Below are 809,198 nucleotides of genomic sequence, written 5' to 3' on the forward strand. Positions count from 1 at the left end.
GTCAGGGCCCCCACTTCGTGCGGGGGCCCTGACTTATTTATTCCTCTGTAAGTGTTGTTCGCCCACGGGTGGGCGCCTAACGCCAGGTGCCGATGCCCACCACCGGACCAGCTTCCAGCCACGAAGATAGCCCAGCGTAGACGTCAAACTTCATCGCAAGGAGCACATCAGCGCCTTCATAGTTCAGCATGACCACTATTGCTCCGGGTTGAATCTGCGCCTTCTCCGCTTCCGTGGGCTGACGCCAGCCCTTCAGCTCAAGAGAGCTGCGCAGATACCGGTGCCGTGGCCGTGGGCTGAGGGAAACCAGCCGTAACCACTCCAGATGCTTGTCGGTATAGCGACAAACCCCCATCCGCCACCCCTTGGAGGGGAGGCGGATGGAGGCGTCGAACGTTCCCAGCGCTGTCCGCAGCTGATACTGCCGGAGGCAGAAAGCACCGACCATTAGCACCAGCAGGGCAAACAGCACCCCGAGCGTGATGAACGTGATACCGATTCCGTCCATCAAGCCAACTGCTACTTCGCGTCTGCGGTCACTGAACCGCCAATTCTGGCATTGTCGGCAACAATCACAACACGGTTGCTGTCCACGGAGAAGAATCCACCGTCGACACCCACCGAGATACGCTCGCCGGAAACCGGCTGAATAGCGAGTTCACCTTCCGCGAGAATTGCCAGCACCGGCGAGTGTCCGGGAAGGATTCCGATCTCACCGTCGGCGGTGCGGGCTTTGACCATGGTCGCCGCACCGGACCACACGAAGTGGTCCGCCGCGACGATTTCAACCTCAAGCTCGGCCATCGGGGCTTACTTTCCGCTCTGCTCTTGGATCCGCGCCCACTGACGCTCGACGTCGTCGAGGCCACCGATGTTGAAGAATGCCTGCTCAGCGATGTGGTCCAGGTCGCCGTTGCAGATCGCGTTGAAGCCCTCGATGGTGTCCTTGATGCTGACGGTCGAGCCCTCGACACCGGTGAACTGCTTTGCGGTGTAGGTGTTCTGCGACAGGAACTGCTGGATGCGACGTGCTCGCGAGACGACAATCTTGTCTTCTTCGGAGAGCTCGTCAACGCCGAGGATGGCGATGATGTCCTGAAGTTCCTTGTTCTTCTGCAGGATCTGCTTCACGCGGACCGCGGTGTTGTAGTGCTCGTGTCCGATGTACTGCGGATCGAGAATACGCGAAGTCGAGGTCAGCGGGTCGATAGCCGGGTACAGACCACGCGATGCGATCTCACGCGAGAGCTCGGTGGTGGCATCCAGGTGCGCGAAGGTGGTGGCCGGAGCAGGGTCCGTGTAGTCATCCGCCGGCACGTAGATTGCCTGCATCGAGGTAATCGAGTGGCCCTTGGTGGAAGTGATGCGCTCCTGGAGGAGGCCCATCTCATCAGCAAGGTTGGGCTGGTAGCCCACTGCGGAGGGCATACGGCCCAGCAGGGTCGAAACCTCGGAGCCCGCCTGCGTGAAGCGGAAGATGTTGTCGATGAAGAGGAGTACATCCTGCTTCTGCACATCGCGGAAGTACTCCGCCATTGTGAGTGCCGACAGCGCAACACGAAGACGCGTTCCCGGCGGCTCATCCATCTGGCCGAAGACCAGCGCCGTGTCCTTGAGGACGCCTGCCTCTTCCATTTCGACCCAGAGGTCGTTTCCTTCACGGGTACGCTCGCCAACGCCGGCGAAGACCGAGGTACCACCGAAGTTACGTGCGACACGGGTGATCATTTCCTGGATCAGAACCGTCTTGCCGACGCCGGCTCCACCGAAAAGTCCGATCTTTCCACCCTTGATGTAGGGCGTCAGAAGGTCGATGCTCTTGATACCCGTCTCGAGCATCTCAGTTGAGCCCTCGAGGGACGCGAAGGACGGAGCCTTGCGGTGGATCGGCCAGCGCTCGGTGATCTCGAGCTGGGATTCCTCAACGTCAAGGGGCTTGCCCAGAACGTTGAAGATGTGGCCCTTGACGCCGTCACCGACGGGAACCGAAATAGCAGCACCCGTGTCCTGCACGATGGTGCCACGGACGAGGCCGTCAGTTGCCTGCAGGGAGATCGCGCGCACCAGGTTGTCGCCCAGGTGCTGCGAGGTCTCGAAGGTGATGGTGTGTGTCTGGCCGTTGAGGGTCACCTCGGTGGTCAGCGCATTGTAGATGGCGGGAATGGCGTCAGCCGGGAACTCGACGTCGACAACCGGGCCGATGACACGGGCAATGCGGCCGGTCGCGCCGGGGGCAACTGAGTCCGTACTGTTCTCAACAGTCTGGGCAGTCATCTCTCTCACTTCATTCGGTAGATGGCGTGGTGCTAATAATAGTGCGGGTGGGATCCCGTAAGGATCCGCGGAGGCCTGCGGTCAGGACGCGCTCAGTGCGTCCGCACCCGCCACGATCTCCGAAAGCTCCTGCGTAATCTCCGCTTGGCGGGCGGTGTTGCGAAGGCGCGTGTACTTTTTGATCAGTTCGGTTGCGTTGTCGCCCGCAGACTTCATGGCGCGCTGGCGTGCCGCCAACTCACTTGCGGCTGCCTGGAGCAGAGCTGCGAAGATCCGTGACTCGATGTACCGCGGAAGCAGTGCATCGAGGACTCTCTCGGGTTCGGGTTCATACTCGTACAGCGGAAGGAAATCCGACTCGCTCGCGGCTTCCTCTTCCACGACCTCCAGTGGCAGCAGTCGGATGACCGTCGGTTCCTGGGTGACCATCGAACGGAAACGCGTGTAGACAACGTGGATCTCGTCCACGCCACCGTCTTCGAAATCCGTTCCAAACTGCTCCAGGAGCACCCGGCCGACCTCGCGGGCGGTGTCGAACTCCGGCGCATCCGTGCCGCCGGTCCACACCTGCTCGTACGGCCTGCGGCGGAAATCGAAATATGCCTGGGCCTTACGTCCGACCAGATAGGTCTTGACTTCCTTACCCTCCTCGTGCAGCAGCTCGATGAGGGATTCTGCCTGCTTCAGCACGGTGGCAGAGTAGGAGCCTGCCAGGCCTCTATCCGCGGTCATGATAAGCACCGCCGCGCGCCGAATCTGCTCCGGCTCGGTGGTCAGCGGGTGATCAATCTCGGACTGCGACGCCACAGCGGAAACTGCACGTGTAATTGCGTTGGCATAGGGCAGTGACGACGACACGCGAGCGCGTGCCTTGCCAATGCGAGAGGTGGCGATCAGTTCCATCGCCTTGAAGATCTTCCGCATCGACGTCGTCGACACGATCTTCTGGCGGTAGACCCGGATCTGGGCTCCCATACTTGTCCTTTCCTTCGTAGTCCCTTCGAAGGCACTACGGCTCAGGCATCGGGCGTTCGCGCGCTGTGCGCGAACGCCCGCACCGTTAGCGCTTCTGCTTGACGATCTTTTCCTGGTCTACAGCGCTCTCATCGAGCGGGCTGTATTCCTCGTGCCCTGCGACAAGACCGTCATGGCCCTCACCGAAGAAGCCCTGCTTGAAGTCCGTGATCTGAGACTTCAGCTCGTCCACGGTTGAGTCTTCGAGCTGGTTGGTCTGTGCCAGCGTGTTCAGCACGGAGGACTTGTGACGCAGGTGCTCGAGGAACTGGGACTCGAACTTGCGGATGTCCTCGACCGGAACGTCGTCCAGGTACCCGTTGGTGCCGGCCCAGATCGAAACGACCTGCTCCTCCACCGGGAAAGGCGCGTACTGACCCTGCTTCAGCAACTCCATGAGGCGTGCGCCACGGGTCAGCTGCTGACGTGACGCCGCGTCCAGGTCCGAAGCAAACATGGCGAAGGCCTGCATGTCGCGGTACTGGGCGAGATCGAGCTTCAACGTACCCGAAACCTTCTTCATCGCCTTCACCTGTGCAGCACCGCCCACGCGGGACACCGACACACCCACGTCAACAGCGGGTCGCTGGTTCGCGTTGAACAGGTCCGACTGGAGGAAGATCTGTCCGTCGGTGATGGAGATGACGTTGGTCGGGATGTAAGCGGAAACGTCGTTAGCCTTGGTTTCGATCAGCGGGAGGCCGGTCATCGAACCGGCACCCAGCTCATCGGAAAGCTTGGCACAACGTTCCAGCAGACGGGAGTGCAGGTAGAACACGTCGCCGGGGTAGGCCTCGCGTCCCGGCGGGCGGCGCAGCAGCAATGAAACGGCGCGGTAGGCCTCTGCCTGCTTGGAGAGATCATCAAAGATGATCAGGACGTGCTTGCCGCCGTACATCCAGTGCTGGCCGATGGCGGAACCTGCATAGGGCGCGAGGTACTTGAAGCCGGCAGGGTCGGACGCAGGAGAGGCCACGATTGTGGTGTACTCCAGAGCGCCCTTGTCCTCGAGGGTCTGACGAACCGCAGCGATCGTCGACGCCTTCTGCCCGATGGCGACATAGATGCAGCGAACCTGCTTCTGTACGTCACCGGACTCCCAGTTGGCCTTCTGGTTGATGATTGTGTCGACCGCGATGGCGGTCTTGCCGGTCTGGCGGTCACCAATGATGAGCTGGCGCTGGCCGCGACCGATCGGAATCATCGCGTCGATGGCCTTCAGGCCGGTCTGCATCGGCTCGTGAACCGACTTGCGCTGCGTGACGCCCGGTGCCTGGAGCTCAAGCGCGCGACGCGCTTCCGCCTTGATCTCACCGAGGTCATCGATGGGCTGTCCCAGCGGGTCAACCACGCGGCCGAGGAATGCGTCACCGACGGGAACGGAGAGAATCTCTCCGGTCCGGTGCACTTCCTGGCCTTCCTCGATACCGGTGTAGTCACCGAGGACAACGACGCCGATTTCACGGGTGTCGAGGTTCTGGGCGAGACCCAGCGTGCCGTCTTCAAAGCGCAGCAGTTCGTTTGCCATGACGGAGGGAAGTCCCTCTACCCTGGCGATGCCGTCACTTGCGGTTGTTACGCGGCCAACTTCGACCCGCTCCGCGTTTCCGGGTTCGTAGGACGCCGCGAACTCGTTCAACGCATTACGGACGTCGTCGGCGTTGATGGTCAATTCGGCCATCTGCAGTCCCTGCTCTCCTGTGTTGTGATCACCGCGGGGAGCGGCGACCGGTGTTGTATTCGTCTGTGTCGAAGCCCGGGAGCTTCAGCGTTGGCCGGCAGCTAGACAGCCATCTTCCGGCGGAGGTCAGACAGGCGGGTTACCGCCGTGGCATCCACCACTTCGTCCCCCACCTTTACGCGAACGCCGCCCACAAGACGTGGGTCCACGGTCACATTGATCTTGAGATCCCGACCATAGAGGGCGTTCAGCCCAGCCTCAAGACGTGCATATTGAGCATCCGACAGCGGACGGGAAACGCTGACGTGCGCAATCCACCGTTCTTGGCGCACGGCTACAAGCTCAATGAACCGTTCCACCAGTGCGGAAGGCCGGAGCCCGCGTGGCGAGAGAACCGCCTGGCGGATCAGGAGCCGAGCTTCGTCCCCGGCTTCGGGAACGAGCTTCAGCGCAAGGGCCACCTTGGCGGACCCTGCAGCTTGCGGCTCAGACAATGCCCGCTGCAGATCGTGGTTCGATTCAACGACGCGCAGGAAGGAGAAGAGATCATTCTCCAGACCCTCGAGCCCCTGGATCCCCTGTCCCCTGTTCTCCGCCACGGCGATGGCTACGGTCGCAGCAAGTGCTTCCAGTGCATCGCCGAGATCGCGGGGCTTGGCCCAGCGACGGGCAACGAGGTCCCGGACAATTTCCCCGGCTTCCGGTGAGATGCGGCCGGCGAACAGCCGCGTAACAAGAGCAACCTTGTGCTCGCCGTCGCGGTTGGGGTCAGTCAGGGCACGGCGAAGTCCCGCATTCGAATCGAGTGCATCAAGCACGCCGAAAAGTTCCTCCGCCAACGTCAGCGATGCTGAGCTGAGGCGGGGTTCGAGCTCGAGTCGTGCCGCCGTGAGGGACTGGCTTGATACGCCTGCCATTACTTGGCTGCACCTGCGCTCTGGGTAGCGGACTGCGCTTCCAGGTCAGCGAGGAAACGATCGACGACGCGGCCTGAACGTGCGTCATCGGCCAGGGACTCGCCGACGATTCGGCTGGCCAACTCAGTGGCAAGGGTTCCGACCTCAGCGCGCAGCGAGACAGCAGCTGCCTGGCGGTCAGCCTCGATCTGTGTTGCAGCCTGTGCGGAGATGCGGTTGGCCTCGTCAACGGCCTTCGCCTTGAGCTCGGCCAGAATCTGGGCGCCCTCGGCACGTGCTTCCTCGCGAATGCGATTGGCCTCGGTGCGGGCATCCAGGAGTTGCTGCTTGTACTCCTCGCGCGCCGCGTTGGCCTCAGCCTGAGCGGCCTCCGCCTTGGCGATACCGCCCTCAATGGCTTCAGTTCGCTCTGCAAACGTCTTCTCAAACGCCGGCATGACGAACTTGATAACGATGTACATCAGTACAGCGAAGCCTGCGACCGTAACCAGTAATTCCCACAGGTTCGGTGCGAGGGGACTTTCAGCTGCAAGTATGACTGCGCTATCCATGTTTCACCCGTCTTTCTACAACTAATCCGTTGAGATGATCGAAGCGGAACTACGCGCCGATAACGAAGGCGAAGACCAAGCCGAGGATGGCGAGGGCTTCGGTGAGTGCCAGGCCAAGGAAGGCGATTGGCTGCAGCACACGCTGCGCTTCAGGCTGGCGTGCAACACCGTTGATGTACGCGGCGAACACCAGGCCCACACCGATACCACCGCCGATTGCGGAGAGACCGTATCCAATGAGGTTGAGGCTACCCTGTACTTCCATTGTGTTCCTTTCAAGATGCCGCGCTGTGCGGCAGGTTGGTTGGGATCATCCCCAGCGGGGAAGACTTTGTTACTTATTAGTGGGCGTCCGCATGAAGCGCGCCCTCGATGTAGATCGCGGCCAGCAGGGTGAAAACGTAGGCCTGCAGGACCATGATCAGCGCTTCCAGCATGTACATCGCGATAGCGCCACCAAGAACCAGCACGCTAGTTCCCTGCAGAAGAATGTTCCCGGACAGCGCCATGAACTCGATGGCGCTGCCTGCCAGCATCACGATGAGGTGACCGGCCAGCATGGTGGCGAACAGACGGAGGGAGTGCGTTACCGGGCGAACCAGGAAGTTCGAGATGATCTCGATCGGTACGACCAGAGGAAGGATGTACCAGGGCACACCCGAAGGCACCACCGACAGCTTGAAGTAGCGAAGGCCGTGTTTCTTCAGCCCGACCGCGATCCAGAGAATATAGAAGATCGCCGCGATCGCGTAGGCACTGCCCGGGTGCGAGAAACTCGGTATCTGAAGCAGCGGCACGGCACCGAAGATGTTGTTCACCAGGATGAAGAAGAACGCGGTGAAAAGCCACGGTACATACTTCAGGTAATCCCGACCACCGATGATGTCCTTGCCGATGGAGTTGCGCACAAAGCCATAGGCGGCTTCGCCGACAAACTGCAATTTCCCGGGTACCAGCTGCCCTCGGCGCGATGCGACGTAGAAGAAGGCACCAATGAGGACGACTGACAGGATGACGAGCAGCATCTGCTTGCCGAAGCCCGGCGCGAACCATACGCCGTACTCGGTGTTCCACGGCAGGATGTTCGGAGGGTGCGCTTCATCTATCGTGGGAGCGACAAAGCCCTCTTCAGTGGTGGTTTGAGCGGGGAGCGCAAGCGCGATCAACGCGTTTCCTCTCTGCAGTGTCCATCGTTGGGCGTGGTTGAATCGGGCACAGCGTTGCTGCTCCGACGCATGAAGTTATTTGACGTCACTCCGGGGACCTTCCTCCGGACCGTTCTTGCGTTCCGGCGAAGAACCGGAGGCGGAAGGGCTGGAACGAGTGAGGTTGTGCTTGTAGGAAAGGTAGAAACCACCCACGGCACCCAAGAGGCCCCCTGCGAGCACGAGTAAACGCGTTCCCAGGAGATTGTCCAGAGTCAACCCTATCAAACTCCAGACCAGGATCCCGCCAATGATGTAGCTGAAAACGGCCAGCCCAGCGTTATAACCGGCCTCGCCGTATCGCCCGCGGGGATCGGCCTCGGAGCGTTCGTTGCGCGAGTCTTCACCGGCGTCGAACCCACCCTTATGCATGTCCCTCCACCGCCTGCGCGCCGGAGATTCCGCCGCCGTCATAGTCGTTGTACAACTGATGGCGTGCCCGGGCGAAAACGGCTACCTCGACAAGCTGCCACAGGACCACGGCACCCACCGCCGAGCTGAAGAACCACGTGCGGTCGAGCCAGTCCGGAGTGCCAAGGAAGAATAGCGCAACCGCGAACCCGACCACCTTGACGGCGTAGGTCACGATGAAAATTCCCAGCGCCCCGCTTGGATTGGAGCGCCCGACAAAGTGTCCAACAAGCAGGCTGACCGCGAAGAAGAGGGCTACAACAAGATAACCGAAGGCGGCACTGGTTGCTGCACTCTCCCCGTGCACCAGGTATGCCACGACGGCGACGACAAGGAGCGCAGCGCCTGTCACGGTCGCACATCGCACCAGTATGCGCAGCCACAAGGAACCCGTGGGCCCGGATGCGCCGGAGCGCGGGGCACTTGGTGTCTTCATGGGGGTTCCGTTCAAGCTGGAGGAAGGGCGGTGCAGATAGCACCGCCCGCACCTGAAGATTCTACAACACGTAGAACTCTTCTTATCCATGAACCTTTCGGTCACGGAAATAGGGAACCGCTGTAAACGTGGCCAGGAGAAGAACGGCCACGGTGTCGATCACTATCACCAACTGCCAGGGTAGAAACGCGAAGGCTATCCCGCCGAAAGCCAAGACGAAGGTCCATAGATACATCATGGACACCGCGTGCCGGTGTGAGTAGCCGAGGTCGATCAGCTTGTGGTGAAGGTGTCCCCTGTCTGCTGACCACGGAGTACGCTTTGCTGCGGTTCTCCTGATAACTGCCAGACCGAGATCCAGCATGGGCACCATCAGGATCGCAATGGGCAGGATGATCGGCATAACTGTTGGTAGACCGTTGGCACGGTCGTAGAGACCGGAGAATATCTGGCCGGTCGCTGCCATACCTGCGGAAGCCATCAGCAGGCCGATGAGCATAGATCCGGAGTCCCCCATGAAGATCTTCGCCGGATGGAGATTGTGCGGAAGAAACCCGAGACAGGCTCCTACCATGAGAGCCATCAGAAGCGTCGCCAGGTCCGAATAGTCAGGGAGAAGCGCGTTCCGTCGCACCCAGTAGGAACACACAAAGAATGCTATGCCGGCGATGACGGCGACGCCTGCGGCTAAACCGTCAAGTCCGTCGATGAAGTTGATGGCGTTCATGGTGACGACGATCAGGAAGACGGTCAAGAGCACCTGAACCACGCGGGATTCGATGGGGAGTGGACCGGTAATGAAGGGCAGTACCGACATCCGGACGCCCCATGCGGCCACGATCGACGCTCCTACTACTTGGCCCAACAACTTGACCCACCATCGGGCGTCATAGATGTCGTCAATCACGCCGACAACCATGATCACAATGGCACCGGCAAGGATTCCCCACGGCGCGACGGTGTCTTTGAAGATTTCCTTCACGAAGTAGGTCTGCGACGCAACCAACAGGGTCACGGCAAATCCTGCAAAGATTCCCAGACCACCCAACCGGGGCACAAGGTCTGAGTGGATGTCCCTGGAGCGAATTGGAGCGTAAACCTTGAACCTCAGCGCGATCCTACGCGCTCCCCAGGTGCTGAAGTAGGAAATGAGGGCAGCCAAGCCCAGCATGAGCAGATAGATCGTCATCTAGCTGAAAACCACGCTCTCATCACAGGCCATCAGCTGATCGTGCGTCAGTCCAACCGTGGCGCTGGCGCCTCGGCCACTGAACACTCGCATGCGTCCATTGTGCCACTGGGGATGAGTCGTACCCCGCAAGAGGGCATTTCGCCCGGCGATTTGCGGTGTGCAACGTCAGGCCGCAATGTCCTTGTAATAGGGTGGACCTGTCTTATGATCGACCGGATCATGCGCCAGATAGCGAGGATTTTTTGCAGAACAAGGTGGCGGTGGCGGCCGTAACATACAACCGGCCCGAAGAAGTGAAGATTCTGCTCGATTCACTCGCAGTCCAGAGCCACGTTCCTACCTCCGTGGTGCTGGTCGACTCAGGATCGGAGGCTGTCGGAGACATCGCCTCCTCCAGCGCCGCACCCGTCACATATGTGCGATCGGAGGCGAATCTCGGCGGCGCCGGCGGATTTTCGCTAGCTATCCTCACCGCTCTTGCATCTGGGGCCGACTGGGTGTGGATCATGGATGATGACGCCCACCCCGAGGACGCCAATGCTCTCGCCGCTCTCTTGGCCGCTGCCAATGAGCGGGATCTCGACGTGATCAGCCCATTGATCGTGGCCCCGGACGAACCTCAAAAATTGTCCTTCCCCTTAAGGCTGGGGGGACACCTGATTCATGACCGCGCCGAAGTTGAACCCATGTCCTTCATTCCCAACATCGCGTCCTTCTTCAATGGAGCGCTCATACGGTCAGAAGTCTTCTTCAAGATCGGCTTGCCTGACCTCCGCCTGTTCATTCGCGGAGACGAGGTCGATTTCATGCTGCGTCTTCGTGCGGCCAAGGTGCCCTTCGGCACTCTTACAACGGTGGCGGTTACGCATCCGCCAGGCTGGAGCGAGGTGAAGTACATTCTCGGTGACCGGATGCACATCCTGGTACCCGAAACGCCCTTTAAGCAGTTCTACTTCTACCGCAACCGGGGGCAACTAACCCGGAAGTATCGTCGGATCAAGTCTCTCGTCGCCGACCTGACGGGTTACCCCATCTACTTTTGGCGAACACGGGACATGCCGGGACTAGTCAAGTGGGCGAGGACCTATGCAGCCGGCTTCCGCGGCCAGGCGTTTGGTCCCCCCGAGAAGCAGGATCATTGAGCTCGGAGGACCGGAGCATGAGCTTCCAGATCGTCATCACTACCTTCAACCGTGCAGGATATCTCCGCCGGTTACTCTCGTCCATCGCTGAGCTCGATCCGGCTCCGGACAAGGTTATCGTCGTGAACAACGCGAGCACGGACGATACGGCATCGGTCATAGCAGACGCGGCTGCTTCCTTGTCCTTCCCATTGATCGAGGAACACCTCGCCGAGAATCGTGGGGGTGCGGGAGGGTTTTCAGCCGGGGTTCAGCGCGCGCTGGATGAAGGTGCGCAGTGGTTGTGGCTCATGGATGACGACGTGGAAGTATTGCCCGGTGCAATTGGCGCCCTTCTGCCGTGGCTCGACGAATATAGCTGCGTCATCGGGCGACGGTATGACTGCAATGGCCAGCCCTTCTTCTGGCAGCACAGTTTCAAGGAGTTTCTCGGAGTCTTCCTTCCTGTCCCTGGCAACGTCTTCAAAGAAAAGGACACCTTCGCCACCAACGTCGGCGTATTCGAAGGGATGGTCGTCGGTGCCTCTGCTGTTCGGAGCGTCGGCCTTCCCGACCCCCGCTTCTTCATTACCTGGGATGACGCTGTCTACGGCTGGCTCATCTCACTTGAACGCCCGGTGGTTTACGTGAATGAATTTACCCTTCGCAAGATACGTCCCCAGAAGCAGATCGACTTCGGGATCCGCCATCTCAACGACTCGAGCGACTTGAGTCGGTTCTACGTGATGAGGAATCGTGGCTACGTCGCCTGCTACTTGCGCGCACACAACAGGTACAACCCCTTGGGATTTGCGCTGGGAACCGCAATTACAGCTGCGAAGGAAATCGTGCGCCTCGTGGCGGTCGAACGCACATTGAGAGGCTTGGGCGCCCTTTGGAGGGGCTGGAGGGCATCCCGAATCCTGCTGAAGGATAGGGATTGGCAGCCTATGCCGCCTGTGACCGTCTAGCCTCCCTCTGCACCTTCCCCGGTTGCATCGGCGTCATCGTCGCGGGTTCCAAGGACAATCCCGGGTACCACTGCGCGTATTTCCTCGAAGGAGATCACGCCTTCGCGAACCACTATGGGCAGGTCACCCGTGGTGTCCACGATGGTCGATGCGCCGGCGTCGGCCGAACGCGCCCCGTCCTCGAGGTACACCTCGACCGCGTCTCCCAACTGCTCGTACGCTTCCGCCGCAGTAGCGGCAGCAGGCTGTCCGGTGCGGTTGGCTGAGGAGACCGCGAGTGGGCCTGTCAGGATGAGCAAATCCAGGGCAACGCGATCATTCGGCATGCGCAGTGCCACGGTCCCGAAGGTGTCGCCAAGGTCCCAGGTCAGGGAGGGCTGGGCATGGCAGATGAGGGTCAGCCCGCCGGGCCAGAACTCCTCTGCGAGCCGGCGTGCCTCAAGACTGATATCGGTCGCCAGTCCGTCCATAGTTTGCAGGCGCGGGATGAGAACGGGCGGCGGCATGCTGCGTCCTCGACCCTTGGAAGCCAGCAGCGTGGCGACAGCCTGCGGGGCGAAGGCGTCGGCGGCGATCCCGTACACCGTGTCAGTAGGAATCACCACGCACTGCTTTGCGGCAAGCGCACGTTGGGCGCGCGCAATGCCCTCACTGCGCTCGGTCGGATCCGAACAGTCGAACGTGTCACTCACGCGAGCCATCCTTTCATTTACTGCCGTCCCATGGCACATCGGTTCGAACGGCCGACGTCGCGCGGTCCCGCTCGGAGAGGTCCTGGTGCGTACGAACTGTCCCCCACAACGGATCCGTCCCCAGGATGCGTGCCAGGGCTGGGGCCTGCACTTCGGCATGCTCCATCACGAAGAAACCCCCGGTTTTGAGGAGGCGGGCGGCTGCGGCGGCGGCGGCCAGCGGCAGGCGCAGCCCGTCGGCGCTTCCTCCGTAGAGCGCGATCTCGGGATCGTGCTCAGCCACTTCAGTCTCCCTCGGAACAGCGTCGGTGGGAATGTAGGGCGGATTGGAGACGACGACGTCGAAGGTTTCGTTCTGCTCTGCAAGCGCTATTGCGTAGTCGCCCCTGACCAGCGTGACGTTCAGCGGCGCAAGATTGCGTTCAGCCCAGGCAAGAGCGAGATCACTCAATTCCACGGCGAAGACGTCCGCTTCCGGTACTTCCTGCGCAACCGATCCCGCGATGGCGCCGGAACCGGTGCCAAGGTCGGCCACACGGGCGCCGGGAAAGAGCCGGGCGGCATCGATGGCGAGCTGGGCGACGGTCTCCGTCTCGGGCCGGGGAATGAAGACACCTGGTCCCACTGCGAGTTCCAGTCCGCGGAAGTATGCGACGCCGGTGATGTGCTGGAGGGGAACGCGCTGTGACCGCTCCGCGACGAGCTCGCCGTAACGTTCCGGAGCTGCCGCACCGATCAGGGCAAGTGCACGGACCCTTCCCACGCTCTCCCCCAGCAGGTGCGCCGCAAGCAGCTCCGCGTCAGTCCTGGGACTTGGCACGCCTGCCTCTGCCAACGTCGACGCAGCATCGCGCAGGGCATCGGCGAGCGATTCCATGGTGCTGAGCGCTCCCTACGCGTCGTCGCCGATGGCGTCGAGCCTGGTCTGTTCGTCCAGCTCGATGGCTGACTGCACTACCGGTTCGAGTTCACCATTTATGACCGCGTCGAGGTTGTAAGCCTTGTAACCGGTGCGGTGGTCAGCAATGCGGTTCTCCGGGAAGTTGTAAGTGCGAATGCGCTCCGAACGGTCCATGGTCCGAACCTGGGACTTGCGGATGTCGGAGTTCGCGGCGTCGATCTCTTCCTGCTTTGCGGCGAGGATTCGGGAACGCAATACGCGCATGGCCGCCTCACGGTTCTGCAGTTGCGACTTCTCGTTCTGCATTGCGACGACGATGCCCGTGGGAAGGTGGGTGATGCGAACGGCCGAGTCAGTGGTGTTCACCGACTGCCCGCCGGGTCCCGAGGAACGGTAAACGTCGATCTTGAGGTCGTTCTGGCTGATCTCAACTTCCTCGGGCTCATCGACCTCGGGCAGCACCAGTACCCCGGCGGCGGACGTGTGAATACGCCCCTGCGACTCGGTCACCGGAACGCGCTGTACCCGATGGACGCCGCCCTCAAACTTCAGGCGCGCGTAAACGCCTTCAGCCGGATCATTGGACGATCCCTTGATGGCCATCTGCACGTCCTTGTATCCACCAAGATCGGATTCCGTTGCGGAGATGATCTCGGTCTTCCAACCGCGGGTTTCGGCGTACCGCGTGTACATGCGGAGCAGGTCACCGGCGAACAGTGCAGCCTCGTCGCCGCCTTCACCGCCCTTGACCTCGATGATGACGTTCCTGGCGTCGTTGGGATCGCGCGGGATGAGCAGACGGCGCAGGCGTTCCTGTGCAGTCGCGAGCTGCGCCTCGAGCTCGGGAACCTCGGCAGCGAACTCGGGGTCGTCGGCCATCTCACGGGCAGCTTCGAGATCGTCAGCGAGCGCCTGCCAGCGTGTGTGTGCTTCGACGATGCCGCTCAGTTCGGCGTAGCGCCGTCCTAGCTTTCGGGCAAGTGACTGGTCAGCATGTACCGCTGGATCGGACAGCCGAACCTGCAGATCAGCGTGCTCGTCGAGCAGGCCCTGAATGGACTCAAACATGGCAGACACAACCTCTTTCGGCTCTTTCGAGCCAGTCTAGATTAGGACAATTCCATCGACCCGGAGGCGATCGGTGGCTTAACGCGGGAAGCCGCTCGAGACATGCCGGCCAGGGAGAGTGGCATCGGGCCTGTCGGAGCGCGGAGCGCGAGTCCGACAGGACGAGTGCCTCCGCGCGCAGGGGCGGGGCCGGCATGTCTCGAACGGCTACTTAGCTAATCGTTGTCGCTCTTCGCTCCAAGCGTGGTCTTCTGGACCTGCATCAGGAACTCGACGTTCGACTGGGTCTCCCGGATCTTGTTGGTGAGCAGCTCAAGTGCCTGCTGCTGCTCCAAACCGGACAGTACCCGGCGGAGCTTCCACATGATCTTGACCTCGTCCGCGGAGAGGAGGTTCTCTTCGCGGCGGGTGCCAGACGCGTTGACATCGACGGCCGGGAAGATGCGCTTGTCCGCGAGGTTGCGGGACAGGCGCAGCTCCATGTTGCCGGTGCCCTTGAACTCTTCGAAGATCACTTCGTCCATCTTCGAACCGGTCTCGACCAGCGCCGTGGCGAGAATGGTGAGCGAGCCGCCGTTCTCGATGTTGCGGGCTGCTCCGAAGAACCGCTTCGGCGGGTACAGTGCCGCTGAATCGACACCGCCCGAGAGGATACGGCCCGATGCCGGCGCTGCCAGGTTGTAGGCGCGTCCGAGTCGGGTCATCGAGTCGAGAAGTACGACGACGTCCATGCCCATTTCGACGAGGCGCTTGGCGCGTTCAATCGAGAGTTCGGCAACAGTCGTGTGGTCATCAGCCGGGCGGTCGAAGGTGGAGGCAATGACCTCACCCTTGACGGTGCGCTGCATGTCGGTGACTTCCTCGGGACGTTCGTCCACGAGAACCATCATGAGGTGCACTTCCGGGTTGTTCACCGTGATGGCGTTGGCAATAGCCTGCAGAATCAGGGTCTTGCCGGCCTTCGGAGGTGAGACGATGAGTCCGCGCTGGCCCTTGCCGATCGGTGCCACGAGGTCGATGACCCGAGGACCGATCTTCTTGGGCTCGGTCTCCAGGCGCAGGCGCTCGGAGGGGTAGAGCGGAACCAGCTTCGCGAAGTCAACGCGGTCCTTCAGCTCTTCGGGGTTTTTCCCGTTGACAGAGGTCAGACGGACCAGCGCATTGAACTTCTGGCGGGTGCTGGCCTGGGTCTCGCCGTCGCGGGGCGCACGGATGGCACCGACGACTGCATCGCCCTTGCGCAGTCCGTACTTTTTGACCTGTGCCAGCGAAACGTAGACGTCGTTGGCGCCGGGCAGGTAGCCGGAGGTGCGCACGAACGCGTAGTTCTCCAGGACATCCAGGATGCCCGCGACGGGCAGCAGGACGTCGTCATCGGTGACCTCGACGTCGTCGACATCGGGATTCTGGTTACGCCCGCGGCGGCGCTCGTTGCGGTCGCGGAAGCGGGTGTTGCGGTCGTCCTCGCGGTTGTTGCGGTTACGGTTGCGCCGGTTCCGGCCGTTGCCCTCGTCGCGGTCGCCACGGTTGTCCCGGTCGCCACCACGGTTGTCACGGTCGTTGCGGTTATCGCGGTCGTTCCGGTTATCGCGGGTGTCATCGCCGGAGCGGCGCTCATCGTTGGAGCGGCGCTCGTTGCGGTCACGGTTGCGGTCGCGGCGGTCGTTGCGGCGCTCGCCCTGGCCTTCGCCCTGCGAGTCGGCGCTGTCCGTGTTCTCGCTGCCCTGCTGATCGCCCTGCTCGCTTCCCTCAGCGGCAGCGGCTTGTGTACCGGCCTGCGCATCGGAGTCAGCGCGACGGCCGCCGCGACGGCCGTCGCGGCTTCGGCGTCCGCGGTCAGCGGTTTCGGCTTCGGGTGCGGAGGTTTCCTGCGCAGCGCCACCGTCAAATTCAGCGGCGGAGGCCGGAGCTGCGTCGTTCGGTGCATTGTCTGGAGCGGACTGGTCCGTCTTGACGACACCGTCGCTCACTGCACGCCGATTGCGGTTGCGGGTGCGTGTGGGCTTCTCGGCAGGCTCCGATGCCTGCTCCTGCTCGGCAACACCGGAACCGTTCTGTGCGGAAGCGTTGCGCGTTGATTCCTTCGCGGGCGCTGCGTCTTCCTGCGCCGGAGCCGGGGCGGACAATGCCTTGGGGCGGTCCGCTACTGCCGAGCCGCGCTGGTGGTCGGAAATTGCAGCCACAAGGTCGCCCTTGCGCATACGGGAACCCACGGAAATGCCAAGCTGGCCGGCAAGAGCCTGCAGTTGGGCGAGCTTCAGGCCGGCAAGTCCGGAACTTTTGGAAGCTGGTGCGCCGTTCGTTTCGGCGGCTTGGGTATCCACGCCTGTCGGCAGGTCAGTGGTTTGAGTCACGAAGGATTCCTTCCCCCTCGTCGGGCGATCCATCTCTGATGTGGATCGCGGTTTGGTTTGCCCGCCGCCAAGTCGTGAAGAGTTGGAAGCTAAGGTTTTCGGTGCTGACCGGATGCTCTCCGGCATGGCCGAGCGTGCTGAAACCTCAAACCCGGTGCAAAGCAGCGCACGATTTAATGTGCTGCCGCATCAGGTTCTGGGAGGTACACCTGAGATTGAGCCACTGCTGACACACAGGCAGTTTCACGACGGTCACAGAAATGACGGCCAGATCAACAGAAGCACATCTAAATACAGAATTGCCTTCGTGACATCGGTGAGTGATTAAGGTCAACGATTCAAGCTGGCGATTACCGTTGGTGCACCTTCACTTTAGCACCTTCTGTGTCAACGTTCAGCCGAAGAACACGCCAATCAGTGCCCTCTTCCATACCGACGACGATGCGTTCCACCGCGGAGATGACCGCGGCTGCCTGATCCTCCCCGACGGCGAGGGTCATCACGGTGGGACCGGCACCGGAAATCACCGCGGCGAAGCCCTCTGCCCGCAGTGCGCGCATCAGCGTGGCACTGTGCAGCATTGCCTGCGCGCGGTAGTCCTGATGCAGCAGGTCACGGGTCCCGTCGAGAAGGAACTCCGGTGCTGATGTCATGGCATGCACCAGGAGTGCTGCGCGGCCCGCGTTGGAGGATGCGCTGTTGTGCGGCACCGAGGCCGGAAGCAAAGCGCGCGCCGTCTCGGTGGACAACTCACTGGCGGGAATCGCCACAACGGGCACCACATCGGGGTGTACCGGAATGATGGTGCTCTGGTATGCCCGGCCCGTTTCCCAGGACACAGCCAGCGATCCGAGCAGCGCCGGGGCCACATTGTCGGGGTGTCCTTCGAGCGTGGAACACAACTGCAGCACGGCCCGGTCGTCCATTCGCGCGGACTCGGGCAGAAGGGCGTTGGCAGCGAGCACCGAGGAGACAATGGCCGCAGCCGAGGAACCGAGGCCCCGGCCGTGCGGAATGATGTTGCGTGTCTCGATCTCCAGGCCCGGGCTGGAGAAGCCCGCCCGCTCAAGCGTGCCGAGGATGGTGGCGGCGACGAGGTGCGTCTCGTCCTGCGGCAGGGACTCTTCGCCCTCACCGGTTACCGTTACCGTCGTCGTACCGGAGTCGGTGGTGCGCACGAGCACCGAGTCGTAGAGCGTCACTGCCAGGCCGAGGCTGTCAAAGCCCGGGCCAAGGTTGGCGCTTGTCGCCGGAACCTCGACCGACACTTCCTGCCCGGACGCGACCACGGCCGCTGCGGCCACGGCCGGCGCTCCGCTAAGCATCTGCCGGCTGGCCTACGTGGGCGTCGGCAAGTCCGAGGGCGCCTGCAACGCTGACGACGTCGAATTCCACCTTGGTTGGCTCGACATCCGAACCGTCAGCCGCCTTCAGCGCCCACTGCGGATCCTTGAGACCGTGTCCCGTTACGGTGATGACGATGGTCTTGCCCTCGGGAACGTCGCCGGCCGCATGCTTCTTGAGCAGACCCGCCACTCCCGCGGCCGACGCCGGCTCCACGAAGACGCCCTCGCGGGAGGAGAGCCAGCGGTGTGCCTCAAGAATTTCTTCGTCGGTCACTGCCTCGATGAGCCCGCCGGATTCATCCCGCGCAGCGATGGCCTGATCCCAGGACGCAGGATTGCCGATTCGGATGGCGGTGGCGATGGTGTCGGGCTCGGTAACCGGGTAGCCCTTCACGAGCGGCGATGCACCTTCTGCCTGGAAACCCCACATGGTGGGGGTCCTGGTCGAAACCGCCGGCAGCTCACCGGCCGTGAGCGAGGTGTAGGGCTGCGAGTACTCCTTGTAGCCCTTCCAGTAGGCGGTGATGTTGCCTGCATTGCCGACCGGGAGCAGATGGTAGTCCGGGGCGTCTCCCAGGAAGTCGACAACCTCGAAGGCCGCCGTCTTCTGCCCCTCGATACGCGCGGGGTTCACGGAATTGACGAGGAACACGGGGTAGGACTCCGCAAGCTTCCGCGCCACCTCAAGGCAGTTGTCGAAGTTGCCGTGAACCTGGAGCAACTCGGCGCCGTGCGCGATGGCCTGGCTGAGCTTGCCCATCGCGATCTTGCCGTCCGGCACCAGCACCGCGCAGGTCAGCCCCGCCTGCGTCGCGTAGGCCGCTGCGGACGCAGAGGTATTGCCCGTGGAGGCGCAGACCACTGCCTTGGCTCCGGCTTCGACGGCTGCGGTGATGGCCATGGTCATGCCGCGGTCCTTGAAGGAACCGGTGGGATTCATTCCCTCGACCTTCAGGTACACGCTGCAGCCGGTGAGTTCGGAAAGCGCCGGTGCATATACCAGGGGTGTTCCGCCTTCACCGAGCGTGATCACCCGGGTGGATTCGGTAACGGGCAACCGGTCAGCGTATTCGCGGATTACTCCGCGCCATTGGTGAGCCATCAGACTCCCTCTACTCGGAGGACCGATGTCACCGCGTTGATGACGTCCAGATCCTGGATGTGTTTCACAGTTGCCGCCAGCGCCGACTCAGCGGCCCGGTGCGTCACGATGCGCAGTTCCGCACTGGCCTCACCGCCGTCGTCCGCAGAGTGGATGGTTTGGCGCATGGTTTCGATCGAGACGCCGTGCTCGGCGAAAAGGTGCGCAATCTTGGCGAGCACGCCAGGCTGGTCAGCCACGTCCAGCCCGATGTAGTAGCTCGTGTTCACCATGTCGATACTGAGCGCAGGAACGTGGCCCGTGGTGGTTTCGGTTCGGCCGGGCCCACCGAGGACCATACGCCGGGCGGCGCTCACCACATCGCCCAGTACGGCGGAGGCGGTCGGAGTGCCGCCGGCTCCCTGGCCGTAGAACATGAGCTCGCCGGCGTTCTCAGCCTCGATGAAGACGGCGTTGAACGCGCCGCGCACAGCGGCGAGGGGATGCTCCCGCGGCAGGAGGGTGGGGTGCACGCGGACGCTGACGCCGTCGTCGCCCGCCTGGTCCTGCAGTAGCTCCGCGATTGCAAGAAGCTTGATGACGAAGCCTGCGTCCTTGGCCGCAGCAATGTCTTCCGCCGAAACCGAGGTGATGCCCTGGCAGTGCACATTTTCCAGTGCAAAGCGGGTGTGGAAGGACAGGGAAGCGAGGATCGCGGCCTTCGATGCGGCGTCGTATCCCTCGATGTCGGCCGTGGGGTCAGCCTCGGCGTAACCGAGTCGCTGCGCGTCAGCCAGGGCATCGGCGAACTGCGCGCCGGTGGTGTCCATCTGGTCGAGGATGTAGTTGGTGGTGCCGTTCACGATGCCGAGGACGCGCGTGATGCGGTCGCCCGAAAGGCTGTCGCGGATCGGGCGCAGGATGGGGATGGCACCGGCGACGGCGGCTTCATAGGACAGCTGGACGTGGGCGGCATCCGCCCGCTCGTAGAGAGTAGGTCCGTCCTGGGCGAGCAGCGCCTTGTTGCCGCTGACGACAGTTGCCCCGTGGTCGATGGCACGCAGAATCAGGGTGCGGGCCGGCTCAATGCCGCCCATCAGCTCAATGACGATGTCGGCGCCCTCGACCAGGGACTCCGCGTCCGTAGTGAACAGCTCCCGCGGCAGCTCGGCTTCGCGCGGCGCGTCAATCGAACGCACGGCGATACCGGTGAGCTCAAGCCGTGCGCCGATGCGGGCAGCAAGGTTGTCTGCGTCTTCCAAGAGGATCCGCGCAACCTGCGAACCGACGTTTCCGCAGCCCAGCAGGGCAACACGCAGTGTCGCATTGGGAACGGTGGTGTGGGGGGCATTCATCAAATCGATCAGGCTCCTGCTTCCAGAGTTGCTCGTTCGTTTCTCTCCTGCCGCAGCACGTCGCGCGAGAGGAGGTCTTCTTCGGTTTCGCCTCGCACGATCAAACGCGCTTCGCCGTCCTTGACAGCGACGACGGGCGGGCGGGTGAGGTAGTTGTAGTTGCTGGACAGCGACCAGCAGTAGGCACCCGTTCCGGGAACCGCGATGAGGTCTCCGTTCGCGGTGTCCCCGGGAAGGTACACGCTGCGCACCACGATGTCGCCGCTCTCACAGTGCTTGCCGACGACCCGCGACAGCAGCGGCTCCTGGCGGGAAGTGCGCGATGCGACCGCCGCCGAGTAGTCGGCGTCATACAGAACCGGCCGCGCGTTGTCGCTCATGCCGCCGTCAACCGAAACGTAGCGGCGTGGGTGGGAGGCGCCGTCGACATCCACCTGAACCGTCTTGGTGGTGCCGGCGGTGTACAGCGTGAAGGTGCTCGGGCCGACAATCGCGCGGCCGGGCTCGATCGAGATCCGCGGCGCCCGCAGACCGTGCTCGGCACAGGCATCACCGACGACGGCGGCCAGCGCCTGCGCGATTGCCGCGGGCGAGCGCGGGGTGTCGGCTTCGGTGTAGGCGATGCCGTAACCGCCGCCCAGATCAAGTTCCTTCAGTTCGACGCCGTGGTGGTCTCGGATCTCAGCCAGGAATCCGAGGAGTCTGCGGGCCGCCAGCTCGAATCCGGCCGACTCGAAGATCTGCGATCCGATGTGGCTGTGCACGCCCAGCAGGCGGATGGAGGGGTGCCCCAAAGCGGCTGCTACAGCCTGCGCTGCCGGCGACGCCTCCCCCGACGACGACGGCGCCAGCGAGAGCCCGAACTTCTGGTCTTCGTGCGCGGTGGCAATGAATTCGTGGGTGTGGGCGTGGACACCGGGAGTGAGCCGGAGCATCACGTTAGCGGTCGCGCCGCGCGCCTGAGCCAGTGCACCGACACACTGCAGCTCATCGAGGCTGTCGACCACGATGCGGCCGACCTCCAGATCGAGTGCACGGTTCAACTCCGCGTCAGACTTGTTGTTGCCGTGCAGCGCGAGCTGGCGCCCCTGCAGGCCGGCGCGGACCGCGACGGCGAGTTCTCCGCCCGAGGCCGTGTCCAGGCGGAGCCCTTCCTCCGCCACCCAGTGCGCCACCTCGGAGCAGAGGAACGACTTGCCCGCGTAGTAGACGTCCACTCCCCCGCACAGGTCCCGGAAGGCGGCGTTGAACGCGTCCCGGAAACCCCGTGCCCGGGTACGGAAGTCGTTTTCGGACACCACGTAGACGGGTGTTCCAAACTGCTCGACCAGTTCGGTGGCCGATACGCCGTCCACGGACAGCACGCCGTTCCGCGCCCTGCTGACTGTGGAAGCCCACAGGGCAGGATTGAGCGTATTGGCGTCCTCAGGGTAGGACAGCCAGTCGGGAGCAAGAGGTGAGACAGCCACGCTACATCCGTTCCGGCGCTGAAACGCCCAGCAGGTCCAGCCCGTTGGCAAGCACCTGGGTTACGGCGTCGTTCAGCCACAGCCTGGTGCGGTTGGTGTCGGTGACCGGTTCGTCGCCAAGCGGTGTGACGCGGCAGGCGTCGTACCAGCGGTGGTAAGCACCGGCGATGACCTCGAGGTGGCGCGCGACGCGGTGCGGCTCACGGAACTTCGCTGCCTGCGCCACAACGGCGGGATAGGAGCCGAGGTGCGCGAGCAGTTCCTCGTCAGCCGCCTGGTCCAGCGCACCGGCGTCGAAAGCGGACCGGTCAACGTTCGCAGCGACCGCGTTACGTGACACCGCGCAGGTACGGGCATGTGCGTACTGGACGTAGAATACCGGGTTTTCATTGGTGTTCTTCTTCAGCAGCTCCGGGTCCAGGGACATGGCGGAGTCCGCGGGAGAGCGCCCGAGCGAATAGCGCAGCGCGTCGGCTCCCAGCCAGTCCAGCAGATCGCGGAGTTCGATGATATTGCCGGCGCGCTTGGACAGCCGCGCACCGTTGACAGAGACCATCTGGCCGATCAGCACCTCGATGTTGGTGTCCATGTCATCACCGGCGCACGCGGCAATCGCTTTGAGCCGGCCGATGTAGCCATGGTGGTCAGCGCCCAGCAGATAGATCTTCTCGGTAAACCCGCGGTCCTTCTTGGAAAGGTAGTACGCAGCGTCCGAGGCGAAGTAGGTTGGTTCGCCGTTGGCGCGGATCAGGACGCGGTCCTTGTCGTCGCCGAAGTCCGTGGTGCGCAGCCAGACCGCACCGCCGTCGTCGTACACGTGACCCTGCTCGCGCAAACGGTCCACGGCCTGCTCGACCGCACCGGCGTCATGCAGGGCTGCTTCGGAGAAGTAGACGTCGAAATGGACGCCGAACGCGGCCAGGGTCGCCTTGATGTCATCCATCTGAGCGCGGTAGGCGATGTCCCGCACCACCGGCAGGGCGTCCTCGTCCGGCAGCTCCGCCGCGTCGGGGCGCTCAGCCAGCACCGTGCGGCCGAGGTCAGCGATGTACTCACCCGGGTAGCCGCCCTCCGGCGTCGGCCTTCCCTTGACGGAGGCAAGCACGGAGGCGGCGAAGTTGTTCATCTGGGTACCGGCATCGTTGATGTAGTACTCCTTGGTGACCTCCGCACCGCTTGCGGACAGCACGCGTGCAAGGGAGTCACCGAGGGCAGCCCAGCGCGTGTGCGCCAGATGCAGGGGGCCGGTGGGGTTCGCGGACACGAACTCCATATTGATCACGTGGCCGTCGAGCGCAGCATTCTTGCCGTAGGCATGGCCGGCTTCAACGATGCTGCGGGCAAGTTCACCGGCGGCGGCTGCATCGAGCCGGATGTTGAGGAAGCCCGGCCCTGCGATGTCCACGGAGGAAACGCCGTCGATTCCCTCAAGCCGCGATTTCAGGATGCCTGCGAACTGGCGCGGGTTCATGCCCGCCATTTTCGACAGCTGCAGGGCGATGTTTGTGGCCCAGTCCCCGTGGTCGCGGCTCTTGGGCCGCTCGACCCGCACCTCTGAAGGCAGCTCCACGTCGATTTCGCCGGCAGCGACGGCCTCTTTCAGGCATGAGGAGATTGCGGAGGAGAGTTCTTCGGGAGTCACCCATCCAGCATAACGGCGCGGGTCTAATCCCCCTGATTCTGTGACGGACGCCTTATCCGGGCCATTCCGGAACGCTGTCCATCCAGAAGGCCTGCTGAACCGAATCGGGGGTACTAGCGTTGTACGGAGCAGAACCGCCACCAAGCCCGCCAAGGAGATTTCGTGACGAACGCCGTGAACAAGCCCTACCAGCGCTGGACCCTGACGGGGCTCGCGGCAGTATCCCTCCTGGGTTCAGCTGCGTGTGCTACCAGCCCGACGCCGTCGCCCGGGGCCGGTGGTGATGCCGCCAACGCTGCCGAGGAGACCCCGGTCGGCGCTGAGACCGGCGAGTACACGGACGGAACGTACTCGGCCACCGGGTCCTACCAAACGCCCGGCGGTGAGGAGTCGATCGGAGTGACGGTCACGCTTGAGTCGGGCAGCGTCGCCGACGTCCAGACCGAACCGATGCCGAGCAACCCCACCACGGAGCTCTACCAGGGCAAGTTCAGCAGCGGAATCAAGGAGCAGATAGTGGGAACGCCGCTTGGCGAGTTGAACGTCGAGAAGGTGTCCGGGTCGTCCTTGACCAGCGGCGGCTTCAGCGACGCAATCGAGCAGATCAAGAGCGAAGCCGCGCAGTGACCCCAGCGGGCTACGGGCAGCGGTACAGCTTCGACGCGATCGGCACAAAGTGGCAGATCGACATCCCGGGAGAGCTGCCCGCAGCGGCCCGCGCCACCGTGTCCCGCGTGATCGAACAGTACGACGCCGTCTATTCCCGTTTCCGCCCCGACTCGCGGATCATGGCCCTCGCCTCCGGCGGCCGCGTCGACCTGCCGCCTTCGGGCGAAGCGCTGGGCAACCTCTACCGGACGCTTCACCGTCTCACGGACGGTGCCATGTCACCGCTGGTGGGCCGGTCGCTGGAGCAGTTGGGGTACGACGCCGGCTACTCTTTCGTGCCGCACGGCACCCCTGTTCCGGCAACGGCCTGGGACGCAACCTTCCAGTGGCACGGATCTACCGTCCGGTCGGAACAACCGGTCACGCTCGATGTCGGGGCAGCAGGCAAGGGTCAGCTCGTTGACCTGGTGTCCGCAGCACTGCGGGACTGTGGTTTCCCGGAGCACACCGTAGATGCCGGCGGGGACATGCTGCACGTCGGTCCCTCAACCCTTCGGGTTGCGCTGGAACACCCGTATACATCGGATTCGGCCATCGGCGTGGTGACTCTTAAGGACCGGGCGCTGTGCGCGTCGGCCTCCAACAGGCGCCGCTGGGCTGACGGCCTGCACCACGTCGTGGATGCCACAACCGGGCAATGCATCGATACAGTTGTTGCTACCTGGGTACTGGCCGACGAGGCGCTTGTCGCGGATGCGCTGGCCACTGCACTCTTCCTTGTCCCGCCCGAAGTGCTGCTGACCGAGTTCGATTTCGACTATGTCCAGGTTCACTCCGAGGGACGCGCGCAATACTCATCATCCCTGGCAGGAGCGTTGTTCTAGATGGTCGGACGGCAGAACTGGCTCACGAAGGTCGACACATTCCTCGGCCGCGCCACCATGTACAGGCTGGTCCTGATCCTCCTGCTGGTCCTCGCCGCGTACGCGTTTGCCCTGTCCGCCGTCGGGCTTCTCGCGTTTACGCCGGCAGAACTTTCCGCAACGCTTGCCACCGCCGTCGTCGCCTCCTGGGGAGGTACGCGCGTGATGGCGATGATGTTCCGAACCCGCCCGCACTACGAGTCGTCACTCATCACCGGCCTGCTGCTCTTTTTCGTGATGTTTCCCTCCGATGAGCCGGCGGGCGTAGGCGGTATTGCACTGGCCGGCCTCATTGCGGCTGCCTCCAAGTACCTGATCGCCCTCCGCGGGCGCCACATCTTCAATCCCGCAGCGTTCGGCGCCGTCGCCGTGACGCTGCTTGGACTCGGCGCCGCAGCGTGGTGGGCTGCGAACCCCGCCATGTTGCCGCTCGTGTTGTTCAGCACCGCCCTGATCCTCTACCGGACCCGGAAGCTCTCAATGGGAACGGTGTTCCTCGTCGTGGCCGTCGGTATTCTGGTGGTCCGTCTTGCGGCCGGCGGCACAGACCCCGCCACCGCCCTGCAATTGGTCCTCACGTCCTATCCCGTGTTCTTCCTGCTCGGCTTCATGCTCACCGAACCGTTGACCCTTCCGCCCAGGCGCTGGCAGCAGCTCCTGGTAGCCGCCGTCGTTGCAGTGGTGCTGGCCCTGCAGATCAACTTCCCGCCGGTGTTCCTCGGGCCGGAGTACGCGCTGCTGATCGGCAACGCCGTGGCGTTCGCCATGGGCCAGCGGCGCCGCATCCGTCTGCGCTACACCGGGTCCCGGCAGCTGACTCCCACCAGCACCGAGGTCTCCTTCGCTCCCGAGACACCGGTACGTTTCGAGCCCGGCCAGTACATGGAGCTCACGCTGCCCCACGCGAGGGCGGACCGCCGTGGACTCCGGCGCATCTTCAGCATCAGTTCCGCGCCCGACGACGGCACCATCCGCTTCGGCCTGCGCCTGTCGGACCCGCCGAGCTCCTTCAAATCGGCACTGTTGAACCTGCGTCCCGGTGCGGCAGTGGATGCCACGTCAGTGGCCGGCGACTTTGTACTGCCCGCCGATCCCTCAGTGCCGCTGCTGTTGTTCGCCGGTGGAATCGGCGTAACGCCGTTCCTGAGCCAGATCCGGGCGGGGGACGGATCCGGGCAGGGCCGCGACATCGTTCTTGTCTACGTGGTCAGCGGACCCGCGGAGCTCGGTTACGTCGACGAGCTTGCTCCGTACCGAGTGATCCTGTTCTGCCCCGGCGAGCCCGGGCCGCTTCCGGACGGCTGGATTCACTACGGCACGGGTTTTCCCACGGCCGAAGAACTGCATTTCCTCGTACCGGACCTGGACCGGCGGAGTGTCTACCTGTCAGGATCCCCGGCGACCCTCGCGCGGGCAAAGCCAGTGATCCGCGATGCCGGTGGGAAGTCCATCCGGACCGATGCCTTCCTCGGCTACTAGGGCTACCGGGAGCACCGCCTCCAGCGTTTCGTTCAGCCAACTTTTCCCTGCTAAGCTTCATAAGTCCCTTTCGGCCACTGGTTCAGTCCAGTGGGCCGTGCCCTCGTAGCTCAGGGGATAGAGCGTCTGCCTCCGGAGCAGAAGGTCGTAGGTTCGAATCCTATCGAGGGCACTTTTTCTTCCACCTGGACGTCGTTGCGTAGTCCGGATGATCAGGACCTTTCACCGTGAACGTAGCGGTGCGCCCACAAGTCCCGCAGTAGCGCCACCTCGGCCAAATGGTGAATCATTTCCCGATTGATGTGCTGGATCAGCGCAGCCATGGGAGCCTCGGCGAACGGACCCTCCGCCGGGCCAACCGGGCGTTCCAGTTCCTCCTGCGACAGCGCAGTGACAGCACCGGACCAGTGCGCATACATACCGTCCAGCTGTTCAAGGGCGTGCTCTGCGTCCCCGGGATACTCGTAGTTTTCATAGCTGACCGGTGCGCCGTCGAAATGCGAAGCCAGCCGCTCGCCCAACACGCCGACCAGCATGTGGCCGAGCCGCCAGGCGATGGTGGTAACCGGGGCCGGCTCGGGTTCCGGATTGGCGAAGTCGATCGTGTAGTCGCCCCGGCCGACCTGGAGCGGCGCAGTGCCTGTGCCCCGCCGACGTACATTCCAGCTTCCGGGTACCGGTTCCCAGAAGTACTCCTCATCACTAAGCCCATCCAGTCTCGGACGCGCCTGGTTCTCCCAGTGCCATTGAAGCTGATCCGTCAGTTCCTTGCGGATGTCCATGTTCCTTCCCTTCTTACCGGCCCCTCTGCGTGGCGCTGATCACACTGTAGGAGCTATTGCGGACAGGAGCTGTCCGCGTCCATAGGTACCGTAGTGGCATGTTGGAAACCTCTGCGAGGCTGCTGCAACTGCTTTCCCTGCTTCAACTTCGGCGGGAGTGGACCGGATCCGCGCTCGCCGAACGGATGTCCGTGACCGAACGCACCGTCCGCAGGGATATCGGCAAGCTGCGCACCCTCGGTTACCCCATCCACGCCTCCCCCGGCATTGCCGGTGGCTACCAGTTGGGCGCGGGCGCGCAGCTGCCTCCGCTGCTCCTCGATGATGATGAAGCCCTCGCCGTCGCCATCGGGCTCAGCGCCGTCACGGCAAGCCCTGTTTCAGGGCTGGGGGAAGCCTCCGTCCGTGCGCTTACAAAGCTGGAACAGGTCCTTCCGGGCAGGCTGCGGCCGAAGTTCGCCGGGCTGCGCACCGCGGTTACCCGGATGGCTGCGGTCAGCACACCGGTGAACCCCGAAGTGCTCACTGCGCTCTCTTCCGCCATCACTGAGCGCCGGGTCGTGGTGTTCCGGTACGCACGGCAGGACGGCGAATCCTCCCGCCGCGTTGTGGAGCCCGTGCGGCTGGTGGACACCGGGCGGCGGTGGTATCTCGTCGCGTGGGACACCGCCAGGCAGGATTGGCGCACCTTCCGCGTGGACCGGTGCCAGAGCGTCCCGTCCCCGCGGGAAAAGTTCGCCGCACGTCCGCTTCCCGCCAAGGATCTTGCCGCTTACGTCCAGAAATCAATCACCCGCTCGCCGTACAGTTACGACATCGTGGTGCGTATCCACGGCCCCCTCGCAGACGTCGGCCAGATGATCCCGCCCAATATCGCCGAACTGGAGGACGACTCCGGAACCACCCTCATGCGCTTCGGGGCAGATTCCCTCGACTGGCCGCTCATGCACGTGGTGGCGTTGGGTTTCGAGTTCGACATCGTTGCACCCCAGGAACTCCGGGAGCACGCCGTGGCGGCTGCCGAGCGGCTGACCCGGGCAGCAGGCGAAGGATTCAGGAGCGACTGAAAAGCGCGGCCGCGCGGGTGACCCTCGTCAGCCATTCCGTTCCCGCCGTGGCCGTCCCGGTCGACGACCACCAACTCTGCCGCAGGCCAGGCCTTCGCGAGGTCCCAGGCGGTTGACAGCGGTGAGCTGCCATCCAGGCGGCCGGTGATCCAGGCGATTTCAGCGGCCGACGTCGTCGTAACCGCTGCAAGGCTGAGTTCCGAGACCCGATCCGGGCCCACCATGGACGTAGAGCGCGGCCTTTCCGGACGGGTTGCCGGACGCCTCCCAGTAGATTTCGTTTCCGTCCCCGACTGGTAGCATTCCGGAGCCGAGGGGCTCGTCGGAGATGAACATCCGTCAAGCCTACGCACCGGGCCGGCCGCGCCGAGTAAACTTGCAGGTAATCATGTCGCTGACAATCTCTTACCCTGCCCAGCTCCCTGTCTCGGAACGCCGGGCGGACATCATGGCTGCCATCGCAGCGAACCAGGTCACCATCATCGCCGGCGAAACCGGCTCGGGGAAAACTACGCAGATTCCCAAGATGTGCCTGGAGCTGGGGCTTGCCCAATCCGGGATGATCGGCCATACGCAGCCTCGACGCCTCGCAGCGCGCACGGTCGCCGAGCGCATTGCCGAGGAACTGGACGTCAAACTTGGTGAAGAGGTTGGATACCAGGTCCGGTTCACCGGGGAGGTGGGCCGAAGCACCCGCATCAAACTAATGACGGACGGCATCCTGCTCGCCGAAATCCAGCACGACAAGCTGCTCAAGAAGTACAGCACCATCATCATCGACGAGGCCCATGAGCGCAGCCTCAACATTGACTTCATCCTCGGCTACCTCAAGCGCATCCTGCCCAAACGCCCGGACCTGAAGCTGATCATCACCTCCGCCACCATCGATCCGGAGCGCTTCGCCAGCCACTTCGCTGCGGATGAAGCGGCACCCGAGAAGAAGCCTGCGCCCATCATCGAGGTTTCGGGGCGCACCTACCCGGTCGAGATCCGGTACCGTCCGCTGAGCCAGCCAGCCGGCGACACCGAGTCCGATTCAGACGACGAGCTTGAGGAAGACCGCGATCCCCTCGACGCGGTGTGCGACGCGGTTGACGAACTCGCGGGCGAAGCAACCGGAGACATCCTCGTCTTCTTCTCCGGCGAGCGCGAGATCCGTGATGCCGCCGACGCACTCCGCTCGCGCGTGCAGGTGAACCCCCGCCTGCGCGGGACCGAGATCCTGCCTCTCTTTGCCAGGCTGTCGCTGCAGGAACAGCACCGGGTCTTCAATCCGGGTGGGCCGGGCAGGCGCATCATCCTGGCAACGAACGTCGCCGAAACTTCCCTGACCGTCCCGGGAATCAAGTACGTCATTGACACCGGCACCGCCCGAATCTCCCGGTACTCGCACCGCACGAAGGTGCAGCGGCTTCCCATCGAACGCGTGTCGCAGGCCTCGGCGAACCAGCGGTCGGGTCGCTGCGGCCGTGTGTCCGATGGCATCGCCATCCGCCTTTACTCCGAGGAAGACTTCGAGTCCCGACGGCCGTTCACGGATCCGGAGATCCTGCGGACAAACCTTGCGGCCGTGATTCTCCAGATGACGGCAATGGGTGTGACGCGCGGCCCGAAGGATGTCGCCGCCTTCCCCTTCGTCGAGCCTCCCGATTCAAAGGCCATCAACGACGGCGTCACGCTACTCCGTGAACTTGGCGCGGTGACGGCCGACGGCGGTATCTCCCCGGTGGGCCGGCAACTGGCCCAACTGCCGGTGGATCCGCGCCTTGGACGCATGATCGTGGAAGCCGGGCGCCGCGGCTGCGCCAAGGAGGTCATGGTTCTGGCGGCGGCCCTCACCATTCAGGATCCCAGGGAACGTCCACAGCCGGATCAGGCGGCAAAGCTTCAGAGCGCAACGGAGAAGCACCGCAGGTTCGCGGACGAGAATTCGGACTTCACCGGCTACCTGAACCTCTGGCGGTACCTGCAGGACCAGCAGAAGGAACTGTCCTCCACACAGTTCCGCAAGCTGTGCCGCAATGAATTCATCAATTACCTGCGGGTGCGCGAATGGCAGGACCTTTTCGCCCAGCTGCGCCAGCTCGCCAAGCCGCTCGGCATTACCCTGTCTCCGGCCGAGGTGGATCCGGTGGCGCAGCATGATGCCGTCCACATCAGCCTGCTGTCCGGTCTGCTCAGCCACATCGGTCTGTATGACCAGCGGAAGCGCGAGTACGCCGGTGCCCGCGGCACCCGGTTTGCGGTCTTCCCCGGCAGCGCACTGTTCAAGAAGAACCCCGACTGGGTGATGGCAGCGGAACTGGTCGAAACATCCCGGCTGTGGGCTCGGGTAGTCGCCAAATTCGATCCGCTTTGGGCTGAGGAAGTCGCACCGGACCTGGTGAAGCGCAGCTACAGCGAACCGCATTGGTCGCGCAAGATGGGCTCGGTGATGGCCTACGAGAAGGTCACTCTCTACGGCGTGCCGATAGTTCCGCAGCGGCGCATCAACTACGGCCGCATCGACAGGGAACTCGCTCGCGAACTCTTCATCCGGCATGCGCTGGTTGAGGGCGACTGGCGCACCCATCACAAGTTCTTCCACCGCAACAAGGCTCGGATTGCGGAGATCGAAGAGATGGAAAACCGCATGCGCCGCCGCGACCTCATGGTCGATGACGAAACGCTGTTCGAGTTCTACGACGCACGCGTCGGCAAGGATGTGGTGTCCGAGCGCCATTTCGACAAGTGGTGGAAGCAGGCCCGCCAGGACAGCCCTGAGCTGCTGGACTTCAAGCCCGAGGAACTTCTCAGCCGCGACGCAGATCTCGACGAGACCGCCTTCCCGAAGACGTGGGGCCAGCAGGGATTCGAGCTGCCGCTGACCTACGAGTTCTCTCCCAACGTTCCCGGTGCCTCGGACGGCGTCACTGTGCAGGTCCCGATCCTGTTCCTGAACCAGCTGGACCCGGCACCGTTCCACTGGCAGATTCCCGGGCTGCGCGTGGAGCTCGTGACCGCGCTGATCAAGTCCCTGCCCAAGCAGGTCCGCAAGAACTTCATTCCCGCTCCGGACGTCGCCCGGTCCGCCGTCGACGGACTCCATGCTGACTTCGACCCTGCCAGGGACGAGCTTGAGGCGTCGCTGGAACTGACCCTGCGCAGGCTGAAGGGACACGTTATCCCGCCGGGTTCGTGGAACCGGGATACGCTGCCGCCGCACCTGTTGATGACCTTTCAGGTGGTCGATGCGAACGGCCGCATCCTCGATGAGGACAAGGACTTGCCCGCGCTTCAGGACAGGCTCGCCCCGCAGACCAGGCGCGCGATAGCCGAGTCGCTGGGGGCAACGCCGGGGTCCGTGCAGCAAACGCATAAGGCGCCGCGCCGGAAGCAGCAGGTGCCGCCGCCGTCGTCGTCGGACGCCGGCCCCGGCATCAAAGAGATCAGCGGCGCAACAGCGTGGACGTTCGGTGCGGTCCCGCGGGAGGTGTCCCGGATCGTCGGCGGGCACCGGGTAACCGGGTATCCCGCGCTCGTTGATGAGCAGACCGCCGTCGGGCTCAGGGTCTTCCCCAATGCGGCCGAGCAGACAGCGGCGATGCGCACAGGTGTCATCAGGCTCCTCGCGCTGCGCGTCCCGAGTCCCGCCCGGTATGTCCTGGAGCATTTGAGCAACTCCGAGAAACTCACCTTCAGCCAGAATCCGCACGGCAGCGTCAGTGCGCTGATCGAAGACTGCTCGATAGCAGCGATCGACAAGCTCACGCCCGAGGAGCTGCCGTGGGCTGTCGAGGAGTTCGATGCGCTTTACGAGAACGTCCGGGCCGACCTCATCGACACGGTCTTCACCGTGACCGCAACGGTCGAGAAGATCCTCGCCAGCGCCCGCAGAATCGAGAAGCGGCTGAAGGGTTCCACGAGCCTGGCCCTCATCACTGCCCTGAACGATGTGAAGAGCCAGCTCGAGCAGCTCGTTTTTCCGGGTTTTGTAGCCACTACGGGTTATGCCCAGCTGGCCCATCTCCCCCGGTACCTCGCGGGTATCGAGAAGAGGCTGGAGAAACTTGAGACCAATGTTCAGCGCGATGCCTTGAGTACGGCGATTGTGCAGCGCCTCGAAGACGAGTACGACGACGCCGTGGCGGCCGTCGCTCCACACGGACGCCGGGTGCCGCCCTCGCTGGGACGGGTCCGCTGGATGCTTGAGGAACTGCGGATCAGCCTGTTCGCCCAGGAGTTGGGAACCGCCCACTCGGTATCCGAGAAGCGCATTCGCGCCGCCCTCGGGGAAGCTCTCGCCGCCTAGGCAGCAGGAACATTCTCGGCATACCCGGCGTCGCGCAGCGCAGCCCGGAGCCGTTCCGCGTTCTCGTCGAGCTTTGCCGGATCGGGATCGGGGTCAACGTTGTGCACGTCGAAGTCAGCAGCGCTCTGCGTCGGCCAGATGTGGACATGCACGTGGGGGATCTCGTACCCCTCAACGAGCACACCGATGCGTTTGGCGTTGAATTCCGACTCCTGCACCTTGGCGATCTTCTGCGCGACGTCCATGACCTTGCCGAGCAGGTCCGGTTCGAGGTCCACCCAGTGCGCCACCTCACGGCGGGGAACAACCATGAGGTGACCGTCGGTGATGGGCTGGATGGTCAGGAATGCCACAACGTCCTCGTCCTTCCAGACGAAGCGGCCGGGGATTTCACCTTCGATGATCCGGGTGAACAGCGTGCTCATGAGTCCTCCTTCAGGGTGCTGGCGTCAAGAACGAACCGGTACTTCACATCTCCCGCAACCATGCGGTCGTAGGCCGTATTGAGCTGGTCGGCTGTGACAAGCTCAATATCCGACACCACTGAATGCTGCGCGCAGAAGTCGAGCATCTCCTGGGTTTCGGCTATACCGCCGATGAGCGAGCCGGCGTAGGTGCGCCGCTTGCGGATCAGCAGTCCGGGGTCAACGGCCGGCATCGGGTCTGCGGGCAGACCGAGCTGGAACAGGGCTCCGTCGAGCCTGAGTGTGCGGATCAGCTGGTTGAGGTCATGCGGCGCTGCAACCGTATCGATCACCACATCCAGCGTGGTCGCGACGGCCTCCATGGCCTTCGAATCCCTGGAGATGACAACGTGGTCGGCTCCAAGCTCCCGCGCGGCATCCACCTTGCCGGACGAGGTGGTGAATACCGTTACCTCTGCGCCCATGGCCTTGGCAATCTTCACCGCCATGTGGCCCAGTCCGCCCAGTCCGACGACGCCGACAGCGTCCCCTTTCTCGACGCCGAAATGGTTCAGCGGCGAGAAGGTGGTGATGCCGGCACAGAGAAGCGGCGCGGCGGCGGCCGGGTCCATGTTTTCGGGTATCCGGAGAACGTATCCTTCGTTGACCACGATGGAAGTCGAATAGCCGCCCTGCGTGATTTGGCCGTCGTTCCTGCGGTCCGGAGTGCCGTAGGTGCCGGTCATCCCTTTCTCGCAGTATTGCTCCAGGCCGTCCGCGCAGCTCTCGCATTCCCGGCAGGAGTCCACCATGCAGCCGACTCCCACCCGGTCGCCGACGGCGAACGACTCCACGGAAACCCCCACCCGGGTCACCCGGCCGACGATCTCATGGCCGGGCACCAGCGGATAACGGGCAGCGCCCCACTCACTCCGCGTGGCGTGGACATCCGAGTGGCACAGTCCGCAGAATTCGACGGCTATTTCGACGTCGTCGTGGTTCGGTTCCCGGCGCTCAACGGTGGTGCGGCCCAACCCGCTGGACGCCGACGTAGCGGCGTAGGCGTATGCAGTGGTCATACCGGTTACTCTCTCACAACGAAGTTCGGCGGGCCGAGCAGGGCCCGCTGCCCCGTCAGGGACCGGTGGCCACCGGCAGATCAGCGCGCTGGGACCACTGGGACCACGATCCCGGATACAGCGCCGCCGCGAACCCGGCAACCTCGAGGGCGGCGATCTCGTGCGCCGCGGTGATCCCCGATCCGCAGTACACCGCGACGTCGACCGTGTCCGTGATGCCCAGCGCGGCAAACCGTCGGTGCAGCTCCGCTGACGGAAGGAAGGTCTTCTGCGGTGTGAGATTCCCCGACGTGGGAGCACTGCATGCCCCCGGGATATGCCCGGCCTTCGGGTCAACCGGCTCGATCTCGCCACGGAAACGTTCCGGTGCCCGGGCGTCGAGCAGGACACCGTGCTGCGTCAGGGCCGGAACGTCATCGACTTTGAGGACGGGCATGTGGCCGGAGCTCAGGGTGACATCACCGAGGCAGTGCTGCTCCTCCCCTCGCTCGGTCTCAAAACCGGCTGCCTGCCATGCACTCAATCCGCCGTCGAGCAGATAGACACGGGTCAGGCCCGCATCCCGTAGCAACCACCAGAGCCGGGCCGCCGCCAGGTTGCCCGTGTCGTCATACGCAACAATCACATCGCCGTCGTTGATGCCCCATTGACGGGCCGCTTCCTCGAACGCTTCCGGTTCCGGCAACGGGTGGCGTCCTTCCGCCGCGGATGGGCCTGAACACAGTTGCCTTTCAAGGTCGACGTAGACTGCGCCTGGGATATGAGCTGATCGGTACTGCTCGTGGCCGTGGGGATCACCCAACGCCCAGCGAACATCCAGCAGGACGGTCTGCTGACCGGAGGTCATCCGGTTCCGCAGCGCCTGCACGTCCATCAGAGTCTCCATGAAGATCTCCTTATGAAAGTGTGACCGGTGGCACACCGGCCAGGTGTGAGCCCAGTTCACCACAGCTCCGCTCCTCGCTCCAAGCCCGTCGCGTCGGGATGTATTTACTGCTCTGGCCCTCCCACCCGTCAGGGGGTACAAAAGGGTAATGACAGCTACTCTGGTGCTCGGTCCGATGCTCCGGTATGTCGATGAAACTTCGGCCTCGGTTTGGGTGGAGACCAGCGCAGCGTGCACCGTCGTCGTGCGCGCCGACGGCAGTGAATGGTCCGCCCCCACGTTTGCCGTCCATGATCATCACTACGCGCTGGTGGAGGCGTCGGACCTCCCCCCGGGTGCGACCGTGCAGTACACCGTTGAGATCGACGGTGAAAGTGTCTGGCCGGAGCCCGGCTCATCTTTCCCTGCCCCGTCCATCCGCACGCTCCATCCCGACAGACGGCTGCGGCTCGCGTTCGGCTCCTGCCGAACGAGCGTCCCCCACGACCGCATGGGCAACGCTACCCACGGCGTCGATGCGCTGCGTGCCTACGCGCTCGACCTTGCGGACAACCACGACGACGACGCCCGTCCCGACCTTGTCGCCTTCCTCGGCGACCAGGTGTACGCCGACGCAACGAGCAGCGAGATGCAGGACTTCATCAAATCGCGCCGGTCGATCCATGAGCTACCCGGGGAGGAACTGCAGGACTACGAGGAGTACGCCCATCTGTACAGGCTCGCCTGGTCCGACGAGGCGAACCGCTGGCTGCTCTCCACCCTTCCCAGCGCCATGATCTTCGACGATCACGACATCCGGGATGACTGGAACGCATCACTTTCCTGGCGGGAACAGATGCATGCAACCACCTGGTGGCATGACCGAATCGTCGCTGGGCTCTCGTCCTATTGGGTATACCAGCATCTCGGGAACCTCTCTCCGGCGGCCCGCGCAGAGGACATTCTGTGGCGCAGGATAACTTCCCACGCAGGTCCTAAGGAACTGGATCTCACCGCCGAGCTCGACGCATTCGCCGAACGGGCGGATTCTGACCCCCTCAGCTACCGCTGGAGCTACTCTCGGGACATCGGCGATGTACGGATCATCACCGTCGATTCACGTGCCGCGCGGGTCCTTGATCCGGGTCAGCGCTCCATCCTGGACGAGGTTGAACTCAAATGGCTGGATGAGCACTTTCAGGGCGGCATGAGGCATCTGCTGATTGCGACCTCGCTTCCCTTCCTCCTCCCCCGCGGCCTGCACTATATCGAGGCGTGGGACGAGGCTCTAGCGGAGGGCGCCTGGGGAAAACGGGGTTCGAGGATCGGCGAGGGCCTTCGGCAGCTTCTCGACCTTGAGCACTGGAGCGCGTTCCAGCGCAGCTTCCGGTCGGTTGCGCACCTTGCTATTGAGGTGGCCGACGGTAAGCGCGGACCCGCTCCGCAGACCGTGACGTTCCTTTCCGGAGACGTTCACTTCTCATACATTGCTGAGATCGACCGCCCGTCCGGCAGCCGCATTCTTCAGTTCGTCTGTTCACCCATCCGCAATCCGCTCCCGCGCGCCCTGCGGTTTGCCACGGTGGTCATGTCCTACAGCGTCGCCAGCCCGATCGGTTCCCTGGTGGCGCGCTCGGCGAAGGTCCCGAAACCGCCGTTCTCCTGGACGAACATCAAGGGGCCGTGGTTCGACAACAACCTTGCGGTACTCGAAGACAGCGATGACGGGTTGAAACTGCGGTGGGCAACCGGCGTGACCGACGGCGGCCCGGACACCCCCCGGCTGAAGGAAGTGGCGAGCTATACCGTCACCCCCGAAGGACGTCGCGTCAAAGGGTGACGCTCTGGCCGGGGGCCAGGTGCTCGAAGTCCGTTCCATAGTGCTTCCCCAGTCGGGAAACATGGCCCTCGACCATTTTCAGACCGGTCTCGTTCAGCAGCGCGTCATGAATCTGGTGCGCCCGCGGTGCCCGAACCGACGTGACGAAATCGATCACCTCGGCGGTCTTCGACCATGGCGCGTGCACCGGCACGAGCAGGGTATGCACCTGGACCCCATGCGGGACTATGAACGAGTCGCCCGGATGGTAGAGGGCGCCGTCGATCAGGTATCCGATGTTCTTTACGACCGGGATGTGCGGATGAATGAGGGCGTGCTGCCCGCCGAAAGTTCTGACGTCGAACCCTGCGATGGTGTAGTGCCCCTCAGGTTCCAGAGCATGGACGCGGCCGGCGGCGCCGTCGTCGTCGTCGTCTGAAAGTTCCTCCCCCAGCTGGGTGGCGACGCCCTGCGGGGCATAGACCTCCAACCGGGAATCAGCACGGACGGCAGCTGCAATCCTTGTCTTGTCAAAGTGGTCGGCGTGCTCATGGGTGATGAGAATCGCCGCCGCCCCGGAAACGGCCTCTTCGACCTCGGAGAAGTTCCCGGGGTCCAGAACGATTCGGGTCCCGTCCTTCTCAAGGCGGACGCACGCATGGGTGAACTTCGTCAGCAACATTCGCCCAGACTATCCGGCGTTCGACCCCTCTGTCTGCGGGCGCCACCCAACCGGCGCAGTGGGCGCAGCGTGCGCCGGTGCTACCCTTGACGCGGGTCAAATTGAGTACATGGGAGGTGACCAGCCGGGCATGTCATCGGAGGCAGAACAGCCGGTCCGCAAGGGGTCGGAACAGCGGGTGACCAGGCAGCGCCGGGCGGTCAGCGCCACCCTCGATGACCTGGACGACTTCGTGAGCACGCAGGAGCTGTACCGCAAGCTTCACGAACGGGGCGAGTCGGTCTCGCTGGCCACCGCGTATCGAATCCTGCAGTCAATGGCCGACGACGGCCTCGTGGACGTTCTGCGAAACGGCGAGGGCGAAGCTGTCTACCGCCGGTGCGCCGTCGAACACCACCACCACCACCTGCTGTGCCGCAAGTGCGGACGGGCTGTTGAGATTGAGGCGCCTGCGGTCGAGCAGTGGGCTGCACGTATGGCGCAGGAGCACGGATACACCGACGTAGCACATACAGTCGAGATTTACGGCCTGTGCCCGGAGTGCACCTCCGCGAAGAACTAGGCCTGCTGCACCGCGCGGAGCTCGGACGTGATGGCCTTCTTGGAACGGTGCCAACTGATGGCCCTGCACACCAGGTAGATCACGAAGGAAATGGTGGTCACATAGGGGCTGATCGGTATCCGCCCACCCAGCGCCAGCAGGATGCCGCCCACAACCGACGTACAGGCGAACACGACGCTGAGCAGCACCACCAGCCGTGGTGATGAGCTGACCTTCAGCGCCGCCGCCGCGGGTGTGATGAGCAGAGCAAGCACCAGCAGCGCGCCCACCACCTGGATGGACAGCGCCACCGAAACTCCCAGCAGGAACATGAACGTCAGGGACAGCCCGCGCACCGGCACGCCCCGCGCCTCGGCCAGCTCCGGGTCTACGCTGGCAAACGTGAGTGGGCGCCAGATGGCCCCGAGGGCAACCATGACGACGACGGCGCAGCCGGCCAGGAGCGTCAGCTGCACCTGGTCAACGGAGACGATCTGCCCGGTAAGCAGACCGAACTTGTTCGCCGCCCTACCCTCATAGAGCGCCAGAAACAGAATTCCCAGGCCCAGCCCGAACGGCATGATGACGCCGATGATCGAATTGCGGTCCCGGGCGCGGATGCCCATCAGTCCGAGCAGAAGAGCAGCTATCACCGATCCGGTCAGCGAGCCGAACACCACGTTAGCGCCGATCAGCAGGGCAAAGGCGGCACCGGCGAAGGAGAGTTCGGCGATCCCATGAACAGCGAAGGCCAGGTCCCGCATCATCACGAAGGTGCCGATCAGCCCACCCAGTAGACCCAGCACAGCACCGGCCCAGATCGAGTTCTGCACCAGTGGGAGCAGCTCGGCGTAGTTGTCGAACGTGAAAATCGCCCGGAATATCTCTTCAAAGGTCACGGCAGCGCTACCTCTGCATGGTGGTGGTGTGTGGTGGCATCCGGCAGGCCCACCACGGCAATGCGGCCGTTGTTATGCATGACGTCCACTCTGCTGTCGTAAAGATCGGACAGAACTTCACTGGTCATTACATCCTGCGGCCGGCCGACCCGGAACCGTCCGCCCGCGAGGTAAAGGACACGGTCAACGTAATCGATGATGGGATTGATCTCATGCGTCACGAAAACCACTGCGGTGTTGTGGTGGCGACACTGATCGTTGATGAGCTTGCTCACCGCCTGCTGGTGGTGAAGGTCGAGCGAGAGCAGCGGTTCGTCGCAGAGCAGCACCTGCGGATCGGTGGCGAGGGCCTGGGCAGCGCGCAGCCGCTGCTGTTCCCCGCCGGACAACCGTCCGACCGGCGCGTCCGCGTACGACGACGCCCCCACCTTCTCAAGGAGTGCATCCACCGTGCGCCGGTAGCTTCCCCCGCCCCGGCGAAAACCCCAACGGTGTCCGTCGACCCCGAGTCCGACCAGGTCACGTGCGCGCAACGGGGTTTCGGCCGCGAAGGACTTCTGTTGCGGGATGTAACCGAAAGCGCGGCTCCCGCGGTGCAGCGCGTGACCGTTGACCGTAGCTGTACCCGAGTCCAGCTCCTGCAGGCCAAGGAGTACTCTCAGCAGGCTCGTTTTGCCCGAACCGTTGGGGCCGAGAACGGCAAGGAACTCCCCCGGACGGATGTCCAGGTCCAGATCGTGCCAGAGCGTTCGGCGGCCAAACGAAAGGGACGCCGAGCGCAGGCTCGCCACCGGGTCAGTGGCAGCACCGTCGTCGGCCACGCGGCCTCCTAGCTGCAGAGTTGGGAGTGTCTTGGCCAATTCTGTCAGGACTTAAGAGCTTCGGCGACGTTGTCGACGTTGGTGGTCATCCAGGAGATGTAGTCTGCGCCTTCGGGAAGGGTCTCGGTGAAGTTGACCACCGGCACTGAGGCCGATTCGGCGGTGCTGCGGACGGCCTGGGTCTGCGGGCCTTCGGTCTGTTCGTTGTATGCGAGGAAGGCGACGGAGCCGCTCTTCATGAGTCCCTGCATCTCGTTCAATGCGGCAACGGGCACATCCGCGTCCTCTTCGATGGCCTCCATGTAATCAGCGGGGGTGACGTCCTCAAGGCCGACAGCTTCCAGCAGGTAGGCGGGAACAGGCTCGGTGGCCGCAACGGGCTTTCCGTCAGCGTCGGGGGCCAGCGCCTCAGCTCGGTCCTGCAGCCCGGCAATCTGCTCCGCGAAAGAGGCGGCGTTACTCTCGTAGGTATCCGCGTTGTCCGGATCGAGCGCCGACAGCTTTTCTCCTACTGCGCCTGCGAGATCTGCCATGGCGTCCAGATTGTACCAGACGTGCTCATTGAAATCACCGTGAGCGTGCTCGTCCTCGGCGCTGGCCTCCTCTTCTGAGTGGGCCTCCTCTTCTGAGTGGGCCTCCTCTTCTGAGTGGGCCTCCTCTTCTGAGTGCGCCTCTTCCTCGGCGGCTACGCCGGCGATTTCGACGGCGGTGAGGATGTATTCGTGGTTCATCTCCACTGAGTCGGCGAGGGTGTGCAGGAAGGGATCGTAACCGCCGCCGTTCTCCACCAGAAGGTCCGCCTTGGACACAGCGAGCTTGTCCTGCACTGTGGCCTCGTAGGAATGGGGATCCTGGCTCAGGCTATTGACGATTGCCGTCACTTCCACGTGCTCACCGCCCACGGACTCGACGATGTCGCCGTAGACGTTCGTAGAGGTCACGACCTGCAGCGCACCTGATTCTGATGTCTGTCCGGAGCCTTCGGCGTCCTGTCCGCAGCCGGTGAGGGCGAATGGAAGAAGAGCTGAAGCGGTGAGCGCCGCCGTCGTTCGCGCGTAGATGCTGCGCATGATTGTCCTCTACTTTTTCTCAGAGAGTATGGGGCCCTCGACGGGCTCATCCAACTCTAACCTAAACGTGAATCATTCGCATTTCGTTTGGAGTCGGATGAGCCCGGAAATGCGAAGATGAAGCCGTGTCGAATTACACCGCGCGTTGGTGCCCAGGCCCGTGACCGCGATTGCCTTACTCTTTGTGTCGGCGTGTGCAACGTACCTGCTCAACGCCTGTTTCGGTGTGGCGGTGCGGACGGGGCTGGTCGATTCGAGTGGATTCCGCTGGTTTCATCACGGATTTTATGTCGTCACGTTCGGCCTGGCACTGATTGCCGCGAGTTCGCTGTGGTGGAGCCGCAGCCCGGCCGGTTGGTACCTGATTCCCGCACTGGTGGCCCTGGCCGCCCTCCCCTACATCGGGTCAGCACGACGCCATCCCTACCGGCATGCCTGCGCGGCGATGGTTCCGTTGCCGTTCTATATCCTGAGCGTAATGGCGGCACTTGCCCCCTGATCCGCACACCCTAGGACACCAGTGGAATTCCTTGACGTCATCTTCAATCGCAAGACCACCAACGGTCCGTTCCTCCCCGATCCGGTAAGTCAGGACCACCAAAAGCTGCTGATGCAGGTGGCCGGCGCCGCACCCTCCCAGCTGAACAGCCAACCGTGGCGCTTCGTCATCGTCGAGGATCGGGACGCTATTGGGCGGATCGCGGCCATAAGCGGCGAGAGCATGACCCAGGTCATGGCTGAGGGAACGTTCTTTGAGCGCTATAAACGCTATTTTCGCTTCAGCGAGGCCGAAATGGACGAGCGGCGGGACGGCATGCTCTTCGACCAGCTCCCCGCGGTGCTTCGCCTCTTCACCAGGAAGGTCTTCACTCCGTCGGGGCAGACCCTGATGAACAAGCTTCGGGTGCCGCAAACCCTCGGTGAGGAAAACCGGAAACTCGTGGCGGGCTCGCCACTGTTGCTGGGCGTCATGCTGGACAGGAGCGAATACCGCCCCGGCGAACTGTCCGGTTTCTACTCGGTGTTCAGCATGGGTGCCGCGATGGAAAATCTGTGGCTCACCACCGTGGAGCTGGGGATGGGCATCCAGTTTGTCTCCTTCCCCATGGAGGTCCCAGCGAACTGGAGGAGGGTCGAATCGATTCTCGGGATACCGGACGGGTTGGAGCTGATGGCGGTGTACCGGCTGGGCTACCTCCCCGAAAGGCAGCGGCGCCCAGCCATCGACTGGTCAAGCCGGCAGCGGAAGCGCCCTTCCCAATATGTGTTCCGGGACACCTGCGCCACGCCGCAGCAAGGCTGGGACTGACGCTCGGCAGCGACAGCGGGGACCCTGTCATGAGTCAGGATCCCGCTGTCGAACCTTTGGCTAGCGCGCTTCCCTGGTTCCCAGGTGCACGCCCTGCTGGAGAAACTCGCCGGTTCTCCGAAGTCCCTGGTTCTGGGTGGCGTCACGGATCTCCCCGATCAGCTGCTCGATGACGTCCTCCAGGAAAAGCACGCCCCGCGCATGTCCGTCGTGGGTCATCACGCGAGCCAGGTGTGAGCCGGTGCGCTGCATGATCGCCAGCGCGTCCTCGATTTCGTCGTCCACGCTCAGGTTTGCGAGGGCGCGGACCTTGTTCTCCGTGATCGGCCGCGAGTAGGCCGCTTCCGGCATGGACATGACGTCCTTGAGATGCATGTACCCGGTGAGGTTGTTGTGCTGGTCGACCAGCACAAAACGGGAAAAACCGGTGCGTCCGACTGCCTTCTCAAACTCCTCGGGCGTGGAGTCGGTGCTGAGCGTGACGAGTTCATCCAGCGGAACCATCACGGTTCCGGCCGTCTGCCCCGAAAACTCAAGCGCACTGCTGATCAACCCGGCGTCGTCGTCCACCAGCCCATGCCTCGTGGACTCCTGCACGATGGACTGCACCTCCTCCAGCGTGAAGGACGAAGTCACCTCATCCTTGGGCTCGATGCGCATGGCGCGAAGGATGTGGTTGGCCGTCCAGTTCAGGCTTGAGATGACAGGGTGCACTACGCGCGCCACCATCACGAGCGGCGGCGCGAGGAACAGCGCAGCCTTGTCTGCCACCGAGACCGAGATGTTCTTCGGCACCATTTCGCCGAAGGTGACGTGGAGGAAAGTCACCAGCGCCAGTGCGATACCGAAAGCTATACCGTCCGCCAGGGCGCCCGGGAGCCCGATCGCTTCGAGCGGAACCACCATCAGGTGGTGAATAGCGGGCTCAGCCACCTGAAGGATCAGCAGGGAACATACGGTGATACCCAGCTGCGCACAGGCGAGCATGAGGGAGACGTGCTCCATCGCCCAGAGCGTGGTTCGCGCGCGTTTCGAACCTTCTTCGGCAAGTGGCTCAATCTGGCTCCTGCGTGCGCTCATGACTGCGAACTCCGCACCAACGAAGAACGCATTGGCAATCAGGAGAATGACCAGCCACAGTATTCCTGCCCAGTCGCTCATCGTGTACCCCCTACGGCACGCGTGCCTGGATCGGACTGTTCGGCATCTTCGGGCACGATCGGGATGAAGCTGATGCGGTCGATCCGGCGTCCGTCCATGCGTTCCACTTCGAGGATGCCGCCCGTCACCTCCACCCGGTCGCCGATCTCGGCGATCCGGCCGAGGACGGACATCATGAATCCGCCGACCGTCTCATAGCCGGGTTCGTCAGGAACTACCAGGTGCGGGACCTGGTCGCTGACCTCGTCGGGACGCATGATGCCGGGGAAGAACCAGTTACCGGCCGCGCTTTGCAGGACGCCAGCCTTCAGTTTGTCGTGTTCGTCGGCAACCTCGCCGACGATCTCCTCGACCAGATCTTCGAGCGTTACAACACCGGCCGTGCCCCCGTACTCGTCAAGTACCACCGCGAGCTGCAGGTTCGCCTCCCGGAGTTCGCTCAGCAGGGAGTCCAGATGGACGGTCTCGGGAATGCGCAGTACGTCGGTCATGATCGTCCCGGCCGGTAGCTCGGCTCGCTTCGGCCGGGGCACGGCCACGGCTTTCTTGACGTGCACAACGCCCCGGATGTCATCCGGAGACTCTCCGATGAGCGGGAACCTGGAGTATCCGGTGCTTCGTGCCAGATCGACGACGTCGGCCACCGTCTGATCGGACTCGATCGTGGCCATTCGAATTCGCGGCGTCATGACATCAGCAGCGGTGCGCTGCGAAAAACTGAAAGTTCGGGCGAGGAAGTTCGCGGTGCCCTGGTCGAGGGTTCCCAGTTCGGCTGACCGCCGCACCAGTGACGACAGTTCGGAGGGTGTTCGCGCTCCGGAGATTTCTTCCTTCGCTTCCAGGCCGAACAGATGCAGGACACGATTGGAAAAACCGTTCAGGACAACGATCGCGGGCTTGAAGATCGCGGTGAAGATGAGTTGCGGGCGGGCAAGTGCCCGCCCGACCCTGAAGGGCAGGGCTATTGCCATGTTCTTGGGCACCAGCTCACCGATCAGCATCGAGAGCAGGGTCGCCAACACCATGGCGAGGATGAGGGAGATCGAGGCGCGCGCAGTCTCCGGGACGCCGACGGCGCCCAGAGGCGTCTCAAGCAGTCGTCCAACCGACGGTTCCATGACATAACCGGTGAGCAGCGTTGTCAGGGTGATCCCCAGCTGGCAGCTGGAGAGTTGCGTGGAGAGCGACTTGAGGCATCGAAGCACTGGCTCCGCCCGCTTGTCACCTGAGTCCACCGCCCGCTGAACATAGGTTTGATCGAGCGCAACAAGCGCGAACTCAACGGCGACGAAGAAGCCGGTGCCGAGGATCAGCAGCAGGCCCACAACAAGGTATAACCATTCCATTACCGGGTCACCGCCGAGGGCAGCACAGGTGCGCCGGTTCCAACCGGCGCACCGGGTTTCGGAGGTTCCGCCGGTTGGGAGGGCTCGTCCGGTTGGGAAGGCTCCGGAGGCGCCGCATTACCGGAGACAAGGTCTCCGGTATGTCCGGCGTCCGGACACGCAGTGGCGACCGAGGACGGTCCGCCTACTGCTGAACGGACGGAAGCGGATGGGTGATGGGCATGTGAACGGGGATTGCCGGCACTGGATGGCTGCGCTGCACATCGGATCGATGCTGCCTGTCGCTGCGTGCGCGCCATGGGCCGGCCCCTAGAGGAACTGTCCATAAGGTTTCCAGTTTACAGCAACGGCACCGACCCTGCCGCGAAGGCCTCCCCGCCGACGTCGCCCTACCAGCTCTGCTGGAGCGGGCGGCCTTCGTCATAGCCGGCTGCCGACTGCACGCCGACGATCGCCCGATCGCGGAACTCCGCGAGCGACCGCGCTCCTGCATAGGTCATTGAACTGCGCACACCCGCCGTGATCATGTCCAGGAGGTCCTCAACGCCGGGGCGGGCGGGGTCGAGGTACATGGTGGAGGTCGAGATGCCTTCCTCGTACAGTCCCTTGCGGGCCCGGGCGAATACATCGTCCCGCTGTGTCCGGTTCTGGACCGCACGGGCGGAGGCCATGCCGAAGCTCTCCTTGTACTGGCGTCCCTGGCTGTCGGTCTGCAGGTCTCCGGGGCTCTCGTACGTGCCGGCGAACCAGGATCCGATCATCACCTGACTGGCACCGGCCGCCAGTGCGAGTGCCACGTCCCGCGGGTACCGGACACCGCCGTCCGCCCAGACATGGGCGCCGAGTTCCGCAGCGGCCTGCGAGCACTCGTAGACTGCAGAGAACTGCGGCCGGCCTACCGCCGTCATCATCCGGGTGGTGCACATGGCGCCGGGGCCCACGCCGACCTTGATGATCGAGGCTCCCGCCTCCACGAGGTCGCGCACGCCGTCGGCGCTCACTACGTTTCCGGCCACGACGGGAACAGAGGGATCGAGTGACGTGACCGCTTTCAGTGCGTCGAGCATCTTCCGCTGGTGTCCGTGGGCAGTGTCCACTACGAGGACATCAACACCTGCTTCCAGCAGTTCGGCCGCCTTGGCAGCGACGTCGCCATTGATACCGACGGCGGCGGCCACCCGCAGCCGTCCCTGGCGGTCTGTTGCCGGCTGGTAGATGGTGGACCGCAGCGCACCCTTGCGCGTAATGACGCCGGCAAGTTGACCGTTCCGTGAGACGGCTGCGAGAGACGCACCTGCGGCGTCGAGTTCCTCGAAGGCCTCCTGAAGGGCTGCGTCGCGGTCCGCAGAGAACCGCGAAGCCTCAAGGTTCAGGGGTGGCCGCATAACAGCTTCGAGCGACGCGAAGCGGTCCACACCCTCGCAGTCGGCTGCACGGACTACACCGACGCAGCGGTTGTCGTCGTCGACCACCATGACGGCTCCGTGTGCCCGTTTGTTGATCAGGTGCAGCGCGTCGATCACCGTGTTGCCCGGCTGCAGCTTCAAAGGTGTCTCGAAGATCAGGTCACGCTGCTTGACCCACTGTGTGACTTTCCTGATGACGTGCGTGGGCACGTCCTGCGGAAGTACGGCAAGTCCGCCTCGCCGGGCCACGGTTTCCACCATGCGGCGTCCGGTGACGGCCGTCATATTCGCGACAACCAGCGGGATGGTTGTGCCGGTTCCGTCTTCGGTGGCCAGGTCGACGTCGAACCGTGAGATGACTTCCGAGGCCGACGGTACAAGGAAAACGTCCGAATAAGTGAGGTCAGTTGAGGGCGTGTTGATGAAACGCACGGGTGCTCCTGCGGTCGGTTACACAAGCGAGTGTATGCCTAATCTCACGTGGATCCCGACCCGTGTCCCGACATGGCGATACCTGCGTGCAAGGAAGCCGCGAGATTGGCTTGTTGCCCAAAACTGTCATTAGACTGAAGGGCAGGTCAACAGGGTCAGGCGAGCGCCGACGTAAACCTTTTTTGGGCCAAGGGCAACTCATGGAAGAGGGCGTATAACAAGTGCCACAACAACCCAACCACCGTCTACCGGAAGAATTCGGCGGAAACGAATGGCTTGTGGATGAGCTCTATGAGCAATTCCGGCAGGACCGGAGCTCGGTAGACAAAAAGTGGTGGAGCCTTTTCGAATCCTTCGAGGCCGAAGACAGCGGCTCGGACAATGGGCGGCATGCAGCGCAGCGGTCAGCCGGTTCCGATCCCCATCCGCCTACGCGGGAACTGCCCGTCGTCTCGGCAGAGCAGAACGCGCCCAAGGCCTCGGGTGAGTCACCGGCCGCAACCCAGGAGTCCGGCAAGCCTCCGGTCGCCAAGGATCCCGGCAAGGACAAGGGTGCGGAGCAGCCGGCTCCTGAGGCCAAGACTGAAGCAAAGGCAGAGACTAAGCCGGAAGCCAAGCCGGAAAAGGCTCCGATCCCCGCTCAACTCCCCAAATCGGAGCTCAACCCGGAAATGGACGAAGACACCGTCACGGTCCTTCGCGGGCCGGCCAAGGCGATTGCCACCAACATGGACGCCAGCCTCACGGTTCCCACCGCAACCAGCGTGCGCTCCGTGCCGGCAAAGCTGCTCATCGACAACCGGGTGGTCATCAACAACCATCTCGAGCGCGCTCGCGGCGGCAAGGTCTCGTTCACCCACATCATCGGTTACGCGATCATCCGGGCCCTGGCGCAGTTCCCGTCCCAGAATGTCTACTACGACGTCGTCGACGGCAAGCCTGCAGCGGTGCAGCCTGCCCATGTGAACTTCGGTCTGGCGATCGACATGCCGAAGCCGGACGGCACCCGACTGCTGGTTGTGCCCAACATCAAGAAGGCGGAGACGCTCAACTTCTCCGAGTTCTGGCATGCCTACGAAGACCTCGTGAAGCGGACACGGGCAGGCAAACTCGGCGCTGATGATTACGCCGGCACCACTGTCTCCCTCACCAATCCCGGAGGCATCGGTACTGTTCACTCGGTTCCCCGTCTGTCGAAGGGTCAGGCCTGCATCATCGGCGCCGGTGCGCTGGAGTACCCGGCGGCATTCCAGGGTGCCAGCGAGAAGACGCTGGCACAGCACGCGATCAGCAAGACGATCACGCTTACCTCGACCTACGACCACCGCGTCATCCAGGGTGCGGGCAGCGGAGAGTTCCTCCGGATCGTGCACCAGCTCCTGCTCGGTGAGCAGAACTTTTACGACGACATCTTTGAAGCCCTCCGCATCCCGTACGAGCCTGTGCGCTGGAGCGCGGACATCCAGGTTGATCCGATGGACGAGATCAACAAGGTTGCCCGTATTCAGCAGTTGATCCATGCCTACCGTGTGCGCGGCCATCTCATGGCGGACACCAATCCGCTCGAGTACGTGCAGCGTAAGCACGCTGACCTCGATGTCCGCACCCACGGGCTGACGCTGTGGGATCTGGACCGTGAATGGCCCACCGGCGGTTTCGGTGGGAAGCCCGCGCTGAAGTTCCGGACCATCCTCGGCGTACTTCGGGACGCCTACTGCAGGACCACCGGCATCGAGTACATGCATATCCAGGATCCCGAGGAACGCCAGTGGTTCCAGGACGAGCTTGAGCACTCCTATTCGAAGCCGAGCCGTGAGGAACAGTTGCGCATCCTGCACCGGCTGAACGCTGCGGAGGCCTTCGAAACCTTCCTGCAGACCAAGTTTGTCGGTCAGAAGCGGTTCTCGCTGGAAGGCGGGGAATCACTGATTCCGCTCCTGGACGCTATCCTGTCCGACGCCGCAGACGACGGACTGGACGAGGTGGCCATTGGCATGGCTCACCGCGGACGCCTGAACGTCCTCACCAACATCGCCGGAAAGACCTACGCGCAGGTTTTCCGCGAGTTCGAGGGCACCCAGGATCCGCGTTCCGTGCAGGGTTCCGGCGACGTGAAGTATCACCTCGGCACCGAGGGCACCTACACCTCGGACAGCGGCAATGAAACGAAGGTCTACCTCGCGGCGAACCCATCGCACCTGGAGGCCGTCGATTCCGTGCTTGAGGGAATTGTGCGCGCCAAGCAGGACCGATTGGATCAGGGAGACACGTTCCCCGTCCTGCCGATCCTGATCCACGGTGACGCTGCGTTTGCCGGCCAGGGCGTGGTGGCGGAAACGTTGAACCTCTCCCAGCTGCGCGGTTACCGCACCGGTGGAACCATCCACATCATCGTGAATAACCAGGTCGGCTTCACAACTTCGCCCACCGCATCCCGCTCCTCGGTGTACTCAACCGACGTCGCCAAGATGGTGCAGGCCCCGATCTTCCACGTGAACGGTGACGATCCGGAGGCCGTGGTTCGGGTGGCCCAGCTCGCGTACCAGTTCCGCCAGCGGTTCAACAAGGATGTTGTCATCGACATGGTCTGCTACCGCAGGCGCGGCCACAACGAGGGCGACGACCCCTCGATGACACAGCCGATGATGTACAACCTGATCGAGGCAAAGCGTTCGGTGCGCAAGCTGTACACCGAGGCCCTGATCGGTCGCGGCGACATCAGCCAGGAAGAAGCCGAGCAGGCATTGCGCGACTACCAGGAGAGGCTCGAGCGTGTCTTCGCGGAAACGCATGCCGCCCAAACCTCGCCGATTCCAGTGGTCACCAAGGACTCCGCAGCTGTCTCCAACATCGAGCGCCCTATCGCCCAGCGCGATAACGGAGTGGGAGTACCGGCGAGTACTGCAATCACGGCGGAGACGCTGGCGCACATCGGAAAGGCTCATCTGGCCTTCCCCGAGGGCTTCACCGTCCACCCCAAGCTCAAGGCGTTGCTCGAGAAGCGCGAGCAAATGTCACGCGAAGGTGGGATCGACTGGGGCTTCGGTGAAATCGCGGCTTTTGGTTCCCTGCTGATGGAAGGCGTGCCGGTGCGTCTCGCCGGACAGGACTCCCGCCGCGGGACCTTCGTCCAACGGCACGCGGTGTTCCACGACCGCGCCAACGGCAACGAGTGGCTACCGCTCGGGGAGCTCAGCGAAGGACAGGCCAAGTTTTGGATCTACGACTCACTGCTGTCCGAGTACGCAGCCATGGGGTTCGAGTACGGCTACTCGGTGGAGCGGCCCGACGCACTCGTGCTGTGGGAAGCCCAGTTCGGTGACTTCGTCAATGGGGCGCAGACCATCATCGATGAGTTCATCTCTTCGGCCGAGCAGAAGTGGGGCCAGCGTTCCTCGCTTGTACTGATGCTCCCCCACGGCTATGAGGGCCAGGGACCGGACCACTCGTCGGCACGCATCGAGCGATTCCTGCAGATGTGCGCGGAAGACAACATGGTCGTGGCCAACCCCACCACGGCAGCGTCACACTTCCACCTGCTGCGGCGGCAGGCGTACAGCCGCCCCCGGAAGCCGCTCATCATCTTCACGCCGAAGCAGTTGTTGCGCCTGAAGGCAGCGGCAAGCAGCGTGGAAGACTTCACGCAGGGCGGATTCGAGCCGGTCATCGAGGACACCGCCGGGCTCAACCCGTCGGATGTCAAGCGTGTGTTGTTGGTCTCCGGCCGGCTCTACTACGATTTGGCAGCCGCCCGCCAGAAGGCGGATGACATCTCAACCGCAATCCTGCGCGTGGAGCAGTTGGCGCCACTCCCTGTGGACGAAATCAAGACCGCCATCTCCAAATACCCGGACGCGGATGTGGTGTGGGCTCAGGACGAACCGGCGAACCAGGGACCCTGGCCCTTCATCGGCCTGAACCTCCCGCAGCACCTGGACCGTCAGCTTCGGCTGGTATCCCGTCCGGCCTCTGCATCGACGGCAACCGGGTCAGCCAAGCACCACGCGGTGGAACAGGAAATCCTCATCAAGAACGCGTTCGACCACAACTAGTAAGCCTGGGGCCCGAACGTACAATGGGCAGGGTCTGTTGGGACCCTGCCCATTGGCGTTTCCCGCATGGATGGCTATGTAATCGCGCAACCATCCAGAAACAACACGACAAGCAACCAGAGGTGACGAGTGGAACAGCGCAGAATAAGGCTTGCCGCAGTGGGAGACGAACTACTCGCGGGACTGGGTGATCCGCGGGCACTCGGTTGGCTCGGCAGGGTCTTGGCGCGGACCACGCCGGATAACGCAACGCTCGAAGCGTTCAGCCTGGCCGCTCCGGGTGAGGGGACTGAGGCTCTGGCAGCCCGTTGGCTGGAAGAGTCCAGCCGCAGGTTCGCGGACAACACGGAAAACCGCCTGCTCATAGGACTGTCGGACCGCGATCTCGATCTGGAGATTTCCACGGCGCGAAGCCGGCTGAATCTCGCGAACATCCTCGACGGGGCAGCGCAGATGAGCATCAAGGTGCTGGTGGTCGGACCGCCGCCGGGACTGGATGCGGAACGGAACCGCCGACTTGCCGACCTCTCGGCGGCTTTCGCGGACGTGACGACGCGCCGTAAACATGTGTACGTCGACACCTTCACTCCCCTGCATGCCCATGAGCAGTGGCGTTCTGATCTGGCTAAGAATGGCGGCGGACCGGGTCAGGCCGGTTACGGTCTCATAGCGTGGCTCGTCCTCCACCGCGGCTGGTTCCAGTGGCTGGAGATTCCCGCACCCGCCTGACGTGAGGACTGGCCGATGTCCGGGAGGGCGCCGGCATCAGGTCCCGTGGTTGAGAACAACCTTCCCAAAGACGCCGCCGCCAGCCATACGCTCAAATCCTGCGCGTGCGTCCTCCAGCGCATGAACTGAGTCGATGGTCGGGCGAACTCCGGTCACGGCAAGGAACTGGGCCAGACGTTGGAGCTCGTCACGGGTACCCATGGTGGAGCCCAGCACGCGCAACTGCAGAAAGAACACGCGGTTCAGGTCCGCCGACGGAGCCGGGCCGCTCGTGGCGCCGCAGGTAACGACGGCGCCACCCGGCTTCAGAGCTTTCAGTGAGTGCGCCCAGGTTGCTTCTCCGACCGAATCGAACACGACGTCGACGCGCTCCGGAAGCCGGGCACCGGCGTCGAACGCGTCGGCCGCTCCCAGTTTCAGCGCCATTCGCCGCTTCTCTTCGCTGCGGCTGGTGACCCACACCCGGTAACCGGACGCTGCGGCGAGAAGGATGAGCGCGGTGGAGACACCGCCTCCAGCCCCCTGCACCAGGACGGTCGAGCCTGGAGCAGCGGGCGACGTCGTAAACAGCATCCGGTATGCAGTCAGCCAGGAGGTCGGCAGGCACGCTGCCTCCTCAAAGCTCAGGTCCGTGGGCTTCGGTACCAGGTTTCGCTCCGGCACCCACACGTAGTCCGCCATTGTGCCTGGATAGTGCTCGGAGAGCAGGGATCGGCGGGGGTCCAGGGTTTCATCACCCTGCCAGCCCGGCGAGGAAATGACGCTGTGCACAATGACTTCATTGCCGTCGTCGTCCACTCCGGCGCCGTCACAGCCGAGGATCATCGGCAGCTTGTCCTGGCCTAGGCCGACCCCGCGCAATGTCCACAGGTCGTGATGGTTCAGGGTAGAGGCCCGCACCCGAACCCGGCGGAAGCCTGTCGGCACCTCAGGTTCCGGAAGCTCACCCACCCGCAGTCCCTCGAGCGGGGACTGAGCGGACATCGACTCGGCGTACACTGCGCGCATTCGGCGCTCCTTCGCTCGGGTTTGCTGGGGATGCTTCCGTTCCATCCTAGGCACGAGCTATCCGGCAGACGCACCCGAAAGGCAGGCCCGCCCGTTTAGGTTCCCCGCGCTTGCGTGTGGGAGACTGGAGGGCAGTCCGGACCCATGTGGTCGATCGGCAAAGCCAAAACAGGCAAACGTAAGGAGGCAGCCATGAGCAAGCGTGCACGCAAGCGCCGTGATCGCAAGCGCGGCGGCGCTAACCACGGTAAGCGCCCCAACACCTGACATCACGGTCAAAGCAGACAGAAGAACCCCCGTACCTGTACGGGGGTTCTTCTGTCTGTCGGCGGTCCTTCTGAAGGGAGCCTTAGTGGTCCACGGTCTTGATCTGGCTGATGCGATCAAGAATGTTCGCCTTCAGTTTCGCCGGTGCGACCTCAGTGCAGGACCGCTTCACAACCGACCGGATAAGGCACTCCAGGTCGTGTTCCTGGGCGCAATCCGGGCAGTCCTCAAGGTGGTCCTTGATCTCGACCAGATCGGAGTGCGAGAGGGCGCCGTCAAGGTACTCATAGAGTCGTTCGATCCTTGAATCGTCGCAGTCGCCAAGGCTATGGCAGTCGCTCATTTTCCGTTCTCCTGTGTAGTTCCACGATCAGCTGTGGAGGCGCGTACCGCGGCACCCATGCCCCGCTCGTGAGCATACTCGGACAGCAGATCCCGCAGGAGCTTGCGTCCGCGGTGCAGCCGTGACATCACAGTGCCGATCGGTGTGTTCATGATTTCCGAGATTTCCTTGTATGCGAAGCCCTCGACATCCGAGAAGTAGACCGCCAGGCGGAACTCCTCGGGGATGGCCTGCAGAGCCTGCTTCACATCCGAATCGGGAAGGTGGTCGAGTGCTTCCACCTCGGCCGAGCGCAATCCTGACGAGGTGTGCTCGGCCGCCTTGGCCAACTGCCAGTCCTCGATGGTGTCCGAGTGGGACTGCAGGGGCTCGCGCTGCCGTTTGCGGTAGAGATTGATGTATGTGTTGGTAAGGATCCTGTACAGCCACGCCTTGAGATTGGTGCCCGGCTTGTACTGGTGAAATGCGGAGAACGCCTTGGTGTAGGCCTCCTGCACGAGATCCTCGGCATCAGCCGGATTGCGTGCCATTCTCATCGCGGCCGAATACAGCTGATCCACATACTGCATGGCATCCCGCTCGAACCGTGCAGTCCGCTCCGCAACGGACTCGGTTGACAGGTCCAGTTCCTCATCTTCGGCCGGGGTGGGTCCCGCCGCGGCTGTGGTATTCATTGCTGCAAAGTCTACGCGCCCGACGGTTCGCCGGCGCTGCGCCGGACGTGCCGGTGCGTCCACGTGGAGGCGCGGCATCTGGTCCCGTACCGATGTTGCTGTACCCATCTGCTCCTCGTATCCGTCTGTCCGATGTTCAGGCTCCGGTATTCACAACCATCGGACGGATGCGGATATTCCGGCGCGGACGCCGCAGCCGGATCGCCTCGATGCGCCAAAAGTGCAAAACTAGACACATTCCATCCACGGTTGTAACTGACGTTGTTCGCATAAGTAGATCCGGTGCCTCCAGGGGTGCTGGAAGCCAGGAGGCATTGTGACCCTTGTTCGCGTACTCGCCCGCCCATTGCTCGCCAGCAGCTTCGTCCTCACGGGCATTGACCGGCTTCGGCACACCGACGCCACGGCCACAGCTCTACGTCCTACCCTGGACCGCATCACCAAGGCGGTGCCCGCGGCAGCATCGGCCACGGGCAACGAACAGCGCGTCGCGAAGGTCCTCGGCGCGGCGCATCTCGGTGCGGCGGTGCTGCTGGGGATCGGCCGTTTCTCCCGGCTTTCAGCGACGGTGCTGGTCGGTACGTCTGCGCTGAACGCCATAGTCGAGTTCAACAACGCCGACTCATCCACGTCGAAAGCCCGCAAGGACCGGCGTAATCAGCTCATCAAGAACCTCTCCCTGATGGGTGCCGTGCTGCTTGCAGCGGTGGACACCAACGGACGCCCGAGCTGGGCATGGCGTGCAGAACACTTCGCCGAAGATGCGCGCCGAAATGCTCTCGCTCTGAGCCATGACACGCGCAAGAGCGCACGTTCGCTGGCCCGCGACACTGAAAAGCGCCTCAAGATCGCCGAGAAGGCAGTGCGCAAGACGGCGTCGGAAGTCACGGGTAGCTAAGGGGCATGAGCGCGCTGTCCGCTGCACCATCCACGTCGTTCTGGCCTGCACCACACGCACGAGGCCCCGTTGATGCAACGGTCGAGGTCCCGGGGTCGAAGTCGCTGACCAACAGGTACCTCATCCTTGCCGCACTTGCCGACGGTCCGAGCAGGCTGCGCGCTCCGCTCCACTCGAGGGATTCACAGCTGATGGTGGATGCACTGAGATCGCTCGGTGCCCACGTGGAGGAGGTCGAGGGCGACGGCACGTTCGGACCGGACCTGCTCATCACCCCCATCCCGGCGGATGCATCGGGGGAGGCAAGCGTGGACTGCGGGTTGGCCGGTACGGTGATGCGCTTCGTCCCGCCGCTGGCAGCGCTCCGCAACGGACGTACCTCGTTCGACGGTGACCCGCATGCCCGCCGGAGGCCGATGGGTGCGGTGATCAGCGCGCTACGCGGTCTCGGCGTCAACCTCGAGAACGACGACGACGCCCTCCCCTTCACGGTCGCCGGTTCCGGATCCGTGGAGGGAGGCACCCTGGTCATAGACGCCAGCGCCTCCTCTCAGTTCGTGTCGGCGCTGCTCCTCGCTGGCGCGCGTTTCGCCGAAGGCCTCCATCTGCAGCATGTGGGCAAGCCTGTCCCGAGTCTGGACCACATCTCGATGACCGTCCAAGTACTGCGCGAGGTCGGCGTCGTCGTGGACGACTCCGTGCCCAACACGTGGCGTGTGGAGCCTGGGACCATCAACCGGTTTGACGTGCGCATCGAGCCGGATCTTTCCAACGCGGGACCGTTCCTCGCCGCGGCCGTTGCCACGGGCGGAACTGTACGGATCCCTCACTGGCCCGCTAACACCACACAGGTCGGTGAGAAGTGGCGGACCATACTGCCCATGTTTGGCGCCGCCGTCGAACTGACCAGTGATTCCACTCTCGTGGTCCGGGGCTCCGGGATGATCACGGGCGCTGAACTCGCTGATACCAGCGAGCTGGCACCTACTGTGGCTGCGCTGTGCGCGCTTGCACAGTCGCCGTCGGTGCTGACGGGCATCGCCCACCTGCGCGGTCACGAAACGGACCGCCTCGCGGCGCTTGTCGCCGAGATCACGCGTCTCGGCGGCGATGCCGAAGAGACAGCCGACGGACTGATCATTCGACCGGCTCCGCTGCACGGTGGCCCTTTCCACACCTACGATGACCACCGCATGGCCACCGCAGGGGCAATCCTCGGCCTCGCGGTGGAGGGCGTCGAGATCGAAAACATTGCAACAACCGGTAAGACCATGCCCCAATTCCCCGAGCTGTGGGAGGCAGTGGCAGCCACCGCTGATCCGAGCGACTCACTGTGACACCCGCCGGGTCCAGGCGTGGGACCTCCTCCTGGGACGAGTCCGATGTCCGCATCAGGCCGAACAAGAAGGGTTCCCGTCCCCGCACCAAGGACCGCCCGGCTCACGATGACGCGGTGACCGGCCGGATCATCACTGTGGACCGCGGACGGTATACCGCCGTCGTGGATGAAGACACGAACGCGGAACGCATTGTCATTGCCGCCCGTGCCCGGGAGCTGCGCCGCTCCCCCGTCGTTGCCGGCGACCTCGTTGCACTGGTGGGTGATGTGAGCGGCGAGCCGGACACCCTTGCCCGGCTGGTCCGGATCCAGGATCGACACACCCTCCTGCGACGCAGCGCCGATGACACAGATCCCGTGGAGCGGGCGGTGGTCGCCAACGCCGACCAGCTGGTAATCGTCGTGGCTGCCGCCAACCCCGAACCGCGCACCGGATTCATCGACCGCGCGCTGGTCGCCGCGTACGACGCCGGTATCCAGCCGCTGCTGTGCGTCACCAAGGCGGACCTCAAGGATCCGGCGGACCTGCTGGCCAATTACGAACACCTCGACCTGCTCATCATCACGAGCCAGACCGCCTCCACCCCCGACGGCGTCGAAACGACCTCCGCCAGCGGCACTTCCGCGCTGCTGGCCCCGGGTGCCGTAAGCCGGCTGAAGGGTCTCCTGGAGGGGAAGGTGAGCGTGCTCCTAGGCCACTCCGGGGTCGGCAAGTCCACCCTGGTGAATGCGCTCACGGGAGCCAACCGTGCCACCGGCGGCGTCAACGCGGTGACCGGCCGCGGTCGCCATACCTCTTCGTCGGCCTACGCGCTCAAGGCCGCCGACTCCGCGCCCGGCACGTGGATCATCGACACGCCGGGGATTCGTTCCTTCGGCCTCGCCCATGTCGATGCCGACCGCATCCTGGCCGCCTTCCCGGATCTCGCGCCCGGGACCGAGCAGTGCGAACGGGGGTGCAGACACGACGACACCGCAGTCAACTGCGGGTTGGACGGCTGGGTCGATTCCGGGGACGCCGGAGAGTCGGGACCCGTGCGCCTAGCTTCCCTGCGAAGGCTGCTCGGTGCTGGGATCGAGCCCGCCCAAGGCTCGAAAGAGTTAGGGCTCCAATAGCCGGTGCGCGCACAGCGGCTCATTGCCTGCTAGACTGAACGTAGTTGTTGTGTTGCGCATGAATATTTAGCCTTGATTTCTCTACGGAGTTCGAAAGCTTTTTTTGCAGGCGATGGAACACCGCGACGGGAACCCCGAAGTACGGGGGGATCCTACACTCAAGGAATGATTTAAATGGCAACAGGTACAGTCAAGTGGTTTAACGCTGAAAAGGGCTTTGGATTCATCGCTCCTGACGACGGCGGCGCTGACGTCTTCGCTCACTTCTCCGCAATCAACTCCGGCGGCTTCCGCTCGCTCGAGGAGAACCAGAAGGTCAGCTTCGAGACCACCCAGGGACCCAAGGGCCCCCAGGCTGAGAACATCTCCGTTCTCTAACTCTTAGTTTTCAAAGGAAGGGACATCGGCTATCGGCCGATGTCCCTTCCTTGCGTTAAGACCGCAGTCAGCGGGCATCGCCCACGTGCAAGGGCACTCAACGCCCCGGGCATCAGGCCTCCCGCATCTGCGCGTCCCGAGGATATAGGTTGAACAGTATGAACCTCCAGAGCTACAACGATGACCTTCGCCTTGCCCATGTGATGGCCGATTCCGTCGATGACCAGACCATGTCCAGGTTCAAGGCGTTGGATCTGGCGGTTGAGACCAAGCCGGACTACACCCCGGTTACCGATGCAGACAAGTCAGCGGAAGAGGCAATCCGCGGACAACTCTCACGCGCCCGCCCGCGGGATGCCGTGCTCGGCGAGGAATTCGGGAGCAGCGGCGCGGGCTCGCGGCGGTGGATCATCGACCCGATCGACGGCACCAAGAACTTTGTCCGTGGAGTGCCGGTGTGGGCCACACTCATCGCTCTGGTGGATGAGGGCCGCCCTGTCGTCGGCGTCGTCAGCGCTCCCGCCCTCGGGAAACGGTGGTGGGCAGCAACCGGGACGGGAGCTTTCACCGGCAAGTCGCTGGCCGCCGCAACACGCCTCCGGGTCTCAAGCGTGTCTCGTCTGGAAGATGCCTCACTCTCCTACTCGAGCCTGTCGGGATGGAAGGAACGCGGCAACCTCGATGAATTCGTATCTCTCACCGAATCGGTCTGGCGTACACGGGCCTATGGTGACTTCTGGTCATACTGCCTCGTCGCTGAGGGCGCTGTGGACATCGCGTGTGAGCCTGAACTCAACCTGTACGACATGGCCGCCCTGGTACCGATTGTTACGGAAGCCGGTGGCCGGTTCACATCATTGGAAGGCGCGGACGGGCCCTTCGGCGGTAACGCGCTCGCAACCAACAGCACCCTGCATAACGATGTCCTGAAGATGCTCAACCCTTCGCTGGACGATCTGCTCCAGGAGAATACGGGTGCCTGACGTAGCCACGTAACAAAGCGAACGGAGGGTCCGGACTGTCTTATTCTGGACTCATTGGTCACGAGTGCCAGCGATAAACCCCGGTTTGCTGGCCGGCAACCCTCCTTCCGCGGTGGGGTGCCCCGGGTGACGACCAGGCCGTTCCAGAGAAGTGGTTCGGCAAGCGCGGGGCCTCCCTTGGCAGGTCCCTTGAGACCACTATGGGGTTAACTTCCGTGAGCAATGCACTTCTAGAGAGCACCAGCGAACTGTCCGCGGCGCCGCTTGCGTCAGTGTTGGGCGCTGAACTGCAGGCGCCGCTGGTTGACGGCACCGCTGTCCGCTACGTCAATCTGGACTACGCCGCTTCGACGCCGGCACTGCAGCAGGTCAATGACTACCTGCAGAGCGTTCTGCCCTACTACGCCAGCGTTCACCGGGGCGCCGGATACGCATCCCAAATTTCAACGTCGCTGTACGAGAATGCACGGAAGACCGTCCGGACCTTCGTCGGCGGTCGTGAAGACGACGCGGTCATCTTCACCCGAAACACCACGGACTCCCTGAATCTCCTGGCAGGTTGCGTACCTGGAGACGGCGAGGTCCTTTACCTCGACCTGGAACACCATGCCAATCTCCTGCCCTGGCTGGGCCGCCCCCATCGCGGACTCGTCGCCGCCGACACGATAGAGGCGACGTTTACCGCTGTGGAGGAGGTGTTGGCTTCCGGGGGAATCAACCTGCTTGCCGTAACCGGTGCCTCAAACGTGACCGGTGAGGTTCTGCCCATCAACCGGCTCGCCGCCCTCGCCCATGCTCATGGCGCACGCATCGTCGTCGACGCAGCCCAACTGGCCCCGCACCGACGGATGGATATCGGGCATGACGGCATCGATTACGTCGCTTTCTCCGGGCACAAGCTGTATGCACCGTTCGGGTCCGGAGTTTTGGTCGGCAGGCCTGACTGGCTTGACGTCGGAACACCCCACCTTGCCGGCGGCGGCGCCGTGAAGGCGGTGAAGGTCGATTCAGTTTCCTGGACAACCGGCCCTGCACGGCATGAAGGCGGGTCGCCGAACGTCCTGGGCGCAGCAGCGCTTGCCCACGCGACGGAGGTTATTGCAGCCCTGGACGCGGAAGACTGGCTCCGCCATGAATCAGATTTGCGGAACGCCCTGGTGGACGGGCTCTCCGCCCTTACCGGCGTCACCGTACACCGCATCTTCTCCGACAGCACCGACGCAATCGGTGTGGTGAACTTCTCCGTCCACGGTTACGACGCCGGCCTCGTCGCCGCCTACCTTTCCGCGGAGCATGGCGTGGGGTTGCGGGACGGGAAGTTCTGCGCCCACCCGCTGCTGAAGCGCCTGGGCCTGCCATCGGGATCGCTGCGCGCAAGCTTCGGGCTCGGATCGCGGCAGGACGATGTCGACAGGCTGCTCACCGGCCTCGCCTCACTCATCCGGGATGGGCTGGGAACCGACTATGTTGTCGACGCAGGGCGTTGGGTACCGGCTGTCGAGACCCGTTCCTTCCCGGATTGGGCTCCGCACACTCCGGGAACTGCGGGCGCAGCACCCTGCACAGCTGACTGATGGCGCGCTGACACTCCCGTTTCCCGAGCAGTCGAGACCGGGTGATTTAATTGACGGGTTCTGATCAAGTATCGACAGGAGCTATCGTCATGGGCGTTGGGGGTCCGCGCCTCGCTGAGCACCGCCGTCGTGAGTTGGCTCGGGGCTATCTGCAGGACAGTGAGCGCTATGAGCGCGTCCGTCCGGGGTATCCCCCGGAATGTGTGGACTGGCTCGTCCCGCGGGATGCACGGCGCGCTGCCGATATCGGGGCGGGAACAGGAAAGTTCACGAGGGAGCTCATCCACCGTTGCCCTGAGGTGACGGCGATCGATCCGTCGGAGGACATGCTCTCCGTCCTAGGACAGCAGCTCCCGGCGGTGGAGAAAGTTCAGGGCACGGCCGAGGCATCCGGTCTCGGCACTGCGAGCGTTGATGTTGTTTCAATTGCCCAGGCCTGGCACTGGTGCGACGCGGCGTCGGCGAGCGCGGAAGCGGCGCGCATCCTGGTACCGGGAGGAGTCCTCGGCCTTGTCTGGAATCAGCTGGATGTCAGCGTGCCGTGGGTGCACCGGCTCTCCCGCATCATGCATGCCGGAGACGTGTTCCGGCCGAACTACCGTCCCGCGTTGGGACCACTCTTCTCGGAACCGGAATCGATGGTAGTCGCCTGGACCCAGGCCCTCCCGGCTCCGGACATCGTTGAACTCGCCCGGTCCCGCAGCTACTATCAGAACGCTTCGCTGGGCACGCGTGCGAAAGTGGAGGCGAACCTGTCCTGGTACCTCCACGACCACCTCGGGCACAATCCCGAAGCCGTGCTCAACCTGCCGTATCTGACCTACTGCTGGCGGGCCGTCCGCCTCGACAGCACCGGCTCCGCCGGCATGTGATCCCTAGTCCGGGTCCGAGGCCCCGGATGTTTCCGCCGCGGAATCCGCACCCTCCGCAGGATCCTGCGCATGCGTCCCTGTGTCGGCCGGATCCTGCGACCGGTCCCCTTCCGCGGGCTGTTCGCTGTGCTCTCGCGGTTCTTCCTCGTACATTGACTCTTCGCTCATCCTGCCGGCCTCCTGGGTCGCGTTGGTGTCTGCACCCACTCTGCACTGCCGGGCGTGTCCTGTCGAGGGAACCTCCGCCCGGTCCCGCCCTGAGGCTAGCCATCCAGGGATGAGGCGAGTTAGATTTAGGTATGCCGAAATTTATATTTCCGGTATGCCTCATCTGGTTGCTCGTGCTGTCGGGATGCGGCAACCCGCGCACGGACCGTACAGCGGCCGATGCTGATCCGCGCCCCGTGGTGTTGACCACATTCTCCGTCCTTGCGGATCTCACCCGTACAGTGGCCGGTGACCATATCCGGGTCGAATCCATCACCAAGGTCGGTACCGAGATCCACGGATATGAGCCAACGCCCTCCGACCTCATCAATGCGCAGGATGCCGACCTGATCCTCGATAACGGTCTGGGACTGGAGCGCTGGTTCGAGCGTTTCGTACTGTCTGTCGATGCGCCGCACGTGGTGCTGTCAGAGGGTGTGGTCCCCGTTGACATCAGGTCCGGAGACTATGAGGGGCTTCCCAATCCGCACGCGTGGATGTCGCCGAAGGCCGCACAAATCTATGTCGACAACATCGTTACCGCACTGTCGGACCTCGACCCGGCCAACTCCGAAGACTACGCGACCAATGGCACCGCACTGAAGAAGGAGCTTCAGATACTGCTGACCGATCTCGAGAGCGCCTTCGAAACGGACACGGCAACGCCGGCACTGGTCACCTGCGAAGGAGCTTTCTCCTACCTCGCCCGTGACGCCGGTCTGAAAGAAGCCTTCATCTGGCCGGTCAATGCCGATAGCGAAGGCACACCACGGCAAATCAAGGACGTCATCTCGTTCGTCGAGGAGCACAACGTGCCAACGGTCTTCTGCGAGTCCACAGTGAACCCGTCGGCGCAGCAACAGGTCGCCAACAGCACCGGTGCCACGCTTGCCGGCCCACTGTACGTGGACTCCCTGTCGGAGGCCGACGGACCGGTTCCCACCTTCCTTGACCTGTTGCGGCACGACATCAACCTCATCGTCGAAGGATTAGGCTCATGACCCTGACATCCACCGGACAAACCGCACAGCCGGCAATCGCCGTCGAACGCTTGAGCGTGCACTACGGCGATGTCACCGCGCTCGACGACGTGAGCTTCACCCTCCACCGCGCCCAGGTGTGCGGGCTGATCGGAGTGAACGGCTCCGGAAAGTCCACCCTCTTCAAGTGCCTGATGGGGCTGGTAACCGCCCAGCGAGGGTCCCTCTCACTCTTCGGCCGGACCTCCACAGCAGCCCGGAAAGGCAAGCTGGTGGCCTACGTGCCGCAGTCCGAAGACGTCGACTGGAACTTCCCCGTGTCAGTCGGCGACGTAGTCATGATGGGCCGCTACGCGCACATGGGGCCGCTGCGGCATCCGTCGCGGGCCGATCGCAACACCGTAACTGAAGCACTCGAGCGGGTGGGTCTGGCGGAACTGCGCAACCGGCAGATCGGAGAGCTTTCCGGCGGTCAAAAGAAGCGGGCCTTCGTTGCACGGGGAATCGCGCAGGACGCCCAGCTCCTCCTCCTCGATGAACCCTTCGCAGGCGTGGACAAGGGCAGCGAGGGCACCATCGTTGAGCTACTTCACCAACTGAAGGATGAGGGAAGAACCGTGTTGATGTCCACGCACGACCTCGAGGGCCTCCCCCAACTGTGCGACCGCGCGATCCTGCTGCACCAACGCATCCTTGCCGAGGGAACGCCCGCCAGGGTGCTCACCCACGCGAACCTGGCGCGGGCGTTCAGCGCCACGGGCCCACGTGCCGCCGCTACCGCCTCACCGGGAGCATAAATGGACCCCGTCACATTCATCCTCGAACCGCTGCAGTACGGTTTCCTGACCCGTGCGCTCCTGGTCACCCTCGCGGCCGCCGTCGTTGCTTCAGTTCTGTCCTGCTGGCTCATCCTGATGGGCTGGTCGCTGATGGGCGATGCAGTGTCCCACGCCGTGCTGCCCGGGGTCGCGCTTGCGTATATTGTCGGTATTCCGTTTTCAATCGGTGCGTTCATCTTCGGGGCGGGGGCAGTTGCGTTGATCGGTGCCGTGAAATCGACCACGAAACTGAAGTCAGACACAGTGATCGGTGTGGTGTTCACCGCACTCTTCGCCGTGGGTCTGGCGATTATCTCGCGGACACCGTCCCAGGTGGACCTCATGCACATCCTCTTCGGAAACGTTCTCGGCGTCACGGACGGCGAACTCTGGCAGGTGCTGATCCTCGGAGCGCTGACGCTCGGAATTGTGCTGTTCAAGCGGCGTGATCTCACCCTGCTCGCTTTTGACCGCACACATGCGCATGTAATCGGATTGAACACGAAGGCACTGGGCGCACTTCTGCTGGGGCTTCTCGCCCTCAGCGTCGTGGTCGGACTGCAGGCGGTCGGGATCATCCTCGTCGTGGCGATGCTGATCACGCCGGGCGCTACGGCGTTCCTGCTGACACGCAGCTTCGACCACATGCTGATTCTCGCTGTCCTGATCACCACAACAGCTGCCGTCTCCGGGGTCTATGCAAGTTACTACCTCGATATCTCCACAGGAGCATCCGTGGTGCTTGCGCAAGCGCTGGCGTTTGCCGTGGCCTACTTCGCGGCGCCTCGCACCGGACTCATCCGACAACTGAGGCAACGGCAACTGAGGCAACGGCAGCGGCGAGGCCGTTCCGACGTTACGCAGGCGGCCTGACATGGCCGCGAAAACAAACGCTCCCGGCGTCGACTCCTCGAGCGTCCAAGACTATGTGAAGACCATTTACGCGCTGTCGGAATGGCACGATGAGCCAGTAACGGCGTCACGGCTCGCAACCCGGCTATCCGTGGCTAACTCGTCGGTGTCCGAGATGATCCGGAAGCTGGCCGAGCTGGGTCTTGTTGACCACAAACCGTACCGACCCGTTGAACTCACCGTTGACGGCAGGCGTCTGGCTCTGGCCATGGTGAGACGCCACCGGCTGCTCGAGACTTTCCTGGTGCAGGACCTCGGCTACCGGTGGGACGAAGTGCATGATGAGGCCGAGCTGCTCGAGCACACCGTCTCTGATACCTTCATCGATCGGCTGGACGCCCGGCTCTCTTTCCCCGCAGTCGATCCGCACGGTGACCCAATCCCGACGGCGGCAGGTTCGATTTCCCTTCCGGATGCGCTCCCCCTGGACAGCTTCGACGACGGGCACTCAGGACGGGTGACCAGGATCAGCGATGAGAACCCTCAGCTGCTGCGATTCCTGGCCGCCGAAGAGGTGGGCATCGGTTCTCCCGTCACAGTGCTGCGGCGGACGCCTTTCGGCGGCCCCCTGCAGGCCCGCGTCGGCACAGGCAGCGGCGCCCGCGATCTCAGCTTCGGTGATGAGCTCACCCGGTCCATCTGGGTGGAATCGGTGGGAGATCACGCCGGCTGTAGTTTGGTCCAATGACCGCACAGCCGCACGATCTTCCCGCACGCATTGGCTGGAAGATATGGACCGCCGTTGCGATCGGCGGGTTCATTGGAACGGAAGCGCGCTACCTGCTCGGTCTGCTGGTTCCGGAGACGCCCGCAGTCTTTCCCTGGACCACGCTTGGACTCAACGTTGCGGGCAGTTTTGTGCTTGGTTGGCTGACAGCCCTGTGGGCAGGTGGCACGCGGGAACCCCGGTGGCTGCAGGCCGGGCTCGGGCCGGGGATCCTCGGCTCCTTCACCACGTTCTCGGCAGTCACGCTGACGATGGTCACGGAACCCGTCCTCCTGGTGCCATATCTGGCGGTGTCACTCGCGGTGGGCCTTGCTGCCGCAGCAGCCGGGATCGCGGCCGGACAGAGGACAGCGGCGTGATCCTTGCGGCCATGGTCGGCATCAGCGGCATGGTCGGAGCGCTGGTTCGCTTCAGCATCGACAGGGGGTTTGAAACGCTCCGTGCACGACGGCGGCACCCCATACCGCCGAAACCTCCCTTCCCCGGCGGCACACTGGTGGTCAATACCCTGGGGTCCGGCGGCATCGGCGTTCTCTGGGGCATGCTGCTGAACTCCGCCATCGATGCCCATTGGTACTCTGTGTTGGCCGCCGGGCTGGCGGGTGGCCTCACCACGTTCAGCACCTTCACGGTCGCCGCCGTCTCGCTGTGGCAGGGCAGGAGGCAGGCTGCCGCCGTCGTTCATGTGATTTCCAACCTGGGATGCGGGCTCGCGGCAGCGTGGCTGGGCCTGCTGGCGACAGCTGCGGTGTGACACGGGCGCCCATGGACACCGGTCTGTCTGCCTACACTGGGGGAAGCTGCTCGCTCCACCGGAAGGCCCTCCATGACCACGCTGGGAATTGAAGAAGAGTACCTCCTGCTCGATCCGGCAACAGGATTGCCCGTCTTCAATGCGTCCGAGGTCCAGGCGCTGCTGGAAACCGGCGGCACGGTCAAGGGTGAAGATATCCAGCGGGAGTTGCTCAGTTGCCAGATTGAGACGGCGACGCCGGTGTGCCAGACGCTCACCGAGGCGGAGGAATCGCTCCTGAACTTCCGGCGCCAGCTTTCGGCCGCGGCGCGGAAGTCAGGCGTCCGGGCGTCGGGCTCGGCAACCGCGCCGCGCATCGAGGAGGGTTATCCCAAGCTCACGGACAAGCAGCGCTACTACGAGTTGAAGTCGAGCGCCCGGGGAATCGTGGCGGACCAGTTCGTCAACGGACTGCACGTGCATGTGGGGATTCCGGACAAGGAGACCGGTGTGCAGGCCCTCAACCGGACCCGTCCGTGGCTTCCGATCATTACCGCGCTCAGCACCAATTCGCCGTTCTGGCTGGACCGGGACAGCGGATTTGCGAGCTGGCGGACGGTGCACTACCGCCGCTGGCCTGTGCAGGGTTGTGCGCCTATTTTTGCGGATGCAGCGGATTATGAACGGCGCATCCAGCGCCTGCTCGACACCGGAGTGATTATTGACCGCGGCGTCCTCACCTGGGTGGCGCGGCTTTCAGACCATTACCCCACCCTGGAGGTGCGCACGGCTGATTCCCAGCTGGAAGCGCAGGACTCCGTGCTGATTGCCGGTCTGGTACGCGGCCTGGTCACCACGGCAGTCAATGAAGCGCTCGCCGGCGCACCGTTCCCTGATCCGGACCCCGAGCTGCTGGATGCAGCCCAGTGGCAGGCGGCGCGGGAGGGGCTGGGGGGCGTCGTCGTCAATCCCCTGACCGGAGAGCTGACGCCCGCCCGGGAACAGATGGACCGGCTGCTGGAGCACATCGGCACGGCGCTGGACGACGCCGGTGATTCACACTGGATCCAGACCTGCCTGAAGACGGTCTGGGAGCGGGGCACCGGCGCGGTCCGTCAGCGCCGTGCGATGGAGCAGAGCGGCATGACCGGGCTGATTGACCTCTACACCGCGACGCTCACCGCCGAGCGGTAAATGCGAAGCCGGCAGGACACACCCTAATGCCGCGCATGAGGGGTGTGTCCTGACAACTCAGGGCAGGTTTCACAGCTGGAGGATGCGCACTTCCCAGGGCCGGAACTCGGGGGTCAGCTCTCCGTCGTAATTCCCAAGGATCAGCATTCCACCTTGTGCGGAGTTTGTGAGCGATGGCTCGTCCGGCAGAGCCATCGTGGCGCCGGAGACATTCCCGAGGACCAGGAGAGTGGTGCCCTGGTGTGAACGGGTGAACGCGTACAGGGTGGGATGATCCTCGGCAAGCATCGCGAACCGGCCCAGACGGACCGTCTCGTTCTTGTGCCGGAGTTCGATGAGCTGCTGGTAGAACCGAAACACCGAGTTCTCCGCAGCACGGTCGGTCTCGGCATTGACCAAAGTGTGATTCGGGTTGACCCCGATCCACGGTGTACCACTCGTGAACCCGGCGTGCTCCGCCGCCGTCCACTGCACGGGCGTACGCGCGTTGTCCCGGCTCATGATGCGCAGGTTCCGCAGCACCTCCTCGGGCTCGTGGCCCAATGGCCCTGTTGCCTCGTAGAAGTGATTGATGGACTCGACGTCGCGGAAGTCGTCGACGGTCTCGAAGGGTGCGTTGGTCATGCCGATTTCTTCGCCCTGATAAACGTACGGCGTACCCCGGTGCAGGTGGAGCAAAGCGGCCCAGAGGGTGGCGGACTCGTACCGGTAGGCGCCGTCGTTGCCGAACCGGGAAACCACTCGCGGCTGGTCGTGGTTGTTCAGGTACAGGCTGTTCCAGCCCGTTTCGGCCAGACCCTTCTGCCACCTGTTCCACGAGGTCTTCAGGTCACGGAGGTCCAGTCCCTTATAGTCCCACTTGCCGCCCTCCCCGTGGTCGAGACCGACGTGCTCGAACTGGAACACCATGTCCACTTCTCGCCGGGAGGGATCCGTGAAGAGTTTCGCCTCGTCGATGGTGACGCCGGGCATCTCACCAACTGTGATCAGACCTGACTCGCGACCATCGAAAACCTCGCGGTGCATCTCCTGGAGGTACTCATGAATCCGCGGACCCGAAACGAAATACCGTGAGCCGTCGCCCCATAACCTTCCGGTCGGTACCGGCCCGTCGGGCAGGGCGGGGTCTTTGGAGATGAAATTGATGACGTCCATGCGGAAACCGTCGACGCCGCGGTCCAGCCACCAATTCATCATCGCGTAAACCGCCCGGCGCACCTCGGGGTTCTCCCAGTTCAGGTCCGGCTGCTCCGGTGCGAACAGGTGCAGGTAGTACTGGTTCGTGGTGGGGTCCAGCGTCCAGCTCGGACCGCTGAACGCTGAGCCCCAGTTGGTGGGTTCGGCGCCCTTCTCGCCGACCTCGAAGCCCTCACGGGCATCCCGCCACCAGTACCAGTCCCGTTTGGGGTTATCGGTCGACGAAGAGGATTCAACGAACCAGGGATGCTGGCTGGACGTGTGGTTGACCACGAGGTCCATGACGAGTTTCATCCCCCGGCCGTGCACGCCCTGCAGGAGTTCGTCGAACTGCTCAAGCGTGCCGAAGGTCGGATCGATCTGCTGGTAATCGCTGATGTCGTAGCCGTTGTCGTGTTGCGGCGAGGAGTAGATCGGGGACAGCCACACCACGTCCACGCCGAGTTCCTCAAGGTGGTCCAGCTTGCTGACGATCCCGCCGAGGTCACCGACTCCGTCGCCGTCGGAGTCAGCAAAGCTGCGGGGGTAGACCTGGTAGACAACGGCGCTTGTCCACCAGGCGGGTTCGGCTGCCGGGTTCTCTGTACTTGGGCTCATGTGGTTGGTCCTCTCGACACGCCCGAGACTACCCATCGCCGGGCGAAAAGGTACACCGGGCGCAGTTTCCCTAAACCGAGTGCGCCCGGACTTCGATCAGAACGGACTGTTCCGGGAAGATCACCGGCGCGTGCACGCCGAGTGCGCCCAGAAGCCGGCCGCTCATGGCAAGGGGTGTGCCGGAACGCGCTGCTTCGGCCCAGGCGAGGCCGGATTGGCCCTGGTCTGCGTAGTCGAAGGATGCCGGTGCGATGGTGTAGGTCACCGAGGGGTCCAGCCCGGGGAAAGTGATCCTCCCGGGAGGGTAGGACGCACTGGAACCGGTGAGTGAATAGCCGTACAAAGCGCTCTGCCGGTCGCGGGCAACGACGCCGCGCAGGTCCATTGAGGGGTCCGGAAGGTCCGCGTGCACGGTGGTGCCGCTATGAAGCACGTCCCGCCACTGTTTGTGCAGCTCAACCCAGGAAGCGAGCTGGTCCAGCTCATCGTCGTTGAGCCCGGAGATATCCCATTCGACACCGAAGTGCCCGAAAATGGCGGTAGCGACACGGAATGAGAGCGTGTGGGTACGGCCGGTGGAGTGTGAACGGGGACCGCCCACGTGCATGCCCATCAGCTCCGGCGGGACGAGCAGCCCTGTGTGCTTCTGGTTCACGAGCCGCTCGATGGGGTCAATGCAGTCACTCGTCCAGATACGGTCAGTGTGACGCAGGATCCCCATGTCCACCCGCGCGCCGCCCGAGGCACAGGATTCGATTTCCAGCCCCGGGTGGCGCCCCTTCAGCTCGGCCATGAGCCGGTAGACCGCCTCGACATTGGAATGCACGACGGCGGCACCGCTGGTTGCGTCGCTGGCCTCCAGCAGGTCGCGGTTGTGGTCCCACTTGATGTAGGCGATGTTGTTTGCGTTGAGGACGTCGTCGATGCACGTCAGGATGTGGTTGTACGCGTCGGGATTGGCAAGGTTGAGCACCTGCTGCTGCCGGGCTGCGACGGGAAGCCTGCCCGGGGACTGCACGATCCACTCGGGATGGTTGCGGGCGAGCTTCGAGTCCGGGTTCACCATTTCAGGTTCGAACCAGAGACCGAACTCCATCCCCAGGGCGTTCACATGCTCAATGAGCGGCGTGAGTCCCTCCGGCCATACTGTCTCGTCAACGAACCAGTCCCCCAGTCCGGCGGTGTCATTCCGGCGACCAGCGAACCAGCCGTCGTCGAGTACGTACCGTTCTATCCCCGCCTGGGCTGCCCTGTCCGCGAGGGCTTTCAGGGTGGACAGGTTGTGGTCGAAATAGACGGCTTCCCATGTGTTGAGAGTGACCGGTCGCGGCCGTACCGGATGTTCCGGCCGGTTTCGAAACTCGGAGTGGAAGCGGGACGCGAGTTCGTTCAGCCCGTTGCCCCAGGAACCAAAGGCGTCCGGCGCAATGTAGGTCGCTCCGGGAGCAAGGGTCATCTCCTGAGGCAGCAGCAGCTCACCGCATGCCAGAAACTTCTCCCCGGAGGGAGTCTGCTCGGCAATGTACTGGTGATTTCCACTCCAGGCCGCATGGACGGCGTGAACCAGACCCTGCTCGAAGCCGAACGCTCTCTCTCCCGCAGCCACGAGCACGGTCGCGTCAGCACCGGGACGGCCCCGCCTGCTCTCGCGGTGATAGGAGCCGGTGGTGAGGTTATGGCGCTGGGGTGAACGCTCCCGCAGGTGGCGGCCAGTGTGATCAAGAATCTCCTGCGCACTCGCGGGGAGCGGGAAGACCGCAAGGAGGGAACGCACTTCGTAATCTTCGGCGCCGGTATTCGTAACGGCCAACCGTTGGTGGAGGAGACCAGCCGCAGTCAGGGTGAGCCGAACCGTCAGGGTGAGGCCGGCGTCGTCGTCGTGGGCTGTCACTCTCAGCTGGTGGTCATCTGCATCGAGCTCCGCGACCCGGAAGGCAGGCGTGAGGAAACCTCCGCGGCGGTGGCCTGTGAACGCCGGGGTGCCCTGCCATCCGTGCGCTTCCAGCGGAACCAGGGAGAGACGGGCGGGTTCATCAATGCTGCCGGATACGCGCTGTGGGACGGATGCGGCTGCCAGAGACTCGAGCTCGGAGGCCGGGATCTCGCCATAGGCCGGTCCCCAGTAGAGGATGGTGGGGAATCCAGCGGTGGTGGTATCGAGAAGCACGCTCGTGTTGGCGCGGGAAAGGTGGACGGTGCCTGGCTGCTGCATTCAATAGTTTTTACCGTAGAACGAATGGAGCGTCAATTGGTGCGGTCGGGCTGGTAATCCGCAGGACGGAGCGCCATCTCTGGGCATAGTATGTTTCAGGACGAAATCATTTCCGCGACGGAAGGAACACCGTGAACGTAGTCGCGTCCCTCCCTCGCGATAGCCCTTCCCGCCTGCTCGCGAGGGAGGTCCTGATCGGCGGTCCCCTGTCCCGGGGAGAACTGTCCCGGCGTCTCGGACTCTCGGTCGCAAGCCTCACCCGTCTGAGTAAGCCGTTGATCGAGGCCGGAATCCTGCAGGAGGGCCGCGAGATTCTTGAAGGCGGCGTCGGCCGGCCAACCAGGCCCCTCGAAGTGCCGGGTGGAACCCACAGGTTCATCGGAATCAAGCTGACCGGCGATGCCGCCTGCGGGGTAGCGACGGACCTGAAATGCCAACCCGTCGCTACAGCACAGGAGCTACTCGGCAGCGCAGCTGTAGATGAGGTCGTGGACGCAGTTGCCGCCGTCGTCGACGGGTTGTCCGACGGTAATGACGGTAATGCGGTAGACGGAATCGGCATCAGTCTCGGCGGCAAGGTATGCGACGACGGCACGGTGGTGCGCGCGCCGTTCCTGCGCTGGCGGAATGTGCCGCTGGGTCATCTCGTCCGGGAACGCACCGGTGTGCCGGTCACTGTGGAGAACGACGTCGTTGCCCTCACCGTGGGAGAGCAGTGGTTCGGAGCGGGCAGGGGGATCAGCAGTTTTGCGGTGCTCACCATCGGCGCCGGCGTGGGCTACGGCCTCGTGATCAATGATCGCGTCGTCGCTCCGGTGGACGCGGGGCTCGGGCTGGTGGGGCACTATCCGGTAGCTTCATCAGGACCGCTGTGCCGGGAGGGGCACCGGGGATGCGCAGATGCCGTCCTCACTTGGGGAGGCATTTGCGGCCAGTTCAGAATAGCCACTGACGAGGACTGCAGCTATGAAGAAATCCTTGACTTGGCGAAAAACGGCGACAGGGTGGCTTCCCTGGTGGTGAAGAGCGCAGGTACCGCCCTCGGCGTACTCGTTGCCGCCGTCGCCAACCTCACTATGGTGAACCTTGTGGTCCTCTCCGGCGAAGGTGTTGCCCTGGCGGATGTTGCATCGGAGGAGATCACAGCGTCGATTCTTGAGCACCGGGATGCCGAAGCCGCACCGGTGAGGCTGGTGCGTGAGCCGACCGACTTCGGCCAATGGGCAAGGGGAGCTGCGGCCGTGGCTATCCAGAGCTCGATACTGGGGCGAAACCGCTGAGCTATCGACCTTCGTTTCGCCTCGTCAGTCCCACGATCAGGCAGAGCAGCCCGGTGGCGAGCGGAAGCAACGTGTACAGGGTGTGCGTGCCACCCAGGTAACTCATCACGAAAAAGTAGACGAACGTGCCGACCACGAGCACAAGACCGACCGTGATCAATGCCCGGCCACGGTGTGGAGGCGGCAACGGAGGCAACCACGACGGGCGATCATTCATCCAGCTCACACGGACAGTCTACGGTTGCTGGTTCCCCGGTAAGCGGGCCAGGCCTCGATCAGCGGAAGAGGTTGTAGCTGCTCCATCCGGACCCGATGACGGATCTGCTGCCCCAGCGGCCGCCGGCGAACGGATAGTAGGCGAGTCGGCCGTCGGTGAGCCTGGTCATCAAACCCTGCTGACCGATCCCCCCGAAGCCCGGCAGATTCGCCACCGAGTCGATGCTCTGCCATCCGCTTCCGACCGTCCTGCGTGGCTCCGGGACGAAGCGACCGCTTCCGTCCGACCGGTACTGAACAAGCTTCCCGTCGGATTTCTTCGCGAGGATGTCCATGCGGGAGTCCCCGTCGAAGTCCGTCATCGTCAGGTACAGGCCCTGCCAGCCTGTGCCGATACCGGTCCTGGGGCTCAGCCCTCCCCCCGCAGCGTTTCCGTAGAACCACAGCGCGCCGGTGGGATCCGTAGCGACAATCCCTGGGTACCGGTCTCCCGAACGCCACTTTCCAACAGTCACGAAGTAGCCACCCCAGCCATGTCCAATGGATTGAGCCGGCGCGAACCCTCCCTCGTACTTTCCTGCGTAGTGGCTTAGACGTCCGTCCTTCCACTGGGCGATGATGTCCAGTACGCCGTCCTGGTTCCAGTCGGTGACGAACCCGGTTTTCAGGGATCCCCATCCGCTGCCGATGCTCGCCCGCCTCAGGAGGCCGCCGGTGCCGTTTGACGGGTACGTCCACAGGGTGCCGGCGGAATCGGCGGCGACCACATCGGCGGGGCTGTGGAGGGATGGCGAGTAGGTAACGCCTGCCGCCTGCCTGAGCGCAGCACCGGCGTCCACGATGCCGGTGCCACAGCCCGCGGTGCACTTCCCGGCCAGTGGCCGGGCCGATCCCCGCAGGATCTGCTCGACGTGTGCCGGTTTCAGAGCCGGATTGACCGCCAATATCAAAGCCGCAACTCCGGCGACGTGGGGTGCGGCCATGGATGTACCCTGCATGTACCGGTACGTCTCGCTGGACGGATCGATTAGTCCGAGATTTGACGTGGACAGAATGTTCTGTGATCCGGTGCTGCCGTCTCCACCCGGTGCCATGACGTCTACTTCGGGTCCGTAATTGCTGTAGCTGGCGATGTTTCCCAGTCGGCTGCTCGCTCCGACCGTCACTACGTTGGCGCAGTTTGCAGGCGCAACCTTCGCTGCGGGTTGTGCCTCATTGCCGGCAGCCGCGATGACGACGGACCCTCGCTGCACAGCAGAATCGATGGCCGATTGCAATGTAGGACCGCACGCTTCCTCGGATCCCAGGCTCATGTTGATGATCCGCGCCGGAGTGGTGTTCGCCGGAACACCCTTCACGGTTCCACCAGCTGCCCAGGTGAGCGCGTCCACGGTGTCGCTCAGGAACCCTCCGCAGGCTCCCATCACGCGAAGCGGCAGAAGCTTTGCCCCATAGGCCACCCCCGCCATTCCCCTGCTGTTGTTCGCCTCGGCTGCCACTATTCCCGCCACGTGAGTGCCGTGCCAGGAAGAGTTCGTCGGTTCCTCCCCGGGTTTCGGAATGAGGCAGGCGTCGCCCGGGTCACTGGGATCGGGGTCGCGTCCGTCGCCGTCAAGCGCAATGACCGGATCGGCAACGAAGTCATAACCGGCAAGGCTGTTGCGCGCCAGGTCGCTGTGCGGCGTGTGGCCGGTATCAAGGATCGCTATGGTCTGGCCGGTACCGATGGAACGCGTCCACGCTTCCGGGACCCGAAGCCCCCCGGCCTCCTCATACAGGTTCCACTGGTACTGGTAGAGCTGGTCATTAACCGTGGCGAGGGGACGCATGAGCACGTCCTCTTCGGCGTACTCCACGTCAGGATGCGCGTCGAGGACCGCGACGACGTTACCCGCACCCTCCGCCGAAACCTCACCCGCAGCTTGAACCACCACCGCTCCGTCCACCGTTTCGCGCAGCTCCCTGACCGAGATACCAAGCTCTTTAGCCAGCCGGCCGTACGCATGTCCCCTGCTGCCCGACTCGGCTCCCTCCTCGAACTTGACGATGAAGCGCTCCGTGGACTGAGATGCGTCCGAGTCCGCCGTGAAGGGCCCCGTCACCACATAGTCGGAAACGATCTGGGTCGGCGCAGGGGTAGCGTGGGCAGGAGGCGCCGCCAGCAGGGTGCCGCACACCGCCGTCGTAATGGCGGCTGGAAGCAGAGTACGGAAGCCTGGACGCAGAAAGGGCATGCTGAAAGTCCTGAAGGTTGTGGAAGGGAGCGCAATGATGTCTACGGTACAGAAATCGACTCACCGCGGGGGTAGTCCTGTGCATAACTTGCCGGTCTTCACAGCACAAAACTGAGGCGGACACAGAAAAAGCCCCGGCGAACCGGGGCTTAGTCAGTGGAGATGGCGGGAATTGAACCCGCGTCCGATGCAGTTTAGTCAGGGCTTCTCCGGGCGCAGTTTGCGTCGGGTTTTCTCAGCTCCAGCCATCTTGCAAACAAGTGGCTGCCGAGCTCAGTTGCATAAGAGTCCCCTTGGTTCCTGCAACGAAAACCAAGAGCAGTGGCCCTCTAAATGACGCCAGTATCCGGGTCGAGAGCATACCCGGGCTGACGGACTAGCTCCGCTGCTTAGGCAGCGAGAGCGAAGTCAGTGCGCTTCTGTTCGGCACTTATTGTTTTACAGAGAGCGTTTACGAGATAACTCTGTATCCTCGGCCCGCTTCCCCTGTCGCGACTAACATCGTCGAAACCTGTCATCCCCATATGCAGTTATCAACCAGCGTGATCAATCAACCGTGCCAATCAATTTTGCTGTCCCGGATTCCTCCGGGTTGTCTATTCTAACGCACCCGGGCCGGGAATGATTCCCTACGGGACCCGATCCCGATGCCTGCTCCTAGAACTCGATCCCAAGGATCACTATCTGGGCCTGCCACAGCATCAGCACAACGAACGACACCGCGACGAAAGCCAATCCCAAGGCTGCCAGCGCCGTGGTCGCGGCCTGCTTGCGCCGGAAACTCCACCAGAACACGGCAATGTTGAGCAGGACCAGGATCGGCGAGATCCAGACGAGGATCTGCGCGAAAAAGACGTAAATCAGGAAGAAGAAGGGGATCAACGCCAGAAACCCAGCCGGAACCACGGCAAACAACAGCAGCAGGTTGACGATGGCACCGATGGTCACCCACCAGGGGCGCTTGTACCTGAGTTCGGATTCTTCCTCTACGTCATCAGGTTCCTGCGCATCCCAGAAAACGTCGCTCATGCGCCGAGGTTCCGCTCTCGCATGGCGCGTTGCGCCTCACGGTTGTCCTGTTGCTCGCGCAGGGTCTGGCGCTTGTCATACTCCCGCTTACCGCGGGCGATGGCGATCTCCACTTTCGCGCGCCCATTAAGGAAGTACAGCTGCAACGGAACGATGGTGAAGCCGCTTTCCCGGATCTTGTGGGAGATCTTGGTGAGCTCCTCCCGATGCAGAAGCAGCTTACGACGGCGGCGTGCGGCATGGTTTGTCCAGCTGCCCTGCGAATACTCGGGAATGTGGATTCCCTCGAGCCAGAGCTCACCGTTATAGAAGATCGCGAACCCGTCCACCAGGGACGCCCGGCCTGCCCGAAGTGACTTCACCTCGGTGCCCTGCAGGACGATTCCAGCCTCATAGGTATCCAGCACCTGATAGTCATGCCGGGCCTTCCGATTGGTGGCCACTACCTGACGGCCACTTTCCTTGGGCACGGTTCAACTCCTTCAATAGTGCGGTGCGCTTCAGAACTGAAGCAAACAACGCGTCCCAGTCTACGGCGTCGGGCTGTCTGCGGCTGCTCACGGAGAGTGAGCTTCAGCGCCAGCGCTAGAGGAGGCCCATCGGATCGACCAGGCTTCCGTTGAGAACTGTCTCGAAGTGCAGGTGGCAGCCGGATGAGTTGCCGGTAGTGCCGGTGTACCCGATCAATTGGCCCGCGCTAACGCGCTGTCCCGGTCCCACGAGATAGCTCGAGAGGTGATAAAAGTTGGTAGCCAACGCATTGCCACCGACGACGCCGTGATTCAGTACGATTCGGTTGCCCGCCCCGGGGAGAGCGTTGGCGTCTGCATACCAGACTTCGCCTGCCGCGGGAGCGTACAGCGGCGTTCCGCAGGCTACTCCGTAGTCGATTCCGGTGTGGGTGTAACCGCCCGAGCCGTTGAAGTCGATGGTTCCCAGCGGGGTGGGACGCCAGCCGTAGCCGGAGGTGATCGGGCCGCTTACCGGGGCGCGCAGCGCGAACGCTGACGGGCTCGACGCCGGCGGAGGCACAATCACCGGCGCTACCGGTCGGGGGACGACCGGGGGCGGCACCACCACGGGCGCGGGCTTCGGCCGGTTGGCCGCGGCCGCTGCTTCTGCGGCACGCCGGTTGGCTTCGGCCGCCTCCGCTGCCGCGCGGCGGTTCGCCTCGGCCGCTGCAGCCGCACGACGCTCGTTCTCGATCCGCGCCCGCTCCTCGGCTTCTGCCTTCAGCCGTGCTTCTTCCCGCTTGCGTGCCTCTTCGATCAGCTTGCGCTGGCGTTCGGCAATGTCGACAACAACCTGTTGGTGCGCGTTCTCGACCTTGGCGAGCTTGGCCTCGATGACCGGCTTCTGTTTCTGCAACTTGTCGGAGAGAGTCGATGTGTCAGAGATGAGCTTGTCCACCTTGGCCTTTTCGGCCGCAGCTTCATCGCGGGCAACTTGCTCAGCGGCGAGCGCGGCATCCGCCTTGGCTTTCAGGTCAACGATTTCCTCTTCAACCGCAACGAGGCGCGCCTGCGAGTTCACGTTCGTTGCGTTCTGCTCGGCCAGTCGTTCCAAGGCCGAATTCTGGTTACGGAGCGCCTGCTCCACCAGTTCCATGGAAGCGAAGCCGTCGGAACCGTTGCTGCCGAGCATCAGCGAGAGACCGGTGGGCACGCCCCCGCTCTTGTAAGCCTGCGTTGCAATCTGACCGATCACCTTGCGGGTCTCAGCCATCTCGGCTTCGTCCTGCTTCAGCTGCTCGGTGATCTTGTTCTTGGTTTCCTGCGCCAACTGCACGCGTTGGGCCAGTGCGTTAACTTCGCCGGTCGCTGCTTCGACCCGGCCCTGTGCGTCTGCGAGCGACTGCTGCGCGCCCGGTAGCTGGCCCTGGTAGACCTTCAGCTGCGCGATGGTCTCTGCGATGTCCGAGTCGAGGTACTCAATCGACTGCTGAACTTCCTCAATCTGCTGCTCAAGGGCGGACTTGCGATCTTTGAGCTCATCCGCGTGGACAGGTCCGCTCAGCGTCAAGGTGAGCGCTGCCACGGTGGCCAGCGACAGGGCAGTAAGCGTTCTTACGCCTGCGGCACGGCGAATCTGTCGAAGCTCGCAAGGGGTTACGCTGCGCATACGGTCTCAGTTCTCACAAGTACCTACCCTAAACCTTCAAGTAACGTCTGAGGGTCAGGAGGGACGAAGCACCCGCAAGGAATGCACCCAGAAGGAACAGCGCGGGAACCACCAGCAAGAGTTCCTGTGTGGAGATGAAGCCCATTTGCGGGTATTCGCGTGCAAGCCACTCCCCGCCGTAACGGAGCACAGCCCACAGCGTCCCGGAAGCGATGGCTGCACCCAGGATTGCGGCGATGACGCCCTCGAGAACAAAGGGAAGCTGGATGATCGCCTTGCTCGCTCCTACCAGACGCATGATGCCTGTCTCCCGTCTCCGGCTGAAGGCAGAGAGACGGATTGTGGTTGCAACCAGCAGGACCGCGCCCACGCTCATGACGACGGCAATCCCCAGCGCAACGAGCGATGCGATATTGATGTAGCCGAAGATCTCTTCGAGGTACTCGCGTTGATCGCTGACAATATCAACGCCGGGCTCCGAGGAGAAAGCCTCGCTGATGACTTCGTACTTTTCGGGATCCACCAGCCCCACGCGGAATGATTCGGGAAGCTGATCGGCTGTGATCGCTTCCACGATGGGCGAGTTCGCGAGCTGCTCACGGAAATGGACCAGAGCCTGGTCCTGCGATTCATACTCCACAGTGTCAACGTAGGCACTGAGCTCCGGGGATTTCAGCTTGGCCTCGACAGCCGCCCGCTGCTCATCTGTGACCGGTCCCGATGCGCAGCTTTCGGAGGTGGAGTTTTCCACGCACAGGAACACGGCAACCTGCACGCGGTCATACCAGTACCCCTTCATCTGGTCTATCTGAAGCTGCAGGAGACCGGCCGCGCCGACGAACGTGAGCGAGATGAAGGTGACGAGCACAACCGACACCACCATCACGAGGTTCCGCCGCATGCCTGAGGCGATCTCGCCGAGAACGAATGCAAACCTCATCCGGCGGCCGCAGCCGTCGTAGTCGTTGATCCGATGTAGATGCCCTGCGCATCATCGCGGACCACGGAACCGTCCCGAAGCTCTACTACCCGCTTGCGCATGGTGTTCACGATGTCGTCGTCGTGGGTTGCCATCACCACGGTGGTGCCGTTCTGGTTGATTTTGTCGAGCACTTTCATGATTCCCATGGAGGTGGTGGGGTCCAGGTTTCCCGTTGGCTCGTCAGCGAGCAGGATGCCCGGCTTGTTCACGATCGCGCGCGCAATCGCCACGCGCTGCTGCTCGCCGCCGGAGAGTTCATGGGGCATGCGGTTGTTCTTGCCCTCCAGACCGACAGTCTTCAGTACCTCCGGAACCGTCTCGCGGATAACCGCCCGGCTCCTTCCGATGACCTGCATCGCGAAGGCGACATTTGCGAAAACCGATTTATTCGGCAGCAGTCGGAAGTCCTGAAAGACGACGCCGATGCCGCGCCTCAGCTTCGGAACACGCCAGCTGGGGATGTTGGCAACGTTCTGTCCTGCTACGTATACCGCGCCGCGGCTGGGCCGATCCTCCTTGAGCACCAACCGGATGAACGTCGACTTGCCGGAACCGGACGCGCCGACCAGAAAGACAAACTCGCCCCGGTCAATATCCAGGGTGACACCGTCAAGGGCCGGCTTCGACTTCTGGTCGTAGACCTTGGTGACTTGCTCGAATCTGATCATGATTTTTCTGCGCCCACATCCTTCTGCCTGTGCTCGGGCATGGGTGGAGGAAGCAAGCACCCAGCTCTTTTGACTATAGGCAGCCCGCCGGCGCAACGGCGCGGCATGGGGGCGGTGTGTCGCGATCTATCACCGACGCCCGGAAGCCGTGATCAGTCGTCGCTGTTTCGGTTGTTGGCGCGCCAGCGAATGCCAGCGTCGATGAAGTCATCGATCTCACCGTCGAACACTGCGGAGGTGTTGCCCACCTCGTGCTCGGTGCGCAAGTCCTTCACCATCTGGTACGGGTTCAGCACGTAGGATCGCATCTGGTCTCCCCAGGATGCCTTGACGTCACCCGCGTGTGCCTTTTTCTCGGCGTCTTCCTGCTCCTTCTTGAGCAGCAGGAGCCGCGACTGAAGGACCCGAAGCGCGGCGGCCCGGTTCTGGATCTGAGACTTCTCATTCTGCATGGAGACGACAATGCCCGTGGGGATGTGCGTCAGCCGCACGGCCGAGTCCGTGGTGTTGACCGACTGGCCACCCGGGCCGGAGGAGCGGAAAACATCGACGCGGATCTCGTTGTCGGGGATCTCGATGGAGTCTGTCTGCTCGATGAGCGGTATGACCTCGACCGCCGCGAAGGACGTCTGGCGCCTGCCCTGGTTGTCGAAGGGGCTGATTCTTACCAGTCGGTGGGTGCCCGCTTCGACTGACAGAGTTCCGAAGGCGTAGGGAGATTTGACCTCGAACGTTGCTGACTTCAAGCCGGCTTCTTCCGCATACGAGGTGTCGAGCACCTGCGTGGGATAGCCGCGACGTTCAGCCCAGCGCAGATACATGCGCAGCAGCATCTCGGCGAAGTCAGCGGCGTCCACTCCCCCGGCACCGGAACGTATGGTGACGACTGCTTCGCGCTCGTCCCACTCACCGGCGAGCAGCGTCACGACTTCGAGTTCATCGAGGGCCTTGCTTAGGGAGGTGAGTTCCTTAACGGACTCAACGCGGGAATCTTCGTCGTCCTCATCCGCAGCGAGTTCGACTAGGACTTCCAGATCATCGATGCGGGCCGCCAGCTTTTGGATCCGCGCGATTTCGGTCTGCTTATGGGAAAGACGCGACGTAATCTGCTGACCAGCGGAGGGGTCATCCCACAGGTTCGGCTCCCCTGCCTGCTCACTGAGTTCAGCAATTTCTGCTCGGATCGCTTCGACGTCGGTAACAGCCACAATGGAGTCGTATTTTGCTCGGAGGGCGCGGATCTCCGCGGAAAAATCAATATCTGCCATGGTGTTTCAAGACTACGTCATGGTCCTGCCGGCGCAGTTACCGCGTCAGGTCAGCCCGTGCGTCGGACGTCGCGGCAATCGGGATGCCGGCGGGAACCAGGAAATTCACGATCGGGGGATGAACAACCGCGGTGAGAACCACTCGAGCGGTTCGGGAATCCGGGGCCCCTGTTGCGGAATCCAGGGCAAGCCCGTTGAAGCGCGAAGGGGCTCCGGAGCGCTCAAGGTAAGCGGTAGCCGCCCGTGAGACGGATTCGGAATCGAGTGCGGGGGCCGGTTCGCCTCCGTTCGCGTCGATGGAGGCTACCGAGAACGTGTCCGCTGCACTCAGCGCCGCTCCGTCCGCTACCGAAAGCAGCTTCTTGTGCTCGATGTAGACGGCGGAGACAGCGGTGACCACCGCAACAACCAGCAGCGAGAGCAGGATGTAGCCGATGATCAGTACCGTGATCTGGCCGTCTTCATCCGTGGAGTGTTCGTAGTTGCGTGCGCGGGCTGCCATCATCCGAATCGCTCCACGAGTTGGGTGGCGCTCGAGTCGACTGTGGCTGCCGACGTATTCAGGCCCGGCATGGTGGGAATTAGTGGAAGCGGAACCAACAAGTCAACGGCGACGGTAACACTCGAGCCGGGTTCGAGACAGGTGCCGCCGCAGGTGATCGTGATCCCTGCATTGTCGGACGGGAAGCCGAAATCGGTCACCGTAAGGCTGACTGCCTGCTGCGCGCGGGCGTAGGCCTCTTCGGTTGTCTCCGAGTCCACAAAGACCTTCGCCGCCTGATCAGCCGCACCGACCACGGCGAACGATGCCCCCTGCACTGCGCCCACCGTCAGGACCAGGTAAACGACCGGCACTAGGAGGAGCAGCCCAAGGAAGGTGAACTCGAGAACCGCGCTGCCGCCGTCGTCGTCGGAATGCGCGGCAGCGCGGACATGCTCAGGAAGGGAGCGCAGAATGACCCGTCACCTCCATGGTTCCGCTCGGACCGATGAGTCCGATCACTGGGATAGGAGCCCGGACGGTTACCTGCAGTACGACGGCTCCTCCGCGGTTGACCTGGCTCACCGATACGTCCTGCGCATACGTGCTGTTGATCGCACCTGCGATCAGGGAACTTGTACGGGCAGCAGCGTCGGCGGGCGAACGGTCGGCAAGGGTTCCATAACGGGCGCCGGAGGAGGCGGCGTCGATCAGGGTGTTTCGCACATGAAGGACCAGCGTGAGCTGCACGACAGCGATGAAGAGTACCGTCACCAATCCGCCGATAAGCGCGAAGTCGACGCTCGCAGCGCCGCGTTCATTCGCGAGCCCATGGCGAGGCGTTGTGTGTTGGGGCCGGTGAATCACCGCCTTATCGACTGACGCGACTGATCGCCTCGTTGAACAGTCCTTCCAGGGCTGGGGAGGCAATCGCCAGGAGTCCTGCCACAAGGACAGCGGACATCAGCGTGATCATCACCCAACCAGGGACATCTCCGCGCTCGGGATGGTCCTCTGAGGAAGGGACAGTCAGATTGGTCCGTAGAACGGCGGTGGTGAACAGGAAGCTTGCGATGAGGCGGTTACGCATGCTGGGTTCCTCTCTTTCGTGTGGTGTTCAGTAGGGAGTCGAAGGTACGTCTGCCTGGTCAGAGTCCGAGGTTGATCAGGGCGATGCCGGGGTAAACGGCAAAAAGAACTGTCAGCGGCAGAACGCCGAAGACCAGCGGGACCATCATGGCGATTTCCTTGCGTCCAGCGGACTCCATGAGTTCCCGTTTGGACATGTCTCGAACGTCCTGGGCTTGCGCGCGGAGGACCTCTGCGAGCGGCGTTCCACGCTCTACCGCGACGCTGATTCCGTCGACGAACCGCACGAGCGGCGCCAACTGAGTACGGTTGGAAAAGTGCTGGAGGGATTGCAACAAAGGCGTTCCGGCTCGCGTCTCAGCGAGGACCTGGGCGAATTCCTTCGTGAGTTCGCCGTGCCCTGTCCTACAGATGCGCTCCAATGCACCCGTAGCGCTCTCACCCGCGCTGACGGCAAGGGCCATCAGCTCGGCAAGGCTTGGGAATTCCGCCAGGATCCGGCTTTCCCGTTTCCTTATCTCGGCGCCCAACATGTAGTCACGGAGCAAATAACCGCCGGCAGCACTGCCGAACACAATGAGAACAGCCAGCATTGGGCTGAAGCTTCCGGAAGCTGCCAGGCTCAGGATGATGGTTGTCGATGCAGCGAGCCCGACGCTTCCCCAGATGACCTGCTCAGCACGGAAGTCGAGGACGGTCTGGGTTCTTCCCGCCTGCTCCAACCTTCGCGCGAGAGCCGATGAGGCAGGGCTGAACTTATTGAGCCAGGTAACGGCGTCGCGGGTAACCGGACGGATGATGCGCTCGAGTGGACCGAAGGGCGTCACTGCCTGCGCATTGAGGAGCCTGGAGCTGACGTCGACGGACTTGAGCTGCGGAGCGATGCGCTCAGCGAATCTGGGCTGGCGCATGATCGGCAGCCGAACGAAGATGAGCCATAGTCCCGAGCCCAGACACGCACCGACCAGGGCCGCCAGGGAGGAGGCGGCCATCAGCGAAGCACCCGCTCATCGTTGGGAAGGGCACCAATGCGCAGCATCACCCAGTAGCAGAACGCCGAGACCAGCAATCCGCCGACAAGCACGATTGCGCCGCCCGCGGTGTTGTAGGCAGCGACGGCCTCCTGGCGCGTTGAAAGAAGTGCGAGCACAATCCACGGCGCCGCCACGGCGAGACGGGCAGCATTGACGGTCCAGGACTGACGGGCTTCCAGTTCGCTCCGGGTGCGTGCGCTGTCCCGTAGGAATTCCGCCAGTGTGCCGAGCAGCCTGCCCAGGTCGGTGCCACCGACTTCGCGAGTAAGGCGCAGGGCTTCCACGATCCTGTCCGCCACCGGGTCAGCCAGGCGGTCCTTCAGCCTGTCGAGGGAATGATCGAACTGTCCGCCCGACCGATAGTCAGCCGAGAACTCGCGGAAAGCCGGCCGCAATTCCTCGGGCCCCTTCACGCCAAGCTGCATCAGCGCTTCCGGGAGAGACAGACCGGCCCTGATCGCGGATCGCAGGTGGTCGACGACATCAGGCCACAGTTCCCGCAGTGATGCTGTGCGTTTGCGTGCGCGCCACCGCACCAGCATGAGAGGTGACAATCCACCGAAGAGGGCGAAACAGGCCGCAATAGCCGGTGTTCCGGTGAAGACAAACACGACAAGAAATACGAACATCCCGGCGACGCCACTGGCGGCGAACAGACCGCCCGCTGACACCCGCTCCACTCCAGCCCGCAGGAGGAGTTCCTCCACCTTTGCCGCGCGCCGCTTACTCATCCGCGGACGCGGGGGAACCTCCCACGTAGACCACCAGACCAGAAACAGACCCGCTCCAAGTGCTACACCGACTGCAACTGTCATGACGGCATGAGGAGGGAAGCGACGGTATATCCGGCGGACGCGAATTTCTCCTCCGCCGGCATGGTTGACGCAGTGACATGCAGTTCACCATCGACCCGTTTGAACACGGTCGACGTCTCGATCACGCCGTTCTCGACTCTGCGGCCCAGTGCAACGATTTCCGTCACGCGTCGTTGACCGGAACGCTCGCGGACACAGTGCACCACCAGGTCAATGCAGGAGGCGACAGTAGGCACCACAAAAGCGCTCGAGATGTTTTGGCCCGCCAGCAGAGGAAGCGTGCAGATCTTCGTTATGGCATCGTGCGCGCTATTGGCGTGGACGCTGCACATGCCGGGAAGGCCCGAATTCAGGGCGATCAGCATGTCGAGGCTCTCAGCTTCGCGGACCTCGCCGACGATCAGGCGGTCCGGTCTCATGCGAAGTGCTTCCTTCACGAGTCGGCGCAGAGGAATCTCACCATGACCCTCAAGATTGGGCTGTCTGCACTGCAGGCCGACCACATCGCGCAGGGGAAACTGAAGCTCGAAGATTTCCTCGACCGTCACAACTCGTTCGCGCGGCCCGATGCTGGCGCCAAGGCAATTGAGCATCGTCGTCTTGCCAGCCTGAGTTGCACCGGAAACGAGGATGTTCAGACCGCTCGCCACGGCAGCACTTAGAAATGTGGCGGCCTGCGGCGTCAGGGATCCCAACTCAACGAGATGCTCCAGCCTCGTCGCACGAGAGATGAACTTCCGTATGTTCACTGCCCAGTGGCGACGGGTGACATCGGGTATCACCACGTGCAGCCGGGAGCCGTCCGGCAGCGATGCATCGACGAACGGGGATGATAGATCCAGCCGTCGGCCGGACGCTTTGAGCATCTTCTCCACCAGATCGCGAACCTGCTGCTCGGAGAGAGTCAGTGAGGTCAGCTCGGACTCCCCCGCTCGCGCTACGTAGATTTCCGAGGGCGAGTTGATCCAGATTTCTTCGATGGCGGGGTCATCCAACAGCGGCTGCAGGGCACCGTAGCCGGCAACCGCGTCGAAAACATAGCGATTGGCCTGTTCGAGGTGCCCGAGGGGAGGCAGGGATCCGACGAGCGACCGCTCGTCATAGTCATTTACGGCAGCTTCAACAAGACGCCGCACCTCCGCGCTTTGAAGCGTCGGGTCTAGGCCACGGCGGCGGATGAGTTCTCTTACTTCATCCTCAACAATGCGCACTGCATCCATAGTTTTCCCCAAGGATTCGGCATGCAGACGGGAGAGGCACGCCGGAGACTGTCAGACTGATAATGCACGTTCAAGCTCGTTTCCCTGCCTCAAAGCGTAGGGCACACCAAATCAACTTACCTAGCCGGATGAAGGGCCTGTGGAGAACTTTGCCACGGCTCGTCACTCCCGACCCTCTAGCCGCATACGTAACACGCAGGTTCCTCTCCACCGGGAAGATACCCGGTCCATTCGGGGGCCTGCACCTATCTGGAGACCTCACCGTGATAGCTTCCCGCGCATCCAAGACCTTCGCGCTCTCTTCCCTCGTTACCCTGAGCCTCCTCACGGGTATGACACCGGCAGTCGGCATTGAACCGGGAGCTACAGCATCTCCGAGTCCCGCCGACGCGACGGCCACGACCGAGTCGGCGGTTCCAATCGAGGAGCCGTCGCCTTCCCCGTCGGCGACGCTTTCGCCGTCGGTGACAGCGACGCCGTCGTCGGAAGGGGAGCTCACTGCAGCTGACTACAAAAACAACGCAGCCTTGCTCGCGGAGCTTATCGGGAAACACGGTGCCAGCATGGGCCAGGGACTCGACCGTCTGGAAGAGACGGGGAACGCGCAGGAGCCGTCGCCGGCTGAAGCTTCTTCTCTCCCGAAGAGCTTCGACAGCACCTCTGAAACGGACTCAGGCGCTGCGATGGCTCCCACCGCTACCAACTACTGGCAACCGTCGTCGGGAGTTCTGGGCGTCGATGTAAGCAGCCACCAGGGCGAGGTCAACTGGAGCGGCGCCTGGAATTACGGCTCCCGCTGGGCGTACGTCAAGGCCACGGAAGCGCTGGTCTATAAAAACCCCTACTTCGGCAGCCAATACAACGGCGCCGGCAACCGCGGCATGCTCCGCGGCGCATACCACTTCGCCATCCCCAACGTCTCCAGCGGCGCTGCACAAGCAAACTATTTCGTCGCCAACGGTGGTGGGTGGAGCGCAGATGGGAAGACTCTTCCCCCGCTCCTGGACGTGGAATACAACCCGTACCCCGAGTTGGGCAATACCTGCTACGACATGAGCGCTTCGCAGATGGTCAACTGGATTCGCGATTTCTCCAACCGGATGGTCACGCTCACGGGACGCAAGCCGATGATCTACACCACCACGGACTGGTGGTACCGGTGCACGGGAAACAGTGCTGCGTTTTCGGACCATGCTCTGCACATAGCCTCATACAACAACTACGGTGCCGGCACTCTGCCCGCGAGCTGGAGCTTCTACAGCGTCTGGCAGTACACGGACAAGGGTCCGGTCGTCGGCGACTGGAACCAGTGGAACGGTTCCATGACCAGCCTCCAGTCGTTCGCGGGGGGCGGGAGCGCTCCCACGGCTGTCTCAAGTAAGCCGTCGGTGGGGGCGCTTGCGGATATGGTGGCGATCGATTCATCCGGCAGGCTGTGGAACTACCCAGCCAACGGGAAGGGCGGCTTCGGCACACGATTCCAGATCGGTTCAGGATGGACGGGTATTAAATCGATCAACCCTGTCGACTGGAACGCCGACGGCACCATCGACCTCCTCACCCAGCGGGACAACGGAACCCTGAGCTACTACCCAGGCAAGCCCACCGGCGGATTCAACCCGCCCGTTCAGATCGGCTCCTCCGGCTGGCAGAACTTCAGCCTCGCAGTAGGACCATGGGTCAAAGGCCAAGGCATCACAATAGTCGGCGCACGCTCCGACGGAGCCCTCTACTACTGGCCCCACACCTCAACCCACCAACTCGGCAGCGCAGTCAAAATCGGTTCCGGCTTCACCGACATGCCCATCGTCATGGCCGACCAAAACCTCGACGGACGCATGGACCTACTCTCCCGCGACGCCAACAACAACCTCCTGCGCTACACCGGAAGCGGAACCGGAACCATCCTCTCCGGCTCACGCACCACCATCGGTAAGGGCTGGGGCTCCGTCAACACCGTCAACGCCGTCGACGGATTCAACGGCACCACCAGCCGCGGCATCATCGGACGCAACACCACCGGAACCCTCACCTACTACCCCTTCACCACCAACGGTTTCGGAACCGCCACCACCGTCGGCACCGGCTGGACCACCTACACCCTCGCCGGAACAGACTTCGCGAAAAGCGCACCGCTGTCCGAGTCGACCTCGGCTCCGGCCCCTGAACCGGCCCCTGCACCTGCACCTGCACCTGCACCTGAGTCACCGTCGGTGGGGGCGCTTGCGGATATGGTGGCGATCGATTCATCCGGCAGGCTGTGGAACTACCCAGCCAACGGGAAGGGCGGCTTCGGCACACGATTCCAGATCGGTTCAGGATGGACGGGTATTAAATCGATCAACCCTGTCGACTGGAACGCCGACGGCACCATCGACCTCCTCACCCAGCGGGACAACGGAACCCTGAGCTACTACCCAGGCAAGCCCACCGGCGGATTCAACCCGCCCGTTCAGATCGGCTCCTCCGGCTGGCAGAACTTCAGCCTCGCAGTAGGACCATGGGTCAAAGGCCAAGGCATCACAATAGTCGGCGCACGCTCCGACGGAGCCCTCTACTACTGGCCCCACACCTCAACCCACCAACTCGGCAGCGCAGTCAAAATCGGTTCCGGCTTCACCGACATGCCCATCGTCATGGCCGACCAAAACCTCGACGGACGCATGGACCTACTCTCCCGCGACGCCAACAACAACCTCCTGCGCTACACCGGAAGCGGAACCGGAACCATCCTCTCCGGCTCACGCACCACCATCGGTAAGGGCTGGGGCTCCGTCAACACCGTCAACGCCGTCGACGGATTCAACGGCACCACCAGCCGCGGCATCATCGGACGCAACACCACCGGAACCCTCACCTACTACCCCTTCACCACCAACGGTTTCGGAACCGCCACCACCGTCGGCACCGGCTGGACCACCTACACCCTCGCCGGAACAGACTTTTCGCACTAAACCTGACGCGATCGTATAGTCGGCTACTAGCTCAATCTCGCTGAAATGCTGTAGTGTCAGCGGCCGCCAGAATCAGAGGAAACTTCCCAGGGCTTTTCGGCTTCATCTATGGCGATGCGCCGCGCCAGCCGGGTGAGGCTCATTTCGGTATGCCTGAAACGTTGGTATGTCGTAGCCATGAAAACAAGGAAGGACACCACGAGGCCGTAGAGCACCAGGTCGGTCCCGCGCCCGATCCCGAACCATGACGCGACGGTAGTCATCGTCGAAGGGAAGAAGATCGAGAAAGCTGCAGCGAATCCGAAGGCGATGAGGAGCATCCGTCGGATCGCGAGGTGCCGGGCGTTACTACCACCGCGCATCAGGACAAGTGCGGACGCTACGACAGCAAGAACAAGCGCAAGCTGAACGAAAATAACCATTGTTACCTCATGAATAGTTCGGCGAGGATATTCACTGAGTTGAGCAGCGACTGACCCTTCGATTTTGAATAGTCCGTGTAAACGATCTCAACCGGGTGTTCCGCCCAACGCGGTTGCAATTCAGCAATTCGGTGCACGATCTCGGATGCGTGAGCCATTCGATTCTGTGTGAGGTGGACGTTGTGAACGAAATCTCGTCCCAGGACTCTCAGCCCATTGTGGGCATCCGTCAGTTCAAGTCCTGTAGCTATCCGAGATTGAATGGCTGCCGTCTTGAGGACGAGACGCTTCAGAGGGGTCAGCTGCGTGCGGTCGTCCAAGAAGCGCGAGCCCAAGACAATGTCGGCTTCGCCATTGCGCAGACGGGCGAGCATCTCAAGGGCGTCGCTCTTGCGATGCTGACCGTCGGCATCGAAGGTTACAACCGCATCCATCTCCGGGTCCTGTAGCGCATACTCAAAGCCAGTTTGCAGCGCAGCGCCTTGACCAAGATTGATCGGATGCTGGACGACGACGGCGCCCGCCGCGTGGGCGATCTCTTGAGATCCGTCGGTGCTACCGTCGTCAACGCACACAACTCGCTGAAAATCACTCCGAAGGTCGGTTACGACGTCGCCCACAACTGTGGCTTCGTTGTACATGGGGATGACGAACCAAGCATGACTCACGTGCTTCAGTATCCCATAGTACGTCTCGTCTGCCGCAGCCCCACCTTGCCGCCTCATAATCGTTCGCCCCACGACGGCGCCCTATGCATCAGTGGACGGACCGGGGCGAGATAAGGTGTTCGGATGCGGCCCGAACTTCTCTATCTCGTTTCTCCTGCAGGCAATCCCAACTTCGGTGACGAATTCATCGCTGCTTCCTGGTTGAGGTACTTGGCCCTGACTCGCCCGGAAGCGGACGTCTGGTTGGATAGCCCGCAGCCTGGTCTCGCACAGATACTGTTCGACGGCATTCACCCCCGGCTTCGAGTAACAAATACGATGTGGCGCTTGACACATGAGAACGCCGACCTCTCGGTCGATCGATCACGCGAGACCGTACACGCGCGTGTAAGCGGACTGGGCTCGCCGGCATACGATCTTGGTCTTCTTAAGCTCCGGGAGGCGGAGTCTATCCATCTCCTCGGGGGTGGCTACATAAACGCCAGTTGGGAACATCACACCGCTCTTGTTCATTCGATGCGTGCGGTGCGAAAGCTAACGGGTACCGCACTGTTCGCAACAGGCCAAGGGCTCATGCCCTCCATAGCGTCCGAGAACGGAGGACGGACGCTCTTCGAAGGCTTCACTCACGTTTCTGCCCGTGATGATGCGAGTGCGCGCACCTACCGAGTAGAGCCCGGCCTCGATGATGCGTTCCTCGGAGCAGCCGCCGAACTTCAAGGAAGTACCGCGCCGCCCGGACTCTACATTTGCATTCAGAGCGATACGGTCGACGCTTCGGCTTTCGACCAGGCGGTGCACCTTGCAAGAAGGCACGCCCTCGCGGCCCAACGGAAAGGCTCTGCGGTCTTCTACGTAGAGGCCATTCCCGGTGCAGATCGGGTCGCGTTCGAGAAAATGTCGGACATCATTCCCGAGGACCACTTCATACCTTTCTCTCAAATCTGGTCAGAGGGCCTACCCATTTCCGGTGCGCAGACTTGGTTGACGAGCCGATTCCATTTCCATTTGCTGGCCGCTGCCGCAGGAGCCAGGGGCGTCGCTGTGGTGATGAAGGAGGGCTACTACAGCGTTAAGCACGAATCGTTGGTTTCCCTCGGCAGTGGATGGACGGTGGCCATGCCCAGTGAGGAGCCACCGCTTCCCGCTCGGCCCGGGACCCTCACCAACATGCTCCCCACATTGGTGGAAAGGAAGAGGGCAGAGGCCGCCAAATTGTATGGACGAGACGCAGATAAACTTTTAAGGACCAGCACGCTCCGAAGCGTTACGTCATTGGGAACCTCCCTCGCGATCAATCTTCGAACCCGGCTCAGTCGCTAAGTAGAGCGAACCCCCGTGACCGAATTATTGTCTTTCGCTCCATCCGTCGCTTTTCTTATCATCGCCCTCTTTCTTCCCGGAACAGTGCTGCTTCTGCTGGCGCGAGTCGACGCGTTCGCAGCGGTAGTTGTGGGACCTGCAGTTTCCGTGGCCCTTCTGGCCGTGGGCTCGCTCCTTGCTGACGCTCTGCAGCTCCCCTGGAATGCCGTTTCTGCCGGCCTCAATGTCCTTCTATTCTGGGCTGCTGTCCTGGTAGTACGACGCGCATGGACCATTCCCCATCAGATCGGGTTGACGAGCAAGAGCATGACCATCAGCCTCGCAGTCGGCAGCGGAACCTTGGCGGCGGCCGCGTTGTCTTCGCTAGCGCTTGCGCGAGGTGTCGGAGCGGCTGACAGAGCCTCGCAAGGTTGGGACCCGATCTTCCACGCCAATGTACTTCAGTGGATACGGGACTCCGGAAGTGCGACGCCGTGGAGCATCGCCCCTGTCTATGCGAGCGAAAAAACGTCGTATTACCCCGCTGGCTGGCACAGCTTCGTGAGTTTGTACCCGGGAAGTTTAGTGGAGGCCGCGAACAGTTCCGCGATAGTGGTTGGCGCTCTTGTATGGCCGCTTGGCCTCGTTCTACTCGCATTCGTCGCGGTACCGAGACTTCCTGCTGTTTGGGCAGTAGCGCCAGTAATTGGAGCCTCTTTCGTCAGTTACCCTTTCGCTCAGATGTTGCGCAGCGGCCAGTGGCCCAACGGGCTCGCCACCGCTATGGTTCCGGCTGTGCTGGCAATCTGCATCCAACTGCTTCAGCGGATCTGCTCCCCGGATCGCGACACCAGATGGTCTCGCCAAACCACTCGGTTGGCGGCTGTCGTCTGCCTAGGAGTTGGAGGCGTAGTCGCCGCACACCCAAGTGGCGTTTTCGCTCTTTTCGTAGCTTTGCTCCCCTTCGCCATGGCCGCCGTTCTACCCGTCCTAAATAGGAGCATCCAGACTCGACGTACGATCACGTTAGTTCTGATCACCGGGGTTATGGTTGCAGGTGGGCTTGTCGCGGCAGCTTTAGCGACATCTCGACTATTGAGGGGCGTTATGTCCTACGAAAGAGCCGTACGAGCAGAATTTCCCGACTCGATATTGCTCGCGTTGTTCGATCTCCCACGCTTTCCTGCGTTGAGCCCCCCAACGTTTGAGGACTTCAACCTAATCGTCGGCTTTTTGGTTTTGTGTGGGGTACTCATAACGATAGTCAGAAGAGGATACTGGCCAATCGCGCTTTCGTGGGCATCCTTCGTGGTGCTCCATATTCTGGCTGCAGGACCGGAGAACCAATTCCGCTGGCTTACGGGAGTTTGGTACAAGGACACGCAGAGAATTGCTCCGTTCATAGCAATGTTCGGAAGCATCTGCGCAGCACTTGCACTCGTGGTGACAGCGTCTGTTCTTATACAAGGAACGCGTTGGCTTGCAAACGTGACATCACAACAGCCTCGTCGTGGCAGTTTTAGAAGTGTACGCGTGGTGTTTCTGGTGGCCGCCCTAATCGTCACATATTCGGCTTCTTCAAACTTTCGGTCCGCCGATCGGATAGCCGTTTCCGCCCACAACTATGTGACCGCTCCACAGCTCAGCCTCGGCGTGCTATCGCCTGGAGAACAGGAATTCATCGAGAAAGCTGGAGCCAGGCTTCCGGTGGGAGCCACCGTAATCGGTGACCCATTCAACGGCGCAACAATGTTCTATTCCCTTGCCCAACGCGACACCGTCTACACTCAACTCGGATCAGCGTCCGGCGCCAACGAGGCGAAGAAGCTGCTGCGAACTAGCTTCAGAACAATCCATACGGACGCGGCGGTGTGCGAGGCCCTAAAGGAAGTCGGCGCGACGCACTTCTACGAGGACGTACCGGGTATATCCCACGGAAGTGCCAGTTTGGATGCTTGGCCGGGATTCTACGATGTTCCGACCCACTCTGGTTTCGAGTCCGTGATCGCTGAAGGACCGTGGACGCTGTACGAAATCACTGCTTGCAACTAAGTCGATTGGACGTGCACGAGTCGTGATAGCGTCGGCAGGTTGACCGAATTAGAGTGCAAAACTACCGGGTTGAGCGCCACTCGCCCGCAATAGCTGATGGCAGGAGTATCGATGTCTTGGTGGGACGCCCTACCATCCATGTTGGTTGCCGCCGCGGTGGTTATTCTCCCGGGGATGGCGCTTGCCGCCTGTCTCGGATTTAGACTTGGCGTAGCGATCGGTCTAGCCCCGGCTTTCTCCGTGGGCATGTCGGGTGTGGCAGCTGTTCTGCTTTCGATGATGGGAATCGACTGGTCTCCGGCCACCTTTTCGCTGTCTGCTGTAGTGATGTGTGTTTTGGCGCTACTCCTCCGGCTCCTTCTGCGACAACCGATCGAATTACGCCGGCTGATCGGGGTCGGGCGCAGGAGCTTGTTTGGAGCTGCGCTCGGTCTGAGCTTGGGCTCCTTCGCTTCGGCGTACAACCTCCTTCGAATTTTCGACAATCCGGACAATATTGCCCAACGCTACGACAACGTTTTCCATCTGAACGCTGTGCGATGGGTCTTGGACCAGGGTGACGCTTCGACCCTCACACTTGGACGTATGCTTGAGGCTGCCGAAGCCGTTGCGATCTATCCGGCGGCTTGGCATGGCTTCGCGGCGTTGATTGTGGAGGTCACCGGGCAGAGCATTCCAGTAGCGGTCAACTCGCTGAACATCATCCTTGCATCTCTCGTCTGGCCCTTGAGCCTTCTCCTGCTCGCTCGTGTGATCTTTGGCCCACGATGTCTTCCGCTGGTCTTCACTGGCCTGTTCTCCGCTGCGCTGCCGTCGTTCCCGATGGGGTTGATCGACTTCGGCCCCCTGTATCCGAACATTGTTTCCTATGCCATCCTGCCGGCCGGGTTAGCACTCGTACTCAGCGCAGTGAGGGCCGGAAGGATGCCGCGTTTTGACCCCATAAGCTTGATCGTCTCGCTGTTAGTCGTGGTTGCCGCCTTGCTGTTGGCCCAACCAAATGGTTTCGTTGCCCTCATGGCGCTTTCGCTGCCAGTGGTGACATGGCGTTGGTGGCGCTGGATCAATCGAAACTATAAGGAACGCGGGCTAAGCGGGGTTTTGGGGCCCATCCTGACCGGTGTCGCGTTTGCAACTGGATTCGGCTTGGTATGGCAGTCTGTTTTGACGAGGTATGACACATGGTTGCCTTTTACTAGGTACGCGAGCGCTATCGGACAAGCGCTAATGAGTGCTCCGCACGAGCGCGGAATTCCCGAAGTTGTCGCCATATGCACCCTTCTAGGGCTCGCAGTGATATTCAAACGGGGGCTTTGGCCTTGGCTTCTTGGAGTCTATGGCGTTACGGTGCTGCTTTATGCCGTGTCCGCGGCGCAGCCGCGGGGCCCCGTGCGAATCCTTCTCACCGGCGCTTGGTACCAGGATCCTCAACGTCTCGCTGCTCTACTGCCTCTGCCCACTGTCATCATCGCCGCCTATGGTGCTACATTCATAACCTTGGCGATCGCAGACCGGACAGCGTCGGTCGGCCACCTTCGGCATCTGACCCCGAAGTGGCGCGCTGCACTTGCATGGGGACTAGCATGCGCGGTCGCCGCTGTCGGTGCGGCTCTGAGTCAGCGCGGCCCGGTCGACCAGATGGTGTTGGAAAGCCGTTTCAATCACACCTATGAAGGCAATCCAACCATTCTGTCGCCCGACGAACTGCGACTCCTAGAACGTCTAGACCAGAACGTCCCAGAGCAGGCGGAGATAGCTGTTAATCCGTGGAATGGTGGATCTTTGGCTTATGCTTTCAGCGGACGCGACGTCACCCAGTATCACATGTCCTCCGATGAACTCGAGCCGGAGTTGCAGGTACTGGCGAAGAACCTCAGCACCGCTAGCGAGGATTCAGAAGCATGCGGGATCGCCCGGGACGAGAATGTCCAGTATGTGTTGGATTTCGGTGTCCGTTACTTGCTCGATCGTGAGGCGGCCTACGAGTATCCAGCGTTTGACGGATTGGACCCGGAGAACGCGTCCAACTACGAGCTTATTGATCAAGAAGGTGACGCTAAACTTTACCGCATTACCAATTGCTTCTAGCACCGTTCAATGGGCTGAGCCATCCGGCTCAGGGTAAAAGCCCGTCAACGTCCCCTTATGTGAGCGATGGCTTCCGCAACCGGCGCGTCGTGGACGATGCGTCCCTTTTCCAGCACGACTCCGCGGTGACAGATTTGTCCGATCAAGTCCAGGTCATGACTAACCACGATCAGCGTTTTTCCTGCATCGGCCAACTCTTTGATTTTGGTGATGCACTTTCGCTGGAACGGTTCGTCGCCTACCGCAAGGATCTCGTCGATGAGGAAGACATTGGGATCGGTGTGGACGGCTACCGAAAACGCTAATCGCAGGTACATGCCCGACGAGTAAAATCGGACTTCCGTATCGATAAACTCGCCGATTTCCGCAAAGTCGACTATCGAATCGAATTGCTTGTGGATGTCCTTTTCAGACATCCCGAGAATGGCACCGTTGAGGAATACATTATCCCTGCCGCTGAGGTCAGGGTGAAACCCGGCTCCGACCTCGATGAGGCCCGCAACGCGGCCTCGAGTCCTTACCGTTCCTGAGTCCGGCAACATGACCCCGGAAATATGCTTGAGGAGCGTGGACTTTCCGGATCCGTTGAACCCGAGCAACGCGACAGTTTCTCCCTCTTCCACAAGGAGGGACACATCGTCCAACGCCGGAAATGTGCGGGAAAGATCTCCTTTTCTGCCTTTCAGCAGCCACACGACAGTTTCCTTCAGGGACCGCGTGTGTCGGAGTGCGAAGCGCTTTCGGATTCCGCTGATCTCGATTGCCAGTGCCATCTCTATAACTCCTGTGCGAAGCGGCCCTCAAGGCGGCGGAAAAGGTACTGGCCGAAAACAACTGTCACCGAAGCAATGACCAGGGCGACGGGAAACCACACCGTAAAGAACCCAGGAGGGAGGTCAAACTCTTGATCTGAAGTCGGCATCCAAAATGCATAGTGGAAAGTTTCTACGCTGACGGTCAAAGGGTTCAACATATAAATCGACAGAGCAGTGTCACCCAATTGCCGACGAACCATTTCCCATGAGTAGAGCACGGGCGACGCCCAGGTGGCGACCATCAGCAACATGTCCACGAGGTTCTCAGCGTCACGATAGTAGACGTTGATCGCGCCGAAAATCAGGCCGAGCCCCGTCGCAAGCAAAGCCGCGATGAGGAAGCCCATCACTGCCGCGCCGAGCTGCAAGAGCGATGGAGACCATCCAGTGAGGAGACATGCCGCAGTCAGGATGACAATCTGCGGCAGGAAATGAACGGCTGATACCCATATCGCGGAAACCGGGAAAAGCTCACGAGGCAGATATATCTTCTTGATCAATCCGCTATTTCCCACGATGGAACGGGAAGCGTTCCCGAGCGCTTCCGAGAAGAAGTTGATCAGGACTATTCCGGCAAAAAGGTATATAGCGTAGTTCGGCAGTCCATCCGGGTTTCTGTCGCTCTGCTCCAAGCCTAGGAAGACACCGAGCGCTATATAGAACACGATGAATTGCACACCGGGCTTCACATAGGACCAGATCAGGCCGAGTATCGATCCCCGGTACCGGACTTTGATCTCTTTGTCGACCAGGAGCTTGAGCAGGAAACGATGCCGCGCGACGTCCCGCAAACCGGCGCCGCGACCGGGTATCTTTAGTTCCGCGTGCGCGGGCTGCCCGGACTCCCCTGAAACTGCTGTCATTCCGCCTTGTTCCCAGTTGCACCTGCGGCGTAGAACGTCTCTGCCCACGCCGTAGGCGACGTGAATTGTGGCATCGCCGCCCTGTAACGCTCGGCAAGCTCGTCCCATTGCGCGTATAGACGACGGTGGAGTGTCGCGCTGCGCAACGCGAGCTCGCGGGCCTTGTCGACGTCACGCTTATGCCAGGAAACGCCGGCGCCGTCTGAGGACGTTACAAGGGCAGAGTCCAGCTGCGAGAGCCTCCACCAACGAGCGTCCATTGCAGCGATGTGCGCTTCGGGGTGCTGCTTAGCTTCGGATGGTACCGGCCTGACCTGATGCAGGACGCCGGTCGCGACCTTGATGAGAGCACCAGGCACGCTACGGGCCGGGGTTGGTCCTTTGCCCTTCCGGGGCGGTTTGCTCGACTTCACAGCTGGGAAGGAGGCTGGATCAGCTGAGATGCGTGCGTCGTCGTACTGTGCCCTGATGGCCCTGACCTCCCCCAGTTTCGACCCTAGGGACTCATGCAAATGATCGGGTCCCGTCAATAGATCTTCGAGCGCCCGGAGCCGCAACTCGACTGAGGAATACTGCATCGAGAGAAGATGACGGACATCCACAGCGAAACTTTCCCGTGGCATCCGGCCTCCCCTCTTGTAAGGCGAGTAGAGCAGGGTAGCGAGCCATCGATTGCGCTGGTGGTAGTAAGCCTGCCAGTCGATCGTGTCGTCTTTCTCGGTCCAGGGCATGTGCCAGACCGCCGCCCCCGGCAACGTTACTGTCCTATACCCCTTGGACTGCGCCCGAATCCCATACTCAACGTCATCCCATTTGATGAAGACGGGAAGGGCCAGTCCGATGTCGTTGATGATCTCGGTGGGAATGAGGCACATCCACCAGCCGTTGTAATCCACATCGATGCGGCGATGCATCCAGGGAGCATCGCGTAGATTGCTTGCGGCGAAGTCGTGAGCCTCCTCCGTGTTTGGGGAGGACCCGTATCGGAAGCGGTATCGATCGACCGACTCTCCGAAGTGGTGCATCACGGAGCGCTCAAACAGGTTGAACATGTGCCCGCCAACGATGGTTGGTTCCCTCGTGAAGTCAGCGAACTGCGCTGCCCTCAAGATTCCCTCTGTTTCCATCTCGACGTCATCATCAAGCAGCATCACATAGCTGCTTTCCGAGTCGTTTACAGTCTCCAACATGCCCCGGGCGAAGCCGCCTGAACCACCCAGGTTCGGTTGGTTCACGACGGCGAGGCGTCCTTCTAACCTTGCTTCGGCGTCCGAGAAACCTTCCTCTGCGGCTACCTTCTGGGTTCCCTGATCCGTCACGATGACACGACGAAGAATCTGCACCAGTTCATCCGACGATGCGATCGTGGCGAGATTTCGTACGCAATAGTCCGGCCGATTGAATGTGGTGATCGCGATCGTGAGCTTTCCGGCGGCAAATTGGTCCGGTTCCGGGACGCTCCAGTGAGCATCCTGCAGGGTGACCCGCTCACCGTGCGAAGATAAGTCGAACCAGTACCAGCCGCCGTCACCGAAGTTGGTAAGTGGAAGCTCGACGGTCAAGGAGTGGCCCTCCGCCGCGCTCACCCTATGGCTGCTGACCCTGTTGACGATCCCGCGAGCGGTAGAGCGGTATACAACGATAGTGGCTTCACCATCGAGCAGGACGCTCAGCCGTACCGTCCGTATTTCGGTATGGGCGCGCCAGTAGCTGGCGGGGAAAGCGTTGAAGTAAGTGCCCAGGGACACGCGTTCGTGGGGCGGCAGCGCTAGCTGCCGACGATCCAGGACATAGTTAGGTTGTATATCGGCCGCGGGCAACGACACCGGTGCGGATTGACTCTCATCACGCCGCACGCGCTTGGCGCCGTTGAAGTCGACGTAGAGAGGCATGGTATCGATGTCTCCGCCTTCAGGAAACACCACCCTGTGCACGGTCCGCCAAACAGGATCCTGGCCGGATCGGCTCATCTGGTCATTCACGACGACAGAGGTACTCATGCGTCGATCCCTCCACTCTCGAGCTTTACGCCATCATTGAAATGAGGCCTAATTTTGTTGTCGAACATCGACAGCGCTGATCCGATGGCCATGTGCATGTCGAGGTACTTATAGGTTCCCAGCCGGCCGCCGAACAGGACCATCTGTTCCCCCCGGGCAAGATCACGATATGCAAGCAGCTTGGCACGGTCGGCCTCCGTATTCACCGGGTAGTAGGGCTCATCGCCCTTCTCCGCGAACCGGGAGAACTCCCGCATGATGACCGTTGCATCCTTGGTGTATTCCCTCTCCGGGTGGAAGTGACGGAACTCGTGGATGCGGGTGTATGGGGCATCTTCATCGGGATAATTCATCACCGGACAGCCCTGAAAGTCTTCGATCGGCAATACCTCTTCTTCGAGGTCGATCGTCCGCCACGACAAGTCACCCTCGACGTAGTCGAAGTACCGGTCGACTGCGCCCGTGTAAACCACCGGAACCTGGCCCAGAGTCGCGTTGCGCGAGTAGGGATGTCCGTCGTCGAAAAAGTCAGTGTTCAGCTCCACAGTAATGTTCGGGTGCGCCGCCATGCGTTCGATCCACGCGGTGTATCCGTCAACCGGCAAACCCTCGTACTTGTCATTGAAGTACCGGTTGTCGTAGGTATAACGGACCGGCAGCCGGGAAATGATCTCCGCCGGCAGATCCTTCGGATCCGTCTGCCACTGCTTGCCGGTGTAGTACTTGATGAAGGCCTCGTAAAGCGGACGGCCGATCAGCTGGATGCCCTTGTCATTGAGGTTCTGGGGGTCCGTTCCAGCGAGTTCTCCCGCCTGCTCCTGAATCAGGGCGCGCGCCTCGCTTGGGCCCATGGAAGCGCGAAAGAACTGGTTTATTGTTCCCAGGTTGATGGGCATCGGGTACACCTCGCCTTTATGGCTCGTGTACACCTTGTGCTGGTAGCTCGTGAAAGCAGTGAAACGATTGACGTACTCCCACACCTTTTCGTTCGACGTGTGGAAAAGGTGGGCGCCATAACGGTGGACTTCAATGCCGGTTTGCTGCTCGTTCTCGCTGTAGGCATTGCCACCAATGTGGTGACGGCGATCCAGCACCGCGACCTTGAGTCCAAGCTCTTCTGCAGCCCGTTCAGCGATGGTCAGGCCAAAAAAACCTGACCCAACTACGACGAGATCAACACTCACAAATTATCCCTCCACTGGTGGCCGTTCGGATTCACTGGAATCAGCAAGAATGGGCACAACACTATGGGCGCCCGAAAACGTTCCTTGGCAAGGTTACCGGACTTGGTAACCGCTGAAGGGAACGTGCGTGCCCCTCACCGGTCCGCCGCCTGACGACAAGCATGAATGAGAGCGGCGGGGCCGTACACGAGTTGAGCCTGCGTACGTCCCCGCAACTGCCACACGGCCCTGATAGCTATCTCATCACCTGCTACGATCACATCCGAATCTCGGATCCATGATTCAACTTCGCCGCACCTGCGCACCGCCCTGGCGAAACGACGCGCGAGAAGACCGCGCTCTATCAGCCGCCCAACAATGCCTAATGGACCGGGCGCAGTAGTAGCCAGCCTGAGTACCGTTCGCACATACGGTTCCAGCGAAAGGGGCGGCAAAGCTACCGACGAATCGACCGCTGCTTGCGGGTAGGCTGACCAGACGGAGGGTGGCGAATCCGTAACGCCGCCAAGGCGCTGATTCAAGTGTTCAAGAAATCCAGGAGCCGTTTCAGGATTCGCCGCTATTACGCCGACCCTCAAGTGCGGCTTGGAATCGGCAACTACTGGCACTTCTTTCTCACATTGCAGCTTTTCATCCGGCACGTGAGCTACATCCGGTTCAGGCCGGATCTGCGCCTTCGAACTTGAAGGACCCTCAACGACCTCTGCAAGGTCTGCAATTACGGGCTTAAGCATGCGCGAACGCAGGAATCCCTGTCCGTACTCCCAAGCAGCATCGGCCCGTTCTTGATCCGGACTTCGCAGGTATTCGAGGGCAGATTGGAACGCCTGGCTGATCCCGTCTTCAGTTAAGGTCTCAGCTGGAAACCATAATGGGTAATCTCGTAAAAGGTCCGTCGTCGCATTGGAGAGATCATGTACAGATACGATCGGTAACCCAGATGCGACATACTCCGCTGTTTTCCCGCCAGTCACGTACCTGCCTCCAGGCAGGAGGAGGATTAGCGCGTTGAGGCTTTGATAAAAAGCGGCGACATCCCGCTTTGAGATAGGTCCATGGTATTCAAGACCATACTTTTTCATGCTGTCGAATAAGTCGAGTACATCTGAACTCACGCGACCGGACGAACTCAACTTACCTCGGATAATGGCCCGTGCGCTCGGCTGGTGATCGTCTGGCTGATCACCAAAAGTCTTCTTCCAACCATCGAAGAAAGGTCTTAGCGGCGTGTTGACATGGGGAATTGTCCCGAGATAACCAAAGGTCGGTCGTTCGACCACCTTGGTTGGCGGTTTCTGATGTCCCGGCTGAGGATCGAATCCGTTGGGGACTTCTCGCATCCGGGTACTAGCGAACGGATATCGACGCGCGTACTCTTCCAAAATCTGCCTATTGACAAACCATATCTGTGTTGCTCCTTGGAGAAGAGACGACTCCAAGCGTCCGGCGCGCGAACCGGCAGAGAAGTTTTCCTTTCCGTTGAAAGTATGGAAAGCCCATGCGTCTCTGTAGTCCAGAACATAAGGTACACCGGGAACGGAACGAGCAACCTCGAATGATACATAGGGGCTAGCGGACGCCATCGCCAGATCGACGGGGTGGTCGGCGTGGATAGATCGGGCCGCTCTTCTTGCCTCCCGAAGCCAGAGCCCGTGAAACCGCTCGGGAAAGTGTCGCCGGCTACGAAATTCGAGCGTTCTGTTCCACAGAAACGGAGCGTCGACGCGTAACTTCGAAAAACTCCTCAAATCTCCTCGTCCGGGCAATTCTGATCCACCATCACCAATTCGGACCACGCGTATCCGTTCGTGAACGGAACGCAATAACTCATCATCCCGTCCCGATACCTCCGACCAGATATCGCCGTGAATGGTGAGGATTGTGACATCCCAACCGGCAGCTGCGAATTCATTTGGAACCGCGACGCATCGATATACCGATGACGCTGTGCTCGGAGGAAAGGCGAAAGCAATGTACAGCAGGTGGGGACGACGGGCGGTCACTTGTCTCATCACTTCACTTTTGATTCTGTTGCACCGAGAACCTGACGATAGACCTCGGCTAGGCGAGGAATCATGTCCGCAGGATCATGGTGCCGTCTCACATAATCCTTACCTCTAAGGCGACTAGACGCTGCTGCGGGATCCTGTAATAGCTCGGCAACCGCCCCTGCGATATCGGTTCCCTCCACAGTCAGCGCGCCCATGTCGCCCGCAGAAGGATAACCTTCGACAGGGTCGGGGAAGATCAGCGGGATTCCGATGGCCATCGCCTGCAGTTCACTCACCGCTAATATGCCAGCACTTTGCCCAACGGCAACATGAGCAAGTGAGAGCTCTGCCAAATAACCCGCAACGTCCATTTTCGGAAGAAGATGCACCCCTACGTCCGACGCTTCAGCTGCCCTGTCACCCCAATCGAGTCCGAAGACCTCAGCGTAACGACCAACTTTCGCTACCACCTCTGCCGCGGCCCTGATCTGAGCGTCGCCTCCTTTGCGAGTGTCCCATCGCGATGTGAAGAAAACGCGTGGCTTGGGTGCCGGCTTCCATTCCGGCAAGATATCGAAGTTCAACGGTGGTGGCATGTACTCGGCACCGGATCTCGCACGCTCAGCTTTCTCACGAAGGTCGGGCGTTGTGTAGAAAACGTGCTGAGCGCGATCAATGTCACGCTTGATCGCCTCATGGTGTTCGTCCTGCCAGTAACTTTCTCGAATGTCTGTCCCGTGCAGCGTCAAGACGTAGGGACGCTCAACACGTCCACGAGCCCATTTGGCACGTCCGCCCATATGAACGTGCCAAAGCTTGGTGCGCGGATATGTAACTGCTAGTTCCGCCAAGAATTGGTACCTCGCGATCGGGGTATTACCCCGCATCCACGGCCCTTGCACTTGGCCCCATGGAAGACGCCGTCGCCTCGCTTCCCGCACGAGTGCAGAACCGACATCTGCGCAGTCGAAAAGGTGGGTGATGCGACTCCTTGCGAACATGTCGGCCATCATCTCACGAGACACGATGGCCAGAGAGCGCAGGAGCCCAAGTAGAATAGGCTGCGACCGAGAACTGGCACAGCCCGTTTCCCTTCCCTCCCGGAGTATCGTCGTGAAGCAACTTTTTCAAACCCTGCGCGACCTGCTGCCGCTCCTACCGAATAAAGCCCGCCGGTTCATCATCGTCTTCGGTGTTCTATTGTCGGCGTTATCGCTACTCGACGCGGTCGCGCTCGGTATATTCGCTCTCGTAATGACCGAGATCCTTGCCGGTGGCGATCTGCAACTTCCGGTGATTGGAACGGTGTCGCAATCTGCAAGTTTGTGGGTTCTCGTCGCATCGGCTTCACTGATGATCATCAAATCTGTTCTCAGCATCGGTCTTCAATGGGTCTCCACTCGGAAGTTCGCCGAATTCGAACTCGAGATCGGTTCTCACCTGTTCGATAGCTACATTCGTTCACCCTGGACTGAGCGTATGAAGCGGTCTACTGCAGAACTTGTGCGTCTTATCGACGTGGGAATTGCTAACACAATTTCAGGTATTCTTATCCCAGCAGTGACCATTCCGTCACATATTCTCACGTTTGCCTCGGTGCTGGTAATCCTCGTCGTGGCTCAGCCTTTTACAGCCGCCATCACCCTCGTTTATCTCGGCTTGATAGCGTCCGTTATGTATTTGTTCTTGTCCAAGAAGGCGTTGCAAGCTGGGCGGGTAAATCGCGACGCAGCAATGCGCATGTCAAGCCTCGTATCTGAGATGATCTCGGCGTTGAAGGAAATCACACTGCGTGACAAAGCTCGGCAGGTAGGCGATGTGGTACTCGCGAGTCGCTCCCGCGCCGCGCATGCAAGATCGAACATACGATTCTTAGCTGCAGTCCCGCGGTTCGTCGTCGACATGGCACTCATCGGCGGGTTCCTTCTTGTTGGAGGAATCTCGTTCATGATAGGGGGACTCGAGAGCGCTTTGGCTTCGGTCGCGGTGTTCGGCTTAGCAGGCTTCAAGCTGGTGCCTTCCCTAACCTCTGTACAGTCCCTTCTGACGCAGACCCAGTCCACTCTCCCGTATACCAGTGTGGTAATGAATGATATTCGACAAGCGCAAAACTACCGTGACTCTCACGAAAGTATCGGTCTCAAAGAGATCGAGGGCGATCCACAAACTCTGAGCCTGAATAACGTTAAGTTCACCTACCCGGGCTCATCCGAACCTGCTCTATATGATATTGATTTAGATGTGCCGCTCGGATCCTCATTGGGGATCGTTGGGCAGTCGGGGGCTGGAAAATCGACGCTCATAGATATTCTTTTGGGCTTGCTCACACCCTCCGATGGCACGATGAAACTCGACGAGACCGACCTGCGTGATGTTCTTGCTGATTGGCGTACGCGAGTCGGCTACGTGCCGCAAGATGTTGCCATCTTCGACGGTTCAATCGCGCAGAATGTAGCCCTCACATGGTCATCGGACTTCGACGAGAATCGCGTACGTGACGCTTTACGCCGGGCGCAACTCCTGGAGACGGTAGAAGCACGAGCAGGCGGCATCCATGGTCGTGTTGGTGAACGCGGGCTCGCACTATCTGGCGGCCAGCGGCAGCGCCTTGGAATCGCCCGAGCCCTCTATGTGGACCCACTTGTCCTGGTTCTTGATGAGGCGACAAGTGCGCTTGATACCGCTACAGAAGCAGCGGTAGCCGCCGCAATCCGAGAACTGCACGGCGAGATCACCGTTATTTCGGTCGCGCATAGACTCTCCACCGTGCGTCACAGCGATCAGATTTGCTTTATGAAAGCAGGCTCAATCATCACTAGAGGCACCTTCGAAGAAGTTGTGCAGGAGAACGAGGATTTTGCGCAGCAAGCAGCACTAGCCGGTCTTCACAAAGCGGTTTCCAGCACCGAAGCCTAAGACGCCGCCACTGCGGTGTATACGGAAGCAAGCCTCTCAACGTAAGCTGCTGCGTCGTACCGCGGCCTTGCCCAGGCGGCCCCGCCAAGTTCAACACCTGCTCTCACGGGGTCAGAGATCGCCGCGACAACCTGCTCTACAACCTCCGACACGCTCCCCTCCATGACCGGAGGAACAGTACCGTCGTCAGGTCGCGGTAGGCGAGATCCGACTGCGGCCATCGGCAGCCCAATGCACAGGGCCTCGAACTCGCTGGTAGCGAAATTGTTGGTTGCTTGCCCGATCGCGACGTGTGCCTGGGCAATGATCCGATGAAATTCTTGCTGAGGCATGCGTTCCAAAAGTTCCACTCCCGCGCTCTGAGCGGCCGCCGCCCCCGGGCCCCAGTTGAGACCCCTTACGCGGATGTGCGGGCCAAGGGCGCCAATCAAAGTTCTTGCCAGCTCCAGTTGTCTCTCGACCCCCTTGTCATCGTCCCAGCGAGATACGAACAGGATATTCGGACGCGACAACTCTGGTTCCCATGTGGGAAGGCTCTCCGCATCAACCAGTGCCGGCAGAAATTCGGCATCAGCCCGTGCCGCTCGAGCGTTGCCCTCAGTATCGATGTTCGCGTAGAAGACATGCGCGGCCTCATCGATCGCCCTCTGAATCTCCGCATGGTAGTCCAGCTGTTGCCATTGCCTACGTATGTCAGTTCCATGCAAGGTGAGCACGTATGGCCTTGGCGGCACAAAGGAATCTCTGAGGAGGCGGGCGGAAGTTCCATAGTGGACGTGCACTACGTCGGCGGCTCTCACCGCTGCAATGCGGCGAAGCCAGTAGGGCAGGTACGTCGCTTTAGCTCTTAAACCTGTTCCCGCTACTGCCTTCGGCCGCACCCGCTCGGGAGGCATATACCGCCAATGCAAGCCATCACGTGCAGCCGCACTGACTATGCTCCGACCGACATGAGCGCAGTCATTGAAGTGGAGGACGCGAGGCGGCTGCTTCATGTTGCACTACGAGCTGTCTGTATCTCTTCAATTGCGGATGCCCATCCTCTAAGCTGTTCCTCCGCCGCGAGGGGGACAGCCGCCCGATGCGCTGAAGCTTTGAACGCGGCCACTGAATCAGGCGTCAAAGAATCAATCGCCTGGGCGAGTGCGGATGACGAGAAGTCATTCGTGACAATACCCAGATTCGCTTCTTTGAGAACTGAAACCATCTCTGGAGAAGGGCCTACTATTATGCCGAGTCGAGCCTGAACAAAGTCGAAGAACTTATTTGGAAGGGTCCACTCATAATTAAAGTTAACCGGCGGGAGAAGGAATATCCCCACGTCGTACTCGCTCAGGGTGGAGTTCAACTCCTCGTAGGAAACGGGCTCGTGCAGTCTGACATTACTCATCCCATGAACGCGTGCCCGCAATGACTCGAAATACTCCCCATGGTTCTGCGTTAGGAAAAGATCTAGTGTCGCATCGCTCTTTGTAGCATCCATCGCATCGAGTGTGACTTCGAGAAAACGTCCTCTCCTCGCCGCTCCGGAATGCACCAACCGAATCGGAGAGTGCACTGCTCCAGGTACGCGGTCGACGTAAGGAGCTGCATTGGTCACCACCCGGGTGTTTAGCCCAAACTCGCGCCGATATTCATCAGCTATGTGAGCCGCAACAGTACTGACCGAACTCACTTTCGTGGCGAACTCTCGAACCATCCATGACATAAACGGTCCCATGAACAATTTCCACCGGAACAACTCCTCCTTCATGCGAGGACAGTACTCATGAAGGTCGAGATGGACACCGTGCGTGGGATCAAGTGACAATGCCAAGCCAGCCGTGTCGATGTCATTAGCTAGAACGATGTCGTAATATCCGCTAGATAGTAGCGGCCGAAGATGAGAAACCACCGGGTTACGCCAGTAAGCAAGCGAGTAGGCGTGGGCGATTACAGCTGCTCTCGGATACTTCCATGCGACCAGCTCATCCGGAATTTGGATGTGGTCCTCAGCTCCAGGTGGTTTGGGTCCATAACCGCATGTCGTCACCCGGTATTGGTCCTTGAAGAGTTTCACCTGCTTGAGCACTCTGGCGTCTGCACTGATACGTGAAAAAGAAAGAACCAAAAGGCGCGGAGAACTCATGTTTCCATTATGGCAGCAGCGGGAGGCTCCCTCATGTCCAACCTACTGCGTGCTACGCCCTGGCTATCGCCGCAGTATATACAGATGTGAACAGTTCAGAGACTGCCCCTACACTGTAATGCTCACGTATAGGCGCCGCAATGTGTTCGGCTTCTACGCCGGCGAAGCGCGCTACTGCCTCCAGCACGGCTTGCCCGAGTGCTGTTGGACTAGCCCCATCCACCAAGATGCTGTTGTCAGGAGTAAGAAAGTCCCCCAGTCCTGGAAGATCACTGATCACAACTGCTCGTCCTGCGCCGATGGCTTCAGCAGCGGACGCAAAGAAGGTCTCGTGGGCTGAGGGCAAGAGAAACAAGTCGGCGCCCGCGAGGAAAGTACCAACTTCGCGGGGCTCAACAGCCCCTGGAAAATGAATGTGCCCCTCCAACTCCGTCCCAGAAATCTGCGTTTGGCATTTACTTCGCAGCGGGCCATCGCCAACCCAAGTAAGCTCCGCGGCGTGCCCCTGCGAACGTAACCACTTCACAGTTGCTATGGCGGCATCCGGACGTTTACGAGCAGCAACAGCGCCAACTGAAACCAGCTTCAGAGGCGTCCCAAAAGAGGCTTCAGGTGGATTATCGACGCATCTGACTACGCAAGGCACAACAGAGACTGCGTTGGATCGTGCGAAGGGCCTGATGGCTTGCACAAGCGCGGCGCCCACGCCTGTCACTCGGTGTGGCAGACGATACACCATCCTCAGGCGAGCCAGTCGTTCCCAGAGTGGAGAAACACTCGCCGGGTCCAGAGCACCCGTCCAGTGTTCTGTGTGGACCCACACTGGTTCGCTAGCTATTGCCCGACGCGACAGCCAAGGAAACATAACGGCGAGAATGGAGGAGAAGGCCATCGTGTGGAGCACGTCCGCCCAGCGCAATTCACGAAACAACGTCGACTGTGTAAGCGCCGATCGGAGTGGCCTTGTTGGGGTCAGCGGAATCCTAAGCACTGGTATGCCTTCCCAGCTGCCGCTAGCCGAGTCGACGGGTACTAGTCCTAATTTCGAGGTGCCAAGTCTAATGTGTATCACCCGGACGGTATGGCCAGCATGTTGCAGCGCTCGCACGTGATCCAAATTGAAGGGCGCCTCTGCGGGATTATGCTGTCCAGGAAACCAAGTGGTTACAACAAGTACTTTCATCTCGTCACGCTTTGACTAGTAGGGACGCGCTCATGAACCGAAACGGGGCCTCACGATGAAATGCATAGCGCAGATCCCGGGGTATCCAGGTTCGTGGGTGCCCGAACCGGCGACGAGCAGAACAGAGTTCAGCCATGGACGACGTCGACTCGGCCAGAGGGTCGGCAATTGCATCTACAAGTTTCCTGTCCGCGATCGAAAGAGGACGCAAAGCACGCGGAGCGGCTGCCAATAGCTCACCAAGCACCGCAACTGCCCGGTCCGCCTGTCGTTGATCCCACCCTCCTGACGTCGCTCTTAAGCCGACGTGTGAGAACAGGTGTACCCGGATCAACTTAGTCACGATCGCATGTCTGCTGCGTTCTGGCAGATCCTTGAACCAGGAATCCCGAACCAACTCGGTAGCGAACAGGAGATCCTCGTCCAAGTCCTTCAGGGTGAAAGTGACGCGTTCTTTCGCATCTGCATGAACGAGGTAGCGAGGGAGACCTCGCCCGTACACAATCGACAGTCCTGAGAACCACAGCTTGGCCGATACCAGTTGATCTGAACCGTTAGACAGCCGGTCAGGGAAGTTTAATGATAGTTCGTCAACCAAGGAACGTCTTATGAGACCTAGCGGAGCAGTGCGATAGCTGAGTCGATCTAATACTGGGTCAAGTTGCGTGCGACGAAAAGGTCGCATGACAGGTGTACGAATGGTTGACCCCTCGAAGTGAGCCTCGGGGGCAACAAGAACATCAGCATTGGTGCGCTCCGCTTCTTTCAGCCAGCTACCAAGAGCCCCCGGCTCGAGAGTGTCGTCACTTCCCATGATCATGAACCAGGTGGCGTTTGATTCAGCTATGCCACGATTGAACGGGCCGGCAGGACTCCTGTGGGAGTCAAGGTGATGAATGTAACGTACCTCTGCCTGCGAAACACTCCGCACCTTTTCTTGGATCGGCGCAACGTCGGTGTTATGGCAAACCACCGTTATGCGGCATTCGCCGCCGATACCAGTGCTGAGTCCGGCCATCTCTACAGATCGCACCGCCCTATCTATCTGCCTATTTGGCGTGTGCACGGGAATGATGACATCCACGAAAATTGCGGATGGAAGTTCGGGGATCACCGGATAAGGCTACCGTACAGATGTCCTAGGCAGGTTGCATCGAGCGCCATGCTCCCACGGGCTGTCGTTTTACTTCAGAGGGAAGTTTCGGTCTGCGGACTAGGAGTGGTTCCCTTCCATCTACGCGATACCAAATAGCGTGCGGGCTGAACCGTCGAACGCAGCGGCTAGGGCCAATCAACCCTAGCGGCGCAGTTATCGAGGTTCGAAGTCCCTCTCTACAGCGTGGCTCACGCGCCCGGCGACCGCTTGCAGCGAGTAACGCTGCTTCACCCACCGCGACAGTCGCGCGCGGTCACTCTCGCTCACCTCTGCCCGTAGTGCAGTTCTCATCACATCGGCAACAGCCTCTGAACTCCAAGGAACCACGTATCCAAGCGACTCTTCTTTGACGAGTTCCCCCATTGGGCCCACACCTGCGTAGATAACGGGCGAACCGCAGCTGAGGCTGGCAAATGCCTTCGTAGCGTAGGCGAAGTCATACCCTCTTGACGGCCGTACTGAAGCAAGCCCTGCCGTCGCCCCTCGCAGGACGGCGGAGAGCACACGGGAGTCCACAGTCCCTGGAAATTGAACCTGCTCCCCAAGCGGTTCGGCGCGCGACTTGAGTTCCTCGCGCTCGACCCCCTGCCCATACATGAGGAGTTGGACATCAGGAAAGTCCCCAGCAATCCGGGCGAAGGCGTCAACGAACACTCCCGCGCCCTGTATCTCGGACATCGTTCCCGCATAGACAAAGTAGCGACCGCCTCGTGAAGGCGGCCCGTCTGCGGAAAATTGCTTAGTGTCAATACCGGTCCCGACGCACACGGTCTTCTCTGGGTCTGCGCCTAGCTGGGCTACGGCGTTCGACACGCCTTCCGAGACCGTGAAGATGATATTGGCGCCGGAGAGAACCCATCCTTCGATTTTCCGCAGCACCCAAACGATCGGGGGGGAAACGCCTATGCCCTCTGCCGCTACTGAGCTGACGTCCGCAGCGAAGTACGCATAGTTCGACCGCTTCAGACTGGCGGCAAGTCGCACTACGGCACCTGTGGTTGGCGGCGGTTCCGCGATGATCAGGTCATAACGCTTATCGAACAGAAGGCGAAAGAACAATGGCACGTCGAAGCTGGCATACTGCACATACCCCCGTACCGCACCGCCTTTGTCGCGCAGGACAGGCCACCGCCGTACAGCTTCGGTTGACCTGGCTGCCCCAGGCGCCCGGGAAGTTATCACGCGCACATGGTGCCCACGAGTCTGCAATTCCCTCACCATCGCGCCCAGGCGATAGACGGCCGCTCCAGATTCCGGCTCGAAGATACGAGTTGCTACAGCAATTCGTAGCCGCTTCACGCGGTGACGTCCACCATCTGCCCGACCCGGGCAGACTCGATCATTGCTTCAGCAACCCGCAGCGTGTTCAGGCCTTCGCGCATGGTCACGACGTCGTTGCCCTCGCCGCGTACAGCATCACGGAACGCTTCGTGCTCGGCCTTCAACGGCTCGCGCTTGGTGAGCGCCAATCGCGTGATATTGCCTTCACTGACGCCACGGAAATTCGATACAGCTTCCCATTCAGTGTTGACAGTGCCGTTCTCGTAGAACGTCAGATCAGCCGTCAGTGTGTCGGCCACGAAAGCACCCTTCTCCCCCGTCACTACTGTCAACCGCTCCTTCATGGGTGAAAGCCAGTTGACGAGGTGGGAAGTGATGACGCCGTTCGCCAACTGGCAGGACGCAGTCACCATATCCTCATGGGGACGCCCCGACCGGGTGCTGGTTCGTGCCGAGACAGACTGGTAGGGCGACTGCGCGAGCCAGGCTGTGAGGTCGATATCGTGGGTACCGAGATCCTTCACCACGCCCACATCGGCGATGCGCGAAGGGAAAGGTCCCTGACGACGCGTTGCCAGCTGGTATACATCGCCCAGGTCGCCGTTCTCGATACGGGCGCGCAGCGATTGCAGCGCGGGGTTGAAGCGTTCGATATGCCCCACGGCACCGACGAGGCCTGCACCCTCGAACGCTTCCGCGAGTTTGACTCCGCCCTCGATCGTCGATGCAATCGGCTTCTCCACCATCGTGTGAACACCGGCAGCGGCGAGGGCGAGACCAACTTCCTCGTGAAGACCGGTGGGCACAGCGCACACGGCCATGTCGATCCCCTGCGAGATCAACTCGTCCACGGATCCGCACAACGGCAAGTCCCCGGCGACACCGTGCGGGTCACCGTAAGCATCGGCCACCGCGACCAGCTGAACACCATCCAGTTCACGCACAACGCGAGCGTGATGGCGCCCCATCATTCCGAGACCAATCAGCCCTACCCGAAGGTCCCCCATTATGCGCCCGCTCCTGCAAGCTTGTTCACAGCTGTCACGATTCTGTCCAGATCCTCGTCATCAAGGGACGGGTGCACAGGAAGGGAAAGTACTTCACGCGCCGCGATCTCAGTGTTGGGCAGATCCTCGGTACGGTTGAAGGACGGTAGCCGGTGATTCGGGATCGGATAGTAAACCCCGCTGCCGATGTTGTATTCATCCTTCAGGGCCGCCGCGAAACCATCCCGGTCTCCCGAGATGCGGATGGTGTACTGGTGGTACACATGTTCGGCCCCCTCCGCTACCACCGGAGTCCCCACGCCTTCAAGGTTCTCGTTCAGAAACTGCGCATTCGACTGGCGCTGGGCCGTCCAACCAAGCACCTTCGTCAACTGCACGCGTCCGATCGCCGCATGAAGGTTCGTCATTCGCGCGTTGAACCCCACCAGTTCGTTCTCGTACTGGCGCTCCATGCCCTGGTTCCGCAGGAGGCGCAGATTCCGCTCAACCGTTGCGTCTCCGGTCGACACCATGCCGCCCTCACCCGAGGTCATGTTCTTCGTCGGGTACAGCGAAAACATCGCGAAGTCGCCAAACGTGCCGACCTTCTGCCCATTCAACCCCGCACCGTGCGCCTGGGCGGCGTCTTCGAACAATTTGATGCCGCGGGTGTCCGCCAACTCACGGAACGCAGCCATATTGGCCGGATGACCGTACAGGTGAACCGGCATAATCGCCTTGGTCCTGTCAGAGATCAGCGACTCGACATGGCTGACGTCCAGGCAGTAGTGATCAAGCTCAATGTCGGCGAAGACCGGCGTCGCACCGGCCAGTGCCACAGAATTCGCTGTCGCAGCGAACGTAAACGACGGAACGATCACTTCATCACCGGGCTTGACCCCGGCAGCCAACAGGCCCAGATGCAACCCAGACGTACCCGAGTTCACGGCCACTGAGGCCCGCCCGTCAAGAAGGACGTCCGAGAACTCCTTCTCGAACTCGGCGACCTCCGCGCCCTGGGCGAGCATGCCCGAGACGAGAACCGCGTCGACGGCTGCACGCTCCTCATCGCCTACGATGGGCTTCGCTGCCGGAATGAATCCTGTGCTCATTTCTGTTCCTCTATTGGTGCCAATATTCCGTCTGCTTCGCTATATTTCTCACCGGTCTCAGGACAGACCCACAGCCCGTTTTGCTCCTTGAGCGGATGCCCGGATTTCCCAACCCACCCAAGACGGCGAGCAGGCACTCCAGCCACAAGCCCATAAGCGGGAACGTCCTTGGTCACTACGGCGCCAGCGGCGACCGTAGCCCACGCGCCAATAGTGACCGGGGCAACGCAAACCGCCCTTGCGCCGATGGACGCTCCATCCTCGATGGTGACGCCCACGGGAGTCCAGTCATGCGCGCTTTTCAGTGTGCCGTCCGGTGATACGGACCGAGGGTAGGTGTCGTTTGTCAGCACGACAGCAGGGCCAATGAAGACGCCCTTTCCGAGCGATGCCGGTTCGTACACCAGGGCATAGTTCTGAACCTTGGTGTTCTCTCCCATCGAGACACCTGTTCCGATATATGCTCCGCGCCCGACGATGCAGTTGGCTCCCAGTTTGGCGTTCTCACGCACCTGCGCGAGATGCCACACTTTGGTACCCTCGCCCAGTTCCGCCTGGTCCGAAACGTCAGCGCTATCCGCGATGTAGGTCATTCGACTACCTTCCGTTGAATCAGGCCTTGCCGATGACCCGGTAGGTGACTCCGGCCCACTTGTCCGGCGTGCTCACCCGGCGGCCGTCGATGAATGTCTTCACACCGGGGAGGTCCGAGGGCGTCAGATCTGCATACTTCGCGTGATTCGCCTGCACCACCGCAGCATCCACCGGATCGCCGAGACTATAGGCATCAAAGCCCAGAGACGCGAGTTCTTCATCGGTATACAGAGGGTCATGCACCAGTACCTTCGCGCCGCGCTGCTTCAGCGCGTCAACGGTGGCAAAGACGCCGGAGAATGCTGTTTCCTTGACCTCTCCTCGGTAGGCAGCGCCAAGTACGACGACGGTGGCACCGTCGAGATCCCCATGAGCGCCTTCCAGCAGCCCGACTGTGTACTCGGGCATCCCGGCGTTGGCCTCGCGGGCTGCCCGAACGACCGTCGCAGACGGATCATTCCAGAGGTAGAGGCGGGGGTAAACGGGGATGCAGTGACCGCCGACGGCGATGCCCGGCTGGTGAATGTGGCTGTACGGCTGCGAGTTGGACGCCTCGATGACCTGGTAGATGTCGATTCCGGCAGTCGCAGCAAAGCGTGCGAACTGGTTGGCCAGGCCGATGTTGACATCGCGGTAGGTCGTCTCGGCAAGCTTGGCCAGTTCGGATGCTTCTGCTGATCCGAGGTCCCACACCCCGTTGCCGCGGACCAGGTCGGAGCGGTCATCAAAATCGAGAACGGCCTCGTAGAACTCGACCGCGAGCTTTGCGCCTTCGTCGGAGAGGCCGCCAACGAGCTTTGGGTACTTGCGGAGATCTTCGAAAACCCGCCCGGTCAGCACGCGCTCCGGCGAGAAGACCAAATGGAAGTCCTTGCCCTCCTCCAGCCCTGAGCCTTCCTCCAGCATCGGCTTCCACCGGTTACGGGTGGTGCCAACCGGGAGCGTGGTCTCGTACGAGACCAGTGTCCCCGCTGTGAGGTGCTTGGCAAGCTCCGCCGTCGCTCCGTCCATCCATCCGAAGTCAGGTTTGGCGTCAGCGTCCACGAACAGTGGCACCACCAGCACCACGGCATCTGCGTTGGGCACAGCCTGCGCGTAGTCGGTTGTGGCCCGAAGTTTGCCCGAAGGGACCAGTTCGGACAGCTTCTCCTGCAGGTGCGCTTCGCCGGGGAACGGCTCCACCGCATTGTTAATGGACTCGACAACCTGTGCGTTGACGTCGACTCCCACCACTTCATGACCCTTCGAAGCGAACTGGACAGCGAGGGGCAGGCCGATCTTTCCAAGGGCAATAACAGCAATTCTCACGACGAAGTAGACCTTTTCTGTATGGCTTGTGTTCAACCCAGCGATTCAGTGACCAAGACTATCGGATCACTCGCGGATATCCGCCCATCCGGTCTCCTCCCGGAACATGTTCCGGAACATGTCGTACATCGATTCGACGTAGGTCTCGGTGAGGTGGTTGTCATCAATGTAGACATGCATATTTCCCACGACCGGGTCGCAGGAATGCTCGGAGCAAATCAGGTCTGTGCCGTCGAGGAGGACAGTCTCAGGAGCGACCTCACGGATCTCCGGGAAAGGCGGATCATCAACCAGCGTCGTACTTCGGTCCCGCCCACAACCTTCGATGTCGCCGCCTGACTCCTCCAGACACGCCATCATGTTGTTGGAGTACCGCGGATTGTCGCGGATGCCGATCACCTCAATTCCCAGATCTTGTAGTTGAAGGGAAGCTTGGGGGAAACCCGGAACCACTGTGTCGCGCGCCGAGTCAGCATGTGCATTGGTCGCAACGGTGAAGATCGCTTCCGGTCCAAGGTCCTTTAGATAGGACAGAGCTGCCTCATTGAACGCACGGCAACCGCCGTCCTGACCCTCGTAAGGTAGGCCGAAGTCGCAGCCGCCATACAGGAGCGCAACCAACGTCCAATTGTTCTCTGCCGCCAAAGGTCGCATAACTCCCAGCCACTGCTCAGCGTGCGAGTCACCCACAACAACGACCGTCCGATCGCTTGCAGAAGGATCAATGCCGTTGTCGCTGCAATGCCCGTCGAGCACGTCTTGCGTCGGAGCAAGTACCGGGTTGCCGCAACGTGCCGTAAGAGAGGCCCATTCACCGTTGATATCGGCGGCCGAGGGCACGATGGGCGCGTCATAGCGGGAACTCGGGTCGACAGTCCCTGCGAGGACTCTGGCACCTGGATTGTCGGCTACTGTTTGGGCGCTCAGCCGCTCCTGTTCAACTTTCAGCGCAATCTGCCACCCCGAGAGCGGCAACGCAACGGTGATACATGAGATGGCTACTGCGCTGGCCGCGAATCTACGAGTCGCGTGCGCGGTACGCCGTATCGGGTGCTCAATGAAGCGGGTAGTCAGGTATGCGAGTACGAGTGACAGGAAGATAATCGCCACTCCGGACAGGGGGCCGGCTTCCGAACGATCCCTGAAAATGAGATAGATGACCAGTATCGGCCAGTGCCACAGATAGAGAGCGTAGGAGAAGTCTCCCATTCGCACGAGCGGCTTCCAACTCAGAAAGGTGTCCACCCCGAACCGGCTGCCCGTGTTGCCGGCGACCATTATGGTGCCGGCTGCGAGTAGTGGCCAGAGAGCGATATACCCGGGGAATTCCCTCTCCACGTCGAGCAGGAAACCGCCGCTTATCATCGCCACCAGGGCAACCCAGCCAGCGATGACGCGCACCACCCTCGGAAGTGATACGTAGGGCAGTGCCGCCGCAAGAAGCGTGCCCAGGGCGAATTCCCAGAGCCTGGTCCGGGTATCGAAGTAGGCGTAGGACTGATTGCTATAGGTCTGGGCTACTGAGTAGGCAAGTGAGGCGCAAAGCACGGACCCGAACATGACAACCACCACGAACCGAAACCGCAGCTGCGCCACCTTTGCGAGTACCGCACACAAGGAGAAAAGCAATGGCCAGAGAATGAATACCTGCCCCTGCACCGAGAGGGACCAGAAATGCTGAAGAGGACTTGCCAGACTGTCATCCCCTGCGTAGTAATCCACTGATCTTTCGGCCAGCAGCCAGTTCTGCACGTAGAACAAGGACGCCCACGTTTGGTCGAACACCTCAGACCATCGGGACTGCGGGACGAACAGGAAGGTGGCAGCAAGTGTGGCCAGTAGTACTACGACGACGGCGGGTAGAAGTCTTTTGAATAGGTGCAGCCAATAGCGGCCGAGACTGAAATCCCTGCGTTCCTCGGCTTTGCGAATAAAAGTGAGGGTTAGCAGAAACGACGAGATAAGCAGAAAAACGTCGACGCCGCCGGACACACGATCGAACCAAATATGATAAACCACGACCATCAGGACGGCGAGCGCGCGAAGCCCCTGAATCTCCGGTCTGTACGACACGGTCCTCGACCTGCGGGACGACGCTAGATCCGGGCCGGTTATTGCAAGGACAGCCACGCAGCGTCTCCAAAAGTTTTATTCGGTCGAAAGGGACTCTCTCCCGAGACCCGACGACTTACACTACCGTCCGTAAGGCCGTGCCTTCGCGCACGACACTTGAATGCCACGGTGTTATCCACAGGAAAACGACGACACCATCGCCGCTGGTCTCGGTGCCCATAGGCTCGAACCATGGATCTGCACGTCACGCTCGCCGCAGGTCCCGGAGTGCGGCTGCGCGGCGGTGAAACTACCGAGGAAATAGTCATCGTGAGGGCGCACCTGGCTACCGGCGAACAGCTCCAGGACCAACTGGAAAAGCGAACGGGCGCACAGCACCACTTCGTCAAGGGGAAACCGCTTCGAGAGCTCGAACCGGGGGTGCCACCCCTGACCTCCGGTGCCGTGATAATCGCGGCGGCGAGTGCACGCATGGCCCCGAGCCCGTCCCGCCCGGGTAGCCTGTTTTTTCTCGTACGGTCCGGGCCCGACGCAGGCAAAGCGATTCCGCTGACCCGCGGAACCTACACGATCGGCCGAAGCGCCGCAGACATCACCATTCATGACCCCGAGCTCTCCCGGGTGCACGCCGTTCTCACGGTGACCGATGACTCCCTGACCCTTCGCGATCGGAACTCAGCAAATGGCGTCTGGGTGAACGGGCACCGGGTTGAGCTGACCCGGGTGACCACGGCCTCCGACATCCGCATCGGGACCAGTCAATGCGCGCTCGTCCTTCCCGATACACCAGCCCAGCCGCCCCTTGCCGCCGACCTCAGCGAACCATGCGACATCAATGCTCCTCCACCGCAGGAAGCAAATCGTCTGATCTTCCTGACTGCATTCCTGCCGCTTGTGCTCGGGGTCGTGTTGGCCGTAACCACCGGAATGTGGTTCTTCCTCGCTTTCAGCGCCCTCTCCGCCGTGACAGGGTTGGTTCCACTCATCACCGGACGAAGAAAACGTCGCGCATTCTCCGCAGCCGTCACGGATGCAGTGAACGTGGACAGCAAACGACGACGGCGCGCAGCATCAGAGCCGGGCAGGTTTACCCTGACCACGCTCCGGCCATCATTGACCGCAGCCGGTAAGGCCAGCCCGCTGCTCACCGGTGGGCGATACCTGCGGCTCGGCGCTGCCGACCAACCCGCTAACGTCCGGCCCAAACCCGCACCGCCAGAGTGGCAGGTACCGGTCATTGCGGAGGCGCCAGTGCTCGTCCCGTTGGTTGAGCCGGGAAGCGAAAAGCCTGTCAGCCTGCACATCCGTGGCCCGGAGGAAGTTCTCATGCGCGTCGCTCACCTCCTGCTCCTTCAACTCTCCGCCCTTCTCGAATCCGGCGAGATCCTCTGTTATGGTCACTCGTCGGGCCTGCCGGCGGCAGCACGGTTCCTGCCACGGGTATCCCTCGTCGCTCACCGGGCGCGCCTTGTCGAACTTCTCGCGAGCGGTCGGTACACCTCGCTCGTGTTATTCGGCGCCGACCACGTTCCCGAGACTCCCCGTCTGCGTATCTACCGCTTCTCCTCGTCCGCGGGACTTGAGGATGAAAGTTGGACGGCCGATTACTTTCCGTCGGATCCGGTCCTGCGAACTCCTAACGGCGTCATTTCCTTCCGCCCTGATTACGTGCGTGCTGAGACGTTCGATGTGTTGGCCCGGTCAATCGGAGCCCAAGCAGATCCCGACGCGGACGACGGGCCAGATACATCGGTACCGGAGGCTATTGCATTGCCGGACCTCTTACCCTGTGACGCCGCAACCATTGGAGAGAGGTGGCGTGAGTCCTCGAACGGAGCGCGTCTGAGGACTGTCGTGGGTTCATCTGCTGCAGGGCCCCTCATCCTTGACCTGGTCGCGGACGGTCCGCACATGCTCATCGCCGGGACAACCGGGTCCGGCAAATCAGAGTTCCTGCGGACGCTGGTCCTGGGCCTCGGCTTGAACTGCTCCCCCGCTGACCTCAATTTCCTCTTCATCGATTTCAAGGGCGGCTCCGGACTCGGCGCGCTGGCAGGTCTTCCCCATGCCGCCGGCATGCTCACCGACCTGTCTGCTGCCGCGGTCTCACGAGCCCTGATCTCCCTGAGAGCCGAGGTCAAACGGCGGGAAGCGATGTTTGCGGACAGTGGAGCTTCCGACTACCTCGAATACCGTCAACGCACCTCGATTCAGCTGCCCCGGCTCGTAACCGTCATTGACGAGTTCCGGATGCTGAGCGAAGAGATCCCCGGTTCCGTACACGAGCTGATGCGGATCGCGACCCTGGGCCGCTCGCTCGGCATGCATATTGTCCTCGCAACCCAACGCCCGCAAGGCGCCATCACGTCCGAAATCCGCGCGAACATCACCACAAGCGTCGCCCTGAGAATGCAGTCCGCAATGGAATCCCAGGACGTCCTCGAATCAGCTGCCGCCTCCTCAATTCCAGTTGGCCTCCCCGGTCGTGGATACCTGCGCGTCGGATCCGGCCGAGCCATCGAATTCCAGACGGCTACGACTTCGGGACACGGCAAGGGAACACTATCGGCTACCATTACGTCCTTCACTTCCCTGCTGACTCGGAAGGCCCGCTCGAACTCTCCCACGCGATCAGCAGAAGAAGTTCCCTCCGACGCCAAGACCAGCATTCAGGCGATGGTCGATTCTGCCGACCGCGCCGCACGGGCACTTCAGCTCCCCGTGCTCCAGGCACCGGTCTGTCCGCCCCTGCCCTCCACACTGGCTCGCGCAGCGGAGGCGCCGGCCGACACCCCACAGCTCGGCTTACTCGACATGCCGGATAAACAGCTCCAACGCCCGCTGATGTGGGAACCCGCGCGTCACTCTCATCTCGCACTTGTGGGGCAACCCGGAAGCGGGCTGAAATACGCCCTCACACACATGGCAACAGAGCATCTGCGCGCAGCTCCCGACCGACACCTCTACCTTCTTGACGGAGACTCAAGCCTGCGTGCAGTGATGGACACCCCTCAGGTCGGCGCCTATGTGACCGCTTCCGAGGTCAAGCGGGCCGCCCGTGTCCTCCAGCGCATCAGTGAACTCGTGGCTGACCGCCTCAACGATGCTGCTGAACGTCGGGGAGGAGTTCAGCCCCTCACCGTTTTCGTCTCCGGGTGGGGCAGGTGGGCGACGGCCTTCAGGAGCGGCCGCTTCGCCTCGGCGGAAGAAGCTCTGCAGGACATCGTGCGTGACGGAGAAGCGGCCGGGATCGCGCTTGTCATCGCCGGCGACCGGGAGCTCATCGCCAGCAGGTTCTTTTCCATGCTGCCTAACCGGCTCTACCTGCCACTGGATGCCAGCCCGGAGACGCTCCTCAGCTGGCCGAAGCTACCTGCAATGGACGCCGTACCCGGCCGAGCCTTCGTCCAGGGCCGCATCAGCCCGGACACAGAAGCTGTTGCGCAACTCGTCACGGAAGGTAGCCCGATACCGTACGTGCAACCCGCACAGAATCCTTTTCCTGTGGCCGGGCTCCCTCGCGTCGTCAGCGGCACCGAGCTGAAACCAGCCAGGTCAGGGTCGCGGACGCTTTGCGTTCCTGTCGGATTGGGCGGAGACGATCTTGCCACCGCGTACCTCCCCCTGCCGCAACACACCCCGGCACTGATCGTGGGCGCCCCAGGAACGGGTAAGTCAGAAACGCTCGATCTGATCGCGCAAATGGCCCCGCCCTCACTCAGATGCCGGAGACCTCCCAGGAACGAGGACGCGGAGGCCTTCTGGAGACTGGAGGCTGCCGCGGGAGCCGGCTCAGGTGACCTGCTATTGGTCGATGATGCCGATCTGCTTCCGCGCGATACACACCAGCGACTCGCTGCGATGCTTGCGGCCGGCGCTCGGGCAGTCTTCGCATCCTCACCGTCCCCTTCCGCTGCGACCAGTCCGGCTCTGACCACCCTCCGGATCAACCCGCTGGGAATCGTCCTCGGCCCCCGGTCGCCGACTGACGGCGATGTATTCGGCTTGCGCCTCGACGTGGACGGCACCCCGCCGCCGGGACGCGGCATCCTGGTCGAGACACGCCGCACCGTCGAAATCCAGATTGCGACAGGCGGAGACATCGAGCCGGGTGGCGATCTTTGCAATCAGATCGCATAGCTACCGGTTCAGAGCATCGGGGTACCGTCGCCAACCCTACTCGTGTACGCCACAACGGGGCGCGTGAATAGTTGGTGGACCACAACCACGGCAGGAACCAACATCAGCAGTCCCACCCAAATGACTCCACCGGTCAGTGTGGGGACGGCAATAACAATCAGGAACAGCTGGAAAACGAGGGCAGCCGAACGAGTCCACCGGTAGCCGCGGAAAAAGAAATGAGCCACGACCAGAAGCCATCCTGAGAAGAGCAGCAGAAGGACCAGCATGAAGACCGCACCACCCAAAGAGGCAGGAGTACTTGTCATCAGCCCGAAAGCGAACCAGCCGGCGACCGCAAGGAGGACTGCGGCCTCACATAATAGGATCACCGCGATCACCGTGACGCCTCCCGGCCGCGTTGTTCCGTTGGGCTGGGGCAGCGGCGAGGGTCTTGACACAGTGGCACCCTACCGGACATAGTCGTTCACATCCACGACCGTTCTGGTGATGTCAACTGTGTGACGCATCCCTCACGTTCTGAGGCAATTACCTATGCGTTACCTCTTGTTTGCGTGTGCGTAACGTGACAGCCTTAATGAAGGAAAATGCGGGGGCCGTTGTGGCCCCCTTTACTATGAGACCCCTCGTGAATGTTTTCACAAAGCTTTCACGAGTCGTAAGGAGAATGTGATCAGCATGGACTGGCGTAGCCGCGCTGCCTGCCTAGACAAGGACCCGGAATTGTTCTTCCCGGTCGGCAACACAGGGCCTGCCCTGCTGCAGATTGAAGAAGCAAAGAGCGTTTGCCGTCGCTGCCAGGTCATGGACACCTGCCTCCAGTGGGCCATCGAGTCCGGACAGGACGCCGGAGTCTGGGGCGGCCTGAGCGAAGACGAGCGTCGTGCACTCAAGCGTCGGGCAGCCCGCGCGAGGCGAGCATCCTGACGTAAACACGTACATACTGCAGGGAGGGCATCTTTGATGCCCTCCCTGCAGCATGTACGGACCCCCTTGCGCGGGTCAACTCCCCTGTGAAGAAGGCCGGGCCGCACCTGTCTTGCGGCGAGCCCCGGGAATACCCATTTCGATGGTCACCACCGTGCCGCCCCCCTCGCGCGCGGTCCATTCAATTGTTCCGCCGAGCTCGCTCATGACGAGCGTCCTTACGATCTGTAGACCGAGTCCTTCGGTGTAGCCCTCGGCGGGCAGGCCGGCGCCGTCGTCCATGATGGACACGGTGAGCAGTTCGCCCTCATCGTCCACACTGCGGTCGGCCCTCAACCACACAGTGCCGGGCTGGTCCGCAAGTCCGTGTTCGACGGCGTTGGTCACCAGCTCGTTGATCACCAGGGCGAGTGGAGTGGCGAAGTCGCTTGGCAGTTCGCCAAACTCGCCGGCCCGTTCAGTCCGGACAGCCTGATTCGGCGACGCGACCTCCGCCGACAGACGGAACTGGCGTGCAATCAGTTCGTCGAAGTCGACGCTCTGCGACAGACCCTGGGAAAGAGTCTCATGAACCAGGGCGATCGTCGCTACACGTCGCATTGCCTGCTCGAGGCCCTGTTTCGCTTCATCGCTCACCATGCGCCGTGACTGCATTCTCAACAGTGCAGCGACGGTCTGCAGATTATTCTTCACCCGGTGGTGGATCTCGCGGATAGTGGCGTCCTTGGAAACCAACTCCATCTCCCTGCGCCTGAGTTCAGACACATCCCGGCAGAGCACCAGCGCACCGAAACGCTGCTTCTCGTCGCGCAGGGGAATGGCGCGCAACGACAGGCTCACGTTCCGGGACTCGATCTCAGTCCGCCAGGGCATCTTCCCAGTCAGCACCAGAGGAAGGGTCTCGTCGACCATCCTGCGGTCTTTGAGCAGCGAGGTCACGATTTCGGCAAGCGGGCGACCCTCGAGGGTTTCGACATCACCCAGCCTTCGGAACGCCGAGACGCCGTTAGGGCTGGCGTACTGCACGACGCCGTCAACATCGAGCCTGATCAGGCCGTCCCCCACACGCGGAGCGCCACGTCTGGAACCGGTGGGAGTAGCAAAATCCGGCCACAGCCCCAGGGTGCCCATCCGCAGCAGATCATACGCGCACTGGCGGTAGGTGAGCTCCAGCCGCGAAGGCATGCGTGAGCTGGAGAGGTCCATGTGTGAAGTGACGACGGCGAGCGTCCGGCCGTTCCGCACCATGGGAACCGCTTCAACCCGCATGGCCATCTCTGTGGTCCAGTTCGTTTCACCTGAACGCTCGATCTGTTGGCTGTCCCAGGCCTTGTCAACAAGCGGCTGAAGGTCGGCTCGAATCCGCTCCCCCACGAAGTCGCTGTGGAAGACGGTATGGGAGGTCGACGGGCGCACGTGCGCCAAGGCGACGTATCCGCCGTCGTGCAGTGGGAACCACAGTGCCAGATCAGCGAAAGCCAGATCCGCGACCATCTGCCAGTCCCCCACCAGCAGATGCAGCCACTCAGCGTCTCCGGGGGCAAACCCTGTATGTTCCCGGATCGGATCCGTGAAGATTGCCACCAATGTCTCCCTTACTGCCGCACGATGGAACGCAGTAAGCGTAGTGCAACCGACAGCGATGCCATATCGTCGCGTTCCAACTGGTTAACCTCGGCGAACATTTTCCTTGCCCGATCCAGATATTCAGCGTTGAGCTTCTCCCACTCCTGAAGCCTGCTCGACGCGTCGGACGATTCCAGATGTGACGAGCTGTTCATGACTGACACAGTCATTTCCGACACCGTTGTGTAGAGGTCATCACGCAGGGCTGCGCGTGCCAATGCCTGCCAGCGGTCTTCTCTGGGCAGCGAGGTAATGCGCTCGAGCAGGTTATCCACGTTGAAGCGGTCGTAGATGGCGAAATAGACCTCGGCGATGCGCTCCACCGGTTCAGCCACACGTCGCGAAATCAGTGCAACGTCGAGCAACCCGAAGGATTCGAACTGCTCCGCCCAGTTTTGCGCAAGTGAATCGGGCAGCCCCCACTCCTCGGCCCGCTTGAACCCGGCCTTCACCCGTTCGAGGTCGCCGCCCCGCACGTAATCAATGAGCCTTGTGCGCAGCGGATCGATGAGCGGCTTGAAAGCCGCAATGTCTTCCTGCACGGTCGAGCCGCGTCCAACGTGATTGACGAACCAGCGCACTGCACGGTCCAGCAGCCGTCGAACGTCGAGATGGACGGTTGTCCAGTTCTCGGTCGGGAAGCTGGGTGGGAGTGCGGCGAGTGCTTCGACGGTCCGCTCGAGTTCGTAGATCTCCCGCAGGGCAATGAATGCACGCGCCACGACCGGCTCACTGACCGACGTTTCCTCCATGACCCGGAAGACGAACGTGATACCGCCCAGGTTGATCATGTCGTTCGCGATCACCGTGGAAATGATCTCGCGGCGGAGCGGATGAGTGTCGAGTTCCTGATCGAACCGTTCGACGACCTGACGGGGGAAGTAACTCCTCAGCGTGTCCTTGAACCACGGGTCATCGGCGAGATCGCTCTTGGTGAGCGCTTTTGTCAGCTCGATCTTGGCGTAGGCGGCAATGACGGACAGCTCCGGCGACGTCAGGCCTTGACCACGCTCCGCCCGTGCACGTAGCTCCTTCGTGGATGGAAGAGCTTCAAGTTCCCGATTGAGGTCCGCGTGCGACTCGAGCCAGTCCATCAGCCTTTCGAAGCTCGGGCTCCACTCCAGGACGCGCTGCCGGTCATTGAGGAGCAGCATGTTCTGGTCGATGTTGTCCTGGAGGACGAGGTCAGCTACCTCGTCCGTCATCGAGTGCAGGAACTCAGTACGATCTTCCGCGCGGAGTCGGCCGATACGCACCATCCGGTCAACGAAGATCTTGATATTGACCTCGTGGTCGGAACAATCGACGCCTGCTGAGTTGTCGATTGCATCCGTGTTGAGGAGCACTCCGTTCAGCGCAGCCTCGATCCGGCCACGCTGGGTCATCCCCAGATTGCCGCCCTCGCCGATGACCCGCGCACGCAGCTGGTTCCCGTTGACCCGGATAGCGTCGTTTGCCTTGTCGCCAACATCGCTGTGGGTTTCGGTCGAAGCCTTCACATAGGTACCGATACCGCCGTTGTAGAGGAGGTCAACCGGTGCAGTGAGGATGGCGCGCAGAAGCTCCGGAGGACTCATGCTGGTGATGGACTCATGGAGGCCGAGCGCCAACCGTACCTGCTCACTGAGGGGAATGGACTTCACATGGCGGGCGTACACGCCGCCCCCCTCGCTGATCAGCTCCGGGTTGTAATCGGCCCAGCTGGAGCGCGGAAGCTCGAAGAGCCGCTTGCGCTCAGCAAACGACGTCGCAGCGTCGGGATTGGGGTCAAGGAATATGTGGCGATGGTCGAAAGCCGCAACGAGGCGGATGTGTGTGGAGAGCAGCATGCCGTTGCCGAACACATCTCCGCTCATGTCACCGACGCCCGCGACCGTAAACTCCTCGTTCTGGGTATCAACGCCGAACTCGCTGAAGTGGCTCTTTACTGATTCCCAGGCGCCGCGCGCCGTGATACCCATCGCCTTGTGGTCGTACCCAACCGAGCCGCCCGAGGCGAAGGCATCGCCCAGCCAGAAGCCGTATTCAGCCGACAGCTCGTTGGCGATATCCGAGAAGGAAGCCGTTCCCTTGTCCGCTGCCACAACGAGGTAACTGTCGTCACCGTCGTGCCGGACCACCCTTTGCGGGGGGACGACCTGCTCGCCGTCCTCTGTGGTCACGAGGTTATCCGTGATGTCCAGAAGCGCCCGGATGAACGTACGGTAACTCGCCTGGCCCTCCGCCATCCACGCGGCACGGTCCTGGACGGGGTCGGGCAGCTGCTTCGCGTAGAAACCACCCTTCGCGCCCGTGGGAACGATCACGGCATTCTTGACCGTCTGGGCTTTCACAAGTCCGAGGATCTCCGTGCGGAAGTCCTCCCGCCGGTCAGACCACCGTAGCCCGCCGCGAGCGATGTCACCGAAGCGCAGATGGACGCCCTCGATCTGCGGCGAATATACCCAGATCTCGAACTTGGGACGGGGATGCGGTGCACCCTCGATCGCCGCCGTATTCAGCTTGTAACTGATGTGGTGCTTGTCCTGGAAGTAGTTGGTGCGCAGGGTGGCTTCAATCACATTGGTGAACGTGCGCAGCACCCTGTCCGCGTCAAGCGTGGGAACCTGCTCCAGATCGCTGTCCAACTTTCGGCGGACCTGGGCAGTCGTCTCTTTCCGCTGGGTGTCGCTGAGGTCCGGGTCGAAGCGGGCCTCGAAGAGCGCGATGAGCCCGCGCGTCACTGCAGGATTGCCCAGCAGGGTGCCGCTGATGAATCCGTACGAATTCATGTTGCCCATCTGCCGCATGTATTTCGCATAGCTGCGAAGAACCGCGACCTGCCGCCAGCGGAGGTTCATCCTCAGAACGAGTCGATCGAAGGAATCCGATTCACTGGCGTTGGCCATGGCAGCAGCGAACGCCTCCTCCAGCAGTTCACCTGTACCTTCCGGATCGATTCCGGGTGGATACCGCAGGCCGAGGTCGTAGAGGAAGAAGTCCCTGCCGTCGGAGCGCTCAATCTCAAAGGGCCGCTCGTCGAGCACCTCCAGACCGAGATTGTGCAGGAACGGCAATATCTGGCTGAGACTCTTCGGTTCAGTCAGATACAGCTTGAGACGCGCATTCTCCTCCAGATGTTCGCCGGCTCCGTTAGGCACGTACACGTGCATGATGGGACCGGGAGTATCAGTGCGGTCATAAACCGAGAATTGTTCGATGTCTTCGAGAGCATCCTCAACTTCATAGTCCACCCGGTATGCCGCGGGGAAAGCCTCGGCCCACAGGCGTGAGAATTCTTCAGCATCCTGGCGGCTGAACCTGGTACGGGCTACTTCATCGATGCCCTCGGACCAGGACCGGGCTGCCATGACGAGCCGCTGTTCGAGCTCGGAAACCTCCACCTTCGCCACTTCCGCCCCTTTGGGGAGCCGGATCCGGAAGAAAAGGCGGGCAAGCGCGGATTCGCTCATGCGCGCCTCATAGTCAATCGACTCGGCATTGAAGGTGCGCCGCAGCTCGTCCTCAATGCGCAAACGCACGCTGGTCGTATAACGGTCCCGCGGAAGGTAGACCAGCGCGGACATGAAACGTCCGTAGGTGTCGGGACGGAGGAACAACCGGGTACGGCGCCTCTCCTGCAGCTTCAGGATCCCCATCGCCGTGTTGACCAGATCGTTGACATCTATCTGGAACAGCTCGTCCCGGGGGTACGTCTCGAGGATGGAGAGCAGGTCCTTGCCCGAGTGCGAATCGGATGGGAATCCGCATCGGCGCAGGACCTCATTGACCTTCTCCCGCACGATCGGAACATTGCGTACCGATTCGGTGTAGGCGCTGGTGGCGAACAATCCAATGAATCGTTGCTCGCCGCAGACATCACCCTGCTGATCGAACTGCTTGATGCCGATGTAATCGAGGTAGGCGGCACGGTGAACTGTTGACCGGGAGTTTGCCTTGGTGATCACCAGCGGCTGCTTCTCCCGTGCTTTCGCGCGTCCTGCCTGGGTCAGATGCTGAACCGGCCGGCCCTCGAGCGGGTGGCGAAGCAGGCCCAGCCCGCTATCGTCGCGGACGCTGAGCACGTCCTCGCCGTCTACCGTCTCAAGGTCGTATTCCTTGTACCCGAGAAAGGTGAAATTGCCCTGGTCCAGCCAGGCAAGCAGGTCCCTGGCCTGTTCCAACCCAACGACACCGGCGCTTTCCGGCACTGCCTGCAGGGTGTTCGCCACTTCACGCAGCTTGCCGCGCATGGCAGCCCAGTCCTCTACTGCGGCACGGACATCGGAGAGAACACGCTGAAGACCGGCGATGATTTCCGACCGCCGCGCCTCATCACCGATCCGGCCGACTTCGACCGCTATCCAGGACTCAATGTGCGCGCTGACATCCCCCTCAGCCACCAAATCAGCCAGGTTAGGGAGTGCAGCGGTGTCCCCGCTTGATGATCCAGCGGAGGAAGGAACCCGCTGGAGCCTCCTCAGGTCAGCAGACGAACGATCCCGCACGGCAACGAACGTGGGGTGCACAACCAACCGGATGGCCGCCTGTTGCCGCACGAGTTCCGCGGTAACGGAATCCACGAGAAAAGGCATGTCGTCCGTGACGACCAGGACGATGCTCGCATCATCCTGATCGAAAACTCCAACAAGTGCCTCGCCGTTGGGCCGCGCCGCGGCTAGAGCGCGGTGCTCAAGCGCCCGTTCGGTCAGCGCGTCCGGCGAATAGGCGCCGGCGTCGTCGTCCGAGAGGTGCTGGTAATAGTGCTGGATGAACTCGGTGAATGAAGTGTCAGAGCTGGACTGTTCCGTGGTGCTGGATCCAGACGACATGAACCGCCTCCGTAACGAAATGAAAGGCCGCCCCTTTGCGACCCCCTTACTGTGAGAGCCTAACGCCGTTGGTCGAAAACTTCATTTCATTGTGTCTTAGCCCAGAAGCGCCTCGTCTTGCTTGTTCATCCGGCACATCGACGAGGGCGGCAATTGCGTGGCGAAGCGGCGAGGTCATCGCGACCTCGCGTAGTGCCGAGCCTTTGAGCAAGGCATTATCGGCGGCGTCGAAATCGGCGGGCAGGAATGCCGAAATGGGCATCGACGGACCGAACCTTTCCCATGCCTCGCGAAGCTGACGCTCCGGTGAGCGACCGACTGCAGCCGCCCTCACTTTGTTGAAGATGACGCGCGGCATTGCGGTCGGTACCGCTTCATCAAGTTCTGCCAGCGATCGAACCAGTCGTGGAACCCCCACGGAGTCCGCTGACCCGATGGCGTACACCTCATCCGCCAGCTCAAGGCACCGCAGCGTCGCACCGTTACGCCGCGGTGCCAGAGTGTCGAAGCTCAATTCCTCGTCCGCTTCCAGACCAAAAGCGCAGTCGATGACGACGGTGTCGAACATCGAGCGAGCTAGCGAAAGGACGCGGGTGAGCGCGGAAGGTCGCACTTCCGCCCACCGGTCAGCCCGGGTGACACCGGTAAGCACATGCAGCGGATGCCCATCGATGGTTACCTCTGTGCAAATGCGCTGCAGTGAGATACTGTCCAAAATCCCCTGGTCAGCCAGGCGGCAGGCTTGCGCGATTCCCGCTGATTCATCCAGAAGGCCCAGAAAGGCGGCAATACTGGCGCCGTAGGTGTCGGCGTCCAATAACAGGACCCGAGTTTTCATCGCAGCTAATTCGGCCGCAACGTTGACAGCCACCGTGGTGCGGCCGGTTGCACCGGTGGGACCCCACGCAACCACCACGGTTCCAGCGCCCGGTGGCTCAGCTTCTTCAGCCGGGGACGGCGCTTCAGGTTTCAGGGCGCGGGAAGTATCAGCAAATGCAGAGCTGGTCGTGCCCGTTCGACGCAGGTCCAGGTCCGCCACGGCAGCGGCAACTTCGTCCGCGAGCGCTCCGGCCTCCACGGTGGTGGCTGCATGCCGTATTTCCAGCGCGCGCAGGCGCTCCCGTGCATCGTCGTCGTCCGTCAACGCGACTATGGCGACATCTGAAGCGCGCAGGCGCTCGACGAGAGACGAGGTGAGTTCACCGGCGTCAAAGGCAACAATGGCAGCGCGGGCTATTCCTGTTTGGCATGCCACGATCATTTCCGCGAATTCATCGCAGCGTCGAACCACGGTAACGGGTCCGCGCAACTGTTCCAGGCCAGTGACACATTCGCTGGCGGCACGCCCGACGGTGACTACGGGAATACTCACCGCGCACCCGCGTTGACGACGACAGCGATCCTCGCCTCGTTCGACAGTGCGTCCAGGAGTGCAGGTAGGGTTTCATCACCGACCAGCACGAAGACCCTAGCGGACTGGGTGGCGCCGAGCGCAGAATCTTCCGTCGTGTAGTCATAGATCTCCGCGCCTTCAAGGAGCAACTCCGGTGCACCGAACTCATTGCCCTCCGCCCGCGGAGAGACCCACACGTCTACCCGACCTCCTGTGGCAGTACCAGCCGGCAAGGGGTCCTCTATTGTGAGGCCTACCGGTTTACGGTCGAGGGCATCGGCTGTTCCCATGCCGGAAACGGGAAGTAACTCTCCGGCGGATATCAGCCTTTGCGCAACTGCGTTGTCCGGAAGCCCCTCGCTGACCATTCGGTACGAACCTTCAACCTCACCGAGCCTCACCGGAACGATGTGGAAATCATCTTCGGTGAGCTCAGCGCCAACCGGCAGGTCCTCGCGCGCGGCATAGACGCCGATCGTTTTGTCCGCACTTTCGACCAGGGCGATCACGCCAACAATAGACACGCACACCAACAGGATGCCCACAAGCAGGCGCGGGTCCTTCCACGACGGTTTGCGCAACCGAATTGGCGCATCCGCGCGCACCGGACTATCGATCTTGAGACTCACGTGCGTTCCCCTGTTCCCCGCTGCTTTGCCATCTTCTGCGTCGCGCAGTGGAGAACTGCGCGCCAGAAGCAATTCTCTGCCAGCGTTTCGACAATTGGAAACCACTTGCACGAATAAGCAACAAACTGTGGATATCGAAGCCGAACACCGCCTCGGGGTGGCAAGATGAATGAAAAAGTTTCTTGCATAGAACGAAGGGAAAGGCGGCTTTCGTGGCACAGAAACGGTTCATGACGCTTGCCGATGTGGGAGAGGTGCTCAATATTTCCTCATCGCAAACTTACGCGCTGGTACGCTCGGGTGAGCTGCCGGCGATTCAGGTAGGCGGCCGCGGACAGTGGCGGGTGGAGACTCAGGTCCTTGAGGACTACATTGCCCGCGCCTACCAAAAGACGGCCGCAAGCGTGAAGGAAGGTTTACACGCTGAGCAGGATGTCTAGCATCCAGCTTCAACGGTGACTGAGGGCGGCGCCTGCATAGGCGCCGCCCTCAGCAATTTTCTGTGCCGCAACCGTTCAGGTAACACCGCCGTTCTAGCGGGAGGAAACCGCAGCGATTCCCGAAAAGGGAACGGCGTAAACGGCAGACACCCTCGCCGAGCGTCGCGACTCTCCGGGCAACACTGCCGCGATTTCAAGAAAGTCCTTCCCGACGCGGTCAATAATTCCCTCAATGCGAGCCCCGCCTTCCACCCTGTGCACGCTAACGGATGCGCGGTCCCTGGCCAGCGTTCGCATGGCGGATCCCAGCCCGAGCGCCCCATGGACGTGGGATTTTTCCCCGGTCACGCCGCGACCCAAGCCCTCAACAAGTCGAATGGCGATCAGCGGGACCACTACTTCCGTTGGCGCTTTGCTCAGTACCAGCCACTCAGACCCAACGTGGGTTAACTCTCCATCGAAAAGTTCGCCGCCGGACGTCCCCACCCGCAGGAGGAGTCCAAGTTGCCCCCGAAGACGGTCAGCGAGGGTGACGGTTCCCTGCTCTCGACGAACCCGGTCGGCTATCTCGGCATCTCCTGCCACTTGCTCAGCAGCGTCGAATTGGGCCTCGAGGTCCTCGAAAAGAGCTGTCCAGCGCATCGGATCAGCCTACGATTCGGCGAATCCCACGGTCAACTAGTAGACATCTAGACTCATTCAAGATAGACAAGTGCTAGTCAAACGCATCAAAACACGTCAAACTGCATCAAACAGGAGAAACGATGGATTCACGGACAAGCGGAGCATGGTGGGCCTTTGCCGTTTTCCTGCTGGGAGGCATGCTCACATTGGGGGGCAGGACTCTCGTAAGCGGCACTGAACTTTCAGCCGCCGATACTGGGCTGACCGCGATGGTGGGAGTGGGAGTTACCCTGCTGGGCGCGCTCGTCCTGGCTTGGTGGGGCCTCAGCTTCTGTTCTGCCATTGCCGCCGAGCTACTAGCTCGACGTGGTCGCCTGAAAGCCGCACGACGCATTGGTGCCATTGCTCCCGTGTTCATGCGACGAGCAGCCTGCCTGGCCTTAGGCGTGAATCTCATCGCGGTGCCGTCCGCCTACGCCGGAACAGGTGTAGTCCCCACTACCTCTCAGGCCGCGGGGGTGCACACCGCCGAGGAACCGGTGAGCCTCAGCCCGCAGTGGGTGCCGGTTGAAGAGCGGCAGGTACTCGAGCCGACCTGGCGACCAACACCGTTGCCTACCCGCGGAAGTCTGATGGTGAAGGAAAGCCGTGAAAGCCGGGTCGCCGCTGACACTGCACAGGACGAGGTCATCGTGCAGCCCGGCGATTCTCTCTGGACCATCACCGCGCGGCATCTCAGCCCGGACGCGTCGGACGCAGAGGTGGCCGAAACCTGGCCTCGATGGTACGACGCAAACAGGGACGTGATCGGCGAGAACCCCGAACTGCTCCAGCCTGGACAAATACTCCATCCGCCAACCGGAACACCGACGGAATCACATTGAAGCGAGGAAATCCCGTGAGCACTATCTCCCACCTGCCTGCCGCTGCCGATGCCGCTCCCCTGGCTGACGTCAGCGGTGATCCAAGGCCCGTCCTGCACGGCTCCGCGGGTAGCGTTCCCATCCCAAGGCACGAGTACGCTACGGTACTTCCGCTCACCCGCCGGCCGGTCCCAGTGCCGACACCGGAACCTGTGATTCCGGAAGAACTGGAAGCGATAGCGCGGAAGGTAGCGCGGGGAGCGCTCGAAGTTCTTGGCGGAACAAGGCCCCTCCAGCAAATGGCGAGACTCCTCGACACGCGGAGCTACGAGCGCCTGCAGTTGCGCTCCAACCTGGTTCGCAGCATCCAGCAGACCCCTGGGTCCGCTTCCGGCGGAAGCGCCCCAGTCAATACCCGTCTCCACCGCAACGTTCTCATTCGGACGGTACGCATCTGCCCCATCACCCCGAGCATCTTCGAAGCTTCGGTGGTCGCGGCAGAACAAAAGCGCGCCAGGGCAATAGCGCTCAGGATTGAACGCTGGCGTGGTCAGTGGCGCGTCACCGAACTCCAGATCGGGTGACGCGCTCCTCCCGGTTGAGCCCTATGACTACTTGCGACGCCGCTTGGCCGCCGCCCGCTGCTCGGCCCGGGTGCCGTTCCCCGCGCTACTGTCCGACTCGCTGCGACGGCGTTCAACCCGGGTCTCCACCCCGCCCTGTGCATTGGGTGCTGTGAATGCCAAGCTGGCTGGCCGCTCGGGCGCTTCCAGTCCCGCGGCCTTGATAGTTGGGGTATCCACCAGTCCCCGACCGTCAGCCACACCTGGAAGCCCAGTCCGCTGTGCGGGCGCGACCTCAACCTCCAGGTTGAAGATGTATCCGATACTTTCCTCGCGGATAGCTTCCATCATTGCCTGGAAGAGCACAAAACCTTCGCGCTGGTACTCCACAAGCGGGTCACGCTGGGCCATTGCGCGCAGGCCGATACCTTCCTTGAGGTAATCCATCTCGTAGAGATGCTCCTGCCACTTCCGGCCGATCACCGACAGCACCACGCGACGCTCGAGTTCCCGCATGGATTTTTCGCCAAGCGCCTCCTCGCGCTGCTTGTAGGCGACCTTCGCATCCGAGAGGATTTCCGCGTGGAGGAAGTCACGGGTGACTTTCGACTTTCCGCCGGCTTCCTCGATTACCTCGTCGATCGTCAGGCTGATTGGGTAAAGGGTTTTCAGATTGGTCCACAGCAGCTCATAGTCCCAGTCATCTCCGTGTCCCTGGGCAGTCGCTTCGTCCACCATGGCTGTAACCACGTCTTCGAGGAAGTGCTCGACCTTCTCGTGCAGGTCATCACCTTCGAGGATGCGCCGCCGATCGCTGTAGATCGCCTCGCGCTGCCTGTTGAGGACGTCGTCATACTTCAGGACGTTCTTGCGCTGCTCCGCATTGCGGCTCTCCACCTGCCCCTGCGCGTTCTCAATCGCCTTGGATACCATCTTGGATTCCAGCGCCACGTCATCAGGCATGGACGAGCTGTTCATGATCCGTTCCGCCGCACCGGAGTTGAACAGTCGCATGAGGTCATCGGTGAGAGACAGGTAGAAGCGGGATGCGCCGGGATCGCCCTGACGGCCGGAGCGGCCCCTCAACTGGTTATCGATACGCCGGGACTCGTGCCTTTCGGTACCCAGCACGTAGAGCCCGCCGAGCTGCCGGACTTCCTCCTGCTCGGTTTCGACCCCTTCCTTCGCCGCCGCAAGGGCGTGCGGCCACTCGGCTTCGTATTCCTCGGCATTCTCGGCCGGGTGAAGGCCCTTGTTCTCCATAGCGGCTACGGCATTGAACTCGGCATTTCCACCGAGCATGATGTCCGTACCGCGACCGGCCATGTTGGTTGCCACAGTGACCGCGCCCCTGCGCCCTGCCTGCGCGACAATCGCAGCCTCACGTGCATGGTTCTTGGCGTTCAGCACTTCGTGACGGACGCCTGCCTTTGCGAGCTGCTTGGACAGGTATTCGCTTTTCTCGACCGAAGTTGTGCCCACCAGAACGGGCTGACCCTTTTCGTGCCGTTCCACGATGTCATTGACGACTGCTTCGAACTTGGCAACCTCATTCTTGTAGATGAGGTCGGAGCGGTCCTCGCGAACCATTGGCCGGTTGGTTGGGATGGGAACGACGCCGAGCTTGTAGGTTCCCATGAACTCAGCCGCTTCCGTCTCAGCGGTACCGGTCATTCCGGACAGTTTCTCGTAAAGGCGGAAGTAGTTCTGCAGCGTGACGGTGGCGAGGGTCTGGTTCTCGGCCTTGATCTCGACGCCTTCCTTGGCCTCGATTGCCTGATGCATTCCCTCGTTGTAGCGCCGACCGGCGAGGATGCGGCCCGTGTGCTCGTCGACAATCATCACCTCACCGTTGAGGACGACGTAGTCCTTGTCCCGCTTGAAGAGTTCCTTCGCCTTGATCGCGTTGTTGAGGAACCCGATAAGGGGCGTGTTCGCAGACTCGTAGAGGTTCTGAATGCCGAGGTAGTCCTCAACCTTCTCGATGCCGCTCTCCAAAACGCCAACGGTGCGCTTCTTCTCGTCGACTTCGTAGTCTGTATCCCTCGTGAGGCGGGTGACAACCTTGGAGAACTCGGTGTACCAGCGGTTAACGTCACCGGATGCCTGACCGGAAATGATGAGCGGCGTGCGAGCCTCATCGATAAGGATGGAGTCAACTTCATCGACGATGGCGAAGTTGTGTCCGCGCTGCACCAGCTCGGCGGCGCTCCAGGCCATATTGTCGCGGAGGTAGTCGAAGCCGAACTCGTTGTTTGTACCGTAGGTAATATCCGCAGCGTACTGCGTACGGCGTGTGGCGGGGTCCTGCTTCGACAGAATGCAACCGCAGCTCAGGCCGAGGAAGCGGAACACACGACCCATCAGGTCCGACTGGTATTCGGCCAGGTAGTCGTTCGTCGTGACAACGTGAACGCCCTTGCCCGTAAGCGCATTCAGGTAAGCCGGCGCAGTTGCGACAAGGGTCTTGCCTTCGCCGGTTTTCATCTCGGCGATGTTTCCCAGGTGCAGGGCGGCGCCACCCATCAGCTGCACGTCAAAGTGGCGAAGGCCCAGGGTGCGGCTGGCGGCTTCCCTCACCGCGGCGAACGCCTCGGGCAGCAGCGCCTCGAGGGTTTCACCGTCCTGATAACGCTTCTTCAGCTTGTCGGTCTCTCCACGAAGTTCCTCGTCACTGAGGCCGCGGAACTCGTCCTCGAGCACGTTTATCGCGTCAGCGTAGTTGCGGAGTTGCTTCAGTGTCTTCTTATCGCCGGTACGAAGGACTCGTTCAAGAAGTGATGGCACTGGTTTTTGCTCCCAATCTAGGTACGCCGTTTCCTGGCGAATTCAGTCTACGTGAGAGACGTACTGTCCCCCGATTTAGTTCCCATCCGTACTCCTGCGCCAAATGTGAAGCCAATTGCGCGGACAGGTTGCCGCGTGGCTCGACGATCACATGGTCGAGCCCAAGCCAACCGGCCATGAGGACAAGCTCCGCCGCAAGTTCGACGGCGGTGTCCGCCGGCATCGAAGGCTCGCCGTGCGCGGCTCTTACTACAAGACGCCCCTCCAATCGGTCCGCCTTGAGATCCACCCTTGCCGCCATGCAGTCGCCCAGAAGGAAAGGCAGTACGTAGTAGCCATAAGTGCGCTTTTGCGCCGGTGTGTAAATTTCGATGCGGTAATGAAAGCCGAACAGGGATTCCAGTCGGCGGCGTTCGAAGACAAGGGAGTCGAAAGGACTCAGCAAAGCGCGGCCTTGGGCTGCCCGAGGGAGAACTGAACCGGCATAGCGGTACACGGGCTGGCGCCATGATTCGATCGACACGGGAATTAGTGTTCCCCGCTGCACCAGGACGTGAATCGCAGCGGCGGCTGCCTTCACGGGAATACGGAAATAGTCGGCGATACAGCGGGTGGAACCCACCCCCAGCGCTTTGGCTGCCCGTTCCGTCAGGTGTAGATAAGCGTCGGCAGCGGGAACTTGCAGGCGTGCGAGCGCGGGATCAGGAAGGACTTTTTCGGTAAGGGCGTACCTCCGCTCAAATTGGGCGGTCCTGCCCGCGGACGAGATCAGGCCATGCTGGAAAAGATCCTCCAGGACTCTCTTCGCCGAGCTCCAGTTCCACCCCCACTGATCTGTTTTCTTCTGTTCTGTGTGCCCGATACGATCCTGCACCTGAGCCGCGGTCAGTGGCCGGCTTGCGGCCAGCAGGTCGAGTATGCGGCTGCTGAGGGCGTGCCGTACCTCGTCAGGTAACGATGATGCGCTCGCCCACTTCCGGCTTTGAGTGGTGACGAGGTAGGGAAACAGCTCTGGCAGGACCAGGCTTGCCTCGTGCGCCCAATACTCCACCAGGCGCCGCGGCGCCCGCGATGAAAAGTTGTCAAGCAGCGTGCGGTCGTACGAGCCCAACCGGGCGAACAGGGGGAGATAGTGGCTGCGGGAGAGAACGTTCACCGAGTCAATCTGCAGGAGCTGCAGTTGCGCGAGGGCACGGCCCACCTCCCGGGTTCCCGGGGTCCTGGTGGGCCGCTCCCTTGCCAGTCCCTGCGCCTCCAACGCGATTCGACGTGCCTGGAGGGTAGTCAGGGAAGAGGTCATTGCTCGATCATAGGCTCCCGTTCAAACGCTAGGCGGTCGCTGTTTCCCGGGCACGGTATGCGATCAGTTCTTCGTGTGGGTCTTCAAGACCTTCCGCACACTTCGCGTCAAGAGTGATGACTCCGTAGGTCCAGCCCTGGCGACGGTAAACGACGGACGGCGCACCGGTCTGTGAATCCACGAAGAGGTAGAAATCGTGTCCGACGAGTTCCATATTGTCGACGGCGTCATCAAGGCTCATCGGGATCCCCGAGAAGACCTTCCGGCGAATCAACACCGGCGAATCCCCCGCCGGGATCTCGCTGTCGAGTTCATAGTCGTTTTGATCGGCCGTGTCAGCACCGGCATTGCCTGTGTGGTTTGCGGAAGCTGCGTAGATCGGCTGTTCTGTGCTCGCGGGTTCCAAAGTGGCAGTCGCTTCCCGGACTGCTACGGGTGTGTGCCTGCCATGGTGAACCTTACGACGGTCCCGGGCCCTGCGGAGCCGCTCCAACAGCTTGCTGTAGGCCAGGTCGAAGGCCGCGAACTTGTCCGCAGCTGATGCTTCGGCCCGGATGATCGGACCCTTCTGCAATACCGTGAGCTCGACGGTGAGTGCGCTATCTGCCTGACGTGCGTTGGGCTCCTTCGTTACTTTCGCGTCAAGCCTCTGGACCTTGTCCCCCAGTTGTTCGATTTTGTCGATCTTCTCTTCCGCGTACTCCCGGAAGCGGTCAGAAACTGCGAGGTTCCGTCCGTTGATCATGAATTCCATAGTGCCCTCCAAAATCGCTCAGGTGACACAACAGCGGCCGAGGATCTGCTCCTTCCAGCCGCTGTCGATGGGTAACTGTCTTCGTTGTGATACCCATACTTCACCGTAGTTCACGCGCTGTTTGAATTCACCCCTACCCGTCGGTTTTTTTCCGTGGGTTCCCTGGGAGCCGCCTTATTACGTCTGGGAGCACCGCCGTCGTCGTCCTGTCCTTCCCGCGGGGAGCGGGCGTGGCAGCAAGGACGACGGCGCCGGCCACCACCGCACCTGCCTCGCGGAGTACACGCGCGGTTTCGGCGATTGTTGCTCCTGTAGTGAGGACGTCGTCAACGATGAGGCACGGCCGACTCCGGTCCATAGTGCGCATTGCCGGCGCCGCCTCCATGCTGCCGTGCAGGTTTCGACGCCTGCCCTGCCTTCCGAGGGCCTTCTGTGACAGTCCGTCCGAGAAAAGGTTCAAGAGCACAAGAGGCTGGCGGCGGAGCCGGACAACTCCGGCAATAGTCGTCCCAGCCGGCAACTCACAGCGTCGGGCCAGTCCCACAAGCAGCAACGCTAGAGGATCATAACCACGGCGCCGGACAGATGCTCCGCGGGCAGGGACCGGGACCAGCAGGATCTCCGCAGTATCCCCGCAGAGCGTCCATCTGGCTTCATGCAACGCTCCGCAAAGGGCGGCCTGCAGCCAGCGCGTGATGTCCGTATGACCGTGATTCTTGAACGCCAGGAGAACAGCCGACACTGCTTTGGAATACTGGCCTGCCGCGATAACGGGAAGCGGTGACAGCACCTCGTCACCTGTCGACTCCTGCTCCGGCGGTGACCACTCCTTCCCGGGCAGCCCCTCCGCGCCGTGCTCGGCCCGGAAGGGGCGCACGGTCGCGCGTCTGAATGCTGCTGCACACCCCGAGCAAAGGGAACTGTCCGCAAGTTCGCACACCACGCATTCGGTCGGGAAGATCAATGACCAGAATTCGCCCGATGCTTCAGCTGCCCTCCTCCAGAACGGATGGAGGCGAACCCGATCCAAACCCCGCTCCGCAACTTCCCGCCACATGGCTAAACGGTGTCACGATCGGGTGAGTCGGATCAGCAGGGGACGCGAAATGTGGATAAGTTGCGTACGCGAGCAGTTATCCGGCGAATGACGGGTCACGGGCAACTACGCCCTGGTCCGTCCAGGTGTTACCGACAACGCCGTAGATACTGTCTCCGCTCTGGGCGAAGACATTTGAGGCGCCTGTGCCGGCGCTGAGGTGCTGCAGGCCTTCGAGGGGCACGAATTCGTCGGGGTCCGATGCGAAAGGGATCAGCGTGGCCACGACCTCGGCGTCCCTCGAGGTATCTGCCACGACAACGGAGGTTTCCGAAACCCACTTCGCGGTATCGATTGCACCCGCGGGATTGAGTGATATCGGCTCGCTCAATGTCTGTGGCACCCCGTCCTCGCTGCGGCTGACCCCGGACAACAGCAGCTGACTCTGTCCTGACTGCTGGGCGACGATGAGGGCCCTGGCTCCGTCGCGGGAAATCCGGATCTCGCTGATCGTGCGGTTCCCCAACCACGGCGCAAGAACCTCGATTGCGTTGCTCGTACTTCCACCGGGCGGGATGGCTCGGACGTAGGAACGGCCGTCAGAAGTGCCCGCCGTCCAGATCCAGTTCGCGGGGTCATAACTGGGAGCGGTCAGATTCGACCCGGCGGTGACGGTCCTGACGGTCTGCCCCTCACCCGTCGCCATGAGCTCGGTTCGTTCGTCGTTCAGGAAGGCATAATTCCTTCCGTCGTAGGACATAGCCGGGTCGACCGGGTCGAAACCCGCAATGGAGGGCACGTCACCGACAGGAGTCAGTTGACCGCCTTCAAAGAAGGCCAGCTCATTTTCGCTGATGACGATCTGCCTGCTCGGAACGGCAGGATCCTGCTCCGGGAGCACGAGATCGGGGTCGATCTCGAAGGGGATTGGCTGACCCGCCCGCAGTTCTACTGAATTCACGGTGTTGAGTCCCGTCATGGTCACCCTGAGCTGCTGTTCCATCTGTTGACGGCGCAGGTTGTCGGTGCCGGTGAGAATGTCCTGTGTGAAGTCGATGGTCGCTGTCCCGGATTCAATGGGCACCGATTCAACTGCGAGGGCCGCGTTCTCGGGGAAGGCGCTCGTGACCGCACCCTGCAGGTACGGTGCCGGACCCTCAATGAGTGCTTTGACGATGTTCGTGGCGATTCCCTGGCGGGTGACGAACCAGCGAACATCGGGAACCCAGTACCGGTAACTGCTGCTGTAGAAGTAGAGCTCGTGCGGTTGCAGGAGGTTCTCGGCGTCGGTCGTGGAGATCATGATCCCGCTCGGTATTTCGGCGACGCGCCACTCCCCCTGCACCTGTTCCATTTTGACCGTCATGGACTCTGTGGTGCCGGGCCCGACGTTACGCCGAATACCTGCGGCGTCAATATATCCGGCCACCTCAAGCTGGAACTGTAATTCGCCCTCTGTGGGCGTGGAACTGATCTTGAAATCAGACCGGTAGATGGTGATCTCTTCCTCAGGTTCCCAGTCTTCCGCCAGCGCTGGAGTGAGATAGGACCGGGCCACACGGTAGTCTTCCGCAACGCCGATGCCGGCGACGATAAACCCGCTGAGGATTTCCCCTGCGCTGGCTCCCTCGCTAGGAGGCGGTGGGTTGTTGACGAATCGCGCACCTGTTTCGGCCTCGGCGGTCGCTTCGATCGTGCTCACCGGACCGGCCGTGGGAATGGACGAGCATGCGCTCAGCAGCGTGAGTAGAAGGATCAGGGCAATGACTGCAAGTGAACGTGCACGCGCCATCAGTCCTCGCTCCCTGGCGCGCCGTGCATGGTGGGCACGGCGTCCGGCGTCGTGGTTGTCCCTGCCGGTGCGGGCGGAAGTGTCGCCTGCCGCGGCGGAAGCGGAAGCGGGGATACCTTCAACACTGAGTCGCGGCGTTTGGGCAAGGTAAGGCGGAAGCAGGAGCCTTCGCCGGGTGACCCCCAGGCCTGAAGCCATGCGCCATGGAGTCGCGCATCCTCAGTGGCGATCGACAGCCCGAGACCGCTGCCGCCGGTAGTGCGCGCACGGGCAGGATCGGCACGCCAGAACCGGTCGAATACCCGGGCAGCCTCGAGCGGCATCATCCCGATGCCGTGGTCCCGCACGGCTACGGCAACGGCATCCGGGTTGGACGCAATGTAGATATTGATCGGTTTTCCTTCGCCGTGTTCCAGGGCGTTGACAACAAGGTTGCGGAGGATGCGGTCGATTCGCCGGGGGTCAACATCAACCACACACTTGGACTCGTTCGAGATCACCGTGATCTCGGATTTGTGGCTCTCTGCGAGCGGACGCGTTCCATCGATAACGTGGTGGACAATCTGGAAGATGTCGGTCGGCTCCGCGTCCAGGACCGCCGCGCCGGCATCGAAGCGTGAGATTTCCAGGAGGTCCGCGAGCAGCGCCTGAAAGCGCTCCACCTGGTTGTACAGGATTTCCGCGGAGCGCCGGTTCACCGGGTCGAATTCCTGGCGTGCTTCGTGCAGGACCTCTGCGGCCATCCGGACAGTTGTCAGCGGCGTTCTCAGTTCGTGTGAGACGTCGGAGACAAAACGCTGCTGCATCTGCGACAGCTGGGCCAGCTGGGTGATCTGATCCTGGAGACTGGCAGCCATGTGATTGAAGGATGCGCCCAGACGTGCGACCTCGTCTTCGCCCTGGGTCTCCATGCGCTCCTGAAGTTGCCCAGCCGCCAGTTTCTCCGACACCAGTGCGGCGTGGCTGACCGGCCCCACCACGCTCCTCGTGACCAGCCACACGATAGCGCCGATGGTCACCAGGAGAAGTGTGCCGCCGATCAAGGTTACCCCGTGGATGTAATCCAGGGTCGCCTGCATCGATGAGAGGTCATAGATGAGGTAAAGCGAATACTCCGTCTGCTCCGGAGGGAGGGTCACCTTCGTGCCGAACGCGATGCCCGGCACGTCGAACTCGTCGCCTGACGCTGACGTGGCAAGTGCGATCGGTGACCAGTACTGATCATCACCGTTCCGGACTGCTTCCGCCAGCGCTTCCGGGATAGCAGAAGACTCAGTCAATCCCGGACTTGCGAACGGCGACACGAAGATGCTCTCCTGACCCGGAACGCCCTTCAGCATGAACTGCCGCGGGGCGTCGGCTCCTCCGCCCTCCAGACTGGGCAGGGTGTCACGTACAAGCTGCGCGGTTGACTCACGATCTGTCACCGATGTCTGGGCGAAAATCTGCTTGACCTCGCTCAGACCGGCGCTCGCCTCAGCCTGGAACTGCTCGAGCCTCTCCTGGTAAAGCCCGTTTGCTATCTGGCTGGAGAGAAAAGCGCCGACTGCCAACAGCGCGACGGCGGTCAGCACCAGTGTGGAGGTGACAGTCCGGAACAGCAGCGATCGGCGCCAATGGCGCCCAGTCTGCACCATGGTGGACTGGACCCACTGCCACCCCCGCGCGACGCCCGTGGACGCCGAGCTCAGGGACCGGCCTGCCCGCCTTTCCAAATTACGCTTGTCCTGCCTTATATCCGACGCCGCGAACGGTCAGTACGATTTCGGGGGCTTCAGGATCCCGTTCGATCTTGGATCGCAGCCGCTGTACGTGAACGTTAACGAGCCGGGTGTCGGCTGCGTGCCGGTATCCCCAGACCTGTTCCAGCAGTAGCTCACGCGTGAATACCTGCCACGGCTTCCGTGCCAGGGCAACGAGCAGATCGAACTCGAGCGGCGTCAGGGAAATATGTTCGCCGGCGCGTGTGACCGAGTGACCCGCAACGTCGATACTGACCTCGCCGATGCGCAGGGTTTCAGGTGCCTTCTGATCACCGGGGCGCAGGCGTGCCCGAACCCTGGCCACCAGTTCTGCGGGCTTGAACGGTTTCGGCACATAGTCATCTGCGCCGGACTCCAGCCCACGGACGACGTCGGACGTGTCCGACTTGGCCGTGAGCATGACAATGGGCAGATCGGACTCGTTGCGGATCTGCCGGCAGACCTCGATGCCGTCGATGCCCGGGAGCATGAGGTCCAAAAGGACGAGGTCCGGCTTGGTGCTCCTGAAGACATCCACCGCCTGCGCTCCATCGGCGCAGAACACAGGGTCGAAGCCATCGTTGCGCAGAACGATACCGATCATCTCAGCCAGTGCTTCGTCGTCGTCTATGACCAGAATGCGTGCCTTCATATCCTCATAATCTCCCATTGCCCCATCAATGTCGCATCGGCGCGCGACCGGCGTCCGCGGCCAGCATGCACTTGTCATCCTAGAGGACGATTTGCCGGCAACTTCGCACGGATCGCCCGCCGCAGGACGCGGGATGGAGAACAATGGGAGCATGGCCTTCTCCTGGGCATCGGACGCGGGCCGAAACGTCAGGGCCGGTAACTATAGTTCTAGGTGTAGAAGCCGGAAGAGTCGCGTGTAGAGCGTGTGCAGAGTTGTTCACAGCGCAACCCAACTATTCGTGCATAGCGGGGAGCACATCAGGCGTAAGGGGATAAGCATGAGCGGGAACTTCCCGGGAGGGAATCCGGAGGACCGGCCATGGCAGCCTCCTTCCGGGACGCAGCAGTGGGGCCAGAACCAGCCTTGGCCTTCTGATCAGCCACCCGGTCACGCCAACCCGGGATGGCCCGTCCCGCCCCCCGGCCAGTTCCATGGTTACCAGGCGCCGCCCAAGCCCGGCATCATTCCCCTGCGCCCGCTCGGTCTGGGTGAAATCCTTGATGGAGCTTTCCAGGCCTGCCGCCGCAATCCGCTCGCGACATTCGGAACGGCCATCCTCTTTCAGGTGACTGTGGCAGTCCTGACAGTTCTCCTGACGATCGGCCTGACGGGCTCGCTTGCCACCTTCGACCCGTTTACCGCCTCCTCCGCAGAGGTCACCGGGCTGGTGGCCTCCGCGCTCTCCGTCGGCTCCGTTCTGGTGCTGCTGACCTCGGTGGGTGTCCTCATCCTGCAGGGCGTCCTGATTATTCCCATTGCCCGGGCGGTACTAGACGAACGCACCGGATTCACTGAGCTGTGGATGCTTGCCGGACGCAGGGTCCTCCCCCTGCTCGGGTTGGGAGCTATTCTCTTTCTTCTCTGGACCGTTTCCGTTGTCGTCCTCGTGCTCATTTTTGTCGGCCTTTCACTCGCTCTTGAGGACGCCGCGGTCGCGATTGTCGTGATCGGGGTGCTGGCGGCGGTGGTAGGTGCAATCTGGCTGAGTATCAAACTAGTTATGGCTCCGGCCGCACTGATGCTCGAGGGTGTCGGCCCTGTCGCGGCACTGCGCCGATCCTGGACCCTCACCACCGGTAACTGGTGGCGGACATTCGGAATCCTGGTACTGACTTCGATCATCGTTTCGATCATCACCCAGGTTGTGGCCGCGCCGGTGTCATTCCTTGCCTTCGGCTTTGGATCCTTCACTTCGGCGCCCGCTTCCACCGAAGCAGCGCTGCTCGAATCCCTACCCGTGCTGCTGGTCGTTCAGGCAGTGACAGCTGTCTTCACTGCCATCGGCTTTGCTTTCCAGGCCGGCGTCACCGCTCTGCTTTACGTAGACCTTCGTATTCGGCGCGAAGGTTTCGACATCGTGCTTCTGCGGGAAAATGAAGAACGCGCGAAGGGCACCTACTCTCCCATCCCCGGGCAGTCTGCTGGCGGAGGAACAGGCAACCCAGGGCAGCAAAACCCACAAAACTGGCAGGGAGCCTGACATTCATGTCCGCTGAACGAGCGATGTATCTGGTGCCTGCCGAAGTGCCTGTTCAGCCGGACGACGAAGCCCGGCAACTGTTGCAGGAGGAACTGGCGAAAGGCATCTATCGGGATGCTGAGCCTTCGCTTCTTGAACGCGCCTGGACGGCTCTCCTCAACTGGCTGGGAGAGATTCTGGGGCAAGTCAGGGGCGTAGACGCGGGTCTGGGTACCCTTCTGCTGGCGATCGGCGCCGTCGTCGTCATCACGGCGGCCGTACTCCTGATCAAACCGCGACTCAACGCCAGGAAGCGTCCCGATCCCACGGTCTTTCAGGCGGCTGTCCAGATTTCCGCGCAGGCTCATCGTGATTACGCGGACGCTGCTGCGCGAACAGGAGACTGGGACGAGGCGCTCACAGAACGCTTCCGGGCCATCACCCGCTCGGCGGAGGAACGCGTCATCCTGGATGAGCAGGCCGGACGTACCGCCGTCGAGGTTGCCCACCAACTGCAGGTTCTGTTCAGCAGTCAGGCAGAGGAGCTCCGCTGGTTGGCGATGCGCTTCAATGAAGTGCACTATGGCGCACGGCCCGCAACCCAGGCCGACTATCAGCGAGCCGTGGACCTTGATCAGGGGCTGCAGCGGTCGCAGCCGCACCGGCGGGCCGACAGTCAGCAATGGACGGCTCCGGTATGACCAGTGACATGAAGGCAACCCTGGCTGCAGAGGACGGGGCTGACGCCGTCGACCGCGAAAGCAGTGTCGGCAGTGAAGTAATGGGCGACGGAGGAAGCGCCCGCTCCACGCTTCTTGGCAGGCTGAAGCGGGCACGGGGTTGGACCGTTCTTGTCGTCCTCCTCGTGATCGCCGTCGTCATCGGCGCGGTGGCCTCGGGTGCCGGTGAACCGAGACCGCTCTCTCCAGACAATGCTGCGCCGCAGGGGGCACGCGCAGCCGCGGAGGTGTTGAGCCGCACCGGCGTCGAGGTGATCCGCGCGGAGTCACTCGAAGAGGCCGTCGGTGCGCTTGGGGACACCGATGACACGCTGCTCCTGCATGATCCCAATGGTTGGCTCAGGTCAGAGCAGCTGGCGACGCTCGGCGGCGGGCTCGCCGACCGGACCCTCCTGATCGAGCCGAGCCTCACCATGCTGACCGAACTGGCTGACGGTATTCGCTCCGCCGGAGTGGTCCCTGATGACATTGAAGAAGCCCTGCAGGCACAATGTGCTGATCCGGATGCGAGGGCCGCGGCGGCCGTGAGTCCCGGCGGATTGTCCTACCGCGGCACGGTCACCTGTTTCCCACTACCCCAGAGTGAGGGCGAGAATCCGGCGGGGACCTTCGCAACCACTGCCGACGGAACAGTGGCCGTTCTGGGTAACGGGGCGATCATGAGCAACGAGCTGATCGACGAGAATGGCAACGCCGCCCTCACGCTCCGAGTTCTTGGCAGCGCCAGCACCCTTGTCTGGTACCAGCCCACTGAAGACGACCTGGCGATTACCTCCGGGCCGGCTGATGCCTTGAGCCTGCTTCCCGACTTCGTCAACCCATTGATGTTCTGGCTGCTGGTCACGGCGCTGCTCGCCATCCTATGGCGGGGCCGCCGGTTGGGCCCGCTCGTCGCGGAGCCGCTGCCTGTCATCGTCCGTTCGGCCGAAACCGCGGCCGGCAGGGCGCGTCTGTACCAGGATGCCGGTGCAGTGGAGCACGCCGCCGAGACGCTCCGCGCAGGGACGCTGACCCGGCTGGCGACACAGCTGCGGATACCGTCCTCCAACACCCGGGCGTCAGTTGCAGCGGCCGCCGCTCGAAGAACCAACCGCGAATTCGCCGACGTCGACCGGTTGCTCAACTCCTTTATGCCTCACTCCGATGCCCAACTCGTGCAGTGGAGCCAGGAACTGGAAAAACTCGAACAGGAGATCCGTCGTTCATGAATCAACACCACCAGCACCAACCTGCTCCCCCCGCCCACGAAGCATCCGATGGCGCTTCCTCGCTCCCGGCTGGAGCCTCGGCTGAGCGCACAACTCCGGCGGATCCGTCCCGACGCGCGCTCGTTGCAGTGCGTGAAGAGGTGGCGAAGGCGGTCGTAGGGCAGGACGCGGCGGTGACCGGACTGCTCATCGCACTCCTAGCGAAGGGTCACGTACTACTGGAAGGTGTACCCGGTGTGGCGAAGACGCTGCTGGTGCGCAGCATCTCGGCGGCCCTTAGCCTCGAAACCAAGCGGGTCCAGTTCACACCGGACCTCATGCCCGGCGACGTGACGGGATCGCTCATCTTCGAGTCCCGCACGGCTGAATTCACCTTCCGGGAGGGCCCGGTCTTCACCAACATCCTCCTCGCCGATGAAATCAACCGGACACCGCCTAAAACGCAGGCCGCACTCCTGGAGGCCATGGAGGAGCGGCAGGTATCCGTGGACGGTGTGACGAGGCCGCTGCCGGAGCCTTTCATTGTCGCCGCAACGCAGAATCCGGTGGAATACGAGGGCACCTACCCCCTTCCCGAAGCACAGCTGGACCGCTTCCTGCTCAAGCTCACCCTTCCGCTGCCTGATCGGAACGACGAAATCGAGGTAATCCGCCGGCACAGTGTGGGGTTCGACCCCCGGAACCTCGAAGCAGCCGGAGTGAGGGCAGTAGCGGGTGAAAGGGACCTTGCCGCCGCCAGGCAAGCGGTAAAGAGGGTGGGAGTGGCTCCCGAGGTGCTGAGCTACATCGTCGACGTCGTACGTGCAACGCGCGCCGCGCCGTCGTTCCAGCTTGGAGTCTCTCCCCGCGGTGCCACCGCCCTGTTGAACACCTCCCGCGCCTGGGCGTGGCTTTCCGGTCGCGACTTCGTCACACCCGACGACGTGAAGGCATTGGCTCTTCCTGCGCTGCGACACCGAGTCGCACTGCGCCCGGAAGCCCAGATGGATGGTGTGAGCGTCGACAGCGTTCTGGGTAACATCCTGGCGACCGTTCCCGTGCCGAGGTAGTTGTGAGCGCAACAGCATGAGCATTACTGCTCGTCTCGTCATCCTGGCCTTCCTCGGCGTCATCCCGGTAGTCCTCTACCCGGGCGCCGTGTCGATCGCTGTGTGGTTTGCCCTGCTGATTGTTGGATGCGCGGTCGATCTTGCCCTCGCCGCTTCCCCGCGGTCGATCGGCGTTCAGCGGAAGCTACCTGAGACTGTCCGCCTCACGGAGGGGGCCACAAGCACCCTCACTGTTCGGAACCATGCCAAGAGGGCCTTTCGCGGCTGGATACGTGAGGGCTGGCAACCTTCGGCAGGTGCCCAGAACCCAGCGCACCGGCTGAGCATTCCTGCGGGTGAGGGCCGCAATCTCCAGGTGCGGCTGGTTCCACGGCGTCGCGGCGATTTGTCGGTGCACCACGTGACAATCCGCAGTGCAGGTCCGCTTGGGCTTGCCGCCCGTCAGATCACAATCCCAGCGCCAGGCACCCTCCGGGTGTTGCCGCCGTTCAACTCCAAGCGGCTACTGCCCTCGAAGCTAAGGCGTCTGCGGGAACTTGATGGGCGCGCGGCAGTGCAGATCCGTGGGGCGGGAACAGAATTTGACTCTCTGCGTGACTACGTCCGCGGAGACGATGTCCGTTCCATCGACTGGCGGGCATCCGCCCGAAGGCGGGACACGGTGGTGCGGACATGGCGCCCGGAACGCGACCGCCGCGTCGTCATTGTGCTCGACACGTCCCGCACTTCAGCTGTCCGCATCGAGGACGAGCCCCGCCTTGATACGGGAATTGAGGCGTCGCTCCTGCTGGCGGTGATGGCCCAACGGGGCGGTGACCGCGTCGATTTCCTCGCCTTCGACCGGCGTCCGCGTGCGAGGGTGGAGTCCGCGGCCAAGGGCAACCTGCTCGCATCCCTCGTCACAGCAATGGCTCCATTGGACTCCGAACTGATCGAGGCTGACTTTTCAAGAATCCCTGCACAGGTGCGCTCGATCTCCGCCCACCGCAGCCTGGTGGTGCTCCTGACCGCTTTGGATGCGGGGGCAGTCGAGGAGGGCCTGCTGCCGATGCTGCCGTCACTGACCGCGCAGCATGTCGTCGTGGTGGCGTCCGTCCGCGACCCGCACCTTGATGAGCTGCGCCACCAGCGCGGCACAGCTGCGGAGACATACCGCGCGGCTGCCGCTGAACGTGCTCTTCTGGACCGCGCTGCCATCAAGGAACGCCTCCGCCAGCTCGGCGCGGAGATCGTGGACGAGCCTCCGCACGAGCTTCCGTCGAAACTGGCAGACCTTTACATTCGCCTGAAGGCAGCGGGTCGGCTGTGACGGCGCGCCTGCAGGCCCATACGCGATTCACAGCCGGCATCACACTGGACTGGCTCATACAAAGGAGATGGTCATAACGTCCTCGGTCTACCATCGAGCGCTCGGAGCAGAGTTCGGTCGCCTGCAACCACAGCTCCAGGAGTACTTCAGTCTGCACGAAGACTCACAGCAGTTCGGAACCGGACGCGGATCTTTTGACGTGGCGGGTAGCCCTGCCCCACTCCTCAGACCGTTCTTTGCGCTGGCCGCGAAGGAGAACTCCTTTTTCCCGGAGTACGAGAACAACGTGGGCTTCACCGTGCGGAACTGGGCCCACCTGGACCCGTTCGGTAGGCCCTCGCTCACCGCGCGCCGCGACATTTCGTTCAATAACGTGTCCCGGGTCTTCGAGGACACCACATCATGGGTCGAGGGCCGGTTGGTCGATTATCTGGGGCTTCACCGGCGTATGGCCACCGCCCTCACCTGCGAGGTAACGGCCAACGGACATATGCGGATGACCTCTTCTGCCACCCGTATCCTCGCCGGTCCGCTCAGGCTGCCGCTGCCCGACGTCGTCGGCGCCCAGGCCTACATGGAGCAGTGGTGGGACGAGGACGAGCACCGGTTCCGCATCAAGACAAACGTCCTGCACAGGCAGCTCGGGCCGGTTCTCGTGTACGCCGGCTGGTTCACCTATGAACTGACCCCATACAGCGGCGGCCTGCCCGATGAGGCGGCGCCGGCACGCTGGGAACGACGCGCGTGACCGGTCAAGCGTCCGCGATGGCCTGATTGAGGGCGTCAGCGCTCTGGTGAAGATGCGCCAGCATTCTGCGGGCGTGGTCAGGCGAACGCTCCGCCAGACATTCGGCGGGGACCAGCCGAATGGACCGCAGCGACTGGATGGCCAGGCCAACCCCCCTCCAGGGACGCAGCAGCGCATCGGCCGTCTCCTGCACCCGCGGCGGCCTGCCGCTCGGAACCTGGACACCTGCCCACAGGGTGCGGCCGGCTTCGACCAGTTCCGCGAGCGCTTCCCAGTCGCGGTTGGACACACCGCTCATCGGAACAGCAACACCTACGCCAGGCACCCGCTGGACAAGAGTCAACTGCTCTGCGGTTCTGAAGGAAAGCACGACGGCAGCGGCACCGGCCTCGCGCGCTCCCTCCGCCAGCACTGTCCAGGCTTCGATTGCTTCATGCTTCGGTACGGCGCGCAGCGTCCGGTATCCGCTGGCCGTAGGTATGCTGCCCTCGAGCACCCCTGCGATCTCCGGTTCGTCCAACTGCAGCGTGAGCGCAGCACCGGGGCTCGCAGTGGCCGCGCGACGCAGAAGCGAACTGACGCCCTCAATCAGCCCATCGCGGAGGTCCCGCCGCGCACCGTAATCGAGCAGCGCACGTTCGCCATTGTGCAGATGGAGGTTCGCAGCGAGCGACATGGGTCCCCGACAGTGCACTTTGAGCTCCTCGGCGGGACGCTCTTCGGAACCCACCATGTCGGCAAGGATGTTGAAGTCGGTGGACAGCGCGGAAACAGCCCGCCGAACATCCTTGCCGGGCCGGTCCACCAGCCTCCAGCCGTGCGGCTGCAGGTCGACGGGAAGTTCTGGGAGTAAACCGGCGGTTCTGCCAATTTCGTCGCTGCCGACGCCGCGGTCAGGCAGCGACGGCAGGAACGGCAGGTTCGGGCTCCCGAGCTCACCGCGGATGACCCGGTGTGCTTCAACAGGGTCCTGGCCGGGCCAGTCGCCCAGGGCAGTGACCGTGACCGCCGCGGTGTCAGGCACCGCTGCCGTATCAGGCATCGCGCGACGAGTGGTTCTCGGAAATGTCCTGGTGGTGGCGGATGACCTCGGAAATGATGAAGTTCAAAAACTTCTCCGCGAAAGCAGGATCCAGATTGGCTTCCTCGGCCAGTGCACGCAGCCGGGAGATCTGCGCGGCTTCCCGAGCAGGGTCCGCGGGCGGCAGCTTGTGCTCGGCTTTCAGGTGGCCCACACGCTGTGTCGCTTTGAAGCGTTCAGCCAGCAGGTACACCAGGGTGGCGTCAATGTTGTCAATGCTGCCCCGAACTGAGAGCAGTTCTTCCATGACGGCGGGGTCAACTTCGCCGGCGAGTGAGCTCGCTGCAGGGTCGAAACGCCGGGTCTTCTCAGTCATGGTTCCAGTTAAGCAGACCGCACGCGGGCACCGCGCATTGTGTCTGCGATCGTCTGATCGTCAGCGTGCCGCAGCGAGGTCGGGGCGCTCCAGCGACCGGGCTGAATCCAGTGTCGCCTGCCCGAGCACCCGGGTGCCCTGATAGATCACCACGGTCTGTCCGGGGGCGACGCCGCGCATCGGCTCGACGAGCCGTACCACGAGGCTCTGGCGGCCCTCGTCGTCGTACTCAACGTGTGCGCGGGCGTCCACGGGATCACCGTGGGCACGCACCTGCGCCATGCAGTCGAACTCCTCACCGGACTCGACGGCGGGAATCGGCAGTCCCGCCCAGGACACCTTGATCCCGCGCAGCTGATCGACAGCGAGCATGCGCTCCGGACCGACGACCACGGTGTTTTCCTTCGGGCGGATTTCGAGGACGAACCGGGGCTTGCCGTCGGGAGCGGGGCGCCCGAGCTTGAGGCCCTTCCGCTGGCCGATGGTGAATGCGTTGGCCCCGGAGTGCGTACCGATGGTCTCGCCTTCGACATCCACGATGTTGCCCTCGGTAAGCTCGATGCGCTCCTCAAGCCAGCCGCGGGTGTCGCCGTCGGGAATGAAGCAGATGTCGTGGCTATCGGGCTTGTTGGCTACCGACAGTCCGCGCCTCTCGGCCTCGGCCCGTACCTCTGCCTTGGAGGGGGTGTCAGCGAGCGGGAACATGGAGTGCTTCAGCTGCTCGTGCGTGAGGACGCCGAGGACGTACGACTGGTCCTTGGCCCAGTCTGCCGCCCGATGCAGCTCCCGGCTGCCGTCTGCGTTCTCGATGACCTTTGCGTAGTGTCCGGTGCATACCGCGTCGAAACCGAGCGCGAGAGCCTTCTCCAGCAGTGCAGCGAATTTGATGCGTTCATTGCACCGCATGCACGGGTTGGGGGTGCGTCCGGCGGCGTACTCGGCGATGAAGTCATCCACCACGTCTTCCTTGAACCGCTCGGAGAAGTCCCAGACGTAGTAGGGGATGCCGAGGATATCGCAGGCACGCCAGGCATCGCGGCTGTCCTCGATCGTGCAGCAACCGCGGCTGCCGGTCCGCAGGGTCCCGGGCATGCGTGAGAGCGCGAGGTGAACGCCGACGACGTCGTGCCCTGCCTCTACTGCGCGGGCCGCCGCAACCGCCGAATCGACTCCGCCGCTCATCGCTGCGAGTACCTTCATGAACTGAAACCCGTTCCTGCTGTCTGGATGGATGATGCGTGGCCGGACATGCCCGCCTTCCGCGCACGTTCGTACGCTTCGGGCAGGGCGCCCACCAAAGCGTCAACGTCTTCGCGCGTCGATGTATGCCCGAGGCTGAAACGCTGGGAGCCGCGGGCTTCGGTTTCGGTCAGGCCCATGGCCAGAAGGACGTGCGACGGCCGGGGCACCCCGGCGGTGCAGGCCGACCCAGTGGACGTCTCCACTCCTGCGACATCGAGCAGGAAGAGCAGTGAGTCCCCCTCGCATCCCGGGAAGGTGAAGTGCGCGTTGCCTGGCAGCCGTTCGGTTCGCGGTCCCCTGAGGACCGCCTCCGGCACAACGCGTTCGACGCCGGCAATCAGCTGGTCGCGCAGCACGGCGATGCGTGCCGACTCCCCCTGCAGGGAACCGACGACGTCGTCGGCTGCTGCCGCAAACGCCGCTATTCCGGCCGTATCGAGGGTGCCGGAGCGGATGTCGCGTTCCTGCCCACCGCCGTGCTGAACGGGCGTGAGCTTCACGGACCGCCCAACCAGCAGTGCGCCAACGCCCACCGGACCGCCGATCTTGTGCCCGCTGACCGCCATGGTGGCGAGCCCGGACTCGGCGAAGGAGACGGGTAATGAGCCGAAGGCCTGAACAGCGTCCGAGTGCACGGGGACGCCGTAACGGGCAGCCGCCGCGACGATGTCCGCCACCGGCTGGATGGCACCGACCTCGTTATTTGCCCACATCACGGTGACCAGCGCGATCTCGTCCGCACCGGCGCTGAGTTCCTCCTCGAGCACTTCCAGGCGAACGACTCCCTCCGCGGTGACGGGGAGCCAGGTGACCTGCGCGCCCTCATGCTGTTCAAGCCACTCAACGGTGTCCTGGACGGCGTGATGCTCGACGGAGCTGCACAGGATCCGTGTCTTCCGCTGATCAGCTCCGCGGCGGGCCCAGAACAGTCCCTTGACGGCGAGGTTGTCCGCTTCGGTCCCACCGGAGGTGAAGATGACTTCCGACGGGTGCGCTCCGGCTGCCCTTGCGAGGGTTTCGCGGGCGTCTTCTACCACCCTGCGGGCACGACGACCCGAGCCGTGCAGCGATGAAGGGTTGCCGCTGCGGCTGAGTTCGGTGGTGAGTGCGGCGAGCGCGGGCGCCGAAAGGGGCGTGGTCGCCGCGTGATCCAGGTACACGGGCACCCCATGATTCTATCGTCGGGGAAAGCCAAAGCCGAACGGGCCGCTGGACGCAGCGGAATCGTTGTCAGGAAGGGCTGATAGAAATGAGCTGTGGAAGAGACGCCCGTTCAGACCGGTTCCCCGCTGTTCATTCCCCGACTGCTGCACGCCAGGCATGAGTTCGGGCATCGCGTACTCGACTTCGACCGACAGATCGCACTGATGGCGATCATCAACCGCACTCCGGACTCCTTTTACGACGGCGGACGCATGTTTGCCCTGCAGGCGGCAGTGGACGCTTCGCTGCAGGCCGTTGCCGACGGCGCCGATTGGGTCGATATCGGCGGCGCACCCTTCGCGCCCGGACCCGCGATCCCGGCCGTCGAGGAAGCCGACCGCATTGTTCCGGTGATCCGGGCCGTCAGGGAAGCGTCCGACGTCGTCATCTCGGCCGACACGTTCCTGCCCGAGGTGGCCGAGCAAGCAATCAGGGCAGGGGCCAACGTTGTCAATGACACCACCGGGCTGCGGAACCCCGATCTCGCCGCTGTGATCGCCGGGACAGGTGCGCATGTGGTCATCACCCACAGCCTCGCGGAACCGCGGACGGTGCTGGGCAGACCGACCTACACCGACGTGGTTACAGAGGTTGCCGATTTCCTGGTTCGGCAGGTGGAACGTGCTGTAGCGCTGGGCATCAGCGAGGGCCGTATCCTCGTGGACCCGGGACATGACCTGAACAAGAACACACTGCATTCGCTCGAAATCACACGCCGGTTCTCTGAGATTGCGGGGCTGGGGTTCCCGACGCTCGCCGCAGTGTCGAACAAGGACTTCATCGGCGAGACGCTGGATCTGCCGAAGCAGGCGCGGGCCGAAGGATCCATTGCCACGGCCGTCATGTGCGCCCTGGGCGGAGCGCGGGTCCTCCGGATGCACAATGTCGCCGCCGCCCGCTCCGCCATCAACATGGTGGAGGCAGCCATGGGCTGGCGCCGGCCAGCTTACCTCAAGCACAACATGGGAGATTTCAACACCCCATGATCAACCAGATCCTTCCAGCCCGTGCCTCCGACCGTACCGACGAGGAGCTGCTCGCACTCTACGCGTACCCGGCTCAGCGCCCGTGGGTGCGGTTCAACTTCATCTCCAGCCTCGACGGATCCGCAACGCACCGGGGCGTCTCTGCGCCGCTGGGTAACGAGGGCGACCGACGGTTGTTCGGGCTCATCCGGCGGCTCTGTGATGTGATCCTTGTGGGAGCAGGAACGGTGCGTGCTGAGGGCTACGCGGGGCCGCTGGTCAGTGATGAGGACACCGCCTGGCGCGCTGCCCATGGGCTTACCGAACACCCTGCAATTGCCATGATCTCCCGCACGCTTGGCATCGAGCCGGACAGTGAGTTGTTCAGACTCTCCCCGGTGCGCCCCATCATCTTCACGACGGCGGCGGTCGACCCGACGCGGGTGCGGTCCCTCTCCGGGGTTGCCGACGTCGTCGTTGCCGGCGAAGAGGACGTTGATGCGCACAGGTGCTCTGCCTGGCTCCACGAGCGCGGGTTGGGACGCATCCTCTGCGAAGGCGGGCCAAGCATCTTCGGCGGTTTCATCGCCGAAGATACTGTGGACGAGCTCTGCCTTTCATTGAGCCCTCTGTTGACCGGAGGCGAGGAATCCCACATCTCAACCGGCGTCGATAGCCCGGCCCTCCGCCGGCTGACACTGGCGTCACTGCTCGAGTCAGATTCCGCCCTCTTCGGACGCTGGGTCCGGGCAAAAGCGGGGTGACGCCGCTCAGGCCGGGTTTTCCAAGCACCGGGTAATACGTCGAGGCGTACCAACCCATCGCCGACCGAGCTTCACCGGATCACCGCCCCATGCGCCTCTGCTATCGCAAGCGCCTGGGCGACGTCGACGACGGCGCCGCGGACATTGAACTCCTCCCCCTCTATCCCTTCGAGGGTGCTTCCGCGCAGGTCGGCTTCGCGCAAACGCGCGCCGCTCCAGGCGATGTTGGCCAGGCGGCAATTACGCAACACGGTATTGCGGAGGTCTGCGTTGGTGAAGTCAGCTTCCGTGAAGTTCACTTCAGAAAAGGATCCACGCTGCAGGTCTGCCCCCACCAGCGAGACGAAGGACCAGTTGCCGCCCTTGACCCGCACCGGCTTCAAAGCTGAGCCGATGAAGACGCTGCCTGTGAACTTGCACCCTTCAAACGTGGCGTCGAAGAAGTTGCAGTGCTCGAAGCGGCAATTGTCGAAGGCGCTGTTGATATGGGTCGAAACGTTGAACCGCACGTTGCGGAACACACAACCGCTGAAGATGCTGCCCTCGGTACGCAGTTCAGTGAAGTCGCAGTCGACGAAGCGCGCTCCGCTGTGATCTTCGCGCTCACTTTTGAACGCGTACCAGTCCAGTCCGCTCCGTACCTCGTCGTCGCCCGCCATTCTCCTGATGCTAGCTGCCCATTTGCCGGAGGTGACGCCACCGTTTACAGTCAAGCGCGGAACCTGAACGACGTTACTGATCCCGTTTCGGACGAAAGGCCACTATGGCAAGCCCCGACCGCACGTACTACGCCGTGCTTGGGGTGAGCAGAAGCGCCACTGCGAAAGAAATCAAGAGCGCGTACCGCAAAGCCGCCCGTTCAGCCCACCCTGACCAGGGCGGCAGCGCCGAGCTATTCCACGATGTCGCCGTAGCCTACGAAATGCTCTCCGATCCTGAGCGCCGGCGTCGTTACGATCGCACCCTGGGCATCGAGGATCCGTTACCGGATGCAAGGCCTGCATCGGCCGCGAGGCGCCAGCCGCCTGCGCCCGAGGTCTACACCCAGCCCCCTCGCTACGAACCCGGCTACGACGACGACGCCGCAGCGGCAGTGGTGCCTCTCACCCTGGCGCAACAGCAGGTTCACGGAACCGCCCGGGAGCCCGGCGGCTTCGCCAAGCTTCGACCGGGCGCCACGGCACGCTACGACGGCGAGCGCGCCACCGCGCGCCTGTTGGAGGCCAGTCTGCTGCCCGGTTTTCCTGCAGCCCGGTTGGTCAATGGATTGTCTTTCGGCCGCGGCGTGGATGTCGGTCACGCGCTGCTGGCCGGTTACCGCATTGCCGTCGTCGACTCGCTCGTGGCGCCCCCTGGAAATTACTCCTGGGACGGGCACCGTCTGCGACACCGCGGACGGCACGCGGGAGACGTGCGAATCACCGAGACCGTGCGTCGGGTTCAGGACCTCTTTCCGGAGTGCAACGTGCGCGGCTGGCTGGTGCTCCACGGCCGGCAGAACAACCCGTTCGAACCGATTGTGGACTACCCGCCCTCGCTGGACCGCTCGGCGTTGGTGTCCGTCCACGTTGCCAACCCCGGGACACTGCTTCGCGAGGTGCGGCGCTTCCTTTCTGAGGGCCCCCAGGCCAATACGGTGCAGGTACCTGTGCTCGGCCGCTTGCTGCGTGCGGCCGGGCGCTAGGATTACACGGTGTTCCGCATCCTCTTCTATACGCCCGAGATCCCCGGTAATACCGGCAACGCCATCAGGCTTGCTGCGGTCACCGGTGCAGAACTTCACCTCGTTGAACCGTTGGGCTTCGACCTCGACGATACGAAGCTTCGAAGGGCCGGACTGGACTACCACGATCTCGCCGTCCTGACCGTCCACCGGGACCTGGACGCCGCTCTGGGAGCTCTTCGACCCGATCGCCTCTTCGCCTACACCGCCGAGGGCACGGTCACGTACTCAGACATCGACTACCGCCCCGGGGACGTGCTCCTCTTTGGGCCGGAGTCTGTGGGACTGCCGTCCGAAGTGAAGAATCATCCGGCCGTCACCTCGCGCGTGCGGTTGCCCATGCTCCCCTCGCGGCGTTCACTCAACCTGGCGAACTCGGCGTCCATCGTGCTCTACGAGGCCTGGCGTCAGCAGGGTTTCGAGGGTGCCAACCCAAGCCAGTCCATCTTGGAGGAACGTTCGTGACCGATGTAGGCAGCCTGTTCGACGACGGCGCAGAGCACTTCGAGCGCCTGGCCCCGGTTCTCTGGAACACCATGGGCAACGCGGTTGTTGCCGCAGCCGATCTTCACGTGGGCGAAAGCGTGCTCGACGCCTGCTGCGGAAGCGGCGCGAGCACTATCCCCGCAGCACAGCTGGTGGGTCCCGATGGACGGGTTGACGCCGTGGACCTGTCCACTGAACTACTTTCGCTCGCGACTGCCAAGGCAGCCGCGCTGGGCCTCGACGCCATCACGTTCACAGAGGCGGATGCGTCGGTATGGTCGTCCGGGCAGCAATATGATGCCGTGCTCTGCTGCTACGGGCTCTTTTTCCTCCCCGACATGGCCGCCGGTACCCGTCATCTTGCTTCGCAGCTACGCAGCGGCGGAAAGCTGGCCATGAGCACCTGGCAGGAACACGCCCACGAACCGTTCGCGACGCTCCTGCGCGAAGTGTGCCTCGAGGAGCAACCGCACCTGCGCGAAGCTCCGGTTCCCAAGCCGACACGGCAAATGGCGGAGATTTCATCAGTTGAAAAGTTGCACGCCTTCCTGGAGACGGCAGGGTTCGCGTCCGTCGAGGTGCATGAGACGCCTTTGGAGGTTCCGCTGGACGCCGAACTTGCCTGGACCCTGGTGCTTGGCACCGGATACCGGTTCCTGCTGCCTGCCGACGCTGAGGGCCGGGAGCGCATCCGCAGCCGCTTCATGGAGAAACTCGGCAGCGATCTGACCCTTAACGCCGACTCATTGATCGCCGTCGCCGTCCGTCACTAGCACAGACGCGAACCCATCCATGTCGCTCTCCGCGACGAACAAAAGATGTCATCGGTTGCAACTGATCAGGCATGCAGTTCTGGAGAAATGGCGGTAGGACATGGGCGCACGGCCAATTGGGCGAGACGTGCTCACACGCGCCGTCGGCCATGCTGTTAGAGATAGACACCGGGGCGCTTTATGCTTGAAGCCTATGGATACTCCACGTGTGAGCCGGACAACCGCTGCCGGATCGGACCCTGATCAGGCCACCGGTGAGTCCTCCGGCTCGGCGGCTGACCTGTCTGGTCTGTTGGCGCGGATCGCCCAGCATGACCAAGGCGCCTTCGCGGAGTTTTACGCACAGACATCGCGCAGGGTATATGGCCTTGCCCGACGTGTCCTGATCGATCCCGAGCTTAGCCAGGACACCACACAGGAGGTTTACCTTCAGGTGTGGAACATGGCGGACCGCTTCAATCCGGACGCGGGGAGCCCGATGGCGTGGCTGATGACGCTGGCACACCGCAGGGCTGTGGACAGGGTGAGATCGGAGCAGAGTTCCACCGACCGTGAAGCCCGGTACGGCGCGGCCATGCAGGTCAAAGACCATGATGATGTCGTCGACACGGTCACCCAGCGGCTGGAAGCTGAAGCTGTCGTCAAGTGCTTGGAGACGCTGACTGAGACGCAGCAGGAATCTGTCCGGCTCGCCTACTACGGCGGACTGACGTATCGAGAAGTGGCGGAAAAGCTTGATGTGGCGGTACCGACCATCAAGTCAAGAATCAGAGACGGATTGATCCGCCTGAAAACATGTTTGGGGGTGAACTGAAATGCAGGCCAAGGATATGAACAAAAACTTCTCGGGTGATCTTCGGCAGGACCTGGCCAACGGCCTCGCCCCGGAATGGGCTGAGCTGTATGCCCTGGATGCCATAAGCGAAGAAGAGCGCACCACGCTCGAGGACTACATTTCAGATGCCGCTCCTGAGATCCGTCAGGCCTTCGACCGGCGCGTCCAGTCAGCGCACGAGACCCTTGCACAGGCCTATGCCACCCACGAGGAAGAGCCGCCGGCTGACCTGTACACGCGCATCGTGGACAATTTGCCGGATGACACGGCCTCGACCACTCCAGCGGCCGCGGCCGGAGACGAGCTCGCCGCACGCCGTACCGCGCGTCGCGGTCATTCCCCCATGGGGCGCTGGCTGCTCGCAGCCGCCGCTGCCGTGGTGGTCGCGGTCGGCGGTGTGACGGTGGCACAGAACCTGCAGCCTTCCTCCATCCAGGAGCAGGTCCTGCAAGCGGACGACGTCCAGCGTGAAGAGGTCGAGATCGGCGACTCCGGCACAGCTGAACTGGCGTTTTCCGAGTCCAGGGATGCCGCCGTCGTCACCCTCGACGGTGTCCCGGCACCGCCGGAGGGCAAGGTGTACCAAATGTGGCGCATCCCTGCAGATGGTGCTTCCCCGGAATCGCTCGGAACCATGACCGGCGAGGATGTCGCGCACACCGAACTGGCGATCGAAGGCATCAACTCATACACAGGCCTGGCGATCACTGTAGAGCCCGAAGGCGGCTCAAGTACGCCGACCCTTCCAATAGTGGTAGAAATTCCCTTCAACGCCTGACTGAACCGGTAAGGTCCAGCCTGCTTGCTTGACGGCGGTCAGAACCCGGCGATCGTTGTCTCCGTGTTGACCGGGACCACCTGGAAAACCTCGGCGCTGCGCCCTACCGCCAGGCCGCCGCGCTGGGCGTTGGCCGCGAGGAAACCCCGGACGGTACTGTCCATCCGCTCGATGTCCGGATGCTGGCTCGCGTGGAAACGCAGGGCACGCATTTTGTCTTCCACGTGGTCGGTCACGTCGACGAAGTGGTTCTCGAGTTGAGTGGGCCCGCCGAAGAACCACAGCCACGGAACGCGGTATGAATCCAGTCCGCGGGCAGCCAGTTCAGGGAAGGCATACGGGTTCTCAACGGCGGGGTAGATTGCCCGGGTGACGGCTTCCCCGCACGCCAGGTGATCTGGGTGGCTTTTCTGGATCCTTTCCCAGTTTCGTTCCGGGTGCATCGACAGGACTATCTGCGGCCGCACGCTCCTGATGAGCTCCACGACACCTGCCACCAGCTCCAGTGTGGGTTCCAGATAGCCGTCGCGGTGGCCAAGGAAATGCACCGTTTTCACGCCCACCAGCCGCGCAGCCGCGCGCTGTTCCTCGCGCCGCAACTCGACGATGTCAGTGCGGTGTTCCTCGGAGAAGCCGCCCGCGTCGCCGTCGGTCATGATGCAGTAGTCAACGTCGACGCCGGCTGCGGTCCATTTCGCTACCGTCCCGGCAGCGCCGAAATCGATGTCGTCGGGGTGCGCTACAAAACAGAGGACCCGATTCACGCCGTCCGTGGTTTGTTCAGGAACCTCAGTCATGCTCAGCTCTTGCGCTTCCTGATCTCATCGGTTGCCTGAGGCAGCACGGTTGTCAGGTCTCCAACAACACCGAAGTCCGCGATCTCGAATACTGGAGCGTCGGGGTCCTTGTTGACTGCAACAATGACCTTCGCCGTCTGCATGCCGGCCTTCTGCTGGATGGCGCCGGAGATGCCGGCGGAGATGTACAGCTGCGGGGAGACCGTTTTGCCGGTCTGGCCGATCTGGGCCGAATGATCAATCCACCCGGCGTCCGTTGCGGCTCTCGAGGCACCGACCGCACCGCCCAGCGCGTCCGCCAGATCCTCGACCGGCCCGAAGTTGCCGTCGACTCCCCTGCCACCGGCCACTACGACGCGTGCTTCATCCAGTGTTGGGCGGCCGCTCGCCGCCTTCTCCGAGCGGCCGGTGATACGTGCTGCCGCTCCCGGCACCGCTACATCCACGGAACGGACCTCGGGCAGGGAACCGCTCTGGGGGGTCGCGACCTCCACGCTGTTCGACTTGACCGTGATGATCGGACGCCCCGTAGTGACCGAGGCGTTGACGGTGTATGAGCCGGCAAATACCGACTTCGTGGCGGTGAAGTCCTCACCGACCGCCACGGCATCCGTGATGACACCCGAGGCCAGGCGGATACCTGTCCGGGCGGCTATCTCTTTGGCTTCGAATGTATTGCCAAGGAGTATCGCGTCAGCTTCTGCTGCTGCGGCTGCTGCCCCGAGGAAAGCGGCCTTCCCGGCAACGAGCAGATCGCTCAGCCCGTCGGACGACGGCTGATAGACGGCCCCGGCGCCGTACGCACCAAGCTCAGCCGAGACCTGGTCAGTCAGCTCTCCCAGCAGCGCCACCACGGGCTCCCCAAGGCTTCCCGCGAGAGTCAACAACTCACGGTCAGTCTTGTGCAGGTTCTCACCGGGCGTGTCAATGTAAACGAGGACTTTTGCCATTCCAAGGGCTCCTAGAGAAGTTGTGCGCAGGATAGGCTGCTGCTAGAGCAGCTTCTGCTCGGCGAGGAAATCAACCAGTCGACGCCCGGCATCACCATCGTCGGTGATGATGACGCCCTGCGAACGCGGAGGCCGCGGCTCCGCCTGCTCTACCCTCGTCCATGCACCGGTGAATCCCACCTCGGAGGCGTCCAGCCCGACGTCGGCGAGCGCGAGGGTAGTAATCGTCTTCTTCTTGGCCGCCATGATGCCCTTGAAGTTCGGGTACCGCGGTTCGTTGATCTGGTCGGTGACGGACACAACGGCGGGCAGGCCGCTCTCCACCGTCTCAGCCACATTGTCGCTTTCCCGGCGGGCCGTGAGGTGCCACGCGCCGTCGTCCTGCTGCAGTTCCAGGCTGGACGCGAAGGTGACCTGCGGGAGATCCAGCAGCTCTGCGAGCTGAGCGGGGACAAGGGAAGTTTCGCCGTCTGTGGAAGCCATGCCCGTCAGCACCAGGTCGATGTTGCCAAGGTGCCGTACGACGGCGGCAAGCGCCCGTGAGGTGCCGGACGCGTCCGAGCCGGCGAGCGCCTCATCGCTGAGGTGAACACCTTCATGTGCGCCGATCTGCAGGGCCTTCTTCACCGCGTTCACGGCAGCCGGCGGGCCCATGGTGACGGCTATGACATGGTGACCGGCGCCGCCATTGGCTTCCGCGAGTTGCAGGGCAGCTTCAAGAGCGTACTCATCGAGCTCCGACAGAATGCTTTCCGAGCGGTCGGTGGTGTTGTGCTCTCCGCGAAGGTGACGATCGAACTGGGCGTCCGGTACGTGCTTCACCAACACCGCGATATTCAGCGCGGGATTTGTCTCGTCCATTGCTGCCTTTCCTCCGGCTAGTAGCTGCCCGCACACAAGCTAACCACACCGGTGTGCCGATTACCGCAGCCATATGACGAAGCAGCAGCCCCCGGTCCGGGGGCTGCTGCTTCGTCCTATTCCTTCGGTATCAGGCAGGTGCCTGACCGACCGTGACGTCAAGGGTCAGGGTTTCGTCAGCCCTCACCAGTTCGACCTCTGTGGACTCCCCCTCGGCGAGCATCCGCACGGCGGCCGTAAGCGACTGTGGATCCTCGATTGGGAAGTCGCCGACCCGCGTGATGATGTCACCTTCCTGGAAACCCGCGGTTTCCGCCGGGCTGCCCGATTCGATGGATTGCACCTGCGCGCCGATGGAGAAGGAGCTGCTGCCCTGTGCGCCGCCGGACGAGGCGGCGCCCACGCTCACCCCAAGGAAACCGTGCGTTGCCTTGCCGTTGGCAATGATTTCGTCGGCCACGCGCTGGGCGTAGTTGATCGGAATTGAGAATCCGACGCCGATGTTGCCTGCGCTCTCGCCGGTGCCGGCTGACGCGATTGCCACATTGACGCCGATGATCTCGCCCTGGGAGTTAACCAGCGCACCGCCGGAGTTACCCTGGTTGATAGCAGCATCCGTCTGTATCACGTTGAGGTAGATCGAGCCTTGGCCGGCCTGCTGGGGCGCTTGAGAACCGTCCGGTGGGAGGAAGTTGAAGCCATCCCCTGAGTCCTGTTCCGGTGCGTCCGACTGTTCTTCGGGAACCGCAGAGGACTGCACACTGATCGTGCGGTTCAGAGTCGAAATGATGCCGTCGGTGACGGTGCCGCTAAGGCCCAGCGGGGCGCCGATTGCGATGGCGACATCACCAACGTTCAGTTCGGAGGAATTGGCGAGCGTCGCAGGTTGAAGGTCGGGAGCATCAATCTTGATCACCGCGAGGTCCGAGAGTGGATCCGTGCCAACTATCTGCGCCTGGAAAACCCGCCCGTCATTGGTACGCACTTCAACGGCAGGTTCGGCAACCTGACCGCCGAGCGTGACAACGTGGGTATTGGTGACAATATGGCCATCAACATCAAGGATGATGCCGGAACCGGAGCCACCCGAACCGCCACCGCTGACGGAGATGGTAACGACGCTGGGCGACGCCTTGGCTGCCGCGCCCGTGATCTCGTTGACGCTCTCCGTGTCATTGATCACGACGGACTGGGGCCGGGAGCCACCGTTGTTTGAGACCGGGACGCCCGACTCGAGCAGTGCATCAGCGCCGGCCACCACACCGCCGCCGATGAGCCCCGCAACCAGCATGCCCGCAAGGAAAGTTCCTGTACCGACCCGCTTCTTCGGCTCACCCTGTTTTTTTCCCGGTCCGTCATGGCCGGCATATGGCCCGGGCCCAAACGCCGTGCCCGGGGCCTGCGACCGGCTCGCAAAGTGGTCCCCGTGCTGGGACCCGGAACTTCCGAGCGGCGAGGTGAAGGGATGCCCCTGATGCTGCTGCGTCGCGGGGAAGTTCGGGTTGTGACTGGGAGGATTCAGCGGCCGCGGCGGAAGCGGTCCGTCATATGAACCGGGGTTGTTCTCGGTCATCGGTTGTCCTTTCAATGGTGCTTCCTGAACTATGGCAAAGCAGCCTGTAATAACGGCCGACGTTGCCTGTATGGAAGCTGTGAGCCAGCCGAACGCGTTAGTGCCTTCTGTAATTGTCTCGCACCGCCGAAGGGTGCGGTAAGCCGGAAGATTTCGCTCGGGGCATAGCTTCCCCGGTGGACGGCCCCTAGAGCGCACCATAGAATCGCAATCAGGCGAACCTCCGGGACTTATGCCTTGCACAACGGCGGTTTGCCAGTTCCCGGAGCGCCCGGCGGACACTGCTGAAGGGTCGTGAATGAAGTCGAGCATCACACGCATCTGCTCCGCCGCGGGTGTTGGAACATTGGCTCTGCTGAGCCCGGTCGTCGCCGCGCCTGCCTACGCTGTCGATCCGGTCGACTTCAGTTCGGAGACGGTGGTGGACCAGGCCGACGTGCTCACCGACGCTGAACAGCAGCAGGTGGAGCAGTCGATCGAGCAGCTCCAGAGCGAGCATGGTTATACGCTCCATGTCGCTTACGTTGACTCCTTCAGCAACCCGTCCAGTCCGCGCGAGTGGGCCGCCGCGACTGCGGACATCAGTGGGTTCCAGGCTGATGACGCAATTTTCGTAGTCGGCGTCGACGACCGCACCGGTGGTATCCTCGCCGACAGCTCAAGCGTGGTGGACGATCAGTCCACCGCGATCTACCAAAGCTTTGCCGTCCCTGAACTAAGCGGAGACGATTGGGCAGGCGCAGCCGTGGCAGCTACCACCGGGGTTGACCAGGTCCTTGACGGCGGCACACTCGGTACGGCTGGAGCCTCCGACGTTGGCGGTGGGGGTTCAGTCCTGTTCATCGGGGCGCTCCTGGCTCTTGCTGGTGCGGGCGGCTACTTCTATCTCCGGTCGAAGACCCGGAGGCCCGAGCCGCAGGAGCAGCGCCAGCGCCCCTCGGAGATAGAGTTCGGTCCGGGCCGGGGAGCTGACGGACAGGTGCTGGATCCTTTGGCCTCTCTCGGCGTGGAGGACTTGCGCCGTCGGGCGGGAAGCCTGCTGATTGCCGCCGATGACGCCATCAAGTCCAGCGAACAGGAACTCGGCTTCGCGCAGGCCCAGTACGGTGATGATGCAGTGAAGCCGTTCGCGGAGGACATCGCTGTAGCGAAGGCCCACATGAGCGAATCATTCAAGCTTCAGCAACAACTCGACGACCATATTCCCGATACGGAAGAGGACCAGAGAAAATGGCTCGGCGACATCATCCGCCGCTGCGAGTCGGTGAACGCGAGCCTTCAGGAACACAAGGCCGATTTTGACGCCCTCCGGAAGCTGGAACGCAACGCTCCTCGGGCATTGGCGGAGGCACAGGCTGCTGCGGGTGATGTCGGAACGCGCCTGGCAGCAGCGGAAGGAACCTTGCGGCAACTCCAGGGGAGATACGCCACCTCGGCGACGTCACAGATCGAAGACAACGTTGACCAGGCGCGCGAGCGGCTACAGTTCGTCGACAATGCCTCTTCCACGGCGCAGAGGCATCTCTCGGAAGGTAACACCAGTGCCGCCGTCGTTGCCGTCCGCGCCACCGAAGAGGGTGTGCACCAGACGAAGGTCCTTCTGGAAGCAATCGATCGCCGTGCATCGGAACTGGCCACGGCTGAACGCGAGATGCAAAGCGCTGTCTCGGATACGGCCCAGGACCTCGCCCAGGCGCAGGCAATGGTGGATGCGGGATCCAATCCGGAGCTCGCCGGTCCCGTGGCAGGGGCGAGGGCTGCGCTGGAGTCGGTGGAACGTGAGATCGGTTCCGGGAAGATCGACCCTGTGTCGCTCCTGCAACGCGTTGAGAACGCACACATGCAGCTGGACTCCGCCATTGGCGGAGTCCGCGACCAGGCAGTGCAGATCCGGCGGGCACGCGAGACCCTGCAGCACACCATCATGGCTGCCCAGTCGCGTATTTCCGGAACGTCGGATTACATTCGCGCCCGCCGCGGCGGCGTGGGCAGCGAGGCCCGAACGCGTCTGGCGGAAGCAGAGCGCAACCTTGACTACGCGATGCGCATACAGACCGAGGACCCCGTGACCGCTCTCTCCCATGCGCAACAGGCTGCAGCTCTTGCAGAGCAGGCGGGCCAGATCGCGCAAAACGACGTGGACGGCTTCGGCGGACGTATGGGCGGCTTCGGCGGAGGCGGGATGTTCGGCGGCCGCGGAGACGGCATGGGCGGCGCCCTCCTCGGGGGCATTCTCATCGGTTCCATCCTCAACGGCGGCGGCCACGGCGGCGGGTTCTTCGGAGGCGGCGGTGGCGGCTTCAGCGGAGGCGGCGACGGCGGCATGTTCGGCGGCGGCGGATTCGGTGGGTTCGATGCCGGCGGGGGCGGATTCGGTGACTTCGGGGGCGGATTCGGAGATTTCTAGGTGAGAGACCTCAAAAGGCAAGGAATTACTCAGGCAGATCGAAAGGTATCCCATGGTAAAGCAATCAATTTTCGGACGTATCTCAACACTGGCGAAGGCCAACATCAACGCACTTCTGGATCAGGCGGAAGACCCCCAGAAGATGCTTGACCAGATGGTCCGTGATTACTCGAACAGCATCGCCGAGGCCGAGAGCGCCGTGGCGCAGACCATAGGCAACCTGCGCATGCTGCAGGAGGACTACAACGAGGACCGCGAGAACGCGCGGAGCTGGGGCAACAAGGCGCTCGCGGCGTCGAAGAAAGCCGACGAGTACCGCTCATCCGGCGATCTTCCGGACGCTGAGAAGTTCGACAATCTGGCCAAGGTGGCCATTCAGCGCCAGATGACGGCCGAAAACGAGGCCAAGGGCGCCGAGCCGACCATCGCTTCCCAGACCGAGATTGTCGAGAAGCTCAAGACCGGCCTCAACCAGATGAAGGGCAAGCTTAACGAGCTGACCAGTAAGCGTGATGAGCTGATCGCCCGCTCGCGCACAGCAGCTGCCCAAACGCAGGTGCACGACGCCATGAAGAGCATCGATTTCATGGACCCCACGAGCGAAGTCGGCCGCTTCGAGGAGAAAATCCGCCGCGAGGAAGCCCGTGTCCTCGGCCAGGCCGAACTGACCAACTCGAGTCTTGATGCGCAGTTCGAGAGCCTTGAGGACCTGGGCGAGCAGAGCGAGATTGAGGCTCGCCTCGCCGCCCTCAAGTCCGGCGGTTCCAGTGCGGACTCCCCGTCCGCCATCGAGCAGGGCGAGGAAAGCCCGAAATACTGACCCCCAGCTCCAACCCAGACGACGGCGGTTCCCAACGGGGCCGCCGTCGTCTGGGTTAACCGGGGAGCAGTCCGCCGATGACAGGCACTGCAGCCACCGGTCCACCCCTTATGATCAGGGACCGGCGGTAGATTGGGCCGTATGGCACTGACCGTAGTGTGGCTTCGTGACGATCTGCGGATCGCAGATAACCCTGCCCTGCACGCCGCAGCCGAGCGCGGCGGCGTCGTTGTTTGTTATGTGCTGGACGAGGTGAGCGAGGGAATACGGCCGCTGGGCAGCGCCTCGCGCTGGTGGCTTCACCATTCACTGTCCTCCCTCGCCGCCGCCCTCGACCAGCGAGGCATCCCGCTGGTGCTGCGGTCTGGCCGTGCGGCGGATGCTCTCCCCCGCCTTGTTGAAGAGTCCGGGGCCGACGCTGTCTTCTGGAACCGTCGATACGCCCTGGCCGAGCGAAACATCGACGCTGCGCTCAAGGAATCATTGGGGAAGGACGGCTTCCAGGTACACAGCTTCCAGGCGAACCTGCTGTTCGAACCGTGGGAAGTGACTACAGGCAGCGGCTCGCCATACAGGGTGTTCAGCCCCTTCTGGCGCGCATGCCAGAGTCGGCCCGCTCCACGCAGACCCCTGGATGCGCCGCCGGTGCTGAGCGGGCCAGGGATCACTTCGGAAGACCTTGACGCGTGGCAGTTGCGTCCCGTTGCACCCGACTGGGCAGGCGGCCTTCGAGCGACCTGGGAACCTGGCGAGCAGGAAGCACAGGCGCTGCTCGAGCGCTTCCTGTCGGTAACCGTTGACGGTTACGCGCAGTCCCGCCAACTACCGAACGTTGAGGGAACCAGCCGCCTTTCGCCCCATCTGCGGTTCGGCGAGGTCAGCCCCTTCCAGGTGTGGCATTCCGCTCAGATCAATCCGACGGATGCGCCGGCCAAGGATCTCACCGTCTTCACCCAGGAACTCGGGTGGCGCGAATTTTGTTGGCAGCTGCTGTATCACCAACCGCAGCTCGCTACGGAGAACTACCGCACGGAGTTCAACGCCTTCCCGTGGCAGCAGCCGGACCCGCAGGAGCTGGACGCGTGGCGTTACGGTCGCACGGGATTTCCCCTGATCGACGCGGGCATGCGTCAGCTCTGGCACTCCGGATGGATGCACAATCGAGTGCGCATGGCCGTCGGTTCCTTCCTCGTGAAAAACATGATGGTGGACTGGAGGGTGGGCGAGCAGTGGTTCTGGGACACCCTGGTGGACGCAGACCCGGCGAACAACGCCGCGAACTGGCAGTGGGTGGCCGGTTCAGGGGCCGACGCCGCCCCCTACTTCCGCATCTTCAACCCGGTCACACAGAGCAAGAAGTTCGACGCCGACGGGGGTTACCTCCGTAGGTGGATACCGGAGTTGCGCTCCGTGACCAACATCCATGAACCATGGAAGGACGCACCCGCAGGATACCCGCAACCGCTGCTGGACCTGAAAGCGTCGCGCGATCAGGCACTCACCGCGTATCAGGAACTTCGCCGCGGTGAGCTGCCCTGATTGACCGCCGCTTGAGCACCTGCGGCATAACCACCCACAGCGCGAGGATAACCGTCGCCAGACTTGCCGCAGTGATGGTCCCCGCCGTGCGATTCAGCACGATGTCGAAGATCAGACCTGTCACCCCAATGAGCACCATCGCCACCAACACCATGGTGATCCACAGAATCCGGTGTGCGTTCGTGACCAGCGACTTCTTGATACGCAACCGGAAGAACGTCCGGTGCATAATCACGGTGCCCAGTAACAACGACGTGATTAGTGCGGACAGCACCACCAGTACCAGATAGGTGCCGACCTGAAAGGAATCCAATTCGGCGAAGCGCGACTGGAACGGCAAGGTGAGCAGGAACCCGGTGAGGATCTGGATTCCGGTCTGAAGGACCCGGAGTTCCTGCAGCAGTTCGAGCCAGTTACGGTCCACACGCTGCAGAGCAGTCTCCCCGCGTTCCCTATCGCCCCCCACCATGCCCTGATCGATCATGGACATAGTTTAGGTGAGCCGCGGTGTGCGAGGGGCGAAATGGTCCGGACAATAACAAAGGTCCTGGAAGCTGGGCTTCCAGGACCTTTGCCGTCTAGTTGCGGGGGCAAGATTTGAACTTGCGACCTCTGGGTTATGAGCCCAGCGAGCTACCGAACTGCTCCACCCCGCGGCGTGATTACTACCCTACCCGCCGCGGGGCCGGATCCCAAATCGGGACCGGAGTGCCTTATTCGGTGGCGCCGGACAAGCGGGACTCGGCGTCAAGTGCGCGCTGCAGCGCCTGGTCAAGCCTCCCCTGGGCTTCCCCGTATGCTGCGAAGTCACCGTCAGCGAGTGCCTCCTGACCTTCCTGAATGGCCGCATTGGCATCTTCCAGTGCAGCTCGGAGATCTGCCGCTGGGTCCCCCGAGCCGGGCTCCGCCGGCGTAGTGGGCTCCTCGGTGGGCTCCTCCTCCAGCGGGTCATCCGCCGAGCCCACCAGCGGAGCAGGCAGATCGTCTGTCGTCTCGCCGACATTCTCGCTGTCTCCGGTGACCGCGCCCGAGTCGCCCTGGAACACCTGATCGAGTGCTTCGTCCAGGGTCGGCGCAAAGCCGACCTGCTCCCCGAAGCTCACCAGCACGCGCCGCAGGACCGGGAAGGAGGAATCGCCCGAAGACTGTACATACACCGGCTGCACATAGGCGATTCCGCCACCTATGGGCAGTGTGAGGAGGTTACCGCTGATCACTTCGGAGGCTCCCTGGCGCAGAAGGTTCAGCTCCTGCGAAACCTCGGTGTCCGAATTGAAGAGGTTCGCCGCCTGGCCGGGGCCAACGGCAGAGTCCTGTCCGGACGAGTCAAGCAGTCGCAGGGTTCCGTAGGTTTCCGCCTTGACCCCGTCCTCACCGGTACCAGCGTCGCCGTCCGCTGCGAGGAACCCGTAGAGAATGTTGCGCGGCTCCTGTCCCTCAGGAACGAAGGGGATGAACGGTGTGGTAAGCGAGAAGCTCGCTGATTCCTGGTCCGGCATCTGCAGCGAGAGGTAGAACGGAGGCTGCTTGACCTCCTGCTCGCCCTCTTCGAGAGTTGGGTCGACAGGAACCGCCCAGGCTTCGTTGTTGCTGTAGAAGGGCTGGGTTTCAGTCACGTGGTAACGGGCGAGCAGCTCGCGCTGGACCTTGAAGAGATCCTCCGGATACCGAACGTGCGCCATGAGGTCCGCGGACATCTCGCTGTATGGCTGCAGAGATGTCGGGTAGACATTCTGCCAGGCCTGCAGGATCGGATCCTGATCGTCCCAGGCATAGAGATCCACAGAGCCGTCATAGGCGTCCACCGTTGCTTTTACAGCATTACGAATGTAGTTGACCTGCTCTGCCGGCAAGGCGGTCGAGACCCCTGTAGCGGTGAGCGAGTCGACCGTGGCCGACTGGAGTTCCTGCTGGGTGGAGTACGGGTAGTCGGCCGTGGTCGTGTAGCCGTCTATGATCCACTTGACGCGTCCGTCCACGATCGCGGGGTAGGTGTTGCTGTCGAGCGTGAGGTACGGCGCCACCTTCTCCACCCGGTCAACCGGATCACGGTCGTAGAGGATCTGCGATTCGCTGTTGACCTGGTCGGAAAGCAGAAGGTCAGTGGACTGGAACTTCAGTGCGTAAACGAGTCGGTTGAACAAATTTCCCACCATCGGACCGCCCTCGCCCTGAAAAGTGCTCCGGGCCTCCTGGTCTGATTCCTCGGTCTGCGGCCGGTCGATCTCTAGGGGCGTGACACCTTCGGGAGCACCAACAATCGAGTACACCGGAGATTCCTCGCCGAAGTAGATGCGTGGCTCGAAGGTGCTTTCATCGCCGAGCAGACCGGTCGATGGGATACCGTACTGAATAAATTCCGGGCGCCCGTCCGGTTCAACCGTTGATCCGGCTGCAGCCACCACGCCGTAGCCGTGGGTGTAGTACACGTGTTCATTGATCCAGCCGTCGGGCACACCGGCCGTATTGAGCTCGCGGACAGCGATCACAGTGTCCTCGATCTCACCGTCGATCTCATAGCGGTCGACGTTCAGGATCTCCGGGAACTGGTAGTACTGACGGAACTGCTGAAGCTGGCTGAACGCGTCACTGATGAGGTTTGGATCCAGCAGCCGGATGTTGGCTGTGGTTTCGCCGTCCTCATTGAGGGCACCCTCCTGTGGGACTTCCTCCGCGTTGTAGTCATTGACCTTCACTTCATCGAGCCCATAAGCCGCGCGCGTCAGCTCGACATTGCGCTCGATGAAAGGCTCTTCACGGCTGAATTCCGAAGGGACAACCTGGAAGCGCTGGATCACCCACGGGTAGACACCGCCGGCGAGGATGGCAGTAATGACGAGCATCGCCGTGCCGATCACCGGAAGTCGCCAGCGTCCTGCCACCGCAGAGACAATGAAAAGGATCGCAACGATGATTGCGGCAGCCGCCAGGATTGCCTTGGTCGGTATGACCGCGTTCACATCCGTGTAGAGGGCGCCTGCCCACTTGCCGCTGCTACTGGTGACTGTGGCGTACCGGTCCAGCCAATAGTTCACTCCCTGCAGGATCAGGAAGAGCGCGGCGAGGACCGCGATGTGGGTGCGGGCAGCTTTGCTGGTGAACAGCCCCTTCTCCTCGAGCCGTATGCCGCCGTATAGGTAGTGGGTAAGTACGCCCGCGATGCCGCTGATGACGACGACGCTGACCAGGAACCCGAGCAGAAAGTTCAGGAACGGCAGGGTGAAGACGTAGAACGCGATATCCAGGCCAAACTCCGGATCCGTCTCGCCGAACGGCACCGAGTTGAAGAACAGGAGCATTCGTTCCCACTGCGATGACGCGGCCGTTCCGGCGAAAGCGCCGAGCACAATCGGAATTCCGATCATGAGCAGCCGGCGGATTGGCTCAAGCTGAGCCTGATAACGGTTCAGGTTGTCCTGCACGCTGCTGTCCGGCGCGTAGATGGGCCGGGAACGATAGGCGATGCGCAGGCTCAGATAAACGCTGGCACCCATGATCAGGAACGCAGCCACGAAGAGGCCGATCCGTGAGAGATTCTCGGTGACAAACACCTCAAGGAACCCAAGCTGGTTGTACCAGAGCACATCGGCGTAAATTTGCGAGAAGTAAACGAAACCTATGACGAGTAGTCCGAGAACAACCAGGGTGGGAACCAGCGGTCCTCGCCGCCGGGTTGGGGAGGAGTACGGTCGGCTAGGGCTGCTACCAAATGGCCGGTCTGGTCCGGATGTCACTATTACCTCATCCTCGGGGGTACTGGTGTGCTGGACACGCGCATGAGCGCGTGGATCCACTGCTGTTCATTCTGCCTTGTGCACGTCTGGGCCACACAATTGAGTTCCGCCCGAGCGGGAGCACCCATGAATCGTTTCCCAATCGTGTCCAAATAAGGTCGGGCACCGATAGTCAGTCCTCGCAGGAAGGGAGCTTTGCGCCGTTGTCGTTCGCTTCTCCAAGTGTGCCGACGGCTGCGACAGCGTCCTCAAGCCTTTCGACGCGGATCACCCGCAGCCCATCCGGAATGTGGCCGATCACTTCGCCACAATTTGCCGCCGGCGCCAGGAAAACCTCTGCGCCTGAATCCCGGGCGCCAACCAATTTCTGCCGGATGCCTCCGATCGGTCCGACGGCGCCGGAAGAGTCGATGGTCCCGGTTCCGGCGAAGTGCTTCCCGCCGGTCAGTTGCCCGTCGGTCAGTTTGTCCACGATTCCGAGCGCGAACATCATGCCGGCTGATGGGCCGCCTACATTGTTGAGCGCGATCTGGACCTCAAAAGGGAATTCAAATTCGGACATCAGGAACACTCCAAGCTGGTAGTCGCCGGAGTCACCCCTGCGCGGCTCCACCGATTCCATGACGGTCTCGCCGTCCCGGGTGACGGTGATGTCGACGCTCTCTCCGCCCGCCGCATTCAATGCATCCTTAAGCGGTTGCAACGACTCGATCTCCTCGCCCTCGATCCGGGTGAGAAGGTCTCCTTCCTGAAGGATGCCTTCGGCTGCCGACCCGGGCGCGAAGCCCACAACCGAGAGCGTCTCCTCGTAGGGAATCTCCAGGTGGGAGAGCGCTGCTGCAACTGCCGACTCCTGAGAGGACGTCATCGCTTCAGCGTTCTGCTGTTCGATGTCAGACTCCGAGACTTCCGGCGGGTAGACCAGTTCACGGGGCGTGACGGCCTGGGCGGGATCCGCCCAGGCGCGGAAGGCATCAAAGATGCTGACCTGTTGCCCCGGCCCGCCCGCGACGAATACGGTGGTCAGGTCCAGCGCGCCGCCCGTCGGGAAAGTCTCTGCGCCTTCAACGGTGATCAGCGGTTCCTCGTTGATCTCGCCGATAGTGTTGAAGGTGGGACCGGGCGATTCGACAACGTAGGGAGAGGGCAGGAGCACGGCCGCGGCTCCAAGCCCCAGTGCGAGTAGACCCGAAACCGACATCACCGTGAAGCGGGGGTCCCGTTTCACGGCATCATGCTGTGGCCGGTCTGTTTCCCGGGAAAGCGGCTGGGTCAAGAGGTGTCACCTTCAGGTTAGGGGCGCCCTGTGCCCCGGTGCGAAGCGGATGCAAGGGCATCACATCTCAAGCGTACAAGCCAATCATGTAGCCGAGGCGGTGGCTGCTCGCATGTGCTTTGCCTAGAGCGAACTCCCTCGCGGTGTGCAGGACAAGTGCAGAGGCTGAAGGTAACGTTTGAGAGATCGCGACGGACCATAGCTGCACGCTAACTGGGGCGTCATTCGCGCGACCGCAGGGACCGCTCCCGCGGCGCAACATATTTCGAGCAGGATTCGACCAAGGACCGGTGGTATCGATGAGTTCCAATCCGTCGAACAACGACGACGACACTCCCAAGGATCCTCTTTCCGAGATGCTCGAGCGCCTGATGGGCGGCAATATGCAGGGGATGAATCCGCAGGACATCGCAAAGGCGGCCGGACTCCCGAACGATCCGCAAGCCATGGCGATGATAATGCAGCAGGTGCAGGCCATGTTTTCGGCTCAGTCCGAAGGCCCGGTGAACTGGACTCTGGCGCAGGATCAGGCGCGGCGGGCCGCTGCTACAGGCGGCGATCCTTCTGTGAGCAGCACCGACCAGCGCGAGGTCGACGACGCCCTGCGGCTCGCGGAAATGTGGCTCGGCCCCGTCACCGACTTCCCCGCCACGGCGCTGCTGGGCAAAGCATGGTCCCGTGCTGAGTGGGTCGAGGCGACCATGGCCACCTGGAAACGACTCACTGAACCGGTAGCTACCAGCATTGCGCTCGCGCTCTCCAATGCCATCACGGAGCAGATGCCGGAAGAAATGAAGACCATGATGGGCGGCGCTACGTCCATGCTGCAGAACATGGGCGGCGCGATGTTCGGGATGCAACTGGGCCAGGCTGTTGGTGCTCTCTCGCGGGACGTCATCAGTTCGACAGACATCGGTATACCGCTGGCGGAGAACAGCATGGCGCTCCTCCCTGCCAACGTTGCGGCATTCGGGCAAGGGCTGGATGTCTCCGAGTACGACGTTAGGCTGTTCCTCGCCGTCCGCGAGGCGGCCCACGTACGGCTCTTCACTCAGGTGCCCTGGCTGACGGGGCACCTCCTCGGGGCGATCGAGAGTTATGCGCGCGGCATCCACATCGACATGTCCAAGATCGAGGAAGTCGCACGGGACATCGACCCGTCCAACCCCGAATCGCTCCAGAGCGCGCTCTCAGAGGGCGTCTTCATGCCTGAACGTACGCCAGCGCAGGATGCCGCGCTCGCCCGCCTGGAGACCACGCTGGCGCTCGTGGAAGGCTGGGTCGATGAACTGACCGCTGCAGCTACCGCGAACCTCGAATCGTCGGTCGCCCTGCGCGAGATGGTCCGCCGCCGCCGCGCTACGGGCGGACCGGCGGAGAATGCCTTCGCTTCCCTTGTGGGTCTGGAGTTGCGTCCACGGCGCTTGCGCGATGCGGCAGCCTTGTGGGAACTCCTGCGCCAGGAGCGGGGAATCGCTGGGCGGGACGCAATCTGGCAGCACCCGGATCTGCTTCCTACGCCGGAGGACCTCGATGATCCGGCCGGCTTCAGCAAGAGGCGTCAGCTGGCTGAATCGGATGGCGCCGATGTTGACGCCGCCCTCGAGAAGCTACTCGCCGGCGGATTCGAGCCCGATGCCGATGACGCATCGGCATCAGCTGACGAGTCTGACCCGGACGACGGCGCGGCTGATTCCAGCGGGGAGGACGACAACCCACGTTGATCCGTGGTGGCGCTTCGCTTTTAGCGCCCGTTCAGGCTGTGGTCTGCAGCGTATGCCGCGCCGAGCAGGAACGCTTTGGCGGTTTCGGTATGCGGGTAACTCGTCAATAGAGCCCAGAACGTTCTGTTATGTGAGGGCTCGATCAGATGCGCCATCTCGTGCAGAATCACGTAGTCGATGACCCAGTCCGGCATCCCCTGTAGTTTGTGGGACAGCCGGATAGCCCGGGAAGCGGGCGTCGCGGACCCCCAGCGCGAGTTCTGATTGGTGACCCAGCGGATGCTCGCGGGAACTCCCCTGCCCCCCAGAAATTGCGAGGAGAGCTCCGCCGCACGCTCGCTCAGCCCGGCTTCGGAATGGGCGGGACGGACGGCCGTTGCGCTAAGCTTCGCGGTCATTCGTTCCACCCATTGCTTTTCCTGCCGGGCAGTGAAGGAAGCAGGTATCGAGACGACCGCGACGCCGTCGCGCAGGTCCACGCTGACCGTCCGTCGACGGCGGGCGGACCGGCGCACTTCCACCGGGTAAGGTGCACTGCCCGGCGTCATGCAGCTTTTCCTTCACTTCGGACGCTGCGAACCACTCCGCGGCCGCTGTCAGTTACTCTGCGCGAGGACATTCAGTACCGACTCTCCGTAGCGGTCCAGTTTGGCGGGGCCCACACCGGCGAGCTGTGCCAGCTTCTCCAGTGAGTCTGGCCGCGCTTCTGCAATGGCGACCAGGGTGGCGTCCGTGAAGACGACGAAGGCGGGAACGTCTGTCTCCCGCGCGGCCTTGAGGCGCCAGTTCCGCAGCGCTTCAAACGTTTCCTCACTGTAATTGGCTGGGCATTCCTGGCAGCGTCCGATCTTGCGTTCAGCACCCGATCCCAGGACCTTTCCGCACATGCGGCAGTGTGCAGGAGCCGAGACCTTGCGCTCGCGCCGGACGCTGGGTTGGCGGAAAGAACGCGTGCCCCCGGAGTCCGGGCGAAGGCCGTCGAGGAATCTGGACGGCTTGCGCGATGCCCGGCCGCCGGGGGTGCGCGAAGTGGACCAGGAAAGAGCCAGATGCTTACGGGCCCGGGTGATGCCGACGTAGAGGAGGCGGCGCTCCTCATCCACGGCATCCGGAGTATCGGCGAACGAGATGGGCATCAGGCCCTCGCTGAGTCCCACGAGGAATACTGCGTCCCACTCCAGGCCTTTCGCCGAATGAAGTGACGCCAGCGTGATCCCCTGGACAGTGGGCGCATGCTGTGCGGCCGCCCTCTCCTCCAGCTCGGCAACGAAGTCCTGGAGTGTGAACCCCTGCGCCGAACGCGCCTCGTGAAGCTCGTCAGCCAGCGACACCAGCGCGGCGAGGGACTCCCACTTCTCCCGGACGGCACCTGAGCTTTGCGGGGCCTCACGGGTATAACCGAGGGACGCAAGGACATCACGCACCAGCTGCGGGACGTCGTCGTCCGTTGCTGCGCGGGCCGCGGCTCGAAGCTGCAGCAGACTCTCACGCACTTCGCGTCTGGCAAAGAACCGCTCGGCGCCGCGAAGCTGGTACCCGATTCCCGCGGCCGCCAGGGCTTGCTCGTAAGCCTCAGACTGCCCGTTGGTTCGGTAGAGGATAGCAATCTCGCTCGCCGGCACACCGTCATTGAGCAGTGCTGAGATCCGCCGGGCAACGTCAGCGGACTCAGCTTCGTCATCGCTGCATTCAGTGAAGGTCGGTGCCGGGCCCGGAGGTCTCTGCGCTATGAGCTGTAGCGGTGTGGCCCACGTGCCGACTCCACCGCGCCGCTCTGCCTCGGCCGTGCGGGCAGCGAGCAGCGAATTCGCGAGGTTAACAACCTGCGGTGTGGAGCGGTAGTCACGGACGAGCTTGATGACCTGCGCCTGCCGGTATCTGCTGGTGAAGTTCAGGAGGTGGGCGCTGGTGGCGCCAGTGAAAGAGTAGATGGTCTGGCTGGCGTCACCGACGACACAGAGCTCTTCGCGCTCGCCCAGCCAGAGATCCAGAAGCTGCTGCTGAAGCGGCGATACGTCCTGGTATTCGTCCACGACGAAGTGTCGGTACTGTGCACGGACAGTCGCTGCTACCTTGGGGTCTTCCTGCAGGATGCCCACGGTGATCAGCAGTACGTCCTCGAAATCAATGACGTTGCGATCCACTTTGAGATCTTCGTAGGCGCTGAACAGACGGGCCACCGTTGTGGCGTCCATGCCCGCCGGTTCCACCCGGCCGCTGGCGGCCTCAACGTAGCTGTCCGGTGTCAACATGGATACCTTCGCCCATTCGACCTCGGCGGCGAGATCGCGGATTGTGGCGCGATCAGTGCTCAGCCGCAGCCGCCGCGACGCTTCTGCGAGGAGCTGCGCCTTGTGGTCAACGAGAGCCGGCAGCGTTCCCCCGACGGCCTGTGGCCAGAAGTATTGCAGTTGCCGGAGTGCGGCTGCGTGGAAGGTGCGCGCCTGCACCCCCTGCGCTCCGAGGTCACGAAGCCGTGTGCGCATCTCCGCGGCGGCCCTCGCGGTGAAGGTCACCGCAAGGACCTGCTGGGGCTTGTAGACGCCGGTGTGCACGCCGTAGGCGATCCGGTGCGTAATAGCGCGCGTCTTTCCGGTTCCGGCTCCTGCAAGAACGCAGAGAGGGCCGCTCAATTGGGATGCAACAGCCCGCTGTTCGTTATCCAGGCCGGCGAGAATCCGTTCTTCGACCGAAGGCTCCACTACGGTCTCCCGGAGGACGGCTCTTCATCGAGGGGGCCGCCGTACCAATGTTCAATGAGCGAACGGGCGATGGACGCACCGGACGCCACCGACAACCGTTCCTCCTTCAGGCCGACGAACAGTTCCTCCCTGGTGAACCAACGCACGTCCCGGATCTCGACGCCGTCCGGAACGGGCACAGCGTGGGAGGCTTTCGCAGTAAAGCCAAGCATGAGTGAGGCCGGGAAAGGCCAGGGCTGCGATCCGAGATACGTGGGCGAGTGAACTACGATGCCGGACTCCTCTTCCACCTCTCGCACCACCGCTGCTTCCAGCGATTCGCCGGGTTCAACGAAACCTGCAAGCGTGGAGAACCGGTTTTCCGCCCAGGTAGCGGACGAACCAAGGAGCAACCGGTCTTCCTCGTCCGTCACGGTCACGATGATCGCAGGATCGGTCCGGGGGTAATGCAAGCTCTCATCAGCCGGGCACCGCCGAACCCAGCCACCGTCAATGGGTTCCGTGCGATGTCCGCACCGCGGGCAGTGGTTGTGGGTGGCGTGCCAGTTCGAGATTGCCGTAGCCTCCACGAAAAGCCCCGAGTCCTGCGCCGGCAGACCGGCGGCTGCATCGCGTAGACCCAGCCACGATTCTTCAGGCGCGATACCGGGCTGCACGCCCTCATGTTCCACCAGTACGATATGTGTTCCGGCAGGCATATCTGCCGTGGTTTCCACGGTGCTGCCGAGATAGATGGGGTTTTCCGGACGTTCCACCTCCCCGACTGGGCTCAGCACCAGTCGGTTGCCCTGGACAGGAGAACGCTGTTCAGCGAGATGAAGGATGCGGGTTTCCGGTTGCGCCCACAGCCGGTCAAACAGATCCGGAGCGATGCGGAATACCGAGCCGCGATCAGCGGAGCCGCGTGCCAACGGCAGGGATCCGAGTGGGGGGAGGCTGGCGATTCCGGCTGCTTGCATGCCGACGGCTTGGGTCATATTTCTACGGTACGGTCCCGCACCCCCAAAAGGACATTCGAATGGGGATTTCTGGAGGATTAGTGAGGGCGAGCAGCGACTCGCCGCACAGGACATTCGAGCCGGTGACCTCGCGCGCTTACGGTGGATGTGTGAAACGCTCACCGATGGAACTTGCGGCCCTTGCCAGCGCGGCCGTGCCGGGTCTCGCCCCGACGGGCGTCTCCAGTACCCCCGACGACCCGGCTGACTTCGAGTCGGCTCTATTGATCGACAGCTCCGGCAAGCAGTGGCGCGTCCGTGCGCCGCGGCACGCTGAGGCCAGTATGCGACTTGAAACGGAACTTCAGGTGCTGCGCGCTTTCACCCCGGGTGTACGGGCAGAGCTTCCGTTCCTTGTTCCGCATGTTGCTGGCACCGTGCGCCTCGGGGACCTGCGCACATTCGTGTATTCCCACATCGAAGGATCCACTCGGTCCCTTGAAGAACTTGCGGCCGGCGGCCCTGAACTGGCACGTGAGATCGGCAAGGCAATTGCCGCCCTCCATGAGTTGCCCAGAACACTCGTCAGCGAAGCCGACCTGCCAGCTTATGAAGCCAACGAGGTACGGCAGCGGCGGCTCAATGAGCTGGATCAGGCTGCCATCACCGGCCGGATCCCGTCTGACCTGCTGCGCAGATGGGAGCATGCGCTGGAAGATGTCTCGCTCTGGCAATTCAACCCCACCGTGGTTCACGGCGACATCCACGAAGACAATCTACTCCTTGCGGCGGGGCGGGTCTGTGCTGTGACGGGCTGGACCGACCTGTCGGTGGGAGACCCCGCAGACGACTTCGCCTGGCTTGCAGCGACGCAGGACACGCACTTCGCCGACGAGGTGCACGAGGCTTATGTCAGTGCCCGGTCAGATGCCGCTGACGACCATCTGTTGCGGCGGGCTGCCCTTGCCGCGGAGTTCGCCCTGGCGCAGTGGTTGGTGCGCGGACTTGCCCTTGACGATGCCAACATGATCGCAGAGGCCGAAGAGATGATGCGGACTCTTTCCGCTGACCTCGCTGCCGAGGAGGCAGCACTGGCAGCCGAAGCCGCCGACGAGCTAGCCGCCGGACACCATGGAGTCACCGAAAGGACTGAAGACGAGCCGGACAACGCTCACGACGGCCATGTTGGCGGAGTCAGTACTGGTAGCGCGCCAGTTCGTCCGAACGCTGGCGGTGCTGAGGACGAAGCCGGCGGAACAGCCACCAGTGCGCCTCAGGGCCCGGAGGATCTCGAAACCTCCGCCCTGCCCGTTGTACCGCGCCCCTAACCTCCAGCCCGACCTGCGGTCGCCCGCCGGATGATGCCTTCCAGCGCACTGTCATCTGCCAGGTCGTGTGGCCGCACCAACAAGTCCTCGCCGACGTAATAGAACGCCGCCCGCACCGACTCCAGGGGGATGTCAAGCAGGCGTGACCACGCCAGGCGGTAAACGGCCAGCTGGACTGATTTCGCTTCCCGTCCTCCCGGTGCGGGGGGCCTACCGGTCTTCCAGTCAATGAGATCCCACGCGCCGTCGTCATCCTTGAAGACGGCATCGATCCGGCCGCGGACAACAAGCGACTCCACGCGGGTTTCCACGGGCACCTCAATGCCATGAGGAACACGCCCAGCCCACGTGGACTTCCTGAAAGTATCTGTGAGCTGCTCAAGCTTCAGCCCGTCGTCCACAAAAGAGTCGGCGGCCCCGGGGAACTCCCCCAGGTCCAGCATCCCGGTAGTGCCGTAAAACTCCTCGATCCAGGCATGGAAGGCAGTACCACGCCGGGCAGCGGAACCCGGACGGCGTGGCACAGGCCGTCGTAGCCGCCTTGCCACGCCCGCGCTGTCCTCAGAGAGTTCGACCATCAGGGAAGCGGAGATGTGGGTGGGAAGTTCGACCGGTGCGGGTCTGAACCTGTGCTGCTGCCTCGCGAGCGCCGTTCGGACCTCATCGCTCCAGCGCCCGGACGGGCCTGAGTCCCTGGTGCCCGGTTCCGCGTTGGCATGCCGACGTTCATCCGCCGCTCCCAGGACAGCCGCTGCTGCTCTTTCCATGGGATCGCGGCGCTGACGCAGCGGGTCAATGGGCCAGACCGCCCTGTCGCTTTGGGCACGGGCGGGATTATCATCCCCTACGGCGCCGTCCTCGATCCACGCGAGTTCCCGATATCCGCGTTCGCCTGCTGCCGCGAGTTCCCGCAGCTGCTCCAGATAGCGGGAGGGAGCGGTCGGTTTGGACCGCCCCCCTCCCCACGCTGACGACGTGCAGACGAGGACATGGCGAGCGCGGGTCAGGGCAACATAGGCAAGCCGCCGTTCTTCACGTTCGGTATGAGTAAGCGCGTCTTCAGCGAACAGTTTCTCGCTTTCGAGCCAGGACCTCTGGTCGGGCTGGTCCCAGTCCCACTGCGGCAGTTCTGCCGCGTCGCCGCGCAGCGGCCAGGGCACTGAGGAATCCCCCGAACTCCAACGCGAGCCCGTCCCACTAGGGAATGAGCCCTCATTCATGCCCGGTACCAGCACCACATCCCATTCCAGACCTTTGGCTGCGTGCACGGTCAGCAATTGGACCGCTTCCCTGCTTGTCTCCAGAGCAGTCACGGGGAGGCCGTCCTCCTCAGCATCAGCGGCTTCGAGCCAGGCCAGAAAAGCGGGCAGGTCGATGCGGTCGGAGGTTGAGACGAAACTGCTGACTGCGTCCGCGAAGGCGTCAAGATTTCGTCTTGCTTCGTGGACGCTCACACCCGGCTTCGCCGCAAGCTCGATGTCCAGAAGGAGAGTCTGCTCAATCTCGCCGATCAGGGTATGCAGATCATCACCTACTGACTGGCGGAGCCCGCGCAGTTCGTCCCGCAGCAGCACGAGCCGCTCCCTCGCTGTGTCCGACAGGCCCCGGCCGCTGCCCGAGACCCACCCCACCGGCGGGAGATGGTCCACGGCGTCAACGAGGCTCGCCGGTTCCGCATCCTCCATGGGCGTGAGCTGCTGCTCCTGGTCAGGATTCGGTGCTTCCGATGCATCAGCAGGTTGTGCGGTGTTCGTCGAAGGCTCTTGCGCGTACGCACGGAGTTGACTCATCCGGACATGGCGATCATAGGCCAGCTGGCGCGCCCAGTCACCGAGGGCCATGAGGTCCGCGCTGCCCAGGCGCCAGCGCGCTCCGGCCAGGAGGCGCAGCATGGCGTCGGACCGTTCCGGATCCCCGAGAACCCGCAGTACGGAGAGAATCTCGATGATCTCCGGTGTGCGCAGCAAACCTCCCAGTCCGATGATCTGCACCGGTATGCCTGCCGATTGGAGCTCCCGACGCAGAGGTTCGAACTGCCGCCGTCCACGGCAGAGGACGGCAATGGTGGGGCGGAGGGGCTGGCCGTCGCCGTCCACGTCAAAGAATCGGCGCCGTTGCGCCTCGATGAGACGCGTCAACGCGGCTGCCTCATTGGCGTGCGGGTTATCCGGCGCCGAGAGGTCCATAGGGTGAGCGGCGCTCTCGGCGAAATAACGGGCGAGGTACACCTCCCCCACGGGTGCCTTCGGTCGAGGAAGCAGAGCGGGAACCTTCAGCTGATGTTGTGGTCCCAGCCATGGCGGCGGGACATTGAGGGAATCAGCCACAGCGTTTGCTGCCTCAAGAATGCTCGTGGAGTTCCGCCACGCCACCGAGAGATTCACCATCGGTGCAGGCTCCAGAGCAGCACCGGCGTGGACCGGGAAACGTGATCTGAAAGTCCCGAGCTGACCGGCGGAGGCACCGCGGAAGCCATAGATGGACTGATGCGGATCCCCCACCGCCGTTACTGATCTGCCGTCGCCGAACAGTCGGGAGAAGAGCACCATCTGCGCGTGCGAGGTGTCCTGGAACTCGTCGAGGAGAACGACCGAGTACTTCTGTCGTTCGACGTCGACTGCCTGCGGCACCTCGCTGACAATACGGGCGGCCAGGGATACGAGGTCACCGTAATCCAGTTGTCCGGACTGATGCTTTGCGGCTGTGTAGCGCTCCACCAGTTCGGTGACGGTGACACGGGTCCGCAGCTTGTCCAGGAGATCCTTCGTGCGCTGCGTAGCCGCCTTCGGCTTTCCCAGCTGGTGGGGACGTGCGCACATCGCGTCGATCTGTTCCAGCAACGTGGACCTCACCGCGGCCGGATCAACGAGGTGCTCTGCGCATTCGGAGGCCATGGTGAGTACCGCGTTCGTCAGTGTTGTTTTTGCTGCCGACAGGTGCTCCCATGGCCCCTGATAGGACTCCACGATCCTGGCGGCCAGCTGCCATGACTGCGCCGTGCCCAGCATGACGGCGTCGCGCTCCACTCCGATACGCAATCCGTAGTCCTGGACTATGCCGTTGGCATAGGAATGGTACGTGGAGATGGTGGGTTCCAGCCGGTCCTCGGCGGAGTCGTGGGCGCTCTTGCCCTGGGCACGGTACAGCGCCAGGAGCTGCTGTCGGATGCGGGCAGCCAGCTCGCCGGCCGCCTTCCGCGTGAAGGTGACGCCGAGTATCTGTTCGGGACGGACCAGTCCGTTGGCGACCAGCCACACTACGCGGTCGGCCATGGTCTTGGTCTTGCCTGAGCCTGCGCCCGCAATAACCAATAGCGGCTGCAGCGGCGCTTCTATGATGCGGGTCTGCTCCCCGGTAGGGTATAGGGCTTCCGCGTCACCGCCACCGGCAAGCAACCGTGCCAACGCCTCTGCCGAGAGCTGCGGCGCCGGATCTGTCTGGGCCTGCCCGTGTGCCGTCTCGATGCTCATTCGGTCACCTGTCTTCCTTCAACGCACAGCGGGCAGATTTCCGGGAGTCGGCAACCGACTCCGCCGTATGACGACCGTTTTGGATCGTGAACGGCTTCGAATTCGGCAGCGGACATCAGGCCTGCTGCCTGCTCGATCATCTCGTGGGCCCAGGTATCTTCCTGTCCGAGCGCCGGCTGATCCTGCACCTTGGGAGATTTTGCGCTGGTACCGAGATGCACGAGAGCAGCACCGCCGACCGGCAGCATCTGGCGGGATTCGGCGTCTGCCCCGGCGACGTCTGCCTCGACAAAGCCCCCGGCAACCGCAGACACCTGGTACGCGGCAAGTTGTGGATGGGTGGGCACCTCGGGGTCCGGTGGGGAAGACTTCCCGGTCTTGAGATCCACTATGAAAAGGCAACCATCATGGGTGATTTCAAGACGGTCGACCTGGCCGCGAAGACGAGCCTGTCTCTCGATGCCGTCGACCGTGACGGGAAGATCCACGCTGAAGCTCACCTCGGTGCTGGCCAGGGAACGCTCGGCTTTCCTCATTTCCGCTAGGTAGGCCCCCAATTTTCTCACCATCTCTTCGGCCCTTCGAAGGTCCGCTTTGGATTCCCAGGTGTCCTTCATCCCGAGCGTCGGCCAGCGGCGGATCAGTTCCGCGACGTATTGGTTCCCGGTGGCGTCGGGGATGTCCTGTGCAATCGAGTGGACGAGCGTTCCTAGTGACCGTGCGAAATCGGTGGGCCGTTCCCCTCCCGCCGCGGAGACGAACCAGTTCAGCGGTGAGGCAAGCACTGCCTCCACCTTCGAGGGTGAAACGGGAATAACAGCGTCCCCGGGCACCACCGGTTCAGTGGAGGAAAGCCCCGCCAACCCCCACCATTGGGCAGGATCGGCGCCAGGGACCCGCGGCTGGTGCAGCACCATCGTGCCGAGATGCTGGACGGCTTCATACGCCATATCCGGACTTCGATCGGGCTGCTGGGCGTACTTTCGAAGTTCAGCAACAAGTGCGCGAAGGGTGAGTGGCCGTTTCACCTCTGTGCGTGGACGTTCGTAAATGCCCTGCGGCAGCGGGTCGAGGATATCGAGGAAGGATGAAGGCTGCTGGTCCTCCGACGAGACCGCCACACAGACCAGCTCCTCGGAGGCCCTGCTCACCGCCGTAGAAAAGCTTCGCAGCTCATCTGCGCGGGTGAGTTGCATGAGGGAGAGCGGATCGCGATGGCGGCGGAAGTCCCTGCCATGCTCGAGCAGCGCTACGAGGTCCCCGGATCCCAGCAGTTCCCCCCTGATGCGCAGGTTGGGCCAGACTCCCTCCTGCACTCCTGCCACGATCACCACCGGCCACTGGCGCCCGGCTGCTGCGGCCGGCGTCATGATGGCAACCGCGGCACCCTTCTGGGCGCGTGCTGCGAGGGTGTCCATCGGGAGTTCCTGGCTCAGCAGATACTCGAGAAACCCGGTTGTTGGAGCACCGGGCATCTGATCGACGTAACGTTCGGCGGTCTGAAACAGCGCGACTACGGCGTCCAGGTCGCGGTCCGCGCGCGCAGACGAGGATCCCTGCCTCAGGGCCGCTTCTTCCCATCGGGAAGAGAGCCCCGAAGCGGCCCATACGGACCACAGCACTGTCTCGGGCGTACTTGCCTCGTCCTGCAATGCCTCACGGCCGGCGCTCAGCATCGCGTGCAGGCGACGAGCGGGGCGGAGCTGGGGGCGAGGGTCATCGATCACAGCCTCGCCGAGCAGATCGACGATCAGCTGATCGGAATCCCTCGCCCCGCCGCCCGCGCGTTCCTCCTGCCTGAGGAGTTGGCGCATACGGCGGATCTCGAGGGGTCCCACGCCGCCTACTCGCGACGTCATTATTGAAACAGCCAGCTCGGCGTCGAGTTCCTCGACGCCGGTCACGACGGCGAGTATGTCCAGCAACGGCCGCACCGCGGGTTCGTCACGGATTGCGCGCTCCGCAGGCGGAACACTGACCGGTATGTCCTGGCCTGCCAGATAGCGCTGGAGTTCCGTCACATGCCCGCCGGTTCTGGTGATGACGGCGATTTCATCGAAGTTCCGGCCCTGTTCCACGTGGGCTTCAAGTATTCGCTGGGCTATGTAGCGCTGCTCGTGGTAGCCGGAGTCAACCACATGAACGGACAGAACGCCGCTCGGCGGGGAGTCAGGGAGATTTGGAACGAGCAACCTGCGGTAACCTAACGGCGTCCCGCTCACAGGAGTCCTTGAGGCGATGGACTCCCACCCCGAGGGAAGCTTCCCCGTCAGACGGTGGGAGGTGGTCAGCTGAACAGTGCATACATCACCGAGGATCTCCGGCAGGTGCGCAGCCAGCTCCGGGCGGGCACCGCGAAAACCTTGCACTGCGGTGTCAGGGCAGGCTGTGATCAGGGTGTCCCTGCCCTCCGCGAGGACACCGCAGAGTGCATGCATGGCGGTGTTCGATTCCTGATAATCGTCGATCAGGATCAGCGCGTACTTGTCGCGTTCCTCAGCACAGAATTCGGGATTGTTTTCGAGGATGCCGCGGGCGGCGGTGAGGATTCCGGCGGGATCGAAGGCTTCGGGCATCCTGAGATCCAGAACATCCCGGTACTCGCTATACAGCGCAGCCGCGGCCACCCAATCGGGTCGATCGAACCTGCGTCCGAAATCAGACAGTTCTTCCGCATGCAGGCTGTATTCGCTGACCCGGTCGAAGAGCTCCCTTACCTCCTGACGGAAACCCCTGGTTCCGAGCGCCAGCCTCAACTCCTCCGGCCAACTGGACTCCAGAAGGCCAATCCTGCGGTGACCCTCAAGAAGCTCCTTGATGATCAGGTCCTGTTCTGCACCCGACAGGAGCCGCGGGGAACGCGTCACCTCGGGCAGCAGCCCTGCCACGCGCGCTCGCCGGATGAGGTCAAAAGCGTAGGACGACCAGGTGCGGGCAGGCGGTGCGCTGAGACTGCGGTCCAGCCGGGTTGTCACCTCATCGCGCAGACGGGCTGCCGCAAGCCGCGTAGGCGCCATGATGAGAATGCGGTCCGGCTCCACCTCCCCGTTTCGGATCCGGCTGACCGCAGTTTCAATGAGGAGTTCTGTTTTACCGGTTCCCGGTCCCCCAAGAACGAGCACCGGACCCGCGCCCACGCCCAGGGAAAGCACGTCCTGTTGGTCCCTGCTGAGGACCGGGCCCGGTGCGACCGCCGCTGCGTTGGAGGGCAACCGTAGACTGGCCGGAAGCAGGGAAGCGGGATTGACGCGAGAGGAACTGCTCATGCTTTCACTCCATCATCCGGCTCCGACAATTTCGATAAACCGCCCGCTTCACCGGGAATGCCGCCGGGAATAGTGCCAGGAACGACCCTCTCCACACGCGCGCGGATACGTTGCAAAGCCTCCTGCTCTGCGGGCGTTGGCGTCCAGCGGGACCTCGCAAGATCAACCCGCTGCTCCGCGTGCACACCTGCCCGCCGGTTGCGGGCGGGCGCCCGCAGCGCCGTCGATTCCTTGCGATAGTGTTCGACGGCGGCAGCTGCCAGTCCCTGCGGCGGCCTCCCATCGGCGCGAAGTACGCGCCACCACGGCACATCATCACTTCCCCGCGACATGATCGCTCCCACCTGTCGCGGCCCGCCCTTCTCAAGGATCTCCGCTATGTCGCCGTATGTGAGCACTTTCCCTGCAGGTATCAGGCTTACGATGTCCAGGACCGCCTCTTCGTAATCCAGAACCCTGTCGCGCACCCACCCAGCCTATCGAAGCCGGCTCAGGAGTCGGCCATGCCCGAACCGGCGCAGTTCGAGCCGGGCCGGAATGTCGTAGCCGACGGATACCGTCTGGGCCATGGACAACTGGCATATGCATCCCCGGGCGGCATTCGATCTCGAGACCACCGGCCGGAATCCCCTCACAGCGCGCATCGTGACCGCTTCAATCATCCTCGTCGACGGGCGGGGAGAGATTCTGCAACATCACGAGTGGCTCGCCAACCCGGGGGTGGAGATACCCGCCGAGGCAACCGCCGTCCACGGCGTTGCCACCCGCACTGCAAAGGAACAGGGAACTCCTGCTGCCCAGGTAGTAAATCAGATCGCCGGGGTCCTGAACGGTTACTTCCGGGATGGAATCCCGGTTCTTGCATTCAACGCCCGCTATGACTTCACGGTCCTCGCTCGCGAGGGACACCGACACGGCATCAGCACCCCCAGTCCCTTCCCGGTACTGGACCCTTATGTGATGGACAAGCACGCAGACCGTTACCGTCCCGGGAAGAGGACGCTCACCGCCATGTGCGCCCACTATGGTGTTCCGTTGGAAAACGCTCACACCTCAGCGGCGGACGTCATGGCGACGCTCGGGGTCGGAGCCGCTCTCGCTGACCGGTTCCATCAGCTTCGGCGACCGGCACCCGAACTTCATGAATTCCAGGTGACCTGGGCACGGGGCCAGGCAGCAAATTTCCAGGAATACCTCCGCCGCAGCGACCCCAGCGCGGTCGTGGAGGGGCGGTGGCCGGCTGTCGCCTCGTGAACCGGTAGTTGTTGCCGTACCGCCGCCGAGCGCGCGCCCGTTGCCTGCTGCTATTCGAAGAATCTTCGGCAGGGAAGCCGGAAAATATCAACGCCGCACCCACCCGTGATCCTGCGCACTAAATTTCAGTCGAATCTTTCGTTCGTGCCACAATTGCAGGGCATCGCCACGCGCCCGTTGCGGCCGTATTCCGGGCGACTGAGGCCTTCCGAACCTCCCAAACAGCGTGCTGACCGATGCTTCATTCCTGCTCGCCGGAGTAGCGGCTTTCGCGGAAGACCCTGCGGAGCCCCAGACAGCATGAGGACCAATGATCACAGTCACCAACCTGCGCAAAACGTACCGCCAGGGTGAGCGAACCGTTACAGCACTGGACGACGTCACCCTCTCGGTACCCAAGGGTTCAATTCACGGCATCGTCGGGCACTCCGGCGCGGGTAAATCGACTCTTGTCCGGTGCCTGACTCTTCTCGACCGTCCGACCTCCGGATCCGTCGTCATCGACGGACGCGATCTAACCAGCGTCAAGGACTCCGAGGTCCGCACCGCCCGGCGCCGCATCGGAATGGTGTTCCAGCACGCCAACCTGATGGATTCACGGACGGCTGCCCAGAATGTCGCACACCCGCTTGAGTTAGTGAAGACGCCGAAAGGTGACATCACCCGCAAGGTTGCCGAACTGCTCTCCCTCGTCGGCCTGACGGAGTTCGCAGACGCTTATCCCTCCCAACTCTCCGGCGGCCAGAAGCAGCGCGTCGGCATTGCGCGTGCGCTGGCGTCAGATCCCGACGTGCTGCTGTGCGACGAACCGACATCTGCCCTCGACCCTGCCACGACCGAGGACATCCTCACGCTGATTCGCAACCTGACCCACACCCTGAACCTCACGGTCCTGGTCATCACCCACGAAATGCATGTGGTGAAGCAGATCTGCGACTCAGTCTCCCTGCTTGACCGCGGCCGCATCATCGAGCACGGTCCGCTCCATGCGATCGTCGGCGACAGGTCCGGTTCCCTCGGCAAAGCCCTGATGCCGTTGCCCTCCAGTTCCGCGAGCACCACCCTGCCGGAGCTGGAACTGCTGCTCGTCGGCGAACCCGCCTCAGCTCCCGTCCTCTCCGAACTGACGCGGCGTTTCGATGCCAACGTCAATGTGATCGCAGGGACTGTAGAGACGCTCGGAGGGTCCCGCTTCGGTCGGCTCCGCGTGGAAGTTGACTCCCCCAGACCGCTCAGCGAGATAACCGCATACCTCGAAGGCGCCGGCGTACACGTGGAGGTAGCGGCATGAACATCCTCGACAACCTCTTCGAGAATCCAGGAATCACGCAAGCCCTTCCGGAGGAGTTCCTCGCGACCCTCCAGATGATCGGCATCTCAGGTTTCTTCACCCTGCTCGTCGGGCTTCCGCTCGGGATCTTCCTGCACGCCAGCAGCCCGGGCGGCCTCCGTCCGATGCCTGTCACAAATCGGGTTGTCAGCGATGTAGTCGTGAACATCACGCGGTCCATTCCGTTCGCCATCCTCATGGTGTCACTGATCCCGCTGGCCCGTTTCCTGACCGGATCCTCCATCGGGCCCGTTGCGGCCTCTGTGTCCCTGAGCATCGGAGCCATCCCGTTCTTCGCCCGCCTCGTGGAAACGAGCCTGCGCGATGTTTCCTCCGGCAAGATCGATGCTGCCCTGGTCATGGGTTCAACGCGTCTCCAGGTCATCACCAAGGTCATGATCGCGGAAGCCCTTCCGTCCCTCATCGCCGCGTTCACCACCACGCTGGTCACGCTCGTCGGGTATTCGGCAATGGCGGGAATCATCGGCGGCGGCGGACTGGGCAGGCTCGCCTACAACTACGGTCTGCAACGGTTCGACACAACGGTGATGGTGGTGATCATCGTGATCATCGTCGCCATCGTCCAGATCATCCAGATCATCGGCGACCGGCTCGCGCAGCGTGTGGATCACCGCACAGCTGCCACCGCAGGAGTCCGCCGCAGCAGGCGCGGCCGTCGGCCGACAGCAGCCAACGAAGTAGTTGGCGTCTAGGAAACTCTCCCACCCTGCCCCGCCGTGAAGCGGGGCTGACGACGGTCGGTAGCCGCCAGCCGTCACTCCCCGGCGTCCCGGTTCCACCCGGCCGCCGGTACTACGAAAGGAACGCACCACACATGCGCAAGCAGTTTTCGCTGGCAGCCGCCGGGCTGGCCGCACTTCTCACCCTCTCAGCATGCGGCGCAGGCGACAGCGCTCCCGCGGCCGTTGAAACCCTCGACCCCACCACCCCAGCGACGGTTAAGGTCGGCGCCAGCCCCGTGCCCCACGCGCAGATTCTGGAATTCGTCCGCGACAACCTGGCCGAGGGCAGCGGAATTGAGCTCGAAATCCAGGAGTTCGACGACTATACCACTCCCAACATCGCTCTCAGCGAGGGTGACCTGGACGCCAACTACTTCCAGCACCTGCCCTACTTCGAGAGCCAGGTTGAAAGCCAGGGCTACGAATTCGCCCACGGCGAGGGTGTGCACATCGAGCCTTACGCTGCCTTCTCCGAGAAGCATGACGACGTCTCCGCCATCCCCGACAACGGCCGCGTAGCAATCACCAATGACCCATCAAACCAGGCGCGTGCGCTCACGCTGCTGCAGGAATCCGGCCTGCTTGAGAACATCGAGGCTGACGCCTCCGTTCTGTCGCTGACCGAGGAGCAGAATCCGAAGGGCCTGGAGTTCGTGGAGAACCAGCCGGAGCTGCTGCTCAACGATCTGCAGGACCCCACCGTGGACCTCGCGATCATCAACGGCAATTACATCCTCGACGCCGGTCTCAGCACCGAGGACGCCCTCCTGGTTGAGGCCGTCGAGAACAACCCGTACGCGAACTTCCTCGCATGGAACACCTCCTCGGAGGGCGATGCCCGGATCGCCAAGCTCGAGGAACTGCTGCACTCCCCTGAGGTCAAGCAGTACATCGAGGAGACCTGGCCGAGCGGTGACGTAGCTCCCGCTTTCTAGGACTTCCTGCGGCGACCCGCAGCACAGAACACGAGCACAAAACACAATGGCCGGCGGACCCGCGGATTCTCGGGTCCGCCGGCCATTTCTGTGTGCCGGAGCGTCCGGCACACAGAAAAAACTGTCTTACACGCCCGAGGGTGTGGCGCCGGCGGCGGCAGCGGCTCGCGCGGCGGCGGGCAGCGCGGCCACGATGTGTTCCATGGCGGCGTCGTCGTGCGCGGAGGAGAGGAACCACGCCTCAAAAACCGACGGCGGCAGGTAGACGCCTGCTTCGAGCATGGAGTGGAAGAACGGTGCATACCGGAAGGTTTCCTGGGCCTGGGCGTCGGCATAGTTGGCGACTCCCCGGTTGGAGGTCCCGAAGGCAATGCTGAACAGGTTCCCGGCGCGCTGGACGGAGTGGTCGACACCGACGCGCGAAAGCTCCTCCGATACCGCCGCGGAAAGCTCCAGGGAACGGGTGTCGATGGAACGGTACACCTCGTCCGTGGCATGGGTCAGCTGGGCAACACCTGCCGCCATGGCCAGCGGGTTACCGGAAAGCGTGCCGGCCTGATAGACGGGACCGAGCGGTGCCAGGTACTCCATGATGTCTGCCCGTCCACCGAGAGCGGCTGCCGGAAGTCCTCCGCCGATCACCTTGCCGAAGGTCAGCAGGTCCGGAGTCCATCCTTCACCTTCGCCGGTCAGTCCCCAGTAGCCTCCCGGGCCGACCCGGAAACCGGTCAGAACCTCATCCATGATCAGCAGGGCCCCGTGCTCGGTGGTGATCCGCGACAGTGCGGCGTTGAATCCGGGAGCCGGCTCCACCACACCCATGTTGGCGGGGGCAGCTTCCGTGATGACCGCTGCGATGGAGTCGCCATGCTCGGCGAAGGCAGCTTCCACTGCCTCAACGTCGTTGTAGGGCAGGACGAGTGTCTCGGCAGCAGTCGCGTCTGTTACGCCCGCAGAACCCGGCAGTGCCAGCGTTGCCACTCCGGAGCCGGCTGCGGCAAGCAGTCCGTCGAGGTGGCCGTGGTAGCAGCCGGCGAACTTCACAATGAGGTTCCGGCCCGTGTAACCGCGGGCGAGGCGCACTGCGGTCATGGTCGCTTCCGTGCCGGTGGATACCATGCGCAGGCGTTCGACAGCGGACACCCGGTCGCTGACGATCTGCGCCAGTTCCGCTTCCGCAGGTGTGGAGGCCCCGAATGACAGTCCGCGGTCAGCGGCCTGGTGGACGGCATCCAGTACCGCCGGGTGGGCATGCCCGAGCAGCGCCGGCCCCCAGGAGCACACCAGATCAACGTACTGGCGGCCGTCGGCATCAGTCACGTACGGCCCCTGTGCCGACACAAGAAACCGGGGGGTGCCGCCGACGGACCCGAAGGCCCGCACCGGTGAGTTCACACCGCCCGGCATGAGGGTTTGCGCGCGGGCAAACAGGTCTTCGGATCGTGTCATTTACTTGTTCTCCTTCAGCCAGGTGGCCAGTTCCGTTGCCCAGTATGTGAGGATGATCTGCGCGCCGGCACGCTTGATTCCGAGCACCGATTCCTCGATGGAACGACGCCGGTCGATCCAGCCATTCGCAGCAGCAGCCTCGATCATGGCGTACTCACCCGAGATCTGGTAAGCGGCGACAGGGACGGGCGACATCGCCGCGACGTCGGCGACGATGTCGAGGTAGCTCATCGCCGGCTTGACCATCACCATGTCCGCGCCTTCCTCGAGATCCAACTGCACCTCAAGGAGCGCTTCACGACGGTTGGCCGCGTCCATCTGGTAGGTCCGCCGATCACCCGTCAGCTGGGAATCCACCGCCTCCCGGAAAGGACCGTAGAACGCCGAAGCGTACTTGGCTGCGTAAGCCAGGACTGCGATGTCCTGGTGCCCGGCTGCGTCAAGGGCACGGCGGATGACCCCGACCTGGCCGTCCATCATCCCGGACGGACCCAGCACATGGGCGCCGGCGCCGGCCTGGGCAACGGCCATCTGCGCATAAAGTTCCAGCGTGGCGTCATTGTCCACTCCGCCGTCTGCCGCCAGCACGCCGCAGTGGCCGTGGTCGGTGAACTCGTCGAGACAGACATCGCTCATCACGACCAGAGAGTCACCCACTTCCGAACGCACGTCGGCGATTGCCCTGTTCAGCACACCGTCGGGGTCGATACCGGCACTTCCCGTGGCATCACGGTGCGCGGGTATGCCGAAGAGCATGATGCCGCCAACACCCAGTTCCGCGGCTTCGACCGCAGCACGCCTGAGGGTGTCCGTGCTGTGCTGGACCACTCCGGGCATCGAACTGATGGGGACCGGCTCACTCAATCCCTCCCGGATAAATGCCGGCAGGATCAGCTCAGCCGGGCTGAGCCGGTTCTCTGCGGTCAACCGGCGGATCGCCGGGGTTGAGCGCAACCGACGGGGCCGGTGCTGTGGGAAGCTCATGCGTTAGTTCCTCTTCCGATGATTAACGACGGCGGCACTCACTGCATCTGCAATTCCTGATGGGCTCGGTGACGCCGCAGTGGCGTCGATCCGAATCCCCAGCGCGGATGCGTCCCGCTCCGTCCTACGCCCGATGGCTATCGTCGCCACCGTGTCCGGCAACTTTCCCATCATGGCATGCAGGCGGGCGGCGATGCTCGGTGAGGTGAGGACGACGGCGTCAATCCCGCCTTGCTCCAGCGCCATGGACAATTCCTCCCGCGTGGCCACGCCGGCGATCTCGACGGGATCCTCCTCGCTCCCGCCCACCCGTCGTTCGGCGGACGCCGGATAGTCGACCGTAAGGTAGGCGGTGACGGCATCAGCAGTCCACCCGCGTTCGACCAGGCCGGTCCTCAGCGTATCGGCGGCGAGGTCAGACTGCGGAAGAAGAGCGCGTGCCCGTCCCGCAGGCAGTTCGGCCAGGAGCCCTTCCGCAGACTGGTCCTCCGCGGGTGTCAGATCGACCGGCACACCCATCTGGGTGAGCGCGCTCCGGGTAGACGCTCCGACTGCGGCTACCCTCGCGGAACCGATGAGCGATGTCAGGGACAACTGCCGCGCCCTCGCCCATTGTGCGAGGACACGCACGGTGGTCACGCTGGTGACCACCAGCCAGTCATAGGAAGGAACAACATCCAGGAACCGGTCCAGCTCACTCGTATCGGCCGGCAGTTCCCAGTCGATCATGGGTATCAGCAGGGTCTTCGCTCCCCGTTGCGTCAGCGCCGCAGCCATCGCCGCACCCCGGTCAGGGCTGCGCAGCAGCGCGACAGTAATCCCCGAGAGATCCCCGGCCGCTGGAGCGGCGTTCATGAACCGGCGGTGAGCCCGGCAATCTCCGCCGCCCCGTGGGCAAGGAGTTCCTCGGCAAGCACGATGCCGACAGCGGCTGCCCCTTCCACCGAAAGCTCCGTCGTTGTCTGTGTGCGCCGAAGCAGTCGACTGCCGTCCGGACTGCACACCACAGCTTCGAGGGTCAGCTTCCCGCCGTCCGCCGCTGCATGGGCACCAATGGGCGCCGTGCAGCCGGCTTCAAGCCGGCGCAGGACGGCCCGCTCAGCCGTCACCGCGAGCCGGGTGGGAGCGTGGTCATACTGTCGTAATGCTTCGGCGAAGGCCGAGGAGCCGGCGTCGTGGCTGCGGCATTCCACAGCCAGCGCGCCCTGGCCTGGCGCAGGCAGCATGAGCGACGGATCAAAATACTCAGTGATGTGGTCCTGGCGGCCAAGACGCTCAAGGCCGGCGGCTGCCAGCACGACGGCGTCAAGGTCACCCGGCCCCCCGTCCACCAGGCCAGCCACACGGGCCAGTCGGGTGTCGACGTTGCCCCGGATGTCGATGACCGATAGGTCAGGGCGCGCCGCCCTCAGCTGTGCGGCCCGCCGGGGCGAGCCGGTTCCGACGCTGGCGCCCGCCGGCAGGTCCGCAAGTTTGAGGCCATCGCGCGCACACAGGGCGTCCCGGATATCGGCGCGTTCAGGCACTGCCGCAACGGTGAGTCCCTCGGCTTCCCCGGTGGGCAGATCCTTCAGCGAGTGCACGGCGACGTCACAGGTGTCAGCAAGCAGCGCCTCGCGCAGCGCGGCGACGAATACGCCCGTTCCACCGATCTGGGACAGTGAGGCTCGGTTGACGTCGCCGGTTGTGCTCACACGGACCAGTTCATAGTCGAAGCCACCCAGGCGGGCAAGCGACTCGGCGACCGTCGTGGTCTGAGTCAGGGCGAGCGCACTGGCCCGCGTGCCTACCCGGACAGCCGGGTTCATGCCTGCCCTGTCTCCGGGAGCCCGACGGTGGAGTCGGCACCGGCAACGGTGGGCTTCTCGCCACGCCGGTTTGCACAGCAATTAGGCCGGCAGACGTCATACCAGGGACCGAGGTCGGTGGTGGCGGGGCGCTCAGAGACGGTGTTGTCAGCGGTGCGCTCACCAACGAGGTCGATGAGTCCCGAGACGAACTTGGCGTGCGTGCCCGGCGTCGGGACGCGTTCTGCGACCAGGCCCAGCTCGGCGCAGGTCTCCATGGCTTCTGTGTCCAGGTCCCAGACAACCTCCATGTGGTCGCTCACGAAACCGAGCGGCACAATAACTACACCCTTGGCGCCGGTTGCTGCCAGGTCTCCCAGGGCATCGTTGATGTCCGGCTCCAGCCACGGGATGTGGGGGGCGCCGGACCGCGACTGGTACACCAGCGACCACTCGCACCCGGCCGCTTCGGGGACACGGTCGAGCACGGCCTGCGCAGTGGCAAGGTGCTGGGCGACATACGCGCCGTCCTCGAGCGCGGGACCGCCGTACTCGTCACGGGGGCCGGCGGCGTCGGCGTCGGCGGTGGGAATCGAGTGCGTCGCGAACATGATGTGCACGGGAGCATCAGCCTCACCGTCTGCGGCCAGGCGTTCGCTCACGGACTTCAGTCCGCTGGTGACACCCTCGACGAACGGCTCGACGAAGCCGGGGTGATCGAAGTACTGGCGGACCTTGTCCACTTCGAGCTGGCCGGCCAAACCGGTTTCAACCAGCGCCATTCCCAGGTCTTCGCGGTACTGCCTGCAGCTGGAATAGCAGGAGTAGGCACTCGTGGTGACGGCCAGAACGCGGCGGTGACCGGCGTCGTACGCGTCCTTCAGCGTGTCCGCGATGAACGGCGGCCAATTGCGGTTGCCCCACAGCACCGGCAGGTCGATACCACGACGGGCGAGTTCGGCCTCCATGGCAGCCTTCAGCTCGCGGTTCTGCTGGTTGATCGGGCTGATGCCGCCGAACGCGCGGTAATGGTGTGAGACCTCCTCGAGACGCTCATCCGGGATGCCCCGGCCGCGCGTCACGTTCCGCAGGAAAGGAATGACATCCTCCTGTCCTTCGGGCCCCCCGAAGGACGCGAGCACGATCGCGTCGTACTCCTTCGGTGCCATGCGGCCGTTCTCGTCGACGCCGTCGAGCGGGTGAAACGTGGGAGTGCTCATCGGAGTACCTCTGCTACTTCCTGGGCATTGATCCGCCGGCCTGTGTAGAACGGGACCTCTTCGCGGACATGCCGGCGGGCCTCGGTCTCCCGCAGGAACCGCATAAGGTCGACCAGGTCCACAAGTTCGGGAGCTTCGAGCGCCAGGATCCATTCCCAATCGCCGAGCGCGAACGAGGACACCGTGTTGGAGATGACCTGGGGGTACTGGCGCCCCTTCATACCGTGGTCGTACAGCATCTCGCGGCGTTCCTCGGTGGGGAGAATGTACCAGTCATACGAGCGCACAAAGGGGTAGACACACACCCACTCCTCCGGGGCGACCCCGCGGGAGAAGGCGGGCGAGTGGCTCTTCGAGAACTCAGCGTCACGATGCACGCCCATCGCCGACCAGATGATCTCCGCACCGGCAAGGGTTGCAGTTCGCCGAAGCGTGCGGACAGCTGCCTGCAGATCTTCGGGCTTCGGGCCGTGGAGCCAGACCATGATGTCGGCCTCGGCCCGCATCGCGGAGACATCGTAGAAGCCGCGGACGGTCACGCCGGCAGCCTCGAGTTCCGACGCTGCAGACTCAAGCGAACCGCCATCATCCGGTGCGCCCGCAGACCTCTTGAAGACGGTCCAGAGCGTGTAGAACTGGGATGTTCCGGCGTCTTCGCCGCTCTGGAGAGTATCGACGGTGGAGGTGCCCTGCATGTGTTCGTAACCCGAATTCTCGCTCATGGATCCAGTCTGCTCCTGTCAACAGGCAAATGAAAATTAGTGGCTTCTACACTCGGTAGAAGGTTATCAACCTCACAGCGCCCAGTGTTAGCGTCCGGCCTGAAGTCGCCGAGCAAGCGCGGCACCACGCTCGCGTGCGTTATCGATCACCGCGACCAGTCCCGTACCCGCGAGCCATGCCCCGGTGATTTCAAGCCCACGCTCCTCAGCGGCAGCCGCCCGGATGCGCGCGACGCGGTCCCGGTGCCCCAACGTGGCGTGCGGCAGTGCGTTGGTCCAGCGCACCACATCCCAGTCGACGACGTCGGTTTGGCTGATTACCACGCCGAGCAGTGACGATGCGTCCTGCAGAGCGAGCTGGTAGAGCTCGCTGTCGGGCAACTGAGCAGTGTCATCAACATCGGCACCGCGTCCGAAGGACAGGCGCAGGACGTGGCTCCCGGGGCCCGCGCGCTCCGCGAGCCAGGGCCACTTGGCTGTGGCGTGCGTGAGGGCCTTCGCTCTCACGCCCGGGGTATCACGGGCCACCAGGACGCCTGTTCCTCGAGGCGCTGCATCCAGTTCCGGTACGTCCACCACCAGGCTGACAAGCGCCACCGCAGGCACCACCGCGGGCCGGTCATCCCGCAGCCGCGGCACGGCGGGAGTCAACAGATCGACGGCGGTTGGACCGTCGGTCGCGACCACCACCCCGTCAGCCTTCAGCGTTTGGGTCTGGGTGGTGACTGTCCAGCCGTCAGGAGTCCGTACGAGGTCCTGCGCCCTTTCCGACGTACTCAGGATTGCGCCGTCGCGCTCCAGTTGCTGTATGAGCGCGGCGGGAAGCTGATGCATGCCGCCCTCCAGACCGGCAACGGCCGTTCCCGCGGGAGCCGCCTTCCGCATGGCGCCGACCGCGGCACTGAGAGAGCCGTGCTTTCGCAACGATGCCCGCAGTCCCGGAACAGCGGCGTCGACATCGAGCTCGTCCGGGTCAGCCGACAGGACGCCCCCGACAACGGGAGCAACCAGCCGCTTCAGTACCTCCGAACCCATACGTGCCCGCACCACTTGGCCCAGGCTGAGCTGCTCCTGGTTCAGCAATCCGCCAAGGGGAAGCGCGCGGTCGAGGCTTGCCCGCACGCTCGCTGCACGGCCGATCAGCCTGGGCAGCTCCGGATCGCGCACGTCGGCAGGGATGCCGAGCAGCCCGGACTGCGGGAGCGGAACAGCGACGGAACCGCCCTCCTGTGACGGCAGGTGAAGCCACGCACCAGAGGGATTCGGGGTGCAGATCAGGGAACCGAGCCCCAGCTCGCGTGCCAGGGAAGGCACAGTGTCGGAGCGTGTGGAGAACGATTCCGCACCGGCGTCGAGCGTCAATCCGGCAAGTTCATGACTGGCCACGTTGCCGCCGAACGTCGCGGACGATTCCAGCACGGTTACCCGCAGGCCCGCTGCCGTCAGCTCCCGTGCCGCGCACAGTCCGGCAATTCCGCCTCCGATGACGACGACGGCGGGGCCCGTGTTGACCTGCTTCCCGCGGCTCATCGGCTGGGCGGCACCGAATGGACGAGTGAAACGACCCGGGTCAGCACCTCGGGGTCCGCTTCCGGCGGAACACCGTGACCCAGATTGACCACGTGGCCAGGAGCCGTGGAACCGGCGTCCAGCACTGCCCGCACATGCGCTTCCAGGACCTCCCACGGAGCCGAAAGCAGCGCCGGATCGATGTTGCCCTGCAGCGCGACTGTTCCGCCGAGACGCTTGTTCGCCTCATCAAGCGGAAGGCGGTAGTCAACACCCACGACGTCCACGCCGACATCCCGCATGGCTACCAGCAGTTCCGAGGTACCCGTTCCGAAGTGCACCAGCGGCGCACCGAGCTCACGGACATGATCAAGCGCACGCGACGACGCCGGGGCAACATGCTCGACGTAGTCTGCCAGTCCCAGCGACCCGGCCCACGAATCGAACAGCTGGCCTGCGCTGGCGCCGGCCTCCAGTTGCGCCCGGAGGAATTGACCGGAGGCGTCTGCCGCCCAGTCAGTGAGAGCCCGCCAGGTGGCAGGGTCGGCATGCATCATGGTGCGGGGGCCAAGGTGGTCGCGGGACGGCCTGCCTTCGACCATGTAGGCGGCAAGCGTGAAAGGTGCTCCTGCAAAGCCGATCAGCGGCGTGCTCCCGAGTTCGGCGACGGTGCGCGCGACGGCCTCACGGATCGGGTCCAGGGCACTGTCGGTAAGTTCGGGCAGTGCTGCCACGTCCGCGGCGCTGCGAATGGGGCTTCCCAGTACCGGGCCGACGCCGGGCACGATGTCCACGTCAACGCCGGCGAGTTTGAGCGGTATGACGATGTCGGAGAAGAAGATGGCGGCGTCGACGTCGTGCCGCCGGACGGGCTGAAGAGTGATCTCAGCGGCCATCACCGGGTCGAGGCACGCGTCGAGCATCGCCGTGCCCTCCCGCAGCGCGCGGTACTCCGGCAGGGAGCGTCCGGCCTGCCGCATGAACCAGACTGGGCGGCGGGACGGCGTGCGCCCCCGATAGGCCTGGATAAGCGGAGACTCCGACGTCGTGCCGTCCGTCAGGGGGTGCGTTGCGCTGAGGGTCATGACTCGATTCTGCCGAAGTTCGACTCGCTTGGATAACTGCACGGCTGGCTGGTGGTCGAAATCACCTTCCCCCGAGGCACGGTCCGCAGTCACGCCACCCCTCGACTTCGGCTTAACCGTGCGGGTTTGCGGACATTGGAAGAAGCTTGGAACTTAGGCAACCCTATTAGGGCTCGGGTGCCCGTTTTGGCTATGCTGAGATGGCTGTGAACTACTTTTCCCTGGTTGCGACCCACTCGGATATCGACCTGGAGACCGTGGCCCGACTTAGCGTCGGAGCGTCCCAGGTCGCTTCGTCCGCGCTTCAGGACAGCCCGGCACTCAACGGAGCCGTAGCGCTGGCAACCTGCAATCGGTTCGAGATCTACGGCGAGGCCACCTCGGAAGCAGACATCGAGGCCGCCCGCTCATCCATCATCACAGCAATCAGCAACCAGTCGGGGCTGCCTAAGAGTAAAGTGTCAGGATCCTTCACCACTCTGACCGGACAGGACGTGCCGCGGCACCTCTTCAGTGTGAGCGCAGGGCTGGATTCCGCCGTCGTCGGTGAACGGGAGATTGCGGGCCAGGTGCGCCGTGCACTCATTGAATCCCAGGGTGTGGGAACCGCCAGCGGCGGTCTCGTGCGCCTCTTCCAGGCCGCCTCGCGCACCGCGCGCGACGTCGGCGCCCAGACCGCCCTCGGCGCCCGGGGCCGTTCAATCGTCTCGGTCGCACTCGATCTTGCGGCTGACCTCTCGAGTACCCGTGACCTCGGGGAAAAGGCCGTTGTTGTCTTCGGCACCGGCGCGTATGCAGGTGCCACCATGGCCCTGCTTCGCGAGCGGGGGTGCACCGACATCTCCGTCTACTCGCCGTCCGGACGCGCCGAGAGTTTCGTGGCCACCCGTGGTGGAACAGCGCTCACAGACGAGACACTGCCCGCCGCCCTCATTCAGGCTGACGTCGTCATCGGTTGCAGCGGCAGTGAGCGGCGTGTAGGCGCCGAGGACATCCGCCAGCTCAGGGAGGGCGTCGAGCGCACCCTGGTGATCGTAGACCTCGCCCTCAGCCACGACTTCGACCCTGAGGTCGCCGCCGTGGAGAACGTGGAACTCATCACCCTGGAATCCGTGCGCCTCGCGGCACCTGACGAGCAGGCGGAATCACTCCGCCAGGCAAGTGAACTGGTGTCCAACGCGGCACATTCCTTCCAGGAACAGGTAACCTCCCGCTCCATGGACGCTGCGATCGTTGCACTGCGTAAGCACACCCAGCAGGTGCTTGACGCCGAGATGGCTCGTGTGCGTGCCCAGCACGGGTGCACCGCCGCTGCGGAGGAAGTCGAGTTTGCCCTCCGCCGAATGGTTCGCCAGCTGCTCCACGTCCCGACTGTTCGTGCGCGGCAGCTCGCAGCGGAGGGCCGGCAGGAAGACTACACCGCGGCTCTTGAGGCGCTGTACGGGATAGAACCCGATTTCCACCCGGCAGCTACGCCCCCGCAGTCCTGCCCCGTTCACGAGGTCAACGAAGCGCGCACAGAGACCGCTTAGCGGGTCGTGCCTACAACGCGCTCGATGAATCCGGGTCAGTAGAGCGGCTTCTCGGGTTCGACGTCGCGCACCCACTGCAGTATGCCGCCGTCCACGTTATAGACCTCCCGCGCACCCCTCTCACGCAGGTATCGGACGACGTTGGCGGAGCGGCTGCCGGCCTTGCAGTGAACGTAGATTTCCCGGGAGGAATCAAGCTCCGTCTCGCCGGTGAGGATCCGGTTCTGCGGCACCAGCGTGGCGCCTTCAATCCGGACGATTTCGTACTCTCCCGGCTCCCGCACATCGACCAGGTCGAAGTCACGTGCGCCCGCGGCGCGCTCCCGCAGCAGTTCCTCAAGGCGGGCGGCGGTGACGGAGGGAAGTTCATCCACTCCTTCATCCGCGGCGGGCGCAAGGCCGCAGAATGCTTCGTAGTCGGAGAGTTCGGTGATGGGCGCGGCGGAGGGATCCCGTCGCACCCGCAATTCCCGCCACGTCATATCGAGCGCGTTGAAGATCAGGACGCGGCCAAGAAGGGTCGAACCGATACCGGTGATCAGCTTGATCGCCTCATTGACCATCACCGAACCGATCTGGGCGCACAGCACACCCAGCACGCCGCCCTCCGCGCAGGACGGAACAGCGCCGGGCGGCGGTGCTTCGGGGTACAGATCGCGGTAGCTGGGTCCCCCTACGGAGGGCTTGGCCCAGAAGACGCTCACCTGGCCGTCGAAGCGGAGGATGGACCCCCAGACGTACGGCTTGCCGAGAATTTCGGCCGCGTCGCTCACCAGGTATCGGGTAGCGAAGTTGTCTGTGCCGTCAAGGATAAGGTCGTACCCGGCGAACAGGTCCAGGACATTTCCCGTGTCGAGCCGCACCTCGTGTCGGATCACCTTCACGTGCGGGTTCAGGTCCGCGATGCTCTCTTCCGCCGAGCTCGCTTTGCTCTGCCCTACGTTGCCCACTCCATGGATTACCTGCCGTTGCAGATTGGAGACGTCGACGACGTCGTCATCCACGATGCCCAGCGTTCCGACGCCGGCAGCGGCCAGGTACAGGAGCGCCGGCGAGCCGAGCCCACCGGCCCCGATGACGAGCACCCGTGCGTTCTTCAGCCGCTTCTGGGCCTCCATGCCGAACTCGGGAAGAATGAGGTGGCGGGAATACCGCTCCATCTCTTCCCTGGTGAGCTCGGCGTGGGGCTCCACCAGTGGGCCGGGGGCAGGAGTCAAAGAACTCATGCTTCAATGTATGCCCACCAGCGTGGCACCGCGCAATACGTCGGGCAACACACCGGCAGCGCAATCTCCAGACGTTGGCCAGCCGACGCGGGTAGACGCGGGTAGACTGGGGAACCCGCTGTACCGGCGGGTGAATTAGAACGTACAACCGAAAGCCCAGACACGTGAGCTCAGAGGCACCGGCGAGCGGAAAGGCCACTCGGCTTCCGCGAGACGAGCGGCGACGACAGTTACTGAATGCCGCCCATGAGGTGTTCGTTGCCAACGGGTACCATGGGGCGGCGATGGACGAAATCGCCGAAGTGGCGCATGTCAGCAAGCCTGTGCTGTATCAGCACTTCCCCGGCAAGAGAGAGCTGTACCTCGCGCTGCTTGAGAGCCATCTGGCCTCCTTGACCCAGCTGTTGGTTGACGCCCTGAAGTCCACGTCCGACAACAAGCTGCGAGTGCACGCCACCATGCGTGCATATTTCCAGTTCATCGCCCAGGACAGTCAGGCCCACCGGATCGTCTTTGAGTCGGACCTGAATAATGATCCTGACGTCAGCCGTCGGCTTGAAGTGTTCAACGCACACTTCGCGGACCAGATCGCCGGCGTGATTTCCGGAGACACCCGGCTCTCCCATCTGGAGGCAACCCTGTTGGGGCGGGCGATGGCGGGCATGGCACAGGTCAGCGCCCGGTACTGGCTCGAGACGGACGGCAGCCTGGATATCGATACCGCCAGCGAGCTGATCTACCGTTTAGCTTGGCGCGGAATTAGTCGATTCCCCAAGGAAATCTGAGTTACATTTCCCTTAAGTTTGGTAGCGCTGATTGAGAGCGCAACAAGTCCCCTGCTCATCAACGAAAGGCCTTAGCTGTGGAGATCAAAATCGGCGTTCAGAACGTCAACCGTGAAATTGTCCTTGAGTCGAACCAGACGGCGGGCGAGGTGGCGGAGATTGTAAGCAAGGCGATGAACGGCGGTGCGGAGCTGCGCCTTACGGATGCCAAGGGACGTCAGGTCATTGTTCCTTCCGGCGTCCTCGGCTACGTCGAAATTGGCGAGAGCGAATCACGGCGCATCGGATTCGGCGCCCTCTGACCGAGCAGGTGCTTGCCCATGGTCTCGCTGATAGTTGTCACCGGCATCGCGATCACCATCGGGTTCTTCGACTGGTTCGCGGACCGGCGGTGGCGGCCGCGCGGTGGTTCGGCCGCCACCGTGAAAAGGCTGACGCCAACGCCATGACGGCGATCCTGAAACGGCACTGGGCGGTCCCCGAAACTGAGCAGCCAGGACCTGTTGGTCCGCCAGCCGAGGGTCCTGCGCGCGCTTAGAGGTCGGCCCGGCCCTCGAACGACGACGATGCGAGCGCATGCTCCCGCTTCGGGATCCTTCCGGCCTGCGCGGCCAGACGTCCGGCGATGACCGCGTGCCGGAACGCGGTGGCCATCGCCACCGGATCCTGCGCGCGGGTAACCGCAGTGGCAAGGAGAACAGCGTCGCATCCCAGCTCCATGGCAAGCGTCGCATCGGAGGCTGTCCCGATCCCTGCGTCCAACACGATGGGAACGCCCGCTCTCGCAACAATGAGTTCGATGTTGTGCGGATTAAGGATGCCCAATCCCGTGCCGATAGGAGCACCCAGCGGCATGACGACGGCGGCACCCAGTTGCTCGAGTCTGAGGGCCAGCACGGGGTCGTCGTTGGTATAGGCGAAAACGGTGAATCCTCGGGCCACCAGTGCTTCCGTTGCCTCCACGAGTTCGACGGCGTCGGGCAGCAGTGTCTGCTCGTCGGCGATGACCTCAAGTTTGACCCAGTTGGTCTCGAGCGCCTCGCGGCCCAGCTCAGCAGTCAGGACAGCCTCACGCGCAGTGAAGCAGCCGGCGGTATTGGGCAGGATCCGCATGCTCTGCGCGTTCAGGAGCTGAAAGAGCGACGCTCCGGATTGGGGGGTGTAGCGCCGCATCGCGACGGTGGTCAGTTCAGTTCCCGAGGCGGCCAGCGCATCCCCGAGTCCCTCGATGCTGGGCGCTCCCCCGGTTCCCATGATCAGCCGGGACGTCAGCGGGACACCATCGATCATCAATGGGTCGGCGTGCAAGGTTGTGCTCGATTGCATGTCATCCTCCCTGTACAGCGGTGACGAGTTCGACGTCGTCGCCTTCGGTCAATGGCCGCCCTGCCCATTGGCTGCGTGGGACCACTGCCGCATTGACTGCGACGGCCACTCCCAGCCGTGACCCGTCCAGCGGTTGCCCGGTCGGAGCCAGTTCCCTTCCGGTGAGCTCGGCGACCAGGTGCAGCAGGTCCGCGGCGGCGGTGGCTGATTGAGTCCCGTTCACGGTAATAATTGTTTGACTCATGCTTGTCCTCCTTTGAATCGGTCGGGCCTGTAGCGGTCAAGGCCCGGTGGGGACGGCTTGCCCTCCAGCAGATCCACGCATATGGCCGCCGTTGCAGGCGTCAGGAGCACGCCATGGCGGAAGAAACCGGTGGCTATGATGAGCCCGTCAACACCGGCAACACCGCCGAGCAGGGGCGCGTTGTCGGGTGTCCCGGGGCGGGCACGGCACAGGATTTCCTCCAGTTCCAGCTCTGCAACGGCCGGAATGAGCTGCTGAGCGTCGCGCAGCAGCTGGTACACGCCTCCCGCGGACACCGCGTTGCTGCCGTCCTCGCGCATCGTTGCGCCAAGCACCACGGTTCCGTCCTCGCGCGGCACAATATAGACCGCATGGCCGCGCACCAGCCCACGGACGGTATGGGTGAGCAGCGGCTGGAGCGCAACGGGCACCCGCAAGCGAAGGATGTCACCGTAGACAGGCCGCAGTGGAAGCTCACACGGCAGCCCCTCAAAGTCTGCCGCGGCCAGGCCGTTCGCAACGATAGTGTGGCGTGCTGTCAGGAAGCTGCCGTCGTCGAGGGCCACGCCGGTTACGCGGTTGCCGACCCGCTCGACGCCGGAAGCCGCTTCCAGTATGAGCCGCCCGCGTGCGGATACGGCTGCTAGCAAGGATGCGGCGAGCTTCCGGGGATCCACCTGATGGTCCTCGGGCGCATGGAAAGCCGCCGTCGCTGCCGGTCCAATCATGGGTTCCGACCGGCGCGCCTCCCGCAGGGAAACCTGTTCGACCGACAGGGAATGGAGGTTTTGAACCGCCTGCAGATCCGCTAGCGCCCGGCGGTCAGCCCCGTCAAACGCCAGAACAATGGTGCCGGTCTTGCGGTAACCGGGATCGATGCCTGTCCAGGCAAGGGACGAGAGGAACTCCTGGTACTTGGATGCGGAGTTGAGCGTGAGCTGGAGCAGGTGCTCCTCGCGGTAGTGCAGTTCACTGGCGGGCGCGATCATGCCGGCTGCCGCGTGGGTTGCTCCTGCCCCGGGCTCCGGGTCCACCACCGTGACCGAGTGGCCCCTGCGGATCGCTTCCCAGGCAATCCCGAGCCCGATAATCCCTCCGCCGACGACGGCGACATCAACGTCAGTTCCCATCAGGAGTCCTTCCCTACGCCGGCATGATCCGGATCAGGTTTGTTGTTCTCACAACGCGGTCGGCGCCGAACGCCCTCTCAGCCAATGGAACATCGGGTCAATTCCCGAGCGCGGCATGGCTCCCGCAGTACCCCCTTATTGTAGAGGGTATGCATCTCAGCACCGCCCGCCTTTACCTGTGCACGGATTCGCGTCAGCAGCAGCGAGACTTCGGTGACTTCGTCGACGCCGCCTTTGCCGGTGGCGTGGACATCATCCAGTTGAGGGACAAGTCCCTGGAAGCGGCGCAGGAACTCGAACTGCTTCAGGTGCTGCGCGCTTCGGCCGTTTCACACGGGAAGCTGTGGTCCGTCAACGATCGCGCGGACGTCGCCGCCATCAGCGGTGCACCCGTGTTGCACGTGGGGCAGCGGGACCTTCCGCCGGCGCTCGCGCGGCCGTTCCTCCGGGACGGCGGCGTTCTTGGCCTGTCGACACACTCTCCTGAGCAGGTGGCGGGCGCTGCCTCGAACGACGACGTCGGGTACTTCTGTACCGGGCCGATCTGGGCCACACCCACCAAGCCGGGTAGGGCTGCGGTCGGGCTGGAGCTCGTCCGCGAGGCAGCCCGGCTGGAAGCAGACCACCTGCAGAAGGGTCAGGCGTTGAAGCCCTGGTTTGCCATCGGAGGCATAGACCTGCAGAACGTGGACGAGGTAGTCGAGGCCGGCGCCGGGCGCGTCGTCGTCGTCCGCGCCATCACCGAGGCCGAGGACCCGCAGGAAGCAGCAGCGCAGATCCGCGCGCAGCTCCCCGACTAGCGGAAGCGCGGAGGTCGCAGGCCGTCAGGCTGTTAATCCAAGCGAGCTCATCCGCCGCGAATGGTTACGGGTGAGCTGGGCGAACAACTGAGCAGTCTCGCGTTCCCGGTCAGCCGTTGGTCCCTCGAACAGCAGGCCGCCGAGGAACTCACGCTCAATACCGACGCGTTGCGCCTGCGTCAGGGCCTCCCCCACCAGACGGCGGCCCCACAGGGCGAGCCGGGAAGCGAGCCGCGGGTCATCGGAAAGCGCGGACTTCAACCGCGACTGCAGCAGCCCGCCCTGCTCGGCAGTCGACTGGATGCGCGCGATGATGTCGCGGGTGTCCTCGTCGAGATGTTCGGCGAGCGCAGTGTAAAAGTCGCCGGAAATCGCGTCGATGACGTAGGCCTTCATCAGTGACTCGTACCAGTCGGCCGGACGGGTTCGTTCGTGGAAAGAGTCGATCGACGCCTGGAACGGGCTCATCGCATCTTCGACATCAACGCCGAGCGCGGCAAGGTGTGCGCTGACCAGCTCAAAATGCTCGAATTCCGTCACCGCCAGGCGACCGAGCGTTGCCCGGTCCCGCAGCGTCGGCGAGAACCGAGCGTCTGAAGACAGGCGCTCGAAAGCGGACAGCTCACCGTAGGCCATGACGCCGAACAGGTCGACGACGAACGTGTTCAGCGGCCCCGTGCCGGCGGCAAGCCCTTTCGCCGAGGGTGCTGGCGAGTGGGTTGCCGGGGATTGCGGGTGCAAGGCAGTCATGAGACAAGGTTACCCGCGTGCAAGTTTGCGGAGGCGGTTAGTCACAGCTGTGTACTACGGTTGGCACTGTGCCGTATTCGCATCTGGATCTGAGCAACCGGGACTCCCAGGTTCAGCTCACTGCCGCGTTGGAGAATCTGCGCCAGGAGCTGGAACTGCGTGCCGAGTTCCCGCCTGAGGTGTTGGCCGAGGCACATTCGGCGGTCCAAACCCACATCCTGCCGGACCGTGACCTCACCAGCCTGGGCTTCATCACCGTTGATCCTCCCGGATCGACGGACCTGGATCAGGCTTTCCACCTGGAGCGCGACGGGTCCGGCTACCGGGTCTGGTACGCGATCGCCGACGTTCCCGCTTTCGTGACGCCCGGCGGTGCGATCGACGCCGAAGCCCGGCTGCGCGGCCAGACCATGTACGCACCGGACGGCCGGATCTCACTCCACCCCGAAGTGATCGCGGAAGACGCAGCCAGCCTGTTGCCAGGCCGGGAACGGTCGGCTTTTGTCTGGACATTCGATCTGGACGAGGACGCGCGGGTTGAGTCCGTCGTCGTCGAACGGGCAGTAGTGAAGAGCCGCGCCCAGCTCACCTACGAGCAGGTGCAGGAGGACATCGACACCGGCGGCGCAGCCGAGAACCTGACACTGTTGAAGGAGATCGGCACCAAGCGGATCGCACTGGAGAAGGAGCGCGGCGGGGCGAGCCTCAACCTGCCGGAGCAGGAGATAGCACACGACGGCGAGCGCTACTTCATCGTCACCCGTCCACCTCTCGCGGCCGAGGACTGGAACGCCCAGCTTTCGCTGATGACCGGTATGGCAGCCGCAGAGATCATGCTCGAGGGCAGCGTTGGGATCCTCCGCACCATGCCCGCTCCAGACGAAACCTCGCTCGCCCGCTTCCGTCACCAGGCCCGGGCGCTCGGCCGCTCCTGGCCGCATAACGTCCCGTACGGGGAGTTCCTGCGCAGCCTGGACACGACGGACCCCCGCCAGCTCTCGCTCATGCATGCGGCGGCCTCGCTGTTCCGTGGCGCCGGCTACACCGCCTTCGACGGTTCAGTGCCGGACGCCGTGGAACAGGCCGCTATTGCAGCTCCCTATGCACATGCCACCGCGCCGTTGAGGCGCCTGGTCGACAGGTTCGTCCTGGTGATCTGTGAAGCGCTGTGTGCCGGCATGGAGGTTCCCGGATGGGTTCGCGCTGCGCTTCCCGACCTGAACTCGCTCATGTCCTCGTCCAACCAGCTTGCCTCCCGGCTGGAAAGCGGAGCGATTGCCGCCGTGGAGGCCGCGCTCCTGAGCAACCGGGTCGGCGAGGAGTTTGACGCCGTCGTCATCACGGGGTCCAAGCCCGCCCCGGACCAATCCGTGACCACCAACCCTTCTGGGCCTGTTGGCCCGTCCGGCGTCGCCGGCCCTATCCTTGCCGCCGGCCGCCACGGGCCCGCCGAGCCCGCTGAGCCTTCCGGTCCGGGTGGGCGGCCGGCTCCCGTTCCGGCCACCAATGGCCGGAACGGCGGTAACGGCCGCAACGGGAACGGCATCCCGCACGGCGTCATCCAGGTCGCCGAGCCAGCCGTTGAAGCACGGTGCGACGGCGTCATGACAGCCGGCGACGAAGTCCGCGTCCGGTTGGTGACGGCAGACATCGCCCGGCGCGAGCTGCGCTTCGAACTGATCAAAAGCAAGCGGCAAGCGGCGTCGTCGTCGGAAAGTGAAAGCGCGGCGGGGTAGACTTGGACGTGTAGTAATGGATGCCCGGTCGTTCTTATGAACTTTTGTCGTTCTTATTGAACTTTAGTTCCAGTTCTCCGAACGTGGTGGTCGCGGTTCAATGAACACGCGGCCCCCAGCAATCGACCCGCAATACCTACGCGATCTTGAGTTTTTCCAGCTCGAGGCGGAAAGTTCCGCTCCCGAGCCGCAGTTGATAGCCCGCGATCGGCTTCCACTGGACGCCCTGCTTCGTCCTGCTCCGAGCGGACCTCCCGGTCCGGCGTTGAGCCCGGCGGCGGCAGTGCCTAATCGAAACGGTAGTAAGAGTGACCATAGACAACCACCACCTCCACGCGGACAACAGCGACGACGAGATCTTCGTAGAAGAAACCCTTGTCACCACTGAAGAACCGCACCAGGAAGCACCGGAAACCTTCGCTGACTTCAACGTCCGCGCCGACATCGTCGAGTCCCTTGCGGACGCCGGAATTGTGCATCCCTTCCCCATCCAGGCCATGACGCTTTCCATCGCGCTCGGCGGCCATGACATCATCGGCCAGGCCAAGACGGGAACCGGTAAGACGCTGGGCTTCGGCGTGCCCGCGCTGCAGCGTGTGGTCGGACCGTCGGATGAGGGCTACGACAAGCTGCCCGCACCGGGTGCTCCGCAGGCGCTCGTCGTCGTTCCAACGCGGGAGCTCGCCGTCCAGGTCGCGGATGACCTGACGAAAGCTTCGAAGAAGCGTAATGCGCGCATCGTCACCATCTACGGCGGTCGTGCCTATGAGCCGCAGATCGAGGCGCTCAAGCGCGGAACCGAAGTCGTCGTCGGCACGCCGGGCCGCCTGATCGACCTCTACCGGCAGAAGATCCTGTCGCTGAAGAACGTCCGCATCGTGGTGCTGGACGAGGCTGACGAGATGCTTGACCTCGGGTTCCTGCCCGACGTCGAGACCCTCATGGCCGCAACTCCTTCGGTTCGCCAGACGCTCCTGTTCTCGGCCACCATGCCTGGCCCCGTCGTGGCCATGGCCCGCCGCTACATGTCCCACCCGACGCACATCCGCGCAGCGGACCCCGAGGACGACGGCGCCACCAAGAAGGACATTCGCCAGGTCATCTACCGCGCACACAACCTTGACAAGGACGAAGTGGTGGCGCGCATCCTCCAGTCGCGCGGACGCGGACGGACCATCATCTTCACCAAAACCAAGCGCACGGCCGCCAAGTTGTCGGAAGAGCTGATTGACCGTGGTTTCGCGGCCGGCGCCATCCACGGTGACCTCGGGCAGGGAGCACGTGAGCAGGCGCTCCGGGCTTTCCGCGGTGACAAGATTGACGTTCTGGTGGCAACGGAAGTTGCGGCCCGCGGCATCGACGTCGAAGACATCACCCATGTCATCAACTTCCAGTGCCCCGAGGATGAAAAGGCGTACCTGCACCGCGTGGGCCGTACCGGCCGCGCGGGCAAGAAAGGCACCGCGGTTACGTTCGTGGACTGGGACGACCTCCCCCGCTGGGGCCTCATCAACAAGGCACTCGGGCTCGACCAGGCCGAGCCGGTCGAAACCTACTCGTCCTCGCCCCACCTCTACACGGACCTCGACATCCCCGAAGGCACCAAGGGCCGGTTGCCCCGCGCGCAGCGTACCCTCGCGGGAATCGGCGCCGAGAAAATCGAGGACCTCGGCGAAACCGGCAAGAAGAACCGCACCGGCGACCGCCCCCGTTCCGGCGGAGGCGGCGACCGGCAGGGCTCCGAGGGGAAGTCGGGCGGCCGTCGTCGTACCGGTGGATCCGCGTCGTCCGGTGAGGATCGCGGCGCTGCGGACAGCGGCACCAAGCGCACCGAGCGGGCTGAACCGGCCAGGCGTAACCGGTCACGTACCCGTCGCCGTAACGGCGAAGTAGTTTCCAAGCCCGCTGCAGACAACTAGCAAACGCGTGGAAGATTTTCCGGTCCATCCGGCCTGGCGGCCGGATGGACCCAATCTTGTGGTGTATGCCGAGAATCTGGAGTACCTGGCCGGGCTACCGAATAACGCCTTCACCGTGATCTACGTGGACCCTCCGTTCAATACGGGACGCGCACAGCGCCGGCAGCAGACCTCAATGGTTCGCAGCGCGCCCGGTGCCGGAGACCGCGTCGGGTTCAAGGGGCTCAGTTACTCCACGGTCAAGGGCATGCTGTCGAGCTACGACGATGCGTTCGAGGACTACTGGGAGTTCCTAGCCCCGCGCCTTGCGGAGGCGTGGCGGCTGCTGGCGGAGGACGGAACGCTGTACGTGCACCTCGATTACCGGGAAGTACACTACGCGAAGGTGATGCTCGATGCCCTGTTTGGGCGTGAGTGCTTCCTCAACGAGATCATCTGGGCATATGACTACGGTGCCCGCGCCCGGCGCCGGTGGCCCGCCAAACACGACAACATCCTTGTTTACGTGAAGGACCCGGCGGGATACCACTTTAACAGCGCCGAGGTGGACCGCGAGCCGTACATGGCTCCCGGCCTCGTCACGCCGGAGAAGGCCGCTCTCGGCAAGCTCCCGACCGACGTATGGTGGCACACCATCGTCTCGCCGACGGGCAAGGAAAAGACGGGATATCCCACGCAGAAACCCGAGGGTCTGGTACGCCGTGCAGTGGCCGCGAGCAGCAGGCCGGGCGACTGGGTGCTGGACTTCTTCGCCGGCTCCGGAACTCTCGGGGCTGTCGCCGGAAAACTGGAGCGGCGTTTCGTCTGCGTTGACAGCAATCCGCAGTCCATCGACGTCATGTCCAGGCGCCTCGCGCCATGGCTGGGACGGTCCGCCGAATCCACGCCCGGCGACAAGGAATCCGCCCGGGTCGATCCTCCCGCCGCTACCGGATGACGCTGCTCCCGGTGGCCAGCTCCTCGAGCCTGGCGAGTATCTCGGGCCTGGTGAGGTTCTCCCCCAGCCGGTTCGGCTTTCCAGTTCCGTGGTAATCGCTGGACCCGGTGACAAGCAGGTCATTCCGGGCAGCGATCCGCTCCAGCTCCGCCCGTCCCTCCGGTGGATTGTCACGGTGTTCGATCTCCAGTCCGAGCAGACCGGCGTCAATCATCTCCTCCGTCACGTCGCTGTCCACGATCCGGCCGCGTGAAGACGCCACCGGGTGGGCAAACACCGGGATGCCTCCTGCTTCCCGGACCAGCGCGACGGCGTCCGCCGGGTGCGGTGCGTAGTGCCCCACCCAGTATGGCGATCGGGCGCTGAGTATGCTGGCGAATGCTTCACTGCGCGTGCCGACAAGCTTCAGTGCCACGAGTGTGTCTGCAATGTGCGGGCGCCCAATGGTGGCGCCTTCGGCAACATGCTCAAGCACGTGGGCCCAGGAGATCGGGTAGTCCGCGGACAGCTTCTCGACCATGCGCTCGGCCCGGGTTAGCCGGGCGTCGCGGGACCGTTCGATCTCGGCCAGCAGGCCCGGGTGGGCGGGGTCGTGCAGGTAGGACAGCACATGAACGCTGATGCCCTTATCGGTTCGGCATGACACCTCCATACCGGGAACCAGCACCAGGCCCAGGTTTTTGGCTTCCTCTCCCGCCTCTGCCCATCCAGCCGTCGAGTCATGGTCCGTAAGTGCAACGACGTCCAGTTCCGCCGCGGCAGCGGCTCGCATGACATCCGCGGGGCCTTCCGTGCCGTCTGACACGGTGGAGTGGGTGTGCAGGTCAATTCTCACCAAACAACTGTACGCCCGTCCCTGCTGGATGCCGCAGCAGGGACGCACTGAAGTGTTTGGCTCACTCCACGGGCCGGTGAGACGATGGTCGGGTGAGTACAGCAGAGAACAGCCCATCGGCAGGAACCATAAATCCGACCGGACCCGGCAATGACGCCACCCCGGTGACACCGGAAGACCAGCCACTTTCCAGCCGCAACGAGAACCGGTCCCAACGGCCCGACTCGGACGCCTTCAGAACGTTCATGAGCTCGAACTGGGCCGCGAAAAACACCGAGCTTCCCGCGGAGGCAGAGGTTGCACCCTATGCAGCGCAGCGCCGCCTGAAGATTTCCCTGCAGTTCCCGGGTGAACGCCTGGTCATTCCTGCCGGTCCGCTGAAAGTACGCTCGAACGACACCGACTACCGCTTCCGCCCCCATTCCGGCTTCGCCCACCTCACCGGGCTTGGTCTGGATCACGAACCCGACGCGGTGCTGGTGATGGAACCCACAGAAGAAGGCAAGGGCGACGACGGCGGCAACCACCACGCCACCCTGTACTTCCGTGAGCTGGCCGGAAGGGACAGCGCCGAGTTCTACGCGAACGCCCGCTACGGCGAATTCTGGATCGGTTCGCGGCTGTCCCGCGCCGAGGTCCGAGCGCTGCTGTCGCTCGAGACCGCTGACCTCGCCGACCTCGAAACGGCGATCACCAAGGACGCTGGTGCCGTCGAGATCGGCGGACTCCGGATCCGTCTGCTGCGCGAAGTTGATATGAACGCCGACGCCCTCGTGGACACCTCCCGCATCAACACCGGCGTGGACCTTGAAGCCTCCGATGAGCTGGATGCGAAGCTTGCAGAAGCCCTGTCCGAACTCCGCCTGATCAAGGATGAGTGGGAGATCGAGCAGATGCGCAAGGCGGTTGAGGCCACGGTGAACGGCTTCCACGAGGTCGTCAAGGAACTGCCCCGGGCCATCTCCCATCCTCGCGGCGAGCGGGTCATCGAAGGAGCTTTCTTCGCACGCGCCCGGGAAGAGGGCAATGACCTCGGTTACGACACCATCGCCGCCTCCGGCAACAACGCCACCATTCTCCACTGGATCCGCAATAACGGATCGGTCGACGCTTCAGACCTGCTGCTGCTTGATGCGGGAGTGGAAGCGGACAGCCTCTACACAGCTGACATCACCCGCACCCTGCCCGTGGGCGGAAAATACTCCGAAATCCAGCGCAAGGTTTATCAAGCTGTCCTTGAGGCAGCCGACGCCGGTTTCGCGGCCGCGAAGGTAGGTGCGAAGTTCCGCGACGTGCACGCTGCCGCCGTAGCCGTCCTCGCCGAGCGTCTGGACGAGTGGGGCTTCCTGCCGGTACCGCTGGCAGAGGCGCTCTCCCCCGAGGGGCAGCATCACCGTCGCTGGATGCCGCACGGCACCAGCCACCACCTCGGCATGGACGTGCACGACTGCGCCCAGGCCAAGCGCGAGCTCTATCTGGACGGTGTCCTCACGGAGGGTATGGTCTTCACCATCGAGCCCGGCCTCTACTTCAAAGAAGAGGACCTCGCCGTTCCCGAGGAGTATCGCGGCATAGGAGTCCGAATCGAGGACGACATCCTGATCACGGCCGATGGGCCGGTCAACCTCAGTTCGGCGCTCCCCCGTGATCCCGATGACGTCGAGGCCTGGATGGCCGGCATCTACAGTCCCACCGGCGAATAGGCACAGGGACCGCACTCGCAAGGCGGGTCGATTGAACGCGCGGGCGGTTGAGCGCGAAGAAGGCGGACAGCCATACGGCTGTCCGCCTTCTTCGCGCTCATGAGCCCGGCAGTGTTGCGGGACCGCTTACTCCTTGCGGGATTCCTCGTTGTGTCCGGCTGACTCGGGCGAGTCCTTGACGGGCTGGGGTTCGACGCGAACCCCGTACTGCGGCCGGCCGTCGGGAAGATCGGGGAACTGGCCCCGGGTGGAACGGCGGGTAGCGGCTCGCTGTTCCTCGTCCCCCTCCGGGGAGTCAGAGTCATCCAGCCGGCTTGACCCTTGGGGGCGCGGCTGCTCGGCCGGCGGCTGTCCCCACCCTTCAGGACGCTGAGGGACCTGATTCTGCTCCTGCGGCTGATTCTGTTGCGGCGGCGCACCCCATGGCTGCGTCGGCGCACCGCCGTTCTCCTGCGGGCGCGAGTTCATCGGAAGTTGCTGCAGCATCCTCCGGGCTTCACCCGCAGCGGCGGGATCCACAATGACGTCGTAGCTGGTGGCCACCACCTGGCTGGTAGAGGTAAAGTCCCGCTTCCCCCGTTGGAACGCATAGGCTATTACGCCGAACAACACCCAGAACACCGCACCGAGCGCCATGGAGGACAGAATCGGCAGGTACGTTGAGTCGCCGCCGAAGAGCGTCAGGATGAAGCCAACGAAGAGTCCGAACCACGCACCGGTTGCTGCACTGGCAAGCGCAACCCTCGGATAGCTGAGCCGGCCGGTCACCCGCTCCACAGTCTTGAGATCATTCCCGATGATCGAAACCTGCTGCACGGGGAATTTGCTGTCCGCGAGGTAATCCACCGCTTTCTGAGCATCGAGGTATGAGCTGTACCGCCCAATGGTCTCGCCCTTAGGGAGAGTACGGCCCTCATCACGTGAGGCGGTTCGTCCAAGAACGTTTGACATACTTTCATTCTCGCCTACATGCGCTGCGCTGGGGCGCCGTATCGCTCGGGGTGAACTTCGGGCACACCCTCGCGTGCCTTCAGAGATGAGGCGGTGCTCCTCGCAAGCTGTGCGTGCTGTCACGCAATACGGCTGTAGTACCGCAACGGCAGTAGCCTAGGCATGTGAGCAGCAACCCAACGCGCGTATTTGTGGCACGTCTCTTGGGCCTGGACGTTTTCGACCCGCTCGGCGACCGTCTCGGGCGCCTTCGTGACGCCGTCGTGCTGGACCGCGGTCCCACGGTTGTCCCACAGGTGGTGGGTCTTGTGGTCGAAGTTCCGGGCAAGAAGCGGGTATTCGTTCCCATGACCCGCGTGACCTCGATCGACGCCGGGCAGATCATCTGCACGGGGCTTGTCAACCTGCGCCGTTTTGACCAGCGCGGGGCCGAGCGGCTCGTCGTTGCCGAGATTTTCGACCGCAGGATCACGCTCCGTGACGGGAGCGGCGAGGCGACGATCGAAGACGTCGCCATGGAGAAGGATCGCTCCGGCGACTGGCATGTCTCCCAGATTTTCGTCCGTCGCGGCGCCCCCCAGTCACGCCTTCGCGGCCTGCGTCGCGGGGAACGGCTCATCATCGACTGGCTCGACGCGTACCACGGAGACGCGGACGAGCCGCAGGCGGCGACCTCGTTTGTCGCCCAGCATGACGACCTGAAAGCCGCAGACTTCGCAGACGCGCTCCACGAGATGAGCGACAAGCGCAGGATCGAGGTGGCCAGTGAGCTTCAGGACCAGCGCCTTGCCGACATCCTCCAGGAACTGCCCGACGACGACCAGGTTCAGATTCTGTCTTCGCTGGACCGCGAGCGGGCAGCCGACGTGCTCGAGGAGATGGATCCCGACGACGCCGCCGACCTCCTCAATGAATTGCCGGAAGAGCAGAAGGAAGAACTGCTCCAGCTCATGGAACCGGGCGACGCGAAAGATGTCCGCCGCTTGCTGCAGTATGAAGAGGACACCGCCGGATCGCTCATGACCCCGGTTCCGGTCATCCTGCCTCCCGAGGCGACGGTCGCTGAAGCACTGGCCCATGTGCGCCGCGAAGAGCTGACACCGGCATTGGCGTCCTCCATTTTTGTCTGCAGGCCGCCGCTGGAGACTCCGACGGGGCGCTACCTCGGCGTGGTGCACATCCAGCAGCTGCTGCGCTTCCCGCCTCCGGAACAATTAGGCAATATCGTGGACACCGATCTGGAGCCGGTCAGCGACCAGGCGAACATCAGCGAAGTGTCCCGGATTCTTGCCACCTACAACCTGAACTCACTGCCGATCGTTAACGGGGATGGCCGATTGGTGGGGGCGGTGACCGTTGACGACGTTCTGGATCACCTGCTCCCGGAAGACTGGCGTGCCCAAGACGTCACGCCCCATACAACCCGGGGAGGCATAAATGGTTGAAAGAACCAGAACTGTAACCACCAGTGGTCTGGATACGCCACGGGAAAGCCGCGCGCGTTGGCTGCCAAGACTGCGCCCCAACCCGGACGCGTTCGGCAGCGCCACCGAGAACTTCGCGCGCTTCATGGGCACGCCCCAGTTCCTCTTCTACATGACAGTGTTCGTTGCTGTATGGCTGGCATGGAACAGCTGGGCACCGGAAGAGTGGAGGTTCGACAGCGCGGCGATTGGATTTACGCTGCTTACACTCATGCTGTCCCTGCAGGCTTCCTACGCCGCCCCGCTTCTGCTGCTGGCCCAGAACCGGCAGGATGACCGCGACCGTGTCTCGCTTCAGGAGGACCGGCAGCGCGCTGAACGGAACCTGTCAGACACCGAATACCTCACACGGGAGATTGCGGAACTGCGCATCGCACTCCGCGAGGTCACCACACGCGACTTCGTCCGGTCCGAGCTGCGGTCCGTCATGGAGGAGCTGCTCGAGTCTGCGGACGGGCAGGAAACACAACCCCAGCGCAAGTCCAAGCGCAGGGTATCGGACGCAACGGTTTCGCTGCCTCAGGTAGCGCCTGGGCGCAAGGACCGATAGTGACGCTTGAATCCTCGGTCCGCACCGCGCTCGGGAAGGTTATCGATCCAGAGCTTAGGCGGCCCATCACCGAGCTGGGCATGGTGGAGAGTGTTCTCGTGGACGACGACGGCTCCGTCGTCGTTAGCGTGCTGCTCACCATCGCAGGGTGTCCGCTCCGCGACACCATCACCAGAGACGTAGAGGCGGCCGTCCGTGACCTGCCAAGGGTAAGCGGGGTCGCAGTGAACCTGGGTGTCATGACCCAGGAACAGCGCGACGCTCTGAAGGAGCGGTTGCGCGGCCCGGGTGCCAAGCGGGGAATACCCTTCAATGAGCCGAGTTCCCTGACACGGGTCCTCGCCGTCGCGAGCGGCAAGGGCGGAGTAGGCAAATCAAGCGTCACCGTGAACCTCGCGGCGGCGATGGCCGCGCAGGGGCTGCGGGTGGGAATCGTCGATGCCGACGTCTACGGATTCTCCGTCCCGGCGTTGATGGGAATCAACCAGTCGCCCACCCGGGTCGACGAGATGATCCTGCCTCCGGTGGCTCACGGGGTCAAGGCGATCTCGATCGGTATGTTCGTGGCAGGCAACCAGGCAATCGCCTGGCGCGGCCCCATGCTGCACCGTGCGCTGGAGCAGTTCCTGCAGGATGTGTATTTCGGGGATCTGGACGTGCTCTTTCTGGACCTGCCGCCCGGGACGGGCGACATCGCTATCTCTGTGGCACAGCTGCTGCCCGGCGCCGAACTGCTCATTGTCACCACCCCTCAGGCTGCAGCGGCGGACGTCGCCGAACGCGCCGGTTCCATGGCAGTGCAGACCGGACAGAAAGTTGCCGGAGTCATCGAGAACATGTCGTGGCTCGAACTTCCCTCCGGGGAGCGAATGGAGGTTTTCGGCAGCGGCGGCGGCGCCGAACTCGCGCGTCGGCTCACGGCGACTGTCGGTTACGACGTCGGGCTGCTCGGCAGCATTCCGCTGGAACCGGCGTTGAGGGAAGGCGGGGACAGCGGGCAGCCCGTAGTCCTGGAGACAGGCTTCCGCGCCGCTGAGGAGCTTCGGCAGATTGCCTCCGCGCTCGCCCGCCGGCCCCGGGGGCTGGGCGACAAACTGCTGAGGGTCACACCGAAGCTGGCCTGACTACTCACTCGGTCATTCAGTGACAGCCGGCTCCGGCCGTGAACCTGTCAGGTTGCTTCGACGTCGAATGGAGCGGACTGGCCGGCGCCCAGCCTCGATGTGGTGCCGGGCGTAGGGACGCGTGTTGCACCGCCGGGCGGATGTGCTGCACTGCCCGGCGCGGAGTTAGCCTGTGCACCCAGCGACCGGGGTTCCGGTCGGGAACCATTTTCGCTGACCGGTTTGATGGCGTCTTCAATGTCATCAAGGAGCGCCTCCTTGATGATGCGGCGCGGATCATATTGGCGGGGATCAAGCTTGCGCCAGTCGACGTCGTCGAACTCGGATCCAACCTCTTCGCGGAGCTGCTCGCGTGCTCCTGTGGCCATACGGCGCAAGCCCTTGACCAGCTGCGCAAGCTGGGACGCATATTCGGGCAGGCGTTCGGGACCAAGGACGATCACAGCAATGAGCGCCAACAGGAGGAACTCGTATCCATTGATTCCAAACACTCTCGAAGCCTACCTGCCGGACAAGACCGAATCTATTTACGTCAGGGCGCCGGCTGCGCCAGCTTTGCGAGGCCCCGGAGAATGCGGCTCACTGGGTCGTCCGGCGCGTCCGGGCGCGAGTGGTCAAGCTGCGAGTGTTCGTTGAACATGAGCTGGCTGACGGCGCGGGGCATGTCGGCGACGGGCAGGGTGGAGACCACCGTGTACGTGGCGGAACCGGAATCGATCACCAGCTGCCAGGCCCGTCCGGGATGGAGCCATACAGTCTGTTCAGTGCCCCCGATCTCCTCGAACCCGTCTTCCTGCACGGTGTTGCCGGTCGCAGCGTTGATGGGAGCAGGCTGCAGTTCAGTCCCGCCGTCGCGCTGTTCGTAGATGGTCAGCGAGTGGCTGCCGTCGTAGAGATCCAGCTGCAGGGTGGGCCGACCGTCGATGGTGAGCGCTTCAGCCCGTTCAAGCTGGAAGCCGAGCGCCTCCAGTTCCGGACAGAACCAGCCGTCGTTGCGTAGTTGTTCGATCTGGGCGGAACTCAGTTTGGTGGGTGTGCCCGCCGCCACGGTCTGGAAACTCTCCGCTACCGTCACGGCACTGGCTCCCGCGACCGCGTCATTGGAGTCAGCTTCGGACCCGAGCGCATAAGCGGCTGTCAGAGTGGCAATCGCCGCAACTGACAGCCCGCTGGCGACGGCCATAACGGTACGGTTCCTGTGAGCAAACGACTTCCGGGCATGTTCCCCATCGACACCATAGTGGACGCTTCCAGCCGCATCAGCCGGTCCATCCGGCTTGTCCGGTCCTGCCGCAGACCTGCGCAGTATGCGCTCGCACAAATCCTCCGCCGGGCCGGGAGTCGAGGAATTCTGCAGCCGGTGACGGATGGATTGTTCCTGCGCCACAACTTCCTGGCACCGGGCGCAACGGAGCAGGTGCTGCTCGACCGCGCGCTGTCGCGCGGGGCTGAGTTGACCAGCCACGTAGTCGATCAGAAAACGGGTGGGATGGCGCATGTATCTAGCGGGCACCCGCAATCCGAGGCAAGCTCAGGCGGGACGGAACGGGGGTGGTCTGTCGGGGATCACGGTGGGCCAGTTTCTCACGGAGGATGGTTCGGCCGCGGTGAATCCGCGAGCGGACGGTGCCGAGCTTCACACCGAGCGCCAGGGCCACCTCGTCGTACGGCAGTCCCTCAAGATCACACAGAACAACGGCAGCGCGGAAGTCAGGCGGCAGTTCCTCCAGTGCGGCCTGTACGTCGAGGTCAAGGTTATTGAACTCGAAACTGCGCTCGGGGCTCGGATGGGTGCTGGGCAACCTGCTCTCGGCATCTTCAGCCAGGCCATCGAAGCGGATGCGGTTTTTCCGGCGCGCCTGGTCCAGGAAGAGGTTGGTGGTGATCCGGTGCAGCCACCCGTCGAGTGTTCCGGGCTTGAAGTTGGCGAGGGACCGGAACACACGAACAAACACTTCCTGTGTGAGGTCCTCAGCGTCGTATTTGTTACCTGTCAGCCGATAAGCAAGCCGGTAAACCTTCGGCGAGTGGTCCCTGACCACTTCCTCCCACGACGGCGGTGCCCAGTCAGCTACCTCCTGATCGTGCTCTCCGGTGGCGGCGCTCCCTGTGGGCGTCACCGTGTGCGAAGTAGACATCGACCTTCTCCTCTCGCCCTCGAATGAACATGTCCGATGCAATCCGTGAACTGCTGGAAACGGACGCATTAGCTATTCGGGGCTCCGCCTCTGTTGGATGCCTTATGTTGGATAACTTGTGTTGCGTGTGCTGCACTTCCATGGTGCCGGACCTTGCTGTGAGCTCGCTGAAAAACTGGGGGGAAACAACCGGGCAAAAGCGCCGTAATACAGGGACGCGTCCGCATCCGCAGTAGGCTGAGGGAGGCGACGCCCGGCAACCCGGCCGGAACCGCCCAACCCTATTGAGCTCTGGACAGAACGGAACATCATGAGCGCGCAGAAGCAGGCTAACTGGTCCTATACGGAAGGTCTGCCTGTTGAAGATGATGTTCTGCTCCGGGCGCGCGACCGGTCCCATGAGCTCGGAGTCGCGCCCGTCAGCACCGGCATCGCCGCAGCACTGACCGTTCTCGCTGCGGCGTCGAAGGCCATGACCGTGGTGGAAGTCGGCGCCGGCGCAGGGGTTTCCGGCGTTTGCCTGCTGCGAGGAATGGGCCCGAATTCCGTACTGACAACGATCGACTCTGATGTGGACCACCTCCGGGCTGCCCGGGAGGCGTACGCAGAGGCGGGAATCCCGGCCAACCGCACCCGCACCATTTCCGGGCGTGCAGCGGACGTACTCCCCCGCCTGACTGACGCTGCGTACGACCTGGTTTTTCTCGATGCCGACAAGACCAACCTGGCGCTGTACGCGGATCAGGCTGTACGTCTCCTGAAGCGCGGAGGACTGCTCCTCATCAACGACGCGCTCGACGGCGGTAAGGTACCCGATCCCGCGGTGCGCGAGGCGTCAACCAACACCCTGCGGCAGGTGGGCAAGACTCTGCGTGCAAATGATCTGCTGGTCAGCACGCTGATGCCTGCGGGGAACGGCCTACTGATGGCCGTAAAAATGCCCGGCTAACCCGGGCACCTGCTCTAGTCCGTTACGGTGAGCAGGCAGTCTTTGAGCTTGCCCGCTTCTTCAGCATTCAGTTCAACCACCAGACGCCCGCCGCCGTCGATCGGTACCCGCATGATGAGGCTGCGTCCCTCTTTGGTGACCTCCATAGGTCCATCACCGGTACGGGGTTTCATCGCAGCCATCTAAGTAGTTTCCTTCCACGGTGCGCGGCCGGAACTGGGCCGCGATCAACATTGCACGGCGGTTTTCCCCCGTATGCTCGTCCTCCCCTATTATCCCGTAGAAGTGCGCGGCTAGCTAATCGCCGGTGCGGCGCCCATCACACCATCACGGTGAATAGTCCCCTCCACTAAACAGTGGAACCCACGCCCACAACCAGCTGACCCACACAATCTGGAGGCATGCACAACTTGCGAGTGCAAGCCACCGGTAGGCCCTCGACGGCGAAAGAAGCACGGCGGCGAGTAGGAGGGGAAAGAGTGGAAGCAGGATTCGGAACGTGCTCGTCTGCGGGTTCCAGACGGCCGCCAGGTAGAGCAGATAGGAAGCAGACCACAGTTGCAGCGGTAGCCCGAGCGTGCGGCCCGCCGGTGAAAGCAACAGCCCTGCGAAGGCAGCGATTATTACCACCAGCGCCAACGGGCCAATCACCGGGCCGAGCAGACCCAACGCAGTACTCATCCAGGGCAGAAACAACGTCAGCTCCGATCCGCGCCAGGCCGTCTCGGTCTGCACGTAGGCATCCGGCACGCCGGTGACAACCCATGCGATGACCGGCCACGCGAGGGCTGTCACGCCTGCGATTCCAACCAGCAGCGCCAGCCTCCACAGTCCGCGCGTGGAGGAGTCGCCGCCGTCGGCAGCAGTGCCCCTGCCGGACAGTTCCAGCAGCAGGAGCAACCCAAGCATCGCCGCAAATGGCACGCCGGCAGGCCTGGCAGAGCACATCAGCACAACTACAGGAATGGCAGACAGGTAACGCCCGGTCATCACCAGATACAGCGCGAGCGCCAGCAGCATCAGGTGGAGCGATTCAGCGTAGGGGATCTGCAGGATCGGCGAGACCGGCAGGAACGCGACCAAAGCCACCGCCCAGAGGGCATCACGGTGGGGAGAGCGCAGCAGGAAGACGCGGTAGATGATGAGCGCGGCCACAAATCCGTACACCGTCGCAAGCAGGAGGGCGCCCGGGTTCCATCCGGTGCCGGTAAGGGTTGAGAAAAGGCGCACGCTGGCAGGGAAGAGTGGATAGAACGCCCACTGGTTCTCAAGCACTGTTCCATCGTCGCCACGGGGCAGCTCGGTGGGGTAACCGTCATCGTGGATCCGGGCGTACCAGCCGCTGTCCCAGAAGTTGACGAATTCCTCGTAGCCCGGAGAACCCTGAGCCCAGGGACTGGGCATCTGCCGGTGGGCAACCGCCATTAGAACGATGGCGGAGTACAACCTCGCTGCGCCATAGACCAGGACCACCTGCACCCACCAGGGCAGCGTCGCCAGCCATTCACGCAGGGAACGCGCCCTTGCGGCGAAGGACAACCCGGGGAGTCTCAGCGACTCACGCAGTCTCAACGACATCGGCAGACTCATCGACACTGGCGGACCTGTCAACATCCTCCCGCACCCAACAGGACGCGAGATGATCATTCACGTACCCGGTCGCCTGTTGCATGGCGTAGGCAGTTGTCGGCCCCACGAAGCGAAAGCCGTGGGACCGCAGCTCCTTCGCCAGCGCCACTGATTCCGGCACGACCGCGGGGACGTCCTCAAGGGACAATGGTGGGGCTTTTGAAAGCGGCCGGTGCGCCTCAAGGATTCCCGACAGTGTTGTTCCTTCAGGCAGCGCGAGCAGCGCGCGTGCGTTCGCGATGGTCGCGCGAATCTTCGCCCGATTCCGCACGATGCCTCCGTCACCGAGCAAGCGCGCGACGTCGTCGTCGTCGAAAGCAGCAACGGCATGCGGATCGAACCCGGCGAAGGCTGTCCTGAAGTTTTCCCGCTTGCGGAGGATGGTGATCCAGCTCAGTCCGGACTGGAAAGCCTCGAGACTGATCCTTTCGAAGAGGGCAGCCTCCCCCGCGATGGGACGGCCCCATTCACTGTCGTGGTAGGCCTCGTATTCCGTGCTCGACAGCGCCCAGCCACACCTCGGACGGCCGTCGCTGCCGGGAAGCGCGCTCATCGGGCGTCCTGATTCCGGTCCCGCAACGCTTCGATGAGCTCGTCACGTTCGGCGAGCGCCGCGGCCAGCCGGTCCAGGACCTCATCCACCTGGTCCATGCGATACCCGCGCAACCCAAGCGAGAATCGGATCCGGCCCACATCGGAGGCACTCGGGTAATCCGGCAGCAGGACAGGCGGCAGCGTGGGAGTCGGTTCAATCAGTCCGGGGACAACCTCCGGATCTCGCCGTGGGCTCCGATTCCCACCCTGCCAGCCGCGCCCGACCGCGAAAAAGACAGTGGCGCCGACGGCCACGATCGCAATCAGTACCAGGAAAATCGTCATGGTTTAGGGTCCGGTGTGCCTGGCGGTGTCAGCAAGGACCGCGCGCACGGCGTCAGCCGGGTCATCGACCAGATGCACCAGGGACAGATCCTTCTCCGAGATCATCCCGTTCGAGAGCAGTGTGTCGCGCACCCAGTTCCAGAGCGGACCCCAGAACTCGGAACCGATCAGCACAATCGGGAAGGACGTGACCTTCTGGGTCTGTACCAGCGTCATCGCCTCGAACAGCTCGTCCAGGGTTCCGAACCCGCCGGGTAACACGATGAAGCCCTGAGCGTACTTGACGAACATCGTCTTCCGGGCGAAGAAGTACCGGAAGTTGACGCCGAGGTCCACCCACTCGTTCATGCCCTGCTCGAACGGGAGCTCGATACCAAGGCCCACCGAAACGCCGCCCGCCTCACAGGCCCCCTTGTTCGCTGCTTCCATGGCTCCGGGTCCCCCACCGGTTATCACGGCGTAACCGGCCTCGACGAGGAGCCGTCCCACTTCCTCCCCGACCGCGTAATACGGGGAGTCGCGCGGAGTGCGCGCGGAGCCGAAGACGCTGATTGCCCGGCCCAGCTCCGAGAGAGTGCCGAAGCCCTCCACAAATTCGCTCTGAATCCGTAGCACGCGCCACGGATCGGTCTTCGTGAAGGGGGTCTCCTCCACAGAATCAAGCAGGTACCGATCAGACTGCACGGCCTGTGCCTGATCCCGGCGGAGCTCCACCTGTCCACGGCGCCGCGCGGGGGCCGTCGAATTACCGTCCTGCTGATGATCATTGCCGTTGTGGGGACTCATACCCCCAAGGCTAACTGCCGCGAGCGCCCTCCCGCTTTGGTTGCTCTTGAATCACGATTTCCACTTTCCGCAAGCCGATGTATCGCCGGTGAGGAATTCTTGGCTACATTTCTACTTATGACTCGTGACACACAGTCGAGCACGTCCACGTCCAATCCGTCAGCACAGCCTCTCGTCTCTCTCAAGAACGTCAACAAGCACTTTGGGGATCTCCATGTGCTCAAGGACATCGACCTTGAGATTTCGCGCGGCGAGGTAGTAGTGGTGATCGGTCCCTCCGGCTCCGGCAAGTCCACGCTCTGCCGGGCCATCAACCGCCTCGAGACGATCGACAGCGGGGAGATCCGCATCGACGGGAAGGAACTGCCGGCGGAAGGCAAGGCGCTGGCGAAACTGCGCGCCGACGTCGGCATGGTCTTTCAGTCGTTCAACCTGTTCGCTCACAAGTCGATCCTTGAGAACGTGACACTCGGCCCCGTGAAGGTCAAGGGGATGAAGACCGGCGCGGCGAAAGAGCTGGCCATGTCGCTGTTGAAGCGCGTGGGAGTGGACAACCAGGCGCAGAAGCTTCCCGCGCAGCTCTCCGGAGGACAGCAGCAGCGCGTTGCCATTGCACGGGCGCTGGCGATGCAGCCGAAGGTGATGCTCTTCGATGAGCCCACCTCCGCCCTGGACCCGGAAATGATCAACGAAGTTCTCGACGCCATGGTCTCCCTGGCGAAGGAGGGAATGACGATGATCGTCGTCACCCACGAAATGGGTTTCGCCCGCAAAGCTGCTGACCGCGTGATCTTCATGGCGGACGGCCAGATCGTCGAGGAGGCCAAGCCCGAAGATTTCTTCACCAATCCGCAGAGTGATCGCGCCAAGGACTTCCTCGGCAAGATCCTTGCCCACTAACTACCGACGAATTCCAACCAGGAAATAACGCGAGGAGAAATCATGCGAACAACACGATACGGCGCACTGGCCATGGCGGCGGCTGCCGCACTGACCCTGTCTGCCTGCGGTGGTGGTGGCGGCGGCGGCGAAACCGCGGGCGGCGGTGAAACCGCGGGCGGCGGTGAAGCTGCTGCCGAGTCCGTGCGGATCGGCATCAAGTTCGACCAGCCGGGTCTCGGCTTCGACGAGGGTGGATCCTACTCCGGCTTCGATGTAGACGTCGCCAAGTACGTGGCGGGCGAGCTGGGTTACAGCGAAGACCAGATCGAATGGGTGGAGGCCCCTTCGGCGAACCGCGAGAACCTGCTGTCCAACGAGCAGGTGGACATGATTTTTGCCACCTACTCGATCACTGACACCCGCAAGGAAACCGTGGACTTTGCCGGCCCATACTTCATTGCCGGCCAGGACCTGCTGGTTCCGGTGGACAGCGATATCGCCGGCCCCGAGGACCTCAACGGAAAGAACCTCTGCTCCGTCACGGGTTCCACCTCCGCACAGCGCGTGAAGGACGAATTCGCCGAAGACGTCAACCTGATCGAGCAGCCGGGTTACGCGGAGTGCGTCAGCCTGATGGGCGGCGGCCAGATCGATGCCGTCACCACCGATGACATCATTCTCGCCGGCCTCGCTGCACAGGAGACCAACCAGGGCCAGTTCAAGGTTGTGGGCAACCCGTTCTCCGAGGAGCGCTACGGTGTTGGCCTCACCAAGGGCGGCGAGCTGTGCTCCGACATCAACGCCGCCATCGAGAAGATGATTGAGGAAGGCGCTTGGGAAGAAGCCCTTTCGAACAACCTCGAGGGCGTCGACTATGAGCCGAACTCTGAGCTGAACCCGCCGACGCCGGACGACTGCGCCTAACACTCCATGAATCTGTGTGGGGGCCGCCTGGCGGCCCCCACACAGATGTTTGACGTACAACAAGAAAGGTTGCCGTGGACGGTTTCCTGTCGCTCTTTGAGCAGTACGACGTCGCAGGAGCCTTCTGGATAAATATCCAGTTGACGTTCTGGGCCGCTATCTGGTCGTTCCTACTGGGAACCCTCTTGGCTTTGTTCAGGATCTCGCCCATCGCAAGCCTGCAGTGGTTCGGCGCCACCTACGTCAACATCTTCCGCAACACGCCGCTGACAATCATCATCGCCTTCGGTGTACTCGCCCTGTTTGGCCAGCTCTTTGTCAGCCTCTCCTCGGATTTCGACCTGAATTTCTTCCGGCTGGCGATTCTCGGCCTGAGTCTTTACCACGCCGCCTTCGTATGCGAAGCGATCAGAAGCGGAGTGAATACTGTTCCACTGGGCCAGGCCGAGGCAGCCCGCGCTATCGGCCTGTCCTTCCTTCCGGCCGCCCGGCTCGTCATTTTTCCGCAGGCTTTCCGCGGAGCCATCGCACCGCTGGGCAACGTGCTGATCGCGCTCACCAAGAACTCCACTGTTGCTGCTGCCGGTTCAGTCGCCGAGTCAGCCGGGTTGATGAAAACCATGATCGAATTCCGTTCCGACATGGTGATTCCGATCTTCTTCACCTTCGCGATGGGCTTCGTGATTATCGTTATCCCGATCGGCCTGCTCACAACGTGGGCGTCCAAGAAACTGGCGGTGGCACGATGAGCGCACAGCAGGTACTTTTCGATGCTCCCGGCCCCAAGGCCAAGCGCAACATCCTGATCGGCAACATTGCCGGTGTTCTGTTCGTCGTCGGGCTACTGGCGTGGCTTCTCATCACCCTTGCTGAGCGCGGCCAGCTGGAACCGGCCAAGTGGACGCCTTTCCTCGAGGTCAGAACGTGGCAGTTCTTCCTGCTCCCCGGCCTTTGGGATACGCTCCGGGCAGCCGGCGTTGCAATCGTCACCTCGGTGGCCCTCGGACTCATCCTGGGCATCGGGCGGCTCTCGCATTTCCTGCCCATCCGCTGGCTCGCCGGCGTCATCGTGGAGTTCTTTCGAGCGGTACCGGTCCTGCTGATGATGATCTTTCTCTGGCTCGCTATCGGCGCGGCAGGCGTCATGCGTCCTCAGGACATCCCCTTCATGGCTGTGGTTATCGCATTGACTCTCTACAACGGTTCCGTGATCGCTGAACTTGTGCGCTCCGGCGTTGAGGGCCTTCCCAAGGGGCAGCGGGAAGCTGCGGTGGCGATCGGCATGACGCGTGGGCAATCGCTGAGGAGCGTTGAGGTGCCCCAGGCGCTTACAGCCATGCTGCCCGCGCTTGTCAGCCAATTCGTAGTGATCCTGAAAGACTCTGCGCTCGGTTACATCATCACCTACACCGAACTGCTGCAGAATGCGCGTCGGCTGGGCGTTGGCGAAGGAAACCTGCTTCAGGCTCTCCTTATCGCCGCGGTCATTTTCATTATCATCAACTTCGCGCTGTCCTCACTGGCGAACCGTTTGTCGAAGCTGCTCAGCTTCCGTACCGCCGGGAAAGCAAAGAGGGAGAAGGACCAGAAGGTACTGCTCCCCGACGCGACCAACGCAGGCTAGAACAGTAGATCCCTATCGCCGGCTCGCCTGGACCCACGGGTCTAGGCAAGCCAGTCATTCAACGCCTTGAGGCAAGTCCGGATAGCGTCCGCGTGCACGTGCTCGTCGTCCGAGTGGGCAAGCAGCGGGTCGCCCGGTCCGAAGTTCACGGCGGGTATGCCGAGCGCGCTGAATCGTGCGACGTCGGTCCAGCCATATTTCGGTTTCGGCTCCGCACCGACTGCCTGAACAAAGGCAGCAGCAGCGGGATGGTTCAGTCCCGGGCGTGCGCCGGCAGCGGAGTCCGTCCGCTCCAGTTCGAAACCGTCGAGCAGCTCGCGTACGTACTGCTCGGCGTCTTCCGGGGACTTGTCCGGCGCGAAGCGGTAGTTCACCTCGACGACGGCGCGGTCCGGGATCACGTTGCCGGCGATACCGCCGCTGACAAGGACCGCATTGAGGCTTTCGCGGAAGTCCAGACCGTCCACGGACACCGTTGCAGGCTCATGGTCCCGCAGGCGGACAAGCACCTCGGCCATCTTGTGAATTGCGTTCTCACCCATCCATGCCCGCGCTGAGTGGGCGGCGCGCCCGGTGGTGGTGACGTTGAACCGCGCGGTTCCATTACAGCCACCTTCCACAGTGCCGTCGGTGGGTTCAAGCAGGACCGCGAAGTCAGCCTCAAGCAATGAGGGGTAGCTGTCAACCAGCCTGCCCAGTCCGCTGAGCGCTGCCTCGACTTCCTCGTGATCGTAGAAGACATAGGTGATGTCCCGTGAGGGTTCCGTCAGCGCAACAGCCAGGGCGAGCTGCACCGCAACTCCGCCCTTCATGTCGGTGGCGCCTCGCCCGTAGAGGACCTCTCCCTCCCACGAACTTGGTACCGTCCCGCGCGAGCCGGATATGCGGGGCAATGGGACCGTATCGAGATGCCCGGCGAGGATCACCCTTTCCCTTCGGCCCAGGGACGTGCGTGCAATGAGGGAATCACCGTCCCGGACCACTTCCAGGTGCGGGCACGAGAGAAGGACCTCCTCGACCGCGTCGGCGAGCACACGCTCATTCCCCGAGACGCTGTCTATGTCGATGATGTCCGCGGTGAGTTGCGCCACGTCGGCTCTGGGATCAAGGCTCGGGAGTTCGGAAGAAGTCATGGGCCCAAGCCTACTGACCGAGGGCACCGCGCCGAGCGAAGCGAGGTGCGGGAGGCCAGTAGAATGGACGCCATGACTGAGACGGCTTCCGCATCCCTGACCCCTTCCTCAACCGCACCCCGAACCGCTTTCGGAGTCGGACTGGCAACGCTGGCCGAAGACGGAACCGTGCTCGATGTCTGGTATCCCCAGCCGGTGCTTGCCGAAACACAGGCCGATTCGCAGTCGGAGACGCTGTACACCGAACTCGCCGCGATCGCAGCCCCCGATGCGCTCCGGGGCGTGACCCAGGAAGTAGTGACCACTACTTCCTCGCTCGACGACGCCCCGACGGACGCAACTGATGCCTACCTCCGCCTTCACCTCCTTTCGCACCGTCTCGTGCAGCCGAACAGCATCAACCTCGACGGCATCTTCGGCTTGCTTGCCAACGTGGTGTGGACGAACTTCGGCCCCTGTGCTGTAACCGGGTTCGAAACCACCCGCCTCCGCCTGCGCTCCCGCGGCACGGTTGTGGTGTACGGCGTGGACAAGTTCCCGCGCATGGTCGATTACGTGATGCCTTCCGGCGTCCGCATTGCCGATGCCGACAGGGTCCGGCTGGGCGCGCACCTCGCCGAAGGCACCACCGTCATGCACGAGGGCTTCGTGAACTTCAACGCCGGGACTCTGGGCCATTCGATGGTTGAAGGACGCATATCCGCCGGCGTCATTGTGGGCAACGGGTCGGACATCGGCGGCGGATCGTCAATCATGGGCACTTTGTCCGGCGGCGGCAAGGAACGCATCAGCATCGGTGAGCGCTGCCTCCTGAGCGCCCAGGCGGGGATTGGTATCTCCCTCGGCGATGACTGCGTAGTCGAGGCCGGCCTGTACATCACCGCCGGAACAAAAGTCACCCTTCCCGACGGCTCGATCGTCAAAGCTGCCGAGCTTTCCGGACAGTCGGGTGTGCTGTTCATCCGCAACTCCACCACCGGCGTTGTGGAAGCACGGCAGCGGTCAGGCCAGGGAATTGCGTTGAACGCAGCGTTGCACGCCAACTAGGAACCGGCGTGCTCCAAACCAAAGCGCAAGCCCGACGACGGCGCCGGCTCCGCGCGGCCGGTGTGCTCACCCTGTTGACGGCTGTGGTCGGCGGCGGAGCTTATCTTGCTGTCACGCAACTGAATTCGTCCGAGGTGCTGGTCCGCGAACGGTGCAGCGCAGTCGTCGGAACCGACACCTACGAACTAGGTCCGGAGCAGGCGGCGTACGCGTCCACGATCGCGGGGGTTGCTGTGACCCGCGGTTTGCCGCCGCGGGCCGTCTCCATTGCGCTGGCCACCGCCGTGCAGGAATCAGGTCTTCGCAATCTCGATTACGGGGATCAGGCAGGACCAGACTCGCGCGGGTTGTTCCAGCAGCGCCCATCGCAGGGCTGGGGCAGCGAGGAGCAGGTGCAGGATCCCATTTACGCCGCCGGCGCGTTCTATGACGCGCTGGTCACCGTGCCGGGATACCAGGTCCTGCCCATCACCGAGGCTGCGCAACTTGTCCAGCGAAGCGCGTACCCCGACGCGTACGCCGACCACGAGCCGGAGGCGCGCGCCTTTGCATCGGCGTTGACTGGCCAATCCCCCGCTTCGCTCAATTGTGTCCTGCGCAAGCCGGAGGGGTCCGGCAACGCGGCGGGCGCTGTGGAACGCCTCTCCGCCGTCTTCCCGGCCCTCCCCGTTGCGGCTACGGAGCAGGGCGTCGTGGCCAGCGCATCCGGCTCCACAGGATGGGCTGCGGCGCAGTTCGCAGTGGCGCATGCCAGAGAATTCGGGATCACCTCTGTTTCCCATGCGGGGCTGCAGTGGAACCGCGGCGAGGGTGGCTGGAGCACCGCTGAAACGCAGACCGGCGAGGTGCTCATTACGGTCGCCGAGGTTCCCGCCTAACAGCGGAACTCAGGCAATGAACTCCACGACGGGCTGAACATAGCTGCGGAACGCTGCCTCATCGTCGCAAAGGTTCTCGCTCATGATGAGCATGTCCGGTTCAACGAACCATGCCCGAGGCTCGCCCAGCGGCAGTTCAACCAGCTCGAGGCTGAAGTTCCGGGCTGACCTGCCCAGCTCGAGTTCGCGTTCCTCGACGAGTTCAGCGAATCCCGGCCAGTGGCCGATTGAAGCACCGCTCCGCGTCCGGTTCCGTCTCTCCTCTTCCCACCCCTGAACCCAGGCCAGGGCGGTGCCGAAGTGTGCGTGGGTGTACCGCTGAAGGGCCGGCATGGCCTGAAACTCAGGAAAATCGGGGGGCGTCGGGAACTCCCGGTTACGCCCGCGATCGCACACGAGTTCGTACCACCAGGCCTCCCACTCAAGCTTCAGGGCCGCCATCCCGCCCACCGCGCGGACGGTTTGCCGGGGGTCCGTGCAATGCACGGCGGGCTTCAGCGGTGAAACGGCCGGAATCCCGACCATCCCGAGGCCGGCGCAGTCCCGCAGGTAGAGCGCAAAACACATCATCGGCGACAGGCGCGAGCTCACCTCCCAGGAGGTCGCTCTATTGACGTGCATGCGGTGTCCTGCCCTCTCCGCCGGCGGTCCCCGGCCGGCTCGCGCGTGGTCCTCCAAGGGTAGACCGATAGGGCTGAAAGTCTCCAGAGTCCGTGCCACCCGCTCTGTTTGACTTGAGCGCGCACGCAGGACCTTCCTGGACGCCCGCGGCCTCCCGAACCCGCTTCGCTCGATCCGGCGCCCGGTCGGTAGGCTTGAGCACATGAAGATACTCGTCACCGGCGGAAGCGGTTACATCGGCTCGCACACCACACTGGCGCTTCTGGAGGCGGGTCACGACGTCGTTGTCGTCGACAATCTCTACAACTCAAGCGAAATCGCCCTGAAGCGCGTGGAAGAGTTGGCAGGACGCGAACTGAGCTTCCGCAAGGTGGATCTGCTCGACGAGCATGCGCTCGACGATGTCTTCGACACCGAAGCGGTTGACGCCGTCATTCATTTCGCCGGGCTGAAGGCCGTGGGTGAATCAGTGGACAAGCCGTTGTTCTACTATCACAACAACGTCGGCGGCACGCTGAACCTGCTGCGCACCATGGACCGCCACAATGTCCGCACGCTCGTCTTCAGTTCCTCGGCCACCGTGTACGGTGCCTCGGAAGAGGTTCCGCTGATCGAGAAGATGCCGCTGGATGCCACGAACCCCTACGGGCGCACCAAAGAGCAGATCGAAGATATCCTGACCGACGTCGGTGCCTCCGACGGCCGCTGGAACATTGCCCTGCTGCGCTACTTCAACCCCGTCGGCGCTCACGAGTCCGGGCGTATCGGTGAGGACCCGACCGGGGTTCCGAACAACCTGCTCCCTTTCGTGGCGCAGGTTGCGGTCGGCAGACGCGAGAAGGTCATGGTCTTCGGTAACGATTACCCGACGCCCGACGGCACTGGAATCCGCGACTACATCCATGTGGTTGACCTTGCCGACGGCCACGTCGCTGCGCTGAACTTCCTCACCACCCACTCAGGGGTTCACCGCTGGAACCTGGGAACCGGCAACGGATCCTCCGTGCTCGAGGTTCTCGCGGCGTTCTCGAAGGCTGCGGGGCATGAGATCCCCTACGAATTTGCTCCGCGGCGACCCGGAGACGCAGCTGTCAGCTATGCCGATCCCTCTTCAGCCCTGGCCGACCTGGGCTGGTCCGCCCACCGGTCACTCGACCGGATGTGTGAGGACCACTGGCGCTGGCAGAAGAACAACCCGCAGGGCTACGCTTCCTGACCTGCCCCTCCGGGACCCCAGGTACGACGGCGGCCGGTTGCCTTCGCTGCGAAGGTAACCGGCCGCCGTCGTACTGATACCGCGCGCTTGCCCTAGCGTGCGGGGTAGTTCCGCTCTCCGGCGCCCGTGTACAGCTGGCGGGGACGGCCGATCTTGGTCTGGGGGTCCTGCATCATTTCACGCCACTGCGCGATCCAGCCCGGCAGGCGTCCGATCGCGAAGAGCACCGTGAACATCTTCTCGGGGAAGCCCATCGCCTTGTAGATCAGGCCGGTGTAGAAGTCTACGTTCGGGTACAACTTGCGTTCGATGAAGTAATCATCGGCGAGGGCCTTTTCCTCGAGCCGCATGGCGATATCCAGGAGTTCGTCGTTGCCGCCGAGCTTGGAGAGAATCTCGTGGGCGGTAGCCTTGACGATCTTTGCGCGCGGGTCATAGTTCTTGTAGACCCGGTGTCCGAAGCCCATGAGCTTCACGCCGTCTTCCTTGTTCTTGACCTTCTCCATGAAGTCCTCGGGCTGCATGCCCTTGGCCTGAATCTCGCGGAGCATGTTCAGCACAGCCTCGTTTGCGCCGCCGTGCAGCGGACCGAACAGCGCGTTGATGCCTGCGGAAACCGAGGCGAACATGTTCGCGTTGGAGCTTCCCACCAGACGGACCGTCGATGTTGAACAGTTCTGCTCGTGGTCGGCGTGGAGGATGAGCAGCAGGTCGAGGGCCTTGACCATTGTGGGATCGAGGTCGTAAGGCTCCGCCGGGAGGCCGAAGCACAGGCGCATGAAGTTCTCCACGAGATTCATGGAGTTGTCCGGGTACAGCATGGGCTGGCCGATGGACTTCTTGTGTGCGTAGGCGGCGATGACTGGAAGCTTCGCCATCAGGCGGAAGGTGGAGAGCTCCACCTGCTCGTCGTCGAACGGGTCCAGCGAGTCCTGGTAGAAGGTGGAGAGCGCGGAAACGGCCGAGGAGAGCACCGGCATGGGGTGCGCATCGCGCGGGAAGCCCCCGAAGAAGCCCTTGAGCTCCTCGTGCAGCAGCGTGTGGCGGCGGATGCGCTGATCGAAAGCGTCAAGTTCCGTCGGTGTCGGCAGTTCGCCGTAGATGAGCAGGTAGGAGACCTCGAGGAAACTCGAGTGCTGCGCCAGCTGATCAATCGGGTAGCCCCGGTAGCGCAGGATCCCCTCGTCGCCGTCGATGTAGGTGATCGCTGAGGTTGTGGCCGCGGTGTTCATGAAACCGGGGTCGAAGGTCACGGAGCCGGTCTGCTTGAGAAGCTTCGAGACATCGTACCCGTGGTTGCCCTCTGCCGCTGGGATCAGCGGGAGGCTCAGGCTTCCTCCGTCATACTGGAGTGAGGCGCCGTTGTGCTCAGTCATTGACTCTCCTTGTGGAGCTTATGTGAAAGCATGCGAGATTGGCTGGATCAGCTTAGTCAGCTAAAACGCTACCGGCACTAGCACCTCCAGCACTAATCCGTGTGGCCGTCGTTGTGCAATAGCAACATGGCGTCAGGTTCGCAGACGGGCAGCAGCAGCAGCGACTCTTTCGTCCGAACCCGTGAGTGCGACCCGGACGTACCCGTTTCCGGCATCACCATAGAATGTGCCGGGCCCGACGATGATCCCGAGCTCCGCGAATCGCTTCACCGAAAGCCAGGTATCCTCTCCGGCGGTGGCCCAGAGGTAAAGGCCGGCGTCGGAGTGGTGGATGGTCAGCCCGAAAGCCTCAAGCGCGGGGATCAGTTGCTCCCGGCGGGCGCGGTAGAGGTCTTTCTGCGCGGCAACATGCTCATCGTCGGCGAGGGCTGCCCGCATGGCTTCCTGAACCGGGAAGGGAACGATCATTCCCGCGTGCTTCCGTGAGTTGATGAGGTTCGGCAGTACGGCGCTGTCACCGGCCACGAACGCCGCACGGTACCCGGCGAGGTTCGACTGCTTGCTGAGGGAGTAGACGGACAGCAACTGGTCCGTGGATCCGCCGCTTACCCTCGGATCGAGGATGCTGGGCACCGGACTGCCGCCCTGCGCGGGATCCCAGGCACCCCAGCCCAGCTCGGCATAGCATTCGTCGGAGGCCACCATGGCGCCGAGCGCACGGGCGTCCTCGACGATGCCTCGCAGCGCCTCCACATCGTGCACCGCGCCGGTTGGGTTGGACGGCGAGTTGACCCATACCAGACGCACCCTGGCGCGGGTATCGGCGTCGAGATCGGCAAGTGAATCCGCGGCTACCGGTGTTGCGCCGGCGAAGTGTGCGCCCATGTCATAGGTGGGATAGGCAACCGTAGGGCGCACGACGACGTCGTCCGCTCCCAGCCCCAGCAGGGTGGGCAGCCAGGCGACGAGCTCCTTCGAGCCGACAGTCGGCAGGATGTCAGCCGGATCCAGGCCCTCAACACCACGACGGCGGCGGTACCACTCGCTGATTGCTTCTCTCAGCTCCACGGTGCCGTGAGTAGTGGGATATCCGGGTGCGTTCGATGCATCACAGAGCGCGCGCTGGACGATCTCCGGGGTGGGGTCGACGGGCGTGCCGATCGAGAGGTTGACGGCGCCGTCGGGGTGCTGCTGGGCTTCCTGAACGTAGGGCGCCATGGCGTCCCACGGGTAATCCGGCAGATTGAGCCCGAAGGTCCGGTTCGGGGTCACGCTACTGTCACGCTTCCTGGTTCTGCGGCGGCAGGGCGGCGATCATCGGGTGGTCCTTCCCGGTATTGCCCAGCTTCGCGGCGCCGCCGGGCGAACCGAGGTCATCGAAGAACTCGACGTTCGCCTTGTAGTAGTCGGCCCATTCCTCCGGAGTGTCGTCCTCGTAGTAGATCGCCTCCACCGGGCAGACCGGTTCGCACGCTCCGCAGTCCACGCACTCATCCGGATGGATGTACAAGGAGCGTTCACCTTCATAGATGCAATCGACCGGGCATTCCTCAATACAGGCCTTGTCTTTCACATCCACGCACGGCTGTGCGATTACGTAGGTCACTTCCCACGCCTTCCCTAGGATTCTGGTGCCGATACCGGCTCTTCGTCGCTGTCCCAGCTTAACGCAACCGGAGTTGGGATCGGCATCGGCCGGCACCCGCCGTAATATGACACGCTATGCGCATGACCAACGCGGCTGCAGAACTCCTGACGTCCCTGCCGCTGGGGACCCGCGTCGTCGTCCGGTATCGGATCGAGGGGGGCCTCACCGACGCCCTCGGCGATCTGATCGCCCGCGACCCAGTTTCCTGCACCGTGGCGGCGCGGCGGGGAGACGTCGTCGTTCCCCTTGACGCGGTGACCGCCGCGAAGCCGGTGCCGCCTCCGCCCCCACGGCGGGCTCCGCGCGTCGCGCCGCCCGAATGAGAGCGCCCGCAGATGCGCGATTGACTAGATTCAATCAGTGCACGCCTGCTGACGTATGCTTTTGATTATGGCAACTGATGAGGACGTCCAGGCCCGCGGCAGGGCGTTGAGCTCCCCCGTTCGGCTCAGGATCCTCCGGCTCTGCCTGCACAAGGCGCGCACCAACAAGGAGATAGCCGAGGTCCTGGATCTGAACCCGGCCACGGCGCTGCACCACGTACGGACCCTCCTCGCGACCGGGTTCCTGCGGGCTGAGGAACCCCGCTCGGGCAACCGCGGAGCGAAGGAAATCCCCTACCGCGCTACCGGATTGTCCTGGGGAAGCCGGATGCCCAATGCGGCGCCCGTACTTGTCGAGACGTTCCTGCAGGAGATCGACGGACTAAGTCCCTCGGAGATCGATGTCTGGCGTCTCGGCGTACGCCTCAATGACGCCAACCGCGCCGAAATGATGGAGAAGATCCGCAACGTGTTCGAGGAATATGCACAGCGGGAATCCGATGAAGACGGCACGGCAACGTCCATCATGCTTGCCCACCATCTGGACCGCACAGCCGACTGACCGGCCTGAAGGGCTGGGTCCAGCAAGCGTTAGGGTCGCTGCGAGGGGCGCAGGGCCCACCAGGATACTGCCACGGCGATGATCGTCCCGACGGCCAGCCCCACCACCCACACGTAGCCGGCAACGGCAACCGGCGGCAGTTCGCCCTCTACCTCAACTCCGGCGGCAATGACGTCACCCGCGGAGAACGACGCCGTGAGGCCCACCAGAGCGTACGCTACCATCCCGGTCAGGGCTGCGAAAAACACCCCGCGAGCCGACAATGCGACAAACACGGCAACACTGATAGCCAGCACTACCGCAGCAAGCGCACCCACCGGAAATCCGACGCCGCCCACGTACCAGATCTGGGCGTGAAGGGCCGTTCCCAAACCGGCGGCGAGAACCCCGCCCGCTACTGCAGCCAGCATCGCGCGCCACCGCCGGTGGCGTGAACTTAACGGAACGACGACGGCGGCCGGGTGGCCGCCGTCGTCGTCCTTATGCTTCTCCACGGATTCGCCGGAAACCGGCCGGTCCCTACGCCCGGGCGCGTGAGCGCGCTGCGCGCATACGCTCATTGGCGTCGAGGATGACCTTGCGGATGCGGATGGCCTCGGGAGTCACCTCAACGCACTCGTCCTCGCGGGCGAACTCCAGCGATTCTTCGAGGGTCAGCTTGCGCGGAGGGGTCAGGTTCTCGAAGCTGTCGGAGGAAGCGGCACGCATGTTGGTGAGCTTCTTTTCCTTGGTGATGTTGACGTCCATGTCGTCGGCGCGGGAATTCTCGCCGACGATCATGCCCTCGTACACCTCGGAAGTGGGTTCAACGAAGAACGACCCGCGCTCCTGCAGGTTGATCATCGCGAACGGCGTGACCACGCCGGACCGGTCCGCGATCATCGACCCGTTGGTCCGGTACTCGATGTCGCCGGCCCAGGGCTCATAACCCTCGGAGTAGGAGGACGCAATGCCTGCGCCGCGCGTGTCCGTGAGGAAGCGCGTGCGGAAACCGATGAGGCCGCGTGCAGGAACGATGAACTCCATGCGGACCCAGCCGGTGCCGTGATTGGCCATGTTGGTCATACGGCCCTTGCGTGCAGCCATCAGCTGCGTGACACCGCCAAGGTATTCCTCGGGAACGTCGATGGTCATGTGCTCCATCGGCTCGTGGATCTTGCCGTCGACGGTCCTGGTGACAACCTGCGGCTTGCCCACGGTCAGTTCGAAGCCCTCACGGCGCATCTGCTCCACGAGGATGGCGAGCGCGAGCTCACCACGGCCCTGCACTTCCCAGGCATCCGGGCGCGCCGTGGGGAGGACCCGCAGCGAAACGTTGCCGATGAGTTCCTTGTCCAGGCGGTCCTTCACCTGGCGGGCGGTTACCTTTGCGCCCTTGACCTTCCCGGCAAGCGGAGAGGTGTTGATACCGATGGTGACGGAGATAGCGGGGTCATCCACGGTGATCAGCGGCAGGGGCTGCGGGTTGTCCACGTCCGTCAGGGTTTCACCAATGGTGATGTCCTCGATGCCTGCGACGGCAACGATCTCACCGGGACCGGCTGAGTCAGCCGGCACGCGCTCCAGCGCCTTGGTGGCGAGCAGTTCGGTGATTTTGACCGTCTTGAGCTCACCGTTCTGGCGCGCCCAGGCCACGTGCTGGCCCTTGCGGAGGGTTCCATTGAAGATACGCAGCAGCGCGAGGCGCCCGAGGAAGGGCGAGGCATCCAGGTTGGTCACGTGCGCCTGCAGGACTCCGTTGGGGTCATAGCTCGGCGCCGGGATGTGCTCGATGATGGTCTTGAAGAGGGGCTCAAGGTTGTCATTGGCCGGGGCGCTGCCATCTGCAGGCTGCTCAAGGGAAGCTGCACCGACGCGTGCTGCGGCGTACACAACCGGGACGTTGAGGACGGAATCAAGGTCCAGGTCGGGAACCTCGTCCGACAGGTCCGACGCGAGGCCGAGGAGCAGGTCCATCGATTCGCTGACGACCTCGTCGATTCGGGAGTCGGGGCGGTCGGTTTTGTTGACCAGCAGCACCACGGGCAACTTCGCCGCGAGGGCCTTACGCAGCACAAACCGGGTCTGCGGCAGTGGACCTTCCGAAGCGTCCACCAGCAGGACCACGCCGTCAACCATGGAGAGACCGCGCTCGACCTCGCCGCCGAAGTCGGCGTGACCGGGGGTGTCGATCACGTTGATGGTGATGCGCTCACCGTTGGCGGAAGGCCCTTCGTAGAACACCGTGGTGTTCTTGGCGAGAATGGTGATGCCCTTTTCCCGCTCCAGGTCACCGGAGTCCATGACGCGATCCGCAACTTCGCCGTGGCTGGCGAAGGAGTTGGTCTGCCTCAGCATCGCGTCAACGAGCGTCGTCTTGCCATGGTCTACGTGCGCCACGATGGCAACGTTACGGAGGTCACTGCGGATTGCAGTGTTGCTCGTGGAAACAGACATGCGGAATGACTCGCTTCTTGGGGGTCGGGATCAGCGTCAGGTAAAAAATGAGAGCGGGCGGCACAGCGCGCACTACTACCAGTCTAAGCGTTAGGCAAAAGATGGCCTAACGAGGATACGCGCACCTCTTGAAAGAACCTTCCATAGCCACGATCCAAACGACAAATTAAACGACGACGGCGACGCCCTCCCCCCGCTGGAACGCGGAGGAGGGCATCGCCGTCGTTGGCTGGATTGGGTTACTCCGCCGAGGAAAGCAGCCGCGCGCGAAGCTCCCGCCGCTCGCGCTGCTTTTCCGGATCCGGCAGCGGCACGGCGGCGAGCAGCCGCTGGGTGTACGGGTCCTGCGGGTTACGGAGGATCTGGTCCCGGGTTCCCTGCTCGACGATCTTCCCTCGACGCATCACACAGATGTGGTCGGCGAGAACGTCGACCACCGCAAGGTCATGCGTCACGAACAGGCAGGCGAAGCCCATCTCCCGCTGCAGGTTCTGAAAAAGCTCCAGCACCGTTGCCTGGACGGAGACATCGAGTGCGGACGTGGGCTCGTCTGCCACCATGAGCTTGGGCTTCAGCGACAGAGCACGGGCAATGCCCACGCGCTGCTTCTGTCCGCCCGAGAGTTCATGCGGGTAGCGGTTGCGGTAGGAACGGGGCAGTTCCACCTGGTCCAGCAGTGTCTCGATGCGCTTCTGCAGCTCGGCGCCCTTTGCCTCTCCGGCGAGGAACATCGGTTCGCCGATGCTTTCGCCGATCGGCAGGCGCGGGTTCAGCGATGAGGACGGGTCCTGGAAGACCATGCCGATGTTGCGTCGTACCGCCCCGAATTCGCGGGAGGTAGGCTTGAACCCGGAGATGTCGGTGCCCACAACACGCAGCGACCCTTCCGCCACCGGGAGCAGCCCAACGGCCGCGCGCCCGATCGTGGTCTTGCCGGACCCGGACTCCCCCACCAGGCCCATGACCTCGCCGGGACGGATGCTCAGGGTAGCGTTCTCCACCGCCCGGAATGCCGGAACCCTGCCTTGCTTGGGATACTCGATGGCTACGTTCACCAGTTCCAGAACTGCCTCGCCCCGGCTCTCCCGCTCCGCCTGGACTTCCTCTTCCAGGCCCTGTAGCACAGCACGTTCGCGACGCTCGAGCTCTTCTGCGTCCACACCGGCGAGGTCCGACTTGGTGGCGGCCGCGAGGGCAGCCGTGATGTCGACGTCGTCGCTGCCACCAGCCAGGCCCTGGCCAAGGTGCGGCACGGCAGCCAACAGGTCCCGGGTATAGGGGTGTTCGGGCCGGCTGAAGATCTTTTCTGCCGTTCCGGTTTCAACGATGACGCCCTTGCGCATGACAGCGATGCGGTCGGCAAGGTCAGCGACAACTCCCATGTCGTGGGTAATCAGGACGATGGCGCTGTCGAGCTTGTTGCGCAGGTTGCGCATCAGATCGAGGATTTCCGCCTGGACGGTCACGTCAAGAGCAGTCGTGGGTTCGTCAGCGATGAGGAGCTTTGGATCACAGGAGAGCGACTGCGCGATCATTGCACGCTGTCTCTGCCCGCCGGAAAGCTGGTGCGGGTAGGAACGGAACGCCTTCTCCGGGTCGGGAAGCTCCACCATGTCCAGCAGTTTGATGGCACGCTGCCTTGCTTCATCGGGCGACATGGCATTGTGCAGCCGGAGGGTCTCGACAATCTGGAATCCAACCGTGTACACCGGGTTGAGCGCCGTCATCGGCTCCTGGAAGATCACCGCTACCTCATTGCCCCGGACCTCCCGGAGCTTGCCCGGCGACAGGTTGAGAATCGACCTGTCGTTCAGTATCACCTCTCCGGTGACCCGGCTGTTGCTGGGCAGGAGACCGAGCAGGGCCATCGAACTGGCGCTCTTGCCGGAACCGGATTCACCGACGATGGCAAGCACTTCACCGGCGTTGACGTAGTAATTGAGGTCGATGGCCGCTGGGACCCATTCCTTCTCGACGCCGAAATCGACGCTGAGATTCCGAACTTCGAGCACGGGGCCGCGAACGGATGATCGCGATTCCCTGCTCCCGTCACCGTCAATGATGTCGTGGGTCATAGTGCTGTCCTTCCACTGTGTGACCGTGCGAACGGCGCACTCAAGCGGGCTGTTTGCCCGCAGATTACTGCGCTGATCCTGAATGTTGGAAATATAGGGGTATGAACTCGCCGACCGGCCCTACCCGGACCACCGTTTTCCGCCCACGCAGCAGCCGCTGGATACTCGCGGTTGCCGCCGTCATTGTCGCTGTGGGTCTGGTGGCTTCCATCGTGACGTCCGGACCGCAGGCGCTCGCTACCGCTGCTCCCCTGCTGGCTGTAGCCGCCATTGCCTGGTGGCTGTTCTGGTACCCGGCTGTGGTTGTCGGACCGGTAGGAGTTGAACTGCGAAATCCGGTGCTGACCATCGATGTTCCGTGGGCCGGGCTGATCCACGTCGACACCAAGTACGCGCTGAAGCTGATCACTCCCGCAGGCAGCTACACGGCGTGGGCCGCGCCGGCTCCGGGCGTCCGTGGAACCCATGCCGGCAAGCCGGAGCACATGCAGAACCTTCCGGGAAGCAGCTACGGAGCAGGGGGAAGCGTCCGCCCCGGGGACCTGAGCAACACCGACTCCGGACTGGCCGCCCTGCTGATCCGGACTGAATGGCAGCGACGGATCGACAACGGACTGATCGACGTCGACGCCACAGATTCCGCCCGTGTGGAGCGCCGGATCAACTGGCAACCGCTCGGCGTGGTCGCCGTCCTGCTGCTGCTGAGCGTGTTTACCTTCGCTCTGCAGTGACAGCAGGCCGACGCCGCGCGGGCGGGTGACGCTGATAGGCGCCCGTACCGTAGGACGGCTCATCAGGCGGGCTTCCTCGGCTCTGCAGCCTTCTTGGCGTTGAACTTCTTCTGCCGTGGATCGAAGGCATCCCGCAGACCGTCGCCAATGAAGTTGATGGACAGGCAGATGATCACGATGAAGAGGCCCGGCCACCAGAACAGCCACGGACGGGTGCTGAACGCAGCCTGGTTCGCGCTGATGAGGCTACCCAACGAGATGTCAGGAGCCCGGACTCCGAGGCCAAGGAAGGACAGCGCCGTCTCCAGCAGAATTGCGGAGGCCATGACCAGGGTCGTGTTGACGATGATCACGCCTACCGCGTTCGGCACAATGTGTTTGAAGATGATTCGCGTGTTCGATGCCCCGGCAATGCGCGCTGCGTCGACGAACTCGCGTTCGCGAAGGCTGAGGAATTCGCCGCGGACCAGACGCGCGAGGCCGGTCCAGATGACGAACCCGACAAACACTCCGAGCAGAATGACACCGGCACTGCCGCCGAAGATCGTGCCGAAGAAGGTTCCGGGTCCGGAAATGGAGTTACCGAAGGTGCCCAGGACAGCCGCGATGATCACGAGCGGGATGATGATGATGACGTCTGTGAGACGCATCAGCACAGCTTCAACCCAGCCCCGGAAGTAGCCTGCCACGCCACCGATGACTACGCCGATGATGCCGCCGACGATTCCGATCAGGAACATCACGATCAGGGACAGCTGCGCACCACGCATTGTCATGGCGAACAGATCGCGGCCCACCCTGTCCTGTCCGAAGGGGTGGTCGCCGAAATCGAACGGTAGCGTCCAGGTGGGAGCGCCCGTGGGATTGGAAAGTGGAGGGGTTTGAATATAGTTCCACTTCCACCAGCCCGGGATGCCGGCGTAGCCGACGGACGTGAAGGCAAGGATGACGACACCGATGAAGATAATAAGGCTCGCCACCGCGGCAGTGTGTCCGAAGAACCGCCTGCGAACGATCTGGCCCTGGCTGAGGCCTTTGGCTTCTTCCGGCGTCGCCTGCGTTGTTTCTTGTGCTGTAGTGCTCATGCTTTCACCCTTACGCGCGGGTCAAGAACGGAGTAGACAAGGTCGGCTACCAGGTTGAAGACCAGAGCCACGATGCCGGTGATCAGGAATACGCCCATGACCGGGTTCAGATCCTGTCTTTGAAGTGCCTGTACGAACAGTTGACCCATGCCGCTGAAAGCGAAAACCTGCTCGGTGATGATAGCGCCGCCGATAAGGGCACCGATGTCAAAAGCAACGAGGGTGGCCAGAGGAATCAGCGCGTTCCGGAAGGCGTGACGCATGACGACTGTCCGCTCGCCCAGACCCTTCGCCCGTGCGGTGCGGATGTAGTCCTGGTTCATGATTTCGAGCATTGATGCGCGTGAGTAGCGGCTGTAACCGGCGAGCGAGATAAGCATCAGTGCGATGGTCGGCAGCAATAGGTGAGTGTAGGTGTCCAGCCCGCGAATCCAGAAATCGCCGCTGAGGTTCGGGGTGGCCGAACCGATGGTGGCAATGGGACGACCGTTGATGCGGTTGTGGTCGAAGTAGGCGGGCCATGCCTGCATGAAGCGGTCGAGCAGGATCAGAAAGCCCATGAGGAACGCAGTCAGTCCGGCGGAGGTCATATTCTGGCGCCTGTCGTAGCCGCCCATGAGGTATCCGACGGCGATGCCGATGAGAACAGTTGCGATTCCGAGCAGGACAATCATCAGCAGGGTTGCCCGGCTCAGCAGGGGCTGCACCGCGAAGTAGGCAACGACACCGATTCCGACAACAATCAGAGAGCTATAGAGCGCCTTGCGGTTCTTCAATCCGGCGGCAAGGAGTGTGACGCCGTAGGCGATACCGACCGAGAGTAATGCGATGACAATCGGGCCGAAGCCGGGCGTGAGGAACCAGCCCGTGAAATCAAGGAACCAGGCCAGCGCGGCTGCAAAGCCGAACCCGATGGCGGCCCACGTCAGGCGCCGTTTAAGGGTTCCTGCTGTGCTCAGGTAGAAGAGGAAGGCTACAACGAGACCACAGAGCACTGTGGTGACCGGGCCGATGTCGGGCTCCTTCAGGAAGTTGTTGAAACCGATGGCTCCGAACTCCTTCAGGAGCACCGCCACCCAGAAGACAGGAAGGGAGAAGAAGAGGAACGCCATGAACGTAACGCCGTAATCCAGGCCACTGTATTGGCGAAGTGCTGTCACGATGCCGAGCGTGATCCCGATGATGATCGCGAGGATGGTTGCAGCAGTGACAAGGAGGATGGTCTGTCCCATCGCGCGTCCCAGGAGCTGGGTCACTTCAATACCTGTCACGCTATTGCCGAGATCGCAGGTCATGGCAAACGGGACGACGCAGCGGACGGCACCTGACAACCACGTGAAATACCGCAGGACGGGCGGGACGTCGAGATTCAGCAGATCGGTCCGCTGTTGGATGAGCTGCTCACGGTTGGGGGCGTTGCTTTGGCGCAGATCCGCGAGTGGATCTCCTGAATATGCAGTCAGGATGTACACGAGGAACGAAGCGCCAAAAAGTATGAGTACGGCGGCGATCAGCCGCCTGACAATGTATGTCACCATGGTCTTTTTGGCCTCAAGGGGTTAGGTAACGGGTTGTGCCCGATATGTTGGATTTTTGAGTGTAATCCACGTTACGTTTCGTAAATGTTCGGTATTCGCCAATCGCTGCGACTTTTCCTGAGCGCCCGAAAGCGCTGGGGCCAATGGTGCGACCCCAGCGCTTTCGATCATCCAGCGAAGGCGGGTGGTACGGGAGCGGTTAGGCTACCGCCCAGTCCCAAAAGTTCCACCAGATCCCAACGAGGCCGGGGTTGAAGGTCAAACCCTGGACCTGCTCATCGGCTGCGTTGATGCCGATGGACTGGAAGAAGGGCAAGCCGTAGCCGGTTTCAAAGAGGCGGGTGTCAACGGTGGTCATCAGTTCCTGCTGTTCGGCAGGGTCTGTGGTGACAATCAGCTCGTCCATAGCCGCCTGAGCCTCTTCGTCGCAGAAGCCGTTGAAGTTGGAGGCCGAGTCGCAGCCGTAAAGCTGCGGTACGCCGCTCACACCGACGCCGGGGCTGACCCAGCCGAAGATGGTTGCATCGTAGGTTCCGCCGCCGAGGGCTGCGCCCCACTCGTTGCCGGGGAGGCCGCCGTTTACGACCTTGAAGCCGGCCTGCTCAGCACTTTCCGCGATCAGCGTGTAGGCGTCAACACGGTTCGGGTTATCCGCGTTGTACATGATGCGCACCTCAGGTGTTGCACCGGCGAGCAGTTCCTTTGCCTTTTCGATGTCAGGCTCAGCGAATTCTTCTGATCCGTTCACCTGCACCGCGGCCTCATAGCCCTCGGTACCGATGTCGAAGATCTGCGAGTTGCGAGGCTCGGCATCAGGATCCAGTGGACCGATCACCGACGAAACGATTGAGTCCCGGGGAATGGTGTGCATGAAGGCACGGCGTACGTTCTCATCCTCGAAGACGCCCGAGTAGTTCAGGTCGATGTGGTCGAAGGAAAGTTCTTCGCCCTCAAGGATCTGTACTCCGTCGATGGCTTCAAGTGAGCTGAGGGTGTCTGCCGATGCCTGAGGCTGAATGATGTCAACCTCACCGTTCTGCAGCGCCTGAACCTGTGCATTGGCGTCCGCGATGTAGCGGATGGTGATCTCGTCCAGCGCAGGCTCGGGGCCCCAGGCGTAGTCCTCGTTGCGGACCAGTGTCATGGACTGGTCAGGAACCATGTCCTGAACGATGTACGGTCCGCTCGACAGGTACAGCGCCGGGTCGGACGGCAGGGTGGTGGTGTCGAATGCTGTGTTCCAGTACTCGGCTACGGCCTGGAGCTCGGGGCGATCCTCCGGGTTCTCGGGATCCCCGGCGGGAGCAGTCTGGAGGAGTTCAACGAGGGCGTCCTCGTCGGCCAGTCCGCCACCGGTAGCAACAACATGCGCCGGAGTGTCGAGGACATCGAAGGCAATTTCGTAGTCAGCGTACGGTTCGGAGTATTCGAGGGTCAGCGTGCGGCCGTCTTCGCTGATCTCGGGCAGCGAAGTCAGTCCGAGACCGCTGGTGTCACCGGCGTATGCAAAGTAGGTGGTGCCCGTCTCAGCCTCGGCGTCTTCGTCATCGAAGTATCCGGACTGGATGGCCCAGGACAGAAGGAGGTCGCCGGCGTCGATGGGCTCGCCATCCGACCAGGCGACGCCCTCGTTCACGGTGTACTCCACCGTGAGCGGATCTTCCGAGGTCACCTCGTACGTGCCGAAATCTTCATTGCGGACGACCTCGAGCGCGTCGTTCACGTAGTAGAAGCTGCCATGGGTCAGGTAACTGACCTTGCCGTTGATATCGACGTTGCCGGTGGCACTGTCAGAGTTGAACGAGGTAAACGGGTTGACCTCGGCAACGGTTACCGCACCGCCAGATGCTTCGCCCCCGCCCCCCGTCCCAGGGTCTTCGCCGCCGCCACTCTCGGCGCAGGCGCTCAATGCAAGCGCAGCGATTGCAGCTACACCTACGGCTTTGGAAGTACGTCCGAAACGCATTCCGCCTCCTTGTTTCATGTTGTGGAAGATGTCCTTCATGGTTTTACAAAGGACTGACACGCACTTCGATGATTGAAAGTGGCGTGCCTCACATGAAAAGAAGCATAGGCCGATTTTGTTACTGTCAGGTATCAAACGCGAATGGCGAATATGGTTGTTACCGAGATGCAACCAAATTTGACCAACGGAGCACCGCGAAGCAACGGGACTGATAACGGCGTTCCACAGGAGCGGGCCGGAGGGTTGGGTTCGGACCTCAACGTTGAAGCGGAACTTCACCACGTCCCGCCACTCAGAAACGCATGGCTCGCCAGAGGTTCTCCAGGTCGAGTCAGTCCACGACTGCGGCCGCGACGCACCCGAAGCCGGTGGTGGTCGCGGTGGTGGCGGCCCAAATCATCCGAACCGGCCAAGCACGGACCGGATCGGCGGACCGTACTGGAGCGGAGGACGGCGGCGGGCGGCTGGAAGCACGGCGCCAGGGCCATTGGCAGCACTACCGCTCCGGTATCAGCACCTTGGAGAAGACCGTGGCGCCGTTGGCGTTCCGCAGGCTTACGGTGAAAGTGTCGTCCTCCAATTGGACATGCCCGAAGAATTGGTTCTCGCCATTGCGCGGTGATTCGCCGGGGAAGCGTCCGGCCTTGGAAAACACCACCTCGGGGCCGAAGGTACCGTCCATTGCACTGGGCCCGAACGAACCTGCGGCGATCGGCCCTGCCACGAATTCCCAGAACGGGTCGAAATCGGTGAACGCGGCTCGTGCGGGCGAGTAATGATGTGCGGCGCAGTAATGCACGTCGGCGGTCAGCCAGATCACGTTCTTCACCCGGTTCCGCTTGAATGCGCTCAGCACCCCCGCGATCTCCAGTTCCTTGCCCAACGGAGCACCGTGATCCCGGTTGGCGAGGCTCTCCTGGTTCACCGGACCGTCGGGCACGATGATGCCCAGCGGCAGGTCCGCGGCGATCACCTTCCAGGTGGCCTTTGACTTCGTCACCTCGCGGATGAGCCAGTCCACCTGCTCCTGCCCCAGGATGTTGGTGGCGTAGGGTTCCTTGCCGTCGGTGTTGGGAGACTTGAAGGTGCGCATGTCCAGGCAGAAAACGTCCAGCTGCGGGCCGCGGTTGATCTTCCGGTAGATGCGGGCGGGCTGGTACTGGCCTGCGTCGTCGAACTTCCCCGGCCTCCACAACGTGGCACTGTCGGTGATGGGCATGTTCTCCTGCCATGCCTGCCGCCCGCGTGCTGCCAGGGTGTTGACGTCCCGGACCGTGTAGCGGGGATCGTCCAGGATTTCGCCGGGGTACCAGTTATTGGTGGTCTCGTGGTCATCCCAGTTGGCGATCACAGGCACGTCGGCAAACATGGCGCGCATGTTGGCGTCCATCGAGTTGTACCGGTGCCGGCCACGGTATTCAGTGAGAGTTTCGGCCACCTTGGACACCTCCTCCGTGACGAGGTTCTTCCATACCTGCCCGTCCTTCTCCACCACGGTCTCGGCCAGAGGCCCGTCCGCGTACACGGTGTCGCCGGAATGGATGAAGAAGTCCGGGCGCGTTTGGTGCATAGCCCGGTAGCCGCGCATCCCGCCGATCTCCTCATTGATGCCCCAGCCCTGGCCGGCCGTGTCACCGGTCCAGACAAAGCTCTGTGCGGACGACGCCGGCACTTCTCCTCCGTTGCTCCCTCCACCGGTGCGGCCCTTGCGGTTGTACGTCCCGGCGTCGGGGGCCGTGCGGAAGGATCCCCGAACCGTCTCGCCGGCAGCGCCGCCGTCGTCCTCAAAGCTGATCTCCAGAGCAAAGCGCGTGTTGGACGGCAGGTTGCCCGCGTGGATCTTGGTTGTGAAGTCGGAGGCCTGGGTGGCGCGGGGCCCCCGCAGGGTGCGCTCAAACGCACCGCGGCCGCGAAGGACCTCGCCGCCGTCGTTCACTGCGCGCAGGACCGCTGTCATCTGGCCGGCACCCGACGAACGCGACCACAACACCGCCGAGGCCGAGGTGACGTCGCCAGTAGCGATGCCACTGGGCAGTGTGAGTCGGTTGCGGACCAGCGCTACGCCGGCGGGGGACCGGGTGGGTGCTGCGGCGTTTGCCGCGGCGGGAACGGAGGCCAGAGCGGCAGCCAGGACTGAGCCCTTGACGAGGGTACGGCGAGAGATGCCAGCACGGGAGTTGGAAGTCATTTCCTCAGGGTTTCGCCCCCCGGAGCATGGACTCTTTCCTGCAGGTGAATGACCGGTAAGCCCGGGTTGAACAGTAGGGCGGACCCCGCTGTGGCCAGCGTCATGGGGCCGATGGTGTTGGGGTCGAGGTTGCTTGCTAGCAGCACGATCCCGGACACTTCGCCTGGGCATTGACCCACAGCTCGTGCCGAGACCTCTGCGGTCTGGTTGACCGGTCGAGCTTAGGGACTTTCCCGCAGCTGAGCAGAGCGACCTGGAACGCCCGATTCGTTCAACCAGACATTGGACTGGAATTTAGCTATACATTGAAGCGGAATTCCACCACATCGCCGTCGGACATGATGTATTCCTTGCCCTCTATCCGGACCTTGCCGCGGGACTTGGCTTCCGCCATGGAGCCTGCCGCCACCAGCGCCTCGAAGGAGACAACTTCGGCCTTAATGAAGCCGCGCTGGAAGTCGGAATGGATGACGCCGGCGGCTTCGGGTGCGGTTGCCCCCTTCCGGATGGTCCAGGCGCGCGCTTCCTTCGGTCCGGCCGTGAGGTACGTCTGCAGTCCGAGCGTGTGGAAACCGACACGGGCGAGCTGATCGAGCCCGGACTCTTCCTGTCCGTTCATCTCGAGCATTTCCCGTGCTTCCTCGGGATCCAGCTCCACCAGGTCGGCTTCGAGCTTGGCGTCGAGGAAGATGCAGTCCGCGGGTGCGACCAGGGCCGCCAACTCGCTCTGACGCTCGGCGTTACCGAGCACCGAGTCATCGGCATTGAAGACATAGATGAAGGGCTTGGCCGTGAGCAGGCTGAGCTCCCTGAGGTGTTCCATCTCCAGCTTGTCGCTGGCGACCGACGAGAAGATGGTGTCGCCTCGTTCAAGAACTGCCTGAGCTGCCAGCATCGCGGAGAGCTGCGCAGCTTCGCGCTTCTTGATCTTCACTTCCTTCTCCACGCGCGGGATGGCCTTCTCCAGCGTCTGCAGGTCGGCGAGGATCAGTTCGGTGTTGATCGTCTCCATATCCGACACAGGATTCACTGCACCGTCGACGTGCACTACGTCGGGGTCATCAAAGACACGCACTACCTGGGCGATCGCCTCTGCTTCACGGATATTGGCGAGGAACTGGTTGCCGAGACCTTCACCTTCCGAAGCTCCCTTGACGATGCCGGCGATATCCACGAAGGACACCGTCGCGGGCAGCACCCGCTGGGAGCTAAACAGCTCAGCAAGCTGCCCAAGCCGCGGGTCCGGCAGGTTCACGACTCCAACGTTGGGCTCGATCGTTGCGAACGGGTAGTTCGCGGCCAGGACAGTGTTCCTGGTGAGCGCGTTGAAGAGAGTTGATTTGCCGACGTTGGGCAGTCCGACGATGCCAATAGTAAGAGCCACGGGAGAACAGTCTACCGTCGCATGGCCTGAGCGCGACGCGGCTCCTGACAACATCGGCGTTAGCCGGAATTGTCAGAGGCACCTGACATGGTGGAGCCATGGACGGAAACACTCTTTTTCCCGTGGTGCTCGCCGCAGTGCTGGGCCTGGTAATCGGTGCGGGCATCGCCGTTGTGCTCCTGCGTCCAGTCCTCTCCGGGCTCCGGAGTGAACTGGACGACGCCGGCTCGCGCCTGGGCAATACGGTCTCTGCCCGCGCGGCCGCGGAGGCAGAGAACCGGCTCCTTCACATACAGAACCGGCAGCTCCTTGAACAGTCAGGCCAGGACCAGTCGGTACTGCGTGCCATCGCACCGCTGGCCGACAAACTCGGGCAGGTCCAAGCGCATGTGGGTCAGCTCGAACGTGAGCGGGCACAGCAGTTCGGGCAGCTCGCCCAGCAGTTGCAGGAGGCTCAGCTTTCCGACTCGAAGCTTTTGTCGACCACCCATTCGCTGGCTTCCGCCCTCCGCAGCACCACAACTCGCGGGCAGTGGGGAGAAGTGCAGTTGAGGCGGATTGTCGAGGCCGCCGGGATGCTCCCCCGTGTGGATTTCTACGAGCAGGCTACCCTCACCATCGCTTCCCGGGACGGCTCTTCGAACAGCGCACGCCCCGACATGATCATCCAACTACCGGGAAACAAGCAGATAGTTGTGGATTCGAAGGTGCCGCTGGACGCCTATCTGCAGGCCCAATCCTGTTCTTCGACGGAAGATCATGAGCGTGCCGGTCTGGAGGAGGCGCGCCGCAGGGAATTCCTGTCCCAGCACGTCAAGGCAGTTCGTGCCCATGTGGATGCCCTTGCGCGGAAGAAATACTGGGAGGGCACGGACAACTCCCCCGATCTGGTGGTGTGCTTCATTCCACTGGAGTCGGTCCTGTCCAGTGCGCTGCAAACGGATCCCGCATTGTTGGACTACGCCTTCGCGCGCAACGTGGTGCTGGCCTCGCCCGTGTCGTTGCTCGCCATCCTGAAAGGCGTCGCCTTCAGCTGGCGCCAGGACGTTCTTACGGAAAACGCGAAGGAACTGTACGACCTCTCGCGGGAGCTGTATGAACGGCTCGGCACCATGGGCTCGCACATCACCCGTCTCGGCAGTTCGCTCAAGAGCTCGGTGGAGAAGTACAACTCCTTCGTGGGCACGCTGGAGTCCCGGGTGCTTCCTACGGCTCGCCGGATCAGTGCGTTCGAGCCTGGTGAGAGTGATGCCGGGCTCACAACCAAGGCCGTCGAGACGACTCCCCGCCTGCTCAGCGCGCCGGAACTTATCGACACCGAATCGGAAAACGAACGCGTGGAAAGGTCCGCGTGAGCAAAGCCCGCGCCGGGGATCAGTTCAGGAGGTCAGGCGCTGCCCGCGTCCACCCAGCCCGCTGGAGGGATCCCCCATGGCTTTGAGCGCCGCACGGATTTCTTTCGGCAGCGAGAAGATGATGTCTTCCTCAGCCGTCACCACTTCTTCGACGTCCGCGTATCCATAGTCGGCGAGCAGTCTCAAAACATCCTGTACCAGGTTCTCCGGAACGGACGCGCCGGATGTAACGCCGACTGTTGAAACTCCTTCGAACCAGGATTCATCCACTTCGTTGGCGAAGTCCACCCGGTGTGAAGCCGATGCGCCGTACTCGAGCGCTACTTCGACCAGCCGCACTGAGTTGGACGAGTTCGCCGACCCCACCACAATGACGAGGTCAGCGTCGGGTGCAATCTTCTTGATCGCCGCCTGACGGTTGGAGGTGGCGTAACAGATGTCGTCGCTGGGAGGATCCTGCAGCGTCGGAAACCGTTCCTTCAACAGCGCCACCGTCTCCATCGTTTCGTCAACGCTGAGTGTGGTCTGCGAGAGCCAAATCACCCTGTCAGGATCACGGACAATGACCTTGTCCACATCTTCGGGCCCATTCACAATCTGGATATGGTCGGGGGCTTCTCCAGCGGTCCCTTCCACTTCCTCGTGACCGTCATGACCGATCAGCAGGATGTCGAAATCGTCCCGTGCGAATCGCACTGCCTCACGGTGGACCTTCGTCACTAGCGGGCACGTCGCGTCGATGGTCCGCAGATTCCGCTCCTCCGCAGAGCGAACCACTGCCGGGGAGACACCGTGCGCCGAGAACACGACAAGTGCTCCTTCGGGAACCTCGTCGTTCTCTTCGACAAAGATCGCACCCTTCCCTTCCAGCGTGGACACCACGTGGAGGTTATGGACAATCTGCTTGCGCACGTATACCGGCGGGCCGTAATGGGCCAGCGCCTTCTCGACGGCGATGACTGCGCGGTCAACTCCCGCACAGTATCCGCGGGGCGCTGCCAGGAGGACCCTGCGCGGTCCGGCAACCGGCGCGGCAGCGTGCACTTCTTCCGGTGAGCGACGCTTGCGGGGCACCGAGGGCATGGGTACCGATACAGCTGTGGTGGACATATCTCCATGCTAACGGCCCAGACACGCCGGTTCGGCGGGGGCGGGCAGCTGTCCGCTGAGAGCCGAGGGGATGCGGCGGGTCAGCGGGGTTGGTGACCTACCTGCGTGAGCCGATCAACAGCCGGCCGACGATGCCTGCAACCATCAGCAGTATCCCGGCAGCTGAGGCGGCAAGGCACCATTCCTGGAAGTCGCTGACTGCGCGCGCAATGAACACGTCCCTGAAAGTATCCGCCACGTCGACTCCCCCAGTGCCCTGGTTCGCCAACTCTGGCCCGAAGCCGGCGGCGAGCCACCACCCGGCTCCGACAAGCAGAACTCCGAGACCGAGGACGGCGAGCGCAGTGCTGCGACGGCGCGCCAGGGCGAGCGCAAGCAGTGCACCCACCAAGGAGGCGATTGCCAGCGCCGGCCACAGCTCTGCGGCCGTTTCGGCCCGATCCACGAGGTCGAACTGGTCCGTGTCGCCGACTTCCAGAAGCGTCTGCTTGGATGCGGGGACGTCGATGCCGAATTGACCACCAATTTCAGCAGTCATCAGCTCTACGAGCGGCGTGACATCAAAAATGAAAAGCGGGGAAGACCCGGGCTCGTTCGTTGTTTGCCCCTCGTCCGTGAAGGTGATGGCATGCGACCGGCGGAGTGTCTCCTGCCACGCCTCATCGAACTCGGGCTGTTGGGTGATGCCTTCCATTACGTCCCTCAGGAGGGGCTGGACCATGTCGGTCATTCCGAAAGGCAGTTCAACCCCGGCAGCTGCCTCTTCGGACATTGTTTCAGCGAGTGCGCCGGTGAATTCCGCGTCATCGGCGAGAGGCGCGGCGAGATCCACAAACCCCTCTTCAGCGACCACGTTGAAAGCGATCCAGGCGCTGGGCAGGGCCACAGCGCCGAGCACCAAGGCAAATAGGACGAAGAAGGCCGAGGCGGCTGTTCTCATCAGCTCCCGCTCCTTTGATCGACGGTCCTACGATTATGCCTGCAGGATTCATGCGTGTGCAGGAACCCCGGCCGCGAACCTTTTCGCGGTGTTCTGCTCCTGCACATCGGCGCATCCGGTACCGCCGATGTCAGGGGCACCTGATAAACATTAACCAGTAGAGCAGGTTGTATCGGGAGGATGCGGTAATTCATGAACCACGACGGCGCGCAACAGGGCACCGTGGTCGCAGCTGACCCGCCCGGCCCTGGCGATCCCTCTACCCTTCCGGAGACGGCGGCTGAAACTTCCGCTGATCATCCCTGGCCGCTTCACGTGCTCTCCGAGAAGCTGAAGGCCCACATCGAGCGGGCCCCTGCCGCCTGGGTCGAAGGACAGGTCATCGAGCTCAATAAGCGGGGGACAATGTGCTTCGTCACCCTGCGCGATGTCGACGCCGAGATTTCCCTGTCGCTGACCGTTTGGGGCAGTGTCATGGATCGTCTTGCTATGCCGCTGGAGCGTGGTTCCCGGGTTGTCGCCCGGCTGAAGGCGGACTTCTGGGTCAAGACCGGACGCCTGTCGATGCAGGCGTGGGACATCCGTCCCGTCGGCCTGGGGGATCTGCTCGCGCGGATCGAACGTCTTCGCCAGGCGCTTGCAGCTGAAGGACTCTTCGCAGCTCACCGCAAACGTCCGCTTCCGGCTCTGCCGCATCGAATCGGGCTCATTACGGGGCGGGATTCGGACGCCGAAAATGACGTTCTCCGGAACGCGCGCCTGCGCTGGCCCGCCGTGGAGTTTGAGATTCGCCAGGTCGCCGTTCAGGGAGTGAACGCTGTCGCGCAGATCCGCTCGGCACTGGCGGAACTTGATCGGATGCCGGAAGTCGATGTCATCATCATCGCCCGCGGCGGCGGGTCCCTGGAGGACCTTCTTGCCTTCAGCAACGAGGACCTCGTGCGGGCTGTATCGGCGGCCACCACGCCCGTAGTCAGCGCGATCGGCCACGAGGCCGATCATCCACTGCTGGACGACGTCGCAGACCTCCGGGCGTCCACCCCCACGGACGCCGCAAAACGGGTTGTGCCCGATGTCACCGAAGAACTGCAGCGTATCCGCCAGGCGCGGGCGCAGCTTTCACGCTGCGTGGACCAGCTCATGGCGCGCGAAACGGAGCGGCTGGCGCATCTGCGGTCGCGTCCCGTCCTTGCCCAACCCGCCGGAATGGTGAGCGTCCGTCATGAGGACCTCGTACGGCTCCGCAACCGCAGCACCATGGCAATAGAGGGCGCAGTCGCCAGGGAAGCTGATCGCGTGTCCCACCTTCGCGCGCACGTGCGGTCGCTCTCACCCCAGAACACCCTCGACCGCGGATATGCGGTGGTACAGAACGAGCACGGCGAAGTGGTGAGGAGCCCTGATCAGGCGCCTCCGGAGTCTCTGTTGGCCATCAGGGTTGCCGGCGGAAGACTTAGCGCCCGATCGGAATCGATCCCGGGATCATCCCAGAGTAAGGACCAGATATGACCGAGAACGCGACGAACGTCACCCCTCCCGCCACAGAAGTGGCAGACCTGAGCTACGAGGAGGCGCGCGAACAGCTGGTCAAAGTAGTGAGCCAGCTGGAGGCGGGCGGAGTCAGCCTTGAGCAGTCACTTGCGCTGTGGGAACGCGGCGAGTCTCTCGCCGACCATTGCGAACAATGGCTCGAGGGAGCCCGAAAGCGCCTCGCCGCAGCGCGGGACCAGACCGAGCCCCAGGGCACGCCGCAGGACTGAATGTCCCTCAGGTAGCCGCTAGCTTGGCTTTCTCAGCGGCCACGTCGAACGTGGCTTTCGGCCAACTGAGCTGCATGTCGGCAAGGGTATCGGTCAGTAACTGCTGGACGGCTATCCGCGCGTACCACTTGTGATCCGCGGGCACCACGAACCACGGCGCGTCCGGGGTGCTCGTCTGTTCGATGGCTATCTGGTAGGCGTGCTGGTATTCATCCCACAGAGCGCGCTCGGCCAGGTCGCCCGGGTTGTACTTCCAGTGCTTGTCCTTGCGTTCCAGCCGCTTGGCCAAACGTTCCTTCTGCTCGTCCTTGCTCAGGTGGAGCATCACCTTGATCACACGGGTTCCGGAATTCTGGAGGCCTGCCTCAAATTCCCGGATTTGCCCATACCGTTCCTCAAGAACCGCCGGCTCGGCGAGCTTGCGCACTCTGTGGATCAGGACGTCTTCATAGTGCGACCGGTCAAAAACACCGATCATTCCGGGGCCGGGTAGCTCCCTCCGCACCCGCCAGAGGAAGTCGTGTCTATTCTCCTCCTCGGTGGGAGCCTTGAAGGCGTGATGCTGAACCCCCTGCGGATCCACGGCCCCCACGACGTGTCGGACAATTCCGCCCTTGCCCGCGGTGTCCATGGCTTGCAGGATCAACAGCACAGAAATCGCACTGCCGAAACGGCTCTCCGCGAAGAGCTTCTCCTGCAATTCGGACAGCTCCTTCGTGCCCGCAGCTAGCCGTGCCTTCCCGTCCTGCTTCCCACCATCGAATCCCGGCGTGGAAGCAGGATCGATGAGCGCAAGGTCGATATCAGGCCCTGCGAGAAGCAACTTGGTGGGAGAAACGCTGAATTCGGGAACAACGTGCATGGGTCCTCCTCGTTGAGATGCGCTTAGGGTGCCGGTCAGGGCTTGTACGTGCTGAGGAACTCCGCGAGGCGACCGATCGCGTCCTCAATGTCCTTGACGCTCGGCAGTGTAACCATGCGGAAGTGATCCGGATTGATCCAGTTGAACGCAGTGCCGTGCGAAATCAGGATTTTCTGCTGCTTAAGCAGGTCCAGCGCGAACTGCTCATCGTTCTTGATCGGGTAGACCTCTGGATCAAGTCGCGGGAAGAGATACAGTGCGCCCTGCGCCAGTTCACAGGAAACTCCCGGGATGGCGTTGAGCAACTCGTAGGCCTTGTCCCGCTGCTCACGGAGCCGTCCTCCCGGCAGGATGAGGTCATTGATGCTCTGGTACCCGCCGAGAGCAGTCTGAATAGCGTGCTGCGCGGGCACATTAGCGCAAAGACGCATGTTCGCCAGCAGGTTGATGCCCTCAATGTAGTCCGCAGCACGATGCTTGGGCCCGGAGATGGCCATCCAGCCGCTACGGAAACCCGCGATGCGATAAGCCTTGGACAATCCACTGAAGGTCAGGCAAAGGACGTCGTCGCCAGTCACCGACGCGGCGTTCACATGGACGGCGTCGTCGTACAGGATCTTCTCGTAGATCTCGTCCGCGAAGATGATGAGGTCGTGGCGGCGGGCAAGGTCCACAATCTGCTCGATCACCGAGCGAGGGTACACGGCACCCGTGGGATTGTTCGGGTTGATCAGTACGATGCCCCGGGTCTGCGGGTTGATCTTCGACTCGATGTCCTCGACGTCCGGCCACCAGGAATTGCTCTCGTCACACAGGTAATGCACTGCGGTTCCGCCGGCCAGGCTGACTGATGCTGTCCAGAGCGGGTAGTCCGGCGTCGGTACCAGGACCTCTTCCCCGTTATTCAGAAGCGCCTGCAGGGACAGCGTGATCAGCTCGCTGACGCCGTTCCCGAGGTAGACGTCGTCAACATCGATGTTCTGGATTGCGCGGCTTTGGTAGTACTGGACCACTGCGGTGCGCGCAGAGAAGATCCCGCGCGAATCGCTGTAGCCCTGCGCCTTCGGGAGGTGGCGGATCATGTCGACGAGGATTGCATCGGGCGCCTCGAAACCGAACGGCGCCGGATTGCCGATATTCAGCTTCAGGATGCGGTGGCCTTCCGCTTCCATGCGCTTGGCATGCTCAAGCAGCGGCCCCCGGATGTCGTAGAGGACGTTATGCAGCTTGTCTGATTGCTTGAAATCGGCCATTAACAAAGAATGCCATAGCCCGGGCCCGCCCCCTCACATTGTGATCAAGGCAACGGGACTGGCCCGGGCTGCAGGATGCTACTCGCCGGCCAAGCCGTTTTCCTCAAGCCAGTCAGCAGCGGCGTCGGCGGGGTTGCGCTTTTCGTCGCCGCTCACTTCGCGGTTGAGGTCAATCAGGTCCTCCGTGGTGAGCATGCTGGAGACCTCATTGAGAACCGCCCGCGCATCTTCACCAACGGTGTCCAGGTTAACGAGAGGAACGACCTGCTGTGCGATGAAGTTGTTCGCGGGGTCTTCCAGCACTACAAGGTCGTTATCAGCAATCGACGGCGTGGTGGTGTAGATGTCGGCGACCTGGATGGTGTCGTTCAGCAGTGCTTCGAGCGTCACTGCGCCACCGCCGTCGTTGATTGCCTCGAAGGACTTCGGAACGCAGTCGTAATTTTCCTGCAGGCCGGGCAGGCCATACGCGCGCTCGGCGAAGGTGCTCGGTGCACCGATGACGAGTTCGTCACAGACGGCAGCCATGTCCTCGATTGAGGCCAGTCCATACTCCTCAGCCGTGGCAGCGGTGACCACCATGGCGTCCTTGTTCTCGGCTGACGAGGCTTCCAGTACGCCCAGGTTCGCGTCCGGCGAGTTGGCAGCCAGCGCGTCAGGCAGCGCCGCCATGATGTCTTCAGCTGATTCAGCGGTCGCTTCCGGATCGGCGAAGAGGAGCAGATTGCCGCTGTAGTCGGGGACAATATCGACTGATCCGTCGACGACGGCGGTGAAGTAGATCTCGCGCGAACCGATGTTGAGCTGGGTGTCAGCTTCGATGCCCGCTCCGTTGAGCGCGCCGGCATAAATCTCGGCGACTATCTGGCTTTCAGGGAAGTCGGCCGAGCCGACAGTCAGTGGTCCACTGCTGCTGCCCCCGGTTGCTTCAGTCTCGGTTCCCCCCTGTGGGTCTGAATTCGCACCGCAGCCTGTCATGGCAAGCGCCACGGACAACCCGGCGGTCATCCCGAGTAGGCCGCGCCGGAAGCTGCGCATAGATGTTGTGATCATGGTGTTCCTCCTTGTGAACTGACGTGGGCTTCCTGCCCACCGGTCTTTGTCGGTTCCGCCGGTACTCGGGATGTCCGCAGGCCCGGCGATACAGCAAATCGTTGAAGCAGCGCCATAACGCCGTCGACGGCGATGGCGACGACGGCGATCACCACGGCGCCCCCGAAAAGGCGTCCGTTGTCACGCAGCTGGGTGCCCTCGATGAGGAAGACCCCCAACCCTCCGAGGTTGATGAAGGCGACGACGGCGGCGGTTGCCACGACCTGCAGCACAGCTGCGCGAAAACCGCCGAGAATCACCTGTAGTCCATTCGGCAATTCAACCCGGAACAGCACTTGCAGTTCAGTCATACCCATGCTGCGGGCTGCGTCCACTACCGCCGGGTTCACCGAGGAAATTCCGGCGTACACCCCCGCGAGGATGGGGGGAATCGCGAGCAGCACGAGCGCCCAAATGGGCGGCATCAGTCCGAGGCCCGCAAGTAGTACGAAGAGAATCAGCATGCCGAGTGTAGGGAGCGCGCGCAGGATTCCGACGCCCGAGACTATGACGATCCGGCCCCTGCCGGTGTGCCCTACCAACATGCCGATCGGCACTGCGATGGCGGCGGCGATCAGAATAGTGAGTCCGGTATAGCCCAGGTGTTCGACGATCCGGACCGGGATTCCCCTCGCTCCGCTCCAGTTCGGTGGGAAGGTGAGCCACTCGTACATCTGGATAAGGAGATTGCTGCTCGAGTAATCCATCAGGTGACTTTTCCTGCCCGTGAGGCGTCAGCCGCGAGGTTCGCGTCATTCGTCAGGGCCATTGGACCGGGCGTCTTCACCGTGCGCGTCCAGGGTGTAAGCATCCGTTCGAGCAGCACCAGCAGCAGGTCCATGATCAGGGCCAGCACCAGCGTCACCACGATCCCGATCACGATCGGCGTCGGGAAGGATCGGAACAGACCGTCAGTGAACAGTGTTCCGAGACTCGGAATGCCGATCAGGGCTCCCACACTGACCAGCGATATGTTGGTCACCGAAATGACCCGCAGACCTGCAAACAGGACGGGCACGGATAGCGGGAGATCCACGGTGAGGAAACGGCGCAGCGGCGTGAACCCCATCGCTACCGCGGCCTGACGGACGCCGTCGTCAATTGAGTTGAGCGCATCCAGGGTTGAGCGAACCAGCAGCGCCACTGCGTAGATGGTCAGCGCGACGATGACGTTCACCATGTCGAGGACCCGCGTGCCGAGAATCAGCGGCAGCAGGACGAACATCGCCAGCGAAGGCACGGTATACAGCAGGGCGGAAGTTGTGAGTATCACTCCCCCAAGCGGTTTGTTGAGCCTTGCTGCCTGCGCCACGGGAACGGCGATGGCAACACCGAACACCAAGGGAAGGATCGCCTGGATCAGGTGGTATCCCGTCAGCTCCGCGATGTAGGAGAAGTTGTCGATGAACCACTCCACGTCAGACCGCCGTGTTGTGGTCGGCGCGACCGCGGTTCAGGCGTGCTTCCTCAATGAGCTCAAGCACCTCGGCCGCCTGGACCGCCCCGAGCACCCGGCCGTCGTCATCGACGGTCACGCCGAGCCCGGATGGCGCTGACAACGCGGCATCGAGGGCCCTGCGCAGCGAGTCGCCGCGCCGGTAGAGGGACCCGCCGGGCACGAGGTCGCCGGCCGAGCGAATGCTGTGGCGCATGGCCTGCGGCACCCACCCCTGTGGACGTCCGTCGTCGTCTACAGCCAGCGTCCATGAGGAATCAACTGTGACGCTCGAATCCCCGAGCCTGCTCACCCTCACGGTTTCGACCGGGTGGACGGGCACGCTGTCGCCGGGCTGGAAAGACAGGCGGCGGAAACCGCGGTCCCTGCCGACGAAGCCGGCCACGAAATCATCCACCGGCGCGCGCAGGATTTCTTCGGGCGCCGCGTACTGGGCCAGCCGCCCGCCCGTGGCGAAGACTGCAACCTTGTCACCGAGCACGGTCGCTTCGTCGATGTCATGGGTGACGAAGACGATAGTTTTGGCTAGATCGCGCTGGAGCCGCAGCAGTTCCTCCTGCAGTTCGTGACGCACCACCGGGTCGACGGCGCTGAAGGGCTCGTCCATCAGCAGGATCGGCGGGTCTGCCGCGAGCGCGCGTGCCACCCCTACACGCTGCTGCTGACCGCCTGACAACTGTCCCGGGTACCGCTTCCCCAACGCCGGAGCCAGCCCGACGACATCCAGGAGTTCAGCCGCGCGCTTCCCCGCGGTCGACTTCGGCACGCCATTCAGCCGGGGCACGGTCATGATGTTGTCCAGCACGGTGCGGTGCGGCAGCAGGCCGGAAGACTGCATGACGTATCCCATGGAACGCCGCAGCTCCGAAGCGCGCTGCCGCCCGATGTCCTGACCGTCGACGATGATCGAGCCGGAGGTAGGCTCCACCATGCGGTTGATCATCCGCAGGGACGTGGTCTTGCCGCAGCCTGAGGGGCCCACGAGGACCGTGATCGCTCCGCGATCGATGTCCATGCTGAGATCCTCGACGGCAGCGGCCCCACTGCCATAGTGCTTTGAGACGTTGCGGAACTGAATCATCGCCTTGGAGTTCGGGCTGCCCTCGACAGGGACCGAAGTTTCGCCAGTCATGGAAGTTATACCTTTCATCGACGTCAGGTTCGGCCGCGTGGCCGCTCCGTAGCGATCCTGTGCGCCCGGCAGGTTCGAAACGCTCAGCGGGGCCATCGTCCTGTCGAGTCTAGCTAGGCGTTCGTTCCGCACAAGCGCATGTATGGCCCGGATCTGAACTTTGTCTCGAATCGTTAGCACGGAACCGGTTCACGCCTTTCCCAGGCCGTTGGTGGAGGCAGCGCGGGCGATCCTCATCCCTCCAAAAATCGGTTGCGGTAGTCCTTGGCCATGACAGCCTCCTTCGCCATGCGGTGGAAGGACCGTCCGTACCGGCGCTGCTCCGCGACGCTTTGCCGCCGGTGAAGACTGGCCAGTTCGCGCTGCATCTTGCGATAGCTGAGCCAGCGGCGCTCCTCGAGTTCGCCGGCGTCGAGCGCGGCCCGGACAGCACACCCCGGCTCAGCATCGTGGGCACAATCGTTGAATCGGCAGCCCGCGAACAGTGCCTCTATATCGCCGAAGACCACCTCCAGCCCTTCCTCGGCGTCCCACAGGGCGAACCCTCGGACGCCCGGCGTGTCCAACAGGACAGAGCCCGCGCCGAGCGGAATGAGTTCCCGCGCCGTCGTTGTATGCCGCCCCTTTCCATCACCCGCTCGCACCTCTCCGGTGCTCTGGGCATGGAACCCGACGAGCGCGTTGATCAGCGTCGACTTACCCGCCCCGGATGGACCGATCAGCGCCAGCGTGGTCCCGATGCCAATCCGCGCCCGCAGTGCGTCCAGGCCGTCACCTGCCTCGGCGGACGTAGTGAAGACTCCCACCCCGCGGGCACGCTCGACGGTCTGGGCCACGACTTCATCGAACCGGGTGCTCAGATCGGCTTTCGTCAGGATGACAATCGGCACCGCGCCGGAGTCCCAGGCGGCAACCAGGGTTCGCTCCAGCCGGTTGGCCGAGAGTGGACGGTCGATCGGGACCGCCACCCCGACAAGGTCGATGTTGACGCCGAGAATCTGAGGTTCGGACAGCGGATCGTGCGCTTTCTTGCGCTGCAGAGTCGAGTAGCGCGGCAGGATTCCGACGACGGAGGGCGGCGACGCGCCGTCGTCGTTGTTGCGTGCGAGCGCCACCCAGTCGCCGGTCACAACTGTGCCGTCGGTCTCCACGTGCAGCGGACCGCTGCCCGTGGTGAGCAGTACCCGTCCGCGGTCGGCTCGGACTACGCGGGCGGGTTCCAGGTGCTTGTTTTCGGATGGTGGGTTTTCAGATGTTGGGACGGTCGGTGGAAAAGAAAGGGAGAAGAGACCGCGGATGCGGTCGGTGAATCCGTACTCGGCAAGAGTGTTCAAGGGGAAGTCCTCAGGCAAGGCCTCCGCCCGTCTTGAAGAACCGCAGGAAACGGGGTCAGTGTGATCGCAGGCGGGAGGCGGGGGTTACGAAGAAAGTTGTCGTGCATGCAGTTGTCGTGCATGCAGTTGTTGGGCAAAGCGCAGCAACAAGAACCGTGTTCATAACGTCACCCCCTCCGGCGCCAAAGGCGATCAGATCGAGTGCCCGGCTGGTCTGGGCCTCGAACGGAAGAGTTTTATAGTAGCGCCCGGCTGGGACTTTGATAAGAGAGGCGGATCGCTTTATCCACGAGGTCCACGCGGCTCAGCGAGGGCACGTCGGCCAGCGGAATCCACGCCGCTTCATCGGTGGACCCGTCAAGTTCATGGACGAGCCGGCCTGAGACGGCATGCGCACGGTAGACGATCCGCAGCGCATGCAGGGGCCGGCCCGATTGGTTCAGGCGGTCCTCCGGACGGATGTGCAGGCTGTCCACCCCCAGGAGCTCATCGAGTTGGACGACGTAGCCGGTCTCCTCGAGTACCTCACGGACTGCGGCGGTCGGGGCGTCCTCGCCCAGCTCGAGCCCGCCACCGGGCAGCGTCCAGCCCTTCCGTCCGTGCTCATTCCAGTGCGCCAGCAGGATCATTCCATCCCTTACGACGACGGCGTACGCACCTACCCGGGTATCCCACTCCTGCGCCATGAAAGCCAGTCTAGACGCGGGTTACAGGCCGCCGGTTCGCAGCAGGTAGTCCACGCCGTAGACAGGATCCGCGGTGAGGAACCGCACCTCACCGAATCCGTCCTGCGCCAGCCCCTCAATCAGAAGTTCCTGCAGTTTCGACTGATGAACAGCAAGACCGCCGCCGATGATGACGGGTCCATGGATGCCGAGAACAGAGGCGACGTCGTTCACCAGCCCGCACAGATGGCGTGCGCCGTTCTCGATGATCCGTTGCGCGACATCATCTCCCGCCTCGGCCGCCTTGAAGACCAGATGCGCCTGCCCGGCCCAGTAGCGTCTGCCCGATGCTCCGTGGAACTGGGCAATGAGCTCTTCAGGGCGCTGCACCCCGTTTGACTGCAGGACAGACTCACCCAGAATGCCGAGCGGCTCTGCGCGGTTGAATCGATGGAGCGTGGCCCGCACCGCTTCCCTTCCCACCCAGTAGCCGCTGCCCTCGTCGCCGAGCAGGTATCCCCAGCCTCCGGAACGTGCCTGGCGACCTTCGCTGTCCACCCCCCAGGCCACGGATCCGGTGCCTGCGATCACCGCAATGCCGGTTGAGGCAGCGCCCGCAGCGAGAATCAGACGCGTGTCATGGACTACGTCGATCCGGGCGTTCGGCGTCTGCCGTCCGATCAACCGGCGCAGGGCGTCGGCGTCGTCGTCGGTGTCCACGCCGCCGGACCCAGCCACCACGCGGTCTATCTCACCGCCCAGCGCGGTGAAGAGTTCAGCTAGGTTCCGGGCAGCTTCCTCCGGCGTGACGTTCTGGACATTGGCGCTTCCGCTCTTCGCTTCGGCAACCACTTCCCCCGCACTCCACCGCACCCCATGGGTCTTGGTGCCGCCGATATCAAGACCGACGACGTCGGCGGCACCTTCCGACGCTGCAGCGCCCTGTGCACTGTCCGGATTCCCAGGATCGCGATTCGAGGTATTCCCGTGCGGAATGTTTGCCATGAGCACAAGGTTACGCACCCGCCGGTAGGCTGGAGGAATCCCGCAGGACACCAGCGAAGCAGGAGCACCCGCATGGCGAACAGTGGCAAACCGGACGGACTTGATCCGGTAGACCGTCGAATCGTCCAGGAACTGCTGGCAGACGCGCGGATCACCAATGCGCAGCTTGCCGAGAAGGTCGGCGTTGCGCCCTCCACGGCGTTACTGCGGACACGCCAGCTCACCGAGCGCGGAGTCATCACCGGCTATCACGCCGAACTGAACCTTGCTTCGATCGGGCGTGCAGTGCAGGCGCTGATCTCCGTACAGCTGAAAGGCCACAACCGCGAGGAGATTGACAGGTTCACCTCACGGGTGCCCGCCCTGCCCGAAGTGGTGGCTACGTTCCATGTCTCCGGCGCGGTGGACTATCTCATCCACCTCGCGGTTGCGGACACCGAAGCGTTGAGGGACTGGGTCCTGGACTACCTCACCACGGACCCGGTTGTGGGGCATACGGAAACAACACTGGTCTTCAATCGTATGGAAGGCAATGCGGGACTGCTTCCCGGCTCCGACTAGGGCCAGAGTCCCGAATGGCGCAGGGCCGCTCCGTCGCGGAGCCGGTCCTCGTGGGCACTGTGGTTGATGATGGCGTGTTCCTGTGCGGCGAGCCGCTCGCCCGTGGTGACAAGCCAGCGGCCGACGACGATGAGCAGGGCGTCGAACCCGGAGGGTCGAACCGGTGGGCACAGGCTGGTGAGCGTGGTCATGGTGTGGGTTCTTATCGGGAAGCGGGCTCGGCGAACTGGCCCTGGATAATCGGGAAAGTATTCAAATGGATCTGCACCGCCTTGGCGTCCGGCGAATCGGCTCCGTCCGGACGGTACTTTTCGAAGAGGTCGCGTGCAAGGCGCATCAGCTCAGTGGACAGTTCAGCCAACTGATCTGCTGTGAGCCGCGCGTTGATGGTTGAAATGACTGAGGCATCGAGCCACTCCTCCGGCAGCACGAGCGCGCCGCGCTCCATGTAGTCCTCAAGGAGCGCCGCTCGGTTGTGGCTGAATTCCCGATTGACTATGGCGGCGACATCCCGTGTCCCGGGATCCTTTGCCATCTCACTGGAGTAGAGGTTGAGGGCGCCCGGCGGGCGCTCCCACCAGCGCTCGCGCGCTGATCCTCGGCCTTCTACTTCGCGAACCAGCTCGTGCCTGGCCAGCTGTCGCAGGTGGTAGCTGGTGGAACCGCTCGATTCCCCGAGCCGGGCGGCGAGCGCACTGGCAGTCTGCGGCCCGAACTGTGACAGCGCGTTGAGGAGCTGGATCCTGAGCGGATGCGTTAGCGCCTTCAGCGCGTTGAGATCGACGGTGCGATCGTTCGGCTTTGCTGACTCCATGCAGAAAGAATAGTCCTGCAAAGCTATCTTTGCAACGCTTTGTTTGCAAACTATTCTTTGCTATTTCTCAACGGCTCACTCGGACACTTCGCCAGAGGAAAAGGGCCATAACCACGCACGCCGTCGCAACCATCACGGCGAAGACCGTGACCGCTGCTGTGAGGCCGAGCGCATCTGCCGTCAGGCCCAAGCCGAGCACAGGAACAGCACTTCCCAGATAGGTGATCACATAGACGGTGCTGATGATCTGTGCATGCTGGGATCCTTCAACCTGCTGCGCCACCGCGCTGAAGACGGTGCGGAAGGCGACCCCCTGGCCTACCCCTGCGATGACCAGGGCCGCAATGAGGAGCGGGACACTGCCGACACTGCCCGCGGCCGGAATCAGCGCTACACCGCCTGCCATAACGAGCAGACCGGACACACCGGATACCGTTGGGCGTGCACTGTTCTGCGGGAACAGCTGGCTTGCCGCCGAAGCCGCCAGCACCAGTCCGGAAAACAGGCCCACGAGTGGTCGACTCAACTCGCCTGCCATACCTGTGAGGTACGTCGGCGCGAGGCTGAGCGAGAAACCGAATACGGCGAAACTGAGGAAGCCAACGATCGCCGCAGACCAGAACGCCCTGCGCGCAGTTCGGGACACCGCGGGACGGCGCGGCTTCAACGCGGACAGCGGCCGGACCGGTGGCGCCGGCTTGCTCGCCGGTCGGGCATCGAGCAGTACCAGCGGAATCAGGAGCAGCCCCAGGAACACGGCATAAAGGGCGAACGGGAGCCGGGTCGGTTCGGGCAGCAGTGACAGCAGCCCACCCACGATCGGTCCCGCCGCAACTCCCCCGGCCGAGGCCACAAGCGTGAAGCGTGATGCCCACTCCGGACGGAGAGGCAATAGGTCGCGCAACGCAGCAGAACTGGCTCCCGTAGCGCATGCTACTGCCGCACCCTGGAGGCAGCGGCCGAGCACCAACATCGGAAGCGATGTTGCACTGCCGAATACCAGAGCTCCGAGCACACCGGTCAGAACCGCGAGAACGAGCGCCGCGCGCCGCCCGATATGGTCCGACCAGTGGCCAACCAGGAGCAGCCCGGCAACGAGAGTGAAGACGTACGCAGCGAAGGCTGCCGTCGTATCGAAAGCACTCAGGCCAAGATCGGCGCGAATGAGCGGGTAGAGCGGAGTCGCAAGATTCGCCCCAACGAGCAGGGTGGCCATCACGACGACGGCGAGGCCCAGCCGGGTGCGGACGGAGGCATCCCAGCGGGGAGACTGCACGGGAGCAGGCCGCATACGCAATTCGCTGATGACGCTCATGCTCACCTTCCGGAGATACTTACCATTCTTACTATTCATAGTGAGGTCTGCGGGTTACTGTGGAAGTCCTATCGGGCCTGGCCTGATCATCGTGCTCAATATTCGAGGGACATCCCACTCCCCGATGGGCTGAACGAGGAGTTGTGCATGTTGGACCGAACAGACATTCGTCTCCTGCGCGAGCTTGTCCGCGACCCGCGCTCGCAGGTCAGGCAGCTCAGCGAGACGCTCGGCATGGCACGCAACACCGCCCAGGCGAGAATGCAGAGGCTGTTTCGGTCGGGTCTTCTCCGCCCGAGCGGACGGGAACTGGACCTCGCGCGCCTGGATTACGACGTCGTCGCGTTCGTCACGATCGAGGTCACGCACCGGGAACTGGACGGTGTCATCTCAGCGCTGCGCACGCTGGAGCAGGTACTCGAAGTCCATGAGATCTCGGGCAGGGGCGACGTCTGGTGCCGGGTAGCGGCGAAGGATACGCATCACCTGCAGTCGGCCCTCCGGTCGATCCTGCGCATCAAGGGCGTGATCCGGACGGAAACCGTGCTGGCACTGCACGAGCACATTCCCTACCGCGTTGAGCCCCTGCTTGACCGGTTGCTGGCGGAGAAGTCACAGGGCAAGCAGCAGTCCGAAGGATGACCTGGGAGGAAGGTCTCGAAACTCAGCCGTCCTGGCCAGCTCCCGGCGTCAGGAAGCTTTCGGCCACCAGCAGCCTGCTGCGTGCACCAGCCCGCCAGCCGTCGTCGGACTGGTTCTGTCCCGGGTTTCTCGCTCCCGCGATGAGCGTCAGCGCCACGCCTGCAGCCCGGGCGCGCAGCGCCGTCGGATCCACCCGTCCTGCGAATGCCTCTTGGTACCGCGCCACGGCCGCCGGAGTGTGGTGATAGCGGTCGTCCACCTCCGGCAGGACAGCAAGGTGGGCAAGAAAGCAGCCCAAATCGTCCACCATATGCCCCGGACCGACGCCGTCGAGATCGAGCACCCCAGTGACCTGGCCACCGGAAACCAGGAGGTTCCCCTCATAGAAGTCGCCGTGCGTCGCGACCACCGGTCCGGCAGGCGCCGTCCGGCTAAGTTCCTCAACCCGCGACGCGAGCGCTGCAATCCGCACCGATTCCGAGGGAAGCGCAGCGATGGCAGCCCTCGCGTAGTCGCGGACCCGTGCAGACCAGGGCAGTCTTGCCGGCAGCTCGCACGCCGCCTTCGGGAAACGGTCGAGCAGATCAATCAGAACCTGCGGTTCGAGCTCCCTTGCGCCATTCAGCATCAACCGCTGGGCAAGCGGTGTTCCCGACGCCGGCAGGGTTACGACGACGTCCCGATCCCGCGGCCCGGCCGGCCGCGGAACCGGGATCCCCGCTTCATGCAACAGCTCGTGCCGGCGGCGCAGGGGCCAGGCACGGCCGCGCGGCAATACCTTCACATAGCGGGTCTCCCCTGCCCCCTCCTTCCGCAGTACAGCCCGCCTCATCGGCCGATAACCGAGGGTTGTGAGCGTGGCGGTGCGAACTCCGAAGAGCTTCGGACCAACGGACCGGGCATCGCACGCCCATTCCAGCGCAGGCAGCAGTGGATCATGGGGATGGCTCCAGGCCAGAAAGGCTATCCCTCCCGGACCGCGCAATCGCATGGAGCGGGGAAATTCACCCTCCACGGTCCTCGTGCTGACACACAGGAACCCGGTTACTGGGCCGTTCGGCGCAAGGCACTGCACCTCGTAGATTCCCGTGACCCCTGCACCGGGGCGATGATGAAGGCTCCGCAGTGACCACTGACCCAGCCGACCGATGAGTTGATCCGCTGCCGCGGCGAGTGCCGGACCGATGGCGGGCCCTTCGAGCAGTGCGAGTTGGTCCGCCTCGGGCACTGCGTGCGTATAACTAGGCGCGGCGGCGCTGCAGGATGTCGTCCAGGTTCATCCGGGGCGCAGAAGCCGTCTCGACCGTCGGCGCGACGGCACTGTTCTTGATCGGCGTCTTCGTCTGGGGCTTGGGTGCCTCCGGCAGATCCAGAGGGGCCGGGTCTTCCCGCTCAGCTTTCGGAGCCTCAACATACGTAGGCTTGGGCACCTCCACAGGCTGCCAGGGCGTGCCGGTGACCGGCTTTTCCCCTGCTTCGGCAGCAACGGCAAGTGCCGCAGCCCGCAACTCAGCCGCGGTGAACTGGGGGGTGGCAACCGCGGCGTCCGCGTCGCGGTCCCTGTTATCTTCATCCGAGCTGCTGTCCTCGGCTTCCTCGGCGTTGAAGAGGGTGGTGGGACGGCGTACCACCGGAGCCTCCTGGGCCGACGGTGAGACGGTCTCCTCCGTTGAGGCAGGGACCCGCTGCGGCGTACCTGACCGGTCGCGCAGTGCGAGCGTGCTCAACACTGCGACGCTTGCAATGGCAAGCACAAGCGCGATCACCGGAACGATTGAAGAGACCAGCCCGACGACGGCAAGTACCGACGTAACCAGCGCCGTTGCCAGTGCAACTGCACCGACCAGCGCTATGGAGAGTCGGTCCCACCGGATCCTCAGTCCCTGCGCGGAGCCCAACACCCTCGTCGAGCCTCCACCTGCCTGCCCGGTGGTTGCTGGTCCGGAGGCGGACCGGGAATCGTCGGCGGCGGACATGGTCATGACGCTCCTTTGGAACACGGCGTCCCCGGATGAGATGGCTGGAAAGGCGATGTGCGCGGTGCCAGCGACGGGGAAAGGCTGTCGGCTCCGCAGCAGATACGGAGCAACCCAAATGAGCCACAGCCCGACGATAGCCGCCAGTACAACTGAGCTGTTCAGAGAGAAGTCCACTTACAAAACGTTAGAGCAGATGCGTCTTTGCTCCTTCATTCACTACGGTGTGTCCGACGCGAAATCGAGAAGTTTGACTAGAGCCGCGGCGCAGTCTCCTGCCACCGTCGAAGGAGGCCGCCGGGAACCTCGTCGATTGTAAGGGCAAAGGATCTATGGTCCGCCCACGAGCCCGCGATATGCAGGTAGTCCTTGCGGGTTCCCTCGTCCCGGAATCCCAACTTCCGGACGACCCGAAGGCTTGCCGCATTCTCCGGCCGGATGTTGATCTCCATGCGGTGCAGGCCGAGTTCCCAGAAGCAATAGTCCGTTGCGAGGGCGACCGCTGTGGGTGCGATCCCCCTGCCCGCACGCTCCTTGTCCACCCAATACCCAAGCGTCGCCGTCAGGGCGGAACCCCAGACAATCCCGGATACAGTGAGTTGGCCGACCATGGCCGGCCGGCCGCCGCCCTCGGGTCGCTCGGCGATCACGAACGGTAATGCGCTGGCGGAACGCACCTGGGCGTTCAGCGCACGCACCATCTCGTGGTACGTGGGCAGGTAACCGCCCGGGGCCGGGTTGGACGCCTCCCAGGGCGAGAGCCAGTCGAGGTTGCGGTGACGCAGTTCCATCCATTCGCGCTTGTCGCGATGTCGAAGCGGACGAAGGATGAGATTGCCGGTCTCGAGGGTGACCGGCCAGGCGAACCTACCCCACATGTCAGTAGTTAGCCGTCGAAGGAGCCGGTAAACTCCTGCAGCCACTTCCTGAGGTCAGGACCAAGGTCCTCGCGTTCGGAGGAGAGGGTGACCACGGCCTTCAGGTAGCTCAGCTTGTCCCCGGTGTCATAGCGCCGGCCGCGGAAAACGACACCGTACACGCCGGAACCCTCACCATCGGCTGCTGCCAGCGTCTGCAGGGCGTCCGTCAGCTGGATCTCGCCGCCGCGTCCTGGACCTGTCTCTTCCAGCACGTCGAAGACCCGGGGGTGCAGGACGTAACGCCCGATGACCGCCAGGTTCGACGGGGCTTCCTCAGCGGAGGGCTTTTCGACGAGCTTGTTGACGCGGACGTATTCCTCATCGTCGAGCGCGGAGATGTCAGCGCAGCCGTAGGCACTGATCTGATCCGGATCAACCTCGATCAGGGCGATCACTGACCCGCCGGTCTTCGCCTGGACATCGATCATGGTCTCAAGCAGAACGTCGCGCTCGTCGATCAGGTCATCGCCGAGCAGGACAGCGAACGGCTCAGAGCCGACGTGGAGCTTAGCGCGCAGCACTGCGTGCCCGAGCCCCTTGGGGTCCCCCTGGCGGAGGTAGTGGATGTCACCGAGCTCGGAGGCGCGGCGCACAGACTCCAGCTTCTCGAAATCACCCTTCGCTTCGAGCGTTTGCTCGATGAACGGCACCCGGTCGAAGTGGTCCTCGAGGGACCTCTTGTTGCGTCCGGTGATCATCAGAATGTCATTTATGCCGGCGCCGACGGCCTCTTCGACCACATACTGAATCGCCGGCCGGTCCACAACCGGAAGCATTTCCTTGGGCATCGCCTTGGTGGCCGGCAGGAACCTCGTCCCCAGGCCAGCTGCGGGAATGACGGCCTTGTTAACTCTTGGTCGCTCAGTCATGCCACAACACTACAGAATCGGCTGCTGTTCGATGAAAGTGCTACGCTCTCACGCCCTCACGCCCTGTACAGTGCCACCATGGATTCCCGCGTGCAATCGTCGATGCCCTCACCGAGCCCTTCGTCGGTCAAGGAAGACTTGCGCCGCACATTGCGGAACCGGCGTCGCGCCCTTTCGGAGCGTGACCGCAGGTCAGCCGCCGCTGCGCTGAGCGACCAGGTGCTCGCGTGGTTGCGGAGCGCCCCCGGGAGGAGGTCCGGGCCCATTGCGGCGTACCTCTCGGATCCGCCGGAGCCCGGCACCGAGGAATTGCTGCCGGCCCTGATCAGTGCGGGGTACGACGTCGTCGTACCGGTGTGTGAACCGCTGTACCAGCTGAGCTGGGTGCGCTGGGAGCCGGGCGTCGAGCTGGCGAAAAGCCCTCGTGCTCCCCTCTGGGAGCCGGTTGGCGAACGAAAGCAATTCACGGCACTGGTGCCGTTCCGCCTGGTGCTGGTGCCCGGGTTGGCCATGGATGCGCTGGGAAACAGGATAGGCCAGGGTGGCGGGTACTACGACCGGTTCCTCGCGCAGCTGGTTCTCGAACAGCCCGACGTGGACAGGCTCGGCTATCTGTATGACGAGGAGATCCTCCCCGCTGGGGATGTCGAAACCACGCCCCTCGACATGCCGCTGCACGGCGCCTTCACGCCGTCCCGCCTGCACCGTGCGCCCGGCGAACATTCCTCATAAGCGGCAGAAGCAGTGTAGAATTGGCACTCGGACTGGTCGAGTGCCAAAATCCGGGGAAACCCAGACAACGAGACCGCCCACGAACAGCGTTCCCACAGGAGGATTGTCCATGCCTACATATGCTTACGCTTGCAGGGACTGCGGCCACGCCTTCGATGTCCAGCAGTCATTCTCTGATGACTCGCTGACGGTCTGCCCCGAATGCGAGGGCCTACTGCGCAAGAAGTTCAACAGCGTGGGTGTCGTCTTCAAGGGATCCGGCTTCTACCGCACAGACTCCCGCTCTGCGTCGTCGTCCGTCGAGACCGGCAGCAGCTCTTCTGCGAAGCCCTCCTCCACCTCATCCGGTTCCGACGGCAAAGCGGCTTCGTCGTCAACTTCTTCCTCCGGGGGAACGACGACGGCGCCAGCGGCTGCCGCTTCGGCCTAACCGCCGCACCCACTCCGGAGAAACCTTCCGCCGCGGGTGGACCGGTAGTCCTGCACAACCGGTTCTCCCGGGGCGGTTTTTCCACATAGGACCAACTCCCACGGTGCCGCCGTAGCAGGGTTCATATCGTTGGATCCATGAGTGAGCCATCACGCACCCCGAGTCACCTGCAGAGCCGGTTCCAAGCCTTCATCTTCCGGAAGAGGCGCCTTCTGGCCGCTGGCCTCCTGTGCGCTGCAGCCGGGGTGACCGTGGAAGCGCTCCTCCCCCATGAGCCCGCCACCGTGCGGGTTGTCGCTGCATCTTCAGATCTGCCCGTGGGCACGGTCCTCACCGCGGATCAGCTCGCCATCGTCGATCTTCCCGAGGCAGCTGTGCCCGAGCACTCGTTCACGTCCCCCGAACTGGTTGCCGGCCAGCAGCTGGCAACTCCTGTCTATGCGGGCGATGTCCTGGCCCAGAACTTTTTTGTAGGGGCCGGCCTGTTAGCCGGAAGCCCAGAGGGCACAGTCGCGGTTCCGCTCCGCCCGGCTGATGCATCCACGGTGCAACTGCTCTCGGCAGGGCAGCGCGTGGATGTGGTGCTCAGCACCGGAAACGGATTTGAGGTTTCCGCGAAGAACACCGTGTTGGCCCGTGGACTACCGGTGCTGTGGACGTCCGAGCAACCAGGTGCCGGGCCGTTCACGCCCGCGTCAGGAGCGGAGGGCGGCCTGGTGGTCGTGGCGGCCAACCCGGACGAGGCGGCGGCACTGGCCGGCGCATCGAGCGCCGGCCAGGTTCACCTTGTACTCACGTCGGCGAGCAGCCAGGAGTGAACTGCTAGCTCCAGTGTGGAGGCTTCTGTTCCTTCAGCCACTCATCGTTGTCGCCGTCCTGGTCATTCCAGGACCGCGGATCATCCTCCGCCGCATGCTGTGGGATGACGTCCCCGTGCGGGGCCGTACTGGTGGTGGCCTCTGAACTCGGCTGGGCAACCGCCGAGGCCTCCGCTTCAGCCGGCTCGGCAGCCTCGCCGGATGTCCCTTCATCCGCTTGATCAGCGGGGCGGTCATCCGTCGGGTCTTCTTCATTCGCCCGGCTGTTCTCTGCTTCCGATCCCATCGTCTCCCCGTTTCCTGCAGGTGGCTCCTGTGCAGTCCGGCGCGGATTCGGCCGGTCAGTATGTTGAAGACCAAGATATCCCGATATGCGGTCGGCGCAGCCTTCAGGATCAGTGAAGACTTCAATGGTCCACAGCGGCATGTAACGCCAGCCCATCCGTTCAAGGAGCTGCGGGCGCAGCCTGCTCCGCTCCCTCACGGTCAGGCCGCGGTATCGATCGGATCCGTCGGACTCGATGGCTACAGGCGAGAGGAAGGGTGCACTGCCGTCCGCGCCGGAAGCGTGGCTGGAACTGAAGGCAGCAACGATGTCCAGCGCGCCGTCGTAATTGCTGTGGACGGTGGCACCGCGATGGCGCAGTCGTTCCACCAGGTCCGCAACCAGCGGGTCCTCGTTTTCGGACTCCACCACCGGGGCAACCCGGGTTTGCTCGGCGTCCCCGGAGAGCTCCCGGCGCAGCAGTTCGTAGAAGTCCAGCGCGCCGTGCCCCAACCGCTCGGGATCCAGGTCCTCGGGACGGAAGCACGTGAGAACATGCAGCCGGTACCGTGCACGAGTCATGGCGGCGACAAACTTGCCGCGGCCGTCCGGAGCAGACAGTGGACCGAAATTGTGCAGGGCCCGTCCGTGCGGGGTCCGCCCGAATCCCAGCGAGAAGATCACGGAGTCCCGGGTCAGCCCGGCGGCGCGGTCGATCGTGACTACCCGGAACGACTCGTTGCCAGGCTTGAAGAAGTCCGCAGCCCAGGGAGCATCAGCCATGGACAGACGGACGGCCTCGCCTACCCGCTGCGCGTGGCGGGCGCTTGCCGTGACGACAGCGAGTGAGTAGCTCGGCCGCTGCCGAATGTGTTCGAAGACCAGATCGACGACGCGCGTAACCTCAGCGGCGACACTCTCAACACCATCGTGATCCGAACTCGGCATGCCGGTTCCGTTGGGCAGGTACTCGACGGTGAGGGCGCGCTCCGTGCCGGTGATCTCTGATCCCGACGGCAGGCGTGTGAGTTCTTTCCCGTAGAAACGTTCACTGAGGAAGGTGATGAGCCCCTTGTCCGCTCCGCGGTAGACATCCCGCAGCGCCAGTGACGGCAGGACCGCCGCAAGCGCCCGATAGGCGCTCGGAAGGTGTTCCGGCGTGTTGCGGCGTTCGTCCTCGACCGACACGGTGAAGCTACGCGGTCCGCCGAGGCGGTCATCACCGAAGGCAATGACCTGGCGTGAACGCGCCAGCGCCGGAACCACCGACTGCAGGGAGATCGACTCCGCGTCAAGCACGATCACGGCATCGAACATTTTGTCCTCAGGGAGCACCAGAGACAGGACCAGCGGGCTCGCTGCCCACACCGGCATCAGCGCGGTGACCAGTTCATCGGCCTGGACACTGAGGGCGTCCAGGCCGGGCTCGCCCTCCCGCAGCAGGCCGCGCAGTTGCTCAGCTTCGGCCGGCATGGTCTCCAGCGCCGCCCGCCAACGCTCCGCGAGCGCCCACCGGATCCGGCTGGCACCGGAGGCGACATGTGCGTTGTCGGCGAGCCGGTACTCGGCCTCGAGGGTGCGGAGGCTCGCGCCGTCGGACATCGCGAGGTAGTCGTCCCCGCTGATCATCGCCTCGAGGGCGGACTGCCACCACGCCAGCTCAAGTTCTCCCCCGACCTGACGGGCACCCACCTCACGTGCTGCGAGGTCGTCCAGCAGTTCGCCGAGACCGTTCTCGCGCATTTCGTCGAGCAGCAGCGTGCGCTCGGGGAGCGTGGCAAGGCTCTGCTTGTCGCGTGCCAGGTCAGAGAGGCGGAGCACCAGCTCATCCAGCGGGATCGCGACGAGCTTGGGCTCGCCGGGAGTACCGGCCAGGATGGACGTGAGTTCCTTCAGTTTCGAGTCGATCGTGCGGTAGAAGCTGTTGATCTCTGCGAGCCCTGTGGGCACCGAGGGATGCCGCTCCGTGGTTGCATACCTGGTCCACAGGGTGCGCTGCTCCTGCACCTCGACGAGGGACTGATGAAGGTCGGAAATATGAACGCCGGGGCGGACGTACTCCTTCGCAACCCTGCGGAGGCGCGACCGGGTCATCGAACTCATCTCGATGGTGCGCTCCCGCCGCCACGATGAGGGCGCAGTTGCGGAAATAAGGTCGGTGACCGGCCGGTCGAAGATGTCCGGTGTGAACTTGTCGAGGCTGGCGCGCACAGCGACCAGCAGATCCAACTGCTCACCCCACTCTTCGAATGTGGTTCCGAGCTCGATGTGTGAGTGCTCGGCTACCGCTCGAACCTTCTCGCGCAGCAAGGGAATGTCCCGGGAAAGGTCCACCGTAAGGCTGTGAGCGTGTTCGGTTTCCTTGCGGTTGCGCAGGTTGGCACCGAACCAGGGGCTCTGTGTCGCTTCCCTGCTGAAGCCGCCGAGTTCAGCTGCACGACGGAGCCGCGTGGTCAGTTCCGTCCTGTTCGGGATGCTGTCCATGACGCTGCGCTTGAGCCGTACGGTAGTGGCCGGAGCAGGGTCCAGGGACGTCAGCTCGGCGAGGGACTGCATCGCCTGATACGGCGAGCATCCCCAGCGCGACCGCACGTTGTGCAGCGAGCGGACATGATCGAGCAGCTTGTGGCGGTGCGAAACGAGCGTCTCGTGCAGCGACGCCAGCTTGGGCTCCACGGCTTTCTCGTTGCGGACAATCGCACGAACCAGCTGGTCCTTCAACTGCGCAGGGTTGCCGTTGGCATTCAACTGCAGCACGAGGGAGCCGAGGTTCAGCGCATCGAGTTCCTGCACGAACTGGTTCAGGGTCCCGCGGCGCTCGGCCACCACGAGGACACTCTTGCCCTGCTCTGCAAGCGCCGCTGCGGCATTCAGCGCCGTCTGGGTCTGGCCGGTTCCTGGAGGAGCGGACACCACGACGGAGCCACCGGCGGCGACGGCGTCGAGAACCCTCTGCTGCCCGGGGTCGGCGTCGAGGATCAGGAACTCGGTGGACGGGTGCCTGTCATCAAGGGGCGTATCCCGCGACGGCGCCTTCGCATCCGAGGGAGCATCGATGCCCTCGCGCGCTGCATCCATCAGAGCGGACAGCAGCGGGTGCTCCGGGCGCACCGCAGTGTCAACGCCGACGTCGGCAAGGTCCGCGAAGGTCGAGACGAGAATGTGGTGTTCGATGGTCATGCCGCGAACGTTGTCGGTGAGCGCGCGGAGACGGTCGAGCACTGGATGCGGATCGAAGCGGGCGGTGCTGTAGGCGAGCTGCGCAACGGCGTCGGGATCGAAATCGATGCCGTGGTCCTTGTGCAGCGTGCGCACGAGCGCCGGGTTGAGGCGCGCATGCTCCGTGAGCTGGAGCTCGTAATCGTCCTGCGAACTGTGCACCGTCAGTGAAACTGACGTCAGCAGGACCGGCGCCGTCAGCGAGTCGGTGCGGCCGCCGTCGTCCATGGAGCGCCAGGACGCGGTACCCGCAGCAAGGTAGCCGACGTCGATCCCGCGTTCGGTGGCGAGTTCGTAGACCTTCGCGCGGAGAAGGCGTGCGGCCTTCATGGCGGCGGCGTACTGGTCGGGATCCCGCAGCAGCGTGGACAGGCGGGTCCGACGGCCGGCCAGAAGCTGCGCGAGACCCGACGGGTGCGCATGCGTGAGATCGATGCTGTTGGAACGCGAAGGCGTGAAGTGCAGCAGAGTATCGGTTCCCGCGTGCGGTCCCAGTCTGCGCAGCCACGGAATCAGGAAATCTTCTGCGGAGTCCCCGGCTTCCTGCACTGGCACGGTTGTCCTCTTCCCTGCGGCCTCACGGCCTGATCTTGACCAGATAGGCATGTCTTCCAAGCTATCCGACGCTGCCTCCTACAAGCTGCAAGCAACGCGGACCGTCATCAATTTACCTGCTGATCGAGCGGCCTCGACCGACGCTGAGCGCCGGTGGAGGGGTCACTCCCACTCGATGGTGCCCGGCGGCTTGCTTGTAACGTCAAGCACCACGCGGTTGACGCCGTCGACCTCGTTGGTGATCCGGTTGGAGATTCGGGCGAGGAGATCATACGGAAGCCGCGACCAGTCCGCGGTCATGGCGTCTTCGCTGGATACCGGGCGGAGCACGATCGGGTGCCCGTAGGTGCGCCCGTCGCCCTGGACGCCGACGCTTCGCACATCGGCCAGCAGGACCACCGGCATCTGCCACACCTCGTTATCGAGGCCCGCAGCCGTGAGCTCTGCCCGCGCAATTGCGTCTGCCTTGCGGAGCAGCTCGAGGCGCTCCTGGTTGACGGAACCGACAATGCGGATACCGAGACCCGGGCCCGGGAATGGCTGGCGTCCGACGATCTCTGCCGGCAAACCGAGTTGGGCACCGACGGCTCGCACCTCATCCTTGAACAGCGTGCGCAGGGGCTCCACAAGCTCAAACTGCAGGTCTTCCGGAAGGCCGCCGACGTTGTGGTGGCTCTTGATATTGGCTGCACCCTCGCCACCGCCGGATTCGACGACGTCCGGGTAGAGCGTGCCCTGCACGAGGAAGCGGATCTTCTCTCCGTGGGCTTCGGCCTCAGCGATGATGGCGCGCTCGGCCTCCTCGAATGCGCGAATGAACTCGCGACCGATAATCTTGCGCTTGGTCTCCGGGTCCTCGACACCCTCAAGGGCTTCGAGGAACCGCTTCTGCTCATTCGCGACGTACAGGTTGACCCCGGTGGCGGCAACGAAGTCCCGCTCCACCTGTTCTGCTTCGCCCTCGCGGAGCAGGCCGTGGTCAACGAAGACGCAGGTGAGCTGGTCACCGACCGCCCGCTGGACGAGAGCCGCTGCGACGGCGGAGTCCACACCACCGGAAAGCCCGCAGATTACCCGGGCGTCCCCCACCTGCTGGCGGATTCGCTCGACCTGTTCCTCGACGATGTCGCCGGTAGTCCAGTTCGGGTTCAGGCGCGCACCCTTGAACAGGAAGTTTTCCAGGACCTGCTGGCCGTGCGCCGAGTGCTTGACCTCGGGGTGCCACTGCACGCCGTAGAGCTGCTTGCCTTCGTTGGCGAACGCTGCGACCGGAGCACCCGCGGTGCTGGCCAGGACTTCAAAACCGTCCGGTGCCGCCTGCACTGAATCGCCGTGGCTCATCCAGGCATTCTGGTGGTCAGGGGTTCCCTCAAGAATCGACCGCGCACCGTTGGAAACAACGACATCGGTGGAACCGTATTCGCGCAGACCGGTCTTCGCGACTGTGCCGCCGAGCGCGGATGCCATCGCCTGGAAGCCGTAGCAGATACCGAGGACCGGGACACCGGCGTCGAACAGTTGGGGGTCCACCCGCGGGGCATCATCGGCATACACGCTGGACGGGCCGCCCGAGAGGATGATGGCCACAGGATTGCGAGCCAGCAGCTCGTCGGTGCTGATCGTGTGCGGAACAATCTCGGAGTAAACATCCGCTTCCCGAACGCGGCGGGCAATCAGCTGGGCGTACTGGGCGCCGTAATCGACGACGAGTACAGGCTGGTGTTCAGTGGCAGAAGCGGGGGTAGTCACGCATCAACAATAGTGGTAGTAGGGGTAACGCTGCACATTGTGCAGTCAGTACCTCGTCTTGGCTTCCGGGTGGGCGGCCAGTTCCTCTTCCACACGCCGGTGAACGCGCTTCTCAACGATGAATGAAAGCAGCGGGACAACACCGCCGAGTGCGATGATCACAAACTGGGAGAACGGCCACCGCATGAACTGCCAGAGCCGGAAATCGGCGATGAGGTACACCACGTACAGCCAGCCGTGGACGATGAGAACGGCCGTGGACAGGTTGAAACCGCCCGCGCCGTCGACCTGGGATTCCTCGACGAGGCCGAGCGCTCCGGCGGATCCGCCGGCGATGATCTCCGCGCCGAAGCCGTACTTCGCAACCATCTCCACCACTACGAGCAGCAGCATCACGCCGGTTGCATAGGCCAGCACCTTGTAGAAGCTGAGCGCCGATCGGATCTGGGCGTGTGTTCCGCCGAAGCGGCGTTTGCGGGCAGGGTTCTTGGCGGGTGCGCGTTCGGTCACGTTCTTACCTCGTCGGTGGTCGGTTCGTTCGAGCTGTCTTCACTGTGTTCGTCGTGTTCAATCTGTTCGTCTTCAAGCATGCGGCGGTGGTCGTCAGCAACGAGCCGCCACCACAGGAAGAAAGCGAAGCCGGCGAAGACGAACCATTCCACGGCATAGAAGATATTGAGCCAGTTCACCGGCGTTTCCTGCGGCTGCGGGTCAATACGCACCGCTTCCAGGGGCGCCTCAGGCGGGACGGTGCTGCCGTCCCGCACAGTCTCGAAGGACACGACGAACCCGGAGTACACCGCCGGGATATCCCAGACGTTGATGAGTTGGGCAACGGATAGCGTGGGGACCTGCCCGGGAACCGGCCGCTCAACTTCCGGAGCTTCGGTGGGGAGAAGCCGGCCCTCGACCACCGCCGTGCCTACGCGCTCAGGAACTTCGGAGGCGGACCCAGTGTCGGGAACCCAGCCATGAACCACTGGGATAACCGCCGCGGGCTCGCCTGATCCAGCAACCTCGAAAGCCGAAACCAGCCACAGGCCGTCACGGTCCTCCTGCAGCCGGGTCTCCACCAGGACCCGGGTGTCCGGCAGGAAGCGACCCTCCATGCGCACCATTTGGTCGGCAACCCCCGCAGTCATGGGGATGCCCGGCTGGAACACCTCAGTGAGGGGCTGAACCTGCTCGGTGGTACTTGGAGGCGGTGGAGCGGCATCCTGCGAGCGCGAAAACTGCCACTGACTCAAGAGGACGAAAAACGCGGCGATAGCCATCGCGAGGATCAGGGCTAGGATCCATCGCGGCTTGAGCGCGGTTTTCAACACTTCTTAACGGTACTTGGTGCTGGTTGACCGGAGCGAATTTCTTTCCGTCGGAGGAGATCGAGATCACACAAAACAGTGGTTGGGATTTATCTATCACTTCGGAGGATTTAGGACTACGATTGTGTCTCGTGCGCTCGTACCCCTACCCCGATCCAGGTCCGCCCGACCTTCGGTCGCCGTCCCGCTATCTGTTGTGGCTGGCCGCCAGGCAGAAGGGCACTCTGGCTGCCGCCGCCGTACTGGAAACGCTCCTCATGGTGGCGCAGGCGGTTGTCCCCTTCGCACTGGGGCGTGCGGTCGACGAGGGAATCATCGGGCGCAGCTGGGATGCGCTGCTTTGGTGGGTCGGCATCCTGCTGGTCCTCACGGTCAGCCAGGCCTTCACCGGCATGCTTGCGCACCGCGCGGCCATCAGCAACTGGATGCAGGCAGCCTTCAAGTCTATCCGTCTCGTGGGTTACAAGATCACTCGCACAGGTGACGCGCTGCCCCAGAAACTCTCCACCGGCGAGGTCGTGTCAACGGCCGCGTCGGACGCGACCCGACTCGGCGAGATCTTCTATATAGCTGCCCGGCTCGCAGGTGCGCTGGTTTCCTGGCTCGTCGTGTGTGCGCTCATTGCGCTGAGTTCGGTCACACTGGCAATCCTTGTGCTGATTGGCGTCCCCGTATGCTGCGCCCTCCTCCTGTTCGTGGTGCGTCCACTGCAGGCACGCCAGCGCGAACAGCGTGAAGCCTCGGGGAAGATGACCGCTGTCGGTGCCGACACTGTTGCCGGCCTGCGCGTGCTGCGCGGGATCGGCGGCGAGCACATCTTCGTCGACCGGTACCGTGAACGGTCAGCGGAAACGCGCGACGCCGGAATCAAGGTTGCGCGCTCCCTTGCAACTCTGGAGGCCTCGCAGGTTTTCATCGCGGGGGCCTTCAGTGTGGTGTTCAGCTGGGTGGGTGCAACGCTGGTGCTGAGCGGTGAGATTGAACCCGGCCAGCTGGTCGCCCTGTTCGGCTACTCCGTGTTCCTCATGACTCCCATCCGGAGCGCCGCGGATGGCGTCTCACACTCGATCCGGGCGCTCGTTGGTGCCCGCAAGATCATCAATGTGCTGTCCGTTGACGCGAACATCACCGACAACGCCACCACCGCTGCACCCTCGGCGCCCGCTCTCCTCGTCGACACCTCGAGTGGTGTGGCACTGATGCCGGGCGGTCTCACCGCCCTGGTTTCAGCAGATCCTGCTTCTTCGGCCGACCTCGCCACCCGCCTCGGACGGTTCGACGACGCCGTGCTGAGGGAGGCTGTGGTCAGGTGGGGCCCGGCCGCACTGCACGAGGTTCCCCTTGCGGAGGTCCGACGCCGGATTGTGGTGAGCGAGGCCAACCCGCAGCTGTTCACAGGCACCCTGCGCAGCCAGCTCGATCCGCACGGGCGGCACAGCGACACGGAGATCCTTGCTGCACTCGAAGCCGCGAGCGCCCTGGACATCCTGGACGGTCTTGAGGCCGGCCTCGATTCCGAAGTCACTGAGCGGGGACGCGGCTTTTCCGGCGGACAGCGCCAGCGCCTGGTGCTTGCGCGGGCGCTGCTGGCCGACGCCGAGACGCTCGTGCTCATCGAACCGACCAGCGCTGTCGACGCGCATACGGAGTCCCGGATTGCCAAGGGGCTGGGAGGCGTGCGGCGTAGCGAAGGCAGAACCACCGTCGTCGTAACTGCCAGCCCTTTGATGCTCGGTGCCATGGACCGTGTGGTGTTCCTTGAAGACGGCCGTCTCCGAGCGGAAGGAACACACCAGGAACTGATGTCGGCCGTCCCTGCCTACCGGAATGTGGTGATACGCAGTGAGTGATACGCAAGTGATTGAGCAGGCAACGGACCCCGGCGTAGCTGCGTCCGGCAAGTTGCCGGTCGCTGACGCGCGCGCCGTGAAGGCGGAGTCGTTCCGGCTGATCCGGCAGCACCGGAGCGGGCTTACCGTGGTGGTGCTGCTCTACGTCGGCTCAGCTGCCGCGGGGCTCGCGGGTCCGTTCATCCTCGGCAAAGTTCTCGATGCGGTCATCGCGGGCACCACCTCGGGCTTCATCGCTGGGATGTCGCTGCTGATGCTGGGGTTCCTCCTGGTGCAGGCCCTCCTGCGCAAGTTCGCCGTCCGGGCCGGCATGGTCTTCGGCGAGACGGTGTTTGCGGAGCTGCGTGAAGACTTCATGGCTCAGGTCACCTCGCTGCCGCTGTCCACGGTGGAGAAGGCGGGCACGGGTGATCTGGTCTCGCGGACGACGAACGACGTCGACTCCGTGTCCCACACCGTCCGGTTCGGTGTTCCGCAGGTGGTGGTGTCGGTGGTGACCATCATCATCACGCTTGCTGCCGCGATCCTCACCTCTCCGGTGCTCTCGCTTGCCCTTCTGGTGGGCGTTCCGCTGCTCTACCCGGCCACGCGCTGGTACCTCAAGCGCAGCTCAACAGGGTACAAAACGGAACGGGAAAGCTACGCGGTGGTGAACGGGTCAATCACCGAAACCATCGAGGGTGCCCGGACCGTTGACGCACTCGGACTGGGTGCACTGCGCCGGGCCAGGATGGACGAATCATTAGCGGGCAGCTTTGCTGCAGAGCGGTACACCCTGTGGCTGCGGTCGGTGCTCTTTCCGGCGGCGGACACCGCCTTCTGGCTCCCTGTCGCCGGGGTGCTGCTGTGGGGCGGGTTCCTGGCTTCCACGGATGCGGTGACTCCGGGCGCCGTCGCGACGGTGGCACTGTTCGCCGTCCGTCTGATCGATCCGGTGGACCTGCTCATCATGTGGACGGACGAGATCCAGGTGGGTGCGGCGTCTCTGGCGCGGATCATCGGAATCAAGAACGTTCCGGGTGACCGCACCGCAACGAAGGAGCAGCCCGAATCCGACGACATCACCGTCTCCGGTGCCCGGTACGCCTATCGCCCCGGCCACGATGTGCTGCACGGCGTGGACCTTCAGCTGCGCCGGGGAGAACGTCTGGCGATGGTCGGCCCGTCCGGTGCGGGGAAGTCGACGCTCGGGCGGCTCATTGCGGGCATCCACCCGCCCACCGGCGGTTCCGTCACGGTGGGCGGTGTGCCTCTCGTGGACCGGCCACTGGATGCCCTGCGCCGCGAGGTTGCCCTGGTGACCCAGGAGCACCACGTGTTCGTGGGCTCCCTCGCGGACAACATCCGGCTTGGGAAGGCTGACGCAACAGAGGCACAAATCGAACAGGCACTGAACGACGTCGGAGCCCTGGCCTGGGCGCGCGCGTTGCCGGAGGGTCTGGACACGGAGGTTGGGTCGGGTGCATATGAGTTGACCCCTGCCCACGCACAGGAGGTCGCCCTCGCGCGGCTGGTGCTGGCCGATCCGCACACGCTGGTGCTCGACGAGGCGACATCGCTGATCGATCCTCAGGCGGCTCGGGACCTCGAACGGTCCCTGAGCGCCGTGCTTGAGGGCCGCACGGTGGTGGCGATCGCTCACCGCCTCCATACAGCGCACGACGCCGACCGCGTGGCAGTGGTGGAGAACGGCAACATCACCGAGCTGGGCTCGCACGATGAACTGCTTGCGCTCGGCGGCTCGTATGCGTCGCTGTGGCGGTCCTGGCGGACGGAGTAGGTTCGCAGGCCCGTCGCTAGTGGTCGAAGAACACCAGCGACGAGTTGATGAGCTCGCTGATCACTTCGGCGTCGTGCGCCCTGCGGAGCGATTCGCGGAAGTTCTCCTTGAACAGGGAACGCGCCAGCGTGGCGAGCACCTCGAGGTGCTCCGAAAAGGACCCCGCCGGAGTCGCAATCAACAGCACCAGGGTTGCCGGCCCGTCCAGCGCGCCGAAATCCAGGCTGTGCCCGAACCGCGTGACGCCCACGGCGATGGAGGTCTGCTCCACGTACTCGCTCCGGGCGTGGGGCAAACCCACGCCGCCGGGCAGGCCGGTGGCCATCTGGTGCTCACGGGAATTGACCTGCGCGAGGAAGGCCTCGAGGTCTGTGATCCGCCCGCATTCGTGCAGGCGGGCAGCCAACTGGGCAGCGGCGTCGGCCTTGTCCTCAGCCACCATGTCGAGGATCACCATCTGCGGTGTGGTCAGTTCGGCATCATGCAGGTCGAGGGGGGTCACAACCGGCCTCTCACGGAAATTTTGGGAACTGGCGTAAGGACGAGTGCTCCGGACGCCAGTGCCTGACCGGCGCCGCGATGCGGGTACTAGCTTAGCGGGACGATGTCTTCGACTCCCATGCGCGCGCTGTCCGCCGACACGTCGTCGGGCTGTTGCTGGCTGAGTCTCTCGGCTTCCACCCGCGCGAGGTAGTGCTTAACCTCACGGTCAACCTGGGCTTCGCTCCACTCAAGGTGCGGAGCCATCAGGTCCGCCACCACGGGAGCCGCTGACACACCGCGGTCCCAGGACTCGATCGAGATGCGGGTGCGGCGGGTCAGTACGTCATCGACATGGCGGGCGTCCTCATGGGTGGCCGCGAAGACAACCTCGGCACCCAGGTAGTCGTCAGCGCCGGGAAGCGGTTCGGCGAGCTCGGGATTTTCCCGGATAAGCCCAAGCACAAGTTCCGCCTGGGTCCCGTACCGCTGGAGCAGATGTTCAACGCGGGCCACATGGACCCCGTACTCCTCGGCCATGCGTGCACGCTTGTTCCATGCCGCCTTGTAGCCCTCGGCGCCGAGCAGGGGAACGGTCTCGGTGCAGCTTTCGGGTACCCGCTCATCGAGGGCGCGCGAGGCTTCATCCACGGCGTCCTTTGCCATGACCCGGTACGTAGTCCACTTGCCTCCGGCGACGACGACCAGGCCGGGGACAGGGTGCGCCACGACGTGCTCACGCGAAAGTTTGGCCGTGGAGTCATTCTCCCCGGCGAGCAGCGGACGCAGGCCGGCATAGACACCTTCCACGTCTTCGCGTGTCAGGGGCCGCTTCAGGACGCGGTTGACGTGTTCAAGGATGTAGTCGATGTCCGACGACGACGCCGCAGGGTGGGCCTTGTCCAGGTCCCAGTCGGTGTCCGTGGTGCCGATGATCCAGTGCCTGCCCCAGGGAATGACGAACAAAACGGATTTCTCGGTGCGCAGGATGAGCCCCACGGTGGACTGGAAACGGTCCCTGGGCACCACCAGGTGGATACCCTTCGAGGCTCGGACCTTCAACTGTCCGCGCTCTGTGACCATGGCCTGGGTTTCGTCTGTCCAGACACCGGTTGCATTGACGATCTGCTTGGCGCGAATGTTGAATTCCTCGCCGGTCTCATGGTCCTTGACCCGGGCGCCGACCACGCGTTCGCCTTCCCGCAGGAAGTCTTCGACGGAGACGCGGTTTGCAGCCTTGGCGCCGTAGGAGGCGGCGGAGCGCACCATGTTGACGACGTAGCGCGCGTCGTCGACCTGGGCGTCGTAGTAGCGGATGGAGCCCACCATGGCGTCATCCTTCAGGCTCGGGGCAGCCCGGAGGGTTCCCCTGCGTGAAAGGTGCTTGTGCATGGGGACCCCGCGCGAGTTGCCGGAGGTCATGCCCATGGTGTCGTAGAGGAAGATTCCAGCGCCGACATACGGGCGCTCGATGAAGCGCTTGGTCAGCGGGTACAGGAACGGTACGGGGCGGACCAGGTGCGGTGCGATCCGCTGGATCAGCAACCCTCGCTCCTTGAGCGCTTCCTGGACCAGAGCGAAGTCGAGCATCTCAAGGTAGCGCAGACCGCCGTGGATCAGCTTTGATGACCGCGATGATGTGCCCGCGGCCCAGTCCCGTGCCTCGACGATTCCGACATCAAGACCCCTCGTCACCGCGTCCAGAGCGGAACCAACGCCGACGACACCGCCGCCCACGATCAGGATGTCCAGTTCCTTGCCGGGTTCGGTAGTGGACTTCAGGGCAGCAAGTGATTCTTCGCGCTGCTGGGGGCTGAGGGCGCCTTTGTTCATGGCCGTTATCCACCTTCGTTGTCGCGAATCGGTCCCTCAACCTTAGGCAATCAGCCGTTGGAAAGGTAGGGCGACAGCACTACCTCCACCCGCTGGAACTCCTTCAGATCCGAGTAACCGGTGGTTGCCATGGCGCGGCGCAGCGCACCGATCATGTTCGAGGCGCCATTGGTGTGATGTGACGGCCCCCAGAGCACTTCCTCAAGCGGCCCCACCGTACCGACATTCACCCGGTCGCCGCGGGGAAGCTCACTGTGGTGCGCTTCCTGCCCCCAATGCCAGCCCTTGCCGGGGGCTTCCTCGGCGCGGGCCAGCGCGGAGCCCAGCATGACGGCGTCGGCTCCGACCGCAATGGCCTTCACGATGTCCCCGCTTGCGCCCATTCCGCCGTCCGCGATGACGTGGACGTAGCGGCCGCCCGATTCGTCCAGGTAATCCCGGCGGGCGGCGGCAACATCCGAGATGGCCGAGGCCATCGGCGCATGGATCCCGAGGGCGCGGCGGGTGGTCGTCGTCGCTCCCCCGCCAAAGCCGACCAGGACGCCGGCCGCACCGGTGCGCATGAGGTGCAGCGCCGGTGTGTAACCGGCGGCGCCGCCGACGATCACCGGGACGTCGAGCTCATAGATGAACTGCTTGAGGTTGAGGGGTTCCTCGTTTTTGGACACGTGTTCCGCGGAGACAGTGGTGCCGCGGATGATGAAGATGTCGACGCCGGCGGCCAGGACTGTCTTGTAGAACTCCTGCGTGCGCTGCGGGGTCAGCGAACCGGCAACCGTGACGCCGGCGTCGCGCATTTCAGCCAGCCGGCTGGTAATCAGTTCAGCCTGGATCGGGGCCTCGTAGAGCTCCTGCATCCGACGCGTGGCCGCGGGGCTGAAGTCCTCCGTGGAGAGGCCGGCAATCTCTTCGAGGACGGGCGTGGGGTCCTCATAGCGGGTCCAGAGTCCCTCGAGGTTGAGCACGCCGAGGCCACCCAGCTTGCCCATCGCGATTGCGGTGGAAGGCGACATGGCCGAGTCCATGGGGGCTGCGATGACCGGCATCTCAAACTGGTATGCGTCAATCTGCCACTGGACCGAGACGTCCAGTGGGTCGCGGGTGCGGCGGGACGGGACCACCGCAATGTCATCGAGGGAGTATGCCCTGCGTCCGCGCTTGCCTCGGCCGATCTCAATCTCATAAGTCACTGGTCTAGGTTATCCCAGCTCGAATCGCGGTCCTGCTTCGACGAAAGCCAGGACGGGATCAGCTCACCGTCCCCGTCCTGTCCTCACCCACCAGCTGGCTTTCGAACATCCTGAAGTAGCGTCCGCGCAGTGCCACCAGTTCTGTGTGGGTGCCGGACTCGACGACGCGGCCGTCCTCGAGCATGTAGACGACGTCGGCTTTCTCGATGGTCGCCAATCGATGGCTCACCGCGATGATGGTGTGCTCGCGGTCGGCAAACAGACGTCCGAAGATTCGGTGTTCGGCGAGCGCATCTATTGCCGAGGTGGGTTCATCCATCACGATGAATGTTGCGTCCCGGTAGAAGTTCCGTGCCATCGCCAGGCGCTGCCACTGCCCACCCGAGAGTCCGCTGCCCTTGCGCCCGCGCGGGTCTTCCATCCAGTTGCTGACGTGGTTCTCGAAGCGGCCCGGCAGTCTTTTGATGAAGTCTTCGGCTTCGGCGTCGTGGGCTGCGCGCACGATGCGTTCGTCATCCCGCAGCTCGGAGACGTCGCCAAAATAGATGTTGTTGGCTGCGGTCGCAAATTCGTACTTGAGGAAGTCCTGCGACATGACTGCCAGGTGCCGGTGCCAGGAGGAGATCTCAATGTTGGCAAGGTTCTCACCGTCCAGCAGAACGCGCCCGGCGCTCGGCTGATAGAGGCCGGCGAAAATCCGGATGAGCGTCGATTTACCGGCACCGTTCTCCCCGACGATGGCGACGTGCTGTCCGCTGCGGATATCCATCGAGATTCCCTTGAGCACCTCGATGTCGCTTCCGGTGTAGGTGAACCGGATGTCTTCAAGGCGCACGGACGACGGCGCCCGCTGCAACCGCCGTTGGCCTTCGACGGCGACGGGATACCCCATGAACTCCTCGTAGTCCTTCAGGTTCGCCAGGTCCTCGTCGATGGAACTGAGCGAGGTGACGAGACTGGTTGCCGTTCCCAGTGCGCGGCTGACGATCTGCTGCACGTAGAGAAACTGGCCGACAGGCTGGGCGCGGACGATGATCTGGCCGACCACCCAGATCAGTGCGATCACCTCGGCTCCGTACTGGAGCGAGTCAGCGAGCAGCTGCCTGGGGATGTATTTGCGCTGGAATTCGAGACGGCGTTTCTCATCGGCATCGCGGAGCCGGGACCGCAGGTCCATCAGATAACCCACAATGCCGTAGAGCCGCATTTCAGCGATGTGCTGCGGGCGCATGAGATTCGTTTCGATCATCCGCCGCTGCCGCCGCGAGTCGACTTGGGTGTTCCAGTGGGCCATCTGTTCACGAGAGAGGCGGAACTGCAGATACACGCTGGGAACGATGGCCACCAGCACGATCAACGCGATCCACCAGCTGACCAGTACCAGTGCGCCGATGGCGAGCACCACCGAGACAAGCTGCGTGAAGATTGCCGCAATGCGGTCCAGCACCCGCGAGTAGGAGTCGGAGAACCTGCGGGCGCGGTCGTAGAGATCGACGGTTTCCTTGTCGTCATACCGCCAGAACTCAAGCGCGAGGAACCGCTCATACATCAGGTCACCTACGATCGCCCCGACGCGGAAGCTCAGCACCTGCTGGATATAGCGGTCGACGCCGTTGAACCCGCCCCACAGCAGGCCAAGGACCGCGGTGATCACCACATACACGATGGCCTGCCCACCGGCATCAGGGTCACCGGCGTACGCCTCGGCAAGCGCCGTCGTCGTAAGCGCAGCGAAGTAGGTGGTGACCAGCGGCAGGACGGCAGCTATGAGCGAGCCGACCACTTTCATAGCGACGCCGCCCGGCGACGCCTTGATGCTGACCTTCAGCACCTGCCCCACCGCACGGGCGTACGGCCGCAGAGCAGGCCGCGGACGAGCCGGCCGCGGTGGGCGCAGGGACTCGTCGCTCATCTGCTCTGTCCGGCTATTCGGCTTGCTACCTGGACCGTCTACTTCGAACTGCTACTTGGACCCGTAATTGGGCGCCTCAACGGTCATCTGGATGTCGTGAGGGTGTGATTCCTTCAGCCCGGCAGATGTGATCCGGACGAACTTGCCCTTGGCCTTCAGCTCCGGGATGGTGCGCGCCCCGGTGTAGAACATGGTCTGGCGCAGGCCACCGACCAGCTGGTACGCCACGGACGACAGCGGGCCCCGGTAGGCGACCCGGCCCTCAACGCCCTCGGGGATGAGCTTGTCATCACCGCTGACGTCACCCTGGGAATAGCGGTCCTTGGAGTAGGACGTGTTCTTGCCGCGGGTCTGCATTGCGCCGAGAGAACCCATGCCGCGGTAGGTCTTGTACTGCTTGCCGTTGACGAAAACCAGTTCGCCGGGAGCTTCAGCCGATCCAGCGAGGAGCGAGCCGAGCATGACGGTGTCCGCACCGGCGACCAGTGCCTTGCCGATGTCACCCGAATACTGCAGGCCGCCGTCGGCGATGACCGGAACGCCGGCGGGAATTGCTGCCTTGGCGGACTCATAGATGGCCGTCACCTGGGGGACGCCGACGCCGGCTACCACGCGGGTGGTGCAGATGGAACCCGGTCCCACGCCCACCTTGATGCCGTCAGCACCCGCGTCGATCAGCGCCTGCGCGCCCTCCCGGGTAGCGGCCTGACCGCCGATGACGTCTACGTGCCCGGCGGCTTTCTCGGCTTTGAGCCGGGCGATCATCTCGAGGACGCCGGCGCTGTGGCCATTTGCCGTATCGACGAACAATGCGTCCACACCGGCGTCGACCAGTGTCATGGCGCGTTCCCAGCCGTCGCCGAAGAAACCGATGGCGGCTCCGACACGGAGGCGGCCCTCGTCGTCCTTGGTGGACAGCGGATACTGTTCCGCTTTCGTGAAGTCCTTGACGGTGATGAGGCCGCGGAGGATGCCGTCGTCGTCGACAAGGGGAAGCTTCTCGATCTTGTTCTTGCCCAGAAGGCCGATCGCATCCTCACCGCTGATGCCCACGTGGCCCGTGACCAGCGGCATCGGGGTCATCACTTCGCGGACCAGCCGGTGCGGGAACTCGTGCTCGGAGACAAACCGGGTGTCGCGGTTGGTGACAATTCCGAGGAGCCTGCCGTCGCCGTCGACCACGGGAAGGCCCGAGACGCGGTAATGGCCGCAGAGGTCATCGAGCTCGCGCAGGGTGGCGTCAGGGCCGACGGTGACCGGGTTGGTGATCATGCCGGACTCGCTGCGCTTGACGCGGTCCACCTGCTCGGCCTGGTCGGCGATCGACAGGTTGCGGTGGATGACGCCGAGGCCGCCCTGGCGCGCCATGGCAACCGCCATGCGGGCTTCGGTGACGGTGTCCATGGCGGAGGACAACAACGGGGTCTGCACACTGATGCGCTTCGAAACCCGGGAACTGGTATCCGCTTCGGACGGGATGACGTCAGTATGTCCGGGCAGCAGCAGGACGTCGTCGTAGGTCAGGCCAACAAAGCCGAAGGGATCATGGGGGGTCGACTGTTCGCTCAACGCGGCGCCTCTTTCGGGGGGATGCTGTGGGAGTATCGCCAGTGCGGTGGACCGGCGCGTTCCGGCTTCTATCGTAGAACGAATGGAATCCATCCCCTATTCCAATGACCCCTTTAAAGATGTGAAACGAGCAACGTTCCGGCCTTCGGGGAAGACCGGAACGTTGCTCGAGCGCCCCTGGCGGCCAAGTGCTGCCGGTGGCTGGTGCCTTTAGTGGCTATGTGCCGCTAGTGGCTGTGGCCGTGGTGCTCTTCTTCTTCGGCCGGCTTCTCAACCACGAGGGTCTCGGTGGTGAGAACCAGTGCGGCGATCGAAGCTGCGTTGCGCAGGGCCGAGCGGGTGACCTTCACCGGGTCGATGATGCCGGCATCTACGAGGTTCTCGTAGTCGCCGGTGACGGCGTTGAAGCCGTGGTTGACATCAAGCTGGCCGACCTTGTCAACGACAACGTAGCCCTCGAAGCCTGCGTTCTCGGCGATCCAGCGCAGCGGCTGGACCAGTGCACGGCGGACGAGGCCGACGGCGGTAGCCGCATCGCCCTCGAGCTTGAGCACAGCCGGGTCTTCTTCGAGGACCTTCGAAGCGTGGATCAGCGCGGAACCGCCACCTGCGACGATTCCTTCTTCCAGGGCTGCGCGGGTGGAAGAAACAGCATCTTCGATGCGGTGCTTCTTTTCCTTGAGCTCAACCTCGGTGGCTGCGCCGACCTTGATGACTCCAACGCCGCCGGCGAGCTTGGCGAGGCGCTCCTGGAGCTTCTCGCGGTCCCAGTCAGAGTCCGTGCGCTCAACCTCGGCGCGGATCTGTGAAACGCGATCGGCAACATCCTGCTCGCTGCCTGCACCGTCAACAATGGTGGTGGCGTCCTTCGTCACGGTGATGCGGCGGGCCGTGCCCAGCACTTCGAGGCCGACCTGGTCGAGCTTCAGGCCCAGATCCGGGGAAACGACCTGCGCACCGGTGAGGGTGGCGATGTCCTGGAGCATGGCCTTGCGGCGGTCACCGAAACCGGGAGCCTTGACCGCAACAACGTTGAGGGTGCCGCGGATCTTGTTGACCACCAGGGTGGACAGTGCTTCGCCCTCGATGTCCTCAGCGATGATGAACAGCGGCTTGCCGGCCTGCAGCGCCTTCTCGAGCAGCGGCAGGAACTCCTGCAGAGCGGAGATCTTGCCCGAGTTGATCAGGATCAGCGCGTCTTCGAGGACGGCTTCCTGGCGCTCGGGGTCGGTCACGAAGTAGGGGCTCAGGAAGCCCTTGTCGAACTGCATGCCTTCGGTGAGGACGAGCTCGGTCTGCGTAGTCGAGGATTCCTCGATCGTGATGACGCCGTCCTTGCCGACCTTCTCAAAGGCTTCGGCGAGCAGGTCGCCCACTTCCTGGCTCTGGGCCGAGATAGCGGCAACGTTTGCGGTCTGCTTGCCAACGACCTCGCGGGCGTTTTCGAGCAGGCGGCCGGCAACGGCCTCGATGGAGACCTCGATGCCGCGCTTCAGTGCGCCCGGGGCCGCACCGGCAGCAACGTTGCGCAGGCCTTCCTTGACCAGTGCCTGTGCGAGGACCGTGGCCGTCGTCGTGCCGTCACCGGCAACGTCGTTGGTCTTGGTTGCAACTTCCTTGGCGAGCTGTGCGCCGAGGTTCTCGAAGGGGTCGTCGAGCTCAACCTCACGGGCGATGGTCACGCCGTCGTTCGTGATGGTGGGGGCGCCCCACTTCTTGTCGAGGACGACGTTGCGTCCGCGGGGGCCGAGCGTCACCTTGACGGTGTCGGCCAGCTTGTCGACGCCGGCTTCCAGCGAGCGGCGAGCGGCGTCGTTAAACTCCAACTGCTTTGCCATTGTATTGGTTACGTTCCTTTCAGGCTTGTGCAGGGATGCGCTTACTTACAGGAAAGAACCCCGGCCGAATGTGACCGGGGTTCTTCTGCACAACTACTTGACGACGATCGCCAGAACGTCGCGGGCGGAGAGAACCAGGTACTCCTGGCCACTGTGCTTGACTTCGGTTCCGCCGTACTTGGAGTAGATGACGACGTCGCCTTCAGCTACGTCGACCGGAACGCGGTTGCCGTTGTCGTCAACGCGGCCGGGGCCTACTGCGACGACCTCGCCCTCCTGGGGCTTTTCCTTGGCGGTGTCCGGGATAACCAGACCGGAAGCGGTGGTCTGCTCGCCTTCCAGCGGCCGAACAACAATACGATCTTCAAGAGGCTTGATAGAGACCGACACTCGGACCTCTCCTTCACTTGGTTTGAATGAATCTGGGGTTTCGAGCAGGCGCTGACCGTCGTCGCGGTGCCGGTTGGCGCATCCTCGAAGGATTAGCACCCTCATAGCGAGAGTGCCAAGTCCGACTTTATGCAACGGTTAGCACTCGGTCAAGGCGAGTGCCAAAGTGTCACTGCAAAGCAGGTGGGGGATCCGATCCGGGAGAGTGACGTCTAGACTGAAGAGCCCGGCCCAGCCCCCTCGCCGAAAGCGGTACCTTGACCCAGAACCTCCTTGAGCCCATCCTGACTCCCGAGGGCTGGGAGCTGCTCAACTCGCTCGGACCCTACTCCGAGTCCGAAAGCCTCCGGCTCAACGAACAGCTCCGCGCTGCGGGCCACTCCCCCGAGGTGGTGAACGCGGCCCTCACCCAGTCCCGGCTGCGGGCCAAGGCCCAGGCCAAGTTTGGTCCCTTCGCCGCCCGGATGCTGTTCACGCCCGCCGGACTCGAGCAGGCGACCAGGCTCAACGTCGCCGCCCGGCACGCCCAGCGTTACGTCACAGCCGGGCTACAGAAGGTGGCCGACCTCGGCTGCGGCATCGGCGCCGACTCGATGGCCCTGGCCACCCTCGAACGCGACGTCACCGCCGTCGAACTTGATGAAACCACCGCGGCAGCCGCCACGATGAACCTCCTGCCTTGGTCCAACGCCACGGTGGTCAACGCTGACGCGTCAACGGTGGACCTCAGCGGGTACGACGGCGTCTGGCTGGATCCGGCCCGAAGGACCACTTCCAGCTCGGGCACCAAACGCCTCTTCGACCCGGAGGCCTTTTCGCCTCCCCTGTCCTTCGTCGAGAGCCTCGCCGATACAGGGATGCCGGTCGGCGTGAAGCTGGGCCCTGGGATACCCCACGACGCCATCCCTCCGAACTGCGAAGCGCAGTGGGTCTCAGTGGACGGCGATGTCACCGAAGTCGTCCTCTGGTTCAATGCGCTCCGCCGCGACAACGTCCGCCGCAGCGCCCTGCTGATCGGCGCGGCGGGCGCCACGGAACTCACCAGCAATACCGACTTCGGCGAGGACGACGCCCCGCTCGGTCCCGTCGAGGGGTACCTCTACGAGCCGGATGGCGCCGTGATCCGCACGGGCCTGGTTGCCGACGTCGCACGGCGCATCGGCGGACACCTGGTCGATCCGCACATCGCGTACATCTGCGCGCCGGAACTGGTCGAAACCCCGTTCGCGAGGCCCTACCGGATCCTTGACGTCATGCCGTACAACGTGAAGGCCCTGAAGTCCTGGGTCAAGGCAAACGACATCGGCGTCCTCGACATCAAGAAGCGCGGGACCTCCGTCACCCCCGAGGAGCTGCGCAAACAACTGCTCGCCGGCTCGAAGAAGTCAGTCCGCAAAGCCACGCTGGTACTGACGAGGATCGGTGAAGACCGCGTCGCCGTCGTCGTCGATCCGGTGCTGGGCTAAGGGGAAAAACTAGGCCGGCCGGCGCGAGAATTCGCCCGCCTCGCGGATCTGCTCAGCCGTCGGCCGCACCCCGGTGTAGAGCACAAACTGTTCGGCGGCCTGCAGCGCGATTACCTCGGCACCCGTAATCACGGGCTTGCCTGCTCGCCGGGCAGCCTGGACAAGCGGCGTTTCGGACGGCAACGCAACGACGTCGAACACCAGCGACGATGAAGCAATCGCCTCGTCGCTGAATGACTGGACCTCCTCGTCCTGCCCTGCCATACCGAGCGGGGTCACATTGATGAGCAGGTCCGCGGTGGAATCGCCGGGCTCGGCCTGCCACTCGAACCCGTACAGCCCCGCCAGGCGCCTGCCTGCCTCTTCGTTCCGGGCCACGACGGTGACCTGCGTGAATCCCGCATCCCTCACGGCCGCCGCAACAGCCTTGGCCATTCCGCCTGATCCGCGCAACAGAACCGACGACGACGGCGTTACCTCCGTCCGCTGTCCGATCAGTTCGGCGACCGCAAGGTAGTCGGTGTTGTACGCGGTGAGGACGCCGTCGTCGTTCACGATGGTGTTCACCGAGTTGATCGCCAGCGCCGAGGGATCCATCCGGTCCATCAGCGGGATCACGTCCTCCTTGAACGGCATGGACACGGCGCACCCGCGAATCCCCAATGCCCGGACACCTCCGATGGCGGCCTGCAGGTCCGTGGTGGTGAACGCCTTGTAGATGTAGTTCAGCCCAAGCTGGTCGTAAAGCCAGTTGTGGAAACGGGTTCCGATGTTGCTAGGCCTCGCAGCGAGGGAAATACACAGGACCATGTCTTTATTCAGGATCGGCACCCGTCAATTATGACCTGCGCCCTTCACGTCCTCCAGCGTGGAACCATCACCAAACTTCTGCTTCGAAATAATGCTGACTTTCCCGTTGGTCTCCAGCACAATCGCCGCGACGTTGGAAAGGTCACCGTTGCCCTGCATTCGGGCGGCCTGGAGAAGTTCCGATTTCGTCAGCCGGTTCCTGCGGAGGTCCTCTTCCTGGACCTGGCCATCTCTGAACAGGAGAACCGGACGGGAAGTGATCGCTCCCCTGAACCCAGGCCAGCGGGACGACAAAAAGGCCACGATGAACTGCAGCGCCGCCAGCAGGGCGAGTGCGAACGCTCCCTCAGTCCAGGAGACATCGGAACTGAGCAGGATGGTTGCCAGCGTGGATCCGAGTGCGACCGTGATGATGAAATCGAAGATATTGAGTTGGCTGAGGGTCCTCTTGCCCGACAATCGAAGAACGACGACGAGAAGGACGTAGGCGGCGGAGCCGACCAGCAGTACCCGACCAACATCAGCCCAGCTATCGAACCACATACCGACTCCCAACCTGTTCCTGATCATTCATGCTTTTCGCTCCTCGCGGCGTGCATGTTGTGCCTCTTCTCACGAAGGCTTGACCTTCACACTAAGTCCCAGAGGCGTCTTCAGCGACCGTAGAGCATGCCCTCTGCACTACTATTGAGGTCAGTTCTCACCCGCGATGGCGCGATACCGAGGCAAATTTTCCCCACCGTCCGGTACCGGTCAGGAGCACATACCCATTGAAGATAGAGTTCGCGAAGTCGGAGCAGTCGACCCTCGGCGTTGAGTGGGAGCTCGCACTTGTTGACCGGTATAACGGCGACCTGGTGTCCGTGGCCAAGGAAGTGCTCCGGGGCGTCAACGAGCGTCATCCTGAGCTCCAGGCCGACGACGAACACCCCCACATCAAGCAGGAACTCCTCCTCAATACTGTCGAGATCGTCACGGGAATCTGCCACACCGTCGCGGAGGCCAAGGAGGACCTCAGCCGGTCACTCGCCGCGGTACGCGAGGTGACTGACCCGATGGGCGTCGAGTTGTTCTCCGCCGGATCCCACCCCTTCAGCGCACCGCGTTCCCAGCCTGTGACGGACAAGGAACGGTACTCCAAGCTCATCGACCGCACCCAGTGGTGGGGCCACCAGATGGTGATTTACGGCGTCCATGTCCACGTGGGCCTGGACCACCGGGACAAGGTGCTTCCCGTGCTCGACGGGCTGGTGAACTACTTCCCGCACTTCCAGGCGATCTCGGCGTCGTCCCCGTTCTGGGGCGGCGAGGACACCGGCTACGCGTCGCAGCGTGCGCTGATGTTCCAGCAGCTTCCAACCGCCGGGCTGCCGTTCCAGTTCCGGAGCTGGGCAGAATACGAAGCCTACGTGCAGGACATGTTCACCACCGGCGTGATCGATACGGTGAGCGAGATCCGCTGGGACATCCGCCCGGTCGGCAACCTCGGAACCATTGAAATGCGTGTCTGCGACGGGCTATCCACGCTCGAGGAGGTCGGCGCCGTCGCTGCACTGACCCAGTGTCTCGTGGACGATTTCTCCACCACCCTGGACAACGGCGGATCCATTCCGACCATGCCGCCGTGGCATGTGCAGGAGAACAAGTGGCGCGCCGCCCGCTATGGGCTCGAGGCCATCATCATTCTCGACGCTGCCGGCACCGAACGGCTCGTCACGGAGCACCTGATGGATGAGCTCAACCGGCTCGAACCGGTTGCGGCGAAACTCGGCTGCTCGCAGGAATTGGCCGACGTCGAAAAGATCCTGCAGCGCGGCGCCGGGTATCAGCGGCAGCGCCGCATCGCCGCCGAGAACAATGGCGACCTGAGCGCCGTCGTACTGGATATGGTGCGTCAGCTCCGCGCCTGACAGGCCGCCGTGGCGTCAGTCGCTGACGGAGGGCTGCCACCCGGCGTCGCGTCCCATTCTCGCCAGCAGCCTGGTTTCCCGATCCGCGTCGGGCGGGACAGGAAGCGCGGGCCTGCAGATGCCTTCCATGTAGAGGTGCTCACCGAAACCATCAAGGGATTTCTCAATGAGATCGAGCTCATCCTCGGTGAAATGCGTGTCCCGACCCGCACCACGCGCAATGTCCCATCGATGCACCAGCAGATCAAAGCCGTAGAACGTCGTGAGCGTCTTTCCGACCGTCGTGGGACCGAAGAAACCCTCGAAAGACGTCTGCGCAAGCTCGGCGGTGTCGAGGACGTTTTGAACGCGGGAAGCATGTGACTTCCATGCCCCCACGGGATCCTGCGCCGAGTCCGGACGCGAGCCGGCGTCGATGTTGTGCTGTCCCAGAAAGTCCCGTTCGCTATCAATCAGGTGGTCCAGAACGTCGAGGACCGTCCAACCGGTACATGGCGACGGCGCCGTCCAGTCCTCCACGGTTTCGAGGATTTCCCTCAGCCGGGCATTCTCTGTCCGAAACAGTTCCGAATAGGTAAGCATGGAACAACCGTAGGTCAGAGGTGGACCGTACTCACCGGCATAGAGGAATCGGTGCCGAAACCGATCCCGCTGGGCTCGCCGCCGTCCATGATGATGCGCGCCGCGAGCGCGGCGACCATGGCGCCGTTGTCAGTACATAACGACGCCGGCGGGATGGTGAGCGAGATGCCCGCGGCTTCGCAGCGTTCCCAGGTCAGCTGCCGAAGCCGGGAGTTGGCGGCTACTCCCCCGCCCAGCAGCATCGAGGTGATGCCGTGCTCGGTACAGGCCAGCACCGCCTTCGATGTGATCACATCGACCACCGCTTCCTGGAAGGACGCCGCAACATCGGCAACCGGTACCTCGACACCGCGCGCCTCGCAGTCCTCGACGAACCGCGCCACCGCCGTCTTCAGCCCACTGAAGGACCAGTCGTACCGGTGGGGGCCGGGCTGCTCCGCGGTCCCCATATACTTGGGCTGACTCAGCCCGCGCGGGAACCTGATGGCAGAAGGATCACCCTGCGACGCGAGCCGGTCAATCACCGGACCGCCCGGATAGCCGAGGCCGAGAATGCGTGCCACTTTGTCATACGCCTCGCCCGCGGCATCGTCGATGGTGGAACCCAGCAGCTCTACGTCGGACGCCAGGTTCCTCACCCGCAGGATCTCCGTGTGGCCGCCGGACACCAGCAGGGCCCCGAGGTTGTCCGGCAGGTCACCGGCGTCGAGCAGGCCAACACCAACGTGCGCCACGAGGTGGTTCACCGCAAAGAGCGGTTTCCCTGTTGCAACCGCCAGCGCTTTCGCGGCAGCTACTCCGACCATGAGGGCACCGGACAGCCCCGGGCCGGAGGTAACGGCGAGCGCATCGACCTCAGGCAGCGTCACGCCTGCCTCATCCAGTGCCTGCTGGAGGGTGGGCACCATCGCATCAAGGTGGGCACGCGAGGCGATCTCCGGGATGACCCCGCCGAAACGCACGTGCTCATCCATGGAGGACGACACCGCGTTGGTCAACAGGGTTGTGCCCCGCACGATCCCGACGCCGGTCTCATCGCAGGAGGATTCGATTCCGAGGACCAGGGGTTCAGACCGGTTCATGGTCGCCTTTCGCTACGCCGGAGAAAGTGAAGGTCAGGCGCATGACATGGGCGCTGACACCGTCCCGGTAGTAACCGCGCCGGGTGTGGATGTGCTCGAACCCGTTGCGCTCGTACAGCCGGCGCGCACGGGGGTTGTCCTCGCGCACCTCAAGCAGGATTTCCCTTGCACCCCTGCGACGGGCTTCCTCGAGCATGCTCGTCAGCATCGCCGTCCCGATCCCCTGGCCTTCGTACTCCGGCAGCACGCCGATGGTCTGGATGTCCGCCGTGGTGCCGAGCACCATGACCCCGCAGTAGCCAACAAGCTGTCCGTCGACCTCGGCGATCATGTACTTCCGGGTCTCCGTTTGCTCGAACTCGTCGAAGAACAGTTCGAGCGGCCAGGCGTCGACAGGGAAGAGCTTCTGTTCGAGGCTGCCGACAGCGGGAATGTCCTGGAGGCGCATCGGGCGCAGCGTAAAGGTCACAGCAGGGCTTTCTTCCGCGGTCCGGGTACCTTGGCGTCCGACTCACGAAGGTAGAGCGGCGTCGTGGGGCGCAGGGTTCCGCCCGCCGCCAGGGTGCGGTCGGCAACGAGGGCCAGCGCGACGGCGTCGGGCGTGAGGTCGGTTGCCCCGGCTGTGCCGGCCAGCCGCTCGGTATAGAGGCCGGCGCCGCGGCCGTAGACGGGCAGGTCGGGAACGCTCTCAGCCGGACCCACATGGGGTCCGTCCACAAGCTGCGGCAGCGGCGACCCGGCGCGGTAGCGTGCCCAGTACACTTCCTTGCGCCGCGCGTCGGTGGCAACCGCGAATTCTCCCTCGGGGTGGCCGGCATCGAGGGCCACCGCATCCAGGCTCATGACCCCGTGCAGCGGCACGTTCCACACGAAGGAGAGCATGCGCGCGGTTGCGATACCCGCGCGGAGTCCGGTGAAGGGCCCGGGCCCGACCCCCACGACCATTGCGTCCAGTTCGGTTCCCGCCACACCGGCGTCCGCCAGCAACCGCTCGACGGCGGGAGCCAGCACTTCGGCGTGCGAGCGCGTGTCGGTCGAGGCGAACCGCTGGAGGACGACGCCGTCACGCACCAGCGCAGCGCTGGCGGCAGCGGACGTATCAAGGGACAGAATCAGCACGCTAGACCAGCACTCCCAAGTCAATGTCGGCCCAGCGCGGACCGTAGGCGTCGATGCGCACGTGGCGCGGTTCGTCGTCGTCATCTGTGGTTGCTGCAGGGTCCGTGAGTGAACCGGCAACCCGGCGGACCAGCGTGATGTGCAGCCAGCTGTCAGCAAGGTGCTCCACGCGGCCGGAACCCCATTCGACGACGGTGACGGAACCATCCAGCGTCGACTCCAGGTCGAGGTCGTCTATCTCTGCGTCCGATTCGAGCCGGTACGCGTCCACGTGGACGAGCTCCGGCCCGTTCGAGAGCGAGGGATGATTGCGCACCAGCACGAAGGTTGGCGAGATGATGCCTTCCCGGACCCCCAGCCCGCGGCCCAGTCCCTGGGTGAAGGTCGTCTTCCCGGCACCGAGTTCACCGGTGAGGATGAGGAGGTCACCTGCCGCAAGCCGGCCGCCAAGGCTCTCTGCGGCACGTTGGAGTTCCTCTACGGAGGCTACGGAGAACCCGTGCGACCAGGCTGGGCTTGTCACTGGGCTGTCTCCAAGTCGATGTACCGGCGGGCGACCCGCGGGCTGATACGGGTGACGATTTCGTAGTTGATCGAGCCGCTGGCCCGGGCCCAGTCATCGGCCGTGGGGGTTCCGTCCCCGGTGCCGAAGATCACGACCTCGCGGCCGAGCGGACTCTCACCCGAATCTGCGATCCCGGTCTCATCGAAGTCGATGACAAACTGGTCCATCGCGATCCGTCCCACGACGGGGTAGAACCTGCCACCCACTGATACCGGCGCACCAGTAGCAACCCTCGGGATGCCGTCGCCGTAACCCACCGGAACCAGGCCCAGGGTGGTTCGCTTGTCGGTGCGGTAGGACAGGCCGTAGGAAACGCCGTGACCTTCCGGCACTTCCTTGCAGTTCGCGATGGTGGTCCGGAAGCTCATGGCCGGACGAAGCCCGAGCTCAGCCGATGACTGCCCGTCGAAGGGTGAGAGACCGTAGATGCCGAGCCCCACCCGCACGAGGTCGAAATGTGCATCGGGCCGCGAGAGCGTGCCGGGAGTGTTCGCGAGGTGACGGACCTCGAGGTCAACCCCGGCGTCTTCTGCAACGGCGACGGCTTCCCGGAAACGTTCGATCTGCTCGTCGGTCTCTTCCCGGTCAGGTTCGTCGGCAACAGCCAGGTGGGAGAAGACGCCGACAACCCTCAGCAGTCCGTTTTCCTGATGTTCCAGCGCGCGGCCCAGCAGGGCTTCCCACTGCTCGGGCGGGCAACCGTTGCGGCCCAGTCCGGTATCGATCTTCAGGTGCACCCGGGCAGGGCGCTCAAGCCGCCGTGCTTCGGCCACCACGCGGGCCAGTTCCCAGCCCGAAATACCCAGATCCACGCCCAATTCAATGGCGGCCGCGAAATCACTCGATTCGGTGTGCAGCCAGGCGAGGACCGGCGCCTCGATGCCGGCCTCGCGAAGTGCGACGGCCTCCGCGATGTGCGCAACCCCGAGCCAGGCGGCACCGGCTTCCAGTGCTGCCTTCGCCACCGGCACAGCGCCGTGTCCGTAGCCGTCGGCCTTCACCACGGCCATGACGCGTGCCGGGCTGGCAATCTCGGCGATATGCCGAACGTTGTGCCGCACCGCGGCGAGGTCGATGTCCGCCCACCGTTCCGGCACGGGCCCTGCTGAAAAACTCACAGGCCCATTCTGTCAGTTCTGAACGGGCGGTCAGGAATCGGGCCGCCTCCGGCTATGGTCCCCGGTGGGTCCGCAGCCTGCCCGGCAGCTCTCATGCGTCCGACTGGGTTGCGATGGTGGCGCTCGCCCGCCGGACCGCTTCAGGTGGGACGTTGGCCACGGCCTCCTCCAGGAAGGCGTAGCGGCGCATCCACTGCTTCCGGACGCCGTCGCGCTCGGCACTCATCCCCCGCCACCAGTCGGCGATATCGCCCCAGCCCGGAGCGGCCAGCGAACCTCCGACTTCCTGCACCGAGAGGGAGGCACACAGGTTGGCGAACGCCAGCCGATCCGCGAGGGACCAGCCGGCAAGGTCACCCGTGACGAAGGCCGCTCCGAAACAGTCACCGGCTCCCGTTGGATCGTACGCATTCACGGGCAGTGCGGGCACCCACTCCTCCTCCCCGGTAATGGAGTCGACGGCGATTGCGCCGTGGTGGCCGACCGTCACCACAGCCACCGGTACCAGATCGGCGAGCGCATACAGTGCGGCCCAGGGGTCGGTGGTTCTCGTGTACGCCATTGCCTCGGCTTCGTTGGGAAGGAAGGCGTGGAAGTACTGCAGGGAATCCAGCGCTTCCCGGGACCAGGTTCCGCTTGGATCCCAACCGACGTCACCGTAGAGCCGCATCCCGTTGGCATGCGCCACGGGCACCCACGGTTCCACCTCCGGGCCCACTTCAGCGATGGCGGCGCGGCTCCGCGGCAGGTCTGCGATCAGCTCGGAAGCGGACAGCGGCGACGGGTGCCCATGCGTGACCATCGACCGGTCACGGTTCACCGAGAGCGACACCGTGACCGGCGAATGCCACTCCTCGAAGGTCTTCGACCGGGACAGGTCAACGTGTTCCTGCCCGTGCAGGATGCTGCGGTTGAAGGCACCGTAACCGTCGTCGCCGAATGCTGCCGCGAGCGTCGTGTGCAGTCCGAGCCTGCTTGCCGCGATGGCCTGGTTCGCCACCCCGCCGGGACACGAACCCATCCCCTCGGCCCACACCTCGGTCCCTGGGACCGGCAGCGTATCGAGGCCGGTGAAGATAATGTCGAAGAACACCGAACCGGTAAGCAGGAGGTCGAACTCCGGATCGTTCTCGGTCCGTGAGGAGGCAAGCGGGTCGAAGCGGTTCGGGGAAGCCATGTAGGGCACAATACTCCCCGGCCGGACGGGGAGTATTCAGCAGGGCGTGTTCAGCGCCCACCAAGGAGCGCATCATGAAGTTGGCTGTGATCGGCGGCGGCGGGTTCCGCGTACCCCTCATTTACCGCGCACTGTGCTCGGGTGCCTTCGCCGGTTTGATCGATGATGTGTGCCTGTACGACGCCGATCCCTCCCGCGCGACGGCAGTCGCCCGTGTGGCGCTCGATATGCCGCTTCCCGACGGAGCGGAGCCGCCCCGCCGCACCGTGAGTGAGCGGTTGGAGGACGCCCTGGCGGGTGCCGACGTCGTCTTCGTTGCCATCCGTCCCGGTGGCGCCGCCGGCCGCGTGCTGGATGAGCGGGTGGCCATTTCCGAGGGGGTACTCGGCCAGGAGACGGTGGGTGCGGGCGGCCTGTCCTACGCGCTGCGCTCCATCCCCGAGTTGCTCACGTTGGCGGAGGTCATTGTCCGCACCTGCCCGCAGGCGTGGGTCATCAACTTCACCAACCCCGCGGGGATCATCACGGAGGCGCTGCAGCCCGTTCTGGGCGAACGTGTCATCGGGATCTGCGACTCGGCCTCCGGGCTGGTCCGCCGTGCGTCCATCGCCGCGGGTGCTCCGTTGCCGCTCGGCACCCTGACCGGTGTCGATTACGTGGGCCTGAACCACCTGGGGTGGCTGCGGTCCCTGGAGCACGACGGCGTGAACCTCCTGCCCGCGCTGCTGGCCGATCCTGCCCGGCTGGGTTCGTTCGAGGAAGGCCGGGTCTTCGGTGAGCAGTTCCTGCGCATGGTCGGCGCGCTGCCGAACGAGTATCTCTTCTACTACTACTTCCATGCGGAGGCGCGGCGCTCCGTTGCCGCCGCAGCCGAAACCCGCGGGGAGTCACTGGTCCGCCAGCAGGAGGGCCTTTATCCAAGGCTGCTCTCGACAAATCAGCCTTTCGCCGAGTGGGATGCGGCACGGCGAACCCGCGAAGAGGGATACCTTGCCGAAGCCCGCACGGCTGAGGAATCCCGCGATGAGGCGGACCTGGCAGGCGGCGGCTATGAGCGGGTGGCCCTCACAGTCATGCGCGCCCTGATCCGGGACGAGGCTGCCGAGCTCATCGTCAACGTCCGCAACGGCGAGTCGATCCCCCAGCTTCCTGCCGACGCCGTCGTCGAGGTTCCCGCACTCGTCACCGGCCGGGGCGCCGCAGCGCTGCCGGTGGGGAGGCCGTCGCCCCACCAGCTCGGCCTGATGTCGCAGGTGAAGGGGGTCGAGCAGGACGTGATCGCCGCCGTCGTGCAGGGGGACCGTTCCCTCGCGGTCCGTGCTTTCGCGCTGCATCCGCTCATTGATTCCGTGCACACCGCCCAGCGGCTTCTTCGCGGGTACGAGAACGCGTTCCCGAAGCTGCACAGCCGCTGGCGCCAGGGGTAAGGCCAGACGGCAAAGGAAACGCGCTGCGGACCAGCGAATGTCGCGGGTCCACAGCGCGTTCTGAACACGCAGGCGGTCCTAGACTTCCAGCGCCCTTGCCCAGAGGTTGATGTCGGATTCGACGGCGAACTCGTCGATCGCGTTCAGCTCGTCTTCGCTGAAGTCGAGGTTGTTGATCGCACTCACGCTGTCCTCGAGCTGCTTCACGCTCGAGGCACCGATCAGCGCCGACGTGATGGGCGAGCCCTTGCTCTGCGGGCGGAGGATCCACGCGATGGCCATCTGCGCAAGCGTCTGTCCCCGGGACTCCGCGATGCTGTTCAGGCCGCGGACACGGCGCAGGTTGTCTTCGGACAGGTGGTCCTCGGACAGCGACTTGTTCGAGGCCGCACGCGAACCTTCCGGAACCCCGTTGAGGTACTTGCTGGTGAGCAGGCCCTGTGCGAGCGGCGAGAACGCGATGGATCCGGCTCCGGTCTGCTCAAGGACCTCGGGCAGGTTCGGCTCGCCGTTCTCGACCCAGCGGTTAAGCATGGAGTACGAGGGCTGGTGGATCAGCAGGGGTGTACCGAGATCCCGCAGGATCGCTGCCGCCTCTGCGGTTCGCTCCGGAGAGTACGAGGAGATACCGGCGTACAGCGCACGCCCGGAACGCACTGCGGTGTCCAGGGCGCCCATCGTTTCCTCAAGCGGAGTCTCCGGATCGGGGCGGTGGCTGTAGAAAATGTCGACGTAGTCCAGCCCCATGCGCGACAGTGACTGGTCAAGGCTCGCCAGCAAGTACTTGCGTGATCCGAAGTTGCCGTAGGGACCAGGCCACATGTCATAGCCGGCCTTGCTTGAAATCACGAGCTCATCGCGGAACGGCTTGAAATCGTCCTTGAGGTGCCTGCCGAAGTTGGTCTCCGCCGAGCCATAGGGAGGTCCGTAGTTATTCGCCAGGTCGAAATGGGTGACGCCGAGATCGAATGCCCGCCGCAGAATGGCACGCTGGACGTCGAATGGCTTGTCATCACCGAAGTTGTGCCACAACCCCAGCGAGACGGCCGGCAGGTGCAAGCCGCTTCGTCCGACTCGTCGGTATGGCATGGTCTCGTAGCGGTTTTCCGCCGGGTGATAGGTCATGAATTCATCCTAGGTCGCTGAGGGGTCAAACCACTGATCCGGCAGGAGCGCACGGAACTGTGACACCGCGGTATGCACCGGCGACGCACCCGCCACGAAGCCGTCCGGGCGAACCAGGTAGCACGTTCCGTCCTCGAGGCCTTTGCCGGTTGCGGCGGCGAACGAGTGGACACGCACCTTCAGGGCGTGCCCGACGGCGGCAACCACTTCCGGGTCCACCTCGCCGTAGGTGTGAACCTGCCAGGTGGCAGAGCGGAGGGTTTCGAAGTTACTTCCCGTCCAGGGCAACCGCCTGCCGACGACAGGTCCGCGGCGCCTGCGCCGGCTGGGTTTGGCACCCGGCCCAGGAGGCGCGCCGGCGCCGTCGTCCATCCAGTAGTGGATCCGGATCTGGGAGACGTAGCCGAACAGGCGTGGCGCGATGGGGAGCCGTGGAATGAGCCGGACCGCCGTCGGGGCAACCAGTCGTGGAGCCGTGCGGCGGAAAGCACGGGCGATCCTCCGCGTGGAGGTCACCGCGCCGAACACCCGGTCCGTACTGTTCACCAGGCGAAGAGCCACCGGGCGCCGCTCAGCCTCGTAGCGGTCAAGCAGAGACTTCGAGGCGCGGCCCTGGATCACCTCCGCCAGCTTGAATGCCAGATTGTGCGCATCCTGCAGGCCGGTGTTCATTCCCTGGGCGCCGACGGGCGAGTGGACATGCCCGGCATCGCCAGCCAGGAAAACCGGACCTTCACGGAAGCGCGCAGCAACCCGGTGGTGGATGCGGTAGGTGGAGAACCACAGCGACTCCCGGTAGGACACGTCGAACACCTCGTCGAGCCGTTGCCGTGCGAGCGCCTCGGGCACGTCCTGTCCGCCGGCGGTCCGCAGCACGCCGAGCAGCCGGTGGTGGCCGTCCGGCCCCATGGGGAAGCCGAGCAGGAACTCCTCTGCACCGAACCGGAGGTTGACGCTGTCCTCGGCGACACCGGAGACTCCCAGAACGTCCACCACGTAGAATGTGTGCTCGTTCGTGAGCCCCTCGAAGGGGATGCCGGTCAGTTTCCGTACCGCCGACGATCCTCCATCCGTCCCGACGCAGAACCGCGCCCGGACGTGCAACGAGCCTGACCGTCCGGTGCACTCGGCGATGACGCCGCCGTCGACCGCGGTGAGGCTCTGCAGCGCGTGTTCCCACTCGACCGTTCCGCCCAGCTCCTCCAGCCGGTCCAGCAGGATGCGCTCGTTCCTGCTCTGCTCCAGTACATGAATGCCCGGGTAGGGCGTCAGGTCCGCTCCGAACCTCCCGATGGGTACGGCACCGAAGGACCAGTCCTCGTAACCGGGGCGGATCGTGACCACAGATTCCGCCTCGGCGAGCACGCGGTCCACGACGCCCAGCTGGTCGTAGATTTCCATACTTCGTGAATGGACGCCGAGCGCACGGGACTCACGCGTGGGCCCGTCCTTCCCATCCACGAGCACGGAGTCGACTCCGAGCTTCGCCAGCCAGGCGGCGAGCATCAGACCGGTGGGACCGGCTCCGACGATGAGCACATCCGTGCTGAGCTCGCGCATATGGCCCTCTTAGACCTTCAGGATTGTGGCACCGTAGGCCGGAAGCGTGACCGTGCCGTCCCCGATCGATTCACCGGGTTCAGTGCTGAGCAGGACCTTCTTTGCGGCGACTGGAATCTCCCGCTCACCGTCCGCGAAGTTCACGGCGACGGCGGTGCCTCCCCGATGGAGCACGAGCCACCGCTGGTCCTCGTCGAAGTCGACGCTCACCGACGTGAAGTCGGGGTTGTGCAGGTCCTTGTTCTTCCGGCGGAGCGCAATGAGGTCACGGTAGAGGTCCAGAAGGCGTGCCTGTTCGGGGCGCTCCTGCTCTGTCCAGTCGAGTTTCGCGGAGGCAAACGTTTCCGGATCCTGGGGATTGGGCACCGTATCCGGGTCCCAGCCCATTTTCTCGAACTCCCTGAGGCGTCCCTCAGCCGTCGCCTTACCGAGATCCGGTTCCGGGTGCGAGGTGAAGAACGGCCACGGTGTTTCCGCGCCGTACTCCTCACCCATAAACAGCATCGGAGTGAAGGGCCCGGCGATGTTGAGAACGGCCGCCTGCGCCAACTGTGCAGTGGTGAGGCTCGCGCTGATGCGGTCGCCGGCCGCGCGGTTACCGATCTGGTCGTGGTTCTGCGTGCAGACCACGAGCTGGTGGAGGCTGTGGGTTGCGGGGTCGATAGGCCGCCCGTGCGAACGTTCCCGGAACGAGGACCAGGTCCCGTTGTGGAAGAAGCCCTCCTGGTACACCTTCGCGAGCGCACCGATCGAGTCGAAGTCCTCGTAGTAGCCCACGGTCTCACCGGTGACGTTGACGTGGGCCGCGTGGTGGAAGTCGTCGCTCCACTGGCCCGCCAGGCCGAAGCCGCCGGCACTGCGCGGTGCGATGAGCCTCGGATTGTTCAGGTCCGACTCTGCGATCAGGAACAGCGGCTTGCCAAGCTCGGCGGCACACCGGTCCGTTTCGACCGCGAACTCCTCGAGGATGTGGATGGCGCGCTCGTCATGGAGGGCGTGCACGGCATCAAGCCGCAGCCCGTCCACGTGGTAGTCGCGGAACCACATCAGCAGGTTGTCGATCACGTACCGGCGCACTTCGTCGGACAGCGGGCCGTCCAGGTTCAGGGAATCGCCCCAGGTGTTGGCCTTGCCCTCCGTCAGGTACGGGGCGAACTGCGTGATGTAGTTGCCGCTCGGTCCGAGGTGGTTGTAAACGACGTCCTGGATGACGCCGAGTCCGCGCTGGTGTGCTGCGTCGACGAACCGCTGGTACGCGGCCGGTCCGCCGTAGGTTTCCTGGACGGCGTACCAGAGCACACCGTCATAACCCCAGTTGTGTGTGCCGTTGAAGGCGTTGACCGGGAGCAGCTCGACGTACTGCACGCCGAGTCCGACCAGGTAGTCCAGCTTCCCGATCGCTGCGTCCAGCGTCCCTTCCGGGGTGAACGTTCCGATGTGCATCTCGTAGATGACGTTCCCGTCCAGGCCGGGTGATGTCCAGCCGTCGTCGCCCCAGGAGTAGGCACCGGCGTCGAACGTGCGGGAGAGCTTGTGCACGCCCCCCGGCTGCCGGCGCGAACGGGGGTCCGGTACCGGGCTTACGGAGGCGTTGATCAGGTAGCCGTAGTCCACCTCGCCTTCGGAAGGAGCTCCGGGCGCCTCCCACCAGCTGCCCTCGCGGGAAACCATGGGGTAGTTGGTGCCGTCCGCAACCAGGGTCATTGAGAGCGCCTTAGGCGCCCAGACGTCAAACCTCGAACTCACTTAGCTTCCTCCTTCACGAGAAGTGCCACAGGGTAGGTTTCAAACAGCCGTTTGGCCGGAACCGGCCCACCTTCAAACCCGGTGCCGGTGATCGCGCAGCTGTACGTCCCTTCCGGAAGTACGACGGCGGTGTCCCGCCACCCGCCGGAACGCTCCAGCCCCAGCGGGAGCCGTGTGACAGCGCTGACGGCGCCGCCGCGGTCGAAGGCGAAGACGTGATCGGCCGCCGCACCGGTGGAAATCACCGAGCGGTAGCCGGCGAAGAGCTCGGGACGGTCCCTGCGCAGCCGAAGGGCACGCGAGACAACAAGGAGCTTGGCCAGGCCGCCGTCGTCAATTTGCGGCAGTGCACCGAACGCGAGGTCCACGAGCCCCTGCTTCCGCGCTGCGAAGTCCACCGGTCGCCGGTTGTCCGGGTCCACGAGGGAGGTTTCCCAAAGCTCGGACCCCTGGTACACATCCGGCACGCCGGGCATGGTGAGCTGAACAAGTTTCGCGCCCAATGAATTGGACCACCCCGGCGCAGCCGTCTTCTCCACCAGCGAGGTGATGAGGCTGTTCACCTCCGGGCGGTCGAAAGCGGCGTCAACGGCGTCGTGCATTTTTTCTTCGAAGGTGGCATTAGGCGCCGTCCAGTGGGTACTGGCATCAGCTTCCCGGGCAGCTTTTTCCACGTAGGCGTGTGCCCGTTCCCGGCTGAGCGGCCAGGCTCCGACCAGCGCCTGCCACATCAGTGACGCGAAGGCCGTATCCCCGATGGGGGCGAGCCGGTTCAGCTGCCCGAAGACGTCCGTCCACTCCCCTGCCAGTTCGGACAGCACCGAAATGCGGGCACGGGTATCCTCGCCGCGCTTCGTGTCGTGCGTACTGAGCGAGTTCATGGTCAGCGGCGAGGACTCCTGTCGTTCCTGCAGCGCACGGTGGACCTCGTAGCCGTCCAGCGCGAAGATCGAAGGATCAGCACCGACCTCGTTGAGCGAGGTCAACCGGTTGTACCGGTAGAACGCGGTGTCCTCGACGCCCTTCGCCATCACCATGCCGGAGGTTTGCTGGAACCGCACTGCCAGTTCGGGCAGCTCGGTGGATTCAGCGTCAGCGCCGGTGAGGTACGGGTTCAGGAACGGGTGCAGCGCATCAATCACCGGAGCCAGGTCCGGCCGGCGGACCTTCGCGTTCTGGACCGTCTCCGTCAGGTGGCCCGCGCCGTCGGGCAGGTAGCTGCGGTACACCGGGAAGCACGTGAGCAGCTCGGCAATGGCGTCGGCGCTCTGTTCCAGCTCCAGGTTGGCTGATGCAGGGACAAGGCGGGCAAGTCTCAGCACCTCGGAGCGCAGGATCCCGTCGGTGATCCCGCGCTTGGTTCCGTGAATCATGTGGACGAAGCGCGCGGTCGGCACCGCAGCGTCCAAAGCGGGCTGTCCTGCCGGATCAACGAACAGCCGGTCCACCACGGCGAGGCCGTCATAGCCGGTGGTTCCCTCACACGCCCAACGCTCCGGCAGAACCTCCCCGGGCTCAAGGATCTTCTCCACCAGCGTGTACGCGCCGCCGGAAAGCTCCCGAAGTCTCTCGAGGTAGCCCGCAGGGTCCGCGAGGCCGTCCGGATGATCAATCCGGACTCCGTCCACGAGGGACTCCTCGAACCAGCGGCGGACCTCCGAGTGCGCCTCATCAAAGACCCACGGCACTTCCACGCGGACACCGGCGAGCGTATTGACGCCGAAGAACCGCCGGTAGTTCAGCTCGCTGTCCGCGCGGCGCCAGTTCACCAGTTCATAGTGCTGGCGTGCATGGACTTCCGCGCCGGTGTCACCGGGGTGTGCGGTGCCCTCAGCGATCGGATACCGGTTTTCGTAGTAGTGCAGCTCACCGTCGACGACCTTGAGCTGCTCTTCCTCATTGTCTCCGTCACCGAGCACGGGGACCCGGATCCGGCCGCCGCCGGCGTCCCAGTCCACGTCGAATGCTTCGGCGTAGCGGGAATCCCGGCCCTTGCTCAGCAGATCCCACCACCACGCGTTCTGCGCCGGGGTGGCGACGCCCACGTGGTTGGGCACGATGTCCACAAGGACACCGAGCCCAGCCTCGTGGGCCGTCCTGCACAGCGCGTCGAACGCCTCAGCGCCTCCCCGCTCGGGATCCACTGACGTGGGGTCGGTGACGTCGTACCCGTGATCGGAACCCTGCTCCGCGGTAAGGACCGGCGACAGGTACACCCAGTCCGCCCCGAGGTCCACCAGGTAGGGCACAACATCTGCGGCAGCAGACAGGTCGAAGCTGGATCGAATCTGCAGCCGGTAGGTCGACTGGGGTGTCTTCACGTATTCCTCCTGGAGTGGGTGGTTCTGCCTGGCCTGGGAAAGATCAGGCCGAGCCGGCCCGCGAGGTGTGCTCGTTGGCGAGGATGGCCAGGGACGCGGCAACAGAATGATCCGGTTCCTCAACATCAGCGTGGGCGCGGAGCACGACCATCGACTTCGCCTCGACGGTTACGGCGCTGCCCGCGTTGATGGGGTCCGAGTCGGCGTAGACGCCGGCGGTGTCGATCACTTCGTCCCACACGGGGCCGTACTCGGATGCGGGAACCTTGAAGGTCACAGCCTCGTCATTGGCGTTGAAGTACAGCAGGAAGTTCGCGTCGGTGATGCGCTGGCCGCGCTGGTCCCGTCCGCGGATGCCCTGCCCGTTGAGGAAGACACCGATGGAACGGCCGAAGCCTGCGTTCCAGTCCTCCGGTGCCATCAGCTCGCCTTCGGTATCCAGCCACACGATGTCCGGCAGCGCCTCCCCCTCGCCCCTGCGGACGGGACGCCCATCGAAGAACCGACGACGGCGGAAGGTCGGGTGCTCGGACCGGAGGCGGTTCACTGCAGCAGTGAATTCCAGCAGCGGCTGGTCCAGCTTGTCCCAGTGCACCCAGGAAAGCTCGGAGTCCTGGCAGTAGGTGTTGTTGTTGCCCTCCTGCGTGCGTCCGAGCTCGTCACCGTGGGAGAGCATCGGAACGCCCTGTGACAACAGGAGGGTGGCGATGAAGTTCCGCTGCTGGCGGGCGCGGATGGACTGTACCTCGGGATCGTCCGTGGGGCCCTCGACGCCGCAGTTCCAGGAGCGGTTGTGGGATTCGCCGTCGTTGTTGTCCTCACCGTTGGCCTCGTTGTGCTTTTCGTTGTAGGACACGAGGTCGCGCAGGGTGAAGCCGTCATGCGCCGTGACGAAGTTGATGGAGGCAACGGGGCGGCGTGCCGAGTGTTCGTAGAGGTCAGCCGAGCCGGTCAATCGGGAAGCAAACTCACCGATGCTTGAAGGCTCTCCGCGCCAGAAGTCGCGGACCGTGTCGCGGTACTTGCCGTTCCATTCGGTCCACTGCGGCGGGAAGTTGCCGACCTGGTAACCACCGGGGCCAACGTCCCACGGTTCCGCGATGAGCTTGACCTGGGATACCACCGGATCCTGCTGGACCAGTTCGAAGAACGCGGAGAGGCGGTCAACCTCGTAGAACTCGCGGGCCAGAGCTGAGGCGAGGTCAAAGCGGAAGCCGTCAACGTGCATCTCGGTCACCCAGTAGCGCAGTGAGTCCATGAGCAGCTGGAGGGCGTGCGGGTTGCCGACGTTGAGGGAGTTGCCGGTGCCCGTGGTGTCCATGTAGTACTGCTTGTCATCCTCGACCAGGCGGTAGTACGCCGCGTTGTCGATGCCGCGCATGGAGAGGGTGGGCCCCATGTGGTTGCCCTCGGCAGTGTGGTTGTACACGACGTCGAGGATTACTTCGATGCCCGCGAGGTGCAGTTCGCGCACCATCGCCTTGAATTCCTGGACCTGCTCGCCCTCGTCCCCGGTGGAGCCGTACTCGTTGTGGGGTGCGAAGAAGCCGATCGTGTTGTAGCCCCAATAGTTGGACAGCCCTTTGTCCTGCAGGGTGCTGTCGTTGACGAACTGGTGCACGGGCATCAGCTCGATGGCGGTGACGCCGAGCTTCTGGAGGTGCGCAATGACGGAGGGGTGGGCAACGCCGGCGTAGGTGCCGCGCTGTTCCTCCGGAACGTCGGGGTGCAGCTGGGTCAGGCCCTTGACGTGGGCCTCGTAGATGACTGACTGGTGGTACGGAACCTTCGGTCGACGGTCGCCGTCCCAGTCGAAGAACGGGTTGATGACGACACCGAGCATCGTATGTGCCGCTGAGTCCTCGTTGTTGACGGAGGTCGGGTCACCGAAGTTGTAGCTGAACAGTGCCTGGTCCCAGTCGTACTCGCCGTGGATCGCCTTGGCGTAGGGGTCCAGGAGCAGCTTGTTGGGGTTGCAGCGGTGGCCCTCGGACGGGTTGTTGGGGCCATGCACGCGGTAGCCGTACTTCTGTCCGGGCACAACATGCGGCAGATAACCGTGCCAGACGTACCCGTCTACTTCCTTGAGGGCGATGCGGGTCTCAGAGCCATCATCGTCTATCAGGCACAGCTCCACCTTCTCGGCGACCTCGCTGTAGAGGGCGAAGTTGGTGCCGGTGCCGTCATAGGTTGCCCCCAGCGGGTAGGCATCTCCTGGCCAAAGCTCCATGTGTGCTCCTTGCTTGATTGTGCGCTCCGATCTACTCGGCCGCTTGTCCTGCATCTTTTCATAGCGCAGGGATCTGACATTCTGGTGAACGAAATTTACTAGGGTCCGGTGAGTGGTGGGTCCTGCAGCAGGCACCGGATGACCCGCCCCACGTGGCGGGGCAGGTCGCTCACAACAATGGGACCGCGCTTCGCGGCCCGCTTGCCGGCCAGACCGTGCACCATGGCCGCTGCGGCCGCAAGGGCAGCCCAGCGTGCAGAGGGCGGCAATCCGAGGGAGGCGCCGGCGTCGTCGTTCTCCGCATTGGTGGCAACCAGCGCACCGAGGATTCCTGCGAGCGTGTCTCCGGAGCCGGCGGTCGCGAGCCACGGAGTGGCGTTGGCCTGGCTGAAGATCTCCCCGCTCGGGGCGGCAATAACGGTGGTGTGGCCCTTGAGAAGGACGGTTGCGCCGGTGGTCTCCGCTGCACGGCGTGCGAATGCGATGGGTGCGGCCTCAATTGCATCCCGCTGCACGGCGTCGCAGCGGCGTTCGAACAGCGCAGCCAGCTCCCCCGCGTGAGGAGTAAGGATGACGTGACTCCCGACCGTCGCCGGCAGCAGAGGGAGCGCTCCGGCGTCCACCACCGTTGGCAGCCCGGACTCGATGGCTGCCCGTGCCCGTTGCCGCTGGCCCGGATCCTCGGTAGCGCCGGGGCCCACGAGCCACGCCTGTACACGGGAATCGGTAACGGCGCCCTGGGAGCACACCACCTCGGGGTGAACGGTGTTGATGAGCGAAGTCACCGTCCCGGGTCCGAGGAAACGGATCATTCCGACGCCGGTGGCCAGAGCGGCGCCGGTGGCCAGGACGGCCGCGCCCGGATACATGGCGGATCCGGCGGCGATACCGAGGACGCCGCGGCTGTACTTGTGGTCAGCCGGCTGCGGCTGCGCATAGAGGCGGCGGAAGTCGGAGGGTTCCAGCGAATACACGCTGGGCCGTGGCAGGGTGGGAGCGAGCCCGATGTCAATGGTCACCACGCGTCCGGCCAGCCGTGCGCCGGCGCCCGCCAACAGACCTGCCTTCAAGCCGCCGAACGTCACAGTGAGGTCCGCGGCCAGTACCTCGCCGACGGCTTCACCGGAATCGGCGTTGACGCCGCTGGGAACATCGCACGCCACGACGCGTCCCGTAATCCCACGGTCATTCATGCGCTCAACCAGTTTGGCCGCTGCCCCGCGCAGCCCGCCCACGCCTCCCGTACCGAGTATTCCGTCGATGATGAGGTCTGCCGAAGCGAGCCGCTCGACGAGACGGTCCAGGCTGGAATCCGTAAGCTCTTCAACCCGTCCGCCGGCGGCGCGGAAGGCGGCCAGCGCGTCCGTGTGCACGCGCTCGGAGGTGAGGATCGCCGTCGTGCCCGCTCCGCGGTGCTGCAGCCGGGCGCCGGCGTACAGTCCGTCTCCCCCGTTGTTGCCGCTGCCCGCAAGTACGACGACGGCCCTGCCGTAGACGCCGCCCGTTGCCTGGAGTTCTGCCGCTGAGGCCTGTGCAAGGCCGTGCGCGGCCCGCTGCATGAGCTCATGACCGAGGCCGGCGTCGAGCAGCGGCGATTCCGCTGCCCGCACCTGACTCCCGGTATAAGAACTAAGCATGCTTAGAATCTTAGCGGGTGGCGTCCGGATATTCCCCCTCGGCGACCACCATGGCGGTTGCGACGCCGCCATCATGGCTGAGTGACAGGTGCCAGCAGCTCACGCCGCGTGCGTCGGCCACCGCCTGCACGGTTCCGGAAACCTGAACCGTGGGGCTGCCGTTGGCGTCGAGACCGATCCAGCAGTCCTGCCAGTTCATGCCGGCCGGTGCGCCGAGGGCTTTGGCCACCGCTTCCTTGGCCGCGAACCGAGCGGCCAGCGAGCGGGTGTTGAGCTCTCGCTCGGCGCCGACGAAGAGCCGGTCACGCAGCCCGGGAGTGCGCTCAAGCTGGCGCTCAAACCGGGCTATGTCAACAACGTCAACACCGATGCCGATAATCATCGGGGCCTACTCGACCGTGACGGACTTGGCCAGGTTGCGCGGCTGGTCGACGTCGTAGCCCTTGGCTGAGGCCAGTTCCAGCGCAAAAATCTGCAGCGGAACCGTGGTGAGCAGCGGCGCCAGCAGGGTGGTGGTCTGAGGCACGTGGATGACGTGTTCGGAGAACGCTGCGACCGAGTCGTCACCCTCCTCGGCGATCACGATTGTAATTGCGCCGCGGGCACGGATCTCCTGGATGTTGGAGACCACCTTGGAGTGCAGTGAGTCGCGGCCGCGCGGGGACGGCAGGACGACGACGACCGGCTGGCCCTCTTCGATCAGAGCAATGGGACCATGCTTCAGCTCACCGGCAGCGAAGCCTTCCGCGTGGATGTACGCGAGTTCCTTGAGCTTGAGTGCGCCCTCCATTGCCACCGGGAATCCGACGTGGCGGCCCAGGAACAGCACGGACTTGGCGTCCGCCATGCCCCGGCCAAGCTTCTTGACGGCGTCTGCGTTATCCAGGACCTGCTGGATTTTCGCGGGCATTTCACTGAGGTCGCCCATGACGCGGTTGATCTCGTCGCGGAACTTGTTGCCGCGCAGCTGGGCTAGGTAGAGGCCGAGCAGGTAGGCAGCGGTGATCTGTGCCAGGAAGGCCTTGGTCGATGCGACCGCAATCTCGGGACCGGCGTGCGTATAGAGCACGGCGTCGGACTCGCGCGGAATGGTGGACCCGTTGGTGTTACAGATGGCGACCACCTTGGCGCCCTGTTCCCGGGCGTACCGGACGGCCATGAGCGTGTCCATGGTTTCACCGGACTGCGAGATGGCAACCACGAGGGTTTTCTCGTTCACGATCGGGTCGCGGTAACGGAACTCGTGGGAGAGCTCCACCTCGGTGGGGATGCGGCACCAGTGCTCGATCGCGTACTTCGCGACCTGCCCGGCGTAGGCGGAGGTGCCGCAGGCAAGGACAACGATCTTGTCGACCGAGCGCAGGATGGACTCATCGATACGGAGTTCGTCGAGTACCAGGTTGCCCTTCGCATCGGTGCGGCCCAGCAGGGTCTGGCCAACGGCGTCGGGCTGGTCGTTGATTTCCTTCTCCATGAAGGAGTCATAGCCGCCCTTTTCTGCTGCGGCGGCGTCCCAGTCGACGTGGAATTCCTTGCCCTCGGCGGGAGCACCGAAGAAATCGGTAATCTCAACGTTTTCGGGGGTAATGGTGACCACCTGGTCCTGGCCCAGCTCCACGGCGCGGCGGGTGAAGTCAATGAAGCCCGAGACGTCGGAGCCGAGGAAGTTCTCGCCCTCGCCAAGACCCACAACCAGAGGTGAGTTGCGGCGGGCGGCAACAACGACGTCGGGAGCGTCCTGGTGGATGGCCAGCAGCGTGAAAGCGCCCTCGAGGCGCTGGCAAGCCTCCTGCATAGCCTTCGTGAGTGTGTCCTCGGTTCCGGATTCAGCGAGGCGGCGGTAGATGCTGCCCAGCAGCACCGCTGCAACCTCGGTGTCGGTGTCAGAGAGGAAGGTGGCGCCGGAGTCGAGAAGTTCGGCCTTCAGTTCAGCGAAGTTCTCGATGATGCCGTTGTGGATGAGGGCAAGGCGACCGTTGTCAGCGAGGTGGGGATGCGCGTTCTGGTCGGTCGGTCCGCCGTGGGTAGCCCAACGGGTGTGGCCAATGCCGGTGAGTGACTCCGGGAGAGGTGCGGCCTCGAGCTCGGCGACCAGGTTGGTGAGCTTGCCGGACTTCTTGCGCGACTGGATGCCCGAATCGGTCAGGACCGCGACGCCCGCGGAATCATAGCCGCGGTATTCGAGCCGGCGCAGGCCTTCCATGACAACGTCAAGGGCGCCGTGGCTGCCGTTTGAATCGACGTCATCGATTACCGCACTGTTCAGTGATGCGCCGTTGTTCCGGCCTACGTATCCTACGATTCCACACATGGGCTTAAGCCTACCTGCCGCGCATGCGTTCCCTTGTCGCCCGACGCCCAGGCGAGCCGCCGGTCACCGCCGGGCTGCCCACCCGTTTGTTAATGTGCAGGTCAAGGGGCAGAATTCCTAGGGTGAGTGAGCAATCGCACGGTCTCGGGCCTACGGCTACGGTGGACGCTGGCGTCACACCGTACGTCGAACTCGAACGTCAAACGTGGGCACGCCTGTCCAATGAGATCGAGTCGCCGCTCAACGTCGAGGACATCCAGCGGCTGCGTGGGCTGGGAGACGCACTCAACCTTGACGAAGTGCGCGAGGTCTACCTCCCCCTGTCCCGGCTGCTCTCCCTGTATGTGGCGGCCGCCGGCGAACTGCACGCGGCCACCAACACCTTCCTCGGTGAAACCACCACCCGCACACCCTTCGTGATCGGTGTCGCCGGCTCCGTGGCAGTCGGCAAATCCACCACTGCTCGCGTGTTGCGCGAGCTCCTCCGGCGCTGGCCGGGCACGCCGAACGTCGAGTTGGTCACCACGGATGGGTTCCTCTATCCCAACGAGGAACTCGAGCGGCGGGGTTTGATGCAGCGGAAGGGCTTCCCGGAGTCCTATGACCGGCGTCGGCTCCTGCGCTTCGTCAGCGAGGTCAAGAGCGGCGCGGAGGAAGTCCGCGCTCCCTGGTACTCCCATCTGACGTACAACATTGTGCCCGGACGGGAGATCGTGGTCCGCCGCCCGGACGTGCTGATCGTCGAAGGGCTCAACGTTCTTGCGCCTGCACGCACCAGATCCGATGGCCGGGCCGGACTGGCGCTGAGTGATTTCTTTGATTTCTCCATCTACGTTGACGCCAAGACCTCATATATAGAGGAGTGGTACGTCCAACGGTTCCAGTCGCTGCGCAGCGGCGCCTTCGCGAACCCGGAGTCCTACTTCCACCGTTACGCCTCACTGACCGACGGGGAGGCCCGCGAAACAGCGCTCGGAATCTGGCGCCGCATCAACGAACCGAACCTCATGGCCAATGTTCTCCCCACCCGTGGCCGCGCCACCCTGGTACTCACCAAGGAAGCCGACCACTCGATCCGGAGAATGCTGCTACGAAAAACCTGACGACGCCCCGACTGGACCGCATCTCATCCGCATGGATGACGACGGCGGTGCTCGTCGTCGCGCTGTCAGCCTGCGGTACGCCCGCACCGACCGTTGGAAGCCCAACCCCAGCGGACACACCTCGACCCGCTGTGTCGCCGGGACCGACCGCTACGCTCACACCCGGGACGATTCCCGCGCCGGCCCAGCGCGCACCCAGTCCGGCTTCGACCGCCGTCACCGCCTCCGCCTCGGCTTCACCGACGCCGAGCGCCGCGCCCCCAACCTCGCCGGCGTCTACTTCGTCGCCGGCATCCACAGCGTCACCGCCTGAGGGCGGTGCCGGACTCAGCGATCCGTCGTCGGTGACCGTCGTCGTCAACAAGCGCCGGCCGCTCAACCCCATGGATTACGCACCCTCAGGTCTTGTACTGCCCGCCGTGCCGCTCGCGGTGCAGGAGCCGAACGCACTGCTGCGCAGCAATACCGCCGCGGCCGTGGAAGCACTCTTCGCGGCAGCAGCGAACGACGGCGTCAACCTCACTCTGGTCAGTGGGTACCGCTCCTACCAGGACCAGGTGTCCACCTACCAACACTGGGTGGCGCAGAAGGGCGGCGACACCGCAGCTGCGGACCGGATTTCGGCCCGTGCCGGTTTCTCGGAGCACCAGACAGGGCTTGCGTTCGACGTGGGACAGTCCGACGGCGCCTGCACCCTCGCCTCCTGCTTTGCGGACACAGCCGCCGGCCAGTGGATGGCGGCCAATGCGCACACCTTCGGGTTCATCCTGAGATACCCGGTCGGGGCGCAGGACATCACCGGTTTCTCCGGCGAGCCTTGGCACTACCGGTACGTCGGCGTCGATCTAGCCCAGGCCATGCGGGACGAGGGCGTGGCCACGCTTGAGCAGTACTTCGGCCTTTCGGCCGCGCCCAGTTACTGAACCCTGACCACTTCTGCGTAGCCTGAACTCCATGATCAACGGTTTCAAGGAATTCATCATGAAGGGCAACGTCATTGACCTGGCTGTTGCCGTGGTTATCGGTGCCGCATTCGGGTCGGTCGTGACGGCGCTCGTGGAGAGCGTCCTCATGCCTCTGATTTCGGCGCTGGTCGGCTCCCCGAACTTCGACGATTTCGCGAAGGTGACCATCAACGGCAACGAAATCCTGTTCGGGGTCTTCCTGACCGCCCTCGTGAATTTCCTGCTGATCGCTGCCGCCGTCTACTTTCTCATCGTCATGCCGATGAACAAGCTGTTCAGGCGACGGGACCGCGATCTGGACCTGAAGGAAGACGTCGAGGCAGTCGACCCGCAGGTAGCGCTCCTGACCGAGATCCGCGACAGTCTTCGTCAGCGCACCTGATACGCAAAAGACTGAGGGGCGGAGAATGTCTCCGCCCCTCAATCTTTTAAGTGAAGTGAGGGTTAGCTCAGGCTGGCTCGAGCGCCAACTGGTTCTGCACAATCCCGGCCAGTGTCTCCGCAACACGTTCAGCGGTAACCATGTCGGCTGCCTCCACCATCACCCGGACAACGGGTTCCGTGCCCGAGGGGCGCAGCAACACGCGGCCTGTTTCACCGAGCGATTCCTGGGCTTCGCGGACGGCACGCTGCACTGCGTCGTCGCTGTTGACGCTCGACTTGTCGACGCCCTTGACGTTGATCAGCACCTGGGGAAGCTTGGTCATGATCGTTGACAGTTCCTTCAGGCTGCGGCCGGTCAGGGCAACCTGCGCTGCAAGCTGGAGGCCGGTGAGCACGCCGTCCCCGGTGGTTGCGTAGTCGGCGAAGATGACGTGGCCTGACTGTTCGCCACCGAGGTTGAAGCCTCCATCGCGCATACCTTCAAGCACGTAGCGGTCGCCGACGGCGGTCTCCCGCAGGCTGATTCCTGCATCACGGAGGGCCAGTTTGAGTCCGAGGTTGCTCATGACCGTGGCTACAAGCGTGTTGTCCTTCAGGCGGCCGGCCGAGTTGAGTGCCACGGCCATGATGGCCATGATCTGGTCGCCGTCCACGACCGTGCCTTCGTGGTCGACCGCGAGGCAGCGGTCGGCGTCGCCGTCGTGCGCTATTCCCAGGTGGGCACCGTGTTCCAGGACCGCCGCTTGGAGCATCTCCAGATGGGTGGAACCGCATCCTTCATTGATGTTGTTGCCGTCCGGGTCCGCACCGATGACAACGATCTCGGCACCTGCGTCGGAGAAAACCTGCGGTGAGCAGCCGCTGGCGGCGCCGTTGGCGCAGTCGAGCACGACCTTCAGACCGTCGAGGCGGTGCGGGAGTGACTGCAGGAGGTGGACCACGTAGCGGTCCTCGGCATCCGCGAAACGCTGGATGCGACCCACGTTCGGACCAACAGGCCGAAGGCGTGGTGCGTTCAGTTGGCCTTCGATTGCGTCTTCAAGGGCGTCGTCGAGCTTCTTGCCGCCCCGGGCGAGGAACTTGATGCCGTTATCAGGCGCCGGATTGTGGGAGGCCGAGATCATGACGCCGAAGTCCGCGTCCAGGTCGGCTACCAGGAACGCCGCCGCCGGGGTGGGGAGGACGCCGGCGTCATAGACGTCGACGCCGGCACTGGCCAGGCCCGCTTCGACCGCTGCGGCGATGAAGTCGCCGCTGATGCGCGGGTCCCGGGCTATGACGGCTGTGGGGCGTCTGCCGTCGGATTGTTGGTGCCCGAGTACCACCGCCGCGGCCTGGGCTAACTGCAATGCGAGTTCTGCGGTAAGGAGGCCGTTCGCCTGTCCGCGGACACCATCGGTTCCAAATAATCTAGTCATCGTGGTTCATCCTAAGGGAGAAATGTTCCGCACCCGGGAAGCGAAGAAGAACGCCGTTAAAGCGTTACGCCCGCCCGGCAACTGCCGAGCGGGCGTAACGGGTGAGCGGGTTTAGCGCTTGGAGTACTGAGGCGCCTTGCGTGCCTTCTTGAGACCGGCCTTCTTACGCTCGATGACGCGAGCGTCACGGGTCAGGAAGCCTGCCTTCTTGAGGGCGGGGCGGTTGTTGTCGCGGTCAATCTCGTTGAGCGCGCGGGCAACACCGAGACGCAGCGCACCGGCCTGGCCGGAAGGGCCACCGCCGTGGATGCGGGCAATGACGTCGTACGCGCCGTCGAGCTCGAGGAGCTTGAACGGATCGTTGACTTCCTGCTGGTGCAGCTTGTTCGGGAAGTAGTCAGCCAGTTCGCGACCGTTGACAATCCACTTGCCGGTTCCGGGCGTGACGCGGACGCGTGCAACGGCTTCCTTGCGACGACCTACAGCAGCGCCGCCGACAGTCAGCGCGGGGCGCTCCTTGACGGGGGCGGCGTCCGAGGCGGGCGCGGATTCCGAGGTGTAGCTGGTGAGCTCCTCGGCTGGTTCATTCAGCTCTTCAGTGTTCTGAGCCACGGTTCTCCTTGAGTGATTCTTAGTCTGTGGTGGCCAGGACTACTGGGCGACCTGGGTGATCTCGAAAGTCTTGGGCTGCTGGGCGGCGTGCGGGTGCTCGGCACCGCGGTACACCTTCAGCTTGCCCAGCTGCTGCGCAGCGAGCGAGTTCTTGGGGAGCATGCCCTTGATTGCCTTCTCCACAGCGCGGACCGGGTTCTTCTCCAGCAGCTCTGCATAGGTGACGGACTTCAGGCCACCCGGGAAACCGGAGTGGCGGTAGGCACGCTTCTGTTCGAGCTTGGCGCCGGTGAGGGCAACCTTCTCGGCGTTGATGATAATGACGAAGTCGCCCATATCCATATGGGGGGCAAAGGTCGGCTTGTGCTTTCCGCGCAGCAGTGTTGCGGTCTGGCTGGCAAGACGGCCTAGGACAACGTCGGTGGCGTCAATGACGTGCCACTGGCGGTTGATGTCGCCGGGCTTCGGGGTGTACGTACGCACGGTTTTTGCCTTCGTTTCTGTTCTACGGTGACGCTGAAAATCGGGAGTATGACCTCCAGATGCCAGCGCAGCTGATGCATGCGTTACCGGAACTTCAGGTGAGGGCTGAAACTGCACCGGTGATCCCTGGGTTCTCGGCCACATCCGCGGACCAGGTAGCTCTGCAACTGAGCCGCACGCGGACATGGACGCATCGAGATGGGACACGCACAACGACTTCCAAGATTAGCGTGCGGTAGCCCTGCCGGTCAAAACGGGTCCGGTGCGTCCGGATGCCGGCGGCGTACGATGACCGACAATCCACTCAGCGGAAAGTTGGCTGCACCGAGCCAGAGGAGCCGGTCGCTTGAGGAAACATCGAAGTTTCCACGTGGTGCACTAGCCAAACATCGAAGGACTTGATGCTAGCGCAGGAAAAACGCAGGAAAAAGCGCAGGAAATGCGTTCCCCAGTAGCGTTCGCGCAGGATTAGTTCAATCTTGGAGTTTTCGGGGATTTCCACTGCTAGTTTTTTGCCAGAGCTGGCGCTGGGCCAGCCGCTCATCTCGTACAGGAGACCCCAAATGCTTTCTTCATTCTTCGCAGATGCAAAGAACATCCTCAAGTCCCGCATGAACCGCGACGAGACCGGCGCCACCGCCGTCGAGTACGGCATCATGGTTGCCCTCATCGCTGTTGTCATTATCGCTGCAGTCACGTTCCTCGGTAGCGGTCTGAATGACAAATTCACTGAGGTGCAGTGTTCAATCAACGGAGGTACGTTCACTGCCGCCGTCGCGCCCGCCGGCACCACTCCCGGAACCGCCGCTTCCTGCGCCCCGTAAGCGAAAAACCTGAGGTCGCTTGAGGGTGAGAGGTTTCTAGCTTCACCCTCAAGCAACCATTGGGCTGAGAGACGTAGGAGGGATAGATGAAATGCCAAACAAAGACGAACGTGGCGCCGTCGCTGTCGAATTGGGGCTTCTCCTCCCTGTCCTCGTTCTCCTGCTCCTCGGGATCATGGAATTCGGCCGGGCCTACAACGCCCAAGTGACCCTCACCAATGCAGCCCGTGAAGGCGTTCGGGTCATGGCGATCACCAATGTTCGGGCAGACGCTAGGACAGCGGCCACCAATGCCGCCTCCACCCTCAAGATCACCAGCACCAACCCGACCTTCACCTTCACCACCGGTCCCACGGCAACCAACCCCGCGACCTGTGCAGCGGGCCGCCAGGTCACCATGACCATCTCGTATACCCTCGACACGCTCACCGGCATCGCCGGCCCATTCACCATGACCGGCAAAGGAGTGATGCAGTGCGGCGGGTAGCGGTGGCAGGACGGGAACGCGAACGTGGAGCCGCCGCGGTTATCGTGGCAGTCCTGATGGTGGTCCTGCTCGGCTTCGCTGCACTCGCCGTCGATGTCGGGCTCCTCTACTCCGAGAAGGCCCAGCTTCAGAACGGTGCGGATGCCGGAGCGCTGGGAATTGCACAGGCCTGTGCCAAAAACTCCGCAGACCCGAAGTGCTCAGCGACGTCATCGCTGGCGAAGGACCTGGCGGACAAGAACTCACTCGACGGTCTAAGCAACGTGCAGTCCGTCGCGCTGGATCTAACTGCCCGGAAAGTCACGGTCACCGCCGACCCGCTTGAAGCTGGACGTACCGATAATCAGGTATCCCTTTATTTCGCAGGGGTCCTTGGGATTCCTGCGTCATCTGTTGTGGCCAAGTCGACGGTCATCTGGGGCAGTCCCAGCAAAGGAACGTCCCCGTTCCCTCTCACCATCTCGAGGTGTCAGGTCACCACTGTACTGATTGACGGTGCGGTCCAGCTCATCAGAAGCCACGGCGACAGCACCACTGACGATTGTCCTGCCACAAGTTCAGGGGGTGACACTCCTGGCGGTTTTGGCTGGCTCGTTCAGGATCCCGGAAGCTGTGGTGCCTACATCGACCTTGCCGTCAACGAGGCGTCTACCAACACTGGTAACGACCCGCCAGGCAACTGTGATGACTTGCTCAACGGATGGGCGGCGGACATAAATGCGGGCAAGCCGGTCATCGTGCTGTTGCCCGTATTCGAATCGGTGAGTGGAACAGGGTCAGGCACGATCTACGACGTGAATGCATTTGCTGCATTTGAGGTCAGGGGCTGGAAATTCGCCGGCACAAGCACTCTCCCTCTGACGTTCCGCAACAGGACAGAGTGGGCGGGTGCAAATGCATGCTCCAATCCATGCAGGGGAATCATCGGCCGTTTCGTCACGTACACCGCCTTGTCGAGCGACTACACCGAACTCGGCCCTGTCAGCCCCTACGGCGCCACCGTCGTCAAACTCACCAGCTGATTCACCCCTAGTATCTGGAGTCCCCCGTGAAGTCCCGTCTCATCGCCGGCATATCAGCCGTTGTCCTCGCCCTCGTTGGAGCACTCATGGTGTTCAGCTACGCAAACAACGCGGAAGCCCGGGCGGTCCAGGGCCTTGAGCCGGTCGACGTCCTGGTTGTCCAGGCTCGGGTTCCGGCCGGTACGCCCGTTGAAGATTTGGCGGCTTCCGTGGCGACTGCACAGCTTCCCGGCACCTCTGTTGCCGCTACCGCGCTGAAAGACCTGGACAGTTCTCAAGGCCTGGTCACGGCCGTCGATCTGGTTCCCGGGGAACAGCTGGTCGCCGAGCGGCTGGTGACTCCCGGCAACCTGATCACCCCGGGATCGGTTGAAGTCCCCAAGGGCCTTCATGAGGTCTCCATCCTCGTAGAGCCGCAGCGCATCGCCGGTGGTCGGGTTGCTCCCGGTGACTACGTAGGCGTTTTCATGTCGATGGGCGCCGGCGGAGAGGAAGAGGGCGAAGAAAGCGGAGGCGGCAGCGAATCGACCCAACTTGTCGTACCGAGGGTTCTCGTATCGTCGGTGCAGCGGGCACCGGAGCCCGCACCCGCTCCCGCAGCCGCCGAAGGCGCGGAGATGACTGAGGAAGAGAAAGCAGCAGCAGAAGCAGAGGCGCTCCCCAGCGGTTCCCTGATGGTCACCATCGCCCTCAATCCGGATCAGGCTACTCGACTCGTTTTCGCGAGCGAGTTCGAATCAATCTGGCTCAGCAAGGCAACTGCCGCCGAAGGCGACGCTCCCCCATTCATTGTCAATGACGAGGAACTGTACCGATGAGCCGCTTCATTCTCGTCACCGCCGATCACTCCTTCGAGCAGAAGGTCCATCTCGCTACCGCGGGCGGTTTGCCCGGCGATATCCTCCCCGTCGATCCCGAACTGCTGATTGAGCCTGAAGACCTCCTGGACCTGCTTGCGGTCCAGCAGCCGCAGGTCCTGGTATTCGGTCCCGGCATTGCCGTAGACGCGGCCCTGCGTCTCGCGACCATCGTTGATGTCCGTTTTCCCACTATCAGCATTGTGCTTGTAGCCCCTGAAGACCCAGGGCTTCCCCTCGCTGCCATGCGTGCGGGCATCCGCGACGTCATCGAGCCCGGCGCCGACATCCCCACCGTTCGTCTTTTCCTTGAGCGAGCGTGCCAGGCGTTCGCCAGCCGGCATCGTGCTGATTATGTTCAGACAACCGCCCCCAAGGAGGAACGCGGCCTGGTGATCGGCGTCTTCTCCCCCAAGGGCGGAGTCGGCAAGACAACCATCGCCACCAACCTCGCCGTCGGCCTAGGGAAGCTGACGCCCATGGGCGTCGTCCTCGTTGACCTCGATCTGCAGTTCGGCGACGTTGCATCGAACCTGTACCTCAGCCCCGAGTACTCGGTCCGCGATGCCGTGTCCAGCTCAGCCAGCCAGGACACCATGGTTCTTAAGGCATTTCTGACTCCACATCCTTCCGGCATCTACGCGCTGTGTGCACCGAGCAATCCGGCGGAAGCGGACAGCATCTCCGCTGACCAGCTCGGCACGCTGATCAAGCAGCTCAGCTCCGAATTCCCCTACGTTGTGCTCGATACCGGTCCAGGCCTCACCGAGCACAGCCTTGCGGCGCTTGAACAGTGCACCGACGCCGTCTGGGTCACCGGCATGGACGTACCGAGTGTCCGCGGTCTGCGGTCGGGCCTGGACATTCTCGGGAAACTGGACCTCTTTCCGGAAACCCGCCACGTGGTGCTGAATTTCGCGGACTCGAAGACTGGCCTGTCGGTCCAAGACATTGAGGCAACGCTCGGAGCACCGGTCGACGTCTCGATCCCCCGGTCCCGTGGGCTTTCGCTTGCTACCAACCGAGGTGTGCCGCTACTTCAGGGCGAAGTGCGTGACCCCGCAACCAAGAACCTTCGCGCACTGGTACAGCGCTTCAACCCGGAGTGGCGTTCCAGCAGCCAGCGTAAGTCTCACCGGCGGGTAGTGATCTGATGAAACTGTCGGACCGCCTGAACCAGGCCAATTCCTCAACACCCGCAACGCCTACTCCATCACCCAATGCGGCAACGGCAGCACCGCAGGCCAACACTGCCGCCGCTCCGGAGTCGGCCGCGCCCGCTTACCAGGGCGCCGTCGTCATCGGCGGGCGCTCGTCCAACGCACCGGAAGCACCGGCAGCAGCACGGGTGGATGCCTTTGCCGGACTGAAGCAGCGTGCTGCGGAGGCCCTCTACGAACGCATGGGCGCGCGCTTCAGCGACTCCACTCTGAAGGAAGAGGACCTGCGGGCAGTCGCGCGGGAGGAGCTCAGCCAGGTCATCGATGCCGAGCAGGTGCCGCTGAGCCCGGACGAGCGCCGCCGGCTCATACAGGACGTCGCCGACGACGTACTCGGCTTTGGTCCGCTCCAGCGGCTTCTCGACGACGAGGCCATCACCGAAATCATGGTGAACCGCGCCGACCAGATCTATGTCGAGCGTCGCGGTCAGTTGGTGCTTGCCGATACCAGCTTCAAGTCTGAAGAACACCTGCGACGCGTCATCGAACGCATTGTGTCCAAGGTGGGCCGGCGCATCGATGAGTCCTCCCCCTTCGTCGACGCCCGCCTCGAGGACGGCTCCCGTGTCAACGCCGTCATCCCGCCGCTCGCGGTCAACGGATCCTCACTGACTATTCGTAAGTTCAGCAAGGTGCCGCTGACGGTTCAGAACCTCATCGATTTCGGCACGCTCACGCCCGAGATGGCAGAGCTGCTCGACGCGTGTGTCAAGGCAAAGCTGAACATCATCGTCTCCGGCGGTACAGGAACCGGTAAGACCACGCTGCTCAACGTGTTGTCCTCATTCCTGCCCCACGGCGACCGCATCGTCACTATCGAGGATGCGGTGGAACTGCAGATCCAGCAGCAGCACGTAGTGCGTCTCGAAAGTCGGCCGCCCAACACCGAGGGCAAAGGCGCAGTGACCATCCGCGACCTGGTCCGGAACTCACTGCGTATGCGCCCTGACCGGATCGTGATTGGTGAGGTCCGCGGCGGCGAATCGCTCGACATGCTGCAGGCCATGAACACCGGCCACGACGGGTCCCTGTCCACTGTGCACTCCAACTCGCCGCGTGACGCCGTCGCGCGACTGGAGACGCTCGTCCTGATGGCCGGCATGGATCTACCACTTCGAGCCATCCGCGAACAGATTGCTTCCGCCGTTCATCTGGTCATCCAAATTTCCCGTCTTCGCGACGGCACGCGACGCATCACCCACGTCACCGAGGTGCAGGGCATGGAGGGCGACGTCGTCACTCTCCAGGACGCTTTCGTCTTCGACTACTCAGCCGGCGTGGACTCCTCCGGCCGTTTCCTCGGCAAACCTGTGCCCACGGGTATCCGTCCGCGCTTCATGGAGCGGTTCGAGGACATGGGCATCACGGTTTCGCCTGCCGTCTTCGGCGCTGCGCTCAGCGGCAGGAGGTAACCCGATGACGCTGATGTTCCTGTACGGGACAGCACTATGTGTCGTAGCGCTCGGCCTGCTCTTCTTCGCCACACGTCCAGCCCAATCCGCCGTACCGCTGGACCGCCGTCGTCCACCGGTCGAGGAGTCAGACTCGAAGCTCACCAAATTTGCAGGATCAGCCGTGCACGGTATGGAGCGGTTCCTCAAGAATCATCCGCAGCGGCTATATAGGCCCGAACTGCTGGAAACCGCCGGGGTGCGGCTTACGCAGGCAGACATGTTCATCCTCGTCATCGCGGGCGGGATTGCAGGTCTGGCGTTGGGCTTGTTGGTGGGCGGACCACTGCTCGGCATCTTCTTTCTCATCCTGGCCCCCGTCGTAGCGCACCTCGCGTTGGTCTTCAGGATCAGCCGGCGCCGCGCCAAATTTGATAACCAACTCGGGGACACCCTGCAACTCCTCACCGGCGGCCTGAGGGCCGGTCACAGTATCCTGCGGGCCATCGATGCTGCTGCCATTGAAGCCGACGCTCCGACGTCCGATGAGATGCGGCGTGTGGTCACGGAGACCAGCCTGGGTAAGGATTTGCTCGTGTCCCTGACGGACACGTCCCGCCGAATGGAGAGCGAGGACTTCGCCTGGATTGCGCAGGCCATCCAGATCAACCGTGAGGTGGGTGGAGACCTCGCAGAGGTCCTGGATCAGGTAGGCGCCACCATCCGCGAGCGCAGCGAGATCAAAGGACAGATCCGGGCACTTGCGGCCGAAGGCAAGTTCTCGGCCTACATCCTCGTGGCCCTCCCCTTCGCCATCGGAGCCATGCTCATGGTCGTCAGCCCCGGCTACGTCAACCCGCTGTTCGAGAACCCGCTCGGCTGGGTCATGATCGGCGCTTCTGTAGTCATGATGACCATCGGCTGTCTGTGGCTCCGCAAGATCATTGATCTGAAGTTCTAGGAGGCCGGCGTGAATCCAGTACTACTGACATCCCTGCTGCTCGTCGCCGCACCCCTGGGCTACCTCGGGTGGGTTCTGCTGGCCCCGGGCAACATGAGTTACAAGAACATCCAGGCGAACCTGAACCGTGGGCTCCCAGTCTCGGACGAAGCCAAAGCTCGCAGTTCCGGCGCTCTGGCGCGCTTCGGGTACAAGCTGACGCCGTCGTCGTACGTGGAGAAGCTGGACAAGCTCCTCGCCCTGGCCGGGCGGCCGGCGTCCCTGCCGCTCGGGCGGGTGCTCGGCGCCAAGCCGGCACTCTGCCTGGTTGGCGCGGGCCTCGGCTATCTGATGGCCAGTGCCGCGCAGAAGCCGATGATCACCATGCTGGCCATCTTCCTCACCGTGTTCGGGTACTTCATCCCGGACCTCCTGCTCTACAGCAAGGGCCAGGAGCGTCAGAAGGCCATGCAGCTGGAACTCGCGAACACGCTGGACCAGATGCTCATCTCCGTGGAGGCGGGTCTCGGGTTCGAGAGCGCAATGCAGCGTGCCGGCGAAAACGGCAAGGGCCCGCTCGCCGAGGAACTGGTCCGGACGCTTCAGGACATGCAGGTGGGCCGAAGCCGACGCGAGTCGTACCTGGCCCTCGCGGACCGCACGAGCATCCCGGAGCTGCGCAGCTTCGTCAAAGCGATCGTCCAGGCTGACGCGTACGGCATCGCACTGAGCGGAGTCCTCCGCACCCAGGCGAAGGTGATGCGCGTGAAGCGGCGTCAGCGGGCCGAAGAAAAGGCCATGAAACTGCCGGTCACGGTGCTGTTCCCACTGCTCTTCTTCATCTTTCCGGTGCTGTTCATCATCATCCTCGGGCCAGCTGTGATCAACGCCATCGCGACGTTCAGTGGGTCGTGAATTCGACCGGTCTAGCGTGGCTAGTACACAAGCCGAAGAATTCCGCAGTGTTTCCTAAGCAACGAACAATTACCGCCTATCTCACAAATTCAGAAAGTAGCGTTAGCCCCATGGCTCTCTCCAACCCCAGCGCGAACGACGACGATGCAGCAACCCTGCACGCCGTCAGCGCTGAATCCCGGAGTGTCCTCGGCGGCAGCGACCGTACAGACAGGATACCTCTGGTGGATTTCGACGTCCTCCACGATCTCGAGGACCAACTCGACAGCCCGGCCGCTGCACGGGCATTCGTACGCGACTATGTGGCCGTGTGGGATGAACGTGACCTGCGGCTTTCGTCGGCGATTGCACGGCGCAACCAGGCTGCTTCACTGGACGCCGTCCTGAGCCTGAAAATCACATCCACCATGGTGGGTGCCACCCTGCTCGTCGCGCTGACCACTGCGCTGGAAGGACTGCTTCGCGAGGGCAAGCTCGAAGAAGCCGAGGCGGCATTCCCGCAGGTTCACCGGTGCGGACTGCGCACGATGCGTGAACTGACCGTGCAGCACCTCAAGAAGGACGGGTAGCGGTCAGTCCGGACGTCGGGGCACCAGCCGGTAGCCCACACCGCGCACGGTCATAAGCCAGCGGGGACTCCTGGAGTCCTCCCCCAGCTTCCTGCGCAGGTTGCCGATGTGGACCTCGATGGCCCGCTCATCGGCTTCACTGATATAGGTGTCAGTCCGGTAGTACTGGCCTCGGACAACACGCACCAGGTCCCCCTTGGTACGAACTGCGCCTGAGCTCCGCAGGAGTTCGTGCAGAAGGTCGAACTCGCTCCGGGTCAGTACCAGCTCCTCGCCGCGAACCGTCACCGTCCGGGTGTCCTTGTCCAGCTCCAGGCCGTTGTGCCGCAGCACGGAGCCCGGACGCACCGGCGCGTCGGGTTCCTCAGCGGGAGCGGCCGCCGTCGTCGTCGGTTGCTCACTGGCAAGGCCGCCGCGCGGCCGCCGCAGCATCGCCGCTACGCGGGCACGGAGCTCCCGGGGACGGAAAGGCTTGGTGACAAAGTCATCGGCTCCGGACTGCAGCGCAGTAAGTGTGTCGATCTCCTCATTATGCGCGGTCAGCATGATCACGTAGCAGTCGCTGAGACCACGGATCCGGCGCAGTACCTCAAAGCCGTCGATGTCCGGAAGGCCGACGTCAAGGGTGACCAGCGTGGGATTATGTTCCTTGACCGCTTCCACCCCACTGCGACCGTCGGCTTCGGCATGGACAACGAAACCTGATTGCGTAAGAACAGTGCTTACGAGGTTGCGGACGTCGAGATCATCCTCGACCACTACCGCCACACCTGGGTCACCCACTATTTTCCTCCTGGCCCCGACTGAACTGTAATTTCACAGTTCACCACAAAAGGACGAAACACCGCGACGCACAGTGAACCGCCGCAGCGTGCCCTCACAGCATACGGGAGCTTCTTTGGTTCTGATCCAAGCAGCCAGAAATAGGGAACTTTGTGAACCGGTTAGGAGTTGAGGTGGGACGGCAACGCCGAGTGACGACATAATGGAAGTTATGTCGTGGTCTCAGAGGCATCTCCGTATCTTCGTGCGCGCCCATACCCGGCGGCATCATGAGTGAACGCGTGATGTTCCTGGCGGCCAAGCGGGCATACTCGAACCTGCCCTTCCGCGCGCGGGTCGGGCTGTGTGAAGTGCCTTTGGCCATGCTGGTCGCCGTCATTGCGGTCATCGCTGCGATTGTGGCGCCGACGCTGCTGATGAATCCGTTGTTTCTCGGAGGACTCGTCTTCCACGCTGCACTCCTCGCGGCGGCCTTCCTCACCCCCTGGGAAAGACTCCGTGAGGGTTCCTATGTGGCCATCCCGCTCCTGGACTTCGCAGCCATTGCGCTGACCCGCAACGGCTCGGCGGACGTACTGCCGGGGCTGAGTCTCCTGGCCATCTTCCCGGTGATCTGGCTGTCCGCGTCCGAACTGAAGCCGTCGCTGAGTCTCCTGGCCAGCTTCGTTGGACCGTTCCTAATTCTCGCGGTTCCCCCGTTGATGGGATTGGCGCCGCCCAACCAGCTAGGCACCGCCGTCCTGCTTGGCCTGGCGATGGCGGCAGTCTCCGTTTCGCTGCGCTTCGCCAGCCTCAACTCCGTGCACAGCCAGCGCAAGCTCGCAGCCTCCAACGCGGAAGTACACCGGCTCCAGGGCGAAAACACCGAGCGCGCTTTACTCCTCGAAGCCATCCTCGACACGATCGACGTCGGCCTGGTGGCCCTCGACGCCAACGGCAACCGCACCCTCACCAACCGCCAGCAGCGGTCCTATGACCTCCTCGTCCAGGCGGGCGACAAGAACGACGACGACGCCTCCAACCACCTCTACTCGGCCGACAAATCCACTCCCGTCCATCCCCGGCGCTACCCGGTGCAGCGGGCCGCAGCCGGGGAGACGTTCGCCAACTACCTGGTGTGTCTGGGACCGAAAGAGTCCCAGCGCGCGATTTCCACCGCGGCAACGGCCATGAGGGACAGCGAGGGCAGGTTCGCCGGCTCCGTGATTGTCTCCAACGACGTGACGGATATGGTGGAGGCACTGACCGCCAAAGAGGACTTCGTGTCCAATGTGTCCCATGAACTGTGGACTCCGCTGACTTCGATCATCGGCCACCTGGATCTGGTGCTCGACGACGACCACGCCCTGCCGGAGAACATTAACCACCAGCTCTGCGTCGCCCGGCGCAACGCGGAACGGCTTTATGCGCTGGTGTCCAACCTGCTGGCATCAGCGTCCGGCGCGGCGAGTGTCCACCTGCGCCCCACGGACCTCAGCGGGCTGGTCGAGCACAGCATTGAATCTGCGTGGCCCCAGGCGGCGAACACCGGCGTCACTCTGAAGGCGGATGTCCCGGACATCCTCTGGACCACCTCCGACCCGCTGCGCATCCGTCAGGTGCTGGACAATCTCATCTCCAACGCCATCAAATACTCGCCCGACGGCGGCACCGTCACCGTTCGCGCGCGGCAGGAGAGCGACGCAGCGTTGCTCGAGGTACATGACACCGGCATCGGGATGTCGCCGCACGAAACGACACAGGTTTTCGGGAAGTTCTTCCGGACCGCCGCTGCCCGGGAATCGTCCATACCCGGCGTAGGGCTGGGCCTTGCGATCACGAAGGCGATTGTCGACAGCCACGGCGGAACCATCTGCTGCACCAGCGAGCCTGGTGCAGGAACAACATTCACGGTGAAGCTCCCGCTGCACCGGTCGGAGCAGAACTAGCTCTCAGACATCCCGCTTGGCGCGGGTGAGTTCCGCGCGCAGTGCCAGTTCAGCGGCGTCGTCCGGGTAGCGCACTTCCTCGAGGACCAGCGGGTGCGCCGGTGCAAGAACGGACCGTGAGTCCTTGCGGCGGGAGCGCAGACGCTCACCCAGCCACTCCGGCGCTTCCTCGCCGCTGCCCACACGGAGTGCCGAACCGATCAGTGCGCGCACCATGTTGTGGCAGAAAGCATCAGCCTGGATGGTGGCGCGGAGTACTCCATCAACCTCGCGCTCGAACTCGAACCGTTGCAGCTCGCGGACCGTCGTGGCGCCCACCCGAGGCTTGCAGAAAGCGCGGAAATCCTGAAGGCCGAGCACCGAGGCTGCAGCCGCATTGAGAAGGCGCTCGTCCAGCTCCTCCGAGTGCCAGAGCACCGTGGTGCGGTTCAGCGGATCCTGCAGTTCGGAGCGGTCGGCGATCCGGTAGCTGTACCGGCGCCACAGCGCCGAGAAACGTGCGTCGAAACCCACCGGGGCAAGGCTCACGGCACGGACGACGACGGGTGACGCCGGGTTGGCGGCGTATACGGTGCGCGCAGCGGCGCTGGGCGGCAGGTAACGGTTCACAGTGGCCTGCAGTCGCCGCTTCAGCGCCAGGGCGGGGTCGATCTCCCGGCCACGGCTCAGGGCGAACCACTCCCCCGGTTCAAGGTCAATGTGGGTCACCTGACCGCGGGCGTGCACACCGGCGTCGGTACGGCCGGCGACTGTGAGTCGGACGTGCCGCCGGAAGAGAAGTTCAAGGCCCGACTCCACTGTGCCCTGCACGGTAGGCAAACCGGGCTGTAGCGCCCAGCCGGAGAAGGGGCCGCCGTCGTACGCAAGATCGATGCGGACACGCAAATGCCCGCCATCCACGGAAGGGATGACGGGCATTTGTTCGTTCATGTGATTCAGGAAGGGCGTAGAAGAACTACCTCTTCTCGTCTTCTTCCGGCACGGAGCCTTCTTCGACGACTACGGTCTCCTCGGCGTCGCCCTCAGAGGCGCTTACCGTGGTTTCCTCAGCAGCAACCTCGTCAGCCGAAGCTGCAGAGGGAGCGGACTCAGCCGATTCAGCGGACTCAGCCGAATCTGCAGACTCAGCGGACGCGACCGGCGCAGCAGCTGCAGCGTCGCGGGCAGCAGCGTTGCCTGCAGCCTGCTCGGCTTCGCCGACTACGGCCTGCTTCGCCGAAACAGCCTCAAGCACCAGCTCGATGACAGCCATGGGGGCGTTGTCGCCCTTGCGGTTGCCGATCTTGGTGATGCGGGTGTAGCCACCGTTACGGTTGGCCACGGCCGGTGCGATGTCCGTGAACAGCTCGTGGACGACGCCCTTGTTGCTGATGACAGCCAGGACACGACGGCGCGAGGCCAGGTCACCCTGCTTGGCGAAGGTGATCAGGCGCTCGGCGTAGGGGCGAAGCCGCTTTGCCTTGGTCACCGTGGTGGTGATGCGCTTGTGCTCGAACAGCGAGGCGGCCAGGTTGGCGAGCATCAGGCGCTCGTGCGCCGGACCGCCACCGAGGCGTGGGCCCTTTGTGGGTGTGGGCATGATGTTTTATCTCCTCATGAATGTGCCCGAGGCCGCATCCTAAGCGGCGCCAGGTTTCTAAACGTTTAGAGTTCGTCGTCGCCGTAAGCGGCGTCGTCCTCTTCAATCGCAGCGGCGCGGGCTGCAAGGTCGAACCCTGGAGGGGAATCCTTCAGGGACAGACCAAGCTCGACCAGCTTTGCCTTGACCTCATCAATGGACTTCGCACCGAAGTTACGGATGTCCATGAGGTCAGCCTCCGAGCGTGCAACCAGTTCACCCACGGTGTGGATGCCCTCACGCTTGAGGCAGTTGTAGGAACGAACGGTGAGTTCGAGATCCTCGATCGGGAGGGCCATGTCAGCGGCGAGTGCGGCGTCGCTGGGCGACGGGCCGATCTCAATGCCTTCAGCGGCGGTGTTCAGCTCGCGGGCGAGACCGAACAGTTCAACCAGCGTGGTGCCGGCCGAGGCAACGGCGTCGCGCGGAGCGATGGCGTCCTTCGTCTCGACATCGACGATCAGGCGGTCGAAGTCGGTGCGCTGCTCAACACGGGTGGCTTCCACACGGAAGGTCACCTTCAGGACCGGCGAGTAAATGGAGTCAACCGGAATACGGCCGATCTCGGAATCACCGGACTTGTTCTGCGATGCGGACACGTAACCGCGGCCACGCTCGATGGTCAGTTCGAGCTCGAACTTGCCCTTCGAGTTGAGGGTTGCGATGTGCAGGTCCGGGTTGTGGAACTCCACACCGGCCGGCGGTGCAATGTCAGCTGCGGTGACTACGCCGGGGCCCTGCTTGCGCAGGTAGGCAACCACAGGCTCGTCATGCTCGGAGGACACCGCGAGGTTCTTGATGTTCAGGATGATCTCGGTGACGTCTTCCTTCACACCGGGAACCGTGGTGAATTCGTGCAGGACGCCGTCAATCCGGATGCTTGTGACAGCTGCTCCGGGGATCGAGGACAGCAGCGTGCGACGAAGCGAGTTGCCGAGGGTGTAGCCGAAACCGGGCTCCAGCGGTTCGATGACGAACCGCGACCGGTTGTCAGCGACTACTTCTTCAGTCAGGGTGGGGCGCTGTGCAATGAGCACTTACATTTCCTTTCAGGGAGCATCCGCTATATGACGCAACACAAATGGTGGAAAGGGAAAGCTAGAGAGCTGGACTCAGTAGCTAAACGACAGTCAGCCCCAGGCCGCCCGCACTTCAAATGAAGCACGGGCGCACCTGGAGCCAAGGAGCTACTAGACGCGGCGGCGCTTCGGAGGGCGGCAACCGTTGTGGGCGCTGGGGGTAACGTCCTGGATGGAACCGACCTCAAGGCCGGCAGCCTGCAGCGAACGGATCGCGGTCTCGCGACCGGATCCGGGACCCTTCACGAAAACATCCACCTTGCGGACGCCGTGCTCCTGGGCACGCTTGGCAGCGGCCTCGGCAGCGGTCTGTGCGGCGTAAGGGGTGGACTTGCGTGAGCCCTTGAATCCGACCTCGCCTGCGGAGGCCCAGGAGATAACAGCTCCGTTGGGGTCCGTGATCGAGACGATGGTGTTGTTGAACGTGCTCTTGATATGCGCCTGACCGAAGGCGATATTCTTCTTGTCCTTGCGACGCGGCTTGCGGACCGCTCCACGAGTCTTGGGGGGCATTACTTCTCCTACGAAGGTTTTGGAAAGAGGGTGTTAAGGCGGACCGCTAAATCAGCGTCCGGCCTTCTTCTTGCCTGCGACGGTGCGCTTGGGGCCCTTGCGGGTACGCGCGTTGGTCTTGGTGCGCTGTCCACGCACGGGAAGGCCACGGCGGTGCCGGATACCCTCGTAGCTGCCGATCTCAACCTTGCGGCGGATGTCTGCAGCCACCTCACGGCGGAGGTCACCCTCAACCTTGTAGTTGCCTTCAATGTAGTCGCGAAGCTGGACGAGCTCAGCGTCTGTCAGATCCTTGACGCGCGTGTCCGGGTTGATCCCGGTTTCTGCGATTGTCTGATCTGCTCGGGTCTTGCCCACGCCGTAGATGTAGGTGAGCGCGATGATTACCCGCTTTTCGCGGGGAATGTCTACGCCAGCGAGACGTGCCATAGTGGCGGTTCTCCTTTTGATGACCGGAGGTCTGAAACAGTGCGGCCCGGATTATTCCGGTCCCCGGCCTCCGTGCCGGGGGTGTGGGTAGACCTGCTCAGGTGTGCCCTGCACTGCTTTTTTATTGTGGTGTTACTACGCGTGGGTGACCCTCGAAAGAGGATTCAGCCCTGGCGCTGCTTGTGGCGCGGGTTTTCGCAGATTACGAGTACGTTGCCCTTGCGGCGAACCACCTGGCACTTGTCGCAAATCCGCTTCACGCTCGGCTGGACCTTCATGGTTTTCCTTTGCGTTCGTGCAGTTGTGCTGTTTTGCCTCCGCGACCGGTGGGCCGGGAGGCTCGGAACTAAATACTCAGAACCGTCTACTTGTAGCGGTAGACGATACGACCCCTGGTGAGGTCGTAAGGGCTAAGCTCCACTACCACCCGGTCCTCAGGGAGGATTCGAATGTAGTGCTGACGCATCTTTCCCGAGATGTGGGCTAGAACAATGTGTCCGTTGGCCAACTCAACGCGGAACATCGCGTTGGGCAGAGCCTCGTTCACAGTGCCTTCAATCTCAATGACACCGTCTTTCTTGGCCATATCCTCCGCTAACTTCTGTGCCGCCACTTGCGGGGCGGACGGTCTTGGGGTTTTGATTGTCTGACTCCCCGCCCGAGATCGCAGATCCCGTTCCGCACGTAACGGAGCAAGCCGTTTCGGAGGATGGGCGCAAAAGGGCGCAAAAGTAGCGACAACCAACAGACAACTCTACGCTACGGCCTGCCGAAAGTTAAATCCGGCCGGGCCGGCACAATTGCAGTCGCGAAGGGGTGCTCAGTCGAGAGGCGCGACGACGACGCCCAGCTCTTCCAGCCGGGCCGCACCACCGTCAGCGGCGGTGAGAACCCAGATGCCGCCGTCATGCACTGCCACGGTGTGTTCCCACTGGCAGGCGCGCTTGCCGTCAACCGTGACAACCGTCCAGTCGTCGTCGAGGACCGAGGTTTCGAGGCGGCCCTGCACCAGCATGGGTTCGATCGCCAGGCAGAGACCTGACTTGATCTTGGGGCCACGGTGGCTGCTGCGGTAGTTCAGGACATCGGGTGACTGGTGCATCTGCGTTCCGATGCCGTGGCCGACATAGTCCTGCAGGATGCCAAGGGCCGGGCCCTCGACTGCGGACACGTAGTCATCAATGGCGGAGCCGATGTCTCCGACGTACTTCCCTGTGGCCAGGGCTGCAATCCCCCGCCACATGGCTTCCTCAGTGATCTGGGACAGCCGGACATCTTCCGGGCGCGGCGTACCGACTGTAACGGTGCGGGCTGAGTCCGAGTGCCAACCGCGGATGATGGCGCCACCGTCAATGGAGATGATGTCACCGTCCTGCAGGACGTAGTCGCCGGGGATTCCGTGCACGACCTCGTGGTTCACGGAAGTGCAGATGCTGGCCGGGAAGCCGTGATAGCCGAGGAAATTGGACGTGGCGCCGGCGTCCTTGAGAACGCCGGCGAACACCGCATCGAGCTCGCGGGTTGACACACCCACGCGGGCAGCAGCCACCGCCTGATCAAGGGCGTTGGAGAGCACCAGGCCCGCTTCACGCATGGTCCGGATCTGGTCTGCTGACTTGTACTCAACCCGCTGCTGGCGAAACATCACGACTACTGGGTTACTTTCAGTGCCGACATGACCCGCTCGGTCACTTCATCAATCGCGCCGATCCCGTCGACTCGGGTGACGATCCCGCGTTCCTCGTACTGGGAGACAACGGCTTCAGTCTGCTCGTGGTACAGGTCGAGGCGGTGCCGGATGACAGCCTCGTTGTCATCCGAGCGGCCGTCGAGTTCTGCGCGGCCAAGGAGCCGGCGAACCAACTCCTCATCGTCGGCAGTGAGCTGGAGCACGACGTCGAGCGTCAGGTCATTCTGCTCGAGGATGTCATCCAGCTCTTCGACCTGCGCAGCCGTGCGCGGGTAGCCGTCGAGCAGGAAGCCGTCCTTGACGTCATCCTCGGTAAGGCGTGCGCGGACCATGCTATTGGTCACGCTGTCCGGGACGAAGTCGCCGGCGTCCATGTACTTCTTGGCTTCAACACCCAGCGAAGTCTCGTTCTTGACGTTCGCGCGGAAGATATCGCCGGTGGAAATTGCCACCACACCGAGGCGCTCGGAGATCCGAGCTGCCTGCGTACCCTTGCCCGAACCGGGAGGTCCAATGATGAGCATCCGTGTCATCGCAATAACCCTTCGTAGTGGCGCTGCTGCAGCTGCGCGTCAATCTGCTTCACCGTTTCGAGGCCCACGCCGACCATGATGAGGATGGAGGTTCCGCCGAACGGGAAGTTCTGGTTCGCGTTGATGGCAACGAGCGCAATCAATGGAATGAGCGCAACGATGCCGAGGTAGATAGCACCAGGCAGGGTGATGCGGGAGAGGACGTACTGGAGGTACTCCGCCGTGGGCCGACCAGCGCGGATGCCCGGAATGAATCCGCCGTACTTCTTCATGTTCTCCGACACTTCCTCCGGGTTGAAGGTGATCGCCACGTAGAAGTACGTGAAGAACACGATCATCCCGAAGTACATCGCCATATAGAGCGGGTGGTCACCGGTGGTGAGGTAGGTGGTGATCCAGTTGACCCATTCCGGAGGCGGTGTCTGACCGTCAGTGGGAGTGTTGAACTGCGCGATCAGCGACGGCAGGTACAGCATCGACGACGCGAAGATCACGGGGATGACGCCGGCCATGTTGACCTTGATCGGGATGTAGGTGCTGCTTCCGCCCAGGGTGCGGCGCCCGATCATGCGCTTGGCATACTGCACCGGAACGCGGCGCTGCGACTGCTCCACGAAGATCACGAGCATCACCACGAACACGCCGATCACCAGGACGCCGAGGAACACATTCCAGCCCTGCGTGCGCAGGATCTCGCCCAACGAAGTGGGGAACCCCGCAGCGATAGCGGTGAAGATCAGGAGCGACATGCCGTTGCCGACGCCGCGCTCAGTGATGAGCTCGCCCATCCACATGATCAGCCCGGTACCGGCGGTCAGAGTGATTATGAGCAGGATGATCGTGATGAGGCTGTCATCCGGAATGATCGGAACGGGACAGTTGCCCAGCAGGGCACCCGAACGCGCCAGCGACACCAGCGTCGTTGCATTCAGCAGACCGAGGGCGATCGTGAGATACCGCGTGTACTGCGTCAGCTGCGCCTGACCCTGGGCACCCTCCTGATGGAGTTCCTGGAAGCGCGGAATGACCACGCGGAGCAGCTGGGTGATGATGCTCGCCGTGATGTACGGCATGATCCCCAACGCGAAGACGGACACCTGCAGCAGTGCACCGCCGCTGAAGAGGTTGACGAACTGGTAGAGGCCGCCCTCTGTGTTGCCGAGCTGCAAACACTGTTGCACGTTGCCGTAGTCAACACCGGGCGCCGGGATAAACGCACCCAAACGGAAAATGGTGATGATTCCCAGCGTGAACAACAGCTTGCGCCGCAAGTCTGGCGTCCGGAAAGCCCGGCCAATAGCGCTAAGCAAGCGTCCTCCTGAATAAGTCTTGGTGGCCCTTCGCGGGCAATACACACCAACCGAGTCTAACGGCTGGAATAGGGCACTCGAGAACCCGGGGTGTTGATAGAGCCTGTTAAACGAAACAAAACTCCTGGAGAGCCGGGAAACCCGGCCCACCAAGAGTCTAGTTGCTTCATGAGCTAGATCACAGTCCGCTCCCCTCCGCCGTCGCACCGATGTCCAAAGGACAACCTGACGGTCCGCGGAGGGAAGCGATGCTGGGAACTAGAGCCCTGAGACCGAGCCGCCTGCGGCGGTGATCTTCTCAGCCGCGCTGGCGGACACGGCGTGAACCTTGACGTCCACCTTGACCGCGATGTCGCCCGTACCGAGAACCTTGACGAGCTGGTTCTTGCGCACTGCACCCTTGGCGATCAGGCTGTCCACGGACACCTCGCCGCCTTCGGGGTACAGCTCGTTGATCTTGTCCAGGTTGACAACCTGGTACTCAACGCGGAACGGGTTCTTGAAGCCACGCAGCTTCGGCAGGCGCATGTGCAGCGGCAGCTGCCCACCCGCGAAACCTGCCTTGACCGAGTAACGGGCCTTGGTGCCCTTGGTGCCACGGCCGGCGGTCTTACCCTTGGAACCTTCACCACGACCGACGCGGGTCTTGGCGGTCTTGGCACCGGGGGCGGGACGAAGGTGGTGTACCTTCAGCGCGTGGACGCGAGGCGTGCTCTCAGCAGTTTCCTGAGCGGCAGCAGCCTTGGCAACAGGCTTGCGGGCCGGCTTCTTCTCGGTGGATTCCTCCACCGTCTTCTTCTCTGCCATTACTTGGCCTCCTCAACCTTCACGAGGTGCGGAACCGTGTTGACCATGCCTACGGTCACCTCGTCAGCGTTGCGGACAACGGTGTGTCCGATTCGCTTGAGGCCGAGTGAACGAAGGGTGTCCCGCTGGTTCTGCTTACCGCCGATAACGGACTTGATCTGTGTGATTTCCAGCTTTGCGGAGCTGGCAACCAGGCGCTTCGGAGTTGCCATTACGCACCTGCCTTCTGATCCTGCATTGCGCGCAGCATCGATGTTGAGGCAACCTCGTCCAGCGGAAGGCCGCGGCGTGCAGCCACTGCCTGCGGCTCTTCGAGCCGCTTCAGCGCGTCAACGGTTGCGTGAACAATGTTGATGGCGTTGGAGGACCCGAGCGACTTGGAGAGGACGTCGTGAATACCGACGCACTCCAGCACGGCGCGCACCGGACCACCGGCGATTACACCGGTACCCGGCGAAGCCGGACGCAGGAGCACGACGCCGGCCGCTGCCTCACCCTGAACCAGGTGGGGAACGGTGCCGCCGATGCGGGGAACCTTGAAGAAGGACTTCTTGGCTTCCTCTACTGCCTTGGAGATGGCCATGGGAACTTCCTTGGCCTTGCCGTAGCCGACGCCGACCATGCCGTTGCCGTCGCCGACAACAACGAGTGCGGTGAAGCTGAAGCGCCGGCCGCCCTTGACGACCTTTGCCACACGGTTGATCGACACGACGCGCTCTACGAACTTGTCCTTGTCGTCGCCACGGCCGCCATCGCGACCGCCACGGCCGCCATCGCGACCGCCACGGCCGCTGTCGCGTCCGCCACGCTCTCCACGGCGAGCACCGCCACCGCGGCGATCGTCAGTGGTCGACGCCGTCTCGGTGGACTCGGCTGCGGGAGCTTCAGTTGCAGGCTGCTCAGCCTTTGCCGTATTCAATGAGGCTTCCTTTGCGTTGTTCTGCTCGGTCACAGTGCCAGCCCACCTTCACGTGCGCCGTCTGCGATTGCGGCAACCCGGCCGTGGTACTTGTTGCCTCCACGGTCGAATACGACTGCCTCAATACCCGCAGCCTTTGCCCGCTCAGCAACAAGCTCGCCAACGCGCTTGGCCTTGGCGGTCTTGTCACCTTCGAACGCACGCAGGTCGGCCTCGAGGGTCGACGCCGATGCAAGGGTGATGCCCTTGGAGTCGTCGACAACCTGCACGAATACGTGACGGGCTGAACGGTTGACTACCAGGCGGGGACGAACAGCGGTACCGGTGATGCGCTTGCGGACCCGAAGGTGACGCCGTCCGCGCTGGGCGGACTTGCTCTTCGAGATGCGCTTCTTGTTGATGCTCAGTGACATGGTTACTTACCAGCCTTTCCGACCTTGCGGCGAATAACCTCGCCGGCGTAGCGGATGCCCTTGCCCTTATAGGGATCCGGACGGCGCAGCTTGCGGATGTTCGCAGCAACTTCGCCGACCTGCTGCTTGTTGATGCCGGAAACGGAGACCTTGGTGGGGCTGTCCACGGTCAGCGTGATGCCCTCCGGTGCCTTCACAGGCACGGGGTGGCTGTAGCCCAGCGCGAACTCCAGGTCAGAACCCTTGGCCTGCACACGGTAACCGGTGCCGACGATCTCAAGGTTCTTCTTGTAGCCCTCGGTAACTCCAACGATCATGTTGGAGATCAGGGTGCGGGTCAGGCCGTGCAGCGAACGCGCTTCGCGCTCGTCGTTCGGGCGGGAGACGGTGATCGTGCTGTCCTCAAGCGAAACCTGGATCGGGCTGGCAACAGTGTGGCTCAGCTCGCCCTTGGATCCCTTGACGGAAACAACACTGCCGTCAATCTTGACCTCAACGCCTGCAGGCACGGTGATGGGGAGACGTCCAATACGTGACATGTTTCTCTTTCCCTTTCCCGCTACCAGACGTAGGCGAGGACTTCCCCACCTACACCCTTCTTGGCTGCCTGGCGGTCTGTGAGCAGACCGGAGGACGTGGACAGGATGGCAATGCCCAGCCCGCCAAGTACGTGCGGCAGGTTGGTGGACTTTGCGTATACGCGCAGACCCGGCTTGGAGATGCGCCGGATGCCTGCAATGGAGCGCTGACGGTCGGGACCAAACTTGAGGTCGATAGTGAGCTTCTTGCCCACCTCAGCCTCTTCTTCCTTCCAGCCGGCGATGTAGCCTTCAGCCTTCAGGATGTCGGCAACGCGTGCCTTCAGCTTGCTGTATGGCATTGACACGGTGTCGTGGTATGCCGAGTTGGCGTTGCGGAGACGCGTAAGCATGTCTGCAACTGGATCTGTCATTGTCATTGGGCTCTAGCCCTTCCTCGTAACGGTTTCCGGACTCCCGGGGAACCCAGCGTCAGCTGGCTTCCTCTGCGGAACGGACCTGCAACGTAGTTGATTAATCTTCGGATTTGAACGGGAAGCCGAGCGCCTTGAGCAGTGCGCGGCCTTCGTCGTCGGTCTTGGCAGTGGTCACAACGGTGATGTCCATACCGCGGACACGGTCAATCTTGTCCTGGTCGATCTCGTGGAACATGGACTGCTCCGTGAGGCCGAAGGTGTAGTTGCCGTTACCGTCGAACTGGCGCCCGTTGAGACCGCGGAAGTCGCGGATACGGGGCAGGGCCAGCGTGACCAGGCGATCGACGAACTCCCACATGCGGTCTCCGCGCAGGGTCGCGTGTGCACCGATCGGCATACCTTCGCGGAGCTTGAACTGCGCGATGGACTTGCGTGCCTTGGTGACCTGCGGCTTCTGGCCGGTGATCTGGGTAAGGTCGCGGACTGCGCCGTCAATGAGCTTGGAGTCCTTGGCGGCATCTCCAACACCCATGTTCACAACGACCTTGACGAGCCGGGGAACCTGGTTGACGTTGCTGTAGTTGAATTCCTCCAGCAGCGAGGACTTGATCTCTGCTGCGTAGCGGGCCTTCAGGCGCGGGGTGATCTTGGTTTCTACGGCTTCAGCAGTCATTACAGATCCTTCCCTGATGCCTTGGCGACGCGGATGCGGACCGTGCGCTCACGGCCGTCCCGCTCCACGGTCTCGGTGCGGTAGCCGACGCGGGTGGGCTTCTTGGTCTCCGGGTCTACAACTGCGACGTTACTGATGTGGATGGAAGCCTCAACGGTCTCGATGCCACCGGTCTTGGTGCCGCGCTGCGACTGTCCGACCTTGGTGTGCTTCGTGATGCGGTTGATGCCCTCGACCAGTACGCGGTTGCTCTCAGGGAATACCTTGAGGACCTTGCCCTGCTTGCCGCGGTCTCCGCCGCGCTCCTGCTTGGCGCCAGTGATGACCTGAACAAGGTCACCCTTCTTGATCTTCAGCTTCGAACGGGTCTGAGCCATGACTACAGCACCTCCGGGGCCAGTGAAATGATCTTCATGAAGCGCTTGTCGCGAAGTTCGCGACCGACCGGGCCGAAGATACGGGTACCACGAGGATCGCCGTCACCCTTGAGGATAACGGCAGCATTCTCGTCGAACTTGATGTAGGAACCATCCGCACGGCGGCGTTCCTTCTTGGTGCGGACGATGACAGCCTTGACCACATCGCCCTTCTTGACGTTCCCACCGGGGATAGCGTCTTTAACGGTGGCGACGATCACGTCACCAATTCCTGCGTAGCGACGTCCGGAACCGCCGAGAACACGAATGGTAAGGATTTCCTTAGCACCAGTGTTGTCGGCGACCTTAAGTCGCGACTCCTGCTGAATCACTGTCTACTCCTTGCGTCGCGCTGGTTCTCAGGCCGAAATACTGCATACGGAATGAGCCTTGCGGAACGGTTGATCGGGGTGTCTCTGGACCCACCTGGATTTTGCCAGTGGAGGGCCTAAACGCCCGTGCCCGAGGCATTTGCCTCCCAGACGCGGTACGCGCAGGGAAGTACTATGCCGGAGCACGATTGTTTACGAGGTTTCACGTCAGCGCTCCATGACTGCGCGGCTCAGTTCACACTGAAGCCGGCACGGAAGGCGCCATACAAACTCAATATCCTAGCACGTTTTGAAAAGCAAGCAGTCCCCCGCTCCGCAAGGAACGAGGGACTGCTTCGTGTCGACGAATCGACCAGACCTGTAAGGGTCTTTACTTGGCCTTCTCGATGACCTCAACCAGGCGCCACCGCTTGGTAGCGGACAGCGGGCGGGTCTCGCTGATCAGGACCATGTCGCCAACACCAGCGGTGTTCTGCTCATCATGGGCCTTGACCTTCGAGGTGCGGCGGATGACCTTGCCGTAGAGGGCGTGCTTTACACGGTCCTCCACCTGAACGACGATGGTCTTCTCCATTTTGTCGGAGACGACATAGCCGCGGCGGGTCTTGCGGTAACCGCGAGTTGCGGTCTCCGGCACTGTTGCCTCAATCTTCTCTTCACTCATTTGGCATCCTCCTCAGAAGCCTGTGTTTCCACGGACTTTTCGTCCTTCGTGGAGGCAGCCTTGGAACCCTTCGATTTCTTGCCGGCCTTTTCAGTCTTCGCTTCTTCTACCGGGGCAACGACGTCGGGCCGAATTCCCAGCTCGCGCTCACGAAGCACGGTGTAGATGCGGGCGATATCCCGCTTCACAGCGCGCAGACGGCCGTGGTTTTCAAGCTGACCGGTGGCTGACTGGAAGCGCAGGTTGAACAGCTCTTCCTTAGCCTTGGCGAGTTCCTCCACCAGACGGTCCTTATCGAACCCATCCAGCTGGTCGGTTGCCAGTTCCTTTGAACCGAGTGCCATGACTATTCACCACCCTCACGACGCACGATACGTGCCTTCAACGGCAGCTTGTGAATTGCCAGGCGCAGTGCCTCGCGAGCTACCTCTTCATTGACACCGGAGAGTTCGAAGAGAACACGGCCCGGCTTGACGTTGGCGACCCACCACTCAGGGGAACCCTTACCGGAACCCATACGGGTTTCAGCAGGCTTCTTGGTCAGCGGACGGTCGGGGTAGATGTTGATCCACACCTTTCCACCACGCTTGATGTGACGGGTCATTGCGATACGCGCAGATTCGATCTGGCGGTTGGTGACGTATGCCGGGCTCAGAGCCTGGATACCCCACTCGCCGAAGCTGACCTGCGTGCCGCCGGTTGCAGCGCCCGAACGACCCGGGTGGTGCTGCTTACGGAACTTTACTCGACGTGGGATAAGCATTTAAGCCTGTCCTCCTTCCGCTGCAGCAGCGGACTCAGCCGGTGCGGACTCGGCGGGAGCGGCGTTAGCCTCACCCTGACCGGCACCACGATCGGCATTACGACGACGGCGGTCACCACGGTCCGGGCCGGCCGGGCCGCGTCCGGGGCGGTCTCCGCCACGTCCGCGCGACGGCGCAGCAGCTGCCTGGGCAGCAAGTTCCTTGGCGGTGACGTCGCCCTTGTAGATCCACACCTTCACACCGATACGGCCGAAGGTGGTCTTGGCCTCGAAGAAGCCGTAGTCGATGTTCGCGCGGAGGGTGTGCAGGGGCACACGGCCTTCGCGGTAGAACTCCGAACGGCTCATTTCGGCGCCGCCGAGGCGACCGGAGCACTGTACGCGGATACCCTTGGCACCGGCACGCTGTGCCGACTGCATAGCCTTCTTCATGGCGCGGCGGAAAGCCACACGTGAAGAGAGCTGCTCAGCGATGCCCTGGGCAACCAGCTGCGCCTCGATCTCGGGGTTCTTGACCTCGAGGATGTTCAGCTGAACCTGCTTGCCGGTGAGCTTCTCGAGCTCGCCGCGGATGCGGTCCGCTTCGGCGCCGCGGCGGCCGATCACGATACCCGGACGTGCCGTGTGGATATCCACACGAACGCGATCGCGGGTGCGCTCGATCTCAACCTTGGCGATGCCGGCGCGGTCCATGCCCGTGGACATGAGCTGGCGGATCTTGACGTCCTCGCGAACGAAGTCCTTGTAGCGCTGGCCCGGCTTGTTGCTGTCAGCAAACCAGTGTGACCTGTGGTCAGTGGTGATGCCGAGTCGGAACCCGTGCGGGTTTACTTTCTGTCCCACTTAGCGGTCCTCCACTTTCTCAGGGGTAGCGACAACAACAGTGACGTGGCTGGTCCGCTTGTTGATGCGGTATGCGCGGCCCTGGGCACGCGGCTGGAACCGCTTCATCGTGGGACCTTCATCGACATATGCTTCGCTGATGATGAGGTCGCCTTCGTCGAATGCAACGCCATCGCGGTCCGCGAGGACCCGGGCGTTTGCAACTGCCGACTGAACTACCTTGAAAACCGGCTCCGAAGCTGCCTGGGGGGCAAACTTCAGGATTGCCAGAGCCTCATTCGCTTGCTTACCACGAACAAGGTTGACGACGCGCCGGGCCTTCATAGGCGTTACGCGCAGATGACGCGCAATAGCCTTGGCTTCCATTGCTTTCCTTCTCTCGTCTTAGCCGTAGAAACAGGCGCCTTAGCGGCGCTTGCCCTTGCGGTCGTCCTTCACATGGCCGCGGAATGTCCGCGTGGGAGCGAATTCGCCGAGCTTGTGCCCGACCATCGACTCGGTGACAAACACCGGAATGTGCTTGCGCCCGTCATGCACGGCAATCGTGTGGCCGAGCATGTCCGGGATGATCATGGAACGGCGGGACCACGTCTTGATGACGTTCTTGGTGCCCTTCTCGTTCTCGCGGTCCACCTTGACGAACAGGTGCTGATCGACGAAGGGGCCTTTCTTCAGGCTGCGTGGCATGTTTCCAGGCTCCTATCGCTTGTTCTTGCCGGAACGACGGCGACGCACAATGAGCGAGTCGCTTTCTTTGTTGGGACGGCGGGTACGGCCTTCGGCCTTACCGTTCGGGTTGACGGGGTGACGTCCACCGGAAGTCTTGCCTTCACCACCACCGTGCGGGTGATCAACGGGGTTCATCGCAACACCACGGACGGTCGGGCGAACGCCCTTCCAGCGCATGCGGCCTGCCTTGCCCCAGTTGATGTTCGACTGCTCGGCGTTACCGACCTCGCCGATGGTGGCGCGGCAGCGCACATCAACGTTGCGGATTTCACCGGACGGCAGACGAAGCTGCGCGAAGCGGCCTTCCTTGGCGACCAGCTGGACCGAAGCACCAGCGGAGCGTGCCATCTTGGCACCGCCACCGGGACGCAGCTCCACCGCGTGGATAACAGTACCCACGGGGATGTTACGCATCGGCAGGTTGTTGCCGGGCTTGATGTCGGCACCGGGGCCGGCCTCAACGAAGTCGCCCTGCTTCAGCTTGTTCGGCGCGATGATGTAGCGCTTCGTGCCGTCAATGTAGTGCAGGAGGGCAATGCGCGCGGTGCGGTTGGGATCGTATTCGATCTCGGCAACGCGTGCGTTGACACCGTCCTTGTCGTGGCGACGGAAGTCGATGAGACGGTACTGACGCTTATGTCCACCACCCTTGTGACGGGTGGTGATCTTGCCGCTGTTGTTACGGCCGCCCTTTTTGGGGAGCGGACGCACCAGGGATTTCTCCGGCGTCGACCGTGTGATTTCTGCGAAGTCGGCAACGCTCGAGCCGCGACGGCCCGGGGTTGTCGGCTTGTATTTGCGGATAGCCATTTTTCAGTTCCTCGTTAAAGTGGTCTCCGCTCTAGCTGAGCGGACCGCCGAAGATGTCGATCGTGCCTTCTTTGAGGGTGACAATTGCGCGCTTGGTGTTCTTGCGCTGTCCCCATCCGAATTTGGTGCGCTTACGCTTACCGGCACGGTTGATGGTGTTGATCGAGTCGACCTTTACGGAGAAAATCTTCTCCACGGCCAGCTTGATCTCGGTCTTGTTGGAGCGCGGGTCGACCAGGAAGGTGTACTTTCCTTCGTCGATCAGGCCGTAGCTCTTCTCCGACACGACGGGTGCAATGACGACGTCGCGAGGATCCTTTGTGATGGAGCCACTCACTTGGCGTCCTCCTCAGTTGTAGTCGTAGCGGAGTCAGCCGCAGCATCCTCAGTCACAGCCGATCCGACGAAAGCGTCGTAAGCGGCCTTGGTGAAGATCACGTCGTCCGACACGAGTACGTCGTACGTGTTCAGCTGATCCACGTACAGGGTGTGGACCTCGACGAGGTTACGCACGGACAGTGCGGCCAGGTCGTTTGAACGCTCAATGACGACCAGCAGGTTCGGACGCTCGGAGACACCGCGCAGCGTAGCCATTGCGGCCTTGGTCGACGGCTTCTCGCTACCAACCAGCGACTCGATGACGTGAATGCGTCCGTTGCGTGCCCGGTCAGAGAGTGCACCGCGCAGGGCGGCTGCCTTCATCTTCTTGGGCGTGCGCTGGCTGTAGTCACGCGGCGTGGGACCGTGAACGATGCCACCACCGGTCATGTGCGGTGCGCGGATCGAGCCCTGGCGTGCGCGACCGGTGCCCTTCTGCTTGAACGGCTTGCGACCTGCTCCACTGACCTCGGCGCGCGTCTTGGTCTTGTGCGTACCCTGGCGGGCAGCAGCAAGCTGGGCCACGACGACCTGGTGCAGCAGCGGAACGTTGGTCTGTGTGTCGAAGATCTCGGCGGGGAGATCAACTTTCAAAGTCTTGGTAGCCATGACTTATGCTCCCTTCACGGCGGTGCGTACGAGTACGACCTGTCCGCGGGCGCCGGGGACGGCGCCCTTGATCAGCAGCAGCGACTTCTCGACGTCCACAGCGTGAACGGTGAGGTTCAGCGTGGTCTGGCGAACGGCACCCATACGGCCTGCCATTTTCATTCCACGGAAGACGCGGCTGGGGGTGGAGGCTCCACCGATCGAGCCGGGCTTGCGGTGGTTCTTGTGGGCACCGTGCGAGGCACCAACACCGTGGAACCCGTGGCGCTTCATGACGCCGGCGAAGCCCTTACCCTTGGTCTTGCCGATGACGTCGACTTGCTGGCCGGCTTCGAACAGCTCAACAGAGAGTTCCTGACCCAGCGAGTAGGAATCGACGTCGGAAGTGCGCAGTTCAACGACGTGGCGGCGCGGCGTGACGCCGGCTTTCTCGAAGTGACCGGCGAGCGGCTTGGTGACCTTGCGCGGATCGATCTGACCGAAGCCGATCTGGACGGCGCTGTAGCCGTCGGCGTCAGCGGTACGCAGCTGCGTGATGACGTTGGAGTCAGCCTGCAGGACCGTTACCGGGACGAGGCGGTTGTTTTCATCCCAGACCTGGGTCATGCCGAGCTTGGTAGCGAGCAGTCCCTTGACCTGGCGCGTAAGCGAAGTAGACATAGTTATCTTCTCTCCCTTACAGCTTGATCTCGATGTTCACGTCCGCGGGAAGGTCGAGGCGCATGAGCGAGTCGACGGCCTTGGGCGTGGGGTCAATGATGTCGATCAGACGCTTGTGCGTGCGCATTTCAAAGTGCTCGCGGCTGTCCTTGTACTTGTGCGGCGACCGGATAACGCAGTAAACGTTCTTTTCCGTGGGCAGCGGCACGGGGCCGACTACCGTTGCGCCTGCGCGCGTCACCGTCTCAACGATCTTCCGAGCTGAAACGTCAATGACCTCGTGGTCATACGACTTCAGCCGGATGCGGATCTTTTGTCCCGCCATGGCGTCTCGACTCTCTCTCTGTCATGAAGAACGCCACCGTGCGGTGACGTTCCTGGCTACGTACGTGCGCCTGTTGTTGTGGCGCTCCTCCAGCAGACTGAATCCGGATAGTTCCGGGTTCCTCACCCTGCCGAGGCTCCGACCCCCGCGCTCGGGCGTGTCGCGTATCTTCCACATGGAGATTCAGCGCTAATCCGAGCTATTGGATTGGGGCGGGTTATATTTGGGCCAGCTTCCGCGGCGGATGCGACCCTGCATCAGGCATTATCCTGATCGGGACTACAGCTCAAAACCGCGCGCACAGGCGCTTGAACAACTCACCTAGTCTGCCAGATTGTGCGGCACAATGCGAATCCGCACCTGTTTTCACGCCGGTTCGCTCGCCGACACGCCGGGAAAGTTCTAGCCGGCTTTTACTCCTGCCTGTTTGAGCGCCAGCCGTGCTAAACCGTCCACTGCCGCAGAATCCCCCTCACGCCACGCCCGCACAGGGTCATCGGACACCTTGCGAAGTTGGGAAGGATTCGCAAGAACGAGCGCACGCAGCGCAAGAAGTTCCCTGCCGCCGTCCTCCTGCTGCAGGCGGCGCGTCCGCTTGGACTTTACGACAAACCGCACCCGAGGTATCAGCCACATCGGAATAAGGAGAAGGACCGGAAGCAGGAAAAGTGCCCACCCCACTATTGCTGCGGCCTGGGCCACGGCATCTTGCTGATCCTGGCCGGCGCCGATGAGGATGCCGCCCGCTTCCGCGGCGTCCAGGAAGGGCTCGCTCGCCTGGTCTCCGATGAGGGGCACTCCCCCGATGCCTTCCGCGGCGTCACTCATGGTGCTTTGGAAGCGGCTCCCGGCATCTTCCAGGCCCTGCCCGAACACTGCCAGATTGGAAAGAGCGTCAAACGTCGCTCGGGAGAAAAGCCAGGCGACGACGACGGCGGCGACTGCAAAGACGTCGGTCAGCAGCTGCCAGGTGCGCTGGAACGGGGAGCTCGAGTAGATCTGCACCGCCCCAACTTTACGGCAGAAAGACGAAAGCCCCGCTGTGCTAACGCAGCGGGGCTTTCTAACCAGCAGTAGTGGTGAAGCTACTACTTGACGATCTTGGTAACGCGACCTGATCCAACGGTGCGGCCGCCTTCGCGGATAGCGAAGCCGAGGCCCTCTTCCATTGCGATCGGCTGGATGAGCTCAACGCTCATCTCAGTGTTGTCGCCAGGCATGACCATCTCGGTGCCCTCGGGGAGGGTGATGACACCGGTGACGTCAGTGGTACGGAAGTAGAACTGCGGGCGGTAGTTGGAGTAGAACGGGTTATGACGACCGCCCTCGTCCTTGGCCAGGATGTAGACGTTGGCCTCGAAGTCGGTGTGCGGGGTGATGGAACCCGGCTTGACGATAACCTGGCCACGCTCTACGTCTTCGCGCTTGATGCCGCGGAGCAGCAGACCACAGTTCTCGCCGGCCCAAGCCTCGTCGAGCTGCTTGTGGAACATCTCGATACCGGTAACCGTGGTCTTCTGGACCGGACGGATGCCGACAATCTCGACCTCGGAGTTGATTGCGAGGGTTCCACGCTCGGCGCGGCCCGTCACAACGGTTCCACGACCGGTGATGGTGAAGACGTCCTCAACAGGCATGAGGAACGGCTTGTCCTTGTCGCGAATCGGGTCAGGAACGTTGTTGTCAACGGCATCCATCAGGTCCTCAACGGACTTGACCCACTCCGGGTCACCCTCGAGGGCCTTCAGGCCGGAAACGCGAACAACAGGAGCGTCGTCGCCATCGAAGCCCTGCGAGCTCAGGAGCTCACGAACTTCCATTTCAACGAGGTCAAGCAGTTCTTCGTCATCAACCATGTCGGACTTGTTCAGCGCGACCAGCAGGTAGGGAACACCAACCTGGCGGGCGAGCAGAACGTGCTCGCGGGTCTGGGCCATCGGACCGTCGGTGGCGGCAACAACGAGGATGGCGCCATCCATCTGGGCCGCACCCGTGATCATGTTCTTGATGTAGTCAGCGTGACCGGGGGCGTCAACGTGTGCGTAGTGACGCTTCTCGGTCTGATACTCAACGTGCGAGATGTTGATGGTGATGCCGCGCTGCTTCTCCTCGGGAGCCGAGTCGATCGACGCGAAGTCACGTGCCTCGTTGAGGGTGGGGTACTTGTCGTACAGCACCTTGGAAATGGCAGCCGTCAACGTGGTCTTTCCATGGTCAACGTGACCAATGGTGCCGATGTTAACGTGCGGCTTAGTCCGCTCGAACTTTGCCTTCGCCACGGGTTCCTCCTAGAACGTTTTTAGAAGACTTACTCCCCAGCCACGCTTTTCGCGGCTGAAACTCATGCAAGTCTACTGGGGGCTTTTATTTTGGTGAAATTGCGGTCCGGACGAGCCGGGATTACTCTCCGCGGGTCTTTTGGATGATCTCGTCGGCTACTGCCTTCGGGACCTCCGAGTAGCTGTCGAACTGCATTGAGTAGACAGCGCGTCCCTGGGTCTTCGAGCGCAGGTCGCCGATGTAGCCGAACATGCCGGACAGCGGCACGTGCGCACGGATGACCTTGACACCGCTCGCGTCCTCCATGGACTGCATCTGGCCGCGGCGGGAGTTGAGGTCGCCAATCACATCACCCATGTATTCCTCGGGTGTGCGGACTTCCACCTCCATCAGCGGTTCGAGCAGCACGGGCTTTGCCATGCGGGCTGCCTCCTTGAACGCCATGCGACCGGCGATCTTGAAGGCCATTTCGGAGGAGTCAACATCGTGGTACGCGCCGTCAAGCAGCGTTGCCCTGATGCCGACCACCGGGTATCCAGCCAGGATGCCGTCGTTGAGGGCATCCTGGATGCCTGCATCGACGCTGGGGATGTACTCGCGCGGAACACGACCACCGGTGACCTTGTTCTCGAAGGCGTACAGCTCTCCTTCGGAAGTATCCATCGGCTCGATCATGATCTGGATCTTCGCGAACTGTCCGGATCCACCCGTCTGCTTCTTGTGGGTGTAATCGTGCTTCTGCACCGTACCGCGAATGGTTTCGCGGTAAGCAACCTGAGGCTTGCCGACGTTCGCCTCAACCTTGAACTCGCGGCGCATGCGGTCCACCAGGATGTCGAGGTGGAGCTCGCCCATGCCGGCGATGATCGTCTGGCCGGTGTCCTCGTTGAGGGATACCTGGAAGGTGGGATCCTCAGCCGAGAGCTTCTGGATAGCCGTCGAAAGCTTCTCCTGGTCACCCTTGGTCTTCGGCTCGATCGCAACCGAGATGACCGGCTCCGGGAAGCTCATCGACTCGAGGACGATCTGGTTGCTTGAATCGGACAGGGTGTCACCGGTGGTGGTGTCCTTCAGGCCGATAGCCGCGTAGATGTGGCCGGCGAAGGCTTCGTCAACAGGAATTTCCTTGTTGGCGTGCATCTGGAAGAGCTTGCCGATGCGTTCCTTCTTGCCCTTGGTCGAGTTCACGACCCCGGTGCCTGCGGTGACGTGGCCGGAGTAGACCCGGATGAACGTCAGCTGGCCGAAGAACGGGTGAGTCGCTACCTTGAACGCGAGTGCCGAGAATGGTTCCTCGGTGCTCGGCTTGCGCGTCAGCGCTGCTTCCTCGTCGCGGGGATCGTGTCCGACCATGGGCGGCACGTCCAGCGGGGAGGGCAGGTAGTCGATGACGGCATCGAGCATCGGCTGTACGCCGCGGTTCTTGAACGCAGAGCCACAGAGAACGGGGTAGATCTCGGAGTTGATGGTCAACTTCCGGATGCCGGCCTTGAGTTCCTCGATTGTGGGCTCTTCGCCCTCAAGGTACTTGTTCATCAGCTCGTCGGAGGACTCGGCAACGGCCTCGACCAGTGCTGCGCGGTATTCCTCAGCCTTGGCCTGGAGGTCAGCCGGGATCTCCTGGACCTCGTACTTGGCGCCCATGGTCACGTCACCCTTGGAGTCACCGGGCCACACGAGTGCGCGCATGTAAAGGAGGTCGACGACGCCGACGAAGTCGTTTTCGGCACCGATCGGCAGCTGCATGACCAGCGGCTTGGCGCCGAGGCGGCTGATGATCGTGTCAACGGTGAAGTAGAAGTCAGCGCCCAGCTTGTCCATCTTGTTGACGAAGCAGATGCGGGGAACTTCGTACTTGTCAGCCTGACGCCAGACGGTCTCGGACTGGGGCTCAACGCCCTCCTTGCCGTCGAACACTGCAACTGCACCGTCGAGGACGCGCAGCGAGCGCTCTACCTCGACAGTGAAGTCAACGTGACCGGGGGTGTCGATGATGTTGATCTGGTTCTGTTCCCAGAAGCAGGTCACCGCGGCGCTGGTGATGGTGATGCCGCGTTCCTTTTCCTGTTCCATCCAGTCAGTCGTCGAGGCGCCGTCGTGCGTCTCGCCAATCTTGTGGTTTACACCCGTGTAGAACAGGATGCGCTCGGTAGTAGTGGTCTTGCCGGCATCAATGTGGGCCATGATGCCGATATTGCGGACCTTGTTGAGGTCGGTAAGCACGTCCTGTGCCACGGTGTCTCCCTTTTCTAAGATGGAGTTCTGCTGGACCGCCGCGATACCTCACTCCCACCGAAGCGGGAGTGAGGTATCGGCAGCGCGATTACCAGCGGTAGTGAGCGAAGGCCTTGTTGGACTCAGCCATCTTGTGCGTGTCTTCGCGGCGCTTCACAGCGGCGCCCAGACCGTTCGAAGCATCGAGGATCTCGTTCTGGAGACGCTCGGTCATGGTCTTCTCGCGGCGCGCCTTCGAGTAACCGACCAACCAGCGGAGGGCGAGGGCCGTGGAACGGCCCGGCTTGACCTCAACGGGAACCTGGTAGGTGGCTCCACCAACACGGCGGGAGCGAACCTCAAGGGTGGGCTTGACGTTGTCCATAGCCTTCTTGAGTGCTGCAACCGGATCGCCGCCGCTCTTGGCGCGGGCGCCTTCGAGGGCACCGTAGACGATGCGCTCAGCGGTGGACTTCTTGCCGTCGACGAGCACCTTGTTGATCAGCTGGGTGACCAGGGGCGAACCGTAGACGGGATCTACAACGAGCGGCCGCTTCGGGGCCGGGCCCTTACGAGGCATATTACTTCTTCTCCATCTTTGCGCCGTAGCGGCTGCGAGCCTGCTTGCGGTTCTTTACGCCCTGGGTATCCAGTGCGCCACGGACGATCTTGTAACGCACACCGGGAAGGTCCTTCACACGACCTCCGCGTACGAGCACGATGGAGTGCTCCTGGAGGTTGTGGCCGACGCCCGGGATGTAGGCAGTTACTTCGATGCCACCGTTGAGGCGGACGCGCGCGACCTTCCGCAGAGCCGAGTTCGGCTTCTTCGGGGTGGTGGTGTAAACGCGGGTGCAGACACCGCGCTTCATGGGGCTGCCCTTCAGTGCGGGCGCCTTGGTCTTGGAGACCTTAGGTGACCGGCCCTTACGGACCAGCTGGTTAATGGTAGGCACTTCTCAGTTCTCCGTATGTTGTCTTGAGATCAGATCTCTGCTGACTCCGCATCCCGCCGCCGGCACGAGGCCGGCCGCATCAAGCGAAGCTTGTCAGTCGTTTGGAGTGCCTACTGAAGTTGTAAGCAAAACGACCGTAGGCGTGCAAAAATGTGGCATTCGTTGTACAAGTTCCCTACAACACGGAGATACGTCCGAAGAGACGCCAATCCACTGCCACACAAACAATTCCAGACAAGTCTAACAGATTGCACGCGGCGGGCTTGCCGCCGTCAAAAGCAGCATGGTAAAGCACACAGCAAAGGGGCCCGGCCTGCAGTAGGAAACTGCGGTCCGGGCCCCTCCGCTCAATCAGTGCGAGCTCTTACCGGCCTTATCAGCGGAAGTCGCTCGACCCCATGTCGTAGTCATCCAGAGGGATGGCGTGGAACTCAGGGCTGAGTCCGCCGTCGACACCTGCGTAGTCGAAGTCGCTGAACGCGCTCGGACCGGTGAACAGGTTTGCCTTGGCTTCTTCGGTGGGCTCGACCGTGATCTTCGTGTAGCGATCCAGACCGGTGCCGGCCGGGATGAGCTTACCGATGATGACGTTCTCCTTGAGGCCGAGCAGCGGGTCGCTCTTGCCTTCCATGGCGGCCTGCGTGAGAACACGCGTGGTCTCCTGGAAGGAAGCGGCCGACAGCCAGGACTCCGTGGCGAGCGATGCCTTGGTGATACCCATGAGCTCGGGCCGGCCGGACGCCGGCTTCTTGCCCTCGGACACCACTCGACGGTTCTCGTCCTCGAAGCGGCGACGCTCGGCCAGCTCACCGGGGAGCAGGTCGGAGTCGCCGGACTCGATGACGGTGACCCGGCGCAGCATCTGCCGGACAATGACTTCCACGTGCTTGTCGTGGATGCCTACGCCCTGGCTGCGGTACACGCGCTGGACCTCGTCAACCAGGAATTCCTGGGCCTTGCGCGGGCCGAGGATGCGGAGGATCTGCTTGGGATCAACCGCACCGAAGACCAGCTGCTGGCCGACCTCGACGTGATCGCCGTCGGCAACCAGCAGGCGTGCGCGCCGCAGGACCGGGTAGGCAATCTCTTCGGATCCGTCGTCCGGAGTAACCACGAGGCGCAGCTGCTTCTCTGCGTCCTCGATGGTGACCCGTCCGGCGACCTCCGAGATCGGCGCGACACCCTTGGGTGTACGCGCTTCGAAGAGCTCTTGGATACGGGGCAGACCCTGGGTGATGTCCTCAGCGGAAGCAACACCACCGGTGTGGAAGGTACGCATGGTCAGCTGGGTACCGGGCTCACCGATGGACTGCGCGGCGATAATGCCGACTGCCTCACCGATGTCCACGGTCTTGCCGGTTGCCAGCGAGCGTCCGTAGCACAGCGCACAGGTTCCGACGCTGGACTCACAGGTCAGGACCGAGCGCACCTTGATGTCCGTCACCCCGGCTGCGAACAGCTTGCTGATCAGCACGTCGCCGACGTCGGAAGCCGCAGGAGCCAGCACCTCACCGTTGGAATCAACGACGTCGGTGGCCAGCGTGCGTGCGTAAGCCGAGTTCTCGACTTCCTCATGCAGGACGAGCTCGCCGTCGTGGTTCGGTACAGCGATGGTGACGTTCAGGCCGCGCTCGGTACCGCAATCGTCCTCGCGGACGATGACGTCCTGGGACACGTCCACGAGACGACGGGTCAGGTAACCCGAGTTCGCGGTACGCAGAGCGGTATCTGCAAGACCCTTACGGGCACCGTGCGTGGCGATGAAGTATTCCAGAACCGACAGGCCCTCACGGTAGGAGGACTTGATCGGACGCGGGATGATCTCACCCTTGGGGTTTGCCACCAGACCACGGATACCCGCGATCTGACGAACCTGCAGCCAGTTACCGCGAGCACCGGAGGACACCATGCGGTTGATGGTGTTGTCCTTCGGCATAGCGCCGCGCATGGACTCAGCAACCTCGTTGGTCGCCTTGTTCCAGATGTCGATCAGTTCCTGACGACGCTCCTCATCAGCGATGAGGCCCTTGTCGAACTGTGCCTGGACCTTGGCGGCCTGCGTCTCGTAACCCTCCATGATTCCGGCCTTGTTGATGGGCGCGGAAATGTCGGAAATGGCTACGGTGACGCCCGAGCGGGTTGCCCAGTAGAAGCCGGCATCCTTCAGGTTGTCCAGCGTCGCCGCGGTGACAACCTTCGGGTAGCGCTCCGCGAGATCGTTGACGATCGTGGAGAGCTGGCCCTTGTCCGCAACCTTGTCCACCCATGGGTAGTCCTCGGGCAGCGTCTCGTTGAACAGCACCTGGCCGAGCGAGGTTTCGATCAGCGCGGGGGTGCCCTCTTCCCAGCCCTCAGGGGCTACGGTGTCGGGACCCGGAACGAAGTTCGGAACGCGGATCTTCACAACCGAGTTCAGGTGCAGCTCGCCGGAATCGAACGCCATGATTGCCTCAGCAGGGCTGGAGAAGACGCGCCCCTCCCCTGCCGAACCCTCACGCTTGGTGGTGAGGTGGTGCAAACCGATAATCATGTCCTGTGAAGGCAGGGTGACCGGGCGGCCGTCAGAAGGCTTCAGGATGTTGTTCGAGGACAGCATCAGGATGCGTGCTTCAGCCTGGGCCTCCGGGCTCAGCGGCAGGTGAACTGCCATCTGGTCGCCGTCGAAGTCAGCGTTGAACGCACCGCAGACCAGCGGGTGGAGCTGAAGGGCCTTGCCTTCAACCAGCTGCGGTTCGAACGCCTGGATGCCGAGGCGGTGCAGGGTAGGTGCACGGTTCAGCAGCACAGGGTGCTCGGTGATGATCTCTTCGAGGACATCCCAGACCTGCGGACGGTAACGCTCGACCATGCGCTTGGCGCTCTTGATGTTCTGTGCGTGGTTGAGGTCAACCAGGCGCTTCATCACGAACGGCTTGAAGAGCTCCAGGGCCATCTGCTTGGGCAGACCACACTGGTGCAGCTTCAGCTGCGGGCCGACGACGATGACCGAACGGCCCGAGTAGTCGACGCGCTTGCCGAGCAGGTTCTGACGGAAACGACCCTGCTTGCCCTTGAGCATGTCGGAGAGCGACTTGAGCGGGCGGTTACCCGGTCCGGTGACCGGACGGCCGCGGCGGCCATTGTCGAACAGCGAGTCAACAGCTTCCTGGAGCATGCGCTTTTCGTTGTTCACGATGATCTCGGGAGCCCCAAGATCAAGCAGTCGCTTCAGGCGGTTGTTGCGGTTGATCACGCGGCGGTACAGGTCGTTCAGGTCGGAGGTCGCGAAGCGGCCACCGTCCAGCTGCACCATCGGACGCAGTTCCGGCGGGATCACCGGTACGGCGTCGAGCACCATGCCCAGCGGGCTGTTGGTGGTGGTGAGGAACGCGTTGACAACCTTCAGGCGCTTCAGGGCGCGGGTCTTGCGCTGGCCCTTGCCGTTCTGGATGATGTCGCGAAGCAGCTCTGCCTCAGCCTGCATGTCGAAGTTCTCGAGGCGCTTCTTGATCGCCTCTGCTCCCATGGAGCCTTCGAAGTACAGACCGTAGCGGTCGCGCAGTTCGCGGTACAGGCCCTCGTCACCTTCAAGGTCAGCGACCTTGAGGTTCTTGAACCGGTCCCAGACCTGCTCGAGGCGCTCGATCTCGGCATCGGCCCGCTTGCGAAGGTTCGCCATCTGGCGGTCAGCGGAGTCGCGTGCCTTCTTCTTGTCGGCAGCCTTGGCGCCTTCACCCTCAAGACGGGCAAGCTCGTTCTCGAGGTCGCGGGCAATCGCGGCGATGTCGGAGTCACGCTGGTCGACGAGCTGCTTCTTCTCGAGGTCGTGTTCGGCCTGGAGGTTCGGCAGTTCGGCGTGGCGGTTTTCCTCGTCAACCGAGGTGATCATGTATGCGGCGAAGTAGATGACCTTCTCGAGGTCCTTCGGTGCAAGATCAAGGAGGTAGCCAAGGCGTGAGGGAACACCCTTGAAGTACCAGATGTGCGTAACAGGAGCGGCGAGCTCAATGTGGCCCATGCGCTCGCGGCGTACCTTTGCACGGGTGACTTCAACGCCACACCGCTCACAGATGATGCCCTTGAAGCGCACTCGCTTGTACTTGCCGCAGTAGCATTCCCAGTCGCGGGAAGGGCCGAAGATCTTCTCGCAGAAGAGTCCGTCCTTCTCGGGCTTGAGCGTGCGGTAGTTGATGGTTTCCGGCTTCTTGACTTCGCCGTACGACCAGCCGCGGATCTCTTCCGCGGTGGCCAGGCCGATTCGCATGAGGCCGAATGAGGATTCGCTGGACATGTGGTCCCTGTCTCTCTTTATTCTCTAATTCAAAAAGTCTTATGGGGTGCGGCGAGGGTCAAGCCCTGCGCCGGACCGGTGTTCGAGGAAGCGGCCTTTAATATTCCAAGGCCGTCCGCGGCCGCCGGAATTTCGTTGGCCGCGTTCGAACGCCGGTTCGGCGCGTGAACGGCTAGACCTCTTCGACAGAACTCGGCTCGGCCCGTGAGAGGTCGATGCCCAGTTCTTCCGCGGCCCGGAAGACTTCTTCATCCGAGTCACGCATCTCAATCGTGGTGCCGTCGGTGGAGAGGACTTCCACGTTCAGGCACAGCGACTGCATTTCCTTGATCAGAACCTTGAAGGATTCCGGAACACCCGGTTCGGGGATGTTTTCGCCCTTGACGATTGCCTCGTACACCTTGACGCGTCCGTGGATATCATCCGACTTGATGGTCAGGAGTTCCTGCAGCGTGTAGGCCGCACCGTAGGCCTCGAGGGCCCAAACTTCCATCTCACCGAAGCGCTGTCCGCCGAACTGTGCCTTACCACCCAGCGGCTGCTGCGTGATCATCGAGTACGGGCCGGTGGACCGGGCGTGGATCTTGTCATCCACCAGGTGGTGGAGCTTCAGGATGTACATGTAACCGACGGAGATCGGATCCGGGAACGGCTCGCCGGAGCGGCCGTCGAACAGGCGCGCCTTGCCGGACTCGCCGATGAGGCGGTGTCCGTCGCGGGTCACGTTCGTGGAACCGAGCAGGCCGACGATCTCGTCCTCGGTGGCGCCGTCGAACACGGGGGTTGCAACGGTGGTCGAGGAGATCTCCCGCGGAAGGTCCGGAAGGTTCTTGAGCCACTCGGGCTCGCCCTCGATCTTCCAGCCCTGCTTGGCAGCCCAGCCGAGGTGGATCTCGAGAACCTGTCCGACGTTCATACGGCCTGGAACACCCAGCGGGTTCAGGACGATGTCTACAGGGGTTCCGTCCTCGAGGAACGGCATGTCCTCGATCGGCAGGATCTTGGAGATGACACCCTTGTTGCCGTGACGGCCGGCGAGCTTGTCACCGTCGGTGATCTTGCGCTTCTGGGCAACGTAGACGCGGACCAGCTGGTTGACGCCCGGGGGCAGCTCGTCGTCGTTGTCGCGGTCGAAGATACGGACGCCGATAACGGTGCCCGATTCGCCGTGGGGAACCTTCAGGGACGTGTCGCGGACCTCGCGGCTCTTCTCACCGAAGATGGCGCGCAGCAGGCGCTCCTCCGGGGTCAGTTCCGTTTCACCCTTCGGAGTAACACGGCCGACCAGGATGTCTCCTGCTTCAACCTCTGCACCGATGTGGATGATGCCGCGCTCGTCGAGGGCACCAAGGACCTCTTCGGAGACGTTCGGGATGTCACGCGTGATTTCCTCGGCACCAAGCTTGGTGTCACGGGCATCGACCTCGTGCTCCTCGATGTGGATCGAGGTCAGAACATCGTCGGAGACGATGCGCTGCGACAGGATGATCGCGTCCTCGAAGTTGTGGCCTTCCCAGGACATGAACGCAACCAGCATGTTCTTGCCGAGTGCCAGTTCACCCTGATCGGTCGACGGGCCGTCGGCGATGATCGTGTTGTACTCGACGCGATCGCCCTCTGCAACCAGCACGCGCTGGTTGTAGGCGTTGCCCTGGTTGGAGCGTGCGAACTTCATGATCGGGTAGTTGGTCTCGGTACCGTCATCATTCAGCACCGTCACCAGGTCAGCCGAAACCTCGGAAACCACACCGGCCTTGTTGGCAGTCACGGCGTCACCGGCGTCAACAGCGGCGTTCCTTTCCATGCCAGTTCCCACGAGGGGACGCTCGGAACGGAGAAGAGGAACAGCCTGACGCTGCATGTTGGCGCCCATGAGCGCACGGTTGGCGTCGTCGTGCTCGAGGAACGGAATCATCGCCGTAGCGACCGACACCATCTGGCGCGGGGAGACATCCATGTACTCAACGTCAGACGCTGCGACCAGCACAGGCTCGCCGGAACCACCACGGGTACGGACTAGGACCATGTCTTCGACGAACTTGCCGTTCGCATCGAGCGGCGCGTTTGCCTGGGCGATCAGTCGCTCGACCTCGTCGTCTGCCGTGAGGTAGTCGATCTGGTCCGTGACAATGCCGTTTTCGGCCTTGCGGTACGGGGTCTCAATGAAGCCGAACGTGTTGATCCGGCCGTAGGACGCCAACGAACCGATCAGACCGATGTTCGGGCCTTCAGGGGTTTCGATGGGGCACATACGTCCGTAGTGCGAGGGGTGGACGTCACGGACTTCCATGCCGGCGCGGTCACGGGACAGACCACCCGGGCCCAGCGCGGACAGACGACGCTTGTGCGTCAGGCCGGCGAGCGGGTTGTTCTGGTCCATGAACTGCGACAGCTGGGAGGTTCCGAAGAACTCCTTGATCGCGGCGACCACGGGACGGATGTTGATCAGGGTCTGCGGAGTGATCGCTTCGACGTCCTGCGTGGTCATCCGCTCACGGACAACGCGCTCCATGCGGGACAGCCCGGTGCGGACCTGGTTCTCGATGAGCTCACCGACAGCGCGGATACGACGGTTGCCGAAGTGGTCGATGTCGTCAACCTCAACGCGCAGCTCGACGTCTTCGCCGTCGCGCTTGCCCGTCAGGGTGGTCTCACCGGCGTGGAGGGCAACCAGGAACTTGATCATCGCGACAATGTCATCGATGTTCAGGACCGAGGCATCGGAATCGCCCAGGTTCTTGTCGATGCCGAGCTTGCGGTTGATCTTGTAACGGCCAACCTTGGCGAGGTCGTAGCGCTTGGAGTTGAAGTACAGGTTATCCAGCAGCGTCTTGGCAGCCTCGACTGTGGGCGGCTCTCCCGGACGGAGTTTGCGGTAGATGTCCAGCAAGGCATCTTCCTGGGTCTCCGTGGCGTCCTTCTCGAGGGTCGCGCGGATCGAGTCGTACTCGCCGAACGTCTCGAGGATCTGGCCTTCGGTCCAGCCGAGCGCCTTCAGGAGAACGGTAACGGACTGCTTGCGCTTGCGGTCGAGGCGTACGCCGACCTGGTCGCGCTTGTCGATTTCCAGCTCGAACCAGGCACCGCGCGAGGGGATGATCTTCGCGCTGAAGATGTCCTTGTCGCTGGTCTTGTCCGCGGTGCGCTCAAAGTAGGCACCCGGGGAACGAACGAGCTGGGAAACAACGACACGCTCGGTGCCGTTGATGACGAACGTACCCTTCTCCGTCATCAGCGGGAAGTCGCCCATGAACACGGTCTGCTGCTTGATCTCGCCCGTGTTGTTGTTCATGAACTCGGCCTTGACGTACAGCGGCGCCGCGTAGGTTGCGTCGCGGTCCTTGCACTCGGCCATGGTGTACTTCGGGTCAGCGAATTCAGGCTCCGAGAAGCTCAAGGACATGGTGCCCTGGAAATCTTCGATCGGAGAGATCTCTTCAAAGATGTCAGCCAGGCCAGAGGTGGTGGCCACGCCCTGGAGGCCCTGCTCCAGCGCCTCTTCTACTCGCGCCTTCCAGCGCTCGTTGCCGACAAGCCAGTCAAAGCTGTCTGTCTGAAGGGCGAGAAGATTGGGAACATCCAGCGGTTCGTGAATCTTTGCGAATGAAAGCCGGGGTGCGGCGCCGTCGGCGTCGACCTGGCTGGTAGCGGTTGCATTAAGTGAGGTGCTCGGGGCGACCAAGAGGGATCCTTCCACAGACCAACAGGCGTGTTCTTACGATCACTCCCCGCACCGTGTCGGTGCCAACCTGACGCCTGCATTCGCTCACCGGAAACAACCCACAGGGAAACCGACTAGGGAAACCGACGGGACTATCCGTTAAATGAAGAACGCGTGGCAAAGCCCACCGCTATATGAAGGCTGAGGTTATGAGGGAAGACGCAAATATCTACTGTACGTCAGGGTAGCGACAATGTCCAACCGGATGTGGTATATGGGTTGAGTGGGGCATCGGCCATGGAGGGGGCCACGGAGGGAAGGTGGAGAAGAAGTTTCAGTGAATGTTCATTAGCTGGAATAGAACTACCCTCCGGTAGCCTTGAAAATAGAGGCATAGGTAGCGCCATGCATGCAATTCAACGACGAAAGCGAGCGGAAACCCCATGAACAGCCTCGAGCAAGACCCCCAGGACGTCGTCATCGTGGGAGGTGCGCGCACGCCCACAGGCCGACTCAATGGACAACTGGCGGCCTTCACGGCAGTCGAACTTGGCACCTTCGCCGTTGCCGGAGCCCTCGAGCGGTCCGGCGTCGCAGCCGCCGATGTGGATTCCGTGATCATGGGCCACGTGGTGCAGGCCGGCTGCGGCCAGAACCCAGCACGGCAGACATCCATCAAATCGGGTATCGGCTGGGATGTCCCGACCGTCACGCTCAACAAGGTCTGTCTCTCCGGCCTCACCGCGGTCATCGACGCCGCCCGGCTGATCCGCAGCGGCGAGGCGAGCGTCGTCGTCGCCGGCGGTCAGGAATCCATGACGCGCGGCCCGCACCTGCTGCCGGGCGCACGCCAGGGCTGGACCTATGGGACCATGCCGGCCGTTGACTCCGTTGCCCACGATGGCCTCACTGACGCTTTCGACCAGGAATCGATGGGTGCCTCAACCGAGCGCGGCAACACCGGGCTCGGCATCGACCGCACAGCCCAGGACGAGGTAGCAGCGTTATCGCACCAGCGTGCAGCCGCTGCCACTGAATCCGGCGTCTTCAAAGACGAGATCGTCCCTGTGCACGTACCGCAGCGCAAGGGCGATGACCTCGTCGTGTCCACGGATGAAGGTGTGCGGCCCAACACCACTGTCGAGACCCTCGCGGGGCTCAAGCCGGCCTTCGCCAAGGACGGCACCATCACCGCCGGGAACTCCTCTCCCCTGTCCGACGGCGCGGCCGCGCTGGTGCTTACTTCCCGCCGGAACGCGGAGGCCAACGGCTGGGAGGTCCTCGCCGTGGTCGGGCGCCCGGGCCAGGTAGCCGGCCCAGACAACTCCCTCCATTCCCAGCCCTCACGGGCAATCAGCCAGGCGCTGGAACGCGCGGGATGGACCACCGACGACCTCGACTTTGTGGAGATCAACGAAGCCTTCGGGTCCGTTGCGTGCCAATCACTCAAGGAACTCGACCTGCCCCTCGACAAGTGCAACATTCACGGCGGAGCGATCGCCCTCGGTCACCCCATCGGTGCTTCCGGAGCCCGGCTTGCACTTCACGCCGCAATGGAACTGCAGCGCAGGGGCAGCGGCAAGGCTGCGGTCTCCCTCTGCGGCGGCGGCGGCCAGGGCGAGGCGCTGCTGCTCTACCGCAGCTAAACACGACCACTTACAGAGACAACAAAACAGCCCCGGAACCAGCTGGTTCCGGGGCTGTTTTGTGAAGTTCGAGGAACTTACTTGAGGGTGACGGTGGCGCCGGCGGCCTCGAGGGCTTCCTTGGCCTTCTCTGCCGTCTCCTTGTTGGCGCCTTCGAGGACAGCCTTGGGGGCGCTGTCGACAACGTCCTTGGCTTCCTTCAGGCCCAGCGAGGTGAGGGCACGAACTTCCTTGATGACTGCGATCTTCTTGTCGCCGGCTGCTTCGAGGACGACGTCGAAGGAGTCCTTCTCTTCCTCAGCAGCTTCGCCTGCGCCGCCACCGGCGGGGCCTGCAACTGCAACAGCAGCAGCGGTAACGTCGAATGTCTCTTCGAACAGCTTTACGAAGTCCGAGAGTTCGATGATGGACAGTTCCTTGAAGGCTTCAATGAGCTCTTCGTTGGTGAGCTTCGCCATGGCAAAAGCATCCTTCCTGATATGGTGCGCGCGGCACCGGGAGTTTGGTGGGTGAGAGAATTACTTCTCTTCGGGGGCAGCTGCTTCTTCGGCAGCCTCGACAGGAGCGGCATCCGCTGCTGCGGGTGCTTCCTCTGCCGCGGGAGCTTCGGCGGCTGCCGCAGGTGCAGCGTCCCCGTTCTCCTCCAACTTGATGCGCAGTGCATCGACGGTGCGGGCAAGTGCTGACATGGGTGCCTTGAGGACACCAGCAACACGGGCCAGCTGGAACTCACGCGACTCAAGAGCAGCAAGAGCGGCTACCGCCGAAGCGTCGAGGGCCTTGCCCTCGAAGTAACCGGTCTTGATGACGAGCTGTGGGTTGGTCTTTGCGAAATCCGTCAGGCTCTTTGCCGCAGCAACTGCGTCACCCTTGATGAAAGCAATTGCAGTGGGGCCGGCAAGCTGGCCATCGAACGCATCGATGCCGGCTTCCTTGGCTGCAATGCCAGTCAGGGTGTTCTTGACGACAGCGTATTTGGTTTCCGCACCGAGCGATCGGCGCAGTTCCTTGAGCTGTGCAACGGAGAGCCCACGGTATTCGGTTAGGACAGCAGCAGTGGATTCCTTGAAATCAGTTGTGATCTCATCCACGGCCGTAACCTTTGTTGGCGTTGCCATAACCCTCCTTCCGGGGTATTGGTGCCGGTGAGCGGTTCCAATAAAAAACGCCCCGCGCAGATGCACGGGGCAAGACCTGGGCAGAACGCGATGTTCTGCGGAAGGAAGAGCTTCGTTCACCTGCGCTGGCCGCCCTGACGGGAACTTTCAGATGGACACCGCAAAGCTGAACAGAAATTCAGGCTTGGGGTGTTCATCGACCGACGGTCTTTGGTGCTACAAGCTTACGGGACAGCGGCGGGGCGGCCAAATCGGCAGCCCCGCCCTGTGACATCACGAAGTCTTCAGTTTCTTCTGCCACGCCGCCGTATAGCCAACGGGACTGAATCCCAGCTCGATATTCACGTCCAGCATGTGTCTGTTCTCTTCTGCGTTCCAGGTGTAGATGCGTTGCACTTCCGGCCAGACGTCGACGACGGCGAGCAGGTTGGCGGCCTTGAGCCACATCCCGAGGCGGTGCCCCCGGTGCGAGGACAGCACCAGAGTGTCTTCCTGATACAGGATGTCAGGCTTCTCCCCGCGCCTCTCCAGGATGGTGTGGCCCACCAGCCTGCCACTCGGCTTGTGCAGCACCGCCCGGACGAGGCTGCTTCCGGCCTGGCGCACCAGACGGCCCTCGTCCTCACGGACGCGGGATCCATCCCAGGATTCCTCTTCCCAGTCCAGCTCACCCAGCGGAACATCGGTGCTCATGGTTTTGCGCAGCTGGGCGTACTCCTCCAGCAGATCACCCGGGCAGTGACCAACCCAGTCGACGACGGCGTAATCCGGTCCCGCGGTCCGCGCCGCGTCCGCGGCGAGCACCTTCAGCCTGCCATTGTCCCGGCCGACAGGCAGGAGACTGCAGCGGTCCACTTGCGCCAGGGTGAAACCGTGTCCTGTGGCGAATCGTGCGGGCAGCGACTTCGCGGGGAACGCTCCGGCGCCCGTGGCCGGAATGAGCACGTCAGAGGCAGTATCGAAACCGGCCCGGTGGTCCGTCCACGCCATGATCGTGGACCGGCCGCATGACCGCGCATGGTTCTCAACCGCCTCGTAGAGAGCAGTGCCCAATCCCTGGCTGCGGCACTCCGGATGGACAATGACCAGCGAGTAGCAGGTCTGCAGGTTGTCCCTGAGAGGTACATCAACCACGGCCTTGCCAACCACCCGGCCCCCCTCGTAAGCCAGGAAGATGCTGCGTTCCTCAAAGTCGTCGGGCTTTGAGCTTTCAAACCGCGTTTCGACCGTATGGCAATGATCCTCGTTACCCCACACCTCCCGCTCGATGAGGTTGCCCAGATCAGAAGCGGCGATGAAGGGGAGCGCCTCGGGGACTGCCAGCGATTCGGGCAACACATACGGCTGGATGCTCACTGTAGTGGTCATAACAAGAATCATGGTGCACCGATTGGGAACTGTCAATCACTTCCCCAGCGCAGGCGCATCCGCAGGCGCATGAACACACAAAAAGGCGGGCGCAGCATTGCTGCACCCGCCTTTTATTCGATCAGTCCTTATGCATCTGCCAGAACCTTGGTGACGTTGGGGTCAACCGGGATGCTCGGCCCGAAGGTGGTGGTAACCGTCGCCTTCTGGATGTAGCGGCCCTTCGAGGCGGACGGCTTCAGGCGAAGTACTTCTTCGAGCGCGATCGCGTAGTTCTCGGCGAGCTTGCGGGCGTCGAAGGACACCTTGCCGATGATGAAGTGAAGGTTGGAGTGCTTGTCGACGCGGAAGTCGATCTTTCCACCCTTGATGTCGGTGACAGCCTTCGTGACGTCGGGGGTCACCGTGCCGGTCTTGGGGTTAGGCATGAGGTTACGGGGACCCAATACCTTTCCGAGACGGCCGACCTTGCCCATGAGGTCCGGTGTGGCGACAGCTGCGTCGAAATCGACCCAGCCGCCGGCTACCTTCTCGATCATGTCGTCGGATCCGACGAAGTCAGCGCCGGCAGCGATTGCTGCTTCAGCCTTGTCACCGGTTGCGAAAACCAGGACGCGCTTGGTCTTACCGGTGCCGTGCGGCAGGTTGACGGTGCCGCGCACCATCTGGTCTGCCTTACGGGGGTCAACACCGAGGCGGAAAGCCACCTCAACCGTTGCGTCGAACGACGAAGGGTTGGTGTCCTTCGCCAGGGCCACTGCCTCTACCGGCGCATACTGCTTGTTCGCGTCGATCTTGGCGGCAGCTGCCTCATATGCTTTGCTGCGCTTTGCCATCTGCTCTTTCTCCTTATGCAGTCGTGGTCTGCGGACCGCGCTGGGCCCTGCCACAGACATCCCGTGCCGGTGCGGCACGGTTGTCTTTTCTTGGTTTTTTAGTTGCTGTCGCCGTTGGACGACAGCGTTCGGTTGTCCGCTCGTCAGACGACGGTGATGCCCATCGACCGGGCGGTGCCGGCGATGATTTTCGCCGCTGCCTGGACATCGTTGGCGTTGAGGTCTTCCATCTTCATGGTGGCGATTTCCTCAACCTGAGCCTGGGTCAGCTTGGCAACCTTGACGGTGTGCGGCGTAGCCGAACCCTTCTGCACGCCGGCGGCCTTCTTGATCAGCTCGGCAGCCGGAGGGGTCTTGGTAACGAAGGTGAACGAGCGGTCCTCGTACACCGTGATTTCGACGGGGATGACATTCCCGCGCTGGGATTCTGTTGCGGCGTTGTATGCCTTGCAGAACTCCATGATGTTGACACCGTGCTGGCCAAGCGCAGGACCGATCGGAGGAGCCGGGTTAGCGGCGCCTGCCTGGATCTGCAGCTTGATGAGGCCGGTGACCTTCTTCTTGGGGGCCATGAAAGGGTCCTTTTCTTACATTTCGTTCCTCGGGACAGGAGCGTCCCGTGGATGGTGACCGCCATGGCGTGGCGGTCGGCCGTCCTGACGGGCCAAAGCGAGCCCGACGAAGACGAAGTCTATTGGATCTTGGTTACCTGATTGAACGAGAGGGTAACCGGCGTCTCGCGCTCGAAGATCGACACCAGAACAACCAACTGCTGTGATTCGGGTTTGATCTCGGAGATGGTGGCCGGAAGGGTCTCGAACGGGCCCTCGTTGACGGTCACGGACTCGCCGACCTCGAAGTTCACCATGGCCGGCGTCGCCTGGGCACGTGCCGGTTTTCCAGCCTCGGCGCCGGGCTTCACAATGGTGTGCTCCAGCATGGAGAACACTTCGTTGAGGCTCAGTGGCACGGGATCATGGGCGTTGCCGACGAATCCGGTGACGCCGGGAGTGTGGCGAACGGCACCCCAGGATTCATCCGTGAGATCCATGCGCACCAGCACATAACCGGGGATACGGACACGGTTGACGATTTTTCGCGTGGTGTTCTTGATCTCCACGACTTCTTCCATGGGCACCTGGATCTCGAAGATAAAATCTTCCATGTCCAGCGTCTGGATACGGGTCTCCAGGTTTGCCTTCACGCGGTTCTCGTAACCGGCGTAGGAGTGGATGACGTACCAGTCGCCCTCCTGGCGACGCAGCTTGGCCTTGAAGTCAGCGACGGGGTCGACCTCGGGTTCCTGCTCCTCATCGGCGTCGGCGCCGGCTGCATCTTCAAGAGACTCCCCGGTTGTCTCTTCTGCAGCGTCCCCGGCAGGCTCGTCAGCTGCATCCTCCGCGAAGGAGGAGCCATCACTGTCCGCGGGCGCAACTGCATCAGCAGGGGCGTCATCCGCACCTGCTGCAGTTACCTGATCCTCGGTACCCAGATCTTCCTCGTCGGTTGTGATCTGTCGTTCGAGTTCTTGCTCGGACACCTAGCTGCCTGCTTTCTGGATTGCTGTGCTTGCTCGATACCGCCGCTGATGGGCAGAAACTAGCTGTCGCCGCCAAAGACCCACACTGCGCCGGTGCCGAACAGGAAGTCCAACCCGGTCACGATGAGCATCATGATGATCACGAACACCATGACTGTGATGGTGAACCGGATCAGTTCCTTGCGGGTGGGTACAACCACCTTGCGCAGTTCGGCGATGACCTGCCGTACAAAAAGGATGATTCGACCAAAGAATCCACGCTTCGGATTCTCGTTGCCGGCGGGGTTTCCCTTGGAGCTGCTCGCAGCCGTATCGGTCACCTTCAACCTCACCAATCCTGTAGGTACCTGAGCTGGCCGCACTGACCCATCACTCATAGAGCGTTCAACGCCGCACTGCCGCATGCTGACCATGACGGTGATGCGCAGGGCAGACAGGACTCGAACCTGCAACCTGCGGTTTTGGAGACCGCTGCGCTACCAATTGCGCCACTACCCTTTGGAGTGAAGCTTCGCCGTTGCCCGATGCCCTGTGCGGAAATTCCGTAGTACAGAATTCCGCGGTGCGGGCATGAACCATCATGGCGACTTCAACACCGAGGAACTAGTCTACGCAATCCGGGACCCGACGTCGAACCGGGCCGGGCGCAGGCTTCTTGGCGCCCGTGCCGGAGGCCATTCACCTGGCATTCAACGCGTCGTGGAGGTCTCGTTCAGGGGTGAACCCCTAAGCTGGTGTGGACCTACCCTGACACCCACCCAACTCGACTGATGGGAAGACCATGACTGCCGCTGACGCCCTGTCCCAGCACTCCAACGGACGCGTGTCCCAGCGAATCGCCGCTATCGCTGAATCCGCCACCCTCGCCGTTGATGCGAAGGCAAAGGCGCTCAAGGCGGCCGGTCGCCCTGTGATCGGGTTCGGCGCCGGCGAACCGGACTTTCCCACGCCCGAGTACATTGTGGACGCAGCTGTCGACGCCGCGCGGCAGCCCCGGTTCCACCGCTACTCCCCCGCTGGAGGGCTGCCCGAACTGAAGCAGGCCATCGCCGAGAAGACGCTGCGCGATTCGGGCTACCAGGTTGACCCGGCACAGGTGCTGGTGACCAATGGCGGCAAGCAGGCAGTTTACGAGTCCTTCGCAACCCTGCTTGATCCAGGCGACGAGGTGCTGGTCCCGACCCCGTACTGGACTACCTACCCCGAAGCCATCCGGCTGGCCGGAGGCGTCCCGGTGGAGGTCTTCGCCGGCCCCGAGCAGTCCTATCTGGCAACCATCGACCAGTTGGAGGCGGCGCGGACGCCCCGCACGAAGATCCTGCTCTTTGTTTCCCCGTCCAACCCGACCGGCTCGGTGTACTCGCCGGAACAGGTCCGGGAGATCGGTGAGTGGGCAGCGGCCAACGGCCTGTGGGTGGTCACGGACGAGATCTACGAACACCTCACGTACGACGACGTTCCGTTCACCTCCATTGCAACGGCTGCGCCCTCGCTGGGTGACCGCGTAGTGATCCTCAACGGCGTGGCCAAGACCTACGCCATGACCGGTTGGCGCGTGGGCTGGATGATCGGACCCAAAGACGTGGTGAAGGCGGCCACCAACCTGCAGTCGCATGCGACGTCGAACGTCGCGAACGTGTCCCAGATGGCTGCTCTGGCCGCTGTATCCGGGCCGCTGACCGCGGTGGAGGAGATGAAGAAGTTCTTCGACCGCCGTCGTCGTGCCATGGTTTCAGGACTGAACGAGATTGACGGTGTCCAGTGCCCGACTCCGCATGGTGCCTTCTATGCGTATGCGGACGTCAGGGAGCTGCTGGGCCGGGAGCTCGCCGGTGCACGGCCGGCCACGTCGGCCGAACTGGCAGCGCTGATTCTCGACAAGGTTGAGGTGGCCGTGGTTCCGGGTGAGGCTTTCGGGCCGAGCGGGTTCCTTCGCCTGTCCTACGCGCTTGGAGACGACGACCTAGCCGAGGGCGTCGGCAGGCTCCAGGAGTTCCTCGGCAAAGCGCGCTGACTCGCTTCTGCTGCGCTGCGGCGGCCACTGGACGCGCGTTGACCGGCGGCCGCCGCGATGCCCCGGAGTGGTTGGGCATCGCGGAGCGGGCAGGGTCCGCGGCGGCCGTCGGGTAATGCACCCAGCCACCGCCATCCGAGCTAAAGCAATCGGCGCTCGGCTGCCCAGCGGGTGAGCTCGTGCCGTGAGGAGAGCTGCAGCTTTCTGAGGACGGCTGAGACGTGGGTTTCGACGGTCTTGATGGAGATGAACAGCTCCTTCGCCACCTCCTTGTAGCTGTAGCCCCGGGCGATCAACCGCATCACTTCCAGCTCCCGCGCTGAAAGCCGGTCCAGTTCGCTTTCGGCTGCCGCGACGGCAGCGGTTCCGAAGGCATCGAGAACGAACCCGGCGAGCCTCGGCGAGAACACGGCATCCCCCGAGGCCACTCGCAGCACGGCGTCGGAAATGTCGGCACCCGTGATGGTCTTCGTGACATAGCCGCGCGCACCGGCCCGGATGACCGTGACCACGTCTTCGGCCGAATCGGACACGCTGAGGGCGAGGAAGCGGGTGGTCTGTCGTACGTCGGAGCACCCGGCGATCACCTCGGCACCGCCGCCGCCCTTCCCGCCGGGCAGATGGACGTCGAGCAGGACAACCTGCGGCTGCTGCGCACGAATGACGGCGATCGCCTCCTCAACCGTGGCCGCCTCGCCGACCACCTCGACACGTCCGTCGAGGTCCGCCTTCACACCGGACCGGAAAATGGCGTGGTCATCGACCACGACGACGGTGATCGGCTCAGTCATGGATAGCTCCTGCTTCCTCTTGGGGCATGGTCAGCTGTACTTCCGTTCCCGCCTCCGAGCTGCGGATCCGCGCAGTCCCGCCGTGGCGCTGCATGCGGTTGATGACCGACTCCCTGATCCCCAATCGGTCAGCGGGCACCTCGTTCATATTGAACCCCGCTCCGCGGTCGCGTACGAAGACCTCCGATCCGGCGGTCCCTGCCTCAAGATAGACCGAGACGGGGCCGCCCGCGTGCTCGGCCGCATTGAGGATGGCCTCGCGTGTTGCCTGCACGAGGGCGTCCTGGCGCGGAGTCATGGGCGTGTCCCCAACGGACACGACGTCGACAGGATGTCCGTAGGCCTCTTCCACTTCCGCAGCAATCACCTTGATGCGGTCCGCCAGATTGCCGGTTCGCTCGGCGGAGTCGGCATAGAGCCAGCGCCGCAGCTCGCGTTCCTGGGCGCGTGCCAGACGCACAACGTCCTGCTCCGAGGCTGCCCGGTTCTGGATGAGAGCCAGCGTCTGCAACACCGAGTCGTGGAGGTGGGCGGCGATTTCTGCCCGCTGCGTTTCACGGACACGTGCAGAGCGCTCCTCCTCGAGGTCCTTCCAGAACTTCAGGCCCCATGGCGCCAGCACCAGCCCCACACCGCCAACCGCCGCCGCAGTTGCAAGGAGCACCGGCCAGGTGAACTCCCAGGACAGCGAGCCGGAAACGAGGATCAGCAGTCCGACCATCACCAGGACCAGGCCCGCCGCCAGCCGCGCCACACCTTCAGCCCGGGTAGCGCCTGCATGATTCATGAGCCTGGTTCGGCGGGCCCCGTCGAGCTGGGACCAGGCGAGAACCGCGCCGAGCGCCACTACAGCGACCGGAACCAGCCAGCCCCACTGCACATTCACTCCGAGCTGCTGGGCGACGAAAGCCGCAGCAACCACGAGGAGTCCGACGCCGATCAGCACCTCGCGTCCGCCGGCCGCACCGAAGGACCGCGCCGTCTTCGACTCCGGGCCCGCAAGGACCGGCGTGCCCAGCCGCAGGCCGGCGGGAGTCGGCACGCCCCGTCGTCGTTCTTCCGCAGTGGGAACCAGCAGCCACAGCCAGCCATAGAGAACGACGCCGGCACCGCCCACCAGCGAGAGCGCAACCATCCCGATGCGGGCAGCCCTCAGTGATACTCCCAGGTGGACCGCCAGACCGGCGCAGACCCCCGCAATGACGGCGTCATTGGAGCGAAGCAGCGGGGGTCTCATGAGTCAATCCAAGCACGGTCAGGGCCCGGTGGTACCTGTTATCAGGGGAATCCCGCCGGAGGTCAGGGGCGGTTCAGGGTCAGCCCCGATGGTTGGAACGGCGGCCCGGGATGAGGATGGAAATATGAACCCGCATCAGGACCCTCCTTCCTCCCCCCGGGACTCCGACGACGCCCCGGATTCCCCGGCCGGCTCCAACCCGGAGGCACCCGGCGGAAGCACGCGCATTGATCCCGGTGCCGGCGCCGGCTTCTTCGGCTGGGTGCGAAGCCTGAGGATCGTTCGCGGCCAGGACCGCTGGATCGGCGGCGTAGCAACCGGTATCTCGGTGCGCAGCGGGCTGGACGTCATCCTTGTCCGCGGCCTCTTCGTGGTCCTCGCGATCTTCGGCGGAATCGGCCTCCTCGCCTACGGACTGGCCTGGGCGCTGCTGCCCGAGCCCGACGGACGCATCCACGCCGAATCGGCTGCGCGCGGCAGCTGGACCTCCGGCATGACCGGCGCCCTGGTGGTATCTCTCCTCGGCCTGTGGCGTCCTGACGCGCCCTTCTTCGGCAACACCGGCGGGTTCGGCGGCTTCGTCTGGAGCCTGTTCTGGATCGGCGTAGCGGTGTTCATTGTCTACTGGATCTCCAACTCCAGCAGGAACAGGATCGACGGCGAAGCCGGCATGCCCCCGGCCGGCACTGCCCCAGCCGGCGCTCCCACCGACGCCTTTTCGCCTGCTACCGCCCCCACCTACCCTTACGCCGGCTATGCCGGTTCCGCCGGTTCCGCCGGTTCCGGAGTACCTTCAGTCAAGACCGCACCCAAACCGGTGGTACCGAGGCCCACGGGAGCCGACGTCGCAATCTTCCTTGGCGGGGCGCTCCTCTGTGCGGCTCTGGTGCTTGTCCTTGACTACGTTGGATTCCTCGACCTCGGCGACAGCGTCATCGCCGTCGCGCTGGCGACCGGCGTTGTCGTACTGGGTATTGGAATCGTCCTGCTCGGCATCCGGGGACGCACCTCCGGGGCTCTGGGGTTCCTGGCGACTGTGGGCATCGTGGCCACGATCATCTCGTCATCCTCCCCGCCAACGGGCAACTGGGTCCTCGCCGACCAGGGCAGGTGGTCCATGACCGCCGCCAGCCCGGCATCGGAGGGCTACACCGTCGTCGTTGGACAGGGCCGGGTGGATCTGACCGGCCTCGGGGACATCACCGAGGACGTCGTCGTTCCCGTCAACGCTGCAGCAGGTAACGTCGGCATCCTCGTTCCGGACGGCATACCGGTTGAAGTGCGCTCCCGGATGGCGCTCAGCTCAACCGAGGTTGTCTCCGCCGACGACACAGCGAGCGTCGGCGGTCTCTGGCAGCCCCGCACCCTGCACCTCAATGAGGACGCGGAAGGCCCGCGCATCATCCTCGACGTGCGGGGCGTGGTCAGCCATATCACCGTCGCCACTACTGAAGACGCACTTCAGGACACCGAAAGCAGGCAGGAACGATGAGCACCCTCTATCCGAACCAGCACGACGACGACGCCCGGCCCCGCGCCGGCACCATCATCTGGGGAATACTCGCCATTGTCATTGGCCTGCTCGTCCTGGCCGGCGAGCTGACCGGCCTGGTGCTGGACCCCGTGCTCGTGGTCATGGTGCTCCTTGTCGGCACCGGCGTGGCCCTCATAGTGGGCGGAGTCCTCTCAATGAACCGCCGCAACTAAGTGCACACCGGCGGATATCACGCCTTCCCGTGACAACCCTTCACCGATACGAAAGCATGGACCCATGAATCCTTTCTTCAACGCTCTCCGCTCCTCCCCCATCAAGCGCGCACCCGGCGGATGGTTCGGAGGCATCGCTGCGGGAATTGCCCTGAAGTTCGGCTGGCCCGTGGGCCTGGTGAGGATCGGCATCCTGCTCAGCTTCCTGCTGCCCGTGATCGGGCCGCCACTGTATGTAGTGCTTTGGCTGCTGCTCCCCAAAACGGACGGCACAATTGCGCTGGAGAAGCTGGTCTCGAACCGCTGATTGCACGAGCCACGTTCCGCCGCGGGAGACTTCACAAACCTCCGCGGCGGTTCAGTGTGTCTAGAATCATACGTGGCTCAAGGAGGCGCCTGACCAACTCACCCGTCCTCAATTGATTGGAAATCGCCTTACATGAAGATCGGAATCCTCACCAGCGGAGGCGACTGCCCCGGGCTCAACGCGGTCATCCGCGGAGCTGTCCTCAAGGGCATCAAAACTGACGGTCTCGAATTCGTGGGGTTCAGGGACGGTTGGCGGGGCGTTGTTGAAGGCGAAATCATCGATCTTCCCCGTCACATGGTGCGAGGCATCTCCAAGCAGGGCGGCACCATCCTGGGTACGTCGCGCACCAATCCGTTCGATGGCAACGGCGGACCCGACGCAATCAAGGCCACCCTTGACCGGCTTGGTATCGACGCACTGATCGCTATTGGCGGTGAAGGCACCCTCGCGGCGGCCAAGCGCCTCACCGACGCCGGCCTGAAGATCGTGGGCGTACCCAAGACGGTCGATAATGACCTCGACGCCACCGATTACACCTTCGGCTTCGACACGGCAGTGCAGATCGCCACCGAGGCAATCGATCGGCTCCGTACCACCGGTGAGTCCCATTCCCGGTGCATGGTGGCTGAAGTGATGGGTCGTCACGTCGGTTGGATTGCGCTCCACGCCGGCATGGCCTCCGGCGCGCACGCCATCCTTATCCCCGAGCAGCAGACCTCTATCGAACAGGTCTGCGAGTGGGTCACCGACGCCCGCGACCGCGGCCGCGCACCCTTGGTGGTCGTCGCTGAGGGATTCGTCCCGTCCCACATGGAGCAGGCGCACTCCGAGCGTGGTCTGGACACCTTCGGCAGGCCCCGCCTGGGCGGTATCGCCGACCAGCTGGCTCCCGAGATTGAAGCACGCACCGGCATCGAAACCCGTGCCACAATTCTCGGTCACATCCAGCGCGGCGGCGTCCCCTCCGCTTTTGACCGTGTGCTCGCGACCCGCCTGGGTATGGCCGCCGTCGACTCGGTCATCGACGGGCTGTGGGGAACCATGGTCTCGCTCAACGGCACGGAGATTGCACACGTGGGCTTCGAGGCAGCGCTGGGCAACCTCAAGCGCGTCCCGCAGCACCGCTACGACGAGGCGGCCATCCTCTTCGGTTAAGCCAAGCCATCCTCTTCCGTTGCGCACTGTTCAGGCGGGCCCCGTCAGTTCAGGCGGCTCACGCGATCGCGCTAACGTTGCTGTATGAATCTCGAGATGAATCTCGAACCCGGCACCATTTCGATCATCCAGCTGGCCTGGTCCAGGCTGCTGGGGTTCGACGACGGCGCCATGGCCGGCGGTCCTGACCGCATCTACCGCGAGGACAACACTGCACCGCTGCTTACCTTCGTCTCGCTCTTCGGGAAGGAAGCGTTGGTAGGGCCCACCTGGGCCCTGGATGCGGCCAAGGGGTTGTCGGGGGCAGAGCTGGCACAGCACTCAACGCTGTTGTCCATGAGCCGCCGGCACGGCGGGCGAGGGCTCGGCGAAGCTAACCTGTACTTCTGCGACACCCTGCCGTCCTTCCCGGACGACGGGCCGCCCGTCAGCAGCGACCCCGAACACGCCGTTGCGTTGGAGCGGCTCTGCCCGCCGGACGATGTTGCCGAGGTGGGATTGAGCGGTATGGAGCACACCTGTGTGCTCGTGGACGAGTCCCATGACCCGTTGCTCCTACTCGCCGGCGCCGGCTACGACATCTGGGAGGGCATCCTCGCGCACCTCGGGGTGCTCACGGCACCAGCCGAACGGCGCCGGGGATACGCGTCCTACGCTGCGTCGATCGCGGTGGAGGAATCGATGGCTGCCGGGCTCATCCCGCAGTGGCGTGCGCGCACGGACAACATAGCCTCACATCGGACGGCCATCAGCACGGGATTCATCCACGCCGGGAGCCAGACCTCCGTCGTGTTGGAAGGCGACCCCGGGCAGCAGCGTTAGTCGAAGAGCTCCAGCATCTCCGGCCGGCCGAACATGCCGGCCGCAGCGCGAGCCGACGGCGTTCCGGCGTCGGCATCCGCTCCTGCACCCAGCAGGGTGGCAACGACGTCGGTGTACCCCTTGAAGACTGCTCCCGCGAGAGGGGTCTGACCGCGGTCGTTCGCCGAGTCTGCGTCGGCTCCGCGGGCCAGCAGGTCGGCAACCACGGACGCGTGACCGTTGTAGGCAGCGAGCATCACAAGGCTGTCCCCGGCGGCGTTGGTCAGGGTCGCCGGCACACCTGCGTCGAGGTACTTGCGCAGTGTTGCACCGTCGCCTTCCCGCGCTGCGTCCAGAAGTCGGTGAGCCAGGGCGATCGCTGCGTCTGCTGAGGAATCCGGGGTTTCCTGATCGGTCATGCTCTGCCGCCTTTCAGCAGTCCTGTGGGACGGCCCACAACATGGCCGGCGTCCGTGGCAACGATCAGTTCCTGGGCGGCGGCGTAATGTTCATCGCCGTCAACCACCTCCAGGGTGGCAGCCGGGTCCACGCTGCGCTTTATGACCGCAAGGCCTACAGCGCCCATCTCGTAGTGCTGACCGACGGAGGTCAGGGTACCCACCGTACGTCCACCAACAACGACGCCGCTTCCCCGTTCCGGCAGCGTGTGCTGGCTGCCGTCCAGCTGGAGAAAGACGAGCCGACGCGGCGGGTGTCCGAGATTGTGGACCCGGGCGACGGTTTCCTGGCCTTTGTAGCAGCCCTTCGTCAAGTGGACTGCCGTGCGCAGGAGGTCAAGCTCGTGCGGGATGGTGCGCTCATCGGTCTCTATGCCGAGGCGCGGCCGCCAGGCCGCAATGCGCAGGGCTTCGGCCGCCATCATGCCCGCCAGCTGGAGCCAATCCACGGCTTCTGCGAGATCGGTGCGGGGAACCAGGTACTCCTGCCAGGGCCGCTCAGCACCCGGGTGTGTCTCCTCCGAGACAACGCTGTAGGAGTACCCGCCCGAGCGGACGTGGGGCCAGGAATCAATCCAGGTGATGTTGCCGCTGAAGCGCTCGACCGGCTTCACTGAACCGATCGTTGCCCAGTCGGAAGTTACGTCCATAATCTCGACGCGCAGCATGAACTTCATGCGATCCAGCCACTGCGCAAGCGGAGCGGCTTCCCAGCCCTCGGTCAGAAGCCAGGTGGTTGCACCGTCGTCAACTACCTTGGGGCTGAACTCGATGCGGCCCTGCACAGTGAGCAGGAGCGTCTCGGTGGATTCACCCGGAGCCAGGTCCAGCAGCAGCTGCGACGAGAGGGTGTTGAGCCAGCTCAACCGGTCAGGGCCCGAGACGGTAACGACGCCGCGGTGAGAGAGATCGACGACGGCCTCCCCGCGGGCGAGCGAACGCTGTTCGCGGAGGGGATCGCCATAGTGCGCTGCCACGCCCTCATCGGGTGCTCCGGCAGCCACGGCGCCGGGCATGGAAAGAAGCGGGCTTGAGAAGGTCATACCGTTAGCAACGTCCTTCGATGGGAGGGGTATTCCGGGAGCGACACTGACCGTCCCGAAGAATCAGGAAGTCTTCCGGAGGATCGCGGACGCATGCGGCTCCAGCGAGTTGCCGTCCGCAGCAATGTCCCAGCGCCAGTAGAGGTCCCCGTTGACCAGCCCGAACAGCCGGGTGGCAGCGGAGTAGTCCTTGGAGTGCTGCCCACGCATCACGAGGTCGGTGGTGAGCTGGATCTGCGGGCCCTTGATGTTTCCGTAGTACAGCTCCGCGATCCCACCCGGGTGAACGATGGTGGCCGTGATGTCGAAGCCGCCCGCTTCATTACGGAACTGTTCAACTTCGTCGGCGCTCTTCAACGCGGGCACGATGTCGGCAGGCGACAGACCGGGGCCGACGTCGGCGTCGTTCAGTTTTCGGTCCAGCGCCCAGAAGCCGGTCTCCACCGACAGCGGGCGCAGGGTGTTTCCTTCTTCATCCGTCAGCCAGCTCTCAGCCGTGTACTGCACGTAGGGCAGTCCGTGCTGCGTGAAGGTGGCACGCTGGAAGAAGTGTTCGGAATCCGCGTTGCCCTCGCCCAACCTACCGGAGCCCTCCCAGGTGCCCAGCAACCAGGACAGGGGAACGAGCTCGGGCGTCAGGTCTGTGGGGATCTCAAACGACATGGATCAGCGTGGGTTACTTCTGGCCCTTGTACAGGCGTGCAATGACGAGTGCAGCGAAACCGGCCATGCCCAGCCCCGCGACGACCAGCAGCGAGATGAAGAAGATTTCCAGCGCAAGTAGTGACATGTTTCCATCCTAACGCCGTGTTTCCTTTGCCCGCGCCACTATGAAGGGCGTGTGGGCAGGGCCTCAACCCAGCAGGAGGCGCTCAAGGAAGTACACGAGCGATCCGATGCCCAGGATCGGAGCCACTCCAACTGCGAGGACCGCCGCAGTGTCCAGGGGCTCCTCCCGGCTGATCACGAGGCGCCGGGCAGCCATGACGACGGCGCCGCACACCGCACCGATGATTCCCGCGGCCAGCCCCTCCACGTCGGTGAATATCAACGCGCACAACGGACCGGCGAGCGCCGCGAGGACAACGCCGAGCGGCCCGACCATCCGGTCCGGCCATGGGAGCAGGGCTGCAGCGATCGCGACCAGAACGCTGATTCCCGTGACGAGCGTGACGCCGGACGTCCCTGCGTTGATGCCGAGGTTTTCCGTCGCAATCCAGCCTGCACCAAGGGCGATGATCAGAACGCCGGAACTGGCCCCCAGCGTCGATTCGAGGCGGAGGCTTTGACCTGTACCGCGGAGGAGTTGAATGAGAAAGACGGCACCGAGACCAAGCGCCACCGCAACCGGCAGCCAGATGAGCGCAGCTCCGGAGGGAGACAGGTACGCAGCGGCGCAGGCGGCGAGCGCACTGACCGCGATGGCGGCGGACTGGCTCTTGCGTGCCGGAACACCCAAAAGGTAAGGCCACCCGATCGACGCCACCAGGATAAGAACGGCGACGACGACGGCGCTCACCTCCAATGACACGTAGGAGGCGCCGACGATAGCGATCAGAGCGACCGCCCCGACAAGTGCCGCCATCATTATTCTCACCCCTGCAATACTGCCCTACCCATGTGGGAGGCGTCGAAAGCGGCAGCCCGTATGCGGCGTACGCCCTTGTCCGATCGATGTCCGAACAGCGTGGTGGCCGTGGAATGTTACGGAGTGCAAGGAATCACACCGGTATACTGAACGGAATCCGCTGCGGGCCTGCCGGAACAACCCACTGCCCGCGGCACCCGGCCACCGTTGCGCCCGCCCGATGATGCGCGTCCCAATCCCTGGAGGACACATGCCGCACATCCTGATGCTGACGAACAGCCCGGGCTCGTCCGTGGAGATCCTCCCTGCACTGGAGTTGCTCAACCACAAGGTGCACATCCTCCCCGCAGAGCCCACCGCCCTGCTTGAGACTGAACCGTCCGACGTCGTCATCATCGATGCGCGCAAGGACCTCGTGGGAGCCCGTTCACTGACCCAGCTGCTGCGGGCCACCGGACTGAGCGCCCCTATCATGCTGGTCCTCACCGAAGGTGGGATGGCAGCTGTCGCCGCGAACTGGCTGGCCGACGACGTGGTCCTCGACTCCGCCGGCCCCGCAGAGGTCGAGGCGCGGCTGCGACTCGTGATTTCGCGGGCCAACACCGCGGCCGAGGAGGTGTCGAGCGAGATCCATGCCTCCGGCGTCGTCATCGATGAAGCGAGCTACACCGCGCGGGTGGGCGGCGAACCGATGAACCTCACGTACAAGGAATTCGAGCTGCTGAAGTACCTTGCGCAGCACCCCGGCCGGGTCTTCACCCGGGACCAGCTCCTGCACGAGGTGTGGGGTTATGACTACTACGGAGGCACGCGGACCGTCGACGTCCATGTGCGTCGTTTGCGGGCCAAGCTCGGCGCCGACCACGAGCAGCTGATCGGCACCGTGCGGAATGTGGGCTACCGGTTCACGCTGAGCCGGCAACCGGATGACTCCACCGTCAACCAGCAGGCATAAACAAAGACTCCCCCACCGCGTCGCGGAGAGGGAGTCTCTTTTTGTTGGTGGAGGACATACGGGTCGAACGTATCGAGGGTGCCCCACTGGCACATCCCCCCAGTTGCTCTCTTTCGAGCGCTTGAAAAGCCTAACGCATTGCCGTCGATGCCGCCAAAACCTGTCCTGACTGCGGTCAGGACAGATCGGTGACGAAGTTGGCGAGGTCATCGACAACCCGGTCGGGTTGCTCGAGATGGACGCCGTGACCCGCACCTGGATACACGATCAGCCTGGCGTCGCGGATGCCATTGACAATGATGTCCTGGTCGCGGCGCGGGACGAACGGGTCGTGGTCACCCCAGATCAGAAGCGTCGGCGCGGTGATTCGGTCCAGTAGTGCGGTGGGATCGGCGCTCATCAGCCCGAGCAGGGTGTCCTTCCAGACCCGGGCCGGGGCCATAAGGCTCTCCTCGACCATGGTTTCGAGGAGTTCCTCGGGCATGTGCCCGGGGGTCGTGGCTCGCACGAAGTCCTCGACGAACGCACGGTCAAGCGGGTCCTCGAGGAGCGCGATGGTCTGTTCCATTTCGGTGACGCCGGGCTTGCCGGCCAGGCTTGCCGGGGTGCTGATGAGCACCAGACCGGACACCCGGTCGGGTCTGTCGCCGGCCAGGGTTTCAGCGACCAGTCCCCCGCTGGAGGCACCCACCAGGACCGCCCGGCCAATCCCGACCGAGTCCATGAAGCAGACAAGGTCGGCGGCGAAGTCAGCGGGCCGGTAACCGTCGCGAGGCTTGTCGGCGTTGCCGTGGCCGCGTTGAGTCGGAGCGTATCCGTGGATGAACGGCGGCAGGCGTTCGAGGACGGTTTGCAGATACCGCCATGACTCCACCCACGCGTGCACGAACACGACGGCGATTCCGTCCGGATCCCCGACCTCTGCGTAAGGAAGTCTCAGCTGGCTGGTCACGGCCGTGGTCTTCACTGCAACACCCGTCATGGCCGCCTTCCTTCCGGAGACTGTCGACCCTCCAACGCTGTGGATGAAGAAACCTGCGTCCATTGTCACCGGGAGGCCGGTGGCCTGTCATCCCTCATTTCACCCGCGTCGGGAGCCTCGCACACTACGCTTAGTCCCATGACGGATGAAGTATCCACCTGGCCCATCCTCACCATCAGCGGCGCTCCGCGCGCTGAGGTGCTGGAGGACATTGTCGGCCTCGCCCGCGCCGCTGAGGATGCGGATGGCAACCCGCCCCTCTCCGAACAGACACTGGTGAACCTGCGTGCTTCCCAGGAGCACCCGGACTCCCTGCTGGTCTTCGCGACCTATGCCAGTGATGGTGTCAGCGCCGGTGACGCTGATGAGGAGCTGGCCGGTGTCGCCGTCGTCAGCCTTCCCCGCGCGGGGGGCCAACCGGGGGTGCTGGAACTCGTGGTCCGGCCCACCTACCGAAACCAGGGCGTCGGCACAAGCCTGGTGCGCGCGCTGCAGGACCATCAGTTGCCGGAACTGCGGGCGTGGTCGCACGGCAACCACGCCGCCGCCGTCGAACTTGCCGGCAAAGCAGGGTTCACACCCGTACGCGAACTGTGGCGGATGCGGCAGACACGCGCCGCGCTCGAAGCGACGGTGCCCGACGCCGTCATCCCGGATGGGGTCCGCCTGCGTGCTTTCGAACCCGGCCGTGACGAACAAGCGTGGCTCGAGGCCAACGCCGCGGCTTTCGCGCACCACCCTGAGCAGGGCGCCATGACGCTCGAGGATCTGCAGGCGCGCATGGCTGAGGACTGGTTTGACCCGAAGGGCCTGATACTCGCGGTCCCTGATTCGGATGACCAGCTGCTCGGCTTCCACTGGACCAAAGTGCACCCCCGCAGCGGCAAGCACCCCGCCATCGGCGAGGTCTATGTAGTGGGTGTGACCCCCTCCGCGCAGGGCATGGGACTCGGCAAGGCGCTCACGATCGCCGGGATCGAACATCTGCATTCTCTCGGACTGCAGGCCATCATGCTGTACGTTGACGCCGACAACACCGCCGCCGTGGCTCTCTACCGCTCCCTGGGCTTCACGCGATGGGACGTCGATGTCATGTACGCGCCGGGCAACCAGGCGGACAACTTGTAAGGTTGGAAAGGGGCCTGAACCCGCCATCCCACGGCAGGTAAGCGTGCCCGCCAGAAACACCAAAGGAGACACTATGGAAGCCGAAACCGCCGCCCGGATCCCGGCACGGTATGGATCGTCAGAGGTGGCTCCAGCCCGCGCAACTCAGGACCGCATCGACATCCCTGATTTCGCGCCGAGCCTCCTGCCCTCAGGCGAGATTTCCCCGGACCGTTTCCTGGATCGCGAGCTGAGCTGGCTGCATTTCAACGCCCGAGTACTGGATCTCGCCGAAGATCCGGACCTGGCCCTGCTTGAACGGGTCAATTTCCTCTCGATCTTCGCCTCCAACCTGGACGAGTTCTTCATGGTCCGGGTTGCCGGCCTGAAACGCCGAATCGCAACCGGACTGGCCGTGCCTTCCGCCGCCGGGCTGAGCCCCATCGAGCAGCTCGAGACGATCATGACCGGGGGGTTGGCACTCCAACGACGGCACGCCACGGTGTTCTCAAATCACATCCGGCCCGCACTCGCCGGCGAGAACATCCACCTCACCACGTGGGACCAGCTTGATTCCGCGACGCAGGCAGAACTGAACAAGCTGTTCGCGGAGAAGGTCTTCCCGATCCTGACACCGCTCGCGGTCGATCCTGCCCACCCTTTTCCATACATCTCCGGCCTTTCGCTGAACCTCGCCGTCGTCGTGCGTAATCCGGTGAGCGACAAGGAACTGTTCGCACGTGTGAAGGTGCCTGACCAGCTGCCGCGGCTTGTCTCAGTGGACGGCCCGCGCGCGGGGAACGTGGCCGGCCGGACCGCCCGCTTCATTCCCCTGGAAGAGGTCATCGCCGTCCATCTGGACCAGCTGTTCCCCGGAATGGAAGTCCTTGAGCACCACACTTTCCGCGTTACCCGCAATGAAGACCTTGAGGTGGAAGAGGACGACGCCGAGAACCTCCTGCAGGCACTCGAAAAGGAACTCCTCCGGCGCCGGTTCGGTCCCCCGGTCCGGCTGGAAGTAACCACGGACATCAACCCCAGCATCCGGGCGCTGCTCTCGCGGGAGCTCGGGGTGGAGGAGGCAGAGGTCTATGACCTCCCGGCTCCGCTGGACCTGCGCGGGCTCACCGTGATTGCCGGCATCGACCGCGGCGACCTGCACTATCCGAAGCATGTGGCGCACACCAGCCGTGACCTCAACGAGAGCGAAACCTCGAAGGCTGCGAACGTCTTCGCTGCCATGCGGCGCCGGGACATCCTCCTGCACCACCCGTATGATTCCTTCTCCACCTCGGTTCAGGCGTTCCTCGAGCAGGCCGCGGTGGATCCGAAGGTCCAGGCGATCAAGCAGACCCTGTACCGCACCTCAGGCGACTCCCCCATCGTCGATGCGCTCATTGATGCAGCGGAGGCGGGCAAGCAGGTGTTGGCCCTCGTCGAGATCAAGGCCCGCTTCGACGAGCAGGCCAACATCTCCTGGGCGCGGAAGCTGGAACAGGCCGGCGTTCATGTTGTGTACGGCATCGTGGGCCTGAAGACCCACTGCAAGCTCTCCCTCGTGGTTCGCCAGGAGATCGACGGACTTCGCCGCTACTGCCACATCGGCACCGGCAACTACCACCCGCGCACCGCACGCTACTACGAGGATTTGGGCTTGCTGACCGCCAATCACCAGGTGGGCGAGGACCTCTCGAGGCTGTTCAACCAGCTCTCCGGGTACGCCCCCAAGTCAACGTTCAAGCGTCTTCTCGTGGCGCCGCGGTCCGTCCGCTCGGGCCTGATCGAACGTATCGAGCAGGAGATCGCAAACAGTCAGGCCGGGCTGGAAGCACGGGTCGTCATCAAGGTGAACTCGATCGTTGACGAAGCTCTCATCGACTCCCTGTACCGGGCGTCGCAGGCCGGTGTGCGGGTCGATGTAATTGTTCGCGGGATCTGTTCGGTGCGCCCGGGTGTCCCCGGTCTCAGCGAGAACATCACCGTCCGCTCCGTCCTGGGCAGGTTCCTTGAACACTCCCGGGTCTTCGCCTTCGCCAACGCGGGCGACCCCGCCGTGTACATCGGCTCGGCCGACATGATGCACCGCAACCTCGACCGCCGCGTGGAGGCCCTTGTCCAGCTGTCCTCGCCCGAGCACATTACGTACCTGATCTCGCTCATGGACCGGTACCTCGACAGTGGTACCGCGAGCTGGCACCTGGACAGTGACGGAGAGTGGATCCGCCATCACAAGGACGACGACGGCAACCCGCTGAGCGACGTGCAGTCATGGCTGCTGGCCTCCCGCTCCCGCAGCCGTCTGCGGCCGGCCCGCCGGTGATCGTGCAGCCCGACACGACGGTCGATAGCAGGAGGGGCGAGCACGGTGCCGCCGTCGTCGCTGCCGGTGCGCTGTGCTGGCGCAAGCGTTCCGGCGCGCTGGAGGTCCTGCTCATCCACCGGCCCCGCTACGACGACTGGTCCTGGCCGAAGGGCAAGATCGACGCCGGTGAGACCACCCCCGAGTGCGCAGTACGCGAGGTCCGTGAGGAAATCGGCATCACGGTCAAGCTCGGCGTCCCGCTGCCGACCATCGAGTACCAGGTGTCGTCCGGTCTCAAGGTTGTGCATTACTGGGCGGCGAAAGCAGAGGGCATAACGCCCAAACCCGATGGCAAGGAAGTCGACGATTTCCTCTGGTGTTCGGCCGAACGCGCCGCTGAGCTGCTCAGCAACCCCTCCGACCGGGAGCCGCTCGACGCTCTGGTCGAAGCCTGCGCTGAGGACAACCTGGATACCTGGCCCCTGATCGTAGTCCGCCACGCGAAGGCCAAGCCGCGGTCCTCCTGGACGCGCGCCGAAGGTGAGCGTCCGCTCGCGGCGTCCGGACGGCGTCAAGCCCTGGCGGTGAGCCGCCTGCTGCAGGCGTGGTCACCTGACCGGATAGTCAGCAGCCCTTGGGACCGGTGCGTGCAGACGATCATGCCGTACGTGAAACGCTCGAACGCGAAGCTGAAGCTCGTTGACGCCCTTACGGAACACGATGCCGCCCGGAAGCCGGGACGGGCAAGCAGCACGGTCGACAAGCTTTTTGACCGCCGCGTCCCGGTAGCCGTGTGCAGTCACCGACCGGTCCTGCCGCTGATACTTGATGTGCTCCGCGCGCACATGCCTACCCGCCTCGGGAAGATGCTGCCGGTGTCTGACCCCTACCTCGCCCCCGGTGAAGCGATTATCTGCCAGGTGAGCTCCAGAAAGTCCGGGCAGGTCGTCTCGGTCGAGCAGTTCCGCGCCTATGACGACTGAAGCCGGCACCCTTAGACTGAGTGCCGTGACTATCCCGGTTCCCACGCCCTACGAAGACCTGCTCCGCGACGTCCTAGCCAACGGCACGCCGAAATCGGACCGGACCGGAACCGGAACCCGCAGCGTCTTCGGACGGCAGCTGCGGTTCGACCTCGCGGAGTCATTCCCCCTCATCACCACCAAGCGGGTGCACTTCAAATCGGTTGCCCTGGAGCTGCTCTGGTTCCTCCGCGGCGACTCGAATGTCCGCTGGCTGCAGGAACGCGGGGTGCGGATCTGGAATGAGTGGGCTGATGACGACGGTGAGCTGGGCCCCGTCTACGGAGTGCAGTGGCGTTCCTGGCCCACGCCCGACGGCGGCCACATTGATCAGATTGAGCGCCTGATCGAGGGTTTGAAGGCCAACCCTGATTCCCGGCGGCACATTGTCTCAGCCTGGAACGTCGCCGAGATCGAGAACATGGCGCTGCCGCCCTGCCACGCTTTCTTCCAGTTCTATGTTGCGGACGGCAAGCTCTCCTGCCAGCTGTACCAGCGCTCCGCAGACACATTTCTCGGCGTACCGTTCAATATTGCGTCCTACGCTTTGCTCACCCTCATGGTGGCGCAGCAGGTGGGACTCGAGCCCGGGGAGTTCGTGTGGACGGGCGGTGACGTGCACATCTACGCCAGCCATCTCGATCAGGTTACGGAACAGCTCTCACGCGAGCCCTACCCCTACCCCACGCTGCGCCTGAACCGGAAGCCCGAGACCATCTTCGACTACGAGCTTGAGGACTTCACGGTGGAGAACTACCAGCACCATCCCACCATCAAGGCGCCGATCTCCGTATGAGCGAAACCATGAACCTGACCGCGTCGGTCGGGACACCCCTGGTCGGGATGATCTGGGCACAGACAATCGACGGCGTCATCGGCCGGGACGGCAGTATGCCGTGGCACCTGCCCGAGGATCTTGCGCACTTCAAGCGCACCACCGAGGGACATCCCGTCATAATGGGGCGGCGCACGTGGGAGTCCTTCCCCGAGAAGTACCGTCCGCTGCCCGGCCGCACCAACATCGTGGTAAGCAGGCAGAATCTGGATCCTGCCGACTACCCGGGTGCCGTTGTCGTCGGCTCGCTGGCGGAAGCATTCAGCCAGGCGCGCCGTAGCGAGGGTGCTGACGAAATCTGGATCATCGGCGGTGGCCAGGTCTATGCCGAGGCGGTGTCGCATGCCAATGCCGTGGTAGTGACGGTGATCGAGACCTCAGTTGAGGGCGACACCTACGCGCCCGTACTGGCGAACTCATGGAACCTCACGAGGGTTGAGCCGTCCGAGGGCTGGTACACGGCGCAGAACGGCACGCGCTTCCGGATCAGCCTGTGGACTCACCCCGAAGCTGATGGGCTGGACGTCACGCAGAAAGTAACGCACTGAGGGAGTTTGCCACCCTCGCCTAAACTGGAACCATGACTTCCGCCGCGAACCTGTCCTCCTCTTCCGTGCCTTCCGTCGGTTTGGTCGGCTGGCGCGGAATGGTCGGCTCCGTACTGATGCAGCGCATGCAGGACGAGGGCGACTTCCGCACCATCAACCCCGTTTTCTTCTCGACGTCGAACGCCGGTGGGGCTGCGCCGTCGTTCGCTGAGGGTGCCGGACCACTGCAGGACGCGTATGACGTCGAGGCTCTCGCGAAGCTGCCGATCATCGTGACCGCACAGGGCGGCGGATACACCTCGGAGGTGTACCCGAAGCTGCGCGACGCCGGCTGGGACGGCCTGTGGATCGACGCCGCTTCCACGCTGCGTATGGAGAAGAGCTCCATCATCGTGCTCGACCCGGTCAACCGCGACGTTATCGACGCCGGACTGGCACGCGGCGTACGCGATTTCGTCGGCGGCAACTGCACGGTCTCCTGCATGCTGATGGGCCTCGGTGGACTGTTCAAGAACGGTCTGGTCGAGTGGGGCACCTCCATGACCTACCAGGCAGCATCCGGTGGCGGCGCCCGGCACATGCGGGAGTTGCTGACCCAGTTCGGTTCCATCCACGGCGTCGTTGCCAAGAATCTGGCGGATCCGGCATCTGCGATCCTCGATATCGACCGGGCTGTGCTGACCCAGCAGAAGAATCCCGCCATGGATGCGTCCCAGTTCGGGGTGCCGCTTGCCGGTTCAGTGATTCCTTGGATCGACGCCGACCTCGGCAACGGGCAGTCCAAGGAAGAGTGGAAAGCCGGCGCGGAGACCAACAAGATACTCGGGAATGACATCGCGGATGGCGCCCGGATCCCCTTTGACGGATTGTGTGTACGGATCGGCGCCATGCGCTCGCACTCCCAGGCGCTGACGCTGAAGCTCACCCAGGACCTGTCTCTGAATGAGATCGAGGCCCTGATCGATCAGGACAACGAGTGGGCAACCGTGGTTCCCAACACCAAGGAAGCCACTCTTGCCGGGCTGACCCCGGTGGCGGCCAGCGGAAGCCTGAAAATCCCGGTCGGGCGCATCCGCAAACTCGAGATGGGTCCGGAGTACATCAGTGCCTTCACCGTGGGCGACCAGCTTCTGTGGGGTGCTGCAGAGCCGTTGCGCCGCATGCTCCTCATCGCCACCGGCAACCTCTAGGGTCCGTTAGCCGCACCCGCGGGTATCCCCGGGTGCGGCCAGCACCCGGTCGAACACCTGTTCTAGCGAAATGTCGGAGGCGTCCGGCAGACTGTCCTGCATGAATCAGATTCCGGTAGATCAGGTCCTGAGGCGGTACTTCTCCGCGAGTGCCGCGGGCAGGCATCCCGCCACGGTTGAGCGCTACGAGCGCGTCCTTGCCCACCTGCAGCTGTTCCTTGAGCAGGAAGGCGACTCCACGGTCAGCGGAGATACGGCCGCGCTGCTCGCGCTGGAAAGGCAGTTCGATCCCGAAGGCGCCTTCGGGCGGGTCCTCGGACCGGAGCAGCTGGTCTTCGCACTCCCCCGGTTCCTGAGCGGCCCATGGCTGCTCGCTGACTTCCACGACCGCCTGGCGCAGATCAGTCTCATCTCGAGGCTGGTGCAGTGGCTGTGCAGCCGCGAGCTCGTGGACAGCCGCTGGCACCGCCATGCTGTCATGCAGACGCGTGCAGCCGCTGAGAAGGCCCGGAGACGGGCCACGACGTAATCCCGGCGGGTCTCGTGCGGTCCCTGAGCGAGTGTCTGTGTCAGTTCAGCGTCGCGCTCAGTTCAGCGGCGCGCTCAGTTCAGCGCGCAGCCGATCAGGAGCGGTTCCGGGTGCAGCCGAATACCGAAACGCTCCTCGACGCCGTCGGCCACCAGTCGGGCGATGTTCAGCAGGTCCTCTGCTGATGCTGCGCCACGGTTCGTGACCGCGAGGGTGTGCTTCGTGGATAAGGCAGCACGACCGCCCGCCGCACGGTAACCGGCGTCGTCCGCGAGCCCGAAGCCCTTGCCGAACCCCGCGTGCTCGATGAGCCAGGCTGCACTGAGCTTCACCGTGTCATCAGGCATCGGATACCTCGGGGCGCTCTCGGGCAGGGACCCCGCTGCATCCGAGTCCACCACGGGGTTCGTGAAGAAGGACCCGGTGCTGTAGGTGTCACGGTCAACCGGATCCAGCACCATGCCCTTGGCCGCCCGCAGCTTCAAAACTGCACGGCGTACGTCATTGGCGTAGGTCCGGGCTCCAACCTCGATGCCGAGTTCCCGGGCCAGTTCCGCGTATCGCACCGGCGCCCCCAGACGGCCGAGTCCCAGCTGGAACTGCACCGTCAGCACCACGTAACGGGGTGTCCCGGCGTCGGTGGTGCGCTTCAGAAGGGAGTCGCGGTACCCGAACCCGAGGTCGAAGTTGGCCAGCGACTTGATGGACTTCGTCTCACGGTCATACGTGCGCACCATGGCAATGGTTTGTGAGACTTCAGCACCGTACGCACCCACGTTCTGCACCGGAACTGCGCCTGTGGACCCCGGGATGCCGGACAGGGCCTCAAGGCCCGAGTAGGCATGACGCACCGTGTACTCGACGAGCTCATCCCAGGGCTGCCCGGCTTGTGCGGTGACCATCACGCCTCCGCAAGTGGCGTCGTCGTCGTTCACGGTAAAGCCCGTTGAGGCAATCCGGACCACTGTGCCGGCGAAGCCGGTGTCAGCGACAAGCAGGTTCGAGCCGCCGCCAACGAGCAGGAGCGGCTCCCCCGCTTCATCGGCGGAGCGAACCGCGTCGATAATCTCGGCTTCGGTACGAGCCTCCACGAGTTTGCGGGCGGGTCCCCCGACGGCGGACGTGGTGAACTGGGCGAGCGACGTCACCAGATCCGCACCACTGCCTGTGCCTTGACCAGCACCTTCTGCCCGCCGGAGGTGACAGTCAGATCAATGCGGGCAGTCGAATTATCCTGATCAATTGCCCCTACGACGCCGACAACTTCAATAACCGCGCCGGCTACGCCGGGCTGATCAGTGGTGTCCTCGACAATCACCGGCCGGGTGAACCGGGTCTGGTAATCGATGACGGCGGTAGGGTCACCGATCCAGTCAGCTACCACCTGAACGGCCGAGCCCATGGTGAACATGCCGTGGGCAATGACGCCGGGAAGGTCCACACCGCGTGCGAAGGATTCGTTCCAGTGGATGGGGTTGAAATCACCGGACGCGCCGGCGTACTTCACCAGGTCCAGTCGGGTGACTTCAATCGGTGAACGGCCAATTTCCTGGCCTACCTCAAGGTCCGTGAGCGTAATTGTCATGTCTACTGCTCCTCCCCGCGCACAAGGATGGATGACGTGGTCGTTGCGGTCTTCTCGCCCTCCACTGTGGAGATTTCTGCCCGGGTTGTAATCATCGCGCCGCCGCCCATCGCACGAACCTGGTCAACGTGGAGTTCGGCGACCAGCTCGTCGCCGGCGACGATCGGTCGATGGTGGATGAAGCGCTGGTCGGCGTGAACCACACGGGTGAAGTCAATACCGGCCTCCGGGTCTTCGATCAGTTGAGCGTCCGCACGCTGGGCGATGATGATCGCGAAGGTGGGAGGCGCAACGACGTCGCGGTGGCCCAGCGCGGCCGCGGCTTCCGGGTCGAAGTGCGACGGATGCGTGGCTTTGACGGCCCTCGCGAATTCGCGGATCTTCTCGCGCCCTACGGTATAGACCTCGGCAGCCGGATAGCTGCGCCCCTGAAGGTCGGGATTGATCGTCATGAAACTCCTTCTTGTTAGGCTGCCGAAGTAACCGGCTCCTCGGGCGCGGACACGCATCTCCCAGCGTAGCTGTATTGCCCCGTAACCTACCGGTCGCTTCCGCTCGAGCTCAGCCCTGCGGCGGGTGGCTACGACGACGCGCGTCACGTCCGCGCACCACCAGCCCCGCGAGGTGCGCGGCCATGCCCGCCACGATGATGGGCAGTGCGGCCATTACCAGCGGATCGGTCTGCAGCATGGCGCCGGCGACGGCCAGCAGAATGCCCACGCCGGTAAGGATCAAGGCCGCGACTACGAGCTTCCGGTACAACGGCGATCCGGTGTCCCAGGGTGTATTGAGCATGGTCCTATCCTAGGGTCCGGGGCGGGATCCGCCTGGGCAGGGGTGCACGCCCAGGGTCAGGCCGCCACCCTCCGGCGTGCTCCCCTGGGGCTTCCGGTCGCCAGTCGCACCAAACCCGGCACACGCATGACGAGCGCCCAGTAGAGCACTCCTGCAGCAAGGGATGCGGCCACCGCCACCGCCGGGTGCATGGCTTCCAGATGCGGGAAGACAAGCCAGTGGGTGAGGTAGATGTATAGCGATGCGCTGGCCAGTACCACCGTTATGCGCTGCAGACCGCGGGGCACAGGCAGTGTCCGCAGCCAGACGAGCACCAGTATGCCAACCAGCAGCGTCATCTCCCGGGGCAGGTCCAGGAAGAAGTAGCCCGGGACGCAGAGCACCACGACAGCAGAAATGAGGCAGCGGTGAAGGGTGGTCCGCGCCTGGGCCACGGCCCATCCCAGAGCGAAAAGCCACAGCGCAGGAGCGGTGTTCGGCACCTCAAGATCGATGACGTTGAACCGGGTCAGGAGACCAGCCGCGGTCAGCCCGAGCGGGAAGCCAAGTGGGAAACGCCGTTCCAGCCTCGCTATCGGGGGAAACGCCAGTAGCGCGACCGTGCAGACAAGGAGGTAGGTCAGGACCTCGACAAACCAGAAATGCCATTCAGGGGTTACTTCCTGGGGACCGACGAGCGCATTCAGGAGGAAGATGTTCGCGACGCTGTAATGGTCCGTGATGAGGTAGCCGAAGGCGATGAGCGCCATGCTCGGCACCACGATCCGGGCGATGCTGGTCAGCTGGCGCCGTAGCCGTTGTGTCCGTTCGCCCTGAAGGTGGAATCGCGCGAAGTTGTATCCGGCCGCTGCCAGCAGCACGTGGGCAGTGCCTTCCCAATGGAACAGCCCGATGTGAGTGCTGATGATGAGAATGATTGCCACGGCGCGCAGCACGATGCTCGACTCGGCCGGCGCGAAGAACCTGCGTCGTCGTCGGGCCGGGGAAACTCCTTCCAGCTCTGCCACGGATCGCAGATGCCAGTCGGCCGGCAGGGTGCCGAGCGCATTCTCCAGCCGTACCGACGTCGCTACGTATGACAGCGAGTCGCCGCCCAGAGAGACAAAGGTGCTCTCGTCGTCGACGGCGGAGACTTCGAGCTGTTCGGCGAAGATCGCGCGAACATCCTGCGGCCCTTCCTTACGCGTCGGCGCCGCTTCCCGCGGCAGTGGAGCGGGTTCGGCGAGCGCCAGCACCGCCTGGTAATCCGGTTTCCCGCTGCTCAGCCTGGGAAGCTGGTTTACGGCGTACATCTTCAGCGCTCCGCGGGGGATTCCCAGCTCGCGTGCCAGCACTTTCCTGAGCAGGTCCGGCTCGTGGTCGCCTTGGACGGCGACGACGAGGTGCTCATCCCTGCCGGCGCTGGTTGCCTGCACTCCGAACCCGGCGAGGATCTGCTCCACCCGTCCGAGATCGATGCGCAGTCCGGCAATTTTGATGAAGCGGCTCCGGCGCCCCACCACCTCGTACAGCCCGTCAGGATGGCGCCGGGCCAGGTCCCCGGTGCGCAGTTCAGTCACCGTTCGGCCGGCCGCGAGGTCCTCGGGACTCTCCGCATAACCCAGCATCACGTTGGGTCCGGTGTACACCAGTTCGCCATCTTCCAGGCCTGCCACGGGATCGATCCGGAAGCTCCCGCCCGGCACCGGCACGCCGATCCGGGACGGGCTCTGCGTGGCGAGGGCAGGCGGCAGGTACGCCATGCGTGCGGTGGCTTCGGTCTGGCCATACATGACGAAGAGCTCCCAGCCCCGCTCGCCGCCCAACTCCGCGTACCGGCTGACAAGCTCGGGAGCCAGACGGCCACCGGCCTGGGTGACGTACCGCAGGGTGGGCAGGTCCATGTCGGAGAACCCCACGCGTTCCAGCAACTCGAAGGTGTATGGGACGGCGGCGAAGGCGGTTGCTTCGGTGCTGCGGAACAGGTCCCAGAAGCAGGGGTCCACAACCGAGAGGTCGGTGAGCACCACCGACGCGCCGGTGAGCAGGTGGCTGTTGATGACCGACAGTCCGTAGCAGTAGGACATGGGGAGGGTGGTTACGGCCCGGTCCGCCGGCCCGAGCCGCAGGTAGTCGGCGATGGCCCCGGCGTTGGCCTCCAGGTTCTGGTGTGAGAGCCGCACCAGCTTCGGTGAGCCCGTCGAGCCGGAGGTGCTCAGGAGCAGCGCAAGGTCCGGGTGCAGGTAATGGCTGGTTGCAGGACGGACTTCCCGAATTCGCGGCTGCCCATTCCCCTCCCCGGCGGCCATGACGACGTCGGGATCGAAGGTGTCCCGGATCGATTCGATGGCGGAGGGCTTGTCCCCCGGCGCCAGGATCACGGGATGTCCTCCGGACAGTGCCGCGAGGTACGCGACGAGGGAGTCGACGTCGTTGGTGGCTGCCAGCAGCACCAGCCGCCGCACAGGACCGAGACGGTCCACGACCGCTTCTACGCGATCCGCCAGCTGCCGGTAGGTGAGCGTCCCGGAATCCGTCACGACGGCGGGGCTGTCGGCGAAGCGAGCGAGACGGGACGCGAAGCCTCCGGACCGGGTAGCCGCTTCCAGGGGCATTGTCGGCATTGTTATGGACACAGCATTACCTCAATGTAGTGATGGGTGAACGCTCCGGAGACTGCGGAGTAGGGTCTACGGCACCGACCGGCGGTTCGGTAACCGCCCGGTCATTGACCAGGAGGGTGGGCGACGTTCCCGCCGCGACAGTTACGCTGACGGGGGTACCGGCGGCGTAGCGAACGTGGTGCGGTTGCCAGGACCGCAGCGTACGGCCCGAAGCCAGACGCACGTAGTGCAGCACGAAGGCTCCCCGATACTCCTGGGAGATGACCCGGGCAGAAGCGCCCGGATCGTGGGCGAGCGCAACCTCGTGGGGCCGAAGCACCACGTCGACGTTGACGTCGCAGTTCGCCCACCCCGGAACAGTGGAAACCACGCCGATTTCGCACGTCAGCAGTGCGTTGTGGACGTTCGCCGGCAGGAAGTCGGCATCTCCCATGAAGGACGCAACGAAACGTGTGGACGGCTGTTCGAACACCCGCTCCGGCGTGTCCGTCTGCTCGATGACGCCCTCGCGCATCACCACCACGCGGTTTCCCACGGATAGCGCTTCCGTCTGGTCGTGCGTCACCAGCAGGCTGGTAGTCCCGGTTTCCTTCAGTACGGCCACGAGATCGGTGCGCACCCTGCCCCGCAAGGTCTCGTCCAGGCTGGAGAACGGCTCATCCAGCAGCACGACGGCGGGGCGTGGCGCCAGTGCGCGCGCGAGTGCGACTCGCTGTTGCTCTCCACCGGACAATTCGTGGGGGTAGCGGGCTGCCAGGTGATTCAGCCGCACCAGTTCCAGCACCTCGGCAACACGCTGCTGCCTGTCCCGGGCGGGCAGCCGGTTCAGTCCGAAAGCAACGTTCTTCGCGACTGTCAGGTTGGGAAACAGCGCGTGCTCCTGGAACACAAGACCCACGCGACGACGTTCCGGTTCCTGAAACCGTCGGCGGTCCGCGACGGTTTCACCCGCAATCGTGATTGTTCCGGAATCGGGCCGCTCAAGTCCGGCGATCATCCTGAGCATTGTCGACTTCCCGCAGCCGGACGGCCCGATCACGGTTACCATCTCTCCGGCGGACACAGACAGGTCGAGGGACGTGGCTGCCGGGACACCGCCGTATCGCCTGCTCACGCCGCTCAGGGTCAGCGCCGGGGTTTCAACCTGGTTCACGTTACTGGTCATGGTTCACCGTCCCGGTTTTGAGGCCCGCCGAACGGCGGAACAGGAAGTACACCGGGATCACCGCCACCGCGACGATGCCCAGCGCAGGCGTCGCTGCCTTCTCCCAGAAATTCTCGCGGGCCAATTCATAGACCCAGACGGAGATGGTGGTGAACCCGAACGGGCGCAGAAGGAGCACGATCGGCAGTTCCTTGACTGCATCGATCGCTACCAGCACGAGCGCTACCGCGGCGCCGCGGCGAGCCAGGGGCAGATGCACGCGGGTCAGAAGCCTGCGCGGCGTGGATCCGAGGCTGAGGGCGGAAAAGGTAAGTGCCGGTGAGATCTTCGCGAAGCTCGCATCGACAGCCTGGTAGGCCGGAGCAAGGAATCGCACCAGATATGCAAAAAGGATGCCCGCCACCGAACCGGTCACCAGAAGGCCTGTGCCCCCCGGAACACCTGCGAACTCGAGCCACTCATCGAGACGGGCGAAAGCGATGAGCACACCGATGCCGATCACTGCCCCCGGAACGGCATACCCGAAGGTGGTGAGCTGCGCTGCGGTTGCCACCACCGGACCCCCACCGAGGCGTTGGGCATGTCCGATCGTGAGCGCGATTCCGGTGCACAGCAGAGCGGCCACCGACGCAACGGTCACGCTGTTCACGAGATACTCGACAAACCGGGGGTCCAGCAGCGGTTCGGAACTGCCGATGGCCTCCCCCACAGCCCAGCCGATCAGCTGGGCAACAGGGAGAATGAACCCTGCTCCGAGCACACTCAGGCACACCAGGGCGGCAGCCCAACCGGTCCATCCGGCAAGCCGCCGGGGCTGCAGGCCCTCGCCTCGACCTGTTTTCTGGTGAAAGCGCGATCGACCGCGCAGGAGGCGTTCAACCACCAGTACCGCGACCGCGAACAGGAGCACCAGCACCGAAAGCTGGGTTGCCGCGTTGAAATCGAAGCTGCCCTTCCAGACGAGATAGACGCCCACTGAGACGGTCTGCACGTTGAAGTACTGAACAGTCGCGAAGTCCGTCAGGGTTTCCATCATGACCAGCGCCAGTGCGGCGGCAAGCGACGGCCGGGCCAGGGGGACCACAACCCGCCACAGCGTGCGGGAGCGGCTGGCACCGAGGGTGCGTGCGGCGTCGTACGTTGTTGCGCTTTGCTCCACGAGCGCGGACCGCGAGAGGAGATAGACGTATGGGTAGAGCGTGAGCGACATGACGACGACGGCGCCGAGAAGGGTTCGCACGTCCGGCAACCAGGCGCCGGGTCCGAGGACGGTACGCAGCAGGGCCTGTACCGGACCTCCGACGTCGAAGGTGGACAGGAACACGAAGCCCAGGATGTACGCGGGCATGGCCAGCGGCAGCACCAGCGCCCACGAGAGCAGGTTCCGCAGCGGAAAGTTATAGGCCGTAACCAGCCACGCCAGACCGCCGCCGATCAGCAGGGTGCCGCTGCCGACTCCGACCATCAGGAGGACGGTCGTCAGGATCATCGGGCCGATGTCCTGCGGGATGCTGCTCGAGTTCAGGCTGCCGAGTCCGTCGATCAGCACAGCGATCACCGGAGTCGCCACAAGGGCTGCGGCGAGCAGCACAGCCGCCGACCACAGCGGACGGCCGTTCCCGGTCAGGAGGCGCCGGCGTTGTCCGGAAACTCCCGCGTCGACCAGGACAGCCGATTCACTCACTTGTAGCCGGCCTCTGCAAGCACATCGATGGCTTCGGCGTTCAGGTCACCGTAGGCTGCAGCGTTCAGCGGCATACGGCTGAATTCACCGAACTCGGCGATCACCGGTTCGGGCTGTGCCTCCGGATTCACCGGGAACTCGTGGTTGGCGTCAACGAAGGCATTCTGCCCCGTGGTGGCAAGCCATTCAATGAGCTGCTGGGCCTGTGCCGCATTGTCGGAGTCGGCGACGACCCCGGCGCCGGAAATGTTCACATGAGTGCCGGCCCCCTCCTGGCTGGCCCAAAAGAGGTCCACGGACAGCTCGGGGTTCTCCTCGAGGGTGCGCGCCAGGTAGTAGTGGTTGTTGATCCCCACGTCGCAGGCGCCGGCGTCGATCGCTTCGAGCAGGAGAACGTCGTTGCTCATGATGTCCACGTCATTGGCCACCCACCCCTGGACAATCTCGAGGGCCTTCTCCCGGCCGTGGAGGTCGATCAGGCTCGCGACCAGCGACTGCGTGTAGGAGGAGGTGGCGTCGCGCATGCAGAGCCGTCCCTTCCACTTCGGATCGGCCAGCCCTGCATAGGTCTCCTGGGCATCGAACTCCGAGGGGTCCACGTTCTCCGGGTTGTAGGTGACGGTTCTGGCCCTCATGGCCAGCCCGAACCACTGTCCTTCCGGGTCCCGCAGGTCCTCGGGAACCGCTTCGTCCAGGGCGGCCGAGCTCGTCTGGGCGAGTACGTCCTGGCGCGCTGCGTTCCAGAGGTTCCCGGCATCCACTGTCATGAAGACGTCTGCCGGTGTGTCGCTTCCCTCGGCCTTGAGTCGCTCGAGGAGTTCGGCGTCATCACCGGTGATGAACTCGACCGAGATCCCCGTTTCGTCGGTGAACTGACCGAACGCGCCTTCCAGGTCATAGTGCCGCGCCGTGTAGATCTGCAGGTCGGCTGGAGCCTTGCCGATGCCGAGCACGCCGCAACCTGAGAGGGCCAGGACGGGTACCGCGAAAGCGGCGCAGGCAGCAATGAGCTTGGGTCGGTGCATGGGGGGTACTCCTGAAGGAAGCGGTAGAGGCCGCAAGCAAAATTACAAAGGTAAGCCTAACCGAACCTCAGCGCAGCGCCGAACACTCTTCCCGAATCATGACTCGGTAGGTAACACGGACGGCAGGCGGAAAGCGCTCAGAACAGCTCGTCCTGCACCGCCACGGGCGCGGACCTGAACTCACCAAGCTGCAGACGACGGCCGCGCAGCAGCCCGAGGTCCAGAAGGAACTCGCCTTCGGGAAGAGCGAGCAACGCGGTCGGTCCAAGGAGAGCCAGGATGCTGCCGCCATGTCCCCCGGCCTCAAGGCTCAGCGGATAGACCGCAGCCCGGGCCCGAAGGATTTGATCCCAGCTCCCCGGGGCCTGCCACTGCTCCTCGACTGCTTCGAAGCCGTCGATACTCACACCCTGTGCCAGTAAAGCGCGTACGACGTCGGCTGCATCGGCGTTCAGAAGGTTCAGTTTCGACGGCGCAAGCGGGCGCGCGAGGGCCGCCGTCTTCGCTGCCGACCGGACAGCCTGCGGCAGGCCGGCGTGCCGTGTCACGGCGTCTTCAAGAACGCGGACCACCCTGCCGTCGTGAGCGTGGGCAACATAGCGGGCGACGACGGCTCCCTGCTCCGCCAAGCGGGTCCACTTGCTCCGGTCCGAGGCTGTTCCCACCTTGGTGGAGCCGTCCGCGAAGGTCGCGACGTACAGCCAGTGATCCTGCGCGAGGTACGGTGCAAGCGCTTCGGGCGCCACTCCGGAACGGTGAACGTCGTGCATGTACCGGAAGTCGTCCCGGGCAAAGCAGGGGCCGCACTGGTAGCCGCGTTCCGCCGTCGTCTGTTCAGGGCAGGGAAGGGAGCGACGGCCCTTCGTACCCAGCGCTTTCGAGTAGCCCAGGCAGAAACGCTCGCTGTCGGAAAGGCGGAAGCCAAGAAAGATCGGCAGGTCACCGAGGTGCAACGGCGTCGGAACTCCGCGCGGCGTCGCGAGTGTCAGCGACGGGCGGGACGGACTCCAGGACACACCGTGGCAAAGAAAAGGTCCGGTGAGCATGTCGCCACGCTACCGGACCGGGAGTTAATGACGCCCGGTTGGCCGTGAACCGTTCGGAACAGGCAACCGGGCGTCAGATACTTCGCTTCGTAAGGGGTTAGGCCGTCTGCCCCTCGTGCGTGCCCTCAGCGATTTCTTCGAGGACCTTGTCGTTGAAGGCGGGCAGGTCATCGGGGTTGCGGCTGGTGACGAAGCCCTGGTCCACAACCACCTCATCATCGGTCCACTGGGCGCCCGCGTTCCTGAGGTCCGTTTCGAGCGTGTGGTAGGACGTCATCGACCGGCCGCTGACCACGCCGGCTTCGATCAGCAGCCACGGCGCGTGGCAGATCGCCGCAACGGGCTTGTGCTGTTCGAAGAAGCTGCGGGCGAAGGCCTGCGCATCCTTGTCCACCCGGAGGTGGTCGGCGTTGACGACGCCGCCCGGCAGAACCAGCGCGTCGTAATCCTCGGCCTTCGCGTCACCGACCGCGAGATCGACTGGGAAGGTATCGCCCTTGTCCGTGCCGTTGAAGCCCTGTATCGACCCCTCGCTGGGGGCGATAAGCGATGGCTCTCCACCGGCACCCTTGACGGCCTCCCAGGGGCTGGTGAGCTCAACCTGTTCGACGCCGTCCGTGAGCAGGAAGGCCACTTTCTTTCCGGAAATATCGTGCATAGTCATGCTTCCTCCATTCCGTTGGCTTACATCTCCAGCCTAGGAACATCAGAAGTACTAAGCAACCTGACTATCAGAGTCCGTCGGCAACAGCTGCGGCCGCGGCAAGCCATGCGCCCTGCGTGGCAGGCTTCAGGGCCCCCCAACGGATCCGTCCTTTCAACAGCGCAACGTCATACGGAATGGTGACGGCGCTGCGCGCGAGCTGTGCAAACCCGTCGGCAATCTGCTGCGCCTGCGCAGCGGTACCGTTCTTGTCCGACTGGCTGACGATGACGACGGCGTTTTGCGACAGCTCCGCGTACTTCCCGCCGCGCCCGCGGAGTGCCTCCAGCAGGAGCGCTCCCGCCTCAGCGTGTTCCTCGAGAGTGGTGGTTGCGATGACGAGCTGATCGGTGTGGTGAATCATGCGCAGCCAGCGCTCTGCGGTTTCATCGTTTCCGGAGTCGACGATATTCAGCCGGAAGTATTTGGAAGCAACCTCGTGGAGAGCGTCGAAATCCTCGGCGGTGATCTTCTGCTCGGAGGCGAGCACGTCCGGCTTGGACCGCAGGACGTCGTACTTGTCTTCGGTCTGGTGGTGAACGTACCGGGCGAGCAACGCGGACTGCGCCGACGGTGCCAGCAACTGGCTCGTCTCCGGCAGGAGGTCCATCACCGACGAGTTGTGGGGGCCCTGCTCGGTGCGCCAGCCAAGAGTGCCGCGGGTTTCGTTGTTGTCCCAGGCGAGCACCGGTCCCCCGCCGTTCCGGGCGAAGACCGCGGCGAGCATGACGGTGGTGGGGGTCTTGTTTGCACCGCCCTTGCCGTTCACCACGGAGACGGTCCGGGGACCCGGCCAGTGCTGGCTGACGGCACGGGTGTGCGCGCGTACGGTCAGTTCCCGCTTCGACGGCGCCACGCGGATCCCGATCCGGGAGAGCAGTCCGCGGAACCCGGTCTCGGCCGGGATTGTGCCATTGTCAGGGGCCAGGAACGAACGACGCCGGCCCTCTGAGTTCTCCTGCCGGCGCGACTGCCGCGGCGGGTCGGCGGGCATGCTGGGAACGGCAGGGATGACCGGCGCTGCCGGTGCTGACGGCATCGACCGAACGGGCGTCGTCGTGCTGGTGCGGGTTTCTGACTGCACCCTGTCCTCCGATGCGCTGGACGATGCTGGGGGCGCCGGAGGCACAGGGCCTGCTACGGCTGGGGCCCGCTGGGGAATCACGACGGGCACCGACATTGTGCGCGTACCGTGGGCTGACTCGTCGAAGCGGATGTCGAGCACCTGACGCGGGACGGTGTCCCCGTCAACCTCGTCCGTCCGCGTCGACCCCGGCTGGAAGGCCGGCTGCGGCGCCTGCGGAGCCGGCGACAGGCGGTCGGCGAAACGGGGGACCTCTGCGATAGGCCCGGTTCCCGGTTCACGTCCTGAGCGTCGTCGGCTTGCTCGGGTTGGAAAGTCTTCCGGCTTTTCGCCCGGCCCCCAGGCCGAATCGTTGTCAGTCATGCTTCCTGTCCTGTCGATGTCCCTCGCGCTTCATCCTATAAGGAGGCTGACCACTGCCTGCGTCGGACTCCGTGGACTGGGCAAAACGAAACAGGCCGGCGGCTCGTGAAGAGCCGCCGGCCTGTTATTTGTAGCGGTGGCGGGACTCGATCCCGCGACCTCACGATTATGAGTCGTGCGCTCTAACCAGCTGAGCTACACCGCCGTAAATGAGACTGCCCGCTTTCAATCTTACGATCTGCGGCGGGCCTCCCATTTGAGAGCCCCCCACCGGAATCGATCCGGTGACCTCGTTCTTACCAAGAACGCGCTCTACCACTGAGCTAGGGGGGCAACAGCAGAAAACTTTACCAGCTAATTCGCGTGCTGAAAAATCGAGCCGCGAGGTGCGTTGCCCGTCACTTTCGCACCCTCAGAACGACGACGCCGGACCCCCGCAACTGCGGAAGACCGGCGTCGTTCTATGGCACTAAAGAGAGCCCAAAATCACCACTTGTCGCGGCGTGCGGTACCCGCGCCGGCACCCTTCTTATGGCGAGGCTTGCGGTCATCGGAGTCGTGTCCGCGGTCGCTGCGGAAGTCGCCTTCATGGGCGCGCTCCGGGCGGAAGCCGCCTTCGTGCCCACGATCGCTCCGGAAGCCCTCGCCGCCCTTGCGGTGCGGCTTCTTGAAGTCGCCGGCGGGACGCTCGCGGACGGGACGCCGGCCCTTGTCCAGTTCGAGGTGAATCAGTTCGCCGCCGATGCGGGTCTTGGACAGTGCACGCCACTGATCCTTGGAGAGCTCAGCCGGGAGCTCCACCAGGGTGTGGTCTGCGCGGATATCAATCCCGCCGATCTGCGACGACGACAGTCCGCCCTCGTTGGCGATGGCACCGACGATGGAGCCGGGCATAACCCGCTGGCGACGACCGACAGCGATGCGGTAGGTCGCGTTGCCCTCGGTGAGAGTGCGAGTGGGTCCACGGGAACCGAAGGCATCCTTGCGTCCGCCTGCGCGCTCTTTCTGGCCGGCTGGAGCCTGCGGGATGTCCTTGACCAGGATCGGGTTGCCGCCCTGTGACATGACGGCAAGCGCAGCGGCGATCTCGGCGGCAGGAACGTCGTGCTCGTTCTCGTAGTTTGCGATCAGGTCGCGGAAGATCGAGACGTCCTCGGTGGCCAGGGTCTCCGTGATGCGTTCTGCAAACTTGTTCAGGCGCAGTTCGTTGACCGCGTCCGTGGAGGGCAGGTGCATCTGCTCGACCGGCTGGCGCGTTGCCTTCTCGATGGAGCGCAGCAGGTACTTCTCGCGGGGGGTGATGAACAGGATCGCGTCACCCGAACGGCCCGCACGGCCGGTGCGGCCGATACGGTGCACGTAGGACTCAGTGTCGTGCGGGATGTCGTAGTTGACCACGAGCGAGATGCGCTCAACATCGAGGCCGCGGGCTGCGACGTCCGTCGCCACCAGGATATCGATCTTGCCGTCGCGCAGAGCCTCGATGGTGCGTTCACGCTGCTGCTGCGGGATGTCACCGTTGATGGCAGCGGCCTGGAAGCCCCGGGAACGCAACTTGTCCGCCAGGTCTTCAGTAGCCATTTTGGTTCGCACGAAGGCGATGATTCCGTCGAAGTCTTCGACCTCAAGAATGCGGGTCATGGCGTCGAGCTTGTGCGGACCCATGACCTGCAGGAACCGCTGCCGGGTGTTGGCGCCGGTGGTGGTCTTGGACTTGACCGTGATTTCCTGTGGGTTGTTCAGGTACTTCTGGGCGATGCGGCGGATTGCGCTCGGCATGGTCGCGGAGAACAGCGCAACCTGCTTGTCCTCCGGGGTCCCTGCGAGGATCTGCTCCACATCGTCGGCGAAGCCCATACGCAGCATCTCGTCCGCTTCATCAAGCACGAGGTACTGCAGGTTGGACAGGTCGAGCGATCCCTTGGACAGATGGTCGATGACACGGCCGGGCGTTCCGACGACTACCTGGGCACCGCGGCGGAGTCCTGCAAGCTGCGGACCGTAGGCGGATCCGCCGTAGACGGGCAGCACGCTGAAGTTCTCGATGTGCTTGGCGTAGGAGGTGAACGCCTCCGCAACCTGCAGCGCGAGTTCGCGGGTCGGAGCAAGGACCAGGACCTGGGTGAACTTCGCAGGACCGTTGAGGTCAGCCAGCTCGGCCATCTTCGACAGTGCCGGGATAGCGAACGCTGCGGTCTTGCCGGTACCGGTCTGGGCGAGGCCGACGACGTCGCGCCCTTCCAGCAGGGCCGGAATGGTTGCAGCCTGGATGGGCGAGGGCTTCTCGTAGCCGACGTCGGACAGCGCGGCCAGCACGCGTCCGTCGAGGTTGAAGTCAGCGAACGTGACATCCGGGGTGTCAGTGTTTGCAGTTTCGGTTTCAGGGGTTTCTGAGGGCAGATTTTCAGGCATGGGGAAGTTGACCTTCACTAGGAGCCGGGCGGCTGCATGAGCCGTATGAACAGGAAATCCAGCGCTGTTTCAATCCCGCGGCAGGACCATACATTCCAGCTTCGGCCGCTATCACAACGGTGAAGTGCAATGTTCTCTGACCGGCGCTCCCTGAATGAATCTGCCCGCTTCGCTAGACGCAGCGGGCCCCAACACAACCAATCCATGCCGCTTCAAGGGCAGGAATAAAGGGAAAACCGGTGTGGGGGATGTTTCAAGTGTACCCCACGTAATCCCGCAGCCTTTCCAGCAGCGCCCTGGTTGCTACGTGAGGCTGACCACAGCTGGGCGAATTCCTACTCGGGAGTTCATTTGCATCTGAACTAGAGCATGAAAAGCTGGTGAACAAATGTAGCGCCCCATTAGCTGCCCGAAGGATGGACATGAAATCAGAACGGGAACCAACCGCACAGGAGAGCTCACTCTCCGGTAGGCAGCAGAATGGAGGTAAGGGCTTCATCCTTGCGCCCAACATCTTCTGGCCCGCCCTGATCATTATCGTGGCCGCCGCGCTGCTTGCCATCATGTTTCCCGAAGGCACGGGAACGGCGTTGGCAGCCGCGCAAAGCGGCGTCGTGGCGGTGTTCGGCCCCTACTATCTCCTTGCCGTAGCCGGCTTCGTTGTGTTCGCCGTCTGGATGGGACTGAGCCGATTCGGTGACATCAAGCTCGGTAAAGACGACGGTGTACCCGAGTTCAAACTCCTGTCCTGGTTCGCGATGCTCTTCGCAGCGGGCATGGGAATCGGCCTCGTCTTCTGGGGTGCCGCGGAGCCGTTGACGTTCTTCGTGAATCCGAAGCCCGGCGTCGAAGGTGACGCCCGGGACCTGGCCAACGCAGCCATGACGCAGACCTACCTGCACTGGGGTTTCCACGCGTGGGCGATCTACGCGGTTGTCGGTCTCTCACTTGCATACGCCATCCACCGCCGAGGTCGGCCCGTTTCGATCCGGTGGGCCCTTGAGCCGCTGCTGGGCGATCGTGTTCGCGGACGCATGGGTGACGTCATCGACATCATCGCCATAGTCGGCACCGTCTTCGGCGTGGCAACCTCACTCGGGCTCGGGGTGCAGCAGATTGCGGCCGGCCTGGTCCAGCTCGGCGTCTTCGGCGAATCCACAAGCACCCTCCTTGTGGGGCTCATCATCGTCATCACCTTCATCGCTGTCCTCTCGGTGGTCAGCGGCGTCGACAAGGGCATCAAATGGCTGTCCAACATCAATCTCGGCATGGCGGGGGTCTTCCTCCTGGCCGTACTGCTGCTGGGCCCCACGCTGTTCCTGTTCCGTGAGTTCGTCCAGTCACTCGGCGCCTACCTGCAGTCGATCGTTGGGCTGTCCTTCGACACCAGCGCCTTCGCCGGAGAGGAAGGCCGCAACTGGCAGGCTTCCTGGACCGTCTTCTACTGGGGATGGTGGATGTCCTGGGCGCCTTTCGTCGGACTTTTCATCGCCCGGATCTCCCGCGGGCGGACGGTGCGCGAGTTCGTGCTGGGTGTGCTGCTGGTTCCGTCCATGGTGAGTTTCATCTGGTTCGCGGTCATGGGCGGCAGCGCGATCGGTCGCGCATTCGACGACTTCAATGGAGGCCTGTTCGATCCGGCCGTGGGCATCGTGTCGGAGAACGTGCTGTTCAACCTGATCGAGGGGCTGCCGTTCGCCGGGGTCCTCTCGGTCATAGCTATTGTCCTGGTGGCGATCTTCTTCATCACCTCCTCCGACTCGGGCTCCCTCGTCGTGGACATGCTTGCCTCCGGGGGCGAGACGGACCCGCCGAAATGGAGCCGCGTACTGTGGGCCTGCCTGGAAGGCGCCATTGCGATTGCACTGCTGCTGGCCGGCGGCCTGGCGGCATTGCAGACCGGCGCTATCCTGACGGCGCTTCCCATCAGCATTGTCATCATCGGCATGTGCATCTCGCTCTACAAGGCGCTGAACGCCGAGCAACAGGCGTTGATTAGGGTCGAGCGGCGCCAGCGGAAGATGGAACTCGAACGCGAGATCGGCGAGCAAGTAACAGTGCAACTCTCCGACAACTTCGACGAACACTTCGGTGACCACGTCAACGACCGCACCGAGACCGCCCTGCCCAACGATTTCAACGGCCGGCCGCGCCCCTGGCTTCCCCGGCGCAGGTCAAAGCCGGGACCGGGCCGCTAGCAGCCGATAGGCTGCCCGGGAATCACGCGGGAAAGGAATTACGCGGGAAGCTTCTGCGCCTGTGCGAGCGCTTTGGCGACGTCGGGCGTGAGCTTCGCGCCGGCGTCGTACGCTGCCTGGAGCCTGGCCGCCTGGTCAGGCTCCAGGCCAGCAAAAAGCTGGCCGATTGTCACTCCGTGCTCCGGCCGGTGCTCGACGACGACGGCATCCCCCGCCTCGATGTGCCCACCCTTCACCACGCGAAGGTATGTGCCGGTCCTGCCTTCCCGGGAGAAGCGCTTCACCCAGTTGGGCTCCCCCAGGAACCGGGCAAAGTTAATGCACGGGGTCCGGGGTTCGGAGACCTCAAGGAGCACCTCACCGATGCGCCAGCGCTCACCAATGACCGCGTGTGTGGCCTCGATTCCGGAGACCCGCAGGTTCTCACCGAACTTGCCCGGCTCGATATCGCGCCCCACTTCCGCTGACCAAAAATCGGCGTCTTCCTGCGAATACGCGTAGAGGGCCTTGGAAGGACCGCCGTGATGCTTACGGCTCGCCTGGATGTCGCCGGTGAGACCGAGTCGATGCACCTTCACCTTCCCGGACGCCGCCCGCTTGTCGATGGCGGTGACGCCGGTCGAGTCCTTGGTGGGCAACAGGGCATGGACGCGACACACGGCAAGCAGGAGACCAGCACTCATGCACCGATCCTACTGGCCGGGAGCGGCTCACTTCAGGAGGCCGAGAACCCGCCGTCCGCTTTGATGAGCTGCCCGTTGATCCAGTGCCCCTGCCGGGACAGAAGAAAGACGACGACGTCGGCCACGTCGGCAGGCGTGCCCAGCCTGCCGGTCGGCTGGCGGGCGGTGAGTGCCTCACGCACTTCGTCGGTCATCCAGCCGGTATCCACCGGTCCGGGATTCAGCACGTTGGAACTGATTTTCCGCTCGCCCAGTTCGCGGGCTGCGGCAATCACGATCCGGTCGAGCGCGCCCTTCGATGCGCCGTACGGCAGGTTGTGCACGGTGTGGTCACTGGTGAGTGCCACGATCGCGCCGCCGTCGTCGGGGCACTGCTGCGCGAAGGCACGGATGAGTTGCCAGGCCGCCCGGACATTGACGGCGAGGTGACGGTCGAAGCTTTCGACCGTCGTGTCGAGGATCGACGAGTTCACGCTCTCGGCGTGTGAAAGCACCAGCCCGGTGAGCGGACCCAGTTCCGCGGCATCACGAATCAGCGCATCGGCGGTGTCCGGCTGTTCCAGGTCCGCCGGCAGGAGCGTCACTCGGGAACCGATCGCTTCCAGTTCCGCCGCAAGGTCACGCAGCTCGGCATAGGGTTCCTCGATCTGGTGGACGCGCTGGTCATAGGGGTGCCAGTAGGAGAGAACCAGGTCCCATCCGTCCGCTGCGAGAGCCCGGGCAATTCCCGCTCCGATGCCCACGGAGCGCCCGGCACCGGTGATCAGGGCTGATCGTCGCGTCATCGCATCAGTGTAGTCAGACGGTAAGTTTGGCTGTGACCCCCACCACCGGCGAAAGGTCCAGACCCATGACTGCCACAGCAATCGTCAATGCCCACGTCGTCCCGATCGAAGGCGAACCCTTTGACGGAACCGTCGTGATCGAGAATGGGAAAATCTCTGCGCTGGGAGCAGATGTCAGAGCGCCCGAGGGTGCAGACGTCGTCGATGCTGAGGGCAAGTGGCTCCTTCCCGGGTTCGTGGACGCGCACGTGCACCTTGGCACCCATGAAGAGGGTGAGGGCTGGGCCGGCGATGACACCAACGAGATGACTGACCCTGTTACTGCCGGAGTCCGTGCACTGGACGCCATCAATCCCTTCGACCCCGGATTCGATGACGCCCTCGCCGGCGGTGTTACCTCAGTGAACGTGAACCCGGGCTCCGGCAACGCCATCGGCGGGCTGACCGTCGCCATCCACTCGCACGGGCGTTACATCGAGGAGATGGTGCTTCGCTCCCCCAGCGGCCTGAAGTCGGCTCTCGGTGAGAACCCGAAGCGCGTCTACGCCGAAAAGAAGCAGACTCCCTCTACGCGGCTGGGCACTGCCATGGTGATCCGGAAAGCCTTCATGGATGCCCAGAACTACATGGGCAAGGCTGAGGAGAACGCCCGGGACCCGAAGCTCGAGGCATTGGCCATGGTGCTGCGCCGCGAGATTCCCTGGCGCCAGCATGCCCACCGCGCGGACGACATCGCCACTGCCCTGCGCATCGCGGACGAGTTCGGTTATGACCTCGTCCTTGACCACGGCACCGAGGCCCATCTGCTCGCCGATGTCCTGGCGGAGCGCGGCATTCCGGTGCTGATCGGCCCGCTCTTCACCACCAAGTCGAAGGTGGAGCTGCGAGGCCGCTCCATCGCCAACCCAGGCAAGCTGGCCGCTGCCGGCGTCGAAATTTCCATCATCACGGATCACCCGGTCATCCCGATCAACTTCCTGGTTCACCAGGCAACACTGGCTGTGAAGGAGGGTCTGGACAGCGTCACCGCGCTGCGCTCGATCACGATCAATCCTGCGAAAGTAATGGGGCTGGCCGAGCGCATCGGCTCCCTGGAGCCGGGCAAGGACGCCGACGTCGTGCTGTGGAGCGGTGATCCGCTGGATGTCATGCAACGCGCGCTCACCGTCTGGATCGGCGGCAAAGAGGTCTACCACTACGACACCGACTCCCGTACCGGCGTCGTAGCTCCCCGAGGCTGACATGGCGCGACAGTCCCGCCCCGGCCTTCCTCCGCGGCCGCTGACCATCCGGGCAGCCATCGCCGTGGAGGTGCTGGTCAGCGTCCTCTTCCTGATTGCCGCGGGATCTTTCCTGCTCTCAGCGGCCGCGCAGGAGATTGACCGGGCGGGGCTGGTAGGCCTCGGCGTTCTGCTGGGTGCACTCGCCGTCGTCCAGTTGGTGCTGGTGCTTGGATTGCAGCGGGGGAAGCGCGGCGCGCGCGAACTTCTTACGACGATCGGGCTCATTGTCGGGGTCCCGATCCTGGTCCGCAGAACGCCCGGGCTCTCGGTGGTGTGCGTGATCATGCTGATCGGCGTGGTGCTCATGTGGCTGCCGACGTCGACGGCGTGGTTCCAACAGATCAGCCCCAAACCGCAGAACAAGTGGGTGCGGCTGGCCAGCCGAACGGCCAGTCCCTTCCGGAAGCGCTGACTGCGTTCTAGAGGTTCGCGAATGCCTTTGCGAGATCCGCAATGAGGTCCTCGACGTCCTCGATTCCCACGGAGAGGCGCACCAGGTTGTCCGGAACCGCGAGCTCGGTTCCCTTCACCGACGCGTGCGTCATATCCGACGGGTAGTTCATCAGGGATTCGATCCCGCCGAGGGATTCGGCGAGCGTGAAGAGCTCGGTGGATTCTGCGACGGTACGTGCAGCCTGCTCGCCGCCCTTGAAGGACACGGAGATCATGCCGCCGAAGTCACGCATCTGGCGGGCCGCGAGCTCATGTCCCGGGTGTTCCGGAAGGCCAGGGTAGTAGACCTTCTCAACTTCGTCCCGTCCGGAGAGCCACTGGGCAATCGCGAGCGCATTCGAGCTGTGCCGGTCCATCCGCACGCCAAGGGTCTTCAGGCCGCGGGTGGTGAGCCAGGCCTCCATGGGGGCGGAGACCGCACCCACCGCGAACTGGATGAAACCCACCTTCTCGGCGAGGTCAGCGTCGTTGAGCACGACGGCGCCACCGCTGGCATCCGAATGCCCGCCAATGTACTTGGTGGTCGAATGAACGACGACGTCCGCACCAAAGGAGAGCGGCTGCTGTAGATACGGAGTGGCGAAGGTATTGTCGACGACCAGCAGGGCGCCTGCCTTCCCGGCGACCTCGGCGAGCGCCGCGATGTCGGTGACCTTCATCATCGGGTTGGACGGCGTCTCGACCCACACCATGCGGGTGTTCCCCGAAGCAACCGCCTTCTCCACCGCGTCAAGATCCGACATGTCGACCGCAGAGTTGGTGATGCCCCAGTCAGCGAGCACGCGGTTGATGAGCCGGTACGTTCCGCCATACGCGTCGTTACCCAACACGATGTGATCGCCGGGCCTCAGCGCTGCGCGGATGAGGGCATCCTCAGCGGCGAGGCCGGACGAGAAGCTGAACGCGTGCTCTGCACCCTCAAGCGCCGCGAGCTGCGCCTGCAGCGAGTCCCGGGTGGGGTTGGTGCCGCGGCCGTACTCATACCCGTTGCGCAGCTTGCCGATGCCGTCCTGTGCGAAGGTGGTGGTCTGGTACAGCGGCGGGATGACCGCGCCGGTGGTGGGGTCCGGTGTCTGGCCGGCGTGGACCGCACGGGTGTTGAAGCCGTTTCCTGAAGACATTGCTCGCCTATCCAATCGCAATAGTGATTTAGCTGCTCAGGTACGTCAGCAGGTCGTGGCGCGTAAGTATTCCCACGGGAGCCCCGACGAACGTAACCATCAGTGTGTCACTGTCCTGCAGGCGTTCACGCGCGGTGGTCACCGACTCGAGCGAACCGATGATCGGCATCTTCTCGGCCATGTGCTGGGAGATCTTGTCTGTGAGCTTGGCAGTGCCGTGGAAGATCTTCTCGGTGAGCAGCCGTTCATCGACCGACCCGAGGACCTCCCCCATGACCACCGGGGGCTCCTGGGACAGGACCGGGATATTGGACACGCCGAACTCGTTCATGATCATGATGACGTCACGGACGGTCTCGTTCGGGTGGGTGTGTACCAGGTCCGGGAGGGACCCGTTCTTTGATCGGAGGACTTCGCCGACCGTTGCCTCGTCGCCGCTGTCCATGAAGCCATAGGACTTCATCCAGTCGTCGTTGAAGATTTTGCCAAGGTAACCGCGGCCGCTGTCGGGAAGCAGGACGACGACGACATCGTCCTCGGTGAGGTCCTTCGCCGCCCGAAGCGCAGCCGTCACCGCCATACCCGAGGAGCCGCCGACCAGCAGGCCCTCTTCCCGGGCGAGCCTGCGGGTCATGGCGAAACTGTCGGCGTCGTTCACTGCGATGATCTGGTCCGGGACTGATGGATCATAGGCGTCCGGCCACATGTCCTCGCCGACGCCCTCAACGAAGTACGGCCGCCCTGAGCCGCCCGAGTAGACAGAACCTTCCGGATCAGCGCCGATGACGCGGACGGGACCGGACTCACGGTCCCTCGAGACGTCCTTGAGGTAGCGGCCGGTGCCGCTGATGGTACCGCCGGTCCCGACGCCGGTGACGAAGTGGGTGATCTGGCCCTCGGTGTCACGCCAAATCTCCGGGCCGGTGGTCTCGTAGTGGCTGAGTGGGCCGTTGGGGTTGGAGAACTGGTCGGGCTTGAACGCACCCGGGATCTCGCGGGTGAGGCGATCGGAGACGCCGTAATACGACTGGGGGCTGTCCGGCGCGACCGCTGTGGGAGTGACAACAACCTCGGCACCATAAGCAGCCAGGACGTTGCGCTTGTCCACGCCCACCTTGTCCGGGACCACGAAGATGCACTTGTAACCGCGCTGCTGTGCAATGAGCGCCAGCCCGACGCCGGTGTTCCCCGACGTGGGCTCGATGATTGTGCCGCCGGGCTTGAGCCTGCCCTCTTTCTCCGCAGCGTCGATGATCTTGACCGCGATGCGGTCCTTCACGGACCCGCCCGGATTCAGGTACTCCACCTTCACCAGGACCGTTGCGGCGATCCCCTCCGTCACCCTGTTGAGTTTGATGAGTGGGGTGTTACCGATCAGATCCACGACGGAGTTGGCGAACTTCATGGTTAACAAGTTACCGCGAGGCACCGACACTCCCCGACCTGAAGGAACTGTCACCCGCCCGTGCGAGCATTAACTCCATGACCCTCACTGCTTCCGCTCCAGCCGCCCTGTCGGCAGTCGTGGAGCCGGAGGGAGCCTATGCGCTGCTGGCCTCGGTGGGGCCGTTGCAGTGCGGTCCTCACGATCCGACAGTGATTTTCGGTGACGGCGCGGTGTGGATGGCCTTCCGGAACGACGACGGCGCGGCGACCCTGCGTCTGTCGCAGCGGGGCGGGCTGCGGTCGTCTGTGGTGCATGCGACGGCGTGGGGTCCAGGCGCCGCACGTGCCCTCGACTCTGTACCGCGGTTGGTGGGACTGCTCGATGACTGGAGCGGATTTGATGCGCCCGGCTTCGCGGCAGGCTTGCCTGAACTCGCGAGGAAAGGCCGCTATCTGCAGCCCGGTCTGCGGTTGCCCGCGACCGGAAGGATGCTCGACGTCGTCGTCCGCGTGATTCTGGAGCAGAAGGTGACTGGACTCGAGGCGAAGCGCGCCTGGCGGTATCTGGTGAGCCGCTTCGGGGATCCCGCTCCTGCCGCTCCGGGCGCGCCGCGGGAGCTGCGGCTACCTCCTACGGCCGCACAGTGGCGCCGCGTAACGTCATGGGAATGGCATCGGGCCGGAGTGGATGCGAAGCGATCTGCGGCCGCGCTGAGGGCGGCCGGCGTCGCCTCCGGTCTGGAACGGTTGGCCGGTCTCGATGCTGCCGGTGTGCACGCGGGGCTGTGCTCGATCCCCGGAATCGGTGTATGGACAACCGCCGAGGTGCTTCAGCGCACCCACGGCTGTCCGGACTCCATCTCGGTCGGGGACTTCCACCTTGCGGCGTACGTCGGAGCGGCACTGACCGGCGAGCGCACGGATGACGCGGGGATGCTCGAACTGCTCAAGCCCTGGGCCGGGCAGCGTCAACGTGTGGTGCGGATGCTCTATGCGAGCGGGTTCCGGAAGCAGGCCTACGGGCCGCGGCTTTCACCGGAGGACCACCGGCGGCGGTAGGTTCTGATTAGCAGCGTGCCCAGAGAAGAAGGATCATGCCATGCGGATTGCTGTTGCCGGAGGTACAGGAACGGTTGGCCGATACGTCGTCGAGCGTGCCCGTGAGCGCGGGCATCAGGTCGATGTGCTCAGCAGGTCGGAGGGAGTGGACCTCGCAGCCACTGAGCCGCTCGATCTGAGCGGTGTCGACGTGGTCCTTGACGTCACATCGAAGGAGACAGTCAGTGCCGCAAAATCGACGAAGTTCTTCACAACGGTGACCGGGAAGCTTCTAACTGCGGGACGGGCGGCAGGCGTCAGCCACTACCTGCTCCTCTCGATCGTTGGGATCGACCGGGCGCCCCACGGCTACTACGCGGGAAAGGTCAAGCAGGAACAGCAGCTCAGTGAAGGCGATGTGCCCTGGACAATCCTCCGCGCGACACAGTTCCACGAGTTCGCCGGCCAGATCTTCACGAGGATGAAGGCTGGCCCTGTGTCCGCGGTGCCGGCCATGCGGTCCCAGCCCGTCGCCGCCAATGAGGTAGCCGTGAGGCTGGTGGAACTTGCAGAGGCTGGCCCCTCGCAGCGAGTCTCAGACCTCGCGGGGCCTCGGATGGAGCGGATGGCCGACCTCAGCCGGCGGTGGGCAGAGGCCACCGGGGCGAAGGGAAAGGTTATCGAAGTTCCCCTTCCGGGCGGATTCGGGCGGGCCATGCGGAATGGAACCCTGCTCGCCCAGCCTGGCTCCGATATCGGCAAGCAAACCTTCGACGAGTGGCTTCAGCGCGCTCCTCGAAGAACCGTCTGAACACACCGAGGCCCGGAGCCCGACGCGTGATCGGGGATCCGGGCCTCTGGAGTGAAGTCTGGTTACGCCTGGGGTTGCGCGCCGTCAGCCTCGGCCTTGGCCTTCGCCTGCTGCTCCGCGACCTGCGCGTGGACTTCCTTCATGTCCAGCCCCTTGACGGCTTCGACCAGCTCGCTGAACTGGTTGTTATTCAGCGCGCCCGGCTGCGAGAAGACCAAAACCTTCTCGCGGAACGCCATCAGCGTGGGGATCGAGGTGATGCCTGCTGCCGCGGCGAGCGACTGCTCGGCTTCGGTGTCCACCTTGGCGAAGGTGACGTCGTCGTGCTGCTGGGACACGGCGTCGTACACGGGAGCAAACTGCTTGCACGGGCCACACCATTCAGCCCAGAAATCCACGAACACAATGTCATTCGTTTCGATGGTCTCGGGGAAGGTTGCCTCAGTGATGTCAATAGTTGCCATATCTTCACGCTAACGAGAATCGGCGCAGATGTCTCGTCCTGTTCGCTCCGCGCGAGGCCGCTTGGTACAACGGCATATGGTTCCCCCGGCGTCGTCCGACTCGGTTAACCCACTACTTGGGTTCCAGAGGTCGAGCGGACTTGAGGCCGTGATCCACCCAGCTCTGCAGTTGCTCATCCGTTTCAAGCACAGCAACGTCCACGTGCAGCCAACCGGTTACTGCTCGACCGCGCATTTCGAAACGGCGCACGTGATCGCGGTCAATCATCGTCTCCGTCTGGGTGGAATCCACGCGCAGGAGCAGTCCGCCCTGGCTACTGGCGCATACGGCCATGTTGCCGTTGATCAGAAAAGCCAACCCGCCGAACATACGTCTTTCGCTCAGCCCCGGTTCGTTTTGCACAACTTTCCGGATCCGGTTGGCAAGTTCGATGTCGTACGCCATATGGCCATTATGGTGCGGTTGCCCTGATTGGCGGTGCTACCCCGCCTACTCTTCCGCGCTTATACCGCGGAGACCATACTTGCAAGACAGACATCTTCCGAGGGGGAAACGATGAACAATAAGCACGCTCTCACCGCTGCGATACTCACGCTTCTGCTGACTGGCTGTGGAGGGACCGATGTTGGCGACGACGTGGCCGCTCCGAGCGTCCCTCCCGCAGCCGAACCCACCCCGGAACCCGAGCCAACGACAGCTGCACCTACCCAAGAACCGCCGAAGGAGGTGACAGAGGAATCCACCGAGGAGATTACCGGGGAACCCACTGAGGAGCCCACGACCGAAGCACCGGAGGTTGAAACCTCAGTGCGAGGGAACCTAGTCAAAGACATTGGTGAAGCTGCTGGCATTCTGGGTGAGAACGGCGAGCCATTAGCGACGTTCGTCGTCAACAGCATCACCCCGGACGTCATCTGCACCGAGGATTACGTCGAGCCGGCGCAGAACGGTGTGTTCCTGGCCGTTGACGTGTCAGTACAGACCTCTCCAGCGATGGCGGAACCCGACTCAATACTGACGAGCTTCGACATGTCTTCCGCCATGTTCCGAACTATCGCCCCTAATGGCACATCTTCGAACGCCAGCGCGGATACTAGCGCTACGTTGTTCTGCCTCGACGACTCCGTTCTACTTCCCAGCTCAATCGGTCCTGGTGAAAATGTAAGGGGCATAGTCTTGCTCGACGTGGAAACGCCCTCAGGAATCCTCATCTATGAGGATTATTGGACCGATAGCGGGTGGGAGTGGAACTACCCGGGCTAGTTCTGACCTCAACGCTCTACTAAAGCGAGTGTCGGCCGTAGTGGGCGCTGTCCAGCTGGGCAAAGCGAAAGGCCCGCACTCCCCTGTGTTTCTCGGGTAGTACGGGCCTTCGTGGCGAGTGGCAGATGAGGGATTCGAACCCCCGTAGGCTGTGCCAGCTGATTTACAGTCAGCCCCCTTTGGCCGCTCGGGTAATCTGCCGAACGTCTTCGAAGAAGACCACCTGCGGATCGCCGTCCGCAGGCAAAACAACTTTACAGAACATCCCGCCCATAATCGAATCGGGCGTCGGAGGCTGAAAATTAAGGGCTCGGAGGCCGCCCGCCACCGTTTCAGCCACGGATGAGAGCCGCCCGTTTCGACGGCGTGATTTAGGGTAGAAGCAGGAAAAAACCAACCTTAGAAGGAGGCAACGGTGGCCAGCGAATCCACATTTGATGTTGTGAGCAAGGTAGACAAGCAGGAAGTCGCCAACGCGCTGAACCAGGCACAGAAGGAACTCGCCCAGCGCTACGACTTCAAGGGCGTCGGCGCCGAGGTGGATTTCAGCGGCGAGAAGATCCTCATGAAAGCCAACTCCGAAGAGCGCGTCCTCGCGGTGCTGGACGTCCTGCAGTCCAAGATGATCAAGCGCGGCATTTCGCTCAAGTCGCTCGACACGGGCGAGCCGTACCCCTCGGGCAAGGAATTCCGGCTCGAAACCTCCATCAAGGAGGGCATCGCCCAGGACGTCGCCAAGAAGATCAACAAGCTCATCCGCGACGAGGCTCCCAAGGGTGTCAAGTCTCAGATCCAGGGCGACGAGCTTCGCGTCAGCTCCAAGTCCCGCGATGACCTGCAGGCCACCATGGCTCTGCTCAAGAACTTCGACGAGGCTGACCTCCAGTTCGTGAACTTCCGCTAGGCGGACCACCAACCAACGACGACGGCGACGCTCCCTTGCCAGGGAGCGTCGCCGTCGTCGTACTGGACGCAGTGCCGGGGCTACTGGAGGGCCCGGCCCGCCATACCTTCAAGTCGGGAAATGCGCTGCTCCATCGGCGGGTGCGAGGCGAACAGCTTCTGCACCCCGCCGCCGCGGAACGGGTTGACGATCATGAGATGGGACGTGTTGACCAACTGCTGACTCTGGGGCAGCGGTGCCTGCTGGGTTCCGCGCTCCAGCTTTCGCAGTGCGGAGGCGAGGGCCAGCGGGTCGCCGGTGAGACGGGCGCCGTCCTCGTCGGCGTCATATTCGCGGGTACGGCCGATCGCCATCTGGATCAACCCTGCTGCGAGCGGGGCGAGAAAGGCGAGCAGCAACGCCGCAATCGGGTTTCCACCCTGGCCGCGGTGTCCGCCCATCATGCCGGTGAAGGCAAACATCTGCGCCACGGAGGTGATGACGCCGGCGACCGCGGCTGCGACCGATCCGGTCAGGATGTCGCGGTTATAGACGTGCATGAGTTCGTGCCCGAGCACCCCGCGCAGTTCCCGCTCGTTGAGGATCTGCAGGATGCCCTGGGTGCAGCAGACCGCCGCGTTCTCCGGGTTTCGGCCGGTGGCGAAGGCATTCGGCGCCATGGTCGGCGAGACGTACAGGCGGGGCATGGGCTTGCCCGCTTTCGTGCTGAGTTCACGCACGATGCGGTACATCGCCGGTGCCTGCTGCTCCGTCACCGGAACGGCTTTCATGCTGCGGATGGCGAGCTTGTCGCTGTTCCAGTAGCTGTACGCGATCGAACCGACGCCGATCAGCGCGAAGATCCACAGGAACGCCGAACTGCGCGTGGCCGAGGCAATGACGGCGCCGAACAGCAGGAAAATCCCCATGAGGGATCCGAAGAGCAGGGCCGTCTTGGCCCCGTTGAAGTGGTTGTGCACCTGTTCTCCTTGTTGGGTTACCTACCGGTACAACGGCCGTGTGATGTCAGCTGTTCCACAGTCGCTGCGCGGCCCCTCAGCGTTCGAGGACCGTGCAGACGCACGCGCGGTTGCCCTCGCCGTCGGCCAGCACCGTGAAGGACGGCGCCTGCGAATCGTCGACGACGGCGCCTCCGGCCGCGACAGCCGCGGCGATACGGGCCTCGGCCATGTCATGAGGCACCCAGACGTCCAGATGGAACCGTTGGCGCGGAGTCTCGTGCGCGTCGGTGTCCTGGAACCAGAGCAAGGGGACGCGGCCGGCGGGGTCGACGACGTCGTCACCGTCCACGTTGCCGGCGTCGCCGGTGAGCAGGGCGGCCCAAAACGGTCCGGCGGCGGCGAGCGCGGCGGTATCAAGCGCCAGTTCCACCTCAGCGAGCGCCACCGGTTGTGGCTTAAGGCCCTGGTCACTCGCAATGGAGCTGATGGTCCGGGCGAGGTTTACATCGCGATTTGTCAGCGCTCCGACGTCGTGACTGATCAGTTTCAGGTCAACGTACGGGTAGGTGAGGGTGACGTCCGGGTGGTGGTTTGCCGCTTCGGCGGCCTCGGTGATGGCCGTGAGGAACCGCAGGCCCGCGGTGAAGCTGCCCGTACGGAACCGGGCGTGGATGCCCTGCGCGAGCTGGCGCCAGTCATCGAGCCCTGCTTCGAGAATCTGCGTGCTGGTGAGCTTGTCCATGACCCCAGTATGTCGCGGTATGGGAACGGTGTAACGGGCTATTCGTTGAGGGCTGGCGCTAACGTCAGGTCTCGGCCGTGTGAGGGCATGAGTAAGTTGACAAGAGTGGACGCCGCCACGACAGTGAGCCCTGTCCAGACGTAATCAAGGGAAGGTGCACCGCATGCGGGAAGAGGTGCGCACCGGTCCGCACCGGGTACTCCGCGGCGGGCTGATAACAGGCCGGCCGGGTGCGGAAGAAATTGACGACGGCGCCGTCTGGCTCGCCGGGGACCGCATCGAATGGTGCGGTCCGGCGTCGGCCCTTCCGCCCGGCAGCCCGGACCGCGTCGACCGGGTTCCGCTGATCCTGCCGGGGTTCGTGGACCTCCACTGTCACGGCGGTGGAGGGTACACCTTCTCCGCCGACCAGGAAGAAGCCCGCGCGGTTGCCGCCCACCATGCGGCCAGCGGAACGACATCGCTGCTTGCCTCGCTGGTCTCCGCCCCGGCTGACGAGCTGCTGGAACAGATCGGGGCGCTGCGTGACCTCGTAGACGACGGCACGCTGGCCGGCCTCCATCTGGAGGGTCCGTTCATCGCCGCCGAGATGTGCGGGGCGCAGAACCCGGCAGCGATCATCGACGGTGACCCGGACCTGCTCCGTTCGTGGCTGGAGGCCGGGCGGGGGACCATCCGGTCCATCACACTCGCCCCCGAGACCGCCTCCTTCGACGAGCTCGTCGCGCTGTGCCGGGAGCACGGCGTCGTACCGTCGATCGGGCATACCGCCGCGACATCCACCCGGGTGCGCGGGGCCCTCGAGTCCGGCCCACAGGGACCGTGGTCAGCCACCCATCTCTTCAACCGGATGCCGCCGCTTGATCATCGCCACCCGGGCCCTATTGCCGTGCTGTTGGAGACCGCCCGGCGTGCGCCGGAATCCATGGTGCTCGAACTCATCGCCGACGGCGCTCACCTGGACCCGGACACTGTCCGGATGGTCTTCGGGCTGGTCGGCCCGGACGGCATCGCGCTCATCACGGACGCCATGGCCGCCGCCGGAATGACGGACGGAACGTACACTCTCGGCGGATTGGACGTCGAGGTGCAAGGCGGCACGGCGCGACTTGCCTCCCCTGAGGGTCAAGGCGCGATCGCCGGCGGCACAAGCCGGTTGCTGGAGAACGTCCGCCGGTGCCGCGACTGGGGCATCCCGCTCGTGGACGCGGTCGCCGCTGCCTCCTCGACCCCGGCGCGCCTGATCGGGAACGACGACGTCGGCACGCTCGCGCCGGGACGCAGAGCAGATGTACTGGTCACCTCGAACGAGCTCGAGGTTCTGCAGGTATACCGCGCCGGCGCCCTCCTGAAGCAGCCGACAAGTGGAGGTACGTAACCGTGCAGGTCATCATCTGTGACTCACCGGAACAGGTCGGCTCGCGAGCCGCGGACATCATCGAAGCGCGGGTGCGGCGCGGACCGGCGGTACTGGGACTGGCAACCGGCAGTTCGCCCGCGGGAATCTACCGGGAGCTCATCCGGGGCCACCGGGAAGAAGAACTGAGCTTCAGCGACACCACTGCGTTCACTCTCGATGAGTACGCGGGCCTACCCCTGGATCATGAACAGTCGTACCACTCCACCATCCGGCGGGAAATCGTCGACCACGTAGATCTTCCGCCCTCCCGGCTGCTCACTCCACATGGGGATGTCGAAGACCTGCCCGCTGAAGCCGCCCGGTACGACGCAGCGATCCGCGCCGCCGGAGGAATCGATGTCCAGATCCTGGGCATCGGTGCGAACGGGCACATCGGATTCAACGAGCCGACGTCGTCCCTGAACTCGCGCACAAGGATCAAAACGCTGGCCCGCGCCACCCTGAAGGATAACGCGCGGTTCTTCCCCGGAGGTGAAGTCCCACAGCTTTGCCTGACCCAGGGGCTCGGCACAATCGGTGAGGCGAGGCAGGCTGTGCTCGTGGCACTCGGTGCCAGAAAGGCTTCCGCTGTCCGGGCGATGATAGAGGGCCCGTTGAGTGCTTTCTGCCCCGCATCAGTCCTCCAGCTGCATCCGCGCGCCGTCGTCATTCTTGATGCGGAGGCCGCCTCTGAGCTGCAGCTCACCGACTACTACCGGCGGGCGCAGGATCTGAACGACCGGCTGGGCCGGTAACAGGTCAGGGCTCGGGGTTGCGCGAATCGTACTGACCGAAGCGCGGCTGAAGCCGGGCCAGCAGCAGCACGAGCAGCATGCAGACGACCCCGCCCCACAGGGCTGTCCAGCCCTCGCCGATCCACTCGGCGAACCCTCCGCCGACCAGCTCGCCCAGCCTGGGGCCGCCTGCAACGACGACGATGAACACGCCCTGCAGCCGCCCGCGCATCGCATCAGGAGTGGCTGACTGCAGGATGGTGCTCCGGAACACGCCGCTGACCGAATCAGAGACACCGGCCAGTAGTAGGCAGACGGCGGCGGGAATGATCCACGGCGTCATCCCGCCGTCGGGAGAGCGTCCGGCCAGAATGACCACGAGTCCGAAACCGCTGATTGATGCACCCCAGCCGACCACTGCCCACTGGACAGCCCGGCCCTGGCGGTGGACCAGTCCCAGTGGGCCGGAAAACAGGCCCGAGAGAACTGCCCCGAATGCGGTCGCCGCGAGCAGGATTCCGACCGTCAGCTCGCCGCCCCCGATAAACACAGCACCCACCGCCGGCAGGAGCACCCGTGGCTGCGCCATGACCATTGCGGCGAGGTCGATGAGGAAAGTCATCCGGATGTTGGGACGCGTGCCGAGATACTGGAAGCCTTCGATGACGGTGCTGAGACCGGCGCGGCGCACCGGGCCATCCGGCGGCATCGGGGGGAGCCGAAACAGCGCCCACAGCGCGGCAGTGAAGGTAACGACGTCGATCGTGTAGGTCCAGCCGTAGCCCACCTGCGCGATGAGCAGTCCGGCAAGCATGGGACCCACTGTGAAGGCGAGCCCGAAGGTGATCATCGAAAGGGCATTGGCGGCCGGCAGCAGTTCCGGGCGCACCAGTCTTGGAATGATGGCGGTCCGCGTCGGCTGGTTGATACCGGCAAATCCGCTGTGCACGGCGATCAGAATGTACAGCAGCCAGACATTGTCGGCACCGCTCCATGCCTGCACCGCAATGCCGATTGTCGAGCCCCACAATCCGAATCCGGACAGCAGCGCCACCTTGCGGCGGTCGTGGGCATCCGCGACGGCGCCGCCATACAACCCGGCGAAGATGAGCGGCACCAGGGCAAACAACCCGATCAGGCCCACGTTGAGACTGGAGCCGGTGATGTCGTAAACCTGCAGGCTGACCGCCACAAGGGTGAGGTTGGTGCCGATCGCAGAGAGTGCGGTTCCGAAATACATCCGGCGGAAGGCCGGACTTTCCCTCAGCGGCGTAATGTCGGCGAGGAGTCTGGGCACCGGGCAAGTCTACCGGCAAAGCGGTTACCTCCAGCAACGACTCGCGTACGCCCGAACGGTTCATCAGCCTGCTGACTTTCCCTGCTCCGATGGCTATGGTTGCTCCCACAGCGGGATTGATAACGGGAGGGAATCGCCATGCTCACCAGCGAGGTCGCCGAAGGCATCCACTGGCTCGAACACGCCCACGTGAACGTCTACTTCATCGAGCAGGACGGACGCGTCATGATTGTCGACGCCGGCCTGCCCGGGATCTGGCCGCGTATCCGCGCAGCGCTGCGTGAACTGGGATTTGAGGACTCCGTGGTGGCGCTGGTCCTCACGCACGGGCACTTCGACCACGTGGGGGTCGCCGCCAAACTGCGGAGCACGTACCGGCTGCCGATTCTCGTCCATCCGGATGACGCCTATATCGCCGCCCACCCCTACCGCTACAAGCACGAGCTGAACCGTTTGACAGTCCCGCTGCACAACCCCGGCAGCCTGCCCATCCTTGGGCGGATGACACTTGCCGGAGCAATGAACGTTCGCGGTGTTACCGACACCCTCCCCCTGACGCCCGGAATAGCGAACAACCTGCCCGGAACACCGGAGGTGCTCCACGTACCCGGGCATACCGACGGTCACATCGCCCTCCACTTCCCCGACCGGCGGGTACTCATCTGCGGGGATGCCTTCGTCACGCTGAACCCCTACACCGGGGTGAAGGGACCGCAGATCGTTTCCGGAGCAGCAACTGCCAACTCGCCGCTGGCGCTTGACTCGCTCGACCGGCTTGCGGCGCTGCCTGCTGACAAGGTGCTCACCGGACACGGTGAGCCGTGGCTTTCAAGCCCGGCCGACGCCGTCGCAATCGCCAAGAGCATCGGCCCTTCCTAGAGCACTACACCGCCGGATCCGGCGCATGTGCCGCGATCGCGGCGTCGACGGCTTCCAGCAGCCGCCTGTTCCCCAGTATCCGGAAATGCCCCATCACATCCAGTTGCACGTTCGCAGCGCCCACCAGTTCGCTGCCGCCCGGGATGTGCGGATCGAACGTCCCATAGATGGACGTGATGTGTGAATTGACGTCCAGGTTGGCCCGCAGGGCGTTCAATGTCCGGTTCCGCGGGGAAAAGGCGCGCAGGCTGGGCAACAGCGCGAACATGGCATAGACCGAGCCTGAGAACGGCGAGTTCACGGCAACCAGCTGACGGATGCGCGGCGCCGAGTCGGGAAGGGTCATGACGTATTTGCCGATCAGCCCGCCCTTGCTGTGGGCCACGAGAACGACGTCGTTGAGGTCACGTTCACGAAGATACTGCGCCACCAGCTCCGCCATCGCAGGAACGCTCCCGCGGTTGTATCCCAGCGCCGTGACCGCATGGACAGGGTGTCCGTTGCCGTGAAGGTGGGAGGCCACGGGATGCATGAACTGCCAGGGCTCATAGATGCCGGGGAGCAGGACAACAGGCGCCGCGTCTCCGGACAACTGACGGCGGGCATCACCCCTGAAGATGAAACCGCGGACCTGCCAGAAGGCGACGTAGGCATAATCGAGCGCCCAGGCCCACCCGCGCCTAAGCAGCAGCACGCGGGTCTCCAGTGAGGACCCCGCGGGCGGTCTCTTCAGGTCGGCTGTGCATCAGGACGTGGGGCACCCCGGGGACCTCCACGATTGTGCTGTTCGGGTTCACAGCGGCCAGGCGCTCCAGCCAGTCAGAAGGCACAATAGGGTCACGCTCCCCGCGTACCAGAACTATCGGGCAGGCAACCTGCGGAAGCGCCTCCTCGAGCCTGTGGTTCACCATTGCGGGAAGCGTCCGCATATAGGGGACGATCGCGCGCAGGTAGTCGGTGAACACAATCCAGTTCGCCGCGGGTGATTCACGCAGCGTGTCCTGTGCCAGACGCAGCGCCTGCATGCGGATCGAGCGCTCGCGATCGTTCACGGTGGGACCGAGCAGCACCAGCTTGTGGACCAGTTCCGGCGCGCGGGCAGCGGTTTCCGTCGCCACCTGGCAGCCCATCGAGTGGCCCACGAGCACGACGCTGCTGAGGTCCAGCCTGCGTAGCGCCGCTAGCACGATGTCGCCGAGCTCGGGCACGGACAAGGGCCGCCCAGGCCCGGGAGACGCGCCGAACCCAGGCATCTCGATCGCGTACACAGTATTGGTGACTGCAAGCTCGGTGGCGAGTCTCTGGAAGTAGCGGGCGGAAACACCGATTCCGTGAACGAGAACAACCGCCTCCCCGTGCCCAACGCTTCGCACGGTCACAACGCAGTCTCCAATGCGCTCCTGGCGCACTTCTTCCCAGGGCGTACGGCCCATTCCACAACCCTTCATAGTGATGTCTTCCCCCAGACTACGGTACGTGCGCGCCCTATTATGAATTGGTCAAAATAAGTGGTTGACTGTTCCCATGACCGAGCAAACCGTCTCCGCTGACACCTGGGCTGCGTCCCTGCGTTCAGTGGGACGCAGGGTAACCAAGCAGCGTCTGGCGGTCCTTACCGCCGTCGAGCGGTCGCCGCATTCAACCGCCGACGACGTCGTCACAGCGGCCCGCGCCGAACTCGCCGACATCACCGTGCAGTCGGTATACGTCGTGCTCTCCGACCTCACTACGAGCGGGCTGCTGCGGAGGATTGAACCGCCACACTCCCCCGCGCGCTATGAGACAAGGGTCAACGACAACCACCACCACGCCGTGTGCACGGGGTGCGGCCGGATCGAGGACGTGGACTGCGCCGTTGGACACGCACCCTGCCTCACGCCGCACTGGTCTCCCGGATCCAGTCAGATGACTATCCAGATCGCCGACGTGGTCTATCAGGGCCTCTGCGCTGACTGCCGTGAAAAGAATCTCGAACTTCCCGAACTAGTAATTAATCATTGAAAGAAGGAGAATCCATGACTGCCAACTTCAGCACGACCCAATCGGGTGCCCCGGTTGTTGACGACAGCAATTCCTCAGCACTGGGCCGCGACGGCGCCATCCCGCTGACTGACCACTACCTGATCGAGAAGCTCGCTCAGTTCAACCGCGAGCGCGTTCCCGAGCGCGTAGTGCACGCCAAGGGCGGCGGCGCGTTCGGTGTCTTCGAAGCCACCGAAGACGTGAGCAAGTACACCAAGGCCGCACTCTTCCAGCCGGGCGCGAAGACCGAGACTCTGCTGCGCTTCTCCTCCGTTGCAGGCGAGCAGGGCTCCCCTGACACCTGGCGCGACCCCCGTGGCTTCGCCCTGAAGTTCTACACCTCCGAAGGCAACTACGACCTCGTCGGTAACAACACTCCGGTGTTCTTCATCCGCGACGGCATCAAGTTCCCGGACTTCATCCACTCCCAGAAGCGCCTCCCCGGCTCCAACCTGCGCGATGCAGACATGCAGTGGGACTTCTGGACCCTCTCTCCCGAGTCTGCACACCAGGTGACCTGGCTGATGGGCGACCGCGGCCTTCCCGCCTCCTGGCGCACCATGAACGGCTACGGTTCGCACACCTACCAGTGGATCAACGAGGGCGGCGAGAAGTTCTGGGTCAAGTACCACTTCAAGTCCAACCAGGGCCACGAGGTCCTCACCACCGACGAGGCTGAGGCACTGGCCGGCTCGGACGCCGACCACCACATCCGCGACCTTTACGAGAACATCCAGGAGGGCAACTTCCCCAGCTGGGACCTCAAGGTCCAGGTCATGCCCTACAGTGACGCCAAGGACTACCGGTTCAACCCGTTCGACCTCACCAAGGTGTGGCCGCACGCTGACTACCCGCTGATCCCGGTCGGCAAGCTGACCCTGAACCGCAACCCCGAGAACTACTTTGCGCAGATCGAGCAGGCAACCTTCGCGCCGTCGAACTTCGTGCCGGGTATCGCCGCTTCTCCGGACCGCATGCTGCAGGCCCGCATCTTCTCCTACGCAGATGCGCACCGTTACCGCGTGGGCACCAACCACGCGCAGCTGCCGGTGAACGCACCGAAGAACGAGGTACGCAACTACTCGAAGGACGGCGCTGCCCGCTACGCCTTCAACTCCCCGCAGACTCCCGTCTACGCTCCCAACTCGGTGGGCGGCCCCGCGGCCGACCCGGCACAGTACGGTGCGCACGGCGGCTGGGAGAACGACGGCGACCTGGTACGCACTGCGCATAGCCTCCACGCCGAGGATGATGACTTCGGCCAGGCAGGCACCCTTTACCGGGAGGTGTTCGACGACGGCGAGAAGGCCCGCTTCCTGGAGACCATCACCGGAGCGGTTGGCGGCGTGACCATCGCACACATCCGCGAGCGCGCTATCCAGTACTGGACCAATGTCGATGCTGACCTCGGCGCGAAGCTCCGCGCCAACCTCGGCAACGGATCAGGTGCAGCTCAAAACTCCGAGGCTGAGGCCGCCAACAAGTTCTAGGCAGAACCAGAAATGAGCGGGTGGGCCGGATGGCCCACCCGCTCATTTTTATCCGCTTGAAGCATTGACCTCGCCGCCCAGCACTGTGTCGAGGGTTTGAATCAACTGATCAAGCAGAACATTGAGTGCTTCCTCCACAGCCGGCCGGTCGTTGTTCAGGACGTAGTCATACTGGAGCCCGTACAGGCCCGAGGTGAAGACACGAGCCGCGGGATTGGCCCGCTCGCGGGGAAGTCCCTGGGCGATCAGCCAGTCCGTAATGAACGAGTGCCAGTACGCGAACTTTTCCGTCGCGCTACCCCGCGGAGCCGGGCTCACCGGATCCTGCACGGCGGCCTCGATTTCCAGCCGCTGCAGGTGGCGGTTGCGCTCCATCAGCAGGGAATTCCAGCCGCCCACCAGCCACTTGCGGAAGCCGTCCGGGGTCAGGTCCTCGGACTTTTCCTGTTTAAGGACATCGTGACGGCCTTCAATGTGCCGGACGATCTCGTTGACGAGTTCCTCGCGGTTGCCGAAATGGTACACAAGCACGTAGCTGCTGATGCCGAGGCCATCGGCCAGGGTGCGGAAGCTCAGGCTCGCGAAGGTCTTGTCGAGAAGGTACTCGACAATCTGATCGAGGAGCTCGTTCTTGCGTTCCGGGTTCGGGGGGCGGGCCATGGCTGCATAGTACAGGCGCAGGGCCCGCCCCCGCTGGCCGCTTCCTAGGCGCCGGTGCGCACTTCGTCCCGTTCCGGGTGGCCCGCAGCTTCCGTTGCCAGCCTTGAATGGCGCTGCCCGTAGGCGAAGTAGATCGCGAACCCGACAACGAGCCAGATACCGAAGAACACCCAGGTTACGGTGGCCAGATTCAGCATGAGGTAGAAGCAGAGCAGCGCTGACATGATCGGGATGACCTTGCCGAACGGCACACGGAAGGACGGCTTGAGGTCCGGGCGCTTCTTCCGGAGAATCAGGATGCCCAGGCTGACGGTGACGAACGCTGAGAGAGTCCCAATGTTGATCATCTCGGCGAGCAGCTCAACCTCGGTGAAGCCGGCCAGGAGGGCCACAACGACGCCGCAGAGGATCTGCGTACGAGCGGGAGTGCTGCGCTTCTCCGAGGTTCGGCTCAGTGCACGCGGCATCAGTCCGTCGCGGCTCATCGCAAAAATCACACGTGCCAGGCCCATGAGCAGGACCATGATCACCGTAGTCAGCCCGATGAGGCTTCCTACGGAGATGATTCCGGCGGCCCAGTCCGCGCCCACGAGCTGGAATGCGGTGGCCAATGACGGCGATTCCGTTGCTGCAAGGTCGCGGTAGGAGACCATGCCGGTCACCGCGAGGGTGACGAGGATGTAGAGCACGGTCACCAGCGCCAGGCCGCCGAAGATTCCGCGCGGGAGGGTCTTCTGCGGATCCTTCACTTCCTCGGCGGACGTGGCGACGACGTCGAATCCGATGAACGCGAAGAACACCAGCGCCGCACCGGAAATGATGCCGGTGAAGCCGTACATCGCGGGCGTCGCGCCGCTGAGGAAGGAAAGAAACGGCTGCGTTGTCCAGCTGCTGTCTACCTCAGCCGGCGGTTCCGCTGCCGGGACAAACGGTGTGTAGTTCTCGCCGTTGACATAGAAGAAGCCGACCACGATGACGAACAGGACGATGGCGATCTTGATGATCGTGAAGATGTTGTTCACCCGGGCGGAAAGCTTCGTTCCGAGCACCAGAATCACCGTGAAGACCGCGACGATGATCAGCGGCCCCCAGTACATCGGGACACCCAGGAAGCTGATCTGTGACGGCACATCGAGGTTGAGCACCGCGAACAGGTCACTGAGATACACGCCCCAGAACTTCGCGATGACAGCACCGGCCATGAGCAGCTCAAGGATCAGGTTCCAGCCGATGATCCAGGCAAGCATCTCTCCCATCGTGGCGTACGTGAAGACGTAGGCGCTGCCTGCCACGGGGATGGCCGTGGCGAACTCGGCGTAGCACATGATGGCCAGAGCACAGGTGACGGCGGCCAGGACAAACGAGAGGGTCACTGCCGGGCCGGCGTTGAAGGCCGCTGCCTGAGCGCCGACCGAAAAGATGCCTGCGCCGACCGCAACGGCGACTCCCATGATCATGAGGTCCCAGGTGTTCAGCGACCGCTTGAGTGTGCGGCCCTTCTCACCTGAGTCTGCGATCGATTGTTCGACCGACTTGGTACGGAAAAGATTCACGGCTGTATGTCCTTGCTGGGGAAATGTGACCGGACAATTGTAGTGATTCCGTTATGGACGCACCTAATTGTCAGTGTCCCGTCGGAACCGGCTCCGACGCCGGGAGCCGGCGTGCGCCGTCGTCGTCCGTTTTCTCCACCAGGCGCGCGCCCTCGACATCGACATCCGGAAGGATGCGGTCCAGCCACCGGGGCAGCCACCAGGCCGAACGGCCAAGCAGGTGCATGGCCGCCGGAATCAGCGTCATACGGACAATGAACGCGTCGAGCAGCACGCCGAACGCCAGCCCGAAACCGATCGGCCGGACCATTGTCAGGTGCGAGAACACGAAGCCCGCAAACACCGCCACCATGATGATCGCGGCGGCTGTCACCACCCGCGCACCGTGGCTGAACCCGACCCGGACGGCTTCCCTAGCGGGCCGGCCGTGCACGAAGGACTCGCGCATGCCGGACACGAGGAACATCTGGTAGTCCATGGCTAGCCCGAAGAGCACGCCGATGAGGATGATGGGCAGGAAGCTCAGGATCGGACCGGGGTTGGTCACGCCGAAAATGTCCCCCAGCCAGCCCCACTGGTAGATCGCGACCGTTGCGCCGAAGCTTGCCATCAGTGAGAGCAGGAACCCTGCCGTGGCAATGAGCGGCACCAGGATGGAGCGGAATACCAGGAGCAGCAGGATCAGTGACAGCCCGACGACGATGCCCAGATACAGCGGCATCGCTTCCATGAGCTTGGCGGACACGTCGATGTTCGCGGCGGTCTGCCCGGTGACGGATACGGTCACGCCGGTAGCGTCCTCGATGCTGTCGGCCTCGGCGCGCAGGTCGCGGACCAGTTGCTCGGTGCTTTCACTCGCGGGGCCTGCCTCGGGGATGACCTGGTAAATGGCGGTCCGCCCGTCGTCGCTGATGCCGGCCGGGACGGCGGCCACGATGTCGTCGATTCCAGCGAGGCGGTCGGCGACGTCGAGCCGAAGGTCCGTGCGTTCGCCTTCTTCCTCGATCGCCGGCAGCTCACCGACAACCAGCAACGGACCGTTGGTGCCCTCACCGAACTTCTCCCCCACCAGTGTGTAGGCCTGGTAAGCGGTGGAATCGGCGGGCTCGGATCCGCCGTCGGGCAGCCCTACACGCAGTTCAAGCGCCGGGAGCGCCAGAACACCGAGCGCGACGACGCCGGCCAGGACCGTCAGGATCGGCTTGCGGGTGACGATGCCGCCCCAACCCCGACCGGCGGCATATGAATCATCCACGGAGTGTTTGTCCGCCTCCGCTTCGCTCGCTGGGTGCGCCGTCTTCCAGCGGCGACTGGAGATCACCTTGCGGCCCATGAAGCCGAGCAGCGCGGGGGTCAGGGTCAGGGCAACGAGCACGGCAACGGCAACGGTTCCGGCAGCGGAGAGACCGAGGATCGTCAGGAACGGCAGGCCGGGGACCGCGAGCGCAGCCAGCGCGATGATGACCGTGATGCCCGCGAACAGGACGGCGTTTCCGGCGGTACCGGTGGCGCGGGCGATGGACTCCTGCAGCGGCATGCCACGGAGCAGTTGGGTGCGGTGGCGGTTGACAATGAAAAGTGAGTAGTCGATTCCGACGGCGAGGCCCAGCATCAGCGCGAGCACGGGTGAAATCGAGCTCATTTGGATGACCCCGGTGAGGGCGAAGGTGACTCCGACGCCGACACCTACGCCGACAATCGCCATGAGGAGCGGCAGCCCGGCAGCTACCAGCGTTCCGAGCATGACAATCAGGACGACGGCGGCGACGAGGAGGCCGATGACCTCCGCCGGCCCGAAGATTTCAGAGATGTCCTGGACGATCTCCTTGCTGTACTCGACATTCACACCTGCGTCGGCGGCGGCGGCTGCAGCTTCCTGCACCGCTTCGCGGGTCTCGGGCGTGACGGCGTCGACCGCCGTAGTGAACTGGACGCTCGCAACCGCTGTGGTTTCGTCGTCGGACACGAACTGCACACCGGAGGAGGCCTCGAGGAGGCGCTCACCGCGCTCGAGCTCAACGCGCGCGGCGTCGAGCTCTGCCTGGCCCTGGTCGAGCTGCCCGCGCTGGGCGTCGATCTCGGCCTGGGCCGCGTCGAGTTGCGCCACGGTCGCGTCGATCTGCTCAGCGGGAAGGAAGGATTTCCCGGCCTCGAACTGCGCACGCTGCTCATCAAGCTGCGCCTGTCCGGCGTCGAGTTGGGCGGCGCCGTCGGCCAGCTGCTGCGCTCCGGTCTCGAGTTCCGCCCGGCCGTTCTCGATCTCGTCGCGGCTGTCGGCAAGCTGCTGGGCGGTCACGAACGGATCGATGACCGCTTCGACGCCCTCGAGGTCGGCAACATCGGTGAGGGCCGTGCTGACTGCCTCCTTCTGTTCGCCGGTGAACTCGCCGTCCGGGCTCTGGAAAACGATGGTTCCCATGCCGCCGACGGCCTCGGGCATCTCCTGTTTGAGCTGGTTGAGGACGCGCTGGGATTCGGTGCCGGGGATGGTGAAGTTGTTGCTCAGGGTGCCGGAGAAGGCGACGGCGGAGCCGCCCACAGCGACCATGATGGCCAGCCAGGCGGAAACCACCCACCAGCGGCGGCGATAGGCGAAGGAACCGAGTCGGTACAGGAGGAATGCCATGATTGTGCGTCCTGGATTAGAGCGTTGGGTGGGAGAAGCCGTCGCGCAGCATGTTCAGCGTTGCGACGATGAAGTTTTCGAGGGTTTGCGCGGCGTCGACATCCGGATTTTCACCCGATGCCCACTCGCGCATTGCCGCCTTGGCGCAGGACAGCAGTGAACCGACGAGCGCGTGGATATAGAGGGTCGAGGCCTGGCCCTGCAGCCGGTGCTCCACCGCGCTGATGATGCGGGCTTCGGCGCGCTCCCAGGCGAGCAGATGGGTGCCGAGGAGGTCCGGGCTACCGGCGGACATGCGGAAGAGGTCACCGCAGTCCTTCAGGTTTTCCACCTTCGTGGTGGCGGCGAGAGCGGCGATCATGGCGTCCAGGATGGGCTCATCCTTGGGGCGTGCCGCCAACTCGGCTTCCGCGCGGTCCAGGAAGGACTCCGTGGATACGATCAGTGCCTCTTCGGGGCTGTGGAAGTAGTTGAAGAAGGTCCGGCGGGAGACATTTGCCTGGTCGGCGATCTGCTCTGCCGTGAAGCCGCCCATGCCGTGCGTTCGCGCCAGGTCGAGGGCCGCATGGGCGATAGCCCGCCGGGTCTCAAGCTTGTTCTGCTCGCGGCGGCTGATCTGCTGTTCTGTCACGTACTTACACTAGGTGCAAGTTTGCACACCGTGCAAGTTTTGAAGGGGGCGTAAAACGTTAGCGCACAGACACGGACTTACCCGCCAGTGAATTGCCGATGAACCGGCTGATGAACGGAAGACCGGAAAGCCTCAGCATCAGGCGGCGCAGCACCAGTTCCGCGCCTGACGACGGCAGGAACCAGCGCGCTGCACGCCTGCCCGTTTCCTGCCTCTCCCGCGCAACGGGCATCCAGTGGTTCTGATAGGCGGCGAGACCGTCTGCGATCGACGCGGACTCGCCCAGATGATTCACCAGCACACGGGCTCCCGCAATCGCCAGTGAGGATCCCTGGCCGGCGAGCAGCGACACTGCCTGGCACGCATCGCCCACCAGGACCACCCGGCCGTAGTGCCAGCGGTCCATATGGATCTGCGCGACGACGTCGTAATAGGGGTCAGCGGGCGTCTGACCGAGGGCACGCGGTGCGAGCCAACCGGCGCCGGCAAATTCGCAGCGCAGCGCTTCCCTCCGATTCGCCGGCAGGGAAGGTGAAGCATCCCGGTGGAGCAGGAAGGCCGCTACCCTGGTGCCCCGCAGCCCATACAACCCGATTTGCCTGTTCCTCGTATCGCTGAGGGCAAACTTGCCGCTGACCTGTTCGTTGACCTCGTCATCGTCGAAGATGAAGGCTGCGGTGTGGAATCCGAGGTACTTGATGAACCGTTCTTCCGGACCGAAGACGGCTTCCCGCACGGCCGAGTGGATCCCGTCAGCACCCACCAGCAGATCGCCCTCGACAACCCCACCGTCGGAGGTATGGACGCGCACGCCGTCGTCGTTGTTCTCGATTCGAGCGAACGTTACGCCGCAGCGGAGCCGGACGGGCTCGGGGAGGCTTTCCCGCAGCGCTTCCTCCAGATCCGGCCGCATGATGCTCAGCAGCCGACCGTTGACCGCGTCCGCGAAGCGCTTGAAGCTGAGCCGCCCGGTTGTGCGCCCCTTCGCGTCGAAATAGGACACCTCTTCGACTGCGTATGCGCGGGCCTTCAGAGCGGGCAGGACGCCCATCTTCTCGGCAGCGTCGTAGCCTGGACCGAAGAAATCCATCATGTAGCCCTCGGTTCTCGGGCCACGGGAAATCTCAAGAATCTCCACCTGCCAGCCGATGTCCGCAAGGTTCTTCGCCGTGGCGAGACCGGCAATTCCCGCACCGATGATGATGGCCTTCACGGTCGGTCCTTCCTGTGAGCGCGTACCGGTTCCCCCAACTGCTGGGCGCGGAAGGGCGTGTCGCCCTACGACACGCCGCTCATCTAACCGAGCCGCCGCCGAGAGGTGGGGAATCCGGCACGCCCAACAGTGCAGAGACTACTCCCCGCGGGAGATCGCGATCATGTCCTCACGTGGAACCAGCTTTACGCGCTCCCGGACGAGCTCGGCGAGGCCCGCGTCGTCGTGCAGGTAGTTGGCGCCCAGCTTCATCTCGTGGGCATCGAGCCGCAGCCAGCCTTCCCACGTGGTGTAACGGACGCCGCGCTCCTCAAGGAGGTTGATGATGGCGTCCTCAGACGGATGCTCGGCCGGCGGCAGGTTCAGTCGGTCCTCCAAAAGGAAGCCGATGGTCTCGAGGGCATCGCCCTTGGTGTGGCCGATCAGGCCGACCGGCCCACGCTTGATCCAGCCGGTGCAGTAGATGCCCGGAACAGGGTTGCCGGATTCGTCGACAACCCTGCCGCCCTCGTTGGGGATGACTCCGTTCTGCTCGTCGTAGCCGACCTCGGGCAACTCCGATCCGAAGTAACCGATGGCGCGGTAGACGGCCTGCACCGGGTAGTCGATGTATTCGCCGGTGCCCTCGACCGAGCCGGAGCCATTGAGACGCGTGCGCTCGAAGCGGATGTTGGCTACCTTCCCCGGGGTCTCGGGGGAATCGGAGATTTCGACGGGGCTGTGCAGGAAGTGGAGGTGCAGCCGGCGTGATGCGGTGAGTTCGGCCAGGTCATCGGGCTGCTCGACCAGCCAGTTGGTCAGCGTCTTGACCATGGTCTTGGTCTGGTTGTTGCCGGCAATCTGCTGTTCGGAGGCTTCATCGAAGTCGAAATCCTCGGGGTAGAGCACAATGTCGACGTCGCGCGAGTGGGAAAGCTCGCGCAGTTCCAGCGGCGTGAACTTCACCTGCGCCGGACCGCGCCGGCCGAACACATGGACATCCGTTACCTGCGACTTCTTCAGCGCGGCATACACGTTTGAGGGGATTTCGGTGACCAGCAGGTCATCAGCGTGCTTGGACAGGACACGGGCAATGTCGAGAGCCACGTTGCCGTTGCCGATGACGGCGACCTCCCTGGCATCGAGCGGCCAGTCCCGGTCGACGTCCGGGTGCCCGTCATACCAGGACACGAAGTCGGCCCCGCCGAAGGATCCCTCAAGTTCCACGCCGGGAACGTTGAGGTCTGCGTCCTTCACTGCGCCCGTGGCGAAGATGACGGCATCGTAGAAGGTGCGGAAGTCAGAGAGCGTAAGGTCGCGGCCGTAGTTGACGTTGCCGAGGAAGCGGATGTCCCCGCGGTCAAGAACCTTATGGAGGGCGTTGACAATGCCCTTGATGCGCGGGTGATCGGGTGCCACACCGTAGCGGATGAGGCCATACGGCGCCGGGTACTGGTCGAAGAGGTCAATGGAAACTGCAAAGTCTCCGCCCTTGACCTCCTGCGATTTCGTCAGGATATCTGCGGCATAGACACCGGCCGGGCCTGCGCCGATGATGGCGACCCGAAGCGGACGGGCCGACGTCGTGCTGGACACTGATGCCTTCTTCCTGGTGGATTACCTGGGCTTCCCGAAGGGACGACCGCGCGCATTAGCGCACAATTCCCTATTCTAAATCCCCAATTCAGTCGGCGTCGAAACCAGTGGCGAGGCTCACCTGCGTATAGCCGGAATAGGAACGGCACGACGGCGGTTGGCACCCATGTGAGCCGCACCCGCACCACCGAGCGCCCCGCCCGCAGCGACAACGCGACGGGCATCCTTTTCGGCATCGGCGCATACGGGCTGTGGGGGCTTCTTCCCCTGTACTTCCTCATCCTGCTGCCGGCCACCGCCGTGGAAATCGTTGCGAACCGGGTGCTGTGGTCACTCATTTTCTGCGCCCTGCTGCTCACCATCCTCCGGTCATGGGGCACCCTCCGTGTGGCTGTCAGCAACCCGAAGGTACTCGGGACCCTCGCCGTTGCAGGGTTTCTCATCGCCGTCAACTGGCTCGTTTACACCTACGGCGTCACCAACGGTCACGCCATCGAAGCGTCACTGGGCTACTTCATCAACCCGATCGTGTCGGTGCTCCTGGGCGTCCTGGTGCTCCGGGAGAAACTCCGGCGGTTGCAGTGGACAGCCGTGGGAATGGGGATTGTCGCCGTCGTCGTTCTGGCGGTGGGCTACGGCAACGTGCCCTGGATCGCGCTGGCGCTCGCGTTTTCCTTCGGCTTCTACGGGTTCGTGAAGAAGCGCGTGGGACCGAGTGTCGACGCCGTGACCAGCCTCAGCGTCGAGACGGCGGTGCTGACGCCGATTGCCGCGGCAGTGATGATCTGGCTGACGCTTTCCGGCGGAGCGACGCTCACCACGGAAGGACTGGGGCACTTCTGGATTATGGCGGCGTCCGGGGTCATCACAGCTGTGCCGTTGATCTTCTTCGGAGCTGCCGCCCGCCGACTCCCCCTGACCACCATCGGTCTGCTGCAGTACCTTGCACCTGTGCTGCAGTTCATTCTGGCCCTGACGGTCTTCGGTGAAGAAATGCCGCTGGAGCGGTGGATCGGCTTTGGACTGGTGTGGGTGGGCCTCGCGCTCCTCACCGTGGACATGATCCGTACGGTCCGGAAGAGCGCGAGGCCCCGCAACAGCGCACCGCTGGAGCAGCCCGCGGGCGCCTAGCAGGGGGCTACTCGGCCACCTCAAGCGCCGGGGTGTCCTGCCGCAGTGTTTCGCCGCGGAAGAACCCGGGGTGGGTGCGCCGGACGGCGAACATTACGAGCACGCCTAGCGCGATGATCCCCACGCCGATGACGAACACCAGGCCCACTCCGAAGATCTCCGAGCCGCTGCCGAATGCGGGGTCCCAGCTGTCCACTGCGGTCTGCAGGAACACAACCACCAGACCGAGTCCTCCGAGCAGCGGGGCGAGGAAACGGAAGACGAAGTGCCGTGCCGAGATGAATGCGCTCCGGCGGAAGTACCAGACGCAGGCCAGCGCGGTGAGTCCGTAGTAGAAGCAGATCATGAGGCCGAGGGCCATAATGGTGTCGTTCAGGACGTTGTCGCTGATCACCCGCATGAGCGAGTAGAACCCTGCGGAGATGACGCCGGCAACCACTGTCGCAAACACGGGTGAGCGGTAGGTCGGGTGAACTGTGGCGAACTTCTCCGGAAGGGCCTTGTAGTACCCCATGGCGAGCAGGCTGCGGGCCGGCGAAAGGAATGTCGACTGGAGGGACGCAGCGCAGCTCGACAGGACCGCGAGGGAAAGCAGGATCGCGAACGGGCCCATGATCGGAGCGGCCAGCGCAGCGAAGACGTTCTCCGAGATGTCGGCGTTGTTGAGGCCGAGCCCCTCGGTACCGACGCCGGCGAACATCACGGTTGCAATAGCGCCGAGCAGGTAGATCCCCAGTACGACGACGGCTGTCACCGCCGCTGCCAGACCTGCGGTCCGCTTGCCGTTCCGGGATTCCTCGCTCACCGTGAGGCAGACGTCCCAGCCCCAGAACGCGAAGATGGACAGGGAGAGACCCAGCGCGAAGGCGGAGAAGCTCTCGATGGCGAACGGATTGAACCAGTCCCAGCTGAACGAGATGGCGCCGACCGCCGCGCCCTGCTGGATGCGGCTGAACGCAGCGATGACGAACCAGGCAAGCACTCCCACCTGAAGTCCGACGAGCGCGTACTGGACGGCCTTCGTGGTCTTCACGCCGCGGCAGGAAACCCATACCGCCGCCGCGACGAACACCAGGCAGGTCAGGATGTTCAGCCACCGGATGCCGGCGAGGTCGGCGATCGCCTCCTGGCCGGTGAGCTGGGAGAGGAACAGGTAGAAGAAATCCACGGCGACGCCGGCCAGGTTGGAGAGCACGATGATGTTCGCAGCCAGCAGACCCCACCCGCCGATCCAGCCGATGTAGGGGCCGAAGGCTTTGGTCACCCAGGTGAACGTGGTTCCGCTGTCGGGGGTGTCCGCGTTCAGTTCGCGGTATCCGAGCGCCACCAGGAACATCGGGATGAACCCGACAATGAAGATCGCCGGGAGGTGCTCACCGATGCTCTGCACGGTGGGGCCGAGCGTGCTGGTCAGGACGTAGGCCGGGGCGATCGTGGAGATACCGATGACGACGACGGCGAGCAGGCCGAGCTGCCCCGTCTTGAGTCCCTTGCTGGAGAATTTGGGCGTGTTGTCTGGAGCGCCGGTGCGCACTTGCGTAGTGCTCATGGGTTCCTTACCTCTTTGTTAGGAAATGGTGTGAGGACCGCCGTGTGGGAAGCGGGGTATCCACTGTCACCGGAGATTCCATAAACGAATTACGTTCGTTTAGTATGCCGGTTGATGCTCCTGTGCGCAAGGACACATTGTTGCTGTCCGGTCACAACAACGGCGGCCGGCCGGTTCAGCCCCGAAGAACTGTCCAGCCGACCGCCGTCGTATTCCCTTGCGGAAGGGCGCTACTTCACCGAGCGGATCGCCGCCTCCAGGACGTCAAGGCCGTCCTTGAGAAGTTCCTCGCCGATGACCAGCGGAGGCAGCAGGCGGATGATGTTGCCGTAGGTGCCGCAGGTAAGGATGATGACGCCTTCCTCGAGGCATGCGGCTGCAATGGCCTTCGTTGCAACGGGGTTTGGCTCCCTGGAGCCGGGCATCACGAACTCGACGGCGAGCATCGCCCCGCGGCCGCGCACCTCGCCGATGATGCCCGTCTCCTCCTGCAGTGCCTTCAGACGGGGCACCACGATTTCCTCGATCCGCCGCGCACGCGCTGACAGGTCCAAATCCGTCATGGTGTCGATCGCTGCGAGCGCCGCAGCACACGCAACGGGGTTGCCGCCGTAGGTGCCGCCGAGGCCGCCCGGGTGGACGGCGTCGAGCAGGTCGGCCCGACCGGTCACAGCCGACAGCGGCATGCCGCCGGCAATACCTTTGGCCATGGTGATGATGTCCGGCACAACGCCCTCATGGTTCACCGCGAACCACTCGCCGGTGCGGCAGAAGCCCGACTGGACCTCGTCGGCGATGAACACGACCCCCTTTTCCTTTGCCCATGCGGCGAGGGTCGGCAGGAATCCGTCGGCAGGGACAATGAAGCCGCCCTCGCCCTGGACCGGTTCGATGATGATCGCGGCCAGGGATTCGGCGCCGATCTGCTTCTCCATCATGGTGATGGCGCGCTTCGCAGCCTCCTCGCCGGTGATGGCCGGGTTCTCCTCACGGAACGGGTAGCTCATGGGCAGGCGGTACACCTCGGGCGCAAATGGGCCGAAAGTGCCGTCCGGTCCGGCCTTGTAGGGCAGCGACTTCGCGGTCAGCGCCATGGTCAGGTTGGTGCGCCCGTGGTAGGCGTGATCGAATGCGGCGACAGCCGACCGGCCCGTGGCCAGGCGTGCGACCTTGACGGCGTTCTCCACCGCTTCCGCGCCCGAGTTGAAGAGTACGGTGCGCTTCTCGAAGTCACCGGGGGTCAACTCCGCCAGCTTCTCCGCCACCGCGATGTACCCCTCATAGGGGGTCACCATGAAACAGGTGTGCGTGAAGTGCTCAACCTGCTCCTTCACGGCTCCGACGACGGCGGGATCCGACGCGCCGACGCTCGTCACCGCGATGCCGGAGCCGAAGTCGATGAAGGAGTTGCCGTCGACGTCGTGCACGATGCCGCCGTCAGCGTCCGCAACGTACACGGGGACGCCGGAGGCAACACCCTTGGCGACGACGGCGGAGCGGCGTGCGTTGAGCGCGGTGGACTTGGGGCCGGGGAAATCACCGATGATGCGGCGCTTCTGCTCGAGCCGGAATTGTGGCTGGAGTGCCTGGGTGGTCATAGGAAGGTCCTTTCTGGGCCGTGTAGCGCTTGCTTAGGCGTCCAGCGCGCTCATGACGTGCTTGATACGGGTGTAGTCCTCAACGCCGTACATGGAGAGGTCCTTGCCGTAGCCGGAGCTCTTGAACCCGCCGTGGGGCATTTCGGCGGTGAGGAGGATGTGGGTGTTGATCCAGACTGCGCCGAAGTCCAGGTCGCGGGAGAGGCGCATGGCAGTGCCGTGGTCGGTGGTCCATACGCTGGAGGCGAGGGCGTAGTCGACGTCGTTGGCCATTTCGATCGCTTCATCCTCGGTGGAGAACTTTTGCACGGTGATGATCGGGCCGAAGGTTTCCTTCTGCACAATGTCGTCGGTTTGCTGGGCACCGGTGATGATGGTTGCTTCGAAGAAGTAGCCCTGGTCACCGGAGCGCTTGCCGCCGGTCGCCACGGAGCAGTGCGAGGGCAGCGCATCCATGACCGCGTTGACGGCGTTGAAGTGGTTGATGTTGTTCAGGGGCCCGAAGTAGTTCTTTGAGTCGTCGGCGTCACCCGTGGTGAGGGTCTTGGTGTGGTCAACCATGGCGGCCACGAGATCGTCGTGAGCCGAATCCTGCACCAGCACTCGGGTGATGGCGGTGCAGTCCTGGCCTGCATTGAAGAATGCGAACTCGGCGAGGGCAGCTGCCGTCTTCTTCACGTCAGCATCGGCGAAGACGATGGCGGGAGCCTTGCCTCCCAGCTCCAGGTGGGCACGCTTCAGGCCCTTGGCGGCGCCGGTGGCGACAGCGATGCCGGCGCGCACCGAACCGGTGATCGATACCATGGCCGGTGTCTTGTGCTCAACCATGGCCGCGCCTGTTTCACCGGTGCCGAGCAGCACGTTGAGGACGCCGTCGGGCAGGATCCCCTGGGTCAGCCGGGCAAGGACGAGTGTGGACTCGGGAGTGGTGTCGCTGGGCTTCAGCACAATCGAGTTGCCGGCGGCGAGCGCCGGCCCGATCTTCCAGATGGCCATCAGGAACGGGTAGTTCCACGGAGCAACCTGCGCGACGACGCCCACCGGCTCGCGGCGGACGTACGAGGTATGACCCTCGAAGTACTCACCGGCGGACTTTCCTTCGAGCAGGCGTGCGGCGCCCGCGAAGAATCGCAGCTGGTCGGCGCCCGCAGCGATTTCCTCCGAAGCGATCATGGTGCGGACCTGGCCGGTGTTACGGTGCTGGGCCTCGACGAGTTCGTCGCTGTTGGCTTCGATCGCGTCGGCGAGCTTGAGCAGCATGAGCTGGCGCTGGCCGGGCGTGACCTTCTTCCAGGAGGCGAAGGCCGTTTTGGCTGCGCCCATGGCGGCGTCAATGTCAGCCTGCACGGAAACCGGAGCTTTCGCGACAACTTCCCCGTTGGTGGGGTTGACGATGTCGATCATCTCGGTGCCGCTCGGGGTGACGAATTGCCCGTTGATGAAGTTCTGCAGGGTGGTTACCACGGCATTTTTCCTTTCGTTCCGGGACAGTACTGCCCAAATTCATTGCCGACCCTACGTGGTCCACGCCACTCCGCCTAGGTTTATCCGCACAACGCTTCAGTAGAACCGTCATGCATCCGCACAAGCTCTCCCGCCTATAGTGGAGTTATGGCGATCACATTGTCGGCGCTCTTGGCGACGCCCGCGCTGAAGCTGCAGCAGGTTGGCACCAGCGAAGTCACCGACGTTCCCGTTCAGTGGGTCGCCGTGACCGAACTTGAGGACCCTCAACCGTTCCTCAGCGGGGGCGAGATCGTGCTCACCACCGGCCTGCGGCAGAAGTCAGCGACGTCGCAACGAAACTTCGTCCGGCACGTCCATGCAACGGGTGCGCTCGCCATCGGTTTCGCCACCGGCCTCAGCCACGAGAAGGTGCCCGCTGCCTTTCTGGACCAGGCCGACGAGCTCGGCCTCCCGGTGTTCCGGGTCCCGTATGAGACGCCCTTCATCGCAATCGGGAAGATGGTTGCCGATTCCCTGTCCGCGGAGCATTACGCGCGTCTCGAGAACCTGCTGAAGGGCCACCAGGTGTTGGCCGCGGCCCTGCTGAGCGGTGGCGGCCTGCCCCAACTCCTGCGCGAGCTGGCCGCGATGCTGCGCACCGACGTCGCACTTTCCCAATACGGAACGCAGCTCTTCGCGACCGGCGGAAGCGCTGCGGTATCCTCACTCGGCGAGAGAGACCGTGCATGGCACCGGGTCCCTGTGGCAACCGGGCTGAAGGACCGCTGTACCCTGGCCATCGCTGAACCCTACGAACGTGACGCCATCACCGACTACGCCCAGAGCCTGATCAGCGTCGAGCTGAGCAACCAGGCGAGGCGCAGGGCGAGTGACCGCGCCGTCGTCGGGCAGCTGCTGCAGGACGTGGTGCGCGGCACGCTGGCGGGAAGCGACGCCGCGGCCCGCCTGGGCAGCGCAGGAATCGACACTGTCCGCCGGCAGTGCATTGTGCTCGCAGATGTGGCAACCGGTCAGCGCCGCGCCTTGCGGACGCTTCCCTTGCCCGGAAAGTACGACGACGTCGTGACCGCGGTCCTGGATGATCGCCTGGTCATCGCGGTGCCGGAAAATGACGGTGAATCCGTCAGCAGGGCGCTGAGCACCTACCTGCACGGCGCCGGCTTCACCGCGAGGGTGGGCTTCGGCGGCGGCTATGCGCAGGTGAGCGGGCTGCGCTGGAGCTACTTTGAAGCAAGGGAGTCGCTGACCCGGGGGGAGCCGGTCAACCGCCCCGACCGGCTCAGCCTCACCTCGCTCCTGATGGCGAGCGAGGATGTGCCTCTGGCGGACCTGGCTGCTGAAGCGCTCGATCCCGTGGTGGCGTTCGACGAACGGCACGGCGCCGAGCTGATGCTCACGCTCGAGAAGTACCTCGCCCACAACGGGTCGGTGGCCGCGGTCGCGGACGTCCTGCAGCTGCACCGCAATACGGTGCGGTACCGGCTGCAGCAGATCGTTGACCTGACGGGCTATGACCCGGCTGTTACGGCTGACCGGGTGCACCTGTACCTCGCGTTGAACGTTCGCGGCCTGCGGTAGCCTCACCGGCCTCCTGCGTGGTCGATGCAGAACCGCGTCCAGGGCCGCGCCTCCAGCCGGCCTTCAGCGATGCGGCAACCGCACACCTCGCAGGTCCCGTAACGTCCCTCGTCCAATCGACGCAGCGCCGCCTCCACTTCGGCGATGCGGGCGTCGGCATCACGCAGCAGCGTCGCAGACTGCGAGAGTTCAAAAGCAATGGTGGAGCCCTCGGGATCATGTTCATCGTCCACATTGGAATCGCGACGCAGGTCGCTGGTGGACACGATGTCCCCGTTCAGGGCCGCTTGTGTCTTACGCGATGCGGCCAGCTCGCGCTGAAGCAGGGTCCGAAACCGCTTTTCATCGCTCATGTGGCCTCCCCGACGTCAGTTTTGCAAGGATCCTACTCGCGGCACCCTCTAGCGTGGCGGCCCCGCCGATCCATAAGGTGAACGAATGGGAAATGAACTGCATACGAGCCTGCTGCACACCTGGCAGGGCATTGAGGATCCGGCCCGCCTGGATTCCGCCACCATCAACCTCGAGCCGGGTCGGTTGAGCGCACACGGCACTTCCCGAACGGACTCGTATGCCTTGAGCTGGGCGCTTACCACCACGGACGGCTGGGTAACGCGCCGGCTGACCGCAACGGTTCACGGTTACGGCTGGAGCCGCCACCTTGAGCTGGAACGCGATGACGACGGCGTGTGGTCAAGTACCGCTTCCAGCGCCGGCGAGTGCAGCCTTCCCGCTCCCGGTATCGACGACCCGTCCCTGCTGACGGGTGCCCTGGATTGCGACCTTGGCCTGTGCCCGGTCACCAACACCATGCCGATCCTGCGGCTGAACCTTCATTCAGCGGAACTTGCTCCCGTGGACGAGACCTCGATGGTCATGGCGTGGGTGGACGTGCCGAGCCTCCGCGTGATGCGCAGCAGCCAGATGTACAGCCAGCTGCGCGCTGCGAACGAAGACCGCAACGGCGTGGTGCTTTACAGCTCGGACAATCACGGGTTCACCGCTGAACTGCAGATCGACCGTGAAGGCATTGTGGTGGACTATCCCGGTCTGGCCACCCGAATTCGGTAAGTTCGGGCAACCTCCCTCACGGTCGGCCGCTGTCGGATTCACTCCCCCGCGGATTGTCGGGCAGCTCGAATGTGAAGGTGGTGCCCCGGCCCAGCTCACTGCGGCAGTGGATCCGGCCGCCGTGTTCTTCAACAATTGACCGGACGATGGCGAGGCCGAGCCCTACTCCGGGAATCGCCGCCTGGCGCACAGCCGAGGTCCGGAAGAATTTCGAGAAGACTTCGGCGCTGTCCTCCGGGCTCATGCCCATGCCGTGGTCCTCGACTTCGCAGACCACGGACCCGGGCATCTTCTGCGCCCGCACCGTGACCGTGCCTCCCGCGGGCGAGTACTTGACGGCGTTGGACAGCAGGTTGTCGAGCACCTGACCAATCCGGGCGGGATCGCTCCGCGCAATCGTGCCGTCGGGGACCTCGTTGAGGATTTCGACGCCTGCCTCTTTGCCGCGTGCAGAAATGGCGGCCACTGATTCCTTCGCGATCTCGGCGAGGTCTGTACGCACCGGGGACACGTCCGGCGGTCCTGAGGCTGCGGTGAGCAGATCGTCAACAAGCCTGCGAAGACGCACCACGTTCCGGCCGACGACCTTGAGCCCGGCCTCGGTCTCCGGCGGCAGGTCGTCATCGAGTATGAGCTCCAGGTAGCCGACGATCACCGTCAGCGGTGTGCGCAGCTCGTGCGAGACCATCGCGACGAACTCCTCCTTGGCGTTCAGCGCGTTCACGAGGTCGGTGACATCGTTGAAGGCCACGACGGCGCCCTCCCGCTTCCCGCCCTCGTCCAGCAGCATGCGGGCAGAGGCAGACAGGACACGTTGTTTGTCACCGGCGCCCACCCGGATGAGGTAGTCGGAGAACGTCTCCCCGGCAACCGCCCGGTACGCCGGGCGCTGCTCCATCGGGATGAGAGTGACGCCGTCGGCCTTGAACAGCAGGAGGTCTCTCTCGGATGCGTCGTCAACTCCCTCCGGCAATCCTGCGCGGTGTATCTCGTGCTGACGCCGGTTGAACAGGATGTCGTGGCCGTCCCCGTCTACGGCGAGCAATCCGACGTCGACCGTGTTGACCGTTGCGTTCAGCAGCCGTTCACGCTGGGCGCTGCGTTGAAGCAACTGTTGCAGTGCGTGGTCCTTCTCCTCCATGGCCAGTTGCTGGTCCATCATGCTGGCGGTCATCACGCGGACCGAGACGGCAATTCCGAAAATGATGACGGGCAGCAGAGCCGATTGGGTCAGGCTGGCGGCGGTCACCTCAGCGTCAGTGATGAAGAGCGGCACCCAGATCATCGCGAGAGGCCCCAGCAGGCTGAGCGCAAGGCAGACCTTCGGATACAGACCGGAGGCACACAGCCAGACCACCGGAAATACCGCCAGTAGCCCCACTCCCAGAACGTCCGTGCCTGCGCCGAAACGAAGCAGACCCACCGGGATGAAGTCGAGCACCGGGATGATGAGGAAGACGCCATAGGGCACGCGGTCCCACGGCGTAACCGCACAGCCCATCAGGATGATGGCGCTCACGGCGATCCCCCACTGGAAGGAAGCGCTGGACCACACCACCGGGTGGAAGAAGATGCTGCCGATTGCCAGAAGTGCCGTGGTGATGGACAGCGGTGCCTGGCTGAGAAGCACCCGGGTCCGCATCGACAGTTCGTGGAACTGCCGGGTGTTCAACGTCAGGTAGGACAGAGCATTGTCCATGGTGTCTGCTGCTCCTAACGCTCCCGTGCGGTTCCGACAGTGCCCACTCTATAGAGCCGGGCCGCGCTGCAGCGCCCGAAAGAATCCGCGCCCCGGCAGTAAATCTGCCGGGGCGCGGTGCTGGTCCTGCGGGAGACGGTTATGCGTCGGCCTGAGCCTCGACGTGGACGCTGCGGGACACGGACACCATGTCTTCCCGGGGCACAACCTTGATCCGCTCACGAACGACGCCGTCGATCTCTGTTGCGGCGTCGCCCAGCGCGCGCTCGTGCGCATCCAGCGCCAGCCAGCCCTCCCAGGTGGTGAACTGTACGCCGCGGGAGGTCAGGAGCTCGACGACGGCGCCGTCGTCGGGCGCGCCTGCCGCCGGAAGGTTCTCAAGATCCTCCAGCAGGTAGGTGACGGTCTCGAGTGCATCGCCCTTGGTGTGTCCGATGAGGCCCACCGGTCCGCGCTTGATCCAGCCGGTCGCGTAAATGCCCGGCACGTGGGTGCCGGCGGCATCGACCACGCGGCCGCCGTCGTTCGGGATGACGCCGCGGCGGTGATCGAATTCCACCTCCGGCAGGGCGGACCCGAAGTAGCCGACCGCGCGGTAGACGGCCTGAACCGGGTAGTCGATGTACTCGCCCGTGCCCACGGCGTTGCCCGTGCCGTCCAGTGCGGTGCGCTCGAACTTGATGCCGGTGACCTTCCCGTCCTCGCCGATAACTTCCACGGGGTTGTGGAGGAAGTGCAGGTGGAGCCGCCGGGACGCCGTGAACTCGGCGGGATCCTCCGGCTGCTCGGCGATCCAGTTGGTGAGCGTTCCAACCATGGTCTTGGTCTGGTTGTTGGTCTGGATCTGGCGGTCGGACTCCGCGTCGAACTCGAAGTCCTCGGGGTAGAGCACGATGTCGACGTCACGTGAGTGCGAGAGTTCACGCAGTTCCAGCGGCGTGAACTTCACCTGCGCAGGACCGCGCCGGCCGAACACGTGGACGTCCGTCACGGGCGAGTTCTTCAGCCCCTGGTAGACGTTGTCGGGGATCTCGGTGACCAGCAGGTCTTCGGCGTGTTTGGAAAGCACACGCGCCACGTCGAGTGCCACGTTGCCGTTCCCGATGACGGCAACCTCTTTGGCCTCAAGCGGCCAGTCGCGCGGGACGTCCGGGTGTCCGTCGTACCAGGAGACGAAGTCCGCTCCGCCGAAGGACCCCTCGAGCTCGATGCCGGGGATGTTGAGGTCGGCGTCCTTGATCGCGCCGGTGGCGAAGATGACGGCGTCGTAATGGGTCCGCAGGTCCTCCATGGTGAGGTCCGTGCCGTACTCAACGTTGCCGAAGAAACGGATGTCGCCGCGGTCAAGGACCTTGTGCAGTGCGTTGACGATGCCCTTGATGCGGGGATGGTCGGGTGCAACACCGTAGCGAATGAGGCCGTACGGCGCTGGGTAGCGGTCGTAGAGGTCAATGCTGACCGTAAGTTCCCCGGAGGCGACCGGTGCAGACTTCGTCAGGATGTCCGCAGCGTAGACGCCGGCCGGACCGGATCCGACGACGGCGACGCGCAGTGGACGCTGGGAGGCACCGTGGGAGAAAGTTGTGGGTTGCGACACGGCTGTGTTCCTTTGCTGGGTTGCTTCGGGCTAGTGAATCGATGCGCTGGGTGCGCAGATAAGGACGTTATGGGAGCGCTATTGGCTTGTTATCTGCGCATCCAGCGGGAAGTTCGTGGGTTGCCAGTGTGGTGAAAGCGCGACGACGTCACCCACCACGATCACAGCGGGAGACTTCACCCCGCGCTCTTCGGCGAGGTCGGCGATCGTGGCGAGGGTGCCGGTGGTCACGCGCTGCGATTCCATCCACCCGTCCTCGATGATAGCGACGGGTGTGGATGCCGCCCGACCACCGCTGATAAGCGATGCCGCGGAGGACCGCAGCAGCGATACCCCCATCAGGAGGATCAGGGTGTGGTCGCTTCCCTGCGGGATGAGCCCGGTCTGCTGGCGGATGTCTTCGTGCCCGGTGATGACGCTGAAGCCCTTCGCCACTCCCCTGTGGGTGACGGGGATTCCCGCGGCGGCCGGCACCGAGATGGCGGACGTGACACCCGGAATCACCTCGACGGGGATGCCGTGGTCGCGGCAGTACGCTTCCTCTTCACCGCCGCGGCCCAGCACGTACGGGTCTCCGCCCTTCAGCCGGACCACACGATGGCCGAGCAGCGCCTGCTCCACCAGAATCCGGTTGATCTCGTCCTGCGGCACAGGATGGTGGCCGGGGAGCTTGCCCACCTCAATCACCTGAACGTCCGGCGATAGGCCCGCGAGCAGCGAGCGCGGTCCAAGTCTGTCAGCGACCACGACGTCGGCCTGCGCCAGGAGTCGCCGGCCGCGGGTGGTCAGCAGACCCGCATCAGCCGGTCCTCCACCCACCAGGGCAACCGAACCCAACCCGTCCTTGCGGCGGTGCCGCCTCAACGGCAGCTCACCGGATTCGAGGGCGGCAGCGACGCCGTCGCGCAGGGCTGCGGCACGCTTCGGGTCACCGTGGGTGTTGACGGCCACCGTCACGTCATCAATGCGTGCGACGGCGGGAACCCAGGCCGCGGAAGCTCCGGAGTCACCGCCCTTGACGCACCAGATGCGGACAGCGTCCGCCTCGGCAGCGATCCGGTCCTGCACCTCGGCGGAACCGGAGTGGGCGAGGACCAGCCAGGCGCCGTCGAGATCAGCAGTGCGGTATTCGCGCTGCTGCCAGTCCACCCGGCCGGCAGCAGCGGCATCCGCGATATCCTCACAGGCGTAGGGCGCTACGACCGTGACCAGGGCGCCGTCGTCGAGCAGCGCCTGCAGCCGACGCGCGGCCACGGGCCCGCCGCCGACCACGAGCACGCGGCGGCCGCGCAATTGCAGTCCGAGGGGGTAAGTCATCGTGAACCTCCGGTGAGCAGGCCGCGGCGGCGCAGCAGTCGTCGTTCGAGCGGGCCGAAGACCAGCACCTCGATCACCACGCCGACTACCAGGATCAGCAGGATGGTCGCCATCACGCCGCCGATGTCATCGAGTTCGCGTCCGCGCTGCAGCAAGGTGCCCAGACCCAGGCCGAGCTCCTGCCCGCCGGCGATGATTTCCGACGCCATCAGTGCGCGCCAGCAGAATGCCCAGCCCTGTCGAAGGCCCGAAATGTAGGACGGGAGGGCGGCCGGGAGAACAATGTGCAGCGCGGTGTCCCAGGTCCCCGCCCCAAGTACGCGCCCCACCTTGCGGTGCAGCGGCTGGATCTGGTCCACGCCGGCGAGCAAGCCGTTGACGATGGCCGGAACTGCGCCGGTAAGAACCACGAAGTACACCGTGGCATCGGTAACCCCGAAGAAGAGGATTGCCACCGGAACCCAGGCCACGGTGGGCAGCGTGAGCAGGAACGTCATGTAGGGCGCGACGGCGGCGCGCAGCCACACCGAGGCGGACAGCACAAGCGCCAGCACGGTGCCTACAATGACGGACAGGAGGAATCCTGGCACGCCCCGGCCCAGGCTTGTGGCGACGCCCTGGACAAGCTCACCGGTTGCCCAGAGTCGCCCCAGAGCGGCAAAGAGCTCCGCCGGACCTGTTCCACCGCTGGCCGAGGAGGCTGCGGCCCACAGGCCGAGCACCACCACGAGAGTGGCTACGGGTGCCAGCGTCAGCAGGACGCCGCGGGAACGGGAGGCGCCAGGGCCCGCCGACACTACCCGGGCGGGACGGGCAAGCTTGAGTGGTTCAGCTAACTGCGGCAAGACCGTGCACCTCCCGATGGAGTACGTTCTTGATGGTTTCGGCCAGGGCTGCCCCCGCGACGGCATCATGGCGCTGGGTATCGGAGACCTGCCACTCCCCGGCGATGGCTCCTTCGTCCGAGGCCAGGAGAATGACGCGCTGGCCCAACCGGATAGCCTCGCGCACGTTGTGGGTAACGAGGACGATGGTCCGGCCCGTGGCGCGCCAGATGTCTTCCAGCTCATCGTGCAGGAAATCGCGCGTGATGGAGTCCAGTGCGCTGAACGGCTCGTCCATGAGGAGCAGGCTGCGGTTCTGCGCAAGCGCGCGGGCAAGAGCTACCCGCTGCTGCATTCCGCCTGAGAGCTGGTGGACCAGACGGTTGCCGGCGTCGGGAAGACGGACGATGTTCAGCAGTTCCTGTGTCCGCTCGGAACGTTGGTTCCGCGGAACGCCGGCGAACTTCAGCGCGAGTGAGATGTTGCCCGCTGCGCTGAGCCAAGGCAGCAGCGCCGATTCCTGGAACATGACCGCCGCAGGCGGGGCCAGGACGGTACCGCCGTCGGCGTGGTCCAGGCCGGCAACGATGTTGAGCAGTGTGGACTTGCCGGAGCCTGATCCGCCGACCAGGCAAAGGAACTCGCCCTTGGAGATGGACAGGTTGAGCCCCTCGAAGACCGGCGTGTTCCCGAAGTTCTTCGTGAGGTTCGCAATTTTGACGGTCGGTTCGCCGTTCACGGCGCACCGGGCGTGCTAGATGTCATAGCGTTCGTCCTCGCGGGCCGCCAGTTCAAGATGGTCGGATTCCACCAGGCCTGCGGCCAGGGTGTTGCCGTCCGAGGGATCGATGACCAGGAAAGCTCCGGTGCGGCGGAAGTTCACGTAGTTGTCCACGGGCAGCGCAGCCGCGAGCCTGATGTGGACGGTCCCGATGTCGTTGAGCTCCAGACCCGACGCCGGCTGATCGGCGAACGTCGACAGATCCAGCTTGTTGATGACCTGTCGAACCAGTCCCTGGACCGTCTTGCTGCCGTGCTTGATGAGGAGCCGCGAACCCTCTTTCAGCGGCTTCGGCGACAGCCAGCAGAGTGCTGCATACAGGTCCTGGGTGGGTTGCGGGAGTTGGGAGATCGAATCAGGCGAACCGGCTTCCGCCAGGAGGTCGCCGCGGGCAATGTCGATGTCATCGGCGAGCCGCAGCACCACGGACTGTGGAGCGAAAGCTTCCACCAGTTCCTGTCCGGCGAAGTCAATGCCGGTTACGGTCGTTTCGCGTCCCGACGGCTGCACCGTCACGGCGTCGCCAACCCGGATGGACCCGGCCGCCACCTGTCCGGCGTACCCCCGGTAGTCCCGGTAGGTTTCAGCGTCGAGCCCGGGAGCCACCGCGCCCTGCGGCCGGATGACGGTCTGGACCGGGAACCGGAACGCTTCGAAGTCCGTCTCGAGATCGGCCAGCGCCGGAAGCTGCTCAAGGGTCTCCAGCAGCGACGGCCCGCCGTACCAGGGTGTCTTCTCCGAGCGGTCCACCACGTTGTCGCCCTCGAGGGCGGACACCGGAATGATGGCCGGCTCATCGACCTTCAGCTCGCGGGCAGCCTGCTTGAGTTGCGCTTCGACGTCACGGAAAACGGCCTCGCTGTAGTCCACGAGGTCGATCTTGTTCACCGCCACGATGATGTGCGCCACGCGGAGCAGCCGCGCCACCGCGAGGTGACGGCGGGTCTGCTCCAGCACGCCCTTGCGTGCGTCAATGAGCACGACGACGGCGTCGGCCGTGGAAGCGCCCGTCACCGTGTTCTTCGTGTACTGCACGTGACCCGGAGTGTCCGCGAGGATGAAGGTGCGGTTCGCGGTGGCGAAGTAGCGGTAGGCGACGTCGATGGTGATGCCCTGCTCGCGCTCAGCCCGGAGACCGTCGGTCAGCAGCGCCAGGTCCAGTCCACCGCGCTCCCCGCCGAAACCGCGCTCAGCGGAGGTGCGGGCAACGGCGTCGAGCTGGTCTGCAAGGACCGACTTGCTGTCATGCAGGAGGCGGCCCACGAGGGTGGACTTGCCGTCGTCGACGGAGCCCGCCGTAGCGAACCGAAACAGGGTGGAGTGCTCAAGTGCTGTCTCAACAGCGGTGGGGGTAGCCATTAGAAGTAGCCGTCCTTCTTGCGGTCTTCCATCGCGGCTTCCGAGATCCGGTCGTCCGCGCGGGTGGCGCCGCGTTCGGTGAGTGTGCTGAGGGCGACTTCGCGTACAACTTCCGCGACGGTCGCTGCGTCTGATTCGACTGCCCCGGTGCAGGACATGTCACCGACGGTGCGGTAGCGGACCGTACGCGTTTCCACGGCCTCCTTCTCAGTCGGCTGGGAAACCTCGCCGACTGCACGCCACATGCCGTCACGGCGGAAAACTCCGCGCTCGTGGGCGTAGTACAGGCCCGGGAGCTCAATGTTCTCCCGCTCGATGTAGCGCCAGACGTCCAGCTCGGTCCAGTTGCTGATCGGGAAGGCCCGCACGTGCTGGCCCACAGTGTGCCGGCCGTTGTACAGGTTCCACAGCTCGGGCCGCTGGTTGCGCGGATCCCACTGCCCGAATTCGTCCCGCAGGCTCAGGATCCGCTCCTTGGCCCGCGCCTTGTCCTCGTCACGGCGGCCTCCGCCGAAGACAGCGTCGAACCGGTTCGTGTTGATGGTGTCCAGCAACGGGACAGTCTGCAGCGGGTTGCGTGTGCCGTCAGCGCGGTCGCTCAGCTCGCCGCGGTCGATGTACTCCTGAACGGAGCCGACCACCAGGCGGACACCGAGCCGCTCAACGGTGCGGTCGCGGAACTCGATGACCTCGGGGAAGTTGTGGCCCGTATCGACGTGCAGCACCGGGAACGGCACCTTACCGGGCCAGAAAGCCTTCGTCGCCAGGTGCAGCATGACCACGGAGTCCTTGCCGCCGGAGAACAGCAGGGCGGGACGTTCGAACTCGGCAACCACCTCGCGGATGATGTGGATGGCTTCGGATTCGAGGGCGTCGAGGCTTGAGAGTCGCTTCGCCGTAGCTTCACGCAGCTTAGACACGTCGCCTCGTTCCTCGGCGCCGCGATGCGCTGCTTCCGAAGCTACGGCTTCACTATTCACAGTCTTCACGCTCGCGTCCTCAATGGTCTGAGTTGAATGGCTCATTGGTGGATTCCGCACTCTGTCTTCGCTAGGCCAGCCCAGCGGCCGGCTCTCGGGTCTTCTCCTGGTGCTACCGGACGGGTGCACGGCATGCAACCGATCGAGGGGTACCCGTTGGACAGGAGCATGTTCACCGGGACCTGGTGCTCACCGGCGTAGTCGAGGAGTTCATCGAAGCTCCACGCTGCCAGCGGGTTGATCTTGACCAGGTTGTGCACCCGGTCCCAGGTGACCAGGGGCGTGTTGGTCCTCGTGGGTGCTTCGTCGCGACGTACTCCGGTGAACCACACCTCGTAGCCGGAGAGCGCCTTCTTGAGGGGGTCCATCTTGCGCAGGGCGCAGCACTGGGCGGGATCCCTGTTGAACAGGTCCTTCCCGTAGGTTGCATCCTGTTCAGCGACCGTCAGTTCAGGCATGACGTCGACGATCGTGATGTTGAGCTGGTCGGCTACCTCGTCGCGGGTGATATGCGTTTCGGTGAAGTGGTAGCCGGTCTCAAGGAAGAGTACGTCCACGCCGGGGAACTGCTGCGAGACCAGGTGCGGAAGGACGGCGTCGGCCATGGAGCACGCCACGGCGGCCAGGGACAGGTTGAAGCTGCGGGCCACCCAGGCGATTACCTGATCGGCGGACGAATCCCAGCCGAGCTCTTCGGCGCCCTTGGCGGCGAGCGCCTTCAGTTCTTCGTCCGAACGCCGGGACCGCTTAGCGGCGTCAACGTCAACGTTCTCCGGTGACAGACTCACTGCAGTACTCCTTCGTCGACGCGGTGCGACCACTGGGCGAAGGTCTCGTTCTCATGCCGGTCCGCCGCGTATCGGCGTACCACGCGCTCAACGTAGTCGGGCAGGTTGTCGACGGTCACCTTGAGCCCGCGGATGGTGCGGCCAAGACCCGCTTCGCCCCGGTCCATGGCAGCCAGCCCACCACCGAGGTGAACCTGGAAGCCCGGCGTGGGGTCGCCGTCGGGCGTGGGAAGCATCATGCCCTTCAGCCCGATGTCCGCCGTCTGGATACGGGCGCAGGAGTTGGGGCAGCCGTTGATGTGCATCGCGATCGGCTGGGTGAGCGTACCGTCGTCGACGAGGTCTGCGAGGCGTCGCTCGAGTTCCGCGATGGCCGTGGCCGCGGTGACCTTGGTTTCAACGATCGCGAGCTTGCAGTACTCGATGCCGGTGCACGCGATGGTTGACCGGCGGAACAGCGACGGACGGGCGGACAGCCCAAGCGCATCGAGTTCCGTAACGAGTGGTTCTACCTGGTCCTTCTCGACGTCAAGGACAACAAGCTTCTGGTGGGGCGTGGTGCGCAGGCGGGTGGAGCCGTGTGCCTCGAGGGTGTCAGCGAGGGAGGTGAGGATTGTCCCGGAAACCCTGCCCACGGTCGGTGCGACACCGATGAAGAAATTGCCGTCCTTCTGCTCATGGATGCCTACGTGGTCGCCCGGGGTGTCGGGCTTGGGTGCGGCGGGGCCGTCAGGGAGCTCAAAGCCGAGGTACTCGTCCTGGAGGACCTGGCGGAATTTCTCGGTTCCCCAGTCGTTCAGGAGGAACTTCAGGCGGGCCTTGGTGCGCATGCGGCGGTAGCCGTAGTCACGGAAGATGCTGGTGACACCCAGCCACACTTCGGCGGCGACATCGGGTGAAACGAAGACACCCAGCCGCTCGGCGAGCCGGGGGTTGGTCGAAAGCCCTCCCCCGACCCAGAGGTCATAACCGGCGCCCAGCTCGGGGTGGACCACGCCCACCAGGGCGAAGTCGTTGATCTCGTGTACGACGTCCTGGCTCGGGTGGCCTGTGATCGCGGTCTTGTACTTGCGCGGGAGGTTGGCCAGTTCAGGATCGCCGATGAACCGCTCGCTGAGTTCGTGAATCAGCGGGGTGGGATCGAGGATTTCGTCCTTGGCGATGCCGGCCACGGGCGAACCGAGGATGACGCGGGGAACGTCACCGCATGCCTCCGTTGTGGAGAGACCGACTGCCTCGAGGCGGTTCCAGATTTCCGGAACGTCCTCGACCCGGATCCAGTGCAGCTGGATGTTCTGACGGTCGGTAATGTCAGCGGAGTCACGGGCAAACTCGGTGGAAATGCCGCCGATGACCCGCAGCTGCTCGGTGGTCAAAGCACCGCCGTCGATGCGCACCCGGAGCATGAAGTACTTGTCTTCGAGTTCGTGCGGTTCAAGCGTGGCCGTCTTGCCGCCGTCGATACCCTGCCGACGCTGCGTGTAGAGGCCCCACCAGCGGAAGCGTCCGTGGAGGTCCGTGCCGTCGATGGAGTCGAAACCGTTTTTCGCGTAGATCGTCTCGATCCGCTCACGGACGTTGAGCCCGTTGTCTTCCTGCTTCCACGTTTCGTTGGCGTTGAGGGGCGTGGTGCCGTCAACCTTCCACTGGCCATGCGGTTTGGCGGCAGGCCTGCTTGCGCGGGGCTTCCGCGCAGTATCTGTGGTGTCTGTGGTCGCGACTGAACTCGTCATGTAAAGACAGTAGGACCGGGGCGAGAGGCCCTTCAAAGGTTTGGCAACACCCGTTCACGTGACGACACAGCACGTCACAAAGGCGTCAGGGTATTGACAGGACTGGCGGCGTTCCCGGAATCTGCCCGATCACGGGCGGGCGCACACCTTCACGAGCTGCCTGCAGGGCCTGCCGCAGTCTCTGCCGGGGTCCGGCGCCTCAAGACGGCTGATGGCGTCGTCGTAACGGGCGAGCGCAATCTCAGCGACGGTCCTGGATGGGAGCAGCGGAGCACTCACTACGCTTGCCCCTGCCTTGGCCAGCTGGTCATGGAAGTAGCCCGGGGCCAGCAGGTAGGAAGCGATGGCCGGGCTGGCGGCCCCTTCCTGCGCATCTGCAACCGCTTCCGGCACGGAGGGACGTGCGCTTGCGCCGTACCCAACGACGATCCGGCCGGGGCGCACCTCCGCGAGTTGCACCGCGAGCTCCGCGACATCCACACCGGCGCACGCGTCCGAGGAACCTGCCGCAGCAAGTACGACGGCGTCATCCGGCTCCACCCGGGCTTCTTCCAGCCGTTGCTGCAGCAACTCGGCCAGCCTCGGGTCAGGTCCCAGCGGAGCGGCGGCGTACGTGCCGGGCCGGCTCTGCACCGCCTCGGCAATGTCCACCTTCACGTGGTAACCCACAGACAGGAGCAGCGGCACGATTACGGCCGACCCCTCCGGGAGCGCGGCGACCACCTCAGGGAGGTCCGGCTGCTGGACATCGACGTAAGCTTCCCGGATGTCGAGTTCCGGGCGAAGCGCACGCATCTCGTCACGCAACCGGTTGACGGCAGCCTGCCCCTCGGCGCTGCTGGTGCCGTGTGAACACGCGATCAGGACGGGTTGGTTAGACGAAGGCATGTTGGCCATTGAAGCACCCGCCTGCGACTATTGACAGTTGTGTCCCGTAACGAATTGACCCCATGAACGCCCCGCTGATCCTTGACCTGTTCGGCGTTTTCTTTTTCGCTGTGTCCGGGTCTTTGCTGGCGGCGCGGAAAGGCTTCGACCTCATCGGCTCCCTCCTGCTGGCTTCCCTCGCCGCGCTCGGCGGCGGCGTGGCCCGGGACGTAATAATCGGTGTCGATCCCGTGGCATTCACGAACCCGCTGTACCTGGCGCCGCCTCTCCTGGCCACCTTTCTGGTCCATTTTCTCTACTCACGCTTCGAGAAGGTGACCAGCCTTCTGATGCTCTTCGACGCCGGCGGATTGGCGCTCTTCTGCATTGTCGGGGCCCTGAAGGCCATCAACACCGGATGGAATCCGGTCGCGGCAGTACTGCTCGGCGTCACTACCGCCGTCGGGGGTGGACTGTTGAGGGACGTCGTCGCGAACGAGGTGCCGGGATTGTTCAATCCGGGAGACATCTACGCGCTGCCTGCCTTCCTGGGCGCGGCCCTCACCGTCGTCCTCGCGAAGCTGGAACTGTTCAACGTCCTGACCGGAGTGACCGTCGCGGCACTGGTGTTCCTCCTGCGGGTTCTTGCCTGGCGGGCGGGATGGCATGCACCCCTGGCCACCCATTCACCGCGTCCTTCAGCGCCTCCCCCGGCGGGATAGGATTGAGCGATCCCCCAACCTCACCTGGAGCCACTGTGACCGAGCTGTTCCTGGATAAATTCCGCGCCCTCGTACCCGCTTACTTCGAGGAACCCTGGGTGGCGGAAGACGGCCTGTCTGAAGACGAACTGGCCCAGCTGCGGGAGGGCCAGGACTTCCCGCTCCCGATGGCGATGAGCGAGTTCTACCTCGCCGTCGGCGCTTCCGAAGACCTCATGGAAGCGTTCCACTACGTCTGGGATCCGGACGAGCTCGAAATCGAGGACGGTTTCCTGCTGTTCATGGAAGACGTCGATGAAAAGTTCGTCTGGGGCGTCAAGGCTGACCAGCTGACCGTCCCCGATCCGATCGTCTGGCGTCGCAACAACGCCCGTGGTTCCTGGAAAAATGAGGAAGGGACCTTCAGCGAATTCATGCTCGACATGTTCGACTGGGTGTTCGATGACGAGGCAGAATGACCTGGGTCACCCACGCTCCGCAAGGATACGAGTGCCCGTTCTGCGACCTGGCCTCGGGCGAATTCCGATTCGCCTCCAACCTCTGCGAGCCGGGCGACCTGATCTACTCGGATGACCTGGTTCTGGCGTTCATCGCCTCACACGGCTTCGAGCCGAACCCCGGGCACGTCCTGGTGACGCCTCGCGCCCACCACGAACTGCTGTACGAACTTCCCGACGACGTGGCCGGCCGTATCATGACCGTCACACGCGACATGGCGATCGCCATCAAGCGCGCGTGGAACCCGGACGGCGTCTCAACCCGCCAGCACAACGAACCCGCCGGCAGCCAGCATGTCTGGCACTACCACCAACATGTGCTCCCCCGCTGGCACGACGACGGCTTCTACTTCACGCCGAGGAGGCCCATCGTGGACCCGGCAATCCGCGCCGGCAAGGCCGCTGAACTTCGCAAGGCGCTGGGCCTCTAACCCGAGGCTCTTGACGGGTTTCGAATCAGCGGATAGCCTCAACTTCCTACTGAGAAAACGTTTTCTCAAAGTGCTGCGATCCACCTGGGCCAGCACAACAGAGCACTGACGACCCACCACAGTGAAGGAAGATTCAATGACGAAGTTCCCGCGATCAGCCCGCGCCATCATGGCCACATCGCTTGCCATGACACTTGGTCTCACCCTGGGAGGTTGCGGGAACGGAGCGGAAGCTCAATCCGGGGACGGCAGCCTGCGGTTCTCCTGGTGGGGCTCGGATCCCCTGCACAACACCACCCTGGACGTCATAGAAGACTTCGAGGCCGAGAACCCGGACATCACCGTTGAAGGTGAGTACGGCGAATGGGGTGGCTACTGGGACAAATTGGCCACCATGACCGCAGGCGGAGACGCACCCGACGTCATCAACATGGACGAGAAGTACCTTCAGGAATACGCCGGCCGGGGCGCATTGACCGACCTCAGCACACTGCCAGGCCTGGACCTCTCAATGTTCGATGAATCGGCACTGGAACTTGGTGCGTACGAGGACGGAATCTACGGTTTGACCACAGGCCAAAACGCCTATGTGGTGATGGTGAATAAGGATCTCTTTGAAGAGGCCGGTGTTGAGCTACCCGATGACACCACATGGACCTGGGAGGACTACTACGCCCTTTCGGCTGAACTGGCCGAAAAGCTCGGGGACGAAAGCGGAACAACGTATGGTGCGCAGGAAGCCGACCTGCGAATCTGGCTGCGGCAGCACGGCGAATCTCTGTACGGTGAAGAAACAGGAGTGGGCTACAGCGCCGCTACGGCCGCGGCATGGTTTGAGCACCTCCTCGATGTCCGCGATGAAGGCGGTGGAATGAGTGCTGCCCAGTTCACTGAGGAACAATCCGGCGCGTTCGAGGCCAGCAGCTTCCCCACAAACAAGGCCGCCATGGGGTGGTTCTGGTCCAACCAATTGGCATCGCTCGAGACGGCCACAGGAAGCAACATCGGCATGCTGCGGACACCTTCGGTCTCCGGGAAAGTGGCAGACAACGGAATGTATTACAAGTCGACGATGTACTGGTCCATCTCCAGCCAGTCCGATGACCAGGAGGCGGCGGCTGAATTTGTGAACTACCTTGCCAACAACGAGGACGCCGCAAAGCAGATCATGGTCGACCGCGGTGTTCCTGCCAATCCTGATATGGTCGCCGCCATTGAGCCGGAGTTGAGTGAAACCGAGCAGACTGTCGTGGACTTCCTCGAGGAGATCCGCCCGGACATGGCCGGGCCTGAGAAGATCTCGCCCGTGGGCGCCGGCGGCGTGCAGGACGTGATCAAGCGTTATGCCTCCGAGGTGCTATTTGACGCCCTCACCCCCCAGCAGGCTGCCGAACAGATGACCGCTGAGATCGAAGGACTGATCAACGCTTAGCAGCGTCCCCACCATGACAACAGAACCCAGCCCGATTGCAGGTTTTGAGGACTGGCCCGCCTATGTGCGGGCCAGCCCCCTGCATCAAGGGCACGACGACGGCAGTAGGCGGCTTGCGGCAACCCTCGGGGTCCCAGCGCTACCGAGTACGCAACCTGAGATCATGCACGGGACGGGTTGGGCTGTGGAGGGCGTCCAGGTGACCCAGCTCCAGTGGCAACTGTCTTATGGTCCTCCCACCACTGCGTACCTCCTGGTTCCAGAGCACCGTCGCGGACCGCTCCCGGCGGTGCTCTGGAACCAGTGCCACGCGGGGAACAAATGGTTAGGCTCCGAGCGGCTGATCGATATCGGGCCGGAAACACCAGAGGAAGTCTCGGTACTGCAAAGGGAACTGTATGACGGCCACGCTGTTGCCAACGAGGTCGCCCGGGCAGGCTTCGCAGTACTGGTTCACGACGCCTTCAGCTGGGGTAGCCGAAAGTTCACGCTGGATCCCGCTCCGCGTCGGACAGCGGACTGGGTTGAAGCGCGGATGGCACAGTGGGCTGAGCAGCGCATAGTCCCTTCGGCCGGGATGCTGTATAACGCAGCAGCGGCACACCACGAAAATACGATCGCAAAGGCTTCAGGCCTGCTGGGCACCAGCTATGCGGGGATGGTTGCACACGAGGATCTTGTTGCCCTGGCCATCCTGCGCTCGCTGCCTATAGTGGACCCTGAACGTATCGGCGCTGCCGGCTTCTCCGGGGGCGGCGGCCGCTCACTCGCCCTCGCAGCACTCGCTCCTGATGTGCGAGCCTGCGTCATTTCCTGCATGATGACTACTTTTGCGGGCCTGTTCCCTGATCATCTCGACCATCACTCCTGGCTGCTCAACACGCCGGGGCTGGCTCGAGCGTTCGACCTGCCGGAACTCACAACCCTGAATTCGGGATGCAGCTTCCTCGTGCAGTTTGCCGACACCGATCCGCTGTTTGCTCGAACTGGCATGCGGGACGCCGACAGGATGCTTCAGCGATTGCATGCGCAGGATACGGGCCGGTACACCGGAGCCTGGTACGACGAGGGGCATGTCTTTTCCTCGGCTTTGAGGAACGACGCACTCGGTTTTCTTCAGCGAAAATTGCAACCTTCCCTCTAGAAAAGATGAGAAGTGCTCTTCCTGACACGCCTGCGGATCTACATAGCGCCGTACATAGCGCCGTACATAGCGCCGTACATAGCGCCGTACATAGCGCCGTACATAGCGCCGGCCGACGCTAGACGTCGCGGCTGACGACCGCCTGTGCAAAGCTCGCCAGCGCAGTTTTGACCATGCTGTCGGGCAACGGGTCGAGTGCGGAGACCGCGTCTTCCGCCCACTGCTGCGCAACGGTCCAGGCCTGGCGTGTGGCCGAGTGCTCACGGAGGGCTGAAACAGCTTCTGCGAGGGCCTCGTCCGAGGTCAGGTCGCCGTCCACCAACTCGAGCACGCGCTGCGCGGACCCGTCGCCGGCAGCAGCCGCCTGGCGCAGCAGGAGTACGGGCAGCGTGGGTACGCCCTCGCGCAGGTCGGTCCCCGGAGATTTGCCCGATTTAGACTTCAGCCCGGTGACGTCGATGACGTCATCTGCCAGCTGGAATGCAACACCAACCTTCTCGCCGTAGGACACCATGACATCGACAGCCGACGCCGGTGCATCCGCGAAAATCGCACCGAGCTGCCCGGACGCGGCAACCAGGGAGCCGGTCTTGTCCGCGATGACCGACAGGTAGTGCTCCACCGGGTCCTCGCCGTCCCGGGGACCAACGGTCTCGTGCAGTTGGCCGAGGCAGAGCCGCTCGAAAGTACGCGCCTGAATACCGAGCGCACGGGATCCCAGCTCAGAAACCAAGATCGAAGCCCGGGCGAAGATCAGGTCGCCGGTCAGGATCGCTACGGAATTACCCCACACTTCGTGTGCCGTCGGAGCGCCCCGGCGGTACGGCGCGGAGTCCATCACGTCGTCGTGGTACAGAGTTGCCAGGTGCGTCAGTTCCACGACGACGGCGGCAACCACCACTTCCGGCTTGGTTGGATCTCCGAGGTGGGAAGCCAGGATGGTCAGCAGCGGACGGATTCGCTTGCCGCCGGCTTCAACGAGGTGGCGGGAGGTGGCGTCTGCCAGCGGATCGGAACTGGAGATCGCTTCGCGAAGCTGTTTCTCGACCTTGGCGAGGCACGTTGACACAGCCGGTCCAAGCTCCGGATCCTCAGCAATCAGGGCGAAACCTGCGGGCAGGCGGAGCCCCGTGGCGATCACGCCGGTGCTCGGCTCCAGCTCGTCGATGAGCGGGCGCGGATGGCCAGCGCTGGTCCAGCTGGTTTGGGGGGAATCCGTCATGGGTCTAAGCCTATCGGGCGAGGGAGCGCAGCGAGCATTGGGAGTCAACGGGCTGGAACTTTCGTGCAGCTCTGGCGGGTTCTGGGCCGCCCTTCAACCCGCCAGAGGTGCGCAAAAGTTCCCGGGGTTCTACCGGTTCCGAGCTACCGACTGGTTATCCGTCGCCGGGACGAGGCTTTCGAGCACATGGATCAGCCGATCCTCGAAACCCTTGCCTCCGGAGTCGGTCAGGTTGGCCAGCATCCGCACAACGAACCGCATCAGCACCGGGATCGGCATGCCGGTACGCAGCGCGAGCCGCAGAATGGCCGGCTTGCCGATCAGTCCGGCGAAGACGCGGCCGAGGGTGAAGTGGCTTCCCCACTGGTCGCGGATGTACGGCGCGTATCCCGAGACCACGCTGTCCCGCGCAGGCCCCGGGTCCACGGCGTGGGACCGCTCGATGAACTCGGCCGCGTACCGCGCCGACTCCATGGCGTAGGAGATTCCCTCACCGTTGAACGGCGACACCATGCCACCGGCGTCTCCGAGCAGCAGCATGCCCGGCGAGTAGTGCGGAGTCCGGTTGAATCCCATCGGCAAGGCCGCGCCGCGGATTTCGCCGATCTGGTTCTCCTCGGTGAATCCCCAATCGGCGGGCATCCCGGCGGTCCAGTCCCGCAGCACCTGCTTGTAGTCGAGCTTCCCGAACGACGCAGAGGAGTTCAGGATCCCCAGGCCCACATTCGAGGTTCCGTCGCCCACACCGAACACCCAGCCGTAGCCGGGCAGAGGCTTCCCGGAGGCGTCCGGCAGTTCCAGCCAGCCCTCCATCCATGGGTCTTCATGGCGGGGGCTCGTGAAGTAGGTCCGCACCGCGACGCCCAGGGGCCTGTCGTCCCGCTTGGCCATGCCAAGGCTCACGGCCGTCCGGGTCGAGTTACCGTCCGCCGCCAGCACGACGTCGGCGCTCAGGGTCTTCTGCTCGCCCGTCCGCCGCCCGCCAGGGCCGAGGACGTTCACGACGACGCCGGTCACCCGCCCGGTATGGTCCCGTACCGCTTCGGTGACCGAGTGGCCCTCGAGGATCCGTGCACCGGCGGACCGGGCGTGCTCGGCAAGCTGCTCATCGAAGCCGAGCCGCGTGCGCACCAGCCCGTAGGACGGGAAGTCGGACAGCTCAGGCCAGGGCAGTTCGACGGTCCTGCCGCCGGCCAGGAGCCGAAGGCCCATGTTCCGCCGCCACCCGAGTTCTTCGCCGTGCGGCAATCCCAGCAGCTGTATCTCCCGAACGGCGCGAGGCGTGAAGCCGTCCCCGCACACCTTCTCGCGGGGGAAGAACGTCTTCTCGACGACCGTCGTTTCGATACCTGCAGCAGCGAGGTAGTAGGCAGCCGTGGACCCGGCCGGCCCCGCGCCGATGATGAGGACGGACACTTAGTTTGCGGCCCTGCTGCTGCGGCGACGCTGGCGGGTCTGGGAGGCTGCCGCCGTCGTTGTGATGGTGGCTTCCGGCTTGGTGGCGCGGTGCACGGCCACAATGCCGCCGTTCAGGTTGCGGTAGGCGACCGATTGCCAGCCGCTCTCGGTGATCAACGCGGCCAACTCGTCCTGGTTGGGCCAGGCTCGAATGGACTCGGCGAGGTAAACGTATGCCTCAGGGTTGGAGCTGACCTTGGTGGCGATCGCCGGGAGTGCGCGCATGAGGTACTCGGTGTACATAGTGCGCCAGAGCGGAACGGTGGGCTGCGAGAACTCGGCAATGACGAGGCGGCCGCCCGGCTTGGTGACGCGGAGCATTTCCTCCAGCGCCTTGGTGGGGCGGTCGACGTTGCGCAGCCCGAAGGAGATGGTGCAGGCGTCGAAGGAGTTGTCTTCGAACGGCAGGTTGGTGGCGTCGCCGGCAATGAAGTCGATGTCCGGACGGCGGCGCTTGCCCACGCGCAGCATCCCGAGTGAGAAATCACACGCGACCACATGTACGCCGGCGTCGGCGAAGGGCTCACTCGACGTGCCCGTACCGGCTGCCAGGTCAAGCACCCGGTCTCCCCGACCCGCATCAACGGCGTCCACCACAACACGCCGCCAACGGTGGGTCTGCCCCAGCGAAAGCACGTCATTCACTACGTCGTATTTGGGCGCCACATCGTCAAACATGGCGGCAACTTCCTCGGGACGCTTATCCAGCGATGCTCGATTCACCCCGTCATTGTCTCAAACATTGAACCGCACCCCCAATTGAACGGACAGGACGGAACAGGGAGGACAGCGCGCGGGAGTACGCTAGAGCATCATGAGCATTCCGTCCCCTGCTGCAGTGGCGACGCCGCTGGATCAGGCGCCTGCCCTTCGCAGCATCACCTTTGAGCGGGGCGACCTTCAACTGGACACCGGCCTCCTCGATTACGTGGTGCGCAATGAGGTCCACACCTGGATCCGCCGCGGCGGAGGCCTTGTCGGCTTCGGCGAGGCGGCGCGCTTCACCACCTCCGGACCGGGCCGATTCGCCGAGGCGCAGGCATGGTGGCGGGAGGTCGTCGCGGCTGCCGACGTCGTCAATCCCCTCAGCCAGCCCGGCACCGGGTTGATGTCGTTCGGGTCCTTTGCCTTCTCAAAGACCTCCCGCCACCTCTCCCGTCTCATTGTGCCGCGGATAGTTGTCGGCAGCAGTGAGGGTAAGAGCTGGCTCACCTACATCACGGATGACGACGACGCGGAGGTGAGTGCCTCTGCTGCGGAAGCGGAGCTTGCCGCCTACCTCGACGAAGTTGAGCCGGAACGGAAACCCTGCCCAGGCGACCGGCTGGCTCCGGGGATTCTGACCGAAGAGCAGTGGATGACGGCGGTCAGTCGCGGCGTCGCGCACATCCGTGACGGTGAGCTGAGCAAACTCGTCCTGGCCCGCGACGTCGTTGCCGAGCTCGGTTCACCCATTTCCGCGGCGCAGGTGCTGCGTGAGCTCGCTGTCCGCTACTCCGATTGCTGGACCTACTCGGTGGACGGGCTCATCGGCTCCACACCGGAAATGCTCATCAAGGTCGAGAACCACACCGCCCGCGCCCGGGTTCTGGCGGGCACCCTTGACCGATCCTCGGCGCCGGCCGGGGAGAGCAGCTACGCGGAGCGGGTGCTGGCCGGCTCGGAGAAGCAGCAGCACGAACATGAGATCGCCATCGACTCCCTCACCCGGCAGCTGGAACCGTTCACCCGGACCATGACCTCACACAGCGAGCCCTTCGTCCTAGAACTTCCCAACGTGTGGCATCTCGCTTCCGACGTCACCGCCGAACTTGCCGAGGACAGCGACGGCAACGTGCCGTCGTCATTGGTTCTGGTCGAGGCCCTGCACCCTACGGCGGCTGTATGCGGCACGCCCACCACGGTTGCCGGTGAGCTGATCCGGGAACTGGAACACCTTGAACGGGGACCGTACGCCGGACCGGTGGGCTGGATGGACGCCGATGGAAACGGCGAGTGGGGCATTGCCCTGCGCGGTGCCGTCGTCGAGACTCCCACGCGGGTTCGGATGTACGCCGGCTGCGGCATCGTTGAGGGCTCCCAGCCGGTGGCGGAACTCGCGGAAACGTGGAGCAAGTTCCGGCCCATGATCGAAGCGCTCGGCCTGCGGGCACCATCACGATCCTGATTCTTTTCCCTGAAGCTGTTGGTTACCAATAGGCAATGGCTGTAGCCTGTGATGCACATCTCCATAACAGCTAGAATCGTCCATGACGTTTTCTTACTCCGTCCTGAGCTGAGGTACTGCATGTTTTCGAAGATTTCCAAATCGCTTGCCGTTATGGCAATCGGCACCCTGGCACTTACCGCCTGCGGCGGCGGCTCCGAGCCCGAGGAGGGCGGGGAGGCAGCCGGAGGCGGCTCCGAACTGAACCTTGTCTCCCCCGGCACGCTGACTGTCTGCTCCGACATCCCCTACGAGCCGTTCGAGTACGAAGAGAACGGCGAATACGTCGGGTTCGACATGGATCTGATGAAGGAAATCGCCGCTGGCCTTGACCTTGAATTCACCGTGCAGGACGTCGGGTTCGACGGACTCCAGTCCGGTGCCGTGCTTGCTGCCGGGCAGTGCGACGTCGGCGCCAGCGCCATGACCATCACCCCCGACCGTGAAGAGAACCTGACCTTCTCTGAGCCGTACTACGACTCGCTGCAGTCACTGCTGGTTCCGGCGGACTCCGCCATTGCCGGCCTCGAGGATCTTGCCGGTGAATCCGTGGGCGTTCAGCAGGGCACCACCGGTGAGGCATACGCCCGCGACAATGTCCCGGCCGACACCGAGGTGGTGGCATTCCCCAGTGACGCGGAGCTCTACTCAGCGCTCCAGGCGGGGAACGTGGCAGCGATCCTTCAGGATCTGCCCGTCAACCTGAACCACACCGAGGACGGCGCATACACCATCGCCGCCGAGTTCGAGACGGACGAGCAGTATGGGTTCGCGTTCCCCAAGGAGGGAAGCGAAACCCTCGTCGAAGCTGTGAACACCGAGCTCGCCGGGCTGCGTGACAGCGGCAAGTACGACGAGATCTACAACACCTACTTCGAGGAGAAGTAACCACTCCACGGATATGCGGCAGTTCCAGGTTCTGGGACTGCCGCAGCCGTGTTCACCTCCCGAAAGATAGGTAAGAAAACACGTGAAACCCACCACCCGTAAGCGGCTCTTCCGGGGTGTCCTCTATGCCATTTTCATCATCGCCATCGCCGTCGTTGTGTTCCTGGCCGACTGGGAAGCGATCCGCTCAAACTTCTTCGATCTTGACGTCGCCGCGCAGGCCTTCCCGGGGGTCATCACCACCGCTGCGAAAAATACGGTCGTCTACACGGCTATCGCCTTCGTCGGAGGCATGATCGGCGGGCTCATCCTCGCCCTGATGAAGCTCTCGCCCGTCGGCCCGTACCGCTGGTTGGCGACCGCCTACATTGAACTGTTCCGCGGCCTCCCCGCCCTGCTGGTGATCTTCGGATTCGCCTTCGCTGTTCCGATCGCCTTCCAGTGGCGTCCTCCGGGCGGCAGTGCCGGCGCCGGCCTGATCGCGCTCATCGTGGTCGGCGCCGCCTACATCGCCGAAACCATCCGCGCCGGCATCGAGGCCGTGCCCAAGGGCCAGGTCGAAGCAGCCCGCTCACTGGGCATGCGGCCGTCCTGGACCCTGGTGTCCGTAGTCCTCCCCCAGGCCTTCCGGATCATCACGCCTCCCCTGACCAACGAGCTGGTCATCCTCATCAAGGACACCTCTCTGCTGTTCATCGCCGGCATGGCCCTCAGCGACCGCGAGCTCACCACCTTCGCCCGTGACTCCGTGTCATCGCAGGCCAACGCAACACCCCTGGTGCTCGCGGCGCTGATGTATCTGGTCATCACCCTCCCCCTTACCCAGCTGGTTGCCAAGCTGGAACGACACAACAAGAGAGGCCGATAAGCCATGGCCGAACCGCACCGCAGAACTGACGTGCCCGCCATCGAGGTACGCGATCTGCACAAATCCTTCGGGGACAACGAAGTGCTCAAGGGCATTGACTTCCATGTGGACCAGGGTGAGGTGGTCTGCGTCATCGGCCCTTCGGGCTCGGGCAAGTCCACGCTGCTGCGCTGTGTCAACAGGCTTGAGGAGCCGACGTCGGGCACCATCATGGTCGAGGGCGTCGACATCACCGACGAGGACACCGACCTCGACAAGGTCCGGACCCGCATCGGTATGGTGTTCCAGCAGTTCAACCTGTTCCCGCACCTGAACGTGCTGCGCAACCTCACGCTGGCCCAGATCCGGGCGAAGAAGCGCGGTAGGGCGGAAGCTGAGGAAGTCGCGCGGCGGAACCTCGACAAGGTGGGACTCGCCGAGAAGGCAGACGCCTTTCCCTCGCAGCTCTCCGGCGGCCAGCAGCAGCGCGTGGCGATTGCCCGTGCGCTGTCCATGGACCCGGACATGATGCTGTTCGACGAGCCCACCAGCGCGCTCGACCCCGAACTGGTCGGCGACGTCCTGGACGTGATGAAGCAACTCGCCCGCGACGGCATGACCATGATGGTGGTTACCCACGAGATGGGCTTTGCCCGGGAAGTCGGCGACCGCGTGGTCTTCATGGACGGCGGAGTCGTGGTGGAGCAGGGCAATCCGGAGGATGTCCTCGGCAACCCGCAGCACGAGCGCACGCAGGGCTTCCTCTCAAAGGTTCTCTAACTGTGATTTAAGGGGCCGTTCCTAAACGGGTTGGTGCGTGCGAAGATAAAACGCACCAACCCGCTTGGTCTCCCCTACCCCAGGAAATCGATGTCCGAGTTACTCACCGCCGGACGTCCGCGCCTGAGGGCGCGGTTCGCCGCCGTCGTCGTTGTTTGTCTCACTCTGCTCGCCGGATTGCTCACCGCACCACCGGCCAATGCGGCCATCCCGGTCAACGATCCGAATAACGTCCAGGTGCTGGTGACGAAGTCCCGGCCCCTGAATCCACTCAGATACGTTCCGCCGGACCTCGTGTACTACCCGGGCACCAGCTACCTGGTGCGGCGCGAGGTGTCGTCCAACCTCCAGAACCTGTTGAATGCCGCCCGCGGTGCGGGCGCCCCGCTTGCCCTGATAAGCGCCTACCGCTCGTACGACGAGCAGGCTGCGCTCTACAACTATTACGTCAGCCTCTACGGTCAAGCAGTTGCCGATACCATCTCCGCCCGCCCCGGCCACAGCGAACACCAAACCGGGCTGGCGGTTGACGTCGGCAACCAGGACGGATCCTGCGGTCTCGGCGCCTGCTTCGCGAACACCCCCGGCGGCCGCTGGGTTGCAGCGAACGCGCACCGGTACGGGTTCATCGTCAGGTACCCGGACGGATACCAGCCGACCACCGGCTACACCTTTGAGCCGTGGCACCTGCGCTATGTCGGCCGGTCAGTGGCCACCGAAATGAAAACCCGTGGCATCCCCACCATGGAGCATTACTACAACGGCTCCAATCCTTCGGTGAAGCATTCCTCGGATGTCGTGGCCGCCGACGCCACCGGCGCCCTGTGGACCTATCCATCGAACTACCTCAACGGTTTCCGTCCCAGGGCTCGTCTTGGCGGCGGTTGGTCCTCGCTGAAGGCAGGCTTCAATACGGACTGGAACGCCGACGGAATCCAGGACCTCGTCGCCCAGTGGAACGACGGCCGGCTGACCCTGTACCGAGGCCTGTTCGGTGGAGGATTCCAGGCACCGGTCAGCATCGGCCAGGGCTGGGGCTCTCACGAGGTCACGGTGGGCCGCTGGTTGCGGAACAGCCGCTTCCCATCCGTGGTGGCCAAGGACAGCACAGGCGGACTCTGGCACTACGCGAACACCGCAGGCGGCACCCTGTCGCGCGGAGTTCGAATCGGACACGGGTGGCAAAACCTGGGGATCGCCCAGGCCGACTGGGACCGGGACGGCAACCAGGACATTCTGGGCACGCGGTCCAACGGCCAGCTCGCCCTGTACCGCTCCAACGGTTCCGGCGGTTTCGTGAACGAGACCCGGCGCGTGATCGGGCAGGGCTGGCAGTCAATGGACAGCCTCACTGCCATCTCCGGTTTCCAGGGCCCGGGTTCGTACGGGCTGAGGGCACGCTCGACAGCAACCGGCCAGCTGAGGTACTACCCGATGCCGGGTAACAGGTGGGGAACCGCCGCGACCATCGGTCAGGGCTGGCAGACCTACCGGCTGTTCCGGTAACTAACGCTCAACGGCGTTCCGCACGGCAGTCCTCACCCGTGCGTGCAAATCGCGCAGCCCGGCGCGGTCGATCCTGACTTCCAGGACCGACCGGCCGCTGATCGGTTGCTCCAGAACAGCATCCAGCTCGTCGGGAGTACTGACGAGCCGGTGCTGAACGCCGTAGCCTGCCGCCAGGGCGGCGAGATCCGCCGCGTGCGGCGTGCCGAACAGGCGTTCCACAGCGGGTCCGTAGCGTTCCACCGTCGCGGGATCCCCATGCTCCAAGAGGCCGAAAATGCCGCCGCCTGAATCGTTGAGTACAACAACCTGCAGGTCCGGCTCCTCCTCGCCGGTACCGAGAAGGAGGCCGCCGGCGTCGTGCAGGAAGGTCAGGTCACCGACCAGCAGCCGCGTGGGAATACCCGCGGCAAGCGCAATGCCGGTCGCGGTCGAGATGGTGCCGTCGATCCCGGACAGACCGCGGTTGGCGTACACCTCGAGGGGGTGCCAGTCACCGGAGGCCATAAGGTCCATGTCACGGATGGGGTTCGATGACCCGAGCACCAGGTTGTCCGTAGTGTTCTCCCACACCGCGTCCGCCACGTGCAGCCCTGTGAGTGCGGGCTCGTCGGCTAGGTGCAGCTGAAGGGCGGCCTCAGCTCGGGCACCCGCCTCCCGCCATTCCTCGAGCCATCCGTCAGCGCCGCACCCTGCGAAGGCCACTAACCCGTCAAGCGTGCTGATCATCCGTTCGGGACGCCTGCCCTCCTCGAACCACGCCTGCGGTTCCGGTACATACAGTGCCCGCTCCACGTCCGTCCGGGCGAGCAGCGCTGCCACCGGCCGGGAGAGCGTCGGCCGCCCGAACACAACGACCCGCTCGATCCGCGGCCCGAACTGCTCGAGCAGCAGCCGGTACGCGCCGATGGCGGACGAGCCGAACCGCGCGTTCGACGACGGCTCCGCCAGCAGCGGGAGGCCCAGATGCTGCGCGAACACCGCTGCCAGCTCCCCTGCTCCGTGCCCCGCGAGCACAACAGTGCGGGCGGCGTCGTTCGGAGCAGGCGCCGCGGTCCCCGCTGGTTCTGTTGTCCGGACCATCGGCACGGCGCCAAGAGGCTGCGTCTCGGCGGGACCGCGCACCTCGTCGAGGTCCGGCACGAGCGGATCCCGGAACGCGAGGTTCACCTGCACCGGTCCCGCGGGGCCGTTGGCTCCGCGCGCCTCAGCGAGCGCCCGCGCAACGTAGGGCGAAGGATCAGTGCCTGCCGGAACGTCGAGTGCGGCACGGGTGTGCACGCCGAACAGGCCCACCTGGCGCGTGGTCTGGTTGGCGCCGGTTCCGCGCAGCTCGTCCGGCCGGTCTGCGGAGAGGACCACAAGGGGCACCGCAGCGTGGTTGGCCTCCATCACAGCGGGGAGCAATTCCCCCACGGCGGTGCCGGAGGTGGTGACGACGGCAGCCGGACGCTGGGACCCGAGCGCCAGTCCCAGTGCGGTGAATCCACCCACCCGCTCATCCACGCGAACGTGGAGTCGGAGCCCGCCGTGTTCGGCTGCCTCCGCCAGGGCGTATGCAAGAGGTGCGCTGCGTGATCCCGGGGCAAGAACGACGTCGGTGATTCCGGAGTTGTGCAGCGCCCGAACAACGGCGCGGGCTGATTCGATCGACTTCACCGGTCCATCCTTTCACTGATGACCCTGCTTCCCCCGGGCGCCCAACTATTTACCCCGGGTTCACCTGATAGTCCTCGCCGGGACAGGTGGCACTGACAGCCTCAGATTCGACCGTTCATCTTCGGAAGGCAACACTCCCATGACCATCGAATCCCGCCGCCGCTTCCTGCCCATGCTGGACCATGTGAAGGGCAAACGAAGCGCGGTTACCTGCGCGCTGAAGTGTGACAACGCGTGCGCCAAAGACGTCTGCAACACGTCGAACAACAGCTACATGCGCGACATCGTCTCCGCCGAATACTCACGCCGCAACGTGCTCGGTGCGGGCGCTGTCGGCGCGCTGACCCTGCTGCTCGGCGCGAACGCCGTCAACCAGGCACCGGGCGCCCAGGGTCTTTCGCCGGCTGCAAAGGCCGGCGGACGCCTGCAGTTCTCCGCCATCGCCCCCGTGCCCGCATCCGTCGATGAGTTCACCGTCCCGAAGACGTACTCATGGGAGCCGATTATCCGCTGGGGCGATCCCATTCTGCCGGGAGCGCCCGAGTTCGACATCCATAACCAGACTCCGGAATCACAGGCAGGCCAGTTCGGCTACAACAACGACTACCTGGACATTCTGCCGCTGGACAGGAAGAACACCCGTGCCGTTCTCGTGGCCAACCACGAGTACACCAACGAGAGCATCATGTTCCCTCCAGGCACCGATGCCGCCACCATCCGGGCAATCGCGAAGAACGCCCACGGCATGGCCGTCGTCGAACTCGAGCGCAAGAGCGAGGGCTTCCCCTGGAGGTACACCCGCACCGGCAAGCTCAACCGTCGGATCACCATGTCGACGCCGTTCACGCTCACCGGTCCTGCTGCCGGCTCCGATCTCGTCAAAACTGTTGCGGATCCCGAGGGACGCACCGTACTCGGCACCCTGAACAACTGCGCCGGCGGCACCACACCCTGGGGCACCATCCTCTCCGGCGAAGAGAACTTCCAAGGCTACTTCAAGGTGGGAACCCCCACCGCTGCACAGCGCCGTTACGGGATCACCAGCACCAATCCCGGCCGCGGCTGGCACCTGGACGAGGAGCGCTTCGACGCGTCCACCGAAGGCTACAGGAACGAGCCGAACCGCTTCGGCTACATCGTTGAGGTCGATCCGATGGACCCCACCTCGACCCCGGTCAAGCACACTGCCATGGGCCGTTTCAAGCACGAAGGCGCCAACGTCCGGCTCAACGCCGACGGACACGTTGTGGCCTACATGGGCGATGACGAGCGCTTTGACTACCTGTACAAGTTCGTTTCACGCGACAAGCACATCGAAGGCAACCGCGAGCACAACAAGACGCTCCTCGCCAACGGTGACCTGTTCGTCGCACGGTTCCGCGGCAACTCGGAGGCCGAGATCGACGGCTCGGGTGCAGTGCCTTCCGACGGTTCCTTCGACGGCACGGGCGAGTGGATTCCGCTCAGCCGCGGCGGACGCAGCGCCGTTCCCGGCATGAGCATCGAGGAGGTGCTGGTTCACACCCGTCTGGCCGCGGACAAGGTCGGCCCCACCAAGATGGACCGCCCCGAAGACGTTGAGCCCAACCCGGTGACCGGGCGGATTTACGTAGCGTGCACCAACAACTCGAACCGTGGTGTCGGCTCGAACCCTGCCGCCGATGAAACCAACCCCCGCACCCAGAACCGCGACGGCCACATCGTCGAGATCACCGAAACCAACAACGACGCCACGGCTTCGACCTTCAACTGGAACCTGCTGATGGTTTGCGGTGATCCTGCCCAGGGCGACGTGACCTACTTCAGCGGCTACCCGGTGGATCAGGTCTCCCCCATCTCATGCCCGGACAACGTGGCCTTCGACTCAGCGGGCAACCTCTGGATCTCCACCGACGGCGCGCCGTCCGGCATCGGCTACAACGACGGCCTCTTCAAGGTGACCCTTGAGGGCGCCGACCGAGGCAAGGTCGAGCAGTTCCTCTCCGTGCCACGGGACGCCGAAACCTGCGGACCGGTCATCCACGACCAGGAAGGCATGATCTTCGTCGCCGTGCAGCACCCGGGTGAGGACGGCTCGTGGGGCAACCACACCTCGCTGTTCCCGTATGACGGAACCCCTGCACCCCGTCCCTCGGTGGTCCAGGTCTTCCGCGGCAAGAACGGCAAGGGCCTGCGGAAGTAACCTCCGCGGACGCGGCCGGGGTGTGCATGAACCGCATACCCCGGCCTTCGCCGTTTAAGCCCCGGATTCGAGAATCGTGTGTACCCGTTTCAACCGTTCCAGCCACCAGGCAGTACGGTCCGTTGGTGCCGCGAAGCGCTGAAGGAGTTCTTCGGTAACAGTCACCGGGCGCACCGGCAGCCAGCCGCCGTCGGGCAACAGGGGCTCGGGCGACACGTCACCGTCCATCAGCGAGAGGGTAGCCAGTCCGCAGGCGTAGGGCAGCTCCGGCAGCGACGCGGCGAGCGCCACCCCCGCTCGGATGCCGACCGAGGTGTCCAGAGCGGAACTTACGACGGCGGGAAGGCCCGCCTGCGCCACGATGTCCAGCGCACGCCGGACGCCGCCGAGTGGTGCAACCTTCACGACAATCAGATCCGCCGCGTCCTCCCGGGCGACGCGGAGCGGATCCTCCGCCTTGCGGACACCCTCATCCGCCGCGATCAGAACCGGGAGACCGCGTCGCCGTACTTCGAGCCGGACGGCCCGCAGATCAGCAGTACCCATGACCGGTTGCTCGGCGTATTCAAGTCCGAAGGGAGCGAGGGCCTCGAGCGCTGGAAGGGCATCGGCCGGGTCCCAGCCGCCGTTGGCATCAACACGCAGCTTCGCCTCCGGAAGGAGGCGGCGCACCTCAGCGACGCGGGCGACGTCGTCGTCAAGCGTCTGCCCGCGCTCCGCCACCTTGATCTTGACAGCGCTCACGGCACCGAACCGCGCCAGTATGGGTTCGACGCCGGCCGCCGCCACCGCGGGGACAGTGGCGTTCACCGGGACGCGGCTCCGCACCGGCCCAGGGAAGCCCTCCCACGCGGCTTCGACCGCCGCGCGCAGCCAGGAAGCCGACTCGGCGTCGTCGTACTCGGGAAAAGGCGAGAACTCGCCCCAGCCCCGCGGTCCGCGCAGAATCAGCGCCTCCCGATGGGTGACTCCGCGGAAGCGGACGCGCATGGGGACTGAGACTACGTGTGCGGAAGCCAGCAGCTCATCCGCAGTGGGTTGCTCCATTGAATCAGCGTAGTCATAACGACCAGTCAAGAAATTCCCAAGATCCCGGGACGATCCTAACGGAAGCAGGCGTCCGTCCTGCAGCGAACTATTTCGGGGCCTGCGAGCTCCGTTAGGAAAGGATTCGTGATGAAGTTACACAGTCACGTTTCTCCCGGTGCTACAGGTACCCCGTCTTCCAGGAGACGCGTTACCGGACTGCTCGCGGGAAGCACTACACTGATGCTCATTGCCGGCAGCGCGACCGTCGTCATGGCGGCAAATCCTCCCATCGGACCAGGAAACATCGAGATCTTCACCAAGCGGGACATGGTCGCCATCGAGGGCTACACCGCCCAGGCAGGCCAGGACGTCGCCATCAAGGTCACCCGCGGGGGGAACCTCATCGGCATTTCACACGGGGTGGTCGGTGATGATGGCTTCTTCGAGGTCAATCACCCCGGGGGGTCCTGCTGGGACGTGGTCACCCCCAACATCACCGGCCTCGACGTCGTCACGGCGGAATTCGAAGATGGCAGCAGCGACGGGGCGGTTGCAGGAACGGCGCTGATCACTTCCGTTGAATCCGTTGACGGCACAGCAACGCCGGATGTTGCTGGCGACGTCGAAGGCACAGTTGTTGTCAAGGGCACCTATGGTCCAGACGTTGACCTCGCCCGCATGGGAGTTGAAATCGTCAACCCCGATATGAGAGCCATGGGCATCGGCGAGCGGGCGATCGGCTGGCCGACCGACGAGGCGCCTGCAACCTACACCGTGGACGGCACGGCGGCGGGTGGGCAATTCGAGGTCACGTACGGCTTCTTCTCCAAGGCGGAGCAGGACACAGCTTTCGCCGGTGATCCTTCAGTAGCCAGCTGGCAGGCCGAGCCGGCAAATGTTGAAGCCCAACTGGGCCTGACCATCTCCGAATTCAAGGAGATTGACGGACCGGGATTCGGCGGATGCCCCGCCGGGCCGGCTGGACAGGCTCCCAACCCTCCTACTGAAGCCTTCGCCAGCGCAGCCGGACAGAACGGCATCAATGTCACCTGGAAGGCCGCAACCGTTCCTGCTGACGCCCCCGCGATCACCGGTTACGAAGTAGTCGCGGTAGACACGGCCCTGGGCCAGGAAGTGAGCGTGAAGGTCGGGGCGGAAGCCACCAGCGCCACCATCCGTGGACTGGTCAATGCCCAGGCGTATCCGGTGCAGGTGTTTGCCCTCAACGGACAGGCAAGCACCGCCGCGGAGGCCGGCACCGTCACGGTCACATCCGTCGAAACGCCGCCTGCGGCTACTGCACCGTCGGCTCCGGGCGACGTAGCGGTCAAGGATGGTTCGCTGCTTGGTTCAGCCGAGATCTCCTGGACCGCGGCGGCCGCGAACGGTTCTGCCGTGACCGGCTACACCGTCACGGCGATGTCCGGGACGACGGAAGCTGCTATAACCACAGTCGGGAGCGGTGCCACATCGGCAACGCTCGAGGGCCTTACCCCCGGAACGGAGCACAGCTTCGTTGTGACGGCGAACAGCGCGGCGGGCAACACCGCAGCTGAACCGGTTCTTTTCACCCCGAAGGCGGGAACCCTGACCGCACCGACTCCTCCCAACGTTGTGCGGGTGACCGCGGGCAACGAGAGCGCGACCGTTGAGTGGCAGCCGGCCACCGCCGGAAACACGCCGGTTACGGGCTATGTCCTGACGGCTACGCCGCTTTCGGGCGCAGCTGTTGAAGTCAAGACGGACGCTGCAGGACGGAGCGCGGTACTGAACGGGCTGACCAACGAAACCGTGTACAACCTGAAGCTCGTTGCAACAAGCGCTGCCGGTGACAGCCCGCCCGGGACCTTCGGCAGCGGTGCCTCCTCCACGGTCACTCCCGAGGACCAGCTCACGGCGACCGCGGAGTACCGTGCCGACAAGCGTGAGTGGCGGATCGGCGGAAGCGCAAGCATTACCGCAAACAACACCATCACAGCGGTCGATGCGAACGGCACCCTCATCGGACGGGCAACGGTCCTGGCCGACGGCAGCTGGACCATCCGCGTTCGTAACTCCAACGCCACCGCGACGTCGCAAGCGAAGATTACGTCCTCGGCCGGCGGATCCATCACGGTACCCGTCACCAGGCGGTAGCGCCGCACCACCTGACACGGGTCCGCCCGCACGCCGGAAGGTGTGCGGGCGGACCCGTTTGGCGAACAGTACGGGCGCGCTGTTCAAGAACCAACCCGGGATCGTGTAAGTGTTAATCAGGTGAGCACCAAGCACCCGACCAAGTCACGCCGCTTCTCAACTGCCGCACGACACCCCGTGCTGTTTGTCCTCGGCGCGATCGGGTGCTTTGTCGCTCTGGGCTGGACGTACTGGGCGTTCGTGCGCACCACGACAGGGCAATTTGCGGATGAATCGGCCTGGGCGGAAGCGGGCATCGCCGCACCGGACAGTCGAGGGCCCTTTCTACAACTGCTCGACAGCCTGCCGATGATCTCAGTGTTCATCGCGGCAGTGGTGATCCTCTTCGTCACACTCGGACGACGGCGGTGGGCCGCGGCCGGTATCGCCCTCGGCACAATCATCGGCGCCAATCTCACTACGCAGATTTTGAAGAACCTCCTTTTCGACCGTCCGGACCGGGGCGTGCCTACCCTGGACTTCAACTCGCTTCCCTCCGGGCACACCACCCTGGCCGCATCGGCCGCAGCGGCTATATTCCTTGTCGTGTCCCCCCGCTGGCGCCCCTTCGCGGCCGCCGCCGGCGGCTCCTATTCCGTCCTGGCGGGAGCCGCAACTTTCATCAATCTGTGGCACCGGCCCGCCGACGTCGTGGCCGCTTACCTGGTGGTCGGTGCATGGACACTCATCGGCGGTCTCCTCATCATGCGTACCGGCAATCCCTGGAACGTCTGGGACGGCTTCGGCGAATCCTGGGGCGCATCCCGGGTGTGGCTGGCGTTGTGCTGGATCCCGGGCCTGCTTTCCTTGGCACTGTCACTCGGCCTGTACATGTATGTGCAGGCAATCGGTCCCGCTCCTGTGCCCGGCACTGCCGGGGTTCCGCTGTTTTTCTGGTCCGGCCTTTCACTCATTGTCGGCGTGGGCTACACGCTGAGCGGCACGGCGTGCTGGCTGTTCGGCTCGCAGGCGCGGCTCCGCAAGTCCTAACGCACCAGCAGCTTCCGGCTCTCTGACGGCGGCACCCACCGCCACAGCACGAGCGCTCCCAGCAGACCCAGCGCACCGGTGGCCCAGATTCCGCCCGCGAGCGTTGCCGCCGCTGTAACGAGGGACACGGTTCCCGGGCCCGCCATGGTCCCGATGTCCGACAGCAGACGCCAGATGCCAAGGAACTGCGGCCGACCCGGCGACGGCGAGAAATCCGCCCCCAGCGTCATCACGATCCCGGAGCCGATACCGTTACCGAATCCGATGAGCAGCGCCACGGCCAGCAGGCCAAACGCATCCTGTGTCAGCGGCAGCAGGAGCAGTGCCGTACCCATGAGCAGCATGCAGGGCACTGCGACCCAGCGCCTGCCGTAGACGTCCATCACCTTGCCCGCAGGATAGAAGATGAGCATGTCGATCCCGCCGGACACACCGTAGATGAGGGCCGTCGTCGTCGGGTCCAGACCGATTTCCTGGGCCCAGAGCGGGAGGACAGCCTGCCTTGTGGCCCTGACCGCTGCGATCAGCAGTACCCCGAGGCCGACGGTTCCGAAAATCCGCGCGTGGCTTCGGAAGATTGTCCGGAGGGTCGGTACGGCTACGGCAAGGTCGGAGGTATCCCGTCGTCGGGACGCACGCGGTCCGCCCAGTTCGGGGACCTGGAAGCTGAGCACAGCGGCAACGACGGTGGTGACAGCGCCAACCCAGTAAGCGCCGTCGAGCCCGAGGAAACTCATCGCGAGCGCACCGGCAAACGGACCGAGGAAGACGCCGATCCGCGTCACTCCGCCCAGGGTCGAGAGCGCGCGGGCACGGAAGTGAACGGGCACCGCCTCGGTGAGATAACTCTGACGGGCGAGCCCGAACACGGCTCCGGCCATGCCGATCATGAAGATGGCGGTGGCGAAGACGGCGAGGTTCGTCGCGACGAGTGCAAGGATCATCGCGGCAGAGCACCAGAGCGAGGCCGCCACTAGCGACCACCGCTCGCCGAAGCGGGAGGTGATCAGGGTGGCCGGGACGTTGGTGACAAGCGATCCGATCCCCGTGAGCGTGAGGATCAGTGCCGCCGTCGCGACGTTCGCGCCCAGCTCCGTGGCCGAGAGCACAATGACCGGGATGATCGAACCCGTTGCGGCGCCGTACAGGAGTGAGGGACCGTAGGCGCCAACTGCTATTTTTCGAAGGTTGAACGGTTCCTGGCGCACCGTTCAAAACTAGCGCAGTGCGGCATCCTTCCGCTTCAGCAGGAAGAATCCGATGACGGCGAGCACTCCTGCGATTCCTTCGGCGACTGCGCTCAGGGTTTTCTCGAAGAACCACACAGGTTCATACATCGCCGGTATGGGCCCTATCTGCGGCAGCTGGACGTAGGCAGACAGCACGACGGCGGCGAACGCCGACAGCGCAACAAGGGCCGCGATTGCGTAGGACAGGCGGCTTCCGCGGATCAGTACATAGAGACCCGCAATGATGGCCGCCACGGCCTGGATGCGGAAGAGAGTCCCTCCGCCCATCCCGTCCGGGTAGGCCAACTCGTAGGTCGGCGCGAGGAGAAAATGCACGTACGCGTCGATCGCCAGCCCCAGCGCGATGAGGACACGGAGACCGATCAACTGCGGAGCCGACCGTCCGCGGCTGACACGCCGCCCGTGTGCCGCCGCGCTAGCCATCGCTGCTTACCACCAGCGTTCCCGACATGTTCGCGTGGAACGTGCAGACGAAGGGGTACTCACCCGGCTCTGACGGCGCGGTGAAGGTGACAGTCTCACCACCCTTGGCGACGGCGTCGAAGTCTTCGGTCTCGGTGGAGGTCACGGTGTGCGGGGCTGTGTCCTCGTTGACCACGGTGATCTCGGCACCGGCGGGCACGGTTTCGGGCATCTCGTACTCGAAGTTGCGGATGGTGATGACAATTTCCTCGGCCGGCGCCTCTTCTGTGGGCTCCTCCGACGCTTCCTCGGAGGAGGCGGGTTCCTCGGCTGTGGTTGTCTCGTCTGTAGCTTCAGCCGTGGCTTCTGCTTCGCTGGTGGTTTCAGCCGGCGGAGCCTCGCCGGTCGGTTGATCACCCGAACCGCATCCGGCGACTCCAACAAGCACAAGTGCAAGACTCAGGCCAAGCGCGCTGCGTGGGATTTTCATGGCTCTCCATTCCGGCGGGATCCACAACCGGCTTCCCCGGGAGCATTTATCCCATCTCACAGTGTCTTCGTCACGGGAAGCCCAGAGGATTGCGTGATGGCGGTGTCAGTATCCATTCAGTCGCCCCTGCGATGATTGTTTCGAAGATACACCCGCGAGAGGCAAAAATGACCGGTGTTCCAAGGAATCCGCAGGTTCCTGTTGTGGTGCTGCTCGGAATAGACGGGGCAGGGAAAACAACAGCCGCGCGTGCAGTGGTTCGTCAGCTGCATCAGCGGGGCATGGAGGCGGAGCTGTTCCGCAACCCCGGTGGGCGGCGAACCCTCGACCGCTGCGCGTCACGGCACTCGCGTACGGCCGAGGCGCTGCTGGGCACGCGCCTGCTTGATTCGATCGAAACGTCAGTCCGCATTCTGGCGGTGCTGCGGTCAACCCTGCAGACACGACGACGGCGGGGCGTCGTTCTCTACGACCGTCACCTGCAGTGCCAGCTGGCCCTGCGGCAGGTGCGGGGTCTGCCGACCGGCGTACTGTTGCCGTGGCTGCTGCGCGTACTGCCGCAACCAGATCTGGTGGTCTACCTCAGCGTGAAACCGGAGACGGCGCAGGAGCGCATCGCTTCCCGGAACACGGACGTGGAAACCCTCGAGTTCCTCACGGCGCTTGACGCCTCCTACCGGCGGCTCCCTCGCTTCGGGGAATACACGCTGGTGGACGCAAATGGAACTGAAGCGGAGACAGCCGCGGCCCTGCTGGAACAGATCGACGCCCGGCTGGAGCCACTTATCCCGCCATTGTCACCCCTTGCTGCTCTGGCGCTCCAGCCACTTCCAGTGCGCGAGGGTGCGCAGGCGGGTCAATAGCGCCCGCGACTGCTCGGGGCCGTACGGCAGGATAGGGATGGCCTTGGTCATGTCCGTTGAGGCTTCGTCCATGGCGATCTTCGTGACGCGAACCGCACTGCGCATCTTGTTCAGTTGGGTGAGCACGAACTCGACATCGACCGGCGCACCATGGCCCGGGACGAAAACGTCGTACAGGTCTTCGAGCGCTGCGATCTTACCCAGCGTCCGGAGCCACTCCGCCGGATACGAGTCCTCGAACCCCGGATCCGCCCCTTCCTCCACCAGGTCTCCGGTGAAGAGGACGTTCCCGGCTGCAACCAAAAGGTCGTTGTCGGTGTGGCCGAAACCGAGGTGGAACAGCGTCACCGAAATGCCGCCAAGGTCCAGGTCAACCGGCGATCCGGAAACGTGCCTGTTGGCGGCATGGATAGCGGTGTGCTCGCCCTCGTTGGCAGCCATCGCCGGCTCGATCGAGGCAACTTCGGCCCGCTGTTTCTCGGCACTTTCGCTGACGACGGCGGCGCACCGGTCGGTTGCCCAGAAGTCCTTCACGCCGTGCGCAGCGAAATACGCGTTCCCGAAGACATGGTCGTAGTGGGAGTGCGTGTTCACAACAACGAGCGGCAGGTCGGTGAGCTGGCGCACAGCGTCCATGATCCGTGCAGCCTGACCCGGGCCGGCTCCCGTGTCGATAACGAGCGCCCGTTCCGTTCCAACCACGAGTCCCGTGTTCAGACCCAGCGGATCGGTCCGGAGTATCCATACCCCCTCCCCCAATTGCTTCCAGGGATGGGACTGTTCGATTTGTTCCTCGGACATGGGTTCCTCTCCGGTAGCGGCTGTTCCTAAGCCTATCGGCAGGGACCCGGAGTGAGCGCAGCGAGCCCCGGGGGGCCGGTAGGCGCTATCGGCAGGGACCCGGAGTGAGCGCAGCGAGCCCCGGGGGGCCGGTAGGCGCTATCGGCAGGGACCCGGAGTGAGCGCAGCGAGCCCCGGGGGGCCGGTAGGCGCTATCGGCAGGTAGGCGCTAGCTAGAGGTCGGCGAGGACTCCACCCGGGTTCTCGATTGCATCGGCAACGTAGCGCAGGAATCCTCCTGCCACACCGCCGTCGCACACCCGGTGGTCGAAGGTCAGCGTCAACTCGGTTACCTTCCGCACAGCCAGCTCACCGTCCACAACCCACGGCCGGTCGATGATCCGGCCCAGACCAAGGATTGCAGCCTCCGGGTGGTTGATGATCGCGGCGCTGCCATCCACCCCGAACACGCCGTAGTTGTTCAGCGTGAATGTCCCGGATGTGAGCTCAGCCGGGGTGGCCTTGCCCTCGCGTGCGACGGCGGCCAGCCGCCGGATCTCAGCGTCCAATTCCCGCGCGCTCATCCTGTCGGCCCGCTGAACGGCGGGGACCAGAAGTCCCCGGTCGGTCTGGGCGGCGATGCCGAGGTTCACGCCGTCGAACTTCAGGATCTCCTGACTCCCGTCAGCGCTGTCGACGATGCGGGTGTTCAGTTCCGGGTACCGTGCCAGGCCGGCCAGCGCAAACCGCGCGACGAAGGCCAGCAGCCCGGGCGTGGCGTCCGGCTGGCGGCGCTTGAGGTCGGCGCGCAGGTTCACCAGTGCGGTTGCGTCGACGTCCACCCATACGGTGGCCTCGGGGATCTCGCGGCGGCTGCGGGTCATGGCCTCGGCCACGGCCTTCCGTACTCCGCGAACGGGGACCCGGTCTGTGACGCGCAGACCGGTCCGGCGATCCTTCTCGTCCTCCTCCGCAGTGGCCTGTCCGCCCTCACGCTGCGGTGTCGGCGTTCCGGCGGAATCCTCCAGGGCGCGCTCGACGTCGCGGCGCAGGATCATGCCGTCGGCTCCGCTGCCCTTGATTGACCGAAGGTCCAGTCCCGCGTCCCGCGCCAGTTTGCGCACCAGCGGTGAGATACACACCACGGCCCGCGTAACGGCGTCGGGCTCTGAACATTCCGGCACGGCAGTTAGCGCTGTCCCGCTCCTGCGAGGCCGGGTCCGGCCACCCGTTCCGGTTCCGGGAGTCCCGTAACCGATCAGGACGTTGCCTGATCCTCCGTTTGACTCTGCGGCGTTATCTGCCTTCTCCTCGTCCGCCGCGGGCGCAGCAGCGACCTCCGCGTCCGTGGGCACGCTGACACCGGCGCGTTCTTCTTCGCGGTAGACCTCAGCCTCAGGATGGGGAACTGACTCCGGTGAGGACGGTTCCGCTGCAGCACCGGCCGGCTGCACGGAGATCAGAGGGGCACCGACGTTGATGGTGCTTCCTGCCTCGCCGTGCAACTGGGTCACGACGCCGGCGAAGGGAGAGGGAACCTCCACCATTGACTTCGCCGTCTCGACCTCGGCAACCGGCTGGTCGACGGTTACGGTGTCGCCCTCGGCTACGAGCCAGTTCACCAGTTCGGCCTCGGTCAGTCCTTCACCGAGGTCTGGGAGCAGGAACACCTTGACGGAGGGTGAGATTGTTTCCGCGCTCATGCGTCCTCCCACTGCAGTTCGTCAACGGTGTCGAGGATTCGGTCGACGCTGGGCAGGAAGTAGTGCTCCAGCTTCGGTGCAGGGTACGGAATGTCGAACCCGGTCACGCGCCGCACCGGGGCGGCGAGCGAATGGAAGCAGCGCTCCTGGACGCGGGCGACAATTTCCGATGCCACCGACGCGAACCCCGGCGCTTCTGCAATAACGACGGCGCGGCCTGTCTTCCGCACACTGGCAGTAACGGTCTCGTCGTCGAACGGCACGATGGAACGCACGTCGATCACTTCGAGGCTGCGCCCTTCCCCTGCAGCCGCTTCCGCGGCTGCGAGCGCGGTCGGCACGGAGGGTCCGTAGGCAATGAGGGTGGCGTCGGTCCCTGAGCGGGCGACGACGGCACGGCCTATGGTCACGCCGGTGGTCGCGGCGTCGTCGGCTTCCTTGCGCAGCTCATCCAGGTCGAGTGTCTCCTTGGACCAGTAGAGCTTCTTCGGCTCGAGGAAGACGACGGGATCAGGAAAACGGATCGCTTCACGCAGCATCAGGTAGGCATCGCGCACTGTGGCGGGCGCAAGCACAGTGAGGCCGGGCGTGTGCGCGTAGTAGGACTCCGAGGAATCGCAGTGGTGCTCCACTCCCCCGATGCCGCCGGCGTACGGGATGCGTATGACCAGCGGCAGCTTCACCTTGCCTTTTGTTCGGTTGGGGATCTTCGCCACATGGCTCACCACCTGTTCGAAGGCAGGGTAGGCGAAGGCATCGAACTGCATTTCGACGACGGGACGCATGCCGTTCATCGCCATGCCCACCGCCATGCCCATGATTCCCGCCTCCGCGAGTGGCGTATCGAAGCAGCGTTCCTCCCCGAAGCGGGCTGTCAGCCCGTCGGTGATCCGGAAGACTCCGCCGAGCGGGCCGACGTCCTCGCCGAACATGACGACTGAGGAATCGGCTTCCATGGCGTCGGCCAACGCGGTGTTCAGGGCCTTGGCGAAGGTGAGCGGTTGGGGCCCCGCCTGGGTGTTGCGGGCGGCCTTCTCAGCCGGTCCGGGTCGGACTGCGGTCTCGGTCATTGCTACGCCTCTTCCCTTGAGAGCTCCTCGGCCAGGAGCGCCGCCTGTTCGCGCAGCTGGCTCGTCTTCTCGGTGTAGACGTACTCGAACAGATCGGCCGGGTTGATCTCCGGATCCGAGTTGAGCCCGTCGCGGAGGGTGCTTGCTGTCCGTTCGGCGGCCTCAGCGATGCGCTGCTCGCCATCCGATGTGAGCAGGTTGAGGTTGCCGAGGTACGTACGCATGCGGGTGATCGGGTCCTTCGGCACCCACTGGTCGACGTCGGACTGCGAGCGGTACCTCGACGGATCATCCGCGTTGGTATGGGCCTGCATCCGGTAGGTGTGGGCCTCCACGAGAGCGGGCCCTCCGCCGTCGCGTGCGCGGTCCACAGCCTTGCCGAGCACGGACAACATGGCTGCCAGGTCATTGCCGTCCACGCGTTCACCGGGCATGCCGTAGCCGATCGCCTTGTGGGCAAGCGACGGGGCCACTGTCTGGTGCTTCAGCGGCACCGAGATGGCGTACTCGTTGTTCTGCACGAGGAACACCACCGGAACGTGGAATACGGCAGCGAAGTTCAGGGCCTCGTGGAAGTCCCCCTCGCTGGTGGCTCCGTCACCGCACAGGGCCAGCACCACCGTGTTCTCGCCGCGCAGCTTGGCTGCGTGTGCCACACCGACAGCGTGCAGCAGTTGGGTGGCAAGCGGCGTTGCCTGGGTCGCGGTCTTGTGCCTGTACGGGTCGTAGCCCGCATGCCAGTCGCCCCTCAGCAGTGTCAGCACTTCGAGGGGATCCACGCCGCGGGTGACCACCGCAACTGTGTCCCGGTATGTCGGGAAAAGCCAGTCATCCTTCTCAAGAACGACGGCGGCAGCCACCTGGCATGCCTCCTGCCCGTGTGATGAAGGGTAGACAGCCATCCGGCCCTGCCGGACCAGGGCATTGGCCTGGTCGTTGATGCGCCGGCCCACCACGAGCTTCTCGTAGGCAGCGAGGAGCGCTTCGCCGTCGGGCAGGGGGTAGCGGTCGTTGTGGACGTGTTCGCCCTCCGGGTCTACGAGTTGGACCGGTTGGGGGGACGGAAGCATGTATTCCTCCGCTGTGGGGCCCATGTCGCTGCTGCGGTGCCCCGAGCGCTTCATGGATTCGCCGTACTGGTTGGCGGAGCTGCCGGTTGAAATGGTCATGCTGCCTCCTCAGCCGTCACGACGTGAGGACGGCTTCTCTGCCTGGCGTCCCCCGACGGGTGGTCGGGGAACGATATCTGTTCCTCAATTATGCTTTTGCGACCAGTTTCGTATCCACAAGATCCCAATATCGTGGAAGAATGGTTTCATAACGCGACTTCTCACGGACAGATTGACATTGTGAGCTGGATAACAAACAAGGGTGTAGACAGATGGCAGAGCAGTCCCTCGACGACGTCGACCGGAAGATCCTCGCCGAACTCACCCGCGACGGCCGGCTCTCCGTTACTGCCGTTGCCGAGAACGTCCATATCTCGCGGGCACATGCCTACTCACGCATCTCCCGACTGACAGAAACCGGGGTACTGACCAAGTTCACGGCTCTGATCGACCCGATCAAGGCCGGTCTCAGGTCTTCCGCGTATGTAACCCTCAAGGTCCGCCAGCACTCCTGGCGGGAGCTGCGGGAGCAGCTGCGGGCCATCCCCGAGATTCACCACATTGCACTGGTGGGCGGGGACTTCGATGTCATCCTGCTGGTGCGCGCCCAAGACAATGTGGATCTCCGCCGGGTCATTTTCGATCAGTTGCAGTCCATGCCGGGTGTGCTGGATACCCAGACTTTCCTCGTGTTCGAGGACATGGATACGCGCTAGGTTTGTTGCCTAACACTGCGCCGTACACTAACGAAGTACGACATTAACGAGTACGAGCCCCGTCCTTTCTGGACGGGGCTCGTACTCGTATCTGCTAGTTGATTGGGGCGGGCGGTCCTTCGCCGCTGAGCACGGCAAGGGCGTTGTCGGCGGCGAGCATCGCCATCGCGGTGCGCGTCTCCACCGTAGCGGACCCCAGATGAGGCAGGAGCACCACGTTGTCGAGCTCCAGCAGCCCGGGATGCACCCGGGGCTCGTGCTCATAGACGTCCAGGCCGGCACCCGCGATTTGTTCCTCGCGAAGCGCGGACGCGAGCGCCGCTTCGTCGACGATTGGTCCGCGCGCCGTGTTGACCAGGTACGCCGAGCTCTTCATCGCCGCCAGTTGTTCGGCACCGATCAGATGATGCGTAGCAGGCCCGTAGGGGCAATGCAGGGAAACGACATCGGAGACGGTCAGCAACTCGTCGAGATCCACCCGCCGGGCGCCCAGCTCGGCGGCGATCTCCGGATCGATCTCACTGCGCGACTGGTAGACAATCTCCATGCCGAAGGCCTTGGCCCGGCGCGCGGTCGCCTGGCCGATGCCGCCCATACCGACGACGCCCAGGGTTTTGCCGTGCAGGCTGGTGCCGAGCAGGAAGAACATCCCCCACTTCCAGGGCTGGCCGGAGCGGATGAGCCGCTCCCCCTCACCGAGCCGGCGGGTCGCCATCAGGATCAGGCCGAGCGCGATGTCGGCTGTAGCGTCTGTGAGCACACCCGGGGTGTTGGTGGCCACGACGCCCCGTTCGGTGCAGGCAGGCACGTCGATATTGTCATAGCCGACGGCGACGTTCGCGACCACCTTGAGCTGCGGGCCGGCGGCGTCGAGCAGCTCGGCGTCGATGCGTTCGGTGAGCAGGCTCACGACGGCGTCGGCGCCGGCTACGCGGCGCAGGAACTCCTCCCGCCCGATCGCCTCCGGACCCTCCCAGGCGTCGACCTCGTGCTCGGCACGAAGCTTCTCGATGGCGGCTTCGGGTACACGTCCCGTGACGACTACCCGGCTCACGCCGTCTCGATCCACTTGCGCAGGCGGCCAAGGCCGTCGCGGATATCGGCGACGCCGATGCCCGAGTAGGCGAGCCGGATGTACTGCCGCTCTTCGCCGGGCTGACGGCGTCCGAAGTGCTCACGTGTGCAGAAGGACACGCCGGTCTCGTGCAGTGCGGCGGAGGCGAAATCGCCGACTGCCGTGTAACCCATGCGCTGCATGACCTCGGTGACGTCGGGGAAAAGGTAGAACGTCGACTTCGGCACGGCGACCTGCATGCCGGAGATGTCGTTCACGAGTTCGCAGGCGGCGTCGCGGCGCTCCCGGAGGATGTCGAGCATCTGCTGAACGGGCTCCTGGGTGCCACGGAGCGCTTCAATGCCGGCCCACTGCACGTAGTGCGTCGTGCACGACTCGTCGTTGGTGTTGAGTGTGCTGAGAATTTTGGCGATCTCGAGCGGGGCTACTGCGCAGCCCAGACGGGATCCGGTCATGGCGAACTTCTTGCTGAACGTGTACAGGATCACGGTGCGCTCCGCCATCCCGGGGAGGGACGCGATGGAGTTCGAGACACCCTCATAGCGTGTCTCGAAGTATGCCTCGTCGGAGAGTACCCAGAGGTCGTGCTCCTGCGCGAGCTGTGCGATAGCCTCCCGCTCGGCCGACGTCGACTCTGCCGAGATGGGGTTCTGCAGGTCGTTGTAGATGATTGCGACAGTATTCGGAGTGATCGCTGCGCGCACCTGGTCGAGATCGATCGCGAAGCCCTGGCTCGTTGGCAGGTAGCGGTACGGCACGGCCGTGCCGCCGAGGTACTCGATCTGCGATTCGTAGATCGGGAAGCCCGGGTTGGGATAGAGCACTTCCTGGCCGGGATTCATGACCGCCTGCAGGAACTTCGTGATCACAGGCTTGCCGCCCGTCATCACTACGACGTTGTCGGGTGCGAACTCGACACCTCGGCGGGACCCAATATCGTCGGCGAGGGCCTCGCGCAACTGCGGGATTCCGGGGCCCGGGCAATAGCCCGTATAGCCGTCGGCAATAGCCCGGTTCATCGCCTCGACGATATGCGTGGCCGTCGGGATATTGATGTCGCCGAGATGGAAGGGGTACACGAGGTTCCCCTTCGCCTTCCAGGCGGCCGCGGCCTGGGCGACGCTGAAGGCGGTTTCGGTGCCCAGACGTTCGAGCCGGTGCGCCAGTTGCTGCATGCTGTTTCCACTCCTCATTGAGTTAGCGATCAATCCTCCGGCGGATCCAATCTAGTATAAGACAGATATATCAGAGTGCAAGTTAAGATATACGGGGCAAGCTTAGAGATGGTGGGAAACCGGGCTGGCTTTGGGAATCGAGCAACCGGTCATCAGTTGGTCCCGGGCATTAAGACAGGCCCGGTTTCCGGACGTCTCTGGTGCTGAAGAAGAGGTGTGGCCGAGGTGTCCGCCGTACTGTAGGTGACATCCCGTTCTGAATGTCACCGTCCCCCATGAGGCCCCCCGACAGACTCCCCGGCCACAAGTCCTAGTAAATGCCACGAAATGACGAATGTGGCCGGTTCTGCGCAGATTACGCAGTATTGAGTTCAAACCGTTGCCTAAGTGGTTGCTTCCGTGTAATAAACACGGCACCTTTGCATCAGCCCCTGAAGATCGGCGGGCGTTTCTCCTGGAAGGCCCGAAATCCCTCGGCGTAATCGGTGCTCCTGCACAGCTCACCCTGGGCAGCGTTTTCGTCAGTCACTGATTCCCACAGGCCAAGCCTCCGGTCCCGGATCGATGCCACCAGATTCTTCGACGCCCGGAATGCTCCCGTGGCGCCTTCCGCGACACGCTCGACGGCGGACCTTGTGGACGGGAGCAGTTCCCCGGCCGGGAAGACCCTGCTGAAGAGTCCACCTGCGACCGCGTCCGCGCCGGTCATCAGGTCTGCGGTGTATATGAGGTCGAGCGTGCGGTGCGCACCCAACCGCTCAGTGAACAGCCAGTGCCCGCCGGAATCCAGTGTTGCGCCGAGCTTCGCGAATGGGGAACCGATTTTCGCGGAGTCGGCCACGTAGACAACGTCCGTCGCGATAAGGAGCCCAAGCCCCACCCCGAGGCACGCACCCTGTGCGGCCGCGAAGGTGGGCGCAGGAAAAGCTGACATCTTCTTCAGCAGCGGGGTGACAAGACCGTCCAGGTAGGCGACGGCGTCGTCAGTTTCGGGCTCGACGCCGGCAATGTCCCGTCCCGCGCAGAACGCCCGGCCCTCGCCACGCAGCAGCAGGGCACGGACCCGGCCATCCGCTGCAGCGGAGGCAGCGTCGTCGTACGCATCAGACAGCTCGGCGAGCGCCTCCTCGTTGAGGGAATTGAGCTTTTCCGGCGCGTTGAGGACAATCTCGGCGACGTTGCCGTCGATGGTCAGGCTGATCATGCAATCGCTCCTCGATCTCTAGAGTTTTTGTCGCCTATGTGCTGTCATGAGCGTGCGTAAACAGCAGATAGGCGACGAAAACTTTCGGTGGTCAGGCGTCGTAGTCGACGGTGACTTCAGGGCTCGTGGGCCGCGACTGGCACGTCAGCACATAGCCGTTTGCCAGTTCATCCGGCTCCAGTGCGTAGTTCTCTTCCATGTCCACGGTCCCGCTGACCACCTTGGCACGGCATGTACCGCACACGCCGCCGGCACACGCGAAGGGCACATCGGGGCGGACGCGCAACGCCGCGTTGAGGATTGATTCGCGCGCGTGGGTCGGGCTGGACACCGTGCCCTGGAGTCCGTCGAGGTTGAAGTTGATGGAGTAGCTGTCCTCGCTGCCGTCGTCCTTCACCGGACGGCCGATCTGGCCTTCGGGCTTGGTCGGCTCACCCGTGGTGAACAGTTCGAACCGCACCTTCTCCGGCGCAACTCCCCGTTCGGCGAGGGTGTCGCGGCACAGCTGAACCAGTTCGAAGGGCCCGCAGAGGAACCACTCGTCCACCTCGTCGGTACGGATCACCTTCGTGAGCATGGTCTGCAGCTTCTCGGCGTCGATGCGTCCGCTCAAAAGCGGCGAGATGCGCTGTTCGCGGGACAGCACGTGGTGCAGCGCAAACCGGGCGGGATACCGGTCCTTCAGGTCAGCCAGCTCCTCCAGGAACATGACGTCCATTGAGGCCCTGTTGGCGTAGATGAGATCGAAGCGAACCGCCGGGTCGGCGGCGAGCACCGAGCGCGCGATGGCGATCACGGGTGTGATGCCCGAGCCGGCGGCCACTGCGACAAACGAATGCTCGGTCGTGGTGTCTATGCTCCCGGGGTCGTTGAGCCCGGTCATAGGGTGCTTCGAGATGAATTGGCCCATGGGGCTCATCACGTCGAGCTTGTCCCCTGCCCTGAGGAACTCATTCGCCCAGGTGGAAAAGGTACCGCCGAGGTCCTTCTTGATGGCGACCCGGATCTCACCGGGTTTAGGTTCGGCACAGATGGAGTAGCTGCGACGCACCTCCTTCGGCTCACCGTCGATGTCCATCGTCGTTCTCAGCGCCACGTACTGCCCGGGCAGGTAATCAAAGCGGCCGGCCAACTCCTCGGGAACCGCGAAGGTCACCTCGATGGCGTCTTCGGTGAGGCGCCGTACCTCTGCAACCGTCAGTTCGTGGAAGGCGGTTCGCCGTTTGGTGGACGGTGCCAGTTTCACTGCCATTAGTGGACCTTGAAGTAGTCAAAGGGTTCCCGGCAGTCCTGGCAGACGTAGAGCGCCTTGCAGGACGTGGAACCGAAACGGGTGAGCTCGCGGGTATTAAGGGAGGAGCACTGCGGGCATTTGACGCTCAGGCCAAGCCTCACTTTTCCGGCGGCGGCCTTGCCCGTGGGCGGAGCGATTCCGTACTCCTCAAGCTTCGCCTTGCCCGCCGCGCTCATCCAGTCGGTTGTCCAGGCCGGCGAGAGCACCAGGTTCACGCGCACGTCGCTGAAGCCCTGCGCGTCGAGAGCAGTAATGATGTCGTCGCGGATCGCATCCATGGCCGGGCACCCCGAATAAGTGGGGGTGATGGTGACAGTGATGACGCCGTCGTCGTCTATTGTGACCACTCGCAGGACACCGAGGTCCTCGATGGTGAGCACGGGGATCTCGGGATCCGCAACGGTTGCGGCGATCCCCCACACAGTCGCCTGGAGGGCGCTCCTGGATGGATGCAGTGTGGTCACCATGTCGCTCCCGGATGTTCGCGGGCCAGGACCTGCAGCTCGGCCAGGATATAGCCCAGGTACTCACTGTGGCGGCCGTAGCGGCCGCCGCCTGTCGCGGCGGGAACATCCGGCACCTCGAGCTCCGCCTCGGCGAAGAGTGATTCGATCTCGGCGTCGAAAGCGGCACGGAGGGCGGAGGGGCGGACCGCGACCCCGTCGAGCCCGTTCACGAGGTCGTCATCCTCGAACAGCTCGCCGACGTACGGCCAGGTGAGGAGAAGTCCTTCGATCATGCGTCGGCGGGATTCGTCGGTTCCCAACGCGAGGCGGAGCACCCACTGGCGGGCATGGTCGCGGTGGTAATCCACTTCCTTCACGGCTTTGGCGGCAATGGCGGAAAGTGTGGCGTCAGCTGAATTCACCAGCCGGGAGTACAACTCGAACTGGTACTGGGAGATCACCAGCTGACGCGCGATTGTCTGCGCGAAGTCTCCGTTGGGCTGCTCCACCAAATGAGCCGAGCGGAACTCGTCTTCCCCGCGGAAGTACGCAAGGTCGTCCTCGGTCTTATCCCAGGCATGCCCGGCGTAGGCGAGGAAGGAGCGCGCATGTCCGATCTGGTCCAGCGCGATATTGCCCAGCGCCACATCTTCTTCAAGCTCCGGGGCCCGCGAAATCCACCAGCCCAGTCGCTGGGCGAGGATGAGGGCGTCATCGCCGAGACGCATCGCGTACTCCGCCACGGCCCCGCTGGGCCGGACGTTGGAGGCCGCAATGTCCTCCGGTCGGAGAGCGTTACCCGGAGTGATGCGGGTGGCGCTCGCATTTGACTCACTCACAGGTGCTTCACTCCCTCGCTCTTGGTGTAGTAGGTGGCGTGGCGGTAGTCCTTGCCCTGCGGAGACTCGAAGAACCGGCCCTTCGCATCCGGGTCACTGGAAACAATGGCCAACGCCGGCACCACCCAGAGGCTCACGCCTTCATTGCGCCGCGTGTACAGATCGCGGGCATTGCGGACGGCCATATCGGCGTCGGGCGCGTGCAGCGAACCGGCGTGCACGTGGCTGAGACCCCGCGAGGACCGGACGAACACTTCCCACAGCGGCCACGGTTCGGCCGTCGGGTGACCCGGCTGCTCGGCGCTGGGGGCCTTGGCGCCGTCGTCGCCCGTTTGTGATCCGCTGACCATTTATGCCGCCTCTTTCTCTTCGTTGCGCTTGGCGGCCTGCTTCGCGGCGTAGGCTGCAGCGGCCTCGCGAACCCAGGCACCGCCGTCGTGAGCTTCCCGACGGCGCTCCATGCGCTGGGCGTTACATGGTCCGCGACCGGCGAGGACCTCCTTGAACTCGTTCCAGTCCAGCGGGCCGTGCTCCCAGGTGCGGGTTTCCTCGTTGTAGCGGATCTGGTCATCAGGCAGGGTGAGCCCGAGGGTCCTGACCTGCTCGACGATCATGCCGACGAAGCGCGAGCGCAGCTCGTCGTTGGAGAACCGCTTGATGTTCCAGGCCATGGACTGCCTGGAGTTGGGAGAATCCTCATCCGGAGGGCCGAACATCATGAGGCTCGGCGCGTACCAGCGGTTCACGGCGTCCTGTGCCATCTGCTTCTGGGCCGGCGTTCCGTTCGCGAGCTCCAGCAGGATCTCGAAGCCCTGGCGCTGGTGGAATGATTCTTCCTTGCAGATCCGCACCATGGCGCGTCCGTACGGCCCGTAGGATGCACGGCACAGCGGGACCTGGTTGGCGATCGCTGCGCCGTCGACCAGCCAGCCGATAGCACCCATGTCAGCCCAGGTGCGTGCCGGGTAGTTGAAGATGCTTGAGTAGCGCGCTTTGCCGGCGATGAGGTCCGCCATCATCGAATCGCGTGTGGTGCCGAGGGTCTCTGCAGCCGAGTAAAGGTAGAGCCCGTGCCCGGCTTCGTCCTGGACCTTCGCCATGAGGATGGCCTTGCGCTTCAGGCTGGGTGCACGGGTGATCCAGTTGGCCTCCGGCTGCATGCCGATGATTTCCGAGTGCGCGTGCTGGGAGATCTGGCGGGTGAGGGTCTTGCGGTAAGCCTCGGGCATCCAGTCACGTGGCTCGATGCGCGAGTCCTCGGCGATCAGCCGGTCGAACTGTTCCTGCTCCGCTGTCTTCTCCTGCGGAGCGTCAGTCACGGTTGTCATGATGGTCACCTCACTGTGCGAGGCCGGCTGAAGTGCCGACCCGAAATAATTACCGACCGTTCGTTCAGGATATCGGCGCGGGGAGTTCAGAGTCAACACCACTGGGCGTCGTGGACGCGCAAAAGGTCGGAACAGCGGGCGCTGTTCAGGCCCTCTGTCGACCAGCTTCTACTTCGCTTCGAACACCGCAACCGTAAGCGGCGGGACAGTGAAGCTGCCCGTCGACGGGTCGAACGTCGCACGCTTCACGACCTCATCCGAGCCGGTCAACTGAACCGGGTGCAGCCCGAAGGCCTGCGCCGCAACCGCAGGAACGGTCTGGGTGGTTTCCGTGGCCGACGCGTTGAAAACAACGACGACGCCGCTCCGCTCCCTGTCTACATCCGGTCCGGCTGTGTCATCGATATGCATCACGATCACGCCCGGGGTCTGGTGCGGACCACCGGTTGGGAAGGACATCTTCTGCTGGATCAGTTCGGCGGTGCCGAGGTGGAACAGCGGCGTGCTCTTGCGGATCTCGAGGAGCGACAGTACCTGGTCCCGGGCTTCAGCGATGTCCGCCGGAGCGGGCTTGAGCGCAGGGTCCGCCAGCAGGGGCTTCATGAACCCGTACTTGTCGGCGTTGTCTGTGCCCGGCGGCAGTCCACGGGCGAAGCCGTTCTCCGTGCCGGTGTGGTCCAGGAGGTTGAACCAGTCACCGGAGTCGTAGCTGTTGCGGTCCAGGGACTTGCTGCGCAGCGCCTCTCCCCCGGCGTGCCAGAAGGAAACACCCTGTCCGAAGGCGGTGGTACTGAGCGAGAGGGCCTGGAAGCGGATCCGCTCGGCCATCGAAGTTCCCGGGGCCAGCTTGAAGGCGAGGCTGTCGAACAGCGTCTCGTTGTCGTGAGCCTCGACGTAGGTGACAGCCTCCTGCGGGTCGGCCGTGTATCCGGCAGCGCTGCCGTTCGAGTCGACGTCTCCGCCCGCCACCCGGACCCCGGTTCGGTCTGTGAAGGTGTAGTCCCGCAGGTTCCCGGTGAGCCCGACCTTGATCTGGTCCTGGTTCAGCAGCAGACGGGCACGCTGTTCCTCAGGTGTGCCGTTCACCTCCGCACCGTTCGGATGGGTCCAGAGCCCGGAACCGAAGCCCTGCACGCGCGGGTCCTCGTCGAAGGGTCCGCCGCCGCGCACTGCGTCGCGGAGCCTGTCATTGAAGGTTCCGATGCCGGTGCCTGCCATGTTCGCCTGGGTTGCCTGCTCGAACCGCGCGTTGCCTGCCACCTCACCGAAGTTCCAGCCTTCGCCGTAGACATAGATGCTCTTGCCGTCGACGCCGTCCCGCTTGAGGTTCAGCTCGTCAAGGGCAGCACGCACATCCAGCATGTTCTGTTTGCTGTGGTGGCCCATCAGGTCAAAACGGAATCCGTCCAGCTTGTAGGCGCGCGCGAGGGTCACCACCGAATCCACCATGAGCTTGCCCATCATGGCATTCTCGGTGGCGGTGTTGGGGCAGCAGGTCGACGTCTCGACGGCCCCACTGATCGGGTCTAACCGGTGGTAGTAACCCGGGATGATGCGGTCCAGGTTGTTGCTCGATTGCTGGCCGGCGCCGGCGGTGTGGTTGTAGACCACGTCCTGGATCACACGGAGCCCTGCGCTGTTCAGGCCCGCCACCATCTCGCGGAACTCGCAGATGCGGGTGGCGTCGTCGGGATTGGTGGAGTAGGAGCCCTCCGGCGTGGTGTAGTGCAGCGGATCGTAGCCCCAGTTGAAGCCGTCCCTGCCCGCGACGGCTGAGATGCAGGCCTGCTGCCCGTCGCTGTCGGCAGCGAAGCTCGCAAGATCGCACTGCGGCTGTGCCTGTGCGTGCCGACGCTCCTCAATGGTTGCGATGTCGTTCACCGGCAGGAGATGGACGGCGTTGAGGCCGGCGTCCGCGAGTTCCGTCAGCCGCTTCATCCCGTCGCTGCCCCTTTCGGCGAAGGCCGCATAGGTGCCGCGGCGCTCCGCGGGAACCGTGGCGTCGCTGATCGAGAAGTCCCGCACGTGCAGTTCGTAGATCGACAGGTCTACTGGCCCGGCCAGGGCGGGTTTCTCCAGGGATTCCCAGCCCGGGGGTGCCAGCTCCGCATCGTCCAGGTTGACGATCAGGCTGCGTTCGGAGTTCGTGGACAGGCCCACACTGTAGGGATCGGTGACGAGGTTGCGCTCCACCTTGCCGGTTTCCGGTACGTAGACCTGAACCTCGTAGAGGAAGTAGGCATCCTTCCAGTCCTTCTCGCCGAGAAGGGTCCAGACGCCGTCGTTTCCTTCCTTCAGGGAAACAGTAGCCACAGGCTCACCGCCGGATCCTTCCCGGTACACGTGGAGGCTTACCCGGCGGGCAGTCGGCGCCCACAGGGCGAAGCGGGGGCGCCGCCCCTTCCAGCTGAGGCCAAGCGAGCGGTTGGCGGCATTCCGGTAGAGAGAATCGAGAACTCGGGGAACCTGCACGCCGGTCGCCTGCAGCACCGACCCGTCCGTACCGATTTGGACGGCGAGCAGCTCACCCTTCAGCAGGTGCTTTGCCTGCCGTGCACCCTTCTTCGGAAGGGTCAATGTATCGAAGGATCTCAGGTGTGGGGACGCGGCCGCCAACTCCGGGTCGAGGACATCGGAGCTGCGTTCCAGATCAAGGTAGTCGCCGCCCGCGACAACTCTGTCCACGATGTCAAGGCCACCGTCGGGTGAGTGGTAGAGGCGGTAAGAGGCGCCTTCGGGGGCATCCGGGAGGTCCCAGGCCAGCACACCCGGCCCCAGCCAGTGGGCAGCAGCACCGGAGACCAGGAACTCGGCAACGTCGCTCCTGACCACGGGCCCTCCCTGCGAAGTCATGACCATATCGGCTCCCCCTGCCGCGCCGCCGTCGCCGTGGTTACGGCCCAGTTCCCGTTGAGCGCCGCCCTGTCAGCGTAATCCCGCGGGCGGAACTTCAACCAGCTGACGCGCCCGTCCCTCTGGCAGGATGGTGCCATGACTTTCACCCCTCCCGTTGCCAAGAAGGTTCCAACCGAACGCACCCACCACGGCGACACCGTGATCGACCCTTACGAATGGTTGCGCGCCAAGGAGACCCCGGAGGTCGTTGAGCACCTCAAGGCCGAGAACGCGTACACCGAGGCCGTGACTGCCGGGCAGGAAGATTTGCGCCAGGACATCTTCAACGAGATCAAGAACCGTACCCAGGAAACTGACCTCTCCGTCCCCGCCCGCAAAAAGGACTGGTGGTACTACTCCCGCACCGAAGAGGGAAAGCAGTACAGCATCCACTGCCGGGTACGCGCGACGGACACCGGCGACGTCGCCCTGGACTGGACACCGCCCGAGGTCGTGCCGGGACGGCCCGTCGAGGGTGAGCAAGTGCTGCTCGACGGCAACACCGAGGCGGAGGGCAAGCCCTTCTTCTCGCTCGGCGGACTCTCCGTGAGTGAGGACGGCAACCTGCTGGCTTTCAGCGTGGACAACGCCGGGGATGAGCGCTTCACCCTGAGGCTGAAGGACCTCCGCACCGGGGAGCTGTTGCCCGATGTGATTCCCAACGTCTTCTACGGCGTGGCCTTCTCCCCGGACGCATCCCAGGTGTTCTACACCGTCGTCGATGACAGCTGGCGCCCCTACCAGGTGAGATCGCACCGTCTTGGCACCGCCGTCGAACAGGACGTCCTGGTGTACCAGGAGGACGACGTCGCGATGTGGACCGGCTTCGACCTTTCCGCCGACCGCACGCAGCTCCTCATCGGCATCGGCTGCTCGGAGTACAGCGAGTACCGCGTACTGGACCTCGAGAACCAGGGAGCCGGACTCACCACCCTGATCCCGCGTTCCGAACGCGTTCTTTATGAGCCTGAGCCCCTGCACATCGAGGGCCGCCTCCACTACCTGCTGACCCATGACCACCGCGCGAAGAATTCGATGGTGAGCCTCGTTCCCGCGGAGCAGTTCGAGCGCCCGCTCGCAGAGCAGGAGTGGCGGACCGTAGTGGGGCACGACGACGCCGTCCGCGTCCACGGCGCCACCGTCACCGCCACGCATGTGCTGGTTTCAGTGCGGAAGGACACCACCATGCGCGTGCAGATCCTGCCGCGCGAAGGCCTCGGCACACCCGCCCAGCCGTTGCTGACAGAGCCCACCTTCGATGAATCGCTATACACCTGCAACCTCGCCGGCGCCGAGTTCGAATCTCCCGTGATCCGGCTTTCCTACGCCTCATATTTCACGCCGCCGCGCGTGTATGACTACCTGCTCGACGGCGGTGTCCTGACCCTGCGCAAAGAGACGGAGGTGCGCGGCGGCTACCGGTCCGAGGAGTACGTCGCCGAGCGCCAGTGGGCTACCGCGGCGGACGGAACGCAGATTCCGCTGTCCGTGCTTCGCCGTCGTGACCTCCAGCAGGACGGCACCAACCCCGCCGTCGTCTATGCCTACGGCAGCTATGAAATCAGCATGGATCCGGGGTTCTCCATTTCACGCCTGTCGGTGCTCGACCGGGGGATCATCTTCGTCGTCGCGCATATCCGTGGTGGCGGCGAGATGGGGCGCACCTGGTACGAGGGCGGAAAGAAGCTCGCAAAGAAGAACACCTTCACGGATTTCGTGGACGCCACCACGTATCTGGCCGAGTCCGGATGGGTGGACCCGAACCGGATCGCGGCGATCGGGGGTTCCGCCGGTGGACTCCTGATGGGTGCGGTGGCCAACCTGTCTCCCGAGAAGTACTGCGCAATCGTCGCGCAGGTTCCGTTCGTCGACGCCCTGACGACGATTCTGGATCCGGAACTTCCGCTCTCCGCGCTGGAGTGGGAGGAGTGGGGCAACCCCATTACCGACCCCGACGTCTACCGGTACATGAAGGAATACACGCCGTACGAGAACATCCGCGAGACGGCGTACCCGCGAATTGCCGCTGTGACGAGCTTCAATGACACCCGGGTGCTGTACGTGGAGCCTGCCAAGTGGGTGGCGAGGCTGCGCGAGGTCACGACCGGCAACGAGCCCATTGTGCTCAAGACCGAGATGGACGGCGGCCATGGCGGCGCCAGCGGGCGGTATGAGCAGTGGAAGGACGTCGCCTGGGACTACGCGTTCGTCGCGGACGCCCTCGGCGCCACGAAGGTGCTTTCGCAGGCCGCCGTCGCGGGATAGGTTCCGGGTCACGGCCCTTCATCTGCTTGACAGTGGAGGCCCTCGAGGTATTACCTAATGAACGATCGGTAAATAAATCTCGAGAGGCCTCCATGAAGGACACTGACGTCCGCCCTGTTCACCCCATGCTGGAGAAGGACTACGCCTCTCACTGGCTCGGCATCGAGGTGCTGCGCCTTGCCGACGGGCACGCCACCACCACCATGCGTGTGCGTGAAGAAATGCTCAACGGCTTCGGCATCGCCCACGGCGGAATGATCTTCGCCTTCGCCGACACGGCGTTCGCTCTTGCCTGCAACCCCATTGGTGAGACTGACACCATCACTGTCGCCTCCGGCGTCGACATCAATTTCCTGTCTTCGGCGATGCCCGGCGAACGCCTCACTGCGGTGGCGGACAGAAGTGCCGGCGCGGGGCGCAGCGGCGTCTTTGACATCACCATAACGGCAACCGATGAGGGCGGTGCCCCCGACAGCGAGCGCCTCGTCGCCCTGTTCCGTGGTCGCTCCCGCACCGTCCCGAACCGCCGCAATCAAAACCTGCCCCAATCGGAAGACGCGTCCGGAACGAGGAAAGCATGACCACCACGGCCATCAAGGCAACCGCAGCGGAAACAGCCACCTGGGATCCCGAGGAGAATTACGACCGGGGTCGGATCGAGGAACTCCAGCTTGAGCGGCTGCAGTGGACGGTCAGGTACGCCTACGAGAATGTGGACCTTTACCGTCACAAGTTCGACGACGCCGGCGTGCACCCCACTGATCTACGCGAGCTCTCGGACCTCGCCAAATTCCCTTACACCACCAAAGAAGACCTTCGGCAGACCTACCCGTTTGGAATGTTTGCTGTCCCCCAGGACCGGGTGGCGCGGATCCACGCGTCCTCCGGCACAACCGGGCGGCCCACCGTGGTCGGCTACACAACCGGGGACCTGGACCGGTGGGCGTCACTCGTGGCGCGGTGCCTGCGTGCAAGCGGCGTGAAGAAGGGGCACAAGGTTCACAACGCGTACGGCTACGGGCTGTTCACCGGCGGTCTTGGAGCTCATGCCGGTGCGGAAAGGCTCGGCTGCACCGTGATCCCCATTTCGGGCGGACAGACCGAACGTCAGGTGCAGCTCATTCGGGACTTCGAACCGGACGCAATCCTCAGTACTCCGACCTATCTGCTGACCATCCTTGACGCAATGGTCGCTGCCGGCATCGATCCGCAGAGCACCTCGCTGAAGACCGCCGTGCTGGGCGCCGAGCCCTGGACCAACCAGATGCGTCAGGAGCTCGAACATCGGATGGGCTTCGACGCCTGTGACATCTATGGGCTGTCCGAGGTGATGGGCCCCGGCGTCGCGGGTGAATGCGTTGAGACCAAGGACGGCTCCCACATCTGGGAAGATCACTTCCGCCCTGAGATCATTGACCCCTTCACCGACACAGTGCTCGACGACGGCCAGTCCGGGGAGCTCGTGTTCACCTCGCTCACCAAGGAGGCACTGCCGATCATCCGTTACCGCACGCATGATCTGACCCGCCTGCTGCCGGGCACCGCACGCCCGGGCATGCGGCGCATGGACCGCATCACGGGGCGCAGCGACGACATGATCATTCTGCGCGGCGTGAATCTCTTCCCCACGCAGATCGAGGAGATCGCACTGCGCATACCGGCGCTGAGCCCGCACTTCCAGCTTGAGCTCACACGCCCTGAGGGCCAGCGCATGGACCAGATGACCGTCCGGATCGAGCCGCGCGAGGGTGTCAGCGCCGATGAAGCTGAGGCGGCGGCATCCCAGCTCAGCGAACAGATCAAGATTCACATCGGTTCAAGCTGCGCCGTGTCGGTCGTGGAGAGCGGATCGCTGGCGCGCTCAAGCGGCAAGCTCAAGCGGATCTACGACCTGCGGCCGAAGGCGTAACAGCGTGACACCCGTTAGCTCATCTGACCGAACGTTCATGCGAAAATAGCGCGTATGCCCAGCCCACAGGCCGCTACCCGCCGCGGACGCCCCGGATATGACCAGCAGACCGTCCTTAACATCGCCGTCGACGTTTTCAACCGGCATGGTTATGAGGCCACGTCCATGGGGGTCCTCGCGGAGAACCTGGGCATCAGCAAGTCGGCGATTTACCATCACGTGCCGTCGAAGGGTGACCTGTTACGGCTTGCCCTGGACCACGCACTCGGCGGACTCGAGGCTGTACTGACCCAAGCGGAAGCAACCTCCGGCAAGGCGGATCAGCGGCTCGAGTACGTGCTGCGCGGCACCATCGCAGTGCTGACCGAGCGCCTGCCCTTCGTGACGCTCCTGCTGCGGTTACGCGGCAATACGGAGGTTGAGCGCGAAGCCCTTGAGCGCCGTCGTACGTTTGACCGGCAGGTCGCCGCACTTGTTGAGGCTGCCCGCTCCGAGGGCTCCATCCGCAGGGACATCGACCCGCGCACCACCACGAGGCTGCTGTTCGGCACCATCAACTCGGTGGTCGAGTGGTACAAGCCTGGCGGCCCGTTGACTCCCGAAAAACTTGCCGACGACGTCATCGCCATGGTGTTTGAGGGCCTCCACCACGCCTGACGTCTTCGGTCTTGACTGATCCCCGCCCTGAGCGGACCCTGATCCTATGAGCACCAAGCTCTCCGACACGATGCTGGGTCTGCTTTCCGAACTTCGCTACGAGCCCACCCTCAAACGAGTTCGTGGTGACCTCGACGGCACTTCGGTCGTCGACACCCGCCGTGCGCTGCTTGTGTGGGAGCCGAAGCGGGTCACCCCGATTTTCGCGGTGCCGGAGGAGGACGTGCGGGCGGAACTGTCTCCCCCGAATGCGGAGCAGCCGGTCGGCGAGGAGTACCCCGTGGCCATCATGCTGGAGGGTCCGCCAGTCCTGGACCCCGCACGCCCTTCAGCCGGCACACGACAACCGGCACCCCGTTGACCGTCACGGCGGGCAACTCCTCCCGGCCCAATGCTGCCTTCCGCCCGGACGACGCTTCACTCGCTGGTTACATCCTGCTCGACTTCGATGCGCTGGACTGGCGTGAGGACGATGAATCGATCATCGGACATCCACGAGACCCGTTCCGCCGCATCGACATTCGCCGTTCGTCCGAACAGGTCACGGTGCGGATGGGAGGCACCACACTCGCCGAGACGTCACGCGCCGCCCTGCTGTATGAAACGTTCCTGCCCCCTCGTCTGTACATCCCGCCCGAGGACGTGCGGTTCGATGTGCTTGAGCCAAGCGCGACCCGGACGGTGTGCCCCTACAAGGGCGAAGCGAGTTATTTCTCCTACGCGGAGTCGCCGAAGGGCAGGGACATCGCCTGGCAGTACGACTCACGTTTCCCGGATGCCAACCAGATCCATGGCCTAGTGTGCTTCTTCAACGAGCGGGTGGACCTGCTGGTCGACGGCGCACAGCAAGACAAGCCCGTCACGCCCTGGTCCTAGCCTGCCGGCTGCGCCCACCTCCATCGGGATATCCCACCGAACCGGGTAGGTCAGTGGGATTATCCGGACTATCCCACTGAGGCCTTCAGCTCGGCGGGATATCCCAGCGGGAGCCTTATCCACATAGCGATATTCCCCCGACCGCGCGCGCGAGGTGGCCGCGAGCATGGTGGGCATGGACATCGTGAAAATGGTCGCTGAACGAGGCGGAGTGGCCCGGCGGCGAGATTTGGAGAGGGCTGGTTTCAGCGGGCACGAGATCCTCGCAGCGCTGCGAGACGAACGCCTCTTCCGTCCCGTCCGTGGCGTGTACGCCGTACCCGATGCTGACCCCGTACTTCTTGCGGCCACCTGTGCCATGACCGAATTAGCGTGCATTAGTGCTGCGGAGCGTCTGGGATTATGGGTTCTCACCAAACCACGCTCCATTCACGTCAGCGTCGATCATGGACGACCTGTGCAGGGCAACTTCCTGGTTCATCGCTCAGGCATCCGGCTTACGCCGCTCGATATTTGCCTGCAATGCATGAGGTGCCTTCCTGAGCTCGAGGCCCTGTGCATTGTTGAATCAGCGGTGATCAAGCGGCTTGTCACTCTTGAGCAGTTGCGCAACCGTACGGGCGGAGTGCGGGATCGAAATCTGCGAAGAATCGTGCATCTCGTAGACCCGCACTCGCAATCGATCATCGAAACTGCCGCCAGGTACCATTTGAGGGCCGCGGGACTGTCCGTCCAGACGCAGGTTTACGTGAAGGGCGTCGGCCGGCTGGACCTCTTCGTCGAGGGAGTCCTCGGAATTGAAGCTGACGGTAGGAAGCACCACAGCGATGCCGCTGATTTTGAGGAAGATCGGCGACGCGGAAACATGCTGACGCTGAACGGCACTCCCCTGCTCCGGGCCACTTATCAGCTCATCGTGGATCGGCCGAACGAATTCGTTCGGCTGGTTCAGCAAGCAGTCGCGAGGTACCGTCCCGCTGAACTCGCGGGTTGAGTGGGAATATCCGGACTATCCCACCGAACACGCGAGTTCGGTGGGAAATCCCGGTGGACCGTCGAGGTGGAGTGTCGAGGTGGGCGGGCGGGGCTGGACGCGAGCAGAGACCTGGAGTTACTTCTCCACGAGGGTCAGGACGTCGTAGGTGGCCACGATCTCGTCGTCCTGGTTCGTGAGTACCGCGTCCCAGGCCACCTCGCCGTATTCCTCATCCTCGCGCGGCGTGATGCGCTTCGCCGTCAGCGTCACGCGGATGGAGTCGCCGGCCGCAACGGGCGTGATGAACCGCAGGTTTTCGAGACCATAGTTCGCTAGAACAGGCCCCGGCGCAGGCTCAACGAACAGCCCTGCACCCCACGAGAGCAGCAGGTATCCGTGCGCCACAATGCCCGGGAAGAACGGATTGGCAGCCGCGGCTTCCTCGTTGGTGTGGGCGTAGAACTTGTCACCCGTGCTGTTGGCGAAGGCCGTGATGTCCTCAAGGGTTACCTGACGCAGGTCAGACCGTACCGCATCGCCGATGCGCAGCGTCGCGAGGTTCTTCCGGAACGGATGTTCCTCATCGAAGTTGCGGTCAGCACCGGTATGCCAGACGCCTGTGATCGCGGTCAGCATGTTCGGCGAACCCTGCAGGGCTGTGCGCTGCATGTGGTGCAGTACGGACCGGATACCGCCGAGCTCCTCGCCGCCACCGGCGCGGCCCGGCCCGCCATGCACCAGGTGCGGAACGGGTGAGCCGTGCCCGGTTGATGACCGCGCATCCTCACGGTTCAGCAGAAGGACGCGGCCATGGTGGGCGGCGATACCGGTCACCAGCTCGCGGGCAGTGGACGGATCATTCGTGCAGACCGTCGCCACGAGCGAACCCTCCCCCATGGCGGCCAGACGAACGGCGTGGGCGACGTCGTCGTACCCCACCACCGAGGCGACGGGACCAAAAGCCTCCACCGTATGAAGCTCCACGGCGTCCGCGTTCTCCCAGGTCAGAAGAACCGGAGCCATGAACGCGCCTTCCTCAGCGACATCCACAGTGCCGTCAGCGTGTGTGACACGGGGAGAGTCGAGCGTTCCGTACGCGAGCTCACCGCCGGCTGCAAGCATCGATTCGACGGCCTCGCGGACACCCCGCAGCTGCTCCACCGACGCGAGCGCGCCCATGGTGACACCCTCAGCGCGCGGATCGCCGAGCGTGACGCGCTGCTCGATGCGGTCGCGGGCGGCAGCAACGACGTCGTTCACCAGCGCCTTCGGAACCAGCGTTCGGCGGATGCTCGTGCACTTCTGGCCTGCCTTGACGGTTATTTCCGTCACGAGGGACTTGATGAAGGCGTCGAACTCGGGCGTGCCCGGCACTGCGTCCTCACCGAGGATCGCCGCATTGAGCGAGTCAGTTTCCGACGAGAAGCGTACGCCGCCGGTCGTCACATTCTCGTGGGACTTCAGCTTGTTCGCCGTGGACGCGGAACCCGTGAACAACACCAGGTCGCGGTAATCGAGGTGATCGAGCACGTCGCGGGCAGGGCCGGAGATGAGCTGCAGCGAACCCGCCGGAAGGATGTTCGACTCGATGATGAGCTTCACGACGGCGGCCGTGAGATAACCGGTCGGCGTCGCGGGCTTCACGATGGTGGGCACACCGGCCAGGAACGCCGGCGCGAGCTTCTCAAGCATCCCCCAGACCGGGAAGTTGAAGGCGTTGATCTGGACGGCTACCCCGGGGATGCGGGTGTAGATGTGCTCCCCGATGAAGGAACCGTCCTTCGACAACACCTCCACCGGCCCGTCGATAACAACCTGCGAGTTGGGCAGCTCCCGCCGGCCCTTGGAACCGAAGGTGAACAGGACTCCGATACCGCCGTCGATATCCACCATCGAGTCGATCTTCGTTGCGCCGGTCCGGGCAGAGAGCTCATAGAGCTGCTCACGACGGTCGTTCAGGAACTGGGCCAGCGCCTTGAGCTTCAGTGCACGCTGGTGGAATGTGAACTCCCCCAGCTCGCCCTGCCCGGTGGTTCGGGCGTAGTCGACGACGTCGGCAACGTCCAGCCCGCTCGTGCTCACCAGGGCAAGCAGTTCGCCGGTGCTGGCATCCCGTACTTCGGCGGCGTTGTCCTCGGACAACGTGTGCTGGTCAGGGGTCCACCAGGCGTCGCGGATGAAGCTGGGGACAATGTCCACGCTGAGGGCGGTCGAAGTCATCGTTGACCTTTCGCGTTCGGAAGCTCACGGAGGTGTCTGAACAAACATTACTGAACGGACGTTCGGTAATATGTCCAGAGTACATGAACGTGCGATCCGCCCACACCCCCACAAGGAGCCCTAAGTGACCGGCGAACCCTGGCAAATAACCCTCGGTGAACTCGACGAGAAGATGGGCGTGAAAATCCTCGAACAGTCCGTCGAACGGGTCGTCGCGACAATGCCGGTGGAAGGAAACCGCCAATCGTTCGGGCTGCTGCACGGTGGAGCGTCGCTGGCGGTCGGCGAGGCCGTCGGCTCCTGGGCTGCAGTCATTCACGCGAGCACGCTGGGCAAGACTGCTGTCGGGGTCGACGTTTCGGCGACGCATCACAAGTCCGCACGGGACGGCATCATCACCATTACCGCCACCCCGATCCATCTCGGGCGCACCCTCACAACCCATGAGGTAGTGATCACCAACGACGGCGGCGGCCGCCTCTGCACCCTGCGCATCACCAACCTGCTGCTCGAGAAGAAACCCGGGAAGGGCTAGGTCCGGGAGGTCAGCCGCGCACGAACCGCGTCAATCTCCGCCTGCAACAGCCCCGCCTTCCGCAGGTACGCCTCGGCGTCAAAACCGTCCAGCAGCTCCAGCAGGTGAGCTCTGGTGTGCAGGATCCACTCGTGCAGTTCCTCGGGTGATTTCGGCCTCTCGTGCGGCTTCTCCTGTGCGCGGTGGTGCTCGTTGATGCCGTGTACGGCCAGCGCGTAATCGTCGGCAATGTCCTCATGCGACGCGCCGGCGAGCGCCAGCAGCACCGCGGTCACCATGCCGGTCCGGTCCCGCCCGGCGGAACAGTGCACGACGACGGCGCCCTCCGACTCCGCGATGACGCGCACCACCGCGGCGATCTTCTCGGGCCAGCGGCGAAGGTTCTCCAGGTAGTACTCGGGTGTGCTCAGGTAGGGGCCGACCAGCCGCATGAACTCCTCATCGGACTGGTCCTCGGTCGGGCAGTTGACCACCCGGAAGCGGTCCAGGACGGCTGGATTGATCACAGGGTCCGTGTCACGCCGTCCGCGCTCCCCCGGGTTCCTCAGGTCCACGATGGTCCGGACGCCGTCGTCGTATGCCTGTTGCCAACCGGCGTCCGTGAGCCATTCATGTCGGCCCATCCGGTACAGCCTTCCGGGGCGGATGTCCGGGCTGACGCCGCCAAGGTCCCGCGCATTGACCGCACCCTGCCATGGAACCGTCCGGCTCACGCCGTTCCGGCGCAGGTGATCCAGATCAATCGAAGCCATGCCTCAGGGTAACAAGCGGCAACGAGTCCGTTAGGGCACCAACTCGTAGAAGCGGAAGAACCCGAAGCCCTCGATCGGCAGGACCCGAACCTCGCTGAATCCGGCTGCCGAGGCATACCGGCGCAAGGTGTCCGGACGCATGACAGTTCCGGTGCCGGCGCTGTTGGGGTGAGCCATGCCATCGGGCAGGCAAATCAGCAGACTGAACCCATACATAAGTCGCTCGACCTCATCACCGGGTGGAGCGAAGGTTTCCGCCACAGCTTCATCCATGACGATGACGCTTCCCCCGGCACGGAGCGACCGGCGGGCCGCTGATAGTACGTCAACCGGGTAGGGCATGTCATGGATGCACTCGAAGGCGAATACCGCGTCGAACTGCTGCTCGGGCAACCCCGCAGCGTCGACGTGCTGAAAATCTACACTGCTCCCCGCGGCGTACGCATTGGTCCGTGCAAGATCGATCGAGGCCGCGTCAATATCGAACCCCGTGACCTCCGCTGAGGGGAGCGTCCGGGCGAGTGCAATCGTCGACCAGCCGGCTCCGCAGCCGATGTCCGCGATCGATGCTTGTGGTTTCTGCAGGCGCGTCATCACGTCAGGTGCCTGTTTCAAGGCGTTAGCGAGTTCCCGTTCGAACCACGGACGGTTCATATCAGCCTGCGACACGCGGGCATCATCGCCGAACTGCTGCCAGCTGACCCCCTCGCCGGCGCGGTACGCCGCTTGCAACGCAGGAAGCTGCACGGCAGCACCTGCCAGCATCCGGGCCAGTGGAGCGAGGAAGTTGAGACTGCTGCCGTCAGTCAGCACCTCCGCCGCACCAGGAGGCAGAGTAAAGCGGCGGGCACCGTCGTCGTCGTTCGCAGTCAGGAGGCCGGTGATGGCCTGCTGCTCGAGCCACTCCGCGGCATAACGTTCGGACGTCCCGGTGCGCTGTGCCAGTTCGGCCGCAGACGCAGGGCCATCGTTCACAAGGCTCCGGTACCAGCCGAGCCGGTCGCCGAGGTGGATGGCGAGGATGTCCATGGTGCCGAGTGCAGCGTTGAAAATACGCTCCGCGACGGCCCCTGCATCGGCTTCAGGGCCCACTTTCCCTCCCGCGTTGAGGTGTCGATGAGACCTAGGATGTACCTGTTCGGCGAGGCTGGCAAGGCTCGCCGAAACCCTACGTTCGAATTAGGGATTCAGGCGTATCTTGATCCGATGAAACTCCTCCGAAGCACAGCCAGCGTACTCCTGGCTTCGGGTCTCATTGCAGCTGACGTTCAAAACAGCCTGTTCCGGTGCGCGTGCCGCCAACGTGTTAGGCGTGTGCCCGACCTCCCGGAACAAATGGCCGGTCTTGCGGCAGCAGAGGAGATCAGCCCGCAGACTGATCTTGTTACCGTTTCCGCGGGCGGCAACGACCTTGCCGCCGCCGCGCCGAATTCGAGGACGTAGCCAAAGGATTCGATAAGCACGGAATCGGTTCGCCGGACCCCCGGATCACATTCACCGGTTGCACGGGGACTGGTGAGATCCATCCAACCGCGAAGGGCTACAAGTCCGGGTACCTGCCGGAGGTGCGCAAGGCGATCGACTAATCGATTGTGATGGTCGCCTGCACCGGCGTGTGGTCTGAGGGCCAGTCCCCGTTGTAGCGCGTGGTGTTGATGCCCGTTTCCACCACGGTGACATCCCGGTTCACCATCAGCCAGTCGATACGCTTGTGCCCCTGCTTCGGCGCACGGTAGTGCGGGAAAGTTCCCCAGAGCTCGGTCACCCGCTTCTGTGCCGCGTCCCAGGCGTCAGCGAGAACCTCGCCGTTGGTCAGCTCCTCATACGGTTGCGATGCGGCGCCGGTATTGAAATCGCCCATGACGACGACGGCGCCCTCAGTCCGCGCAACGAGCGACCTGATTGCCTCCGCTGACCGCTGACGGGACTTGCGGGACATGTGGTCAAGGTGCGTATTGACCACTGTGAGTTCCTTACCCGTGTTCCGGTCCCGGAAACGGCCGGTAACAACGACGCGGGGGATGAGGTTTCCCCAATCGTTGGAGCCCGGGGTGTCCGGGGTGTTGGACAACGCGTCCTGATCCCAGTCGAGCAGTTCCAGCCGGTCCGCGTTGTAGACGATGGGGCACTGCTCGCCGTCACCGTCGGCGTTGCGGCCGCGGCCGATACTCCGGTATTTGTCTCCGAGGCTCTCGAGGATCGCCGGCAACTGGTCCGGGAGCGCTTCCTGCACGCCGAGGACGGTGGGCTGCTCAGCTGCGAGCAGGCGACGGACCAGCGGTTCCCTGCGGCCCCAATAATCGTGGCTCCAGGGGTTCACATGAGCCACCCGGCGTCGGATGTTGTAGGTCATGACATGGAGCTCAGGCGCATCAACCGGTCCGATCAACGGCTTATCCACCAGGGTCGTCCGCTCGCTCATTCCAAAACCTTAGCCCTTTTAGCTCTCAAGCGGGCAAGGCTCTCGCGTGGCGGTCAATCGTCCCAGGTGAAGAAACCCCGGCCTGACTTCCGTCCCAACTCGCCGCGCTCCACTTTGTCGCGCAGGACCTGCGGCGGAGCGAACCGTTCGCCGAGGGTCGACGCCAGGTATTCGGCAATTCCAAGCCGCACGTCGAGGCCCACAATGTCCGTTGTCCTCAGGGGACCAACCGGGTGCTTGTAACCAAGAACCATCGCCGTGTCGATGTCTTCGGCAGATGCAACACCCTCCTCGACCATGCGCATCGCCTCGAGGGCAATCGCAACACCCAGGCGTGAACTGGCGAATCCCGGAGCGTCCTTGACCACGACGGGCGTTTTCCCCAAGGCTTCAGCCCACCCGCGTGCCTTCTCGGCCAGTTCAGCCGACGTGGAAGGCGCGAGCACAACCTCAATGAGCGTCGAGGCGGGCACGGGATTGAAGAAGTGCAGCCCGCAGAACCGGTCCGGCCGCTGCAGGACGCCGGCCAGCTCACCGACGGACAGGGAGGAGGTGTTCGTTGCGAGCCACGCGCCGTCGTCGAGCTGCTCCTCGACACCGCGCAGCGCCGCGGTTTTCAACCCGAGGTCCTCCGGCACCGCTTCAACCACCAGGCCGCACGGCCGGAACACGGAGTAATCGGTGGCCACTTCCAGCCTTCCCGACAGCGCGTCGAGACTCTCCTGCGTGGTCCCCTTGGCGATGCTGCGATCGAGCGCTGCGGTGATGCGTCCGCGCGCGGCCTCCGCTGCGTCGCGATTCTGTTCAACGACGACGACGGCGGCACCCGCCACACAGAACGCGTGCGCAATACCTGCGCCCATGCGCCCGCCTCCGAGGACGCCCACGGTTGAGGGAATGGCCTGATTGCGCTGTGTGGTCAAAGTTTCTTCTTCCTGTCTGTGTCTTTCCTTGTCAGGAATGCCTGCATGCGTTCGAACTTCGCCTCGGACTCGAACAGGATGCCCTGGGCGAGCTGGTCGATCATAGGGTGGGCCTCGCGGGGTGCGTGAAACACGGCTTTGGTGACGCGGGTTGCCAGCGGGTCCTGGCGGGCAATACGGTCTGCGAGGCGGTGGGCAGCCTGCAGCAACTCCTCAGCCGGATGGATCTCGCTGATGAGCCGGACGGCGAGCGCCTCGTCGGCGTTCATCACCCTGCCCGCGAGCAGGATCTCCTTTGCGAGCGGCTCGCCGACAAGCTCGCGCAACCGCCACGTCGCGCCGGCTGCGGGCAGGATCCCCAGACCGGTCTCCGGATTCCCGATCTTGAGTTCGGGCGTACCGATCCGGAAATCGGCGGCGAAGGCGAGCTCGGCGCCGCCACCGAGTGCGTAGCCGTCCAGAGCGGCGATGACGGGCATCGGGAGGCTTGCGATCCGGGAGAACAGCGTCGAGTTGATTCCAGCGAGTGCGTCCTCGCGCCGTCGTTCCTTCAGCTGTGCAATGTCGGCGCCGGAGGCGAACACGCCGCCCGTTCCGGAGAGGATGAGGATCCGCGGAGTGCGCTCGAGGTCAGCGCACACTTCGTGCAGCTCGTCGACCATCTGCTGGTCGATCGCGTTACGGACGTCGGGGCGGTGGAGCTGGACGCCCAGGCGGTCGCCGCCGTCGTCGATTTTCAGGGTTTGCACTACACACGCTCCAGGAGCATGGCGGTTCCCTGCCCCACGCCGACGCACATGGTGGCGAGGCCGAGGTGTCCGCCCTCGCGCTCCATGCGGCCCATCAGGGTGACCGCGAGTCGCGAGCCGGAGGAACCGAGCGGGTGCCCCAGGGCGATCGCGCCGCCGTCGCGGTTGACGATTTCCTCGTCGAGGCCGAGCCTGCGGATACAGGCGAGGGACTGGGTGGCGAACGCTTCATTGAGTTCGACGGCGTCGAGGTCGCCGATGGAACGACCGGAGAGTTCGAGCACCTTCTGCGTTGCCGGAACCGGGCCGAGGCCCATGATCTCCGGCGACACCCCCGCTGAGGCGCCCGTGACGATCCGGGCACGGGGAGTCAGGCCGAGCCGGGTGAGTGCCGCTTCGGACGCGACAATCACGGCGGACGCGCCGTCGTTGAGGGAGCTGGAGTTCCCGGCGGTCACAACGCCGTCCTTGGTCACCACCGGCTTCAGACCCGCGAGCACCTCGAGCGTGGTGTCCGGCCGTGGCCCCTCATCGGTGTCCACGGTGACGTTCTTCTTGCCGCGCGTGGTGTTGACCGGGACGATTTCGTCTGAAAAGCGACCCGCTTCTGTCGCCGCGACCGCCCGCTGGTGTGAGCGGAAGGCAAAGGCGTCAGCGTCCTCACGGGTGATTCCGTCAATGCGGGCCACTTCCTCTGCCGTCTCCGGCATCGAGTAGGTAGTCTTTTCCTGCGCCGCGAAGGTTGGATTGGTGAAGCGCCAGCCGATCGAGGTGTCGAAGGCTGCACCGGGCTTGGCGAACGCCGTCGTGGGCTTCTCCATCACCCAGGGCGCGCGGCTCATGGACTCGACGCCACCGGCGATAACGACGTCGGCCGCACCCGCCTTGATCATGTGCGACGCCATGATGATGGCCGACAGCCCGGATGCGCACAGCCGGTTCACCGTGATCCCGGGGATGGTGTCCGGCAGACCTGCGAGCAGGGTGGCCATGCGGGCGACGTTACGGTTTTCCTCGCCGGCGCCGTTGGCGTTGCCGAGGATGACTTCGTCTACAACCTCGGGATCCAGGCCCGAGCGGTGGACCAGTTCACGGAGGGTGAGCGCTGCGAGATCGTCCGGCCGAACCGCTGAAAGCGCTCCACCGTACCGTCCCACCGGGGTGCGAACCCCGCCCACCAGAAAAGCCTCGGCCATGCCAGCCTCCGTCATCATCGTCGTCATCGTCAGCGCGTCACGCTGAGGGCGGCATAATTACCGACCGTTCGTTCTATAAAGAATCGCACGGGGTGCCGGAAGGGTCAACTGAGGCCGTCTGGGGACAGTATTGCGGGAATCGTCAACGGCTCGGCCCGCGACTACTCCTCCAAACGGAAGCCCAGCTTGACGGTCACCTGCCAGTCAGCGACGGCGCCATCCACCAGATGCCCCCGGATCTCCTTGACCTCGAACCAGTCGAGGTTCCGGAGCGTCTTGGCAGCGTGCGTCACCGCGTTGGTCACGGCTGCGTCCACCCCGTCCGGTGATGTCCCGACAACCTCGGAAATGCTGTACGTATGGTTCGCCATGCTTCCTCCTTCAGCGGACGCCGGCCACTCCGGCGGGTGGGTGTCACGCTAGTCCTCCCCGCGGTTCCGGTCCAGACCCTTCCGCGGCTGACCGCCACCGGAATAACGGACAGAGTTTGTCCGGAATGTACTGGATCGGGGTTGCAGCCGTTCCTACGCTGGGAGCCATGACCTACAACATTCAGGTAGTAGTCGACAGCGCAGATCCCCATACCCAGGCTGACTGGTGGGCAGAAACTCTCGGGTGGGAGGTTGAGCCGACGAACCAGAATTTCATCGACAAGATGCTCGCAGAAGGATACGCACAGGAAAGTGACCTGATCGAGCACAATGGCGTCCGGGTCTGGAACACCGGCGAGGCGGTGTGCCGTCCTGAAGAAATAGGCCAGAAAGGTCGCCAGCGCATCCTGTTCATGAAAGTACCGGAACCGAAGACGGTCAAGGATCGCATCCACCTCGACATCAGCCTCGACGGCGATGACAGGGACGCCGTGCGGGCCGCCCTGGAAAGCCGCGGGGCGCGCTTCCTGCACCAGGGCAATGAGGGTCCGCACATCTGGTACACCATGGCTGATCCTGAGGGTAATGAGTTCTGTGTGAGCTAGGTAGGAAGCACTTTGAAGTCACCCCCGCCCTCGAAGCTAGACTCGATTGGTGACCACAGACCTTCCTGCCCAGGTATCCGATGTCTTTGACCCTGCCCGGTGGCGGCTCGTGGAGGGATTTGAGGATCTTCAGGACATCACCTACCACCGTCAGGTAGAACGCAGCCAGGTGGAACGCAGCCGCAACGACGGCGCCGCGTCGCGGGACCTGCCCACCGTCCGCATCGCGTTCAACCGGCCGGAGGTACGCAACGCTTTCCGTCCGGGCACCGTGGACGAGCTGTACCGGGCACTGGATCATGCCCGCATGACCCCGGACGTCGCGACGGTCCTCCTCACAGGCAACGGCCCCTCCCCCAAGGACGGCGGGCATTCCTTCTGCTCGGGCGGCGACCAGCGGATCCGCGGGCGGGACGGCTACCGCTACGCAGAGGGCGAAACCCGGGAAAGCATCGACCCCGCACGTGCCGGGCGCCTTCACATCCTCGAGGTTCAGCGGCTGATGCGGACCATGCCGAAGGTGGTCATCGCCGTCGTCAACGGCTGGGCAGCGGGCGGCGGCCACAGCCTGCACGTGGTGGCGGACCTGACGATCGCCTCGCGGCAGCACGGCAAGTTCAAGCAGACCGATGCAACTGTGGGCAGCTTCGACGCCGGCTACGGGTCAGCCCTCCTCGCCCGCCAGATCGGCCAGAAGCGCGCCCGTGAGATCTTCTTCCTCGCACGCGAGTACTCCGCCGAAGACATGGTCGACATGGGAGCAGTGAACGAAGCCGTTGATCACGAACGGCTTGAGGAAGTCGCGCTTGAGTACGCGGCAGACATCGCAAGGCAGAGTCCGCAGGCTATCCGCATGCTGAAGTTCGCCTTCAACCTGCCCGATGACGGGCTGGCCGGACAGCAGGTCTTCGCCGGTGAAGCCACCCGCATGGCATACATGACCGACGAGGCCGTCGAGGGCAAGGAAGCGTTCCTCGAGAAACGCAGCCCCGACTGGTCCAGCTTCCCCTACTACTTCTAGGCGCCCATGGAACTCCTGCCCGTTCACACCCCGCCCGGCTTCGACCCGCATACCCTGCTCCCCCCGCTCGCAGCAGCCCTCGCGGGCGAGGGTCCCGCGGTTGCGCCGCACACCGATGAGCACCAGCGCTTCGACGGCGAACTGCCGAACGACGAGATTGCTGCGGTGCTCAGCACGTCCGGGTCCACCGGCACCCCGAAGCAGACCATGCTCAGCGTCGATGCGCTTGCCGCGTCCGCCATGGGCACCGCGTACGCACTCAAAGCCGAGGGGCAGTGGCTGCTGACCCTGCCCGTGCACTACGTAGCCGGATTCCAGGTGCTGGTGCGTTCCCTGTACGCAGGAACCCGGCCATGGGCCATGGACCTCAGCGGAACCTTCAGCCCGGAACGTTTTACTGAAGCCGCCGGTGAACTGACCGACAAGGTGCGATTCACGTCCCTGGTGCCCACCCAGCTGCACCGTCTGCTGGATGATCCCGCGCCTGAAACCATCAAGGCGCTCCAGCGGTTCAACGCGATCCTGCTCGGCGGCGCGGCCGTCACCGAGGCGCTCCGCAGCAGAGCCCGTGCGCACGGCCTGAAGATCGTCCGCACCTACGGCATGAGCGAGACCTGCGGAGGCTGTGTGTACGACGGCGTCCCCCTCGACGGCGTGGAACTCACCAACGAAGACGGCCGGCTCTGGATCAGCGGCCCCGTCCTGTCTGACGGTTATCTGGGCCAGCCGGTGCTGACCCGGGAGAGGTTCCCGTTCAACTCCGGGCGCCGCTGGTTCCGTACTGACGACGACGGCACCATCGACAACGGTGTGCTCACCGTTCATGGCCGGGTGGACGACGTCATCATCACCGGCGGTCTCAAGGTCTCAGCAGTCGCGGTGGCCAGCGTCATCGAGGGCCTGGCGGGAGTCAGTGAAGCGTTGGTGCTTGGCATCCCGCACCCGGAGTGGGGCGCCCAGGTGGCGGCCGCCGTCGTCGGCTCAGTCAATCCGGACGCGGTGCGGCAGCACGCGCAGGAGCAGCTGGGGCCCCACGCGGCACCGAAAATCGTGCTCACTCTCGACAAACTTCCCATGCTGCCCAGCGGCAAGCCCGACCGGCTGGCTGTTCGCGCGCTGTTCGAACAGTCAACGCTGTAATGGGCTCCCGCACCCGAGAGCAGCGTCCAGGCAGGACCAACACCGTAGACAACCGGAGGAACACCGTGGCAACAGCTGCGCAATGGGTGGAGGGAGCGCGTCCCCGCACTCTTCCGATGGCGGTGGCCCCCGTGATCATCGGGTCCGCCGCGGCCTTTGACCTCGGGGCATTCAAGCCCGTGAATGCCCTTCTGGCCGCCTTGGTGGCGATCCTGCTGCAGGTGGGGGTCAACTACGCGAACGACTACTCCGACGGTATCCGCGGCACCGACAATGACCGCGTCGGTCCGCTGCGGTTGACCGGCTCCGGGGCGGCAAAAGCGTCTGAGGTGAAGTGGGCCGCTTTCGGGTGCTTCGCACTGGCCATGGTCGCAGGTCTCGCCCTGATTGTGCTGTCCCAGGCCTGGTTCCTGCTGCTCGTGGGACTGGGCTGCGTTGCTGCAGCCTGGGGATACACGGGCGGGCGCAACCCGTACGGGTACATGGGCCTCGGGGATCTTTTTGTTTTCGTCTTCTTCGGCCTGGTGGCCACCCTTGGAACCACCTACACCCAGGCCGGGCAGCTGAGCGGCCCCGCCTGGGTCGGAGCGGTCAGTACCGGAATCATCGCCATGGCGCTGCTGATGGCGAACAACGTGCGGGACATCCCCACAGACAGGGAAGCGGGCAAGCTCACCCTCGCTGTCCGCCTCGGCGACACGGCCGCCCGGATCAGCTACGTCATGATGCTTGCGGTGTCGCTGCTGCTGCCACTGTTCCTTGTCTACGACTACCCGTGGGTGCTGCTGGTCCTGCTCCTGGTCCCACTGTGCCTGATGCCGAGCTGGCTGATGCTCAAAGGCAAGAAACGGCGCAGCCTCATTCCCGTCCTGAAACAGACGAGCATCATCAATCTGGGCTTCAGCGTGCTGTTCGGCGCGGGCCTGGTGCTCTCGAGCTCACTGTCCTAGACCCGGTTCGCCCGCCTGCGATTACGGCTGGCGGCGGTCGGAGTTGACTGGCGTATTCGGGTCCAGGGTGTCCTCGGCGTCTGCATCGCGCAGTTCACTGGCGGTGCGGACGGGCGGGGCTCCGTCCCGGAATCTGCGCTGCAGGGATGACGCTGCTTCGTTGCGGAGATCGCGGAAGAAGAGGTACGTGACGCACCAGGCCATGATGGCTGCGGCGATCACGGAGAAGATCGCCCCCAGGCCGAGGGAATAGCAGATCACGAAGAACACCGCGACGAAGCCGAGGCGTAAAGCGGTGAATTTGAGGAAGGGCACGTGTCAAGTTTACTCGCCTACAATTGATGCATGCCGCGCCTGTTGCTGTTCCTCGTGATCCTGGGGATCGCTGTCATTGTTTATGCGCTGTTCGACTGCATCATGAGCCGGGCCGAATCAGTGCGCAGCATCTCAAAACCGGCCTGGTTCTTCACCATCCTCCTTGTCCCCCTTCTGGGTGCCGGTCTATGGTTCCTGTTCGGTCGTCCACGCAGGGATGACCGTCCCAGCCAGCGTCAGACGCGCCGCCCCACCGCGCCCGACGACGACCCTCAGTTCCTGCGCAATCTTGAGGTCCAGCGTCGGCAGGAAGCCCGCGAGGCCGAACAGCGCAAGCGTGAGGCCGAGCGCCGCGCTCGCGAGGAGAAAAAGAAGGACGAGGGCACAGCCAACGACGGCAAGACCTCTTAGGCTTTAGCTGACTTGAACGAATGGGCAGGACACGCCCCTAACGCGTGAGCATTAGGGGCGTGTCCTGCCCATTCAACGTTGGGTGGTTGAAGCGCTGGGTGTTGAGCGGTCAGACGCCGGCGTAGCTGTGCAGTCCCGAGAAGTAGATGTTCACGATCGTGAAGTTGAAGACGATGCACAGGTAGCCAACGATCGAGAGCCATGCGGCGCGCGTTCCGGTCCATCCGCGGGTGGCACGGGCGTGCAGGTAACCGGCGTAGACCACCCAGATCACGAACGTCCAGACTTCCTTGGTGTCCCAACCCCAGTAACGGCCCCACGCCTTCTCGGCCCAGATGGCTCCGGCCATGAGGGTGAACGTCCACAGCACGAAGGCAATCGCATTGATGCGGTAGGAAAGGTTCTCCAGGCTCAGTGCGGACGGCACCAACCGCATGAACGGCAGACGGTCATTCCGACCCGAAGCAAGGCGTGAGACCCGGTCCGCCTGCATCAGCTGGAGCACCGACATCGCGAAGGTCAGGGTGAACAGCGCTGAGGCCACAACGGCCACGGACACGTGGATGATGAGCCAGTAACTCTGCAGCGCCGGCACGAGGTTGGCCACCGGCGTCGGGAATCCGATAGTGGCCGCGCACAGCATGACCACCACCAGGCCGATCACGAAAGTGCCCAGGAACCTCAGGTCCTTACGCGTGAGCACCAGCAGGAAAACAACAGCAACCACCAGGCCGCCGGTGGTGCAGAACTCGTACATGTTGCCCCACGGCACCCGGCCGGCGGCAACACCGCGGCTGACCACGGCAACCGCGTGGATCGCAGCGGCGACGATGGTGAGTGCGACGGCGATGCGCGCCACCGAGCGTCGCTCGCCCTGGTAGTTCATTGCGTCGTCGGCGGTGGATCCGACTGGAGCGCCGTCGTCGTCGGCTGACTTCCCGCGCTTCCCCCCGGCTACCGCGCCGGCGAGCACGAGCTCCCGTTCCTCGGCCGATTCGGCGAGCTCTGCTTCGATTTCCCGGATGCGCCTGCTGCTCTTGACGAGGTCCCAGGTGAAGGCGAGGAAAGCAACCGTGTAGGCGAGAGCAGCGAGCAGCATGAACAGCTCGCTGTACTGGCCAAGGGTCTGGTTAATGTTCTGCATCAGTTGTCCTTACCGCTTACGGGCGCCGACGCCCCCGCGTGCGCTGTCTCATTCTCGTAGTCTTCGGTGCCGCCCGCCAGCCAGCGTTCCCGCAAAAGCTTCTCGATTGCAGCACCCTCGCCTGCCAGCCTGTGATCCTCGCCGCGGGCCAGCAGGCCGTACTCGACCGTGATCCCGCCGTCCGCGCCGGTGCCCGTCCGTATCCACACCCGGCGTCGGCCAATGAACAGGGAGGCGCTGAGCCCCGCCAGGGCCAGGGATGAAAACACCAGAGCGCCGAGCTCCGCCGGGTCGTGGGTGATGTCCAGCGCTGCGTAGCGGCGCAGCCCGTCAAACGTTATCGAGCCCAGGCCGTCAGGCAGTTCGAACGTCTCACCGGCGTCGAGCACGATGCCGCCGGCCTCACTGTTCCGGCTGTTCAGCTCGGTCAGGGTGTCAGTATTCAGGACGTACACGTTCTGGGGTTCACCGTCGTCCAGTCCGAGATCACCGTAGTAGGAGTTCAGGTTCAGTTGCGGTAGGAATGGGTCGGGATCGCGGCTGAAGGAGACACCGTTCTCATCGATCGCCGCAGTCGGGAGGAAGAAGCCCACGAAGCCGAGCGGCTCCGGCTGCGCGTCGGGCACCTTCAGCACCATGAGCGAAGTGAACAGGCCGTCCTGGGGAATCGACACGACGGGGCCCTGGTGCGCGATGTTGCCGTCGCCGTCGCGCACTGTAACGACGGGTGCGTAGCCGTTGCCCACCAGGTACACACTGGTGCCGCCGATGGTCAGCGGCTCATTGACCTTCAGGATCCGCTCCTCCGGTTCCTCCCCGGGTGCGGTTCTGCTGGTCATGGTGGCGGTGAAGTCGATGGGCTGCCCATAGTGGGTGAGCTGCCGGTCGAACTGGACGTCGAATTCCTCAAGCGTGATGGAATACGGGTCCAGGTTGTCTTCGGAGAAGTTGGTGCCCGGTGTGAAGGAGTCGTAGCCGACGAGCGTGTTCACGAAGGTCTCGCCCTCGACCAGGATCTTCTGCCCGCGGTAGCCGAACAGCCCGCCGACGGCTACGGATACCAGCACCCCGATCAGGGACAGATGGAACACGAGATTCCCGAGTTCCTTCAGAAATCCCCGCTCGGCGCCGACGGAGGGCCGTGCACCGTTCCCGTCCCGCACGTCCACCCGGTATCCGCGCTTCTTCAGCACGCCCGCGGCATCGACGACGGCGGCAGCGGCCGACGTCGGGCGCCCGCCTTCCTGCCCACTCGAGCGGGGCCCCGGTCCGGCTGGGAGTGCGAACGTGCCGTGTACCGGCATGCGTGAGAGCCGGCTCGGCGTGCGGGGCGGCTTCGAGCGCCAGGCACGGCCGTGGGCGATCGCGCGGGGGATGACGCACCCGATCAGCGAAATGAACAGGAGCAGGTAGATCGCTGAGAACCAGACGGACGAGTAGACGTCGAACAGCTGGAACCAGTCCAGGATGGGGCCGGTCTCCGGGTTGTCCTGAATGTACTGGGTGACAACGGCAGGGTTTGCAGGACGCTGCGGGAACAGCGAGCCAGGCACCGCTGCGACCGCAAGCAGGAGCAACAGGAAAAGGGCCGTGCGCATGCTCGTCAGCTGGGTCCACACCCAGCGCAAGCTGCCCAGGAACCCAAGAGCCGGGAGCGCGACGTTGTCTTCGCGGTCCTTCTTTGCCATTGAGTTGTCCTTAGCTTCAGCCTTCGAATTATTCATGAGTCATCAGATCGGAAGGGTGACGCCGCCCAGCCACTGCTGGAGCTCGTTGATCCACAGGTTCCAGACGCCGGACGCCATGAGCACGCCGACCAGGATGAGCATGCCACCGCCGGAGCGCTGCAGAAGCAGCCGGTGGCGCCGGAAGAAGGCCATCGCACCCATCCCCCGCCGCAGTCCCAGTGCGATCAGCAGGAACGGCAGTCCGAGGCCCAGGCAGTACACGAAGGTGAGCAGCGCGCCCTTGGCCGCACTGGCGCCGTCGTTCGAGAAAGCGAGCAGCTGCACCGCAGAGAGAGTCGGGCCGATGCACGGGGCCCAACCCAGGCCGAACGTGAGTCCGAGGAGCGGCGCCCCCCAGAGGCCGCTCGGGACCCTGGTGTGAAGCTTCCGGTCCTGCTGGAACCACGACAGCCCGCCCATGAAGACAATCCCGAGCACGATCACCACGAGGCCGAAGATCCGGATCAGCCACTCCTGGGAGCCGGCCATCCACGCTCCGAGCTGCCCGAACAGCGCGCCGTATGCCATGAAGACCAGCGAAAAACCGATGACGAAAAGACCAATCCCGGCCACCATCCGCCCACGCTTCTGCTGCTCCAGGTCCACGCCGGTGAGTCCGCTGACGTAGCCGAGGTACCCGGGAACAAGCGGCAGCACGCAGGGCGACACAAATGAGACCAGGCCCGCCAGGAGCGCCACGGGCAGCGCGAGCAGCATGGAACCGTTGAGCACCGTGTCAGCGAAGGCGTTTCCCGCCGGAGCCAGGGCGATCACGGCACCGGATGAAAAGGTGGAGGTCACGGCCACTACTCGGCCAGCGCGGAGTCTATGAGCGCGCTGAGGGTTCCCTTGTCGGCCAGGCCCAATATGCGCGCGGACACGCGCCCTTCCTTGTCCAGCACAAGGGTTGTCGGAACGGCCTGCGGCGGAACGTAGCTTGTCATCGACAGCAGGACCCCGCCGTCGGAGTCGTTAAAACTGGGGTACGGGATGCCGAAGTTCCGCTCGAACGCCTCTGCGTTCTGCTTACCGTCACGGATGTTCACGCCGTAGAACCGGACGTCCTGCGCCTGGTACTCCTCGTGGAGCGCGACGAGGTCGGGTGCTTCCTCCCGGCACGGGGCGCAGGCGGCGTACCAGAAGTTAAGAACGGTCACATCGCCCGGCCACTCGGACGAGGAAACGGACGAATCGTCGTAGAGCGTGCCCTCGATCTGCACGGGTTCACCCCGCTCGGCGGCGGTGTACTCGGTGACGGAACCGTCACCGGCGATGTAATTCTTGTTGTTGCCTTCCGCCGCCTGCTGGGCAAGCGGGTCCTGTGCAGCACAGCCCGAAAGGACCACGACGGCGGCGAGCACCGGCGCGGTCAGGCGCATCAACCTGCCGCCTCGTTGGCGGCGGTGGGCAGCATCAGAATGAGTCACAACATCTTCCACAAGTTCTACAACGTGTAGTAATTGTATTACGCTCCCGGGAGGTTCTTCGCGCGCGGTAGCAGGTCTGCGCAGGGCTCCTCGTACCTCACGCCGGTGAGGTCGTCGCCGTCGAAATAGAGGGACGTCACGGAACTCAGCGTGCATTTGCGCTGACGTGGATCATGCCACAGGCGACGCTTCTCCGCGGCGAGCCGGGCAACCCAGATGGGCAGCTGGTGACTGACCATCACGGCTTCGGCATCCTTGCCCCCGTTAGCCTCCAGTGCTGCGCGGCGTGCGTCATGAACCGCTGCCATCACCCGCTCCACCTGTGCACTGTACGGCTCGCCCCAGGATGGGGTGAACGGGTTCCTCAGCGACTTCCAGTGCTTGGGGTGCCTGAGCTGCTGGGCAACCTGCGTCATTCCCTCGAACCGGTTCTCCGCTTCGATGATGCGCTCATCGGTCAAGATGGAGAGGCCGAGCTCCCGCGCCGTCGGCTCGGCGGTCTCCTGCGCGCGCGTCAGCGGCGAGGCAACCAGGTGGGTTATGTCTGCGCCGTCATTCCTGCGTTCCGCAAAGTAGGTTCCTATTCGCTCTGCCATCTCGCGGCCAAGCTCGGACAGATGAAACTCGGGCAGTCGGCCGTAGAGGATTCCGTCCGGATTATGGACTTCGCCGTGGCGCACGAGGTGAACGGTGGCTGAGGGCATGAGTCAAGTTTCGCATCCCTCGCGTCAGACGGCTAAATCGAGCGGGCAACACATGCCCGAGAGAAAATATTTGAAGTTTCAAGCGATCTCTGGAATAAAAGATGCAAATGCATGTTTATTACATGTACAAGCCCGTGCGGCCCCCCGGCCGTACACCCCAAGCACTTCAGATCAGGAGAATCATCATGGCTATCCCCACCGGACTCACCCAGGGCATCTGGAACTTCGACGGCTCCCACAGCGAAGTCGGTTTCACCGTCCGCCACGCAGGCATCAGCAAGGTGCGCGGAAACTTCGAGACCGTCGACGCCTCCCTGCAGGTCGGATCCTCCCTCGAGGACTCCAAGGTCACTGCGACCATCAAGACTGAATCATTCAACTCGAAGGACGCGAACCGCGACGCACATGTACGCGGTGATGACTTCTTCGACGTTGAACAGTTCCCCGAGATGACCTTCGAGTCCAAGCGCGTGGAAGGCGCCGGCGAGACCTACAAGCTCATCGGTGACCTCACCATCCGCGGCATCACCAAGGAAGTTGTCATCGACACCGAGTTCAACGGCGTCGCTGTTGACCCCTTCGGTGCCACCCGCGCCGGGTTCTCCGGCCAGACAGTCATCTCCCGCAAGGAGTTCGGCCTGACCTGGAATGCGGCCCTCGAGGCCGGCGGCGTTCTGGTGGGCGACAAGGTGACCATCAACCTCGACGCCGCCTTCGTAGCGCCCTCGGCCAACTAGGCTTTCTTTCGTCAAAGGCCATCCCTTCATGGGGCGTACCGGATCTGCCGGTACGCCCCATCGGGTTTTCCACCCGAAACACTCCAACGTCTGGATGCCCGGCGGTACGCTGGGCGCATGAGTACGCCATCACACGATCCCGAGCCATCCGAACGTGACCCTCGTCAGCTCTCCGGAACCGACCCGCTGAATCCCGCAGAGCCCGGGCCCGCCCAGAATTCGGGGGCGGGCTTGTCCCCGGAGCCGCAGAAACCGGCGTCTCCGTACTCTTATCAGTCGGCCCAGCCGGCTGGGTACGCCTACCCCAGCGCGGCCAATATGCCGGAGGCTGCCCGGCCGCCGCTACCCAGGGAAGTGAATCTGGCCTTCTGGCTGATCATCGCCGCAGGTGCGCTGAACTTCATCTCCACCCTGCTTGGGTCAGGCAGCGCCGGACCAGCCGGCGCTGCAGGCATCGGCATAGGAATAGCGCTGATAGTCGGCATCCTCACCACCGGCATTTATGTTCTCCTCGCTGTCTTCATCCGCAAGGGGCACAACTGGGCACGCATCACTGCAACGGTTCTGGCCGGCATCTCGCTACTGCTCCTGCTGATGAGCTGGCTTACGCTCACCGCGCTCCAATCGAACCCCGAAGTTCAGGCGCAGCTCGGCGATCAGAGCCTCCAGCCCAGCGGCTTCGCGATCACCATCAACATCCTCGTGGTCCTGCTGGGTGTGGCCGGAGTGGTGCTGTGTTGGCTCAAGCCTTCCAACGCCTACTTCAGAGCGCAGCAGATTACCCACTAACGGCACCACCCAGCGCTCTTGCGAGGAGCGCTGGGTTACTGGGCAGCGCGGGCGCTGGAACCGGCATCCATGTCCGGGTCCTGCGCCCGCTGTGCGTGATAGGCAAGGATCTGAAGTTCCGTAGCCATGTCCACCTTGCGCAACTGCACATGGTCCGGCACCTGCAGGACAACCGGCGCGAAGCTGAGGATGCTCGTGATGCCTGCCTCAACCAGTTCGTCGCAAAGCTCCTGGGCGACGCTGGCCGGCACGGCGAGGACAGCCATATTGGCGCTGGTCCGACGCAGCACCGTAGCGAGATCCTGCACCGGGCTGACGCGCAGCCAACCCACCTCCGTACCGACAACCATCTGGTCGGCATCGAACAGGGCGACCACTTCGAAACCGCGCGACTGGAATCCCGAGTATCCTGCGAGCGCCCGCCCGAGGTTGCCGGCACCGACAATCGCAACGCGCCAGTCCTTGGTCAACCCCAGTGCGGTGGAGATCTGACTGTTGAGGTACTGGACGTCGTAGCCCACGCCGCGGGTTCCATAGGAACCGAGATAGGACAGATCCTTGCGGAGCATGGGCGAGTTCACCCCCGCCGCGTCAGCAAGTTCCTCGGAGGACACACGCTCTATACCCTCCGCCAGCAATGAGTTCAAGGCGCGCAGGTAGATCGTCAACCGGGCCAGAGACGCAGGCGGAATCTGCCTGCCCTGCTGGTCGTTGGTGGCCGCCCGTAGCCCGGGGATCTCCGACATGGTCACTGGATCATCGCTCCATCACTGTTCGCCGGGCGGCCGGGACCTGCTCCGCCCGCCCGCCGGAGGATGACGGCGGGATACCACCACTTTAGGTCCCCCGGCGGAGCGCTCAAAGTCCGATGCCCGCTATCTGGTGATGGATGCTGCGCATCAGGCGAGGAGCCGGCGCAGACGCGCCTCATCGATCGTCCAGAAGTCCCGCTGGACTCCATCGAGAAGTAGGACGGGCACCTCTTCCGAAAACCGCTCAAGCAACTCGGTATGGGCGGTGATGGATTCCTCCCGCCAGCTGACGCCGAGCTCGCCGGTGACGCGGGCAACGGTCTCCCGTGCTGCTTCGCACAGGTGGCAGTTGGGCCTGGTCACCAACACAAGGCCGGAGGTCCAGTCCCCCGCCGGCGGCTGGGTCTGCTGGTTCATGATCCCCTAAGCCTACTGCCGAGGGTCCCGTGCCCGGTGAAGTGAGGTGGGGGGGTCAAGTAGGCATTACGGGCGCGGGCGGCGCATCGGGCGCCAAGCTGTGATTAGACTCGTGCTATGTCCGCAGCCAGCCTCCGACCCGTCGTCGTACCAGGGTCCGCCGCGGAGTCGCCGGTTGAAGCGGCATCGCTGGGCGGTCCCACTGGAGAAGCAGCCTTTTTCGACGTCGACAACACCATGATGCGCGGCGCCAGCCTCTTCCATGTGGCCCGCAAGATGTACCAGCGGCGCGCCTTCACCCTCCGCTTTGCTGCAGGGCTGGCGTGGAAACAGTTGCGCTTCACCATGCGCGGCGAGAACATGACCGACATTCATGCCGTGCGGGACGCCGCGCTTGCCTTCGCTATCGGCATTGCCCACGAGGACATTCTCGCCCTCGGCGAAGAGGTCTACGACGAAATGATCGCTTCGAAGATCTGGCCCGGAGCGCGCGCCCTGGCGGAGCAGCATTTGCGGAACGGGCGCCGCGTCTGGCTGGTCACGGGAACTCCGGTGGAGGTGGCCAGTGTCATCGCCAATCGTCTGGGGCTCACGGGGGCGCTCGGCACCGTGGGAGAAGTGTTTGAGGGTCTCTACACGGGCAAGCTGGTGGGTGAGTTCCTGCACGGGCCCGCGAAAGCTACGGCCGTTCGCGAGCTGGCCGGGAATGAAGGCCTGGACCTGTCCCGCTGCTGGGCGTACAGCGATTCATACAATGACATCCCACTGCTCAGCCTTGTGGGCCACCCGGTAGCGATCAACCCGGACCGTCGTCTCCGCAAGCACGCCCGTGACGCAAATTGGCCCATCTACGATTTCCGAAGCGGCCGTCGTGCGGCGACCCTTGGCCTGAAGGCAGCAACGGGAGCCGGTGCCGTTTACGGTCTGTGGCGCGGCTTCACCAGGATGAGGGGCTAGTCCTTAAATGCAAAACCGGTCCGCCTGACTGGCGGACCGGATGCGATGCTACTTTTTGTTGCGGCGCTGGTGGCGGGTCTTCCGAAGCAGTTTGCGGTGCTTCTTCTTCGCCATCCGCTTGCGGCGCTTTTTGATTACTGAACCCATAAAGTCCTCACAAACTATTGATTCCGGTTCCGGACAACCTCTACCGCATCAACTGCGGCAGGGACGCTCGAATCTGACAAAAGACGTACATCGCGATGACGTACATCATGCGGCCGTGCTAACGGCCGCCTACGCAAAACGCTTCTTAACAGAGTACCCGCTCAAACCGGCCTTCCTGACCGGCCCCGCCCGGAGCCCCTAGCCGGTACCCGACTCGCCCTCCACCGTAGCGGAGCGCAGGTACTGCTGCACGGCGGATTCGGGCACCCGGTACGAGCGCCCGAACTGGACGGCCGGCATATCCCCCGAGTGCACCAACCGGTACACGGTCATCTTCGACACCCGCATTACTTTCGCGACCTCCGCAACCGTCAGGAAGCGCACATCGGAAAAGTTGCTCCCGCTCGTCATCTCACCACTGTCCTTATTCTCTGGAGCTAACCCTGAGATGGCGTCCACCGACAACGGATGGAACGCCGGACGGCGTGTCGCCTTGAGACCGTAGGATTATCCGTCTACGGAGATACTCTAGTGGTTGGTGTGACTAAAGTGAAAGCTCAGGCTGGTTACGATTGGCCACAGTACGACGACGGCGCGCGCCCCTTGCGAGATCACCCAGCACAGAAGCGGTGACGCCCCACCCCATGCATCCATCGGTGACGCTCTGACCGTACACAAGCTCGCCGCGCGCGCTCACATCCAGCTTCTGTGCCCCCTCGACGAGGAAACTTTCCAGCATCACGCCGGCGATGGTATCCGTGCCTGCCACGGCTTCCGCCAACTCCCTTGCGACCTCCGCCTGCCGCCGGTGATCCTTGCCGCTGTTTGCATGGCTTGCATCCACGATCAGCCTCTCGTTCAGGCCCGCCGCGGCTAGCCTGGCTGACGCGTTCGCCACGTCGCCGGGGCCGTAGTTCGGGCCGTCGGACCCTCCGCGCAGGATCAGGTGGGTGTCAGGATTCCCGGTGGTCGAGACGAGAGATGCCCGCCCCTCGTCGTCGACGCCCAGGAAAGCCTGCGGCGCACCGGCGGCAGCGCAAGCATCCAGCGCCACGCTGATACCGCCGTCGGTGCCGTTCTTGAAGCCAACCGGCATGGACAGGCCCGAGGACAACTGTCGATGGACCTGGCTCTCCGTGGTCCGGGCGCCGATCGCGCCCCAACTGACCAGATCCGCAATGTACTGGGGGCTGATCGGCTCGAGGAACTCCGTGCCCAGCGGAAGCCCGAGGGCTGCGACATCGTGAAGGAATCCGCGGGCGGCGCGCAGGCCGGCGGCGATGTCGTGGCTGCCGTCGAGGTGGGGGTCATTGATAAGCCCCTTCCAGCCCACCGTGGTTCGTGGCTTCTCGAAGTAGGCCCGCATGACCACCAGCAGGTCTTCACGGTGCATGTGCGCGGCATCGGCAAGCAGGCGGGCGTACTCGAGGCCCGCGTCGGTGTCATGGATGGAACATGGGCCGACGATGACGAGGAGGCGGTCATCCACCCCGTTGAGTACGGCCCTGATCTCTTCGCGTGAACGGCGAACAGAATCAGCGATCTCGTCGGTGCCTGGCAGTTCGGCGATCAGTGCGGCAGGCGTCGGCAGCGGTTCAATCCCCCGGACGTTGACGTTGGAGGATGCTGTGGCGAGGGTTTTCATGGGTCCCGGCTTTCGAAGAGGGTTCTTCGGCGGGACTGTCCTGCAGAACCCGCCGTGGAAACGACGAAGGGCAGGAAGCGTGTCCTGCCCTGTTGGCTCTGAAGGTGTTGGTCAGCGTACTAAGCCGCGGGCTCCTCCAGAGCCAACGCATAATACGCATACCAACGGGTTGTCATGGGACTGAGCGTAACGGTCGAGGTGCAGATTGCAAAACACCGGTGCCCAATTGTGACCGCCGGGGCGTCACACGGCCTGCCGCAGCAACTACTCCTTGCGGCGTCGCAGCTTGGGAAATTGGGACAGGAGGTCTGCGGCACGCTCGGCAGCCCTGCCCACGGTTCGTCCAAACGGCTGGGAACCATCGGGCTGCGCGAGGCCGGGAGTCACGGGAACAAGCTCCCCGAGCTCAGGTTCAATGACGGCCGGCGCCAGCGATGAGTTGATTTGTACTACGGGCAATTGGAACTCGGCGAGCCAGGAGGCGATTCCCTGCAACGGTTCTGGATCGAGCGAGTAGAAACGCTTCTGACCCTGCGCCCGCATGGTGACAAGCCCTGCTTCCCGCAGAACTTTGAGGTGCTTGGAAACGGTGGGTTGACTGACCTCTAATTCAAGCACCAACTCGCCTACCGCTTTGTCCCCGTCCCGCAGCGATGTCAGGATCTGACGGCGGGTGGCTTCGGCGATGACGGCGAACACATCATCCATGACCATCCCATTACCATAACCGTATATATCGAAAGCGGCATCCCTCGCCTGCGCCGGGAGGTCAGTCGAACCAGGGGTCCAGTCCGTGGAGTGGGAAAACGGCCTTGCGTGTCGCCATGACCGATCGATCCAGGTGCTCATTGGGGTCGAACCCGGCTTCCCATGACTGCCACCAGGTGTCGGAACCGTCACCCATCAATTCGGGCGCATTGCGGCCGAAGCGCTCGGCGACGTAGGTCCGCCAGGGGGCGGGCACCGGCGTCGTCAGGGTGATGTCGGCACCGGCTGCCACGGCCGTAAGGAGGGTCCACGAGCGCGGGACCACCGACGTTATGTTGTACCCGCCGCCGCCTGTGGCGATCCAGCGTCCTTCGCAGTACCTGGAGGCGAGGTCGCGGACGGCGACGGCGGCCGCGTGCTGGGCATCCACGGTGATGCGCAGGTTAGTGAGCGGGTCCTCGACATGGCTGTCACAGCCGTGCTGACTCACTATCACCTCGGGTTCGAATGCGGCGGTCAGTTGCGGCACCACCGCGTGGAAGGCACGCAGGAAGCCGGAGTCGCCCGTGGTGGTGGGCAAGGCAACGTTGACCGAATACCCGGACGCGGACGGTCCGCCGATCTCGTTCGAGAAACCGGTCCCGGGGAAGAGGCTCATGCCGGTCTCGTGGATGGAGATGGTCATGACGCGCTTATCATCCCAGAAGATCTCCTGGGTGCCGTCTCCGTGGTGGGCGTCGACGTCGAGATACAGGACGCGCTTCACGCCGCCATCCAGAAGTCGCTGCACCGCGGCGGCCGCGTCGTTATAGATGCAGAACCCGCTGGCCCTGGCACGGCCGGCGTGGTGCAGTCCCCCACCGAAGTTCACAGCGTGCTGGACTTCACCGGAGAGAATCGCATCGGCTGCGGCGAGTGAACCGCCAACCAGCCGGGCGCTGGCGGAGTGCATGCCCGCGAAGGCCGGGGTGTCGTCCGTTCCGAACCCTGCCGTTCCGTCGGCGGCGTCCGGGTCGGCGTCGGCTGCCTTGACCGCCTGTACATAATCAGCGTCGTGCACCGTGAACAGACTGGCGTCGTCAGCCACCTGCGGCGCCTCGACCGCGACCTGCGGGAGATCGAACAGACCGACTGCCCGGACAAGCCGTGCGGTAAGGTCAAGCCGCTGCGGATTCATCGGGTGATGGGCGCCGAAGTTATACGCGAGCATGGAGTCGTCCCACACCACCTTGGTTGCAAAGGCAGTTGCAAGGGCAGGAGCGGGGGTACTGGCCACTCCTGCAGGCTACGCGATTCGCACCGGTCCTGCCCACAGTCCTTGGTCGGAAGTGATTTACTACTCGGAGGACTGTGAGCGGCAACCCCACCTGATCGGAGCGGAACAGCAAGGATGGCACGAGAACACCCCTCGTGGTTGGGAGGGGACGACCAGGTCCGCCTGCGATTGCTGGGCAGGGCGCGTGACTTCATCGATGGCATCGTCAACAGTTCCCCCGCACGGGTTTCCCTGCTCGTCTTCTTCGTAGTCGTAATGATCTTCACCGCGTTGCTGAGCCTGCCCTTCGCAACACAAACAGGCCAGGTGACGCCTCTTCACGATGCCCTGTTCACCGCCGTTTCCGCAGTGTGCGTCGTCGGACTGACTGTTGTGAGCACACCGGACTACTGGTCCTTCTTCGGCCAGGTGATCATCCTGATCGGCATCTTCGTTGGGGGCCTTGGCACAATCACCCTCGCCTCGTTGCTGGCTCTCGTGGTGAGTAAACGGCTTGGCGTGCGGGGAAAACTCCTGGCGCAGTCTGCCCTGAACAACGCAAGCCTTCTGGGCGAGGTCGGCACCCTGCTGCGGATCGTTATCACCACCTCTGTTGTGGTGGAACTGGTCCTCGCGCTGGCTCTGATCCCGCGGTTCATCATCCTCGGCGAGCCGTTCTGGGAGGCCGTGTGGCACGGGAGTTTCTACGCCATCTCCGCCTTCAACAACGCGGGATTCGTTATCCACTCCGACGGGCTGCTTTCGTACGGCACGGACCTCTGGATCCTGACGCCCATCATGGTCGGCGTCTTCGTCGGCAGCCTCGGGTTCCCCGCGATTCTCATCCTCGTGCAGTACCGCCACCACGTGCAGAAGTGGACCCTGCACACAAAACTGACCGTCAACGTTTCGGTGATCCTGCTCGTCGTCGGAGCCGCACTCTGGGCAGCCATGGAGTGGACCAATCAGGACACCATAGGGAACTCAAGCGCGAGCGACAAGATCATCCACTCTGTTTTCGCGTCGATCATGACCCGCTCCGGTGGATTCAACACGGTGGACCAAAGCCTCATGGAGCCGACGACAATGCTCCTGACGGACGCGCTTATGTTCGCCGGTGGCGGGTCGGCGTCGACCGCGGGCGGTATCAAGGTGACGACCATCGCCGTGATGTTCCTGGCAATCGTCGCTGAAGCCCGCGGTGATTCCGATGTCAGCGTCTACGGCCGGAAGATCCCGCAGGGCGCCATGCGGGTGGCCATTTCCGTCATCTTCACGGGTGCCACGATTGTCCTGATTGGAACCGGCCTTATCCTGTGGATCTCGGGAGTAGAGCTCAACCGGGTACTCTTCGAGGTGATCTCGGCTTTTGCCACCTGCGGTCTCAGCACCAACCTCAGCGCCGAACTCCCACCTGAAGGCAAGTACGTTCTGTCAGCCCTCATGTTCGCCGGGCGCCTCGGAACCATCACCGTTGCTTCGGCGCTGGCCCTGCGCCAGCGCAGTACGCTCTACCACTACCCGGAAGAGAGGCCCATCATTGGCTGAGAAACCAGCACACAACGCGCCCGTGCTCGTGATCGGGCTCGGACGTTTCGGCTCCGCGACCGCGGCGCAGCTTGTGAAGCAGGGGCGCGAGGTTCTCGCGATCGAAAAGGACCAGGAGTTGGTCCAGAAGTGGTCCGGAACCCTGACCCACGTGGTGCAGGCTGACGCCACCAACGTTGATGCGCTTCGCCAGCTTGGAGCGCAGGAGTTCCCGGCCGCCGTCGTCGGGGTCGGCACCTCGATCGAGGCGAGTGTCCTCATCACTGCCAACCTTGTGGACCTCAATATCGACAACCTGTGGGTCAAGGCCATCACGCCGTCACACGGCAAGATCCTCAAACGCATCGGCGCGAACCACGTCATCTACCCCGAGGCCGACGCCGGCCAGCGGGCCGCCCACCTGGTGGGCGGCCGGATGCTGGACTTCATCGAGTTCGACGACGGCTTCGCCATCGTGAAGATGTACCCGCCGAAGGAGACACAGGGGTTCACCCTCGGCGAGTCAGCGGTGCGTTCGAAATACGGCGTCACGGTGGTCGGCGTGAAGTCCCCGGGCGAGGACTTCACCTACGCGCGGCCCGACACCAAGGTCACGAGCCGCGACATGCTCATCGTTTCCGGGCACGTGGATCTCCTCGAGCGGTTCGCAGCGCGACCCTGAGAATGGTTATCCGCCGAGCTCGCGGGTGATTGCAGCGGCACGTTCCGCCGCCGCACGCGCCCCGGCAGCAACGATGTCAGGCAGTCCCTGCTCGTCGAAGGTCGCAATGGCACGCTCGGTCGTACCGTTCGGGCTCGTGACAGCCTTGCGCAGGGCAGTTGCATCGGCACCGTCCTCCGCCAGCATGAACCCGGCTCCCGCGACTGTCTGGGTGGCCAGCAATTTCGCCAGATCCTCGTCGAGGCCAAGCTTCATCCCGGCGGCGGCCATCGCTTCGGCGAGGTAGAACGCATATGCCGGGCCGGAACCGCTCACCGCGGAGAGCGCGGCGACCTGTTCCTCCGGGATTTCGACGACGGTGCCCGCGGCACTCAGGATAGTGCGCGCCTGATCCATCAGCTCGGAGGTCGCGTTGCTTCCCGGAGAGATGGACAGCACCCCACGGCCAAGGCTCGACGGCGTATTGGGCATGCTGCGGATCACCGGCTGGCCCTCAGGCAGGGCCGCCTCCAGCATGTCGATCGAGATCGCGGCCGCAACGCTGATCACCACCGTTCCCGGCTTCAGCGCGGGCGAAATTTCCCGTGCAAGGTCGAGGATACCGACCGGCTTCACTCCCAGCAGTACGACGTCGGCCCCAGCCGCCGCTGTGCGGTTGGCGCCTGGCTCTTCGGTGGACGACAGTACGGACACGCCGTGTCGTTTCGAGAGATTCGCTGCCTTCTCGGGATCCCTCACGGTAGCTGTTACCTGCGCCGGGGGAAGCCCGGCAGCCAGCAGGCCCGTGAGGATTGCGCCGTTCATGGAACCGCAGCCGAGGAATGAAATGTGCTGTGGAATGTTGATAACCATCGGCCCATCGTGTCATGACTGAACGATTCCCAGCATCCTCACAGTGTGTTCCGGGGTGCAGTTTCACGAAATAGCAGTACAGTCGTTATTACCTCATAAAGGTGCGAGTGATGAGGCCGGGCTCTCCCTGGCCCGGTCGTGCCGGTGAGCCGCAGCAGTGTTTCCCCCAACCACGCTGACGGCTCACCGGCACTTCCTTATTCACCTCAAGTGTGGTCCTGCACCCGCGTGGTCCTGCGCCTGCCGGCTCACTGTTCACGGCGCTCCCAGACGCACGTGGCCTACTCCGACGGACGGCATGGGCTCTTCCGCCTCGAACATGAGGGTGTCGAAGCGCCTCAGGATCAGCCCTTCACGCAGAGCCCACGGGCAGATGTCCATTTCCTTCACCTTGAAGATTTCAAAGGCTGCCTCAGCGACCAGCGCCCCCGCAAGCACCTGACGCGCACGCAGTTCGGAGACTCCGTCCAGGTTGGCCCGGTCAGCGACGGACATCGCCTCCAGACGTTTCGCCCACAGAGCGAGGTCCTGGAGCCGAAGCGTGCGGCGGACAAACGGCCCGGCCGCGGACGGCGCTGCCCCCGCAATGCGCGCCAGGGACCGAAAGGTCTTCGATGTCCCGGCAACGAGGTGGGGTTCGCCAAGGCTGGTGAAGCTTCCGACGGATTCCTTGAGGGTCTGGCGGATGTAACGGCGCAGCTTTTTGACGTCGCGGGGTGCCGGCGGATCACCGGGGAGCCATTCCCGGGTGAGGCGGCCCGCGCCGAGCGGCACCGAGCGCGCGACCTCGGGGAGCTCATCGTGGCCCATGGCCATTTCGAATGAGCCCCCACCGATATCCAGGTTGAGGATGGACCCGGTGCTCCAGCCGTACCAGCGCCGCACCGCCTGGAAAGTCATGGCAGCTTCCTCGTCTCCGGTGAGCTCCTGCAGGACCACCGACGTCTCAGCCTCTACACGTCTCAGGACTTCCTCACCGTTCCCGGCTTCCCGGATGGCCGAAGTACAGAACCCGAGGAAATCCTCGGCGCGATGATCGGACGCGAAGGCACGGGCCTGCCGGATAAAGCCGACCAGCTCCTGCTGACCTTTATCACTGATTCTGCCCTCGGAATCGAGGAAGCTCACCAGCTGAAGTGGCCTTTTATGGGAAGCGTAAGGCACCGGCCGTGCTCCAGGGTGTGCATCCACCAAGAGGAGATGCACCGTATTGGATCCGATATCAAGGACGCCTAGCCGCATGACCCCATTATGTCGCGCGCCGGTTGCCCAGGCTCAATCGACCGGCAAGTGGCCCAGGGACGGGCCGCTCACTTCCGGGCGGTGGCCTTGCGCTTGGCCGGCGCGCGGCCACCTGACTTGCGGGGCGCCGGGCCCTTTGCACGCTTTTCAGCCAGCAACGCCACGGCGGTTTCGCGTGTCAGTTCCTCGATCGCAGTGGACCGCGGGACGGTAATGTTCGTGACGCCGTCCGTAATGTACGGACCGAAACGGCCTTCCTTGACCACGATCGGTTTTTCGGACACAGGGTCGTCACCGAACTCCGCAAGCGGCGGGGTGGCGGTCCGTCCGCCACGCTGCTTGGGCTGGGAGTAAATTTCCAGCGCCTGCTCCAGCGTGATGGTGAAGATTTCCTCTTCCGAGCCGATCGAGCGGGAGTCCGAGCCCTTCTTCAAGTATGGCCCGAAACGCCCATTCTGGACAGTGATCTCGTTGCCCTCAGCATCCTTGCCCAGGACGCGGGGAAGGTTCATGAGCTTCAGGGCATCCTCGAGGGTGACCGTTTCGACGGACATCGACTTGAACAGCGATCCCGTTCGCGGTTTCACCTTTACAGGCTTCTTGGGCGGTTTGGGCTTGCCGTTCTTGTAGTACTCCACCGGCTGGTTCGCCAGGTCCTCGGCTGTGGGCTCCGGAATAATTTCAATGACGTAGGGACCGTAGCGCCCATCGCGAGCCACGATGTCCCGCCCGGTTTCCGGGTCGGTTCCCAACACGCGTTCCTCGGACGCGGGGCTGTTCATCAGCTCCACGGCTTTCTCGGCCGTCAGTTCGTCCGGCGCAAGATCCTCAGGCACGTTGGCACGCTGGGGCTCGGTGCCTTCAGGGGCGTCCTCCGACAGCGGTTTCTCCAGGTAGGGCCCGAACTTACCGACGCGCAGGACAATGCCGTCCGCGATTTCCACCGAGTTGATGCGTCGGGCGTCGATCTCGCCGAGGTCATTGACAATGGTGCTCAGCCCGGTTTCCTTGCCGTCACCGTAATAGAAGTGGTTGAGCCACTGGACACGGCTCTCCTCGCCGCGTGCAATGCGGTCCAGGTCTTCCTCGAGTTCGGCGGTGAAGTCGTAGTCGACGTAATCGTGGAAATGCTCCTCCAGCAGGCGGACCACGGAGAATGCGATCCAGCTTGGAACGAGGGCCTGGCCGCGCGTGCGGACGTAACCCCGGTCCATGATGGTGGAGATGGTGGCGGCATAGGTGGAGGGACGCCCGATCCCGCGTTCTTCGAGCACCTTGACCAGCGAGGCTTCGGTGTAGCGCGGGGGTGGTGAGGTCTCGTGCCCAATCGGTTCGATGGATTCCGCACCAAGGGCGTCACCGGCGGCGAGGTTCGGCAACCGGCCGCCCTGTCCGGGCTGATCGGCTCCGCCTGCTGCGTCATCCTCATCGCGGGAGGCGTCCCGTCCCTCCTCATAAGCGGCCATGAAGCCGCGGAAGGTGATGACCGTCCCGGAGGCCGAGAACTCGGCGTCCTTCCCGTCAGGCGTGCGCGCTCCGAGGCGCACCGACGCCGTCGAGCCCTTGGCGTCTGCCATCTGGGAGGCGACTGTGCGCTTCCAGATGAGTTCGTAGAGCTTGAACTCGTCTCCGTGCAGCTCCTTGGCTACCTGCGCCGGTGTGCGGAAGGAGTCGCCCGCGGGGCGGATAGCTTCGTGGGCTTCCTGCGCGTTCTTCGACTTTCCCTTGTAGACGCGGCGTGCGTCTGGAACATACTCGGCGCCGTACAGCTCAGAAGCCTGGCGGCGGGCAGCGTTGATCGCCTGGTCACTCAGCGCCGGCGAATCCGTACGCATATACGTGATGTAGCCGTTCTCGTACAGGCGCTGGGCAACCTGCATGGTCACGCGGGAAGAGTAACGCAGCTTGCGTGCGGCTTCCTGCTGCAGCGTCGAAGTGGTGAACGGTGCGGCCGGACGGCGTGTGTACGGCTTGGTGTCGACCGAACGGACCTCGAAAGCCGCCTGCTGCAGGCCTTCGGCCAGGCTCCGTGCGGCTGCCTCGTCAAGGAGGGCAACGCTCTGCGACTTCAGCTGGCCGAGGTCACTGAAGTCCTTGCCGGTTGCCACGCGGGTTCCGTCAACGGAGACGAGCTTCGCGCTGAAGGCCTCCCCCTTCGAAGCATCTTCCGGCGAAAAGGTGCCGGTGAGGTCCCAGTACGACGCCGCGCGGAAAGCCATGCGCTCACGCTCACGTTCGACAACAAGCCTCGTGGCGACGGACTGGACACGTCCGGCGGAAAGTCCGCGAGCAACCTTGCGCCACAGGACCGGTGAGATTTCGTAGCCATAGAGGCGGTCGAGGATGCGCCGGGTTTCCTGTGCGTCAACCATGGGGATGTCCAGGTCACGCAGCTCTTCCATTGCGCGCTGAATGGCTTCCCTCGTGATTTCGGGGAAGGTCAACCGGTAGACGGGCACCTTCGGCTTCAGCACCTCAAGGAGGTGCCATGCAATGGCCTCACCCTCCCTGTCACCGTCAGTTGCGAGGTAAAGTTCGGTGGCGTCCTTGAGCGCAGCCTTGAGCTCCGCGACGCGCTTCTTCTTGTCCGTCGACACGACGTAGTACGGCTCGAAATCATTCTCGATGTCCACAGCGAACTTGCCGAGCGAACTCTTCTTCAGCTCCGGGGGCAGATCCGAAGGCTGGGGAAGGTCGCGAATATGGCCCATCGATGCGGTGACCTCGAAGCCTTCACCGAGGTAGCCCGCAATCGTCTTGCTCTTGGCCGGAGACTCGACGATTACGAGTTTCTTGCCGGGCTTCTTGTCCGTTGCCTTAGCTGGCACTTCACTCCTCGATACAGGTGCTTCTTAAACAGCAGAACAACCGCTCATTCTGAGCTCAATATTTGTATTGGTGGGCGTCCTGCCCTTCACAGTATGCGGTATGCCTACCTGCACTAGGGTAACGGCTTGACCGGAGGCACCTCGTCACGGGGAATCCCGCTGTGCATAATCCAACAGCACCGAACCCACTCCCGGACGGTTGTATCAGCGGCCGTCGGACACCGAAACGGGGACCAGGAAACCGTCCTCGACCAGGTTGCGCACGTCCGCCAGAAGTGCAACCCGGAACTCGTCGTCGTCACGGTCCAACAGCGCCGCGAGGGCACCGGTGATCTGGCCGGTGGTGAGGTCGCCGTCGCACGCGGAAACGAAACCTGCCAGCTCCGTACTGAGCAGGGTGGTGCGGCGGAAACCAGCGCCCTGCCGCAGCAGGATCACGCCCGGATGCTCGGCTCCGGGGCGCTGATGCCGCTCCTCGGTGACGTCGTCGGCAACGAGCAGATGCTCGGCTGACAGGTCCCGGCAGGCACCGAGCCAGTCGTGGCGCAGGACCGCCGTGCTGACGTGCGGGCCGATGGGTTGCTCGAGGTCGTAGGTGATCTCCTCGAAGAGACGGAGGGTCGCCGCGCCGTCGGAGTTCCGCAGCCACACCATGCCGAAACCGACGTGCTCCACTGTTCGGGATGCGAAGTCGGACAGGTAGGTGCCGAAACGCTCAGCGAAGCGGGCCGGGTTCCGGTTTTCAGCGGCGTCACGGAGCCACGTCTCGGCGTAGTGGGTGGGCGTAACCTGCTCGCGCTGGATCACCCAGGCGTCGGCGGTGTCCGGCAGCCAGCCCGCTATCCGGGTTTCCCAGGATTGCCCTTCCGGTATTTCCCAGTTCCCGAGAAGCTGGGCGGTCCCGCCCGGTGACAGGACAGCCGGAACGGCACGGAGAAGCGAGGACACGATGTCGTCGCCTGCGAGGCCTCCGTCGCGGTAGGTGAACTGATCCTGAGCCGTCTCACCGGCGCTGCGCGGGGTGATCACGAATGGCGGGTTGGACACGACCTGGTCGAATATCTCCCCCACCACCGGTTCCAGCAGGCTCCCGAGACGCAGCGAGACACGGGCCTCAAACTTCGCCGGATCGATCCCGAGCGCCGAGGCATTCAGCAGCAGGTTGAACCTGGTGACTGCGAGCGCACGTTCGGAGACGTCGGTGGCCGTGACGTGCTGGGCATGGGCGAGCAGGTGAAAGGTCTGGATTCCGCAGCCGGTGCCCAGGTCCAGCGCCCGTTCCACCGGAGCACGCGCTGCGAACTGGGCGAGTGTCAGCGACGCCCGGCCAATGCCAAGCACGTGATCGTTCCGAAGCACTCCCGGCCGGACGTGGGAACCGAGGTCCGATGCAACCCACACGTCACCGCCGGTGTCCGACGAATAGGGGCGCAGGTCCACCGAGGCGCGGAGGCCGCCGTCGTGATCCTCTACCAGTCCCAGCGCGAGCAGACCGGCGGCACCGACCGAAGGGAGCGCGCCGTCGAGCGACGCGGCGGGCACCGTCTCTCCGAGCAGGAAAACAAGCACGACGGCGGCCAGCCGGCTTCCGGTGCCGGTGTTGCCGGCGGCGCGGGCAGCCAGGAGCGCAGGCACAGTCTGGTCCCTTTCGAGCGCCGCGTAGGCGTCGGGGCCGACCAGATCCGCGACGCCGTCGACGGTGTAGTCCGCCGTCCGGAAATCCACGGCGAGACGGTTCAGCAGGTCCTGGTCGTCGCTTCGCGGGGCATCGGGGATAACGGCAAGGTTCATCACTGGGCAAGTTTATTGGCGAACAGGAGGTCCGGTTTGCCTGGCCTCCCCATCGTCCGCATTTTCGGCCGAAAACGACGACGCCGCCCGATCATCGTGAGAACACGAACGTTTCGCTCGAAAATGTCCTCGCGTACGATGGACCCATGCACGCAAACCAGCGATTTATCAGCCCCCGGCCGCCTGTCGGCCGTGAGGGCTCTGCGCTGCGCGTCTGACTCCAGCTCGGTCCACACGGTGTCCGCGGCCGGGGGTTCCTTCCTACGAACCCTCCCCGACTTTCCGAAGGACCAGCCATGTACCTCACCATTCCACAGCTCACCTCCGCCCTGTCCGTCCGCGACCTCACGGATCCCGGGCAGGGCCCGCACGCGATGCAGGAATTGCTCGACGGCGTCGTCACCCGGTTGACGCAGGCCTGGAACATTCCCGCCACGGTGCACCGGACCACTCCCCTTGTTGCAACGGCGGACAACTATGACCGGCTGGGCTACGCGCCCGACGACGTCACCCGGGACGCGCGCTACTCGCGCCATGCCAGTCCCACCGTCATGCTCCGAAGCCACGCATCCGCCGGAATCCCCGCGGTGCTGGACTCACTGGCTCCGATCCACGACCCGTACGACCGGCTTCATGTCCTCCCCGGGCTGGTCTACCGCCGCGATGCGGTGGACCGCACCCACGTCGGTACTCCACACCAGGTGGACCTGTGGCGGCTCAAGGCCCGCGGCCTGCTGAGTGAGGCGGACCTGCACGGCATGGCCGCCGCCGTCGTGGACGCGGTGTTGCCCGGCGCCCGCTGGCGTGCGGTGCCGGCGACCCATACCTACACCTCGCACGGCATGCAGATCGATGTCGAGACTCCGGCCGGCTGGCTGGAACTGGCGGAGTGCGGCCTGGTGCGCGCGGGAATCCTCCGGAACTCCGGGCTGGATCCCCGCCGTTGGAGCGGCCTCGCACTCGGGATGGGACTGGACCGGGCCCTCATGCTGCGCAAGAGCGTGGACGACATCAGGCTGCTGCGCTCGCCCGACCCCCGTGTCTCGGTACAGATGCTCGATCTGGAACCGTGGCGTCCGGTGTCGCTCATGCCCGCCGTCCGGCGGGACCTCTCCGTCCTGTGCGGGCCGGGTGCGGACGAGGAGACACTCGGGGACGTCGCCCGGGAAGCGCTCGGGAAGGACGCCGACGTCATGCAGTCGCTCGCAATCCGCACGCGGACGCCGGTGGAGCAGTTGCCGACCGCCGCCGTCGTACGCCTTCACGCCCGGCAGGGGCAGGTGAACCTGCTGGTCCGACTCACACTGCAGGCGCTGGACCGCACCCTGACTGACGCCGAGGCGAACGCGCTGCGGGACCGTGTGTACCTCGCGCTGCACGAGGGGCCGATCCTTGAACTCACCGGCTGAGGTCAGGCTGAGGTCAGGCGGCGCCGACTGCAGTGGCTTCGGCCTCGTCCGTTTCGCAGCCCTGCGGACAGCGCAGCGTGGCGGGATCTGCGGCGCAGTCGGCGCAGTACAGGGTGAGGTTGCGGCAGCTCAGGTTCGAGCAGTTCTCGAACTTGTTGGTGGGCGCGGAGCAGCGCACGCACTTGCCGATCGTCTTCGCGTCCCTGGTGAACTCGACGTGCATGCGCTTGTCGAATACGTACAGTGAGCCTTCCCAGAGACCTGAATCGCCGTATGTCTCGCCGTAGCGCACAATGCCGCCCTGCAACTGGTACACCTCGTTGAAACCGCGGTTGACCATCAGGCTCGAGAGCACCTCGCAGCGGATGCCGCCGGTGCAGTAGGTGACCACGGGTTTGTCCTTCAGGTGGTCGTACTTCCCCGATTCGAGTTCGCTCACGAAGTCATGGGTAGTGTTCACGTCCGGGACGATCGCATTCCTGAACTTCCCGATCTGCGCTTCGAGGGCGTTGCGGCCGTCGAAGAAGACGACGTCGTCACCACGTTCATCGACCAGCTGATGCAATTGCTCCGGCTTGAGGTGCGTACCCCCGCCGACGACCCCGTTCTCATCAACCTTCAGCTCACCGGGCGCTCCGAAGGACACGATTTCCTCGCGGACCTTGATGCTGAGCCGCGGGAAGTCCTCGGCGCCGCCCTCCGACCACTTGATGTCCATCTTCTTGAAGGCGGGGTACTCGCGCGTTGCCTTCACGTACTGTTTGACGGCGTTCAGCTCCCCGCCGACGGTACCGTTGATGCCGTCCTTGGAGATGAGGATTCGTCCTCGGAGCCCCAGCTTCTCGCACAGGGCGCGCTGCCACAGCCGGAGGGCTTCGGGATCTGGCAACGGAGTGAACGCATAGTACAGAACAATTCGGTTCATTGACACGCATTAAAGGGTACCGGCGCGCAGGCGTCAGGTCTCAAATCGGCAACCTCTTGGCTGAGCTATGTTCAACCGGCCTGCCCGCCACTATCGTTCAGGCATGGGAGCCGCTCTTTCTGAAGAACTCGTCCGCACGTGGGTTTCCGGCTGGGCTAAATGCCGGGGCTATAAGACACAGGACAACGGCCGCAGCATGTCCGTTCTTCTCACCGACCAGCAGGACGACCTCGAAACCATCATCTACGAGCCCACGATCGGCGAGTACCTGGAACTCGCCAATCTGACCCGCGACGATTCCTCCCGTGTGCTCACCGTCGTCACCAACCGCATGCACGACCTCATCAATGCATCTTCTCCCCTTCAGCTGCGAATTACCGACTATCAGCAGGCCCTGATGTGCGCAGACATGGACGGACAGGATGTGGAAGACCCGCGTCACCCGGACGACGAATTCAAACTCGAGCACATCCGGGAGGCGGACTGCCGGCGCGTTTCAGTGACAGTGAACGGCGAAGAGGTGGCACAGGGTTCTGTAGCCAAAGAGGATGATCACGCAGTCTTTGACCGCATCATCACTGACCCAAACTATCGCCGACGGGGCCTGGGCAGTTTCGTGATGCGCGCGCTGACAGCCGCGATCCTCGAAGACGAGGTGGACACCGGGCTGCTGATGGCGTCCGAAGACGGACGCCACCTGTACCAGCACCTGGGCTGGACGTATCTGGCTGACGCCTTCGTGATCCGTCGCTGACCCTTGGCAGCCAGACGGTGAACCCGGTTTGATTTGTGCCGGGGTGACAAAATAGCCAGGTGGCTGCCCATGATTCCCTGATTCCGCTTCTTGGCGGCGTAGATCCTGAGCAGCTTGTTCACATCCGGCATCTTCCCGCCCGCGACGCGGTGTACAGCGACTGGCCGGAGTGGGTTCACCCCGATGTGATGGAGGCGTACCGGGGACGGGGAATTCAGGAGCCGTGGAAGCACCAGAGCGCTGCCGCGGATGCCGCTCACGCAGGCTCGCACGTCGTCATCGCCACGGGCACTGCGTCCGGGAAGTCCCTCAGCTACCAACTGCCTGTCCTGGATGCGATCCACCGTTCCGCACTGGCGGAAAAGGTCTCGCTTGAGCCGGCCGGCGCCGTCGCGCTCTATCTGTCGCCGACGAAAGCGCTGGCTGCGGACCAGCTCTCCGCCATCTCGTCCCTTGGGCTGGCTACCGTCCGCGCAGACACGTACGACGGCGACACCGACCCTGGCGCGCGACGCTGGATCCGCGACCACGCCAATCTGGTGCTGGCGAACCCGGACATGCTCCACTACGGGATCCTTCCAAATCACGCCTGGTGGTCGCGGTTCTTCCGGCGTCTCACCTACGTGATCGTGGATGAAGCCCACAGCTACCGCGGCGTCTTCGGATCGCACGTTGCCAATCTGCTGCGGAGGCTGCGCCGGGTGTGCGCGTACTACGGGGCGGACCCGGTGTTCATCGGGGCGTCGGCGACCTCGGCTGCACCCGCGCAGTCCTTCGGGAAGCTCATCGGCGCACCGGTCAGTGCTTTCACCGAGGACACCTCGCCGCACGGGTCGACGACGGTAGCTTTCTGGGAGCCGCAGCTGACCGACCTTCGGGGTGAGAACGGCGCCCGGCAGCGCAGGACTGTCATCGCGGAGACCTCGGATCTGCTGGCAAACCTGGTGTCGGCGCAGGTTCGGACGATCGCCTTCATCAAATCGCGCCGCGGAGCGGAAAGCATCGCCGCGAACACCAAGCGGCTGCTCAGTGAGGTGGACGCGAAACTCCCGCCGCGTGTTGCGGCATACCGGTCGGGATACCTGCCCGAGGAGCGCCGTCAGCTGGAGGCGGCACTGCGTTCCGGCCGGCTGCTGGGCGTCGCGAGCACGTCAGCGCTGGAGCTTGGGATCGACATTTCCGGCCTGGACGCGGTCCTGGTGGCCGGCTGGCCCGGTACCCGCGCGTCGCTGCTGCAGCAGATCGGTCGGGCGGGACGTTCCGGCCAGGACGCGCTTGCCGCCTTCGTTGCCAGTGATGATCCGCTGGACACTTATCTGGTCCATCATCCGGAGTCGGTGTTTGACGTTGGGGTCGAGGCGACGGTGTTCGATCCCGCCAATCCCTATGTCCTTGGACCGCATCTGTGCGCAGCCGCCGCAGAGCTGCCGCTGACCGTCGAGGACCTGCCGCTCTTCGGCGAGACCGCGCCGGCGCTGCTGGATCAGCTGGTGGATCAGGGGTTGCTGCGCCACCGCCCTGCGGGCTGGTTCTGGACACATCCGCAGAGCGCTGCGGGCATGGTCCACCTGCGCGCGGACGGCGGTGGGCCCATCAACATCATCGAGAGTGACACTGGGACGGTACTCGGGACCATGGACTCGCCCCAGAGCCACTATCAGGCGCACACCGGCGCGGTGTACGTGCACCAGGGCCAAAGCTACGTTGTGGATGAACTGAACGAGCAGGACCATTGCGCGATGGTGACCCGTTCAAACCCGGACTACTACACGCAGGCACGGGACGTCACACAGATTGAGGTGATCTCTGAGCAACGCAATGTGCCGTGGGGTCCTATCCGGGTGTGCTTCGGGGAGGTGAAGGTGACCACCCAGGTGATTTCCTTCCAGCGGAAGGCGTTCGTTTCCAACGAAATCCTTGGCGAGGAGCCGCTGGATCTCGGCGCACGCGAGCTTTTTACGAAAAGCGTGTGGTTCGAATGTGATAACCAGCTGCTCGAGCGCAGCGGCATCACTGCGGCGGATCTTCCGGGCGCGCTCCACGCCGCGGAACATGCCGCCATCGGCCTGCTGCCGCTGGTTGCGTCGAGCGACCGATGGGATATCGGCGGGGTATCGACCGCGCTGCACGCTGACACAGGACTGCCGACCATCTTCGTATATGACGGCCATCCGGGTGGCGCCGGCTTCTCCGAGCGGGGTTTCGAGGCGGCGGAAACGTGGCTCAGCGCGACTGCGGAGGCGATACGGGCGTGTGAGTGCGACACCGGTTGTCCCTCCTGCGTCCAGTCGCCCAAGTGCGGGAACCGCAACAACCCCCTGAGCAAGGACGGCGCGCTGGCCCTGCTCGACATGCTGCTGGCGCAGGCTCCGGACGGTGAGCCTGCGCCAGGCAATGGCATGCTCGACGCGTAGTCCTCCTTTCAATCAGGGAACGGGTCAATCAGGGAACGGGCGGTGGGCCTGCTCGTGCCCGCCCCGACGCCGGAGGCAGTGCCGGGATGGAATCCACCTCGGTGTGAACCTCGACTATGTGTCCGGATCCTCCCTCAACCGAGCAGCCCGTAAGCCGTGCGTTCTGGTGCCGGGCAACCTCCGCGGCGACCACGCACGGGCTCCCATCGCGGAGCCCCCTCGCGGCGTCGGCCGCCGCGAGGGCTGACAGGTCTGCTGCCGTTGCTGCCCTCGATGCCGCTACAGACGCCTGGGCGAACAGGACGACAACCGAGAGCAGCAGCACCGCGGCCATTGCGACACCCGCCATCAACGTTGTGCCGGCCCCGCTTTCCCGTCCCGGGTGGCAGCACGTCATTTCCGCTCCGGCACGGCAACTGCGCTAGCCGAGAGGTCGACGTCGAACAGGTCAAGCACGGGCACGTCAACAGTGGTCGATACGGTCACCGTGTTGAAGGCGTCCCCGGACTGAACAGCGATGTGCGCCTGCTCTCCGGCGATACGGCGGACAGTTGCCCCAACGACGGCGGCCGTCTCGCCTCGCATGACTTCACGGGCACCGGCCCTTGCCGCTTCCTCGATGCGCAGCTGGGACAGTCCCACTGCCGCAGCGGCGAGGACAACTGCCAACAGTGCAACCACCGCAGGAAACGCCACTGCCACCTCCGCTGTTACTGCCCCGTCCTCGGTGGGGTTCCTCACCTGCGATCCTGTCCGCCGCATGAAACGTCAGCCGAAGCTGAGGGCGCTGGTGATCAGCGACATGAGCATGCCGCGGATCTCCCCGCTCGACAGCACGGCGACGAGCAGTGCGGCGAAGCCGACAGCAGCCAGCGTTGCGATCGCGTACTCGGCGGTGGCCAGTCCTGCCTCTGATCGCATGAGCCCGGACCTCCTGCGGCCGGGCTCAACGGTCTCGGGCCGCAGTGAGGTAACAGTCGCCAGCGGCGGTTCCTGGGCCGGGGATTCCCGCCGGTCCTCGTAGGCGGTTGTTGTTGCTGCGGTGGTGGAACGTGTCATGACAACTCCTTGGTTGATTGTTTCTTGTGGGTACTTCCGGGCTGCCGGGGCAGCGTGTGCCGTTCCGGCCAAACCGCGTCAGCGGCTGTTTCGAGTGTTTCGCGTGGGCGGGTTCAGAGCTGATGGAGAGGCCGCTAAGTGGACAAGTGCAGGCATTCCCGTGGGCTGTGGAGCATCAGACGGAGCGGACGCGTTCCGCTGCCGGGTTCACCCACGACGGGCAAGCTGTCAGCTGAAGGCGGGAAACAAACCGACAAGGATCGGGATGACGCCAAGGCACACAAATGCCGGCAAGGAACACAGGCCCAGCGGCACGACCAGCCGCACACCGAGAGCGGCAGCGCGCTGCTCCGCTTCCCGGTTCCTCCTGCGCCTGCACTGTGCGGCGTGCGCGGTGACCACGGCGGCGGACGGGGCTCCTGTTGTTCCGGCGAATCGCAGCGAATGCCCGAGTTCATGCGCGGCTTGGGTGCTCCCGGTGGAAGGGACCGCTGCCCACGCCACCTCCCAGGACGCGCCAAGGTCCAGTGCTGTTTTGACTGCGGTCAGGGCAGCACTGACCGGCGGTGAGGATGAACGCGCGAGGACGTCCAGTCCCCGGTCCAGTGGTGATCCGACGGCGAGCATGGCTGCCATGAGATCCATCATCAGTGCCGGGTCGTGGAGCCCTTCCCGTTCGATCCCGACGGGATCGCTCCGCATGCCGGCTGACCATCGATACCCAAGCGGGGGTGAACGGTGAAGCAGCCAACAGCCGGCCCAGAGGAGCGCCGCGACAAGTACACCGGTCATGCTGGTTCTCCTGCGGCTGCCCGAACGAGACGGCTCGACCAGATCCTGCCTGCCACCATGAGCACGAACCCGGCACATAACGCTGCGATGCCCGGCACGGAACCGAGGAGGACGGCCAGCGGGTCGACCCCGATCAGGTAACCGACTGCCAGTCCGAACAACGGCAGCCAGGAGAGCAGCCGGACGGTGGCGCGGGGACCTGCGAGCGCGGTGTCGCGGGCAGCATCGGAGTCCAGCTGGGATTCGCGCTGCACCGCATAACGCGCAAGGACGGCGGCCAGGGGCGCCCCGCTACGCTCGGCAACCTCCTGGCATGCCGCCAGATCCTGCCAGAGCGTCCTCAACGCAGGATCACGAGTGCGGGACGCAGCTTCGCGCAGGACCTCCGGGACGCTGAGACCAAGCTGCGCAGCCTGATGGGCCGATTGGAGCGTCGGCATGACCGCAACCGAGAACCCTGATCCTGTGCTGCCGTGGACGCCGAACGCATCACCCCACAGCTGCGAGGGGGTCCGTCCGGCCTGAAGAAGGCCTGTCAGTTGGTGGACGAACAGGGGAATTTCATGTGGGTCAGTCTTCGGACGTCTCTTCCGAAGGGGAGCCCGGGTGAGCGCAATGAAACTTCGCCGTCTGGACTCCGCGCCATTCAGCGGGCGGCGCGGCACTGCGAGGACCCAGCAGGCGGCGAAGATCAATCCGGCTACGAGTGCGCTGCTCAAGTCAGCGGCCCCGGTCCAGCTTCGCCGCCAGCATTTCCCACGCCGGTCCACGGTCCGACGTGGCGCCGTTTCGTGTCAGCGCTGCGCGGACCACCAGCTCACCGCCAGGAGCCTTCTCGACAACACCGATCTCCGAGACGGTCCGTCCGGGTCCGGCACGGATGACATGGATGACGACGTCGAGCGCGTTGGCTGCCTGCAGCGCCAGCGGTGCCGCCTCCATCCCGGCGAGGGCTGCGAGCGCCGACAACCGGGCGGGGACACTCGTGGCCGAGTTCGCGTGGATAGTCCCGCCCGCGCCGTCGTGTCCGGTATTCATCGCTGCCAACAGTTCACGTACCTCGGCGCCGCGGCACTCACCGACGATGAGCCGGTCCGGCCGCATCCTGAGGGCCTGCCTGACCAGTTCGGCGAGGTCCACCGACCCGCTGCCCTCCACATTGCCGTGCCTGCTCTGGAGTCCAATGACATGGGGATGGGCAGGACTGAGCTCAGCAGAGTCTTCGACCGTGACCAACCGCTCATCGGGTCCGCTCAGTGACAACAGGGCGGCGAGCAGGGTGGTCTTCCCAGTGCCCGTGGCGCCGCTGATAAGGAAGTTCAGCCGCTTCCTCACTATCCCGCGCAGCACCGCGGCCATCTGGTGGTCCAGCGCACCCGAGGCCACCAGCTCGTCGAAGGAGAAGTGGCGTTGCCGCTGGATGCGAATGGACAGCAGCGTTCCGGCCGTGGAGAGCGGCGGCAGAACCGCATGCACCCGGAAACGGTCCAGACGCACGTCCACGCAGGGATTTCCGTCATCCAGTCGGCGCCCGCCCGCGGCAATGAGCCGGGCTGCGAGCGCGCGCACGTCCGCATCGTTCGCGAAGGTGAGGTCGGTGCGACGCAGGCCGGCGCCGTCGTCAACCCAGACGGCGCCCGGGCCGTTGACAAGAATGTCCGTCACCGCCGGATCCTCGGCGAAGCGCTGTAACGGACCGAGCCCCTGCAGTTCAGCGCGGACCCGGTCCAGCGTGCGGAAGGCTCCCTCGGAACCGAGTAGTCGTCCGGTCGATTGCACGGCGGCCGCCAGTCTGGCTCCTGTAACCGGTGCGGCCTCGCTCAGCACGGCGTCACGGACCTGCGCGACCATGGCCGCATCCGAGAGTTGGGCGGTTTGGCGGGCCCGGCGGGTCCTGACCTCCCGGTTCATGCGGCCGCCTTCAGCGTTTCAGGTAGCACGGCGTCGAGGACGGAACGCCCGAAGGACCGGACGGCTCGGTGACGTGCCGGTTCCAGGACCCTCCCCTGGTTCTCGGTGGCGGCAGCGGCACGAAGGTGAGGCAGGTAGCCGGCTCCCGGCACGCCGACTGCATCTGCAACCCTGCCGGGGTCGAGGTTCGGGCCGAGCGGACCCCGGACCACAGCCCGGACGGGAAGCGGCTGGAGCTGGGTCACCAGGGACCGCGCGGCCGAGATTGCCCGGACACGACCGGGAACCACAAGAAGGATGCTGTCGCAGTACGGAAGCAGGGACCCGTCCGCTGACCAGCCGCGCGCCACATCGACCACCGTGAGTTCGAATGCGGACCGCGCCGCCTCCATGATCGGGGGTACCGCTGCGGATGCGAGCACGCCCGGAGCCGGCGGTTCGGTGCCCATCGACAGCAGTGAGAACCCGTCCATCGACGGCAGTGCGTGAACCAGCTGGTCCGGGTTCACGCTGCCGCGAACCTCACCAAGGTCCGGCCACCGTACCCCGGGCAGTCCTTCACTGCCGAGGGCAAGCTCCAACCCACCGCCGAACGGGTCACCGTCAACGAGCAGCGGGCGCAGGCTCCGTGCTGCCGCACAGGCGGCAAGCCACACGCTGATGGTGCTGGCGCCTACTCCCCCTGCCGCGCCCAGCACTCCGACGACGGTTCCCTCATCCCTGGCGCGCTGGAGCATGCCCAGGTGTTCGGCCAGCCAGCCGGAAGCCTGTGGCAGGATCGCCACCCGATCCGCATTGCACCGCGCAGCCGCGGTCCAGGCGTTTGATTCCTCACCATCGAGTCCGACCACAATGACCGCACACCCCGGGACAGCGTGCCTCGCACTCTCGCTGTCCAGCAGCGCGACGGCGGGGCGCATCGCCAGAGCGTCACTTACCGAGGCGGCGCTGGCCAGCACCAGACCCGCAGCAACAGCAACGCGTGCCACCTCGTCGCGAATGCGTTGCGAGGAGCTGACCAGCACGACGGCGGCCGAATCAGCAGCCGGAATCCAGGAAGACATAGGAAAAGCCTGCGCGCCGGGAGAAGCCACGCCACGTCCGTGTACTGCGTATGTGGATATCTCCAGCAGAAGTGCAGGAATAGTCGGCGCCTCGGGGTGGGCAACAATAGGAGGCGTGTACATCGTCCTCGCGCCGCCATCGATCGGGCAGCGCATCAGCGGATCGGACGGTGCGCAGGTAGCGTTCCTGCCCCTGAACCCGGCGGGAATCCCAACTGCGGAGGCCGTAGTCGTTCCGGCAGACCAGCTGGCAGAGACGGTCCGCAGGCTGCAGCGTCCCGAAACCCGATGGGTCTGGGACAGCACCCGGACCTGGTATCCCGGCCTGCTCGCCGCCGGTATCAGTGTTGAGCGCTGCCATGACATCGCCCTCAGCCGCGAGATCATGCGCCATTCCCCGGACTGTGCCGAGACCGGCTACCGAAGCCGCCTGCAGTCACGACCGGCCGAGGCCGAGGACGCGAATCCCGGCCGTGCCTTGCCGCCCGTGGCGCCGTCGCCGCTCCAGGGCAGCCTGTTCGAGGCCGTTCAACCCGTAGCCGGCGCCGATGCACTCGAGGTCACGGAGGAGTTCGCGGCGCAGCAGCACGCGCTCAGGAACAGCAAGCGTCCGGCCCAACTGGCCCTGCTGCTGGCGGCCGAGTCTGCCGGCGCCCTGATCGCCGCGGAGTTGGAGTTCCACGGAATCCCGTGGCGCGCAGACATCCACAACAACCTGCTTGAATCGCAGCTCGGACTCCGCCCGAGGGAAGGTCATCGCCCCGCCGAACTCGAGCGGCTTGCCGGCGAGCTCCGCGCAGCCCTGGACAATCCACGATTCAACCCCGACTCCCCGCAGGAGCTCCTGCGCGCCCTTCACCGGGCCGGCATCGAAGTTTCGTCCACCCGATCATGGGAGCTCCAGCGCCATAACCACCCCGCAATCGCACCGCTGCTGCAGTACAAGAAACTCTCCCGGCTCCTCACCGCCAACGGCTGGACCTGGCTGGACACCTGGGTGCACGACGGCCGGTTCCGGCCCGAGTACGTCGTGGGCGGCAGTATGTCCGGGCGGTGGGCATCACGCGGCGGCGGTGCGCTGCAGATCCCCCATCAGGTACGCGACGCCGTCCGCGCGGACCCCGGCAACGTACTCATCGTCGCGGATGCCGCGCAGCTGGAACCACGGGTGCTCGCCGCGCTCGGCCGGGATTCCGCCCTGGCCGCAGCCGGACGCGGCCTCGACCTCTACCAGGGCATTGCGGACCAGGGATTCAGCGGCGACCGCGCCAAGGCGAAGGTCGCGATGCTCGGCGCGATGTACGGCGCAACCACGGGCGAATCCGGCCGTCTCATGCCGCAGCTCACCCGCACCTATCCGCAGGCAATCTCCGTGGTGGAGGCGGCGGCACGAACGGGCGAGGCGGGCGGCGTCGTCGCCAGCTTCCTGGGCCGCGGCTGCCCACCGCCCTCGGACCGGTGGCTCGCTGCGCAGCGCACCAGCAGCGCCGCGGAGCAGCAGCGGGCTGATTCCCTCGCGCGGTCACGCGGCCGCTTCACCCGCAACTTCATTGTCCAGGCGACCGCGGCCGAATGGGCCCTGTGCTGGCTGGCCGAATTACGACGCCGGCTGCGCACGGACACTGCCGACTTCGCCCGAGCGCACCTCGTCTTCTTCCTGCATGACGAGGTGATGTTGCACGTGCCGCGTGAACTCGCGGACCAGGTGTCCGCCATGGTCACCGAGGCCGCCCGCGCCGCCGCGCGGCTGATGTTCGGCGAGATCCCGGTGGAGTTCCCGGTGAGCGTTGTTGTGGTGGACTCCTACGCTGATGCGAAGTAGCTAAATGGGCGCGTCGCGTTCCCTGGTCTCATCCCAGGGCTGCGTCCAGCCCAACCCGTCGAAAAGCCTCGAAAGCAGCAGGCCGGTGAAGCCCCAGATCGTGATTCCATCGATCGTGAAGGCCGGCGTGCTGTGGATACGTCCGTTCCGCCGGACCACCGCGGTGAAGCGCACCTCGGCTGAGAGCAGGTCAGCGACGGGTGCACGAAAGACGTGTGATGACTCGGCATGGTCCACCACGCGCACCGGCGTCGGCGAGGCCCACCACGCGAGCACTGGAGTCACCAGGTAATTGCTGACCGGGAGGCTGACCTCCGGGAGGGCGCCAAGGATTTCAACGCCGGCGGGATCCAGCCCGGTCTCCTCCTCCGCCTCGCGCAGGGCTGCAGCGACGGGATCGGCGTCGCCGTCGTCAATTTTCCCGCCCGGGAAGGCCACCTGACCGGGATGGCTGCGCAATGTTCCAGCGCGTGTCACGAACAGGACATCGAGATCATCGGGCACCGCGGTGGAGTGGACCCTGGCCGGCCGATCATCGAGATGCCCGAAGAGGATGAGGACGGCTGCGGCCCTGGCAGTTGCGATGTCCATGCCCCGCAGCTGCCAGGACTCGGTGGTATCCACACCTGGACCGATGGGTGTCGAACGCTCGGCGAAGGCCTTCAACTGGCTGTACGCGCTCATGGGCTCAGCGTGAACCCGGCGGCCAGGAGCTCGGCACGCGAGGCGCCCTCCCGCATGCGGCGGTGCAGCTCTTCGCGACCGGGCGCAAACTCGTACTTGAGCAGTTTCCGCGCCTTCTCCTGGTCCACCTCACCCTCGCCGTAGGAGGGGCAGAGCGCTGCCACCGGGCACGCGCCGCAGGCCGGCTTCTTGGCATGACAGATGCGGCGTCCGTGGAAAATCACCCGGTGCGAGAGCATTGTCCAGTCCTTCCGCTCGAACAGGGAGGCGACGTCGGACTCCACTTTCACCGGGTCATCTTCCGTGGTCCACCCGAAGCGGCGGGACAGCCGGCCGAAGTGGGTATCAACGGAGATACCGGGTACTCCGAAGGCGTTGCCGAGCACCACGTTGGCCGTCTTGCGTCCCACACCCGGCAGGGTGACCAGGTCCTCCAGGCGGCCCGGCACCTCACCATCGAAGTCGTCGACGATCCTGGTGGCGAGCGCGAGCAGGCTCCGGGACTTTGCCCTGAAAAACCCGGTGGGACGGATCATGTCCTGGAGTTCGTCTTCGGGGGCTTCGGCGAGAGTGCGTGCATCGGGATAGCGTGCGAACAGCGCCGGCGTGGTCAGGTTGACCCGGACATCCGTGGTCTGCGCCGACAGGACAGTTGCGACCAACAGTTCGAAGGGGTTGCGAAAGTCCAGTTCGGCGACCGCATAGGGATAGGTGTCGGCGAGTTCGCGATGAATCCTGCGCGCGCGGCGCTTCAGAGCGATAGGTGATACATCCACGCTGACCCCGTCTTCCCCTTCCGTTCCCGCCGACCCGTTCGTTCCGTGTGGCTACCCCTCGGTGGGAGCGCGCTCAATGTTCCGCAGGTCCCGCATCACGCCGATGCGGCCCGTCCGCTTGTCCTGAACCAGGAATTCGTGTCCGCGGTCCTCGATACCGACTTCCCAATCCCCGGGCTGCAGGACAAACAGCGTTGCTCCCGTCTGCTCATCCACCACCGAGCGCGGCGTTCCGACGGCGAACCAGAAGGCCTCAACCACGGGCTCGTCATCCTCGGCGTCACGTGTAGCCGAAATTGACTCCGTCCGCGGGTGTGCCGCCTGCTCATCAGTGTGTGCAGCCTGCTGGGACGTCTGTTCCGCGACGCTCTTCCCGGATGCTTCCTCAACCTTGGGCTGCGCCACGGTAGCCGCGGGGCCGTCGGACTCGGCGGGAGCATCAGTGCCGGTCTCAGCCGGGGCGGGCTGAGCCTGACCGGCCGTGGCCTCGGCGGGGGCAGCCTGAACGGCCGTTGACCCACCAGGGGCGGGCTGCTCTTCGCGGGTTTCTTTGTGCGCCTGGGCGCTCTCGGACTGCAATGCGTGATCCTCGGGCTGCTGCTCGACGGCGGAGCTCTTCGAGGCAGCAGCTCCCTGGCCTGCCGCGTAACCCGCCACGGCGTAACCGGCGCTGTAGCCGGCGCTGCTCGGACCGCTCGTAATGGGTGCATCGGACGTGTGTGGGCTGTTCCAGCCACTGGCCGTTTCTGCCGGGACCGGCTTGGGCGGGCGGGGCTTGGCGGGCAGCGCCTCGCGGGCAATGCGGTGCGCAGACGACGACGGACGCCCTGCGAAGTCGGGCTTGAAGACGCCAAGGTGGGGGCCGCCGACAGTGGCCACAAAGAATGCGACCGATCCGAGCAGCGCGACGAAGGAGCCGATACCGAATGTGGTGACCGTCTGCAGGAAAAAGAAGGCAGTGGCGAACGACGCGGTCACGGAGGCGAACTGGTCCACGGACAGCGAACCGACGCGCAGACCCTTCGCGCCGAGCCGGCGGCCCACCAGCAGCGCCAGGGCGGTGACCGGCAGGAGAATTCCGATACCGAGGAAAAACAGGGAGAACGTGCGCCAGAGGTTGACGCCGTCCGCGAAGGGCAGGATGGTGCCGATGAACATCACCAGCACGGAAGCGCCGATGACTGTCTCGCGGAGGGTGAAGGGACCGGCTACAGCCTCCGGCCCCGTGTGTTCGTCGGACGTGGAGGGATCAGCTGGTGTCTCGGACCGGCCGGATTGCTGCACCGGCGAGCTATGCGCGGTGCCGGCGCCGCCGTCGTACTGGCGCTGTTCGGTCATGTCTGGATTCTCCGTTTCATAACGGCGGCGCGTGCCGCAGTCAGGGTGCCGAGGGCGTTGCGCCGGTTTCGGATTTCTTTGACAACCCTAGTCAACGCCCACTTCCTTTCATATCAATGATGGGACATGTCGGCGTCGCGCGCTCACCGCTCATCGCAGAAACAGTGCCTTTCGCATCTGTCTTGTGACCACTGGCACACCGTTCGGGCGAAGCCGCTACTAATGTGGGACACGACACATACGCGGGCTGTTGAAGTCTGTTCACGTCCGCCCGAAGCACCGATTGGCCTAAGGGGTTCAACAATGTCTGAAGACACCCAGATTCACGCGGGTGACGCATTCGAAAATCTGCTGCATGAGGAACGGCGCTTCCCGCCCAGCGAGGGTTTCAGGGCCAACGCCATCGCCACGGCCGACCTGTATGAGCAGGGTAAGGAAGGCCCGGAGTTCTGGGCCAATCAGGCACGTGAACTGCTGACCTGGCACGAGGATTTCTCGCAGGCCCTCGACTGGTCGGAAGCCCCCTTTGCCAAGTGGTTTGTCGGAGGGAAGGTCAACGCGGCCTACAACGCGCTGGACCGCCATGTGGAGCAGGGCCGCGGTGACCGGGTCGCCATCCACTTCGAGGGCGAGCCCGGCGACACCCGCACGTACACCTACGCCGAACTCACCACCGCAGTAAAGAAGGCCGCCAACGCCTTCGAGTCCCTCGGCGTCGCCAAAGGGGACCGCGTAGCCATCTACCTGCCCATGATCCCCGAAGCAGTCATCACCATGCTGGCCTGCGCACGCATCGGGGCCATCCACTCCGTGGTCTTCGGCGGATTCTCGGCCGACGCCCTCCGCAGCCGGATCGACGACGCCGAAGCCAAGCTGGTGGTCACCTCCGACGGCACGTACCGCCGTGGCAAGCCAAGCCCCCTGAAACCCGCCGTGGACGGCGCCCTGGAACGTCCCGGGCACACCGTGGAGAACGTGGTTGTGGTCAAGCGCAACGGCGAACCGGTCGAATGGACCGAAGGCCGGGACGCGTGGTGGGAGGACGTCGTCGAACCGGCTTCCGAGGAGCACACCGCCGAGGGACACGATTCCGAGCATCCGCTCTTCATCCTCTACACCTCAGGGACCACCGGGAAGCCGAAGGGCATCCTGCACACCACCGGCGGTTTTCTCACCCAGACGGCGTTCACCCAGAAAAACACCTTCGACCTGCACCCCGAGACCGACGTTTTCTGGTGCACCGCGGATATCGGCTGGGTCACGGGCCACAGCTACGTCGCCTACTCCCCGCTGGTCAACGGCGCCACGCAGCTGATGTACGAGGGCACTCCGGATACCCCGCACCAGGGCCGCTGGTGGGAGCTGGTCGAGAAGTACAAGGTCTCGATCCTGTACACGGCGCCCACAGCCATCCGTACATTCATGAAGTGGGGCCGCGACATCCCCGCGAAGTTCGACCTTTCCTCCATCCGCGTCCTCGGCTCGGTCGGCGAACCCATCAACCCCGAAGCGTGGATGTGGTACCGGGAAATCATCGGCGGCAACGGAGGACGCTCGGAAACCCGCGCACCGATCGTCGACACCTGGTGGCAGACCGAAACCGGCGCGCACATGATCGCCCCGCTGCCCGGCGTCACGGCGTGCAAACCGGGCTCCGCGCAGGTCCCCATGCCCGGCATCGCGGTGGACGTCGTTGATGAGATGGGCCAGTCCGTCCCCAACGGCTCCGGAGGCTACCTTGTGATCCGCGAGCCCTGGCCGGCGATGCTCCGCGGAATCTGGGGTGACCCGGAGCGGTACAAGGACACCTACTGGTCCCGGTTCGACAACATGTATTTCGCGGGCGACGGCGCCAAACGGGACGAGGACGGCGACATCTGGCTGCTCGGTCGGGTGGATGACGTCATGAACGTCTCCGGTCACCGCCTGTCAACAACGGAAATCGAGTCGGCGCTGGTGAGCCACCCGTCGGTGGCGGAGGCCGCCGTCGTCGGTGCATCGGATGAGACCACCGGTGAAGCGGTGGTTGCCTTCGTAATCCTGCGTGGCTCAGCGGTTCAGGACGACGACGTCGTCACCACCCTGCGCAACCACGTCGCCAAAGAGATCGGACCGATCGCGAAGCCGCGCAACATCCTGGTGGTTCCGGAGTTGCCCAAGACCCGCTCGGGCAAGATCATGCGCCGCCTGCTGAAGGACGTCGCGGAGGGCCGTGAGGTGGGCGATGCCACCACGCTGTCCGATCCGACAATCATGCAGCAGATCGCCGCGTCACTGCGTAAGTAGGGTCCTGCCGGATCCCTGTCGCCCGGCGGCCGCTTCGCTCGAAGAGGCCGCCGGGCGACAGGACTGTGAGCTGGGTCAAGCAGGCCTGTGACGTTGCCGGGAAAAAGTGGCCGCGCCGGGCGGGCGGCGAGGACAATTTCGAATCGTGTCCACCTCTACCGCATCCCGCCCGACGCCGGCCGTCCGCCCCGGAATGGCCCGGAAGACCGCTGCCGCGTCCTTCGTGGGAACATCCCTTGAGTCCTACGACTTCTATGTTTTCGGCACGGCCGCCGCACTTGTCTTCAATGAGGTCTTCTTCGCCGCACAGGACCCGCTCGCCGGCACCCTGTCGGCGTTCCTGATCTTCGCGATGGGTTTCGTCGCCCGTCCGCTCGGGGCCATCCTGTTCGGTCACCTTGGTGACAGGATCGGCCGGAAGAAAACCCTCATTTGGACCATCCTGCTCATGGGCCTCGCCACGGGCTCCGTGGGTCTTCTTCCCGATTACAGCGTCATCGGCGTGTGGGCGCCCATCATCCTGACCGTCCTGCGCCTGCTCCAGGGCCTGTCGCTGGGAGGTGAGTGGGGCGGATCGATTCTGATCGCCACCGAACACGCGAGCGAACGCAAGCGCGCACTGTACGCGGCCATCCCCCAGTTGGGCTCTCCGGTGGGCACCATGCTGATCTCGCTGATCTTCCTCATTCTGGCCGTAACCGTTCCGGACGTCATGAGCACGTGGGGCTGGCGCATCCCGTTCCTGCTCGCCTTCCCGTTCCTCGCCGTCGCCCTCTACCTTCGCCTCGCGATCGACGAGACGCCGGTCTTCCGGACCACACAGAAGGTGCGCGTACCGCTGCTGAGCGTGCTGCAGTCCCAGTCGGCCGCCGTCGTTGTGGCCATTGCGTCGGCCGTCCTCGGCATCGGCTCCTACTTCCTCATGGTCTCCTACACGCAGGCGTACGGGACCGAGCGGCTGGGCCTGTCGGAAGCAACGGTGCTGAACGCGGCGCTCATCGGTTCGTTGCTGCAGCTGGCGACCATTCCGGCGTTCGGCTGGCTGGCCATGAAGATCGGTTCGGCGAAGGTCGTGGCGGGCGGTGCCATTGGCACCGCGCTGATCAGCTTCCCGCTGTACTGGGTCATCAGCATTGCGGACGCCCCCCTGTATGTCGCGGCGATTCTGCTCGGCGGAATCCTGCCGACCGCCAGCTGGGCTGCTCTCGGAGGACTCATGGCCGACCTCTTCGAACCGAGCACCAGCTTCACCGCCCTGTCCTTCTCCTACAGCATCGCCGCAATCGTCGCCGGTTTCGCGCCGTCGATCACCCAGGCCTTCGGCGAGGCGACAGACGGCGCGTGGTGGCATCCCGGCGTCGTACTGGCGCTCATGAGCATCGTGACGGTTGCCGGCGCGACGGCGGCAGCACGCCTGCGCCGGCCTGCGCTGACGAGCGACTGACGCCCGGCGCACCCAGCGGGGCGTAACCCCCGCATCAGGCATAGTTAAGCCATGGCGACCACTACCCTGCTGATCCTCAACGGCCCGAACCTGAACCTGCTTGGCACCCGGGAGCCGGGCGTGTACGGATCACACACGCTCGACGATGTGGAGGAGCTCTGCGCTTCGGCCGCCGGTGCACACGGGTGGGCCGTCAACTGCAGGCAGTCCAATCATGAGGGCGAGCTGGTTGACGCCATCCAGCGTGCTGCGGGAACGGCGGACGGGATCATCATCAACGCCGCCGCCTATACCCACACCTCGGTTGCGCTGCGGGATGCGATCAGCGCAGTAAACCTGCCGACCGTCGAGGTGCACATCAGCAACGTGCACCAGCGGGAGGAGTTCCGGCATCACTCCTATCTGTCGGCGGTGGTCGACGCTGTCATCGTGGGGGCGGGCGTGGACGGCTACCGGTTGGCCATTGACCACCTTGTCCGGAAACTGACGCGGCAGGACCTGATGACCGGCGGTTATGAGGCACGATAGACCTATGACGGAAATCACCTCAATCGACAGCGTTGTCGATGGCGCCGAAAATGCTCCCATGCTTCAGGTGAAGAACCTGGCAGTCAGCTTCCGCACTACCTACGGCGAGGTATCCGCCGTCGAGGACGCCAGCTTCACTCTCCACCGGGGAAAGACGCTGGCGATCGTGGGCGAGTCAGGTTCCGGGAAATCGACGACGGCGATGGCCTGCATCGGGCTTTTGCCCGGCAACGGGCGGGTCACCCGCGGCAGCATCCTGTTCGAGGGCCGCGATCTGGTCCCGCTCCCCGAATCGGCGATGCGCAGCATCCGGGGCCGCGCGATCGGGCTGGTACCACAGGATCCCATGTCCAACCTCAACCCGGTGGCCAAGATCGGCACGCAGGTGGCCGAGACGCTGATGGTCCATGGCCTGGCGAACAAGAAAAACGTCAAGGAGCGCGTGGTCGAGGTGCTGTCTGCGGCAGGCCTGCCCGATGCCGCCGACCGTGCCAAGCAGTACCCGCACGAGTTCTCAGGCGGCATGCGCCAGCGCGCGCTGATCGCCATCGGTCTGGCGTGCCGTCCGCGTTTGCTGATCGCCGATGAGCCCACCAGCGCCCTCGACGTCACCGTGCAGCGCACCATCCTGGACCAGCTCGATTCCATGACCGAGCAGCTCGGAACCTCTGTCCTGCTGATCACCCACGACCTGGGTCTGGCAGCTGAACGCGCGTCGGAGCTCGTGGTGATGCACCGCGGCCGTGTTGTGGAGACCGGCCCCGCCGCGCAGCTCCTCAATGATCCCCAGCACCCCTACACACGGTCTCTCGTCCGGGCTGCGCCGAGCGTAGCGGCTGTCCGGCTGCGCCCCGGTGCGTATCACGAGGACGCCGCGAAGCGCACAGCCGCGGCGCAGGCCGCCTTCCAGGAGCATCAGGCGGACGCCGAGTCGGTCGAGGAAGCGGCTCCTACCGACAATATCGTCGAGATCCGTGACCTGACCAAGATCTACAAGCGACGCGGCAGCTCCGAGGATTTCTACGCCGCGAAGAACGTCACGCTGGACATCCCGCGCGGGCAGACCGTCGCAATCGTGGGTGAGTCCGGATCAGGCAAAACGACGACGGCGCGCATGCTCCTCAAGCTGATCGAACCCACATCCGGCACCATGACCTTCGACGGCATGGACGTGGCAACCCTCGACAAGGCGCACCTCGACGACTTCCGGCAGCGCGTGCAGCCGGTGTTCCAGGACCCGTACTCGTCGCTGAACCCGATGTTCACCATCGAGCGCATCGTGGAGGAGCCCCTCAACGCGTACAAGCGTGGTTCGAAGAAGGAGCGCTCTGCCCGGGTTCGGGAGCTGATGGACCAGGTGGCTCTGCCCCACAACGCCCTGCGGCGCTACCCGTCGGAGCTGTCCGGCGGTCAGCGCCAGCGCGTCGCCATCGCCCGCGCCCTGGCGTTGAAGCCCGAACTGATCGTGTGTGATGAGCCCGTCTCGGCCCTCGACGTGCTGGTCCAGGCGCAGATCCTCAAGCTTCTGGGCGACCTGCAGTCCCAGATGGGTTTGAGTTACCTGTTCATTTCCCACGACCTCGCCGTGGTCCGGCTCATCTCGGACTATGTGTGCGTCATGAAGGACGGCGAGCTGGTTGAAGCTGCGAGTTCCGAGGAAGTGTTCCAGAACCCCCGCCACCCCTATACCCGGAAGCTTTTGGCCTCCATCCCGGGCAACGAACTGAACATCGCCTGAGCCCCCGGATCCACCACGGTACGACGGCGGCCGGTCACCCTCCCTTGGAGAGGTGACCGGCCGCCGTCGTACTTTCAGGCCTCGGGGCTACTTTTGCCGGGTCTTCGGGTCCAGTGCCTCGCGCAGCGACTCTCCCAGCAGGGTGAACCCGAGCGCGGTGATGGCGATACACGCACCGGGCAGGAACGCCAGATGCGGTGAGGACGCCAGTTCTGCCTGCGCGTACGTGAGCATGCGGCCCCATTCAGCTGTCTGCGGGAGCCCGCCGCCGAGTCCGAGGAAGGACAGGGCAGCGGCATCGATGACGGCGGTGGCGAGGGACAGCGTCGCCTGCACAATCACCGGACCGACGCTGTTGGGAAGCAGGTGGCTCATCGTGATGGTGCGTTTGCTCAGGCCGAGTGTCTGCGCGGCGAGAATGTAGTCCGACCCACGCTGCGAGAGCATGGAGGACCGGAGCAGGCGGGCGAAGATCGGCAACTGCGAAACACCGATCGCGATCATCACCGCATACGGCCCCTGCCCCAGTATCGCCGCGATGCTCACAGCGAGCAGCAGGTTCGGGACCGACAGCAGGATGTCCACAAAGCGCATGATGACGCTGTCCACCCAGCCGCCCAGCCCTCCGGCCAGTAGCCCCAGGAGCATTCCACCAGCCAGACCGATCGCGGTCGAAATGACACCGATCAGCAACGAGGCCTGCGCACCCCAGATCAGTTTGCTGAGCACATCGCCGCCGAAGCGGTCGAGCCCCAGGGGATATTCCGGCAGCTCACCCGGTCCGGGAATGTTGATGGGTGTGATCTGCGTACGGCCGGGCAGCGCTTCCCCGCCATAGGGCGCCAGAATAGGCGCCAGTGCGGCGACCAGCAGGAACAACCCGATGATGACGGCACCGGTGATGGCTTGCGGGTTCCGGCGCAGCCTGTGGAATGCGTCTTTCCAGAGACCGGTTCCGCCGCCTTCTTCAAGGGTTGGCTCCGTGGTGGGAGAGGTTGGCCCGCCCGCGGCGGGAGGCAAGACAGTACTCATTGCACACGCACCCTTGGATCGATGATGGTGTAGGAGATGTCAACGAGGAGGTTGATCAGCGCGTACAGGATGGCGATGAAGATGATGAAGCCCTGCAGCACCGGGTAGTCGAGTTCGAAGATGGCGTCGCGGAGAAAACGTCCAATGCCGTTGAACGCAAATACGGTCTCGGTAAGAACCGCACCTGAAATCAGCAGACCGGTCTGCAGACCGATCGTCGTCACAACAGGCAGCATGGCGTTGCGCAGGATGAAGCGGCTGCGGATTGTCTTCTCCATCAGGCCCTTTGCGCGTGCCGTCCGCACGTAGTCAGCGTTCTGCACTTCCAGCACTGAAGCACGCGTGATGCGCACAATGATGGCAAGCGGGATGGTTCCGAGGGCCAGCCCCGGAAGGATCAGGTGCTGGAAGGCGTCCCACGCGGCGTCGTACTCTCCCGTGAGGATGCCGTCCAGGACGTAGAAGTCCGTGAAATGGGTGGCGTTGATCCGGGGATTCTGCCGTCCGTCCGGGGGCAGGATGGGCCACTGGATGGCGAACAGGTACTTCAGGATGAACGCCAGGAAAAACACCGGGATGGTAATCCCGATCAGGCTGAGGACCACCGAACCATGGTCCAGCACCCGCCCGTAATGGCGCGCTGCGAGGTAGCCCAGCGGGATACCGATGCCGATCGCGAAGATCAGCGCGACGATGCTGAGTTCGATGGTTGCCGGGAAGCGGGTGGCGAACTCGGTGAGGACCGGCCGGCCGGTGATGATTGACGTACCGAAATCACCCTGGAGCAGTTTCCCCATGTAGGTGAAGTACTGAAGAATCAACGGCTGGTCGAACCCATACAGTTCGTTGACGCGGGCGACCGCCTCGGGGGTTGCCCGCTCTCCCAGCAGAGCTGTGGCCGGACCGCCCGGCAGTGCTCTCACCCAGAGGAATAGCAGGACGGACAGTCCAAACAGGGTGGGAACCAGCAGGGCAAGACGTTTACCAATGACGCGAAGCACAGTGTCCTTTCAACAGTGCGGTACCCAAGCAAACGAGTGCAGACAAAAGCGGAGGGACCCGCGTGACCGGCCCCTCCGCCAATGTTGTTACTCGCTCAGTTCGATCATGTTGAAGACTTCGTCATTGACCGGGCTCGCCGGGTAGGACTCCACCCGCGGAGCAAAGGCCAACGACGGCGCCGGATGCGCCAGCGGGATCGCCGGGTTGAACTCCGCAATCTGCTCGTTGATCTCCTCGTACATTTCGGTCTGTTCCTCGCGGTCGGTCATGCCGCGGGCCTCGCTCAGTGCGTCGAAGAGCTCGGGGTTGTCGAAACCGAACTCCATCTTTTCCTGACCGAAGAAGACGCCGATAAAGTTGTCGGTGTCGTTGTAGTCGCCGGTCCAGCCGAGCAGGTGCAGTCCGTGGTCCTCCGAGCCCTGGATACGGTCCAGGTAGTCAGGCGTCCAGACATCGGGCGCCGGAGTGACGGTGATGCCTACCTCTTTCAGCTGGGCGCTGATGTTGGTGAAGACCTGCTCAGGAGTCGGCATGTAGGGGCGGGAAACGTCCGTTGGGTAGTTGAACTGGACCTCGAACCCGTCCGGGTACCCGGCTTCAGCGAGCAGTTCCTTTGCACGCTCAGGATCGTACTCGTACGTGGTGACGTCCTCGTTGTACCCGTCCACGACATCCGGGATGAACTGGGTGGCCAGCTGGGTGCCCTCGGGCAGCGTCTGGTCGATCAGGGCCTGCTTGTCGATTGCGTGGTGGATGGCCTGGCGTACCAGCGGATCGCTCAATTCTTCGACAGCGTGGTTGATGCCGAGGTAGAGGATCGTGAACGGATCGCGCTGGACGATCTTGAAGCCGTCGTCCTCCAGGACCGGAATATCGGCCGGTGCCACGAGGTCGAAGCCGTCGATGGTTCCAGCCTGCAGGGCCTGCGTACGGGCCTGCGGGTCATCGATGATACGGAAGATTACGTTCTGGACATCTCCCTGCTCGCCCCAGTATTCGTCGTAGGCGGAGATAGTGAGGTCCTCGCCGACGTTCCAGGAGTCGAACTTGAATGGGCCGGTGCCAACCGGGTGCCCCTCCGCGTACTCGCTCAGCTGGGGTGCCTCCGCGGAGCCGCCGATGTCATCGGCGTTGTACTCCTGCAGCGCGGTGGGGCTCTGCATGGCGAATGCGGGAAGCGAGAGCGCTGGGACGAAGCCTGCGAACGGCTTTGCCAGCGTGACGGTGACCTCCTGGTCGCCGTTCACCTCGCAGGACTCGTAGACAGCGGCTTCCGGTGAGTCTGCAAAACCGCGGAAGAGGTTGTTGTAGTAGTAGGACACCGACGGCGCCTGGGCCAGGCCGGTGAAGTTATACCAGCGGTCGAAGTTGAAGCAGACAGCTTCGGCGTTGAACTCAGTGCCGTCGTGGAAGGTGACGCCTTCCCTCAGCTGGAACGTAGTGGAGAGTCCGTCCTCGGACGTCTCCCAGGACTCGGCCAGCAGTGGCGCCGGGTCAGCAGTCCCGGGCTCCACGCCGACGAGACCTTCAAAGATCTGCCGGCTGACGCGGAAGGACTCGCCGTCGCTTGCGAATGCCGGGTCAAGCGATGCCGGGTCGGACGATGCAGCGAACACGAAGGTCGAGTCAACAGCTTCCGCATCTCCTGTGCTGCCGCCTTCTTCACGATCGCTCTGGACGCAACCGCTGAGCAGCATGGCGCTGATTGCGGCGCCGGCAGTGAAGGCGGCAGCACGCTTCCTTGTGGGATGCGTCCCCCGCGCCGTTTTGCTTGTGAACATTGAGGCTCCTGGTGATCTGGTACCGGTCGGACACGTCACTGTGTCCGTGTGGCGCACGGCATGCCGTGTTACCTAATGTGACGAGCCTAACTCTCAGCATTGACGCTCGCAGTATTTCCCGCCAGCAAGCCATCACGATTTGATTACGCGGTCGGTATCCCGATCAGTCGGAGAATGTTGCAGGGTTAGCGTTCGGTGCACTGCCCGGCGGATACGGTCTCGTTGAGTGCCGGGGATTGTTCGACGACGGGGCGGAGTTCGTCAAGCGTGAGCGCGTACCCCACGGGGAGATCCGCAGTGGATTTGGCGAAGATGAGGCCGGCAACCCGCCCCTGCATGTCCAGCAACGGCCCTCCGGAGTTCCCCTGCTGGACGTTGGCGGCGAGCGAGTAAACGTTGATCGCCGTCGGGTCGGCACCGTAGATGTTCTCAACGAGCACGTCGGAACGGTTCTGTACGCTGGCCGGCTGAATCTGGAACGGCCCGCCGGCGGGATACCCCGCGAAAGCGGCGGTGGCGCCTGTCTCGAGCCCTTCACCGAGCGCAAGCGGCGCACGGTCGAGTCCGTCCACCGCAATCACGGCGAGATCCCTGACCGGGTCGAAGTAGACAACATTGCCGGGCATGGCGTCCTCACCCGGTACCTCCACCACCGGCTGGTTCACACCGGCGACTACGTGGGCGTTGGTGACCACCCTGCCGGGTGCGATGACGAAACCTGACCCGGTCTGGTTCTGGCCGCATTGGAACGCCGTACCTGCAATCCGCAGGACGGACTGCGAGGCAGCGGCAAGCTCCGGCGTATCCACGGACGCGTCCGGTACCGGAGCGGGTGTGGCCGGCGCCACGCCCTCGAGGAGGGTGGGAATCCCGTCGGCCACCGCGATGGAACGGATCTCCGCCATCCAGGCGCGCACCGGCGACGGCGTCAGGACATCGATGCTGTCCAGCACCTTCGACGACGCGATCGCCTGGGACAGGAATGGCACTCCCATGGTGCTGATGCTGAACGCGAGCATGGAGAGCACGAGCGCCGCTACAACAACGTTCGTGGCGCCGCCCAGCAGACGGTCTACGACGCGCACGGGAACCGAGCCCGCCCTGCTGCTGAGTGCGCGCCCCAAGCCGGCGCCCAGCGCCTGCCCGATGATGACCAGGATCAACGCAGTGGCTATCACCGCTGCCAGCCGCCAGGCGTCTTCTGATACCCAGGCGCTTACCAGCGGAATGGCGAAGAAGGCGGCAACGGCACCGGCAGCGAACCCGATGATTCCGCCTAGGGTAACGAGGAAGCCGTTCTTCAGCCCTGTAATCAGGTAACCGATCAGCATCAGGATCAGGATGATGTCCAGGAGCGTAAAGCCGAACACTCCACTCCCCTCTCAGGAAGCGCGGCACTTCCCCTGCTGAGCTTCGATTCTACGGTCCCGGGCTGACAGTCCGCCGAGCGGCCCGGCGTGATTTCCCCTACCCCATGGGCGAACACGCGTGTAGCAGGTGTCACAACGTCTCTGCGTACGGCAAGATGGGAAAAGCGGGAAACTGGCTGGTTTGCATCATACATAGGAGATTTCATGGATATCGAGGTACTGCGCAGGGCGCCCCTATTCGCTTCGTTGGGCGACGAGGTCTTTGCGGCACTCACTGACGAGCTGACCGAAGTGGATCTGTCCCGCGGCGCGTCGGTCTTCCGGGAGGGCGACCAGGGCGACCAGCTCTACTTCATCGTCTCCGGAAAGATCAAGCTGGGCCGCACCGCGCAGGACGGACGCGAGAACCTGCTGGCAATCCTCGGCCCCGGCGAGCTGTTCGGTGAGATGGCCCTGTTCGACCCGAGCCCGCGCACCGCGACGGCCACGGCTGTGTCAGAAACCCGCCTCGCAGGACTCAAGAACGAGAACCTCCGCGCGCTGCTGGAGACCCGGCCCGAGGTGTCTGCCCAGCTGCTGCAGGCTCTGGCCCGCCGGTTGCGCCGCACCAACGAGTCCCTCGCGGACCTCGTCTTTTCCGACGTTCCGGGGCGCGTGGCCAAGGCCCTGCTCGACCTCGCGGACCGCTTCGGCCGGCCCGCGACGGACGGCATCCTCGTGGCGCATGAACTCACCCAGGAAGAGCTCGCACAACTCGTTGGAGCCTCCCGTGAAACGGTGAACAAGGCCCTCGCGGAGTTCGTGCAGCGCGGCTGGCTGCGTCTGGAGGCACGCGCCGTCGTCATCCTCGACATCCAGCGCCTGCGCCAGCGGAGCCGCTAGGCCTTCAGCTTTCGCCCTCGGGACTTTTGGGCAGATCGGGGGATTCGGAGGCCGCGATGCCGCCGGACATGCACAAAAGCTCCCACCAGTACGACGGCGGGTGGTTACCATGGGACCACCCGCCGTCGACGTCTCAGCACCTCATCCTCCGTAACTTCCGGGCAGATCAGGCGGTTTCCCAACGGTCGGAGTCACCTAGGCTGCGCAAAACTTCGTGAGATCCCGGGCGCCATCCTTGCCGTAGAAGAGCTTTCCGTACCTTCGAAACGACTCGCCAACCGCCCTCCTGCAGATCAAGCCGGTTCAGTTTCACTTGAGCCCCATTCAATCTCCGCAACCTTTGCGTCCCGTGCCATGTCCCTGGCTTGCTGCTCAGACGTCAGGTGATGCTCGCCGTCGTATTCGATGCAGGTCCTGAATGCCTCACAGCCAAGATCAGTCCAGGCGATGATTTCCCGAGCGGGGTCGCGCAGCGGGTAGTTCACCACGAACTCGGGCAAGCCTGCGTCCTCGAGGATCAAGCGCACAAGCGTCTCTGGAGGAGAATCAACACCGACACGCAAACGATCGAAGGAGCGGACGTGCTCGCTCACAATCTGGTCACCGGCCACCACGAGATCCTCGAGAGAGAGCAGCGTTGCGAGATCGAGCCACGTTCGTCACCGACAAGCCGTCGATCTCAACCACGTCCCTTTCTGAGACGTCGAGCCGGTGTCCTGTCACTCCCTTCCTGCGGGGTGCGGCCGTCTGCTTGCCCCGGGACAGGTGCAAGCTCTCCCGCGAGATCCACGGCGGCAGGTGAATCCCGTGGATATCCGCCGCAGTGGTATGGGAGACGAAGCTTCCCGGGAGTAAAGCTACATATGGCCGGCAACGCGACAGCATGGGTTGGGTAACATCGGCCGGAACGCGGACTTCCCGACTGGGTGTGTTCAGGTCCTTAGCACGGGTTCGACTTCTCGACAGGTCCGCGCTGAGAGCCTCTCGCAACGTAAACGACCGGGCAGCCAGTTCCTCAGGCAGGGGCGTGCGTCTGGGCATGGTCCATCTCAGCGCATTCTGCATCCGCTGCGTGCTGGCTATCCACAGCCGGGAACTTTTCCGTAGGTCAGGCGGGTTACGGCGCAGGGAAGCCACCATAGGTGCGCGAAAGTTCCAGGGGAGGGAGAACGACGACGGCGGCTACCGGCCGCGCTGCTCGGAACCTTCCGTGGCGGTTGAGCACTCGACTTCAATCTTGGGTTCCCCGTCCGCCTCGATCAGGCGAGGCGAGTACACCTTCATGGGCCGCTTGTGGGACAGGTAGGCGATACAGCCCCGCGAGGAACCGATTTTCTCGAGGATCAGTTCGACGGCGGGAACGGTCAACTCGCTCAAGGTCCGACCGACGGTGTTCGGCTGGCCGATCTCATCGCCGAGTGCGGTGGTGTTCCGCTGCATGATCTCCTCAGCGGACCATCGCCACTGCCCCCAGACACCCTTGCTCGCGAGCAGGGTGGGCTCCTGATTCACCGGCTGTGCCGCCGCGAAGTACCGGGTATCGAAGCGGCGATGCGCGAAGTCGGGGCTGAGCCAGGCCGACAGCGGCTTGATGAGGTCAGTGCGCACGCCCAGTCCGCGCTTACCGAGGATCTCAGCGAAGGTCTTGTCACCGGCCGCCATGGCTTCTCGTGCCTCCATCCACTGGGGATGTCGGGTTCCCTCAATCAGGCTCGAAGCGTCCGGTCCCGCCAGCAGGACGCCGGTTTCCTCGAACAGCTCCCGGATCGCGGCAACAACAAAGCGCCGGGCGACATGATGATCGTCCGTGGCAAGCGCCGCGGCCCACTGGGCGGGTGAGGGACCAAACCAGGTGATGTGGTCGTCGTCGCTCTCTTCCACGCTGCCGCCCGGGAACGCCACCACCCCGAGCGGCGATTCCCCGCGGCGATACGAGAGGTACACCTCGGTGCCCGCCGGAGCGTCACGAATCAACACGACCGACGACGCCGGTCGCGGCTTCATGGGGGTGCGCTCGCCGTGATCAATCCAACTGCGTGCGGCGCCCTGCTGCTCGTCCGGGACTGGAAACAACCTGGTGCTTGAACGATTCACGAAACTAGATGAACTCCGCGATAATTTCGACTTCGACGGGCGCATCCAATGGTAGTACGGCAACCCCGACGGCGGAACGTGCGTGTGCGCCCGCTTCGCCGAAGACCTGCCCGAGCAGCTCGGAAGCTCCGTTGATCACCCCGGGCTGGCCAGTGAAGGAGGGGTCGGATGCTACGAAACCGACGACCTTGACGATCCGGCTAACCCGGTCCAGATCCCCAATCTGGGACTTCACGGCGGCAAGGGCATTGACAGCACAGGTCGCCGCATAAGCCTTGGCCTGCTCCGCGCCTATATCACCACCGACCTTGCCCGTTGCTGGGAGTTCGCCGTTAATAAAGGGAAGCTGCCCCGAGGTGTAGACGTGGTTGCCTGACACGACCGCGGGGATATAGGCCGCCACCGGGGCTGCCACCGCCGGAAGGGTGATCCCCAGCTCCTGGAGCCTGCTCTCGACAGCGGAGACCGCTTCATTCGCGCTGGTCATGAGGCGTTCTTCTCACGCTTGAGGTATGCAACGAGGCCGTTACCCTCAGGCCCTGGCACCACCTGTACCAGCTCCCAGCCATCCTCACCCCATTGGTCGAGAATTTGCTTGGTTGCGTGGATGATGAGCGGAATTGTGGCGTACTCCCATTTGGTCATGACTCACAGGGTAGCGCGTGCTAGTAAACTGGAATACATGGCTGCTCGTAAATCACCTTTCTTTGACACGGCAACCACCCTTGGGAAAATCATTGCATTTCTTGGAATCAGTGGATTGAGCGGGGTGCTTGCTGCGGGCCTTCTGGTGCCCGTAGCTGCTGCTGCCGGTACCGGAGCATCCGCTTCGATCCAGTTCTTCGAGAATCTTCCGGCTGAGCTTGAGCGCGGCGCGCTCGCGCAGCCCTCCAAGATTGTCGCCTCCGACGGCTCACCGATCGCCACCCTGTACGAGGAGAACCGCCAGCCCGTAACGCTGGATGAGGTCTCCGAAAACATGACGGATGCGCTGATCGCTATCGAGGACGATCAGTTCTACAACCATGGCGGCGTAGACCTGCAGGGCATCATCAGCGCTGCAATCAGCAACATCAGCAGCGACACCACCCGCGGCGCCTCAACCATCACCCAGCAGTACGTCAACAACGTGCTCATCGACGCCAGCATGCAGAGCGGCGGGGACATCACCTTCAGCGGACAGAAGACTCTGGGCGACAAGATCCGCGAGGCCAAGCTCGCTATCGCTGTGGAGAAGGAGCTGAGCAAGGAGGAGATCCTGGCCGGCTACCTCAACATCGTGCCGTTCACCGGCAACACCTACGGGGTTCAGGCTGCGTCCAAGTACTTCTTCAACGTCGAGGCCAAGGACCTGAACATCCAGCAGGCCGCCCTCCTCGCCGGAGTGGTCAACGGTCCCACCTTCTACAGCCCCGAGTTGTACCCGGAGCGTTCGCTCGAGCGCCGCAACCTGGTAATCGGCCGCATGCTTGAGACCGGAAAGATCACGCAGGAAGAGCACGACGCCGCAGTCGCGTCTGATCTGGGCCTCGCCATCACCCCGGTCCTCAACGGATGTGTCGGCGCTGAGCAGGCACCCTACTTCTGTGATTACGTCACCCACCTGGTCCTCAACGATCCGGCCTACGGCGAAACCCGCGAAGATCGCGAGAAGTTGCTGTATCGCGGAGGCCTCACCATCAAGACAACCCTCGACGCCCGCGCGCAGGCCGCTGCCCAGACCGCTATCAACGAGACCGCGAACCGGGAAACCACCGACGCTGCGGTGGGCCACTCGATGGTGAGCATGCAGCCCGGGACCGGAAAGATTCTGGTCATGGCACAGAACACGCGCTTCATGCCGGGCGAGACCGCAGGTGACTCCGTGCTCAACTTCAACGTCGATCAGTACGCAGGCGGAGATCCAAACAAGCCGCTCGGCGGCCTCGGCGGCTACCAGCCCGGATCAACGTTCAAGCCCTTCGTGGTCGCGGCCTGGCTTGAGGACGGCCGTTCCCTCGGCACCGTCGTGGACGGCAGCAAGAGGAAATACGAGCAGGGGGAAACCTGGGAGGCCAGCTGCCTGCCCGGTGGAGAATACGTCCTTCCCGATGCCGAAGGTTACGAACCGCAGAACTACGGCGATATCAACTACGGCAACTACACGGTGCTTGAAGGGCTCGCGCAGTCCTACAACACCGTGACCATGTACACCGCGAAGCAGGTTGACCTCTGCAAACCCTTCGAGATCGCGTCGAAGCTGGGCGTGCACGACGGCAAGAGCGCCAGCGGCGAATACTCACCCCTGCAGATCCAGCCCTCTGCCCTGATCGGTGGTGGCAGCGAGGTTGCTCCCATCTCGATGGCAACGGCGTTCGCCGCGCTCGCGGCTGAGGGCCTGACCTGCGAGCCCCTGGCTCTCGTAGAGGTCACCGCCGTCGACGGCACCACCTTCCCCGTACCGGAGCCCAAGTGCGAGCAGGTCATCCCGAAGGAGCTGGCTCGCGGCGTCAACTACGCCACCCAGGAAGTGATGGAGCGTGGCTCAGGTCAGCTGCTTGAGTTCGGTGACATTCCGATGGCCGGCAAGACCGGTACCAACGATGCCCGGTCGCAGACCTGGTTCGTGGGTTACAACTCGGCTATGGCCACCGCGAGCTGGGTTGGCAACTGGAAGGAAAACAGCACCTCGCTGTCTGCCCTCAAGATCGGTGGACGGGTGTATGACGAGATTGACGGCGCGTTCGTTGCCGCACCGTCCTGGGCGCGCTACATGGAGCAGATTCAGGGTTCGTACAAGCCGAAGCCGTTCGCTGACCCGCCGTCCAGGATGACCGCCAACCGCCCGATGGAGCGTCCGCGGCCCGATCAGTCGTCGAACAATTCGGGCAACAATGGGAACGGTGTTGGAAACGGCAACGGCAATGGTGGAGGCAACGGCTGATCGTGGGGACAACTAAAGCGAGATCGCGCACCGGCGCTGCCGTCACGCTCGGTCTGACCGCGGCGACCGGCGTCGCCACTTTAGGCTACGCCGCGCTGGTCGAAAGGAACCTGTTCGGCCTCCGCACCGAGACCCTCGCAATCCTTCCCCCGCGCAGTCGGCCGCTTCAGATCCTGCATCTGTCGGACATCCATATGGTTCCCCGCCAGGAAGCGAAGTCCAGATGGCTGCAGGAGCTGGCCGATCTGAAGCCCGACCTCGTGGTCAACACGGGTGACAACCTCAGCCACCCCAAGGCCGTGACTCCCCTGCTGGAAGCGCTGGAACCCCTTCTGGATTTCCCCGGTGTCTTCGTGCCCGGATCCAACGACTACTACGCTCCAAGCCTGCAGAACCCGTTCAGGTACCTTGCCGGACCGTCATCACACAACGGAAGCAAGCCGCCGAAGGAACTGCCCTGGCAGCAGATGTTCGCCCGGTTCGGCGCTGCCGGCTGGGTTGACCTCACCAACCGGTGCCAGTCAGTTGCTGTCCGCGGAGTGCGCCTCGACCTCAGCGGCGTCGATGATCCGCACCTGAATCGGGACAGGTTCGTCGGGTTCCCCTCGGGAAGCAGCACCGCAGCCGAGGCACCGCATCTCCGTGTCGGCGTCGCGCATGCCCCCTACCAGCGTGTCCTCGACGCCTTTACCAATGGCGGAGCGGATCTGATCCTCGCCGGTCACACGCACGGCGGTCAGGTATGCGTACCCGGATACGGCGCGCTCGTGAGCAACTGCGACCTGCCAACCTGGCGTGCGCGGGGCCTGACCCGGTGGGAGAACAACGGCAGGGCTGTCCCGCTGAATGTTTCCGCCGGCATTGGAACGTCGCGGTTTGCTCCAGTCCGTTTCGCGTGCCGCCCCGAAGCAGTATTGCTGACGCTTACGTCCCGCTGAGTGCTGGGTACCCACCGGCACTCCTGACGGGCGTCAAGCTCGGCCTGACATAGGATTGTTGCTGGGGGACACGAAATAATCGCCTCCCTCCTATCTTCAACTTTCGAGGGAAGAGCATGCCGACGCAAACAACGCTGTGGGAGTCTCTCAGCCGGTTGTACCCGCATCTGAAGCCGATCATTCCGCGGTTGGTTCTCGGGCTCATCGCCGCGCTCGGGGCCAGCATCATGGTCCTGGCCATCCCGCAGGTGTTCCGGGTGCTCGTCAACGACGCCCTTGCCGAAGGGCAGTCCACCTCCACCGTGTGGATTGCGTCCGGGATCGTGCTCCTGCTCGGGGTGCTCGAAGCAGCGTTCGTCGCGCTGCGGCGGTTTTTCGTCATCAATCCCGCCACCACCGTCGAAACCAATCTGCGCACCTCGTTCTACCGGCACCTGCAGAACCTTGCCGTGGCTTTCCACGACCGCTGGGGAAGCGGTCAGCTGCTGTCCCGCGCGATGACCGACCTCAACCTCATGCGGCGGTGGATGGCATTCGGCGCCATCATGCTCGTGGTCGACGCTCTCACGGTGACCGCAGGCGTGGCCATCATGTTCTTCATGAGCTGGCCCCTGGCGCTGATCTTCATTACAGCCGCGATCCCCGTGATGATCTACGGATTCCGGTTCCGCACCTCCTACAGCCGGGTTTCGCGCAAGAGTCAGGACCAGGCCGGCGATCTCGCTACCACGGTGGAGGAATCCGTCCACGGCATCCGCGTCCTGAAGGCCTTCGGGCGGAGCAGGGAAGCCCTCGACGCGTTCAGCGACCAGGCCGAGGAACTGCGTGAAACGGAGATTCACAAGGCCAGGAGCCTGGCAACGTTCTCGCTCATCGTCACGCTGCTGCCCGAGCTGGCGCTCGGTGCTTCGCTTGTGACGGGCATCCTCCTGGCCGTGAACGGCGAGGTCACCATCGGCGGCCTAGTAGCCTTCTTCGCAACCGCCGGAGTGGTCGCAGGACGGGTCGAATTCATCGGTCCCCTGCTTGCCATGACGTTCACCGCCAAGACGGCGATCGACCGGCACTACGAGGTCATGGAGTCCGAGAACACCATCACGGACCCTCCCAATCCGCGCATCCTGCATGACCCGCGGGGAGAGGTCACGTTCGACGACGTACATTTCCGCTATCCCGACGCCGAAGACACGTCAACGTCGGTCATCGACGGCGTCAACCTCACCCTGAAAGCCGGTGAAACCATGGCGCTGGTTGGTGTGACAGGCTGCGGCAAGAGCACCCTGCTCCAGCTGGTTCCCCGGCTCTACGACGTCACCGGTGGCACCATCCGGATCGATGGGATCGACCTGCGCGAACTCACCATTGAGGAACTGCGCCGGCACGTTGCAGTGGCCTTCGAGGACACTACGCTGTTCTCGAATTCAGTCCGTGAAAACGTGCTGATGGGTGCGGACGCGAGGAACGACGACGACGCCGACGCTATCCTCGCCGAGGCCCTGGATGTGGCGCAGGCACACTTCGTGTATTCCCTTCCCGACGGCGTCGACACGCTGATCGGCGAAGAAGGCCTCAGCCTCTCCGGCGGGCAGCGGCAGCGGCTTGCGCTTGCCCGTGCCATCGCTGCCAAACCGAAGGTCCTGGTCCTCGACGACCCGCTGTCGGCGCTGGACGTGCGCACCGAGGAACTGGTTGAGGAACGGCTCCGCGAAGTCCTCTCCGACACCACAACGCTGATCGTGGCACATCGCCCCTCGACGGTCGCGCTGGCCGACCGGGTGGCCCTGATGGAAAACGGACGCATCGCGGACGTCGGCAGCCACACCGAGCTGCTGGCGCGCAGTGACCACTACCGCTACGTCATCGCGAGCCTGACCGAGGAGCCGGTGGATCTGGACAGCGAGCTGGAAGAGCTGGAGCACAATGACCAGGAGGCCCGCGCATGAGTACCTCACCGAAGCCGGCCAGGATCAAGTCGTCGTCGGCCATTTCCTCCGGAGTCCACAACGAGGACGAGGTGATGCTCGACCGGGCGCAGAACAAGTCCGTCCGGTCACGGTCCTTCAAACTCCTCGGGTCGCTGATCCGTCCCAACCGCAGGCAGTTCATCTGGACCGCGTTCCTGGTGGTCTTCTCGCAGATGGCCCGGGTGGCCGGGCCCGCCATCATCGCCTTCGGTATCGACCATGCGCTTCCCTCGATGCTGCAGGGCGACTCCGGGCTGCTCTGGGCTGCGGGCATCACGTACCTCGTTGCGGCCGTGCTGGCGGCAACGCTCACCGCCGGTTATGTCCTCGCCGCAGCCAGGCTGAGCCAGGAGATGCTGCTGGACCTGCGCGTGCGCGTCTTCCGGCACACGCAGCGGCTCAGCCTGGAATTCCACGAAAAGTACACCTCCGGGCGCATCATTTCCCGCCAGACCTCCGACCTTGAGGCACTTCGCGAACTGCTCGATTCCGGCGTCAGCTCCCTGGCATCCGGCCTCATGTACATGATCTTCACCGCCGTCACCATCTTTGTGCTCGACTGGCCCACCGGGCTGCTGATCCTCGTCGCGGCCATCCCGATGACGTTCCTGGCCCGCTGGTACCAGAAGCATTCGCAGATCGCGTACCGGTCATCGCGGGTGGTCTCAGCCAAGCTGATCGTTCACTTCATCGAGACCATGACCGGTATTCGCGCCGTGAAGGCCTTCCGCCGCGAGAAGGTCAACGCGGACCGTTACGACGAGCTCGCGGAGGACTACCGCCGCGTGACGGTGCGCTCAATCAACCTCAACGGTGTCTTCCAGCCGGGGCTGGTGCTGATCGGCAACGTGACCGTGGCTGCGGTGCTGCTGTTCGGCGGTTTCCGCGTTCTCGGCGGGTCCCTGGAGATCGGCGCGCTGCTGGCCCTGCTCCTCTACAGCAAGCGTTTCTTCCAGCCGGTGGACCAGATGGCGATGTTCTACAACTCGTTCCAGTCGGCTGCCGCAGCCCTGGAGAAGGTGTCCGGGCTGCTCGAGGAGGTACCGACCGTTCGTCCTCCGAAGAACCCGGTAGTCCTGAAGAATGCAGAGGGCAGGATCGAGTTCGACGGCGTCGAGTTCCGTTACGGGGATGGCCCGGTCATCCTTCCGCGCATGGATCTCACCATTCCTGCCGGTCAGACGGTTGCGCTCGTCGGACAGACCGGTGCCGGGAAGTCGACGCTTGCCAAGGTGATTGCCCGGTTCTATGACGTCTCGACAGGACGCGTAACGCTCGACGGCGTGGACCTTCGCCAGCTCGCGCCGGAGGACCTCCGCCGCGCCGTCGTCATGGTCACCCAGGAGGCGTTCCTGTTCAGCGGCAGCGTGGCGGACAACATCGCTCTCGGCAAGCCGGAGGCGAGCCGGGAGGAGATCGAGGGAGCCGCCAGGGCGGTGGGAGCCCACGAGTTCATCACCTCGCTGCCCGAGGGCTATGACACCGATGTGAACAAGCGCGGCGGCCGGGTCTCCTCCGGGCAGCGGCAGCTCATCAGCTTCGCCCGGGCCTTCCTCGCGGACCCGGCAGTGCTGATCCTGGATGAGGCGACTTCGTCCCTGGATATCCCGAGCGAGCGGCTGGTGCAGCAGGGCCTGCAGAAGCTGCTGGGCAACCGGACCGCGCTGATCATTGCCCACCGGCTCTCGACGGTGGAAATTGCCGACCGTGTTCTGGTGGTGCACGACGGCACCGTGGTCGAGGACGGAACGCCCGCCGACCTCATCAGCGGCAACGGCCGATTCGCGACGCTGCACGCCGCGTGGCGGGACTCGCTGGTCTAGTTATGTTCCGGTGGCGAGCTGGTTCGCTCTAGTTCGTAACTGACGACTTTCTCCGTTATCCTTGAGAGGTTGCTTTCGCAGCTCTTATGGCCGTGAAAGACATCGGGGTGTGGCGCAGCTTGGTAGCGCGCGTCGTTCGGGACGACGAGGCCGCAGGTTCAAATCCTGTCACCCCGACAGAGAAAAAGGTGCCCGCTGGTGCGGGCACCTTTTGTGTTTCCGGAACGCTGTTTCCCGAATGCTCTAGACGAACTTTTCGCCCGTCAGCCGCTCGTATGCCTCGATGTAGCGGGCGCGGGTCTTCTCAACCACGTCGGCCGGCAGCGCGGGCGGTTCAGAGACGCGGTCCCAACCGGCATCGTCGGACGTGAGCCAGTCGCGCACGAACTGCTTGTCGAAGGACGGCTGCGCCTTGCCCGGCGAGTACAGCGCGGCGTCCCAGAACCGCGACGAATCCGGTGTCAGCACCTCATCCCCGAGGGTCACTTCTCCGGTGCGCGACATCCCGAACTCCACCTTGGTGTCCGCGAGGATGATCCCCCGGTCCCGCGCGATCGACTCCGCACGGGAGTAGATGTCGAGCGTCAACGAGCGCAGCTTGTCCGCGAGGTCATCGCCCACCATCATGACGACGGCGTCGTAGCTGATGTTCTCGTCGTGCTCGCCTACCTCCGCCTTGGCCGACGGGGTGAACAGCGGCTCTTCCAGCCGCGAGCCGTCCACCAGTCCTTCGGGCAGCGGCAGCGAACACACGGTCCGCGACGCCTTGTACTCCAGCAACCCGGTGCCGGTCAGGTACCCGCGGGCGATGCACTCGACGGGATACATCTCCAGCCGCTGGCAGATCATGGCCCGCCCGGCAACCTCGGCGGGAACGTCGGTGGACAGGACATGGTTGGGGATGCCGGACAGCTGCTCGAACCACCACAGGCTCAGCTGCGTCAGCACCCGTCCCTTGTCCGGGATCTCGGAGGACAGCACGTAGTCGTAGGCGCTGATCCGGTCGCTGGCGACCACAAGCACGCGATCGTCCTCACCCGTTTCGGGCTCGTAGAGGTCCCGCACCTTCCCCGAGTAGATGTGCCGCCAGCCCGCAAGTTCCTGTGCCATGCCTACGCCTCTCCCGCCACTGAAGCCGCCTGCGAAACGACAACCTCGCTGCGCGCAGCCTTCGCAGCGATATCCGTGCGGTACTGGCCGCCTTCCAATTCAAGCCGGCTCACGCCGTCGTACGCCCTGTCACGCGCTTCGGAGAGATCCTCCCCGAGGCCGACGACGGCGAGCACCCGCCCGCCGGCGGACACCACCGAGCCGTCCTCCGCGAGCGCGGTGCCGGCATGCAGGACGTGCACGCCTTCCAGTGCGGCGACGTCGGCCAGGCCGTTGATGGGATCACCGGTGCGCGGCGTATCGGGGTAGTTTGCGGAGGCAAGCACGACGGCGACTGCCGCCTCGGAGGACCAGTTGAGATTGTCGACGGTGTCCAGTTCACCCTTCGCGGCAGCGAGGAGGAGACCCCCCAAGGGGGTCTTGAGACGGGCGAGCACGGCCTGGGTCTCAGGGTCGCCGAACCGGGCGTTGAACTCGATGACGCGCAGCCCGCGGGAGGTCAGCGCCAGCCCGCAGTAGAGGACGCCGGTGAAGGGGGTGCCGCGGCGTGCCATCTCGTCGATGGTGGGCTGCGCGACGCGCTCAATTACTTCATCAACCAGGCCCGCGGGTACCCACTCCAGCGGCGAATAGGCGCCCATGCCGCCGGTGTTCGGCCCCTCGTCGTAGTCGAAGATGCGCTTGAAATCCTGCGCCGGCGCGAGGGGAACCACGGTGGATCCGTCGGAGAGGACAAAGAGCGACACCTCGGGGCCGTCAAGGTACTCCTCGATCACTACGGAGCCGCCGGCGTCGAAGCACGCCTGCGCATGCTCAAGGGCAGCCGCGTGGTCTGAGGTCACCACGACTCCCTTGCCCGCGGCGAGTCCGTCATCCTTGACGACATACGGTGCGCCGAAGGAGTCCAGCGCTTCCTTCGCTTCGGCGGCGTTCGAAGCCACCTTCGCCATCGCCGTCGGAACGGACGCGGCGGCCATGACCTGCTTGGCGAACGCCTTCGACGCCTCCAGCTGCGCCGCGGCCTTCGTGGGTCCGAAAACGGGGACACCGGCTGCGATCAGCGCGTCCGCCACACCCGCGGCGAGCGGCGCTTCCGGCCCCACGACCACCAGGTCGGAGCCCAGCCGGGCAGCCAGCTCCGTCACGGCGTCGGGGTTGTTCGCGTCGATCGCGTGAACGGGTACGTCCTGGGCCATTCCGGCGTTGCCGGGAGCCGCGTGCACCTCGCTCACGAACGGATCAATCAGGAGCGCTCGGACAATGGCGTGTTCGCGGCCTCCGGGGCCTATCACAAGAACCTTCACAGTAGTTCAGGGTACTGGCTCGGTCCTGTGCCAAAGTAATGACTACAGAAGTTTTTGTTGCCTACCTGCTGTCAAGCGACGCAGATAGCAGCAGATAGGCGACAAAAACTGCAGCACCAATACACTGGCTCGCTCTCTCCGAACACTCAGTATGAAAACCGATCGCACGTTCAGGCGTAGCGCCTCATCAGCAGTACTCCCGATGTTCGCCGGAATTCTGGCGGCAGGGCTGGTGCTGGGCGTCGCTGAACTGATCGGTGCGTTCCTCTCACCCCGATCCGCGCCGCTGATCGCGCTGGGTTCAACCTTCATCGACTTCACGCCATCGTGGCTGAAGGACTTCGCGATCGACACCTTCGGCACCAATGACAAGCTTGCGCTCTTCATCGGCATGGCTGTCACGATCATCGTCCTCGCCGCCGTCCTCGGCTACCTGGCCTGGCGGCGCTGGAGTTTCGGCGTCGCGGGTGTCCTGCTCATGGGCGCCGTGATGGTCGCCGCCGTCGTCTCCCGCGCCGGGGCCTCCCCGCTCGACGCGGTGCCGTCGGTCGTGGGCACGCTGGCCGGCCTCGCCGCGCTGCGGTGGATGATCCGGAAGCTGCATGCTTCCCAGCCCACCACCGCAGCCGCAGAAACCAACGACGACGACGCCTTCAGCGCCGCTCATGCGGCACCGGGGCGCGCCGTCAGCAGGCGAGTGTTCTTCGCCGCAGCGGGAGTTACCGCCGTCGTCGCCGCCGCCACAGCAGCGGGAGGCGCAGTAGTCAGCGGAATCCGCAACACCGTGAACATGGCCCGTGAGCGACTGAGCTTCCCGGCGCCCGCGAGCCCCGCGATGCCGGTGCCGGCGGGAGTGGACGTGGACCTTGACGGGGTCGAGCCGTGGCTCACACCGAACCCCGACTTCTACCGGATCGACACCGCACTCCAGGTACCCACCATCGACGTCGACACCTGGGAACTGCGCGTCCACGGCATGGTGGAGGAGGAGATCCGGATCAGTTTCCAGGACCTCCTGGACTCGGAACTGATAGAGCGGCACATCACCCTCACCTGCGTATCCAACCCGATCGGCGGGGACCTGGTGGGCAACGCCAAGTGGCTCGGCTACCCGATCCGCAAGCTCCTCGAACGCGCCCGCCCGACAGAGGGCGCGGACATGGTCCTGTCCACGAGCACCGACGGCTTCAGCGCTTCCACTCCCCTGCCCATCCTGCAGGACGAGCGCGACGCCATCCTCGCCGTCGCGATGAATGACGAGCCGCTTCCGCTCGAACACGGCTACCCGGTGCGCATGGTGGTCCCCGGGCTGTACGGGTACGTCTCGGCGACCAAGTGGGTGGTTGACCTCGAGGTGACCCGCTTCGCCGACGCCAGGGCGTACTGGACCGACCGCGGCTGGTCCGAGCGCGGCCCCATCAAGACGCAGTCGCGGGTCGAGGTACCACGACCCTTCGCCAACGTCCCCGCCGGAGCGCTCCGCGTCGGCGGCACCGCCTGGGCGCAGAACCGCGGGATCGACAAGGTGGAAGTACAGGTCGACGACGGTCCCTGGGAAGAAGCCACCCTGGCAGCCGAGTACACAGTGGACACCTGGCGGCAGTGGACACACGAGGTGCAGCTTGAGCCCGGTTCACACCGGATCCGCTCACGGGCCTATGACCCGGACGGCGTCCAGGCCGAAGAACGCGCGGACACGGTTCCGGACGGCGCGTCGGGCTGGCACACGGTCCAGTTCTCGGCAGAGTAACCGCGCCTCCCGACTTGTGCCGCCGGATGACCCTCCGCTCCGGTGGGCACGAGGCACGTCGGGAACGAGCAACGGATGATGCGCAATACTGGAAGCATGCCCTCCACCTTCTCTTCCTCCAGCGCGGTTGATCTCGCGGTCCTGGAGCGTAACGGCTTCATCGAGTCCCGCCACATCGGCTCCGCCGTCGTAATCGCGGCGGACGGCACCACCGTCACGGAACTTGGGGACGTAAACGCGCCGATCTTTCCGCGCTCCACCCTGAAGCCGTTCCAGGCCCTGGCGTCCATGCAGGCGGGCGTTCCGCTGCGTGGACCGCAGGTGGCCCTGGCAGCGGCCAGCCATGTGGGCAGCCACGAGCACATGGACGTCGTGAAGTCCATGCTCAGCGCAGCAGGGGTCACCGAGGATGATCTGCAGTGCCCGGCCGACTGGCCCCAGGACGAGGAAGCCCGCCACTGGCTGATCCGCAACGACAAGGGGCGCCAGCGCCTGGCGTTCAACTGCTCAGGCAAGCACGCCGCGTTCCTGTGGGCCTGTACCGAGAACTCATGGGATCACAAGACCTACCTCGACCGCGATCATCCCCTGCAGCAGCGGATCGCCGGGGTCATCGAGGAATACACGGAAGAGCGGATCCAGCACTGGGCGGTTGACGGGTGTGGAGCTCCGCTCGCTGCCGTGTCCCTCACCGGGCTGGCGCGCGGTATCGGCAAGATCGCCAAGGCCCCCGGAGACAAGAACGCGGACGCCCGCGCGGCCACCATTGCAACAGCCATGCTCGACTATCCCTGGGCCGTTCACGGACACGGCCGGGAGAACTCCGTGGTCATGGAGGACCTCGGGATTCTCGCCAAGAACGGCGCCGAGGGTGTCCTTGTGATGGCCGCGCCCACCGGCGTCTCCATGGCGCTCAAGGTTCTGGACGGCAACATCCGGGCCACTACGCTCGTGGGGCTGACCCTCCTTGCCGCCTCCGGCGCACTCGACGCCGAATCGGTTGCTCCCGTGCTGGAGAAGGTTGTGCAGCCTGTGCTCGGCGGCGGCGAGCCCGTGGGCAAGCTGCGCCTCGCCGCTCCGGTCATGGCCCTGCTGGACTGACCATGGCACGACGGCGTATCCCTGCGGCAGCCGGTGACGCTGCGGTCCGCGCGGTGGCCGCCGGCAGCACCGACCGCACTGAACGGACGACGGCGGTGCGCTACTCCCTGGAGGAGCTCGCCGCCCGCGCACCCGGCAACAGCGTGGAGGTGCGGGTGCCCCCGCTCGGCGTCACCCAGTGCGTTGAAGGCCCCCGCCACACCCGCGGGACTCCGCCCAACGTCATCGAAACGGATGCAGATACCTGGCTCGCGCTGGTCACCGGCGAACTCCGTTGGACCCAGGCCGTTGCGTCCGGGGCCGTCCTGGCCTCCGGCCAGCGGGCCGACCTGTCGGCACTGCTGCCCCTCTTCCCGCATCCAGCGCCCTCCCCTGCCTCGGGTCCGGCATGATCCTCGAGCGCGAGCGCTCTACCCAACCGAACTTCCTGGTCCGGGGAGTTCGCCGCGTACTCGCCGCTTTCCGATGCCAACCGGTCGAGGCCTGGGCGGTTGCCGGAGTGGTCACTGCCCTCTACACGGTCTTCTCCATTGCCCAGTGGAACAGGCTCGATACCCCGTCCTGGGACCTCGGCATCTTCACGCAGCTCGCAAAGGCGTATGCAGGCTTGGAAGCGCCGATTGTGCCCATCAAAGGCCACGGGTTCAATCTCCTCGGAGACCATTTCCATCCGCTGCTCATCATTCTGGGGCCTGCGTACGCGATCTTCCCCTCGGGGCTGACCCTGCTCATCCTGCAGAACCTGCTGGTGGGGTGGTCGGTCCTGGTCCTCACGCGCCTGGCCGTGCGGCATGTCGGACGTGTTCCGGGGTTCTTCCTCGGAACGGCCTACGGCCTGTCCTGGGGGATCCAGGGCGCCGTCGCCGTGCAGTTCCACGAGGTAGCACTGGCGTTACCGCTGTTGGCTCTGGCGCTGGCGGCGTACATCGAGGGCCGGCTCCGCACCGCCGTCGTCGCCGGCGCCCTGCTGGTGTTCGTGAAGGAGGACATGGGGCTGACCGTGTTCGCCTTCGGGCTAGTGCTGGCCTGGCGTTTCCGTGACCGGTTCCAGGCGGGCCTGTGGCTGGCGCTCTGGGGGCTCGCCTGGGTGGTCCTGTCGGTGCGCGTCATACTCCCGGCGCTGAACAGCGGCGGAACCTACGACTACTCCGACGGCATCGACGTCGACGCGCTGCTGGCCAACCCTGTCAGCACCATCTTCACCATGCTCACAGCCGTGGAAAAATACGAGACGCTGTGGCTGCTCCTGATCACCGGCGGGTTCCTGTTCCTTCGCTCGCCCCTGGCCGTCGTGATGCTGCCCACCCTAGTGTGGCGCTTCGTTGCCGAGAATCCGTCCTACTGGGGCACGGACTGGCACTACAACGCCGTGCTCATGCCCATCCTGTTTGCCGCACTCATCGACGCGATCCTCGCCGCCCGCCGCAGCAGGCGAGGCTGGCTGCGCTCGTATAGCGCCGCCGTCGTGCCCGTTGTCACCGTGGTTGCGCTCATGCTGCTGCCGGGCGAGCCGCTCGGCGCGCTGGAAAAGCCTGAAACCTTCCAGCAGTCACCACGCTGGGACGCGGCGCACCGGATGATGGACCGCATCCCGGCGGGATCCACCGTGGAGTCGGGGGTGGTGCTCATGCCGTACCTGGTGCCGGATACGGAGGTGTATTGGATCGGCAACGAGAATCCGGCACCGGATTACCTCGTGGTGGACGCCGAGGACTGGAGCTGGGGGCCCACGCGTCCTGCCAGCGCGGAGCAGCACGCCGAGGAGACCTACCCGGGTGAGGACTACACACTTGTCTTCTATGAGGCCGGTTACCAGCTGGTCAAGCGCGGGAGCTGATCCCGGTAGCCTTTAAGCATGAGTTCGCAGCAGCCTCCGCAGCGCCGTCAGGTCACCATCCGACGGGCCCCTAAATTCGCTCCGTTCATGGGACTGGGAGCGTTGATCGGGTTCATCGCCGCGCTGATCGTGGCCTACACCGGTCCTGCTGATCCCACGCTCACCCGGGAGTCTGTGCTCGGCTTCTTCACCGTGGTTTTCGCGGTCCCCGGACTCCTTGTGGGCGGTCTCATGGCACTGCTTCTCGACCGGATCAGCGTCCGCCGCATGAAGCAGGCGACGGCGGAGCGAACCAACGACGACGACGTGTGACTGACCGCTCCGTTATGTGACGGGGACGCGAGATGGAGCACCATTACGCCGTGAGAGAATAGAGCAATGGTGCGCGGTGACGGACAGCTTTCCCACGATCTACTCCCCAACGAAAAAGGCCCCCAGGATGCCTGCGGCGTCTTCGGCGTATGGGCTCCCGGCGAGGAAGTCGCCAAACTTACGTACTACGGGCTCTACGCCCTCCAGCATCGCGGGCAGGAGTCAGCGGGCATAGCCACCAGCGACGGCACCCGGATCAACGTCTATAAGGACATGGGGCTGGTCTCTCAGGTATTCGACGAGGCCACACTGAACACCCTCACCGGCCACATCGCCGTTGGTCACTGCCGCTACTCCACCACCGGCTCCTCCAACTGGGCCAACGCGCAGCCCACGCTCGGCGCAACCGCCGCCGGGACCGTAGCGCTTGCCCACAACGGCAATCTCACCAATTCGGCAGACCTGTACCAGACGGTCCTCAAGCGCCACGGCAAGCCCCGCTCCGGTGAGATGGCGCAGGGCAACACCTCCGACACCGCACTGGTCACCACGCTGCTCGCCGGTGACGACGGCCGCTCCCTCGAGGACACGGCCATGGACCTGTTGCCCACGATCGAGGGCGCCTTCTGCTTCGTGTTCATGGATGAGGGCACGCTGTACGCTGCCCGCGACGCTTACGGCGTACGCCCGCTGGTGCTCGGCCGGCTCGAGCGCGGTTGGGTTGTCGCATCGGAGCAGGCGGCGCTCGCCACCGTCGGCGCCAGTTTCATCCGGGAAATCGAACCGGGCGAGTTCATTGCCATCGATGAGGGCGGCGTCCGCTCCCGCCGCTTCGCACCGACGACGGCGGCCGGTTGCGTCTTCGAGTACGTCTACCTCGCGCGCCCGGACGCCGCCATTGCCGGCCGCTCGGTGTACGACTCCCGCGTGGAAATGGGCCGCCAGCTCGCCCGGGAGAACCAGGCCGAGGCCGACGTCGTCATCCCGGTTCCCGAGTCCGGAACACCGGCAGCAGTTGGGTTCGCGGAGGAATCCGGCATCCCCTTCGCCCACGGGTTCGTGAAGAACGCCTATGTGGGACGCACCTTCATCCAGCCCAGCCAGACGCTCCGGCAGCTGGGCATCCGGCTGAAGCTCAACGCGCTGGAATCGGTGATCCGCGGGAAGCGGATCGTCGTAGTCGATGACTCCATTGTCCGCGGCAACACGCAGCGCGCCGTCGTGCGCATGCTCCGCGAGGCCGGCGCCGCCGAAGTGCACGTGAAGATCTCTTCCCCGCCGGTTCGCTGGCCATGCTTCTACGGGATCGACTTCGCGTCGCGCGCCGAGCTGATCGCCAACGGTGCCGCCGTCGACGAGATCAGCAAGTCCATCGGCGCGGACAGCCTGTCCTACATTTCGGAAGACGGCATGATCGAGGCCACGAAGCAACCGCGCGAGCGTCTGTGCACGGCATGCTTCACCGGCGACTACCCCATCGCGCTGCCCGAGGAAGACCGCCGCGGCAAGAACCTCCTTGAGAGGGTCGATCCCGCCGAGAAGCCGGGCGCCACCGGATGCGATCCCGGGCCGGGCAACGAACTTGAAACCCTTTTGACCGAAGCTGACAAGAAAGAGCGGGTATGACCTCTTCTGACCCCATCACCTATGCAAGCGCCGGAGTAGACGTCGAAGCCGGCGATCGGGCGGTGGAGCTCATGAAGGACGCCATCAAGGCCACCCACTCGGCCAACGTGGTGGGCGGCGTCGGCGGATTCGCGGGTCTCTATGACGTTTCGAAGCTCCTGACCTACCGCAAGCCCCTGCTCGCGACCTCCACCGACGGTGTGGGCACGAAGGTGGCGATTGCGCAGGCCATGGACATCCACGACACGATCGGTTTCGACCTCGTGGGCATGGTGGTGGACGACATCGTCGTGGTCGGTGCCGAACCGCTGTACATGACTGACTACATCGCCTGCGGCAAGGTTGTCCCCGAGCGCATCGCCGCTATTGTGCGCGGTATCGCCGCGGCCTGCTCGGTTGCCGGCACGGCCCTGGTGGGCGGAGAGACCGCCGAGCACCCCGGGCTCCTGGGCGAACACGAGTATGACGTCGCGGGCGCCGCCACCGGTGTGGTCGAAGCCGACGCCCTTCTCGGCCCGGACCGGGTGCGGGAAGGCGACGTCATCATCGGCATGGCTTCCTCCGGCCTGCACTCCAACGGCTACTCGCTGGTCCGCCGGGTCATCAACCAGGCCGGCTGGGCACTGGACCGTCAGGTGTCCGAGCTCGGACGCACGCTTGGTGAGGAACTCCTTGAGCCCACACGCGTTTACGCGGCCGACTGTCTCGATCTCGCCCGCCACTTCCCCCTCGATTCCGACGGCGCCGTCCACGGCTTCAGCCACGTGACCGGCGGCGGCCTCGCTGCCAACCTCGCGCGGGTCCTTCCCCGGGGACTTGAGGCAACCGTGGACCGCTCGACCTGGTCACTTCCGCCGGTCTTCAGCCTGGTTTCAGAACTCGGCAGCGTACCGCTGCCGGACCTGGAGCGGACATTGAACCTCGGGGTCGGGATGGTCGCTGTAGTCTCCGCCGCGGGCGCCGATGACGCCGTGGCACGCCTCAATGAGCGCGGTGTACCCGCGTGGGTCATGGGCCAGGTGGCCGGTGCCTCCGGTGAAAGCACCGACGGGCCGGACTACGTACAGGGAGCCAAGGGAGTCGACGGCGGCGCGGTGCGGCTGGTCGGCGCGTACGCCTGATTTCTGCGACTCGCAGACACTGCGAAGCCCCTGCACTCCTTACGTGGAGTGCAGGGGCTTCGCAGTGCTCAGCCGTTCAGCGGCAGCCCGGCAGAATCCCTCAGGACTTGCCGGCCTGTTTGCGCGTCACGACGATGTCGAACGAACTTGTCCGGGTGTTACCCGCTTCGTCCGTGGCCGTGCAGGTCACCGTGGTGATCCCGACCGGGAAGCGGCTGCCAGTCCCGGGCGCACAGTTCAGCGGCACCACGCCGTCGAGGGTGTCAATGACAGACGGAAGGTTGTACTTCACCTTGGCGCCGCTGGCACCATTGGACACCACTGCGATGTCCGACTGGCCCGCGATCCGCGGCGGGAGCACATCGTCCGGACGCGCGGGCAGCCTGGCCGGGTCGACGATCCCCCAGTAGGCCGGAGTGACCTGCAGTTCGTCGTCGAACGGAAGCGGCTGTTCCCAGGGCCGGGCCATGGGCCAGGTCCGCAGCCAGGTACGGGCGTTGCTGATACCCCAGAAGGTCACAGCATCAACCGACTCGTTGTGTTCGCGCAGCATGGCGAACAGGTCCCGGTAGTAATACCCGACTTCCGCCGCTGCGTCCTCATCATTCTCGAATGCAGGACTGTACGGATCCTGGGGTGCGCCACTCACGTCCGCTCCCTGGTTCTCCGTGGACGCGTTGACGTCCAGCTCCGTGATGGCCTGCAGGAGTTCCGGGTTCACGGCTTCCACCGCCTTGATCGAGTCCTCGAGCCACTGCACGGGGCGCGCGACGTCGACGTGGGCCTGGTGCCCCACCCCGTCAATCGGTACATTCCGGGCCTCGAGTGCGCGGATCAGTTCGAGGTAGTCTGCCCGTTTCTCCGGCATCTCGGTGTTGTAGTCATTGATGAACAGAGCCGCCTGCGGGAAGTAGCGGTCCGCGAGGTGGAACGCCTCATCCACGAAGGTTTCCCCGAGGACCTGGAACCACCGGCTGTCCCGCATGTCATGAGGGTTGGCGGTGTCGCCGTCGGCAATGGTTTCGTTGACCACGTCCCACGCCCAGATGGGACTGTTCCCGTCCGGGTAGCGGGCATTGATGTGATCCGCGATGCCCTTAATGTGAGCTTCCATGCGTGCCTTGAGTAGCGCCTGGTCCTCCGGGCTGTTGGTGAGATCACGCTCACCGTCCTTGAAGAACCACGCCGGGGTCTGCGAGTGCCAGGCCAGCACATGTCCGTAGACCTGCACATTGTTGGCGTCCGCGAAGTCCAGCAACTGGTCCAGCTGCGTGAAGGCGAACTGACCCTCGACCGGCTGCACGCTTTCCGGCTTTCCCGCGTTCTCCGGGGTGAAGGCATTGAAATGCTTGCGCACCAGGTCGGCAGCGGTTCCGGCGGTTTCCCGCGCATCGATGGCTACGCCGACGTGTTCAATGCCCTGGGCACCGAGCACGTCCTTCAGCGCCGGCACGTCTGTCTGGATCGGCTTTTCGGTGATCGGGGCGAGGCTGAAGTCATCCAGCAGGAAATCGACTCCTGTCTCTCCCTCGACATAGACCTGAGCCTTGTCGGCCGCCGCACCGAGCGTGTAGGTGCCCTTGAGTTCCGTCCAGCCGTCTGCCGTGACCATGGCGCCGGCTCCCGCAACGCCCTCATAGGCGCTGCCCCCGCTGTTGTCCCGCTGCACGGAAATCTTGAGCGAGGCCGGGGACTGTCCCGGCGCCAGCTTTGCCCAGACGGAGATTTCCACTGCGGCGCCTACAGGCAGGCCCGCCGTCACGTCGAGCGCGGCCCCGTGCCAGGGTTGGGTGCGGTTGGTGACGAGAAGACTTCCGGTGCCGGTGCGGGCGTCCGCGCTGGGCGCTACCTCCACGCCGTCGCCGCGCGCCGTCCAGCCGTCAGTACCGGTTTCGAAGCCGGAGGTGATGCCGCTGAACCCCTCGGTTCCGGCGCCGCCGCGCGGAAGGGTGAATGTCCAGCCTTCGGCGAGCTTTTCGCTGACGACCGTCGTCACGGCGCGGACCGTGTTCGTGCGGTCACCGCCGCCGTCGTGCGCCAGCACCACCGCGCCGGGGGTGAAGGCCGCGCGAACGTTTGCCGTCAGGGTTGCCTCGCTGAGATCGTTGCCGTCCCAGTCGAAGATGACGTTGCCGAGACCCAGCGGCTGCATGCCGAGGGCCGCTGCCACCTCGCCGATGGCGCCCCAGCTGCCGTTGGGGGCCCGGAAGTAGGGCACCGGCAGGGTGGGATCGCCCGCAGCGTCCCGGATGATCCGCAGGTTCTCCTTGAGGTCAGTCTCGATCTGTGCCTGAGTCCAGGACCCCATGTCGGCGTAGGACGTTCCGTGGTTGCACAGTGTATGTCCTTCGGCAACGATCCGCCGGAGCAGTTCCGCACCGCCTCCGGCCTGGATATTCTGCCCGATCACGCAGAACGTCGCGGTGATCCCCTTGTCACGCAGGAAGTCGAGCACGGCTGTCGTCTCACCCGGGTTCGGCCCGTCATCGAACGTAAGGGCAACTGCGTTTCCCTCACCGCGCGCGGCTGCGAGCGGTGAGGTCGTGGGGCTGACCGCTCCGCCGGGAACGAAGGATGGATCGGGAGCGGGTTGCCAGGTGCCGCCGTCGGCCGGGGCGGCCGTGCCGGTGATCACGACGTCGTCCACTAGGTAGTCATAGGGTGCCCCGAGGTCTCCAGTTCCGAGATAGGCCCGCAAGGTTGCCGGATCGGCTCCGGCGGGGGCGTTGAACGTGCCGCTCACAGTGGTCCAGGCGTCAGCGGAGACGGTGGTGTTGCCTACCCAGCTGTAGGCGGGCTCAACGACGAAGCGTGCCGACGTCGTCGTCCCGGCGGCTGCTGACAGCTTCACCTGCGCGGAGAAGGAGTAGGTGCCTCCTGCCTGCAGGAGGCTTGCCGGTGTCTTGATGCCGTCATAGTCGTTCGTCCTTCCCTGCACCAGCAGTGCCTTATCACCGTCGGCGTCCACCACCGAGAGTGCCGGCCCGCCGTTCTGCGTCAGCGGACTGAAACTGCCGTCTTCGAAGTCCTCGCTCAGCAGCACCGACGCTTCCTCCGCCTGCGCAGCCGGCAGCGCGAGCGCGCCGGCTCCCGCGATCAGGCCTAACGCCGTGGCGCCCGCAACGAGACGCCGCTGCCTCATCGGTTACCCCGGCCCGGAGATGCCTGCTCGAGGGTCTCCTGCAGTGCGTAGTAGGCGGGTTTCCGGGTGAAGTCGTTCCACATGACCGTTGCTTCTCCTTCGCCCGCAAAGAAGACGGGAACCCAGGAGTACTTGTCGACGAAGCCCCAGATGGTGAAGGAATTGCACTCCTCCACCGCCACGCAGGCTTCCAGGGCCCGATCATAGTAGCTTGCCTGCTTCTGCAACTGGGCCGCCGTCGGGGTTGTGCCCGGTGCGATGTCCATGCGCACGTCGATCTCGGTGACTGCCGTTTCGAGCCCGAGATCGTCGAAGCGCTGGAGGTTCGCCTGGAGGTCCCCGGGGAAGCCGTAGCGGGTGCTGAGGTGCCCCTGGATGGCGAAGCCGTCAACCGGAACCCCCTGCGCCTGCAGGCGAGGGATGAGTTCGAGGTAGGCGTTGCTCTTGGCGTTGATGCCCTCCACCCCGTAGTCGTTGAAGAACAGCTTGGCCTTGGGGTCTGCCTCATGGGCCCAGCGGAAGGCGTCAGCGATGATTTCCGGTCCGAGTTCACGGATCCAGATGTTGTCCTTGGTGCGCAGCGTCCCGTCCCCGTTGAAGATCTCGTTGGCGACGTCCCACTGCTGGATCTTGCCGGCATACCGGCCTACGACCGTCTGGATGTGCTCCTTCAGGATTGCCCGCAACTCATCCTTGGAGAAATTGCCCTCCTCAAGCCATGCTGGGTTCTGGCTGTGCCAGAACAGGGTGTGGCCGCGGACCACCTGCTTGTTCTGCTGTGCAAACTCCACGATCGCGTCCATCTCAGCGAAGCGGTAGGTATCCCGTTCAGGGTGGACAAATTCCCACTTGAGCTGGTTCTCGGGGGAGACGGAATTGAATTCCGCCGCAAGCCGCTCCCGGTATTCCTGATCGAAAGTGAACGGGTCCGGGTAGGGCTGGGTTTCGTGATGACCGCCGCCGGCTACGGCTGTGCCGATTTTGAGATCCTGCGGCGCAACCCAACGGAGGGTGTCCTGCTTCTCAAGTCCGGGGGCCTGCGGAGGCTGGCGCTGCTCGGCGAGGGCCGGAACCGCCGTAGGAAGAATCAATGCCGATGCGAGGACCGCCGCGGCAAGGGACTGATGGACCAACATGTGCTCTCCTTTGAGGTGCCTGGTGCGGCTGTCCGATACCTCGATCGGAACTTTTCCGGAACTTTCCGGAACTACCGCTGTTGTATGTTAGGAACACCGCACGCATGAGGTCAAGGGTGCGGCCGAAAAATTATCCGGGGCACCTTCGTCCGCTCCCGGAGCGCACAGGAGGAAGACCTTGCAGGACAACGCCCAACCAGCCGTCACGATCTCGGCGATCGCCGCGGCAGCAGGGGTCTCCATTCCCACTGTGTCGCGTGTCCTGAATGGCCGCTCGGACGTCGCTCCGGCGACGCGCGAGCGCATTGAGAACCTGCTGCGTGAGTACGGTTACCGCCGCCGCGGCGTGCAGGCGGCGCCGTCGAACCTGGTGGACCTGGTGTTCAATGATCTCGACAGTCCCTGGGCCGTCGAGATCATTCGCGGCGTTGAGGAAGCCCTCAATGCAGAGGGCATGTCTGTCGTGGTTTCGGCAATCCACCGCCGCGGCGGAGCTGATTCCACACGCAAGTGGCTCGACGCGCTCGGCGCCCGGACCAGCGACGGCGCCATCCTCGTGACCACTGACCTGGATTCGTTTCTCCACGCGGAGCTTCAACGGCTCAACCTTCCGGTGGTTGTGGTGGACCCCGCCGGTGTGCCGGACCTTGACGTGCCCACCATCGGCGCGACCAACTGGACCGGAGCAGTGACGGCAACCGAGCACCTGATCCAGCAGAACCACCGGCGCATCGGGTTTGTCGCCGGACGGCCGGGACTGTGGTGCAGCCGGGCACGATTGGACGGGTACCGGGCAGGGCTCGAAGCCGCAGGCATCACAGCCGATCCCGACCTCGTGGTCACCGGAGACTTCGATTACCCGTCGGGTTTCGCTGCGGGAACCGAACTCCTCTCCCATCCGGACCCTCCGACGGCAATTTTCGCCGCGAGCGACCAGATGGCCCTCGGCGTATACGAGGCTGCGCGCCAGCGTGGCCTGCGTATTCCGGATGACCTCAGCGTGATCGGGTTCGACGACCTGCCGGAAGCCGGATGGGCCTCTCCGCCTCTCACCACGGTGCGACAGCCGCTCTCCGAAATGGGATCGCTTGCGGCGCGCACGCTCGCCCGGCTGGTTCGCGGAGAATCCGTGGAGAGTCCGCGGATCGAACTCTCCACCAAGCTCGTCACCCGGGCCAGCGTGCGGGCGATCAGTTCCTGACGCAACCCTGCCGGGGAGTGGAGCGGCAGACCGCCGTCGGTTGGCGGCGACGGTCTGCCGTGCTTGTTCGGACCCTACAGACTCTCTATCCCCACTTCACAGTGAAGCCGCCTGGTATGGTCCACAACCCGGGTCTCCCCGGTGAGGGTGAGGGGGGCAGTCAGCCGGATGTCGCTGCTGGACGCTCCGAACCGGAGCTCCAGCTCCCCTGGTTCGACGATGCGCAGGCCGTCCCGGCCCGTAAACGCCGTCACGTCCGCCGGGACGGTGAATGCCACCCGCGCTGATGAGCGCGCAGCGAGCGGAACCCGCGCGTAGGCGACGAGCCGCTGTACGGGGCGAACCACCGATGCCACGGGATCGTGCAGGTACAGCTGAACGATCTCGACGCCGTCGCGCCCACCTGTATTGGCCACCTGCACGCTGACCGTCACCTCGCCGTCAGTCGGCGCGGAAACGGCGTCCGCTTCCAGGTTCTGCCAGGTGAATTCGGTGTAGCTGATTCCGTGGCCGAAACCGAATGCGGCTGTCGGGTTGATGTTGGACACGCCGCTGGCCTGTGCCAGCGGAGCGGCGAGATAGGTGGAGGGTTGGGCTCCCGGAGTGCCCGGGACACTGACGGGCAGGCGCCCGCTTGGATTGATCCGCCCGCTGAGGACACCGGCCACGGCCGCTGCACCCTCTTCACCGGGGAAAAAGCCCTGCACGACGGCGGCTGCCTCACGTGCGGCTGCTCCGAGGGCATACGGTCGCCCGGTCAGCAGCACAACGACGACTGGCTTGCCCGTCCCGAGCAGCTCGTCGAGCAGTTGCTGTTGAACTCCCGGGAGCGAGAGGGACTCGGCGTCGCATCCCTCACCGCTGGTTCCACGCCCGAAAAGACCCGCCCGATCGCCGAGCACGGCGATGACCACGTCTGCGCCCCCGGCAACCGCGAGCGCTTCGTCGAACCCGGTGGTCGCGGTCCCGTCGATGGTGCAGCCGGCAGCCACAGTGATGTCACTGGCGGGAAGCTCCCGATGCAACGCCTCGGCGACGGTCGGAATGGCAAGTCCCAGTTCAACCTCCGGGTGCTGTTCACCGACGTGGGCCGGGAAGGAGTAACAGCCGAGGAACGCGCGGTGTGTATCGGCGTTCGGTCCGACAAGGGCAACCCGTGGGGTGAACGCGAGCGGCAGGATGCCGTCGTTCCGAACCAGGACGATGGACTGCTCGGCCAGTTCGCTTGCGACGTGCCGGCCGGCCGCCGTGTCCAGGTCGATGACCGGCGTCGTGGCGGGCTCCGTATCGGTGAGAGCCGGAGGAATGGGTGACCATTCCGGATCGAGCAGGCCGAGGTCGAGCTTCTGGCGCAGTACCCGACGCAATGCCCTGTCAACGATGTCTTCCTCCAGCCGCCCGCCGTCGATCTCTGCGATCAGGTGCTCACCGAAGGCGTGGATGGTAGGAAGCTCGACGTCGACTCCGGCGGTGAGGGCGGCAGCAGCCGCCTCGCCCAGAGTCGCAGTCACGCGATGGAGTTCCTTCAGGAAGGCGATCCCGAAATAGTCGGCGACCACCGTGCCGTCGAATCCCCAGGTGTCCCTGAGGAGCCCGGTGAGCAGCGAACCGTCCGCTGCGGTCGGGATGCCGTCGATATCCGTGTAGGCGTGCATGACGGAGCGCACACCGGACTCCCGGATCGCCATCTCGAACGGCGGCAGCAGGACATCTGCCCGCTCGCGCTCACCGACCGAAACCGGTGCCAGGTTGCGCCCTGCCTTCGACGCCGAGTAGCCGACGAAGTGCTTGAGGGTGGCAACGATCCCAGCCTGTTCAAGTCCCTGCACGTAGGCCGTCGCGATGGTCCCGATCAGGTATGGGTCCTCGCCGATGGTCTCCTCGACCCGGCCCCAGCGCGCATCCCGGACGACGTCGAGCACAGGTGCAAGGCCCTGGTGTACGCCGACGGACCTGAGGTCCGCGCCGATGGTGGAGGACATCGTGCGCACCAGGTCAGGATTGAACGTGGCTCCCCATGCCAGGGGCACCGGATACGCCGTCGCCTTCCATGCTGCGAACCCGGCCAGGCACTCCTCGTGGACGAGCGCCGGAATACCGAACCGGTTGGCTGCCACGATCCGCTCCTGCGTGCGCTGCAGGGAAAGTGCGCCCAGCCCCGGTTCCACCGGAGCTGTCCCGAACGGACGCGTCAGCTGTCCAAGGCCGTGGGGCAGAAGCTCGTCAAGGTCGACCGCCTCGTTCATGTCGTTCTGATGGGGAGCCACCTCCCCGCCCTCCGTGTTGGCGCCGACCCAGACGCCGACGAGCTGGGCGATCTTCTCGCGAAGCGTCATCGCCCTGATCAGGGCTTCGACCCGGTCCTCCGGTGCCGCCGTGGTGTTACGCCAGAGGGCGTCGTGCAGTGTTGTTTCAGTCATGGTTACTTTCCGCCAGCGCCCATGAGGCCCTGGACAAGCGCGCGGCGCGCAAACAGATAGACAAGCAGGACGGGCACCATCGAGAGGGTTACTGCGGCCAGCAGCCCCGGGATGTTGACGCCGTACTGGGTCTGGAAGTTGAAGAGACCGAGGGTCACCACGCGGGTGCTCTCGGACTGGGTGAGGATGAGGGGAAAGAGGAACCCGTTCCATGCCTGCAGGGCAGAGAAGACGGCGATTGTCGAAATTCCGCCTTTGGACAGCGGGAGGACCAGGCGGAAGAAGGCACGCGCAGGGCTGGCGCCGTCCATGGCCATGGCCTCGTACAGCTCTCCTGTTATGTCGCGCATCGTTCCGCTGAGGATCAGCGTGCAGATAGGTAGCGCGAACGCTGCGGTGGGAAGGATGACGCCGATCAGGTTGTCGTACAGGCCAACGGTGTTGATGAGGTAGAACACCGGCACGATCACCGCCTGCGCCGGAATTGCCAGGCCCAGGAGGAAGAAGCGGAATACGAAGGACGCTCCGCGGCTCCGGCTGCGCACAATCGCATAGCTGAGCGGCGGAACAAGCAGCAGAACAATGCCGACCACTCCGGCCGTCACGACGACGGTATTGAGGAAGTACCGCCCGAACCCGCTGGTGATGGCGTCCACGTAGTTCTGCAGCGTGAAGCTGCTCGGGAGGGCGAGCGGTCCACCGTCACCAAATTCGGCGCGTGTCTGGAAGGTCCCGGACAGCATGACGTAGAGGGGAAGGGCGACGATCAGCAGCCAGATGAAAGAGCCGACGCCGGCAAGGTAGTTGGGACGGGGCTTCATTACACTCCCTCCAGAGAGCTCGTCATCTTGTCGTAGCCCGAGACCTTGACGACCACCAGCGATATCGCGGTTGCCACGATCACAAGTACGAGGGCGATTGCGCTGCCGACGCCGAAGTCGAAGCTCTGGAACGCCTCCTGGTACATGTAGAAGGCGGTGATGGTGGTGTCGGTGCCCGGCCCGCCGTTGGTCAGGATGAGCACAGTTTCGAACGTGGTCAGGCCGCCGACGACCATGAGGATAATCGAGGTGATCGCCGTGTTCCGCAGCTGCGGCAGGGTGATCGAGAAGAACTGGCGCACAGTTCCGGCACCGTCGATGGACGCCGCCTGGTAGAGCACTGATGGAATGGACTTCGCTGCGCCCTGGTAGATCAGGGTATGGAACGGGGTGAACTGCCACATCCCCACGAAGATCAGGACACCGATGGCGCCGGCCTGGCTGCCGAGCAGGTTTCCGTCGCCGAACAGCCAGGGCACCTGCCCTGGAATCCCGAAGTTCGGGTCAAGGAGCGCCCGCCAGAGTACGGAGATCGCAGCGGAAGAGAGCAGCAGCGGAACGAAGTAAATGGCGCTCAGGATTGCGCGGTTCCGCTGGTTACCCGCGGCCCAGACGCCGAGCAGGATGCTCAACGGTGTCTGGGTGATGACACCGAGCACGATGAAGAGCAGGCTCAGCCAGAGGCTCTTGAGCATCACGGGATCGGCGATGAGCGTTTCCCAGTTCTCGAAACCCACGAATTTGGGGTCACCGAGGCCGCTCCAGGAGGTGAAGGACAGGACCGCCACCGCCGCGAGCGGAACGAGAGCGAACAGCGCGAAGAAAATGGTGGCCGGTAGTGCCCAGGCAAAGCCGGGGCGTCCCACGGAGGAGGCGCCCGAGCGGGCCGGGCGGCTCACGGTGGAGCCGCCCGGCGCTGGACGCCTGCGGGTAGCAAGCGTTGTCATGGTGTTTCCTAAAGGCTCTGCATGGCCTTGATGAAGCCGTCTTCGTCGATCTGGCCGTTGAAGAACTGCGACACCGCGGTGTGGATGGTCACGGTAGCCTCGGGCGGGTAAGCCTGATCCCAGGAGAGCTGGAAGTTCGGCGCGTCCTGTACGAGGTTGAACTGGTACTTGGCGTACTCCGGATCGGCTGCCTCGTCGAGGAACTTCTCCGTGTTGGTCGTGGTGGGCAGATTGCCGATAGCCACCTGCTCCTGGACGAACTCGTCCGAGTACATCAGCTTCAGGAACTCGGCGACCTCTTCGGGATAGCGGGTGTCCTTGTGGACGGAGTAGAAGTTGTTGGTGTTGCCGGCGAGGTTCTTCGGATCGCCCTCGCCGCCCTCGATCGCGGGGAATTCACTGTAACCGAGGACGTTTTCCGCGAACTCGGGGTCCGAGTCCTGGTGGGTCGCGTACGCCCACGAGCCCATCAGTTCAAAACCTGCGCGGCCGCTGGAGAGCAGTGCGGGCGAACCGCCGTCGGTGAACTTGACGGAGTCGAAGTTGGTGCCGAAGGCGCCCGCGTCAATCAGCTCACGCAGCATCCCGAGTGCCTCACGACTCTCATCGGAATCCCAGACGCTGGTGTCGCCGTCGAGTGCCGCCTGGAACAGTTCCGGTCCGGCCACACGGTCGAAAACGTATTGGAACCACATCTGGGTGGGCCACTGGTCCGCCCCGCCCAGGGCAATCGGCGTGACACCGATTGCCTTCAGTTTCTCCACGGCGTCCAGCAGTTCATCCCAGGTGGCTGGCGGTGCATCGATGCCCGCTTCCTTGAGTACCTCGGAGTTGTTGAACAGCATGACCGGCTGCGTACCGCGCATCGGGATGCCGTAAGCCTTGCCATCGATGACCGCCGTCTCGAAGACCGAGGAAAGGAATGCTTCCTTCAGCTGCGGATCTTCCTCAATGAACTCGTCGAGCGGCATGAGAAGCCCCGCGTCCACGAAGTTCGCGATACTGCCGCCGCCCCAGTTGAAGAACACGTCCGGCGCCGAGTCGGTATCAATGATGGTCTGCAGCTTGCTCTGGTAGTCCGCGCCGGGGATGGTGTCGAGGACGACCTTCACGTCGGAGGTGGCATTGAACTTGTCCACCATGGACTGCTCGACCTTGTTGCCTGCATCACCGTATACCGCGACGTGAATTTCACCTTCGGGGCGATTCGACGCGTCGCTGCCTCCCCCGCCGCATCCGGCGAGCGTCAGTCCCAGCATCATGACAGCGCTGCCGGCAATGCCCCGCGCCATCCAGGTTCGGTTGTTCTTCATCGAACGCCTTTCGAAAGTTTCGATAATTATACCGAAAGTTATGTGATGCCACGAGTGTATATATCGGTTCTCACAAAGTGCAAGGCGAAAAGGTGCGGGCGGTCACATAATGCGATGAACAGTTCATTGCGTTGGAGAGTGGCGGAGGTAAGCTGACGACATGTCGAATCCTGTGGAAGAACCACGCGTTACCCTCGCCCAGCTTGCGACAGCGGCTGGGGTTTCGCTCTCGACGATTTCAAAAGTGCTCAACGGGCGCGCGGACGTGTCCCCGAAAACTCGAGCGAAAGTTGAGAAGCTGCTCGAAGAACATGGGTACCGGCGTCGGCAGGCTTCCACTACCCGGACAGGCCTCGTCGAACTCGTCTTCCACGAACTTGAGAGTGCCTGGGCGCTCGAATTGATCCGCGGCGTGGAGAATGTGGCGCGCGAACACGGGATGAGCGTGGTTCTGACGGAAACCGGTACGCGCCAGGCGCCGGGAGCTGAGTGGATCGAGGGCGTCATGTCCCGCCGGCCGGCCGGCGTTGTCCTCGTCTTTTCGGAGCTGCCACAGGACTTCCGGCAGAAGCTCGATGCGCGTGGGATCCCTTTCGTGATCATTGACCCGGCCGGAGATCCCGCGCCGGACGTTCCGTCCGTGGGCTCCGCGAACTGGGCCGGCGGCATGATGGCCACGCGCCACCTGATTGAACTGGGACATTCCCGTGTGGCGGTCATCAGCGGACCTGAGGACATGATGTGTTCGCTGGCCCGGGTGGACGGCTATCGCTCCGCCATGAATATGGCCTCGTTGCCGATTGATCCTGAATTAATCAGGTACGGCAACTTCCACGTCGACGGCGGGAGGGACCATGCCTTCGCGCTGCTGCGCGGCGAACAACCGCCGACCGCAATCTTCGCAGGGAGCGACCTACAGGCGCTGGGCGTCCTCGATGCGGCCCGGCAGCTCGGCCTGCGCGTGCCTGAGGAACTCTCGATTGTCGGCTATGACGATCTGCAGCTGGCACAGTGGTCCAGCCCCGCCCTGACGACAGTTCATCAGCCGCTCATCCAGATGGCGGAGGAAGCCACCCGGATGGTCCTGCGCCTACGCGAGGGCGAGCGCCCCAACAACCTCAAACTGGACCTGGCCACCAGCCTCGTGGTGCGCCAGAGCACTACCCGGCCGGCGGAGCAGCGCCAGGGCGATGTGCCCCGGATGCGACAGCAAGCCTGAGCACAGGCAGTACTCGCGGCCGCGGGGGCGGTTATGGAGCTGACCCACCTGGACACCGCGATAGAGAAAGCCAACACAAAACGGCGCACCGCCCTCAATGGGGATCGATGCGCCGTTAGTTAAGTGAAATCCGACGGCCGAGCGAGCTTAGCCGATGCGGCGGGAGCCGCCGTCGTCCTCTTCATCATCGAACTCGTCCGCGTACTTGTCCTCATACGCCGAATAATCCGGTTCAACCGGGTCATCGCGGCGGGAGGCACGACTACCGGGGCCTGTGAGCTCACGCTGCAGCGCCGAATAGTCTGTGGCCGGGCTGAAGTACTTCATGTCCCGTGCCTGCTTGGTGGCTTTCGCCTTCTGACGGCCGCGCCCCATGGCGTGACCCCCTTTTGTGCGTCGATCCGGAGGTGGTCGCCGGGCCTTGAGAATAAAGGCGCAACGAGGCCCCGGAGTATCCGGTCAATGTGTCGTACGTATAGATTACATGGTTTCACAGGTCCGACGTGCTGGCCGACGCCGTTGCTTCCCGCAATAGTTGTGCGGTTATCCCCCGCCCATGCGGAAAAGCCCCATAGTTGGCTAGAGTCGTGGGGTACTTTGGACCAGAATCAGCGCGTCACCGCGGCAGGCACATGAAGGGGCAGTTCACTATGAGCGATCAGCCGGACAAGCCGGAGGATGGCGATTCCGCAGCGGGCGAAGCCGCTGTACCGGAACCGGAACTTCTGAGCGCTGACGACGTTCGCCTCTCCGACCCGGATGTCTCCGCTGATGCGGTTGAGCCGACCCTCAACACAAGTGCGGAGGAGCTCCGTCTGAGCGAGCCGACCCTCGAAGGGGCGGAGATCAGCGACGATGTGGCCGAGGCCGCTTCGCTGGAGGAGGCAGCCGCAGAAGCCGATTCGGTCGCCCAGGAAGCCGAGAATGTGGGGACGCTCGTGGCCGGCCCCCGTCCGGCCGAGGACCCTGCTGAGGGTGCAGCACCCTCCGGCACTGCACCTGCCGGAGGCACTGCCGGCGATGCGGGAGGCGCTCCGGGCGATGCAACCGATCTGCCCGCGGGGATCCCCGCACCGCCTGCTGATGGTCCGGGGAAAGCCGGGCAAGAGAAAAACGCAGATCAGTTGCCTGACAGCCCGCCGACCTCTCCCGCTACCGACACCTCGGCCGCGGAGAACACAGCTCAAGAAGACGCAGCGTCAGAAGACAAAGCTCCTGACGCACCTTGGGCGCAGCCTTTCCCTCGCCCCCACCCGCAAGCTCCGGGAAGCCCCGTACCACCCGTGGGCGGCGCCTACGGTCTGCCCCCGGCGAACCCTGATGCCCCTGCGCCCACCCGCATTCGGGCGCGTGCGGCGGGACGATCCTCGAAGGGTTCGAAACGAAAGATGCTGATTATCCTCGGCATAGTGGCTCTGCTGGTGATTGTCCTACTGATCTTCGCGATCACGAGCATTGTCAACGCATTGGCATCAGGCGATTCGGCAGCAGGATCCTCACCGAACACCACGCCGGGCGCGGACGGAATCATTGCGGAGAACATCTCACCGCTGGAACTGGGCGCCGGAGCCTGCATACTCGGATTCGATTCGGTGAACGTCAGTGCCGACGTCACAACCGTCTCCTGCACCACGCCGCATAATGCCCAGTTGCTCGCAACCACCAGCTTCCCCGAGGATTCGGATTTCCCCGGGGAAACCGCACTGACCTCCAGCGGTGATGACCTGTGCAACTCGGTGCCGATCGACGAGAACGCGGCCGCCGACTACCCGGAACTCACACTCACCCAGGTCACCCCAACCTCGGGGACCTGGGCCGATGGCGACCGCCGTATTGACTGCTTCGTGGTTTCCGATGAAGGCAACGTCATCACGGATACCCTCCTCGCTGAGTAACCCGCTTGCGCTAGACGGAGGGGCTGAAGAACCGGCGTTATCCGCTCACGCCGGTCACGGTCAGCCCTTCTGCTCCGTCGGCTGCGCGATCCACACGGACCTTGTCGCCGTCATTGATCGCCCCTGCCAGCAGTCCGCGGGCCAGGCGGTCGCCGATCTCGCGCTGCACCAGGCGGCGAAGCGGCCGGGCGCCGTACGCGGGGTCGAAGCCCGTGAGTGCCAGCCACTCCCTCGCCGCATCGGTGACGTCCAGTGTGAGTCGACGATCCTGAAGGCGACCGGCGAGGGCCTGCACCTGCAGGTCCACGATTCGCGAAAGCTCCTCGAGGCTCAGTGCGTCGAACATGATGATGTCGTCAAGCCGGTTGAGGAACTCCGGCTTGAAGCTCACGTTGACGACTGACATGACGGCGTCCCGCCGGGCTGATTCGTCGAGCGTCGGGTCCACCAGGAACTGGGAGCCGAGGTTCGAAGTCATCACCAGGATCACATTGCGGAAGTCCACTGTGCGTCCCTGACCGTCGGTGAGGCGGCCGTCGTCGAGCACCTGCAGGAGGATGTCGAAGGCTTCAGGATGGGCCTTCTCAACCTCGTCAAGCAGCACAACGCTGTAGGGCCGGCGCCGGACCGCCTCGGTGAGCTGTCCGCCCTCGTCATAACCGACGTAGCCCGGCGGCGCCCCGACCAGCCGCGAGACCGCGTGCTTCTCGGAGTACTCGGACATGTCTATCCGGATCATGGCGCGCTCGTCGTCGAACAGGAACTCCGCGAGCGCCTTGGCGAGCTCGGTTTTGCCGACGCCCGTGGGACCAAGGAAGAGGAACGATCCGGTGGGACGGTCCGGGTCCGAGATTCCTGCGCGGGCACGTCGCACAGCGTCGGAGACGGACGCGACCGCTTTCTTCTGCCCGATCAGGCGGTTCCCGAGGTTCTCCTCCATGTGCAGCAGCTTGTGGCTTTCGCCCTGGAGCATGCGCCCGGCCGGAATGCCGGTCCACGCGGAGATGACCTCCGCGATGTCCGACGCGGTGACTTCCTCCGCAACCATCAGATCCGGCGAGTCAGCGGACCGCTCCTCCTCGGCCTGCGCAGCGTCCAGCTCTCGTTGCACCTGCGGGATTTCACCGTAGAGAATGCGCGAAGCAGTCTCGAAGTCACCCTCGCGCTGGGTACGCTCCTGATGGGAACGCAGTTCATCCAGCTTTGCCTTCAGGTCGCCGATGCGATTCAGTCCGGCTTTCTCGGCCTCCCACCGGGCGTTCAGCGCGGCGAGCTGCTCCTTACGGTCGGCCATGTCCGCGCGGAGAGCCGCGAGTCGCCCCGCCGAGGCCTCGTCGGATTCGCCTTCCAGTGCCAACTCCTCCATGGTGAGGCGGTCGACGACCCGGCGCAGCTGGTCGATCTCCTCCGGGGCGGAGTCGATCTCCATACGAAGGCGGGATGCGGCTTCGTCCACGAGGTCAATGGCCTTGTCCGGCAACTGCCTGCCGGTGATGTACCGGTTGGACAGCGTAGCGGCCGCAACCAGCGCCGAGTCGGCGATTGAGACCTTGTGATGCGCTTCGTAACGCTCCTTGAGCCCTCGCAGGATGCCGATGGTGTCCTCGACACTCGGCTCACCCACATAGACCTGCTGGAAGCGGCGTTCCAGCGCGGCGTCCTTCTCGATGTTCTCGCGGTACTCATCCAGCGTGGTTGCGCCGATCAGCCGCAGCTCACCGCGGGCAAGCATGGGCTTGAGCATGTTGCCGGCATCCATGGACCCCTCGGACGCGCCGGCTCCGACGACGGTGTGCAGCTCATCGATGAAGGTGACAACCTGGCCGTTGGAAGCCTTGATTTCTTCGAGTACGGCCTTGAGCCGTTCCTCGAACTCGCCACGGTACTTTGCGCCGGCGATCATCGAACCAAGGTCCAGGCTGATGAGTGACTTCCCCCGCAGCGACTCAGGTACGTCGCCGGCAACCATGCGCTGGGCCAGGCCTTCCACGACCGCGGTCTTGCCGACGCCCGGTTCACCGATCAGTACCGGGTTGTTCTTGGTACGGCGCGAGAGCACCTGCACTACGCGACGAATTTCGGTATCGCGGCCGATCACCGGGTCCAGCTTGCCCGAGCGAGCAATCTCCGTCAGGTCCACGCCGAACTTCTCAAGCGCCTGGAAGGTGTTCTCCGGATCGGGGCTGGTTACGCGCCGATCGCCCCGCACCCCGGGAAGCGCAGCGAAAAGGGCATCCCGCGAGGCGCCTTCTTCGCGCAGGATCCTGCCGGTGGCGCCGGAGTCAGCGGCGAGTCCGAGCAGTAGGTGCTCAGTGGATACGTAGGAGTCACCGAGCGACTCCGCCTCCTGGTGTGCGGCCGTGATGACCTGCAGCATGGGCCGCGAGAACTGTGCCTGCGCCACAGATGAGCCTGACGACGTCGGCATCGCCTTGATCGCGGTGCTCGCCTTGACGCTGACGCTGTCCGCACTGATACCCGCGGCCGTGAGCAGCGCGACAGCCACGCCTTCACGCTGGTCCATCAGCGCTTTCAGCAGATGTGCCGGCTCCACCTGCGGGTTGCCCGCGGTGGAGGCATTCATTGCGGAAGCGTTCAGAGCTTCCTGACTTTTGGTGGTGAACTTTGTGTCCATGCTGGCCTCCCTGCAATACCACAATAACTAAGTTGAGTGTACTACGCTCAACTTTTGTGCGCACTGCGCTGAATCCATTTTCACTTCGGGCGAACCCACCTTCATGCTCTGGACCGGTTCAGACCTCCCGGCCCTTCGAGACCCAGTTGGGGTCAGCGCTGCGCTCCCCCACGACGAGGTTGGCTGCGGCGTCCAGAACGTCGCAATCCGCCTGGGAGAGCGTGATCGAAAGAGCACCGATGTTCTCGTCGATGCGCTCGGGCTTTCGGGTGCCGGGAATCGGAACTACCGGGAGCCCGAACCTGGAACCCTGCTGCGCAAGCCAGGCCAGCGCAACCTGCGCCGGTGTAGCGCGGGTGCTGACCGCCACTGACTGGACAGCCTCCAGCACGGCGGCATTGGCCTGCATCGCATCGGCACTGAATCTCGGCACGCGATGACGGAAATCACCCTCTGACAGGGTCTGGGATTGGACCGTGCCGGTGAGGAAGCCCCGCCCGAGCGGCGAATAGGGCACGAACCCGACACCGTGTTCGGCGGCTCGCGGCACAACCTGACGTTCGACGTCCCGGCTCCAGATCGACCACTCGCTCTGCACAGCCGCGATCGGGTGCACGGCGTGAGCGGCGGCGAGCTCGTCCGCAGTGACCTCGGACAGGCCCAGGTGGCGCACCTTGCCCGCTGTGACGAGGTCCGCCATCGCGCCGACTGTCTCCTCGATCGGAACCGAGCTGTCCCGTCGGTGCATGTAGTAGAGGTCGATGACGTCCGTTCCCAACCGCCGCAGGCTCGCCTCAGCCGCGCTTCGGACATAGGCGGAACCGCCGCGTATGCCGGTGTAGCCCGCAGCCGGGCTTCCCTCGATGCCGAACTTGGTGGCAACTTCCACCTCGTTCCGCCGCCGGGCGAGCAGCTTGCCCACGAGCTCCTCATTACTGCCCGCGCCGTAGATGTCTGCTGTGTCGATGAACGTCACTCCTGCATCGACGGCGTGATGGAGAGTCTTCAGGGCCTGCTGCTGGTCGATTCCTCCGTAGACCTCGGTCAGCGCCATGCCGCCGAAGCCTTGCGCACTCACGGTGAAGCCGTCCGCCAGTTCAGTTCGAGTAAGGGTCATGCTCTCGATGGTATTCCGGTGGCGGCCTGCCCGACAGAGCGTGGTAAGCCGTTGTGGAAAGGGAAACAAACGCAAAGCCGGTGGGCGATAATGGAGCGCATGGGGAAAGCCGAATTCACTTCCGTCCTAACTATCGCCGCAATGGCGCTGACTCTGACCGCTTGCACTCCGAAGGGCCCTACCGCCGAAGACGCGGCAACAACCCTCGCCGCGGGCCTGACGAACACGGACCTGACCGGCGTTACTCTTGATTCAGTCTCCCCCGAACGGGCCACAGCCCAACTGGAAGAAATCACCGCTGCCCTTGACCCGGTCTCGCCCACAGTAACCGTCGCGTCAGTGGAATCCACAGGCGAGGACACGGCTACGGCACAGCTCAATCACGCATGGGACATCGACGCGGGTGACAAGGACTGGACCTACACGACTACGGCGGAGCTGACCCTGGTGGACGACGTTTGGCAGGTGGGTTGGAATCCATCCGTCGCGGTCGATGGCCTGGGCGAGGAAGCCTCGCTCGTGGTCTCCAGGACTCCGGCCGAACGCGGGGAGATCCTCGGCGCAGGGGGCGAGGTCCTGGTCACTGACCGGCCGGTCATCCGGGTAGGAATCGACAAGACCCTCCTCGACCCGACCGAGCTGGAATCCTCCGCGGCGGCCCTGGCTGAACTGGTGGGCGTCGACTCCGCCGCCTACACCGAACAGGTGCTCGGCGCCGGCGAGCAGGCCTTCGTCGAGGCGATTGTCTTCCGTGACACCGAGGACCGCCCGGTCTCCGACGAAGAGTTGACCGCCATCCCCGGCGCCGCAGGGATTCCGGATACCATGCCGCTTGCCCCCACACGCACCTTCGCCCGTGAACTTCTGGGATCCGTCGGGTCCGTAACCGCCGAAGTGGTGGAAAAGTCAGAAGGGCGGCTCAAGGCCGGCGACGTTGCCGGGCTGTCCGGCCTCCAGCTGCAGCATGACCAGCAATTGGGCGGAACACCCGGCATGCTCATCGAGGCCGTGACCGGAGAAGGTGAAGCGCGCAGCGGAGAGGTCCTGTTCGAGAAGGCCCCTGTGCCAGGCAAATCGTTGGAAATCACCCTTGATCCGGCGCTGCAGACACTCGCTCAGAACGTACTCGCGGAAGAACCCTCAGCCTCCTCCATCGTCGCCATCCGCCCGTCCACCGGGGAGATTCTGACGGTCGCCAACGGGCCGGGAAGCGAGGGGTTGCAGAGCGCACTGCTCGGCCAGTATCCGCCCGGATCCACCTTCAAGGTGGCCACCTCGCTCGCCCTGCTCAGGAACGGCTTCACCCCGGAAACCACCACAGACTGCCCGGAGGAGCTGGACGTCGAGGGCCGCGCGTTCAAGAACGTACCCGGTTACCCGGCGGAATTCACTGGCGAGATCCCCCTCCTGCAGGCGCTCGCACAGTCCTGCAACACCGGATTCATCACGCAGCGCGAGGTCGTTTCCCAACAGGCACTCGCAACGGCTGCTGCGGACCTCGGAATCGGGATCGACGTTCCCATTGGCACTCCGGCGTTCTTCGGCTCTGTCCCCTCGGAAGCGGACGGAACCACCCATGCCGCGTCGATGATCGGGCAGGGCGAAATCCTGGTCTCGCCGCTGTCGCTGGCCATCATGGCGGCTTCTGTCGGGGCCGGCGACCGGGTTGCGCCGACGCTCCTGGCAGCTCAGGAGGAGGCGCCGACGTCGTCAGCTTCTGCAGAAGCATCACCGGAGGTTACAGCCACGCCGGAAGAAGCGTCGGCACCCAGCAACCTGACCGCCGACGAGGCGGCAGCCCTGAAGGAGATGATGGGCGCCGTCGTCACTGTGGGAGGGGCGCAACTGCTCGCGGACATCCCGGGCGAATCCGTTCTCGCCAAGACCGGCACCGCTGAATTCGGCACGGAGGACCCGCCGCGAACCCATGCCTGGGTGGTGGCTCTGCAGGGCGATCTTGCCGTCGCCGTCTTCGTTGGAGAAGGCGAACGCGGCTCCATCTCCGGTGGCCCGCTGATGGAGGAATTTCTCCGTGGAGCCGGTCAGTAAAGCGCTATCGCAGCTGCTGCGGAAGCCGGGTCCCCGACGTCGGAACGATCTCCTTGCCCAACGGCATGAGTGACACCGGGATCAGCTTGATATTCGCGATGCCGAGCGGAATCCCGATGATGCTGAGGAACATCGGAATGGATGTCAGCACGTGGCCAATGGCAATCCAGACGCCCGCCACCACAACCCAGATCACGTTGCCCAGGGTGGAGAAGAAATAGGTGCGCCCGCCGCGGTCCACCACGGACCGCCCGAACGGCCAGAGCGCGTAGGCCCCAATGCGGAACGCTGCTATTCCGAAGGGGATGGTGACAATGAGCAGACAGCACACGATCCCGGCCAGGAAGTAGCCGACCGCCAGCCAGATTCCGCCGAAGAGAAGCCAGATGATGTTCAGGAGTGCATTCATGGGTCTATTCTTCCTGCCTGCAGCACCGAAAGGCCATGAGGGTCTTCCCTGAACTGTCTTCCGCTCCTGTGCAGAAACAACACTGCCCACCGGCTGTTTCAGCTCGGTGGGCAGTGTTATTGGCTTGCTACTTAGCGGCCGCGGCGCTCGTTGGAGGCTGGTGCACCTGCCCTGCGGGGGCCGGAGCCGCGGCTACCGGCGGGACGGCCGGACGACGACGGCGCGTGGCTGCGCTGACCCGAGCCCGGCTGCGCCTTGCCCTGCGAGCCGCGACTGGCCGTGGCGCTGTGGGCAGCGACGTCACCCGAGCGGGCCGGACGGGGGCGGCGGGTACGGTTGCCGCCGGCTGCGGCACCCTCACCGGTACGACGCTCACTGTCAGTTCCGAAGCGAGGCGCCTGCGGCTGGTCCTTGCGGCGCTCCGCACGATTGCCCTGGGGCTCGGCTGCAACGCGGCCCCGACCGCCGCGGCCACCGCGGCCGCCGGCAGCGGGAGCCGCGCGTCGGGCACGCTTGCGCTCGGCGTTGGCGCCGGTCGAGGCGCCTGAACCGCGCGGGGTCTCGCGCTGCGCCAGGAGGGCGGCACGGGTGCGCGGGTCAATCTTTTCTGCGGCCTCACCGATCAGCTTGCCCACGAGCGGGGAGGTCGCTGTGACGTTCTCGAAGCCGACGCTCACACCTGCGGCCTTCATGAGCTTCTGCACTTCGCCCTTTTGCTCGGGCAGGGTGATGGTCACGACGGTACCGTCGGAACCGGCACGGGCCGTACGGCCGGAGCGGTGCAGGTACGCCTTGTGTTCCGTGGGCGGATCAACGTGGACCACGAGCTCGACGTCGTCAACGTGCACTCCGCGCGCTGCGACGTCAGTGGCGACAAGCACGCGCACATCACCGGTGGAGAACTCAGCCAGGTTGCGGTCGCGCGCATTCTGCGAAAGGTTGCCGTGCAGGTCGACGGCGGGGATACCGGCGTCGGTCAGGGTCTTGGCGAGCTTGCGGGCGTGGTGCTTGGTGCGCATGAACAGGACGCGCTTGCCCTTGCCGGAGGCGAGCTGCACAATGAGCTGCTTCTTCTGGGTCTGGTCGCCGATCAGCAGCACGTGGTGCTCCATGGTGGTGACCGAAGCCTGTGTCGTGTCCACGGAGTGGGTCAGCGGGTTGGACAGGTACCGCTGGACAATCTTGTCCACGCCGTTATCCAGGGTGGCCGAGAACAGCATGCGCTGACCTTCGGTTGGTGTGGTGTCCAGGATCCGCTTCACGACGGGCAGGAAGCCGAGGTCGGCCATGTGGTCGGCCTCGTCCAGCACGGTGATCTCCACCGACTCGAGCGTCACCAGCTTCTGGCGCATCAGGTCTTCAAGCCGGCCGGGGCAGGCAATAACAATGTCGACGCCGGCGCGCAGCGCTTTTTCCTGGCGGGCCTGTGAGACGCCACCGTAGATGACGGTGGTGTTCAGGCCAAGCTCGGCGGCCAGCGGCTCGACGGTCGCGTTGATCTGCGTAGCAAGCTCACGTGTGGGAGCAAGGATGAGCGCCAGCGGGCGGCCCGGCTTGCGGCGGTAGGCTGCCTCGCGCTCGGCCAGGCGCGACACCATGGGCAGCGCAAACGCGAGCGTTTTACCGGAGCCGGTACGGCCGCGGCCAAGAACGTCCCGGCCCGCAAGGGTGTCGGGGAGGGTCTTGACCTGAATGGGGAACGGTTCAGTGATTCCCTGGTCGGTAAGGGAACGGACCAGCGCTGTGGGCACGCCAAGCGCAGCAAAGGTAGTCATGTAAAGTACACGAACTTTCTTCTCATCTTCCCTGCGCACCGGTTGGTGCCCAGAGTCCGCCGAAGGAAAGTCAGACAGTGTCAACCGCTCTCACAATCTTGCGAGATAGCGCGGGACAAAAGAATGCGTTCATCGACGCAGGCTGCGGCTGTTGGTCTTCGTAAAAAGCTTCATGTGCCGCAAACAAGTGGATCCAGTCTATCAGTGGTCTGGTTGCGCTCCTGACGGCCGTTGGTGAGGATGGGGATTGTGTGAGCAAGCCCACCACGCGCGCCGCACTGAAACCTCACCACACCGCAGGAGGAACCATGTCCACCGCCGCTGCTATCCGCTCCCATGCTGCAGATCTTTCCGGGGAAGTAACTGAACTGCGTCACCGCCTGCATCAGGAACCGGAGGTCGGCCTGCACCTGCCCCGTACCCAGGAGAAGGTGCTGGAAGCGCTGGACGGGCTTCCCTACGAGGTGAGCGTGGGCAAGGACACAACGTCGGTGACCGCAGTTCTGCGCGGAACGGCACCGTCGTCGAACGGACAGAAGCCGGTGGTTCTGCTGCGCGGAGACATGGACGCTCTTCCTGTGCAGGAGCAGACCGGAGTCCACTACACATCCCGGATTGACGGGGCCATGCATGCCTGCGGCCATGATCTGCACACGGCAATGCTCGCCGGAGCCGCGCGGATCCTTGCTGACCGGCGCGAGGAGCTGGCGGGCGACGTCGTACTGATGTTCCAGCCTGGCGAGGAGGGTTTTGATGGCGCAGGGGTGATGATCCGCGAGGGTGTACTCGAGGCCGCAGGGCGGCGGCCGGACGCGGCCTACGGCATTCACGTTGTGTCCTCGTTGCTGCCCAATGGCCTGTTCGCCAGCCGGCCCGGCACGCTGATGTCAGCGTCCAATTCGCTTGATGTGACCGTCCACGGCGTCGGCGGCCATGGGTCGGCACCCCACCGTGCCAAAGACCCCGTCACCGTTGCGGCAGAAATTGTGACCAGCCTGCAGACGATGATCACGCGGCAGTTCGACATGTTCGATCCCGTGGTGCTGACCGTCGGTCTTCTGCATGCGGGAACCAAGCGGAACGTCATCCCCGAATCAGCGCGCATAGAAGCGACGATCCGGACCTTCTCCGAGCAGAACCGGGAGCTGATGCGAACCGCGATCCCGCGCCTGGTGAACGGCATCGCCGAAGCGCACGGACTCTACGCAACGGTGGAGTATGAGACGGAGTATCCGCTGACGGTAACGGACCCCACGGAGACCTCGAACGTTGAGAAGCACGTCGGTGAGTTGTTCGGCGACGAGCGGTACACGCAGATGGCCAATCCCCTCAGCGGCTCAGAGGACTTCTCCCGGGTGCTGGCGGCCGTGCCCGGGAGTTTCGTTTTCCTGTCCGCCGTCCAACCGGGTGTCGATCCGGCGGGAACCGCGTTCAACCACTCCCCCTACGCCACCTTCGACGACAGCATCCTCGCCGACGGCACCGCCCTCTATGCGCAACTGGCAGTGGCGCGGATCGCCGAGCTTTCGGGCGCCTGACCCGTCCGGACCGCCGGCTTGGCGTGCCTCGCTACGCTTGTACCGATGAGCACGCACCCTGAGCCCCAGCCCTTCCCTGCCCAGCCCGTCTCCTTCGTGCGCCGCGGCTCACGACTCCAGGGCCGCCGTCGTGATGCATGGGCGGAGCTGTCCGAAGGCCTCGTCGTGGAGGTTCCGCGCAGTTCCGCGGCGGACACTTCTGTGGACCCCATGTGGGAGTACGACGCCGCTGCCTCCTTCGGGCGCGATGCACCCCTGGTGATCGAGGTCGGATCGGGACTGGGTGAAGCGGTGGCGCATGCAGCAGCCGAGCACCCCGCGCGCAACTTCCTCGCCCTCGAGGTGTACAAGCCGGGGCTGGCCCAGACCCTGCTTCGAATTGACCAGCGGGGGCTGACCAACGTGCGCGTCGCGCAGGTGAACGCGGCAGAAGCCCTGGCCACGATGATCAGTCCCGCGTCGGTCGCCGAACTGTGGGTCTTCTTCCCCGACCCCTGGCACAAGACCCGCCACCATAAGCGCCGGCTCGTCAAGGACTCCTTCATCGAGCTGGCCGGGCGCGTGCTGGAACCCGGCGGCATTCTGCGCCTCGCCACCGACTGGTCGGACTACGCGGCGCAAATGCGCGAGGCCGCCAACGCCTCACCATTGTTCGAGAACCTGCACGAGGGCGAACGCGCCGGGGGGGACAGTCCCCTGACCCAGGTGTGGGCCAGCGGCGTCGAGCACGAAGTCGGCGGGACCCCCCGCCGTGAGGGACGCGAGCCCGCCGGTACGGCCTCGGCCCGCGAAGGCGAGGACATGCTCGGAGGCTGGGCACCGCGTTTCGAGGGCCGGATTCTCACGAGCTTTGAAAACAAGGCCCATGACGCTGGCCGCATGATCTTCGACCTGGCGTACCGGCGGGTGTTTTAGCCGCTGCCGTCAGGCGCGCACGTCGTAAAGGTGATGGACGACGTCGTGCAGTCCGTACTGCGCGAGGTTTGCGACAGTGAATCCCGACCCATTGCTTCGCCGCCCTACACGGTCCCAGTCCGTCTCCGAATCCAGCAGCGCGGTGTACGCCTCGCCCACATCTGCAAGCTCGCCTGCCACCCTGGCCGGATCCTCGGCGGCGTAGTTTTCCTCCTGTGCCGTGCGGTCCTGGTCCCAGTTCTCGAAGAGCGGGTCCTCCTGCGCCAACATCAGTTCCGTGCGTTCAGTGAACAGCACGTAGACGTCCCGGACGTGGGCAGCATACTCAAGTGCTGACCAGGTGCTCTCGTCGGGGCGGTCGCGAACGTCGGCCCGTTCGAGGACGGTCCGCCACCGAGGCAGATCTGCTCTGTGTTGCTCCGCGATGCGATCAGGCGGATAGTCTGCCGGGTCGAATCCGCATTCGGTGCAGGCTCGTTCCAACACCCAGGTCCAGTCCTTGGTATCCGGTTCAATTGCCATAGATCGAAGCGTATCCGGGTGCGGCGTTGAAGCGCCCGCTACGGCGCAACTCGAGCGCAGCAGCCTTGCCGAACGCGCTCAGCGCCGCCTTGCTCGCGGAGTACGCCGCCATGCCTCCGGTGGGACTATCGGCGACGACAGCGCTGATCTGGACCACCTGGGATCCCTTGCTCAGCCGCGGGACAACAACCCGGAGGAGCCGGGCGAAGCCCACGAAGTTGGTGAGCAGCAGCTCGTCCAGAGTGTCATCGTCGAGCTCCGCGAGGGAACCGAATGCCACGACGCCCGCGGCATAAACCACGCCGTCCAGAGGCTCGTCATCCAACGTATCGGCGATGCGGGCGGGCCCTCCGGGCAGGGTGAGATCAGCAGCGACGGACCGGGCGCCCAACCGATGAGCGACAGCGCTGAGTTTCGCTTCATCGCGTCCGCTGAGGATCAGCCGCGCTCCCCTTGCGTCCAGTTCTGCAGCTATGCGCGAACCGAGCTGGCCCGTTGCTCCTACCACCAGGAACTGTTTGCCGCGGATGTCGGCGGCGTTGGTCTCACCCATGACCTGAGCCTAGCAACCCGCCCTGACGCTTCCCTCCCGGGCCCGCAAGGCCTATGCCTGCCCTCGACGGCGGTCCTGTGCCTTTTCTTTCAGCTGCCGGAGTTCCTGCTCGGCTGCCTCACGTGCCTCGAGCTCGCCGAACGCCTGTTCGAGCTTCCCGGAGGACGGGTCCGACCAGGTGAGTTCCTCTTGGGCTGCCTGCAGATGCCTCAGACGCCTGGCTTCCTGCTCCGCCTCGCGCGCGGCACGAGCGGTTTCCACACTGCTTCCCGCTGAAGCGGACACCGCACCCTGAACGTCCAGCGCCGCCTGGGTGGCGCCGTGCTGGGCCTTGAGGGATTCGTAGCGGACTGCATTTTCCTGCAATGAGGTTTCAAGCCGGTACAGGTCTGCTTCGAGGGAGTGGAACTGCTGATCGACGCCATCGCGCTGGCGGGTCAGAGCCTCGAGCCTTTTCTGCACGTCCAGTGCACGGCGAAGCGCGGCCCGGGCGGCGTCGTCGTTGTTGTCCGCAACCGCGCGTTCCGCCTCGCGGTTGCACGCGTCGAGGTCTGCCGCTGCCTGCCGGGCGAGGCTGTCGACCCGGTGCCGTACAGCGGCGAGGTCGGCAACACTGCGGCGGGCACGGTCGAGGTTTTCCTCCTGTTGCCGCTGGGTCTGCCCGAGCGCGGCGATGGGATCGACCGGTTCAGGAGCGTTGCGGCGCGAGGAAAGGATGCGTGAGATGCGGCGGCGTACAGACACTGGTCCTAGGCCCGCCGCGTGCCGGTGCCGTAGGCGGCATTCCAGGTCCTCAGGGCACCGATTTCCGTAGTGAGGCGCGAGGTGGCGCGCTCAAGCTGCCTGCTGCCGGAGACCTGATGAACCTCGAGAAGGGCCCGACGCAGCTGAGCCGACAGTTCGCAGAGGGAGTTGACCTGCTCGCCGATGCCGCCTGCAAGGTCTTCACGGAGCGCCCTGTTCGGTTCCCGTCCGGCAAGCGCAAGGCGTTCACCGAGTACGGCTTCGGCCCGGGTGAGATCCTCAGCGGTTGCAGCCAGGTCCCCCGTGGGAGAACCCTGTGCGATAGCCGCCGCAACGGAGCGGCGGGTGGCGTCCGTGGAGCGCTCAAGCTGGAGCCGGAGCCTGGCGAGCTCCCGTGCCGATGCATCCGTGGAGAAGGACCGCAGGCGGCTGGACCCGCGCTCGATCCGGCGGCGGAGGACCCCCGAACGGCGGACACGGCGCACGAGCAACCAGGTACCGGTTGCCGCACCGATGGCCAGCACACCCAGGACCGCTCCACCAAAGAGGAGGAGCTGGAGAACACCCTCCAGCAGGACTTCCGCGGCGTCAGCGAACTCTGAATCAGGCATGTATACAAGTGTGCCGTGGAATTGGAGGTTGCGCTACGTGGGGGCCCTCAGCGGGAGGGATCCCCGCGCCAGATCATGAGTGCCTGGCTGCGCGGGCGGGGACGCTGGCCCCGGGCGAGGGTGACGACGTCACCCGCGAGACCGGCAGCGAAGACACGGCTGGTCTCCGATTTCCGTCGCTGTGCCAGCTCTTCGGTGAGTTCGCTGACCCTGTGCTGGAGCGCCATGACCTGATTCTCCAGTTCAAGGATGCGCCGGATCCCTTCCAGCGAGACGCCCTCATGGGACAGCCGCTGCACTTCGCGCAGGACATTGACATCGCGCTGGGAATACCGGCGGGCCCGCCCCGGCGCCCTGCTGGGAGTGACGAGGCCCAGCCGGTCGTACTGACGCAGCGTCTGGGGATGCATGTCTGCCAGCTCCGCCGCCACGGAGATCACATAGATCGGCATATTGATATCAACAGACATGGTGTCGCTCCCTTCTGCTGGCTAGATTCCCCACACCCTAAAGCCGCGCCTTCTCGGCGAGGTTGTTACGCGGATCGGCATCCTTCGTGGCGGTGGCGAATGCTTCGACGGCGGCCGCTGCATCCTTGTTCAGATTCTGCGGAACGACGACGTCGATGGTCACCAGCAGATCGCCGGTACCCTTCGAAGTCTTCACTCCACGGCCCTTGACCCGCAGGGTCCTGCCGGACGGAGTACCCGCCGGCACCTTCACCTTGACGATCTCACCGTCCAGGGTGGGCACCTCCACCTGCGCACCGAGCGTTGCCTCGGGGAAGGTCACGGGTACGTGCACCCGGATGTTGTCGCCGTCGCGTTGGAAGAACGGATGCGGCTTCACATTCACCGTGACCATGAGGTCACCGTTTCCTGCGTGCCCGGTCTGACCCTTTCCGCGTACACGGACCTTCTGTCCGTCACGGATGCCGGGAGGAATACGAACGTCGATCACCTCGCCGGAGGGCTCACGCAGGCCGATCGTGGTGCCGCGGATGGACCCGGCGAAGGAGATGCTGGTGCTCGCCGTGCGGTCTGCACCCTTGCGCGGCGGTGCCTGATACCCGGGGAACCCACCGCCCCCGGGGAATCCACCGCCGGAAGAGTAGCCGCCGCCTCCGCCGAACAGATCGGCGAACTCCGGAGGCAGGTTGCTGCCGCCGCCGAAACCTCCACGCTGGCGACCCGCCGTCTGACCGAAGAGGTTCCCGAACATGTCGTCAAAGCCGGCACCGCCGCCTGCCCCGCCCGGGCCGCCCGCGGTGAAGCGTGCTCCGCTTCCCATGGCGCGGATCGCGTCATACTGCTGACGCTCCTCGGGATCGGACAGCACCGAGTAGGCCTCGGAGATGTCCTTGAACATCCGGTCCGAGCCGCCGGTGCTCTGGTTCTGGTCGGGGTGGTGCTTGCGCGCGAGCTTCCGGTAAGCCTTCTTGATGTCGGCGTCGGAGGCGTCCTTGGGCACGCCAAGGATCTTGTAGAAGTCCTTGTCGACCCAATCCTGACTAGCCATCTGACCCCTCCTCTCTCTTGAACTTTAAGTTGTCCTGTTCGTGGAAGCATTGCCGCCGTCCCCTCCGAGGAAGGGGGCTTTAATATTCCGAGGGCCGCCAGGCCCGTAGGAATTTCGTTGCCCCCGTTCGGAGGGGACGGCGTGCTCAGCTACTCAGGTACCGCTACGATCACCTGGGCTGCGCGCAGGACGCGGTCACCCTTCTTGTAACCGGCGCGGAGGATCTGGCTGACGCTGTCGAACTGGACGTCCGGGCTTGGCTGCTGGATGAGCGCTTCGTGGACGTTCGGGTCGAACTCCACGCCGGTCTCATCGATGCGCGAGAGACCGTAGGTTTTCAGCGCGTTCTCCAGCTTGGTGGAGATAGCGGCGAAGGGCCCGTCCGCAAGGTCGCCGTGCTGGCGGGCGGCGTCAATGTCGTCGAGCACCGGCATGAGCGAGTTCAGTACCCCGATCACTGCCATATCCCGTGCGACGTCGCGGTCCCGCTCCACCCGCTTCCGGTAGTTTACGTACTCGGCCTGAAGCCGGAGCAGGTCATTCCGAAGCTCGGCCTCAACGTTGGTGGACGCCTGAGGAAGCTCTTCCCCGCCACCGGCCTCATTGAGGATCGCTTCTGCCTGCGCCAGTGCATCAACACCGGCGTCCGCTCCGTCCAGGTGCACCGGGTCCGAGGCATCCTGCCCGGTTCCGGCGCCGGGCTCCTGGCCGGCCCCCGCGAAGGGTGCCGAGCCAGGGGTGCCCGTGCCGTCTGTTTCGGCTGTGCCGTGCTGCCCACGGATCTCCCCAGTCTCCGGGTCGATCTTCCGGTTATCTCGGAAGCTCACTGGCTCTGAGTGTTCCTCTTCGTTTCCGTGGTGCGGCATGGCTACTTCTTCTCGTCTTCGTCAACGACCTCGGCATCGACGATGTCTTCGTCGTCAGCCTTGGATCCGTTTTCGCTGGGCTCACCGGTGGGGGTAGCGCCGGGACCGGCGGCACCTTCCTGCTGAGCCTGGGCGTAGATGGCCTCGCCGAGCTTGGTCTGGGAGGTCTGCAGCTTCTCGAAGGCAGCCTTCACCTCGTCGTCGTTATCCTGCGACTCCAGAGCCTTCTTGAGTGCATCGACGTCGGACTGCACCTCGGTCTTGACATCTTCGGGCAGCTTGTCGGAGTTGTCGTCGATGAGCTTGCCAACGGAATAGGCCAGCTGCTCGGCCGAGTTGCGGACATCCGCGGCCTCACGGCGCTGCTTGTCCTCGGCAGCGTGCTCTTCAGCCTCACGGACCATGCGGTCGATGTCTTCCTTCGACAGCGCGGTGCCGCCGGTGATGGTCATTGACTGCTCCTTGCCGGTGCCCTTGTCCTTGGCGGACACGTGCACGATGCCGTTGGCGTCAAGGTCGAAGGTGACCTCAACCTGAGGAACACCGCGCGGCGCCGGTGCAATACCGGTGAGCTCGAAGGTGCCCAGAGGCTTGTTGTCGCGAGTAAACTCACGCTCGCCCTGGAACACCTGGATGGCAACCGAAGGCTGGTTGTCATCCGCGGTTGTGAAGGTCTCACTGCGCTTGGTGGGGATGGCAGTGTTGCGCTCGATGAGCTTGGTCATCACGCCGCCCTTGGTCTCAATGCCCAGCGACAGCGGGGTCACGTCGATCAGGAGGACGTCCTTGCGCTCGCCCTTCAGTACACCGGCCTGGAGGGCAGCGCCGACGGCGACAACCTCATCCGGGTTCACGCCCTTGTTGGGCTCCTTGCCGCCGGCCAGTTCCTTCACCAGTTCCGAAACAGCGGGCATACGGGTGGAACCACCGACGAGGACGATGTGGTCGATGTCGGAAACCTTGATGCCGGCTTCGGCGATGACGTCGTGGAACGGCTTCCTGGTGCGGTCAAGCAGGTCCTTGGTGAGGTCCTGGAACTTGGCACGGCTCAGGTGCTCGTCGAGGTGCACCGGTCCGTCGGGAGTGACGGAAAGGTACTGCAGGGAGATGTTGGTGGAGCTGGCAGAGGACAGTTCCTTCTTGGCCTGCTCAGCAGCTTCCTTCAGACGCTGCAGGGCAATCTTGTCCTTCGACAGGTCTGCGCCCTTGGCCTTTGCCTGGGAGAGCAGGAACTCCACGACCCGCTGATCCCAGTCATCGCCGCCGAGGCGGTTGTCACCGGAAGTGGCACGAACCTGGATGGTGGAGAAGTCATCCTCGTCCTTGCCGACTTCCAGGAGCGAGACGTCGAACGTACCGCCTCCGAGGTCGAACACGAGGATGAGCTCGTCTTCCTTGCCCTTGTCCAGGCCGTAGGCCAGGGCCGCCGCAGTGGGCTCGTTGACGATGCGCAGGACGTTCAGGCCCGCGATCTCGCCGGCTTCCTTGGTTGCCTGACGCTCAGCGTCGTTGAAGTACGCCGGAACGGTGACGACGGCGTCTGTGACCTTCTCGCCGAGGTAGCTCTCCGCGTCGGTCTTCAGCTTCTGCAGGATGCGGGCAGAGATTTCCTGCGGCGTGTAGGTCTTGTCATCGATCTGTTTTGTCCAGTCAGTGCCCATGTGGCGCTTGACGGAGGCAATGGTGCGGTCGATGTTGTTGACGGCCTGGCGCTTCGCGATCTCGCCGACCAGAACCTCGCCGCCCTTGGAGAAAGCGACGATGGACGGAGTGGTGCGCGCGCCTTCCGCGTTGGCGATAACGGTGGGCTCGCCACCTTCAAGCACGGAGACGACCGAGTTGGTTGTACCGAGGTCGATACCTACTGCACGTGACATGCGTGTTCCTTTCGACGAGCCGCCGGTCAAGGACCGTTGGCTGCTTTGTCAGGTTCCGCTCACATTGAGCGTTCTGCACTCAACCCTACTACGCCACACACAGGTGTCAAACCAAGGTTGAGTCGGGAGGGCTCAACTTCTCGGGAAGGACTGCCTTCGAACGTCCCGCATGGGGTCAGTGGGACTGTCCGGACGCTCCCACTGCATCATGCGTTTCAGTGGAGGAGCCCGCCCGGTGCTTCGCATGGGGCGAAGCTGCAGCGCCGCCGTCGTGCCGTGAGAGTGCGGACGGCCACCAGATCTTCGGGCCAATGTCATAGGCGAGCGCCGGAACCAGCAGGGATCGGACGATCACGGTGTCCAGCAGCACACCGAATGCCACAATGAAGGCGATCTGTGCGAGGAACAGGATGGGGATAACGCCCAGAGCCGCGAATGTTGCCGCCAGCACGATGCCCGCCGAGGTGATAACGCCGCCGGTCACTCCCAGCCCGCGGAGAATGCCCGGCCGGGTTCCTATCCGCAGCGATTCCTCCCGAACGCGGGTCATCAGGAAGATGTTGTAGTCGACACCCAGCGCCACCAGGAAGACGAAGCCGAAGAGCGGCACGGAAGCATCTGCGCCATCGAACCCGAGGAGGTTGTTGAACACCAGTGCCGACACGCCGAGCGCCGTCGCATAGGACAGCACCACAGAGCCGATGAGGAGCACCGGCGCCAGCACGGACCGCAGCAGCAGCATGAGAATCAGGAGAATGACCAGGAGGACGATCGGGATGATCTTCGCCAGGTCAGCCTGCGCGGTCTCGTTGGTATCCAGTGCCACTGCGGTCACCCCGCCCACCAGCACGTCTGGGCTCACGGCATCCAGGTCCACGCGCAGCTGCTTGACCAGCTCCTCCGCTTCGGCGGAGTCCGCCTGGTAATCAAGTGTCGCCCTGACGAGGACGTTGCCTTCGCGTACGACGACGTCGCCTGCGCCATCGGCGACCACGGTCGCCTCTGCCACTCCCTCCTGTGCTTCGGTGACCTCAAGCACGCCATCCTGTCGGCCTTCGGGAGCAACGATCGTGACGGGGCTGCCTGCGCCGGCGTCGAAGTGGCGCGCGAGCGCGTCCTGACCGTCCACAGCGTTGGACGGGGCCAGGATGAGGGACGACTGCGGCACACCCGACGCCTGCAACTGGAGCAGTCCCAACGAACCGGCGACCAGCACCAGCAGGGACACGATCCACACCGGTCGGGAGAACCGCGCAACCAGGCTGCCGACGCGCTTCCAGATGCCGCGCAGACCTTCAAGGCCGGTGACGTTGCGGTCATGAACACCGCCGGGACGGGTGCCGACCTTTGGCCGCAGCGGCCAGAACGCACTCCGGCCGAAGATCAGGAGAAACGCAGGGAGAAGGGTCAGGGCGGCAAGCAGGGAGAAGACAATGCCGATGGCGGCGATCGGACCCAGGCTGCGGTTGGAATTGAGGTCGGAGAAGAGAAGGCACAGCAGCGCGAGGATCACTGTGGCTCCCGAGGCAATGATGGGCTCCACTGAGGCGCGATAGGCAGCCTTCATCGCGTCCCACTTGGAACTGAACTCCCTGAGCGTCTCCCTATACCGGGCAACCAGAAGCAGCGCGTAATCAGTAGCCGCGCCGATCACAAGGATCGACAGGATGCCCTGGCTCTGGCCGCTCAGCTCAATCCAGCCCCACAAGGCCAGCGCATACACAAGCAGGATCGACGTGGCGAGGGCAAAGACCGAAGTGAGAAGCACCAGGAAGGGCAGGATGAGGGCGCGGTAGACGGCCAACAGGATCAGGAATACGGCGGTCAGTGCGACTGCCAGCAGGATTCCGTCGATGCCACCGAAGGCACTGACCAGGTCCGCGGTGAATCCGGCCGGACCCGTGACGTAGCCCTCGGTACCCTCGGGCAGTTCCGCCTCAAGCACCTCGCGGAGTTCGACCACAACCTCACCCAACTCGCCGTCGTCGGACACAGAGGCGATGTACTGGACGGCAAGGGCATCCTCGGAAGGAATGGGGCCGACTACTGCAGGCTGCCCATCCGAGGCCGCTTCAAGTCCAGGCACCTTCTCCAACTCCCCCGTGAGTTCCCGGTACCGCGCCAGTTCCTGCGGCGGAATCTCCGTCTCCGACTCGACGACAATCACGGCGGGTAATGCCGTTGACTCCGTAAATGCCTCCTGCAGTTCTCCGGCCTCCGTTGATTCGGCATTGGCCGGAAGGAACGAAGCCTGGTCATTACTGGAGACGCCCTCCAACTTTCCGAAGGTGGGCCCGCCGAATCCGGCGCCGATAAACCACAACACCACTATGAACGCCGGGAGAATTGCCCGGACCCACTTCCTCTGGAACATTCCTGACCTCTCTGAATTATCTCTGCTGCCTACTATATCCGTGATGGAGATAATTGGCAGTATCCTACTCTGTTAAATGAAGAGGAGGAATATGGCCGCCACCGCACCACGCGAGTTGATGTCCCTGTTGCAGCAGTTCACCGTCGAGACGGACCGCTACGTGGACACAATCAGCGTTCGGGATGCCCTGCACCGGACGGACCTCAACGCGCTCGGAATCATGATGGGTGCTGCCCGCGCGGGTGCAACGGTGACGCCCGGAATGCTGCGGCAGGCGCTGAACCTGAGTTCACCGGCGACCACCGCGCTCATCGACCGCCTCGACGAGGCAGGTCATGTTCGCCGCTCCCGCAGTTCCGTGGACCGCAGGCAGGTTCACCTCGAGATGACGGAGAAGGCACTCGCAACCGGGTCACGCCTTTTTGCACCGCTGGCCCGCGAAGTGGAAAAGGCACTTTCCGACTTTTCCGCTGAGGAGCTTGAATTGCTCAGCACCATGATGCGCAAGGTGACCGACGCCACGGTCGACGCGCGCCAGCGAGCAGTGGAGGAACCGCCGGAGTAACCTGACGGTCATGAGCGGCGTCAAGAAGCCGGGGAGTTCGGCACGCCCCCGTGCGCCCGTCTTGCTTCAGTACCTACGATTGACCCATGTATCGGATCGTCACTGTCTGCACCGGCAATATCTGCCGCTCCCCCATGGCCGAAATCATGCTCAACCGCGCCTTCGAGGAGGCCGGACTGAACGACGACGTCCTGGTGGACTCCGCCGGCACCACCGGTTGGGAGACCGGCAACCCGATCGACGAGCGAGCCGCCGCGAAGCTCACCGAGCTGGGTCTGGAGAGCGAAACACACCGCGCGCGGAAATTCGATCCGACCTGGTACGCGGAGCGGGATCTCATTCTTGCGCTCGACGTGGACCACTATGAGGACCTGCGGCTCGAAGCCCCTGACGCCGACAGTCGCAGCCGGGTGCGGCTGCTTCGCGAGTTCGACCCGTCGACCGCCGGCACGCCGGTCTCCGAGCTCGGCATCTATGACCCGTGGTACGGGGATGGGGCAGACTTCGAAGCCACCTGGCAGATGATTCACGACGCCGTTCCCGGCATTGTCCAGTACGTGCAGGAGGATCTCGCGCGGGGTCACGCGGCTCGGTAAATGCTTCGGCAGATACAGGCTTAACTACAGCGAGACAATGTCCTTCAGCACCAGCAGGTGCTGCTCGAACAGCTTCTCCGGGTCCGAGAAGGTGCCGGCGCCGTACTGGCCGAAGACTTCAAAGCTGACAACGCCGAAAATGGCAGCCCAGACGAGCGTGCCCCGCGCGATCAGGTCATCGCTGGCCGCCAGGTCCATTTCTTCCCGAATGCGCGAAAGATCCACCGACAGCTGACCCTGACTGGTCGTGCCATGCGGAATATCAGGCAACGCCTCGCCCGTGCCGGATCGGTAGGCGTCGTCGAATATCCGAACAAGCGCCCTGATGACACGTGTACCGGGCCCGGTGGTTTGCTCCGCGGGCGCGTGATAACCCGGCACGGGACTGCCGAAGAGCAGAGCATAACGGGCCGGCTCCCTCAGAGCCCAGCCGCGCACCGCATGTGCGAGCGCGAAGAACCTTGCCGCGTGATCGGAGGCGGGTGCCAGTGAGACGGCGTGGTCCACTTCGTCGCCGAGTTCCGTATAGGCATCGACCACGAGGAGCGTCAGGAGTTCGTCCCGACTCTTCACGTATCGGTACACCGCCGAAGAAACCAAGCCCAGTTCCCGGGCGATGGCCCGCAGCGACAGTGCGGCAGCTCCACGAACGGCGAGGTGTTCCCGTCCTATCCGTGTGATGTCCTCCATGGTTTGGGCGCGGGCACGTTCGCGGGGTGTGGGAGCCATACACCCATGCTCCCCACCCTCGAGAGCGGTGTCAACTTTAGAGAGCGGTGCTATTGACAGGACCATCGACTGCGCGCATCCTTAAGCGAGAGCAGTGCTCTCACTTGAATCCATCAAAACTTGCATCGATCAACCAGGAGAAGAAATGGCGCAGCTGTACATAGTGACTGGAGCCGGCCCGGTGGGCTGGACCGTGGCAGAACAATTGGCGGGCCAGGGCGCACGGGTGCGGATCCTCACCCGCTCGGGGAGCGGTCCGGACCTTGCCGGCGTCGAGCGTGTCCCTGCCAATGCATCAGACCATCGGGAAATGGAAGCAGCCGTTGACGGCGCGGCAGCCGTCTTCCACTGCATTCATGGTTCCGCCTACACCGCCGCGGCCTGGGAAGCGGAACTGCCCCTCGCCGAGCGGGTTGTGCTGGAGGCGGCAGGGAAGGCAGACGCCGTCGTCGTCTTCCCGGAAAGCCTGTATTCATACGATCAGCCGGATGAATACATGACCGAAGGCTCTTCCCGGGCAGCCGCCACAGGCAAACGCGGAGTGCGCGCCGGGCTGCTGCGGGAGCGGAAAGCCTCCGCTACGGCGACGGTCAGCGTGGTCTCGTCTGACTTCTACGGACCCCGGGTCCGGACCTCCCATGCCGGCGAGCGCGTAGTCCCGCGGGTGTTGGCCGGAAAGACCATCCGGCCGCTGGGGGACGCGGACCTACCGCACTCCTTCACCTATGTTCCCGACCTCGCGGCAGCCATGATTGCGGCAGCCCGGAACAAGCAGCTCTGGAACTCCGTACTGCACGCACCGACAGCTCCTGCTCCGACACAACGCGGGATCGCCCAGGAGTTCGCTCGTGCCGCCGGCGCACCGGAGCCACGGGTCCGCCCGATTCCAGGCTGGATGGTCCGCTCGCTCGGAAAGGTCACGAGCGACATGCGGGAGCTCGCGGAGATGCTGTACCAGTTCGAGAACCCGTTCGTGATGGACTCCGCGCGCAGCGAGGCACTCCTTGGACTCCGACCTACTCCTCTCCGGGACGGCGCGGCCGCGACTGTGAGCTGGTGGCAGGGGCAGGAGGCTGCGGCGGACGCCCCTAAGATTATTCAGTGACCCTCTCGATTTGGCTGGCGCTGGTCGGCGCCCAGACGCTCATCAGCTTCACTCCGGGAGCCGGTGCCGTGAACACCATGAGCAACTCCCTCACGGTGGGGTTCCGGCGTTCCATGTGGGGCATCCTCGGCCAGCAGGTGGCCCTGCTCGTGCATATCGCCGTGGTGGCCGCCGGAGTCGGGCTCCTGGTAGCCGGGTCGCCGCTGGCCTTCAACATCATCCGCTATGCAGGCGCCGCCTACCTGGTGTACCTCGGCATCCGGAAGTTCCTCGAACGTCCGATTCCCGCCGAGCAGGCCGCCACGCTGCACGCCGAAGGCGCGGTGTCGATGTTCCGCCGGGGACTCTGGGTGAACCTGCTCAATCCCAAGGCAATCGTGTTCTTCCTGGCGTTCGTGCCGCAGTTCATCCGGCCGGAGCAGGAGCTTCTGGGCCAGTACGGTGTTTTGGCGGGCACCGTCGTCGTTATCGATGTTCTGGTGATGTGGCTCTTCTTCGCCGCGGCGGCGCGCTCCTTCAGCCGATTCACCAGCGGTCCGCGCGGACAGCGCCTGCTCAACCGCATCTTCGGCACGCTGTTTGTCGCCGTGGGCGCACTGCTGGCATTCTCCTGATTCATGGCACACAAGCCGGCAAACGCCGTCCTTCCGCTCATCATCGCCGTGGACGGCCGATCGGGCGCGGGCAAAACGACGCTGGCGGTGGAGCTTACAACGCTGTTGCGGGAACACCACACCGTGAGCCTGTTCCATCTTGAGGACATCTACCCCGGCTGGGACGGTCTTGCCGACGGTATGGAGCGGTACGTCCGCTCTGTGCTCACCCCGCTCGCATCCGGGCTGCCCGCCCGGTGGGCGGCCTGGGACTGGACCGCGAACCACGACGGCGACACCCGCCTCACACAGCCCGCGGACATTGTGGTGGTGGAGGGAGTGGGCGCGGCGTGCGAAGCCGCGCGTGAGTTCCTCGACGTGGTCGTCTGGATCAACGCCGCCGACGACCTCCGACGCACGAGCGCACTGACCCGTGACGGCGACACGTACGCTCCGTTCTGGCAGCGCTGGTCCGACCAGGAGGAACACTGGCTCGCGGGAGACCATCCCGCACCCCACGCCGATCTGCTGGTGCAGGGTCACCGCGGAAACGCTGTCCCGGATCAGCTTCGCCGCGCCCTGAGCGGGTTGCCCCAGTGCGAGTTCCTCATGTCGATGGAACGGGCGGCGCGGCGCGGCCTCACACTGCAGGTCGACACGATCGAGACGTTCCCTGAGGCCGCAACGGTGTTCCGAGAGCTCTACGGGGCGGCCGCCTCGGCCGTCTGGCTGGACAGCTCCACCACCGAGGACCCCCAGGGCCGCAGCCGGTTCTCGATACTGGCGGACGACGGCGGACGGTTCGGCCAGCTCGCCCAGCACACCGACGGCACCACCTCGGTCACCAGTGGTCCGGTCACCGCACGTATCGCCGGGCCGTTTTTCCGCTGGCTCGACGGCGTATGGGGCAGGCGTGCCGTCCGGCTGCCCGACACCTACCCCGGTCCGTTCGCCCTCGGTTGGCTCGGCTACCTCGGCTACGAGCTGAAGCGGGAAACCGGCGGTTCCACCACACCGGGCACCGACATGCGCGGCACGGTCCCGGACGCCTCGCTGCTCTTCGCGGGCCGCGCCGTCGTCCTCGATCAGCGAGATCGGCGCACCCACCTTCTGACCCTGCGTGACGGCTCCCGAGACACTGACGCCGATGCCTGGCTGGAACGTGCTCGCGCCGTCGTACTCTCGGGCGGAACTGCTCCGGCTCCGGCCGAGCGGCTGCCCGCTCCCCGCTTCTCCGCACGCGATACACGCGAGCAGTACCTGGAGAAGATCCGCACGGCAAAGGCGGAGATCGCCGACGGCAACTCGTACGAGGTGTGCCTGACAACCGCCCTCACGGCTCACGCGGAGGGTCCGGTTCGGCCCTTCGAGGCCTACCTTGAGCTGCGGCGTGCCAACCCGGCTCCGTTTGCGCACTACTTCTCTTTCCCCGGCCTTGCTATTGCCAGCACCTCGCCGGAGCGGTTCCTCCGGCTCGACTCGTCCGGCGGGATGCGCGCCGAACCGATCAAGGGCACCCGGCGCCGCTCCGCCGATCCTGACGAGGACGCCGCCCTGCAGGCCGAGCTGCGCACCAGCACCAAGGACCGCGCGGAAAACATCATGATCGTGGACCTGCTGCGCAACGACCTCTCCCACCTGGCCATCCCCGGCACCGTCACGGTGAGCCGCCTGTGCGACATCGAAACGTACGCAACGGTGCACCAGATGGTCAGCACTATCGACGCGCAGCTGCGGCCGGGGTCCTCCCGCGCCGAAGCAGTCGCCGCCGCGTTCCCTGCCGGTTCCATGACGGGCGCGCCGAAAATCAGCACCATGGTTATCCTCGACCGGCTCGAAGGTGCACCGCGGGGTGTCTATTCGGGCGCCGCCGGGTACTTTTCGCTCGATGGGGCAGCGGACCTCGCCGTCGTCATTCGTACGCTCGTGATGGAGAATGACGACGACGACACCCGCCTCACGCTCGGCGTGGGCGGCGCGATCACGGCCGATTCCGACCCGTCCGAGGAGTGGGAGGAAGTGCGGACGAAGGCGTTCGGGGTATTGTCCGCGCTGGGCTCGTCCTTTCCGGCATAGTCCACATTGCTCGCTGCACGCGGCCTTCCGTCACCTCATCCCGTGTGGAAGCATTGAACAGGCAAAGGACGGATCAACGAAGGAGAAAGGTCATGACCAGCTCCCGCGATGAAAACACGCCCAGCCTGGACGATGTTCAGGAGCCGGACAACGAATTCCTGCCCAACCGGATCTACCAGGGGCACGCAGGAGAGCCCGAACGCCTGGATGATGACGCCCTGGCGGCAGCCACGGAGCAGGAGCGGGTCGACGCCGGGCTCATCGACTACGCCCCAGACCAGGTTCCGGATGCCACCGACCCCCTCCCTGAGGAGGCCTCTGACGAAGCGGACCGGGCACAGCGTGGACTGAACGGGGAAAGCAATCCCGATTCCTGAGAACGCCGGCCCATAGCGCTCGCCCCGGGGCCCTCGGTCGCTAGCGCCTATCGCCCTCCCTGGCCTCGCTTCGCTCGCCCCGGGCCCCTCGGTCGCTAGGCTGGTGCCCATGACTGTTCTGGTGTTCCTGGACTCCTCCTCCCCCGCAGGCCGGATCGCTGACGCGACGCAGCCGCAGCTCAAGGTCACTGACACCGGAATCACGCGCGGCGACGGCATCTTCGAGACCATGCTCGCCGTCAACGGCGCGCCCCGGAAGCTGCAGGCGCATCTGGCCCGGCTGGCGACCTCTGCCGAGGCGCTGGAACTGAAGGTGCCGCCGTCGGACGCGTGGGAACGCGCCATCGCCACCGCGCTGAAGGAAACCGGCGACGACGGCGAACTGGTGGTCAAACTCGTCGCCACCCGCGGGGAGGAAGGGGCCGGTGCGACCTCCTGGGTGCTGGTCTCACCGCTACCCAAGGGGCTGCGCGGGCAGCGCCTCTCGGTACTCCTCCTGGACCGCGGTTATGACAGCACCGTCGCGCAGCGCGCGCCGTGGCTGCTGATGGGGGCCAAGACTCTCTCCTACGCGGTGAACATGGCCGCCCTCCGCTACGCCCGCTCCCACGGCGCCCACGACGTCATCTTCACCTCCACCGACGGCAAGGTGCTCGAAGGCCCGACGTCGACGGTCCTGATTGCCCGGGTGACCGACGGCGTCAAGCAACTAATCACACCGCAGCTGGAGAGCGGGATCCTGCCCGGAACGTCGCAGGGGGCCTTGTTCGCGACCGCCCGTGATGCGGGCTGGGAACTCGGTTATGGCCCACTGGTGCCGGAGGACCTGTTCAACTCCGAGGGCGTCTGGTTGATTTCGAGCGTCCGCCTGCTCGCCGAAGTCGGGTCGATTGACGGGAAGCCGGTCACGGTGTCTCCCGAGTTGACCGCCGAACTCGGAGCCCTGGTGCAGGCAGTCTCCTGAACCGGAACATATAGCGCACGCGCAGGGCGTTACCGCACATTACGGCACAGCGTGGCGGACGGGGTTGCCGGTGCTAGGTTCAATCCGGAGTAACGAGCGCCAGTGCCAAGCCCTGACTTGCTGGCCGGCAACCCTCTTTCACGGCGGGGTGCCTCAGGTGACTACTCGGCACACCGATCAGGATCCACGATCACCAGCGTGCACAGCGTGAGGAGACACAGTGTCACAGCATTACACCCCCCATCAGCAGCCAGGCAACGGCTACGCCGGAGACATCACGCCGCGCGAAGCGGTGGAACGCGTCAGCAAGGGCGCCGTCCTCGTGGATGTCCGCACAGTCGAGGAATGGCAGACCGTCGGCGTCCCTGACCTCACCGATGCCGGGACCGTCCCCCTCTTCCTGGAGTGGAACCGCTCCGACGGCACCCGCAATGTCTCCTTCCTCAACCAGCTGAACGGCCTCAAGGGCAGGGAGCTGCTGTTCCTCTGCCGCTCGGGCGTCCGCTCGGTTGCCGCGGCGCAGAGTGCAACGGCTGCCGGGCACACCGCCTACAACGTGCTGCACGGTTTCGAGGCGAACGGCGGCTGGCGCTCCAGCGGCCTTGCGACCACCGCCCACGCCGAATCCGGTACCCCTGAATCCGGCAGTGCCGAATCCGCGGCTGCCAGTCCGGCGAACGGGCAGGGCGACGCCGGTGAGTGAGTCCACGCCGTCGTCGTTCTCTCCGGCAGCGGGTCGGGAGCCGATCGCCGGTAACGGTGGCTACCCCCGGATCCAACGGCCGGACGACGACACCGCCGCCTGGTCGCCCGACACCCTCGCCGTCCGCGGCGGGCTCGCACGGTCCAATTTCGAGGAAACGTCCGAGGCCCTCTTCCTGAACTCGGGATTCGTGTATTCCTCCGCGGCTGCGGCGGAGGCCGCGTTCACCGGCGACGTCGACCGCTTTGTCTACTCCCGGTACGGCAACCCCACAGTCGCCATGTTTCAGGAACGACTGCGTCTTCTTGAAGGAGCGGAAGCGTGCTTCGCCACCGCCAGCGGCATGTCCGCCGTCTTCACCGCGCTCGGAGCGCTCCTGGCTGCCGGCGACCGCGTAGTCGCCTCCCGCAGCCTGTTCGGCTCCTGCTTCGTCATCCTGAATGAAGTCCTCCCGCGCTGGGGCGTGGAGACGGTCTTCGTGGACGGCTGGGACCTCAACCAGTGGGAAGAAGCGCTGAGCGTCCCTACCACCGCTGTGTTCTTCGAATCCCCTTCGAACCCGATGCAGGAAATCGTCGACATCCGGGCAGTCGTGGAACTCGGCCATGCCGCGGGCGCGCAGGTCGTCGTGGACAATGTCTTTGCCACACCGCTGTTGCAGCGGTGCACGGAACTGGGTGCCGACGTCGTTGTCTATTCCGGCACCAAGCACATCGACGGCCAGGGCAGGGTCCTGGGCGGCGCAATTCTCGGCCGCAAGGAATTCATCGAGGGTCCGGTGAAGACCCTCATGCGGCACACCGGTCCGGCCCTGTCCTCCTTCAACGCCTGGACCCTCCTGAAGGGACTCGAGACGCTCTCCCTGCGGGTCAACCACTCCTCGTCCTCGGCGCTGACCCTCGCCCGCTGGCTGGAAGCTCAACCGGCAGTGACCTGGGTGCGCTATCCCCTGCTCGAATCTCACCCGCAGTTCGATCTCGCCGCTGCCCAGATGACGGCCGGTGGCACGGTGGTCACATTCGAACTGAACGCCCCCGAGGGCCGGGCGAAGGAGCGGGCGTTCGCACTGCTCGATGCGCTGGACATCATCGACATCTCCAACAACCTTGGCGATTCGAAGACACTGATCACCCACCCTGCCACCACGACCCACCGTGCTATGGGTGCTGAAGGGCGCGCGGCCATCGGGCTGTCGGACGGCGTTATCCGGCTCTCGGTGGGTCTTGAGGACGTAAGTGACCTTCAGACGGACCTCGGCAAGGCCCTCGCCGCAGGCTGAAGCTGGGATTCAGCTGTGAGTTCGACCGCACATTGAACCATTCGGGGTAGTGCGAGCGTCTTCCCGGCAGAGGGGTCGAGTGGCCACTTCCACCCCCGGTGTTCAGGGGTGATCACGGGAGGAATCACCATGAGAAAAGCAATCCGCGTCCTGTTAGCCGTCATCGCCATCTGCCTGCTGGCGCTCACCGGCTGTGGCGGCTCAGATACCCAGAGCGAGGACATTCCCGCAGGTGAAGAAACCGCGATGGAAGCACCGCCTACCGAGGACCCGGCCGAGGTGGACCCCCCCGTGGAGGCAACCGAGGGCGACACCGAGGGGGCAACCGGCGAGCCTGCCGGTGGAGGAACAGTTGGAACCCCGCTCGGCGTCGCGGAAACCGACCTGGGTGAGGTGGTCGTCGATGCAGAGGGCATGGTGGTCTATGTCTTCACCAACGATGAGCCGGACTCCGGGGTCAGCGCCTGTGAGGGTGGCTGCCTGGAGGCATGGCCGCCGGTGCTGACAGACAGCGAGTCGCCCGAGGTGGAGAGCGTCACAGGAGAAGTGGGCACCATCCAAACGCCCGACGGCGACATGCAGGTCACGATCAACGGCATGCCGATCTACTACTTCGCTGAGGATGAGGCCGCGGGCGACACCAGGGGCCAGGGTGTGAATGAGGTCTGGTACGTCGTCGCTCCCGACGGCACGATGATCCAATGACGGTCGAAGAGGTCTAACTTCCCGAGGCTGCATCCTGGGCAAGCAGCGCTGTCTTCAGGGAGCGTAGCGCATAGTGAAGACGGGATTTCACGGTCCCCTCCGGTATGGAGAGGGCCCGTGAAATCTCCGCCACGGTCTCGCCGCGGAAGTAGAAGTGCAGCACCACGTCACGGTGCTGCGGCGAGAGTTCGTTGAGCGCATCCGTCAGCAGCCAGGACGTCAGAAGCTGCTCCACCTCGTCGTCGGAAGGAATTTCCGGGACCTCGTCCACGTCGAATTCGTGGCGGCGGAAGCCGCTGCGGAACGAGTCGACGAGGATGTTCCGGGCAACCACAAAGAGCCAGGCGCGAATCTCGAGCTCACTGTGTCCGCGCATGACCGGATGCTCCCACGCCCGCAGCAGGGTCAGCTGGACCACCTCATCAGCCAGGAAAGCGTCCGGGGTCAGGCGGCGGACGAACCGCCGCAACGGGCGCAGGTGGTTATCCCTGATGACGTTGAGCCAGTCCGGCTGTCCATCGGCCATGCTCGTTCCCCACACTAGACATCGCTAGACATCACACCGCAGTACCCGAACCATTGACGCGGTGCGACGTTGGGAAAACCCTGCCGCATCCCGCATCGGTTCTCTTCATGATGCACCTCCGAAGCGGGTTACGAACAGGGCTTGCTAACCGAGGATGAAGTTCCAGGTTCCCGCATATACCGCGGCGGTCGCGGCAAGCCCTGCGATCAGCAGGCCCGCCAGAACAACGACGGCGTCGACGCGGCTGAATGTGCTCTCCCGGGCCCACGTGCGCGGACCGGCCCCGAAGCCGCGCGCCTCCATGGCCACCGCCAATCTGGTAGCCCTGCGGATGGCCTGGACCATGAGCCCGAACGCCTGCCCGAGAAAGTTCCCGAAGCGTGCAGCAGGGTTTCCCTCATGGCTCACGCCGCGCGCACGCCGGGCGAGACCGAGCGTCCGCCACTCCTCGAAGAGGAGCCCCACCAGCCGCATTCCCGCGAGCGCTCCCAGCACAAACCGGTGCGGGGCCTTCAACCGCTGGGCCAGCGCGTCAGCGAGGTCCGTCGGGTCCGTACTGGCGAGGAGGAAGAGCCCGGGTAGCGCGATCGCGAGCCCACGCAGTCCAATGGCCATTCCGGCGTTGACCGAATCCTCGGTGAACAGCACGGGCCCCAGCTCGAAGAGAACCCGCCCGGTCTTCTCCGCGAGCAATGCTGTGCCGTACGCCGCGACGATCGCCGCGACAACAAAGGGCCACGTCCGCAGCAAAAGCCTGCGCACGCTGATTCCCAGCAGTGGCAGCAGCAGCAGCTCACTGCCGAGAACGACGCCGGCACTCACCCAGTCCACGCTGAGCATCACCACCACGGTGATCACCACCGCGGCGAAGAGCTTCGAGAGCGGATTGGCCCTCGGGAGCACCCGGCCGGTGATCTCGGGGTTCAATACGTCGGCGCTCACGCCACCACCTCCAGCGTTGCGGAGGTTCCGTCGACGGCCACCACCCGGCTCCCGAGCGCAGCCGTGTACTCACGGTCATGGGTTACCGAGACCACGCAGGTCCCCCCATGAATGAGTTCGGCGAGCAGGGCAACCAGCTCAGCCCAGGTATTGGCGTCCTGGCCGAACGTCGGTTCGTCCAGGATCAGGATGTCCGGGTTGGTGGCGAGCATTGTCGCAACGGACAGGCGCCGCTTTTCGCCTCCGGAGAGAGTGTAGGGATTCGCTTTCAGGAGCCCGGTCAGGCGTAGCCGCTCCGCGATGGGGTCAATACGGCGTCGAATTTCCGCTTCGTCGGAGCGGGCCACCCGGCGTGGACCGAATTCCAGCTCCTCGAGTACCGTGTTGGTCAGGAACTGGTGCTCGGGCTCCTGAAAAACCGTACCGATCCGGCTCACCAGTTCGGCGGATTTCCACTCCGACGGCTTGGTCCCAGCTCCGCGGGCGAGCGGTTCAAGGGCAGTGAGTGCTCCGCCGCGCGGCCTGAGCAGTCCGGCGATGGTGAGCGCGAGCGTTGACTTTCCGGCTCCGTTCGGGCCGAGCACGCTGACCGCCTCTCCCGTCCGGAGGGTGAGGTCGACGTCGTCGAGCACTGCCCGTCCACGCTTTGACCGCGCGACGGCCAGCCCGGCCGCCTGCAGCAGGTCCGGTCCGGCCGAGGTTTCGACGGCGGGCGTTTCCGGCCGGTAGCCCGGCACCCAGACGCCGGCTTCGATGAGCCGCGAACGCGTTGACCCGTGCCGGAGCACTGCGTCCGGTTCACCGTCGGCGAGGATGCCGCCGTCGGAGTCGAGCACCACCACGCGGTCCACCACATCGGCCCATACCTCGACCCGGTGCTCCACCACCACGAGTGTGGCTGAAGTCCGGTCGAGCACGCGGACGACGGCGTCCCTCACCTCGATCGCCCCTGCGGGGTCAAGGTTGGCGGTCGGCTCGTCGAGGAGCAGCAGCCCCGGCTGCATCGCGAGGACCGCCGCCAGGGCCAGCCGCTGCTTCTGGCCGCCGGAGAGCGCCGTGGTGGGATGATTCAACGCAACGTCGAGGCCGACGTCGTCGAGGGCCCGATGCACGCGCGGCCAGATCTCGGCGCGGGGAACGGCCAGGTTCTCGGCACCGAACGCTACCTCGTCACCCACCCGGGCCAGCACCAGCTGGGTGTCCGGATCCTGGAGGACCAGGCCGGAACGGCCGCGTGCAGCAGCCGGGCTGACGCCGTCGACCGTGAGTTCACCGGCCTGCTCGCCCTCGTCCTGGTCACCCACAACCCCTGCCAGTCCATGCAGCAGCGTGGACTTCCCCGCGCCGGACGCACCGAGGAGCAGCACGCGCTGGCCCGCCTCGATGGTCAGGTCGATATCCCGGACCGCCCAGCGCACCCGGCCGGGGTGGCGCCACCCCCACCCCTGCGCCGTGATCGAGGCCGGGGCGGACACCCCCGTCGTGCTCATGCTAAACGTCAGCCGTGCGGCCCGCGGCGAAGGATGACAGCGCACCGGTCTTCGCGAGCCCACGGGTGGCGAGCCACGGCAGCACACCGGCGAGCACCACACCCGAAACGGCAGCGAAGACTCCGTACATCAGCTTGTATTCCATGGCCCACTCGACGTTGTACATGATGTTCTCGCTCACCGCGAGGGCAAGACCTGCGCTGAGGCCCGCGAGGATGGCCACACCGATGTTCCAGCGCCGGTAGAGGAACAATGCGAACACCAGCTCAGCGCCGATGCCCTGCACCAGACCGGAGAGGAGTACGGCCATACCGAACTGCGTGCCGATCAGCGCCGACACGGCCGCTGCCAGTACCTCGCAGTAGATCGCGGCACCGGGCTTGCGGATGATGAGCCCGCCGAGCACACCGGCGATGAGCCAACCGCCGGAGTACAGTCCGGCCAGCGGCGGGTACGCAGCGGTCACGGCGGCAATACCGCTGTAACCGGCCGACCAGGCAAAGAAGATGACGCCTACGGCCACGGAGATGACTGAGGCGACCACAATGTCGACGACGCGCCATTCGTAGCGGCGGCGGGATGTGGACGGTGTAGGACTCTGTGTTGCAGTCATGATTGTTGATCCTCCTGGGTACAGGAGGGGAAGGCCTTCCGGCAGGGCGCCGGTCGCCCTGAGAACTCGACTCCCTTCGCCGGTACTAACCGGATCAGGTTCGAGGGTCTGCGGTGGTCCGCACTCTCAGCGCCCACCACATGCGTGGCTGCGCTCCCCTGTCGTTGTTTTGAGCGATACCAACTGTACACCCGCCGGCCGTGGTACCGGCGTCGTGGTCGTCCATCGATGGTCCCGATAACGCTAGGCTGGGACCAAAGCTAAGCCGACTGAAGGAGGCACCATGAATACGATCTTCAAACTGATGGGTGTTGGACTGGGCCTTGTGGCGGGCCTCGTAGGCACGCAGGTGGTGGACTTCATCTGGAAGCGGGTGACCGGAAACGAACCGCCGAAAGACACTGAAGGTCTGGAGAACAGCCTGCGGTCAGCGCTCGTGTTCGCCGTGATATCCGGTACGGTCAGCACCACCATCCGCGTGCTCACCAACCGCACCACGCAGCGCGCCATCCGCCGCTACGAGAACACACGCCACATCACGTAAGCGTCAGTCGTCGGACGCGCGGTCGCCCGCCTCACGGCGTCGGGTGGCCGCGTGTTCCACGACCTCGTCCAGCTCATCCATGCTGAGCAGATCCTTGCGCAGGTGCCTGGTGCGGTAGCCCGCGCGCCCCACCATGTGTGCTGACACCGGCGCCGTAAGCAGCTGGAAAACCCAGCAGACAATCAGTACGGGCACAACCGCCCACGAGCGCTGCTCCACTGCAATTGCCAGCAGAAACAACAGCAGCCCAAGAACCTGCGGCTTTGTTGCCGCATGCATGCGGCTCAGCAGGTCCGGAAACCGCATAAGCCCGACGGCGGCCGCCAGCGACATGAGCGCCCCGCCAAGGAGCAGGACCGCGGTAAGGATATCCAGGGCAGCATCCATCGGCGGCTCACTTCCTTTCGATGACGAATCGGGCAACTGCCACCGAGGCGATGAACCCGATGAGGGAGGTGGCCACCAGGATTACCAGAGTGTTGGTGTGGCCGTTGAACACCATGTCCGCGGCCAACGCCCCGCCGACGATGGCCAGCAGTACGTCTACGGCAATGACACGGTCCAGAATCGTCGGTCCGCGAGCCGCCCGGTAGATGGCGCAAACGGCCGAGACGCCGAGAACCGCAGCGATGACGCCGAGCATGACGGTCATGGGCGTCCCCTTTCCTCGAGGTGATGAGGGGCGGCGGTGAGCAGCAGTGCCAGGTCCTCCCTGGTTCCCATCACACGGATCAGCCACTCCTCGGTGCGCCGGACATTCCGGCGCACCTTTTCTGCGTCATCGGGGCCGGCGACATTCAGGCAGTGCAGGTAGAGGGTGGAAGTGGAGCGGTCCACTTCGATCACGAGAGACCCCGGAATCAATGAGATGGCGTGTCCGGTGGCCGTGACCAGGAGGTCGGATGGGCTGCGCAGGCGTACCGCAACCACAGCGTTCTTCAGCCGCGGGCCATGGGTGAGGGCCAGCCAGAACACCTGGAAGCTGGCCAGCACCAGCTCGTACACAAAGCGCACGGCGAAACCGGCAGCGTAGAACACATTGAAGCGTCCACTGAGCTCGACCGGCGGCAGGTAGAGCAGGTTTGCCACGGCGAACGCGATGATGGCACCGAAGATCAGGTTGCCCGGGCTGAAGTCCTGCCAGAGCGCCCCCCAGACAAGAACGAGCCAGATCAGCAGCGGCAGTTCGACCCGGAACGGGATTCGTTGTCTGGTCATGGCGTGGCACCTGCCGCTTCGGTAGCACCGTCGCCGAGTACAGCGTCGATGTAGGGGGTTCGCTCAAGCATTTGTTGTGCGGCCTGTTCGCTCAGGGCGAAAAGCGGTCCTCCCATAAGTGTCAGGCTGACGCCCAGCAACACCAGGCCGGTGGTGGCTCCGACCATCGACCGCGGGAGCAGGTTCACGGGGTTCCTGCCCGCGAACTTTCCGGTACTGTGCCCGGAGACCCTCCGCGAGGTGGTTACGGCGGAGCCGTCGGGCGACGTCATCAGCAGAATCGGGTCCGGGTGTGTGGCGTCCTCCGGCTGGCGCCAGAATGCCCGGTTCCACACACGTGCAACCGCCAGCAGGGTGAGGAGGCTCGTCAGTACGCTTGCCCCGACCAGCACGTACGCCAGGGGTGTCCCCAGCTCCACGCCCGCCTTAAGCAGTCCCAGCTTCCCGAGGAATCCGGAGAACGGCGGGATGCCCGCAAGGTTCATGCCCGGTATGAAAAACAGCAGTGCCAGGAACGGGGAGAGCTTCGCAAGGCCGCCGAGGCGGTCCATGTTGGCCGTTCCCCCGCGTCGCTCGATTAGCCCGGTCACGAGGAACAGGCTGGTCTGCACGATGATGTGGTGGGCAACGTAGTACACCGCGGCGCCGAGGCCGATCACCGTTGATACCGCGAGCCCGAAGATCATGTAACCGATGTGGCTGATCAAGGTGAAGGAGAGCATACGTTTGATATCCGACTGCGCGAGGGCACCCAGGATGCCCACAATCATAGTGAGCATCGCTACCACCATAAGCAGCGTGTTGATGCGGTCTCCGGGAAACAGGAGAGTTTCGGTCCGCACCATCGCGTAGACGCCGACCTTGGTCAACAGGCCCGCAAACACGGCAGTCACCGGGGCGGGCGCGGTCGGATAGGAGTCGGGCAGCCAGAAGGCCAGCGGGAAGACCGCAGCCTTGATGCCGAACGCGACCAGGAGCATCAGATGCAGGACCATCTGCGTTGCATGGTCGATATCCGCGAGCTTCAACGCCAGGTCGGCCATGTTAATTGTGCCCGTGGCCGCATAGATCATGCCGATGCTGATCAGGAACAGCAGCGACGAAACGACGCTCACGACGACGTAGGTTACGCCCGCGCGGATCCTCGGCGTGGTGCCGCCAAGGGTCATGAGCACATAGCTCGCCGTGAGCAGGATTTCGAACCCTACATACAGGTTGAACAGGTCACCGGCAAGGAACGCGTTCGAGACTCCGGCCACCAGAATGAGGTAGGTGGGGTGAAAGATCGAGACCGGGGCGTCCTTATCGCCGTCGGTCATGCCCTGCCCCGTGGCGTAGATCAGGACGGCGAGGCTCACCGCCGAGGAAACGACCAGCATCAGGGCAGAAAATTGGTCCACTACCATCGTGATGCCGAACGGCGCGGCCCAGTTGCCGACGAAGACCGCCGTTGTGCCCCTCCCGCTGGTATCAACGAGAAGGAAAATTTCGATCAGCAGTGTCACACAGAGTGTCGTGATGCTGACCGTGCGCTGCGCCCTGGAACGACGGATGAGTACGAAGGCCAGCGCTGCACCGAAGAAGGGCAGCACTACCGCCAGAGGTGCCAGGTTCACGATGTTCATCGCCCCTCCGTCCGCGGTTTGCCCGGTCTTCTGCCGGTTGCCGTCCGCTGGGCGCCCGGCGCTTCCTCGGCCTCCTCGACCGGCGTGAACTCCGTTGTTTCGATGGGTATGTCCGCGTCATCCTCAGCATCGAAGCTGCTCTGGGACGCCACCCGCCGGTCTTCGATGTCATCCTGGACTTCGTCCTGCCGTCCGAGAATCCACGACCGGTAGATGATGCCGAGCACGAAGGCAGTCACGGCGAAGGAAATGACGATAGCCGTGAGGATCAGCGCCTGGGGAAGCGGATCGCTGTAGTCCTCAGCGGGGATATCGGATGCGTAGAGCGGGGCCCTGCCCCCTGGCCCACCCGCGGCCAGAAGCAGCATGTTCGCCCCGTTGGCAAGCAGGATCAGGCCCAGCAGAACGCGGGTCAGGCTACGCTCCAGGAGCAGGTAGATGCCCGCGGCGAAGAATCCGCCCATGACGACGAGCAGCGTGATGTTGACGCTCACGGAACCACCTCTTCTTCCGGTTCCCGGGGTGTCTCCGGCGCTCGGGGCCCGGCGTCCATGGTTGCCGTTGCTTCCTCGCTGCGTTCGTCGATCTCAGATCCGAGGCTGCGCAGCACGTCGAGCACCAGACCGACCACAACCAGGTAGACGCCGATGTCGAACATTGTCGAGGTCACGAACTTTATGTCCCCGAAGACTGGCCACGTCAGCTCGATGATTGCGCTCTGGAACACCGCGCCGCCGAGGAACAGCGGCACGATGGCCGTGAGTGCAGCCGTGGCCAGTCCGCTGCCCAGTAACAACCCTGCGCTGATAGGAGTTGCTTCAGCGAGTTCGAAGCGACCGCCTGCCAGGTAGCGGATGGTCAGTGCCAGTCCGGCCATGAGTCCGCCGGCGAATCCGCCACCGGGCGCATTGTGGCCTGCGAGCAGGAGGTAGATCGAGAAGACGATGATTGAGTGGAACAACAGCCGGGTAATCACCTCGAAGATGATCGAGCGGCGTTCAGGGGCCAGCGTCCGACCTGCCACAAGCCAGGCATCGTTGACGGAACTTGCGAACTTCTTGGCCAGCTCGAGCGCTGCGGCCTCCCGGCCGTACGCATCGAACGGTTCCCTGTTTCGCCCGACGGTTCCGCTCTCCACTCCCTCAGCGCGCACCCGTCCGTCGCCGCGGCCGCGGATGAAGATCAGGCTTGCCACGCCTGTTGCCGCGATTGCGAGGACGCTGATCTCGCCGAAGGTGTCCCAGGCCCGGATGTCCACCAACGTGACATTGACGATGTTGGCGCCGCCGCCGTCGTCGTACGCCAGCGACGGGAAGCTCAGCGAGATGGGGTCCGCAACCCGCGACGCCATCGCAGACATGGCGATGGTAACCATGACCACACCGAAGGAAATACCCAGCACCGCCCGGAGCAGCCGGTGCTGGACTCCCGGTTCCCGTTGCCGCAGACGTGCCGGGAGGGACCGCAGCGCGAGTACGAATGCGACCAGCACGATGGTCTCGATCAGCAGCTGGGTCAGCGCGAGGTCGGGGGCGCCATGCAGCGCGAAGATCAGCGCCATCCCGTAACCGGTGATTCCGACCATGAGGACGGCCATGAAGCGCTTGGTGGCGCGCAGTGCCGCGACCAGGCCAAGAAGGACCGCGACGCCGGCAATGAGCTGGGCGGGGGAATCGGCCAGGCGCCAGGCCCGTGGGAGCGGTGCGTCGAAGATGATCAGTGCCGAGAGCGGAGCGATGATCGCCATCGACAGGATGATGAACAGGTAGAACGCGAGTGAACCGCGCTGTGTACGGCCAGTGAGCCAGACTGCTACGTCGTCGAGCACGCCGATGACGCTCTTGTAGTTCCGTTCCGCGTCGATGTCCGGGGCGATCCGGGCCTGAATCCGCTCGAAACGGTCTCGCATCAGGAACAGCGCGAGGCCGCCCGCGATCGAGAGCAGGGACAGGAACAACGCTGGGGTGACTCCGTGCCACAGCAGCAGGTGCGGCGTCTCTTCCGCGGCCGGGAAGGTACGCACGTACGGCTGGATCGCCGCGTCCAGCGGAGCGGGCAGCACACCGAATACAACGGAAGCAACGGCAAGCAGCGCCGGGGCGAAAAGGAAGGACGGCTCGACGCGTTCGAAAGGGGTCGGTGTGGCGGATTTCCGCGCGAAACCGCCCCAGATGAAACGGGCGCTGTAGGCCAGGGTCAGCATGGAGCCAAGGATGATTCCCACGAGAGCCACCACGCCCAGCACACCTTCCTGCGCTTGGTGGATGAAGGCTTCGAGCACCGACTCCTTTGCCACAAAACCCAGGAGGGGCGGTATGCCTGCCATGGAGGCCGCAGCGATGACGGCGACGGAGGCCAGCACGGGCGCGGACCGACCGACTCCGCAAAGCTTCCGGATGTCGCGCGTGCCCGACTGGTGGTCGATGATACCGACCACCAGGAAGAGGGTCGCCTTGAAAAACCCGTGCGCGAGGAGGAGACCCAGCCCGGCGAGCGCCGCCTCCTGCCCTCCCTGGCCGACCACGATGGTCAGGAAACCGAGCTGGCTCACCGTGCCATACGCGAGGAGTAGCTTCAGGTCATGCTGGCGAAGTGCGCGCCATCCGCCGAAGATCATGGTCGCGAGCCCGAGGCCGAGGACAACCGGGGACCACAGCAGGTTCTCGGAGAACCCGGGGGCAAAGCGCGCAATGAGGTAGATGCCGGCCTTCACCATGGCGGCGGCATGCAGGTAGGCGCTCACCGGCGTCGGGGCTGCCATGGCGCTGGGGAGCCAGAAGTGGAAGGGCACGAGCGCGGACTTGGAGATGGCGCCGACGAGGATCAAAACGATCGCCGTCTCGATTGCCGGGCCGGTGAGGGTTTCGGCACGGGCGAGGATGTCCGACAGGCGGTAGGTTTCGGCCGACTGTCCCAGGATGATCAGGCCCACGAGCATGATCAGGCCGCCGAGCGTCGTCACGATGAGTGCCTGCAGCGCTGCCCGTCTGGCGGAAAGGCGGTGCCGGGAGTAGCCGATCAGCAGATAGGACAGAACCGTTGTCAGTTCCCAGAAGATGAAGAGGAGGATGAGGTCATCGGCGATGACGAGACCGAACATCGCGCCGGCGAACGCCAGCAACTGGGCGCCGAAGGGGCCGATGTCGGCGTCATCCTGTTTGAAGTAGCGCGCGCAATAGAAGAGCACGAGGGATCCGACGCCGAGAACAAGAATGCTGAGCACGGCCGACAGTGCGTCCATGCGGAAGGCCAGTTCCAGCTGCAGCTGCGGAATCCAGGGAACGACGACGGACGGCGGCGCGTTGGGTTGGCCGCTGGCGCTGACCTGTGCTGCTCCGGTGTAGTCAGCGAAGGTGGCGAGGAGCCAGACGAACCCGGCCGCAGGTACGGCGGCTAGGACATAGAACGCCGAGCGCCCCATCAGGCGGAAGATCAGTGGCGCTACTGCGGACACCGCGAAGAGGGCGGTGAGCACAAGCAGCACGATGATCTCCTGAACTCTCTGATCGAGACGGTCAGCTGACGGTCAAGGGCGTGACTACATTCTACCCGTGGCATACACTGCTCCTCCGGCAGGTTCCGCCCTCCGCGCAACGCCCAAGGCGCGTGGAATAAGTAGGGACTCGAACCAGTTTTTAGGCGCAGCGGATAGCATGCAGCCTATGGGTACGGATTCCGCACAGCACACTGGACGCCTACTGACAAAACCCGTTCTCGCGTGGGCGTCGTGGGACTGGGGCTCTGCTGCTTTCAACGCCGTCATGACAACGTTCGTTTTCACGGTGTATCTGACATCGGACGTCTTCGGTGGGGAAACCTACGCCTCCGGGGTGCTCGGCTGGGGCCTGGCCATTGCAGGCCTCCTCATTGCCGTCCTGGCTCCTGTAACGGGTCAGCGGTCCGATGTCGGCGGTCGCCGGAAGCTCTGGCTGGGCGTCCACACCCTGACGGTAACCGTGCTGACGGCGCTGTGTTTTTTTGTGTTCCCCCGCCCGGAACTGTTGATTCTCGGGGTTGCCCTCATTGCGGCAGCGAATATCTTCTTCGAGTTCGCAGGTGTCAACTACAACGCCATGCTCACGCAGATTTCGACCCCGTCCAGCATCGGCAAGGTCAGCGGGTTCGGTTGGGCCATGGGTTATGTGGGTGGCATTGCCGCACTCGTGATCGTCCTGGTCGCCTTCGTGCAGCCGGCCTTCGAATGGTTCGGGTCGAGCACCGAGGATGCCCTGAACATTCGGCTGGTGGCTGTTTTCTCCGCGCTCTGGTTCTTCACGTTTGCGCTCCCGGTGATGTTCGCGGTGCCTGAAGTTCCCCGGCAGCGGAATGCTGACAGACTGGGTTTCCTCGCGTCCTATGTACTGCTCTTCCGGCGCATCAAGGCCATCTACCGCACAAGCCCGCACACCATTTTCTTCCTGCTCGCGAGCGCGATCTTCCGTGACGGGCTCGCCGCGGTGTTCACCTTCGGAGGCATCATCGCGGCAGGCACGTTCGGGTTCACGCTCAGCGAGGTGATCCTGTTCGCGATTGTCGGCAATGTCATCGCAGCGGTCGGGGCCGTGATCGGCGGCTTCTTCGACGACCGGGTTGGGCCCAAGCTGGTCATCATTGTGGCCCTGATCGGACTCCTGATTTCGGGCACGGCCGTGATGGCGCTCGGAGCGGCGGACCAGCAGGTGCTGGGTCTGCAATGGAGCGGTGACACGACGTTCTGGGTCTTCGGACTCCTGCTGACCCTCTTCGTGGGTCCGGCTCAGGCCTCTTCACGCGCGTACCTGGCGCGCCTCTCGCCGCGGGGCGAGGAGGGTGAGATGTTCGGGCTGTACGCCACCACGGGCCGAGCCGTCAGCTTCCTGGCTCCGGCGCTGTTCTCGCTGTCCATCGCTGTATTCGGGGAACAGCGGTTCGGGATCCTCGGGATCCTGATTGTGCTGCTCGCCGGCCTGCTGGTGCTGCTCCCGGTGAAGCCGCCCGCGAAGGTGACTCCCGCCGTCGTACCCGCTCCCTGAGTAGGTCCCTCCCAGCCCCCGCTGAGTGCGCAGACAAACAGCGTATGCGCGCCGCAAAAGGTGTTTATCTACGCACTCAGCGTACGGGGAGAGCGGACCCAACCGCGCGTCTGTAACGCCCGGGCGACACGCGTCTCCACGCTGTCCTGCCTCAGGGCATCGAGCGTCCGAGCGGTGACCGTGATCTGAATCCAGCCCGCACCCGCCGTCTTTTCATTTCGCACAGTGTCGAGCTCAGCCTGTTCACGCTCGAAGTGGTGTCCACCGTCGTACTGGAGCGCCACACGATATTCCGGATAGGCGAGATCGGGCCATGTGATCTCCCTGCCTGCAGAGTCGACGATGACGTACCCAATTCCGGTTCCGGCAGACCTGCGAGAATCAGTCTGAGCCGCAGTTCCAATGCCGCACGGGCATTCAGGATCCCGCGCATCTTCGGATGGCGCTGTACAGTCCCCCGCAGTTCCGCGATGGACGTTAGTGCCTTCCGTTCCGGCATGAAGCTGCGCTTGTGTGCGTTCACGATCGCGTCTCCGTCGAATAGCTGAACGCTGAACCAGGGGTCAGGCACCCAGAGGACGCAGCCGACCGGGCAGGTCCTGTTCGACGCCCCAAGGCACCCTCAAACCGCGGCTGGGGATGACCAGGCCCGCCGAAACTGTGCGATGGCGTGCCAGACCCGCGGCGTCCGATTCGGACAGTGAAAAGGATCGGCCGAGGAAGTTCTGCGGCAATGGTTCCGGTGTACGCATGCCAGCAATCGTTGTCGTCGGAGGGTCGCGTCTCGGACTTACCCACAGGCCTTCACTGCTGAGTGGTCACATAACGACGGAATGACGCGGCGCAAGCCCCTTTATCTGCGCACTCAGCGGGATATTGAACCGTCGGAAATCTGTGTCCGGTGGAAGTTCAAGTGGCTCCGAGACGCCGTCGGGCCCCGCTGCCCCTGGTAACGGTTACCGTACTGACCGGAACCGTAGGAGTGCTCCGCCGGCGAGGTGAGCTTGAAGAAGCACAGCTGGCCGATCTTGGAGCCCGGCCAGAGCTTGATCGGCAACGTTGCCATATTGGAAAGCTCAAGCGTGACGTGGCCCGAGAAGCCGGGATCAATGAACCCTGCGGTCGAGTGGGTGAGCAGGCCGAGGCGGCCCAGTGAGGACTTGCCCTCGAGCCGCGCCGCGACGTCATCAGGGAGGGTGACCATCTCGTACGTCGACCCGAGCACGAACTCCCCCGGATGGAGGATGAACGGCTCATCCGGTGCCACTTCCACCAGGCGCGTCAGGTCAGGCTGGTTCTCCGCCGGATCGATGTGCGCGTACTTGTGGTTGTCGAAGAGGCGGAAATACCGGTCGATGCGGACGTCCACGCTTGAAGGCTGAACCATTGCGGGGTCATAGGGGTCGAGGACAATTCGCTCGGAGGCAATTTCGCTTCGGATGTCGCGGTCGGAGATCAGCACCGTCTAAAAATACCGTACGGAGTTCGCACCGATCTCATCGGCAATGTCAGCGGCCGATCTCGGTTCTCACTGCGAACAGCTCCGGGAAGAACGTCAGCTCAAGCGCCTTCTGGAGGAATCCGACGCCGCTTGACCCGCCCGTCCCGGACTTGTGGCCGATGGTGCGCTCCACCGTCTTCAGGTGCCTGAAGCGCCACAGCTGGAAGTTGTCCTCCAGGTCCACAAGTTCCTCGCAGGCCTCGTAGACGTCCCAGTGCGCCGCGGAATCCTCATAGACCTCCTTGTAGACCTGCACCAGCGCGGGGCTGAACTCGTGGGCATGCGTGACGTCCCGTTCAAGCAGGTCCTGGGGAACGTTGTACCCGCGCCGCGAGAGGTAGCGGATGAATTCGTCATAGATACTTGTCTCCTCGAGGAGACCTGACAGGAGGTCAAGGGCCTGCGGATCGCTCTCGAAGACCTGGAGCATCGCCGCGTTTTTGTTGCCGAGCAGGAACTCGACTGCGCGGTACTGGTAGGACTGGAAGCCGCTGGCCGCCTTTAGCGCTCCGCGGAATTCCGCGTACTCCGACGGCGTGAGCGTCGCCAGCACCGACCACTGTTCGGTCAGCGAGCGCTGGATGTGCTTGATCCGGGCTATGCCCTTCATTGCCGCCCGCAGATCGTCCGCGCGCAGGTGGGTCCTCACCGCACTCAGCTCGTGCAGCACGAGCTTCAGCCAGAGCTCAGAGGTCTGGTGCTGGATGATGAACAGCATCTCGTCGTGGTGCTCGGGCCTGCTGACGGGGTGCTGCGCCGACAGGAGCGCGTCCAGATCCAGGTAGGACCCGTAGGTCATCTTTCCGGAGAAGTCCTTCTCGATGCCCGCTTCAAGGTTGCGGGTGTTCCGCTCCACGCTCATGAAATAAGCGTAGTTCTTCGCCGTTCCTCCGTGCGCCGGCCCTGTCGCGGCATTCTGACAATTCGTTGAAGAGTGTCAGACGCGGCCAGTAGGTTTGAAGAAACCAAGGAGACAGCATGAACGCACCCGCAGATGCACCCGTACACTGCAGCATTGTTCCGCCCTATCTGTTGGCCCGCCTTGCAAGCCTGGAGGATCCGGCGCATCAGAGTGCTGCTGCTGCCGCCCGGCGAGCGCTGGTGGAGCTGGACCCGATCCATAGCGCGCGGTCAACGGCTCCCCGCGATACGTCGCGCGGGGCGGGCACCGCCGTCGTGCTGGTTCTTCGCAGGACAATTTCCGACGCCGGCGGCACTGAGTCCCTGCCGGGAGAGGCGGTCCGCCGCGAAGGCGATCCACCCACAGGTGACATCGCGGTGGATGAAGCCTATGACGGTCTCGGCGCAACATATGCGCTCTTCAACGAGGAGTACGGCAGGTCATCCATTGACGACGCCGGCCTGCCGCTCAATGCCACGGTTCATTATGGTCGGCAATACGACAACGCATTCTGGGACGGCTGCCAAATGGTGTTCGGCGACGGGGACGGTGAAATTTTCGGGCGGTTCACCGCCTCGCTCACGGTGATAGGCCACGAACTAGCGCATGGATTCACCCAGTACACCTCGAACCTGCGGTATCAGGGCCAGTCCGGGGCGCTCAATGAGTCCCTTTCGGATGTGTTCGGTGTGCTGGTGGAGCAGCGCGTGCGCAGTCACTCGACCGACGCCGCCAGCTGGCTGATCGGTGAGGGCCTCTTCACGGACCATGTGGAGGGGCTTGCCCTCCGCTCGCTGAAGGCACCTGGAACCGCTTACGACGACGACGTCCTCGGCAAGGACCCTCAGCCCGGCACTATGACGGATTATGTGGACACCACGTCTGACAACGGTGGCGTGCATATCAATTCGGGCATCCCGAATCATGCTTTTTACATCGCGGCGATGCAGTTGGGCGGCAACGCCTGGGAACGTGCAGGGCAAATCTGGTATGACGCCGCAACCGGGGGCCGTATCCCTCCCGATTGCAACTTTCCACTGTTCGCCACCGTGACGGTGGAGTCCGCGAAGGCCCGTTTCGGTGAGGGCTCCCTGGCAGCAAAAGCGGTCCACTACGCGTGGCGGGAGGTGGGAGTGCTGTGACCCGTATTGAGGTCTCGCGTTCTGGGGGCTTCGCCGGGTTGACGCGGACGTGGAGTGTCGAAGTGAGCGCTGCAGAGGTTGAGGAGCGTTGGCTGCCCCTCCTCGAGCAGGCGGACCCCGGCGAGACCCAGGGCGCCGAACGCGACCGCTACGTCTATCACATCGCAATCGGCTACCACGAGGTGACGGTCGCCGAGAGCGCGGTGCAAGGCCCCTGGAGAGAATTGGTGGAGTGGGTCAAGGATGCCTCATCCAGCGAGCCTGGGACCGAGCTTGGCGAGGGCCCCTGCTGAGCCGCAGGTTGGCGGGCTCGCTGTCACCCGCACGTGTCGTGAAGGCCGCCAGGAGATGTTGTAGTGTTTATGGAGCGGTTCAGGCCGCATTGCGGGCGTAGCTCAATGGTAGAGCGCTAGCTTCCCAAGCTCGATACGCGGGTTCGATTCCCGTCGCCCGCTCCACTCTGTTTCCGTTCACGCCGCCGTGCGCGGTCCGAACATGATCACGGCAACGCCGGCCAGGCACGTTGCGCACCCGATGAGATCCCAGCGGTCAGGTCTAAACCCGTCGAGAGCCATTCCCCACGCCAGGGACCCCACAACGAAGACGCCGCCGTAGGCCGCGAGTATCCGGCCGAAATTAGCGTCAGGCTGCAGCGTGGCTACAAACCCATACGCGCCGAGCGCGAGCACGCCCAGCCCTGCCCACCACCATGGCTGGCCCTCCCGCATGCTCTGCCAGACCATCCAGGCGCCCCCGATTTCGGCCAGCGCTGCGACGGCAAAGAGGACAACCACGAGAAAGACACTCATGGGCCAATTATCGCGCTGCGGAAGCGCTCAGGCCGACCCTGCTACGACAACACCTCCGCCGCAACTGCCCGCATCGGGAGGGTGCGCAACCCCACATGGCAGGCCGGCTGGCGCCAGCGTAGACTTGACGCGATGAATCGCACAATGTTCAAGTCCAAGATCCACCGCGCTACGGTGACCCACGCGGACCTTCACTACGTGGGTTCTGTGACTGTCGACCTGGACCTCCTCGACGCCGCCGACATTCTGCCCGGCGAAATGGTATCCATCGTGGACGTCACCAACGGCGCGCGGTTGGAAACCTACACTATTGCCGGCGAGCGTGGTTCCGGCGTCCTCGGAATCAACGGACCTGCAGCGCATCTGGTGCACGAGGGGGACACAGTCATTCTCATCACGTACGCGGCGATGACCACGGAAGAGGCGCGCTCCTATGTGCCCAACATCGTGCACGTCAACGCTGACAACCGGATCATCGAGCTGGGAACTGACCCGGCCGAAGGTTTGACGGAGGGGCTCCAGCGTCCCCCGTTCGCGTTGAACAACGCCGCACTCCTCTGATTCGCGATCACTGACCAAACCTTCAGGTGGCCCCGCTACCCGCGGGGCCATTTTCGTGTAACCAATTGCCCCCGGGCCGAGCCGCAACCACACGGCAATTCTTCTAGCGCGAATTACCCGGAAGGCTTAGGGTCAAGAAGACAAGGTTGCTCCGGTCCCCTCACTGCAATCAGTCCCCGGGCCGGGGTTTCTTACGCTCGATGTGGAGGCGGGGTACGTATGCCGGGAATTCGCAGGACCGACCAGCAACAACAGCGGATTCGGAAGCATCCCGGTGCAATAGCCATTACCTCTGTGGGCCTGGCGTCCCTCCTCCTCAGCGGATGCGGACCAGCAGACTCCGGTGTCCCGACTCTCACCTGGTACATCAACCCTGATGCCGGCGGGCAGGCCGCAATTGCGCAGCTCTGCACCGAAGAGGCAGGCGGCGAATACCGGATCGAAACCTCACTTCTGCCCAATGATGCGGCAGCGCAGCGTGAGCAGCTCGCACGCCGGCTGGCGGCGAATGACGCTTCCCTGGACATCATGAGCATCGACCCGCCGTTCGTCCCGGAACTGGCCACTTTCCTCGCACCGGTTCCTGAAGACATCGCCCAGAGCACCACCCAAGACACCCTCGAAGGTGCGTTGCAGGGCGCAATGTACGAGGACGAACTGGTTACCGTCCCGTTCTGGGCCAACACGCAGATTCTCTGGTACCGCGAGTCGGTCGCAGAGGAAGCAGGCCTCGACATGTCGCAACCGGTCACCTGGGACCAGCTGATGGAAGTGGCCGAAGCCCAGGATGTTGAGTTGGGCGTGCAGGGCTCCCAGGCGGAATCGATGACGGTCTGGATAAATTCCCTGATCGAATCAGCTGGTGGCACCATCCTGGAGAACCCGGAGGCGCCCGCTGACGAAATCGAGCTCGGTTTGGCGAGTGAGGCCGGACAGGAGGCCGCCCGCATCGTCGGGACCATCGGCGACAAGGGACTCGGTGGACCGGGACTGGCGACATCCACGGAAGCCACCTCTCTGACCGAGTTCCAGGGCGAGAGCGGGTCCTTCATGGTCAACTATCCGTTCGTCTGGCCGGCGACTCAGGGTGCCGTCGAGGGAGGCTCCCTCGACCAGGCCCTACTCGATGACATCGGCTGGGCCCTCTACCCGCGGGTTTACGAAGACCAGGAAACGGCGCCGCCTCTTGGCGGCATCAACCTCGGCGTCGGCGCAAGCAGCGACAACCCCGAGTTGGCCTACCAGGCGATCGAGTGCATCGTGCAACCGGAAAATCAGGCCGAGTATTTCCTGACCAACGGCAACCCGCCATCGAGCTCGGTTGCCTATGAAGATCCGCGGATCGAGGAGCAGTTCCCGATGGCGGAAACCATCCGTGAATCGCTGGAGAATGCAGCACCCCGCCCGCAGACCCCGTTCTACAACGAGATCTCGAGCGGTCTGCAACAGACATGGACCCCGCCGGACGAGGTATCGCCGGAGACCACGCCGGAGCAATCCGAGGAGTTCATCACCGCTGTGCTGCGAGGGGAGAGGTTGTTGTGACCAGCGCTATCACCAAGAACCCGGAGGCCATGAAGACCGACCGGCGCACCAATGACTACAGTGACAGGGCAAAGTCTGAGCGTCGGCTCGGCTGGATGCTCGCGGGACCGGCTTTCATCATCATGCTCGCGGTCACCCTTTATCCCATCATCCAGGCGTTCTTCGATTCCCTCTTCGCCTTCCGGCTGACGGCTCCGGACGAGCGCCAGTTCATTCTGTTCCAGAACTACGTGACCGTCCTCAGCGATCCGGTCTGGTGGCGGGACCTCCTCGTGACGCTACTGATCACCGTCGTGACGGTCGCCGTTGAACTGGTGCTCGGGTTCGCGCTCGCTCTGGTGATGCATCGGGCGCTCAAGGCCGTCCGCGGCTGGCTACGCACAGCCATTCTGGTGCCCTACGGCATCATCACCGTGGTCTCGGCCTACGCCTGGTTCTATGCGTTCGACATCAGCTCCGGCTACGTCAACTCCTGGTTCAACTGGGTACCGGGGATCGATCAGGATCTGAACTGGTTCGCGCAGGCGAGCACGGCGCTACCGGTCATCATGGCTTCGGAAATCTGGAAGACCACGCCGTTCATCTCGCTCCTCCTCCTTGCCGGGCTGGCACAGGTTCCGGATGAGCTGACGGAAGCCGCCAAGGTGGATGGAGCAACCTGGTGGGAGCAGATGCGCAAGGTCATCATCCCGAACATGAAGGCGGCCATCATGGTTGCGGTCCTGTTCCGGGCTCTGGACGCCTTCCGGATCTTCGACAACGTGTTCATCATGACCAACGGGCAGTACGGCACTGAAGTGCTCTCACTCCTCGCCTATCGAACGTCCATCAGCAGACTGGAGATCGGCCTCGGGTCCGCGGTCTCGGTTCTCCTCTTCGCGTGCGTCCTCCTGATCAGCTTCATAGCGATCAAGGTGTTCAAGGTTGACCTCGCCGGCTCAACGGGAGGAAAGCGATGAAGTCCACCGGTCGCGAAAAGATCATCTGGACGATCGTCTCGATCTTCGTCCTCATCTACGCGCTGTTTCCGGTTGCATCCATCCTCGCCACGTCGTTCAAACCGCCCGGAGACCTGACCAGCGGACGTTTCCTGCCCTCCGCCGGCCTGGCGACGCTCGATAACTACGAACAGATCCTTGTCGGTGACGCGCAGGGGCTATTCCTCTCCGCTTTGTGGAATTCCATCGGAATCTCCCTCATAGCGACGTTCATCGCCGTCGTGCTTGCCACACTGTGCGCATACGCAATTGCCCGACTGGACTTTCCCGGCAAGAAAGTCATCCTGACGACGGCGCTGGCAGTGTCGATCTTCCCGGTCATTTCGATCGTGACCCCGCTGTTCAACCTGTGGCGGAACATCGGCCTGTACGACACCTGGCTTGGCCTCATTATCCCGTACCTGTCGCTCACGCTTCCTATTTCAATCTGGACGCTGGCTGCGTTCTTCCGTCAGATCCCGTGGGAACTCGAGCAGGCGGCCCAGGTGGACGGTGCCACAACCTGGCAGGCGTTCCGCAAGGCAATTGTGCCCCTGGCTGCACCCGGTGTATTCACGACGGCGATTATCGCCTTCTTCATCGCGTGGAACGACTTCGTGTACGGCATCTCGCTGACTTCAACGGAAGCGGCGCGGCCCGTACCCGCGGCACTTGCGTTCTTCACCGGGGCTTCACAGTTCGAGTCCCCTACCGGCGCCATCTCGGCGGCCGCAATCATTGTCACCATTCCGGTTGTGCTGCTGGTGTTGCTGTTCCAGCGGCAGATCGTCTCAGGCCTGACCCAAGGCGCAGTCAAGGGTTGAGAACCGAAGAAACTGAAGGAAGAGGATCCAGAACATGGCTTCTATAACGCTGAAGAACCTCGTCAAAAAGTATGGAGACGGGTTCCCTGCCGTCAACGACATCAGCATCGATATCGAGGATGGCGAGTTCATCATCCTGGTGGGGCCCTCAGGCTGCGGCAAGTCGACGCTGCTACGCATGATCGTGGGGCTCGAGGACATTACGTCCGGCGATCTCTATATCAACGAAGAGCGAGTGAACTCGAAGGCGCCACGCGACAGGAACCTCGCAATGGTGTTCCAGAACTATGCGCTCTATCCGCACCTGACCGTGTTCGAGAACATTGCCTTCCCGCTTCGGCTCGCCAAGGGCAAGCACAGCGAGGAGGAAGTGCAGCGCCTGGTCACTGGGGCGGCCGCCACCCTGGAACTGACGGACCATCTACAGCGTAAGCCGGCGAATCTTTCGGGTGGCCAGCGGCAGCGGGTCGCCATGGGCCGGGCTATCGTCCGCCAGGCGGATGCGTTCCTGTTCGATGAGCCGCTCTCAAACCTTGACGCGAAGCTGCGCGGACAGATGCGCTCGGAAATCTCCCAAATGCAGCGCCGTCTTGGAACTACCTCCGTCTACGTCACGCACGACCAGACGGAAGCCATGACTCTCGGCGACCGGGTAGCAGTCCTCAAGAAGGGTGAACTGCAGCAGATCGCGTCGCCGCGGGAACTTTACGAGCAGCCTGTGAACCTTTTCGTTGCAGGCTTCATCGGCTCCCCGTCGATGAACTTCCTTCCGGCGACCATCGAGAACGGAAAGCTTCAGACCTCACTCGGGGCGCTGGACGTACCTGCTGACAAGGCGGCGAAGGCAGCGGGCCGGAAGGTCGTCCTCGTGGGCGTACGCCCGGAGTTCTTCGAGGACGCCAAGCTCGTCGATGATGCCAAGAAACCGCACGGCTCGTCCTTCAGGGCCACGCTCACCCACACCGAGTGGCTCGGAAACGAACAGTACGGCTACATCAACTTCGATCCGGCCCCCGAGGTGCGCGAGCTTCTAGACAACCTCGCCCGGGACATGGACGCCGATGAGCTTCGGCCGCAGGTTGTGGTCACGCTTGATGCGGCCAGCCGCATCCGCGGCGGGCGCGAGTCAGAAATCTGGCTCGATACCCGCAAGCTTCATTTGTTCGACCCGGAGACCGGCGAGAACCTGACGCGCGATGCCGAGGCCGGAGCAGCCCTCACAGCCGAGGCGAATCAGGAACGGGCTGAGGAACTCGCCAGCGCGCATGAGGCGGACCGCGCGATGGACGCGAACGGTGACCGCGGCAGCGACCGTGAAAGGGACGGCGGCACGGGCAGCGGCAGGCACCGAGACAGTGGCGGAGGTAGCCACGCCGCCACTCGCTGACGTAGGACGACGACGACGGCTGGAACGCACGTGGACATGTCGGGACGCAGCGGCGACGCCGTCGTCGTTGGTGGGTCTCACACCGCCATTGGGTAACGTTAGAGAGTGCATTCGTCCCGCCTGATCCGAATCCTCGCCGCCTGGCTGCTCGGACTCATGCTCGCGATCGTGGGGGCAATTGCAACGGTGATGCTGGTCAACACACACGTATTCGGCCCTCACCAGCAGGTGGAAAGCTACCTTGAGGCGCTTCGCCAGGGCGAGGGAGAACGGGCGCTGGGGCTGCTGAACGCAACCGTTCCGGGCGCCAATGCGGCACTCCTCGACGGCCCAGCCCTGCAACGGGCAACGCAGGGCGTGGAGAGCATCGAGGTAGGTTCGCCCCACCCCTCCGGTGAGAACCGGGTCGAGGTCGGGGTCACCTACACCATCGACGAAACTGAGCACACCACTGCGTTCATGCTGGAAAAGAGCGGGACGGAGTGGCTTTTCTTCAACCAGTGGGAGTTTGTTCCCTCGACCCTTCCCACGCTCGAGGTGTCGGTGATCAACCAGAGAGAAGCCACACTGAACGGAACCCGGGTGCTGATGCCGGAAGGGCGCAACCAGTTCGCCGTCTTTTACCCCGCACAGGTGGAAGCCCACTACACGAGCGAGTACTTCGCCGCCCCCGCTCAGACTGTTGCCATCACGGACCGTCAACAGGCACCGGCCAGCCTGAACCTTGCCACCGCCGCAACTCCCGCACTGACTGAAGCTGTCACCGCGCAGCTGAAGACGTTCCTCGACTCCTGCGCCGAGCAGAAGGTTTTCCAGCCCGCCAACTGCCCGTTCGGCTTCGAGACCGGCAACCGGGTCGCGGGTCCGATCAACTGGTCCATCACGGAGTACCCGGAAGTCCGCATAGAACCGTACAACGGCGACTGGGTGATTTCCCCGCTTACCGGCACCGTGCTGCTGGAAACGAACCTTCAGGACTTGTTCACGGGCATCATTGAACCCGTGAGCGTCCCACAGGAGTTCGGGTTCACCGCCCGCCTCGGCGTCACCGACGAGGGCATCGACGTGACCCCGGTGGTGGAGTACTAAGCCCGCCTAGTCGAGGCCGCGCAGGTCGAGCGTCAGTTCCGTTTCGCCGTCGGGACTGAGCGTCACCGGGATGCCCCAGTCCTGCTGGTACAGGTGGCACGCGGCGTGGTCCGGGATCTCACCGCCGGGCTCGCCGTCACAGGCGGCAGCGCGTGCCGTGATGTGCAGGACTCCTTCGGTCACCTCATCCGACAGGACGAGCTGCCGCTGAAGGCCGACGCCGGTGCCGGCGCCCGATACCAGGAGCGACTCCGGCGAGGAGGAAATCTTGAGCTGCGTGGGGTCGCCCCACCGGTCGTCCAGCTTCTGGCCCTTGGGCGCGCTGAACCTCACCGTCACACCAAACTCCCCGGCTGCCACGGGGGTCTTGGGGCGCTGCGTCTGGGACGCGCCCTCGTCCACCGCGAGGGCATCCTTGGGAATCGGGACCCGGACCAGCTGATGCTTGTTCGTCTCCACGACGATCAGCAGCGGTTCTCCGCCCGACTCCACCGGCGCCTGATCAACGAGGACGTCGGAGGGCTCAGCGAGTCCCCGGATCAGGGTGGAGACCTGCCGTGTTGCGGGGTCATAGCGGCGGATTGCGCCGTTGTAGGTATCTGCGACAGCTACCGATCCGTCCGGCAACGCGGTGACGCCGAGCGGGTGCTGGAGGCGTGCCTGTTCGGCGTCACCGTCACGGAACCCGAAGTCGAACAGCCCAGTACCGATTGCCGACTGAACCTGAGTGCGGCTTCTGCCGTTGACGGTGAGGAAGCTCAGTACGCGTAGTGCGGAGGTTTCCGAGTCGGCGACCCAGATGTTGCCGTGCGCGTCCTCGGCCAGCCCCGAGGACTGGGCGAACCAGGCTGCGGTGGCATCGCCGTCGAGCAGTCCCTCCAACCCCGTACCCGCCAGGATGTCCACGGCGCCGGTCACCGGGTCGAAGGTGAAGATCTGGTGAGTTCCGGCCATGGCCACAACAACCCGCTGAAGGGTGTCGGACCAGATGAGGTCCCACGGCGAAGAGAGGGAAATGCTGAGTGCGTCCGTACCGAGGAATGTGTCTTCCAACCGCGGCGCGGCATCCTCCGGGATGTCGTCGGGGTCGCCGCCGAGGTCTTGCGAAACCTCCTGCAGCTCAACGGGCCGGACCTTGACCTGGTTGCCGGCATCCAGCAGCCGCTGGATGCCGTTGCCTGCAATGGTGCTTACAGCACCGCTTTCGAGTGACACCGCCCGCAGGCGGTGGTTCACTGTGTCGGCGACGACGACGTCGTACCCCACCCGGCGTGCTATAGCAGCGGGAAGGAGGGTCAGCCCCTGTGGTTCATTGAACTGGGCTTCGCCGTGGCCACCGTCTGCGAAACCGCGCGTGCCGGTTCCAATGGTGCGGCGCACGGTCTCGAGGTCGGACTCCAGCTCCACCAAGCGGTGATGGCCGCTGTCGCCTACCAGGAAGGTATTTGTGGCGGGCAGGGCGAGCACCTTGCCCGGGAAACGAAGATTGCCCGCGGTGGGCTCTGCCGGCACGTAGGGACCGTCCCCGCGGTGCAGGGTGCCCTTCGCTTCGTGTTCCGCGACCAGTTCCTCGACGAGGGATTCCAGCCCGGCGGCATGGCCCTCCCCGGACAGGTGGGCAACGATGTAGCCCTCCGGGTCGATGACCACGAGAGTAGGCCACGCCCGCGCGGTGTACGCCTGCCAGGTGTCCAGCTCCGGATCGTCCAGGACCGGATGGTGAATCTCGTACCGCTCCACCGCTGCGGCGAGCGCTGCGGGATCGGCCTCATGCTCGAACTTCGGGGAGTGGACTCCCACGGTGACGAATACGTCGGAGTATTTCGCTTCGAGCGGCCTGAGCTCGTCGAGGACGTGGAGGCAGTTGATGCAGCAGAAGGTCCAGAAATCCAGCAGGACGATCTTCCCGCGCAGGTCCTCGAGCGTCAGCTGCTTACCCCCGGTGTTGAGCCAGTTCCGCCCGACGAGTTCAGAGGCGCGGACTCGGTAGCCGACGCGGAGCGAGGTTTCGGTCATTCAAGGCCTCCTGGTGGGGTTGTGCGCTGTCCTGCGGGAGTGTCGTGTGGTGCGCGGGCCGCGGACGTCCGGGTGTTGTCCCGTTCCGCCAGCGAGGCGAACATGTTGTTATAAGCCGAGAGCTCGGCGTCGTTATTCCTGTCCGCGGCCCGGTCCTTGCGCCGCGTCTCCCTCGCATCGCTGCGGGACCACATCACCGCGACCCCGATGGCGAGCAGGAGCGTCGGAATTTCCCCGATTCCCCAGGTCACCGCACCACCGATCTGCTGGTCTTCAAGCGCGGAGAGACCCCATTCGCGGCCCATGTTCCCGAACCAGGAGGCCTGCAGCAGCGAGGTGCCCCCTGTCAGCGCGACGCCGAAAAATGCATGGAAAGCCATGGTGGCGAAGAGGAGCAGCAGCCGCAGCGGATACGGTGCGCGGCGCGGGATCGGGTCGATGCCGATCATGGTCAGGATGAAGATGTATCCGGTGAGCAGGAAGTGCAGGTTCATGAGCTCATGACCCACGTGCTCGCGCAGTGCGAAGCCGAACAGGGGCGAGTAGTAGAAGATCACGATGGATCCTGCGAAGTTCGCAGCCGCGAACAACGGGTGGGTGACCACTGCCGAGAATTTCGAGTGGACGATCACGAGGATCCACTCCCGGATGCCCCGGCTGCCGTCCCTGCGGGGTGTAAGGGCCTTCAGAGCGAGCGTGACCGGTGCGCCGATCACCAGGAACAGCGGGACCACCATGGTCAGGGCCATGTGGTCGATCATGTGCGCGCTGAACAGCACCATGCCGTAGACGGCGGGGGCGCCTGAGGTGAAGTACGTCAGCGCGATCAACCCGATGAACCAGGAGATGGTTCGGAGCACGGGCCAGGAATCACCGCGGCGGCGCAATTTCAGGATACCCAGGAGGTAGGCGACGGCGACCGTGACGGTGAAAGCGATCCACAGCCAGTCCGGGCGCCACTCCGTAAGCCAGCGCATCGCCGTCGGCTCCGGAGGCAGCTCGTATCCGGTGAGGATGCGTGCGGGCGTGGCGTCGGGCTGAAGTTCCTCCGACCGCGGCGGTGCGGTCCTTGCGAGCGCAACGGCGACACCGGACACTGCGCCCATGATGGCGAGTTCGACGGCGATGAGCTGCCAGAGCACACGGCGCGCGGACATGTTGGTGTCCAGCTCGGGAATGATCCACTGCCGGTGCATGAGGCCGATTCCGCCGAGAAGAATCGTTGCGATTGCCTTGAAGGTCACCAGCAGGCCCCACTCGGAGCCCAGCTGTGAGAGGCTGCCGATCCGCAGGCTCGCGTTGATGATGCCGGAGAGGAAGACCAGCGCGAATGCGAAGCCTGCGAGTGCGGAAAAGCGCTTCAGTACCGCCGTGGTCTGCGTTCCCAGCTTCCCGCTGATCACTGCGAGGACAATAATTCCACCCACCCAGAGGCAGACGCCGACCAGGTGCAGCAGGATGGAGCTGACGGCGGCATTGTGGTCATCGCCGCTCGCGGAATGGCCGATCAGGGCCATCGGCAGGACGCCGCCCAGTGAGAGCACGAGTGTGAGTGCCAGCCACACGCTGGAGCGGGCGCCGAAGGTCATGGTGGCCACGACGGCGGCGATCATGACGGTGGACAACCAGGCGCGGCCGGTATCGAAGTCGGTTAGGTAGGAAGCCAGGCCCTGGGTGTAGGCGGGATCACCGCTGAGCGGCAATCCTGCGGCATCGGAGTAGGTCAAAACAAGGACGGCGAGGGCGGAGAGGGTCCAGGCGACGGCGGCCCAGGACGCGAGCGCCATCACCCTCGAGAACGCGGGAGTCTCCTCCGCCTCCGAAGCAGCAGTGCCCGTGCCGGAGCGGGCGGATCTGTTGCTCGAGCCGGCATGCCGGGGCAGGATCACCACCGCAAAGACGAGTGAACCGATGACCGCGGCAATCGAGATGTTGTGAAGTGCCTTGGATACGGGCAGGCCCCACCGGGTGAGGACGCCGGGGTCGCTCAGCTGGCGGGGGGCGGCTGCACCGGAGAAGGCGAGGGCCAAAACCACCGCGACAAGGACGGTGATGCCCGCGGCGATCAGCCAGCCCGGGCTAACCCCGGCCCGGCCGGTGGCACCCGCGCTGCCGGGCTTCGACTGGTTTGTTGTTGTGGCCACGCTCTCCATTGTCTACCCGCAGTAGAACAACGACCAACTAACGTGGCCTTCCGCACTGGCCTGCCCGCGGTGCCGGCTTAAACAAAAACGGGGACTGCCACGCAGGTGGTGGCAGTCCCCGAATCAGCTGACTTACTTGACGGCAGCCTTGAGCTTGGAGCCGGCGGTGAGCTTGACGCTGCTGCCTGCTGCAATCTCGATGGTTTCGCCCGTCTGCGGGTTGCGGCCGGTGCGTGCTGCACGCTCGGTACGCTCGACTGCCAGCCAGCCCGGGATGGTGACCTTCACGTCGTTCTTGGCGGAGGAAGCGAGAACGTCGAACAGGGCATCCAGCACGCTGTTCACGGCAGTCTGGCTGGTGTCAGCCTTTGCTGCTACCTCGGCCACCAGTTCGCTGCGGTTCTTGGTCTCTTTCTTAGCCAATGTATGTCCTCCTGGACTTGTGCGGATTATTCAGAACCTCACCGTGCTGGCGAAGCTTCTGGAGGAAAACCTATCAGCTTCAACCGCAAAGTCCCGCAGATTGGCGCGTCTTTGCCCGGTTTTCAGCGGAATTCAGCCCTATTTTTCACCTGAAAGCGGCCCCGGGTACCTACCGATGGGGTTAAAGCGATCAGGACGGCGACCGAATGGTCACCGTCCTGATCCCAGTTCACTGAGCTGTCTCAGCCTCAGGCATTTACCAGCTGGACTTGGTCACGCCGGGCAGCTCGCCGCGGTGCGCCATCTCGCGGAAACGAACGCGCGAGATACCGAACTTCTGGAGGGTGCCGCGGGGGCGCCCGTCGATCTGGTCGCGGTTACGCAGGCGAACCGGCGAAGCGTTGCGGGGCAGCTTCTGCAGGCCGAGGCGTGCAGCCTCACGAGCCTCATCCGTTGCGTTTTCATCGACAAGCGTCTTCTTGAGCTCCAGGCGCTTGGCCGCGTAGCGCTCAACAATGACCTTGCGCTGCTCGTTACGAGCAATTTTTGACTTCTTAGCCATGTTTAGCGCTCCTCTCGGAATTCGACGTGCTTGCGAATCTTGGGGTCATACTTCATCAGAACCATGCGGTCCGGGTCGTTACGGCGGTTCTTGCGGGTCACGTAGGTGTACCCGGTGCCGGCCGTGGACTTCAGCTTGATGATCGGACGTACGTCTTTGTCCTTTGCCATTAGAGCTTCACTCCCCGAGCCTGGATCTCAGCGACGACGGCGTCGATACCGCGGACGTCGATGGTCTTGATGCCGCGGGCGGAAACCTGCAGCGTTACGTTACGGCGCAGGGACGGAACCCAGTAGCGCTTCTTCTGAATGTTCGGGTCGAACCTGCGCTTGGTGCGCCGGTGCGAGTGCGAGATGCTGTGCCCGAAGCCCGGCTCGGCCCCAGTCACTTGGCAGTGAGCTGCCATGACGATCCTCCAAAGATTGAATGAAACAGGTAACAGCCAGTGCTACCTGCCATGGAATGCGTTCAGGGGCGTCACCGTCATGACGGTCGAAATGACCGCCGGATGTTCGCGTTTTTCGCGCAACCTGAGCCCCTAACTACCGGACCTCGGACGAGAAAAAGTCCCGAGAACCGGAGCAATTGCGCACGCTCCGCCGCCTGATGCCTTTCCATTCTAGGAGGCAGCCCGCTTTAAGACCAATTGCAGGGCCTCAGCGGCCGTTCGACTCGTCGGGACGCGTGGCCTCGCCGTTGGCGTCAACGACCGTAACAACGTCTGTTTCACCGATCTCGCCGGGACTGAGGTGGGCGCCGGTGTCCACGACAGCCCACCGCAGCACCGTACCCGCAGGGATGCGAACCCGGTCCAGCACCACTGAATGCTCGACGACGGCGCCCTCCTCCACCACTGCGTCAGGCCCTATGACGCTGTGCGTGACGGATCCTGCAATGCGTGCGCCCGGTGAGATGAGACTGGACCCGATCCGCGCAGTGCCCTCGATGAAGGCGGGCAGCCTGCGGGGGCTGGCGCTGAGGATCGGCCATGCGGGATCGTCGAAAGCCAGGCCGTTTCCTGCCAGCAGGTCCATATGAGCACGGTAATAGCTCTTCGGTGTGCCGAGGTCCAGCCAGTAGGAATCGAGCCGGTGCTCTGCGACGGTGCAGTTTTCGACCAGGTACGGGATCAGCTGGTCCCCGTAATCCTCCAGCTCACCCTCCTTTTCATGCAGTTCCTCGAGCGTGTCCAGCAGGACGTCGGTGGAGTAGAGAAAGATCTCTGCCGCCACCACATCGGTGCGGGGTTTCTCCGGTTTGTATTCGAAGGCGGTCACCAGGCCGTCTTCCACCTCTACGACACCGTGTTGGGAGGCATCGCCGTCGAACTGTTTGGTCACCATGGTGAGTACCGCACCGGTGTCCTGGTGGGTCTTGATGACGTCGCGGTAGTCGAGCTGATAGAGGTGGTCAGCGCTGAGGACCAGAACCAGGTCCGGATCGAACTGACGGATGAATTCCGCCTGCCGGTACAGGCCGTCCGCGTTGCCTGCCGCGAAGCCTTCGCCGTGCTCGCCCTGAAAAGGCGACAGCATACGCAGTCCGCCGTTGGTGCGGTCCAGATCCCAGGGACGGCCGTTGGCCAGATGGTCATTAATCGATTTGGGCTGGTACTGCTCCACCACCCAGACATCCGAGATGTGGCTGTGGTGAAGGTTCGAGAGCGGGACGTCGATAAGGCGGTATGTTCCGCCCACCGGCACAACAGGCTTGGCTTTCCTTTCTGTAAGCGCGCCCAACCGTCCGCCGGTGCCTCCAGCCAGAATCAGCGCCAGAACGGACGGCTTGTTCACACCGAACCCGCCGGCTGGGACTGCTTCAGAATCCAGTGGCCGTCATCGAGCCTGGCCAGGATCTTCTTGCCCACCCGCTCAAGGTCAGCAATGTCTCGCTCATCGAGCCCGTGGAAAACCAGCTGCCGGACATGCTCCACATGCTCGACGGCGAGTGACTGCAGGTTGCCAAGGCCTTCCTGGGTGATGGAAGCGGTGGTAACCCGGAGGTCCCTGGTGCTCTGGCTCCGCTGCACCCAGCCGCGGGTCTCCAGCTTTGTGACCACATGACTCAACCGCGAAAGCGAAGCGTTGGACCGGCCGGCGAGCTCACTCATGGGAAGCGTCCGGTCCTCTGCCTCCGAAAGCATGGCGAGGACGTGATAGTCGAACAGGGTGATCTTGGCACGCTTATTCAAATTGGCGTCCAGCGTCCCCGGCAGCATAGTAGCCACGGCATAGAGTGCAAGCCACGCTTGTCTTTCGGCCGGATTCAACCACCGCGCGCCAGTCATGACGATCATTCTCGCAGACGACCGGCTGTCACGGGGACGTTGTTTGCTGTGTCCTAACCGGGTGGGTCAGTTCCGGGTACTTCGCGGTGAACGCGTCCCCGGATGACTGCCTGCGTAGCCGCCTGCCCACCCACGGTCCGAGGTAGTCACGAGCCCACAGGGCATCTTTCCGGAGTTGGACAAGCCGCGAGGCAGCCGGGCGCGCCTCGAGTTCGGGCAGTTCGATACTGTGCGCGGACTTCAGGACTTCCAGAACCCGAACCGCCATGAGCGTATGCCCGGCAGCGGACATATGCATCCGGTCTACGTCCCAGTACCCCCAGTTCTGGAACTCCCGCATCCGCCAGTAGTCAGCCACCTCGGCATCGTGCCGATCCGCGATTTCCCGGACAAGTTCGTTGTAGATGGCTGTGCGCCCGCGGGTTTTGCCGAAAACGGCCGACTTCGACGAGTCGAACCCGGTGAAGAGCACCACAGCGGCACCGCTGTTCCGCAGGCGGGCGATGCCGGCGTCGTACTCTTCGAGAAGCGCGTCCAGGTCGATGGAGGGCCGCAGAATGTCATTGGCGCCTGCATAGATGGTTGCCAGGGTCGGTTTCAGGGCGAGCGCCGCATCGACCTGTTCGGAGAGGATCTGCCGCATCTTCCGGCCGCGGATGGCCAGGTTCGCGTAGCCCCAGGACGGGTCGGCGAGGACCAACTGCTCGGCGACGCGGTCAGCCCAGCCGCGCACGCCGTTGGGACTTTGCGGGTCCCAGTCCCCCACGCCCTCGGTGAAGGAATCGCCAAGAGCGACATAACGATGGGCGAATTCGGTGCCCGGAGACTCAGTGCCCAATAGTGTCAGTCCTCCTCGCCGGAACGGGGACTGGAGTCACCCTCGGCGTGCTGGTTCTCGGCGTCGTACTCGTGCTGGGTGTGGTGCTCGGTCTCGGTGTACGAGCCGTTGAACCCGGTGGTGTCACCGGTGGGACGGGCCGAGGACGGGTTCGGGAACGTGGGAGATCCGCTCAGCGGGTTGCCCTCCTCGGCACCCTCTTCCGGCCCGCTGCCCCGGCCTGCGCTGGATTGGTCCTGTGTCATGACTCCTCCTTCTGGTTTTGACCACCCAGCATAGTCCCGTAAAAACTCTTCGCGCACCGGGTGAGGGGCAGACGCTAAGCTCGATTACAACCACTCTCGTCAGGAGAATACCCATGGCTTCTTTGCCGGACACCGAGTCTGAAACGCGGTCGGAAACGCAGTCGGAATCGCGGACAAAGCGCGCCGCCCTGATCCTCAACCCGGTCAAGCCCACCGAGGAGGATATCCGCGCAATCGTCACGGAACTGAGCCTCGAGAAGGGGTGGCAGGAACCCCTCTTCCTTGAGACCACCGAGGATGATCCGGGGCACGGCCAGGCACAGGAGGCGCTCAGGGAAGGGGTCGACGTCGTCATCGCGGCCGGCGGCGACGGCACCGTACGGTGCGTGGCGGAGGAACTGGCCGGCACGACGACGGCACTCGGCCTGCTGCCGCTGGGCACCGGCAACCTGCTCGCGCGCAACCTCGACATCGACGTCGACGATCCCCGCGGAGCCGTCGAAGCGGCACTCGGTGGCACCGAACGGCTGATCGATGTGGTGCATGTGAATGTGGACCGGGCACAGGACGCGCATGTCTTCCTCGTGATGGCCGGGCTTGGCTTCGACGCTTCGGTGATGGCTGATACCCGCGACGACCTCAAGGACAAGGTGGGCTGGCTCGCATACGTCGACGCCGGCCTCCGGAACCTCCCGGGCAAGCCCTCCAAGGTTCATATCTCGATCGACGGCGGCAAGCGGGTCACCCGCCGCCTACGCAGCGTCATGGGAGGCAACTGCGGAAAGATTATGGGCGGCCTGGAGATCTTTCCGGGCGCCAGGCTCAACGACGGGCTGCTGGACATCATGACCATCGCGCCGCGGGGCAAGTTCGGGTGGTTCGCTGTCGTCGGCAAGCTCCTGGCGCGGGGCAAGGGCAAGGACCCATCGGTGGAGTATTACCAGTGCAAGGCCGCAGAGGTGGAGTCTGACACGCCGCTGGAAATCGAGCTCGACGGCGACCCGCTCGGCCAGGGCACGCACATGTCCTTCCGGGTGGAACCGGACTCGCTGAAGGTGCGGATGCCGTACGGCAAGAAGGACCCGGCGATCCTGACCGACCCGGTGCCGTAGGTCCAACGGGTCAGGGACCCGGCGCGAGCGTCGGGAGCCCGGTAGTCGCTAGAGGTGGCCGCCCGGGTCGACTGTCTTCCCATCGACGACCACTTCAAAATGCAGATGGCAGCCGGTGGAGTTGCCGGTGCTTCCCACTGCGCCGATAGCCTCTGCGCGGTCGATTTTCTCACCAACGGTGGTGCCCAGTGAGGCGAGGTGGTTGTAGGTGGTCTGCAGTCCCCCGCCGTGGTCGATCACAATGCGCTGACCCCCGCCATAGGGGTGCCACCCGGATTCGGTTACGGTGCCTGAGCCCGCGGCAAGTACCGGCGTGCCGCAGGCCCCGGCGAAATCCGTGCCCGTGTGCATTTCCTCGCCGTACCCGCTCATCGGATTGATCCGCTTGCCGTATGCGGAAGCCACCGAAAGCTTGCTCAGCGGCGCACCGAGCGATGGTTCCTCAGCAGGTTTTTCTGCCGGCTCCTTGCTGGGCGCCTCCGCCGGCTTACGGCTGGGTTCGGCTTGGGCGACCGTGATTTCGCCCTCGGATAGCGTCGAAACCTTGCTCTCCCCAGCGGGCATGTCGTTGGGCGACGACGGTGCAACCGACTTGCGGTTGAAATCCACTGCGGCGTCCTCGGGGGCGGTGACGCTCTGCGTCTCGCTCGCCCTCACCAGCCCTGCCTCTGTCAGCAATGGCGGCCCTGCCTGGGTCAGCGCAAGCCCTGACGCAGCTGTGAGGGCTCCGCCGACGCAGAGCAGCGCGCGGACACGGCGCCGTGCACGATCATGGCGGCGCTCAGCGCGTCGGGTCCGACTTCCGGCATGTGTTGGCGATGAACGGTGACCGGCCGAAACAGGCACAGGAGTGCCCACGGAATCATGCTGGGACAAGGGATTGCCTCTCTTGACGCCGGCGAAGTTAGCTGTCGGGTTCGAGCAAGAGTTACTCGGCCTTACCTTGATGGCCGCGCTTGGGCGGGATCAAAGAATTTGCAGGCTTCACCCCAAAGGCAGACCGACTGCCCGGATTGGGTTCTCCGCCCCTGTCTTCGAGGATGAGGAACCGGACAGGTGACAGGGCTAGGCGTACAGTCCGGCGGCCACGATGATACGCATGACCTGGTTCAACGGTACGGCACCCTGCCGAAAGTTACAAATTCGTTATGTGGCGATCACGGGAATTGCGTCCGCCCTGTGCTATCAGAGTTCGGATTTACCCCTACGCCAGTAACCCATGAAAGCGACCTGCTTGCGGTCGATGCCGACGTCTCGCACGAGGTAACGGCGCAACCCTCGGACCACGGCGGCTTCACCGGCAATCCAGGCATAAAACGGCAGCGCGCCCGAAGGCTTGTCCGGGTTCAGCGAGCCGTCAAGGGCCGCGGCATCCAGTAGCTGGGGCGTCTCCCAGAGGATGGTCTTGTCAATGTCGATGTCCTCCGGCTCGGGTCCGGCTGCCCGTTCAGGACCGCCGGCACGGGCTGCCGCGGCAAGTGCCTGCCCTGAGGGTGTGTCGGAGCCCAGGCTCACGCGGAAGGGCGCCGCCAGGGATACCCAGCCCGGGACCCTGACCGCCTGACGAACGGCCGCATCGAGCAGTTCACCGTGCGGACGGCCGCCGCGCACCAGCCAGCTGATACCTACGCCGGAACGGGTCCGGATGTCCTGGCAGTCAGGTCCGTCCGGGACTTCCAGGAACGCGTGGCCGCTGACGTCCTCCGGCAGTGACTCAAGGATGGCGCTGATCGCCGGAACGGCCGTCTCATCCCCCGCGAGCAGAACGTTCTGGGCCAGGCCGGGGCGCCACTCGATGCCGCCGTACGCGCCGGCGGTTGAGCAGGTTGCGGCATGGATGTTTGGCCCGATCAGCCATACCCGGTCGCCCGGCTCAGCCGATGCGGCCCACTGCGAGGCCGGGCCGCCCTTCCCGTCCGCGTCGAAGTGCATCACGAAGTCGACGTCCAGCTCAGGAACCTCCTGATTGCAGCGTGATTCGCGGACCGTGTACGTGCGCATGTCCCCGCGTTCCGCGGGCTGGAGGGAAAGCCACTGCTGGTACCACCCGCTGCCCGCGCCGTCCATGAGCGCGCCGAGGTCCGCGCCTTCACCGCCGGTCGGCGGGATCATAACCTTGATGCGCAGATCCAGGGTGGAACCCTGGACGCCGAAGCCGGAAAGGCAGGCACCACCGAACGTGATGCGACGGAAATTCGCGCTGACGTGCTCCACACGGCTGACCACGACGTTGAACGCGCGGATCGCGGACACGGCCGCCTGTGCACCTGCAACTGCGGCGGGCCGTGGAGTTGCCTCCGGCCCCGTCTCTGACGTTGACTCCGTTCTCGTCCTTCGGGCCCGATGCGCTGTGCTGACTTCTGTCACGATGCTGCCTCCATTGCCGGTGCGGGGAGCCCGTCCTGCGGGTTCGGTAAAAAACCCGTGACGCCCTCAGGGGTGGTCTTTGCGCTTGCATTGCGGGGGGCGGCGTGATGCCGCCCGATGGGCACGACCATCGGCGTGCCCGAAACGGGATCAGGGATAACCTGCGATTCCAGGCCGAAGACCTCGGCGACCGTCTCCGCTGTGACCACCCTCGACGGCGAGCCCTCGGCGACAATGCGGCCGCCCTTCATGGCGATCAGGTGGTCCGCGTAACGCGCGGCGAGGTTCAGGTCATGCAGGACTATTGCGACGGTGGTGCCCGCAGTACGGTTCAGATCCGTGATCAGGTCGAGGACTTCCACCTGGTGCGCCACGTCAAGGAATGTGGTCGGTTCATCCAGAAGCAAAATGTCGGTTTGCTGCGCCAGCGCCATGGCAATCCAGACGCGCTGCCGCTGACCGCCGGAGAGTTCGTCGACGTTGCGGTCTGCGAGCTCCAGCGTGTCGGTGACGCGCAGGGCGGAGGCAACGGCGGCGTCGTCGTCGGCGCTCCACTGCCGGAACCAGCCCTGGTGAGGGTAGCGGCCACGACCCACGAGGTCCACCACCGCGATTCCGTCCGGAGCCACCGGGGTCTGCGGAAGCAGGCCGAGAGTCTTCGCCACCGCGCGGGTGGACAGTGAATGGATGTCCTTGCCGTCCAGCAGCACCGTTCCCGCCGCAGGCTTGAGCAACCGCGCCAGGCCGCGGAGCAGGGTGGACTTGCCGCAGGCGTTCGCCCCGACGATAACTGTGATCTTGCCCGTCGGCAGTTCGACGGTGAGATCTTCGACCACCCGGCGGTTGTCGTACGCGAGCGTCAGGTCTCTGGCGTTCAACCTCATGTCAGCCTCCCTGGCCTGATCGGTTGGATGTGGCAAGAAGCCAGAGGAGGAACGGGGCGCCGAGCACACCCGTGATCACTCCGACCGGCAGGGAAACTCCTGGAATCAGGTTCGCACCCACGAAATCCGCTGCCAGGACGATGACCGCTCCGACCAGCGCTGCCGTCACCAGCGGGCGGTACCCGCCGAGGAGGCGCCGGGCGATCGGACCGGAGAGGAACGCGATGAAGGAGACCGGCCCGGCAGCCGCCGTCGCAACTGCGGCGAGGAGCACCCCGGTGACGATCAGCGCCAGCCGTGACCGTTCGACACTCACGCCCAGTCCGGCTGCGGCGTCGTCGCCCAGTTCCAGCCCCCGCAGCGAGCGGGACAGTACGACGACGGCGGGCGCCAGCACCACCAGCGCAACGGACAGTATGCTCACCCGGTCCCAGTTGCTCGAGTTGAGCGAACCGTTCAGCCACGCGAGGGCGTCGGTTGCAACGGTGATGTCGGTGCGGGTGAGGAGGAAGCTGACCACGGACTGCAGGACCGCCGCGAACCCGATGCCGACCAGGATGAGCCGGTATCCTGCCACCGAGCCCCGCCGGGAGATGAAATAGATGGCCAGCGCAACCACCAGGGCGCCGCCCATGGCGAAGCCTGAGAGGACGAGGCCGGATGCGCCGAGGAACGCGATCGCGAAGACGGCCGCCGCGCTGGCTCCGTAGCTGATGCCGATGATGTCGGGGCTGGCAAGCGGATTGCGGAGCATGGTCTGGAACACCGCTCCGGCAACGCCGAAGGCTCCACCGATCATGACGCCGATCAGGACGCGGGGAATCCGGTTCTCCATCACGATGAAACTGGCTCCCGGGATGTCGGCGCCTGCCACGATGCGGAAGAAGTCGGGGATGGTGACGGTGTAGCGGCCCAGCAGGAGCGTGACGGCGCTGAGCACGACGACGAGGAACGCCAGCACACCGATCTTCACGGCCCGCTGAGTGCGCAGCTGATGGCGCTGCGGGAGACCCAGGCCTTTGTCACCTGCGTGCTCAGCGGGTGTGGGACGGACTGCGAGGCTCATAATTCAGCCATCTTCCGGCGCCGCACCAGCCAGATGAATACGGGGGCACCGATGATTGCGGTGAGGATGCCCACCTGCACCTCACCGGGCGGGAGGATAACGCGTCCGAGGATGTCGGCGGCCAGCAGCAGCACCGGCGCGAGCACCATGGAGAACGGAAGGATCCACCTGTAATCAGGGCCCGTGAACGCACGCACCACGTGCGGAATGACGAGGCCGATAAATCCGATAGGGCCGGCGGCCGCTGTCGCAGCTCCGCAGAGCACGACGACGCCGAGTGCCGTGAGCGCGCGGGCGAGCGTGACGTTCTGGCCCAGTCCGCGGGCTATGTCGTCGCCGAGTGAAAGGCTGTTGAGCACCTTGCCTGTGAGCAGGGTCAGGGCGAATCCGAAGGCAAGGAACGGCAGCACCGGCAAGATGACGTCCCAGCCGCGGCCGGCTACGGAGCCTACCTGCCAGAACCTGAATGTGTCGAAGGTCTGCTGGCTGGAAACCAGCACGGCGTTCAGGAGCGAGACCATCCCGGCGGAGAGTGCAGCGCCGGCAAGCGCGAGCTTCACGGGAGTAGCGCCGTCGCGCCCGAGGCTGGCGACGGCGTAGACCAGCACCGCGGCGGCGGTTGCTCCGAGGAAGGCAAACCAGATGTACCCGGTGAAGTTGGTGACACCGAAGACGAAGATACCGATCACGACGGCGAGCGCGGCACCGGAGTTGATGCCGAGGATTCCCGGATCCGCGAGCGGGTTGCGGGCGACACCCTGCATGGCTGCTCCAGCCAGGCCGAGGGCGGCTCCGGCGAGCAGGCCGACGATGGTTCGCGGGATGCGCGAGAGTACGACGGCATGGTCACCGTTAGCGGGGTCCAGAGCTGTCAGGGCCTGCACAAGGGTTTCCACACCGATGGGCCGGGCTCCGATTGCCAGGGACGCAGCACACGCGAACGCGAGCACGAGGAACGCAGCGACCAGCTTCACGCCCCGGGCGGCGGGCCGTTTCGGTGCGCGCTGCGTGCGGAGGTCCAGCGGAGAGGCAGGGGCATCGAGTGCCATGCCTGCCTCCTTGAGCCAATACCCGAAGTCGCCGGACAGTCACCGGGACGGACTCAAGTAAGGCTAGCCTATGCATAGCAGCATTAGGAAACGGTTCTGTTCGCTATTTCCCTGGGTGACCCTGGAAAGTTTGTGCAGCTCCGGTGGTTTCAGCGCCGCCGAAGTCGCCGGAGCTGCACAAACTTTCCGCTAGGGCGCGGGGGGCGCGGTTCCGCGCCCGAAAGGACTTCCTCCGAGGCGCTCGCGCTGGTGTTCGGTGTGCCAGTTGTCCAGCGACGGGCCCTTCGGCACGATCTGCGTGGGGTTGATGTCCTCGTGGACGATGTAATAGTGCTTCTTGATCTGCTCGAAGTCGATCGTGTCGCCGAAACCGGGGGTTTGGAAGAGATCCCGCGCGTACCCCCACAGAGCCGGCATCTCCGTGAGTTTGTTCCGATTGCACTTGAAGTGGCCGTGGTACACCGGGTCGAACCGCGCCAGCGTCGTAAAGAGCCGCACGTCAGCTTCCGTGATCGAATCACCTACCAGGTACCGCTGACCGGTCAGCCTTTCCTCGAGCCAGTCCAGGGCGGTGAAGAGTCGGTCATAGGCGTCGTTGTACGCTTCCTGCGATCCGGCGAAACCGCAACGGTAGACCCCGTTGTTGACCTCCGTGAAAACCCGTTTGTTGACAGAGTCGATCTCCTCCCTCAGGTCCTCCGGGTAGAGGTCAGGGGCACCTTCCCGGTGGTGTTCCTTCCACTCCGTGGAGAAGTCGAGGGTGATCTGCGGGAAGTTGTTCGTGACCACTGCGCCGGAATTGACGTCGACGATCGCCGGCACGGTAATACCGCGGGGGTAGTCCGGATGCCGCTTGAAGTATGCCTCCTGGAGCCGCTCGATCCCCAGCACAGGGTCCCTGCCCCCCGGATCGAGGTCGAATGTCCAGGACCGCTTGTCATGGGTGGGCCCGGGCGTACCCATGGAGATGGCTTCCTCCAGCCCCAGGAGCCGCCGGACGATAATTGCCCGGTTGGCCCATGGGCAGGCCCGGGCGGCGATCAGACGGTAGCGCCCCGACTCCACCGGGAAGCCGTCCGCGCCGTCGCGCGTGATCCGCGTTTCAATGTATTGGGTGTCCCGCTTGAACTCCTTGCCGGAGTCCACGTAGGCACCCTTGGTGCTGTGGTCGGATTGGCTCATGATTTCACCCTAGGTGGTTGTATACCGGTCATGAATGGAGTTCGTTGAGCACCGGCGGTGGGATGCTTGCTCTCCTACCTGCACCTGCAACCCCTACTGCGCAAGCGATCCAAGCAGCGCGGTGCAGGCCGCTTCACAGCGGCGGCAGGCTTCGGCACAGATCCTGCAGTGATCGTGCATCGAGGCGTGGCGCTCGCATTCCTCCGCACAGTTCCGGCAGGCCTGCAGACAGGCCTCGAGCAACGGCGCAAGGACCGCGGGATGGTGCCCGCCCTGGCGTTGAAGCATCCGGGCGGTGGCCAGGCAGATGTCAGCGCAATCCTGATTCGTCCGGATGCAGTGCCGGAGGTCCTCGATGCCCTCCTCACCGAGGCAGGCGTCCGCGCAACTCCCGCAGGTGGCGACGCAGTCCAGGCATGCCTCGATGGTGGCCGCCAGGTCCCCCGCCTGAACCTGACCGGAGGGTCGCGGGTGGGCGATGATCATGTCAGCGATATGGGTCATGACTTGCCTGCCTTCTGGGTCTCATGATCACGGCCGTATTTGTGACGCAGTTCGCGACCTTCATCGACCAGTTCGATCTGCTTGTCGCGCTTCTTCTCGGCAGCCTTGGTGTCACGGGGCGGCAACTGCACGGTTTCCTCCGCCTTGATGCCCGCCTGCAATTCACGGCCTCGCTCAAGTTCGGCGTCGACTTCTGCCCCGAACAGCAGGGAGAGATTCGCAAGCCACAGCCACAGCAGGAAGATGATGACGCCGGCAATAGCGCCGTAGGTTTGCTGGTAGTTGCCGAAGTTTGCGATGTAGAAGGAGAAAGCCACCGTTGCGATGGCAAGGACCAGCAGCGCAATCATCGAGCCGATACTCACCCACTTGAACTTGGGCTGCTGAAGATTGGGCGTCGCATAGTACAGGACCGCGACCGTCAGTACCGCGACGGCAATCAGGACCGGCCACTTGGCGATGTTCCAGACGGTCAACGCAGTTGGGCCGAGACCAATTACCCCGCCGATTGCTTCCGCCACCGGCCCGGACACGATCAACAGCAGCGCCATCACCACAACCAGAAGCAGTACGACGACGGTGATCACCAGCATGATCGGGCGCAACTTCCAGAACGGGCGTCCCTCCTCGACTTCGTAAACGCGGTTCATTGCACGGGAGAACGCGGTGACGTACCCGGAGGCGGACCAGATCGCGCCGAGTAAGCCGATGACGAATGTCAGGCCGGCTGCATCTGAAGAGGCCAACTGCTCAACCGTCGGCTCGATGGTGTTCGCCGCCTGCGGCGCGATATTGGAGACGATATTGAGCACGGTGTCAGTGGTGGCCTGCGCCTGACCGAAGAGTCCGAGGATGGATACCAGGGCCAGCAGCGCGGGGAAGATGGCCAGCACCGCGAAGAAGGTCAGGGCAGCTGCAATATCAGTACATTGGTCCTTGCCGAACTCGTTCAACGTGCGTTTGAAGACGTACCCCCAGGCCGGTTTGGCCAGATCGGTAGGGTCATCCGGCTTCCGGGAGTCATCCGGGTCCGGGCTCGAGGCTGCCTTGGCTTGGGTTGCTTCCTCCGCCGAGTCCGCCTTCGCTGGATCTTTAGTGGCCACGTTTCTACCTCCGGTTCGAATTGCCTTCCTCAACCGAACCATAAGGATACTTACTATTGCAATAAGTAGTCGAGCGTTTAGTGTGGTTTTCACGTCTCCGCAACGATTGAAGGGTTCCACATGCGCATTGCTGTTATCGGAGCGACCGGCAACGTGGGAACGGCGCTCCTCCGCCGGCTCCAGCAGGTCCGCGACGAGAATCCTGCCATCGAACTGGTGGGGATTTCCCGCCGCGAGCCGTCCAGGGACCACGCACCGTACAGCGGTGTCGAGTGGCACACCGCCGACGTCGGCACTGACGCCGGCCGTGAACGTCTCACCGCCGCACTCCAGGGTGCTGACGCCGTCGTACATCTGGTGTGGGCCATCCAGCCGAACCGGGATGAGGACGCCCTGTACCGCACCAACGTGACCGGCACTCAGAACGCACTCCGCGCAGCCGCCGACGCCGGGGTGCGGCACTTCGTCTGCGCGTCTTCGGTTGCGGCATACAGCCCCGCACCGAAGACCGAACGGGTCACGGAGACCTGGCCGACCGGGGGTATTCCCTCGTCGCACTACAGCCGGTACAAGGCCGTTCAGGAAGACCTCCTGGATGAGTTCGAGAAGAAGTATCCGGAAATCCCCGTGGCAAGGCTCCGCCCAGGCCTGAGTTTCAACACAGAGGCGGGTAGCCAGATAGGTCGGTACTTCCTCGGCTCACTGGTTCCAAAAGGTCTTGTCCGGCGCCTGGGTCTGCTGCAGGTGCTGCCGATTCCTTCCGAGTTCGTGTTTCAGGCGCTCCACGTGGAAGACGTTGCGGAGGCCTACTGGCTGGCGGTCAAGCATCGGGCATCCGGAGCCTTCAACGTCGCCGCGGATCCTGTTCTCACGCCGGCGCTCGTGGCCGGCATCCTCGGAGCAAAACGTGTGTTCAACCTGCCGGTGTCTGTCCTCCGTGGGTTGGTCGCGGCCACATGGGGTCTACGGTTGCAGGCTTCGGACCCGGGCTGGATCGATATGGCTTCCCAGGCGCCGGTCATGAACACCGACCACGTCCGTACGGTCCTGGGCTGGGAGCCGAAGTACACCTCGGTGGATGCCATCCGCCAGGTGCTCGACGGGATGGCTGAGGGAGAAGGGAACGACGGCTCCCCCAGCCTGCGTCCCGGCCGCTGAGGTCAGCCTGAACCTGAGCGCAGCGTTCGGGGTTCAGCCCGTCTGCGCGCCGGCGCCGTCGGAGGTCAGCCATCCGACCGCCAGTGCTTCATCCGTGAAGTACCGGCTGGGCGTTGCAGCGCGGTAGTTGAAGGCCGTCATCACGCGCGCAACCTCGTCCTTGCCGAGGACGGCCGTACGGCTTGAGCACGTCTCTTCCAACAGGAGGCCCCTGGCCGGAGCGGTGATCCCGTCAACCAGGTCTATGTGCACGAGCAGCGGCCGCTTGCACGCGGGCGACATCGCCTCGACGGCGGAGATGCTCGCCTGCACGTCGTGCAACTCCAGAATTATCCCGGCATTCCAGCACAACCGAAGAAAGGCGCCCTCATCCGTCAGCAGGAAACGCGGATGATTGTCGGCTGAATATTCCATTGTTCGGTCTCCCCCAGACTCATGGTTCAGAGGTGCTGTGTCCCGGCGTCAGCAGCCACTCGATTGCCGCGGCCGGCGCCGCAAAATGGCGTGTGGGATATCGCGGACGATGAACGTCGTTGAAGAAAGTGGTGAGTAGCCGATCCACCGCTGAAGGCCCCACGAGCGCCAGTGCTGCCACGTTCAGATATCCGGCGAAGATCGCCAGAGCCGCAGCGTCGAGCGAGACCATCGAATTCAGGATCACCAGCATCGGGTCGCACAGGTCCGGGTTCACTTCGTCGAGCTTTCGGACGAGTTCCAGGGCATCCTGTTCGCTCACCGTGACGCCTTCGCTCCACTCGACGCGGACATAGCCCTCCTCCAGTTCGAGGACGAAACGGTGACCGGACGCTCCCCCGTTCATCGCTTCTCCCCTCGTCCGGCTACCGAAGCCAAATGTATCCCACCTCACATCAACCGTGTCAGGTACGGTGTCAGGATGCCCTGCGGGCGTCCCGCTCATCGAGCACGGTCTCGCGCGGACCGCTGAAGTCCTCCCCGCGGCGCTCGGCCTCCGGGGAGCCGGAGAAGAGGCGGGCGTCGTGACGGGGCCGGCCCACGTCGTCGTTCTCGGTCTGGCCGGGCACGGCCGCAACGGACGACGGCGCCGATACCTGCTCCCAGCGCTGGCGGGGCAGAGCGTCGGGGAACTCGGTCTGGATGAACCGGACCATTTCTTCGCGGACGAGGCACTGCAGGTCCCACCGGTTGCCGCTGTCCGCCGCGCTCACCAGAATCCGTGCACGAACCACGCCGTCGGTGGCCGCGGTGATCTGCAGCGTCCCGGTACGGCCATCCCACAGCTCGGAGCTGTCGAGGATCTCGCGCAGGCGGGAACGCATGTTCTCGATCGGCACGCGCCAGTCGAGGTCCAGCTCCACGGTTCCCAACAGCTCGGAGCGGCGGCGGGTCCAGTTCTCGAACGGGGTGGAGGTGAAATAGGTGGAGGGAAGGATGATGCGGCGTTCATCCCAGGACTGAACCACCACGTAGGTCATGGTGATCTCCTCGATCGTCCCCATTTCGCCCTCGACGAGAACGACGTCGTCCACGCGGATTGCGTCGGTGAAGGCCAGCTGCACGCCGGCGAAGACGTTGCTCAGCGAACTCTGAACGGCGAGGCCTGCGACGATCGAGATGAGACCGGCGGAGGCCAGGATTCCGGCCCCCAGCGCACGCACTTCGTCAATGGTCAGCAGCAGGCTGGCCAGTGCGAGAGTGATGATCACCGCGACGGCAACCCGCCGTGCGAGCATAATCTGGGTCTTGAGCCGCCGGGCGCGCCGGTTGTCGCGGGTGGCATTTTCGTAGTACCCCAGCACCATGGTCTCCACCATGGAGAGCACCGCGATCAGCAGCCACGCCAGGGACCCGATGAGTGCCAGCACCAGCACGTAGTCGACGGGCGGGAACCAGGCGGCCTCACGCGCGGTGGCACCGAGGGCGATCCGGACGCCGAGGACGGCGAGCACCACCTGCAGCGGACCGCGCAATTTACGGGTGGCGTCATGGATCTGCGGCACTTTTCGGAGCGCACGTGCTGCCGCGCGGCGAAGGATCCACCCCAGCACGGCGGCGGCGAACACCGCTCCCGTGACAGCCAGGAAGGGGGTGATCGTATCTAGAAAGTCCATCCGTCTACAGTCTCAGATGGCACAGGGGGTCAGTCCAATTACCGTTCCGGCCTGTTGGGTACTAGTAGAGGAAAATGTCGAACCACTCCCGGTTGTGTGCGTGCAGCAAAACCAGGAAGAGCACAAAGTCGAACAAGAGGTGCACGCTCACGATGTAACTCAGCGACTTGGTCTTCGAGAAGATCCAGGCCTGGATCAGCGCGAACGGGTAGATGAGGACCGGGCCCCAGGCGTGGAAACCCAGCTCCCAGAGGAATGACGTGAACAGCACTGCCTGGAGGAGGTTGGCCTGCCAGTCGGGCAGATGGCGGCGCAGCAGGGTGAATGCGGTGCAGATGAAGAACAGCTCATCCCAGATACCGAGGACGTTGGTCCCCAGGAACAACCGAGTAATTGTTCCCGGGTCCGAGGCCGCGGGCCAGTTCTCGTAGACCCCGGTGGGGATCATGTACACCGGCAGCACCAGATAACCGATAATCACCACCGCAACCAGGTACCAGCGCTCCGTCCGGGTCCATTTCTGGCCGGTGAGCACCGGAAAGCGGATGGCGTGATCCTTGAAGACGAATCGGGACAGCAGATAGGGAACCGCGACGGCGAAGAGCATCGCCGTACCCATAATCGCCATGTGGCTGAAGCTGATATCGGTAGTGATGGGCACCGCGCTGATGATGACAAGGCCGATGGCCAGCAGCGACAGGTCCCGAAAAAGCGCCTTGCCGGTGAAGTACGCGACCGTGAGCGCCACGGCAAGAAACAGATAGCCGATCAGCCTCTGCTCCAGGGCGAAAGTGATGAAACCGGATGCGGAGACCAGGGCAGCGGACAGGACCGGCAGCACCCGGGGGCGCGCGTCAAGGCTCGCCGTGGTGATCATGATTCGAGCTTACGCCCTGCTCTGCCGTCAGCGCGCGCCTAGACTTACGAAATGGTAGACAAAGCTGTCGACAGCGAAACCCGTCAATCGCTCATCGCCGACACCCTGGTCGAGGCGTTCAAGCCGCTCATGGAAGCAGACCCGCATGGGTTCCGCACGAAGTTCCGCAAAATGGCCGCCGACCCGTTCGCCTTCTACCGCGGCAGCGCCTGCCTGTTCTACGCGGACATGCGGGAGATGACGGACGAGTGGGCCGATGACAAAACCAGCCGCGTGTGGATCCACGGCGACCTCCATGCGGAGAACTTCGGCACCTACATGAGCAGTACGGGGCAGCTGACGTTCGACATCAACGATTTCGACGAGGCCTACCTCGGTCACTTCTCCTGGGACCTGCGCCGGTTCACGACATCGCTGGCGCTGATGTGCTGGCAGAAGGCGCTCCCCGAGGAATCGGTGCGCTCGCTGGCACGCACGTACCTGTCCGCGTACCTGGACCAGGTGAAGCATTACGACGACGCCGGCCAGGACGACTTCGCGCTTCACCTTGGCAACACCTCGGGCACCATCCACGATGTGCTTCTGACTGCGCGGTCGTCCCGCCGAACCGATCTGCTCGACTCCATGACGCTGGTCGATAACCATGAGCGCCATTTCCAGAACAACAGTAAGACTCGGCGCCTCGACGACGATGAATACGGAAGGGTTGAAGAAGCGTTCAAGGACTATCTGGGGACTATCCCGGAGGGCAAGCGCTCGGGCCGTGAGGTCTTCTACAACGTCAAGGACATCGTCGGAAGCTCGGGTTTCGGCATCGGCAGCGCCGGCCTTCCCGCCTACAACGTGCTCATCGAGGGGTACAACGAGGCTCTGGAGAACGACATCATTCTGGCTATGAAGCAGGGCAATATCGCTGCGCCGAGCAGGGTTGTCACGGATGAGCGCGTGCGCTCCTACTTCGAGCATGACGGCCATCGGACCGTGATCAGCCAGCGGGCACTGCAGGTGCACACCGACACTTTCCTCGGTTACACCACGATTGACAGCACGGGCTTCGTGGTCGACGAACTCTCGCCCTACAAGGCGGACCTCAGCTGGGACAACCTCACGGAACCGGACGAAATTGAACCGGTCCTCGTGGACCTCGGACGGGCGACCGCCAAGGTGCACTGCGCGTCGGACGAAGACAGCGACCAGGATCTCGTTCATTTTCAGACCGAGCGCGCCATCATGCAGGTGGTTGATGGGCGCCGGGAGGAGTTCATCGACGACATCATCGAGTTCTCCCACACCTATGCACGAACGGTCCGGAGCGATTATGCGCTCTTCATTGAAGCGTTCCGGGAGAACCGGATACCGGGCGTCCCGTCAACCTGATGCGGGTAAGTGCTCACAGAAGCAGCCTGAAATCAACGTGAGATAGTTCACTCCTCGTCGGCTTGGAGATGGACTTAGGTAAGCCATACCTTACTAAGAGAAGCACTACTGATGATGCTTCCCGACATCTGTTCCTTCTCACCCTGGAGTCTCGCACGTGAAAAATCCTGGAAAAATCAGTGTGGTTGCCGCGCTCGCGGCAACCGTCCTGGCCCTGACGGCATGCGGTGGTTCCGCAGACGCCGGCAATGAGGCAGCCGGTACCGGAACCACGCTTACGGTGGAACACGCACAGGGAAGCACAACTGTCCCTGTCAATCCCGGGAACGTGTACACCTTCGACCTGGGAGTGCTCGACTCGCTGGACGCACTCGGCGTTGCGGTGTCAGGTGTTCCGCAGGGAAATCTTCCCCAGGCGCTGGACGCGTACGAGTCCGATGACTACACCAAGATCGGTTCAGTCAAGGAACCCGATTTCGAGGCGATTGCCGCCGGCGCGCCGGACCTCATCATCATCTCCGGCCGCACCGCCGACTACTACGACGAGCTGAGCGAGATCGCCCCCACCATCGACCTGAGCGTCGACCAGGCCGCACCGATCGACAGCTTCAAGGGGGTCAGCACCACGCTCGGCCGCATCTTCGAGAAGGAAGCTGAGGTGACCGAGCACCTCACCGCCATCGACGCCGGCATCTCGGAGGCGCAGGGCAACGCCGCCAGCTCCGGCACAGGCCTGATCGTCCTGACCAGCGGCGGTGAACTGACCGCCTACGGCGCCGGATCCCGATTCGGCCTCATCCATGACGTCCTCGGCGTCGAGCCGGCTGCTGAGGTCACTGAGGACGGTTCCCACGGGCAGTCCATCTCCTTCGAGTTCATTGCTGAAACCAACCCCGACTACCTCTTCGTGATTGACCGCGACTCCGCAATCGGTGAGTCCGGTGACGCCGCCTCCGCGGTCCTGGACAACGATCTGGTCAATGGCACCACCGCAGCAGAGGAGGATCACATCGTGTACCTCGACGCCGCAAGCTGGTACCTCGTGGGGTACGGCCTGGGCAACGTCGAGGCCATGGTCAGCTCCGTCAACGACGCACTGATCAGCTGATCTCATCCGCCGGTTACACTCACCTGTCACCGGCACAAGGCCATTCTGTGATCACAGCACCTTCACCGGCAGATGTCCGGACGACGGCCCGCCGCCCGTTCCCAGCGTTACGCGCCGGGCTTGCGGCGCTCGCCGTCGTCGTCCTTTCTGTTGCGAGCCTGCTCATCGGTGTCAGCGACGTCTCGCCGGCAGCCCTGTTCTCCCAGTCCGACGACGGCACAGCCGGACGGATCCTGCTCATCAGCCGAATCCCGCGTACCCTCGCCATTCTCCTGACGGGCGTGGCGGTGGGCGTGGCCGGGCTCATCATCCAGCTGATGGCGCGCAACAAGTTCGTTGAGCCCTCCACCGTGGGGACCGTCGAGTCCGCCATGCTCGGCATTCTCGTTGTCACGGTGCTGATACCGGCAGCTCCTCTGCTGGCCAAGATGGGCGTGGCAGCGGTCTTCGCCGTCGCCGGAACAGCGCTCTTCCTGCTTATATTGCGGCGCGTGCCCCTGCGGAATTCATTGATTGTCCCGCTGGTCGGCATCATGCTGGGCGGGATCATCGGCGCTGTCACCACCTTCTTCGCCTACCGGTTCGACCTGCTCCAGAGCCTGAACAGCTGGATGGTGGGCGATTTCTCCGGCGTGCTCGCGGGCCGTTACGAATTCCTCTGGCTGGTGGGGGCACTCACAATCGTGGGCTATTTTGCCGCCGATCGCTTCACCGTCGCCGGGATGGGCAGCGAATTCACCACCAATCTTGGCCTCAACTACCGGGCGGTGATGAGTCTGGGACTCGTGATCGTCGCGCTGATCAGCGCCGTCGTCGTTGTGACCGTCGGAGCAGTGCCGTTCCTCGGCCTGCTGGTGCCCAACCTCGTCTCCATGCTGATCGGGGACAACGCGCGCCGGGCCGTGCCGTGGGTTGCGCTGCTGGGCGCGGGCCTGCTCCTGTTGTGCGACATCCTGGGCCGCCTGATCCGTTTCCCCTACGAGATCCCGGTAGGCACCGTCCTGTCCGTCGTCGGAGCCGCCGGCTTCCTCTACCTCCTGCTGAGGAGCCGCCGCCGTGTCGCCTGAAGCAATGCCTCCCGCACTGACCGTACGACGACGGCGGCCCCTTCAGGGACCCGGTCCCCGGACCTGGATCCTGGTGCTGGGTCTTCTTGCGGCCGCGCTGACGTTGACGTTCATGACCATCGGCCTCTCGGGGAACCTGGCCTATGTCCTGCCGCTGCGCGCCACCAAGGTGGCGTCGATGCTGCTGGTGGCCTACGCCGTCGGGGTATCCACCGTGCTCTTCCAGACGGTCACGGGGAACCGGATTCTCACGCCGTCGATCATGGGGTTCGACGCGCTGTACATCCTCCTGCAGACGTTCCTTGCCTTCACCATCGGCACGCAGGCCCTCCTCACCCTGGGCTCAGGCGCCCGCTTCCTGATGGAGGTGGTTCTGATGGTTGCGTTCTCGTGGGTGCTCTACCGCTGGCTCTTCGTCGGCGGCGGGAAGTCGCTGCACCTCGTGCTGCTGGTGGGCATTATCTTCGGCACGCTCTTCCGCGGAATCTCCTCGCTGCTGCAGAGGCTCATTGACCCGAGCGAGTTTGTGGTTCTGCAGGACCTGTTCTTTGCCAGCTTCAATAACGTCGACTCGTCCCTGTTGGGGGTGTCAGCGCTGGCCATCTTCGCCGCGAGTGCGGCCGGCTGGCGCATCCGGAACCAGTTCGACGTTCTGGCCCTCGGACGGGAAACCGCCCTCAGCCTCGGCGTGAACCACCAAAGCGCCGTGACGCAGGTGCTGGTGATCTGCTCGGTGCTCGTGGCAGTCTCCACTGCCCTGGTGGGACCGATCACGTTCTTCGGCCTGCTCGTGGCATCGGTCGCCTACCAGCTCTCTGCGGTGTTCCGGCACAAATACGTGCTGCCGATCGCCATCCTGCTGGGCGCCATCGCGCTCCTCGGCGGTCAGCTGATCCTCGAGAGGGTCTTCGGCTTCGACACCGCCCTGAGCATCGTCATCGAGTTCGTCGGCGGGATCGTTTTCATCGCCCTCCTCCTGAAAGGTTCGATCAAATGATCCAGCTGTCCGGCGTGACCAAGGCGTACGGCTCCGATACCGTCGTCGACTCCGTAACAGCCGCCATACGCCAGGGCGGCATCACCTCGATCATCGGCCCCAACGGCGCAGGCAAGTCCACCCTGCTGTCCATGATGAGCCGGCTGCTGCCCATGGACAGCGGTTCGGTTGTGATCGAGGGCATGGACGTAAGTACGACGGCAAGCAACACGCTGGCACGGAAAATGGCGATTCTGCGCCAGGATAACCAGCTCACCGTCCGGCTGACGGTCCGCGATCTGGTGGGATTCGGACGCTTCCCGCACAACCAGGGCAGGCCGACATCACAGGACCGCCTGCATATTGAGCGTGCCCTGGACTACCTCGATCTGGGTTCAATGGCTGACAGGTTCGTGGATGAGCTCTCCGGCGGGCAGCGGCAGCGGGCGTTCATCGCCATGGTGCTGGCCCAGGACACCGACTACATCTTCCTGGACGAGCCGTTGAACAACCTCGACATGAAGCACGCCGTGGACCTGATGCGCATGCTCCGGCGCACCGTTGAGGACCTTGGCAAGACCGTGGTGCTGGTCATCCACGACATCAACTTCGCGTCCTGTTACTCGGACCGGATCATCGCAATGCGAAACGGCGCGGTGGTGCACCAGGGCACTCCCGCAGAGTTGATGCACACGTCGCTGCTGCGCGAGGTGTACGACATCGAGATCCGCATCGAAGAGATCGACGGCAACCGCATCGGGGTATATTTCGCCTGAGTGCGCGCCCTGGGTATCCGGCGGCGCCCTGACGGATTGTCTGTCCCATGGGGCAGGATGGGAGCCATGGAGGCCGTGATGGATTTTGATGTACTGGTCATCGGTGCCGGCCCGGCAGGCATGGCTGCTGCAACCCGCGCCGCGGAACTGGGGGCACGCACCGCCGTCGTCGAGCGTGCCCGGCTGGGCGGCACGTGCGTCAACTCGGGCTGTGTGCCTACGCGGGTGCTCGCAAAAACGGCACGGCTGTACCGGGAGGTGCGCACCGCCCGCGAGTACGGAATCGTTGTGCAGGAGCCCGCGGTTGACTGGCCGCAACTGGTCCGGCGGGTCCGCTCCACCGTGGACCGCGTGCTGGACGCAAAAGGGTACAGCGAGTCCATGCAGCGCCTGAAGATCACCCTGCTGGAGGGCGAGGCCGCCTTCACCGCGCCCCAGGAAATCTCTATTGGGGGCCGCACGGTCACTGCCGCCTCAATCATCCTGTGCGTCGGCGGTAGCGCGCGCCGGCTCCCCCTCCCGGGCGCCGAGCACGCCGTGCTCCCCCATGAGGTGCTGGACCTTCCGGACCTCCCCGAAACCGTTGCGATCATCGGCGGCGGCCACACGGGCGCGCAGCTCGCCACCATTTTCGATGCGCTCGGCTCGCGGGTCACCCTCCTCGACCTGGCCCCGCGCATTCTCACCACCGAGGACGAGGCCGTCTCCACCGCCGTGACGGAAAGCTTCCGTTCCCGCGGCGTGCGCGTGGACGTCGGCATCCGTGGTGTGGAGAGCATCGAAAAGCACGACGACGGCCGGCTCGAGATCAGCTGGCAGGGAACCGATGGCGTGGAGTCGGCTCAGGTTGGAGCGGTGGTCATGGCTGCCGGCTGGCCGGCGAACATCGACGGTCTTGGTCTGGACGCCGCCGGGATCACCGCAACGCGGGGAGCTATCCCGGTGGACAACTACCTCCGGTCCAACGTCCCGCACATCTTCGTTGCCGGAGATGCCAATGGAACGTCCATGCTGGTGCAGGCTGCGGTCTTCGAGGGTGAGACCGCAGCGGAGAACGCCGTCCTCGGAGCGCACCGCACCACGCCACACCACCTGCTTCCGGAGGGTGGTTTCACTGACCCTGACTATGCCGGGGTGGGGCTGACCGAGGAGAACGCGAGGGAACGTGACCCGGAGTGCGCCGTCGTCGTCGTTCCCTATGGCGCGGTGGAGCGCCCCATCATCGATGACCGGGAGCAGGGATTCCTGAAATTGGTCACTGACCGGCACCGCGAACTGATCCTCGGTGCGCACGCTGTCGGCGAGAATGCAGTGGAGGTTATCCAGGCGGTCGCGGCCGCGATGGCGGCCGGCACGGACGTCGCCACCCTTGCCCGCGTGAAGTTCGCCTACCCCACCTACAGTTCGATCATCGGCCATGCGGCGCGGAAGGTGGTGCGGGGAGCAGGGAAAGACTCCTGGTAGTCGGACTGCTACTGTGGGACGAGGATCACTACAAAGCTTGCTTATCAACGGGGGCGAACAGGCACAGAGCCTGAGGCACCGGTATGAGCGCAGTGAGGAGTAGCCATGGGCAGCGCGGAGAAGAAGTTTTCGGTAACGGAAGAGTCGGACAGCAAGCACCCGCACGACTGGGGCCGGGCAATGGCAGTAGCCATCAGCCGGCTCGCTGACCTCGCACACGAGGCGGGGGACGTCGTCGAACATGAGAATCTCTACGGCGAAGACCTGCATCTCTTCGTCAGCGAGACTGACGAGGGCGCAAACATCACCATGTCATGGACTCCCCGGGCATCCAACGCCCCTCAATCTTCTGAGCAGGAACAGTCATGAGCGCCTCAAACCCGGATCCGGAACAGGACAACGTCACAGGGCTGGAGCCCGGCGGCGGCGTGCCTCCAGGTGAAACCCCTCCCGGCGAAGCAAGTACAGCCGGGCCCCAGGGCCACGAGGAAAACGCACCCGGGAAGGCGGCTTCCCGCATTTGGTTGGTGCTGATCGGCATCTTCGTACTGCTTGGGCTCCTGTTCTTCGTTGGCTACATCGTCGGGCTGTTCACCTAGGCGGCATAGTCACACCCAGACAGCAAAGCGGCCGAGCCCCATGGGGGACGGCCGCTTTGCTGTCTGTCGATCTCAGATGCGGTAATAGTCCCGAAGCTTCGATTCCTGTTCAGCCGTGAGGCCTTCTTCAGCCGTGAAGTCCGGCGCGTCCTTGATGGTGTCCTTGGTGACCGCGACATAAAGATTGTCGCCGTCCAACCGTGAACCGGCGAGCGGAACGAAGTTCTCCCTCGTGTTCAGCAATCCGAGCCCGACGGTCACCCAGGCGGGCTTGCGCGAGACTCCGTCAAAGTGCACCTGCGAGACGTTCCCAAGCTTGTCCCCGTTGAGGTCCCATGCTGTGGCTGCCTGCAGTTGTTCGAGTTCGAGGTTATCCATGATGCCTCCGAGTGTAGATGAGAAGTACCCTTACCATTCCAGTGCATCGAGCACCCAAAGGCAACGACGCTCCCATGTGATCTCCCTGGAGGGTTACGCTCCCTCAGCCGCAACGGCGGCCTCGTTGATCATCGGCAGCCACTTGTCCAGCGCCCAGACGAGGGACAGCGGGCTGGCTGCGGAGATGGACAGGGTGAGGGTGTTGTCGGCGTCGGCGACAAGCGCACCGGACTTCACCGCTGGGATCTGGCTCAGCAGCGGGTCCTCGGCGATTGCTTCCTTGGTGGCGTCATCCGGAACCCAGGTCACGAACACGTCCGACTCAAGTTCGTCGGCACGCTCAGCTGACCATGGGATGAAGAACTCGTCACCGGTGGTGTTCTCAGCAACGACGTCAGCCATTTCCATGCCGAGCTGGCTGAGGAAACGGGGACGGTTATCGCTGGCGGTGTAAATGTTCACGCCCTCGGAGCTGTTCGGTTCCAGGTTGCCGAAGATGAAGGACTTTCCCGCGATCGCGGGGTACTCCGCGGCGGCCTCGGCGACCTGGTCCTCGGTCTCGGCCACGAGCTGCTCCGCTTCTTCGGTCAAGCCGAGAGCATCACCGATCATTGCGGTCGAATCCTGCCACGCGGTGCCGTACGCAACCTCCGGATAGGCGACCACGGGAGCGATTTCGCTGAGCGTGTTGTAATCCTCTTCAGTGAGACCGGAGTATGCCGCGAGGATGATGTCCGGGTTGGTCGCAGCAATCTCGTCGAAGGCAATGCCGTCAGCCTCGGAGTACTGAACGGGCGCGTTCTCGGTGCCGATAGCGGCGTCGAGCTCTTCGAGCTTGGCGTCCTTCCACGGTGTGGAGCCCTGGTCATTTCCGCCATACTCGTCCACCGGCATGCCGACCGGAACCACGCCGAGCGCCAGGGCAACATCGGCGTTGACCCAGGAGACGGTGGCCACGCGCTCGGGCTTTTCCTCGATTACGGTCTCGCCGAAAGCGTGCTCAATAGTTACGGGGAACGCTTCAGCGGAGCCGCCTTCATTCGCTCCGGCAGCTTCGGAGCCGCCTCCGGACGGGCCGGTCGAGCATGCGGAGAGGGACATTACCGCAATCGCTGCCGCGGCGATCAAACCGCGCACGCGTGTGGGGGCCATCGGGGGCTCCTTGACTTTCGAGACGGCATCGAACGGACCGTCGGGATGGGTACGAAAGTAAGGTTAGCCTAGGCTTTCATCGATTACGAAATGTTTGTGTTGCGTAATAGGTGTCAGTCTCGCGCTTTACGGGTTTCCCTGTCATTGGCTTTCTGGATGGCCTCCACCAGCTCCTGCTTGTTCATGGTCGAGCGCTTCGGCACGTCAAGCTTCTTCGCGATGTCGTAGAGGTGCTCCTTGGTTGCGTTGGCGTCCACGCCCCCGGCAGTCTCCTTCGACGTTCCACGCCCGCCTTCGGCCTGCTCATCGGACGGACCCTTGGAGTCCTTCTGCTCCCAGTGGTCGCCCACTTTCTCGTGGGTGTGCTTCAACGCGCTGTACGCGGTGCGGTGTGCCCGCTCGCCGTCACCGTACTGTTCCTCCGCGGAATCGAGGGTCTTGGCGTAGGTCTCCTGCGCCAATTTGTCAGACCGCTGCAGGGTGCTGGGCAGCTCGTCGGTCTTGACCTTCCCTGACTTGGTTACCTTCGGCATTGCATCTGCTCCTTCCGTATCGGGTAGGGCCTGCAGTTCCGAGGCTACCGCTGGGCCTGCAGCACCGCTAGGCGAACGACGGCGCCGGCGCGGCTGCCACTGCCGCCAGATACTTTGCGAGCGCCCTGGGTGCGGAGCGCGGCGCATCGGCTTCGACCAGGGCGTTGTAATTGGTGTTGGTGTTCACGTCGTAGGTGAGTACGCGTCCGTCCGCCGTCTCCATGAATTCGATGCCGCACACCTCGATGTTGTTCCGGCGCGCGAACTGCAGGTACTTCGCGATGATCGGATGATCGAAGTCGCGGCGCAGGCTGAACAGTTGCTGATCTGCCTCCGGTTCGATCGTTGCACCCGGCGGCATGACCGGCTTGCCGGTGGTCGGGTCAATGGCGCAGGCGTCCGCCGGGCAGAGCTGGAACCCTCCGCGCGCTGTGTCCGCCTGGATAGCGTAGATAAACTCACCGCCCACGATTTCCACCCGGGTGATGACCGGTTCAGCGGCCCGGATGAATTCCTGTACCAGGGTGATACCGTCCTGTGGTTCCTCGAACCCGTCCGACGCCACGTACTCGGCAAGTTCCTCGTGGCTCTCGAACTTGCGGACACCGAGCCCTTTTCCACCCTGGTTGTGCTTGGTGATGAAGGGAGTCGGAAACGTCTTGGCTGCTTCCAGGATCCGGTCGCGTCCGATGGCGGCCACCGTCCGGGGCGTATCGATGCCGGCTGCCTTGAGCGCGGTCAACTGGTCCACCTTGCTCATTTCGAGTTCAAGGATGCGCCGCCCGTTCACGGTCCTGCGGCCGTGAGCCTCCAGCCAGGACAGGACCGCGCGGGCATAGTCCTTGGACAGCCCATGATCCCGGGTATGCGCCGACGCGCTGATCCTCGACCAGAAGATGCCTTCCGGCGGCGTTGCATCCAGGTCGAGGACACCGTCGGTCAGCAGCCACTGTTCGAACTCAAGCCCCTCCTCCTCGAAGGCGCTGGCGAACGGAGGAAACCACTCAGGGTTCTCGTGCAGGGCGTAGATCCTGGTCATGTCCGTTGTAACGGCAGCCTCGTGCGCACTATTCCGCTCCTCGGCGCCGAAGCATCAACGGCAACGCGTTCTACCCGCAGAGATAACCCGGCCGTAACTGGACGGCAACACCGCCGCGGGAAGCTTGTCTCACCGGCGCGAAAAAGCCGGTTCCATCCTTACCAAGGAGCCGCAATGTCTCTGATCAACGCCACAGAAATCAGCCGCATCCGCGACCTCGGCACCCTGCGCCGAGGCGATACCATCGAAGCCCACCGCCGCGACGAGGTCCACTATCGCGGCCTGGTCGAGGACACCGCTCCCGGCCTTGGCGTCGTGTGGATACGGGATGACTCCGACGGCCGCCGCGCCATCCTCCACACCGACGAGTACGCCATCTGGCAGATTCGGTTGGCCACCCAGGAATCAAGCCTGGCCGCCTGAACGGCAGAAACCAGCCAACCAACCAACGACGACGGGTCCCCTCCCTTGCAAGGCGGGAACCCGTCGTCGTGCTCTTGTTGGCGGAACTAGCGGGTGGGCTCGCGTTCCAGCGCAGCCTCGTGTTCCTCATGTGCGAGCCTGAGGAGCGCCATGAACTCGGTTTCATTGCGGATGAGGCGCTTGTACTTCTCGGGCTGCTTCCTGAGCATCTGCTCCTCCGCGCACATCTTGTTGAAAATCCGCTCACGCTCGTTGATGTCCGTCTCGTAGTTGAGATCGACGTATTGGATGGCGTGGCGGCGGGCACCTGAGACGAGGTTCTTCACCTTGCCCTTCGGGCTGAGGAGGGAAGCCATGACCGTGACGATCAGGACGCCGAGAATCACGCTCAGAGACAGCCCGGTGGAGATTTCAACAACCTCGACGTGCTCACCGTTGTTGATGAATGGAACCGTGTTCTCGTGCAGCGCGTGAAGGATCAGCTTGACGCCGATGAAGCCGAGGATGCCCGCCAGCCCGTAGGAGAGGTAGATGAGCCGGTCCAGCAGCCCGTCAATGAGGAAATACAACTGGCGCAGGCCCATCAGCGAAAACGCCGTCGCGGTGAAAACAATGAAGACGCTCTGCGTCAGCCCGAAGATTGCGGGGATGGAGTCAAGGGCGAACAGAATATCCGTACCGCCGATAGCCACCATGACCAGGAGCATCGGCGTGAGGACTTTCTTGCCGTCTTCGATCGTGAAGAGCTTGTCGCCGTCGTAATGTTCCGTAGCCGGAAGGAACCGCCGGGCCAGGCGGACAACAAACGTCTCTTCCTCCTCGACGTTCTTCGGCTTCAGGATGTTGCCGGCGGTGAGCAACAGGATCAGGCCGAAGATGTAGAACACCCAGGCGAAGGAGTTGATCAGGGCGGCGCCCAGGAAGATGAAGCCGGTCCGCGCGATCAGTGAGAACACGATGCCGAACAGGAGCACTTTCTGCTGATCGGCACGCGGTACCTTGAAGGTGGTCATGATGATGAGGAAGACAAAGAGGTTATCCACGGAGAGCGCCTTCTCCGTGATGTACCCGGCGAAGTACTCGGTACCCATGTCAGTACCGCCGAAAATGAGCACACCCACGCCGAAGAGCAGCGCGATCCCCACGTAGATGGCAGACCAGATGCTGGCTTCCTTCAGCGAGGGCGTGTGGGCCTTGCGGACGTGGAAGAAGAAGTCGAAGAGAAGCAGCCCCGCGATTCCTGCAATTGTCAGAATCCAGACAATAGTGGGCACTTCCATGCTTACGTCTCCTCGTCAGTGTGCTGTCGATTTACCGTAGTTCGACGTCCAACGCACCTGCAAGCAGTTCAGCTACCGGTAGACAACCGCCTCGCCGCCGCGATGATCCGGTCAAACCCTACATCCAGTTCGGAGTCGATGTGCTGACGGTTGGGATCTGCGTCATACCAGGCGAGAATTTCCCGCGCGCCGAGGGCAAAGGGTGTTGTGCAGACGAAGTCGGGAACCAGCGCCTTGACCTTGGTGTTGTCGAAGATCACCGAGTGCTGCTTGTCCCCGATGATCTGCGGCCCAAGATCCGGAAGGTATGCGGCGATGGTCTCGGAGGCAACGTGGATCAACTCCGGTTCCGGTGCTCCGGCGGCATCGGCGAACAACTGGTAGATGCGGTTCCAGGTGAGGAATTCGTCCGACGTGATCGTGAAGCTGTCCCCGATCGCCTGGGGCAGTCCCAGCAGCCCGACGAACGCCTTCGCGAAGTCGGTGCTGTGCGTCAGCGTCCAGAGGGAGGTTCCGTCACCGTGCACCAGCACTGGACGCCCTGCCCGCATCCGTGCGATGTCGGTCCAGCCGCCGGTGATGGCGATTTTGGTGTGGTCGTAGGTGTGTGACGGGCGCACGATGGTGATCGGGAAGCCGCGTTCCCGGTACTCCTCCACCAGCAGGTCTTCGCACGCGATCTTGTCCCGTGAGTACTGCCAGAACGGGTTCCGCAGCGGAGTCGACTCGCGGATGGGCAGCGACGCCGGGGGCTTCTGGTACGCCGAGGCCGAGCTGATGAACACGTACTGCCCGGTGCGTCCGGTGAACAGCTCGATGTCCGTGGCAACGTGGTCCGGCGTGAAGGCCACGAAGTCGACGACGACGTCGAAGGTGCGGTTACCGAGGGCAGCGCGCACTTCGTCCGGTTTCCGGATATCGGACTGCACCAGTTCGGCGCGGGACGCTGCCGGACGCTCGGTCGAGCTGCCGCGGTTCAGGATGGTGACTGAGTAGCCGAGCGCGAGCGCCCGGTCCACCACCGCGGTGCTGATGACCCCGGTTCCGCCAATGCACAGGATCTTCACTGGTCGCTCACCATGCGTAGTCCTCGGGCGCTGTCTTGTGGCCGGGGAAGATGTCGTCGAGCGCAGACAGGGTGTCCTCGTCGAGCTTTATCTCCAGGGCACGCAGGCCGCCGTCGAGCTGTTCCTGCGTGCGCGGGCCGATGATGGGTGCGGTCACGGCGGGCTGGGCAAGGAGCCAGGCCAGGCCAAGGTCCGCCGGCGAGTGCCCGAGCTTCTCGGCGAGGTCCTCGTAGCGCTGGATCTGGTCGCGGTGCTTCTCGAGGGTGTCAGCGGCGCGCCCCTCCAGCCGGCGGACGCCCTCGTTCTCTTTCTTCAGGACGCCGCTGAGCAGTCCGCCGTGCAGTGGTGACCACGGGATGATGCCGAGCCCGTATTCCTGGGCGGCGGGGAGGACTTCGAGTTCGACGGTCCTGGTGAGCAGGTTGTAGATGGACTGCTCGCTGATGAGCCCGGTGTAGTTGCGGCGTGCGGCCGCCGCCTGGGCCTGCGCAATGTGCCAGCCGGCGAAGTTGCTGCTGCCCGAGTACAGGATCTTGCCCTGCTGGACTGCAACCTCGATGGCCTGCCAGATCTCGTCCCAGGGAGTGTTCCGGTCGACGTGATGGAACTGGTAGAGGTCGATGTAGTCGGTTTGGAGGCGCTGGAGGCTGGCGTCCAGGGCGCGGCGGATGTTCAGTGCGGACAGCTTGCCGTTGTTGGGCCATTCGTCCATATCGCCGTAGAGCTTGGTGGCCAGCACGGTCTTCTCCCGGCGTCCCCCGCCCTTGGCGAACCACCGGCCGACGATGGATTCCGTACGGCCCTTGTTGACGCCCCAGCCGTACACGTTGGCGGTGTCGAAGAAGTTGATCCCGGAGGCGTGGGCCGAGTCCATGATCGAGTGGGAATCCGACTCCTCGGTCTTGGGCCCGAAGTTCATGGTGCCAAGGCACAGACGGGAAACGGACAGGCCGGAGCGGCCGAGGTGGGTGTACTGCATCAGCGAAGTTCCTCTCGAGGACGAATGGGAATCCGCTTTCCATCCTGCCAAGCCTCGGGCCCTTGCGCTAGTGGGCACTTTTGCGCAGCCTTCGCGAATTCAGCCGTGGTGCAGCTCGCCGGACCTGCACGGATCTTCCGGTCCGCCTAGGATTTCACCCATGACTCCCTCGCAATCACTGCCCGTGGCACTCATCACCGGCGCCTCCCGGGGAATCGGCCGCGCCATTGCCGACGAACTCGCGCGAAACCACCACCTGTTGCTTGGCGGGCGGGACCGCGCCTCTCTGGAGGCCATCGCGTCGTCGTACCCGTCGGCTGAGCCCTTCGCGCTGGACGTGCGTGAGGTTTCGGAGACGGATGTCGCCGGCATCGGACAGCTGGACGTGCTGGTGCACTCCGCCGGCGTGCTGAGGATGGGTGCCGTGGCTGACCTCGACGACGACGCCTGGCGGACAAGCTTCGAAATCAACGTCTTCGCCGTCGCGAAACTGACCCGTCTCCTGCTGCCTGCCCTCCGTGCCGCCGGCGGACAGGTGATCGCGATCAACTCGGGCTCAGGCTACACCTCGGGGTCCGGGTCGGCGGTGTACAGCGGCACCAAGTTTGCGCTCCGGGCGCTCACTGACGCACTGAGGGAGGAAGAGCGGCCCAACGGCGTCCGGGTGTCCTCCATTCACCCGGGCAGGGTGGCCACGGACATGCAGGCCGAACTGCACGAGTTCGAGGGCAAGGACTACTCCCCCACCGCGTGGATCCAGCCCACGCAGGTCGCCAAGGCGGTTCGGCTGGCGGTGGACGCCTCCCGCGATTCCACCGTCGAATCTCTCAACATCCGACCCTCGGGCATGGCATGAGCACGGTACGCCTGGTAGCCACGGTGACGGGTGAGGTCCAGGGCGTCGGATTCCGCTACCGTACGCGCCAAAAGGCGGAGCAGCTAGGGCTTGTGGGATCAGCTACCAACCAACCCGATGGATCGGTTCTCGTGGTGGCCGCCGGCCCCTCCTCGTCCGTTGACCAGCTCCTGAAGTGGCTGAACTCCGGGAATACTCCCGGTCGGGTCGAGAATGTGGATGCAGACCTGCACGACGACGGCGCCAGCGAACTGAGCGGCTTCGTCACCGACTAGCGGGCTGGGAGCCGGCTAGTCGCCGGAGGTTTCCGTGACCCTGCGCGGCATCCCGAACTGGGTCTGCACGCCGGGCGAGTAGAGCACCGATTCCGGAGGACCCTCCACCACCAGACCCGCGGCGCGCACCAGCCCGTCGTCGCAGTGATCCAGCACGGCGGTCTGGAGCGGCCATGGTGAGTGGGTGTTGGGGATGTAGATAGTCCGGCCCGCAAACCGCGAGTGGAGCCCGAACCGCGCCGTCAGGTGAATGGACAGCGGATCCGCGGCGGTGCTCCCTGTGGGCACAACCGCGAACGACGACATGGCCCCGCGAAACCTGTTCACGGAGTACCCGGTGCCTTGCGCGCGGTGCCGGGGCCGGCAACGGGACCAGACGTAGGGAATGCCTGCCGCACGGGCACCCAGCACGACCGCCAGGCGGGACGCGTCGAGGGTGAGGAAAACGACGCCTCGCTCACCGGTGGAGTCCCGCGAATACAGCCGAACGTTTACCTCGGTGAAGGTTCCGAAATAGGGCACGGGCAATCCGCGTCCCAGACCTGCTCCGCACATGCGGAAACCGATGAGCCCCACCCAGGAGTCGCCGTCGTACTCGTCCGGAACGGTGCCCTCAGGCATGAAGCGGGCTGCCTCGGAGCTGGCGATGCGCCAGTGCAGGAAGACGGCGTCGCCCCAGAACTGGTCCATCAGCGCAGGGGTGCGCAGCGGAGGCGGCTCCGGCCACCGATCGCGTGCTGCGGAAGGATCAGACATGGGTTCTCGGCGCTTCCCCCTCGGTATCCGCCTGTCGCTTCCGGACGCGGTCGAGGGCCATCATGACCGGCGTTGCCGTTACCCCGTGCAGCACCACTGAAAGTGACACCACAAGACCCACGAAAGCCCAGACCTCGTTCGCCTCGGCGTCGAACTCGCCGTTGCTGAGCCCGTAGCCGAGGTAGTAGAGGGAACCAATTCCGCGGACGCCGAAGAACGCCAGCGCCACCTTCTCCCGCGCACCTGTCTGGCCACCGAGCAGCCCGAGGAACCCGGCCAACGGCCGGACGAGAATCAGGAAGGCCAGTGCAAGGAGGACGTCGGTCCAGCCAATCGTCTCGAGGAGTCCCCGTGCAATGGCCCCGCCCAGCAGAACCAGAATGACAACGGAAAGCAACCGTTCGAGTTGTTCCACGTAGCTGTGAAGCACGCGGTGGTAGCCGTGATCGCGCTCAGCGGCCCGAATGGTGATGGCACAGACGAACACAGCGATGAAGCCGTACCCTTCGAATGTTTCCGTGACGCCGTAGGCCAGGAACGTCGCCGCGAGCGCAACGAACCCCTCGGAATGGCTGGAGAGGCGGAATGAGTCTACGCGTGAGGAGAAGAAGACGCGCCCGAGGAGCTTGCCCGTGCCGTACCCGAGCAGCACGCCGAATCCGATGCGCCACAGGACATCGATGAAGAACCACTGCGGAAACCATGCGCTCGGCTCGGTGCCGACGAGGCTGATGCCGATGGCCAGGTACACGAATGGAAAGGCGAGGCCGTCGTTGAGACCGGCCTCGCTTGTCAGGCCGAACCGAACCTCATCCTCACGGTCGAACCCTTCCTCTCCGTCGGCCGGCTCTCCCACCTGGACCTCCGAAGCGAGGACCGGGTCGGTAGGAGCCAGTGCGGCAGCCACAAGGATGGCACTGGCAACTCCGAGCCCCAGGAAGGCGTAACCCATGAGGGCGAACACCAGGATGCACACAGGCATCACGATCCCGAGCATGCGCCACGTGGTGGACCAGGCACGCCAGCCGATCGGTCGATCGAGGGCGAGGCCTGCACCCATAAGGGAAATGATCACGCAAACCTCCGTGAGGTGCGTGGTGACCACTTCGTACTTCACCGGGTCCGGTGTGGGCAGATAGTCAATCAGGGCAAACACCACGATGCCTGCGGCAAGGAACACCATCGGCATGGAGACGGGTGCCCGCCGCAAAAGGCGGGGAAGGAGTGCAGCCGCAAAAACTATGGCACCCAAAACCGTGAAGATAATGCTGGGGCCCTCAAAAAGTTTGAGCACGAAGGTTCCCTCTCGCCGAATGGTCCTGCCTAAAGATACTCGTGTGAGGCGTGTTCGTGGCGGCCGTGGGATTGGGATGGGATACTGCTGTCACTGTCTAGCGTCCCGGGGGAAATTATGAAATTCCTGGATAAGCCCGGAACTCCCGCGACCATGCTTCTGACCAGACTGGGCGTTCCCTTCCGTACCCTCAGCTACGTCCACGATTCCTCTGCCGAACACTATGGAACGGAGGCAGCGGAGAAGCTGGCGGTTGATCCGTCCCGGGTATTTAAGACGCTCATGGTGGATGTCGGCAGGCAACTGGCGGTCGCCGTCGTTCCCGTGAGCCGCTCACTGAATCTGAAAGCGATGGGTGCCGCGTGCGGCAGCAAGCGGGCAACCATCGCGGATCGGGCTGCTGCGGAGCGGCGGACCGGGTACGTTATCGGCGGAATATCGCCGCTCGGGCAGAGACTACCCAGCCCGCTGGTGCTGGACGAGTCTGCGCTCGTCTTCGAAGCGATCCTCGTCTCGGGCGGCCGGAGGGGGCTCGAAATCGAGCTCTCGCCGGCTGATCTCCTCCGCGCGACCGGCGGTACGACGGCGCCCCTCGCCTCCCGTTGACCGGACGTACTATCGTAGTGCCGGTTGTCCCAATCCCTCCTGCAGACAAGAGCACCTGTGCATAGTCAGGGCATTCTGGCGGTCGTGAACTCCTCCGCCGGAACGGCGTACGGGCGGAGTCTCGACGCCGTCGTTTCCTTCCTTGCCTCGGCGTCAGCCAGGCGGGGCACCACCTTTGAACTTGCGCGGACAGAAGACCTGGACGCGCTTGACACCGCACTCGCGGGCCTTGGCGGCCGCCAACTGATCCTGTTGGGCGGTGACGGTTCCATCCACGCCGCAATCCAGTGCCTTTACCGGGCCGGGAAGCTCGACTCCGCGGGGCCGATCGGCATCATTCCCGTAGGCACCGGAAACGATCTTGCGCGGTCGCTGAAGATTCCGCTCGACCCGCTGCACGCCGCCGAATGTGCAATGTCCGGACCGGCACGCGCAATGGAACTGCTGGTCAGTGAGGACAGCATTGCTGTCAACGCCCTCCATATAGGGATCGGCGCGGATGCCGCGGCCAAGGGTGCCGACGTAAAGAAGAAACTGTCGAGGATCAAGGCGGGAAAGCTGGGATACCACCTGGGTGCCATCGCCGCCGGTGTCAGTTCACCGGGATTGAACCTGAGCGTGCGGGTCGACGGTGAGGAGCTGCATGACGGCTCCCGCCCGCTCCTGATGGTTGCCCTCGGGCTCGGCGGCACCGTTGGCGGAGGTGCACGTCTCATACCTGACGCCAATCCGCATGACGGATTTGTCGACGTCGTGCTCTGGAAATCGGTGGGCCGGGCTGCCCGGGTGGGGTACGCGCTGGGGCTGAAGCACGGTGACCACGCACGTCGCAGCGACGTGCGGATCGGGCGCGGGCAGACTGTGGAAATCACCGCGGTAGACGACCACGGGTTCCGGGTCAGCAATGACGGCGAGCTGCGGGGTCCCTTCACCCACCGCCGCTGGGAAGTGCTGCGCGACGCTTGGCACGTCATTGCGCCGCAGTAGTTGCCGCACCGCAGTAATCGCACCGATTCTGAGGTATTGCCATAGTGCTCCGCAGGTTCACTCAAGGTTTCCACAAGAGACGCGGAGCACTCTATCTCCATGGCAGACAGCCCACTAGGCTGAATGTCAGCCACCAGCAATGACGGGCCCCTTGCGGGCACCTAGCGAAGGCTGATTGTTCGGATTCCTCCCCGGGGGTCCGGTCGGAACTGACCTTCACTAGGGGAGACACATGGGGAGTACCAGTGACAAAAGCTAGGCCAACGTCCGGCCATCCGGCCCTGAAGAGCCGCCCTCGTGCGGTCCGGTCGGGCATCAGCGTGTGCCTGGCGGTTGCTGTCATCTCCTCTTTCAGTTACCCGGTCACCAGCACGGTGCCCCCCGTCGGCTCCGCGGCTCCCGTCGCCAGCGTCAGCGGCTCGATTCTCGCGCTCGGCACAGACATTCTGCCTGGCGCCACCCAGCCTCATACCGGTTATGTCGGTGAGCAGGTACTCGGACAGCCCACGTTCCAGTCCCCCTTCGGCACCACCGACTCCCTGGTCCCCGGTCGCCAGATTCCCGATCCGCAGGCGTCTCCCCGCGCCCGGGCGAACGCTGACAAAGCCACGGCAGAGTTCCTCGGCGGCAGCATGGAGCGTCCTGGCAAGGGCCTGCTCGTTGCGCCCCTGCAGTTCCTGGCACCCAGTTCACCGTATGGCCTGCGGACCAGCCCCATCACCGGCGAGCACGGTGAGTTCCACTCCGGTCAGGATTTCGCGGCACCCTGCGGTACGCCGGTCTTTTCGGCCGATGCCGGCGTTGTGCGCGCGGTTGGCTGGCACCCCTGGGGCGGCGGCAACCGCGTTGAACTTGACCACGGCAACGGACTGGTCACCACCTACAACCACCTTGAGGGAATTGCGGTCAAGACCGGCGACCGCGTGGGCGCCGGTCGGGTCATCGCCACCGTTGGCACCAGCGGCTGGTCCACCGGCTGCCATCTGCATTTCGAAACCATCCTGAACGGTGTGCACACGGATCCGAGCGAGTGGAAGCTGATTGCGATGGAGGGCGGTCCGGCTGAGATGCCGAGCCTCGCGAACTTCACTCCGGGAACGGGCAACGGGCGCGACGGCGACACCGCCTGGGTTGCCTATCTCGCCTCTCCGAAGGCGCATACGCTTGAGCCGGTGGCTTTCAAGTCACCGGTCCGCGTGGACGCAGAACTGTCTGCTCAGGGGAAGCGTCCCACCGCCGGCAGGTCGTACTCCACCACCGAGAAGTCATCGCCGGGCTCGATTGTGACGGCCTCACCGTCGCCGTCGTCGCCATCCTCGGGTAAGACAACCACGAAGCCTTCTCCCACCCCCACGCCTTCGGCTCCAGACAAGTCTTCACCCTCGCCGTCAGCGCCAGGCAAGTCTTCACCCTCGCCGTCAGCGCCAGGCACGTCTTCACCCTCGCCCTCAGCGCCAGGCACGTCTTCACCCTCGCCCTCAGCGCCAGGCACCTCCTCACCGTCGCCATCGCCATCGCCATCGGATCCCACCCCGCCGGCCCCGGCCCCGAGCCCGATCGTTCCGGACCCAACCCCCGTGGCCCCGGCCCCGGCCCCGAGCCCGATCGTTCCGGATCCAACGCCTATCGTTCCCGATCCAACCCCCGTGGCCCCGGCCCCGATCGTTCCGGACCCAACCCCCGTGGCCCCGGCCCCGATCGTTCCGGACCCAACCCCCGTGGCCCCGGCCCCAAGCCCGATCGTTCCGGACCCAACCCCCGTGGCCCCGGCCCCGAGCCCGATCGTTCCGGATCCAACGCCAACCGTTCCGGCCCCCACGCCCACGGTCCCAGACCCAACCCCGACCCCCGATCCTCTTCCCACCGCGGACCCGACGGCACCCGTCACGCCGCCGCCCACCTGCGAGATCGCACCGGACGCCGCCATTGACCCGGTGACAGGACTACTCATCGATCCGGTGACAGGGCTGCCCATCGATCCAGTGACAGGGTTGCCGATTCCGGGTCCTTGTGCACCGGGCGCTGCCCAAACCACGCCGTAGTCCCTGCATCGCGCCACGGCATTGGCGATCCACGCGTACAACACCATCTCGTGTGTTCGTCAAGATGGTAGACCCAAATTGGCATGAATCTGGTCGAATTGCATCAGGAAGTTGCTTGCTGCAAGTAACCTCGTGACACCTCGTCTGATTCGCCTCTTTGAAAGGAACACCCTTCCCTGTGAAGAAATCACTCGCTGCAGCCGCTCTCGCCGGCGCGCTCACCGTCTCCTCCGTTGCCGTCGCCGCGCCCACCTTTGCGGTTGGTGAAGGCCCCAATTACAACGGCAACGAAACCATCAACACGTCAATCCTCCGGACCTACGACGAAATGGCGGACTACCTCAAGACGCAGGACGCCAAACAGGACGCCATGGAACTGGAGGTTATCGGCCAGTCGGTCAAGGGCCGAGACCTGTACCTCGCTAAGTACATCTCCAACCCGGACAACCCGACCATCCTCTTCCTCACCCAGCAGCACGGCAACGAGCAGCTCACCACTGAGGGCGCGCTTGAATTCATCAAGCACCTCGGCACAGGAAAGACAGGCGGCGTGCTCGACGGCGTCAACGTACTGATTGTCCCCATGCTGAATCCGGACGGTGCCATGGGCGATGTTGACTTCTCCCTTGACGACTACATCGCCAGCGGCGACCGGCACCTCACCCGGTACAACGCCGTCGGTGTGGATCTGAACCGCGACCATGTCGCGAAGATCCAGCCTGAGACACAAGCGCTGCACTACAACGTCATGGCCAAGTACGACATCGACTACATGATCGACCTACACCACCAGGGCACCAGCAGCGAACGCGACGGCAAGCTGGTCTCCGGCTCAATCCTGCATCCCACCACACCCAACGTTGAGCCGGCAGTCCTAGAGGGTTCCAAGCGCCTCGGTGCGGTGGTGTTTGATGCAGTCGACTCCACAGGCTGGGGACACCTCGGCAAGTACAACGGCGGTTCGGCCGAGACCATCAGCCGGAACGGAATTGCGGTCGAGTACGGAATCTCCACCCTACTGTTCGAAATGCGCGGCATGTCCGACCACTTCAATGAGGGCGCGGTGCTCGGCCAGAAGAGCAACGGCTACCTGATCAAACAGACCATCACCACGCTCGACGCCACAGTGCGGGCAATCGCGGATGGCTCGATCAATACGGCTGATACGTCGTTCTGGGACACTCTCGCTACGCAGAACACCCGCGCGGAGTAGCAGTCAGCCACTACCGAAGGGCGGTAGCCGCGTGCTGCGGTTACCGCCCTTCGGTCCCGCTCCGGACTGACCACCTACTCCATCGGTGCTGCGGTGCTGGAGCGCACGATCATCTCTGTATGGGCCGTGTGATTGGTGCGTTCCCCGGACTCGGCCTCGCAGGCGAACAGCTGCAGCATCCGTTCGACGGCCCGGGCCCCCTGCATCGCCGGGTACTGCGCAATCGTGGTCAGCCCGAAGACCTCGCCGAGGTCGTAGCCGTCAATTCCGATCACTGACAACGCGTCGGGTAGCCGCAGGCCCAGGTCCCGCGCGGCGACAATGGTGCCGATGGCCATCTCATCCGATGCACAGAAGACGGCGGTCGGCCGGTTCCTCGGATAGCCCAGCACCTGTTTGGCGCTCGCATATCCGCCCGGAATGGTGAAGTCCGCGTAGGACAGCCACGACTGCACCACTTCGAGCCCGGCGGCCTCCATGGCCACCTCGTAGCCGCGGCGTCGACCTTCGGAGATGTTGAAGTCCTTTGCGGCGTCCTCCGGTCCGCCGATGTACGCAATGCGGCGGTGCCCCAGACTGATCAGATGCTCCGTGGCCAGTTGGGCTATCACGAATTCGTTGACACTGATGGTGTCCGCACCCGGCAGCGGGCCGCCGATACCGACGATCGGCTTACCCACCGCGAGCAGCTGTCCAAGTTCGGTGTCGGACAGCTGCAGCGAAACGGAGATGACGCCGTCGCACCGCTGACGCAGCAGGAATTCGGAGAACACCCGGTCGCGGTGGCCGGCGCCGTCGCTGACGTTGTAGAGCGTGAGGTCATAGCCTGCGTCCAGGAGGGACGCCGCCACACTGTCCACAATCTGGGAGTAGTACCAGCGGTTGACAGACGGCACAACCACGCCCACGTTCCGGTTCCGGCCCGACGCGAGCGACGACGCCGAGAAGGACGGCACGAAGTCCAGCTGTTTCGCGGCCTCAACTACCTTCAACCGAGCGCGTTCCGAGACCTGCCCGTTGCCGCTGAGCGCGCGGGACACCGTGGCCGTGGAGACGCCGGCAAGCGCTGCCACATCCTTGATGCCAACCACGACGCCCTCCCTCAGAGCAATGGACGCGCGCGGGGTCCTTTTAGTTGAGTTTCAACCATACGCACCGATTGGGCGCCAGAATGCCATCAGCACCGGCCCCCGGATGGCTTGCGGCGATAACCGTGCCCGTTGGTACGTAAGTAACAGATTCTCCCATGTTCATGATCACCATGACGTCATTGTTGAGGAAAGCAACGGTATCGGTGTGATCAAAGTCGACGGCCCAGCTCAACGATCCGGCGCCGAGGTGGAGCTGTTTCCGGAGTGCGAGCGCCGAACGGTAGAGGTTAAGGGTGGAGCCTGGGTCGGCCTGCTGAATATCGCGGGCCAGAGATGACCAGTCTTCCGGCTGGGGCAGCCACCCGCCGTTCGCAGACCCGAAGCCATAGTGTTGTTCGTCTGCCCGCCAGGGCAACGGAACCCGGCAACCGTCACGGCCAAGGCGTTCCCCACCCGTGCGGATGAAGGTGGGATCCTGGCGCAGCTCATCCGGGATGGACTGGTGATCCGGCAGGCCAAGCTCTTCACCCTGATAGAGGTAGACACCTCCGGGCAGCGCGAGCATCGCGAGGGAAGCTGCCCGCGCCCGGTCGAGTCCGACGTCCGGATTCTCCTCCTCGAACCGTGTTGCGTGCCGGGTGACGTCGTGGTTGCTCAGCACCCAGGTGGTGGGAGCACCCACGCTGTCGAAGGCCTGCAGCGAGTCGGTGATGATCTCGCGAAGCTTCGCCGCATTCCACGGGTGGTGAAGGTAGGCGAAGTTGAAGGCCTGGTGCATCTGGTCTTCCCGCACCCAGTTGACGAGACGCGACAACGGATCGACGACGGCTTCAGCGCAGAGGATGCGGTCGCCGTCGTACTCGCTCAGGATGGACCGCCACCGGCGGTAGATATCGTGAACACCCTGCTGGCCGAACATCGGCGCCGCATGGCCCGGGTAGCCGTCCGTGGAGCAGCCGTCGGGACGCCCGTGCCAGTCCGGGAGGCCCTCGGCCTTGACCAGGGCGTGCGCAACGTCAACGCGGAAGCCTGTGACGTTGCGGTCCAGCCAGAATCGGAGGATCCGCTCGAACTCGGAATGCACTGCGGGATTGTTCCAGTTGAAATCGGGCTGAGAGGAATCGAAGAGGTGGAGGTACCACTGGCCCGGGTTGCCGTCAGCGTCCACGGTGCGTGTCCAGGCTGACCCGCCGAAGTGGGACTGCCAGTTGTTCGGCGGATTGGAGCCGTCCGGTCCGGTGCCGTCGCGGAAGATGAACATCGCGCGTTCTTCGGATCCCGGCTCAGCTGCGAGGGCTGCCTTGAACAGGACGTGCTCACTCGAGCAGTGGTTGGGGACCAGATCGACGATCAGCCTGATACCCAGTTCGGAGGCGCGGGCCGCGAGCCGGTCGAAGTCATCGAGCGTTCCAAACATGGGGTCGACGTCGCAGTAATCAGCGACGTCGTAGCCGCCGTCGCGCTGTGGCGAGGTGTAGAACGGCGACATCCAGATGGCATCGATGCTGAGGTCGGCCAGGTGGTGCAGCTCTGCGGTGATCCCAGCGAGGTCACCCTGGCCGTCCCCGTTCAGGTCGCGGAAGGACCTCGGGTACACCTGATAAATCACGGACGAGCGCCACCACGCATCATCACTATGTGCTGCGTGGAGAGGTTCGTGGAAATTGGGCGCGACAGGCAGTGCGGACACAGCAGGGGCCAGGGAAACGGCGTTGGACATGTGTACATGCTAGCCGCTACTCGCGAGTACTTGGAAGCGTTTACAGTGATTTGGCAGTGTGATGTTGCACGTCACGATCCAGATTCTGGAGGATCGTTAGCTTGAAGGAGTCCTGCACTGCTGATGGACGGTAAACGCTTGCGAAGGGTTACAGGGAAGCGGCCTTTAGGCGCCGAACCGCTGCTTCCGAGCGGCAATCCTGCACCTAAAGGCCACTTCTGAGGGAAGGCTTCGGCTATTGCTTCTGCCAGGCGCCGCAGCGTCGAGTACTGAAGTGTTGTCCCTCGGTCAGCGTCGCTGTCGGACGTCTGCCGCCGCTGTTACCTGTTGACTCGGTGCTGCAAATTGCGCAAGTCCAGTTCGATGTCACGCCCATTCACGTGGACGACCATCCGTGCATCTTCCACCCCGGCAGCCGTGAGGTAGTCCATCAGGGTGAACAGAAGCATGTCCTCACGTCGCTCGGTCTTGCAAACTACGCTTTGCGCGACTCCCAAACGCTGCGCAAGGTCGTCCTGCGTTAGCTCCGCCGCTTTGCGATAGTCGCCAGGTTCAGCGCGCAGATTCGATCCTCTCGGGAAGCGGCTTCCATAACGCTGGACTGTCTCGGGTGTCTCCCCTACGAAAAGTGGCCCTTAGCTACAGATTCCGCTGCTTCCGAGCAACGATCCTGCGACTAAGGGCCACTTTTGTGCGGGGGTACCCCATTGAAGGTCAGGCATCACCCCACGACGGTGCCGCCTTCCTGATCCGGCACGTCTTGCCTAGAGGGCCCGTATCGTATTGGACCGTGCGGACTCGGGGCTGCTGCCGATCTTGTTCGTGGCAACGACACTGAATGAGTAGTAGCTGCGGGACTGGAGGCCGGTGACCGTGACGCTCGTCGCTGACGCCGAGATGGCGAGCGCCGCGATCCTGCTGGTGCCGGAGTAGACGTAGAGGGTCTGCCCGGTCAGCAGTGAACCGCCGTCGCTGCCCTTGGTCCAGCTGATCTTGGCCGACTTGCTGCCGGCGGTAGCTACCACGTTGGTTGCGGCGGACGGTTTCCTGGCGGTCGTTTCTGTGCCGGCTCCCACGAACAACAACCGGTTCGGAGTGCCTGACGACGCTCCGCCAACAACGCCCGCGGTGGACGTGCCGTTGATGTTCGATGCGACCTGTGCAGGGGTCAGTGCCGGATTCTGGGAGAGCATGACGGCGGCGGCGCCGGCCACATGGGGCGAAGCCATCGAGGTGCCGGACAGCGTTGCTGCAGCCGTGTTTGACGTGTGATAGGTCGAAGCGATGCCCACTCCGGGCCCATACAGGTCGACGCACGAGCCAACGTTGGAGAACGAAGCCTGCCGGTCTGAGGAGTCGCTGGCTGCGACGGTCAGCGCTGCCGATACCCGCGCCGGCGAACTGGTGCACGCGTCGACCGAAGAATTTCCGGCAGCGACCGCGGCGGTGACGCCGTCATTGATAACACCCTGGAGCGCCGCATCAATGGTGGAGTTTGCGCCACCTCCCAGGCTCACGTTCACCACAGCGGGAGTACCCGCTGCGTGGTGGGCGGCCACCCAGTCCAGGCCGGCTACGACGTCGGACATGTACCCACCGCCGTCGCAGTTCAGAACGCGGACCGGAATCACGGTGGAGGACTTGGCAACGCCGTAGGTCGTTCCGGCTACCGAACCGGCGACGTGAGTGCCGTGTCCGTTGCAGTCGGAGGACCCTCGACCGTCGGCGATGGCGGTGTATCCGGACGCTACCCGGCCACCGAAGTCAGCATGGGAAGCGAGGACGCCCGTGTCCACGACATACACGTTCACTCCGGCTCCGGCAGCGGGCGGGGTGTAGGTGGTCGAGAGGGGAAGCGCGCGCTGATCGCTGCGGTCGAGGCCCCATGGTGCATTGGACTGCGTGGCCGAGATCCGCACGGGAAGGTCCTGCTCAACGGCAGCGACGTTTGGAGCGGCAGCAAGCGACGCGGCCTGCGTCGGCGTCGTCGTAACGACGGCGGCACGGACGGCGGTGGAGAAGGTTCGTCCCACAGCCTTGCCTGATTTCCGGAGCGACGCGGCTGCGGCAGCGACGTCGGTGCCAGCCTCATAGCGGACAAGGTAGCGGACCTGCTGTTCCCCTGCCGCGGGGGCAGCCGTTGCGACCGCGCCCGGAACGAATGTGCTGAGTGCCACGGCTGCGACCGTTGCCGCGGCGAGGGAGCGGAATGATGAATGCACGACTTACCTTTCGGGTCCACTTGACTTGTTACTCCGAAGGTAACCAGCCCGCCGGAGCAACATGTCGAACCTTGGGAAAGCCTCGGCTAAACCTGACCAAGGTGATGCAGAAGTTGCGCTTGTCACCCGGTAGTCGTCCGCCGTCGTCAGCGTTCCGTGCCCTCCCGATACCGCCTCTTGACGCGCTGTGTCCGTTTAGGTGACCATGAAACGTCTTTGCTCCTGGGTCTCCTTAGTTGATGGCGGTCATCCATGACGCGGGATACATCATCCGCTTTTTCGTCCCGACTCCCCTCGCATCTGGCCGGCCCTGCCGCGATGGCAGGTGGGTTGCTGGGTGCGCTGGCAATTTTCCTCCATTCCCTCGAACCAATTGGATGCGTCGGAAGTGAGTGCGCCACCCAGCCGATGCGGACGGCGTCGGGCACCGTGACGGGCATCAGTGCTGTGGCTGCTCTATTGGTGCTGGTCGGCTTGGTCGGGCTGACCCTGATGGCGCGTAGATCCAGAGGGCCCCTAAAGCTCATGAATGCCGGCGTGGCGTGTGCCGCCGTCGGCTTCCTGGTCCTGCTCGCAGCGGTGTTTATCCAGGCCGTGTTCTTCGGAGGGGACTTCTCCGGGATGCCGTATCTCGTCGTCGCCGGCATGGTGACCCTCATTGTCGGTTTCGTGCTGATCGGGATCTTCATCCTTCGGTCGGGCGTGCTCCCGCGATGGCTCGGCATCCCGCTCGTGGCAAGTAGCGTGCTGCTGCTGGCCTCGAACGAGCAGACCTCGGCGGTTCTGCTCGCCATTCCGTTCCAGTTCGCCATCGCGGCGGCGGGGTTCTTGATGTGGGATAGAACGAGGCAGCAGCGGGACTCCCGGGTAAGCCAGTTCGGTTGGCCGGCCGTTGATCACTGACACGGTGGCCCACACAATGGTGGAACAGATCGCGGCCACCCGAGGGGTTCTCGATGTCCAGTGCTGAAACGAACCACAATCTGGGAGCCGAAACCGAGTCTCCGTTCGATCGACGGCTGTTGCTGTCCGGGTTCCTGTTCGGCTGCGGGATTGCCGCCTCGATGATCGATTTGTTCATCTTTCATCTCGCCTTGCAGTGGCACCACTTCTACGACCTGTCCACAACCCGCGTTGCGTTGACGACCGACGGCTTCTTTCATGCCTTCGGGTGGTTCATCACCATCTGGGGCCTGTTCCTGCTCGCCGATGTCCGACGCCGGACGCACGTGGCGTGGGGGCGCTGGGCTGGGGCGGTGACCGCCGGCGTCGGGTTCTTCCAACTCCTCGACGGCGTGGTCAGCCACAAACTGCTTGGCATTCACCAGATTCGCTACGAGGTGGACCTGTTGCCTTATGACCTGACCTGGATCGGCTCAGCAATACTCGTCCTGTTGGTCGGCCTGCTCATTCTGTGGCGAACCCGGCCTCGCGCCTCTGCCTGAGGAGCCGGCTATGCATGACCATTCGACGGGCAGCGGGCTGGGGTGGGTGCTGCTCGACTGCGTTGCTGTACTGGTTCTGCTCGCGGCCGCCGTTGGTTATGCTGTAGCGCTTCGGGCTGCGCGGAACCGCGGACGTTGGCCGAGCCGTCGGGCTGTCTTTTGGTATGTGGGACTGGCCTCTGCCGGCGCTGGATACCTCTACGCCGTCGCTGCGGAGACCTTCACCGCGCACATGGTCGGTCACCTGTTGGTCGGGATGGTGGCGCCGTTGCTACTGGTGCTGGCTGCACCTGTCACTCTCGCACTCCGCGCCTTGCCGGTGTCCTCAGCACGGTCGCTCGCGCGTGTTCTCCGTGCCGGTCCGTTTCGGGTCCTGGCTCATCCCGTAGTCGCCTCGACGGTGAACATCGGCGGTCTCTGGCTGCTCTACACCACAGACCTGTATCAGCTCGTGCACTCCTCTGCACTGGTACATGCAGTGGTCCATGTCCACATTTTTCTGGCCGGGTACATCTTTACGGCGTCCATCGTTGGCGTGGATCCCAACCCGCATCCGACGTCGATGCGGCTCCGTTCGGCCGTGCTCATTCTCTTCATCGCCGCCCATTCGATCCTCGCCAAGTGGCTCTATGCCCATCCGCCGACTGGGGTTTCCATCGATGATGCCCGGGTTGGCGCGCAGTTGATGTACTACGGCGGTGATGTCGTTGATGTGACGCTGGTCGTCCTGTTGTTCGCCTGCTGGTACTCGGTGACCCGTCCTCGTGAATCTGTGCTGAGACCGTCGGGTAGCACCGGCGTCGGTAGTGCTCGATCAGGTTTGTCAGAGGTGGGTGATTGAGTGTTTTGTATGGAGATCGGGACCGCGGAGATTGTTGAGGACGCTGATGAGCTGGCTCTTGAGCGCGCTTATGCGGAGGCGGCCTGGGACTGGTCGGAGGATGCGCTTGAGGATGCCCTGTATCCCGACGGTGAGGACGGTGGCGGTTTCGATGCGCACGCGCGTGCGGCGGTGGAGAACGCGTCACCGTATGCTCTGGTGCACCGGCTGCAGGACGCCGGATCCGTGCAGTCCGTGCAGTCCGTGCAGTCCGTGGAGTCCGTGCGGTTCCGGACTCTGACGGACACGTTGGATTTGCTGCGGGCCGCAGACCGGTTGGCGTCGTGGGTCGCAGCGCAGCAGGCGGCGCTGACCGCCGAAGTTTTCCATCAAGTCCAGGACCATGAGGTCTGCCGGAGCGGTAGGGCGGATCCGCGGTTCACCGGGACCTTGGCCGCGCAGGAAATCGCTGCGCTGTTGCGGGTGCCCGGGCGGACCGCGCACCGGATGCTCGGTGAAGCGTTGAGGCTCACCGAGGAACTCCCGGCAACACGCAAAGCGCTTCAGGATGGCCGGATCAGCCCCGTGCAGGCGCAGGTCATCGTGGAGGAATCCGGGTCTATCCCGGTGGAGGCGGTGGCCGGATTCGAGGAGGCAGTCCTGGAAACGGCGGGAGCCTTGACCCGCCCGAAACTCGCCCGGTCCTGCCGGCGGCTGCGTGAGGAACTGCACCCGGAATCCATCACTCTCCGCACAGCCCGGGCGGTCAAGGACCGGGACGTCACGGTCCAGCCCGAGCAGGACGGCATGGCCTGGCTTGGCGCGTACCTGCCCGCGGAGCAGGCACACGGGATCTTCAACCGGGTCGACGCCGCGGCCCGCTCCCTGCAGGGTCCCGAGGAGTCGCGCACCCTGTCCCAGTTACGGGCAGACGTATTCGCTGACGTGCTCACACACACGTGTGCCGGGGATCCGCAGAAGGGCACCGGCTACCGCGGGATCAGCGCGAGCGTGTTCGTCACCGTTCCGGTAATGACCCTCCTCGGCCACCGCAGAACAGACTGGGCTGATACAGACTGGCAGGACGCAACGAACGGGACAACGGCACCCACATCGTCCCGAACAGCAGCAACACTGAATCCCCATGACTGTGCTGGTGACGGGGCTGTAGTGAACGATGCGTCTGTTGCGGAGGACGCAGCGCGCACGGGCGACGTTTCCACGCGTTGCGGCAGGCGCTACTGCACCGCACTCGATCAACAGCAACGTACCGAACCTGACCGGCTGCGCGAACGGGTTGCTTGACGGTTGTGGTCCGATCGATCCGGAAACCGCTCGGAACCTGGCCGCTCACGCGCCGAGTTTCACCAGGATCCTGATCCACCCCGAAACGGGGGCTGTGCTCAGCGTCGGCAGGGACAGATACCGGCCGCCGAAACACCTGAAGGACTGGGTGAGAGTTACCAACCCGACCTGCGTCCACCCCGGGTGCAACCGTTCATCGATGTCCTGCGAAATCGACCACGTCACTCCATGGGCGCACGGCGGGAAAACTGCGCTGGAAAATCTCAGACCTCGGTGCAAGCTCCACCACATGCTCAAAACCGAGGGCATCTGGCCTGCCGGTTTCGATGACGACGGCGCGCCGCGCGTCACTTCACTCGGAGGCAAGACCTACACCACCCTGCCCGAACCCCACCACCCTTCTAACGGCGGGTTGGGGGCGGCGCTGCACCATTCAAGTGCGTGTTGGGAGCATTCAAATGGTTGTCGGAGCGCTGGCTCGAAGGAGCACGGGTGATAGGTTCGCGCCCAAAGTAGGCTCACACCCGGAAAGTAGGCTCGCGCCGGAAGGACCATGACGCCGGCAGGACCAGGAGTCTTAGTCCGACTCGGGCTTATCAACCACGGTTCATCTAAATCGTCGCGGATCGAGACCTATCGACGTGTCCGGACTTGGGCGCTTGAGTCCCCCGCGGTCGGACTCAATCCCCGCGGCTTCAGTCCTCGCGGTCTGTCCCATCCTCGCTGCTGGAGTGGTCCTTATCCGCGCCTTCACCGCGGCCCCCGCCATCTGCGCCTTCACCGCGGCCCCCGCCATCTGCGCCTTCACTGCGCTCCGACGCAGCTCGACGATCCGCTTCCTCCTGGCGTTCCTGCAGCTTCTCTTCGGCCTCCTGCCGCCGGTGCAACATAGCCTGAAGATCCTGGTTCCCGCTGTGCTCATCGGGCGTCTTTGGAGGCAAGCGTTCGTCGTGATGGTGCGCGTCTTCTTGGGAAGTCTCGCTCATGCCAACAATGCTCCCACCGCTCGGAGCGTAAAGGAACAGGTGAGAGCGAGCAAGGCCGGAGCGGGAGAGAACGGACGGGAACCGAAACGACCTGATCAGCGCGAAAGCGCACCCGTCCGGAAGCGCAGAGTCACCAACTGGAACGGCCGCAACGAAAGGGAAACCCCGCCGTCGTCGGAATGCATGAAGTCAACGGAAACTGAACGCTCCAGCAAGTCCGTAGCAACCAGCGACGAGTACTCAAACCCCGCCACTACCACCGCCGAAGCACGACCACCAAACGCCTCATACAACCGCACAACGACGTCGCCGCTGCGGTCCTCCGCGAGCTTCACCGCCTCGACAACCACGGCAGGATTGGACACTGTCACCACCGGATCAACCGACGACGACGCCACCCCGGTCACCGCGCGAACCGGGAGGTTCACCCGGTATCCCTCCGCGACCGCATCAGCAATACCCGAATCCGGCCGCAACGAAAACTCAAAGGTGTGCGGCCCCTGGTCAGCCTGCGGATCCGGGAACAACGGCCCCCGCACCACCGACGCCCGCATCAACGTGTACGGCACACCCGAGCCCGACTCCGAACGGGAAATGTCATATCCGTACGTCGAATCATTCGCCAACGACACCCCGAACCCGGGCTCCCCCACATGCACCCAGCGATGCGCCACCGTCTCAAACCGGGCAGCATCCCACGACGTGTTCGTGACGGTAGGCCGCTGAATGTGCCCGAACTGGATCTCGGACGCGGCCCGGTCCGCCAGGACATCCACCGGGAACGCGAGCTTCAGGAGTTTCTGCTGCTCATGCCAATCAACCTCGATCGACATGTCCACCGCCGTGCCGTCAGCGCTCAGCGAGATCCGCTGAACCAGCCGGGACTTCCCGAACACCCGCTCCACCCGCAGCACCGCACCGACCACATCAACAGCCGCAGCCTCCGTCAGCTCGGTGACGTTGAACTTGTAGTGCTCGTCGATGTCCCATGCGTCCCACTGATTCGGCGTATCCCGGAACAGCTGGAACACATTCCCCCGGGTACCTGCCGGAATGACCTCACGGCCACCCGCAACCAGGGAACTGAACAACCCGTTCTCATCCACCGCCAACCGCAGGGAGTCACTCTCCAGAACAAACGAGGACCCCTCCCGCACCGGCTCATGCTCAGACGACGACGCCACCGCACCTCCCAGCGCAGGCACACCAACGACGTCGTACGGTCCGGCATTCAACACAACCGTCGCCGAACCGGTGCCCAACAGCGCGGCCAGCGCCGCCGAGATGAGCGACTCAAGCGAAGACTGGACGGCCGCATAGTTGCGCTCCGCTTCCTCATGGACCCAAGCAATGGAGGATCCAGGCAGAATGTCGTGGAACTGCTGCAGCAGCACAGTGTGCCAGGCGGTTTCGAGCTCGTCGTACGGATAGGAGAACCCGGAGCGCAGTGCAGCAACAGCACACCAGAGCTCCGCCTCCCGCAACAGGTGTTCACAGCGCCGGTTGCCCTGCTTGGTGCGCGCCTGCGACGTATAGGTCCCGCGGTGGAACTCAAGGTACAGCTCCCCCGACCACACCGGAGCATCCGGATACTCCGACGACGCCGTCTCAAAGAACCTCGCCGGCGACGACATCGTCAACGCAGGCGAGCCCTCCAGGGAAGAAGTCCGTTCAGCAGCCGCCAGCATCTCCCGGGTGGGTCCGCCGCCGCCGTCGCCCCAGCCAAATGGCACCAGCGACGTATTCGCCACACCCTTCTCCCGATAGTTCCGCTGGGCACGGGCGAGGTCACGGCCGCACAGGTCCGAGTTATAGGTGTCTACGGGCGGGAAGTGAGTGAACACCCTCGTGCCGTCGATGCCCTCCCAGTTGAAGGAATGATGCGGGAAGAGATTCGTCTCGTTCCACGAGATCTTCTGCGTCAGAAAGTATTGCGATCCCGCCGCCCGAACAATCTGCGGCAACGCCGCCGAATAGCCGAAGGAATCCGGCAGCCACACCTCCTGCGGCTCCAGCCCGAAGTTCTCGAGGAAGAACCGCTTGCCCGCGACGAACTGCCTCGCCAGCGCCTCGCCACCGGGCATGTTGGTGTCCGACTCCACCCACATGCCGCCCGCAGGCACAAACTGCCCGGACCGGACCTTCTCGGCCACCCGCTCGAACAGGTCCGGATAGGAGGACTTAAGCCAGGCGTACTGCTGCGCTGACGAGGCAGCAAACACAAAGTCCGGGTTACGGTCCATCAGCTCAAGCACGTTGGAAAACGTCCGTGCCACCTTCCGCACCGTCTCGCGCACCGGCCACAGCCATGCGCTATCGATGTGCGCATGCCCGACGGCGTGCATCCGGTGCGCACTCGCATAGGCGGGCGACGCCAGGACACCAGCGAGGCACGCGCGCCCCGCCGCAGCGGTACCTCCGATGTCAGACGGGTCGACCGCGTTCGCCGCCTTCTCCAGCGCGCGCAGGATTTCGTGGCGGCGCGGCAGGTCCACGGGCAACTCATGCATGAGTCCATTCAGGGTCCACACGTCCTGGCCCAGCTCCCACGCCTCCCGATCGAACAGCGCCACCTCCGCCCGGCGCAACGTATAGAGAGGATCAGACCCGGCGGTGGTCAGGGAGCCCAACGGGGTGGGCTGATAGTCGAACCCGTCGATCACATTGGGGTTGGAAGCGGCCTCCACATAGAACTCGACGGCGGCACCGGGCGCCGCATCCAGCGGAACCCACATGTTCAACGGCTCCAGCGCCTTGACCACCCGGCCATCGGGAACATAGACAAGGCCCTCGGCCTGGAAGCCGGGCATGATCGTGGAGAATCCAAGGTCGATCACAGCCTCGACCTCGTGACCGGCGGAGAGTGACCACTCAACCGGCACGGCGCCCGTGAACCGGAACCAGGTGGTCCCCCAGGGCCGTCCCCAGGCGGAGCCCACCATGAACGGCTCGAACCGCTCGGACACCGCCGAGGCAAACGGCACGGGCTCACCCGGGGCCTGCCAGACGGATACCTCGAGGGGTACCGATACCGGCCACACGGCACGCGTCAGCCGTTCGGTGAGCAAACGCTCGATTCGGGCCTCGACCAGGAGACGATTGTCGTGCATTGACCTAACCTTTCAGGGCGCCCGACATGGCGAACGACCCACCGAACACGCGTGAGACAAGAACGTACAAGACAATCACCGGCAGAGCGTAAAGGATCGAGAACGCGGCGAGCTGCCCGTACGCGACTGTCCCGAACTGCCCGAAGAACCGGAAGATACTCACCGCTGCCGGCTGGTTCTCCAGCGAAAACAGCAGTATGAACGGCACAAAGAAGTTTCCCCACGCCTGGATGAACACAAAGATGAAGACGACGCCGATGCCCGGCCGCATCAGCGGCACCACGATGTACCACAGGGCCTTCATCGCGGACGCGCCGTCCACCCACGCCGCTTCCTCCAGCGACACCGGAACCGAATCCATGAAGTTCTTGGTCATCCAGATGGCCATGGGGAGCGAGGTTGCGGCCATGAAGAACGTCGTTGCCGCCAGCGAATCGAGCATGTTCAACTGCACGAACAGGCTGTATACCGGGACCATGATCGCTGTGATTGGCAGGCACGTCCCGAAGAGCACCGTGTAGAGGAACGGCCGGTTGAACCGCGTGTTGAACCGGGACAACGGGTACGCCGCCAGCACCGCCGCGATGGCCGTCAGCGCCGCCGATCCGCCGGAAAGAATCAGGCTGTTCCACAGCGGCAGATACGTCTGTTCCGGCGTCAGGATGGCGGTGAAGTTCGCCAGCGAGAACGACGACGGCAACGCAGTCTCGTACGTCGCCTCAGGGTCGAAGGATGCCAGCACCAGCCAGCTCAGCGGCACCACAAAGCACAAGGCAATAACGGCCAGGACAGCACTCGCGCTCCAACTCGGCGAGCCCCGGCGACCACGGCGGGAGTTACGCGCCGGCGCGGCTACGGGCGCCGCCGTCGTCGTGGAAACCGGCGCGCTCATGAGGGGTTCCTCTCGCGCAGGAGGCGGATGTACGCGAGGGAGAACGCGGCGCCGATGATCAGCATGACCACGGCAATGGCGGTGCCGTAGCCGATGTCGCTGTACCGGAAGGCTTCTTCATAGGCCATGATCGGCAGGGTGGTGCTGCGGTTCGTGGGGCCGCCGGCGGTCATGACGTAGATCAGGGTGAACACCGCGAGCGTCTGCAGGGTGATGAGCATCAGGTTGGTCGCGATACTGCGCCGGATCATCGGAACAGTGACATAGGCCAGCGTCTTCGTGCCGTTAGCGCCGTCGATCTCCGCCGCCTCCGTGACCTCCCGCGGGACGTCGTTCAGCGCGGCCTGGTAAACCATCATTGAGAACGCGGTGCCCCGCCAGATATTCGCCAGGATGATGGCGAGCATCGGGTGCTCGAACAGCCAGTCCACAGCCGGCACGCCCGCAAAGCCGGTGAGCTGGTTCAGCGTCCCGTCGCGGAAGAAGAACGCGTACGCCACGAATGCGGCAACGATCTCCGGCAGCACCCACGCTGCCACCACACACACGCCGACGACGGCGGCAACCGGCCGGTGCGCCCGCCGCATCAGCAGCGCGAGACCGAGTCCCAGGAAGTTCTGCCCGATCACCGCCGAGACCAGTACAAAGACGACGGTGAGCAGCAGTGACTGGGGAAACAACGGATCGGCGAGCAGGGTGGTGTAGTTCTCGAGGCCGATCCACTCGGGGTCCTTCGCGTTGGCGCCGGTGAGCGCCGCGTTGGTAAAGGACCCGTAGAAGGACCACACGATCGGCCCGGCGAGGAAGATGCCGATGAGGATGATTGCGGGCGCGAGGGGCAGGAGTTTCAGCCCGGCAGCCAGGGAGCGGGAGGCCCGTCCGTTGCGCTCCCGCTCCTGCCTGTTGTTCCCGCGGGTGCCGCGGTGCCCGGCGCCGGAGGACGCGCCGCGGGAAGTGACCGTGGAGGAAATGGTTACTCCTCGACGACGTTCTCTTCGCCGACGATCGACGTGAGTGCTTCGTCGTAGGTAGCTGCCGCTTCCTCCGGTGTTGCGCCACCGGTGATGACAGCTTCGGTGGCTTCCTGGACCGCCGTGGAGATCTCGGCGTAGTTCGACGTTGCGGGCCGGTAGTGCGTCACATCGAGCACCGCGGAGACCTCTTCGACAAACGGATTGGCTTCAAGGTACTCGGGCGCTTCCGCGATGTCGCTACGCACTGCGATCTGCGAGTTGTCCACCGTGTACTGCAGCAGGTTTTCCTGGTTCATGGCGGTGGTGAGGAACTCGAACGCTAGCTCCGGGTTCTCCGTGCCCGCGCCGATCGCCAGCGTCCAGCCGCCGGACATACTCACGGCTCCGGGCTCCTGCCCGTCCTGCGTGGGGAACGGCGCAACGCCCATGACGTCGGCGTACTCCGGCCACACGAACATGCCGCCTTCCTGCCAGAACGACGGCGCGTAGGAACCTTCAACGGTGGCTCCCATCCGGTTCTCCGGCAGCATGGTTCCGAGGACGACCTGCCACACGTTGGGGTCGAGGGCTTCGGCCGGTGTGACGGCGAGTTCCTCGTCGTAGAGGGTCTTCAGGAACGCCAGTGAGTCGATGAAACCCTGGGAGCCTACGATCCATTTCTGGGACTCTTCGTCGTAGAGGCTCCCGCTCCCGGTGCCGTACAGCAGTTCGTAGAAGCTCTGCATGACGGTGCCCTCGCCTGTGCCGGTTCCGGCGTACATGCTGAAGGGACGCGATTCGGGCTGCGCTTCCTTGACGGTTCGCGCCATTCCAAGGAGATCGTCCCAGGACTCCGGCTGCCAGGGGACCTCAACACCGGCGTCCTGAAGCACCTGCTTGTTGTACCAGATGACCCGGGTGTCGGTGCCGAGGGGCACCGCGTAGATGCTGCCGTCGTCGGCCTTTCCTGCTTCCTTCGCGGCTTCATTGAAAGCGTCCCACTCGTCCCATCCGGCCAGGTGCTCGTCGAGGTTCAGCACGTAGCCCGCCTCAACGTCGGAGCGCAGGCGGAAGCTGTCCTCGTAGAAGACGTCTGGAGCGGTGTCCGGCGAGCGCTGTGACAGCGCGAGGCGGGTGTTGTAATCCTCGTCGGTGCCTTCGACCGGTTCCAGTTCCACCGTGACGCTCTCGTTGGCGGCTTCGAACTGTTCCTTGGTGGTCTGCATCAGGGTGTCCAGCGGTGAGGCGTCGCCGGCTTTCTGATAGATGATCCGCAGCGATTGGTTGGAGGCTTCCTCCCTCTCTCCGTCACCGTCACCGGAGCAGCCGCTCAACACGAGCAATGCGGCAAGCGCCGCCGCTGGGAGGGTTCGAGAGGCGCCGCGCATGGTTTCTCCTTTGAAACTAAGGCATCGGGAGACTTCCGATACCGGAATAGTACGTCGAGTGGATTTAAGGCACAATGGCCCCGGAAACCTTTCCTGCAACTCCGGTGACTTCCCGACGTCGTCGGTCACCACAGCTGCAAAAGTTCCAGGACCACCGTGCCGAAACCCTTATCCGATGAGGCCTCCGACCACCCTATCGCTCAGCGCAGGCCTCAAACAGAGCCGCGCTACAGTTCCTCGAGCAAGGCTTGCATCTCCTGAATCTCAGCTTCCTGTGATTCGGCAATGTCCTCGGCGAGCGCGATGGCTTCGGGATTCTCGCCGTTCCTGATCTCTTCACTGGCCATGTCAACGGCGCCGACGTGATGCGCGGTCATGGACTCGAGGAATATCCGGGCTGCTTCCTCGCCTTCCGCGGATTCGAGTTCGGCCATCTGATCCTCGCTCAACATGCCGGCCTCGCCGTCCATTGCGCCCATGTGGTGCCCATCCATACCGCCTTCGATCTCAACGGGTTCGCCCCAGGCTTCCAGCCAGCCGGTCATGGTTTCGATCTCGGGTGCCTGCGCATCCTTGATCCGCGTGGCCAGGTCCGTAACTTCCGGGCTGATGTTGTCCTTGGCGAACATGATGGCGCTCATCTCCACGGCCTGCTCGTGGTGGGGAATCATCATCTGCGCGAACATGACGTCGACATTGTTGTGCCGGGCGGAGCCTGCTTCGGCAGCGGATTGGTTGGTCGCCCCGGTTTCCTGCGTTGGAGTGGGCGGGTCGCTTGCCGGCCCGGTCTCGCTGCCACAACCTGCGAGGGCAATAACGGCTGCAACGCTCAGCGCTGACAGGGAAAGGTAACGCTTCATGGTGATCTGATCCTTCTGGTTCTACTGGAAGTCTTCCGTGGTGTATTCAGCTCCTGCCTGGCGGAAGTCAGGTCCGGCTGATACAGAGTCGGATCAGCGAAGGAGCTGGTATGGACAGGGGGTGCAGCCGGATAAACGGTGGACCGCGCAGCAGCACAGAGCCGGGGACGAGCCTCCCGGCGCGAAGCAGGAACGCCAGGATGGTGACCACAATGAAAGCGAGGACGCAGAGCCCCAGTGCAGCGGCGCCCTCGTCATGGTGGGAGACAGGCGCGACGGCGGTCGGCACCGTGTCGGCCACCGTGCGCGAATCGTGGGCCACCGCATGGGAGCCGTGGACCATCGCATGGGAACCGTAGGCCACAGCATGGGACCCGTGCGTGGCTGTTGGACCGTGGCCGCCCATCCAGACGTGCATCGCAAGGATCCCGACGATCACGGCCGTGAGGCCAAGGAAGCCTGCGACGGCGCGCGGAACGGCCAGGGCTGCCCAGACCTTCCCTATGCCGCTCATCGCCGCTGCCTTCCTGCTCATCGAATCCAATGTAGTCAACTAGTTGCAAATGCGTTCGGGGCTGAGGTCGATCCGGCGCAGCAGCTGCGCATTCAGCGCGACCACAATCGTCGACACACTCATCAGAACCGCGCCCGCCGCTGGCGAGAGGACAATGCCCGCGAACGCGAGCACCCCTGCAGCGAGCGGAACAGCGAGGACGTTGTACCCTGTGGCCCACACCAGGTTCTGGATCATCTTCCGGTAGCTGGCCCGGGACAGGTCGATCATCGCCAGAACCGATCGGGGATCGTTTCCTGCAAGCACGACCCCGGCAGATTCCATCGCGACGTCGGTACCGGCACCGATCGCGATGCCGACTTCGGAACGGGCCAGCGCCGGTGCGTCATTCACGCCGTCTCCGACCATCGCTACCTTCAGTCCGCGGGACTGCAGTTCGGCCACCTTGGAGTCCTTGTCCTGCGGCAGCACATCAGCGAAGACCTCATCGATGCCCAACTCGGAACCCACCGCGTCCGCCACCTGCCGTGCATCCCCGGTGATCATGGCGACCTTCACCCCGCGGTCCTGCAGGGCCTTGACGGCGGCCCGCGACTCGTCGCGGACGCGGTCCTCAAGCCTCAGTGCGCCGATGACCGCACCATCTTGCACCACGTGCAGTACGGAGGCGCCGCGGGCAATCCACTCCTGGACTGCACCCGCCAGGTCCGGCGGCGTATCCAGGGCGAGTTCCCTCAGCATGTTCGGCCCGCCGACAGCAACCGAGGCGCCGTTGACCGTTGCGCGGACACCGCGTCCGGTCATGGAGGAGAACGCGTTCCCCCGGAACCCGAACGCCGCTGCTTCCGGATTGTCCGCTGCCGCCTGGACGATGGCCCGGGCAACCGGATGCTCGCTGTCGGATTCGGCTGCACCCGCCAGGGCGAGCATCTCCGCTTCGCCGACTCCCCCGGTTGCGGTGGCCGCGGTGACGGCAGGGCGTCCTTCGGTGAGGGTGCCGGTCTTGTCGAACAGGACGACGTCGATGGTCCGCATGCGCTCAAGGGCCATCCGGTTCTTGATCAGTACCCCGCCCTTCGCTGCACGCTCCGTGGAAATGGCAATCACGAGCGGGATGGCCAACCCAAGCGCGTGCGGGCACGCAATGACCAGCACCGTAACGGTGCGGATCACCGCGTCATTCGGGCTGCCCAGCAGCAGCCAGGCGATGAAGGTGATGATGCCTGCGATCAGGGCGAAGTAGAACAGAAGCGCCGCCGCACGGTCGGCAAGGGCCTGGGCTTTGGACGATGAGGCCTGTGCCTCTGCGACCAGGCGCTGGATCCCCGCCAGCGTGGTGTCCGACCCGACGGCGGTGACCTTAACCCGCACTGCGTTGTCGGTAGCGACCGTGCCGGCGACCACCGAATCGCCGGGGGCGCGGGAGACTGTGCGGGATTCGCCGGTGATCATAGACTCGTCGAACTCTGCTGCGCCGTCGACAATGTCACCATCGGCCGGCACTCTGGCACCGGACCGGACAAGGACAACGTCCCCGGGAACCAGGTCGCTGACCGGGACCGTTTCGATCCCCGCTTCGGTGACCCTGTCAGCTTCGTCCGGCAGCAGCGCTGCCAGTGCGTCGAGCGCTCCGGCGGCTGAGCCGAGGGCGCGCATCTCCATCCAGTGGCCCAAAAGCATGATGACAACCAGCAAGGCCAGCTCCCACCAGAAGTCGAGGTTGAAGTTCCCGATTCCGAGGGTGGTGATCCAGGACGCGATGAATGCGACACTGATGGCCATGGCAATCAGCAGCATCATCCCGGGCTGGCGGGACTTCAGCTCCGTGATGCCGCCCCTGAGGAACGGCGCACCGCCGTAGAAGAAGATGACCGTTCCCAGCAGCGGCGAGATCCACAGGGAGCCGGGAAACTCTGGGGGTGTGTAACCCACGATCATGGCGAACATGTGGCTGAACAGGACAACCGGAACAGCCAGAATCAGACTGATCCAGAAGCGATTCCGGAACATGGCCGTGGAGTGCCCGGCATGCTGGCCATGCGTATGGACTTCGTGGTCGGCATCCTGATGCCCTGCGGAGTGGCGCTGTACGTCATCGAGGGCGGATTGCGGGTGGGGCGCAGGCATGGCCTGGCCGTGTGTCTCGTGATCTGACACCGACGGGCCTGCCTGGCTGTGCGTCTGGTGTTTCATTGTTGATTCTCCTTCGGTCACACGGGACGGATGTCCCGGACCTCGAAATCAGGCATTGCTGTTGTATGGCCGCACCTGCCCGTCCGCGGAGTGTGCCGCCGCGGCGGAGAGGTCCGGCAAATGGTGACGGTGACGGTAACCAACACCGTGACCATGGGGGCGGCGCAGCACGCGCATCCGGTAGTTCTACACGCCGGCTCCAGCCGTATCGAGAGACCTTCAAGGAGTAAACGGCCCTGTCTGGGCTTGGACTTCCTGCTCCGGTAGGAACGAATGTATACCCCCGGGGGGTATGTGTCAACCCCGAAGGGAACGGGAATTATGCGTTCGAAAATCAGCGTGCCAGCATCAGCCGCTCTGCCCGCGGACCAAGCGTTCGCTCGAGCATGAGGCAGGCGGCACCGACCGCGGCGACGTCGTGACCGATGCCGGTGGAAACCACCTCCACCGGGTGGATGCTGCGTGCGGCACGGAAGTCCAATAACGACGACGGCACGATCTCCAGATACCGGTTGGCCAGCGGCGCCCAGAATGGTCCCCCGAACACCACGCGGTCAACGTCGAGCACGTTGACCAGTACCGAGACTGCCCGTGCGGTGCGGACGGCAGCCCTGGTGATGATGTCGCATGCCACCTTGTCGCCCGCCTCCGCCGCAGCGCACAACTGCAGCAGCCCGTCAGCCACATCGCCGTTGCGGTGATCCTCCTCGCTCAGCACTCCGCGCTCTTCCGCCTCGCGGACCAATGACTGCGGATCGCACGTCACCGCAATACAGCCGCGCATTCCGCAGGGGCACTCCGGCCCGTTGGGGTCCGCGACGATATGCCCGATCTCACCGGCGTTCCCCGAGCTCCCGCGCAGCACTTCGCCGTTAACAACGATGCCGCAGCCAATACCCGTCCCGATGTAGATGAACACGAAGCTCTGCGTGCTCTCCTGTCCACCGCCCCAGATCTCGGCGACCGCAGCCGCCGTCACGTCCTTCTCCACAAAGACCGGCATTTCGGTAGCCTCCGCCAGGGCATCGCGCAGCGGAACGCGATCCCAGCCAAGCAGGAGCGGAGGGTTGACGACGGTGCCCGCAGGCTGGTCGATGGGCCCCGGAGGTGCCACCCCGATTCCCTCAATGCGTGCTGGGTCCACCGAAGACTCCGCGAGCAGCGTGCGTATCTCGCCTGCAATTGCGTCGATAATCTGCCCTGGTTCTGTCCCTATCGGCGTTTCACGGACACGGCGCTGTATCACGGCGCCCATCAGGTCCATCAGCACCACAGTCATCAGCGCCGGGTCCAGGTGCACGCCGATGGCGTACCGGCCGGACGGGTTGATGCGCAGGATGGTCCGCGGCTTGCCCGGGCCGGTGCCCGATTTCCCCGCCTCTACAATCAGTTCCTCCGCCAGCAGGCGGCGGGTGATGTTGGAGACAGCCTGCGGGGACAAGCCGATCAAATCCACCAGCTCAACCCTGCTCAGGCCCTCATTGGAACGGCGAATGGCATCGAGAATGACACTCTGGTTGAAGTCCCCCATCCGGGGGAGATTGGTGCCACGTCGCACGTCTGGTGCCTTTCGCTCAGAGGCGGCTGATGCACGATACTACCGCCACTTTTCAGCAAGGCAACGAGCACGTCGCTAGACTCGGCAGAACCTGCAACAACACAGGTCGAATCAAGGGGACGAGTCTTGGGTGCAACCGCCGAGTTCGATGCTGCCCTGGGCACTGCCCTGGTGGTTGACTCCGACGTCGACCTGCTCAACGAGCTGGCGAACAGCCTTCGGGACGCCGGTTTCTCGGTGGCCGCTCACAGCACCGTCGGCCCGGCGATCGAGGTAGCGCTCGAGGGCACCGCTGATGTCGCCGTCGTCGGCGCTGAGATCGCACTCGAGTATCTGGCAACCATCGCGAAGGAAGCCGACCATCTGCTCCCGCGAAACATCCCCGTGGTACTGACCGCGAAGACGGCGGAACAGGTCATCTCCCACCCCGAGCTGGCAATGCGCTCGAGCGACTACCTGCTGCTGCCCATCGCAACCGATGATCTGCTGCACCGGGTCAACACTGCTATCCATCGCAACCGGCTGCGCGAGGAACGGCGCCATGAGTCGGCGTTCCTGCGGGACCGGGTGCGGCGCATCTCCGACGAACTTCGCCAGACCAATGAGCCGTCCCGGATGGTCGAGAAGGCGCTGCAGGGAATCGGCGAAGCACTTGATGCCGAAGACGTGACGCTGCACATTTTCGACGACGGGCGCATCTCCTGCGATTCTGCACGCTGGCAGCGCGGGGATGGGAGCGTGCAGCCCAGCGACGTCACCGATCTGCTGGACGAACTGAGGGTCGTCGGTACCGAACTGTGGCGCACCTCCGGCTCACTCGCGGTGATCGCCGGGCAGCTCGACGAAGTCCCCGATACCCTACCCAACATCCACGCCCGCATGGCCGGCTTCACGCGCAGCGGACTCCTGCTGCCCATCGGCGAAGGCGCAACGCCATTCGGCCTGCTCTGGATTGTCGCCGACCGCGGCGCCCGCAAATGGTCCAGTGCCGAAATTGCCCTGCTCCAGCACCTGCTCGGCAACCTGGCGCACGGAATGGTTCAGGGGCAGTTGATAGTCGGTCAGCAGCAGGTGGTGGACCGCCTCCGGGAGCTCGACGCCGCCAAGGACGGCTTCGTGGCGACGGTGCACCATGAGCTGCGAACTCCCCTGTCCTCGATTCTTGGCTACATTGAACTGCTGCAGGACGGCGACGGCGGTGAACTGCCGGCCGAAGCACAGAGAATGTTGAAAGTCATCGAGCGCAACGGCCAGCGGTTGAGCACACTGGTGGAGAACGTCCTGGCACTGTCTGTGCTCGACTCCGGCACCGAACTCGGGTCGGCCCCGATCGACCTCGTTCCACTGCTTGATTCGGTGGTGACAGACCTGCTGCCGCTCGCCGTCAGGAAACGTGTCTCGATCCAGCTCGCGCCCGCCGATTCGCCCCAGCGAATCAGGGGAATGCGCGAGCTCCTGGAGCGCGTCTTCGTGAACGTGCTGTCCAACGCAGTGAAATTCACGCCCGACGGCGGCTTGGTCACCCTGAGCTTCCTGTCCGACGACGCCACGGTGCGCGTAACAATCGAGGACTCCGGCATCGGCATCCCCGAGGAAGAACTCCCCCATTTGTTGACCCGTTTCTATCGGGCTTCCAATTCGGTTGCGGCCGAGATTCCGGGAACCGGTCTTGGGCTGTCCATCGCAGCGCAGGCCGTGCAACGGCACGGTGGGCAGCTGTCCGTCCACTCCGAGCTGGGCGTCGGCACGACGGTCAGCATTGAGCTGCCGCGGATATGAGGAACGGTTCTGTGGCACCAGGGACTGTGGGGAGACTCGACGGCAACCGAAGGAACGCTACGCTGCTGAACGCTCCGACGGTCACCGCGCGGACGGCAGAAATCTCCACCAGTGCGGCGTTCTGTCCTCTCGGGAACAGGACCTACCCCCTCAGTGTGGCCCACGAAACTCAAGGATGTGCGCGAGGCTCCTCAAGATTTGGGAAAGACATTCGGGTAACCCGGCTCCCCGGGCACGCCCTCGTCTGGCAAGGTACTGAGTATGGGTACTGATTCTTTCGAGCGCACGGCAGTGATCGTGGAGGACGATTCTGACATCCGCGAGCTCCTGGTACTCACCCTTTCGATGGTCGGATTCAACATCATCGAGACAGCAAGCGGCAGGGAAGCTCTGGACCTCGTGCGGGAGCACCAGCCGGACCTCGTCACGCTGGACCTGAATCTGCCGGACCTCGACGGGATGGAGGTCTGCCGTCAGCTGCGGCCCCAGACGGACGCCTACATCGTCATGATCACGGCTCGCGTCGAGGAGATCGAACGCGTAATGGGGCTGGAGATCGGCGCCGACGATTTCATCGTCAAGCCCTTCAGCCCGCGTGAGGTGCGGGCAAGGGTTGCGGCGATGTTCCGCCGCCCGAGATCCTTCGTTGACGGCGGGGCCGCCCCCGGCACGGCAGTTCAGGGTAACGGCGACGGGACGCGGAACACCGCGGAAGGTGACGGGGCCGTCGTCGTGCATGGTGCCCTGTCTGTGGATGTCGAGGGGCGGGTGGCGCGCCTCAACGGTGAGGAACTGCCGCTGACAAAGATCGAGTTCGATCTGCTCGCCACCCTGATCACCGGCTCGCGCCGCGTGTGGTCACGGGAAACCCTGTTGGAGCGCGTGTGGGGTGAGGGCTGGACGGACGATCATCACCTCGTGGAGGTGCACATCCGGAACCTGCGGAAGAAACTCGGTGAGGACACCAGGGAACCGCGGTTCATCAAGACTGTCCGTGGTGTCGGCTACCGGATGATGCCGGTCGACTAGCCCTGGGCCCTGTGTCTCCCGTGAGTCGGGTTGAAGCCGGGACTGGCGGCGCCGCCGTCGCCTGAATCGGCCAGGCAGGTGAGGAACCGCTCGGCTTCCCGCACGAGCGTCGGCAGACAGCCGGTCCGGCGACCGGCCCGGATATCCGTGAGGCACTGGGACACCACGTGCTGAAGCCGGGGTGCGCCGACCATGCTCGAACCCACCTTGAGGCTGAGCAGCGTGGCCAGCGCAGCCTGCTCGTCCTTCGAGCGAATCTCGGTGGTGAGGGCCTGAATGCGCTGCGGGAGGAGCCTGGCGAAGTTATCGCGATAGCGCAGGGCATCCGCCACGGCGGGCAGCTCATCGGCGAGCCGTGCAATAACCTCCGGTCGGTGCACGGGGAGATGCTCAGGCACGCACTCCGCCGGTTCCAGGTTCGATGCCGGTTTCGCGGGTAGAGCCCAGTTCAGTTTGCTCTTCAGCCAGGCCAACCTCACGCGCTCCCAACCCGTCGACGAAATCTATCTCCGGGCCGGCGAACGGTCCGCCCCGGAGAAGTCTGTTCCCACTGTGAACCACATACTTCAAGCCACCGCGTCCTTTTGGGCGAAGCTTTCCTCAAGAATGCTGAATACCCCGGGCAGGCTCATCTTCTCCTCCCCGGACAATCCGGAAGAGGCTTTGTGTTGAACTAGAGTCAACAGGGAGTTTCGGCGACCGGAAGAGGGAGGACGCGCACATGACCGCCACATCGCGCAAGCGGCCCCCTACCGCCCAGGCCTTCGCGCTGGCCGAACTGCGCCGCATGATCATCGCCGGCGAGGTACAGCCGGGCGAACCGTTGCGGCAGGATGCGCTCGCTGACCGGCTGGGGGTCAGCCGGGTCCCCCTGCGCGAAGCGTTCAAGATCCTCGAGGGTGAAGGGCAGATCGTCTACGAGCCGCATCGGGGATTCAAGGTTGCCCGGCTGTCACTTGCCGACCTCCTGGAGGTGTACCGGATCCGGCAGCTCCTCGAAACCGAGGCAGCATATGCCGCAGTCAAGCGGGCGGACTCATCGGTGCTGCAGGCCATGAAGGCCGCCGCACTTGAGGTTGAGGCCGCGAGCGCCGCCGCCGATATCCTGCCGATGACCGAAGCCAACCGCCGGTTCCACTTCGCGCTGCTGTCCGCGTCCGGAATGCCGCGGCTCGACCGGCTCATCCAGGTCCTGTGGGACGCCACTGACACGTATCGCTTCGTGTACTACGGCGCTCCCACCAACCGCCACCGCGTCGAGGAAGAACACAACCTCATCATCGACGCCTTCGCTGACCGTGACGCTGATCGGCTCGTGAAGCACCTGGACGATCACCGCAACCACGCCGTCGATGCCCTCCGCAGGTTCCTCGACGCCACGTAGCGCGGCTGGAGCCTGGGTGGTTCCGCCGGACTCGCGTCGTGTTCCAGGGCGCCCCCGAGTAACATGTCACACTCCGATAACGCTCCCCCAAAACGAAGTTACCTCTGCTAACTTTTTATGTGACGGGGGTTACAGCCTGACCTCGTTTTGTATACAATCTCCAATAGCGCTTATTCGATGACGAAGCAGAGGAACCGCAAAATACGTGGATAACTGGCTAGGACTTGCCGATCGGCGGGTGCTTATCGCCGGTGCCGGAGGCATCGGCGACGCGTGCGCCGCCGCGTTCAACGCGGCGGGTTCCCGCGTGGTCGTTGCGGACATTGATGCATCACGCCTCGAAGGCTACGAGAACGGCCTGGCAGCCGACTTCTCGACGGCGGGCGGCTGCGAAGACGCCGTCCGGGCAACGCTTGAAACACTCGGCGGCATCGATATCCTGCTCCACGCTGTCGGCGTCAACCATCGCGTCCCCGTCCTCGATACCAGGGATGAAGACTGGCAGCGCACCATCGACATCAACCTTTCGAGCGCCTTCCGCCTCGGCAGAGCCGCCGGAAAGCACATGGTGGACGCGGGCTGGGGCCGGCAGGTGTACTGCTCCTCCGTCTCGGGGCTCCTCGCCCACCCCGACCACGGGCCCTACGCTGCGAGCAAGGGCGGCATCAACCAGATGATGCGCGTCATGGCACGGGAATGGGCATCCAGCGGCGTGACCGTCAACGCGATCGCCCCCGGTTACACCGAAACAGACCTCACACGGACGCACCTGGACAAGCCGGGCGTCCGCGAGCAGTACACGTCGCTGGTCCCCGCCGGGCGGCTCGGCAACGTCGACGACCTCACCGGCCCTGTCCTCTTCCTCTCCTCCGAGCAGGCGTCCTTCGTGACCGGGCATGTCCTCTACGTGGACGGAGGTCGAACCCTTGTCTGACCTCTTCCCCCTTCTGGCTCCCGGTGACCTCTCCCAGGAACAGCGGGACCTCTACGACCGGATCACCGCCGGCCCACGCGCCAACGGCCCGTTCACAATCCTGTACGACGACGGCTCCCTCGCCGGCCCGTTCAATGCCCTCCTCTTCGCGCCCGCCATCGGCAACGCGGTGCAGGAACTCGGCGCTGCGCTGCGGTTCAAGGGCGAACTCCCCGACCGCACCCGCGAACTCGTGATCTGCGCCGTTGCGGCAGCCCTGAAGTCCGAGTACGAGTGGTACGCGCACAGCCGCGCGGCCGCCGTCGTCGGCGTTTCCGAAGAGGAGCTGGCGCAACTGTTGGCGGGCAGCATACCGACGGGCGCATCTGGCAGCGAAACCGCTGCCCTCAAACTCACCCGGGAACTGGTCGCTGAAGCCGGTGTGGGAGAAGACATCCGTGCGGAGGCGCAAAAGCACTTAGGCGCCGGCGGGATGACAGAACTGACAGTTCTCGTGGGGTACTACCGCACCCTCGCGGGGCTGCTGGCCGTGGCTGACGTCCCAGCCCCGGCCGAAACGGCTCCACACAAGGGGCATCAGCAGTGAGAACAAACACCATCGAAATCAACACCGTGAAGATCAATACCGCACCAGAAACCGATCACATATCAAGGGAGAGACCCATGACCAGCACCAAGAACAAGGTACGCGGACCGCGCATCGTTGCCGCCGCAGTCCTTGCACCGGCACTGTTCCTGAGCGCCTGCGGCAGCCCCGAACCCGGCGGCGGCGGAGGCGGTACGGGCGGGGCAGAGGCCGGCGACGGTGGCGCACTGTCCATCGCGACCGGCGGCACCGGCGGCGTTTACTACCCGCTGGGCGGCGGTTTCGCGACCGTCATCCGCGACAACATCGAGGGTTACGACGCCACCGTCCAGGAAACCAATGCATCAGTGGACAACATCCTGCTGCTTGAAAGCGGAGCCGCGCAGCTGGCCCTCGCGGTGGGTGACGTGGTGTCGGACGCTGTTGAGGGAGTGAATGACTTCGAGGGCAACGCACAGGAGATCTGCTCGCTCGGCAACGTCTACAACAACTACCTGCAGCCGGTCACGGTTGGGGACACCGGTATCCAGACCGTCGAGGACATGAGGGGCAAGGTTGTCTCAGTGGGCGCACCCGGCTCGGCAACAGAAGTTGCCGCGCTCCGCACCCTGGAGGCTGCCGGTCTCGATCCCGAGACGGACATTGACCGCCGCCAGCTCGGCGTTGCCGAGACGGTGGCAGCGCTGCGTGACGGCACCATCGACGCCGGCTTCTGGTCAGGCGGCCTGCCAACCGGTGCGCTGATCGACCTCGCGGCCGACGGCGACATGGTGATCGTGCCGATCGGTGAGTACGCCGCACCGATGGCCGACGAGTTCGGTGAGTTCTACGTCGAGGAGGAAATCCCAGCCAATACCTACGAGGGACAGACCGAACCGGTTTCGGTGATCGTCTCGCCGAATATCCTCGTTGCCCCGTCCAGCATGGATGAGCAGCTCCAGGAGGACATCACCACGGCGCTCTTCGAGAACAAGGAACAGCTCATCCAGGTGCACCCCGCCGCGGAAGAGATGGACCCAGCCACCGCCGGTGATGTTCCGTTCGTAGAAACCTGCCCGGGCGCGCAGAACTACTTCGACCAGGCCGGCTAACCAACCATGCGCAGGCTCGCCGTCGTCGTCGCCGTGCTGTTGTGCCTTGGCACACTGGCCGGCGTGACCGCCGGGAACGCTGACCCAGAGCAGCGTTCCCTGGTGATCTCGAACGACGACGGCGAGCTTGCCACGGTGCCCCTGACCGGGGACACCTTCGCGGTGAGCTACCGCAACTCGATTTACCAGACCCTCGCTGAAGAGCGTTACGAGGTGCTTGCCGACGGCTCCTACCGTCTCGTGGAGATAGCGGCCGACCAGCTGGCCGTCCTCGAGGAGTACTACGGCGTTCCTGATGCCCCCCTGCCTGCCGGTTCACAAGACCGGCGCAACTACGTTGTACCACCGGACCCGTCCCGGCCGGTGGTCTTCCAGAGCCTTTCAATCGCTGCCACCGACCTCGGGCAGCGTACTCTCCACGTCCCCGGACAACCGCCGCTTGAGCTGTGGTCGCTCGTCGGGAACGACAATCCGTTCGTTGTGCTAGACATCAAGGAGACCCAATGACCGAGCGACCAGACGGCAAAGGTGCCGCGCCCGCCCGAGCGGGAAAGCGACGGAAATCATTAGTCGAGGACCCGGACCACGAGATTAAGGCCGGCCACGGTTCTCACCGGATGACCGCAGCTGACCGGAAGACTGCCGCAGCCGAGAAGCGGAGCACCGAGGAGGAGTTCAAGGGCTCACCGGATGCGGACGACGCTGACCTGGAAACCATTGACCAGGAAGCGCTGATTGCCGAGTTCGAGGCGGAGAAGCCCGCCCGGCACCTCAGCGGCAAGCCCGCAATGATCATCAAGGTGGTCGGCGTCGCGCTGTCCGCCTTCGGCCTGTACTGGGTGTTCAACCCGATGGCCACACAGTTCTACCTGCCGGCCTTCCTGATGATCGGCCTGTCCATGACGTTCCTCGTCTACCGCGGCTGGGGCCGTACGGACAAGGACAAAGCAGCGGGCAAGTCCGACAATCCGCACATCCTGGACTGGGCGCTGGCCATCATCGCCGCCGTCCCGTTCCTCTACATCATCAGTGACTGGGACTCGTTCTTCCGGCGTGCAGTGGTCCCCACCTACCTCGACCTCATCATGGGTACGATCGCGCTCCTGGTGGTCCTTGAAGCTGCCCGGCGGACCGTCGGCATCCTGGTTCCGATAGTGGTGGTCGGCTTCTTCGCGTACGCCTACTTCGGTCCCTACTTCCCGGCGCCGTTCAATACGTCTTCATTCGGGTGGATCCGTCTGGTGGGCCACAACGTGATGGGCACCCAGGGTATTTTCGGGGTGCCGACAGATGTGGCAGCGACGTACATCATCCTGTTCACTATCTACGGCGCGGTGCTCACGGCATCCGGCGCCACGAGGTTCTTCATTGACCTGTCCTTCTCGGCATTCGGCCAGTCCAAGTCGGGTCCCGGCCGTACCGTGACGCTCGCGGGCTTCCTGCTCGGTACGGTCTCCGGTTCCGGTGTTGCAACCACGGTGACCCTCGGTGGTATCTCCTGGCCGCTGCTGAAGAAGGCCGGCTACCCGAAGGAAAACGGTGGTGGTGTCCTCGCGGCCGCCGGTATCGGCGCCATCATGTCGCCTCCGACCCTCGGCGCCGCTGCGTTCATCATCGCTGCGCTGCTGAACGTCTCCTACCTGCAGGTGCTGATCTGGGCCACCATCCCGACCCTGCTCTACTACCTGGGCATCATCCTCGCAATCGAGATGGACGCACGGCGGTTCAAGACCAAGCCCGTGCAGATGCAGACCAAGCCGGCAGGCAAGCTGCTTTTGCGCTTTGGGTACCACTTCAGCTCGCTGGTCGCGATCGTGGTGTTCATGGCCATGGGCATGACGCCGTTCCGTGCCGTTGTGTATGCCACAATTCTCGCCTTCCTGCTCAGCTTCCTGGACCGCGAATCGTGGATGACGCCGAAGCGTATCTGGGATGCGCTGGCGATCGGCGCCACCGGCGCACTCTCCGTCATTCCCGTGATGGCGGCCGCCGGCATCATCGTCGGTGTGATGACGCTGACCGGGCTCGGCCTGAAGCTCGCGAACATCATCGTGGACTTCGCCGGCGGGTCACTGTTCCTCACGGCTCTGTTCTCGGCTATCTCGGTGATCCTGCTGGGCCTTGCGGTTCCGGTGACGGCGAGCTTCATCATTTCCTGGGTCATCATCGGCCCGGCGCTGCAGGACGTCGGTGTCCCCGCGTTCGCCGCAGCGATGTTCATCTTCTACTACTCCGTGCTCAGCGAGGTTTCGCCTCCGACGGCGCTGTCCCCGTTCGCGGCCTCCGCCATCACCGGCGGCAAGCCGATACCAACCATGTGGCTGACCTGGCGGTACACCCTCTCGGCCTTCCTGGTGCCGTTCATCTTCGTGCTCTCGGGCCCGGGCGTCGGCCTGCTGATGCAGGGCGGTGTTGCGACGGTGCTCCTGGCGCTGGTCGTCTCGGCGATCACGGTGGCTTCCCTGGCCGTGGCGTTCGGCGGTTGGATCGCAGGGCCTGCGAACTGGCTTGAGCGTGCGCTGATCGGTCTCGGCTCGCTGCCGTTGCTGGTGATGGAGCCGCTCTACATGATGGTTGGCGGAAGTATGGTGGCCCTAGGTCTGGTGCTGCACTTCATCCGCCGGAAGCGGCACTCCCACGATGAACCCGCACCGGCAGCCGCCAGTGCCTCCGAAACAACCGCGTGAGCCTACCGTCCTCGGGACGGCCTGTGACCACCCTGTTGCAGGCCGTCTCCGTCACCACTACCGGGGTGCTGCCCGCGTTCCTTCTGGGCGCGCTGGCAGTACAGATCCGCGACGACCTCCACATGGGGCCGGCGCAGATGGGCATCGCGACAGCAACCCTGTTTGCGGTGTCCGGAACCCTTGCCCGACCGCTGGGCGGAGTGGTGCAGCGGGTGGGAGCCGGGCGTGGCATGGTCTTCTCGGCCTGCCTCGCGACCGTGGCGTTGGCAGGCGCCGGAGCAGCGCCGTCGTTCCCCGTTCTGGTGGCGGCGCTGTTCATCGGCGGCCTTGCCAACGCCATGGCGCAGCCCTCAGCCAACCTCGGAATTTCCCGCAGCATCGGCAGTAACCGGCTGGGCCTGGCGTTCGGAGTGAAGCAGTCCTCCATCCCCGCGGCATCGCTGCTGGGCGGGCTCGCGGTTCCCGGCGTCGCGCTGGTGCTCGGCTGGCGGTATGCCTTTTTCTTCGGCGCCGCGCTGGCGCTGTCGCTCGCCCTCTGGGCGCTGGTCCGCGGACAGGCACCCATGACAACGACGACGGCGGCCAGTCACCCGGAAGACCGCGGCACCCCGCGTGCCGGGCTGGTGGTCCTCACGGTCGGTGCCGGCCTCGCTGCCGCGGCTGCCACCTCGCTCGGTGTATTCCTCGTGGACTCGATGGTGCAGTCAGGCATCGCGCCCAGTACCGCCGGGTACCTCTTCGCCGGTGCGGCGGTCATCGGCCTTGGCATCCGCATCCTGCTCGGCGCGCTCATGGATCGAATGCCAACCCGCAGCCCCTACGTACTGATCGCCAACCTGCTGGTGGCCGGCGTCGTCGGCTACTGGATGCTCAGTGTCGGGTCGACCGCGCTGATGGTGACCGGCACACTCCTTGCCTACAGCGCAGGCTGGACCTGGCCGGGGCTGCTGCACTTCGCCGTCGTGCGGGATAACCGGCTGGCGGCCGCCTCGGCGACCGGGGTGGTGCAGACCGGGCTCTCGCTCGGTGCGGCCGGCGGGCCGCTGCTGTTCGGGCTGCTGGTGAGCGCCACCTCGTACTCCACCGCCTGGCAGGTGGCCGGCGTCGTCGCGCTGGCTGCTGCCGTTACCTTCCGCATCGGGCGCCGGATGATCCGCAAGTCGCGGGGAGTTCCGGTGTTCACACTGTCCTCGCTGCGACGCAATCAGACCCCTGTTAAGGAGACTCAATGACAGCCACACGTTATGCGGTGATCGGCGGCGGCATCCTGGGCACCGCCGTCGCCCGGCGGTTGCTCCAGCAGCAGCCGGACGCGAAGGTCACCGTCCTCGAAAAGGAAACGACACTCGCCGCACACCAGACGGGCCGGAACTCCGGCGTGGTGCATGCCGGGCTGTATTACACGCCCGGATCGCTCAAGGCCACACTGTGCCGCCGCGGAGTCGAGCTGCTGAAGGAGTACTGCGGCGAGCGCGGGCTCATCTATGACGAGTGCGGCAAGGTTCTTGTTGCCCGGAACGCGGTGGAGGAATCGCGGCTGGGCGACATCATGACCCGCGCCCGGGCCAACGGGGTCCCGGGTGTGCGGATCATCGACCGCGACGAGCTGAAGGAGATTGAGCCGCACGTCGAAGGCATCGGTGCCCTGTACTCCCCGCACACGGCGATCGTGGACTACGGCGCGGTAACCCGGGCGTTCGCTATGGACATTGTTGCCGCCGGGGGCACCGTGCACACCGGGTTCGAGGTGACCGGCCTGACCCGCCGGGGGGACGAAACCCTCGTGACCGGGCGCCACAACGGCGAGGACACGTGGGAGGTGTTCGACTCCGTGATCATCTGCGCCGGGCTGCATGCGGACCGTGTGGCGAAACTCGCCGGCGATGACGAGGACCCGAAGATTGTGCCCTTCCGCGGCGAGTACTACCTCCTCAAGCCGGAGAAGCGTTCGCTGGTGAATGGCCTGGTGTACCCGGTGCCGGATCCGCGGTATCCCTTCCTCGGCGTGCACCTGACGCCGCGGACCGACGGCGAGGTCATGGTGGGCCCCAACGCGGTGCTCGCGCTCGCCCGTGAGGCGTACGGCTGGGGGAAGATCTCCCCGCGCGACCTGGGCGACGCCGTGGGGTACCCCGGCTTCCGGGCTTTCGCGAAGCAGCACTGGCGCACGGGCGCCGTCGAAATGGTGGGTTCGCTGAGCAAGCGCCGCTTCGTCGCGGAGGCCCGCAAGTACGTGCCGGAGCTGACCATTGACGACGTCGTTCCCGGGCCCAGCGGCATCCGCGCCCAGGCGCTGGACCGCGACGGCTCGCTGGTGGACGACTTCCGGATCACCCGCCGCGGGTCGGTGTTGGCGGTGCGGAATGCGCCGTCGCCGGCCGCGACGTCGTCGCTCGCCATTGCCGAGCACATTGTGTCCCTTGTACTAGATCAAAATCCTGACAGTGAGGAAGCCGCATGACGCATCTGAAGAAGGGGCTCTGGGGTGTGCTTGCCACGCCGTTCACCGGGCCGTCGTTCGCCGTCGACACCGAGTCGCTGAAACGCGAAGTCGAGCTGTACACGCACATCCCGGCCACCGGCATGGTGGTGCTCGGGGTGTTCGGTGAGGGCGCGTCGCTCGATACCGGTGAGCAGATCCTGACCGTGTCCACGGTCGCAGAGGCTGCCGAGGAGACGCCGCTGGTCGTCGGGCTGTCGTCGCGGACCACGAACGTGGCGATCGAACAGGCCAACACCGCCGTGAGCGCCGCGGGCTCCAACCTCGCCGCGCTCATGGTGCAGGTGAACACGCCGAATCCGGACCTGCTGACCGCCCACTTCACCGCCATCCACGAGGCCACCGGTGCCGACATCGTGCTGCAGGACTACCCGGTTGCCTCCGGGGTGAAGATCAGCACCGCGCAGATCCTCGCCGTCGTCGAGCGCTGCCCGTTCATCTCGGCAGTGAAGTCAGAGGCGCCGCCCACCGCCGCGGCGATCGCCCAGCTCACCGCGAAGACCGATGTCCCGGTGTTCGGCGGGCTCGGCGGCGTCGGCCTGATCGACGAGCTTGCGGCCGGCGCCGCCGGCGCCATGACCGGCTTCTCCCACCCGGAAGCGCTGCAGCTGGCCATCGAAGCGAACCGCGACGGCGGCTTCCGCGCCGCCCGGGAGGTCTTTGCGCCGTGGCTGCCGCTGGCGAACTTCGAGGGCCAGCCCGGAATTGGCCTGGCGCTGCGCAAGGAAATCCTCAGACGCCGCGGCATCATCGCCGAAGCGCTGGTCCGCCCGCCGGCGCCCACGCTGCCGCCGGAACTGGCCGACATGATCGACGCACACCTCGACGCTGTTCGAGACAACACCGCAAAGGAGCTCGCCTGATGGATACGGGACTCAAGGGTAAGAACGTACTGGTGCCGGGGTCGAGCTCCGGGATCGGGCTGGCCATTGCCAGGGCGTTGGCCGAGGAAGGCGCCAATGTGGTGCTCGCCGCCCGCCGCGAGGACCTGGTGGGGGCTGAGGCCGAGAAGCTGCCCTCCGCCGTCGGAGTCGGCATTGACCTGAACCTGGACGGGGCACAGGAGCGGCTGGTCGAGGCGGCCGAGGCGGCGTTCGGACCGGTCGACGTACTGGTGCTCAACAGCGGCGGCCCGCCCCCCGGTGGTGCTGCCGACGTCTCGGATGAGCAGGCACTGGCCGCCGTGAATCAACTGCTGCTGCAGCACATCAAGCTGGTTTCGTTGGTGTTGCCGGGGATGCGGGAACGGGGCTGGGGGCGGATTATCGCCGTCGGATCCAGCGGGGTGCAGAGTCCGCTGCCGAACCTGGCGCTGTCCAACATCGGGCGCGCCGGGCTTGCCGGGTACCTGAAGACGCTCGCCAACGAGGTCGCTGCCGATGGGATCACGGTGAACATGGTGCTGCCCGGGCGTATTGACACCGACCGCGTGGCGTCCCTCGACGCGGGCGCCGCCAAGCGCACCGGGAAGACGCCCGAGGAAGCCCGCGCCTCCTCCGAGGCAAGCATCCCGGCGGGCCGGTACGGCAAGCCGGAGGAATTCGGCGCCGTCGTCGCGTTCCTCGCCAGCCAGCCCGCAGCCTACGTCACCGGCGAGCAAATCCGTTGCGACGGTGGCCTGGTCCGTTCTTATTGACCCTCCGTTCGTACTAGCTTTCCCCTCCCCCACGTACACACTCTGGAAAGAGAACCATGAACCACACCCTGCACCTCTGCTCCACCCTTGAAGGCTCGGAGGAGTTCGCCGCCGTTGTGCACCCGCAACGCGGGGTCGCGCTGGTCCGCGACCTCATCCCCGGCTTCACCGGCGACGTCCGGGAAATCCTGGTCGAGGAGCTCCTCGACCAGCTGGAGCAGGCAGCGGACAAGGCCGACGACGGCGTCTTCCGGGACCCTTCGGAGGTCACCTACGGCGCCCCCTACCGGCACCCGCGGATGCTGTGGGGCATCGGCCTGAACTATGTGGAGCATGCATCGGACCTGTCCGAGGGGGTGCCGGAGGAGCCGGCGTCGTTCATCAAGGGCGACCACACGATCATCGGACCTGGGGAGGACATTCCCATCCCGTCGCAGAGCGAGCGGACCACCGCGGAGGCGGAGGTCGCCGTCGTCATCGGGCGGTACTGCCGCAACGTGGAGGTGGACGAGGCGCTGGACTATGTGGCCGGCGTCGTGCCCGTGCTGGACCAGACGGCCGAGGACATCCTGCAGCGGAACCCGCGGTTCCTCACGCGGTCCAAGAACTTCCCCGGGTTCTTCTCCTTCGGGCCGCGGATTGTGCCGCTGGCCGAGGCGGTGGGTGACGGGATCCTCGCGGACATGGAGGTGTCCACGGTGGTCAACGGCGAGGTGCTGCGGACCAACACCGTGGCGCACATGCGGTACAGCCCCGAATACCTGATCAGTTTCCACTCCAAGGTGATGCCGCTCTACCCGGGCGACATCATCTCCACCGGCACGCCCGGAGCCATCCACATCAAGCCCGGTGACACGGCCGAGTGCCGCGTCGCCCGGGTTGGCACACTGAGCAATCCCGTGACCGCGGGACCCTGAGGCCACACAGCACCACCAACCAAGGAGGATGACGCGCAATGGGCACGTCAGTATCGCGAACCGGTCCCCTCGAGGGCGTCCGGGTGGCGGACTTCTCCCGCGTTCTCGCGGGACCCTATGCGTCGATGATGCTCGCCGACTTCGGGGCGGACGTCATCAAGGTGGAGAGCCCTGCCGGGGACGACACCCGGTCCTGGACGCCGCCCGTCGACGAGCACGGCGTCGGCACGTACTTCTCGAGCGTGAATCGAAACAAACGCTCGGTGGTGTGTGACCTGCGGACCGAGGAGGGGCTGGCCCGTGCCCGGGACATTGCGCTGCACGCTGACGTGGTCATCGAGAACTTCCGGCCGGGCGTGATGAAGAAGTTCGGGCTGGACTACGAAACCCTGCACGCCGAAAAGCCCGACCTCATCTACTGCTCCATCACCGGATTCGGTGCGACGGCGGGGGCCCACCTTCCGGGGTATGACCTCCTGGTGCAGGCGGTCGGCGGGCTGATGAGCGTCACCGGGTCGTTGGACTCGGAGCCGAGCAAGGTGGGCGTGGCCCTGGTGGACGTGCTGACCGGGCAGAACGCCGTCGTCGGGGTTTTGGCTGCGCTGCGGCATAAGGATGCCACCGGGCAGGGGCAGCGGATCGACGTGAACCTGCTGTCGTCGCTGCTGGCGGGGCTGGTCAACCAGGCGTCGAGCACGCTGGCCACCGGTGAGGCGCCGCAGCGGATGGGGAACGCGCATCCGTCGATCGCGCCGTACGAGACGCTTGCCACCGCGGACGGGCCGCTGGCTGTCGCCGTCGGGACGGACCGGCAGTTCGCGTCGCTCGTACGGATCCTCGGGGTTCCTGAGCTGGCGGACGATGAGCGGTTCCAGACCAACACCCAGCGCGTGGCTCACCGCGACGAGCTGAAGGCTCTGCTCGAGGAGCAGCTCGCCAAGCGTCCCGCGGCCGAGTGGTCCGCCGTCCTGTCGAAGGAGGGCGTGCCGGCTGGCAAGGTCAACTCGATTGTGGAGGCGCTGCAGCTGGCCGAAGAGCTGGGACTTGATCCCGCCGTCGAAATGTCCGACGACGCCGGCCCGCGCACCAGCCACCAGGTCGCCAATCCGATCCACCTCTCCGAGACCCCTGCCAGCTACCGGCGCCTGCCGCCGCTGCTCGGCGAACACAACGATGCGACCTTCGCGTCGCTCTCGACCACCACCAGCGGAAAGTAGTAGAACCATGACTGTTGACCTTCTGTCCATCGACTCGCTCCTGTCGCAGGAGGAGATTTCGCTGCGTGCGTCTGTCCGCGAATTCGTGGATACCGAGATCAAGCCGAACATCGCCGGGTGGTATGACAACGCAGTGTTCCCGCTGGAGATCGTGCCGAAGATGGCCGAGCTGGGCCTGCTCGGCATGCACATCAAGGGGTACGGCTGCCCTGGCCGCAGCTCGGTGGAGTACGGCCTCGCCGCGCTGGAGCTCGAGGCCGGTGACTCCGGCCTGCGCACGTTCGTGAGCGTGCAGGGGTCGCTGGCGATGAGCGCCATCGCGAAGCACGGCTCCGAGGAGCAGAAGAACGAGTGGTTGCCGCGCATGACCAAGGGCGAGGCGATTGGTTGCTTCGGCCTGACGGAGCCTTCCTCCGGATCCGACCCGGGATCGATGACGACGAATGCTCGGAAGGACGGTTCCGACTGGGTTTTGAACGGCGCCAAGCGGTGGATCGGGTTGGCAACGGTTGCGCAGGTCGCGATCATCTGGGCAATGACCGACGACGGCGTCCGCGGCTTCGTGGTGCCCACCGATACGCAGGGGTTCACGGCGACCGCGATCCGGCAGAAGCTGTCGATGCGGGCGTCGATCCAGTGCGACATCGAGCTGACCGACGTGCGGCTGCCCGAGTCGGCGATGCTGCCGAAGGCTCGCGGATTGCGTGGTCCGTTCGAGTGCCTGAACGAGGCGCGGTACGGGATCATCTGGGGTGCGATGGGCGCGGCACGGGACAGCTATGAGGCGGCGCTGGCGTATTCGAAGGAGCGTATGCAGTTCGGCAAGCCGCTCTCCGGGTACCAACTGACGCAGCAGAAGCTGGTGAACATGGCGCTGGAGATCAATAAGGGCATGCTCCTGGCGCTGCAGGTGGGCCGGCTGAAGGATGCCGGGACGCTGGAGCCGTACCAGATATCGGTGGGCAAGCTGAATAACTGCCGGGAGGCGATTGAGATCTGCCGCGAGGCCCGGGCAATGCTCGGAGGCAATGGGATCACGCTGGATTACTCCCCGCTGCGTCATGCGAACAACCTGGAGAGTGTGCGCACCTATGAGGGTACCGACGAGGTGCACACCCTGATCCTAGGCAACCACATCACGGGAACGCCTGCGTTCCGGTGAGCGACTCTCAGCCCTCGGGTCTGCGCCGCGGCCTCACGAGCTACGGCGACGCCGAGTTCTCCCTGTTCCTCCGGAAGGCGTTCATCAAGGGTGCCGGGTACTCGGACGATGCTCTGGACCGGACCGTCGTCGGCATCGTGAACACCGGCAGCGGCTACAACCCGTGCCACGGCAATATGCCGGCGCTGGTTGAGGCCGTGAAGCGTGGCGTGATGCTCGCCGGCGGGCTCCCGGTGGAGTTCCCGACCATCTCGGTGCACGAGAGCTTCTCCTCCCCCACCAGCATGTTCCTGCGAAACCTGATGTCGATGGACACGGAGGAGATGATCCGTGCGCAGCCGATGGACGCCGTCGTGCTGATCGGCGGGTGTGACAAGACGGTGCCGGCGCAGCTGATGGGTGCGGCGTCGGCCGGTGTGCCGGCGATTTCGCTGGTCACCGGGTCCATGCTGACCGGTGGATACCGCGGCGAGCGGGTCGGTGCGTGCACGGACTGCCGCGCCTACTGGGGCAAGTTCCGGGGCGGGGAGATCTCAAAACCAGAGGTCGACGACGTGAACTCGCGCCTGGTGGGCAGTGTCGGCACCTGCTCGGTGATGGGGACGGCGAGCACCATGGCGTGCATCGCCGAGGCGATGGGGATTGCGCTGCCTGGGTCCGCTTCGGCTCCGGCGGTGACGGCTGACCGGGTGCGGATCGCGGAGGCTACCGGGACACAGGCGGTTGCGCTGGCTACTGCCGGCGTTGCACCGTCGTCGATCCTGACGCCGGAGGCTTTCGAAAATGGCCTGCGGATGCTGCTGGCGATTGGCGGTTCGACGAACGCGATCATCCACCTGACCGCGGTGGCTGGGCGGCTTGGCATCAAGCTGTCGCTGGATGAGCTGGACCGGATGAGTGCCGAGACGCCGGTGCTGGTGGACCTGAAGCCGTCGGGCAAGTACTACATGGAGGACTTCCACCGTGCCGGTGGTGTGCCTGCCGTTCTGCGCGAGCTTGGTTCGCTGATTAACCGCGATGTGCTCACCGTGACAGGGCGGACGCTGGGTGAAGAGATCGACGACGCCGGTCCGGGCTTCCCGCAGGACATCATCCGGCCGCTGTCTGACCCCATCTATCCGCAAGGCAGCCTTGCAGTGCTGCGTGGGAACCTGGCTCCCGGCGGGGCGATCATCAAGCAGGCAGCGGTGTCGCCGACCTTGCTCGAACATTCGGGGCCAGCCGTTGTGTTCGAGAACGCCGCCGACCTTGCTGCCCGGATCGATGATCCTTCGCTTGAGGTGACCGCTAATTCTGTTCTGGTGCTTCGGAACATTGGGCCGGTTGGAAACCCGGGTATGCCTGAGGCCGGGTACCTGCCGATTCCGAAGAAGCTCGCCGCGCAGGGCGTCAAGGACATGGTGCGGATCTCAGACGGCCGCATGTCCGGAACGGCGGCCGGGGCGGTGGTGCTGCACGTGACGCCCGAATCAGCAGTCGGCGGGCCGCTGCGCTTGGTGCGGACCGGGGACACGATCACGTTGAGCGTGAGCCGACGCCTTGTGCACCTTGAGATTTCGGAGGAGGACCTAACTCGGCGCGCTCAGGAGCTCGGTCCAGCCTCACCGACAGTTCCCGACCGCGGGTATCGGCGTCTGTACGTCCAAGAGGTAACCCAAGCGGACGAGGGCTGTGACTTCCATTTCCTGCGTTCGCCCGCCTAGCACCAACTGTAATTGCTAAGCGTTGAACTGACGCAGATGCTAATCAGGCAGAAGGCCATATCGAATTTCGCGATCTGACGTTTCGAAAGTGTAGAAGATCTGACCCTCAATCTCCTGCGAGCCGAGTAAAGTAGGCTGGTCGAAGTGCGCCACCGCTCTCCCCAGCTCTATTTCTTGGTCTCCCAGCATGATCTTCAGAGGGACTTCGACGGCGAAAGATCCCTCCGGCACCGCCTCATCCTCAAACGCGGCTTGGAGGACGAGCTCTTCCTTATACTGCAGGATCACTTCTTCGCCATCGAGTATCTTCGCCGCCCCAAGCCAGCTCTGAAGCAAACTGTCGCTCACTGTGGTGGTACGAGGAACGGTAAGGATAGTGTCGGTAAATGATTGCAGGCGAGCTAGCAGTCCGACAAGGTTAGCCATTTCCTTGAGCTGCTCCTCGGTTTCTGGAGGCCACGGAAAAGCCAGGTTGACATCGGTGGCTCCCCTTTCCACTGGCGTGTAACGCCTACTTACTCGGCCAATATTTGGGGGGCGGCAGTTAGTGAGGAAGATCAATGCGGGAAGAACCTTTGCGACTGGTTTGCCGGTCAGGTCATTGAAAATGATCCGGCGGTTAGATTTTTTGCCGGTCAAGTTGTAGGTGTCCTCCATGGCGAACACACCATTGGTCTCCTCGAGCACAACTCTCACGCCCTCGGAGCCTCGGCTTCTCTCAGTCCGATCAACGTCGACGGCGGCCACGGTACTTCCGTCGGGAGCTAATACCTCTAGGTGAAGCTCTGGGCTGTTACCGATATCTCCGTCCGCAGACCGAGCGTGAACTGTGGCTCCCGAGAGGGACCTGCTGAGTCCGCCAGGCGCATCGAGTTCACCGTTGAACGCTCCGTCGGGGCTTTGAAACGGCGAACCATATGCCAAAAGATTCTGGAAACTCTCCGATGCTTCGCTTCCCGCTTCAAATTGCAGGATGCCTTTAAGCACGATCGGCCGTTCGGAGGTTGAGGCTGTACATCGAGCGATTACGTCGACCGTGGACCACCGTCCCGATTCATTGTCTGCGGAGGCCATATGCACTGCTAGTCCTGGGCGCGATGACGGCGGCGGGAGGGTTCCCCTTCCGAAGCGATGTTCATAGCGGTAATGCGGGTCGTGCTCTAGCGTGAGAAGCGCCTTCTCGACTTTGTCCTGTATCTCACCCACGCTCAATCCGGAAGCCGTATGGGCCGCACCGAAAGCCGCTGCCACCTCTCGATATGCTTCTTCAATTTGCGCACGCCCGCCGTGCAAATAGTAATCGACAACCTCTGGATACTTGCTCGCGAGCGATTCGATTCGATCTAGTCCATCCCAGATCGGTACGACTTTGTGTTTCTTTCCGAGGTCCTGAAGCCATTTTTCTGCTTCTGGGGATGGATCCAGCGGGAGGACAAGGTGCCATTCCACGACGTTGATCTTGGCCCACCGCGGGTCCTTCTTGAGTGTTGCCAAGGAGTCCTCCACAGAGTCTTTCTCCCGCTGGCCGAGTGGTGTTGCATAGCGTTTCACTTGGTAAACGACGTCGCTATCATCTGGACCAGCGTTGCGATTGAGGATGTCGACGCCACCATCTCCTCGTGAAGGAGTGATTCGGGTTGATTTGGCATATTCCCGGCTAAGGAACATTGCTACTACAGCCTCAACATCAGCACCTTCAAGCCTCGTCCACTCAATTCTCGTCATCCCGCCATTCTGCCGGATATCCCGAGAGTGAGCGGTGAGCAAGAAACCTACCAATTCGCAGACGGTGGGCACGCTCCGACGCCATATCCGTTGTACACGCAGCCCTTCTAGAGGATCCTCTCAGCTCGGCTTCCCGACGAGGGTGGTGCTGCGCAGGTTCCCTTGGAGAACGGACTTGCGCGTTCAGAGGAGGACACACTTCATTCCATAGCTCAGACCAGCCAAACCACTCGGCGCCAGGGCGAGCGTTAACTGTTGTTCGTCTAGCAAACCTCTCTCTACCACCAAGGCTGCGATAGTGCGGTTGCTGGCAAGTGCTTCCTTGGCCAGGTCTGCCGCCGCCGCGTAACCGATCAGCGGGGCTAGACCAGTGACAACACTGATTGACTCCAACATCCGCTGCTGGAGCACAACTGTGTTGGCGCTGATGCCATCGACACAGTGGGTATGCAGGAGACGGCACGCTACCGTAAGCCAGTCGAGAGATTCGAGTAGCGCGTCAGCGATCACGGGCTCGAATGCGTTGAGTTGAAGCTGTCCCGCCTCGACAGCCATCGTCACGGTCGCGTCGGCACCGACAACGCGGAAGGCAACCTGATTCACCATCTCCGGAATAACCGGGTTCACCTTGCCTGGCATGATTGACGATCCTGCCTGAACTGCCGGAAGGAAGATCTCGCCGAAACCGGTCTGCGGACCCGAAGACAGCAAACGCAGGTCATTGCATATCTTCGAGAGCTTTACAGCTGCCCGCTTCAGCACACCGGACACCAGCATGAAGACACCAGTGTCGCTCGTGGCTTCGACCAAGTCAGTTGCGGAAACGAGCTGCATTCCCGTCAGGGCATTGAGTTCGTCAATGACGGCCTCGCGGTAGCCTGGCGGCGCGGTGATCCCGGTCCCGATAGCGGTTGCACCAAGGTTGGACTCGCGCAGATGGGGCAACAATTCCAGCAGCCGCTTCCTGTCTTCGCGAAGAGTCTCCGCAAAGGCTCCGAACTCCTGGCCCAGCGTCATGGGAACAGCATCCTGCAGCTGAGTCCGCCCGACCTTCACGATGTCGGCAAATTCCTCGGCTTTCGCCGCGAAGGCGTCACTGAGACGCTCGTGCTCATCGCAGAGGCTGACTAGCTCGCGCTGCAGGGCGATCTTGATGGCCGTCGGGTATGTGTCATTGGTGGACTGGCTACGGTTCACATCGTCGATGGGATGAAGGGCCGAATAGTTGCCCTTGGTGTACCCCAGCAGTTCGAGCCCGCGGTTGGCCACCACCTCGTTGACGTTCATGTTGGTACTGGTCCCCGCACCGCCCTGAATTCGATCAACAACAAAGTGCTCATCAAGCAGCCCGTCCATCACCTCGAGAGACGCCGCCTGAATGGCAGCCGAGCGTGCCGGCTCCAGCAGCCCGAGCTTCTCGTTGGTCCGTGCGGCCGCAGCCTTGATAGCACCGAAGCCCCACAGCAGCGACCGCATGCTGCCGATCGTTCGCCCACTGACGGGAAAGTTCTCCACCGCCCGCAGGGTACTGATACCCCAGTAGGCGTCGGCGGGAACCTCCCGCTCCCCCAGGCTGTCTCGTTCCAACCGAACGGTGCCAGTCAACGATGACTCTTGGCTGTCCATGATCTCTTTCTGAGTGGGTGGTGAAGTGCCAGCTAAGCCAGATAGTCCAGCGCGGTGAGCGCGAGGGCGGCAGCGCCGTCGTAAATTGCTTGGTTCGCTGCCTCACCGACACAATGGGCCGCGAAACTGGGCTGATGATTGGCTGCCGGGAAGCAGCCCAGACCTATATAGGGGTGGATAGCCGGAACTACCTGCGACACGTTCCCCATGTCGGTGGAGGCGCGGTTCATGGTCGCCTGCTCCGGCGGGGCGTTGAAGTCCCGCCCCAGCGACTCGGCATGCTGGACGTACAGCTTGAGGGCGCGCTGGTCGGTCCGGAACTCGGAGTACGGTTCGGACTCCGGCGTGATCGACAGCTCGCACCCGGATGCCAGGGCGCCGGCTTCGAAGCAGCGATACACGCGCTCCTCCAGCCCTTCGAGGTCCGCCAGCGTTTCCGCCCGGACGTACCAGCGGCCCTCCGTCTTCTCCGGAATGGCGTTTGGCGCTTCTCCCCCGCGGGTCTGGATCCCGTGGACCCGAGTGCCCGACGGCAACTGTTGCCGCAGCAGGCCAAGTGCAACCTGAGCGACGACGAACGCATCGTTCGCGTTGACGCCCATCTCCGGGTACGCGGCCGCGTGCGCCGACTTGCCCTGGAACTCGATGTGGCTGTGCGCGACGGCGTAGGGGCGGGCGTCGGCGGAGTCCACCGGACTGGGATGGGCCATCATGGCCAAGTCCAGCCCCTGGAAAGCTCCGCGCTTCAGCAGCTCGACCTTGCCGCCTCCGCCTTCCTCAGCCGGCGTTCCGTACAGCTCGACGGTGAGGTCGCGCTCTTCCGCGAATTGGGTGAGCGCCGCAGCCGCTCCGCAGGAGATTGCAGTGATGATGTTGTGCCCGCAGGCGTGGCCGAGACCGGGAAGCGCGTCGTACTCCGCCATTAGGCCGACCCGTCGACTGCCTGTGCCGAAGACCGCGCGGATTGCCGTTGGGAACCGGAGGTACTCCTTCTCGACCTCGAAGCCGAAGCTCGTCAGATACTCCGCAGTCCACTGAGCCGCACGGTGTTCCTGCCAGCCCAATTCCGGGTTGGCGTGCAACTGCTCGGAGAGATCAATCAGCTGCTGGTGCTCGGTGGCCACCGTCTCAAGTACGCGGTCGCGCTGGCCCGCATCAACGGAGGCGTCCGCCGTCGTCGGCTCAGCGGTCATCGCCGGGCACTCCGTAACTGACCGAAGCTGCCGGGTCGAGCCCGCGGATCACATAGTCCTCGCGCTGCGGCAACCACACCTCCAGCAGCCGCTCCAGTTCGGCAATCGGGTCCTCGTGCCAGTCCACGCGCAGGTCGGTGTCCCGCCAGCCGTAGCCGGAAACAACCGATAGGCCAGCCGACATCACGGGCCCGGCCTCTCCCCCGGCGGCTTCGGCAGCCTTCAAAGCAGCGAGCAGGCGCTTCTCCAACTCTCCCGTGGCAGCCTCGAAACCGTCACACAGAGCCTGCGCGACGGCGGGGCTCGTCAGCATGTTGCCGGCAGACACACAGTTCCGACCCTTGCCCTCGCCGAAGGTGCCGAGCGTATTGGCTCCGCTGAAGACGGCGGACCCACCGGAGGCATCCAGAACGACGAGCTGTCGGAAATCGATTCCAGGAGCATTCCGGACGACGGCGACCAGCGCCTCCTGGGCGGACGAACCCGCTTCCATACGGTTCAGAAGCTCAACGCCGAGCCGTGGATCGGTGATGTTCTGCGAACTCACCACGCCGACGCCGTCACGCAGGTGCGCACACCGGGCAGCAACCGCGGGTGACGAAGACGAGACAGCAATGCCAAAGCGTCCGTTGCCGTCAGTGGCGGCGATGCTGAACGTCACTTCTCGCCCTCCTGTGTCGAAAGCACAGCGGTCGCGTCGATCTCTACCAGCCACTCGGGCCTGGCCAGTGCCTGTACAACAATGCCCGTCGAGACGGGATACACGCCCTTGAGCCACCGGCCCATGGTGCGGTATACGGTCTCGCGGTAGCGCGGATCGACCAGATACACCGTCACCTTGACGATGTCCTCAAGGCTGCTACCGGCTTCCTTCAGGAGCATGTCGATGTTGGCCATGGCCTTCTCGGTCTGGGCTTCGACGTCGCCGATTCCGATGGACTCCCGTGTGTCCAGATCCTGGCCGATCTGCCCGCGAAGGTAGACAACCCCATTTGCGACGACGGCCTGGCACAGGTCGTTGTCCAGGTTCTGCTCGGGGTAGGTTTCCTTCGTATTGAAGGTACGAATGCGCTGATGCTTCACGTGGTTGCTGCCTCTCCGCTGTAATGGTGCTGTTTCACGGTTACCCCTTCTGATTAGGAAGAGGGGGTCCTGGTTCCAGCTTCCTCCCGCGCACTGAATCTGTCTAACAGTCATTTCCGACATGTTGCATCAGAAGAAGTGTTGAAGGAAGTAGGCTATGGCACATGGATGTCACGCTGACCCAACTGCGCTACTTCGTCGAAGCCGCCGCCCAACAGTCGATGACCGGAGCTGCACTCCGCCTCAACGTTGCACAGTCCGCAGTGTCGGCCGCGGTCTCACAACTGGAAAAGAGCGTCGGCTCGCAGTTCTTCATCCGCCAGCGATCCAAAGGCCTGCTGCTCACACCCGCCGGCGAGCTCTTCCTCCGTGATGCCCAGGCGGTACTCGGGCATCTGGAAGAAGCACTCGACCATGCCAAGGGCGAGCAGCGCAGCGTCGAAGGCCGCATCCGCCTGGTCTGCTTCAGCACTCTGGCGCCCTTCATGCTCCCCGGACTTCTGGGACGACTCCGCACTGATCACCCGCAGTTGGAACTCGAAGTAACCGAAGCCGACGCCACCGGCTGCTCAGCCGCCCTCCTCACCGGCCAGGCCGACCTCGCCCTCTGCTACGACCTCGGCCTCCCGGAAGCGATAGCGGTTACCGCGGTCGACAGCGTTCGCCCGTACCTGGCCCTCCCGCCGGATCACAAGCTCGCCTCACGGAAGGAAGTCTCGCTCTCTGAAGTGGCCGAGGAACCCTTCGTCCTGCTCGACCTCCCGCACAGCCGCGAGCTGATGCTCTCCATCCTGCGCAGCGCGGGCTTCGAGCCCAACGTGCAGTTCCGCTCCGCCAGCTACGAGACAGTGCGCACCTTCGTGGCCAACGGCCACGGCTACTCGATCCTGCACCAGCGCCCGCAGCACGGATTAACGTACGACGGCGGGCACGTCGCCGCCGTGTCGATCAAGGACAAGGTGCCGGAATTGAGCATCGTGCTCGCCCGCCTGAGGACCCAACGCCCAACGGCGCGTATGCGGGCCGTCGCCCAGAGTGTGCGCCAGCAGCGCGCGGCAGCAGGGCAGCCGAAGCAGGCAGCGAAGGAAAAGGCCTAAACCACACCCGCGGCTTGCCCGGAGGAAAGCCGCGCCAAAGCCCGTTCCATCATGTGGCGCTGCCGTGAGCCCGTGACCACATAAGGGTCCAGCATCGACGTCACATGCAGCCCCATCATGATGTTCAGCAGCTCATCGACAATCGAATCGGGATCCACCAAAGGCGGGCATTCGCCGTCGTGCTCTGCTTCCGCAAGGAATCCCATCATCAGGCTCCGCCAGTGCAGCAGCGCATCCCGGCCCACCGCCCGCAGCGACTCCTCGGTCTGCGCGCGCTGCCAGAAGGAAATCGCCACGCGGGCTTCAACCACGGTCAACGGGTCTGCCGGAATGATCTCCAGGCACAAGCCCCGCAGCGCCGCGAGGCCACGGCGCCCCTCGGTACCGGCGTCGATCCGCTCGTTGGTCCGCTCGCAGATCAGCTGGTACGACGCCAGCAGCAAAGCATCCTTGTTCGGAAAGTAGTGGGCCAGGACGCCGGGCGCCGCGTAGCCGCAGTCCCGGGCGATGTCCCGCATACTCGCGTTCTCGATGCCCTGCTCAGCGATCAGCCGCCACGTGGTCTCGATGATCGAACGGCGTCGCTCCTGGTGGTCTACCAAGCGGGGCATGACGCTCACTCCTCTGTTGCTGGTCCTTGGCCGTGTGCACACTACCATCGCGGGGAACGCGGTCAGGCGCGCCCCGCGATGGGCTGTTGGTGGCAGCCGCCCGCGTCGGAATGCCCGACGCCGGGGCCCGCGGCTGAGTTTCCAGCTACGCTCGCGCAATGCCCCGAGGACGACGACGGCACATTCAGCGTGGGATTCGCGTCGAAGAAACCGTGCGGCTTCAGCTTGAAGCCTGTCGTGTCCACGGGCATGATCGGCCAGTCCTCCGGACGCGGGAAGTGGGTCAGCCCGAAGGAGTGCCACACCACGAGGTCCTGGCCATCGATGTCGCGGTCCTGTGCCACGTACGACGGAAGTCCCGCTCCCCCGGGATGCTGGTTCACGAAGTCGCCGGCCGCGTACAGTTCATCCTCCGCATGACGGGTGACCCAGAGGTGGTGGCGGGCGAAGGCGGCACGCGAGGCGATCGAGGAGTCATCCGCCATGGCCAGTGTGGGCCCGCCCTCCGGGTAGAGCGTGTAGCCCACCGGGTGGCCGAGGTGGTTGAGCGACTCCGGATTGCTGATGTGCCACACGCGGCCCTTGGTGCCGTCGGCGTCGCGCACCGCTTCGGACTCACGGGCCAACAGCGTGCGCTTCTGGGTGAAGGCGTTGCCATGCGGATTGCCGGTGCCCTTCGGCAGGCGCACCAGGTCCAGTTCCTCGACACGATTGGCGGCGCCGTCGATCATCATGTCCAGCCGGGCACTGAAGAGGTGCTGGTGGTAGGGCGCTCCGAGGCCCGGAGCGATTTCCGAGGCGTAGGGGTAGTCCCTGTCGGGAAGAGCGGCTGTGAATACGATGCCGGTTGCCTTGGCTTCGAACTCGATGGTGCCGTCGAGGTAGAGGTACCAGTAGAAGCCGTAGTCATAGTTGCCCACGGTGGTGAAGAACGAGACCACGAGGCGGCGGTTGCGGCGGACCTCGTTGGAGTTCGCCCACTCGTCCGTGTGCTTCCAGAGAATACCGGCGTCCTCCTCGTGAATGCAGATGCCGTTCTCGATGGTGCGCGGGTTACCGAAGTCGTCGGCGACGATGGGCGACATGTACGTGATCTCGCCGAGGCAGTCGCAGCCGAGCTTCAGCGAGTTGGCGTCGCGTCCGACCAGGTATTCACCGGAGTCGAAGTAGTTCTGCCAGCTCCGGTACGGCGAGGGGTCTCCGTAGGGAACCACCATTTCCGAGATCGACGCGCGGTGGACCAGCGGGCGCCGTCGTCCATTGTGTGTGTGGTGGAGCTGCTGGAGGACCAGCCCTTCGCGGGCGTCGAAGCCCACCCTCAGGTCCCAGCCTGCCCAGGTGAGGAGGTTGCCCTCGAGCGTGAAACTGGGGCCTTCGGGCTGTGTAATCTCGATCGGCTTCAGATCGGTGCGGAGTTCGCCGTGGATCACCGGCTCTGTGTAGTTGCCGTTCACCTCTGGGACGGCAACGGGGCCGTCGTCGATCAGGTGATCCACCCGGCGGTTTTCCACGTCGACGAACGCTACGAGACCGTCGATGGGATGCGCCCAGGGGTGATCGCCCGCGTGGTCTTGGCGGAAGCCGAGGCCGCGCAGCAGCCGCTTGCCCGTCTCATTCTCGTACTCGAAGACGCCTGCTGACAGCGGTGCCACCCGTACCTGCTCCGGGGTGAGCCCCCGCGCGGCGAGAGAGGCATTCCACTGCGGATCCTTGGCGAGAATCTCCTCGATGAGCTCGAATTCCTCGAGGAGGACCGGGAGTTGGCCGTCGACGGCGGGATTCAGCTCGCGCTGGTCGAGGACTCGGCCGCTGGTCAGTGACAGGCGGACATCCAGGGAGCGCGAAAGGGCGGCGTCCCAGAGCATGACCCGGACGGTGCGGTCCACGTCTTCGTCCTCGACGGCGATCTTCGGGGGCTCTATCAGGCCCAGGTAGGCAAAGCGGGTTGTCTCCGCGACCAGGCCGGCATCCGCGAGGATACGGCGGGCTGCGCGGATCTCCTCGGCGGCGAGCTGATCGAGCGGGTGCTGCGTCACTGCAGCCAGAGTGGGCGTCTCAAGGGTCATGACACTTCCTGAAAGTCGGGTTTTGGTGGTACAACTGTTCAACCAACAGTGCGATGTTACGCACCTCACAGGCTCGTCGTAAAGCCCGCGGGTTAGACCGCCGGAAAGTCAGGAGGGAAATGCACCCGCTCACTCAGTCGCGCCCTGCTCGCCTGCCGACTCGACAAATTCAGGTCATCCTCGCCAGCACCGCGGTAGCGATAAGTGCCGCCGCTCATGCGCTTGCAGCTGTCACCGGACCGGCCGGTCCGATGGCGTGGTGGATGGCAGCGATGACCGTCCTTTGCCTGGCCTGCGCCGCTCCGATGGTGATGGGCCGACGCTGCACCTCGCGCGCCGCCGAACACCTGCTGGGTATGAGCGCCGCCATGATCCTGATCCATCTGATCGTTCTCGCCCTACCTGGGACGGGTTCGCATCACGGAAGTGCCCACGGAGCAGGACCAGCTCACGGTGTAGGGATGCTCGCACTGCTCGGAGTGGAACTCCTGTGCCTGATGCTGGCCTCCACCGCGCTGCGGCTCAGTCACCACAAACCCTCGTCCACACAAACCCGGATGGCAGCACAGCCGCTGTAGTCCATCAACGTCCTTCATTGACCCGACTTCAAGGAGACCCCCGTGAATACCAGCACCATCCTTTCCACCGACTGGCAGAGCCGTGCCGACGCCCTGGCCATTGACGGCCGCGCATTCATCAACGGCCGCCGCGTATCGGCAACCGATCAGCTCACCCGCGCCACCATCAGCCCGGTTGACGGCCGCGCCTTGGCCGACCTCGCGGCGTGCCGCGGTGCCGACGTCGACATTGCGGTCACGGCCGCGCGGCGCGCCTTCCCGTCCTGGTCCCGCAGGGGTGCAGAGCAACGGAAGGAGGTACTGCTTGCAGTCGCCGCCCTGATGGAGCGGCACTCCGACGAATTGGCGCTCCTGGAAACCCTCGACAGCGGCAAGCCCATCCTGCAGACGACGACGGTGGACGTTCCCGGCGCCATCTCCACCCTCCGGTGGTATGCCGAGGCGGCGGACAAGCAGAGCGGTGAGTTGCCGGCCGTCCCTCCCGGAGCCACAGCGTTGGTGACGCGGGAGCCATTGGGCGTGGTGGCCGCCGTCGTGCCCTGGAATTTTCCGCTGGAGATTGCGATCTGGAAGATCGCTCCCGCGCTTGCTGCTGGAAACACCATGGTGCTCAAGCCCGCTGAGCAGACGTCACTGAGCATCCTGCGGGTGGCAGAGCTGGCGGCCGAGGCCGGGCTTCCCGACGGCGTCCTGAACATCATCACGGGTAGCGGCAGGGAGGTGGGTGCTGCGCTGGCCCACCACATGGATGTCGACGCTCTGGCGTTCACCGGGTCAACCGCGGTTTCGCGCACTCTGCTCGAGGCGTCCGGGAAGAGCAACCTGAAGCGTTTGAGCCTTGAGGCCGGAGGTAAAAGCTCCAACATCGTTTTCGCAGATACCGCGGACCTCGCCACGGCGGCCGCCAAAGCCGCTTTCGGCGCCTTCTACAATCAGGGCCAGGTGTGCTCCGCCAACTCGCGCATCCTGGTGCAGCGGGAGATCCACGACGAGTTCGCATCACTGCTGGCCGACGCAGCGGCTGACTATCGAGCAGCGGATCCGCTGGCCGGCCTTGAGGGTAATGGTTCCCTGATCAGCGGCGCACACACGGACGACGTCGAGGGCTGGATTATGCGCGGCCGCACCGACGGCGAGGTACTTTTCGGCGGCGAGCGCCGCGAGATCCGCGGCTCGAACGCTTACCTGGAACCGACCCTGCTGGGCGGCCTACCTGGAAACCATGACGTCCATCGGGAAGAGATCTTCGGCCCCGTGGCGGTGCTGCACGCCTTCGACACGGAGGCTGAAGCGGTGTCGCTCGCCAACGCGACGGACTACGGGCTCGCGGCGTCGGTGTGGACCTCGAACCTGTCACGCGCCCACCGGGTGGCCGGTGACCTGCTCGCCGGCACCGTGTCCGTGAACACTGTTGATGCGCTCGGCAACACCACGCCGTTCGGAGGTTTCAAGCAGTCAGGGTTCGGGCGCGACCTCTCGCTGCACGCCTTCGACAACTACACGGCGCCGAAGACGACATGGATCCAGTTCGACTGACGCCATTCATCTGATGAAGTGATGAAGGTTATCGGTATTCAATGGTGTACGTGATGCAGTTCACAGACCTACGCTTCTGGCAGCACTTGGCGTCTCCGCCGTCCAGCATTCAAGAGGCGCCACACCGTTCTCGCCCGTTTGCGCCGTTGCAAACTTAAGCAAAAGCAAAGGACCGATCATGGATCAGCCAGTAGGCAAAACCCGCCTCGCGGAGGAACAAAGCAAGCATCTGCAGAAATCGCTCGGCCGCTTCGACATCCTGTTGCTGGTTGTCGCTGCAGTCATCTCCGTCGAGGTCCTGGGACAGGTTTCCGGCTTCGGTGGAGAGACCTTCACCTGGACCCTCATCCTGGCTGTGACCTTCATGATTCCCTACGGCCTCATCTTCGCGGAAACCGGCGGAGCATTCACCGAGGAGGGAGGGGTGTACGTCTGGACGAAGATGGCGTTCGGCCGTGTGGTCGCAGCGATCACGTCGCTGTTCACATGGGTCACCCAGCCGGTCTGGGTGGGTGGCGCCATGGCATTCGTCGCGGTGGAAACGTGGTCCGAGTACGTCAGCCACATCGACGCCGGCAGCGTTGGCGACTACATCTTCAAGCTCGTCTTCATCTGGATCACCGTGAGCTCGGCGATCATCAGCCTGAAGCACGGCAAGTGGCTGCCCTCGCTGGGAGCCATCCTCAAGGTCCTCTTCCTGACCTTCTTCATCCTCGTCACCATCGTGTACGGGTTCCAGCACGGGTTCAACGGACTGGATCTCGGGTTCTTCTCCCCCACGCTCGCCGGTTTCCTCGGCGTAACACCATTGCTGCTCTTCTCCTTCCTGGGCTTCGAGTCGGGCAACAGCGCAGCCGGGGAAATGAAGAACCCCGCCAAGGACGTTCCCATTTCTGTCGCCCGTTCCTCTGTGATCGCAGCCGCAAGCTACCTCCTGCCGATCCTTGCCATCCTGCTGGTGGTTCCGGTGGACCAGATCACCGGGATCGGCGGACTGTTTGGTGCGATTGCCACCGTCTACACGGTCTTCGGCCCGGCCGCCGAGGTAATGCTGGCGATCTCCGCGATGGTCTTCTGCTTCGTGCTCGTTTCCCAGGGTGCTGCCTGGATGATCATCAGTGACCGCATGCAGGCCATGGCTGCCGCCGATGGTTCGTTCTTCGGAGGCTTTTTCGGCTACTTCCACCCCAAATTGGGCACGCCCATCCGCGTCAACACGCTGTCCGGTGTAGTGGCGACCCTGTTCATGCTCGCAGCGATGCAGCTGACTGGCACCAGCAGCGCGCTGTTCGGAGTGGTGCTGACCATTGCGATCTCCACGTTCCTGCTCAGCTACCTGCTGGCCATCCCGGCCGCGGTGAAGCTTCGCACCAAGTACCCGACAACCCATCGACCCTTCAAGGTTCCTGTCTCCGATACCGGGTTCAAGGTGCTCGGCACCATCTGCTTCGGCTGGATCCTGGTCGGCTCCTGGGTTGCAATCTTCCCCGGCACCCTCGACGTCCTCTTCGGGCTGGAATACAACTTCGAAGAGATCTGGGGCGTCTCCCAGTTCACCTTCGAAGCGTTCGCCCTCGGCACGCTCGGCTGCATCCTCGCCCTGGGAATCGTGGGGTATGTCCGGGGCAAGAAGGTCCGTGACGCTGTGGCTCCCCGGGACGCGGTGGCCGAGAACGAGCCGTTCACGTCCGGCGTCTGACGTAAGAAACTCCTGCTTAGCGAGACGCTCCGCTCCCACCCCCACGGGAGCGGGGCGTCTTGCATAGCGGCACCGATATTCCCGGCTCTGGCCGAGAGTTCATCGATATTTGTGATCTGCAACAGCTGATTTATCTGCTATGCAGATGATGTCCATCCGGCAAAAATGGAGTGAGACACAAAACTGGCAGTGTCCCACTCAAGACCTTTCGAGCCATCCATTCTCAGGATCGGCAAGCGGCCAACCTTTGAGGTTGTGCCCAAACCAGTCACCACCGCCCAAGTTGAGGAGATCCACATGTCCAACCCCGAGGTTGAGGTCCTCGTTGTAGGCGCAGGCCAAGCCGGCGTCGCGATGAGCGAACATCTGAGCGAGCAGGGAATTCCGCACTTGGTTCTGGAACGACACCGCATTGCCGAGCGGTGGCGCTCCGAACGGTGGGACTCCCTGGTTGCGAACGGGCCAGCCTGGCACGACCGCTTCCCCGGCATGACGTTCTCCGGCGTAGAGCAGGAAGCTTTCGCTTCCAAGGAGCAGGTCGCAGATTACTTCGTCGCCTACGCCGAGAAGATCGGAGCACCGATCCGATGTGGTGTGGAGGTGACGTCCGTGCGCCGGAACGTCGGCGCACCCGGTTTCCAGGTGACGACATCGGCTGGAGACTTCACCGCACGCTATGTGGTGGCTGCTACCGGGCCGTTCCAGCGTCCGGTGATTCCCGCCGTCGTTCCCGACACCGCCGGTCTGGCCCAGATGCACTCCAGCAAGTACCGCAACCCGGACCAGCTGCCCGAGGGTGCAGTGCTTGTGGTGGGAGCCGGATCATCCGGCGTCCAGATTGCCGCCGAGATCCAGCGGTCAGGCCGCCAGGTGTATCTGTCAGTCGGCCCCCACGACCGGCCCCCGCGAAGCTACCGCGGACGGGACTTCTGCTGGTGGCTCGGAGTGCTCAACAAGTGGGAAGCTTCCGCTCCTCCACAGGGCGCGGAGCATGTGACCATCGCGGTGAGCGGGGCCGACGGCGGGAACACCGTCGATTTCCGTACTCTCGCCGACGACGGCATCAAGCTGGTTGGGCGGACCCTGGCGTGCGACCAGGGAAACCTTCGGTTCGCCGAGGATCTTCGGGACAACATCGCTAACGGTGACGCCCACTACCTGGCGCTGCTCGACGAAGCGGACGCCTACGTCGAGCGCAATGGCCTCGATCTCCCGGAGGAGCCGGAGGCACGCATGCTGCACCCGGATCCGGAGAGCGTATCCAACCCCCTCCTCGAACTGGATCTTGCAGATGCCGGCGTCACCACGATCATCTGGGCAACGGGCTTCGCCGTCGACTACAGCTGGCTGGAGGTCGATGCGTTCGACGAGAAGGGTCGACCGCGGCAGCAGCGCGGGGTTTCCAGTGAGCCCGGCATCTACTTCCTTGGGCTGCCCTGGCAGTCACGCCGGGGATCGAGCTTCATCTGGGGCGTGTGGCATGACGCCAAGTATGTCGCTGACCAGATCAGCATTCAGCGCAGCTACCTTACGCACAACGAGCAGTCCGCGGTGGTGGCAGGCCTTTCAGCTTAGTGCGGTGAAAGGCGCCGAATCAGCGGCCGGTCAGGGCTAGTAGTCCTGACCGGCCGCTGCTTTTCCAACTACTCGGCGACAGACGCACCCTTCGCAGCACGGAAGCCGGTTTCAAGGTCCGCAAGGATGTCGTCGATATGCTCGAGCCCCACCGAGAGCCGCACCAGCCCTGGGGCCACTCCGGCCACAGCCTGCTGTTCCGGGGAGAGCTGGCTGTGCGTGGTGGACGCCGGGTGGATGACCAGGGAACGGACGTCTCCGATGTTTGCGACGTGCGAATGCAGTTCGAGCGCGTCCACGAACCGCTTGCCAGCCTCGGCCCCGCCCGCCAGGTTGAACGAGACAATGGCACCGGTCCCCTTGGGTCCGTAGTGACGGCCACGCTCGTACCAGGGGCTTGACGGTAGCCCGGCGTAGGCGACGGATTCGACGTCGTCCCGTGCCTCCAGCCAGCGCGCAACTTCCCCCGCGTTCTCGACGTGGCGTTCCATGCGCAGGCTCAGCGTCTCCAGGCCCTGGGAGATCAGGAAAGCATTGAAGGGCGACACAGCCGAGCCCAGGTCGCGCAGGAGTTGGACGCGCGCCTTGATGATGTAGGACAGGTTGGCACCCAGGGCGCCGCCTTCCCCCAGGTCGCGGCTGTAGACCAGGCCGTTGTAGGTGGGGTCCGGGGTGTTGAAGCCGGGGAAACGCTCCGGGTCATTGCCGAAATCGAACTTGCCGGAATCCACGATGACTCCGGCGATGGCCGTGCCGTGGCCGCCGAGGTACTTGGTCGCGGAGTGGACCACGATGTCCGCGCCCCACTCGAGCGGGCGGATCAGGTACGGCGTCGAAAGTGTGTTGTCCACAATCAGCGGCACCCCTGCCTCATGGGCAGTGCGCGAAACACCCTCGATGTCGAGGACGTCCTGTCGGGGGTTGGAGACAACCTCGGCGAAGAACAGCTTGGTGTTCGGCTGCACGGCGTCGCGCCACTGGTCGAGATTGTCGGGGTCGGCCACGAAGGTGACGGAGATGCCAAACTTCTTCAGCGTGTGCGCAAACAGGTTGTAGGTCCCGCCGTACAGGCTGGGGCTGGCGACGATGTGATCGCCGGCCTCGGCAACATTCAGGACCGCGAAGGTTTCCGCCGCCTGCCCAGAGCTGAGAAGGAGGGCAGCCAGACCGCCCTCCAGGCTCGCGATCCGCTGCTCCACCGCGTCCTGGGTGGGATTACCGATGCGCGTGTAGATGGGCGCCAGCTCAGCCAGCGCGAAGCGGTTCGCAGCGCTCTCGGCGCTGGGGAACACAAAGGACGTGGTCTGGTAGATGGGCAGTGCCCGGGCACCGGTGGTGGCGTCAGGCTCCTGCCCGGCGTGGATCTGGCGTGTTTCGAAGGACCATCCGTTGGACATTCAAGGCTCCTCTACTTTGGGCCCGGCATGCTCGGAGCACCACGGGCCGCGCTTGCCATCCGACCCTTCGCCGGACAGCCAGGTCCTCACCCGGGGCACCCCGCCGCGGATGGAGGGTTGCCGGCCAGCGAGCCGGGGCTTAATGCTGGCGCTCATGACCTGAGGCAAGTGTAGGCAGGCGAACTGTGTTGGGTACCAAGATGACGAAGATGTACCTGTCGCGCGAAGCCCACGTCAGTCGTCCCAAGATCCTTACATGGCGCCCGGGTTAGCTTTTGCTAAGCACGGGGGATGAATCTGGACGGGGGCGCACAGATGTCGCGACTTGTATCCGCGGTTGTGATCGTCTCCCTGCTGGTCGCCGGATACGGGGCTTCGGCTACGGCGTCGGCCGAGCCTCCGAGCGCGACCGGAGCACACGATCACGTTCCGGTGCCGCAAGCTGTCGCCACGGAGGCGGGATCGGAGCCCGAAAAGGCCACCGGAAACCTGACCGTTCAGGCCGTCGCAAATGGGTCGCAGGGGTCCTGGGGCCCGACGATCAGCTTCCCGCTTGTCCCGGCTGCAGCGGCGCTGCTGCCTGACAACAAGCTACTGACCTGGTCCGCCTACTCCCCCACCACGTATGGCGGGGCCCGGGGATACACTCAGACGTCCATTTTGGACCTCACCACCGGCGAGGTGAGCCAGACCCAGGTATCCAACACCGGTCACGACATGTTCTGCCCCGGTACCTCGATGCTGCCGGACGGGCAGATCATGGTCAGCGGGGGCAGCAACAGCACAAAGACCTCGCTGTACAACCCTGCGACGAACACCTGGACCGCGGGGCCGGACATGAAGATCGCCCGCGGATACCAGTCCAACCTGACCACGTCCACCGGCGAGGTGTTTACCATCGGCGGGTCATGGTCCGGCGGCGTCGGCAACAAGCACGGCGAGGTGTGGTCCGCCGCCGACGGCTGGCGAACGCTGCCGCTTGTGCCGTCCGACAGCATCCTGACCAACGATCCTGCCGGCGAATACCGGTCCGACAATCATGCCTGGTTGTTTGCCGCCCCCGGTGGCCGGGTGTTCCACGCCGGGCCGAGCCGGCAGATGAACTGGATCTCCACCACAGGCAATGGCAGCATCAGTTCGGCCGGTCTGCGGTCCGATAGCCCGGACGCCATGAACGGTAACGCCGTGATGTACGACGTCGGAAAGATTCTCACCGTGGGTGGAGCGACCGACTACGCGGGCAGAAATGCCGCGGCGCGGGCGGACACCATCGACATCAATAACGGAGTCACCACGGCCCGAACCTCGGACATGGCCGTCACCCGGACATTCGCGAATGGTGTCGCACTGCCCGATGGCCAGGTGTTGGTGGTAGGCGGTGAGGCCGGTGCTGCTTCGAGGGCCCCAGAAATCTGGAACCCGGCGACCGGACAGTGGACCACGCTCGCCCCGATGGCCACTCCCCGCGCCTATCACAGCGTTGCCCTGCTGCTCCCGGATGGCCAGGTCTTCGTCGGCGGTGGTGGCCTGTGCGGCAATTGCACGACGAATAATTTGAACGGACAGATTTTCACGCCGCCTTACCTGCTGAACGCAGACGGCAGCCCGCGCACCCGGCCGGAAATTGTGTCCGCACCGGCCTCCGGCACGCCCGGCAGCACGATCGCGGTGACCACTGGAGCGCCGACCACAGAGTTCTCCCTGATGCGGATGGGTACGGTGACCCACTCCGTGAACACCGATCAGCGGCGGGTTCCGCTGACCGCGACTGCGGTTTCAGGCACCACTGCCTCGCTGACCTTGCCGGCGGATCCCGGCGTGCTGGTGCCGGGCAATTACCTGCTCTTTGCAGTGGACGGCAACGGTGTGCCCAGCGTCGCCTCGACGATCACGATCGGTTCCCACCAACCGGCTGCCGCTCCCTCCCGCCCGAGCATTGGCAGCGCCGCTGACATTGTGGCGGCCGGGCCGGACGGCGTGCTGTGGAATTACCCGGCCACAGGCCAGGGCGGCTTCCAGCCCCGGCAGAAGATCGGCACCGGCTGGTCCGGGTTGGCGAAGGGGTACGTGACCGACTGGAACAACGACGGCGTCTTCGACATCATCGCGCAATGGAAAAGCGGCCGGCTGAGTTTCTACCCCGGAAATCATAAGGGAGGGTTCGCGCCTGCCCAGGCCATCGGTTCGGGATGGGGCAATTACCACCTGGCCATTGGCCGCTGGCGCACGGCCGACAACTACCCGGGTGTCATTGCCTACGACGCTGCAGGAACTCTCTGGTACTACGGCAACAGCGCCGGACAGGCCTTGAGTCCACGGATCAAGAGCGGTACCGGCTGGGGTGGCCTCTACCTCACCATGGTGGACTTCGATCAGGACGGCAGGCAGGACCTCCTCGCAAAGCGCAGCGACGGCAACCTGCTGCTGTACCGCTCCACGGGAACTGGCACCTTCATCACCGAACCCAGGCGCCTGGTCGGCAACGGGTGGAACGCTGCCGACAGCATCACCACGGTGTCAGCATTCGCCAACGGAAGCCAGGGAGTAATCAGCCGCTTGACCGACGGAAAGCTCGCCCACTACCCCTTCAGCAAGGGCGTTTGGGGGACGCGGACCATCGCCGGCTCAGGCTGGGGCGGCTACAACATCTTCCGGTAAGCTCCCAGGCAGCCACGTAGTCACGCGGGCCGACGGCTTCGTTGGAGGCCGTGTGGTGCTCCAGTCCAGGAAGGCCTGGCCCTGGTCTGTCCCTTCTTTGTCAGTCAGGGCTGCGTTGTTGACACCTTATCCAGCCGTCTTGCCGTAGCGATCAACCTTGGATGTTTGGGGGCAGGTGCATCGCGATTTCCGCGCGCGTCTCGTCGGCGTGGTTCCGCAACGCTGTCTCTACGATTGACTGCGCTTGTAGCGCTTCGAGTTCGGGCCGGAGCACCGCCCATGCCGGGTCGGGGTTGGGTAGTCCGACAGTGAAATGGCTTTCGGCGAATTTGTCGTTTATGCCTTTAACCGTTTTGGTCATACGCGCGGTGGCATCCGCTCGATCAGCGAAGTAGTCAGTACCTAGTAGGTAGTATGCGGGGACCATGTGCACCGTCATCTGCTCCGCGATGACCTCCTCAGGCGTAAGATCTCCGCCAATCCTGGTCTCGTAGACGGCGACAGGGAGGATGAAAGCCTTGAGTGGGGCCTCCTGCCTGCTCCGAAGTTTGACTACAACGTCCTGGCGATAGGCTCCGGGCTTTTGCGGAACGGCCGGGAACTCAACCAACAGATCTACTTCCGTCTCGCCTTGAAGCTCATTGAGGAAAAGTCTCTGGCCGCCGGCGAACGTGCCGTTTCGTTCGAACTCATTCTCATCCGCCATGGACAGATGTTTTGACTGATAGCAGTCATACGACGTGATTCGGGATGAGATGCGCTGATTGATTGCTTCGAAGGAATGGGTTGCCTGAGTGTGGTCTTGGGAGAAGAGCACGAGTTCTATCGATTTGTCCGCGACCAAGAGGCGGTAGCCGAGCTGGACCTTCGAAACTTCAGCGCGCCGCGCTACTGAGAACTTGAAGGTCTTCTCGAACATCTGGCTGTATAGCTGCGCGGGATACGTTTTGTTCGGGTTGGTGGCGAAGTGCTTGAGAAAACCCAGATCCACAGTGGTGGTGTCGCCAGCGGGTTTTGGCCCCGTGGATCCAATTGGTCGGAAAAAAGGATCTGACAGTTGCACGAATTCTGAGGCCAGGGGAACAGAGCCCAACAACTGGAATTGCGCCCTGAGTGCGCTGAAACGTGCCATACCGGATCCGCGTATAACTGCATCGACGAGGGGTGCATGGACGGTGCGGGCTGCAGCCAGAGCCACTGCTGGGTCCTTCGCACGCGCCTCGTCATATACTCCTCCCCAAGCCTCCCAAGGAAGGTAGTTTCGCTTCAGCACTTTGGTGAAGCCGTCCCAATACGGCATAAAACTCGACACGCCGGTAACGGGGTCGACAGCTCCGAGTACGATACCCGTCGGAACCTCTTCTGCCCCCGTCGGGTTCTGCAGTTGACCGCCGTTGTTGATTCCAGCAGCTGGATCGGCGATTAAGATTGACGATCGCCACTTGTTCACGAAGGCACCAAGACCCACGGCGATGGATGCCATCTTGGCCCTGTCGTACCCGGTGGAGCGGAACGCAGGCTCAATCGCTGCGGCAACGGCGATCCGGTCGGTCAAGGCTCCCAGCAAGACGTCGAAGTAGTGGCCGGGATCCCAAATCTCGCCCTGCAGATTCTGAGCGGGTTCGCGGTAGTTCACTGCGGCACCAGCCGCCTCACTCATGAAAGGTGCTGCCGCAGCGTCGATCCAATGTCCGATGTGTGGGTGATAGCCATATACGTCACGAAGGAATGCAATGTTGGCCTTTCCCGTTTCCAACATGGTCAGGATGGCCCCGTCCAGGGCCGCAGCACGGTCCATGAGATTGTCAATCACCATCGGATCGCGGGAGATTCTCACATTCGTCAATTCGTTACGGGCCTGGATGGTGGCTACACGCCAATCGATGGCTTCGCTGCTTAGACCCCTCCGCTCCTCGGCAGCCAGGTATCCGTAGATTTGTTCTATGCGTTCACCGATCTTCCGTAACGCGGCTTGGGTAGGATCCTCTTGAGGTCCGAAAAGTCCGAGCTTGCCTAAGAGGTCGACCACCGCGCCGGCCGCTCCAACAATCGAGATGATCCCGCCGACTGTGTTGATAGCTCCCCCGATGACGTTATAGAGCGTCTCGACCTCAGAATCAGTGAATTTCAGATACTGAAGGCCCTTTTTCAGGGCAGGATAGTCCTCCTCGATCTTCGGAAGAACGATGTCAATAAGGTCAACATCTGCTGACTTGCCACCGTTGCCGTAGAACTCGAGACCTCCAGCGGATTCCCGCTCGGATTCCAGCAGGGCGTCCCCAACGGCGAACGGCCGAATGCTGGCCGCCTTTGTCGATTTCATTGCTACTCCCATCACTAGGCTCTCGGCTTACCACCGGGAACAGGCAGGCGCAAGAGTTTATTGGCCGCGGTGGAGCGTGGGGCATCCGTGACAGTCACCGGCCGATGCTGACCAGCGGAGCCGCGTGAGCGAACGGTTTTGGCAGCGAACGACAGATCAGTAGTGTGACGAAAGTGAGTGAGATCCGCATCGGCACCTCCGGGTGGAGCTATGACCACTGGAACGGCGTCTGCTACCCGCACGGCACGCCGCCGGCGAAGCGGCTGGACCACTACAAGGCGCGGTTCGACACGGTCGAGCTCAACGCCAGTTTCTATCGCTGGCCGCGCGATACAACGTTCGCCGGGTGGCGACGTCGTCTTCCTCACGGATTCGCTCTGTCAGTCAAAGCACCGCGCGGGCTGACACATGGGAAGAAGCTGTACTCCCCCGAGGTCTGGATCGAGCGGATCGCCCGCTGCTGGCATGAGCTCGGTGACCGCCGCGCCGTCCTGCTCGTCCAGCTCCCGCCGGCCATGGCACGCGACGACGCCCGCCTGGACTACTTCCTGTCCCGCGTGCCGTGGTGGATCCGTGTGGCAGTCGAGTTCCGCCACCCGAGCTGGGACGACGACGCCGTCTACGCGATGCTCGAACGGCACGGAGCCGCGTACTGCATTATGAGCGGAGCCGGGTTGCCCTGCGTCCTGAGGGCGACGGCGCCGTTCGTGTACGTGCGGCTGCACGGGCCGGACCACGGCTATCTGTATGCGGGCTCATACTCGGACACGGACCTGCGCTGGTGGGCGGACCGGATCCTGGAATGGCACGGTGCCGGCCGGGACGTCTACGTGTACTTCAACAACGACGGCGGCGGGCACGCCGTGCGGAACGCGGAGACCCTACGGGGACTGGTCGGGATCGGGTGACCCTGGGCGACGGACCGGAACCGGTAACTCATAACGTGCGGTGGACACCCTTCGGCATGATCCGCCACACGGCGGAGGAACGGCTTAGACTCGCTGACATTGGACACTCGGGGGAGGACTTACTGGCATGCCGCACCACCACGGATCGAAGAAGCACACTTGCACGGTTCACACCAGCGATGTTGTCGGGCGCCTCGACCCGCTCATGCCGGGCATCGATGAGGTGGATACGCCAATCCAGCCCGCCGAGTTGGCGGAGTTGATCACCGTCGAAGCCGAGGACGAACCCGAGATCGAGGGTCACGGCTGGCTGGTGGAGTGGGACGATGCGGTTGGCATTCTGGTCCACCCAGATCGGGATGACATAGAGACCTTGCTGGGAGAACAGCCCGGGGTCCGCTCAGCGGTGCAGCTCGACCGTGAGGTTCTCGTGGTCAGCGCACCCGAGCTGTGTGCCGACGGGATGCAGGCCGCCGTCATGCTGGCCGTCGCCGCAGCTAACGAGCGCGTCCACGAGCCCGCCCCCGCTCATCAATCAGCCGACGACGGCGGCCCTGCCCCCGCTACGGCGGCCGCGACGCAGGCCGCTAGTTCTACTGCAGAAGACGACGACGCCTCCCGGCTGGTCACCGGAGATGCGCGTTGCGAAGGCCGCACCGTTCAGCTGTGGGTCAACCAGGACGGAATTCTCATCCTGCCGGCACAGACGATTCCACACGGCGCACTGGACCCCAGTGACAACCCCCATTTCCAGCGTGCCAAACTCACCTCTGACCGTGCCGCCCGCTTGGCCGAGCAGCATGCGGGGAACTGGATCCCCTACCCTTACCTGGGCCAGCTCCAATTGCGCCGCCCAGGACTGCTGAGGCGCCGCTGGAAAGCGAAGATCACCGAGCGAAGTGGCACCTCGATCTCGGTGACCTGGCAAGGAACCCGCCCGCACGCCCTCCTGCTGTGGGGATACGTCGTCGCGAAATGCGGGATCGGTAAGGTGAACGGCCTTCCCTGAGCCTTCGATGCTAGGCGCGCTCGCGCGTTCCACCGAGGGTCCCAGTGCCCGCGAGATTGCGTCAGCGGCCGCAACGGTCTGCGGCGCGAACTGCTGGTGTCCAGCAGGCGGTCCGCGCGCACTTCCCCTTACGAACGACTACAGTCGGTGCGACGACCACCCGAAGCACATGACAGCGGGAATCTTTCTCCGTCATTCCTTGAGAGGATCCCATCGTGGTATTCATGGTTCGCGGACGCACCGTCCTGATCACCGGCGCCGCAATGGGGATGGGCAAGCTGTATGCCGACCGTGCCGTCGCTGAAGGTGCTGCCGCCGTCGTGCTGTGGGATATTGACGGATCCGCCCTTCAGAACGTCGCGGCGGGCCTTGAGTCCAGCGCGACGGCCGTTCACACCTACGTGGTCGATGTAGCCTCGGTGGAGTCCATCACCACCGCCGCGGAGTCGGTGATGAACGACGTCGGTGTGCCCGATGTCATCATCAACAACGCCGGGATTGTGCGCGGGAAATACTTCTGGGAGCACGACCACCACTCGGACATAGACCTCACCCTCCGCATCAACACCGGCGGGCCCATGCACGTCACGCGCGTGTTCCTGCCGTCGATGATGGAACGCGGAGCCCCGGCGCGCATCCTGAACGTCGCCTCTGCATCCGGCACACTCTCGGTCCCCCGCATGAGCGTGTACGCGGCATCGAAGTGGGCGGTGATCGGCTGGAGTGATTCCTTGCGCCTCGAGTTGAGTTCCACCGGTCACCCAATCGCCGTCACTACCCTCATCCCCAGCTACATCAAGACCGGAATGTTCGAGGGAGCACGCGGCCCCCTGCTGACCCCGCTCATGGAACCGGAGTACGTGGTGGACAAGGCCTGGCGGGCAACCCTCGCAGGCAAGGCGCGTGTTCAACTGCCGTGGACCGTGCAGCTCGGCGGAGTCCTTCGCAACGTCCTGCCGCAACCGGTCTGGGACCTCATCGCTGCCCGGGTCTTCAAGGTGTATAGCTCGATGGACCGCTTCTCCGGACGTCCGAATCCCCCAGTCCAGAAGGATGGCAGCCGATGAGCGCCGCAGCGCTCCTGTCGGACCTACGCCGGTACTTCCACACCGGCGTCACCCGGCCGGCCGAATGGCGACGGGGGCAGCTTGAAGCTCTCCTGCGAATGCTCGCCGAACGTGAGGACGAGCTCACCGGCGCCTTGGAGGTGGACCTCGGAAAGAGCCGGACGGAGGGGTTCCTCTCGGAGATCGCCATCGTCCGCGCGGAAGCGGTTTACGCCCTGAGACACGTTGACCGCTGGATGGTGCCGGAAAAGGTCGCCGTTCCGGTTGGCTTGCGTCCGGCCCGTGCCTGGTCGCAAGCTCGCCCGCTGGGCGTCGTGCTGATCATCGGGCCCTGGAACTATCCGCTCCAGTTGATCCTGGCGCCTTTCGCCGGCGCGCTCGCTGCCGGGAATGCAGCTGTCCTCAAGCCCAGCGAACTGGCTCCGGCGACCTCCCGGGTACTCGCCCATCTCATTCCGCAGTACCTCGACCCATCGGCAGTAGCCGTCGCCGAGGGCGGAGTAGACGTGAGCACCGACCTGCTCGCGCAGCCGTTTGACCACATTTTTTATACGGGCGGCGAGCGCGTAGGGAAAATCGTCATGAATGCCGCAGCCGAACATCTGACGCCGGTGACCCTCGAGCTGGGAGGCAAGTCCCCCGCCGTCGTCCTCAGCGGTGACCTCCGGGCCACAGCCCGGCGCATCGTCTACGGCAAGTTCATGAATGCCGCCCAGACCTGCGTGGCACCGGACTACATCCTGACGACGCCGGCCGCCGCTCCTGCGTTGGCGCAGGCACTCGCGGACGCCGTCCGGGATTTCTATGGAAGTGATCCGCGAACCTCCGGCGACTACGGGCGGATCATCAACGAGCACCACTTCGACCGGCTTGTGGGACTCATGGCGGGCGGCACCGTCGTCTCCGGGGGAAGGCACGAGCGATCCGAGCGGTACATCGAGCCGACTGTTCTGCGCGACGTCGACCCCGGTTCCGCACTCATGCAGGAAGAGATCTTCGGCCCGCTCCTGCCGATCCTCGAGGTGGACGACCTCGACGACGCGATTCGGTTCATCGGCGAGCGCCCCCATCCGCTCGCCGCATATCTCTTCAGCGACCGAAAGAAACACCTCCAGACCTTCACCGAGCGGGTCCAGGCCGGGGGCATCGCCCACAATGTCTGCACCATCCAGTTAGCGGTACCGGGGCTGCCCTTCGGCGGCGTCGGCGCGAGCGGCACCGGCAGCTACCACGGCCGTCAGTCCTTCGACACGTTCAGCCATGTGCAGCCGGTTTTCTCCAAGCCCACAGCAGTGGACACCCTTCGGCTTGCCTACCCGCCCTTCGGGTGCATCAAGAGGAAGCTGCTGCGCAGGCTTCTCTGAATGAGCAGGCTCGGGCGTTCGTTGAGAGACATCCTTACTCAACTCGATACGTGCTGAGTCGCACGCGTAGAATATAGGCCCGGTGAGAGGCAGTCATGGGGATCACGGAATCGGTCGAACTCGGGCGCGAAGCATACGAACGCAGCGCCTGGGAGGACACGTACAAGCTGTTGTCGAAGGCGGACACCTCGTCCTCTCTGGAAGGGGCGGATCTCGAACGTCTTGCGTTTGCTGCCTACCTGACAGGTCGGGATGACGTTGCCGTCGAGAATCTGGAACGGGCTTATCAGGCGTATCTGGAGCGGGAGGAGATCAGCCGATCCGTGCGATGTGCCTTCTGGCTCGGAATCACGCTGGTGCTGGGCGGTGAGCACGCACGCGGTGGAGGATGGCTGGGCCGGGCACAACGGCTGGTCGAGGAAAGGATGCCGGATTCGGTTGAAGAGGGATACCTTCTGATACCTGCCGGTCTGCAGGCCCTGGGCAGCGGTGATCCTGCTGCCGCCCATGAAACGTTCGGCAAAGCCACGGTTATCGCCAAAAAATTCAACGACGCCGACCTCATCGCTCTCGGTCAGCTCGGCGTCGGCCAGTCGCTGGTTGCCCTGGGCGAACCCGGAGAGGGCGTCGCACTGCTCGATGAGGCAATGCTCTGTGTGACCACCGGGGAGGTGTCGCCAGTCGCTGCAGGAATTGTCTATTGTGCCGTGATCCTGGCCTGCAGGGATATTTTCGATCTGGGACGGGCCGAGGAGTGGACGGCGGCACTCAGCCGCTGGTGCGCAAAGCAGCAAGGCCTCCGACCGTACCGGGGACAGTGCATGGTGCATCGCTCGGAGATCATGCAATTGCACGGCCAGTGGGCGGACGCAATGACTGAAGTTCTTCAAGCCTGTGACCATTTCTCGACGCAGCAGACCGGGCAGCCTGCGATGGGAATGGCGCACTACCAGCGCGCAGAGATCCTCCGACTGCGCGGCAAATATGCTGAAGCGGAGGACGCCTACCGCCAGGCTTCCGCTCTGGGGCACCCAGTGCACCCGGGGATGGCCCTGCTGCGGTTGGCCCAGGGCAACGTCAGCGATGCGTATGCGGCGATCCGCCGGGTGGTGTCAGGTACCGAAGGCCCGGTTGGACAACCCAAGGTCCTTGCAGCGCTCGTCCCGATTGCGCTGGCGGCAGATGATACTGACACTGCCCGATCGGCCGTCGCTGAGCTGGATGAGGTTTCCGGACGCTTCCGCTCCCCTTACTTGCAGGCAATGGCAGGGTCGGCACGCGGAACTGTGCAGCTCCACGACGGCGAATACACCGCCGCCTGCGCCACCCTGCTGCAAGCCCGGGCTGCTTGGCAGGACGTGGATGCGCCCTACGAAGCGGCGCGTCTTCGCGTTCTCATGGCCCGCGCGTACCAGGCACTTGGCGATGATGACACCGCGGAGCTGGAACTCGATGCAGCGGGCCACGTCTTCGAACAGCTCGGCGCGGAACCCGACCTGATCGAAATTTCAGCGGTATCGCATCGTGCCGCCACACACGCCTCCGGTGGACTGAGCAGACGGGAAGTGGAGGTCATCCGTCTCGTCGCGACCGGCGCGACCAATCGCCAAATCGCGCAGACGTTGGTGATCAGCGAAAAAACCGTCGCCCGTCACATCAGCAACATCTTCAACAAGCTCGGGCTGTCATCACGGACTGCTGCAGCAGCTTATGCGTACGCCCACGGGCTCGTGTAACGCTCGCAACCGCACCAGCGGATGCCTCCCGTCGGCGTGAGCGCCGGGTCGCCTACACATAATGACCCATTCCATTCGCACGCCCTCTTTGGGCTATATCTCCGATGTGCCTGCCTGCGTCCGAGTGAGACCCTCAATCATAAGGAATACTTCGAGCACAACAGGTGAGAAGAATGAGCAGTGTTGGCAAGCAGGATGAACCTCTCCACGGCAACCATCCCCAAAACAGTGAGGTACGACGACGGCTGGCCGCCGCTATGCCGCTGGCTGAAAGCATCCGGCAGATCAACGGCGTCTCCACCGCTGTTTTCGAGGGCGGCCAGGGTTCACCCATGGTCCTCCTGCACGGCATCGGAGAGTTCGCTGCCGTGTGGCAACCCGTGATATCTGAGCTGATGAAAAAACACCATCTCGTGGTTCCCGATCTGCCGGGACAGGGTGCCTCCGAAGTCACCGGCGAGTTTCCCGATGCAGAGGGTGTGCTCCGGTGGCTCGATGAACTTATACGCCAAACGTGTGATTCACCGCCCGTGCTTGTGGGTCACCTACTGGGCGGCGCCATCGCTGCAAGGTACGCGGTCGAACATGGGGACCGTATCTCCCGGTTGGTTCTCGTAGACACCCTGGGACTGGAGTGGTACCGGCCCTCGCTGAAGTTTGCAGTTCCGATGATGGGTTTCATTGCTCGGCCCTCTACCAAAAGCCAGGACCGATTCTTCGACAAGTGCTTCTTCGATCGGGACCAGGTCCGGAGCGAAACCGGCGAAAATTGGCAGCCGCTCATGGACTATGCACTCGATCGTGCCCGCACCCCGAGTGTTCAGGCGGCAGTACGCCAGCTCGTGCGCACGCTGGGAATGCCGTCGATACGGTCGGAGGATTTGTCCAGCATCCACGTTCCGACGACGCTCATTCACGGGCGGTATGACCTGCAGGTGCGTCTAAAGACAGCTGAGCAGGCCGCTGCCCGTTACGGCTGGAAACTGCACGTGATCGAAGAATGCCGTGACGATCCCGCCATCGAACAGTCCTCGGCCTTCATCGACGCCCTGCACAGCGCATTGGACCCTTCGTAACGGCCCCCCGAAGCCGCAACACCAACACACTCATCTCAAAGGAGGAACTCACCATGACTGCCAACCCACGAACCGGCCCACCGGTCCAGGAAGCCTGGGACCTTATTGCACCGGCGTTCGACGAATATGTAACCCCTGAGAACATCGCCTGCGGACAAGAGGTGATCCGCAGGGCCAATCTTGGACCGGGCACTGCATTTCTGGACGTCGCCGCCGGCAGCGGCGCCCTGAGCATCCCGGCCGCCCGGTTGGGCGGGGACGTCCTCGCCGTCGACATCTCACCGGCCATGATCGAACATCTCGTCCAACGCGCACGGTCGGAATCGTTGCCGAATCTGCACGCCCGCGTGATGGACGGCCGCGACCTTGACCTCGCCGATGACACATTCGACGTCGCCGCATCACAGCACGGGGTATCCATCTTCCCTGACCTGATGCGCGGACTGCTCGAGCTGCGGCGAGTCACCAAACCCGGCGGACAGGTGATTGTCGCGGCTTTCGGCGACCTGCGGAAAGCCGAATTCCTCGGTTTCTTCCTGAGCGCCGTTCAGGCGGCGGCACCGGGGATCCCGTCCTTGCAGGCGGATCCTCCCCCGTTGCCATTTCAGTTGGCGGATCCCAACGTCTTCCGCGACAAGCTCGCAGAAACGGGCCTGTCCGAGGTTGCTGTGGAAACGATCACCTGGGACATGCAGATCGGGTCGGCTCAAGACCTTTGGAACACCGTCACATCGAGCAACCCGATTGGAGCAGGCGTTAACGCAAGTCTGTCCAACCAGGAACGCTCGGATGCGATCCAAATACTGGCTGGCATGCTGCGTGAGCGATCTGCCGGCCAACCGGGAGCCGTCCTCCATACAGAGATCAACATCGGTACTGCGCGGAAGTGAATAGGTCGAGGGGCTGACCGACCAAGCCAGCGGACCTCGCGATACCGGTCTCTGATCGATTACGGACGCAGAATGGACTCTCCACAGCCATCCAGCGAGACTACGCGCTGGCACGCTCCACTGAGGAACCCAAGGCTCGAGAGATAGCGTCCGCGGCCGCGACCGCCTGCGGAGCGAACTGCTCGATGCTCGAGCCCGGATACTCAAGTTCGAGCGATGAGATTGACAGGCCGTACATCACCCGGCCGAGGTGGTCACGGATCGGGGCTGAGACGCACACGGTGCCGCGCTCGTTCTCACCGAGGTCGAGTGCGTAGCCGCGCTTCCGCACCCTGTCGAGTTCGGCATGCAGTTGCTCGGCAACAGTGATGGTCTTGTCGGTGCGTGCCGGCAGGCCGACCTCAGCGACGAGTCGGGCCACCTGCTCCGGTGTCCAACTGGCGAGCACGGCTTTCCCCATGCCCGAGCAGTGCATCGGCATGGACAAGCCCACGCGGGAGGCCATCCGGTAGGGCTTCGTTGAATCCTTGCGGATGACGTAGACCATCTCGAAACCGTTGGCGACGCCTACATGGATGGTGCAGTCCACTTCCCGGACGAGCGCGTCAACGATCGGCTCCGCGATGAAAGAGATGTCGAGTCGCGAGATGGCCCTGCCTGCAATACCGAGGAGGCGGGACCCGGGATGGTAGCCGCGCTCGCTGTCGCCGGTGATGAAGTTCAGCTCGGAGAGGGTCGCGAGGATCCGGTGCACGGTCGCCTTCGGCAGCTTCGTCTCCTCGACGATGTCCGTGAAGCGGTCGTACAGGATCGCGGCCTCGAGAACCCGCAGCGTCTTCTCACTCGCGCCCATCGACGGCGCCGGGCTGGTGTCGAGCTCCCTGCGGTCCACGGTCATGGCCCGCATCATCTCATGTCCACAATCGCGACGCCATCCATATCGTCGAAGGCCTGGTTCTCTCCGGCCATCGCCCAGACGAAGGAGTAGTTCGACGTTCCGACGCCCGAATGGATCGACCACGACGGCGACAGCACCAGTCCCCCGTCGCCCACCAGCATGTGGCGGGTCTCGGTCGGCTCACCCATGAGGTGCACAACGCGCGCTTCCTCGGGGACATCGAAGTAGACGTAGAACTCGGTCCGGCGGTCATGCGTATGCGCGGGCATCGTGTTCCACATGCTGCCGGGATGCAGCTGCGTCACGCCCATGACCACCTGGCAGCTGCGCACACCGTTCTCATGGATGTACTGGTTGATTGTGCGGCGGTTAGAAGTCAGCGGATCCCCCAGCTCACGCACGGTTCCCTGCCCGGGTTCGACGAGCGCGGTGGGGTAGCTGGCGTGCGCCGGTGCGGAGAAGCCGTAGAAGCGGGCGGGGGTGGCGGCGTCGTCGGACTCAAAAGAAACGTCCTTCACACCGCGGCCCAGGTACAGGCATGCGCCGGTCGCCATTGCGTGGCTCTCTCCGTCGGCGTGGACGGTGCCGGCCGCACCGATGTTGACTATGCCGATCTCGCGATGGTCCAGGAACTGCTCACTACGGATCTCCGGCACCGTCTCGAGCGCCAGCGGCGCTTCCGTCGGCACAGCGCCGACGGCGACCACGCGGTCGTAGTGGGTGACGACGGTTCGTACACTGCCGGGCACGAATAGGTCCTCGACTAGATAGCGATCACGCAGCTGCTGTTGCGTGGCGCCCGGGATTTGCTCGGGAGATGTGGGGCCGTAGACGGCGGTCATAAGGTTCCTTCCGGTGAGGGTCAGAGCAGGCCCATGAGGCCGGGGAGCCACAGGGAAAGCTGGGGGACAAAGACGATGACGAACAAGAGCGCGATGAGCACGACCAGGAACGGCATCAACTTGACGATAACCGGCTCGAGCTTGACCTTCGCGACCTGGGTGCCGACGAACAACACCGGGGCGGACGGCGGCGAGATCACGGCGATGGAGAGGTTGAAGACCATCACAATTCCGAAATGCACGGGGTCAATGCCATAGGAGACCGCGATCGGCAGGAAAATCGGCGTGAAGATCAGGATCGCCGGCGTCGGGTCAAGCGGGATGCCGATCAACAGCAGCACGAGCATCATGATCAGCAGGACAACAATCTTCGAATCAGTCCACCCGAACAGTGTCTCCGCGATCAGCTGCGGCAGCCGTGCGTAGGTCATGACGTAGGACATGATGGTGGACACTGCGATCAGGAAGATAACGATCGCGCTGGTGCGGGCGGCGTCGAACAGCACGCGCGGCAGGTCCGCTACCGAGATGGTGCGGTAAAGGAACGAGAGAAGCAACGCGTAAATCACGGCCACTGCCGAGCCCTCGGTCGGAGTGAAGAAGCCGGCGACAATGCCGCCGATCGCCACCACGATCAAGCCCAGCGACGGAACGGCCCGGCCGAACGTGACCAGGAAGGCCGAGAACTTGGGCCACGGCTCGCCCCGGAGCTCCGGGTGCCGGCGCGCGTAGACGAACCCCACGGCCGCGCAAGCGAGCGCCCACAGGACACCCGGAATGTAGCCCGCGACGAAGAGCGCGCCCAGCGACGTGCCGCCGGCAGCGAGCGAATAGACGATGAGCGTATTGCTGGGCGGGATCAGCATCCCGGCTGGCGCAGAGGCAATGTTCGCTGCGGCACTGAAAGCGCGGTCATAGCCCGCCTTCCGCTGCATCGGTGCCATGGTGGAGCCGATGGCGGCGGCACTGGCGACTGCCGAGCCGGAGACCGAACCGAAGATAGCGTTCGCGATGACGTTGGTCTGCACCAGCGGCGCCGGTGTGCGGCCCACAAGCACCCGAGCCAGATTGATGAGCCGCTCGGCGATGCCGCCGTTGTTCATGATCACGCCGGCCAGGATGAAAAACGGGATGGCAAGCAGCGCGAACGAGTCGGCGCCGCCGACCATTTGCTGCGCCGAGGTGATAGCGCCTCGCTCGAAGTCCACGATCAACAGCATGCACAGAGCTGACGGCAGTGCGATCGCGATGGAGACAGGGGCGCCAACCGCGAGCAGCAACGCTAGCCCGCCGATGAGGATGACGCTGATGGTACCGGGATCAATCACAGAGCCGCCGCCTCAAGGTCCTCGTCGCGGTCCTCATGGCCGGCATACCGGCTCGAGAACGTTCCGACGATATGTATGGTCAGGTAGATCGCGAGCAGCACGCCGGACACCGGCAGAGACAGGTAAAGCTGGCCCTGCGTGAGGGGCAGCAGCGGATTCTGCTGCCCCCAGGCGAGCATGGCCTGCTGTATGCCGCCGAACACCATCACGTACAGCACGAAGGCGAGCGTTGCGAGGTAGGCAACGAGGTCGGCGATTCGCTGGATCGGCACGGGCAGCCGTGCCACCAGGAAGTCCATGATGACGTCAGCCTTCTCGCCCACCGCGATAGCGATGCCGATCAGGCTCACCCACACGAAAGTGTGTCGCGCAGCCTCCTCGGACCACGCGCTGGGCTGCCCGAGCACGAGGCGGGTGAAGACCTGCCACGTTACGAGCAGCACCAGCAACGCAAAGAGGGCGACGCAACCCGTGCGGAGCACGCCATCGAGCCATGCCCGCGCCGTCGTCATGAGCTTCCCGGGTGCCATTAGCTGCGCGCCGCCTCGATGGCGTCGTAGACGGTCTGCGCAAGGTCGGACGTGACGAGCTCCTCGTGCAGGGGACGGGTTGCCTCGCGGAACGCCTCGACGTCGGCCTCGTTGAACTCTGCGCCGGCCTCTTCAGCCGCTGCGGTCGCCTCTTCGACGGCGGAGCCGAACGCCTCGAGTTCGGTCTCGACTGAACCGGCGAGCAGCTCCTCGAAGACCGCTCGGTCCTCCTCCGAGATGCCGTCCCAGACGGTCGGGCTGGTGACCAGATAGTCGGGCAGCATGAGGTGCTCGGTGCGGGAGTAGTACGGTGCGATCTCATCGTGGGAAAGCGTCGAGTAGATGAGCTCGTTGTTTTCCGCGCCGTCGAGAACACCCGACTGGATTGCCGTGTAGACCTCGCCCTGGCCCATCGGCGTGCCGACGCCGCCCATCAGCTTCATCATCTGCACGTTGGTGTCCGAACCGATCACACGGATCTTCTGACCATCGAGGTCAGCGGGCGTCTCGACCGGTCCGACGCTTGAGTACACGTTGCGGACACCACCGTGGTACGCGGTGAGGACCTTGATGTTGTCGTCGAGCAGTGTGTCGTACAGCTCCCCGACAACCTCGCGGTCGTTGAGCACGCTCATCTGGTGCTCGGGCGACTCGTACAGGTAGGGCAGGTTGACAACGGAGATGTCCGATTCGAAGTTTTCCAGCAGACTGCCTGCGACAACGGCGAGATCGATCGTGCCGGACTGCACCTGCTCGATCGTCGCGGCCTGGTCACCGAGCGTCTCATCGGTGTAAAGCTCGAGCGCGTACCGTCCGTCGGTTTGGGCCTCGAGTTCGTCGGAGAGCTCCGTCAGCGCCTGCGCCTGCGGATGGTTGACGTCCTGGTTGAATGCCACGCGCAAGACCGTCTGTGACTCGCCGTCTTCTCCTGCGGCGGCTGAGCACGAAGCCAATCCGAATGCCATGATCGCGGCGGCGCTCAAGGCGCCTACCTTCCTTAGTCCCTGCATAGGTATCTCCTCGTCGAGTAGTTTGCGGGTGATGTGACTTGCACCACCGGCGAAGCCAGAGCCTACTATAACCAGATAGAACCGAGTTACGCCAGACGGAACTTTCGCTGGAACGAAGTTTCATCTATGGTTCAGGGAACAAGAGAAGGAGATGGCATTGCGAGCAGCGAGATACACCGGCGACCGGCAGATAGAGGTCGTCGACGCCGAAGCCCAACCGCCAGCCGCCGGAGAGGTCACGATCCGCGTGGCATACAACGGCATCTGCGGCACCGACCTACACATAGTGCAGGGCCACATGGATTCACGGGTGGCCATGCCTGCAGTGATCGGCCACGAGATGAGCGGCGTTATCAGCGAAGTCGGGCCGGGGGTGGAGTCGCTGTCGCCAGGTCAGCCGGTCACGGTGATGCCGCTGCGCTGGTGTGGGGAGTGCGCTTCCTGCATTGCCGGCCACCAGCACATCTGTCAGCGCCTCGACTTCGTCGGTATCGACTCGCCCGGCGCACTGCAGGAGCAGTGGACGGTGCCTGCCTCCCTTGTGGTCCCGCTCCCCGATGGCGTCTCTCTTGAGCACGCAGCACTCGTCGAACCTCTCGCCGTCGCGGTACATGATGTGCGACGCTCACGGCTCGCGTCAGGCGAGACCGCCGTCGTCATCGGTGGCGGTCCCATCGGCCAGCTCATCGCCGTCGTGGCCCGCGCCGCCGGCGCGGAAGTAATCCTCGCCGAGCCCGACGCCGACCGCCGCGCCTTCGCTGCCCAGCAGGGCGCCACCGTCGTCGATCCCATCGCGGGCGACCTCGCCGCCGTGGTCGAAGAGCAGACCAACGGTGCCGGCGCCGACGTCGTCTTCGAAGTTGCGGGGACCCGCGGCACCGCCCTGGATGCCACCCGCCACGCACGCACCCGGGGCCGCGTGGTGTTCGTTGCGATTCACCCCGAACCGGTGCCCGTGGATCTCCACCGCATCTTCTGGCGGGAGCTTGAGGTGCTCGGTGCGCGGGTCTACGAGCGCGAGGACTTTGAACGCGCCGTCGAACTGCTTGCCTCCGGCGCGGTGCCGGCGGATGCGCTCATCACCCGCATCGTGCCGCTCGATGACACCTCGGAAGCGTTCGAGGCACTGCTCTCAGCGTCCGCAATGAAGATTCTCGTCGACGTACAGGGAGTTCGCGCATGACCATCTCATTTGACCTGACCGGCACCACGGCCGTCGTCACCGGCGCCCGGCGCGGCATCGGCTTTGCGATGGCGGAGGGGCTTGCAATGGCCGGCGCCGACATCATCGCAGCATCCGCCAGCCAGGAGGCCGACGGCGGCGCGATCGGCACGCGCGTTCGCGAACTGGGACGGAGCTTCGAAGGTTACGCCGTCGACTTCCGCGACCGCGACGCCGTCACAACCTTCGGCGCTTCGGTGCGGGACCGTGCCGCCATCCTGGTCAACAATGCCGGGACCATCCGCCGCTCCCCCGCAGCTGAGCATCCACTCGAGTGGTGGGACGAGGTGCTCGACGTCAACCTGCGCAATCAGTTCGTGCTCACGCAGACCGTCGCAGCCGGCATGCTCGAGCGTGGCTACGGGCGCATCGTCTTCACCGCGAGCCTCTTGAGCTTCCAGGGCGGCATCAATGTGCCCGGGTACACCGCTGCGAAGTCGGGCATCGCCGGTCTGGTGAAAGCTCTCAGCAATGAGTGGGCCGCGAGCGGTGTCACCGTGAACGCGATCGCGCCGGGCTACATCGCCACCGACAACACCGTGGCGCTGCGCGCCGACGAGGAACGCTCACAGGCGATCCTCGAGCGCATCCCAGCCGGCCGTTGGGGTGACGCCGAGGACCTCCAGGGCGCGACAGTGTTCCTCGCGAGTCCGGCAGCTGCCTACGTCACCGGAGTAACGCTCCCGGTCGACGGCGGGTGGATGGCGCGATGAAGGTCGAACTCAGCGGCGTCGTCCCGCTTGCGACAGTTGATAGCGCCGAGGAAGCCGACCTTCTCGCGGACGGGCTTGTTGCCGGCGGCCTGCCGGTGCTCGAAGTCGCGTTACGCAACGACTACGGAATGTCGGCGATCGAGCGCATTGCCGCCCGAGGCGACGTTCTTGTCGGCGCAGGCACGGTGCTCGACCCCGAACAGTTGCGCCGTGCGCTCGACCTGGGTGCCGCATTCATCGTCGCGCCAGGTCTTGACGAGGAAATCGTCGAGGGTGCGCTCGACGCCGGTGTCCCGGTGCTTCCCGGCGTGATGACGCCAAGCGAAATTCAGCGCGGCCTCCGTCTCGGCCTCGAGCGGATGAAACTCTTCCCCGCCGGCGTCGCGGGCGGTCTCGCGCTCATCGGCGCGCTCGCCCCGGTGTTCCCTCGCGTGCGCTTCATGCCCAGTGGCGGCGTCAGTGCCACCAACCTCCGCGAGTACCTGGAGCATCCGGCCGTCTTTGCGGCGAGTGGTTCCTGGATCGCCTCACCGGACCGGATTGCTGCCGGCGCTGATGCTGTAGCCGAAGCTGCCCGGGAAGCCGTTGCAGTTCACACCGAGACGAGCCGAGGAGCTGAACAGTGAGCGTCGTGACGATCGGTGAGTCTCTCGGCCTGCTCGTCGCCACCCGCATCGGTCGACTTGAGCTCGTACCTTCAATGGACCTGAGCTTCGGTGGCGCCGAGAGCAACGTCGCGATCGGCCTCGCTCGCCTCGGCGTGCCCGCCACGTGGATGGGCCGTCTTGGTAATGACGCTCTGGGCCGCCTGATAGAACGACAGTTGCGGGCCGAGGGCGTGAACGCCGCAGCAACCCGCGACCCGAATGCTCCGACTGCCCTCATGCTCAAGGAGCGCCCGACGGCGGGCTCCAGCGCCATCTCCTACTACCGGACAGCCAGCGCGGGCTCCTTTCTCTCACCCGAGCAGTTGGACATGACCCTCATCCGCGAAGCGCGGATCCTGCACATTACGGGTATCACGGCGTCGCTCGGTGCCGGACCACGGGCAGCGCTGGACGCCGCGATCAATGCGGCGGTGGAGGGCGGCACGCTTGTCTCCTTCGATGTGAACCACCGCTCGCGGCTGTGGAGTAGCGAAACAGCCGCTGCCGCATATCGCGAGATCGCTGCCCGCGCCGATATCGTGTTCGCCGGCGACGACGAGGCGGAGTTGCTTACCGGCGAAAGCGAGCCGGCTACGCAGGTTGAGGCGATCACCAGGCTGGGTCCGACGCAGGCGATCGTGAAGCTCGGCGCCGACGGTGCCCTTGCGCTCGCCGACGGTCGCACCGCCCAGCAGCCAGCATTTCCGGTGCAGGCCGTCGATACGGTCGGTGCCGGCGATGCCTTTGTCGCCGGTTACCTTGCCGAGCTCGTCGGCGGTGCCTCATTGGGCGAGCGTCTACGCACAGCCGCCGCGTGCGGTGCAATTGCGTGCACGGCGCCGGGCGACTGGGAGTCCGCCCCTGACCGGAGCGCGATCGCGCGCCTGCTCGGAGAAGGCGACCCCGTGCAACGCTAACTCTCTACCGCGGAGTACAAAGCAGGCTCTTGACTTATACCGCCAGCGGGATCAGCATGTGCACAAGCCCGGACATTGGTGTCCGGCGCAGACTGCTTCAGCACCCGTAAGGGGATGATTCAGAATGTCCAGCCCTCAGCCGCGGGAGCCCAATGGCGTGCCGGTAGTACGGGTTCCGCTTCGAGTCTCGGCCGGTTGCATGGCGATCAGCGGCTTATTGGTGGCGGCCACCACGCCGCTGCATCCCAATATCCTCACCAACTCCGTGAGTGAGTCCGTTGAGGGCACCCCTCTGTGGACCGCCATTCACCTCGCTCTTCTGATCGCGATAGCGCTGGCATTCGTGGGGGCCTGCGGCATAGTGGCCGCACACCACAACCAGCTCGGCCGCTGGGGTCAAGCCGCTTTGGCCGCGAGCCTGGCGGGCAGCGTTGGCGGGTCCGCGGTCATGGGGCTGGAAGCGATCGCGTTTCCCATCCTCGCAACCGATGCTCCGGAACTCCTTGCCCTGGACGGCCCATTGCTCACCACTCCGACGATGATCGGTGTGGCGATACTCCTCCTTGGATGGCCGATCGGCTTGACCATCCTGGGCATAGCGGCTGCACGTGCTCGCGTCTTCCCCCGCGGCGCCGGCATCCTCCTGGCCTTGGGCGGCCCGGCCTTCTTCGCCCTTGAGGGGCCGTTCCTGCCTGTCCTCGGGGTGTTGTCCGCACTACTCCTCGGTGGTGCTCAGCTCTGGTGGGGCTGGCTCCTCTGGCGTTCAAAAGAGACGCGTGTATTGCACCGGTCCCCTCCGACTGAATTACCTGTGCCTATGAACCCGGGTACCGGCCCGGGCGGTGGTTAAGAGCACGCTGCCCGCCGTAATCGAATTGTTCCCATCACCGTGTAACTGAGTGCGAACCGTGGCAAACATACCGGGCATGACGGCACAAATGATCGAACAGCTCCAGACCATTCCCTCCCTTACGGGCAAGCTATGGGAGGTGAAGGTGGGCATTGCTGCTGGGCAGTTCCTCTCCACACCCCGGAAGGCTGCAGAGCGTATCGCGGCCATCGCCGAACGCCGCCTGGCGCAGGGCCGACCAATCATATTCAATGTGTACCGCCTCAACGCGAACGACGAGGTGGAATGGGATGCCAGCACCGACGTCGGCCGCGTTTTCGCGGACACGGGATGGCCGGCCTCGAACTGCGCGATACAGCGGGCGCAGGTCATCGACATCCTGGAAGCAATTCTCGTCGAAGACTGACCGCGACCGCACCCCGGGCACCAGAGGCCGCGAGATAGCCCGCCTGGGCGTTCGGTGGGAGACCGCTAATCAGGTCTGCCGCACGCTACTGGATCAGTAGTTTTCTTTGGGAAGCACGATCCACAGAATGATGTAGACCAACTCCCCAATTCCTACCAATCCGAAGATCACGAATCCGAGCCGGACGAGCCACTTGGGCAGCCCAAACCCGGTCGCAAGAGCCGCGCAGACTCCTGCTATTACTTTGCCGCTACGGGGACGAACGAGTGTGCCAGCCATGCGGCGACTCTACGCCTCCGGTGGAACAGAGGGAACCCCGGGTGCCCGCACGCCGCCCTGGTTCACTGCCTTCTTGACCTGGGCCGCGATCATTTTCTCGGCCTGCGATCTTCTTGAGTGATGCTTCTCCATTCCTGATCAATGGCCACCGTGGAAAGATGAATCCCATGGGGATTGGAAGCGCTGAGGCGCAACGTTTGCGTGATATCGCCGTCATGCGACGCGTCCGCGACCGCATCGACCGCGAGTATGCCCAACCGCTCAACCTCGAAGCACTGGCTCGCGGTGCCCATATGTCGGCCGGTCACCTGAGCCGTGAGTTCAAGCGCATCTACGGGGAGTCGCCCTACTCGTATCTGATGACCCGGCGAATCGAACGAGCGATGACCCTCCTGCGCCGAGGAGACCTCACCGTCACCGAGGTGTGCTTCGCGGTTGGTTCATCCTCGCTGGGCACCTTCAGCACCCGGTTCACCGAGTTGGTCGGCGTCCCGCCGAGCGTCTACCGCCGTGAGCACGACCACATCGAGGGAATCCCGCCCTGCCTGGCCAGGCAGGCAACCAGACCGGTCAGGAATCAAGAAGCGAGCCGCCGGTAGCCGAGTCTAGGGTGATGCGCATGAACATCACCATTCACTACACCTTCCTCCCGCACACCGACGCTGACGCAGCACTGAGCTTCTACCGCGACATTCTCGAATTCGATGTCCGCAACGACGTCGGCTACGAGGACATGCGCTGGATCACCGTCGGGCCGGCCGGACAACCGGGTACTTCGATAGTGCTGCACCCACCCGCTGTAGATCCCGGTATCACCGACGATGAACGCCGCACGATTCTGGAGCTCATCGCCAAAGGAGCCTACTCCGCCATCACCCTTGCCACAGACGACCTCGACGGACTGTTCGACCGGCTCCAGGCTGCAGGCGCCGACGTCGTGCAGGAACCGACCGACCAGGACTACGGAGTCCGCGACTGCGCCTTCCGCGACCCGGCCGGGAACCTCATCCGCATCAATCAACTCGACTGAGCTTCGGCGGCAGGACTCCTACTTAGCTATTTGCGCCCTGCCGCCGCACCATCTCGCCGATCCAGATCGGCGCGTACGGTGACGTGCAACCGGGCGGTGTCGGATAGTCCTTGAGCACTTCCAGCCGCTCACCGATCTCGAGCGCACGGTCACGGTACTCGGCATGCCCGATACCGATCTGCGCCAGGCACGTGTTCATAGCCCACTGCAACCGCTCGGGGGCATCCTTCATCTGCGCCTCAATGAGGTCGAGCAGCCCCTCAAGGTCGACGCCCTCGGGCTTCTTCACTACCCGCTCAGAGGTAAGCGCCCAACCCGCACTCGCCACCACTGCATCCGCATCGTTGAACCATGCCAACCGCAGATCCTCAGCATGTGGTGACTTCCTCACCACGTAGTTCACGAGCCAGTCCTGCACCTTGGGCGTGCGTGCTTGTCGAAGCATCGCGTCCAGTTCATCGCGTCCGAAATCCTTCGGCCGGCAGATCAGCAGCGCCAGTAGTCGCGCTGCAGAGTCACCAGTCGCCCAGAGCTTACGCGCGAGGTCCTGCTGGGTCTTCAGCCGCTTCGCCAGCGCCCGCAGCTTGGTGAGATTGACCCCATGGTTATCGCCGTGCTTCTCATTCACCTCACGGATCCTGGGGTCTTCGAGGGCAGTCAGCTCGGCCAGCACCTCGTCCACCGTCGTCTCACTCGCTGTCGTGATCATGTCAGCCTCCAGTCGTCGGTCCAACCAGCTTAAGAGGCGCTGCCGACCGAAGGAGCTTCCCTGGCCGCCTGAATTACGACACCGCATTTACCGGCGGTGAGGGTTCGGAAGCTACTGGCCCCGTCGGGGCTTCTGAGTAAACTGATGCGCATGACCGGACAGGATCCGGCTCCGCTCGAGGCCGGTGCGGTTTCCCACGGTGCGGACCTCTCCGCGGACGTGACAATTCCCTCTATCCGCGCCGGTAGCGGTGGCACCGCGCGGCCGCCGGACGACGACGTCATTGACACATCGCTCCGCAGCCCGGCGGAAAGGTTCCGCACTTTCATGGGGATCCTCGTGAACACCGGCGTCGCGAACATCACCACCAGCTACCTCTGGTTCGCCCTCACGTTCTGGGCCTATCTGGAGACGCGAAACGTGATTGCCACCGGGGTGATCGGCGGCGCATACATGCTGTTGATCGCCCTGTCGAGCATCAGTTTCGGCACGTTCGTGGACCGCTACCGGAAGCTCGCAGTGATGCGTTTTGCCGGCGCATTCACCCTGGTGATGTTCCTGCTCGCCGGGATCATGTTCCTGCTCACCCCCGGAACCAGTCTGTTGGACCTGAGACAACCCTGGTTCTGGGTCTTTACGCTGATCATCCTGATCGGGGCGGTCGTGGAGAACATGCGGAACATCGCCCTTTCCACCACGGTCTCCATCCTCATCGAGCCGGACCGGCGGGCCAACGCCAACGGGATGGTTGGGCTGGTGCAGGGGCTGATGTTCATTATCACCTCGGTGCTTTCCGGGCTGTCGGTGGGGTTGCTCGGCATGGGTTGGACGATCGTTGTCGCCCTCGTCCTGACGGCGCTTGCGTTCGCGCATCTGCTCACGCTGCGCATGCCCGAAGAGATACGTGCCGCCGCCACAGACGCACACGGGAGCTTCGACCTACGCGGCTCCTGGGCGGCCGTCATGGCTATTTCGGGCCTCTTCGCGCTGATCCTGTTCTCCACATTCAACAACTTCGTGGGCGGCGTCTACATGGCGCTGATGGACCCGTACGGGCTGGAGTTGTTCCCCGTGGAGCTTTGGGGAACCTTCTTCGCGCTCGGCGCCACCGGGTTCATTGTGGGCGGCGCCCTGATCGCCAAGTTTGGCCTCGGATCCAATCCGCTGCGGACCATGCTCGTCGCTGTGGTGGTGATGGGAGTTATCGGCGCGGTCTTCACGATCCGAGAGTGGGCATGGCTCTACATCGCCGGCATCTGGCTGTACCTGGTTCTGATTCCATTTATCGAGGCCGCCGAGCAAACGGTCATCCAGCGGGTCGTGCCCCTGCACCGTCAGGGGCGGGTGTTCGGGCTTGCAATGGCTCTCGAGTCCGCCGCCGCACCCATTACCGCGTTCCTCATCGCGCCCATCGCCCAGATCTGGATCATCCCGTACGCCCGCTCAGCAGAAGGCGCAGCCCAATTGGCCCCGCTACTCGGGGAGGGAACCTCCCGCGGCATAGCCCTCGTGTTCCTGATCGCGGGGCTCACCATTATTGCTGCCGCATTGCTGGCGTTCGCGACTCCGGTCTACCGTCGGGTGTCAGCTTCATATGCACGGGCGGCGGCCGAAAGCCCGGGGACGCTTACGCCGTGACGAAGCCGCTGGCACCGCAACCGTGCCGTATGGCCCGGGTGAGGAGATTCTGCGCTGTCGAACGGCCACTTCGGCAGGCTAACTAGTAATAAGCGTGCTTCCTATCTGGCTCTTTTGGAACTACCGTTAAGTACGACGTCGATATCCGAAGGCCGTCAACTAGCGAATTCCATCCACTAGCACTGAATAAGCCCCCAGGAGAGACCATGAGCACAAGCGCAGGATCCGCCCACAGCGGGCCGGACGACAACGACCCGGACCACACCCGGCGCCTCGACGACGACCGGGACGACACCCGGCGCAACGACATCGACCGGGACCAGCGGGATCACCTGCTGGAACGGGAAAAAGAACAGTTCGGCGGCGTCAAGATTGGTTCGGCCTTCTTCGGCTGGCTCACCGCCACCGGAACCGCAGTGCTGTTGACCGCACTGGCCGCAGCATTCGGCGCAATCATCGGCAACGCAACAAATGCGGATGCACCCGATCCGCAGACCGCCGGAATCATTGGGGCGATCATCCTGGCCATCATCTTGTTCCTCGCCTACTTCTGCGGCGGTTATGTCGCCGGCCGGATGGCCCGGTTCAACGGCGTGAAGCAGGGCATTGCCGTGTGGGTGTGGGCAATCGTCATCGCGATCATCGTCGGCATCCTCGGCGCAATCGCCGGTGACCAGTTCAACATCCTCGCGCAGGTCAACACCTTCCCGCAGATCCCTAACGCGGAAAATCTGACCACAACAGGAATCATCTCCGCGCTCATCGCCGCGATCGTAGCCCTCGCCGGTGCGGTCCTCGGCGGCCTGGCCGGAATGCGATTCCACCGCAAGGTCGACAACGCCAACCTCATCGACAACCGGTAACAACAGAGTCCCAGCGCTCAGCTCTCGGCCCACCACCCCTATAGGGGAGGTGGGCCGATTGCTTGTCTCTGGCGATTGATCGGGAGGCTAGGAGAGCCGGATCGCCCGATGCTCACGCAACCAAAGGAGAGTTACCGTCGCGGCGCCGGCCGCCGCGGCCATGAGGGGCCAGGCCCAGTTATTCGGGTCTGGGGCAAGGAGCGCCGTACCGTCCTGCCACGGCCAAATCGCCCGAAGGGAACCAAGGATCAAACCGGTGGCAATCACCAGCGTGGGGCGCCGGTGTTCGCGCAAGAGATAGGCAAGAGCCCGAACCAGGGTTGCGAGCCCCACAACCGTGCCGGCACCGAAAAGGGCAATGTAGCCCAGGTCCCGGGTACTCACCGCCTCAAGGGTCGGCTCATACATTCCCACGGTAAGAAGGACGAAAGAACCCGACAATCCGGGCAGCACGAGTGCGCAGATAGCCACCGCGCCACTGATGAGCAGTACCCACCATGTCGGTTTTTCCACCTGCACCGCGGGGATGCCGAGGAGGAGGAAAACCACAGCCGCCACAGCGAGAACAACGCAGGCGTTGCGGATCAAAGGACCTCGCCCGGGCGGCGTCAGCCTCTGAACCATGGTCGCCGGCACCAGCAGGCTCGCGAGCACCATGCCCAGGAAGAGCGCCCGTGAGTTGACGGGTTGAGTCTCCACGAAGTGGTGGAGACGCCCCGCCAACATGAACAGAGCCAGAACCATGCCGACGAGGAGCGGAAGGACCAGCGCCCACTCGACCTGCTTGAGGTGGGCCACGGCCAGCGTTCGACCCCGCCTACCCACAAGAGAGGTCGCTGCCCGGACAACATGGTTAGCGGAGACGATCAGGCGGTCATAAATCCCGAGGACCAGCGCGAGGGTGCCTCCGGACACCCCGGGTACCAGTTCCACGAGGCCCATCAGCACCCCCTGAAGGATGGCAGGAAGTGATCGACCCCATCCCCTCGAAGGTGCAGGTGCGCTGGATGCGGGTACGTGACTCATCCCTTTTACCGTACGTGAGGTCCTCGAACCTGCAGCTACCGAATGCCCCGAAAGGACCCAGTTGTGACCAACTACGCAGTGAGCCGGCTGCCCAATGATGCGGTGATTGAAAAAAGGTCTACGCAGGGCTGAGCAGGGCAAGCCGTGCGTAGGCTTTCAGACTGAATCCGGCTGCGGCGGCCTCCGCGGGAGAAGGGCCCACACCAGCGGCGAGCAGTTTGCGGGCTGCCATGTGATCCGACGGCGCGTTAACGGATTCGACCGCCACAAGACGCCCCCCGCGGTAGCAAAGAACGGAGAAACTCGCAGCGCCTGGATCGCCGATGACCAGGGTTTCGTCGTCTGCACTGGCCATCCCCACCATTTGGAGGCGGAGAGAACCCTGGGTGGACCAGAACCAGGGAGTTTCTGTGTAGTCGTTTGACGCGCCGAGGATGGTTTGTGCTGCATGGCGGCCGTGAGCGGCAGCATTCTGCACGGACTCCAGCCGACACACCGTTCCGGTATGAAGGCTGGGGAAACTCGCGCAGTCGCCGATGGCGAGGATTACCGGGTCCGAGGTCTTGAGCGCCGAGTCCACCAGTATCCCGTTGCCGCTAGGCAGGCCGGCGCGCGCTGCAATGTCCTCATTCGGTACGACGCCGATGCCCACTACGACAAGATCGGCCGGATATTCGTTCCCGGCCGTTGAGACGGCGGAACTGACGCGGCTATCCGGGCCGCCCTCAAAATGGCCGATGCCCTCGTTCAGGCATAGTTGAATCCCATTTTCCTGATGGACGGCTGTGAACCACTCCGCCGTCGTCGGACTTAACGCGCGCCCCATCGGACGAGGTGCGAACTCCAGGACAGTCACAGCGCACCCATGGGCACGGGCGGCCGCGGCGAACTCCAGACCGATGAAACCCGCACCCACAACAACCACGGACCGAGCCTTCCGGAGCGCGCCGTGGAGCAGTTGAGCGTCCTGAAGCGTTTTCAGGTAGTGGACTCCCCCGAGATTGACTCCGGCACACGAGAGCTCCCGGTTCCGCGCGCCCGTAGCGAGGACAAGATGCTCGTAGTCGAGGACCGTTCCGTCTGAGAGGGCGACCGTCTTGGCGTCGCGGTGAATTTCGGTCGCAGCGACGCCGGCTCGCAGGTCAATGTCCTTGTCGGCATAGAACGACGCCGGTCGCAGCGGCAAGGGCGCCGGGTTGCCTGTCGGGGCGAGATAGTCCTTGGACAGCGGCGGCCTCTGGTATGGGAGGCCCTGCTCACCCTCGAGGATGGTGATTGACCCGGTGTAACCGCCGGAACGGAGGGAGTCGGCTGTCTGCAGCCCGGCGTGGCCTGCGCCGACGATAACGACGCTCACGGTCTACACCTGATCCGAAGGGACGTCGACGACGATGCCGTCCAGTTCCGCACCGATGCGCACCTGACAGCCGAGGCGGGAATTGTCGGTGCGTTCCGCCGTCGTGCAGTCCAGCATTTCCTCCTCATCCTCACTGATTTCAGGAAGCGCGTCGCGGAATTCGGGACGGACGTAGACGTGGCAGGTGGCGCACATCGCCTGTCCGCCGCACTCGCCCACAATGCCGTCCACGCCATTGACGACGGCGGCGCGCATCAGTGAAGTGTTCTCGTCAACGGTGACGGTTTCGGACTGTCCGGTGGGCTGGACATAGGTGATGGTAGGCATGATGCTCCTTAGGAAATGGGGGTAACGAAACGGCCGGTCAGTTCCAGAGGACCGGCATCTTGATCAGACCGCGGAAGACCCAGCCGGCGTCGATTGACGCGTTGTCGGGGTCCAACCGCAGGCCGGGAAGGCTTTCGAACAGGGCAGGCATGGCGACCTGCGCCACCTGGGCCCGTGCAATCCAGGTGCCGGCACAGAAGTGCTCGCCGCCGCCGAAGCCAAGGTGCGGCTTCTTGGGACGGTGGATGTTGAAGGACTCGGGGTCCTCGAAAACTGCGGGATCGCGGTTGGCCGCACCGAGTACCACGCCGAGACGGGCACCTGCCGGGAGGCGCACGCCTTCCAGGACGGTCTCGCGTGTGGTTTGCCGCGGGTACATCCCGATGGGCGCAACCCACCGCACCGATTCCTCGAACGCGACGGGGAACAGCTTGGGATCCGCCAGCACATCAGACAGTTGCGCGGGGTTTGAGAGCAGCGCCCACACCGTCGTCGCCAAGACATCACGCGGCTCGTTGAGACCGCCGCCAATCGTCATTTTCAGGTTCGCCCGAATGGCTTCGAGCGGGATCGGCATGGAGGCCAATCCGGAGAGGAGAGAGTGGTCAGGATTCTTCGACAGGTACGGGATCATGTCATCGATCGCCGCGTCGACCTCGGCTGACGCCGTCTCGCTCTTGGCCCAGACGTCGGGATCATCAGCATAGTTGCCCGTCCCGTCGATCATGGACTGGCTCCAGCGCTGCAGGTCTTCCTGCGTGGAGTTGTGGAATCCGCAGATGAGTCGGAGGTTCTCCGCGGCATAAGGTGCTGCATAGTCCCACACGAAGTCAGATCCCGGCCCTTTGGCGAGGAGTTCATCCAGGTACTTGCGGTTGTTCTCCTCGAAGATCGCCGCCCAGTGCTTCTTGATGGTGCCCGGACGGAGTGTGCTCCCGTAGGAGTCCCGTTCGACCCTGTGTTCAGGATCATCCTTGCGCAGCATGGAGTGCCCCATCGCGCGTTTCATGAGCGAGTTCGTCTCGTTGGCCGAGAAGACGCCGGCGTCCTGCTCGATCGTGTGGCAGGCGGCGTAGCTGGTCACCATGTACCGATTGACGGCGGGCACCCAGTGCACGGGCGCTTCCTCACGCATCCGCCGGTAGATCGGGAAAGGATCGCGGTACAGGTCCGGGATGGTGACCCAGTCGGCGACGGGCGGCTCCATGGCGGACTCGGGGGCCCCTTCCACCACCGAGCCGGCGTGGTCCGCGGGAAGCGAAGCCAGCGCTGCGGCCCGTTCAGCCGGGTCTTCCGGCAAAGCCCCGCTGAAGGGACAGCCTTGGGTTTCTTGATTTCCCTGGATCATCGGTGATCTCCTACCTGAGCGACACTGCTTTGTCTTAACCCAGTGTGAGGTCGTTCATATCATCGGGTAAAGTACAAGTTTACGAGTAGCATCCACGGTTTTAGCGAGGTGTTCGTGACCAGATATACACTCCGACAACTCGACGCGTTCGTTGCTGTCGCCGAACACGGAAGCCTGACGGCCGCGGCCGAATCTCTTCACGTCTCGCAGTCCGCTATCTCCGGCGCTCTAAATAGCCTCGAACGGGTATTCGGGGCGCAACTGACCATCCGTCGCAAGGCCCACGGTGTAACGCTCACGCCCGCGGGCCGGTACGTTCTCGATCGCGCGAAGGGCCTCCTGAACGCGGCTTCCGATCTGGAGCTGCATGCGGCCGACGCCGGTACTGAGCTGCGCGGTGCTCTCACTCTTGGGTGCTACCTGACGCTTGCACCGACTGTCCTTGCGGGGTTGATTGATCAGTTCAGCCAGCGTCATCCGTTGGTGGAACTGGACTTCTTCGATGGCCCGCAGTCCGAGATCCAAACCCGCCTCCTCTCAGGTCGCCTGGACCTCGCCGTCGCCTATGACCTTTCCCTACCTGCCGGACTTCAGCGCCAGCGGCTTTACGACGCCGCACCCTCCATTGTCCTGGCGGCCGACCACCCACTGGCCTCACGATCTTCGCTAGGACTCAAGGACGTGGCCGATGAACCCATGATCCTTCTGGACGTCGATCCAAGCCGCGAAAACACCATGATGATGTTCTCGAGCGCGGGCCTCCAGCCGAACATCCGGTTCCGGACCACCGACTACGAGGTCACCCGGTCACTTGTGGGGCGCGGAATGGGCTACGCGATCCTGATCCAACAACCTGCCGGGAACCAGACCTACGAGGGCCGGCCGCTCGGGGTCCGTCCGATCGAACCAAGCGTCCGAAGCATCCCGGTCTCCATCGTGTGGCCCCGAAACATCAGGCCGTCCCAAAGTGCTGCGGCCATGGTTGACCTCGCACTCGAGCTTCACGCGTAACAGCGCCGGAATCGCAAGGCCCGGACCCTGCACTACCGTGCCCCGAATGGCCGTGAATCCTTGCGCTGAGGGATCGCGAAATTCGCCTCTGAAACGTATGTTCGGGAGGCCCCTTGAGGACTACGTTGAGTGCTACCACATCCCCCTGGAAGGACCGCAATGAATACCACCGCCCAGCAGATGGTGGCTGAGGCTAAGAGTCAGATCAGCAATTTGTCCGTGGAGGAAGTCGCTCAGGACTTGAGTCCGGGTCGACCACCCTCATCGACCTCCGCGAGCCGGAGGAAATCAAACGAGACGGGATGATTCCGGGCGCCGTCGCAGCCCCTCGCGGCATGCTCGAGTTTTGGGCCGACCCCGCCAGCCCCTATCATCGCCCGGAGATTGACCCCGGCAACCGCAACATTCTCTACTGCGCTTCAGGCGGCCGCTCCGCCTCAGCAACCCAAACCCTGCAGAAGCTCGGCTACAGCAACATCGCCCACCTCGACGGCGGGTTCAAGGCCTGGCGCGAGCAAGCCCGCCCCGTGGAAGGTGCGCCCGAATAGTCGCCTGACAAGGACAACGGATGACAAACTTCTTTGCCTGACTTCTTCCCGTCCCTTTGCTCAGGTCGATGTGTTCTCTCCGACTCCCTACCTTGGCAACCCAGTCGCCGTCGTACTGGATGGTGAAGGACTGGACGATGTAGCGATGCAGCGATGTAGCGATGCAGCGCGTCGCGCGGTGGACCAACCTGTCCACGGCGCGACGACATCGTGCAGGAGTGCACCGCGGGCCTGATCAACGTCCGGCGGGGGAACGGGATCCTGTCATTTGCCGCTCGGCATCGTGGAGGACCCGGTCTGCGGAAGCATGAACGCCTCCGTGGGTCAGTGGCTGACCGGAGCCGGCGAGGTTCCGTCCGCGTACCGGGTTTCCCAGGGGACCCGGCTGGGCAGGGCCGGAGACATCACGATCCCCGCCGATGACGACGGCACCGTCTGGGTGGGCGGCGCCACGACCACCTGCTTCCAGGGCACTGCGGAGATCTGATTCATCGCCCCATCCGTATATAACAGCACCATAACGATCAGCTAGCTTTCTATCGGTGGGGTGAGGTCCTGTGGCACTGTCGGGTCACAGGGGAAACCCTACTCGCACGCACACCGCGCATCCCACAGCTCCAACCAGACCGTATGTGCCGGCGAGACCATCCGCAGGATTCTATGAGGAGGCAACTCTGATGAAGAAAGCACTACTGATCGCTCCCGCCGTCGCACTCGGACTTACCACTATGGCCGGTGCTCCAGCCATGGCCGACCACGCCGCCGGCTCCTATTCCACGACGCTGAACCAGCTCAACAATAGCGGTGCAACAGGTTCAGCCTGGATCGAGGTCAACGGCGCCCAGGCGACCGTCACGGTCAAGGCATCCGGCCTCGCGGAAACGTTCATGGACGGACCTTTCCCCCATGTGCAGCACATTCACATCGGTGGTCAGGGCGTCTGCCCAACCATGGCTGATGACGCCGACGGCGACGGCATCATCAACACCCCTGAAGGTGTGCCCGCATACGGCAATGTCGGCACTACCCTCTCCCTCGAGGGCAGCACCGGACCTGACGCCGCCACGGCCATTTCGGCTGCTCCCTCAGGCAGCAGCTACACCTACGAGCGCACATTCGAACTGAACCAGGAAACCCAGGACGCCCTGGCTAACGGAACCGGTGTCGTTGTTGTTCACGGCCTGGATCCCGCTACTCAGCCACCCGCAGCTACCGAAAAGATGAGCACACTGCCCGGAGCCGAATCACTGCCGCTTGCGGCAACTGCACCGGCCCTGTGCGGACCGCTGCAGATGCAGCCTGCAGGCGGAGCCGACACGGGCGTTGAAGTTGTTGCTGCCGGCGAAAACGCTGGAGCCAACGACGCCGGCATGCTTGCCCTTGGTGGAGCGGGCCTGCTCGCTGCAGCCGGTGCAGCCTACGCTGTTCGTCGCCGCATGGTCGCTGACCACTAGGACCAGCAACTAACCCATGATCCAGGGTACGACGAGCCGCCGCTCCCGCTTCGCAGCGGGGGCGGCGGCTCTCATACTTTTGACGGTTGGCTGTGCCTCTCCGGTTACCGGCGACAACGAGATCGCGACGAACTCGCCAATAGCCGCGAGCCCCTCCGCGGAAGCTTCAAGTGCCCCGGCACCGGGCAGCACCGAGCAAGCCGACGAGGTGCGGGTGATGGAGGCATCACCACCGGTCAGTTTTGCCATACCGGCGCTCGAACGCACTGGCGGCATCATCGAAACCGGGCTGCGTGAAGACAACACACTCGAAGTTCCGCCCGACCACGAAGGCGCGCCTGCCAGCTGGTACACGGGTTCCCCGACACCCGGAGAGCTTGGACCATCGGTTTTACTGGGGCACGTGAACTCGACCGAGGATGAATCCGGTGTCTTCTACAACTTGGAAGCGTTGAAGAACGGCGATCAGATCGAAGTTGCCCGTGAAGACGGTTCCACGGCCGTTTTTGAGGTCTACAAAAGCGAGCTTTACCCCAAGGACGACTTTCCCACCAAAGCCGTCTACTTCCCCGTGGATGATGCGGAACTGCGCCTGATTACCTGCGACGGATTCACCGAATCAACCGGGGAGTTCGTGAACAACCTCGTTGTCTATGCAACTCTGGTCGCCACGAAATAGAACGAATCCTCAGACGACGACGGCGGTGGCTTCCAGTTCAATGGCCGCGCCGTGGTTGAGCGCGCTCACCCCCACGACAGCTCGAGCAGGACGATGCGAACCGATCCACTCGCCATAGATTTCGTCGAACGCGGGCCAGTCGGACATGTCCGTGAGGTACACCCTCACCTGGACCAGACCGGAGCGGTGAAGTCCTGCAGATACCAGGCAGGCATCGAGGTTATGCAGAGTTTGCTCGACCTGCACTGCGAAGGTCTTGGAGGTGACCGGTTTCCCCTCACTGTTCACCGGCAACTGTCCGGAAATATAGGCGGTGCCATGAGCGATAGCGACGTGACTGTACTTCCCCCGAGGAGGCATCAGCCCGTCTGCGTTGATCTGCTTGATGTTCGGTTCGTTCGGTTGCATGGGGTTCACCTTACGTAGTTATGGAGCGCGGTCCACGCGTCACCCCGTCAGGGAACCTGCGAGTGCTGCCGCACCGGCGAGCGCCAGGATGCCTCTCACGGTATTTGCGCGGCCCCAGGGACGCTCGAACGTTCGCCATACATCCGGGCCCACGCTTCTGACAGGCACACGGGCAAGCGCGTTGTTGAGCGGAACGTTGACGGCGATCGTCACACCGAAGCTCGCCAAGGACAGTGCCGTACCGGTCAGCCGCAGCATGGGCGACCCTGAGGTCCCGGCGGTCACCCCTGCGACCACGGAGGCGAGTGCGCCCCCGAAGAAGAGGGCCATGAACGGTGGACGGACCGCAAGCACGTTGATCCGCTGCATTGCGCCGATTGCTTCACTCCCCGCCCGGACGTTGAGGGCGGGCAAGACCATGGCGGAGAACGCCACGTAGACGCCGCCGGTGGCCCCGGCGCACACCGCCGCTGCAGTTGTAGCGGCGGTTTCAAGGAAGTCAGGAGCAGTCATGGCTCAAGCACACCGTGATTAGTTCAGACTTCACATAGTTATGCTGTGTGAATCCATACGTAATCGTCTAGCGTAGGCGGCATGGATCCGCTCGTTCGCTTTCTCGACGGCCCGCATGCCCGTCAGGCCTTCGCGCTACGCGTGGCTATGACCCCTCCGTGGTCGCTGGACGTGAGGGACCATGCTCCGTTGACTGTGATGGCTGTGCTGTCGGGGCAAGTGTGGCTCGGGGTGGATGGCGAATCAATCTCACTTGGTGTGGGCGATATAGCACTGGTTCGTGGGCCGGAGCCCTACGTCGTTTCTGATGAGCCCGACCGCGAGCCGAGCATCGTTATTCATCCCGGACAGGAGTGCACCACCCTCGTCGGTGAGCCGGTGCACCTGAGCATGAGCCACGGGGTCCGCACGTGGGGGAACACCGCTGCCGGGGAGACCACCATGCTGATTGGCACCTACGAGAGCGACGCTGAAATCGGTTCCGCGGTGACGGCAGCCCTGCCGCGCACCGCCGTCGTTCCCCCGGGCGCCGTCAATCCCGCACTGGTGCAACTCCTCGCGGAGGAGGTTGGAACGGATGCGCCCGGGCAGGGCAGCGTGATTGACCGGCTGCTGGACGTGCTCCTCGTCCACTCCGTGCGTGCCTGGAGCGATGCACGCCCCGGACGCGCGACGGGCTGGCTGTCGGCGAGTGCCGACTCCGTCGTCGGAAAGGCCCTGGAACTGCTTCACGAACTGCCCGCCGAGCCGTGGACGTTGGAATCGCTTGCCCGCCGCCTCCATGTCTCGCGGGCCACCCTGGCCGCTCGCTTCCGCTCCGCCGTCGGCGAGCCGCCGATGACATACCTGACCAACTGGCGGATGCTTCTGGCCAGCGAACTCCTCGCGGATCCGCACCGCACCACGGCACGGATTGCGGGCGAGATCGGTTACGGCAGCGCGTTCTCGCTGAGCACGGCCTTCAAGCGCAGGTTTGGGGTAAGCCCAACCGAGTACCGCCGTCGCAAATATGCTGCGCCTGCGTAAGCGGGCATTCACTAGCCCGCCCGCCTAGTGTTGTCCGTGTATGAATTGGGAAGCAGATCAGCACTCACGATGACGAGGGGCAGCTATGAAGCAATACGCGGCAGACACCGTACGGGAACAGATCCTCGCGGTCCTGTCCGCTTGGGGCTTGGCTCCAGAAAGAGCTGAAACCACCGCCGGCGTGATGGTGGAGACGGATCTGATCGGGATCGACTCTCACGGGATCTCCATGCTGCCCATGTACCAGCAGCTCATCGACGCCGGGAAACTCAACACCGGCGCCGACGCGGTCATCGAGCGGGAGGGCACATCAACCGCGGTGATCGACGGCGGCCACAACCTGGGACACTCCGCGATGGTGACAGCGATGCAGCTTGCCACCTCGAAGGCCAGGGAAACCGGCGTAGGGGTGGTCACCGTCCATCGTTCCCACCACTTCGGCGCGGCGGGACATTACGCCAAAATCGCTGCCGAGGCCGGCCAGCTAGGGCTGGTCACCTCAACCACACCCACCAAGTCCGTGGTCCCCACCCGCGGGTCGAGGCCTGTCCTCGGGACGAATCCGCTGGCGTTCGCAGCGCCGAGCGCCGACGCCGATGTTCCGTTCGTCCTGGACATGTCGACGAGCACCGTCGCAGTGAACAAGGTGAAGGTGTACGACTACCTCAACCAGCCCCTGCCCGCCGGGTGGGTACTCGATGGTCTTGGCCAACCCGTCACCGATTCACACACTGCCTACAGCCAGCTCCGCAGTGAACAGCAGGGCGGATTGAGTCCACTGGGAGGAACCGAGGCGCTATCCAGCCACAAGGGCTACGGGCTCGCCGTCATGGTCCAGATTCTGGCAGGCGCACTCGCCGGTGCCACCTTCGCTCCGCTGAGGGAGCCGGCGGACCCGAACGACATAGGACACTTCTGCCTGGCCATCGACCCCGGGTTCTTCGGAGAGCCCGAACAGTTCACGATGTCGGTCTCACAGATCCTGGACACGCTGCGTTCCGAACCTCCCGCGTCGCCGGATAGTCCGGTCCTCGTGGCCGGCGACATGGAGCGGACTGTACGGGCGGAACGGCTGAACACCGGCATCCCGCTCAGCGACGCCCTGGTCGGCCACATCCGCGATATCTGTGCCCGGAACGAGGCCCCGTTCCACCTCTGATCCGGGTCCAGGCGTGCGCGTTACACCACGCCCAGCGCAAGCATCGCGTTGGCCACTTGAACGAAGCCGGCGATGTTCGCGCCCGCCACATAGTTACCCGGCAGGTCATACTCGTCAGCCGTGGCAGCGCAGCGCTCATGAATGTTGATCATGATGTCCTCCAGCCGCTGCTCGGTGTATTCGAAGGACCAGGCGTCACGGCTGGCGTTCTGCTGCATCTCCAGAGCCGACGTCGCCACACCGCCTGCGTTGGCCGCCTTGCCGGGACCGAAAAGGATTCCTGCTTCCTCAAACAATCCGATCGCCTCGGGTGTGCATGGCATATTCGCGCCTTCAGCCACCGCTACCAGACCCCCGGCGAGCAACCGCTTGGCGGCAGTTTCATCCAGCTCGTTCTGCGTGGCACACGGCAGCGCAACCCCGCCGTCGACATCCCACACCGAGCCGCCGGCAACGAAGACCGCGCCGGAGCCGCGCTCCTGCGCGTAGTCGCTGACGCGTCCGCGCCGGTTTTCCTTGATGTCGCGCAGTAGCTCGACGTCGATGCCCTGCTCCTCGACGACATACCCGGCTGAATCGGAGCAAGTGATCACGTTTGCTCCCAGCGCCTGTGCTTTCGCGATCGCATGCAGGGCGACGTTTCCGGAGCCCGAGACGAGGACCCGCTGCCCATCAAACCCGAGGCCCCGGCTCGCGAGCATTTCCCGGGTGAACAGCACGGCACCATAGCCGGTTGCTTCCGGGCGGACCAGGGACCCACCCCAGCCAATGCCCTTACCGGTCAGAACACCGGACTCGTAGCGGTTGGTGATCCGCTTGTACTGGCCGAACATGTAACCGATCTCGCGGCCGCCGACGCCGATGTCGCCGGCGGGAACGTCCGTGTGTTCACCGATGTGCCGGTAGAGCTCCGTCATGAACGACTGGCAGAAGCGCATGACCTCGCCGTCGCTGCGGCCGCGCGGGTCAAAGTCGGATCCCCCTTTGCCGCCGCCTATCGGCAAGCCGGTCAGCGCGTTCTTGAAGATCTGCTCGAAACCGAGGAACTTCACGATGCCAAGGTAGACCGAGGGGTGGAACCGCAGCCCACCCTTATAGGGTCCCAACGCGGAATTGAATTCGACGCGGAAGCCGCGGTTGATGCGGACCTTGCCCTCGTCGTCGACCCACGGGACGCGGAAGATGATCTGGCGCTCGGGCTCGCAGATGCGTTCGAGGATCGAGGCCTCGACAAACTCCGGGTGTTTCTTCATCACAGGGGTGAGGGAATCGAACACCTCAGACGCAGCTTGGTGGAATTCAGTTTCGCCGGGATTCCGACGGACCACTTCATCGCGGATTGCTTCCAATACCGAGTCCATAAGGAGCTCCTTCGCTACGTGACTTACCAAGCCAGCTTACTGGTGCTCTAACTGATCATGCGGGGGCGGTCTGACGAAGACTGTTGGCAGCGGCCAGAAGATGACCCCCGAAGTACTCTATGTGCCCCTCCACCCGGGCAGCCGGACCGGAGATGTTGAGGGCGGCGATGATCTGTCCCGAGATATCCCGCACAGGAGTGGCTATGCCGATAATCTCCGGATCAAAGATCCGGTTGGCGACCGTGTACTGGCGCTCGCGGGACTGCCTGACGCCGTCGAGGAAGGCTGTCGCCTGCCGTTTTGATATCTTCGGCTCTGAACTGCGTGCAATTTCGAGGATCACGTCATCGTCATGGTCCATCAGCAATGCCATGCCGCTTGAACTTCGGACGACGGGAATCGTCCGGCCAACCCAGCCCTGGGTTTCGAGGGAACGCCGGGAGCCCTCCGACCGGACGGTGAGCACTTCCCCGTCGCTCAGGACGGTCAGATGACTGCGCTCCCGGACGTTATCGGTGAGCCTTCGCATGATTGGGCCCGCATTCTTTGCCAGATGCTGGTCACCGGCCCGTGAGGCCAGTGCGTACAGGCGCCAGCTCAGTTCGAAACAACCCCCTGAGTCGCGGGTGACCAGGCCCGACTCCAGGAGGCTTTTCAGTTGCCTGGAGATGATCGACTTATCCCGGTCCAGCGCCCGTGCAACCTCGGAGACGGTCATTCCCCGCGGGTGCATACTGGCATCCGCGGCGGCCAGCACCTCCAACAGCGCCATCATTTTGGCGGCGCTGCTCTGCTTCTGCTCGGCAGTCATCAGGGTCTAGAGCTCCTCGGCAGCCAGCTTTGCAGCCTCTCGGGCAATAACGTCGGCACGCGATTCCTGCAGCAGAGGCCACCGGCGGCGCAACAAACGCAGCTCCTGCAAATCGAGTTCACAATCAATGGCACCCTCGTCCGGGCCAAGCTCTGCGATCACGTCACCCGAGGGATGGTAGACGCGGGAGCCGCCCCAGAAATCCCGCCGATTCTCTTCACCACAGCGGTTCACGAAGATGACATAGGACTGGAGCACGACTGCGGCATGCAGCAGCAGAATCTCCCAGGCGCGTGCTGTCGGCACGCCGACGGTGCTGGTAGCACTGTTCACCGGCACAACCATTACCTCCGCCCCGCTGTGGGCGGCGAGCCACGGTACCGCGGGCTGCCAGGCGTCATTGCAGATCAGCACCGACATTCTTGTGCCAAGGACGTCTTCGCACCGCAGGGTGCCGCCCGGTCGGAAATGCTTGCGCTCCTCCCAGCCACGGTACGTGGGGAGATACATTTTGCGCTGGATTATGGCCTCATCGCCCGAAATCGTCGCGGCACTGTTGAACGAGTGGTGGCGGAAGGCTTCCGCGAATCCTGCCACCACCACGGGGCCGTGTGTGCCGAGCTTGAGCAGCCGTTCATCCGTAGGACGCAGCGGCAGCGCATCGGGAACCTCACTCAGGTGATAGCCGTGGGTGGCAAGCTCAGGCGCCACCACCAGGTCCCGGCCGCTACTGTCCGCAACGAGAGTATCGAGCCTCTGCAGATTCCCATCAACGTCACCCAGAACGGGGTTCGTCTGGAGCAGCCGGACCTTCACGGAATCCGACTCCCGGAAGCCGTCGTATTGGTTCACTGAATTTCTTTCTGCGCGGAGTATTTGTACCCGCCATCACTATCCACCGCAGGGTGAACCACAGCAACACGTCGATGCAAACTATGCAACACAAAGATGCATCGCTCGTTGCTGATTTTGCACCGTACCGTTGCGCAGATCACGGTGTACTTCTAGAGTCATCGGCATGACGACCCACGCACGCTGAAGTGCATGGAGCGCAACGAGACGAGGCGTTTTGTTTGATGTGCACGTCCACGCCGCGCCCGACGTGCTTGACCGCATCGGGTACGACGATGAGATCTGTGCCGAATATGTCGCAGCGGGGTTCAGTGGGTTCGTACTCAAGGGACACCAGGAATCCACAGTTGGCCGAGCCAAAGTACTCTCACGCACCTTCGGCCTCGACGTCGTCGGCGGTATAGCGCTCAACCGGCCCGCCGGTGGGATCAACCCTTCCTCCGTCGCGGCGACGCTCCACAGCGGTGGCCGCGTGGTGTGGTTTCCCACCGCTGATGCGCACACGCAGGAATCGGCGGCCCTCCCCCGGCTTAGTGATCTCCAGCCGCGTCTCGGCCGCTCGGCGCTGGCCACTCCTCCGGTCCTGGCCGCCGATGACAAAAAACTCGGTGACATCTCCCTGGTGCTGGACCTCATCGCCGAGTTCGACGCAGTCCTGTGCACCGGCCACCTCAGCGGTCCGGAGTGCCGCTGGCTCTTCGAACAGGCAAGAAGCCGGAACATCAGGCGTTTCCTGCTGACCCATCCCTCTTACACAGTCCCCGGAATGAGCCCGGCAGAGATAGCCGAATTGGCGGAGCTGGGCGCGCACGTGGAAATCACCGCGTACCAGCTGTGGCATCAGCCGGGAATGACCGATGCCCTCCTTGTGGACGTGGCCCGCGCTGCCGGGGACATGCTGATCCTCGCATCGGACGCCGGCCAGCCCGACAGCCCACAACCGCCGCTGGCGCTCAGGGAGCTGATTGAACGGCTGGCCAAGCAGGGACTGGACCGAAAGTGGCTCGAAGCCAGCGCAGCCGACAAGCCAAGGGAGCTCGTCTTGTGATCATATCCGCGACCCGAACCAGCGGCAGGCGACGGACCGCTAGGCGCCAACCGGGAAGGAGCGCCCCATGGAATTTCTGGATTTCCTGATCAGGCGCAGCGACGACATGCTCGAACTTGGTCTCGAACATGCCGCCGTCGTCGGGGTTTCGGTACTGCTCGCCACCGTCATCGGCGTCGGACTGGGTGTGGCCACCTACCGAAAACCACGCCCCCGTGAGGCGGTCCTGGCGGTCACCGGTGCATTCCTCACCGTGCCTTCATTCGCGCTGTTCATCCTGCTCATCGGTCCACTCGGCCTGGGCGCGCTGCCGGTGGTGGTGGCATTGACCATGTACGGGCTGCTCCCGATCGTGCGGAACACAATCACCGGGCTCCGCGAGGTGGACCCGGCCATCGTCGAAGCGGCCAACGGAATGGGAATGAGCCGCCTGCAACAGCTGCTGCGGATCGAACTGCCGCTGGCCTGGCCGGTCATCATCACCGGGGTTCGCGTCACCACCCTTGTGCTGCTCGGCATCGCCGCAATCGGCTCCATTGTTCTCGGCCCGGGTTACGGCGAACTCATCTTCACCGGCCTCGCCAGGGTCGGCACCCCGGTCGCTGTCCACCTTGTGCTGGCCGGAACGATCGGCATCATCATTCTCGCCATCCTGTTCGATGTCCTGTTCTACGCCATCCGCAGGCTCACTACGTCTCAAGGAATTCGATGAATGTCTCTACCGGAAGCAGTCAGCCGCCGCGAAAGGTCATGATTCGCCTCGAAAACCTCACAAAGCGGTTCCCGGGGCAGCAGGACAACGCTGTCGATAACCTGACCCTCGACATCTACGAGGGAGAGATCGTTGTCTTCGTCGGACCTTCCGGCTGTGGGAAAACCACCACCATGAAGACGATCAACCGGATCATCGAACCGACCTCGGGGCGGATCATTCTCGACGGCGAGGACGTGACCCAGGCGGACCCTGACCAGCTGCGGCGGCGCATCGGGTACGTCATCCAGCAGGTGGGACTCTTTCCCCACATGACCATCGGCGAGAACGTGGCAACCGTTCCGAAACTGCTGGGCTGGGACCAGAAGCGGATATCCGCCCGGGTGGACGAGCTGCTGAACATGGTCAACATGCCTCCGGCGGAATACCGAGACCGTTATCCAAAACAGCTCTCAGGTGGTCAGCGCCAGCGTGTGGGAGTTGCGAGGGCACTCGGTGCCGACCCCGACGTCATGCTGATGGACGAGCCGTTCGGAGCCATCGACCCCATCACCCGCGACCGGTTGCAAAACGAGTTCCTGCGCCTGCAAGCCGAGGTCCGAAAGACCATCGTCTTCGTGACCCATGACATCGATGAAGCCATCAAGATGGGCGACCGGATCGTCATTCTGCAGGAGGCGTCCCACATCGCCCAGTACGACACCCCGGAGCGGATCCTGACTGCTCCGGCGAACCAATTCGTTGCCGACTTCATCGGCAAAGGGGCATCGCTCAAACGCCTCAACCTGAGCCGCGTGGCTGATATCGAGCTCTCCCAGTGGCCGACAGTACGCACAGGCTCCAGTCCTGCTGCAGCGATGGCAGCCCTGGAGGGCAGCGGCCGCGACGCCGTGCTGGTGCTCGACGACGAATCCCGGCCCCGCCGCTGGGTGAGAGCTGAGGAGCTTCAGGGTGCAACCGGCGTCGCGCTGGAGGAGATGGGAGTTCCGCCCCAATCGATGGTCCGGCCGGATGCCACCCTGAGCGATGCGCTCAACGATCTGCTCTCATCCGAAAACAGCGTCACCATCGTGACGGACGATCGCGGGGCATACCAGGGCGTGGTTGACATCAAGCAGCTCAACGCCGCCATCCGTTCCATGCGCCGGTCCGGTACAGGACAGACCGGGAATCCGGACGACGCTATGGTCCAAACGGGCGAGGGCATGTCATGAGCGTTCCAGTCCGGGATAGAGACGTTGTAGTTCAGACCCCGCCGAGCACCCACCCCCGCACCATCGGCGGATATCTGGTCATGCCGGCGTTCCTGGCAGCCGCCTGCCTCACCATGTATCTCTACGTCACCTCGCGTGAACTGGACAGCATCGAAGCCCGCTCCCTGAACCCGGCATCACTCGCCACTGCAACCTGGGAACACATCCAGCTGACGGTGGTTTCGACCATACTGACGCTGATCATCGCCATTCCTCTCGGAATCCTGCTCACGAGGCCGTTCACCCAACGGTTCCGTCCTTACGTGATCACCGTCCTGACCCTCGCGCAGGCCATTCCCACCATTGCCGTGCTCGTCCTACTGGCGGTGGCTTTCCTGTTCCTCGGGTTCCAGGCGGCAGTCGTCGGCCTTGTGCTCTACGCGATCATCCCGGTGTTGCTGAACACCATGGTGGGGCTGGAACAGGTCGACGAGTCCGTCCTGGAAGCAGGCCGCGGAATGGGCATCTCGAAGATGGGAGTGCTGTGGCGCCTCGAGCTTCCACTGTCGGTGCCGATCATCCTGGCGGGCGTACGCACCGCCCTGGTGATCAACGTCGGCACAGCAACCCTGACCACCTATATCAACGCGGGCGGCCTCGGCGACATCATCGTCGCCGGCCTCTCCACGAACCGTGTGCTGATTCAGCTCGTTGGTGCCGGCCTGACCGCCGTACTGGCACTGCTCATCGACTACCTGGCAGGAATAGCGGAAGACTTCCTGCGCCCCAAAGGCCTTTAGAACACCCGACAACAAAAGAGGAATCATGAAAACAACACTTGGAAAGGCATCGGCGCTTACTGCAGCCGGAATCAGTCTTGCCCTGACGCTGTCTGCCTGTGGCGGAGGCGGCGATGGCGGTGGCGGGGGCGGTGGCGGGGGCGGTGGCGGCGAAGCTGCCGGCGGCGGAGAGCTGGAAGGCGCGCAGCTGGCAGTAGGCTCGAAGGAATTCACCGAGTCCATCCTGCTGGGCCAGATCACCGCCGTCGCGCTCGAAGATGCCGGCGCGGAAATTGAAGACCGGACCGGCATCTCGGGCAGCGCGACCGTCCGCGAGGCGCTGGAAACCGGTGAAGTCGACATGTACTGGGAGTACACCGGCACCGGTTGGGTGAACATCCTGGGCAACTCAACTGAGGACGTTCCGGAAGACCTGTACGCCGCCGTCTCGGAAGCCGACGCCGAAAACGGCATCGCGTGGCTCGAACCGGCTCCCTTCCAGAACACCTATCGCATCGCTGTCCCGAGCAGTTTCGCGGAGGAGAACGGCCTCGCCACCATGAGTGACGCGGCGGCTTACATCCAGGAGAACCCGGATGAGGGTGCAGTCTGCGCTGCCAGCGAATTCATCAACCGCGACGACGGCCTTCCAGGGCTCGAGGAGGCCTACGGGTTCGAGTTCAGCAGTGTAGTCGAGCTGGACCTGAACCTGATCTACACGCAGATCGGCGAGGAGTGCAATTTCGGAGAGGTCTTCTCGACCGATGCACGCATCGTCTCCAATGACCTGACGGTCCTTGAGGATGACGAGGAATTCTTCGTCGAATACCAGGGCGCCATGACACTGCGACAGGAAACCCTCGATGAGTACCCGGCCATCGTGGAGATCATGGCGCCCATCAGCGAGTCCCTGACCAATGAAACGATCACCGAGCTGAACGGCAGGATCGACAACGATGGCGAACAGCCCCGTGATGTTGCTGAGGAGTGGCTTGAGAGCGAGGGGCTGCTTGGCTAGCGCAGGCCTGGCCACAGCCAGCACACGCCCCGCAAGCCAGATAAAAGGAACACAAATGATCGAGAAGGAAACAACGTTCTTCAGTGAGGGCAGCCGCCTCAAGGCGACCCTCTACTATCCGGACGATTTGGCGGGCCCGGGCCCCCACCCGGCAATCATCGTCAACTCCGGGTATCAGGGATTCAACGAGTTCTATCCGAGAATGTTCGCGAAGCAACTCACTCGGCGCGGCTACATCTGCCTCGGTTTCGACTACCGTGGATTTGCCGACAGCGAAGGGGAAAAGGGCACGGTTCTCATTGAGCAGCAGGTCGAGGACGTCCGCAATGCGGTCACCTTCATGCAGTCCCAGGAGGACGTGGACGACGCCCGTCTGGGCTTGGTCGGGTGGGGCATGGGGGCGGCGAATGTGATTGTCGCCGGAGAACGCGCCCGGAACGTTGCCGGCGTAGCAGCTCTGAACGGCTTTTACGACGGCGAGCGGTGGCTGCAGTCCATCCACACCTATGACGAGTGGACGAAAATCCTTGACGAGGTGCAGCAGGACCGCATCCACCGGGTGCTCGAGGGGGAATCCCGGCTCGCCGACACATTTGAGCACTACCCGCTGGACCCCGCCACCAAGGACTACGTGGGGAAGGAACTTTCCCAGGTGTATGGTTTCGGCCATCCGACGCGAATCCAGTTCACGGAGTCGATCATGGACCTGAACGTAGAGAAGGTGGTCGCCGGCCTCGCTCCGGTTCCGCTGTTCATCGGCCACGGTTCACGGAACACGCTCCACCCGTTCAGTGAAGCGGCTTCGCTGTATGCTGCAGCGTCTTCGCCAAAGACGCTCTACACGATCGATGGGCGGCACAATGACTTCATGTATGTCGACCATCCGGAGTTCGTCCTGTTGTGCGACGAGCTGCAGACGTTCTTCGACAACGCCTTCGCCTTCAGCGCCTCTCCCCCGCGGAGCATCTCCGCCTGACGGCGTTCCAACGGCACTGCGTTCCAACGGCAACGAAATGGGCTCACCGCATGCACGCGTAGTGGGCCTCTTTCGTGCCCCGATGGGCTAACCACCGTTCAGCGGCTCGGCGAGCGACGTCTTCAATTGTCTGGTCAGCCACCGCTTGTACGACTCTTCCGTCCATCCACAGGTGAGAACCAGAGCGCGGTAGAGGGCCGGGTCATTGTGGATCCATAGCGCGTCGATCCACCGTAAAGGGAACAGTGCTCCACGACGACGACGGCGCCGCCTACTGGTTCCTCGGCAGTCTGGCCACCGTCAAGGTTTCCGGCGAGCAGACCAGGGGCAAGCTGACCGTCATCGAGTTCGTCAACCCCGCCGGATTCTCACCCCCCCCGTGCACCGCCATGTCTCCGAGGACGAGTGCTTTTACATCATTTCCGGGTCCGCGAGGTTCCAGTGCGACGGCGAAACCTTCGACGCGGGCCCCGGCGACCACGTCTTCCTGCCGGTCGGATCGACCCACACCTTCAAGGTTCTCGGAGAGAAACCACTGAGGTCCCTCCAGATCACGGTGCCTGCCGGCTTCGAGGAATTCACCGCCGAGGCGGGCCAGCCCGCCCTTGAGCGTGAACTTCCGCAACCTGGGCCCGTTGATCCTGCGGCGCTCGGCGCAGCGGCGACGCGCCACAATATTGAAATCCTGGGACCGCCTCCCGCCGAACTCTGAAGCTCATCCCGCCCCGGATTCCCCAACTCCTGCCTGCAGACAGTCCCAACGGCGGCGTGTCGCAGAGACACGCCGCCGGGCAGGTCAGAACCCGGGGAAGGTGGTCCGCGGTGCAAACGATAACGCGCCTGATGCCGCTGTTGACCTCCACCAGTGACCTGTGCCATAGTTTGTAATCGATTCCATGGAAACGATTCCATGAGCAAGCGTAGGAGCACAGGTGCGATCAGTGACGATCAAGAACGTCGCCGACATGGCGGGCGTTTCAGTAGCCACCGCCTCCCGCGTGCTCTCCGGCCACCCTTCCACTTCCGAGGAAGCGCGCACAGCGGTCAATGGTGCGGCCAATAAACTCGGCTTCCGCCCCAACGCGCAGGCGCGATCGCTCCGCAAGACCAGCACCCAGACCATCGGCCTGGTGCTCCCCGACGTCCGCAACCCCTTCTTCGCGGACCTTGCCCACGCCGTCGAACAGCGTGCCCGCGACTTCAAATACCTCACGCTGTTCGGCAACGCCAACGAGGATGCCGAACAGCAGGACCGCTACTTCGACATCATGCTCACGCAGCGCGTCGACGGCCTCATTGCAGCCCCGCAGGGAGACATTGCTGATCTTCAGGCGGTCCTCGACAGCGGCGTTCCCACCGTGTTCGTTGACCGTGTCATCCCCGGCACCGCCGTTCCGAGCGTGACGCCGGACAACACCACCGGCATCCAGGAAGCAGTCCGTCACCTGACCAACCTGGGCCACCGCCGCATCGGTTACATCGCAGGCCCCCAGTCCACCTCGACCGGGCGCGAACGCCTCGCCGCTTACCAGGACGCACTCGCGGACACCAACGCAGACGACGACGCCGGCCTCATCTTCTTCGGCGACTTCCAGTCAGCCAGCGGTGCAGCAGGTGCCCGCCACCTGCTGGAACTCCCCCAGCCGCCTACCGCCCTGCTCGCCGCCGACAGCCTCATGAGCATCGGTGCCATCGGTGTCTGCAACGAACGCGGTCTGGCCATCGGCACTGACCTGGCATTCGTTGCCTACGACGACATCGAAGCCTTCACCCTCATCAACCCGGCTCTCACCGTGATCGCCCACGACGTCGACGCCATGGGCCGTCTCGCCGTGGACCTCCTTACGCAGGTCATCGCCGGTGAAACCCCGGATTCCGTGATACTCCCCAGCCGCCTCATTGTCCGCGGTTCCACCACGACCCTTCCAGGAGGCATTCATCGTGAGCGATAACTCAGGGACCGACAATCCCATCCTGACGCTGGAAAACGTCACCAAATCCTTCGGACCCGTGACAGTAATCAAGGGGGTGACCGTCAGCGTCTACCCCGGCAAAGTACAGGTGCTCCTCGGAGAGAACGGCGCCGGCAAGTCCACGCTCATCAAGATGATGGCCGGCGTGTACCAGCCTGATGGCGGCCGAATCCTCGTCGACGGCAAGGAAGTCCGCCTCCCCGACACCAACGCCTCCGAAGCCCTGGGTATTGCCACCATTCACCAGGAACTCAACCTCGTGGGTTCAATGACCGTCGCCGAGAACATCTGCATGGGACGCTTTCCCCGCCGCTTTGGGCTGGTGGACCGACGGAAAATGCGCGAGATCGCCCGGGAAGCGCTCGGCATGATCGGACTGGACATCGATGTGGACCACAAGGTCAGCGAACTCGGCATCGCCCGCCAGCAGCTGGTCGAGATCGCGAAGGCGCTCAGCCTGAACGCCCGCATGCTCATTCTTGACGAACCGACGGCGGCACTCACCAAACGCGAAATTTCCGCCCTGTTCTCGGTTGTGGAGGACCTTCGCCAGCGCGGCGTGGGCATGGCCTTCATCTCGCACCACCTGGACGAAATCGCCGCAATCGGCGACTCCGTGTCGGTGCTGCGCGACGGCGAATTCGTCGCCGAGGTTCCCGCGGACACGCACGAGGATGAACTTGTCCGACTCATGGTCGGACGCTCCATCGAACAGCAGTTCCCCCGTCGCCGTGAGTACGACGGCCCGGCCGACACACTCCTCGAAGTGGAAGGCCTCTCCACCAAGGGCCTGGTGAACAACGTTTCCTTCACCGTGCGGGCCGGTGAGATCGTGGGGCTTGCTGGGCTGGTCGGCGCCGGACGCACCGAGGTGATCCGTGCTGTCGCGGGTGTCGACCCCTACATCAGCGGGTCCGTCCGCGTGCGCGGCAAGGAACTGCCCAAGTCCAGCATCGGCGCGGCCATTCGTGCCGGCGTCGGGCACGTCCCGGAAGACCGGAAGGCACACGGGCTGGTGCTCGGCGCACCGGTCAACGAGAACATCGGCTACGCAACGCTCGCAGCGACGGCGAAATCCGGACTCGTGGACCGCACGGGTCAGCGCAAGCGCGCACAGGACGTCTCGGACAAGTTGCGCATCCGCATGCACAACCTCGACCAGGTGGTCGGCTCGCTCTCGGGCGGCAACCAGCAGAAGGCGGTCTTCGCCCGCTGGATCGTGGCGGGTTCCAACGTCCTGCTGCTGGATGAGCCTACCCGCGGCGTCGACGTCGGCGCCAAGGTCGAAATCTACGAACTGATGAACGCAATCACCGCAGCAGGCGGCGCCGTCGTCATGGTGTCGAGCGAACTGCCCGAGGTGCTCGGCATGAGCGACCGCGTGCTGGTGATGAGCGGTGGACATATTTCCGGTGAATTGAGCGCCGACGACGCCACGCAGGACGCCGTGATGTCGCTGGCGGTGCGCGATGTACAGCGCGATCTTGAAGACAAGCTGATGGAGGACGGTCATGAATAAGGTTGCAACCGCGGCGGCGCCGAAGAAAACGCGCGACGGCGGCTCACGGGTGGGCAGGTTCCTGGCCGACAACGGCGCACTGGTGGGACTCTTCGTCCTCGGACTGGCGCTGTTCATTGCGACGCCGGACTTTCTCACCGGGCCCAACCTGCTGAACATCGGCATCCAGGCCTCCGTCATCGCGGTCCTCGCGTTCGGGCTGACCTTCGTCATCGTGGCCGCCGGCATCGACCTCTCGGTCGGTTCAGTCGCAGCACTCTCGGCCATGGGTTCGGCATGGATGTTCTCGCAGGGCTCCATGCCCGGCTGGATCGCGCTGATCGGCGGGCTTGCTATCGGTGCGCTCGCCGGCGCGGTCAGCGGTTTCGCCGTCGCCTATGGCAGGCTCCCCTCCTTCATCGCCACGCTCGCCATGCTCAGCATCGCCCGCGGACTCACCCTGGTCATCTCCGACGGCCGGCCCATCAGCACCGCGCCCGCCGTATCCTTCCTCGGCGGCGATCTCGGCGTCATCCCCATGCCAATCATCGTCCTCGTCGTTGCGGGCCTCGTTGCAGCCTTCATCCTCAACTTCACCGTCATGGGCCGCTACATGTACGCGGTCGGCGGAAACAAGGAAGCGGCGCGCCTCTCCGGTGTTCCCGTCCGCAAGGTCCTCGTCACCGTGTTCGCGCTCTCCGGGCTCTTCGCCGGGCTCGCCGGGCTCCTGCTCTCCGGGCGCCTCGATTCCGCCCAGCCACAAGCGGCCGCGGGCTACGAGCTCGACGCGATTGCCGCCGTCGTCATCGGTGGCGCTTCGCTCGCGGGCGGTATCGGGCGCATCAGCGGCACGCTGGTAGGCGCGCTGGTGCTCGTGGTGATCCGCAACGGCCTCAACCTCCTCAACGTCTCCTCCTTCTGGCAGCAGGTGGTCATCGGCCTGGTGATTGCCGTGGCCGTCGGAATCGACTCCCTGCGCCGCAAGAACACCCCGCACTAAAGACTTCCCGTCCGAAAACCGTCCTCACACGGAAAACACAGAAAAGGAACCAACAATGAAGTTCACTTCCCCCCGCAAGGCAGCAGTACTCACCATGTCGCTGGCACTCGCTTTCTCCGCCACCGCGTGCAACCGCGGCGGCGAAGAGGGAGCCGAAGGATCGACGTCGGCCACCCTCGCCCTATCCACCCTGAACAACCCGTTCTTCGTTGAACTGCGCGACGGTGCCGAAGCCGCCGCGGAAGAGGCGGGCATTGAACTTGAGGTGGTCGACGCGCAGAACGACTCCGCGACCCAGACCAACCAGCTGGCCACCGCTGCAACCAGCGGAACCGACGGCGTCATCATCAACCCGGTTGACTCCGACGCCGCTGCGGCCGCAGTTGCACCGCTGGTCCAGGGAGACATCCCGGTCGTCGCCGTCGACCGCGCAGTCAACGGCGCCGAGGTGGCCTCCCTCGTTTCCAGCGACAACGTCGCCGGTGGCAAGCAGGCAGCGGATGAGCTCGCCAAGGCCATGGGTGAAGAGGGCAAGGTCATCGTCCTGCAGGGCGTTGCCGGCACCTCCGCCAGCCGGGACCGCGGCGCAGGCTTCGAAGAGGGCATTGCCGCGTACCCGAACATCGAGGTGGTAGCCATGCAGACCGCCAACTTCGACCGCGCTGAAGCCCTCAACGTTGCCACCAACCTGCTGCAGGCCAACCCCGACGTTACCGGCATCTTCGCCGAGAACGACGAAATGGCCCTCGGCGCCATCCAGGCTCTCGGCGACAAAGCCGGGTCCGAGGTGAAGGTTGTCGGCTTCGACGGCACCGAGGACGGCCTCGCCGCCATCCAGGAAGGCACCATGACGGCCACCATCGCGCAGCAGCCGGCCGAGCTCGGCAAGCGCTCCGTCGAGGTCCTCCAGCAGGTCCTTGCCGGTGAGACCGTCGAAGAAACCATCCCTGTTCCGGTCACCACCGTGAACTCGGAGAACGTTGGTGAATTCACCGAATGAGCACTCAGTCGCCGGGCGTCGTCGTTGTAGGGTCCATCAACGCCGACCTCGTAGTAACACTGGAACGCCACCCCCAGCCGGGCGAGACCCTGCTGGGACGGACCATGACAGTGATGCCCGGCGGCAAGGGCGCCAACCAGGCCGTAGCTGCGGCGAAGCTGGGAGCCCCAACCACGATGATCGGTGCGGTCGGTCAAGACTCCTACACCGACGTCGCACTTTCCGGTCTGCATGCGGCCGGCGTCAATACTGACGCCGTGCAGCGCGTAGGGACCACTACCGGCGTCGCCATTGTGGAGGTCGACGACGCCGGCGAGAACACTATCGTCGTCATCCCCGGCGCGAACGGCGAAGTCACGCCTTCGATGGTCGCCTCCGCCGCAGATCGGATTGCCGACGCCGGGGTGCTGGTCCTGCAGGGCGAGATCCCTGCCGCCTCGGTTGCTGCGGCGGTTGGGGCTGCGCTTTCGGGCGGTCATACGCGGGTGCTGATCAACCTTGCACCCGTGATCGAGCTGGACCGTGAGACGCTGCTACGCGCAGACCCGCTGGTGGTCAATGAGCACGAGGGGGCGCTGGTACTGGCGCAGCTCACCGGCGCTCCGGCACCCTCCGATCACGCCGAGACAGCCAGGGCGCTTACCGAGTGCGGCTTCCAGTCCGTTGTCATGACGCTGGGCGGTGCGGGCGCGCTGCTGTCGGATACTGCCGGTGTCCTCGAGGTGCCCGCGCCGTCGGCAGCGGTGGTGGATACCACCGGCGCCGGGGACGCCTTTGTGGGAGCGCTGGCTGCCCGGCTGGTTGTCGGAGACGCGCTGCCCGACGCCGTTCGTGTCGCTGTTCGGGTCGGCGCGTTCGCCGTCGGTGCCGAGGGTGCGCAGCCTTCCTACCCGTCGCTGACCGATGCGCTCCCCGAGGCACCGACCCCGCAAGGAGCCGAAGCTTGAAGAAGAACGGAATACTGAACGGCCCCATCAGCGCCCGGCTCAGCACTCTGGGTCACGGGCATCTGGTGATGATCACGGACTGCGGCATGCCGCTGCCAGATTCTGCCGCCGTCGTCGACCTCGCCCTGGTGAAGGGGACGCCGGCATTCGCGGAGGTGCTCCGCGCGGTGCTGGCCGACCTCGAGGTTGAAGGTTCGGTCATCGCAGCGGAAGCATCCGGGACCGTTGTGGAGGACACCGTGCGGGCCGAGGGCCTCTCCCCCGACTCGGTAAGTCACGAGGAGCTGAAGGAACTGCTCACTCAAGCGCGGCTCATCATCCGAACGGGCGAAGCGACGTCGTACGCAAACGTTGCGCTCCGCTGCGGGGTCACGTTCTAGAGGCCGCCAGGGCCGACCCTGCTAGATTTCTTGCAGGCCACTCTGAACCTACCCGCCACCGCAGCAGAGGATTGTGATGACCAATCTGGACGCGCACCCGCAGGAAATGCTCTGTGCGGGAAACCCAACCCCGGTTGCTGCTGAGCTGCTGGCCCCCCGCGACGTGCCGCTGGGAGGGCCGCGGGCAATGACCGTGCGCCGGACCCTGCCGCAGCGGCAGCGCAGCATGATCGGCTCATGGTGTTTTCTGGACCATTACGGCCCGGACCCGGTGTCGGAGTCCGGCGGAATGAGCGTGCCCCGGCACCCTCACACCGGACTGGCCACTGTGAGCCTGCTCTTCACCGGGGGGATCAGCCATCACGATTCCTCCGGCGCCCACGCGCTGGTGCGCCCCGGAGAGGTCAACCTGATGATCGCCGGGCGCGGAATCTCCCATCAGGAATTCTCCACACCCGACACCTCTCTCCTGCACGGCGTACAGCTCTGGTACGCACTGCCCGACGCAACCCGCCACATGCCGGCGACATTCGAACACTACGAACCCGAGCCGGTCACAGGCGAGGGAACGCTGCTCCGGGTGTTCCTCGGATCCCTGGCGGGGTCCACGTCACCGGTCGAGACCTACACACCGCCGCTGCTGGCCGCCGAAGTCAATTTGGAGGCCGCAGCCCGGTTGGAACTGAACCTGGACCCGAAGTTCGAGCACGGCGTACTGCTGGACAGCTGCGACCTCACCCTCAACGGCTCAGAGGTTCCGGGAAACCACCTGGCCTACCTCCCGCCCGAGCAGCGCTCCCTGATGCTGGAGGCCGGAGAACAACCGGCCCGGCTCATCCTGATCGGAGGCGAGCCCCTGGGCGAGCAGATTGTCATGTGGTGGAACTTCATCGGGCGTACCCATGACGAGGTGGTCGCCTACCGTGCTGCCTGGCAGGCCGAAATCGGCGCGGAACGGTTCGGCGCACCCGCTGACGACCACTACGACGACGGTGCCCCCTACCCTCGCTTCGGCCCTTACCCGGAGGGGCAGCCTGCTCCGCTGCCGGCGCCGGTGATGCCCACAGTACGATTGCGTCCCCGGGGCTAGGCACGCGGAGCGCGGCGAGCGCGCAGGCTGTCCTGTTCTTGGCGAGCGGCTGGTCCAGTTTCATCACCTGATGTGCCAATCTGTCGACGGCGGCCTGGTGATGCGGTAAGCGGAGGTCTCAGTCCACGAACTCCGACTGGATCTCGATGAAGTCCCAGTCCCGCGGATCAAGCGTGGACCCGCTCAGGTCCGGCCCGCCCGCCTCACGCACGGCGTTCGCGGCACCCGGGTCAACCTCCGGCGCCCGCAGATTCTCGCGGAACCATTCCTTGTGCCTGGTGTCCAGAAGTATCCACCACTGCTCAATGCGAAGCTCTGCCATGACGCACCCCTCGAATCAGTCTGGGCTTCCACGGTAGGCCTGCACACGCGGTGGCAACATACCTAGCGCTGCTATGCTTTGCTTACCTAACACCTCTAGGTATCTGGAGATCCAGTGCGCATTGATAAAGACCTTGTGGCGGCCTCCGCCACCCCGCTCGTTCTGGGCATCCTGGCGGAGGGCGACCTTTACGGTTATGCCATCCTCAAACGCGTCGGCGAGCTCTCCGGCGGCAGCATGCAATGGACCGACGGAATGCTCTACCCGCTGCTGCACCGGCTCGAACGGCTCGGTTACGTGGACTCATCGTGGGGCACCTCGGAGGCCGGTCGCCGTCGTAAGCATTACGCCATCACACAGACCGGGCGGGAAGCCCTCGCCGAACGCCAGCAGCAGTGGACCGTCGTCGCCGACGCGCTGCGGCAGGTGTGGAACACTGCGCCGAGACCACCCGCAGTGACCGAGGGGTGGGCATGATGGCGATGCACGCTGAGCTCGAGGCGCAGATCGACCGCTGGCGCAGCTACGTTCAACGCAGCCAGGCGATCTCCCCCGCCGACGTCGACGAGCTCGAAGACCACCTCCGCGAACAGATCGCCGAACGGCAGGCCACAGGCCTCGACGACGAGGAAGCGTTCCTCGTCGCCATCAAGCGCCTCGGCAATCTCGATGCCGTGTCCCGCGAGTTCGCCCGCGAACACTCCGACCGGCTGTGGAAGCAGCTTGTGCTACTCCCCGAATCAACAAACGACGACGACGCCACCCCGCCCTGGCGCGAACTGGCCGTGGTCCTCGCCCTGGCTGTGGGTGCGGGCATCGCAGTGAAGGTGGGTCTCTCGCTCATCGAGAACGAAAACGTGTTCGCGCGAAACCTTGGTCTGCTCGTGTTCCCGTTCCTGGCCGGCTACTTCGCCTGGAAGCGTCAGCTCACCCCCTATGTCGGCGCGGCGCTGCTGATCCCCTTCGTAGCCCTCGCCGCGGTACTCAACCTGTATCCGTTCTCTCCCGGCGGTTCCACGGAGCTACTCGCGGTTCTCCATGCCCCGGTGGTCCTGTGGCTGCTGGCGGGGCTTGCGTATGTCGGCGGCCGGTGGCGGTCCGACAGCCGCCGCATGGACTTTGTCCGCTTCACGGGCGAGTTCGCGATCTACTACACGCTGATTGCCCTCGGCGGCGGCGTGCTGATCGGCCTCACAATCGGCGCCTTCGCGCTCATCGGCACCGACTTCGAGCCGATCCTCGGCGAATGGATCCTGCCGTTCGCTGTGCCGGGGGCACTGGTGGTGGCAACCTGGCTCGTCGAGGCCAAGCAGAACGTCGTCGAGAACATCGCCCCCGTCCTCACGCGCATCTTCACCCCGCTGACCATTGTGATGCTGCTGGCCCTGCTGGGAGTGATTGCTGCGTCGGGCGGCCTGGTGGACGTCGACCGTGAACTGCTCATCCTCATGGACGCGATCCTCGTGCTCGTGCTGAGCCTGCTGCTGTACTCGATCTCCGCGCGGGACTCTCTCGCCCGTCCCAACCTGTTCGATGGGTTGCAACTCGTTCTGGTCGTGGCGGCGATTGCGGTCGACGCGGTGATGCTGACTGCAATGCTCACCCGGATCGCCGAGTTCGGCTTCAGCGCCAACAAGATTGCTGCGCTCGGGCTGAACGTTCTCCTGCTTGTGCATCTGATCCGGGCGGCATGGCTGACAGTCAGCTTCCTGCGCAGACGGCGCCCGTTTGCGCAGCTCGAAAACTGGCAGACACGGTACCTGCCGGTCTACGGCGCGTGGGCCGCCGTCGTCGTCGTTGTGTTTCCGCCCCTGTTCGCGTTCTCCTGACCTGACCCTGGCAGCGGCTCAGGGCTCACGTGAGTTACCCCTTCTCAGCCGCAGCCAGCGTCAGTCGCTCAGCCGCGATGGTCGTGTCATCACCGTGACCCGTGTGAACCACGGTGTCTTCGGGCAGCGTGAGGAGTTTCTCCTGGATTGAGGCCACGATGGTCGGGTAATCGCTGTAGGACCGCCCTGTTGCACCCGGACCGCCGTTGAACAGCGTGTCGCCCGTGAAGACCGTTCCTTTGCTCTCCAGATAGAAGCACGTGGAGCCGGGCGAATGGCCGGGCGTGTGCAGCGCTCGCAATTCCCCACCCGCAATCCGAAAAACGTCGCCGTCATTCAGCTCATTATCCGGCTGTAGGTCCGTGTAGACCTGCTCCCACAGCACGTGATCCTCGGGGTGCAGATAGAGGGGTGCCTTGACCGCTTCGGCAACTTCGCGGGCTGCGCCGATGTGGTCGTTGTGCGCGTGGGTCAGCAGGATGGCCAGGACTTTACGGCTGCCAACCTGGTTGATGATGGCGGCGGCGTCGTGCGGGCAGTCGATGATGACGCATTCGTCGTCGTTACCCACGAGCCAGACGTTGTTGTCCACGTCCCAGGTGCCGCCGTCGAGGGAAAACGTGCCCGACGTGACCAGCTTCTCGATACGCAGGCTCATCAGGAGACCACCGACCGATCGATCTCGACGACGGAGCGGAGAACTTTACCTTCGTGCATCTTGGCAAAGGCCTCATCCACCTGGTCGATGCCGATGCGTTCCGTGACGAACGCGTCCAGGTCCAGGTTGCCCTGCTTGTAGTGGCTGACGAGCATGGGGAAGTCACGCGAGGGCAGGCAGTCCCCGTACCAGGACGACTTCAGCGAACCGCCCCGGCCGAAGACATCGAGCAGCGGCAGTTCCAGCTTCATATCCGGCGTCGGGACACCTACCAGCACCACGCGACCGGCGAGGTCGCGGGCGTAGAACGCCTGCTTGTAGGTCTCAGGACGGCCGACGGCGTCGATCACCACGTCCGCGCCGTTGCCTCCGGTCAGTGCCCGGATTGCCTCGATCGGATCTTCGGCCCGGGAGTCCACGCCATGGGTTGCTCCCAGCTCCTTCGCCATCTCGATCTTGTTGGCGTCGATGTCCACGGCAATGATCGTGGTGGCCCCGGCCAGCTTTGCGCCGGCGATCGCGGCGATACCCACGCCGCCGCAGCCGATCACGGCCACGGATTCACCGCGCTTGACCTCACCGGTGTTGATGGCCGCGCCGATGCCTGCCATGACACCGCAGCCCAGCAGCCCGACGGCGGCGGGATCGACTTCCTCGTCCACCTTGGTGCACTGCCCGGCAGCAACCAGGGTCTTCTCCGCGAAGGCGCCGATACCCAGCGCCGGAGAAAGCTCCGTGCCGTCCTCGAGGGTCATCTTCTGCGTGGCGTTGTGCGTGTTGAAGCAGTACTGGGGCTGGCCCTTTGCACATGCACGGCACTGACCGCAGACGGCACGCCAGTTCAGGATGACGCGGTCGCCGGGAGCCACCTCGGTGACGTCCGGACCGACGGCGCTGACCACGCCTGTGGCCTCGTGACCCAGCAGGAAAGGAAAGTCGTCAGAGATGCCCCCCTGCAGGTAGTGCAGGTCGGTGTGGCACACCCCGCAGGTGAGGATGTCCACCAGCGCCTCTCCCGGACCCGGATCCGGCACCAGGATCGTCTCCAGTGTGACCGGAGCGTTTTTTTCCTTGGCGATGACAGCTTGGACTTTATGAACCATGAGTTGGTTCCTTTCCAGAGACGCAGGGACTCAGGGGATGGTAGATGGTCGGTCGAGCGCAGTTCGGCACCTGTGCAACGATTCCAGAATGCGGGTATAACGCTTATGCGACAACTGATATATGAGTACGCTAATCTGGCGCCCATAGGCTGTCAACGCATGACGTGATATCCACTGTTTTACCAGCCGCGTTCGGCGAGGCGGTGCGGCTGCGGGATCTCCTCGACGTTGATACCGACCATAGCCTCGCCCAGGCCCCGGGAGACCTTCGCGATCATGTCCGGATCATCATGGAACGTGGTGGCCTT

The 809,198-nt window shown here is 63.9% G+C and carries 765 protein-coding genes, 8 tRNA genes, 1 other RNA gene, 3 pseudogenes and 5 riboswitches; of the genes and pseudogenes, 309 read left to right on the plus strand and 468 right to left on the minus strand.

All coding sequences use genetic code 11. The features are described 5' to 3' along the window. Window positions 1-76: 76 nt before the first annotated feature. From AC4D2M_RS00820 to AC4D2M_RS00875, 12 genes are all read right to left on the minus strand, one after another. The gene (locus tag AC4D2M_RS00820) at window positions 77-508 is read right to left on the minus strand and encodes a DUF2550 domain-containing protein (RefSeq protein ID WP_490889154.1); all 432 of its coding nucleotides are present in this window, start codon (window positions 506-508) and stop codon (window positions 77-79) included. A gap of 11 nt (window positions 509-519) precedes the next feature. Beyond that, entirely contained in the window at window positions 520-804 is a 285-nt protein-coding gene (locus AC4D2M_RS00825; protein WP_490889156.1) for a F0F1 ATP synthase subunit epsilon, read from the minus strand. A 6-nt stretch (window positions 805-810) separates the two neighbouring features. After that, window positions 811-2,274 carry a F0F1 ATP synthase subunit beta gene (gene atpD, locus AC4D2M_RS00830; protein WP_490889157.1) on the minus strand — a complete coding sequence of 488 codons (1,464 nt, stop codon included), beginning with the start codon at window positions 2,272-2,274 and terminating at the stop codon, window positions 811-813. An 81-nt stretch (window positions 2,275-2,355) separates the two neighbouring features. Further along, window positions 2,356-3,249, minus strand: coding sequence for a F0F1 ATP synthase subunit gamma (locus AC4D2M_RS00835; RefSeq protein ID WP_490889159.1), 894 nt, complete (start codon window positions 3,247-3,249; stop codon window positions 2,356-2,358). 85 nt (window positions 3,250-3,334) lie between these two features. Then, on the minus strand, window positions 3,335-4,969 hold the full coding sequence (gene atpA, locus AC4D2M_RS00840) for a F0F1 ATP synthase subunit alpha (protein ID WP_490889160.1): 1,635 nt from the start codon (window positions 4,967-4,969) through the stop codon (window positions 3,335-3,337). 101 nt (window positions 4,970-5,070) lie between these two features. Beyond that, window positions 5,071-5,886, minus strand: coding sequence for a F0F1 ATP synthase subunit delta (locus tag AC4D2M_RS00845; protein WP_490889161.1), 816 nt, complete (start codon window positions 5,884-5,886; stop codon window positions 5,071-5,073). Next, window positions 5,886-6,437, minus strand: a complete 552-nt coding sequence (locus AC4D2M_RS00850; RefSeq protein WP_490889162.1) for a F0F1 ATP synthase subunit B — start codon at window positions 6,435-6,437, stop codon at window positions 5,886-5,888. The genes AC4D2M_RS00845 and AC4D2M_RS00850 overlap by 1 nt, the downstream gene beginning before the upstream one ends. A 49-nt stretch (window positions 6,438-6,486) precedes the next feature. Next, window positions 6,487-6,702, minus strand: coding sequence for a F0F1 ATP synthase subunit C (locus AC4D2M_RS00855; RefSeq protein ID WP_490889163.1), 216 nt, complete (start codon window positions 6,700-6,702; stop codon window positions 6,487-6,489). A 76-nt stretch (window positions 6,703-6,778) separates the two neighbouring features. Further along, complete coding sequence (gene atpB / locus AC4D2M_RS00860; RefSeq protein ID WP_490889164.1) at window positions 6,779-7,603, minus strand: F0F1 ATP synthase subunit A; 825 nt, start codon at window positions 7,601-7,603, stop codon at window positions 6,779-6,781. Between the two features lie 75 nt (window positions 7,604-7,678). Then, the gene (locus tag AC4D2M_RS00865) at window positions 7,679-8,014 is read right to left on the minus strand and encodes a hypothetical protein (RefSeq protein WP_490889166.1); all 336 of its coding nucleotides are present in this window, start codon (window positions 8,012-8,014) and stop codon (window positions 7,679-7,681) included. Further along, a complete protein-coding gene (locus AC4D2M_RS00870) occupies window positions 8,007-8,489 on the minus strand; it encodes a Cg1360 family ATP-synthase-associated protein (protein WP_490889167.1) in 483 nt (160 codons plus the stop codon). The genes AC4D2M_RS00865 and AC4D2M_RS00870 overlap by 8 nt, the downstream gene beginning before the upstream one ends. Before the next feature lie 82 nt (window positions 8,490-8,571). Continuing rightward, a complete protein-coding gene (locus AC4D2M_RS00875; protein WP_490889168.1) occupies window positions 8,572-9,678 on the minus strand; it encodes an MraY family glycosyltransferase in 1,107 nt (368 codons plus the stop codon). Between the two features lie 263 nt (window positions 9,679-9,941). Between AC4D2M_RS00875 and AC4D2M_RS00880 the strand changes: the two genes are divergently transcribed. Continuing rightward, window positions 9,942-10,823, plus strand: coding sequence for a glycosyltransferase (locus AC4D2M_RS00880; protein ID WP_490889170.1), 882 nt, complete (start codon window positions 9,942-9,944; stop codon window positions 10,821-10,823). A gap of 17 nt (window positions 10,824-10,840) precedes the next feature. Further along, window positions 10,841-11,773 carry a glycosyltransferase gene (locus AC4D2M_RS00885; protein ID WP_490889171.1) on the plus strand — a complete coding sequence of 311 codons (933 nt, stop codon included), beginning with the start codon at window positions 10,841-10,843 and terminating at the stop codon, window positions 11,771-11,773. On the opposite strand, the gene AC4D2M_RS00890 is transcribed toward AC4D2M_RS00885, so the two are convergent. From AC4D2M_RS00890 to rho, 4 genes are all read right to left on the minus strand, one after another. Beyond that, on the minus strand, window positions 11,770-12,465 hold the full coding sequence (locus tag AC4D2M_RS00890) for an L-threonylcarbamoyladenylate synthase (protein ID WP_490889172.1): 696 nt from the start codon (window positions 12,463-12,465) through the stop codon (window positions 11,770-11,772). The two genes, AC4D2M_RS00885 and AC4D2M_RS00890, sit on opposite strands and share 4 nt — an antisense overlap. Before the next feature lie 13 nt (window positions 12,466-12,478). Further along, window positions 12,479-13,342, minus strand: coding sequence for a peptide chain release factor N(5)-glutamine methyltransferase (prmC, locus tag AC4D2M_RS00895; protein WP_490889174.1), 864 nt, complete (start codon window positions 13,340-13,342; stop codon window positions 12,479-12,481). Between the two features lie 15 nt (window positions 13,343-13,357). Next, complete coding sequence (prfA, locus tag AC4D2M_RS00900; protein ID WP_490889176.1) at window positions 13,358-14,434, minus strand: peptide chain release factor 1; 1,077 nt, start codon at window positions 14,432-14,434, stop codon at window positions 13,358-13,360. Window positions 14,435-14,649: 215 nt separating this feature from the next. After that, complete coding sequence (gene rho / locus AC4D2M_RS00905; protein ID WP_490889178.1) at window positions 14,650-16,788, minus strand: transcription termination factor Rho; 2,139 nt, start codon at window positions 16,786-16,788, stop codon at window positions 14,650-14,652. 40 nt (window positions 16,789-16,828) lie between these two features. On the opposite strand from rho, the gene AC4D2M_RS00910 reads away from it, so the two are divergent. After that, entirely contained in the window at window positions 16,829-17,116 is a 288-nt protein-coding gene (locus AC4D2M_RS00910; RefSeq protein ID WP_490889180.1) for a hypothetical protein, read from the plus strand. Between the two features lie 22 nt (window positions 17,117-17,138). Here AC4D2M_RS00910 and thrB read toward each other — a convergent pair whose 3' ends face one another. The 5 genes from thrB to argS are packed head-to-tail and all read right to left on the minus strand — an operon-like array spanning window position 17,139 to window position 23,681. Beyond that, window positions 17,139-18,113, minus strand: coding sequence for a homoserine kinase (thrB, locus tag AC4D2M_RS00915; protein ID WP_490889181.1), 975 nt, complete (start codon window positions 18,111-18,113; stop codon window positions 17,139-17,141). Then, window positions 18,106-19,236 carry a threonine synthase gene (thrC, locus tag AC4D2M_RS00920; RefSeq protein ID WP_490889182.1) on the minus strand — a complete coding sequence of 377 codons (1,131 nt, stop codon included), beginning with the start codon at window positions 19,234-19,236 and terminating at the stop codon, window positions 18,106-18,108. The genes thrB and thrC overlap by 8 nt, the downstream gene beginning before the upstream one ends. Continuing rightward, entirely contained in the window at window positions 19,236-20,570 is a 1,335-nt protein-coding gene (locus AC4D2M_RS00925) for a homoserine dehydrogenase (protein WP_490889184.1), read from the minus strand. The genes thrC and AC4D2M_RS00925 overlap by 1 nt, the downstream gene beginning before the upstream one ends. A gap of 8 nt (window positions 20,571-20,578) precedes the next feature. Continuing rightward, the gene (lysA, locus tag AC4D2M_RS00930; RefSeq protein WP_490889186.1) at window positions 20,579-22,039 is read right to left on the minus strand and encodes a diaminopimelate decarboxylase; all 1,461 of its coding nucleotides are present in this window, start codon (window positions 22,037-22,039) and stop codon (window positions 20,579-20,581) included. A gap of 1 nt (window position 22,040) precedes the next feature. Beyond that, window positions 22,041-23,681 carry an arginine--tRNA ligase gene (argS, locus tag AC4D2M_RS00935; protein ID WP_490889187.1) on the minus strand — a complete coding sequence of 547 codons (1,641 nt, stop codon included), beginning with the start codon at window positions 23,679-23,681 and terminating at the stop codon, window positions 22,041-22,043. Window positions 23,682-23,843: 162 nt separating this feature from the next. Between argS and AC4D2M_RS00940 the strand changes: the two genes are divergently transcribed. From AC4D2M_RS00940 to AC4D2M_RS00955, 4 genes are all read left to right on the plus strand, one after another. Next, the gene (locus AC4D2M_RS00940; protein ID WP_490889188.1) at window positions 23,844-24,308 is read left to right on the plus strand and encodes an FMN-binding protein; all 465 of its coding nucleotides are present in this window, start codon (window positions 23,844-23,846) and stop codon (window positions 24,306-24,308) included. Continuing rightward, on the plus strand, window positions 24,305-25,174 hold the full coding sequence (locus AC4D2M_RS00945; RefSeq protein ID WP_490889190.1) for an FAD:protein FMN transferase: 870 nt from the start codon (window positions 24,305-24,307) through the stop codon (window positions 25,172-25,174). The genes AC4D2M_RS00940 and AC4D2M_RS00945 overlap by 4 nt, the downstream gene beginning before the upstream one ends. Further along, the gene (locus tag AC4D2M_RS00950; protein ID WP_490889192.1) at window positions 25,175-26,692 is read left to right on the plus strand and encodes an FAD-dependent oxidoreductase; all 1,518 of its coding nucleotides are present in this window, start codon (window positions 25,175-25,177) and stop codon (window positions 26,690-26,692) included. Between the two features lie 99 nt (window positions 26,693-26,791). Next, window positions 26,792-26,864, plus strand: a tRNA-Arg gene (locus AC4D2M_RS00955). Between the two features lie 40 nt (window positions 26,865-26,904). Here AC4D2M_RS00955 and AC4D2M_RS00960 read toward each other — a convergent pair. Then, complete coding sequence (locus AC4D2M_RS00960; RefSeq protein ID WP_490889194.1) at window positions 26,905-27,474, minus strand: DinB family protein; 570 nt, start codon at window positions 27,472-27,474, stop codon at window positions 26,905-26,907. Between the two features lie 98 nt (window positions 27,475-27,572). On the opposite strand from AC4D2M_RS00960, the gene AC4D2M_RS00965 reads away from it, so the two are divergent. Next, window positions 27,573-28,541 carry a helix-turn-helix transcriptional regulator gene (locus tag AC4D2M_RS00965; protein ID WP_490889196.1) on the plus strand — a complete coding sequence of 323 codons (969 nt, stop codon included), beginning with the start codon at window positions 27,573-27,575 and terminating at the stop codon, window positions 28,539-28,541. Between the two features lie 159 nt (window positions 28,542-28,700). On the opposite strand, the gene AC4D2M_RS00970 is transcribed toward AC4D2M_RS00965, so the two are convergent. Then, window positions 28,701-28,877 (minus strand): hypothetical protein, encoded by a 177-nt coding sequence (locus tag AC4D2M_RS00970; protein WP_490889198.1) that lies wholly within the window; start codon window positions 28,875-28,877, stop codon window positions 28,701-28,703. 52 nt (window positions 28,878-28,929) lie between these two features. Between AC4D2M_RS00970 and hrpA the strand changes: the two genes are divergently transcribed. Beyond that, entirely contained in the window at window positions 28,930-32,832 is a 3,903-nt protein-coding gene (gene hrpA / locus AC4D2M_RS00975; RefSeq protein ID WP_490889200.1) for an ATP-dependent RNA helicase HrpA, read from the plus strand. Here hrpA and AC4D2M_RS00980 read toward each other — a convergent pair. Genes AC4D2M_RS00980 through AC4D2M_RS00990 form a run of 3 tightly spaced genes read right to left on the minus strand, consistent with a single transcriptional unit; the run spans window position 32,829 to window position 35,201 of the window. Beyond that, a complete protein-coding gene (locus AC4D2M_RS00980) occupies window positions 32,829-33,257 on the minus strand; it encodes an HIT family protein (RefSeq protein ID WP_490889202.1) in 429 nt (142 codons plus the stop codon). The genes hrpA and AC4D2M_RS00980 overlap by 4 nt on opposite strands. Then, complete coding sequence (locus AC4D2M_RS00985) at window positions 33,254-34,315, minus strand: NAD(P)-dependent alcohol dehydrogenase (protein ID WP_490889203.1); 1,062 nt, start codon at window positions 34,313-34,315, stop codon at window positions 33,254-33,256. The genes AC4D2M_RS00980 and AC4D2M_RS00985 overlap by 4 nt, the downstream gene beginning before the upstream one ends. Window positions 34,316-34,370: 55 nt before the next feature. Then, window positions 34,371-35,201, minus strand: a complete 831-nt coding sequence (locus AC4D2M_RS00990; RefSeq protein WP_490889206.1) for a sulfurtransferase — start codon at window positions 35,199-35,201, stop codon at window positions 34,371-34,373. Window positions 35,202-35,349: 148 nt separating this feature from the next. Between AC4D2M_RS00990 and AC4D2M_RS00995 the strand changes: the two genes are divergently transcribed. Then, window positions 35,350-37,020, plus strand: coding sequence for an alkaline phosphatase D family protein (locus AC4D2M_RS00995; RefSeq protein WP_490889208.1), 1,671 nt, complete (start codon window positions 35,350-35,352; stop codon window positions 37,018-37,020). On the opposite strand, the gene AC4D2M_RS01000 is transcribed toward AC4D2M_RS00995, so the two are convergent. Further along, complete coding sequence (locus AC4D2M_RS01000; RefSeq protein ID WP_490889210.1) at window positions 37,010-37,681, minus strand: MBL fold metallo-hydrolase; 672 nt, start codon at window positions 37,679-37,681, stop codon at window positions 37,010-37,012. The genes AC4D2M_RS00995 and AC4D2M_RS01000 overlap by 11 nt on opposite strands. 109 nt (window positions 37,682-37,790) lie before the next feature. Here AC4D2M_RS01000 and AC4D2M_RS01005 point away from each other — a divergent pair, with 109 nt between their 5' ends. After that, complete coding sequence (locus AC4D2M_RS01005) at window positions 37,791-38,243, plus strand: Fur family transcriptional regulator (protein ID WP_490889212.1); 453 nt, start codon at window positions 37,791-37,793, stop codon at window positions 38,241-38,243. On the opposite strand, the gene AC4D2M_RS01010 is transcribed toward AC4D2M_RS01005, so the two are convergent. Genes AC4D2M_RS01010 through AC4D2M_RS01020 form a run of 3 tightly spaced genes read right to left on the minus strand, consistent with a single transcriptional unit; the run spans window position 38,240 to window position 41,012 of the window. Further along, window positions 38,240-39,121, minus strand: coding sequence for a metal ABC transporter permease (locus AC4D2M_RS01010; RefSeq protein ID WP_490889215.1), 882 nt, complete (start codon window positions 39,119-39,121; stop codon window positions 38,240-38,242). The two genes, AC4D2M_RS01005 and AC4D2M_RS01010, sit on opposite strands and share 4 nt — an antisense overlap. Further along, window positions 39,118-39,942 carry a metal ABC transporter ATP-binding protein gene (locus AC4D2M_RS01015; RefSeq protein ID WP_490889218.1) on the minus strand — a complete coding sequence of 275 codons (825 nt, stop codon included), beginning with the start codon at window positions 39,940-39,942 and terminating at the stop codon, window positions 39,118-39,120. Before AC4D2M_RS01015 ends, AC4D2M_RS01010 begins: the two co-directional genes overlap by 4 nt. Before the next feature lie 44 nt (window positions 39,943-39,986). Beyond that, entirely contained in the window at window positions 39,987-41,012 is a 1,026-nt protein-coding gene (locus tag AC4D2M_RS01020; protein WP_490889220.1) for a metal ABC transporter substrate-binding protein, read from the minus strand. A 160-nt stretch (window positions 41,013-41,172) separates the two neighbouring features. On the opposite strand from AC4D2M_RS01020, the gene AC4D2M_RS01025 reads away from it, so the two are divergent. Then, window positions 41,173-41,511 (plus strand): hypothetical protein, encoded by a 339-nt coding sequence (locus AC4D2M_RS01025; protein WP_490889222.1) that lies wholly within the window; start codon window positions 41,173-41,175, stop codon window positions 41,509-41,511. A gap of 21 nt (window positions 41,512-41,532) precedes the next feature. Then, window positions 41,533-42,321 carry a nitroreductase family protein gene (locus AC4D2M_RS01030; protein WP_490889223.1) on the plus strand — a complete coding sequence of 263 codons (789 nt, stop codon included), beginning with the start codon at window positions 41,533-41,535 and terminating at the stop codon, window positions 42,319-42,321. A gap of 60 nt (window positions 42,322-42,381) precedes the next feature. On the opposite strand, the gene AC4D2M_RS01035 is transcribed toward AC4D2M_RS01030, so the two are convergent. The 3 genes from AC4D2M_RS01035 to guaB1 all read right to left on the minus strand — a co-directional run bounded on the left by AC4D2M_RS01035 (window position 42,382) and on the right by guaB1 (window position 46,666). Next, on the minus strand, window positions 42,382-43,482 hold the full coding sequence (locus tag AC4D2M_RS01035) for a hemolysin family protein (RefSeq protein ID WP_490889226.1): 1,101 nt from the start codon (window positions 43,480-43,482) through the stop codon (window positions 42,382-42,384). Continuing rightward, entirely contained in the window at window positions 43,479-44,828 is a 1,350-nt protein-coding gene (locus tag AC4D2M_RS01040; protein ID WP_490889228.1) for a hemolysin family protein, read from the minus strand. Before AC4D2M_RS01040 ends, AC4D2M_RS01035 begins: the two co-directional genes overlap by 4 nt. Window positions 44,829-45,217: 389 nt before the next feature. Next, window positions 45,218-46,666 (minus strand): GMP reductase, encoded by a 1,449-nt coding sequence (gene guaB1 / locus AC4D2M_RS01045; protein WP_490889230.1) that lies wholly within the window; start codon window positions 46,664-46,666, stop codon window positions 45,218-45,220. Window positions 46,667-46,887: 221 nt separating this feature from the next. Here guaB1 and AC4D2M_RS01050 point away from each other — a divergent pair, with 221 nt between their 5' ends. After that, window positions 46,888-50,718 carry a multifunctional oxoglutarate decarboxylase/oxoglutarate dehydrogenase thiamine pyrophosphate-binding subunit/dihydrolipoyllysine-residue succinyltransferase subunit gene (locus tag AC4D2M_RS01050; protein WP_490889231.1) on the plus strand — a complete coding sequence of 1,277 codons (3,831 nt, stop codon included), beginning with the start codon at window positions 46,888-46,890 and terminating at the stop codon, window positions 50,716-50,718. 129 nt (window positions 50,719-50,847) lie between these two features. Beyond that, window positions 50,848-51,447 carry a GDSL-type esterase/lipase family protein gene (locus AC4D2M_RS01055; RefSeq protein ID WP_490889233.1) on the plus strand — a complete coding sequence of 200 codons (600 nt, stop codon included), beginning with the start codon at window positions 50,848-50,850 and terminating at the stop codon, window positions 51,445-51,447. Window positions 51,448-51,483: 36 nt separating this feature from the next. Here the strand turns inward: AC4D2M_RS01055 and AC4D2M_RS01060 are convergent, their stop codons facing one another. Then, a complete protein-coding gene (locus AC4D2M_RS01060) occupies window positions 51,484-52,455 on the minus strand; it encodes a zinc-binding dehydrogenase (RefSeq protein ID WP_490889234.1) in 972 nt (323 codons plus the stop codon). 192 nt (window positions 52,456-52,647) lie between these two features. On the opposite strand from AC4D2M_RS01060, the gene AC4D2M_RS01065 reads away from it, so the two are divergent. Continuing rightward, a complete protein-coding gene (locus AC4D2M_RS01065) occupies window positions 52,648-52,722 on the plus strand; it encodes a 50S ribosomal protein bL37 (protein WP_369299106.1) in 75 nt (24 codons plus the stop codon). Window positions 52,723-52,804: 82 nt separating this feature from the next. Here the strand turns inward: AC4D2M_RS01065 and rsrA are convergent, their stop codons facing one another. Then, window positions 52,805-53,065 carry a mycothiol system anti-sigma-R factor gene (gene rsrA, locus AC4D2M_RS01070; RefSeq protein WP_490889236.1) on the minus strand — a complete coding sequence of 87 codons (261 nt, stop codon included), beginning with the start codon at window positions 53,063-53,065 and terminating at the stop codon, window positions 52,805-52,807. Further along, window positions 53,062-53,847, minus strand: a complete 786-nt coding sequence (locus tag AC4D2M_RS01075) for a sigma-70 family RNA polymerase sigma factor (protein ID WP_490889237.1) — start codon at window positions 53,845-53,847, stop codon at window positions 53,062-53,064. The genes rsrA and AC4D2M_RS01075 overlap by 4 nt, the downstream gene beginning before the upstream one ends. A 208-nt stretch (window positions 53,848-54,055) precedes the next feature. Between AC4D2M_RS01075 and AC4D2M_RS01080 the strand changes: the two genes are divergently transcribed. The 7 genes from AC4D2M_RS01080 (at window position 54,056) to AC4D2M_RS01110 (ending at window position 60,899) form a co-directional block, all read left to right on the plus strand. Then, window positions 54,056-54,637: a DoxX family protein gene (locus AC4D2M_RS01080; protein ID WP_490889238.1), complete on the plus strand. Its 582-nt coding sequence runs from the start codon at window positions 54,056-54,058 to the stop codon at window positions 54,635-54,637. Window positions 54,638-54,642: 5 nt separating this feature from the next. Continuing rightward, a complete protein-coding gene (gene aroA / locus AC4D2M_RS01085; RefSeq protein ID WP_490889240.1) occupies window positions 54,643-55,974 on the plus strand; it encodes a 3-phosphoshikimate 1-carboxyvinyltransferase in 1,332 nt (443 codons plus the stop codon). After that, entirely contained in the window at window positions 55,971-57,092 is a 1,122-nt protein-coding gene (gene rsgA, locus AC4D2M_RS01090; RefSeq protein ID WP_490889242.1) for a ribosome small subunit-dependent GTPase A, read from the plus strand. Before aroA ends, rsgA (AC4D2M_RS01090) begins: the two co-directional genes overlap by 4 nt. 174 nt (window positions 57,093-57,266) lie before the next feature. Further along, window positions 57,267-57,470 (plus strand): cold-shock protein, encoded by a 204-nt coding sequence (locus AC4D2M_RS01095; RefSeq protein WP_026545912.1) that lies wholly within the window; start codon window positions 57,267-57,269, stop codon window positions 57,468-57,470. A 158-nt stretch (window positions 57,471-57,628) separates the two neighbouring features. After that, the gene (hisN, locus tag AC4D2M_RS01100) at window positions 57,629-58,453 is read left to right on the plus strand and encodes a histidinol-phosphatase (protein ID WP_490889244.1); all 825 of its coding nucleotides are present in this window, start codon (window positions 57,629-57,631) and stop codon (window positions 58,451-58,453) included. Between the two features lie 56 nt (window positions 58,454-58,509). Then, window positions 58,510-58,625: riboswitch (SAM riboswitch) on the plus strand. Window positions 58,626-58,653: 28 nt separating this feature from the next. After that, on the plus strand, window positions 58,654-60,027 hold the full coding sequence (locus AC4D2M_RS01105; protein ID WP_490889246.1) for an aminotransferase class V-fold PLP-dependent enzyme: 1,374 nt from the start codon (window positions 58,654-58,656) through the stop codon (window positions 60,025-60,027). Between the two features lie 89 nt (window positions 60,028-60,116). Then, on the plus strand, window positions 60,117-60,899 hold the full coding sequence (locus tag AC4D2M_RS01110; protein ID WP_490889248.1) for a class I SAM-dependent methyltransferase: 783 nt from the start codon (window positions 60,117-60,119) through the stop codon (window positions 60,897-60,899). 3 nt (window positions 60,900-60,902) lie between these two features. On the opposite strand, the gene AC4D2M_RS01115 is transcribed toward AC4D2M_RS01110, so the two are convergent. After that, window positions 60,903-61,067: a hypothetical protein gene (locus tag AC4D2M_RS01115; RefSeq protein WP_490889249.1), complete on the minus strand. Its 165-nt coding sequence runs from the start codon at window positions 61,065-61,067 to the stop codon at window positions 60,903-60,905. Between the two features lie 131 nt (window positions 61,068-61,198). Between AC4D2M_RS01115 and AC4D2M_RS01120 the strand changes: the two genes are divergently transcribed. The 7 genes from AC4D2M_RS01120 (at window position 61,199) to AC4D2M_RS01150 (ending at window position 66,470) form a co-directional block, all read left to right on the plus strand. After that, window positions 61,199-62,107, plus strand: a complete 909-nt coding sequence (locus AC4D2M_RS01120) for a metal ABC transporter substrate-binding protein (RefSeq protein WP_490889251.1) — start codon at window positions 61,199-61,201, stop codon at window positions 62,105-62,107. Further along, the gene (locus tag AC4D2M_RS01125) at window positions 62,104-62,883 is read left to right on the plus strand and encodes a metal ABC transporter ATP-binding protein (protein ID WP_490889253.1); all 780 of its coding nucleotides are present in this window, start codon (window positions 62,104-62,106) and stop codon (window positions 62,881-62,883) included. Before AC4D2M_RS01120 ends, AC4D2M_RS01125 begins: the two co-directional genes overlap by 4 nt. Continuing rightward, window positions 62,884-63,777 (plus strand): metal ABC transporter permease, encoded by an 894-nt coding sequence (locus tag AC4D2M_RS01130; RefSeq protein ID WP_490889254.1) that lies wholly within the window; start codon window positions 62,884-62,886, stop codon window positions 63,775-63,777. Between the two features lies 1 nt (window position 63,778). Continuing rightward, a complete protein-coding gene (locus AC4D2M_RS01135) occupies window positions 63,779-64,504 on the plus strand; it encodes a metal-dependent transcriptional regulator (RefSeq protein WP_490889256.1) in 726 nt (241 codons plus the stop codon). Further along, complete coding sequence (locus AC4D2M_RS01140) at window positions 64,501-64,902, plus strand: fluoride efflux transporter FluC (RefSeq protein WP_490889258.1); 402 nt, start codon at window positions 64,501-64,503, stop codon at window positions 64,900-64,902. The genes AC4D2M_RS01135 and AC4D2M_RS01140 overlap by 4 nt, the downstream gene beginning before the upstream one ends. Next, window positions 64,899-65,297: a fluoride efflux transporter FluC gene (locus AC4D2M_RS01145; protein WP_490889260.1), complete on the plus strand. Its 399-nt coding sequence runs from the start codon at window positions 64,899-64,901 to the stop codon at window positions 65,295-65,297. The genes AC4D2M_RS01140 and AC4D2M_RS01145 overlap by 4 nt, the downstream gene beginning before the upstream one ends. A 72-nt stretch (window positions 65,298-65,369) precedes the next feature. Continuing rightward, a complete protein-coding gene (locus AC4D2M_RS01150; protein ID WP_490889261.1) occupies window positions 65,370-66,470 on the plus strand; it encodes a carboxylate-amine ligase in 1,101 nt (366 codons plus the stop codon). A gap of 69 nt (window positions 66,471-66,539) precedes the next feature. Here the strand turns inward: AC4D2M_RS01150 and AC4D2M_RS01155 are convergent, their stop codons facing one another. Beyond that, window positions 66,540-68,264, minus strand: coding sequence for an alpha-glucosidase (locus AC4D2M_RS01155; protein WP_490889262.1), 1,725 nt, complete (start codon window positions 68,262-68,264; stop codon window positions 66,540-66,542). A 70-nt stretch (window positions 68,265-68,334) separates the two neighbouring features. After that, window positions 68,335-70,476 (minus strand): alpha-galactosidase, encoded by a 2,142-nt coding sequence (locus AC4D2M_RS01160; RefSeq protein WP_490889264.1) that lies wholly within the window; start codon window positions 70,474-70,476, stop codon window positions 68,335-68,337. A 131-nt stretch (window positions 70,477-70,607) separates the two neighbouring features. On the opposite strand from AC4D2M_RS01160, the gene AC4D2M_RS01165 reads away from it, so the two are divergent. Continuing rightward, entirely contained in the window at window positions 70,608-71,756 is a 1,149-nt protein-coding gene (locus tag AC4D2M_RS01165) for an ROK family protein (RefSeq protein ID WP_490889265.1), read from the plus strand. A 1-nt stretch (window position 71,757) separates the two neighbouring features. Here the strand turns inward: AC4D2M_RS01165 and AC4D2M_RS01170 are convergent, their stop codons facing one another. The 16 genes from AC4D2M_RS01170 to AC4D2M_RS01245 all read right to left on the minus strand — a co-directional run bounded on the left by AC4D2M_RS01170 (window position 71,758) and on the right by AC4D2M_RS01245 (window position 84,913). Next, a complete protein-coding gene (locus AC4D2M_RS01170; RefSeq protein ID WP_490889266.1) occupies window positions 71,758-71,982 on the minus strand; it encodes a hypothetical protein in 225 nt (74 codons plus the stop codon). Between the two features lie 49 nt (window positions 71,983-72,031). Further along, window positions 72,032-74,206: a S8 family serine peptidase gene (locus AC4D2M_RS01175; protein WP_490889268.1), complete on the minus strand. Its 2,175-nt coding sequence runs from the start codon at window positions 74,204-74,206 to the stop codon at window positions 72,032-72,034. A 154-nt stretch (window positions 74,207-74,360) separates the two neighbouring features. Further along, window positions 74,361-74,728, minus strand: a transfer-messenger RNA (tmRNA) gene (gene ssrA, locus AC4D2M_RS01180). A 135-nt stretch (window positions 74,729-74,863) separates the two neighbouring features. Continuing rightward, a complete protein-coding gene (locus AC4D2M_RS01185) occupies window positions 74,864-75,235 on the minus strand; it encodes a hypothetical protein (protein WP_490889270.1) in 372 nt (123 codons plus the stop codon). Beyond that, window positions 75,232-75,705: an SsrA-binding protein SmpB gene (smpB, locus tag AC4D2M_RS01190; RefSeq protein WP_490889271.1), complete on the minus strand. Its 474-nt coding sequence runs from the start codon at window positions 75,703-75,705 to the stop codon at window positions 75,232-75,234. The genes AC4D2M_RS01185 and smpB overlap by 4 nt, the downstream gene beginning before the upstream one ends. Before the next feature lie 115 nt (window positions 75,706-75,820). Next, entirely contained in the window at window positions 75,821-77,356 is a 1,536-nt protein-coding gene (locus AC4D2M_RS01195) for a peptidoglycan DD-metalloendopeptidase family protein (protein ID WP_490889273.1), read from the minus strand. A gap of 28 nt (window positions 77,357-77,384) precedes the next feature. Next, entirely contained in the window at window positions 77,385-78,296 is a 912-nt protein-coding gene (gene ftsX / locus AC4D2M_RS01200) for a permease-like cell division protein FtsX (RefSeq protein ID WP_490889275.1), read from the minus strand. Then, window positions 78,293-79,006, minus strand: coding sequence for a cell division ATP-binding protein FtsE (gene ftsE / locus AC4D2M_RS01205; RefSeq protein WP_490889276.1), 714 nt, complete (start codon window positions 79,004-79,006; stop codon window positions 78,293-78,295). The genes ftsX and ftsE overlap by 4 nt, the downstream gene beginning before the upstream one ends. A 152-nt stretch (window positions 79,007-79,158) precedes the next feature. After that, window positions 79,159-80,274 (minus strand): peptide chain release factor 2, encoded by a 1,116-nt coding sequence (gene prfB / locus AC4D2M_RS01210; protein ID WP_490889277.1) that lies wholly within the window; start codon window positions 80,272-80,274, stop codon window positions 79,159-79,161. Between the two features lie 37 nt (window positions 80,275-80,311). Further along, window positions 80,312-80,779 carry a pilus assembly protein TadG-related protein gene (locus tag AC4D2M_RS01215; protein WP_490889278.1) on the minus strand — a complete coding sequence of 156 codons (468 nt, stop codon included), beginning with the start codon at window positions 80,777-80,779 and terminating at the stop codon, window positions 80,312-80,314. After that, window positions 80,776-81,129, minus strand: coding sequence for a hypothetical protein (locus AC4D2M_RS01220; protein ID WP_490889280.1), 354 nt, complete (start codon window positions 81,127-81,129; stop codon window positions 80,776-80,778). Before AC4D2M_RS01220 ends, AC4D2M_RS01215 begins: the two co-directional genes overlap by 4 nt. Before the next feature lie 82 nt (window positions 81,130-81,211). Next, the gene (locus AC4D2M_RS01225; RefSeq protein WP_490889283.1) at window positions 81,212-81,622 is read right to left on the minus strand and encodes a TadE/TadG family type IV pilus assembly protein; all 411 of its coding nucleotides are present in this window, start codon (window positions 81,620-81,622) and stop codon (window positions 81,212-81,214) included. Window positions 81,623-81,626: 4 nt separating this feature from the next. Then, the gene (locus tag AC4D2M_RS01230) at window positions 81,627-81,845 is read right to left on the minus strand and encodes a hypothetical protein (RefSeq protein WP_490889285.1); all 219 of its coding nucleotides are present in this window, start codon (window positions 81,843-81,845) and stop codon (window positions 81,627-81,629) included. Between the two features lie 58 nt (window positions 81,846-81,903). Then, a complete protein-coding gene (locus AC4D2M_RS01235) occupies window positions 81,904-82,839 on the minus strand; it encodes a type II secretion system F family protein (RefSeq protein ID WP_490890401.1) in 936 nt (311 codons plus the stop codon). Then, a complete protein-coding gene (locus AC4D2M_RS01240) occupies window positions 82,836-83,693 on the minus strand; it encodes a type II secretion system F family protein (protein ID WP_490889287.1) in 858 nt (285 codons plus the stop codon). Before AC4D2M_RS01240 ends, AC4D2M_RS01235 begins: the two co-directional genes overlap by 4 nt. Continuing rightward, window positions 83,690-84,913 carry a TadA family conjugal transfer-associated ATPase gene (locus AC4D2M_RS01245; RefSeq protein ID WP_490889289.1) on the minus strand — a complete coding sequence of 408 codons (1,224 nt, stop codon included), beginning with the start codon at window positions 84,911-84,913 and terminating at the stop codon, window positions 83,690-83,692. Before AC4D2M_RS01245 ends, AC4D2M_RS01240 begins: the two co-directional genes overlap by 4 nt. Window positions 84,914-85,176: 263 nt before the next feature. On the opposite strand from AC4D2M_RS01245, the gene AC4D2M_RS01250 reads away from it, so the two are divergent. Beyond that, window positions 85,177-87,867, plus strand: coding sequence for a GH25 family lysozyme (locus AC4D2M_RS01250; protein WP_490889291.1), 2,691 nt, complete (start codon window positions 85,177-85,179; stop codon window positions 87,865-87,867). Between the two features lie 56 nt (window positions 87,868-87,923). On the opposite strand, the gene AC4D2M_RS01255 is transcribed toward AC4D2M_RS01250, so the two are convergent. Together AC4D2M_RS01255 and AC4D2M_RS01260 are read right to left on the minus strand one after the other, a co-directional pair. Then, window positions 87,924-88,289, minus strand: a complete 366-nt coding sequence (locus AC4D2M_RS01255) for a DUF2304 domain-containing protein (RefSeq protein WP_490889292.1) — start codon at window positions 88,287-88,289, stop codon at window positions 87,924-87,926. A gap of 2 nt (window positions 88,290-88,291) precedes the next feature. Then, window positions 88,292-88,957, minus strand: a complete 666-nt coding sequence (locus AC4D2M_RS01260; RefSeq protein WP_490889295.1) for a glycosyltransferase family 2 protein — start codon at window positions 88,955-88,957, stop codon at window positions 88,292-88,294. Window positions 88,958-89,080: 123 nt separating this feature from the next. Here AC4D2M_RS01260 and AC4D2M_RS01265 point away from each other — a divergent pair, with 123 nt between their 5' ends. From AC4D2M_RS01265 to AC4D2M_RS01275, 3 genes are all read left to right on the plus strand, one after another. Beyond that, window positions 89,081-90,280, plus strand: coding sequence for a polysaccharide pyruvyl transferase family protein (locus tag AC4D2M_RS01265; protein ID WP_490889296.1), 1,200 nt, complete (start codon window positions 89,081-89,083; stop codon window positions 90,278-90,280). 15 nt (window positions 90,281-90,295) lie between these two features. After that, the gene (locus tag AC4D2M_RS01270; protein ID WP_490889298.1) at window positions 90,296-92,311 is read left to right on the plus strand and encodes a DUF6541 family protein; all 2,016 of its coding nucleotides are present in this window, start codon (window positions 90,296-90,298) and stop codon (window positions 92,309-92,311) included. 138 nt (window positions 92,312-92,449) lie between these two features. Then, window positions 92,450-94,399, plus strand: a complete 1,950-nt coding sequence (locus tag AC4D2M_RS01275) for a DUF6541 family protein (protein ID WP_490890403.1) — start codon at window positions 92,450-92,452, stop codon at window positions 94,397-94,399. 44 nt (window positions 94,400-94,443) lie between these two features. Here the strand turns inward: AC4D2M_RS01275 and AC4D2M_RS01280 are convergent, their stop codons facing one another. The 6 genes from AC4D2M_RS01280 to AC4D2M_RS01305 all read right to left on the minus strand — a co-directional run bounded on the left by AC4D2M_RS01280 (window position 94,444) and on the right by AC4D2M_RS01305 (window position 102,001). Beyond that, the gene (locus tag AC4D2M_RS01280; RefSeq protein ID WP_490889300.1) at window positions 94,444-95,172 is read right to left on the minus strand and encodes an ABC transporter ATP-binding protein; all 729 of its coding nucleotides are present in this window, start codon (window positions 95,170-95,172) and stop codon (window positions 94,444-94,446) included. Between the two features lie 2 nt (window positions 95,173-95,174). Then, window positions 95,175-96,077 (minus strand): ABC transporter permease, encoded by a 903-nt coding sequence (locus AC4D2M_RS01285; protein WP_490889302.1) that lies wholly within the window; start codon window positions 96,075-96,077, stop codon window positions 95,175-95,177. Next, a complete protein-coding gene (locus AC4D2M_RS01290) occupies window positions 96,074-98,077 on the minus strand; it encodes a glycosyltransferase (RefSeq protein WP_490889305.1) in 2,004 nt (667 codons plus the stop codon). Before AC4D2M_RS01290 ends, AC4D2M_RS01285 begins: the two co-directional genes overlap by 4 nt. Then, on the minus strand, window positions 98,074-99,261 hold the full coding sequence (glf, locus tag AC4D2M_RS01295) for a UDP-galactopyranose mutase (protein ID WP_490889309.1): 1,188 nt from the start codon (window positions 99,259-99,261) through the stop codon (window positions 98,074-98,076). The genes AC4D2M_RS01290 and glf overlap by 4 nt, the downstream gene beginning before the upstream one ends. A 134-nt stretch (window positions 99,262-99,395) precedes the next feature. Further along, the gene (locus tag AC4D2M_RS01300) at window positions 99,396-101,273 is read right to left on the minus strand and encodes a glycosyltransferase family protein (protein ID WP_490889311.1); all 1,878 of its coding nucleotides are present in this window, start codon (window positions 101,271-101,273) and stop codon (window positions 99,396-99,398) included. Then, window positions 101,273-102,001 carry a glycosyltransferase family protein gene (locus AC4D2M_RS01305; protein ID WP_490889312.1) on the minus strand — a complete coding sequence of 243 codons (729 nt, stop codon included), beginning with the start codon at window positions 101,999-102,001 and terminating at the stop codon, window positions 101,273-101,275. Before AC4D2M_RS01305 ends, AC4D2M_RS01300 begins: the two co-directional genes overlap by 1 nt. Before the next feature lie 364 nt (window positions 102,002-102,365). Between AC4D2M_RS01305 and AC4D2M_RS01310 the strand changes: the two genes are divergently transcribed. Further along, window positions 102,366-104,168, plus strand: a complete 1,803-nt coding sequence (locus AC4D2M_RS01310) for an ABC transporter ATP-binding protein (protein ID WP_490889313.1) — start codon at window positions 102,366-102,368, stop codon at window positions 104,166-104,168. On the opposite strand, the gene AC4D2M_RS01315 is transcribed toward AC4D2M_RS01310, so the two are convergent. The 10 genes from AC4D2M_RS01315 to AC4D2M_RS01360 form a co-directional block, all read right to left on the minus strand. Then, window positions 104,165-104,884 (minus strand): hypothetical protein, encoded by a 720-nt coding sequence (locus AC4D2M_RS01315; protein WP_490889315.1) that lies wholly within the window; start codon window positions 104,882-104,884, stop codon window positions 104,165-104,167. The two genes, AC4D2M_RS01310 and AC4D2M_RS01315, sit on opposite strands and share 4 nt — an antisense overlap. 275 nt (window positions 104,885-105,159) lie before the next feature. Then, on the minus strand, window positions 105,160-106,296 hold the full coding sequence (locus AC4D2M_RS01320) for a glycosyltransferase family protein (RefSeq protein ID WP_490889317.1): 1,137 nt from the start codon (window positions 106,294-106,296) through the stop codon (window positions 105,160-105,162). Between the two features lie 52 nt (window positions 106,297-106,348). Beyond that, window positions 106,349-107,479: a glycosyltransferase gene (locus AC4D2M_RS01325; protein WP_490889319.1), complete on the minus strand. Its 1,131-nt coding sequence runs from the start codon at window positions 107,477-107,479 to the stop codon at window positions 106,349-106,351. Window positions 107,480-107,483: 4 nt separating this feature from the next. Continuing rightward, a complete protein-coding gene (locus AC4D2M_RS01330) occupies window positions 107,484-108,593 on the minus strand; it encodes a glycosyltransferase (RefSeq protein ID WP_490889321.1) in 1,110 nt (369 codons plus the stop codon). A gap of 195 nt (window positions 108,594-108,788) precedes the next feature. Beyond that, complete coding sequence (locus AC4D2M_RS01335; protein WP_490889323.1) at window positions 108,789-109,934, minus strand: glycosyltransferase family 4 protein; 1,146 nt, start codon at window positions 109,932-109,934, stop codon at window positions 108,789-108,791. Continuing rightward, a complete protein-coding gene (locus tag AC4D2M_RS01340; protein WP_490889325.1) occupies window positions 109,931-110,923 on the minus strand; it encodes a Gfo/Idh/MocA family oxidoreductase in 993 nt (330 codons plus the stop codon). The genes AC4D2M_RS01335 and AC4D2M_RS01340 overlap by 4 nt, the downstream gene beginning before the upstream one ends. Beyond that, a complete protein-coding gene (locus AC4D2M_RS01345; protein WP_490889327.1) occupies window positions 110,923-112,014 on the minus strand; it encodes a DegT/DnrJ/EryC1/StrS family aminotransferase in 1,092 nt (363 codons plus the stop codon). The genes AC4D2M_RS01340 and AC4D2M_RS01345 overlap by 1 nt, the downstream gene beginning before the upstream one ends. Further along, the gene (locus tag AC4D2M_RS01350) at window positions 112,011-112,607 is read right to left on the minus strand and encodes an acyltransferase (RefSeq protein WP_490889331.1); all 597 of its coding nucleotides are present in this window, start codon (window positions 112,605-112,607) and stop codon (window positions 112,011-112,013) included. Before AC4D2M_RS01350 ends, AC4D2M_RS01345 begins: the two co-directional genes overlap by 4 nt. Window positions 112,608-112,626: 19 nt before the next feature. Beyond that, the gene (locus tag AC4D2M_RS01355; protein WP_490889332.1) at window positions 112,627-113,916 is read right to left on the minus strand and encodes a nucleotide sugar dehydrogenase; all 1,290 of its coding nucleotides are present in this window, start codon (window positions 113,914-113,916) and stop codon (window positions 112,627-112,629) included. A 66-nt stretch (window positions 113,917-113,982) separates the two neighbouring features. Then, window positions 113,983-115,989 (minus strand): acyltransferase family protein, encoded by a 2,007-nt coding sequence (locus AC4D2M_RS01360; RefSeq protein WP_490889334.1) that lies wholly within the window; start codon window positions 115,987-115,989, stop codon window positions 113,983-113,985. 231 nt (window positions 115,990-116,220) lie between these two features. On the opposite strand from AC4D2M_RS01360, the gene AC4D2M_RS01365 reads away from it, so the two are divergent. Further along, a complete protein-coding gene (locus AC4D2M_RS01365) occupies window positions 116,221-120,129 on the plus strand; it encodes a type VII secretion EssC family protein (protein WP_490889336.1) in 3,909 nt (1,302 codons plus the stop codon). An 8-nt stretch (window positions 120,130-120,137) separates the two neighbouring features. On the opposite strand, the gene AC4D2M_RS01370 is transcribed toward AC4D2M_RS01365, so the two are convergent. Further along, window positions 120,138-120,569 (minus strand): hypothetical protein, encoded by a 432-nt coding sequence (locus AC4D2M_RS01370; protein ID WP_490889338.1) that lies wholly within the window; start codon window positions 120,567-120,569, stop codon window positions 120,138-120,140. A gap of 238 nt (window positions 120,570-120,807) precedes the next feature. Between AC4D2M_RS01370 and AC4D2M_RS01375 the strand changes: the two genes are divergently transcribed. Then, window positions 120,808-121,056, plus strand: a complete 249-nt coding sequence (locus tag AC4D2M_RS01375; RefSeq protein WP_026533500.1) for a WhiB family transcriptional regulator — start codon at window positions 120,808-120,810, stop codon at window positions 121,054-121,056. Between the two features lie 75 nt (window positions 121,057-121,131). Here AC4D2M_RS01375 and AC4D2M_RS01380 read toward each other — a convergent pair whose 3' ends face one another. Genes AC4D2M_RS01380 through AC4D2M_RS01395 form a run of 4 tightly spaced genes read right to left on the minus strand, consistent with a single transcriptional unit; the run spans window position 121,132 to window position 129,515 of the window. Next, the gene (locus AC4D2M_RS01380; RefSeq protein WP_490889341.1) at window positions 121,132-122,640 is read right to left on the minus strand and encodes a sensor histidine kinase; all 1,509 of its coding nucleotides are present in this window, start codon (window positions 122,638-122,640) and stop codon (window positions 121,132-121,134) included. 11 nt (window positions 122,641-122,651) lie between these two features. Beyond that, a complete protein-coding gene (locus AC4D2M_RS01385) occupies window positions 122,652-127,493 on the minus strand; it encodes an NAD-glutamate dehydrogenase (RefSeq protein WP_490889342.1) in 4,842 nt (1,613 codons plus the stop codon). A 46-nt stretch (window positions 127,494-127,539) separates the two neighbouring features. Beyond that, complete coding sequence (locus tag AC4D2M_RS01390; RefSeq protein WP_490889343.1) at window positions 127,540-128,865, minus strand: CpaE/TadZ family protein; 1,326 nt, start codon at window positions 128,863-128,865, stop codon at window positions 127,540-127,542. After that, window positions 128,862-129,515: a hypothetical protein gene (locus AC4D2M_RS01395; protein WP_490889345.1), complete on the minus strand. Its 654-nt coding sequence runs from the start codon at window positions 129,513-129,515 to the stop codon at window positions 128,862-128,864. The genes AC4D2M_RS01390 and AC4D2M_RS01395 overlap by 4 nt, the downstream gene beginning before the upstream one ends. 212 nt (window positions 129,516-129,727) lie before the next feature. Between AC4D2M_RS01395 and AC4D2M_RS01400 the strand changes: the two genes are divergently transcribed. Then, window positions 129,728-129,955, plus strand: coding sequence for a helix-turn-helix domain-containing protein (locus AC4D2M_RS01400; RefSeq protein ID WP_490889347.1), 228 nt, complete (start codon window positions 129,728-129,730; stop codon window positions 129,953-129,955). 93 nt (window positions 129,956-130,048) lie between these two features. Here AC4D2M_RS01400 and AC4D2M_RS01405 read toward each other — a convergent pair whose 3' ends face one another. Next, window positions 130,049-130,597, minus strand: a complete 549-nt coding sequence (locus AC4D2M_RS01405) for a hypothetical protein (RefSeq protein ID WP_490889348.1) — start codon at window positions 130,595-130,597, stop codon at window positions 130,049-130,051. Between the two features lie 122 nt (window positions 130,598-130,719). Here AC4D2M_RS01405 and AC4D2M_RS01410 point away from each other — a divergent pair, with 122 nt between their 5' ends. Together AC4D2M_RS01410 and AC4D2M_RS01415 are read left to right on the plus strand one after the other, a co-directional pair. Further along, entirely contained in the window at window positions 130,720-131,463 is a 744-nt protein-coding gene (locus AC4D2M_RS01410) for a LysM peptidoglycan-binding domain-containing protein (RefSeq protein ID WP_490889350.1), read from the plus strand. A 14-nt stretch (window positions 131,464-131,477) separates the two neighbouring features. Next, on the plus strand, window positions 131,478-132,026 hold the full coding sequence (locus AC4D2M_RS01415) for an Rv3235 family protein (protein ID WP_490889352.1): 549 nt from the start codon (window positions 131,478-131,480) through the stop codon (window positions 132,024-132,026). A gap of 27 nt (window positions 132,027-132,053) precedes the next feature. Here the strand turns inward: AC4D2M_RS01415 and secA are convergent, their stop codons facing one another. The 7 genes from secA to mtrA form a co-directional block, all read right to left on the minus strand. After that, window positions 132,054-134,792, minus strand: a complete 2,739-nt coding sequence (secA, locus tag AC4D2M_RS01420; protein WP_490889354.1) for a preprotein translocase subunit SecA — start codon at window positions 134,790-134,792, stop codon at window positions 132,054-132,056. Beyond that, window positions 134,776-136,092, minus strand: coding sequence for a winged helix-turn-helix domain-containing protein (locus AC4D2M_RS01425; protein WP_490889356.1), 1,317 nt, complete (start codon window positions 136,090-136,092; stop codon window positions 134,776-134,778). Before AC4D2M_RS01425 ends, secA begins: the two co-directional genes overlap by 17 nt. Before the next feature lie 28 nt (window positions 136,093-136,120). Beyond that, window positions 136,121-136,846, minus strand: coding sequence for a ribosome hibernation-promoting factor, HPF/YfiA family (gene hpf, locus AC4D2M_RS01430; RefSeq protein WP_490889357.1), 726 nt, complete (start codon window positions 136,844-136,846; stop codon window positions 136,121-136,123). A gap of 133 nt (window positions 136,847-136,979) precedes the next feature. Further along, complete coding sequence (locus AC4D2M_RS01435) at window positions 136,980-137,723, minus strand: ComF family protein (protein ID WP_490889359.1); 744 nt, start codon at window positions 137,721-137,723, stop codon at window positions 136,980-136,982. A gap of 256 nt (window positions 137,724-137,979) precedes the next feature. Next, window positions 137,980-139,674: an LpqB family beta-propeller domain-containing protein gene (locus tag AC4D2M_RS01440; RefSeq protein ID WP_490889361.1), complete on the minus strand. Its 1,695-nt coding sequence runs from the start codon at window positions 139,672-139,674 to the stop codon at window positions 137,980-137,982. Beyond that, on the minus strand, window positions 139,674-141,389 hold the full coding sequence (gene mtrB, locus AC4D2M_RS01445; protein ID WP_490889362.1) for an MtrAB system histidine kinase MtrB: 1,716 nt from the start codon (window positions 141,387-141,389) through the stop codon (window positions 139,674-139,676). Before mtrB ends, AC4D2M_RS01440 begins: the two co-directional genes overlap by 1 nt. Window position 141,390: 1 nt before the next feature. Continuing rightward, window positions 141,391-142,068 carry an MtrAB system response regulator MtrA gene (mtrA, locus tag AC4D2M_RS01450; protein WP_490889364.1) on the minus strand — a complete coding sequence of 226 codons (678 nt, stop codon included), beginning with the start codon at window positions 142,066-142,068 and terminating at the stop codon, window positions 141,391-141,393. Between the two features lie 319 nt (window positions 142,069-142,387). Between mtrA and AC4D2M_RS01455 the strand changes: the two genes are divergently transcribed. The 6 genes from AC4D2M_RS01455 to AC4D2M_RS01480 all read left to right on the plus strand — a co-directional run bounded on the left by AC4D2M_RS01455 (window position 142,388) and on the right by AC4D2M_RS01480 (window position 148,623). After that, complete coding sequence (locus AC4D2M_RS01455; protein ID WP_490889365.1) at window positions 142,388-143,590, plus strand: DUF7847 domain-containing protein; 1,203 nt, start codon at window positions 142,388-142,390, stop codon at window positions 143,588-143,590. A gap of 5 nt (window positions 143,591-143,595) precedes the next feature. Continuing rightward, window positions 143,596-144,270 carry a DUF4129 domain-containing protein gene (locus AC4D2M_RS01460; protein WP_490889366.1) on the plus strand — a complete coding sequence of 225 codons (675 nt, stop codon included), beginning with the start codon at window positions 143,596-143,598 and terminating at the stop codon, window positions 144,268-144,270. Beyond that, complete coding sequence (locus AC4D2M_RS01465) at window positions 144,267-145,517, plus strand: DUF4350 domain-containing protein (RefSeq protein WP_490889368.1); 1,251 nt, start codon at window positions 144,267-144,269, stop codon at window positions 145,515-145,517. The genes AC4D2M_RS01460 and AC4D2M_RS01465 overlap by 4 nt, the downstream gene beginning before the upstream one ends. After that, the gene (locus tag AC4D2M_RS01470) at window positions 145,514-146,566 is read left to right on the plus strand and encodes an AAA family ATPase (protein ID WP_490889370.1); all 1,053 of its coding nucleotides are present in this window, start codon (window positions 145,514-145,516) and stop codon (window positions 146,564-146,566) included. The genes AC4D2M_RS01465 and AC4D2M_RS01470 overlap by 4 nt, the downstream gene beginning before the upstream one ends. Window positions 146,567-146,582: 16 nt before the next feature. Next, a complete protein-coding gene (locus AC4D2M_RS01475) occupies window positions 146,583-147,875 on the plus strand; it encodes a DUF58 domain-containing protein (RefSeq protein ID WP_490889372.1) in 1,293 nt (430 codons plus the stop codon). A gap of 67 nt (window positions 147,876-147,942) precedes the next feature. Further along, window positions 147,943-148,623, plus strand: coding sequence for a DUF4166 domain-containing protein (locus AC4D2M_RS01480; protein WP_490889373.1), 681 nt, complete (start codon window positions 147,943-147,945; stop codon window positions 148,621-148,623). A 4-nt stretch (window positions 148,624-148,627) separates the two neighbouring features. Here the strand turns inward: AC4D2M_RS01480 and AC4D2M_RS01485 are convergent, their stop codons facing one another. The 4 genes from AC4D2M_RS01485 to AC4D2M_RS01500 are packed head-to-tail and all read right to left on the minus strand — an operon-like array spanning window position 148,628 to window position 152,428. After that, window positions 148,628-149,665 (minus strand): uroporphyrinogen decarboxylase/cobalamine-independent methonine synthase family protein, encoded by a 1,038-nt coding sequence (locus AC4D2M_RS01485; RefSeq protein WP_490889375.1) that lies wholly within the window; start codon window positions 149,663-149,665, stop codon window positions 148,628-148,630. Continuing rightward, window positions 149,658-150,020, minus strand: a complete 363-nt coding sequence (locus AC4D2M_RS01490; RefSeq protein WP_490889376.1) for a chorismate mutase — start codon at window positions 150,018-150,020, stop codon at window positions 149,658-149,660. Before AC4D2M_RS01490 ends, AC4D2M_RS01485 begins: the two co-directional genes overlap by 8 nt. 60 nt (window positions 150,021-150,080) lie before the next feature. Beyond that, complete coding sequence (gene mnmA, locus AC4D2M_RS01495; protein WP_490889378.1) at window positions 150,081-151,220, minus strand: tRNA 2-thiouridine(34) synthase MnmA; 1,140 nt, start codon at window positions 151,218-151,220, stop codon at window positions 150,081-150,083. Beyond that, window positions 151,217-152,428 carry a cysteine desulfurase family protein gene (locus AC4D2M_RS01500; protein WP_490889379.1) on the minus strand — a complete coding sequence of 404 codons (1,212 nt, stop codon included), beginning with the start codon at window positions 152,426-152,428 and terminating at the stop codon, window positions 151,217-151,219. Before AC4D2M_RS01500 ends, mnmA begins: the two co-directional genes overlap by 4 nt. Before the next feature lie 90 nt (window positions 152,429-152,518). Between AC4D2M_RS01500 and folP the strand changes: the two genes are divergently transcribed. Both folP and AC4D2M_RS01510 read left to right on the plus strand, forming a co-directional pair. After that, entirely contained in the window at window positions 152,519-153,451 is a 933-nt protein-coding gene (gene folP / locus AC4D2M_RS01505) for a dihydropteroate synthase (protein WP_490889380.1), read from the plus strand. Then, a complete protein-coding gene (locus AC4D2M_RS01510) occupies window positions 153,448-154,194 on the plus strand; it encodes a pyrimidine reductase family protein (RefSeq protein WP_490889381.1) in 747 nt (248 codons plus the stop codon). Before folP ends, AC4D2M_RS01510 begins: the two co-directional genes overlap by 4 nt. Window positions 154,195-154,265: 71 nt before the next feature. Here AC4D2M_RS01510 and AC4D2M_RS01515 read toward each other — a convergent pair whose 3' ends face one another. After that, window positions 154,266-154,853, minus strand: coding sequence for a pentapeptide repeat-containing protein (locus AC4D2M_RS01515; protein ID WP_490889382.1), 588 nt, complete (start codon window positions 154,851-154,853; stop codon window positions 154,266-154,268). Between the two features lie 104 nt (window positions 154,854-154,957). On the opposite strand from AC4D2M_RS01515, the gene AC4D2M_RS01520 reads away from it, so the two are divergent. The 5 genes from AC4D2M_RS01520 to AC4D2M_RS01540 all read left to right on the plus strand — a co-directional run bounded on the left by AC4D2M_RS01520 (window position 154,958) and on the right by AC4D2M_RS01540 (window position 158,789). After that, the gene (locus AC4D2M_RS01520) at window positions 154,958-155,878 is read left to right on the plus strand and encodes a J domain-containing protein (protein WP_490889384.1); all 921 of its coding nucleotides are present in this window, start codon (window positions 154,958-154,960) and stop codon (window positions 155,876-155,878) included. A gap of 9 nt (window positions 155,879-155,887) precedes the next feature. Beyond that, window positions 155,888-156,382 (plus strand): tRNA (cytidine(34)-2'-O)-methyltransferase, encoded by a 495-nt coding sequence (locus AC4D2M_RS01525; protein WP_490889385.1) that lies wholly within the window; start codon window positions 155,888-155,890, stop codon window positions 156,380-156,382. Further along, window positions 156,379-157,176 (plus strand): class I SAM-dependent methyltransferase, encoded by a 798-nt coding sequence (locus tag AC4D2M_RS01530; protein ID WP_490889387.1) that lies wholly within the window; start codon window positions 156,379-156,381, stop codon window positions 157,174-157,176. Before AC4D2M_RS01525 ends, AC4D2M_RS01530 begins: the two co-directional genes overlap by 4 nt. Window positions 157,177-157,369: 193 nt before the next feature. Then, window positions 157,370-157,990: an ECF RNA polymerase sigma factor SigK gene (sigK, locus tag AC4D2M_RS01535; RefSeq protein ID WP_490889389.1), complete on the plus strand. Its 621-nt coding sequence runs from the start codon at window positions 157,370-157,372 to the stop codon at window positions 157,988-157,990. A gap of 16 nt (window positions 157,991-158,006) precedes the next feature. Then, on the plus strand, window positions 158,007-158,789 hold the full coding sequence (locus AC4D2M_RS01540; RefSeq protein ID WP_490889391.1) for an anti-sigma factor: 783 nt from the start codon (window positions 158,007-158,009) through the stop codon (window positions 158,787-158,789). A gap of 38 nt (window positions 158,790-158,827) precedes the next feature. Here the strand turns inward: AC4D2M_RS01540 and AC4D2M_RS01545 are convergent, their stop codons facing one another. The 4 genes from AC4D2M_RS01545 to AC4D2M_RS01560 all read right to left on the minus strand — a co-directional run bounded on the left by AC4D2M_RS01545 (window position 158,828) and on the right by AC4D2M_RS01560 (window position 162,970). After that, the gene (locus tag AC4D2M_RS01545) at window positions 158,828-159,586 is read right to left on the minus strand and encodes a PIG-L deacetylase family protein (protein WP_490889393.1); all 759 of its coding nucleotides are present in this window, start codon (window positions 159,584-159,586) and stop codon (window positions 158,828-158,830) included. 2 nt (window positions 159,587-159,588) lie between these two features. After that, window positions 159,589-160,536 (minus strand): electron transfer flavoprotein subunit alpha/FixB family protein, encoded by a 948-nt coding sequence (locus tag AC4D2M_RS01550; RefSeq protein WP_490889395.1) that lies wholly within the window; start codon window positions 160,534-160,536, stop codon window positions 159,589-159,591. 42 nt (window positions 160,537-160,578) lie between these two features. Next, the gene (locus tag AC4D2M_RS01555; protein ID WP_490889397.1) at window positions 160,579-161,397 is read right to left on the minus strand and encodes an electron transfer flavoprotein subunit beta/FixA family protein; all 819 of its coding nucleotides are present in this window, start codon (window positions 161,395-161,397) and stop codon (window positions 160,579-160,581) included. Window positions 161,398-161,527: 130 nt separating this feature from the next. Beyond that, the gene (locus tag AC4D2M_RS01560) at window positions 161,528-162,970 is read right to left on the minus strand and encodes a S1C family serine protease (RefSeq protein WP_490889399.1); all 1,443 of its coding nucleotides are present in this window, start codon (window positions 162,968-162,970) and stop codon (window positions 161,528-161,530) included. A gap of 298 nt (window positions 162,971-163,268) precedes the next feature. Between AC4D2M_RS01560 and AC4D2M_RS01565 the strand changes: the two genes are divergently transcribed. The 3 genes from AC4D2M_RS01565 to AC4D2M_RS01575 all read left to right on the plus strand — a co-directional run bounded on the left by AC4D2M_RS01565 (window position 163,269) and on the right by AC4D2M_RS01575 (window position 167,736). After that, the gene (locus AC4D2M_RS01565; protein ID WP_490889401.1) at window positions 163,269-165,377 is read left to right on the plus strand and encodes a TPM domain-containing protein; all 2,109 of its coding nucleotides are present in this window, start codon (window positions 163,269-163,271) and stop codon (window positions 165,375-165,377) included. Between the two features lie 52 nt (window positions 165,378-165,429). Further along, window positions 165,430-166,197: a PspA/IM30 family protein gene (locus tag AC4D2M_RS01570; RefSeq protein ID WP_490889403.1), complete on the plus strand. Its 768-nt coding sequence runs from the start codon at window positions 165,430-165,432 to the stop codon at window positions 166,195-166,197. 141 nt (window positions 166,198-166,338) lie between these two features. Beyond that, window positions 166,339-167,736 (plus strand): cryptochrome/photolyase family protein, encoded by a 1,398-nt coding sequence (locus AC4D2M_RS01575; RefSeq protein ID WP_490889405.1) that lies wholly within the window; start codon window positions 166,339-166,341, stop codon window positions 167,734-167,736. Here the strand turns inward: AC4D2M_RS01575 and AC4D2M_RS01580 are convergent. The 4 genes from AC4D2M_RS01580 to AC4D2M_RS01595 form a co-directional block, all read right to left on the minus strand. Continuing rightward, window positions 167,696-168,220 carry a DUF6328 family protein gene (locus tag AC4D2M_RS01580; protein ID WP_490889406.1) on the minus strand — a complete coding sequence of 175 codons (525 nt, stop codon included), beginning with the start codon at window positions 168,218-168,220 and terminating at the stop codon, window positions 167,696-167,698. The two genes, AC4D2M_RS01575 and AC4D2M_RS01580, sit on opposite strands and share 41 nt — an antisense overlap. A gap of 98 nt (window positions 168,221-168,318) precedes the next feature. Then, window positions 168,319-168,392 (minus strand) — tRNA-Met (locus AC4D2M_RS01585). A gap of 57 nt (window positions 168,393-168,449) precedes the next feature. After that, a complete protein-coding gene (locus AC4D2M_RS01590; RefSeq protein ID WP_490889408.1) occupies window positions 168,450-171,470 on the minus strand; it encodes a UPF0182 family membrane protein in 3,021 nt (1,006 codons plus the stop codon). Window positions 171,471-171,642: 172 nt separating this feature from the next. Beyond that, window positions 171,643-172,698, minus strand: a complete 1,056-nt coding sequence (locus tag AC4D2M_RS01595; RefSeq protein WP_490889410.1) for a YlbL family protein — start codon at window positions 172,696-172,698, stop codon at window positions 171,643-171,645. Between the two features lie 347 nt (window positions 172,699-173,045). Here AC4D2M_RS01595 and AC4D2M_RS01600 point away from each other — a divergent pair, with 347 nt between their 5' ends. Next, window positions 173,046-174,470, plus strand: a complete 1,425-nt coding sequence (locus AC4D2M_RS01600; RefSeq protein ID WP_490889412.1) for a zinc-dependent metalloprotease — start codon at window positions 173,046-173,048, stop codon at window positions 174,468-174,470. 20 nt (window positions 174,471-174,490) lie between these two features. On the opposite strand, the gene AC4D2M_RS01605 is transcribed toward AC4D2M_RS01600, so the two are convergent. The 3 genes from AC4D2M_RS01605 to nudC are packed head-to-tail and all read right to left on the minus strand — an operon-like array spanning window position 174,491 to window position 178,149. Continuing rightward, the gene (locus tag AC4D2M_RS01605; protein ID WP_490889413.1) at window positions 174,491-175,018 is read right to left on the minus strand and encodes a M48 metallopeptidase family protein; all 528 of its coding nucleotides are present in this window, start codon (window positions 175,016-175,018) and stop codon (window positions 174,491-174,493) included. Between the two features lie 48 nt (window positions 175,019-175,066). Further along, the gene (locus tag AC4D2M_RS01610) at window positions 175,067-177,172 is read right to left on the minus strand and encodes an ATP-dependent DNA helicase UvrD2 (protein WP_490889415.1); all 2,106 of its coding nucleotides are present in this window, start codon (window positions 177,170-177,172) and stop codon (window positions 175,067-175,069) included. Further along, the gene (gene nudC / locus AC4D2M_RS01615; RefSeq protein WP_490889417.1) at window positions 177,172-178,149 is read right to left on the minus strand and encodes an NAD(+) diphosphatase; all 978 of its coding nucleotides are present in this window, start codon (window positions 178,147-178,149) and stop codon (window positions 177,172-177,174) included. Before nudC ends, AC4D2M_RS01610 begins: the two co-directional genes overlap by 1 nt. A 131-nt stretch (window positions 178,150-178,280) precedes the next feature. Between nudC and AC4D2M_RS01620 the strand changes: the two genes are divergently transcribed. Further along, a complete protein-coding gene (locus AC4D2M_RS01620) occupies window positions 178,281-179,438 on the plus strand; it encodes a macrolide 2'-phosphotransferase (RefSeq protein WP_490889419.1) in 1,158 nt (385 codons plus the stop codon). Here the strand turns inward: AC4D2M_RS01620 and AC4D2M_RS01625 are convergent. The 3 genes from AC4D2M_RS01625 to AC4D2M_RS01635 are packed head-to-tail and all read right to left on the minus strand — an operon-like array spanning window position 179,435 to window position 186,641. Continuing rightward, the gene (locus AC4D2M_RS01625) at window positions 179,435-182,908 is read right to left on the minus strand and encodes an ATP-dependent helicase (RefSeq protein WP_490889420.1); all 3,474 of its coding nucleotides are present in this window, start codon (window positions 182,906-182,908) and stop codon (window positions 179,435-179,437) included. The genes AC4D2M_RS01620 and AC4D2M_RS01625 overlap by 4 nt on opposite strands. Further along, complete coding sequence (locus AC4D2M_RS01630; RefSeq protein WP_490889422.1) at window positions 182,905-186,174, minus strand: ATP-dependent helicase; 3,270 nt, start codon at window positions 186,172-186,174, stop codon at window positions 182,905-182,907. Before AC4D2M_RS01630 ends, AC4D2M_RS01625 begins: the two co-directional genes overlap by 4 nt. After that, a complete protein-coding gene (locus AC4D2M_RS01635; protein ID WP_490889424.1) occupies window positions 186,171-186,641 on the minus strand; it encodes an MGMT family protein in 471 nt (156 codons plus the stop codon). The genes AC4D2M_RS01630 and AC4D2M_RS01635 overlap by 4 nt, the downstream gene beginning before the upstream one ends. A 100-nt stretch (window positions 186,642-186,741) precedes the next feature. Here AC4D2M_RS01635 and AC4D2M_RS01640 point away from each other — a divergent pair, with 100 nt between their 5' ends. The 4 genes from AC4D2M_RS01640 (at window position 186,742) to AC4D2M_RS01655 (ending at window position 190,436) form a co-directional block, all read left to right on the plus strand. Then, a complete protein-coding gene (locus tag AC4D2M_RS01640) occupies window positions 186,742-187,428 on the plus strand; it encodes a 3'-5' exonuclease (RefSeq protein ID WP_490889426.1) in 687 nt (228 codons plus the stop codon). 310 nt (window positions 187,429-187,738) lie between these two features. After that, a complete protein-coding gene (locus AC4D2M_RS01645; protein WP_490889428.1) occupies window positions 187,739-188,719 on the plus strand; it encodes a methionine ABC transporter ATP-binding protein in 981 nt (326 codons plus the stop codon). Beyond that, a complete protein-coding gene (locus tag AC4D2M_RS01650; protein ID WP_490889429.1) occupies window positions 188,716-189,471 on the plus strand; it encodes a methionine ABC transporter permease in 756 nt (251 codons plus the stop codon). Before AC4D2M_RS01645 ends, AC4D2M_RS01650 begins: the two co-directional genes overlap by 4 nt. A 122-nt stretch (window positions 189,472-189,593) precedes the next feature. Then, on the plus strand, window positions 189,594-190,436 hold the full coding sequence (locus AC4D2M_RS01655; RefSeq protein WP_490889431.1) for a MetQ/NlpA family ABC transporter substrate-binding protein: 843 nt from the start codon (window positions 189,594-189,596) through the stop codon (window positions 190,434-190,436). 126 nt (window positions 190,437-190,562) lie between these two features. Here the strand turns inward: AC4D2M_RS01655 and hemL are convergent, their stop codons facing one another. The 8 genes from hemL to hemE all read right to left on the minus strand — a co-directional run bounded on the left by hemL (window position 190,563) and on the right by hemE (window position 199,192). Beyond that, the gene (gene hemL, locus AC4D2M_RS01660) at window positions 190,563-191,885 is read right to left on the minus strand and encodes a glutamate-1-semialdehyde 2,1-aminomutase (RefSeq protein WP_490889433.1); all 1,323 of its coding nucleotides are present in this window, start codon (window positions 191,883-191,885) and stop codon (window positions 190,563-190,565) included. Beyond that, window positions 191,886-192,869 carry a porphobilinogen synthase gene (hemB, locus tag AC4D2M_RS01665; protein WP_490889434.1) on the minus strand — a complete coding sequence of 328 codons (984 nt, stop codon included), beginning with the start codon at window positions 192,867-192,869 and terminating at the stop codon, window positions 191,886-191,888. Between the two features lie 3 nt (window positions 192,870-192,872). Then, window positions 192,873-193,724 carry a uroporphyrinogen-III synthase gene (locus tag AC4D2M_RS01670; protein WP_490889436.1) on the minus strand — a complete coding sequence of 284 codons (852 nt, stop codon included), beginning with the start codon at window positions 193,722-193,724 and terminating at the stop codon, window positions 192,873-192,875. Continuing rightward, on the minus strand, window positions 193,721-194,677 hold the full coding sequence (gene hemC / locus AC4D2M_RS01675) for a hydroxymethylbilane synthase (RefSeq protein ID WP_490889438.1): 957 nt from the start codon (window positions 194,675-194,677) through the stop codon (window positions 193,721-193,723). Before hemC ends, AC4D2M_RS01670 begins: the two co-directional genes overlap by 4 nt. After that, window positions 194,674-195,876 carry a ferrochelatase gene (locus tag AC4D2M_RS01680; RefSeq protein WP_490889440.1) on the minus strand — a complete coding sequence of 401 codons (1,203 nt, stop codon included), beginning with the start codon at window positions 195,874-195,876 and terminating at the stop codon, window positions 194,674-194,676. Before AC4D2M_RS01680 ends, hemC begins: the two co-directional genes overlap by 4 nt. Further along, window positions 195,873-196,571: a hydrogen peroxide-dependent heme synthase gene (hemQ, locus tag AC4D2M_RS01685; RefSeq protein ID WP_490890404.1), complete on the minus strand. Its 699-nt coding sequence runs from the start codon at window positions 196,569-196,571 to the stop codon at window positions 195,873-195,875. Before hemQ ends, AC4D2M_RS01680 begins: the two co-directional genes overlap by 4 nt. 114 nt (window positions 196,572-196,685) lie before the next feature. After that, window positions 196,686-198,128, minus strand: a complete 1,443-nt coding sequence (hemG, locus tag AC4D2M_RS01690) for a protoporphyrinogen oxidase (protein WP_490889441.1) — start codon at window positions 198,126-198,128, stop codon at window positions 196,686-196,688. Then, complete coding sequence (gene hemE, locus AC4D2M_RS01695) at window positions 198,125-199,192, minus strand: uroporphyrinogen decarboxylase (RefSeq protein WP_490889443.1); 1,068 nt, start codon at window positions 199,190-199,192, stop codon at window positions 198,125-198,127. Before hemE ends, hemG begins: the two co-directional genes overlap by 4 nt. A 206-nt stretch (window positions 199,193-199,398) precedes the next feature. Here hemE and AC4D2M_RS01700 point away from each other — a divergent pair, with 206 nt between their 5' ends. Continuing rightward, a complete protein-coding gene (locus AC4D2M_RS01700; RefSeq protein WP_490889445.1) occupies window positions 199,399-200,724 on the plus strand; it encodes a glutamyl-tRNA reductase in 1,326 nt (441 codons plus the stop codon). 35 nt (window positions 200,725-200,759) lie between these two features. On the opposite strand, the gene moeB is transcribed toward AC4D2M_RS01700, so the two are convergent. After that, window positions 200,760-201,950, minus strand: coding sequence for a molybdopterin-synthase adenylyltransferase MoeB (gene moeB, locus AC4D2M_RS01705; RefSeq protein ID WP_490889447.1), 1,191 nt, complete (start codon window positions 201,948-201,950; stop codon window positions 200,760-200,762). 164 nt (window positions 201,951-202,114) lie between these two features. Between moeB and AC4D2M_RS01710 the strand changes: the two genes are divergently transcribed. The 3 genes from AC4D2M_RS01710 to AC4D2M_RS01720 all read left to right on the plus strand — a co-directional run bounded on the left by AC4D2M_RS01710 (window position 202,115) and on the right by AC4D2M_RS01720 (window position 203,184). Further along, window positions 202,115-202,735, plus strand: a complete 621-nt coding sequence (locus AC4D2M_RS01710; RefSeq protein ID WP_490889449.1) for a TetR/AcrR family transcriptional regulator — start codon at window positions 202,115-202,117, stop codon at window positions 202,733-202,735. Between the two features lie 77 nt (window positions 202,736-202,812). Beyond that, a complete protein-coding gene (locus AC4D2M_RS01715; protein WP_490889450.1) occupies window positions 202,813-203,037 on the plus strand; it encodes a DUF3107 domain-containing protein in 225 nt (74 codons plus the stop codon). Window positions 203,038-203,055: 18 nt separating this feature from the next. Next, window positions 203,056-203,184: a hypothetical protein gene (locus AC4D2M_RS01720; RefSeq protein WP_490889452.1), complete on the plus strand. Its 129-nt coding sequence runs from the start codon at window positions 203,056-203,058 to the stop codon at window positions 203,182-203,184. An 85-nt stretch (window positions 203,185-203,269) separates the two neighbouring features. Here the strand turns inward: AC4D2M_RS01720 and AC4D2M_RS01725 are convergent, their stop codons facing one another. From AC4D2M_RS01725 to thiO, 3 genes are read right to left on the minus strand one after another with little or no spacing between them, the layout of a single operon-like run. Next, on the minus strand, window positions 203,270-204,061 hold the full coding sequence (locus tag AC4D2M_RS01725; RefSeq protein WP_490889454.1) for a thiazole synthase: 792 nt from the start codon (window positions 204,059-204,061) through the stop codon (window positions 203,270-203,272). Between the two features lies 1 nt (window position 204,062). Further along, window positions 204,063-204,305 (minus strand): sulfur carrier protein ThiS, encoded by a 243-nt coding sequence (thiS, locus tag AC4D2M_RS01730; protein WP_490889456.1) that lies wholly within the window; start codon window positions 204,303-204,305, stop codon window positions 204,063-204,065. After that, a complete protein-coding gene (gene thiO / locus AC4D2M_RS01735; protein ID WP_490889458.1) occupies window positions 204,302-205,435 on the minus strand; it encodes a glycine oxidase ThiO in 1,134 nt (377 codons plus the stop codon). The genes thiS and thiO overlap by 4 nt, the downstream gene beginning before the upstream one ends. A 149-nt stretch (window positions 205,436-205,584) precedes the next feature. On the opposite strand from thiO, the gene thiE reads away from it, so the two are divergent. Then, window positions 205,585-206,235 (plus strand): thiamine phosphate synthase, encoded by a 651-nt coding sequence (gene thiE / locus AC4D2M_RS01740; protein WP_490889460.1) that lies wholly within the window; start codon window positions 205,585-205,587, stop codon window positions 206,233-206,235. Window positions 206,236-206,259: 24 nt separating this feature from the next. Here the strand turns inward: thiE and AC4D2M_RS01745 are convergent, their stop codons facing one another. Further along, a complete protein-coding gene (locus AC4D2M_RS01745; protein ID WP_490889462.1) occupies window positions 206,260-206,985 on the minus strand; it encodes a ferritin-like fold-containing protein in 726 nt (241 codons plus the stop codon). Between the two features lie 68 nt (window positions 206,986-207,053). On the opposite strand from AC4D2M_RS01745, the gene AC4D2M_RS01750 reads away from it, so the two are divergent. The 3 genes from AC4D2M_RS01750 to AC4D2M_RS01760 all read left to right on the plus strand — a co-directional run bounded on the left by AC4D2M_RS01750 (window position 207,054) and on the right by AC4D2M_RS01760 (window position 211,577). Further along, window positions 207,054-208,721, plus strand: a complete 1,668-nt coding sequence (locus AC4D2M_RS01750; protein ID WP_490889464.1) for an RNB domain-containing ribonuclease — start codon at window positions 207,054-207,056, stop codon at window positions 208,719-208,721. 308 nt (window positions 208,722-209,029) lie between these two features. After that, complete coding sequence (locus tag AC4D2M_RS01755; RefSeq protein ID WP_490889466.1) at window positions 209,030-210,640, plus strand: DEAD/DEAH box helicase; 1,611 nt, start codon at window positions 209,030-209,032, stop codon at window positions 210,638-210,640. A gap of 7 nt (window positions 210,641-210,647) precedes the next feature. Then, window positions 210,648-211,577 carry a DNA-methyltransferase gene (locus AC4D2M_RS01760; RefSeq protein WP_490889468.1) on the plus strand — a complete coding sequence of 310 codons (930 nt, stop codon included), beginning with the start codon at window positions 210,648-210,650 and terminating at the stop codon, window positions 211,575-211,577. Here the strand turns inward: AC4D2M_RS01760 and AC4D2M_RS01765 are convergent. Then, window positions 211,567-212,412 (minus strand): PHP domain-containing protein, encoded by an 846-nt coding sequence (locus tag AC4D2M_RS01765; RefSeq protein ID WP_490889470.1) that lies wholly within the window; start codon window positions 212,410-212,412, stop codon window positions 211,567-211,569. The two genes, AC4D2M_RS01760 and AC4D2M_RS01765, sit on opposite strands and share 11 nt — an antisense overlap. Before the next feature lie 92 nt (window positions 212,413-212,504). On the opposite strand from AC4D2M_RS01765, the gene AC4D2M_RS01770 reads away from it, so the two are divergent. After that, the gene (locus tag AC4D2M_RS01770) at window positions 212,505-214,115 is read left to right on the plus strand and encodes an aminopeptidase P family protein (protein ID WP_490889472.1); all 1,611 of its coding nucleotides are present in this window, start codon (window positions 212,505-212,507) and stop codon (window positions 214,113-214,115) included. 126 nt (window positions 214,116-214,241) lie between these two features. Here AC4D2M_RS01770 and AC4D2M_RS01775 read toward each other — a convergent pair whose 3' ends face one another. Further along, a complete protein-coding gene (locus tag AC4D2M_RS01775) occupies window positions 214,242-215,066 on the minus strand; it encodes a YflT domain-containing protein (RefSeq protein WP_490889474.1) in 825 nt (274 codons plus the stop codon). Between the two features lie 164 nt (window positions 215,067-215,230). Between AC4D2M_RS01775 and AC4D2M_RS01780 the strand changes: the two genes are divergently transcribed. The 3 genes from AC4D2M_RS01780 to AC4D2M_RS01790 are packed head-to-tail and all read left to right on the plus strand — an operon-like array spanning window position 215,231 to window position 218,224. Further along, on the plus strand, window positions 215,231-216,511 hold the full coding sequence (locus AC4D2M_RS01780) for a magnesium transporter MgtE N-terminal domain-containing protein (RefSeq protein WP_490889476.1): 1,281 nt from the start codon (window positions 215,231-215,233) through the stop codon (window positions 216,509-216,511). Continuing rightward, window positions 216,504-217,100 carry a DUF1003 domain-containing protein gene (locus AC4D2M_RS01785; protein WP_490889477.1) on the plus strand — a complete coding sequence of 199 codons (597 nt, stop codon included), beginning with the start codon at window positions 216,504-216,506 and terminating at the stop codon, window positions 217,098-217,100. Before AC4D2M_RS01780 ends, AC4D2M_RS01785 begins: the two co-directional genes overlap by 8 nt. Beyond that, entirely contained in the window at window positions 217,100-218,224 is a 1,125-nt protein-coding gene (locus AC4D2M_RS01790) for an Mrp/NBP35 family ATP-binding protein (RefSeq protein WP_490889479.1), read from the plus strand. Before AC4D2M_RS01785 ends, AC4D2M_RS01790 begins: the two co-directional genes overlap by 1 nt. A 47-nt stretch (window positions 218,225-218,271) precedes the next feature. Here AC4D2M_RS01790 and AC4D2M_RS01795 read toward each other — a convergent pair whose 3' ends face one another. The 4 genes and pseudogenes from AC4D2M_RS01795 to sigE all read right to left on the minus strand — a co-directional run bounded on the left by AC4D2M_RS01795 (window position 218,272) and on the right by sigE (window position 220,362). After that, window positions 218,272-218,715 (minus strand): twin-arginine translocase TatA/TatE family subunit, encoded by a 444-nt coding sequence (locus AC4D2M_RS01795; protein ID WP_490889480.1) that lies wholly within the window; start codon window positions 218,713-218,715, stop codon window positions 218,272-218,274. A gap of 41 nt (window positions 218,716-218,756) precedes the next feature. Next, window positions 218,757-219,407: a hypothetical protein gene (locus tag AC4D2M_RS01800; protein ID WP_490890441.1), complete on the minus strand. Its 651-nt coding sequence runs from the start codon at window positions 219,405-219,407 to the stop codon at window positions 218,757-218,759. A 222-nt stretch (window positions 219,408-219,629) separates the two neighbouring features. Then, a pseudogene (locus AC4D2M_RS01805) lies at window positions 219,630-219,722 on the minus strand (zf-HC2 domain-containing protein); the annotation flags it as partial. Window positions 219,723-219,726: 4 nt separating this feature from the next. Further along, a complete protein-coding gene (sigE, locus tag AC4D2M_RS01810; protein ID WP_490889481.1) occupies window positions 219,727-220,362 on the minus strand; it encodes an RNA polymerase sigma factor SigE in 636 nt (211 codons plus the stop codon). Between the two features lie 310 nt (window positions 220,363-220,672). On the opposite strand from sigE, the gene AC4D2M_RS01815 reads away from it, so the two are divergent. Beyond that, on the plus strand, window positions 220,673-221,311 hold the full coding sequence (locus AC4D2M_RS01815; RefSeq protein ID WP_490889483.1) for an O-methyltransferase: 639 nt from the start codon (window positions 220,673-220,675) through the stop codon (window positions 221,309-221,311). A 14-nt stretch (window positions 221,312-221,325) separates the two neighbouring features. Here the strand turns inward: AC4D2M_RS01815 and AC4D2M_RS01820 are convergent, their stop codons facing one another. From AC4D2M_RS01820 to AC4D2M_RS01840, 5 genes are all read right to left on the minus strand, one after another. After that, window positions 221,326-221,493: a DUF3117 domain-containing protein gene (locus AC4D2M_RS01820; protein ID WP_084033880.1), complete on the minus strand. Its 168-nt coding sequence runs from the start codon at window positions 221,491-221,493 to the stop codon at window positions 221,326-221,328. A gap of 145 nt (window positions 221,494-221,638) precedes the next feature. Further along, a complete protein-coding gene (locus AC4D2M_RS01825) occupies window positions 221,639-222,889 on the minus strand; it encodes a hypothetical protein (protein WP_490889485.1) in 1,251 nt (416 codons plus the stop codon). Continuing rightward, entirely contained in the window at window positions 222,870-223,493 is a 624-nt protein-coding gene (locus tag AC4D2M_RS01830) for a DNA-3-methyladenine glycosylase I (protein ID WP_490889487.1), read from the minus strand. The genes AC4D2M_RS01825 and AC4D2M_RS01830 overlap by 20 nt, the downstream gene beginning before the upstream one ends. Next, window positions 223,490-223,819, minus strand: coding sequence for a DivIVA domain-containing protein (locus tag AC4D2M_RS01835; protein ID WP_490889488.1), 330 nt, complete (start codon window positions 223,817-223,819; stop codon window positions 223,490-223,492). Before AC4D2M_RS01835 ends, AC4D2M_RS01830 begins: the two co-directional genes overlap by 4 nt. 3 nt (window positions 223,820-223,822) lie before the next feature. Then, window positions 223,823-224,605 carry an LOG family protein gene (locus AC4D2M_RS01840; protein ID WP_490889490.1) on the minus strand — a complete coding sequence of 261 codons (783 nt, stop codon included), beginning with the start codon at window positions 224,603-224,605 and terminating at the stop codon, window positions 223,823-223,825. A 117-nt stretch (window positions 224,606-224,722) separates the two neighbouring features. Here AC4D2M_RS01840 and AC4D2M_RS01845 point away from each other — a divergent pair, with 117 nt between their 5' ends. From AC4D2M_RS01845 to AC4D2M_RS01860, 4 genes are all read left to right on the plus strand, one after another. Continuing rightward, entirely contained in the window at window positions 224,723-225,505 is a 783-nt protein-coding gene (locus tag AC4D2M_RS01845) for an amino acid ABC transporter ATP-binding protein (RefSeq protein ID WP_490889491.1), read from the plus strand. A 42-nt stretch (window positions 225,506-225,547) separates the two neighbouring features. Next, window positions 225,548-226,411: a glutamate ABC transporter substrate-binding protein gene (locus tag AC4D2M_RS01850; protein WP_490889492.1), complete on the plus strand. Its 864-nt coding sequence runs from the start codon at window positions 225,548-225,550 to the stop codon at window positions 226,409-226,411. A gap of 74 nt (window positions 226,412-226,485) precedes the next feature. Next, entirely contained in the window at window positions 226,486-227,160 is a 675-nt protein-coding gene (locus tag AC4D2M_RS01855) for an amino acid ABC transporter permease (protein WP_490889494.1), read from the plus strand. Beyond that, window positions 227,157-228,035: an amino acid ABC transporter permease gene (locus AC4D2M_RS01860; protein ID WP_490889496.1), complete on the plus strand. Its 879-nt coding sequence runs from the start codon at window positions 227,157-227,159 to the stop codon at window positions 228,033-228,035. Before AC4D2M_RS01855 ends, AC4D2M_RS01860 begins: the two co-directional genes overlap by 4 nt. 41 nt (window positions 228,036-228,076) lie before the next feature. On the opposite strand, the gene dapE is transcribed toward AC4D2M_RS01860, so the two are convergent. Beyond that, window positions 228,077-229,168, minus strand: a complete 1,092-nt coding sequence (gene dapE / locus AC4D2M_RS01865) for a succinyl-diaminopimelate desuccinylase (protein ID WP_490889498.1) — start codon at window positions 229,166-229,168, stop codon at window positions 228,077-228,079. A gap of 72 nt (window positions 229,169-229,240) precedes the next feature. On the opposite strand from dapE, the gene dapD reads away from it, so the two are divergent. Next, a complete protein-coding gene (gene dapD, locus AC4D2M_RS01870; RefSeq protein ID WP_490889499.1) occupies window positions 229,241-230,215 on the plus strand; it encodes a 2,3,4,5-tetrahydropyridine-2,6-dicarboxylate N-succinyltransferase in 975 nt (324 codons plus the stop codon). Between the two features lie 8 nt (window positions 230,216-230,223). Next, on the plus strand, window positions 230,224-231,093 hold the full coding sequence (locus AC4D2M_RS01875; RefSeq protein WP_490889500.1) for a hypothetical protein: 870 nt from the start codon (window positions 230,224-230,226) through the stop codon (window positions 231,091-231,093). Between the two features lie 9 nt (window positions 231,094-231,102). On the opposite strand, the gene AC4D2M_RS01880 is transcribed toward AC4D2M_RS01875, so the two are convergent. Continuing rightward, window positions 231,103-231,714: a hypothetical protein gene (locus AC4D2M_RS01880; protein WP_490889503.1), complete on the minus strand. Its 612-nt coding sequence runs from the start codon at window positions 231,712-231,714 to the stop codon at window positions 231,103-231,105. Between the two features lie 202 nt (window positions 231,715-231,916). On the opposite strand from AC4D2M_RS01880, the gene galE reads away from it, so the two are divergent. Then, window positions 231,917-232,930: a UDP-glucose 4-epimerase GalE gene (gene galE, locus AC4D2M_RS01885; RefSeq protein WP_490889505.1), complete on the plus strand. Its 1,014-nt coding sequence runs from the start codon at window positions 231,917-231,919 to the stop codon at window positions 232,928-232,930. A gap of 92 nt (window positions 232,931-233,022) precedes the next feature. On the opposite strand, the gene AC4D2M_RS01890 is transcribed toward galE, so the two are convergent. The 3 genes from AC4D2M_RS01890 to fdxA form a co-directional block, all read right to left on the minus strand. Next, window positions 233,023-234,306, minus strand: a complete 1,284-nt coding sequence (locus AC4D2M_RS01890; RefSeq protein WP_490889507.1) for a citrate synthase — start codon at window positions 234,304-234,306, stop codon at window positions 233,023-233,025. Between the two features lie 132 nt (window positions 234,307-234,438). Continuing rightward, window positions 234,439-235,578 carry a succinyldiaminopimelate transaminase gene (gene dapC / locus AC4D2M_RS01895; RefSeq protein WP_490889508.1) on the minus strand — a complete coding sequence of 380 codons (1,140 nt, stop codon included), beginning with the start codon at window positions 235,576-235,578 and terminating at the stop codon, window positions 234,439-234,441. A gap of 7 nt (window positions 235,579-235,585) precedes the next feature. Next, window positions 235,586-235,912, minus strand: a complete 327-nt coding sequence (gene fdxA / locus AC4D2M_RS01900) for a ferredoxin (protein ID WP_309072692.1) — start codon at window positions 235,910-235,912, stop codon at window positions 235,586-235,588. A 122-nt stretch (window positions 235,913-236,034) separates the two neighbouring features. Between fdxA and AC4D2M_RS01905 the strand changes: the two genes are divergently transcribed. Together AC4D2M_RS01905 and AC4D2M_RS01910 are read left to right on the plus strand one after the other, a co-directional pair. Next, a complete protein-coding gene (locus tag AC4D2M_RS01905; RefSeq protein WP_490889511.1) occupies window positions 236,035-236,277 on the plus strand; it encodes a putative acetyltransferase in 243 nt (80 codons plus the stop codon). Window positions 236,278-236,344: 67 nt separating this feature from the next. Further along, window positions 236,345-236,839, plus strand: coding sequence for an ArsR/SmtB family transcription factor (locus AC4D2M_RS01910; RefSeq protein ID WP_490889512.1), 495 nt, complete (start codon window positions 236,345-236,347; stop codon window positions 236,837-236,839). A gap of 29 nt (window positions 236,840-236,868) precedes the next feature. Here the strand turns inward: AC4D2M_RS01910 and AC4D2M_RS01915 are convergent, their stop codons facing one another. The 3 genes from AC4D2M_RS01915 to AC4D2M_RS01925 all read right to left on the minus strand — a co-directional run bounded on the left by AC4D2M_RS01915 (window position 236,869) and on the right by AC4D2M_RS01925 (window position 241,350). Next, on the minus strand, window positions 236,869-237,333 hold the full coding sequence (locus AC4D2M_RS01915; protein WP_490889514.1) for a hypothetical protein: 465 nt from the start codon (window positions 237,331-237,333) through the stop codon (window positions 236,869-236,871). A 25-nt stretch (window positions 237,334-237,358) separates the two neighbouring features. After that, window positions 237,359-239,275, minus strand: a complete 1,917-nt coding sequence (typA, locus tag AC4D2M_RS01920) for a translational GTPase TypA (RefSeq protein WP_490889516.1) — start codon at window positions 239,273-239,275, stop codon at window positions 237,359-237,361. 239 nt (window positions 239,276-239,514) lie between these two features. Then, window positions 239,515-241,350: an ABC transporter ATP-binding protein gene (locus AC4D2M_RS01925; protein ID WP_490889517.1), complete on the minus strand. Its 1,836-nt coding sequence runs from the start codon at window positions 241,348-241,350 to the stop codon at window positions 239,515-239,517. Window positions 241,351-241,451: 101 nt separating this feature from the next. On the opposite strand from AC4D2M_RS01925, the gene AC4D2M_RS01930 reads away from it, so the two are divergent. Next, window positions 241,452-242,081, plus strand: coding sequence for a PH domain-containing protein (locus AC4D2M_RS01930; RefSeq protein WP_490889518.1), 630 nt, complete (start codon window positions 241,452-241,454; stop codon window positions 242,079-242,081). A 62-nt stretch (window positions 242,082-242,143) separates the two neighbouring features. Here AC4D2M_RS01930 and AC4D2M_RS01935 read toward each other — a convergent pair whose 3' ends face one another. From AC4D2M_RS01935 to ychF, 5 genes are all read right to left on the minus strand, one after another. Then, on the minus strand, window positions 242,144-243,166 hold the full coding sequence (locus tag AC4D2M_RS01935) for an ABC transporter permease (protein ID WP_490889520.1): 1,023 nt from the start codon (window positions 243,164-243,166) through the stop codon (window positions 242,144-242,146). After that, window positions 243,163-244,704 (minus strand): ABC transporter permease, encoded by a 1,542-nt coding sequence (locus AC4D2M_RS01940; protein ID WP_490889521.1) that lies wholly within the window; start codon window positions 244,702-244,704, stop codon window positions 243,163-243,165. Before AC4D2M_RS01940 ends, AC4D2M_RS01935 begins: the two co-directional genes overlap by 4 nt. A 199-nt stretch (window positions 244,705-244,903) precedes the next feature. Continuing rightward, window positions 244,904-246,670, minus strand: coding sequence for an ABC transporter family substrate-binding protein (locus AC4D2M_RS01945; protein ID WP_490889523.1), 1,767 nt, complete (start codon window positions 246,668-246,670; stop codon window positions 244,904-244,906). Between the two features lie 496 nt (window positions 246,671-247,166). Beyond that, window positions 247,167-248,858: an alkaline phosphatase D family protein gene (locus tag AC4D2M_RS01950; RefSeq protein ID WP_490889525.1), complete on the minus strand. Its 1,692-nt coding sequence runs from the start codon at window positions 248,856-248,858 to the stop codon at window positions 247,167-247,169. Between the two features lie 298 nt (window positions 248,859-249,156). After that, complete coding sequence (ychF, locus tag AC4D2M_RS01955; RefSeq protein WP_490889527.1) at window positions 249,157-250,242, minus strand: redox-regulated ATPase YchF; 1,086 nt, start codon at window positions 250,240-250,242, stop codon at window positions 249,157-249,159. 98 nt (window positions 250,243-250,340) lie between these two features. On the opposite strand from ychF, the gene AC4D2M_RS01960 reads away from it, so the two are divergent. Beyond that, the gene (locus tag AC4D2M_RS01960; protein WP_490889528.1) at window positions 250,341-251,597 is read left to right on the plus strand and encodes a DNA recombination protein RmuC; all 1,257 of its coding nucleotides are present in this window, start codon (window positions 250,341-250,343) and stop codon (window positions 251,595-251,597) included. A 24-nt stretch (window positions 251,598-251,621) separates the two neighbouring features. Here the strand turns inward: AC4D2M_RS01960 and AC4D2M_RS01965 are convergent, their stop codons facing one another. Then, window positions 251,622-252,707 carry a 4-hydroxy-3-methylbut-2-enyl diphosphate reductase gene (locus AC4D2M_RS01965; protein WP_490889529.1) on the minus strand — a complete coding sequence of 362 codons (1,086 nt, stop codon included), beginning with the start codon at window positions 252,705-252,707 and terminating at the stop codon, window positions 251,622-251,624. A 97-nt stretch (window positions 252,708-252,804) separates the two neighbouring features. Then, complete coding sequence (locus AC4D2M_RS01970) at window positions 252,805-253,647, minus strand: hypothetical protein (RefSeq protein WP_490889531.1); 843 nt, start codon at window positions 253,645-253,647, stop codon at window positions 252,805-252,807. Between the two features lie 192 nt (window positions 253,648-253,839). Between AC4D2M_RS01970 and xseA the strand changes: the two genes are divergently transcribed. Together xseA and AC4D2M_RS01980 are read left to right on the plus strand one after the other, a co-directional pair. Then, window positions 253,840-255,156 (plus strand): exodeoxyribonuclease VII large subunit, encoded by a 1,317-nt coding sequence (xseA, locus tag AC4D2M_RS01975; protein WP_490889533.1) that lies wholly within the window; start codon window positions 253,840-253,842, stop codon window positions 255,154-255,156. Next, window positions 255,153-255,407 (plus strand): exodeoxyribonuclease VII small subunit, encoded by a 255-nt coding sequence (locus AC4D2M_RS01980; RefSeq protein ID WP_490889534.1) that lies wholly within the window; start codon window positions 255,153-255,155, stop codon window positions 255,405-255,407. The genes xseA and AC4D2M_RS01980 overlap by 4 nt, the downstream gene beginning before the upstream one ends. Window positions 255,408-255,414: 7 nt before the next feature. On the opposite strand, the gene AC4D2M_RS01985 is transcribed toward AC4D2M_RS01980, so the two are convergent. The 9 genes from AC4D2M_RS01985 to AC4D2M_RS02025 all read right to left on the minus strand — a co-directional run bounded on the left by AC4D2M_RS01985 (window position 255,415) and on the right by AC4D2M_RS02025 (window position 264,206). Continuing rightward, complete coding sequence (locus tag AC4D2M_RS01985; protein ID WP_490889535.1) at window positions 255,415-256,269, minus strand: polyphosphate kinase 2 family protein; 855 nt, start codon at window positions 256,267-256,269, stop codon at window positions 255,415-255,417. A gap of 35 nt (window positions 256,270-256,304) precedes the next feature. Then, complete coding sequence (locus AC4D2M_RS01990) at window positions 256,305-257,522, minus strand: pyridoxal phosphate-dependent aminotransferase (protein WP_490889536.1); 1,218 nt, start codon at window positions 257,520-257,522, stop codon at window positions 256,305-256,307. Between the two features lie 78 nt (window positions 257,523-257,600). Next, window positions 257,601-258,575 carry an ABC transporter substrate-binding protein gene (locus AC4D2M_RS01995; RefSeq protein ID WP_490889537.1) on the minus strand — a complete coding sequence of 325 codons (975 nt, stop codon included), beginning with the start codon at window positions 258,573-258,575 and terminating at the stop codon, window positions 257,601-257,603. Beyond that, window positions 258,572-259,321, minus strand: coding sequence for an ABC transporter permease (locus tag AC4D2M_RS02000; RefSeq protein ID WP_490889538.1), 750 nt, complete (start codon window positions 259,319-259,321; stop codon window positions 258,572-258,574). The genes AC4D2M_RS01995 and AC4D2M_RS02000 overlap by 4 nt, the downstream gene beginning before the upstream one ends. Further along, the gene (locus tag AC4D2M_RS02005) at window positions 259,321-260,031 is read right to left on the minus strand and encodes an ABC transporter permease (RefSeq protein WP_490889539.1); all 711 of its coding nucleotides are present in this window, start codon (window positions 260,029-260,031) and stop codon (window positions 259,321-259,323) included. The genes AC4D2M_RS02000 and AC4D2M_RS02005 overlap by 1 nt, the downstream gene beginning before the upstream one ends. Window position 260,032: 1 nt before the next feature. Next, window positions 260,033-261,202, minus strand: a complete 1,170-nt coding sequence (locus tag AC4D2M_RS02010) for an ABC transporter ATP-binding protein (protein WP_490889540.1) — start codon at window positions 261,200-261,202, stop codon at window positions 260,033-260,035. Window positions 261,203-261,435: 233 nt separating this feature from the next. Next, a complete protein-coding gene (gene rsgA / locus AC4D2M_RS02015) occupies window positions 261,436-262,536 on the minus strand; it encodes a ribosome small subunit-dependent GTPase A (protein WP_490889541.1) in 1,101 nt (366 codons plus the stop codon). Between the two features lie 236 nt (window positions 262,537-262,772). Then, window positions 262,773-263,222, minus strand: a complete 450-nt coding sequence (locus tag AC4D2M_RS02020) for an NUDIX hydrolase (RefSeq protein ID WP_490889542.1) — start codon at window positions 263,220-263,222, stop codon at window positions 262,773-262,775. A 21-nt stretch (window positions 263,223-263,243) separates the two neighbouring features. Beyond that, a complete protein-coding gene (locus AC4D2M_RS02025; protein ID WP_490889543.1) occupies window positions 263,244-264,206 on the minus strand; it encodes an N-acetylglucosamine kinase in 963 nt (320 codons plus the stop codon). 72 nt (window positions 264,207-264,278) lie between these two features. Between AC4D2M_RS02025 and AC4D2M_RS02030 the strand changes: the two genes are divergently transcribed. Beyond that, the gene (locus AC4D2M_RS02030) at window positions 264,279-264,767 is read left to right on the plus strand and encodes an Lrp/AsnC family transcriptional regulator (RefSeq protein WP_490889545.1); all 489 of its coding nucleotides are present in this window, start codon (window positions 264,279-264,281) and stop codon (window positions 264,765-264,767) included. Here AC4D2M_RS02030 and AC4D2M_RS02035 read toward each other — a convergent pair. From AC4D2M_RS02035 to AC4D2M_RS02045, 3 genes are all read right to left on the minus strand, one after another. After that, window positions 264,764-264,958: a hypothetical protein gene (locus tag AC4D2M_RS02035; protein WP_490889547.1), complete on the minus strand. Its 195-nt coding sequence runs from the start codon at window positions 264,956-264,958 to the stop codon at window positions 264,764-264,766. The genes AC4D2M_RS02030 and AC4D2M_RS02035 overlap by 4 nt on opposite strands. Before the next feature lie 11 nt (window positions 264,959-264,969). Beyond that, entirely contained in the window at window positions 264,970-265,581 is a 612-nt protein-coding gene (locus tag AC4D2M_RS02040; protein ID WP_490889549.1) for a helix-turn-helix domain-containing protein, read from the minus strand. Window positions 265,582-265,648: 67 nt separating this feature from the next. Then, entirely contained in the window at window positions 265,649-266,896 is a 1,248-nt protein-coding gene (locus AC4D2M_RS02045) for an MFS transporter (RefSeq protein WP_490889551.1), read from the minus strand. A 147-nt stretch (window positions 266,897-267,043) separates the two neighbouring features. On the opposite strand from AC4D2M_RS02045, the gene AC4D2M_RS02050 reads away from it, so the two are divergent. Then, entirely contained in the window at window positions 267,044-267,538 is a 495-nt protein-coding gene (locus AC4D2M_RS02050; protein WP_490889553.1) for an Lrp/AsnC family transcriptional regulator, read from the plus strand. Between the two features lie 22 nt (window positions 267,539-267,560). Here the strand turns inward: AC4D2M_RS02050 and AC4D2M_RS02055 are convergent, their stop codons facing one another. The 4 genes from AC4D2M_RS02055 to galU all read right to left on the minus strand — a co-directional run bounded on the left by AC4D2M_RS02055 (window position 267,561) and on the right by galU (window position 271,303). Beyond that, the gene (locus AC4D2M_RS02055; protein ID WP_490889555.1) at window positions 267,561-268,766 is read right to left on the minus strand and encodes an aminoglycoside phosphotransferase family protein; all 1,206 of its coding nucleotides are present in this window, start codon (window positions 268,764-268,766) and stop codon (window positions 267,561-267,563) included. A gap of 13 nt (window positions 268,767-268,779) precedes the next feature. Further along, complete coding sequence (locus AC4D2M_RS02060; RefSeq protein ID WP_490889556.1) at window positions 268,780-269,691, minus strand: hypothetical protein; 912 nt, start codon at window positions 269,689-269,691, stop codon at window positions 268,780-268,782. A 77-nt stretch (window positions 269,692-269,768) separates the two neighbouring features. Further along, window positions 269,769-270,392: a GNAT family N-acetyltransferase gene (locus tag AC4D2M_RS02065; protein WP_490890406.1), complete on the minus strand. Its 624-nt coding sequence runs from the start codon at window positions 270,390-270,392 to the stop codon at window positions 269,769-269,771. Window positions 270,393-270,400: 8 nt separating this feature from the next. Then, window positions 270,401-271,303 (minus strand): UTP--glucose-1-phosphate uridylyltransferase GalU, encoded by a 903-nt coding sequence (gene galU / locus AC4D2M_RS02070; protein ID WP_490889557.1) that lies wholly within the window; start codon window positions 271,301-271,303, stop codon window positions 270,401-270,403. 78 nt (window positions 271,304-271,381) lie between these two features. On the opposite strand from galU, the gene AC4D2M_RS02075 reads away from it, so the two are divergent. The 3 genes from AC4D2M_RS02075 to cpaB (AC4D2M_RS02085) all read left to right on the plus strand — a co-directional run bounded on the left by AC4D2M_RS02075 (window position 271,382) and on the right by cpaB (AC4D2M_RS02085) (window position 273,283). Continuing rightward, window positions 271,382-272,035: a 5-formyltetrahydrofolate cyclo-ligase gene (locus AC4D2M_RS02075; RefSeq protein ID WP_490889559.1), complete on the plus strand. Its 654-nt coding sequence runs from the start codon at window positions 271,382-271,384 to the stop codon at window positions 272,033-272,035. Between the two features lie 109 nt (window positions 272,036-272,144). Beyond that, entirely contained in the window at window positions 272,145-272,465 is a 321-nt protein-coding gene (locus tag AC4D2M_RS02080) for an FmdB family zinc ribbon protein (protein ID WP_490889560.1), read from the plus strand. Between the two features lie 137 nt (window positions 272,466-272,602). After that, window positions 272,603-273,283, plus strand: a complete 681-nt coding sequence (gene cpaB, locus AC4D2M_RS02085) for a Flp pilus assembly protein CpaB (RefSeq protein ID WP_490889562.1) — start codon at window positions 272,603-272,605, stop codon at window positions 273,281-273,283. Window positions 273,284-273,287: 4 nt separating this feature from the next. Here cpaB (AC4D2M_RS02085) and AC4D2M_RS02090 read toward each other — a convergent pair whose 3' ends face one another. The 4 genes from AC4D2M_RS02090 to AC4D2M_RS02105 form a co-directional block, all read right to left on the minus strand. Further along, window positions 273,288-277,373 carry a DUF4011 domain-containing protein gene (locus AC4D2M_RS02090; protein ID WP_490889564.1) on the minus strand — a complete coding sequence of 1,362 codons (4,086 nt, stop codon included), beginning with the start codon at window positions 277,371-277,373 and terminating at the stop codon, window positions 273,288-273,290. 111 nt (window positions 277,374-277,484) lie between these two features. Further along, complete coding sequence (gene guaA / locus AC4D2M_RS02095; protein ID WP_490889566.1) at window positions 277,485-279,071, minus strand: glutamine-hydrolyzing GMP synthase; 1,587 nt, start codon at window positions 279,069-279,071, stop codon at window positions 277,485-277,487. A 45-nt stretch (window positions 279,072-279,116) separates the two neighbouring features. Continuing rightward, window positions 279,117-279,581, minus strand: a complete 465-nt coding sequence (locus tag AC4D2M_RS02100; protein WP_490889568.1) for a DUF3817 domain-containing protein — start codon at window positions 279,579-279,581, stop codon at window positions 279,117-279,119. Further along, entirely contained in the window at window positions 279,578-280,396 is an 819-nt protein-coding gene (locus tag AC4D2M_RS02105; RefSeq protein WP_490889570.1) for an SURF1 family protein, read from the minus strand. The genes AC4D2M_RS02100 and AC4D2M_RS02105 overlap by 4 nt, the downstream gene beginning before the upstream one ends. Before the next feature lie 128 nt (window positions 280,397-280,524). Here AC4D2M_RS02105 and AC4D2M_RS02110 point away from each other — a divergent pair, with 128 nt between their 5' ends. Both AC4D2M_RS02110 and AC4D2M_RS02115 read left to right on the plus strand, forming a co-directional pair. Continuing rightward, window positions 280,525-282,243 carry an ABC transporter transmembrane domain-containing protein gene (locus AC4D2M_RS02110; protein WP_490889572.1) on the plus strand — a complete coding sequence of 573 codons (1,719 nt, stop codon included), beginning with the start codon at window positions 280,525-280,527 and terminating at the stop codon, window positions 282,241-282,243. Next, window positions 282,236-284,023: an ABC transporter ATP-binding protein gene (locus AC4D2M_RS02115; RefSeq protein ID WP_490889573.1), complete on the plus strand. Its 1,788-nt coding sequence runs from the start codon at window positions 282,236-282,238 to the stop codon at window positions 284,021-284,023. The genes AC4D2M_RS02110 and AC4D2M_RS02115 overlap by 8 nt, the downstream gene beginning before the upstream one ends. A gap of 16 nt (window positions 284,024-284,039) precedes the next feature. Here the strand turns inward: AC4D2M_RS02115 and AC4D2M_RS02120 are convergent, their stop codons facing one another. From AC4D2M_RS02120 to groES, 7 genes are all read right to left on the minus strand, one after another. After that, window positions 284,040-284,525 carry a PTS sugar transporter subunit IIA gene (locus tag AC4D2M_RS02120; RefSeq protein ID WP_490889575.1) on the minus strand — a complete coding sequence of 162 codons (486 nt, stop codon included), beginning with the start codon at window positions 284,523-284,525 and terminating at the stop codon, window positions 284,040-284,042. A gap of 86 nt (window positions 284,526-284,611) precedes the next feature. After that, window positions 284,612-286,336 (minus strand): glycerol-3-phosphate dehydrogenase/oxidase, encoded by a 1,725-nt coding sequence (locus tag AC4D2M_RS02125; RefSeq protein ID WP_490889577.1) that lies wholly within the window; start codon window positions 286,334-286,336, stop codon window positions 284,612-284,614. Window positions 286,337-286,386: 50 nt separating this feature from the next. Further along, complete coding sequence (locus tag AC4D2M_RS02130) at window positions 286,387-287,526, minus strand: GuaB3 family IMP dehydrogenase-related protein (RefSeq protein WP_490889579.1); 1,140 nt, start codon at window positions 287,524-287,526, stop codon at window positions 286,387-286,389. A 58-nt stretch (window positions 287,527-287,584) separates the two neighbouring features. Next, window positions 287,585-289,438 carry an ABC transporter ATP-binding protein gene (locus tag AC4D2M_RS02135; protein ID WP_490889581.1) on the minus strand — a complete coding sequence of 618 codons (1,854 nt, stop codon included), beginning with the start codon at window positions 289,436-289,438 and terminating at the stop codon, window positions 287,585-287,587. Window positions 289,439-289,489: 51 nt separating this feature from the next. Then, window positions 289,490-291,100, minus strand: coding sequence for an IMP dehydrogenase (guaB, locus tag AC4D2M_RS02140; RefSeq protein ID WP_490889582.1), 1,611 nt, complete (start codon window positions 291,098-291,100; stop codon window positions 289,490-289,492). Between the two features lie 134 nt (window positions 291,101-291,234). Beyond that, a complete protein-coding gene (groL, locus tag AC4D2M_RS02145) occupies window positions 291,235-292,845 on the minus strand; it encodes a chaperonin GroEL (protein ID WP_490889584.1) in 1,611 nt (536 codons plus the stop codon). Window positions 292,846-292,938: 93 nt separating this feature from the next. Continuing rightward, on the minus strand, window positions 292,939-293,235 hold the full coding sequence (gene groES, locus AC4D2M_RS02150) for a co-chaperone GroES (RefSeq protein ID WP_490889585.1): 297 nt from the start codon (window positions 293,233-293,235) through the stop codon (window positions 292,939-292,941). Window positions 293,236-293,492: 257 nt separating this feature from the next. On the opposite strand from groES, the gene AC4D2M_RS02155 reads away from it, so the two are divergent. After that, window positions 293,493-294,701, plus strand: coding sequence for a class I SAM-dependent methyltransferase (locus tag AC4D2M_RS02155; protein WP_490889586.1), 1,209 nt, complete (start codon window positions 293,493-293,495; stop codon window positions 294,699-294,701). A gap of 9 nt (window positions 294,702-294,710) precedes the next feature. Here the strand turns inward: AC4D2M_RS02155 and AC4D2M_RS02160 are convergent, their stop codons facing one another. Together AC4D2M_RS02160 and AC4D2M_RS02165 are read right to left on the minus strand one after the other, a co-directional pair. Beyond that, a complete protein-coding gene (locus AC4D2M_RS02160) occupies window positions 294,711-295,532 on the minus strand; it encodes a shikimate 5-dehydrogenase (RefSeq protein WP_490889588.1) in 822 nt (273 codons plus the stop codon). 3 nt (window positions 295,533-295,535) lie between these two features. Next, window positions 295,536-296,081 carry a DUF421 domain-containing protein gene (locus AC4D2M_RS02165; RefSeq protein ID WP_490889589.1) on the minus strand — a complete coding sequence of 182 codons (546 nt, stop codon included), beginning with the start codon at window positions 296,079-296,081 and terminating at the stop codon, window positions 295,536-295,538. 200 nt (window positions 296,082-296,281) lie between these two features. Here AC4D2M_RS02165 and AC4D2M_RS02170 point away from each other — a divergent pair, with 200 nt between their 5' ends. Continuing rightward, window positions 296,282-297,421, plus strand: coding sequence for a glutamate--cysteine ligase (locus tag AC4D2M_RS02170; RefSeq protein WP_490889591.1), 1,140 nt, complete (start codon window positions 296,282-296,284; stop codon window positions 297,419-297,421). A 15-nt stretch (window positions 297,422-297,436) separates the two neighbouring features. Here AC4D2M_RS02170 and AC4D2M_RS02175 read toward each other — a convergent pair whose 3' ends face one another. The 7 genes from AC4D2M_RS02175 to AC4D2M_RS02205 form a co-directional block, all read right to left on the minus strand. Beyond that, window positions 297,437-298,003 carry a TIGR03086 family metal-binding protein gene (locus tag AC4D2M_RS02175; protein ID WP_490889592.1) on the minus strand — a complete coding sequence of 189 codons (567 nt, stop codon included), beginning with the start codon at window positions 298,001-298,003 and terminating at the stop codon, window positions 297,437-297,439. Window positions 298,004-298,017: 14 nt separating this feature from the next. Beyond that, a complete protein-coding gene (tsaD, locus tag AC4D2M_RS02180) occupies window positions 298,018-299,085 on the minus strand; it encodes a tRNA (adenosine(37)-N6)-threonylcarbamoyltransferase complex transferase subunit TsaD (RefSeq protein ID WP_490889593.1) in 1,068 nt (355 codons plus the stop codon). Next, complete coding sequence (rimI, locus tag AC4D2M_RS02185; RefSeq protein WP_490889595.1) at window positions 299,072-299,533, minus strand: ribosomal protein S18-alanine N-acetyltransferase; 462 nt, start codon at window positions 299,531-299,533, stop codon at window positions 299,072-299,074. The genes tsaD and rimI overlap by 14 nt, the downstream gene beginning before the upstream one ends. A 17-nt stretch (window positions 299,534-299,550) precedes the next feature. Beyond that, on the minus strand, window positions 299,551-300,204 hold the full coding sequence (tsaB, locus tag AC4D2M_RS02190; protein WP_490889596.1) for a tRNA (adenosine(37)-N6)-threonylcarbamoyltransferase complex dimerization subunit type 1 TsaB: 654 nt from the start codon (window positions 300,202-300,204) through the stop codon (window positions 299,551-299,553). A gap of 1 nt (window position 300,205) precedes the next feature. Next, window positions 300,206-300,727 carry a tRNA (adenosine(37)-N6)-threonylcarbamoyltransferase complex ATPase subunit type 1 TsaE gene (tsaE, locus tag AC4D2M_RS02195; protein WP_490889598.1) on the minus strand — a complete coding sequence of 174 codons (522 nt, stop codon included), beginning with the start codon at window positions 300,725-300,727 and terminating at the stop codon, window positions 300,206-300,208. Then, window positions 300,724-301,887: an alanine racemase gene (gene alr, locus AC4D2M_RS02200; RefSeq protein ID WP_490889600.1), complete on the minus strand. Its 1,164-nt coding sequence runs from the start codon at window positions 301,885-301,887 to the stop codon at window positions 300,724-300,726. The genes tsaE and alr overlap by 4 nt, the downstream gene beginning before the upstream one ends. A gap of 91 nt (window positions 301,888-301,978) precedes the next feature. Then, the gene (locus AC4D2M_RS02205; protein ID WP_490889601.1) at window positions 301,979-303,064 is read right to left on the minus strand and encodes a PfkB family carbohydrate kinase; all 1,086 of its coding nucleotides are present in this window, start codon (window positions 303,062-303,064) and stop codon (window positions 301,979-301,981) included. Between the two features lie 74 nt (window positions 303,065-303,138). Here AC4D2M_RS02205 and AC4D2M_RS02210 point away from each other — a divergent pair, with 74 nt between their 5' ends. Further along, window positions 303,139-304,491 carry a family 4 glycosyl hydrolase gene (locus tag AC4D2M_RS02210; protein WP_490889602.1) on the plus strand — a complete coding sequence of 451 codons (1,353 nt, stop codon included), beginning with the start codon at window positions 303,139-303,141 and terminating at the stop codon, window positions 304,489-304,491. Between the two features lie 78 nt (window positions 304,492-304,569). Here AC4D2M_RS02210 and mgrA read toward each other — a convergent pair whose 3' ends face one another. From mgrA to glmS, 8 genes are all read right to left on the minus strand, one after another. Then, a complete protein-coding gene (mgrA, locus tag AC4D2M_RS02215) occupies window positions 304,570-305,616 on the minus strand; it encodes an L-glyceraldehyde 3-phosphate reductase (RefSeq protein WP_490889604.1) in 1,047 nt (348 codons plus the stop codon). A 9-nt stretch (window positions 305,617-305,625) separates the two neighbouring features. Continuing rightward, the gene (locus AC4D2M_RS02220) at window positions 305,626-307,176 is read right to left on the minus strand and encodes an FAD-dependent monooxygenase (protein ID WP_490889606.1); all 1,551 of its coding nucleotides are present in this window, start codon (window positions 307,174-307,176) and stop codon (window positions 305,626-305,628) included. Between the two features lie 9 nt (window positions 307,177-307,185). Then, window positions 307,186-308,922 (minus strand): malto-oligosyltrehalose trehalohydrolase, encoded by a 1,737-nt coding sequence (gene treZ / locus AC4D2M_RS02225; protein ID WP_490889608.1) that lies wholly within the window; start codon window positions 308,920-308,922, stop codon window positions 307,186-307,188. Further along, complete coding sequence (gene treY, locus AC4D2M_RS02230) at window positions 308,919-311,243, minus strand: malto-oligosyltrehalose synthase (protein ID WP_490889609.1); 2,325 nt, start codon at window positions 311,241-311,243, stop codon at window positions 308,919-308,921. The genes treZ and treY overlap by 4 nt, the downstream gene beginning before the upstream one ends. 43 nt (window positions 311,244-311,286) lie before the next feature. After that, complete coding sequence (glgX, locus tag AC4D2M_RS02235; protein ID WP_490889611.1) at window positions 311,287-313,473, minus strand: glycogen debranching protein GlgX; 2,187 nt, start codon at window positions 313,471-313,473, stop codon at window positions 311,287-311,289. Window positions 313,474-313,571: 98 nt separating this feature from the next. Continuing rightward, on the minus strand, window positions 313,572-315,110 hold the full coding sequence (locus tag AC4D2M_RS02240) for an NAD(P)H-hydrate epimerase (protein ID WP_490889612.1): 1,539 nt from the start codon (window positions 315,108-315,110) through the stop codon (window positions 313,572-313,574). 10 nt (window positions 315,111-315,120) lie between these two features. Beyond that, a complete protein-coding gene (locus AC4D2M_RS02245; protein WP_490889614.1) occupies window positions 315,121-315,492 on the minus strand; it encodes a holo-ACP synthase in 372 nt (123 codons plus the stop codon). Between the two features lie 6 nt (window positions 315,493-315,498). Continuing rightward, complete coding sequence (glmS, locus tag AC4D2M_RS02250) at window positions 315,499-317,421, minus strand: glutamine--fructose-6-phosphate transaminase (isomerizing) (protein WP_490889615.1); 1,923 nt, start codon at window positions 317,419-317,421, stop codon at window positions 315,499-315,501. A 122-nt stretch (window positions 317,422-317,543) separates the two neighbouring features. On the opposite strand from glmS, the gene coaA reads away from it, so the two are divergent. Genes coaA through mscL form a run of 4 tightly spaced genes read left to right on the plus strand, consistent with a single transcriptional unit; the run spans window position 317,544 to window position 319,871 of the window. Beyond that, window positions 317,544-318,524, plus strand: a complete 981-nt coding sequence (coaA, locus tag AC4D2M_RS02255) for a type I pantothenate kinase (protein ID WP_490889616.1) — start codon at window positions 317,544-317,546, stop codon at window positions 318,522-318,524. A 31-nt stretch (window positions 318,525-318,555) separates the two neighbouring features. Continuing rightward, complete coding sequence (locus tag AC4D2M_RS02260) at window positions 318,556-318,837, plus strand: hypothetical protein (protein ID WP_490889618.1); 282 nt, start codon at window positions 318,556-318,558, stop codon at window positions 318,835-318,837. Window positions 318,838-318,868: 31 nt separating this feature from the next. Next, complete coding sequence (locus AC4D2M_RS02265) at window positions 318,869-319,447, plus strand: M15 family metallopeptidase (protein ID WP_490889620.1); 579 nt, start codon at window positions 318,869-318,871, stop codon at window positions 319,445-319,447. 31 nt (window positions 319,448-319,478) lie between these two features. Beyond that, window positions 319,479-319,871 carry a large conductance mechanosensitive channel protein MscL gene (gene mscL / locus AC4D2M_RS02270; protein ID WP_490889621.1) on the plus strand — a complete coding sequence of 131 codons (393 nt, stop codon included), beginning with the start codon at window positions 319,479-319,481 and terminating at the stop codon, window positions 319,869-319,871. Between the two features lie 67 nt (window positions 319,872-319,938). On the opposite strand, the gene glmM is transcribed toward mscL, so the two are convergent. The 4 genes from glmM to AC4D2M_RS02290 form a co-directional block, all read right to left on the minus strand. Next, the gene (gene glmM, locus AC4D2M_RS02275) at window positions 319,939-321,291 is read right to left on the minus strand and encodes a phosphoglucosamine mutase (protein ID WP_490889622.1); all 1,353 of its coding nucleotides are present in this window, start codon (window positions 321,289-321,291) and stop codon (window positions 319,939-319,941) included. A gap of 111 nt (window positions 321,292-321,402) precedes the next feature. Continuing rightward, window positions 321,403-321,903, minus strand: a complete 501-nt coding sequence (gene rpsI / locus AC4D2M_RS02280; protein WP_490889624.1) for a 30S ribosomal protein S9 — start codon at window positions 321,901-321,903, stop codon at window positions 321,403-321,405. Window positions 321,904-321,942: 39 nt separating this feature from the next. Further along, window positions 321,943-322,386, minus strand: coding sequence for a 50S ribosomal protein L13 (gene rplM, locus AC4D2M_RS02285; RefSeq protein WP_490889626.1), 444 nt, complete (start codon window positions 322,384-322,386; stop codon window positions 321,943-321,945). Between the two features lie 304 nt (window positions 322,387-322,690). Beyond that, window positions 322,691-322,930: a hypothetical protein gene (locus tag AC4D2M_RS02290; protein WP_490889627.1), complete on the minus strand. Its 240-nt coding sequence runs from the start codon at window positions 322,928-322,930 to the stop codon at window positions 322,691-322,693. A 19-nt stretch (window positions 322,931-322,949) separates the two neighbouring features. Here AC4D2M_RS02290 and AC4D2M_RS02295 point away from each other — a divergent pair, with 19 nt between their 5' ends. The 9 genes from AC4D2M_RS02295 to AC4D2M_RS02335 all read left to right on the plus strand — a co-directional run bounded on the left by AC4D2M_RS02295 (window position 322,950) and on the right by AC4D2M_RS02335 (window position 330,611). After that, window positions 322,950-323,210 carry a Flp family type IVb pilin gene (locus AC4D2M_RS02295; protein WP_490889629.1) on the plus strand — a complete coding sequence of 87 codons (261 nt, stop codon included), beginning with the start codon at window positions 322,950-322,952 and terminating at the stop codon, window positions 323,208-323,210. Between the two features lie 91 nt (window positions 323,211-323,301). Next, window positions 323,302-323,697 (plus strand): TadE/TadG family type IV pilus assembly protein, encoded by a 396-nt coding sequence (locus AC4D2M_RS02300; protein WP_490889630.1) that lies wholly within the window; start codon window positions 323,302-323,304, stop codon window positions 323,695-323,697. Then, a complete protein-coding gene (locus AC4D2M_RS02305; RefSeq protein ID WP_490889631.1) occupies window positions 323,685-324,719 on the plus strand; it encodes a pilus assembly protein TadG-related protein in 1,035 nt (344 codons plus the stop codon). Before AC4D2M_RS02300 ends, AC4D2M_RS02305 begins: the two co-directional genes overlap by 13 nt. Before the next feature lie 26 nt (window positions 324,720-324,745). Then, the gene (cpaB, locus tag AC4D2M_RS02310) at window positions 324,746-325,537 is read left to right on the plus strand and encodes a Flp pilus assembly protein CpaB (RefSeq protein ID WP_490889632.1); all 792 of its coding nucleotides are present in this window, start codon (window positions 324,746-324,748) and stop codon (window positions 325,535-325,537) included. After that, window positions 325,534-326,730: a CpaE/TadZ family protein gene (locus AC4D2M_RS02315; RefSeq protein ID WP_490889634.1), complete on the plus strand. Its 1,197-nt coding sequence runs from the start codon at window positions 325,534-325,536 to the stop codon at window positions 326,728-326,730. Before cpaB (AC4D2M_RS02310) ends, AC4D2M_RS02315 begins: the two co-directional genes overlap by 4 nt. After that, window positions 326,730-328,208: a TadA family conjugal transfer-associated ATPase gene (locus AC4D2M_RS02320; RefSeq protein ID WP_490889635.1), complete on the plus strand. Its 1,479-nt coding sequence runs from the start codon at window positions 326,730-326,732 to the stop codon at window positions 328,206-328,208. Before AC4D2M_RS02315 ends, AC4D2M_RS02320 begins: the two co-directional genes overlap by 1 nt. A 4-nt stretch (window positions 328,209-328,212) precedes the next feature. Continuing rightward, a complete protein-coding gene (locus AC4D2M_RS02325; RefSeq protein WP_490889637.1) occupies window positions 328,213-329,148 on the plus strand; it encodes a type II secretion system F family protein in 936 nt (311 codons plus the stop codon). A gap of 9 nt (window positions 329,149-329,157) precedes the next feature. After that, window positions 329,158-330,042, plus strand: coding sequence for a type II secretion system F family protein (locus AC4D2M_RS02330; protein ID WP_490889640.1), 885 nt, complete (start codon window positions 329,158-329,160; stop codon window positions 330,040-330,042). 110 nt (window positions 330,043-330,152) lie between these two features. Beyond that, window positions 330,153-330,611, plus strand: coding sequence for an Hpt domain-containing protein (locus AC4D2M_RS02335; RefSeq protein ID WP_490889643.1), 459 nt, complete (start codon window positions 330,153-330,155; stop codon window positions 330,609-330,611). A gap of 3 nt (window positions 330,612-330,614) precedes the next feature. Here the strand turns inward: AC4D2M_RS02335 and AC4D2M_RS02340 are convergent, their stop codons facing one another. After that, the gene (locus tag AC4D2M_RS02340) at window positions 330,615-331,394 is read right to left on the minus strand and encodes a response regulator transcription factor (protein WP_490889646.1); all 780 of its coding nucleotides are present in this window, start codon (window positions 331,392-331,394) and stop codon (window positions 330,615-330,617) included. Window positions 331,395-331,663: 269 nt separating this feature from the next. On the opposite strand from AC4D2M_RS02340, the gene AC4D2M_RS02345 reads away from it, so the two are divergent. Beyond that, entirely contained in the window at window positions 331,664-333,322 is a 1,659-nt protein-coding gene (locus AC4D2M_RS02345; protein ID WP_490889647.1) for a sensor histidine kinase, read from the plus strand. A gap of 3 nt (window positions 333,323-333,325) precedes the next feature. Here the strand turns inward: AC4D2M_RS02345 and AC4D2M_RS02350 are convergent, their stop codons facing one another. The 37 genes from AC4D2M_RS02350 to rpoB all read right to left on the minus strand — a co-directional run bounded on the left by AC4D2M_RS02350 (window position 333,326) and on the right by rpoB (window position 364,192). Next, window positions 333,326-334,252 (minus strand): tRNA pseudouridine synthase A, encoded by a 927-nt coding sequence (locus tag AC4D2M_RS02350; RefSeq protein ID WP_490889648.1) that lies wholly within the window; start codon window positions 334,250-334,252, stop codon window positions 333,326-333,328. A gap of 25 nt (window positions 334,253-334,277) precedes the next feature. Further along, window positions 334,278-334,901: a 50S ribosomal protein L17 gene (gene rplQ / locus AC4D2M_RS02355; RefSeq protein WP_490889650.1), complete on the minus strand. Its 624-nt coding sequence runs from the start codon at window positions 334,899-334,901 to the stop codon at window positions 334,278-334,280. Window positions 334,902-334,966: 65 nt separating this feature from the next. Further along, window positions 334,967-335,977, minus strand: a complete 1,011-nt coding sequence (locus tag AC4D2M_RS02360) for a DNA-directed RNA polymerase subunit alpha (RefSeq protein WP_026545639.1) — start codon at window positions 335,975-335,977, stop codon at window positions 334,967-334,969. 153 nt (window positions 335,978-336,130) lie between these two features. Beyond that, window positions 336,131-336,532 carry a 30S ribosomal protein S11 gene (rpsK, locus tag AC4D2M_RS02365; protein WP_204531699.1) on the minus strand — a complete coding sequence of 134 codons (402 nt, stop codon included), beginning with the start codon at window positions 336,530-336,532 and terminating at the stop codon, window positions 336,131-336,133. 51 nt (window positions 336,533-336,583) lie between these two features. Beyond that, window positions 336,584-336,961, minus strand: a complete 378-nt coding sequence (rpsM, locus tag AC4D2M_RS02370) for a 30S ribosomal protein S13 (protein ID WP_490889653.1) — start codon at window positions 336,959-336,961, stop codon at window positions 336,584-336,586. 164 nt (window positions 336,962-337,125) lie between these two features. Further along, window positions 337,126-337,239, minus strand: coding sequence for a 50S ribosomal protein L36 (gene rpmJ / locus AC4D2M_RS02375; protein WP_024475611.1), 114 nt, complete (start codon window positions 337,237-337,239; stop codon window positions 337,126-337,128). Window positions 337,240-337,325: 86 nt separating this feature from the next. After that, window positions 337,326-337,547 carry a translation initiation factor IF-1 gene (gene infA / locus AC4D2M_RS02380; RefSeq protein ID WP_019481515.1) on the minus strand — a complete coding sequence of 74 codons (222 nt, stop codon included), beginning with the start codon at window positions 337,545-337,547 and terminating at the stop codon, window positions 337,326-337,328. 234 nt (window positions 337,548-337,781) lie between these two features. Continuing rightward, window positions 337,782-338,609: a type I methionyl aminopeptidase gene (gene map, locus AC4D2M_RS02385; RefSeq protein ID WP_490889655.1), complete on the minus strand. Its 828-nt coding sequence runs from the start codon at window positions 338,607-338,609 to the stop codon at window positions 337,782-337,784. 2 nt (window positions 338,610-338,611) lie between these two features. Then, a complete protein-coding gene (locus tag AC4D2M_RS02390) occupies window positions 338,612-339,184 on the minus strand; it encodes an adenylate kinase (RefSeq protein WP_490889657.1) in 573 nt (190 codons plus the stop codon). Then, window positions 339,181-340,494, minus strand: a complete 1,314-nt coding sequence (gene secY, locus AC4D2M_RS02395; protein WP_490889659.1) for a preprotein translocase subunit SecY — start codon at window positions 340,492-340,494, stop codon at window positions 339,181-339,183. The genes AC4D2M_RS02390 and secY overlap by 4 nt, the downstream gene beginning before the upstream one ends. Before the next feature lie 258 nt (window positions 340,495-340,752). Next, window positions 340,753-341,301: a 50S ribosomal protein L15 gene (rplO, locus tag AC4D2M_RS02400; RefSeq protein ID WP_490889660.1), complete on the minus strand. Its 549-nt coding sequence runs from the start codon at window positions 341,299-341,301 to the stop codon at window positions 340,753-340,755. Then, window positions 341,301-341,513: a 50S ribosomal protein L30 gene (gene rpmD, locus AC4D2M_RS02405; protein WP_309071309.1), complete on the minus strand. Its 213-nt coding sequence runs from the start codon at window positions 341,511-341,513 to the stop codon at window positions 341,301-341,303. Before rpmD ends, rplO begins: the two co-directional genes overlap by 1 nt. Next, window positions 341,513-342,253: a 30S ribosomal protein S5 gene (gene rpsE, locus AC4D2M_RS02410; RefSeq protein WP_490889661.1), complete on the minus strand. Its 741-nt coding sequence runs from the start codon at window positions 342,251-342,253 to the stop codon at window positions 341,513-341,515. The genes rpmD and rpsE overlap by 1 nt, the downstream gene beginning before the upstream one ends. Beyond that, window positions 342,250-342,633, minus strand: coding sequence for a 50S ribosomal protein L18 (gene rplR, locus AC4D2M_RS02415; RefSeq protein ID WP_490889663.1), 384 nt, complete (start codon window positions 342,631-342,633; stop codon window positions 342,250-342,252). The genes rpsE and rplR overlap by 4 nt, the downstream gene beginning before the upstream one ends. Before the next feature lie 2 nt (window positions 342,634-342,635). Further along, window positions 342,636-343,172, minus strand: a complete 537-nt coding sequence (gene rplF, locus AC4D2M_RS02420) for a 50S ribosomal protein L6 (RefSeq protein WP_490889664.1) — start codon at window positions 343,170-343,172, stop codon at window positions 342,636-342,638. Between the two features lie 20 nt (window positions 343,173-343,192). Next, on the minus strand, window positions 343,193-343,591 hold the full coding sequence (gene rpsH / locus AC4D2M_RS02425; protein ID WP_167994165.1) for a 30S ribosomal protein S8: 399 nt from the start codon (window positions 343,589-343,591) through the stop codon (window positions 343,193-343,195). A 94-nt stretch (window positions 343,592-343,685) separates the two neighbouring features. Continuing rightward, a complete protein-coding gene (rplE, locus tag AC4D2M_RS02430) occupies window positions 343,686-344,261 on the minus strand; it encodes a 50S ribosomal protein L5 (protein ID WP_490889666.1) in 576 nt (191 codons plus the stop codon). Then, complete coding sequence (gene rplX, locus AC4D2M_RS02435; RefSeq protein WP_490889668.1) at window positions 344,261-344,638, minus strand: 50S ribosomal protein L24; 378 nt, start codon at window positions 344,636-344,638, stop codon at window positions 344,261-344,263. The genes rplE and rplX overlap by 1 nt, the downstream gene beginning before the upstream one ends. A 2-nt stretch (window positions 344,639-344,640) precedes the next feature. Continuing rightward, window positions 344,641-345,009: a 50S ribosomal protein L14 gene (gene rplN / locus AC4D2M_RS02440; RefSeq protein WP_026545654.1), complete on the minus strand. Its 369-nt coding sequence runs from the start codon at window positions 345,007-345,009 to the stop codon at window positions 344,641-344,643. A gap of 370 nt (window positions 345,010-345,379) precedes the next feature. Then, window positions 345,380-345,673, minus strand: coding sequence for a 30S ribosomal protein S17 (gene rpsQ, locus AC4D2M_RS02445; protein ID WP_490889670.1), 294 nt, complete (start codon window positions 345,671-345,673; stop codon window positions 345,380-345,382). Next, on the minus strand, window positions 345,670-346,017 hold the full coding sequence (gene rpmC / locus AC4D2M_RS02450; RefSeq protein WP_309071303.1) for a 50S ribosomal protein L29: 348 nt from the start codon (window positions 346,015-346,017) through the stop codon (window positions 345,670-345,672). Before rpmC ends, rpsQ begins: the two co-directional genes overlap by 4 nt. A gap of 2 nt (window positions 346,018-346,019) precedes the next feature. Then, complete coding sequence (gene rplP, locus AC4D2M_RS02455; protein ID WP_026545657.1) at window positions 346,020-346,436, minus strand: 50S ribosomal protein L16; 417 nt, start codon at window positions 346,434-346,436, stop codon at window positions 346,020-346,022. Next, complete coding sequence (rpsC, locus tag AC4D2M_RS02460; protein ID WP_490889672.1) at window positions 346,437-347,279, minus strand: 30S ribosomal protein S3; 843 nt, start codon at window positions 347,277-347,279, stop codon at window positions 346,437-346,439. Next, the gene (rplV, locus tag AC4D2M_RS02465; RefSeq protein WP_026545659.1) at window positions 347,280-347,645 is read right to left on the minus strand and encodes a 50S ribosomal protein L22; all 366 of its coding nucleotides are present in this window, start codon (window positions 347,643-347,645) and stop codon (window positions 347,280-347,282) included. A 39-nt stretch (window positions 347,646-347,684) separates the two neighbouring features. Beyond that, window positions 347,685-347,966, minus strand: a complete 282-nt coding sequence (rpsS, locus tag AC4D2M_RS02470) for a 30S ribosomal protein S19 (protein ID WP_011692805.1) — start codon at window positions 347,964-347,966, stop codon at window positions 347,685-347,687. 12 nt (window positions 347,967-347,978) lie between these two features. Next, window positions 347,979-348,818 (minus strand): 50S ribosomal protein L2, encoded by an 840-nt coding sequence (gene rplB, locus AC4D2M_RS02475; protein ID WP_299167066.1) that lies wholly within the window; start codon window positions 348,816-348,818, stop codon window positions 347,979-347,981. Window positions 348,819-348,849: 31 nt separating this feature from the next. Next, window positions 348,850-349,155: a 50S ribosomal protein L23 gene (rplW, locus tag AC4D2M_RS02480; protein WP_490889675.1), complete on the minus strand. Its 306-nt coding sequence runs from the start codon at window positions 349,153-349,155 to the stop codon at window positions 348,850-348,852. Beyond that, window positions 349,152-349,805: a 50S ribosomal protein L4 gene (rplD, locus tag AC4D2M_RS02485; RefSeq protein WP_490889677.1), complete on the minus strand. Its 654-nt coding sequence runs from the start codon at window positions 349,803-349,805 to the stop codon at window positions 349,152-349,154. Before rplD ends, rplW begins: the two co-directional genes overlap by 4 nt. Before the next feature lie 3 nt (window positions 349,806-349,808). Beyond that, window positions 349,809-350,465, minus strand: coding sequence for a 50S ribosomal protein L3 (gene rplC, locus AC4D2M_RS02490; protein ID WP_490889679.1), 657 nt, complete (start codon window positions 350,463-350,465; stop codon window positions 349,809-349,811). A gap of 16 nt (window positions 350,466-350,481) precedes the next feature. Further along, complete coding sequence (rpsJ, locus tag AC4D2M_RS02495; RefSeq protein ID WP_003803825.1) at window positions 350,482-350,790, minus strand: 30S ribosomal protein S10; 309 nt, start codon at window positions 350,788-350,790, stop codon at window positions 350,482-350,484. A 402-nt stretch (window positions 350,791-351,192) separates the two neighbouring features. Continuing rightward, on the minus strand, window positions 351,193-351,795 hold the full coding sequence (locus AC4D2M_RS02500; protein ID WP_490889681.1) for a hypothetical protein: 603 nt from the start codon (window positions 351,793-351,795) through the stop codon (window positions 351,193-351,195). A gap of 83 nt (window positions 351,796-351,878) precedes the next feature. Beyond that, a complete protein-coding gene (tuf, locus tag AC4D2M_RS02505; protein WP_490889683.1) occupies window positions 351,879-353,069 on the minus strand; it encodes an elongation factor Tu in 1,191 nt (396 codons plus the stop codon). Between the two features lie 121 nt (window positions 353,070-353,190). Then, window positions 353,191-355,305, minus strand: coding sequence for an elongation factor G (fusA, locus tag AC4D2M_RS02510; RefSeq protein ID WP_490889685.1), 2,115 nt, complete (start codon window positions 355,303-355,305; stop codon window positions 353,191-353,193). A gap of 88 nt (window positions 355,306-355,393) precedes the next feature. Then, on the minus strand, window positions 355,394-355,864 hold the full coding sequence (gene rpsG / locus AC4D2M_RS02515; protein WP_043440595.1) for a 30S ribosomal protein S7: 471 nt from the start codon (window positions 355,862-355,864) through the stop codon (window positions 355,394-355,396). Window position 355,865: 1 nt separating this feature from the next. Continuing rightward, window positions 355,866-356,240 carry a 30S ribosomal protein S12 gene (gene rpsL / locus AC4D2M_RS02520; protein WP_026545668.1) on the minus strand — a complete coding sequence of 125 codons (375 nt, stop codon included), beginning with the start codon at window positions 356,238-356,240 and terminating at the stop codon, window positions 355,866-355,868. Window positions 356,241-356,616: 376 nt separating this feature from the next. After that, complete coding sequence (locus AC4D2M_RS02525; RefSeq protein ID WP_490889688.1) at window positions 356,617-360,510, minus strand: DNA-directed RNA polymerase subunit beta'; 3,894 nt, start codon at window positions 360,508-360,510, stop codon at window positions 356,617-356,619. Window positions 360,511-360,682: 172 nt separating this feature from the next. Beyond that, window positions 360,683-364,192 carry a DNA-directed RNA polymerase subunit beta gene (gene rpoB, locus AC4D2M_RS02530; RefSeq protein WP_490889690.1) on the minus strand — a complete coding sequence of 1,170 codons (3,510 nt, stop codon included), beginning with the start codon at window positions 364,190-364,192 and terminating at the stop codon, window positions 360,683-360,685. A gap of 422 nt (window positions 364,193-364,614) precedes the next feature. Between rpoB and AC4D2M_RS02535 the strand changes: the two genes are divergently transcribed. Further along, window positions 364,615-365,817, plus strand: a complete 1,203-nt coding sequence (locus AC4D2M_RS02535; protein WP_490889692.1) for an acetyl-CoA C-acetyltransferase — start codon at window positions 364,615-364,617, stop codon at window positions 365,815-365,817. 77 nt (window positions 365,818-365,894) lie between these two features. Here AC4D2M_RS02535 and rplL read toward each other — a convergent pair whose 3' ends face one another. The 8 genes from rplL to AC4D2M_RS02575 form a co-directional block, all read right to left on the minus strand. Beyond that, on the minus strand, window positions 365,895-366,275 hold the full coding sequence (rplL, locus tag AC4D2M_RS02540; protein WP_490889694.1) for a 50S ribosomal protein L7/L12: 381 nt from the start codon (window positions 366,273-366,275) through the stop codon (window positions 365,895-365,897). A gap of 60 nt (window positions 366,276-366,335) precedes the next feature. After that, window positions 366,336-366,935, minus strand: coding sequence for a 50S ribosomal protein L10 (gene rplJ, locus AC4D2M_RS02545; RefSeq protein ID WP_490889696.1), 600 nt, complete (start codon window positions 366,933-366,935; stop codon window positions 366,336-366,338). A gap of 273 nt (window positions 366,936-367,208) precedes the next feature. Further along, window positions 367,209-368,303, minus strand: coding sequence for a GNAT family N-acetyltransferase (locus tag AC4D2M_RS02550; protein WP_490889698.1), 1,095 nt, complete (start codon window positions 368,301-368,303; stop codon window positions 367,209-367,211). Between the two features lie 128 nt (window positions 368,304-368,431). Continuing rightward, complete coding sequence (rplA, locus tag AC4D2M_RS02555; RefSeq protein WP_490889700.1) at window positions 368,432-369,139, minus strand: 50S ribosomal protein L1; 708 nt, start codon at window positions 369,137-369,139, stop codon at window positions 368,432-368,434. A 143-nt stretch (window positions 369,140-369,282) separates the two neighbouring features. After that, a complete protein-coding gene (gene rplK / locus AC4D2M_RS02560; RefSeq protein WP_490889702.1) occupies window positions 369,283-369,711 on the minus strand; it encodes a 50S ribosomal protein L11 in 429 nt (142 codons plus the stop codon). 119 nt (window positions 369,712-369,830) lie between these two features. Further along, window positions 369,831-370,679 (minus strand): transcription termination/antitermination protein NusG, encoded by an 849-nt coding sequence (gene nusG / locus AC4D2M_RS02565; protein WP_490889704.1) that lies wholly within the window; start codon window positions 370,677-370,679, stop codon window positions 369,831-369,833. A gap of 59 nt (window positions 370,680-370,738) precedes the next feature. Further along, window positions 370,739-370,999, minus strand: a complete 261-nt coding sequence (gene secE / locus AC4D2M_RS02570) for a preprotein translocase subunit SecE (RefSeq protein ID WP_490889706.1) — start codon at window positions 370,997-370,999, stop codon at window positions 370,739-370,741. Between the two features lie 105 nt (window positions 371,000-371,104). Then, a tRNA-Trp gene (locus AC4D2M_RS02575) sits at window positions 371,105-371,177 on the minus strand. Between the two features lie 283 nt (window positions 371,178-371,460). On the opposite strand from AC4D2M_RS02575, the gene AC4D2M_RS02580 reads away from it, so the two are divergent. After that, window positions 371,461-372,693 (plus strand): pyridoxal phosphate-dependent aminotransferase, encoded by a 1,233-nt coding sequence (locus AC4D2M_RS02580; protein WP_490889708.1) that lies wholly within the window; start codon window positions 371,461-371,463, stop codon window positions 372,691-372,693. A gap of 140 nt (window positions 372,694-372,833) precedes the next feature. Here the strand turns inward: AC4D2M_RS02580 and AC4D2M_RS02585 are convergent, their stop codons facing one another. After that, the gene (locus AC4D2M_RS02585) at window positions 372,834-373,484 is read right to left on the minus strand and encodes a LuxR C-terminal-related transcriptional regulator (RefSeq protein WP_490889710.1); all 651 of its coding nucleotides are present in this window, start codon (window positions 373,482-373,484) and stop codon (window positions 372,834-372,836) included. Beyond that, the gene (locus AC4D2M_RS02590; protein ID WP_490889712.1) at window positions 373,477-374,721 is read right to left on the minus strand and encodes an ATP-binding protein; all 1,245 of its coding nucleotides are present in this window, start codon (window positions 374,719-374,721) and stop codon (window positions 373,477-373,479) included. The genes AC4D2M_RS02585 and AC4D2M_RS02590 overlap by 8 nt, the downstream gene beginning before the upstream one ends. Window positions 374,722-374,845: 124 nt before the next feature. On the opposite strand from AC4D2M_RS02590, the gene AC4D2M_RS02595 reads away from it, so the two are divergent. The 5 genes from AC4D2M_RS02595 to AC4D2M_RS02615 all read left to right on the plus strand — a co-directional run bounded on the left by AC4D2M_RS02595 (window position 374,846) and on the right by AC4D2M_RS02615 (window position 378,715). Then, a complete protein-coding gene (locus AC4D2M_RS02595; RefSeq protein ID WP_490889714.1) occupies window positions 374,846-376,213 on the plus strand; it encodes a PspC domain-containing protein in 1,368 nt (455 codons plus the stop codon). After that, window positions 376,210-376,428, plus strand: a complete 219-nt coding sequence (locus AC4D2M_RS02600) for a hypothetical protein (protein ID WP_490889716.1) — start codon at window positions 376,210-376,212, stop codon at window positions 376,426-376,428. The genes AC4D2M_RS02595 and AC4D2M_RS02600 overlap by 4 nt, the downstream gene beginning before the upstream one ends. A gap of 64 nt (window positions 376,429-376,492) precedes the next feature. Further along, window positions 376,493-376,735 (plus strand): PspC domain-containing protein, encoded by a 243-nt coding sequence (locus AC4D2M_RS02605; RefSeq protein WP_490889718.1) that lies wholly within the window; start codon window positions 376,493-376,495, stop codon window positions 376,733-376,735. Between the two features lie 132 nt (window positions 376,736-376,867). Next, window positions 376,868-377,893: a 6-phosphofructokinase gene (locus tag AC4D2M_RS02610; protein WP_490889720.1), complete on the plus strand. Its 1,026-nt coding sequence runs from the start codon at window positions 376,868-376,870 to the stop codon at window positions 377,891-377,893. 84 nt (window positions 377,894-377,977) lie between these two features. Next, window positions 377,978-378,715 carry a GNAT family N-acetyltransferase gene (locus AC4D2M_RS02615; protein WP_490889722.1) on the plus strand — a complete coding sequence of 246 codons (738 nt, stop codon included), beginning with the start codon at window positions 377,978-377,980 and terminating at the stop codon, window positions 378,713-378,715. On the opposite strand, the gene AC4D2M_RS02620 is transcribed toward AC4D2M_RS02615, so the two are convergent. From AC4D2M_RS02620 to AC4D2M_RS02635, 4 genes are all read right to left on the minus strand, one after another. Next, window positions 378,712-379,113 (minus strand): ankyrin repeat domain-containing protein, encoded by a 402-nt coding sequence (locus AC4D2M_RS02620; protein WP_490889724.1) that lies wholly within the window; start codon window positions 379,111-379,113, stop codon window positions 378,712-378,714. The two genes, AC4D2M_RS02615 and AC4D2M_RS02620, sit on opposite strands and share 4 nt — an antisense overlap. After that, window positions 379,110-380,195: a CAF17-like 4Fe-4S cluster assembly/insertion protein YgfZ gene (ygfZ, locus tag AC4D2M_RS02625; protein WP_490889726.1), complete on the minus strand. Its 1,086-nt coding sequence runs from the start codon at window positions 380,193-380,195 to the stop codon at window positions 379,110-379,112. Before ygfZ ends, AC4D2M_RS02620 begins: the two co-directional genes overlap by 4 nt. Before the next feature lie 63 nt (window positions 380,196-380,258). Continuing rightward, a complete protein-coding gene (locus tag AC4D2M_RS02630) occupies window positions 380,259-380,858 on the minus strand; it encodes a heme-binding beta-barrel domain-containing protein (RefSeq protein ID WP_490889728.1) in 600 nt (199 codons plus the stop codon). Window positions 380,859-381,048: 190 nt separating this feature from the next. Further along, window positions 381,049-381,783, minus strand: a complete 735-nt coding sequence (locus AC4D2M_RS02635; RefSeq protein WP_490889730.1) for a hypothetical protein — start codon at window positions 381,781-381,783, stop codon at window positions 381,049-381,051. A gap of 250 nt (window positions 381,784-382,033) precedes the next feature. Here AC4D2M_RS02635 and AC4D2M_RS02640 point away from each other — a divergent pair, with 250 nt between their 5' ends. Beyond that, window positions 382,034-382,738 (plus strand): winged helix-turn-helix transcriptional regulator, encoded by a 705-nt coding sequence (locus AC4D2M_RS02640; protein WP_490889732.1) that lies wholly within the window; start codon window positions 382,034-382,036, stop codon window positions 382,736-382,738. A gap of 175 nt (window positions 382,739-382,913) precedes the next feature. Here AC4D2M_RS02640 and AC4D2M_RS02645 read toward each other — a convergent pair whose 3' ends face one another. Further along, complete coding sequence (locus AC4D2M_RS02645; protein ID WP_490889734.1) at window positions 382,914-383,720, minus strand: alpha/beta fold hydrolase; 807 nt, start codon at window positions 383,718-383,720, stop codon at window positions 382,914-382,916. Between the two features lie 138 nt (window positions 383,721-383,858). On the opposite strand from AC4D2M_RS02645, the gene mshD reads away from it, so the two are divergent. From mshD to AC4D2M_RS02680, 7 genes are all read left to right on the plus strand, one after another. Then, the gene (mshD, locus tag AC4D2M_RS02650; protein WP_490889736.1) at window positions 383,859-384,848 is read left to right on the plus strand and encodes a mycothiol synthase; all 990 of its coding nucleotides are present in this window, start codon (window positions 383,859-383,861) and stop codon (window positions 384,846-384,848) included. A 73-nt stretch (window positions 384,849-384,921) separates the two neighbouring features. Continuing rightward, window positions 384,922-387,147 (plus strand): RNA degradosome polyphosphate kinase, encoded by a 2,226-nt coding sequence (locus AC4D2M_RS02655; protein WP_490889738.1) that lies wholly within the window; start codon window positions 384,922-384,924, stop codon window positions 387,145-387,147. Then, window positions 387,096-388,112 carry an NUDIX hydrolase gene (locus AC4D2M_RS02660; protein WP_490889740.1) on the plus strand — a complete coding sequence of 339 codons (1,017 nt, stop codon included), beginning with the start codon at window positions 387,096-387,098 and terminating at the stop codon, window positions 388,110-388,112. Before AC4D2M_RS02655 ends, AC4D2M_RS02660 begins: the two co-directional genes overlap by 52 nt. Before the next feature lie 31 nt (window positions 388,113-388,143). Beyond that, a complete protein-coding gene (locus tag AC4D2M_RS02665; protein WP_490890408.1) occupies window positions 388,144-388,947 on the plus strand; it encodes a thymidylate synthase in 804 nt (267 codons plus the stop codon). After that, on the plus strand, window positions 388,944-389,534 hold the full coding sequence (locus AC4D2M_RS02670; RefSeq protein WP_490889742.1) for a dihydrofolate reductase: 591 nt from the start codon (window positions 388,944-388,946) through the stop codon (window positions 389,532-389,534). The genes AC4D2M_RS02665 and AC4D2M_RS02670 overlap by 4 nt, the downstream gene beginning before the upstream one ends. 32 nt (window positions 389,535-389,566) lie before the next feature. Beyond that, on the plus strand, window positions 389,567-390,724 hold the full coding sequence (gene asd, locus AC4D2M_RS02675; protein ID WP_490889744.1) for an aspartate-semialdehyde dehydrogenase: 1,158 nt from the start codon (window positions 389,567-389,569) through the stop codon (window positions 390,722-390,724). A gap of 100 nt (window positions 390,725-390,824) precedes the next feature. Then, entirely contained in the window at window positions 390,825-391,253 is a 429-nt protein-coding gene (locus tag AC4D2M_RS02680; RefSeq protein WP_490889746.1) for a hypothetical protein, read from the plus strand. A 74-nt stretch (window positions 391,254-391,327) separates the two neighbouring features. Here the strand turns inward: AC4D2M_RS02680 and AC4D2M_RS02685 are convergent, their stop codons facing one another. The 14 genes from AC4D2M_RS02685 to AC4D2M_RS02750 all read right to left on the minus strand — a co-directional run bounded on the left by AC4D2M_RS02685 (window position 391,328) and on the right by AC4D2M_RS02750 (window position 405,718). Beyond that, the gene (locus tag AC4D2M_RS02685) at window positions 391,328-392,401 is read right to left on the minus strand and encodes a UDP-N-acetylmuramate dehydrogenase (RefSeq protein ID WP_490889748.1); all 1,074 of its coding nucleotides are present in this window, start codon (window positions 392,399-392,401) and stop codon (window positions 391,328-391,330) included. Next, window positions 392,398-392,838 (minus strand): MaoC family dehydratase, encoded by a 441-nt coding sequence (locus tag AC4D2M_RS02690; protein WP_490889750.1) that lies wholly within the window; start codon window positions 392,836-392,838, stop codon window positions 392,398-392,400. Before AC4D2M_RS02690 ends, AC4D2M_RS02685 begins: the two co-directional genes overlap by 4 nt. A 2-nt stretch (window positions 392,839-392,840) precedes the next feature. Then, complete coding sequence (locus AC4D2M_RS02695) at window positions 392,841-393,290, minus strand: FAS1-like dehydratase domain-containing protein (protein ID WP_490889752.1); 450 nt, start codon at window positions 393,288-393,290, stop codon at window positions 392,841-392,843. A 109-nt stretch (window positions 393,291-393,399) separates the two neighbouring features. Continuing rightward, complete coding sequence (locus AC4D2M_RS02700; protein WP_490889754.1) at window positions 393,400-393,633, minus strand: hypothetical protein; 234 nt, start codon at window positions 393,631-393,633, stop codon at window positions 393,400-393,402. Window positions 393,634-393,689: 56 nt separating this feature from the next. Continuing rightward, window positions 393,690-396,227, minus strand: coding sequence for an AMP-binding protein (locus tag AC4D2M_RS02705; protein ID WP_490889756.1), 2,538 nt, complete (start codon window positions 396,225-396,227; stop codon window positions 393,690-393,692). A gap of 25 nt (window positions 396,228-396,252) precedes the next feature. Next, entirely contained in the window at window positions 396,253-397,401 is a 1,149-nt protein-coding gene (locus AC4D2M_RS02710) for an ABC transporter ATP-binding protein (protein WP_490889758.1), read from the minus strand. Further along, entirely contained in the window at window positions 397,391-399,085 is a 1,695-nt protein-coding gene (locus AC4D2M_RS02715; protein WP_490889760.1) for an ABC transporter permease, read from the minus strand. The genes AC4D2M_RS02710 and AC4D2M_RS02715 overlap by 11 nt, the downstream gene beginning before the upstream one ends. Then, complete coding sequence (locus AC4D2M_RS02720) at window positions 399,082-400,110, minus strand: extracellular solute-binding protein (protein ID WP_490889762.1); 1,029 nt, start codon at window positions 400,108-400,110, stop codon at window positions 399,082-399,084. Before AC4D2M_RS02720 ends, AC4D2M_RS02715 begins: the two co-directional genes overlap by 4 nt. A gap of 137 nt (window positions 400,111-400,247) precedes the next feature. Continuing rightward, the gene (locus AC4D2M_RS02725; RefSeq protein WP_490889764.1) at window positions 400,248-401,156 is read right to left on the minus strand and encodes a DUF2797 domain-containing protein; all 909 of its coding nucleotides are present in this window, start codon (window positions 401,154-401,156) and stop codon (window positions 400,248-400,250) included. Between the two features lie 97 nt (window positions 401,157-401,253). Beyond that, the gene (locus AC4D2M_RS02730) at window positions 401,254-401,820 is read right to left on the minus strand and encodes a type 1 glutamine amidotransferase domain-containing protein (protein WP_490889766.1); all 567 of its coding nucleotides are present in this window, start codon (window positions 401,818-401,820) and stop codon (window positions 401,254-401,256) included. A gap of 67 nt (window positions 401,821-401,887) precedes the next feature. After that, the gene (locus AC4D2M_RS02735; protein ID WP_490889768.1) at window positions 401,888-403,306 is read right to left on the minus strand and encodes a MinD/ParA family ATP-binding protein; all 1,419 of its coding nucleotides are present in this window, start codon (window positions 403,304-403,306) and stop codon (window positions 401,888-401,890) included. A gap of 131 nt (window positions 403,307-403,437) precedes the next feature. Continuing rightward, window positions 403,438-403,511 (minus strand) — tRNA-Met (locus AC4D2M_RS02740). 56 nt (window positions 403,512-403,567) lie between these two features. Further along, window positions 403,568-403,639 (minus strand) — tRNA-Thr (locus AC4D2M_RS02745). A gap of 153 nt (window positions 403,640-403,792) precedes the next feature. Continuing rightward, on the minus strand, window positions 403,793-405,718 hold the full coding sequence (locus AC4D2M_RS02750) for a DEAD/DEAH box helicase (protein WP_490889770.1): 1,926 nt from the start codon (window positions 405,716-405,718) through the stop codon (window positions 403,793-403,795). 422 nt (window positions 405,719-406,140) lie between these two features. On the opposite strand from AC4D2M_RS02750, the gene AC4D2M_RS02755 reads away from it, so the two are divergent. Continuing rightward, window positions 406,141-407,916 carry a BCCT family transporter gene (locus AC4D2M_RS02755; protein ID WP_490889772.1) on the plus strand — a complete coding sequence of 592 codons (1,776 nt, stop codon included), beginning with the start codon at window positions 406,141-406,143 and terminating at the stop codon, window positions 407,914-407,916. A gap of 38 nt (window positions 407,917-407,954) precedes the next feature. On the opposite strand, the gene AC4D2M_RS02760 is transcribed toward AC4D2M_RS02755, so the two are convergent. Both AC4D2M_RS02760 and AC4D2M_RS02765 read right to left on the minus strand, forming a co-directional pair. Further along, on the minus strand, window positions 407,955-408,599 hold the full coding sequence (locus AC4D2M_RS02760; RefSeq protein WP_490889774.1) for an MOSC domain-containing protein: 645 nt from the start codon (window positions 408,597-408,599) through the stop codon (window positions 407,955-407,957). Window positions 408,600-408,631: 32 nt separating this feature from the next. Then, window positions 408,632-409,384, minus strand: coding sequence for an SDR family NAD(P)-dependent oxidoreductase (locus tag AC4D2M_RS02765; RefSeq protein WP_490889776.1), 753 nt, complete (start codon window positions 409,382-409,384; stop codon window positions 408,632-408,634). A gap of 65 nt (window positions 409,385-409,449) precedes the next feature. Here AC4D2M_RS02765 and AC4D2M_RS02770 point away from each other — a divergent pair, with 65 nt between their 5' ends. Together AC4D2M_RS02770 and AC4D2M_RS02775 are read left to right on the plus strand one after the other, a co-directional pair. Next, window positions 409,450-410,625, plus strand: a complete 1,176-nt coding sequence (locus AC4D2M_RS02770; protein WP_490889777.1) for an amidohydrolase — start codon at window positions 409,450-409,452, stop codon at window positions 410,623-410,625. 1 nt (window position 410,626) lies between these two features. Further along, window positions 410,627-411,079: a hypothetical protein gene (locus tag AC4D2M_RS02775; protein WP_490889779.1), complete on the plus strand. Its 453-nt coding sequence runs from the start codon at window positions 410,627-410,629 to the stop codon at window positions 411,077-411,079. Between the two features lie 7 nt (window positions 411,080-411,086). Here the strand turns inward: AC4D2M_RS02775 and AC4D2M_RS02780 are convergent, their stop codons facing one another. Together AC4D2M_RS02780 and AC4D2M_RS02785 are read right to left on the minus strand one after the other, a co-directional pair. Further along, the gene (locus AC4D2M_RS02780; RefSeq protein WP_490889781.1) at window positions 411,087-412,241 is read right to left on the minus strand and encodes a cystathionine gamma-synthase; all 1,155 of its coding nucleotides are present in this window, start codon (window positions 412,239-412,241) and stop codon (window positions 411,087-411,089) included. Window positions 412,242-412,269: 28 nt separating this feature from the next. Continuing rightward, entirely contained in the window at window positions 412,270-413,646 is a 1,377-nt protein-coding gene (locus AC4D2M_RS02785; RefSeq protein ID WP_490889782.1) for a cystathionine beta-synthase, read from the minus strand. A gap of 77 nt (window positions 413,647-413,723) precedes the next feature. Here AC4D2M_RS02785 and AC4D2M_RS02790 point away from each other — a divergent pair, with 77 nt between their 5' ends. Further along, on the plus strand, window positions 413,724-414,686 hold the full coding sequence (locus AC4D2M_RS02790; RefSeq protein WP_490889784.1) for a DNA-3-methyladenine glycosylase family protein: 963 nt from the start codon (window positions 413,724-413,726) through the stop codon (window positions 414,684-414,686). Window positions 414,687-414,726: 40 nt separating this feature from the next. Beyond that, complete coding sequence (locus tag AC4D2M_RS02795; RefSeq protein ID WP_490889786.1) at window positions 414,727-415,476, plus strand: SDR family oxidoreductase; 750 nt, start codon at window positions 414,727-414,729, stop codon at window positions 415,474-415,476. 62 nt (window positions 415,477-415,538) lie between these two features. Here AC4D2M_RS02795 and trxA read toward each other — a convergent pair whose 3' ends face one another. Beyond that, window positions 415,539-415,940: a thioredoxin gene (gene trxA, locus AC4D2M_RS02800; protein WP_490889788.1), complete on the minus strand. Its 402-nt coding sequence runs from the start codon at window positions 415,938-415,940 to the stop codon at window positions 415,539-415,541. Window positions 415,941-416,052: 112 nt separating this feature from the next. Further along, window positions 416,053-416,385, minus strand: a complete 333-nt coding sequence (locus tag AC4D2M_RS02805) for a TfoX/Sxy family protein (protein WP_490889789.1) — start codon at window positions 416,383-416,385, stop codon at window positions 416,053-416,055. Window positions 416,386-416,496: 111 nt separating this feature from the next. Between AC4D2M_RS02805 and AC4D2M_RS02810 the strand changes: the two genes are divergently transcribed. Beyond that, entirely contained in the window at window positions 416,497-417,204 is a 708-nt protein-coding gene (locus AC4D2M_RS02810) for a hypothetical protein (protein ID WP_490889790.1), read from the plus strand. A gap of 119 nt (window positions 417,205-417,323) precedes the next feature. On the opposite strand, the gene AC4D2M_RS02815 is transcribed toward AC4D2M_RS02810, so the two are convergent. Next, window positions 417,324-417,405 (minus strand) — tRNA-Tyr (locus AC4D2M_RS02815). A gap of 214 nt (window positions 417,406-417,619) precedes the next feature. Here AC4D2M_RS02815 and AC4D2M_RS02820 point away from each other — a divergent pair. After that, on the plus strand, window positions 417,620-418,108 hold the full coding sequence (locus AC4D2M_RS02820; RefSeq protein WP_309071229.1) for a YajQ family cyclic di-GMP-binding protein: 489 nt from the start codon (window positions 417,620-417,622) through the stop codon (window positions 418,106-418,108). An 80-nt stretch (window positions 418,109-418,188) separates the two neighbouring features. Here AC4D2M_RS02820 and htpX read toward each other — a convergent pair whose 3' ends face one another. Beyond that, on the minus strand, window positions 418,189-419,067 hold the full coding sequence (htpX, locus tag AC4D2M_RS02825; RefSeq protein WP_490889791.1) for a zinc metalloprotease HtpX: 879 nt from the start codon (window positions 419,065-419,067) through the stop codon (window positions 418,189-418,191). Window positions 419,068-419,143: 76 nt separating this feature from the next. Then, window positions 419,144-419,791, minus strand: coding sequence for a 4a-hydroxytetrahydrobiopterin dehydratase (locus AC4D2M_RS02830; RefSeq protein ID WP_490889793.1), 648 nt, complete (start codon window positions 419,789-419,791; stop codon window positions 419,144-419,146). 163 nt (window positions 419,792-419,954) lie between these two features. On the opposite strand from AC4D2M_RS02830, the gene nagA reads away from it, so the two are divergent. After that, complete coding sequence (gene nagA / locus AC4D2M_RS02835) at window positions 419,955-421,169, plus strand: N-acetylglucosamine-6-phosphate deacetylase (protein WP_490889795.1); 1,215 nt, start codon at window positions 419,955-419,957, stop codon at window positions 421,167-421,169. A gap of 2 nt (window positions 421,170-421,171) precedes the next feature. Then, window positions 421,172-421,945: a glucosamine-6-phosphate deaminase gene (nagB, locus tag AC4D2M_RS02840; RefSeq protein ID WP_490889797.1), complete on the plus strand. Its 774-nt coding sequence runs from the start codon at window positions 421,172-421,174 to the stop codon at window positions 421,943-421,945. Window positions 421,946-421,949: 4 nt separating this feature from the next. Here the strand turns inward: nagB and AC4D2M_RS02845 are convergent, their stop codons facing one another. Continuing rightward, entirely contained in the window at window positions 421,950-423,221 is a 1,272-nt protein-coding gene (locus tag AC4D2M_RS02845; RefSeq protein ID WP_490889799.1) for an MFS transporter, read from the minus strand. A 138-nt stretch (window positions 423,222-423,359) separates the two neighbouring features. Here AC4D2M_RS02845 and AC4D2M_RS02850 point away from each other — a divergent pair, with 138 nt between their 5' ends. Then, entirely contained in the window at window positions 423,360-424,100 is a 741-nt protein-coding gene (locus tag AC4D2M_RS02850; protein ID WP_490889800.1) for an MBL fold metallo-hydrolase, read from the plus strand. A 4-nt stretch (window positions 424,101-424,104) separates the two neighbouring features. Here AC4D2M_RS02850 and AC4D2M_RS02855 read toward each other — a convergent pair whose 3' ends face one another. Beyond that, window positions 424,105-424,794: an esterase/lipase family protein gene (locus tag AC4D2M_RS02855; protein WP_490889802.1), complete on the minus strand. Its 690-nt coding sequence runs from the start codon at window positions 424,792-424,794 to the stop codon at window positions 424,105-424,107. Next, a complete protein-coding gene (locus tag AC4D2M_RS02860) occupies window positions 424,781-425,533 on the minus strand; it encodes an alpha/beta fold hydrolase (RefSeq protein WP_490889803.1) in 753 nt (250 codons plus the stop codon). The genes AC4D2M_RS02855 and AC4D2M_RS02860 overlap by 14 nt, the downstream gene beginning before the upstream one ends. Before the next feature lie 91 nt (window positions 425,534-425,624). Between AC4D2M_RS02860 and AC4D2M_RS02865 the strand changes: the two genes are divergently transcribed. Both AC4D2M_RS02865 and AC4D2M_RS02870 read left to right on the plus strand, forming a co-directional pair. After that, window positions 425,625-426,101, plus strand: a complete 477-nt coding sequence (locus AC4D2M_RS02865; protein WP_490889805.1) for a Fur family transcriptional regulator — start codon at window positions 425,625-425,627, stop codon at window positions 426,099-426,101. 14 nt (window positions 426,102-426,115) lie between these two features. After that, the gene (locus tag AC4D2M_RS02870; protein ID WP_490889807.1) at window positions 426,116-427,612 is read left to right on the plus strand and encodes a catalase; all 1,497 of its coding nucleotides are present in this window, start codon (window positions 426,116-426,118) and stop codon (window positions 427,610-427,612) included. A gap of 48 nt (window positions 427,613-427,660) precedes the next feature. Here the strand turns inward: AC4D2M_RS02870 and AC4D2M_RS02875 are convergent, their stop codons facing one another. The 6 genes from AC4D2M_RS02875 to AC4D2M_RS02900 all read right to left on the minus strand — a co-directional run bounded on the left by AC4D2M_RS02875 (window position 427,661) and on the right by AC4D2M_RS02900 (window position 435,870). Further along, entirely contained in the window at window positions 427,661-428,272 is a 612-nt protein-coding gene (locus AC4D2M_RS02875; protein WP_490889808.1) for a TetR/AcrR family transcriptional regulator, read from the minus strand. Between the two features lie 44 nt (window positions 428,273-428,316). After that, entirely contained in the window at window positions 428,317-429,825 is a 1,509-nt protein-coding gene (locus AC4D2M_RS02880; RefSeq protein WP_490889810.1) for an amino acid permease, read from the minus strand. Between the two features lie 70 nt (window positions 429,826-429,895). Further along, window positions 429,896-432,451 (minus strand): MMPL family transporter, encoded by a 2,556-nt coding sequence (locus AC4D2M_RS02885; protein ID WP_490889812.1) that lies wholly within the window; start codon window positions 432,449-432,451, stop codon window positions 429,896-429,898. A gap of 16 nt (window positions 432,452-432,467) precedes the next feature. Further along, window positions 432,468-433,082, minus strand: a complete 615-nt coding sequence (locus AC4D2M_RS02890) for a TetR/AcrR family transcriptional regulator (protein WP_490889813.1) — start codon at window positions 433,080-433,082, stop codon at window positions 432,468-432,470. 58 nt (window positions 433,083-433,140) lie between these two features. Next, complete coding sequence (locus AC4D2M_RS02895) at window positions 433,141-434,295, minus strand: FAD-dependent monooxygenase (protein WP_490889815.1); 1,155 nt, start codon at window positions 434,293-434,295, stop codon at window positions 433,141-433,143. 138 nt (window positions 434,296-434,433) lie between these two features. Beyond that, window positions 434,434-435,870, minus strand: a complete 1,437-nt coding sequence (locus tag AC4D2M_RS02900; RefSeq protein WP_490889817.1) for an FAD-dependent oxidoreductase — start codon at window positions 435,868-435,870, stop codon at window positions 434,434-434,436. Window positions 435,871-436,038: 168 nt separating this feature from the next. Here AC4D2M_RS02900 and rarD point away from each other — a divergent pair, with 168 nt between their 5' ends. Continuing rightward, complete coding sequence (rarD, locus tag AC4D2M_RS02905) at window positions 436,039-437,001, plus strand: EamA family transporter RarD (protein WP_490889819.1); 963 nt, start codon at window positions 436,039-436,041, stop codon at window positions 436,999-437,001. A 7-nt stretch (window positions 437,002-437,008) separates the two neighbouring features. On the opposite strand, the gene AC4D2M_RS02910 is transcribed toward rarD, so the two are convergent. The 3 genes from AC4D2M_RS02910 to AC4D2M_RS02920 form a co-directional block, all read right to left on the minus strand. Continuing rightward, window positions 437,009-438,550 carry an APC family permease gene (locus AC4D2M_RS02910; RefSeq protein ID WP_490889821.1) on the minus strand — a complete coding sequence of 514 codons (1,542 nt, stop codon included), beginning with the start codon at window positions 438,548-438,550 and terminating at the stop codon, window positions 437,009-437,011. A gap of 230 nt (window positions 438,551-438,780) precedes the next feature. Further along, a complete protein-coding gene (gene gabT / locus AC4D2M_RS02915; protein ID WP_490889823.1) occupies window positions 438,781-440,148 on the minus strand; it encodes a 4-aminobutyrate--2-oxoglutarate transaminase in 1,368 nt (455 codons plus the stop codon). 33 nt (window positions 440,149-440,181) lie between these two features. Beyond that, entirely contained in the window at window positions 440,182-441,612 is a 1,431-nt protein-coding gene (locus tag AC4D2M_RS02920; RefSeq protein ID WP_490889825.1) for a gamma-aminobutyraldehyde dehydrogenase, read from the minus strand. A gap of 147 nt (window positions 441,613-441,759) precedes the next feature. Between AC4D2M_RS02920 and AC4D2M_RS02925 the strand changes: the two genes are divergently transcribed. Next, entirely contained in the window at window positions 441,760-443,193 is a 1,434-nt protein-coding gene (locus tag AC4D2M_RS02925; RefSeq protein WP_490889827.1) for a PucR family transcriptional regulator, read from the plus strand. A 2-nt stretch (window positions 443,194-443,195) separates the two neighbouring features. On the opposite strand, the gene AC4D2M_RS02930 is transcribed toward AC4D2M_RS02925, so the two are convergent. Beyond that, window positions 443,196-443,546, minus strand: coding sequence for a TraR/DksA family transcriptional regulator (locus AC4D2M_RS02930; RefSeq protein WP_490889828.1), 351 nt, complete (start codon window positions 443,544-443,546; stop codon window positions 443,196-443,198). Between the two features lie 85 nt (window positions 443,547-443,631). Here AC4D2M_RS02930 and AC4D2M_RS02935 point away from each other — a divergent pair, with 85 nt between their 5' ends. Then, the gene (locus tag AC4D2M_RS02935) at window positions 443,632-444,264 is read left to right on the plus strand and encodes a putative glycolipid-binding domain-containing protein (protein ID WP_490889830.1); all 633 of its coding nucleotides are present in this window, start codon (window positions 443,632-443,634) and stop codon (window positions 444,262-444,264) included. A gap of 16 nt (window positions 444,265-444,280) precedes the next feature. On the opposite strand, the gene AC4D2M_RS02940 is transcribed toward AC4D2M_RS02935, so the two are convergent. From AC4D2M_RS02940 to AC4D2M_RS02985, 10 genes are all read right to left on the minus strand, one after another. Continuing rightward, window positions 444,281-445,963: a sensor histidine kinase gene (locus tag AC4D2M_RS02940; RefSeq protein WP_490889831.1), complete on the minus strand. Its 1,683-nt coding sequence runs from the start codon at window positions 445,961-445,963 to the stop codon at window positions 444,281-444,283. A gap of 139 nt (window positions 445,964-446,102) precedes the next feature. Then, entirely contained in the window at window positions 446,103-447,560 is a 1,458-nt protein-coding gene (locus AC4D2M_RS02945) for an FAD-dependent oxidoreductase (RefSeq protein ID WP_490889832.1), read from the minus strand. 78 nt (window positions 447,561-447,638) lie between these two features. Beyond that, window positions 447,639-448,877, minus strand: coding sequence for a uroporphyrinogen-III C-methyltransferase (gene cobA / locus AC4D2M_RS02950; protein ID WP_490889834.1), 1,239 nt, complete (start codon window positions 448,875-448,877; stop codon window positions 447,639-447,641). Beyond that, window positions 448,874-449,722, minus strand: coding sequence for an ABC transporter permease (locus AC4D2M_RS02955; protein ID WP_490889838.1), 849 nt, complete (start codon window positions 449,720-449,722; stop codon window positions 448,874-448,876). The genes cobA and AC4D2M_RS02955 overlap by 4 nt, the downstream gene beginning before the upstream one ends. Next, window positions 449,706-450,440: an ABC transporter ATP-binding protein gene (locus AC4D2M_RS02960; protein ID WP_490889839.1), complete on the minus strand. Its 735-nt coding sequence runs from the start codon at window positions 450,438-450,440 to the stop codon at window positions 449,706-449,708. The genes AC4D2M_RS02955 and AC4D2M_RS02960 overlap by 17 nt, the downstream gene beginning before the upstream one ends. Before the next feature lie 15 nt (window positions 450,441-450,455). Further along, window positions 450,456-451,841, minus strand: a complete 1,386-nt coding sequence (locus AC4D2M_RS02965) for a sulfate adenylyltransferase subunit 1 (protein WP_490889841.1) — start codon at window positions 451,839-451,841, stop codon at window positions 450,456-450,458. Continuing rightward, entirely contained in the window at window positions 451,841-452,866 is a 1,026-nt protein-coding gene (gene cysD, locus AC4D2M_RS02970; protein WP_490889843.1) for a sulfate adenylyltransferase subunit CysD, read from the minus strand. Before cysD ends, AC4D2M_RS02965 begins: the two co-directional genes overlap by 1 nt. Then, complete coding sequence (locus tag AC4D2M_RS02975; RefSeq protein ID WP_490890410.1) at window positions 452,863-453,603, minus strand: phosphoadenylyl-sulfate reductase; 741 nt, start codon at window positions 453,601-453,603, stop codon at window positions 452,863-452,865. Before AC4D2M_RS02975 ends, cysD begins: the two co-directional genes overlap by 4 nt. Before the next feature lie 2 nt (window positions 453,604-453,605). Beyond that, window positions 453,606-455,342, minus strand: a complete 1,737-nt coding sequence (locus AC4D2M_RS02980; RefSeq protein ID WP_490889845.1) for a nitrite/sulfite reductase — start codon at window positions 455,340-455,342, stop codon at window positions 453,606-453,608. A 129-nt stretch (window positions 455,343-455,471) separates the two neighbouring features. Beyond that, window positions 455,472-456,230 carry a sirohydrochlorin chelatase gene (locus AC4D2M_RS02985; RefSeq protein ID WP_490889847.1) on the minus strand — a complete coding sequence of 253 codons (759 nt, stop codon included), beginning with the start codon at window positions 456,228-456,230 and terminating at the stop codon, window positions 455,472-455,474. Between the two features lie 62 nt (window positions 456,231-456,292). On the opposite strand from AC4D2M_RS02985, the gene AC4D2M_RS02990 reads away from it, so the two are divergent. From AC4D2M_RS02990 to AC4D2M_RS03010, 5 genes are all read left to right on the plus strand, one after another. Beyond that, a complete protein-coding gene (locus AC4D2M_RS02990; protein ID WP_490889849.1) occupies window positions 456,293-456,931 on the plus strand; it encodes a trimeric intracellular cation channel family protein in 639 nt (212 codons plus the stop codon). Between the two features lie 35 nt (window positions 456,932-456,966). Then, window positions 456,967-457,389: a hypothetical protein gene (locus tag AC4D2M_RS02995; RefSeq protein ID WP_490889851.1), complete on the plus strand. Its 423-nt coding sequence runs from the start codon at window positions 456,967-456,969 to the stop codon at window positions 457,387-457,389. Then, the gene (locus AC4D2M_RS03000) at window positions 457,386-457,859 is read left to right on the plus strand and encodes an HIT family protein (RefSeq protein WP_490889853.1); all 474 of its coding nucleotides are present in this window, start codon (window positions 457,386-457,388) and stop codon (window positions 457,857-457,859) included. The genes AC4D2M_RS02995 and AC4D2M_RS03000 overlap by 4 nt, the downstream gene beginning before the upstream one ends. Window positions 457,860-457,995: 136 nt before the next feature. Beyond that, entirely contained in the window at window positions 457,996-459,291 is a 1,296-nt protein-coding gene (locus AC4D2M_RS03005) for an ABC transporter substrate-binding protein (RefSeq protein WP_490889855.1), read from the plus strand. 13 nt (window positions 459,292-459,304) lie between these two features. Next, window positions 459,305-460,435, plus strand: a complete 1,131-nt coding sequence (locus AC4D2M_RS03010; protein ID WP_490889857.1) for an acetylxylan esterase — start codon at window positions 459,305-459,307, stop codon at window positions 460,433-460,435. Window positions 460,436-460,553: 118 nt separating this feature from the next. On the opposite strand, the gene AC4D2M_RS03015 is transcribed toward AC4D2M_RS03010, so the two are convergent. From AC4D2M_RS03015 to AC4D2M_RS03025, 3 genes are all read right to left on the minus strand, one after another. Continuing rightward, window positions 460,554-461,657: a polyprenyl synthetase family protein gene (locus AC4D2M_RS03015; protein ID WP_490889859.1), complete on the minus strand. Its 1,104-nt coding sequence runs from the start codon at window positions 461,655-461,657 to the stop codon at window positions 460,554-460,556. 129 nt (window positions 461,658-461,786) lie between these two features. After that, window positions 461,787-463,073, minus strand: coding sequence for a geranylgeranyl reductase family protein (locus AC4D2M_RS03020; protein WP_490889860.1), 1,287 nt, complete (start codon window positions 463,071-463,073; stop codon window positions 461,787-461,789). Beyond that, a complete protein-coding gene (locus AC4D2M_RS03025; RefSeq protein ID WP_490889861.1) occupies window positions 463,074-463,838 on the minus strand; it encodes a demethylmenaquinone methyltransferase in 765 nt (254 codons plus the stop codon). A 91-nt stretch (window positions 463,839-463,929) separates the two neighbouring features. On the opposite strand from AC4D2M_RS03025, the gene AC4D2M_RS03030 reads away from it, so the two are divergent. From AC4D2M_RS03030 to AC4D2M_RS03050, 5 genes are all read left to right on the plus strand, one after another. Then, entirely contained in the window at window positions 463,930-465,282 is a 1,353-nt protein-coding gene (locus tag AC4D2M_RS03030; protein ID WP_490889863.1) for an isochorismate synthase, read from the plus strand. A gap of 120 nt (window positions 465,283-465,402) precedes the next feature. Next, on the plus strand, window positions 465,403-466,209 hold the full coding sequence (locus tag AC4D2M_RS03035) for a transporter substrate-binding domain-containing protein (RefSeq protein WP_490889864.1): 807 nt from the start codon (window positions 465,403-465,405) through the stop codon (window positions 466,207-466,209). 82 nt (window positions 466,210-466,291) lie between these two features. After that, the gene (locus AC4D2M_RS03040) at window positions 466,292-467,077 is read left to right on the plus strand and encodes an amino acid ABC transporter permease (RefSeq protein ID WP_490889865.1); all 786 of its coding nucleotides are present in this window, start codon (window positions 466,292-466,294) and stop codon (window positions 467,075-467,077) included. A 3-nt stretch (window positions 467,078-467,080) separates the two neighbouring features. Then, entirely contained in the window at window positions 467,081-467,836 is a 756-nt protein-coding gene (locus AC4D2M_RS03045) for an amino acid ABC transporter ATP-binding protein (RefSeq protein WP_490889867.1), read from the plus strand. Window positions 467,837-467,926: 90 nt separating this feature from the next. Next, a complete protein-coding gene (locus AC4D2M_RS03050) occupies window positions 467,927-469,342 on the plus strand; it encodes a D-alanyl-D-alanine carboxypeptidase family protein (protein ID WP_490889869.1) in 1,416 nt (471 codons plus the stop codon). Here AC4D2M_RS03050 and menD read toward each other — a convergent pair whose 3' ends face one another. Further along, on the minus strand, window positions 469,343-471,001 hold the full coding sequence (gene menD / locus AC4D2M_RS03055; protein WP_490889871.1) for a 2-succinyl-5-enolpyruvyl-6-hydroxy-3-cyclohexene-1-carboxylic-acid synthase: 1,659 nt from the start codon (window positions 470,999-471,001) through the stop codon (window positions 469,343-469,345). A 139-nt stretch (window positions 471,002-471,140) separates the two neighbouring features. On the opposite strand from menD, the gene AC4D2M_RS03060 reads away from it, so the two are divergent. Continuing rightward, window positions 471,141-473,183 (plus strand): PhoX family protein, encoded by a 2,043-nt coding sequence (locus AC4D2M_RS03060; RefSeq protein ID WP_490889873.1) that lies wholly within the window; start codon window positions 471,141-471,143, stop codon window positions 473,181-473,183. Window positions 473,184-473,237: 54 nt separating this feature from the next. On the opposite strand, the gene AC4D2M_RS03065 is transcribed toward AC4D2M_RS03060, so the two are convergent. Further along, window positions 473,238-474,230, minus strand: coding sequence for an o-succinylbenzoate synthase (locus tag AC4D2M_RS03065; protein ID WP_490889875.1), 993 nt, complete (start codon window positions 474,228-474,230; stop codon window positions 473,238-473,240). 129 nt (window positions 474,231-474,359) lie between these two features. Here AC4D2M_RS03065 and AC4D2M_RS03070 point away from each other — a divergent pair, with 129 nt between their 5' ends. After that, window positions 474,360-476,348, plus strand: a complete 1,989-nt coding sequence (locus tag AC4D2M_RS03070) for a fibronectin type III domain-containing protein (RefSeq protein WP_490889877.1) — start codon at window positions 474,360-474,362, stop codon at window positions 476,346-476,348. 120 nt (window positions 476,349-476,468) lie between these two features. Next, window positions 476,469-477,377: a phosphatase PAP2 family protein gene (locus tag AC4D2M_RS03075; RefSeq protein WP_490889880.1), complete on the plus strand. Its 909-nt coding sequence runs from the start codon at window positions 476,469-476,471 to the stop codon at window positions 477,375-477,377. On the opposite strand, the gene AC4D2M_RS03080 is transcribed toward AC4D2M_RS03075, so the two are convergent. The 3 genes from AC4D2M_RS03080 to AC4D2M_RS03090 are packed head-to-tail and all read right to left on the minus strand — an operon-like array spanning window position 477,374 to window position 479,519. After that, window positions 477,374-478,585, minus strand: a complete 1,212-nt coding sequence (locus AC4D2M_RS03080) for an MFS transporter (RefSeq protein ID WP_490889881.1) — start codon at window positions 478,583-478,585, stop codon at window positions 477,374-477,376. The two genes, AC4D2M_RS03075 and AC4D2M_RS03080, sit on opposite strands and share 4 nt — an antisense overlap. A gap of 9 nt (window positions 478,586-478,594) precedes the next feature. Further along, window positions 478,595-479,050: a hypothetical protein gene (locus tag AC4D2M_RS03085; protein ID WP_490889882.1), complete on the minus strand. Its 456-nt coding sequence runs from the start codon at window positions 479,048-479,050 to the stop codon at window positions 478,595-478,597. Next, the gene (locus tag AC4D2M_RS03090) at window positions 479,043-479,519 is read right to left on the minus strand and encodes a cupredoxin domain-containing protein (RefSeq protein ID WP_490889885.1); all 477 of its coding nucleotides are present in this window, start codon (window positions 479,517-479,519) and stop codon (window positions 479,043-479,045) included. The genes AC4D2M_RS03085 and AC4D2M_RS03090 overlap by 8 nt, the downstream gene beginning before the upstream one ends. Before the next feature lie 167 nt (window positions 479,520-479,686). Between AC4D2M_RS03090 and AC4D2M_RS03095 the strand changes: the two genes are divergently transcribed. Next, the gene (locus AC4D2M_RS03095; RefSeq protein ID WP_490889886.1) at window positions 479,687-480,382 is read left to right on the plus strand and encodes a dTMP kinase; all 696 of its coding nucleotides are present in this window, start codon (window positions 479,687-479,689) and stop codon (window positions 480,380-480,382) included. On the opposite strand, the gene AC4D2M_RS03100 is transcribed toward AC4D2M_RS03095, so the two are convergent. The 4 genes from AC4D2M_RS03100 to pdhA form a co-directional block, all read right to left on the minus strand. After that, window positions 480,317-481,183: an MBL fold metallo-hydrolase gene (locus AC4D2M_RS03100; protein WP_490889888.1), complete on the minus strand. Its 867-nt coding sequence runs from the start codon at window positions 481,181-481,183 to the stop codon at window positions 480,317-480,319. The genes AC4D2M_RS03095 and AC4D2M_RS03100 overlap by 66 nt on opposite strands. Before the next feature lie 212 nt (window positions 481,184-481,395). Beyond that, window positions 481,396-482,865: a dihydrolipoamide acetyltransferase family protein gene (locus tag AC4D2M_RS03105; RefSeq protein ID WP_490889889.1), complete on the minus strand. Its 1,470-nt coding sequence runs from the start codon at window positions 482,863-482,865 to the stop codon at window positions 481,396-481,398. After that, window positions 482,862-483,935 carry an alpha-ketoacid dehydrogenase subunit beta gene (locus AC4D2M_RS03110; RefSeq protein ID WP_490889891.1) on the minus strand — a complete coding sequence of 358 codons (1,074 nt, stop codon included), beginning with the start codon at window positions 483,933-483,935 and terminating at the stop codon, window positions 482,862-482,864. Before AC4D2M_RS03110 ends, AC4D2M_RS03105 begins: the two co-directional genes overlap by 4 nt. A 2-nt stretch (window positions 483,936-483,937) precedes the next feature. Beyond that, window positions 483,938-485,104: a pyruvate dehydrogenase (acetyl-transferring) E1 component subunit alpha gene (pdhA, locus tag AC4D2M_RS03115; RefSeq protein ID WP_490889892.1), complete on the minus strand. Its 1,167-nt coding sequence runs from the start codon at window positions 485,102-485,104 to the stop codon at window positions 483,938-483,940. A 212-nt stretch (window positions 485,105-485,316) separates the two neighbouring features. On the opposite strand from pdhA, the gene AC4D2M_RS03120 reads away from it, so the two are divergent. Further along, window positions 485,317-485,760, plus strand: a complete 444-nt coding sequence (locus AC4D2M_RS03120) for an Lrp/AsnC family transcriptional regulator (protein WP_490889894.1) — start codon at window positions 485,317-485,319, stop codon at window positions 485,758-485,760. A 94-nt stretch (window positions 485,761-485,854) separates the two neighbouring features. On the opposite strand, the gene AC4D2M_RS03125 is transcribed toward AC4D2M_RS03120, so the two are convergent. The 9 genes from AC4D2M_RS03125 to pulA all read right to left on the minus strand — a co-directional run bounded on the left by AC4D2M_RS03125 (window position 485,855) and on the right by pulA (window position 495,974). Beyond that, window positions 485,855-486,814: a 2-hydroxyacid dehydrogenase gene (locus AC4D2M_RS03125; RefSeq protein ID WP_490889895.1), complete on the minus strand. Its 960-nt coding sequence runs from the start codon at window positions 486,812-486,814 to the stop codon at window positions 485,855-485,857. Then, window positions 486,811-488,010, minus strand: coding sequence for a pyridoxal phosphate-dependent aminotransferase (locus AC4D2M_RS03130; RefSeq protein ID WP_490889897.1), 1,200 nt, complete (start codon window positions 488,008-488,010; stop codon window positions 486,811-486,813). Before AC4D2M_RS03130 ends, AC4D2M_RS03125 begins: the two co-directional genes overlap by 4 nt. A gap of 424 nt (window positions 488,011-488,434) precedes the next feature. After that, window positions 488,435-489,214: an enoyl-CoA hydratase/isomerase family protein gene (locus tag AC4D2M_RS03135; RefSeq protein WP_490889898.1), complete on the minus strand. Its 780-nt coding sequence runs from the start codon at window positions 489,212-489,214 to the stop codon at window positions 488,435-488,437. Between the two features lie 91 nt (window positions 489,215-489,305). Further along, window positions 489,306-490,466: a 1,2-phenylacetyl-CoA epoxidase subunit PaaE gene (paaE, locus tag AC4D2M_RS03140; RefSeq protein WP_490889901.1), complete on the minus strand. Its 1,161-nt coding sequence runs from the start codon at window positions 490,464-490,466 to the stop codon at window positions 489,306-489,308. Then, complete coding sequence (paaD, locus tag AC4D2M_RS03145; protein ID WP_490889903.1) at window positions 490,466-490,975, minus strand: 1,2-phenylacetyl-CoA epoxidase subunit PaaD; 510 nt, start codon at window positions 490,973-490,975, stop codon at window positions 490,466-490,468. Before paaD ends, paaE begins: the two co-directional genes overlap by 1 nt. Continuing rightward, window positions 490,969-491,793 carry a 1,2-phenylacetyl-CoA epoxidase subunit PaaC gene (gene paaC / locus AC4D2M_RS03150; RefSeq protein WP_490889905.1) on the minus strand — a complete coding sequence of 275 codons (825 nt, stop codon included), beginning with the start codon at window positions 491,791-491,793 and terminating at the stop codon, window positions 490,969-490,971. The genes paaD and paaC overlap by 7 nt, the downstream gene beginning before the upstream one ends. Then, window positions 491,790-492,143, minus strand: coding sequence for a 1,2-phenylacetyl-CoA epoxidase subunit PaaB (gene paaB, locus AC4D2M_RS03155; RefSeq protein ID WP_490889907.1), 354 nt, complete (start codon window positions 492,141-492,143; stop codon window positions 491,790-491,792). The genes paaC and paaB overlap by 4 nt, the downstream gene beginning before the upstream one ends. After that, window positions 492,144-493,121 carry a 1,2-phenylacetyl-CoA epoxidase subunit PaaA gene (gene paaA / locus AC4D2M_RS03160; protein WP_490889909.1) on the minus strand — a complete coding sequence of 326 codons (978 nt, stop codon included), beginning with the start codon at window positions 493,119-493,121 and terminating at the stop codon, window positions 492,144-492,146. 168 nt (window positions 493,122-493,289) lie between these two features. Then, window positions 493,290-495,974, minus strand: a complete 2,685-nt coding sequence (pulA, locus tag AC4D2M_RS03165) for a pullulanase-type alpha-1,6-glucosidase (RefSeq protein WP_490889910.1) — start codon at window positions 495,972-495,974, stop codon at window positions 493,290-493,292. A gap of 138 nt (window positions 495,975-496,112) precedes the next feature. Here pulA and AC4D2M_RS03170 point away from each other — a divergent pair, with 138 nt between their 5' ends. The 7 genes from AC4D2M_RS03170 (at window position 496,113) to AC4D2M_RS03200 (ending at window position 502,717) form a co-directional block, all read left to right on the plus strand. Then, window positions 496,113-498,281: a S9 family peptidase gene (locus AC4D2M_RS03170; RefSeq protein WP_490889911.1), complete on the plus strand. Its 2,169-nt coding sequence runs from the start codon at window positions 496,113-496,115 to the stop codon at window positions 498,279-498,281. 92 nt (window positions 498,282-498,373) lie between these two features. Beyond that, window positions 498,374-498,862: a hydroxyphenylacetyl-CoA thioesterase PaaI gene (paaI, locus tag AC4D2M_RS03175; RefSeq protein WP_490889913.1), complete on the plus strand. Its 489-nt coding sequence runs from the start codon at window positions 498,374-498,376 to the stop codon at window positions 498,860-498,862. After that, the gene (paaK, locus tag AC4D2M_RS03180) at window positions 498,859-500,190 is read left to right on the plus strand and encodes a phenylacetate--CoA ligase PaaK (protein WP_490889915.1); all 1,332 of its coding nucleotides are present in this window, start codon (window positions 498,859-498,861) and stop codon (window positions 500,188-500,190) included. The genes paaI and paaK overlap by 4 nt, the downstream gene beginning before the upstream one ends. Before the next feature lie 54 nt (window positions 500,191-500,244). Beyond that, window positions 500,245-500,847 carry a TetR/AcrR family transcriptional regulator gene (locus AC4D2M_RS03185; RefSeq protein ID WP_490889916.1) on the plus strand — a complete coding sequence of 201 codons (603 nt, stop codon included), beginning with the start codon at window positions 500,245-500,247 and terminating at the stop codon, window positions 500,845-500,847. A 46-nt stretch (window positions 500,848-500,893) separates the two neighbouring features. Continuing rightward, window positions 500,894-501,208 (plus strand): DUF427 domain-containing protein, encoded by a 315-nt coding sequence (locus AC4D2M_RS03190; RefSeq protein WP_490889918.1) that lies wholly within the window; start codon window positions 500,894-500,896, stop codon window positions 501,206-501,208. Next, on the plus strand, window positions 501,205-501,723 hold the full coding sequence (locus AC4D2M_RS03195; protein ID WP_490889919.1) for a DUF427 domain-containing protein: 519 nt from the start codon (window positions 501,205-501,207) through the stop codon (window positions 501,721-501,723). Before AC4D2M_RS03190 ends, AC4D2M_RS03195 begins: the two co-directional genes overlap by 4 nt. 175 nt (window positions 501,724-501,898) lie before the next feature. Then, on the plus strand, window positions 501,899-502,717 hold the full coding sequence (locus AC4D2M_RS03200; protein WP_490889921.1) for a type IV toxin-antitoxin system AbiEi family antitoxin domain-containing protein: 819 nt from the start codon (window positions 501,899-501,901) through the stop codon (window positions 502,715-502,717). 117 nt (window positions 502,718-502,834) lie between these two features. Here AC4D2M_RS03200 and paaZ read toward each other — a convergent pair whose 3' ends face one another. Next, window positions 502,835-504,919 carry a phenylacetic acid degradation bifunctional protein PaaZ gene (gene paaZ / locus AC4D2M_RS03205; protein WP_490889923.1) on the minus strand — a complete coding sequence of 695 codons (2,085 nt, stop codon included), beginning with the start codon at window positions 504,917-504,919 and terminating at the stop codon, window positions 502,835-502,837. A 172-nt stretch (window positions 504,920-505,091) separates the two neighbouring features. Between paaZ and AC4D2M_RS03210 the strand changes: the two genes are divergently transcribed. Then, a complete protein-coding gene (locus AC4D2M_RS03210) occupies window positions 505,092-505,454 on the plus strand; it encodes a PaaI family thioesterase (RefSeq protein ID WP_490890412.1) in 363 nt (120 codons plus the stop codon). Here the strand turns inward: AC4D2M_RS03210 and AC4D2M_RS03215 are convergent. The 7 genes from AC4D2M_RS03215 to AC4D2M_RS03245 form a co-directional block, all read right to left on the minus strand. After that, window positions 505,451-506,206: a tyrosine-protein phosphatase gene (locus AC4D2M_RS03215; protein WP_490889925.1), complete on the minus strand. Its 756-nt coding sequence runs from the start codon at window positions 506,204-506,206 to the stop codon at window positions 505,451-505,453. The two genes, AC4D2M_RS03210 and AC4D2M_RS03215, sit on opposite strands and share 4 nt — an antisense overlap. 30 nt (window positions 506,207-506,236) lie before the next feature. Beyond that, window positions 506,237-507,298 carry a class I SAM-dependent methyltransferase gene (locus AC4D2M_RS03220; protein WP_490889927.1) on the minus strand — a complete coding sequence of 354 codons (1,062 nt, stop codon included), beginning with the start codon at window positions 507,296-507,298 and terminating at the stop codon, window positions 506,237-506,239. 490 nt (window positions 507,299-507,788) lie between these two features. Then, window positions 507,789-508,628, minus strand: a complete 840-nt coding sequence (locus AC4D2M_RS03225; RefSeq protein WP_490889928.1) for an endonuclease/exonuclease/phosphatase family protein — start codon at window positions 508,626-508,628, stop codon at window positions 507,789-507,791. 53 nt (window positions 508,629-508,681) lie between these two features. Then, window positions 508,682-509,551, minus strand: a complete 870-nt coding sequence (locus tag AC4D2M_RS03230) for a 3-hydroxyacyl-CoA dehydrogenase family protein (RefSeq protein WP_490889929.1) — start codon at window positions 509,549-509,551, stop codon at window positions 508,682-508,684. After that, window positions 509,548-510,300, minus strand: coding sequence for an enoyl-CoA hydratase/isomerase family protein (locus AC4D2M_RS03235; RefSeq protein WP_490889931.1), 753 nt, complete (start codon window positions 510,298-510,300; stop codon window positions 509,548-509,550). Before AC4D2M_RS03235 ends, AC4D2M_RS03230 begins: the two co-directional genes overlap by 4 nt. Next, entirely contained in the window at window positions 510,300-511,496 is a 1,197-nt protein-coding gene (locus AC4D2M_RS03240) for a thiolase family protein (protein ID WP_490889932.1), read from the minus strand. The genes AC4D2M_RS03235 and AC4D2M_RS03240 overlap by 1 nt, the downstream gene beginning before the upstream one ends. A gap of 161 nt (window positions 511,497-511,657) precedes the next feature. Then, window positions 511,658-511,867: a dodecin gene (locus AC4D2M_RS03245; RefSeq protein WP_490889934.1), complete on the minus strand. Its 210-nt coding sequence runs from the start codon at window positions 511,865-511,867 to the stop codon at window positions 511,658-511,660. Window positions 511,868-512,034: 167 nt separating this feature from the next. On the opposite strand from AC4D2M_RS03245, the gene AC4D2M_RS03250 reads away from it, so the two are divergent. From AC4D2M_RS03250 to AC4D2M_RS03265, 4 genes are all read left to right on the plus strand, one after another. Further along, window positions 512,035-512,472 carry a VOC family protein gene (locus AC4D2M_RS03250; protein WP_490889936.1) on the plus strand — a complete coding sequence of 146 codons (438 nt, stop codon included), beginning with the start codon at window positions 512,035-512,037 and terminating at the stop codon, window positions 512,470-512,472. A 49-nt stretch (window positions 512,473-512,521) separates the two neighbouring features. Continuing rightward, complete coding sequence (locus tag AC4D2M_RS03255; RefSeq protein WP_490889938.1) at window positions 512,522-513,493, plus strand: 1,4-dihydroxy-2-naphthoyl-CoA synthase; 972 nt, start codon at window positions 512,522-512,524, stop codon at window positions 513,491-513,493. Between the two features lie 6 nt (window positions 513,494-513,499). After that, a complete protein-coding gene (menE, locus tag AC4D2M_RS03260) occupies window positions 513,500-514,633 on the plus strand; it encodes an o-succinylbenzoate--CoA ligase (RefSeq protein ID WP_490889940.1) in 1,134 nt (377 codons plus the stop codon). Window positions 514,634-514,698: 65 nt separating this feature from the next. After that, entirely contained in the window at window positions 514,699-515,583 is an 885-nt protein-coding gene (locus tag AC4D2M_RS03265) for a 1,4-dihydroxy-2-naphthoate polyprenyltransferase (RefSeq protein ID WP_490889941.1), read from the plus strand. A gap of 21 nt (window positions 515,584-515,604) precedes the next feature. Here the strand turns inward: AC4D2M_RS03265 and AC4D2M_RS03270 are convergent, their stop codons facing one another. Then, entirely contained in the window at window positions 515,605-515,898 is a 294-nt protein-coding gene (locus AC4D2M_RS03270; RefSeq protein ID WP_490889943.1) for a DUF4229 domain-containing protein, read from the minus strand. 30 nt (window positions 515,899-515,928) lie between these two features. On the opposite strand from AC4D2M_RS03270, the gene AC4D2M_RS03275 reads away from it, so the two are divergent. After that, entirely contained in the window at window positions 515,929-516,309 is a 381-nt protein-coding gene (locus AC4D2M_RS03275) for a PLD nuclease N-terminal domain-containing protein (RefSeq protein WP_490889945.1), read from the plus strand. A gap of 109 nt (window positions 516,310-516,418) precedes the next feature. On the opposite strand, the gene ccsB is transcribed toward AC4D2M_RS03275, so the two are convergent. The 5 genes from ccsB to AC4D2M_RS03300 form a co-directional block, all read right to left on the minus strand. Continuing rightward, on the minus strand, window positions 516,419-517,453 hold the full coding sequence (ccsB, locus tag AC4D2M_RS03280) for a c-type cytochrome biogenesis protein CcsB (protein ID WP_490889947.1): 1,035 nt from the start codon (window positions 517,451-517,453) through the stop codon (window positions 516,419-516,421). Further along, window positions 517,453-519,141, minus strand: a complete 1,689-nt coding sequence (resB, locus tag AC4D2M_RS03285) for a cytochrome c biogenesis protein ResB (protein ID WP_490889949.1) — start codon at window positions 519,139-519,141, stop codon at window positions 517,453-517,455. The genes ccsB and resB overlap by 1 nt, the downstream gene beginning before the upstream one ends. 42 nt (window positions 519,142-519,183) lie before the next feature. Then, window positions 519,184-519,897, minus strand: coding sequence for a cytochrome c biogenesis CcdA family protein (locus AC4D2M_RS03290; protein WP_490890415.1), 714 nt, complete (start codon window positions 519,895-519,897; stop codon window positions 519,184-519,186). A gap of 89 nt (window positions 519,898-519,986) precedes the next feature. Continuing rightward, the gene (locus tag AC4D2M_RS03295) at window positions 519,987-520,559 is read right to left on the minus strand and encodes a TlpA family protein disulfide reductase (RefSeq protein WP_490890417.1); all 573 of its coding nucleotides are present in this window, start codon (window positions 520,557-520,559) and stop codon (window positions 519,987-519,989) included. An 86-nt stretch (window positions 520,560-520,645) separates the two neighbouring features. Then, complete coding sequence (locus tag AC4D2M_RS03300) at window positions 520,646-521,311, minus strand: histidine phosphatase family protein (RefSeq protein WP_490889950.1); 666 nt, start codon at window positions 521,309-521,311, stop codon at window positions 520,646-520,648. Window positions 521,312-521,496: 185 nt separating this feature from the next. On the opposite strand from AC4D2M_RS03300, the gene AC4D2M_RS03305 reads away from it, so the two are divergent. Together AC4D2M_RS03305 and AC4D2M_RS03310 are read left to right on the plus strand one after the other, a co-directional pair. Beyond that, window positions 521,497-522,048: a YceI family protein gene (locus tag AC4D2M_RS03305; RefSeq protein WP_490889952.1), complete on the plus strand. Its 552-nt coding sequence runs from the start codon at window positions 521,497-521,499 to the stop codon at window positions 522,046-522,048. A gap of 117 nt (window positions 522,049-522,165) precedes the next feature. Next, complete coding sequence (locus AC4D2M_RS03310) at window positions 522,166-522,837, plus strand: hypothetical protein (RefSeq protein WP_490889954.1); 672 nt, start codon at window positions 522,166-522,168, stop codon at window positions 522,835-522,837. A 35-nt stretch (window positions 522,838-522,872) separates the two neighbouring features. Here AC4D2M_RS03310 and AC4D2M_RS03315 read toward each other — a convergent pair whose 3' ends face one another. Together AC4D2M_RS03315 and AC4D2M_RS03320 are read right to left on the minus strand one after the other, a co-directional pair. Then, entirely contained in the window at window positions 522,873-523,583 is a 711-nt protein-coding gene (locus tag AC4D2M_RS03315) for a redox-sensing transcriptional repressor Rex (RefSeq protein ID WP_490889956.1), read from the minus strand. Between the two features lie 153 nt (window positions 523,584-523,736). Then, window positions 523,737-524,006 (minus strand): glutaredoxin family protein, encoded by a 270-nt coding sequence (locus tag AC4D2M_RS03320; RefSeq protein ID WP_490889957.1) that lies wholly within the window; start codon window positions 524,004-524,006, stop codon window positions 523,737-523,739. A 117-nt stretch (window positions 524,007-524,123) separates the two neighbouring features. Between AC4D2M_RS03320 and AC4D2M_RS03325 the strand changes: the two genes are divergently transcribed. Next, window positions 524,124-524,963 carry an HAD family hydrolase gene (locus AC4D2M_RS03325; RefSeq protein ID WP_490889959.1) on the plus strand — a complete coding sequence of 280 codons (840 nt, stop codon included), beginning with the start codon at window positions 524,124-524,126 and terminating at the stop codon, window positions 524,961-524,963. Between the two features lie 48 nt (window positions 524,964-525,011). Here the strand turns inward: AC4D2M_RS03325 and AC4D2M_RS03330 are convergent, their stop codons facing one another. The 5 genes from AC4D2M_RS03330 to AC4D2M_RS03350 all read right to left on the minus strand — a co-directional run bounded on the left by AC4D2M_RS03330 (window position 525,012) and on the right by AC4D2M_RS03350 (window position 528,673). Then, entirely contained in the window at window positions 525,012-525,110 is a 99-nt protein-coding gene (locus AC4D2M_RS03330; RefSeq protein ID WP_003792170.1) for a 30S ribosomal protein bS22, read from the minus strand. A gap of 198 nt (window positions 525,111-525,308) precedes the next feature. Continuing rightward, window positions 525,309-525,521 (minus strand): helix-turn-helix domain-containing protein, encoded by a 213-nt coding sequence (locus tag AC4D2M_RS03335; protein WP_490889962.1) that lies wholly within the window; start codon window positions 525,519-525,521, stop codon window positions 525,309-525,311. A gap of 133 nt (window positions 525,522-525,654) precedes the next feature. Further along, window positions 525,655-526,755: a 3-deoxy-7-phosphoheptulonate synthase gene (locus AC4D2M_RS03340; RefSeq protein ID WP_490889963.1), complete on the minus strand. Its 1,101-nt coding sequence runs from the start codon at window positions 526,753-526,755 to the stop codon at window positions 525,655-525,657. Window positions 526,756-527,019: 264 nt separating this feature from the next. After that, window positions 527,020-527,469 (minus strand): ArsR/SmtB family transcription factor, encoded by a 450-nt coding sequence (locus tag AC4D2M_RS03345; protein ID WP_490889964.1) that lies wholly within the window; start codon window positions 527,467-527,469, stop codon window positions 527,020-527,022. Window positions 527,470-527,524: 55 nt separating this feature from the next. Continuing rightward, complete coding sequence (locus tag AC4D2M_RS03350; RefSeq protein WP_490890419.1) at window positions 527,525-528,673, minus strand: acetoin utilization protein AcuC; 1,149 nt, start codon at window positions 528,671-528,673, stop codon at window positions 527,525-527,527. Window positions 528,674-528,853: 180 nt separating this feature from the next. Here AC4D2M_RS03350 and AC4D2M_RS03355 point away from each other — a divergent pair, with 180 nt between their 5' ends. After that, window positions 528,854-530,266 carry a TrkH family potassium uptake protein gene (locus tag AC4D2M_RS03355; RefSeq protein WP_490889966.1) on the plus strand — a complete coding sequence of 471 codons (1,413 nt, stop codon included), beginning with the start codon at window positions 528,854-528,856 and terminating at the stop codon, window positions 530,264-530,266. A gap of 22 nt (window positions 530,267-530,288) precedes the next feature. Beyond that, the gene (locus tag AC4D2M_RS03360) at window positions 530,289-530,927 is read left to right on the plus strand and encodes a potassium channel family protein (RefSeq protein WP_490890421.1); all 639 of its coding nucleotides are present in this window, start codon (window positions 530,289-530,291) and stop codon (window positions 530,925-530,927) included. A gap of 6 nt (window positions 530,928-530,933) precedes the next feature. Here the strand turns inward: AC4D2M_RS03360 and proC are convergent, their stop codons facing one another. The 4 genes from proC to AC4D2M_RS03380 all read right to left on the minus strand — a co-directional run bounded on the left by proC (window position 530,934) and on the right by AC4D2M_RS03380 (window position 537,640). After that, window positions 530,934-531,779, minus strand: coding sequence for a pyrroline-5-carboxylate reductase (proC, locus tag AC4D2M_RS03365; protein ID WP_490889968.1), 846 nt, complete (start codon window positions 531,777-531,779; stop codon window positions 530,934-530,936). Window positions 531,780-532,034: 255 nt separating this feature from the next. Continuing rightward, on the minus strand, window positions 532,035-533,021 hold the full coding sequence (locus AC4D2M_RS03370) for a Ppx/GppA family phosphatase (RefSeq protein ID WP_490889970.1): 987 nt from the start codon (window positions 533,019-533,021) through the stop codon (window positions 532,035-532,037). A gap of 68 nt (window positions 533,022-533,089) precedes the next feature. After that, window positions 533,090-535,849 carry a type I DNA topoisomerase gene (topA, locus tag AC4D2M_RS03375; protein WP_490889973.1) on the minus strand — a complete coding sequence of 920 codons (2,760 nt, stop codon included), beginning with the start codon at window positions 535,847-535,849 and terminating at the stop codon, window positions 533,090-533,092. A gap of 204 nt (window positions 535,850-536,053) precedes the next feature. Then, a complete protein-coding gene (locus AC4D2M_RS03380) occupies window positions 536,054-537,640 on the minus strand; it encodes a DUF7059 domain-containing protein (protein WP_490890422.1) in 1,587 nt (528 codons plus the stop codon). Between the two features lie 296 nt (window positions 537,641-537,936). Here AC4D2M_RS03380 and srmL point away from each other — a divergent pair, with 296 nt between their 5' ends. Next, window positions 537,937-539,049: a PheS-related mystery ligase SrmL gene (gene srmL, locus AC4D2M_RS03385; RefSeq protein ID WP_490889975.1), complete on the plus strand. Its 1,113-nt coding sequence runs from the start codon at window positions 537,937-537,939 to the stop codon at window positions 539,047-539,049. Between the two features lie 13 nt (window positions 539,050-539,062). On the opposite strand, the gene trhO is transcribed toward srmL, so the two are convergent. After that, on the minus strand, window positions 539,063-539,980 hold the full coding sequence (gene trhO / locus AC4D2M_RS03390; protein WP_490889977.1) for an oxygen-dependent tRNA uridine(34) hydroxylase TrhO: 918 nt from the start codon (window positions 539,978-539,980) through the stop codon (window positions 539,063-539,065). A 97-nt stretch (window positions 539,981-540,077) separates the two neighbouring features. Here trhO and AC4D2M_RS03395 point away from each other — a divergent pair, with 97 nt between their 5' ends. Together AC4D2M_RS03395 and AC4D2M_RS03400 are read left to right on the plus strand one after the other, a co-directional pair. Further along, window positions 540,078-540,728 carry a GNAT family N-acetyltransferase gene (locus tag AC4D2M_RS03395; RefSeq protein WP_490889979.1) on the plus strand — a complete coding sequence of 217 codons (651 nt, stop codon included), beginning with the start codon at window positions 540,078-540,080 and terminating at the stop codon, window positions 540,726-540,728. A gap of 59 nt (window positions 540,729-540,787) precedes the next feature. Further along, window positions 540,788-543,142 carry a DEAD/DEAH box helicase gene (locus AC4D2M_RS03400; protein WP_490889981.1) on the plus strand — a complete coding sequence of 785 codons (2,355 nt, stop codon included), beginning with the start codon at window positions 540,788-540,790 and terminating at the stop codon, window positions 543,140-543,142. Between the two features lie 28 nt (window positions 543,143-543,170). Here the strand turns inward: AC4D2M_RS03400 and AC4D2M_RS03405 are convergent, their stop codons facing one another. The 7 genes from AC4D2M_RS03405 to ssd form a co-directional block, all read right to left on the minus strand. Beyond that, a complete protein-coding gene (locus AC4D2M_RS03405) occupies window positions 543,171-543,539 on the minus strand; it encodes an Rv3654c family TadE-like protein (RefSeq protein ID WP_490889983.1) in 369 nt (122 codons plus the stop codon). Further along, window positions 543,536-543,883 carry a TadE family type IV pilus minor pilin gene (locus AC4D2M_RS03410; RefSeq protein ID WP_490889985.1) on the minus strand — a complete coding sequence of 116 codons (348 nt, stop codon included), beginning with the start codon at window positions 543,881-543,883 and terminating at the stop codon, window positions 543,536-543,538. Before AC4D2M_RS03410 ends, AC4D2M_RS03405 begins: the two co-directional genes overlap by 4 nt. Before the next feature lie 27 nt (window positions 543,884-543,910). Then, a complete protein-coding gene (locus tag AC4D2M_RS03415) occupies window positions 543,911-544,201 on the minus strand; it encodes a DUF4244 domain-containing protein (RefSeq protein ID WP_490889987.1) in 291 nt (96 codons plus the stop codon). Window positions 544,202-544,429: 228 nt separating this feature from the next. Beyond that, on the minus strand, window positions 544,430-544,993 hold the full coding sequence (locus AC4D2M_RS03420; protein WP_490889989.1) for a type II secretion system F family protein: 564 nt from the start codon (window positions 544,991-544,993) through the stop codon (window positions 544,430-544,432). Beyond that, window positions 544,990-545,712, minus strand: coding sequence for a type II secretion system F family protein (locus AC4D2M_RS03425; protein WP_490889991.1), 723 nt, complete (start codon window positions 545,710-545,712; stop codon window positions 544,990-544,992). Before AC4D2M_RS03425 ends, AC4D2M_RS03420 begins: the two co-directional genes overlap by 4 nt. Window position 545,713: 1 nt before the next feature. Next, a complete protein-coding gene (locus tag AC4D2M_RS03430; protein ID WP_490889992.1) occupies window positions 545,714-546,904 on the minus strand; it encodes a TadA family conjugal transfer-associated ATPase in 1,191 nt (396 codons plus the stop codon). Next, a complete protein-coding gene (gene ssd, locus AC4D2M_RS03435) occupies window positions 546,901-547,968 on the minus strand; it encodes a septum site-determining protein Ssd (RefSeq protein ID WP_490889995.1) in 1,068 nt (355 codons plus the stop codon). Before ssd ends, AC4D2M_RS03430 begins: the two co-directional genes overlap by 4 nt. 115 nt (window positions 547,969-548,083) lie before the next feature. On the opposite strand from ssd, the gene AC4D2M_RS03440 reads away from it, so the two are divergent. Then, a complete protein-coding gene (locus tag AC4D2M_RS03440) occupies window positions 548,084-549,790 on the plus strand; it encodes a bifunctional 3'-5' exonuclease/DNA polymerase (protein ID WP_490889997.1) in 1,707 nt (568 codons plus the stop codon). On the opposite strand, the gene AC4D2M_RS03445 is transcribed toward AC4D2M_RS03440, so the two are convergent. From AC4D2M_RS03445 to AC4D2M_RS03455, 3 genes are read right to left on the minus strand one after another with little or no spacing between them, the layout of a single operon-like run. After that, window positions 549,791-550,474 carry an NUDIX hydrolase gene (locus AC4D2M_RS03445; RefSeq protein WP_490890000.1) on the minus strand — a complete coding sequence of 228 codons (684 nt, stop codon included), beginning with the start codon at window positions 550,472-550,474 and terminating at the stop codon, window positions 549,791-549,793. After that, a complete protein-coding gene (nth, locus tag AC4D2M_RS03450; protein ID WP_490890002.1) occupies window positions 550,471-551,250 on the minus strand; it encodes an endonuclease III in 780 nt (259 codons plus the stop codon). Before nth ends, AC4D2M_RS03445 begins: the two co-directional genes overlap by 4 nt. A gap of 51 nt (window positions 551,251-551,301) precedes the next feature. Next, the gene (locus AC4D2M_RS03455) at window positions 551,302-552,588 is read right to left on the minus strand and encodes a hypothetical protein (protein ID WP_490890004.1); all 1,287 of its coding nucleotides are present in this window, start codon (window positions 552,586-552,588) and stop codon (window positions 551,302-551,304) included. A gap of 303 nt (window positions 552,589-552,891) precedes the next feature. Between AC4D2M_RS03455 and acs the strand changes: the two genes are divergently transcribed. The 4 genes from acs to AC4D2M_RS03475 all read left to right on the plus strand — a co-directional run bounded on the left by acs (window position 552,892) and on the right by AC4D2M_RS03475 (window position 558,584). Next, window positions 552,892-554,874 (plus strand): acetate--CoA ligase, encoded by a 1,983-nt coding sequence (gene acs / locus AC4D2M_RS03460; RefSeq protein WP_490890005.1) that lies wholly within the window; start codon window positions 552,892-552,894, stop codon window positions 554,872-554,874. 145 nt (window positions 554,875-555,019) lie between these two features. Next, window positions 555,020-556,318, plus strand: a complete 1,299-nt coding sequence (locus tag AC4D2M_RS03465) for an MFS transporter (protein ID WP_490890007.1) — start codon at window positions 555,020-555,022, stop codon at window positions 556,316-556,318. 51 nt (window positions 556,319-556,369) lie between these two features. Then, a complete protein-coding gene (gene aroQ / locus AC4D2M_RS03470; RefSeq protein WP_490890009.1) occupies window positions 556,370-556,846 on the plus strand; it encodes a type II 3-dehydroquinate dehydratase in 477 nt (158 codons plus the stop codon). Between the two features lie 4 nt (window positions 556,847-556,850). Continuing rightward, the gene (locus AC4D2M_RS03475) at window positions 556,851-558,584 is read left to right on the plus strand and encodes a dipeptide ABC transporter ATP-binding protein (RefSeq protein WP_490890011.1); all 1,734 of its coding nucleotides are present in this window, start codon (window positions 556,851-556,853) and stop codon (window positions 558,582-558,584) included. A gap of 87 nt (window positions 558,585-558,671) precedes the next feature. Here AC4D2M_RS03475 and AC4D2M_RS03480 read toward each other — a convergent pair whose 3' ends face one another. The 4 genes from AC4D2M_RS03480 to AC4D2M_RS03495 form a co-directional block, all read right to left on the minus strand. After that, window positions 558,672-559,616: an ABC transporter permease gene (locus AC4D2M_RS03480; RefSeq protein ID WP_490890013.1), complete on the minus strand. Its 945-nt coding sequence runs from the start codon at window positions 559,614-559,616 to the stop codon at window positions 558,672-558,674. Continuing rightward, window positions 559,613-560,617 (minus strand): ABC transporter permease, encoded by a 1,005-nt coding sequence (locus tag AC4D2M_RS03485; RefSeq protein WP_490890015.1) that lies wholly within the window; start codon window positions 560,615-560,617, stop codon window positions 559,613-559,615. The genes AC4D2M_RS03480 and AC4D2M_RS03485 overlap by 4 nt, the downstream gene beginning before the upstream one ends. Before the next feature lie 87 nt (window positions 560,618-560,704). Continuing rightward, entirely contained in the window at window positions 560,705-562,399 is a 1,695-nt protein-coding gene (locus AC4D2M_RS03490; RefSeq protein ID WP_490890017.1) for an ABC transporter substrate-binding protein, read from the minus strand. Between the two features lie 185 nt (window positions 562,400-562,584). Next, window positions 562,585-563,769 carry a MarP family serine protease gene (locus AC4D2M_RS03495; RefSeq protein ID WP_490890019.1) on the minus strand — a complete coding sequence of 395 codons (1,185 nt, stop codon included), beginning with the start codon at window positions 563,767-563,769 and terminating at the stop codon, window positions 562,585-562,587. A 204-nt stretch (window positions 563,770-563,973) separates the two neighbouring features. On the opposite strand from AC4D2M_RS03495, the gene AC4D2M_RS03500 reads away from it, so the two are divergent. After that, complete coding sequence (locus AC4D2M_RS03500) at window positions 563,974-564,651, plus strand: Crp/Fnr family transcriptional regulator (RefSeq protein WP_026544229.1); 678 nt, start codon at window positions 563,974-563,976, stop codon at window positions 564,649-564,651. A gap of 293 nt (window positions 564,652-564,944) precedes the next feature. Here AC4D2M_RS03500 and AC4D2M_RS03505 read toward each other — a convergent pair whose 3' ends face one another. The 4 genes from AC4D2M_RS03505 to sp36 all read right to left on the minus strand — a co-directional run bounded on the left by AC4D2M_RS03505 (window position 564,945) and on the right by sp36 (window position 567,390). Then, window positions 564,945-565,262, minus strand: coding sequence for a hypothetical protein (locus tag AC4D2M_RS03505; protein WP_490890022.1), 318 nt, complete (start codon window positions 565,260-565,262; stop codon window positions 564,945-564,947). 571 nt (window positions 565,263-565,833) lie between these two features. Further along, window positions 565,834-566,745 (minus strand): NUDIX hydrolase, encoded by a 912-nt coding sequence (locus tag AC4D2M_RS03510; protein ID WP_490890024.1) that lies wholly within the window; start codon window positions 566,743-566,745, stop codon window positions 565,834-565,836. 4 nt (window positions 566,746-566,749) lie between these two features. Then, window positions 566,750-567,232, minus strand: coding sequence for a RidA family protein (locus AC4D2M_RS03515; RefSeq protein WP_490890026.1), 483 nt, complete (start codon window positions 567,230-567,232; stop codon window positions 566,750-566,752). After that, entirely contained in the window at window positions 567,229-567,390 is a 162-nt protein-coding gene (gene sp36 / locus AC4D2M_RS03520; protein WP_490890027.1) for a Sp36 family protein, read from the minus strand. The genes AC4D2M_RS03515 and sp36 overlap by 4 nt, the downstream gene beginning before the upstream one ends. A 37-nt stretch (window positions 567,391-567,427) precedes the next feature. Between sp36 and AC4D2M_RS03525 the strand changes: the two genes are divergently transcribed. The 5 genes from AC4D2M_RS03525 to AC4D2M_RS03545 all read left to right on the plus strand — a co-directional run bounded on the left by AC4D2M_RS03525 (window position 567,428) and on the right by AC4D2M_RS03545 (window position 574,570). Next, window positions 567,428-569,668 (plus strand): transglycosylase domain-containing protein, encoded by a 2,241-nt coding sequence (locus AC4D2M_RS03525; protein WP_490890029.1) that lies wholly within the window; start codon window positions 567,428-567,430, stop codon window positions 569,666-569,668. Further along, window positions 569,665-570,606, plus strand: a complete 942-nt coding sequence (locus AC4D2M_RS03530) for a metallophosphoesterase (RefSeq protein ID WP_490890424.1) — start codon at window positions 569,665-569,667, stop codon at window positions 570,604-570,606. Before AC4D2M_RS03525 ends, AC4D2M_RS03530 begins: the two co-directional genes overlap by 4 nt. Window positions 570,607-570,722: 116 nt before the next feature. Continuing rightward, the gene (locus AC4D2M_RS03535) at window positions 570,723-572,549 is read left to right on the plus strand and encodes an ABC transporter ATP-binding protein (protein ID WP_490890030.1); all 1,827 of its coding nucleotides are present in this window, start codon (window positions 570,723-570,725) and stop codon (window positions 572,547-572,549) included. After that, window positions 572,546-574,393 (plus strand): ABC transporter ATP-binding protein, encoded by a 1,848-nt coding sequence (locus tag AC4D2M_RS03540; RefSeq protein ID WP_490890031.1) that lies wholly within the window; start codon window positions 572,546-572,548, stop codon window positions 574,391-574,393. Before AC4D2M_RS03535 ends, AC4D2M_RS03540 begins: the two co-directional genes overlap by 4 nt. A 103-nt stretch (window positions 574,394-574,496) precedes the next feature. Next, window positions 574,497-574,570: transfer RNA gene (locus AC4D2M_RS03545), tRNA-Pro, on the plus strand. Between the two features lie 66 nt (window positions 574,571-574,636). Here the strand turns inward: AC4D2M_RS03545 and AC4D2M_RS03550 are convergent. Next, window positions 574,637-575,503, minus strand: coding sequence for a phosphoribosylaminoimidazolesuccinocarboxamide synthase (locus AC4D2M_RS03550; RefSeq protein ID WP_490890032.1), 867 nt, complete (start codon window positions 575,501-575,503; stop codon window positions 574,637-574,639). A gap of 2 nt (window positions 575,504-575,505) precedes the next feature. Then, window positions 575,506-576,807 carry a phosphoribosylamine--glycine ligase gene (purD, locus tag AC4D2M_RS03555; protein WP_490890034.1) on the minus strand — a complete coding sequence of 434 codons (1,302 nt, stop codon included), beginning with the start codon at window positions 576,805-576,807 and terminating at the stop codon, window positions 575,506-575,508. A 151-nt stretch (window positions 576,808-576,958) separates the two neighbouring features. On the opposite strand from purD, the gene AC4D2M_RS03560 reads away from it, so the two are divergent. The 7 genes from AC4D2M_RS03560 to purM all read left to right on the plus strand — a co-directional run bounded on the left by AC4D2M_RS03560 (window position 576,959) and on the right by purM (window position 584,554). Beyond that, entirely contained in the window at window positions 576,959-578,557 is a 1,599-nt protein-coding gene (locus AC4D2M_RS03560) for a molybdopterin-dependent oxidoreductase (RefSeq protein ID WP_490890035.1), read from the plus strand. 96 nt (window positions 578,558-578,653) lie between these two features. Then, on the plus strand, window positions 578,654-579,658 hold the full coding sequence (locus AC4D2M_RS03565; protein WP_490890038.1) for an asparaginase: 1,005 nt from the start codon (window positions 578,654-578,656) through the stop codon (window positions 579,656-579,658). 2 nt (window positions 579,659-579,660) lie between these two features. Beyond that, window positions 579,661-580,050 carry a sterol carrier family protein gene (locus AC4D2M_RS03570; protein ID WP_490890041.1) on the plus strand — a complete coding sequence of 130 codons (390 nt, stop codon included), beginning with the start codon at window positions 579,661-579,663 and terminating at the stop codon, window positions 580,048-580,050. Beyond that, window positions 580,047-581,495, plus strand: a complete 1,449-nt coding sequence (locus AC4D2M_RS03575) for a DUF2079 domain-containing protein (RefSeq protein ID WP_490890043.1) — start codon at window positions 580,047-580,049, stop codon at window positions 581,493-581,495. Before AC4D2M_RS03570 ends, AC4D2M_RS03575 begins: the two co-directional genes overlap by 4 nt. 18 nt (window positions 581,496-581,513) lie before the next feature. After that, the gene (locus AC4D2M_RS03580; RefSeq protein ID WP_490890047.1) at window positions 581,514-581,807 is read left to right on the plus strand and encodes a hypothetical protein; all 294 of its coding nucleotides are present in this window, start codon (window positions 581,514-581,516) and stop codon (window positions 581,805-581,807) included. Window positions 581,808-581,873: 66 nt separating this feature from the next. After that, window positions 581,874-583,433 (plus strand): amidophosphoribosyltransferase, encoded by a 1,560-nt coding sequence (gene purF / locus AC4D2M_RS03585; RefSeq protein WP_490890049.1) that lies wholly within the window; start codon window positions 581,874-581,876, stop codon window positions 583,431-583,433. Then, on the plus strand, window positions 583,430-584,554 hold the full coding sequence (gene purM / locus AC4D2M_RS03590; protein WP_490890050.1) for a phosphoribosylformylglycinamidine cyclo-ligase: 1,125 nt from the start codon (window positions 583,430-583,432) through the stop codon (window positions 584,552-584,554). Before purF ends, purM begins: the two co-directional genes overlap by 4 nt. A gap of 100 nt (window positions 584,555-584,654) precedes the next feature. Here the strand turns inward: purM and AC4D2M_RS03595 are convergent, their stop codons facing one another. Beyond that, a complete protein-coding gene (locus tag AC4D2M_RS03595; protein ID WP_490890051.1) occupies window positions 584,655-587,696 on the minus strand; it encodes an endo-1,4-beta-xylanase in 3,042 nt (1,013 codons plus the stop codon). After that, complete coding sequence (locus AC4D2M_RS03600; protein ID WP_490890053.1) at window positions 587,693-588,832, minus strand: endo-1,4-beta-xylanase; 1,140 nt, start codon at window positions 588,830-588,832, stop codon at window positions 587,693-587,695. Before AC4D2M_RS03600 ends, AC4D2M_RS03595 begins: the two co-directional genes overlap by 4 nt. Before the next feature lie 178 nt (window positions 588,833-589,010). Here AC4D2M_RS03600 and AC4D2M_RS03605 point away from each other — a divergent pair, with 178 nt between their 5' ends. Beyond that, window positions 589,011-590,033: a LacI family DNA-binding transcriptional regulator gene (locus tag AC4D2M_RS03605; RefSeq protein WP_490890056.1), complete on the plus strand. Its 1,023-nt coding sequence runs from the start codon at window positions 589,011-589,013 to the stop codon at window positions 590,031-590,033. A gap of 74 nt (window positions 590,034-590,107) precedes the next feature. Here the strand turns inward: AC4D2M_RS03605 and AC4D2M_RS03610 are convergent, their stop codons facing one another. From AC4D2M_RS03610 to AC4D2M_RS03625, 4 genes are read right to left on the minus strand one after another with little or no spacing between them, the layout of a single operon-like run. After that, window positions 590,108-592,453, minus strand: coding sequence for a beta-xylosidase/alpha-l-arabinosidase (locus tag AC4D2M_RS03610; protein WP_490890059.1), 2,346 nt, complete (start codon window positions 592,451-592,453; stop codon window positions 590,108-590,110). A gap of 2 nt (window positions 592,454-592,455) precedes the next feature. Beyond that, window positions 592,456-593,274 carry a carbohydrate ABC transporter permease gene (locus tag AC4D2M_RS03615; protein ID WP_490890061.1) on the minus strand — a complete coding sequence of 273 codons (819 nt, stop codon included), beginning with the start codon at window positions 593,272-593,274 and terminating at the stop codon, window positions 592,456-592,458. Further along, window positions 593,274-594,221 carry a carbohydrate ABC transporter permease gene (locus tag AC4D2M_RS03620; protein WP_490890063.1) on the minus strand — a complete coding sequence of 316 codons (948 nt, stop codon included), beginning with the start codon at window positions 594,219-594,221 and terminating at the stop codon, window positions 593,274-593,276. Before AC4D2M_RS03620 ends, AC4D2M_RS03615 begins: the two co-directional genes overlap by 1 nt. Before the next feature lie 8 nt (window positions 594,222-594,229). After that, the gene (locus tag AC4D2M_RS03625) at window positions 594,230-595,534 is read right to left on the minus strand and encodes an ABC transporter substrate-binding protein (protein WP_490890065.1); all 1,305 of its coding nucleotides are present in this window, start codon (window positions 595,532-595,534) and stop codon (window positions 594,230-594,232) included. Window positions 595,535-595,694: 160 nt separating this feature from the next. Here AC4D2M_RS03625 and AC4D2M_RS03630 point away from each other — a divergent pair, with 160 nt between their 5' ends. Next, window positions 595,695-596,753 carry a LacI family DNA-binding transcriptional regulator gene (locus AC4D2M_RS03630; RefSeq protein WP_490890067.1) on the plus strand — a complete coding sequence of 353 codons (1,059 nt, stop codon included), beginning with the start codon at window positions 595,695-595,697 and terminating at the stop codon, window positions 596,751-596,753. A gap of 147 nt (window positions 596,754-596,900) precedes the next feature. Here AC4D2M_RS03630 and AC4D2M_RS03635 read toward each other — a convergent pair whose 3' ends face one another. Continuing rightward, entirely contained in the window at window positions 596,901-597,128 is a 228-nt protein-coding gene (locus AC4D2M_RS03635; RefSeq protein WP_490890069.1) for a DUF3073 domain-containing protein, read from the minus strand. Window positions 597,129-597,403: 275 nt separating this feature from the next. On the opposite strand from AC4D2M_RS03635, the gene AC4D2M_RS03640 reads away from it, so the two are divergent. After that, on the plus strand, window positions 597,404-598,648 hold the full coding sequence (locus AC4D2M_RS03640; RefSeq protein ID WP_490890070.1) for a septum formation family protein: 1,245 nt from the start codon (window positions 597,404-597,406) through the stop codon (window positions 598,646-598,648). A 37-nt stretch (window positions 598,649-598,685) separates the two neighbouring features. Here the strand turns inward: AC4D2M_RS03640 and clpB are convergent, their stop codons facing one another. Together clpB and AC4D2M_RS03650 are read right to left on the minus strand one after the other, a co-directional pair. Continuing rightward, window positions 598,686-601,283, minus strand: a complete 2,598-nt coding sequence (gene clpB / locus AC4D2M_RS03645; protein ID WP_490890071.1) for an ATP-dependent chaperone ClpB — start codon at window positions 601,281-601,283, stop codon at window positions 598,686-598,688. A 118-nt stretch (window positions 601,284-601,401) separates the two neighbouring features. After that, window positions 601,402-602,400, minus strand: a complete 999-nt coding sequence (locus AC4D2M_RS03650; RefSeq protein ID WP_490890073.1) for an aldo/keto reductase — start codon at window positions 602,398-602,400, stop codon at window positions 601,402-601,404. A 99-nt stretch (window positions 602,401-602,499) separates the two neighbouring features. Here AC4D2M_RS03650 and AC4D2M_RS03655 point away from each other — a divergent pair, with 99 nt between their 5' ends. Next, window positions 602,500-604,449, plus strand: a complete 1,950-nt coding sequence (locus tag AC4D2M_RS03655; protein WP_490890074.1) for a penicillin-binding transpeptidase domain-containing protein — start codon at window positions 602,500-602,502, stop codon at window positions 604,447-604,449. 4 nt (window positions 604,450-604,453) lie between these two features. On the opposite strand, the gene AC4D2M_RS03660 is transcribed toward AC4D2M_RS03655, so the two are convergent. Together AC4D2M_RS03660 and AC4D2M_RS03665 are read right to left on the minus strand one after the other, a co-directional pair. Beyond that, window positions 604,454-604,858, minus strand: coding sequence for a YccF domain-containing protein (locus tag AC4D2M_RS03660; RefSeq protein ID WP_490890076.1), 405 nt, complete (start codon window positions 604,856-604,858; stop codon window positions 604,454-604,456). A 131-nt stretch (window positions 604,859-604,989) separates the two neighbouring features. Further along, window positions 604,990-606,633 (minus strand): DEAD/DEAH box helicase, encoded by a 1,644-nt coding sequence (locus AC4D2M_RS03665; RefSeq protein ID WP_490890077.1) that lies wholly within the window; start codon window positions 606,631-606,633, stop codon window positions 604,990-604,992. A 308-nt stretch (window positions 606,634-606,941) separates the two neighbouring features. Between AC4D2M_RS03665 and AC4D2M_RS03670 the strand changes: the two genes are divergently transcribed. Next, a complete protein-coding gene (locus AC4D2M_RS03670; RefSeq protein WP_490890426.1) occupies window positions 606,942-608,171 on the plus strand; it encodes a M20 metallopeptidase family protein in 1,230 nt (409 codons plus the stop codon). A 45-nt stretch (window positions 608,172-608,216) separates the two neighbouring features. Further along, entirely contained in the window at window positions 608,217-609,086 is an 870-nt protein-coding gene (gene trmB, locus AC4D2M_RS03675; RefSeq protein WP_490890079.1) for a tRNA (guanosine(46)-N7)-methyltransferase TrmB, read from the plus strand. 9 nt (window positions 609,087-609,095) lie between these two features. On the opposite strand, the gene AC4D2M_RS03680 is transcribed toward trmB, so the two are convergent. From AC4D2M_RS03680 to AC4D2M_RS03720, 9 genes are all read right to left on the minus strand, one after another. Continuing rightward, window positions 609,096-609,608, minus strand: a complete 513-nt coding sequence (locus AC4D2M_RS03680; protein ID WP_490890080.1) for a DinB family protein — start codon at window positions 609,606-609,608, stop codon at window positions 609,096-609,098. Further along, window positions 609,598-610,161 carry an SDR family NAD(P)-dependent oxidoreductase gene (locus tag AC4D2M_RS03685; protein WP_490890081.1) on the minus strand — a complete coding sequence of 188 codons (564 nt, stop codon included), beginning with the start codon at window positions 610,159-610,161 and terminating at the stop codon, window positions 609,598-609,600. Before AC4D2M_RS03685 ends, AC4D2M_RS03680 begins: the two co-directional genes overlap by 11 nt. A gap of 51 nt (window positions 610,162-610,212) precedes the next feature. Beyond that, window positions 610,213-610,905 (minus strand): PspA/IM30 family protein, encoded by a 693-nt coding sequence (locus tag AC4D2M_RS03690; RefSeq protein ID WP_490890083.1) that lies wholly within the window; start codon window positions 610,903-610,905, stop codon window positions 610,213-610,215. A gap of 5 nt (window positions 610,906-610,910) precedes the next feature. Then, window positions 610,911-611,516, minus strand: a complete 606-nt coding sequence (locus AC4D2M_RS03695; RefSeq protein WP_490890086.1) for a hypothetical protein — start codon at window positions 611,514-611,516, stop codon at window positions 610,911-610,913. A gap of 47 nt (window positions 611,517-611,563) precedes the next feature. Then, a complete protein-coding gene (locus AC4D2M_RS03700; protein WP_490890089.1) occupies window positions 611,564-611,986 on the minus strand; it encodes a heat shock protein transcriptional repressor HspR in 423 nt (140 codons plus the stop codon). Window positions 611,987-612,023: 37 nt separating this feature from the next. Beyond that, on the minus strand, window positions 612,024-613,034 hold the full coding sequence (locus AC4D2M_RS03705; protein ID WP_490890093.1) for a DnaJ C-terminal domain-containing protein: 1,011 nt from the start codon (window positions 613,032-613,034) through the stop codon (window positions 612,024-612,026). A gap of 149 nt (window positions 613,035-613,183) precedes the next feature. Next, window positions 613,184-613,900: a nucleotide exchange factor GrpE gene (locus AC4D2M_RS03710; protein WP_490890096.1), complete on the minus strand. Its 717-nt coding sequence runs from the start codon at window positions 613,898-613,900 to the stop codon at window positions 613,184-613,186. Between the two features lie 2 nt (window positions 613,901-613,902). Further along, window positions 613,903-615,777, minus strand: coding sequence for a molecular chaperone DnaK (gene dnaK, locus AC4D2M_RS03715; RefSeq protein ID WP_490890097.1), 1,875 nt, complete (start codon window positions 615,775-615,777; stop codon window positions 613,903-613,905). Between the two features lie 175 nt (window positions 615,778-615,952). Continuing rightward, on the minus strand, window positions 615,953-618,151 hold the full coding sequence (locus AC4D2M_RS03720; protein WP_490890099.1) for an MMPL family transporter: 2,199 nt from the start codon (window positions 618,149-618,151) through the stop codon (window positions 615,953-615,955). A 91-nt stretch (window positions 618,152-618,242) separates the two neighbouring features. On the opposite strand from AC4D2M_RS03720, the gene AC4D2M_RS03725 reads away from it, so the two are divergent. Both AC4D2M_RS03725 and AC4D2M_RS03730 read left to right on the plus strand, forming a co-directional pair. Then, on the plus strand, window positions 618,243-618,716 hold the full coding sequence (locus AC4D2M_RS03725) for a MarR family transcriptional regulator (RefSeq protein ID WP_490890101.1): 474 nt from the start codon (window positions 618,243-618,245) through the stop codon (window positions 618,714-618,716). 86 nt (window positions 618,717-618,802) lie between these two features. Further along, complete coding sequence (locus AC4D2M_RS03730; protein WP_490890102.1) at window positions 618,803-619,312, plus strand: low molecular weight protein-tyrosine-phosphatase; 510 nt, start codon at window positions 618,803-618,805, stop codon at window positions 619,310-619,312. A 24-nt stretch (window positions 619,313-619,336) separates the two neighbouring features. Here the strand turns inward: AC4D2M_RS03730 and AC4D2M_RS03735 are convergent, their stop codons facing one another. Next, on the minus strand, window positions 619,337-620,041 hold the full coding sequence (locus AC4D2M_RS03735) for a TetR/AcrR family transcriptional regulator (protein ID WP_490890103.1): 705 nt from the start codon (window positions 620,039-620,041) through the stop codon (window positions 619,337-619,339). A gap of 145 nt (window positions 620,042-620,186) precedes the next feature. Here AC4D2M_RS03735 and AC4D2M_RS03740 point away from each other — a divergent pair, with 145 nt between their 5' ends. From AC4D2M_RS03740 to AC4D2M_RS03775, 8 genes are all read left to right on the plus strand, one after another. Beyond that, window positions 620,187-621,146: an NAD-dependent epimerase/dehydratase family protein gene (locus AC4D2M_RS03740; RefSeq protein WP_490890104.1), complete on the plus strand. Its 960-nt coding sequence runs from the start codon at window positions 620,187-620,189 to the stop codon at window positions 621,144-621,146. Continuing rightward, complete coding sequence (locus tag AC4D2M_RS03745; protein ID WP_490890106.1) at window positions 621,143-621,760, plus strand: LysE family transporter; 618 nt, start codon at window positions 621,143-621,145, stop codon at window positions 621,758-621,760. The genes AC4D2M_RS03740 and AC4D2M_RS03745 overlap by 4 nt, the downstream gene beginning before the upstream one ends. A gap of 3 nt (window positions 621,761-621,763) precedes the next feature. Continuing rightward, on the plus strand, window positions 621,764-623,815 hold the full coding sequence (gene pabB, locus AC4D2M_RS03750) for an aminodeoxychorismate synthase component I (protein ID WP_490890108.1): 2,052 nt from the start codon (window positions 621,764-621,766) through the stop codon (window positions 623,813-623,815). A gap of 92 nt (window positions 623,816-623,907) precedes the next feature. Next, on the plus strand, window positions 623,908-624,192 hold the full coding sequence (locus tag AC4D2M_RS03755) for a hypothetical protein (RefSeq protein WP_490890109.1): 285 nt from the start codon (window positions 623,908-623,910) through the stop codon (window positions 624,190-624,192). Window positions 624,193-624,301: 109 nt separating this feature from the next. Continuing rightward, window positions 624,302-625,156 (plus strand): aminodeoxychorismate lyase, encoded by an 855-nt coding sequence (locus AC4D2M_RS03760; protein ID WP_490890110.1) that lies wholly within the window; start codon window positions 624,302-624,304, stop codon window positions 625,154-625,156. 88 nt (window positions 625,157-625,244) lie between these two features. Beyond that, window positions 625,245-625,370: riboswitch (SAM riboswitch) on the plus strand. A 6-nt stretch (window positions 625,371-625,376) separates the two neighbouring features. Next, window positions 625,377-625,859: a rhodanese-like domain-containing protein gene (locus tag AC4D2M_RS03765; protein WP_490890112.1), complete on the plus strand. Its 483-nt coding sequence runs from the start codon at window positions 625,377-625,379 to the stop codon at window positions 625,857-625,859. A 70-nt stretch (window positions 625,860-625,929) separates the two neighbouring features. Beyond that, window positions 625,930-627,138 carry an O-succinylhomoserine sulfhydrylase gene (locus tag AC4D2M_RS03770; protein WP_490890427.1) on the plus strand — a complete coding sequence of 403 codons (1,209 nt, stop codon included), beginning with the start codon at window positions 625,930-625,932 and terminating at the stop codon, window positions 627,136-627,138. Window positions 627,139-627,267: 129 nt separating this feature from the next. Beyond that, window positions 627,268-627,843: a COG4315 family predicted lipoprotein gene (locus tag AC4D2M_RS03775; RefSeq protein WP_490890114.1), complete on the plus strand. Its 576-nt coding sequence runs from the start codon at window positions 627,268-627,270 to the stop codon at window positions 627,841-627,843. A 13-nt stretch (window positions 627,844-627,856) separates the two neighbouring features. Here the strand turns inward: AC4D2M_RS03775 and AC4D2M_RS03780 are convergent, their stop codons facing one another. The 4 genes from AC4D2M_RS03780 to AC4D2M_RS03795 form a co-directional block, all read right to left on the minus strand. Continuing rightward, window positions 627,857-628,369, minus strand: a complete 513-nt coding sequence (locus AC4D2M_RS03780; protein ID WP_490890115.1) for a sigma-70 family RNA polymerase sigma factor — start codon at window positions 628,367-628,369, stop codon at window positions 627,857-627,859. Window positions 628,370-628,513: 144 nt separating this feature from the next. Then, window positions 628,514-629,311, minus strand: a complete 798-nt coding sequence (locus tag AC4D2M_RS03785) for an energy-coupling factor transporter transmembrane component T family protein (protein ID WP_490890116.1) — start codon at window positions 629,309-629,311, stop codon at window positions 628,514-628,516. Beyond that, on the minus strand, window positions 629,308-630,801 hold the full coding sequence (locus tag AC4D2M_RS03790) for an ABC transporter ATP-binding protein (RefSeq protein ID WP_490890117.1): 1,494 nt from the start codon (window positions 630,799-630,801) through the stop codon (window positions 629,308-629,310). The genes AC4D2M_RS03785 and AC4D2M_RS03790 overlap by 4 nt, the downstream gene beginning before the upstream one ends. 1 nt (window position 630,802) lies before the next feature. Next, the gene (locus AC4D2M_RS03795) at window positions 630,803-631,414 is read right to left on the minus strand and encodes an ECF transporter S component (protein WP_490890119.1); all 612 of its coding nucleotides are present in this window, start codon (window positions 631,412-631,414) and stop codon (window positions 630,803-630,805) included. A gap of 54 nt (window positions 631,415-631,468) precedes the next feature. Then, a riboswitch (TPP riboswitch) is annotated at window positions 631,469-631,584 on the minus strand. A 113-nt stretch (window positions 631,585-631,697) separates the two neighbouring features. Between AC4D2M_RS03795 and AC4D2M_RS03800 the strand changes: the two genes are divergently transcribed. After that, entirely contained in the window at window positions 631,698-631,958 is a 261-nt protein-coding gene (locus AC4D2M_RS03800; RefSeq protein WP_490890120.1) for a DUF4235 domain-containing protein, read from the plus strand. A gap of 3 nt (window positions 631,959-631,961) precedes the next feature. Here the strand turns inward: AC4D2M_RS03800 and mnhG are convergent, their stop codons facing one another. Genes mnhG through AC4D2M_RS03830 form a run of 6 tightly spaced genes read right to left on the minus strand, consistent with a single transcriptional unit; the run spans window position 631,962 to window position 638,285 of the window. Then, window positions 631,962-632,345, minus strand: coding sequence for a monovalent cation/H(+) antiporter subunit G (gene mnhG / locus AC4D2M_RS03805; protein WP_490890121.1), 384 nt, complete (start codon window positions 632,343-632,345; stop codon window positions 631,962-631,964). Window positions 632,346-632,352: 7 nt separating this feature from the next. Beyond that, on the minus strand, window positions 632,353-632,610 hold the full coding sequence (locus tag AC4D2M_RS03810) for an MrpF/PhaF family protein (protein ID WP_490890122.1): 258 nt from the start codon (window positions 632,608-632,610) through the stop codon (window positions 632,353-632,355). Next, window positions 632,607-633,176, minus strand: coding sequence for a Na+/H+ antiporter subunit E (locus AC4D2M_RS03815; protein WP_490890123.1), 570 nt, complete (start codon window positions 633,174-633,176; stop codon window positions 632,607-632,609). The genes AC4D2M_RS03810 and AC4D2M_RS03815 overlap by 4 nt, the downstream gene beginning before the upstream one ends. Further along, entirely contained in the window at window positions 633,173-634,801 is a 1,629-nt protein-coding gene (locus AC4D2M_RS03820; RefSeq protein WP_490890125.1) for a Na+/H+ antiporter subunit D, read from the minus strand. Before AC4D2M_RS03820 ends, AC4D2M_RS03815 begins: the two co-directional genes overlap by 4 nt. Further along, window positions 634,798-635,295, minus strand: coding sequence for a Na(+)/H(+) antiporter subunit C (locus AC4D2M_RS03825; protein WP_490890126.1), 498 nt, complete (start codon window positions 635,293-635,295; stop codon window positions 634,798-634,800). Before AC4D2M_RS03825 ends, AC4D2M_RS03820 begins: the two co-directional genes overlap by 4 nt. Further along, window positions 635,292-638,285, minus strand: a complete 2,994-nt coding sequence (locus tag AC4D2M_RS03830) for a Na+/H+ antiporter subunit A (RefSeq protein ID WP_490890128.1) — start codon at window positions 638,283-638,285, stop codon at window positions 635,292-635,294. The genes AC4D2M_RS03825 and AC4D2M_RS03830 overlap by 4 nt, the downstream gene beginning before the upstream one ends. A gap of 178 nt (window positions 638,286-638,463) precedes the next feature. On the opposite strand from AC4D2M_RS03830, the gene AC4D2M_RS03835 reads away from it, so the two are divergent. Then, window positions 638,464-639,813, plus strand: a complete 1,350-nt coding sequence (locus tag AC4D2M_RS03835; RefSeq protein WP_490890129.1) for an MFS transporter — start codon at window positions 638,464-638,466, stop codon at window positions 639,811-639,813. A gap of 68 nt (window positions 639,814-639,881) precedes the next feature. Here the strand turns inward: AC4D2M_RS03835 and AC4D2M_RS03840 are convergent, their stop codons facing one another. The 4 genes from AC4D2M_RS03840 to kynA all read right to left on the minus strand — a co-directional run bounded on the left by AC4D2M_RS03840 (window position 639,882) and on the right by kynA (window position 642,176). Then, window positions 639,882-640,097 (minus strand): hypothetical protein, encoded by a 216-nt coding sequence (locus AC4D2M_RS03840; protein WP_490890131.1) that lies wholly within the window; start codon window positions 640,095-640,097, stop codon window positions 639,882-639,884. Between the two features lie 279 nt (window positions 640,098-640,376). After that, window positions 640,377-640,565 carry a hypothetical protein gene (locus AC4D2M_RS03845; RefSeq protein WP_490890133.1) on the minus strand — a complete coding sequence of 63 codons (189 nt, stop codon included), beginning with the start codon at window positions 640,563-640,565 and terminating at the stop codon, window positions 640,377-640,379. 113 nt (window positions 640,566-640,678) lie between these two features. After that, window positions 640,679-641,275 (minus strand): dCTP deaminase, encoded by a 597-nt coding sequence (gene dcd, locus AC4D2M_RS03850; protein WP_490890135.1) that lies wholly within the window; start codon window positions 641,273-641,275, stop codon window positions 640,679-640,681. Window positions 641,276-641,321: 46 nt separating this feature from the next. Further along, entirely contained in the window at window positions 641,322-642,176 is an 855-nt protein-coding gene (gene kynA, locus AC4D2M_RS03855) for a tryptophan 2,3-dioxygenase (RefSeq protein WP_490890137.1), read from the minus strand. 116 nt (window positions 642,177-642,292) lie between these two features. Here kynA and AC4D2M_RS03860 point away from each other — a divergent pair, with 116 nt between their 5' ends. The 3 genes from AC4D2M_RS03860 (at window position 642,293) to AC4D2M_RS03870 (ending at window position 643,815) form a co-directional block, all read left to right on the plus strand. Next, window positions 642,293-643,357: a M4 family metallopeptidase gene (locus AC4D2M_RS03860; protein ID WP_490890139.1), complete on the plus strand. Its 1,065-nt coding sequence runs from the start codon at window positions 642,293-642,295 to the stop codon at window positions 643,355-643,357. Beyond that, window positions 643,354-643,650 (plus strand): protealysin inhibitor emfourin, encoded by a 297-nt coding sequence (locus AC4D2M_RS03865; protein WP_490890140.1) that lies wholly within the window; start codon window positions 643,354-643,356, stop codon window positions 643,648-643,650. The genes AC4D2M_RS03860 and AC4D2M_RS03865 overlap by 4 nt, the downstream gene beginning before the upstream one ends. A gap of 91 nt (window positions 643,651-643,741) precedes the next feature. Further along, a tRNA-Gly gene (locus tag AC4D2M_RS03870) sits at window positions 643,742-643,815 on the plus strand. Window positions 643,816-643,827: 12 nt separating this feature from the next. On the opposite strand, the gene AC4D2M_RS03875 is transcribed toward AC4D2M_RS03870, so the two are convergent. After that, window positions 643,828-644,166, minus strand: coding sequence for a YnfA family protein (locus tag AC4D2M_RS03875; protein ID WP_490890142.1), 339 nt, complete (start codon window positions 644,164-644,166; stop codon window positions 643,828-643,830). A gap of 132 nt (window positions 644,167-644,298) precedes the next feature. On the opposite strand from AC4D2M_RS03875, the gene panD reads away from it, so the two are divergent. The 6 genes from panD (at window position 644,299) to AC4D2M_RS03905 (ending at window position 650,549) form a co-directional block, all read left to right on the plus strand. Continuing rightward, window positions 644,299-644,727 carry an aspartate 1-decarboxylase gene (panD, locus tag AC4D2M_RS03880; RefSeq protein ID WP_490890144.1) on the plus strand — a complete coding sequence of 143 codons (429 nt, stop codon included), beginning with the start codon at window positions 644,299-644,301 and terminating at the stop codon, window positions 644,725-644,727. Window positions 644,728-644,946: 219 nt separating this feature from the next. Further along, on the plus strand, window positions 644,947-646,272 hold the full coding sequence (locus AC4D2M_RS03885) for an extracellular solute-binding protein (RefSeq protein ID WP_490890145.1): 1,326 nt from the start codon (window positions 644,947-644,949) through the stop codon (window positions 646,270-646,272). 29 nt (window positions 646,273-646,301) lie between these two features. Further along, entirely contained in the window at window positions 646,302-647,231 is a 930-nt protein-coding gene (locus tag AC4D2M_RS03890) for a carbohydrate ABC transporter permease (RefSeq protein WP_490890429.1), read from the plus strand. After that, complete coding sequence (locus tag AC4D2M_RS03895; RefSeq protein ID WP_490890147.1) at window positions 647,228-648,073, plus strand: carbohydrate ABC transporter permease; 846 nt, start codon at window positions 647,228-647,230, stop codon at window positions 648,071-648,073. The genes AC4D2M_RS03890 and AC4D2M_RS03895 overlap by 4 nt, the downstream gene beginning before the upstream one ends. Window positions 648,074-648,107: 34 nt before the next feature. Continuing rightward, the gene (locus tag AC4D2M_RS03900; RefSeq protein WP_490890149.1) at window positions 648,108-649,460 is read left to right on the plus strand and encodes an ABC transporter ATP-binding protein; all 1,353 of its coding nucleotides are present in this window, start codon (window positions 648,108-648,110) and stop codon (window positions 649,458-649,460) included. 105 nt (window positions 649,461-649,565) lie between these two features. Continuing rightward, complete coding sequence (locus tag AC4D2M_RS03905; protein ID WP_490890151.1) at window positions 649,566-650,549, plus strand: hypothetical protein; 984 nt, start codon at window positions 649,566-649,568, stop codon at window positions 650,547-650,549. 6 nt (window positions 650,550-650,555) lie between these two features. Here the strand turns inward: AC4D2M_RS03905 and AC4D2M_RS03910 are convergent, their stop codons facing one another. From AC4D2M_RS03910 to AC4D2M_RS03955, 10 genes are all read right to left on the minus strand, one after another. Further along, window positions 650,556-652,565, minus strand: coding sequence for an NHL domain-containing thioredoxin family protein (locus tag AC4D2M_RS03910; protein WP_490890153.1), 2,010 nt, complete (start codon window positions 652,563-652,565; stop codon window positions 650,556-650,558). After that, window positions 652,562-654,718, minus strand: a complete 2,157-nt coding sequence (locus tag AC4D2M_RS03915) for a bifunctional copper resistance protein CopD/cytochrome c oxidase assembly protein (RefSeq protein WP_490890154.1) — start codon at window positions 654,716-654,718, stop codon at window positions 652,562-652,564. Before AC4D2M_RS03915 ends, AC4D2M_RS03910 begins: the two co-directional genes overlap by 4 nt. 123 nt (window positions 654,719-654,841) lie before the next feature. Continuing rightward, window positions 654,842-655,132 carry an HU family DNA-binding protein gene (locus tag AC4D2M_RS03920; protein WP_056544463.1) on the minus strand — a complete coding sequence of 97 codons (291 nt, stop codon included), beginning with the start codon at window positions 655,130-655,132 and terminating at the stop codon, window positions 654,842-654,844. Window positions 655,133-655,388: 256 nt separating this feature from the next. After that, window positions 655,389-655,694, minus strand: coding sequence for a 30S ribosomal protein S14 (rpsN, locus tag AC4D2M_RS03925; RefSeq protein WP_309072093.1), 306 nt, complete (start codon window positions 655,692-655,694; stop codon window positions 655,389-655,391). Window positions 655,695-655,696: 2 nt separating this feature from the next. After that, entirely contained in the window at window positions 655,697-655,864 is a 168-nt protein-coding gene (gene rpmG / locus AC4D2M_RS03930; protein ID WP_019481734.1) for a 50S ribosomal protein L33, read from the minus strand. After that, on the minus strand, window positions 655,864-656,100 hold the full coding sequence (rpmB, locus tag AC4D2M_RS03935; RefSeq protein WP_026545364.1) for a 50S ribosomal protein L28: 237 nt from the start codon (window positions 656,098-656,100) through the stop codon (window positions 655,864-655,866). Before rpmB ends, rpmG begins: the two co-directional genes overlap by 1 nt. 250 nt (window positions 656,101-656,350) lie before the next feature. Further along, window positions 656,351-657,487, minus strand: a complete 1,137-nt coding sequence (locus AC4D2M_RS03940) for a glucose-1-phosphate adenylyltransferase family protein (protein ID WP_490890156.1) — start codon at window positions 657,485-657,487, stop codon at window positions 656,351-656,353. Continuing rightward, a complete protein-coding gene (locus AC4D2M_RS03945) occupies window positions 657,484-657,981 on the minus strand; it encodes a MarR family winged helix-turn-helix transcriptional regulator (RefSeq protein WP_490890157.1) in 498 nt (165 codons plus the stop codon). Before AC4D2M_RS03945 ends, AC4D2M_RS03940 begins: the two co-directional genes overlap by 4 nt. Window positions 657,982-658,009: 28 nt before the next feature. Continuing rightward, entirely contained in the window at window positions 658,010-658,819 is an 810-nt protein-coding gene (locus AC4D2M_RS03950; RefSeq protein ID WP_490890158.1) for an SGNH/GDSL hydrolase family protein, read from the minus strand. A gap of 5 nt (window positions 658,820-658,824) precedes the next feature. Next, a complete protein-coding gene (locus AC4D2M_RS03955; RefSeq protein ID WP_490890160.1) occupies window positions 658,825-659,064 on the minus strand; it encodes a hypothetical protein in 240 nt (79 codons plus the stop codon). Window positions 659,065-659,177: 113 nt separating this feature from the next. Here AC4D2M_RS03955 and AC4D2M_RS03960 point away from each other — a divergent pair, with 113 nt between their 5' ends. Then, a complete protein-coding gene (locus AC4D2M_RS03960; protein WP_490890162.1) occupies window positions 659,178-660,176 on the plus strand; it encodes a diacylglycerol/lipid kinase family protein in 999 nt (332 codons plus the stop codon). 48 nt (window positions 660,177-660,224) lie between these two features. On the opposite strand, the gene AC4D2M_RS03965 is transcribed toward AC4D2M_RS03960, so the two are convergent. The 8 genes from AC4D2M_RS03965 to AC4D2M_RS04000 all read right to left on the minus strand — a co-directional run bounded on the left by AC4D2M_RS03965 (window position 660,225) and on the right by AC4D2M_RS04000 (window position 668,331). Then, window positions 660,225-661,034, minus strand: coding sequence for a M23 family metallopeptidase (locus AC4D2M_RS03965; protein WP_490890163.1), 810 nt, complete (start codon window positions 661,032-661,034; stop codon window positions 660,225-660,227). Between the two features lie 21 nt (window positions 661,035-661,055). Further along, a riboswitch (cyclic di-AMP (ydaO/yuaA leader) is annotated at window positions 661,056-661,234 on the minus strand. Window positions 661,235-661,361: 127 nt separating this feature from the next. Beyond that, window positions 661,362-662,429, minus strand: coding sequence for a siderophore-interacting protein (locus AC4D2M_RS03970; RefSeq protein WP_490890164.1), 1,068 nt, complete (start codon window positions 662,427-662,429; stop codon window positions 661,362-661,364). Window positions 662,430-662,539: 110 nt separating this feature from the next. Beyond that, window positions 662,540-663,427: an ABC transporter ATP-binding protein gene (locus tag AC4D2M_RS03975; RefSeq protein WP_490890165.1), complete on the minus strand. Its 888-nt coding sequence runs from the start codon at window positions 663,425-663,427 to the stop codon at window positions 662,540-662,542. 1 nt (window position 663,428) lies between these two features. Then, on the minus strand, window positions 663,429-664,493 hold the full coding sequence (locus AC4D2M_RS03980) for a FecCD family ABC transporter permease (RefSeq protein ID WP_490890167.1): 1,065 nt from the start codon (window positions 664,491-664,493) through the stop codon (window positions 663,429-663,431). Continuing rightward, window positions 664,490-665,542 carry a FecCD family ABC transporter permease gene (locus tag AC4D2M_RS03985; protein ID WP_490890169.1) on the minus strand — a complete coding sequence of 351 codons (1,053 nt, stop codon included), beginning with the start codon at window positions 665,540-665,542 and terminating at the stop codon, window positions 664,490-664,492. Before AC4D2M_RS03985 ends, AC4D2M_RS03980 begins: the two co-directional genes overlap by 4 nt. A gap of 189 nt (window positions 665,543-665,731) precedes the next feature. Then, window positions 665,732-666,724: a glutathione S-transferase family protein gene (locus tag AC4D2M_RS03990; protein WP_490890171.1), complete on the minus strand. Its 993-nt coding sequence runs from the start codon at window positions 666,722-666,724 to the stop codon at window positions 665,732-665,734. 93 nt (window positions 666,725-666,817) lie between these two features. Beyond that, a complete protein-coding gene (locus AC4D2M_RS03995) occupies window positions 666,818-667,228 on the minus strand; it encodes a four-helix bundle copper-binding protein (protein ID WP_490890172.1) in 411 nt (136 codons plus the stop codon). Then, the gene (locus tag AC4D2M_RS04000; RefSeq protein WP_490890174.1) at window positions 667,225-668,331 is read right to left on the minus strand and encodes a YihY/virulence factor BrkB family protein; all 1,107 of its coding nucleotides are present in this window, start codon (window positions 668,329-668,331) and stop codon (window positions 667,225-667,227) included. The genes AC4D2M_RS03995 and AC4D2M_RS04000 overlap by 4 nt, the downstream gene beginning before the upstream one ends. A gap of 120 nt (window positions 668,332-668,451) precedes the next feature. On the opposite strand from AC4D2M_RS04000, the gene AC4D2M_RS04005 reads away from it, so the two are divergent. Continuing rightward, window positions 668,452-669,489: an NAD-dependent epimerase/dehydratase family protein gene (locus AC4D2M_RS04005; protein ID WP_490890175.1), complete on the plus strand. Its 1,038-nt coding sequence runs from the start codon at window positions 668,452-668,454 to the stop codon at window positions 669,487-669,489. Window positions 669,490-669,522: 33 nt separating this feature from the next. Here the strand turns inward: AC4D2M_RS04005 and AC4D2M_RS04010 are convergent, their stop codons facing one another. The 4 genes from AC4D2M_RS04010 to AC4D2M_RS04025 form a co-directional block, all read right to left on the minus strand. Then, complete coding sequence (locus AC4D2M_RS04010; protein ID WP_490890177.1) at window positions 669,523-669,903, minus strand: DUF7793 family protein; 381 nt, start codon at window positions 669,901-669,903, stop codon at window positions 669,523-669,525. Window positions 669,904-669,922: 19 nt separating this feature from the next. Continuing rightward, entirely contained in the window at window positions 669,923-670,309 is a 387-nt protein-coding gene (locus tag AC4D2M_RS04015) for a DUF7793 family protein (RefSeq protein ID WP_490890179.1), read from the minus strand. 70 nt (window positions 670,310-670,379) lie between these two features. Further along, the gene (locus tag AC4D2M_RS04020; protein WP_490890180.1) at window positions 670,380-671,579 is read right to left on the minus strand and encodes a mechanosensitive ion channel family protein; all 1,200 of its coding nucleotides are present in this window, start codon (window positions 671,577-671,579) and stop codon (window positions 670,380-670,382) included. A 61-nt stretch (window positions 671,580-671,640) separates the two neighbouring features. Next, window positions 671,641-672,456: a CPBP family glutamic-type intramembrane protease gene (locus tag AC4D2M_RS04025; RefSeq protein ID WP_490890182.1), complete on the minus strand. Its 816-nt coding sequence runs from the start codon at window positions 672,454-672,456 to the stop codon at window positions 671,641-671,643. A gap of 51 nt (window positions 672,457-672,507) precedes the next feature. On the opposite strand from AC4D2M_RS04025, the gene AC4D2M_RS04030 reads away from it, so the two are divergent. The 8 genes from AC4D2M_RS04030 to AC4D2M_RS04065 all read left to right on the plus strand — a co-directional run bounded on the left by AC4D2M_RS04030 (window position 672,508) and on the right by AC4D2M_RS04065 (window position 679,823). After that, window positions 672,508-673,833, plus strand: coding sequence for a DUF2252 domain-containing protein (locus AC4D2M_RS04030; protein ID WP_490890184.1), 1,326 nt, complete (start codon window positions 672,508-672,510; stop codon window positions 673,831-673,833). A 157-nt stretch (window positions 673,834-673,990) separates the two neighbouring features. Then, window positions 673,991-674,941 (plus strand): siderophore ABC transporter substrate-binding protein, encoded by a 951-nt coding sequence (locus AC4D2M_RS04035; protein WP_490890186.1) that lies wholly within the window; start codon window positions 673,991-673,993, stop codon window positions 674,939-674,941. A gap of 47 nt (window positions 674,942-674,988) precedes the next feature. Then, window positions 674,989-676,008, plus strand: coding sequence for an ABC transporter permease (locus tag AC4D2M_RS04040; protein ID WP_490890187.1), 1,020 nt, complete (start codon window positions 674,989-674,991; stop codon window positions 676,006-676,008). Beyond that, entirely contained in the window at window positions 675,998-677,005 is a 1,008-nt protein-coding gene (locus AC4D2M_RS04045; protein WP_490890188.1) for an iron chelate uptake ABC transporter family permease subunit, read from the plus strand. Before AC4D2M_RS04040 ends, AC4D2M_RS04045 begins: the two co-directional genes overlap by 11 nt. Beyond that, a complete protein-coding gene (locus AC4D2M_RS04050; RefSeq protein ID WP_490890189.1) occupies window positions 677,002-677,760 on the plus strand; it encodes an iron ABC transporter ATP-binding protein in 759 nt (252 codons plus the stop codon). The genes AC4D2M_RS04045 and AC4D2M_RS04050 overlap by 4 nt, the downstream gene beginning before the upstream one ends. 78 nt (window positions 677,761-677,838) lie before the next feature. Then, window positions 677,839-679,224, plus strand: a complete 1,386-nt coding sequence (locus tag AC4D2M_RS04055; protein WP_490890191.1) for a dihydrolipoyl dehydrogenase family protein — start codon at window positions 677,839-677,841, stop codon at window positions 679,222-679,224. A gap of 105 nt (window positions 679,225-679,329) precedes the next feature. Next, the gene (locus AC4D2M_RS04060) at window positions 679,330-679,593 is read left to right on the plus strand and encodes a hypothetical protein (RefSeq protein WP_490890192.1); all 264 of its coding nucleotides are present in this window, start codon (window positions 679,330-679,332) and stop codon (window positions 679,591-679,593) included. Next, the gene (locus AC4D2M_RS04065) at window positions 679,590-679,823 is read left to right on the plus strand and encodes a DUF6480 family protein (RefSeq protein WP_490890194.1); all 234 of its coding nucleotides are present in this window, start codon (window positions 679,590-679,592) and stop codon (window positions 679,821-679,823) included. Before AC4D2M_RS04060 ends, AC4D2M_RS04065 begins: the two co-directional genes overlap by 4 nt. A 72-nt stretch (window positions 679,824-679,895) precedes the next feature. Here the strand turns inward: AC4D2M_RS04065 and AC4D2M_RS04070 are convergent, their stop codons facing one another. From AC4D2M_RS04070 to AC4D2M_RS04085, 4 genes are all read right to left on the minus strand, one after another. Then, window positions 679,896-680,201: a PRC-barrel domain-containing protein gene (locus AC4D2M_RS04070; protein WP_490890195.1), complete on the minus strand. Its 306-nt coding sequence runs from the start codon at window positions 680,199-680,201 to the stop codon at window positions 679,896-679,898. A 93-nt stretch (window positions 680,202-680,294) separates the two neighbouring features. Then, on the minus strand, window positions 680,295-681,353 hold the full coding sequence (locus AC4D2M_RS04075; protein WP_490890196.1) for an iron-siderophore ABC transporter substrate-binding protein: 1,059 nt from the start codon (window positions 681,351-681,353) through the stop codon (window positions 680,295-680,297). Between the two features lie 113 nt (window positions 681,354-681,466). After that, window positions 681,467-681,886, minus strand: a complete 420-nt coding sequence (locus tag AC4D2M_RS04080) for a ChaB family protein (protein WP_490890197.1) — start codon at window positions 681,884-681,886, stop codon at window positions 681,467-681,469. 67 nt (window positions 681,887-681,953) lie between these two features. Beyond that, window positions 681,954-682,925, minus strand: a complete 972-nt coding sequence (locus AC4D2M_RS04085) for an ATP-grasp domain-containing protein (protein ID WP_490890198.1) — start codon at window positions 682,923-682,925, stop codon at window positions 681,954-681,956. A 174-nt stretch (window positions 682,926-683,099) separates the two neighbouring features. On the opposite strand from AC4D2M_RS04085, the gene AC4D2M_RS04090 reads away from it, so the two are divergent. After that, a complete protein-coding gene (locus AC4D2M_RS04090; RefSeq protein WP_490890199.1) occupies window positions 683,100-683,348 on the plus strand; it encodes a hypothetical protein in 249 nt (82 codons plus the stop codon). Window positions 683,349-683,434: 86 nt separating this feature from the next. On the opposite strand, the gene AC4D2M_RS04095 is transcribed toward AC4D2M_RS04090, so the two are convergent. The 3 genes from AC4D2M_RS04095 to AC4D2M_RS04105 form a co-directional block, all read right to left on the minus strand. Then, a complete protein-coding gene (locus AC4D2M_RS04095; protein WP_490890201.1) occupies window positions 683,435-684,628 on the minus strand; it encodes a TerC family protein in 1,194 nt (397 codons plus the stop codon). Window positions 684,629-684,696: 68 nt separating this feature from the next. Next, window positions 684,697-685,695, minus strand: coding sequence for an SDR family oxidoreductase (locus tag AC4D2M_RS04100; protein WP_490890202.1), 999 nt, complete (start codon window positions 685,693-685,695; stop codon window positions 684,697-684,699). A gap of 7 nt (window positions 685,696-685,702) precedes the next feature. Then, the gene (locus tag AC4D2M_RS04105; protein WP_490890203.1) at window positions 685,703-686,674 is read right to left on the minus strand and encodes an aldo/keto reductase; all 972 of its coding nucleotides are present in this window, start codon (window positions 686,672-686,674) and stop codon (window positions 685,703-685,705) included. A gap of 160 nt (window positions 686,675-686,834) precedes the next feature. On the opposite strand from AC4D2M_RS04105, the gene AC4D2M_RS04110 reads away from it, so the two are divergent. Both AC4D2M_RS04110 and AC4D2M_RS04115 read left to right on the plus strand, forming a co-directional pair. Next, entirely contained in the window at window positions 686,835-687,530 is a 696-nt protein-coding gene (locus AC4D2M_RS04110; protein WP_490890204.1) for an SDR family oxidoreductase, read from the plus strand. Then, window positions 687,527-687,805 carry an acylphosphatase gene (locus AC4D2M_RS04115; RefSeq protein ID WP_490890205.1) on the plus strand — a complete coding sequence of 93 codons (279 nt, stop codon included), beginning with the start codon at window positions 687,527-687,529 and terminating at the stop codon, window positions 687,803-687,805. Before AC4D2M_RS04110 ends, AC4D2M_RS04115 begins: the two co-directional genes overlap by 4 nt. A 15-nt stretch (window positions 687,806-687,820) precedes the next feature. On the opposite strand, the gene AC4D2M_RS04120 is transcribed toward AC4D2M_RS04115, so the two are convergent. Further along, window positions 687,821-688,561, minus strand: a complete 741-nt coding sequence (locus AC4D2M_RS04120) for a YqjF family protein (RefSeq protein WP_490890206.1) — start codon at window positions 688,559-688,561, stop codon at window positions 687,821-687,823. Next, on the minus strand, window positions 688,554-689,855 hold the full coding sequence (locus tag AC4D2M_RS04125; protein ID WP_490890207.1) for a cation:proton antiporter: 1,302 nt from the start codon (window positions 689,853-689,855) through the stop codon (window positions 688,554-688,556). Before AC4D2M_RS04125 ends, AC4D2M_RS04120 begins: the two co-directional genes overlap by 8 nt. 117 nt (window positions 689,856-689,972) lie before the next feature. Here AC4D2M_RS04125 and ybaK point away from each other — a divergent pair, with 117 nt between their 5' ends. The 4 genes from ybaK (at window position 689,973) to AC4D2M_RS04145 (ending at window position 694,703) form a co-directional block, all read left to right on the plus strand. Then, window positions 689,973-690,461 (plus strand): Cys-tRNA(Pro) deacylase, encoded by a 489-nt coding sequence (ybaK, locus tag AC4D2M_RS04130; RefSeq protein WP_490890208.1) that lies wholly within the window; start codon window positions 689,973-689,975, stop codon window positions 690,459-690,461. 84 nt (window positions 690,462-690,545) lie between these two features. Further along, the gene (locus AC4D2M_RS04135; RefSeq protein WP_490890209.1) at window positions 690,546-691,448 is read left to right on the plus strand and encodes a diacylglycerol/lipid kinase family protein; all 903 of its coding nucleotides are present in this window, start codon (window positions 690,546-690,548) and stop codon (window positions 691,446-691,448) included. Between the two features lie 245 nt (window positions 691,449-691,693). Continuing rightward, a complete protein-coding gene (locus AC4D2M_RS04140) occupies window positions 691,694-693,490 on the plus strand; it encodes a M23 family metallopeptidase (protein ID WP_490890210.1) in 1,797 nt (598 codons plus the stop codon). A 178-nt stretch (window positions 693,491-693,668) separates the two neighbouring features. Next, the gene (locus AC4D2M_RS04145) at window positions 693,669-694,703 is read left to right on the plus strand and encodes a M14 family zinc carboxypeptidase (protein ID WP_490890212.1); all 1,035 of its coding nucleotides are present in this window, start codon (window positions 693,669-693,671) and stop codon (window positions 694,701-694,703) included. Window positions 694,704-694,777: 74 nt separating this feature from the next. Here the strand turns inward: AC4D2M_RS04145 and AC4D2M_RS04150 are convergent, their stop codons facing one another. Further along, the gene (locus AC4D2M_RS04150) at window positions 694,778-695,794 is read right to left on the minus strand and encodes a LacI family DNA-binding transcriptional regulator (protein WP_490890213.1); all 1,017 of its coding nucleotides are present in this window, start codon (window positions 695,792-695,794) and stop codon (window positions 694,778-694,780) included. 40 nt (window positions 695,795-695,834) lie between these two features. Further along, on the minus strand, window positions 695,835-697,514 hold the full coding sequence (locus AC4D2M_RS04155) for a glycoside hydrolase family 13 protein (RefSeq protein WP_490890215.1): 1,680 nt from the start codon (window positions 697,512-697,514) through the stop codon (window positions 695,835-695,837). Between the two features lie 335 nt (window positions 697,515-697,849). Between AC4D2M_RS04155 and AC4D2M_RS04160 the strand changes: the two genes are divergently transcribed. Next, the gene (locus AC4D2M_RS04160) at window positions 697,850-698,038 is read left to right on the plus strand and encodes a hypothetical protein (protein WP_490890216.1); all 189 of its coding nucleotides are present in this window, start codon (window positions 697,850-697,852) and stop codon (window positions 698,036-698,038) included. 240 nt (window positions 698,039-698,278) lie between these two features. Here AC4D2M_RS04160 and AC4D2M_RS04165 read toward each other — a convergent pair whose 3' ends face one another. Continuing rightward, the gene (locus AC4D2M_RS04165) at window positions 698,279-699,736 is read right to left on the minus strand and encodes a S8 family serine peptidase (RefSeq protein WP_490890218.1); all 1,458 of its coding nucleotides are present in this window, start codon (window positions 699,734-699,736) and stop codon (window positions 698,279-698,281) included. A 252-nt stretch (window positions 699,737-699,988) separates the two neighbouring features. Between AC4D2M_RS04165 and AC4D2M_RS04170 the strand changes: the two genes are divergently transcribed. The 5 genes from AC4D2M_RS04170 to AC4D2M_RS04190 all read left to right on the plus strand — a co-directional run bounded on the left by AC4D2M_RS04170 (window position 699,989) and on the right by AC4D2M_RS04190 (window position 703,802). Beyond that, the gene (locus tag AC4D2M_RS04170; protein ID WP_490890220.1) at window positions 699,989-700,639 is read left to right on the plus strand and encodes a hypothetical protein; all 651 of its coding nucleotides are present in this window, start codon (window positions 699,989-699,991) and stop codon (window positions 700,637-700,639) included. 53 nt (window positions 700,640-700,692) lie between these two features. Then, the gene (locus AC4D2M_RS04175; protein ID WP_490890221.1) at window positions 700,693-701,181 is read left to right on the plus strand and encodes a DUF2243 domain-containing protein; all 489 of its coding nucleotides are present in this window, start codon (window positions 700,693-700,695) and stop codon (window positions 701,179-701,181) included. Between the two features lie 10 nt (window positions 701,182-701,191). Beyond that, window positions 701,192-702,022: a cytochrome c oxidase assembly protein gene (locus AC4D2M_RS04180; RefSeq protein WP_490890223.1), complete on the plus strand. Its 831-nt coding sequence runs from the start codon at window positions 701,192-701,194 to the stop codon at window positions 702,020-702,022. Between the two features lie 9 nt (window positions 702,023-702,031). Continuing rightward, window positions 702,032-703,306, plus strand: coding sequence for a DUF222 domain-containing protein (locus AC4D2M_RS04185; protein WP_490890224.1), 1,275 nt, complete (start codon window positions 702,032-702,034; stop codon window positions 703,304-703,306). A gap of 199 nt (window positions 703,307-703,505) precedes the next feature. Beyond that, the gene (locus AC4D2M_RS04190; protein ID WP_490890226.1) at window positions 703,506-703,802 is read left to right on the plus strand and encodes an HNH endonuclease signature motif containing protein; all 297 of its coding nucleotides are present in this window, start codon (window positions 703,506-703,508) and stop codon (window positions 703,800-703,802) included. A gap of 199 nt (window positions 703,803-704,001) precedes the next feature. Here AC4D2M_RS04190 and AC4D2M_RS04195 read toward each other — a convergent pair whose 3' ends face one another. From AC4D2M_RS04195 to AC4D2M_RS04235, 9 genes are all read right to left on the minus strand, one after another. Continuing rightward, complete coding sequence (locus AC4D2M_RS04195) at window positions 704,002-704,292, minus strand: hypothetical protein (protein ID WP_490890228.1); 291 nt, start codon at window positions 704,290-704,292, stop codon at window positions 704,002-704,004. Window positions 704,293-704,387: 95 nt separating this feature from the next. Beyond that, window positions 704,388-707,402, minus strand: a complete 3,015-nt coding sequence (locus tag AC4D2M_RS04200) for an alpha-mannosidase (protein ID WP_490890230.1) — start codon at window positions 707,400-707,402, stop codon at window positions 704,388-704,390. 4 nt (window positions 707,403-707,406) lie between these two features. Beyond that, the gene (locus AC4D2M_RS04205; RefSeq protein WP_490890231.1) at window positions 707,407-708,294 is read right to left on the minus strand and encodes a carbohydrate ABC transporter permease; all 888 of its coding nucleotides are present in this window, start codon (window positions 708,292-708,294) and stop codon (window positions 707,407-707,409) included. Next, window positions 708,291-709,085, minus strand: a complete 795-nt coding sequence (locus AC4D2M_RS04210) for a carbohydrate ABC transporter permease (RefSeq protein ID WP_490890430.1) — start codon at window positions 709,083-709,085, stop codon at window positions 708,291-708,293. The genes AC4D2M_RS04205 and AC4D2M_RS04210 overlap by 4 nt, the downstream gene beginning before the upstream one ends. 182 nt (window positions 709,086-709,267) lie before the next feature. Further along, window positions 709,268-710,635 carry an extracellular solute-binding protein gene (locus AC4D2M_RS04215; protein ID WP_490890233.1) on the minus strand — a complete coding sequence of 456 codons (1,368 nt, stop codon included), beginning with the start codon at window positions 710,633-710,635 and terminating at the stop codon, window positions 709,268-709,270. 227 nt (window positions 710,636-710,862) lie between these two features. After that, window positions 710,863-711,495 (minus strand): DUF305 domain-containing protein, encoded by a 633-nt coding sequence (locus tag AC4D2M_RS04220; RefSeq protein WP_490890235.1) that lies wholly within the window; start codon window positions 711,493-711,495, stop codon window positions 710,863-710,865. 67 nt (window positions 711,496-711,562) lie between these two features. After that, a complete protein-coding gene (locus AC4D2M_RS04225; RefSeq protein ID WP_490890236.1) occupies window positions 711,563-712,030 on the minus strand; it encodes a hypothetical protein in 468 nt (155 codons plus the stop codon). Window positions 712,031-712,048: 18 nt separating this feature from the next. After that, complete coding sequence (locus tag AC4D2M_RS04230) at window positions 712,049-714,202, minus strand: heavy metal translocating P-type ATPase (protein ID WP_490890238.1); 2,154 nt, start codon at window positions 714,200-714,202, stop codon at window positions 712,049-712,051. 334 nt (window positions 714,203-714,536) lie between these two features. Further along, the gene (locus AC4D2M_RS04235) at window positions 714,537-715,733 is read right to left on the minus strand and encodes an ROK family transcriptional regulator (RefSeq protein ID WP_490890432.1); all 1,197 of its coding nucleotides are present in this window, start codon (window positions 715,731-715,733) and stop codon (window positions 714,537-714,539) included. Between the two features lie 153 nt (window positions 715,734-715,886). Between AC4D2M_RS04235 and AC4D2M_RS04240 the strand changes: the two genes are divergently transcribed. Then, on the plus strand, window positions 715,887-717,539 hold the full coding sequence (locus AC4D2M_RS04240; protein ID WP_490890239.1) for a sensor histidine kinase: 1,653 nt from the start codon (window positions 715,887-715,889) through the stop codon (window positions 717,537-717,539). Between the two features lie 261 nt (window positions 717,540-717,800). Beyond that, window positions 717,801-718,568 carry a response regulator transcription factor gene (locus AC4D2M_RS04245; protein ID WP_490890241.1) on the plus strand — a complete coding sequence of 256 codons (768 nt, stop codon included), beginning with the start codon at window positions 717,801-717,803 and terminating at the stop codon, window positions 718,566-718,568. Here AC4D2M_RS04245 and AC4D2M_RS04250 read toward each other — a convergent pair. Next, a complete protein-coding gene (locus AC4D2M_RS04250) occupies window positions 718,565-718,966 on the minus strand; it encodes an Hpt domain-containing protein (RefSeq protein WP_490890243.1) in 402 nt (133 codons plus the stop codon). The two genes, AC4D2M_RS04245 and AC4D2M_RS04250, sit on opposite strands and share 4 nt — an antisense overlap. After that, the gene (locus AC4D2M_RS04255; protein ID WP_490890244.1) at window positions 718,959-719,138 is read right to left on the minus strand and encodes a hypothetical protein; all 180 of its coding nucleotides are present in this window, start codon (window positions 719,136-719,138) and stop codon (window positions 718,959-718,961) included. Before AC4D2M_RS04255 ends, AC4D2M_RS04250 begins: the two co-directional genes overlap by 8 nt. A gap of 151 nt (window positions 719,139-719,289) precedes the next feature. Between AC4D2M_RS04255 and AC4D2M_RS04260 the strand changes: the two genes are divergently transcribed. From AC4D2M_RS04260 to AC4D2M_RS04325, 14 genes are all read left to right on the plus strand, one after another. Then, window positions 719,290-719,952 carry a GntR family transcriptional regulator gene (locus AC4D2M_RS04260; protein ID WP_490890246.1) on the plus strand — a complete coding sequence of 221 codons (663 nt, stop codon included), beginning with the start codon at window positions 719,290-719,292 and terminating at the stop codon, window positions 719,950-719,952. 205 nt (window positions 719,953-720,157) lie between these two features. After that, the gene (locus AC4D2M_RS04265) at window positions 720,158-720,886 is read left to right on the plus strand and encodes an SDR family NAD(P)-dependent oxidoreductase (protein ID WP_490890247.1); all 729 of its coding nucleotides are present in this window, start codon (window positions 720,158-720,160) and stop codon (window positions 720,884-720,886) included. Continuing rightward, on the plus strand, window positions 720,879-721,472 hold the full coding sequence (locus tag AC4D2M_RS04270; protein WP_490890248.1) for a carboxymuconolactone decarboxylase family protein: 594 nt from the start codon (window positions 720,879-720,881) through the stop codon (window positions 721,470-721,472). The genes AC4D2M_RS04265 and AC4D2M_RS04270 overlap by 8 nt, the downstream gene beginning before the upstream one ends. A gap of 77 nt (window positions 721,473-721,549) precedes the next feature. Continuing rightward, window positions 721,550-722,563 carry a TAXI family TRAP transporter solute-binding subunit gene (locus AC4D2M_RS04275; RefSeq protein ID WP_490890249.1) on the plus strand — a complete coding sequence of 338 codons (1,014 nt, stop codon included), beginning with the start codon at window positions 721,550-721,552 and terminating at the stop codon, window positions 722,561-722,563. A 6-nt stretch (window positions 722,564-722,569) separates the two neighbouring features. Beyond that, window positions 722,570-723,070, plus strand: coding sequence for a hypothetical protein (locus AC4D2M_RS04280; protein ID WP_490890250.1), 501 nt, complete (start codon window positions 722,570-722,572; stop codon window positions 723,068-723,070). Continuing rightward, the gene (locus AC4D2M_RS04285) at window positions 723,067-725,250 is read left to right on the plus strand and encodes a TRAP transporter permease (protein ID WP_490890252.1); all 2,184 of its coding nucleotides are present in this window, start codon (window positions 723,067-723,069) and stop codon (window positions 725,248-725,250) included. Before AC4D2M_RS04280 ends, AC4D2M_RS04285 begins: the two co-directional genes overlap by 4 nt. 23 nt (window positions 725,251-725,273) lie before the next feature. Next, window positions 725,274-726,482: an MFS transporter gene (locus AC4D2M_RS04290; protein WP_490890254.1), complete on the plus strand. Its 1,209-nt coding sequence runs from the start codon at window positions 725,274-725,276 to the stop codon at window positions 726,480-726,482. Further along, window positions 726,479-727,711 (plus strand): L-2-hydroxyglutarate oxidase, encoded by a 1,233-nt coding sequence (gene lhgO / locus AC4D2M_RS04295; RefSeq protein WP_490890256.1) that lies wholly within the window; start codon window positions 726,479-726,481, stop codon window positions 727,709-727,711. The genes AC4D2M_RS04290 and lhgO overlap by 4 nt, the downstream gene beginning before the upstream one ends. Further along, on the plus strand, window positions 727,708-728,613 hold the full coding sequence (locus tag AC4D2M_RS04300) for a dihydrodipicolinate synthase family protein (RefSeq protein WP_490890257.1): 906 nt from the start codon (window positions 727,708-727,710) through the stop codon (window positions 728,611-728,613). The genes lhgO and AC4D2M_RS04300 overlap by 4 nt, the downstream gene beginning before the upstream one ends. Next, window positions 728,613-729,386, plus strand: a complete 774-nt coding sequence (locus tag AC4D2M_RS04305) for an SDR family oxidoreductase (protein WP_490890259.1) — start codon at window positions 728,613-728,615, stop codon at window positions 729,384-729,386. The genes AC4D2M_RS04300 and AC4D2M_RS04305 overlap by 1 nt, the downstream gene beginning before the upstream one ends. 56 nt (window positions 729,387-729,442) lie before the next feature. Next, on the plus strand, window positions 729,443-730,303 hold the full coding sequence (locus AC4D2M_RS04310; protein WP_490890260.1) for a fumarylacetoacetate hydrolase family protein: 861 nt from the start codon (window positions 729,443-729,445) through the stop codon (window positions 730,301-730,303). Window positions 730,304-730,341: 38 nt separating this feature from the next. Then, window positions 730,342-731,520: a CaiB/BaiF CoA transferase family protein gene (locus AC4D2M_RS04315; protein WP_490890262.1), complete on the plus strand. Its 1,179-nt coding sequence runs from the start codon at window positions 730,342-730,344 to the stop codon at window positions 731,518-731,520. Between the two features lie 7 nt (window positions 731,521-731,527). Continuing rightward, complete coding sequence (locus AC4D2M_RS04320) at window positions 731,528-732,682, plus strand: acyl-CoA dehydrogenase family protein (RefSeq protein WP_490890264.1); 1,155 nt, start codon at window positions 731,528-731,530, stop codon at window positions 732,680-732,682. Beyond that, entirely contained in the window at window positions 732,679-734,385 is a 1,707-nt protein-coding gene (locus tag AC4D2M_RS04325) for an IlvD/Edd family dehydratase (RefSeq protein WP_490890266.1), read from the plus strand. The genes AC4D2M_RS04320 and AC4D2M_RS04325 overlap by 4 nt, the downstream gene beginning before the upstream one ends. A 39-nt stretch (window positions 734,386-734,424) precedes the next feature. On the opposite strand, the gene AC4D2M_RS04330 is transcribed toward AC4D2M_RS04325, so the two are convergent. The 5 genes from AC4D2M_RS04330 to AC4D2M_RS04350 form a co-directional block, all read right to left on the minus strand. Next, a complete protein-coding gene (locus AC4D2M_RS04330) occupies window positions 734,425-736,110 on the minus strand; it encodes a restriction endonuclease (RefSeq protein ID WP_490890267.1) in 1,686 nt (561 codons plus the stop codon). A 183-nt stretch (window positions 736,111-736,293) separates the two neighbouring features. After that, a complete protein-coding gene (locus AC4D2M_RS04335) occupies window positions 736,294-737,736 on the minus strand; it encodes an aspartate ammonia-lyase (RefSeq protein ID WP_490890269.1) in 1,443 nt (480 codons plus the stop codon). Between the two features lie 32 nt (window positions 737,737-737,768). After that, a complete protein-coding gene (locus tag AC4D2M_RS04340; protein WP_490890271.1) occupies window positions 737,769-738,929 on the minus strand; it encodes a M20 family metallopeptidase in 1,161 nt (386 codons plus the stop codon). After that, window positions 738,919-739,590 carry a DUF1028 domain-containing protein gene (locus AC4D2M_RS04345; protein WP_490890273.1) on the minus strand — a complete coding sequence of 224 codons (672 nt, stop codon included), beginning with the start codon at window positions 739,588-739,590 and terminating at the stop codon, window positions 738,919-738,921. Before AC4D2M_RS04345 ends, AC4D2M_RS04340 begins: the two co-directional genes overlap by 11 nt. Continuing rightward, window positions 739,587-740,012, minus strand: a complete 426-nt coding sequence (locus AC4D2M_RS04350) for a RidA family protein (RefSeq protein WP_490890275.1) — start codon at window positions 740,010-740,012, stop codon at window positions 739,587-739,589. Before AC4D2M_RS04350 ends, AC4D2M_RS04345 begins: the two co-directional genes overlap by 4 nt. Before the next feature lie 164 nt (window positions 740,013-740,176). Between AC4D2M_RS04350 and AC4D2M_RS04355 the strand changes: the two genes are divergently transcribed. After that, window positions 740,177-741,109 (plus strand): LysR substrate-binding domain-containing protein, encoded by a 933-nt coding sequence (locus tag AC4D2M_RS04355; RefSeq protein ID WP_490890276.1) that lies wholly within the window; start codon window positions 740,177-740,179, stop codon window positions 741,107-741,109. Here the strand turns inward: AC4D2M_RS04355 and AC4D2M_RS04360 are convergent. Both AC4D2M_RS04360 and AC4D2M_RS04365 read right to left on the minus strand, forming a co-directional pair. Further along, window positions 741,106-741,720, minus strand: a complete 615-nt coding sequence (locus tag AC4D2M_RS04360; protein WP_490890278.1) for a TetR/AcrR family transcriptional regulator — start codon at window positions 741,718-741,720, stop codon at window positions 741,106-741,108. The genes AC4D2M_RS04355 and AC4D2M_RS04360 overlap by 4 nt on opposite strands. 62 nt (window positions 741,721-741,782) lie before the next feature. Beyond that, window positions 741,783-743,786 (minus strand): primary-amine oxidase, encoded by a 2,004-nt coding sequence (locus AC4D2M_RS04365; protein WP_490890280.1) that lies wholly within the window; start codon window positions 743,784-743,786, stop codon window positions 741,783-741,785. A 119-nt stretch (window positions 743,787-743,905) separates the two neighbouring features. Between AC4D2M_RS04365 and AC4D2M_RS04370 the strand changes: the two genes are divergently transcribed. The 4 genes from AC4D2M_RS04370 to AC4D2M_RS04385 all read left to right on the plus strand — a co-directional run bounded on the left by AC4D2M_RS04370 (window position 743,906) and on the right by AC4D2M_RS04385 (window position 749,174). Continuing rightward, a complete protein-coding gene (locus AC4D2M_RS04370; RefSeq protein ID WP_490890282.1) occupies window positions 743,906-744,364 on the plus strand; it encodes a hypothetical protein in 459 nt (152 codons plus the stop codon). A 42-nt stretch (window positions 744,365-744,406) separates the two neighbouring features. Beyond that, window positions 744,407-745,900 carry an aldehyde dehydrogenase family protein gene (locus AC4D2M_RS04375; protein ID WP_490890284.1) on the plus strand — a complete coding sequence of 498 codons (1,494 nt, stop codon included), beginning with the start codon at window positions 744,407-744,409 and terminating at the stop codon, window positions 745,898-745,900. Between the two features lie 178 nt (window positions 745,901-746,078). After that, window positions 746,079-747,599: an APC family permease gene (locus AC4D2M_RS04380; protein ID WP_490890286.1), complete on the plus strand. Its 1,521-nt coding sequence runs from the start codon at window positions 746,079-746,081 to the stop codon at window positions 747,597-747,599. 297 nt (window positions 747,600-747,896) lie between these two features. Beyond that, window positions 747,897-749,174: a flavin-containing monooxygenase gene (locus AC4D2M_RS04385; RefSeq protein ID WP_490890288.1), complete on the plus strand. Its 1,278-nt coding sequence runs from the start codon at window positions 747,897-747,899 to the stop codon at window positions 749,172-749,174. A gap of 68 nt (window positions 749,175-749,242) precedes the next feature. Here the strand turns inward: AC4D2M_RS04385 and AC4D2M_RS04390 are convergent, their stop codons facing one another. Beyond that, window positions 749,243-750,571 carry a bifunctional o-acetylhomoserine/o-acetylserine sulfhydrylase gene (locus AC4D2M_RS04390; RefSeq protein ID WP_490890290.1) on the minus strand — a complete coding sequence of 443 codons (1,329 nt, stop codon included), beginning with the start codon at window positions 750,569-750,571 and terminating at the stop codon, window positions 749,243-749,245. Between the two features lie 43 nt (window positions 750,572-750,614). After that, window positions 750,615-750,731: riboswitch (SAM riboswitch) on the minus strand. 131 nt (window positions 750,732-750,862) lie between these two features. Between AC4D2M_RS04390 and AC4D2M_RS04395 the strand changes: the two genes are divergently transcribed. Further along, the gene (locus tag AC4D2M_RS04395) at window positions 750,863-753,229 is read left to right on the plus strand and encodes a galactose oxidase-like domain-containing protein (RefSeq protein ID WP_490890291.1); all 2,367 of its coding nucleotides are present in this window, start codon (window positions 750,863-750,865) and stop codon (window positions 753,227-753,229) included. Window positions 753,230-753,380: 151 nt separating this feature from the next. Here the strand turns inward: AC4D2M_RS04395 and AC4D2M_RS04400 are convergent, their stop codons facing one another. After that, window positions 753,381-755,552: a hypothetical protein gene (locus tag AC4D2M_RS04400; RefSeq protein WP_490890293.1), complete on the minus strand. Its 2,172-nt coding sequence runs from the start codon at window positions 755,550-755,552 to the stop codon at window positions 753,381-753,383. Window positions 755,553-755,725: 173 nt separating this feature from the next. Between AC4D2M_RS04400 and AC4D2M_RS04405 the strand changes: the two genes are divergently transcribed. From AC4D2M_RS04405 to AC4D2M_RS04435, 7 genes are all read left to right on the plus strand, one after another. Continuing rightward, window positions 755,726-756,460 (plus strand): DUF72 domain-containing protein, encoded by a 735-nt coding sequence (locus tag AC4D2M_RS04405; RefSeq protein WP_490890295.1) that lies wholly within the window; start codon window positions 755,726-755,728, stop codon window positions 756,458-756,460. A gap of 127 nt (window positions 756,461-756,587) precedes the next feature. Then, complete coding sequence (locus tag AC4D2M_RS04410) at window positions 756,588-757,469, plus strand: hypothetical protein (RefSeq protein ID WP_490890297.1); 882 nt, start codon at window positions 756,588-756,590, stop codon at window positions 757,467-757,469. 224 nt (window positions 757,470-757,693) lie between these two features. Beyond that, complete coding sequence (locus tag AC4D2M_RS04415; protein ID WP_490890436.1) at window positions 757,694-758,536, plus strand: SDR family NAD(P)-dependent oxidoreductase; 843 nt, start codon at window positions 757,694-757,696, stop codon at window positions 758,534-758,536. Beyond that, the gene (locus AC4D2M_RS04420) at window positions 758,533-759,900 is read left to right on the plus strand and encodes an aldehyde dehydrogenase family protein (RefSeq protein ID WP_490890298.1); all 1,368 of its coding nucleotides are present in this window, start codon (window positions 758,533-758,535) and stop codon (window positions 759,898-759,900) included. The genes AC4D2M_RS04415 and AC4D2M_RS04420 overlap by 4 nt, the downstream gene beginning before the upstream one ends. Window positions 759,901-759,995: 95 nt before the next feature. Beyond that, on the plus strand, window positions 759,996-761,636 hold the full coding sequence (locus AC4D2M_RS04425; RefSeq protein WP_490890301.1) for a helix-turn-helix transcriptional regulator: 1,641 nt from the start codon (window positions 759,996-759,998) through the stop codon (window positions 761,634-761,636). Between the two features lie 173 nt (window positions 761,637-761,809). Continuing rightward, window positions 761,810-762,712: an alpha/beta fold hydrolase gene (locus tag AC4D2M_RS04430; protein ID WP_490890303.1), complete on the plus strand. Its 903-nt coding sequence runs from the start codon at window positions 761,810-761,812 to the stop codon at window positions 762,710-762,712. A 53-nt stretch (window positions 762,713-762,765) separates the two neighbouring features. After that, window positions 762,766-763,602 (plus strand): class I SAM-dependent methyltransferase, encoded by an 837-nt coding sequence (locus AC4D2M_RS04435; RefSeq protein ID WP_490890304.1) that lies wholly within the window; start codon window positions 762,766-762,768, stop codon window positions 763,600-763,602. Between the two features lie 100 nt (window positions 763,603-763,702). Here AC4D2M_RS04435 and AC4D2M_RS04440 read toward each other — a convergent pair whose 3' ends face one another. Genes AC4D2M_RS04440 through AC4D2M_RS04460 form a run of 5 tightly spaced genes read right to left on the minus strand, consistent with a single transcriptional unit; the run spans window position 763,703 to window position 768,210 of the window. Beyond that, a complete protein-coding gene (locus AC4D2M_RS04440; RefSeq protein ID WP_490890306.1) occupies window positions 763,703-764,500 on the minus strand; it encodes an IclR family transcriptional regulator in 798 nt (265 codons plus the stop codon). Between the two features lie 8 nt (window positions 764,501-764,508). Beyond that, window positions 764,509-765,342 carry a 5-dehydro-4-deoxy-D-glucuronate isomerase gene (gene kduI, locus AC4D2M_RS04445; RefSeq protein ID WP_490890308.1) on the minus strand — a complete coding sequence of 278 codons (834 nt, stop codon included), beginning with the start codon at window positions 765,340-765,342 and terminating at the stop codon, window positions 764,509-764,511. 20 nt (window positions 765,343-765,362) lie between these two features. After that, on the minus strand, window positions 765,363-766,670 hold the full coding sequence (locus AC4D2M_RS04450) for a TRAP transporter large permease (RefSeq protein ID WP_490890310.1): 1,308 nt from the start codon (window positions 766,668-766,670) through the stop codon (window positions 765,363-765,365). Beyond that, window positions 766,667-767,200, minus strand: a complete 534-nt coding sequence (locus AC4D2M_RS04455; RefSeq protein ID WP_490890312.1) for a TRAP transporter small permease — start codon at window positions 767,198-767,200, stop codon at window positions 766,667-766,669. The genes AC4D2M_RS04450 and AC4D2M_RS04455 overlap by 4 nt, the downstream gene beginning before the upstream one ends. After that, complete coding sequence (locus AC4D2M_RS04460) at window positions 767,200-768,210, minus strand: TRAP transporter substrate-binding protein (protein WP_490890313.1); 1,011 nt, start codon at window positions 768,208-768,210, stop codon at window positions 767,200-767,202. Before AC4D2M_RS04460 ends, AC4D2M_RS04455 begins: the two co-directional genes overlap by 1 nt. Before the next feature lie 157 nt (window positions 768,211-768,367). Between AC4D2M_RS04460 and AC4D2M_RS04465 the strand changes: the two genes are divergently transcribed. The 6 genes from AC4D2M_RS04465 (at window position 768,368) to AC4D2M_RS04490 (ending at window position 772,965) form a co-directional block, all read left to right on the plus strand. Next, window positions 768,368-769,393, plus strand: a complete 1,026-nt coding sequence (locus tag AC4D2M_RS04465) for a zinc-dependent alcohol dehydrogenase (protein ID WP_490890314.1) — start codon at window positions 768,368-768,370, stop codon at window positions 769,391-769,393. Further along, complete coding sequence (locus AC4D2M_RS04470; RefSeq protein ID WP_490890315.1) at window positions 769,390-770,145, plus strand: SDR family oxidoreductase; 756 nt, start codon at window positions 769,390-769,392, stop codon at window positions 770,143-770,145. Before AC4D2M_RS04465 ends, AC4D2M_RS04470 begins: the two co-directional genes overlap by 4 nt. Then, a complete protein-coding gene (locus tag AC4D2M_RS04475) occupies window positions 770,142-770,771 on the plus strand; it encodes a bifunctional 4-hydroxy-2-oxoglutarate aldolase/2-dehydro-3-deoxy-phosphogluconate aldolase (protein ID WP_490890317.1) in 630 nt (209 codons plus the stop codon). Before AC4D2M_RS04470 ends, AC4D2M_RS04475 begins: the two co-directional genes overlap by 4 nt. After that, a complete protein-coding gene (locus tag AC4D2M_RS04480) occupies window positions 770,768-771,709 on the plus strand; it encodes a sugar kinase (protein ID WP_490890319.1) in 942 nt (313 codons plus the stop codon). The genes AC4D2M_RS04475 and AC4D2M_RS04480 overlap by 4 nt, the downstream gene beginning before the upstream one ends. Window positions 771,710-771,833: 124 nt before the next feature. Further along, on the plus strand, window positions 771,834-772,559 hold the full coding sequence (locus tag AC4D2M_RS04485; RefSeq protein WP_490890321.1) for a hypothetical protein: 726 nt from the start codon (window positions 771,834-771,836) through the stop codon (window positions 772,557-772,559). Between the two features lie 76 nt (window positions 772,560-772,635). Beyond that, window positions 772,636-772,965: a hypothetical protein gene (locus AC4D2M_RS04490; protein WP_490890323.1), complete on the plus strand. Its 330-nt coding sequence runs from the start codon at window positions 772,636-772,638 to the stop codon at window positions 772,963-772,965. A 93-nt stretch (window positions 772,966-773,058) separates the two neighbouring features. On the opposite strand, the gene AC4D2M_RS04495 is transcribed toward AC4D2M_RS04490, so the two are convergent. Beyond that, on the minus strand, window positions 773,059-773,244 hold the full coding sequence (locus tag AC4D2M_RS04495) for a PspC domain-containing protein (protein WP_490890325.1): 186 nt from the start codon (window positions 773,242-773,244) through the stop codon (window positions 773,059-773,061). A gap of 167 nt (window positions 773,245-773,411) precedes the next feature. Here AC4D2M_RS04495 and AC4D2M_RS04500 point away from each other — a divergent pair, with 167 nt between their 5' ends. Then, window positions 773,412-773,843 (plus strand): helix-turn-helix transcriptional regulator, encoded by a 432-nt coding sequence (locus AC4D2M_RS04500; RefSeq protein WP_490890327.1) that lies wholly within the window; start codon window positions 773,412-773,414, stop codon window positions 773,841-773,843. 20 nt (window positions 773,844-773,863) lie between these two features. Then, window positions 773,864-774,274, plus strand: coding sequence for a VOC family protein (locus AC4D2M_RS04505; protein ID WP_490890328.1), 411 nt, complete (start codon window positions 773,864-773,866; stop codon window positions 774,272-774,274). A 22-nt stretch (window positions 774,275-774,296) separates the two neighbouring features. On the opposite strand, the gene AC4D2M_RS04510 is transcribed toward AC4D2M_RS04505, so the two are convergent. Next, window positions 774,297-774,983, minus strand: coding sequence for a DNA alkylation repair protein (locus tag AC4D2M_RS04510; RefSeq protein ID WP_490890330.1), 687 nt, complete (start codon window positions 774,981-774,983; stop codon window positions 774,297-774,299). Window positions 774,984-775,310: 327 nt separating this feature from the next. On the opposite strand from AC4D2M_RS04510, the gene AC4D2M_RS04515 reads away from it, so the two are divergent. Together AC4D2M_RS04515 and AC4D2M_RS04520 are read left to right on the plus strand one after the other, a co-directional pair. Then, window positions 775,311-776,621, plus strand: coding sequence for an MFS transporter (locus tag AC4D2M_RS04515; RefSeq protein WP_490890437.1), 1,311 nt, complete (start codon window positions 775,311-775,313; stop codon window positions 776,619-776,621). Window positions 776,622-776,827: 206 nt separating this feature from the next. Then, complete coding sequence (locus AC4D2M_RS04520) at window positions 776,828-777,484, plus strand: hypothetical protein (protein ID WP_490890332.1); 657 nt, start codon at window positions 776,828-776,830, stop codon at window positions 777,482-777,484. 87 nt (window positions 777,485-777,571) lie between these two features. On the opposite strand, the gene AC4D2M_RS04525 is transcribed toward AC4D2M_RS04520, so the two are convergent. From AC4D2M_RS04525 to AC4D2M_RS04540, 4 genes are all read right to left on the minus strand, one after another. Further along, a complete protein-coding gene (locus tag AC4D2M_RS04525; RefSeq protein WP_490890334.1) occupies window positions 777,572-778,510 on the minus strand; it encodes a DUF368 domain-containing protein in 939 nt (312 codons plus the stop codon). A 118-nt stretch (window positions 778,511-778,628) separates the two neighbouring features. After that, window positions 778,629-779,867, minus strand: a complete 1,239-nt coding sequence (locus AC4D2M_RS04530) for an NAD(P)/FAD-dependent oxidoreductase (protein ID WP_490890336.1) — start codon at window positions 779,865-779,867, stop codon at window positions 778,629-778,631. A 3-nt stretch (window positions 779,868-779,870) separates the two neighbouring features. Then, complete coding sequence (locus tag AC4D2M_RS04535; RefSeq protein WP_490890338.1) at window positions 779,871-780,194, minus strand: 2Fe-2S iron-sulfur cluster-binding protein; 324 nt, start codon at window positions 780,192-780,194, stop codon at window positions 779,871-779,873. 37 nt (window positions 780,195-780,231) lie between these two features. Beyond that, window positions 780,232-781,542 carry a cytochrome P450 gene (locus AC4D2M_RS04540; protein WP_490890340.1) on the minus strand — a complete coding sequence of 437 codons (1,311 nt, stop codon included), beginning with the start codon at window positions 781,540-781,542 and terminating at the stop codon, window positions 780,232-780,234. A gap of 114 nt (window positions 781,543-781,656) precedes the next feature. Between AC4D2M_RS04540 and AC4D2M_RS04545 the strand changes: the two genes are divergently transcribed. From AC4D2M_RS04545 to AC4D2M_RS04565, 5 genes and pseudogenes are all read left to right on the plus strand, one after another. Beyond that, window positions 781,657-782,553 carry a LysR substrate-binding domain-containing protein gene (locus AC4D2M_RS04545; RefSeq protein WP_490890342.1) on the plus strand — a complete coding sequence of 299 codons (897 nt, stop codon included), beginning with the start codon at window positions 781,657-781,659 and terminating at the stop codon, window positions 782,551-782,553. A 251-nt stretch (window positions 782,554-782,804) separates the two neighbouring features. Further along, window positions 782,805-783,101, plus strand: a pseudogene (locus AC4D2M_RS04550) (rhodanese-like domain-containing protein); the annotation flags it as partial. A gap of 283 nt (window positions 783,102-783,384) precedes the next feature. Further along, the gene (locus AC4D2M_RS04555) at window positions 783,385-783,588 is read left to right on the plus strand and encodes a PhzF family phenazine biosynthesis protein (protein WP_490890439.1); all 204 of its coding nucleotides are present in this window, start codon (window positions 783,385-783,387) and stop codon (window positions 783,586-783,588) included. 190 nt (window positions 783,589-783,778) lie between these two features. Beyond that, window positions 783,779-784,555, plus strand: a complete 777-nt coding sequence (locus tag AC4D2M_RS04560; RefSeq protein WP_490890344.1) for a hypothetical protein — start codon at window positions 783,779-783,781, stop codon at window positions 784,553-784,555. A gap of 16 nt (window positions 784,556-784,571) precedes the next feature. Further along, window positions 784,572-785,234: a class F sortase gene (locus AC4D2M_RS04565; RefSeq protein WP_490890346.1), complete on the plus strand. Its 663-nt coding sequence runs from the start codon at window positions 784,572-784,574 to the stop codon at window positions 785,232-785,234. A gap of 9 nt (window positions 785,235-785,243) precedes the next feature. Here AC4D2M_RS04565 and AC4D2M_RS04570 read toward each other — a convergent pair whose 3' ends face one another. Further along, a complete protein-coding gene (locus tag AC4D2M_RS04570; protein ID WP_490890348.1) occupies window positions 785,244-785,642 on the minus strand; it encodes a RidA family protein in 399 nt (132 codons plus the stop codon). Between the two features lie 39 nt (window positions 785,643-785,681). Further along, window positions 785,682-786,155, minus strand: coding sequence for an anthrone oxygenase family protein (locus tag AC4D2M_RS04575; protein WP_490890350.1), 474 nt, complete (start codon window positions 786,153-786,155; stop codon window positions 785,682-785,684). Window positions 786,156-786,236: 81 nt separating this feature from the next. Here AC4D2M_RS04575 and AC4D2M_RS04580 point away from each other — a divergent pair, with 81 nt between their 5' ends. Beyond that, entirely contained in the window at window positions 786,237-787,181 is a 945-nt protein-coding gene (locus AC4D2M_RS04580; RefSeq protein ID WP_490890353.1) for an AraC family transcriptional regulator, read from the plus strand. Between the two features lie 85 nt (window positions 787,182-787,266). After that, a complete protein-coding gene (locus AC4D2M_RS04585) occupies window positions 787,267-788,340 on the plus strand; it encodes an Ldh family oxidoreductase (RefSeq protein ID WP_490890355.1) in 1,074 nt (357 codons plus the stop codon). 20 nt (window positions 788,341-788,360) lie between these two features. Here AC4D2M_RS04585 and gdhA read toward each other — a convergent pair whose 3' ends face one another. Genes gdhA through AC4D2M_RS04600 form a run of 3 tightly spaced genes read right to left on the minus strand, consistent with a single transcriptional unit; the run spans window position 788,361 to window position 791,364 of the window. After that, window positions 788,361-789,701, minus strand: a complete 1,341-nt coding sequence (gdhA, locus tag AC4D2M_RS04590) for an NADP-specific glutamate dehydrogenase (protein WP_490890357.1) — start codon at window positions 789,699-789,701, stop codon at window positions 788,361-788,363. A 55-nt stretch (window positions 789,702-789,756) separates the two neighbouring features. Further along, complete coding sequence (locus AC4D2M_RS04595; protein ID WP_490890359.1) at window positions 789,757-790,512, minus strand: IclR family transcriptional regulator; 756 nt, start codon at window positions 790,510-790,512, stop codon at window positions 789,757-789,759. 6 nt (window positions 790,513-790,518) lie between these two features. After that, on the minus strand, window positions 790,519-791,364 hold the full coding sequence (locus AC4D2M_RS04600) for a nitrilase-related carbon-nitrogen hydrolase (RefSeq protein WP_490890361.1): 846 nt from the start codon (window positions 791,362-791,364) through the stop codon (window positions 790,519-790,521). 226 nt (window positions 791,365-791,590) lie between these two features. On the opposite strand from AC4D2M_RS04600, the gene AC4D2M_RS04605 reads away from it, so the two are divergent. The 14 genes from AC4D2M_RS04605 (at window position 791,591) to AC4D2M_RS04670 (ending at window position 804,978) form a co-directional block, all read left to right on the plus strand. Then, window positions 791,591-792,412: a DUF6282 family protein gene (locus AC4D2M_RS04605; protein WP_490890363.1), complete on the plus strand. Its 822-nt coding sequence runs from the start codon at window positions 791,591-791,593 to the stop codon at window positions 792,410-792,412. A 67-nt stretch (window positions 792,413-792,479) separates the two neighbouring features. Further along, window positions 792,480-793,124: an ABC transporter permease gene (locus tag AC4D2M_RS04610; protein WP_490890365.1), complete on the plus strand. Its 645-nt coding sequence runs from the start codon at window positions 792,480-792,482 to the stop codon at window positions 793,122-793,124. After that, a complete protein-coding gene (locus AC4D2M_RS04615; RefSeq protein WP_490890367.1) occupies window positions 793,121-794,338 on the plus strand; it encodes an ABC transporter ATP-binding protein in 1,218 nt (405 codons plus the stop codon). The genes AC4D2M_RS04610 and AC4D2M_RS04615 overlap by 4 nt, the downstream gene beginning before the upstream one ends. Continuing rightward, window positions 794,335-795,117 (plus strand): ABC transporter permease, encoded by a 783-nt coding sequence (locus AC4D2M_RS04620; protein ID WP_490890369.1) that lies wholly within the window; start codon window positions 794,335-794,337, stop codon window positions 795,115-795,117. Before AC4D2M_RS04615 ends, AC4D2M_RS04620 begins: the two co-directional genes overlap by 4 nt. A gap of 25 nt (window positions 795,118-795,142) precedes the next feature. Continuing rightward, complete coding sequence (locus AC4D2M_RS04625) at window positions 795,143-796,114, plus strand: glycine betaine ABC transporter substrate-binding protein (RefSeq protein WP_490890371.1); 972 nt, start codon at window positions 795,143-795,145, stop codon at window positions 796,112-796,114. A 55-nt stretch (window positions 796,115-796,169) separates the two neighbouring features. Then, the gene (locus AC4D2M_RS04630; protein ID WP_490890373.1) at window positions 796,170-797,090 is read left to right on the plus strand and encodes an alpha/beta hydrolase; all 921 of its coding nucleotides are present in this window, start codon (window positions 796,170-796,172) and stop codon (window positions 797,088-797,090) included. A 205-nt stretch (window positions 797,091-797,295) separates the two neighbouring features. Next, complete coding sequence (locus AC4D2M_RS04635) at window positions 797,296-797,802, plus strand: cupin domain-containing protein (protein WP_490890375.1); 507 nt, start codon at window positions 797,296-797,298, stop codon at window positions 797,800-797,802. Between the two features lie 229 nt (window positions 797,803-798,031). Next, window positions 798,032-799,042, plus strand: a complete 1,011-nt coding sequence (locus AC4D2M_RS04640; protein WP_490890377.1) for a LacI family DNA-binding transcriptional regulator — start codon at window positions 798,032-798,034, stop codon at window positions 799,040-799,042. Continuing rightward, a complete protein-coding gene (locus AC4D2M_RS04645; RefSeq protein ID WP_490890379.1) occupies window positions 799,032-800,582 on the plus strand; it encodes a sugar ABC transporter ATP-binding protein in 1,551 nt (516 codons plus the stop codon). The genes AC4D2M_RS04640 and AC4D2M_RS04645 overlap by 11 nt, the downstream gene beginning before the upstream one ends. Beyond that, window positions 800,575-801,561 (plus strand): ABC transporter permease, encoded by a 987-nt coding sequence (locus AC4D2M_RS04650; protein ID WP_490890381.1) that lies wholly within the window; start codon window positions 800,575-800,577, stop codon window positions 801,559-801,561. The genes AC4D2M_RS04645 and AC4D2M_RS04650 overlap by 8 nt, the downstream gene beginning before the upstream one ends. A gap of 55 nt (window positions 801,562-801,616) precedes the next feature. Next, entirely contained in the window at window positions 801,617-802,561 is a 945-nt protein-coding gene (locus AC4D2M_RS04655; RefSeq protein ID WP_490890383.1) for a substrate-binding domain-containing protein, read from the plus strand. After that, window positions 802,558-803,508: a ribokinase gene (locus AC4D2M_RS04660; protein ID WP_490890385.1), complete on the plus strand. Its 951-nt coding sequence runs from the start codon at window positions 802,558-802,560 to the stop codon at window positions 803,506-803,508. The genes AC4D2M_RS04655 and AC4D2M_RS04660 overlap by 4 nt, the downstream gene beginning before the upstream one ends. Then, entirely contained in the window at window positions 803,505-803,888 is a 384-nt protein-coding gene (rbsD, locus tag AC4D2M_RS04665) for a D-ribose pyranase (protein ID WP_490890387.1), read from the plus strand. The genes AC4D2M_RS04660 and rbsD overlap by 4 nt, the downstream gene beginning before the upstream one ends. A gap of 76 nt (window positions 803,889-803,964) precedes the next feature. Further along, window positions 803,965-804,978 carry a pirin family protein gene (locus tag AC4D2M_RS04670; protein WP_490890389.1) on the plus strand — a complete coding sequence of 338 codons (1,014 nt, stop codon included), beginning with the start codon at window positions 803,965-803,967 and terminating at the stop codon, window positions 804,976-804,978. 118 nt (window positions 804,979-805,096) lie between these two features. Here the strand turns inward: AC4D2M_RS04670 and AC4D2M_RS04675 are convergent, their stop codons facing one another. Continuing rightward, window positions 805,097-805,300, minus strand: coding sequence for a hypothetical protein (locus AC4D2M_RS04675; protein WP_490890391.1), 204 nt, complete (start codon window positions 805,298-805,300; stop codon window positions 805,097-805,099). A gap of 114 nt (window positions 805,301-805,414) precedes the next feature. On the opposite strand from AC4D2M_RS04675, the gene AC4D2M_RS04680 reads away from it, so the two are divergent. After that, a complete protein-coding gene (locus AC4D2M_RS04680) occupies window positions 805,415-805,777 on the plus strand; it encodes a PadR family transcriptional regulator (RefSeq protein WP_490890392.1) in 363 nt (120 codons plus the stop codon). Continuing rightward, window positions 805,774-807,129 carry a permease prefix domain 1-containing protein gene (locus AC4D2M_RS04685; protein ID WP_490890393.1) on the plus strand — a complete coding sequence of 452 codons (1,356 nt, stop codon included), beginning with the start codon at window positions 805,774-805,776 and terminating at the stop codon, window positions 807,127-807,129. The genes AC4D2M_RS04680 and AC4D2M_RS04685 overlap by 4 nt, the downstream gene beginning before the upstream one ends. A gap of 34 nt (window positions 807,130-807,163) precedes the next feature. On the opposite strand, the gene AC4D2M_RS04690 is transcribed toward AC4D2M_RS04685, so the two are convergent. The 3 genes and pseudogenes from AC4D2M_RS04690 to AC4D2M_RS04700 all read right to left on the minus strand — a co-directional run. Then, a complete protein-coding gene (locus tag AC4D2M_RS04690; protein ID WP_490890395.1) occupies window positions 807,164-807,787 on the minus strand; it encodes an MBL fold metallo-hydrolase in 624 nt (207 codons plus the stop codon). Further along, window positions 807,787-808,890 (minus strand): S-(hydroxymethyl)mycothiol dehydrogenase, encoded by a 1,104-nt coding sequence (locus AC4D2M_RS04695; protein WP_490890396.1) that lies wholly within the window; start codon window positions 808,888-808,890, stop codon window positions 807,787-807,789. The genes AC4D2M_RS04690 and AC4D2M_RS04695 overlap by 1 nt, the downstream gene beginning before the upstream one ends. A 179-nt stretch (window positions 808,891-809,069) precedes the next feature. Beyond that, a pseudogene (locus AC4D2M_RS04700) lies at window positions 809,070-809,198 on the minus strand (pyridoxal 5'-phosphate synthase lyase subunit PdxS); the annotation flags it as partial.

It is taken from the genome of Arthrobacter sp. TJ-270 (genome assembly GCF_058269075.1).

What these genes read in the sequence shown, in the direction of transcription:
- AC4D2M_RS00820 (WP_490889154.1), bottom strand. Translation starts at nt 508, where the DNA reads ATGGACGGAATCGGTATCACGTTCATCACGCTCGGGGTGCTGTTTGCC.
- AC4D2M_RS00825 (WP_490889156.1), bottom strand. Translation starts at nt 804, where the DNA reads ATGGCCGAGCTTGAGGTTGAAATCGTCGCGGCGGACCACTTCGTGTGG.
- atpD (WP_490889157.1), bottom strand. Translation starts at nt 2,274, where the DNA reads ATGACTGCCCAGACTGTTGAGAACAGTACGGACTCAGTTGCCCCCGGC.
- AC4D2M_RS00835 (WP_490889159.1), bottom strand. Translation starts at nt 3,249, where the DNA reads ATGGGAGCCCAGATCCGGGTCTACCGCCAGAAGATCGTGTCGACGACG.
- atpA (WP_490889160.1), bottom strand. Translation starts at nt 4,969, where the DNA reads ATGGCCGAATTGACCATCAACGCCGACGACGTCCGTAATGCGTTGAAC.
- AC4D2M_RS00845 (WP_490889161.1), bottom strand. Translation starts at nt 5,886, where the DNA reads ATGGCAGGCGTATCAAGCCAGTCCCTCACGGCGGCACGACTCGAGCTC.
- AC4D2M_RS00850 (WP_490889162.1), bottom strand. Translation starts at nt 6,437, where the DNA reads ATGGATAGCGCAGTCATACTTGCAGCTGAAAGTCCCCTCGCACCGAAC.
- AC4D2M_RS00855 (WP_490889163.1), bottom strand. Translation starts at nt 6,702, where the DNA reads ATGGAAGTACAGGGTAGCCTCAACCTCATTGGATACGGTCTCTCCGCA.
- AC4D2M_RS00865 (WP_490889166.1), bottom strand. Translation starts at nt 8,014, where the DNA reads ATGCATAAGGGTGGGTTCGACGCCGGTGAAGACTCGCGCAACGAACGC.
- AC4D2M_RS00870 (WP_490889167.1), bottom strand. Translation starts at nt 8,489, where the DNA reads ATGAAGACACCAAGTGCCCCGCGCTCCGGCGCATCCGGGCCCACGGGT.
- AC4D2M_RS00875 (WP_490889168.1), bottom strand. Translation starts at nt 9,678, where the DNA reads ATGACGATCTATCTGCTCATGCTGGGCTTGGCTGCCCTCATTTCCTAC.
- AC4D2M_RS00885 (WP_490889171.1), top strand. Translation starts at nt 10,841, where the DNA reads ATGAGCTTCCAGATCGTCATCACTACCTTCAACCGTGCAGGATATCTC.
- prmC (WP_490889174.1), bottom strand. Translation starts at nt 13,342, where the DNA reads ATGGAATCGCTCGCCGATGCCCTGCGCGATGCTGCGTCGACGTTGGCA.
- prfA (WP_490889176.1), bottom strand. Translation starts at nt 14,434, where the DNA reads ATGTTTGAGTCCATTCAGGGCCTGCTCGACGAGCACGCTGATCTGCAG.
- thrB (WP_490889181.1), bottom strand. Translation starts at nt 18,113, where the DNA reads ATGCTTAGCGGAGCGCCGGCCGTGGCCGCAGCGGCCGTGGTCGCGTCC.
- thrC (WP_490889182.1), bottom strand. Translation starts at nt 19,236, where the DNA reads ATGGCTCACCAATGGCGCGGAGTAATCCGCGAATACGCTGACCGGTTG.
- AC4D2M_RS00925 (WP_490889184.1), bottom strand. Translation starts at nt 20,570, where the DNA reads ATGAATGCCCCCCACACCACCGTTCCCAATGCGACACTGCGTGTTGCC.
- AC4D2M_RS00950 (WP_490889192.1), top strand. Translation starts at nt 25,175, where the DNA reads ATGGTCGGACGGCAGAACTGGCTCACGAAGGTCGACACATTCCTCGGC.
- AC4D2M_RS00960 (WP_490889194.1), bottom strand. Translation starts at nt 27,474, where the DNA reads ATGGACATCCGCAAGGAACTGACGGATCAGCTTCAATGGCACTGGGAG.
- AC4D2M_RS00965 (WP_490889196.1), top strand. Translation starts at nt 27,573, where the DNA reads ATGTTGGAAACCTCTGCGAGGCTGCTGCAACTGCTTTCCCTGCTTCAA.
- AC4D2M_RS00970 (WP_490889198.1), bottom strand. Translation starts at nt 28,877, where the DNA reads ATGTTCATCTCCGACGAGCCCCTCGGCTCCGGAATGCTACCAGTCGGG.
- hrpA (WP_490889200.1), top strand. Translation starts at nt 28,930, where the DNA reads ATGTCGCTGACAATCTCTTACCCTGCCCAGCTCCCTGTCTCGGAACGC.
- AC4D2M_RS00980 (WP_490889202.1), bottom strand. Translation starts at nt 33,257, where the DNA reads ATGAGCACGCTGTTCACCCGGATCATCGAAGGTGAAATCCCCGGCCGC.
- AC4D2M_RS00985 (WP_490889203.1), bottom strand. Translation starts at nt 34,315, where the DNA reads ATGACCACTGCATACGCCTACGCCGCTACGTCGGCGTCCAGCGGGTTG.
- AC4D2M_RS00990 (WP_490889206.1), bottom strand. Translation starts at nt 35,201, where the DNA reads ATGGAGACTCTGATGGACGTGCAGGCGCTGCGGAACCGGATGACCTCC.
- AC4D2M_RS00995 (WP_490889208.1), top strand. Translation starts at nt 35,350, where the DNA reads ATGACAGCTACTCTGGTGCTCGGTCCGATGCTCCGGTATGTCGATGAA.
- AC4D2M_RS01000 (WP_490889210.1), bottom strand. Translation starts at nt 37,681, where the DNA reads ATGTTGCTGACGAAGTTCACCCATGCGTGCGTCCGCCTTGAGAAGGAC.
- AC4D2M_RS01005 (WP_490889212.1), top strand. Translation starts at nt 37,791, where the DNA reads ATGGGAGGTGACCAGCCGGGCATGTCATCGGAGGCAGAACAGCCGGTC.
- AC4D2M_RS01020 (WP_490889220.1), bottom strand. Translation starts at nt 41,012, where the DNA reads ATGCGCAGCATCTACGCGCGAACGACGGCGGCGCTCACCGCTTCAGCT.
- AC4D2M_RS01035 (WP_490889226.1), bottom strand. Translation starts at nt 43,482, where the DNA reads ATGAGCGACTGGGCAGGAATACTGTGGCTGGTCATTCTCCTGATTGCC.
- AC4D2M_RS01040 (WP_490889228.1), bottom strand. Translation starts at nt 44,828, where the DNA reads ATGGAATGGTTATACCTTGTTGTGGGCCTGCTGCTGATCCTCGGCACC.
- AC4D2M_RS01060 (WP_490889234.1), bottom strand. Translation starts at nt 52,455, where the DNA reads ATGCGCGCAGTGTACGCCGAGTCGATGTCCGCTCAGTCCCCGCTCGAG.
- rsrA (WP_490889236.1), bottom strand. Translation starts at nt 53,065, where the DNA reads ATGAGCGACTGCCATAGCCTTGGCGACTGCGACGATTCAAGGATCGAA.
- AC4D2M_RS01075 (WP_490889237.1), bottom strand. Translation starts at nt 53,847, where the DNA reads ATGGGTACAGCAACATCGGTACGGGACCAGATGCCGCGCCTCCACGTG.
- aroA (WP_490889240.1), top strand. Translation starts at nt 54,643, where the DNA reads ATGAGCGCGCTGTCCGCTGCACCATCCACGTCGTTCTGGCCTGCACCA.
- AC4D2M_RS01095 (WP_026545912.1), top strand. Translation starts at nt 57,267, where the DNA reads ATGGCAACAGGTACAGTCAAGTGGTTTAACGCTGAAAAGGGCTTTGGA.
- hisN (WP_490889244.1), top strand. Translation starts at nt 57,629, where the DNA reads ATGAACCTCCAGAGCTACAACGATGACCTTCGCCTTGCCCATGTGATG.
- AC4D2M_RS01105 (WP_490889246.1), top strand. Translation starts at nt 58,654, where the DNA reads ATGGGGTTAACTTCCGTGAGCAATGCACTTCTAGAGAGCACCAGCGAA.
- AC4D2M_RS01110 (WP_490889248.1), top strand. Translation starts at nt 60,117, where the DNA reads ATGGGCGTTGGGGGTCCGCGCCTCGCTGAGCACCGCCGTCGTGAGTTG.
- AC4D2M_RS01115 (WP_490889249.1), bottom strand. Translation starts at nt 61,067, where the DNA reads ATGAGCGAAGAGTCAATGTACGAGGAAGAACCGCGAGAGCACAGCGAA.
- AC4D2M_RS01120 (WP_490889251.1), top strand. Translation starts at nt 61,199, where the DNA reads ATGCCGAAATTTATATTTCCGGTATGCCTCATCTGGTTGCTCGTGCTG.
- AC4D2M_RS01125 (WP_490889253.1), top strand. Translation starts at nt 62,104, where the DNA reads ATGACCCTGACATCCACCGGACAAACCGCACAGCCGGCAATCGCCGTC.
- AC4D2M_RS01130 (WP_490889254.1), top strand. Translation starts at nt 62,884, where the DNA reads ATGGACCCCGTCACATTCATCCTCGAACCGCTGCAGTACGGTTTCCTG.
- AC4D2M_RS01135 (WP_490889256.1), top strand. Translation starts at nt 63,779, where the DNA reads ATGGCCGCGAAAACAAACGCTCCCGGCGTCGACTCCTCGAGCGTCCAA.
- AC4D2M_RS01140 (WP_490889258.1), top strand. Translation starts at nt 64,501, where the DNA reads ATGACCGCACAGCCGCACGATCTTCCCGCACGCATTGGCTGGAAGATA.
- AC4D2M_RS01150 (WP_490889261.1), top strand. Translation starts at nt 65,370, where the DNA reads ATGACCACGCTGGGAATTGAAGAAGAGTACCTCCTGCTCGATCCGGCA.
- AC4D2M_RS01155 (WP_490889262.1), bottom strand. Translation starts at nt 68,264, where the DNA reads ATGAGCCCAAGTACAGAGAACCCGGCAGCCGAACCCGCCTGGTGGACA.
- AC4D2M_RS01160 (WP_490889264.1), bottom strand. Translation starts at nt 70,476, where the DNA reads ATGCAGCAGCCAGGCACCGTCCACCTTTCCCGCGCCAACACGAGCGTG.
- AC4D2M_RS01175 (WP_490889268.1), bottom strand. Translation starts at nt 74,206, where the DNA reads ATGCCCTTTCTGCGTCCAGGCTTCCGTACTCTGCTTCCAGCCGCCATT.
- AC4D2M_RS01185 (WP_490889270.1), bottom strand. Translation starts at nt 75,235, where the DNA reads ATGAGCGACGTTTTCTGGGATGCGCAGGAACCTGATGACGTAGAGGAA.
- AC4D2M_RS01195 (WP_490889273.1), bottom strand. Translation starts at nt 77,356, where the DNA reads ATGCGCAGCGTAACCCCTTGCGAGCTTCGACAGATTCGCCGTGCCGCA.
- ftsX (WP_490889275.1), bottom strand. Translation starts at nt 78,296, where the DNA reads ATGAGGTTTGCATTCGTTCTCGGCGAGATCGCCTCAGGCATGCGGCGG.
- ftsE (WP_490889276.1), bottom strand. Translation starts at nt 79,006, where the DNA reads ATGATCAGATTCGAGCAAGTCACCAAGGTCTACGACCAGAAGTCGAAG.
- prfB (WP_490889277.1), bottom strand. Translation starts at nt 80,274, where the DNA reads ATGGCAGATATTGATTTTTCCGCGGAGATCCGCGCCCTCCGAGCAAAA.
- AC4D2M_RS01215 (WP_490889278.1), bottom strand. Translation starts at nt 80,779, where the DNA reads ATGATGGCAGCCCGCGCACGCAACTACGAACACTCCACGGATGAAGAC.
- AC4D2M_RS01230 (WP_490889285.1), bottom strand. Translation starts at nt 81,845, where the DNA reads ATGCGTAACCGCCTCATCGCAAGCTTCCTGTTCACCACCGCCGTTCTA.
- AC4D2M_RS01240 (WP_490889287.1), bottom strand. Translation starts at nt 83,693, where the DNA reads ATGACAGTTGCAGTCGGTGTAGCACTTGGAGCGGGTCTGTTTCTGGTC.
- AC4D2M_RS01245 (WP_490889289.1), bottom strand. Translation starts at nt 84,913, where the DNA reads ATGGATGCAGTGCGCATTGTTGAGGATGAAGTAAGAGAACTCATCCGC.
- AC4D2M_RS01255 (WP_490889292.1), bottom strand. Translation starts at nt 88,289, where the DNA reads ATGGTTATTTTCGTTCAGCTTGCGCTTGTTCTTGCTGTCGTAGCGTCC.
- AC4D2M_RS01265 (WP_490889296.1), top strand. Translation starts at nt 89,081, where the DNA reads ATGCGGCCCGAACTTCTCTATCTCGTTTCTCCTGCAGGCAATCCCAAC.
- AC4D2M_RS01275 (WP_490890403.1), top strand. Translation starts at nt 92,450, where the DNA reads ATGTTGGTTGCCGCCGCGGTGGTTATTCTCCCGGGGATGGCGCTTGCC.
- AC4D2M_RS01280 (WP_490889300.1), bottom strand. Translation starts at nt 95,172, where the DNA reads ATGGCACTGGCAATCGAGATCAGCGGAATCCGAAAGCGCTTCGCACTC.
- AC4D2M_RS01285 (WP_490889302.1), bottom strand. Translation starts at nt 96,077, where the DNA reads ATGACAGCAGTTTCAGGGGAGTCCGGGCAGCCCGCGCACGCGGAACTA.
- AC4D2M_RS01290 (WP_490889305.1), bottom strand. Translation starts at nt 98,077, where the DNA reads ATGAGTACCTCTGTCGTCGTGAATGACCAGATGAGCCGATCCGGCCAG.
- AC4D2M_RS01300 (WP_490889311.1), bottom strand. Translation starts at nt 101,273, where the DNA reads ATGAGACAAGTGACCGCCCGTCGTCCCCACCTGCTGTACATTGCTTTC.
- AC4D2M_RS01320 (WP_490889317.1), bottom strand. Translation starts at nt 106,296, where the DNA reads ATGAGTTCTCCGCGCCTTTTGGTTCTTTCTTTTTCACGTATCAGTGCA.
- AC4D2M_RS01325 (WP_490889319.1), bottom strand. Translation starts at nt 107,479, where the DNA reads ATGAAAGTACTTGTTGTAACCACTTGGTTTCCTGGACAGCATAATCCC.
- AC4D2M_RS01340 (WP_490889325.1), bottom strand. Translation starts at nt 110,923, where the DNA reads ATGGGGGACCTTCGGGTAGGGCTGATTGGTCTCGGAATGATGGGGCGC.
- AC4D2M_RS01345 (WP_490889327.1), bottom strand. Translation starts at nt 112,014, where the DNA reads ATGAGCACAGGATTCATTCCGGCAGCGAAGCCCATCGTAGGCGATGAG.
- AC4D2M_RS01350 (WP_490889331.1), bottom strand. Translation starts at nt 112,607, where the DNA reads ATGACCTACATCGCGGATAGCGCTGACGTTTCGGACCAGGCGGAACTG.
- AC4D2M_RS01365 (WP_490889336.1), top strand. Translation starts at nt 116,221, where the DNA reads ATGGATCTGCACGTCACGCTCGCCGCAGGTCCCGGAGTGCGGCTGCGC.
- AC4D2M_RS01375 (WP_026533500.1), top strand. Translation starts at nt 120,808, where the DNA reads ATGGACTGGCGTAGCCGCGCTGCCTGCCTAGACAAGGACCCGGAATTG.
- AC4D2M_RS01385 (WP_490889342.1), bottom strand. Translation starts at nt 127,493, where the DNA reads ATGTCGTCTGGATCCAGCACCACGGAACAGTCCAGCTCTGACACTTCA.
- AC4D2M_RS01405 (WP_490889348.1), bottom strand. Translation starts at nt 130,597, where the DNA reads ATGCGCTGGACAGCTCTTTTCGAGGACCTCGAGGCCCAATTCGACGCT.
- AC4D2M_RS01410 (WP_490889350.1), top strand. Translation starts at nt 130,720, where the DNA reads ATGGATTCACGGACAAGCGGAGCATGGTGGGCCTTTGCCGTTTTCCTG.
- AC4D2M_RS01425 (WP_490889356.1), bottom strand. Translation starts at nt 136,092, where the DNA reads ATGACCTCTTCCCTGACTACCCTCCAGGCACGTCGAATCGCGTTGGAG.
- hpf (WP_490889357.1), bottom strand. Translation starts at nt 136,846, where the DNA reads ATGGAATTCATGATCAACGGACGGAACCTCGCAGTTTCTGACCGCTTC.
- AC4D2M_RS01440 (WP_490889361.1), bottom strand. Translation starts at nt 139,674, where the DNA reads ATGGCGCGTGCACGTTCACTTGCAGTCATTGCCCTGATCCTTCTACTC.
- mtrA (WP_490889364.1), bottom strand. Translation starts at nt 142,068, where the DNA reads ATGAAGGCACGCATTCTGGTCATAGACGACGACGAAGCACTGGCTGAG.
- AC4D2M_RS01455 (WP_490889365.1), top strand. Translation starts at nt 142,388, where the DNA reads ATGAGCGGGAACTTCCCGGGAGGGAATCCGGAGGACCGGCCATGGCAG.
- AC4D2M_RS01460 (WP_490889366.1), top strand. Translation starts at nt 143,596, where the DNA reads ATGTCCGCTGAACGAGCGATGTATCTGGTGCCTGCCGAAGTGCCTGTT.
- AC4D2M_RS01465 (WP_490889368.1), top strand. Translation starts at nt 144,267, where the DNA reads ATGACCAGTGACATGAAGGCAACCCTGGCTGCAGAGGACGGGGCTGAC.
- AC4D2M_RS01470 (WP_490889370.1), top strand. Translation starts at nt 145,514, where the DNA reads ATGAATCAACACCACCAGCACCAACCTGCTCCCCCCGCCCACGAAGCA.
- AC4D2M_RS01475 (WP_490889372.1), top strand. Translation starts at nt 146,583, where the DNA reads ATGAGCATTACTGCTCGTCTCGTCATCCTGGCCTTCCTCGGCGTCATC.
- AC4D2M_RS01480 (WP_490889373.1), top strand. Translation starts at nt 147,943, where the DNA reads ATGGTCATAACGTCCTCGGTCTACCATCGAGCGCTCGGAGCAGAGTTC.
- AC4D2M_RS01485 (WP_490889375.1), bottom strand. Translation starts at nt 149,665, where the DNA reads ATGCCTGATACGGCAGCGGTGCCTGACACCGCGGCGGTCACGGTCACT.
- AC4D2M_RS01490 (WP_490889376.1), bottom strand. Translation starts at nt 150,020, where the DNA reads ATGACTGAGAAGACCCGGCGTTTCGACCCTGCAGCGAGCTCACTCGCC.
- mnmA (WP_490889378.1), bottom strand. Translation starts at nt 151,220, where the DNA reads ATGAAGGTACTCGCAGCGATGAGCGGCGGAGTCGATTCGGCGGTTGCG.
- AC4D2M_RS01510 (WP_490889381.1), top strand. Translation starts at nt 153,448, where the DNA reads ATGATCAACCAGATCCTTCCAGCCCGTGCCTCCGACCGTACCGACGAG.
- AC4D2M_RS01515 (WP_490889382.1), bottom strand. Translation starts at nt 154,853, where the DNA reads ATGGCGGGCGACGACGAGGTACGGAGCGGACTGGACTGGTACGCGTTC.
- AC4D2M_RS01520 (WP_490889384.1), top strand. Translation starts at nt 154,958, where the DNA reads ATGGCAAGCCCCGACCGCACGTACTACGCCGTGCTTGGGGTGAGCAGA.
- sigK (WP_490889389.1), top strand. Translation starts at nt 157,370, where the DNA reads ATGGATACTCCACGTGTGAGCCGGACAACCGCTGCCGGATCGGACCCT.
- AC4D2M_RS01540 (WP_490889391.1), top strand. Translation starts at nt 158,007, where the DNA reads ATGAACAAAAACTTCTCGGGTGATCTTCGGCAGGACCTGGCCAACGGC.
- AC4D2M_RS01545 (WP_490889393.1), bottom strand. Translation starts at nt 159,586, where the DNA reads ATGACTGAGGTTCCTGAACAAACCACGGACGGCGTGAATCGGGTCCTC.
- AC4D2M_RS01550 (WP_490889395.1), bottom strand. Translation starts at nt 160,536, where the DNA reads ATGGCAAAAGTCCTCGTTTACATTGACACGCCCGGTGAGAACCTGCAC.
- AC4D2M_RS01555 (WP_490889397.1), bottom strand. Translation starts at nt 161,397, where the DNA reads ATGGACGAGACAAATCCCGCGCTGAATATCGCGGTGTTGGTGAAGCAC.
- AC4D2M_RS01560 (WP_490889399.1), bottom strand. Translation starts at nt 162,970, where the DNA reads ATGACCGAGAACAACCCCGGTTCATATGACGGACCGCTTCCGCCGCGG.
- AC4D2M_RS01565 (WP_490889401.1), top strand. Translation starts at nt 163,269, where the DNA reads ATGAAGTCGAGCATCACACGCATCTGCTCCGCCGCGGGTGTTGGAACA.
- AC4D2M_RS01570 (WP_490889403.1), top strand. Translation starts at nt 165,430, where the DNA reads ATGGTAAAGCAATCAATTTTCGGACGTATCTCAACACTGGCGAAGGCC.
- AC4D2M_RS01575 (WP_490889405.1), top strand. Translation starts at nt 166,339, where the DNA reads ATGGCACTGACCGTAGTGTGGCTTCGTGACGATCTGCGGATCGCAGAT.
- AC4D2M_RS01580 (WP_490889406.1), bottom strand. Translation starts at nt 168,220, where the DNA reads ATGATCGATCAGGGCATGGTGGGGGGCGATAGGGAACGCGGGGAGACT.
- AC4D2M_RS01600 (WP_490889412.1), top strand. Translation starts at nt 173,046, where the DNA reads ATGAGTTCCAATCCGTCGAACAACGACGACGACACTCCCAAGGATCCT.
- AC4D2M_RS01605 (WP_490889413.1), bottom strand. Translation starts at nt 175,018, where the DNA reads ATGACGCCGGGCAGTGCACCTTACCCGGTGGAAGTGCGCCGGTCCGCC.
- nudC (WP_490889417.1), bottom strand. Translation starts at nt 178,149, where the DNA reads ATGACCCAAGCCGTCGGCATGCAAGCAGCCGGAATCGCCAGCCTCCCC.
- AC4D2M_RS01625 (WP_490889420.1), bottom strand. Translation starts at nt 182,908, where the DNA reads ATGAGCATCGAGACGGCACACGGGCAGGCCCAGACAGATCCGGCGCCG.
- AC4D2M_RS01630 (WP_490889422.1), bottom strand. Translation starts at nt 186,174, where the DNA reads ATGAGCAGTTCCTCTCGCGTCAATCCCGCTTCCCTGCTTCCGGCCAGT.
- AC4D2M_RS01640 (WP_490889426.1), top strand. Translation starts at nt 186,742, where the DNA reads ATGGACAACTGGCATATGCATCCCCGGGCGGCATTCGATCTCGAGACC.
- AC4D2M_RS01645 (WP_490889428.1), top strand. Translation starts at nt 187,739, where the DNA reads ATGATCACAGTCACCAACCTGCGCAAAACGTACCGCCAGGGTGAGCGA.
- AC4D2M_RS01650 (WP_490889429.1), top strand. Translation starts at nt 188,716, where the DNA reads ATGAACATCCTCGACAACCTCTTCGAGAATCCAGGAATCACGCAAGCC.
- AC4D2M_RS01655 (WP_490889431.1), top strand. Translation starts at nt 189,594, where the DNA reads ATGCGCAAGCAGTTTTCGCTGGCAGCCGCCGGGCTGGCCGCACTTCTC.
- hemL (WP_490889433.1), bottom strand. Translation starts at nt 191,885, where the DNA reads ATGACACGATCCGAAGACCTGTTTGCCCGCGCGCAAACCCTCATGCCG.
- hemB (WP_490889434.1), bottom strand. Translation starts at nt 192,869, where the DNA reads ATGAGCTTCCCACAGCACCGGCCCCGTCGGTTGCGCTCAACCCCGGCG.
- AC4D2M_RS01670 (WP_490889436.1), bottom strand. Translation starts at nt 193,724, where the DNA reads ATGAACGCCGCTCCAGCGGCCGGGGATCTCTCGGGGATTACTGTCGCG.
- hemC (WP_490889438.1), bottom strand. Translation starts at nt 194,677, where the DNA reads ATGAACCCGGCTGTCCGGGTAGGCACGCGGGCCAGTGCGCTCGCCCTG.
- AC4D2M_RS01680 (WP_490889440.1), bottom strand. Translation starts at nt 195,876, where the DNA reads ATGAGCACTCCCACGTTTCACCCGCTCGACGGCGTCGACGAGAACGGC.
- hemQ (WP_490890404.1), bottom strand. Translation starts at nt 196,571, where the DNA reads ATGCAGGGCACCTCCACCGTCGATACTCTCCAGAGCGGCGAAGACGCC.
- hemG (WP_490889441.1), bottom strand. Translation starts at nt 198,128, where the DNA reads ATGAGCCGCGGGAAGCAGGTCAACACGGGCCCCGCCGTCGTCGTCATC.
- hemE (WP_490889443.1), bottom strand. Translation starts at nt 199,192, where the DNA reads ATGACCCTCAGCGCAACGCACCCCCTGACGGACGGCACGACGTCGGAG.
- moeB (WP_490889447.1), bottom strand. Translation starts at nt 201,950, where the DNA reads ATGAGTTCTTTGACTCCTGCCCCCGGCCCACTGGTGGAGCCCCACGCC.
- AC4D2M_RS01720 (WP_490889452.1), top strand. Translation starts at nt 203,056, where the DNA reads ATGGTCTCGCTGATAGTTGTCACCGGCATCGCGATCACCATCGGGTTC.
- AC4D2M_RS01725 (WP_490889454.1), bottom strand. Translation starts at nt 204,061, where the DNA reads ATGCAATCGAGCACAACCTTGCACGCCGACCCATTGATGATCGATGGT.
- thiS (WP_490889456.1), bottom strand. Translation starts at nt 204,305, where the DNA reads ATGAGTCAAACAATTATTACCGTGAACGGGACTCAATCAGCCACCGCC.
- thiO (WP_490889458.1), bottom strand. Translation starts at nt 205,435, where the DNA reads ATGGGAACTGACGTTGATGTCGCCGTCGTCGGCGGAGGGATTATCGGG.
- thiE (WP_490889460.1), top strand. Translation starts at nt 205,585, where the DNA reads ATGCATCTCAGCACCGCCCGCCTTTACCTGTGCACGGATTCGCGTCAG.
- AC4D2M_RS01745 (WP_490889462.1), bottom strand. Translation starts at nt 206,985, where the DNA reads ATGACTGCCTTGCACCCGCAATCCCCGGCAACCCACTCGCCAGCACCC.
- AC4D2M_RS01775 (WP_490889474.1), bottom strand. Translation starts at nt 215,066, where the DNA reads ATGTCAAACGTTCTTGGACGAACCGCCTCACGTGATGAGGGCCGTACT.
- AC4D2M_RS01785 (WP_490889477.1), top strand. Translation starts at nt 216,504, where the DNA reads ATGGTTGAAAGAACCAGAACTGTAACCACCAGTGGTCTGGATACGCCA.
- AC4D2M_RS01800 (WP_490890441.1), bottom strand. Translation starts at nt 219,407, where the DNA reads ATGGCCGTCGCCAGCGGGCTGTCAGTTGCGGCGATTGCCACTCTGACA.
- sigE (WP_490889481.1), bottom strand. Translation starts at nt 220,362, where the DNA reads ATGTCTACTTCGCACACGGTGACGCCCACAGGGAGCGCCGCCACCGGA.
- AC4D2M_RS01815 (WP_490889483.1), top strand. Translation starts at nt 220,673, where the DNA reads ATGAGCGCGCAGAAGCAGGCTAACTGGTCCTATACGGAAGGTCTGCCT.
- AC4D2M_RS01820 (WP_084033880.1), bottom strand. Translation starts at nt 221,493, where the DNA reads ATGGCTGCGATGAAACCCCGTACCGGTGATGGACCTATGGAGGTCACC.
- AC4D2M_RS01825 (WP_490889485.1), bottom strand. Translation starts at nt 222,889, where the DNA reads ATGTCGTTGAGACTGCGTGAGTCGCTGAGACTCCCCGGGTTGTCCTTC.
- AC4D2M_RS01830 (WP_490889487.1), bottom strand. Translation starts at nt 223,493, where the DNA reads ATGAGCGCGCTTCCCGGCAGCGACGGCCGTCCGAGGTGTGGCTGGGCG.
- AC4D2M_RS01835 (WP_490889488.1), bottom strand. Translation starts at nt 223,819, where the DNA reads ATGACGATTTTCCTGGTACTGATTGCGATCGTGGCCGTCGGCGCCACT.
- AC4D2M_RS01840 (WP_490889490.1), bottom strand. Translation starts at nt 224,605, where the DNA reads ATGAGTCCCCACAACGGCAATGATCATCAGCAGGACGGTAATTCGACG.
- AC4D2M_RS01845 (WP_490889491.1), top strand. Translation starts at nt 224,723, where the DNA reads ATGACTCGTGACACACAGTCGAGCACGTCCACGTCCAATCCGTCAGCA.
- AC4D2M_RS01850 (WP_490889492.1), top strand. Translation starts at nt 225,548, where the DNA reads ATGCGAACAACACGATACGGCGCACTGGCCATGGCGGCGGCTGCCGCA.
- AC4D2M_RS01860 (WP_490889496.1), top strand. Translation starts at nt 227,157, where the DNA reads ATGAGCGCACAGCAGGTACTTTTCGATGCTCCCGGCCCCAAGGCCAAG.
- dapE (WP_490889498.1), bottom strand. Translation starts at nt 229,168, where the DNA reads ATGACTTCTTCCGAACTCCCGAGCCTTGATCCCAGAGCCGACGTGGCG.
- dapD (WP_490889499.1), top strand. Translation starts at nt 229,241, where the DNA reads ATGACTGAGACGGCTTCCGCATCCCTGACCCCTTCCTCAACCGCACCC.
- AC4D2M_RS01880 (WP_490889503.1), bottom strand. Translation starts at nt 231,714, where the DNA reads ATGCACGTCAATAGAGCGACCTCCTGGGAGGTGAGCTCGCGCCTGTCG.
- galE (WP_490889505.1), top strand. Translation starts at nt 231,917, where the DNA reads ATGAAGATACTCGTCACCGGCGGAAGCGGTTACATCGGCTCGCACACC.
- AC4D2M_RS01890 (WP_490889507.1), bottom strand. Translation starts at nt 234,306, where the DNA reads ATGACTGAGCACAACGGCGCCTCACTCCAGTATGACGGAGGAAGCCTG.
- AC4D2M_RS01905 (WP_490889511.1), top strand. Translation starts at nt 236,035, where the DNA reads ATGACCAACGCGGCTGCAGAACTCCTGACGTCCCTGCCGCTGGGGACC.
- AC4D2M_RS01910 (WP_490889512.1), top strand. Translation starts at nt 236,345, where the DNA reads ATGGCAACTGATGAGGACGTCCAGGCCCGCGGCAGGGCGTTGAGCTCC.
- typA (WP_490889516.1), bottom strand. Translation starts at nt 239,275, where the DNA reads ATGTCTGTTTCCACGAGCAACACTGCAATCCGCAGTGACCTCCGTAAC.
- AC4D2M_RS01925 (WP_490889517.1), bottom strand. Translation starts at nt 241,350, where the DNA reads ATGACCCACGACATCATTGACGGTGACGGGAGCAGGGAATCGCGATCA.
- AC4D2M_RS01930 (WP_490889518.1), top strand. Translation starts at nt 241,452, where the DNA reads ATGAACTCGCCGACCGGCCCTACCCGGACCACCGTTTTCCGCCCACGC.
- AC4D2M_RS01935 (WP_490889520.1), bottom strand. Translation starts at nt 243,166, where the DNA reads ATGAGCACTACAGCACAAGAAACAACGCAGGCGACGCCGGAAGAAGCC.
- AC4D2M_RS01940 (WP_490889521.1), bottom strand. Translation starts at nt 244,704, where the DNA reads ATGGTGACATACATTGTCAGGCGGCTGATCGCCGCCGTACTCATACTT.
- AC4D2M_RS01945 (WP_490889523.1), bottom strand. Translation starts at nt 246,670, where the DNA reads ATGCGTTTCGGACGTACTTCCAAAGCCGTAGGTGTAGCTGCAATCGCT.
- AC4D2M_RS01950 (WP_490889525.1), bottom strand. Translation starts at nt 248,858, where the DNA reads ATGACTTCCAACTCCCGTGCTGGCATCTCTCGCCGTACCCTCGTCAAG.
- AC4D2M_RS01960 (WP_490889528.1), top strand. Translation starts at nt 250,341, where the DNA reads ATGGACGGAAACACTCTTTTTCCCGTGGTGCTCGCCGCAGTGCTGGGC.
- AC4D2M_RS01965 (WP_490889529.1), bottom strand. Translation starts at nt 252,707, where the DNA reads ATGTCCACCACAGCTGTATCGGTACCCATGCCCTCGGTGCCCCGCAAG.
- AC4D2M_RS01970 (WP_490889531.1), bottom strand. Translation starts at nt 253,647, where the DNA reads ATGAGAACAGCCGCCTCGGCCTTCTTCGTCCTATTTGCCTTGGTGCTC.
- xseA (WP_490889533.1), top strand. Translation starts at nt 253,840, where the DNA reads ATGAACCACGACGGCGCGCAACAGGGCACCGTGGTCGCAGCTGACCCG.
- AC4D2M_RS01980 (WP_490889534.1), top strand. Translation starts at nt 255,153, where the DNA reads ATGACCGAGAACGCGACGAACGTCACCCCTCCCGCCACAGAAGTGGCA.
- AC4D2M_RS01985 (WP_490889535.1), bottom strand. Translation starts at nt 256,269, where the DNA reads ATGCACGTTGTTCCCGAATTCAGCGTTTCTCCCACCAAGTTGCTTCTC.
- AC4D2M_RS01990 (WP_490889536.1), bottom strand. Translation starts at nt 257,522, where the DNA reads ATGGCCGATTTCAAGCAATCAGACAAGCTGCATAACGTCCTCTACGAC.
- AC4D2M_RS01995 (WP_490889537.1), bottom strand. Translation starts at nt 258,575, where the DNA reads ATGATCACAACATCTATGCGCAGCTTCCGGCGCGGCCTACTCGGGATG.
- AC4D2M_RS02000 (WP_490889538.1), bottom strand. Translation starts at nt 259,321, where the DNA reads ATGGATTACTCGAGCAGCAATCTCCTTATCCAGATGTACGAGTGGCTC.
- AC4D2M_RS02010 (WP_490889540.1), bottom strand. Translation starts at nt 261,202, where the DNA reads ATGACTGGCGAAACTTCGGTCCCTGTCGAGGGCAGCCCGAACTCCAAG.
- AC4D2M_RS02020 (WP_490889542.1), bottom strand. Translation starts at nt 263,222, where the DNA reads ATGGCGCAGGAGTGGGATACCCGGGTAGGTGCGTACGCCGTCGTCGTA.
- AC4D2M_RS02025 (WP_490889543.1), bottom strand. Translation starts at nt 264,206, where the DNA reads ATGGCAAACATTCCGCACGGGAATACCTCGAATCGCGATCCTGGGAAT.
- AC4D2M_RS02030 (WP_490889545.1), top strand. Translation starts at nt 264,279, where the DNA reads ATGGCGAACAGTGGCAAACCGGACGGACTTGATCCGGTAGACCGTCGA.
- AC4D2M_RS02035 (WP_490889547.1), bottom strand. Translation starts at nt 264,958, where the DNA reads ATGACCACGCTCACCAGCCTGTGCCCACCGGTTCGACCCTCCGGGTTC.
- AC4D2M_RS02040 (WP_490889549.1), bottom strand. Translation starts at nt 265,581, where the DNA reads ATGGAGTCAGCAAAGCCGAACGATCGCACCGTCGATCTCAACGCGCTG.
- AC4D2M_RS02045 (WP_490889551.1), bottom strand. Translation starts at nt 266,896, where the DNA reads ATGAGCGTCATCAGCGAATTGCGTATGCGGCCTGCTCCCGTGCAGTCT.
- AC4D2M_RS02050 (WP_490889553.1), top strand. Translation starts at nt 267,044, where the DNA reads ATGTTGGACCGAACAGACATTCGTCTCCTGCGCGAGCTTGTCCGCGAC.
- AC4D2M_RS02065 (WP_490890406.1), bottom strand. Translation starts at nt 270,392, where the DNA reads ATGTGGGGTAGGTTCGCCTGGCCGGTCACCCTCGAGACCGGCAATCTC.
- galU (WP_490889557.1), bottom strand. Translation starts at nt 271,303, where the DNA reads ATGACTGAGCGACCAAGAGTTAACAAGGCCGTCATTCCCGCAGCTGGC.
- AC4D2M_RS02075 (WP_490889559.1), top strand. Translation starts at nt 271,382, where the DNA reads ATGGATTCCCGCGTGCAATCGTCGATGCCCTCACCGAGCCCTTCGTCG.
- AC4D2M_RS02080 (WP_490889560.1), top strand. Translation starts at nt 272,145, where the DNA reads ATGCCTACATATGCTTACGCTTGCAGGGACTGCGGCCACGCCTTCGAT.
- cpaB (WP_490889562.1), top strand. Translation starts at nt 272,603, where the DNA reads ATGAGTGAGCCATCACGCACCCCGAGTCACCTGCAGAGCCGGTTCCAA.
- AC4D2M_RS02090 (WP_490889564.1), bottom strand. Translation starts at nt 277,373, where the DNA reads ATGCCTATCTGGTCAAGATCAGGCCGTGAGGCCGCAGGGAAGAGGACA.
- AC4D2M_RS02125 (WP_490889577.1), bottom strand. Translation starts at nt 286,336, where the DNA reads ATGAACAAAGGCGCCCTCAGCCCCCAGCAGCGCGAAGAATCACTTGCT.
- AC4D2M_RS02135 (WP_490889581.1), bottom strand. Translation starts at nt 289,438, where the DNA reads ATGAGCGACGAGTCCCTGCGCCCACCGCGGCCGGCTCGTCCGCGGCCT.
- guaB (WP_490889582.1), bottom strand. Translation starts at nt 291,100, where the DNA reads ATGGATTCCATTCGTTCTACGATAGAAGCCGGAACGCGCCGGTCCACC.
- groL (WP_490889584.1), bottom strand. Translation starts at nt 292,845, where the DNA reads ATGGCAAAGCAGTTGGAGTTTAACGACGCCGCTCGCCGCTCGCTGGAA.
- AC4D2M_RS02165 (WP_490889589.1), bottom strand. Translation starts at nt 296,081, where the DNA reads ATGATCAGGAACAGGTTGGGAGTCGGTATGTGGTTCGATAGCTGGGCT.
- AC4D2M_RS02175 (WP_490889592.1), bottom strand. Translation starts at nt 298,003, where the DNA reads ATGCTTACCTATTCGGAACTGTTTCGGACAGAGAATGCCCGGCTGAGG.
- tsaD (WP_490889593.1), bottom strand. Translation starts at nt 299,085, where the DNA reads ATGAACCGGTCTGAACCCCTGGTCCTCGGAATCGAATCCTCCTGCGAT.
- rimI (WP_490889595.1), bottom strand. Translation starts at nt 299,533, where the DNA reads ATGCGCCTCCAGGACATTCCCGCTGTCGGCAGCCTCGAACAGAAGCTC.
- AC4D2M_RS02205 (WP_490889601.1), bottom strand. Translation starts at nt 303,064, where the DNA reads ATGGCTTCCCCGAACCGCTTCGACCCGCTTGCCTCCTCACGGACCGAG.
- AC4D2M_RS02210 (WP_490889602.1), top strand. Translation starts at nt 303,139, where the DNA reads ATGAAGTTGGCTGTGATCGGCGGCGGCGGGTTCCGCGTACCCCTCATT.
- mgrA (WP_490889604.1), bottom strand. Translation starts at nt 305,616, where the DNA reads ATGACCTATCACCCGGCGGAAAACCGCTACGAGACCATGCCATACCGA.
- AC4D2M_RS02220 (WP_490889606.1), bottom strand. Translation starts at nt 307,176, where the DNA reads ATGCGCGAGCTCAGCACGGATGTGCTCATCGTCGGAGCCGGTCCCACC.
- glgX (WP_490889611.1), bottom strand. Translation starts at nt 313,473, where the DNA reads ATGGAGCTTTGGCCAGGAGATGCCTACCCGCTGGGGGCAACCTATGAC.
- AC4D2M_RS02240 (WP_490889612.1), bottom strand. Translation starts at nt 315,110, where the DNA reads ATGCTTAGTTCTTATACCGGGAGTCAGGTGCGGGCAGCGGAATCGCCG.
- AC4D2M_RS02245 (WP_490889614.1), bottom strand. Translation starts at nt 315,492, where the DNA reads ATGATTATCGGCATCGGTGTTGACGTTGTTGACATAGCCCGGTTTGAG.
- glmS (WP_490889615.1), bottom strand. Translation starts at nt 317,421, where the DNA reads ATGTGTGGAATCGTAGGATACGTAGGCCGGAACAACGGCGCATCACTG.
- AC4D2M_RS02260 (WP_490889618.1), top strand. Translation starts at nt 318,556, where the DNA reads ATGGATGACGACGGCGGTGCTCGTCGTCGCGCTGTCAGCCTGCGGTAC.
- mscL (WP_490889621.1), top strand. Translation starts at nt 319,479, where the DNA reads ATGATCAACGGTTTCAAGGAATTCATCATGAAGGGCAACGTCATTGAC.
- glmM (WP_490889622.1), bottom strand. Translation starts at nt 321,291, where the DNA reads ATGACTAGATTATTTGGAACCGATGGTGTCCGCGGACAGGCGAACGGC.
- AC4D2M_RS02290 (WP_490889627.1), bottom strand. Translation starts at nt 322,930, where the DNA reads ATGAGCGGCTGGCCCAGCGCCAGCTCTGGCAAAAAACTAGCAGTGGAA.
- AC4D2M_RS02295 (WP_490889629.1), top strand. Translation starts at nt 322,950, where the DNA reads ATGCTTTCTTCATTCTTCGCAGATGCAAAGAACATCCTCAAGTCCCGC.
- AC4D2M_RS02300 (WP_490889630.1), top strand. Translation starts at nt 323,302, where the DNA reads ATGCCAAACAAAGACGAACGTGGCGCCGTCGCTGTCGAATTGGGGCTT.
- AC4D2M_RS02315 (WP_490889634.1), top strand. Translation starts at nt 325,534, where the DNA reads ATGAGCCGCTTCATTCTCGTCACCGCCGATCACTCCTTCGAGCAGAAG.
- AC4D2M_RS02320 (WP_490889635.1), top strand. Translation starts at nt 326,730, where the DNA reads ATGAAACTGTCGGACCGCCTGAACCAGGCCAATTCCTCAACACCCGCA.
- AC4D2M_RS02325 (WP_490889637.1), top strand. Translation starts at nt 328,213, where the DNA reads ATGACGCTGATGTTCCTGTACGGGACAGCACTATGTGTCGTAGCGCTC.
- AC4D2M_RS02335 (WP_490889643.1), top strand. Translation starts at nt 330,153, where the DNA reads ATGGCTCTCTCCAACCCCAGCGCGAACGACGACGATGCAGCAACCCTG.
- AC4D2M_RS02345 (WP_490889647.1), top strand. Translation starts at nt 331,664, where the DNA reads ATGAGTGAACGCGTGATGTTCCTGGCGGCCAAGCGGGCATACTCGAAC.
- AC4D2M_RS02350 (WP_490889648.1), bottom strand. Translation starts at nt 334,252, where the DNA reads ATGAACGAACAAATGCCCGTCATCCCTTCCGTGGATGGCGGGCATTTG.
- rplQ (WP_490889650.1), bottom strand. Translation starts at nt 334,901, where the DNA reads ATGCCCACACCCACAAAGGGCCCACGCCTCGGTGGCGGTCCGGCGCAC.
- rpsK (WP_204531699.1), bottom strand. Translation starts at nt 336,532, where the DNA reads ATGCCCCCCAAGACTCGTGGAGCGGTCCGCAAGCCGCGTCGCAAGGAC.
- rpsM (WP_490889653.1), bottom strand. Translation starts at nt 336,961, where the DNA reads ATGGCACGTCTCGCTGGCGTAGACATTCCCCGCGAAAAGCGGGTAATC.
- rpmJ (WP_024475611.1), bottom strand. Translation starts at nt 337,239, where the DNA reads ATGAAGGTCCAGCCGAGCGTGAAGCGGATTTGCGACAAGTGCCAGGTG.
- infA (WP_019481515.1), bottom strand. Translation starts at nt 337,547, where the DNA reads ATGGCCAAGAAAGACGGTGTCATTGAGATTGAAGGCACTGTGAACGAG.
- AC4D2M_RS02390 (WP_490889657.1), bottom strand. Translation starts at nt 339,184, where the DNA reads ATGACACGGATGCTCATCATTGGACCTCCCGGTTCGGGCAAGGGTACG.
- rplO (WP_490889660.1), bottom strand. Translation starts at nt 341,301, where the DNA reads ATGGCAGAGAAGAAGACGGTGGAGGAATCCACCGAGAAGAAGCCGGCC.
- rpmD (WP_309071309.1), bottom strand. Translation starts at nt 341,513, where the DNA reads ATGGCAACTCCGAAGCGCCTGGTTGCCAGCTCCGCAAAGCTGGAAATC.
- rplR (WP_490889663.1), bottom strand. Translation starts at nt 342,633, where the DNA reads ATGTCACTGAGCATCAACAAGAAGCGCATCTCGAAGAGCAAGTCCGCC.
- rplF (WP_490889664.1), bottom strand. Translation starts at nt 343,172, where the DNA reads ATGTCACGTATTGGACGTCTCCCCATCACCGTGCCTGCAGGCGTTGAG.
- rpsH (WP_167994165.1), bottom strand. Translation starts at nt 343,591, where the DNA reads ATGACAATGACAGATCCAGTTGCAGACATGCTTACGCGTCTCCGCAAC.
- rplE (WP_490889666.1), bottom strand. Translation starts at nt 344,261, where the DNA reads ATGACTGCTGAAGCCGTAGAAACCAAGATCACCCCGCGCCTGAAGGCC.
- rplX (WP_490889668.1), bottom strand. Translation starts at nt 344,638, where the DNA reads ATGGCTCAGACCCGTTCGAAGCTGAAGATCAAGAAGGGTGACCTTGTT.
- rpsQ (WP_490889670.1), bottom strand. Translation starts at nt 345,673, where the DNA reads ATGAGTGAAGAGAAGATTGAGGCAACAGTGCCGGAGACCGCAACTCGC.
- rpmC (WP_309071303.1), bottom strand. Translation starts at nt 346,017, where the DNA reads ATGGCACTCGGTTCAAAGGAACTGGCAACCGACCAGCTGGATGGGTTC.
- rplP (WP_026545657.1), bottom strand. Translation starts at nt 346,436, where the DNA reads ATGCTTATCCCACGTCGAGTAAAGTTCCGTAAGCAGCACCACCCGGGT.
- rplV (WP_026545659.1), bottom strand. Translation starts at nt 347,645, where the DNA reads ATGGAAGCCAAGGCTATTGCGCGTCATCTGCGCGTAACGCCTATGAAG.
- rpsS (WP_011692805.1), bottom strand. Translation starts at nt 347,966, where the DNA reads ATGCCACGCAGCCTGAAGAAAGGCCCCTTCGTCGATCAGCACCTGTTC.
- rplB (WP_299167066.1), bottom strand. Translation starts at nt 348,818, where the DNA reads ATGGCTATCCGCAAATACAAGCCGACAACCCCGGGCCGTCGCGGCTCG.
- rplD (WP_490889677.1), bottom strand. Translation starts at nt 349,805, where the DNA reads ATGGCTACCAAGACTTTGAAAGTTGATCTCCCCGCCGAGATCTTCGAC.
- rplC (WP_490889679.1), bottom strand. Translation starts at nt 350,465, where the DNA reads ATGTCTACTTCGCTTACGCGCCAGGTCAAGGGACTGCTCGCTACCAAG.
- rpsJ (WP_003803825.1), bottom strand. Translation starts at nt 350,790, where the DNA reads ATGGCGGGACAAAAGATCCGCATCCGGCTGAAGTCGTATGACCACGAG.
- rpsG (WP_043440595.1), bottom strand. Translation starts at nt 355,864, where the DNA reads ATGCCTCGTAAGGGCCCGGCCCCGAAGCGGCCGCTCGTTGTAGATCCC.
- AC4D2M_RS02525 (WP_490889688.1), bottom strand. Translation starts at nt 360,510, where the DNA reads ATGTCCAGCGAATCCTCATTCGGCCTCATGCGAATCGGCCTGGCCACC.
- AC4D2M_RS02535 (WP_490889692.1), top strand. Translation starts at nt 364,615, where the DNA reads ATGAACAGCCTCGAGCAAGACCCCCAGGACGTCGTCATCGTGGGAGGT.
- rplL (WP_490889694.1), bottom strand. Translation starts at nt 366,275, where the DNA reads ATGGCGAAGCTCACCAACGAAGAGCTCATTGAAGCCTTCAAGGAACTG.
- rplJ (WP_490889696.1), bottom strand. Translation starts at nt 366,935, where the DNA reads ATGGCAACGCCAACAAAGGTTACGGCCGTGGATGAGATCACAACTGAT.
- AC4D2M_RS02550 (WP_490889698.1), bottom strand. Translation starts at nt 368,303, where the DNA reads ATGACCACTACAGTGAGCATCCAGCCGTATGTGTTGCCCGAATCGCTG.
- rplA (WP_490889700.1), bottom strand. Translation starts at nt 369,139, where the DNA reads ATGGCAAAGCGCAGCAAAGCATATGAGGCAGCTGCCGCCAAGATCGAC.
- rplK (WP_490889702.1), bottom strand. Translation starts at nt 369,711, where the DNA reads ATGGCCCCCAAGAAGAAGGTCACCGGCCTCATCAAGCTGCAGATCCAG.
- AC4D2M_RS02580 (WP_490889708.1), top strand. Translation starts at nt 371,461, where the DNA reads ATGACTGCCGCTGACGCCCTGTCCCAGCACTCCAACGGACGCGTGTCC.
- AC4D2M_RS02585 (WP_490889710.1), bottom strand. Translation starts at nt 373,484, where the DNA reads ATGACTGAGCCGATCACCGTCGTCGTGGTCGATGACCACGCCATTTTC.
- AC4D2M_RS02590 (WP_490889712.1), bottom strand. Translation starts at nt 374,721, where the DNA reads ATGAGACCCCCGCTGCTTCGCTCCAATGACGCCGTCATTGCGGGGGTC.
- AC4D2M_RS02595 (WP_490889714.1), top strand. Translation starts at nt 374,846, where the DNA reads ATGAACCCGCATCAGGACCCTCCTTCCTCCCCCCGGGACTCCGACGAC.
- AC4D2M_RS02600 (WP_490889716.1), top strand. Translation starts at nt 376,210, where the DNA reads ATGAGCACCCTCTATCCGAACCAGCACGACGACGACGCCCGGCCCCGC.
- AC4D2M_RS02605 (WP_490889718.1), top strand. Translation starts at nt 376,493, where the DNA reads ATGAATCCTTTCTTCAACGCTCTCCGCTCCTCCCCCATCAAGCGCGCA.
- AC4D2M_RS02610 (WP_490889720.1), top strand. Translation starts at nt 376,868, where the DNA reads ATGAAGATCGGAATCCTCACCAGCGGAGGCGACTGCCCCGGGCTCAAC.
- AC4D2M_RS02615 (WP_490889722.1), top strand. Translation starts at nt 377,978, where the DNA reads ATGAATCTCGAGATGAATCTCGAACCCGGCACCATTTCGATCATCCAG.
- AC4D2M_RS02620 (WP_490889724.1), bottom strand. Translation starts at nt 379,113, where the DNA reads ATGACCGATCAGGAAACCCCGGATTCCTCAGCAGACGCAGCGATCGCC.
- ygfZ (WP_490889726.1), bottom strand. Translation starts at nt 380,195, where the DNA reads ATGACCTTCTCAAGCCCGCTTCTTTCCATGCCCGGCGCCGTGGCTGCC.
- AC4D2M_RS02630 (WP_490889728.1), bottom strand. Translation starts at nt 380,858, where the DNA reads ATGTCGTTTGAGATCCCCACAGACCTGACGCCCGAGCTCGTTCCCCTG.
- AC4D2M_RS02635 (WP_490889730.1), bottom strand. Translation starts at nt 381,783, where the DNA reads ATGATGGCGGCACTTGTCGGGGCGGTCGCTCTGATCGCTATCGTCGGC.
- AC4D2M_RS02640 (WP_490889732.1), top strand. Translation starts at nt 382,034, where the DNA reads ATGCCGCACATCCTGATGCTGACGAACAGCCCGGGCTCGTCCGTGGAG.
- AC4D2M_RS02645 (WP_490889734.1), bottom strand. Translation starts at nt 383,720, where the DNA reads ATGACGGGTGTTGCAGTGAAGACCACGGCCGTGACCAGCCAGCTGAGA.
- mshD (WP_490889736.1), top strand. Translation starts at nt 383,859, where the DNA reads ATGACGGATGAAGTATCCACCTGGCCCATCCTCACCATCAGCGGCGCT.
- AC4D2M_RS02655 (WP_490889738.1), top strand. Translation starts at nt 384,922, where the DNA reads ATGGAAGCCGAAACCGCCGCCCGGATCCCGGCACGGTATGGATCGTCA.
- AC4D2M_RS02660 (WP_490889740.1), top strand. Translation starts at nt 387,096, where the DNA reads ATGGCTGCTGGCCTCCCGCTCCCGCAGCCGTCTGCGGCCGGCCCGCCG.
- AC4D2M_RS02670 (WP_490889742.1), top strand. Translation starts at nt 388,944, where the DNA reads ATGAGCGAAACCATGAACCTGACCGCGTCGGTCGGGACACCCCTGGTC.
- asd (WP_490889744.1), top strand. Translation starts at nt 389,567, where the DNA reads ATGACTTCCGCCGCGAACCTGTCCTCCTCTTCCGTGCCTTCCGTCGGT.
- AC4D2M_RS02680 (WP_490889746.1), top strand. Translation starts at nt 390,825, where the DNA reads ATGAATCAGATTCCGGTAGATCAGGTCCTGAGGCGGTACTTCTCCGCG.
- AC4D2M_RS02690 (WP_490889750.1), bottom strand. Translation starts at nt 392,838, where the DNA reads ATGACAATTACGCTCACGGACCTTGAGGTAGGCCAGGAAATTGGCCGT.
- AC4D2M_RS02695 (WP_490889752.1), bottom strand. Translation starts at nt 393,290, where the DNA reads ATGACGATCAATCCCGACCTTCAGGGGCGCAGCTATCCGGCTGCCGAG.
- AC4D2M_RS02700 (WP_490889754.1), bottom strand. Translation starts at nt 393,633, where the DNA reads ATGCTCAATACACCCTGGGACACCGGATCGCCGTTGTACCGGAAGCTC.
- AC4D2M_RS02705 (WP_490889756.1), bottom strand. Translation starts at nt 396,227, where the DNA reads ATGCCCCTGGAAGCGGCTACCCGGTCCGGAGGCTTCGCGTCCCGTCTC.
- AC4D2M_RS02710 (WP_490889758.1), bottom strand. Translation starts at nt 397,401, where the DNA reads ATGACCAGTAACGTGAACCAGGTTGAAACCCCGGCGCTGACCCTGAGC.
- AC4D2M_RS02720 (WP_490889762.1), bottom strand. Translation starts at nt 400,110, where the DNA reads ATGCACCGACCCAAGCTCATTGCTGCCTGCGCCGCTTTCGCGGTACCC.
- AC4D2M_RS02725 (WP_490889764.1), bottom strand. Translation starts at nt 401,156, where the DNA reads ATGCTCACCGGACCTTTTCTTTGCCACGGTGTGTCCTGGAGTCCGTCC.
- AC4D2M_RS02730 (WP_490889766.1), bottom strand. Translation starts at nt 401,820, where the DNA reads ATGACTATGCACGATATTTCCGGAAAGAAAGTGGCCTTCCTGCTCACG.
- AC4D2M_RS02735 (WP_490889768.1), bottom strand. Translation starts at nt 403,306, where the DNA reads ATGACTGACAACGATTCGGCCTGGGGGCCGGGCGAAAAGCCGGAAGAC.
- AC4D2M_RS02750 (WP_490889770.1), bottom strand. Translation starts at nt 405,718, where the DNA reads ATGCCTGAAAATCTGCCCTCAGAAACCCCTGAAACCGAAACTGCAAAC.
- AC4D2M_RS02755 (WP_490889772.1), top strand. Translation starts at nt 406,141, where the DNA reads ATGAAATCAGAACGGGAACCAACCGCACAGGAGAGCTCACTCTCCGGT.
- AC4D2M_RS02760 (WP_490889774.1), bottom strand. Translation starts at nt 408,599, where the DNA reads ATGAGTGCTGGTCTCCTGCTTGCCGTGTGTCGCGTCCATGCCCTGTTG.
- AC4D2M_RS02765 (WP_490889776.1), bottom strand. Translation starts at nt 409,384, where the DNA reads ATGACGCGACGATCAGCCCTGATCACCGGTGCCGGGCGCTCCGTGGGC.
- AC4D2M_RS02770 (WP_490889777.1), top strand. Translation starts at nt 409,450, where the DNA reads ATGACTGCCACAGCAATCGTCAATGCCCACGTCGTCCCGATCGAAGGC.
- AC4D2M_RS02775 (WP_490889779.1), top strand. Translation starts at nt 410,627, where the DNA reads ATGGCGCGACAGTCCCGCCCCGGCCTTCCTCCGCGGCCGCTGACCATC.
- AC4D2M_RS02780 (WP_490889781.1), bottom strand. Translation starts at nt 412,241, where the DNA reads ATGTCTTCAGGAAACGGCTTCAACACCCGTGCGGTCCACGCCGGCCAG.
- AC4D2M_RS02785 (WP_490889782.1), bottom strand. Translation starts at nt 413,646, where the DNA reads ATGAAGTTCGCCAACTCCGTCGTGGATCTGATCGGTAACACCCCACTC.
- AC4D2M_RS02790 (WP_490889784.1), top strand. Translation starts at nt 413,724, where the DNA reads ATGACCCTCACTGCTTCCGCTCCAGCCGCCCTGTCGGCAGTCGTGGAG.
- AC4D2M_RS02795 (WP_490889786.1), top strand. Translation starts at nt 414,727, where the DNA reads ATGCGGATTGCTGTTGCCGGAGGTACAGGAACGGTTGGCCGATACGTC.
- trxA (WP_490889788.1), bottom strand. Translation starts at nt 415,940, where the DNA reads ATGGCAACTATTGACATCACTGAGGCAACCTTCCCCGAGACCATCGAA.
- AC4D2M_RS02805 (WP_490889789.1), bottom strand. Translation starts at nt 416,385, where the DNA reads ATGGCGTACGACATCGAACTTGCCAACCGGATCCGGAAAGTTGTGCAA.
- AC4D2M_RS02810 (WP_490889790.1), top strand. Translation starts at nt 416,497, where the DNA reads ATGAACAATAAGCACGCTCTCACCGCTGCGATACTCACGCTTCTGCTG.
- AC4D2M_RS02830 (WP_490889793.1), bottom strand. Translation starts at nt 419,791, where the DNA reads ATGGACAAGCTCACCAGCACGCAGATTCTCGAAGCAGGGCTCGATGAC.
- nagA (WP_490889795.1), top strand. Translation starts at nt 419,955, where the DNA reads ATGCGGGAAGAGGTGCGCACCGGTCCGCACCGGGTACTCCGCGGCGGG.
- AC4D2M_RS02850 (WP_490889800.1), top strand. Translation starts at nt 423,360, where the DNA reads ATGCTCACCAGCGAGGTCGCCGAAGGCATCCACTGGCTCGAACACGCC.
- AC4D2M_RS02860 (WP_490889803.1), bottom strand. Translation starts at nt 425,533, where the DNA reads ATGGGCCGTACGCCCTGGGAAGAAGTGCGCCAGGAGCGCATTGGAGAC.
- AC4D2M_RS02865 (WP_490889805.1), top strand. Translation starts at nt 425,625, where the DNA reads ATGACCGAGCAAACCGTCTCCGCTGACACCTGGGCTGCGTCCCTGCGT.
- AC4D2M_RS02870 (WP_490889807.1), top strand. Translation starts at nt 426,116, where the DNA reads ATGACTGCCAACTTCAGCACGACCCAATCGGGTGCCCCGGTTGTTGAC.
- AC4D2M_RS02875 (WP_490889808.1), bottom strand. Translation starts at nt 428,272, where the DNA reads ATGGCCCGCCCCCCGAACCCGGAACGCAAGAACGAGCTCCTCGATCAG.
- AC4D2M_RS02885 (WP_490889812.1), bottom strand. Translation starts at nt 432,451, where the DNA reads ATGGCATTCCTCCTGTACCGACTCGGTTCCTTCGCCTATCGCCGCCGC.
- AC4D2M_RS02910 (WP_490889821.1), bottom strand. Translation starts at nt 438,550, where the DNA reads ATGAGCACTACGCAAGTGCGCACCGGCGCTCCAGACAACACGCCCAAA.
- gabT (WP_490889823.1), bottom strand. Translation starts at nt 440,148, where the DNA reads ATGACCACCCAGGCACTCCAGCCACAATTCCGGCTCGAGCAGAAGCGC.
- AC4D2M_RS02925 (WP_490889827.1), top strand. Translation starts at nt 441,760, where the DNA reads ATGGCGATCACATTGTCGGCGCTCTTGGCGACGCCCGCGCTGAAGCTG.
- AC4D2M_RS02930 (WP_490889828.1), bottom strand. Translation starts at nt 443,546, where the DNA reads ATGAGCGATGAAAAGCGGTTTCGGACCCTGCTTCAGCGCGAGCTGGCC.
- AC4D2M_RS02935 (WP_490889830.1), top strand. Translation starts at nt 443,632, where the DNA reads ATGGGAAATGAACTGCATACGAGCCTGCTGCACACCTGGCAGGGCATT.
- AC4D2M_RS02940 (WP_490889831.1), bottom strand. Translation starts at nt 445,963, where the DNA reads ATGGACAATGCTCTGTCCTACCTGACGTTGAACACCCGGCAGTTCCAC.
- cobA (WP_490889834.1), bottom strand. Translation starts at nt 448,877, where the DNA reads ATGACTTACCCCCTCGGACTGCAATTGCGCGGCCGCCGCGTGCTCGTG.
- AC4D2M_RS02965 (WP_490889841.1), bottom strand. Translation starts at nt 451,841, where the DNA reads ATGGCTACCCCCACCGCTGTTGAGACAGCACTTGAGCACTCCACCCTG.
- cysD (WP_490889843.1), bottom strand. Translation starts at nt 452,866, where the DNA reads ATGAGCCATTCAACTCAGACCATTGAGGACGCGAGCGTGAAGACTGTG.
- AC4D2M_RS02980 (WP_490889845.1), bottom strand. Translation starts at nt 455,342, where the DNA reads ATGACGAGTTCAGTCGCGACCACAGACACCACAGATACTGCGCGGAAG.
- AC4D2M_RS02985 (WP_490889847.1), bottom strand. Translation starts at nt 456,230, where the DNA reads ATGCCTTCGTCTAACCAACCCGTCCTGATCGCGTGTTCACACGGCACC.
- AC4D2M_RS02990 (WP_490889849.1), top strand. Translation starts at nt 456,293, where the DNA reads ATGAACGCCCCGCTGATCCTTGACCTGTTCGGCGTTTTCTTTTTCGCT.
- AC4D2M_RS03000 (WP_490889853.1), top strand. Translation starts at nt 457,386, where the DNA reads ATGACCTGGGTCACCCACGCTCCGCAAGGATACGAGTGCCCGTTCTGC.
- AC4D2M_RS03005 (WP_490889855.1), top strand. Translation starts at nt 457,996, where the DNA reads ATGACGAAGTTCCCGCGATCAGCCCGCGCCATCATGGCCACATCGCTT.
- AC4D2M_RS03010 (WP_490889857.1), top strand. Translation starts at nt 459,305, where the DNA reads ATGACAACAGAACCCAGCCCGATTGCAGGTTTTGAGGACTGGCCCGCC.
- AC4D2M_RS03015 (WP_490889859.1), bottom strand. Translation starts at nt 461,657, where the DNA reads ATGACGGATTCCCCCCAAACCAGCTGGACCAGCGCTGGCCATCCGCGC.
- AC4D2M_RS03030 (WP_490889863.1), top strand. Translation starts at nt 463,930, where the DNA reads ATGAGCATTCCGTCCCCTGCTGCAGTGGCGACGCCGCTGGATCAGGCG.
- AC4D2M_RS03035 (WP_490889864.1), top strand. Translation starts at nt 465,403, where the DNA reads ATGTTTTCGAAGATTTCCAAATCGCTTGCCGTTATGGCAATCGGCACC.
- AC4D2M_RS03045 (WP_490889867.1), top strand. Translation starts at nt 467,081, where the DNA reads ATGGCCGAACCGCACCGCAGAACTGACGTGCCCGCCATCGAGGTACGC.
- AC4D2M_RS03050 (WP_490889869.1), top strand. Translation starts at nt 467,927, where the DNA reads ATGTCCGAGTTACTCACCGCCGGACGTCCGCGCCTGAGGGCGCGGTTC.
- AC4D2M_RS03060 (WP_490889873.1), top strand. Translation starts at nt 471,141, where the DNA reads ATGACCATCGAATCCCGCCGCCGCTTCCTGCCCATGCTGGACCATGTG.
- AC4D2M_RS03065 (WP_490889875.1), bottom strand. Translation starts at nt 474,230, where the DNA reads ATGGAGCAACCCACTGCGGATGAGCTGCTGGCTTCCGCACACGTAGTC.
- AC4D2M_RS03070 (WP_490889877.1), top strand. Translation starts at nt 474,360, where the DNA reads ATGAAGTTACACAGTCACGTTTCTCCCGGTGCTACAGGTACCCCGTCT.
- AC4D2M_RS03085 (WP_490889882.1), bottom strand. Translation starts at nt 479,050, where the DNA reads ATGGCTAGCGCGGCGGCACACGGGCGGCGTGTCAGCCGCGGACGGTCG.
- AC4D2M_RS03090 (WP_490889885.1), bottom strand. Translation starts at nt 479,519, where the DNA reads ATGAAAATCCCACGCAGCGCGCTTGGCCTGAGTCTTGCACTTGTGCTT.
- AC4D2M_RS03095 (WP_490889886.1), top strand. Translation starts at nt 479,687, where the DNA reads ATGACCGGTGTTCCAAGGAATCCGCAGGTTCCTGTTGTGGTGCTGCTC.
- AC4D2M_RS03100 (WP_490889888.1), bottom strand. Translation starts at nt 481,183, where the DNA reads ATGTCCGAGGAACAAATCGAACAGTCCCATCCCTGGAAGCAATTGGGG.
- AC4D2M_RS03105 (WP_490889889.1), bottom strand. Translation starts at nt 482,865, where the DNA reads ATGAGCGCGGAAACAATCTCACCCTCCGTCAAGGTGTTCCTGCTCCCA.
- AC4D2M_RS03110 (WP_490889891.1), bottom strand. Translation starts at nt 483,935, where the DNA reads ATGACCGAGACCGCAGTCCGACCCGGACCGGCTGAGAAGGCCGCCCGC.
- pdhA (WP_490889892.1), bottom strand. Translation starts at nt 485,104, where the DNA reads ATGACCATTTCAACCGGCAGCTCCGCCAACCAGTACGGCGAATCCATG.
- AC4D2M_RS03120 (WP_490889894.1), top strand. Translation starts at nt 485,317, where the DNA reads ATGGCAGAGCAGTCCCTCGACGACGTCGACCGGAAGATCCTCGCCGAA.
- AC4D2M_RS03130 (WP_490889897.1), bottom strand. Translation starts at nt 488,010, where the DNA reads ATGCAGCAACTGGCGCACCGGCTCGAACGTCTGGGCACCGAAACCGCC.
- AC4D2M_RS03135 (WP_490889898.1), bottom strand. Translation starts at nt 489,214, where the DNA reads ATGATCAGCCTGACCATCGACGGCAACGTCGCCGAGATTGTCCTCAAC.
- paaE (WP_490889901.1), bottom strand. Translation starts at nt 490,466, where the DNA reads ATGGCAGTGAAACTGGCACCGTCCACCAAACGGCGAACCGCCTTCCAC.
- paaD (WP_490889903.1), bottom strand. Translation starts at nt 490,975, where the DNA reads ATGGTGACCACACTGCATCCATCCAGGAGCGCCCTCCAGGCGACTGTG.
- paaB (WP_490889907.1), bottom strand. Translation starts at nt 492,143, where the DNA reads ATGGTCAGCGGATCACAAACGGGCGACGACGGCGCCAAGGCCCCCAGC.
- paaA (WP_490889909.1), bottom strand. Translation starts at nt 493,121, where the DNA reads ATGACAACCGTGACTGACGCTCCGCAGGAGAAGACAGCGGAGCAGGAA.
- pulA (WP_490889910.1), bottom strand. Translation starts at nt 495,974, where the DNA reads ATGACTTCGCAGGGAGGGCCCGTGGTCAGGAGCGACGTTGCCGAGTTC.
- AC4D2M_RS03170 (WP_490889911.1), top strand. Translation starts at nt 496,113, where the DNA reads ATGACTTTCACCCCTCCCGTTGCCAAGAAGGTTCCAACCGAACGCACC.
- paaI (WP_490889913.1), top strand. Translation starts at nt 498,374, where the DNA reads ATGAAGGACACTGACGTCCGCCCTGTTCACCCCATGCTGGAGAAGGAC.
- paaK (WP_490889915.1), top strand. Translation starts at nt 498,859, where the DNA reads ATGACCACCACGGCCATCAAGGCAACCGCAGCGGAAACAGCCACCTGG.
- AC4D2M_RS03185 (WP_490889916.1), top strand. Translation starts at nt 500,245, where the DNA reads ATGCCCAGCCCACAGGCCGCTACCCGCCGCGGACGCCCCGGATATGAC.
- AC4D2M_RS03190 (WP_490889918.1), top strand. Translation starts at nt 500,894, where the DNA reads ATGAGCACCAAGCTCTCCGACACGATGCTGGGTCTGCTTTCCGAACTT.
- AC4D2M_RS03200 (WP_490889921.1), top strand. Translation starts at nt 501,899, where the DNA reads ATGGACATCGTGAAAATGGTCGCTGAACGAGGCGGAGTGGCCCGGCGG.
- paaZ (WP_490889923.1), bottom strand. Translation starts at nt 504,919, where the DNA reads ATGACTTCGACCGCCCTCAGCGTGGACATTGTCCCCAGCTTCATCCGC.
- AC4D2M_RS03210 (WP_490890412.1), top strand. Translation starts at nt 505,092, where the DNA reads ATGGGCGTGAAAATCCTCGAACAGTCCGTCGAACGGGTCGTCGCGACA.
- AC4D2M_RS03215 (WP_490889925.1), bottom strand. Translation starts at nt 506,206, where the DNA reads ATGGCTTCGATTGATCTGGATCACCTGCGCCGGAACGGCGTGAGCCGG.
- AC4D2M_RS03225 (WP_490889928.1), bottom strand. Translation starts at nt 508,628, where the DNA reads ATGAGCGAGCGGACGACCCTGGTGGATAAGCCGTTGATCGGACCGGTT.
- AC4D2M_RS03240 (WP_490889932.1), bottom strand. Translation starts at nt 511,496, where the DNA reads ATGGCCGAGGCTTTTCTGGTGGGCGGGGTTCGCACCCCGGTGGGACGG.
- AC4D2M_RS03245 (WP_490889934.1), bottom strand. Translation starts at nt 511,867, where the DNA reads ATGGCGAACCATACGTACAGCATTTCCGAGGTTGTCGGGACATCACCG.
- AC4D2M_RS03250 (WP_490889936.1), top strand. Translation starts at nt 512,035, where the DNA reads ATGACCTACAACATTCAGGTAGTAGTCGACAGCGCAGATCCCCATACC.
- menE (WP_490889940.1), top strand. Translation starts at nt 513,500, where the DNA reads ATGGAACTCCTGCCCGTTCACACCCCGCCCGGCTTCGACCCGCATACC.
- AC4D2M_RS03275 (WP_490889945.1), top strand. Translation starts at nt 515,929, where the DNA reads ATGCCGCGCCTGTTGCTGTTCCTCGTGATCCTGGGGATCGCTGTCATT.
- ccsB (WP_490889947.1), bottom strand. Translation starts at nt 517,453, where the DNA reads ATGCAGAACATTAACCAGACCCTTGGCCAGTACAGCGAGCTGTTCATG.
- resB (WP_490889949.1), bottom strand. Translation starts at nt 519,141, where the DNA reads ATGGCAAAGAAGGACCGCGAAGACAACGTCGCGCTCCCGGCTCTTGGG.
- AC4D2M_RS03290 (WP_490890415.1), bottom strand. Translation starts at nt 519,897, where the DNA reads ATGCTGCTCGCGCTGCCCGTGGCGCTCCTGGCGGGCCTGGTCTCATTT.
- AC4D2M_RS03295 (WP_490890417.1), bottom strand. Translation starts at nt 520,559, where the DNA reads ATGCGCCTGACCGCGCCGGTGCTCGCCGCCGTCGTGGTCCTTTCGGGC.
- AC4D2M_RS03300 (WP_490889950.1), bottom strand. Translation starts at nt 521,311, where the DNA reads ATGCCCTCAGCCACCGTTCACCTCGTGCGCCACGGCGAAGTCCATAAT.
- AC4D2M_RS03305 (WP_490889952.1), top strand. Translation starts at nt 521,497, where the DNA reads ATGGCTATCCCCACCGGACTCACCCAGGGCATCTGGAACTTCGACGGC.
- AC4D2M_RS03310 (WP_490889954.1), top strand. Translation starts at nt 522,166, where the DNA reads ATGAGTACGCCATCACACGATCCCGAGCCATCCGAACGTGACCCTCGT.
- AC4D2M_RS03315 (WP_490889956.1), bottom strand. Translation starts at nt 523,583, where the DNA reads ATGTCGGAGATCCCCGGGCTACGGGCGGCCACCAACGACCAGCAGGGC.
- AC4D2M_RS03320 (WP_490889957.1), bottom strand. Translation starts at nt 524,006, where the DNA reads ATGAACCAGCAGACCCAGCCGCCGGCGGGGGACTGGACCTCCGGCCTT.
- AC4D2M_RS03325 (WP_490889959.1), top strand. Translation starts at nt 524,124, where the DNA reads ATGTCCGCAGCCAGCCTCCGACCCGTCGTCGTACCAGGGTCCGCCGCG.
- AC4D2M_RS03330 (WP_003792170.1), bottom strand. Translation starts at nt 525,110, where the DNA reads ATGGGTTCAGTAATCAAAAAGCGCCGCAAGCGGATGGCGAAGAAGAAG.
- AC4D2M_RS03335 (WP_490889962.1), bottom strand. Translation starts at nt 525,521, where the DNA reads ATGACGAGCGGGAGCAACTTTTCCGATGTGCGCTTCCTGACGGTTGCG.
- AC4D2M_RS03340 (WP_490889963.1), bottom strand. Translation starts at nt 526,755, where the DNA reads ATGAAAACCCTCGCCACAGCATCCTCCAACGTCAACGTCCGGGGGATT.
- AC4D2M_RS03345 (WP_490889964.1), bottom strand. Translation starts at nt 527,469, where the DNA reads ATGGTCATGGATGATGTGTTCGCCGTCATCGCCGAAGCCACCCGCCGT.
- AC4D2M_RS03350 (WP_490890419.1), bottom strand. Translation starts at nt 528,673, where the DNA reads ATGCTCGCGTATAACTTCGGCGCCCATCACCCGATGAATCCGCAGCGG.
- AC4D2M_RS03355 (WP_490889966.1), top strand. Translation starts at nt 528,854, where the DNA reads ATGGCACGAGAACACCCCTCGTGGTTGGGAGGGGACGACCAGGTCCGC.
- proC (WP_490889968.1), bottom strand. Translation starts at nt 531,779, where the DNA reads ATGGTTATCAACATTCCACAGCACATTTCATTCCTCGGCTGCGGTTCC.
- AC4D2M_RS03370 (WP_490889970.1), bottom strand. Translation starts at nt 533,021, where the DNA reads ATGCGGCTAGGCGTCCTTGATATCGGATCCAATACGGTGCATCTCCTC.
- AC4D2M_RS03380 (WP_490890422.1), bottom strand. Translation starts at nt 537,640, where the DNA reads ATGAACCTTGCCGTTATCCCCGATGCCCCGCGAAGCGACGACCAGGAC.
- srmL (WP_490889975.1), top strand. Translation starts at nt 537,937, where the DNA reads ATGTACCTCACCATTCCACAGCTCACCTCCGCCCTGTCCGTCCGCGAC.
- AC4D2M_RS03395 (WP_490889979.1), top strand. Translation starts at nt 540,078, where the DNA reads ATGGGAGCCGCTCTTTCTGAAGAACTCGTCCGCACGTGGGTTTCCGGC.
- AC4D2M_RS03405 (WP_490889983.1), bottom strand. Translation starts at nt 543,539, where the DNA reads ATGACGTGCTGCCACCCGGGACGGGAAAGCGGGGCCGGCACAACGTTG.
- AC4D2M_RS03415 (WP_490889987.1), bottom strand. Translation starts at nt 544,201, where the DNA reads ATGACACGTTCCACCACCGCAGCAACAACAACCGCCTACGAGGACCGG.
- AC4D2M_RS03420 (WP_490889989.1), bottom strand. Translation starts at nt 544,993, where the DNA reads ATGACCGGTGTACTTGTCGCGGCGCTCCTCTGGGCCGGCTGTTGGCTG.
- AC4D2M_RS03430 (WP_490889992.1), bottom strand. Translation starts at nt 546,904, where the DNA reads ATGAACCGGGAGGTCAGGACCCGCCGGGCCCGCCAAACCGCCCAACTC.
- ssd (WP_490889995.1), bottom strand. Translation starts at nt 547,968, where the DNA reads ATGTCTTCCTGGATTCCGGCTGCTGATTCGGCCGCCGTCGTGCTGGTC.
- AC4D2M_RS03445 (WP_490890000.1), bottom strand. Translation starts at nt 550,474, where the DNA reads ATGAGCGCGTACAGCCAGTTGAAGGCCTTCGCCGAGCGTTCGACACCC.
- AC4D2M_RS03455 (WP_490890004.1), bottom strand. Translation starts at nt 552,588, where the DNA reads ATGACCGAACAGCGCCAGTACGACGGCGGCGCCGGCACCGCGCATAGC.
- acs (WP_490890005.1), top strand. Translation starts at nt 552,892, where the DNA reads ATGTCTGAAGACACCCAGATTCACGCGGGTGACGCATTCGAAAATCTG.
- aroQ (WP_490890009.1), top strand. Translation starts at nt 556,370, where the DNA reads ATGGCGACCACTACCCTGCTGATCCTCAACGGCCCGAACCTGAACCTG.
- AC4D2M_RS03475 (WP_490890011.1), top strand. Translation starts at nt 556,851, where the DNA reads ATGACGGAAATCACCTCAATCGACAGCGTTGTCGATGGCGCCGAAAAT.
- AC4D2M_RS03480 (WP_490890013.1), bottom strand. Translation starts at nt 559,616, where the DNA reads ATGAGTACTGTCTTGCCTCCCGCCGCGGGCGGGCCAACCTCTCCCACC.
- AC4D2M_RS03490 (WP_490890017.1), bottom strand. Translation starts at nt 562,399, where the DNA reads ATGTTCACAAGCAAAACGGCGCGGGGGACGCATCCCACAAGGAAGCGT.
- AC4D2M_RS03500 (WP_026544229.1), top strand. Translation starts at nt 563,974, where the DNA reads ATGGATATCGAGGTACTGCGCAGGGCGCCCCTATTCGCTTCGTTGGGC.
- AC4D2M_RS03515 (WP_490890026.1), bottom strand. Translation starts at nt 567,232, where the DNA reads ATGACCAGCGCGAATGAAGCGGTCTCCGCTGTCGAGAGCAGGCTCCAG.
- sp36 (WP_490890027.1), bottom strand. Translation starts at nt 567,390, where the DNA reads ATGACCAAATGGGAGTACGCCACAATTCCGCTCATCATCCACGCAACC.
- AC4D2M_RS03525 (WP_490890029.1), top strand. Translation starts at nt 567,428, where the DNA reads ATGGCTGCTCGTAAATCACCTTTCTTTGACACGGCAACCACCCTTGGG.
- AC4D2M_RS03535 (WP_490890030.1), top strand. Translation starts at nt 570,723, where the DNA reads ATGCCGACGCAAACAACGCTGTGGGAGTCTCTCAGCCGGTTGTACCCG.
- AC4D2M_RS03540 (WP_490890031.1), top strand. Translation starts at nt 572,546, where the DNA reads ATGAGTACCTCACCGAAGCCGGCCAGGATCAAGTCGTCGTCGGCCATT.
- AC4D2M_RS03550 (WP_490890032.1), bottom strand. Translation starts at nt 575,503, where the DNA reads ATGGCACAGGAACTTGCGGGCTGGCGGCACATCTACTCGGGGAAGGTG.
- AC4D2M_RS03560 (WP_490890035.1), top strand. Translation starts at nt 576,959, where the DNA reads ATGAAAACCGATCGCACGTTCAGGCGTAGCGCCTCATCAGCAGTACTC.
- AC4D2M_RS03565 (WP_490890038.1), top strand. Translation starts at nt 578,654, where the DNA reads ATGCCCTCCACCTTCTCTTCCTCCAGCGCGGTTGATCTCGCGGTCCTG.
- AC4D2M_RS03570 (WP_490890041.1), top strand. Translation starts at nt 579,661, where the DNA reads ATGGCACGACGGCGTATCCCTGCGGCAGCCGGTGACGCTGCGGTCCGC.
- AC4D2M_RS03575 (WP_490890043.1), top strand. Translation starts at nt 580,047, where the DNA reads ATGATCCTCGAGCGCGAGCGCTCTACCCAACCGAACTTCCTGGTCCGG.
- AC4D2M_RS03580 (WP_490890047.1), top strand. Translation starts at nt 581,514, where the DNA reads ATGAGTTCGCAGCAGCCTCCGCAGCGCCGTCAGGTCACCATCCGACGG.
- purF (WP_490890049.1), top strand. Translation starts at nt 581,874, where the DNA reads ATGGTGCGCGGTGACGGACAGCTTTCCCACGATCTACTCCCCAACGAA.
- purM (WP_490890050.1), top strand. Translation starts at nt 583,430, where the DNA reads ATGACCTCTTCTGACCCCATCACCTATGCAAGCGCCGGAGTAGACGTC.
- AC4D2M_RS03595 (WP_490890051.1), bottom strand. Translation starts at nt 587,696, where the DNA reads ATGAGGCAGCGGCGTCTCGTTGCGGGCGCCACGGCGTTAGGCCTGATC.
- AC4D2M_RS03600 (WP_490890053.1), bottom strand. Translation starts at nt 588,832, where the DNA reads ATGTTGGTCCATCAGTCCCTTGCCGCGGCGGTCCTCGCATCGGCATTG.
- AC4D2M_RS03610 (WP_490890059.1), bottom strand. Translation starts at nt 592,453, where the DNA reads ATGACTGAAACAACACTGCACGACGCCCTCTGGCGTAACACCACGGCG.
- AC4D2M_RS03615 (WP_490890061.1), bottom strand. Translation starts at nt 593,274, where the DNA reads ATGAAGCCCCGTCCCAACTACCTTGCCGGCGTCGGCTCTTTCATCTGG.
- AC4D2M_RS03620 (WP_490890063.1), bottom strand. Translation starts at nt 594,221, where the DNA reads ATGACAACGCTTGCTACCCGCAGGCGTCCAGCGCCGGGCGGCTCCACC.
- AC4D2M_RS03625 (WP_490890065.1), bottom strand. Translation starts at nt 595,534, where the DNA reads ATGAAGAACAACCGAACCTGGATGGCGCGGGGCATTGCCGGCAGCGCT.
- AC4D2M_RS03630 (WP_490890067.1), top strand. Translation starts at nt 595,695, where the DNA reads ATGTCGAATCCTGTGGAAGAACCACGCGTTACCCTCGCCCAGCTTGCG.
- AC4D2M_RS03635 (WP_490890069.1), bottom strand. Translation starts at nt 597,128, where the DNA reads ATGGGGCGCGGCCGTCAGAAGGCGAAAGCCACCAAGCAGGCACGGGAC.
- AC4D2M_RS03640 (WP_490890070.1), top strand. Translation starts at nt 597,404, where the DNA reads ATGAGCGATCAGCCGGACAAGCCGGAGGATGGCGATTCCGCAGCGGGC.
- clpB (WP_490890071.1), bottom strand. Translation starts at nt 601,283, where the DNA reads ATGGACACAAAGTTCACCACCAAAAGTCAGGAAGCTCTGAACGCTTCC.
- AC4D2M_RS03650 (WP_490890073.1), bottom strand. Translation starts at nt 602,400, where the DNA reads ATGACCCTTACTCGAACTGAACTGGCGGACGGCTTCACCGTGAGTGCG.
- AC4D2M_RS03655 (WP_490890074.1), top strand. Translation starts at nt 602,500, where the DNA reads ATGGGGAAAGCCGAATTCACTTCCGTCCTAACTATCGCCGCAATGGCG.
- AC4D2M_RS03660 (WP_490890076.1), bottom strand. Translation starts at nt 604,858, where the DNA reads ATGAATGCACTCCTGAACATCATCTGGCTTCTCTTCGGCGGAATCTGG.
- AC4D2M_RS03665 (WP_490890077.1), bottom strand. Translation starts at nt 606,633, where the DNA reads ATGACTACCTTTGCTGCGCTTGGCGTGCCCACAGCGCTGGTCCGTTCC.
- AC4D2M_RS03670 (WP_490890426.1), top strand. Translation starts at nt 606,942, where the DNA reads ATGTCCACCGCCGCTGCTATCCGCTCCCATGCTGCAGATCTTTCCGGG.
- trmB (WP_490890079.1), top strand. Translation starts at nt 608,217, where the DNA reads ATGAGCACGCACCCTGAGCCCCAGCCCTTCCCTGCCCAGCCCGTCTCC.
- AC4D2M_RS03680 (WP_490890080.1), bottom strand. Translation starts at nt 609,608, where the DNA reads ATGGCAATTGAACCGGATACCAAGGACTGGACCTGGGTGTTGGAACGA.
- AC4D2M_RS03685 (WP_490890081.1), bottom strand. Translation starts at nt 610,161, where the DNA reads ATGGGTGAGACCAACGCCGCCGACATCCGCGGCAAACAGTTCCTGGTG.
- AC4D2M_RS03695 (WP_490890086.1), bottom strand. Translation starts at nt 611,516, where the DNA reads ATGCCTGATTCAGAGTTCGCTGACGCCGCGGAAGTCCTGCTGGAGGGT.
- AC4D2M_RS03700 (WP_490890089.1), bottom strand. Translation starts at nt 611,986, where the DNA reads ATGTCTGTTGATATCAATATGCCGATCTATGTGATCTCCGTGGCGGCG.
- AC4D2M_RS03705 (WP_490890093.1), bottom strand. Translation starts at nt 613,034, where the DNA reads ATGGCTAGTCAGGATTGGGTCGACAAGGACTTCTACAAGATCCTTGGC.
- AC4D2M_RS03710 (WP_490890096.1), bottom strand. Translation starts at nt 613,900, where the DNA reads ATGCCGCACCACGGAAACGAAGAGGAACACTCAGAGCCAGTGAGCTTC.
- dnaK (WP_490890097.1), bottom strand. Translation starts at nt 615,777, where the DNA reads ATGTCACGTGCAGTAGGTATCGACCTCGGTACAACCAACTCGGTCGTC.
- AC4D2M_RS03720 (WP_490890099.1), bottom strand. Translation starts at nt 618,151, where the DNA reads ATGTTCCAGAGGAAGTGGGTCCGGGCAATTCTCCCGGCGTTCATAGTG.
- AC4D2M_RS03725 (WP_490890101.1), top strand. Translation starts at nt 618,243, where the DNA reads ATGGCCGCCACCGCACCACGCGAGTTGATGTCCCTGTTGCAGCAGTTC.
- AC4D2M_RS03730 (WP_490890102.1), top strand. Translation starts at nt 618,803, where the DNA reads ATGTATCGGATCGTCACTGTCTGCACCGGCAATATCTGCCGCTCCCCC.
- AC4D2M_RS03735 (WP_490890103.1), bottom strand. Translation starts at nt 620,041, where the DNA reads ATGGCTCCCACACCCCGCGAACGTGCCCGCGCCCAAACCATGGAGGAC.
- AC4D2M_RS03740 (WP_490890104.1), top strand. Translation starts at nt 620,187, where the DNA reads ATGGCGCAGCTGTACATAGTGACTGGAGCCGGCCCGGTGGGCTGGACC.
- pabB (WP_490890108.1), top strand. Translation starts at nt 621,764, where the DNA reads ATGGCACACAAGCCGGCAAACGCCGTCCTTCCGCTCATCATCGCCGTG.
- AC4D2M_RS03755 (WP_490890109.1), top strand. Translation starts at nt 623,908, where the DNA reads ATGACCAGCTCCCGCGATGAAAACACGCCCAGCCTGGACGATGTTCAG.
- AC4D2M_RS03760 (WP_490890110.1), top strand. Translation starts at nt 624,302, where the DNA reads ATGACTGTTCTGGTGTTCCTGGACTCCTCCTCCCCCGCAGGCCGGATC.
- AC4D2M_RS03775 (WP_490890114.1), top strand. Translation starts at nt 627,268, where the DNA reads ATGAGAAAAGCAATCCGCGTCCTGTTAGCCGTCATCGCCATCTGCCTG.
- AC4D2M_RS03780 (WP_490890115.1), bottom strand. Translation starts at nt 628,369, where the DNA reads ATGGCCGATGGACAGCCGGACTGGCTCAACGTCATCAGGGATAACCAC.
- AC4D2M_RS03790 (WP_490890117.1), bottom strand. Translation starts at nt 630,801, where the DNA reads ATGAGCACGACGGGGGTGTCCGCCCCGGCCTCGATCACGGCGCAGGGG.
- AC4D2M_RS03795 (WP_490890119.1), bottom strand. Translation starts at nt 631,414, where the DNA reads ATGACTGCAACACAGAGTCCTACACCGTCCACATCCCGCCGCCGCTAC.
- AC4D2M_RS03800 (WP_490890120.1), top strand. Translation starts at nt 631,698, where the DNA reads ATGAATACGATCTTCAAACTGATGGGTGTTGGACTGGGCCTTGTGGCG.
- mnhG (WP_490890121.1), bottom strand. Translation starts at nt 632,345, where the DNA reads ATGGATGCTGCCCTGGATATCCTTACCGCGGTCCTGCTCCTTGGCGGG.
- AC4D2M_RS03810 (WP_490890122.1), bottom strand. Translation starts at nt 632,610, where the DNA reads ATGACCGTCATGCTCGGCGTCATCGCTGCGGTTCTCGGCGTCTCGGCC.
- AC4D2M_RS03815 (WP_490890123.1), bottom strand. Translation starts at nt 633,176, where the DNA reads ATGACCAGACAACGAATCCCGTTCCGGGTCGAACTGCCGCTGCTGATC.
- AC4D2M_RS03820 (WP_490890125.1), bottom strand. Translation starts at nt 634,801, where the DNA reads ATGAACATCGTGAACCTGGCACCTCTGGCGGTAGTGCTGCCCTTCTTC.
- AC4D2M_RS03835 (WP_490890129.1), top strand. Translation starts at nt 638,464, where the DNA reads ATGGGTACGGATTCCGCACAGCACACTGGACGCCTACTGACAAAACCC.
- AC4D2M_RS03845 (WP_490890133.1), bottom strand. Translation starts at nt 640,565, where the DNA reads ATGCGTACACCGGAACCATTGCCGCAGAACTTCCTCGGCCGATCCTTT.
- kynA (WP_490890137.1), bottom strand. Translation starts at nt 642,176, where the DNA reads ATGAGCGTGGAGCGGAACACCCGCAACCTTGAAGCGGGCATCGAGAAG.
- AC4D2M_RS03860 (WP_490890139.1), top strand. Translation starts at nt 642,293, where the DNA reads ATGAACGCACCCGCAGATGCACCCGTACACTGCAGCATTGTTCCGCCC.
- AC4D2M_RS03875 (WP_490890142.1), bottom strand. Translation starts at nt 644,166, where the DNA reads ATGAGTGTCTTTCTCGTGGTTGTCCTCTTTGCCGTCGCAGCGCTGGCC.
- panD (WP_490890144.1), top strand. Translation starts at nt 644,299, where the DNA reads ATGAATCGCACAATGTTCAAGTCCAAGATCCACCGCGCTACGGTGACC.
- AC4D2M_RS03885 (WP_490890145.1), top strand. Translation starts at nt 644,947, where the DNA reads ATGCCGGGAATTCGCAGGACCGACCAGCAACAACAGCGGATTCGGAAG.
- AC4D2M_RS03890 (WP_490890429.1), top strand. Translation starts at nt 646,302, where the DNA reads ATGAAGACCGACCGGCGCACCAATGACTACAGTGACAGGGCAAAGTCT.
- AC4D2M_RS03895 (WP_490890147.1), top strand. Translation starts at nt 647,228, where the DNA reads ATGAAGTCCACCGGTCGCGAAAAGATCATCTGGACGATCGTCTCGATC.
- AC4D2M_RS03900 (WP_490890149.1), top strand. Translation starts at nt 648,108, where the DNA reads ATGGCTTCTATAACGCTGAAGAACCTCGTCAAAAAGTATGGAGACGGG.
- AC4D2M_RS03910 (WP_490890153.1), bottom strand. Translation starts at nt 652,565, where the DNA reads ATGACCGAAACCTCGCTCCGCGTCGGCTACCGAGTCCGCGCCTCTGAA.
- AC4D2M_RS03915 (WP_490890154.1), bottom strand. Translation starts at nt 654,718, where the DNA reads ATGGAGAGCGTGGCCACAACAACAAACCAGTCGAAGCCCGGCAGCGCG.
- rpsN (WP_309072093.1), bottom strand. Translation starts at nt 655,694, where the DNA reads ATGGCTAAGAAGTCAAAAATTGCTCGTAACGAGCAGCGCAAGGTCATT.
- rpmG (WP_019481734.1), bottom strand. Translation starts at nt 655,864, where the DNA reads ATGGCAAAGGACAAAGACGTACGTCCGATCATCAAGCTGAAGTCCACG.
- rpmB (WP_026545364.1), bottom strand. Translation starts at nt 656,100, where the DNA reads ATGGCAGCTCACTGCCAAGTGACTGGGGCCGAGCCGGGCTTCGGGCAC.
- AC4D2M_RS03945 (WP_490890157.1), bottom strand. Translation starts at nt 657,981, where the DNA reads ATGACTGGCGCGCGGTGGTTGAATCCGGCCGAAAGACAAGCGTGGCTT.
- AC4D2M_RS03955 (WP_490890160.1), bottom strand. Translation starts at nt 659,064, where the DNA reads ATGACACAGGACCAATCCAGCGCAGGCCGGGGCAGCGGGCCGGAAGAG.
- AC4D2M_RS03960 (WP_490890162.1), top strand. Translation starts at nt 659,178, where the DNA reads ATGGCTTCTTTGCCGGACACCGAGTCTGAAACGCGGTCGGAAACGCAG.
- AC4D2M_RS03975 (WP_490890165.1), bottom strand. Translation starts at nt 663,427, where the DNA reads ATGAGGTTGAACGCCAGAGACCTGACGCTCGCGTACGACAACCGCCGG.
- AC4D2M_RS03980 (WP_490890167.1), bottom strand. Translation starts at nt 664,493, where the DNA reads ATGAGCCTCGCAGTCCGTCCCACACCCGCTGAGCACGCAGGTGACAAA.
- AC4D2M_RS03985 (WP_490890169.1), bottom strand. Translation starts at nt 665,542, where the DNA reads ATGGCACTCGATGCCCCTGCCTCTCCGCTGGACCTCCGCACGCAGCGC.
- AC4D2M_RS03990 (WP_490890171.1), bottom strand. Translation starts at nt 666,724, where the DNA reads ATGAGCCAATCCGACCACAGCACCAAGGGTGCCTACGTGGACTCCGGC.
- AC4D2M_RS03995 (WP_490890172.1), bottom strand. Translation starts at nt 667,228, where the DNA reads ATGACCCATATCGCTGACATGATCATCGCCCACCCGCGACCCTCCGGT.
- AC4D2M_RS04005 (WP_490890175.1), top strand. Translation starts at nt 668,452, where the DNA reads ATGCGCATTGCTGTTATCGGAGCGACCGGCAACGTGGGAACGGCGCTC.
- AC4D2M_RS04010 (WP_490890177.1), bottom strand. Translation starts at nt 669,903, where the DNA reads ATGGAATATTCAGCCGACAATCATCCGCGTTTCCTGCTGACGGATGAG.
- AC4D2M_RS04015 (WP_490890179.1), bottom strand. Translation starts at nt 670,309, where the DNA reads ATGAACGGGGGAGCGTCCGGTCACCGTTTCGTCCTCGAACTGGAGGAG.
- AC4D2M_RS04020 (WP_490890180.1), bottom strand. Translation starts at nt 671,579, where the DNA reads ATGGACTTTCTAGATACGATCACCCCCTTCCTGGCTGTCACGGGAGCG.
- AC4D2M_RS04025 (WP_490890182.1), bottom strand. Translation starts at nt 672,456, where the DNA reads ATGATCACCACGGCGAGCCTTGACGCGCGCCCCCGGGTGCTGCCGGTC.
- AC4D2M_RS04030 (WP_490890184.1), top strand. Translation starts at nt 672,508, where the DNA reads ATGGTAGACAAAGCTGTCGACAGCGAAACCCGTCAATCGCTCATCGCC.
- AC4D2M_RS04050 (WP_490890189.1), top strand. Translation starts at nt 677,002, where the DNA reads ATGATCCAGCTGTCCGGCGTGACCAAGGCGTACGGCTCCGATACCGTC.
- AC4D2M_RS04055 (WP_490890191.1), top strand. Translation starts at nt 677,839, where the DNA reads ATGGATTTTGATGTACTGGTCATCGGTGCCGGCCCGGCAGGCATGGCT.
- AC4D2M_RS04060 (WP_490890192.1), top strand. Translation starts at nt 679,330, where the DNA reads ATGGGCAGCGCGGAGAAGAAGTTTTCGGTAACGGAAGAGTCGGACAGC.
- AC4D2M_RS04065 (WP_490890194.1), top strand. Translation starts at nt 679,590, where the DNA reads ATGAGCGCCTCAAACCCGGATCCGGAACAGGACAACGTCACAGGGCTG.
- AC4D2M_RS04070 (WP_490890195.1), bottom strand. Translation starts at nt 680,201, where the DNA reads ATGGATAACCTCGAACTCGAACAACTGCAGGCAGCCACAGCATGGGAC.
- AC4D2M_RS04075 (WP_490890196.1), bottom strand. Translation starts at nt 681,353, where the DNA reads ATGGCCCCCACACGCGTGCGCGGTTTGATCGCCGCGGCAGCGATTGCG.
- AC4D2M_RS04080 (WP_490890197.1), bottom strand. Translation starts at nt 681,886, where the DNA reads ATGCCGAAGGTAACCAAGTCAGGGAAGGTCAAGACCGACGAGCTGCCC.
- AC4D2M_RS04085 (WP_490890198.1), bottom strand. Translation starts at nt 682,925, where the DNA reads ATGACCAGGATCTACGCCCTGCACGAGAACCCTGAGTGGTTTCCTCCG.
- AC4D2M_RS04090 (WP_490890199.1), top strand. Translation starts at nt 683,100, where the DNA reads ATGTCTCTGATCAACGCCACAGAAATCAGCCGCATCCGCGACCTCGGC.
- AC4D2M_RS04095 (WP_490890201.1), bottom strand. Translation starts at nt 684,628, where the DNA reads ATGGAAGTGCCCACTATTGTCTGGATTCTGACAATTGCAGGAATCGCG.
- AC4D2M_RS04105 (WP_490890203.1), bottom strand. Translation starts at nt 686,674, where the DNA reads ATGCAGTACACCCACCTCGGCCGCTCCGGCCTGTCCGTTTCCCGTCTG.
- AC4D2M_RS04110 (WP_490890204.1), top strand. Translation starts at nt 686,835, where the DNA reads ATGACTCCCTCGCAATCACTGCCCGTGGCACTCATCACCGGCGCCTCC.
- AC4D2M_RS04115 (WP_490890205.1), top strand. Translation starts at nt 687,527, where the DNA reads ATGAGCACGGTACGCCTGGTAGCCACGGTGACGGGTGAGGTCCAGGGC.
- AC4D2M_RS04120 (WP_490890206.1), bottom strand. Translation starts at nt 688,561, where the DNA reads ATGTCTGATCCTTCCGCAGCACGCGATCGGTGGCCGGAGCCGCCTCCG.
- ybaK (WP_490890208.1), top strand. Translation starts at nt 689,973, where the DNA reads ATGAAATTCCTGGATAAGCCCGGAACTCCCGCGACCATGCTTCTGACC.
- AC4D2M_RS04155 (WP_490890215.1), bottom strand. Translation starts at nt 697,514, where the DNA reads ATGTCCAACGCCGTTTCCCTGGCCCCTGCTGTGTCCGCACTGCCTGTC.
- AC4D2M_RS04170 (WP_490890220.1), top strand. Translation starts at nt 699,989, where the DNA reads ATGACGCGGGATACATCATCCGCTTTTTCGTCCCGACTCCCCTCGCAT.
- AC4D2M_RS04175 (WP_490890221.1), top strand. Translation starts at nt 700,693, where the DNA reads ATGTCCAGTGCTGAAACGAACCACAATCTGGGAGCCGAAACCGAGTCT.
- AC4D2M_RS04180 (WP_490890223.1), top strand. Translation starts at nt 701,192, where the DNA reads ATGCATGACCATTCGACGGGCAGCGGGCTGGGGTGGGTGCTGCTCGAC.
- AC4D2M_RS04185 (WP_490890224.1), top strand. Translation starts at nt 702,032, where the DNA reads ATGGAGATCGGGACCGCGGAGATTGTTGAGGACGCTGATGAGCTGGCT.
- AC4D2M_RS04190 (WP_490890226.1), top strand. Translation starts at nt 703,506, where the DNA reads ATGTCCTGCGAAATCGACCACGTCACTCCATGGGCGCACGGCGGGAAA.
- AC4D2M_RS04195 (WP_490890228.1), bottom strand. Translation starts at nt 704,292, where the DNA reads ATGAGCGAGACTTCCCAAGAAGACGCGCACCATCACGACGAACGCTTG.
- AC4D2M_RS04200 (WP_490890230.1), bottom strand. Translation starts at nt 707,402, where the DNA reads ATGCACGACAATCGTCTCCTGGTCGAGGCCCGAATCGAGCGTTTGCTC.
- AC4D2M_RS04205 (WP_490890231.1), bottom strand. Translation starts at nt 708,294, where the DNA reads ATGAGCGCGCCGGTTTCCACGACGACGGCGGCGCCCGTAGCCGCGCCG.
- AC4D2M_RS04215 (WP_490890233.1), bottom strand. Translation starts at nt 710,635, where the DNA reads ATGCGCGGCGCCTCTCGAACCCTCCCAGCGGCGGCGCTTGCCGCATTG.
- AC4D2M_RS04220 (WP_490890235.1), bottom strand. Translation starts at nt 711,495, where the DNA reads ATGAAGCGTTACCTTTCCCTGTCAGCGCTGAGCGTTGCAGCCGTTATT.
- AC4D2M_RS04225 (WP_490890236.1), bottom strand. Translation starts at nt 712,030, where the DNA reads ATGAGCAGGAAGGCAGCGGCGATGAGCGGCATAGGGAAGGTCTGGGCA.
- AC4D2M_RS04230 (WP_490890238.1), bottom strand. Translation starts at nt 714,202, where the DNA reads ATGAAACACCAGACGCACAGCCAGGCAGGCCCGTCGGTGTCAGATCAC.
- AC4D2M_RS04235 (WP_490890432.1), bottom strand. Translation starts at nt 715,733, where the DNA reads ATGGGGGACTTCAACCAGAGTGTCATTCTCGATGCCATTCGCCGTTCC.
- AC4D2M_RS04245 (WP_490890241.1), top strand. Translation starts at nt 717,801, where the DNA reads ATGGGTACTGATTCTTTCGAGCGCACGGCAGTGATCGTGGAGGACGAT.
- AC4D2M_RS04260 (WP_490890246.1), top strand. Translation starts at nt 719,290, where the DNA reads ATGACCGCCACATCGCGCAAGCGGCCCCCTACCGCCCAGGCCTTCGCG.
- AC4D2M_RS04275 (WP_490890249.1), top strand. Translation starts at nt 721,550, where the DNA reads ATGACCAGCACCAAGAACAAGGTACGCGGACCGCGCATCGTTGCCGCC.
- AC4D2M_RS04280 (WP_490890250.1), top strand. Translation starts at nt 722,570, where the DNA reads ATGCGCAGGCTCGCCGTCGTCGTCGCCGTGCTGTTGTGCCTTGGCACA.
- AC4D2M_RS04285 (WP_490890252.1), top strand. Translation starts at nt 723,067, where the DNA reads ATGACCGAGCGACCAGACGGCAAAGGTGCCGCGCCCGCCCGAGCGGGA.
- lhgO (WP_490890256.1), top strand. Translation starts at nt 726,479, where the DNA reads ATGACAGCCACACGTTATGCGGTGATCGGCGGCGGCATCCTGGGCACC.
- AC4D2M_RS04300 (WP_490890257.1), top strand. Translation starts at nt 727,708, where the DNA reads ATGACGCATCTGAAGAAGGGGCTCTGGGGTGTGCTTGCCACGCCGTTC.
- AC4D2M_RS04305 (WP_490890259.1), top strand. Translation starts at nt 728,613, where the DNA reads ATGGATACGGGACTCAAGGGTAAGAACGTACTGGTGCCGGGGTCGAGC.
- AC4D2M_RS04310 (WP_490890260.1), top strand. Translation starts at nt 729,443, where the DNA reads ATGAACCACACCCTGCACCTCTGCTCCACCCTTGAAGGCTCGGAGGAG.
- AC4D2M_RS04315 (WP_490890262.1), top strand. Translation starts at nt 730,342, where the DNA reads ATGGGCACGTCAGTATCGCGAACCGGTCCCCTCGAGGGCGTCCGGGTG.
- AC4D2M_RS04320 (WP_490890264.1), top strand. Translation starts at nt 731,528, where the DNA reads ATGACTGTTGACCTTCTGTCCATCGACTCGCTCCTGTCGCAGGAGGAG.
- AC4D2M_RS04330 (WP_490890267.1), bottom strand. Translation starts at nt 736,110, where the DNA reads ATGACGAGAATTGAGTGGACGAGGCTTGAAGGTGCTGATGTTGAGGCT.
- AC4D2M_RS04335 (WP_490890269.1), bottom strand. Translation starts at nt 737,736, where the DNA reads ATGGACAGCCAAGAGTCATCGTTGACTGGCACCGTTCGGTTGGAACGA.
- AC4D2M_RS04340 (WP_490890271.1), bottom strand. Translation starts at nt 738,929, where the DNA reads ATGACCGCTGAGCCGACGACGGCGGACGCCTCCGTTGATGCGGGCCAG.
- AC4D2M_RS04355 (WP_490890276.1), top strand. Translation starts at nt 740,177, where the DNA reads ATGGATGTCACGCTGACCCAACTGCGCTACTTCGTCGAAGCCGCCGCC.
- AC4D2M_RS04360 (WP_490890278.1), bottom strand. Translation starts at nt 741,720, where the DNA reads ATGCCCCGCTTGGTAGACCACCAGGAGCGACGCCGTTCGATCATCGAG.
- AC4D2M_RS04365 (WP_490890280.1), bottom strand. Translation starts at nt 743,786, where the DNA reads ATGACCCTTGAGACGCCCACTCTGGCTGCAGTGACGCAGCACCCGCTC.
- AC4D2M_RS04370 (WP_490890282.1), top strand. Translation starts at nt 743,906, where the DNA reads ATGCACCCGCTCACTCAGTCGCGCCCTGCTCGCCTGCCGACTCGACAA.
- AC4D2M_RS04380 (WP_490890286.1), top strand. Translation starts at nt 746,079, where the DNA reads ATGGATCAGCCAGTAGGCAAAACCCGCCTCGCGGAGGAACAAAGCAAG.
- AC4D2M_RS04385 (WP_490890288.1), top strand. Translation starts at nt 747,897, where the DNA reads ATGTCCAACCCCGAGGTTGAGGTCCTCGTTGTAGGCGCAGGCCAAGCC.
- AC4D2M_RS04390 (WP_490890290.1), bottom strand. Translation starts at nt 750,571, where the DNA reads ATGTCCAACGGATGGTCCTTCGAAACACGCCAGATCCACGCCGGGCAG.
- AC4D2M_RS04395 (WP_490890291.1), top strand. Translation starts at nt 750,863, where the DNA reads ATGAATCTGGACGGGGGCGCACAGATGTCGCGACTTGTATCCGCGGTT.
- AC4D2M_RS04400 (WP_490890293.1), bottom strand. Translation starts at nt 755,552, where the DNA reads ATGAAATCGACAAAGGCGGCCAGCATTCGGCCGTTCGCCGTTGGGGAC.
- AC4D2M_RS04410 (WP_490890297.1), top strand. Translation starts at nt 756,588, where the DNA reads ATGCCGCACCACCACGGATCGAAGAAGCACACTTGCACGGTTCACACC.
- AC4D2M_RS04415 (WP_490890436.1), top strand. Translation starts at nt 757,694, where the DNA reads ATGGTTCGCGGACGCACCGTCCTGATCACCGGCGCCGCAATGGGGATG.
- AC4D2M_RS04420 (WP_490890298.1), top strand. Translation starts at nt 758,533, where the DNA reads ATGAGCGCCGCAGCGCTCCTGTCGGACCTACGCCGGTACTTCCACACC.
- AC4D2M_RS04425 (WP_490890301.1), top strand. Translation starts at nt 759,996, where the DNA reads ATGGGGATCACGGAATCGGTCGAACTCGGGCGCGAAGCATACGAACGC.
- AC4D2M_RS04430 (WP_490890303.1), top strand. Translation starts at nt 761,810, where the DNA reads ATGAGCAGTGTTGGCAAGCAGGATGAACCTCTCCACGGCAACCATCCC.
- AC4D2M_RS04435 (WP_490890304.1), top strand. Translation starts at nt 762,766, where the DNA reads ATGACTGCCAACCCACGAACCGGCCCACCGGTCCAGGAAGCCTGGGAC.
- AC4D2M_RS04440 (WP_490890306.1), bottom strand. Translation starts at nt 764,500, where the DNA reads ATGACCGTGGACCGCAGGGAGCTCGACACCAGCCCGGCGCCGTCGATG.
- kduI (WP_490890308.1), bottom strand. Translation starts at nt 765,342, where the DNA reads ATGACCGCCGTCTACGGCCCCACATCTCCCGAGCAAATCCCGGGCGCC.
- AC4D2M_RS04455 (WP_490890312.1), bottom strand. Translation starts at nt 767,200, where the DNA reads ATGGCACCCGGGAAGCTCATGACGACGGCGCGGGCATGGCTCGATGGC.
- AC4D2M_RS04460 (WP_490890313.1), bottom strand. Translation starts at nt 768,210, where the DNA reads ATGCAGGGACTAAGGAAGGTAGGCGCCTTGAGCGCCGCCGCGATCATG.
- AC4D2M_RS04470 (WP_490890315.1), top strand. Translation starts at nt 769,390, where the DNA reads ATGACCATCTCATTTGACCTGACCGGCACCACGGCCGTCGTCACCGGC.
- AC4D2M_RS04475 (WP_490890317.1), top strand. Translation starts at nt 770,142, where the DNA reads ATGAAGGTCGAACTCAGCGGCGTCGTCCCGCTTGCGACAGTTGATAGC.
- AC4D2M_RS04485 (WP_490890321.1), top strand. Translation starts at nt 771,834, where the DNA reads ATGTCCAGCCCTCAGCCGCGGGAGCCCAATGGCGTGCCGGTAGTACGG.
- AC4D2M_RS04490 (WP_490890323.1), top strand. Translation starts at nt 772,636, where the DNA reads ATGACGGCACAAATGATCGAACAGCTCCAGACCATTCCCTCCCTTACG.
- AC4D2M_RS04495 (WP_490890325.1), bottom strand. Translation starts at nt 773,244, where the DNA reads ATGGCTGGCACACTCGTTCGTCCCCGTAGCGGCAAAGTAATAGCAGGA.
- AC4D2M_RS04500 (WP_490890327.1), top strand. Translation starts at nt 773,412, where the DNA reads ATGGGGATTGGAAGCGCTGAGGCGCAACGTTTGCGTGATATCGCCGTC.
- AC4D2M_RS04505 (WP_490890328.1), top strand. Translation starts at nt 773,864, where the DNA reads ATGAACATCACCATTCACTACACCTTCCTCCCGCACACCGACGCTGAC.
- AC4D2M_RS04510 (WP_490890330.1), bottom strand. Translation starts at nt 774,983, where the DNA reads ATGATCACGACAGCGAGTGAGACGACGGTGGACGAGGTGCTGGCCGAG.
- AC4D2M_RS04515 (WP_490890437.1), top strand. Translation starts at nt 775,311, where the DNA reads ATGGGGATCCTCGTGAACACCGGCGTCGCGAACATCACCACCAGCTAC.
- AC4D2M_RS04520 (WP_490890332.1), top strand. Translation starts at nt 776,828, where the DNA reads ATGAGCACAAGCGCAGGATCCGCCCACAGCGGGCCGGACGACAACGAC.
- AC4D2M_RS04525 (WP_490890334.1), bottom strand. Translation starts at nt 778,510, where the DNA reads ATGAGTCACGTACCCGCATCCAGCGCACCTGCACCTTCGAGGGGATGG.
- AC4D2M_RS04535 (WP_490890338.1), bottom strand. Translation starts at nt 780,194, where the DNA reads ATGCCTACCATCACCTATGTCCAGCCCACCGGACAGTCCGAAACCGTC.
- AC4D2M_RS04540 (WP_490890340.1), bottom strand. Translation starts at nt 781,542, where the DNA reads ATGATCCAGGGAAATCAAGAAACCCAAGGCTGTCCCTTCAGCGGGGCT.
- AC4D2M_RS04560 (WP_490890344.1), top strand. Translation starts at nt 783,779, where the DNA reads ATGAAGAAAGCACTACTGATCGCTCCCGCCGTCGCACTCGGACTTACC.
- AC4D2M_RS04565 (WP_490890346.1), top strand. Translation starts at nt 784,572, where the DNA reads ATGATCCAGGGTACGACGAGCCGCCGCTCCCGCTTCGCAGCGGGGGCG.
- AC4D2M_RS04570 (WP_490890348.1), bottom strand. Translation starts at nt 785,642, where the DNA reads ATGCAACCGAACGAACCGAACATCAAGCAGATCAACGCAGACGGGCTG.
- AC4D2M_RS04575 (WP_490890350.1), bottom strand. Translation starts at nt 786,155, where the DNA reads ATGACTGCTCCTGACTTCCTTGAAACCGCCGCTACAACTGCAGCGGCG.
- AC4D2M_RS04580 (WP_490890353.1), top strand. Translation starts at nt 786,237, where the DNA reads ATGGATCCGCTCGTTCGCTTTCTCGACGGCCCGCATGCCCGTCAGGCC.
- AC4D2M_RS04585 (WP_490890355.1), top strand. Translation starts at nt 787,267, where the DNA reads ATGAAGCAATACGCGGCAGACACCGTACGGGAACAGATCCTCGCGGTC.
- gdhA (WP_490890357.1), bottom strand. Translation starts at nt 789,701, where the DNA reads ATGGACTCGGTATTGGAAGCAATCCGCGATGAAGTGGTCCGTCGGAAT.
- AC4D2M_RS04595 (WP_490890359.1), bottom strand. Translation starts at nt 790,512, where the DNA reads ATGACTGCCGAGCAGAAGCAGAGCAGCGCCGCCAAAATGATGGCGCTG.
- AC4D2M_RS04610 (WP_490890365.1), top strand. Translation starts at nt 792,480, where the DNA reads ATGGAATTTCTGGATTTCCTGATCAGGCGCAGCGACGACATGCTCGAA.
- AC4D2M_RS04615 (WP_490890367.1), top strand. Translation starts at nt 793,121, where the DNA reads ATGAATGTCTCTACCGGAAGCAGTCAGCCGCCGCGAAAGGTCATGATT.
- AC4D2M_RS04620 (WP_490890369.1), top strand. Translation starts at nt 794,335, where the DNA reads ATGAGCGTTCCAGTCCGGGATAGAGACGTTGTAGTTCAGACCCCGCCG.
- AC4D2M_RS04625 (WP_490890371.1), top strand. Translation starts at nt 795,143, where the DNA reads ATGAAAACAACACTTGGAAAGGCATCGGCGCTTACTGCAGCCGGAATC.
- AC4D2M_RS04630 (WP_490890373.1), top strand. Translation starts at nt 796,170, where the DNA reads ATGATCGAGAAGGAAACAACGTTCTTCAGTGAGGGCAGCCGCCTCAAG.
- AC4D2M_RS04650 (WP_490890381.1), top strand. Translation starts at nt 800,575, where the DNA reads ATGAATAAGGTTGCAACCGCGGCGGCGCCGAAGAAAACGCGCGACGGC.
- AC4D2M_RS04655 (WP_490890383.1), top strand. Translation starts at nt 801,617, where the DNA reads ATGAAGTTCACTTCCCCCCGCAAGGCAGCAGTACTCACCATGTCGCTG.
- AC4D2M_RS04660 (WP_490890385.1), top strand. Translation starts at nt 802,558, where the DNA reads ATGAGCACTCAGTCGCCGGGCGTCGTCGTTGTAGGGTCCATCAACGCC.
- AC4D2M_RS04670 (WP_490890389.1), top strand. Translation starts at nt 803,965, where the DNA reads ATGACCAATCTGGACGCGCACCCGCAGGAAATGCTCTGTGCGGGAAAC.
- AC4D2M_RS04675 (WP_490890391.1), bottom strand. Translation starts at nt 805,300, where the DNA reads ATGGCAGAGCTTCGCATTGAGCAGTGGTGGATACTTCTGGACACCAGG.
- AC4D2M_RS04685 (WP_490890393.1), top strand. Translation starts at nt 805,774, where the DNA reads ATGATGGCGATGCACGCTGAGCTCGAGGCGCAGATCGACCGCTGGCGC.
- AC4D2M_RS04690 (WP_490890395.1), bottom strand. Translation starts at nt 807,787, where the DNA reads ATGAGCCTGCGTATCGAGAAGCTGGTCACGTCGGGCACGTTTTCCCTC.
- AC4D2M_RS04695 (WP_490890396.1), bottom strand. Translation starts at nt 808,890, where the DNA reads ATGGTTCATAAAGTCCAAGCTGTCATCGCCAAGGAAAAAAACGCTCCG.